This window comes from Citrobacter sp. Cf125, from assembly GCF_030333935.1.
GTDB lineage: Bacteria > Pseudomonadota > Gammaproteobacteria > Enterobacterales > Enterobacteriaceae > Citrobacter > Citrobacter freundii.
On record NZ_JAOWEY010000022.1, the window covers coordinates 460,537 to 1,320,674 of the forward strand.

An 860,138-nucleotide genomic window follows, 5' to 3' on the forward strand; every position below is an offset into this window, starting at 1 on the left:
CTAATGCGGAGTTTGGCACGGGATATATTAGCAACATGTCTTTAGGATTTGAGCAAGGTACTCAAGATCTTAGATTATCGCTGGATCAGGCATTAGAGGTTTTACAAAAAGATCCCAGTAACCCTGGAAATCTGGCGGCATATCAGTCTGCATTATCTGAGTATACTCTTTACAAAAATGCGCAGTCGAATGTTGTGAAATCTTTCCGTGATATTGACCAGGGTATTATTGCTAACTTTAAATAATAAATGATGTGCGGCAAGGTAGGTCCGCTGCTTTTGCCGCTTTCGATTTATTCTACGGACAGGGAGTACTATCGTGGGCATGTTTATTAATCAGATATCACCACAGTCATTACAGGCACCAATTTTTTCAGAATCTCAACCCTCTTTGGTTACGGGGGATTTGATTGATCTAGATACGCGTTTAGCTGAAGAAGTCTCCAGACTGGCAGTAGGTACCCAGGTTGAGAAAGACAGAATTACCGCCGCATTGAATAACCCAGCTGTCACTTCTGACCCAGAGCAACTTGCAATATGGCAAAACAAACTGAGCGCTTATACTATAGACACCAGTTTATATAGCACGCTGGCTCGTAAGGGTGTTTCCGCAATCGAAACATTAATAAAAACATGAAGAAATCATTTAATATAAAGACCGCACTGTTGCTACTTATATTTCTACTTTGTGGATGTAATGAAAAATTAGCTGACCAATTATCTGAAAGGCAAGCTAATGAAATCATTACACTTCTTGAGTCGAATAATATTGATGCTTTCAAGGTTGATAGTGGTAAAGGGAAATATTCCATTCAAATTTCCTCAGAAAGTCTGGCTTCAGCGACGGTATTACTGACTGCTTATAACCTTCCCTCCGCTGAAGATATTGAAATATCGCAACAATTTCCTGCGGATGCTATGGTGTCAACACCCCTCGGTGAAAAAGCGCGACTGATCTCGGCTATTGAACAGAGACTGGGTCAGTCACTGCAAGAACTGGAGCATATCACCAGCGCCAGAGTGCATTTGAGTTATCCTGGTATTAGCCCTGAAAATAATGACTCATCTTCAATGGTGGCATCAGTATTGATAACCTATCAGGGAACAATTGATGAAGCAGCTTATACAGATAAGATACGCCTATTTATAAAGAACGGATTGCAGGATATGCACTATGAAAATATATCGGTGGTTATGTTTCGCCAAACCGCGCCCCTTAAGTTAGTGAGTATCAAAGCTTCACATCCGCTATGGGGCTACACCATAATCATTATATCCTCAGTTCTACTATTATTTTTGATTTTGCTAGGTATGTTATGGCCCCGTATATCTCAGCGTTTTTTTTCTAAGAAAGAGACAGAGTAACCTATCACAATATTTTTATTAGCGACGATTTCTATTCGTCGCTAATTAATGGATACACTATGAGTGAAATAATTATGCTTAGCAATATTGTGCTAATGCCGGCTAACTGGGCGAATACTACCAGAGTAGCTAAATGGTGCAATTTACCACGAACTATTGTGAACAGACTTCTGTTACCACATAACACTATTGATATTGACCTATTGCAACTCTCAGAACAAAATATGTTCTTTATTTCTCGCTGGGAAAAAATCTATAGTGCAGCGATTATGGTCGCATCACGACAACTTGCTCCTATGTTCGTACGGTTTCCCGCCGCCTTAACGCTTTTAACTGCCAAACAGCGCGCTTTCCTGTATATCCCCTGGTTTTCATCTTTACCCATAAACCAAGAATACCGCCAACCTGATCTCGCTATGCTTGAACAGTATGCATATACATTGTTGCTAAAAGCGATGCACAATCGATTACCCACTCCTCTTATCCCTTTACTGGCATTATTTTTCTCTGATGAATGTCAAGAGCCTGATATCAGAGATGACCAAATCTATTCTGAGGAGTATTTTCTTTTTTTACGGGCCATAGAATATGCTTAGACAAATTTCACTACCGAAGCAGTATCCTTTGCCAGATACCCCGCTTATCAAAGCCAAATGGCTGAGTACAGCGACGAGCGCATCCAGGCTTGAACAGATTGCCAGGAAACATGCTCAACATATTCTCCGTGATGCAAGAAATAAGGCTGATGAGTTACGTTCCCTGGCATGGACGGAGGGTTATTGTCAGGGAATACAGAAAGCATCACAGACTGTAGTCGATTACGTCAATAATATTGAATCTACAAAATCACATTTACTCCAACATTCACAAGAGCAACTGGAGAAACAGTTGCATCAATTATTTGCCAGTGAGGCCGGTATAGAAAATATACTCGCACTTTTAGCTCATTACCTATCACGTGATGCTATTGCAGACACCAAAGCTATCGTTTCATTCCCTGCTCATGCCATTCGCTCAGCCAAATCCATCAGTGACAATTTCAAGCAGTCCGGAATTGATGTAGAACTTCGAACATGTCATGCTGAAGAGTTACGGGTAGAATATGGACAGGAAATATGGTGCTGTGATTTTCTGCGCCAACCATCACAGCTCGCTAAATTGGCTATTACCGCGTCTTTTGCTACGCTGAGTATTTCTGAATGCCTTGAAGTATATCGTCAGCAGACAGTAGAATCTGTTTTGGAATAATCGACTTAGAACTTTTATTTTTGACCGTATAAAAGGCCCGAAACATACCGGGCCTTTATATACATTAGTTAGTAATCAGGCTTTCAGATTGCTACTTACTGTAGAAACCAGATCGGCTGACGAGTGTCTTATATCAGCCATCAGAGAAAGAAGGCTACTCATAATTTGTGCAGCTTTTTGGGCCGTTTCTCTACTCATCTCCATGGTTTGATCCATCATTTTGCCACTTGCCTGCAGGGACGTCTGCTCTGCTTCAGAATTTTTCGTTCCCATACCAAACGCGCCTTGTTCTGCCTCAGAAAGACCTCGTCCCAATCCCATAGCCCCTTGGCTAACAGAGGAAGCGTGAGCCTGGTTTTTTAAGAAACCCGTCCCCGCCCCCACTCCCGAAGCAGCCATCTGAGTAGTACCACTAGTAATACCCGATGACAAAGCCAATACCCCCTGCTCACGTAATTCATCTGCCGCAGCATTGGTGAAATCTTGGCTAATTACACCGAGCTTGCCGGACATCTTATATCCAGCAATTGAAGATTCATTTTCTGACTCAATCATGGCAATCAACAGCGTCAGCAGTGAACTGGCTTTTGGCATTGCTACGGTTATCACATTACCTGTGCTGTTATCGCTGCTGCCTAAACCACTATGTAACTGAGTAAGAAGTTGCTGAGCCTCTTTCCACACTGCGGCTTTGTCTTCTTTAGTTCCGTCCACACCTTTGTAGCCATCGCCTACCAATTTCACTAACGTCTGGTAGGCCTGAGTATCTTTAATGTTCTGTCTACTATCCGTACGGGCAACATCTACATTCTCACTTGTATTAAGGTATACATTGCCCGTTGTCACTGAATTAACCGATCCAACCATGATATTTATCTCCTTTTTATTAAATTTATGCACGAGTATGTGCCAGAATTTGTTTACCTACCTGCATGGACATTCCCGCTTCTTCCGTTTCATTTGTAATGATCGCGTTCATGGTTTTCATTGTGTTACTGTAGTTTTCAACGATAATATCCATAAACCTCTTTACAAAATCGTTATCTTTCATAATTTCCAGCAATCTGGCAGAAATATTATCGCGTTGTTGTTCATAAACACCGCTAGTAATTGAATAAGCGCCATTATTAATTCCACTGGCTGCAAGTGAAGTTCTGAAAGTATATTTTGACCCCATTTTTATAGCACTTCCAACGCCTGATTCTCCATGATTTGAAAGGCCTCGTAAAATCGAGTTTGTCATATTGCCTGCGAATTTATTACCCAATAATTTTGCCCCTCCCCCCAACACTACCATAGCGGCAATTGTTGTTAATAACATCGTTATTGATGCAAGAATAGAGGCAACGAGTTCATTCGCCCCCATAGCTTCAAACATTTTAGCAAATCCACTCACAACTGCATTCATCGCTTTCGCCATAAAGGACTCACCCGTTGCAGCTTTTGTGATTTGATCCGATATCATGAGGGTCGTGCTAGCAATAAACAATATAGCCATCACGCCACCGGTAAATAGTGCAGAAATGGCACCGGCAACCATCATCACACTCATAATTACTTTGCCAAGAATACCAAAAATCTTATGCATCCTTTTTTGTTTTTCTGCGATTTTATCTGATTTCTCAGTTTCCTTTGCCAGTTCAGCCTGTTTTGCTGACTGTTGACTTTTTGCCAGCTCCATATTCGTCTTTAAGGTTTCTTCGTTACATTTACCTAAGATAGTCACTAACTGTGCCATCATAAGGTCGACTCGATTAATGCTACCTGTATTATCGTTATTTACATTCCGGGTGCTAACTGTCGCATTCCCCAATGTGTCCTGCGCTACTTTCAGCATCTGAGTTGCCGTAACCACCGCTTGCTGTTTTTCCTGAGCATTCTCAGTGGCATCATTTGCCGCTGTTTGCGCCTTGCTTTTGACATCAATCGCCTGCTGGCATTTATCAGAAGCCACGTCCACTGCCTGCTGTGCACTTGTCATCCTATCTGCAGCCGTTTTAATCGCTAGTGTTTTTTCCGTATTGTTGCTGTAAATCGCGTTCAGAGCGTCGTTATATGCTGTTTCCGATGAAGTAAGAATATTCAGGGCATTGTTCAGCGACTGCTCAGCGTTGTTTAGAGATGTTTCAGCTTGTAGCAAATGGTCGTCAGCCTCGTTTACGGTCTTTACAGCCTCGCTATAAGCTAAATTTGCCTGCGTCAACGTCTGCTGTGCGTTTTCGACATCTTGCGACTTCTGAATAAGTGCTGCTGATGTGGCGCTTCCCATCAACTGTGTCGCTGTGGCACGAAACATTTGCCCGACCACAGTAGAATCCCCCAGTTTCACCGCTAATGTGGCCAGAACCTGTGTCAGAGAATAGGTTGATGATTGCGTCTTACCTCCCGACATCGTGCTATTCGTCTCACTTGCTTGCGACTTAGGTTGCTGGGATGATCGCAGCGTCACACTTTCAGGAGAACGTAAAGTCGGTTTCCATGATTCACTGGTCATGGCTAATTTCTCTGCGCGCGTAACCAATTTTTGCTGGACAATTTTCTGCGCCGCATTTCCGTCACTGCTGCTTGTAGAACTAATGTCCTTTTTCGCGGTAGTAATTCTTTCGACATCACCTTCACTAGTTACCTGCTGGGTAACCAGCGTGACAGGCTTATTTGCTATTCCGTACATGGTAATGATCCTCATCACTGTCGTTAATCTTTGTTAGCGCCTTAAGATATACTTCGGCACGCTTGACCAGCTCAGGATCCTTTTCGTGAGCCACGACCTCTCCAAATGAGTCGCGTGCTTTCGAATAGTTATGTAAGTGCATATAGCACTGCCCTGCTTCAAAAATGGCGCGCAAATTATCATCATCAAGTGCATAGGCAATCGCATAGATATCCAGTGCATGCTTGTAGTCCTGCTTTAACTGATAAACGGCGGCCAGGCCAAATGCGTAATCAGGATTATAGAAATCATACATCATTAAAAATTTAAAAAAGTGCTCCGCTTTTTCAATTTCTCCTTTTTGGTAATACTCGTATGCACAGGCGTAGAAACCGTTCATCAGGCTATCTGGAATACCATACAGCTGTTTGCGGGTAGCTCCAGACTCAAATAAATCTTCAATAAACTGTTCACGATTTTCTTCAGCAATTTTGCTGAGAAGATCCTCCATCAAAACATCATTTCCATTGTCCATAATAAATTTAGATCCATACAAATAATAGATGATTGTTATTCTATAATTATCACTCCATTCATTATTGAAATAAATAAATAAAGATTTAGAAGATATGCACTTAGGTTGACACATAGAGAAATCGAAGCACTTTTTGAAAGAAATCCACCCACCGTGATGCCATCCTACACGTGACACTTGATGATTAACAAAACTACAAGGAGATGTATATGCCTGGTGCAGTTAAAACATACTCACACAATGTTTATAGCCATTATAAAAGTGATTTTCACAGGCAAAGAGAAGTTAAGAACCATAATTTACTGTCCGCATGTTTATCAGCTATCGCTAATGTCCCTAAAAATATTAGCATTAGCAAAACCCTTCAAAAAACAACAGCAGATTTGGCGCGTAGTAATGCTAATCGTGTAGATATCCCAATACACTCGTTCAATAATAGAGGTGTCATGACTCTAAATGAGAATCGTGTAAAATTAGAGATACACACAGCTTTAAATATAGGTAATGCTATAACAACCTTTGAAAATAAATACAAAACTGATTCCCTCAGCGGAAAAAATTTAGAGGCTTATAATGTTCTAAAAGACAAAATACAGGAGTTTAAAAACGATTTTGATGCTCAGTTCAAAAAAGGTGAAGCGATTATTAACAGTATAGAAACCTGTGCAAAAATGGTCGATGCTAAAACAATAGTTCCCATTTTCGATGCAATGTTTAATAAATATACTCAATTGAAGGAGTCACCGGTTAGGCAGACTACAAATCTTGATGTTGATACTATCAGGACCTCATTAGCTAACATATTGAACACCGAATATAGAACATCTGACATTAATATGGCAATTAGTGAGCAAGGTAATGCAGCAGGCCAAATTATCAAAAGATTTCTTTCGTCCTCTCGATCAGTGCATATCAGTGATGTTAGCATCGCCAGGCTTGAACAACCTGCTTTTAATGACTATATGAATAAACAGCTTCAGGAGTTACCAGTAAATGACCGCGAGTTGACATTATCCTTATATAAGGCTTTCACTACAAACCTAAATAAGAATATTTTGTTTGACAAGGATTTTACTTCTACTTTTTTCGGGCAGGCTATTATAGTTACAAATGATTTTGTAAAGTCCTGTCATACTGAGACGGACAGTTTTAAGGGGGAGGGCCGCGATAATTCAGTTGGAAAAGCTCTTAATTCCGCATGTGAAAAATTTGTTGAATATGTGAAAACCACCTTACCTGAAGCGTAGCATTTTCTTCGAAAATAACAATGCTGCTCTCTACCAGCGGTGGTTTAAGGCTAACAAATGAAGGGCCACGATGTGGCCCTTTTATAAATCCAGGCAACCTACTTCAAATATTCCCCACTGCGTAGCGCTTCAATACGTTTGTCCAACGGGGGGTGAGTCATAAACAGCTCACTCAACGATTTGGATTTACCATTGATGCAGAACGCCATCATACTGGTCGCTTCCTGCGGCTCATAGCTGGTTTTCAGGCGCTGCAGCGCGGCGATCATTTTTTCACGACCCACCAGTTTTGCAGAACCGGCATCCGCATGGAATTCACGATGACGTGAGAACCACATGGTAATGATGCTCGCCAGAATACCAAACACCAGTTCCAGCACCGTCGCCACCGCGAAGTAGATCAACGGGTTACCGTTGCTACCCTCACCCTCATCACGGTTTCCGCCCATAAAGCCAGCGGCAATTTGCGCCAGAATACGTGAGATAAAGATAACGAAGGTGTTTACTACCCCTTGAATGAGCGTCATGGTCACCATATCGCCATTGGCAATGTGGCTGATCTCATGCGCGATAACCGCTTCGGCTTCATCCGGGCTCATGTTTTGCAACAGGCCAGTACTTACAGCCACCAGCGAGGCATCCCGGCGGGCACCGGTCGCAAACGCGTTAATATCTGGCGCGTGGTAGATTGCAACCTGTGGCATAGCGATCCCGGCCTGGCGGGCCTGATTCGCAACTGTATTCATCAGCCAGCGTTCTCTTTCATTGCGAGGCTGTTCGATCACTTCCCCGCCAACGGACTTTAACGCCATCCATTTGGACATCAGCAGCGAAATGAAGGAACCACCAAAACCAAACAGCAGTGCCATGATCAACAAGCCTTGAACGCTGCTTGACTGGATCCCTGTCAGGCTCAATACCAGCCCGAAAACGACCATCACAGCCAGGTTCGTCAGCAGGAAGAGCGCGATTCGCATCATAATTTTCTTTTAACCTCAATTTAACAAAACGCACTATGCGATTACCCATATCGTATGGGTCTTATGACTATTTTCAAGCATCCATAGGTGCTAAGTCACCAGAAAGACACAACTTTACATTTTATCGTATCAGGCTGACGTCTTCATGCACTTGTTAAAAAAACAGGCACAATTTCTTGTGCCTGTTCGAGGTTATTGACTGGTTGCGGGCTGTTCCGCTGGCTTCTCTTTCTCAAGATGCGCCAGGTCGAGCGCGATTTTTACCGTTTCATCCAGGTACGGATCCGGCTCCTGGTAATCCTTCGGCAGATCGTCCAGTTTCTTCAATGGCGGTTTGCCTTCACGTTTAAACCGATCGTTGATACGCGCCAGACGCATTGCGTCATCTTCGTTATTCTCTTTTTCACGCTGAGCGTAATTCAGAGAAGCGATGTTGCGCTTATCCTTCATCGCATTGAAACGCGCAATGTCCTTCATGATGTACTGGAATTCAGGATCTTTGGCAATACGTGCATTGTGCTCTTTCAGCAATTCAGGTCCGAACGGCGTCAGATTATCTGACTTAGTGTAGGTCGCAGCATCAATGCTGTCCCACGGCAGTGCGTTATCTTCAAACTTCTCGCCGGTTTCAGTTTCTTCATTACCTGTCGGCATGATGATATCCGGCGTAACGCCCTTACGCTGCGTGCTGCCACCGTTTACGCGGTAGAATTTCTGTATCGTATACTGAACAGAGCCCAGCGCAGGCCATTCCGGTCGTAGCATCTGATCGTAAATACGGTTCAGGGAGCGATACTGCTGGACGGTGCCTTTCCCAAAGGTCGGTTCACCAACGATCAACGCTCGGCCATAATCCTGCATTGCCGCCGCGAAAATCTCTGATGCTGAGGCACTGAAGCGATCGACCAATACCACCAGCGGGCCTTTGTAGTACACAACGCCGTCGGTATCGCTGTCTTCACGCACTTTACCGTTATTATCACGAACCTGAACCACCGGGCCGGAAGGAATGAACAGACCGGAAAGCGAAACCGCTTCAGTCAGTGCACCACCACCGTTGGTACGCAGATCGATGATAATACTGCTGACATTTTGTTTTTCCAGTTTCTGCAGTTGGACTTTGACATCATCAGTCAGACCTACATAGAAGCCAGGAATATCCAGTACGCCAACTTTTTCTTTACCAACGGTTTTCACGGACATTTTCACGGCGCGGTCTTCGAGACGAATACGTTCACGCGTTAGCGTCACGGTGCGCGTCTTGGTACCTTTACCGGCAGGCAGAATTTCAAGGCGTACCTTGCTGCCTTTAGGTCCTTTGATCAGTGCCACGACGTCATCCAGACGCCAGCCAATCACATCGACCATGCCCTTGCCCGTCTGCCCGACGCCAACAATACGATCGCCAACGCTGATCGCCTTGCTCTTGGCTGCCGGACCACCTGCCACCATGGAGTTAATGACGGTGTAGTCATCATCCATTTGCAGAACCGCGCCAATACCTTCTAAAGACAAGCTCATTTCAGTATTGAACTGCTCGGTATTGCGCGGAGAGAGATAGTTAGTATGCGGATCGATTTCACGGGCGAACGCTGTCATCGCCAGTGAGAACACATCTTCGCTGTTGGTCTGCGCCAGACGGCGAATCGCAAATTTGTAGCGGCGCGTCAGCGTTTCGCGAATTTCCGCATCGGTTTTACCGGTCAGCTTCAGGCTGAGTTCGTCAAATTTAACCTTACCGTCCCACAGCGCATTAAGCTCTGCTTCGCTCTTCGGCCACGGCGCTTTGCTTCGGTCGAGGTTAAACATGTCGTTACCGGTAAAATCCATCGGACGTGCCAGTACGCTTAATGCGTACTGATAACGTTCAAATCGGCGTTTTTGCGCCAGATTATAGAGATCGTAAAAGACATCCAGCTTGCCGGTGCGTAGTTCATCGCCGAGGACCGTTTTCTTTTTTGCATACTGTTCGATATCGCTCGCCAACAGCACATTGTGGCTGTAGTCGAGCAAATTCAAATAGCGGTCAAAAATTTTTGCCGAAAACGCCTGATCCAGATCGAACTGGCGATAGTGTGATCGCGTAAAACGCGACGTCACACGTTCGCTTACCGTCGCATGCTGGGTTTCTTCCTTTAAAACGGGGATTTGATCGGCACGCGTGATGTCTTCCACAGCAAGTGCCTGGCCTGCTAATGCAAGCAGACCAGCTAACGCAGTAAGCCTAAAAAAAGTGTTCATGCCAGGCCTGGCCTCCGTTTCAGAACACCAGGTGTTCTGCGCGTACAATCAAAGACATACCCGAATTCAGCTGTACACGGACGCCATCTTTGGTGATTTCTAATACGGTGGCATCCATCGCATTATTTCCTGCTTTCACCTTCAGAGACTGCCCTACCGTCAGTACTGAAATATCAGATACCGGGGTATGCTGTTCTTCGCGAGGAGCACGCGGTGCTTTTGCTGCTGGTTTTTCAGCGCGAGGTTTACGCTCTGCACCTTCTTTACGACGCGGTGCAGGACGCGGCTTACGCTCGCGACGCGGTGCGCCTTCTTTTTCACCGGCAGCAGCTGCCGCTTCGCGTTTTTTCGCCTGTTGCTCTGCGCGTTGCGCCTGAACACGGGCTTTAGCTTCTTCCAGCTGTTTGCGCGCATGTTCAACATGTTGTTCATCCAGCTCACCACAAGGGTTGCCGTCGAGATCAACACGCGTTGCGCCCAATTTAACGCCGTACAGATAGCGCCAGCTTGAAGTATAGAGACGTAAGGCAGAACGGAGCTGAGTCTTGCTGAGGTTCATTTCGCCCTCAACACGCTCTACCAGATCCTGAAAAATGCCAATTTTCAGTGGGCGCGCTTCGCCTTCCGCACTAAAACACTGCGGGAAGCGTTCGGCCAGAAACGCGATGACTTCTTTACTACTATTCAACTTAGGTTGATTTTCCATGAAATTTCCTGATTACAACGGACGTAGCCAACAAGCGCAGGCATGAACAGGCGACATTATAATGACGTCATCAGTAATTGCTACGTTATCCGTTGATTATCCTGCGACGTGCGCAAAGAATTTTTTGTAATCCGTCGTTGCAAGCACGGTTTCAAGCTGTGCCACCAGTGTACGCAGACCTTGTTCATCTTCCTCAGTAAAGCGGCCAAACGCCGTGCTATCGATATCCAGCACGCCGATTATCTGATTTTCGACGGTGATTGGCAGGACGATTTCAGCGTTGCTGGCGGCATCACAAGCAATGTGCCCATCAAAAGCATGTACGTCCTCAATACGCTGAACCTGGTTCTGCGCCACTGCTGTACCGCACACACCACGCCCTACCGGGATCCGCACGCAGGCAATTTTGCCCTGGAAGGGACCAAGCACCAGCGTATCGTCCTCAAGCAGGTAAAAACCGGCCCAGTTCACTTCTGCAAGACGCTCGTACAACAATGCGCTGGTATTCGCCAGCGTTGCCAGAAAACTGGTTTCACCTGCCATCAATGCCTGAAAATCACGGTTCAGATCCGTGTATAGCTCTATTTTGTTCATTATGTAATCACTTAGTTGTCTTACTTAAAACTGCAGCCTACTAAAATAAACATTAAATGCGTTAATGCTCAAGATCATTCCCGTCATGAGTTAAGATAACATTACTTCAACAATTTGATTCGCGATACATGGCCTTAACGACACCACGCATCACGCCAACTAAAAAAATAGTCATCAGGTCCATCGGTGAGGCACTACCTCGTGCACATTATCATCGCTGCCCTGAATGTGACCTGATATTTAGCTTGCCTAAAATGCGTTCGCACCAAAGTGCCTTTTGCCCACGCTGCCAGGCAAAAATTCGCGACGGACGCGACTGGTCATTAACGCGACTGGCGGCAATGGCTTTCACCATGTTGCTGCTGATGCCCTTTGCCTGGGGAGAGCCACTCCTGCACATCTATTTATTAGGCGTGCGCATTGATGCCAATGTTATGCAAGGCATCTGGCAAATGACCCGACAAGGTGACCCCCTCACTGCTTCTTTCGTGCTTTTTTGCGTCGCTGGCGCGCCGCTAATTCTCGTGACCTCAATTGCTTATCTGTGGTTTGGCAATATTCTTGGGATGAACCTGCGCCCGGTGCTGCTGATGCTGGAAAGGCTCAAAGAGTGGGTGATGCTCGATATCTATCTTGTGGGCATTGGCGTCGCGTCAATCAAAGTTCAGGACTATGCTTTTTTGCAACCCGGTGTGGGGCTGTTTGCTTTTATTGCGCTGGTGATCCTCAGTATTTTGACGCTGTCGCACCTCAACGTAGAGCAGCTTTGGGACCGATTTTACCCGCAAAGACCAGCCCGTCGCCCTGATGAAAAGCTCCGCGTCTGCCTCGGTTGTCACTTTACAGGTTATCCGGACGCTCGGGGTCGCTGCCCTCGTTGCCATATCCCGCTGCGCTGGCGCAGGAATCAAAGTATCCAAAAGTGTTGGGCGGCGCTACTGGCCTCTATTGTCCTGCTTTTGCCTGCTAATCTGCTGCCCATCTCGGTAATTTATGTCAATGGTGGTAGGCAGGAAGACACTATTCTGTCAGGCATAATGTCTTTGGCAAACAGCAACGTCGGCGTTGCGGCGATCGTTTTTATCGCTAGTATTCTGGTGCCATTCACCAAAGTGATTGTGATGTTTACGTTGCTCATCAGCATCCATTTTAACTGCGAGCAAGGATTGCGTACCCGCATAAAACTGCTGCGTATGGTGACCTGGATTGGCCGCTGGTCGATGCTGGATCTCTTTGTTATCGCTTTAACCATGTCGCTGATTAATCGCGATCAGATACTTGCTTTTACTATGGGACCGGCTGCGTTTTATTTCGGCGCGGCGGTAATATTGACTATTCTTGCTGTGGAATGGCTGGACAGCCGCTTACTTTGGGATGCACATGAGTCAGGAAACGCCCGCTTCGCAGACTGAAGCGCAGATTAAAACAAAACGCCGTATCTCTCCGTTCTGGCTGCTGCCGTTCATTGCACTGATGATCGCAGGATGGCTTATCTGGGGAAGCTATGAAGATCGCGGCAATACCGTAACCATTGACTTCATGTCCGCGGACGGCATTGTACCAGGACGCACGCCCGTTCGTTATCAGGGCGTTGAAGTGGGCACGGTGCAGGATATCAACCTCAGCAAAGATCTGCGAAAAATTGAAGTCCGGGTCAGCATCAAATCGAGCATGAAAGATGCACTGCGCAAAGATACCCAGTTCTGGCTGGTCACGCCGAAAGCGTCGCTGGCCGGCGTTTCGGGTCTGGATGCATTGGTTGGTGGTAACTATATCGGCATGATGCCCGGAACCGGCGAGGAAGAAGATCATTTCGTTGCCCTCGACACGCAGCCCAAATACCGTCTGGATAATGGCGATTTGATGCTGCATCTGCGGGCGCCTGACCTCGGTTCGCTCAATAGCGGTTCGCTGGTTTATTTCCGTAAGATTCCGGTGGGCCGGGTGTATGACTACACTATCAACCCCAACAATCAGGGCGTAACTATCGACGTGCTGATTGAACGTCGGTTTACCAATCTGGTGAAAAAAGGCAGCCGCTTCTGGAACGTCTCCGGTGTGAATGCGGATGTCAGCCTCAGCGGCGCGAAGATCAAACTGGAAAGTCTTGCCGCGCTGGTCAATGGCGCCATTGCTTTTGATTCGCCTGAAGACTCAAAACCCGCCGCAGCCGACGACACGTTTGGTTTATATCAGGATCTCGCGCACAGCCAGCGCGGGGTGATCGTCAAGCTTGACTTACCCAGCGGGGACGGACTCAAAGCTGGCTCAACATCGCTGATGTATCAAGGATTACAAGTCGGCCAACTCACCAAACTGGATTTAAATCCAGGCGGTAAAGTGACTGGAGAAATGACGGTCGACCCCAGCGTCGTAACGCTGCTGCGCGACAACACGCGGATTGAATTACACAGCCCTAAATTATCGTTAAACGATGCCAATCTCAGCTCACTGCTGACGGGTAAAACGTTTGAACTGGTCCCCGGCGAAGGCGAGCCGCGTAGCCAGTTTGTTGTTATCCCCGCAGAGAAGTCGTTGTTACACGATCCAGGGGTCATGACATTTACGCTCACCGCACCGGAGAGTTACGGTATTGATGCTGGCCAGCCGCTGATTCTCCACGGCGTTCAGGTCGGTCAGGTGATTGAGCGCACTCTTTCCAGCAAAGGCGTTTCATTTACCGTTGCCATCGAACCGCAGCATCGTGACCTGGTGCAAGGTGACAGTAAGTTCGTGGTCAACAGCCGCGTGGACGTCAAAGTCGGACTTGATGGCGTGGAGTTCCTTGGCGCCAGCGCCAGCGAGTGGCTCAGCGGCGGCATTCGTATTTTGCCCGGTACGAAGGGGGAAATGAAAAAAAGCTACCCGCTGTATGCCAACCTGGAAAAAGCGATTGAAAACAGCCTGAGCGATCTGCCAACCACCACGGTCAGCCTGAGCGCCGAAACGCTGCCTGATGTGCAGGCCGGCTCGGTGGTTCTATACCGCAAATTCGAGGTCGGTGAAGTGATCAGCGTTCGTCCTCGCGCCGATGCATTTGATATCGATCTGCATATTAAACCGGAATATCGCAACCTGTTGACCAGCAACAGCGTGTTCTGGGCCGAAGGCGGAGCAAAAGTTCAGCTTAACGGCAGCGGATTAACCGTACAGGCATCTCCCCTTTCACGCGCGCTTAAAGGGGCAATTAGCTTCGATAATTTAAGCGGTGCCAGCGCCAGCCAACGCAAAGGCGACAAGCGCATTCTGTATGCTTCGGAAACCGCCGCGCGTGCGGTAGGCGGCCAGATAACGCTGCATGCGTTCGATGCAGGTAAACTCGCTGCTGGCATGCCGATTCGCTACCTGGGAATCGATATCGGCCAGATTCAGACGCTTGAGCTGATCACCGCCCGTAACGAAGTGCAGGCAAAAGCGGTTCTGTACCCGGAATACGTGCAGACCTTCGCGCGAAGCGGTACCCGTTTCTCCGTGATCACCCCGCAAATTTCGGCAGCTGGCGTGGAGCATCTGGATACAATCCTGCAGCCGTACATCAACGTTGAACCCGGACGCGGTAATCCGCGACGTGATTTTGAGTTGCAGGAAGCCACCATTACCGACTCTCGCTACCTCGATGGTCTGAGTATTGTGGTGGAAGCACCGGAAGCAGGTTCGCTGAATATCGGAACCCCGGTTTTGTTCAGAGGTATTGAAGTGGGGACTGTCACCGGGCTGACGCTGGGCTCGCTTTCCGATCGTGTGATGGTTGCCATGCGCATTAGCCAGCGCTATCAGCATCTGGTGCGCAACAACTCCGTGTTCTGGCTGGCATCCGGCTACAATCTTGACTTCGGCCTGACCGGCGGTGTCGTGAAGACCGGTACCTTCAATCAGTTCATCCGCGGCGGCATCGCCTTCGCGACTCCACCAGGCACACCGCTGGCTCCTAAAGCGCAGGCAGGTAAACACTTCCTGTTGCTCGAAAGCGAACCTAAAGAGTGGCGTGAATGGGGAACTGCCCTGCCACGATAATCTCTCCCCTTGCTCCGGCGTACTCGCGCCGGAGCACTTATGCTACACTGCGCACCTGTTTTTTTGCCGGTGGTACCAAGTGGCTTATTTTCCCGACGCCTTTCTGACTAAAATGCGTGAAGCAATGCCTTCCACGCTCTCATTCGATGATTTTCTCGCTGCCTGTCAGCGCCCGTTGCGCCGCAGCATTCGCGTCAATACGCTGAAAATCTCCGTTGCCGATTTCCTCACACTGACAGCACCTTACAACTGGTCTCTCACTCCGGTTCCCTGGTGTGCTGAAGGTTTCTGGATCGAACGCGATGAAGAAGAGTCAGTGCCGCTCGGTAGCACAGCAGAACATTTAAGCGGCCTGTTTTATATTCAGGAAGCCAGCTCAATGCTGCCAGTCGCTGCGCTGTTTGCCGAAGGCAATACCCCGGAACGCGTAATGGATGTCGCGGCAGCCCCTGGCTCCAAAACCACGCAAATTGCCGCAAAAATGAATAATCGAGGCGCCATTCTGGCGAATGAATTTTCTGCCAGTCGCGTCAAAGTCCTGCATGCTAATATCAGCCGTTGCGGGATAGCCAACGTCGCCCTGACCCATTTTGACGGACGAGTATTTGGCGCTGCGTTGCCGGAATCATTTGATGCCATATTGCTCGACGCCCCGTGTTCCGGGGAAGGCGTAGTGCGTAAAGACCCTGACGCGCTAAAAAACTGGTCGCCAGAAAGTAATCTGGAAATTGCCGCAACTCAGCGCGAACTGCTCGACAGCGCCTTTCACGCTCTGCGCCCCGGCGGCACGTTGGTTTACTCGACCTGTACGCTTAATCGTGACGAAAATGAAAATATCATGCAATGGTTGATTGAAACCTACCCGGACGCCGTCGAGTTTTTACCACTCGGCGATTTATTTCCACATGCCGAACGCGCCCTGACGCCGGAAGGATTCCTGCATGTGTTTCCGCAAATTTACGATTGCGAAGGTTTCTTCGTTGCGCGTTTGCGCAAAACAGCCGCCATCCCTCCACTACCTGCGCCGACATATAAAGTCGGTAACTTTCCGTTTAGCCCGCTGAAAGGACGCGAGTCCGCGCTTATCGCGCAAGCCGCGAGCGCTTGTGGACTGCAGTGGGAAGATAATTTACGCCTGTGGCAGCGCGATAAAGAGATTTGGCTGTTCCCAACAGAAATTGAGTCACTGATCGGCAAAGTCCGCTTTTCCCGACTCGGCGTCAAATTAGCCGAAACGCACAATAAAGGCTACCGCTGGCAGCATGAAGCCGTCATCGCGCTCGCCAACCCAAATCACAGCCATGCGTTTGAACTGACGCTTGCCGAAGCTGAAGAGTGGTACCGCGGCCGGGATGTCTACCCACAAGCCACACCGACGAGTGACGACGTACTGGTTACATTCCAGCATCAGCCTATCGGTCTGGCAAAACGTATTGGATCGCGACTGAAGAATAGCTACCCACGCGATCTTGTCCGGGATGGCAAACTCTTTACGGGATAACGCACGTTTTTACTGGCGCTTTTGCTAACGTTGACTACGCTGAAAAATGGACGACCTAACTGGTCGTACCACAATTAGCAAATTAACGGAGAGCACGATGATGAAAACCAGTGTGCGCATTGGCGCTTTTGAAATCGACGACGCCGAGTTACATGGCGAATCGCCGGGGGACCGAACGTTAACCATTCCGTGTAAATCCGACCCGGATTTATGTATGCAACTGGATGCCTGGGATGCCGATACCAGTGTCCCGGCCCTGTTGAACGGAGAACATTCAGTACTATTTCGCGAACACTACGATCGTAAGTCAGATGCCTGGATCATGCGCCTTGCCTGATTCAAAAAGAACCCGTCGCCAGACGGGTTATTTCTTGGTCAATTTCCCTCATCTATCAACATCTTCTACACTACAGCTATGGCTTTACCATTTGAGGATGGAATGTTCACGCTGGTTCTTTTTGTGTGCTACCTGGATGGCGGTTGTGAAGATATCGTGGTTGATGTCTACAAAACTGAGCAGCAGTGCCTGATATCGATGGACGATCAACGTATTCGTAACGGAGGGTGTTTACCCGCGGATGACTACATCGATAGTTTCTGGCACCCGGCCCAGGAATACAGCGATTTTTGATTATTGCAGTTGTACCAGCGTTAACTCGCCGCCAAATACAGCACCGGTATCAATATAATGCAGATTCTCGCGATCCAGCCGATGGCGCAACGGCGTGTGGCCAAACCAGAAGTGATCCGCACCGCGAATCCCACAACCGTTGTTCATTAGTCTCGAACGATCCCACAGCACACGCTGTAAATCGATCTTTTTTAGCCACTGATAATCATCATCCGGGTAATCGGCATGAGCAATAACGTGTATGCCGTTTTGACAGTGCAGCTCCAGAATCCAGGGTAATTGCCAACACTCTTCAAGAGCGAATTTTGCTGCCGGTTGCTCCGCCTGCGCATACCACGAGCCACCATTCATTAACCACATGAATTTATCCCCCGTCGCCAGCGCGTCCAGCGCCATCTGTTCATGATTCCCCCTGACCGCGACAATCCAGCGTTTACGCAATAATTTCAGGCAACGCAAACTGTCTGGTCCACGGTCAATAACATCCCCCACTGAAACCAGCAGATCCTGCCAAGGATCAAAACGGTACTGGCGCAGTTTAGCCATCAGTATCGAGAAGCAGCCGTGGATATCCCCAACCACCCAGACGTGACGCCACTGTGTACCGTCGATTCGTTGATAGATATTGTCAGGTCGTCCCATGTCGCCTCCAGAGTACAAGGGTACCTGATTATAATTTTAGCAATGATGGTAAAAAAGCCTGGACGATCGTGGGCAGGAGTATGGTATGGTTTATGGAGAATGCAGCATGCGATAAGCCGTGTTTTGCCCTGGATGGCATCGCATTCGCCACATAAAAAGAGACCGAATACGATTCCTGTTTACAAATCAAAACGTAATAACCTATAAACTTCAATAAGTTAACACCAAAAACCCACTAACAAACACCTCCTGATACTTACTATTGCACCCATTCAAGATCAATCAGTTGCTATTGGTTTCGTGGCGTCGTCGGGAAAAATTCGGGATCGCATTGTTCCAGCATCTACCCATTTTTAAGAATTCATCAATTCACAAAACCATCATTCCGATTTACCTTACTAGCTCCTTTTTAAATCATTACCGGTGCGCACCACTTTTTCTTCCTGCCCTATACTTTCAGTCTGACATATGGCTGGAGGTTTCTATGTGTGGACGCTTTTCACAGTCAATGACGCGTGAAGATTATCTTGGCTTGCTCGCTGATGAATCAGAACGCGACATTCCATACGATCCAGAACCCATCGGAAGATTCAACGTAGCACCAGGAACAAAAGTTCTGCTTCTGAGCGAACGTGATGAACAGTTGCATCTTGATCCAGTTATCTGGGGATACGCCCCCGGTTGGTGGGATAAACCGCCGCTCATTAACGCACGGTCTGAAACTGCGGCCACCAGCAGAATGTTTAAACCACTCTGGCAGCACGGTCGCGCAATTTGCTTTGCTGATGGATGGTTTGAGTGGAAAAAGGAAGGCGACAAGAAACAACCCTACTTTATTCACCGGGCAGACGGTCAGCCAATTTTTATGGCGGCGATCGGCAGCACACCATTCGAACGTGGAGATGAAGCAGAAGGATTCCTGATAGTGACAGCTGCGGCCGACAAAGGACTGGTAGATATTCACGACAGGCGGCCTCTGGTACTGTCGCCAGAAGCCGCTCGCGAATGGATGAGGCAGGACATTGGAGGGAAAGAAGCTGCGGACATTGCGGCCGACGGTTCCGTGTCGGCTGATAAATTTATATGGCATGCCGTAACACGTGCCGTCGGGAATGTTAAAAATCAGGGTGCAGATTTAATTAAGCCTGTTACTTAACCTGAAGCAGATCCTCATAGCGGGTCGTGTATCGTGGTGACAGCATCTCTCTCTTCATCGCCCATTGTTGCTGTATCCCCTGTCCGGCGAAATAAAGCGCCCCCTTTCCTTCCTTTGCATTCAGATGATCCAGAACTTCCATCAATTTCTCACTACCCCGGCGCGGCGCATTATCATCGAACAGATTCAACTGGGCGATGCCCTGGCTGAAGAAGTCCCCCAGCATTACCCCGGCTTTCTGATATCGGTGTCCGTCTTTCCATATTGCATCCAGACTCCTCGTCGCTGCTGCAATGATATCCCGGCTGTCCTGTGTCGGGGTAAGCAGCTTCACCGACGCGCTGTTACCGTAGTACGGTTCGTTCAACGCAAAGGGTGACGTTTTGACAAAAGTGGATATGAAGCGACAATACTGATGCTCTCCACGTAACTTTTCTGCGGCGCGCGACGCGTAGCTGCAGATGGCCTGTCGCATAGCGTCATAATCCGTAATACGTTCCCCGAATGATCTGGAACAGACAATTTCCTGCTTTACGGGGGCAAATTCCTCCAGTTCAAGACAGGGTTCGCCGCGCAGTTCGCGCACCGTTCTCTCGAGGACAACATTGAAGTGCTTCCGGATAAAATGAATATCAGTATCAGCCAGCTCCAGAACCGTTTTAATCCCCATTGCCTCCAGCTTTTTGCTGATACGGCGCCCTACTCCCCAGACCTCATCGACCGGAAGTGCAGCCATCAGTTTGCGCTGGCGATCCAGGTTAGATAAGTCCACCACCCCACCCGTTTGTCTCTGCCATTTTTTGGCGGCATGATTTGCCAGTTTCGCCAGCGTCTTTGTCTGGGCAATACCAACGCCAACCGCCAGCCCCGTATTTTGATAAACGGCATCTTTTAATTCCTGTCCAAACTCCTGCAGAACCCGGCAGTTTCTTACGCCAGTCAGGTCACAGAAGGCTTCATCAATTGAATATATTTCGCAGCGGGGAGACATTGCCTCCAGCGTGGACATTACTCTGCTGGACATATCTGCATAAAGCTCGTAATTGCTGCTGAAACAAACCACACCATATCGACGAAATAAGTCCTTCTGCTTGAAATACGGATCCCCCATTTTCACACCAGCTCTTTTGGCTTCAGCGTTACGGGCGATAACGCAGCCATCGTTATTTGACAGAACAACTACCGGCCTGCCTTTCAGATCTGGCCGGAATGCAGTCTCGCAACTGGCATAAAACGAGTTCACATCAACCAGGGCAAACATATCAGCTTGCCGCTTTCACGATAAACGTCACCACCCCAAAGATATCCAGCGTATCTTCGCTGTTTATCGTAATGGGTGCATAAGCGTTGTTTTCAGGAACAAGCATAAGTATTGGATGTAACTGCAGACGTTTAACCGTGAACTCGCCATCGATGGCAGCGATAACAATATCTCCATGTGAAGGCTTTCTGGATCGGTCAACAACAAGCAAATCGCCATTTCCGATGCCCGCTCCAGTCATAGAATCACCAGACGACTTCACGAAGTATGTTGCACATGGGTGCTGAACTAATAGTTCATTGAGATCAATACGTTGTTCAACATAATCCTCCGCTGTGGATGGAAATCCGCATGGAACAAGATCACTAAACAAGGGAAGCGCAACGATCTGGCGCAACTCAACTGGTGAATAAAACTTCATAATAAACTCACTCACACTTATACTGTTTATATATACAGTATATACTGACATTAAACACAGTAAAGAGGAGTTAAAGCATGTTCGTGGAACTCGTTTATGACAAAAGGAATTTTGATGGGCTGTCCGGTGCGAAAGATATCATTCTGGGCGAATTGACCAAGAGGGTTCACCGGATTTTCCCCGACGCTGATGTCCGGGTTAAACCGATGATGACACTGCCGGCGATCAATACTGACGCCAGCAAGCATGAGAAGGAACAGATAAGCCGTACTGTTCAGGAAATGTTTGAAGAGGCTGATATGTGGCTGGTTTCAGACTAAGTGACGGTTTTCCGCAGCCCGTTTTGCATACGATGTGGCTGCGGAACCCATGTCCTGGGTAACTCTCTATCCCAGTACTGTATTCCAGAGTAAAATTATCTGGCTACGATCTGACTGACTATTTTCTTCAGCTCATCCACGTCAGCTTTCAGTTGTTTGATTTCTTCCTGTTGAGATTCGTTCATATCCATCAGTATCAGTATAGCTGCATGATGGATAGCGACGGTTACTCCTGAGTCACCGGCCTGAACTGACAGGACATTTTCAACAACCACGCCATCAGCTAATTCAATATCACCGGCGGTGACTTTTGCCTCAGGGTAGGCCTCATATAACCCCTCTGCCAGTACACCAATACCAAAGCGACCATCTCCTTGTTTAGTCTTCAGCCGCCATGTGCAGGCGCGAATCTGTCGCATTTTCCCTAACGGGTCTTCAATATCTTCAATATCTCTCTTAATTTTTTCAGAAGAACCACCGTTAATCCAGTTGCCATTGGCAGTGGCATTACCATTACCGGAGAATATGTATGATGCCCCTCTCACATAGTTACCAGAGCCGTCTAAAAGAGCCACATCCAGCTGGCCATAACCGTTCTCTTCACCCCATTTGTATCTACCTGAGAACCCAGCCAGAGCCCTTGTAACGCCGTTAACTATATAATTTGATGAGAGCGAACCACCTGAAACATCAGTGCCATTGGCCGGATCTGATACGGATTTATTGACTGCATAAATATTTCCAGAAACAGATATCTGAGATGAAATATCCCCGCCTGTTTTGCCGTTAACAGTTTCAAATCTCGTATCATTACCAGCAGCAACAGTTCCATAATCTGTTCCTACGTCTCTGGTCGCGCTGTTTCCTAAGCTGGATAGCTTATCGGACAGATATTTCCATGACGGCCCAGTAAAGCTTGAACCATCAGGCAGTTTGACCGTTATCATTCCAGAGGCACTATACACCTGTTGCCAGTTCTGCTTGTCGTAATTCAGGCCTCGAAGCGCTTCTGCGCTCTGAGCCACTAGCGCGGCAGTAACCATGTTCAGCGCCACACGAGGAACAGCTGACCAGGCCGCACCAGATTGTGTTGGCCCGGTAAAGTTACTGACCAGCGTCAGTCCTGTATTGCTCTCGATTGTTTTGACCGGGAGCGTATAGGGAACGCCGCCGACAGTGACAACAATAAAATCGCCAGCCGTCAGTTCGGTAGTGAATGAAGTCCATGCCCCTGATACCTGGGCAGAGTTATTCATCAGAGTTAAGGTTCCTGCTGACATAGTTTTTCCTCAGTACATGTTCGGAAGAATAAGAATGGGCATAGCGATATTTCTGTTTCGGGTCATATCCCATGCGCCTGAATTACGGTTCGCAAACACTTTGTTATAGGCCGACCTGACGCTACCGCCTGACATGACAACGCCTTTGGTTCTGATATTTCCCCATCCACCACTCATTCGTACCTGAACGCCGGTATAGACTATCTGGCAAAACCCGCCGCCAATATCCTGAAAGGCATCAGTGATCTGGATTTGTCGGTCATAGACAAAGGGGCGTTTCAGCGTGGAGAACGTCACCTGACCTGCGGCGTTGGTCATTGTGATGCCGTCGCCGCCGACAGGTGCTGTCTGATTGAATATCACCAGGTCTATCGTCGCCGTTCCGGCCACATCGTCCCGCCCTGTGTAGGAAATATCGCGCACGATGATATTGCCGCCATCAAACCCCACCGACACATTCGGGTTATCCCATTTGCCAAAAGGAATACCGCTCACCGGAAGCGGCGCACTGCCGTTAACCGTAATGCGTCCGGAATAAGCGCACGTCATCAGCGCGGCCTGATTTGATATGGCGGTGAAGTCAGTTGAGTTTGAAACCAGTAATCCTTCGTTATAAGTGGCGGCTGGCAGCAGCTCCATGACATAACCTGACCAGTCCGGAGTGAGGGCCTTCCCCCCGATGGTCTCTGCGCCAATGATGACACCGGCGTCCCCGTTTCGGGTGACCCCCGTCATAATGGCTACATCAAATTCAGCAAAGGAATAGATGTAAATGGGGTTAGTTGGCACCACGATAGCCTGTGATCCGGGAACTAGCGGTGTATTGACCGGGTACTGCATTGACTGGGATGACCAGCCCGAGAACGTTGTGCAAAAACTGGGGGCTCGCAGCCCCGCAGTAATAGCCATTACCGGACGGCCATCGTTGTAATTAATAAAAATCCCCTCCGACATTATTACCCCCTGAATGTGCCGATCTGAACACTCCCACCATTTGTCAGATTAACGAGAAGTCCATAACCATCGATTACGACTTTGTTATTTATCCCGTTAAAAGAGAAATTTCCGCTGTCGGCATAGAGTTTCCCATGCAATTCAGCGTTTCCATTTTTATCAATGCGCCAGCCTGTTGAACCAGCAACGAAGTTATTCGACTGGATAAAATTACCAATTTTTGCATTGGTAATGCTGCCATCCTGAATAAACGCATCGCTGATAAATACCTGACCATTGACCACCGCAAACGGTGAATATTGCGTATTGCCACTACCACTCATCAGGACGAACTGATTAGCGTTAAATCCGACGCGGGTGACTACCGGCTTACCCACTTCCGCCAGCACCGCAATCGACATCCCAGCGTTATACATCACACCGTTAATTCGAACTCCGGTTTTAAGGGTGTAAATTGCAGATGCCCCGGTCGCATCAACCACGGCGGTGAGCTTATCTTCCAGCGCAGCAGTCACATCATTGAACTGCGCCTGCACCTGCGTCGACATTTCAGCCATAGCCTTATCGACCTGCGCTATGGTCGTTTTAACCACCAGAATATCCGCGCGTACCTCGCCGTACTGCGCCCACTGGTGTTCCACGGTTGCATGGTTGGCCAGCGCGTTCTGCAATGCGGCTTCGAGGTTGGTATCAATGTCGCTTGTCAGGCGGTCACCGTCGGCAGATGTGAGGAAATCATCTGCGATATCGCCCAGGTAGTCGTCAGCATTCGCATTAGATTCGCCACGAACCCAGTCGGTCCAGTCACTCTGATTACCAATGCGATCGACCAGACGAGCCCGGTACCAGAACTCCTGACCTGCCTTCAAACCCAGTTGGGTATATGTGTGTTGAGGATACGGAACTCCGGCAAGCAGCAGAGGATTATCCCCATTACCGTTTGCTGAATACTGCAGTTCGGTCTGGAGGGTATCACCTGTATCCGCCGGAAAGGACCAGTCAACCTGTATACCCCAGTTGATTGCTGTGGTGCGCAGACCAACCGGTTTGGGAACATCTCCAGTACGTCCAGTGAGATGAGTCAGAACAGAAGATGCCCACAGACTGGAAGCACCACCGGAATTAATGGCACGGACTCGCACAAGGTAATCACCGGAATAAATCCCGGAGACCTCTATATTGCGCAGGCCTGTTTCGGGAATATTGATCCACTCATTATCACCACGTTTCCACTGTGCCTGATACGCGACGATATCTGCCTGAGTTTTCCCGTTTTTATCTACTGGTGCATCCCAACTCGCAACCATAGTGGCGATACGCTGCCCCTGCCGGACCGAGTCGTAGCTACTGATCGTGATATTTGTCGGTTGCCCTACCAAGCCTGTCGGTAACAGACTAATCGGTGGCGTATCAAGTCGGGCGTTGTTATCAACGGCATCGTACTTCGCCCCGTTGTATTCTGCACCGGTGATACTGTAGGTGTTCTCTTCATCGTTAAATGTCAGATTGGTTACGCGGAAATACTGGAGGCGCAACTGGCCTGCATCGATAACAAAAATGGCATTAGGCAATGGCTCGGCGGTAAAGGAGGTTGCCAGTATCAGTTGCTGGCCATTAACTGCCTGGATGGTTCGGCTCTCAACGGTACCACCCTGAGTACGAATCATCAGAGTGTCGCCGGGTACGGCACTTGTGCCCCGATCGGTAGCTACAGATTTCAGCCCTGCATTGTAATCAGTAATACGTCCACCATAAACACGGCCAGATAACCGCTCATCTGCAAACGCAAATACGGTCCCCGGCACATAAGCGAAGCCATCAAGTCCCGTCTGAACAGTGATAATGCGATCCAGCGAGTTGGAGTAGACGGCCCACCCTCCGCGGCGCTGCGCCTCGCTTTCACGTGTACAGCCAATAGCCGTCAATTGCGTCTGCTTAAACTTGAACTGCTTAACCAGCTCGGGAAACATCACTGCCGTTGTACGATCCTGATAGTGGTTATCTGGGTCACTAAAGTTAATCAGCGCTGAGCTATAGCGGTTCTTTTCACTGCCGCTGGAGTACGTTGGCTTACCGACAACAGAGGCTCGAGTGAGTATCTGTAGTTTTGACGTATCCGCTGGCATATCAGAGACAACATTGAACATGTTGTTGCCCCAGAACGTCATGCCGTTAAAACCTGCCGCAATATCCTTAATCACCTGCCAGGCATCAGCCTGAGCCTGGATATAAACGTCAAACATAAAGCGAGGCTCGGTACCGCTGCCACCCTTACCATCCGGCACCTTCTGGTCGCAGCGCTGGGCTATACGATACAACTCCCATTTATCGAGCATCGCTGGCGTAACCCTGCGACCAAGACCGAAGCGAGGTTCAGTAAGAATATCGAACCAAATCCATGCAGGATTATTCGTCCATCCCCATTTGAATGTACCGTCCCATGTACCGCTATAAGTGCGTGCAATCGGATCGTAGTTTTGAGGGATACGGATCACCCGACCTTTAGGTTTACAAGAAATCTTCGGGATATTGCTGAATGACTTTGCGTTGAATGACACATACAGCAGCGCGGTATGCGGATAGCGCAGGCGAGCATCTATCACCTCGGTGATCGCCTGAACCTGCGTTTTGTTCTGGAGCATCTGGCTGGTACTGTCGTCGGTATCGCGCACGACCCGAATCTGCCAGCCTGCGTTCGCTTTCGGCAGGTTAATACGGTGTGTCAATTCATAGAGAGAGCTGAGTTTCTCCGTAACCGTTTTGGTCAATACCGTAGTGTAAGCCCCACCATCAACGGCGAGATCAATGTGGTACGTTACAGTAGTGCCGACAATATCCCCATCGTTTTCCTGCTGCTGAAGGCCAGGAATGCCAATTCGTACTAATACGGCATCGATCTGGGTATTGCTGATAGCTCTAGTCCATGGGGTGACTTTCGTCAGCGATACGCCAACCGTAGTTTCGTTCTCGACTGCGGGAAAACCCGGAATCGGTGTCTGGGTCTGTGTGCCCGGTCGAAATTCCCAGGAAACGTTCTCAAAATTCATTGTTCCGTCGGCGTTACCGAGCGGTGTACCGTCCAGGAAAATTCGGGTCGCATCCAGACCACCAGCAAACTCACCTTCCCCTAGCGCCAGCAGCATGCGACAGCGCGCCATTGATTGCGCCGAATCAGGCTGTTCTACAGGCGTGTGCTGCTTCTGGCTGCCACCCTTTGCACCAGTAATCGTTGCCATATTGCATCCATAAAAAAGCACCCAATTGGGTGCTAATTGAAAGATAAGGAGTCTTCAGATATCTTCGGCGACAATCCCTGCACTGATGATGGCGCCGCCGATTTCTCTTTCTCCGTAAAGGATGGCGACCGGATTGCCCATAGCTAGGGTATTAACTGAACCACCGAAGGCGTAGCTTGGTTTGTTATCCGGATCATTCCGACTCTGAAGCCCTTTCGGTTGTGGTGATAACATCTGGTAGATACCGCCGGCCATCATTGAACTACCCGACATTATCAAACCGGCAGCGAATGTGAGCCCCACACCTGTCCATCCGGTAAGAACGCCGGTTACAACGCCAGCCACAACCATCACGGCTCCAAGGATGGTCTGGAATAGACCTGCTTTCTTTGCACCTTCCATAACCGGTGCAATACGAATGTCACTATTCCCAGAGAGGTTCTGATAGTCCTCAACCCCGATGTTTCTTTTCCCACGAAACACCGCGAACGTCATTCCGTTTTTCTTCGCGTTCATCAGGAAACTTTCCAGACCGTCCAGGTTGATGCATAACGCCTTCACAGCTTCCGCTGACGTCTGCACCGCCAGTTTATGCACGCGCCCAAATCGCACACCCAGCGCACCGTACAATCGAATCGTGGTTAAGCGCGCCATGGCTGAATCTCCTGCGGCAAATATTTATGACGGACGCAGATCATCGTCCTGTCTTTGAAATAACCTCGCGCATACGGCGTGATGCAGGATGGTTGCCCGTACAGATGGTGAAGCAGCTCGCCTTCCTCGGTAATGATCCCCGCGTGGTTCCACTTACTGGATTCAACCTGCATGATGACCATACAGCCTGGCGACGGGTCGCATTCGATAAACCCTTCCTGCTCCCAGTTGTCGAAATACAGGTTGTCCGGGTACTGGCTTTCCCACCATGGGTAATCGACGCGGAAATCGTTAAGCATCACGCCTTGGGTGGCATGCCAATCCATTACCAGTCCCCAGCAGTCATTTGAGCCCAGGATAAACGGACGCCCGATAAGGGGTACCGCCTCCGGCATTATCTCAGCGTATTCGTCACTATCCGGCGCGTAAATACCCCAGACCACGCCGGAGTTATTACACTGCTGGTGATCGAGGTCTGACGGTATAGGCCGTGCGCCGTCGCCCGGGTGGGAATGGATGACACGAATAATAGTCCCGGCATCCTCAGCGTTCGCCCAGTGCTCGCCGTCAATGCGGAAATGCTCAGTAGGGTTTTCGTGGCTGTTCGGTACCGGAATGTATCGCTGACGCCGTCCTGTCTGGATGACGAAGCCGCAGCACTCGCGTGGCGATTCCTCCAGAGCATGCACCCGGATAGCGTTCATTATCGTTTTGTTCATATTGAAGTCCGGTTATCGGGAGAAGAGAACAGTTGCCGGGAATCCCCCAAAATCGAGGGTGGCAGTATTGGGTTCAGCCAGGCCCGCACCAAATCGCTTGCGGCAATCGCTCAGGCAACCACCGCACACGTCCAGCGCAGGGTCAGCGACCACATTACCCTTTGCATCAAAATATGCTGTTCCGTTGTAGGTGCAGCCGTCACCGCTGCGGTACTGGCCGCGCAGCGCCCACTCGCACAGCGATGTAATTTGACGGGTGGGGATAACCAGGCTCTGCAGGTCTGCAGGACTACTCAACGCCCACGTCACCACTTCATCATCTTCAGAGGTTTTAGTGTCCAGCCAGAAGGCCTGCAGGGAGAACATCGTCGGGTCTGCTGTCGGATTCACCCCGCCTGGGAAGTTCACGGCATCGAGGTAAACAGCATAGGTGTCGATGATGCTCACCTTTGCATTCACCATATCTTTAAACTGCAGACAAAGCGCAGTGATATGCCCGTCGAGGTTCGACACGCTAAGTTTCGGCTCAGCGGCCTGGTCGGTTGACAGTGCAAGGTCGGAAATCTGGAAGGGCCAGAAATCGAAGATTTTTCCATCCCAGATGATGGGTTTTGGTCCTAGCTTTGCCTCATCGCCGTTCGCAGCATCAATCTCAGCGGGAGAATGAGGAAATGGTGAATAATGAAAGCGATGAATACCGCCGCTAAATTCTGAGGCGTCAACTTCAACCAGACGTACTCTGCCACCTGGTGCCAGCATCCCTGCTGTATCAATCAATGCTGTCATGTTCCACCTCAGGCATTGACGCCATAGGCGCGCTTAATCGTGAATGTCAGCTCAGCGAATTTGCTGCTAATCTGGTTTTTGCGCACGGAGTCAGCGACAACGCGGTACAGCCCCTTCTCTTCGCCCGGCGGTGTGATGATGAAAGCCTTAACGGTATGCGCCAGGAGAAAGTCCCGAACGGTATTCACTTCAGAATCAGCGCCCACATGCTTCATCGGTACCTGAATAGCCGTCGAGTTAATGCCGTTATCAGCCACCTGTTCATAACCATCACCGAACTGGGCTGACCTTATGGTCTGGCTGTATTCCACTGCTCCAGCACCGAGTTGTGAGTGCCAGTTGTATGTCTCAACGGCCATATTTACTCCATAAAAAAACCCAGCCGGAGCTGGGTTTATAAACATTGTCTATTCACAATGTCGTTTCATATAACTTAGGGTCTCGCTAGGAGTACCTTCATTATCACAATCTGGGTTGCTACATTTATAACGACGATGTAACTCATTAGCGCCACAGCGTTTCCCGAAGCAGTTATCTTTGTCACAAAGGCAATTCACCACGCCGCTAAATGATAGCTGCCAACCACATTTTTCACATTTTTCCATTAAACCTTAAACTCCCTACATTTGAGCATCTGTAAGACCATTCATTGACTGTTAAACATATTAACTTATCAATACCGTTCATAAAAAGGGAGCCTACAGTTAAGATGTTTCAAACCTATGCAACATCTGCACCGTGAATCAGGTGGCGGAGTACCTTGACACCTTCAGCGTTATAGCGGAATGCCTCGACCTGCTTGCTGGAGTGCGCAGACTTATCTAAGAAGAATTTGCCGTGTGCATTCGTCTTCAAGTTGTTAGCATTCGCCACGCGCCCGATTTTCTGAGCAGACACACCAAGCATTTCGCCAACCTCGCCAGCTGTACGGTAATGCTCTTCAATGACTGGTAACGGTATAGCGTCATAGCCGATCAACGGGTTTATTAGCGATGCCGTAAGCGTCTGCTGTGCCATTGGGTCGAGGCGCGGCAGCAGAGACATAATCTCACGGGCACTGGCGATATTCTTTTCCAGGGCCTGAGCTTTCAGTTGGTCAGCTTTTGCCAGTCGATATTCGGTGATACCTGACTGGCTTTTCGGCATTTCCGGAAGCGCTTGCATATCTTCCAGCTTATCAACCAAGGAGCGGCGAACAGCTTTGGACTCGCGTGCGGCCACACGGAGCGCCTGCTTGATGGACATTGTAATGACTTCAATGTCCTGACCATTTTTATGACCTACACTTTTTGTGTAGGTCTCCCCATCAAGCTCATCAACAACTTTCTCAATAAACTTATTATTTCGGACAATCGGTTCACCGCACTGTTTTCGTGCGGCATTTACCATCTCCAGCAAATACTGACTGTCAATGGTTTTCTCGGTGACATTAGATCTTTTTGCTGCTAAATTTAAACCAGTCATATACGCTCCTATACGTAGTTAGACTTCAGTGAACCGTCAGCGCCAACTGACGGTTTTTCTTTTTGTACTATGGCAAACTTTGTATTGCTCCTATCAATCCTTTTGCAACGTCCTCCTTCGGGGCAACCAACCACCCTTTTCTTCTGAAAAAATTCACAAACCCATCAAAAGACATAACAACCTGATCGTCTGTTAGTGGATGCGTACCGATAACACCACCTTTGCTATCAAGGTAAAGCATTACCCGTTGATGAAATTCAGTACGAAGATTTTCAACACTTGTCGCTTCAACCTCTCGATCAAGAATATCCAGCACCCAGCGGCGGAATTCTTTGGCAATGTCAGTACGGGCAAACATAGCAATCAGATGAGCCCCACGAAGTGAGAAAACACGGACCTTTTTGCGGTAGTTCCCTGAGGTCACTGATTCAATGACCTGAGTCATTCCGTCCGTAAATTCATCTGCATTTTGGTTGAAGAGGTTAGTTATTGACTTTGCGCTTTTATATTTCAGCGCAGCCGCTAAGTCGGCAGATGTGAACCAAACATCCTGCTGATTGGCAACCGGCACCAAATCAATACCGTGGAAGTTATAATCTGATTTTGCTACGATATTCATGTCGATATTTCCTGTCTGGGATTTGTTCGATAAGGAGCCCCGGCTATCGCAAGTAGTCGGGGTTTCGTTGTTTTCAAGCCTGAACACTTTTCTCACCACTAAGCCCGTAAATCTTCCGCAACTGATAAATCAACTCTGTATTGAACTGACGACACTCATCTTCCCCATTACGTTCAATCGCTTTTCGCACATCCTCTGGGAAGCGCACCTTGCGCTGATACATATCTTTTGCTTTTTCCATAACCCCTCCAAATGCCCCACCGTGAGGCAATAACTAGAGTGTCACACCGTGCGTCATTGCTGTCAACCCCACCGTGGGGCATAATTTACATATTGTAAATTTTGGTAGGTTAAACACATAACATGAGCAGAGAAGATCCGCAGTTACGAATCAGGCTACCAATTGAACTAAAAGAGAAAATTGAAGAATCTGCCAAAGCCAATAGTCGTTCAATGAATGCAGAAATTGTGCAACGACTTGAGAGAACATACCTTTCTGAGCTTGCAGATGATGAGGTGCTTTCAGCCCAAGATGTAATTAAAATCGTCGCCAGCGCCAAAGATGAGTTATCCGACATCATATTCAAACGTACTTTCGCGGAGATTAATAAGAAGGCCAGGATGGGGCATAAAGGCTTTCACATAGATCTTACGGACCTTGAGCTGGAAGAACTAAGCGAGGATGACTTCTATTACGTCTTGAAGCGTACGTTCGATAGCTTGAATGAGCTTGGGTTCATCGTCCCTGACAAATCTTTTGACAACGCTGGTTTCCTAATTGAGATCCCAGAGTAAATACTACCTATAGACAATCTAACTGTTAAAGAGCACCTACAGACGTGATTAAAGCGTCAGTAAAAAACTCTGTCAAATCAGCGTGTAACAGTTAAGTGTTATGTTTTTATTATATGAATAGCAGTGAATAGATATGGTTATGAAAAACACCCAGAAGTTATTTTTTAACCAAAGATTGATAATGTGACGACTTTCACAAATCACACATCATAAGCCCACCTGAGTGGGCTGCCTCTCGGCTATAGATGTAAAAAAGCCCCGCGCTAGCGAGGCTTGAGTTCGGTTGAATGGTGGTGGTTAGTCGGCTCTACATAAACTCATTCGGATGGTGTGGCACCGCAGCGGCTAACATAAGAGTTTCCGTCAAGATCTATCCATGACTCATCTCTTCCATCGGGGTATATCGCTTTTTCTCCGATCTCATAATTCACGCCTTTAGAAAACGCCCCTTTGGGAGTCATCTTGATATGAACATAGAAAGGATGATAGCCAACATACGCACCAAACCCATTCTTCCCAGCAACCCTGCCACATACGAAACCGCTCACAACATCCCCGGACTGCTGGTTTTTGTCCAAATTGAACCTAACCATTTTAAATTTGGCGCTATCGGGATCCATCAACCCATTTGCAATTTCTTGTTGCCCGAGTTGTAGTGCTTTTTCCTCTGAAGGTTTACACGCAGTAAGTGCAATACAGGCCAAACTTAAGCAAAACATTTTTCTCATTATCATCCCCATGATTATCATGTTTTTTCTCATGATAACCATGGGAGATAGGGATGTAACGATCAGAAACTAGTAGCGACCACCTTTAGCGTACCCTTAGCAGTGGCAATAGCAAGCTCTTCAACTTGTTTAAGGGTCAGGTCTAGCTGATATGGCAGGTTAACAGGGACACTTGCAATGCGAGTGCAATCGTCTGGGCCATAGAATGTCACGAAGGCACTGATCGCCTTTCCGTTTTCGTTGGCATACCAAACAACATCAGAGACCTTTACTTCTGCAATTTTCATTAGTATTTCCCTCTCACGGCATTCCACAGCGGAGTGCCTGGTTTTCTTACTTGAGTATTAATGGTGTCAATCATCGCATCGTTGAGTTGCCTGCCAATAGCTGCAGCATTTGCTGAGCCCCCTGTATTGACCTGTCCGCCTGAACCAATGTTTATGTCACCAAAACTGACGCTGATAATTGGCACACCAGAGTCTGACACTCCAGCCTGATTTCCCCCAACAAGCCCGCCAGAAGCGTAACGGCCTAAATTACCGTTGTTCATTAGGCGATACAGGTTATCTACGCCGATCCGCCTAGTGGCTTCTTTGGTGAAAACGAACTCATCTTTATGCACGATGCCTGCGGGTTCATATTTACCGCCCGCACCTGTGTAACCACCGGAATCAAACAGGCTAACTCCAGAGTTTGCAGCGCTGGCATATGCTCCGCCTGGCGTGTTGCCACCAGCACCACCGCTAATCCACCCCATCGCAGCCTGAACGGCGTAAGCCACAAGCAACTGATTCGTTACCTGCACGATCATCTTCAACATGGACTTGGTGAAGTCTTTGAAGCTTGCTGTGCCGGTAGTAACCAGATCTGTCAACATGTCGGATAGACCACTGAAGGTAGAACCAGCCACATTTCGCATTGCTTCAAACGTGTTTGTTGCTGAGTCGGCATAATCGGCCCAGCCCCGCTTTGCGCCAGCCTGCCAGTCGCTGCGAAGTTCATCTTCTTTCCGATAGGTCTCCTCTTGATCTGCGAGAACCTTTTTCTGAGCGTCTTGGTTAAAGGCGTAGGATTCAGTCAGGCGCTGGCGCGTCGCCTCCCTTTCAGCCTCTCTGGTGGACAAGCCTCTAGCTGCTGCCGCAATTTCCGCCTGCTTGGCAGACTGTTGCTGGGCGAACTTAGTTGCCTGGTCAGCCAATGAGTTCAATTTTTGCTGCTTGGCAATTTGATCACCCAGTCCGGCATTAATATCTGCCTGGGCCAGCAGTTTCTCTTTGTTCGCCAGCAACGATTTTTCATCGAAAGTTAATGCACGCCCTTTCGGATCGTTAGCTGTGGACTCGAGGATGGTGATTTTTGAGATTAACTCCCACTGCTGCTTACGCTGCTGGCTGATTACATCGTTGATGTCACGATGATCCTGCAGCGTTTTGAGCTGCGCTTGCAGAGCTAGAGTCTCAGCATTGTAGGTGTCGGTTGAGCGATCACCTGTTGAAACCTTAACGGCTGGAGCCTTGGGAGTTTTGTCCGGATGAAACTGTCTATTAATGGCATCTACAGCCTGCTGCCGCTGTGCTGAGCTCCAGTCGCGGGGCGAGGCCGCGACATTTTTCCAAAGTTCAGACAGGGCCTTGCTGCGCTTTTCCTGCCATGTAGCTGACTGTTCGAGGATGCTGTTTCGATAAATCAGGGCATTAGTTCGCTTGTTATCAGCCTCGGTTCCTTGCTGAATAGAAACATTAATATCTTCCTGAAGCTGAGCAGCTTGTTGAAGTGGCGCTATTTGTGCCTTTAAAACACTTATCGCTGATAACTGAGCTTTCCTACGTGCGTCATATTCCTGATCGTTACTGCTCGCATCATAGCTATATCCATATCCCTGACGCTGTCTATCTGGAAGCAGGGCTTTCTCACGCTCAGCAAGTTCGGACTGCATCTTGCGGAGCATGTCGTTCGGAGCTTCGGGGCGACCAATATTCAGAAGTTCATCCCACATCCCCTTAAGTGCCTTGCTGACGCTACCAGCAGCTCTCTCAATTAATCCCATGTTGTCGAGGATTTGCTGGCTGCGCTTTTGCTCAGCTAGGCTATAAGCTTTTGCAGCCGCCTCTGCTGCTCCCTCTTTATCACCCCGACGCTCCAGTGCCGAAATGTAGTCGTATTGCGATGAGGTAAGGAAATGGAGCGTAGAATTAAGATCCTCCGCCGCCTTGGTTGGGCTGGCATACAGCTTTTGGAAGTTCTTAATGGTGGCGTCAACAGACTGGCCAGTGGCCTCCTGCATCGCCAGCGCCGCCCTGGTAACTGTTTCAAGCTGCTCCGTTTTAAACGTCCCTGCCCCAACCACCTCCGCGAGCGTCCGAGCGGCAGCCGCAACCTTACCACTGGAGCCTCCAATTTTTTGAGCCATGTCTGACAGTTGGCTCGCCGAACTGGCCGAATAATTACCCGTGAGTATCAGCTGCTTATTAAACTCACTGGCTTCCTGGCTGCCTTTGTACCAAGCTACAGCCATCGCCCCGAGGCCTACAACCAGGCCGCTAATACCTATCGTTACCGGATTAATGAAACCTAACAGAGTGCGTAAATAGTCGCCCACCCCCGTTAGAGCCCCTTTAACCCCACCAAACTGGTCTTTAATCTGCCCGCCCTGTTGTAGCAGGATCAGGAACGGCGACTGCCCACCAGCCAGCTGCGTGGCGATATCAGTGAACTGTGCCGGAAGCGTGCGCATTGCGGCGCTGTACTGGCCCACAGAGATACCAGCCCGCCGCGCAGCTAACTCCTGCTGGGACAGCGCCTCAGGTAGCACGTCAGCCACGCCAGAGAGCCGTTCACGCGTCTGGTTGAGGATGGTGTTGAAGTGCTCGAACTGGGTGCCGTTAATGCGCCCCGCTTCGAAGTGTGCCACCAGCTGCGCATGCTGCTCGTCCAGCGAGTTGAATGCGCGGATCGTCGGGTCGATTGAACCCAGCAGGTTTTTCAGCGCGGCTGATTGCTTCTCTGCCGCCTGAGTGGTCGCGAGTTCTGCCTGGGCACGCGCAGCTGCTTCGCCGGCATCCGTCAGCTTAAGCCGGGTGTCGTCCAGGATTTTGTTGTAGTGCTGAAAATCATCGGTATCCAGAAAGCCTTTGGTCTGGAAGTTACGCAGCGCGGCCTGTTGTTCGTCCAGCCGGTTCAGTGCTTTGTTTACCGGATCGATATTCTCAAGCAGGCCTTTCAGTGCAGCCTGCTGCTCTTTGATACCTTCGCTGCCCTGCTTCGCAGACTCAGCACCCGCGCGAAATACGCTGTTAAGGTCATCAGCTTTGCCGACGGCACCTGCTGCCGCTTCGCCGAGTTTATCCAGTTCATTGCTGGCTGCTTTCAGATCGGATACATCAGCCCGCAAAGTAATCGAGGCGATTTGGTCTGACATTATTTCGTCTCCTTATGCATTACCTTAAGTGCCTCGCTTTCCATGATTTGAAGGTCAGCCATACAGGCCGCCGCATCTTCAACCCCGTGTAACTCAAAGATCCAGGGGAGAACGTTGTAATCAAGACCGGTTGCACCGCTCGCACCGACGCGCCATTGGGTCGCCAGCGTGGAGAAGATGGTGAAGGCTTTCCATACCGACGGCAGGATCCCCACCTCTTCCTCCACGTCTTCAGGCATCAAACCAAAAGCTTGTAGCTCCTCGAGTGTCGGTCCCGGCGTATACATCGCTGCAGCGACCTGCCTCAGTTTTTTTCGCGGATGCCCATAAGTTCTTTGGTATAAGCCAGGCCAATGCTGTCGAACGCACGCGGGTAGTTCTTAAGCAGGATGATCACGTTATCGCGGTTGAATTCATCCGGCAGCGCCCAGCTATCGACGATTTCCATCAAGTAGTTGGTCTGCATCTCGACGGGGGATTTTTTACCTTCAGCTGCTTTCTGCAACTTCTCATCCAGGGCGCGCAGCTCTTCCAGCGTCTTATGGCGGAAGGTGAAGGTCAGTTTGCCGTCTTCGGCGCCAGCGCGTGGGATACTGGCTGTAACGGAAAATGTCGGGTTAGGGATCAGGGAGAATTTGGTCATCTCAGTTCCTTAAAAAAAGAAAAACCCGCCGGAGCGGGTCTTAAATTGGATATATGTAGCTTGTACATTACATTTAAAAAGTCACCTTATGTCTGGTGGCTTTCAGTCTTTGAAATCTGATGGTAACTACTTGTAATTCTATCCATCAAAGCTTTTTCGATTTCAAATGTGAAACTTTCGCCAGTAGTCACACTGATTACGCATCTAAAATCTTTGGGGTTGGCATCTTGCTCTTTCAAACCTAATGCTATTTTTTCAATCCATTCTGAGTTGCCATCAATATCTATCCAAAAAGTGGCCTGCTCACCGTAATCTAGTTTTTGAGGTAATTGCATTGATAAAGGAGAGTGGAATGGTTGATAAAACGTAATATCTTTTTTGAATGTCCAATTTATAGAAGTAACTTTTACTGTATGAAGTGCAAGGTTTGTAATAACAATTGTCACCCCTTTTTTTTGATAAGGTCCTTGCCACGTTATACCGACATTAACTCGGCAACTAATATGCGCTTTAGGCTTTTTTAGCCCCAGATGAAGGGAAACACATACAGCCAAAAAGGTCGCTATACCCGCAACCCATGTCCCTATCATCGACCAAAATGCCCAATTCGCAGCTTCCTGAGCTGCTTGGAGCGTTGCCAATGCCATCACTTTCTCATCCATAAAACCTCTCTTTTTTGGTGAGTATATTCGAAAGCAATTTCAGAGGCATCCAGCGAATTCCAACTGCAATACATTGGCACATGGGATACATATTTTTAGCCCAGCGAACCGGGCTAAATTGGTTAGCTGATAGTGACGGCGCACGCAGCTGAAGTGATGGTTTTCCCTGCAGCATCGGTGACTTCGCAGGTATAGGAACCAGCATCGTCGGATACAACAGAGGGGGTATTGAACGTCGAGGCTGTTTTACCTGGTTGAGCAGTACTGCCCTTCTTCCACACGTATGTGTAAGGTGCTGAACCGCCTTGCATCACAACAGCCAGATCCAGAGCAGCGCCAGTGGCTACCGTTTTGGTAGTCGGCAGGTCGGTCAGGAACGCAAGTGGCAGAACAGATGAATCAGCAATCGGGTAAATCTGCATATCCGATTCGAAGTTCATGCGCGCTTCGTTGCTTTCCACAGCGTTGATTTCGGTACGTGGTACACGCTGGAAGGATACCTTCGCAGAGTAATAACGATCTGCTTTGCCACGTGGGTTGTGGAACCAGACAGCGGTGGTGTCACTGGAGTCGTCCAGGTCAATCAGGCGCTTATAGATTGCCAACTGCGGGTCATGAGCGAAGGTGTAGACCTGAACCACGGCGTTTTTGAACGTCGGGATGGTACGAGCTTTATCATCCTCCAAGAACTGCACGCTGATGGTCTGCTGATCGCCGCCTTCGGTGGATAAAGTCATGACCTGGGGCATGGTGATCCACGAATCAATTTTGCGCAGCGTGCCCGCGCCGGTGCCCGCCGGATACTTTGTGGTGTCGGTGGTATCGAATGCTTCCAGCACGATCTTGGTGCTGGTTACAGACTTCACGCGCAGCACCATGTTATCGAGTTTCAGCCAGCCAGAGCTCACCTGGACGACATCGCCCGCAAGGATCCCTGCGGCGGAGGCAACGGTCAGTTCGCATTCCGTCGCGTTGGATGCTGCTGTGAAGACAATCGGCGCAAGATAGGCCTTGGCCACGTTCACACGTGACCCGTTAGGGATTGCGAATGCCATTGCATTCTCCTGAATTTAGGGAATAAAAAACCCGCCGAGTAGCGGGTCAGTAATCAGCGCGGTACTGCATGCTGACGGGAGTGGTGTAAGTGATGGAGCCACTGCTGCCGTTGGGTGCTGAGGTTGGGCGATCCTGTATAGGCTGGCGCACCTGCGGCGGGCCATTGATGTAAACCGTCAAATCCCCATCCACCAGTGGCAGTCCTTCGGGGAAGGCATCTGCGACAGACGTTGCCAGTCCCCTGGCCAGCGTCACGCCGCTTCCTGCTGGCGCAATGATGTTGATCTGGAGAATGCCCTGGTACGTACGCAGCTGGCCTCCCAGATCCTGCCCCACGGTTTGCGCCGGTAAGATATAAACACGCCCGTATGGCGCATTATCCGGGGGAGTGAACGCGATGTTCGGCCAGGCCACTGGCAGCCCAAGTGATGAGCAGATAACCGCGACGTGGCTCTCCAGTAACTCGGAAATTCGCATTGACTGGTCACCGACCATTGCGCACCTCGCTCATTGCCTCGCGGAACAGTTGCGCAGCTTCCAGCGCAGTAATGCCCACCATGCCACCGGGTGCCTGACCGGAATGACCGTTTTCCAGCGCTGCCGCATATGGCAGGTTATTTGTGAAGTAAATCGAGCTGACCTGTCCCACCCTGAACACCTCGAGCACTGCCAGACCGCGGGAGTTGGAACCCTGTCCGGAAGCATCCGGTGTATCATTGGATTGGGGCGGCTGGCTATCAAACCCCACATACCAATTGTTCTTGAAGCGTCCGCCGACATAGCCCTCAGGCTTCTTGATATCCATCGAGTCATTGATGCGTAACCCGCGCTTAAGTCGCCCTGCCTTGGTCAGGTTGGCTGGGTCATCGCGAAGCGCCGCGTTATGCTCCCGTACCGCAGTGTTATACGCTGTCGCGGTCTGGTTGACCTGCCAGATATCCGGCTGGCCCACAGGGGACATCTCAACCAGTTGAGCGAGGATTTTAATGCCCGTCCGGCGCACTACCTGATCCATCTCCTGCTTCGAACTATCCACAAATAACTGAATGGCAGCCAGGAACGGCTGATTAGCAGAACTGGCCATAGTCACGCCCTCAGTTGGATGTTGTAGGAGATGAGTACATCGGCAGGCTTAACCGGATTAGGCTGCACCACCCGCCATGCTTTGCCGTCGATCTCGATGCGGTCGTCAATACGCACTTCCGTTTCGGCTGTGGCTGCCAGCTTCTTATCGCCAGTAGCAATCAGAGAGCCATCTATTTCACGAGAGGAGTATTCGGTGATAACGCCGGTGACGGTAGCTGTTACTGCAGGTGTTGTGACCTCCTTGCCGAACTGATCTCGAATGGTGCTTCCGCCGCGGGTTAGTTGGTATACCTTCCCGTTCTCGGTCAGCAGCCGGGTTGCGGTCGCGCGCATGCGCAGATAGCTAATTGCCATATCAGCCCCTTTCGATACGGATCTGATTGCCGCCGACCACCAGCCCGCGCAGCGAGGAATAGAACCAAGGGAATGACGGCGCCGCCTTGTTGGTGCCCACTTCATACTGAACAGTCACAGCACCCTCGACACGTTCCATCGTCACCGCACCACCACCGGCAACCGAAGGCATTAAGTCAATCTCCTGCGACTCGATAGCCAGGCGGCACTGCGCGTCAACCAACCGCTGTGGGATAGCATCATCCGGCAGGTCAACACCATCGAAGCGAACGCCAGAGCGAGGCCAAGATAGCGGCTGTGAAGCAACGCTGCGCTGCCCGCGCCATGACTTACCTTCCAGATAATCCATCGCCTGCATCAGCATCTGGCCGCACTCACCATCATCTGCAGGAATGCTATATCCGCGCCCGGCAGCAAATGCCCGCAGGTCTGACACGCTGGCGTAGCTGTTGAAGCCTGGAGAGTTGGGATCGGCAACCAGCATGGTTATTCCTCCAGACGCCAGTCCAGCGCCAGCCAGTTATCCACTTCATCAGGATGAACATCTGCGCGCAGCGGGCCGCCAGGGAATTCTGGGGTGTCACGTACCATGACCACCAGCTCAATACCCTGCTGAGCTGCAAGCTTTTCCGCTTCACGCTGGGCGCGCTGCTCTTTGGTTAATCCGGCCATTGGGCCTCCTGAAAAACAAAGGGGCCGAAGCCCCTTAGGTTAACCCATGATGATGGCGGAATGACGTGGCGCCACAGCAGCCACACCCCATGCCAGACCCACTTCATAACGCACCTGACGGTACTGGCGGTACAGCGCCACCTGGAAGGTGATGCCAGACACCGGGTCGGTCACATTCATGACGTCATCAGCAGTATCGCCACCTTCAGGCATCGCCGGGGTACGGCTGGCCAGCAGGAATGCCCCGCGGTCAAACGCCATGTTCGGTACGAATTCGCTCAACACGGTGACATCAGCCTGATCTGCCAGATCCTGACGGAGGCCTGGCGCGCTAATGGTGATAGTGGAAGACGTAGCCGCAACGACCAGATACTGATTGTCATCACCGGCGAACTTCACCGCAGTACCTGCAGCAATACCGCCGGTGCCGGCAGAAATAGCGATGATGATATCGCCCTCTTTCTTCGCGCCATTGACCTTATAGCCAGCAGCAGCGCTTTTCGCGGTACGCTTGATGCTGAAGGATTCGTGGAGGTTGAAGCCCATGATGCGACCGATAACACCTTCACGCAGCAGCTGGTCGGTTCCCGCTTCGTTCGCTTTGAAGAGGACAGCCTGTTTACCACGGATGGATGCCATCGCTTCGCCACCCAGCACCATACGCAAATCGGTAGTCGGCGCACCGTTATCGGTCAGGATTTGACGCGCCAACGCAGCATCAGTCAGATCGTCTTTAATGCTAAACGGAGTATTCTTCGGCGCGCCAACAGCGCGGGAGGAGTTGAGGTGCAGCGCAGCGAGGTCTGCATCCACTTCGTTCGCCAGCGCGCGGAAAGCCTGCTTGAACTGGTCAGCCAGGATGGTGTTGTAGGTACCAGCCGGGCCCAGAGCCAATTGCTCTTCACCATTCCATTTCACCGGGGCCATTTTGGATTTGGTGATTTTGACATCCACACCACCGATGGTCTGGTCGCCAGAATTAGGGGCTGACGGACCAGGGACAATATCTTCAGTGGTGGCTGCAGGTGCGACTGGCGCACGTACGGTCTGGTCTTTTGCAGCAGCATCCGCTTTCGCGTCACGCGCCACCGCAGGAATAAAACCAGTTTGCTCGCGGGACACTACGTCCAGCGCGGTATAGATGGTCGGGATCAGACCAGTAAGGGTATTGCCTGCCATTTATGGCTCCTTTCGATTTAATCGACGATGCTGACGCCGTCTTTCAGCGCTGCTTGCTTGCCAGCGTTATCCAGGGAATCAAACGCACCGCGTTTCATGGTTTTCTGCCCGGCCTGATGCTGCGACTGGTGAGAGCCACCGCCGCTGTTGCCGGACGATTTGAGGATGTAGTCTTTCTGCGGGTGCAACTCGACCAGGGATTCCAGCGCTTCATCGAAGCTGGCCAGTTCGCCGGGCTTGGTACGGGAGAACACCTTATTGCCCTGTCCGTCGTACGCCACAACCTTGCCGTCTTCGATTTTGAAGTTCTGACCGAAATGGGAGCGCACGAACTCAGCTGGGATCGCCATCTTCTCGGAGATGAATTTCGAACCACCAAAGCGGCCGCCGATCATCTCGTCGTAGAGTTGGGTTTCCAGCGCCTGAGTTTTACTGTTCGCTTCGTCCAGTTGCTGCTGGTAAACCTTGGTAATCTCGGCCTTCACCTGGTCAACAGCGCCAGCGTCGATCAGCTTCTTCTGGTCGATTTTGGTCATCATCTCCAGGGCTTCGAGCGCCTTGGCCGGGTCGGTGATGCCAGAGAATTTCGCGAGATTGGCTTCCGCCGCTTCCTTCGCTTCGCGGTGAGTTTTCGCCTCGCCATTCAGGGAGGTGATTTTGGTCATCGCTGCGACCGCATCGAACGGGATCTCTTTGCCATCATCATGGATGTACACAGGCATACCGTTTTCAACGACCACATTTCCGTTAGCATCAAGTTTCAGTTTCATTGTTTTTGCTCCAGCCTTCCGGCCATACGTAATGGGTCATCCGACCCGGGCACCGCGTCGCATCCGCTCAGCGGCAGGCATAAAAAAAGCTGCCCAGAGGCAGCCTGTTAGATAAATTCGATTGTAATTTCGCCACGTAGCTTGCGGGAGTAAACCTCACTCCGCTTTCGTTTATGGATCCGCAGCGGGTGTGGATAAATGCATGCGACACCTCGCTTAACGTCCGCCCAAACGCAGCTCTTTACCTCATTACCATTTACAAACACCCTTCGTCTGCCACGGCCATCGCCCACGCAGTGAAAATCATCATTACGCATACCCTATCCCTCAAATGCCGACGCATCTACACGGCGCAGTTCGTCCAGGGTCAGGAACTCCCCGGCATCGTTGAACATCTCCGGCACAGTGATTTTTCCGTCATGCAGCATCTGCGCGCGAGTAACACCCAGCACCTGCTCCTGCCGCGCGTAAGGCTGCCTCGCAAGCCATTCGGCATAGCTGGTATACGCTGGCACCTGTCCGTCCATTGAGGCGCGTGTCGCGCTGCTCAGAACGCCTTGGGCTATCTGCAGTTCCTCCCACGATTTGGTAATCAGGATTTCGCTGGAGCGACAGCAGAAGTGGATTTTACCGGGGCCACGCAGGTACGGAACCACATGCCCCAGCGGCTTGCCGTCGAGCGTATAAAGCTTGCGGTCGCGGATGATGCACCACTGGCTGGTGTGGGTGTCCAGAGTCGAAGACCACTGTTTGGCCTTCACGATATCGCTGTTGGCTTGTGCGAACTCGTGGCGCGCCGTTGCTGCCATATGATTCACCGCGGTGCGGGCAACAACAGCAAGGTCACGACGTGAGGCATTGATAACCCCGTCCAGGCGGTTAAGTTGCGGCGTGCCGGCGACGCGCTTCACGATCTGCTCGACGGTTTCACCCTGAAGAAATCCGGTACGCACAGCACTGGTGATTTTATCCAGCCGATCGGCTTCAAGCTTTTGTCCCCACTCTTTCAGCAATCTCCCCTGAAAAGGTTGCGCCACCGCAGAGGCGTAGACCTGCTCTGGGGCAATGCTTTGCAGCGGAACGTGCTTCAGGATCTGCTTCGGGATGATGCTGCTGAACAGGTCCAGTTGATACCCAGCCTCATATTCAACGTAGCGCGTCAGCTCGCGCGTCAGAGCAGCATTCACCGGTTCGTAGGCCTGCTGATTCAGCTCACGCACGCCAGCCAGCAGTGATGCCAGTCGGCGGGCGCTGTAGGTATCAGCACGCTTGCCGTCCAGCAGCACCAACAGTTTCGCGGCCAGCTCTGCATCCATTCTGTTCAGTAACGCGACCATGCGCCGTGCGACGCCGGTGCCGTAGCGCGTCACATAAAGGCCATGCGCTATAGTCTCGTCCTGGAGCAGGTCATTGACGGAGCGGGCCATGCTATACCTCGTCTAACGTTCTGGTATCCAGAGAAGATGACTCAGCCAGCAATTCGTCCAGGACCTTCTCCGGGTCTGCATCGGCATCAATCAGGTTGAGTTTTTGCAGGGATTTAATCGCATCGATGCGGCGAAGGTCACCGCCCTGACGTAGCGACTGAATGGCCAGTGCAGCAGGAGGATTGAACTCTTTCGATTCGACATCCAGTTCGGTGCGGACATCGACGTTACCACCTTCGGATTCACCGATGTACTCAGCCATAATCTGCAGGATATTGTCGATCGCATCTTCCAGGCTGGTTGCCATAGTGTAGAGCGGGGACTGCTCCTGCATTTTCTCTTCTGAGGTCTGGTCAACAGATTTGGTCGAGGTATTGTCGGTACGCAGCAGCTTCGCGCCCGCCTGTCGCATCTGCTCCACCAGGTCGGTTAGCGACTCTTTACCGGCACTGATTGACGTTCCAGTGTGTTCCACATATTCAAGCCCCTGCTTCTGTCGATCAGAGAACTGAGTCGCAGACGATGAGCCAATAACTAACTCCTGACCATCTTCAAGTCCAAATACAGTCAACAGCGGCACCCGCGCGACGTGCAGGATGTTGTCCTGCTCGCTCTGGCTCTGCCAGTGCTTAACGTTCAGCAGCGCCATGTTCAGCAGCGGCGGAGAACCGCACATAAACCCAGTGCGCTTGGTGTAGAGAGTGACCAGCGTGATGTCCTGACGGGAGGTCTGCCATTCTTCATGCAATTCCCAGTTCGCTTGGGCATTCTCGCCGGTCGCCTTGCGGTAAATCTGCACCTGTCCAGGTGTCAGCAAACGAATCTGCTCAACCTTCGTTTGCCCGAAGTCGTCGCCATCTTCAACCACGACCTCTTTGATGCGCAGCGCAGTGAGTTGCACCTTGCCGCCGACCATCGTCGACTTCCAGCCAATTACCTGTCGGGGATTAAGCATCGTGACGTATGGCCGCGCGCCAGTAGCTTTCTCGTCAGCCTTAGTCTTCACCTGTTCGGCATCTATTCGGGGATAATCCACCAGCGCATGCGAAAGACCGTACTGCATCGCCAGGCTGAAGAATGCCTGTGCCCATACATCGAGGCGACTACCTTCAAGATCCACGTTCTTCGCGAACTCGCGCAGCTGATCTGGGACGTTCTCGCCCAGTTGGATGGGCTCAGCAAATACTCGCCCAACATTCTGGTTGATCGTCTCTTCATACGCAGGGAGTAACGTGGCCACAGCCAAGCGCTTTTTGTAGTCCTCTTTGTCTTCTTTCGGCCAGCGAGGAAGATATTCCTCACCCAACTGGCGCATGTACAGCGTGCCGCCCATCAGGGCATCATTAATGTCCCACGCCTGCACCATGTTCCCATAGTCCAGATTGGGTGTTGAAATATCAGGCATGGAGTTACATCCGTAGTTGAGTGACTTTTCCGGTCGGCTTGATTATCGGGAATTGCTTCACGATGAAATAGCCACCAGCGTCATTTGGGTGATCGTTGTCGGCTGATTTATCCGGCTCGCCGCTTGCCGCCCATACCTGCTGCTCAAGGCTGTCGGTGTAGACTGGGCAGCGAGCAACGTTAACTTTGTAGCGCCGTTCACCGTTGCCGTTGCAGAACATGGCGTTCATGGAGTTAATGCGATCCTTTACCGGCGGGTTGGCGGCGTTCACCACCACGCTGAATCCTGCCTGCTTGAGCTGCGCAATATCGGTGGCGCTGGCGTTATTGGACTTGCGTGAATCGCCGGAAGCATCCGGGTAAATGTAAATCTGACGAGAGGAGACATAACGCCCACCCTCATAGCGCCAGAACTCTTCCTGAATGCGTTTAATCATCGCCGGGGTGTCATAAACTTTTATCAATTCTCGTACCGCGCGCGGCTCGCCATCCCGAAGAACGTGGACGATAGCCGCCATCTTGCCAACGTTAAAGTCCATGCCGATATAGAGCGGTTCGCCAGCCTGTTCTTCATCGGTGCAGTTATTCAGATGTCGATCGAACTGGTGATAGATGGTACCGCTGGTCAGGTTGGTGAAGCGCCCCCTCAGATACGCCTTAATCAATTCCGGCGGGTAGGAATTCATCAGCGAAGGGATGTAATCCGCGGGCAGGTTCTTCGCGTTGTCGAACGTGCTGGCCTGAATCAGACCGTACAGGGCCGAGAGCTCTGGCTTTTCACGTACTGCCTTCACGAATTGCTGGTAAACGAATTTGAACCCCTCCGGCGTTGTCGTGACGTCAATACCGTTACGCAGCCCATCAACCTTGTAACGCATACGGGCGATGATTTTTCGCCATGCTTGCTGCGCTTTGGCAGCCGCCATGACATCCAGCTCATCCACCATCGCGTTACCGATTTTGAAACCAACTATCGAGCCGGGCTTCTCCATCGAGCGGCAGATTGTGGTCCCGCGGAACCGTCGCCCCTCGTAGAAGTGAACCTCTTTGTTCCCCTCATTGATTTTGACGCTCAGCCCCCAGTCAAAGGCCACCTCTTCGATAGTCGGGTAGAAGATGTCACGAATCTGCGGGTAGGTCGGAGCGAAATAACCCTGGTTGATTTTCGGGTGTTCCCACATCCCTTTGCAGATGCCGCCACAGCCCACCCACGTTTTACCGGAACCGAACCCGGCGACATAGGCTTTGAACTTGTGCTGCATTGCGAGGAAGCGAGCCTGAGGAATGTTAAGTGTCGGGCTGATCCCCATCTTCCGCCCTCGCGTCGACTACGTTGATATTGATTGCAACTGGCGTTGGTTCGTCATCCTCCGGATCTGCGGCCAGTTCTTTGCGAAGTTTGTCGATTTCCAGCTGCCGGCGCTCGATTTCAATCTTCTGCAGACGCTGAGAAAATTCACTGTCAGCCAGGCCGAGGCGTTTCATCACAGCCTCGTACATTCGCTCACGGCTGATGGCGGTTATCTCAACGCCATTCTTACCAAGCTTCACACCGGAATAGGCAAGTGCAGCATCCGGCGCCAGTTTGCGCGTATCAGCGAAGAACGGCTGACCGATGCCGTCACCATTGCAGCGTGGGCATTCAGGGTTAGGTGCGCTGGTGTGGTCGTATCCGTAACCGCCAACATCGACAGGCTCGCGACGTTTACGCTCAAGCGCTTCGAGACGTTTCTCTTCGTACTCTACGGCATCGCGCCATTGATACTGGTGACCAAAGCCCCAGCAGTAACGACACGCACCGCGGCGATACTGCGAAAGCTGGTTTGCATCGAAGGTGGCGAGCTTCCACATCTGCACGAGGACCTCATCGGCACTGCCAAGCGTGCGCGCAATAGAGGCTTTCTGCTGCTGCGCAATGGCCTGAGCAACGTTAGGATTCGTTATGAGCTGACGACCGTAGTTTGGGTCACTATATCCAGCGCGTGCAGCGGCAGCGGTGGCGTTGTTGTCCTTAAGGTATTCCGCGACAAATAAGCGTTGCTGAGCAGTAAGTCCATCGTCATCCACCAGGTCATTTGCGCTTTCATCTTTCTGCGCATTGCGCATTTTTTTCTGCGCAGGTTTTTGCGCAGTTTGCACAGAAGTTTTTTTGATATATCGACGGGCGGTAGCGTAGTTCAGTCCCTGCGCTTCACACCATTCCTTCGGTGATACGCCGGTAGCGGCATTGTCGGACAGGAACCGTTGCTGAAGCTCGCCCCAGTCCGGTTTTGCCATTGCTTACTCCAATAAAAAACCGCCCTGAGGCGGTTAAACTTTGTTGAATGCTACGCACTGTATCCAGAGGTTTTCTCGCAGCCTCTGTTTTTCAGCCATTAAGGACTCGAATATTTCACCTGAGGATTGTCCACCATCGCAACTGTAGACTTCACCATACGAATACGCCGGTAAGTGCTCCCATGTGGTTGCATCGTAAGCATTCCATGAAAAAAACCACTGCTCTTTCTCTTCCATAACCCCTCCATATGACGAGGAGTTATTGTGCATTATCACAGGCACTCAGTGAATGCCTGCTGTAATGCCTGCCACACTCTCGCAGTGGCTGCGCTCATGCCCTTGAGTTGCTGTCGCTTCATCGCCGCTTATAACCGGTGCGCGTATGGCGTTCGTACTGCTTTACCGGAGCATGTTCCCTTATTTACCCTCACATCGGTATGCTATACCTGCTCGCCATTACGCGACTCGGGGCAGCATCATGACTGCTGCATTGCCTTTCGACTGCGGTCTGTCCGCTTTGCTACTTCAAATAGGTTTTCTCCTTAGGGTCGTTTATTCCCCTGCTTTGCTAAAGGATCACTGCCGCTCTTGCTCAATCTGCCGTATACCAGCCAAGTTATTGTTGCCCTTCTCAATCACGGCCAGCAGCGGCTTAATCCAGAGCACAGCCTGGCAATACGTCAGCGTGCTGGCGGCAGCGGGACTATCAACGGCTGCGTCAGCGTACCCGGAATCGGCGTGCATTGCGCTGGCACGTAAACGGTGCGCGTATTCGAGCAGCCCACCAGCGACATCAGCAGGAACAGGCAAATCACAGGTTTTTTCACGTCGTAAAATCTCCCGGTATTCAATTATGGTTTTCTCTGTTCCGGCATCTATTAGCGAATTAAGGCGGTTGGTATTCTCTGCTATCTGGTTAAACCGGTTGAAGTTGAAGGCCTGAGTAGTTATCACCGCCGTCTGTAGATCGTTGTCGCTACGCAGTACTCGGTTGTCGCTCTCTGACGTGGCCAGCGCGGCATTACTGCGGGTCAGCAGTACACAGAGCACCGCGATTAAGATGATAGCTGCCATCCCAACAACAACGAGGCTTCTGTTCACTGGTCTATCCCCCAGCAAGCCAGCGCGCTTTCCTGGTCTCGCCTTTCTACCTGCCCATAGCAACCGTTTTTCTGGCCTTTGGTCAGACGACAGTCGCGGCCACCGTCTTTTATCCACCAGCGGATCGCTTCACAGGCTCCTTTACGGTCGCCAGCGTTTATTCGCTTATAGAACGTAGACGGGAAACATTTTCCGGGGCCGATGTTATATGGGCAGAAAGATGCGATCCCGGCTTTCTGTGGTTCGGTTAGTGGTACCTTGATATTTCGCTCAACCCACGCCAGCGCCTTGTCGCGTTCTATGGTGTTCACCTGGGCGCATTTCTCAGCAGAAAGTTTCATGCCCTGGACTACTGGCTTGCCATCAACCAGCGTGGCGCCACGGCAAATGGTCCAGAGCCCTCCGCCGTCACGATACGCCGTCAGACTATTACCCTCTTTCTCATCGAGAAACTGATCGAGAATCACGGGCGCGGAAGCCCCGGCAAGAATTAAACCAACGACCGCTGCGCTCAGTTTATTCTTCAGCTTTGGTGGGATAGCCATTGCGCCGATCCTCCCGTTCTTTCCAGCGGAAATACCAGTTCACTGCACAGGTGATAACAGTGCATGCGATACCGACAATGATTGCCCAGTCGCTCAGGCTTAACCCTGCAATTCTGTCGGCCAACATCCAGGACACCTCTTTTGCTGTTTTCGCTGTTTCGGCATATGCCTTCGCTGATACACCGCAGCCGGCAAGCGTGGTTCCTGATCCATATGAAAGTCTGCTGTAAATGGTGCTCATTCTGGTCATAGCCTCACCTCCGATAGTTCGGATGGCATTATCAGGTGTGATGTAATAATGGAGTGGTGATTCCCTTTTTTAGTGCAATCGCACTTCTGGAGTGCATACACCGTAACAAGGTCACCATAAGTAATTGATTTAATTCTCTGAAAAACTGGTTCATTTATTGCTTGATGAACATAACCAAATGGAACCAGAGGGATGAATGATGACAAATACTTTCTTTTACCATTTACAATACTGGGGTTACCTTGCAGTTCTAATATTCCTGTATCAGGCAGTCTTCAATTGAATGACTATTAAGAGCCTGAAAATAAAAATCCCCGGCCATAGCCAGGGATTTGATTTTTGTTTTTTATCGCGGCGGTTGCAGCGGCCCTGCGAGAACCTCTGCCTCACCGTTATGGCAAATGTCATCGCCTCTGGTCAGATGCCAGACACCTGTGATTGTTTTACCCGTTTCCAGATCATCAACAGTGTCATTCGTGTAATACGCTACCTGTACAATGCCTACATGCTGAATCCAGTAATACCCTTCTTTCATACATTCCTCCGCAATACTAAGCAAACAGTATAGAACGGAGCAGATGATGCAGCGTTGCAAGAAACCACAACAAACTCAATGTTTGCTGTCCAAGGTGCACATCCTGGCCTTAGAGCCTCACATCCGATTCTTCGGATGGCGCTGTGTGTATGAAAAGGGTCGCCATATGGCGACCTCTAAAGTTTAAATAGGATTTTCTCAATGAACGGCTTCGTGATAAATAATCTGCCCGCCCATACCTGAAATCAGCTTATCTACTCGAATATAATCCGTATAGAAAAAAGATGGAGCATAATCCCAGTGACAGAGTGCGATTTCACGCTTCAGATATGTGTCATAGTAGATAACATGAGCCTTACATGACCTGGTTTTTCCTCCAGATTGCGTGGGGTATCTCATTTTGAATCGGTAATTGTCACTCACATGCTTATTAGCTGATGAGATCATTATTAACTCTGGAACGTTCCAAAAGGTAAAAGTCAGGTACATCATAACGGTGAGACAAACGCCAAAAAGCCTCTTAACCAGACCTGTTGAGAACTTATTACTTAGGTACACACGCCAAGCAATGAAAACTCCTATCACGAAGGAAGTCCCCACAATAACTGACTTATAAAGCACCCCATCAAAAAGGTATGTGTCGTGAGTTGTTTTGTCTGCCCATGCACACCAGATAACCCAAATGACTACGAAGCAGAATGAAATCAGCTCTACCTTTGTTGGCAACCTCATTATCATTAATCCATTTCTCAACTTCTTTGAAGCGAAATATATCAAATTGACAACTACCTTTGATACCTCGAAGTGAACTTAGACTTGACGCGTCTGGCAGGGATTTAGCCAGCGAGAATTCAATTATGGCTTGAGTGCTTTACCGCTTGTCTACATTCAAATAAAAAAGCCCAAGGCGTCAACCTCAGGCTTGAAAACTCATTTACTGCCAGTGCATACAACAATGGCACAATATCAGATTTACACGAAATATATCCATTTCAGTTCGGTTTTGCAAGACTTACATCCAAATTTGTCGCCTTTTGTTGTGAACGTGATCGCGAAACAGAAAGGAGCGCCTGATTATCAAGGTGCACGAATTCTTGTTTCATCGCCAGCCAGTGCGGGAGGTAGGTTTCAGTCCAAGTTGGCTTTGATACCCCTACCAGTTGCGCCAGCTGCTGGTACTCGTATGTGCTGCGCCCTGCTAGTTCTGCTTTCACATCCTGAGCAGCAAGCCAAATTAACGCCTTCAACCGTTCGATGGTTTTACCAGCTATCTTTCGAGACCCCATCTGCGACTTGAATTCAGCCCACGCCCACTGAGTAATCAACACCTGACTCTCCCAGCTTACGTTCTCGCTGTAGTTCCACAGTAGCCAGGCCTTCTGGGGTTCTTCAAGTGACATCAGCGCCCGGCGCCACGATGCGGTGTAGAATTCTACCGGCTGCACCAGGGGAATATGTGAACCCTTGGCATGCGACTGTTTGCCCGGTATTGGTGGGTTATCCAGCGTAATCATTTTCCCGGTCACTTCATCATACACACGGAGCTTCTTACGTTTAAACGTTCCCGTATCAAACTGGGCGTTCTCAAGCCACGCCATCAACTGCCCTTTCGTCGCACCACTTAAATCGGCGGTGGCCACCATCAGTTGCTGGCGCACGTATTCAAGAAATTGAGTGTTCATACAGCACCGCCTATGGTTTTGATGTAGTTCTTCAGTATTCGGTAGTCCGTCAGTACAGAGCCAGGAAAGTGGTATAAGCGCAATCTTTGCCATCGAACGCGGAGGTGATCGGCAAAATAGGATTCAAATGTCATGCAGCCTCCCTGCTCTTAATTAATCCACGGCGAAGCGCGCTGTAGTGCTTCCTAATGGTTTCGAGTTCTTCGATGGTGTATCGGTGTGGGACGTTATTGTTTTCGAGTGCCTCGACGCGCTCAGGCCCAATTCTCTCGATAAGGCCAAGGCGGTACTGCTGCTGATTGCCCGACAACTGCACGTTACAGTGGTGGCACTGTTTACTGATATTGTCTTCGTGATAGCGGAGATGTGATGCCTTACCGCGTGAGCGGTAGTGACCTGCTTCCCACTGGACGGTTTCGAACGTCCCACAGCTGATGCATGGCAGATCGGCATCACGCTCGCGGATGTAGTCATTGACGACGCGCTGGGTTAAATCCTCCCAGTGCTTCAGCGGCTTAACTGCAGCTTTACGCTGGCGCCAGGCTGCACGTTCTTTCTTTTCAGTGGCGCGCTGCTTGGCAGACTCCTTACGCTGTGCATCTTCCCGCGCTTTTCTGGTCTGCTCTTTCCCGACGGCGCTGGCACACTCATAACCGCATACGGTCTGCGTGTCTCGCACAGGATGGAACCACTGGCGGCATTCGTTGTTGGCGCACTTACGGCGCGGTAGCTTAGCCATACTCAACCCCACGCCCTGTTTTGCCAGACCTTACTCGGGCGAGGAGCCTTCTCACTTTCTGGCAACTGAACGCTGACAGTCCAGGTGATGTTGTCGCGATTCAGGCTACGTTCTACCGTGGCGCCACGGCGGCGGTAATTGGCCACCAGCTCGTCCGCCTGTTCGGTTGTGCATTCGTGATGGTGAAACCAACTTATTTTCATCGCCATCACCCCGCAAAACTCATTAGCTGCGATGCGGCGTTTTCCGCTTCACGCTGATCCTTAAATGCCCTGGACAATACCCAGCGCCACAGAACATCGAGCGCGGCTTTGTACAACTGCTGGAACTCGGTTTCGTCCATGTTGGCGAAGGCAATACTGCGGGGATGTTTACGGAGGGTGCCGTCAGGAAGCTGAATAGCGTCATAGTGGCCAGACTCGACGATCACCCATGCACGGTATGCGTCATAGGATTTGCAGATGCTGATGCTACCTGCGCGCTTATCAGCGATACGGTCGAGATATTGCTCGGCAGCGTCCAGGAGAGCTGCTTCGCTTCCCGCGAACGAGGCAAGGAATTTGGCGTAGCCGGTTACCAGCTTGCGTTCGTTGGAAGAGATCGCCCCGCCGGTGGGTTCCCAGTATTCGAAACCGAGATTGAGTAACGCGAAAAAGCGACGGTGAAACGCCGGGTTGCGTACCTGCCGGAACTCTGCCACCAGCACGGCGCCGAGTTTGATTTTTGATTGCAGAATATCGCTGGTCTCCGGCGTCGCGGGGATCAGGATTCCTGAGGACTGCTTGATGAGTTGTAGTTCGTGCGCCATGGTTTCTCTCCGTGGCGCAGTAGGTTACGGTTGTTCAGACCGTTGATTTCATATTATCAGAAGGTGGAGTTACCCGGTAGCCGAGGCGGCGGATAAATTGCACAAAACCATTGGGAGTAAAGACTTCTTCATCATCGAGCAAAGGCCGCATTGATACCATCCCATTAACACGATAAATCAGATGCCTGCCAGATGAAGGAAAGCTAAACATAACACAACCATCAGAGCGTCTGACAAGGTCGTACCAATGATCATCTGATGCCTGCAATGCTGAATTATTCACTTATTTTTCTCCCTTCAATCGACACAGACGCGGTTAAAAATTGTCGGCAACAGCATCAAAGGGATACACATTTTTGGTATTCTGTTATCTGCGCGCCGGCTAACCCAAGTTCAGTAAAACCAGTCGTCGGCGCTTTCCCATGTTTCCTGCAGGATTTCCTCCACCTTCGTTTTATCGCCCTTATCGCCACCGAAAACAGTCAGGCTATCACCGCCAGCCCTGCGGATAACCAGAGAACAATTTTCATATTGATTCTGAAGTCGTTTAAGCAACTCTTTCTCAAGTGCGGGTATGGCGCCGCGCGGCAGGTCTTTTGATTTGTTGATGGTAAGTTCTATCTTCATAATTCCCTCTACATCAATATACTGTACATTTATACAGTATACCTGTTGAACCTCATATTCAAGTGGTTAATAGCACTTTTCGCCAAAGCCATGCCGTTGTATACGCTAAGTTTTTCCGAGTATTCGGAGTTTACTAAATCAGTTATACAGGGTCAGAAAGGAACGAAAACCCGTCCAGGCCTTGATTTATATGGCTACCTCAGTGCCTGAACAGGGTTTGGTTTAGTCATGCCATATGGAGAATCATTCAGGTGAGTGAATCTCTCCAGCCACATTGCAAATTGTAAGAATGCAGCTTATCGATAAAGTGAGCACACGTTATTAGATATGTGTTTATTAAAACGCTAAAAGTAAACAGTGTTTTCATCCATATACTTCAATGTTGAAACAATACTGTCCGCACGACATCTTTTATTGAGTGGGAAATTTTTGAAAACAAGACCATTTGTAAAATAAATATCACACTTTTTCGTCTCAGTATCTATATAAACCTCTCTGAATGATTTAAAGGCAAGTCGCCTGCATACCTCCCTATCTTCTTTTAGTGACAAGTTTAGTTCTTTACTCCCGCGACTTTTATCCTTCTTAGCTTTATTTTTCAGAACCTTAATTGTAGTTTCAATTTTCTTTAACTTACGATCCAGTTCACGAACTTTACCAGCCAAAACATTTACTTCAGGGGCTATTGTAAGTGCCTGTACGAGACTGTTTATTTGAAGCTGTAAATCAATGCTATTTTTTTCTAATGTTTCCTGCAAACTTACCTGATTTGACTCAATCTGTAACTTATCAAAATTGAAAAGTATCTCTTCAATCAGATTAACATCGACAAGCTCTCTTTTAATCGATGGACTCTTACACCGATGAAGCCTTCTCATAGGGCATACATAATAACCTTTTCCAGACTTACTCACTGCAGTGACAATCATGGTATTCCCACAACATTTACACTTCATCACGGTTCGCAGCAGGTTTATAAGATATGGGTTACCGCTGTGAGAGTTGAAACCGAATGGAGACAATCGCACCTCCTGAACAGCATAAAATTCATCATCAGTAAGGACTTTGGGGTAATAATCAATTATTTCATTAACGCCTTTTGCACGTCCTCTATATGTTGGTCTGCAAATACCAATAAGCGCTTTGTTACCAAGGATTTTTTCGATGACAGAGGGACTCCACTCACCAGGTGTACCAGTCATATTTTCAATCAACCTGTCATTGAGATATTTAGTAATAGCTGTCAGAGATTTATTTTCCTTACGTAATGAAAAAATTTTCTTAATCACCTTCACCTTTGATTCTATCACTTCAAAATGACTGTAGTCAGGACTAACTCTTAACCAGCGAGGACATGCTTTTGTCATTATCCTACCGTTTAACTCGGCCTCATCTCTTTTCTTTTTCCAGGAGAGTTTCACCCTACTTGATTTTATTTCGCTCTCTTCATTAGCTCTCTGAGCAATTAGAATTGCTTTGATGAGTGCATAGGGATCATCGAGCGATGCCTCAGAATATTGGGTGTTATCACTAAGAGTGATGACATCAATACCACATTTTAAGATATATTTTAGTCTTTCTGTAGCCTCTCCGACTTTCTCTCGAGAAAGTCGGTCCAAACTTTCAACGAGTAAAACTGTACCAGGAATAATAAGCCCATTCTCCAGTGCATCAATAAACTCACTAAATGCACCTTCTCTTGCATGTTTTCCCTTATAAGCACTTAACCCCAAATCTTCATATGTAGTTGGGTCAAGAGTATATTGCGGGTTATTTTTAAGCCAATCATCTATTAGTTTCTTCTGTCTCCTTAATGAATCCCCCTTGTCCTGATTTACTGACGAGAAACGCATGTAAGCAATGGCCTTTTTCATATATACCTCATTTTCAATGTACACACTCTATAAGACCATTAACTTTTAATTTCTGATGAAATTTTCCAGAATTTTACGATGTAAAATATCTTATTCTTACCAACCTTAATAAAAGCTGGCTTTTCAGTCAGATGATACGTTTTATAGCGTATTCCAGTTGGGTTACATCACTTCTCTCTCTGATGGTGTTCAGTTTTGATATGCAGGCGCGGCTCCCCGTCTTTCGGCTCAGGCCATTCTCGCTGCTTGTTTACCGCCAGCTTTTCTACCATCGCCAGGGTAATCTGCTCGTCACTGATACCGGCACGACGTTGTGCATCCCATAACAGGAATTGCATGTCAGCCCATTCGCTAAGGTCGCCTGGTTCAGCAGCAACCTCGAGCGCTTCTTTGGAAAGGTGCTTCAGCGAACCAACTGGACCGACATCGCCGAAAGTGGCCTGTGACCATGCTGCATGCTCACGACGTACCTGTTCGCGGGCAATCACCACTGCAATCACCTTCACTGCATCAGCCATTGCGTAGCCGAGATTACCGCCGTCTCTTTGTGCCGCGGCTTTGTTGAGTATTTCGCTTATCTGGTTCAGGCGATCGAGTGTTACAGGACCGTTCGCCGGGTGGTTGTTGGTGGTCATACTGACGTTCTCCCGTAAAACGCCAGTACACGCAGCATAGCCGGACTTGTGCGGCATACTGAAGTAACCATGTTTTTTCGCACGCTCGATTTGATCTGCTTGATATTCAGTTCCCCGCCTGGTTGCAGCGAATAGACCGGGTGATGTGGCTCGCCAGCGCGAATAACTACCGCTCTGCGTACCAGGTGAAGCAGCAGGTTGTGTGCCTTCTTGCTGTCGCATCCCAGCAGGTTCTGAACCTGACGCGGGGTTATGGTCTGGTTAACCCGAAGGAAATCGACGATTGCCCACAGTGACTTGCTTGCCATAGTGATTTCCGCCATTAGACCAGACCGGCGTTTTTGCGTTGTTTGTACTGAGCCATCAGCATCTCTGCTGGTGTTGGGCCAGTAGCTGCTTTCGGCGCTGCAAGTGCGCGACGGATTGGCGGTACCGGCTTACCAGACAGTGCTCGCTTTTCCCAGTCATGCAGGATGTCACCAGCGGCTCGGATAAGTTCCTTCTCACTGAACTGTCCCTCTGTTCCACGACGGCGAAGCTCCAGGCAGACGTGGTAATACAGCGGTTTTTTATCCTTCCATGGGAACTGCTCACTGGTCGGATAGCGAAAAACAAGTTTCCGCCAGCGCCAGTATTCGCTCATGATGTCGTCCACACTGACCCCCAGCGCACCACTCCCCTCACGGCACCACGAAATAAACTGACCCGGAGACGGCCAGAACGGTGACTGGCTGGATCGGGCTTTCTGCATCCCGGCGGAAAGTTGCTCACGGGAGGTGATGCCTGACTCAGCAAAAGCCGCGATCCATTGCTGCTTTGCAACGCGAATATCAGCGTCAGTACGTAGGTTCGTCTGAGTGGATGCCGGGAATACCTGCATGAGGTTTTCAAAAAGCATATCCACCAGCTTTTCAGCGTCAGCGTTAACAACCTTGCGTCCGTCGTAAGAATCTCCAGCCATGCGTGATAGCATTTCGCTGTCGCGATTCTGAATTGCACGATAAAGATCCGGGGTCATAAAAATTTCTCCCATGCTTCAGGACTGTTCCAGTGCGGGCCAGTTTCGGATTTGTTTGCGCTGACATCTGTGCGTGGCTTACGGGTAGTGTCTTCGCTGTGAAGGGTTAACGTGTCCCACTTGGCGCGAAGCTTTGCGGGGGAGAGAATATTTTTGTACCAGAACGAGTCTTTACAGGCCCATCGGAACAGCTCACAAATCTCTTTGTGGGTGCGTCCGTCCAGTTGGCGCATCAGGCGTATATCATTCGCCCAGCCAGCCATATTCGGTTTTTTCAGGGAGGGTTTGGTGATGTCGCGCAGCGCCAGCATCCACTCTGCACAACGGAGATCGTCAGATGTCCCCCACTTGTCACCTTTCAGAGTCTGGACAGCTGCATCAGGAATAATTTTTGAAATTCTCTGACGTACATTAAATACGTTAGTATTTAATATTACTTCTTGTTCATGATTCTCGGGCTTAAGCGCGCCCTTATGCTCGGGGCTATGCTCGGCATTCACTCCCGAAGCCTCGCCGTTGCTGGGTTCGTTATGCGCGGGGTTATGCTCGCTGTTATGCGCGGCGTTATGCGCGGGTAAATCGTCCATTTTTTGAGCGTAATGCGCGAAATTTGTGATGGTAATTACAGTGCCTTTTCTCTTCTCGCCAGCGGTTGAAATCATCCCTTCTTTCACGAAAAGAGACAGCATTCGATCCACTGCATGACGGCTTGTTGGCTCCCCATTTCGGTCGCATAATTTCAGCCCGAGATCTGCCGACGTGGTCACCAGTTGTCCGGTTTGTAATGGCCACTGCCGGCCTTTAAAGTTTGCCGTGTAGGGCTGGCGGGCGGCGCCCAACAGAAGGTTCTCCCATAACGTGCGCAGGAAGACATCTTTAGCCCAGGGCTTCTTCAGTACACTCCGGTACAACGGGATGAATCCGGTCTTCTGGTTCTCCATCCGGTTGCTCCTGACGGCGGTACGCGCCGCAAAATCGGCGTAGGCGACATTCGACATAGCTATGCCTCCCTTACCTGGTATTTTGAAAAACTCTTTGTCATAATGACCTCGCAATGAGTACGCAACGAATTGCACCTGAAAGCCGTTGGTGTTCGCGCACCACGGCTTTCGCCATTTTTGAACCGGTCATATAGCCCCCAGCATCATCTGCACCATTTCCATCAGCGGACCGGTTAACCCAGGGTCAACGCGATACATCTCCACGATCCCCTCGCTCAACTCTTTCAGCTTCTGATGACGTGGCGCATCCATTGCGACAGCAATCTTCGCTTCGCTGGTTTCTTTCTCCAGCCTTGCCAGGCGGGCCATAACGTTGTCTTCTGGTAGCAGACGGTTGCGGTACTTGAGCGGCAGAACAGCAAGAATTGCCGGAGTCAGTTGGCGGACATTCTCGCGGTATCTTTCACTGTTGAAATGGTTGTCTAGGAAGCGGAAAAGCTTCTGACGCTGTCGGCTGAGGTCATCAGGGAAAGTGATCTCGTCTCCCCCTTGCGCCTGGTACTCTTCGACGATCAGAGCAGAAACGACATCCTGACCATCTACACCCGCCCACGCACGAACGGCATCGCGGATCTGGTCATGTTTATCTACCGAGACAGGTTGATTGCGATTTATCATCGCAGCCGGTTGATATCCGCTATTTTGATGAAGTGACAGTGACTTCATGGTTAAGCCCTCGCTTCCTGAGCAGGTAATCCATCCGTAGGGTTGAGGTACAAATCAGGACGTAACTCATGTGGAGTTACGCCTGTAGCATTGAAAATAGGAATGACACGGTTAGCCGGTACGACTCCATTATCACGGTGACGCCAGTGACTGACCGTCATTGAAGATACATCGAGCTTTTCTGCTAAACGGGTTGCGCCCCCTACGATGCTTATTGCTTTATCAAGTGCTTTCATATTTGGCTCCAAGTAATAACAAACCAAATTAAACATTATGTTTATACACAAGTCAACATTATGAATGTTGAGGCGATAAACTTTTAGTTTAGAATCTTGATATATGAGAAAAAACACACACCAAACAGATAACCCGCAGGTTCGGCGGTTAAATGAAATCATCGAGAAAAAGCGCATATCCAAAGCGGATATAGCGAGAATCTGTGGTGTGAGCGCACAATCAGTCAACAACTGGTTTGTCAGAGGAGCGATAGGTAAAAGCTCAGCAATAAAACTTGCCGATGCGCTAGGCGTAAGTCTTGAGTGGGTTCTAGGTCAGGACGTGGATGCTAAGGACGGTTTGAGACACGACGAACGGAGACTGTTGGAACTCTATAATCAACTACCAAACGAAGAAGAACAACAGAACATGTTGCGGATCGTATCTCTACGATTGAAAGAACTCGACGAACTGTACGCCAAGTATATGGGGCGGCGGATTAAGGGTGATGCGGAGTAACACATAGCAGACGTACAGGAAGCATGGGTAAGATTAGTGACCGGATGAAACGTATGGGTGATACGGTTAAACGTCATGAACAGCTATTTAAGATGAAATAAATCATGAGCGATAAAGAATTTAAGGTGCTGAAATTTGATGAGTTTGCTCAGTATCTGAGCACACTAAGCGGCGAGCAGATTTGCCCAATGTGCATGGAAGAGTCATGGACACTTTTCACTCCGAATAAACTTCCGACAGAAGACGATGATAGATATGTCATAAATTCCATCCCTGGCTCACTACTTTCCAGTGAAAAGCCTGACAAATCAAACGTTTTTTTCAGAAGTTCCAACCATGACGTCCTGTTAATGCAATGCAGAAACTGTGGATACATGGCATTCTTCAACTATAGAAAAGTCCTAGAAAACATTGAATCTGGAAATTACGTAAAAAAGGCAGAAGAAGATATGGTGGATGAGAATGACGAATCAGAAAACTGATTTATTCCGCCCCATGGAGTATGATAATACTTACGATCAATTGGTCGCTCGAGAAGTCTACAAACACGGGCGTTCTACTCCGTCATATCAGCCGGGGAATATTGCTAGGGATATACCAATTTTTATTGCTCGTAATGTAAATAATCAATCAACAGAGGCAGAGTCACACATGAACGGAAAATCACTGTCAAGACTTGAATTTTGGCTAGGGATTGGTGCGACTATTGTTGGTATGTTTGCCCTTGCTGTAGGTGCAACATGGACGATTTCTAATAATATCAATGAAAAAATTAATGCCTCCAGGCAAGAGCTAACTGGAAACATCCAGTCTAGTCGCACAGAAATCACAGGCAGAATTGATAGGCTTGAAACTAAGATTGACTCTAATTACAAAGATACCTCATCAAGTCTGTTTAAAATACAAGCAATACTAGAAGCAAAATCAGACAAAGAAAAATAAAACACCCGGCCATCGCGCCGGGTTTCTTTTGCCTACCCTTTTCGCACTTCCTCAGCAGCAAACCTGAACACCTGTCGCCAAAAATCGTTCTGCTCAATATCCCCCAGCGACTCCAGCATTGAAATGATCGCCTCAGTTGTTGGTGCGTCTCCATGTGATATCAGATTCAGCGTCGCTCTACCTACCGCCTGACATACATCGTTGTAACCCACGTAAAACTTTTCCATATCGCACCCCCATCGAGGTTTTTACAACCACAAAATAGACCACAAAACATACTACTCGTGTCAACCAGCGCCACCAACTAAACTTTTTGTTTATACAAAAACACCCATTATGTTGACACGCAAATAAACATTGTGTTTAATTACTCCATCAACACAACCACCGAGGCAGGACGCCCACGAAGTAGCCGTCCGGGGCATACGAAGACCGGAATGAGGTGGCGAGATTAACGCGCAGTAGGTTTGAAACGTTCCGCCAGCCTGGCGACAAGGGCAAAGCACAGAAGTGAGCTTCGCGGTGGTGAATTGCAGAGTTAAAACGCTCAACCGTGAAGATCAGCACCGCGGCGCCACCAGCGAAGTTCACTGAGTTCTGGCAACAAGGTATCGAGGGTGAGATGGAAAAAGCATACGAGGAATATTTTGAAGGTCTCGCCGATGGCGAGGAAACACTCAGTTTTGCGAAATTTAAAGAGGCCCTGTCATGAAAACCAGTAACGCGGTACCAAACAACGGTCGCGCCATCCCAATGCGAAATAGCCGTACCGGCTCAGCCTGGCAGGTTTCCTATGACCATATCAACGGCACCTACTGGCACGAACCGCAGGGTAATCTGCGTCATATTCGCAGCCCGTATGCTTCGCGCACCATTGGACCGAATCTGGTTCCGGCAGGTACGCACTGATGAGCACTCTTTTCGCGTTAGTCCTGACTATTGGCATGACCAACGGTGATTTTCAGGATGTTGTACTGGGTGTTTATGGCGACCAACAGCAATGCGAGCAGGCCGCTGTTGAGCAGCAGGTTTCAGGTAGCTGCTACCCAGTTGAAAGGATCATCAGTAGTGAAGAATTACCTGCTCAGGCAGACATTAAGTTCTGAGGAAATGATGATGCAGACCAAATGCGGTTATTGCGGTAAGCCGGTTAAACCGGAAGAAGTAATCAAAAGCACCCTTCTCTATCGCAACGGCTCACAGCTGACGCGCAAAGAGAAAGAGTATTGTTCCAAGCGCTGCGCTTCTTACGACCAGATGGCGCACGAAGGCTAAATAGCAGTCCCGAAATATGAAATCCAAAATTCGCCATTAGTTTGGCGTGGATTCTTACACCCTGAATAAACCAACAGGAATAATTTATGCAAATCGTAAAAGTCGAATTAAATCTGAAAGCAGTAAATAAAGAAATCGCATTATTCAACTGCGAAAAGAAAGTGTCTGGCGTTATTCACTCAGCCCAAAACGGTGAAACAACCGTCGTTCTCGATGGCGGCTATGTGCTCGGTCAGTTCGATTGCCCTCACTGTGCAGTAACAGCTATTTCACTGCTTGCGGTTCAGGTAAACGATGGCGATAAGGCCGGGTTTGGTAACTATCACAGCTACAAACTCGATTACTCAGAAAGAGTTTTCATCACCGTTCATTAAGAAAACGCCCACCGAAACGGGCGTACCCTGTCCGGTCCAACCGACCAAAGCGTACCGGACTAACAACCTGATATATCGGGGTGCTGTTAAGGCACCTCCATTCTACACGAATCGAGGATAAAGTAATGAGTGGAACTAATCCTGTATTTTTAGTCCGCAGGGCAAAAAAACAATCAGGTAATAAAGATGCGGTGCTCTGGTGCAGCGATGATTTTGAGGCTGCAAATGCAACGCTGGATTATTTGTTGATTAAAACCGGCGCAAAGCTGAAAGATTATCTTAAAGCTGTTGCCACTAATTTCCCTGTCGTTAACGAGTTGCCTCCAGAAGGCGAACTCAGCTTAACATTTTGTGATTTCTACCGCCTCAGCGACGACAACATGACATGGGAACAAATCCCCGGCGTTACGTTGCCCTCTTCTGATGCTGCCGCCGAAGCACGCCAGCATATCGTTAACGGCGTGGATACCAATACCGGCGAAATCCTGGAGGAAAGCGCAAGTGCTGTTGACAGTAAGAGCACAGGCAATACTTCGACGCCTGCTCTCACTGTTATCGCCACCATGCCTTTCCGTCATCGAGTTCTGGCTCAGTTCATTGGTGATGGTGAGTATCTCTATCACGTCGATGCCGCGCAGAAAAAAGAAATCGTTAGCCTCGAAATGGATACTGATGAATCGTACATCCAGAATCTGCTGCTGGCCGCTGAAAACGTTGAAGACTTTAAAAAAGCCATCGAGCACGATATTCATAAAGCAGTCAATGCTGTTAAAAAAGCATTCCCTGTCGATGGAAAAATCCCTGAACTCGCGACCTTAATTCAGTTTTTGAAATTGTGGTTCGCTACAGATCATATCGACCGCGATATCCTTGTTCGCGAATGGGCAGCAGGTAATCGCATCAGTAGCGTGCAGCGTACTGATTCCGGCACCAATGCCGACGGCGGTTACGTCACTGACCGTGGACCTGATGCACACCACACCCTTGACACTCTCGATTTAGAGATTGCCTGTGCCCTTCTGCCTATGGACTTCAACCACTTCGAGATCCCGGGCAGCATTCTTCGTCGCGCTAAAGAAATCGTGACCAAAAAAGAAGAACCGTGGAAATCATGGAGCAGCATTCTGCGCAATCAGCCTGGCGTTCTTGGCGTTAACCGCACGGCTATTTTTAATCTGGTACGTATCGCGCCGGAAAATATTCATCTCACTCCTGTCTCTCACCTGGAATTTGTTAACCAGACCATGACAGCCGCGTTCAATTCCGCAGTCGAGTTATTGCCATTACATGAAGCCGAACCCGCAACACAGGGAATTCCCCAACCTGAAAGTAAGGAGCCTCCGCGCAAATCCTTCTGTACTCACGAAGAGAACCTGCAACGCGTACGTGAAGAAGGAGCACGCCGCCGCGCAGAGGAAGCTGCAGCTCAACCGCAGAAAGTCGAACAAGAGCTGGTTAAAAATGTCGGCAACGGAATATTCGACGTTACGGCTTTGATTCAGAACTCAGCAACTCATGGCACGAAAAAGGCAACGGAGACCACCAGCAATGTGCAGGTTCAAGAAACTGTCAGTGATGAAGAACAGGCTGGTGATGAAGTGCAGTCAGGCGAAAGCAGTCTGGAAACTGGTGAAGAGTCACATACCAGCCAGCAGGCCGATGTAAACCAGAATACGGATTCTGTCGCCCAAAATATCGATTCTGTAAACCAGACTGACCCAGTTGCGGCACAAACCGAACCCGAAGCGCAATCTGACGAACCAGCTGTTGTTTACCCCGCTTACTTCGAGCCAGGTCGCTATGAAGGTCTGCCGAACGAGGTTTATCACGCGGCCAACGGTATCAGCTCAACCCAGGTTAAAGATGCACGTGTCAGCCTGATGTTCTATCACGGCCGTCACGTGACCAAGACTATCCGTCGAGAAAGCAGCGAGGCGCTGATGTTCGGTAGCCTGGCGCACACCCTGGCCCTGGAGCCAGAAAAGCTCCACGAAGAGTTTGCAGTATTCCCTGGCATTCCGGCTGAGGCGTTTACCACCACCGACTCCATGAAGGCGTTCATTCGAGAATTTAACGCGGATAAGCCAAAGGCCGAGCAACTGAAGCTCACCGGTAAGAAAGAAGAACTTCAGGCGGCGATACGCGCGGTCAGCCCGGAGGCCATTTTCGCTGATGAATTTGAGCAGCAATGGCGCGATAGCGTTGATGGGAAAACCATCCTGTCCAGAGAGCAACTGATGCTGGCCACGGCAATTCAGCAAGCCCTACTGAATCATGAATCAGCCGGGAAACTGCTGCGCCATCCTTCCCGTTCAGTGGAAACCAGTTATTTCGGGATGGACGACGAAACCGGTCTGGAAGTCCGTGTGCGCCCTGACCTTGAGGTTGAAATCAACGGCGTTCGTATCGGTGTTGACCTGAAGACGATCAGCATGGGACGCGTTAAGCAAGACGGTTTGCGCGCCAAACTGCACCGGGAAATCATCGACCGCGACTACCACCTCAGCGCTGGCATGTATTGCTCCGTTGCCGACTTTGATCAGTTCTTCTGGATCTTCGTCAACAAAGACGAGGGCTACCACTGGGTGGCGGTAATTGAGGCATCGGAAGATTTGCTCGACCTAGGACTGCTGGAGTATCAGCGCACCATGCGTGCACTCGCAAATGCGTATGACACCGATTGCTGGTCTGCACCGATAACCGAAGACTACACCGACGAACTGAACGACTTCGACCTGCGCCGCCTTGAAGCGCTGCGTCTGGCTTAAGGGAGGATTTGACCATGCAAAATACTAACATCATTACGACCGAGCAAGCACCAAACACCATTTCCGCCAGCAACGCTGTGTTCAACGTGCAGGCTCTCGGCCAGCTTACCTCTTTCGCTGAATTGATGGCGCAGTCTGCCGTCACTGTCCCCAAACACCTGGCGGGGAAACCCGCCGATTGTATGGCTATCGTCATGCAGGCTATGCAGTGGGGAATGAACCCATATGCGGTTGCCCAGAAAACGCACCTGGTCAACGGTGTACTGGGTTACGAAGCGCAGCTGGTTAACGCAGTAATCTCCAGCTCCAGCGCCATTGTTGGTCGCTTCCATTACGAATACGGCGGTGACTGGGAGAAGATCGCCGGGAAAAAAGACGGTCGTGATGAATTAGGTCTGTTTATCCGGGTTGGCGCCGTACTGCGCGGAGAAGAAGAAATCACCTGGGGCGAGCCAATTTACCTGGCAGATATCACCACACGTAACTCGCCACTGTGGAAAACAGCGCCGAAGCAGCAGATCGCTTATCTGGCAGTAAAGTACTGGGCTCGCCTGTACTGCCCAGAAGTCATCCTCGGCGTCTACAGTCCAGATGAAGTTGAGCCACGCACTGAGAAAGAGATTAACCCGGCGCCGCAACGCGTTAGCCTGGCTGAAATTTCTGGTGACACCGTCACAACCACGCAAAGCGCACAAGAATCATCGGTAAATATCGACTCTCTTGCCGATGATTTCCGCGAGCGTATCGATGCCGCACAGGATGTTGATAGCGCCAAAGCACTGCGCGCTGATATCGAAAGCGCGAAGACCACGCTCGGTTCAGCCCTGTTCACTGAGCTGAAGAACAAAGCGGTGAAGCGCTACTACCTGGTTGATTCACGTAACAAGGTTGAGACCGCGATCAACTCCCTGCCGTCTCCGGGCGAACCGGATGCAACGGCGCGTTTCGGGGAAGTTGAGCGAGTTCTTGCAACTGCGAAACGTCATCTGGGCGACGAGCTGCACGATCAGTTCAGCATCACCCTGGCGGATATGAAACCGGAATACGTGGCCTAAGGGAGGCGGGAGGGTCCGCCCTCCCGGTAACAAGATGAGTAAATCTTTAAACGCACGCTGCATCCGCCGCTGGGAAATTGAGTTCAAAGGACGTTGCGATTCGAAAGTAAGTCCTTGGTGGCGCAAACACCACCTTCGCGGTTACATCCGGGAATGCGCCCTGACAACTGCCGACTGCATGGTTGAGCGTATGGCTGAGGACAACGCTCTGGTTGATTTTCAAGATAATGGTCGCGGCTGGTCACCGGAGTTCTCTGCCTGGTACCACGAACGCCGAGAACAGTACCTCAAAGAGGCGCGCGACTATCTAAACGAAGACGCCACCAATGACGAGATCGACGAGGAAATCCAGAACGAGCTGGAGGCCTGGAATGACTGAGCTGAATTATAACCCGGCAGACCCCGATAAAATGCAACTCCCGAAGGGTAAGACCTGTGGCGACTGCGCCCATATCCGTCGCTGTAAGGCAATTTTCGGGCATACCGAAACCGATGCCTATTGCGATTGGTCGCCGTCCCGAGCGGTTTTCCGTCAACCATCGAATCCAGAAGGCGGTGACCATGCGATTAATTAACCGAGGCAACCAGCAATCCCCGTTAGCGCGTCAGGCATGCGACATAGCACTGGCCACTCATGCAGAACGTTACGGCGACTATGGCCGCAGCAAGATGAAGGAGACATACACGGTGAGAGTTGAAGGCGTGAAGGTATGGGTTGAGGTGGTGAACCGTAAGGCGAGCTACGTGGCCACAGCAATGACAGGTATGCGCCGGTTGCGCGCACTTCCGGGTCAGGTGAGTTGATAACGATATTTCATTAACAGTTTTCCGGCAGCTCTATAATAAGTTGCCGGAAGCCGGAGGTAGTATGGCCAAGCTTCTTAATCTGCTGGAATGGGCGAATTCAACTTATTCAACCCCACCGTCTCTTTCAACACTTCGCCGCTGGGCGCGGGAGGGGCGTATTTACCCTGCTCCGGAACTTCACGGCAAAGAATATAAGGTTCAGCCAGATGCCATCTATGTGGATCCGAGCAAAAAGAACCTTCGTCACAAAGCAAAACGCATATCGCTGCCAACTGGCGGCACTCTACTGGAGAGACTGACTCATGGCGAAAAGGCCAGTTCGTTACGACGCTAACCTGCCCCGTAACCTGACCTATCGTAAAAGAGACAGGCTTTATAGCTGGCGAAACCCGATTACCGGTCAAGAGTTATCTCTTGGCCGGATCGACAGAAAGGACGCCATTTCTCAGGCCATCGAAGCCAATAACTACATCGAACAGAATTACCTTCCGTCAGCGCTGCTGGACCGCATAAAGGAAACACCAACATTTACGGTGAAAGCGTGGCTTGAGCGCTACGAAGTAATTCTAGAGCGAAGAGAATTGAAGCCCAACACGATGAAGGTCAGGCGCAACCAGATCGCCACTATCAGTGATGAATTCGGACGTATGCCGCTATCGGCGGTCAGCACGAAGGATGTATCTACTTTTCTTGAGAGTTACATACTCTGCGACAAGAAGAGCATGGCCTCCGGCCTGCGTTCGGTGTTGTTGGATATTTTCAGGGAAGCAATCGTCGAGGGACATATTGAAAGGAATCCGGCAGAGCCGACAAGAGCACCGACGCCCAAAGTGAAGCGTGAGCGTCTTTTGCTTGAACAGTTCGAGATAATAAGGAATGCCGCAACCGCCCATTCCGAATGGGCTGCAAACGCATGTGACCTGGCACTTGTCACCGGGCAAAGAAGAGAGGACGTATCGTTGTTCAGATTCAGCGATATCAGGGATGGAAGGTTGTTTGTCACGCAGGAAAAGACAGGTCACAAATTGGCGTTGCCACTTGATTTGCGACTGGACTCTGCTGATTTGGTATTGCAGGATGTTATCGACCGTTGTCGTAAAAACAACCCGTCAGACTTCATGCTGTATTCAGCGGTGAGACGTGGAGGCAGGAAGCCTGGTCCGTTAACTCCGGACGGAATTACCCAGGCATTTTCTGATATCAGAGATTCTACAGCGTTAAAGTTTGGTCCCAACCCTCCTCCTTTCCATGAGATCAGGAGCTTGGCGAGTAGACTGTATGAAAGGGAGCGTGGAGAGGATTTCGCACAGAGACTGCTGGGGCATAAAAATTTAACAATGACCAAAAAATACCTGGACGCACGCGGTGCAGAATATGTTATGGTTTAGACAGGATATGGAAATTTCGAGTAATTTTCGTGGGATTTCGTGATAGCACCGAAAAAACCCAACGAAAACAAGCATATAAAAAGAGACCGAATACGATTCCTGTATTCGGTCCAGGGAAATGGCTCTTGGGAGAGAGCCGTGCGCTAAAAGTTGGCATTAATGCAGGCTAAGTTACCCTGCCATTTAAGAATAGATGACAGCGCCAGGTTTTCCAGTCCGCGACTAAAGTGGCCGGAAAAAAAGGACGTTTGTTACGCATCCAAACGCAAAAACCGCAAGTTCTCGTGTGAGATCCTTGCGGTTTTTTATTGGAAATCAGAGCGCTACATCTGACAATTAGCAGAGTTTTTCTGCACGCTCCACAAACGGTGCCAGGCTCATTTTTTCGCCCGGTTTCGCCGGATCATCAATCTGGATAATCTCGATCGGCTTTGCCGTGGTTTTACCGCTCTCCATCTGCTGTCTGGCAACATCATTCAACGGGTATTGCACCAGCGTACTGGGATTGATGACATACAGCGCGTTACCCGGGCGGCAGGTCAGCATCACCTCTTCCCGATTAAACGCCCACTTATCTTTGCCAACCTCAAAACGGCTGACGGTAATGACCTGCGGCGCAGCCAGCGCGGCTCCGGAGCTTGCCAGGAGTAATAAAGAGATAATGATTTTTTTCATGCGTTTCGCCAGTCCATCAATCAGAAAGGTTCAAGGGTTGCGAACAGGCTGACAATTGCCAGCACAACGGCTCCTATACCCCATTCCAGCTTGGTCATCCAAATAAAATAGAGAGTCATGCCGCGGTTATCCTGCCGCATGCGTGGTACCAGAACATACCGATTCACCAGCGCAATCGCCACCATTAGCATGACCAGGGCACCTTTTAACAAAAGCAGCCGCCCGTAAGCCATGTGCCAGGGAACAGAAAAACCGACAATAAACAGCGCATTCATAATACCGGTAAGTAAAACACCAATAACAAAAAGATGCCCGTAGCGGGAGAAACGCATCATGGTGCTGATGGCCTGTTCTCGCCAGCGGCCATGCGCCATTCGCATACAGTAAAGTACGGGTAGCAGGCCACCGAACCAGGCGGCGGCGCATATCAGATGCAAGGCATGGTTAACCTGCTGGATTGCCCCAGTAATACCACTATGCAGCGTCGCATGCCCGACGCCAGCCAGCAAAATAAACTGCGCAATCGTCAGCATTAACAGCCGTCGCGGCATGCTACGCGGTACGATAATAACCACCACCAGAGTGACCAGCGCGAGGATAATCTGCCATAACCAGACGCCGCCAAACTGCGTTTGCAACACCGCGCCCCATACATCTGTAGAGATAACATCCCGCCAGCCTGAGCCCATTAACCCGCCCTGGATCGCCAGCATCAGCGTCGCGCTGATAAAGCTCCACGCTGCGGCATGCCGTTGCAGACGCAAAAAACGACGCATCATTAAACGACGAACCGAAACGGGAGCCAGCCATGCGCCGTAAAGCGCACAGCCAAACACCAGCATCAACGTGGTAAAATGGATAAACCGTAATGCAACCCAGGTAAATGCCAGCATCGGTTATTTCACGCTAAAGGTATATTGCCCCTTCGTCTTGTGACCATCCACGGAAACAACGTGCCAGTCGACCGTATATTTTCCTGCTTCAAGTGTTTGATCAAGCGGAACAATCAGCTGCGTTTTGTCCTGCTCACTGCGTGACGCCTTGCCCGTTTTGATCTGTTCTTTGTTTGGACCTGTCAGCGTTGCGCCGCTGAATCCCGGCTCTACGCCTTCAGAAAAATTCAGCGTCAACGCCTGAGGGGATGCCGCAACCTCGGCATTAGCAGCCGGGTTTTGTTTTGTGAGGTGGGCATGCGCCAGGGCGGCGGGCGTTGCCAGCACGCTGGCGAGTACGATGAGAGCGCTGCGAAGCATAGATGCAGATGAAGCCATTTCAACTATTCCTTTTTGTTATGTCTAACCTATAGAGAATAACCTTCTACAATGATCGAGTCGAGAATCATCATTTCGGTCTTGCCATTAATGCACACTCTTAGTAACTTTGCGCGCCGAAAGACAGAGAAAAGGAGAAGCCCATGAACATCAATCTGGCCAAACTTGAGCAAGCGGAAATGGATAAGGTCAATGTTGACCTGGCCGCTGCGGGAGTAGCGTTTAAGGAGCGATACAACATGCCGGTTGTTGCCGAAGTTGTTGAGCGTGAACAGCCCGAACATTTACGCGACTGGTTTCGCGAAAGACTCATCGCGCACCGACTGGCATCCGTTTCCCTTTCACGTTTACCTTACGAGCCTAAAGTTAAATAAAACTTATACTACGTTACGATTCCTTACATGATGGCTGCTACAGTATAAGTATATTCTTAATCTATACTTTCAGGATGATTGTAGACACTATGAAAAGGAAATCATTATGTCACACTGGAAAATCGCAGCAGCGCAGTACGAACCTCTTCACACCTCAGTTACCGAGCATGTCGCACATCACCTGCAATTCATTCAGGCAGCCGCCCAATGCCAATGTGAATTGCTGGTCTTTCCTTCCCTCTCCTTGTTAGGTTGTGTTGATGAACATGACGCGCTTCCTGCCCCACCCGATGAAGCGCTGTTAGAACCTCTCGCCCATGCCGCCGTGACTTATCGTATGACAATCATTGCGGGACTACCGGTGGAACATAACAACCGGTTCGTAAAAGGCATCGCGCTCTTTTCTCCCTGGATGACCTCGCCCTTAACGTTTCATCAAAGTCACGGAGCCTGTATCGCCAGACAGCAAAATGCCATTAGCGTAGTGGATAGCCAACCGGAAGGAATCGATATCGACCCGGCTTACTCCCTGTTCACGAGCAGTCAGTCCATTAGCGAACCCGAATTGCTCTCCTCCACATCTCGTCTACAGAGTTTCTCGCATAAGTTTGCCATAGCTGTATTAATGGCCAACGCGCGTGGCAGCAGCGCGTTATGGGATGAGCGAGGCCGATTGATTGTTCGCGCAGACAGCGGTTCTTTGCTGTTAACCGGTCAACGCACGCCACGGGGTTGGCAAGGTGATATCATTCCATTACGCTAGTCGTTTTGGGTCAGGAGCATGGCATGTTGCGCATAATAGATACAGAAACCTGTGGTCTACAGGGAGGCATTGTTGAAATTGCTTCTGTCGATGTGGTTGACGGAAAAATAGTCAACCCAATGAGCCACCTGGTACGCCCTGACCGCCCCATCAGCCCACAGGCGATGGCTATCCATCGCATTACTGAAGCAATGGTGGCCGATAAGCCGTGGATTGAAGACATCATCCCGCAGTATTACGGCAGCGAGTGGTACGTGGCGCACAATGCCAGTTTTGATCGGCGTGTGCTGCCCGAAATGCCAGGAGAATGGATTTGCACCATGAAGCTTTCCCGCCGTCTGTGGCCGGGGATCAAATACAGCAATATGGCGCTCTATAAATCCCGCAAGCTGAGCGTCCAGACGCCGTCTGGTCTGCACCACCACCGCGCGCTTTATGACTGCTACATCACAGCGGCACTGCTGATCGACATTATGAAGACGTCCGGCTGGACCCCGGAGCAAATGGCCGATGTCACCGGTCGTCCTGCGTTGCTAACCACATTTACCTTCGGAAAATACCGCGGGAAACCGGTATCTGAAGTCGCTGAACGCGATCCGGGCTATTTGCGCTGGCTGTTTAACAACCTTGACAATATGAGCCCGGAATTGCGCCTAACGCTGAAACACTATCTGGATAACGCCTGAGTTTACGCTTGTCCAGGCAGTGTGCCCTGCGCCAGCCCAATCAAAAACGCGTATTCCAGGGCCACACCTTCGTAAGATTTATAACGTCCGGATTTACCGCCGTGCCCGGAATCCATATCCGTGCAGAGTAACAGCAGATGGTCGTCCGTTTTCAGCTCACGCAGTTTTGCCACCCACTTTGCCGGTTCCCAGTATTGCACCTGGGAGTCGTGCAAGCCCGTTGTCACCAGCAGATGCGGATAAGCCTGCGCGGTAACATTGTCATACGGACTGTAGCTTTTCATGTAGGTGTAATACTCTTCCTCCTGCGGATTACCCCACTCTTCAAACTCACCGGTCGTCAGTGGAATTGACTCATCCAGCATTGTGGTCAGCACATCGACAAATGGCACCTGTGCAATGACGCCATGAAACAGTTCGGGGCGCTCATTGATGGCAACACCCATTAACATTCCTCCGGCGCTTCCTCCCATGCCATAACATAGCGAAGGCGCGCCATAGCCCATTTTTAGCAGTGCATCGCAGACGTCGAGATAATCATTGAAGGTATTTTTCTTATGCAGAAACTTACCGTCTTCGTACCACTGTTGCCCTAACTCACCGCCGCCACGGACATGGGCAATGGCATAAACAAAGCCGCGATCCAGTAAGCTTAAACGGCTGCTGCTGAAATCGGCGTCCATGCTGGCGCCATACGAGCCATAGCCGTAAACCAGTAACGGATTTTTTCCTTTCAGGAAGTACTTTTGATGGTAAACCAGCGAAACCGGAACCTCGGTACCATCCCGCGCGGTGATCCATACGTGTTCGCTGCGGTAGTTCGCCGCATCAAATCCGGGAACCTCCGTCTGCTTGAGCACGCGACGCTCTCCGGTGTCCATATCCAGTTCAAACAGCGTATCCGGAGTGGTCATGGAGGAATAGCCATAACGCAGGCGCGAGGTCTCCGGCTCAGGGTTATAGGCAAGCCAGGTCACATATGCCGGATCGTCAAAGGCGATCCCGACCACTTCGCGCGTTTTACGATTAATCTGCCGCAGGCTGGTTAAGCCCCGCTGACGCTCTTCTACCACCAGCCAGTCGGTGAATAACGTAAAGCCCTCCAGCATCACGTTGTCACGCGGAGGGATCAGCGTCTCCCAGGCTTGTTCATCACGAAAACGGGTACGGTACAGGCCGAAATTTTTCCCCTGACGGTTGGAGCGCAGATAAAAATTGTGCTGATAGTGATCGAGACTGTATTCGTGGTCTTTGCGTCGCGCTAAAAAGACCAACGGTTCGGCATCTGCCAGTTCTGCATCAAGCAACAAAACTTCACTGGTGGTCGCACTGGCAATGTGGATAACCACATAATGCAATGATGTGGTTTTATGCAGACTGACATAAAACATGTCATCGGCTTCTTCATACACCAGCTCATCCAGTGACGATGGCGAGCCGACTGTATGTCGCCAGACCTGATACGGCAATAACGTCGTTTCGTGCTTGCGCACGTAATAGAAAGTCTGAGAATCATTCGCCCATACCAAATCCGCTTCGACGTTTTCCAGCACTTCCGGATACCAGTTGCCGCTTTGCAGGTTGCGAAAACGCACGCCATATTGCCGGCGAGAGAGATAATCTTCGGCCAGTGCCATGATGGTGTTATCCGGTGATATCGCCAGTCCTCCCAGCGTATAAAACTCGCTGTGTGCCGCGCGATGGTTCCCATCCAATAGAGTATCCCAATCATCCCACTCTTCACTGAAGGCAGACTGACGCTGATAAATGGCATATTCGCACCCCGGTTCATAAATATGCCGGTAGCGATAACCATTCTTCACATAGGGGGCAGAAGCATCCTGAGGTGGGATGCGGTCGATAATCTCTTTCAGGACGCGATCCTGCAAAGCCTGCTGCGAGGCCATAATCTGACGGCCATACGCATTTTCTTGTTGCAGATAATCCAGCACTTCTGGCTGCGAGCGAGTGTCATCTCGCAACCAGTAATAATTATCAACACGAGTATCGCCATGCTGCGTCATGGCGTGGGGAATACGAGAAGCTTTTGGTAGCATGTCATTGTTCTTTTGCTTAAACATCCTATAAGGGTGGCAAAAGACAGCAATGATGCAAGCGAAACATGCGCCTTAGTGGTAAGTAATTAACCCGGTAACGCCTGTTTTTGTTCCTTGAGATCCTGTTCAATGCCTTCACGAACATCCTGCGGGATCTTCAACGCATCGCCCAGCGCATTGAGATAACTACGTTCCATAAAGTGGTCGATATCAATCGCCGCACAACTGAGGAAGTAAATTTCTAGCGCTTCTTCTTCGTTACGGATCCCATGCGCCAGTCGTTGAGGGTCTAACGGTTGTTCGATGGCGCGTTCAATCAGAATGCGGCCCTGCTCTTCCACGCCCGCTTCACGGAGCTGCTGCTCAATAGCGCTACGTTCTTTGGCATCAATATGGCCATCGCTTTTCGCCGCAAAAACCAGCGCCAGAATCAGGCGTTCGGTTCGCTGATCCAGCGGTGAGCTTTCTGCACCAAACTGCGGTTCATCCTGATGCGCTGCGCGAACTTTATCCTTGTACTTGTTCCATAACACAGTCCCGGCAACCGCGCCGCCGCCTACCAGAAGCGCGCTGGTGCCGTATTTACTCAGTAATTTACGAGAAGATTTGTTGGCAACCAGTAATCCTGCCAGACCGCCTAACGCGCCTGGAACCAGAAGTTTACTCAGCCCTTGCTCGCCCGAAGATGACGCGGAGGAACCTTTTTGCCCAAGAAGAGATTGTAGTTGATTTAGCCAGTTAGCCATTTTGCCCCTCAAGTACAGACGAATAATCATCAAAGCGTACCCGAGGGGATGTCAGGAAGTGTTCAGGTCATCAAAAGATGTGCAAATACCTCCGTTACTGCGGCTGATACTCCGCTGTTCCGGCTTTGCAGTCGACTTTTACCTGATAGTGAATATCCGCACTTTTACCGCGAACCGTCAGGGGAACTGACCATTTCCCGTCTTTGCCCGTAATATCGGGCGTGTTTACCCAGGCGACAGGATCGGCTTGCCCGACGCGCTTTTGATCGTCAGCCCAGCGCGCAATGCGATTTTGTTGATAATCACGTTTCACGCTCGCCGCAATACCGTTAGCGTCCAGTCCCTCACACTTGGGGAACTGGACGTTTTTGCTTTCCATATTTGCCGCAAATACAGATACGCTGGCAGACAGCAGCAGCAGGCTCAATAACGTTCTTTTTTTATACATTCTTTTCTCCTTAATCTCCCCTTCGTCATTCAGATTGCCTCTAGCAACGTGAAGTAACGTCAGGGATTGCACAATGATTCAGGGAAAAGCATGGTACAAAACGTCAGGAGCGCAAGTCGTTTCAGGCAGCCTGAGTATCATCCCCAGCGTGCGCATCGTTTTCGACAGCCTGCGCATCGTTTTCGACAGCCTGCGCATCGTTTTCGACAGCCTGCGGCGAAGGAAGCTTGCCATTTTTCAGAATGGCGCTCAGCACATCTTTTTGCTCAGCCAGCCACAGGGAAAGCGCTTCGCGCTGCTCGTCTTCAAGCGCTACCGGCGATTGCTCCAGCCATGTGTCGAGCAGATCTGCTGTATCCAGCATTTTGTCATACGCATCGGCTTCCTTTTTGCTGGTAAACGACATTTTTTCCTCACCTTCCCGAATGACTACGTATTTAACTTCAACCGCCATTTTGCAGCCTCTTAAATTACCTGTATTTATGTACAGTGTATTCTTTTTAAGCCCTAAAATCAACCTGGTAATAAAGACAGACGCAAACGTTTTCGTATATACTGCGCCCAGATAAAACAGGGGATTAATTTATGACGTTATTAGGCACAGCGCTGCGTCCAGCAGCAACGCGAGTGATGTTATTAGGTTCGGGAGAACTGGGTAAAGAAGTGGCAATTGAATGTCAACGCCTGGGTGTGGAAGTCATTGCCGTGGATCGTTACCCCGACGCGCCAGCCATGCACGTTGCCCATCGCTCATACGTTATCAACATGCTGGATGGCGAAGCATTACGCCAGCTCGTCGAGCGTGAAAAACCGCATTATATCGTGCCGGAAATCGAGGCGATCGCCACGGATATGCTGGTAAAACTGGAGCAGGAAGGTCAACACGTTGTGCCTTGCGCACGAGCGACCCAACTGACCATGAACCGGGAAGGAATCCGTCGGCTCGCCGCCGAAGAATTGTCTCTACCGACCTCTTCTTACCGCTTTGCTGACAGTGAAGTCCGCTTTCGCGAAGCCGTCGCCGAAATCGGCTATCCCTGCATCGTAAAGCCAGTAATGAGTTCTTCCGGTAAGGGGCAGAGCTTTATCCGTTCAGCCGATCAGCTCACCGAGGCCTGGAACTATGCTCAACAGGGAGGCCGGGCAGGTGCCGGGCGCGTTATCGTCGAAGGCGTAGTGAATTTTGATTTTGAAATCACCCTGCTAACCGTCAGCGCCGTTGATGGCGTGCATTTCTGCGCGCCGGTTGGACATCGACAGGAAGATGGCGATTATCGCGAGTCCTGGCAGCCGCAGCAGATGAGTGAACTGGCGCTGGCGCGCGCTCAGGAGATTGCCCGCAAGGTGGTGCTGGCGCTGGGTGGTCACGGACTGTTTGGCGTGGAGCTGTTTGTCTGCGGTGATGAGGTGATTTTCAGCGAAGTCTCCCCTCGCCCTCACGACACGGGTATGGTGACCTTAATTTCGCAGGATCTGTCTGAGTTTGCCCTGCACGTACGTGCATTTCTCGGTCTGCCCGTTGGCGAAATCCGCCAGTATGGGCCTTCTGCTTCCGCTGTTATTCTGCCGCAACTTACCAGTCAGAATATCACGTTTGATAACGTGCAGGCCGCTGTAGGTGCGGGTATGCAAGTTAGGTTCTTCGGCAAACCGGAAATCGACGGGAGCCGTCGTCTGGGCGTTGTGCTGGCCACAGCACAGAGCATTGAAGATGCGGTGATACGCGCGAAAGACGCAGCCGCACAGGTGAAAGTTACTGGATAAAAAAACGGGCCGAATGGCCCGTTACAGATTCCCATGCCCGGTAGTGATTACCGGGCATTTTGCGCAATTATTGCTTCGCGCCTTCAACAGCCTCACGAGCCAGTTTGGTAATGCGATCGTAATCACCCGCTTCCAGCGCATCCGCCGGAACCAGCCAGGAACCACCGATGCACAGCACGCTTTTCAGTGCCAGGTAGTCGCGGTAATTCGCTGGAGAGATCCCACCGGTTGGGCAGAAACGGACCTGTGAGAACGGACCCGCAATCGCCTGCAGCGCTTTAGTACCGCCATTTGCTTCAGCAGGGAAGAATTTGAACTCTTTCAAACCGTAGTCCATACCCAGCATCAGTTCAGATACGGTGCTGATACCAGGGATCAACGGAATAGTGCCTTCAGTTGCGGCTTTCAGCAACGGCTCGGTCAGACCCGGACTGATAGCAAACTGTGCACCGGCTTCGGTAACTTCAGCCAGCTGTTGTGGATTCAGTACAGTACCTGCACCAACGATAGCGTCCGGAACTTCTTTTGCGATCGCGCGAATGGCATCCATCGCACATGCGGTACGTAGGGTCACTTCCAGAACGCGCACGCCGCCTGCAACCAGCGCTTTTGCCATCGGCACTGCGTGTTCCAGTTTATTAACCACGATAACCGGTACAACCGGGCCAGTGGTCAGGATTGCTTCTGCACTTGTCTTCCAGTTTTTCATCAGAGTTTTCTCTCGCCTGATTACAAAATAAGTCTTAAAAAGTGATACAGGTTGCGCCCTGTTCCGCACCGGACAGCTTTTCACGCAACGCGCTGAACATTTCACGGCCTGTGCCCACGCGCGATGCGCTGAGGTCAGGAATATGAGGCTGACGAGAAGCAAGTTCCTCTTCATCAACCAGCAGCGTCAATTCACCTGTCTGTCCATTCACACGAATGATGTCGCCATCGCGTACTTTTGCCAGCAGCCCGCCATCATAGGCTTCTGGGGTTACATGGATTGCTGAAGGCACTTTACCTGAAGCACCTGAAAGTCGTCCATCGGTAACTAACGCAATTTTGAAACAACGGTCCAATAATACACCAAGTGGCGGCATGAGTTTATGTAATTCTGGCATTCCGTTTGCTTTTGGTCCCTGATGGCGCACAACTACTACGCAATCACGATCGAGCAGTCCCGCATCGAAGGCAGGCAATACATCATGCTGACTTTCGAAAACAACCGCGGGCGCTTCAATCACCTGATTTTCTACCGGTACCGCCGACGTTTTCATCACTGCGCGGCCGAGGTTTCCACTCAGCACTTTGGTGCCGCCGTGGTGGGAGAAAGGCTGGTCAAAGGTGGCTATCACGTTGCTGTCCAGCGACTTCGCCGCACCTTCACGCCAGTCCAGCTCACCCTCGTTGAGCCAAGGCTCCATGGTGTAGCGCGATAAACCAAACCCGGCAACGGTGTTCACATCTTCATGCAGCAGACCCGCGTTAAGCAGTTCGCGCATTAACACCGGCACGCCACCCGCCGCCTGGAAGTGGTTAATGTCTGCCGGACCATTCGGGTACAGACGCGCCATCAGCGGCACAATATCGGACAGATCGGAGAAGTCGTCCCAGTTAATCAGAATACCGGCTGCGCGCGCCATCGCGACCAGGTGCATTGTATGGTTAGTGGAGCCCCCGGTCGCCAGCAGCGCGACAATACCGTTGACCACTACTTTTTCATCGATCATTTTACCGATCGGCATCCATTCATTGCCGTTGCCGGTCAGACGCGTTACCTGACGAGCCGCAGCGGCGGTCAACGCTTCGCGCAGCGGCGCATCCGGGTGCACGAATGAGGATCCTGGCAGTTGCATCCCCATAAACTCCACTACCATCTGGTTGGTGTTTGCCGTGCCATAGAACGTACAGGTACCCGGTGCGTGATAAGACGCAGCTTCGGATTCAAGCAGCGCCATACGATCGACTTTACCTTCAGCATACAGCTGACGGATACGCACTTTTTCTTTGTTCGCCAGACCACTCGCCATCGGGCCGGAGGGAATAAAGATCGAAGGCAGATGACCAAATGACAGTGCCGCCATCACCAAACCCGGGACAATTTTGTCGCACACGCCAAGGAATAACGCGCCGTCGAACATATTGTGTGAGAGGCCCACAGCAGCCGACATAGCAATCACTTCGCGACTCAACAGCGAAAGCTCCATCCCATCCTGTCCCTGGGTCACACCGTCGCACATCGCAGGAACACCGCCAGCGACCTGGCCTACCGCATTGGCTTCATGCAGCGCTTTACGAATGATGTCCGGGTAATGCTCGTACGGCTGATGTGCGGAAAGCATGTCGTTATAGGAGGTAATGATCGCGATATTGTTACGCAGCATGCTTTTCAGCGAAGCCTTGTCATCCGGCTGGCAGGCAGCAAAACCATGCGCCAGGTTACCGCACGCCAGTTGTGAACGATGAACGGTAGTCGATTTCGCTTGTTCAATACGGGCAAGGTAGGCGGAACGTGTGTCGCGAGAACGTTCGACGATACGTTGTGTTACGCGTAACAAATTCGGATTCATAGAGGCTCCTAAAATTTATCTGTCAGAGCGTTGGAAAAACAATGTGTTTCAGTTGGGTTAAAAACAGCTGAATCGCTTGTTAGCCGTAGCTCAGGGGCAAAATCGTTTCAGGCAGTGTAATAAAAAAAGCCCCGCGGGTGAATCCACGCGAGGCTTAAAAGTGCAAAAATTATTCTACAATCTGTGTTAGATCATGTTACCGGTAAAATAACACCTATGGGCTAGATGATATTTTACTCGAATTCGTTCCAGGAACGACCATCACGGGTAATCATGGCCACAGAGGCAACCGGTCCCCAAGTCCCGGCCTGATAAGGCTTCGGCGCGTCGTTGTCCATTGCCCAGGCTTCGGTAATAGAGTCGACCCACTTCCATGCTTCTTCAACTTCATCTCGACGCACAAACAGCGCCTGAATGCCGCGCATCGTTTCAAGCAGCAGACGCTCATAAGCGTCGGCCAGATGTGTTTGGTTGAAGGTTTCGGAGTAGCTCAGATCAAGTTTGGTAATTTGCAGGTTATGCTTGTGATCCAGACCCGGTACTTTGTTCAGTACCTGGATATCGACACCTTCATCAGGCTGCAAACGGATGGTCAGCTTGTTCTGTGGCAGGTCCTGCCAGGATTCTCTGAACAGGTTCAGCTCAGGCGTTTTGAAGTAAACCACGACTTCAGAGCACTTGGTCGGTAAACGTTTACCGGTACGCAGGTAGAATGGAACACCCGCCCAGCGCCAGTTATCGATATCCACACGGATTGCCACAAACGTTTCCGTGTTGCTGCTCTTGTTGGCACCTTCTTCTTCCAGGTATCCCGGAACTTTTTTGCCCTGGGCAAAACCGGCGGTGTACTGACCGCGAACCGTTTTTTCTCGCACGTTCGAACGATCGATGCGACGCAGTGATTTCAGTACCTTCACTTTTTCATCACGGATGCTGTCAGCGCTCAGATCGGACGGTGGAGACATCGCGATCATGCATAGGATTTGCAGCAGGTGGTTCTGGATCATGTCGCGCATCTGACCGGCCTGGTCAAAATAGCCCCAGCGCCCTTCAATGCCCACTTCTTCCGCCACGGTAATTTCTACGTGATCGATAGTGCGGTTATCCCAGTTGTTCACAAACAGGGAGTTGGCAAAACGCAGTGCCAACAGGTTCAGTACCGTCTCTTTGCCGAGATAGTGGTCGATGCGGTAAACCTGGCACTCTTCGAAATACTCGCCTACCTGATCATTGATTTCGCGCGATGTTGCCAGTGACGTTCCTAACGGTTTTTCCATCACCACGCGGGCAGGCTTAGCATTCAGCTTTGCTTCACCCAAGCCTTTGCAGATTGCGCCAAAAGTGCTTGGTGGCATCGCGAAATAGTTAATAGTGGTACGTGATTTCTGATCCAGCATTTCACCCAGACGGCTAAATGCGGCGGTATCATTGACGTCCAGATTACAAAACTCCAGACGACCGCTGAGGGTCTCCCATAAACCTTCATCGATTTTTTCTTTCATGAAGGTTTCGAGCGCTTCGCGCACAATCTTGGTATAAGCTGCTTTGTCCCAGTCGGCACGCCCAACCCCAATGATACGGGTTTCCGGGTTAATCTGGCCGGCCTTTTCCAGTTGATACAGGGAAGGCAGCAATTTCCGTCGCGCCAGGTCGCCCTTCGCACCGAAAATGACCAGGTCACATGCCTGGGCTGTTTGCGTTACCGCCATGTCATTCTCCTCAATTAAGTGCCTGGTGCTTTTGCCAGACACTGGTTGTAATTTTATTACAGTGCACTGTACTGCTTTTACGTGAATCCGGAAACCGTAAACGCTTATCCAGCCGTGCTGTTACCGCGAACAGCCGCTTTATTGGCGTATAACCCATCAAAATGGATAAAAAAGTCGTATTTTTCGTACCCATGACGAAGTATGAAAATCCGACTCCGATCATGTAATGAAAAAAAACAACAACTATTCTGTCCATTTTGCCCCGTTGCTGCATTAGCAGGGGTAATATCTATACACTAAATTGTGTATCGGTTTCCCCGTATCGCTGAAATCGTTTTTGCCCATGACCCATGAGTCTACCTACATCATGAATATGCTGGAAAAAATCCAGTTAAAACTGGAACATTTGAGCAAGTCAGAGCGTAAAGTCGCCGACATTATTCTTGCCTCTCCCGAGCGGGCAATCCATTCAAGCATCGCCGCACTTGCTGTAGAAGCGAATGTCAGCGAGCCAACGGTGAACCGTTTTTGTCGCAGCATGGACACCCGCGGCTTTCCTGATTTTAAACTGCATCTGGCGCAAAGTCTGGCAAATGGCACCCCTTATGTTAATCGCAATGTGGATGAGGATGACAGCGTAGAATCTTACACGGGGAAAATCTTCGAGTCAGCGATGGCAAGCCTCGACCACGTTCGCCAGTCGCTGGATAACGCGGCGGTAAACCGGGCGGTAGATTTATTAACCCAGGCGAAGAAAATTGCCTTCTTTGGTTTAGGTTCTTCCGCCGCGGTAGCGCATGACGCGATGAATAAATTTTTCCGCTTTAACGTGCCGGTAATTTATTCCGACGATATTGTTCTGCAACGCATGAGTTGTATGAATTGTAGCGACGACGACGTCATTGTGCTTATTTCTCATACCGGAAGAACCAAAAGTCTGGTTGAACTGGCGCAGTTAGCGCGGGAAAACGATGCCATGGTTATCGCCCTCACCTCTCCCGGTACGCCACTGGCACGGGAAGCCACGCTGGCAATTACCCTCGATGTACCGGAAGATACTGACATTTATATGCCCATGGTCTCTCGACTTGCTCAACTGACCGTGATAGATGTGCTGGCTACAGGATTTACTTTGCGCCGAGGGGCAAAATTTAGAGATAACTTGAAGCGTGTCAAGGAAGCGCTCAAGGAATCGCGTTTTGATAAAGAATTACTCATCAAGAGTGATGACCGCTAAAAGCAATAACAATGTTCTACCCTTTTATCATCCGGGTTGTTCATTTACCGTTAATGTTTGAGAACGGCCGGATCAATGTTCACGCAACACCAAGTTGTTTCAGTCAACGGAGTATTACATGTCCAGAAGGCTTCGCAGAACCAAAATCGTTACCACGTTAGGCCCGGCAACTGACCGCGATAACAACCTTGAGAAGATTATCGCCGCGGGTGCGAACGTCGTACGTATGAACTTTTCCCACGGCTCTCCAGAAGATCACAAACTGCGGGCGGATAAAGTCCGTGAAATTGCCGCAAAACTGGGACGTCATGTAGCTATTTTGGGTGACCTGCAGGGACCTAAAATCCGCGTATCCACCTTTAAAGAAGGTAAAGTATTTCTTAACGTTGGCGACAAGTTCCTGTTAGACGCCAACCTCGGCAAAGGCGAAGGCGACAAAGAAAAAGTCGGTATTGATTATAAAGGGCTGCCTGCTGACGTCGTGCCTGGCGATATCCTGCTGCTCGACGATGGTCGCGTACAGCTTAAGGTGCTGGAAGTTCAGGGCATGAAAGTCTTCACCGAAGTCACCGTCGGTGGCCCGCTATCCAATAACAAAGGCATCAACAAACTGGGCGGCGGTCTCTCTGCTGAAGCCCTGACCGAAAAAGACAAAGCCGACATCATTACCGCAGCACAAATCAGCGTTGACTATCTGGCTGTCTCCTTCCCGCGCTGCGGCGAAGATCTGAATTATGCCCGCCGTCTGGCGCGCGATGCCGGTTGCGATGCGAAAATTGTCGCCAAAGTAGAACGTGCAGAAGCCGTCTGCGACCAGAATGCGATGGATGACATCATCCTGGCTTCTGACGTAGTGATGGTAGCCCGTGGCGACCTGGGTGTTGAAATCGGTGACCCTGAGCTGGTAGGTATTCAGAAAGCGTTGATTCGTCGCGCGCGCCAGCTGAACCGTGCGGTCATCACCGCTACGCAGATGATGGAGTCGATGATTACCAACCCAATGCCGACTCGTGCGGAAGTGATGGATGTGGCTAACGCCGTCCTCGACGGCACCGATGCCGTGATGCTCTCTGCAGAAACAGCAGCAGGTCAGTACCCGGCGGAAACCGTCGCGGCAATGGCGCGCGTCTGTCTCGGCGCTGAAAAGATCCCGAGCATCAACGTCTCTAAACACCGCCTTGACGTGCAGTTTGATAACGTTGAAGAAGCGATTGCGATGTCAGCGATGTACGCTGCTAACCACCTGAAAGGGGTCACCGCTATCATCGCAATGACGGAGTCCGGTCGCACTGCGCTGATGACTTCTCGTATCAGTTCCGGCCTGCCGATTTTCGCGATGTCCCGTCATGAGCGTACGCTGAATCTGACCTCCCTGTACCGCGGTGTCACCCCGGTTCACTTCGACAGCGAAACTGACGGCGTCGTTGCCGCCAATGAAGCGGTGAACCTGCTGCGCGATAAAGGCTACCTGGTTTCTGGTGACCTGGTGATCGTGACCCAGGGCGATGTGATGAGCACCATTGGCTCAACCAACACCACGCGTATTCTGACCGTAGAATAAGTCGCTTAAATGTAAAAAAGCCTCTCGTTTTGAGAGGCTTTTTTTTATTTCTTCGGATAGAGATCTTTGCGCTTATAGGGCTCAATCTCGCCGGGTTTACGCGTCTTAAGCAGTTTCAGAATCCAGGTGTATTGTTCGACATGAGGCGTGACAAAAATCTCCACCTCTTCGTTCATCCGTCTGGCAATGGTGTGGTCATCCGCCGTCAGGATGTCATCCATCGGTGGACGAACATGGATCGTCAGGCGGTGCGTTCTCCCATCGTATACGGGGAACAGCGGTACCACGCGCGCATGGCAGACTTTCATCAGACGTCCAATCGCCGGTAACGTTGCTTTATAGGTAGCAAAAAAATCGACAAACTCGCTGTGTTCAGGCCCATGGTCCTGATCCGGCAGGTAGTATCCCCAATATCCCTGACGGACAGACTGAATAAACGGTTTGATGCCATCATTACGCGCATGCAAACGACCACCAAAGCGACGGCGTACCGTGTTCCAGACGTAATCGAATACCGGGTTCCCCTGATTGTGGAACATCGCAGCCATTTTCTGTCCCTGGGACGCCATCAGCATCGCCGGGATATCTACCCCCCAGCCATGTGGAACGAGAAAAATAACTTTTTCATCGTTGCACCGCATCTCTTCGATGATTTCCAGGCCCTGCCAGTCAACCCGACTCTGAATTTTCTCCGGGCCACGTATTGCTAATTCAGCCATCATGACCATCGCCTGAGGCGCAGTTGCATACATATCATCAACAATGGCTTCACGCTCAGCTTCGCTACGTTCAGGAAAGCAGAGGGATAAATTGATCAATGCTCTGCGACGGGAGCTTTTTCCCAGTCTTCCGGCGAGCCGTCCGAGTTTTGCCAGAATAGGATCACGAAATGCTGCCGGCGTTAACGCAATCCCAGCTATCGCCGCGACACCCAGCCAGGCGCCCCAGTAGCGTGGATGGCGAAATGATTTGTGAAACTCAGGGATATACTCAATATTCTTTTTTTTCGTTTCCATGCTCTTCCAGTGTCTGGTGCCGCGAAAAGTAAATCTGCTGATAGTGTAGCGGCGCACCGTGCGCCGTACAAAATAAAAAAGCCGGCACGCATAGCGTACCGGCTTTATCAGTGTACTAATTAATCAAAACGTAGCTGAGGCATAACCTCTTTCACCTGCGCCAGGTAATCGGTGCGATCCGAGCCGGTCAGACCCTCTGTACGCGGCAGTTTCGCCGTCAAAGGGTTCACGGCCTGCTGGTTAACCCATACTTCATAGTGCAGATGCGGCCCCGTTGAACGCCCGGTGTTACCTGACAGCGCGATACGATCGCCACGTTTCACTTTTTGACCTGGTTTCACCAACAGCTTACGCAGGTGCATATAACGCGTGGTGTAGGTGCGACCATGACGAACCGCAACATAGTATCCGGCAGCGCCGCTACGCTTCGCTACAACCACTTCACCATCGCCCACCGACAGTACCGGCGTCCCCTGCGGCATCGCAAAGTCGACACCTTTGTGCGGCGCTACGCGTCCAGTCACCGGATTCAGGCGACGCGGGTTAAAGTTCGAGGAAATACGGAACTGTTTCGCCGTCGGGAAACGCATGAAGCCTTTCGCCAGCCCGGTACCGTTACGGTCATAGAACTTACCGTCTGCTGCACGGATGGCATAATAGTCTTTGCCTTCAGAACGTAAACGCACGCCCAGCAGTTGGCTTTGCTCGCGCTTGCCGTCCAGCATTTCGCGAGACATCAGCACCGAGAACTCATCACCTTTTTTCAGTTTGCGGAAATCCATCTGCCACTGCATGGCCTTAATCACTGCGCTGATTTCAGAGCTGGTCAGCCCGGCATCTTTGGCGCTGGCGACGAAGCTTCCGCCCACCGTGCCTTTGATACGACTGTTAACCCAATCGCCCTGTTGCATTTCGCTGCTCATTTTGAAACCCGTCGCAGTGCGATCGTAAGTACGGGTTTCACGGCGGGATACTTCCCAGGTCAGACGCTGCAGGTCACCTTCCGCGCTTAAGGTCCAGGAAAGTTGCTGACCAATTTTCAGATTACGCAGCTCTTTATCGGAAGCAGCGAGTTGACTGATATCGCCCATATCGATGCCGTACTGATTCAGAATACTGCTCAGCGTATCGCCAGTGGAGACGACATACTCATGCACACCAGCTTCACCAGACGTTTTGTCATCCAGTTCATCCTGCGGAATGGCTTCGTCTTCCTGTGCAGCCTGATCAATAGGTTCGCTTGCCTCAGGCAACAGTGAACGAATCTCGCTTTTTTCCAGCTCGATAGTTTTAACGATGGGTGCAGAATCGGGATGGTAAACATAAGGCCGCCAGACGGCGACGGCCAATGTCAGTACGGTAAGCGACCCCAGCATAACGCGATGGGGTCGCGGCAGATTATTAAATGCCAGAGCGACAGAGCGGGCTATCTGTTGCACGTATTCACTTCCTCATTAATCTCCTTTCAGGCAGCTCGCATACTGGTTGGCTAATTGGTTCAAAAACGCTGAATAGCTTGTTTTACCCAGTTTGATATTCGTACCGAGCGGATCCAACGTTCCCATTCGAACGGATGTCCCTCTCGCGACGGCTTCAACGACCGCTGGCCTGAACTGTGGCTCAGCAAAAACGCAGGTTGCTTTTTGCTCAACCAACTGTGTTCTTATTTCATGTAAACGCTGCGCACCAGGTTGAATCTCAGGGTTCACGGTAAAGTGACCAAGCGGTGTTAGTCCGTAGTGTTTTTCGTAGTAGCCATAGGCGTCATGAAAAACGAAATAACCTTTTCCCTTGAGCGGTGCGAGCTCGTTACCTACCTGCTTATCGGTTGCGGCTAATTGTGCCTCAAAATCCTTCAGGTTGGCGTCAAGTTTGGCTCGACTTTGCGGCATAAGTTCCACTAATTTTTCATGGATTGCAACCGCTGAGGCCCGCGCTATCTCTGGAGAAAGCCAAAGATGCATGTTGTAATCGCCGTGATGGTGATGCTCGTCACTTTTTTCACTGCCAGCATCATTGTGTCCATGATCGTCATCGTCGTCGTCAGCACCTTTCATGAGTAACGGTTTCACGTCATTGAGCTGCGCAATCGTTACCTGTTTCGCGTTAGGAATATTCTTGACTGACTTTTCCATAAACGCTTCCATCTCAGGTCCAATCCAAACGACTAAGTCCGCGCCCTGTAAGCGTTTTACGTCTGATGGACGCAGTGAATAGTCATGTTCGGAAGCCCCGTCTGGCAGCAAAACCTCAGTGTCTGTTACCCCGTCCGCAATGGCCGAAGCAATAAATCCCAGCGGCTTGAGCGAGGCCACCACAGCAGCATTTGCTGCCTGTGTTGCACTACCCCAAAGAGCAGCGGATAATGCTGCGAAAAGAAGCGTATTTTTATGTAACATAATGCGACCAATCATCGTAATGAATGTAAGAAATGTGATATTATAACATTCTATAACTTCTGCAAGACTAAAATTGATATGACGACTTTGGTTTCACTGGAAAATGTCTCGGTCTCTTATGGTCAACGCCGCGTCCTGTCTGACGTATCGCTTGAACTTCGACCCGGTAAAATTTTAACGCTTCTCGGCCCGAATGGTGCCGGGAAGTCTACGCTGGTGCGCGTTGTATTAGGACTGGTAGCGGCTGATGAGGGAGTTATCAAGCGTAATGGCCAATTGCGGATTGGCTATGTACCGCAAAAACTGTACCTCGATACTACGCTTCCGCTGACGGTAAGTCGGTTTATGCGCTTACGTCCCGGCACCAAAAAAGAGGATATCCTTCCGGCACTGAAGCGCGTTCAGGCCGGACATCTGATGAATGCGCCGATGCAAAAGCTCTCTGGCGGGGAAACGCAACGCGTCCTGTTAGCCCGTGCTTTATTGAATAAACCTCAGCTACTGGTGCTCGATGAGCCGACCCAGGGCGTGGATGTCAATGGGCAGGTCGCACTGTACGACCTTATCGACCAGTTGCGACGTGAACTGGATTGCGCCGTACTGATGGTTTCCCATGACCTGCATTTGGTGATGGCCAAAACCGATGAAGTACTGTGCCTGAACCATCATATTTGCTGTTCCGGTGCACCGGAAGTGGTTTCCATGCACCCGGAATTCATCTCAATGTTCGGGCAACGCGGCGCCGAACAACTCGGAATTTACCGTCATAATCACAACCACCGCCACGATTTACAGGGTCGTATCGTCTTACGCCGGGGAAATGGTCACTCATGATTGAATTGTTATTACCCGGTTGGTTAGCCGGGATCATGCTGGCCTGTGCTGCTGGCCCACTCGGCTCGTTTGTGGTCTGGCGTCGAATGTCTTATTTCGGTGATACGCTGGCCCACGCTTCGCTGCTGGGAGTCGCCTTTGGCCTGCTGCTGGATGTAAACCCTTTCTATGCGGTTATCGCCGTCACTTTGTTGCTGGCTGGCGGTCTGGTATGGCTTGAAAAGCGCCCTCACCTTGCGATCGATACCTTACTGGGCATTATGGCGCATAGTGCATTGTCGCTGGGGCTGGTTGTCGTCAGCCTGATGTCCAACATCCGTGTGGATCTGATGGCATACCTGTTTGGTGATTTGCTCGCCGTGACGCCTGAAGATCTTATCTCCATCGCCATCGGCGTGGTTATTGTTCTGGCGATTCTGTTCTGGCAGTGGCGTAACCTGCTGTCGATGACCATCAGTCCGGATCTGGCATTTGTCGATGGCGTGAAGCTGCAACGCGTGAAGCTGCTGCTGATGCTGGTTACGGCGTTAACGATTGGCGTGGCGATGAAGTTTGTCGGGGCGTTGATTATCACCTCGCTGCTTATTATCCCTGCGGCGACCGCCCGTCGCTTTGCCCGTACGCCGGAACAGATGGCAGGAGTTGCCGTTGGTGTGGGAATGATAGCGGTTACAGGCGGGTTGACCTTCTCGGCCTTCTATGACACCCCGGCAGGTCCCTCCGTGGTGCTGTGTGCCGCGCTGCTGTTTATTTTCAGCATGATGAAAAAGCAAGCGAGCTAAGCATGCGTTGCCCGGTGGCGCTGCGCTTACCGGGCCTACAAAATCGCCCAGGCCTTATAAGCGTAGCGACATCATGCATTAAGGCATCTGTGGCGGTGTAATGCCAAAATGGTTCCAGGCGCGCACGGTTGCCATACGTCCACGCGGCGTACGCTGCAGAAAACCTTGCTGAATCAGATATGGCTCAAGCACGTCCTCAATGGTTTCACGCTCTTCCCCGATCGCCGCTGCCAGGTTATCCAGTCCGACCGGTCCGCCAAAGAATTTGTCGATAACCGCCAGCAGCAACTTACGGTCCATATAATCAAATCCTTCCGCATCCACATTGAGCATATCCAGCGCCTGAGCGGCGATATCTGCTGAAATCGTGCCGTCATGCTTCACTTCGGCGAAATCACGTACCCGGCGTAATAAGCGGTTGGCGATACGCGGCGTACCGCGAGCGCGGCGTGCCACTTCCAGCGCGCCTTCATCGCTCATTTCCAGGCCCATAAAACGCGCACTGCGTCCTACAATGTGCTGCAGATCAGCCACCTGATAGAATTCCAGGCGCTGTACAATACCAAAACGGTCACGCAACGGAGACGTTAACGACCCGGCGCGCGTCGTCGCCCCGATTAGCGTAAACGGTGGCAGATCGATCTTGATCGAACGTGCAGCCGGCCCTTCACCAATCATGATATCCAGCTGATAATCTTCCATCGCCGGATACAGCACCTCTTCCACCACCGGTGAAAGACGATGGATTTCATCGATAAACAGCACATCGTGGGGTTCAAGGTTGGTAAGCATTGCCGCCAGGTCACCCGCTTTTTCCAGTACCGGACCGGACGTGGTGCGCAGATTAACGCCCATCTCATTGGCGACAATATTGGCAAGCGTGGTTTTACCAAGACCTGGAGGACCGAAAATCAGCAGGTGATCGAGAGCGTCACCACGCAGCTTCGCCGCCTGGATAAAAATCTCCATTTGCGAACGGACCTGAGGCTGGCCAATATACTCTTCCAGAAATTTAGGGCGGATCGCACGATCCACCAGGTCTTCAGGGGTCGTGCTGACAGCCGAAATCAGGCGATCTGCTTCAATCATCCTTTACCTCACAATGCCGCGCGAAGCGCTTCACGAATCAGGGTTTCACTGCTGGCATCAGGGCGGGCAATTTTGCTCACCATGCGGCTGGCTTCTTGTGGTTTATAGCCCAACGCCACCAGCGCAGCAACCGCTTCCTGCTCGGCGTCGTCCGTTGTCGGACTGGCCGGAGAGGTCAGAACCAGATCCGCCGCCGGGGTAAAGAGGTCACCATGCAGGCCTTTAAAGCGGTCTTTCATTTCAACAATCAAACGCTCTGCGGTTTTCTTACCAATGCCCGGTAATTTCACTAACGCGCCAAGCTCTTCGCGCTCAACGGCATTAACAAACTGCTGCGCAGACATTCCGGAGAGGATCGCCAGCGCCAGCTTCGGCCCCACGCCATTGGTTTTGATTAACTCTTTAAACAGCGTGCGCTCTTGCTTGTTGTTAAAGCCATACAGCAGTTGAGCGTCTTCACGCACCACAAAATGGGTGAAGATAATCGCTTCCTGCCCGGCTTCCGGCAACTCGTAGAAACAGGTCATCGGCATATGCACTTCATAGCCTACCCCACCCGTTTCCAGAAGGACCAGCGGGGGTTGTTTTTCAATAATGATGCCTCTGAGTCTGCCTATCACGTGACGCTCCTGCGTTAAGGGCTAAAAGGTAATGCGCTATCATAAAAAAAGGCTGGATAGATATCCAGCCTCATTTGTCACTAACGTAATCGACCTCGCGCCAAATTCAGCCTCGACTCGCTCATTTGCATGGCATTCTGACTGACATGGCAGTGGGTAATAGCAATCGCCAGCGCATCCGCGGCATCCGCTTGCGGATTCGCCGGGAGTTTTAGCAGCGTGCGTACCATATGCTGGACCTGGCTTTTTTCCGCACTACCGATCCCCACCACAGTCTGTTTTACCTGGCGGGCCGCGTATTCAAAGACCGGTAGATCCTGATTGGTCGCCGCAACGATTGCCACGCCACGTGCCTGTCCAAGCTTTAGCGCCGAGTCAGCGTTCTTCGCCATAAAGACCTGCTCAATGGCAAAATAGTCCGGCTGGAACTGGGTGATGATTTCCGTCACGCCCGCGTAAATTAACTTCAGGCGTGACGGGAGATCGTCGACTTTGGTGCGGATACAACCGCTGCCGAGGTAGGTCAGCTGTCTTCCGACCTGACGAATAACGCCATAACCGGTGATGCGCGACCCCGGGTCAATGCCGAGAATGATAGACATCACGCACCTCCTGTCAGGTTGCGGTACAGCCACCTCATTCTAAGGTAGCTGCAACCTCATCAGAGATCTCGCCGTTATGGTAAACTTCCTGCACGTCGTCGCAGTCTTCCAGCATATCGATCAGACGCAACAACTTCGGCGCTGTTTCTGCATCCATATCTGCTTTGGTGGATGGAATCATAGACACTTCAGCCGCGTCCGCTTTCAGACCCGCCGCTTCCAGCGCGTCACGCACTTTACCCATCTCTTCCCACGCGGTGTAAACGTCAATTGCGCCGTCGTCGAAGGTCACCACGTCTTCAGCACCTGCTTCCAGCGCCGCTTCCATGATGGCGTCTTCGTCGCCTTGTTCAAAGGAGATCACGCCTTTTTTACTGAACAGGTAAGCCACGGAACCGTCGGTACCAAGGTTGCCGCCCGTTTTCGTGAACGCGTGACGCACTTCCGCAACAGTACGGTTACGGTTGTCAGACAGACATTCAATCATAACGGCTGTACCGCCAGGACCATAACCTTCATAGATGATGGTTTCCATGTTGGAATCTTCATCACCACCCACACCGCGAGCGATTGCACGGTTCAGGGTGTCACGGGTCATGTTGTTAGCCAGCGCTTTATCAACAGCTGCACGCAGACGCGGGTTAGCGTCCGGATCGCCGCCGCCGAGTTTTGCCGCCGTCACCAGTTCACGAATTATTTTGGTGAAAATTTTACCGCGTTTAGCATCCTGCGCTGCTTTACGGTGTCTGGTGTTGGCCCATTTACTATGACCTGCCATAAATAATATCTCCAAAAAGCGCGCCTTTTCAGGCGACGTTAATTACAAACTCTTCAATCGCCTGCCGGTTACTCCACGACTTGGTTAATTGGGCGGCTTCAACCGCATTAACCCAACGATAGGTCAGATGTTCGGTGAACACGATCTCTCGTTCTGAGGGAAGTGCCAGGCAAAACCAGGATTCAGTATTTCGTTCAATTCCCGGTGCATAGCGATGACGTAAATGGCTAAAAATCTCAAACTCCACCGTGCGCTGACAGTCAATTAAGGTCAGTTGCTCAGATGCAACATCAATGGCGACCTCTTCCTTTACTTCGCGCATAGCGGCTTGCGACGCGGTTTCACCCTCTTCAAGGCTGCCGGTGACCGACTGCCAGAAATCAGGATCGTCGCGTCGCTGTAACATCAGCACTCTCCCGGTGTCCTTTGCATAAATCACGACCAACACCGAGACAGGCTGTTTGTATCTCATATCAGTTATTCTCGGCCTTCTTAACAACCTGAATGCTCAGTTCCGCCAGCGCAGCTTCGTTGGCAAAGCTCGGCGCTTCAGTCATCAGACACGCTGCAGCAGTGGTTTTCGGGAAAGCAATAACGTCACGAATGTTGTCAGTACCGGTCAGCAGCATAGTCAGACGGTCCAGACCAAACGCCAGGCCCGCATGCGGTGGTGTACCATATTTTAGCGCATCCAGCAGGAAGCCGAATTTCTCACGCTGCTCTTGCTCGTTAATGCCCAGAATACCGAATACGGTCTGCTGCATGTCGCCGTTGTGAATACGCACGGAACCGCCGCCCACTTCGTAGCCGTTGATAACCATATCGTATGCGTTAGCAACCGCGTCTTCTGGCGCAGCTTTCAGCTCAGCAGCTGTCATATCTTTCGGCGCGGTGAACGGGTGGTGCATTGCGGTCAGTCCGCCTTCACCATCGTCTTCAAACATTGGGAAGTCGATAACCCACAGCGGCGCCCATTTGGCTTCGTCGGTAATGTTCAGGTCTTTACCCAGTTTCAGACGCAGCGCGCCCATCGCGTCGGCAACCACTTTCTTGTTGTCGGCACCGAAGAAAATCATGTCGCCGTCTTGCGCACCGGTACGCGCCAGAATCGCTTCCACGATTTCTGCGTTCAGGAACTTAGCAACCGGGCTGGTGATACCTTCCAGACCTTTCGCACGCTCGGTGACTTTGACGTAAGCCAGACCTTTCGCGCCGTAAATCTTAATAAAGTTGCCGTAATCGTCAATTTGCTTACGGCTCAGTGCGGCACCGCCCGGTACACGCAGAGCAGCTACGCGGCCTTTCGCATCGTTTGCCGGACCAGAGAACACTGCGAACTCAACGTCTTTCACCAGATCGGCAACGTCAACCAGCTCCATCGGGTTACGCAGGTCTGGTTTATCGGAACCGTAACGACGCTCAGCTTCGGCAAAGGTCATGATCGGGAAATCACCCAGATCCACCCCTTTAACTTCCAGCCACAGATTACGCACCAGCGCTTCCATCACTTCACGCACCTGCGGTGCGGTCATGAAGGAAGTCTCAACGTCGATCTGGGTAAATTCAGGCTGACGGTCAGCACGTAAGTCTTCATCACGGAAGCATTTTACGATCTGATAGTAGCGGTCAAAGCCAGACATCATCAGCAGCTGTTTAAACAACTGAGGTGATTGAGGCAGCGCGTAGAATTTACCTTTATGTACGCGAGAAGGTACCAGGTAATCGCGCGCGCCTTCCGGCGTCGCTTTGGTCAGCATCGGTGTTTCGATGTCGAGGAAGCCGTGGTCGTCCATAAAACGACGCACCAGACTGGTAATTTTGGCACGCGTTTTCAGGCGCTGCGCCATTTCAGGGCGACGCAGATCTAAATAGCGATACTTCAGTCGCGCTTCTTCGGTGTTGACGTGGTTAGAGTCCAACGGCAGCGAGTCTGAACGGTTGATGATGGTCAGATCGGAGGCCAGCACTTCAATTTCGCCCGTCGCCATCTCGGCGTTGACGTTTTTCGCGTCACGCGCACGCACGGTGCCCGTAACCTGGATGCAGAACTCATTACGCAGTTCGGAGGCCAGCTTTAACGCGTCCGCACGGTCCGGATCGAAAAATACCTGCACGATACCTTCGCGGTCGCGCATATCGATAAAGATCAGGCTACCAAGATCACGACGACGGTTGACCCAACCACACAGAGTCACCTGCTGCCCCTCGTGGGACAGACGTAGCTGTCCGCAATATTCTGTACGCATGAGATATCCCTTAACTTTGCCGCAGGCGGATTGTCACCTGTCTCGCAGATGACGAAGTCGCAGCTTTAGCTGAATGTCACAACTGAATGAAAAAAGGCGGCTATTATACTGGAAATTCTGCCGCACGATAAGAGCCTATCCCAGTAGGCTATCTTATTTGCCATTTTACCCTTGGGCAGTGCTCACAATCCTCACGTACTTCATGTACGCTGCGGTTGTTCCGCGCTGTCCGCGGACAAACTGGCGGCAACAATTACGCTTACTGGGATAGACTCTACGTCCGGTACTGACTGTACGCCTGTTTCCTGGACGGGCATTGCGTAATCTCACAAAAAATAACAAAAATTGTCGCCCCTTTCACACTGATTCGCGCTTAAGGTGTAACGGAATTCTATTTTTTTACTGGAGTGACCATGCTGGAACTGAACGCAAAAACAACCGCCCTTGTCGTGATTGACTTACAGGAAGGGATCCTGCCTTTCGCTGGCGGACCTCATACGGCACACGCTGTGGTTGCCCGCGCCGCGCAGTTGGCGGAAAAATTCCGTACCCACGGTTCCCCGGTGGTAATGGTGCGCGTCGGGTGGTCTGACGATTACGCCGAAGCGCTAAAACAACCAGTAGATGCTCAGACTCCAGCAAAAGCGTTGCCCGAAAACTGGTGGGATTACCCGGCTGCTCTGGGTAAATGCACCAGCGACCTCGAAGTAACCAAACGCCAGTGGGGCGCATTCTACGGCACCGATCTGGAATTACAGCTGCGTCGCCGGGGTATCGATACCATCGTCCTGTGCGGCATCTCTACGAACATTGGCGTTGAGTCGACGGCGCGAAATGCGTGGGAGCTGGGTTTCAGTCTTATCATTGCAGAGGATGCCTGTAGTGCCGCCAGTGCTGAGCAACACCTGGGCAGCATGACTCACATTTTCCCCCGCATTGCGCGCGTTCGCAGCGTGGAAGAGATTTTGCAAGCGCTATGATCTATATCGGTTTACCCCAGTGGTCGCATCCAAAATGGGTGCGTTTGGGGATCACAAGTCTTGAAGAGTATGCCCGCCACTTTAACTGCGTGGAGGGCAATACCACGCTGTATGCGCTGCCTAAAGCCGATATTGTTGCCCGCTGGCAAGCACAGACCACCGATACGTTTCGATTTTGTTTTAAGTTTCCGGCGACCATTTCGCATAAGGCCGCGCTGCGTAATTGTGATGACCTGGTGCAGGAATTTTTTACGCGCATGTCGCCGCTGGGATCGCGCATTGGACAATACTGGCTGCAATTACCCGCGACTTTTAGCCCACGCGACCTGCCTGCCCTGTGGCAGTTTCTCGATGCGCTCCCCGAATGCTTTACCTACGGTGTGGAAGTTCGCCATCCAGACTTCTTTGCCAAAGGCGAAGCCGAACAGCTATTTAATCGCGGGTTACACGAGCGTGGAGTAAACCGGGTGATTCTGGACAGCCGCCCGGTACATGCCGCAATCCCACATACCGAAGCGATACGTGACGCCCAGCGTAAGAAACCAAAGGTTCCGGTGCATGCGGTGGTGACGGCAAACCATCCGATGGTACGCTTTATCGGTAGCGATGATATGGCACAAAACAGCGCGCTTTTTGCCGTCTGGCTAACCAAGCTGTCGCTATGGCAACACACCACGACACCGTATCTGTTTTTGCATACGCCTGACATCGCGCAGGCCCCGGAGCTTGTTGATACGCTATGGGCGGATTTACGCAATGCTCTGCCAGAGATCGGATCAGCACCGTCTATTCCACAGCAATCTTCTCTTTTCTGAAAATGCCACCTATCATAGTCAATGCCAGCAGCCATTTTAAAAGGGAGTTTGTATGGTAAGCGCGCTTTATGCCGTATTGGGTGCGTTATTGTTAATAAAGTTCTCCTTTGACGTTGTTCGCCTGCGCATGCAATATCGCGTTGCCTATGGCGATGGAGGTTTTAGCGAACTGCAAAGCGCTATCCGCATTCACGGTAACGCGGTGGAATATATTCCCGTCGCGTTAGTGCTGCTGTTATTTATGGAAATGAACGGCGCAGAGACGTGGATGGTGCATCTTTGCGGGCTGATGTTGATTGCCGGACGTCTGATGCATTATTACGGATTCCACCACCGGCTTTTCCGCTGGCGCCGTTCAGGCATGAGCGCAACCTGGTGTTCGCTGTTGCTAATGGTGCTGGCGAATCTTTGGTATATGCCCTGGGAGTTGGTTTTCTCCCTGCATTAGCGCACAATACGCCACTTTATTTTTCCCGGATTTTTACGTTATGTCTCACCGCGACACGCTTTTTTCTGCGCCTATCGCCAGTCTGGGTGACTGGACCTTTGATGAACGGGTAGCTGAAGTCTTCCCGGATATGATCCAGCGTTCCGTTCCTGGCTATTCCAATATTATTTCTATGATTGGCATGCTGGCCGAACGTTTCGTACAACCCAACACGCAGGTCTACGATCTGGGCTGTTCTCTGGGCGCGGCGACGCTCTCGGTGCGTCGCAATATTCATCACGAGAATTGCAAGATTATTGCTGTCGATAACTCCCCGGCGATGGTTGAGCGCTGCCGTCGTCATATTGACGCCTATAAGGCACCGACCCCGGTTGAGGTTGTCGAAGGCGATATTCGCAACATTACTATCGAAAATGCTTCGATGGTGGTGCTGAATTTTACCCTGCAATTCCTTGAGCCACCCGAGCGCCAGGCATTGTTGGATAAGATTTATCAGGGGCTGAATCCCGGTGGCGCGCTGGTGCTGTCTGAAAAATTCAGTTTTGAAGATGCTAACGTTGGCGAGCTGCTGTTCAACATGCACCACGATTTCAAACGGGCCAATGGCTACAGCGAACTGGAAATCAGCCAGAAGCGCAGCATGCTGGAAAACGTGATGCTGACCGACTCGGTCGAAACGCACAAAGCGCGACTGCATCAGGCCGGCTTTGAGCACAGTGAGTTGTGGTTCCAGTGCTTCAACTTTGGCTCTCTGGTGGCGTTGAAGGCAGAGGTTAGCGCATGATCGATTTTGGTAACTTTTATCAGTTGATTGCCAAAAATCATCTGTCCCATTGGCTGGAAACACTTCCGGCGCAAATCGCTGCCTGGCAGCGCGATCAGCACGGTCTTTTTAAACAATGGTCAAACGCCGTCGAGTTTCTGCCCGAGCTAACGCCGCATCGTCTGGACTTACTGCACAGCGTTACCGCAGAAAGCAAAGAGCCGCTAAGCGAAGGTCAGCTTAAACGTATCGACACCCTGATGCGTAACCTGATGCCATGGCGTAAAGGACCTTACTCGCTGTACGGCATCAATATCGATACCGAATGGCGTTCCGACTGGAAGTGGGATCGTGTCCTGCCGCACTTGTCTGATCTCACCGGACGTACCATTCTTGATGTCGGTTGCGGCAGTGGCTATCACATGTGGCGCATGATTGGCGCGGGCGCACATCTGGCGGTCGGTATCGATCCGACCCAACTGTTCCTGTGCCAGTTTGAGGCGGTGCGTAAACTGCTGGGCAATGACCAGCGCGCGCATCTGCTGCCGCTGGGTATTGAACAGCTTCCGGCGCTCAACGCCTTTGATACCGTATTCTCCATGGGCGTGCTTTATCACCGCCGCTCGCCGCTGGAACACCTGTGGCAGTTAAAGGATCAGTTGGTTAAAGACGGCGAACTGGTACTGGAAACGCTGGTCGTCGAAGGCGATGAAAATACCGTGCTGGTGCCGGGCGATCGCTACGCCCAGATGCGTAACGTTTACTTTATCCCGTCTGCACTGGCGCTAAAAAACTGGCTGGAAAAATGCGGGTTTGTTGATGTGCGCATTGCCGACGTATGTGTGACCACTACCGAAGAACAGCGCCGCACCGAATGGATGATTACCGAATCGCTGGCCGACTTCCTTGACCCGAACGACCACAGCAAGACGGTGGAAGGCTACCCTGCCCCACTGCGTGCGGTATTGATTGCGCGTAAACCGTAGTCATTTTTGCCAAATGACTATTACGTATAACACCATTTCTCCAAAATAGTTCGGTTTGCAACAAGGCGGCGACGCAGCAAATCCCTGGGAGCGTAGATAACTACGTGACCGGGGTGAGCGAGGAAAGCCAACACAGTTGCAGACCGAAATATGCAGGAGAAGGAGAAAAAAAGGCCCCTGTTGAAATTGCAGGGGCCTGGTACGAGCAAGCATCATATTGGGCGACATGATGCAACGGTAAAATCAGCTGGCCTGATGGTGTGCAATGATTGCTTTCATTTCAGCAACCGCCGCCCCGTTTACCGCATAGCGAGAATACTCATCCGCCTGCGCATCCGAAGACATCGACAACCCCGAATTGCGATAACGCATTGGTGAAGCCAGCCATACTCCGGCAGAACTGTGGACTTCCTGCACCCCAGCATCAAGGAACAGGGACAAATTCGAGGCGCGAACCCCCGCTCCGGCCATAATGATTGGAGCACCAGGCTGCGTAATAAGTTCCATTATTTTTGTTAAACCTTGCGCCGCATCTGATTTTTGCCCGGAGGTGAGTACTCTGGCGATGCCCAAATCAGCTAATTTTTTAAGCGTATTGAGTGGGTTAGCACACATATCAAAGGCACGATGAAAAGTGACTTGCAGTGAACCGGCGGCGATCATTATTTTCTCCATGCGCGGCATATCGACATCGCCATCCGCATCTAAAATGCCGGTCACCAGCCCTGAGAACCCTAGTTCTCTGACCATCGCTATATCATCCAGCATTGCAGCGAATTCACCTTCGGTGTAACAAAAGTCGCCTCCACGTGGACGAATAATGGGATTGACGGGAATCGAAATGTGCTGGCGAACAGAACGCAAGACACCCAGCGAAGGCGTTAAGCCCCCTTCTTTGGGTGCCGAGCAAAGCTCAATACGATCCGCGCCGTTTTGCTGCGCCGTGCGCGCGCACTCCATGCTGTAACAGCAGATTTCCAGTATAGTCATGCTCACTCCTGACGTTCGCTTGCCACAATGGTTTCAATCGACCACGGGTGGAATTTTATCGTCACGCTACCATCGCTAACCGCCAGCGTCGGATTCGGTAAACGTTCACGTTCTCCTTTTGGCGAGCTGGTTTTCACAAATATACCTGGTTGACTCAGACCGTGATCGGAAAGCAGCGCCAGCGCTCGCGCATTCAGCGTTTGTGCCTCACCCGGCAGAACAATTTCAATATGTTCCCAGCCTTCATGTGGGTAACGTTTTTCGCCCGGCCACGGCAGTTCGACGATGGAAAATTGCCAATGTTGCACACAAACCGGCTCATGCAGTTTAAAAAGACAAATAGGTCTGCCGTTAATGATGTTTTCTGACAACAATTCACCGCACTGTTCAAACCCACGACGCCAGCGTTCTGCAGTGGTATTTTGATGGCAACGCAAGGAAATGTGATCGGCTTCCAGGCCTGTGATATCCAGCCCAAGACGGGTAGAAAGTTCCGTTAATGCTTGCGTGAAATGCGGTAAATCTGCAGAAATATCCTGTAGTTCTGCAACGGTTTGCCAGTTCGCCATATTAAAAGCTCATATCCATGTTCAAAGTCGCTAATTTACTCTGTTGCGCTGCGCCATCCAACCGCTGTTTTCTCCGAACACATCATGGATAAATTTACGCCATTGCATGGTTTACATTTCAGGCTACTGGCGGTACACACAATGCTGACGGCAACGGGCATTTGCAGTATACTCCCGCCCTTAATTCTTAAACTGGTGCGGTGAATTTTAGGCCGCTTCATAAATGTAAGGTATTCCGGTGAATATTCAGGCTCTTCTCTCAGAAAAAGTCAGTCAGGCCATGATTGCTGCAGGCGCGCCTGCAGATTGCGAACCACAGGTTCGTCAGTCAGCAAAAGTACAGTTCGGCGACTATCAAGCTAACGGCATGATGGCTGTCGCTAAAAAACTGGGTATGGCGCCGCGACAACTGGCTGAGCAGGTGCTGACTCATCTGGATCTCAACGGGATTGCCAGCAAAGTTGAAATTGCAGGCCCGGGCTTTATCAACATTTTTCTCGACCCGGCATTTCTGGCGCAGCACGTTCAGCAGGCGCTGGCTTCCGATCGTCTGGGCGTCACCCAACCGGCTAAACAAACCGTTGTGGTTGACTACTCCGCGCCTAACGTAGCGAAAGAGATGCACGTTGGTCACCTGCGTTCCACCATCATCGGTGACGCGGCGGTGCGTACGCTGGAATTCCTTGGTCACAAGGTTATCCGCGCCAACCACGTCGGCGACTGGGGTACTCAGTTCGGTATGCTCATCGCATGGCTGGAAAAACAGCAGCAGGAAAATGCCGGAGAGATGGCGCTGGCTGACCTGGAAGGTTTCTACCGTGACGCGAAAAAACATTACGACGAAGATGAAGCCTTCGCGGAACGCGCCCGTAGTTATGTCGTGAAGCTGCAAGGCGGCGACGAATACTTCCGCGAGATGTGGCGTAAACTGGTCGACATTACCATGTCGCAGAACCAGTTAACCTACGATCGCCTCAACGTTACCCTGACCCGTGACGACGTCATGGGCGAGAGCCTGTACAACCCGATGCTGCCTGGCATCGTGGCCGATCTCAAAGCCAAAGGCCTGGCTGTTGAAAGCGAAGGCGCTACCGTCGTATTCCTTGATGAGTATAAAAACAAGGAAGGCGAACCGATGGGCGTTATCATTCAGAAGAAAGATGGCGGCTATCTCTACACCACAACCGACATCGCCTGTGCCAAGTATCGTTACGAAACCCTGCATGCCGATCGCGTACTGTATTACATCGACTCTCGTCAGCATCAGCACTTAATGCAGGCCTGGACCATCGTACGTAAAGCTGGTTATGTGCCGGATTCGGTGCCGCTGGAACACCACATGTTCGGTATGATGCTGGGCAAAGACGGTAAACCGTTCAAAACCCGCGCTGGCGGCACGGTTAAACTGGCCGATCTGCTGGATGAAGCGCTGGAGCGCGCACGTCGTCTGGTCGCGGAGAAGAACCCGGACATGCCTGCCGATGAGCTGGAAAAGCTGGCAAATGCGGTCGGTATCGGCGCGGTGAAATACGCGGATCTGTCCAAAAACCGTACCACGGACTATATCTTCGACTGGGACAACATGCTGGCGTTCGAAGGCAATACCGCGCCGTACATGCAGTATGCTTACACCCGCGTACTGTCCGTATTCCGTAAAGCGGATATCGACGAAAGCGCGCTGGCAAATGCGCAGGTGATTATCAACGAAGATCGCGAGGCTCAGCTGGCTGCGCGTCTGCTGCAGTTTGAAGAAACGCTGACCGTCGTTGCGCGTGAAGGTACACCGCACGTGATGTGTGCTTACCTGTACGACGTTGCCGGTCTGTTCTCTGGCTTCTACGAGCACTGCCCTATCCTCAGCGCTGAAAACGAAGAGATTCGTAACAGCCGGCTGAAACTGGCACAGCTGACGGCGAAAACCCTGAAGCTGGGTCTGGATACACTGGGTATCGAAACCGTAGAACGTATGTAATTACCTCAAGTAATGTGGAAGCCCGCGCTATGTCGCGGGCTTTTTTATTTTCCCTGACCCGTTCTCATGGCAGCGCAATCAGGCCTACGAGAAGCGGCGACGTTCACTGTAATTTGTAACAGCCCACAAGGAATGACACATTTCCCTAGAGATATGGAACATTTTTTGCCTGTCATCCCGTTTAAGCCTCCGTATCATTAGGCGGCGAATTAATCGGGTACGGGTCAATGACATTCAGAGATTTTGAGGCGGAAGAAAAACTCTTTCAGCGGCGTGTGTTGGTGGCCTTTGGCCTGGTGGTCATCTGTTTTGGCATCCTGATTTACAATCTGTATAACTTACAAATCTGTCAGCACCAGTATTACACCACCCGGTCGAATGCAAACGACATCAAAATGCTACCCGTCGCCCCCACACGTGGCATGATTTACGATCGCAACGGCATCCCGCTGGTGCGCAACGTCACCTGGTACGATATTTCCGTTACGCCTTATAAAATCAGCGATATGAATGCGTTGATCCAGCAGCTCACGCCCATCGTTGACCTCACTCCTGATGATATTGATCAGTTTCGCCATGAGCTAAAAGCCAGCAGCCGCTATCGTCCGGTCGTGCTAAAAAATGCGCTTACCGATGTGGAAATCGCCCGTTTCTCGGTAAACCAGTTTCATTTTAGCGGCGTAAACATTAATAGCTACGAAGACCGCCAGTATCCCTATGGCGCGGCGCTGGCACATGTGCTTGGCTATGTTTCAAAAATCAATGACAACGACCTGAAAGCACTGGATCAAAAGGGTCAGGCAGAGAACTACGCCGCCGATCACAATATCGGTAAGCAAGGTATTGAGCGCTATTACGAAAATGAACTGCATGGAAAGACCGGTTATCAGGAGGTGGAAGTAGATAACCACGGACGCATCGTACGCCTGCTCAAAGATGTGCCGCCCGTTGCCGGAAAAAATATCCATTTGACGCTGGATTTACATTTACAGCAATATATTGAGAGCTTGTTGGCTGGCCAGCGTGCCGCCGTTTTGGTTGAAGATCCACACGACGGTTCTGTACTGGCGATGGTCTCAAACCCCAGCTATGACCCTAATCCGTTTGTCAAAGGCATTAGCTATCAGGACTATAACAAGCTACTCCAGGATAAAGACCTGCCATTAATCAACCGCGTCACACAGGGATTGTACCCCCCCGCTTCAACGGTCAAACCGTATATGGCGATTTCAGCATTACTAAACGGTGTGATCACGCCGCAGACCAGTTTCTTCGGTGCTCCTACCTGGACGCTACCCGGCACCGAGCGACATTACCGTGACTGGAAAAAAACGGGCCACGGTATGCTGGATGTCACCAAAGCGATAGAAGAGTCTGCCGATACGTTCTTCTATCAGGTGGCGTATATGATGGGGATCGACCGGATTAACAGCATGCTCAGCCAGTTTGGTTACGGTAAACCGACCGGCATCGATCTTGATGAGGAGTATAACGGCCTGCTCCCGAGCCGTGAATGGAAGCAAAAAGTGCATAAAAAATCCTGGTATCAGGGGGATACTATCTCAGTTGGTATCGGCCAGGGCTACTGGATTGCCACTCCTATCCAGATGGTCAAAGCCATGGTCGCACTGATTAACAACGGCAAGGTTATCGTCCCTCACCTGCTACTCGATGAAGAAAATGGCAAAACCCTCACGCCGTATCAGGCTCCAGAAGCACCGTCACAAATCGCCTCAGCCTCGTCACCCTACTGGGGACTGGTGCGTCAGGCGATGTTCGGCATGGCGAATGAACCAAATGGTACAGGTTATAAGTTCTTTCACACCGCACCTTACGGCATTGCGGCGAAAAGCGGCACCTCGCAGGTCTTTAGCCTGAAAGAAAATCAGACCTACAATGCGAAGATGATCCCTGTCCGCTTGCGCGACCACGTGTTCTATACCGCATTTGCGCCCTATAAGAACCCGAAGGTCGCGGTGGCGTTAATTCTGGAAAACGGCGGCAGCGATGGTGTCACCGCCGCGCCGGTTATGCGTCAAATCATGGATCATCTCTTTGCCCCGCAGGACAACACGGTACACACAGTGACGACTCAACCATCAGGTCCGATAGCGTTAGCGCCATCGAATACCGATATCAAAAATACTTACGCAAGTATTCGGTAAGACACAGCATCGCCATCGCTTGTCCGTAAGGCATAGAAGTCCGAGGGATGTTGCGGTAGAAATCGAGATTGTGTCCCATCCCGGTGCCAAACGAGGTGTGCAGCAGTTCACCTTCCGGTGAAATATGCTGCACAATGCCACGAATGGCTTTTTCGGCCACCAGCGTATACTCTTGCCCAACATAGCGTTTACGTACAGCTTTGAGGATCCCATAAGCAAATCCGGCAGTTGCCGATGCTTCCAGATACGACTGCGGGTCGTCCAGCAAGGTATGCCACAACCCACTTTCATCCTGGCATTTCGCCAGCGCCGCGATTTGTGCGTTCAGGACCTGTACCAGATAGCGGTGAACGGCATTGTTTTCTGGTAAATCAAGTAATTCGAGGAAGTCCGGGATCACAATAGTTAACCAACTGTTGCCACGCGCCCAGTGGGCATTGGCAAAGTTATGATTTCCTTCATAGCTCCAGCCGTGGAACCACAGCCCCGTGTCTTTATCCATCAGGTTTTGCACGTGCAGCAGGAACTGATACGTTGCCTCTTCGATGTAGTCAGGGCGATTGAGTAACTTGCCAATCTTCGCCAGCGGTAAAACCGTCATCATCAGCGTGTCATCCCACATCTGCTGGTGGTTTTCTTCCGCCAGCGTAATGTGTTGCATACCGCCGAACTCGGTACGCGGCATCTCATGCATTGCCCACTCAGCCCAGCAGTCGAGCCACGGTAGATACGCTGGATTACGCGTCTCTTCATAGCGATACGCCAACGTTAAAAATGGCGCCATGGTGTTAACGTTTTTGGTGGTTGCACCTTCAGCAAAGCGATCGGCAAACCAGCTATCGATGATATCGCGTATCGTTTCATCGCCGGTTTGCAGATAGTACTGATACATCCCGTACAAGCCGACGCCGTGCGTCCACTCCCATCCCGCCCAGCCTTTGGTATCAATTACGCGTCCATCGTCCAGACGCAGCAAGAACTCACCTGTTTCGTCATGAATATTGACCAGGTTATGCGTCACCTTTTTGATCAGCGCTTTTAATTCATCCCTGGCAATAAAATGTTCTGGCTGGCGCAACAACGGGCTATGTTTAACCGGGTAAACAATCATTTACTTAACCTCTGTCAATGTCGGATTCAATGCTGTGACCTGCCCCTGTTGCGGCGCAGCAGCTGTATTTGGGAGGCCCCGCAATCCTCGCTTTGACAATGGGCATCCTTATAAGGGCACAGTAAAAGCAAACAGGAAGTGAAACCTTTCTATTTCTGCCAGAAGGGTTCGTGGAATGGCAACAATACAAAGAGTCCGGCAACGTACGTCACTTATTTTATAAAACTGCGTTTCTATTTAATTGAATGAGAGACTGGAATGTTGAAACAACCAGCAGTTTCAACTGCTGGTCTGAATGACGGAGGGTGTTAACGGTAGTTCACAATCACCTGATTGCTCTGAATGCGTAACGCGGGGATCAGGCGACCACCGCCGGGGACTTCCCAGACAAAATGCATCGGTTCAATGGCCGGAACATTATTGAACCCGTTGGTGGTCCCACTTTGCCCATCCAGCTCGACACAACGGGACTGAGAACATAAACGCACCCGCAGACCTGCGGGCGTGGGGCCATTCAGCTCATAGCGCCAGGCTACCAGCGTCATTAAGCCAGAGACCGGCTGGCCAGGAACCAAAGGCGCAGACGAGGCTGACTGGCCACGGTGATTTAAGGTGATCCCCATACCGCTTGCCTGCCAGGCCCCTTCTCCGGCGGCCTGCGCCACCAGAGGAAAAAACAACAACCACAGTAACTTGCGCATTATTTACCTCCAATGGTCGCCGTCATGCGGATATGGCGGTTATCGGAAAGCTCCATGTTCGATAACACCACCAACTGCGGGATGCTGCGACGTAAAAACCGCGCCAGCAGCGGACGCAACGCGTGATTAACCAGCAAGACAGGCGGCGCGCCCAACATTTCCTGCCGGGACAGCGCTTCCTGTGTTTGGGCCAGCAGGCGGTCTGCAAGCCCAGGCTCCAGGCCTCCCCCCCCCTGCAGCGCTTGCAGCAGCAAACGCTCGAGCGGAGTATCAAGACCGATAACCTGAACCTCTTCATTACCCGGGAACCACTGCTGAGTGATGGCGCGTCCCAACGCAACACGGACGACCGCGGTAAGCTCATGCGGATCGTTTTGCAGCGGCGCATGTTCCGCCAGCGTTTCAAGAATGGTGCGCATATCACGAATCGGTACTTTCTCGTCCAGTAAGTTCTGCAGCACTTTATGCAGCGTGGTGAGCGTCACAACTCCCGGCACCAGATCTTCCGTCAGCTTTGGCATTTCCTGCGACACTCGATCCAGTAACTGCTGCGCTTCCTGACGGCCAAACAGCTCAGCGGCGAACTGGCCAATCAGGTGATTTAGATGCGTAGCAACAACAGTACTGGCTTCAACCACCGTAAAGCCCTGAATCTGCGCCTGTTCCTTCAATGCGCTTTCAATCCAGATAGCGTCCAGTCCGAAAGCCGGATCGACCGTTTTCTCACCCGGCAGCGACCCGGCAGCAGTACCCGGGTTAATGGCTAGCCAGCGTCCCGGATAGGCGTCACCGCTGCCAATTTCTACCCCTTTCATCAAAATTCGATAGCGGGCCGGCTGCAGATCCATATTGTCACGGATGTGTACCACCGGCGGCAGGAAGCCCATATCCTGAGCAAATTTCTTACGAATACTGCGAATTCGCCCCAGTAACTCGCCATCCTGCTGAAAGTCCACCATTGGGATCAGGCGATAACCTACCTCCATTCCCAGCGAATCTTCCAACTGCACGTCGTTCCACGTGGCTTCCACCACGGAGTTGTTTTCCGGCATTTTCACCGGCTGCGGTTCATCTGGCGCTTTTTGCTCACGACCGCGCATCCACCAGGCCAGGCCCAGCAATGCGGCAGTAAACATCAGAAACACCAGGTTCGGCATGCCCGGAACCAGGCCCAAAAGTCCAAGTACCGCCGCACTGAGCAACATGACACTAGGATTGCTGAACAGTTGGGTCACCATCTGTTCGCCTACGTCCTGGTCGGTACTCACGCGGGTCACGATAACGCCCGCCGCGGTAGAGATAACCAGCGCAGGAATTTGTGCCACCAGCCCGTCACCGATGGTCAGCAGGGTATAACTTTCCGCAGCGCTGCCCATGCTCATACCATGCTGCAACACCCCAACTAACAGACCGCCGACTACGTTGATCACCATGATCAAAATACCGGCAATGGCGTCTCCACGGACGAATTTACTCGCACCGTCCATTGAGCCGTAAAAATCCGCTTCCTGGGTCACTTCCGAGCGTCGTTTTTTAGCTTCATCTTCGCCAATCAGACCGGCATTCAAATCCGCATCAATCGCCATCTGCTTGCCGGGCATACCATCCAGCACGAAGCGCGCGCCAACCTCGGCGATACGCCCTGCACCTTTGGTGATTACCATAAAGTTAATGATGACGAGAATCACGAAGACCACGATGCCGATCGCAAAGTTACCGCCCACCAGGAAGTGACCAAAAGCTTCAACCACCTTCCCCGCCGCCGCCGCGCCGGTGTGTCCTTCCATCAAAATGATACGGGTCGACGCAACGTTCAGCGCCAGGCGTAATAATGTGGTAAACAGCAAAATCGTCGGGAATGCGGCAAATTCCAGCGTACGCTGGGTGAACATCGCCACCAGCAGCACCATGATCGACAGCGCAATGTTAAATGTGAACAGCAAATCGAGGACGAAAGCCGGCAGCGGCAGCACCATCATCGACAGGATCAGCAGGATGAGGATCGGTCCGGCAAGGATTTGCCATTGCGTGGATTTCAGGTTGCTGGGCAGACGCAGCATCGCGACCAGATTAGCCATCAGTATTCTTCTCGTTCATGAAATCCAGTGCTTCAGGCACCGGAAGGTTTTCAGGTTGTGGTGGACGTTTGCCGCCAGCCAGACGCCAGCGTTTTAGCTGCCATACCCATGCCAGCACTTCGGCAACGGCGGCATATAATTGACCCGGTATTTGCTGACCAATTTCAGCATGGCGATAGAGCGCACGCGCCAGTGGTGGCGCTTCTAATGTAGGGACACGGTGCTCTGCGCCAATTTCACGAATGCGCAGCGCAACCAGCCCGGCCCCCTTAGCGACAACTTTCGGCGCACTCATTTTGTTCTCGTCATACTTCAACGCCACTGAGTAGTGCGTAGGGTTAGTGACAATAACGTCTGCTTTTGGTACATCCGCCATCATGCGACGCTGAGCGGCCGCGCGCTGCATTTGGCGAATTTTGCCCTTAACGTGCGGGTCACCTTCGCTTTGCTTAAATTCGTCACGGATATCCTGGCGCGACATGCGCAGCTTTTTCAGATGGCTGTAGATCTGGAAAAAAACGTCGAATCCCACCATCGGAATGACGCCAAGCACCACCAACAACGCGCACATGCCGACTAAATCCAGGGCGTTGCCCATCGCCGTAATCGGAGATTCCGCCATCAGCCGCATCATCTCTGGCCACTTGTGCCAGAGATAAAACCCGGCCACGCTGCCCACTAACGTCGACTTCAGTATCGCTTTGAGCAGTTCTGCGCCGGTTTGCGCGGAAAACATGCGCTTAATGCCCGGCAACGGATTCAGCTTAGAGAATTTGGGTTGCAGGGATTTACCGCTGAAAATCAAGCCGCCAAGCATCACCGGGGAGATTAATGCCACCAGAACGACGCCGGTAATCAACGGCAACAGCGCAATCATCGCGTCTTTAATCAGCAGGATGATTTGGCTGAGGATCAGGTTTGGATCGTTGACCATACTGTGGTCAAAACGTAATCCGGCCGACAGCATACCGGCCAGTCTGCGGGCAAGCGACTCCCCGCCAATCCAGATAATACACACGCCCACCAGCAAAATAAGTAGTGAGGTTAGCTCTTTGGATCGGGGGATCTGCCCTTCTTCCCGCGCTTTTTCAAGTCGGTGGGGTGTGGGGGCTTCTGTTTTGTCGTCGTCGCTTTCTTCTGCCACGCATCAGACCCTGGATAGAGATATAGGCGAGAATGATGCCAGAACAGCTATCCAGCAATGGGAAGAGTAAGCGGTAAAAAAGACGGGATTTATGGCTTTAAGCAGAATTGCGCGTAAGCCGGATGAGAGGCCCACGCCTCACATCCGGCAAATACTCATCAGAACCCGAGGCTATCCAGCAGGTCGTCAACCTGATCCTGGCTTGCCACTACGCCAGCTTTCGAGGCGTCAACCTGCGGGCCGTTCAGCAAGCTTTCGTTTTCACGTTTTGGACGAGCGCCCTGTTCCGGTATGTTTTCCAACAGAACCATCAACAGCTGACGTTCAATTTCCTGGATAACATCCATCATGCGCTTGATGACCTGTCCGGTGAGATCCTGGAAATCCTGCGCCATCATGATGTCCAGCAACTGGGCATTGGTAAAGCTGGTATGTCCGGGCACATCACCAAGAAACTGACGGGTATCGGTGACCAGTTCACGAGCGTCTGACAGTTCGATCGGATTTTCGAACCATTCATCCCAGCGTTTGGTCAGGTCTTTGGCCCCTTTTTCCATCGCGTCCTGGTGCGGCTGCGAAGCTTCGACGCTGTTCAGCGCGCGCTCTGCCGCCTGAGCGGTCATCTGTACAACGTAATCGAGACGATCGCGGGCATCGGGAATTGCTTCTGCCGCTTCGGCAATAGCCTGATCCAGCCCCAGTTCACGCAGGCTGTCGCGCAGCATTCGGGTCAAACTGCCGATGCGCGCGATGATGTCCCCTGCAGAGTGTTCGTCAGCAGGTTTAATTTGTGGTTGCATCATCATCACACCCTCACATGCCCAGTTTCTCAAAGATTTTATTCAGTTTTTCTTCCAGCGTCGCCGCCGTGAACGGTTTCACGACATAGCCACTGGCGCCTGCCTGTGCCGCCGCAATGATGTTCTCTTTTTTCGCTTCTGCCGTGACCATCAGCACCGGCAGAGAAGCCATCCCACCATCTGCACGGATGGTTTTCAGCAGTTCCAGTCCATCCATGTTCGGCATGTTCCAGTCAGAAATAACAAAACCGAATCCCCCTGCCTGTAGCTTGTTCAGCGCATCCACGCCATCTTCAGCCTCTTCAACATTGTTGAATCCCAGCTCTTTAAGCAGGTTACGCACGATGCGACGCATGGTGGAAAAGTCATCCACAACCAAAAACTTAAGCTCTTTATCCGCCATAAAAATAAACTCCTGATTCAAATACGTATTGCCTGTCCGGCACTAATTTTCACCAGCATTTGCTGGCTCACCTGGCTAAGATCGACCACTTCGCTTACGCCACCCATATTGATGGCCTCGCGCGGCATGCCGAACACCACACAACTTGCTTCGTTTTGCGCAATGGTCCAGGCACCCGCCTGGTTCATCGCTAGCATTCCGGCTGCGCCATCGTTGCCCATACCGGTCAGGATCACCCCAACGGCATTACGCCCCGCATGTTTCGCCACCGAATGAAACAGCACATCCACTGAGGGCCGGTGCCGGTTAACCGGCGGACCGTCATGAATTTTGATTTGATAGTTCGCGCCGCTGCGCGCCAGCTCCATATGCTTGTCGCCAGGCGCGATATACGCATGCCCAGGGAGAACGCGCTCTCCGTCCTCTGCCTCTTTCACGGTAATCTGACACAGTTTGTTCAGACGTTCGGCGAACGATCGGGTAAATCCTGGCGGCATATGCTGGGTAATAAGAATACCGGGACTTGAAAGCGGCAATGGCTGGAGTACATGGCGAATTGCCTCTGTTCCTCCGGTTGAGGCGCCGATGACCAGCAGTTTTTCTGAACTGAGTAATGGCCCCGATTTCAAGGTCGTCGGTGCCGCCAAGGGTTTGTGGGCGGCCAGTTTTGCCCGCGATGCGGTGCGGATTTTCTCCGCAATCATCTCGCTATACGCCAGCATGCCTTCGCGGATCCCCAACTGAGGCTTGGTGACAAAGTCAATCGCCCCCAGTTCCAGGGCCCGCAGCGTGACCTCAGAGCCTTTACCGGTCAGTGAAGAAACCATAACCACCGGCATCGGACGCAGGCGCATCAACTTCTCAAGGAAATCGAGGCCGTCCATGCGCGGCATTTCCACGTCCAGCGTCAGGACGTCGGGATTGTATTTTTTGATTAAATCCCGGGCGACCAACGGATCCGGCGCCGTCGCCACCATTTCCATATCACTGTGGCTGTTAATAATTTCGGTCATGATTTGACGCATCAATGCAGAATCATCTACCGACAACACCCTGATTTTACTCATGCTTTATCCTTACCTGGCGCATGCGCATACACGGTCTGTCCACGCAGGCTAAACTCGCGCACAAGGTTGCTAAAGTTTTCTGAATGACCTGCAAACAGCAGTCCGTCAGGTTTAAGAAGTGGAACAAAACGGTTCAAAATGTCCTGCTGCGTCGTTTTATCGAAATAGATCATCACGTTACGGCAAAATATGGCATCAAAAGGGCCTGGCACGTTGTACTGCTTATCCAGTAAATTGACGCTGGAAAATTCAACATGACCTGCCAGTTCCTGCCGAACGCGTACCAACCCTTCATGCGGCCCGGTGCCGCGCATGAAATAACGCTGCAACTGCTGTGGTGACAGCGTCTTTAGCTCATCGAGGCGGTAAATGCCGTTTCTGGCCTTTTCCAGCACTTCGGTATCAATGTCGCTGGCAAAAACACGCCAGCGGCCCGGTGCCATACCTAAGGTATCGGCAAGCGTAATCGCAATGCTGTAGGGTTCTTCTCCGGTTGACGCTGCCGCGCTCCAGACGCGGTATTCACCGCTGCGCCGACGAGCATGATCTGACAGCACCGGAAAATGATGCCCTTCGCGAAAAAACGCGGTCAGGTTGGTAGTCAGGGAGTTAATAAAAGCCTGCCACTCAGCACTGTTCTGGTTAGCTTCCAGCATGCTGAGATAGCGACCAAAGTCATCCAGCCCCAGAGTACGCAAACGGCGGACCAGGCGGTTATAAACCATGTCCCGCTTATGGTCGGCCAGTACGATCCCCGCACGCTGGTAGATTAATTGACATATCCGACGAAAATGCGCGTCAGACAGCGCGAGGCGCTGTGTCATCTGTAACAATAATGACGTTTGCCCGGTGGGCAGAGATGATGTCATAGCGCCTTCTCAATCACATTCAGGATACAACGGGCGCAACCTGCGACTGCGCCAACTCTTGTTTTGCTACGGTTTGCTCTTCAAGCTTGAAAAATGCGACACAGGCGGAAAGATTATCGGCCTGCGTGGCGAGTTGTCCGGTGGCGGATGCGGCTTCTTCCACCAGCCCGGCGTTTTGCTGCGTCACTGAGTCCATCTGGCTGACGGCCTGCGCCACCTGCTCAATGCCTCTGCGCTGTTCATCGGATGCCGAAGCAATCTCGCCCATGATGTCGTTAACCCGGGTCACCGAACTGACAATTTCCGTCATCGTGCGCGACGCCATATCCACCAGTTGCGAGCCCTGATGCACCCGGGTGACTGACTCCTCAATGAGCCCCTTAATTTCTTTCGCCGCCTGCGCGCTACGGCTTGCCAGATTACGCACTTCACCAGCGACGACGGCAAAACCACGCCCTTGCTCCCCTGCCCTGGCGGCCTCGACCGCGGCATTCAACGCCAGGATATTGGTCTGGAAGGCAATGCTGTCAATCACGCCGATGATGTCGCCGATTTTCTGCGAGCTGGCAGAAATCTCATGCATGGTGCTGGCAACCCGGGACGTCTGCTCGCCACCTTTATGCGCTGTGTCTGCCGCACTTTTGGCGATCCCTGACGCCTGGCGCGCGTTATCAGCGTTCTGGCCGACAGTGGCGGTAAGTTGTTCCATGCTGGCTGCCGTTTGTGCCAGCGCGGCCGCCTGCTGTTCGGTTCGCGAAGATAAATCGTTATTGCCCATCGCGATTTCTGAAATACCGCTATGCATGGCTGAGCTGCCCTGACGAACGTCATTTACTGTTTCGCGTAATGCCTTTTGCATCTTCTGCAGGCTGGCAAAAATGGCCGAGATCTCATTGCGCCCATAAACCGCTACTGGCCGTGCCAGATTCCCGGCGGCAATACTGTCGAAATGGCTGCCAATAATCGCCAGCGGCTGAACAATCATCTTGCGTGACCAGAACAGCGCACCGCTGGTGAGCAGTGCTGCCAGGACCACCATGGTGGCGAAAATCACCCCCGACATATGGTAATTGCGCTGACTCTGCTCTCCTGCCGTTTGCAACACGCGGTCGATGTTGCTCTGCCACGCATTCACATTCGCATCAAAAGCATCTTGAGCCGCCTGCACCGGCGCGGTCAGAAAATCTGACAACTGATTGTTTTCAAGCCAGGTGGCCTGATGCGCGAGATCGCTTTGCCACTGGTTGAAACTTTTCTCCGTCGCGCTAAACAGCGCCTTGCCTTGTTCCGTCGAATCCGACGTCGCCATAAAGTGTTTAAACATCAATTCAGACTGCGCCAGGCTGTCGCGCGCAAGGGTCATCAGGGTTTTGATGTCCTCTGGCGGATAGCTCAGGGCGGTCAGCGTCCCTGCCTTATTAAGGGCCGTACTGGCCTGTAATAACACAGCGCGGGTTTGGGCCAGCGCAGCGCGTTGCTGATTACTCCGTTCGACCTGATTCAGGTTCTGAAAACCGTCCCGAAATGCCCAGAAGGACAAGCCATTACTGCCAATCTGCAAAACACCGCAGAGGATTAAAATCAAAAACAGCGTGGTCGAAATTCGAATACGATTAAACATCAACGCTCCCATCAGGCGGCACTGGCCGCGGTTTAACTGTCAGTCAAAATGTTTCCCAATTCGTATCTTGTTCAATGCTCTGGCGCGGATAGGATGCGCTCGGCGCTGCAGGTAATCGTGTATCGCGTGGTTTTGTCGAGGCCGGACGTGATGCAAGACGGAAAGTCGATACCGACTGCGTCAGGCGACTGGCCTGTTCTTCAAGAGCGGCCGCTGCGGCAGCCGACTCCTGTACCAAAGAGGCGTTCTGCTGCGTAACGCGATCCATTTCAGAGACCGCGAGCGCAACCTGATCAATCCCCCGGCTTTGCTCGTCGGAGGCCGAGGCAATCTCACCCATGATATCGGTCACCCGCGTCACGGCATTGACGATGTCGTTCATCGTTTCCCCAGCGCTTTCTACCAGTACAGAACCGGTATCAACCCGGGAAACGGAATCTTCAATCAACGCTTTAATCTCTTTCGCCGCCTGCGCACTGCGGCTTGCCAGATTACGCACTTCGCCCGCCACCACGGCAAAGCCGCGGCCTTGCTCACCGGCGCGGGCAGCTTCAACCGCCGCGTTCAGTGCGAGAATGTTGGTCTGAAAGGCAATGCCATCGATGACGCTAATAATGTCGGCAATTTTCTTCGAGCTATCGGCAATTTCGTGCATGGTGTTCACCACGCTATCAACCACTTTGCCGCCATGCTGCGCGGTATCCGAGGCGCTTTTCGCCAGTTGCGAGGCCTGACGCGCGTTGTCCGCGTTTTGCTTCACGGTTGCGGTCAGCTGTTCCATGCTGGCTGCGGTTTCCTCCAGCGCTGACGCCTGCTGTTCCGTACGAGATGAGAGATCCGTGTTTCCGCTGGCAATTTCGCTGGTACCAGAATAAATCGCATCAGAGCCTTCACGCACCAGAGTGACGGTTTCCGTCAGCGAGCGCTGCATATGATCAACCGTACTGGCCAGCTCGCCGATTTCGTTACGACCACTAACGGCGAGAGTTGCGGTCAGGTTACCGCTGGCGATTTCCCGAATATGGGCAATAACACGGGACAGAGGATTAAGCAGGGTATGACGGATGCCGTACCAGACCACCACCAGAATCAGCACCAGCACTACGGCCAGCACGCCAAGCTGCCATTGGGCGAAATGGTAATCCCGCGCGCTTTGATCAAATGCCTGAACGTAAAGCTTTTCGCTAACGCTGGCGTACTTGCCCAGCGCCTCGCCGAGCGCGTTTTGCATTCCCTGCGTAGGCTGCGCAAAGTAGGCGTCCATATTGCCGCTTTCCAGAAACTGAACCAGTTCTGCCAAGGCCGCATGGTACTGCTGATATTTTTCCTCAATGTTGCCGCTGGCTTCTGCCATTTCCGGCAACGGTGTGATGTTTTTAAATTTTGCGTAATGCGTTTCAGCCTGCGCCAGCGATGCTTTCGCATTCTTCAGCAGATCGTTTTTGGCGCTGCTTTGCTGGTTAGACGCATCCATCATCATGCGCGCAGAAGAACGGCTTAAATTGATTCGTGTTTGCAGCATCAGATCCCATGTTGAGGTGAGTTCACTTTGCTGCTGTCGAAGATCGTTAGAAATAACAAAACTTTGCTGATTCTGCTGCAATGAAGAAAACAACAGACCACCGGAAACAAGCTGTAGCAGTGCGAAAACCCCCAGCACCATCATCAGCATTGTGACAACGCGGATACGGTTAAACATAAGGCACCTTCCTGAAAACGAGTTATCAACGTTATCGGCAGTGGCTGAGATAACTTTACGTTTGCAAAAAGGAAATCCTGAAGGGATGTGAAGCCTGGCGAGGGGAAGGTAAAACTGGTGTGCAGCAACTACAAATTATTCACATAAAAACACCATAATTATCATGCAAATAACATTCATACTCATCGGTGAGCACGGCCAGATTGGCTGAAATACACTTTTTTGTGTGATTGAGATCACACATACGCATCGTAAATACCACAACAAAATGGATAAAAAATTAAAAAAAGTTGTATCCGTTTACGCTTTAATCCAATTTATGTGATGAATACTTCGTTACCACTTAATAAGTATAAAAAATGAGTAACCGATCAATAAATGTTAAATCCTTACTGAGGGCTTTTTAGTGGCAAATGCAAACAAACTCACGTTGTTTATCGTGATCTTCATGCTGGCGGGGATCCTGTCGGGTGCGGTGATCCACTCTTATGCCTCCCCCGGCGTTGTGACCGCCTGGGCCGATAATATTACGCTTCTCACCGACATCTTTTTACGTCTGATTAAGATGGTGATTGCGCCTTTAGTATTCAGCACCCTGACCGTTGGTATTATGCGCCTGGGGGAAACGTCCACCATCGGTCGCGTGGGCGGCAAAGCGATGATCTGGTTTATCAGCTCTTCTGTATTGTCTATTCTGGTCGGTCTGTTTGTGGTTTCCCTTGAGCAACCCGGGAGCGGGTTAAACCTTGCGATCCCGCTGGAAGCCACCGACACCGGTCTGGCCGTAGGCGGCATGAGCCTGAAAGGTTTTCTGACACATACCATTCCAACCAGCATAGCCGAGGCAATGGCTAACAATGAGATCCTGCAAATCGTGGTGTTCTCAATGTTTTTCGGTATTGGTGGAGCATCGCTCGGAGAGAAATTTAACGCTCCGCTGGTTGCCGCGCTGGATGTGGTTTCCCACATTATGCTGAAAGTGACCGGCTACGTGATGTACGTCGCGCCGCTGGCAATTTTTGCCGCCATCTCTTCCGTAATCTCTACCCAGGGTCTGGGGATCCTGCTTAACTATGCATCGTTTATCGGCGGCTACTATGTGGCGATTTTGCTGACCTGCCTGGTTCTGTTGGCGGTGGGTTATGTCATGCTGAAAAAAGAGGTCTTTCGCCTGGTGAGCATGCTGAAAGACCCGGTTCTGGTCGCATTCACCACCAGCAGCTCTGAGGCCGCTTATCCGAAAACGCTGGAGCAATTAACTAAATTTGGCTGCTCACCCAACATCGTGTCATTCGTGCTGCCTATCGGTTATTCGTTTAACCTGGTCGGTTCCATGGTCTATTGTTCATTTGCCTCCATGTTTATCGCGCAGGCCTATAATATTCACCTCTCTTTCGCAGAAATCACCGTCCTGATGCTGACGCTGATGCTGGCGTCCAAAGGAATTGCCGGTGTGCCGCGTTCAGCGCTGGTGGTACTGGCTGCAACCATCCCGAGCTTTAATATTCCGGTTGCCGGGATCCTGTTACTGATGGGAATTGACCACTTCCTGGATATGGGACGTTCAGCAATCAACGTATTAGGTAATGGGATTGCAACGGCGATGCTGGCGCAGGATGAAGGTTTACTGGAAGAAAGCGAGTCTTCAGAAAACATCACAGAACAAATTAAGGCTTAGCTTTTTTAAGACAAGAGCAAGCTAAGTAAACAAGAGCAGCAAATCAACAAAGATTACCCCAGCCATAGACTGGGGTATTTCAACAACACCTGGATGATAATTTACATCAATTACCAGCTGTAACGTACGAGCAAACTACCGTTGAGATCGCCATAGTCATTACGTCCTTTTTGACCCGCCACTTGTCCAGTGATACTCCACTGGCTATTCAAATTCGCCTGGATACCCACTTTCACCTCGGCGCGATCTGCCGGAAGATCCTGCTTCACCTCAGCACCATCAAATGCTACGCCAACATCATCACTGGTGTGTAACCAGTTCACCTCTGCAAACGGCTGGATCACCGACGTCGTATTCTTGTGCAGCTTGCCATCTACCCGCAGTCCGAGGCGCGTGGTCCAGCTGTCCCCGTTTTGTCCATCAATACGCGTTCCATTCTGTGCGACAGCGTCCGCTTTAAATTGCTGCCATGTCGCCTGAGCCTGCGGCGTCAGGCTGACGACATTATAGTTGGCAAGTATGATGTCGTACCGATAGCCCGTTTCCAGAGAGACCGCGCTCGCCGCCGAATCATAATCTGCTGACCCGACATCGCCGTTTTCGACGCTGTTATCGTAGAGCCCGTACTGGTACCAACTGTCCACGTACAGGCCGCTGTGATTTTTCGCATCCGCAAACCAGGTGGCATAAGCGCCAAGATTATAACCGGCTACGTTACCACTGGCAGAGAACCGGCTCCCATCTGCACCACGGTTACCCGTACTGTCCGTGTCGGCGTGAATATAACTCACCATCAGCCCCGCCTTCAGGCTCTGCTCGCCATTATCCCAGCTAAGCACATCACCACCGATTTGCAGTTGCGAATAAGTGTTGTCAATATCCACATGACCGTCTGCAGCTGTTGACGACGCTTCACCCGCTTTAAAGCGCAGCCACATACCGCCGTCACCGGTACGTAATTGACTCCCTTCGCGATCATAAAGGGTCTGCATTTGCAGATTACGCGCCATCCACTGGTTGCCCAGATAAGCGCCAATATCAGCCCGATATTGCGGTTCTACCGGTTTAATATCACCACCATCGTCCGGGTATACCGGCGTGACATCACCGCCATCGTCCGGGTATACCGGCGTAACATCATCGCCATCATCCGGGTCTACCGGCGTAACATCATCGCCATCATCCGGGTCTACCGGCGTAACATCATCGCCATCATCCGGGTCTACCGGTGTAACATCGTCGCCATCATCCGGGTCTATCGGCGGGACAGCCTGCGAACGCAAATACCAGTCACCGCCATCTTCATACAATCGGTATTCATACAAACCTGTCTGCACCTGATTACCCTGAGTAAAAACGCCATCAGACTGACCGCCGACATCAATCACTTCAATACCTTTCGTTGTTAACGCCCCTTCTCCCCCGATATTATTGACATAGAGCGTCGTGCTACCGGAAGTATCACCTGTGATAATCACTTTATCCGTCGGTGAATTGTCATCCCCTAACTGCGTGTTCAGATAAAGATTACTGTTATCACCATGATAATTTCCATTAATCGTCAGCGTCTTGAACTGTCCGTTATGTGAAGGAGTATCAAATACAATATCTCCGGCATTATTTAATTGAGTTAAAGAAGAATCACCGGTAATTGTCCATTGCGTCTTTTCAGCCAGTGAGAGATTCAGCGAAGAGTCTACCGTTGGCTCGGTGTTAACAAACGTCTCCCCCACAAACCGCGAACCAGACGCCATATCCAGTGAAATGCTGCCTTCACCCGCGCTAATGATATTGCCCGTAATATCCATTACACCTGAACCAGTCACGGTCCCGCCGGGTAAGAGATTTCCCGCACTGTCGGTAACAACCGGAACAAAAATAGCGACACCATCCTGGGTTTTAATGGTGGTGTTACCGATCAGCGATATTGCCCCGCCCTGCTGAACCACCGCGCCATAACCATTTTCCCCACTCGCTGTCACATCAATGGTCAGGTTTTCACCATTAATTATTCCCGGACGGTTTAAATTATTACTTCCTATCGCCCAAAGCCCGTAAGGGTTATTTTGCCCACTCATGATAATATCGGTATTCGCGATATTAACCGTTGCGCCGTAGAACTGGGATGACACGCCGTAACCATCGATCGCGTAAATAACATTTCGATTGTCGGCATCCCCTTTAAAATCAAGAGTACTCCCGGAGGCCGCAGCGATACCGCTGGTCGCAGAGCCCGACCTGGCTGAACTTCTGCCGTCAACAACGCTGCCTGCACCAATCATCACATCGCCCCCCTGCGCAATGATGCCCACAGACTGGGCGGTATTGACGATAAGTGCATCCGCGTGGAATTCGCCCCCCGTCACCCAGAGAGTCGTCGCCTCTCCGGCTGCGCTTATGATGCTGTTTTGGCCTAAATCCATAAAACCTGTGTTCATTGATATTGCATTTACCTGAGACCCTGTTACATCAATCGTTAGATTATCAGCAATAAATTCAGAACCTTTTGCCGCGGGGTTTATCATTACTCCAGCCCCATCATAGAACCCGGTGATTGAGATGGTCGATCCGCTGCCCAAATCAATGCGTGATCCGGCCTCATTAATAGCGATACCACGCGTGGTACACCCTCCTGTGCGGCAGTCCAGAGTCGTACTGATATTAATATCCATATTATTGGCGATTAACGTAGCATCAGGACCCATAACCGAGATACCTTCAGCAAGATCGGAGGTGCCATTGATAGTTACTCTGCTGTTATTTCCCAAATCAACATGATTATTTTTACCCAACTTTAAACCTGTCACAGAACCATAATCTGTTGCCAGTCCTGTTGCAGTGATAGTGAGTTGATCGGCATCTAATACACCATCAGTACCTATCTCAATACCGGTTACAATATTATTGCCCTCTACAACCACCTGGCTATTTTTACCTAAATCAATTTTAGCATTACCCGTGCTTTGAATCCCCCACGCGGTGTTGTCTTTACTCGTAGCATGGATAAAACCATTATCCATGGTGAAAGTACCACTCCCGCCTAATAAATAAACACCGCGGGCATCACCTATCCCACCAATACTATAATCAGTTTCGGTTATGGCTGTAATAGAACTTCCACTACCAAGATCGACGTTACTGTCTTTTCCTATATTTTTAAATCCATAAACATTATTTTTACCCGAAACGTCGATATTAATACCAGATGCTGTTACCTCTGTACCCGGGTTATTAGCTGAAATCAAAATTCCGGTAGTATTTTTACTTGAATTTTGTGTGCCATCCGTATCGGCGACATGAACTTCGGTATTCGTGCCTAAATCATTTTTGGTGCCATTATCCAGTGAAACCCCGGTAGACAGAGTTTCACCAGATACGTTGATAGTTGCTTTTCCTTCAATCTGTAAGCCATCACCGCCGGTCGTGATGCTCTCAACACCCGTGGTATTTGTTTGTCCACTAGCCGTAACGACTTCATTATCACTCAAAATAATTGATGCACCGTTTTGTGGGCCTAACTCTGCAGCATTAACAGCAGCAGTACTTATTAATGTTGCCAGGCCTGTTATTTTGATGCTATTACGCAGTCCATTATTACCGCGGGAAAACTCACCAGCAACCACAAACATATTACGCGCCGTACTCCAGACTACATTATATATAGCATTCATATTTAGTTCCCTCTACGCCAATAGAAAAATCAGGAGGCACAAATTCATTATATATTCATGAACAATATAAATTATTTCAACCAATTAATAATTTATATATTGCACTTGTAGATTATATTATATGCGCCAGCAAACAATAGATACTATAAGGACTTGCCAGTTTTAATTAAAGAAAAAAATACAAATAAACCAAGCAAATGAAATAACAATAAACATTCAAAACTAAAATAAAACAACCATTATTACTTGGCTTCCCTACACACAAAATTAAAAGCAAAACGCCCTCCATATTGTGGAGGGCGTTTAATAACTGCCAGCTAAATATTACAGAGAATGATAATATTGACTACCTTTATGCCATATGCGATGCGGCAATATCCAGCAGCGCCATTTCTTCGCTGTTCAGCAGCTTCTCAATGTTGACCAGGATCAGCATCCGGTCACCCAGCGCACCCAATCCCGTCAAATATTCCGTCGACAGCGTGACCGCAAACTCCGGTGCCGGACGGATTTGATCCGTTGTCAGCGACAGCACATCCGAAACGCCATCCACCACAATCCCAACCACCCGCTGACCCAGGTTCAGCACAATCACCACGGTGTTTTCGTTGTAATCCACATCACTCTGGCTAAATTTCACGCGCAGGTCGACGATAGGCACAATCACACCACGCAGGTTCGTGACGCCTTTGATAAATGCAGGCGTGTTAGCGATGCGCGTCACCTGATCATAACCACGGATTTCCTGCACTTTCAGGATATCGATACCGTACTCTTCATCCCCCAGCGTAAACACGAGGAATTCCTGACCTGACGGTTCGCCGGCCAGTTTAGTTACATTACTCATACCGGTCATATTCTTCCCTTCTCACTCAATCAGGCGGCTGTGATCGCCACACGTTGTTCGCGGTTTAATCCCTGCAATGCAGAGACATCGACAATCAGCGCGACGCTTCCGTCGCCGAGGATCGTTGCTGCAGAAATACCTGGCACTTTGCGGTAGTTGCTTTCCAGGTTTTTGACCACTACCTGGTGTTGGCCAATTAACTGATCGACCAGCAGCGCATAGCGACGCCCTGCACTTTGTAAAATAACCACAATGCCCTGAGTCGCTTCAGTTTTAGCGCCTTCAACCTCAAAGACCTTCCACAACTCAACCAGCGGTAAATATTCGCCACGCACTTCCAGAACGCGTTCGCCTCCGGCCAACGGATGGAGATCTTCTTCGCGCGGTTGAAGCGATTCCATAACGGCATTTAGTGGCAGAATGAAGACCTCATCCGCCACACGCACGGACATCCCGTCGAGGATCGCCAGCGTCAGCGGCAGCAGAATGCGAATAGTGGTCCCCTGTCCCTGTTTGGACTGGATCTCAACATGGCCGCCCATCTCCTGGATATTTCGCTTCACCACATCCATACCCACGCCGCGTCCAGAGACATCCGTCACCTGTTCGGCGGTCGAAAAGCCTGGAGCGAAGATCAACATACCCACTTCGTCATCGCTCATGTTTTCGTGGATCGGCATGCCCTGGGAGATAGCTTTGGCCAGAATACGTTCGCGGTTCAGGCCAGCGCCATCATCGGTCACTTCAATACAAATATTCCCACCCTGGTGCTCCGCGGAAAGCGTCAGATTGCCGATTGGGCTTTTGCCGGATTCAAGGCGTTTTTCCGGCAGTTCGATACCATGGTCGAGGCTGTTACGCACCAGGTGCGTCAACGGATCGATGATGCGTTCAATCAGGCTCTTATCGAGTTCGGTTGAGCTACCTACCTGCGTCAGCTCGACCTGTTTACCCAGCTTACCGGCCAGATCGCGCACCAAACGAGGGAAACGACTGAACACATACTCCATTGGCATCATACGAATCGACATCACCGACTCTTGCAAATCGCGGGCGTTACGTTGTAACTGACCCATGCTGGTGATGAGATCGCCATGATTGACGGGATCCAGTTCGTTAGATCGCTGGGCCAGCATCGACTGGGTGATCACCAACTCACCGACCAGGTTAATGAGCTGATCGACCTTCTCAACCGCTACGCGGATGCTGGTCGACTCGCTGGCGCGGGCTGGTTTTTCACGCTCCGCGCGCCCATGTGGCGCTTCACTGGCGGCGGCTTTCACCGCTGGCGCAACGGCAACCGGCTGCGGCTTCGCGACAACGGCTACCTCTTCAGTTTCAACAGTCGCGGGCGCTGCGCTGACGGTTTCGAATTCAATTTGGTCAGCTTCAATGACAAAGCAGAGTACTGCAATGATGTCATCTTCTGCGAGGTTGCCATCAAGCGTAGCTGACAGCGTGTCGCTTCCTTTTACCACATCGGTTAAGGTCGCCAGATTCCCCAGTTCCTCTTCCAGCAAATCCACTTCGCTGGCTTTCAGACGCGAGAGAGTAATGCGTTTTTTGCTCTCTTCACTGGCGAGTTCAGGCTTTGCAACCGCCTCTTCCTGCATCGCGGTGCTATCAACAACGCTCAGTTTTGCTGAGTTGACAACTGACGGTGCAGTTTCACCTTTCGCTTCGAGCGCTAACTGCCGTAACGCCTGGCAAATGTACTCAAAACTGTCGGCATCAGGCTCCACTGAGCTTTTATAGGCGTCGAGCTGTTCCTGCATAATATCTTTCGTTTCCAAAAACAGGTTGATAATGTCGGCATTGAGCTGCATCTCGCCACGCCGCGCTTCATCCAGCAGGTTTTCCATCAGATGGGTCGTTTCCTGCAAAATGGTAAAGCCGAAGGTGCCCGCCCCGCCTTTAATCGAGTGCGCTGCACGAAAAATGGCATTCAGCTGTTCGGAGTCCGGGGCTTCAGGAACCAAATCAAGAAGGTGTTGCTCCATATCAGCCAACAGTTCGTCAGCTTCATCAAAAAATGTCTGATAAAAATCGCTAATATCCATGCTCACGCTATCACCTCGGATTGGCTGGTGGCGATGTGGGAACGCTTACCGGCGGGAGTTCCGCTGGCCGTTGTAAGACACTTACCGGCTCATTCTGGCTTTCAGCGTTTTCATGCAAAATGGCCTCTTCTGCCTGCTTATTGAGAACCAGCAGGCTAATACGGCGGTTGATAGCGTCTTCAGGACCGCGATCGCTCAGACGCATCGTGGCGGCCATACCTACCACACGTAATACTTTTCCATCATCCAGACCGCCGCTAACCAGCTCGCGACGCGATGCATTTGCGCGATCGGCAGACAATTCCCAGTTGCTGTACCCTTTCTCACCATTCGCGTAAGGGTAATCATCCGTGTGACCGGAAAGGCTGATCCGGTTAGGGATCCCGTTGAGCACTGGTGCAATCGCGCGCAGGATATCGCGCATGTACGGCTCAACTTCAGCACTACCGGTCTTAAACATTGGGCGATTCTGACTGTCGATAATCTGTATCCGCAGCCCTTCCTGAACTAAATCAATCTTTAAATGCGGACGCAGCGCTCGCAGTTTGGGATCGGATTCAATCAGTTGATCGAGATCGCCACGAAGTTTGCTCAAGCGGCTCTGTTCCATACGTTTTCTCAGGTCATCGATATTCGGCTGCTTGTTCACCTCACCCTGCTGCTGGGTGTAATCATCCCCGCCGCCTGGAATCGGGCTTTGGCTATTCGAAATACGATTTCCCCCGGTCACCGCGGTGGCCAGCGGTGTACGGAAATATTCGGCAATCTGGATCAATTCTTTAGGGCTGGAAATAGAAATGAGCCACATCACCAGAAAGAAAGCCATCATCGCGGTCATAAAATCGGCGTAGGCGATTTTCCACGAGCCATGCGCCCCACCACCGTGATTCTTATGTTTGCGTCGCTTTACAACGATAATGGGATGGGCCTGATTTTTCATGCGTCCTCGGTCGTCTGTTGCGCAGTTGGATTTCTCACCGCACGAACATGTTCTTCCAGTTCGATAAACGAAGGACGTTCGCTGGAGTACAGAGTCTTACGACCAAATTCAACGGCAATCGGCGGCGCGTAGCCATTCAGATTGGAGAGCAGCGTTATCTTCACGCACTGCATCATTTTGGTTGTTTCAGCGCTTTTCTGGCGCAGAACGCTGGCAAGCGGAGAAATAAATCCATAGGCCAGCAAAATACCGAGGAATGTTCCCACCATCGCATGCGCAATCAACGCCCCCAGCTCTGCTGCCGGGCGATCGGCAGAAGCCAGTGCATGCACAACCCCCATAACGGCCGCGACGATCCCGAATGCCGGCAGTGAGTCGCCGACCATCGCCAGACTATTCGCCGGAACTTCGGCCTCACTCTCATGAGTCTCAATTTCTTCGTCCATCAGCGCTTCAATTTCGAACGTATTCATATTGCCGCTGATAATCAGGCGCAGATAATCGACAATAAAATCAAGCATTACGGCATCGGCAAGAATGCGCGGATAGCTGGCGAAGATTTCACTTTCTTTGGGGTTTTCGATGTCGCGCTCAAGCGAGAACATGCCCTGTTGACGTGACTTGGCCATCAGGCGATACAGGAGCGCCAGCAGATCCATATACATCGCTTTGGTGTATTTCGAACGACGGAAAAGCAGCGGGATCGCTTTCATCGTCCCTTTGATGGCTTTCCCATTATTGCCGACGATGAATGCCCCAATACCCGCGCCACCGATAATCACCAGCTCAGCCGGTTGATAGAGTGCCCCAAGGTGTCCGCCGGTCATCATGTAACCGCCGAAAACTGTACCAATAACAACCAGGTAACCTAATAAGATAAGCACGACATCATCCTTTCGCAATTGACTATGACAGGATGCGCAGTCGGGCAATTAACGTAAGGTCAGGACAAAAAAAAGCAGCGGTAATCGCTTACCGCTGCTGGAGTGTTCATCCACACCGTATCAGTTAAACAGCCTGTTCGATCTGTTCATCCAGCAGTTGTGGAATAATATCGGCAGCATTCTGGGAAAGTTTACGTCTTTTTACGGCCCTTGATGGCGGCTGGCATAAACTACAGGCAAAGCTGCCTGCGGGTTGGTGTGCATGGGTGATAAAATTCCCACCGCAACAATTGCATTGGGACAACTCCAGCAATCCGCTGTCGACAAATCGCACCAGCGTCCACGCGCGAGTTAACGCCAGCAATGGCCCTTCTTCAGGCTGCGGACACTGCTCAAGATATAACCGATACGCCTTAATTACGGCATCCACGCCGCTACAGAGACCCGTTTTGAGCAGGAATTGCCATGCATTGCAAAACATCGACGCATGAATATTTTGTTCCCACGTCATAAACCAGTCGGTGGAAAACGGGAGCATCCCTTTTGGCGGAGGACTACCGCGTAATTCTTTGTACAGCTTGATTAATCGACCACGGCTTAATTGCGTTTCGCTTTCCAGCATTTGCAAACGGGCGCCCAATGTGATTAATTCCATTGCCAACTGGATATCACGCGCTTCCTGAACAATGCTTTTTTCGCTCATCATCAAGCCCTTTTCTTACGTGCTGCATCATCGATGTCGCTTAACAGGCGTGTGGAAAGCATAATACCAGTATGGATTTGCTGAAGATCGTCAACGCGGGAGTCTTGCGTCAGGCGAGTAACAGTCTGGTGATCGTCGAAACGGAAATGACATACCAGTTGGTTTGTTTCGGCCAGTTTGACCATTTGAGGAAGTGTTAATGTTGCCAACGTGTCCGCCATTTCCTCGCTGATACCAAGGCGAAACATCGCAGATGCTTTGTCCTGAACGATCAAACGCTGTGCAAGCAATAAATATGACAAATTGATGTCATAAATGTGTTTCAGCAACTCGGATGTATGCATTATTTGCATCCATAATAACCAACATTGTTTTCATGCGGTAAAACCGCACCCCGTGATGTCGCCGGGAAGGCCCGGTAAAAAAAAGCAAAAGGTCAAATACATAGCAACGTAACGACACTTACGCGTCGTCTAAACATTCCCTTTTAAGAAGGCAGCGTCCCTTACAAGCTCACATCAATTCTTACAAATGTCTAAGATTTTTCCTAATTCGACGCAACTCTACCCGCCGTCAGTTACACATACAACGGAGCTATGCTGCGAATTTAAAGAATATGTGATCAAGATCACATAAACCAGCCAAACACTTAACATAAATCCATCAGCGTGGCTTTTACTTTGTTTATTTCTTAACCTCCCATTATCCATTTCGATTCCTGATGTACGAATATTCTTGCAATAAAAGCGAATAGTATTATGTTCACGACCGTTAATATCACGCCATGAAATAGCGAGCTGGATCACATATTTAACTCAAATAACTTTTTTAATTAAATACTTTATAAACAATGACTTAAATATTTAGAGCGATTAATTAATACCGCGATGTGACGACCTTGCAAATGTTAATGTATGTTTATTTTTTATTAACACATTGTTTTCATTAGCCGTGGGTTTTACTTAAGTTACCTGAACATATCTGCAACCAATATGAATCGATTATTCTATTTATAAGAATAATTAATGAATAATCATGATGACATTCACACTATGAAGGAAGGAAACGTTGCAGTATGGAGTAAGCTGAGTAAAGCTGAAAAGCCCTCTCATAATTCTTGAAAAAAAGGAGCGAGTTATGAGCTATTCGCACATTCTTGTTGCTGTTGCCGCCACCCCTGAAAGTCAGCAGTTGTTAGACAAGGCGGTTTCTATCGCTCGCCCTGTCAACGCCCGAATTAGCCTGATTACACTGGTCTCAGACCCCGAACTTTATAACCAGTTTGCTGCCCCCATGCTGGAAGACCTGCGTGAAGTCATGCAGGAAGAAACTCAGGATTTTATCGACAAACTTAGCAAAGAAGCAGAATACCCCATTGAGCATACCTTTATTACCTATGGGGCTCTGAATGAACATATCCTGGATGTATGCCGCAAATACGCCATTGATCTGGTCATTTACGGCAACCATAACCACAGTTTTTTTTCACGCGCTTCCTGTTCCGCGAAAAGCGTGATTCATACCAGCCAGGTGGACGTTCTTCTGGTTCCGCTAGCCGGAGATTAATACACAGCGCCAGGACTTCATGCGAGTTTAGAACAGGATGAAATATTGTCTGGCAGTTGGCATTGACTCCGACGCGGCGTGACTGCTTTAAGATCACTAATGAACGTCGCCTGCCAGTTGTCGATATCGTTTTTAACGATAGTCTCAAGCATTTCAGCGTGGCGCGAGATGCGTTCAGTAAGTGGCATCGTCAGCGCCTGGTTTAATGCGCTTGCCACTTCATCCCGGTCATAAGGATTAACAATAAGCGCAGAGGTTAGCTCATTCGCCGCCCCGGCAAATTGCGATAAAACCAGCACGCCAGGGTTAGCAGGATCCTGTGCGGCCACAAACTCTTTCGCCACCAGGTTCATACCATCGCGCAACGGGGTCACCAATCCTACGTCAGAGTAGCGGAAGATCTTCATCAGCAATTTACGATCAAAATACTGGTTCAGATAGTAAAGCGGCGTCCAGCCCAGTTGCCCATATTTGCCGTTGATTCGCCCTGCTTCTGTTTCCAGTTGGTGGCGAATATCCTGATAGGCCTGCACCTCTTCACGCGAGGTCGGCGCTATCTGCGTATAGCGAATTTTACCGTGGTGCTGCGGATAATGTTCCAGTAAGGCCTCGTAGGCCTGAAAGCGCTCCGGCAAGCCTTTGGAGTAATCCAGACGCTCCACGGAGAAAATATTCTGCACATTTTTAAGCTCCGCTTTTAGCTGCGCCAGTTTTGGCGGCAGCGGTCCGGACGCCTGTCGTGCAATCTCATCAGGTTCGATACCGATGGGATAGACCTGAGTGCGAAACGCTTTTCCCCATGCCAGATGCTGCTTATCTTTATGCGTGGACACCCGAGTCTGGGCTGCGAGACAGTCCAGAAAAGCCTGGCGATCGTTTTCAGTCTGGAAACCAAGCAAATCAAAATCACACATTTGCTCAAGTAGCGCCAGATGTGGAGGGAGCGCATTAAAAATTTCCGGCGTCGGAAAAGGAATATGCAGGAAAAAACCGATGCGGTTATTCACACCGCGCTTACGTAACTCGCAGGCAAACGGCAATAGATGGTAATCATGAATCCAGATGATGTCGTCATCGCCAAGCAGCGGCAGAAGTTTATCTACCAGTAAGGCATTAACCCGTTGGTAGCCTTCCCAGGCAGAGCGCTGAAACTGAACTAAATCCAGTCGATAGTGAAATGCGGGCCATAAAACCGCATTTGAAAACTGGCAGTAATACTCTTCGTAATCTTGCTCACTCAAATTAAACGAGGCCCAGGTGATATTGCCACGCGTGACTTTTTTTAACGGTTTATCCTCATTATCTGTATCACCACTCCAGCCAAACCACAGACCACCAGCAGCTTTTAACGCGCCCAGTACACCGACCGCGAGCCCACCCGCGCTCCCTTTGTCATCTGGTGAGGCGATACGATTAGATACTACGACTAAACGACTCATAGCCACCTCTTCTGTTATTCGTTGCTTTCGATTCTTGCTGCGAAGAGTTAATTTGCTCCAACCAGCGCCAGACATCCCTGACGCCATCCAGACGCCATGTCGCCTGCGTCGGCCCGATCCCCACCTTCACGGAAATACCGCCAGCGCGGTTAACCACAGCAAATCCTGTTTCATCTGTCAGATCATCACCGAAAAACACAGGGATCCGGCCAGCAAAAGGCGCTTCCTGCATAAATGCAGCTATCGCGTCGCCTTTATTGCTGCCCTTAGGCTTTATTTCCACGACACATTTTCCGTGCTGCAGAGCAAGCTGCGGCCATCTGCGCGTGATGCGTTCAGCCAGGGTAATCAGCGCAGCTTCGTGTTCGGGTGCCTGGCGATAGTGCAACGCGAAAGCCATGCCTTTGGTTTCCAGCGTTGTCCCCGGTAACGTCACTAACGCTGCGTGTAATAAAGCCCCAGCTTCACGCTCGATACCTTCAGGCAGGTGTACTATGTGCGTTTGACCATTGATGTCACGGCGTTCTGCCCCATGCACTCCGGCAAGCGGAAAACGAAACGGAGTAGTGAGTGCGTCAAGCTCAACCATTGAGCGCCCTGAAATCAATGCCAGCGCATCCGCATTATGCGTCGCTAACTGTTGTAAACATTGCAGGATTGCCTTAGGGACAACGACCTGGTCGGGAAAGGGTTTAATCTCAGCAAGTGTCCCATCGAGATCAAAAAAGTAAGCACAGTTTACAGATTGTTCAGGGGGTAAGATCAGTGATGCTGTCACCCGGTTATCCTCCTCATCATGGTCAGAACGCCACGCGGATCGCGGCGTATAGATGATGTATGACGGATATAAGTATAGACAGTGTGACCATGCTCGCCATTTGGAAAAACAATCGCCAGCCGGGTAGCGGCTGGCGACGGGCAGAAGCTAGACTAAAAAGTTAAGGTTTAAATCATCAAACGGTACGCTTCGCTTTTTGCTTGTAACGGTCGAAGATCACCGCCGCCAGCAGGATGAGGCCACGTACCACATACTGCGCGAACGGAGAGATATTCAGCAGGTTCATCGCATTCTCAACCGTACCCAGGATCAACACCCCGGCCACCACATATGAGATTTTTCCGATGCCACCTTTAAGCGAAACGCCCCCTAACACGCAGGCTGAAATCACGATCAACTCATAACCGATTGAGGTCATTGGCTGGCCGCTGGTCATACGCGATGCGAGGATAATCCCGGCGATGGCGGATACCAGACCGGAAAGAATAAAGATAATAATCTTGGTACGAACAACCGGAACCCCTGCCAGGCGCGCCGCCTCTTCATTGCCCCCAATGGCCAGCGTATTACGACCAAACGTGGTTTTGTTCAGCAGTAAACCAAAGACAATGAAACAAACGACAGTGATCCAGATAGGCGCAGGCAGACCAAACCAGTTAGCATAACCGAGTGTAAAGAAACGCTCGTCTTCAATTCCGACAGCCTTACCGTCGGAGATAATATAAGCCAGACCACGTACAATCTGCATTGTCGCAAGAGTAGTGATCAGGGCGTTAATTTTTAACCGCGCAATCACGAACCCATTCACCAGGCCACACAGAATACCGAGCAGCAGTCCGGCAGCCACGCCAATCCACAAACTTTCAGTCATGTTAATGACTACGGCAGTGGTAACACCAGCACAAGCAATCACAGATGCGACAGACAGGTCGAAATCACCGGATGCCAGACAAAACAGCATCCCACACGCGACCATGCCCGACATCGATACTGCCAGTCCCAGTCCCTTCATATTGATGAAGGTGGCAAAGTTTGGCACAAACAGGGAACAAACGAGGAACAGCACGGCGAACACCACCAGCATACCGTATTGATCCCAAATGCGGCCCAGATTTAGCGCCGACTTCGCTGCGCCAGAACCCGATGTAGAAACGGAAGACATCATACTCTCCTTATTCAGGCTACAGCCTGGCTGACTTTAGGCATAGCAAGGCTCAACGCCTGGCGCTCATCCGCCTGTTCATGAAGTAACTCACCGGCAATTTCGCCTTCTCTCATCACCACAATACGGTCGGCGACACCGAGCACTTCTGGCAGGTCACTGGAAGCAAACAATACGGCCACACCGCGCGCTGCGAGGGCATAAATCACGTTGTAAATTTCATGCTTGGCGCCTACATCAATGCCGCGTGTAGGCTCATCCAACAAAATCACCTTCATCTCTTCCGATAACCAACGACCGAGGATAGCCTTCTGTTGATTACCGCCGGAGAGATTCATGATCAGTTGCTCTGCACCCGGTGTTTTGATGTTGAGTGAACGAATATGGTGATCGGCATTGGTCTCTTCCCAGCCGTTGTTGATCACGCATCCCCCCAGAACATGCTTACGTCGTGCACTAATGTTGATGTTGTTGCGCACTGAATGGACCGGAATGATCCCTTCGGCTTTGCGATCCTCCGGGCACAGCATCATCCCTGCTTCAATGGCATGGCTTGGTTTACGGATATCGATAGGCTGTTCATCAATAAATACCTGGCCCGCCGTGATACGCGTACCACCGAACAGTCCTTTCATTAATTCGCTACGTCCGGCCCCCACCAGGCCAAACAGCCCGACAATTTCACCGCTTCGCACGGATAAACTGATTGGCGTACGCACGCCCGGGGCTTTTACTTCATGCAACCGCAGACGCTCTGTGCCATACGGTCTGGATTTCCAGCCATAGATATCCCCGAGGTCGCGCCCGACCATCGCCTGCACCAGCGCGTCGTGATCGACCTGCTGCATATCCGTGAACGTTTTGACGTAATGACCATCTTTAAACACAGTGATGGCATCGCTGAGGGCAAAAATCTCCTCCATACGGTGCGAAACGTACAGAATGATGCGTCCTTCGTTGCGCAGCTCACGGATGACACGAAACAGATTCTCAATCTCGCGAGCCGACAGGGAGCTGGTCGGTTCATCAAACGCAATAATTTTGGCGTTTCGCGCCAGCGCTTTTGCAATCTCCACCATCTGCCACTGACCAATGGAGAGGTATTTCAATGGGGTATCGGGATCGATATCCATTCCCAGATGCTTCAGCTGGATTCCTGCTTCATAGTTCAGCAGCGAGCGGTTCACAATCCCGCCTTTGTGCGGTAACTGCCCTAAATAAATATTCTCGGCAACGGTCATTTCCGGGACGAGATGCAGTTCCTGATAAATAATGGCGACGCCGGCGCTGAGCGCGGCAGTGGTATCCGCGAAGGAAACTTCTTGTCCGCGGATCGTCAATGATCCCGTCGTTGGCGCATAGTTACCGCTGAGAATTTTTAAGAGTGTTGATTTCCCGGCGCCATTTTCGCCCATCAGCGCATGCACCTGTCCGGCATAGCAGTCGAAACTGATATCCGTCAGCGCCTTAACGCCGGGGAACGTTTTGCCAATGCCGCGAAATGAGAGATACGGGGTAGACTGTTGCATAACGTCTCCGTGAGTCAGATCTTTATGCCGGAGGGGGCTTTGCCTCATCCGGCCTTCTGAGGACGCAATTCGTAAGCCGGATAAGACGCGTTGACGTCACATCCGGCATTTGTGTTACTTACCGCCTAAGCCTTTCTTCGCCAGCTCTTCTTTGAAGTTATCGCGGGTAATCAGCACCACATCCGTCACTTCAGTGAATGCCGGTGGCTCTGCACCTTTCGTTACCCAGTTGTAGAGCATTTCACTGGACTTGTAGCCGTGAACGTCCGGGCTTGGCAGCAGTGAACCGTAGAACCCGGTCGCTTCGCCTTTAGACAGTTCGCTTACTGCGTCAACGCCGTTGATACCAATACCAATTACGTTTGGTGCCTTGAAGCCCTGCCCTTCGGTCGCACGTACGCCGCCCAGCACAGTGTTGTCGTTCATGCCGACAATCAGCCAGTTTTTGACTTCAGGATGCTGAACCAGCATGGAGTTAGCGGCGTCGAATGCGCCGGGGATGTCATTCGATTTTGTTGGGACCTGGTAGATCTGTTTTTCCGGGAAGCCTGCGGCTTTAAGCGCTTCCATTGAACCAGAAGTACGACGACGTGCGGTATCCAGTTCGTTGGCGGTAATGGCCATTACGGCGGTGGATTTCACATCCCAACCGCGTTTTTGCATCTCCTTGTACAGCTCCTGGCCCTGGCGCTCACCAATTTTGGTTGCCGCCATCATCACCAGCGGTACGGTATCCATCGGCTTACCTTTGGCATTGGCAAACTGGTCATCGACGGCAATGACTTTCATATCGTAGCCACGCGCCTTAGCCATAATAGCTGGCCCCAGTTTTGGGTCTGGCGTACAAATAACAAACCCTTTTGCTCCACTTGCAGCCAGGCTGTCGATGGCGTTAAGGGTTTTCTCACCATCCGGGACGGCAATTTTAATCACCTCAAAACCAAGGTCTTTACCGGCTTTATCGGCAAATTTCCATTCAGTCTGGAACCACGGTTCTTCCGGCTGTTTGACCAGGAAACCGAGCTTCATGGATTCAGCGATAGCGGATTGTGACATAATGGCCGCCAGACCGATGGCAGCCAGCGCTTTAGTGAATTTGTGCATGGTTAACTCCAGCTTTAACGTTCTTTTATGTAGGGTAAAATCAGACGATTTTTTGTAATTCGGACGTAAAACAAGGCATTACCTTTTATTGATAAGATCAATGCCAGTGCTGAGAGTATTTGTAGCGGGAAATTGATTCTCCATAAGAGAGCGGCATCACACCACAGAATTACAGTAATTGCGTACATAAATTCAGCGGGAAATGACATAAAAAAACGCGGTTTTGTCGACGGGAAAAAAGAGGAATAGCAGATTAGTCCATAACATCAGCCAACGAATCCTTGTTCCCGAATACCGGAGTATTCGGGAAAATGATTACCATCGGTAATAAATGTGATCAGCGTGATCGCGAACCGGAATATCATCTCCCAATAGACGCGCCGCAAGCGTCAATGCAAAATCGAAAATATGCCCTAACCCTTTACCGCTAATCAGGTTGCCATCTTCCACAATCGGCGCATCGATATATTCCCCATCCGTTACGTTTTGCCACAGATCCCCCGAACACACGTAGCGACGCCCCTTCAGCAGGCCGTTGCCACCCAGCACGCGCGCAGCCGCGGAACACACCGGGCAAATGAGTTTTCCTGCCTCGTCATGGCGAGCGATAAACTGGATGACAGCCTTACTGGCGGCAAGATTAACGCTGCCCTGCGGCCCGCCCGGTAACACAACGGCATCGTAAAGATCCGTCTGACGCGCAGCCAGCGTGCTGTCCGTCACCATCGGCACGTCATGATAGCTCACCACCGCACGGGACTCGGCGCAGGCCAGTGTTTCAACTTCGATCTGCAGGCGGCGCAGAATATCAATGGTAACAATGGCTTCCGCCTCTTCAAAACCAGGTGCCAGTAGCACGGCAACCTTTTTCATACACACTCCTCGATTTTTCCAAATACACCAAACAATAAATGCCGAATCATTCAGGCGCTTAACTTTATTAATTTCCACAAAACTGATCTGGCGCAAATAATTAGCCGCAGATTTCGTTCACCGACACGTCGCGATGATGAAATTTCTTCATCCCAATGCCGGATAATCATCCGGTGACAGACAATACCTGATTGTGAAATTCCATTTCGTGATATGAAACATCATTTCAATATCAACACTTGACTTTAATACCATAAATATCAATCTGTTATATTCACACCACTTATATACACAAGCAGAAAAATAACTAATATTGCTATGACAATATGTAAAAAATCATAAATACGCAGATTTAAGGATTTTCTTAAGTCGGAACAGGAGTTATGCTGAATCTCGATCGGGAGCGAATATAATTCGTGATCACTAAAGGACCGGCGGAACGGATTTATTCTGCTAACAGTTTTAATTGTACGTAGAGGTGATGTGTAGCGGCAGCCCGTTGCACTGACGTAAGTAACGTACATCCCCCTTTCTGGAAATAAGGATATTGATATGGCTGCAGTTGGAATTGTTCATAAACTCAACACACAAATGAACCTCGAGTTCTACGCATCGAATCTTTACCTGCATCTCAGTGAATGGTGTTACGAACACAGCCTGACTGGCACCGCAACCTTTCTACGCACTCAGGCACAATGTAACGTGACTCAAATGATGCGTATGTTCAATTTTATGAAAAGTGCCGGAGCTAACCCCATCGTCAAGGCAATTGATGTTCCGGGTGATGAACTAACTTCTCTTGAAGAACTGTTTCAGAAAACGCTGGATGAATACCAACAGCGTTACAGCAAGCTATCACGCTTGACCAATGAAGCAGAAGCCTTGAATGATGCAACAACCATTGATTTTCTTCACGATCTGGAAAAAGAGCAGCAGCAGGATGGCGTGCTGTTACAGACGATTCTTGATGAAGTCCGCAGCGCTAAACGTGCGGGACTGTGCATGGCGCAAACCGATAAGCATCTGCTGAACGTCGTGAACTATCAACATCACTAATCTTCAATTTTCATCATGTTAATGCCGGATAACGATGCGACGCACCTTATCCGGCTGGTGCTTAATTTTCTCTACGCTCACGCCTCTCATTCTGCGAGGCGCAAAAAAACCTTTCTAAAACCTGAAACAACGGTTTATTTTAGTGAGATTCATTCTGCGGCGTGAATTTCAACTCGATCAAGGCAACTGCTTTTTGTATTGCGCGCATAGTAACCGGATCGGCGCCCGCAGGATGGCTGGAGAAATCGATGCTTTTCAGTTGGCTGGACATTTTCTCCCGCACTTCTACTGGGGCAATAACATCAAGTACATCCAGAATCTGCTTGATAACCAGCTGACAGGCAACAACGTCCGAGAGCAGTTCCTGATCGGCATTCAGTGTTTGGGACATAGTGAGCTCCTTATAGAAAGGTCGTCATAGTACCTATTCAACGAACGAAACGATAGCCGCGCATGCATTACGAATGCGCTGGAAAATAAAAATAGATCCAGTCAGTTTCTTTTGAGATGGCAAGCACAACATGAGTGAACATTTAGCGGTTGAGAACAAACGCGGTCTATCCCCGGCTGCATTACTTGTTGCCGGGGCTTTCTTTATGGAGTTTATTGACGGCACAGTGATTGCCACCGCACTACCCGACATGGCGAAGAGTTTTGCCGTGCAAGCTGTAGACCTGAACATAGGTATCAGCGCCTATCTGATCACCCTCGCGGTGCTGATTCCCGCCAGCGGCTGGATTGCGGATCGCTTCGGCGCCCGAAAGGTGTTTACCCTGGCGCTGGCGATATTTACTCTCGCCTCGGTTTTATGCGGTTTGTCCGAAAGCCTTGAGAGCTTTGTCGCCATGCGAATCTTACAGGGTGTAGGTGGCGCGCTAATGGTTCCGGTTGGCCGACTTGCGGTATTGCGTACCACGCCTAAACATCAGTTGATCACCGCTATTGCGACCCTGACCTGGCCCGCGTTAGTCGCCCCCATCATTGGCCCCCCCCTTGGCGGATTCATTACCAGCTATGCCAACTGGCGTTGGATCTTCTTCATCAATGTACCGCTCGGGATACTGGCGATTGCGCTGGCGCTACGTTTTATCCCGGATATTCATGACGACGAGCGCCGCCCATTTGATATAACGGGATTTATCGCAACCTCTGTTGCGATGGTAAGCCTGGTGTATGCCATGGAGTTACTGGGAACCCAACAGCCTCAGGGCTGGCTGACCGCCGGACTTTTGGCGCTAGGAACAGTGACATTTCTGTTTGCCCTGCATCATTTTCGTCGCGCCGCATGGCCAATGATTCGCCTTGATGCCATGAACGTCCCTACTTTTCGCGTCACCATGTATGGCGGATCGCTGTTTCGTGCCTCTATCAGCGCCGTGCCGTTTCTGCTGCCGTTAATGTTTCAGGTAGGTTTTGGCATGAACGCTTTTCACGCGGGTTCGCTGGTGCTGGCGGTATTTGTGGGCAATCTGACGATTAAACCGGCCACCACACCGTTGATACGTTGGCTGGGCTTTAAGAAACTGCTGTTGATTAACGGTGCGCTTAACGTTCTGGCGCTGCTGGCCTGTGCTTTAATTACGCCGCAGACCCCCGTGTGGGTTATTTTGCTGGTGTTGTATCTGGGCGGTGTGTTCCGCTCAATTCAGTTTACCGGCGTCAGCACGCTTGCCTTCGCGGACGTCCCCGCGGCACAAATGAGCTACGCTAATACGCTGTTCAGTACAGCGACACAATTAGCGGTAGGATTGGGCATTTCTTTAGCCGCTATTGGGATCCGCATTGGCGATGTGGTCAGTGAAAGGCTGGCATTGGGCAATATTCCAGGGATCAGTTTCCGGCTGGCCTTTGTCGCTATTGCCATTATTTGTCTGGTAGGTATGGTGGATTCGCTGCGGCTCACCCGTGATGCAGGAAGTGCAGTATCGAACAAGAACAGGTAGCCCGGAGGGTGAACGCTGCCGGGCCAACAGGATTTAGCCAATTACCTCGCGTACAAACGCTTCGATTGCTTTGTCCTGGCAGTTTTCAAAGAAGCACTGCTGGAAGCGCGGGCCTGATACAGCGGTTTTCACCAGTTCAGGATCGATAGCGCGCAGCGTGTCCAGATAATTTTCTTTTACCACAGCCGCTTTCACCTGATTCAGAATACCGGCGTTACGTACCTGCGGCTCTTTACGCTCCGGTGGGTAGCCTTCCCCGTTACGCCCGGTGAACGCTTTTTCAAACATATAGCGCACATTCAGCTCAGCACCCCAGCCAAAACCTTTGGCGAATGCCAGAGAAAGCGCGTTGCCGTTGTTGATCTGAGAGAACAAGAACGCATCTGCAGGATCGAGGCAATAACCACACACCACACCCGGATGGATATTCAGTGACATCATTGCCCCCTGGCCCGTGCCGCAACCGGTGACCACGAAATCAACCGCTTTGGAATTAAGCAGGATGCTGGCCATAATTCCTAAATGGATGTAGGTCAGATGATGATCATTTTCATCGCTCATCCCAACGTTATAGACCGGAAAACCTTTCTCATCCGCAACGGCTTTAAGCTCGTTATGGATGATGGCGTTTTTGCTTGCCTGGCTGTTTTCCATCATCAATGCAATTTTCATTCTGTACTCTCCTGAATACGCTGCGGTAGCCCGCTGAAAGTCATAACATTCAGCCACATTACTATTTTGCAATCACACTTTCAAATTTAATGAAATTTAGTTTTAAAAAACAAAGTTGCGCTCACATTCTTGTCTGAACAGTTCAGAATTGCCTCAAACGAATGACCTCGTTGTGATTAATCACAGGTGATCTTCGGGCTATTCAAGCCATTGATGAGGGCCTCTGTATGCCATGATAGTGTATCTTCGAACTTTCAGAGCGATCTCATGAAGACCTTTATCCTAGCGCTTTTGCCGCTCGTGCTGACAGGATGCACAATTACAAAACAGGCACAGGTCAGCGAAGCCAGCGCCATCACTGGTGTGGTTCGCCTGACTTATAATCAGGCCATGTTACAAACAGCACGTACCGATGACTACGTTACCCAAGGGACAGCCACCAAAGAGTGTCAGCGCCTGGGCTATGCCAGCGCTGAAGCGTTTGGTCAGCCGGTGTCAACCTGCAGCGTATATGCAGGCTCTCTGTGCTTAAATACCAAAATTACACTCGCCTGGCAGTGTCATGGTGTCGCGGTATCGCAATCCCCCTCATTCAATTATTAATATTTCCGACCAGCACATTTTTGCTGGTCTTTTACCACTTTATTATTTATATCCCCCGCTTAATATCGTTAATGCGTTTTATTCCCATTCGCATTTTTAATAAATAAATTTATTATTTTACCTTTTGCAAATAATTAAATAACAAATTATAGTGACGCCACGTCAACAATTAATAATGTTTGTGGAGCAGAACCATGCTGAAAACAGAAATGATCGACCAACTGAATGAGCAAATGAATCTTGAATTATATTCATCTCTGCTCTACCAACAGATGAGCGCGTGGTGCAGCTATCACAGCTTCGAAGGTGCCGCCGCGTTTTTGCGCCGTCACGCCCAGGAAGAGATGACGCACATGCAGCGTCTGTTCGATTACCTGACCGATACCGGCAGCTTGCCGCGTATTAATACCGTTTCTTCACCTTTTGCTGAATATGCGTCTCTGGATGAACTGTTCCGTGTCACTTACGAACACGAGCAGTTGATCACCCAGAAAATTAATGAGCTGGCACACGCGGCAATGACCCACCAGGATTATCCAACCTTTAATTTCCTGCAGTGGTATGTTGCCGAGCAACATGAAGAAGAGAAATTATTTAAATCTGTTATTGATAAGCTGTCGCTGGCAGGGAAAAGCGGCGAAGGTCTTTATTTCATCGATAAAGAACTGGCTACGCTTGATACGCAGAATTAATAATTTGGGGTAATGAAGGCAACCCGCCATCATTACCCATTAAAATCAGTGACGGCAGATCTTGCTTTCGTGCGTAGAGAAGCCGTCTTCTTTTGCAATAAACTTTCCCTTCGCCGCTAAAAACGCCACCAGCTCGCCTGCCGTCATATCTGCCGCAGAACAAGTGTGGAAACGCGCCTGCTCGCCGAAACGTGCCGTAATCGCCGCTTCAAGGCTGGCATTTGAATACTGCTCGCCAGATTCAATCATCATGTTGAGCACTTCGTGACCGTGAATAGATTCCATACTACCTCCTCAATAAAGACCGTAGCCTAATGTGAACCGCACAGCGCTGCTTTGCGCTAACGCAGGTTTATCCGCAGATAAATGTCATTTGTTATACATCTTAATGGTCAAAAACATCGTAAACATTAATGTACAACCATTGTAACGGCGATTTGACGAACATAGCGTTTTGCCTTAACCTGCGCCGCAGATATAACCGTTGATTATCTCTGGGACAGAGGAAAGCGTGAAAAACAGAACCCTGGGTAGTATTTTTATCGTGGCGGGAACCACGATTGGTGCCGGTATGTTGGCAATGCCGTTGGCTGCGGCAGGCGTGGGGTTTAGCGTCACGTTGGTATTGTTAGTCAGTCTTTGGGCGTTGATGTGCTACACTGCGCTGTTGCTGCTTGAAGTATATCAACATGTCCCGGCAGACACCGGGCTGGGTACGCTGGCAAAACGGTATCTTGGTCGTTACGGACAATGGGTAACGGGCTTTAGCATGATGTTTTTAATGTATGCCCTGACGGCGGCGTACATCAGTGGTGCAGGTGAACTGCTGGCCTCCAGCATCAGCGACTGGACCGGAACAAATATATCCCCGACAACAGGCGTAATGCTGTTCACCTTTGTTGCCGGTGGCGTGGTTTGTGTTGGGACCTCACTGGTTGATCTGTTCAACCGTCTGCTATTCAGTGCCAAGATAATCTTCCTGGTGGCGATGCTGGCTCTGTTAATGCCGCATATCCATAAAGTGAACCTGCTTACGCTGCCGCTGCAACAGGGGCTGGCGCTCTCCGCAATCCCGGTCATCTTCACCTCGTTCGGTTTTCACGGCAGTGTTCCCAGTATCGTCAGCTATATGAACGGTAACATCCGTAAACTGCGTTGGGTGTTTATTACGGGTAGCGCTATTCCACTGGTCGCCTATATCTTCTGGCAACTGGCGACGCTTGGCAGCATTAACTCGACAACGTTCATGGGGCTTTTAGCCAACCACGCAGGCTTAAACGGCTTATTGCAGGCATTGCGTGAAGTCGTGGCTTCGCCGCACGTCGAACTGGCGGTACATCTGTTTGCCGACCTCGCGCTGGCAACCTCTTTCCTCGGCGTTGCATTGGGATTATTTGACTTCCTGGCCGACCTCTTCCAGCGCCGCAATACCGTAGCGGGAAGAATGCAAACCGGCGTGGTGACCTTCCTGCCGCCGCTGGCATTCGCGCTGTTCTATCCGCGTGGTTTTGTCATGGCATTAGGGTATGCGGGCGTTGCCCTGGCGGTGCTGGCGCTGCTCATTCCCTCGATGCTGGCATGGCAAAGCAGAAAACATAATCCGCAGGCCAACTACCGCGTAGCCGGCGGTGCTCCGGCGCTGGCGCTGGTATTCTTGTGCGGCATTGTGGTGATCGCAGTACAGTTTTCTATTGCAGCAGGATTACTACCAGAAGTGGGTTAAAACAAAGGGGCTTTCGCCCCTTTCTGTTAATGCAAACAGCACTGCTTATATTTCTTGCCGCTGCCACAGGGGCAAGGGTCATTGCGCCCTACTTTGGCATCCACTTTCACCGGTACTTTGACCGGCGTTTCCTGAGGATGCGCCATCCAGTAAGCATGCAGGTCCAGCGCAGCCAGGCGGATGGCATCGACGCTCTCTTCAAACGCTTCAGGTGTCAATTTCTCAACCACCGCAAAGTTCTCTTCCGTACCGTGCAGCGCAATAGCCTCAAGTGCTGGTTTTAACGTGTCCGGTAACGCGGACCAGTCTGACAGTGCAACGCCGCGCATATAACCAAAGCACCACTCTTCAACGATGGTCAGTTCATGCTCGTCAATTTCACGCAAACCAAACAACGGCTCAAACTGCTCAGGATATTCATCCAGACGATCGGCCGTATCCGCCATATGTTGAAACGCCAGGTTCATGAAACGCGTCATTTCTTTTTCGGAGGACCAGCGAGGGACATACTGCGCGCCCCCCCAAATAGCGACCAGCCACTGCTCTGGTTCAATTTCATACGGTGAACTCAGCACCGCCGTCAGCAAACCATCCAGTTCTGACACATCCAGAATAGCCTTGTCTGTATTGTACTTAGTCAGTACATCATCCAGCCATTCCAGTTCGCTCTCGTTTAATGGTCCCGTTTTCATAACGCTTTTCCTTAGTCAAAAAATCTTGCCTGTGATCATCCTACATGGCTGGAGGGATAACAGATACAAATGGGCATATGCGGCATACAGTTGCCGCCTGTTCAGGTTAACAGGAAACGAGGGGAATTCCGGAAGTTAACGCACAAAAGAGAACACTAAGCCGCCGGGCATCATACCGGGAAAATACAATAAAACCACCCGCAGGTGATTTACTGTTGTTCAATACGGTTGAGCGTTGCGGTATAGCCCGTTTTCGCTACCGCGTTAAGTAAAGTATCGGTTGGGAAACCTTCTGGCACTATCGCTTCTGCTTGTCGGGTTTTTAGGGAGGACTTTGCTTTAATCACGCCGTCAGTTTCACGTAGCGCCTGATTGACCGAAATAACGCATAGCGAGCAGGTCATATTTTGTATATCCAGCACCACTTTTTGATTGGCCGCCTGAGCCCACAGCGGTAATAGCAAGCATGCAAATAACGTGAAGATCTTCATTCAAATACCTCATAAAACCAGGCAACAAGCGTTGGGTAAAATAGCACCGGCAAAATCAACGCCAGCGCGCACCAGTAGAGAACGCGCGCTTGCTTCAGAGTTAGCCAGCCGGAGCACCACAGCCGCCTGGAGAAATAGAGCCGCCAGAAAACGCGCAGTAATAAGCCCAATGACACCAGCATCAAGGGAATTCGCAAAAACTCAAACTGGGTGAAAACAGCAAAGCTCGCCGCCGAAATACCAAACAGCAGGTAGAGCAGCGGTCCAACGCAGCATAAGCCCGCGGTGACGGCAGCTATCGCGGCCGTCAACAGGGTGAGTCCCGCCCCTTTAGCGTTGTTCTGTGGCGACATAACTGTAGGAGAACGCTTTAGGATCATAGAAATTGATCGGGTCGCCATCAACTTCAGCATAAGGATAGCCAAAGTTGTTCATGGCTCCCTGCTCCGTTGCCGGATACAGCTCGAAATCACGCCCGTAGTTGAATCCAACCCAGTTCATTTCCCAGTTACCAAACAGGTAAGTGTTTACCGCCTGGACATCGGCGTCCTGATGCGATTTTTTCTCTGCCAGACGCATTTTGGTCACATCAGCAGGATCGCAAGGTAGCCAACCGTAACCGGCCAGATAGAACTCGGCACGACAATGTTGCCCACCGCTCACATCAGCAACGCCTGCGCTGTCTGCTTTGCCAAAAGCACTTTTCGAGTAACGTTCGAGCTTATTGGCTTTGCCCAGACGGATACCAAACAGTTCGCGCGCCGGAATGCCGCTGGCCCGCGCCAGAGCCACAAAAACGGAGCTCATGTCGGTGCATTTTCCTTTGAGCTTACCGCTTTTTAAGATCTCCGCTACATCCCCCGTGCCGCAGCCGATAACGTCGTTATCGCGCTCCATATGGCTACTCACCCACTCGTAAATCAGGCGTGCTTTTTTCAGCGGATCCTGCTCATTACCGGTGATTTTACGTGCGGTTTCCAGAACCAGCCCATCAACTGGGGTATGTGCTGTCGGCAAAAGGTACGGTTTTACATCCAGCGGGTAAATAATCTGCTCCGGCGCTTGCCAGGTTTTCAACGCGTCCTGCTTCAGCGGTTCCCAGTCGGCGGTTTCAATGTCGATATCAACGTTAATCAACAGTTCGCCCTGCGAGTCAGGCCAGGTGGCAAACAGCGTTTTCGCGCCATAAGTATTATTAGTGGTGACATACGCTTGCTTATAGTTTCCGCTAAAGGCAAGCGCCGTCATTTGTTGAAACGCGGTATCTACAGGAAGCGGGATCCACAGTTTTACTACACCGCTCGAGCCCTTAGGAGGGTTAAGTTTATAGGTCTGGGATAACACAAAGCGCCGACGCGCGACTGGTGCAACGGATGGCTCAGCGGCGTGAACCGTCTGACTAATAACCGCAGGACCGACTAAACCGGCGGCCGAAAGGAGAACGCTATTTTTGAGAAATTGTCGACGTTGCATTGCTGTCTGTCCATGTTGTAAGAGTTGAACTACGGCTAAGCAGGTAAAAACCGTATACGATCATCACAGCAGACAGACGCTGACATAAAAAGGTGAGCCGATGGAGGTTATTCATCAATAACAGACCTGTTAACTGTGAATGAAATAAGAAACTGCGCGACAGATAGTAAGCCATAGGCAGGCAAAAAGTACAGCCGTGAGGGCGAGTTCAGAAAATATAGACATTCGTTGCCAGCTTACGGGCTAACCCTCTGGCCCCTTCGCGCATGACCGTATCGTGATTCCAGCGAAAAACGGGTGCCGCCAGCGGGGCCAGGTAATTCATCCAACGAATTGTGGTGCGAACATTCCAGTCATATCTGACGATGGTCTCAGCGCCACTGGCAGAAAAATACCACACACCTCGCCCTTCTACCGCCCCACTGGCTTGTCCCTCAAGCAGCGAGCAAGGCAGAATATTTAACACGTTGATGTCAAAGGTTAAGCGATAGGGAAGCGCTCCTTTCCAGGTATAACGATGCAGCGCCCCAATGCCCTGTACATCACCTTTTTTAATTTCAACAATGCGTTCCAGACTTTCCCACCATTCAGGCCACTGATCGGGATGAGAAAAAACATCCCATACCTCCTGAATAGAAGCCTCAACCCGCCAGACGGTGGAAAACTGATAGTCAGCCATAATACAGCCTCCTTCAGGGTGAGAAGAAATTGGCAGGAAAACGGATATTAATGACAAAAGCATCCAGAAGCACAGTTTCTAATCGCTGCCCATCTGGCGCATAGCTGATCACTTTGGCAGGGAGTCCGTGATAATTATCCAGCCAGACGTCATAGCGGTGAACACCATCAACCACCATTGTTCCAGGCCCAACCACAGATACGTGCGTCGTCGCCCGTCCTGCAAGGTTTTCCTTACCAACAGTGGTCATTGTCCCTTCGCGTTGCAGATGACGAATATTGCCCAACAACACGCCGATATCAGAGCGATCCACCCGATGACCACGCTCATCCTGGATCAATGAATTAGTAGGCGACAGGCGCAAAATAGGCAAAGAACCCACACCAAATGGCCATAACGTCACTTTACCGCCGACAGGATTAAAGATAAGCACCGCTCCTGAATGCGGTTGGGTAAAATCCATCCGCACATACCCAGGCTTTTGAAAGCTATAGCGAATAATTTTGCTTTCATCGGATGGCGACGAAGAGCGCATCATGACCTGATAAGAGGTCAGGTTATTAAATGACTGTTGAGAAAATGCGATGGGATCCATAGCCCTGGCATTCTGCGAAAAAATATTACCTTTTTCCACCGAATATGCTGCACAACTAAAGGTGAGCAATGCTGCGAACATGACTATCGGAGAAGATGAAATGTTCATAGCTGCCCCCTGAACCAGCGCGATTGGCAAACAGGAGTTATCACCTGCCGACTGTTTTTATTATAGTTCTTAACTGCGCGGCACACTCTTCCGGCCCCTCAGACTCAGTATGGGCAGCAGGTTTAAATTATTGGTTTTCTTTTCAGTTGAGATGACAACATAAAGCTATACTTTAATAGCTATACTTTTAATAGGTATTAATCATGAAACTGCCATCGGTATTTTCATGCGCCGTTCTCATATTACTGCTGCTGTCGTCATCTTCTGCCACATCCAGCACGTTACAAAACCAGGCCGTCAGAGAGCAAGAGTTAAGCGCGGCACTTCGAGCCGGTAATGGCGTGATCATCATTGGCGGGACGGATGATTTCGTTTTCACGTTCAGGGCACGAAACCGAATCCACAGACACCTGGCGATACAGGATGGCTTTGGCGATCCCATCCTGATGAATGGTTTCCAGGACCACAACTATAATCCCGCCCGCGATGGTTTTATCAACAACCCTGCCCGAGGGGGCTTTTTGTTTAACGCGCCGATTCGGCGATAGATTGATGTGCAATAGTGAGTTCTATGCTTGTAAAAAACAGGCACAAAAAAACCACCCGTAGGTGGTTTCACGACACTGCTTATTGCTTTGATTATTCTGTTCTTTCCCATGGTACCCGGAGTGGGACTTGAACCCACACAGCGCGAACGCCGAGGGATTTTAAATCCCTTGTGTCTACCGATTCCACCATCCGGGCTCGGGAAGAAATTGGAGGCGCGTTCCGGAGTCGAACCGGACTAGACGGATTTGCAATCCGCTACATAACCGCTTTGCTAACGCGCCGAAATCTTCTGGCTTTTCAGCCGACATCCGCTATTGCCGATGTCTCTAATTTGGAGCGGGAAACGAGACTCGAACTCGCGACCCCGACCTTGGCAAGGTCGTGCTCTACCAACTGAGCTATTCCCGCATCACCAAGTAACTTTGTTAATCACTTGATTTTGTTATCGTCTGGCAATCAGTGCTGCCGTTCGATGCGTTGCATTCTACTTACCTGACGCAATGAGTCAACGATATTTTTCACCACTAACGATCGTTTGCTGAAATTTGCGTCGAAACGATCACTGATCAAGCAAATCTCCACGTGCAGCGCTCAAATACTGGAACATTGACCACAAAGTCAGTATCGCGGCGACGAAGAAAAGTGCGATCCCAGCATACTCAACCCAGATATTTGGACGCCACAGCAGCCAGGCCAGTGCAGCCATTTGCGAAGTGGTTTTCACTTTACCAATCCAGGATACGGCTACGCTGCTGCGTTTACCCAGTTCGGCCATCCATTCACGTAGTGCAGAGATGATAATTTCACGCGCAATCATTGTTGCGGCAGGAAGCGTCACCCACCAGCTGTGGTAATGCTCGGTCACCAGGACCATCGCGATAGCCACCAGCACCTTATCAGCGACCGGATCGAGGAAGGCGCCAAAACGCGTGCTTTGGTTCCAGCGGCGTGCCAGAAAACCGTCAAACCAGTCAGTGACCGCTGCGATACAGAAGATCAGCGCACAAACAAAGGGAGCCCAGGTGAATGGCAGGTAAAAAGCCAATACAAAGAATGGGATCAGGATGACGCGAAACAGCGTGAGCAACGTAGGGATATTAAATTGCATATGACGGATAACTATCTGTTGTCAGTGAAATTACCCCTATGTTGCTACAGAGGGCCTAATGTTTCAACGAGTAGAAGATCTTTTCTGCCAGAGCTTGCGAAATACCCGGCACTTTTGCAATTTCTTCGATACTTGCATTACGAAGACCTTGCAAACCTCCCATATATTTCAACAACATCTGGCGACGCTTTGGCCCGACACCTTCGATGGTCTCAAGCGTGCTGGTACTTTTCACTTTTGCCCGCTTTTTACGATGCCCGCTAATCGCATGATCGTGAGATTCATCGCGGATATGCTGGATAACGTGCAATGCAGGCGAATCCGGCGGCAGACTAAAGCCCTCACCTTCCGGCTCAAAGAACAGTGTTTCCAGACCAGCTTTACGATCTGCCCCTTTTGCCACCCCCAGCAAGAGTGGGTGCTGTTTGTCCCAGGGAACGTCCAGTTCAGCAAAAACGGCTTTCGCCTGCCCTAACTGACCTTTACCGCCATCGATCAATATGACGTCCGGAATCTTACTTTCTTCAATCGCCTTACCATAACGCCGACGTAAGACCTGATTCATCGCTGCATAATCATCACCCGGCGTAATGCCGGTAATATTGTAACGCCGATATTCTGCACGCAGCGGGCCATTGGCATCAAAAACCACGCAGGAGGCTACCGTCTGTTCCCCCATCGTATGGCTAATGTCGAAGCACTCCATACGCTTCACCGCAGGTAACTTCAATACGGAGGCCAGCGCCGTCAGACGTTGCGTAATCGTCGACTGCTGAGAAAGTTTCGTGGTGAGCGCCACTGCCGCGTTGGTCCGCGCCAGCTTCAGATAACGCGCGCGATCCCCTCGCGGTTTCGTCTGCACGTTAATCTTCCGTCCGGCCAGTTCAGACAGAGAGTCTGCCAGCAGGGTTTTATCGCTAAGATTGAAATCGAGCAGGATCTCCCCGGGTAAGGTACGCATCTGGCTCCCCTGCAGATAAAACTGCCCGACAAAGGTTTCGACGACCTCGCCCAGTTCCGTACCACCAGGTACTTTAGGGAAATAGCTGCGGCTGCCCAGCACTTTACCCTGGCGAATAAACAGAACGTGCACACAGGCCATGCCGGCGTCAAACGCCACGCCAATGACGTCCAGATCGTCTCCGGTGTTAGAGACAAACTGTTTTTCGGTCACGCGGCGTACGGCCTGGATTTGGTCACGAATTCGCGCAGCCTCTTCAAATTCGAGATTTTGGCTGGCCTTTTCCATGCGGGTAATCAGCTGTGTTAACACCTGATCGTCTTTTCCGGACAGGAACAGACGAACATACTCGACCTGCTGAGCATACTCTTCCTCGCTCACCAGACCCGCGACACACGGGCCGAGACAGCGGCCAATCTGATATTGCAGACAAGGTCGAGAACGGTTGCGATAAACGCTGTTTTCGCACTGGCGGATAGGGAATATTTTCTGCAACAGCGCCAGCGTTTCACGCACCGCATAACCGTTAGGGAACGGTCCAAAGTACTCGCCTTTGGCATGCTTTGCCCCACGATGCATCGCCAGACGCGGGTGGGTATCGCCGCTAAGGAATATAAAGGGGTAGGATTTATCATCACGCAGCAATACGTTATAACGCGGCTGATATAGCTTGATGTAGTTGTGCTCAAGCAATAACGCTTCGGTTTCAGTATGCGTTACCGTGACATCAATCTGCTGGATTTGCGCGACCAGCGCTTCGGTCTTGCGTGACGCAAGATTACTACGGAAGTAGCTGGAAAGCCTTTTTTTCAGGTCTTTCGCTTTCCCGACATAGATAACCGTTCCGGCGGTATCATACATACGATAGACGCCGGGCTGGCTGGTCACGGTTTTCAGGAACGCTTTGGCATCAAACTGATCTGTCACTGGCTTGCTAATGTCTCCGCATTACACAGGCCATGGCGAATTGCCAGGTGAGTCAGCTCTACATCGCCATGAATGTTTAATTTACTGAACATTCGATAGCGATAGCTGTTCACCGTTTTAGGACTAAGATTCAGTTGCTCTGAGATCTCATTAACCTTCTGACCTTTGGTGATCATCAGCATAATCTGCAACTCGCGTTCAGACAAACTGGCAAACGGGGTTTCCGTTTTCTCAGGCTCAATCTGGCTGAGCGCCATTTGCTGAGCGATATCGGAGGCAATATACCGTTGCCCGGAAAAAACCGAACGAATCGCACTCACTACTTCCTGGGGGGCAGCGCCTTTGCTGAGATACCCTGCGGCCCCTGCCTGCATAACTTTTGCAGGTAATGGGTTTTCGGTGTGTACCGTCAACATGATCACTTTAATGTCTGCCGTGGAACGCGCAATTTTGCGGGTTGCTTCCAGACCGCCAATACCGGGCATATTCATATCCATCAGCACAACGTCAACGGAATTTGAGCGGCACCATTTTACCGCATCTTCACCGCAGCACGCTTCGCCGACAACTTTTATGCCTTTTATATCTTCCAGAATGCGTCGTATCCCTGCGCGCACCAGTTCGTGGTCATCAACAAGAAAAACGTTGATCAAAGGAATATCTCCAGAATAGGGATAACGCTACCGATAGTTAATCGGTCCTATGTTAACGGGTTTTATCTCAACTTTGAAATGTAAAAAACGCCCGACTTTCGATTTTGCTCTCGTTTTTGGAAATTAGATTGTACGACGAGTGGAAACTTTCAGTACTGGTAACCTTTTGCCACGGTTATATCTGTGTAGCTGTTTCATAATGGTGACAAAAAGATCATATTCCTTCGCTGAATGCAAACCAGGCAGTCAAAGTTGTAACAATAATTAACGAGGAAAATACTCGAAATAAACAACATGTGGAGAAAATATATGCACTGCAACATGTTGTTTATTTTAATGTCCACAACATTGGTCCGCGCAAAAAACAACCACAGATATTTTTAGCCTCGCTTATGGTATACTCCGCCGCCTTAAGATTTGACATCGCACTTTTTCATTGAAACATAACGAGGAAAATAAATGAGTACGCCTGACTTTTCCACTGCTGAGAATAACCAGGAACTGGCCAATGAAGTCACCTGCCTGAAAGCCATGTTAACGCTGATGCTGCAGGCAATGGGTCAAGCCGATGCAGGCCGCGTGATTCTTAAAATGGAAAAACAGCTCGCGCTGATTGAAGATCAATCACAGGCTGCGGTATTTTCCAACACGGTTAAGCAAATTAAACAAGCTTACCGCCAGTAATAAGAAACCGGCTGATAGCAATGCTCTCAGCCGGTTTTGCGTCTGACACTCAGAACGATAATTTACTCAGATAAGCCCGGTTGCCGCGGCATAACAGGCTATCTGCGTTTTGTTTGGCGCATTGAATTTCTTTTGCATATTCTTCTGGTGGAAGTTCACGGTATTTTCAGAAATCGACAGAATGATGGCTATCTCTGAAGAGGTTTTCCCCTCAGCCGTCCATTTCAATATTTCCTTTTCCCGCTTGCTAAAACGCATCTCTGGCGCCATAACCATGTCATCTTCCAGTCGCGTCAGTACAGACAGACTTTCCCGTACCAGAAGCTGCATCCTGAGCTCCACTTCATCGCTCGCAAGGCGACTGTTACGGATACTTGCACGCGATACAGATAAAAAACCCAACGCCCGGTTAGGCAACATTAAGCATTGCGTCATCCCTTTGCGTAAACCGTGATTGCGCGCAGCGTCCCACAAAGGTTGCGCATCGCGAAACAGAGTATCGTTCCAGGGTAAATGCCCCTGACTGAAGTTTTCAGGTTTCAGCACCGGATCAATGGCGAAATAATTTTCGGACTGATAATGCGCCACCCATGCTTTGGGATAGGTCGTATGAAGTGACGTTTTAGGTCGGGTAAAAGGTACCGGATGACGAACACAGAGCGCGTAAAAATCAAACTCTAAGTGCTGCGTCTGTTGTTGTAATTCCGTATAGACATCCTCTGCCGTCGCCATTTCCTGAAAGCGTAACAGCATGCTCCGTCGCCAGGTGAAGAAATCAAGATCCTGCATACTAAGTGGTAATGCCCCTGAGATTGATAATCATCCAAACATATGAAACAAGCTAACACATAAATGTATTTTATATATGCAAATTATCGGACAAATGAACAATTACTTGAGTATTACTCAACAGCGGAAGTAAGTAACAGAATCAAATGTTAATAATAAAGCAATAATTATAAATAGTTATGCGAAGAGCACTCGCCAGAAACAATCCCGGCGAGTGCCATATACACTATTTATTGCATCAAAAACTTTTCAAGAAACTGACGGGTACGTGGCTGCTGCGGGTGCGTGAATAAGGACTTTGCTGGTCCCTGCTCGACTATCCGTCCTTGATCCATAAATATCGCTCTATCGGCGACATCGCGAGCAAAGCTCATTTCATGCGTCACAATTACCATGGTGCGTTTTTCCTGCGCCAGTTGGCGGATGGTATTAAGTACCTCGCCAACCAATTCAGGATCAAGCGCGGAGGTCGGTTCATCAAAAAGAATAACCTCAGGTCGCATCGCCAGCGCTCGGGCAATCGCTACGCGCTGCTGCTGTCCACCCGATAAACGCCGTGGATAGCTGGTTTCTTTACCTGCCAGCCCGACTTTCGCCAGCAATTCACGCGCACGAGCTGTCGCTTCAGCTTTTGGTTCACCTTTGACTATCACCGGCCCTTCAATAATGTTTTCCAGCACTGTCCGATGGGGAAACAAATTAAAGTTCTGGAACACAAAACCGACGTGCTGGCGTAACTGACGAATCAGCCCTTTCTGCTGGGTCAACGAACGCGCGGTATCAATGGTAATCTCACCCACTTTAATGGTGCCCGCCTCCGGTTGCTCCAGCAAATTAATGCTACGCAGCAGCGTGGTTTTGCCCGATCCGCTCGGCCCGATAATCGCTACTACTTCACCAGGTTTGACGTCAAGATCGATCCCATGCAGCACCGTTTGCCCATGAAATTTTTTGACCAGGTTTCTGACTTCGATAGCACTCATTTCGGCTCTCTCTCCTGGCGGTTCAGTTGTTCTTCAAAATAGTTTTGCAGCGCAGAAAGCACCGTCGCCATCACCCAGTAAATCAACGAGGCCGCCAGATACATCGTAAAGACTTCCAGCGTACGCGAGGTAATCAGCTGCGCCTGACGGAACAGTTCCGGTACCTGAATAGTGGCGGCCAAAGAGGTATCTTTCACCAGACTGATAAAGCTGTTGCTCAGCGGCGGCAGCGCAACGCGCGCAGCCTGTGGCAGGATTGCCCGGCGCATGGTCTGCCAGCGCGTCATACCAATACTGGCACCCGCCTCCCACTGTCCTTTGTCGATGGAAGAGATTGCCGCACGCAGGGTTTCCGCAGCGTAGGCGGCTGTATTAAGCGACAAGCCAATCATCGCCGCCGGGATGGGATCAAGCTCAATTCCAAACTGCGGCAGACCGTAATAAATCATAAACAGCTGGGCAATCAACGGCGTTCCGCGAAAGATAGAGATATAAAAACGCGCCAGCCAGCGCACAGGCAGCAGCGGCGACAGACGCATCAACGCCAGGATAAACCCCAGCACGAGGCCAAAAAACATCCCGCCGATACTCAGTTGCAGCGTAAAAACCGCGCCTTTAAGCAGATACGGCAGGGAATCAATTACCAGTTGGATACTTTCATGCATTAGCGTTTTTCGACCTGGTTGTTACACGTGAGGATGGTAGGCAAACAGTGCAGGCGCCCCACCGGTATGGATAAAGAGGATTGGCCCTTCATCTTTGAAGCGCTTCTGGCTGATGCCGTCAATCAAACCCGCCATCGCCTTACCGGTATACACCGGATCCAACAAAATGCCTTCGAGGCGCGCCAGCAGTTTTACCGCCTCCATGCCCTCTTCGTTTGGCGTACCGTAGCCCGGCGCATAATAATCATCCCATAACAGGATATCCGCTGAGGCCGTCAGCTCCAGTTCACGGGCAATATCCTGCTGCAACGTGACAACTTTTGGTTTTTGATCGACGACGCTGCGCGAAACGGTCACGCCGATAAGCTCGACGTCTGGCATCAGTTGTTCCAGGCCCACGGCCAGTCCGGCATGCGTTCCCGCACTGCCCGATGCGACCACCACGGAAGAGAGCGAAACGGCCCCTTCACACTGCTGGGCAATTTCCAGCGCGCTTTCCACATAACCCATCGCCCCCAGAGCATTAGAGCCCCCAACCGGGATCACATACGGGCGGAACCCTTGCGCTTCAATGCGCGTCGCCAGTTCCTGCAACTGCGCATTCGGATCGGTCAGCGCGTCACACATTTCGATCTGCGTATTAAACAGATCCAACAGCAGACGGTTGCCATTGGTGAGATAGTTTTCCGCCGTGGTGCCAATCGGATTTTCCAACAGCGCCACGCAGTGCAGGCCAAGCTTAGCCGCTACCGCCGCCGTCTGGCGAACATGGTTAGACTGGATGGCACCCGCGGTTATCAGCGTATCAGCGCCTTCACGCAGTGCGTCTGCGGCCAGGAACTCCAGCTTACGCAGCTTATTGCCGCCCATGGCCATCGGCGTGACGTCATCGCGTTTGATGAAAATATCGCGCCCAAGGTAGTCGGAGAAACGTGGAAGATATTCGAGCGGCGTTGGCGCGCCAATAAATTCCAGACGTGGAAAGCGCGTTAAGTTATGCAGCGGCATACAGCCTCCGGTATTCGTTGTTGTGATGTTCTTTTTATTATGCACGCTCAGGAGCAATGAAATAAAAAAAGGCGCTGTTAAAGGCGCCTTTTTTTCAGCGGATGACGATTATTTCGTCACATCCGCTCCAAACCATTTTTCAGACAGGGCTTTCAGCGTACCGTCTTTCTGCATTTCAGCAATGGCCGCATCAACCGCTTTCAGCAGATCTTCATTGCCTTTGCGCAGCGCCACGCCGGACTCCTGACGGGAGAACGCTTCACCGGTCACAGCCAGCGTATCCTTGGTTTTCTTGACCAGATCCAGCGCAGCCAGACGGTCAACCAGAATGGCGTCGATACGGCCTACACGCAGATCCTGGTATTTGGTCGGGTCGTCATCATAGGTACGAATATCCACGCCCTGCACGTTCTGGCGCAGCCACTCTTCATAGTTGGTGCCCAAACCAACGCCGACTTTTTTACCTTTCAGATCGGCAGCGGTCTTAATAACGCCTTCATTGCCTTTTTTCACCAGCGCCTGAATACCAGAAACCGTATACGGGGTAGAGAAATCGTATTTTTTCTTACGTTCGTCAGAGATGGTCACCTGGTTGATGACCACATCAATGCGCTTGGAATCAAGAGAGGCCAGCATACCGTCCCACTTGGTCGGCTTCAGGTTAGCTTTCACCCCAAGGTGCTTGGCCAGTTCCTCAGCGAATTCCACTTCGAAACCGGTCAGCTTGCCGTCATCGCCCTGAAAACTAAACGGGGGATAGGTCCCTTCCAGGCCCACCAGCAGCGTGCCGCGCTCTTTAACTTTATTTAACAGACCTTCATCTGCATAAGTCTTTACGCTCATTCCGGCGACAAGTGCAACAGCCATTACACCCATCAGAGCCTGACGTCCCAGAAGTGCTAATTTCATAGTTACCCCGAATATTGTCATTAGTGACTATCATTTATGACTACAGTGTAAAGCGTTTGCTGTGTTCCACAAACACAACTCTGTTACACCTTATTCGTTTTTAATATATATCAGAACTGGCTGTCCAGGAGGATTTCTGCATATGCCCCATGTGGGTATGGGCTTTAAACTGCTCATACTTACGTAAGGCGATGCGGTAATTGTTGGTGCTGGTTTCCGGCAGCCACGGGGCAAGGTTTTCGTCGAGGAACCCTTCCTGCAGCAGATCGTGAGAGATTTTTTGTTCGGTCAGGTGATTCCCGAGGCGACGCAGACGGACAACGTATTCACGTACCGTGCCGTGACTCATTTCGGTCTGCTCAAATAAAAACTGTTTAAAACCGATAATATCGAAAAAGTCGCTCTGCTCTTTGCAATGCAAATCACCGCAAAAACGACACAGTGCCACCCACTCTTTTTTCTCCTGCTCCCACTCGGCTTCATCCAACAAAGTGTCCAGCCGGGCGATGGCGATTTTATTCACAATTTGCCCGCGACGAACCAGCGTGATCCTGTCGAGCAACTTAAAGCAATGGGCGCAATGCGTCTGGCTGTGTTTGAAATCTTTGAGGTAGCGGCTTAGAGGCCGTCTTTTTGATTGCTGCACCGTCATGAGAACTCCTGGTAGTCAATTCGTAATGCGGCATTGTTCAGGGGTAATGATGTACCCCTATAGCTTACCCAGCTTGGTGCGTAGACGTTTGATGGCCTGACTGTGCAACTGGCTAACCCGTGACTCCCCGACTTCCAGTACCGCGCCAATCTCTTTCAGATTGAGCTCTTCCTGGTAGTACAGCGTTAACACCAGCTTTTCGCGCTCCGGCAACGCCTCGATCGCGTCCATCACGCGCTGGCGGAGGTTACCCTCAAGTAGCTGTTGTAACGGGTTTTCCTGCTGATGTTCTTCCGTCACCAGCTCAATACTATCGCCATGCTCTTCCCGCCACTCGTCATAAGAGAAGAGTTGGCTGTTATTGGTATCGAGCAACATCTGACGATACTCTTGCACAGGAATAGCCAGACGCGCCGCCACTTCGGTTTCCGTCGCGTTGCGCCCTAATTCCTGCTCCAGTTGTCCCATCGCCTGTGCCACTTCGCGAGCATTGCGCCGAACGCTACGCGGCACCCAATCCCGGCTACGTAGTTCGTCCAGCATTGCTCCACGAATACGCTGCACTGCGTAAGTGGTAAATGCCGTTCCTTGCAAAGCGTCATATCGGTCAACGGCATTCAATAACCCGATGCCGCCCGCTTGTAGCAGGTCATCCAGTTCTACGCTCGCCGGCAAACGCACCTGAAGGCGCAATGCTTCGTGACGCACCAACGGTACATAACGCTGCCACAGCGAGTGTTTATCCATTACACCTTCAGCGGTATACAGTGAATTCACGATAAACAGCCCTGCGTTAAATGAGTTATCGGCATGATTATCCGTTTCTGCAGGGGTTTTAATTGGGTGAATAGTGGGTGAAATGAGGGGTTATTTGGGGGTTACGGGTAAAGCCGAATGTAAAAAACCCCGCCGAAGCGGGGTTTGCGTGATAAGCATAAATTAACGCAGCAGAGACAGAACGTTCTGCGGAACCTGGTTGGCCTGTGCCAGTACAGAAGTACCTGCTTGTTGCAGGATCTGTGCTTTGGACATGTTGGACACTTCGGTCGCGTAGTCAGCATCTTCGATGCGGCTACGGGCAGAAGTCAGGTTGTTAACGGTGTTGCCCAGGTTGGTGATGGTAGAATCGAAACGGTTCTGTACCGCACCGAGGTCACCACGTAAGGTATCGACCTGAGAGATCGCTTTATCTAATACATCTAACTGGTTACGAGTAGCTTCGCTGGCTTTATCCTGCTCAACAAGTTTAGCGTTCGCAGTGCCTGCATTCTGAACAAAAATCTGTTGCGTTGCACCGGCATTGAATACATTGCCTGCTGAATCGACTTTATAATCTACTGCACCGACTTTTAAATCTCCGCCAGTAAGGCTAGCTTTCTGCTGAACCAGATCTGACTCTTTCGCTGCGGCGTTAGTTCCGTGTGTAGTTAGTTTATTAGAAGCAGTGGTTCCTTGTTCATAGAGCGCACCACCGGAGATGGTCATGTTCGCACCAGTGCCATCAGTAGCCGTTGAACCACTAATAGATAAAGTGATGTCCTTACCATCAATGTTAGCTGTAAAGCTACCATTTCCGTTTGCATCAGTATCACTATTTGCTTTCCAGGTCGTTCCTTTCCATGTGAAAGTATTACCTTGAGTAACATCTTTAGCTAATACTGCAACTGCGCCACCGGTAGTTGTGCCACCACTTATTGCTGTATTCGTGGCATCAGTAATCAGTGCACCTGATGAAGCACCAACATATACATCATCAGCTCCAGCTTTAACCCCACCAGTTACGACATTAACCTTATAATCAGTTGTCCCTAATTTATAATCTTTGGTACCTGTAGCGCCAAAATCTTTTACTAACTGGTCGGAAGTTGCTGCTTTATCACCTGTAACACGGAAACCATTAAGCCCTAAAGTACCACTGGTGATTTCTTTCAGATTGATGGAAATGCTTTCATTATCATTTGCACCAACTTGAATTTTCAGGGTGTTATCCTGAGCCAGAACTTTCACGCCGTTAAACTGAGTCTGACCAGATACGCGGTCAATTTCACTCAGACGCTGAGTAATTTCAGCCTGAATAGAATCCAGGTCAGAACCAGAGTTTGAACCATTAGCTGCCTGAACAGACAGTTCACGCACACGCTGCAGGTTGTTGTTGATTTCGTTAAGCGCGCCTTCGGTAGTCTGCGCAATGGAGATACCGTCGTTAGCGTTACGGGAAGCCTGAGTCAGACCTTTAATGTTTGAGGTGAAGCGGTTAGCAATCGCCTGGCCAGCAGCATCGTCTTTCGCGCTATTGATACGCAGACCTGAGGACAGACGCTCGATAGCGGAGCTCAGAGTAGACTGAGATTTGTTCAGGTTATTCTGGGTCAACAGCGACAGGCTGTTTGTATTGATGACTTGTGCCATGATCTTTTCCTTATCAATTACAACTTGATGTTATTGGGCTGTTGCCCACGGTTTCTCACCGTAACCCATGTATCGGCACCTTATTTTCGAACTTTAGAAAATTTTTACTTTCTGCTCTCTTTTTTCTTAGCCGCTGAAATACCCGTAATATGTCCCACTATTCTGCGCATTATTTTTGCAAAACTATCATTAAACTTTGCGCATAGATTGCCGATAACCCGCTTAACTACTGTTTGCAATCACAAGGAATTAGGCATGCCTTCATTTACTTCATTGGGCGTCGGCTCAAACTTACCGCTGGATACGTTGCTGACAAACCTGACTACTGCTGAAAAAAAACGTTTAACTCCAATTACCCAGCAGCAGAGCTCGAATACCGCGAGATTGACGGCATACGGCACGCTGAAAAGTGCATTAGAAAAATTCCAGACGGCGAATACCACGCTTAATAGCGCCGATCTGTTTAAAAGCACCACCGTCACCAGTAGTACTGAGGACCTTAAGGTATCAACCTCTGCCGGTGCAGCACCAGGGACCTATACCGTTAGCGTTACACAACTGGCACAGGCGCAATCATTAAGTACCAAAAGCGGTATCAGCTCGACGAAAGACGCATTAGGGGACACATCTTCCGAGAGTCGCACGATCACAATTGAGCAAAAAGGTCGTAAAGAGCCACTGGAAATTAAGTTAGGCAAAGACCAGACGTCGCTGGAAGGAATTCGAGATGCCATTAACGACGCTGACAGCGGTATTTCCGCCAGTATCGTGAAAGTTAAGGAAAATGATTATCAGTTGGTATTAACGGCCGAAAGCGGTGTCGACAATAAAATGACTATTTCCGTCAGCGGCGACAGTAAGCTCAATGATTTACTGGCCTACGACAGCACCGCCGGCAGCGGGAATATGAAACAGCTGGTGGAAGCCAAAAATGCACTGTTGAAAGTTAACGGCATTGATATTGAACGTCCGAGCAACACCATTACCGATGCCCCGCAGGGTGTGACGCTGAATCTGACTAAAGAAGTGACCGACGCGCGCATCACCGTCACCAAGAGCAATGATAAAGCAACGGAAGCGATCAAAGGGTGGGTTGATGCCTACAACTCGCTGCTGGATACATTCTCAACGCTGACCAAATACACCGAAGTAGATCCAGGGGCCGAAACTCAGGACACCAATAACGGTGCTCTGCTCGGTGACAGTGCAGTACGTACTATCCAGACAGGGATCCGCGCCCAATTTTCCAACGGTGCAGGCGACGGTGCATTTAAAACGTTAGGCGAAATCGGGATTACCACTGACGGAACGTCCGGCAAACTGAAAATTGACGACACCAAGCTGAAAAAAGCACTGGAAGATAATACCGCGGCTACCCGTCAGTTGCTGGTTGGTGATGGCAAAGAAACCGGGATTACCACCAAAATTGCCACCGAAGTAAAAGGTTATCTGGCCGATGACGGCATCATTGACGTAGCCCAGGACAATATTAACGCGACGCTGAAAAAGCTGACTAAACAGTATCTGGCCGTCAGCAATAGCATCGATGATACCGTCGCGCGCTATAAAGCACAGTTTACCCAGCTTGATAGCATGATGAGCAAGCTGAACAGCACCAGTACCTATCTGGGCCAGCAATTTACTGCGATGAGTAATTCCTGATAACACGAGGTAAGCATGTATACCGCGAGCGGTACCAAAGCCTATGCACAGGTCAGCATAGAGAGTGGCGTAATGAGCGCCAGCCCACATCAGCTGATTGAAATGTTGTTTGATGGCGCTAACAGCGCCCTCGTGCGCGCTCGCCTGTTTATGCAACAGGGTGATATCGTCGCCAAAGGCGAGGCCATCAGTAAAGCCATTAACATTATCGACAATGGTCTGAAAGCAGGCCTGGATCAGGAGAATGGCGGTGAAATCGCCGCTAACCTGTCCTCGCTGTATGACTATATGATTCGCCGTTTACTGCAAGCTAACTTGCGTAATGATTGTCAGGCTATTGAAGAAGTCGAAGGGTTGCTCGGCAACATTGCAGAAGCCTGGAAACAGATCTCACCGAAAGCGTCGTCCCAGGAGTCTCGTTAATGACCTCAGCCGTGGAGTTTATCAACCGTTGGCAGCGCATTGCGCTGCTCAGTCACTCACTGCTGGAACTGGCGCAGCGCGGTGAATGGGACCTTTTACTGGAACAGGAAGTTACCTATCTGCAAAGTATTGAAGTGGTCATGGAAGAGCAAACTCCACCAGGCATTACGCGAAGTATTCAGGACTTAGTCGCCGGGTACATTAAACAGACGCTGGATAACGAACAGTTACTCAAAACGTTGTTGCAGCAGCGCCTGGATGAGCTCAGCAATCTCATCGGTCAGTCAACGCGCCAGAAAACGTTGAATAACGCCTATGGCCGTCTTTCCGGCATGCTGTTAGTCCCCGACGCCCCCACTGCCCCACAATAATTTCCCGTCTCGTCTGAATTATCTTCCATACTCCAGAGGTCGGCCAAACGACTTCTGGAGCACGGAAGATGAAAAATCCCACACTATTGCAGTACTTCCACTGGTATTACCCTGATGGCGGCCAACTCTGGCCCGAACTTGCCGAACGCGCAGGCGGACTCAATGATATCGGCATCAATATGGTATGGCTGCCCCCCGCCTATAAAGGCGCGTCCGGCGGCTATTCCGTTGGCTACGATTCCTACGATCTGTTTGATTTGGGCGAATTCGACCAAAAGGGAACCGTCGCCACCAAATACGGCGATAAAAACCAGCTGCTGGCGGCGATAGACGCGCTGAAACACAATGATATTGCCGTCCTGCTGGACGTGGTGGTGAATCACAAAATGGGCGCGGATGAGAAAGAAAAAATCCGCGTCCAGCGGGTTAACGCCGAGGATCGCACGCAAATAGACGATGAGATTATCGAATGCGAAGGCTGGACGCGCTACACCTTCCCTGCCCGCGCAGGCCAGTACTCGCAATTCATTTGGGACTTCAAATGCTTCAGCGGCATTGACCATATCGAAAATCCCACCGAAGACGGCATTTTCAAAATCGTCAATGATTACACCGGCGAAGGCTGGAACGATCAGGTCGATGACGAACTCGGCAACTTTGACTACCTGATGGGAGAAAATATCGATTTTCGTAATCACGCCGTCACCGAGGAAATCAAATACTGGGCGCGCTGGGTGATGGATCAAACCCATTGCGACGGCTTTCGCCTGGATGCCGTCAAGCACATTCCGGCCTGGTTTTATAAAGAGTGGATTGAGCACGTGCAGGAAGTCGCGCCAAAACCGCTGTTTATCGTCGCGGAATACTGGTCCCACGAAGTCGACAAGCTGCAAACCTATATTAATCAGGTGGAGGGGAAAACCATGCTGTTCGACGCCCCTTTGCAGATGAAATTCCACGAAGCGTCCCGTCAGGGCCGCGATTACGACATGAGCCAGATTTTCACCGACACCCTGGTAGAAGCCGATCCGTTTCATGCCGTCACGCTGGTGGCCAATCACGACACCCAACCTTTACAGGCACTCGAAGCCCCTGTCGAGCCGTGGTTTAAGCCGCTGGCCTATGCGCTGATCTTGCTGCGTGAAAATGGCGTACCGTCGGTGTTTTACCCTGACCTCTACGGAGCGCATTACGAAGACACCGGCGGCGATGGCGAAACCTATCCTATCGACATGCCGATCATCGAACAGCTTGATGAACTGATCCTCGCGCGCCAGCGCTTCGCACACGGGGTACAGACGCTCTTTTTCGATCATCCTAACTGTATCGCTTTTAGCCGCAGCGGAACGGACGACGATCCCGGCTGTGTGGTGGTACTGTCAAACGGCGATGACGGGGAAAAGACCATCAATCTCGGCGCCAATTACGGCAATAAAACCTGGCGTGACTATCTGGGAAATCGCGAGGAAAGCGTGGTCACCGATGAAAACGGTGAAGCAACGTTTTACTGTAACGGCGGGAGCGTCAGCGTGTGGGTCATTGAAGAAGTGATATAAAATTCAACCCCGGTGGCCATGGGCTACCGGGGCGTACGGTTTATGGCAGCGGTGTGGCCAGCGGCGTTTTCTTTAACGCGTCAGCGCACTCCTGCGTTGGGCGATCGACCCGTTGCAGCGTCATACCGTCATATTCCAGCGTATTGCCTTCGCGTTCGATCTCATACAGCTCGCGTTTCACCGTCACGTTGGTGAGATCGCCAGAGAGCATCGTCAGTTTCCCCGGCAGCGCGATCACCCGCTGCCACTGGCGACAATCCAGCGTATCGCCCTCTTTCGTTATCACCAGGCTGGCAATCGCTTCCGGGCTTACCAAACTGCGTTGCGGACCTTTTGACTGCCAGTATCCTTCCAGACCAGCTGGCGCTGGCGTTTTCACCACGTCGTTATAATTTTCTACTTCGGCGCATCCGGTAAGCGCCAGAAATACACCAACGATTGCTAATTTTTTCATCATTCATCCTGCATGCGAAGAAAATGGGATTGTGGCATTAAAGGCCTGATGTCGCCAGCCTTTCGGCAGCGTTGAGAAAGATTGATCCAGACGGTATTACCTCTTATTACTCATAGTCAAAAATTATGAACGGTGTAGTATCCACACTTCTTGTTACATACCTTCTGAGTTCAGAGGCGCAACGCATGTCATGGCAACACTTCAAACAGGCCTGGTTAATTAAATTTTGGGCCCCCGCCCCTGCGGTCATCGCAGCGGGTATTCTCTCCACTTATTATTTCGGCATTACGGGAACCTTCTGGGCCGTTACCGGTGAATTCACCCGTTGGGGTGGGCAATTCCTGCAACTGTTTGGCGTGCACGCCGAAGAGTGGGGATACTACAAGCTGATTCATCTCGAAGGCTCGCCCCTGACCCGCATTGACGGCATGATGATCCTCGGTATGTTCGGTGGCTGTTTTGCTGCCGCACTGTGGGCTAACAACGTCAAGTTACGCATGCCGCGCAGTCGGGTGCGCATTATGCAGGCGATAGTCGGCGGGATGATCGCCGGATTCGGCGCCCGGCTCGCGATGGGCTGCAACCTGGCCGCATTCTTCACCGGCATTCCACAGTTCTCGCTACATGCCTGGTTTTTCGCGCTGGCAACGGCAATCGGCTCATGGTTTGGCGCACGCTTTACCCTGCTGCCGATGTTTCGTATTCCGGTCAAAATGCAGAAAGTCTCCGCCGCTTCGCCGTTGACGCAAAAGCCGGATCAGGCCCGTCGCCGTTTCCGCCTTGGCATGCTGGTGTTTATCGGCATGATCGGCTGGGCGCTGCTCACGGCGATGGATAAACCCAAGCTCGGTCTGGCGATGCTGTTTGGCGTTGGGTTCGGTCTGCTGATTGAACGGGCGCAAATCTGCTTCACCTCCGCCTTCCGCGACCTGTGGATTTCTGGTCGCACCCATATGGCAAAAGCGATCATCTTCGGGATGGCGGTCAGCGCCATCGGTATCTTTAGCTACGTGCAACTGGGCGTCGAGCCTAAAATCATGTGGGCGGGTCCAAATGCGGTGATCGGCGGCTTGCTGTTCGGCTTTGGCATCGTTTTAGCGGGCGGATGTGAAACCGGCTGGATGTACCGCGCCGTTGAAGGTCAGGTACATTACTGGTGGGTTGGTCTGGGCAACGTTATTGGCTCAACTATTCTGGCCTACTACTGGGATGATTTTGCTCCCGCGCTTGCCACCAACTGGGACAAAGTGAATCTGCTCAACACCTTCGGTCCACTCGGCGGTCTGCTGGTAACCTATCTGCTGTTGTTTGCCGCGCTGATGCTCATTATCGGCTGGGAAAAACGCTTCTTCCGTCGCGCAGGGCTAACGCCTGCCAAGGAGTCTGTATGAAAAATATCGTGCCTGATTATCGCCTCGATATGGTCGGCGAACCGTGCCCATACCCGGCTGTCGCCACGCTGGAAGCGATGCCGCAATTGAAGAAAGGTGAAATTCTGGAAGTGGTGAGCGATTGCCCGCAGTCAATCAACAATATTCCACTGGATGCGCGTAATCACGGCTATACGGTGCTGGATATTCAGCAGGATGGCCCAACGATCCGCTATTTGATTCAGAAGTAACTGGTTGCCGGATGGTCGCTGCGCTTATCCGGCAAACAATCTCTGCACGTTAAACCTACACCTGCATCGACATCACTTCCTGGTAGGCCGACACCAGTTTGTTACGTACCTGAATACCCATCTGCATCGAGACCGACGCTTTTTGCATATCGGTCATCACATCATTTAACGCAATACCCGGCTCACCGAGGGTAAATTTCTCAGCCTGCGTACGGGACGCGGTTTGCACATCGCTGATTCGGTCTAACGCCGCATGCAGCTGACCGGCAAAACTCACGGTCGGTTGTGGCTGCATATCCTGCATTTTTGCTGACATCGCCGTGGCTTGTAACTGGCTGATGACCCCTTCAATCCCCTGTATTGCCGACATTCTGATCCCCTGGATGATTTTTTACTTAGCTGAGATTACCAGTTAGTCAATAAGATAAAGGCGTTAAATAACGATAAAAAACCACGGTTTTTAACGCATAGAAAAATTCGAAACCGCAAATAATGAGACCGTCAATTTTTCGAGTTTGCTGACCCGGGAGTGAGTCTTGTTCCACTTTGCAAAAAACGCCGTCCACGATAAGCCACGAGGTGCGAGATGAGTGCGACAGCATCGACTGCAACCCAGCTTAAACCTCTCGAGTGGTTAAACCGCCTGCGCGCGAATCCCAGAATTCCTCTGATTGTGGCGGGAGCAGCTGCCGTCGCTATCATCGTGGCGATGGTCCTGTGGGCCAAAACACCTGACTACCGCACACTGTTCAGCAACCTATCCGATCAGGATGGTGGCGCGATTGTCACCCAACTGACGCAGATGAACGTTCCCTATCGTTTTACTGAGGGAAGCGGTGCTATAGAAGTTCCTGCCGATAAAGTTCACGAATTGCGGTTACGTCTGGCACAACAAGGTCTGCCGAAGGGCGGCGCCGTTGGCTTTGAGCTGCTGGATCAGGAAAAGTTTGGTATTAGCCAGTTTAGCGAGCAGGTCAACTACCAGCGTGCGCTGGAAGGTGAATTAGCCCGTACTATTGAAACGCTGGGACCGGTAAAACGCGCCCGCGTGCATCTGGCAATGCCAAAACCGTCGCTGTTTGTGCGTGAGCAAAAAGCGCCTTCAGCCTCCGTGACCGTTAACCTTGAACCTGGCCGCGCACTGGATGAAGGTCAAATCAGTGCGGTCACGCATCTGGTTTCCAGCGCTGTTGCAGGCTTGCCGCCGGGTAACGTTACGCTGGTCGACCAGGCGGGTCATCTGTTAACTCAGTCGAACACCAGCAGCCGCGATCTTAACGATGCGCAGTTGAAATACGCCAGCGATGTCGAAGGGCGCGTTCAACGTCGTATCGAATCGATCCTGTCGCCGATTGTCGGCAACGGTAACGTACATGCGCAGGTCACCGCGCAACTGGATTTTGCTAATAAAGAGCAAACCGAAGAACAGTACCGTCCAAACGGTGATGATTCCCAGGCCGTGCTGCGTTCACGCCAGTTAAACGTCAGCGAGCAGATCGGTAGCGGAGCGCCAGGCGGCGTACCGGGCGCATTGTCTAATCAACCAGCACCGGCTAATACCGCGCCAATCGCCACCCCTCCGGCTAATCAGCAAAATGCGCAAACCGCGCAAACGGCAAATAACAACAATAATTCTGGTCCACGCAGTACGCAGCGTAATGAAACCAGCAACTATGAAGTCGACCGTACCATTCGCCACACCAAAATGAACGTCGGCGATGTGCAGCGTCTCTCGGTTGCAGTGGTGGTCAACTATAAAACGTTGCCGGACGGTAAACCGCTGCCGTTAACCGCCGATCAGATGAAACAGATTGAGGACCTGACCCGCGAAGCGATGGGCTTCTCCGACAAGCGTGGCGATACCCTGAACGTGGTGAATTCACCCTTCACGGCGACCGACGATTCCATTGGCGAGCTGCCCTTCTGGAAACAACAGGTCTTTATTGAACAGTTGATGACCGCTGGCCGTTGGTTGCTGGTGCTGCTTGTTGCCTGGATCCTGTGGCGTAAGGCTGTTCGCCCGCAGTTGGTTCGCCGCAGCGAAGAAGCAAAAGCGGTACAAGAACAAACGCGTATCCGTCAGGAAACCGAAGAAGCGGTAGAAGTTCGCCTCAGCAAAGACGAACAAACCCAGCAGCGTCGTACGAATCAACGTCTGGGTGCAGAAGTGATGAGCCAGCGTATTCGTGAAATGTCAGATAACGATCCGCGCGTCGTGGCGCTGGTCATTCGCCAGTGGATGAGTAACGATCATGAGTAATGCCCTTACCGGTACCGATAAAAGCGTCATCCTGCTGATGACCATTGGCGAAGATCGCGCGGCTGAGGTATTTAAACACCTTTCCACGCGCGAAGTTCAGGCGCTCAGTACAGCGATGGCGAACGTACGCCAGATCTCCAACAAACAGTTGACGGAAGTGCTGGCCGAGTTTGAGCAAGAAGCAGAACAATTTGCCGCGCTGAATATCAACGCCAACGAATATCTGCGCTCCGTGCTGGTGAAAGCGCTGGGCGAGGAACGCGCCTCCAGCCTGCTGGAAGATATTCTGGAAACCCGCGATACCACCAGCGGCATTGAAACGCTCAACTTTATGGAGCCACAAAGCGCCGCCGACCTTATCCGCGACGAGCATCCACAGATTATCGCCACCATTCTGGTGCACCTCAAACGGGGCCAGGCCGCCGATATTCTGGCGCTGTTCGACGAGCGTTTACGTCACGACGTGATGCTGCGTATCGCCACCTTCGGCGGCGTGCAGCCTGCCGCGCTGGCAGAACTGACCGAGGTACTGAACGGTCTGCTCGATGGTCAGAACCTCAAGCGCAGCAAAATGGGCGGCGTGAGAACGGCAGCAGAAATTATCAACCTGATGAAAACTCAGCAGGAAGAAGCGGTTATTACCGCCGTACGCGAATTCGACGGCGAGCTGGCACAGAAAATTATCGACGAGATGTTCCTGTTCGAAAACCTGGTGGACGTCGACGATCGCAGTATCCAGCGCCTGTTGCAGGAAGTGGATTCCGAATCACTGCTGATTGCCCTGAAAGGTGCCGAACAGCCGCTACGCGAGAAGTTCCTGCGCAACATGTCGCAACGTGCTGCCGATATTCTGCGCGACGACCTTGCCAACCGCGGCCCGGTGCGTTTGTCGCAGGTGGAAAACGAACAGAAAGCCATTCTGCTTATTGTGCGTCGTCTGGCGGAAACCGGCGAGATGGTGATAGGCAGCGGCGAGGATACCTATGTCTAACGAACTGCCGTGGAAAGTCTGGACTCCGGACGACCTCGCCCCACCGATGGCGGAGTTCGTACTGGCCGACCACAGCGAAACGCCGCTGTCAGAAGAAGCTGAAGAGCCACAGCTTTCCGCAGAGCAACAGCTTGAACAGCAGCTCGCACAGCTGCAAATGCAGGCCCATGAGCAAGGGTATAACGCGGGGCTGGCGGAAGGTCGACAAAAAGGTCACGAACAAGGCTATCAGGAAGGTCTGAGCCAGGGGCTGGAGCAAGGCCAGAACCAGGCGCGAGCACAGCATGCGCCGATCCATGCCCGCATGCAGCAGCTGGTGAGTGAGTTTCAGAATACGCTGGACGCGCTGGATAGCGTCATTGCCTCGCGACTGATGCAAATGGCGCTGGAAGCTGCGCGTCAGGTGATTGGTCAGACGCCAATCGTGGATAACGCGGCGCTGATTAAGCAAATCCAACAGTTATTGCAACAGGAACCGCTGTTTAGCGGTAAACCGCAGCTGCGCGTACATCCGGACGATCTCCAGCGTGTGGAGGAGATGCTCGGCGCCACTCTCAGCCTGCACGGCTGGCGGCTACGCGGCGATCCCACGCTGCATCACGGCGGTTGTAAAGTCTCAGCTGATGAAGGCGATCTGGATGCCAGCGTCGCCACGCGCTGGCAAGAACTCTGCCGTCTGGCAGCGCCGGGAGTCGTGTAATGACCACTCGCCTGACTCGCTGGCTCAATACGCTGGACAACTTCGAAGAGAAAATGTCACTGCTGCCTGCGGTGCGTCGTTATGGTCGCCTGACCCGCGCAACCGGGCTGGTGCTGGAAGCCACGGGGTTACAGCTGCCGCTCGGTGCCACCTGCGTCATTGAACGTCAGGACGGCAACGAAACCCAGGAGGTCGAAAGCGAAGTCGTGGGCTTTAACGGTCAACGTCTGTTTCTGATGCCGCTCGAAGAAGTCGAAGGCGTTCTGCCCGGCGCGCGCGTATACGCGAAGAACATTGCCGGAGAAGGCCTGCAAAGCGGGAAGCAATTACCGCTTGGCCCTGCTCTGCTGGGTCGTGTGCTGGACGGTAGCGGCAAACCGCTCGACGGCCTGCCCGCCCCGGATACCACCGAAACCGGCGCGCTGATTACACCGCCGTTTAACCCCCTGCAACGCACCGCAATTGAACACGTCCTGGATACTGGCGTACGCCCCATCAACGCGTTGTTAACCGTTGGACGCGGCCAGCGTATGGGGCTTTTCGCCGGTTCCGGCGTCGGTAAAAGCGTCCTGCTCGGCATGATGGCGCGCTATACCCAGGCCGATGTTATCGTCGTGGGTCTGATTGGCGAGCGTGGTCGCGAAGTTAAAGATTTTATTGAAAATATTCTCGGCGCTGACGGTCGCGCACGCTCGGTAGTGATTGCCGCTCCGGCGGACGTCTCGCCGCTGTTACGTATGCAAGGCGCGGCCTACGCCACGCGCATCGCCGAAGATTTTCGCGATCGCGGACAGCATGTATTGCTGATTATGGACTCCCTCACCCGCTACGCGATGGCACAACGTGAGATAGCCCTGGCGATCGGCGAGCCACCGGCAACCAAAGGTTATCCACCCTCAGTATTCGCTAAGTTACCGGCGCTGGTCGAACGGGCCGGAAACGGTATCCACGGAGGCGGTTCAGTCACCGCATTTTATACGGTACTGACCGAGGGTGACGACCAACAGGACCCGATTGCCGATTCCGCGCGCGCGATTCTGGACGGTCACATTGTGCTGTCTCGTCATCTGGCCGAGGCGGGTCACTATCCGGCCATCGATATTGAAGCCTCGATCAGCCGTGCCATGACCGCGCTCATTAGTGAAAAACACTATGCACGGGTGCGTAACTTTAAACAGTTGCTGTCCAGTTTCCAGCGTAACCGCGATCTGGTCAGCGTGGGAGCATATGCCAAAGGCAGCGATCCGATGCTGGATAAAGCCATAGCCTTATGGCCGCAGCTGGAAGCATTCTTACAGCAAGGTATTTTTGAACGGGCTGACTGGGAAGATTCTCTACAAGCTTTGGAACTAATTTTCCCTGGTGTGTGATTAAGCAGGAGAGCATAGGTCATGGCACAACATGGTGCATTAGCAACATTGAAAGACCTGGCTGAAAAAGAAGTAGATGACGCTGCTGTCTTATTGGGAGAGATGCGTCGTGGCTGTCAGCAGGCGGAAGAACAGTTAAAAATGCTGATCGATTATCAGCATGAGTATCGCAACAATCTGAATACCGATATGGGCCAAGGTATTACCAGCAATCGCTGGATCAATTACCAACAATTTATTCAGACGCTGGAAAAAGCGATTGAGCAACATCGCCAACAGCTCAATCAATGGACACAGAAAGTAGACCAGGCATTGAACAGTTGGCGCGACAAAAAACAACGATTACAGGCGTGGCAGACGTTGCAGGACAGACAAACCTCGGCGGCGTTACTGGCCGAAAACCGTCTGGATCAGAAAAAAATGGATGAATTTGCTCAGCGCGCAGCTATGAGGAAACCCGAATGATTACTTTACCCCAACTGATTACCACCGACACCGATGTAGCCGCAGGTCTTCAGTCAGGCAAAGCGGTAGATTCACCCGAGGATTTTTTAGCGCTGCTGGCTGGCGCATTAGGTGCGGGCGACGCACAAGGTAAAGATGCCCCGCTGTCGCTTGCCGATTTAAAAGCGGCTGGCAGCAAGCTGCAAAAAGGGTTGCTGCAAAAAAATGGCGATGCCACACCGTCGGTCAAATTAACCGATCTGCTGGCGCAACAGGAGCTGCAAACCGAGACTTCTCTTGCCGACATGACTGACGCTCAGCAACTGTTGTCCGCTCTCACGCCTTCACTGAAAGCGAATGCCCTGACGACACTGGGCAAAGTCGCGCAGCAGGACGAAAAAAACACTACGCTGAGTGATGACGATCTCGCCAACCTGAGCGCGTTGTTCGCCATGCTGCCAGGACAACCACTGGCTACGCCTGCCGTCGACAGCGCACCAGCCCCTGTTGATGCGGCGCTTTCCGCATTGTCACGAGGCGCGGTACACGGCGCGGCGACTGATAATGCAGACGAATTACTGCCGGGCGATGCCAAAAAAGGCAAAGCGGATGTCACGATTGCTGGCGGTGGTGCTAATCAGGCAAACAATCCAACATTAACCCCGCTGACGGCAGCAGTGAACGCCAGAGCTGAAATCGACAGCACCCCGTCACCGACCAGCATTGGCATGACTGCGGCCCCGCTAAGTGGTCCACAAACACACGCACAACCGTTACCGACGGCCGCGCCGGTGTTAAGCGCTCCGTTAGGTAGCCATGAATGGCAGCAATCGCTGAGCCAGCACGTCACCTTGTTCACGCGCCAGGGCCAGCAAAGCGCAGAGCTGCGTCTGCATCCGCAGGACCTGGGTCAGGTACATATTTCGCTCAAGCTGGACGATAACCTCGCGCAGTTACAAATGGTTTCACCGCACAGTCACGTGCGCGCTGCACTGGAAGCCGCATTACCGATGCTGCGTACACAGTTGGCTGAAAGCGGGATCCAACTGGGGCAAAGCAACATCAGCAGTGAAAGCTTCGCTGGCCATCAGCAGTCTTCCGGACAGCAACAGCAGTCTGGTCGCGCTCAAGGACAAGACATTTTTGCCGCTGAAGATGACGCAATACTGGCAACCCCAGCCTCGCTGCAAGCCGCTGCCCGCGGCGATGGCGCAGTAGACATCTTCGCCTAACGCCAGAGGTAGCATGATTATCCGCGTCTTTTCCACGCTTTGTCGTGGACAGGACACGGGATAATCAGCCCATAAGCTGTACCGAAACAGGAAGCCCGTATCTGATGACTGACTCCGCGATTAACAAAAAAAGTAAACGCGCTATTTGGATCCCTCTGCTGGTATTAATTACCCTCGCCGCCTGCGCAACTGCAGGTTATAGCTACTGGCGCATGCAGCAGCAGCCTTCCGCCAGCGTCAAAGCGGAACCGGCTCCACCGCCAGCCCCGGTGTTCTTTGCGCTGGATACCTTTACCGTCAATCTGGGTGATGCAGACCGTGTGCTGTATATCGGTATCACACTGCGCATGAAAGATGAGGCGACACGTTCACGTCTTAACGAATATCTGCCGGAAGTGCGCAGCCGCTTGCTGCTGCTATTTTCTCGTCAAAATGCGGCCACACTCGCCACCGAGGAAGGTAAGCAACAGCTGATTACCGCCATCAAAGAGACGCTGGCGACTCCGCTTGTTGTTGGACAACCGAAACAGGTTGTCACCGACGTTCTTTATACAGCTTTTATTCTGCGGTAAAGACATGGGCGACAGTATTCTTTCTCAGGCAGAAATCGACGCATTGCTGAACGGCGATAGCGAAACCAAAGACGAACCCATTTCAGGTATCGCAAAAGAAAGCGATATTCGTCCTTATGATCCCAACACTCAGCGTCGCGTGGTACGTGAGCGTTTACAGGCGTTGGAGATCATTAACGAACGCTTCGCGCGCCAGTTCCGTATGGGGTTATTTAACCTGTTGCGCCGTAGCCCGGATATTACCGTGGGTGCGATCCGTATCCAGCCTTACCACGAATTTGCGCGCAACTTGCCGGTTCCGACCAACCTGAACTTAATCCACCTGAAGCCGCTGCGCGGTACGGGTCTGGTGGTGTTCTCACCAAGTCTGGTATTTATCGCCGTAGACAACCTGTTCGGTGGTGACGGTCGTTTCCCGACGAAAGTGGAAGGCCGCGAATTTACGCACACAGAACAGCGCGTTATCAACCGCATGCTGAAGCTGGCGCTGGAAAGCTACAGCGACGCGTGGAAGGCCATCAACCCACTGGAAGTGGAATACGTCCGTTCTGAGATGCAGGTGAAATTTACCAATATCACCACCTCCCCGAACGACATTGTGGTGAACACCCCGTTCCACGTTGAAATTGGCAACCTGACCGGTGAATTTAACATCTGTCTGCCATTCAGCATGATTGAGCCGTTGCGTGAGCTGCTGGTGAATCCGCCGCTGGAAAACTCGCGTAATGAAGATCAGAACTGGCGCAATAATCTGGTGCGTCAGGTTCAGCATTCTGAGCTGGAGCTGGTGGCAAACTTTGCCGACATTCCGCTGCGGCTATCCCAGATTTTAAAACTGAAACCCGGCGATGTACTGCCGATTGAAAAACCCGACCGCATTATTGCTCATGTGGACGGCGTGCCTGTGCTGACCAGCCAGTATGGCACTGTAAACGGTCAGTATGCGTTACGCGTAGAACATCTGATAAACCCGATTTTGAATTCGCTGAATGAGGAACAGCCCAAATGAGTGATATGAATAATCCGTCCGATGAGAACACTGGCGCATTGGACGATCTGTGGGCTGACGCGTTAAACGAGCAAAAAACCACGCCCACCAAAAGTGCGGCCGATGCGGTATTCCAGCAGTTAGGTGGCGGCGACGTCAGCGGTGCTTTGCAGGACATCGACCTGATCATGGACATTCCGGTCAAACTGACCGTCGAACTGGGCCGTACCCGCATGACCATCAAAGAGCTGCTGCGCCTGACGCAGGGGTCGGTTGTCGCACTGGATGGTCTGGCAGGCGAACCGCTGGATATCCTGATCAACGGTTATCTGATTGCCCAGGGCGAAGTCGTCGTGGTCGCGGATAAATACGGTGTGCGTATCACTGACATTATCACCCCGTCTGAACGTATGCGCCGTCTGAGCCGTTAATCATGAATACCCAGGCTACCGTTTCTCAACCCGCCGCCGTTCCCGGCTCACCGCTGGTGCAGGTAAGCGGCGCGCTGCTCGGGATCATCGTCTTGATCCTGGCGGTGGCCTGGGTCATTAAACGTCTGGGGTTTGCCCCCAAAAGTGCCGGTACACGCGGGTTGAAAGTCACGGCCAGCACCTCATTGGGTCCACGTGAGCGCGTGGTGATTGTCGAGGTCGAAGATACCCGTCTGGTACTGGGTGTCACAGCCTCGCAGATTAACGTCCTGCACACCCTGCCCCCGGCACCTGCCGATGCAGAAGAAAAAACGGCCTCCCCTGCGGATTTCCAGGCCATGATGAAGAGTTTGCTTAAGCGTCCTGGGAGATCCTGATGCGCCGTTTGTTATCCCTCACGCTGGCAGGCTTGTGGCTTTTCAGTCCCGTTGCCCTCGCCCAACTCCCGGGTCTGGTTAGTCAGCCATTGCCGGGCGGCGGACAAAGCTGGTCTTTGCCCGTGCAGACACTGGTGTTCATCACCTCGCTGACGTTCCTGCCTGCAATTTTGCTGATGATGACCAGCTTCACCCGCATCATCATTGTTTTCGGTCTCCTGCGAAATGCACTGGGTACCCCCTCTGCACCACCTAACCAGGTGCTACTGGGCCTGGCGCTCTTTTTGACCTTTTTCATCATGTCGCCAGTGATCGATAAAATCTACGTCGACGCATATCAACCGTTCAGCGAAGAGAAGATCTCCATGCAGGAAGCTATGGAGAAAGGTGCCCAGCCGCTGCGTGAGTTTATGTTGCGCCAGACCCGTGAAGCCGATCTGGCCCTCTTCGCGCGCTTAGCAAACAGCGGTCCATTACAGGGACCAGAAGCCGTGCCGATGCGAATTTTGCTACCCGCTTATGTCACCAGTGAGTTGAAAACAGCATTCCAGATAGGTTTTACCATTTTTATTCCGTTTCTGATTATCGACCTGGTGATCGCCAGCGTACTGATGGCGCTCGGGATGATGATGGTACCGCCAGCCACAATCGCGTTGCCGTTTAAGCTGATGCTGTTTGTGTTGGTAGACGGTTGGCAGCTACTTGTCGGCTCGCTGGCACAAAGCTTTTACAGTTAGAGGCGCGAAATGACTCCTGAATCGGTCATGATGATGGGCACAGAGGCGATGAAAGTCGCCCTGGCCCTTGCTGCGCCTTTGCTGTTGGTCGCTCTCGTCACAGGTCTTATCATCAGTATTCTGCAGGCGGCGACCCAGATTAACGAAATGACGCTGTCCTTCATTCCCAAAATTGTCGCGGTGTTTATTGCCATCATTGTTGCTGGCCCGTGGATGCTTAACCTGCTGCTCGACTACGTGCGTACGCTGTTCAGCAATATCCCCTATATCATCGGGTAGACAACGTTATGTTGCAGGTGACCAGCGTTGAGTGGCTCCACTGGCTGAATTTATACTTCTGGCCTTTGCTGCGCATACTGGCGCTCATCTCAACGGCCCCCATCCTCAGTGAACGAGCCATCCCCAAACGGGTAAAGCTGGGGCTGGGGTTGATGATAACCGTCGTTATCGCCCCGTCAATTCCCGCCGTTGACGTCCCCATCTTTTCGATCGGCGCACTATGGCAGGCAATGCAACAAATCCTGATCGGTATCGCTTTAGGCTTCACCATGCAGTTTGCGTTTGCCGCAGTACGTACCGCCGGGGAATTAATTGGCCTGCAAATGGGCCTTTCCTTCGCGACGTTCTTCGATCCCGGTAGCCGTCTGAATATGCCGGTTCTGGCACGACTGATCGACATGCTCGCCATGCTGCTGTTCCTGACCTTTAACGGTCATTTATGGCTGATTTCGCTGCTGGTAGATACTTTTCATACTCTGCCCATCGGTGGCAATCCGGTGAACAGCAATGCGTTTCTCGCGCTGGCACGGGCGGGCAGCCTGATTTTCCTCAACGGGCTAATGCTGGCCCTGCCGGTAATGACGCTGCTACTCACGCTGAACCTCGCACTTGGTTTGTTAAATCGCATGGCGCCACAGCTGTCGGTTTTCGTCATCGGCTTTCCTCTCACTCTGACCGTAGGTATTTCACTGATGGCGGCGCTAATGCCATTAATTGCGCCATTCTGCGAACGATTATTCAGTGAGATTTTTAATTTACTGGCCGATATCGTTAGCGAAATGCCTGGAAAATAATAACCCTTAATTTTTATCCTGTTTTACTAAGGATTGTCCTAATTTTAAAAAGTGACAACATCCACCAGGATATCTCTGTCGCGGCTTATTTGTTTTTGCCTCACTCACATAACGCAACATTCACTTTACTTTAAGATGTTTCCTGGCAAATTATACGCAACTTTACGGGATAGTAAATTCGCCTGAAAAACAGCGAAAGCGTCATCTTGGGTCGTTATTATTCCGTTTAGTTGTGATGAAATAATCAGGTAAGGGGAATTATCGTTACGCATTGAGTGAGGGTATGCCATGTCAACGATTATTATGGATTTATGCAGTTACACCCGACTAGGGTTAACCGGGTATCTGGTAAGTCGGGGAGTGAAAAAAAGGGAAATCAACAACATTTCCAACGTTGATGAACTCAGTCTCGCCTGTGTCTCTCAACAACCCGCTGTGGTGTTTATTAATGAGGACTGCTTTATCCACGATCCTGCTAATAGCCAGCAAATAAAGCAAATCATTAATCAGCATCCCAGCACATTATTTATTGTGTTTATGGCAATTGCCAACGTGCATTTTGATGAATATCTACTCGTCAGAAAAAACTTATTGATTAGTTCTAAATCGATTAAACCTGACTCATTGGATAAACTACTTGGCGATATTCTGAAAAAAGAAGTAGATATTGCTATTGATGTGAATCTGCCGACATTATCATTAAGTCGAACCGAATCCAGCATGTTGCGTATGTGGATGGAGGGTCAGGGAACAATACAGATATCAGATCAAATGAATATCAAAGCCAAGACGGTGTCATCCCATAAGGGGAATATAAAACGAAAGATTAAGACGCATAATAAGCAAGTTATCTATCACGTTGTGAGACTTACGGACAACGTCACCAATGGTATCTTTGTGAATATGCGCTAAGACGTTCTGACTGGTGGCGACTCCACCAGTCAGAATCAAACAGCGGAACTCATCTCACTCCACTTTTTCCACAAAGATACCATCCTGATGACCTGATTCATTAAAGAACCAGATACCGAGCGGGTAGTCTTCCAGCGAAACCAGGTACATGGTGCCTTCACTAAACTCTTCGATTGCCAGTACCACGCCCGGTCGACGAGGACCGCCGTCCGTTTTGACTGTGACCCGATCATTCACCTTCATAGTTTTCCTCCTGTGGCTTTGTGCCAGTGTAGAACAAATTCCTTTTTCTGGCAGCGCTCTGCACGCGCGATTGCGGGTTTTATCGACGGTCTATACTTAAGTTGTGCGTATCTGATGTTTGGGTACGCTCCCCCGGTATCCTTAACGGTTGAGAGGTATGAGGATGAAAACCGCGAAAGAGTACAGCGATACGGCCAAACGTGAAGTCAGCGTCGATGTCGACGCGCTGCTAAAGGCAATCAACGAAATCTGCGAGAGTGAAATTCATCGCAGCCAGGATGACCCGGAGCGCGTTAGCGTCGACGGCCGAGATTACCATACATGGCATGAACTGGCCGACGCGTTCGAGCTTGATATCCATGACTTTAGCGTATCGGAGATCAATCGCTGACTGAGGGCGAAAAAAATCCCGGCCCTTATCGGGTCGGGATCAAGCTTGCTTATGCAAGAAGCACTTGTAAATTCGTTACACCAGAAAATCTGATGTGAACCAAACCTTATCTGCAATTTTTTTGCCTGACAAGTAAATAATTCTCACCAAAATGATAAATATAACTAATGGGTGAGAGATCACCAAGTTACGGTCGAGTCAAATGTTCAGGCATCCTGACAGAGCTGTCTTCGCTCGCCCGGCACCACCAGTTCATCTTCACGGAATGCTTCCCGTTTAACGCCAAAGCCGTCGTACCAGCGACACTCCACCATTCCGCTGGCATACCCGGTAACGATCATACGTGGGCCACCCTCTTTGGAGGTGACTTCCTCACTGACAGAAAAGACCATACCTGCCTCCTGTATCAAGAGAAACCTTTACACCTTAGATGACAAAGAGGCGTTTTGCATAATCAGTCCTGTAACAATTAGTGCGAAACTCCGCGCAGTCTGGCGACAGCTTTCACCAGCAGAACGACAATCCCACCGATGATAAAGCCGAGCACCAGGTTAAGCAGGGTCGGAAGCATTAGCGAAATCAATGTACTTTGCTGTTGAGCAAAATGTTCAATCGCATGATGCAGCGGTGATATTCCGTGTACCACAATACCGCCCCCCACTAAAAACATCGCCAATGTACCGACCACAGAAAGTGTTTTCATCAGCCAGGGGGCAACCACCAGCAACCCTTTCCCCAGAGACTGGGCAAGTTGGCTACGTTTTTCTGCCAGCCAGTACCCGATGTCGTCAAGCTTAACGATAATCCCGACCAGGCCATACACGCCCACGGTCACCACTAACGCGATACCCGATAACACCAACACCTGATTCAGCAAAGGTGCATCCGCTACAATACCCAGCGTAATCGCAACAATCTCGGCAGACAAAATGAAGTCAGTACGTATTGCCCCTTTGATTTTATCTTTCTCAAAGGTGAGTGGATCCTGTGCGGCCAGAGCAGCCAGACGCTGCTGACGCTCTTCCGGGCTTTCTTTGTGCTTACGCGCCTCCAGGGTATGCAGAACCTTTTCTACCCCTTCAAAACAGAGAAACGCCCCACCTACCATTAATAATGGGGTGATCGCCCAGGGAATAAATGCGCTTATCAATAGCGCCAACGGTACAAGGATAACTTTGTTTACAAACGACCCCTTCGCCACGCTCCAGACCACCGGGAGTTCACGGTTCGCCCGCACGCCCGATACCTGCTGCGCATTAAGCGACAGATCATCTCCCAGCACGCCCGCGGTTTTTTTCGCGGCCAATTTTCCCATCACTGATATATCATCCAGCAGCGTGGCGATATCATCGAGTAAGGTTAGTAAGCTACTTCCTGCCAAAATTTTGACCCTCAATATTATTTTTTTGCAGTCATAAGTATGAAGTAAAACACGCCATGCTGAAACTGACCTTTCTGGTCAACAAGTTTTTAACATCGACACGTAATTATAAATCTCGCCAGTAAGATAGTTTTGACGTTTACTATGTTGCACCTTTTTATTTCTACCGTGAGGGATTATGCGTTTCAGGCAATTGTTACCGCTTTTCAGTGCGCTATTCGCGCTGTACATCATTTGGGGTTCCACGTACTTCGTTATTCGCATTGGTGTTGAAAGCTGGCCGCCGTTAATGATGGCAGCCGTACGTTTTCTCTCTGCGGGAATTTTATTAACAAGTTTTTTACTTATTCGCGGGCATAAGCTCCCCCCCTTACGCTTAATCCTAAACGCCGCGTTAATTGGTATCCTGCTGTTGGCTGTGGGTAATGGACTGGTCACCGTCGCAGAACATCAAAATGTCCCTTCCGGTATTGCCGCCGTGGTGGTCGCCACCGTCCCGCTATTTACGCTGTGTTTTAGCCACTTTTTTGGCATCAAAACGCGCAAACTGGAATGGTTGGGGATAGCGATTGGGCTCGCAGGGATCATCATGCTGAACAGCGGAGGCAATTTAAATGGCAATCCGTGGGGCGCTATTTTAATCCTGATCGGTTCGATAAGCTGGGCGTTTGGCTCGGTGTACGGTTCACGCATTACGCTACCCGTTGGCATGATGGCCGGAGCCATTGAAATGTTAGCAGCCGGTATTGTGCTGATGTGCGCATCGTTACTCTCCGGGGAAAAACTGACCACCATGCCAACATTTTCAGGCTTTATGGCGGTGGCTTACCTGGCCCTGTTTGGCTCCATTATTGCCATTAATGCGTATATGTTCTTGATCCGCAATGTCAGCCCGGCGCTAGCCACCAGCTATGCCTACGTCAATCCGGTTGTTGCGGTGCTGTTAGGTACCGGTCTGGGGGGAGAAAGACTAGCCCCTATCGAATGGCTGGCGCTCGGCGTGATCGTGTTTGCTGTGGTGCTGGTAACGTTGGGGAAATACCTGTTCCCTGTTAAAGCGGATGCCGTCGCGAGTTCGTCGGAAAAGACATTACAGTAAATGAATACCGAGAGTGTCGATCTGCGCGGTGTCGCCACCGCCGCAGATCCACTCGATGACACGTTCAGATAACGCTTCATCATCCAGCTTTTCGCGACCACGCAGGGCGCACTCCCAGACAATCAGTACGCGCCAGCCAAGAGCCTGCAATTTTTCACAATCCCGCGCATCGCGTTGGACATTTTTGCCTATTTTTTCCAGCCAGAATTCCGTTCGTGTCGCGGGGACTTTAAACAAATAGCAATTGTGGTGGTGCCAGAAACAACCGTGAGTAAAAATCACACAATGATAATCATCCACCACAAAATCGGGGCGACCGGGTAACGTCGCATCCTGCACGCGAAACGTTACCCCCTGCTCTGTCAGCACGCTGGCAAGGCGTTTTTCAATTGCGGTATCGCGGGTGGCTATCGCCCGCATATTTTTACTGCGTGTTGCTTTATCGTGAACGTCTGCCATGCAGGTTCTCTTTCTCGCGAATAGCAACTGCCTGCCTGATTTTTGGCTCCAGCAGCCTGGCCACCGCCGCAAATGCCGGAACGACCACCGAATTACCAAACTGGCGATAAGCCTGAGTATCTGACACGGGGATCCTGAACTGATAGCCTTGCGGAGATTCAAACCCCATCAGGCGCGCGCACTCTCTGGGCGTAAGTCTGCGTGGGCGGTGTCGCTGATTCTGCGGATCGTCAAAATCTTTTTCACCCAGCGCCATATCCCAGCCACGGTCAATCAGAATCTCCGCCCCATCCTTATAATAACGCGCAGATAATGTGCGCGTTACGCTATCAGGGTTACCGGGATACACCATGCCATAGCCAAATCCATTTCCCCGCGCCTGATGCTTTTTCGCATAGCGGTAGAGGTATTTCCACAGCACCGGCGTCAGCACATATTTCGCATCGACGTTCGGCTCAAGCAGTTCCGCCAGGGTAGTACGCCGCTGCGGATAACGCGTGACAATATCCCGCAGCGTGAAGTCTGATTTCAAATTCAGATCGCGTCGGAAGCCGACAAGCACGATACGTTCGCGATGTTGAGGCAAAAAATGTTGCCCATCGATAATTTTCGGATCATCCGGACCGTTATCTGCCGCATCTGCCACGTCATACCCCAGCTCGTCCAGCGTCTGCATAATGATGCGAAACGTTTTGCCCTGATCGTGACTCTTCAGGTTTTTGACGTTTTCGAGCACAAATATTGCTGGTCGACGAGCGTCGATAATGCGCACCACGTCAAAAAAGAGTGTGCCTTGTGTATCACAGGCAAAACCGTGGGCCCGCCCTAACGCATTTTTCTTTGACACCCCGGCCAGGGAGAAGGGCTGACAAGGAAATCCCGCCAGCAGTACATCGTGTTCTGGAATGTGCTGGCGAATATGTTCTGCCGCCTGCTGGTCGCTCACCCCATCCTGATGGCTCAGCGTGACATCACGAATATCTTCATTAAAGTGATGCTGGAAGGGATCGCAATAGTTGTTCGCTTTGTAGGTACGCACCGCATGCTTGTTCCACTCGCTGGTAAACACGCACTGCCCACCAATTGCCTCAAAGCCGCGACGAATCCCGCCAATGCCGGCAAACAGATCGATAAATCGAAAGGCATAATGCGGATGATGCGCAGGTGGCGTCGGCAGCAAGGAATTCAGATAAGTAAACTCATTGTCGCTGAGGCGATGCCATGTTTCGTTCGCCACCACTCGCTTAAAGATGGCCGGACTCCAGCGGTTCTCGCCAACACCGTTCAGATAAGCAACCAGGGTTTTCACGTCATATATTTCAAGCAACTTAGCCAAAATCACCTGCGCGGCGGCCTTGTTATCATCTGTCATCGGGTTCATGGAGCCTGCTACTGAAAAATTATCCTGCATACATTTAACCGGCCGAAATGGATAACCGACAGATTAACATAAAATAGTGCGGTTGACGTTGCGGCTGTACTGGCGACTAACGTGCTTTAAAGGGTTGAATCGCGTCAAGATCCAGCATTTCATACTCTCCTTTTAACTCCGCACTCAGCTTCGCCATATACGTCAGTAAGAAGTCAGCATTATGCTGCGCTAAATGTCGTCCTTGTTCAGTGTGCATCGTCGACGGCAACGTCAATAACTTCGTCTGGAAGTGATCGAGCGCGTACTGTTTGTCGTCAAGGCCACGCTGGCGGGCAAACGGATCTTCCGCATCAAATAGCGCCACGCCTAACGCACCAGACACAGCAAATACGCGCGCTAGACCGATAGCCCCCAGCGCCTCAAGCCGGTCCGCATCCTGCACGATTTTCGCTTCAAGGGTTTCTGGTGCAATTTTGGCGCTAAAACTGTGCGCCTCAATGGCATGGCACACGGCAGGTATTCTTTGTTGTGGAAAATCCGGAAAATCGCGCATCAAAATGCGACGCGTTTCCAGAGCTGCCAGTACCGACGAACGATGACGCTCAGGATGGTTCTTTGGCAGGCTGACGAGATCATGGAAGTAGCACGCGGTCAGCACCACTAGCCAGTCTACAGTAGCATCTGTACTCAGCTTTTGCGCCGTCATCCACACACGACGAAAGTGAAAGATGTCATGCGCGGCATCTTGTCCGGAATGGTTATCAGCTAACCAAGCTTCAAATTGCGACTGCCAGTCGTGCAGTTTCATGCTATCTCCCTTTGTAGAAAGAAAATCACCTTAGCAACAATTTTCATTGCAAACCACTGCCTGCCCCATTACATAATTAACTTTTATTATCACACCGAAAACAAAATCCACATGAATTTATAAAAACCATAATTTCAATATCAACAACCATATTATATGAATAACAAAAATAAATACTCCACACAAATAAAATTCAAATTTCAAATAAATAGCCAGATATACATAAGATATTGATTAAAAATAATTTATGTGACAAATAACAATTTAACCAACATATATTTATAGTTATAAAAACACACCGATGAAACATTTAGAAATATTTTAAATACATTTGTTACATGTTATATTTTAAGTTAAATGAACTTCATAGATAGTATCCAAATGTAGTTGCTTGGATAGTACTACATATTCATTTTAATTATCATGCAAAGGGAATACATAATGAAAAGAAAAGTATTGGCACTGCTTCTCCCTGCTTTATTAGCTGCAGGCGCAGCAAATGCGGCTGAAATCTATAATAAAAACGGCAATAAACTGGATCTGTACGGAAAAGTCGATGGTCTGCGTTATTTCTCTGATGATGTAGGCAGCGACGGCGACATGACCTATGCGCGTCTGGGCTTTAAGGGCGAAACGCAGATCAACGATATGCTGACTGGCTATGGTCAGTGGGAATATAACATTCAGGCCAACGGTACCGAAGGTGACAAAGGCGATTCATGGACTCGTCTGGCCTTTGCCGGTTTAGGTTTTGGTCAAAACGGTACTTTCGACTACGGTCGTAACTACGGCGTCGTGTACGACGTTGAGGCCTGGACCGATATGCTGCCAGAATTCGGTGGTGATACCTACACTCAGACCGACGTTTACATGCTGGGCCGTACCAACGGCGTTGCTACCTATCGTAATAAAGGCTTCTTTGGTCAGGTTGATGGCCTGAACTTTGCCCTGCAGTATCAGGGTAATAATGAAAATGGTGACAGTCGGTGGAGTGGTCAGGAAGGTTCCGGTAACAGTGAAGGCCGCAAACTGGCGAAAGAAAACGGCGACGGTTTCGGTATGTCTACTTCCTATGACTTCGACTTCGGTTTAAGCCTCGGTGCGGCATACTCCGCATCTGACCGTACCGACTCTCAAGTTGCTCGCGGTTACCAGGACGGTATGAACAAGCGCAATAACTACGCTGGCGGCGAAACAGCTGAAGCCTGGACTGTTGGCGCGAAGTATGACGCTAACAACGTTTACCTGGCAGCCATGTATGCAGAAACCCGCAATATGACCTATTACGGCGGCGGCAACGGCGAGAATAATGGTGGCATTGCTAACCAAACCCAGAACTTTGAAGTTGTGGCTCAGTATCAGTTCGATTTCGGTCTGCGTCCATCCATCGCTTACCTGCAGTCTAAAGGCAAGGATTTAGGTGGTCAGGAAGTGAGCCATGGTAACTGGCGTTACGTCGACAAAGATCTGGTCAAATATGTTGAAGTGGGTATGACTTACTACTTCAACAAAAACATGTCCACCTACGTTGATTATAAAATCAACCTGCTGGACGAAGACGACAGCTTCTATGAAAGCAATGGTATCGCAACTGACGACATCGTTGCCGTTGGTTTAGTCTATCAGTTCTAATTACGACAAAAATACGCAAGCCCGCTTCATACCAAGCGGGCTTTTTCACCGCACAGGGATAAGCTCTGCTAACAGCGCCAGATATCCGACATTCTTTTAGAATTAATGCGGGGAAGATTTTGAAAAAATATTGATAACCAGAACCCCAGCGCAAATCAGGAACATGCCTGCGATCGCCGGGAAATCCAGCTTTTGCCCACTTACCAACCAGCCCAAAAGGCTGATTAATACGATTCCAGCACCAGACCAAATTGCGTACGCAATACCCGTTGGAATCGTCGACAGCGTCTGAGCGAGAAGATAAAAAGCAGTGCAGTAGCACACAATGGTTGCGACAGATGGCCATAGACGTGTAAACCCATCAGAGAACTTCATCAGGGTTGTACCTATTACTTCAGCTACAATGGCCCCGGCAAGGAAAATGTATGAATTCAAAATCTGGCCCCATGTGACAATCTACGATAATTATCATATCACAAAGGGTTAAGTGAGTTTATCCAAAACAAGGCGTGGGCATAACCCCAACAAATATTGCAATCTTGTCACCGTCTTGTGCGCCCGCTCATCGCTCAAAGATAACTTTCAGATTTATTCTTGAGGCTTGTTGCTAATTTCTCTAACGGCCTGGTTTCTGGGGCTATCTTCTTCTAGCATAAAAGCCAAAATAACTTTAGCTACCCTGCCCCTGGTTTAACTTTGAGCCGCAGGAAAAAAACTTGATAGAAACGAGAAAGGACAAACAACTATTCTCAGATCACAAAACTGAACGCCAGGTTGCGGTTTATGACAGAAAAGTGAAAATTTCCCCCACACTGGATCTTCCAGTATTGGGCAAATCAGAACATGATGATGGCGAGCTTTATACTAAGCGAATATACCGACACTATACCAAGTGTGACATGAGTCGTTGAAAGGAATTGAGCTAAGTGTTTGAATAGTGGCGGAGAGAGGGGGATTTGAACCCCCGGTAGAGTTGCCCCTACTCCGGTTTTCGAGACCGGTCCATTCAGCCGCTCTGGCATCTCTCCGTTTTGGCGGTTGCCATGATGCCAGGTAATTTGGCATTTTAACAGACCCCGTTCCGTCAATTTCGTTCAAGTGACGAGTTTGCGAGCAAAACGATGATTAAGTGGCCCTGGAAAGAGCAAGAAACAACCCGGAGTGACGACTGGCCGTGGGACGACGCCCTGGCTATTCCTCTTCTGGTGAATCTCACCGAGCAAGAACAAGCCAGACTTATCGCCCTGGCCGAGCGCTTTTTACAGCAAAAAAGATTGGTAGCGCTTCAGGGGTTTGAACTTGACCCACTGAAAAGTGCGCGCATTGCGCTGCTTTTCTGTTTGCCTGTCCTGGAATTAGGGGTCGAGTGGCTCGACGGGTTTCATGAAGTTCTCATCTACCCTGCCCCGTTTGTCGTTGACGATGAATGGGAAGACGATATTGGGCTGGTGCATAATCAACGGGTTGTACAGTCCGGGCAGAGCTGGCAGCAAGGTCCGATAATCCTTAACTGGCTCGACATTCAGGATTCTTTTGATGCCTCCGGCTTTAATCTGATCATCCATGAAGTGGCACATAAGCTTGATATGCGTAATGGCGACCGCGCCAGCGGTATTCCGGCGATCCCTCTGCGAGATATTGCCGGTTGGGAGCACGACCTGTATGCCGCAATGAATAACATTCAGGATGAAATTGATCTGGTCGGTGAAACCGCGTGCAGTATAGATGCTTACGCAGCAACCGACCCGGCCGAATGCTTTGCCGTTCTTTCGGAGTATTTCTTCAGTGCTCCTGAATTATTTGCGCCACGTTTTCCGGCCTTATGGCAGCGTTTTATTCAGTTTTACCGCCAGAACCCCATGGAGCGGTTACGCGATACCCGCTAAGATGGTCATTATCGCTCACCAAATGTGCATTAACGCTGAATTTGAAGATTAATTAAGCAATTGAAATGACGCGCTAATTTTACTGTTGACACCTCATGGTGAGGTCAGTAATATGCGCCTCGTTCACACGATTCCTCTGTAGTTCAGTCGGTAGAACGGCGGACTGTTAATCCGTATGTCACTGGTTCGAGTCCAGTCAGAGGAGCCAAATTTAAGAAGCCTGCTTAGGAAACTAAGCAGGCTTTTTGCTTTTTCGGTCGCTATAAAATCCCCTCTGATAAGCACCCTGCCTGCTCCGCACCCCGTTACATGCCGCATCACAACGTTGATTAAAGTTATGTAAATGTAAATCGTTTAAACTTTGCAATTATTGTAAGTGCTAGTGATTATCATTTATTGTACGCGAGCCAAAGGAACGAGCCCTCGCTCGGTTCACTGTACGTTCCAATTACTCTGGGATATAAACGATGAATTCTCTGCCTCGCGCCGGACTGCGCCGTATCACTCTTGCCTCTTCCCTGGTCTTCTCAGTTAGCCTACCGGCTTTCGCTCAGGAAACGTTAACGCTCTATACAACCCGTGAACCGGGTCTAATCCAGCCCTTGCTTGATAGCTGGACCAAAACCAGCGGCATCAAAGTCAGTACGGTCTATATCAAGGACGGTATGCTTGAGCGCGTTAAAGCTGAAGGTAAAAATTCACCTGCCGACCTGCTGATGACCGTCGATGCCGGTAATCTCATTGATTTAGTGGAAGCGGGTGTAACTCAGCCAGTAGAGTCAGAAGCACTGAAAACCGCTATTCCGGCTAATCTGCGCGGTGCAGATAATCAGTGGTTTGCGCTATCGATGCGTGCCCGCGTGCTGTATGCCGAGAAGTCACTGCCAATCGATAACTGGCATTACGAACAACTCGCCAGCCCTGAGTACAAAGGTAAAGTCTGTATTCGTTCCGGACAGCACCCGTATAACACGGCGCTGATCGCCGCAATGATTGCTCATCACGGCGAAGCAAAGACCGAAGAATGGCTGCGCGGTGTGAAAGCTAACCTGGCGCGTAAAGCTACTGGTGGCGATCGCGATGTTGCTCGCGATATCCTCGGCGGCATTTGCGATATTGGTCTCGCCAACTCCTATTACGTCGGCCATATGAAAAATGCCAAAGAAGGCAGCGATGCGCGTCAATGGGGCGATGCGATTAAAGTCGTTAAACCTACCTTTGAAAATGGCGGTACACACGTCAACATCAGTGGTGCAGCTGTAGCCCGCTATGCGCCAAATAAAGCCGATGCCGTTAAGCTGATGGAATATCTGGTTTCAGCACCTGCCCAGCAGCAGTATGCGAAAGCGAACTTCGAATACCCGGTACTGAAAGGCGTGACGCTTGACCCGGTTATCAACGCAACTATTGGCGAAATCGACGTCGATAAAACACCATTAACCGAAATCGTTAAATATCGTAAACAAGCTAGTCTGCTGGTAGATAAAGTTGGATTCGATCAATAAACCTCTGCAGTTTCCGACGTTACGCGGCCTGGTTTCCGGGCCGCAGTCATTATTAACGCCGCTACATCTTGGCGCACTGTGCGTAGCGCTTGGCGTTCTGACACCGATCATTGCGCTGATTTGGCAGGCTACCCAAGCCGATTTATCTCACTGGGATAATCTCCTGACGTATGTACTACCTGCCGCACTAAAAAATACCGTGCTGTTATTAGCCGGTGTCGCGGTGATGGTCGGCGTGATTGGCGTAGGCAGCGCATGGGCGGTAACGGCATGGGATTTCCCCGGACGTAAAATACTTAGCTGGGCGTTACTGTTGCCGCTGGCGATGCCGACCTACATTGTGGCCTTTGCGTGGCTTGATCTGCTGCATCCGATTGGCCCCCTGCAAACCTTTATCCGTTTTTTACTGGGTTTTGACAGCCCAAGACAGTTCCGTCTGCCAGATTTACGCTCACTTTCCGGCGCAATCATCCTACTCGGATTGGTGCTTTACCCATACGTGTATCTGACAACCCGTGCCATGTTTATTAGCCAACCGGCCCATTTACTGGAAGCCGCACGCACGCTGGGATGCAGCGCAACCGGAACCTTCTTTCGTGTTGCATTGCCCATGGCCCGTCCGGCACTGGCCGTTGGGATCAGCCTTGCACTGCTGGAAACGCTCAACGATATTGGCGCATCGGAGTTTCTCGGGGTACAGACGTTAACCGTTACCGTGTACACCACATGGATCTCGCGTTCTGATTTATCTGCCGCGGCACAAATTGCCTGCATGATGCTGATGTTTATATTCCTTATTCTGACGCTGGAATTTTATGGTCGCAGAAAACAAGGATTCAGCAGTCGCAGCCTACGGGAAATTCAACCTACGCGCGTGCAGGGCTGGCGTGGCTGGCTGCTTGGTGGCGTTATTTCACTGCCTGTCCTGCTGGGTTTTCTGGCTCCGGTTCTGTTTTTAATGTGGGAAAGCGCCAAACGCATAGGTGATGAGAATCCGCTTTCCTCTTCGTTACTATCAGCATTACAAAATACGCTATCGCTGGCGGCGGGAACCACGCTGGTGGTGGTTTGCGTCAGTATGTTAGTGGCCTGGAGCGCGCGTCATAGCGCCGCCGACAACGCCATGCCAGGATTTCGTCGCGGCGTGATGCGTCTGGCTTCTTTAGGCTATGCGGTTCCCGGCACAATTCTGGCAATTGGTTTTTTGACCCCCGCCATGGCGGTAGACCGCTGGCTGGCCGATTTACTGGATGTTCGTGGTCTGCCGCTGATGTCCGCCGGGATCCTGCTGGTAATTTGTTGTGCCATGCGATTCCAGGCGATTGCCATTGGCGCACTGGATTCTGGTCTGGGCCGTATCCCCCCCTCACTGGAACAGGCGTCTCGTCTGTTGGGTGAGAATGGCGCGGGGACGTTTGCACGGGTCCATTTTCCCCTGCTGCGCCCAGCGTTAGTCAGCAGTGCCCTGCTGGTTTTTGCCGATGCCATGAAAGAACTGCCAACAACGTTGCTTTTGCGCCCGGTCAATTTCGAAACGCTGGCAACATTGTTGTATGCGGAAGCAGCCCGTGGAACCTATGAAGAAGGTGCTATCGCCGCGCTAATGATTGTTTTAGCTGGCACGCTACCGGTTATTTTGTTGGTGCGTCATCAAATGACTCGCCGTGGTTAAGAGAGCAACAATGTCAGAAATTGCATTACGACTCCAGAATGTACACGTTACTTATGGCAACAGCCAGCAATCGGTACTGAGCGGATTTTCAATGTCCGTACATAAAGGTGAAATCGCCTGTCTGCTGGGCGCTTCAGGCTGCGGGAAAACCACGGTGCTACGCGCAGTTGCCGGATTTGAACGCCTGCAAAACGGAGAGATCTATGTGTCACAGCGCCGTGTTGCCGGTCCCGGCATTCATCTGCCACCGGAAAAACGTCATGTTGGCATGGTCTTCCAGGAATATGCGTTATTCCCCCATCTGACCGCGCAGCAAAATGTGGCCTTTGGATTGCGTCGCATGCCGTGTGAGGAACAACAGGCCAGAGTGACTGAGCTGCTGAAAATGGTGGAGTTACACAGCCATGCCAACCGCTATCCGCATGAGCTTTCCGGCGGGCAACAACAGCGTATCGCCCTTGCGCGCGCGTTGGCGCCACATCCGGAAATCCTGTTGCTCGATGAACCCTTCTCCAGCCTTGATAAGCGCACGCGTGAACGTCTTGGCAACGAGGTACGGGATATTTTGCGCGCCGCCGGGCAAACGGCGCTGTTGGTTACCCACAGCGAACACGAAGCTCAACTAATGGCAGACCATATTGGCGTGGTAAAAATGGGGCAGTATCAAATAAAAAAAGCGACCCATCCGACCTGAAGGTCACCAGAGTCGCCCTGAAAATTAATAATGTTTCTGTACCAGGCTGATGTTCACCGGCATACCGGAACGTCTTTCCAGTGCCTGGTTCCCACGGCTCACATCCACGTCATTCCCGCTGATAAAGGTACGCAGAGCGGGAGTGACTGGCAAAGGTACCTTTCTGTCAGACTCGTATTCCGAACGATTTCGCGACAGCGGCTCATGCACTTCCACCCAACGACTACCGTCCGGCTCTTCGCTGTATTTCACCGGTCGGTCAATTAATTGTACACGGGTCCCTACAGGCACCGTATCAAACAGGTACTTGATGTCGTCATTCCGCAAACGGATACACCCCTGGCTTACCCGCAGACCAATACCGAAATTGGCATTTGTCCCGTGAATGGCATAAAGCCTGCCGATATAAATTGCATACAGGCCCATCGGATTTTCTGGCCCGGCAGGAACAAATGCTGGCAAGCTTTCCCCGCGAGCGGCGTATTCGCGTCGGGTATTTGGCGTCGGTGTCCAGCTTGGTGCTTCCTGCTTACGCTCTACCGCCGTCACCCAGTTGCGCGGCGTTTCTCTACCCGCCTGACCAATGCCAATGGGTAAAACCTCAACCGTATTGCTGCCAGCAGGATAATAGTAAAGCCGCATCTCGGCGACGTTGATGACAATCCCCTCGCGTACGGTATCCGGTAATATCAGTTGCTGCGGCACAACCAGCGTTGAACCCGATTTAGGCAGAAAAACATCGACGCCCGGATTGGCTTCAAGCATATTGCTCAACCCCTGCCCGTACTGAGCGGCAAATGCCTCCAGCGGCTTGGTATTACCTGGTGGAATCGTAATAGTCAAAGGGCTACCCACCAGGCGACTGCCCTCTGGCGGCAGTGGATAACTCACCGCCTGCGCGCCCTGACTCGCAAGCAGCATAATGAGTGAACAAAGCAGTTTTACACGACGCATCTTTTTCCTTTCCTTCGTCGCAGCAGATATCCGTTAATTATAGCTTTTATTATCTGTTTTAGTGGGTTACGACATATTTGCGCATAAAAAAACCTCGCCAACAGGCGAGGTTCAGGTTGAGCGGTAACTACGCTTCCTTACCATCCGGAAGCTCGATGTTACTGGCGGCTAACTGCCCCATATTGTTGTACATCGCACAAGCAGCCTCAACAATAGGCATCGCCAACGCGGCCCCACTGCCTTCACCCAAACGCATCCCCATATTCAGATATGGATCCAATTCAAGATGCGCCAGCGCGGTACGGGCGCCCTTCTCAGCGGAGAAATGTGACGGGATTAGGTAGGGTTTAATTTGTGGTGCAATCTGGCAGGCCGCCAGCGCAGCGGAATAAGAAAGAAAACCATCCAGCACGACCGGCAGGCCGCAGGAGGCCGCCCCCAACATTACCCCTGCCATGCCGACAAGATCGAACCCACCAACTTTAGCCAGCACATCGACACCGTCATGGCGATCTGGCTGATTGACGGCAATTGCCCGACGCACAACGTCTACCTTATTCCCCACCCGAGAAAGAGGAAGGTTAGCGCCAATACCCACGACTTCCTCAGCATCACTGCCGGTAAGCACGCTAACAATGGCCGCCGCAGGTGTAGTATTTGCCATACCAAGCTCACCGACACCAAACAGCGTTACGCCGTCTTTGGCCAGTTCATGGGTATAGCGAATGACTTCCAGCAACAACTCCTCGGCCTGCGAATGGCTCATTGCCGGGCCTTCGGCTATATTGCCGCAGCCGCGTGCCACGCGCATATTCACCACGCCGGGAATAGGTTCAGCATCAATCCCCACATCTATCACATGGACCTTCGCCCCCGCCTGAGCGGCGAGGACGCAGACGCCGGTCGTTCCACGCGTCATATTGGCAGCCTGTATAGCCGTGACAACTTTAGGTGAAACGGCAACCCCTTCATCCCACACGCCGTGATCGGCGCACATCACCAGCATCGCTTTGCCATTCACATGCGGCACACCCTTCAGGCCAGGCATCCCGGCCAATTGTACGGCGAGAGATTCGAGTCGCCCCAAGCTTCCCGGCGGCTTAAGCAAGCCGTCGATATGCTGCTGCGCGCGCAGCATCGCGGCACTGTCAGGTAATGGGATCGCGCGGAGTAAAGAGGTTAAAGTCTGCATAAGGGTTCCAGTATGTGGGCTGGCTCAGAGCAGAGCCAGCAAGAAAATCAACTCGCCAAGTTCAATGGCAGCGCCCAGCGTATCGCCGGTTTGCCCACCCAACGTGCGTTTTAATAACTGCCCAAGAATAAAAATCGCCACCATTGTGACAACCAGCGCTGCCACGCCGCGCATGCCGGGAAGCAGCACGGCAGCAAGGATCGCCGCCAATCCCAACGTAACGCAGGTTTGACGCCCGGTGACTTTACCAATAAAAACGTTACCCAGCCCTTCTTCGCGGGCATAGCGATGCCGATACATCAGCAACACCGCCGTTCCTCGCCCGGCGACACATGCCGCCGCCAGCGCAGCCAGCATCGGCGTGCCACGCAAAGCCAGTTCGCTCACCACCAGCACCTTCGCCAGTAAAACGAAAATTAGCGCCAGTCCACCGTGGGTTCCCAGACGACTGTCGCGCATGATTTCCAGCATCCGCTCGCGTCGACGCGCCGAAAAAATGCCGTCACAGGTATCCGCCAGACCATCCAGATGAAATCCCCCGGTCAATAACGCCAGCGTCAGCACCGCAAAAAGGGCGGCCAACGGTATACCGCACCAGGTCTGGAGCGCCATGAAGACCAGCCCCGTCAACCCACCCAACACGACGCCAATCAGGGGGAACATCACAATACCGCGGGAATAGTGCTCGAAATCCAGTCCTTGCGACCAGCGAGCAGGAACGGGCAAGCGACTGATAAAAGAGAGCATTGCCCAGAACAACTTACTCATTTAATTTTGACTCCAATTCCTGATACCACCAGCCAGACCTCATCAGCCGCCGCCGCCAGTCGCTGGTTCACGCGTCCTGCAATATCACGAAAATGCCGCGCCAGACGGTTCTCCGGCACAATCCCCATTCCCACTTCGTTAGTGACCAACACGATCTTTGCCGGGCAGCGCTGACAGGCTGCAATCAGCGAACGGATTTCACCTTCGATAGACTGCTCCATCGCCGCGTAATCCCAGCTGTCCGGATCGCTGTCACCGCCCAGAGCAAACAGCAGGTTGGTCACCATCGTAGTGATGCATTCAAGCAGAATGGCTTCCTGAGGATCGTTCGCTGCCGTGATCAGTTCATCAAGATGTTGCCAACGTTCGGCTGTACGCCAGTGCGCAGGACGTCCATCGCGATGATGCTGAATTCGCGCAGCCATCTCCTCATCAAAAATCTGCGAAGTCGCAATATACAAAACGTTTGGGGAATCAGCGATCAGCGCTTCCGCATGCCGACTCTTACCGCTTCGCGCGCCGCCAGTAACCAGAATCATCATACTGGCTCCCGGTGTTGCTGCATGATGGTATAAATTTTCTCAATATCGATGTGTTGCCGCATCGCATCCGCCAGCAGATCAAACTGCTGCGATTTATATTGCGCGTAATGGAAGGTGGAATCCAGCGGAGCTAACCCTTTACGTTCTCGCAGGCCATTGACCAACGCACGGGTGAAATCATCGCTGTCGAAAAGACCGTGAAGATAGGTGCCGAACGCCAGACCATCCGCAGTGACCGCGCCGTCAACAACGTTGCCGCCGTCTTTGTGCAACGTCATCACCGACTGACATTCATCGGTTAATGCTGTTTCGCCCATATGAATTTCATAACCGCGAACGGATAACCCCGCCGTGCCCGCCAGCCAGTCAGGCAGCGACGAGGACATTTGCCCCTCAACCAGGGTCGTGGTTTTGTGCTGGGCAAAATGGGTTACGGTATTGAGCAAACCCAGCCCCGGCAGCGTACCGAGTCCTGACTCCACTTCATCAATGATGGTATCGCCAAGCATTTGATAACCGCCGCAAATCCCCACCACCGGTACGTTATTACGATGCAATTGCACGACGCCATGCGCCATCCCGCTTTCACGCAGCCACACCAGATCGCCAAGGGTATTTTTGCTGCCGGGCAAAATCACCAGATCGGCCCCCGCCAGCTCTTCAGGCTGGCGAACATAGCGCACACGCACATCCGGCTGCGCAGCAAGCGCATTGAAATCCGTAAAGTTAGAAATGTGCGGTATTTGCACAACAGCGATGTCGATGTCGCGTTTATCAGTGCGCAAATACTTGCCCTTTTGCAGCGCAACGCCATCTTCATCTTCCAGATCAACATCCAGCCATGGCATCACGCCCAGCACCGGAACACCGGTCAGCGCTTCAATTTGCTCGATACCGGAGTGCAGCAGCGTCACATCGCCGCGAAACTTATTGATGATCACCCCTTTTACGCGTGCGCGTTCGTGATCGTGCAACAGCGCCAGCGTGCCGTAAATGGAGGCGAATACCCCACCACGATCGATATCCGCCACTAAAACGACAGGGCACTGCGCCATTTCTGCCATGCCCATATTGACGATATCGCGATCGCGCAGGTTAATCTCTGCCGGGCTCCCCGCACCTTCCAGCACCAGCACATCGAACTCCTGCGCCAGGCTGTTATAAACTGACAGGATCTGTTCCCGCAGACGTGGTTTGTACTCGTGGTAACTCACCGCGTCCATATCCGTCGCTACTTTGCCCATCAGCACTACCTGCGCTTTGCGATCGCTGGTCGGTTTAAGCAGAACCGGGTTCATACGCACATCTGGCGTAATACCTGCGGCTTCAGCCTGAAAAATTTGCGCGCGGCCCATTTCTTTTCCCTCTGGCGTAATACCAGAGTTCAGCGCCATGTTCTGCGATTTGAACGGTGCGGTATGCAGTCCATCCTGATAAAAAATACGACACAGCCCGGCGACCAATACGCTTTTACCCACATCAGATGCCGTTCCCTGCAACATTATTGCCTGCGTCATGACGCCTCCTTCAGTGCGTTCTCTCGCATACAGCTAAAAAATTCAGCCTCTGTTTTACACAGCGGGAAGCCCAACTCGGTATGCAGCTTCACCAGCCAGGGCTGAGTTAATCCCGCTTGTTCAATAAGATCCGTACGGGCGAAAACGTCACCTGGCGTGCCGTGCGTGAGTACTTCGCCCCGGCGTAAAACGTACACCGCATCGCTGACTTCATAGATAAGATCGATATCATGGCTTGAAATTACGACATGGTTTCCTTGCGCTACGATGCGTTTGATAATCTCAATCATCTGCGTGCGGCCTGACGGGTCGAGGCCCGCAGTAGGTTCATCCAGCAGCAGATACTGCGCCTGCAACACCAACGCCCCGGCTATCGCTACGCGTTTTTTTTGCCCATGGCTTAAACACTGAATGGGCTGATGGCGAAAATGCTGGGCGTCGACCAGCGTAAGCGCATCTTCCACGCGTCGGGCGATTTCAGCCTCATCCACCCCGAGATTGCGCAGGCTAAAGGCGATATCGCTGTCGATATCGGTATAAAAGATTTGCTGGTCGGGGTCCTGAAATACCGTTGCCACCTGTTGACGCAGCGCCAGCAGGCCGCGTTTACTGTAATCCAGCGGTTTGCCCTGCCACATCACCGCGCCTTGCTGTGGGCGCAATAAGCCACTCAGGTTCATAAACAGCGTGGATTTCCCGCAACCATTAGCGCCTACCAACCCGGTGACGGCATGCGTAGAAAAATCCAGCGTTAGCCCTTTGAGGATCGGGTCATCCTGATAGCGAAACCAAAGCGCTGAGGTGGCAAGCATACTTTTCCTTACAGGTGAAAATCACCCTGATAAAGTTTGATATCCAGTGTGGTGGTCATTTGCTGGTAGCGGATCAACACGCGGGTGAACAACAATCCCACCAGCATTGCCAGAGAGCGGTAGCCCAACGGCAAGCTACGATAACCAAAACGCAGCGTTTGTGCGCGGTGAATAGCCAGCGCCTCGTCTAACAGAATAAAAATAAACCGCCAGGTCAGCAGGATCTGCTCAGTTAGCAGGCGAGGAACGTGCGCGCGTTTGAGTAGGATAATTAATTGCGGAAACGGCAGATTCAGTACCAGCCAGAAGGTTGCCGCCAGCGCAGCAAGGCTGCGCCAGAATGTTTCATTCGCTGTCACCAGACCTGGTGCGCTGATCCCCAACCAGTAACTTCCCACAGGTATGCTGGCCAACAGCGTCTGTGGATCGCGGCTGATGCTAAACAGGATGGTCACTACGCCAACCGCCAGAAAACCAAACGGTAATGCCATCCAACGGCACCAGCGCCAGAAGGAAATACGCAGCAGCCAGCAGCTCAGCGCGGCAATCAATAACAGCTCAATACCCTGCCCCAACGGGGGCAGAGTAAACGCCAGAATCATCATCACCAGCCAGAGCAGAAATTTCCGCACTGGCGAGACATGAACCCAACGGCTTTGATAGCTAAGCCTGTCAAGCCCGGTCATCACGGCGTTGCCTGCCCTTGGTATAACCCAGAATATAGAAAATCACGGCTGCGCCCAGCGATCCCTGAAGTGTAAACAGCAGACTTTCAATTTCACCGCTTGCCGGTTCATACAGCGGCTGGAACCAGGGTTCATAATGCGGGGCAATAGCCTGAATCTGACTCTCCGCCTCACCGTCTGAACCGCCGTACTCTCCACCGTGGTTGATAAAGAACGGCAGGATCACCAGCGCCACTACCATGCCCAATATAATCAGCGTCTTTTTCATCGTTAATGTCCTTGTGCGGTTATTAACTGGCGTTTGGTTAGCTGATCGTAAATCAGCACGGTGAGTAACCCTTCCGCAATCGCGATTGGGATCTGCGTCAGACAGAAAATCCCCATGAACTTAATGATTGAACCGGTAGCGCCAGCAGAGGGATCCGGGAACGCGACGCCCAGCTGTACCGACGTCACGAAATAGGTGACGAGATCCGCCAGCATCGCGCACAAGAAGACGCAAACATCACGACGCAGCCCTGCACGGCAGGCCATTTTCCACACCATGTAACCCACTACCGGGCCAATTACCGCCATCGACATGCCGTTCGCGCCAAGCGTCGTTAAACCACCGTGTGCCAGCAGCAGTGCCTGGAACAGCAGAACGATCGCCCCGAGGATGGCTACTACGCCAGGTCCAAACAGGATAACTGCCAGGCCTACGCCGGTAGGGTGTGAACAACTTCCGGTAACGGAAGGAATTTTCAGCGCCGACAGCACAAAGATAAAGGCGCCGCACAGTGCCAGTAAGACTTTCTGGTGGTTATCTTCCTGCACGATTTGGCGCAAGCGCACCAGCCCGTACCACAGGCAGGGTAAAAACAGCAGCCACCATGCCAGCGCCCACATCGGCGGCAAGAAGCCTTCCATAATGTGCATGGCGAACGCTTGCTCAGGAATAATCATCAGTAATAGCGCCGCAGCCAACCCGCTGAAAGACAGCTGTTTTAGCTGTTGTTCAAGCTTCATTGTGCATACTCCCACTGTTTGTTGACCAGAATGGTCGAGAAATAAGGCAGCGGCTGATCGTCGCTCACCTCATCGAGATGACGCCAGCACTGTTCACCTGGCAGCGTGGCTTCAGACATCATTAATGCGCAGCCCAACAAACCTTCTTGTTGCAGCAGCGCTTTGATACGCGCAAAACGACCGTACACTTTCATCAACACCAGACTGTCATGCTGCTTTAACGCCTGCTGAATTTCAGCTTCCGGCGCGGTACAGGAGACCACTGCCAGCGATTGTTGCTCCATGGCGAGCGGGGTTTTCGAACGCGCGGCAATCGCAGCGAAAGAAGTCACGCCCGGGACGATTTCTAACCAGTCAGGCGAACCAATGCGCTGCAGTAAAAAGACCCAGGTACTGAACAGCATGGCGTCGCCGAGCGTAATAAAGCCTACTTTTTTTCCAGCTTCGACTTCCTGAACCAGCGCGGTTGCAACCTCATCCCAGACGGCCTCTTTTTCCGCGCTGTCGGCACTCATGGGAAAATGGCAGCAGCGGACCTCGGTCTGCTCGCCGATATACTCCCGTACAATCGACAGCGCCAGGCTATCGCCGCCTTTACGCCCGGCAGGCGCATAGAGAATATCCAGCATGCCCAGCGTACGTGCAGCACGTACGGTGATCAGATCGGAAGCGCCAGGTCCGGTGCTTAATGCGTACAGTTTCCCGCTCATGCAGCTTCCTCCAGCGCCACATTAAGCGCCTGCTGTAAATGTGCCACGAACATGGCGCGAACCGCCGGATTCTCACCCAGTCCACTGAGCCATGGCGTAGCCGTTATCCCGGCCGCATTGAACAATGTTTTCCACGAATCATCTTCGTCAGAGGCCATATCATTGATGGCATGGTCACCAGCAACTAACATCAGCGGCATCAGATGCACCGCCGTCACCCCTTCCTGGGATAAACTTTCAATCAGCACATCCACTTCCGGATAGCTTTCCACCGCCCCAACCCGCGCCGGAAAGCGCTGCGCCGTCATCATATGGTCGAGACAGGCATAGGCGGCAAAGGCATGATGGCTGGCGCCGTGTCCCATAAACACCACTTTTTCATTTTCTCTAAGCGTCGGCATTTGCTGTTGCAGCGCCAGCATCAGCTGGGCGTAATCTTCATGGCTGCTCAGTAGCGGTACACCCAGCGTCAGGCGTGAAAACAGCGGACGCATACTTTGCACTTCGCGGACAATTTTTTCGTATTCGTCGCCATTGATAATGTGCAGCGACTGAATAGCCACATCCTGATACCCCTGCTCCGCCAGTTTTTGCAGCGCCTGCAGCGGTGTGTCGATTTCAATGCCGTCACGCTGCTTGAGCTTGCGGATAATCATCCCGGAGGTAAACGCCCGGAACAGGTCGCGGTCAGGGCAACTGGCTGCGAGATCGCGCTCACAGGCCACAATATTTTTTTCACAGGTGTCGTGATAGCTGGTGCCAAAGCTGACCACCAGAAGCGCCTTTTTCATCTCTAACTCCTTAAGCCGCGGCCAGCCAGCGCGTTAAACGCGCCGCAAAGGCGGCCTGACTTTCCAGTAACTCGTCTCCCGTCACCAACGGTGCCGGACGTGTAATCACGATGCAGGGGATACCGGCATCCAGACAGGGTTGAACTTTTTCCTGATAACCACCTTCAGCGCCTGAAGCCTTAGTGATCACCACATCAGCCTGACACTGGCGATAAAACGCGGCGTTGAACTCGGCGCTAAACGGCCCACACAGTGCGAAGATTTCACCGACGCCAAATCCCAGATCCGCGCATTGCTGAATGACCTCAGGTACAGGCAGAACGCGCGCCAGCAGCGTTTTTTCAGGCAACCCTTCGCGCCAGATGGCCAGATCTTTACTGCCAGTCGTCAACAGCACGCGATCGCCGAAGCGTCGCGCCACCTCACAGGCTTGCGGAATACTTTGTACGGTATACAGCTGCGGGTGAGTTAATCCGCTCAACTGCTCAGGGCGCTGGTAGCGGCTCAGCAGTACGCCCGCCGCTGCGCAGGCATTCATGATGTTGCGACTCACCACCTCGGCGTACGGATGCGAGGCATCGATCACCCAGCGCGTCTGATTTTCCTGCAGCCAGGCAATCATTTGCTCGCGTTCCAGACGCCCGCAACGCACCTGGCCTTTGATGTCTCCCGCCAGCTGTTTCCCTGTTGGGGTCGCAACTGACAGGGTGTAGGCCACGTTTGCCGCATCCAGTTGCTGGCACAGCATGCGCGCGTCGCTGGTGCCGCCCATGACCAGCACATCACCATAATTCACAGCACATAACCTCGTGGTGTGATCATCAGGCCGTCCTGAACATAGGTTGTTTTATTGCCCACGATCACAAGACTGGTCATATCAACCGGCTCAAAATCCATTTCACCCAGCGTGGTCAGCCATTTTTCCTGCTTTTTACGTCCGGCTGACTTCACAATACCGACCGGCGTTTGTGCGCTCTTGCTGGCAGATAACAGCTCAAATGCGCGCGCCAGATGACCTTCACGCCCCCGACTGCGCGGGTTGTAGAAACAGATAACAAAATCGGCTTCACCGGCGGCAACGATGCGTTTTTCGATAACCGGCCACGGCGTTAACAGATCGCTTAAGCTGATGTGGCAGAAATCGTGCATCAACGGTGCCCCCAGCAAAGAGGCGGCGGCAATGCTGGCGGTCATCCCTGGTATTAGCCTGACCTCAACGTCCAGCTTTTGCTTACTGACCAGCTCGAGCACCAGCCCGGCCATACCGTAAATCCCCGCGTCACCGCTGCTGATCAGCGCCACGTTGTGCCCCGCCTGCGCCAGTTCGATCGCCGCCTGACAGCGTTCAATCTCTTTGCACATCCCGGTTTTGATCACCTGCTTGTCGCCAGTGAACGCTTTTACCAGATGGGTGTAGGTTTTATAGCCCACGATGATTTCCGCTGCCTGCAGTGCTTCAACGGCTTCCATGGTCATCATTGCCTGCGAGCCAGGGCCAATTCCAATTACGCTTAACATCAGTGTGAAACTCCCAAAGTGATAGTGACGCCCTGTTCTCGCAGGGTCTCGCCTAACAGTTGTCCGTGGCTCAACAGCCAGGCTGCAGGACCAGAAACGCTTCCTGTACCCACCGTTTTGCGAACAAACGATGAGGCCGGAAAACGGTGCTCATGCTCACGCAGCGCGTCAGCAGTAAAGGTTTCGAAAGGAACGCGGCAGCATGAAGCCAGTTGGATAAGTCCCTGTTCATCTTTTTTCAGCGTGATGCTGCCAATCGCTTTTAGCGCCAGCGGATCGAGCTGTTGGGCTTCGAGTTGGCGGGCAAGCAGCGCAGCCAGCAGCGGGAACGGCGTATCACGCCGACAACCAATTCCGGCCACAACCCGCTGCGGCACCAGCTTCCAGTGCGGAACAGGCAGCTCAGGTAAATTGGTGCGTAAGGTGATGCATACCAACGCATCCAGTTCAGGGAGCTGGTTGAGATCGGTGACCGTAATAAATCCGCGCCGGTCGCAATGGCTGACATCCTGCGTCAGTTCGTCATTCCACCACAACCCAACCCGCTTATTGCTGACCAACATCTGATTGACGATCTTCACCGCCGAACGGAAATCACTCATTCGGGCATTCAGTTGAAATGCCAGCGTATCCAGTGCCGCCATATCGTTCACATCCGTCGCGGTGGTGATAACCGGGTCGGCACCCAACATGCCCGCCAGATAACGTGCCAACGCATTAGCACCGCCCGCATGACCGGAGAGCAGGCTGATGACATGCTGGGCACGTTCATCAATGACCACCACCGCCGGATCGCAAAACTTGTCGTCGACCAGCGGGGCCAGTACGCGCACCGCAATGCCAGTCGCCCCGATAAAAATCAGCGCCGAATAATTCGTAAACGCTTCGCGAGCGGTATTCGCAAAGCCGTTTTCGAAGGGAATAAACCCCTCCTCCAGCAGCTTTTCACTGGTAAAACAGGTAACCGGCAGCATAGCTGCCAGACGTTTCGCCAGCACAACGCCGCCAGGAGTCAGGCAAAAAAGCGCAATTGACTCAGGCTTTACGGTATTCATGGCTAAAGTCCGCCGCATAGAGTTTGGAGTAGTGATACTCCGAGCCCAGGAAATTACCGACCAGAATAAGGGCCGTTTTACGGATGCCAGCATCGCGAACCTTGTCGCCAATATCCGCCAGGGTCCCGCGTACGGTCTGGCTTTCCGGCCAGGTTGCTTTATAGATCACCGCCACGGGCGTGGTCGCCGGATAGCCACCTTCAATCAGACGCTCAGCCACCCGATGAATACGCTGGACGGAAAGATATATCGCCATTGATGTCTGGTGGCTGGCAAAAGACTCCAGCTGTTCACGCTCTGGTACCGGGGTGCGGCCTTCCAGGCGCGTAATGATCAGGCTCTGTGAAACTTCGGGCACGGTATACTCAACGCCCAGCTCCGCCGCCGCGCCGAGGAACGCGCTGACGCCGGGCACCACCTGCCAGTCAATCCCGCGTTTGGTCAGCTCCTCGCCCTGCTCGCGCACGGAACCATACAACGAGACATCGCCGGTTTGCAGACGCACGACGGTCTTACCCGCTTTCACTCCGGCTTCCATCAGATCAAGGATCTGCTCCAGATGCAGTTCGGCACTGTCGTGACATTCAGCACCAGCAGGGCAATACTCCAGCAGTTCGGTGTTAATCAGCGATCCGGCGTAGATAACAACCTGCGCCTGCTGCAGCAACCGGTAACCTTTGAGGGTAATCAGCTCGCGATCGCCAGGACCTGCGCCAACAAACCACACGCTACGGGGATCAAAAATCTCAGACATGGTTTCCTTCCTTCTGACAGGCGATAACAAATACGGGGTTATTCGGTTTAAAATAGTGACCACTGCCAAGCGCGGTAAGCGAGGAAACCTGTAGCTGCAGGCAATCCACTCCCTGTACGCCAAGATGGTCCAGATGTGTTAGTGCGGTGTTGAGGTTTTCCTGGAGGATAAATGTCATCACCAAACGCCCTGCGGGATGCAATTGGCGCATCGACCAGTCAATCAGGTCGGTCAGATGACCACCGCTGCCGCCCATAAAAATGGCATCGGCTTTTTCCGCGATGGTCATGGGAGCAACGCCGGGAAAAATATCGATATTTGCGCAGGCAAAATGCTGGCGGTTTTCATCCAACAACCTGAGCGCCGCCGGGTTACGTTCGATGGCCGTGACACGTAATCCGGGATATTGCAACGCCGCCTCTATCGACACGCTGCCGGTTCCGGCGCCTATATCAATCAGGTGACTGGCGCGGTGTAATTCAAGTTTTGAGAGGGCAAGTGCGCGTACCGCTTCTTTGGTCATCGGCACTTTCTCTCCACGCAGAAACAGCTCATCTTTCATCGAGGATCACCACTGCATTCATGTCATAGTCGGCGTTAACTTCACGCACAGGCAGGAAATGGATCTTTTCGTTTTCCATCGCCAGGTTTTCGCCAATCACCATCCAGCGATGCCCCTTGCCTCGGGCAATGAGCTGCTGCGCGATTTCACGCGGGCCACACAGCGCATCAGTCACCATCGCTACCTTGTTATGTCGCGCCAGCTCATCAAAACAGACGCTGCGGCCATGGCTACTGGTCAGCCACATATCGTTCATATCAATACCGGACTGCGCGCACAGGTACTGCACCGCACTAATGCCGGGAATAATCCGCACATTCTCAATACCAAAATGCGCCACCATGCGCGTCCCGATGCCGTAAAACAGCGGATCGCCAGATGCCAGTACCACAACATGCTTCTCCTGGTGCGCGCTAATCCAGCTCAGGAGTTCCGGGATATTGGCGCCAAGAGCAAACTGTTCACCGGCAAAATCCGGGAATTGCTGCAAATGCCGCTTTCCACCGACCAGAACATCCGCCACCGCGACCGCTTCACGTGCCGCAGGCGTCATCAAATGCAAACCGGCGGGGCCCATCCCTACAACGGTTAACATTGCATCTCCTCAGCAATTTCTGCGACCGGACGATTACTGCCAAGAACCTGATTATCAAAGGAAAACATGATGGCATCGCAGGTCGGTGGATTTTTGGTAAAGCGCAATGTTTGCAGAACACGCATACAAATGCGCTGAGCCAGATGGTCATAAATGTGCTGGAAACCGTATGCGTCGATATGCTCCATCGCCGCTTCGGTGGTATCGCACTCGCTGACCAGCGTCAGCAGCTCCAGCGGTGCGCCAAGTAGCGCGAGGTGAGCCACCAGCGTTTCCATACGGGCATCGGCAATATGGCTATGGGTGTGGAAGATCCCCGCCGCGATTTTGACGAGCTTACCGGGATGTCCCACCAGCACAATTTGCCGGAATCCAAGACGTACGGCTTCTTCAATCATGTAGCCGACAAAGTTGCTCATGGTGACCACAACCTGGGTGTCGATACCCATCTGCTCGCGCACAAAACGCTCGCCGTGGTTTCCCGGCACCAGTACGACACGCTCCAGCCCAGCCGCCCGCTTAATTTCCAGCTCCAGCGACAGCGAACGTTTCCAGCTCTCTTCCGACATCGGCGTGACAATACCCGTGGTGCCGATAATCGAAATACCGCCCAGAATGCCAAGGCGGGAGTTGTAGGTTTTTTGCGCCCGTTCTTCGCCTTCTGGCGCGAAGATTTCAATCTGCGCCCCACGATTTGGGCCAATCGCTTCGCGGACGGCAGATTCAATGGTCTGGCGAGGTGTACGGTTAATCGCCGAACTACCGACCGGTAGGCCAATCCCTTTGCGGGTTACCGTACCAACCCCTTCACCGCCCTGTAAGGCAATCACGCCACTATCGTCTAACGTCACGCGCGCAAAAATCAGCATCCCATGTGTGGCGTCCACATCATCACCACCGTCTTTGCGGATGGCGGCTATCGCCTGCTGCCCTTCGATATGTGGCGACTCAACGTTCAGGCACAACGTCACCCCGGAAGGCGTGACGATGGAAACCTGATGGATGAGGTGTTGGCGCAATACCATCAACGCTGCCACTTTTGCCGCCGCCGTGGCGCACGATCCCGTGGTATATCCTTTACGCAGCGCTTTACCGTTGTGCCACACCGGCGTATCGAAGGCCTCGCTCATCGCGCCCCCTGCATGTGATAAAGCATGGCGTTGACGATAGCGGCAGCGACATTACTCCCCCCTTTACGGCCTAACGCGGCAATGGCGGGCAACTTGCTTTGGGTCAATGCATCTTTCGACTCTTCTGCACCAACGAACCCGACCGGTACGCCAACCACACCGCTGACAGCGACATCATGCTCAAGCAGGCGAAACAGCGCTGTTGGCGCGTTGCCAAAGACAAACAGCTTTTCCCCATCTTCCTTCACCGCAATGTCGACAGCAGCCATGGACCGGGTAATACCCTGCTCTTTTGCCGTGCGCACAACCCGCGGGTCACTGATGTAACAGCGGCATTCACCGCCGAATTTTGCCAGCAGCGTTTTATTGATCCCGGAAAGCGCCATCGTGGTGTCGGTATAAATCACGCTCGAACGGCTAAGCGCCGCACAAAACTGCTCCAGCACATCACTGGAAAACCACAGAATGTCCAGCCAGTCGAAATCTGCCGTCGTGTGAATGACCCGCTTGATAATGGCTTCATGTAACGGACTGGCAAACTGATAGTCCGGACGGGTTTCACGGATGATCTCGCCAATAATGTCGAAACTTTTGGCTTCAATCGCCTGGGGTTGCTGGATATATTGCATTATGTTGTCCTCAGGCTACACCGGCCCACAGCCACCGCAGCGCAATAAACAGCGCCAGTGCCAGCGTCGATGCCACCCACATCAGTCGAATCGTATGGGAAATGTCGTCTACCGAAATGTCGCGTTGTGCATCACCGATCCACGGTTTCTCAACGCGCTCGCCAAAGTAGTCATTAGGACCACCCAGACGAATGCCTAATGCCCCGGCTACGGATGCCTCTGACCACGCGCAGTTTGGGCTGCTGTGGTTGTAGCGATCGCGCCAGCCAATCTGTAAAGCTCGCGAGCCGTCTTTACGGCATAAAAATGCCGCCACGCCCAGCAGCAGCCAGCTCAGTCTTGCAGGAATAAAGTTCGCGACATCGTCCAGACGCGCGCTGACCATACCGATAGCGCGGTATTTTTCATGTTTGTAGCCCACCATGGAGTCAAGGGTGTTTACCGCTTTGTAGGCCATCGCCAGGGGCGCACCGCCGAGAAGGAGAAAGAACAGCGGCGCGATAATGCCGTCGACGGTGTTTTCAGCCACGGTTTCCACCACCGCGCGATTGATCTGTTGCGGTTGCAGTTGCGAGGTATCACGCCCCACTATCCACGACAGTTTTTCCCGACTCGCGGCAAGGTCACCGGCCCGTAGAGGACGTTCGACATCCTGTGCGGCATTCGCCAGGCATCGCCCGGCCAGCACGGTAAAGATCATCCATACCTCTACCACCCAACCCAACCAGGGATGAACAGATTTTGCCAGTACCAGCACCCCCCAGGACGCAGCCCAGGTCAGACCAACCACCACAATCCACATCACCGCGCCACCAATGCGTAGCGCACGGTCGCTATGACAATAACGCCGAATAATTCGCTGCACGGCAGAAATCAGATTGCCAATCCAGCGCACCGGATGCGGCCAGTTCTGCGGATCGCCGATGATAAAATCAAGCAGCCAGGCAACACACCACGCAAGGATCGTCATAGCGCGCTCCTCGCGGCTGTCAGCCAGTGGTTAAGCATCTGCGGACGTTGAGCAAAATGAACGTGTAGATAGCTGGCGAAGGTGTTTCCGACCTGCCAGCCGCCAGACCAGGCTTGCAGCGTTTTACCATCGCGCACTTTGCGACAGTTCATCACCGCTGGCGTTTCAGGGGTAAAATCGGAATAGTGGAATTCATGCCCGCGCAGCACTTCCCCTTCTGCTGCTAACAATGTTTGCTGCGCGGCCTGCGCTTCGCAGTAGCCAAATCGGGTCAGACGTTTTCCCATTTTGCTGTGGCCGGGAATGATATCCGCCATCAGCCAGGTATCGCCGTTACTGTCCTCAAGCGAACTGCCGAGATACATCAGCCCCCCACACTCTGCGTAAATCGCGACGCCACGTTGATGTGCCGCTCGCAATTGCTTCAGCATCGAGACATTGCGAGCCAGCGCCGCAGCGTGTAGCTCAGGATATCCACCGCCTAACCAGATCATCTGACAGTCGGGTAAGCAGGTGTCGTGCAACGGGCTAAAACGAACAATATTAAGCCCCGTGCGTTCCAGCAGCGTAATGTTGTCCGGGTAGTAGAAGTTGAAGGCTTCGTCATCGGCAATTGCAAGCGTTAGCCCTGCTCCAGCATCTGGGGCAGGCAGCGCGGGCCATTCGCCAGCAGGAAGATTGGTTGACTGGCTTAATGTCAGCAGTGCGTCAATATCAAGGGTTTGCTCCAGCGTGGCAGCAAACTCCTGCCACGGTTGCTGATTGATAACCGACTCACGTGCGGTGACTAAACCCAAATGTCGTTCGGGAAGGGCAACACCATCCATACGGGATACGTAACCTAAGACGGGTACATCGCAGTAACGTTCGATTGCGACTTTCAGTAACTGGTAATGCGTTTCGCTGTTAACCCGATTAACAATAACGCCGGCGATGTTCAGGGTGGGATCAAAATGCTGAAAACCCATTACCGTTGCGGCGATTGAGGTGGAAACGGCTTTGCCATCAACCAGTAAGATGACCGGACAGCCTAACTGTTTAGCCATCGCGGCGGTGCTGCAGTAGTTTGGGTCGGTACCATAGCCGTCATACAGCCCCATCACACCTTCAATAACGGCGATATCCGCATGTTGCATCTGCTCATTGAATAGAGCGTTCAGCGTGGGGACGGGAAGCATAAAGCTATCAAGATTGCGGGAAGCAGTACCGCATACCGCTGTATGCCAGCCGGTATCAAGGTAATCAGGACCCACTTTGCAAGGCTGGACGCGCAAACCGCGTTTTTTCAACAAGCTCAACAAGCCCAGCGTCACCGTGGTTTTACCACAGCCGCTTCCGGTACCTGCAAGAACAAATGCGTGAAAATTGGCCGCCATACCCTGATCCTGTTCAGGGTGGTAGGGGTGTAGAGATACCCAGTCTCTCGACTGTATGCATCTGAACCACCCACTTCCCACCGAAGTTGTTGGTAGTCACTGACAGGCAGGTCTTCTGGCTTAGCGTCATCCTCACCCGTCCTTCCCAATCTTGCGATCAGTGGTCCATACGGGGTCGTCAGCATCACAGCAGCGGGGGCTGCGGGGGATTCTCACCCCCTTCCCTACCACATATGTGGCAAACCTGTCAGTTCAAGAGCCTGGTTAATTAAGCTCTCTGTTATGAGGTAAATTCACGACCTCATGACAATAATTCAGTTTAATATCTTTCCAAATTCATTCAGCCAATTTCCTGGCCTTTTCCCACATATTCATACGTTCACTTTTTGAATGAAAGTATCAGCTAAGAATAAAGAAAGTCATTCACACAGACACTGTATCTCATCACAAAAATAAAAACTGGTGCAGTTTATCCCTCTAATACCATTATTTTGTTGCGCTATGACAATTTATTGGCAGCTGTCATTATTTTTCATTTTATAATGACGGGCATAGCACCACATATCAAAAATCGGCAATAGCAAAATATTGCTATTTAAGCGGACTCTCCGCGTGAAATGACATTAATTTGCTGGCGAAATGCCTGCGGCGTAACCTGATACGTTTGACGGAACACTTTGCAAAAATAGCTGGTTTGCGAAAAGCCTAAATTACGCGCAATGCTGGCTATGCTCCAGTCACTGTGGCAAAGCAACTCTTTGGCACTTGCCATTCTCTGTTGGTTTACCCATGCGTTAAAACCGATACCCTGATATTTTTTGAACAATTTGCTGAAATAGTACGGGCTAAGGAAAACATGAGAGGCAACATCTTCCAGACGTAGCTCGTCTGATAAATGCGCATCAATATAGCGCAGGGCTTTTTTCATTTTACTGTCATGCGGATTGGTACTGCGGTTAGCGCGTACAGGTTCTGACTGCTGCGGGTTATCTTTGATAACAACAAAATTGAGTTGTTTCTTAAGGCAATTTTCGACGATGAGCTTGAGTAAATCCGCTGAGGCAATGACTCGAGAATAGTCCATCTCAGGTACATTACGGAACTCGTTGACCAGCTCTGGATCGGCTTGCCAGCGGTCATCGACGTTCAGAATATCAACGAGGCCTACATCGTTACTTAAGCGTACTTGTCCACAAAGCACAAACCCTACCAGGTGTCCCGCGATGACCAGCGGAATTGAGAAATCGGTAAGCCCGGCATGGCAGCGATAAATGCAAGGTTGATCGGACTTAGAGGCTTCCAACCCGCCACAGCGGTCGCTCATACGACAACGCGTACTATGCTGAGGATGCTGGCGCATCAACTGGCAAAAAGGAGTGAAATTAAAAAGCTCAGAAATTTCATCACCGTGAATATTGACAACCACAACAGCCAGACTGGTGGCCTGTGCAAAATCCTGTGCGATTTTATTAATGAGTTCTGAGTTCAGGGCACTCGCAGAAATCATGATAAAACCTCTCAGTTAATTTATTGTTATAAATAAAACATATTATTCACACATTCATTTTCATCTCGCGATCCAGCGCTCTGATGAAAGTCAGCATTGAACATAACAAAAGTCTCCCATTCTTGGGAGACTTTTTAAGCCGTTCAGGAAACCGGATCACGAAAACAGTTTTTACCTTTCAATAATAAACATCTTTCATGAAGCTAGCTCTCGTTTTCCTCCAACTTACACGAATTACACGGTAAATTTTTGCCAATAAAATAACGATAAATTGCTGCGCCCGCACAGGCGCCGATGATGGGAGCCACAATCGGCACGATGAAATAAGGGATATCGCGCCCACCGGTCATCGCAACATCACCCCACCCGGCCATCCAGGCAAACAATTTAGGACCAAAATCACGTGCCGGGTTCATCGCAAAACCGGTAAGTGGACCGGTTGATGCGCCGATAACAGCAACCAGAATACCAATCAACAGTGGTGCCAGAGGGCCTTTGGGAACACCGTTACCGTCGTCCGTTAGCGCCATAATCATCCCCATCAGAATGGAGGTAATCACCACTTCGACCAGTGCGGCCTGCCAGACACTCAGTGCGGCGGCAGGATACGTGCTAAAAATACTGGCAAGTTGCAGGCTTTCCAGACTGCCGCGTACCATTTGGTGGGCTGATTCATACTCAATAAATAAACTGCCGTACAACAAATAGGCCAGCATAGCGCCACCAAAGGCACCCGCTATCTGAGCGACAGAATAAGGCAGTACTTTACGGCCAGGAAAACAGGCAAACAACCAAAGTGCGATGGTAATAGCGGGATTGAGATGGGCCCCAGAAATCCCGGCTGTCAGGTAAACTGCAAGCGAGATCCCCAAGCCCCATATGATACAGATCTCCCACAATCCCAAACTGGCACCCGCGACCTTCAGGGCGCTCAGGCACCCAATACCAAAAAACAAAAATAGCCCGGTACCCAAAAACTCAGCAATACATTGCGCTCTTAGTGAATCGTTCATTGTGACACCTTCTAAGCAGAGTTCGTGTCTTTACCAGCGGACTCCTTGCTGGCAGGAAGGTTACTTCAAGACTTACTATAAAAATCTGTATCGGCAAATTGTTGGCAATCTGCAAGCGACATACCCTTAAAAATCGTGTTGTGATAGCAAATTTTTGCTATCACCTTTATTAAAACAGGCGACAAAACGTGGATTCACCCAATTAAAAGTACATTTTCAAAATAATAAAATATTGCGAACAGCAGAATTCCATTTTCAAACGATCATCACAATTTCATTTTTCTCGCATAGCAAATGATATTTAAACTGTCACTCAGAAAAGTGTAAATATGGAATTAACATAACCAAATAGTCATATCGATGAAAATTAAAATAACAAATAAAAACATAGCATTACAATAACTCACAGCAATTTTATCTCACCGTTACCCCACTATTTTTTCACTCTTACTTTCAACTCAGCCATTCTTTTTCCTCGCTTCTTTTTATAGTCATGAAAATCGGGACAACCCAGGCGAGGTCTTTATGCAACAAGAAGCGTTAGGAATGGTAGAAACCAAAGGCTTAACTGCAGCCATAGAGGCCGCAGATGCAATGGTGAAGTCAGCCAATGTAATGCTGGTCGGCTACGAAAAAATTGGTTCGGGGCTGGTAACAGTTATTGTCCGCGGCGATGTCGGCGCAGTCAAAGCAGCAACAGATGCCGGTGCCGCCGCAGCCCGTAATGTGGGAGAAGTGAAAGCCGTACACGTTATCCCACGCCCGCATACCGATGTAGAAAAAATCTTACCGAAGGGAATTAGCTAATGAGCAGCAATGAACTGGTTGAACAGATCATGGCGCAGGTGATTGCTCGTGTGGCAACGCCAGAACAGCAGGCTATCCCAGAAAATAATCACCCAACACGAGAAACGGCTATGGCAGAGAAAAGCTGCAGTTTAACGGAGTTTGTCGGTACCGCGATTGGCGACACCGTCGGTCTGGTAATCGCCAACGTAGACAGTGCCCTACTGGACGCAATGAAACTTGAAAAACGCTATCGCTCCATTGGCATCCTTGGCGCCCGTACTGGCGCAGGCCCGCACATCATGGCCGCCGATGAAGCGGTGAAAGCCACCAATACTGAAGTCGTCAGTATTGAGTTACCACGTGATACCAAAGGCGGCGCAGGTCATGGCTCGCTGATTATTCTTGGCGGCAACGATGTTTCCGACGTGAAACGCGGCATTGAAGTCGCACTGAAAGAACTGGATCGCACCTTTGGCGACGTTTATGCCAACGAAGCCGGTCACATCGAAATGCAGTACACCGCACGCGCCAGCTACGCGCTGGAAAAAGCCTTTGGCGCACCGATTGGTCGTGCCTGTGGCGTCATCGTCGGCGCACCAGCATCCGTTGGTGTCCTGATGGCTGATACTGCCCTGAAATCCGCCAACGTGGAAGTTGTGGCTTACAGCTCCCCTGCTCATGGCACCAGCTTCAGTAACGAAGCCATTCTGGTTATTTCGGGTGACTCTGGCGCTGTTCGTCAGGCTGTTATCTCCGCCCGTGAAATCGGTAAAACCGTACTCGGGACCCTCGGCTCAGAGCCGAAAAACGATCGTCCGTCCTACATCTGATATCAGTGAGGCTGATTCATGAGATCGAAAAGATTTGAAGCACTGGCGAAGCGCCCTGTGAATCAGGATGGCTTCGTTAAGGAGTGGATCGAAGAAGGCTTCATTGCGATGGAAAGCCCGAACGACCCCAAACCGTCGATTAAAATCGTCAACGGTACAGTCACTGAACTGGACGGTAAATCCGCTAGTGAATTTGACTTAATCGACCATTTTATTGCCCGCTATGGCATTAACCTGGCGCGCGCTGAAGAAGTCATGGCGATGGATTCGGTCAAACTGGCCAATATGCTTTGCGATCCTAACGTGAAGCGCAAAGACATTGTGCCGCTGACCACCGCAATGACGCCGGCAAAAATTGTCGAAGTCGTGTCCCATATGAACGTCGTTGAGATGATGATGGCCATGCAGAAAATGCGTGCTCGTCGTACACCATCTCAACAAGCGCACGTCACTAATGTCAAAGATAACCCCGTGCAAATTGCCGCTGATGCCGCTGAAGGCGCATGGCGTGGATTTGACGAACAGGAAACGACCGTTGCCGTTGCGCGTTATGCGCCATTTAACGCCATTGCGCTGTTAGTCGGCTCACAGGTTGGACGCCCGGGCGTGTTAACTCAGTGTTCTCTGGAAGAAGCAACCGAACTCAAACTCGGGATGCTAGGCCACACCTGCTACGCTGAAACCATCTCCGTCTATGGTACTGAACCCGTCTTTACCGACGGCGATGACACGCCATGGTCTAAAGGCTTCCTCGCCTCATCCTACGCATCCCGTGGTCTGAAAATGCGCTTTACCTCCGGCTCTGGCTCAGAAGTTCAGATGGGTTACGCCGAAGGCAAATCGATGCTTTATCTGGAAGCCCGCTGTATTTACATCACCAAAGCTGCTGGCGTACAGGGTCTGCAAAACGGTTCCGTAAGCTGCATCGGAGTCCCTTCCGCCGTGCCGTCAGGAATTCGTGCAGTGCTGGCTGAAAACCTGATCTGCTCCTCTCTGGATCTGGAATGCGCCTCCAGCAACGACCAAACCTTTACCCATTCGGATATGCGTCGTACTGCGCGTCTGCTGATGCAGTTCCTGCCGGGTACTGACTTCATTTCCTCTGGTTATTCCGCAGTGCCGAACTACGACAACATGTTTGCGGGTTCGAACGAGGATGCTGAAGATTTTGACGACTACAACGTTCTCCAGCGTGACCTGAAAGTAGACGGTGGTCTGCGCCCGGTTCGTGAAGAAGACGTTATCGCCATTCGTAACAAAGCGGCGCGTGCGCTGCAGGCCGTCTTTGCCGGGATGGGATTACCGCCAATCACTGATGAAGAAGTGGAAGCGGCGACCTACGCCCACGGTTCGAAAGATATGCCGGAACGTAACATCGTTGAAGATATCAAGTTTGCACAAGAGATCATCAACAAAAACCGTAACGGTCTGGAAGTGGTGAAAGCCCTTGCTCAGGGCGGATTTACCGATGTCGCTCAGGACATGCTCAACATCCAGAAAGCCAAGTTAACCGGGGATTACCTGCATACCTCCGCCATTATCGTTGGCGACGGACAGGTGCTATCCGCTGTCAATGATGTTAACGACTATGCCGGTCCGGCAACAGGTTATCGCCTGCAAGGCGAACGCTGGGAAGAGATCAAAAACATCCCTGGCGCACTTGATCCCAACGAGCTTGGCTAAGGGGTGAAAAATGGAAATTAATGAAAAACTGCTGCGCCAGATAATTGAAGATGTGTTGTCTGAAATGCAGACCAGCGACAAACCCGTCTCTTTCCGCGCATCTACAGCGGCAAGCGCACCTCAGGCTGCTGCGGCACAGGGCGACAGCTTTCTGACCGAGATTGGTGAAGCCAAACAAGGCCAGCAACAGGACGAAGTGATTATTGCAGTAGGGCCGGCGTTTGGCCTGTCACAAACCGTCAATATTGTTGGGATCCCGCATAAGAATATCTTGCGCGAAGTGATTGCCGGTATTGAAGAAGAAGGCATTAAAGCGCGCGTTATCCGCTGCTTTAAATCCTCCGATGTGGCGTTTGTTGCCGTTGAGGGTAACCGTCTGAGCGGTTCCGGGATCTCTATTGGTATCCAGTCAAAAGGCACGACGGTTATCCACCAGCAGGGGTTACCGCCGCTTTCAAACCTGGAGCTGTTCCCTCAGGCACCGCTTCTGACGCTGGAAACCTATCGTCAGATCGGTAAAAACGCCGCGCGTTATGCCAAGCGTGAATCCCCGCAACCGGTCCCTACGCTGAATGACCAGATGGCTCGTCCTAAGTACCAGGCGAAATCAGCCATTCTGCACATTAAAGAGACCAAATACGTTGTGACAGGCAAAAACCCGCAGGAACTGCGCGTGGCGCTTTGATAAAGGATACCTCCATGAATACCGACGCAATTGAATCGATGGTTCGGGATGTGTTGAGCCGGATGAACAGCCTGCAAGGCGAGTCCGCGACTCCGCCCGCGGCGAGTTCATCAGCACATACCGCGAAAGTCACGGATTACCCTCTCGCGAATAAACATCCTGAGTGGGTAAAAACTGCGACCAACAAAACGCTGGACGACTTCACGCTTGAAAATGTTCTGAGCAACAAAGTGACCGCGCAGGACATGCGCATCACCCCTGAAACACTGCGCCTCCAGGCGGAAATCGCCAAAGATGCCGGACGTGACAGGCTGGCGATGAACTTTGAGCGCGCTGCTGAGCTAACCGCTGTTCCTGACGATCGCATTCTTGAGATCTACAACGCGCTGCGCCCGTACCGCTCAACAAAAGATGAGCTGATGGCTATCGCCGACGATCTCGAAAATCGTTATCAGGCAAAAATCTGTGCAGCTTTCGTTCGTGAAGCGGCAGCGCTGTACGTTGAGCGTAAAAAACTCAAAGGCGACGACTAACTCAGGGACAGGATCATGCGATATATAGCTGGCATTGACATAGGCAACTCATCAACGGAAGTCGCTCTGGCTACTCTGGATGAGTCTGGCGTGCTGAGCATCACCGGCAGCGCGCTGGCAGAAACCACCGGAATTAAGGGCACATTACGTAATGTGTTTGGCATTCAGGAGGCCCTTACGCTGGCGGCAAAAAACGCCGGTATCAATGTCAGCGATATTTCGCTCATCCGTATTAACGAAGCCACCCCGGTCATTGGCGACGTGGCGATGGAAACAATAACCGAAACCATCATCACTGAATCCACCATGATCGGCCATAACCCTAAAACACCGGGCGGCGTCGGGTTAGGCGTGGGCGTCACTATTACGCCGGAAGACCTTCTCAGTCGCCCGGCGGATACGCCCTATATTCTGGTGGTGTCATCGGCATTTGATTTCGCCGATGTTGCTACGATGATTAATGCCTCCGTCCGTGCCGGATACCAGTTGACTGGCGTTATTTTGCAGCAGGACGATGGTGTGTTGGTCAGTAATCGTCTGACTCATCCCCTGCCCATCGTCGATGAAGTCCTTCATATTGACCGTATCCCGTTGGGGATGCTGGCTGCCATTGAGGTCGCCGTACCAGGAAAGGTCATTGAAACGCTTTCTAACCCCTACGGCATTGCAACTGTCTTTGGCCTCAATGCCGATGAGACTAAAAACATTGTTCCGATGGCACGGGCGCTGATCGGCAACCGTTCAGCCGTGGTGGTGAAAACGCCGTCAGGGGATGTGAAAGCGCGAGCGATTCCTGCCGGAAATCTGGAGCTACAGTCTCAGGGTCGTACAGTACGGGTCGACGTTGCAGCGGGCGCCGAAGCGATTATGAAAGCGGTTGGTGAATGCCCAAAACTGGATAACGTTACCGGAGAAGCTGGCACCAATATTGGCGGCATGCTGGAGCATGTGCGCCAGACGATGGCTGAATTAACCAATAAACCCAGTCATGAAATTTTTATTCAGGATCTGCTGGCGGTCGATACCTCGGTTCCTGTCAGCGTGACGGGTGGACTTGCCGGTGAGTTCTCGCTGGAACAAGCTGTCGGCATAGCCTCCATGGTGAAATCAGACCGCCTGCAAATGGCGATGATTGCCCAGGAGATCACGCAAAAGCTCAACATTGACGTCCAGGTTGGCGGGGCCGAAGCCGAAGCTGCCATTCTGGGGGCCTTAACTACTCCGGGCACCACGCGACCACTGGCTATTCTGGACCTCGGCGCGGGTTCAACCGACGCTTCTATCATCAATCCTAAGGGCGAAATTATTGCCACGCACCTGGCGGGTGCAGGCGATATGGTCACGATGATCATTGCCCGTGAACTGGGTCTGGATGACCGTTACCTCGCGGAAGAGATTAAAAAGTATCCGTTGGCGAAAGTTGAGAGCTTGTTCCATCTTCGCCACGAAGACGGCAGCGTTCAGTTCTTCCCTACGCCTCTCCCGCCAACGGTTTTTGCGCGCGTGTGCGTAGTTAAGCCCGATGAACTGGTGCCACTGCCGGGTGAACTGGCGCTGGAGAAAGTACGAGCCATTCGTCGAAGTGCTAAGGAACGCGTTTTCGTTACTAACGCACTCAGAGCGCTACGTCAGGTGAGTCCGACCGGGAACATTCGGGATATTCCCTTTGTGGTACTGGTTGGCGGCTCATCCCTGGATTTTGAAGTTCCGCAGCTGGTCACCGATGCTCTGGCGCATTATCGACTGGTTGCCGGGCGCGGCAATATTCGTGGTACCGAAGGTCCGCGCAATGCGGTTGCGACAGGGCTGATTCTCTCCTGGCATAAGGCATTCGCTCATGGAAAGTAATCTCACCACGCCAGCCATCGTTATCTTCACCAGTGCTGACTGCGCTGACGTCTGGAATGACGTACTGCTGGGTATTGAAGAAGAAGGGATCCCCTTTGTGATTCAGGAGAATGACTCAACTGACGTTATCCACAACGCATGGTTGGCCGCCTGCCAATCACCATTGCTGGTTGGTATTGGCTGTAGCCGTGAAAAACTGGTCGTGCACTACAAAAACTTACCCTCATCAGCACCGCTTTTTACGCTGACGTATCAACAAAATAGCCACGATCGCCGCAGCATTGGTAACAACGCTGCGCGGCTGGTTAAAGGCATTCCGTTCCGGGAATGCCACTCATAACCCACAGGAGAAAAGCAGTATGAATAACGCACTGGGACTGGTTGAAACAAAAGGGCTTGTCGGCGCTATTGAAGCCGCTGATGCCATGGTGAAATCCGCAAACGTGCAGTTGGTTGGTTACGAAAAAATCGGCTCTGGCCTGATCACCGTTATGGTTCGCGGTGATGTCGGCGCGGTGAAAGCAGCCGTAGATGCTGGAAGCGCAGCCGCAAGCGCCGTTGGTGAGGTGAAATCCTGCCACGTTATCCCGCGTCCGCACAGCGACGTTGAAGCCATTTTACCTAAATCCGCATAAGTCGTTGCAACCAAGGAGCACAGCGTGAAGCAATCACTGGGATTACTTGAAGTTAGTGGTCTGGCATTAGCCATCAGTTGCGCGGACGTCATGGCGAAAGCCGCCTCCATCACGCTGGTGGGCCTAGAAAAAACCAACGGCTCAGGCTGGACGGTGATCAAGATAATCGGGGATGTGGCCTCCGTCCAGGCGGCCATTTCCACTGGTGTCAGTTTCGCTGACCAGCGAGATGGACTGGTGGCTCACAAAGTCATTTCCAGACCCGGGGACGGGATCCTGTCGCATAGCGTTGTCCTGGAGCCTGAACCAACGCCCGACCCCATACCAGCCATACCGCATGAAGAGATATTTGTAGACCATGCGGCACCCGAAGCGCCGCAAGATGCAGAGTTGATTAGCTGCAATTTGTGTCTTGATCCTGCCTGCCCTCGCCAAAAAGGTGAGCCGCGCACTCTTTGTCTTCACTCCGGCAAACGAGGTGAAGCGTGATGGATAAACAGCAACTGGAAACCACTGTCGCTAAGGTTCTCGATGAAATGCGCGAGCGCCCGATTCCGCTGGGGATCTCTAATCGGCATATTCATCTGTGCGCTGAAGATTACGGTCGCTTGTTTCCCAATCACCCAATTAGTGAGAAAAAAGAGCTGCTGCAGCCAGGGCAATATGCAGCAGAGCAGACTGTCACGCTGGTGGGGCCAAAAGGTCAGTTAAAAAATGTGCGTTTACTCGGTCCGCTGCGCAATACCAGCCAGGTCGAAATTTCCCGTACTGACGCCCGCACGTTGGGAATTGCTGCTCCGCTGCGGATGTCGGGCAATATTCAGGGCACACCCGGTGTTCGTCTTGTCAGCCCATTTGCTGAACTGGACTTAGCATCCGGGGTGATCGTTGCCCAACGGCATATCCATATGTCGCCGCTCGATGCTCTGATTCTGCGAGTTTCCCATGGTGATAAAGTCTCGGTCGCCATTAATGGCGATGAACGTCGACTGATTTTCGATAACGTCGCCGTACGCGTTTCGCCGGATATGCGCCTCGAAATGCATATCGATACAGACGAAGCCAATGCTGCAGGCGCTGATAATCCCCAGGCATTTGCCACACTGGTGACCTCACGATGAACAACGAACTGCTGCAACGCATTATCGAGGAGGTTGTTTCCCGATTAAAAAAACGCGCGGAAAGCACGCTCACTCTTAGCGTCGCGCAGTTACGGGAAATCGATTCACGGACAGTATGCTGCCAGTACTCGTCGCTCCATCTCCAGCAAGTGGACCTGCCATTTCTGGAGCAAATTGCCGAAGGCTGCCCAGTCAACATGTCGGTGGTAATGATTCACGACGCGCTGGCATGCGGAGTCCGCGTGAAGATTTCACTACAACACCGATTGTTACCCGCAATCCCCGTGAAAAAACTCGCGCGTCTGCCGCTGGAGTTCAGTGACGAACTGGGGCGAATCATCTTTTTGCATCCTGAGAAGCTTCTCAGCTATGCCGACGTCGCCCAATTGAGGGATGGCGTACTGGTGCTACGCCGTCGATGTGTCGTGACGGCTCTGGCTCAGGAAGCTGTCAGTCTGCGAAATGTCCAACTAATTAAGCAGGAGTGAGCTATGCATCTGGCACGGGTTACAGGCGTTGTGGTTTCCACGCAAAAATCTCCATCACTGGTGGGAAAAAAACTGTTGCTGGTACGTCGGGTAAGTGCTGACGGAGAGCTTCCTGCGTCTCCAGTGAGTGGAGATGAAGTCGCTGTTGATTCTGTCGGCGCGGGGACCGGCGAACTGGTATTACTCAGCAGCGGGTCCAGCGCCAGACACGTTTTTTCCGGCCCGAATGAGGCCATTGATCTGGCTATCGTCGGCATTGTCGACACGCTTTCTCGTTAGGAGGAACTATGGCGATTTATACCCGCACAGGTGATGCCGGAACAACAGCCCTATTTACCGGACAGCGCGTGAGCAAAACGCATCCGCGCGTGGAAGCCTACGGTACGCTGGACGAACTGAATGCGGCGCTTAGCCTGTGCGTTTGCGTGGCGAAAAACCCTCAGCACCGGCAGTTACTTGAAAATATCCAGCTGCAGCTTTTTTGGTTCAGCGCCGAACTGGCAAGCGAAAGCGAAGAACCGACGCCAGAGCAGCGCTACATCAGCTCAGAAGAAATTGCGGCACTGGAAGCTGCCATCGATATCGCAATGGGAAGAGTACCGCCCCTGCGCAGCTTTATTTTACCAGGCCGCAGCGAAGCCGCCAGCCGACTGCACTTTGCCCGAACTCTGGCACGCCGCGCAGAGAGACGACTGGTCGAGCTGTCCACCGAGATCTCCGTCAGACACGTGCTGATGCGTTATATCAACCGCCTGTCCGACTGCTTATATGCGCTTGCACGAGCAGAAGATCATGACGCCCATCAAAACGAAATCATTCAGAAAGTGGCTGAGCGCTATCTCGCTGCCGTTCAACCACCAGCCACAAAGGAGCCGACTATGTCTCTGTCTTTTCAGGAGCTCCACCAACTCACTCGTGCTGCGGTGACGAGAGCAGAAGAACTTCAGGTTCCGGTCGTCATTAGTATTGTTGATGCGAATGGGACCCAAACGGTGGCCTGGCGCATGCCTGACGCATTACTGGTGAGTAGCGAACTGGCACCGAAAAAAGCCTGGACTGCCGTGGCGATGAAAGCCGCCACGCATGAGCTGACATCGGCAGTACAACCAGGCGCCGCGCTTTACGGTCTGGAAAGCCATATGCAGGGAAAAGTCGTCACCTTCGGTGGCGGGTACGCATTATGGCGTGAGGGTTTACTCCTCGGGGGTCTTGGCATCAGCGGAGGAAGCGTTGAACAGGATATGGACATTGCAGAAACGGCCATTGCGGCGATTAACGTGAGAACACATCAATGAATACTTCAGAACTTGAAACCCTTATTCGTAACATTTTGAGTGAGCAACTCGCCCCGGCAAAAGCAGAAGTTAAGGGTAACGGTATTTTTCCGTCCGTTGGCGAAGCGATCGATGCCGCTCATCAGGCTTTTCTGCGTTACCAGCAATGTCCATTGAAAACCCGCAGCGCCATCATAAACGCCCTACGCGAAGAACTGACGCCTCATCTTGCTTCACTGGCCGCTGAGAGCGCTGCCGAAACGGGTATGGGCAACAAAGAGGATAAGTTCCTTAAAAATAAAGCCGCGCTGGACAACACTCCAGGTATCGAAGATCTCACCACCACGGCGCTAACCGGCGATGGCGGCATGGTGTTATTCGAGTATTCACCGTTTGGCGTGATTGGTTCTGTCGCCCCCAGTACTAATCCGACAGAGACCATTATTAACAACAGCATCAGCATGCTGGCGGCAGGGAATAGCGTTTACTTCAGTCCGCATCCGGGTGCTAAAAAGGTTTCACTCAAGTTGATTGCCATGATTGAAGATATTGCTTTCCGTTGCTGCGGAATTCGTAATCTTGTCGTCACGGTCACAGAACCCACTTTTGAGGCTACCCAGCAGATGATGGCGCACCCTAAAATCGCAGTTCTGGCGATTACCGGTGGCCCAGGCATTGTTGCTATGGGCATGAAAAGCGGGAAAAAAGTCATCGGCGCAGGTGCAGGAAATCCACCCTGCATTGTTGATGAAACGGCCGACCTGGTTAAGGCGGCGGAAGATATCATCAATGGCGCATCCTTTGATTACAACCTCCCCTGCATTGCTGAGAAGAGCCTGATTGTTGTTGATGCCGTTGCCGAACGACTGGTTCAACAGATGCAGTCTTTTGGTGCGATGCTTCTCAATAGAGAAGAGGTAGACAAACTGCGAGCCATCTGCCTACCAGAAGGCATAGCCAATAAAAAACTGGTGGGTAAAAGCCCGGCAACCTTACTGGAAGCAGCAGGAATACCAGTTCCGGCAAAAGCACCTCGATTACTGATAGGCATCGTCCAGGCGGACGACCCGTGGGTTACCAGCGAGCAACTGATGCCAATGCTCCCCGTCGTAACGGTGAGCGATTTTGATAGTGCATTAACGTTGGCCCTGAAGGTTGAAGAGGGATTGCATCACACGGCCATTATGCATTCGCAAAATGTGTCACGTTTGAACCTTGCCGCGCGCACGCTTCAGACCTCCATCTTTGTGAAAAATGGCCCCTCTTACGCCGGGATCGGCGTTGGTGGTGAAGGCTTTACAACCTTCACTATTGCGACGCCAACCGGTGAAGGAACAACATCTGCGCGCACTTTCGCACGCTCTCGTCGTTGCGTGCTGACAAACGGTTTTTCTATTCGTTAATGGGGCCGTTATGAATAGCTTTTCACTGCAAACTCGATTGTACAGCGGCCAGGGAAGTCTGGATGTGCTCAAGCGCTTCACGAATAAGCATATCTGGATTATTTGCGATGGTTTTCTCGCGCGTTCTCCCCTGATTGAAAAGCTGCGCAACGCTCTGCCAGCGGATAACCGCATCAGCGTTTTCAGCGATATCACCCCCGATCCCACCATCAGCACTGTAGTTCAAGGGATTGCACAAATGCAGTCCCTGCGGCCGGACATCGTGATGGGTTTTGGTGGCGGCTCAGCACTGGACGCCGCAAAAGCCATCGTCTGGTTCAGCCGCCAGTTCGGTATTGAAATTGAAACCTGTGTCGCAATTCCCACTACCAGCGGTACGGGCTCCGAGGTAACCAGCGCCTGCGTGATTAGCGATCCGGATAAAGGCATTAAATATCCATTGTTTAATAATGCGCTTTATCCAGACATGGCCATCCTTGATCCAACGCTGGTCGTCAGCGTACCGCCAGCCATAACCGCGAATACCGGCATGGACGTGTTAACGCATGCACTGGAGGCATACGTATCCACGAAGGCCAGCGACTTCACCGATGCACTAGCTGAAAAAGCGGCTCAAATCGTCTTCCAGTACCTGCCTGTCGCCGTCAGCAAAGGCGAATGTCTGGCAACCAGAGGGAAAATGCACAATGCGTCAACGCTCGCGGGAATGGCATTTAGTCAGGCTGGACTGGGGATCAATCATGCGATTGCCCATCAGTTGGGCGGTCAGTTTCATCTGCCACACGGACTTGCCAATGCGCTGCTGCTGACCCATGTCATTCATTTTAATGCTCGCGATCCGCGGGCTGCGAAGCGCTATGCCCGTTTCGCTAAAGCCTGCCATTTATGCCCGGATAACGCGAACGATACAGCGGCATTGAATGCGCTCATTCATCATATCGAGCTACTCAAAAAACAGTGTGCGTTGCCTTCTTTAGTTGACGCGCTTAAAGACGGAAAGCAAGCCTGGTCGCAACGTATCCCGTCGATGGTTCAGGCCGCGCTGGCTGATGTCACGCTGCAAACCAATCCTCGTGTTGCCGACGCCAGTGCCATGCAGGAACTGCTTGAGGAATTATTATGAAGACAGCCATGACGGCAGAGTCCACGCTCTATGATGCGCAGACAATTCGCGAACGCGTTCGCGCAGCGGGTGTTGTCGGAGCCGGAGGCGCAGGCTTTCCTGCTCACGTAAAATTACAGGCGCAGGTCGATACTTTTCTGGTCAATGCGGCTGAATGTGAGCCAATGCTGAAAGTTGACCAGCAGTTGATGGCCGTCCAGGCTGAGCGACTTATCCACGGCGTTCAATATGCCATGACGGCTACCGGAGCCAGTTCCGGAATTATTGCGCTCAAAGAGAAATACCAAGAGGCTATCAATGCATTAACACCCCTTCTGCCTGCCGGGATCCGCTTACATATTTTGCCCGATGTCTACCCGGCAGGTGACGAGGTTCTGACCATCTGGATGGCAACAGGCCGGAGAGTTCCGCCTGCCGCGCTGCCGGTCAGCGTCGGGGTAGTGGTCAATAACGTCCAGACCGTGCTCAATATCGCGAGAGCAGTTGAGCAGCAGTACCCCGTTACGCGTCGTACCTTGACCGTTAACGGCGCTGTCGCCAGACCAATCACACTCACAGTCCCTGTCGGCATGTCTTTACGTGACGTTCTGGCGCTGGCCGGGGGTGCAACCGTTGACGATCCCGGCTTTATTAACGGTGGTCCGATGATGGGCGGCCTGATTACTTCACTGGATACCCCAGTCAGCAAGACCACCGGGGGCCTGCTGGTTTTGCCTAAGTCTCATGCGTTGATTCAGCGGCGGATGCAGGATGAACGCACTGTGCTTTCTGTTGCAAAAACCGTTTGCGAGCAGTGCCGTTTGTGTACGGATTTGTGCCCAAGGCATTTGATCGGTCATGAATTATCCCCGCATCTGCTGGTTCGTGCGGTTAATTATCAGCAGGCGGCCACGCCGCAATTGCTGCTCACGGCCCTGACCTGCTCAGAATGCAATGTGTGTGAAAGCGTTGCCTGTCCAGTTGGGATTTCGCCGATGCGAATCAACCGCATGCTTAAACGCGAGCTGCGGGCGCTCAACCATCGTTATGAAGGGCCGCTAAATCCTGAGGATGAAATGGCGAAGTACCGGCTGATCCCGGTTAAGCGCCTTATTACCAAACTGGGCCTTAGCGACTGGTATCACGATGCGCCACTGGCTGAGACTGACTACTCCACAGACAAAACGACGCTGTTGTTACGCCAGCATATAGGTGCCAGCGCTATCCCATGTGTAGAACAAGGCGAACGCGTTGTTCGCGGTCAATGCGTTGCCGATGTGCCGTCCGGTGCATTAGGCGCGCCTGTTCACGCCAGTATTGACGGTATTGTCAGCGAAATCACTGAGCAATCCATCACGGTAATAAGAGGTTAATCATGTCTCAGGCTATAGGGATTTTAGAACTCACCAGCATTGCCAAAGGAATGGAAGCTGGCGATGCCATGTTAAAAAGCGCGAATGTGAATTTACTGGTCAGCAAGACCATCTGCCCGGGAAAATTTCTACTCATGCTCGGTGGTGACGTAGGTGCCGTACAACAGGCGATTGCCACTGGAACATCTCTTGCTGGCGATATGCTCGTTGATAGTCTGGTACTCCCCAACATTCATGCCAGCGTACTACCCGCAATCAGCGGACTAAACAGCGTAGATAAGCGTCAGGCAGTTGGTATTGTCGAAACATGGAGCGTTGCTGCCTGCATCTGCGCCGCCGACCGGGCGGTTAAAGCCTCCAACGTCACGCTGGTACGCGTCCATATGGCATTTGGTATTGGCGGCAAGTGTTACATGGTCGTTGCCGGCGATGTATCCGATGTGAATAACGCGGTGACGGTTGCCAGTGAAAGTGCGGGTGAAAAAGGCCTGCTGGTTTACCGCTCGGTCATCCCCCGTCCACACGAAAGCATGTGGCGACAAATGGTGGAAGGATAATGGAAAGACAACCCACCACGGATCGTATGATTCAGGAATATGTTCCTGGCAAACAGGTCACGTTGGCGCACCTTATCGCCAATCCCGGTAAGGATTTGTTCAAGAAACTGGGATTACCTGATTCGGTTTCTGCGATCGGTATTCTGACCATTACCCCTAGCGAAGCCTCAATCATCGCCTGTGATATCGCCACGAAATCAGGGGCGGTAGAGATTGGTTTTCTCGACCGGTTTACCGGCGCGGTGGTACTGACGGGCGATGTTTCAGCCGTTGAGTACGCGCTGAAACAGGTAACCCGAACGCTGGGCGAAATGATGCGTTTTACCGCGTGTCCCATCACCCGGACGTAATCTCATGAAACGTATCATGCTAATTGGCCCCAGCCAGTGCGGTAAAACGTCGCTCACGCAGTGCATGCGCGGAGAGGTGCTTCACTATCAGAAGACCCAGGCCATAGTCTGGTCTCCTACGACAATAGACACACCGGGTGAATATCTTGAGAACCGCTGCCTGTACAGTGCGCTACTGGCCAGCGCCTGTGAAGCGGACATTATTGCGCTGGTACTCAATGCTGACGCGCCGTGGTCACCATTTTCTCCCGGTTTTACCGGACCAATGAACCGACCCGTTATTGGCCTCGTTACCAAAGCCGATTTAGCCAACCCGCAGCGTATTTCTCTTGTGGAGAGTTGGTTAGCTCAGGCTGGTGCGCAAAAAGTATTTGTCACCAGCGCGCTGGAGAATACCGGGGTCGATGAGATGTTCATTTTTCTGAATGCAAAGGAACCTTCATGTCTCACAAAATAATGGCCATTAACGCAGGTAGTTCCTCGCTTAAGTTTCAACTACTGGCGATGCCGCAGGGTGAAATGATCTGCCAGGGGTTGATAGAACGTATCGGTTTGTCTGATACACTGGTCACCCTAAAAACGCCAGCGCAGAAATGGCAGGAGACTTTGCCCGTAGCCGATCACCGTGAAGCCGTAACGTTGCTTCTGGAAAAACTGCTCAACCACCACATTATCAGCAGTCTGGAAGAGATCGACGGCGTGGGCCACCGCGTCGCACACGGCGGGGAATCCTTTAAAGACTCCGCGCTGGTAACTGATGAAACGCTGGCAGAAATCGAGCGCCTCGCGGAACTGGCCCCTCTGCATAACCCGGTAAATGCGTTGGGGATCGCGGTATTCCGCCAGCTATTGCCCAAAACGCCAGCCGTTGCGGTGTTCGACACCGCGTTTCATCAAACGCTTGATGAGCCTTCTTTCATCTATCCCCTGCCCTGGCGTTACTATGTCGAGTTGGGTATTCGTCGTTACGGTTTTCATGGTACCAGCCACAAATACGTTAGCTCACAGCTTGCTGAAAAACTGGGTGTGCCACTCAGCGCCCTGCGCGTTGTTTGTTGTCATCTGGGCAACGGCAGCAGCATCTGCGCCATCAAAGGCGGACAATCGGTGAATACGTCAATGGGCTTTACACCACAGTCTGGCGTGATGATGGGCACGCGAAGTGGCGATATTGATCCATCCATTTTGCCCTGGATAGCCCTGCGAGAAGGCAAAACACCGCAGCAGCTCAATCAATTGCTCAACAATGAGTCCGGATTGCTCGGTGTTTCTGGCATCTCACCTGACTACCGCGACGTTGAACATGCCGCAGATACAGGCAATCACCAGGCTGCGCTGGCGTTGACGCTTTTTGCTGAGCGCATTCGTGCCACCATTGGTAGCTATATTATGCAGATGGGCGGTCTGGATGCCCTGGTGTTTACCGGTGGTATTGGCGAAAACTCCGCACGGGCGCGCGCTGCGATTTGCCGTAACCTGAATTTCCTGGGTCTGGCCGTTGATGAGGAAAAAAATCAGCGTAATGCCACCTTCATTCAAACGGAAAATGCGATGGTCAAAGTAGCAGTGATTAATACCAATGAAGAGCTAATGATTGCGCAAGACGTTATGCGTTTAGCGATATCTGAAACTGTGACATTGGGCATTCCTGCATAATACTGCCGCACCGCAAATTGCGGCAAATCATGGTAATAGCGCGATCGCCATGACACTATGCGCCGAGGATTGCTGATCACATAGGTGAAGACGTGGCTGTTGCGCAATGTCCCGCATCGTGCGGAGAACTTATCCAGGGCTGGATTCTGGGCAGTGAGAAATTGGTCTCCTGCCCGGTTGAATGGTATAGCACCGTTGAGGTCACTTCAGGTTCACCGCTGACAGATGAACGTCCACTTTCGCGAGCAATGGTTGAGAGGTTATTGCTGCACTGGCAATACCCGGCACACATGAGTCAGGATATCCGAATAGATGTCCAGTCAACCATTCCTGTCGCTAAAGGGATGGCCAGCAGCACAGCGGATATCGCCGCCACGGCAATCGCCACGGCACAGTATCTGGGGCATCAGCTAGACGAATCCACTCTGGCGCAGCTTTGCGTTTCGCTGGAACCTACCGACAGCACCGTTTTCCGCCAGCTTACGCTGTTCGATCATAACGACGCCTCCACGCAAATTGCCTGTGAATCCCAGCCACAACTCGATCTGCTGGTTCTCGAAAGTCCGGAAACCTTGCTTACTGCTGATTATCACCGTACTCCACGTCAGTCAGGGCTACTGGCGGGCGCCCCAGCTCTGAAACGCGCATGGGAAAAGGTACAGGAAGCCTGTATCAGTCAAAACCCTTATCGGATGGGCGAAGCCGCCACGCTGAGCGCGATCGCCAGCCAGTTGCTGTTACCTAAACCAGATTTTGATTCACTATTAGCACTGGTAGAAGAATGTGATTTATACGGCGTCAACGTCGCGCACAGCGGCAGCGTCGTCGGTCTGATGCTCGACAGAAGGCGTCATGATGTGGACTACATTAAATGGATGCTGACGCAGAAAAAATTGACAGTGCACTGGCCGGAACAACATTTGTTGCGGATGGTAACTGGCGGGGTCGAACTGCAATAAGGGCCGCCGCTAAGCAGCGACCCAAACGAGCATAAAATCGTTACTCAGCTTTCGCATCGGCGTTTTTCACTTCGCCCATCGCTTTCAGCTTTTTAGAGATGTCGCGGCGCTCTTTAGAGATCTCAGCGTTTTTGATGATGTAATCATCAACACGATCTTCATAATCGCTTTTCATGCTGGCGATAATGCCCTGAATCGCTTCCACGCTCATTCCAGGCTTGATGTAGTCGCTCAGGTTGTCCAACAGCAGAACGCGTTTCTGGTTGTCACGGATCTTTTTCTCAACGTCCTGAATTTCACGTTGCAGTTTGTTTTTACGACGGAACAGACGAACAAATTCCAGCACGTCCTGGAAAGAAGGCTTGGTAGTTTCCATTTTTACACCCCTGATAATGTGAGATTCGGATTCGTTAAAACAACGGCTAAAGTGGGTCAACATTACTTTCATGCCCGCCATACTTCAAGTTGCATCTGCATCGACAATGCATGGTTGAAACCTGAATTATCGAGGGTAAAGCCATTGCAGTTACCAATGGTTTTAGCCTTTTTCAGTATCATACCTCTAATCTTTGCTGAATCGAAGCAGCAGTAGAACCTATCGCCTCATCTGCTCTTTATTTGCGCAGCGCGCGACAGATTAAATGTGAGAGCAACTCCAGCTGTCGCGCCATTTCCATGTTCAACCAAACGTAGCCGTGAATGGGCGTTTCTGCGACATTATCGCCTTTATGCTCAGCAATGAGCTGACGCAACTCCGCCACGGTGTCATTGAGCTTTTCCGTATTGGCAAGCACCGGCTGCGGATTTCCTTCATACAAGGCGTGGGTTATGGTCAGTAGCGCCTGCTGCGTCCTGAGCTGAGTTTCACGCAAAGTTTGTGCATTCAGCATGACAAAGTGGCTGGTGCGGCTGGCCCAAAGCGCATTAATTTGCAGCTCAAGCATGCAGACCAGATTGCGGTTAACCGTTTGAATAGCCTCAAAAATGGATTTTTGAATACGGGTTTCTTTACTGGCGGGAACGATGAGTCCGCGCATTTTGACAACGTCGCTTAAGAGCTGCTGTAAATGCTTCTCAAGCCGCGGTTGCTCAAGCAAATTAGGGGATAGCGCGGCCTGATACACCCGATTGTATCCCGTCACACAATGTGCCAATTGGATACGCCAGTGTATAAATGCCCGCTGCGGCCAGATGCCGGTAAACAACATCGCCAGTAACGAACCCAAAATAACATCGCCACCGCGCCATAACGCGGTATTCATATCTCCGGCAGGCGCCCCCACGACCACGGCAAGCGTAATGCCAATCAGCAGCGCCTGATACGGCCTTTTACCCAATGCCAACCAGCCACAGAGAAACATCGCCACCGCGCACCAGATCAGCATTAGCGGAAGCGAAAAGAGTTCCAGACGCAGGGCAATCAATCCAAGCACCGAGCCCAGGATCGTTCCGCCTATACGCTCAAACGCTCTGGGAACAACGTTACCCCAAAAAGAAATTGGCCCCATAATCACCACCAGCGTGATCAGAGGCCATGTACCTTCGGGAATGTTTAACAGGCGTACCAACAGAAAAGTAAGAAGAAACGCCAGCGCAATGCGAATGCCATGCACCACACGATAATGACGATACAAACGAATTTCAAAAGGACTCAGCGACTTATCTGCACGCACTCATGCACTCCGTCAGGGAATAGCAAAGAAGCGAATTGTACCTGTTTTTACGGTGAAAACATCATCCTGATGACCAGGACATTCATCCTGATTTACACCAAAAACAGTTACTTCAACTGTACCGGCACGTACATTTCAATGTCCCAGTAACCGTCCTCCATGCCGTTGTTCAGATAAACTTCAAAACAGGGTTTAGCGGCTATCGCATACGTCGAATCCTGCATCAGGCGCTCAAAAAACTGATACCACGGCGTCGCGAAGTCATGATTTTCAACGCGCGCAACGGCTATAGCATAGTCGCCACCTGCCAGCTCGGTCTGGATCACCCCTTCACTGTTTTCCGGGATCTCAAAACCTTCAGGCACAGACACCACGGTATCACAACGCAGTTTTTCCGCCGGAACAACGTCAGGATTGTCGTAATAAACGGCTATCCATTCCAGCGGTACGATCTGCTTACCGTCGACCCACATCATTAACTGTTCGAAACCTTGCTTTACCGTTTGTTCCCACGGTCCAACCATATGGAAACCGGCAATTATGCGTTTCTCGACCTGCTTTATCTCGTACTCCATATAACCTCCGTTATTACACTGTATTTATATACAGTGTAATTTTTAGGTATGACGGCCACAAGGAATCAGTGATTATTATGTGAGCAGATTCGCACTCTTGCCAGTCAGGCACATCAGGAAAAACTACGCCTTATGGCGGAAGTAATCGCTCAGACGCGAGAAGACGCCACCTTCGTTGACAGACTCCAGCGTAACCAGAGGCCAGTGCGCCACCAGTTTATCCCGATCGTAGAGTTCAATTTCCCCCACACGTTGATGGGCAGCGATGGGGGCGACCAGTTCTTTCTTATCAAGTACATATTTTGCCTTGATATTCGCGACTTCGGCTTTAGGCAGGGCCATCCAGAAATCCTGCTCTGTGCCAAGGCTAATTTTTTCTTTATCGCCATACCAGATCCGTTCAATACCAACCTGCTTACCGCTACGTAAAACCTGCACGGTATCGAAGTTCTTTTGTCCCCATTGCAGCAATTTTCTCGCCTGGTCTTCACGTCCTTTCGCACTCTCCGCCCCCATCACAACCGCAATCAGGCGGCGCTGCCCATCAACAGCAGAAGCAATCAGGTTGAATCCAGCGCCGGAGGTATGCCCAGTCTTCAGACCGTCGACGTTCATGGTTTTATCCCACAACAAACCGTTACGGTTTTGCTGCGTGATTCCGTTCCAGGTAAGGCTTTTTTCACTGTACATATGGTAGAAATCCGGCTCTCCATGGATGATAGCTCGCGACAGCACGGCCAGATCGTAAGCTGAGCTATGCTGACCTGGCGCATCCAGACCATGTACCGTTTCAAAATGCGTGTCACGCAGGTTCAGCTTTTGCACATAGTTGTTCATCATCGCGACAAACTGTGGCTGCCCTCCGGCGATGTAATCCGCCAGCGCCACACAGGCATCATTACCGGAATCAACAATTAACCCGCGACTCAGGTCGCGCACAGAAACGCGATCCCCTTCTTTCAGGAACATTAAGGATGAACCGACGAATACCGGATTATCTTTCGCCCAGGCGTCGCGCCCAACGGTGACAATATCTGTCGGACTAATACGCTTGCTGTCGATTGCGCGATCGACAACATAACCAGTCATCAGCTTGGTCAGGCTGGCAGGGTTGCGCTGCTGGTGTTCATTTCCGGCTGTCAGGATTTGGCCCGTGGTGTAATCCATTAATACCCACGCTCCGGCATTAATCGCAGGTGGCTGTGGGGAAAAGCTTACGACCTCGGTCGCGTACGCGGGCGAAAAACTCATCGCAAAGAGTGAAGCGGCAATAAACAAACGGCGTTTCAACAGCATGTCCTCAGGAAATGGAAAAATAGCCGTTCTTTTTACGGAAGTTCTGGCGAACAAACATGGATAAATTGCAAGAAAATGTGACATAAGGCACATTTTCTTGCTGTAAGGAAAGGTTTTCAGATATCAACCGCGGCGGGCATTAGCCTTTACGCGGTGCTGTCTCTGCGTGATGGCTGCGATGACGATGATAGCCATCTATCATGCTGCGGAAAATTTGCCCCGGTGTGTCACCCAGCGTGCACAGGTAAATATGTGCACAGATGAACAGTAAGCCGACAATCGCCAACACCATATGCAGCACCAGCATCACAGGCCCTGCCCCTATTACCTGCGGGTAGAGACATAACAACCCGGTAATGATCAACAGCGGAACCAGCGCATACATGATGGCCAGATAAGCCAACTGTTGTAGCGGGTTAAATTTACTCTCTGCCGTTGCTGCAAACGGGTGCGGCTCACCTTTCATGATGCCATACAGATAAAAGCGCGTTTGCAACAAGCAGCGTGATATCAACCCGTTAAACTTCACCCGATAATGACAACCGTTGCCGCTGGTTGCGTTGATTAGCACAAAACAAACCCAGAAGGCCAACAGGGCGAAACCGCACCAGGTATGTACCTGCACCATTAATGCCACCGGTCCGACAGAGAAGTGCCCAAACAGGCCACTCAGCAGAAGCAGGATAAAAAGCAGCGCATTACCCCAGTGCCAGCGGCGAACTGCCAGCGAATAGAGGTAATCCCGATGTTCTTCTCCAGTAGCTGTTTTGGGTGACAACATCCGACGTAACAGCGCGTGTATAACCAGGCCCGCAATCATCAGCACAATAACAACGCCTGCATAAATGAGCCACAGCGGCCAGTAGTCCGGCGCATAGTTAAGCTCTGCTCCCCAGATAGAATTCATGCTTTACCCTCCTGATGGATCTCTTTACGCCGATAAACACTCACCGGGCCGCTACGCATATCCTGCTGGCGATAAACCTCTTTTTGATTTATCCAGTGCTGAATTTCCGGGTCGTCACGACGACCAAATTTCAGCGCATCCGTCGGGCAAACGGAAACGCAGGCGGGCGATTGTCCAGTCTCCAGTCGGGTATCTGCACAGAAGTTACATTTGTCGGCAATTCCCGTTTGCGGATTGAGATAACGGACGTGGAACGGACAAGCGGCAACGCAATAGTCACAGCCAATACAGCGAGACTTATCCACTTGCACAATGCCATTTTCGTCGCGAAATGACGCACCGGTCGGACAAACGCTGACACACGGCGCATCTTCACAATGCTGACAGGAAACGCGAACAAACTGGAAGTGGGATAGCACCTCGGATTCATGTTCGGGTGAACGGATCTGCACCTGTAGACGGCTAAATCCCTCTGGCACGTCATTCAAAACTTTGCAGGCAACCGTACATGCCTGACAGCCGATACAGCGTTTCTCGTCATGCAGCATGACATAAGGGTTTGTTGCTTGATTCATGATGTTCTCCTTTCTCATGCCCGACGAAGCGTAACGCCAGCGGTGTGCACCACTGTACCGGAAACCGGACTGGTGACATGCGGAAGCAAATTACCGCAATGGATACCGTGCGTTGTCGCCGCGGTTTTGGCTCCCGCCTTGGCGCCAAATCCCATATAAACAAACAGCGTATCGGGCCGAATTCCGGCGGTGACCAGCGCTTTGCCTTTTTCCTTGCCGGTCGCGTTTTCCAGCCAGATGTCATCGCCGCTTTTGATGCCTTTTTCACGGGCCGTTTGCGGGTGGATCCACACCGCGTTGTCCCACATCAACTCGCTAAGCAGTGGCACGTATTGCGTCGCACCGTTGGTATGAACCGCCACTTTTCCCTGGATAAAATAGAGCTCACTATCGCCTTTGAGCGCAAAATTGCGCGCGCGCGGAATACCGTAGCCAGGCAGGAGCGTCTCCAGCTCTTCAGAATAAAGCTCTATTTTTCCTGAAGGGGATTTAAAGCGCAGTTGCTCGCCATAGGTACCGTCGCTGTCAACCGCCACCGCGCCCGGATAGCGTTCCACAAACTGACGCACCGCTTCAGGTTCACGCAGCAGTAACGGAACACCCCACTCCCGATACCCTTTCTCACGCAGTTCAGCAGACAGCGCATGATCGCCATTAAGCTGGTATAACTGACGCGTTTGCATATCCTGCCATGGGTAGAATTGCCCAAGGCCTAACTGCACGGCCAGCTCTTTCCAGATTTGCCAGCTTGGACGCGCATCACCAATAGGTTCTACTACCTGCTGGCGCAGGGCATAGGCTGGATTCAGACCCGACATGTCTGAAACTTCTTCATCGCGCTCAAGGTAAGTACATTCAGGCAAAAGGTAGTCGGCATACGCTGCGCTTTCGCTTAGATAAACATCACAACTGACCACAAGGTCGAGCTGTTCAACGGTTTTGACCAGATCCGGTCGGCAGGTAACGGTTTGGAAAGGGTTGTGTCGGGACATAATCCATCCCTTCACCGGATAAGGCGTCTGGTTTAACACAGCATCAATGATGCTTTGCACCACACCACCGCCCGCCGCGATGTACTTAAACTGCGGGGCTACCAGATCGATACGCTGCGCCGTTGGCTTGGGTAATTTGACATCGGGTTTTGCCAGCACCGGAGCGACCTTCTCTCCGGCCAGCTTATTATAAGTTGCCGCCGCTTTTTTCTGGTATAAACCGCCTTCACGCTCAATATTGCCAAGCAGCACATTGAGGGTAAAAATCATGCGCCGCATATCAATTTCTTCTTGCGAGAACGTCGCACGATGGCCCGGGCTGACGATAGCATGAGGCGCGCAGGCGGCCATTTCTCGGGTGACCCGAACAATGACATCAGCAGGCACATCAGCTTGCTTTTGCGCCCATTCCGGCGTGGTCTCTTGTACTGCTTCTGCCAGTTGGTCAAACCCTGTGGTGTAGCGCGCAACGAAGTCCGCGTCATACAATTTTTCATTGATCATGACGTGGCACATGGCCATCAACACCGGCAAGTCGCCGCCCGGTTTGAGCGCATGCCATTCATCCGCCTTGCTGGAGAAGACGGACAGACGAGGGTCGAAGCTGACCATTTTTGCGCCCTTTTCCTGCGCCATCATCAGTTCATGCGTTTCGGCAACCTCAATTCCTTCATAAAGGTTGTGACCAAAAGAGACCATATAACGGGTATTGGCGATATCCATGGCCAAATCGCCGCCCATCATCACTTTGGCGGCAATCGATTTTCCGGCCGGGCATGTCGACGCGTGCGTAAAGGTGTTTGGCGATCCGAAAGCCGTCGCCAGTTGAAATAAATGCCCTGAAAGCGAACCGGATTTAGAAGAAAAGACGACGCCCTGAGGACCATGCTGCGTTTTAATTGCCGTCATTTTTTCGGCAATTTCTTTATACGCTTGTTCCCAGCTAATAACCTGCCATTCTCCGCTCCCGCGAGGTCCTGTGCGTTTCATGGGTTTAACAATGCGATGAGGGTCGTTGACCAGGCTAACGCCGCTGCCGCCACGAGCGCAGACACGCGTGCCTTGTTGAGGAGCATTAGGGTTCCCTTGAATAAAAACCGTTTTGTTATTAATTACCTGCGCCTGTATCGGGCAACGATAAGAACACATTTCACACAAACTTGGCGTCAGGGATGTTTTCCCTTTGATACTCTCAGGAGAATTTCGTGCCAGTGCGCCTGGCGGAAAACTGCCTATCGCACAGGCTGAACAGCCTATACCCACTCCTCGCAAAAAATTACGCCGACTAATGCTCATATAACCTCCTGTTATTAGATATATCCAATGATTATATGGCGTTTAGAATATTTATTTTTTACATCAATCACATTTCATTACAATGCATGACAGCGAATTGACACAAATAAAAACTCTTTGTTTATAAAAGACTTTTAAAATTTCCAGAACACAATAAAAGAAGAAGAAAATAACAATAATGGTTATCAATTAGATTGTTTACAAATCCGCAACTCCAAGATATTTTATTTCCGTAATTTATTTTAACAGTGCGGAATTTATTTATTAATTCTATAAAAGTCCTGTTTATCTCAACTTTATTGCGTACACAATCCAGCTTCGATAATACCATAGCTGATTATCTCACTATTTTTTGGTATTCTTGGACGAGCGCTAAATTGATCCCGGACATAACTGAACAATGAATGACGGCAAGCAGCAACCTGGTTTTCTCTTCCACGATTACGAGACCTTTGGCACCCATCCGGCGCTGGACAGACCCGCGCAATTTGCGGCTATCCGCACAGATAATGATTTCAACATCATCGGTGAACCAGAAGTCTTTTATTGCAAACCCGCGGACGATTATCTGCCGCAGCCTGAGGCGGTGTTGATTACGGGTATCACACCGCAGGAAGCACGTGAAAAGGGAGAGAATGAAGCCGCTTTTGCTGCGCGCATCCACGCCCTGTTCACCGTGCCGAAAACCTGTATCCTGGGCTATAACAACGTGCGCTTCGATGATGAGGTGACGCGCAACATCCTGTATCGCAATTTCTACGATCCCTATGCCTGGAGTTGGCAGAACGATAATTCGCGCTGGGATCTGCTGGATGTGATGCGTGCCTGCTATGCCCTGCGCCCTGAAGGCATTAACTGGCCGGAAAACGACGACGGCTTACCCAGCTTCCGCCTGGAGCATTTGACTAAAGCCAACGGTATTGAGCATGCCAATGCTCACGATGCGATGGCGGACGTATACGCCACGATCGCAATGGCGCAATTAGTGAAGTCACGTCAGCCGCGTCTGTTTGATTATCTCTACAGCCATCGTAATAAGCACAAGCTGGCCGCACTGGTTGATGTCCCGCAAATGAAACCGCTGGTCCATGTCTCTGGTATGTTCGGCGCATGGCGCGGTAACACCAGTTGGGTGGCGCCATTGGCGTGGCATCCGGAGAATCGTAACGCGGTTATTATGGTCGACTTAGCTGGTGATATTTCGCCGCTGCTCGAACTCGACAGCGACGCCCTGCGCGAGCGGCTCTACACGTCTAAAGCGGATCTGGTTGATAACCCGGCCGTACCGGTTAAATTGGTGCACATCAACAAATGCCCGGTACTGGCACAGGCGAAAACCCTGCGTCCGGAAGACGCCGACCGTCTTGGCATTAACCGCCAGCATTGTTTGGATAATCTTAAAGTTCTGCGCGAAAACCCGCAGATACGCGACAAAGTGGTCGCGATCTTTGCCGATGCGGAACCCTTTACTCCATCAGATAACGTGGATGCCCAACTGTACAACGGCTTTTTCAGCGATGCTGACCGTGCGGCGATGAAAATCGTTCTGGAAACCGAACCACGCAATTTACCGGCGCTGGATATCTCCTTTGTCGATAAGCGCATTGAAAAACTGTTGTTTAATTACCGTGCACGTAACTTCCCGGGAACGCTCGACGAAGCTGAACAGCAGCGCTGGCTGGACCATCGTCGCCAGGTATTCACACCGGAGTTTTTGCAAAATTATGCCAATGAATTGCAGCTATTGAGCCAGCAATATGCGGATAACAAAGAAAAGTTGATGCTGCTGAAATCACTCTGGCAGTATGCCGAAGAGATTGTATAAATCCCACGTATAAAAAAACGGAGAACATGTCTCCGTTTTTTTTCAGCTAAATGCAGTTATTACGCGATATCTTCGTCGTACTGCGGGACCGGGCTGCGGAAGCGTTTGGTCACGCAAGCCAGGTAGATCAGACCGATACCCGCCCAGATCAGGCCCAGAACCATTGAGCTTTCTTCCAGGTTCACCCACAGCGCGCCAACGGTCAGCGCACCGCACATTGGCAGGAACAGGTACTGGAAGTGATCTTTCAGCGTCTTGTTACGCTTCTCACGGATCCAGAACTGGGAGATTACCGACAGGTTAACGAAGGTAAATGCCACCAGCGCACCAAAGTTAATCAGCGCCGTCGCCATCACCAGGTCGAAGTTGATTGCCAACAGAGCAATCGCCCCAACCAGAATGATGTTCATGGACGGAGTACGCCATTTCGGGTGTACATAACCGAAGAAGCTTTTCGGGAATACGCCGTCACGACCCATCACGTACATCAGACGCGCAACGCCTGCATGCGCCGCCATACCGGACGCCAGTACGGTAATGGTAGAGAAAATCAGCGCGCCGACCTGGAAGAACTTACCGGCAACATACAGCATGATTTCCGGCTGCGAAGCATCTGGATCCTTAAAGCGCGAAATATCCGGGAAGTACAACTGCAACAGATAGGTGGAGACGATAAAGATCAGGCCACCAATCAGCGCAGTCAGGAAAATCGCACGCGGGATCACGCGCTCAGCGTCTTTGGTTTCTTCTGACAGGTTGCTGATACCGTCAAAACCGGTGAACGAGAAGCACAGGATGGTCGCGCCGGTGATCATCGGGATCACGTGCGCATCACCGGACCAGAATGGGCGACTGCTCGCCAGCGTACCGGCACCTTCCCCTTCGAACACGCCATAAACGACCATGCCGAGGATCACCGCAATCAGCACCACCTGCAACAACACGATCACGGTGTTGAAATTCGCAACGGATTTGAGGCTGCGAAGGTTGAAGGCGGTCATAAAGGCCACCAGCGCCACCACGAACATCCAGGATGGAATCGAGGGCACCAGCGCTTCAAAATAAATTTTCGCTAACAGAATGTTGATCATCGGGGCGAACAGGTAATCCAGCAGTGATGACCAACCCACCATAAAGCCAACTGTCGGGCTAATGGATTTCTGGGCGTAAGTGTAGGCAGAGCCTGCAGACGGATAGCGGCGTACCAGTTTACCGTAGCTCAGTGCGGTAAAAAGGATGGCGATCAGTGCAAAGGCGTAAGCTGTCGGGACGTGACCATCGGTCATTCCTGATACGATACCGAATGTATCGAACAGCGTCATCGGCTGCATATAGGCAAGGCCCATCATGACAACCGGAACCAGCGTAAGCGTTTTACGTAATTCCACGCGAGAGGTGTTTGGAGTAGCGTTATGCGACATGGTTATCCCCCATTACGGCGAAAACCGTCGCGTAAGCAAAAAATTGCCCCATTTTTTGTTAATCCTCAGCGACAACAACTGTCGATTTTTAAGTAAGTATCTATCCGGTACGAAGCCCGGCCTCTTTTATGAATGATTGGTTTGATGCAAAAAAATAACCGACGCGTATTAAAACGTCGGTTAATGTCATTTTTTGCAAGCGGCGTATTTTGCACTAAATTGGGGAGAAATAACAAGAGATTGAAGTGGCCACAAAAGAATATTTTTTCTTAACTGATTGATTTGTCAGCAGCCGTTTTAACATACACCCCTGCAATAGCACTATTTGCTAAAATTTCATCTCGCCACCAGGCACTGGCCAACCCAGCGGTCTGTTCATTCCAGCCTATCCACACGGGTTCAAGGACAATTTGCGCGACCACTTTTTTCTCAATCAGTGCGCCGCTCTCCAGAAATCGCTGCGCCAGATAGCGCGGAATATAGCCACATCCCAGGCCGCTGATTTGTAGTTCCAGCTTGGTTTTGAAGTCAAAAACGGTAATGGCTTCCTGATCGTCAAGCACCTGAGAACCTGAGACATTGGCATGCTGCGCATTGTCGCCCACTACAATGGCGCGAAAACGGCGAATAGTGCGACGATTTAACGGTTCCTGTTCCTGCGCCAGCGGGTGATGCGGCGCAACCACAAACACCTGTTCCAGAACCCCCAGCCGTGCAAAGCCAAATTCGCTCGCTGCAGGGGGTTCATGCATGGCACCGACAATAATATCCGCCCGGCCCTGAATGAGGGCATCCCATGAGCCGCCCAGCACGCCATTGATAAATTTCAGACGCGTCACGCTGTGATGTTGATAGAAAGACTCGATGAGTGGGGCCAGCAATGAAAAGGGAAAGGTATCATCTACGCCAATAACCAGTTCATTCTCCCAGCCTTCGTGTAGTTTAATGGCCTGCTTTTCGAGTTCACGGACGGTATGCAGCACCTCCCGCCCCTTTTCCAGCAGCATCTGTCCGGTGCGGGTGAACTTAGCCCGGTGCCCGCTGCGATCGAGTATCTGAATATTAAGATCGCTTTCCAGCTTATGGACGGTGTAGCTAAGCGCAGACGGCGTCTTAAATAATTTTGCCGACGCCGCCGCGAAACTGCCCTCTTTTTCTAAGGCATCGAGGATGATAAGAACGTCCAGCAGTGGTTTCATACTCGCCCCCTGGCGGTATACAGCGGCACTCTGCTGGCTTGTCACTCCATCGGCATCACCAGCGGATCAGGATACTGGTACTCAAACCCAAGCTCATTACAAATACGGTTGCCATCAATGACTTTACCTTTACCGTTATCCGTACCGTCGCGAAATTCCGGCGGCTCCATCCCCAACTGGCGGGCCATCTGCGGATAGAACACGTTACGCGCCGGATGCATAGGCGCACATATATTATAGATGTGTCCCCCTTTAGGCGCTTGCAGCAGTAACGTGATGGCAGAAACCACATCGTCCAGATGCACCAGATTGACGCCATGATGTCCGTCTGGCGCCGTCTTGCCGGCAAAGAAGCGACCAGGATGTCTTCCCGGACCAACTAACCCGGCCAGACGCAAAATATCCACCGACGTGCCAGGTAAATTGTGCAACCAGTCTTCAAGTTCTTTCAGAACACGACCACTTGCCGTGACCGGATTACGCGGCGTCCCCTCTTTCACTGTTCCTTGAACGTCACCATAGACTGACGTCGAACTGGTAAAAATAATTCGCGGGATCCGATACGCCAGCGCGCTGTCGACCAGTTCCTGCATTGCCTGCAGGTAAAATGCTTCCCCAGGACCGCTACGGCGTGCAGGCAGCGTAATAACCAACGCATCGGCGTCCATCAGTGCGTCGAGATCGTCAGCCTCACAGACCAGTTCAGGTTCCAGGCGCAGCGAGTAACTCTCGATACCGCTCATGCGGGCCGCTTCCACCCCATCCAATGTGGTTTTGCTGCCGGTAACCTGCCAGCCTCTCGCCGCCAGCGACATGGCTAACGGCATGCCTAACCAACCTAATCCGACAATTGCGACCTTTTTCATGCCTTCTCTCCTGACTTTTGGCCTATAACGCAAGGCTACGCCAGCCCACGGTGGCTGACAATTCATAGTATCAATATGAAATGAATTAATGATCAAAAAAAGCCCTTGCTTTCCGTAGCTAAAGTGGTTTAGGTTAAAAGACATCAAATGAATAAACATTCATCGAGAAAATTTATGACACGCGCTCAATTCAAACACCATCATCACCATCATCCTGACTAGTCTTTCAGGCGATGTGTGCTGGGAGACATTTAAATCTTCCAGCGGTGCATGAGCGTATGAGAAAGCCCCCGGAAGATTTCTTCCGGGGGCTTTTTTTTTGTGCGTGACCCAAACTGATTCAGACAGGATAACGAGGAATAAAGAATGTTAGACAACACCCGTTTACGCATAGCTATGCAGAAATCTGGCCGTTTAAGCGATGATTCACGCGAATTGCTGGCCCGTTGTGGCATTAAAATTAATCTTCACACCCAGCGCCTGATTGCAATGGCAGAGAATATGCCTATCGATATTCTGCGCGTACGTGATGACGATATCCCGGGTCTGGTGATGGATGGCGTTGTTGACCTCGGCATCATCGGGGAAAATGTTCTGGAAGAGGAACTGCTCAACCGCCGGGCACAGGGTGAAGATCCTCGCTATTTTACCCTGCGTCGTCTGGACTTCGGCGGCTGCCGTCTCTCGCTGGCAACCCCGGTTGATGAAGCCTGGGATGGCCCGGCAGCGCTGAACGGTAAGCGTATCGCTACCTCTTACCCACACCTGCTCAAACGTTATCTCGATCAAAAAGGGGTGTCGTTTAAATCCTGTCTGTTAAACGGCTCTGTAGAAGTCGCTCCCCGTGCGGGTCTGGCCGACGCGATTTGTGATCTGGTGTCCACCGGCGCAACGCTTGAAGCCAACGGTCTGCGTGAAGTGGAAGTCATTTACCGCTCTAAAGCCTGCCTGATTCAGCGCGACGGCGAAATGGCCGACGCCAAGCAACAACTGATCGACAAATTGCTGACCCGTATTCAGGGCGTTATTCAGGCTCGTGAATCCAAATACATCATGATGCACGCGCCGAGCGAGCGTCTGGACGAAGTTATCGCCCTGCTGCCTGGCGCTGAGCGTCCGACCATTCTGCCGCTGGCCGGCGACCAGCAGCGTGTTGCCATGCACATGGTCAGCAGCGAAACCCTGTTCTGGGAAACAATGGAAAAACTGAAAGCGCTCGGTGCCAGCTCAATTCTGGTGCTGCCAATTGAGAAGATGATGGAGTGATAGCCATGAGCTTCAATACCCTGATTGACTGGAATAGCTGTAGCCCCGAGCAGCAACGCGAACTGCTGATGCGCCCGGCTATTTCCGCCTCGGAAAGCATCAGCCGTACGGTGGCCGAGATCCTTGAGAACGTCAAAAATAACGGCGACCGGGCGCTGCGTGAATACAGCGCGAAGTTTGATAAAACCGAGGTCGGCGCGCTGCGCGTCACCGAGGAGGAAATCCAGCAAGCCAGTAGTCGCCTGAGCGACGAACTGAAACAAGCTATGCAGGCGGCGGTGCGTAATATTGATACTTTCCACACCGCGCAGATCCTGCCACCGGTGGATATTGAAACTCAGCCAGGTGTGCGCTGCCAGCAGGTTACCCGCCCTATCGCTTCCGTGGGCCTGTATATTCCAGGAGGTTCAGCGCCGCTGTTCTCTACCGTATTAATGCTGGCGACCCCGGCGCGTATCGCCGGCTGCAAAAAAGTGGTGCTGTGCTCACCGCCGCCGATTGCCGATGAAATTCTCTACGCCGCGCAACTGTGTGGTGTAAAAGAAGTGTTTAATGTGGGCGGCGCTCAGGCTATTGCCGCGCTGGCGCTGGGCACCGAATCTATTCCTAAGGTCGATAAAATCTTCGGGCCGGGCAATGCGTATGTGACCGAAGCCAAACGTCAGGTCAGCCAGCGTCTTGACGGCGCGGCCATCGACATGCCTGCTGGTCCGTCCGAAGTGCTGGTTATCGCCGACAGCGGCGCGACGCCGGACTTTGTTGCCTCTGACCTGCTTTCTCAGGCAGAACACGGCCCCGACTCGCAGGTAATCCTACTGACGCCAGACGCTACGCTTGCCGAAGGCGTTGCCAAAGCCGTAGAGCGCCAGCTCGCTGAGCTTTCCCGCGCTGAGACCGCCCGCCTGGCGCTCAGTGCCAGTCGGCTGATTATCGCCAAAGATCTGGCGCAGTGCGTGGCCATTTCTAACGCCTACGGTCCGGAACACCTGATTATTCAGACCCGCAACGCACGTGAACTGGTTGATGAGATCACCAGCGCCGGTTCGGTGTTCCTCGGCGACTGGTCGCCGGAATCCGCAGGCGACTATGCTTCTGGCACCAACCACGTTCTTCCGACCTACGGCTATACCGCAACCTGTTCCAGTCTGGGGCTCGCTGATTTCCAGAAACGCATGACCGTACAGGAATTAACCCCACAAGGTTTCTCTGGCCTGGCCTCAACCATTGAAATACTGGCCGCTGCTGAACGACTGACTGCACACCAAAATGCCGTTACCCTGCGCGTTAACGCCCTGAAGGAGCAAGCATGAGCACTGACAACTTTCTCAGCGTCACTGATTTAGCCCGTAAGAATGTTCGCGAATTAACGCCCTATCAGTCTGCCCGTCGTCTCGGCGGTAACGGCGATGTCTGGCTCAACGCGAATGAATATCCCACCGCCGTGGAGTTCCAGCTCAGTCAACAAACGCTGAACCGCTACCCGGAGTGTCAGCCGAAAGCGGTGATTGAGAATTACGCGCAGTATGCTGGCGTCAAACCGGAGCAGGTGCTGGTTAGCCGCGGCGCAGATGAAGGAATCGAGCTGCTGGTGCGCGCGTTTTGCGAACCCGGTAAAGATGCCATTCTCTACTGCCCGCCGACTTACGGCATGTACAGCGTCAGCGCCGAAACGATTGGCGTCGAATGCCGCACCGTTCCGACCCTTGATAACTGGCAGCTGGATTTGCAAGGCATCGCGGACAAGATTGATGGCGTGAAGGTGGTCTACGTTTGCAGCCCTAATAACCCAACCGGCCAGTTGATTAACCCGCAGGATCTGCGTTCACTGCTCGAAATGACGCAGGGTAAAGCTATTGTGGTCGCTGATGAGGCCTATATTGAGTTTTGCCCGCAGGCCACGCTGGCAGGATGGCTGTCTGAGTATCCGCATCTGGTGATATTACGCACGTTGTCAAAAGCGTTTGCTCTCGCCGGTTTACGCTGCGGGTTTACGCTGGCGAATGCAGAGGTTATCAATCTGTTGTTAAAGGTGATTGCCCCCTACCCGCTCTCTACGCCAGTAGCGGATATCGCCGCCCAGGCCCTGACGCCGCAAGGGATTTCCGCCATGCGCCAACGCGTAGAACAGATCCTGGAAGAACGTCAGTACCTGGTGGAAAACCTGAAAACAATTCGCTGTGTAGAGCAGGTTTTCGAGTCTGAAACCAACTATGTTCTGGCGCGCTTCACCGCATCAAGTAGCGTATTTAAATCTTTGTGGGATCAGGGCATTATCTTACGAGATCAGAATAAACAACCTTCGTTAAGCGGCTGCCTGCGAATTACTGTCGGAACCCGTGAAGAGAGCCAGCGCGTCATTGACGCCTTACGTGCGGAGCAAGTATGAGCCAGAAGTATCTTTTTATTGACCGTGATGGAACCCTGATTTCCGAACCGCCAAGTGACTTTCAGGTCGATCGCTTTGACAAACTCGCCTTCGAGCCGGAAGTTGTTCCCGTTTTGCTGAAACTGCAAAAAGCAGGTTTTAAGCTGGTTATGATCACTAACCAGGATGGGCTCGGAACGCAGAGTTTCCCCCAGGCTGATTTTGACGGTCCGCATAACCTGATGATGCAAATTTTCACCTCTCAGGGTGTGACATTTGATGAGGTACTGATTTGCCCGCACCTGCCAGCGGACGAGTGCGATTGCCGTAAGCCAAAAGTGAAGCTGGTTGAACAGTATCTGGTTGAACAGGCCATGGATATGGCGAACAGCTACGTCATTGGCGATCGGGCAACCGATATTCAGCTCGCTGAAAACATGGGCATTAGCGGATTGCGTTACCATCGCGACACCCTGAACTGGGCAATGATCGGCGAGCAGTTGACCAAACGTGACCGCTACGCACACGTTGAGCGTAATACTAAAGAAACGCAGATTGACGTCAAAGTCTGGCTGGACCGCGAAGGCCGTAGCAAAATCAATACCGGCGTTGGCTTCTTTGACCACATGCTGGACCAAATCGCCACCCATGGCGGTTTTCGCATGGAGATAGCCGTCAAGGGCGATCTATATATAGACGATCACCACACCGTTGAAGATACCGGTCTGGCGTTGGGTGAAGCCTTAAAGCTGGCATTAGGCGATAAACGCGGCATCAATCGTTTTGGTTTTGTGCTGCCGATGGACGAGTGCCTGGCGCGTTGCGCACTGGATATTTCCGGCCGCCCGCACCTGGAGTACCGCGCGGAGTTTACCTACCAGCGCGTTGGCGATCTGAGCACAGAGATGATTGAACACTTCTTCCGCTCACTCTCTTACACCATGGGCGTCACCCTGCACCTGAAAACCAAAGGCAAAAATGACCACCACCGTGTGGAGAGCCTGTTTAAAGCCTTTGGCCGTACGCTGCGCCAGGCGATTCGCGTCGAAGGCGACACGCTGCCCTCCTCAAAAGGAGTGCTGTAATGAATGTGGTGATTCTGGACACCGGTTGCGCCAACCTGCATTCGGTAAAATCCGCCGTCGCACGCCACGGATACGACCCGGTTGTCAGCCGTGACCCGGACGTGGTGCTGCGCGCCGATAAACTGTTTCTGCCGGGCGTCGGTACCGCCCAGGCGGCGATGGACCAGTTGCACGAGCGTGAACTGATTGAGCTGATCAAAGCCTGTACGCAACCAGTGCTGGGGATCTGCTTAGGCATGCAACTGCTTGGTCGTCGCAGTGAAGAGAGTAACGGCGTATCCCTGCTGGGCATTATTGAGCAGGATGTCCCGAAGATGACCGATTTCGGTCTGCCGCTGCCGCACATGGGCTGGAATCGCGTCTATCCACAAGCGGGAAATCGTCTGTTCCAGGGCATTGAAGATGGCGCATATTTCTACTTTGTACACAGCTACGCTATGCCGGTAAACCCGTGGACCATCGCCCAGTGCAATTACGGCGAACCGTTTACCGCGGCAGTACAAAAAGACAATTTCTTTGGCGTACAGTTTCACCCGGAACGTTCGGGCGCGGCTGGGGCGCAGTTGCTGAAAAACTTTCTGGAGATGTAATGATTATTCCGGCATTAGATTTAATCGACGGCACGGTGGTGCGTCTTCATCAGGGCGATTACGCAACGCAACGTGATTACGGCAACGATCCGCTCCCCCGTTTGCAGGATTACGCCGCCCAGGGGGCCGAAGTACTGCACCTGGTTGATTTAACCGGCGCGAAAGACCCGGCGCAGCGCCAGATCCCGCTGATTAAAACGCTGGTCGCTGGCGTCAATGTTCCGGTACAGGTTGGCGGCGGCGTGCGTACCGAAGCGGATGTTGAAGCGCTGCTTAACGCTGGTGTTGCGCGTGTAGTGGTGGGGTCGACGGCGGTAAAATCCCCCGAGGAAGTCAAGAGCTGGTTTGCTCGTTTTGGTGCCGACGCGCTGGTGCTGGCACTGGACGTTCGTATTGACGAGCGAGGGAACAAACAGGTAGCGGTTAGCGGCTGGCAGGAAGATTCCGGGGTTTCACTGGAAGAACTGGTTGAGACCTATTTACCCGTCGGCCTGAAGCACGTGCTGTGCACCGATATCTCCCGCGACGGCACGCTGGCAGGCTCAAACGTCGCGCTTTATGAAGAAGTGTGCGCCAAATATCCGCAGGTGGCGTTTCAGTCATCTGGTGGTATTGGTGGAATCGAGGACGTAGCGGCCCTGCGCGGGACCGGTGTTCGTGGTGTTATCGTCGGACGAGCCTTGCTGGAAGGAAAGTTCACCGTTGAGGAGGCCATACAATGCTGGCAAAACGCATAATTCCTTGTCTGGACGTCCGCGATGGGCAGGTAGTAAAAGGCGTTCAGTTCCGCAATCACGAGATTATTGGCGACATTGTCCCACTGGCAAAACGCTATGCCGATGAAGGCGCAGATGAACTGGTGTTCTACGATATCACCGCTTCCAGCGATGGCCGCGTAGTGGATAAAAGCTGGGTATCACGCGTGGCGGAAGTGATCGATATTCCGTTCTGTGTTGCCGGTGGCATTAAATCCATCGACGATGCGGCACGTATCCTCTCTTTCGGGGCGGACAAAATCTCCATCAACTCCCCGGCGCTGGCCGAACCGGAACTTATCACCCGTCTGGCAGATCGCTTTGGCGTGCAGTGCATCGTGGTGGGCATTGATACCTGGTATGACGCCGACAGCGGCAAATATCACGTTAATCAGTATACCGGGGATGAAAGCCGTACCCGCGTCACGCAGTGGGAAACACTGGACTGGGTGCAGGAAGTCCAAAAACGCGGCGCGGGCGAAATCGTCCTGAACATGATGAATCAGGACGGCGTACGTAACGGTTATGACCTGGAACAGTTGAAAAAAGTGCGCGACGTCTGCCATGTACCGCTGATTGCCTCCGGCGGCGCGGGCACTATGGAACATTTCCTGGAAGCTTTCCGGGACGCCGACGTTGACGGCGCGCTTGCCGCCTCCGTCTTCCACAAACAAATTATCAATATTGGCGAATTAAAAGCGTACCTGGCAACACAGGGCGTGGAGATCAGGATATGTTAACGAAGCAACAATGCCGCGAGCTGGACTGGGAAAAAACCGACGGGCTGATGCCAGTCGTCGTGCAGCATGCGGTTTCCGGTGAGGTGCTGATGCTGGGTTATATGAACCCGGAAGCGCTGGATAAAACGCTCGAAAGCGGCAAAGTGACCTTTTTCTCGCGGACCAAGCAGCGCCTGTGGACCAAAGGAGAGACCTCAGGTCACTTCCTGAATGTGGTGAGCATTGCGCCTGACTGCGACAACGACACTCTGCTAGTGCTGGTTAACCCGATTGGCCCGACCTGCCATAAAGGGACTTCAAGCTGCTTTGGCGACGCCAGCCACCAGTGGCTGTTCCTGTATCAGCTTGAGCAACTGCTGGCCGAACGTAAAACCGCTGACCCAGCCAGTTCCTACACTGCGAAACTGTATGCCAGCGGCACCAAACGCATCGCACAGAAAGTGGGTGAAGAAGGCGTAGAAACCGCGCTGGCTGCGACGGTGAACGACCGCTTTGAGCTGACAAATGAAGCCTCTGATCTGATGTATCACCTGCTGGTGCTGCTGCAGGATCAGGACCTCGACCTGACGACAGTGATAGAGAATTTACGTAAGCGTCATCAGTAAGTTGCAGATATGAAAAAACCGGGCACTGCCCGGTTTTTTGTTGTCAGGTTCAGGCTTACTCTGCTTTTGCGTTGTAACCACGCAACGCATTTCGCCCCAGCACCACACCAGCCCCAATCATCCCACCGAGCAGAACCGCCAGCACCAGGGTAATCGCTTTTTTCGGACTGTCACGACGAATCGGCAACGTTGGTTTCATCACATAGCGATAAGCGTGTAACTCGGCCCCCTCAAGCTTAAGATTTTCGATATCCAACAGCTTTTGCTTAGTCTGAAAGTAGTTGTCAGATAATATCAAAGGGCGTGTAGATTCGTGTTCAATCATGGACTTCAGGGCATCACTACCCAACAGAAACATACTGTCCTGCGTCACATCCTGCGTCTGCTGGATTTGCGGCTTAATCACCCCAGCCTGTTCTGCATAACGCAGCGCTTCCTGGATTTGCTTGATTCGCAGATCTTTTTGCTCCTGAGCGACCACTTCCTGAGTTTTCAGAGAATCTTGCAACGTAGTTGTTTGCAATTTGATGTTATCAACCAGGTCAAGTTCCAGCTCTTTGGCAACCTTTTCATCTGTTTGTTGAATGTATTCGGCGAGCTGACGCTGAGCGTCTTCAGGTGAGCCACCCACATAAGAAACCGCCAACGGCAATGGTTGCCCTTTTACAGACTGCTCAATCGATAGTTTTTCAGGCTTTTCCTGATTATCCAGCGTTTCCGCCAATGCAGAAAATGACGTGCTAAAACGGCCAATCACGTTTGCCTGTAACTCAGTAACCTTAGGGGCGCTGACACCATACAACACGTTAAGTGCGTTGTTATACGTGGCAATCTGTCCGACATCCGGTTGAGTGATAATGGCTGTTGAAGTCCATTTCTCCTTAGCAACTGCCAGATAGCCCACAGCAAGCACTATGGCAATAACAATCGCAATAACGATTGTTACTTTCCCGCGCCACAACTGTACCAGTAAATCAATCAGATCAATCTGTTCCGGATCGTGACTGCGCCCGGACATGTTGTTATCACTTACAGACATAGAAACCCTAGATAAGGAAAGACTTAAACTGGGATTAGTTTAGCTATAAATTGAGGCAATGCCATAGGATTAATGATAAAAAAATCAAATTGTTTGAGGGATTTTGATTGGTATTTCAATCACTACTGAAAATCAATACGATTAAACAAAAGTGTAAATACTCAAAGAACACTTTCATGAGCAAAAAAACAGCAATAATCAGATTTCATGCCCGCCAATCGTTGCCCTTTACAATTCATTTTAATGAATTCATGTCATGAATATTTACCGTCTAACCAGTAAAGATGGTAAGCGTAAAAAATATAACAATTAGCTTTTTTACCATCTAACGGTATCATTCCACTTTTTAGTAGCGCCTGCTGGTGCCTGGCTATTATTTAGCCAAAAAGAGGAATAAACATGAAATACCTGGTTACGGGTGCCGCTGGTTTCATCGGCTTCCACGTTAGCAAACGCCTCCTTGAGGCTGGCCATCAAGTAGTCGGTATTGATAATCTGAACGATTACTACGACGTCAGTCTTAAACAAGCTCGTCTGGAATTACTGGCACAGCCCGGTTTCCAGTTTCATAAAATTGATTTAGCCGACCGCGAAGGCATGACTGAACTCTTCGCATCCGGGCATTTTGAACGCGTAATTCATCTCGCCGCCCAGGCTGGCGTACGTTATTCACTCGAAAACCCGCATGCCTATGCAGACTCAAATCTCACAGGCTTTCTGAACATACTGGAAGGGTGTCGCCATAATAAAATTCAGCATTTACTCTATGCCTCATCCAGTTCAGTTTACGGCCTGAATCGCAAAATGCCTTTCTCTACGGATGATTCCGTCGATCATCCCGTGTCGCTGTATGCAGCAACCAAAAAAGCCAACGAGCTGATGGCTCATACTTATTCCCACCTGTACGGATTGCCCACCACCGGGTTGCGTTTTTTCACCGTGTACGGCCCATGGGGTCGACCGGATATGGCGCTGTTCAAGTTCACCAAAGCGATGCTGGAAGGGAAAAGTATTGACGTCTATAACTACGGCAAAATGAAGCGTGACTTTACCTATATCGATGATATCGCAGAAGCGATCATTCGCCTGCAGGATGTCATTCCACACGCAGACACACAATGGACCGTTGAAACAGGCACGCCAGCAGCCAGCATTGCGCCCTATCGCGTCTACAATATCGGCAATAGTTCACCGGTTGAGCTAATGGACTATATCCAGGCTTTGGAAGATGCTCTGGGTATTGAAGCGAAGAAAAACATGCTACCACTACAGCCAGGTGATGTACTGGAAACCAGCGCAGACACTAAAGCACTGTATGAGGTAATTGGTTTTAAACCTGAAACCACGGTAAAAGATGGGGTGAAGAACTTTGTTGACTGGTATCGTAATTTCTACAAAGTTTAATTACTGACCTGATTAAAATAAAAAGGCCTTTTATAAGGCCTTTTTTATGGAGACGAGATTAATCACTACCAAACAAATCGCGGGTATAAACTTTATCGGCAACATCAGCTAATTCTGACGTCATGCGGTTAGAAATAATAATATCCGCTTCATTTTTGAACGCATTAAGATCACGCACTACCCGAGAGTGGAAAAATTCATCTTCCTCCATCACGGGTTCATAAATAATAACGGGCACACCCTTGGCTTTAATGCGCTTCATGATGCCCTGAATAGATGATGCCCGGAAATTATCGGAACCACTTTTCATGATCAAACGGTACACGCCGACCACCTTAGGTTTACGCGCAAGAATAGAATCTGCAATGAAGTCCTTACGCGTACGGTTCGCATCAACAATCGCGCCAATAATGTTATTCGGTACAGACGCGTAGTTAGCCAGCAACTGCTTAGTATCTTTCGGCAGACAGTAGCCGCCATAGCCGAATGACGGATTGTTGTAGTGATTACCGATACGCGGATCCAGGCACACACCTTCAATAATCTGCCGTGAGTTCAAGCCAAGACTTTCTGCATAGCTATCCAGCTCGTTAAAGTAGGCCACACGTAACGCCAGATAGGTGTTAGCGAACAACTTGATGGCTTCGGCTTCAGTAGAGTCGGTAAACAGCGTCGGAATGTCTTTTTTAACCGCACCTTCCTGCAGCAACGCGGCAAAACGCTCGGCTCGTTCGGAACGTTCACCAATAACGATACGGGACGGATGCAAGTTGTCGTATAGCGCACGACCTTCACGCAGGAATTCTGGCGAAAAGAAAATATTGTCGATACCCAACTGTTCTTTAATAGAGTTCGTAAAGCCAACCGGAATCGTTGATTTAATTACCATCACCGCATTTGGGTTGATTTCGACCACATCGCGGATCACTGACTCGACGCTCGAAGTGTTAAAGTAGTTAGTTGTCGGATCGTAATCAGTCGGTGTCGCGATGATAACGTAGTCCGCGTCGCGGTAAGCATCATACTTATCGGTCGTTGCACGGAAATTCAGCTGTTTTGTCGCCAGATATTCTTCGATCTCCTTATCAACGATCGGCGATTTTTTCTGATTCAGCATCTCGACCTTCGTCGGAACGATATCCAGAGCGACCACTTCGTGGTGCTGGGCAATCAGAATACCGTTCGACAAACCTACATAACCTGTTCCTGAGATAGTTATCTTCATTCGCTCTGTAACTTCTTCCGGTTGAACATTTGAGGGTGAACACGCTGCCAACAACGTGGCGCATCGGCTCTGCATTGCGCCAGTATATCGTGATTTGCTACAACACCGGATATCAGACCTGGCTGAATCCCATTTTTTGGCAATAAAAAAGCCCGGAGGAGCGCTCCGGGCCTGGATTCACAGTTAGACTAAATCAGATTAATCCAGCCATTCGGTGTGGAACACACCTTCTTTATCGGTGCGTTTATACGTATGTGCACCGAAGTAGTCGCGCTGGGCCTGGATCAGGTTAGCCGGCAGTACCGCAGAACGGTAGCTGTCGTAGTAGGCTACCGCTGCAGAGAAGGTCGGTACCGGAATACCGTTCTGCACAGCATAAGCCACTACATCACGCAGCGCTTGCTGATATTCGTCAGCGATATTTTTGAAGTACGGGGCCAGCAGAAGGTTCGCGATGCCTTTGTTTTCAGCATAGGCGTCGGTGATTTTCTGCAGGAACTGCGCACGAATGATGCAGCCCGCGCGGAAGATCTTCGCGATTTCGCCGTAGTTCAGATCCCAGTTGTATTCGTCAGATGCGGCACGCAGCTGAGAGAAGCCCTGGGCATAAGAGACGATTTTGCCCAAATACAGCGCGCGACGGACCTTCTCAACAAACTCTGCTTTATCACCAGCCAGTTTAGCCTGTGGCCCAGACAGCACTTTAGATGCCGCAACGCGCTGGTCTTTCAGAGAAGAGATGTAGCGAGCGAATACGGATTCGGTGATCAGCGACAGCGGTTCGCCCAGATCCAGAGAGCTCTGGCTGGTCCATTTACCGGTGCCTTTGTTCGCCGCTTCGTCCAGGATCACATCAACAAGGTATTTACCCTCTTCGTCTTTCTTGGTGAAGATATCTTTGGTGATGTCGATCAGATAGCTGCTCAGCTCGCCTTCATTCCACTCGGTGAAAGTAGTTGCCAGCTCTTCGTTAGACAGGTTCAAACCGCCTTTCAGCAGAGAATAGGCTTCCGCAATCAGCTGCATATCGCCATATTCGATCCCGTTGTGCACCATCTTCACATAGTGACCTGCGCCATCGGCACCGATATAGGTCACGCACGGTTCGCCATCTTCAGCAACCGCAGCAATCTTAGTCAGGATCGGCGCAACCAGTTCGTAGGCCTCTTTCTGCCCGCCAGGCATGATAGATGGGCCTTTCAGGGCGCCCTCTTCACCGCCGGAAACACCGGTACCGATAAAGTTGAAGCCTTCAGCAGACAGTTCACGGTTACGACGAATGGTGTCCTGGAAGAAGGTGTTACCACCATCAATGATGATGTCGCCTTTATCCAGATACGGCTTCAGGGAATCAATAGCAGCATCGGTGCCAGCACCCGCTTTCACCATTAACAGGATACGACGTGGGGTTTCAAGAGACTCGACGAACTCTTTCACCGTGTAATAAGGAACCAGTTTCTTACCCGGGTTCTCGGCAACAACTTCTTCAGTTTTCTCGCGGGAGCGGTTGAAGATGGAGACGGTATAACCACGGCTTTCGATGTTGAGCGCCAGGTTGCGCCCCATCACTGCCATACCGACGACGCCGATCTGTTGCTTGGACATTACATACTCCTGTCAGGTGTGGTTGCCCACCGGGGCTGCCCCCGGGAGGCTTAAGTGACTAACATGTTAACTCAGAGACAAGGCAAGAAGGTAGCAATTGGTGTACTGGTGCTTCCTTTTGGGTAGTAAACGGTCATGTTTATACGCACTCAGTACGCGCCATCTCGATGCAAAACGACCTTCACCGTCTTAAACAAAATGGCAATGTCATTCCAGAGAGTCCAGTTCTTAACATACCATGAGTCAAAATAAACGCGTGTTTCATAGTCAACATCATTTCGGCCACTAACTTGCCACAGCCCCGTCATGCCAGGTTTTGCCATTAAATAATAATCAACGTCATCACAATAACGTTCCAGTTCATCTGAAATGATAGGCCGTGGCCCAACCAGACTCATCTCTCCTTTTAATACGTTGAACAACTGGGGCAACTCATCAAGGCTGGTTTTCCGAATAAAGCGTCCAACAGCAGTAATGCGTGGATCATTCTTTAATTTAAAATCTTTATCCCACTCAGCTCTCGCTTCCGGATCGTTATCCAAAAGTTCCTTTAACACTTCCTGAGAGTTCATCACCATTGAGCGAAACTTGTAGCATGGGAATAATTTTCCGTTTCGCCCAACACGCTGATGCCCATAAATAGCAGGACCGCCATCACGAGTAACTTTGTACCATAAATAAATCATGAGCGGTGATGCAATTAGCAGAATCAATAAGGAGCAAACAATGTCGAAAGAACGTTTAAGAAAACGAGAAGTCCGTTTTGCGAGATTATTTTGTATTCTCAGCAACATAACTTCATGACTAAAAATGAAGGACATATCGGTATTATACAAAGGTAACCCACGGAAAGAAGGAACCACAGTAACTGAGCGACAATGGTGCTTTGATAACTCACGGAGCCAGTATTGTGTTTTATCGAGTTCCGTATATTCATAAGCAAGAATGTAATGAACATCACCGGTGCGATTCAGATTCCAAATTTCTTCCACATCTTTTATTACAGGTAGTGAGCTAATCTCGCAATCAACAGAATCAGTATCAAAAAATGCGACAACGTCAAAACCCATCATCTCTTCACTCTGCAAGGCACTGTATGCCCCAAGTGCATTTTGGCCACTGCCGAAAATGATAGTAGTCTTTTTCCAGATACCTAGCTTATTAAGTACATGTTTTACAAACACACGGAATAAGGGTACTAATATCAGCGCAAAAGACCAGCAAAACACCCAAACATAACGTGAAAACTGCCATTTCGTAAATGCGATTAACGCCAAATCAAATATGGCAAAGATCACAATGGTACGAAAGATCTCTTTCAATTCATACCAAAATGGTTTGCGGTAGGTATAATGACGCAGACGTACCCAAAACCACCCTACACATACTATAGAAAGTATGAAATGGGATATGACGCGTGTATCCAGTTGTTCCTGGGGGACAAATCGCTGTACCTCATCAAAAATCAGGTATACGCATCCCAAAGATAACCACAAAGCCACATTAAAAAAAACCAGATCTGATATCGCTAATGAGATCTTACATAATTGTGGATTATACTTATTGTTAATATTATCCATTAACCCTCACCCTCAAAATGGGTACCAGATAACCAAGCTAGGCGTTTATGAAAAGAAACGCCTTATGCATACTATATTTAAACATTCTTACAAACTTGCTTTTTAATATTAGCGAGTACCGTTTCAACTAATTTATATGCCTCGTCTGACGAGTCAGCCTCAGCGTAGCAACGAAGCTCTGGAGCGTTACCTGAAGGGCGCAAGTGGACAATATTATTATTATTAAGTGTAATTCTTAATCCATCGGTCATATCTGAATATAGTATATAGTGATCATTTAATCCGATGTACTCCAAGAATGCTTTTGGGTCCGATAGTCCGACATTTATCATCGACATGCTTGTGTTGGCACTAACATTCTGTAATCTATTGGAATGGGTGTAGCGAACAGGAAGTTTTTCAACTACTGCATTGATACCTTTATCCCTACTTCTAAAAAGAAGCATAATAGCAGGTAATACCGCATCACGCGTTGGTAACGCTTTAAGTAACTGCTGATTAACATAGATATCACTGCCTAATAAAAAACCACCATTTGCCTCAAATCCTACAATGCGATTATAGTTTTCAGATAATTTGGAAAATGCAGCTATAACATAAGGAGAGCCAATTTTAGTACGCTCCACATGTTTGAAGAAATTACCTGATGAAATTGTACTGTTGCAGCTTACAGGAACAGCGACAGCATCAGCGGCTAACTCAAGTGAACACAAGAGGCCCAACAAATCCCCTCGTAACCAGTTCCCATTTTCATCCGAGATAAGAGGTCGGTCACCATCCCCATCGGTAGAAAATATAGCATCTAACTGAAATTCCGCAGCCCATTTGATTGCCTTATTTCTGTCATCTTCGCTCACAGCTTCCGTATCAATAGGAACAAATTCATCACTTCTGGCTAAGCTGATGACAGTAGCACCCAAAGCGTTAAACAGTGGTTTATAGAGATCACGTCCAGCACTTGAGTGCTCATAAATACCAATACGCTTGTTTTTCAGGAAAGGTGTTGGGAACAATGAAGTATATCGTGAAATATAATTTTCAGCCGCAACTGGAGAGACTGTTAATTCTTCAGACGCTGTCTTGCTAAATGAAGCGTTGGCATGAATAATAGAATTCTCATCATCTTTAGTTATTTCACCATCAGGCCTATAAAATTTGAGGCCATTACGATCAAAAGGAATATGGCTCCCTGTGACCATTATTGCAGGTATACCATCAGAAATAGATTGATAAGCCAATGCTGGTGTCGGAATTACACCATAGAAAACGATATTGATGCCTTTTTCCTGTAGTGCAGCGGCACAAGCCTGAGCCATTGAGTAGCTACTTGGACGGTTATCCATCGCTAGCGCGATAGTATCGAATGAAAACTGTTTTTGCATCACAGTCAAAAATGAAACTGAGAAAGCAGCACAAACCTCAGGCGAAAAATTGGTGACAAGACCGCGAGCACCGCTAGTTCCAAAAGCAATTCCAGAATTATTAATAATATCTCGACTATTATAAAAAATGTTCATCAATTTCTCACTCCGAATATCCAGAACGCTGTTCCAAGCGTATGATATCATCCTCACCAAGATAAGTACCTGACTGGATTTCAATTAATTCCAATGGGATAACTCCAGGATTCTCTAGCGCATGGATGGTATTAACTGGTATAAATGTAGATTCATTTTCCGAAACTATAAAGGTTAGTTCGCCCTTAGTAACGAGAGCGGTTCCTGATATGACTATCCAGTGCTCTACTCGATGCTCATGCTTTTGCGCGACAAATTTCTCACCCGGCTTAACACTTATACGTTTGACCAAGTAATTGTCACCACTATCAATTACAGTATATTTGCCCCAAGGACGGAATGTTTCCAGATGTTTTTTATATTCGCTTTTGTTGTTCTTTTTTAGATAATCAACGACTTTTTTAACATCTTGTACTGAATCTTTATCAGAAACTAATAAAGCATCCGCAGTCTGAATGATAACTAAGTTATTTACTCCTATTGTGCCAATAAATGCACTTTCGGAGTAAATATAGTTGTCTTCACTGCTATGGGCAAATACATCGCCATGCAATACATTTCGTTGCTGATCTTTGTGTGAAATATCCCAAAGTGAAGACCAAGAGCCTACATCCGACCATCCGGCATCCATGGGTACAACTACTGCGAGTTGCGTATGCTCCATTACCGCATAATCAATGGAATTACTCGGGCATAAAGTAAATGACTCTTTATCAATACGTATAAAATCAAGATCTGGATTAATACGGCCAACTGCGCTCTCGCAAGCATGGTATATATTAGGGGATAATTGTTTTAGTTCATTTAAGTAGCTACTTGCACGAAATAAGAACATGCCACTGTTCCAATAATATTTCCCAGATTCAATATAATGACACGCAGTATTATAATCTGGCTTCTCTACAAATTCTGCGACAGCATAAGCTTGTGCATCAATGGCCTCACCTCTGCGAATGTAGCCATAGCCCGTTTCTGCGTGCGTAGGGACGATACCAAAAGTAACTAACTTACCGAGAGTTGCATGGGATTCAGCATGCTTAATAGCTTCAATAAATACCTTTTCATCACGGATAACATGATCCGCAGCCAAGATTAACAGTAATGGATCTTCATCATCAGTATTTTGAAGTGCACAAAAAGCAGCGAGTGCGATCGCTGGAGCCGTATTACGCCCTACAGGCTCAAGAATAATATTATTCGCAAGTTTATCAATAGCGCGAAGCTGTTCAGCAACAAGGAAACGGTGGCTATCGTTACAAATAACAACCGGTTCGCTAACCAAAAGTGGGGACAGTCGCTTAATGGTATTTTGCAGCATTGAGAACTCACCCTCAACAGTCAAAAACTGTTTGGGATGATGTTCGCGTGAGAGCGGCCACAAGCGACTACCCGTGCCACCAGCCATTATTACTGGTACTAATTTTGACATTTAATTAACCACTATTAACGTTTGATAATTTGCTCTGCTTTGAAAAGATTCCACTTTTCATCTACAAAGTTAGTAAATTCTTTATTAAATCTCGAACGTGAAAATCTTTCTGCATTATCTCTGCATGCTTGAGATGTAAAGAGTGGAGAAGCCTTTTCAAACCCGCAAATTGCTTCATGTAATGAAACAACTGTCTGTTCATTAAAGAAAATACCTGTTGGCCTTTCTATACCTATTGGACGAACAGTTTCTAAAGCACCACCTTTGCCAAACGCGATTACAGGAGTACCGCAAGCTTGAGCCTCAACAGGAATTATTCCAAAGTCCTCTTCTGCTGCAAAAACAAATGCTTTAGCATTCTGCATATATTCCTTTAAAACAGAAAAAGGCTGGTAACCAAGCAACTTTATATTATCTTTGGCCTTACTTTTTATTTTCTTCATCTCTGGCCCATCACCAATAACAACTAGTTTTTTATCTGGCATTTGGCTAAAGGCTTCGACAATAAGATCAATACGCTTATAAGGAACCATACGGGATGCTGTAAAATAATATTCTTGTTTTATATCTTTTACTTCGAAATTCTCTACGTCAACAGGTGGGTATATTACAGAAGCTTCGCGACCATAAACTTTTTTAATTCTACGTGCAATGTATTGTGAGTTGGCGATAAAGTGATCAACCCCATGCGCGGTACGATAATCCCAGATTCGTATTTTATGTAAAAACCACTTAGCTAGCCAGCCTTTAACTCCTTTATTCAGACCAGATTCTCGAAGATACTGGTGTTGTAAATCCCATGCATATCGTATTGGCGAGTGAACATAACTTATATGCAACTGATCTGGCCCAGAAATAACGCCCTTTGCAACAGAGTGGGCGCTGCTAATGATGATGTTTGCATCAGATAAATCAAGCTGTTCAATAGCCAACGGCATTAATGGCAAATATTTTTGGTATAATTTTTTTGCTTTTGGCAATTTTTGAATAAATGTAGTTGTTGCATGCTTTCCAAGAAAATTATTCCTTTGTTCATCTGTTAAAAAATCAACGACAGAATATAGTTCAGCTTCAGGGAAAGCATGTAATATTGCAGATGAAACCTGTTCAGAACCTGCATAGCTTAGTAGCCATTCATGAACAAGAGATATTTTTGCCTCATTTAGTTTCATTGCATGCCTCTGTAAGTACCATTTCGATCTCATTAACAACATTTTTCCAACTAAACTTCTTAGCGCGTAAAAGCCCTTCATGGACTAAGTGTTCACGTAGTTCCGTATCATTAACTAATTTTGTAATACCGTCGCTAATAGCGCACACCGACACAGGATCTACAAGTATCGCAGCATCTCCTGCTACCTCAGGTAAAGATGACGTAGTTGAAGTTAATACTGGAACACCACATGCCATCGCTTCCACTACAGGCAATCCAAATCCTTCATACAGGGAAGGAAAAACTAAGCCTAGTGAACCCTTATATAACGATGGCAAGTCACTTTCTGAAACAAAACCTAAAAAATTAACACGTTCACTTATCCCGTACTGCACTATTAATTTTTCTAAATCACTACTCGGATTACCTGAAAAAACGAGTTTGATTGAAGGATCTATGTCCGCTTTGGCAAATGCAGATAAAACACGGCTTTCATTTTTATGAGTTTTCCGGTTTCCTACACATAACAGATATTCATATCCTAAATCCATAGGCTGAACATCAATATTAAATTCTTCAGATACACCATTATAAACGGTAACAATTTTGCCGGGTTCAACTCTCGACCATTCTGCTATTCTTTCTTTAGAAAAATTGGAAACTGTAAATATTTTATAAGCCTGATGGCAGCCTCGTTTTATTATAAACTTATAAAATAGCTTTTTAAAAAAAGACGAATTATCATTCAAATCAAGATGATTTAAATCATGTATTGTAACTATAAATTTTTTTGAACAAAAAAGTGGTGGTATATAACCTGGAAGTAAAATTAAATCAACTTTACCCTGAAAAAAGATATTTACAGCAAGTCCAAGTGGAGCAAAAGGAGAAGCACATTTTTTATATATTTTTGCACATGATATTCCAGTCAATAACTTCGAGATCTCGTCTGTGAAACGACCAATTCCTCCCATGTTAGACCAACTAATATCCATCAATATTTTTTTATTATTCATTAAATTGTACACCTCCTATTAGACAAATTCCAAAAAGGCATTAAAGCTAAAACTGTCCAATAATATATTGAAAAAGTTGATGACGAAGGTGCAGAACTTAATGCTGCACTAATGAAGAAAGTTATTCCAAGCAGAAAATATATTCTAAAACACGCATAACTAGGATGAGTATTATATCTTCTGTCTAAAGAAAATGAAGCATAAAACTGACTTGCCATATAAAAAATATTTATAATCAAGCCAACAATTCCAGTTTCGAGAGCCATCCAGAAGAAATAGTTATCCGTATTTAATCTGTTGTCTTTAACGGAAAGCATGTTTCCTGAACCTTGTGTACCTAAACCTATACCAGATGGATGCTCTGAAAGATAACTTAAGGAATTCATTGCCATATCTATTCGTCCCTGCGTAGACCCACGGGATGTCTGCGATGAGTCTGTAAATCTGCCAACTAACGTGTCTATATACTTATCAAAAATATTTGTAGATACCATTAAGATAGGAATGACGATTAAAAATAATGTAATGCCGCTTAGTAGCATTTTTCGGTTTGAAATTATGTAAAAAGCATAGATGATAACTGCAACAAGGATTGCCCCTCGGGTCAGAGTCATACAGATTGCAGTAAAAATAACCAAACTAGCAATCAGCATCCATGCCCTTTTATATCCTTGCGAAAAGCACTCCATGCATAGCAGAACACCTAATGTCAACATATACCCGAAATTAAGAGCATCACTGAAACCACCAGTTGCTCTAATCATGCCATCATAGCTGTTAATTAGGTTTAACTGATCTCCCGCATAGTGTTCATCATAACCAAGCAGTTTAATAAGTTCACCTTTCATTAATACATCAATGATAGCTATCACTGCTACAGTAAGCATTAAAAAAATAATATAACGAACCACTTTCTCAACGTTTAAAGATTCAGAATAGCAAACTTTCAAAATTGCTAATGCAATGAAAACGGCAGGGAACAAAATATAACTTCGCCCTCCCATAATCGCTTGAACTTTGTCAGATGAGAATATGGTTAATGCTATTACCCATAAAACTAATGACCCCCATGCAAATATGGTAAAAACAAGGAAAAAGTGAATTTTCTTCCTATCAACTAAAAAACGTATCAGCACCAGAACTACAAAAAGTGCATTCAGTACATCCCTAAGAATTGCTCCGGGAGGAAATGGTAATACACTAACCATCCACGAACTAATGTATGGAGAGAATAAGTTGACACTTAATATCGCAGCATAGAGTATATTCATATAACTACTATTTTTAATTTAGAGAGGTTAAATACCAAGACGCGGAGTGCCGCCATTTTTGCTACGAATATATTTAATCAACGCATCATAACCTTTTCGTTTTAATACATATCCCAAAATGGCATGAATATAAAACAATTTTTCATTAGCAAATCCGATTTTTCGGAAATCATTAATCATTTTCAAATATGTAGTTAATGGTAAATCAAGCTGATCTCGAATGTAAGGATAAAAATAATTTGCTAAATCCCTTTTAATACCAGCATAAACACCATTAATTTTTGTAGTGTTTTCTATATGTTTTGCAATGAGGAGAAGCCCTTCAACCATATGTATCCGCCCCTCTGGTTTATAACCACCTGGAGTGAATATACCTTTTTCAGTTCCTGCATTACCAAAATCAGGTGCTTCTGTATCTCTTGACAAAGTAATTACATCGCTAAAATAATATCCCTGACCTTCAGCCATAAGCATCCCAGCCAGATACATTTGATAATATAAGCGGCCATCAAAAATATCACAGGATAATTTATTTGCCTTCTCGGCATTCACTATAAAACCAGAAATAACACCAACTCTGCGGAAGAAAAATTTGATAGCATCAGTGCCTGGTTGGAATAATGTATCCTCAGTTAAATGGCGAACGGTATCGCATAATTCATTTGGGTTTTCTTTAAACCAACCATACGCCCGTGTTGCCAATACAATATCAGGATTTGCCTTCAAGACAGTAACGATCTTAGATAATGCCCCATCAGCTAACAGATCATCATTGCCCATGATCATGCAATATTTGCCAGTTGCTGAACTAATGCAATTCTTTAAATTTTTATCATACCCTAAATTATCTTTATTCAGGTTAATATGAAGATTAGCCTTATTGTATTTTATCTTATATTTTTCAACAATAGAGTTTATTTCATCTCTTTGTGGAGATTTGTCTTCACAAAGAATAACTTCGAAATCGGTATTATTAATAGCGTAGTCCTGATTGTATATGCTATCCAATAAAGGCTCTAAAAATTCCGCACGATTATAGGAAGGTATACAAATACTGATAAAAACATTCATTTTAAAACACCTTTAATACTTTGGCTGGAACTCCACCAATTAAGCATGGTTTATCGACTTTCAAACCTTTGACTACTGCATTAGCTGCAATTACACAACCATCACAAATGTCACTGCCAGCTAAAATTACTGCATTATCTCCAATCCAGCAGCAATTGCCGATCTTTACAGACGCGAAATCATCTAGAGTCTTATCTGCTGGTGGCGAAAACTCATAACTATTATTTTTATAACTACCATGACTGTGATCCCCAATATAAACTTTACTACCTATCAAAACGTCATCACCTAGAGTTAGGGAACTTGCACAAGAAATATGAACATTGTCGCTTAAGCACAAACGTTGGCCAATATTTAAAACAGGGCTAAAGTTTTGTTGCCCATAATTATATACAGCTTCAATCCAGCAGTTATCACCAATACGGCCATCTATCCATCTTCTATTGTTTTTATCAAAGTTGTCAAATGGCTTTATATATAGTTTGAAATTTATACCCACCATTCTAAATTTATGTCCAGTTAGCAGATTAAAAAAACAGGCATTTAATTTTCGTTTGCACTTTGATATAAATGAGAAAAGGCTAATAATTCTTATTCGGAAAGTGTACTTAAACATTATTCGCCCCTATTAATAGCATTTATATTATTTTAATATCTGTAACAATATTTTCAATTAATTAAAGAATAACCCACCAAAATTCGAAAAATTAGCCAACAATTTCATATGGCATAGACCCTCACTTTCTTTATATAGGTAACAAATACAGAACATTAAGAAAGACACATTCCTGATACAGTCCTAGTTTATTTCATTAGATATTAAGGATTCAATTGCTTGTACTTGTACTAGTGATGAACATCTATTAAGAGCTATACTTCTACTACTGTGTTTCTGTTCCATTAGCTCAAATGTTGTTAACTTTAAAAAAGCAGCTATTGCATCTGCAAGTGCAATGGCACTGACACTTTCAGCAAGAAAGCCATTAACTCCATCAATAATAAGATCTTCGGCTACACCTGTTTTGAACGAAATGACAGGAGTTCCCGACATCAAAGATTCATTAATCATCATTGGCCCGGCATCTTCAATGGAGGAACAAATGAATCCATCAGCAACGTTATACAGATATGGATATTTATTCTTATCATGGATAAAATCAATATTTATTAATGAAACACCATCAAAAATTATCTTTTGAGGCTGAGAACCAACTGTTAATATTGATATATTATCCAAAAGTCTTGGATTGTTTTCCTTTATGTATTCTAGTGCATCAGCAACATATTTAACACCTTTCCTTGGGTCGTTCAATGATTGAGCACCTAGAAGAATAATTCGATGACCATCAGGAATATTAATACCTAGATATTTTCTTGCAATATCTGAAAGCCGGGGAGTAAAAATATTTTCATCAATACCGATCAGTGCTTTCTTCATGCCATACTTGGCCTTTATTGAACTAGTCAAACAGCGTTCATCTAACCACTTACTAGCAGATAAATAAAAACAATCCATTTCTGAGTAATATTTTTTCCTGTTTCTTAGAACTTGTTGAGGTAGTTTTATTAATTTAGGATAAAGCATCGCTGGGCAATTTGAACAATCATTTTTATAACCTTCACAACGCCACGGATAATGGCATCCACCAGTAAACATACCTGCGTCCATCAGGTAAAAGGCGATACGGCACTGATAATGTTTTTGAATTTCAAATAAATCCTTATCAGAAAGAAAATCTGCAACATAATATACGAGTATTAAATCTGGCTTTTGTTTATACTTTTTAAATAGCTCATAAGTGCTAAAAGTTGAGCTATAAATTAGATAAGTTTTATCCTCAGTTATGTCTCTATTAACAAACAGACGACGAAACAGTTTGCCTAAGAAACCAAACATTTTTCTTCTAATTTGTGACAATTCAATGACGTCAGTATCATTTGAGGTTTTATCAAAAACACACATGGTAGATTGATGACTAAATCTTTTTAGATTTATATGCGTGCGATAAGCCCCATAGAACGCTCCTTTGCTATCCCCTGTCGACAAATGTAAAATTTTCATTTATTTTCTCACTGGTGTCAAAATTGCCAATTTCTTAAACTTATTTTTTTTATTGCAGGAAGGATAAAAAATCGTGTGCTCAGCATCAGCATAGATATGATTACGAGATTAACTATTGGTGCGCCAAATATATATAGATATTTATAATTACCAAACATAGAGAAATGCTCTATGGTCTCAAAGATAATAGTCGAAAATGATATAATGATTAACGTTACCGGTGCTATTATTTTAAGATAAGAAACCATCTCCTTTGTTAAACAGTAGAAACCCCATATTATGAGGAAAAGGACTGTGTGAGTAAAATAGAAAACGCTTGACCACTGTGGGCCTAAATATTTCGCAATCAATATGGTTAGCGGGATGGTGAGTGCCGAATAGCCAGCATAGGCATAAAAATGGTACTTTAGCTTCCCTGTAGAATATAAAAGAATAAATACGAAATTCATGATCCCTGCAAAAAATGTTGCTGACACAAGCCATTTTGCATATTGATTTACTGTATTCCCCAAAACATCGTTCTTAAGCCATAGCGCAATCAGGTCACTGCCAAATATAAACATGTATGGCACCAACGGTCCAAGAATAACAACATATGCTATGGAACTGTAAGTAAATATTGCTACAAATTGACTTTCTTTTTTTTCTTTTATTAATGCGCTTAACCGTGGCAATAAAATTTGTGATAATGGAATTACTAAAGTCAGCACAACTGCACTTAGCTGACTTCCTATTTGGTATTGGGTGTAATTTGTTAGTGTCGTATACGTCGATAGCGCTATTTTATCAACTTGACTTGCTACAACCCATATCATAGATAGACCAGAAAGTTGTAATGAAAATTTTATTACTTTGCTAAATGCAATATCTTCGCTTTCAGCAGAGTTATTTCCGCTGCAACCTTCACCTAATTGTTTACTATGTTTATGTATAACATAGTAAACACAATAAGCTGTAACGATGACATCTATAATTGATAAAGTTAGCAATACCTTAAAGAAGGCTGATAACGAATTCGAATAAAAGGCAAGGACAACATAACCTCCGCCATAAAAGCACGTCGTATAAACCATTCCCCATATAGCAATCAAGTCCTGCCTTTCCATTCCATTAATAAAACTTTGTAAATACGAGCGTAGATATAGTAGAGCTAAAATTATTCCGATTATTTTTATGCAAAATACTGTTTCATCATTAGATAGAGAAGTTTTCAACCAATCATTCACTATATATATAGATGAATAATTAAATATAAATGCAACAGTACAGGCAATAAAGACAAAACCAAGAAATACTTTTAAAAACAATTTGACAACTTTAGTATAACTAGCGAGTTGATATTTATTTGTTGCGATTAATTTTACAAATGTCCCACTGATACCTGCGTCCAGTAACCCCATAAGTGTTATCAGCATTGTAAAAAATGAAACTATTCCATATCGTTCTGTACCCAACAACCCTATAATTAAAGGTACTAACATTAACGGAAATGCAGCTCGATATAATTGAGAAGCATACAATATAGATATTTTTTTAAGCATACCAACTCACAAAGTATCAACTCGTAGATTTCATTCTAGCTAAAAAAACTTGTTATTTTTGAACATATATAATCAACTTGTTCTAAAGTTAATTCATAAAATAAAGGTAGCCGAAGTAAATTATCTGTAAACGCATCACTATTTTCTAAGTTAATGCTATTATTATCGGCCAAATAATAATCACTTTTATTAAGTGATAAGTAATGGAAAACGGCATGCACTCCATTATCTTTGAGATATTTAATCAAATCCGTTCTGACATTTATATTGTCACATAAGATGTAAAACATATGCGCATTATTTGTCGTGTACTCAGGAATTACAGGCAAATGAATAGCCCCTTTTTCTGCCAGTGGGGCTAGCTTTTCGTAATATCTTTGCCATAGCTCTTTCCTTTTATTTTGAATGAGATCCATATGCTCTAGCTGTGCATATAAATATGCAGCAATAATATCAGAGGGCAGAAAAGAAGAACCAATATCAACCCAGCCATACTTATTTACTTCACCTCTGAAAAATGATGACCTATTAGTCCCTTTTTCTCGGATTATCTCAGCTCGTTTGATATATTTCTCATCATTAATAACTAGCATACCGCCTTCACCAGAAATTATATTTTTGGTCTCATGGAATGAAAATGTTCCAAATGCTCCCATACTTCCCAATGGACGTCCTTTATAATATGAGTCAATAGCTTGAGCTGCATCTTCAACTATTGGGATATTATACTCTTCAGATATTGCCAATATTTCATCCATATCGCATGCAACACCAGCATAGTGAACAACCACAATTGCTTTTGTTTGAGGTGTAATTAACGCTCGGATTGAACATGGATCAACATTAGGATTATTAGTATAGCTATCAGCAAATACTACTGTTGCACCTCTTAATGTAAAAGCATTCACTGTCGATACGAAGGTATATGAAGGTGCGATCACCTCATCGCCTGGTTTAATATCTAGTAAAATTGCCGCCATTTCTAACGCATCGGTACATGAAGTTGTAAGGAGCACTTTTTTGAAGTTATACTTACTCTCGAAGAACTCGTGACATTTTTTGGTAAAAATACCATCCCCCGAAATCTTCCCCCCTTTAGTAGCTTGCGCAATATAAAGTAGCTCATCCCCATGCAAATAGGGTTTATTAAATGGAATCACTATTATTTTCCTTATCTTAACTTTGCAAAATAATCAGCTTTTATATCTTTATCTGATAATATTATTTCATTTTTTGGTACAGGCCACTCGATCCCTAAAGTAGGATCGTTCCATACAATACTTCTTTCTGCTGCTGGCGCATAATAGTTAGTTGTTTTATATAAAAATTCTGCGTTCTCGCTTATAACGACAAAGCCATGTGCAAAACCTTCGGGAATCCATAATTGACGTTTATTCTCAGCAGATAATATAACGCCAACCCACTTACCGTAACTTTCTGAATGAACTCGAATATCTACTGCAACATCAAAAACTTCACCGGCAACACAGCGCACTAGCTTACCCTGTTCGTAAGGTGCAGCCTGGTAGTGTAAACCACGCAATACACCTCTCTTTGATTTTGAATGATTATCTTGCACAAACATAAGACTATGGCCGACACTTGCTTCCAGTTTCATATGATTGTAGCTTTCATAAAAGAAACCCCGTTCATCACTATAAATTTTCGGCTCAATCAGTAACACGTCGGGAATGATCGTTTTAATAACATTCATAACTAGTAGCCCTTAATCATCCTGTACAAATATTGTCCATACGCATTCTTTGATAATGGAATTGCTAATTTTTGAACTTGTTCGGCGCTAATAAATCCCTTACGAAAAGCAATTTCTTCAGGGCAAGAGACCTTCAAACCTTGACGTTCTTCAATAGTGGCAATGAAGTTACTCGCTTCAATCAGACTCTGATGCGTCCCTGTATCAAGCCACGCATAGCCACGTCCCATCATTGCAACAGATAACCTTCCCTGTTCCATATAAATTCGGTTAATGTCGGTAATTTCAAGCTCACCACGTGCAGAAGGTTTTAAGTGCTTTGCCATTTCAACAACATCGTTGTCATAGAAATACAACCCGGTTACTGCATAATTACTTTTAGGCTCGAGTGGTTTTTCTTCAAGGCTAACTGCTGTACCACTTTTATCGAACTCAACTACACCGTAGCGTTCAGGATCGTTGACATGATAGGCAAAAACAGTTGCACCGCTTTCTTTATTTACGGCAGTATCCATTAATTTTGGTAAGTCATGTCCGTAAAAAATGTTGTCACCCAGAACAAGAGCACAATCATCATTACCGATAAACTCTTCACCAATAATAAATGCCTGGGCTAGGCCATCCGGCGTCGGTTGTACTTTATATTGTAAATTAAGTCCCCACTGGCTACCGTCACCCAATAACTGTTCAAATCGAGGGGTATCCTGAGGAGTACTAATAATCAAGATGTCACGAATCCCTGCCAACATTAGCGTAGAAAGCGGATAATAGATCATAGGTTTATCATAGATTGGCAGCAGTTGTTTGCTTACAGCCATAGTGACAGGATAAAGACGAGTACCTGAGCCACCAGCTAAAATAATCCCTTTACGCGTTTTCATTTCATCATCTCTTTATGTGCAAAATGCCCGTCAAGGGGCATTAAAATAAATTCAGATCGCCGTTGTCGTGAACAACTCAGCCAACATACGTTTTACACCAGCATCCCACTGCGGTAATACCAGCTCAAAGTTATTCTGGAATTTATCGGTGTTCAGGCGAGAATTTGTTGGGCGGTGTGCGGGAGTAGGATACGCACTGGTCGGCACCGCATTTAACTGGGTCAATGCCAGTTCAATTCCTGCCTTACGGGCTTCATCGAACACCAGTGCTGCATAGTCATGCCAGGTCGTGGTTCCACCCGCAACCAGATGGTAGAGTCCAGCCACATCGGGTTTGTTCATTGCAACACGGATAGCATGCGCCGTACAGTCAGCAAGAAGTTCAGCTCCAGTTGGCGCACCGAACTGGTCGTTAATTACCGAAAGCTCTGCGCGCTCTTTTGCCAGTTTCAGCATCGTTTTCGCAAAATTATTGCCTTTACCTGCATACACCCAGCTGGTTCTGAAAATCAAATGGTTGGCGCAGTGCGTCTGAAGCGCCATTTCTCCCGCCAGTTTGGTTTCACCGTAGACATTAAGCGGCGCTGTAGCGTCCGTTTCGCGCCATGGTGTTTCGCCGGTGCCAGGAAAAACATAGTCCGTGGAGTAATGCACTACCCACGCTCCGATTTCTGCGGCAGCTCTGGCAATTGCCTCCACACTGGTCGTATTAAGCAACCGGGCAAATTCAACTTCGGACTCAGCCTTATCTACTGCCGTATGGGCAGCCGCGTTGACGATAACGTCAGGCCGGATACGACGAACGGTGTCTGCCACGCCTTGTGGATTACTAAAGTCACCACAATAGTCAGTCGAATGTACATCTAATGCGATCAGGTTCCCCAACGGGGCTAGCGCACGTTGCAATTCCCAACCCACCTGGCCCGTTTTACCAAACAGCAGAATATTCATTACTGACGTTCTCCATAATTCTGTTCGATCCACGTCTTGTAGGCGCCGCTTTTCACATTCTCAACCCACTGCGTATTCGACAGATACCACTCAACAGTCTTACGGATCCCGCTCTCGAAGGTTTCCAGCGGCTTCCAGCCCAGTTCATCGCTGATTTTCGCTGCATCAATCGCATAGCGGCGATCGTGCCCAGGTCTATCCGCTACATATGTAATTTGCTCGCGGTAAGAACCTTCTTTAGGCACAATCTCATCCAACAAATCGCAGATAGTATGGACAACGTCCAGGTTTTTCTTCTCGTTATGACCACCGATATTGTAGGTTTCACCTACAAGTCCCTGAGTCACAACGGTGTATAATGCTCTGGCATGATCTTCAACATACAGCCAATCGCGAATCTGGTCGCCTTTGCCATAAATTGGCAATGCTTTACCTTCCAGCGCATTAAGAATCACCAGCGGAATCAGCTTTTCAGGGAAATGATACGGCCCGTAGTTATTGGAACAGTTGGTGACAATCGTTGGGAAACCATAGGTACGTAACCATGCGCGAACCAGGTGATCGCTGGATGCCTTAGAAGCAGAATACGGGCTACTCGGCGCATATGCTGTCTTTTCGGTGAACAGAGGCAACACACTACCAGCAGCCACTTCATCTGGATGTGGCAGGTCGCCGTATACTTCATCTGTGGATATATGATGGAATCGAAATGCCTGTTTTTTATCTGCCTCCAGCCCGTTCCAGTAGCCACGAGCAGCTTCCAGCAGTACATAGGTACCGACGATATTCGTTTCGATAAAAGCCGCAGGCCCTGTAATAGAGCGATCAACATGACTCTCAGCTGCCAGATGCATCACCGCATCCGGTTGATGAGTGGCAAAAATACGCTCCATTGCCGCTTTATCACAGATATCCGCATGTTCAAAATAATAGCGATTATTTTCGCAGACTTCGGCAAGTGACTCCAGGTTGCCGGCGTAGGTAAGTTTATCGACATTAACAACGGTATCCTGAGTATTTTTTATTATATGACGAACTACTGCGGATCCAATGAAACCCGCCCCACCAGTAACTAGTATTTTCACGTTTTAATTCCGAATATCGTTTATACGAATACTATTTAATATGCTGGCACATAATGCAGGCATCTGGGCATTATGCACGCTACCGCCCCTGGCCTTGCAGCAACCAGAGCACTACTTGAATGATAAATGTGTAACCAGCCCCGCCAGCTATCGCAAAGCTCTGTTAAATTCAAACGCTAATTGTCTTACCAAATGCCAGCAGAAACAAGAAAAAATCTGACAAAGCCATGATTAAACTTGGTAGGTTAACTTGTTGTTATTGGTCATTTTTCATAAAAAAGCGACAGTAACATTCCATTGCTTAAAGCATAGAAGCTGGGATGTTAGCTGCCGCTATTTTTTCTGGCTTACCGTCACAAAGACCTGTAAATATCTACTCGCTCAGTAGCTTCTCGATGCTCCTACGGAACTTCGGACCTTCTTTCAGGTTACGCAGCCCATACTTCACAAACGCCTGCATGTAGCCCATCTTTTTACCGCAGTCGTAGCTGTCACCCGTCATCAGCATGGCATCAACAGACTGTTTTTTAGCCAACTCTGCAATGGCATCAGTCAGTTGAATACGTCCCCAGGCACCTGGAGCAGTTTTTTCCAGCTCTGCCCAAATATCAGCAGAAAGCACATAGCGTCCTACGGCCATCAGATCGGAATCCAGCGTTTGCGGCTGATCCGGTTTTTCGATGAACTCAACGATACGGCTGACTTTACCTTCGTTGTCCAAAGCCTCTTTGGTTTGAATAACAGAGTATTCAGACAGATCGCCTTCCATACGCTTAGCCAGCACCTGACTGCGCCCGGTTTCATTAAAACGAGCAACCATAGCAGCGAGGTTGTAGCGCAGGGGATCTGCACTTGCGGTATCCAGAACAACGTCAGGTAATACCACGACAAACGGGTTATCACCAATGATAGGGCGAGCACAAAGAATGGAGTGACCCAGACCCAGTAACTGAGCCTGACGGACGTTCATGATAGTCACGCCCGGAGGACAGATAGACTGCACCTCGGCTAATAACTGGCGCTTAACACGCTGCTCAAGCAACGATTCGAGTTCGTAAGAGGTGTCGAAGTGGTTCTCAACCGCGTTCTTAGACGCATGAGTTACCAGAACGATTTCTTTGATACCTGCAGCTACAATTTCGTCGACAATGTATTGAATCATCGGCTTGTCTACGATCGGCAGCATCTCTTTAGGGATTGCCTTAGTGGCTGGCAACATGTGCATCCCCAGACCCGCTACCGGAATAACTGCTTTCAAATTAATCATTAAGTCATTCACCTATTCATTAGTTGCTGAATTATAGCTTTTTAGCTTGTTTTAGCCAGTATGAATTACATTGTACAGTTGCCGCGTATGTTACGCCGCTTATCTGTAGAATGCAGTAATCTTAAGCTCAAGTATGTGCGACTTGAGCCAGGAATGGTCGCAAAGTTACCTCCCCTGCCCCGGTAGTCGAAAATTCACCGCTTCTACATTCACTACCTGATGGTTTATACGGTCGATGTCAACTGAACTTTGCCCAGCTTCGTTTACTGCATGTACGTTGGCCAGTGAGAGTAATGTGTCCTGCCTGGCCATAAACTTACCGCGTACATCCTGGCGCAGATCGAAGTGCATCTTAAGTGCGGGACCCGTGGCCGATTGCTGCATCACCCTGATGTTACGTAAAAAAAGGTGCTGCGGTTGGTTGTGCAACTCAAGCGTGGCATGCTTCATCTCCACGTTGGTGATGGCCACGAATGACGTTGCATTACCAGAGGAGATCTGAATTCCGCGTAATTTGTATTCACGTTTGGTGTTATCGAGATGGATATTATTTAGCTTAAAGTTTTGTGGAATGGATAAATATCGACCTTTGATGACGCCATAACCAATGAGCATACCTGCGCTGTTCTCCATATTGATATTATCAATCACGAAGTTATCACATCCATAAATAGCAACCGTCGCATTATCAATGCCCGCTTTCTTACTGAAATCCGGTGTGATATTTCGCGCGGTAATATTACGAATGATAAAATGCTTGCCGTTCTCCACATGAACTAACTGCCGACAGTCGGTACCGGTGATGTTCGCCACCACGAAGTTTTTTACCGCCAGTTCATCGGGATAGCTATTGTCATAGGTACTGCCCGCCAGCCCGATACCGATGCCCCAGTTCACATTGCCATTGGTACAGTTAATACGTTCAATGACATGGTCAGAAATGAGGATGTTGCTGTCGTTGATAGCCACATTCCACTCAATGGCATCTCCCTGGAGATCGCTAAATCGGCAGTTTGTAATCTTTACGCCATCCATTCGGTTATGAAAACCCTGACGTAAAATCCCATAGTTAGCGCGAGTGACAGTAATATCATCAATAATCAGATTACGCATCAACCTTGAAGTTTTACCGCCGATATAAATTTGCGTCACCGGACCGAAACCGCTCATGGCAATCCCTTTTATTACACAGTCCGAACCACGTACATCCAGGGTAACGTTCTTCAGGCTCCCGCCTTGCTCGCCCACAACGTTGCATCCATCCTGTAAAATAAAGCGCCCACGGCCATTGCCACTTATTCGCCCTTGTATGAAGAGCGTTTTGCCTGGCGGAATAACAATAGCAGTATTGAGATCCTTACATTCCAGGCCTTTTGGTACGACGACCATTTGCCCTTCTTTGAACGCCTGCCTGAAAGAGGCCACCCAATCCTGTGGGTTGTAATCCTGAATGTTGACGCTGCCCGATGATTCAAGCGCGCGAACAACGGGAGAATGCAGCATGACAAGCGCAGAGCCCGCCGTCAGAAAAGTACGGCGTGAGAGTTTGTTCTCTGACATACAACCTCGATTTACATCGTTTGCAGCAGACTGGCTAACTGTTTATTGATAGCTAACTGATTAAATTCATTTTCAATTTTTTCGCGCGCACACTGCACAATCGACTGTACCTGCTCACTGTCGAGCAGGCTAAATGCCGCTAAACGCTCTGCCAGTGCCTGCGCGTCGTTTTCCGGTGCCAGCCAGCCTGATTTACCCGACTCGACCAGCTCAGGGATCCCGCTGTGAACGGTGGAAATCACCGGAATACCCACCGCCATCGCCTCCATCAGTGCCACCGGGATCCCTTCCATATCGCCGTCTCTTCCGGTGATCGAAGGCAGCAAAAATACATCCGCCTGTTCAAGCATCTCCTTTACCTGATGACTGGGCTTAAAGCCGGGCATCTCAATAACGCCATCGAGTTGATATTGCTCGATCAGCGTACGTAAACGACGCTCCCAAGGGCCTATACCCAGAATTCGATAACGAAATGAAACGCCCTGCTCTTTTAACTGACGACAAGCTTCGATGGCGAGGTGCAGTCCTTTTTTCTCGGTTAACCGGGCAACAGAGATTATTTCCAGCGGTGCAGTTGGCGATTTCAACTGGCGTGGCGTAAAGCGTGTCATATCGATTCCCATACGCGAGACGGCAATTTTTTGCGGCGGACATCCCATGTTCTTTAACCGTCCGGCCCAGAGATTGCTGATGGGCAACATTAAATCACCGCGTTGAAACAGCTGCTGATACTCAGGGGTATAGCGGGCCAAAACGCCCCGGTGCGAAACATCAATCCCATGAAATACCGTGGCGATTTTTCCGCGGATCATCCCAAGCTCACGCAGCTTGGCGGCCGTTACGCCTGCGGGCCCAAAATGAGCAATAAAGACATCCGCCTCAAACGCTCGCGGATTCCCGCCGCAAATAGCTGCCAAAATCAGATTGCGCGCCTCCTCACCATAGCGTGCAACATTAAGCGCTTTCCAGGTCGCTGCGCGGGTAATACCGTGCAGAGCCGCCGCTGCCCTATATTTCAGTTTCGCCAGTTTACTTTCCGGTTCATTCAGCAACCAGCGAGTTTTTTCACCCAGACGGTAGGTATTAAAGGAGGCATGAGTATTTTCAAGATCGCCCTTCTGCAAAGCGACAATCTCCACGTCGTAGCCCATATCGATAAATGCGGTTATCTGATTGAGTACAAATGTCTCGGAGGAGAGCGGAAATTTAAGCAGAAAAAAACCAATCTTCATTTTTCCCCCTCAATACGCGTTAAAACCGACTGCACCATGCGTACCCCACGTTCGCGTTCGCGCATAACCGCGTCGCCGAGACGTATGCGCAGCTCAGGTAACTGTCCGAGAGTATCGGCAACCTTCCCTTCGAGACCGCCATCGAGAAGATGACGAATATCAACAGCCATCTCCGGTAACCCCAGTTGTTGCATGATCCCAGCCGATTTGTGCTCGTAGTTAATGGCGATGGCAGGCGTCATAAAATTCATCGAGATGATGGCAGAATGCAAGCGAGTCCCCACCGTCAGATCGCAGGCGCCCAGAATCTTCCCCATCTCCAGATCGTTAAGTTCATCCATCACCACGTGATATCGGGCCGGATCGTTAACATACTGGCGCAGGTTTAACGCCACCATGCGGTCATCTTTGTTGTAACTATCAATACCGGTGCAAGTTGACAGCGCTATCACCTGGTAACCTTCGTCGAGGATGCGGTTCACCACCCCGGAAAAGGCTTGCTCATAGGCCTGCTGCGTTGTCCCCAGACGCTTATCAAAAGGAGCCAGCTCACGCAATGTAATGGCAACGGTCTTCTGTTTAGCCGCCATGTCTAACCAGTGCTGTACCGCATAACCTGGCTCAAAATCCTCATGATGGTTGTCAACCAGCCAGGCCGTATCCACGCCAGTTTCGACTTTATCCGTGGTAATTGCGCTGCGCTTCATCAGATCCAGACTGACGGATTCACGTAAAATTAGCGCATTACAGTGACCAAACACGTAGTTCGCCAGTTGATTAAACTGCCCATCCTGGAATGGCCCCACGCTGTGACCAATCATGTACAGCGGTTTTTTCGCCATAAACGAACACAGGGCATGTTCAAACTGCGGCACGCCATACAGATCGACAAAGAACGATCCGCCGACCTGGATGATGGCGTCATAGCGCGACAGCAGACGGACAAAATCGGTAAAGCCCTGGGCGATAGCGATATTGCGCAGATTACCGGAATCGGTAACACGCGAGAGCAGTACCTGATGCTGATAGCGACGACGCAGCACTTTCTTCACGCGCCCCATAACACCCGCTGCGTTGTTATGTTGCTTCATCTGCAAATACAGCGGGTCGCCCATCACCGGGCGGTTTAACAACCACGAAGAGCTCACCGGGTAACGGCTCATCACATCCACTTCGGTCTCGGGACGCAACGCGTTAATGGCATCCAGCAAACCGCGCAGGATCGCGCTATCCCCTCGGTTCCCGCAGGTATGGTTGCCTAAAATTAGTAATTTCATTATGACCTCTTAAAACGTTGTTCTTATCCCGCACGGAGCAAGGTTTTCATTTTTTCACTGCGACAGAGTTGGCGTTTTAATTCCACCACCAGCGGATGGCGCGACAGCACAATCATTAGCGCAAACACCACTGCTCCTGCCGCTATCTGGATCCCCAGCAGCGCGCTTAATGGCACCTGGTTGCGCAGGGTTAAGCCCAACGCATAGCTCACCACAAGGGTTGGTAAGGAGAGATACAACGGCAGCCACAGGCTGAGCATGTACTGACGGTAGCTGGAGCCAAGAACAGGTTTGATCATCACGAAGTAGCTGAGGATCGTATTAATCACCTGAACCAGCAAAAAGCCCAGCGTCACGCCAATCGCCCCCGCCAGATGACCGCCAATGAAAATGGCAGGAATAAACAGAAAGGTTTTGAATACATTGAATTTGAAGCTGATATCGACCCGGGCTTTCGCCATCAAAAGCGATCCTATTGGATTCCCCACCGAGCGCAGCAAACCCACAATGCACAACAATTGCAGGACTGGAATAATGCCGTTCCACTTATCGCCGAATACCAGCGGCACCACGTTATTCGACACCACCATCAGTCCCAGTAGCGCCGGGAAGTTGATAATCCCAACCACTGACAGCAGCTTGTAAAAATTCACCCGTAGTTTTTCGCTGTCGTCCTGGATTTTGGCAAACGCCGGAAACAGCACGCGGGTGATAATCGGGTTCAGTTTGATCGGCGGGACAACCGCCACGTTCCACGCAAGATTGAATCCGCCCGCCACGCCAGCTCCCAACGTGCGGGCTAAAACCAGCGTGGAAAGGTTGGTATTGATGTAATTGATGATGCTGTCTGCCGTCAGCCATGCGCCAAAACGCAGGTTCGACGAAACGGATGCCAGCGAAAAATGCAGCCCGGGTCGGTAAATCCGGCGGCCAAAATAGCCGAACAGCAGCGTACGTAGCGTACTATTCACCAGATACCCAAGAATGGCCGTCAGCGCGAGCGGCCAGAAATGGGCGCTGACCACGGTAAAGGTAAATCCAGCCAGCACCGAACTGGTTTCAATCATGCCAATTTTGTTGAAGGCCAGCTCTTTTTGCATCAGCGCGCGAAACTGCTGCCCGTGCGGTATCACCACAAACGCCAGTGATAAGGTTTTGATGAGCGGTGCCAGTTCTGGGTTATTGAGCACATGGGCAATCGTCTCGCTCAGCAGAAACATCGCCACGCATACCACGATACCCAGCCCAACGTTTAGCCAGTACAGCGTCGTCAGCTCCAGATAACCAATCTCTTTGCGTTGAATAATTGAGTTGGCGATACCGAAATCCGACAGTGTATCGGCCAGCGCTATGATCACCAGCGACACGGTTAACAACCCGAACTGGTGGTTATCAATAATTCGCGCCAGGACGGTCATCTGAATAAGTCCGAGCCCAATAATGATCACCGTGGCAATCGCCGACCACTTTGCGCCATTAAGCGTTTTTTCTCGTAAGCTCATGTTAATACGCCGCTTTGTTAACAAAGCCTTTGAATATCGTCAGAAAAACAATTTTGATATCGAACCACACGCTCCACTCGCGAATGTATTCGAGGTCAAACTCCACACGTTTCTCCATTTTTTCCAGCGTATCGGTTTCACCGCGCCAGCCGTTGATTTGCGCCCAGCCGGTAATACCCGGTTTCACCTTATGGCGTAACATGTATCCCTCAATCAGTTGGCGGTACTGTTCGTTATGCGCCACCGCATGCGGACGTGGTCCGACGATAGACATCCCCCCGGTGAGCACGTTAATAAACTGCGGCAGTTCATCAAGCGACGTCCGACGCAGGAAATTCCCCACAGGAGTAACGCGCGGATCGTTTTGCGTGGCCTGCGTCACCACCGCATCGTTTTCCATCACTTTCATTGAGCGAAACTTCCAGACTTTGATCGGCTTCCCATCCATGCCATAGCGAGTCTGGCGGAAAATCACCGGTCCTTTGGAGGTCAGTTTTACCAGTAGTGCTATGCCACACAGCACCGGGGAAATAAGTAGCAGGATCAGTGAAGCCAGCACGATATCTTCCGCGCGCTTCAACAGACGATTAATTCCCGAGAGTGGCGTATCATACAGCGGCACCACCGGAATGCCGTTCATCTCTTCAATCCGTGAATGCAGAATGTTGAAGGTAAAGACATCAGGAATAAGGATCACTGAACAGGTGGTATCGGCCAGCTCGCGCACTAATTTTTTGACGCTGGCACCATCACTCATCGACATGGCGATATAAACGTTATGAATGCGTGAGGCTTTGGCGTCATCCACCAGTTGTTGCAGATTACCGGCCCAGTCGCGGGAGTTTTTTCCAGGGATAGGGTCGTGATAGATACCTGCTACTTCAAACCCCAGCCACGGTTCATGGCGAAAACTGTCCAGCAGCATTTGTCCAGCTGGCAGGTCCCCTGCCACTGCCACCCGGCGAGTGTTGTAACCGCGATTACGCAGCCATCCCGCGCCGTAGCGAATAAACGAACGACTCAACACCAGGCCAACGCTGGATAGCAGATACCACGCCAGCCAGACGGCGAGACGGTTATCAAAATCATTATTAAAGGCGATCAGACCTGCGCAAAAAATCAGGCTCAGCGTCCAGTTTTGCAGCAACAGCACCAGCTCAGTGGTCATTTTGACACCACGCCAGGAGCGATAAAAATCCGTTATGCCACCGAGCATCTGAAAAACGACCAGAGTGATCAGCGCCACCAGCAGGTGCATGTACAGGAAAGGCAAACCGCTTAATTCGCAGATTACCCACAACCCGCCAAACATGATGGTGATATCTGAAAAGCGTTGCACCATCGAAATTAACGACGCATTGGTTTTGGCGCGCTCGCGCTTCTTTAGATGTGTCATCGTGGTTCCTGTTAGTCACCCTTTGCCCAGAATCGGGCAAAGGAAGCACCAGCATTACTGATTCAGTAACGCCAGAAGAGTGCGCGTTCGCGCTTCCATCAACGGAATATCTCCGCGCGATTCCACGTTCAGGCGCACCACCGGTTCGGTATTGGAAGAGCGTAAATTGAAGCGCCAGTCGACAAACGACATGCTGATACCGTCCGTTCTGTCTACCGTCAGCGCCTCACGGGAAAAATGCTGCTCCACGCGCGCAATCGCTGCCGCCGGCTCTGCCAGCGTGCTGTTTATTTCACCACTCGCCGGGTAGGCCACCATCCGGTCGCGGACCAGTTCACCCAGCGACTGTCCTTTCAGACACAACAGTTCCGCTACCAGCAGCCACGGGATCATCCCGCTGTCGCAGTAGGCAAAATCGCGGAAATAGTGGTGCGCGCTCATCTCACCGCCGTAAATGGCATCTTCATGGCGCATCCGCTCTTTGATAAACGCGTGCCCGGTTTTTGACATCACCGGTTTACCGCCTGCCGCCATCACCACATCCACGGTGTTCCAGGACAGACGCGGGTCGTGGATAATTTTCGCCCCCGGATTCTTCTCCAGAAACGCCTCCGCCAGCAGGCCGACAATGTAGTAGCCCTCAATGAACTGACCTTTTTCATCGAACAGGAAGCAGCGGTCAAAATCACCGTCGAAGGCAATTCCCATATCGGCGCCGTGTTCAATCACCGCATTGCGCGTGTCAGCCCGGCATTCCGGTAGCAGAGGATTGGGAATGCCGTTAGGGAAGTTGCCATCCGGCGTATTGTGGATTTTGATGAACTCGACCGGCACGCCCAGCGCCTTAAAACGGGCTTCAATAGCGTCAACCACCGGACCTGCCGCACCGTTGCCGGAATTGAGCACCAGTTTCATCGGTTTCAGATTGGCGGGATTGATGTAACCCAGCAGGTGGTCAATGTAGGCATCACGGATAGTAATACGCTGGTAGCGGCCACGTTTTGTCTCATCAACCGCCGGGAAGTCGTTGGCTTCCGCCAGGCGCTGTACGTCGCGCAGACCGGTATCACCGCTGATGGGCCGCGCCCCTTCCCGCACCAGCTTCATGCCGTTGTAATCCATCGGATTATGGCTGGCGGTCACTTCAATACCGCCGTCAATACCCAGGTGGAAGGTGGCGAAATAAATCTCTTCGGTACCCGACATGCCAATATCCAGCACATCCACCCCCGCATCCTGAAGTCCTTTCGCCAACGCCAGCTTTAGCGTCTTGCTGGTCAGGCGCACATCACCACCGAGGACAATCGTTTTTGGCTTCAGGAACTCGCCGTAAGCGCGGCCAATACGCCACGCGATATCTTCATTCAGCTCTTCGCCCAGCCTGCCGCGAATATCGTAGGCTTTGAAACAGGTTAATTTCGTCATGATTTACCCTTCTTCAGGCAACAGGAGGCCCTGACTCTTAATGAGCCTTTTTAATGAGTGTTAAATGCATTGCCCGGTGCGCTTCGCTTACCGCGCCTACGTTGTTGTAGGCCGGATAAGCGCGGCGCATCCTGCATCAGGCACGCCCGTATCTGTCCGCAAACCGCACCACATCATCCTCATCGAGGTAAGATCCGGAGCGCACTTCAATCAGATCGAGCGGGATTTTCCCGGGATTCTCCAGACAATGGGTCGCCCCAAGCGGAATATAGACAGACTCGTTTTCAGCGAGCAGTTTGATGTCATCATTGATCGTCACTTTCGCGGTACCGGCCACCACCACCCAGTGTTCAGCCCTGTGATGATGCATCTGCACGGACAATCCTTCACCGGGTTTAACGGTAATTCGCTTCACCTGGTAACGGTCTCCGGCATCAATAGAGTCGTACTTGCCCCACGGACGGTAAACTTCACGGTGAATATGGTGTTCATGTCGTCCGTCAGCTTTAATTTGCTCCACCACTTTTTTGACGTCCTGCACCGCGTTGCGATCGGCTATCAGCACCGCATCTTTGGTCTGCACCACCACCAGATCCTTCACCCCGACGGTCGTCACCAGGCCAGATTCGGCATACACGTAGCTGTTCTCCGTTTTGTGGCTAATGACGTCGCCATGATGCACATTGCCTTCGGCGGTATGGGCGCTGATTTCCCACAGCGATGACCAGGAGCCAACATCGCTCCAGCCAGCGTTCATGGGCATTACCACCGCATCCGCCGTACGTTCCATTACCGCATAGTCCACAGACTCTTCCGGACAGGCGAGAAACGCCTGTTCATCAACGCGGATAAAATCGAGATCGGGGTCGACCGTACTCATGGCATTCACACAAGCCTCAAGAATGTCGGGGCGGTACTTTTCCAGTTCTTCCAGGTAACGTCCGGCGCGGAACAAGAACATGCCGCTGTTCCAGTAGTAATCGCCGTTCGCCACATAAGCCTGCGCGGTTTCCAGATTGGGTTTTTCAACAAACTGCGCCACTTCGAACGCCACGGCGTCGGTATTCGTTAGCGAAACCACGCCACGGCGGATATAGCCATAGCCCGTTTCCGGCTGGTCCGGCACGATACCAAACGTCACCAGCTTACCCGCACTGGCATAGGGCATAGCATTGCGAACCGCCTCGCGAAATGCCTCTTCGTCGGCAATCATGTGATCGGCCGCCAATACCAGCAGCAGCGGATCTTCCTCCGGGCTTTGACGTTTTGCCGCCAGTGCGGCCAGCGCTATCGCCGGTGCCGTGTTACGTCCGGCGGGTTCGAGAATAATGTTCTCAGTCAGCTTGTGCAGTTGCCGTAGCTGTTCCGCGACGATGAAACGGTGTTGTTCATTACAGATAACCACCGGGCTTTCACACTCCACGCCATTCAGACGACAGATCGTTGTCTGCAGCATGGTGAGATCACCTTTCAGGCACAGGAACTGCTTTGGATACAATACGCGGGACAGAGGCCATAAACGGCTACCCGAGCCACCGGCCATCACTACCGGAAAGAGTTTGCTTTGACTCATCATTAACCCCGAATATCAGCAATAAATTGGCTAAGCACGTTATCTTTATCCAGCGTGCGTTCGGCATAGTCACGTGCCACCGTATTGACTTTTGGCATCCTCAACGCTTGTTGGATACCGCAAACCAGCGCATTTACCGATTCCGGCTCCACGCATACAGCGATGCCTGGAACAATGTTACAGAGCTGCCCCAGCTCGGTTTCCGGCTCGGCGGTAATCACAGCGTTACCACCAACGGCGAGGATATTGGTCAGTTTGGAGGGCAGTACGGCATCCGCCGCACCGCGCTTTTGTACCACCAGATGACAGTCCGCCATTTTGAGCAGTGCAGGCAGCGCGTCATAAGATTGCAGCGGAAAGAACATCACATTGTTCAGGCCGCGTTCGCTGGCCATATTCTCCAGTCGCGCTTTACCCCCGCCCTGCCCGACAATCACAAACAGCCAGGGCCGCTCGCTCAACAGGGCCGCTGCGTCGATTACACTCTCCAGTCCTTGCTTTTCACCAATATTGCCAGAGTAGAGAATGATTTTTTTTCCATCAGGCAAGCCCAGCTGCTGGCGCAACGCCAGAGCATCGGCGGCGTCCACATCGCGAAAACGCGCTACTTCTGACCAGTTCGGAAAGAAAATAACCTTCTGTGCATCAACGCCCTTTTCCTGTGCTTTATTCATCATTGAGCGAGAAATGGTCGAAATATGATCCATATTCAACAGCCCACTGCGCTCAAAAGCGCTGGCCAGTTTTGCCACCATACCGCGCTTGCCTTTGCCCGCCATGCCAAGTCCCAACATGGCATCAACTTCGTAATCCTGAATATGCAGCAGCGTGCGCGCCCCGGACAGCTTCGCCAGCAGGCGCATTCCCGGCGTACAAAACAGCGTCGGTACTACCCCAATGATGCGATCCGGCTTCCAGCGGCGCTGCGCCAGCAGCGGGAAGAAACTGCTCAGGGCGAAACTGCCTAAATGCAGTAGACGCTTGAGCGTGGAGGGCTGCTCAGGCACATACAGCGGGCAACGCCAGACGATGGCATCGCCCTCTTCACGACGGTAGCGCCAGGATGAATAGCGACCGTTGACTTTCCACTGCGGATAATAAGGCGGCGCAGTGATCACCCGTACGTCATGCCCCTGTTGCGCCATCCACGCCACCATTTCACCGGTGTATTTACCGATACCGGTCAACTCCGGCGAATAGTTGATGCCATACACAAGGATCTTCATAGCCCGGGTGCTCCGGCCTGACTCTTCTCACAGAAGTAAGCCCGGCTGTTGTCGTGCACGTGGTCACTGACCAGAATCTCTTCAATTGCCAACCAGCGGTACGCGTCATGTTGAACGTCAGGCAGTTGCAGGTCGTTTTCCGACACCCGCAGACGAAATCCCAGCACGATGTAATGCGTTGAGAAATCTTCCCCGGAAAAGTTGTCGTCATAGAAGTGCTGCCAGACACCGTAAAACTGCGCAGCGGACAGCGGTAAACGTAACCCCAGCTCAGCTTCAGTAAGCCGCTCAAAGGCCGCGTGCAACGGTTCATCTTTTTGCACCCGACCGCCGGGCACAAACCAGTACCCCTGCGCAGGACGATTGAGGCGCTTGCCAAGCAGAAATTCACCGTGGGCGTTTTCCACGATCAAATCGATGGAAATCAGCGGAGTTGAACGTACAACGGTGGCAAAATCCTCATGACGTAAAAACATGCTTACCCCCGGTAACGCTGCTGGTTTTCAAGGAACCACTGATATGTACTGGCAAGCCCCGCTTGCAGAGATATCTCGTGATACCAGCCCAACTGATGCAGACGCGTAACGTCGAGCAATTTGCGCGGCGTGCCGTCCGGTTTGCTGGCGTCAAACACCACACGCCCCTTGTAGCCCACGACCTCCGCAATAGTCTGCGCCAGTTCACGGATGGTGCAGTCCACGCCGGTCCCCACGTTGATATGCGACAGCATCGGCTGGGTATATTCCTGCAACACTTCCTGAGCCAGCTCCATCACGTGGATACTGGCCGCCGCCATATCGTCGACATGCAGAAATTCACGCATTGGCGTCCCGCTGCCCCATACCACCACATCCGGCGCATTTTGCCCGCGAGCTTCATGAAAGCGGCGCAGCAGCGCCGGGATCACATGCGAATTACTCGGATGAAAGTTGTCATGCGGCCCATACAGATTGGTCGGCATCACCGAGCGATAATCACGGCCATACTGTCGGTTATACGATTCACACAACTTGATACCGGCAATTTTGGCAATCGCATACGGCTCATTGGTCGGTTCAAGTGTCCCCTGCAACAGTTCACTCTCGGCGATTGGCTGGGTAGCTTGCTTGGGATAAATACAGGATGACCCGAGAAACAACAGTTTATTCACGTTATGCAGATGTGCAGCATGAATAATGTTGCTCTCAATCATCATATTTTCATAAATAAAATCAGCAGGATAAGTATTGTTTGCCACAATCCCTCCTACTTTTGCCGCCGCCAGATAAACCTGGTCAATACGTTCAGCGGCAAAAAACGCCTGCACCGCACTGGCGTCCAGCAGATTAAGCTGGTCGCGGGTACGCAGCACCAGCTCCACATTATTTCGCTGCGACAATTGTCTGACGATGGCGGCCCCCACCATCCCGCGATGGCCCGCCACAAAAATACGTTGTGTCTTCATCCTCAGTACTCCAGCGCGATGGCGACCTCGTAACCGTGCGACTTAAGCAGGGAATGTTTCTTCGCCGCAGCAAGATCGTTAGCAACCATTTCCGAGATCATCTGGCGCAGCGTGATTTCCGGTTTCCAACCCAGTTTTTCATGTGCTTTGGCCGGATCGCCCAGCAGCGTTTCCACCTCAGCCGGACGGAAGTAGCGCGGGTCAACGGCAATCATGACATCGCCTGGCTTCACGCCCGGCGCATCATGTCCGGTCACGGAAACCACGATGCCTTTTTCATTCACGCCCTCACCTTCAAAGCGCAATTTAATCCCCAACTGAGCTGCCGCCATTTCTACAAACTGGCGCACGGAATACTGCACGCCGGTGGCAATCACGAAATCTTCCGGCTTATCCTGCTGCAGCATCATCCATTGCATCCTGACGTAATCTTTGGCATGCCCCCAGTCGCGCAGTGAATCCATGTTGCCCAGGTACAGGCAAGACTCCAGCCCCTGAGCGATGTTGGCGATCGCCCGGGTAATTTTGCGAGTGACAAAGGTTTCGCCGCGGCGCGGAGACTCGTGGTTAAACAGAATGCCGTTACAGGCATACATCCCGTAAGACTCACGGTAGTTGACGGTTATCCAGTAGGCATACAGCTTAGCAACGGCATACGGTGAACGCGGATAGAACGGCGTGCTCTCTTTCTGCGGGATTTCCTGAACCAGACCGTACAGCTCAGAGGTGGACGCCTGATAAAAACGGGTCTTTTTTTCCAGACCAAGGAAGCGGATCGCCTCCAGCAAGCGCAAGGTGCCGATCGCATCAACGTCTGCGGTGTATTCCGGTGAATCAAACGACACCGCAACGTGGCTCATGGCACCCAGGTTATAGACTTCATCCGGTTGGACTTCCTGTAAAATACGGGTCAGATTGGAGGAGTCCGTCAAATCGCCATAGTGCAGATGAAATTTGGGATTGCCTGAATGCGGATCCTGGTAGATGTGGTCCACACGTTCGGTGTTGAATGATGAAGCGCGACGCTTAATACCGTGTACTTCGTACCCTTTTTCCAGCAGGAGTTCTGCCAGGTAAGAACCATCCTGCCCGGTTACGCCAGTAATGAGAGCGACTTTTGACATGTTATAACCTCTTCAGTGATCCCCTCAGGGAGTAACTTTCTCGACGCGTTCGCGCGTGACTACTGCGGGATTTCCCCGACAAATGACATTTGCTGGCAGCGATTTAAATACGCTGCTTCGTGCTCCGACGACGGTGCCATCGCCAATCGTTACGCCAGGCGCGACAAAGACATCTGTCGCCAGCCAGCATTTATCGCCAACCACTATCGGTGTGGCGTTAATATCAAAATGTTGGCTGGAATAATCATGACTCCCGGTGCATAAATAACTTTTTTGCGAAATAACTGCGTGGGCCCCAATCGTAATATCACCTAACGTATATAAAACCGCGTCATCACCCACCCAGGCATAATCTCCCAGAGTTAGTTTCCACGGATAAGTAATTTTTACTGAAGGCCGAATGACTACGTTTTTTCCTATTTTTGCGCCAAACATCCGTAATAAAAATGCACGCCAGCGATACATGACCTGTGGAGACCAGCGAAATAATGTTGATTGCACCGCCCACCATAATTGCACTTTAATAGCGCCGCCGCCGCGAAAACCGCCAGGCACTTTAAATCCGCTTAAGTCTTGCATATTGTGCCCTTACGTTTTTCCATATAAGGCTTTTGTTTTATCGGTTGTGCGCAGACGTAAATATTCTGACAAACCGGTCCAAAAACCTGGCATGTGTAATATCTGGCGCTGTACTTTTTTGGCATCCCGGCACAATTCCAAATTATTCGTCGTTGACACTCCGCCCATAGAAAATTCCGACACCAACCCGCGCAGCTTTTTAAAAGCGTAACCGGACTTGTATAATTTGGCTGCCAACGCGTAATCTGACGATATTTTATATTGCAAATCATAATGCCAGACATTCAGTCCTGAGAGCGGAAAAAATATTGCCTGATGGCTGGCTGGCAGGCTGTGATAAATATACCAACCCGGTTTTGCCCGACGCTTAATTTTGTTGCCATTGCCGAAATCCAGCAACGCATCGCCAATGACCATAGTTTGGTCACTCTGCATTTTTAGCTGGCGGATAAAACAAGCCGCATTCTCATGCAGAATATCCCCGGAGTTGAGGAACAGTGCAAACCGCCCGCGCGCCATGGCGATGCCTTTGTTCATCGCATCATAGATACCGTTATCCGGCTCGCTGACAAACCGTAACCGGTGTTCTCCACTGAGTCCTTCAAGAAACGCCGACGTACCATCCGAGGAGCCGCCATCAACAACAATCCACTCAAAACTGATATCACCCGCTTGCGCCAGATGTGCCAGCGACGCGTGAGTTTTGACGATCCCTTCCAGATTGCGAAAGGCGACGGTAATGATACTGAGCAGCATGTGAGTTACCTCGCGATATTCAGCGCCTTGCGCAAAATAAACGGACACACAATTAAAAATGCGTATTCCGGACTAAATACTGAACCTGTAAAAAACAGTGACAATGGTGTAAAAAGATAAAGCTGCACCCGATAATTCTGATTATCGCCAAACGCATTGATCATCATTTTCATGACTTTCCCCATGTACCATAGGGCTAATATCACCGCGAACCATGAAAAATAAATAATCAGCAGATACAAGCCATTGTCTATTGTTTTACCGACATCTGCACCGTTAAAAATTCCGAATGACGCGACGTATTCATAAAGTGAGCCAAATCTCACTACGCCATCAACGTTCAGTAACGAATAACCGACCATCACTAATGGCCCGACGATACGATAATACGATGACGAACCTTCAGTTCCTAAATCACCAAGCCGCGTTGCGATGTACGGAAAAGCAAATATCACACCAACTAAAAACACGCTCAATGAGATTATCGCCAGAGGTAGTTTCTTTTTTATCGCATCCTTATTTAGGTACTGAAACGCCCATTCCAGGAGGTAAAACAAAATAAACGTCATTACTCCTGAAAACGATCCCGATAATATTATCCCTACCAGAATCATAGCATCGGACTTAGGTGTTTTGATACCAAACTGTTTGATACTGAGCCAAATTGAGATTAATGCCAGAGCGAAGAATGCCGGTTCGAAATAGAGCGCCGTGGTTCGTTTCCCACCAAACTTAATAAAGTTCAGAACATAGCTGTTACTGTAAATAAGATATTTCGAAATAACTTCCATTAAACTGCTGCCGCCGCTGAGAATTATCTGCGCCATTTCAACTGCAGCTAACCCCACCACCAGTCCCACAACCAGCCAGAAAAAGCGCAAGATTTTAATGTAGTTATGCGGTGAAATGGTTTTGAAGCGAATACTCCATACCATGCCAATAATCACCACGGTATAGATAAACAACATGGCGGACGTCACGTACTTGCTGGCATCCAGTGACTGACCGAACAGATAGTTAAATGCCGTTAGTCCGCCCCCTACGCCCAGCGCGATCATTAATTTTTTGATATTGATGCGTTCGATAAACAGCAACAGCAGAACGGGTAAAAAGGTGACGATAGTGATCGGGAAGCTCTCGCCAAGCTGGGCGAGTTTGACGTTTACCAGCAGATAAAGCAGCGGTAGCACCAGATAGCTACAGATTCTGATAGAACGAGACATATTCCTCCAGCATCTGTTGTCCACTGTATGCCAACCGGCTGCGCTGGCTAAATGCGGCAAGCGACGTGTCAAAAACCGCCTGCGCAATGTCTGATTTTTTCAGCTGCACCAGTTGCAACACTTCAGCTTCGCTGAACGTTTTTCCGCCTGATTTAGCCAGCACTTCCTGCGCGGCATCGCTGTGCGTGGCTATTACCGGTACGCCGATGGACAGCGCTTCGCACAGAATCAGCGGGTAGTTATCGACACGGGAGCTGAACACCAATCCATCCATCTGATTAAGCGCACTCATCAACGTGCGCTTATCGCTCTCAAAACCGTGATTGATGACGTTATCTCCCGCAAATGGCGAAAATTTGCCGAAGGTATGCAACTCAATTTTGTCTCCGAGCGCGGTAATCGCTCGCACCAGTTGCTGACTGGTTTTGCCGTCATAGCGCAGGTCATGAGCCACCACGGCAATTTTCGGCCGGCCGCTCTCCTCATGCATCGCGGGTAGTTCGGCAAGAATGGCTTCAGTTGCCACATCAATGCCATTATTGATAATGCGGCAGCGTCCCGCGCCATACAGGCTGTTGAATGCGTCGGCCACATGCTGACTGGGCGAGATAAACTGGCAACCCAGCGCCAGCATCGCACGAAACATCTGCCGCTTAACGGGCAACTGTTGATGGGCTTTATCGATTTTTACCGGCGGATAGTTGCTCAGCGTTGGGCATTGCAGACAGCCCGTTTTCCAGCCTTCGCAGCCATCGGTAAAGGCACAGCGTCCGGTCACACTCCAGTGATCGTGCAGCGTCCAGACGAAGGTGATATCCGGTTTATGCGCTTTCACTTTTTGGCAAAAGGAGACTACCTCTTCCAGGTTCAACCAGTAGCTGTGCAACACATGAAAATGCAGTACCAGCGGGCCGTTAGTGCGGGTAACCGTACGATATAGCTTGTCGAGATTGCCGAACATGTCGCGGTTCGCGAAACGAAACAGCGCAATGTTCGCCGCCGACGTCAGGCGCGGCGTATATTTGATAACCTGCGGGTATTTCGCATGGCTGCCGCTTTTTTTACCGCCTTTGCCATAGCCATAGACAAAACGCGACGACAGCCCTTTTTCCAGCGACCTCAGATGCAAATCTAACGCCACGCCTGCCGCCCCACCTTCTGCGAGTCGCACATTAAATTGTAATATCTTCATTTTATTACCTTCACCCGTGCCTTCTCGCCCACGACCAGCGCATTGTCCGGAACGCTATCCACCACGACGCTCCCGGCACCAATCGTCACGTTATCGCCAATAGCAACGTCGCCAAGCAGAGTCACATTGGCCCCCAGCTCAACGCTGTTACCGATTACCGGGCAGGACAAATCGTTGGTGCCAAGATTGCCGATGGTGACGCCGTGACGTAGGGTAAAATCATCCCCCACAACCACGTGTTTATTGATAACCACCCCATAGCCATGATGGATGGTGAAACGACGACCGATTGATGCAGCGGCCTGAATTTCATAGCCAAACAGGCATTCGGTGATAAGGCGGTACATCACCAGTACCGGTGCGGCCCACAGGTTGTTTAAGATGTTTTTTTTACGCCAGACGGAGCAAAAATGGGCAATCCGATAGGCCACCACCATGCAGCAGGGGCGCAGACTCCAGCCGTTCACGCGTAAATCTTCCAGCATAATTAGCGTCCTCGCAGTCCGTCGGCCAGACGCTTACTGTTGCGAACAGAAAGCAGCGTCAGCAGCGTGCGCCAGTTCATCCGTTTGTTGCGGATCTGATAGAGGGTAAACAGCTGATACTTCTTGCTGGCCCGGTCAAATTTGCCTTTGTGCTTGCGGTAAAACTGAAAGTAGCCGGAGAATTTATTCGGCGATGAGGTAATGCGCATCTCACCGTGATTTACATGCAGGATCTGCGTCGCCTCTTTGACCTTCCACGGTTTGCCATACGCCACCACCATGCGCAGGAAGATGTCGTAATCCTGCGCCGCTTTCAGCGTGGTATCGAACAGACATGCTTTAAACCGCCATGCCCAGGTAAATACCTGGTTACCAATGATGTTGCGCTTATAAAACCTGCGGCGTGAATAAACGGACTTAGGATAGAGCGGCAGACTGGTCGGCTGCGAATACACTTCGCCCTCACAGACATAGTCATTGGCATACAGAAACGCCCGCGTGACCAAATGATGGCGATAGTTGAGAAATACACTCAGTCGGTTCGGCGTCCATTCATCATCATCATCAATCCCCGTAATGTATTGTCCGTTGGCCTGCATAATGGCCTGATTACGCACCGCGCAGGCCCCGGAGTTGGTGGAATTATGCGTATACGACACGCGCGGATCGTTGAGTTCCTCAACAAACTGCTGCAACTGCTCATAGGAGGAAGAGCAATCATCCACAATGATCATCTCCCAGTGAGGATAGTCCTGGCGCAACACCGATTTAATCGCCCGAATGGCCAGCTGCTGGCGGTTCCAGGTTGGCATGTAAATTGAAATTAGCGGGTTTTCTGTGGTCATTTTCGTTTCCAAAAAAAGTTGCCTGATGGCACTACGCTTATCAGGCCTACATTCGATATGCGTTGCTGTTAGTTATTTCGAATCCGACGTGTATTCGTATTCGTAGTAGCCGTAATCCTGATACCCGCTCGCGCGGCGGAAGATCGAGTTGAGGATCACCCCTTTCACCTGAATGCCATTTTGCTCGAAGCGGCCCAGGCTGGTTTCCACCTCTTTCAGCGTGTTGACCGCATAACGCGCTACCATCAGCGTGGTTCCGACGTGGCGCCCTACGATAGCCGCATCGGTCACCGCCAGAATTGGTGGGGTGTCAATCAACACCAGGTCATAGTGCGAACTGGCCCAGGCAATCAGTTCGCCGAAGCGCTCGCTCATCAACAGTTCGGAAGGATTGGGAGGAATTTGACCGCGAGGGATCAGATCAAAATGCGGAATCGATGTCGGTTTAGCGCTGGATGAAATATCCCCTTTGCCAATGAGGATCTCAGACAGGCCGTTAACATTATTGGTCCCCAGCAGTTCGTGGGTATAGCCTTTGCGCATGTCGCAGTCGATCAATAGCACGCGTTTGTTAGTCTGGCTAATAACTGCCGCCAGGTTAGCGCAGACAAATGTTTTCCCAATCGACGGACTGACGCCGGTCAGCATCAATACGTTGTTACGCGCCTGCATCATGGCAAAGTGCAGGCTGGTACGCAGGCTACGGACCGCTTCTATGGCGAGATCCGTTGGATTCCCCACGGCCAGCAGTTGGCTTTGCTTGTAGCGTTTCACACCTTTAATGGTCTGAACGTTATCACGCGCTTTTTGCCATTCAGACAGCGGAATACTGGCATACACGCTGATACCATGCTCTTCCAGCGCCTGGGGGCTTTCAATACCGCGATTAAACAGAGAACGCAGCAGTACGCCCACCACGGAAAGCATTAAACCGAGAATGATACTGCCGAGAATAATCAGCGCCGTTTTCGGCTTCAGCACGCCAGGCTGGGCAATCGCGGGATCGACAATGCGCACATCACCGACCGTACTGGCCTCGGTAATCTTCAGTTCCTGTTGCTTGTTCAGCAACTGCATATAGACCTGCTGACCGGACTCCACATCACGCGTCAGGCGAACAATTTCCTGCTGTGTTTTCGGCATCGCCGTTACACGCCCGTTCAGCTTACTTTTCTCATCTTCCAGCGCCTGGCGTTTTTCCAGCAGCGTGCGATACGCCGGGTGCGCTTTGGTGAACAGCTTGGAAATCTCCGCTTCTTTAAAGGTCAGTTCATTCAGCTGCGCGTCGATATTCACCATCGAATCCAGCACCGCTTTGGCTTCCAGCGGCAAATCCACGGAGTCTTTATCCTGACGGAAGGCGTTCAGCTTGTTTTCAGCAACATCCAGGTGGTTACGCACTTCGGGCAACTGCTTGGCCAGAAACGCCAGACTTTTGGCGGCCTCTTCGGATTTACGTTCCACGTTTTGTTGCAGATAGTTACGGGTAATACTGTCGAGGATCTGGCGGATTTGCTCGCGGTCTTCACCGGTAAAAGTCAGGCTCAATACACCGGTATCTTTGCCTGTTTCCGCCACCATCAGATTATTTTGCAGGGTGTTTATCATGCCCAGCGTGGAGAATTTACTGACAGTAAATTGGCTCTCCGGGCTGGCATGAATCGCCTCAACCAGCATCGTCACGCCATCGTGTTCCAACACCTTGCCAACTTGCCCCCGAACGCTAAACCCCCCGTCACTCACCAGTTGATAACTTTTGTCATTCAGCACATTGAGCGTGAAGGTCTGTTCATTCATTGCCTTTGGCAGCGTGAAGGTAGTCACATTAACCGTTTCGTTCTGACGGCCCATCAGCCGGTCCCAGCCCGCGCCAAAAATAGGGAACGTATCTTTGGTAACGCCGATATCGAGGTTGAGATCGTCTACCGTTTTCCCTAATACCAGTCGTGACTGAATGAGCTGAATTTCCGCTTCCGAGGCCGGGGGTTTGTTCGACAACGCCGAGCCAATATCCTGCACCAGTGAATTTCCAGTATTTTGCTCAATTTGCACCAGCGCGTCCGCACTATAGATGGGGGTGGCGAACAGAGTGTAGACCGCGGCACACAATGCAAAAGCCGCGGTAATGCCAAGTACCCACCAGCGGGCTTCCACCACCGTTGCGACCAGACGACCAATATCGATTTCATCATTGCCCGTTACCGGCGCAGCAGACTGTTTTACTTTTTCTGTCATCGTTTTCCCTGCTCTGCGTTCAGTGCCTGAGCCCATTGGCGGGCAGACCGTTCAAGTAATGTGTACACCGCGTCAAACGCATCACGGCTTTTACGATATGGATCGGGAATTTCGCGCTCGCTGTCCCAGTGACCAAAAAGCATCACTTTGCCGCGCATCTCCGGCACCATTTCACACAGGGCAGAGATATGGCGCTTTTCCATGGCCAGGATCAGGTCATACTCCCGGCACATTCGTCCCGAGATCTGCCGGGCACAATGATTATCCAGTGACAGGTTGTGCGCCTGCGCCACGCTAATGGCGCACGGATCCGCGCCTTTCCCCACCAGCGCCCCAAGACCGGCAGAAGAGACCGTCAACGCCGGGTGAAATTGCCTTAACAAGCGCTCTGCCGTCGGGGAACGGCAAATGTTCCCCACACAGACAACTAAGATTTTGTTAAACATGACGATTACCAGTTGTGAAGGTCGCTGGCCGTGTCCGTCATATAGCGAACACCGCTAATAGTCGGCAGCAACTGATTGATCAAACGGTTCCAGCGAGCAACCGGCGCAGTAGTGACGTACACCACATCGTATGGCTGGAGTCGGAATGATGTTGCCATCACCAGCGACGTCGCATCGGACATATCAAGTTGATAGATATTGGCGATCTTGCCGTTGTTCCCGCCCTCGCCTTTCAATGGTCGAATAACGAAAATACCGCTGGCATTGGAGGTGGTCAGGTCAATACCTTCGGCATTGCCCAGCGCTTCGGTAAGCGTCATGCCACTGAAGTCCATTTTGAGGGTGCTCTGTTTTTTCACTTCCCCCATTACAAAGACTTTCAGATCGTCATTACGCGGGACAAACAGAATGTCGCCAGGATAGAGCAGTCGGTTCTGGCTCAGGTCGCCATTTTGCATCAGTGCTTGCAGTGAAATGCGTTGCTCCTGCCCTTTATGAGTCAGCACAACGTTGCGCCAGTCTGCCGCTTCGGTGAGACCGCCAGCAGCGTTAATGGCATCGAGAACGGTAAGCGGCACGTTGGTGATAGCCTGCTGACCGGATTTGTTCACCTGTCCGGAGACATAGGCCTTCTGCGAGCGGAAAGCGGCGATATTAACGTCCACCTGCGGGTCAGCAATGTACTTCGCTAAGCGCCCGGTAATATCACTACGAATCTCTGCCAACGTTTTCCCTACCACGCTGACTTTGCCGATGTAGGGGTAAAACATCGTGCCATCAGGTTGTACCCAGTTGCCGGTATCGCTTGAGCTACGGTACTGCCCGGCCGGGGTGGTGAGTTCAGGATGGTCCCAGACGGTCACATTCAGGACATCCCCCGGACCGACTCGGTACTGATACCCGGCAATCTCCTGGTCCAGCGACATATTAGGTTGTGCAACATTTGGTCGAGGACGTAATTGTTCTACCAGTCGTGGGGTGAGTGGATAAACATTCACCATGCGATCGATATCAAAATCAGCGTCCTGCTGTTTAATCACATCTTTGCCCATCGTAGACATATTGCTGCCCGGAAGCACGGTACAACCGTTTATCAAGATTACCGATACCAATACTGGTATCAATTTAAGTTTGGATTTCATCATTGATTATTTATCACTTTGGCAGAGTAATTATCACATGCAATCTAAATAGCGACTTCGCCTGTACGTATTTACCTTGCCGTTAATTGAAATGGAATTTAACTGGCATCAGTCCTAAAAAAAATGAATTCATCTGCGGTCTCTTGACAGAATAATTTAGGCTTGTTTCAGGCGACCAGACACGCTACCGCCCCTGGCTTCACTAGCTACCAATGCACTGATTAATTTAAATTTTTATCCTCTCCTTTATTTTCATCACATTTACAGCGGCAACGCATCGGGAATACGTGCCACTGGTTAATGAGGAAATATTTATCTTTTGATTATTACCGCAAGAATTGTTGCAGCTAAGCGAATATCAGGCAAGATAACAAACCACCGACACCAAGCTTTTAAGATTAATATTAAGCGTTGGATTTGTATATTTTTAGGATTTTATTGATGTTGACAATATTGATATAGAAACATCCCACCTGCGATATTTCCTAAATATATTTAGATTAGTAAAATAATTTCCTGTAGTGACATTAAGGCTATTATCCTGCATCTGTTCTGATATAACCGACAGAGAAATCCCCTCTCGCCATTGCATTTTTCGCCAGTTTTACCCATGATCGAATTGTGACAATTGTCATACAACTATGGGTATAGCATTTACTATGGAATGGATTGCCGATCCGTCAATCTGGGCCGGACTGGTCACGTTAATCGTGATCGAACTTGTTCTTGGCATTGATAATCTTGTTTTTATTGCCATCCTCGCGGAGAAACTACCTCCTGCCCAGCGGGATAAGGCGCGTATTACCGGGCTACTGCTGGCGATGGTTATGCGCCTGCTGCTGCTGGCATCAATATCCTGGCTGGTAACACTGACCACGCCGCTGTTCAGCATTCGCGATCTCAGCTTCAGCGCCCGCGATCTGATCATGCTGTTCGGCGGTTTCTTCCTGCTGTTTAAAGCCACTATGGAGCTCAACGAACGGCTGGAAGGAAAAGACAGCGACAATCCCACCCAGCGTAAAGGCGCTAAGTTCTGGGGTGTGGTCGCGCAGATCGTGGTGCTGGACGCCATATTCTCTCTCGATTCCGTCATTACCGCTGTTGGGATGGTCGATCACCTGGCCGTGATGATGGCTGCGGTGATTATTGCCATCAGCCTGATGGTGCTGGCGAGCAAGTCGCTGACGCGCTTTGTCAACAGTCATCCAACTATCGTTATTCTGTGCCTGAGCTTCTTGCTGATGATTGGTTTTAGCCTGGTGGCCGAAGGGTTTGGTTTCCATATCCCGAAAGGTTACCTGTACGCGGCCATCGGCTTCTCGGTGATGATCGAAGCATTGAACCAGTTGGCTATTTTTAACCGTCGTCGCTTCCTCTCAGCCAACCATACTCTGCGCCAGCGCACCGCCGAGGCGGTAATGCGGCTGCTGAGCGGGCAAAAAGAAGATGCCGAACTGGATGCCGAAACCGCGGCAATGCTGGCGGACCATCATGAAGGTCAGATTTTCGCGCCTCAGGAGCGGAGGATGATTGAACGTGTGCTGAACCTTAATCAGCGTACCGTCAGCAGTATCATGACCTCGCGTCACGATATTGAACACATCGACCTCAATGCTCCCGAAGCAGAAATCCGCGCCTTACTGGAAAAAAACCAGCATACGCGTCTGGTGGTCACTGGCGAAGACGGGCAGGAAGAACTGCTTGGCGTGGTGCATGTCATCGATTTGCTGCAACAGTCTCTGCGCGGCGAGCCGCTCGACCTGCGCGTCCTGATTCGCCAGCCGCTGGTGTTCCCGGAAACTCTGCCGCTACTTCCGGCGCTTGAGCAGTTCCGAAACGCCCGGACGCACTTCGCGTTTGTAGCCGATGAATTTGGTTCCGTCGAAGGGATTGTGACGCTGAGTGATGTGATGGAAACCATCGCCGGCAATCTGCCAAACGAGGTAGAGGAAATCGACGCCCGCCATGATATTCAGAAAAACGCCGATGGTTCATGGACCGCTAACGGGCATATGCCGCTGGAAGACCTGGTGCAGTACGTCCCTATCCCATTAGATGAAAAACGTGAGTATCACACCATTGCCGGGCTTTTAATGGAATATTTGCAGCGCATCCCAAAAACCGGGGAGGAAGTCCAGGTTGGCGACTATCGGCTAAAAACCCTGCAGGTGGAAAATCATCGCGTGCAAAAAGTCCAGCTGATACCGCTACACAGTGAAGAAGAGATGGATTACGAGGTGTAAGTCACGAGCCGGATGGGGCATTAGCCACCATCCGGCAATATGAATCAGAGCTTATCCAGCAACTTTTTAACATCTTTGCCGTTGCGGGAATCTTTATTGCGATCGGCCCAGTCATTCAGGCGACGTTTTGCTTCATCCTGCAGATGTTTACGCAAAAGCTGATCAACTTGCAGACTGTAGTTCAGTGACTGCCATTGACCATAGACTCTGAGAGGAACCGGGGTGGCCTTCAGGAAATTAATCAACTTACTTTCGCCATCCCAACCGCCCAGAACGCGAATGTTAAACAGCGTGTCGCAATTCTGCTTCACCAGATCTAACGTTCCTTTGCCGGTCAGTGCCAACATAGCGGACTCCCCTACCATGTTATCCAGCGTTACCTCACCGTTATCCAGCGTCATATCGGTTACAAAACGATCCAGACGGGTCACGTTCTCCATATTTTGCTGGGCTTTAGCATCTCCACCGCTACGCTCGACGGCCTGCTGTATCATCTGCTGGAAGTTCATCCCTTCCATTCGCGTATCGTTCATTTCGACATGGGCCTGCCCTTGCCAGCTGTGACGAAACGCCTGGGCGTCAATATCCGAGCCGGAAAAATCTCCCGCCAACGACAGCTTGCCGGTGAGTGCGATGGGGTAATCAAAGGCCTTCAGAATAGTGCCAATTTCTACACCTTCCAGGCGCGGATGAAAGACCGCTCGCGGTTCTCCCTTTCTGGCATCCAGCGTGCCGGGCAATGAGATCAGCCCGCCATCACTTTTTCCCTGCAACTGTGCAATGTTCAGTAAGCCGAACCGGTTGTCTATTTTTGCCGAGACATTCTCAAACGCCATTTTCCGCCACAGCACTTTGTCAGCCTGCAAAGCGATGTCTGCCGAAAAACCCTTGAGTCCCTGATACGAAACAGCATCAACCTGGGAAGCAATAACGGGGCGCGCCAGCGTTGACTGACTCTGACCTTGCTGAACTTCACCTTTTGCTGTCACCGCTGCGTCATGTTGTACGAGCAGGTTATCCAGATTGAGCTGACCAAATTTTAGGTCAACGGCCCATTCCGGTTTTTCCAACAATGCCACATGCGCTTGCCCGGAGAAAGAAGAGTCATTAGCGGTCAAATTTATCTGGCTAAATGAAAGCTGTTTTTTCTCTTCCAGCCATTGCGCCTGAAGATGTCCCTGACCGTTAATCCCCTGCGGCGGCAGATCGGCCCCCTGCAGTTGCCAGCTTAACTGCTCAATATTCGCAGATAAGTTGTGCGGATAATCGGAGGCATCGACCGTACCGTTAAAGGATAACGCGAGATCGCGCTGATCGCGGTTCACACGCCCGGAGAAATCAAACGTGCCGCGGTGCTGGCTATCTTGTTCCATCTCCAGACGAATATCGCGAACGGTAACCTGTTCATCGTTTTCATGTTGGAACACCAGAACACTGTCGGCAACGCGCAGACGGGCGATATCAAACGACCATCCTTTGTCTTCCGCCAGATCGGGCAACATATTGTCTTTTGGGGCAACGGGTGCATCTTTGCCGCGTACCGCCTCAGTTTGCGGGGTCAATTGAATCACTGCGCCTTTGAGCATCACCTGCTTCACGCTGAGCTGGTGGCTCAACAGCGGCCACAATGCAACGTCGAGACGCATATTATCAGCACGAACCAGGGGTTCGCTGGCGCCTTCAGCCGTTAACATCACTCGCCCTGAGAGGATACTCAGTTGCGGCCATACGTGCCAACGCAGGGGGCCATCCAACTGCAGCTGATACCCGCTACGTACGGCAACCTGCTTGACCATATACGCGCGGAAATCATTCGGATTCACCAACAGTACTAACGCAGAAAAACCGGCCACCAGCACGACCAGAAGAATCATCAGCGTCGTCAGAAATCGTCTCATGCTATCCCCAATAGACTGATAAACACTCAGTCTTTATCGATCCGGCTGGCAACGGCGCCCTGCTGGTCGCGATATTTCGCATCCTGACGACGGTTGTAGGGTCGCGCTGCCGGACCGGAAAGCGGTTCGAAACTTAACGCGCCAATCGGCATCCCCGGACGCAGAGCCAGCGGTAATTTTCCGGAGTTGTAAAACTCCAGTACGATACAGCCAGACCAGCCCGGATCGATACGGTGAGCGGTGACGTGTACCATCAGTCCCAGACGAGCCAGCGAAGAACGGCCATCTAACCAACCGACGAGATCGGAAGGCAGTGTCACGGATTCGAATGTTACCGCCAGTGCAAGTTCCCCCGGATGCAGGAAAAAGGCTTCGCCGTCCTTAAGGACGATTTCATCACTCATCACGCGATCCAGCGCGGCGCTGACTTCATCTTTCGGTCCGCTTAAATCGATATACGCCGCCGTATGACCGCGGAACGTACGGAATTTGTTGCCAAGGCGCACATCTACCGTGGCGCCATTGATTCGCTCGACAGGAGGGCGTGGATTGATCGACAGGCGACCTTCATCCAACCAGGCTTCAATATCTCGGTCACATAAACGCATGGCACTTTCTCCTTTCGTGCTTCAAACCCTTAATGCCAGGTGCGTTAAGGGTGAACCAGGTTATCACTGAACGGTACACAATTCGCTGAACTTATTCAAAGAACTGACTGATTTTAGCCTTCAGAATATCGATGGCGATGCGGTTTTTACCCCCGCGCGGCACAATGATGTCGGCGTATTGTTTTGAAGGCTCAATAAATTGCAGGAACATTGGGCGGACGGTTTTCTGGTATTGCGCCATCACCGAATCCATTGAACGACCACGTTCGTTCACATCCCGCTTGATACGGCGCATCAGGCAAATATCTAACGGCGTATCAACAAAAATAGAGAAGTTCATCTCGTCACGCAAACGCGCATCCGTCAGCAGCAAAATGCCTTCCAGAATGATGACTTTCTTTGGTTCGATATGAATAGTGTCTTGCGTACGCGTGTGCTCAACATAGCTATATACCGGCAGCTCAATGGCAGAGCCGCGTTTCAGCGTTTGCAGATGTTGAAACAGCAGGCTATGGTCCATCGCGTTCGGATGGTCGTAGTTGGTTTTTACACGTTCTTCCATCGACAGATGGCTTTGATCTTTGTAATAGCTGTCTTCGGGAATAACGCCAATATGTTCGTCACCGACTTGTTCACGCAATTCGCGATAAAGAGTACTGGCAATAAGGCTCTTGCCGGAAGCCGATGCGCCGGCAATGCCGATAATGACGCACTGATGGGACTGATCAGTCATAAATTTAGCGACCTGATTAACCTGGATGTAAGGAAGGGCGGCGCCGAAACGCCAAACGCGGCAATTATAGGGATTTCAGCGGCGCGATGCCACCCCAGGCTGCACCAATGCTGTCCCTGTCGCAAATTAAAATGGTCAGATTTAGAACAGCCGCTATATTTATTCACCTGCCTTAGGAATTAATAGCTTGGGAGTGTTAATTTATGAGCAGCTGGCGTATAAATTGTAAATTGTTTGTACTAGCATAATCCCAGATTAAATGTGATGCGTCCGGCATCTCTGCTGGGCGACAACGGCTATTTGGGTAGAGTGGTAATGAGTAAACAATCCCAACATGTTTTAGTTACCTTACCCCATCCTCTACTGCGCCTGGCCAGTTTAGGTCTGGTGGCTTTCATCTTTACGTTGTTTTCGCTGGAACTGTCACGTTACGGCGCACAGCTTGCACCGCTGTGGTTTCCAACCTCTATCATGATGGTGGCTTTTTACCGTCACGCTGGAAAGATGTGGCCTGGGATCGCGCTGGCTTGCTCATTCGGTAGCATCGGCGCCTCTTTACTCTTCTTCCCCGGACAGTCGCTTAATTTCTCCTATACGGTCATTAACATTATTGAGGCTGTTGTTGGCGCAATGTTATTGCGTAAACTGCTGCCCTGGTACAATCCCTTACAAAATCTTAACGACTGGGCGCGTCTGGCATTTGGCAGCGCGGTTGTTCCGCCACTGCTGGGCGGCGTATTGATGTGGATGTTGTTGCCGAAGGAAACTACGTTAAATACCTTTCTCATTTGGGTACTGTCAGAATCCATTGGCGCACTGGCGTTGGTGCCGTTAGGTTTGCTGTTTAAACCACATTACCTGCTGCGCCATCGCGACCCGCGATTATTGCTTGAGACCCTGATTACGCTTCTGGTGACCTTAACGTTCAGTTGGCTATCCATGATGTACATTCCATGGCCATTTACCTGCGTTATTGTCCTGCTGATGTGGAGCGCTGTCCGTCTGCCGCGTATGGAGGCGTTTTTAATATTCCTCAGCACCGTGATGATGGTTTCGCTGATGCTGGCCGCCGACCCTTCACTGCTTTACACCCCGAAACAGAACATGATGACGGACATCCCCTGGTTGCCGTTTTTGATGATCCTGTTGCCCGCCAACATGATGACCATGGTGATGTACGCGTTTCGAGCCGAACGCAAGAACATTTCAGAAAGCGAGTCACGCTTTCGCAACGCCATGGAATATTCCGCGATTGGCATGGCACTGGTTGGCACCGAGGGGCAATGGCTACAGGCCAATAAAGCCTTGTGCCAGTTTCTGGGCTATAGCCAGGAGGAGCTACGTTCGCTGACCTTCCAGCAGTTAACCTGGCCGGAAGATCTGAACAACGACCTTGAACAACTCAACATGCTGGCACGCGGAGATATTAACAGCTATTCCATGGAAAAACGCTATTACACCCGCGCGGGCGACGTCGTCTGGGCGTTGCTGGCCGTTTCGCTGGTGCGTCATAGCGACAACACTCCACTCTACTTTATCGCGCAGGTTGAGGACATTAACGACCTGAAGCATACCGAGTGGATTAACAAACGGTTGATGGAACGCATTACCCTCGCCAATGAAGCCGGGGGTATTGGGATTTGGGAATGGGAACTGCAGCCTGACGTGATCAGTTGGGATAAACGGATGTTCGATCTGTATGAAGTTCCTGCGCATATCAAACCCAGCTGGCAAGTCTGGTATGAGTGCGTTGTACCCGAAGATCGCGAGTACGCCGAAAATGTGATTCGTGATTCGCTGGCCGCGCGGGTTCCGTTTAAGCTTGAGTTTCGTATCGCAGTAAAAGATGGCATACGCCATATCCGCTCGTTGGCCAACCGGGTGCTGAATAAAGACGGTGAAGTTGAACGCTTACTTGGTATCAATATGGATATGACCGAAGTGAAGCAGCTTAACGAAGCGCTGTATCAGGAAAAAGAGCGCCTGCACATTACGCTGGACTCAATCGGCGAAGCGGTAATTTGTATTGATGTCTATATGAACGTGACCTTTATGAATCCGGTCGCTGAGAAAATGAGCGGCTGGCAGCAGGACAGTGCCATCGGCATTCCGCTATTGACGGTACTACATATTACTTTTGGCGAGAACGGTCCGCTGATGGAAAATATCTACAGTGCTGACATGTCGCGTACGGCAATCGAGCAGGAAGTGGTCCTGCATTGTCGTAATGGCAGCAGTTATGACATTCAGTACAGCATCACGCCCCTCAGCACCCTTGACGGCGGCAGCATTGGTTCGGTGTTGGTTATTCAGGACGTCACAGAGTCACGGAAGATGCTCCGCCAGCTTAGCTACAGTGCCTCACATGATGACCTGACGCAGTTGGCAAACCGGGTCAGCTTCGAAAACCATCTAAAACAATTGCTGCATTCAGTACACGACACGCGCCAGTGCCATGTACTGGTTTTTATCGATTTGGATCGTTTTAAAGCGGTGAACGACAGCGCGGGTCATGCCGCCGGCGATGCCCTGCTGCGTGAACTCTCTGCGCTTATGCTCAGCATGTTGCGATCCAGCGATATGCTGGCGCGCCTTGGCGGCGACGAGTTTGGTCTGTTGCTGCCGGATTGTAATATCGAAAGCGCCCGCTTTATCTCAGGACGCATCATCAGTGCTATTAACAATTACCAATTTATGTGGGAAGGCCGTTTGCACCGTATTGGCGCCAGTGCGGGAATTACGCTGATTGATGAGAAAAACCATGTCGCGACTGACGTTATGTCTCAGGCCGATATCGCCTGCTACGCGGCGAAAAACAGCGGCCGTGGGCGAGTCTGTGTCTATGAGCCTCAGCAAAGCCAGGCCCATGCCGCGCGTAGCCAACTGTCATTGGATGAACAAAGACACACTATTACACACAACCCTATGCTGATGATCGCCAGAGGCGTTGCTTCTCCGCGTATACCGGAGACTTTTAGCTTCTGGATTATCTCGCTTCGCTTAGGCACCGCTGAGGGTGAAATCATTGAAGATCAAGCCTTCCATGCCGGGTTGGTCGATCCCACGTTGAGTCAGGCGCTCGATCGTCGGGTATTCGGCGAGTTCTTCCAGAGTGCTGCCCCGGCTGTCGCCAACAAGGGCCTCAGTATTGCCCTGCCCCTTTCCGCCGCCGGCCTGCTCAACACAGAACTGGTAGATGAGCTGCTAGAGCACTTGCAACGCAGCCCGCTACCGCCACGATTGCTGCATCTGACCGTTCCATCAAGTGTCATCAAAACAAGCCCAACGCAGGCGGTATCCGCCCTGCATCGACTGCGGCAGTACGGTTGTCGAATTGTGTTAAGTCAGGTTGGTCGCGACTTAGAGCTTTTTGACAACCTGAAATATCACATTGTCGATTACCTGTTACTCGACAGCGAGCTAAGTGCCAGCGCTCCCGGCAACTTGATCGACGAAATGTGGGTGTCCATTATCCAGGGTCATGCTCAGCGCCTGGACATTAAAACCATCGCCGGTCCGGTGCAACTGCCGCTCATCATGGATACGCTTTCTGGCATCGGTATTGATATGATTTATGGCGATATTATTGCCGACGCCCAACCGCTGGGTCTGCTACTGAATACCAGCAATTTCGCCATCAACTGACGGTTGCCAACCATCCGTATACCAGATATGCAACAGCGCATAGGAGCGCCAGGGTTTCCAGCGCTCTGCATACCGCCGGATCTGGGCTGGTGTCATGCCGGGAAAACGCTGCTTAATCAGATAATCATCCGGCAGAAAAACGTCCTTCGCCTGCCAGCCGCGCAGCGCAAAGTAGTTGGCGGTCCATCGCCCTATCCCGGGAAATGTTTGTAGCTGCTTAACGCCTTGTTCGATATCGGCAGGGGCTGTTGTCGCGAGCGTTCCTTCAAGGGTTGCATGAGCAAGGTGAATCAACGCTTCAGCGCGTTTGAGCGGCATTCCTAACGTTTTCAGGTGCAGCGGATCGGCGTTGGCAAGCTCTTCTGGAGAGGGAAAACACACATACTCGGGCGCATCCTCCAGTGTATTGCCATAAGCGTGCGCTACTTTCGCTGTCAGTTTCGCGGCCATCGCCACGCTGACTAACTGTCCTAAAATCGCCCGTACCCCTTGCTCAAAAGCATCGACACATCCCGGCAGGCGCAATCCCGGACGCGCCGCGCCGAGGTTACCCAGCGCGCCGACAATTTGCTGCGGGCAACATGAAAGATCGAACAAGCGCGTTATTTTTGCCAGGCACTCGGAGGCTACAGGCTGTAACCCTGAGCTCAACGTCACGTGTAGCACATTGGCGTGCAGATCCGGGACAACGCTCACCAGACCACGATGCTCCCCTACGGACAGACTTCGGACATAACTCAGTTCTTCTACGGTTTCGACACCTTCAACCGCACGGGCGGCAAGAAATCCCAGCATCCAGGGCCAGTCATAAGGCGGTTGCCAGCTCAGCGTGAACATTCGGTTTTCCTTTTAAAGCAAACTTACAGCATAAACGGTATTCAATCAGTACGCCTTGCTTTCATATTCCAGTTGTCGGGCCGTCAACTATTCGTTAAAGTCACGCCCCTTCTTCACTGGCATGGGGATTTTTACGGTGTTTATTGGTTTTGACTACGGTACGGCAAACTGTTCAGTGGCCGTTATGCGTGATGGGCAGCCCCACCTGCTCAAAATGGAAAATAACAGCACGCTGCTACCCTCAATGCTGTGTGCACCAACGCGCGAAGCGGTTAGCGAGTGGCTGTATCGCCATCACGACGTTCCAACCACGGACGATGAAACACAGGCGCTGCTTCGCCGTGCGATGCGCTACAATCGCGAAGAGGACATCGACGTTAACGCCAACAGCGTGCAGTTCGGTCTGACATCGCTGGGTCAGTATATTGAAGACCCGGAAGAGGTGTACTTCGTTAAATCGCCAAAATCATTTTTGGGTGCCAGCGGTCTGAAGCCGCAGCAAGTTGCGCTTTTTGAAGATCTGGTCTGTGCAATGATGCTGCACATTCGCAACCAGGCGCAAAGCCAATTGCCGGAAGCTATCACTCAGGCCGTAATTGGTCGCCCCATCAACTTCCAGGGATTAGGTGGCGATGACGCCAACATCCAGGCGCAGGGGATTCTTGAACGTGCGGCCAAACGTGCCGGTTTTCAGGATGTCGTCTTCCAGTACGAGCCGGTAGCAGCGGGGCTGGATTACGAAGCCACACTGCAGGATGAGAAACGCGTGCTGGTGGTAGATATTGGCGGGGGTACGACCGACTGTTCACTGCTGCTGATGGGGCCGCAATGGCATCAGCGCGCCGATCGCGAAAACAGCCTGCTGGGACACAGTGGCTGCCGTGTAGGCGGGAACGATCTGGATATCGCGCTGGCGTTTAAACACCTGATGCCGCTGCTAGGTATGGGCGGTGAGACTGAAAAAGGGATCGCCTTACCGATTCTCCCCTGGTGGAACGCGGTCGCGATCAACGATGTTCCCGCGCAAAGTGATTTCTACAGCAGCGCCAACGGTCGTTTACTGAACGATCTTGTCCGCGACGCGAAAGAAGCCGATAAAGTAGCCTTGCTGCTCAAAGTCTGGCGCGAGCGTCTGAGCTATCGCCTGGTGCGCAGCGCAGAAGAGAGCAAGATCGCGCTTTCCGACCAGACCATTGTAACGGCGGCGATACCGTTTATCAGCGACACGCTGGCAACCGATATTAGTCAACATGGATTGGAGGCCGCGCTCAATCAGCCCCTGGCGCGCATTCTGGAGCAGGTCCAACTGGCGCTGGACAACGCGCAGGAAAAACCGGACGTGATTTATCTGACCGGCGGCAGCGCGCGTTCACCGCTGATTAAAAAAGCCCTCGCCCAGCAGCTTCCTGGGGTCCCTATCGCGGGTGGCGATGACTTCGGTTCTGTCACCGCCGGTCTGGCCCGCTGGGCTGACGTTGTTTTCCGCTAAGCCGCTCGCAAGCTGAAAGGTGTGCGTATTGACATCACCGTTGCTGTGGCTTATTTTCAGGAGTGAGGGTTAGGGAAGGTTTCCCCTCCCCCTGGTGTCTTAGTAAGCCGGTAAGCTAATGACTAAGAGTATCACCAGTATGATGACGTACTTCATCATAACCCTTTCCTTATTTTGGCCCCTTCCTCGGGAGGGGGCTTTCCCGTTCCAGCGTCCCGCTGAAATCTCTGGCTTACCTCCTTTTGCCTTGACCGCACTCTAACGCACAATGACGCATTCGCTATTTTCGCCGCAAATTGTTGCGTAACGCCTCGCAAAGCCGCGTCAGCATTCAGACGAATCCCGACAGTGTTTCATAATTCCTCCATTTTTCTCCCTTGTTCGCTGGCTAAACTAGTATCATTCCGCGAATCGTTTCAGGATGAGAAACTCATAACAATGAAAGGCAGTAATAAATCCCGCTGGGTGATAGCAATCGTGATCGTCGTGGCCGCCATCTGGTTCTGGCAAAGCCGCAGCGCTTCCCAGGAAACCGCACCGGGCGCTACCAAACCAGCGCAGCACACGCCTGGGTCGGCACGCCGTGGAATGCGCTCCGGACCGTTGGCTCCCGTGCAGGCTGCCACCGCCACCGAGGAAGCCGTTCCACGTTACCTGACAGGGCTGGGTACCATTACTGCCGCCAATACCGCCACGGTACGTAGCCGGGTGGACGGTCAGCTCATTGCCTTACACTTTGAGGAAGGACAACAGGTAAAAGCCGGCGACCTGCTGGCAGAGATAGATCCCAGCCAGTTCAAAGTCGCTCTGGCTCAGGCGCAGGGACAACTGGCAAAAGATAAAGCCACGCTGGCGAATGCCCGTCGCGATCTTGCCCGCTATCAACAGTTGGTTAAAACCAATCTGGTCTCCCGCCAGGAGCTGGATGCCCAGCAGGCGCTGGTCAATGAGACGTTAGGCACAATCAAAGCGGATGAAGCCAGTGTCGCCAGCGCTCAGTTGCAGCTCGACTGGAGCCGGATAACCGCACCTGTCGATGGTCGTGTCGGCCTGAAGCAGGTCGATGTCGGTAACCAAATTTCCAGCGGCGATACCACCGGGATCGTCGTCATTACGCAAACTCATCCCATCGACCTGATATTTACTTTGCCTGAAAACGACATTGCTACCGTGTTGCAGGCACAAAAATCGGGGAGCCAGCTGAAGGTCGAAGCCTGGGACCGAACCAATTCGCAAAAACTGAGTGAAGGCGTCCTGCTCAGTCTCGACAATCAGATTGATGCCACTACAGGAACCATCAAAGTTAAAGCCCGTTTTAACAATCAGGATGATGCGTTATTCCCTAACCAGTTCGTCAACGCCCGCATGCTGGTCGACACGCAGCAAAATGCCGTTGTGATCCCAACAGCTGCCCTGCAGATGGGCAACGAAGGGCACTTTGTCTGGGTACTGAACAGCGACAACAAAGTGAGCAAGCATCTGGTTAAACCGGGTATTCAGGACAGCCAAAAAGTGGTGATCGCCGCTGGGTTGTCCGCAGGCGATCGGGTCGTGACTGACGGTATTGACCGTCTGACGGAAGGCGCAAAAGTCGAAGTCGTTGAGGCGCACGACGCCTCTGTTTCTGATGAGAAAACAGCGCCACGTGGATACGGCAAAAAAGGAGCCAACTCCTGATGCAGCTGTTACCTCCGGACAACACAGGCGGACCATCGCGCCTGTTCATTCTGCGCCCCGTCGCCACTACGCTGCTGATGGTCGCGATTTTGCTTGCCGGTATTATCGGTTATCGCTTCCTGCCAATCGCCGCCTTACCTGAAGTGGATTACCCCACGATTCAGGTCGTTACGCTCTACCCCGGCGCCAGCCCGGATGTCATGACCTCGGCGGTAACCGCGCCGCTTGAACGTCAGTTTGGCCAGATGTCTGGCTTAAAACAGATGTCATCACAAAGCTCCGGTGGCGCATCGGTCGTTACGTTACAGTTTCAACTGACGCTCCCGCTGGATGTTGCCGAGCAAGAAGTTCAGGCCGCGATTAACGCCGCCACCAATTTATTACCTAGCGATCTACCTAACCCTCCGGTCTACAGCAAGGTAAACCCGGCAGATCCGCCGATCATGACGCTGGCGGTCACTTCCAGCGCCATGCCGATGACGCAGGTGGAAGATATGGTCGAAACCCGCGTCGCGCAGAAAATCTCTCAGGTATCCGGCGTGGGTCTGGTAACACTTTCCGGTGGGCAACGTCCGGCGGTCCGCGTGAAACTTAACGCTCAGGCCATTGCCGCACTCGGTCTGACCAGCGAAACCATCCGTACGGCCATTACCGGTGCCAACGTCAATTCAGCAAAAGGGAGTCTTGATGGCCCAACGCGCGCCGTTACCCTTTCAGCTAACGACCAGATGCAGTCCGCAGATGAATATCGTCAGCTCATTATTGCCTATAAAAACGGTGCACCGGTTCGCCTGGGCGATGTCGCTACCGTCGAACAAGGAGCAGAAAACAGCTGGCTGGGTGCATGGGCAAATAAGCAACAAGCTATAGTGATGAATGTGCAGCGCCAGCCTGGGGCGAACATCATCGCCACGGCAGACAGTATCCGCCAGATGCTGCCACAGCTCACCGAAAGCCTACCCAAATCGGTTAAAGTCAGCGTACTTTCCGATCGCACCACCAATATTCGTGCCTCTGTTGCAGACACCCAGTTCGAGTTGATGCTGGCGATAGCGCTGGTGGTGATGATTATCTACCTGTTTCTGCGCAATGTTCCGGCGACGATTATTCCTGCAGTTGCCGTACCGTTGTCGTTAATCGGCACCTTCGCGGTGATGGTATTTCTTGATTTCTCCATCAACAACCTGACCTTAATGGCGCTAACCATCGCGACAGGCTTTGTTGTGGATGACGCTATCGTGGTTATCGAGAATATTTCACGCTATATCGAAAAAGGCGAAAAACCGCTGACTGCTGCCCTGAAGGGCGCAGGCGAGATTGGTTTTACCATCATCTCTCTGACGTTTTCATTGATTGCGGTATTGATCCCACTGCTATTCATGGGCGATATCGTCGGGCGCTTGTTCCGTGAATTCGCCGTTACGCTGGCGGTGGCGATTCTGATTTCTGCCGTTGTCTCGCTCACTCTTACGCCGATGATGTGCGCGCGTATGCTGAATCAGGCCTCATTGCGTAAGCAAAATCGCTTCTCCCGCGCCTCAGAGCGAATGTTTGATCGCGTCATCGCCGGGTACGGTCATTGGCTGGCAAAAGTACTTAACCACCCGTGGCTGACGCTGAGCGTAGCGCTCGGCACGCTGGCATTGAGCGTCATGCTATGGGTTTTCATCCCCAAAGGTTTCTTCCCAATCCAGGACAACGGCATTATCCAGGGTACGCTACAGGCACCGCAGTCCAGCTCATTCGCCAGCATGGCCGAGCGCCAGCGTCAGGTTTCAGATGTCATCCTTAAAGATCCGGCGGTAGAGAGCCTGACCGCTTTTGTCGGTGTGGATGGTACTAATCCGGCATTGAACAGTGCGCGTTTGCAAATCAACCTTAAACCACTGGATGAACGTGACGATCGGGTGCAGAAAGTGATTGCGCGCTTACAGGACGCGGTTGACAGGGTTCCCGGAGTTGACCTTTATCTTCAGCCTACTCAGGATCTGACGATTGATACTCAGGTGAGCCGGACGCAATATCAATTCACGCTGCAAGCGACATCCCTTGATGCCCTCAGCACCTGGGTGCCACAGCTGATAGCAAAACTAAATCAGCTACCGCAACTGTCCGACGTCAGCAGCGACTGGCAGGACAAAGGGCTGGTAGCGTATGTGAACGTCAATCGCGACAGTGCAAGCCGTTTGGGCATCAGCATGTCAGATGTCGACAACGCCCTGTACAACGCCTTCGGCCAGCGTTTGATTTCGACTATTTACACCCAGGCAAATCAGTATCGCGTGGTGTTAGAACATAACACCAACAATACGCCGGGGCTTGCGGCACTGGATACAATACGTCTGACCAGTAGCGACGGTGGCATAGTACCGCTCAGCGCGATCGCCAGTATTGAACAGCGTTTTGCCCCGCTGTCGATTAACCACCTCGATCAGTTCCCGGTCACCACCATCTCGTTCAACGTGCCAGACGAACATTCGCTGGGTGATGCGGTACAGGCGATTCTGGACGCCGAAAAAACGCTTAACCTGCCCGCAAATATTACGACCCAGTTCCAGGGTAGCACGCTCGCCTTCCAGGCCGCGCTGGGAAATACCATCTGGTTGATTGTGGCTGCGGTTGTCGCGATGTATATCGTCCTCGGCGTGCTGTATGAGAGCTTTATTCACCCAATTACTATTCTCTCCACGCTGCCGACGGCGGGCGTCGGGGCACTGCTGGCGTTAATGATTGCCGGCAGCGAACTGGACGTCATCGCGATTATTGGCATTATTTTGCTCATCGGTATCGTCAAGAAAAACGCCATCATGATGATCGACTTTGCCCTTGCCGCGGAGCGCGAACAAGGCATGGCGCCGCGCGATGCTATTTTCCAGGCCTGTCTGCTGCGTTTCCGCCCAATTCTGATGACTACGCTGGCGGCACTGCTCGGCGCGTTGCCGCTGATGTTAAGTACCGGTGTGGGCGCAGAGTTACGCCGTCCGTTAGGCATTGGCATGGTCGGTGGACTGCTTGTGAGTCAGGTATTAACCCTGTTTACCACTCCGGTAATTTATCTGCTGTTTGACCGTCTGTCGCTGTATGTGAAAAGCCGTTTCCCGCGTCAGGAAGAGGAAGCGTAAATGAAATTTTTCGCGCTTTTCATTCATCGGCCGGTGGCGACCATTCTCATTTCGGTGGCTATCACCCTATGCGGTATTCTGGGCTTTCGTCTGCTGCCGGTCGCTCCGCTGCCGCAGGTGGATTTTCCGGTGATTATGGTCAGCGCATCATTACCCGGTGCCTCCCCTGAAACGATGGCGTCTTCGGTCGCAACTCCGCTGGAGCGCTCGCTGGGCCGCATCGCGGGCGTAAACGAAATGACTTCGAGTAGTTCGCTTGGCAGTACGCGTATTATTCTCGAATTCAAATTCGACCGTGACATCAATGGCGCGGCGCGGGACGTTCAGGCCGCGATTAACGCCGCGCAAAGCCTGCTGCCCAGCGGGATGCCGAGCCGACCAACGTATCGCAAAGCTAACCCTTCCGATGCGCCAATCATGATCCTGACGCTAACGTCGGACACTTACTCGCAGGGTGAACTGTACGATTTCGCATCAACACAACTGGCGCAGACCATCGCGCAAATCGACGGTGTGGGCGACGTGGACGTTGGAGGCAGTTCTCTGCCTGCCGTGCGGGTAGGACTCAACCCGCAGGCGCTGTTTAACCAGGGCGTGTCACTGGACGACGTGCGTAGCGCGATCGACAATGCCAACGTGCGTAAGCCGCAGGGCGCTATCGAGAATGATACCCATCGCTGGCAGGTACAAACTAACGATGAGCTGAAAACCGCCGCCGAATATCAACCGATTATCATCCACTATAACAACGGCGCAGCGGTGCGACTGGGTGATGTTGCGTCTATAACCGACTCTGTACAGGACGTTCGTAACGCGGGGATGACCAACGCCAAACCGGCCATTCTGCTGATGATCCGCAAGCTGCCGGAAGCCAATATTATTCAGACGGTAGATAGCATTCGCGCCAAATTACCGGAGCTACAAACGCTGGTCCCGGCCGCCATCGATCTGCAAATCGCCCAGGACCGTTCACCGACCATTCGCGCTTCATTAGAGGAAGTTGAACAGACGCTGATTATCTCCGTGGCGCTGGTTATCCTGGTGGTCTTTGTTTTCCTGCGATCCGGGCGTGCGACTCTGATCCCCGCGGTAGCGGTTCCGGTCTCGCTGATCGGTACCTTTGCCGCCATGTATCTGTGCGGATTCAGCCTGAACAACCTGTCGTTGATGGCGTTAACCATTGCCACGGGATTTGTCGTAGATGACGCCATCGTGGTGCTGGAAAATATTGCCCGCCACCTGGAAGCGGGAATGAAGCCACTCCAGGCGGCGTTACAGGGTACGCGCGAAGTGGGATTCACCGTGCTTTCCATGAGCCTGTCGCTGGTGGCGGTATTCCTGCCGCTGCTGTTAATGGGCGGATTGCCTGGACGCCTGCTGCGCGAATTTGCCGTCACGCTGTCGGTTGCCATCGGTATCTCGCTGCTGGTGTCGCTGACATTAACGCCAATGATGTGCGGCTGGATGCTTAAATCCAGCGCCCCGCGTGAACAGTCGCGTAAACGGGGATTTGGTCGCGTGCTGGTAGCGCTGCAGCAAAGCTACGGCACTTCACTTAAATGGGTACTGCGCCACACGCGACTGGTGGGCGTGGTATTACTCGGCACCATTGCGCTGAATATCTGGCTTTATATTTCCATCCCCAAAACCTTCTTCCCGGAGCAGGATACGGGCGTATTGATGGGAGGGATCCAGGCTGACCAGAGCATCTCTTTCCAGGCGATGCGCGGTAAACTACAGGATTTTATGAAGATCATCCGCGACGATCCGGCGGTGAACAATGTCACCGGCTTTACCGGTGGGTCACGGGTTAACAGCGGGATGATGTTTATTACCCTCAAGCCACGCGATGAGCGCCGTGAAACCGCTCAGCAGGTGATCGACCGCCTGCGCGTTGCGCTTTCAAAAGAACCAGGTGCGAATCTGTTTCTGATGGCGGTGCAGGACATCCGCGTTGGCGGACGCCAGGCCAACGCCAGCTATCAATACACATTGCTGTCCGACGATCTGGCGGCGCTGCGTGAGTGGGAACCGAAGATCCGTAAGGCGCTTGCCGCCCTGCCCCAACTGGCGGACGTCAACTCCGATCAGCAGGACAATGGCGCGGAGATGAATCTGATTTACGATCGCGACACCATGTCTCGTCTTGGGATCGACGTGGCAGCCGCCAATAGCCTGCTGAATAACGCCTTTGGTCAGCGACAAATTTCAACCATCTATCAGCCGATGAACCAGTACAAAGTGGTGATGGAGGTCGACCGACGTTACACCCAGGACATCAGCGCACTGGACAAAATGTTCGTCATCAACAATGACGGTAAAGCGATCCCGTTATCGTACTTTGCCAAATGGCAGCCAGCGAATGCCCCACTGTCGGTAAACCATCAGGGATTATCTGCCGCCTCAACCGTGTCGTTTAACCTGCCGACAGGTTCTTCACTGTCAGAAGCGACAGAGGCCATCAACAGAACCATGACCCAGCTCGGCGTCCCCTCCACGGTTCGTGGCAGCTTTGCCGGTACCGCCCAGGTATTTCAGGACACTATGAACTCGCAGGTGATCCTGATTATCGCCGCCATCGCCACCGTCTATATCGTGCTGGGTATGCTGTATGAAAGCTATGTACATCCGCTGACCATTCTCTCCACGCTACCTTCGGCAGGGGTCGGGGCTTTGCTGGCGCTGGAGCTGTTCAATGCCCCATTCAGCCTAATCGCCCTGATAGGGATCATGCTATTAATTGGAATTGTGAAGAAAAACGCCATCATGATGGTCGATTTTGCACTGGAAGCGCAGAGAAACGGTAAGCTGCAGCCGGAAGAAGCTATTTTCCAGGCCTGCCTGTTGCGCTTTCGCCCAATCATGATGACCACGCTGGCGGCGTTATTTGGCGCACTGCCGTTAGTGTTATCCGCAGGGGATGGCTCTGAGCTGCGCCAGCCGTTGGGGATAACCATTGTCGGTGGGCTGGTCGTGAGCCAGCTCCTGACGCTGTACACCACGCCTGTGGTCTATCTCTTTTTCGACCGTCTGCGTCTGCGTTTTTCGCGTAAAAACAGCAAACCGGTAGCAGAGTTATGACAGAACTTCCCGACAGCACCCGCTGGCAACTTTGGATTGTGGCATTTGGTTTTTTTATGCAGTCGCTGGATACCACCATCGTTAATACCGCGCTTCCCTCGATGGCGGCAAGCCTCGGGGAAAGCCCGTTACACATGCATATGGTCATAGTGTCATATGTTTTAACCGTTGCCGTGATGCTGCCCGCCAGCGGATGGCTGGCGGACAAAGTTGGCGTGCGTAATATCTTCTTCACCGCCATCATCCTGTTTACGCTTGGTTCGCTGTTTTGCGCCTGGTCCAGCACGCTCAACGAGCTGGTGATGGCGCGCGTCTTACAAGGCATTGGCGGTGCGATGATGGTGCCAGTCGGCAGGCTGACGGTGATGAAAATCGTCCCGCGTGAGCAATATATGGCGGCGATGACGTTTGTCACTTTACCCGGTCAAATCGGCCCGCTGCTGGGCCCAGCGTTAGGCGGAATTCTGGTTGAATACGCCTCCTGGCACTGGATCTTTTTGATTAACATTCCGGTAGGCATTGTCGGCGCGATAGCGACGTTAATGTTGATGCCCAACTACACCATGCAAACCCGACGCTTCGACCTCTCCGGATTCGCGATGCTGGCGGTCGGTATGGCGGTTCTGACGCTGGCGCTCGATGGCAGCAAAGGAACCGGCCTCTCCAGTATCACGCTGGCGGCGTTGGTTATCTGCGGGGTGCTGGCTATTGCGCTGTATCTGAAACACGCCCATCGAAATCCCCGCGCGCTGTTTAGCCTGAATCTGTTTCGCACATCGACCTTCTCGCTAGGTCTGTTCGGCAGTTTTGCCGGTCGCATCGGCAGCGGTATGCTGCCGTTTATGACGCCGGTGTTTTTACAGATTGGCCTCGGTTTTTCACCGTTTCATGCCGGACTGATGATGATCCCGATGGTGCTGGGCAGTATGGGCATGAAGCGCATTGTGGTGCAGGTCGTTAACCGCTTTGGTTACCGTCGCGTACTGATTACCACCACGCTTGGCCTGTCGCTGGTCAGTCTGTTGCTAATGGCCACGGCACTGCTGGGCTGGTATTACGCCCTGCCCTTCGTGCTGTTTTTACAGGGAATGGTCAACTCAACGCGCTTTTCATCCATGAATACCCTGACGTTAAAAGATCTGCCTGACGATCTCGCCAGCAGCGGCAACAGCTTGCTGTCGATGATCATGCAGCTGTCGATGAGTATCGGGGTGACCATCGCGGGTCTGCTGTTAGGCATGTTTGGCCAGCAACATATCGCCATCGACAGTGGTAGTACGCATAGCGTCTTTATGTATACCTGGCTGTGCATTGCATTCATTATTGCGCTGCCCGCCATTATTTTTGCCCGCGTGCCGAACGACACGCAAACCAATGCGGTGATTTCACGACGCAAAAGGAGCACCTGATGAAGTTCTGGCGGCCCGGTATCACCGGCAAACTGTTTCTGGCGATTTTCGCCACCTGCATTGTGTTGCTGATCAGCATGCACTGGGCTGTACGCATAAGCTTCGAACGCGGTTTTATCGACTATATTAAGCACGGTAACGAACAGCGGCTGCAAATGCTCAGCGACGCGTTAAGCGAGCAGTACGCGCAGCACGGCAACTGGCGATTCTTACGCAATAACGATCGTTTCGTTTTCCAGATCCTGCGCTCTTTTGAACACGACAACGACGATGATAAACCGGGTCCAGGCATGCCGCCACACGGCTGGCGTACACAGTTTTGGGTTGTCGATCAAAATGCCCACGTACTGGTCGGCCCGCGGGCTCCTGTCCCCCGCGACGGTATGCGCCATCCCATCCGCGTCAACGGTAGCGAAGTGGGTGCTGTGATTGCTTCTCCGGTGGAGCGTTTAACGCGTAATACCGATATCAATTTCGACATGCAGCAAAGACGTTCCAGCTGGCTTATCGTCGCGCTCTCCACGATCCTGGCTGCGCTGGCAACGTTTACGCTGGCGCGCAGCCTGCTGGCCCCGGTTAAACGGTTGGTGGAAGGCACGCACAAACTGGCGGCGGGCGATTTCACCACTCGCGTTACGCCAACCAGTACGGATGAGCTAGGCAAGCTGGCGCAGGACTTCAACCAGCTCGCCAGTACGTTGGAAAAAAACCAGCAGATGCGTCGTGACTTTATGGCCGACATTTCTCACGAACTGCGCACGCCGTTGGCGGTGTTGCGCGGTGAACTGGAGGCCATTCAGGATGGTGTCCGCCAGTTCACGCCCGACTCCGTTGCCTCTTTGCAGGCTGAAGTGGGTACGCTCACCAAACTGGTTGACGACCTTCATCAGCTCTCCATGTCAGATGAAGGTGCGCTGGCCTATCAGAAATCATCGCTGGATCTTATCCCGCTGCTTGAGGTGGCAAGCGGCGCATTTCGTGAACGCTTTGCCAGTCGTGGACTAACGCTTCAACTCTCGCTCCCGGACAGCATGACGGTATTTGGCGACAGGGATCGTCTGATGCAGTTGTTCAACAATCTGCTGGAAAACAGTCTGCGTTATACCGACAGCGGCGGCGGGCTGCACATCAGCGCCGAACAACGCGAACGTATGGTGTTATTAACCTTCGCAGATTCCGCTCCCGGCGTAAGTGACGAGCAGTTACAGAAGCTGTTTGAACGATTTTATCGCACCGAAGGCTCGCGTAACCGCGCCAGCGGAGGTTCCGGGCTGGGGCTGGCGATTTGCGTCAATATCGTACAAGCGCATAATGGTCTGATCCGCGCCGCCCATTCGCCTTTTGGTGGGGTTAGCATTACAGTAGAGTTACCGCTGGAACGCGATTTACAGAGAGATGTATGACTGAGTTACCCATTGATGAAAACACGCCGCGTATTCTGATCGTGGAAGACGAACCCAAGCTGGGGCAACTGCTCATCGACTACCTGCGGGCAGCGAGCTACGCTCCTACGCTCATCAGCCACGGCGACCTGGTTCTGCCTTACGTGCGCCAAACACCGCCCGATCTGATCTTGTTGGATCTGATGCTGCCCGGTACCGATGGTCTGACCCTGTGTCGGGAAATCCGCCGCTTCTCAGAAGTCCCCATCATGATGGTAACCGCTAAAATCGAAGAGATTGATCGCCTGCTGGGGCTGGAGATCGGTGCAGATGATTATATTTGTAAACCGTACAGCCCGCGCGAAGTCGTCGCGCGTGTTAAAACGATCCTGCGCCGATGCAAACCGCAGCGCGAACTACAACAAATGGATGCAGAAAGCCCGCTTATCGTCGATGAAGGCCGTTTTCAGGCCTCCTGGCGTGGGAAGATGCTCGATTTAACGCCCGCCGAATTCCGCTTACTTAAAACGTTGTCACATGAGCCGGGAAAAGTATTCTCCCGAGAACAATTACTTAACCATCTCTATGACGATTATCGCGTCGTTACCGACCGCACCATCGACAGCCATATTAAGAACCTGCGACGCAAGCTGGAGTCGCTGGATGCTGAGCAGTCGTTTATCCGCGCGGTCTATGGCGTGGGGTATCGCTGGGAAGCCGACGCCTGCCGAATTGCTTAAACACTCCTGCCCTTCAGGGCCCGCTGCTCCATGGGGCCCTGGTGACTAGCAACTCTCCAAATATCGCTCATACTCTTTCTGACAACACTGTCGTCAATAACTGTTTGATCTAAAACTTTTAATCAAGGAGTTCATATGGCTGGTTGGTTTGAATTAAGTAAAAGTAGCGATGATCAGTACCGCTTTGTTCTTAAAGCTGGGAACGGGGAAATAATCCTTACCAGCGAGCTTTACACTACCAAAGGCGCTGCGGAAAAAGGGATCGCATCTGTCCAGGCTAACAGCCCTCTGGATGAGCGTTATGAGAAAAAAACAGCGGCTAATGGAAAATTACATTTCAACCTGAAAGCTGCAAACCACCAGATTATTGGTAGCAGTCAACTGTATGCGAATGAACAGTCACGCGAGACCGGTATTACTTCGGTTAAGACCAATGGTGTCAGTCAGACGATAAAAGATAAGACCTGATAATTACTCGCTCAGCCGGGTAACGCAACGCTGTCGCCCGGCGTTTTTCTTTACCTGCCTTCCCTGCAGCGCTACAATGCCCGCCCTTAATATGGGGGCACTCCCCTAACCGCCTCATTGAGTGAGGCGAGTCTGACCTGTCATCAGAACGAGAAAATTATGTTTAAACCGGAACTCCTTTCCCCGGCGGGAACGCTGAAAAACATGCGTTACGCTTTCGCCTATGGCGCAGACGCTGTGTATGCGGGCCAACCGCGTTACTCACTGCGCGTACGCAACAACGAATTCAACCACGAAAACCTGCAGCTCGGTATTAATGAAGCCCATGAATTGGGTAAAAAATTCTATGTGGTGGTTAACATTGCCCCACATAATGCCAAGCTGAAGACCTTCATTCGTGATCTGAAACCGGTGGTGGAAATGGGGCCGGATGCACTGATCATGTCAGACCCTGGTCTGATTATGCTGGTGCGCGAAAACTTCCCTGACATGGACATTCACCTTTCGGTACAGGCTAACGCCGTAAACTGGGCGACGGTGAAATTCTGGAAGCAGATGGGGCTGACCCGCGTGATCCTCTCCCGTGAGCTGTCGCTGGAAGAGATTGAAGAGATCCGCACCCAGGTGCCGGATATGGAGCTTGAGATCTTCGTTCACGGCGCGCTGTGCATGGCCTACTCCGGCCGTTGCCTGCTCTCTGGCTACATCAACAAGCGTGACCCAAACCAGGGTACCTGTACCAATGCCTGCCGCTGGGAATACAACGTGCAGGAAGGGAAAGAAGATGTAGTGGGCAATATCGTGCATAAGTACGAGCCTATCCCGGTACAAAACGTCGAACCCACGCTGGGTATTGGCGCACCAACAGACAAAGTCTTTATGATTGAGGAAGCCCAGCGCCCGGGTGAGTACATGACCGCATTCGAAGACGAACACGGCACTTACATCATGAACTCAAAGGATTTACGTGCCATTGCCCACGTTGAACGCCTGACGCAGATGGGCGTGCATTCCCTGAAGATTGAAGGCCGCACCAAGTCGTACTATTACTGTGCACGTACCGCGCAAGTCTATCGTAAAGCCATTGATGATGCCGCAGCCGGTAAACCGTTCGACCCGCAACTGCTGGAAACGCTGGAGGGTCTGGCGCATCGTGGTTATACCGAAGGGTTCCTGCGCCGCCATACACATGACGACTATCAGAACTACGAATACGGCTTCTCTGTTTCCGAGCGTCAGCAGTTTGTCGGAGAATTCACCGGCGAACGTAAAGGTGAACTGGCGGCCGTGCTGGTAAAAAACAAATTCACCGTCGGCGACAGCCTGGAGCTGATGACCCCACAAGGCAATATCAACTTTACTCTCGAGCAGATGGAAAACGCGAAAGGCGAAGCCATGCCAGTTGCGCCGGGCGATGGTTACACCGTGTGGATGCCTGTACCAGAGGATATCGACCTGAATTATGCATTGTTGATGCGTAATTTTGCCAGCGAGTCCACACGTAACCCGCATGCTAAGTAGTTAATTACGGTTATTTTTCAGCGTTCGGAAGATTCTTAGAAATCGATCACATACCGTTTCGTTCATTAAGGGTATTATCCACTCCGCTGAAAAACATAACCCATAAATGCTAGCTGTACCAGGAACCACCTCCTTAGCCTGCGTAATCTCCCTTACGCAGGCTTATTTTTTGCCTGCCATTTAAACTCTCCGAATCTCCCCAATTCAAATCTTTACTTTCAGGCGAAAAAAAACCGGGCATTATGCCCGGCTCATTAGGTGATTAAAGATTAATGTGCTGCTTCTGGCTTGTGCTTTTGCGCACTCTGGAAACCATAGGTCAGCTCATTTTTCTCTTTATCCAGCGCAACGGTCACCTGACCGCCATCTACCAGCGAACCGAACAGCAGTTCGTTAGCCAATGGTTTTTTCAGGTTATCCTGGACAACACGCGTCATTGGACGTGCGCCCATTGCGCGGTCATAGCCTTTCTCTGCCAGCCAGTCACGAGCTTCCTGACTCACTTCAAGAGAGACACCTTTCTGATCCAGTTGAACCTGAAGCTCGACGATAAACTTATCAACAACCTGATGAATCACCTCGGTAGAGAGATGATCGAACCAGATAATGTTGTCGAGACGGTTACGGAATTCCGGCGTAAACACTTTTTTGATTTCGCCCATCGCATCAGTACTGTTGTCCTGATGAATCAACCCAATCGATTTACGCTCAGTTTCACGTACACCAGCGTTGGTGGTCATGACCAGCACCACGTTGCGGAAATCCGCTTTACGCCCGTTATTGTCGGTCAGCGTGCCGTTATCCATCACCTGCAGCAACAGGTTAAAGACATCCGGGTGCGCTTTTTCGATTTCATCCAGCAGCAGTACCGCATGCGGATGCTTAATAACAGCATCAGTCAGCAAACCGCCCTGGTCAAAACCGACATATCCTGGAGGCGCACCAATCAGACGGCTGACCGTGTGGCGTTCCATATACTCGGACATATCAAAACGCAGCAGTTCAATGCCGAGGGCTTTGGAGAGCTGCACCGTGACTTCGGTCTTACCGACGCCAGTTGGTCCGGCAAACAGGAACGAACCGACAGGCTTATGCTCGTGTCCCAGACCGGCACGGCTCATTTTGATCGCTTCAGTCAGCGCCTCAATGGCTTTATCCTGTCCGAATACCAGCATTTTCAGACGGTTGCCCAAGTTTTTCAGCGTGTCGCGATCGCTCTGCGATACGCTCTTCTCCGGGATCCGCGCAATGCGGGCCACCACGGACTCAATATCCGCCACGTTGACGGTTTTCTTGCGCTTGCTGACCGGCATCAGACGCGCACGTGCGCCCGCCTCATCAATCACGTCAATCGCTTTATCCGGCAGATGACGATCGTTAATGTATTTCACCGCCAGTTCGACCGCTGCACGCACCGCTTTGGCGGTATAGCGGACGTCATGGTGCGCTTCGTATTTCGGCTTCAGACCATTGATTATCTGCACGGTCTCTTCTACCGATGGTTCAGTGACATCGATTTTCTGGAAACGGCGCGCTAACGCACGGTCCTTTTCAAAGATATTGCTGAATTCCTGATAGGTTGTGGAGCCTATAACACGGATCTTACCGCTGGAGAGCAGCGGCTTGATCAGGTTAGCCGCATCCACCTGGCCGCCCGATGCCGCACCCGCACCGATAATGGTGTGGATCTCATCGATAAACAGAATGCTGTTAGTATCCTGTTCCAGCTGTTTCAGCAGCGCCTTAAAGCGTTTCTCAAAATCACCGCGATATTTAGTGCCTGCCAGCAGCGAGCCGATATCCAGGGAGTAAAGGGTGCAATCAGCCATGATTTCAGGCACATCACCCTGGACGATACGCCAAGCGAGGCCTTCGGCAATGGCGGTTTTACCGACACCAGACTCTCCCACCAGCAGCGGGTTGTTTTTTCTGCGACGGCACAGTACCTGAATGGCGCGCTCCAGCTCTTTGTCCCGGCCAATGAGCGGATCAATTCCGCCCACTCGGGCAAGCTGGTTAAGGTTAGTCGTGAAGTTCTCCATACGGTCCTCCCCGCCAGCTTGCTCTTCGTTATTTGGCTGATTCCCAGAGTCAGAAGACTGGCTGGGTTCATCTTTACGCGTGCCATGAGAGATAAAATTCACCACATCAAGACGACTTACTTCATGCTTACGCAGCAGATAAGCCGCCTGAGATTCCTGCTCGCTGAAGATAGCAACCAGCACATTTGCGCCGGTAACTTCATTGCGTCCGGAGGACTGAACATGAAAGACCGCACGTTGCAGTACACGCTGAAAACTCAACGTCGGCTGCGTGTCGCGCTCTTCCTCACTGGCAGGCAATACAGGTGTGGTCTGTTCAATGAAGGCTTCGAGTTCCTGACGGAGCGCCACCAGATCCACAGAACACGCTTCCAGCGCTTCGCGGGCCGACGGGTTACTGAGCAACGCCAGTAACAAGTGCTCGACGGTCATAAACTCATGTCGGTGCTCGCGCGCTCTGGCGAAAGCCATGTTTAAACTGAGTTCCAGTTCTTGATTGAGCATAGGCACCTCCCCCAATGTTTATGCCTGCATTCAGGCTTTTTCCAGCGTACACAGCAACGGATGCTCGTTCTCCCTCGCATATTTGTTCACCATCGCTACTTTGGTTTCAGCCACTTCGGCAGTAAACACGCCGCAAATCGCTTTGCCTTGATAGTGAACTGCAAGCATCAGTTGCGTTGCACGTTCTACATCATAAGAAAAGAATTTTTGTAACACGTCAATAACAAACTCCATCGGAGTGTAATCATCATTGACTAATATCACTTTATACATAGATGGCGGTTTTAGCGCGTCGCGCAATTTGTCTTCCGCCAGCAGATCGAAATCCAGCCAGTCGTTCGTCTTACCCATTGTCAGTCGTCATCTTCAGTTACGGTTTCCGGCAGAAAATCTTGCCGCTGACAAGCAGCCTATGCGCACAATCAATCTACCTCAAGTATTAGATAACTATCATCTATTAGTGCCATCCGCGACATCTGTCACATAACCGACAATAGCGTTAACTGCTTCAAATTTTGATGCATTTTTACCCTATTCTGTCTGCCTGGCGCTTGACGCCCCGCCTGATTTCTCTAAATTGTAGTTTCGAGAGTTGGCGAGGTTTTGAACAGCCCCCACTCCGCCACCGGTTCATTCCATCTTACTTATATAAGATTTACGAAGGATGTCGAAGTATGGAAACGGGTACTGTTAAGTGGTTCAACAACGCCAAAGGGTTTGGTTTCATTTGCCCCGAAGGCGGCGGCGAAGATATTTTCGCCCATTATTCCACCATTCAGATGGATGGTTACAGAACGCTAAAAGCCGGACAGTCTGTCCAGTTTGATGTCCACCAGGGGCCAAAAGGCAATCATGCCAGTGTCATCGTGCCTGTCATTGAAGCAGAAGCTGTCGCATAGCTCTTCTGTCTCATTGTGTACATCCTGCAGTCAAAATGCCAGCCTTTGCGGCTGGCATTTTTATCTCTGTGGCATTATTCCCGCGCCAGAGCATCTACTGGATCCAGACGTGCCGCATTCCGCGCCGGTAGCCAGCCAAACAACACCCCGGTTGCAGTCGAACACAGGAACGCCGTCAACAGCGCGACGGGTGAGAATCCAATTTCCCAGCCCGGCAGGAATAGCTGAAGTGTAAAGGCGATCAGCATCGACAGGCTAATGCCCAACGCGCCGCCAACCAGACACACTAACACCGCTTCAATTAAGAACTGTTGCAGCACATCACTGGCACGCGCGCCTACCGCCATACGAATGCCAATCTCACGCGTTCGTTCGGTTACCGAAACCAGCATAATATTCATCACGCCAATCCCACCAACCACCAGCGAAATCACCGCCACCAGCGTCAGGAAGAGTTGTAATGTACGTGTGGTCTTTTCAGCGGTTTTCAAGACACCGTCCATATTCCAGGTGAAGAAATCCTTCTTACCGTGGCGCAACGTCAACAGTCGGGTCAGTTGCTGTTCGGCCTGGGCACTGTCAAAACCATCCTTTACTCGCACGGTGATCGAGTTCAGCCACGACTGCCCCATAATTCGTCCGGACATGGTGCTGTAGGGCAGCCAGACCCGCAGGATCTTGCTACTGCCGAACATCGACTGTTTCTCTTCTGCAACGCCAATTACCGTGGCCGGCATATTTCCCACCAGCACGACTTCGCCGACAACTTTCGCTTTATTGGGGAACAACTGGCGCCGGGTATTACTGTCGAGCACCACCACCTGAGCGCGCCCCGCCAGTTGCTCGGCGTTAAAGGTGGTCCCTTCGCTAAATGTCATGCCATAGACGTTGAAATAGTCGCCGCTAACGCCGTTAGCACTGGCAGCAACGTCGATATTGCCATAGCGTAACCGCAGGTTCTTCGACACTGCAGGTGTTACCGAACTGACCCAGGGCTGCTTCTGTAGCGCCGTCAAATCGTCATACTTCAATGCCTGTTGATATTGCGGATCGTCGTCGCCGAAATCTTTGCCAGGATAGATATCAATGGTGTTAGTACCAATAGCGCGAATATCTGCCAGTACCAGTTGTTTAGCCGCATCGCCTACCACCACGATCGACACCACAGAAGCAATACCGATGATGATCCCAAGCATGGTGAGTAGCGTTCGCATCTTATTCGCAGCCATTGCCAGCCAGGCCATGGTAAGCGCTTCACGGAATCCGCTGACAAACTGGCTCCAGCCGGATGCCGTTTTCACCGTTGGCTCCGCGATATCGCGTCCACCAGAGGGTTTCTGTGGCGGCGGATTGCGCACAATCTCGCCGTCACGAATTTCAATGACCCGCTCGGCCTGTGCGGCAACCTGCGGGTCGTGCGTGACGATAATTACCGTGTGTCCGCGATCGCGCAGCTGATGCAAAATCGCCATCACCTCTTCGCCGGAATGGCTATCCAGTGCACCGGTGGGTTCGTCGGCAAGAATAACCTGTCCCCCGTTCATCAGTGCACGTGCGATACTGACCCGCTGCTGCTGACCACCGGAAAGTTGAGAAGGTTGATAATCAACCCTGTCGCCCAGACCCAGCCGCTGGAGTAATTCCTGCGCACGCGCCAGGCGCTGCTTACGCTCGGTGCCAGCGTAGACCGCAGGCACCTCGACATTTTGCGCCGCGGTTAAATGTGACAGCAAATGATAGCGCTGGAAGATAAAGCCGAAATGCTCACGGCGCAGCTGTGCCAGCGCATCGCTATCCAGCGTGGAGACATCCCGTCCGGCAACCCGATACGTACCGCTGGTAGGTTTGTCCAGACAGCCGAGAATGTTCATCAGCGTCGATTTACCCGAACCCGACGCCCCGACAATCGCCACCATTTCCCCGGCCTGAATGCTCAAGGATACGTCCTTCAACACCTCAACCTGGCCTTCACCTGAGGGATAGCTGCGGCGGATATGGCTCAGTTCAAGCAGTGCTGTCATTTTGCAGCTCCAGCGTTGCCCTCGCCGGTAATGACTTCATCACCCTCTTCCAGCCCTTTCACGATCTCCACATCGGTGTCATTCCGCGCACCGATAACCACTTCACGTTCGCGGGTTTCGCCGTTACGCAGTAGCCTGACGTTATAGCGGTTGTTACCAATAGGATCGCCCAGTGCCGACAGCGGGATCGTCAGAACATTTTTGACATCAGTGAGCTGGATATGGACCTGCGCGGTCATATCCAGACGCAGGATCCCTTTCGGATTGGGAACTTCGAAGCGGGCATAGTAGAAAATCGCATCATTCACTTTCTCTGGCGTCGGAAGAACATCTTTCAGCGTGCCTTCGTAGCGTGTCTGCGGATCGCCCAGTACGGTAAACCAGGCTTTTTGCCCAGGTTGCAGGTGAATTACATCAGCCTCAGAAACCTGCGCTTTTACCAGCATGGTGCTCATATCCGCCAGCGTCAGAATATTAGGTGCCTGCTGAGCGGCAATAACGGTTTGCCCTTGTAGGGTAGTAATTTGCGTTACTTCGCCTGCCATTGGCGCGACAATGCGGGTGTAATCAAGGTTGGTTTTTGCCGTATCGAGAGAAGCCTGATTACGTTTAATTTGCGCGTCAATTGCGCCAATTTGCGCCTGTTTGACCGCCATTTCGGTGGCCGCCGTGTCGAGATCCTGCTGTGAAACGGCCTGGGTTTTTGCCAGCTGTTGCTGACGGGAAAGCGTCACCCGCGCCAGTTTCCACTCAGCTTCTGCCTGTAAACGCTGGGCGCGCAATTCCATTAGCGTCGCTTCAACCTCTTTGATTTGGTTTTGCGCCTGTTCAGGATCGATTACGCCGAGCAACTGATCTTTTTTGACTTTATCGCCAATCGCGACCGACAGCGTTTTTAACTGCCCGCTGACCTGCGCCCCGACGTCAACTTTACGCAGCGCATCCAGTTTACCGGTAGCCAGCACGCTTTGCTGCAGATCGCCCGGACGAACAATTAATGTTTGATACTGAGGTAAAGGCGCATTAAGCGTTCGCCAAAGTGCAATTACCGCCACAATAAGGATGATGGCGAACAGAAAATAGCGTTTTTTGATTTTTCCCTTGAGCTTCATAAATGTCCCAATTCCCCCAATACGTCCACCAGAGTGGAGTGCTAAACATCAACGTTAAATAAATCGCCGTTGAAAAGCGCAAGAATAACAGAGTTATTGATGAATGGTTAAGATCCGCTGTGCTGAAATTAGTACCAGGGTATCAATCGGATTTATATTATGAGTCAACTAACTGAAAGCACTTTTCTTTCCACCAAACCCGTCACCAGCTTTGGTCTTTTTTACAGCCTGAGCAGCGGTCATTTACGTCCCGCACATTGCTGGGATAAGCGGAGCTTTCGTCGTAAGTTTATCTGGCGCTCACTCTTGATACCTCGCCTCACCCAGGAATGGATGACAGAACTGTCCCAATGGCCGGATCTTGAAAACCTGCTATCCCACCAACCCCGATTGCCGGTGCGTTTGCATCGTCCTTACCTTGCCGCAAACTTCACCCGTAAAATGCGTTTAGACGCGGTGCGTTTTCATTATAATGTTATCCGCCATGCATTTTTACCCGCAGAATTTAACGCCTTATTAAGCAATGACGGCTTACAACTGGCGCAAATTGAAGGCAAAGATGGCGATATATTTACCGTAACCATGATGATGTTCCCGGTGCTGGATAAAGAGGGAGAGAGCACTATTCAGGTGCAAAATGGCGACGGCGACGTGCTGACTAAAATGACGTTTACGTTCTGCGAATATAATGGCAAAAGTACATTATTTATTGGCGGTGTACAGGGCAATGCGCAACTTCCTCACGAAGCAATCCAAAAAGCGACCAAGTCCTGTCACGGGATATTCCCAAAACGTATTGTAATGGAAGCCATTTGCCGGTTAGCAGAACGATTGAATATCGATAATGTTATGGCAGTCAGCAATGAACAGCATATCTTTCGCAGCCAACGCTACCACGATAAAAATAAGATAATTCATTCCGACTACAACGCATTTTGGGAATCGGTTGGCGGCGAGTGCGACAGACACGGGTACTATCATATTCCGCGCACGCTGGCGCGAAAAAGCGAGGCGGATATTGCCAGCAAAAAACGCGCAGAATACCGCCGCCGCTATCAGCTACTGGACAGCATCCATTCGCAGCTGTCGTCGATGTTTCACCACTAATCCGCCCTGCCGCGTGCCAGCCACAGCACGCGGGAAAACATTTTTCGCAGCAGCGTTGGCACTGCGTCAACGCCGCGCCGCCCGGCTTCCATCGCTACCTCAATGGCTAAATCCGGTTTTGACGAACGATGTATCGCCTTGGAGATAATTTTGCGCATGTTCATGGGCACGTTCTCCGGGATTTGTGCCACCCGGTGAAAGACATCAGCAAACCCCTGGCGATACATAAAGTGTTCCATATCCAGCGCGGGGAGCATGGTTAAATGATCGCGCTCTTCCTCTCTGTCGTTATTCAACAAACCGCGCACCGTGGCCGCATACTTTTTCCCGGCTTCATCACCATCGACCAGCACATGCCACTCGATACCCATCCGGCGGGCGAATTTAACCAGCGGCTTAAGACCGGACTGGGCGAATTCAATTACCTTAATCCCTTCTGCATCAAAGTGATGTCCGCACTGACGGGCCAGTTCGTTAATAACCCAAGTTTCCGTTTCGCCTTCTACCAGCAACCAGCAGCGGGCAAACAACGATGACGCACGATTAAAACGAATATGAAATGCGATTCGCCGACCATCTTCTGCACTGATCCCACCCGGCCCCAGCCGCCAGGCGGCAACGCGGGATGATTCACGTACCAGACGAACAACATGTTCCACGGGAGTAAGGGACAACAGTTCACCGGAGTTGGTTGTCGCCACTCGCTGCAGAGGCAGTAAATTCAACAAGTGCCAGGCCACCGAAAGCATGATGGGATGTAAACGCGTTTCAGGATCTTCCACCAGCAATAAAGGTCGGGCGTCTTTATCCAGCCTCAGCGTGCCTTTGGCCTGCAACAGGGTCGAAAACAGGCCCAACAGAATAACCCGGTGCGTACGTCCGCCGGGTTTATCAATCATGCGGTTAATAATGTCCAGATAGCGCCAGCTCCGTTGTTCGTTATTGGAGCGACGGCGCATCAGACGGTAGCGGGACTGGCCAGCCCCTTGCTCGGAAAAATAGTGCTCCAACAACTGCACCATGGCCGATAACCCCTGGCGGATCTGTCCGTCGGTCAGGTTTTGCGGTCGGGTAGCCAGCTCACGCGCCAGAAAATCCAGTTGGCGGGCGGTGACTTCGACGTCCGCCGAATCCGGCACGGTACCGTTGCGGATCCGGCGCATAAATCGCGCGTCGCGCAGACGCAGTACCGGCATCAGGCGCACAAGATGCCGCGCCTGATCGTTAATGTCATCGAGAGGTAATGGATGGCCGTCGCCGTCAAGAAAACTGCGCAAGGTCAGAACGCTACCGTCATCCGCACACTCGCCTTCCAGACGATAAAAAATGCGGTGATAGCCATCCTGGCACGGCGTCCAGCTGGCTTCCAGAGGGCGATAGCGACGTACCCGGTGACGCCCCGGCTGGGATTCACGAAACGTCAGGATAATGTGCAGGTGGTGTTCCCGGCCCTGTATGTCGCCCGGCGGGAACCAGAAATCCTCGCGGACAAAATGATACAAGTCTGGCTCCGGCGACAGCAGCAGGGTTAAGGCATCCAGCAGACTGGATTTACCCCACGCGTTCTCCCCAATCAGCACGTTGCTCTGCTCCAGCATCAACGACAGACGGTTAATACCACGAAATCCAACAATCTCAACGCGTTCGAGAATCATATAGCCTCCGGAAATGCTAACTTTTTCCTTCAAGTTATCAGGAGTATAACGGCAAGCGGGGGCTCAGGACACCCGATATCAATCTGGCGTGAATCGCAAAAGCAAAAAAAATAAGAATATTCTTCTTATGTTTTCTCCTGAATATAATTTCAGAACTTAATCATCGTCCTTTCGCTAATTGGACTATGCTTCATTCACCCAAGATTCAAAAAGGAATCGCAACATATTGCCTTAAATCAAATTTTTTCATCAATTTAACTGGCGAAGGGATGATATTTTTTTCTAAAATACCCGCTCTTTCATCATCGTCCCTTTTAGCGATGAATTACCGGGCAAGGAATACGAACCCGGAACTTTTAATTGAGGTGGTTATGTTCAGGAAATTAGCAGCTGAATTCTTCGGTACGTTTTGGCTCGTTTTTGGTGGGTGCGGTAGTGCAGTGCTGGCAGCCGCATTCCCGGAATTGGGAATTGGATTTGCCGGTGTCGCGCTGGCATTCGGCCTGACCGTATTAACCATGGCATTCGCCGTGGGTCATATTTCAGGTGGGCATTTTAACCCGGCGGTAACCTTCGGTTTATGGGCTGGCGGTCGTTTCCCGGCAAAAGATGTTATTGGTTACGTTATTGCTCAGGTTGTAGGCGGTATTGTTGCAGCAGCGGCACTGTATCTTATTGCCAGCGGTAAAGCGGGTTTTGATGCAACGGCCAGTGGTTTTGCATCAAACGGCTTTGGTGAACATTCACCAGGCGGTTATTCCATGCTTTCTGCCGTCGTCATTGAAATTATTCTGACCGCAGGCTTCTTATTAGTGATCCACGGCGCGACCGATAAACATGCTCCGGCAGGTTTTGCACCTATCGCAATTGGTCTGGCGTTAACTTTGATCCACTTGATCAGTATTCCAGTCACCAACACCTCCGTAAACCCGGCACGTAGTACCGCAGTAGCCATTTTCCAGGGCGGCTGGGCATTGCAACAATTGTGGTTCTTCTGGGTTATGCCGATTATCGGTGGGGTACTCGGCGGCCTTATTTACCGCACTCTGCTGGAAAAACGCGATTAATCGCTAACAAAAAAGGCCTGGCGCAAGTCAGGTCTTTTTTATCCTCTCTATATTTCCTTTTATTTGCAACTTTACTCCCCTCTTTGCTTTGAGTAGTGTGTGCTAGCGCATTTCGTCTTACTTCTCAGCAAGGATCTGGTTTTCATGTTTTCAGGGCTGTTAATCATTCTGGTTCCCCTTATTGTGGGCTACCTTATTCCGCTCCGGCATAGGACTGCATTACAACTTATCAATCGCCTGTTGAGCTGGATCGTCTACCTTATTCTCTTTTTTATGGGTATTAGCCTGGCGTTTCTGGATAATCTCGCCAGCAACCTGTTAGCTATTCTTCATTATTCTGCGGTCAGCGTGACGGTCATTATACTGTGTAATATTGCGGCGCTGTTCTGGCTGGAGCGTTCGCTGCCCTGGAGACACAACCACAAGCAAGAAAAACTCCCCTCGCGAATTGCAATGGCGCTTGAGTCGCTCCAGCTTTGCGGCGTCGTCGTCATCGGTTTCCTGCTCGGCCTCACTGGGCTTCCCATTCTGCAGCATGCCACCGAAGCCAGCGAATATACGTTAATCTTTTTACTGTTCCTGGTGGGGATCCAACTGCGCAACAGCGGTATGACCTTAAAGCAAATTGTACTGAACCGTCGGGGGATGATCGTAGCCGTCGTCGTCGTCGCCAGTTCGATGCTGGCGGGGGTTATCAATGCATTGATCCTCGGTCTGCCGCTGAAAACCGCGCTGGCGATGGCATCAGGTTTTGGCTGGTATTCCCTGTCCGGTATTCTGTTGACCGAATCGTTCGGACCCGTAATTGGTAGTGCCGCCTTCTTTAACGACCTGGCCCGTGAACTGATCGCCATTATGTTGATTCCAGGAATGGTGGGCCGCAGCCGCTCTACCGCGCTGGGATTATGCGGCGCGACATCAATGGATTTCACCCTGCCCGTTTTACAACGCAGCGGCGGCCTGGAAATGGTCCCGGCAGCCATCGTCCACGGCTTTATTTTGAGTCTGTTAGTGCCTCTGCTGATGGCGTTTTTCTCCGCCTGACGCTCGGGCAAATACCTCTCTGGCGGTAGTCAGCTACCGCCAAAATTGCGCTAAATCAATCTCCCTGCAAGTAGTAGCAGAAATCCCTTTTATCCCTACGCGCACAGGCATAATCTTAAACATGTATATTAAATATAACTTTAAAAGGTGTGACCATGTTTTGTGTGCAATGTGAACAAACCATCCGTACTCCGGCAGGAAACGGCTGCTCTTACGCGCAGGGTATGTGCGGTAAAACGGCTGAAACCTCCGATTTGCAGGATCTGCTGATTGCTTCCCTACAAGGTCTGTCTGCATGGGCTGTTAAAGCACGTGAATACGGCATCATCGACCATGAGGTTGATAACTTTGCGCCGCGTGCGTTCTTCTCCACGCTGACTAACGTAAACTTCGATTCCCCGCGTATTGTTGGCTATGCCCGTGAAGCTATCGCCATGCGCGACGCCCTGAAAGCACAATGCCTGGCTAAAGACGCTAACGCCACCGTCGATAACCCGATGGCCGATCTGCAACTGGTCAGCGACGATCTGGGCGACCTGCAACGTCAGGCCGCTGAATTCACCCCGAATAAAGACAAAGCGACCATCGGCGATAATATCCTCGGCCTGCGTCTGCTGTGTCTGTACGGCCTGAAAGGTGCGGCAGCTTACATGGAGCACGCCCACGTTCTTGGTCAGTACGACAACGATATCTATGCTCAGTACCACAAAATCATGGCGTGGCTGGGTACCTGGCCTTCCGATATGAACGCTCTGCTGGAGTGTTCAATGGAAATCGGCCAAATGAACTTCAAAGTGATGAGCATTCTGGACGCCGGTGAAACCACTAAATACGGTCACCCGACCCCGACTCAGGTCAACGTAAAAGCAACCGAAGGTAAGTGCATCCTGATCTCCGGTCACGACCTGAAAGATCTCTACAACCTGCTTGAGCAGACTGAAGGCACCGGTGTTAACGTTTATACCCACGGTGAAATGCTGCCAGCACACGGCTATCCGGAACTGCGTAAGTTCAAACACCTAATCGGTAACTACGGCAGCGGCTGGCAGAACCAGCAGGTTGAATTCGCCCGCTTCCCTGGCCCAATCGTGATGACTTCTAACTGCATCATCGACCCAACCGTTGGCGCCTACGACGACCGTATCTGGACCCGTAGCATCGTCGGCTGGCCGGGCGTGAGTCACCTTGAAGGTGACGATTTCGGTCCGGTTATCGCACAGGCGCAGCAGATGGCTGGCTTCCCGTACAGTGAAATTCCGCACCTGATCACCGTAGGTTTCGGTCGTCAGACCCTGCTGGGCGCTGCTGATACCCTGATCGACCTGGTGAGCCGCGAAAAACTGCGTCACATCTTCCTGGTTGGCGGTTGTGACGGCGCACGTGGTGAACGTAACTACTTCACCGACTTCGCCACCAGCGTACCAGACGACTGCCTGATTCTGACCCTTGCTTGCGGTAAATACCGTTTCAACAAACTGGAATTCGGCGATATCGAAGGTCTGCCGCGTCTGGTCGATGCCGGTCAGTGTAACGATGCCTACTCTGCCATTATCCTGGCGGTAACCCTGGCTGAGAAACTGGGCTGTGGCGTGAACGATCTGCCGCTGTCTCTGGTACTCTCCTGGTTCGAACAGAAAGCGATTGTTATTCTGCTGACCCTGCTGTCTCTGGGCGTGAAAAACATCGTAACTGGCCCGACTGCGCCTGGTTTCTTCACACCGGATCTGCTGGCAGTTCTCAACGAGAAATTTGGTCTGCGTTCCGTGACCACCGTTGAAGAAGACATGAAGCAACTGCTGAGCGCGTAAGGAGTAAAGAATGACAATGCCAACTCATCAGTGCCCATGGCGGATGCAGGTTCACCACATCCATCAGGAAACGCCGGATGTATGGACAATTTCGTTGCTGTGCCACGATTATTATCCTTACCGCGCCGGGCAGTATGCACTGGTCAGCGTACGTAATTCAGCGGATACGCTGCGTGCTTACACCATTTCCTCAACGCCGGGCGTTAGCGAGTACATTACGTTGACCATCCGCCGGATTGACGATGGTGCAGGTTCACAGTGGCTAACCCGCGACGTGAAGCGCGGCGACTATATCTGGCTGTCCGATGCCATGGGTGAGTTCACCTGTGAAGATAAAGCGGAAGACAAGTTCCTGATGCTGGCCGCAGGCTGTGGTGTTACGCCAATCATGTCAATGCGTCGCTGGTTGGCAAAGTACCGCCCGCAAGCGGATGTACAGGTAATCTTTAACGTGCGCTCGCCGCAAGATGTCATTTTTGCCGACGAGTGGCGTGAATATCCGGTGACATTAGTTGCTGAAAACAATGCCACCGAAGGTTTTGTTTCCGGCCGACTGACTACCGAACTGCTGAAAAGCGTACCGGATCTGACCTCGCGTACCGTGATGACCTGTGGCCCGGCACCGTATATGGATCTGGTCGAGAAAGAAGTCAAAGCACTGGGTGTGACGCGCTTCTTTAAAGAGCAGTTCTTCACACCTGTTGCCGAAGCCGCCACCAGTGGTCTGAAGTTTACTAAGCTACAGCCGGCGAAAGAGTTCTATGCGCCGGTGGGCAGTACGCTGCTGGAAGCGCTGGAAAGCAACAAGGTTCCGGTTGTCGCCGCATGCCGTGCAGGCGTTTGCGGCTGCTGCAAAACCAAAGTGGTTGACGGTAACTACACGGTCAGCAGCACCATGACGCTGACCGACGCAGAAATCGCTGAAGGTTATGTGCTGGCCTGTTCCTGCCATCCGCAGGGTGATTTAGTGCTGGCGTAATTGGCCGGTATCTGATGTGCAAAAGGCTGCCTGGCTGTACCGGGTGGCCTTTTTTATGCTCTCAGGCGCTGCAAAATTCTGATATTTTCACTCTCCCCGGCAAAATACCTCCTTCCCCCGTAAATTATCGACCACACTTACCCTTCGCAGATTAAGCATAATCCAGGACTACCACGTCGAACTTTCTACAAGGATCCCCATGAAAAAAGTGGCCATTGTCGGCGTCGGTCCCACCGGCATTTATACGTTTCATGCCCTGGTTGAGCGCGGTGAACCGCTGGAAATAGAGCTTTATGAGCAAGCTGAACAGGCGGGCGTTGGCATGCCTTATAACAGCGACAACAACGCAGACTTCATGCTGGCAAATATAGCCAGCATAGAGATCCCACCGATTTATATCAGTTATCTGACGTGGCTACAGAATCAAAGTGATGACTATCTGGCGCAGTTTCGGATTGAACGTAATTCTTTGCATGAACGGCAATTTTTGCCCCGCGTGATCCTCGGTGACTATTATCGCGATCGTTTATTCGCTATCGTCGAGAAAGCGCGAGGCTCAGGCTTGGCGATTAGCATAAACGAATCAAGCGAAGTCACCGACCTGCGCGCAAACCCGAATGGGGTCTCTCTGTGGATCAATCATGCTTCACAGCCTGTCGAGGTGGACTTCGCCGCTATCGCCACCGGTCATCTGTGGCCTGAAACGGATGTACAGACACGGAAGTTTTTCCCCAGCCCGTGGACAGGTCTAATGGACGTCCAGATTAGCGCTTGCCGGGTAGGAATTCTCGGCACCTCGCTCAGCGCGATTGACGCAGCGATGGCCGTGGCCTGCCAACACGGTGCCTTCACCACCGGGGCTGATAACGCACTCCAGTTTATCTGTAAATCCGACAGCCAAAGCCTGAAGCTGACCCTAATGTCGCGCAGCGGTGTGCTGCCTGAAGCGGATTTTTACTGCCCTCTGCCCTATGAATCGTTGAATATCGCAACGCCTGAAGCAATTGAAGACGTCATTGTCCATGGGCAAAAAGGATTACTGGACCGCATTTTCCGGATTATTGTACAACAACTGCAAGATGCAGCTCCGCAATGGAGCCAAGAGATAGCACTTGAGACACTCAACGCCGACACATTCCCCGAGGCCTACTTTGCCGACAGGCTTGAGCACGATCCTTTTGAATGGGCGAAGCGCAACCTGATTGAAGTTGAACGCAACAAACAGGAACAGCGTACCGTCGCATGGCGCTATACCCTGCTGCGGCTACACGAGGTAATCGAAGAGATCGTCCCACATCTTGATCTGCCTGATGAAAAGCGCTTTAAGCAAGGACTGGCGCGCGTGTTTATCGATAATTATGCGGCAATCCCGTCTGAATCAGTCCGCCGACTGCTGGCTCTGCACGACGCCGGGATGATTGAGATCCTCACACTTGGTGCGGATTATGAGCGTACGAATGAGCAGGAAATGACGGTAATTTACCACCACGGTCGACGCAGCGAATTCGATGTGTTTATTGACGCCCGAGGGCAACGGGCATTGCAGAGCAAAGATATCCCTTTCCCAACGCTACGCGATCAACTGCTGGCCTGTGGCGATGAGATCCCGGATATCGGCGAAGATTACACGCTGCAAGCGCCGGAAAACGCCCGCAATCGCATCGCTTTTGGCGGGCTGCCGTGGTTGATGCACGATCGTCCGTTTATTCAGGGACTGGTTGTCAGCGCTGAAATAGGCGCCGCGATGGCAAGGGCATTGACGCAGCGAGCGCTGAGACGTCGGCACAAACTATGGAACAGTGATGACATATAGATTAGCGACAGATTGAACGACGAGGCGGGCAAACCGTCAGCGCACCCCCGCCTCGGTATTGACTCTCAAATGGTAACTATCGCCAGGCAGAATTTCCTGCAACGGAGTAACGCCCCGCCCCCAAAAACGCCACGGCCAGCGCACCGATGAAGAAATACACCAGACTTTCAATCGCCCATGCACCGGTTTTATCCAGTGTCCAGGTTTCGCCCATCCCGACCATCAGCCATGCCACAACCATCGTAAACGCCAGCCCCAACGCCGCCGGACGCGTCAGGATGCCTAGAATAATCAGACACGGCGCTACAACCTCTCCCAGCAGAACGCCGTACGCAATAAAGCCCGGGAAACCTTTCGCTATCAACATGCCGCTGATGCCATCAATACCAGCAAACAGTTTATGCAGCCCATGAAACAGCATCAGCCCACCGACGGCAAGGCGTAACAAAAACTTGCCAAAATCTTCGTGAGTCAGTACTCGGTTAACTGAATTTAATAGTTTTATAACCATTTGAATTTATTCCTTGTTTCACCATGTCCAATAACAAACTACGCTTAATACAGGTTAAATGAAACCTGCCGGAAATAAGGGGGAAATGAGAAGCATAACGATTATCTTCATCTAAACTTGTAACCGGTATCACATTAGAGGAGAAGGAAAACCATGAAACAAACGGTTGCCGCTTTTATTGCTAAAACACTCGAACAGGCTGGCGTAAAACGCATTTGGGGTGTAACGGGTGACTCGCTAAATGGTCTGAGTGATAGTCTGAATCGTATGGGAACAATTGACTGGATGCCAACCCGTCATGAAGAGGTTGCGGCCTTCGCCGCGGGCGCTGAAGCGCAGTTGACGGGCGAACTGGCCGTCTGCGCAGGTTCGTGTGGGCCAGGCAACCTGCACCTGATTAACGGCCTGTTTGATTGCCACCGCAACCACGTTCCGGTACTGGCAATCGCCGCGCATATTCCATCCAGTGAAATAGGCAGCGGTTATTTTCAGGAGACCCACCCGCAAGAGTTGTTCCGTGAATGTAGCCATTATTGCGAGCTGGTCTCCAGCCCTGAGCAGATCCCCCAGGTGCTGGCTATAGCTATGCGTAAAGCGGTGCTCAACCGTGGCGTCTCCGTGGTGGTATTACCCGGCGACGTGGCGCTGAAGCCCGCCCCTGAAAGCGCCACCACGCACTGGTATCATGCGCCGCTCCCGGTAGTCACCCCGGAAGAGGAAGAGCTGAGAAAACTGGCGCAACTGCTGCGCTACTCCAGCAACATCGCCCTGATGTGCGGCAGCGGCTGCGCCGGTGCGCATAAAGAGCTGGTTGAGTTTGCGGCTAAAATCAAAGCCCCGATCGTGCACGCTCTGCGCGGGAAAGAGCATGTTGAGTACGATAACCCCTATGACGTGGGTATGACCGGGCTGATTGGCTTTTCATCCGGCTTCCATACCATGATGAATGCCGACACGCTGATCCTGCTCGGTACCCAGTTCCCCTATCGCCCGTTCTACCCCACCGACGCCAAAATTATTCAGATTGATATCAATCCGGCGAGTATTGGCGCGCACAGTAAAGTTGATATGGCGCTGGTAGGCGATATTAAATCCACGTTACGCGCCCTACTACCTTTGGTGGAAGAGAAAACCGAGCGGCAGTTCCTGGACAAAGCACTGGAGCACTACCGCGAGGCGCGCAAAGGGCTGGATGATTTAGCCAAACCCAGCGATAAAGCCATTCACCCGCAATATCTGGCGCAACAGATCAGCCACTTTGCCGCTGACGATGCCATCTTTACCTGCGACGTTGGCACGCCAACGGTGTGGGCAGCACGCTATCTGAAAATGAACGGCAAACGTCGCCTGCTCGGATCGTTTAACCACGGGTCGATGGCTAATGCCATGCCGCAGGCACTCGGCGCACAAGCGACCGAACCAGGACGTCAGGTTGTGGCAATGTGCGGTGACGGCGGCTTTAGCATGCTGATGGGCGATTTTCTGTCGGTGGTACAAATGAAGTTACCGGTGAAGATTATTGTCTTCAACAACAGCGTGCTGGGATTTGTGGCGATGGAGATGAAAGCTGGTGGTTATCTGACTGACGGCACCGAACTGCACGACACGAATTTCGCGCGGATTGCCGAGGCCTGTGGCATCACGGGCATTCGCGTGGAGAAATCTTCAGAGGTTGATGAGGCGCTGCAAAGGGCGATGTCAATTGACGGTCCGGTGCTGGTCGATGTGGTGGTGGCGAAAGAAGAGCTGGCGATCCCGCCGCAGATCAAGCTCGAACAAGCCAAAGGTTTTAGCCTGTATATGCTGCGCGCAATCATCAGCGGACGCGGTGATGAAGTGATCGAACTGGCGAAAACTAACTGGCTCAGGTAAAACAGAGGGCATTACCTCACTTAAAAAGGAATGCCCGTGATTGATTTACGCAGTGATACTGTCACCCGACCCAGTCGCGCCATGCTCGAAGAGATGATGGCCGCCCCGGTCGGGGACGACGTCTACGGTGATGATCCTACCGTTAATGCCCTCCAGCAATACGCGGCCGAGCTTTCTGGCAAAGAAGCCGCCATTTTCTTACCTACCGGCACTCAGGCGAACCTGGTTGCACTGCTCAGCCATTGTCAGCGCGGCGAAGAGTATATCGCCGGTCAGGGTGCGCATAACTATCTCTACGAAGCGGGTGGCGCAGCGGTGCTCGGCAGCATTCAACCGCAACCCATCGATGCCGCGCCGGATGGATCCCTGCCGCTGGACAAAGTGGCAGCAAAAATCAAAGCAGACGATATCCATTTTGCCCGCACCCGTCTGCTCAGTCTGGAAAACACGCATAACGGCAAAGTGCTGCCGCGCGAGTATCTGAAAGAGGCCTGGGAATTCACCCGGGAGCGCAATCTTGCCCTGCACGTCGACGGCGCGCGTATTTTTAACGCCATCGTCGCCTATGGCTGTGAGCTTAAAGATGTCACGCAATACTGCGACTCATTCACCATTTGTCTTTCCAAAGGTCTGGGAACGCCGGTAGGCTCGCTGCTGGTCGGCAGCCACGAGTACATCAAGCGTGCCATTCGCTGGCGCAAAATGACCGGCGGCGGAATGCGCCAGGCGGGTATTTTGGCGGCGGCCGGACTGTATGCGCTGAAAAATAACGTGGCGCGTTTGCAGGAGGACCATGACAACGCCGCCTGGATGGCGGAGCAACTGCGCGAAGCAGGGGCGGACGTCATGCGCCACGACACCAACATGCTGTTTGTTCGCGTTGGCGAAGAGCACGCGGCCGCGCTGGGTGAATATATGAAAGCGCAGGGTGTGCTGATTAACGCTTCCCCGATTGTGCGCCTGGTGATGCATCTGGACGTATCACGTGAACAACTTGCTGAAGTCGTCGCCCACTGGCGCGCTTTTTTAACCCAATAAGGAGATGGGCGTGCCGCAACGGATTTTGGTTCTTGGCGCCAGTGGCTACATTGGTCAGCATTTGGTACAGGCGCTCAGTCAGCAAGGGCATCAGGTGTTGGCTGCGGCACGTCGCATTGAACGACTGGAAAAGCAGCAACTGGCCAACGTCAGTTGCCATAAGGTCGATTTGAATTGGCCAGATAACCTCACCCCACTGCTGGCGGGTGTTGATACGGTTTATTACCTGGTCCATGGCATGGGTGAAGGCGGTGATTTTATCGCCCACGAACGTCAGGTGGCGATGAATGTCCGCGATGCACTGCGTAATACACCGGTCAAACAGCTTATTTTCCTGAGCTCATTACAGGCTCCCCGGCATGAACAATCCGATCATCTGCGTGCGCGACAGGTAACCGCAGATACTCTGCGTGAATCAGGCGTGCCAATGACGGAATTGCGTGCGGGCATTATCGTGGGGGCAGGTTCCGCTGCCTTTGAAGTGATGCGCGACATGGTCTACAACCTGCCGGTACTCACCCCTCCGCGCTGGGTGCGCTCACGTACCACACCCATCGCGCTGGAGAATTTGATGTACTACCTGGTGGCGTTGTTGGATCATCCCACGCAACATCACCGCGTACTCGAAGCAGCCGGCCCGCAGGTGTTGAGCTATCAGGAACAGTTCGAGCATTTTATGGCGGTCAGCGGTAAACATCGCCTGCTCATCCCCATCCCCTTCCCTACCCGCTGGATTTCGGTCTGGTTTTTAAACGTCATTACGTCAGTGCCGCCAACCACGGCCAAAGCGCTGATCCAGGGCTTAAAACACGACCTGCTGGCCGATGACACCGAACTACGTGCGCTGATCCCGCAAAAGCTGATTGCCTTTGATGACGCGGTGCGCAGTACGTTGAAGGAAGAAGAGAAGCTGGTCAACTCCAGCGACTGGGGTTACGACGCACAGGCGTTTGCCCGCTGGCGTCCAGAATATGGCTATTTCGCCAAACAAGCTGGCTTTAGCGTTGAAACCTCCGCCAGCAAAAAAGCACTGTGGCAGGTAGTGAATCGACTCGGCGGCAAAGAAGGTTATTTCTTTGGCAATATTCTATGGAAGACGCGCGCGGCGTTGGACCTGCTGGTCGGCCATAAGCTGGCAAAAGGTCGTCCCGAACACCCACTATTGCAAGTTGGCGACACCGTTGATAGCTGGAAAGTCATCATCGTTGAGCCGGAGAAACAGCTGACGCTGCTGTTTGGGATGAAAGCACCGGGATTGGGTCGCCTGAGCTTCACACTGGAAGATAAAGGCGATCATCGACGCATTGATGTACGCGCCTGGTGGCATCCACACGGTATGCCTGGCCTCTTCTACTGGCTGTTGATGATCCCCGCCCACCTGTTCATTTTCAGGGGGATGGCGAAGCGTATAGCCAAACTTGCAGAACAAATCACAGACTAATGATAAAAAGAGCCTGTATTCTTTCATGTTTCCCATTGCATACAGGCGTATTTCACGGAAGAATGCGCACGACGTTTTTTAAACACAGTGGATTGATATGAAGGTACTGGTTACCGGAGCCACCAGCGGCTTGGGCCGAAACGCGGTTGAATTTTTATGCAGCAAAGGCGTCAGCGTCAGAGCCACCGGTCGCAACGAAGCGATGGGCAAGCTGCTGGAGAAAATGGGCGCAGAGTTTGTGCATGCGGATTTGACCGAGCTGGTTTCTTCGCAAGCAAAAGTGATGCTTGCCGGCATCGACACGCTGTGGCACTGCTCCAGTTTTACCTCACCGTGGGGAACTCAGGAAGCCTTCGATCTGGCCAACGTTCGCGCAACTCGTCGTCTGGGCGAGTGGGCCGTGGCCTGGGGTGTTCGCAACTTCATTCATATCTCCTCGCCGTCGCTCTATTTTGATTATCACCACCATCGCGATATCAAAGAGGACTTTCGCCCGCACCGCTTCGCCAATGAATTTGCCCGCAGCAAAGCAGCTGGCGAAGACGTGATTGCGTTGCTGGCGCAGGCCAACCCGCAGACGCGTTTTACGGTATTGCGTCCGCAAAGCCTGTTCGGACCACACGATAAGGTCTTTATCCCGCGCCTGGCCCATATGATGTACCACTATGGCAGCATCCTGTTGCCGCACGGCGGAAGTGCGCTGGTAGATATGACCTACTACGAAAATGCAGTGCACGCGATGTGGCTGGCAAGTCAGCAAGCCTGCGATAAGCTGCCGTCAGGTCGCGCGTACAACATTACCAACGGCGAGCATCGCACTCTGCGCAGCATTGTGCAGAAGCTCATCGACGAGCTGAATATTGATTGTCGGATCCGCTCCGTTCCTTACCCGATGCTGGACATGATTGCCCGCAGCATGGAGCGTTTAGGCAATAAATCGGCAAAAGAGCCAAAGCTTACGCATTACGGCGTCTCGAAGCTAAATTTTGATTTTACGCTGGATACTACCCGCGCTCAGGAAGAGTTGGGTTATCAGCCCATTGTGACGCTGGATTCAGGGATTGAACGTACCGCGGCCTGGTTGCGCGACCACGGTAAGCTGCCGCGTTAACCCTGCCCGTATTTTTCCAGTAACGCTTCGGCAATCGCCTGAGTTTCTGCATCCGCCGCGCCGTTCCACAGCGTCGGGCGGAAGTGCATCTGGAAGGCCATAATCACCCGCTGCTGTTCGCGCGGCGTCATATCAGATTTTATCTCATAGCCGTAACGCGACAGCAGATCGAGTAAAGATTCGGTTGCTACCGGCGTATGAGGCGCTCGCCCGGCAAGATAAAACGCTACGCGCTGAGTGTCCGGCCACGCGCCAATTCCCTGTTCGGCCAGCACTTTCCATGGGAAAAGCGGTCCAGGATCGTCCTTACGTTGCGGCGCGATGTCCGCATGGGCTACCACGTTCTGCGGTTTTATGTCGTAGCGGGCGATAATATCTTTCGCCAATGGGATCAGCGCCTGAATCTGCGCGGGCTCAAACGGCGCAAAATATTTTATCCCTGCCGATTTTTGCCAGCCGCAGTTTTCCAGCTCAATGCCAATTGAGGTATCGTTAATACGCGTAGCGCCACGCCAGAAGCTAATCCCCGCATGCCAGGCCAGATCTTTTTCCGGCACCAGTTGCCAGATACGCGGTTTGCCGTGGTAGAGCGGCGGCACAGCCGGGATCAAATAGTGCGAGCTGACGTTTTTATCGGTCAGCGTAGCCAGAGAAGAGTCAAAATCATCGGCCGTGTAATGGATAACCAGCACTTTAATGCGTGGATAAGCAGCCTGTGCCTGACGGCGGGTATCTAACTGATACCCGTCTTTGTCGACAATCCCTTTTTCGCCAGCACATCCCACCAGCAACAGCGTAAATGCCAGCAGACACAACAGACGCTTCATCGGCGAGTTTTCACCGCGGTACCGCTGACGCTCACCATTAGCATACTGCCGTCTTTGCCCACGGTTTCGTAATCAATATCAATACCGACCACCGCATCAGCACCCAGCGCTTTGGCCTGTTCGCCCAACTCCTGGAAAGCAATTTCACGCGCTTTACGCAGCTCTTTTTCATACGCGCCGGAGCGACCGCCGACAATATCGCGAATGCCGGCGAAAAAATCGCGGAAGATATTCGCGCCTAAAATGGCTTCGCCAGTCACAACACCGCAGTATTCCACGATGCTCTGCCCTTCCAGCGTAGGGGTAGTCGAAAACTGCATGGTTAATCTCCTTTTTGCGCTAAGAGCACGATCTCAAAAGCATTATCGAACCGATCCACTATCATTGAAAGGATATATTCTATCAACGTAGAACACTAATAGTAGAAAGCTAATAAGGAAATCATTATGCGCTACTCGAAACTCTCTCTGCTGGTTCCCTGTGCACTCCTTCTCAGCGCCTGTACGACCGTGACGCCGGTCTATAAAGATAACGGCACGCGTAGCGGTTCATGCGTAGAAGGCGGGCCAGACAGCGTGGCTCAACAATTCTATGATTACCGTATTCAGCATCGAAACAATGATCTTACCCCACTTCGTCCATACCTTAGCGACAACCTGGCTAAACTGCTGACCGACGCCAGCCGCGATAATGCACACCGCGACCTGTTTAACAGCGATCCGTTCTCCAGTCGGGCTACGTTACCGGACAGTGCCAGCGTCGCCAGCGCATCGACTATTCCGAATAGTGATGCACGCAACATTCCGCTACGCGTAGAGCTGAAACAGGGTGACCAGAGCTGGCGTGATGAAGTGCTGATGATCCGCGAAGGCCAGTGCTGGGTCGTTGATGATGTCCGCTATCTGGGCGGCAGCGTACACGCGCCAGCCGGGACGTTGCGCCAGTCTGTCGAAAACCGTTAATCGCGCCATTTACTCGCCCAAATCATACCCCCCATTAATTGTCTGGCATTCTGCATAGAATGCCGACAATTATTCTTGCCCACTGGTGGCCCCGCTATTTTGTGCTATGTTTAGAGAAGAATGCGGTTTGCATTTAACTTTTAACGCATAAATATTGCATAACTATTCTGTCAAAGGTAGTATCTGCGGCTTCAATAGCTATCAGACTGCCAGTATCGAGTGTCAATGAGTATTCAATTAAACGGCATTAACTGCTTCTACGGCGCGCATCAGGCGCTGTTCGATATCACGCTGGATTGCCCTCAGGGTGAAACACTGGTGTTACTTGGCCCAAGTGGAGCCGGGAAAAGCTCGCTACTGCGCGTACTCAACCTGCTTGAGATGCCGCGCTCGGGCACGCTCTCTATTGCGGGTAACCGTTTCGACTTCACGAAAACTCCGTCAGATAAAGCCATTCGGGATCTGCGTCAAAACGTCGGCATGGTCTTTCAGCAATATAATCTTTGGCCGCATCTCACGGTGGTGCAGAACCTGATTGAAGCGCCCTGCCGCGTACTGGGTCTGACAAAAGAGCAAGCGATGGCGCGTGCCGAGAAACTGCTGGAACGACTGCGTCTGAAGCCGTACAGCGATCGCTATCCACTGCATCTGTCCGGCGGCCAGCAGCAGCGTGTGGCCATTGCCCGCGCGTTGATGATGGAACCACAGGTGCTGCTGTTTGATGAGCCTACCGCAGCGCTTGACCCAGAAATCACCGCCCAAATCGTCAGCATCATTCGTGAGCTGGCGGAAACCAATATTACTCAGGTGATCGTCACCCACGAAGTGGAAGTTGCTCGTAAAACGGCCAGTCGCGTGGTGTACATGGAAAACGGTCATATCGTCGAGTTTGGGGATGCGAGCTGCTTTGCCAACCCGCAAACCGAAGCGTTTAAAAACTATCTTTCTCACTAAGATTCGGGACAATACAATGAAAAAAGTTCTGATTGCCGCGCTAATCGCAGGTTTTAGTCTTTCCGCTACCGCAGCCCAAACCATTCGTTTCGCCACCGAAGCGTCTTATCCTCCGTTTGAATCGATCGATGCTAACAACAAGATCGTAGGGTTTGACGTTGATCTGGCGAATGCGCTGTGTAAAGAGATTGACGCTACCTGTACCTTCACCAATCAGGCCTTCGACAGCCTGATCCCGAGCCTGAAATTCCGTCGTTTTGACGCGGTGATGGCCGGTATGGACATCACGCCTGAGCGTGAAAAACAGGTTCTGTTCACCACCCCTTACTACGACAACTCTGCGCTGTTTGTTGGCCAACAGGGTAAATACACCAGCATTGATCAGTTGAAAGGCAAAAAAGTCGGCGTTCAAAACGGGACGACGCACCAGAAATTCATCATGGATAAACATCCGGAAGTGACTACCGTGCCGTATGACAGCTATCAGAATGCCAAACTCGATCTGCAAAACGGTCGTATTGACGGCGTCTTTGGTGATACCGCAGTAGTAACAGAGTGGCTGAAAGACAATCCAAAACTGGCCGCGGTTGGCGACAAAGTCACGGATAAAGATTACTTCGGTACTGGTCTGGGCATCGCTGTGCGCCAGGGCAATACCGAGCTGCAGCAGAAATTTAACGCTGCGCTGGAAAAAGTGAAGAAAGATGGGACTTACGAGACCATCTACAACAAATGGTTCCAGAAGTAATATTTGATGAATGAATTTTTTCCTTTAGCAAGCGCCGCCGGGATGACCGTCGGCCTTGCCGTTTGTGCGCTGATCATTGGCCTTGCGCTCGCCATGTTTTTTGCCGTCTGGGAGTCAGTAAAATGGCGCCCGGTGGCATGGACGGGCTCGGCCCTGGTCACCATCCTGCGCGGTCTGCCAGAAATTCTGGTGGTTCTGTTTATCTATTTCGGCTCCTCACAACTGCTGCTGACGCTGGCTGATGGCTTTACGATCAATCTCGGGTTTGTACAAATCCCGGTTCAGATACAGATCGAAAACTTCGACGTCAGCCCGTTCCTGTGCGGTGTCATTGCACTGTCATTGCTGTATGCCGCTTACGCGTCGCAAACGCTGCGTGGCGCGCTGAAGGCCGTGCCACTCGGGCAATGGGAGTCAGGTCAGGCGTTAGGTTTGTCTAAAGCCGCGATCTTCTTTCGTCTGGTGATGCCGCAGATGTGGCGTCATGCCTTACCGGGACTGGGTAACCAGTGGCTGGTATTGCTGAAAGATACCGCGCTGGTCAGCCTTATCAGCGTGAACGATCTGATGCTGCAAACGAAGAGCATCGCTACCCGTACCCAGGAGCCGTTTACCTGGTACATTGTGGCGGCCGCTATTTACCTGGTGATTACGCTGGTGAGTCAGTACATTCTCAAACGCATTGACCTGCGCGCGACACGTTTTGAGCGGAGACCAGGCTGATGCTTGAGTATTTACCTGAATTGTTGAAAGGGCTGCATACCAGCCTGACGCTGACGGTCGCCTCCATCGTGGTTGCTCTGGTACTGGCGCTGATCTTCACCGTCATCCTGACGCTGAAAACGCCGGTACTGGTGTGGCTGGTTCGCGCTTATATCACGCTGTTTACCGGTACACCGCTGCTGGTGCAAATCTTCCTGATCTACTACGGACCAGGACAGTTTCCGGCATTGCAAGAATATCCGGTACTGTGGCATCTGCTCTCTGAACCCTGGTTATGCGCCTTAATTGCGCTGTCGTTAAACAGTGCGGCCTACACTACGCAACTGTTCTACGGCGCTATCCGTGCAATCCCGGAAGGCCAGTGGCAGTCCTGCGGTGCATTGGGGATGAGCAAAAAGGATACGCTGGCAATTCTGTTGCCGTACGCCTTTAAACGCGCCCTCTCCTCATATTCCAACGAAGTGGTGCTGGTATTTAAAAGTACCTCACTGGCTTACACCATCACCCTGATGGAAGTCATGGGTTATAGCCAGCTGCTGTACGGTCGTACTTATGACGTTATGGTATTCGGTGCTGCGGGTGTGATTTACCTGATCGTCAACGGCTTGCTGACACTGATGATGCGCTTAATCGAACGTAAAGCGCTGGCGTTTGAACACCGGAATTAAGCATATGCCTGATGGCGCTACGCTTATCAGGCCTACGGTTCATGCACCTTTTGTAGGCCGGATAAGGTGCTAGCACCACCATCCGGCAAATATGCATAAATTAAAATAATAAAGACGGACAACAACCTAAATTGTCCGTCTTTTTTTATGCCATTAAAAATATTTAATCATTTTTATTGCATATAAATTCATTAAATGGCATTGTTAATCCACGCCGCAGACACGGTAAATAATCATAAGATTGACAGACGGGAGTTCCACCATGAAAAAGTTAGTACTGGCCGCATTACTTGCTACTTTCGCCGCTGGCGCCTCAGCTGCTGATAAAATTAGTTTCGGTGTATCAGCCACGTATCCACCATTTGAATCACTGGACGCTAGTAATAAAATTGTCGGTTTTGACATCGACCTGGCAACGGCGCTGTGCAAACAAATGCAGGCAGAATGTACTTTCACCAATCACGCTTTCGATAGCCTGATCCCCGCGCTGAAATTCAAGAAATATGATGCGGTTATTTCCGGAATGGATATCACACCTGAGCGTAGCAAGCAGGTTGCATTTACTCAGCCTTACTATGCCAACTCCGCGCTGGTGATTGCGAAAAAAGACACCTATAAAACCTTTGCCGACCTGAAAGGTAAGCGCATCGGTATGGAAAACGGCACCACCCATCAGAAATACCTGCAGGATAAACATCCTGAGGTGAAAACCGTGGCCTACGATAGCTATCAGAATGCGATTATCGACCTGAAAAATGGCCGTATTGATGGCGTATTTGGCGATACTGCTGTGGTTAACGAGTGGCTGAAAACCAACCCGCAGTTAGGCGTAGCCACTGACAAAGTAACCGACCCGCAATACTTCGGTACTGGCCTTGGCATCGCGGTTCGCCCGGATAACAAAGCCCTGCTGGAAAAACTGAACAGCGCGCTGGCGGCAATCAAAGCTGACGGCACGTACAAGAAAATCAGCGATCAGTGGTTCCCGCAGTAACGTCTGCCCAATCTGAAAAGCCGCGCTCTGCGGCTTTTTTTATCTCTTCGCCTGCGCTTTCAGTCAGTTCTTACGCCATAAACACTTTCCTGGCATACACTTGTTAAAACGAAAAAAAGTGAGGCAAACGGATGATAGCGTTCCCTGCCAGTTTACTGATCCTCAATGGAAAAAGTGCTGATAATCTCCCCCTGCGTGATGCCATTGCGAAGCTTCGCGATGAAGGCGTGGAAATCCATGTTCGCGTGACCTGGGAAAAAGGCGATGCCCAACGCTACGTTGATGAAGCTCGTCAGCTAGGCGTTGAAACGGTGATTGCCGGCGGCGGCGACGGCACCATCAACGAAGTTTCGACGGCGCTGATCCAGTCGCAGGGCGACAATATTCCGGCGCTGGGTATTTTACCGTTGGGAACGGCAAATGATTTTGCCACCAGCGTGGGGATACCCGACGACCTCGATAAGGCATTAAAGCTGGCTATCGCCGCAAATGCGACAGCGATCGATATGGTGCAGGTCAATGATAAAACCTGTTTTATCAACATGGCGACCGGCGGCTTCGGCACACGTATCACTACCGAAACGCCGGAAAAACTCAAAGCTGCGTTGGGTGGCGTATCATACTTTATCCACGGATTAATGCGCATGGATACGCTCAAACCCGACGTCTGCGATATTCGTGGGGAAGATTTTCACTGGCAAGGTAAGGCGCTGGTGATTGGTATCGGTAATGGTCGTCAGGCTGGAGGCGGGCAACAGCTTTGCCCAACGGCGCTGATCAACGATGGTCTGTTGCAACTGCGCATTTTTACCGGCGAAGAACTGTTGCCAGGGCTGCTTTCGGCGTTAACGCAATCCGAAGACAACCCTAACATCATCGAGGGCGCATCATCGTGGTTTGATATCCGCGCCCCACACGAAATTACCTTTAATCTTGACGGCGAACCGCTCAGCGGACAGGAGTTTCATATTGAAATCCTGCCTGAGGCGTTACGTTGCAGACTGCCGCCGGGTTGTCCACTGTTGCGCTAACACAACGACACCCCGGCTGTAATCAGGCGATGGTAACTTTGCTGTCCAGATAAACATCCTGCACGGCGTTAATCAGCTTAACGCCGTCGGCCATGGTTTTCTTGAATGCTTTGCGTCCAAGAATCAGCCCCATGCCGCCTGCTCGTTTGTTAATCACCGCCGTACGTACCGCATCACTGAGATCGGTTTCGCCGCCAGCCGCGCCGCCGGAGTTAATTAACCCGGCGCGCCCCATATAACAGTTCGCCAGTTGATAACGTACCAGGTCAATTGGATTCTCGCTGGTCAATTTGGTGTAGACGCGATCGTCGGTGTAGCCAAAATTAACCGCTTTATACCCACCGTTATTTTCCGCCATTTTCTGCTTAACGATATCCGCTCCGATAGTGGCAGCCAGATGGTTAGCCTGTCCGGTAAGATCGGCAGAAACATGGTAATCCACGCCATCTTTTTTAAACGCGGAGTTACGCAGATACGCCCACAACACGGTAACCATACCCAGCTCATGGGCGCGCTCAAACGCGGCCGAAATCTCCTCAATCTGGCGACGGGATTCTTCTGAACCGAAATAGATGGTTGCCCCTACCGCAACCGCGCCCATATTGAACGCCTGCTCTACGCTGGCATACAGCGTCTGGTCGAACGTATTCGGATAGCTCAGCGTTTCGTTGTGGTTAATTTTAACGAGGAACGGAATGCGGTGCGCGTAGCGACGGGAGACAGAAGCCAGCACGCCATAGGTCGATGCCACGCAGTTACACCCTGCTTCGATAGCCAGCTCCACAATATTCTTCGGATCAAAGTACAGCGGGTTAGCCGCAAACGATGCGCCAGCGGAGTGCTCTACCCCCTGGTCCACCGGTAGAATCGACAGATACCCTGTCCCGGCCAGTCGACCCGTGTTATACAGCGTCTGCATGTTACGCAGCACGGCAGGCGGCCGATTGTTATCCACCATCACACGGTCGACGTAATCATGTCCAGGCAGGTAAAGTTGATCAGAAGGAATGGTCATACAACGATGCTGTAAAAGGTTGTCGGCGTCTTTGCCAAGCAACTGCGCAATATCAGTCATAGCTATGCTCCCGTAATTTCCGATTTGAAACCGGAATGTGGATTGTCCTGACCCGCTTTGTTGCGGGCAGCATTAAGCCTGGTACCGACTGCGTTTTTTTTCCATCTTTAGCGCACTTTTCAGCAACTTCTGCTGGCTCGATTCAGGAAGAAATAATGTTAAGGCGGTCAAATTTAGACCACAAAGGTATTTTAAAGGTATTATCAGATGGTACTATCAATGCGTACCTTACCTGTCATGAAGGATTTAAAGATGAAAACTACAGTTAAGCTGTCGTTCATGATGTTTGTAGAGTGGTTTATCTGGGGCGCCTGGTTTGTACCGCTGTGGCTGTGGCTGAGTAAAAGCGGCTTTAGCGCCGGGGAGATCGGCTGGTCCTACGCTTGTACCGCGATCGCCGCGATCCTGTCGCCCATTCTGGTCGGTTCAATCACTGACCGCTTTTTCTCCGCGCAAAAAGTGCTGGCGGTGTTGATGTTCGTCGGCGCTATTCTGATGTACTTCGCCGCCCAGCAAACCACCTTCAGCGGATTCTTCCCGCTGTTACTGGCCTATTCGTTGACCTATATGCCGACGATTGCGCTGACTAACAGTATTGCTTTTGCCAACGTACCGGACGTTGAGCGTGATTTCCCGCGCATCCGAGTGATGGGAACCATCGGCTGGATTGCCTCTGGTTTGGCCTGCGGTTTCTTACCGCAAATGCTTGGCTATAGCGACATTTCACCCACCAATATTCCCCTGCTGATCACTGCCGGAAGCTCTGCACTGTTGGGCGTCTTTGCGTTCTTCTTACCGGATACGCCACCAAAAAGTACCGGCAAAATGGATTTCAAAGTCATGCTGGGTCTGGATGCGCTGATCCTGCTGCGCGATAAAAATTTCCTCGTCTTTTTCTTTTGTTCTTTCCTGTTTGCGATGCCACTGGCGTTCTATTACATCTTCGCCAACGGCTACCTGACAGAAGTCGGAATGAAAAACGCCACCGGTTGGATGACGCTGGGCCAGTTCTCTGAAATCTTCTTTATGCTGGCACTACCGTTTTTCACCAAACGATTTGGCATTAAAAAGGTATTATTGCTTGGTCTTATTACTGCGGCGATCCGCTACGGATTTTTCGTTTACGGTGGTGCGGAAGAATATTTCACTTACGCCCTGCTGTTTCTCGGCATTCTGCTGCACGGTGTCAGTTACGACTTCTATTACGTCACGGCCTACATCTATGTCGATAAAAAAGCGCCGGTTCACATGCGCACCGCAGCGCAAGGGCTTATCACCCTCTGCTGTCAGGGATTCGGCAGCCTGCTCGGTTACCGTCTGGGCGGCGTGATGATGGAAAAAATGTTTGCTTACCAGGAACCGGTTAATGGTCTCACCTTTAACTGGGCTGGCATGTGGGGATTTGGCGCGGTCATGATTGCCGTCATTGCCGTGATGTTTATGATTTTCTTTCGCGAATCTGACAAAGAAATCACCGCCATTAAGGTGGACGATCGCGATGTAGCGTTGAAACAAGGGGAAGTAAAATGAAAGCAGAACGTATTCTCGGTGCTCTTTATGGGCAGGCGTTAGGGGATGCGATGGGCATGCCGTCGGAACTGTGGCCAAGAACCCGGGTTAAAGCCCATTTCGGTTGGATCGACAGTTTTTTGCCTGGTCCGGCGGAAAATAATGCTGCCTGCTACTTTAACCAGGCAGAGTTTACTGATGACACGTCTATGGCGCTGTGTCTGGCAGATGCCCTGCTTGAGTGCGACGGAGAGATTGTACCCGACGTTATTGGTCGCAATATTCTGGCCTGGGCAGAGCGTTTTGATGCCTTTAATAAAAACGTGCTCGGCCCGACCTCAAAAATTGCGCTCAAAGCCATTCGCGACGGCAAACCTGTCGCCGAACTGGAGAATAATGGCGTGACCAACGGTGCGGCAATGCGCGTTTCGCCACTGGGATGCCTGCTACCCGCCCGCAATCTTGATGCCTTTATCGATGATGTGGCAATGGCCTCCAGCCCGACGCATAAATCGGATCTGGCTATCGCGGGAGCCGTTGTCGTCGCGTGGGCGGTATCGCGGGCCATCGACGGAGGAACATGGTCGGAGATTGTCGACGCACTACCTGCCATTGCCCTGCACGCGCAGCAAAAACGAATCACCACCTTTAGCGCATCGCTTTGTGCACGCCTTGAACTGGCGCTGAAAATCGTCCGTAACGCCGATGGTGTCGAGTCCGCCAGCGAGCAGTTGTATCAGGTTGTGGGGGCAGGAACCAGCACCATTGAGTCTGTGCCTTGCGCCATCGCGATGGTCGAACTGGCGCAGACCGATCCCAACCGCTGCGCCATTCTGTGCGCGAACCTCGGCGGCGATACCGATACCATCGGAGCGATGGCAACCGCCATTTGTGGCGCGCTGCACGGCGTCGACGCGATTGACCCGGCATTGAAGCAGGAGTTGGATGCGGTTAATGAGCTGGACTTTACCCGCTACGCCAACGGGTTAATACGACTGCGTGAGCAGCGGGAGGCGCTATGAGCACCATGCGCCTGCAACAACTTCTCTCGCAGTTACGAACACAGCGGCCAGTAACGGTGGTGGGTGCAGCGGTGATTGATGTCATTGCCGATGCGTATGCCCTCCCCTGGCGAGGCTGTGATATCGAACTCAAACAGCAAGGCGTGAACGTTGGCGGCTGCGCACTCAATATTGCCGTAGCGCTCAAGCGTTTAGGTATCGACGCCAGTAATGCGTTACCGCTGGGTCAGGGGGTGTGGGCCGACATTATCCGCAATCGGATGGCAAAAGAGGGGCTGCACAGCCTGATCGACAACGCCGAAGGCGATAACGGCTGGTGTCTGGCGCTGGTGGAACCGGATGGCGAACGTACCTTTATGTCCTTTAGCGGCGTTGAGAATCAGTGGAATTCCGCCTGGCTGGCACAGCTGGATATCCCGCGTCATAGCCTGGTGTATCTCTCGGGTTATCAGCTAGCGTCCCCGTGCGGTGAATTGCTGGTGCAGTGGCTGGAAGGTCTGGAAGAGGTGACACCGTTTATCGATTTTGGTCCGCGCATCGGCGACATTCCCGAGCCCTTACTGGTACGAATTATGGCCTGCCGTCCGCTGGTGTCACTTAATCGTCAGGAGGCGGAAATTGCTGCCGAGCGATTTGCATTGAGTCAGGATGTGGAAGGTTTTGGCGCAGAATGGGTGCAGCGTTTCACCGCACCGGTGGTCGTGCGTCACGATAAAGACGGCGCATGGTATTTCAGCGCACAGACATCCGGCTGCGTACCGGCATTTGCAACGGCGGTCGTTGATACTATCGGCGCAGGAGACAGCCACGCCGGCGGCATGCTGGCCGGACTAGCGTCTGGCTGGACGCTGGCCGACTCAGTGCTGTTAGGTAACGCGGTGGCGTCATGGGTAGTTGGGCATCGTGGCGGCGATTGCGCCCCATCACGCGAGGCGCTACTCCTCGCACACAAAAACGTATAGATCGCTACGACAGTAACTGATGCTGTATTCAATAGGCCGTTGCTGCTGGTCAAGCGCTACCTGCTTGATCACCAGTACCGGCACTTTACTATCCATTTGAATGTGCGCCTGGAACTCTGCATCCGGCATTCTGGCGCTAACGCGTGAGCGCGTACGCTGTGGGAAAATATGCTGGCTACGAAAATAGTCATACAGAGAAACACCAATGGCATCCACATCATGAATTAGATGTGCGGGTACCCAAGACTCTTCAATAGATACTGCGTCTTCGTCAACGTAACGAATGCGTTTGAGCAGAAAGACATCACTTCCTGTGACAACTGCCAACTGCTGTGCCACCTCTTCCGGGCAAGGTACAATTCTTTTGTTAACCCACAACGTATCCGGTTTTTTACCGCGCAACACCACCTGCTGAGAAAAACCGCGCGCTTCTTTGAGCGAATACTCGAAGATATTGTTGATTTGCGTTCCGTAACCGCGGGCACGTGTTACTACACCCTCTTCTTCCAGGGCCTGCATCGCCTTGCGTACCGTAATCCGAGAAACGCCGGTCAACTGGCTGAGGTCGCGCTCGCCGGGCAGGATATTGCCGTGCTCCAGGATCCCACTGCGCACAGCATTCTTCACCGTCTGCGCAAATTTCATATACAGCGGCGTGTTATCCGCCGCTGAAATACGTTCATTCAGTTGTGCGATAAGCTGGGTATGCGCTTGTTCCATTTATCTTTTCCCTGGCCGCCGTTTCTGCAGCCAGTATACCCATTACCACCACGCGTGAAAATGATGCACCGGACCAATTCCCTCGCCAACCTCCAGCGTGTCTGCCTGTGCCAGCGCCGCTGAAAGCCACAGTTTGGCTTCCTGTACGGTATCGGCCCAGTTGTTATGGCGCGGACGCAAGGCTGCCAACGCCGCCGATAGCGTACAACCGGTGCCATGGGTATTTTTGGTCATCACCCTCGGCGCGGTAAAACGCTGCTCGCCGTCGCGAGTAAAGAGCCAGTCCGGGCTTTGCGCGTCATCCAGATGACCGCCCTTCATCAACACCGCCTCGCAACCCAGCGCCCGTAGCGCTCTTCCCTGCTCTAACATCTCCTGCTCAGTCTGCGCATGCGATGCCCCGAGCAGTGCAGCTGCTTCGGGTAAATTAGGGGTGATAATCGAAACCTGTGGCAGCAAACGGGTACGCAGCGTTTCTACCGCCGAGGGTGACAGCAACGGATCGCCACTTTTCGCCAACATCACCGTGTCCAGCACCACATTTTGTACCCGATGGCGACGCAAACGTTCGGCGACCGCTTCAACAATATCCGTCTCCGCCAACATACCAATTTTTGTGGTGTCGATACGCACATCACTCAACACAGAGTCCAGCTGCGCAGCGACAAAGTCAGGTTCAATACGATACACCGACTGCACCCCGCGCGTATTTTGCGCCACCAACGCCGTAATAACGGAACAGCCGTATACGCCCAGCGCCGAGAAGGTTTTTAAATCGGCCTGAATACCCGCGCCACCGCTTGGATCGGTTCCGGCGATCGTTAATGCGTTAATCCGTTTCATGCTTACTCCTGGGCGTTCAGGTTATAGAGGGCGTCGAGAAATGCCGGGACAAAGCTGCCCGGTCCGTTTGATTGCTCGGTGGCGATTTGCCCGGCCTGTTTCATCCAGCTACAAGCGGAGGCGACGTTATCAAGTCGGTCACCACGCAAGGCACAACTGGCTGCAACAACCGCTGATAGCGCGCATCCGGTGCCCACCACGCGAGTCATTAACGAGTCGCCGCCGTCCACGCAAACGGTACGCTGATCATCGGTGACGTAATCCACTTCGCCGGTAACCACGACAATGGTCCCAATCTGACGAGCCAGCGCCTGCGCTGCCGGAAGCGCAGCGACAGCTGTATCGGTTGTATCCACGCCACGTCCCCCACCGTTCATGCCGGCCAGAGCAAGTATTTCCGAAGCGTTGCCACGAATAGCAGCAGGCTGTAGCGACAGTAAATCCAGACAAAAGCGGCGGCGAAACTCAAGCGCGCCTACGGCAACGGGATCGAGCGTCCACGGGGTTTTAGCATGATAAGCCCGCTCAACGGCGGCGCGCATCGCCGTGGCCCGCTCCTGAGTTAAGGTGCCGACATTAACCAGCAATGCACTGGCAATAGCGGCGAATTGGCTGGCTTCTTCAGGTTCGATCACCATCGCCGGCGATGCGCCCAGCGCCAGTAATGTATTGGCAGTAAAGCTTTGCACGACCTCATTGGTCATACAGTGTGTGAGCGGGGATAGGGTTCTAAATTGGTGCAAAGTATGAGCCGCGAGCGCGCGGCTGTGCAGGTCAGGCTGCATGGTTCAGCTCCTGCCCGCGCGAAGAAGGGACACGGGCAGTGTCAGACTTCCCTACGCTGGCATTATCCAGATCAGGTGGTACGGGTATTTCTCAGCCTTCACAAGGAAGGGCACCCCGAGTCGTTGAAACACAAACGTAATACGCTGGTTTCAGTAACAGGATACTGCCTGTGCTTAGCGATGTAAATTGGCGTACTACCCGCCCCCACAGTGAAACTACTGGTCAAGGTTGCTGCAATTCTGTACTTTCATTTACACTTTTTACGAAATGACTGGAGTGATCACAAAATAGTGCTTGTCAGACATCCGGTATGCCAGGAATGATACATGACTGATTTTGATGACCCGAAGAGGTAGAGAGGATGGGTATGAAGAATAAAATGTTGCTGGGTGCACTTCTGCTTGCAAGCAGCGTCGTCTGGGCCGCGCCAACCGCAACAGCTGCCCCCACCGGTATCGATAAGTATGAACTGAGCAGCTTTATTGCTGACTTCACCCATTTCAAACCCGGTGACAAGGTTCCACCACTGTATCTCACCGAAGAATACACCATTAAACAGTGGAATCTACGCAATCTGCCCGCGCCGACGGCAGGCACCCACTGGACCTACATGGGCGGCGCGTATGTGCTGGTCAATGATGCCGATGCTAAGATCATTAAAGCTTACGATGGCGAGATTTTTTATCACCGGTAATCGAATAAAAACACGTACTTTCAGCAAGAAAGTACGTGAGATAACCACCAATCAATTAGTCGTAAGATACCGCAAAGGTCACTTTACTTTGTACGTCACCAGGCTGTAGTGATTCTCCTGTTACGCGAACATATTTCGCAGTGATGGGAAAAGTGTAACTACTTTTGATTTCAGTCAGTTTAGCTATTTTGTTCATCAGCGTATCCCCCAATTTCAACGGCGATGTCGCACTGCCGTTAAAAATCTGGAAACCCACTCCCTTTGCGCCATTCATTACGGTATTTTTCAGTATCGTTCCACTACTATCCCAGTCGCCGCGTACCACTTTAAAACTCACTGGATTGGTAGTGACGTTATTGATGCTTTCGCATTTCAGTTCCAGTTCTGTGGAACCAGATTTAGTATTGTTTACGCTTAACATTTCTTTTAACGTCGTATTCGGCATCTTAATTTCGTATGTCGACTGAGAGAAACGACAGGTTGTTGGTTTGTGCTTGACGGTAAATGTAATATTTTGTGCGTAAGTGTTTTTACCACTCAGTTTACCTGTCAACCAACACCATAGCCACGCCCCAAGACTCTTCCGACATGAATTATCAGCTAAAATATTGATTGCCGGACGCCCCAAATTTATCGTATTACCACTAGATATCGTTAAATCAGCACTGCCAGGTGTTATATATGAAACTTCAAGAATAAATGGTTTTGAGTTAAACGCCTCTTGTGTTGTATATGATTTTGAGGCAATTACCCCTCCCCCATTACCCGTCGCAACAGGAAATTCAGTATTATCGAGCATGTTAAATTTTAGAAAAATAGATTTATTCGCCCCGGGCTCCTTCAATTCTATGACATAGTTTTGAAATGGCGTCGTATAATCCATAAAATCTGTATTTTCATTACATGAAAAAGTATCGTTTAGGTTTGTGTTTATTAAAAGACGAACAGGAGAACCCACCTTTACTGTCGTCATGTCCAGCTCTATCGTTTGTTGTGCTGATGTATTCGAACCTAAGGTACATTTAGCCTGCCCCAAGAAAGGAAGCAACCATAAAATTAAAACCCAATATTTTTTCATAAACGAATCCCTTATCGGCAAATATAGACTTTATTCTCATCAATCACCTTATCGAAGGTAATCGTGCAGAATTGTCCCTGCTTTTTATTAACCACGACGCGTACCGATGCGGGAATGTCGTTGGTGCGAATAAATAACCGACTGCCCTGGCCGATTAGACCGACGTTATTACCTGCGCTATCTTCAACCTCATAGCCGAACGATAACGGAGAGCCGTCTGGTCGTTGGGCGAGGAAATACCATAGTTTACGCCGATCGGTTTCAAACTCCGTCATCACGACCGAGCCGCGATAAGGGACATTAGCTTTACGATTACCCAGCAGCGCCACATCGCTTTTACTGTCGGACAAATCCAGCATCAGCATATTTTCACGATACGGCGTCAGGCTGTCATACACAGCGTAACCTTTGCTGTCCGTTGTTAAGTAACGGTGTCCCTGCACCGCCGCCCCCTGTAAACCCGGCGCTTTAACAATGGCGAAAGTATCGGAAAGCCGGGACGTCAGCGCCACGCCGTCAGACCACACCACAACACCGCCCTGAATATTACTGCTGGCCTGTTGATACTTATTCGACTGGCTGTAGTTGCCGCCTATGGTCGCTATCTGCGCGCGCCAGGCCATATTACCGCCCGCAGTTGTTTCATTCCCCTGCCGCTGATGGCTGAGGTTGGCGCCGTAGCTAAACTGATCGCGATTACCCGCCACCCCGCTTAAGCTGGTGTTATTCGACTGATAACCGTCATCATCGAATGTCGTTGAGTTAGAGACAAACAGATCGCGGCGAGGGGTAGATATCCCGTCCCCCCACGAGAATGGGATGGAGATATACAGGTTAAAACGCTTATCCTCGTGATTATCCTCATCGTACGTTTGGCTAACGGCAAAGGTATAGCTGATACGTTGCCAGGAGTTCGAATAACTTATTTGATAATCTTTACCCGTTCCGCTGCGTTGCCAGTAATCACGCCACAAACCGCTTACGGCCAGAAATCCCAAGTCGCCAGGCAATGCCTGATTGATGTTCAGGGAAAAACTGTTCTTACGGCCAAAGTCATTCTGATAATAATCAGCAATGTCATAAACATCATTTTCATCGCGGTTGTAGCTATTTTTGTTATTCGCCCAAACGTGATCGTTAAAGGTACGATAATCCCGCGAAGAGTAGCGAAAGGCCGCCAGCGCAAACTGAGTTCCGGTCTGTGCAACATATTTATTCCATGCTACCTGATAACTCTGTCCGTCAAAAACGCCGTTATCCTGCTCACTGTGCGATCGTGTGGCGTCTACCGAAACCGCACCAATTGGCGTATTCCATCCTGTGCCAAGCACAAATGAATAATAGTTATCCGATAACATTGAGCCGCCATAAACTGTAAGCAGATTGTTCAAGCCATAAAAATAACTACCCTGCATAAAATCAGACTGATTACTCGCACCTGCAATATCGCTACGTCCGGCAGCTAAATCATATTTCGCCACACCCGTCTGCAACATATTCGGTACCGATGAATAAGGTACCAGGTAATGTCTTATCGAACCATCTGCCTCTTTAACACTCACATCCAGATCTGCACCACCGCCGGCAAGCTGCAAATCATCAATAGCAAATGGGCCTGGAGAGACCTCTTTTTGATAAATCACAAAACCGTTTTGTTCGATGGTTACCAGCGCGTTGCTCTGGGCAATACCACGTACTACAGGGGTAAAATTCTGTTTTGAGTTCGGTAACATTTGCATATCACGCCAGATACGCACCCCGCGAAAGCGTACCGCGTCAAAAATATCTGCCCCGGTATACATGTCCCCGGCGCGCAATGTACCGAGAATTGACGGAATACCACGTTCCACATATAACGTATTACTTTTCCACTCACCGCTACCTTCGTTGCCTTTGGTATAGTTGGCATTCGAATGCAACTGCCAGCCAAGCAAATTCAATCCGCTGTTCAGATTAACATAGCTACTTTTATCATTACCGCCGTGTTTATAATCACTGTAATACTGGCTGACATAATAAGCCGTATAAAACGCATTTATTCCACGATCCCAAGTTTCTGGAGGCATATAACCCGGTTCATATTCGTTCACAAATGCCTGAGGTACGCTCAGATTTAATGCAAACTGCCCAATATCATACCCTATGCTGCCGCCCTGGACTGCTGAACGTAGCGAAACACAATCCACGCTTTTATCCGCTTTAATACCGTCGGTACGAATGCCTATCTGCTGTAATTGTGCCCAGGATAAACATGTTTCATCGGGATCGGTTTTAATATTAATATCATACTGACCACGCCACTGATTATTCAGATAAACGTCCATCTCGTACATGCCTGGCATGGGCTTATCACCATCAATTAGATAGCGTGATATTTTTTCACCATTTAAACCACCAATCATAAAGTGGGTGTCAAACGTTTCTTCTTCAGCCCATACAGATGATGAAGTCGCCAGCACCGACAAAATGGCCAGTGTAATCGAATTAATCTTTGACATAGCCAGTCCTTGAGCTATTTTTCAGTTTTGATTTTTTCACTCAAATAATTGCCGTGATCATCAATAAGCGTAACATTGTAATGACTCACAATAGCAGCAGTGCTCAGCATTTTTTCTGACCACGGTGCCAACAGCATAGTTTCTTTATTAAGTTTCGCTTTACCGCTAAGCTCAGGGATAGTTATCCAGTTAGCCGAATTATTCTTGATTGTAATACCGCTACCACTATTCCTGATGTTCAGTTGGGTAAAGCTATTTTTATCAACGCCGGCAATTCCCTGTGGGCGATAAATAAATTTAATACGGTTTTGCATCGCAAATTTAATGATGTTCTTACCTTCGGAATCCGCAGAGTTCGGTGGGATATCCAGCACGTTAAGGAAGAATAAACTTTCGCGATCTTTCGGCAACGTATTTGGCAACAGCTTAATTTTCAGCTGTTGGCCAGAACCACCGCTCACCTTTGCCACCGGCGGTGTCATCACAAACGGTACCTGAATTTTCTCCGGCGGCAGGTCGGTGTCACCATCATCAATCCACGACTGGACGAGTGCACTGCGATTGCCTTCATTCATTAACTGCACGGTAATCTCTTTTTTCTGCGCCGGATAAATGATACGCGTACCGTAAATATAAATCCCACCCCACGCAGGCAATACTGTGCCAGCCAAAAATAATGCTAATATCTTTTTCATTATAATTATCCTTACTACAGAAATAATCGGCGGCCGCAGCCGCCGACAAACAGGATAGTAATCTTAATCAGTAACTACGGTCATCGTAAGCGAAGAGGCAACATCACCACTCTCGACAATACCAGTTCCAACTTTCGCATAACGCGCACTAAAGTCCAGAACATATTTATTGTCGGCTGTTTTGGTTAACTGAATACCAGACTCAGGATTAACCTGTTCATTACCATAATAGACTGCAAAACCAGCACCGTTATTCGAGGCAGTATTTCGTGTAATGTATTTATTCGTGCTGTCGAATTGAGAACTGGAAAAAGTAATTTTCGGTGCTTCAGTCCCCGTACACTCTACTGTCAGTGGTACAGTAGTTTTATTTGTGTAACCATCATAAACACCACCAGCACTCAAAGCATTTAATCTGTCAGCACCAATTTGGTTCATACCAATAGTCGCGGTGGAATCACCAGTAAATTTACAGGTAGTTCCAACCACCTTACCCGTAATAATTAATTCACCCTGATCGGTATCAGCAGCAAAAGCCCCAGCGCTCATAAATACAACAGACAGAACAGCAGCAGAAATAATTGAACGTTTCATAATATCTTCCCTAATGAATTAATTTCGATTTGTTAAGAGCAGTTATCTCTTGAAAAGAAATTCTCACAGCTGAAACGTTGCCGCAATGTAAACACGTTGTTTTATTGATTTAAAACAAGTTACAAATCGCAATATACATGCAACAAATAAATCAGGATTTGTATTATTTTCAGAATTAATAAATCTATGCAATTAACTGCCAGGAAGGATTTATTCTATGCATAAAAAACCACATATCATTCATTAAAATGATATGTGGTTAATAAAGGCGTTCTTTTTAATCGTAGCGATTGAGTACGATCTGTCGCGTGGTATCGCCAGGGACTGTAACCACTTCCGTCACCACCCCGCGCGCAGGTGAAGAAGCAATATCGTTAACAGTTGAAAAATGAAGTGTCTTGCCACACCGCTGTTGCACGTCGTTATTCACAACATCGGTACTACAGGTTGGTTTGGTTACTCGTCCACTGATTGTTAAGGTCGCGGTATCGGAAGCAAACGCAGATGCACTTATTCCATAAGTCAGAATGATAGTTCCCATCAGCGAGCTAATTTTCATTTTTATCGTCACCTCTGTGGTTAACATCAAATAACATGCAGATGGCCTGTCAGCGTAATACGGGCAAAACGCGCTGTTCAATCCAATTGAAATTGTAGATTAATGAGATAGATTTGATCAATTACAATGATGCATTGAGATGATTTATTCGGAAAAAGGTATGAATTATAAACGCAGAATGAACAATATCGTAATATTTTTAAATTTAATATATTCACCGCATCAATAATACATTAATGCGGTGAATATCTGTAACGCTATAAATTACACCGCGCGGAAAGCAATCTCGCCCGGAATAACTTCTCCCTGCCAATACAGCTGTGCCGCCACACGCCCTGCAAGGTCGCGGTAAATGGCGGTAAATTCGCTGTCTGGACGGCTGATAACCGTCGGCGTACCGCGATCGAGGTCTTCACGCAGAGAAATATGCAGCGGCATTTGTCCCAGCAGTTGGGTGTGGTACTGCTCGGCCAGTTTCTGCGCGCCACCGGTGCCAAAGATTGGCTCATGGTGACCACAATTGCTGCAAATATGCATACTCATATTCTCAACAATACCCAATACCGGCACTTCGACTTTTTCGAACATCACAATGCCTTTTTTCGCATCGATCAGCGCGATATCCTGCGGCGTAGTGACAACAACCGCGCCCGTTACCGGAATGTTCTGCGCCAGCGTCAGCTGGATGTCACCAGTGCCCGGCGGCATATCCAGTACCAGATAATCAAGATCCGGCCATAAGGTTTCCTGCAACATCTGCAACAGCGCTTTACTGGCCATCGGGCCGCGCCACACCATCGCGTTATCGTCAGTGACCAGATAACCAATGGAGTTCGTTGCCAGACCATGAGACATGATCGGCGCCATGTGGGTACCATCTGGCGAGGTTGGACGCTGGTTTTCCGCGCCAAGCATTGTCGGGATAGACGGACCATAAATATCGGCGTCCAGAATCCCCACCTTCGCCCCTTCTGCAGCCAGTGCCAGCGCCAGGTTCACGGCGGTAGAGGATTTACCCACGCCACCTTTACCTGAACTGACGGCGATGATGTTTTTCACACCATTAATACCTGGCTGATTTTTCACGCGTTTCAGCGTCGCGATGTTATGCGACAGTTTCCAGTCGATCGCTTTCGCGCCGGTAATACGCAGCAGATCGGCGCTACATTGCTCTTTTAAGTCCTCAAACGCGCTATGCCAGACGAACGGCATGACCAGCTCAACGTGCAACGTGTCATCCATCCAGGCGACGTGGTGCAACGCTTTAAGCGTCGTCAGATTATGCTTCAGGGTTGAATGCTGAAAATTCGCCAGCGTCCCGGCAACCATGGCGCGCAGGGTCTCTGGTGATTTGGCCTGGGATTGTGCGTTCATCCCGACTCCTTTTTGTTGTTCTGAATATACAATAGTCACCAGGTAGTTTACTCCAACCGCAACAATTATTCATTTACGGATAAATGCCCTTATCGCTTGGCGCAGTAATTACCATTTTGGTACTATCAAAGCCCTTTTCACTACAAAAGAAGTAATTGCCCACTATGACTCAAGTCGCGAAGAAAATTCTGGTAACGTGCGCGCTGCCGTACGCCAACGGCTCAATCCACCTCGGCCATATGCTGGAGCACATCCAGGCTGATGTCTGGGTCCGTTACCAGCGAATGCGCGGCCACCAGGTTAACTTCATCTGCGCGGACGACGCACACGGTACGCCAATCATGCTGAAAGCACAGCAGCTTGGGATCACGCCAGAGCAGATGATCGGTGAAATGAGTCAGGAGCATCAGACTGATTTTGCAGGTTTTGACATCAGCTATGACAACTACCACTCGACGCACAGCGAAGAGAACCGTGAGCTGTCTGAGCTGATTTACACGCGCCTGAAGGAAAACGGTTTTATTAAGAACCGTACAATCTCCCAGCTTTACGATCCGGAAAAAGGCATGTTCCTGCCGGATCGTTTTGTTAAAGGCACCTGCCCGAAATGTAAGTCTCCGGATCAGTACGGCGATAACTGTGAAGTCTGCGGCGCAACCTACAGCCCGACCGAACTTATCGAGCCGAAATCCGTTGTGTCTGGCGCGACGCCGGTGATGCGTGACTCCGAACACTTCTTCTTTGATCTGCCGTCATTCAGCGAAATGCTGCAGGCGTGGACGCGCAGCGGCGCGTTACAGGAGCAGGTCGCCAACAAAATGCAGGAATGGTTCGAATCCGGCCTGCAACAGTGGGATATTTCCCGCGATTCCCCGTACTTCGGTTTTGAAATCCCGAATGCGCCTGGCAAATACTTCTACGTCTGGCTGGACGCGCCAATTGGCTATATGGGTTCATTCAAAAACCTGTGCGATAAGCGCGGTGACACCACCAGCTTTGATGAATACTGGAAGAAAGATTCCGACGCCGAGCTGTATCACTTCATCGGTAAGGATATCGTTTACTTCCACAGCCTGTTCTGGCCTGCCATGCTGGAAGGCAGTAACTTCCGTAAGCCGACCAACCTGTTCGTCCACGGTTATGTGACGGTGAACGGCGCGAAGATGTCTAAATCTCGTGGCACCTTCATTAAGGCAAGCACCTGGCTGAAGCACTTCGATGCCGACAGTCTGCGCTATTACTACACGGCGAAACTATCTTCACGTATTGATGACATCGACCTGAACCTGGAGGACTTTGTCCAGCGCGTTAATGCCGATATCGTCAACAAAGTAGTCAACCTGGCATCCCGTAATGCAGGCTTTATTGCTAAGCGTTTTGACGGCATTCTGGCGACTGAGCTGGCCGACCCGGCGCTGTATAAAACCTTCACCGACGCCGCAGCAGTGATCGGCGAAGCATGGGAAAGCCGTGAATTTGGTAAAGCTATTCGTGAAATCATGGCGCTGGCCGACGTGGCAAACCGCTACGTTGACGAACAAGCACCGTGGGTTGTGGCTAAACAGGAAGGCCGCGATGCCGACCTGCAGGCAATTTGCTCCATGGGCATTAACCTGTTCCGTGTGCTGATGACCTACCTGAAGCCGGTTCTGCCAACGCTTGCTGAACGTGTGGAAGCGTTCCTTAACTGCGAACTGAGCTGGGATGCCATTGAGCAGCCACTGCTCGGTCACAAGGTCAACACCTTTAAAGCGCTGTACAATCGCATCGACATGAAACAAGTTGAAGCGCTGGTGGAAGCGTCGAAAGAAGAAGTGAAAGCCGCTGCCGCACCAGTAACCGGTCCGCTGGCGGATGACCCGATTCAGGAAACCATCACCTTTGACGATTTCGCCAAAGTTGACCTGCGCGTAGCGTTGATTGAAAACGCCGAATTCGTGGAAGGTTCCGACAAACTGCTGCGTCTGACGCTGGATCTCGGTGGTGAGAAACGAAACGTCTTCTCTGGTATTCGTTCTGCGTATCCGGATCCACAAACCCTGATTGGCCGCCAGACCATTATGGTTGCTAACCTGGCTCCTCGTAAGATGCGCTTCGGCATTTCTGAAGGGATGGTAATGGCCGCAGGTCCTGGCGGGAAAGATATCTTCCTGTTAAGCCCGGATGAAGGTGCAAAACCAGGCCAACAGGTGAAGTAAGTCAAGTATCTCAAGCGCTGCAACCGCAGCGCTTTTTTTTTGCTACGTGAGTGCTTCCTCTAATCTTAACCCTTAATCCATTTTCGGACTGCTCAGTTGTTAATATTAGATTTATTCTATACTGCACTGGGATCAAGATAGTCCGGGCTTACCAGATTCGTGGAGGTTATTGTTTAACATCCGATATTCATGAAATGGAGTTTTACATGAAAGCGTTACATAAATTTTTCACTCTCGCCGTGGTATCGGTTGTGTTTTTTTCCCTGGCAGGATGCGGTGATAAAGTAGAGACAAAAACATTTAATGCCAACCTCAACGGTTCGGATATCACTGTCTCTTACACCTATAAAGGTGATAAGGTCCTGAAGCAAATCTCTGAAAGTAAAATCAGCTATGCGTCAGTCGGTGCCAGCAATAAAGAAGAAGCAGCAAAAGTATTCGACGCATTAAGCGCCAAATATCAAAACATTACTGGTATAGAAGAAAAACTCACCTATTCAGATACCTACGCGCAAGAAAATGTCACTATCGATATGGAAAAAGTTGATATAAAAGCGTTGCAGGCCATTTCAGGGATGAAACTATCTGAAAACGCCGATAAAAACATCAGCATGAAGCAAATGCAAACGGTAATGGAATCGGCGGGTTTTAAAGAAGTGAAGTAAAGCAACGGCGACCCGATTTTGATCGTGGTCGCCAGCGCTGCTTTACGCTTTCTTTTTATGCTCTCGCGACGTTAAACCACGCAGAAAATAACGCAGGAACTGATCGCCGCATTCGCGATAATTCTTATGGTCCGGCGCGCGCATCATGGCGGTAATTTCCGGCATCGACACACGGAATTTCTGCTCGGTCATAATTGCCAGAATATCATCGGTTTTCAGTGAAAAAGCGATACGCAGTTTTTTCAGCACCGTATTATTGTTAACACGACGCTCAAGTGCCAGTTCCGGTGCAGAATCATCTTTACCACGCAGATGATAAATCAGACCGTTTAAAAAACCGGAGAGAATGATATCCGGGCAGCGAACAAACCCGTCTTCATCTTCTTTTGTCGTCCAGGTATCGAAATTTGCGGAGATGGATTCCATGTCAGCAAGCGCAAGAATACGCACCATGTCGTTATTGTTCGCTTTCAGGGTGTAGCGCAGGCTACGAAGAATATCGTTACTTAGCATAGAGCCTTCAACTGTCGGTGATGCAATGGCGCGCAGTGTATCAGTTTTACAGTCCAATCGCCTCTTTTAGACTTTTAAGATAACGACGACTCACCGGAACAGTCAGCCCGTTACGCAAAATCAGTTCCGCCTGGCCGTTGTCTTCCAGACGGATCTCCTGCAATTGCGCCATATTTACCAGATATTGTCTATGACAACGCAGCAGAGGAGTACGGCTCTCCAGCGTCCTGAGCGTCAGCTCAGTGAAGCCTTCTTTACCATCACTGCTGGTCACATATACGCCACTCATACGGCTGCTGATAAACGCCACGTCATCCATTTGCAACAAATAAATTCGGCTGTGACCGCTGCACGGAATAAACTTCAGCGCCTGCTGATTTTCTGGCAGGAGTGATACATCCTGCTTCGTGCGCTCCTGACGCAAACGGATCAGCGTTTTTTCCAGCCGAGCTTCTTCGATCGGCTTGAGCAGATAATCAAACGCATGTTCTTCAAAGGCTTTCACCGCATACTCATCAAAGGCGGTCAGAAAAACAATGTACGGACGATGCTCGGGATCAAGCATGCCAACCATTTCCAGGCCGCTGATTCGCGGCATCTGAATATCAAGGAACAGAACATCCGGACGCAATTTATGTACCGCGCCAATGGCTTCCACCGCATTCGAACATTCGCCGACAATCTCGATGTCGCTTTGCTCCTGCAACAGGATCCGCAGATTCTCCCGGGCTAACGGTTCGTCATCGACAATTAGCACTTTGATCATGCCAGTTCCTCCAGGGGAAGTCGTAAAGTGATTCGGGTAAAGCGGTCAGGTTCACACGCTACGCTAATGCCAAAATCATCGCCAAACCGCTCGCGCAGTCGTTTATCGACCAGATTCATACCCAGTCCACTGGCTTCTGATGTTGGCTGATACAGCCCGGCATTGTCTTCGATATCCAGCATCAGATATTGCCCTTCTCGACGGGCGGTAATCGATACTTCACCGGTATCCAGCAACTGAGAAGTACCGTGTTTGATGGCATTCTCCACGATGGGTTGCAGAGTAAAGGCGGGTAATTGCTGATGCGAAAGTTCTTCTGGCACCGTCAAGGTCACCTGAAGACGCGATTGGAACCGTGCCTTTTCAATTTGCAGATAAGCATTAACGTGTTCAATTTCATCGGCCAGCGTCACAATTTCCGACGGGCGTTTTAAATTTTTACGAAAGAACGTCGACAGATACTGCACCAGTTGGCTGGCCTGCTCGCTATCACGTCGGATCACAGCTTTGATGGTGTTGAGCGCATTAAACAGAAAATGGGGATTGACCTGGGCGTGCAGGAGTTTTATTTCCGACTGCGTGAGCATCGCTTTTTGCCGCTCATACTGTCCGGCCAGAATCTGCGCCGAAAGCAGTTGGGCGATCCCTTCCCCCAGCGTGCGGTTGATTGAGCTAAAGAGACGGTTTTTGGCTTCATACAGTTTGATGGTCCCCATCACCCGCTGGTTTTCACCCCGCAGAGGGATCACCAGCGTCGAACCTAATTTGCATTGCGGATGCAAAGAGCAGCGATAAGGGACTTCATTGCCGTCGGCATAAACCACTTCTCCGGTTTCAATCGCCCGCTGGGTGTACGAGGAAGAGATAGGTTTGCCCGGCAGATGATGGTCGTCACCAATACCGGTAAATGCCAGCAGTTTCTCACGATCGGTAATCGCCACCGCACCGATATCCAGCTCTTCATACAGCACCTGAGCAACCTTCATGCTGTTAACCTCGTTGAACCCCTGGCGCAAAATACCTTCCGTTGAAGCGGCAACTTTGAGCGCGGTGGCGGAAAAAGCGGAGGTATATTTTTCAAACATCGCCCGTTTATCGAGCAAAATACGCATAAATAAGGCGGCGCCGACGGTATTGGTCACCATCATAGGCGCGGCAATATTGCTGACCAGTCGGTAGGCATCATCAAACGGCCGGGCGATCAATAAGATGATCAACATCTGCACCAGTTCAGCAACAAAGGTAATGGCGCCCGCCGTCAGCGGGCTGAATACTTTATCGGTACGACCACGACGGGTGAGCACGCTGTGCACCAGTCCGCCGAGCAACCCTTCCACAATGGTCGAGATCATGCAGCTAAGCGCCGTCATCCCGCCCATTGAATAACGATGTAAACCACCGGTCAGACCGACTAAGCCGCCAACCACAGGGCCGCCAAGCAGTCCGCCCATTACCGCACCAATAGCGCGAGTATTCGCAATGGAGTCATCAATGTGCAGCCCGAAATAGGTGCCCAAAATGCAGAAAATGGAAAAGGTAACGTAGCAAAGCAGTTTGTGCGGCAGCCGGATAGTCACCTGCATCAGCGGAATAAACAAACGCGTTTTGCTCATGAGCCACGCGATAACGAGAAACACGCACATCTGCTGAAGCAGCAGCAACACCAGATTAAACTCGTACATACCCGCCAACCACACATCTCTTAAAAGCGCGTAACATACATGGGCTGCGCGTAACTTTCTTTGAAGTGTTGCAAAAAAAAAGGAATTTGTGAGAACGATCACTCGAAAGCGCGATCATGACTACAAACCCACCCATTTATTGATCAAAAAACAGGCAAAACTACCTGGTTCGCAAAAGAGCGTCTAAAGTAAAACTGGGACCTCGCAAGCATAAGTGAGACGACGATGGCGCTTTACACAATAGGTGAAGTGGCTTTGCTTTGTGATATCAACCCTGTCACTTTACGCGCGTGGCAGAGGCGTTACGGATTACTGAAACCGCAACGGACAGACGGCGGACATCGCCTGTTTAACGACGCGGATATCGATCGGATCCGTGAGATAAAACGCTGGATCAACAACGGTGTCCAGGTCAGCAAGGTTAAAATGTTGCTCAGCAATGAGAGCATTGATGTGCATAACGGTTGGCGTGAACAACAAGAGACGCTGTTGAACTATTTGCAAAGTAATAATCTGCATAGCCTCAGACTGTGGATCAAAGAGCGTGGTCAGGATTATCCCGCACAAACGCTCAACACCCATTTATTCATTCCGTTACGCCGACGTCTGCAATGTCAGCAACCGATCCTCCAGGCGTTACTGGGGATCCTCGACGGCGTACTGATCAACTACATCGCGATTTGTCTTGCCTCAGCACGCAAGAAACAGGGCAAAGATGCTCTGGTGGTTGGCTGGAACATTCAGGATACGACCCGCTTATGGCTGGAAGGTTGGGTCGCCAGCCAGCAGGGGTGGCGCATTGACGTCCTTGCTCATTCGCTGAACCAACTGCGACCGGAGCTGTTTGAAGGTCGCACCTTGCTTGTCTGGTGCGGCGAGAACCAAACGCCCGCTCAGCAACAACAGCTGAATGAATGGCGCGCGTTGGGTCACGATATTTATCCACTCGGTATTTAATATTCTATTAACAAACGTGTACAATCCTTGGATTCACATAAGGAGTGCATAATGAGCGCAGCTAAAATCGGTGTCATTACCCTCTTCCTGCTGATGGCCATCGGCGGTATCGGCGGTGTCATGCTGGCAGGTTATACCTTTATTTTACGTGCCGGGTAAGATGTCTCGCTAATTTCTCAAAACCGCGGTCAACAATTACCGCTGCCAGCGCGACCAACAGCGCTCCCTGAATCACATAGGCGGTATTGAACCCACTCAGCCCGATAATAATCGGCGTACCCAGTGTGTTCGCTCCAACGGTTGAGGCGATGGTTGCAGTGCCTATATTAATAATCACCGACGTGCGAATCCCGGCCAGAATAACCGGGGCCGCCAGCGGTAACTCTACTTTACGCAGCCGCTGCCCCTGACTCATGCCCATTCCACTGGCGATATCCATCACGCTGGAAGAAATTCCGCCAAGTCCCGCCAGGGTTGCCTGCAAGATCGGTAATACCCCATACAGGATCAGCGCAATAATTGCCGGTTCAGGACCAAATCCCATCACCGGTACAGCGATCGCCAACACCGCAACTGGCGGAAATGTCTGCCCCACGGCGGCAATCGTTTCCACTATCGGCCTGAATTCCGCGCCCCAGGGTCGGGTTACCGCAATTCCCGCCCCAACGCCAATCAATACGGCGATAAGGCTTGAGATCCCCACCAGTGTAAAATGGGCCAGCGCCAACGCTGTAAAACTTTCCTGCTGATACACGGGACGTGGCAGCTCAGGAAATAGCGAACTAAACAGGGTCTGACTGTGAGGCAATCCAACCAACAGGATCAGAAACAACGCAACAAGCCACAGCAGTGGATCAGCAAGACGTTTCACGGGTCGGCATCTCCGAAAGCAAATCGCGAAAATGGAGCGTTCCGCAGGATAACCCCTGCAGCGTCACAACCGGTAAAACGTCGCAACCGCGCGCCACGAACACCGATAACGCATCACGAAGCGTCATCTCATCCACCAGCGGCTCGCCGTCTGAGTGTTCTCCGCGACGGATAAAATCGCCTACCGTACGCAGCGACAACAGTCGTACGCCCAGTTCACTGCGGCCAAAAAAGGTTTGTACGAAATCATTCGCTGGCGCAGTGAGCATCGACAGCGGCGTGCCTTGCTGCACGACCTTTCCTGCATCCATCAGCACCAGATGTTCCGCCAGTCTTAGCGCCTCGTCGATATCATGCGTCACTAACACAATGGTACGCCCCAACAAACGGTGAATACGCGTCATCTCCTGCTGCAGCGCACCGCGGGTGACCGGGTCCAGCGCGCCAAAAGGCTCATCCATCAATAGCACCTGCGGATCCGCCGCCAACGCACGCGCAACCCCGACCCGCTGCTGCTGTCCGCCGGAAAGCTGATGCGGATAACGGTGGCGCAAACTTTCCTCAAGACCCAGCAGCGCCATCAGTTCATCTGTTCGGTCATCAATACGTGAGCGCGACCACTTTTGCAGTTGCGGTACGGTGGCGATGTTCTGCGCGACGGTCCAGTGGGGAAACAAGCCAATAGACTGAATCGCGTACCCCATGCGCCGTCGTAGCTCCAGCACCGGCAGGCTACGAATTTCTTCTCCGGCAAAGCGGATCTGCCCGCTGTCGTGTTCAACCAGCCGATTGATCATCTTTAGCGTGGTGGACTTCCCCGAACCTGACGTGCCGATTAACACCGAAAAGCTGCCCTCCCCTAAATGCAGGTTAAGGTCATCAACGGCTTTTTGCTGACCATAGGTTTTACTGACGTGGCGAAATTCAATCATTATTCGATACCTTTAGCAGCGCGAGACCTAAATCAAACAGCGCATCAATCAACACTGCCAGCACAACGACTGGGATCACGCCCAACAGCACTAAATCGACGGCGCTACTGAGCAATCCCTGAAAGACCAACGCGCCAAATCCCCCTGCTCCAATCAGCGCAGCAATCACCGCCATTCCCACGGTTTGCACCATCACTACCCGTAAACTGCGTAAGAAGACCGGCAATGCCAGCGGGAACTGCACCGAGACAAATCGCTGGAAAGTGTTCATTCCCATCGCTCGAGCGCTTTCCAGTACATCCCGCGGTACCTGATTCAACCCAGCCACAACGCCACGTACCAGCGGTAACAACGCATACAGCACCAACGCAATAAGCGCAGGCGTCATACCGGTTCCCGCGACACCGAACTTGCCCAATAAAGGAAAGTGCTTCACCAACCCGGCAAGCGGCGCAATTAACAGGCCAAACAGCGCGACGGAGGGAATGGTCTGGATGATATTCAGTAGTGCAAATACCGGCCCCTGACGGGCGACAGAGAAAGCACACCAGATGCCCAGTGGCACACCAATAAGCAGCGCGGGCATCACGGTAGCGAACAGAATCGTCAAATGTTGCGCCAGCGCGTCGTTGAAGACATCCTGGCGGTTGGCATATTCTTTAAGCAGGGATAGATCGTTAAACGTGCCGGAGAACAAAAGCACCAGCGGCACAATGAATATTTGAGCATGCAGCGCCCAACGCCACAGTGCCTGAGCGGTGATGCGACGAATAGCGTCACTGGCGGCCAGCAGTATCAGCCCCACGCCCAACCAGAATCCACTGCCCAGACTGGTTCTGGCCAGCGGACTCCCCGTCTTCGCCAGATACGTTGCCGTTGTACCTGCGGTTACCAGCGCGGCGATCACCAACAGTTGGCAAACAATAAGCGCCAATATATTGCCGGACCTTCCCGGTACAACGCTCAGAAGACACAGCAGCAAACAGGCCACCGCCAATCCCCATGCCGTGTCGGAGCTGATATCCCAGAGTTGACGACCTTCGCCGGACACCAGACGATTAGGGGCATAGCTAATGAAAGGCAGCGCTGCCGCCGCGAAAGTAAGAAGCACCAGCAACAACAGCACCCGATTGACTGAAATATTCGACAAAACACCCACCCGCTGCAAACGCCGTTACTTCACCCATCCTTTTTGCTTCAGGTAATCTGCTGCGACTTTTTTCGCATCCAGCCCCTCCACGGCAATACTGGCATTCAGCTGCTGCAACGTTTTTTCATCCAGACTGGCAAAAACCGGCTGTAGCCACTCTCCCATTTGCGGATAGTCTTTCAGCACCGATTCACGTACGACGGGTGCTGGCGCATAAATGGGCTGGACACCTTTTGGGTCGCTTAAAGTTTGCAGACCGAGCGCCGCAACCGGGCCATCGGTGCCATAAGCCATCGCCGCATTGACTCCGGAGGTCTGCTGCGCCGCCGCTTTAATCGTTACCGCGGTATCCCCCCCAGCCAGCGACAACAGCTGATTTTGATTCAGTTTGAAATCATAGGCTTTTTCAAACGCTGGCAGCGCGTCAGCCCGTTCGATGAATTCCGCAGAGGCGGCAAGTTTGAACGTTCCTCCGTCCTTCAGGTAACGGCCTAAATCAGCAAGGGACTCAAGTTTGTTCTTTTGCGCGACATCCTGGCGTACTGCAATAGTCCAGGTGTTGTTGGCGGGTGCAGGGGTTAGCCAGACCAGCTTATTTTGCTCTGCATCCAGCTTTTTCACTTTGTCGAATCCAGCCTGCGCATTTTTCCACGCGGGATCATTTTCATCTTTAAAAAAGAATGCGCCATTACCGGTATATTCCGGATAAATATCCAGCTCACCGGAGGTGATTGCCCCACGCACCACTGGGGTGGTACCAAGCTGTATTTTATTGACGGTTTTCACGCCATGGCTTTCGAGCACCTGCAAAATAATGTTGCCGAGCAGCGCCCCTTCGGTATCTATTTTTGAACCGACCGTGACGGGTGACGCGGCCTGTAAGGGTAGGCTTATCGCAGCTAACAGCGCCAGCGAACCCACCGATACTTTTGAGATTATCATGCTGTACTCCTCATCCTTTTGCGGCCCTTTTCAGAGACTTGAGGAAAAAGCATAGTCGAAAAATCAGGGCTTAACCTGGCAATTGGGGAGTAAGAGAGGGATTCGTTAGCAATAACGTGATGAGAAATAAGAAGCAGACGCGGCGCGTACGTCTAAAGATAAAGGCCGGAAACCCGGCCTTTACTCGCTAATCAATTACAGCAGTTCAAATTCGCCCTGCTTCACTCTGGCGGAATCCACGCCGATGAAAACGTTAAACTTGCCCGGTTCTGCATCGTATTGCATACGCTGATTCCAGAACTTCAGCGCCTCAATGTCAATCGGGAAGCTGACGGTCTGGGTTTCACCCGGCTTAAGATTCACTTTCTCAAAACCTTTCAGCTGTTTTACCGGACGACTCATGGAAGCGGTCACGTCCTGCAAATACATCTGAATCACCGTCGCACCTTCGCGCTTGCCGGTGTTGGTCACCTGCACGCTGGCCGTCACGGTCCCGTCACGCTTCATCGTTGGAGAAGAGAGCTTCACATCAGAAACCGTGAACGTGGTGTAGCTCAGGCCATAACCAAAGGGATACAACGGACCATTCGCTTCATCAAAGTAGCGCGACGTGTACTTGTTCGGCTTATCTGCGTTATACGGACGACCGGTATTGAGATGGCTGTAATAGACCGGAATCTGTCCGACAGAGCGCGGGAAAGACATCGGCAGCTTGCCTGACGGGTTGTAATCACCAAACAGCACATCGGCGATGGCGTTACCGCCTTCCGTCCCGGCAAACCAGGTTTCGAGGATCGCATCGGCCTGTTGATCTTCTTTAACCAACGCCAGCGGACGTCCGTTCATCAGTACCAGAACCAGAGGTTTACCGGTGGCTTTCAGCGCGGCAATCAGGTCACGCTGACTCTGTGGAATAGTGATATCGGTGCGGCTGGAAGCTTCATGCGCCATACCTTGCGCTTCGCCGACTACCGCAACCACCACGTCAGACTGCTTCGCTGCGTTCACGGCTTCATCGATCATCGCCTGCGGCGAGCGCGGGTCAACCTTCACCGCCTCTTCATACAGATTGAGGAAATCGACAATGCCTTTGTCGTTGGTGATATTCGCCCCTTTGGCGTACAGCACTTTGCCCTGATCGCCGACGGCATTTTTAATCCCCGTCAGTACCGTTACCGACTGATCGGCAACACCGGCAGCGGACCAACTGCCCATCACATCACGCTTGCTGTCGGCCAACGGACCGACGACTGCCACGGTGGCGGATTTTTTCAGCGGCAACGTTTCCAGACGGTTTTTCAGCAGCACCAGGCTTTCTCGCGCTACTTCACGCGCCTCTTTACGGTGCAAACGGCTTTCCGCGTTGGTGTCCTGTGGGTCAGATTCTTTGGCCCCCAGATGACTGTACGGGTCGTTAAACAGCCCCATATCATATTTCACGTTCAGCACGTGGCGCGCGGCGTCATCCAGCTCCGCCATTGTCACTTTGCCGGATTTAATCAAGCCCGGAAGATATTTGCTGTAATACTCATCGCTCATACTCATATTGATGCCGGACTTGATCGCCACACGCACCGCATCTTCAGGATCGGAGGCAGTACCGTGCTTAATCAGCTCCTTAATCGCGCCGTGATCGGAAACGGTAATACCCTTAAAGCCCCATTCATCACGCAGCACGTCTTTGAGCAGCCATGCATCTGAGGTTGCAGGCGTACCGTTTAGCGAATTAAGTCCTACCATTACCGCACCGCTACCAGCGTCCAGCCCGGCTTTATACGGCGGCATATAGTCGTTGAACAGACGCTGTGGGCTCATATCGACGGTGTTATATTCCTTGCCACCTTCAACCGCGCCATAAGCAGCGAAGTGCTTGACGCTGGTCATCACCGAATAGCGATCCGCCGGGCTTTTACCCTGCATCGCTTCAACCATGGTTTTACCCATCGTAGCCGTTAAATACGTGTCTTCACCAAAACCTTCTGAAGCACGGCCCCAACGCGGATCGCGAGAGACATCGACCATTGGCGCCCAGGTCATATTCAGACCATCATCGGCGGCTTCATACGCGGAAATACGGCCAACGGTTCTGACCGCATCGAGATTAAAAGAGGACGCCAGGCCGAGACTTATCGGGAACACGGTACGTTGGCCGTGCAATACGTCGTAGGCAAAAAAGAGAGGAATTTTCAGGCGGCTGAGTTCCATCACCTGATCCTGCATTTTGCGGATATCCTGGCGCGTGACGGTGTTAAAAATTGCCCCAACCTGCCCGTCTTTGATCATCTCGCGGATGGCTTCTTTCGGGTTATCAGGCCCGACGCTTATCAAGCGTAGTTGCCCAATTTTCTCATCCACGGTCATCTGTTTAAGTAAATCGGTAACGAATGCATCCCGCGCTTCTGGTGTCAGAGGATGGTTACCAAACAGCGTGTCCGCCTGCGCTGGTTGCAACGCCAGACTCACCGCGACACCTACAGAACATAGCCATTTCATGTTGATTCTCTCTTTATTTTTTCCCGACGAGGCAGCGAAAATATAACAAAAACCGCAGTTTGCCGTAAGACTAAACGGGAGCGATAAAGAAAGCTAAGGTTATTCTCCTAATTTTCAAAACCAGCGCAAATCATTAGAAGACGAACCAGAGACAATATGAATGAGAAAGCGTATTGTCATACAAAGCGCTATGCTTGTTCCTGATATTGAGTCTCACCACAAGGAGTGGAGAATGTCTTCCATTACAACAGATAATAAAGCTTTCCTGAATGAACTGACCCGTCTGGTTGGTCATTCTCACCTGCTCACTGAACCTGCTAAAACGGCCCGCTATCGCAAGGGATTCCGCTCCGGCCAGGGCGAAGCGCTCGCCGTCGTGTTCCCCGGCTCGCTTTTAGAGCTGTGGCGCGTTCTCAATGCTTGCGTCGCCGCAGATAAAATTATCCTGATGCAGGCCGCCAATACCGGCCTGACCGAAGGCTCTACGCCGAGCGGAAATGATTACGACCGCGAAATTGTCATTATCAGCACCCTGCGCCTGGATAAACTGCACGTCATCGGCAAAGGCGAACAAGTGCTGGCTTATCCCGGTACAACGTTGTATTCGCTGGAAAAGGCGCTCAAACCGTTTGGCCGTGAGCCACATTCTGTGATCGGGTCATCCTGTATTGGCGCTTCGGTAATTGGCGGCATTTGCAACAACTCCGGCGGCTCGCTGGTACAGCGCGGCCCGGCATATACCGAGATGTCGCTGTTTGCGCGTATTGACGAACAAGGTAAATTGCAGTTGGTCAACCATCTGGGTATCGAGCTGGGCCAGACCCCGGAACAGATCCTGAGCAAACTTGATGACGAGCGGATTAAAGATGACGATGTCCGCCACGACGGACGACACGCGCACGATCACGACTATGTCACCCGCGTCAGAGATATTGAGGCGGACACGCCCGCCCGCTATAACGCCGATCCGGATCGCTTGTTTGAATCATCCGGTTGTGCAGGTAAGCTCGCGGTTTTCGCCGTGCGTCTGGACACCTTCGAAGCCGAAAAAAATCAGCAGGTCTTTTACATCGGTACCAATCAGCCTGAAGTGCTGACGGAAATCCGCCGTCATATTCTGGCAAAATTTGAGCACCTGCCGGTCGCTGGTGAATATATGCACCGCGATATTTACGACATCGCCGAGCAATATGGCAAAGATACGTTTCTGATGATCGACAAGCTCGGCACCGATAAAATGCCGTTCTTTTTCACCCTGAAAGGTCGCACCGATGCGATGCTGGAAAAAGTGAAAATTTTCCGTCCGCATTTCACCGACCGGGCAATGCAGAAATTTGGTCATTTGTTCCCCAGCCACTTACCGGCACGCATGAAAAGCTGGCGCGATAAGTACGAGCATCACCTGCTGTTAAAAATGGCCGGTGGCGGCGTGGCTGAAGCGCAAAACTGGCTCAGCGAATATTTCAAAACCGCTGAAGGCGACTTCTTTGCCTGTACCCCAGAAGAAGGCAGCAAGGCGTTTTTGCATCGCTTTGCGGCGGCTGGCGCGGCGATTCGTTATCAGGCCGTACATGCCGATGAAGTAGAAGATATTCTGGCGCTGGATATCGCGCTGCGTCGTAACGACACCGAATGGTATGAGCATCTGCCGCCAGAAATCGACAGTCAACTGGTGCATAAGCTCTATTACGGTCACTTTATGTGCTATGTATTCCATCAGGATTACATCGTGAAAAAAGGCGTGGATGCACATGCGCTAAAAGAGCAGATGCTGGAGCTTCTGCACGAGCGCGGAGCACAGTACCCGGCAGAGCATAACGTCGGACATCTGTATAAAGCACCGGAAACATTAACCCGTTTTTACCGCGAGAATGACCCCACCAACAGTATGAATCCGGGTATTGGTAAAACGAGTAAGCAAAAGTTCTGGAAAGAATCGTAGGCCCGATAAGCGTAAGCGCCATCGGGCACGTTGCCGGGGGCGCTTCGCTTGCCCGGCCTACGGTTTAATCGTTTTGCGCGGTTTGCTCACCCGTAGCTGAACCTGCCGCCGCCATCTGCGCCGCTTTTTGCTTTTTGTAGCTCAGCGCTGCCGCCGGAACCGGCATCACCTTGCCGGTTTCAATCCAGGTGCGTAAACGGCTGGCATCGGCAAAGTGGGTATATTTACCGAACGCATCCATCACCACCAGCGCCACCGGTTTGTTATTGATCACGGTGCGCATCACCAGACAGTGGCCTGCCGCATTGGTAAATCCGGTTTTGGTTAACTGAATATTCCAGTTATCGCGGTATACCAGATGGTTGGTGTTACGGAATGGCAGCGTATAAGCCGGGTTGGCAAAGGTCGCCATATCTTCACGCGTAGTGCTTAACTGGCCAATCAGCGGATACTGCTTGCTGGCGATCAGCAGCTTGGTTAAATCACGAGCTGTCGAGACGTTATGAATCGATAAGCCGGTTGGTTCCACAAAGCGTGTCTGAGTCATGCCGAGCGCTTTCGCTTTGGCATTCATGGCTTTAATAAACGCGTTATAACCGCCAGGGTAATGGTGCGCCAGACTGGCTGCCGCACGGTTTTCTGACGACATCAGCGCCAGCAGTAGCATGTCTTTACGGCTAATTTCACTGTTCAGTCGCACACGAGAGTAGATGCCTTTCATTTCCGGTGTCTGACTGATATCAACTTTCAGTTTCTCATCCAACGGCAGTCGTGCATCAAGCACCACCATCGCGGTCATTAATTTGGTAATCGACGCAATCGGACGCACAAGGTCCGGGTGGTTCGAATAGATAACTTTGTTGGTATTCAGATCAACAATCATCGCGCTACCGGACGCTATCTCAGGTTGAGAAGCCGCTGCGGTAGTTGCCGTTTTCGCCACGGCTTGGGGTGCAAAAGGAACGGCCAGCACCAGGGCAAGGCTTAATAATGAAACTCGGAATTTCAGCATGATGAGATTTCTGATAATGGTTCACGCACGTCACAACGCACACCGCCAGAGACTAAGTATTATCTCAAGCTAGCTCAGGCATCATAGCGATCCGGCAGGTTTGCCGCCACAGGAGAATCGTCTCGAAATGCTGCGTTGCTGACTTTTACGTCAACAACGCAGCGCAGACAGGTTTATCCGTCAGAATAATCGGTAGCCGTAACCCCACAGGATTACCGTAATAGCCAGCAGAACTTCCAGTACCAGCACACCGATCGCCAGCGTCGAACTGGAAAAACTTAACCCTTCCTCGCGTGTGATATTCAGGAACGTAGGTATACCGAGATAAAGTAAATAGCCGGTGTAAAACAACGCGATGGTCCCCACCAATGCGCACAGCCAGACCAGCGGATAAAGTGCGACCAGTCCGCTTAAAAACAGCGGCGTCGCGACATATCCTGCAAAAACCATACAATGCGCCAGCGACGGGCGCTGCGGGTAATTACGCGCCATCCACCAGATAACCCGCCCCATAACGGCGACGCCCGCCAGCATCACCCCGTAAAACAGAATTGCCATCGCAAATCCGGTCAACAGAGATAGCTTCAGGATATTGCCATCGCCAAAATTCCAGCCGATTTGTGTAGTACCGATAAACGCGCAAACCACCGGGATTGCCGCCATCAGCAGTACATGGTGGGTATAGTGATGCGAAACGCTTTCGTTTTCGCTGTTGATCACGTGCATTTCACGATCGGGATGGGAAAACAACCCCCAGACATGGTTCATACCGCCCCCTTGTTGTCAGCTCCGGACCTCAACACTTCAAGTATAATTCAGCTTTTGATTATTTTATGTACACAGAAAAAATACCGAAGCGCCGGGTAAAAAGTTTGTTCAGGCGTAGGCATGATAAGCGAAGCGCCATCAGGCATTGGAGAGCTGAGCGACCTTAAGCGCTACTACGCGGCTTTTCCGGCATCAAATAATCATAGGGTGTATGCTATTAGCAGTGGAGGTCATACAATCGTATGGATATAAATCATTATGTTGCGCAATACGGCTATGCTGCGTTAATCATCGGCAGTCTGGCGGAAGGCGAAACCATTACCCTGTTAGGCGGCGTTGCGGCGCATCAGGGCGTCCTGAAATTTCCCCTGGTGGTACTCTCGGTCGCGCTGGGCGGGATGATTGGCGATCAGTTGCTTTATTTACTCGGACGTCGTTTTGGCGGCAAAATTTTGCAGCGTTTCTCGCGCCACCAGGCGAAAATTGATTACGCACAGAAGATAATCCAGCGACGTCCTTACCTGTTTGTAGTCGGTACGCGCTTTATGTACGGCTTTCGCGTTATTGGTCCCTTACTGATTGGCGCCAGTCACCTGCCGCCGAAGATCTTTTTACCGCTAAATATTCTTGGCGCGTTTGTCTGGGCATCGTTATTTACTACTCTGGGCTACATCGGTGGTGAAGTGATAGCGCCGTGGCTGCACAGCCTTGACCAGCATATCAAGCATGGCATCTGGCTGGTGCTGGTTATCGGGATTGTCGCGGGCGTCCGCTGGTGGATGAAACGGCGAAGCACGCGTAAAGCGCAATGAAGATGGCCCGACAGCAGAACACCGTCGGGCCGATTAATCAGGACGCGTGATAACCGCCGCCCAGCGCACTGGTCAACTGAATTGAGGCATCCAGCCATTGGCCCTGCAAAAGCAGACCGTTGCACTGCTCACGTAATGCCGGGATCTTTGCCTTGCTGACCCTGGAGCCCGCAATAATACCCGCATTAAAGCGTGCCTGAGCCAGCCCCACTACGCGCTGAGCGTCATGTTCAATCTGCTGCTGATGCTGATTTTTCTGCGCTAATGTTTCTACCTGCGATGCAGCACGTGCCACGTCATTCACCGCATCCACCACCGCTTTGTTGTAATTCGCCACCGTCAGGTTGCTTTGCGCTTTCGTAATATCGAGATTTGCGTTCAGCCTGCCGCTGTCAAAGATAGGCAGTGTCAGCCCGGCGGTTACGCCCATTTGCTGCGCGGAATGGCGGAACAGGTCACTCAGATGTAACGCATCCTGTTGTAAAAATGCCATCAGATTCACATCGGGATAAAAAGCCGCTTTCGCCGCATCAATGCTGCTCAGCGATGATTCAATGTACCAGTGCGCCGCCTGTAAATCCGGGCGGCGGGCCAGTAGCGAGTAACCCAATTGTGACGGGAGCTGGCTTTCGACCGCGGGCAGTGGGGTCGAATGGAGCTTCAGGGCAGTGGACTGGGCATTGGTCAGCGCGCTCAGCCGTGCTTCAATCACTTTCATTTTACCGCTGACATCATTCAACTGCTGCTCTGTTTTGCTGGAATCAATATCAGTTTCAACGCCTTCCACTGAAGAAGTTAGACCGTTTTGATACAGCTGACGATCGACGGTTATCACATTTTGCTGCTCGCTTTCGATTTGCGTCAGTACGGTTTTCAGCGCCGCCTGCGTCTGCCATTCCCAGTAAAGGCGGGAGACACCGCTCGCCAGCAGCTGCCGGGTTTGCTCGCGCTCAGCCTCACGTGCCTTAACGGCCCCAATACGCGCCGTCACTTCAGCCCGATTTTTACCCCACAGATCCAGATTCCAGCCAGCGGTTAAACCAAAGGTTCCATTGGTGTACCACGGTCCTGTTGTTCCGGCGGCCGGATCGGTAATGGCAAACGGTCCCATCAGCCCCTCAGCTGACATTCTCTGACGCTCAACGTCTGCGGAGAAGTCGATCTCCGGGCCATCCTGTGCTTCCACAGCCTTAGCCTGCGCCTCCGCCAGTTGAATGCGCTGTTCCGCTACCTGCATATCAGGAGAATTTCGCAACGTGCTGTCAATCAACGCATTAAGTTGTGGGTCGTGATATGCCCTCCACCACTGGCTGTCCGGCCAGCCATTTTTTAACGCGGCAGGCAATGTGGTATCGACATTCGCAGCAGGGGTCTGCTGTGACAGAGACTGGCGGTCATCATGCATAGGCGCACAGCCTGCCATCAGAACAAAAAGCGGCAACAATGCCGTGGTGATAAACACAGAATTACGATTCATGGAGATATACAGGTAAGAAAAGATGTGCAGAGATTACGACTTGTCGCTTTTGCTTTTTTAGTTACGCGTGGCAATACATCTTTGGCAATAAAAATATAAAATCAGAAAAATATACACCTCGCGAATAATATAGGTTAAATAGTTTTAATAATTAATAGATGGAGATTTTATGTCACAGAATATCTATGACGATCCTGAGTTCTTTGCCGGATATGCCACGCTGGATCGTTCAGTAAAGGGGCTCGACGGCGCGCCAGAATGGCCGACAATACAAGCGATGCTCCCCTCTCTTCAAGGCAAAAACATTCTTGATTTGGGCTGTGGATATGGCTGGTTTTGCCGCTACGCACGCGATAATCAGGCTGCCAGTGTAGTGGGACTGGATATTTCACAAAAAATGTTAACTCAGGCGCACAGTATGACGCAGGGTAATGGCATCGTTTATCAGCGTGAAGATCTCGAAACGCTTACCTTGTCCCCAAATTCCTTTGATCTGGTTTATAGCTCGCTTGCCCTGCACTATTTGCACGATATAGAACGATTATTCGTAACCATTTACCAGTCATTAACACCGGGAGGTATGTTGGTTTTCTCTGCTGAGCATCCAATTTATACCGCACCGCTTAACCAGGGCTGGATCAAAGATAAAACCGGGCAACTCTCCTGGCCGATTTATCATTATCAGCAGGAAGGTGAGCGCATCAGTAACTGGTTTGCTGAGGGCGTCAAAAAACAGCATCGTAAGCTGGCGACCTGGATTAATGCGCTGATTGGGGCCGGATTCGACATCGTTTGTGTCGATGAATGGGGACCTTCCGCGCAACAGATTGCTGAAAACCCAGCGTTAGATGAAGAAAAAGAGCGGCCGATGGTGTTTCTGCTCAGCGCACGTAAACCTGCATAACAGCGCCTCCAGGCAGAATGATTAATACTTTCCTATACTCAATCTGAACTTACCAAAAAAAGGAAAGTTAATGAAAATTCTGCTGTGGGTTATTCTGATTATTTTTCTGATTGGACTGTTGGTGGTAACAGGCGTGTTTAAGATGATTTTTTGATATTGCTGCCTATCAGCCAGTCCGGATAAGGCATTAGCATTTATTCCGGTCTGGCGCATCAGCTGTGTTCAAAGGGTAATAGCCTGAATCGCACGCGCGATATCCGGCGAACTGTTTAACGCACGAATTTCCTGAAACAGCGCGGTTGCCTCTGAATATTCTTTTCGCAGATACCCTAACCACTGCTTAATCCGCGCTACATGATACAGCCCGGTGTCCCCCTGCTTTTCAAGACGGGTATATTTTTGCAACAGCGTCACGACATCAGGCCACGGCATACGCGGCTCGTTGTATTTCACCACGCGGCTCAGGTTTGGAATATTTAATGCGCCACGTCCGATCATCACCGCATCGCATCCGCTGATGGCCATACAATCCTGGGCGCTCTGCCAGTCCCAGATTTCGCCATTCGCGATAACCGGAATAGTCAGTCGCTGGCGGATCTCGCCAATCGCCTGCCAGTTAATATGTTCTGCCTTATAGCCCTGTTCCTTGGTTCGACCATGCACCGCCAGTTCGCTGGCGCCAGCCTGCTGCACGGCATCGGCAATTTCAAACTGCCGATCGCTGTTATCCCAGCCCAGACGCACTTTCACCGTCACCGGGAGATGAGCCGGGACCGCCTCGCGCATAGCTTTTGCGCCCCGGTAGATAAGCTCAGGATCTTTCAGTAACGTTGCGCCACCGCCGCTGCCGTTCACCAGCTTCGACGGACAACCACAGTTCAGATCGACACCGTACGATCCCAGTTCTACCGCACGCGCGGCATTCTCCGCCAGCCACTGCGGATACTGTCCTAACAGCTGAATGCGAACCAACGTGCCGGATGGCGTCCGGCTGTTGTTATGCAGTTCCGGGCAGAGTCGATGAAATACTTTTGCCGGCAGGAGCTGATCCACCACGCGCACAAACTCGGTGATGCACAGATCGTAATCATTCACTTCAGTCAGCAGCTCGCGCACCAGTGAGTCGAGCACGCCTTCCATCGGCGCCAGTAAAACACGCATATCGTCACCCGCAAAAAAAGAGGCGCTATGGTAGCGCCTCCGTTCGGGAGATTAAAGAGGCTCAGCGTGGCAGCAGGCAGTTATCTTCTTTCCAGCCGTATAACCATTCCATACCGCGATAAAATTCCGCCTGCGATTTGTCTTTCCACAACAGATTACGCACCTGACGCTCGACACCTGCGGCATGGTAGACGCGTCCCATTTCGCGCGTTGACCAGACGATGCGTGCGGTACGCGGAATACGCACCGACTCATACAGCGCAAAGGCATCAGCCGCATCGCCGTCACACTGCTGTAACGCTTTACCTAGCGTGACAGCATCTTCCAGCGCCATACAGGCTCCTTGCGCCATATATTGCGCCACCGGGTGCGCGGCATCTCCCACCAGCGTGATGCGGTCGGTTCCCCATTTCTCTACCGGCTCACGATCGGCGGTTGACCAGCGCCGCCATGACGTCGGTTTATCCAGCATCTGACGGGGACGTGGATGAATACCCGCAAAATAGGAGAGCACTTCCTCTTTGCTACCATCCTTCACCCCCCACTCCTCCTGCTGACGACTGTGGAAGGTCACCACCAGGTTGTACTGTTTGCCGCCGCGCAGTGGATAGTGCACCAGATGACAATGCGGTCCGGCCCACAATACCGGCGCGTTAATGCGCAAATCTTCCGGCATATCATCGCAATCAATCACGGCGCGATAGACCACGTGCCCGGTAACCCGTGGAGCATCGCCAATCAGAGACTGACGAACAACCGATTTTACACCGTCACAGCCCACCAGAATATCCGCCGTCCAGCTGTTGCCGTGCTCGTCAAATACCGTCACGTCATTCTCTGTCTGGCGAATATCAACCACATTAGTTGAAGTGCGATACTCAACGTTAGGATTCACCAGCGCCGCTTCCCAAACGCTGGCGTGAATATCAACTCGATGGATAACCGCATAAGGACCGCCAAAGTGATCGCGGAACGCCTGCCCGGTTTCAATCCGTACTACCTCTTTCGCATTTACCGCATCCATCATCGTGATGTGGTCGGTAAAAACGGCGCGTTGACGGGCAACTTCCCCCACACCAAGGCTGTCCAGAGCAGAGAATGCATTCGGCCCGAGCTGAATACCTGCGCCAATTTCACCAATCTCGTGCGCTTTCTCCAGCAACATCACTTTAATGCCCTGACGGGCCAGCGATAGCGCGGTCGCCGCGCCGCCAATCCCGCCACCCACGATAATTGCGCGTGTCACTTTAGCCATTGTCGTTCTCCTTATCAGGCTGGAATTTTGTCTTGTTGATTCTCGGGCGCGGCGGCGATAAACGCCGGAAGTTGGGTACAGGCATCATATACCGCCTGACAGCGCGGATATCCGCTCAGATCGCAACCCATCCGCAACGCATTTGCCCACTGCGGGATCAGACAGCAATCCGCCAGCGTCGGTGCGTCCCCCACGCAAAACGTCTCCGAGTGGCTCTGGCGCAGCATTTGTTCCACCGCGCTTAACCCTTGCTGGATCCAGTGCGCATACCAGCGTTTTTTATCTTCTTCACTGACTTTTAACTCTTCGCTCAGGTAGCGTAGTACCCGCATGTTATTTACGGGATGGATATCACAGGCGATGGCATAAACAATTTCCAGCACCTTACTGCGCGTCGGGAAGTCAGCAGGCAGCAGCGGCGACTGCGGAAAGTGATGATCCAGCCAGTCGGTTATCGCCAGAGACTGCCCGAGTGATTCTCCGTCATCGGTCACCAGCGTCGGCACCAGCCCCAACGGGTTCATCCGCCGGTAGGCCAGTTCGTTCTGCTGACCAATGCGAATATTGACGCCCACCGTCTGGTAATCGAGCCCCTTCAGCGCCAGCGCAATGCGTACACGATATGACGCGGAGCTATTAAAGAAACTGTACAGCTTCATTATGCACCTCAGACAATCTTCACGGCGATGGGGGTTAAACCGTCTACGTTTCCGGTGATCACATCCCCTTTCACTACCGCCCCTACGCCTTCGGGTGTACCGGTGTAGATCAGATCGCCTGGCTGCAGTTCGAAAAAGCCTGACAGATAGCTGATGGTTTCATTCACAGACCAGATGAGGTGGCGAATATCGCTACGCTGGTGATCGTCGCCGTTGACCTGCAACCAGATTGGCGCATGGTTAACATCCACACTTTCGCTGGCTTTATGCAACGGCGCGATGGGCGCGGAGAGATCAAACGCTTTACCGATTTCCCACGGACGCCCCATCTGACGCATCTCCATCTGCCGGTCACGGCGGGTCATATCCAGACCGGTGGCATAGCCCCAGATATATTCGTGCGCTTTTTCCAGCGGAATATCACTGCCCTTTTTACCAATCGCCACCACCAGCTCTATCTCATAGTGATAGTTATCGGTCTGCGATGGGTACGGCAGTTCAAGGATCTGACCAGCTGCCACCGGGACTACCGCATCAGCAGGTTTACAGAAGAAGAACGGGGGTTCGCGATCCGGATCAAAGCCCATTTCACGCGCATGAGCGGCATAGTTACGGCCCACACAATAAACGCGGCGTACGGGAAATTGTTCATCGCTGCCAACCACCGGAACGGTAACAGGCGCTTGTGGTTCGAATACATATTGCATCATTTTTTCTCTCCCAAATTAATAGCGTGCTTCACGGAACAGCCCCAGTGCTTCCTGAACCGGTCTGTCCGAAAAACTGAATAAGACGGTATCTTCGTGGGTCTGGAACGACACGCCGTGCCAGGTCGGCACCACAAAAATATCTTTTGGCGAAAAGTTGAAGATCTCGTTACCGATGGTGACCTGCCCACTTCCTTCCACCACGTGATAGATAGTGCTGTCAGTGGTACGCGCCATTCGTGAGGAAAAGCCCTGCGGCAACAGTTGCAGGAAGGTTCCCATCGAAGGCATGGGATAACCGCCGGTTACCGGGTTTACGTAACGCATCTTGTAACCGTCCCACTCATCGGCGTCGCCCATACGGGTCAGGTCATGTAGCGCTTCACGGCTGCGATCGTAGCGATAGTTAAAAATCGGCGATGAGTTACCCTTCTGATGGCGCAGCGGCAGCATATTGGCCGCGTAGCGCGGTAAGTAATCCCCTTCCTGACGCGTGACCGGCTGCTGATCTTCCGGGTAGTCTTCCGCAAAGCCGCAGCCCAGCAGGTTCACCAGCGGCAGGTCCAGACCGTCCAGCCAAACCACCGGTTCACTACCCGGGTTGCCGTGATCGTGCCAGCGCCACTGCGGCGTCAGAATAAAATCTCCTTCATGCATCTGGGTGCGCTCGCCATCCACGGCGGTAAATGCTCCTTTCCCTTCGACAATAAAGCGCAGTGCAGACTGGTTGTGGCGGTGACTCGGCGCAACCTCGCCCGGCATAATTAACTGCAATCCTGCGTACAGCGTTGGGGTGATTGAAGACTGTCCGCGCAACATTGGGTTTTCCAGCACCAGCACGCGGCGAATCGCCTCTTTCGCGCCAATCAGATCGCCACTTTCTAACAGCAGAGGGCGGATCTCCTGATAGTTCCAGTACGCAGGCGCGCAATGTGCGTTCGGTGTTGGCGGCACCAGGCGGTGCAGCGACTCCCACAGAGGGGTCAGATTCTGCCCGGAAATATGCTGGTAAAACTGCTGACGGCTGTTCTTAACATCCTGATTCAGTTCAGACATAGGGATTCTCCTTATTCATTCACAACACCTGCGCGAGGCAGAGTATTTGAGGCAGAGGCCGACTGGCGGATAACAACCGTCAGCAGCGTAAGCATCACCGCGCTGATGGCCGCCGGGACGGCAATAATGAAAAACAGGTTATCGAATGAGAAATTCATCGCCATCATCACGCCGCCAGAAAGCGAGCCGACAATCGCGCCGCAGCGCCCCACCGCATTAGACCAGCTGACGCCCGTCGCCCGGCTTTGTGTCGGATATAGCGTGGCGGTTAACGCATTTAGACCAACCTGAGAACCGCTGATACCAATGCCGGTGCCAAAAATAGCCAGAGCCATCAACCACAGACCGTTCTCGCTCAGGCCAATCATGACGATGCACACTGCGCCCAGTGCATAACTCACGGCCAGCACGCGGAAAGGATTGTATTTATCCATCAGCATGCCCAGCGCCAGCGCCCCCAGCGTTCCTCCAATCTGGAAGGCGGCAGTTACCCATGAGGCATGCTGCAGATCAATTCCACGATGGTTTAACAGCGTTGGCATCCAACTGGAGAGCAGATAAATAATCAGCAAGCTCATAAAGAACACTAACCATAGCATCAGGGTAATGGGCAGCTGTCGCCCGACGAACAGCTGGCGAATGCTTCCTTTAGCAATCGCTGTGTCCTCGTTGAGATAAAAATGGGTCGTGTCATAACGTTCCCGGGTGATGGCGCTAACGGTTCTGGCAATCACGTTTTGCGGCAGTTGGCGACGAACCTGCCAGCGCGGGGATTCCGGTAGCGCAAACAGCAGAGCCACAAACAGCATGAGTGGTAGAACGCCTCCCAGCACCAGAATGCCGTGCCAGCCAATAACCGGCACCAGTTGCGCGCTCACAATTCCACCCATCGCCGACCCCAGGGTAAATCCACAAAACATCATGGTCACCAGCGCGCCACGCCGCCGCGCTGGCAGGTACTCTGACGTCATGGTGATGGTATTTGGCATCGCGCCGCCCAAACCTAACCCGGTAAGAAATCGCAAAATAACCAGCGTTTGTAGATCGGGAGAAAAAGCCGAAATCAGGCTCAGGGCGCCGAACAGCGCCACGCAGAGTTCAATCACCCGTTTACGGCCAAAACGGTCAGACAATGGGCCGCAGAGCAATGCGCCAGCGGTTAGCCCCAACAGGCCTGCGCCAAACAACGGCGCCAGATCGCCGGCAGTCAGCTGCCAGTGAGTACGAATGTCGGGAGCGATAAAGCCAATAGCTGCGGTATCAAATCCGTCGAGCATGACGACCAGAAAACAGCAAATGATAACGCGCCACTGGGTCTTACCGACGGGAGCGGAATCGATCAGTGCTTGTAGATCACGTTGATGAGTCATAGTGAATGCCTCAGTGCAGGTAGAGTAGATGTCTGTTTTGTTTTAGGTATGTTGCGACTTTGTATGTTTGGAGATGAAATGTACAATGGCTTTTCATGCAGAGGCATAACCTGGAGGTTATAGCAAATGGCAAACTGGGCGCAGAAACTTAAGTTGCAACACCTGCAAACGCTTATCGCGCTGGGCGAACAGGGAAATCTGACTCACGTCGCACGGATGATGAATATCACCCAGCCAGCGTTGTCAAAATGGTTATCACAGCTCGAAGATGAGATTGGCATCACCCTCTTTGAACGTCACAGCAAAGGCTTGCGTCCTTCCGAAGGCGGCAAGCTGTTACTGCAGCATGCCCAACGCCTGCTCAATGATATGGAACGTTCGCAATATGAAATCGCCCGTTTTAAGCAAGGCGGCCTGGTGGGAAGTCTAAAGATTGGCTGCTCACCCGTAGCGACCGACTGCGTTTCACTGGCAATACTGGGTTTGCTCAAAGAGTTGCCAACCCTGAACCTTAATATCGAAGAGAAAGTGATGACCCCGCTGCTGCACGATCTGCTCGCGGGTTCGGTGGATGTCGTCGTCGGTCGCGTCGGTGGCCGGGCGCTTCAGTTGCCGCTCAATTACCAGGTGCTGTATACCGAGCCGGTCTGTTTCGTCGCCCGTCCCGATCATCCCTTGGCAAAATATCCCTTGCTCACCTGGCACGATCTGGCGAACTGGCGCTGGATTGTCTGGCCAACAGGAACCCCTATCCGGATAAGCATTGATAACGCGCTGGTTGATAACGGCGTCATGTTGCCGGAAAACATCATTGAATCGGCGTCGATCAACGTCAGTACCAACCTGCTGCAAAGTAGCGATATGATCTCTATTCTTTCTTTGCGTCTGGCACAACGGTATGCCGCCCAGGGGCAGTTGGCTATTCTGAATCTGCCGAAGATTGAACAAAAAGGCAGCGTCGGCGTATTCTGGCGCAACAACGAAACACCTACTACCGCCCTGAATCGTTTTTTGTATTATCTGGCACAGGCTTAGCGCGGAGAGTTAGGGCCATCGCCCGATGTTCCAGATATCTATTTCCTCTATGCTTAGAATTCATGATGTGATCGGTAGCACGTTTTTAAGTTTAATTGTATGATGAATCAGTCTCGTCAAGGGTTTCAACTATGAGCAAAGCACTGAACGTTATCTGGCAATATTTGCGCGCATTCGTCCTGATTTATGCCTGCCTCTACGCAGGTATTTTTCTTGCGTCGCTACTTCCTATCACCATTCCGGGCAGCATTATCGGCATGCTGATTCTGTTTGTCTTACTGGCTTTGCAGGTGTTACCGGCAAAATGGGTTAACCCTGGCTGCTACGTGCTGATTCGTTATATGGCCCTGCTGTTTGTCCCGATTGGTGTGGGGATCATGCAGTACTTTGACCTGCTCCGCGCACAATTTGGTCCGGTAGTGGTGTCCTGTACCATCAGTACGCTGGTCGTTTTCCTGGTGGTGAGTTGGAGCTCGCACATTGTGCACGGTGAACGCAAAATCGTTGGGCAAAAAGGGTCAAAAGAATGATGTCGTATATCTGGTGGTCGTTACCTCTTACGCTGGCGGTATTTTTTGGCGCACGTAAGCTGGCTGCACGATTTAAAATGCCGCTATTGAACCCGCTGCTGGTTGCCATGGTGGTGATTATTCCCATTCTGCTGCTGACCGGCATTCCCTACGATCACTATTTCAAAGGCAGCGAAGTACTGAACGATTTACTGCAACCTGCCGTGGTCGCGCTGGCCTATCCGTTATACGAACAGCTGCACCAAATTCGCGCCCGCTGGAAATCAATCATTGCTATCTGTTTTGCCGGGAGCGTTGTGGCAATGGTAACAGGTACAACAATCGCTTTGTTGATGGGCGCATCACCGCAAATTGCCGCGTCTATCATGCCAAAATCGGTCACCACGCCTATCGCTATGGCCGTGGGAGGCAGTATTGGCGGTATTCCGGCTATCAGCGCCGTATGCGTTATTTTTGTCGGTATCCTCGGGGCAGTATTTGGTCATACGTTGCTTAATGCGATGCGTATTCGCACCAAGGCCGCTCGGGGGCTGGCAATGGGCACCGCGTCGCACGCCCTGGGTACCGCACGCTGTGCAGAACTGGACTACCAGGAAGGCGCGTTTAGCTCTCTGGCACTGGTTATTTGCGGCATTATCACCTCGTTGGTTGCCCCATTCCTGTTCCCGATTATTCTGGCGGTGGTGGGTTAACCTTCATTTTTTAGCTATTTATTTGCGATGCGTTGCACATTTTTCATTTAAGTTTCATAAGTTGCATACACAATGGGATTTGGATCACATATAAAGCCATAACGGGCCCGTAAACTACGATTCCATTACATTGTTATGAGGCATCGCCATGCATCCACGTTTTCAAACTGCTTTTGCCCAACTCGCGGATAACTTGCAATCAGCCCTGGCCCCTGTTCTGGCGGATGCGCATTTCCCCGCCATGCTGACTGCTGAGCAGGTCTCTTTGCTGAAACGCGAATCGGGACTGGACGAAGACGCGCTGGCATTCGCTCTGCTGCCGCTGGCTGCGGCCTGCGCGCGTACTCCACTGTCCAATTTCAACGTTGGGGCTATTTCTCGCGGCATCAGCGGCAACTGGTACTTCGGTGGGAACATGGAGTTCCTGGGCGCGACCATGCAGCAAACTGTTCATGCCGAGCAAAGCGCTATCAGCCACGCCTGGCTGCGCGGTGAAAAAGGGCTCGCCGCCATCACCGTCAACTACACGCCGTGCGGCCACTGTCGCCAGTTTATGAACGAACTAAACAGCGGACTGGATTTACGTATTCATCTGCCGGGACGTGCGCCACATGTGCTGCGCGATTACCTGCCAGATGCCTTCGGCCCGAAAGATCTGGAGATTAAAACGCTGCTGATGGACGATCAGGATCACGGCTTCGCACTGCAGGGCGATGCGTTGACCCAGGCAGCAATCACCGCTGCAAACAGATGTCATATGCCGTACAGCAAATCCCCAAGCGGCGTGGCGCTGGAGTGTAAAGATGGTCGTATTTTTAGCGGCAGCTATGCTGAAAATGCTGCTTTTAACCCAACCCTGCCACCACTGCAAGGCGCGTTGAACCTGTTGAATCTGAACGGTTATGATTATCCAGATATCCAACGCGCCGTGCTGGCTGAAAAAGCCGATGCGCCGTTAATTCAGTGGGATGCGACATCTGCCACGCTGAAAGCACTGGGCTGCGACAATATAGAGCGCGTGCTACTCGACTAAGTCGTGTTGCCCGATGGCGTAACGCCATCGGGCAACAGTGACTAAAATCCCCTCAATCAGATTGCTGTTTCTTGCGCTACGTCTTCGGGTAAAGTAGCCTGATTGAAATTCCATCCAAATAACGAGTTTTCTGCATGTTAAAGCGCGTGTTTTACAGCCTGTTAGTCCTGCTAGGCTTGCTGCTTTTGACTGTGCTTGGACTCGATCGGTGGATGAGCTGGAAGACTGCTCCCTACATTTACGACGAACTGCAGGATTTACCCTACCGCCAGGTAGGTGTGGTTCTGGGCACGGCGAAGTATTACCGCACCGGCGTCATCAATCAGTATTACCGCTACCGCATTCAGGGCGCATTGAACGCCTATAACAGCGGGAAGGTAAACTATCTGCTGTTAAGCGGCGACAACGCACAGCAAAGCTACAACGAACCCATGACGATGCGTAAAGATCTGATTGCCGCAGGCGTCGATCCCGCTGACATCGTGCTTGATTACGCCGGGTTCCGAACGCTCGACTCCATCGTGCGTACCCGTAAGGTGTTCGATACCAACGATTTCATCATTATTACCCAGCGATTCCATTGTGAGCGTGCCTTGTTTATTGCGCTCCATATGGGTATCCAGGCCCAGTGCTACGCCGTACCTTCGCCAAAAGATATGCTCACCGTGCGGGTACGTGAATTTGGCGCCCGTTTTGGCGCACTTGCCGATCTCTACATTTTTAAACGTGAACCCCGCTTTTTAGGCCCACTGGTCCCTATCCCTACCATGCATCAGGTACCGGACGATGCACAGGGATATCCGGCAGTCACGCCTGAACAACTGCTCGAATTACAAAAGAAACAAGGAAAATAAGCATGGATGTACAAACCCTTTTCGTCGTGTTGGCCTTTCTGCTCATTCCCGTGTTTTGTTTTCGTGAAGCCTGGAAAGGCTGGCGCTCGGGAGCCGTAGATAAAATTAAAAAGAATGCGCGCGAACCGGTTTTCGCTTATCGCAATCAAGAGCCGCTGCAATTTTGGTCTTACGTACTGGTTTATGCTGGATGCGGGTGCTTATCCTTCGGTATGGTTATTTACTTAGTTTTTTATCGATAACGCATTTGCCTTTATATTAGCGTTTGAGAATAGCTAATATTTTGATAATAGTTACCATTTCAAGATAAGGGATTAATGCTGCCCGTCAGCATTTCCCTCAAACTATCTTCTATTTGTGAATCCTTTCACAGAATACTCTTCCTGCAGTGCTTAGCCTTAAGAATAGCCTTTCACTTTTTATATTTTGTTATTAACGGTTTGCCTTAATTTACTCAAGCATTAAGGAAGAAAATATGCCACAACAAAATTATCTGGATGAGCTCACGCCTGCTTTTACCCCATTATTAGCAATAAAAGAGGCTTCCCGCTGTTTATTATGTCACGATGCCCCCTGTAGTCAGGATTGCCCGGCGCAAACCGACCCGGGGAAATTTATTCGCTCCATTTATTTCCGTAATTTTAAAGGCGCAGCCGAAACTATCCGCGAAAATAATGCGCTCGGTGCGGTGTGTGCTCGAGTTTGCCCAACCGAAAAATTATGCCAGCGCGGGTGTACGCGTTCAGGAATTGATAAACCTATTGATATTGCGCGTCTGCAGCGCTTTATAACCGATTTTGAACAGCAGACCGCGATGAAAATATATCAGCCGGCAACAAAAACGCTGGGCAAGGTCGCCATTATCGGTGCAGGTCCGGCAGGATTACAGGCCAGCGTAACGCTGAGCAATCTTGGTTATGACGTAACCATCTTCGAAAAACAGGCTCAGCCAGGCGGCTGGTTGCGCTATGGCATCCCAGAGTTTCGTTTGCCGCATTCGGTTTTGGATCATGAAATTGCCCGTATCGTTGAAATGGGCGTGACCATCAAGTGCAATTGTGAAGTCGGCAATGCCCTTTCCGTTGAGCAACTCAAAGCAGAATATCGCGCCGTACTGGTTACCCCAGGTATGTCTTACGGCTCAACATTGCCTCTTTTTGAGAAAGCGAATCACGTTGAAATTGCCGTCGATTTTCTGCAACGCGCCCGACAAGCCAGCGGCGATATTACCGTCGCCAAAAGTGCATTGATCATCGGCGGTGGCGATGTGGCGATGGATGTCGCCAGTACGTTGAAACTGCTGGGCTGCCCGTCAGTCACTTGTGTCGCGCGTGAAGAACTGGCTGATTTTCCGGCCAGCGATAAAGAATTCAGCAGCACCCAGGCATTAGGCGTGTCGATTATTGACGGTTTCACGCCCGTGGCGGTAAGCGGAAATCAAGTTACCTTTAAGCACGTACGCCTGCCAGGCGAACTCACGCTAGAAGTCGAGCACATTATTCTTGCCGTCGGTCAACACGCTCAGCTTGATAATTTCGCCACGTTAAAGCCGCAGCGCAATCTTATCAATACGCAAAACTACCAAACCGCCGATCCGGCTCTGTTTGCTGCGGGCGATATTGTTGAAGGCGATAAAACGGTCGTTTACGCCGTGAAAACCGGAAAAGAAGCCGCTCAGGCCATTCATCACTATTTAGAGGGAGCTTGCTCATGTTAACGAAAGATCTTTCTATTACCTTTTGCGGCGTCAAATTTCCCAACCCGTTCTGCCTCTCTTCCTCTCCGGTGGGCAACTGCTATGAAATGTGCGCCAAAGCCTATGATAGCGGTTGGGGCGGCATTGTTTTTAAAACGATCGGGTTCTTTATTGCGAATGAAGTCTCCCCGCGCTTTGACCATCTCAGCAAAGAAGATACCGGCTTTATTGGCTTCAAAAACATGGAGCAAATTGCCGAGCATCCGCTGGAGGAGAATCTGGCTGCTATTCGGCGACTGAAACAAGACTACCCGGATAAGGTCCTGATTGCGTCGATCATGGGGGAAAATGAGCAGCAATGGCAGGAACTGGCCCGCCTGGTTGAAGAAGCGGGTGCAGATATGATCGAGTGTAACTTCTCCTGCCCGCAAATGACCTCGCATGCTATGGGCAGCGATGTAGGACAAAGCCCTGAGTTGGTTGAAAAATACTGTCGGGCGGTTAAACGCGGTTCGCCCCTGCCAATGCTGGCTAAAATGACACCAAATATTGGTGATATGTGTGAGGTGGCGCTGGCGGCAAAACGCGGAGGAGCCGACGGCATCGCGACCATCAATACGGTTAAATCCATCACTAATATCGACCTGAACAGGAAAATCGGGATGCCGGTCGTCAACGGTAAATCCAGTATTTCCGGCTACTCCGGCAAGGCCGTTAAACCTATTGCTTTGAGATTTATCCAACAACTACGCATGCACCCTGAACTGCGGGATTTTCCGATTAGCGGCATTGGAGGAATTGAGACCTGGGAAGATGCCGCCGAGTTTTTACTGTTAGGCGCTGCCACGCTGCAGGTGACCACCGGGATCATGCAGTATGGATATCGGATTGTGGAAGACATGATCAGCGGGCTGTCACATTACCTCGCCGATCAAGGGTTTGACTCACTGGAGGAGATGGTGGGTCTGGCCAATGCCAATATCATCCCCGCCGAGGAGCTTGACCGTAGCTACATTGTCTATCCGAACATCCATCTTGATAAATGCGTCGGCTGTGGTCGTTGCTACATCTCCTGCTATGACGGCGGGCATCAGGCGATGGAATGGAATGAGGAAACCCGTACACCGCACTGCAATACAGAAAAATGTGTGGGATGTTTATTGTGCGGTCACGTTTGCCCGGTAGCCTGTATTGATCTGGGCGAGGTGAAATTTAAACCCGGAGAGAAAGAACATGCGTTAACGTTGTAACGCGGATAAAAAAGCCCGGTGCAGGTTGCGCTGCACCGGGCTTTTTACATTGTACGATTACTTCTTACGCGCGTACTTCAGTGAGTCCAGCGCGACCGCGAAGATGATAATGCCGCCCTTGATAATATACTGCCAGTAAGGGTTTACGCCGATGTAGGTCAGACCGTAGTTGATGACGGTGAAGATAATCACACCGGTCACCACGCCAAACACGGTACCTACCCCGCCGCTGAACGACACGCCACCAACCACGCACGCCGCAATCGCATCCAGCTCATACATAAAGCCGAGGTTGTTGGTCGCCGAGCCGATACGCCCGGCTTCCAGCAAACCACCGAAGGCATAGAACACGCCAGACAACGCATAGATAATCAACAGGTTCAGCGCAACGTTTACCCCAGACACTTTCGCTGCTTCCGGGTTTCCGCCGATGGCGAAAATGTTTTTACCGAAGCGGGTCTTGTTCCACAGCACCCACACAAAGGCCACGGCAATCAGCGCGTAGAAGGTGATGTAGGAGAGTCGGAAACTGCCCAGTGCAATAAAGCCCTGAGCAAAGGTTGAAAATCCGCTGTCAAAGCCAGAGATTGGCGATGCGCCGACGAAGTCGTAGTACAGGGAGTTGATCCCGTAAACGATAATCATCGTACCCAGGGTGGTAATAAACGGCGTCACGTTCAGGTAAGCAATGATAATACCGTTCACCAGACCGATAATGGCACCAATCACGCAGACAATCAGCACCACTACAATGATCGGCATCGTCGCCATTTCCGGGAACACCTTGTTGGCATTCTCCATCGACTGCAACAAAGTCGCTGCCACCACTGCCGCCAGGCCAACCTGACGCCCCGCCGACAGGTCGGTCCCTTGGGTAACAATCAGTCCAGCCACACCCAATGCGATAATAATACGCACCGAGGATTGTGTGAGAATATTACTCAGGTTTAGTAAGCTTAAGAAAGTGGGATCCTGGAAAATAATAATCGCCAGCAAAACCAAAAGAACAACGTAAATTCCGCCTTCTTTCAGGTAAGTAAGAAAACTTTTCTTATTTAACGCACTCATGAGGAGCCCCTAATCTTAAAGGTGCAAAGACGCAAGACGGAGGATTTCGTTTTGCGTTGTTGTTTTAGTGTCAACAATTCCGGCAACGAGACCATTGCTCATCACCAGAATACGATCGGTAATACCCAGCAGCTCCGGCATTTCAGAGGAAATAATAATAATCCCCTTATCCTTTTTCGCGAGTTCGGCAATTAACTGGTAAATTTCAAATTTCGCGCCAACATCGATTCCACGCGTCGGTTCATCCAGCATCAGAATTTCTGGCTGCGTTAATAACCAACGACCAATAACCACCTTTTGCTGATTACCGCCAGAAAGTGAACCGATTTGCGTACGATGGCCCGGTGTTTTCACCCTCATGGAGTCAATTACCCACTGGGTGTCACTCTTCATGCGGGAATTATCCAACAGACCGACTTTGTTTTTGTAATTTTGGATATTAGAAATTAACGAGTTAAAACCAATGTCCAGATACGCATAAATACCGGTTGAGCGGCGCTCTTCCGTGACCAGCGCAAAACCATGGTTGATGGCTTCATTTGCACTGTGGTTATTAATCTTTTTGCCGTGTAGCGTAATTGTACCCGATGATTTCTCACGAATACCAAAAAGCGTTTCAACAATATCCGTGCGTTTTGCACCCACCAGACCGGCAATCCCGAGAATTTCCCCTTTGTGTAAATCAAACGAGATATCACGAATCGACGGCTGCCGCAGCGAGGTCAGGTTACGCACTTGCAGAATGACTTCACCAGGTTTGTTTTCTTTATCCGGAAAACGTTGGTTCAGTGAACGCCCTACCATCATGGCGATGATCTTATCCATATCCAGCCCTTCCAGCGGCTGGGTCGCAATCCACTGGCCGTCGCGTAGAACGGTAATTTCATCACACAGCTGGAAAATTTCTTCCATTTTGTGAGAAATATAAACAATACCGCATCCACGCTCTTTCAGCTTACGGATGATAGTGAACAGATGATTAACTTCTTTCTCGGTTAACGATGAAGTTGGTTCATCCATGATGACGATTTTGGCGTCATAGGAGAACGCCTTCGCAATTTCAATCATCTGCATTTGTGAAACGGATAATGTGCCGACACGCGCACGCGGATCGATATCAATATCCAGTTCATCAAATATCGCTTTGGTATCGCGGTACATTTTTTCCTGATCGACAAACATGCCTTTGGTGGGATAGCGTCCCAGCCACATGTTGTCCATCACAGAGCGTTGTAATACCAGGTTTAATTCCTGGTGTACCATCGAAATACCATTCTCAAGCGCTTCCTTAGCAGAATGAAAATCGATTTCTTTACCCTGAAATAAAATACTGCCGGAATCTTTTTGATAGATGCCGAAAAGACATTTCAATAATGTTGATTTCCCCGCGCCATTCTCTCCCATTAAGGCGTGAATAGAATGCGGGCGGACTTTTAAATTGACATTATCAAGCGCCTTAACGCCGGGGAAGGACTTGTTGATGCCGGTCATTTCCAACAAGTATTCGCCTGACGACTGAGTATGTGTGCTGACCATAATTATACCTTGTTGGCCTTGCAGAGTGCGTTATTAAGGGCGCAATGAAATTGCGCCCACAGACGGAGTATTTACTTATTGGTGAACTCGGCCAGATTATCTTTATCGACACCTACGTACGGAACGCGAACAATCTTGTTCTCAATTTTCCAGTTAGTGCCATCTGCCGCACCTTTGCCATCAGCCAGGTTTTTCGCCAGATCAAAGGTGGCTTTCGCCTGGTTATTAGCATCGTTCAGCACGGTACCGGCCATAGCGCCAGATTTCACCAGCGCCAGTGCTTCAGGCAGGGCATCCACGCCAAATACCGGTACGCTGGTTTTATTGTGTGCCTTCAGCGCTTCAACTGCGCCCATTGCCATCGCATCGTTGTTGGCGATAACGACTTCGATTTTGTTCGCGTTCGGACCGGACATCCACGCATCCATCTTATCTTTCGCCTGAGCGGTATCCCACATTGCAGTATCTAACTGCAGTTGCTCAGTTTTAATGCCTTTGTCGTTCAGCTCTTTAATCACGTAAGTAGTACGTGCTTCAGCATCCGGGTGTCCCGGTTCGCCTTTCAGCAGAACAAACTGAATTTTGCCGTCTTTGTTCAGGTCCCAGTTCGGGTTAGCTGCCCAGTGTTTGGCAATCAAATCACCCTGAATAATACCGGACTCTTTAGAGTCAGTACCGACGTAATACGCTTTGTCATAGCTATCCAGCGCCTTGCGAGAAGGTTCTTTGTTGAAGAACACGATCGGTACGTTCTGTCCGCGTGCTTTTTCAATGACCGTGCCTGCAGCTGCCGGGTCAACCAGGTTAATCGCCAGTGCTTTAACGCCTTTTGCCAGCAGCACGTCGATCTGATCGTTTTGTTTGGACTGGTCGTTCTGCGAGTCGTTCATCAGCAGTTGTACATCTGGCGCCGCTTTGGCATCTTTTTCAATAGCCTTACGTACCACTGACATAAAGTTATCGTCATACTTATAGATAGTCACACCAATACGGGTATCAGCAGCGTGCGCAGCCGCGCCGAATAACATGCTTGCCATTACAGCAGACAGGGTCAACACCTTCTTATTCATGGTATCTCCGGTTTTATTATGCAGGGTAGTACTTGAGATAAATGCTCGGCAGGCAGAACGTTACTGAAGTGTTACTGAACGCCGAAGCTCACTTTTAAAAATATTTCTTCCGTGTCTGGCAACGCTCCCAAAACAGGCTTTAATTATCGCTTAAGGCAGCTATACCTCGATGAAAGTGATTATTCACCGTTACATAGTAGTTACAGCGCAACAAACAGTGTCATCATAGCTATCGCATTGTTAATATACTGTGAATTTACTCACATATTGAAAGCGGTTACATCGCGCTGCGTTATAAGTTAGTGATCGGTGCCGCATTCTGCCGCAGCGCCACTGAATGGCGACGTACCAGCGTCGGCATAAAGCAATGCGTCGCCTGCGGATCCAACGTGCCAGCCGCACCCTGTAGTGCAAGCTCCGTCGCCATTTTTGCCATAGAGGCAATGGGATAGCGCACGGTGGTTAGCTGCGGATCGGTGTAACGCGCGATGGGAATATCATCGAAGCCAATGATTGAAAGGTGTAATGGAATAGCGATACCGTTATCTTTTAGCGCGGTCAGCGCGCCAGCTGCCATATTGTCGTTATAAGCGAAGACTGCCGTCAGTTGTAAATTGCGCCCCAGCAGTTCCACCATCGCAGACTCTCCGCCCTGCATATCGGGCGAACCGGTGCCGACCCAGCTTTCTGCCGCAACAATCCCCTGCTCTTTCAGAGCAGTTAACCACCCTTCTTTGCGCATGGTGTCATCTTCAATGCGATGGCTTGATGCCAGATAACCGATGCGTTGATGACCATTATTCAGCAACATACGGGTCGCCATTTTAGCGCCGCTGATGTTATCCAGGCAGACGCAACGGTGGGCGTAACCCGGTACCAGGCGATTGATCAGCACCATGCCGGGGATTTGATCCATAAACTCGGCCAGTTCCCGATCGCTCAGTGCTTTAGAGTGTACAATCAATGCGTTACAGCGTTGGCGAATCAACACCTCAATGGCATGACGTTCTTTTTCCGCCTCATGGTAGCTGTTGCCAATCAGGACATACTTCTGATGCTGCTGGGCAACCATATCCACGGCTTTTACCAGCGCGCCAAAAAACGCATCTGATACATCCATGACGACAACACCAATCGTATCGCTTACCTGCGTCGCCAGCGCTTGTGCGTTGGCATTAGGTCGATAGCCAAGCTGAGTGACTGCTTTCATTACCGCTTCACGCGTATCGGGACTCACCAGCGCACTGTTGTTCAGTACGCGGGAAACGGTCGCTACAGAAACGCCAGACTGCCGTGCCACATCACGAATGGTTACCATATTCACTGCCCTGTTTTAGATTGCGGCTGCCCGCAGACACCCCAGGCTGGGTATTTTGTCAGCACAATGAAACGGACTGCGTGAGTGATGTCACAGGAATGAAAGCGCTTACATCCATTTTGTTAATGAATGTGATCCAGATCGTTATCTGGATGTTCGCGGTAATGATGTCCCTGCAGCACGCAGGGTTAATTGACGCCACAGCCATTCCACCGGGCCCTGGCGGTAATAACGTAGCCATATCACGGAGAAAAGTAAGTTAATGACCCAGACCGGGATGACGAAATACAGCAGCTCCAGTCGGTCGAATTTCATAAATAAGCCGAATTGATAGAACAGCGTGGTACAGATTAAGGTTTGTAACAGATAGTTGGTTAATGCCATGCGTCCCACACAGGCGACGGCAATGACCCATTTTAAACGGCTAAGCTGCGGCCAGAAACCGTACATCAGCGCGGCGTAACCAATGGTCTGCATCGGCGCTCCCAGCTCTCGCGGGGCTTGTAACAGGAAAGCACACCAGCGGTAGGCCCAGTCCAGATTCCACTGAGCGATGATAGCAGGCAGGTTTATCGCCATCCCAATAATGACCAGCAGCACGCCGGTACGTCGATAGTGCTGCAAACTGTACTGCCCTTTTAGCCAACCGCTGCGCATTAATGCCGCGCCGAGCAGCATCATCCCCGCCAGTTGCCAGCCGTACTGAGCACCCAACGCCAGCAAGCTATTGGACATCATATCCACGCGATTGCTGATTGCTTCCATTCCGCCGTTCACTTTCCAGTATTTTTCATACAGCAACGCTGAAGCATCCGGCGTCCAGGCGCGGCTGGTTTCGCTCCCGGAGATCACACCCAACAGCAGCAGTACGCCAACGCCCACCAGATACAGCAGCACACCAGTGTTAAATAAGCTTTTTACCGACGGCGCATCCCGGATCAGCCGCCAGCAAATCAGGCCGATCAAGCCATATGCCAGCAGGATATCGCCATCCCAGAAGAGTAAACCGTGAATAAAACCCAATAACACCAGCAGCGTAAGCCGTGACTGGATCCAGCGTTTACCGCGTGGGAGCAGCATTTGCAGACCGGCACCGAACAGCAGCGCAAACAGCGTGAGGAATTTTACCTGCGCAAAGAGATCGAGCAGCGCCCAGGTCCAGGCATCGGATAAGGTGATGTCGCCATACCACGCAGGATTGAGATATGCCGCCTTTGGCAAGCCAAAGGCGCTAATATTGAGAAGCAGGATACCAAGAATGGCGACGCCACGAATAAAATCCAGCGTGACATTACGCTCCATGGTTCCTGCCCTAATCAGTTGTGATGACGTACTGCGCGCAGGAATTCCTGACGCGTGTTCTGGCTGGACTTAAACAATCCACCAAGAGAAGTGGTGGTGGTCGCACTGGTCGCATCACGAATGCCGCGCGCTTTCACACAGTAATGCACCGCATCAATCGACACCGCCACATTATTCGTCCCGAGCAGCGTTTGCAGCGCGGTGAGAATTTGCTGGGTCAGGCGTTCCTGTACCTGTGGACGCTGGGCGAAGAACTGCACAATGCGGTTAATCTTCGACAGACCAATGACCGAATCTTTCGGAATATACGCCACCGTCGCTTTGCCATCGATAGTGACAAAGTGGTGTTCGCAGGTGCTGGTCAGCGTAATATCGCGGACCGTGACCATCTCGTCCACCTTCATTTTATTTTCAATGACGGTGATTTTCGGGAAGTTGGCGTAATCGAGGCCGGAGAAAATCTCATCGACATACATTTTCGCAATGCGATGAGGAGTTTCCATCAGACTGTCATCGCTCAAATCGAGATTGAGCAATTGCATAATCTCGGTCATATGGCCAGAGATAAGACGTTTGCGTGTTTCGTTATCCATCTCTTGCACGGGCGGGCGCAGCGGGGTTTCGAGACCACGCGCAACCAGCGCTTCATGAACCAGTGCCGCTTCTTTACTGAGTGATGACATTTCTTCTTCTCCTGCAGGTGGGGCGCCTCTGCCCTGCATGGGGCAAAGTTTTTAGGCTGTATCACAGCCAGAACATTGTGCGTGAGGCGGCGCACATAATCCAGTATTCACCGCGATAATTATTGAAATTGGCACAGCCTTTCAGCTGTAGCAACTTCACTTTCTGTTCAGCCCGGTGACGTCGAGTGTTAATGTAAAGTTATATAGATGATGAAGTATGTTTGCTCAATGCGGAAGTGAAAGTTACTCACAGTGCAATGAATAATCTGTATTATGGTGAGTTCGCAAACACATACAGGTTCAACACAACAAGGAGCCACGCATGGAAATGCTTGAAGAGCACCGCTGTTTTGAAGGCTGGCAGCAACGCTGGCGTCACGACTCCACCACGTTAAATTGCGCCATGACCTTCAGTATTTTTCTTCCACCACCCCGCGATAACGCCCCGCCTCCGGTGCTGTACTGGCTGTCGGGCCTGACCTGCAATGATGAAAACTTCACCACCAAAGCCGGCGCACAGCGCATCGCGGCTGAGCTCGGTATTGTTCTGGTGATGCCAGACACCAGCCCGCGCGGCGAGCAGGTTGCCAACGATGATGGCTACGATTTAGGCCAGGGCGCGGGATTTTACCTCAATGCCACTCAGCAGCCATGGGCAACGCATTTTCGCATGTATGACTATCTGCGTGATGAGCTTCCGGCACTGATTCATTCGCAGTTTAACGCCAGCGATCGCTGCGCCATCAGCGGACACTCCATGGGCGGTCACGGCGCATTGATTATGGCGCTGAAAAATCCCGGGAGATACACCAGCGTTTCAGCCTTTGCGCCGATCGTAAACCCTTGTCGCGTTCCGTGGGGCGAGAAGGCTTTTAGCGCTTATCTGGGTGAAGATAAAAGACAATGGGCTGAGTGGGATAGCTGCGCGTTAATGCTGGCCAGTAAGCCCACAGACGCGATTCCGACGCTAATTGATCAAGGAGACAGCGATCAGTTTCTTGCCGATCAGTTGCAGCCCGCAGTGCTGGCCGAAATAGCCCGTCAGACCGCATGGCCAATGACGCTACGCATCCAGCCAGGTTACGACCACAGCTATTACTTTATTGCGTCATTTATTGAGGATCACCTGCGCTTTCATGCCCAGTATTTGCTGAAGTGATCACCAGTAAAGCGTATTTTCTATTGCCGCGCTGTAGCTCATCTCTTCTGACTGCGGCGCGGACGCTTTACGATTTAGATCGGCCGCCTGTTGGCGTACCTGTAATCGCCCCACGCTCTCACCGCCTTCATGACCTTCGTTAAAATTACGCACTTCAGACTCGAATAAGATTGCATCCAGGTGATGCAACTTATTCAGTGCACGCAACAGGGAGATAAGCGTGTCCAGATTGAGGCCGCCGCCTTTCTCAATGCGTTTAATGGTCGCAATGCCGACCTGTGCGCGGTCAGCAAGTTGCTGCTGCGTTAGCGCCAGAGAAATCCGCGTTTCTCTGATGCGAGCGCATAATGACAAGATGATTTCATCATTATTCATGGTGTTATATTTCATGCCGCCCTCCCCGATTTTTGGGCTGAATTTTCCCAAGGCAGCCGTGATACGTCTCACGGTACTTCGCGCTCATGTCTTTACCCGTTTCATACATGGCGGCAATCACCTCATCGAGCGAAACGCATGGCTCGCTGACACGGCTCATCGCCATCGTTGCGGCGTTAATCGCTTTTACGGACGAAATCGCGTTTCGTTCGACGCAGGGAATTTGTACCTGCCCGCCAACCGGATCGCAGGTCAGTCCGAGATGGTGCTCCATGGTGATTTCTGCGGCATTCAGCACCTGAGCAACTGACGCCCCCATCAGTTCCGCTAATCCGGCTGCGGCCATCGAACTGGCCACGCCGATCTCTCCCTGACACCCAACCTCAGAACCTAAAATAGACGCGTTTTGTTTGAACAGTAGCGCGATGGCGCCAGCGGTGAGGAAAAAGCGGATAACCGATGCGCTATCCAACTTACAGACAAACTTATCGTACCAACTGAGGACCGCAGGGATGATACCGCTCGCACCATTGGTCGGCGCGGTCACCACTCGCCCTCCAGCGGCGTTTTCCTCGCTGACGGCAATCGCAAACGCATTCACCCAGTTGAGGTTGGTGAGAAAGTCGTTAGCAGAGGGTTTCATTGCCAGTAATTTATAGAGCGAGCAGGCCCTGCGCGGCACCTGATACGAGCCTGGCAGTAGGCCTTCAGTATGCAGACCACGATGGACGGCCTGCTGCATTATCGCCCAAACGTACGCGAAATAGTCATGCAACGCCGCCTGGGAATGCACCTGTAATTCATTTTTCATCATTAATGCCGCAACGGATAGTCCATTACGCTGACACAGTTCCTGCAGCTGCGCGGCATTTTGAAACGCAAAAGGAAATGCGTTTTTTTGCGCGGCTCTCTCGGGCGCCGGCTCGCCGGGTTTGCGAACCTGGCCGGCGCCGGTTGAAAACCATGTTTCTTCATACAACGTAAAATAATCATCCCTGGCGCGAAACGTCATCGCATAGGGATGGCCAGAATGCGGTTGTTGATTCGGCTTAATCGCGACCGTCACGGTAACTGAAGGAGAAAGCGTCAGGGTGCCGTCCTGTTCAGCACGTTTAATGAGATCCATCTGCTGGAGTAAATCAACATCATCCGGCTGATTGCCCAACAGCCCCAGATAAAGAGCGATATCAACGTTATGACACTTGCGGCTTAATGAGAGCGCACCGTATAGCTCAACCTCGATTTCTCGCGTTAGCGGTAAGATCTCCTGTAGCTTTAATTGTGAAATGAAGTTAAACGCAGCACGCATTGGCCCTACTGTTCTTGAACTGGAAGGCCCTATGACGACTTTAAAAATATCAATACAACTTTCCATTTTAGACCCATCCCTGTTAGTTAAAATAGAATATACCGCCAATAGCAACAGACCGTGATGTGTATATCAAAAATGATACCTTTCAGACTTTGTTTATTTATTGGTATAAAAAACAATACTATTTTATCTTTTTTTTAACATTCACATCTGTGATAAAGCAGGATTCAATCGTCACCCCCTACTATTAAAATAACCTTAATTTACAGGAGTGACATAATGGCAATTATTTATTTTATTAGTGCAAAAGATCCTGAAAAACTTCAGGCATGGCTGCACAATACATTTCTAAATACCGAGACCAAACAATATCCGTGCGCACTGGAACAATTATCTATAGCCGCATTCAATAAACCGTATTTAAAATTATCAATACCCGATGAAATATTCACCGATGACATATACAAGAAACTAAGGGCTACATCGTTCACTCAGCAATTTGATTTTTTCCTAAAACCGCAAATCATCCCGATTAACGGGATCATCGCCTTTGACATGGACTCGACATTTATCGAGGAAGAAGGTGTGGATGAGATTGCCCGCGCGCTAGGCATCACCGATCGGATAACGGAACTGACGCAGCAAGCGATGGAAGGAAAACTGGATTTCAATAACAGTTTCACCCGGCGCATCGGAATGTTAAAAGGGACACACATCCATGTCATTAATGCCGTATGCGATCGGATGACGGCCTCTCCCGGCATCACCACCATTTTGCCATTCCTCAAGCAGAAAGGATTTAAAACAGCGATCATTTCCGGCGGACTGGATATTTTCACCCACCGCTTACAACAGAAATATCAGCTGGACTATATATTTTCAAATACCGTTGAAGTCAGGAATGGTATGCTGACAGATAATATTTCCGCGCCAATCATGAATGCAGAAAATAAGAAAAAAACATTGGCCATGCTTGCCGACTCTCTGCAGATGCCTCAGCATAATATTATCGCCTGCGGTGATGGCGCCAACGATATTCCCATGCTCACGTATGCTGGCACTGGTATTGCCTGGCGAGCAAAACCCGCGGTCAGAAATTTAATTAACAATCAGATTAATTTTCACGGATTCGAGTCGCTTTTGTTCTTTATCGAAAATGGATTATAACCCACAAGCACTGCCTGAAGGGAAGATCATATGAGCTTGAAATCATTTATATTCAGCCAGGCTGATAAGCCGGTTGTAAAAGAAAAAAAAGAGATTGACCATACTTACAAAAAATTCAGGATAGAGATTATTACCTCGGTTTTTATCTCTTACGCGGTCTTTTATTTAACACGTAAAAACTTCTCAGCCGCCATGCCGGCCATGCTGTCAGATACCACTCTGACCGCAGAAGATTTTGCCATCATGTCTTCACTGTTTTACATCCTGTATGGCTCAATGAAGTTTGTTGGCGGCATGCTGGTTGATAAAATCAATCCGAAAGCCATGACCGGCCCGGTGCTCATTGGCGTGGGGATCGTTAATATTCTGTTTGGTTTTTCCGACAGCGTTGCCGCGTTTTATGTGTTGTACAGCCTCAATGCTATCCTCCAGGGCACCAGTTTTCCACCAATGGCAAAGATCATGGCATCCTGGTTTTCCAAGAATGAACGCGGACGTTGGTGGGCGGTCGTTGAAGCGGCGCATAATATTGGCGGGAGTCTCGCCCCACTGCTGACAAGTTTCGCGATTGTCTGGAGCGGTAGCTGGAAAATGGGTTTTTATGTACCGGGCGCAATCTCCTTGCTGATGGGGCTCGTAGCGCTCTTTACGATTAAAGACCGTCCCGGGACCTTAGGTTTGCCTAACGTTGGCGAATGGCGTAAGGATCCAACAGAGCTTGCCCAAGTGAAAGCCAGTCCGGTAAATCTCTCCTTTTGGCAGATTTTCGTCAAATATATCCTGATTAACCCATTAGTGTGGATTATTATCATTGGCGATATGTCCGTTTATATTGCCCGCACCATCCTCAATGACTGGCCGCAAATTTACTATTCTCAGGTACATGGCTGGAGCCTGATTAAAGCCAACTCTATTATCTCGTGGTTTGAAGCCGGTGGACTTGCCGGAGGGTTACTGGCGGGTTACTTATCTGACTTTATGTTTAAAAGTAACCGCTGGATGACAGGCTTAATATTCGCATTAATGCTGTGCGTATGTATTACCTTAATCCCACTGGTTCAGGATACCTCATATACCATTACGGCCATTCTCTTCACCATTATGGGTTTCGCCCTGTACGGGCCGCATATGCTTTTTGCCGTAGGTTGTCTGGACGTCACTCACAAAGATGCGGCGGGATCGATAACTGGCTTCCGCGGATTGTTTAGCTATGTCGGCGCGGCGTTAGCGGGCGTACCGGTGATATTAGTGAAGAACAACTGGGAGTGGTCTGGAGTCTATCTCTATGCCGTGATCGCAATCCTGTTAACCACCTTGTCACTGGCCTTACTCGCCAAATTCCATCGACTATAAGCCAGCCATAACAGGACAGTGGCGCCATCGCCGCTGTCTTTCGGTTGGGTTCTTTCAGCGTCAAAAAGGTGTCCATCTTCTTCATCCCTCCATCATTCCTTCACTTTTTCTCCTTTTTTCTTCCTTCACTATCTTATTGATTAAAAAAGCATTTCACCCCAAATCACATCAAACACAAATGATTTCTATTATCATTTGTGTTTACAAATATTCATACTTTTGTACAATCCCCCCGCTTCTTTACTGAAAAGAGTCCTTAAAAGACAAATACATACAATTGTCATGGCCTTTCACATGACGCGCAGTTTGATTCATTTAAATGGAATGATACAAATGACTATACCTCACGTTAAGGCTGTAGCTGCCGCAGTATGCGTCGCCAGTCTCCCATCACTCGGCTATGCCGCTGAACAAGATACCGTGGTAGTTACCGCTACCGGCTTTGAGCAGAAAATTCAGGATGCCCCGGCTTCGATATCTGTTATTACCAAGCAGCAGATTGAGGACAAAGCCTATCGCGATGTCACCGATGCGCTAAAAGATGTCCCTGGCGTCGTCGTCACCGGCGGGGGGAGCAGCAGCGATATCAGTATTCGCGGTATGGCTTCGCAATACACGCTCTTCCTGGTCAACGGTAAACGCATCAGCACCCGCGGCACACGTCCTAATAGCGACAACTCAGGTATTGAACAAGGTTGGCTGCCGCCGCTTGAATCCATCGAGCGTATCGAAGTCATCCGTGGCCCGATGTCATCCCTGTACGGCTCCGACGCGATGGGCGGTGTCATTAACGTCATCACCAAGAAAGTGTCGAATACCAAAGCCTGGACCGGTTCTCTGCACGGCGATGCCACTTTCCAGGAAGACAGAGACTCCGGCGATATTTACCAGACCAACGCCTATGCGTCTGGGCCACTGATTGACGGATTACTTGGCGCGAAGGTGACCGGGTTATTCTCCCATCGGGCGGAAGATAAAATCCTCAATGGCTACAATGAACAGCGTATGCGTAACGGGGGCTTAACCCTGAACTTTACGCCAGACGATAAAAACGATATCGATTTCGATTACGCACGTGAATTGCAGGATCGCGACAGTACCCCAGGCAAATCTATGGCTGAGGAAAACTGTCGTAACGGAAGCTGTAAGCCGAACAGCAAAAGCGAAAGCAAGTATGTGCACACGACATATTCACTAACCCACAGCGGTTATTACGACGACTTCAACTCCACCAGCTATGTCCAGCAGGAAGAGAGCGAAAACCCGGGTCGCCAGATGAAGTCCTACAATACGATTTTCAATAACCAGAACCAGGTATTCCTTGGAGCGCATACCCTGACGCTAGGCGGGCAATACCGTTATGAAAAACTGCGCGATAACGGCAACCAGCTGCAAGCGGCTGATGGGCTGAACAAACTGACCCGCTGGAGCTGGGCGTTGTTTGCTGAAGATGAATGGGCCGTTACCGATACCTTTACGCTGACCGGCGGTCTGCGTATGGATAAGGATGAAAACTACGGTGACAACTGGACGCCACGCGGCTATGGCGTATGGCATCTGAGCGATCAATGGACCTTAAAAGGCGGCGTTTCGGCGGGCTATCGCGCCCCGGATCTGCGCCAGTCATCAGCAAACTGGGGACAGGTCACCGGCGGCGGTCGTCTGAACGGAATCATTGTCGGCAACCCGGACCTGAAGCCGGAGAAAAGCCTCAGCGAAGAAATCGGCTTACTGTGGGATAACGGCGATAACCTCAACGCGGGCGTCACCCTGTTCAATACCGACTTCAAGAACAAAATCACTGAAGTGCGCCGTTGTAACAGCAGTTCCGATCCGGCCTGCACCATCGGCAATACCCATTATGACTTCGTCAGCGATCGCGTTAACGTCGATAAAGCCAATATGCGTGGCGTAGAATCCACCTTCGGCTGGAAGATTACGTCAGACGTCAACTGGACCGCGAACTACACCTACACGGAATCTGAGCAGAAAAGCGGTCAGTTCTCCGGCCAGCCGTTGAACAAAATGCCGAAGCATATGTTTAACACGACGCTGGACTGGCAGGCCACGCAGGATCTCGGTTTCTGGAGCCGCCTGAATCTGCGTGGAAAAACGTCTGAATACCTGAGCCGTACTTCCATGGCACAGGGTACGCCGTCCTATACGCAGGTCGATGTGGGTTTACGTTACTATGCCACCAAGGATCTGTTGATGACCGCTGGCGTGTATAACGTGCTGGATAAGCAAATCGATTACGATACCTACGACACCGTTCTCGATGGTCGTCGTTACACGGTTGGCATGACTTACAGCTTCTAAGTCTGACGCAATAAAAAACCCCGGCACTCATCATGCCGGGGTTTTTGTTATGCTTTTTATACTGTTATTTCTTCACGCGACCCGGGAATTTCATTTCGCTGTAGCGAACAAAATGGGTTCCTTTGGTCAGCTTATAGCCAAACCAGATAATCAGGAACAGCGGGATACCAATATAGGTAGCCATCACGCCGCCCCAGTCAATGCTGTCTTTCAGGAACGCTTCGTAGTTCTGGCCGAGAGTGATAATCAGGCACAGCACAAAGGCGAAGATCGGACCCAGCGGGAAGAAGCCAGAACGGTACGGCAGATCCTTCACATCGTGGCCCTGCAGCACATAACCGCGACGGAAGCGATAGTGGCTAATGGCGATCCCCAGCCAGGCGATAAAGCCCGTCATCCCGGAAGTATTCAGCAGCCACAGGTATACGGTCTGGTTGCCAAACATCGAGGTCAGGAAGCACAGCCCCGCCACCACGGTGGTCGCATACAGCGCGTTACGCGGTACGCCGCCACGAGACAGTTTACCGAAAATACGTGGCGCTTTACCGTCACATGCCAGGGTGTAAAGCATACGCGTGGAAGCGTACATCCCGGAGTTACCTGCAGACAGCACCGCCGTCAGGATAACTGCGTTCATTACCGCTGCCGCGGACAGCAGACCCGCATGCTGGAATACCAGCGTGAACGGGCTAACGCTGATGTCTTTCACATCGTTGCGCAGCAGGCTTGGATCGGTGTACGGAATAATCAGGCTGATAATCAAAATCGCGAACACATAGAACAGCAGGATTCGCCAGAATACCTGACGTACCGCACGTGGAATGTTCTTTTCAGGATCTTCAGATTCACCTGCCGCGATACCGATAAGCTCCGTCCCCTGGAAGGAGAAGCCGACGATCATCGCCACGCCAATCATCGCAGCAAAACCACCGGCAAACGGTGCATCACCGGTCGTCCAGTTGCTCCAGCCCACCGGCTGAGCGCCTTTGAAGATACCGAAAATCATCATTACGCCAACTACGATGAAGATAATGACGGTGGTAACTTTGATCAGTGAGAACCAATATTCCGCTTCACCAAATCCGCGAACGGAAATGTAGTTCAGCAGGAAGATCACGCCGAGGAACAGCGCACTCCAGATCCAACCCGGCGTGTCCGGGAACCACCAGCTCATCACCAGCTGTGCGGCCACCAGGTCAACGGCAATCGTTACCGCCCAGTTGTACCAGTAGTTCCAGCCCAGCGCGAAGCCAAAGCCTTCTTCTACGTAGTTCTGACCGTAGGTGGAAAACGAGCCAGAAACCGGCATATAGGCCGCCAGTTCACCGAGGCTGGTCATCAGGAAATACACCATCAGACCGATCAGAATATAAGAGAACAACGCGCCGCCAGGACCCGCTGCAGAAATAGTTGCACCAGATGCAACGAAAAGACCTGTACCGATGGAGCCTCCAATGGCAATCATCGTCAGGTGACGCGCCTTCAGTTCACGACGTAGCGTGGGCGCTTCTGTGGTTTTAGTTTCGGAAACCATGTGAAAATGCTATCCATCCAAAAAATGAGGCGCGATTGTAGCAGACGAAACGGCATTCTTCCGGCACAAATGCGCTGTTATAAGAGACCTTCATGACTGGCCGCGGATTATAAGTAAAGCAGAAAATAGAGGGTGCAAGGCGGTTAAAACGTAACCGCCATTATGCAAAAAGGAGTCGCTACGACAGTGAACGTCCTATTCCCCCTGCTCTACCTGGTCGCTGTAGTGCAAAAAGCGCGTAATGGCATTGGAGATATGTTTTTGTCGATGATGAACACGCCACAGCGTGCGGACCAAACGTGGAAGCGGCACAGGAACTTCGCTCAGCGTTCCCGCCTGTAACTGCTCGGCAATGACCCGCCGTGACAAACAGCTGATCCCAAGGCCATGGCGCACTGCATGCTTAATGGCCTCGGAGTTACCCAACTCCATTGCCATCTGAAATCTCGGCAAATGAGACAACAGCAGGTAATCCACCAGTTCACGCGTACCCGATCCTCGTTCACGCAGGATCCACGGCGAAGCAGCCAGTTGTTCCAGCGTAACGGGTCCCTTTGTAAGCGGTGACGACGGTGCGGCGAACACCACCAGCTCGTCTTCCAGCCACGGTTCAGAGATAATTTCCGTACTGTGACACGGCCCTTCAATCAGCCCGATGTCTACCCGGAAATCCAGCACCGCATTGATCACGTCCTGGCTGTTGCCCACGCTAAGCTCCAGCGGCAAATCGGGGAAATCATGCCGATAGCGGGCGATCATGGCAGGGAGAATATAGTTGCCAATGGTGCTACTGGCATAAACCCGGATAGCGCCATTATCTTCGCGGAAAAGCTGTTCGATTTCGGTCGTTTGCTCAAGTAGCGCCAGCGCCCGTGGGTAGAGCAAGCGCCCGTGTTCGTTGACCACCAGTCGTTTACCAACACGGTCAAACAGTTGCACGCCGAGTTGCCCTTCCAGATCGGTAAGTGCCGCACTCACCGCCGACTGCGACAATGCCAGCATGACAGACGCCTGGGTCGTTGAGCCGCTTTTTAATACCTCAGCAAACACTTCAAGTTGTCGCAGGGTGATATGCATAGTCGTTTTCCACCGGATAACCGTTACTTATACCCTAAATAATTCGAGTTGCAGCCAGCGCACATGCAACCTGAAGTATGACGGGTATACCACTTATATAGATTAATTATAAATATATAATCAATTTTATTTTTAAACCACTTCGCCGTACTCTTTTACCCAGATAAAGGAGAAGGATATGACAGAACTCACCTTGCAGACTCATCGTCGTACAGCGTGGCATTTTATTCCGGGGCTCGCCCTGAGTGCAGTTATCACTGGGGTCGCCTTATGGGGTGGATCCATTCCCGCCGTTGCAGGTGCCGGGTTCAGCGCCCTCACCTTAGCAATCTTACTGGGGATGGTTCTCGGCAACACCGTCTATCCGCACATCTGGAAAAGCTGTGACGGCGGTGTGCTGTTTGCTAAACAACATTTATTACGTCTGGGGATCATCCTCTACGGCTTCCGCCTCACCTTCGCGCAAATTGCTGACGTCGGCGTCAGCGGTATCGTGATTGATGTGTTAACGCTAAGCAGTACCTTTATGATTGCCTGTTTCCTGGGGCAAAAAGTGTTTGGTCTGGACCGCCACACCAGTTGGCTGATTGGCGCGGGGAGCAGCATTTGTGGTGCCGCCGCCGTGTTGGCAACCGAGCCGGTAGTGAAAGCGGAAGCCAGTAAGGTAACCGTCGCTGTCGCCACCGTAGTGATCTTCGGTACCATCGCTATCTTCCTGTATCCGGCAATGTATCCGCTGCTGGCACACTGGTTTAGCCCGGAAACCTACGGCATTTACATTGGTTCCACCATGCATGAAGTGGCACAGGTAGTGGCTGCCGGGCACGCCATTAACCCGGATGCGGAAAATGCCGCAGTTATTGCCAAAATGCTGCGCGTCATGATGCTGGCACCGTTCCTTATCCTGTTGGCCGCTCGCGTTAAACAGCTGTCTCCAGCCTCCGGTGGTGAGAAGAGCAAAATCACCATTCCGTGGTTTGCCATCCTGTTCATTGTGGTCGCGATTTTTAACTCGTTCCACTTTCTGCCGCAGTCGGTAGTGAACATGCTGGTAACACTGGATACCATTTTGCTGGCAATGGCGATGGCCGCACTGGGGCTGACCACTCACGTTAGCGCCCTGAAAAAAGCCGGTGCTAAACCGTTACTGATGGCCCTGCTGCTGTTTGTCTGGCTGATTGTAGGCGGTGGCGCGATTAACCTCGCTATCCACGCGCTGATGGCATAAACGAGCACGACTCACCTCCATTAACCCGCTATACTTCCTCCTTTTGCATTTGAGTATGGCGGGTTTAATTTATGAAATACATCGGAGCGCACGTAAGCGCCGCTGGCGGTCTGGCTAACGCCGCTATTCGAGCCGCAGAAATCGAAGCGACCGCATTCGCCCTGTTCACCAAGAATCAGCGTCAGTGGCGTGCCGCGCCGCTGACCACCGAAATCATTGATGATTTCAAATCTGCCTGCGAGAAGTATCACTATACTTCCGCGCAAATCCTGCCTCACGACAGCTACCTGATTAACCTCGGTCACCCGGTCAGCGATGCGCTGGAAAAATCGCGTGACGCGTTTCTTGACGAAATGCAACGCTGCGAACAGCTTGGCTTATCCCTGCTTAACTTTCACCCGGGCAGCCATTTGATGCAGATTCCGGAAGATGAATGTCTGGCGCGCATTGCGGAATCGATCAACATTGCCCTCGCCCAGACCCAGGGCGTTACGGCGGTCATTGAAAATACCGCCGGACAGGGCAGCAACCTTGGCTTTAAGTTTGAGCACCTGGCCGCCATTATCGACGGCGTAGAAGATAAATCCCGTGTCGGCGTCTGTATTGATACCTGCCACGCCTTCGCGGCCGGTTACGATTTGCGTTCCGTTGAGGAATGCGAAAAGACCTTTGCGGAATTTGAACGAATTGTCGGCTTCAAGTATCTGCGCGGTATGCACCTGAACGACGCCAAGAGCACGTTTGGCAGCCGCGTTGACCGTCACCACAGCTTAGGTGAAGGCAATATTGGCCACGATGCCTTCCGTTGGATCATGCAGGACAATCGTTTTGACGGCATTCCGCTGGTGCTGGAAACCATTAATCCAGATATCTGGGCAGAAGAGATTGCCTGGCTGAAAGCCCAGCAAACAGAAAAAGCGGTGGCCTAATCATGAACGACAGGGAAAAGCAGATCCTTAAGATCTTGCGCCGCAATCCGTTGATTCAGCAGAATGAAATCGCCGATATTTTGCAGATCAGCCGTTCACGCGTCGCTGCGCATATTATGGATTTAATGCGTAAAGGCATGATCAAAGGTAAAGGTTATATCCTTACCGAACAGGATTATTGCGTGGTTGTCGGTGCTATCAACATGGATATCCGGGGTGTTGCAGACATCCATTATCCGCAGGCAGCCTCTAACCCTGGCAGCATTCATTGCTCAGCAGGCGGTGTAGGACGTAACATCGCCCACAACCTGGCGCTGTTGGGCCGCGACGTACATTTAATTTCCGCTGTTGGCAGTGACTTCTATGGCGAAACATTGCTGGAACAAACGCGTCAGGCTGGGGTTAACGTTTCCAGCTGCATTCGTCTGCATGGACACAACACCTCAACCTACCTGTCGATCGCTAATCAACAGGAAGAGACCGTACTGGCCATTAACGATACCCATATCCTGCAACAATTGACGCCGCAGTTGCTTAACGGTTCGCGAGATTTGATTCGCCATTCCGGTGTCGTACTGGCCGATTGCAATCTGACCGCCGAAGCCATTGAGTGGGTCTTTACTATTGCCGATGATATTCCGGTATTCATTGACACCGTTTCAGAGTTCAAAGCGGAAAAAATGAAAACCTGGTTTACGCGTATTCATACGCTAAAACCCACGCAGAAAGAGCTTGCGATTTTATGGGGCCAACCTATTCATACTGATGCGGATCGCGTACTGGCCGTCAATAGCCTGCATCAGCAAGGGGTAAAACGCATTTTTGTCTGCCTGGAAGATGAATCCGTTTTTTGCAGCGAAAAGGACGGCGAACAGTTTTTATTGACGCCGCCTGAGCATACGGTGGTAGACAGTTTTGGTGCCGATGACGCTTTTATGGCGGGATTACTGTACAGCTTTCTGGAAGGCAGTGAGTTTCGTGAAAGCGCGCGCTTTGCCATGGCCTGCGCAGCATTATCGCGGGCCAGCGTCAGTATCAACAACCCAACGCTCTCTGCGGATAACGCTCTGTATTTGCTGCAAACAGCTTGAATGTCTGCCGGATAGCGCTACGCTTATCCGGCCTACAAACTTTATTTTATGCCAGTCCGATAAAGAAACCGGCTATTGTGGCGCTCATCAGGTTTGACAGCGTTGCTGCTGCCAGCGCACGCATTCCAAGTTGCGCGATTTCCGGCGCACGCTGTGGCGCAATCGCCGAAAATGCCCCGACCACGACGCCAATCGAACCGAAGTTCGCGAAACCACACAACGCAAACGAGATAATCGCGATGGTCTTCACGTCCAGCGTTCCGCCCGTTTGCAGATACGGCGAGAAGTTGAGATAAGCGACAAATTCGTTGATCGCCAGCTTCTGTCCAATCAGACTACCTGCCAGCGTCGCATCGCTCCAGTCCACGCCCATAATCCACGCCAGCGGGGCTAACGCATAGCCAAAGATCCCTTCCAGAGTGGCGTGGCCAAAACCAAACCAACCGCCAATTCCGCCGATAATGCCGTTAATCAGCGCGATAATGGCGACAAATGCCATTACCACCGTCGCAACGCCTGCGGCAATCTTCAGCCCGGTCATAGCCCCACTGGCCGCCGCTTCGATGATGCTTTTCGGTGGTGTTTCAGTAAATGACAGGTTTTCAAAGGTGACGCGAGATTCTTCCGTTGCCGGACTCAGCATACGGGCGAACAAAATGCCGCCAGGGATTGCCATCAATGATGCCGCCAGCAAATAGTCAATCGGGACGCCCATTCCGGCGTAACCAATCATCATTGAGCCAGCAATCGAGGCCATCCCGCTACAAATAGCGGTAAACAGTTCATTACGATTAAGGCGGTCAATAAACGGTTTCACGATTGCCGGGATCTCGTTTTGCCCGAGGAAAATCGTGGTTACTGCGACAAATGACTCGATCTTACTGATGTTCAACGCCTTCTGGAAAATACCGCCGAGGATGCGGATCAATAGCCCCATCACGCCAATGTAATAGAGCAGACTGATGAGTGCGGTCACAAAAATGATGGCCGGGAGCACCCGGAAGGCGAAGATAAACCCAGCCCCGTCAAACAGCACATCCATTTTTGGCCCAACCAGGGAGCCGAAGATAAATGCGCTACCCGCGTCACTATATGACATCACCTTGTGGACGCCGAGCGCGGCCTGTTCAACCAGCCATTTTCCCGGCGGGAAATAGAGCATAATACCGCCGATGGCAATTTGCAGTACCAGCGCAGCCCCAACGGTGCGCAGACTAATACGTTTTTTATTTACTGACAGCAGAAACGCGATGGCCAGTAATACCACCATACCCACAACACTTCTCATTATATCCATAATGAAATTCCCTTCATGCCAGGAAACCCGGCGTTATCGCCAGGTTTTGGTAGGTTTGATATTCGCGGGCGACCGCATTCTGCCCGGGAAATTCTGTCAGGCGAGGCGTTGATACTCCTTCGCAATTTCACAGGCCAGCACTGCGTTGTTGAACACCAGTTGAATATTTGATTTCAGGCTGTCGCCACCGGTCAGCTCCGCAACTCGCGCCAGCAGGAACGGCGTACTTTCTTTACCCACGACGCCCTGCTCTTCCGCTTCTTTTACCGCCTGATCTATTGCCGCATTAATTTTTTCTTCTGCCATGGCAAACTGCTCCGGGATTGGATTAGCGACAACCAGGCCTCCATTAAGACCCGTTTGCCATTTCACCGCCATCGCGCGGGCAATCTCTTTAGCGCTGTCCAGACGGATACTGACTTCAAACGGACTGGTACGACAGAAAAATGCCGGTAACGCTTGGGTTCGATATCCAATTAACGGCACGCCAAAGGTTTCTAAATATTCAGTCGTTAAGCCAAGATCCAGAATAGATTTAGCACCAGCACAAATTACCGTGACATTGGTATGTGCCAGTTCCTGCAGATCCGCGGAAATATCAAACGTATGTTCAGCACCACGATGAACGCCACCAATTCCCCCGGTCGCAAATACTTTAATTCCAGCCAGCGCGGCAATAATCATCGTAGAGGCAACGGTGGTGGCACCATTTTTCCCTGCCGCGACCACAAATGGCAAATCACGACGACTTACTTTCGTAACGCTATGTCCTTCTCGTCCAAGCAATTCAATTTCATCTTTACTTAAACCTACTTTCATTATTCCGCCGATAATGGCAATGGTCGCAGGAACAGCGCCGTGCTTACGAATAGTTTCTTCTACTTCAATCGCTGTCTGAGCATTCTGCGGAAATGGCATTCCATGAGAAATAATGGTTGACTCAAGCGCAACAATCGGTTTTTTACTGTTTAATGCTTCCTGGACTTCTGGTGATATTTGTAATAATTCAGAGGAAAGAGTTAATTCAGACATTCTGTGTTCTCCACTATTGAGCTAACATTCGCAACAGACAAATCAGGGTTATTGGTATATTCACAGGCTAATGCCATTGATGAACACCCCTGCGCAAATCGAACCGAATCAATAAAGGGCATGCCGTCTACCCAGCAGGCGGCCAGTCCAGCCATCATCGCATCACCAGCCCCTGTGACATTAATGACGCGAGTTTTAATGGGGAGCGACCAACCACAACTCCCCGCAATATCACTGTAATAAACGCCGTCGCCGCCCATGCTGAGCACCAGCCGGTTTAAGCCGCGATCATGAAACCACGCGGCGACTTTGCTAACGTCATCACGCCCAGAAAGCGCAATACCGCTGAGCGTTTCGGCTTCAAGGCGGTTTGGTTTGAGGGTGTGAATTTTTGCAAGGCGGCCGCGAATTTTTACGCACTTCCAGGCCGACACCGGGTCAACAAACACCGGAACATCTCCGGCGTTTTCCAGTACCCATGCCAGAGCGTCTTCGCTGATATTGCAATCGGCGATAATGACTTTTGCCTGCCTAATAAAATCAAAATGCTGTGATAAAAACTCTTCTGAAATATGCTCTGTGATACTCATATCATTAATAGCCACCAGCATTTCACCGGTATTATCAAGCAGCGATAAATAACTGGATGTATTCTCTCCGGAAACGATAAGACACTTGTCGACATGTACTCCTGATTGATTAGTTTGTGCCAATAATGATTGACCATAAAAATCGTTACCAACCGCTGTTAGCAACCAAGAATTTTTACCCAGCAGCGCGAGATTATGTGCGATATTGCGTCCAACGCCACCGGGAGTGAATTTTATCTTACCTGGATTCGAATCCGCATAATTTAGAGAAGCATGCGAATACCCAGCAACATCCATATTGGCCGAGCCAATCGTCACGATGTATTCCTTTTCACGCATAGCACGTCCCCTGGCAATTAATTTGCCACAAATGAGTTCGTTAAAAATAACCAACGCCACACATCAGGTTATTAGAGCACATGTTCGCTATCAAACATATGTTCATAGTAGGCGTGTTTTTGACAAAGTAAATCCATTCACAAGCTATAACGTCGATAGATATGAACAGAATCACAATTTTTTATAGATACAGTTTGTCAGGGAGAGAGAAAATGAGAGGTAGTACACAAATTGATCAGGTTAAAAAGCATCTTTGGTTATAACCGAAGGTTTTTCAGACGCGCCAGGCGAACTGGCGCGTATCAACTAAGCGAAACCAGATCCTCTGGCATATGGTTGTACAAAATCCGCCAGAAGTGCTCAGCCGTTTTATTCAGGCGGGTATCCATTCTATAAATATAGGCCTGAATAGGCACCATCAACTCCGGCGTGTCCAGACAAACCAGGCGTTTATCCCGTAGTTCGTTCACGATCGTCCACGCTGGCAGCCAGGCAATACCATGCCCATCCAATGCCATATTCTTCAATAGCTCACTCATCGAAGACATAAACAGCGTACGCGCCGAAATACTACCCACCTCCGCCAGGTGACGGTTAACCAATCTTCCCATGTAGGATGTGCTGGTATAGTTCAGTATCGGCACCTGCGGCTGATAGATATCAAACAACGCCTTACCCTGTGAATCCGCAGCACAGACGGGATACAGCTCAGACTCAAACACCTTCAAGCCGCAGAAAGGTGACTGCATTAAGTCTTCATCGCGAAAGGAGATAATGAAATCACTTTTCCCCTCGCGCAGCGTATTCACTGCCTGGACTACGTCAATCGCTTCGACGTGGTATACAAACTCCTCACCCCATGCTGACATTGAATGTACTAATCTGGGCAACATCGTCAGCGACAGAGAATGCGCTGCCGCTATTTTGATATTGGGAACGCCAAGCAGGTTGTGACCACTAAGCTCATCTAAGTTACATTCCAGCTGTTGCAGCAGGCTACGGGTCTGCGAATGGAATAACTTACCCTCCTCCGTCAGCTGCAGTGGACTCGTCGTACGGTCAAACAGCAACACCCCAACGGCGGATTCGAGCGCCTTGATCCGCCGGCTAAATGCCGGTTGGGATAGGTTGCGCTCCTCCGCTGCCTGGGAAAAATGACGACACGCTTCCAGCGTCAAAAAGTCATATAACCATTTTGTCTCGATATTTTTCATGCCTGTCACGCGGATGTTTAAATATGTCAATTAGTCTTAAGCATCATGCCTGAATATGCCCAGAGATGATATTCAACATCAGCATCTGTTGATTCGTTTTTTGCATAACACCTTCGTTTTTGACATTAACCTGTTTCTTTACCCATCGACCACGACAGCTTATCGCCGCGGAATTTCAGGCATCTGCCTGATTACTGGCCTGCTGAGGTGGCAAAAGAAACTGCACCCATGCAGTTTTTGCATTGAACCATACATTATTGCATTTCTCCTCACGACACACTGCTGTTAAACATAGACACCAGACACACACCAGCCCTGATATTAAATATCGGTAATAGAGGTATATATTGTGAAAGGTTTAATTGGCGTACTTGGTGGTATGGGACCTGCTGCAACCGTCGATCTTTTTAATAAATTCGTCACCTTTACCTCAGCGCAACGCGATCAGGAACATATCCCATTAATTATTTCATCCATCCCTGATATTCCAGATCGAACTGATGCGTTAATGCATCATGGTCATTCCCCACTTCCGGCAATGCGTGATTATATGCATAAACTGGAAGATGCTGGTGCGGAGTGTATTGTGATCCCCTGTAATACTGCCCACTTTTGGTTTAATGAATTAAAAGAGTGCTGTCATACAGAGTTACTCAGTATCGTTGAAACCACCATGGATGAAGTCAAAAACTGCGGAAAATCACGTATCGGTTTACTTGCTACCAACGCCACCCTTTACATGGGACTCTACCAAAAAGGCATAGAATCTCTTGGCTTAACCTGTGTCAGCCCTGATTCATCCGGTCAGGAAAAAGTCATGGATAGTATTTATTGCTTAAAAGCCGGCGATCTTAAGCGGGCACAAACGCTGATGAATGAACAGGCTGAAATGCTCTTTTCACGCGGTGCAGAAGTCATTGTACTGGGATGTACTGAAGTCCCCGTCATTCTTGCCAACGCAGTCAAAAACTCACCAGATAAATATATTGACTCAACCGGTTCATTAGTACGCGCCGGTATTAAATGGTACGAAAAGCGGGTTGGCAAACATCATCTTCTGGCGCAATAACAGCCGTCACCAGTTTAATAAAGCATTAAACAAACACTTATTTTAATAACAAATTATTCTCTGGCGGAGGCCATTATGGTTTGGTTAGAAATTATCGTCGTGTTGGGTGCAATATTTTTTGGTATCCGCCTCGGCGGAATAGGTATCGGTTTATGCGGCGGGCTGGGGCTGGCTATTTTAACGTTGGGATTTGATCTACAAATTGGTTCGCCCCCCGTTGACGTTATTCTCATTATTATGACAGTTGTCGTGGCAGCATCGGCGCTACAGGCCGCCGGAGGTATGGATTATCTGGTTCGCGTAGCCGGTAATTTCATGCGGCGTAATCCTAAATATATCAATATTATTGCACCGATTATCACCTGGTCGATGACCATTATGGCCGGAACAGGGTTCATTGTATTTTCTACCCTACCGGTGATTGCCGAAGTCGCCAAAGAGTCCGGTATCCGCCCTTCTCGTACGCTCGCCGGCTCCGTGGTCGCCTCTCAGGTGGCGATATCCGGTTCGCCGATCAGTGCCGCAATGGCGGCGATGCTGACCATTATGGAAGGCAACGGTGTCACCTTTATCCAGGTTATGGCGGTATGTCTGCCAGCTTCGTTTGTTGCCGCGATGGCCGCCGCTTTTATCGCCTCACGTCAGGGATGCGAGCTACAAGATGATGAAGTCTATCTTGAACGCCTGCAAAAAGGGTTGGTGCGTAAATATGAAGGGCAAAACAGCACTGTACCGGGTGCCAAACTCTCAGTCGCCCTGTTCATGTTGGCAACGGTCGTCATCGTTATTCTTGCCGCCTGCCCGCAGCTACGCCCCGGATTTGATGCCGGCAACCCAATGAATACCCGGGATATCATCATTATTTGTATGCTATCTGCCGCTTGCCTGATGGTGGTGTTATGCAAAACATCAACCGATGCTATTGTCCTGACCTCCACATTTCGAGCAGGGATGAGTTCACTGGCCGTCATTCTCGGGATTGTTACATTGGGAACGACCTTCATTGATGCCCACTTAGCGGAGATTAAGGATATCGCAGGCGATATTCTACGGGCTTATCCGATGCTGTTGGCGCTGGTGCTGTTTGGTACCTGCGCGCTTCTCTACTCGCAAGGCGCCACAACGCCGCTGATTATCCCTCTGGCCGTTGCGCTCGGCGTACCTACATGGGCGATTCTGGCCTCCTATGTGGCGGTAACTGGGGTGTTTGTTCTACCAACATACCCGACTTCGCTGGCGGCAATGGAGTTCGACACCACAGGGACAACACGCGTGGGCAAGTATGTCTTAAACCATCCGTTTATGCTGCCAGGACTGGGTGGGATCATTGCTGGCGTTGCCTTTGGTTTTATCATAGCGCCAATGATTGCCTGAACCGTTTTACATATCTATCTTCAGGCAGCAGTTAATCGATAAAAAAAGGGGCAGAGAAATCTCTGCCCCTGATGTCAGCATTAAATCATGCCGCTTTTGCCACAACCTCATCTTCCGGGCTCTTCAGCACCGCGTAGGAGAGACCGGCTACCAGCGTACCGGCAATAATGGCCAGCAGGTAGCCCAGTACCGGCGTAATTGCACCTGGAATTAACAGGACGAAAAGCCCGCCGTGTGGCGCCATCAGCTTCGCACCCACTGCCATCGAAATAGCACCGGTAATCGCACCACCAACGATACAGCAAGGCAGAACGCGCATCGGGTCACGGGCTGCGAATGGAATAGCCCCTTCGGTGATAAAGCACAGGCCCAGTACCAGCGCAGCTTTGCCACCTTCCTGCTGAGCTTTGTCGAACTTACGGCGCGCAACCAGCGTTGCTAAACCCAGAGCCAGCGGGGGAACCATACCTGCCGCCATGATGGCCGCCATCGGCGCATAAGTTTGCGTACTCAGCAGACCCACACCGAAAGCATACGCCGCCTTGTTAACCGGACCACCCATATCGGTACACATCATGCCGCCAAGAATCGCTCCAAGCAGCACCGCATTCGCCGTACCCATGGTTTGCAGCCAGTGGGTCAGACCTTCCAGAATGCCAGCCACCGGTTTGCCGATCAGGTAAATCATGGCCAGACCAACCACCAGGCTTGAGAACAGCGGAATGATCAGGATCGGTTTCAGCGCTTCCATACTCTGCGGGAGTTTCAACTTCGTGCTGATAAGCTTCGCCACATAACCGGCAAGGAAACCGGCAATAATCCCGCCAATAAAGCCGGAACCGGTGCTCACCGCCAGCATACCGCCGATAAGACCCGGCGTCAGACCAGGACGGTCAGCGATGGAAAACGCGATATAACCTGCCAGAACCGGCACCATCAGCGCAAAAGCTGAACCACCGCCAATCTGCATCAGCGCCGCCGCCAGCGTACCCTGCTCTTTAAACGCTTCGATACCAAAAGCGAACGAGAGTGCAATACACAGACCGCCAGCAACCACCATCGGCAGCATGTAAGAGACGCCCGTCAGCAGGTGACGATATGCCCCCGCGCTCTCTTTCTTACTTTCGGTTGCTGAAGTCTGCGCTTTACCGGTTGGCTGGTACGGTGTTGCTTCTTCCAGCGCTTTGTCCAGCTCCTGCTTGGTTTTCTTCAACGCAAGACCCGTAGAGGTGCGGTACATCGGTTTGCCGGCAAACTTCGCCAGATCAACTTCAATGTCAGCTGCCACAATCACCAGATCCGCCTGAGCCACTTCTTCCGGCGTAATGGCATTGCCTGCGCCAACAGAACCTCGAGTTTCAACCTTCACCCACCAGCCACGTTTTTTCGCTTCTGTTTCAATCGCTTCAGCAGCCATAAACGTATGAGCAACACCGGTCGGACACGCCGTCACTGCCACCACGCGTTTTGGACCACTGCTGGCCACAGGTGCTGTTGCAACCGGGGCACTGTAAGGTTTTGCATGGCCCTTCGCTTCGCTGAGGAACAGTTCAGGGTGCGCAACCGCACGACCAATGTCGCCCAGCCAGACTTTTTTGCCGTTCAGCGAACTGTCGGCAGGAAGCGTATCGCCCAGAACAATTGCCAGTTCGGCATCATTCGGATTATCAATAATTTCCAGATGTGCTTTCTGTGCCGCCGCTCCAAGCAGGGTTTTCGCCATGTAAGCGCGAGCCTGGCCGAGATTAGCGTCAATAATCAGCAGCGTTTTCATTATGCCTCTCCTGCTGTCAGTTAAACGGTTTTAAGTCGACACGCGCCATCATTGCGGCCAACTGAGGACGATCGGTAATGCCTACATTGCTTTGGCTTACTGCCAGGGCGGCAACAGCCGTCGCAAGACGCAGGGTATGTTCACTGGACTCACGCATCAGCAGGCCGTAAATCAGACCGCCAACCATTGAATCACCCGCGCCGACGGTGCTGACCACCTCAACTGACGGCGGTTTAGCAATCCACTCACCTGAAGCGTTAACCCACAGCGCACCTTCCGCGCCGAGTGAAATCACCACGTGAGCAATACCCTGCTCGCGCAGCGCATGCGCCGCATCAATCACATCTTTCATTTCCGGCAGTTTGCGGCCTGCCCAGATTTCCAGCTCACGACGGTTTGGTTTCACCAGCCACGGTGCCGCTTTCAGACCCGCCACCAACGCTTCACGACTACTATCAAAGATAATGCAAGGACACTGACTGCGCAGGCGCGTCATCCAGTCGGTGAAGGCTTCCGGGCTCACGCCGGTCGGCAAACTGCCGCTGACGCACACCATGTCGAACTGGCCCAGCCAGCTCAGCGAGTCATTCACAAAGCGTTCCCAGTCACCCGGGGTGACTTCAAAGCCGGAGAAATTAAAGTCAGATACTTCACCGTCTTTTTCGGTCAGTTTGACGTTGATACGGGTACGCCCTTGTACAACCTGAAAACGGTTGGCAATACCCAGCTCGCTGAACAACTGCTGAAAACCATCCTGGTTGTCTTTACCCAAGAAGCCGCCCACAGTGACATCGATACCTAAATCCTTCAAAACCTTAGCGACGTTAATTCCTTTCCCTGCCGCGTGCAGACCGGTAGTTTTAACCAGGTTCACTTCACCGCGTTCAATTTCCGGGCAAAAACCCACCAGGTCGTAAGCCGGGTTAAGGGTGATAGTCGCAACACGTCTGCTCATTACGCGCCCTCCCCCAGACCTGCCGCGATGGCTTCGCCAATCGCCTTCAGCGCCTGTTCAGCATCTTCGCCCTGTGCGGTAAAGCGCAGGTGATGTCCTTTTTTCACACCTAATGCCACAACTTTCATCAGACTGCGTCCATTCGCCGGTTTGCCGGTTCCATCAAGATTTGTCACGGTAATTTCACTGTTAAATTGTTTAATCGTATTCACCAGCATGGTGCCCGGGCGGGCATGTAAACCATGCTCATTGCGCACAATAAATTCGGCGCTCAGTACATCATCAGTTAAGGCGTCATCGCTGGTCAGCAGCGCCAGCACCGTTGCCGCATCGGCTTTCAACAAACGGTCAGCTTTATTATTCAGCAGCAGATCGCCAAGGCGCTTCAGCACGGCAACCGGTTGATCGTCATTCATGGCGACGGTCACCAGCAGGGCTGCCGCTTCACCTTCTACATCGAATGTTGTTGCTGCACGGCTGACCGCAACAGCGCTACGCACGTTGCCTTCAGCACAGTCATTCAGCCAGATCCCCTGACCGAGATTCATCGGCTGCTCATTGATTGCTCTGGCCACAAAGGTGGCGTCAACCGCACCGACTTCTTTCAGTCGTGCCGCGTTGAGTGCCTGCAGCGTCACCAGCGAGTTGGCCACGACATCCAGCGACAGCGTTTCGTTATCAAGCTTCAGCTGTTCGCTTTGCTTTTCGCCCATCAGCAGCGCACGCAGTTCTTCCGCCGTGGTCGCAGATTTCAGCTGTTCAGCGACGGAGTCATCGCTCAGCACGTGTGTCAGCTGACGCAGTAAACCGAGGTGTTCATCAGAGCTTGCGGCGATGCCGATTGCCACATAAGCAACCTGCCCTTCGCCCCAGGTCACGCCCTGCGGAAACTGAAAAACCTGCACACCGGTTTTCAGCACCTGATCGCGCGTGTCCGTCGTACCGTGAGGAATCGCAATACCGTTGCCGAGGAACGTGGACGTCTGTTGTTCGCGCGCCAGCATGCCATCGACGTAGCCTTCCGCGACGTTACCCGCCTGCACTAAGGCAGCGGCAACCTGGCGAATAGCCTCTTCTTTATTCCCGGCCTGTTCGCCCGGGTGAATATCCTGAACAGATAACTGGAACATGGTTCTCCTCTCCCGCTGATTTGAAACGATTCAGCTAACATGAGAAAAAAGGCGTCACCTGACTCCATCAGTTATGGCGAGATGACGCTGAAACGTTTCAAGAAGTCTTGCTCTTTTTTCTTCAGCACACAAGTAAAGTTGACAAATTACTTGCTGAATTTAGAGATAACGCACATTTTCTCTGCGAGGGAGAAAAAACTGCTGACGGAAAAACGGCGTCAGCTTGTCAGATTCAGCAACGTCAGCAAACAGCATTCTTTGACTGAAATGCTATTTTGATTTTTGATGCCGATTTTGATTTGGCTCCCTGTTTATTTTCTGACAAGCGGCGTAAACTCCGCGTCTCTTCACATCATTGATATCAAAACATGCATAACACCCCCGTAGCCGCCACACCCAAGGCGTTTGATTTAACGTCTTCGGCGTTCCTGCTTGTCGCATTTCTGACGGGTATCGCCGGTGCGTTGCAGACGCCAACGCTTAGCCTTTTTCTGACGGATGAAGTCCATGCCCGTCCCGGCATGGTCGGGTTCTTTTTTACCGGCAGCGCCGTGATCGGCATTTTGGTGAGTCAGTTTCTGGCCGGGCGCTCGGATAAAAAAGGCGATCGCAAAAACCTGATTGTGTTTTGCTGCGTGCTGGGGATGCTGGCCTGCGTGCTGTTCGCCTGGAACCGTAACTATTTTATTCTGCTGTTTATCGGGGTATTCCTCAGCAGCTTTGGATCGACTGCCAACCCGCAAATGTTTGCTCTCGCCCGTGAACACGCCGATCGCACAGGTCGGGAAGCCGTCATGTTCAGCTCAATATTACGTGCGCAGGTTTCGCTGGCCTGGGTAATTGGCCCACCGCTGGCCTACGCGCTGGCCATGGGGTTCAGCTTTACGGTGATGTATCTCAGCGCAGCGGTGGCGTTTGTTGTCTGCGGCGTAATGGTCTGGTTATTTTTACCCTCGATGAGTAAAAACGTGCCGCTCGCAACAGGCGCAGTTGAGGCCCCACGCCGCAATCGACGCGACACGCTGCTGCTGTTTGTTATCTGCACATTAATGTGGGGCACTAATAGTCTCTATATCATTAATATGCCGCTGTTTATCATCAACGAACTGCATCTGCCGGAAAAACTGGCTGGCATCATGATGGGTACCGCAGCCGGACTGGAAATCCCGACCATGTTGATTGCTGGCTATTTTGCAAAGCGTCTGGGCAAACGTCTGTTGATGAGAATTGCTGTCGTCGCCGGGTTCTTCTTTTATGCCGGTATGCTGCTGGCTCACTCTCCGGCGATATTACTTGGCTTACAGCTGCTGAACGCGATTTACATCGGCATCCTCGGCGGGATTGGCATGCTCTATTTCCAGGATCTGATGCCAGGACAGGCAGGCTCAGCAACGACCCTGTATACGAATACCATTCGCGTGGGCTGGATTATTGCCGGATCGCTGGCAGGGATTGCCGCTGAAATCTGGAACTATCACGCGGTGTTCTGGTTTGCGCTGGTGATGATCGTCGCCACCGTTGTGTGCCTGGCGCGCATCAAGGACGTTTAAGGCGCGGTCAGCGCTTCAAGCTCGATGAGATATACCATGGCCTGGTGCGTCGTCTGTCCGCACATTTCCGCACTGGGCTGTAAACCGCCGCACACTTTTGGTCGTAGCGGCGAAGCAAAAATTTTGCAACGCAGGGATTCATCCAGCTGAACGCATGGCGTATTAGCAGGTTTGCCATCAGGCATGCCAGGGATGGGACTGGAGATTGAAGGCGCGGTGCAGCATGCACCACAATCCGGACGGCATTCCATACAGTACTCTCTTTATCGTAAACCATCGGATTGTGCGGGAAGCGCACAGTACCACCTTTTTGGCACCAGCAAAAGCATGAATTCCGCTTGCCTGAATGCCCCGGCGCGAGTAGTTTTACGCGATATTTTAGACACTCCTCACTACAGGATTTTTTCGATGCCAAGAGCGAACGAAATTAAAAAAGGTATGGTACTGAACTACAACGGCAAGCTGCTGATTGTAAAAGATATCGATATTCAATCACCGTCTGCACGTGGTGCAGCTACGCTGTACAAAATGCGTTTTTCTGATGTGCGTACCGGTCTGAAAGTTGAAGAACGCTTCAAAGGCGACGATATCGTGGATACCGTCACCCTGAGCCGCCGCGGGGTTGATTTCTCCTACGTCGATGGCAACGAATACATCTTTATGGATAAAGAAGACTATACCCCGTATACCTTCACCAAAGACCAGATTGAAGAAGAGCTGCTGTTCATGCCGGAAGGCGGTATGCCGGATATGCAGGTACTGACCTGGGACGGCCAACTGCTGGCGCTTGAACTGCCGCAGACCGTAGACCTGGAAATCGTTGAAACCTCACCGGGTATTAAAGGTGCTTCAGCGAGTGCGCGCAACAAGCCAGCAACCCTGAGCACCGGTCTGGTGATCCAGGTTCCTGAGTATCTGAGTGCGGGTGAAAAAATCCGTATTCATATCGAAGAACGTCGCTATATGGGCCGCGCAGATTAATTTTCTACCGCTCGCTGACGATAAGGGACAGCTCGTCTTTTAAGCATATATGGTGAACATGTGATTCCGGCTCAGGGTTACGTTCACCTCATGCTCATCATTTCTCTGAAGCGCAGATACCCGTGAACGTGCAAGGGAGGCTCACCGCCGCCTCCCTTGCAACCCAGGCTCCCGGCGGGAAAATCGTCGCTACGCGAGTTATTCGTCTTATGTCGTCTGCCTGCCGGGTCGGTGCCGAGCCTGCATCCCTGCAGGCCGTCCCCTCTGCCCGCATCCCTGCGGGCAGCCCGGTCAGCCGTCAACGCCTCATCGATTTTCAGCCGGACCGTGGTCACCGCTGCACAGCTCTGACTTCCAGTTAAATTTGTTTTGCTGTTCAGATATATTCAAATAAAAATACAGGTGGTTAGGTGTGGGCTGGTCCGGCTGAAAATTGCCGACGTGTTTCCGTAAGGCCGGGAGAGCCAGCATGGATGCTGGCTCAGGGCGCGCTTTGCAAGGACGCTTCCTCGCGCCCGGCCCGATAGCCTGGAGGAATAAGCGGAGGGTATTGCGTAGCAACAATTTTCCCGCCGGGAGCCGGGATTGTAAAGGGCGTGGCGGAGAACGCCCTTTACACGTTCACAGGAATCCGGATTTCAGAGAAACGATGAACATGAGGTGAACGGAACTCTTTCTCCGAGATAGCCTGTTCTTTACCTCCGCCAGCGCAGGCTGTCCCTTTGTCATTTTCAGCGCTGACTGCTGAAATAAAAATCATCCATCAGCAGCGACTCCAGATACTGTTCATCCTCTTGCATAAAACGCACTATCAGATTAACCGCCTGAGGATAAAACCCCTCGTTATCCCGCACCAGACAAGCGTCGCGAAATAACGGTGCCCAGCACAGAATATGATGATGCAAAAAGTAATACTGCGCGGAGAATTTCTCCTCTTTAGCAACCATCCTCGCCATTAATGCCAACTGTACGGCAATATGATCGGAGGGTTCATTCTCCCGCGCCGCCAGCCCTTGCTCAACCAGCAGCACATTCATTTGCAGACGTTCTTCTGCCGCCGTCGTGTGTGGATAGTGCCCCGCATAGGGAGAAACACTAGCCGGCGGGGCCAGCAGAAACAACGAGGCAAAATCTGCGGCCAACTCAAGCTGTCGGGAGTCGCGCCGCAGAACCCGGCCCAGGCTACGCTCAAAACGTTTAACATTGGCAGATAATCCGGGGATCGCCTCGAGTGAGGCAATCCATGCCTGGCTATTGCCATTTTCCAGACTGGCGAGCTGTTTTTCATCCAGCTCACGAAATAACAGTTGCGAAAACCACTGGTACACAGCCGCCCGCTGCTGATGAATTTGATTATGCTGCACTGGTCCCCTCCTCTTTCACAATCTGCGGACCACCGAAAGCCGTCACCTGCGGGGCTTTCTGCTGATAACGCTCGACCTCCACCAGCACGGTATGTGCTGAAGGCCCCTGGGCCAGCTGTGAAGTACCGATATCCGCACTCAGCACGTTCGGGTCGCCATAGGTGCATAACGTCCCGGCTTTCCCCCCTTCCTGCGGGGAATACCAGGCCCCTTCATGAATGCGGATTACGCCAGGAGTAAAATCCGGACTAATCACGACCCCAGCCAGCACCTGGCCACGGTCGTTGAAGACACGAGCAATATCACCGGCTTTTAAGCCACGGGTGGTGGCATCCTGCGCGCTGATATAAAGCGGTTCTCTTCCGGCAACCGCATAGGTGTTGCGAAACGCCTCGCTCGAGCACAACTGCGAGTGCAGACGTTTATCCGGATGGCAGGATTGCAGATGTAGCGGGTATTTATCTTTTTTGCCGCTATGGGTACGCTCAAAGGGTTCCATCCACACCGGATGCCCCGGACAATCCTCATAGGCAAAGCCCGCGATGGTTTTGCTGTAGATTTCAATAAGACCTGACGGCGTTCCCAGCGGATTCAGGTCTGGCTGCTCACGAAACTCGCCGTGACGTACCCACGGCTGACCCGGCGGATATTCAATATATCCGTCACCCTGCCAGAACGTTGTGAAGTCCGGTAAGGTAACACCGAGCGACGCCCCCATCTTCACACCTTCGTCATAAAGCGCCTGTATCCACTGCATTTCATTCCGGTTTTCACGGTACACCGCTTCCTTATCAAATCGCTTACACAGCCCGGCAAAGATGTCAAAATCATGCCGCGCTTCGTATTGCGGTTTAACAATCTGATGCAGCGCCATCAGCCCTTTATTCGAATGCGTGCCGAACTGCTCAATATCGTTACGTTCAAAACGGGTGGTCACAGGCAGAACGATATCGGCAAAACGGCACGACGCGGTCCATTGGTGCTCTAACACCACCACGGTTTCCAGCTTTTTCCACGCGTCGATCATGCGGTTCCTGTCCTGCTGCGCATGGAATGGATTGGCCGCACTGTAGATCGCCATTTTGATGTCAGGATACGTTAACGTCTCACCGTTGAAGGCAATCTTGTTGCCTGGCGCAAGCAGGCAGTCAACGATACGCGAAGTGGGGATATGCTCCGATGCGCCGCGAAAATCCGCTTTGTACTTCGCCTGCGGGGGATTAGTAATACTCCCCAGCCCGGAGAGCACTGGCCCGGTCGATGTTACCGTTCCACCGCCGTTATAGTGCCAGCCAAATCCGACCCCGCCGCCGGGCAAACCAATTTGACCGACCATGCTGGCCAGTACCACCAGCATCCACGGATACTGCTCACCGTGGTGCATGCGTTGTACGCACCAACCACCCATAAACTGTGTCCGGCCTTTCACCAACAGGCGGGCGAAGTCTCGGATCTGCTCTGCTGTCAGCCCGCAGATTTCTGCCGCCCATTCGGCATTTTTCGGCTGTTTATCACTCTCGCCCAGCAGGTACGGTAAAAACTGTTCAAAGCCGACGGTGTAATCGGTAATAAACGCCGTGTCGTACAGTTTTTCTTCGTACAGGGTATGCGCCAGTGCCAGCATTAACGCGACATCGGTTTGTGGCCGCAACGCCAATTGCTCGCAGCCAAGATAGTTTTGAGATTTGCTACGCACTGGATCAACGCTGATAACGCGCATCTTATTCTGCGCTACCGCCTCTTTAATCTGCTGCCAGTAGCCAAATGCATCGTGATCGGGAACCAAAAACTCGATCTGCAAGTTCTTGATCGGATCGCAACCCCACAACACGATGGTATTGCTGTTTTGAATCACCAGCGGGAGTGACGTCTGCTGCTCATAAACTTCCAGTGAACCAATCACATGCGGTAAAATGACCTGGGCCGCTGCCGCAGAATAGTCGCCGACAGTTGTCACATAGCTACCATGCAGACCAAGTCCCCGGTCCATCGCCCCGCCCGCTTTATGGTATTTGCCTACCATTTGCCAGTCAGCAAGCCCGGTAAATACGCCTGATGAACCATAAGTTTTTTGCACCCGCTCCAGCTCTTCGTACAACAAATCCAGCGCCTGATCCCAACTGACCCGTACAAAACGGTTATCTCCGCGCTGGCTGCGATCCGACTCCTCACGTTTAAGCAGCCAGTCCAGACGCACCATCGGGTAGCGCACCCGCGACGGGTTGTAGACCACTTCACGCACCGCGTTCAGCATATCGCAGGGATATTTGTCATGTTTGAACGGACGGGTTTCGGTCCACTCACCGTTGACCACTTTGGCTTCAAAAGCGCCATAGTGCGAACCTGATTGAATCCACTGTTCGGGATTTTCCCCCGCTGCCCACACTTTTGATATCAGCGGATTAGGCGCCAGTGCGCTGGCAGCACCCACCGCCAACATACCGCTGAGAAAACGGCGGCGGGACGGATTAAAGTCATGAAAATCCATACATTATCCTTACTTTTTGTTGGTGTCAGACACATCGCTGGCGTGGGTCTGGAGGTATTTCAACAACGTACGTTCCTCCACCGGATTAAGCCGGTAATAGGTCGACATGGCTTTCAATCCAGCGATCCAGCCATTAGCGGTATATCGGGTCGTAGGAGGAGTGCTATGACAGGCGCTACAGGTGGATTGCAGCATTTGATCTGAGTACTCCCAGATTGGCGCAAGTGTGCTGATAAAGTCCTGATCGGTGGTCCAGGCAGTGACGCTCACCTGCTGCCATTCCTGATGTGAATCAGGATCGACCTGGGTTTGTAGCACTTTTACGTTCGCCATCAGGGGCTCATCGAGCACGGCGGAGAAAACGCGTTTCCCCATATACTGGGTGATCACCCGTCCACGCCCTTTGCTTTCACGCCAGCCCGTAATTTCGAGCTGGACATTACTGCCTTCTTTTTTCAGCACCTTGGCCTCGGTGGCGGGAAATAACAGCGCCTTCCCTGCCGGACTTTCTGCCGTTGCCGCCAATGATTTTTCGCTTAATGAGAACAGTGTGGACGCATCCGTTGGCGTATCTCCCTGACGCTGTAGCTGCTTAAAGCGATCGCGAAAACCGCTGCTCATATCGGGTTTGTGATGGGCTATTCCTTTGTGGCAATCGATACAGTTACTGTCTTTTGCTGCCGCCGCGGTCATTTGCGCCGCCGCATTTGCCGATTGCTTGCCGTGATCCATTGCCTCATAGCTATGGCAGGATTTACACGCCGCTGAATTATTCGCGCTCATGCGCGCCCACTCCCGTTGGGCGAGCTCCGAGCGTTTGGCAGCAAACTTTTCCGGAGTGTCGATAGAAGGAGAAATAAAGGTGTGATAGAGATCGTTTAAGGCTTCAGTTTTACGAATAAGCGTTGGAACAACGCCCGGTGGAATATGACAATCCTGACACTCAGCCCGCACGCCAGACGCGTTGCGAAAATGCACGCTGGTTTTATATTCCTCTCCAGCCGTGCGCATCGAGTGACACGATAAACAAAATTCGGTGGTACTGGTGTAATGAACGCCTTGCCACGTTCCCCAAATAGCCAAGGCCATTACTACCGCCCCGACGAATGCGCACCACAATGCGTTCTTTCTTATCCACGACATGCTTGCCTCCATTTTTTAATAGCGACACGCTAAGGGATAATAAAAATCAAAAATAGAGACAGCGAAAGCAGATTATAGGAACAGCATCCACTCTATGAGGTGGGTCAAATAGTAAAGATCAGAAATTCGTAATATAGTGACCATCTGTAAATAAGGAATTTCTTATGCTAACACTGACGCTCAATAGAGAAAGCCGTACTCCGCTGCAACTGCAGATATTTCAATTTTATTTCCAGGCAATTCAGCAGGGTGATTTGCTTTGTGGAGACAAACTCCCCTCTATTCGCGAGCAGGCTCAGGTATTGCACGTTGCTAAAATAACGGTAGTGATGGCCTATGATAAGCTGATGGCGGCTGGGTTAATCAAGAGCCGACACGGCATTGGCTATGAAGTGATATTCACCACGCCTGTACGTATAACCCCAACTCATGTGCCCGTGACCCAAGGCTCTCCACCGGTAAAACCTAAAGCTGCCGGGGTATCTACCGATGTTTACGCCGAGCCTGGACGAGAGTGCTACTGCCGGATGGGCGTCCCCGACCCCAACGCTTTTCCCTGGTCAAGCTGGCGGAAATGGAATAATGCTCCAAGCATACTTAAAGAACAATTATTTACCCGGTATCATTCACCAAATGGATTATTTTCACTACGTGAGCAACTGGTCAGATACCTTAATTTATCCCGCGGAATTAATACCCGAGCAGAGAACATCATCATTACCAACGGGATTCAGGAAGGATTATCACTGCTCAGCCAAATATTTATTATTCATCATGCTGTCAGTCAGCAAAAAAAGTGCCATATGGTGACCGAATCCCCTTGTTATTCTGGCGCATGGCATCTTTTTAATTATTACGGTGCAGACATTACGTCAATTGCCGTAGATAACCACGGGCTGCAAACAGATAATTTACCCGAATATGAAACCCAGCTTTGTTATGTTACTCCAGCTCATCAGTATCCGATGGGAAGTGTGCTTTCGCTGGAGCGCCGTCAGTCATTATTAACGTGGGCGCAACGCGTCGGCGCTTACATCATTGAAGACGATTACGATGCCGTTTTTACCTATGGGGACAATCCCCTTCCCGCGCTGAAAGCCATGGATTATCACAACCGGGTTATCTATATGGGGACATTTTCTAAAACGCTGGGGCCAGGCGCACGGCTTGGCTATCTTATTTGCCCTGATGAACTGCTTCCGGCGGTACAGAATATGAAAGCGCTCAATAACAACGGCAGTCAGTGGTTGTTGCAGCAATTTTTAGCCGAACTGATGCAAAATCAGGTTTTTTATACGCATATCAGCAAGCTGGCCTGCAGCTATGCGACGCGCCTCACTCTGTTACGCGATGGCCTGTCCACTCTGTTTCCCGAAGGGAAAATCGCTGGCGCAACGGCAGGTCTGCACCTCTCGTTACGCATTGCCAGACATACCGAATTCATCGCCAGGTTGCAACAAAGCTGCCTGTTGGCTGGGATCCGTTTCGACACTCTGCCGGATATAGAAAATGGATCAGAAGCCGCATGGCGCAAAGAAAACAGCGATGCTGTTATGTTTTTTGGATTTGGTGGATTGCAGATACAGCAGATCAATAAAGTGCTGACAGTGCTGGAGCAGGCGCTCGCGCAGCCTTGATGAATAACAGGGATTGCGCCTGTAGCGCAATCCCTGTTATTAGACTTACAGCAGGTCGCGGAACTGCGTTTGTTTCAGCGCCAGCTCAACGCCGCGGACTTCTGCCAGTCCTTTCAGGCGACCAATCGCCGAGTAGCCCGGATTGGTTTTCTTGTGCAGATCGTCAAGCATCTGGTGTCCATGATCCGGACGCATCGGGATAGGACGCAGGTCGCCCGCCTTTTTACGCCGCTGCTCTTCGCTCAAAATGGCAGCCACCACCGATACCATATCCACATCACCCTGCAGGTGCGCACCTTCGTGGAACGTTTTCGGGTTATCTTCACGACAGGTCGAGCGCAGGTGCGTGAAGTGGATACGATCGCCAAAGGTTTCGATCATTTTCACCAGATCGTTATCAGCGCGCACGCCGTAAGAACCGGTACACATGGTGAAACCATTATTAATACTGTCGACGGTTTCTTTCAGCCACTGCATATCTTCGATAGTCGAAACGATACGCGGCAGACCGAGGATCGGGCGCGGCGGATCGTCAGGATGCACGGCCAGACGCACGCCGACTTCTTCTGCCACTGGCACAATCGCCCGCAGGAATACCGCCATATTTTCGCGCAGATCGTCTTTACTGATGCCGTCATATTCAGCAAGGCGCGCACGAAACTGATCCAGCGTATAGCCCTCTTCTGCACCAGGCAGGCCAGCAATGATATTGCGTGTCAGCTTTTCAATTTCTGCATCGCTCATGGCATTGAAGTAGTCCAGCGCCTGGCGTTGTTCTTCGTCGGTATAATCCGCTTCAGCTCCCGGGCGTTGCAGAATGTGCAGCTCGAAAGCTGCAAAGGCAATCTGGTCAAAACGCAGCGCTTTGGAACCATCCGGCAGCTGATATTCGAGGTCGGTACGCGTCCAGTCGAGGATCGGCATGAAGTTATAGCACACGGTATCGATGCCGCAGGTCGCAAGATTACGGATACTCTGCTGATAGTTGGCAATCCACGTTTGATATTGACCTGAACGCGTTTTGATATCTTCGTGGACAGGGATACTTTCCACCACCGACCAGGTCAGCCCTTTTTCAGCCAGAATGGCCTGACGCTGTTGAATTTCTTCTACCGGCCACACTTCACCGTTAGGAATATGGTGCAAGGCGGTTACAACACCCGTTGCGCCAGCCTGACGCACATCATCAAGCGATACCGGATCGTTAGGTCCGTACCAACGCCAGGTTTGTTCCATTGTTTTACCCCACAAGTTGTTATACCAAATTAAATCACCTTAATGACGACTACCATACAGGCATCCGTTAGATGATCAACACATTGCCGATGATTGGTTGATCAAGCTCACATTCCCCGGATAAATGAGGCACACCAATTCAATTTGCTGTCATATAACTTTATACTGCCATTGTTAGTTAATGGTTAATCAGGTGTATTTAATGAAAACTATTGCCTCAGCGCCACTGGCGGAAAATGTCATGATGCCGCAGTACGACCGCCAGCAATTAAAAACGCGGATTGTACATTTTGGTTTCGGTGCTTTTCACCGCGCCCATCAGGCGTTACTCACCGACAGGGTGCTGAATGCGCAGGGTGGAGACTGGGGTATTTGTGAGATCAGTCTGTTCAGCGGCGATCGACTGATGAGCCAACTGCGCGAACAGGATCATTTATTTACCGTGCTGGAGAAAGGGGCCAACGGCAACCAACCGATTGTTATCGGCTCCGTCAACGAATGTCTCAACGCCAGGCTGGATTCACTGGCGGCTATTATTGAAAAATTCTGCGAGCCTCAGGTGGCTATTGTCTCGTTAACCATTACGGAAAAAGGCTACTGCATCGATCCGGCTACAGGCTCGTTAGACCTCAGTAATCCACGTATTGCTCACGATCTGCAAACACCGACTGAACCGCACTCTGTCCCAGGAATTATTGTTGAAGCGCTACACCGCAGACGTGAACGCGGGCTACAGCCGTTTACCGTCCTCTCTTGCGATAATATCCCGGACAATGGTCATGTGGTAAAAAACGCCGTACTGGGAATGGCGGAAAAACGTTCACCAGAACTGGCAACCTGGATTCAGGAGCATGTCAGCTTCCCGGGTACCATGGTGGATCGCATTGTTCCTGCCGCTACCGAAGAGTCACTGGCTGAAATCGCACGCGAGCTGGGCGTTGCCGATCCTTGCGCAATCAGCTGCGAACCGTTTATCCAGTGGGTGATTGAAGATAATTTTGTGTGTGGCCGCCCACAATGGGAAACGGCGGGTGTTCAGATGGTCGAAAACGTCTTGCCGTGGGAACAAATGAAACTGCGGATGCTGAACGGCAGTCATTCGTTTCTGGCTTATCTCGGTTATCTGGCCGGGTTCCAGCACATCAGCGACTGCATGCAGGACAGCGCATTTCGTGAAGCCGCCTACCGTCTGATGCTCAACGAACAGGCGCCTACGCTGCAAATTATCGACGTTGATTTAGACCAGTATGCCCTTAGCCTGTTGGAGCGTTTTGCCAACCCAGCGTTGAAACATAAAACCTGGCAAATTGCGATGGACGGTAGCCAGAAATTACCCCAGCGCATGTTGGAAGGGATCCGCGTACATTTAGCCCGCCAAAGCGAATGGCCGCTGCTGGCGCTCGGTGTCGCAGGCTGGATGCGTTATGTGAGCGGCGTGGATGACTCAGGCGCAGCAATTGATATTCGTGACCCACTAAGTGAGAAAATTGCCGCTCTGGTTAAACAGAGCACAGAGTCAGAACGTGTCAGCGCCCTGCTTTCGCTGCGCGAGATTTTCGCCACCGATCTCGTCCAGAATCCGCAGTTTGTCGCGGCCATTCAGCAGGCCTGGCAACGCATTGCCCAATACGGTGCGCATCAGGCTGTCATTGATACGTTAAAAAGTTAACGATTTCTGCCATTAAACAGGACGAAGCGCGTCTTCGTCCTCTCACCCCTTCTCTTTTTCACCGTTTTTCGCCAGGATTGTTAAATGCCATTACGGTAATTTATGAATCTGGAGTAAATGTGACTAAAACCAATCTCATCACCGGTTTTCTCGGCAGTGGCAAAACCACCTCTATTCTTCATTTATTGGCAAACAAAGATCCTGCTGAGAAGTGGGCCGTGCTGGTTAATGAGTTTGGCGAAGTTGGCATTGATGGCGCGCTACTGGCTAACAGCGGTGCGCTGTTAAAAGAGATCCCCGGCGGCTGTATGTGCTGCGTTAACGGTCTGCCGATGCAGGTTGGTCTCAATACGCTGCTACGTCAGGGAAAACCTGACCGTCTGCTCATTGAACCCACCGGCCTCGGCCACCCTAAACAGATTCTGGATTTACTCACCGCACCGGTTTACGAACCGTGGATCGATCTGCGTGCGACCCTCTGTATTCTTGACCCGCGGCTGTTACTGGATGAAAAAAGCGTCGCCAATGACAATTTCCGCGACCAGCTGGCCGCCGCAGATATCATTGTTGCCAACAAAACCGACCGTGCCACGACGGAAAGCGAAGACGCCCTGCAAAGCTGGTGGCAACACTATGGAGGTAATCGCCAGTTAGTTCATGCCGACCATGGACAAATTGACGGACAGCTACTGGATTTGCCCCGACTAAACCTGGCAGAGCTTCCTGCAAGCGCGGAGCACGCCCATAGTCATGCCGACAAAAAGGGGCTAGCAGCGTTGAGTCTACCCGCACAGCAGCGCTGGCGTCGTAGCCTGAACAGCGGACAGGGCCATCAGGCCTGCGGTTGGATTTTTGACGCCGATACGGTTTTCGATACTATCGGTCTGCTGGAATGGTCGCGTCTTGCTCCTGTTGGACGAGTGAAGGGGGTAATGCGTATTAAAGAAGGACTGGTACGCATTAACCGCCAGGGAGACGACTGGCATATAGAGACGCAAAACGTCGCGCCACCAGATAGTCGTATTGAACTCATCGCCGATACCGAGACCGACTGGAATGCGCTACAGAGCGCATTGTTGAGACTTCGTTTAGGCGCTAGCGCGTAAGGTTGCCTTCGTTTTTTAGCAATGGTAAACGACGATGAAAACCCGATACCCTCTAATCCTCCTGCTTAATATTGTGGGCCTGGCACTGTTTCTGTCCTGGTATATTCCAGCCGGGCATGGGTTCTGGTCTTCACTGGATACGGGCGTTTTCCGCTTCTTTAATCATAAACTGGTGGAAAGTCCGCTGTTCTTATGGGTTGTTGCTATAACCAATAACCGGGCATTTGATGGCTGCTCATTGCTGGCAATGGGCGCATTGATGCTGCACTTTTGGCTCAAAGAGACATCGGAAGGTCGCCGACGCATTGTGGCTATCGGTTTGGTTATGCTGCTTACCGCAGTGATATTAAATCAGCTGGGCCAGGCGCTTATTCCCGTTAAACGTGCCAGCCCAACCCTGATGCTGGATAATATTTATCGCGTCAGCGAACTGCTGCATATTCCGACCAAAGATGCATCGAAAGACAGTTTTCCTGGCGATCACGGCATGATGTTGCTTATTTTTTCCGCATTCATGCTGCGTTATTTCGGAAAAGTCGCAGGAATAATCGGCCTTATTATCGCTGTGGTTTTTGCCTTCCCACGCGTAATGATTGGCGCCCACTGGCTCACCGATATCGTGGTTGGTTCCATGACGGTGGTCTTGATTGGCCTTCCCTGGTGGCTAATGACGCCATTAAGCGACCGATTAGTCACTCTGTTCGTGAATTATCTACCCGGCAAAAACAAACAATTTTTAAACAAATAACGCAGAGTAATTAACATCATCAGGGATACTTCTGATTCCCTGATGATGCCTGGCAATATTTCATCATTCTGATTGTCATTCTCCTGTCATCTTATTCATGTTTAAAATGAGTAAGTTGCGTATTTTTTACCCTGATTGTTCTTAATTTAGACAATGCCGTTTATTCACTTTCTGTATCAATTTTTCTTATAAGAAATCACGTAAAATCACTCGCATTGACCGGAACGATCGGGTAATCTCGAACACGTTTTGCCTCGCGGGATAATTATTCCCTTTTAGAATAAATTTGTGCGTTCTGCCACAGATTTGACCTTAAGGAATTGTCTCATCGTGCGATGGTAATTAGTCTCGTCACGTTTGGCATTTTTTATAACGATATTTATCGTTAAGGACTTCAAGGGAAAACAAACAAAATGGTCAAATCTCAACCGATTTTGAGATATATCTTGCGGGGCATACCCGCGATAGCAGTTGCGGTTCTGCTTTCTGCATGTAGCACAACGAACACCGCCAGGAATATGCATTCTGAGACGCATGCTGTGGGCAATGGAGATAACTCTTCACTGCAAGCCTCTCAGGATGAATTTGAAAATATGGTACGTAATATCGATGTTAAATCACGTATTATGGACCAATATGCTGACTGGAAAGGCGTGCGTTACCGCCTTGGCGGCAGCACCAAAAAAGGCATTGATTGTTCAAGCTTCGTACAGCGTACGTTTCGTGAGCAATTTGGTTTAGAGCTTCCTCGCTCAACCTATGAGCAACAGGAAACGGGTAAATCCGTTTCGCGCACTAATCTGCGTACAGGCGATCTGGTTTTGTTCCGTGCTGGCTCTACTGGCCGACACGTCGGTATTTATATCGGCAACAACCAGTTCGTACATGCCTCGACCAGCAGTGGCGTTATCATTTCCAGCATGAACGAGCCTTACTGGAAAAAACGTTACAACGAAGCTCGCCGGGTTCTAAGCCGCAGTTAATTTCGTTTGGCAGCTATCCCTTGGCTATCCTGATGAGACATATAAAAAAGCACTGCTACGGCGGTGTTTTTTTTGCTTTGCCCTTGTGACTAAGAAAAATCTCACAACATGAGTCATTTCAGGTTATATTCATACAGGATAAGTGGTTACTTCAGGTAAACATAAGGAACTATGTTAAGGCGCTCCTCTTCTTCCGATCGGAAACTCCTGCTCACCTGCGTTATAACGGGGATAGTCGTCGCGTTACTCGTCAGCTCACTGCAGTTTTTTATGTCATGGCATCAACGAAACGCAAAGTACGACACGCTAACGTCTAACATACAAAACTATATTGAAAGTTTCTTCGCTGACCTTGAAACCACCACCAACACACTGCAACCTCTGGTAAAAGACACCTGCTCGCAAGCTTCAGCTCAACTCACTTCCAGCGCCGCGTTTAGCCTGAATGTGCGGGCCTTTTTGCTGGTAAAAGACGGTATCGCTTTCTGCTCTTCAGCAACCGGTTCAATGAATACGCCTCTTCAGCAATTGGTTCCCGTGCTGGACATGACGAAAGATATCGATATGGATCTCCAACCCGGTACGCCAATGATGCCGAATAAACCGGCAATACTCATTTGGTATCGCAATCATTCATTACAGAACAGCGGCGTTTTTGCCACCCTGAATGTTAACCTGGCACCCTATCTTCTCTATAACGCCCGGCAAGATGATTTCAACGGTGTGGCACTCATCGTCGGGAAGACGGCTATCACCACGTTTTCCAAACAATTAATCCCCGTGTCTGAACTCCCTGCTCTCCCATCATATAATGCAGCCTTATCTACATTCCCGTTGGAGGTGCGTTTTTACGCGGATCGGTGGACGTATAAAGATGTTGGATACGCCATCATGCTCGGATGTATGGCCGGGATCATGACCGCTCTCCTTCTCTGGTACTACATCTATGCCGTCCGTTTACGCCCGGGGAAAGATATCCTTAACGCCATCAAACACAATCAGTTTTATGTGGTGTACCAGCCCGTGGTAGAGGTGCAAACGCTGGAGGTGAAAGGTGTTGAGGTACTATTACGCTGGCATCACCCGACCACCGGTGAGATCCCCCCGGATGCCTTTATTCATTACGCAGAATCACAGAAAATGATTGTGCCGCTAACCCAGCACCTCTTTAAGCTGATAGCCCAGGACGCGCCGATGCTGCAAAAAGTGTTACCCGCTGGCGCAAAATTGGGGATCAATATCGCGCCAACGCACTTACACGGCGAGACGTTTAAAGATGATATTCAACGCCTGTACGCCTGCCTTCCCGCGAACTATTTTCAACTGGTGCTGGAAATCACCGAGCGGGATATGCTGCATCAAAACAAGGCAATCGAGCTATTTGAATGGCTGCATTCAGCAGGTTTTGAGATTGCCATTGATGATTTTGGCACCGGTCATAGTGCGCTTATTTATCTGGAACGCTTTACCGTTGACTACCTGAAAATCGATCGCGGCTTTATTAACGCCATTGGGACGGAAACCCTGACCTCTCCGGTTCTGGACGCCGTGTTGACACTCTCTAAACGTCTTAATATGCTGACGGTTGCTGAAGGGGTAGAAACACCTGAGCAAGCCCGTTGGCTGCGCGAACGTGGAGTACATTTTTTCCAGGGATACTGGATTAGCCGACCATTAAAGCTTGCTGATTTCGTGCGTTGGATGGCACAGCCCAATAAGCCGACGTGGTGATCGCAGTATGCGATTCATATATTCTCACTCGCCGCTACATCCCTTATCTTTCAGGCATGATGCCCGTCGGGTTGTGGCAGGAAAAGGAAATCGCTTTTATATGATCCCTCGCGTACTGCTTCTGTTTATCGCCCTCATCGGGTTTAACGCTCAGGCGCAATCCATCAAAGAAAGCTATGCTTTTGCTGTACTGGGTGAACCTAAGTACGCATTTAACTTTAATCACTTCGATTATGTTAATCCCGCAGCCCCTAAAGGTGGTCAAATCACCCTCTCCGCCATTGGCACATTTGACAACTTTAACCGCTATGCAATGCGCGGTAATCCCGGCGCACGTACCGAAACGCTTTACGATACGCTGTTTACGACCTCTGACGATGAACCTGGTAGCTATTACCCACTCATTGCCGACAGCGCACGCTATGCTGACGACTATTCCTGGGTAGAAATTGCCATTAATCCACGAGCGCGTTTTCACGATGGATCACCCATTACCGCCCGCGACGTCGCATTCACTTTCCACAAATTTATGACTGAAGGCGTGCCGCAGTTTCGTCTGGTCTACAAGGGAACAACGGTAAAAGCCATCGCGCCATTAACCGTACGCATTGAATTAGCCAAACCGGGTAAAGAGGACATGCTCAGCCTGTTTTCATTACCCGTGATGCCAGAGAAGTACTGGAAAGATCATAAGCTCAGCGATCCCTTATCCTCGCCACCGCTCGCCAGCGGCCCTTATCGCATTACCAAATGGAAGATGGGCCAGTATATTGTCTATTCGCGCGTCAAAGATTATTGGGCCGCTAATCTCCCCGTCAATCGTGGACGCTGGAACTTCGATACCATCCGCTACGACTATTATCTGGATGATAACGTCGCCTTTGAAGCGTTTAAGGCCGGTGCGTTTGATCTGCGTCTTGAAAATGATGCCAAAAACTGGGCGACGCGTTATACCGGGAAAAATTTTGCGAATCATTACATCAGCAAAGATGAACAAAAAAATGAATCCGCCCAGGATACGCGCTGGCTGGCCTTTAATATTCAGCGTCCGGTGTTCAGTGACCGACGGGTGCGGGAAGCCATCACGCTGGCCTTTGATTTTGAATGGATGAATAAAGCCCTGTTCTATAACGCCTGGAGCCGGGCCAACAGCTATTTTCAGAATACCGAATATGCTGCGACAAAATACCCCGATGCAGATGAACTGGTGGTACTCGCGCCCTTGAAAAAAGATCTCCCTCCTGAGGTCTTCAGCCAAATCTATCAGCCGCCAAAATCAAAAGGCGATGGCTACGATCGTGAGAACTTGCTGAAAGCCGATACCTTGCTGGAACAAGCCGGATGGGTACTCAAGGGGCAGCAGCGCGTAAACAGCGTCAGCGGTAAACCTCTGAGCTTTGAACTATTGCTCCCGGCGGGCAGCAACAGTCAGTGGGTGTTGCCGTTCCAGCACAACCTGCAACGCTTAGGCATTACCATGAACATCCGCCAGGTTGATAACTCACAAATTACCAACCGCTTACGCAGTCGCGACTATGACATGATGCCAAGGTTGTATCGCGCAATGCCGTGGCCGAGTTCAGACCTGCAAATTCTGTGGGCTTCTCAATATATTGACTCCAGCTATAACGCCCCCGGTGTGCAAAGCCCGGTTATCGATAAGCTGATCGGTCAAATCATTGCCGCGCAAGGTGATAAAGCCAAACTGATCCCACTCGGCCGGGTACTGGACAGAGTTTTAACCTGGAATTACTACATGTTGCCGATGTGGTTTATGGCCGAGGATCGTATCGCCTGGTGGGACAAATTTTCGCATCCGGCTATTCGCCCAATTTATACCATTGGCCTCGACAACTGGTGGTATGACGTCAACAAAGCGGCGAAACTGCCCGCAGCCAGACGGCAGGGAGAATAGATGGGCGCTTATCTGATTCGACGTCTGCTGCTGGTGATCCCAACGCTTTGGGCCATCATCACCATCAACTTTTTTATCGTGCAAATTGCCCCCGGCGGTCCGGTTGAACAGGCCGTCGCCGCCATTGAGTTCGGGCAAAGCGGGGCATTACCTGGCGCGGGTAGCGAAGGCGTTCGCGCCAGCCATGCGCAAACCGGCGTTGGTAACATCAGCGACAGTAATTATCGCGGCGGCCGGGGTCTGGACCCGGAAGTCATCGCGGAAATCACTCGGCGCTACGGGTTCGATAAGCCCATTCATGAGCGTTATTTCAAAATGCTTTGGGACTATATTCGTTTCGATTTCGGCGACAGCCTGTTTCGTAGCGCCTCTGTGCTGACGCTTATCAAAGACAGCCTGCCGGTTTCCGTTACGCTGGGCCTATGGAGTACGCTCATCATCTATCTGGTGTCGATACCGCTTGGGATCCGCAAAGCGGTTCACAACGGCAGTCGGTTTGATGTCTGGAGTAGCGCATTTATTATTATTGGCTATGCCATTCCGGCCTTTCTGTTTGCCATTTTGCTGATCGTCTTTTTTGCCGGAGGCAGCTACTACGACCTGTTCCCGCTGCGCGGGCTGGTTTCCGCCAATTTTGACTCCCTGCCCTGGTATCAGAAAGTGACCGACTACCTTTGGCATATTACCCTGCCGGTGCTGGCGACGGTAGTTGGTGGGTTTGCCGCGCTGACTATGCTGACCAAGAACTCATTTCTGGATGAGGTGCGCAAACAGTATGTCGTCACCGCACGCGCTAAAGGAGTCAGCGAGAAAAATATTCTGTGGAAACATGTGTTTCGCAATGCCATGTTGCTGGTGATCGCCGGCTTCCCGGCGACGTTTATCAGCATGTTTTTTACCGGTTCGCTGCTGATTGAAGTGATGTTCTCGCTTAACGGTCTGGGACTACTGGGGTATGAATCCACCGTATCACGCGACTACCCGGTAATGTTTGGCACACTCTATATCTTCACCCTGATCGGTCTGCTGCTGAATATCCTCAGCGACATCAGCTATACGCTGGTCGATCCCCGTATTGATTTTGAGGGACGCTAATGTCGCGATTAAGCCCCGTCAATCAGGCCCGCTGGGCGCGCTTTCGCCACAACCGTCGCGGCTACTGGTCGCTGTGGATTTTTCTGGTGCTGTTCGGTCTTAGTCTGTGTTCAGAGCTGATTGCCAATGATAAGCCGTTACTGGTGCGCTACGACAATAGCTGGTATTTCCCCCTGTTCAAAAACTACAGTGAAAGCGACTTCGGCGGACCGCTGGCGACCCGGGCTGATTATCAGGATCCGTGGCTACAGCAGCGCCTGGAAAACCAGGGCTGGATCCTGTGGGCACCAATACGCTTTGGGGCCACCAGCATTAACTTTGCCACCGATAAGCCCTTCCCTTCCCCGCCTTCTGCACAAAACTGGCTGGGAACAGACGCCAACGGCGGTGATGTACTGGCACGGATCCTCTACGGCACACGTATTTCTGTCTTATTTGGCTTAATGCTCACCCTATGTTCGAGCGTGATGGGCATTATGGCTGGCGCAATACAGGGCTATTATGGCGGCAAGGTGGACCTGTGGGGGCAACGATTCATTGAAGTTTGGTCCGGTATGCCAACGCTGTTTCTCATCATTCTACTGTCGAGCGTTGTCCAGCCTAACTTCTGGTGGCTGCTGGGTATTACCGTGCTGTTTGGCTGGATGAGCCTGGTTGGCGTGGTGCGCGCGGAGTTTTTACGTACCCGAAACTTTGATTATATTCGTGCCGCTCAGGCGCTCGGCGTGAGCGATAGCAGTATTATTCTGCGCCATATGCTACCCAATGCGATGGTTGCCGCTCTGACCTTTTTACCGTTTATTTTGTGCGCCTCGATAACCACTCTAACCTCGCTGGATTTTCTTGGGTTTGGCTTACCGCTTGGCTCGCCATCGCTCGGAGAACTTCTGTTACAGGGTAAAAACAACCTGCAGGCGCCGTGGCTTGGCATCACCGCGTTCATCTCCGTTGCCCTGCTCTTATCGCTTCTGATCTTTATTGGTGAAGCGGTACGCGACGCGTTCGATCCCAACAAGGCGATTTAAGATGACACAACCTCTGTTAGCTATTGACAATTTATCGGTAGGTTTTCGTCAACAAGAGACCGTGCGCATCGTGGTCAACAGTCTGTCACTGCGCGTTGATGCCGGACAAACGCTGGCACTGGTGGGTGAGTCCGGCTCAGGTAAAAGCGTGACCGCGCTATCTATTTTACGGTTATTGCCCTCCCCTCCGGTCATCTACCTTTCCGGCGACATCCGTTTTCATGGTGAATCATTACTTCACGCCGATGAGCAAACGCTTCGCGGCGTGCGGGGGAATAAAATCGCCATGATTTTCCAGGAACCAATGGTGTCACTGAACCCGCTTCACAATCTGGAAAAACAGCTTTATGAAGTGCTGTCGCTGCATAGGGGAATGCGTCGGGAGGCCGCGCGAGCAGAAATCCTGACCTGTCTGGATCGCGTTGGCATCCGTCAGGCGGCCAAACGTCTCGCAGACTACCCGCACCAACTGTCCGGCGGGGAACGCCAGCGCGTGATGATTGCCATGGCATTGCTAACACGACCGGAGCTGCTGATTGCCGATGAACCGACTACCGCGCTGGACGTTTCCGTTCAGGCACAGATCCTGCAACTGCTGAGGGAACTACAGCGCGAGCTGAACATGGGATTACTGTTCATCACCCACAACCTCAGCATTGTGAAAAAGCTGGCCGATACCGTGGCAGTCATGCAAAACGGTCAGTGCGTTGAGCAAAATAAAGCAGCACAGTTGCTCACTGCGCCCACGCATCCCTACACGCAGAAATTGCTAAACAGTGAACCTTCCGGCGACCCGGTACCTTTACCGGCCGGGCAAGCCCCGCTGCTGGAAGTGGAAAAACTGCACGTCGCCTTCCCCATCCGCAAAGGTATCCTGAAGCGTGTGGTGGACCACAACGTCGTGGTTAACAATATCAGTTTCTCTCTGCGGCCCGGTGAAACGCTGGGGTTGGTAGGTGAGTCTGGGTCGGGGAAAAGCACTACCGGACTGGCGCTCCTGAGGTTAATCTCCTCACAGGGAAGTATTGTGTTCGATGGTCAGGCGCTGCATACCTTAAATCGTCGCCAGCTGTTGCCGGTCCGTCACCGTATTCAGGTGGTATTTCAGGATCCCAACTCCTCGCTTAACCCACGCCTGAGCGTGCTACAGATTATCGAGGAGGGGTTACGCGTTCATCAGCCAACCCTGTCAGCCGAACAACGCGATGCGCAGGTGAAAGCGGTGATGACGGAAGTGGGACTGGATAGCGAAACGCGGCATCGTTACCCGGCTGAGTTTTCCGGCGGTCAGCGTCAACGTATTGCCATCGCCAGAGCATTGATTCTCAAACCTTCCTTGATTATCCTGGATGAGCCAACATCATCGCTAGACAGAACCGTACAGGCGCAAATCCTGACGTTGTTAAAGTCCTTACAGGAAAAGCATAGGCTGGCTTATATTTTTATCAGCCATGATTTGCACGTAGTACGTGCGTTATGCCATCAGGTTATTGTGCTACGTCAGGGAGAGGTTGTGGAGCAAGGGCAATGCGAGCACGTATTTAACGCGCCACAGCAAGCCTATACGCGTCAGCTGCTTGCGCTAAGCTGACGCTCAAAACGGATTGTTATTTGAAAACGGCTCTGCGATGGCCACGCCGAAGTTTTTCAGTCTGCAGGTCGCGGCAAATTCATCCTGGCGATTCACAAACAGGCACGGCTCCCCTTCGCATTCCAGTACGGAACAAGGAACCTCAATGTCGCTAAGGGCCTGGCTGAGCTTATGCATGACTGACCATGCGCTGTCACCATCAGGGCTGAGCAATTTGAGCGCCACCAGGCTGTTCTCATTGCTCTGACCGTTTTGCGGAATCGGTTCAACCTTTGAACCTGCGAAACCCACCGACCAACGATAGCTCTGCGGCAGACGATGAACGATTGAGAGTTGTAATGTCATCACTTTCTTTCCCTGGAAGCACAATCACTTCACAATTATTTTACATCAATATTAACACATCATTGACAATACGTCTTCAGACAGTTGGTAAACGTTTACACCCTGTCTTTATGCCGCTTTCCGAACCAGGTAATTAAAATTATTCAATGGTTCCGGCATATTTCCGGGCTATATGTACTCGTTTCTGCGATCTAACTCAACCTTTTTAACTACAATGATGTGACTTTTTACATAAATTGATTTTACATAAAATAAACATAACCAGGGGAACTGATAGATTTGCGGTTGATGTATATCAACTCTGGAGGCCTTAAGGCCCCCAGGATGTGTAATAGATCACCGTTTTTGGGCGCGACTGGCGTAAAGACAGAAGAGAATTGAACAGGTAGCGCAAAATGCGATCGACCATATCATTGGCCAGGCTGAGTTAAAGGTCGCCAGAGACAACAGCGCCCCAACGATGGCACCAATGCCGAAGCGGAATGTCCCTGCCAGCGATGACGCCGTTCCTGCCATATGTGGAAATTCATCCAGAATAACCGCCATAGCGTTAGATGACACCATCGACACACAGCCAACAAACGCCGCAACGCCCACAACCAGGGCCCAGAACCCCAACCCAAACAGTGTGCTAAAGACCATCCAGCCAGCCATCACGAACTGGATCCACAGACCGGTACGGAACATATTCAATGCCCCAACCCGACGCACAAAGCGGCTGTTGATGATAGTCATCACGAACAGGAATACGATGTTCAGTGCGAAGTAATAGCCGAAATGCTGCGGTGAAACGTGGTTGATCTCAATGTAGACAAAGGGTCCGGCGCTCAGAAACGAGAACATCCCGGCAAAACTGAATCCGCTGGCCAGCATATAACTCAGCACACGTTTATGACGAAACAGCGAGGCAAAGTTGCCAATAGTAGTACGCAGGCGAAACGGCTGGCGACGCTCTACCGGCAGAGTCTCTTTGATCAGTGTAAGGATCATCACCGACGCCAGAATAGCTGCCATGGCGAGGATCCAAAAGATATAGTGCCAGCTCAGCCATACCAGCACCCAGCCACCGATAATCGGTGCCATTAATGGCGCAATTGTCGTGACCAGCATGACGAATGACATCATGCGCGAAAACTCTTCTTTCGGATAGATATCACGCATCAGGGCGTTGATAACCACGCTCGCTGCAGCAGCAGCCAGACCGTGGAAGAAACGCATCACGATCAGTTGATCGATGGTTTGCGCCAGTGCGCAGGCCACAGCCGCCGCCGCAAACACCAGCGTCCCGCCCAGGATCACTGGCTTGCGTCCAAGGCTGTCTGCCATTGGCCCATAGAACAGTTGCCCCACTGCGAACCCCAGAATATAGGTACTGAGGGTCATCTGCGCGCTACCTGCTGGCACACCAAACTGTTCAGAGATAACAGGCAGCGCCGGAAGATACATATCAATCGACAACGGCATCAACATGGCTAACAAGCCAAGGATAAAGACAATGGCAATTGACGAGTTCTGCCGGGTGGTCACATTTAGCTCCTGAAATTAACGCGGGGTTAAGTTAACGCTGGCGATTTCTTCTTCAGTCAAAGGACGGTATTCACCTGGCGCCAGATCCTCATCAAGCCTGATGTCACCAATCCGTTCACGGTGCAGTTCCACAACGTGGTTACCCACCGCGGCAAACATACGTTTAACCTGATGATAGCGCCCTTCGCTGATGGTCAAACGCACCTGAGTTGGCGTAATCACTTCCAGCACGGCCGGTTTGGTCAGATCTTTCTCATTGTGCAACTGTACGCCATGGGCAAACTGTTCGGCGGTATCATCTGCCACTGGCGACTCCAGCGTCACCAGATAGGTTTTCTCACAATGGTGACGAGGAGAGGTGATGCGATGCGACCACTGTCCGTCATCGGTCATCAGCACCAGTCCGGTGGTGTCGATATCCAGACGCCCTGCCGCATGCAGTTTGTAGGCAACCGGTTCATCAAGGAAATAGAGCACCGTCGGGTGATCGGGATCATCCGTTGAGCAAACATAACCCTGAGGCTTATTCAGCATAAAATAGCGCGGGCCATTTTGTTGAACCAGGGAATTACCGTCATATTCTACGTCGTGTTCTGGCAGCAGCTTAAAAGCGCTATTTCTGACGATTTCACCGTCGACGGTAACGCGGTTAGCACGGATCTCACGCCCGGCAATAGCGCGGCTGACGCCGAGTTGCTGAGCGATAAATTTATCAAGTCGCATGTGTGTGATTTTGCCTGTAAAAATACGAGAATCGGGTTTACGCCCGAAAAGTGGGACCGTTATCCGCCCAGTATAGCGGCGTTACACCATCCCTCAAGAGAAATGATTCATGGCATACTACTCCTTGTTATTGTTTATTATAGTGAGCCCATGATTTTTACTCTTCGCCCGTACCAAAAAGAAGCCGTGGACGCCACGCTCAACCATTTTCGCCACCACCGCACCCCGGCGGTTATCGTCCTGCCAACCGGCGCGGGCAAAAGTCTGGTGATTGCCGAGCTGGCCCGCGTAGCGCGTGGTCGCGTACTGGTACTGGCGCACGTCAAAGAACTGGTCGCACAAAACCATGCGAAATATTGTGCGCTGGGGCTGGAAGCCGATATTTTTGCCGCAGGCCTGAAGCGTAAAGAGAGCCACGGAAAAGTGGTATTTGGCAGCGTACAGTCGGTAGCGCGTAATCTGGACGCCTTTCAGGGAGAATTCTCCCTGCTTATCGTCGATGAATGCCATCGCATTGGCGATGATGAAGAGAGTCAGTATCAGCAAATCCTCACTCACCTGACCAAAGTAAATCCTCACTTACGCCTGCTCGGACTTACCGCCACACCTTTTCGTTTGGGCAAAGGCTGGATTTATCATTTTCATTATCACGGAATGGTGCGCGGCGATGAAAAAGCACTGTTTCGCGACTGCATTTATGAATTACCGCTGCGCTACATGATTAAACACGGCTACCTGACGCCGCCAGAACGCCTCGACATGCCGGTAGTGCAATATGACTTCAGCCGCCTGCAGGCGCAAAGTAACGGCCTGTTTAGCGAAGCGGACCTGAATCAGGAGCTGAAAAAGCAGCAGCGAATAACGCCGCATATCATCAGCCAGATTGTCGAGTTTGCCCAGACGCGTAAAGGGGTGATGATTTTCGCCGCCACAGTTGAACACGCCAAAGAAATTCTGGGTCTGCTGCCTGCTGACGACGCCGCACTTATCACCGGAGACACGCCTGGCGCCGAACGCGACGTGCTGATTGAAGAGTTCAAAGCCCAACGTTTTCGCTATCTGGTGAATGTGTCGGTCCTGACCACTGGCTTCGATGCCCCGCACGTCGACCTTATCGCCATTCTGCGCCCGACCGAGTCAGTTAGCCTTTACCAACAAATTGTCGGTCGTGGGCTGCGCCTGGCGCCGGGTAAAATCGACTGTCTGATCCTCGATTACGCTGGTAACCCGCACGACCTGTACGCGCCGGAAGTTGGTGCGCCGAAAGGGAAAAGCGACAACGTTCCGGTACAGGTGTTCTGTCCTGCCTGCGGCTTTGCCAACACCTTCTGGGGCAAAACAACGGCCGACGGCACGCTGATTGAGCACTTTGGCCGCCGCTGTCAGGGATGGTTTGAAGATGATGACGGCCATCGCGAACATTGCGATTTTCGTTTTCGTTTTAAAAACTGCCCGCAGTGCAACGCGGAAAATGACATCGCCGCCCGCCGTTGTAGGGAGTGCGACGCAGTACTGGTTGACCCGGATGACATGCTGAAAGCCGCGCTCAGGCTTAAAGATGCGCTGGTTCTGCGCTGCAGCGGGATGGCGCTACAAAATGGGCAGGATGAAAAAGGCGAATGGCTGAAAATTACCTATTACGATGAAGATGGCGCCGACGTCAGCGAACGCTTTCGCCTGCATACTCCCGCGCAGCGAACGGCCTTCGAGCAACTGTTTATTCGCCCGCACACCCGAACGCCCGGCATTCCCTTACGCTGGATAACCGCCGCCGATATCCTCGCCCAGCAGGCGCTGTTACGTCATCCTGATTTCGTGGTCGCGCGCATGAAAGGTCAGTACTGGCAGGTCCGTGAAAAGGTCTTCGATTATGAAGGACGCTTTCGTCGGGCACATGAATTACGCGGTTAATCGTACTTTTGATTGATGTACCAGCCGTTTGAGTATAGAATCTCGCCCGCTTTTGCATACGCAAAGCAGATCACTTACCTGTTGCTGGGTCGCCTGTAGCAGGAATTATTAAAGAGAGATTTAAATGTTTACTATCAACGCTGAAGTACGTAAAGAGCAGGGTAAGGGTGCGAGCCGCCGCCTGCGTGCCGCTAACAAGTTCCCGGCAATCATCTACGGTGGCGCAGAAGCCCCGATTGCTATCGAACTGGATCACGATGCAGTTATGAACATGCAAGCTAAAGCTGAATTCTACAGCGAAGTTCTGACCATCGTTGTTGACGGTAAAGAAGTTAAAGTTAAAGCTCAGGCTGTACAGCGTCACCCGTTCAAGCCGAAGCTGTCTCACATCGACTTCGTTCGCGCGTAATCGCAAACAAGTTGAAGAAAAACCCCGCCAAGGCGGGGTTTTTTTATGGGATTTTGTAATCGATATTGATGGTTCTCGTCGACCGGATAAGGCGTTTACGCTCTCACCCGGCAAACGGTTTTATTTCCCGCCCGACGTGCGACGCTGCAGCTGGTCGCGCAGGTTCGGCGGCGTACCTTTGATGGTCAAAGTATCTGTAGCCGGATCCCAGAAAATACGTTCACCCAGTAGCATGGCGTCGAAGTTGATGGTTAACCCACCGCCGCTTCCGGCAAATTTGGTTAACTGACGCAGCGTACTGCGATCTGCCGGGAAGCTCTCTTCCAGCTCGTAGCCTTTATCAGCGGTAAATTCGCTGAAGCTAACTTCACTGACGCCGGAAAGCTCTTTGGACAGCGACTCCAGCTCGATCTCTTCACCGGCTTGTAGCTGTTCGTTGCAGTAGCTGTACACCTGCTGACGCACGTTCTGGCGTTCAGCTTTATCGAGCTGCGCCTCGGCAGTAAAGTCATCGACCGCCTGCAGCAGGCCACGGTTTTGCGCTTTGGCGTTCAAACCTTCGCTGGCACCGAGGAAATCCATAAAGAAATCGGCGACTTTGCGCCCTACCCGCCCTTTCAGGAACGTCAGATAGCGCGTGGACTCCGGATTGGTTTCCCATTCGGTTAAATCAATACGCGCCACGATATCCGCATGATTGATGTCCAGATAGTGCGTCGGATTGATATCCAGATTTTCATTGACGCGCATGCTGCTTAAATTGTTCAGCACGGCGACTAACAGATACTCTACCGCCAGATAGCGGTAATGGCAGAACAGGACAATGCCGCCGTCGGCAAAAGGATATTTCGCCAGCTCGTCCCGCAAGCGTCCGGTCGCGGCACGACTAAATGCCAGAAAATCCTCTTCGCCCTGACGCTGTAAACGCAGCGTTTGTGCCAGTTCACTCTCTTCGCTAAACAGGCCATAAGCTTTATTCTTGGCGCTATATACCCGATGCAGCTCAGCCATCATATCGACAACCGTCGCTGTCGGTTCCAGTAATGAATCGCGCAAGACCAGCTCAAGGTTCTGCTCGTCACGTTTGATAAGCTGGTGCAGGGCAATCTGGTTGATATCCAGACTCATGATAAACTCTCCTTTTAGACCGGGCGGTATTCAACCACCTGCCGGGCAGTGACGCAATAGAAGATAAAAAAGCAGAAAAAAAACTGTCTGTACGGTAATATGTTGCCCTTTCATGAACAGACTGATTTCGATTTATGCCACAAATTTCCCGCTATAGTGACGAACACGTTGAACAACTGCTGAATGAGATGCTCAACGTACTGGAAAAACATAAGGCGCCGACCGACCTTTCCCTGATGGTACTGGGAAATATGGTGACTAACCTTATCAATACAAGCATCGCACCGGCCCAGCGCCAGGCGATTGCCAACTCTTTTGCCCGCGCATTACAGTCTTCGGTAAACGACGACCAAGCGCATTAAGAGCCTGCTCCGGGGAAACGAACAACAGTTTATGGTAACTCATCGTCAGCGCTACCGTGAGAAAGTCTCCCAGATGGTTAGCTGGGGGCACTGGTTTGCCTTGTTCAACATTCTGTTGGCCGTGGTACTCGGTAGCCGTTACCTGTTTGTCGCCGACTGGCCGACAACGCTTGCAGGTCGTATTTATTCCTATGTAAGCCTGGTCGGACATTTTAGTTTTTTGGTGTTTGCCACCTATCTGCTAATCCTGTTTCCCCTGACGTTTATCGTCATGTCCCAGAGGCTGATGCGATTCTTATCAGCTATTCTGGCGACGGTGGGCATGACGCTGTTGCTAATCGACAGCGAAGTTTTCACCCGCTTCCATTTGCACCTCAACCCGATCGTCTGGGAACTGGTCATCAATCCTGACCAGAATGAAGCGGCGCGTGACTGGCAACTGATGTTTATCAGCGTACCAGTGATTTTGTTAATTGAAATGCTGTTTGCGACCTGGAGCTGGCAAAAGCTGCGTAGCCTGACGCGTCGTCGCCACTTCGCCAAACCGTTAGCCGCATTCTTCTTCATTTGCTTTATCGCCTCGCACGTGGTGTATATCTGGGCGGATGCCAATTTCTATCGCCCGATTACCATGCAGCGCGCGAATCTGCCGCTCTCCTACCCGATGACGGCGCGTAAGTTCCTGGAAAAACATGGTCTGCTGGATGCGCAAGAGTATCAGCGTCGCCTGATCGAGCAGGGGAATCCGGAAGCAGTTTCCGTGCAGTACCCGCTGAGCGAACTGCGCTATCGCGATATGGGCACCGGCCAGAACGTCCTGCTGATCACCGTCGACGGCCTGAACTATTCACGCTTTGAAAAGCAGATGCCTGCGCTGGCTGAATTCGCCGGGCAGAATATCTCCTTTACGCGTCACATGAGCACTGGCAACACCACGGATAACGGGATTTTTGGCCTGTTTTACGGCGTCTCACCAAGCTACATGGATGGGATTTTATCGACCCGAACGCCTGCGGCGTTGATTTCCGCGCTGAACCAGCAGGGCTATCAGTTAGGGCTATTCTCTTCGGATGGCTTTACCAGCCCGCTTTATCGCCAGGCGCTGCTGTCAGATTTCTCCATGCCAAGCGTGCAGACGCAATCTGACGACCAAACCGCAAGCCAGTGGATTAACTGGCTGGGACGCTACGCGCAGGAAGATAACCGCTGGTTCTCGTGGGTCTCCTTTAACGGGACCAACCTTGATGAGAGTAACCAGAAGAATTTTGCCAAACGCTATGCCAGCGCCGCTCAGGATGTGGATGCCAACATTAACCGCATTCTGAACGCCCTGCGCGACTCCGGCAAACTGAACAATACGGTGGTGATTATTACCGCTGGTCGGGGCGTGCCGCTGACTCAGGAAGAGAACAACTTTGCCTGGTCGCGAGGCCATCTGCAGGTTCCTCTGGTAATTCACTGGCCGGGAACGCCTGCACAGCGCATCAATAGTCTGACCGATCATACGGACCTGATGACAACGCTGATGCAGCGCCTGCTGCACGTCAGTACACCTGCTAACGAATACTCGCAGGGGCAGGATCTGTTCAATGCAACCCGCCGCCATTACTGGGTTACTGCCGCTGACGGCAGCACGATGGCCGTTACCACACCCGAGATGACGCTGGTGCTGAACAACAACGGTAATTATCAGACCTATAATTTGCGCGGCGAGAAAATAAAAGATCAGAAACCGCAGCTAAGTCTGCTGTTACAGGTTCTGACGGATGAGAAGCGATTTATTGCTAACTGATTAATTATAAATCAGTTAGCGAGACATGCTCTTGCATTCGTAGCGGAAAGCAGTAGTATTAGCAGCCATAGCGTCGGCACGTAGCGCAGCCTGGTAGCGCACCGTCATGGGGTGTCGGGGGTCGGAGGTTCAAATCCTCTCGTGCCGACCAAAAATCCTCGAAAAACCAGCCTGTTACGGCTGGTTTTTTTATGCCTGTTTTCTGAGCGCTCCGCGTTCCTGGCATCATTAATGATGTACGTGATAACTCCAAATATTGCGTGTGAGGAATTGTAGCCATCACCATCTTCTGACAGCGCTTCCCTTCTCCCGTTCTCCAGATTTATCAGGTGGGGCTGAGGGTGAGTTCGGTATCACTTGATCCTGAATTCCCCAACTATCGCGCATATCAGCAGCGAACCATCACAGGCTGAAAGCGACGCATCCACAACAAGTAGCGCCCCCTGGATTATCCCTTCCCTGAAATGTGAACGCGATGCCCGTATGAAATAAGTCGCTGCGGGCTGGCTGATTAGCTGCTGATCGAGGGAGATCCTTGTTTCAACGTAATCATTGACAGGTGAAGGGAAGCCCATGGCTATAGTCTTCCGTTTGGATTGAACAGCTGAAAGGTACGGTTCTCCCCTTCCTGCGTTGATACATCGCGGAATGTTGTCACATACCACTCGATCCATTCGTTAGGCTGCTTCATCGTCCAGTTCCAGTTAACCTTGCTCAGTTCCTGGACAAACCGCTGTGTGGTGGCATCAATTAACCCCTCTTGAATACCGGATAAAAACACAGTATAAACACTGTATATACATCCAGCAAAAGGCTACAAGCAATGTTCGTGGAACTCGTTTATGACAAAAGGAATTTTGATGGTTTGCCCGGAGCAAAAGATATCATTCTGGGAGAATTGACGAAGAGGGTTCAGCGGATCTTCCCCGATGCTGATGTTCGGGTTAAACCGATGATGACACTACCGGCGATCAACACTGACGCCAGCAAACATGAGAAGGAGCAGATAAGCCGTACTGTTCAGGAAATGTTTGAAGAGGCTGATATGTGGCTAGTTTCAGATTAAACGCCTTGAACCGTCATATTGCTTAAGTACAATCCGCCGTGACTGGCAATCATTCAATACTCGCACTATCGAACGTTCGCCAGTCGGCCGCAATCATGCTCTTGCATACGGTGTGGTTGCGGCAACTCTTGTTACAGTTCACCATCAATTGGCCAGCCAGGTCATCTTTAATGATTTCCGTTATTACGCCAAATATCGGCAAAGGAACACTGCTTAATATGATTCAGTAACCTATGGTTATCATATATTGGAACAAAACGACAATTTCAAAAAAAATAATATCAATGAAAATTATTCATCATTGAACAATCCTTTGCAACAACCAGTTATTTTGTATATCCGTTGCTTATCAGTTTTAATATCACATGATCCTTCCCGCCTCATGTTGATACTGATAGAATGTTTCCATGTGACTGATATCAAAAAATATGTATTCAACATTCTTGTAGTTATTGGATAGGTATAAAACACGGATTGCTTAAAAATGAACTCTTCTATTACCATTGTTACAGCATTTTTCGATATAGGACGAGGAGACTGGACGAGTAATAAAGGTTTCTCTCCTCACTTAGAGAGAACAGCTGATACCTATATTCAGTACTTTGAAAATCTGTCTAAATTGGATAATGACATGGTCATTTTTACATCCAGTGAACTTAAACCCAAAATTGAAGCAATTAGAAATGGGAAAAACACTGTTGTAGTGGCTTTAGATATTAATAAGAAATTTCAAAGCATAAAAAAAAGAATTGCACGAATTCAAAAAGATAATGAGTTCATTAGCAAACTTGAAACTCGCCAGTTGATAAATCCCGAATACTGGTCCCCAGACTATGCACTGGTTTGCAATCTAAAAACATATTTTGTAAACAGAGCTATAGAGTTAAATCTTGTGAATGATGATATGGTTGCATGGGTTGACTTTGGTTACTGTCGTAGTGCAGACGTAACCAGAGGGTTATCTCGATGGGACTATCCTTTTGACCGCAAAAAAGTAAATTTCTTTACAGTTAAAAAAGGTTTGACCGTCAAAACTATCCATCAGGTTTTTGACCACATGATTAACAATCGTTCCTATATTATTGGTGGGGCAATTGTAGCAACACAAAAGAAATGGAAAGAGTTTTACAAACTGGTTTGTCAGTGTCAAATAAAAACACTCAGAAATAATATAGTTGATGACGATCAGGGTGTTTTTATAATGTGCTATCATTACAACCCTAAATTAATAAAACTAAATTACCTGGGTAAGAACCGCTGGTTTAATCTATTTAAACTATTCGGAAGAAAAGATTTAATTACTTTATTAAGAAGATTAAAGGTCTCTCTTATAGGTAAATAATTTTTAATTGAGGTATGAACAATGCCGATTCTAACCAGCCCCGGCATTGTTTTGCTTTTTCCTGCGCAGCCTGTCCCTGAAAAAATGCTTTTTCCGCCTCTGCATCATGAACCTATTGTGTGCCGTCCCATTTAACGTATCCCCCTTCGGGAGCCACTGATACAACATTATCAGGCAGGGACCCCAGCGTCTCAACCCACATGGGGAAATTAGAGCCGGTTAAAAGTTGTGAGCCACTCATTTATGTTACTCAGACCAAGTCTGAGTAAGGCTATCACACATAACTAAATTTAATTTATGGTGCTGGGAGTAGACAGTGTACATATCAATATTTACTTCTCAACGATGATCTGCGTCGTTTAAGACCGACATCACTATATTAAGGGAAGTGCATATATATGATGATATTGACTTTTTTTCACACGGAGCTAAAGTTTAATGTCTAAACGTAAGTCTAAAATTTACGAAAATCCCGGTCTTGACTCAACAATCTTTGTTGAACCGCAGCAAATTGCCAATACAGCCAATGCATTTCGTGAAGTGGTAAATAGCCTTAATAATGGCTATCTAGACGTACACGATGTTAGACGGAATGTCCTTTATACCAACGCAACTTTAGCAATTGAGCTTTATTTTAAAGCATTCTTGGTCAAAAGAATTCCTGCGCCTTACGATTTCACCATCGAAAATGGCCAGGCTACAAAAGCTGAATTCGATGATGAAAACCGCGTGACTAATTGGCATTCACGCCTAGATCTTCTTGAAGAACATAAAACGCACAACTTAAAAAAGCTTTTCAATGCACTTAGCGACACACAAAAAAAATGTGTCACACAAGAGATTTTGCAAACATGTAACACGATCCAGACCGCTACGGATCTATTGCAATTCCTTGACACTATTAGGAACTACTTTGTTGATAAGCGTTATGAATTCCAAGAATTCATCTATGGTGTTCCAAAAGACTCAAATATTATCTATACCTTGATTCCCGTCTTAAATGCCATTGGTAAAGTGCTTGCTAACCCACCAAATGCACCATTTCCAGGCATGACTTTGTTATAAGGAAGGTTATAGTTTCAATGTTATTAAGCTCCTTTTTAGAAACATAAAGGTCTAATCTGATCTAAAGCATCTAAACAACATGGGAGAAACGTCCCCTAACCTATTGATGTATATAGAGCAGATTTTGTCATAAAAGCACTGTTTGTTTACACATGCAAATAGCAATTAGAACCAGCAATGGCGCGGCTCTCAGTGTTTCATAAGCGGTGTCATGGGGTGTCGGGGGTCGGAGGTTCAAATCCTCTCGTGCCGACCAAAAATCCCAAAAAAACCAACCTTAGGGTTGGTTTTTTTATGTCTGAGATTCATCATTCCTGAGTATTACTACGGCTTTCAGTACAGGTTTTACTACTTACCCATGCACAAATTGGGGTAAAATTTATCCTCTCATCAGCGTGATGAATCTGGACGATTGATGCGCTGAAAACAATAATGATACTAATAAAAACTCAGGAGAATAGTATGCCTGAAGCAACGCCTTTTCGGGTGCTGATTGTTGACGACCACCCACTGATGCGGCGAGGAATTAGTCAATTATTGCAACTTGATCCCGCCTTTAACGTAGTCGCGGAAGCGGGTGATGGTGCCAGCGCTATCGACCTGGCAAACCGCCTGGACCTTGATGTGATCCTACTGGATCTCAATATGAAAGGGATGAGCGGGCTGGATACCCTGAATGCGCTGCGTCGGGATGGCGTCACCGCGCAAATTATTATTCTTACCGTATCGGATGCCGCCAACGATGTGTATGCTCTAATTGATGCCGGCGCGGATGGTTATTTGCTTAAAGACAGTGATCCTGAAGTCCTGCTGGAGGCTATTCGCAGTGGTGCCAAAGGTGGTAAAGCCTTTAGTACCCGCGTCAGCGAATATTTGCGCGAGCGCGACCTGTTTGGCGCTCAGGAAGACCCATTCAGCGTTCTCACCGAACGCGAACTGGATGTGTTACATGAACTTGCTCAGGGGCTGTCGAACAAACAGATTGCATCAGTGCTGAATATTTCTGAACAGACGGTGAAGGTGCATATTCGCAATCTGCTGCGCAAACTCAACGTGCGTTCTCGTGTAGCTGCCACCATTCTATTTTTACAAACACGCGGCATGCAGTAATCAGATATTGCCCGATGGCGCTACGCTTATCGGGCCTACAAGTCACGTGCATCAGTAGGCCGGATAAGACGCTTTGCGTCGCCATCCGGCATCTTCCACTCTTACTTCTCCTGCGGCGTTAGCTGCTCCATCGCCTGCTTAATGCTGCGTTCTATCACCGCCCGACGGGTATCATTGGCCGGTAATAATTTCAGCATCATCTCCCACGCCGCAACCGCCTCGCCAAAGCGCTGCTGTTCAAAAGCGTTAAACGCATACATGCTGAGAACCCGCACGTTGGCATGTTCGCCGCGTACCAACTGGCGTAGCAGCTCCCCTCCCCGACGGTTATCATCAGGATCGGAAGAACGGGTCAGCGCTTCCGCATAGCCCAGCGCAGCATCACTGTTTTTCGGATCCAGTCGATAAGCATTGGCATAGGCTTCAGTGGCCGTACTGGCGTTACCAAGTACCATGCCAATTCGCCCAAGCATGATCCAACCTTCAACGTTGGTAGGATCGGCTTGTAAGCGAGTGCGCAGACCCAACGCCAGACGCGTCATATCTTCTTCATTGAGCGGATCAGCTTTTGGATCCAACGCCCGCTCCAGCAGCGCCGGAGCCTGAGCGGTGGCCTGTTGCCAGACCTGAACCTGCTTATAGTTGCCGGTTTCATAATAGCTCACTGCGCCAACCCCCAGCGCCACCACGATGCCGGGCACAAACAACCCGAACCCACCGCGTTTGCCATCCGGGATAACGTCATCAGGAAACTCTTCCTGTTTTACCCGGACACGTCGGCGAGTACGGGCGAAAATAATCCAGCCACCCAGACCAATCGCAACCACCGGCATCACCCACAAAAGTACAGTAAGCGGCGTCAACGGCGGATCGTAAGTGACGAAGTTGCCGTAGCGGGCCACCATGTAGTCGACAATCTCTTTCTGACTTTTTCCTTCCTGCATCAGTTCGTACACTTTCTGACGCAGGTCGGTGGCAATCATCGAGTTAGAATCGGCAATACTGTTGTTCTGACATTTAGGACAGCGCAACTGTTCGGTAAGCTGACGGAACTGCTGCTCCTGCGCTTCATCCTTAAACTGCATCACATCGATGGTCGCAAGCGCGGATCCCGAGATAACCAGCATCAGCAGGCCCAGTAAAAATCTCATTGCGCAGCCTCCTTACTGTACTTATCCCACAACGGTTTGATCTCGCTCTCCCACACCCTGGCATTCAAATCACCGGCATGGCGATAGCGAATAATACCTTTACCGTCGATCAGGAACGTCTCCGGCGCGCCGTACACGCCAAGATCCAGACCAAGCATACCGTCGCCGTCAAACAGGCTTAATGAGTAAGGATTGCCCAGCTCTTTCAGCCAGACAATGGCTTTCTGACGATCGTCTTTATAGTTCAGACCCACTACCCGTACGCCCTGCGCAGACAGCTGATTCAGGTACTGATGTTCGGCGCGACAGGTCGGACACCAGGTCGCCCAGACGTTCAGCAGTACCGGTTTGCCCTGGGTCAGCACATCGGCCTGATAATGCTGACCCGGATTTTCCAGCGACTCCAGGCGGAATGTCGGAACGGGTTTGCCGATCAGCGCCGACTCCAGATTAGTGGGATCGTCCCCCTGAGCGTTACGCGCCAGCTGCCACAGCAGCGCCGCCGCAATGATCAGAAAAATAATAAACGGAATTAACAGTGCGTTGCGCTTCATACAGCCTCCGACGCATTTTTTTGCACCGCGGCGCGAGGACGCGTGCGCTGACGATAGCGTGGATCAAACAGGCAGAACAATCCGCCCAGCGCCATCAGCAATCCTCCGGCCCAAATCCAGCGAATAAACGGTTTGTAGTACAGACGCACAGCCCATGCGCCGTTATCCAGTTCTTCACCCAGCGCAGCGTACAGATCGCGTGTGAATCCGCCGTCAATTGCCGCTTCAGTCATCATCGAACTGGTGCTGTTATAGAAACGTTTTTCCGCATGCAGCGTGGCTTCCGGTTTACCATCACGAGTGACGCCAATAATGGCAACGCCCCCCCGGTAGTTTGGCCCGGTAATATCTCTCACTTCGCGGAAAGTGAACTGATAGTTATGGATACTGACGCTATCGCCCGCCTTCATACGCACATCACGTTCAACGCTGTAATTCTGGCTAAAGGCAATACCGACAATGGTGATCGCCAACCCTACGTGACCCAACACCATGCCCCAGTAACTTGGCGTCAGCTTCGTCCCACGAGAAATACGCAGGAACGCTTCGGACACCGCCAGCACGAATATCCAGCATGCCATCGCCAGACCCACCACCGTCATAGCGGCAATGCGATCCTCAAACAGCCACGGCAGCAGCAGCGACATAACAAGCGTGGTGACAAACGCGATAATCAGTAACGTTTTCAGTTTACGCGGTCGGTCACGGCCCCAGCGCACTAATGGCCCTATTCCCAGCAACAGCGCGAACGGTGCCATCAGCCAGGTAAACATGGTGTTGAAGAACGGCTCGCCAATCGAAATGCTGCCCAGCCCCAGCTGTTTGTGCACCAACGGCAGCAGCGTACCCAATAGCACCACCAGCATGGCGGCAATCAGCAGAACGTTGTTGCCCAACAGCAGAGATTCACGCGACCACAGCGCGTTATTTACCCGTGAGCGGACCTTGTGACCGCGAACCGCAAACAGCAGCAGGGAGCCGCCAATCACTAATACCATAAAGGCCAGAATAAACATCCCGCGCGACGGATCGGAGGCAAAAGCATGCACCGACACCAGCACGCCGGAGCGCACCAGGAAAGTCCCCAACAGGCAAAGCGAGAATGCGCAGATTGACAGCAGCAGCGTCCAGGCTTTAAAGCTGGCACGCTGTTCGGTGACCGACAACGAGTGCATCAGCGCCGTTCCCACCAGCCATGGCATAAACGAGGCATTTTCAACTGGATCCCAGAACCACCAGCCGCCCCAGCCCAGCTCGTAATAGGCCCAGGCGGAACCGAGCACAATACCCAGCGTCAGGAACACCCACGCCGCCAGCGTCCACGGACGCGAAAAACGGGCGAAGGTACTGTCCAGTCGGCCACTCATCAACGCGGCAATCGCAAACGCAAAGGCCACGGAGAAACCGACATACCCCATGTACAGCAACGGCGGATGGAAAATCAGCCCCGGATCCTGCAACAGCGGGTTCAGGTCGCGCCCTTCAATAGGGAAGTTGGGCAACGTACGGGCAAATGGATTGGAGGTAAACAGAATAAACAGCAGAAAGCCAACGCTGACCATCCCCATCACCGCCAGCACGCGGGCGACGATGTCCAGCGGCATACGCTGGCTGAATGCCGCAACGGCGAACGTCCAGCCGCTCATCAGCAGTACCCACAGCAGCAGAGAGCCTTCATGCGCGCCCCAGGTTGCTGCCACCCGATACCAGACCGGAAGCTGGGTATTGGAGTTGCTGGCAACGTAGGTGACGGTAAAGTCATTAACCACGAAGGCGTTGACCAGAATCAGGAATGCACCCATCACACAGATAAACAACACCCAGGCAAAGGGCCGCGCGGAAGCCATCATCCGTACATCGCCGCGCGCTACGCCCCACAGCGGATAGACCGACAGCAGTAACGCCACGCCTAGCGCAAGGCACAACAGCGCATTGCCAATTTCAGGCATCATGACGTTTTATCCTTATACACGCGTTCCGGACGACGATGGTTTTCCTGCATCGCTTTTTCAACTTCCGGCGGGGTGTAATTTTCATCATGTTTGGCCAGAACCTCTTTGGCCTGTACATGATTTCCCTCGTCCAGTTCGCCCTGAACAACAACACCCTGCCCTTCGCGGAACAGATCCGGCAGAATACCTTCATAGGTTACATCCACCACACCTTCGGCGTCATAGATGCTGAAATTCACCTTTAATGACTGCGGATCGCGCTTTACGCTACCGGGCATCACCATACCGCCCACGCGCAGGCGCTGACCGACTTCAGGCATCTGCTGCGTTTCGCGCTTACCGTAGAGTATCTCTCCCGGCGTATAGAACAGGTCAATATTGGAACGCAGCGCATAAAGCACCAGCGTAATGGTCAAAGCCAGACCCGCCAGTACCGCACAGGCTATCCATAACCGATTTTTACGTCGAATATTCACGCCGCCTCCCGTTGCACTTGCGCCGCACGCATACGTGCTTCTCTCGCCCGCTGCTGCGCTACACCGCGTAAAATTGCGCGATGCTGTAACGTGGAATGCACTACCAGCACCACCAGCGGGATAACGCTCATCGCTACGGCAAGCCAGACATACAAGGCGTAGCCGCCCATCGCGAAAAAATCACTCCATGATGCAAATGCAGGGGTCATTGGCGGCCTCTTTTTAAGATCAGTTCGCTCACCCACGGGCGGCGTTTTTCCATCATCAAAATCAGGTTACGCATGCGCATCAGCGCCAGCGTGACAAACAGTAACAGGTAGCCGACGATCGCCAGACGCAGCGGCGTACGCATCGCCGGATCGATGCTTTGCTGCATGCGGGTAGAACCCTGATGCAGCGTATTCCACCACTCAACCGAGTAGTGGATAATCGGTAAGTTGACCACGCCAATCAGCACCAGAATACCGGCGGCACGACCTGCCAGACGGCGGTCATCAAAGGCATGCCACAGCGCAATGGCGCCAACGTAGAGAAACAGCAGCACCAGTTCAGAGGTGAGTCGGGCATCCCAAACCCACCAGGTTCCCCACATCGGTTTGCCCCATGCGGAACCTGTCACCAGCGCAATAAAGGTAAACACTGCACCAATCGGCGCCATCGCAGCCAGCGCCAGATTGGCCATTTTCATCTGCCAGACCAGGCCGATAAACGCGGCAACGGCCATCGAGGCGTAAATGCCCATCGACCAGATTGCCGCCGGAACGTGCAGATAAATAATGCGATAGCTCTGCCCCTGCTGATAGTCTGCAGGCGCAAAACCAAAGCCCCAGACCCATCCCGTTATCAGTACCACCGCGCTGGCAATCGCCAGCCACGGGATAAACCAGCCACAGATCTGATAGAGCCGAGGGGGCATCGCCAATTGATGAAGTGTTTTCCACATAGTTCAGTCACCAGACTCCATAAATTAAAATCCGTTGTGCCGGAGCGCCTTGCCCGGCCTGCACATCTAATTCTCGTTACTGCACGCTTATCCGTAACGCCGCGGCTGTGGCAAACGGGCTTAACGTGGCGCTGCCGACCAGCAACGCACCCAGAATCGCCATGTACCCTTCAACCGGTAAGTGCATAGAAGCCGCATCCATCGCGGCGGTCGCAAAAATCAGTAAGGGTATGGTGAGCGGAAGTACCAGCACGCTTAACAGCACGCCGCCGCGCTTTAAGCCCACCGTCAACCCTACGCCCGGCGCGCCGAGAAAACCCAGCGTCGGCGTTCCGAGTAACAAGGTCAGCGCCATAATTTTCCAGCCGTACATATCCATGCCCAGCAACAGCGCCACCAGCGGCGAGAGGATCAGCAGCGGCAGACCTGTCACGACCCAGTGCGCCATCACTTTCGCCAGCACCACGGCCGGTAGCGGTAACGGCAGCAGCATCAGTTGCTCAAGGCTGCCATCCTGTAAGTCATCACGAAATAGCCGTTCCAGCGCCAGCAATGACGCCAGTAGCGCCGCAACCCAGATGATGCCCGGCGCTATGCGCGCCAGCAGCTGTGGCTCCGGCCCAATACTCAGGGGGAACAGCGTAATAACAATCAGGAAGAACCATAAAGGATTAGCAATTTCCGCACTATGACGAAACGCAACTCGCAGTTCTAAACGAAAGATTCGCCACATCATTGCGTTGCCCTCTCACTGGTCAGCGAAATGCGTCGCACTTTATCGGTCTCGACATTGAGCGGTTGGTGGGTGGTGAGAATAACAATACCGCCCTGCTCCGTATGCTGCGCCATACGCTGAGTCAGTCGCTCAACGCCGTTCACATCAATGGCGGTAAAGGGTTCATCGAGGATCCACAGTCGGGCGCGGGTCAGCCACAAACGGGCCAGCGCCACGCGCCGCTGTTGTCCGGCGGAAAGTTGGTTCACTGGGATATCTTCATATCCGGCAAGTCCCGCCTGCGCCAGCGCAGCCAGACACTGCGCGATGTCGCCGTCATGATGGAAGAAACGCAGGTTCTCCAACGCCGAAAGCCGGGTTTTTATCCCCGGCTGATGTCCGATCCACAGTAGTTGCTGATGGTAGCTGTCCCGCACGTGATGCAGAGGTTGCTCTTGCCAGCAAACCTCCCCTGCGTCGGGACGCGCCAGCCCGGTAAGCAACCGCAGCAGAGTGGTTTTCCCTGCGCCGTTGCTGCCGGTAATTTGTACCCATTCCCCTGCGTTGACGCGAAATGACAACTCGCTGAACAGTATTCTGTCATCCCGCTCGCAAAGTAATTCTCTGGCTTCAAGCATACCTGGTTATCTACATCCTGTTAAAAGCCCGGTTTGACTTCGCGCATATCAGGCAGTTTGTGCGCTATCCCTTTATGGCAGTCAATACAGGTTTGCCCGTCTTTCACGGCCTGGTCGTGCATTTTGGCCGCGACGCCTTTCTGGGCGGTTAAATCCATAAACTCGAAGTTGTGACAGTTTCGACACTCTTGCGAATTGTTATCTTTCATACGCCGCCACTCATTTTGCGCCATCGTTAAACGATGATCTTCAAATTTCTGCGGTGTATCTATTAACCCCAGTGCTTTCGCGTACAGCTCTTTACTGGCCTTGATCTTACGGATCATTTTCGGGCCCCACTCGTGTGGGACGTGGCAATCAGGGCAAGTCGCTCGCACACCACTGCGGTTGTTGTAGTGTACGGTTTCCATGTATTCCTGGTATACCGTATTGCGCATTTCGTGACAGCTAATGCAGAACTCTTCTGTATTGGCCTTTTCCATACCGGTATTAAAGCCGCCCCAGAAAATAATGCCGCCCACAAAGCCGATTAACAACAGCGTGCCGAGCGCCAGACGGCTGGGGCGACGCCACCATTGCCAGACGCGCTTAATCCAGCCTGGTTTACGGTTAGAATTTTCCATAATGACCTCTTATTTCCCGTAACCTTTCGAGGGGGTGAAGGTATTTTCAACAATCGGCGCGGCGTCAGCCTGCGGAACGTGACATTGCAGACAGAAATAACGACGCGGCGCGACTTCAGCCAATACCTTGCCGTCGCTATCCATAAAGTGCGTCGGACTGATGCGCGGCGCACCGGTGGTACGATAGCTTTCCACACCGTGGCATTGCAGGCAGCGGTTGGTGTTAGTCGTCACCTGATATCCTTCAACGCTGTGCGGAACCATCGGCGGCTGATTCACATAGTTCAGCGGCATACGCACTTGCTCTTTCGGCATGCGAATCGCCCCTTCCTGTGTTCCTGAGACTTCCGGTGACTGGCTCAGATCCACTCCGTTTGCAGCCCAAACTGCCCCACTGACTAGCAAGGCCAGCGCGGCCATCCATTGACTCAGCGCTTTAATCAGGTCATGGCTTTTCATGATTTCGCTCCCGAACTCCATCGTGTTGTTATTGTAAAAACATCCTCAGAACAGACATCCACACAGCGACCGCAGGCCATGCAATCGCGACTGGTTACCTGCACCGGACTTTGCTCATCCAGCACCGGCGCACGTAGCACATGCGGTTCCGGGCAAACATGAAAACAATCCATACAGCGGTTACATCTGTTACGTTCTTTTGCCGAAACGGTTAATGCACCTTTGCTTCCCACCACGCTATACAGCGCACCCAGTGGGCAGAGATGCCCGCACCAGCCATGCTCAACGACCAGTAAATCAAATAAAAACAGCGCGAGGATCAGCAACGCTCCGCTACCGAATCCCATTACCAGGCTACGTCCCAGCAAAGAAACCGGGTTTATCCACTCCCACAGCAGCGTACCAGTCAGCGCTGAACCGACCAGAATGACCACCAGCAGGACGTACCGTATATGGCGCGGCAGGGTCGCAGACTGATTCAGGTCAAACCTTCTGCGCAGCCAGCTGGCTAAATCGGTGACCGGGTTCATAGGACAAACCCAACTGCAAAACAGTCGCTTACCGGCCAGCGCATACAGCACCGTAATGATGGCTGCCCCCGTTAACGCCACCGTCGCTGGCAGATGCCCGCTGGCCAGGCTTTGCAGAGTAATCAGCGGATCGGTGAACGGGATAGCGTCCAGCAACAGGCTGCTACTGTAGTTGCCATGCAGAATCCAAACACCAAGCCACGGGCCGCTAAGGAACATCGCCAGTATCAGAAACTGACTCAGACGACGCAGCAGCAGCCAACGATGACTCTTCCACCATCCTTTTTTTGCCTGCGCTTCACGCCCGGCATCACGTTTACGATTTGCCATTGTTCCCCTCCAGCCAACCGAAGCGGTAATGGTGTCCTAACTCCCCTTTCGCCAGCGACAACGGCAGCACTTTTATTGCTGGCTGCTCCAGTACGCAGACTTTTTCGCATTTCCCACAGCCGGTACAGGCATCGCTGTGCACGGTAGGAATAAACCGCGCATGCTTGCCGGTACGCATGTTACGGTCCAGCTCCAGGGTGATCGCCTCATCGATTTTCGGGCACTCGCGATAGCAAACGTCACAGCGTAATCCCTGATAGTTGAGGCAGTTTTCGTGATCCAGCAGTACCGCCAGCCCCATACGCGAATCGTCAATGGATTCAATTTCTCTGTCCAACGCGCCGCTGGGGCAGACTTTGGCGCATGGAATGTCCTCACACATTTCGCAGGGAATATCACGGGCGATAAAATATGGCGTACCAGCCGCCAGCCCGGAGGCCAGCGTCGCCAGCTTCAGCGTGTCATACGGACATGCCTGAACGCACTGACCGCAACGTACGCAAGCGCTGGCAAATGCCTCCTCGCTTAGTGCACCTGGCGGGCGCAACCGCACGCCGGTTGCGCGTGCGGTTTGTTGTTGCAACCCCAGCGCCACGCCAACGACGGCCAGCCCGCCCGCTGCGCGAACCATATCGCGCAGAAAGCGGCGGCGGCCATTTTGGGGTTTTGCTGACCGGGACATAACGCGTTACACCTTCGCCAGTTTCACGGCGCACTTCTTGAAATCCGTCTCTTTTGAGAGCGGATCCGTCGCATCCAGCGTCAGGTTGTTCACCAGCTGTGCGGCGTCGAAGAACGGCATGTACACCAGCCCCTGCGGCGGACGGTTACGACCGCGTGTTTCAACAATCGAAATCACTTCGCCACGACGGGAAATCACTTTGACCTTATCGCCACGACGCAGATCGCGTGCTTTTGCATCCAGTGGGTGGATAAACAGCACGGCTTCCGGGAAAGCGCGGTGCAGTTCAGGCACACGACGCGTCATACTGCCGGTATGCCAGTGTTCCAGAACACGTCCGGTGGATAGCCACAGGTCATATTCTTTATCCGGCGCTTCAGCAGCAGGCTCAAACGGCAGCGCGAAGATAACCGCTTTACCGTCCGGTTTACCGTAGAACTTGTAGCTTTCACCTGCTTTCACGTAAGGGTCGTTGCCTTCGCTGTAGCGCCACTGGGTCTCTTTGCCTTCGACGACTGGCCAGCGTAAACCGCGGGCTTTGTGGTAATCGTCAAATGGCGCAAGGTCATGCCCGTGACCGCGACCAAACCAGGCGTACTCTTCGAACAACCCTTTTTGCAGATAGAAGCCCAGCTCGCGGGATTCATCATTCAGTTGATCTTCAGCCAGTTCAGTCACCGGGAATTTTGTCACTGCTGGCGTGGCAAACAGCACGTCATACAGCGTTTTGCCACGCAGCTCCGGTTTTTGTGCCAACAGCTCTTCGGGCCACACTTCTTCTGTTTTGAAGCGACGAGAGAACTGCACCAGTTGCCACAGATCCGACTTCGATTCGCCCGGTGCTTTAATCTGCTGACGCCAGAACTGTGTACGGCGTTCAGCGTTACCGTAGGCACCTTCTTTCTCTACCCACATCGCAGTCGGCAGGATCAGGTCAGCAGACAAGGCGCTGACCGTCGGGTACGGATCGGAGACAATGATGAAGTTGCGCGGATCGCGCCAGCCCGGCATACGCTCCTCATTGATGTTCGGACCAGCCTGCATGTTGTTGGTACACATCGCCCAGTAGACATTGAGCTTGCCATCTTTCAGCGCGCGGTCTTGCGCCACGGCGTGCAGACCGATTTTTGCCGGAATGGTCCCTGACGGAATATTCCAGTGCTTCTCGCAGATATCGCGGTGTTTTTCGTTTGTCACCACCATGTCCGCAGGCAGACGATGGGAGAATGTACCGACTTCACGCGCGGTGCCGCAGGCGGAAGGCTGGCCGGTCAGAGAGAACGGGCCGCAGCCTGGCTGGGAGATTTTGCCAGTCAGCAAGTGCAGGTTATAGACAAGGTTGTTGGCCCATACACCGCGGGTGTGCTGGTTAAAGCCCATCGTCCAGTAGGAGATGACTTTTTTCTTCGGATCGGCATACAGCTGCGCCAGCTGTTCCAGCTGATCTTTTGGTACGCCGGTCATTTCGGCGGTTTTATCCAGCGTGTACTCAGCAACGAAGGCTTTGTAATCCTCAAAGCTCATCGGTTCAGAGGCATCGGATCCCGGGTTTTTCGCCGCTTTTTCCAGCGGATGGGTCGGACGCAGACCGTAGCCGATGTCCGTCACGCCTTTACGCAGGTTGACGTGCTTGCTAAAGAAATCCTGGTTAATCGCATTGTTTTGAATGATGTAGTTCGCGATGTAGTTGAGGATCACCAGATCGGTTTGCGGCGTGAAGACCATACCGTTATCCGCCAGCTCAAAGCTGCGGTGCTGGAAAGTGGAGAGAACCGCGACGTTGACGTTAGGATCGGACAGACGACGGTTGGTGATGCGCGACCACAGGATCGGGTGCATCTCTGCCATATTCGCGCCCCACAGGACGAAGGCGTCTGCATGTTCGATATCGTCATAGCAGCCCATCGGTTCATCCATACCGAAGGTACGCATAAAGCCGACTACCGCTGAGGCCATGCAGTGACGTGCGTTCGGGTCGATGTTATTGGAACGGAAACCCGCTTTAAACAATTTGGCAGCGGCATAACCTTCCCAAATCGTCCACTGGCCAGAGCCGAACATGCCGATAGATTCCGGGCCTTTCTCTTTCATCGACGTTTTGAATTTCTCTTCCATCACGTCAAAAGCCTGGTCCCAGCTAATCGGGGTGAACTCGCCTTCTTTGTGATATTTGCCGTCTTTCATGCGCAGCATCGGCTGCGTTAAACGGTCTTTCCCGTACATGATTTTCGGCAGGAAGTAACCTTTGATGCAGTTAAGCCCACGGTTAACCGGCGCATCCGGATCGCCCTGGCATGCCACAACACGCCCTTGCTGCGTTCCGACCAATACGCCGCAGCCCGTCCCGCAAAAACGGCACGGGGCTTTGTCCCATTTGATGGCTTCTTGCTGACCGACTACCGCGCGGGCAACGCCCGGCACGCTTAACCCGGCAGCCGCCGCAGCGGCCGCAACGGCGTTAGCTTTCATAAAGCTACGACGACTGAGTTTCATGGTGTTTCCTCACCTTGCTCATCCTGCTGGTGATAAACCAGCGACACCGCCAGCACGCCCGCAACGTTGCGCACTGACTCAATTGTTTTCATTAGCGTTTCACTTTGCTCAGCTTCCACCACCACAATCAACTGACCACTTTCCACATCGCTGAGTGCAACTTCGCAACCGGGAAAGGAACGCAACTGCGTGGCGATATCGTTGATATGCTGGCTTTTGGCCTGAACGACCAGGCTGCAGACCTGCCAGTTATTGTCCATGGTTGTACTCCGCGTTAATGGCTGATACCGGGCAGATAGCGACACAGGCGCCACATCCGTTACAGTCCTGATTGTCGAGCTGCGGCTGATAAATACCGGACAGCGTGGGGCGAAAGGTTATTGCCATGGGCTCACAGCTATCCTGACAGCGGTGACATTCAACGGACTGATGTGCGAGACAGTTTTCCCCAATCGTAAAGTTCAGATCCCATGCCCTGGTGTGGCGCGGAAGAAAAAGTGATTCGGGACAGGCTTCTGCGCAGGCATAGCAAAAGCTGCACTCGCCGTGTTTGAAATTTACGCTCGGGTAACCACCCTGGCCTCGCTGCAGGATGTCGGTTTCGCACGCCTGGATGCAGGCGTCACAACGGAGGCAATGGGCCAGAAAGTGAGAGTCTTCCTTGCTCCACGGCGGACGGATCCCTGAGCTGGCGTTTCGCCAACTGCCTGTCAACATGCCTCGACGGGATAAATCAACCATGACATTGTCCTTCCATAATGACGCCCTCCCTCGGCGGGTTGAACGACATAAAAAACTGCACTATTTATGAGTAGTTATTTTTAGCCGTAAGATATTTCAGGATGTGTTAGAGGTGCATACCCCAATTGGGGTAAATGCTGTTGCCGGATCAAAGGAGTGTTGAGTTGGCGGGAAAAAATGCGCTTTTGCTCACATTTCAATGAGTTATATAGTCATGTATATAGCGATCAAATAGTAAGAGAATAATCTTACATTTAAGATTATTCTTAGAATATATAGCTACATTGAACGTAAACCATTGCTAGATACACTTAAAATATAAGTAAATACAGATTAATTGATGATGCGAATATGTTAACCTGCCCCAGACTCGTTCAAAAGACAGAAGAAAGGAAACACTGTGAACAATAAGATGAAGACAATTGTCCCTGCCGTACTTTTCGCCGCCTTTGCCAGCACCTCTGCATGGGCTGCCAGTAACGAAGCCGGCGCTCAACCGCTGGAAAAAGTCGCCCCTTATCCTAAGGCGGAAAAGGGTATGAAGCGCCAGGTTATCCAGCTTACCCCTGAGAAAGATGAATCTACTCTGAAAGTAGAACTGCTGATCGGACAAACGCTGGAAGTTGACTGCAACCAACACCGCCTGGGTGGCGAACTGGACAGCAAAACGCTGGAAGGTTGGGGATATGACTACTACGTCTTCGACAAAGTCACATCTCCGGTTTCAACCATGATGGCCTGCCCGGACGGTAAGAAAGAGAAGAAATTCATTACTGCGTATCTGGGTGATGACGGCATGCTCCGTTACAACAGCAAGCTGCCGATTGTGGTCTACACCCCGGAAAACGTGGACGTTAAATACCGTATCTGGAAAGCAGAAGATAAAATTCAGGACGCAGTCGCGCGCTAAGTCAGGATGTGCCGGATGGCGGCGTACCGCCTTATCCGGCCTACAGACGCATAAAACAGGCCGGATAAGCGCAGCGCCATCCGGCATTGTATTTACAGTGCGATATCCGCGACGGCTTTCTGTTCAGGCTGCGGTTGTCCCTGAGGTTTCAGCTGTGGTTTCGGTGCTTCATCAGCAACCTGCGGCTTGTCATATTTCAGACCCAGAACCTCACTGGTGTACTGCAACTCTTGTTCCGTAGCCTCAACGTTACCGTTCAGCTTAGTACCATAAGACGGAATGATGGTTTTCAGCTTCGCCTGCCACTCGGGGCTGGCCACTTTATCTTTAAACACTTTTTCCATCAGATGCAGCATGATCGGTGCCGCGGTTGATGCGCCCGGAGAAGCTCCCAGCAGCGCAGCAATCGTGCCTTCTTTATCGCTGACGACTTCAGTACCCAGACGCAACACGCCGCCCTTCTCCGCATCGCTTTTGATGATCTGCACACGCTGGCCCGCCTGCCATAAACGCCAGTCTTCTTTTTTCGCCTGCGGATAGTACTCTTGCAGCGCAGCAAAACGGTCGTCGTCGCTGAGCATCACCTGGCTCACCAGATATTTCACCAGATCGAAGTTATCCAGACCCACGTTGACCATCGGCATAAAGTTCGACGTGGTGGTCGAGCTGAGCAGATCCCACAATGAACCGTTTTTCAGGAACTTGGTGGAGAATGTCGCGAATGGCCCAAACAGCACAACGCGCTTGCCATCAAGGATACGCGTGTCGATGTGCGGTACGGACATCGGCGGCGCGCCAACGGAGGCCTGACCGTACACTTTCGCCAGGTGGCGGTTGACTACGTCCGGATTGTCCGCAACCAGGAACTGCCCGCCCACCGGGAATCCGGCATAGCCTTTCGCTTCCGGAATGTCGGTTTCCTGCAACAGCTTCAGCGCAGCGCCACCGGCACCGATAAAGACAAACTTCGCCTTGATATCATGTTCCGCTTCGTTATTTTTCAGATCGGCAACCGTGACCGTCCAGCTATTGTCGGCATTACGCTTAAAACCGCGCACTTCGGTGCTCAACTGCAGCGCAAAGTTGGGCTTTTTCTGCAATGAGGTAATCAACTGGCGTGTGATTTCGCCGTAGTTCACGTCAGTACCGATCTCGGTACGCGTTGCCGCAACTTTCTGCTGCGGATCGCGACCTTCCATAACCAAAGGCGCCCATTCTTTAATCTGCGCGTGATCTTCAGAGTAGCGCATACCGCGGAACAGGGTGCTTTGCTGGAGTGCCGTGTAACGGGCACGCAGGAAATTCACGTTCTCGTCGCCCCAGACAAAGCTCATATGGGGAACAGTGGTGATAAACGAGCGGGGTTCATGCATCACGCCATTGTTGACCTGATACGCCCAAAACTGGCGGGAAATCTGGAAGGCTTCGTTAATTTCGACTGCCTTTTCAATGCTGATGCTACCGTCGGCCTTTTTAGGCGTGTAGTTCAGCTCCATCAGTGCGGAGTGTCCCGTTCCGGCGTTATTCCAGCCATTTGAGCTTTCCTGCGCTACACCATCCAGTCGCTCAACCATGGTCATTGACCATTGCGGCTCCAGCTCCTGTAAATAGGTTCCCAGCGTGGCGCTCATGATGCCGCCGCCAATCAACAGTACATCCGTTTCCTGCTCTTCCGCCGCTTTCGCTTTTGCCGCCATCGAGACAACATTCAGCCCTACAGCCATGGTGAAGAGCATGGCAGTCACTTTTTTCATAATGTTAATGCCTTACTTTTAGTATCGCTTTTTTGCTTTTAATGCAGGTGAAAATCGAGCGGCATCAACGGTAACACTTAAGTAAAAATAATTAAATATTGTTTATAGATTATATTTAATTTTTAAAAATGTTATTAATACGTTGATAGTTTATATGGTTATTGACAATCATTTCTGGAAACCAGTCCGTCAGACGGGTACTATGCTGCGCTTTGCTATTCACCGCACGGATGCCTGTCGGTCTGCTGTATCAGGCCATTTTTGACCTGAGTGTAACTATGTCTGCAACTCAACATTCCTCTGTCGCAGTCGCGGAAAACGCGACCCGTGCGGTGCTCCGCCAACCCCGTCTGCTGGTTCGCGAAACACTGGCCGGTGTGGTAACCGCCCTGGCGCTGATCCCGGAAGTGATCTCGTTTTCCGTTATCGCAGGCGTTGATCCTAAAGTCAGTCTGATCGCCTCCGTCGTACTGTGCCTGGCGATGTCCTTTTTAGGTGGTCGTCCGGCAATGGTTACCGCCGCTGCAGGATCGGTTGCGCTGGTGATTGGTCCGATGGTGCATCAACACGGCGTGCAATACATCCTGCCTGCAGTGGTGCTGGCCGGGTTGATTCAGATCCTGTTTGGTGTATTGGGAATGGCACGTCTGATGCGATTCATCCCTACTGCCGTGATGACCGGATTTGTCAACGCACTAGGTATTTTGATTTTCTTTGCCCAGGTCCCTCATTTCTGGGGGAAAAGCCCGCTCATCTGGGGGCTGTTTGTCCTGACGCTGCTGATTGTGCTGTGGGTTCCGCGGTTTATTAAAGCTATCCCCGCACCGCTTATCGCCATCGTGCTGCTGACCGTGTTCACTGTCACCAGCGGGCAACTGTTACCGACCGTCGGTGACGAAGGTTCGATGAGCGGCGGCCTGCCGGGTTTCACCCAGTTGTTGGTTCCGCTCAACCTGCAAACGCTGGCGATTATCTGGCCCTGCGCGCTGAGTATCGCTTTTGTTGGTTTGATGGAGTCGCTGTTAACCGCCCGTCTGGTGGATGACCTGACGGTGACGCCGTCGAATAAGAATCGCGAGAGTGCCGGGCTGGGGATAGCCAATATTCTGGCCGGATTTTATGGCGGCATCGCCGGGTGCGCGATGATTGGTCAAACCATCGTTAACGTCGAGATGGGCAAAGGACGCAGCCGCGTCTCGACGGTTGCCGCCGGACTGGTATTACTACTGTTAGTCACTGGGTTAAGCGAAGTGATGGCAGAAATACCCATGTCGGTGCTGGCGGGAATTATGGTGATTGTGGCGGTAAAAACCTTCAGTTGGCACAGCATCCAGCCCGCCACGCTGAGGAAACTCCCCATCACTGAAACGCTGGTTATGCTGATGACCGTCGCTGCCACGGTGTCCACCGGCAACCTGGCGATTGGCGTGGTTGCCGGGGTGATGGCAATGCTCATTCTGCCACGTATCGTCAGAAGCAAACGCGCGGCTACATCAGAAACAGCGTTGCCAGACCGAGAAAAATAAAGAATCCCCCGGTATCGGTGATAGCCGTAATCATCACGCTCGAGCCGACCGCCGGGTCGCGCCCGAGCTTCACCATCGTCATCGGAATGATGACCCCCATTAATGCTGCCATCAACAAATTAAGCATCATCGCCAGGGTCATTACTCCGCCGAGCGCCATGTCATCGTACAGCCACCAGGTAATACCGCCCATAATTCCGCCCCATACGAGGCCATTAATCACTGCAACGCCCATTTCGCGCAGGATCAAAAACGTCAGGTTCCCCGGCTGAATATTTTGTAGCGCCAGCGCGCGGACGATCATGGTGATGGTTTGATTCCCGGTATTGCCGCCAATTCCCGCCACAATTGGCATCAGCGAGGCCAGCGCCACCAGTTGCGAAATCGTATGTTCAAAACCGTCGATCACCCGCGAGGCGATAAAGGCGGTACAGAGGTTAACGGCCAGCCACGCCCAACGGGTTTTTACCGCTTTGGTAACGGGCGCAAACACATCCTCTCCGGCGCTTAAGCCCCCCATTCGACGCAAATCGGTATCAGTTTCTTCATAAACCACATCGACGATCTCATCGATAGTTAAGCGGCCCATCAGCTTGCCTGAAGGGTCAACGACTGCAGCACTGACCAGGTCGTCACGTTCGAAGGTACGTGCAGCGTTTTCAGCGATATCGTCCGGAGAAAAGGTGAGCGGGTCATCTTCCATCACCTCGCTGACTTTGCGTTGCACATCATTGAGCAGAATGCAGGTTAGCGTCAGTTCTCCAACCAGCACTTTATTGCGATCGGTCACGAAGAGTTTATCGGTGTTCTCCGGCATTTTGCCCAACCGTCGCAGGTAGCGTTGCACCACTTCCAGCGTCACGTCCGGACGCACGGTGATGACTTCGAACTCCATAATCGCGCCGACGCGATTCTTCTCGTAATGCATTACCTGGCGGACACGCGCCCGCTCTTCGGCTGGTAACGTCGCCAGCAACCGTCCAGTGAGGTTACGCGGGAGATGCTGCACCAGATAAATCTGTTCATCGATATCGAGATATTGCAGCGCATCCAGTATTTCGCGGTCACTCATCTCATCGATCAGGTCGTCCCAGACGTTTTCAGACGCCTCAAGCAGGACGTTACCACGCTTTTCACTTTCGACCAGTCGCCACAGGGCGTGACGCTCTTCTGAAGGTAATGCTTCGAGGGTATCGGCTAAATCGGGAGGCGGCAGGTGGGCGACCAGCGCCCCTACCTCAGCAATATCGTCGGCTAACGTACCGACGTCATATTGCTCAGCCAGGGTAAGCTTGCCCAACAGTGTTGAAATAATGGCTTTATCAGTGGTCAGCAGCCAGATAAGGCGCGCACGCTCTTCATCACGCAGCCTGGCGCTGTTTTTGTTTATTACGGACATTAATCATAAATCCATGATATGAAATATCATTAATCATGATGCTGATTTATGTAAATAACAATAAACAGTGCCGCCGGGTGGCTAAAAAACCGGCGGCACGTGGGATCAGGCTGTGCGAGCCACCGCGTCACGTGAGGCGGCTTCACGTTCATCGCCCAGCAGTTCACTCAACTGTCCATTACGCATTTCCAGCAGACGATCGGCGTGAATAAAATAGTGATCGTCGTGGCTAATGGCGAAAATGGTTTTGCCCATTTCCTGCATCAAAGGCAATAGCACCTGATAGAACTCGCGGCGGAAATGGGGATCCTGATCGGCAGCCCATTCATCCAGCAGAATGATGTCGCGCTCCTCCGCCAGAGCCAGCAGCAGCGCCACGCGTTTCTTCTGCCCTTTCGACAGTTTCAGATTGAGGATACGGCCATCGCTCAGCTCCAGCTTGTGCCCCATCTTCAGATGTTCCAGCCACTTCGCGACCAGCTGCGGATTAGCCTCTTTACCTTCCGGCCCCAGCAGTTTGTCGAACAGCCAGACGTCGGTAAACACGGCGGAGAATAGCTTGCGGTAGTCTTCCGGTTTTTCAACGGCAACGGCCTTACCATCAAGCAATATTTCGCCTGACTGCGGCTGGTATAGACCAGTCAGTAACATCGCCAGCGTAGATTTCCCGCTACCGTTACCGCCAATCAGAAAGATCAGTTCACCGCGATGAATCGTCAGATTCACGGGTCCAACGGAGAAGGCGTTATCCTGATAGTGGAAAACCACGTTACGTAACTCCAGCGTCTGCCAGTTCGGAAACGCATTTGGACGTGGGAATTCGGCCTTAAAGGGCGCAAGGGCAAACCTGTTCAGCTTGTTGAACGCTACCTGCGCGGTGAGCAGCGTCGGTAGCGCGCCAACGGCAGAGAGCAGCGGCGTGCGCAGAAATAGCAGCGTCAGCGAATAGGTCGCCGCCACGGCGGTATCCGCCCAGCCCAGGCTGTTGGCCATCCAGAACACCAAACCAATGGCGCCCAGCATCATAATGTTCGACCAGTTGACTGCGCTCAGGTGGAAAGTATCGGCGCGAATAATATGGTGACGGTACTCTTTGGCATCCGGGACGTACATCTGATTAAAGATATGCTCGGCACGCTCACGGTTGAGCGTCAGCTCTTTGCGCCCTTCCAGCACCGTTTGATAATCGTTGTACAACTTATCTTCAGTTTCGCGCAAGGTGGCCATGTGTTTATACACCCGCGCCACCAGCACAAATCCGCCCCAGATGGTGATTGCCATCCAGATTGCTGTCACCAGCAGCATTTTAGTCGACAGCATCGCCAGATACGCCGCCGATCCGACTGTCAGGATAATCCCCTGTACCAGCTCAGGCAGACGAACAAAGGCGATGGTGATGTTGCGGATATCACTGGTTAAACCCGCCAGCAACGAGGCGCTGCCAAGCTGTTCGATGCGCTCGACGTGGGTGTCCAGAATCCGTTTGATAAATTCGCTACGCAGTCGGTAGACAAAGTGGTGTCCCAGCGTGGTGAGCGCCAGTTGTGAACCGAGGGTGACGGCCATCAATAATAGCAGCAGGCCAAGAAACTCCGGTAGCACCATCAGCGTGGTGTCGACCGTTTCAATCAGACGCTGGTTGATAAACGCAATCAGCCCAATCCCCAACGCGGCGCTGGCGAGGCTGAGCGCCATCACGCTGATAAATGGCCAGCGATACTGCCGCCAGACAAGAAGTAAAAGTTCCATGCACACAACCCGGACAAGTAATAACAGCCCGCAGTTTAAACATCTCTTCGCTGACAGCAATAATAATTCTTATTTTTATTCTTTTTTACCTGCCTGACGAAACGTCAGATTGTAACGACAGTCTCCGGTCAACGGATGATACCCCGTTTTAAGCGGCTGGATCCCATGATAAAACAGCCGCGAATTACCGCCCCACACCACGACATCGCCATGTTCCAGCAGCAAACGCTTTAAAGGGTCATTACGGCGCAATCCGCCAAATTGAAAGATGGCCGGTAGCCCCAGCGATACAGAGACAATCGGCGCCCGCAGGTCGGGCTCGTCTTTATCCTGATGTAAGGACAGTTTTGCCCCTGGCGTGTAGCGGTTAATCAGGCAGGCATCGGGTTGAAAATCAGCATAGCCCGCCGCCGTCGCCGCCTGTTGACACAGGTCAGCAAATGCATCCGGCAGCGGCGGCCAGTGCACGCCGGTGAGTGGATCACACGGAGAATAAAGATAGCCATGCTGATCCGTCGTCCAGCCCAGATGGCCGCAGTTGGTCATTGCCACCGACATCGTATAGCCGCCGGGCGTTACCATCTGACGAAATGGCGACTGTCTGGCGACAGCCGCTATCGCCTGCAGTAAAGTAGGTGCAGAGTCAAAAGCGAAACGTCGCAGAATAACCGCACCTGAAGCCAGCGGCTCCTGCCAGGGTTTAGCATCCGCAAAAAGATCGAGCATTATGTTTCCTCGCCAGTAGTTTCCCGTTGCAGTAACTGCGCCTTGCGCGCAATACCCCATCGGTAGCCCGAAAGTGCGCCATCACCACGGATCACCCGGTGACACGGTATAACAATCGCCAGTTTGTTGGCCCCACAGGCACTGGCCACCGCGCGTACCGCCTTCGGTTTGCCGATGGCGCTGGCCAGCTGTTGGTAGCTCATTGTTTCGCCGCACGGAATTGCGCGCAGCGCCTGCCACACCTGCTGCTGAAATGCGGTGCCCCGGATATCCAGGGGTAGCGATAGCGACGCGTCACGCGAGTTGATCGCGGCGATCACTTCGCGCACGCGCTGCTGAAAATCGGCATCTGCAGGAACATCCTGCGCGGCGGGAAACAGCTCATGCAGATCCGCAACTAACGTGGCGTCATCATCACCAAGTAAGATCGCACAGATACCCCGCTCGCTTTCTGCCACCAGACAACGACCCAGAGCGCAATCTGCGAGGGTATAGCGTACAGAAACGTTGTCGCCACCTTTACGAAATTGCTTTGCGGTCATGCCTAATGTCTGATCCGCTTTGCGGTAATAGCTGCTGCTGTCGGGGAATCCGGCGTTGAGAATCGCCTGCGTAACCGGAACACCTTTCGCCAGAGCATCGCGCAGACGGCGGGCACGCCAGGACTGCTGCCACGCTTTCGGGGTCATGCCTGTCGTAGCTTTGAACAAGCGATGTAAGTGATACGGGCTCATTGCCACCTGTTGTGCCAACTCGTCCAGCGTAAGAGGTGACTCTTGCTCCAACAACTGGCAGGCGCGGGCAATTTTGTCCAGTCGATGCTGTTGCGCGCTGTCTTTATCCGGCTGGCAGCGCTTACAGGGGCGAAACCCGGCAGCCTGCGCCTGCTGAGCATCAGAGAAAAAGCGGACATTTTTGCGCAGCGCATGTTTTGCCCGACAGGACGGACGGCAGAAAATACCGGTGGTCTGGACGGCAAAAACAAAATGACCGTCGGCGTCGGCGTCACGAGCCAAAACGGACTGCCAACGGTCATCGTCAGTGATGCGTAAACGATTTTTCATTTCGGACTCCTTTGTTAAGCATAGCGCTTAGCGTCAGTGTGTCCCCATAGCCGGATACAAAAACCCGCAATCTTGCTTTTTAATTTTTTTCGCTGACCAGAAAGCTTTTGAACTGCGGCGACATCCAGGTGTTAAACCCCTCGCCCTCTTTCATAATCATATAGACCGCCAGCCCTTCACGACGCACAACTTCTTTGGCCTTTTCCGGGCCGAGCACCATCAATCCAGTATCCCAGCCGTCAGCTTCCAGCGCCGTTGGTGCAATGACCGTTACGGACACCAGGTTGTGTTCAATCGGACGACCGGTTTGCGGATCGATAACATGGGAAAGACGCTTGCCATCCAGCTCATAATAGTTACGGTAGCTGCCGGAGGTGCTAATGCCATGCCCGTTAATGTCTACAATCGCCTGCACCGCGTTTTCACGATCGGTCGGTTTCTGAATTGCGACACGCCACGGATGCCCTTCAGCATTCATACCGCGGCTGTTTAGCGCACCACCAACGGAAACCAGATAACGGGCGATCCCTTCCTGCTCCATTAATCGTGCCAGATGATCGGCGGCGTACCCTTCGCCAACGGTAGAGAGATCCACATACAGATCCGGCAAGTCTTTTTGCAGGTAATTCCGATGCGCTTCATTCACGACCTTTAGATGTGAAAGTCCGGTTTTCGCTTTTGCAGCGTCAATTTGCTCTTGGGTGGGAATATGCAACGGTTGCTGATCCGGGCCAAAGCCCCACAGATTGACTAACGGCCCCACGGTGATATCCATAGCCCCATCGGTTTTTGCGCCAATGCGTAGCGCCGAGGTCACGATATCCGCCATGGCGTCGCTAACCGGCCATGGTGACAAACTATTCGATAAGTTAAAGCGCATCAATGCAGAGTCATTTTTATAGGTGGAGAGCAGTTGATCATCGGCATCAAGCTGAGTCTGGATCTTCACCTGTAGTTCTGCGGCGCGTTTTGCATCGACGCCCACGACACTGACCCGCCAGAAAGTGCCCATGGTTTTACCTTCCAGAACGGTGGCTGCCGTTGTGGTCTGAGCAGGTTTCGGGGCTTCATCGCACCCGACAAAAAAAATCGTCACCGCCAGCAGCGCTGCGCGATAAAATTTCATTTCCATACGTAATTATCCTCATGCGAACGCGCGCAAGAGTACACCAAAAATCGTTGTTTGTACGGCGGAAAAACAGCATTAAAAAAGGCCCCGCAGGGCCTTTGATAACAATAAATGTAGATTAGAACTGGTAAACCAGACCCAGCGCTACGATATCATCGGTACCGATACCTGCGTCACGGGTGAACTGATTGTCATCCAGCAGGTTGATTTTGTAATCAACATAGGTGGACATGTTTTTGTTGAAGTAGTAAGTCGCGCCAACATCAACATATTTCACGATGTCTTCGTCGCCATAGCCACGGCCCAGGTCTTTACCTTTAGACTGCAGGTAAGCCACGGACGGACGCAGACCGAAGTCGAACTGGTACTGAGCAACCGCTTCGAAGTTCTGCGCTTTGTTAGCCCAACCCAGGGAGCCTGCACGCGTTGCGTTGTAGGTCTGAGTGTACTGAGTTGCAAAGTAGAAGTTGTTCGCGTCGTATTTAATACCACCGGTATAGGTTTCAGCACGATCGCCGGTACCGAAGTTCAAACGGTTCTGTTCGTCGGTACGTTTGGAACTGGTGACTGCAGTACCCAGGGAGAAGCCTTCGCCGATATCATAAGTGATAGATCCGCCAACGCCGTCGCCATTCTGACGCAGTGCTTCACGACCGTTGTTGGTCACGCCAGTGAAAGTTCTGCCGGTATCGTCTTCGCCACTCACGCTACCGTTTTTACCCTGGTACTGAATGGCAAAGTTCAGGCCATCAACCAAACCGAAGAAGTCGGTGTTACGGTAGGTCGCGAAGCCGTTACCACGCTGCTGCATGAAGTTGTCAGAACCGTAGGTGTCGCCGCCGAATTCCGGCAGAACGTCGGTCCAGGACGTTACATCGTAAACTACGCCGTAGTTACGACCGTAGTCGAATGAACCCACGTCTGCGAATTTCAGACCCGCAAACGCCACACGGGTCCAGGCGTTGTTTTCATTTTCTGCGGAGTTACCCTGAATCTGGTATTCCCACTGGCCGTAACCGGTCAGTTGGTCATTAACCTGAGTTTCGCCTTTGAAGCCGATACGCATATAGGTTTGGTCACCGTCAGCGCTTTTGTCATCGGAGAAATAGTGCAGACCGTCGACTTTGCCGTACAGGTCTAATTTGTTGCCGTCTTTGTTATAAATTTCAGCCGCATTCGCTGCGCCTGCTACCAGCAGTGCTGGTACCAGGAGGGACAGTACTTTAACTTTCATGTTATTAACCCTCTGTTATATGCCTTTATTGCTTTTTTATGCCACTGCATACTGATTAAGGTCATTAACCAGTCGGCAACTTCATTCTCCGCAAAAACACAGAATAATCCAACACGAATATGATACTAAAACTTTTAAGGTGTTTCATTTATCCGCATAGATGTTTCAAAATATTAATACAAGGGAACTTTTTTAAAATCAAAAAATAGGCAAAATAAGCACAAATAATCAAGAATTATATTAATAGTATTTAAAATCAACAAGTTACATGAAAAAATCTTATAGCACTGAATGACAAAAAAAAATCTTCACTCGCAACTAAAATAGACCCGCTATCATCATTAACTTTATTTATTACCGTCATTCATTTATGAATGTCTGTTTACCCCTATTTCAACCGAATGCTCAGCGTTCGGTTTTTTTTTACCCTTCTTTACACAAAACTTACCTTTCTGTGCTACCGATGCAAAACTATAACGACTATTAACTATCTCATAGCACTGCGCTCAGATATAAGCCTGACAAATAATTGATTGTTATTTAATGCTAAATGTATACTTTCCGTACGAATATTTGTACCCGCCGTTATCCACTGTACACCTTTGCACCGTCACGGGCGCAACCAAATGAGGCGTAAAAAATGCAACCTCTGCCGCGCGGTGTAAGTGTGGTAATTCATACATTACCCTTTATACTGCCCCTTCATCTTTCGCGTCGTTTAACAGGTCATAAACACGAATGAGTCAGTCTGACACAACGGTTTCCACCCGATTCTCCCTGTTGCCAGGAAGTATTACCCGTTTCTTCTTATTACTGATCGTTGTGCTGTTGGTGATGATGGGTGTTATGGTCCAGAGCGCCGTCAACACCTGGTTAAAAGATAAGAGCTATCAGATCGTCGATATTACCCATGCCATTCATAAAAGGGTCGATACCTGGCGATACGTGACCTGGCAAATCTATGACAACATTGCCGCCTCAACCAGTTCGCCGGGTGCAGAAGGGCTGCAGGAAACGCGTCTGAAACAAGACGTCTATTATCTTGAGAAGCCGCGCAGAAAGACCGAGGCGCTGATTTTCGGCTCGCATGACAGTTCTACATTGGAAATGACCCAGCGCATTTCAACATATCTGGATACGTTGTGGGGCGCAGAGAATGTCCCATGGTCAATGTATTACCTGAATGGTCAGGACAACAGTCTGATCCTAATCTCGACGTTACCGCTGAAAGATCTTACCTCCGGTTTTAAAGAATCGACGATTGGGAATATTGTCGATTCCCGGCGCGCTGAGATGCTGCAACAGGCTAATGCGCTAGATGAACGTGAAAGCTTCTCTTCACTGCGCCGTCTGGCCTGGCAGAACGGGCATTACTTCACGCTACGCACGACCTTTAATCAGCCAGGACATCTGGCAACGGTTGTCGCCTTTGACCTGCCGATTAATGACTTGATCCCGCCCGGTATGCCGCTGGACAGTTTCTATCTGGAACCTGATGCCACCTCAACGACCGAGCACCTGAATGAAAAAGAGTCGCCTGACAGCGTCAGCATTAATTTCAACAACAGTAAAATTGAGATCTCTTCGGCGCTAAACTCAACGGATATGCGGCTGGTATGGCAGGTTCCGTTTGGCTCATTGCTGCTCGACACATTGCAAAGCATTCTGCTACCGCTTTTGCTGAACATTGCGTTGCTGGCCCTGGCGCTATTTGGCTATACCACTTTTCGCCACCTCCCAGTCCGTTCCACCCAAGTGGCGCCAAACCTTGCGGCAAATAATGAACTGCGCGTTCTTCGCGCAATCAATGAAGAGATTGTTTCCCTTCTGCCACTGGGATTACTGGTACACGATCAGGAAGCAAATCGTACGGTGATCAGCAACAAAATTGCCGATCACCTGCTGCCGCATTTAAATCTGCAAAACATTACCAACATGGCAGAGCAGCATCAGGGAATCATTCAAGCCACCATCAATAATGAACTGTATGAAATCAGACTGTTTCGCAGCCAGATCTCCCCGAGAACGCAGATCTTTATCATTCGTGACCAGGACCGCGAAGTGCTGGTCAATAAGAAGCTGAAACAAGCGCAGCGGCTGTATGAGAAAAATCAGCAGGCCCGCGCGGCCTTTATGCAGAATATTGGCAGCGCGCTGAAAGACCCCGCGAAAACGTTGGCTGCCAATGCCGCCGCGCTCAATACACCGGACAGCCAGAAACTGGCAAATCAGGCCGACGTTCTGGTGCGAATGGTGGACGAAATCCAGCTAGCCAACCTGCTGGAGAACGATGCCTGGAAAGGTGAATCCACACTGTTTTCCGTGCAGGCATTAATTGACGACGTAGTTCCGGAGGTTCTGCCAGCCATTAAGCGTAAGGGGCTGCAGCTACTGATTAAAAATCACCTTAGCGCCCATGATGAACGCCGTGGCGATCGCGATGCCTTGCGCCGTATTTTGCTGCTGTTGATCCAATATGCGGTAACCACCACGCAGATTGGTAAAATAACGCTGGAAGTCGACCAGGATGAGTCAGAGGCTGAACGCCTGACCTTCCGCATTCTGGATACCGGGCAAGGCGTCACATTGAATGAAGTTGATAATCTCCATTTCCCGTTCATCAATGACACGCAGGGCGATCGGTATGGCAAAGCCAACCCTCTGATGTTCTGGTTGTGCGATCAGTTAGCCCGTAAGCTTGGCGGACACCTGAATATCAAAGCGCGGGAAGAACTTGGAACACGTTATATCGTCCATGTTAAAATGCCGCTGCACGATCAACATGCTGATAGTGAAGAGCGCCTGTTGGATGACGTCTGCGTAATGGTTGATGTCACCTCAAATGACGTACGTAGCATTGTATTACGTCAGCTGGAAAACTGGGGGGCAACCTGCATCACGCCCGATGAACGGTTGAATAGTCAAGAATATGATCTCTTTTTAACGGATAATCCGTCTAATCTTACTGCTTCAGGCCTACTTTTAAGCGATGATGAGTCTGGCGTGCGGAAAATTGGCCCTGGCCAACTGCGCGTTAACTTTAATATGAGCAATGCTATGCAGGAAGCTGTCCTTGAGCTGATTGAAGAGCAACTGGCGCAAGAAGGGTTCCAGGAACTCCCCCTCGGCGGGGATGAAAACGCCGAACTTCATGCCAGTGGTTACTACGCTCTCTTTGTAGACACAGTACCGGATGATGTTAAGAGGTTGTATACTGAGGCGGCTATCAGCGATTTCGCTGCGTTAGCCCAAACGGCCCATCGCCTGAAAGGCGTGTTTGCCATGCTTAATCTGGTACCCGGCAAGCAGTTATGTGAAGCGCTGGAACATCTTATTCAAGAGAAAGATGCTCCAGGTATAGAAAAATACATCAGCGACATTGACGTTTACGTCAAGAGCTTGCTGTAGCAAGGTAGCCCAATACATGAACACTATGAACGTAATTATTGCCGATGACCACCCGATTGTACTGTTCGGTATTCGTAAATCACTTGAGCAAATCGAGTGGGTAAATGTTGTCGGCGAATTTGAAGACTCCACTGCACTGATCAACAATTTGCCTAAGTTGGATGCGCATGTGTTGATTACCGACCTCTCCATGCCGGGAGATAAATACGGTGATGGGATCACGTTAATTAAATATATCAAGCGTCATTTCCCGAGCCTGTCGATTATCGTTCTGACCATGAACAACAATCCGGCTATTCTGAGCGCGGTACTGGATCTCGATATTGAAGGGATTGTACTGAAGCAAGGTGCGCCAACCGATCTGCCGAAAGCGCTTGCCGCACTACAGAAAGGTAAGAAATTCACCCCGGAAAGCGTGTCTCGTCTGCTGGAAAAAATCAGCGCCAGCGGCTATGGCGACAAACGTCTGTCACCGAAAGAGAGTGAAGTTCTGCGTCTGTTTGCCGAAGGTTTCCTGGTTACTGAAATCGCGAAAAAACTCAACCGCAGTATTAAAACCATCAGCAGCCAGAAAAAGTCGGCAATGATGAAACTCGGTGTGGAAAACGATATCGCCCTGTTGAATTACCTCTCTTCCGTAACGCTGAGTCCCTCAGACAAAGAGTAATTCTTTTAACACCAAAGTGCCTGATGGCACGCCGTTTATCAGGCCTACGAATGACACTGCTTGGTGCGTGTTCCGTAGGCCGGATAAGGCAAGCGCCGCCATCCGGCATCTGTTATTCCCGCGCCTTCCTCACCCTTTCCGCATAGACCGTCAGCGTTTGCTTCAATACATCCAACGTCACTGGCTTAGACAGACAGCTATCCATACCCGATTCCAGGCAACGCTGCTTCTCTTCGGCCAGCGCGTTGGCCGTCACGCCGACAACCGGCAGCGTTAACCCTAACTGGCGGATACGCTGGGTCAGGCGATAACCATCCATGTTTGGCATGTTGACGTCACTCAGCACAATGTCGATATGATTTTTGCTGAGCACATTGAGCGCATCCACACCGTCATTCGCGGTTTTACACTGATATCCCAACGATCCCAATTGATCGGCCAGTAAGCGCCGGTTTATAGGATGATCGTCAACAACCAGGATCATCATGTCATCGTTCGTCGCACCGGCTTTATCCGGGGTTGGCAGCGCCGTGGAGAGATCTTCACTCCCCAACTCTACACTGTAGATATGTGCCAGCAGCGCAGGCAGTTCGTGCGGTGACGCCACGCTGTGTACCCATTCTCCAGGCTCTCTTTCCAGCGGAATGCCAATATGTCGGCGGCAGAAAATCACCGCTGCTCGCCCCTGCCAGGCCTGTTCCAGCACATCGTCGGCCACCAACAGGTCATCCGCATCGGGCTGTTGTCCCTCATATCGCAGCACCTTCATCCCATTACGCGTCAGGCTGGATTCGAGAAAGTGGTACAGTGACGCATTACGTACTGCCAGCCAGCAACGCGTGCCAGCCAATCCTTCAACACCCTTTTTCAGCGGATACTGTGCGCCATAAAGCGGAATACGCAGCGTAAACTGGCTCCCCATTCCCGGCTCGGAATCGACGGAAATATCCCCATCCATCATGCTGATCAGTTTTTCACAGATCGCCAAACCAAGTCCCGTTCCCTGGAAATTACGCTGTACGCCAGTCCCCACCTGGAAGAAAGGATCGAACAACCGAACCACCTCTTTGGCAGGGATCCCTACACCCGTATCACGCACTCGAATGCTCAGGTAGTCGCCGCTGCACTGCACGTGCAACACAATACAACCGGTATCGGTAAACTTGATTGCGTTACTCAGTAGATTAGAAATCACCTGTTGTAAACGCATCGGATCGCCATTCAGCGCCACAGGCACATCCGGATCGATAAAGCAGTACAACCCCAACTGCTTGCGGACCACCAGCGGCAAATAGTTAGCCGTAATATGGTTCATGACTTCACGCGGTGAAAACTCTCGCGGTTCAATCTTCAGCTGTTCAGATTCAATCTTTGAGAAGTCGAGAATATCGCTGATAATTTTCAGCAGCAGGCTGGAAGAGTTATTCATCGCCGTTACCAGACGATCCACCCCACTCGGTAACTCTTTGGTTTGCAACAAATCAAGGTTACCGATAATACCATACAGCGGGGTACGTAGCTCATGGCTCACCGTCGCAAGGAACATCGATTTTGACTGGCTAGCCTGTTCCGCCGCCTGTGCCATCTCCTGCAACGACTCTTCCATTTTAACGCGCGCACTGACATCAACAAGGACACAAATTGCCACGTTTTCATTACGATAGCGCGAGTGCACAAAGCTGATTTGCAGATTGGTATTGTTGCTGGTCAGCACATCAACAAAATTGACCTGTTGGCCGCAAATAATTTGCGTTAACCGCTGACGGTCTTCATGCGTCAGCATGTTCAGATAGGTGTGCGCCAGTTCGTTACTCAGAATATTAATGCCATCCATCGTGCGCAGAATACAAATACCCACCGGCGCAGAAGCCACGATTTTACGGTTAAACTGCTCATGTTCTTCCAGCCGCTGAGCATCACTTTCCGCTGGAATAAAAATGCGCCGTTCATACATGCGCGTGAGCATAAACAATGCCGCCCCGACCAGCACGTTCAGCAATATAGCGTTCAGGATCATCATGCGGATCCGCTCCAGCACCAGGTCGACAGGAACGGAGTACACGATGCTCAGGGAGGACGGAGGCAGATTTTTCTTCAGTACCAGCTCGCGGAAACCTGGCGTGTAACCAAACCAGGAGCGCTCCTGCATCCAGTGGGGCTCAGCCTTAATATTCCCTTCAGGGCCGGTGAGAGAAATTAGCGCATGCCCATTTTCGTCGAGGATGGTCACGCCCATCGGTAAACTACCCGGTGTGAAGAAATTCTCCATGCGAATAGGCTGCTCTACGCCCAACAGCGCCTGGAGACGATTGGCGAGGTAAACCGGCGTCAGTGCATAGAAATACCCTACTCCCGGACGCGGCCCCTGGCTAATCCAGAACAAGTTGTTGCCGTTTTCTTCTTGCGTAGCATTGCGATACTTAATAATGCGCTCATGCAGAGCCTTCAGGGCCTCGTCTCGTTCGACGGGCATATCACGCAAACCGAAATTGGCCATACAGAGGTTGTCGCTGCCGATCAGGAACACTCGATTTAAATCATAAGCGGCGGAAAAGTTGTCGCGCCAGTAGCGCATAAACCATGCCAGTGATTCCAGAGAACCTCGCCAGGCGTTACCCATTACGGAACAGTCGGAGTCGGCAAACAGCGGCTCAAAATTAGGCACGACGGTTTTATCATCTCGCGCCCGCAGCGACATCACGCCGTTTTCCGCCGTTAAGCGATTTTCGGCAATATATTTCAGCTCTTTAATCACATCAGAGGTACGCTGAATGTAACGTTGGGCCTGATCGGAGCTGAGATTAAGCTCCTGATGGATTTCAGACTCTCGCTGGTGCAGCGCATTCACAATGTAAAACACGGAGGCAAACGCAATCAGACACCAGATAACGAGCGCCAGCGCTCTGAACAGGTAGCGTGAGACTTTTAGGGTTGAATGAACGGAAGCAAGGTATTTCAAAGGGGCGAAGCTCCGCCTCAGGGCATTAATAGAGTGTGGTTAAGGTAGCGGTAAATGTCCGGCGTCGCAATGCCCTCTCTTTACGGGAATATGATACACCGCTCTGAAACCATTGTCTTAACCCGTGATAATCGTCGTTTGCCTGAAAAACACTGCACGGATGTCAGAATGCGCGACCTGAGATGGCTGGCTCGTCGGTTATACCCACGACGATTACGCAACCAAATGATCATGATGGCCATTCTGATGGTCATCATTCCGACGATATCTATAGGCTATATCGTAGAAACTGAAGGCCGTTCAGCAGTCTTATCTGAAAAAGAGAAAAAACTTTCATCGGTGATAACCCTGCTAAACGATGCGTTGGGCGACAGCTTCAGTCACTACCCGGACCTGCCGCGTGAAGCGCGTATTCGCGCGCTTAATCATGAGTTGGGCCCCGTCACCGAACGGATTACGCAGGCGTTTCCCGGCATTGGCGCAGGGTATTACCACAAAGCGCTGGATGCCATTATCACCTATGCCCCCTCTGCGCTCTACCAAAGCAACGTAGGTATTACCATCACCGAGGATCACCCCGGACGTGAAGTGATGAGTAGCAACTCGCCAGTGGTCTATTCAGGGCGACAAGTACGCGGCGATATACTCAACTCCATGATCCCAATAGAGCGCCAGGGTGAAGTTATTGGCTATATCTGGGCCAATGAACTGACGGAAGATATCCGCCAGCAGGCCTGGAAAATGGACGTCAGAATTATTGCTGTCCTGGTTGCCGGGCTCATCTGTAGCCTGCTGCTCATCGTGCATTTTTCACGCCGTCTCAGTGCGAATATCGACATTATCACCGATGGACTCTCAACGCTGGCACAAAAAACGCCTGCCCGATTGCCTGAACTCCCCGGCGAGTTGGGACAAATCAGCCGTAGCGTCAATGCGCTGGCGCAAACGCTACGAGAAACCAAAACCCTTAACGATCTGATTATTGAAAATGCTGCCGATGGCGTGATCGCCATCGACAGACAGGGTGACGTCACCACCATGAACCCGGCGGCAGAGCAGATAACAGGCTACACGCTGCATGAGCTGGTTGGACAGTCTTACGCGACGCTCTTTGCCAACACGCAGTTTTATAGCCCGGTATTGGACACCCTTGAGCACGGTACTGAACATGTGGCCCAGGAGATTAGCTTTCCAGGACGTGAACGCACCATTGAAATCAGCGTCACCACGAGCAGGATCCATAACGCCCACGGCGAGTTGATTGGCGCATTGGTTATTTTCTCCGATTTAACCGCTCGTAAAGAGGCCCAGCGTCGCCTGGCGCAAACTGAAAGGCTTGCCACCTTAGGTGAGCTGATGGCCGGCGTCGCACATGAAGTGAGAAACCCGCTGACCGCAATCCGTGGCTACGTCCAGATCATCCGCCAGCAAACCTCTCTGCCGGAACATCAGGAATATTTATCTGTTGTGCTTAATGAAATTGATTCCATCAATAAAGTTATTCAACAACTGTTAGATTTCTCGCGACCGCGACAAAGCCAGTGGCAACAGATCCAGCTCAATGCGCTAATTGAAGAAACGCTAATCCTGGTGCAAACCGCTGGCCTTCAGGCACGGATCGCCTTTATAACGGAATTAGATCCCAGCCTGCCGCCGATCGTCGCCGATCGCGAGCTTCTCAAACAGGTAGTCCTCAATATTTTAATCAATGCGGTACAGGCGATCGCTGCACGAGGAGAAATTCGCATTCGCACCTGGCAATACTCTGCCTCGCAACAGGCCGTGATGATTGAAGATAATGGCAACGGTATCGAACTCACCATCCAGAAGAAAATATTCGATCCCTTTTTTACGACAAAAGCATCCGGCACCGGTCTTGGACTGGCGCTGAGCCAGCGCATCATTAACGCGCATCAGGGGGATATTCACGTCACCAGCCAGCCAGGCTGCGGGGCGATATTCACCCTCATTTTACCTCTTAACCCGCAGGGAAATCCGTCAGAATGAAAACGACCTACCGTATTCTCATCGTGGATGATGAAGACAATGTTCGCCGTATGCTTGCCACTGCATTTTCCCTGCAGGGACATGAAACGCATTGCGCCAGCGACGGGAAAGCCGCGCTGAGCCTGTTTAGCGAAATGCAGCCCGACGTGGTGCTGATGGACATTCGCATGCCGGAGATGGATGGCATCGACGCGCTGAAAGTCATGCGTACACAGCAACCACGCATCCCCGTCATTTTGATGACCGCCTATGCCGAAGTAGAAACCGCAGTAGAAGCTCTGCGTAGCGGCGCATTCGACTACGTGATTAAGCCCTTTGATCTTGACGAGCTAAGTATGGTGATTCAACGCGCGTTGCAATTGCAGGAGATGAAACAGGAAATCCGCAATCTGCATAAAGCGTTGAGCACCAGCTGGCAATGGGGACATATTCTGACCAACAGCCCACGAATGATGGATATCTGTAAAGACACGGCGAAAATTGCCCTCTCACAGGCAAATGTCCTGATCAGCGGTGAAAGTGGCACAGGAAAAGAGCTGATCGCCCGCGCCATTCATTACAACAGCAAACGTGCCAATGGCCCGTTTATAAAAGTTAACTGCGCGGCTCTGCCGGAGTCGCTACTGGAAAGCGAGCTATTTGGTCACGAAAAAGGTGCGTTTACCGGGGCACAGACGTTGCGCCAGGGGTTGTTCGAACGCGCTCATCAGGGAACATTATTGCTTGATGAAATTGGTGAGATGCCGCTGGTGCTGCAGGCCAAACTGCTGCGTATTTTGCAGGAGAGAGAGTTTGAACGCATCGGCGGGCACCAGACCATTCGCGTTGATATTCGCATCGTCGCCGCCACTAACCGCTGCCTGCAAACGATGGTGAAGGAAGGAACGTTTCGCGAAGATCTGTTTTACCGGCTCAACGTTATCCATCTGACTTTGCCTCCCTTACGCGAGCGTCGGGAAGACATTGCTTTATTAGCGAACCATTTTTTACAAAAATTCAGCTCTGAAAATCAGCGAGATATTATCGAGATCGACCCGACGGCGATGTCGATTCTCACCGCCTGGCCCTGGCCGGGTAATATTCGCGAACTGTCAAACGTCATCGAACGTGCAGTCGTGATGAATACCGGCGCGGTGATCTTTGCCGACGATCTCCCCGACCCGTTCCGCAACCCGGTTAACGCAATGACAGAGACAAAACCAACTTACTCCGGGGAACGCAATCTGAAAGAAGAGATTAAGCGTGAGGAAAAACGCATTATCCTCGAAGTCCTCGATAATCAGGACGGCAATCGTACCCGCACGGCGTTGATGCTGGGGATTAGCCGTCGCGCTCTGATGTATAAATTACAAGAGTACGGCATCGACCCATCGGGTTCCTGATACGCTAATTTGCTATGCAGAATTTTGCACACTGCGCAAAACTCTGCATAGTCCCCTCATCTTCCCATCAGCAAAAGAAGAAAAATTATCATTTAATTTCAATGCATTAAATAATCTCATTTCACCTTTATCATTCTGGCACCCTGCTTGCAATTCCCTGAACGTACCCAAAATGGAGTATGCAAAAAGGGAAACATAATGAAAACAAAACTGATTACCTTACAAGACGCTGCGGGCTTCTTTCGTGACGGCATGACCATCATGGTCGGTGGTTTCATGGGCGTTGGCACACCGCCTCGTCTGGTTGAAGCCTTGTTGGAATCCGGCGTAAGAGATCTGACGCTAATCGCTAACGATACCGCCTTTGTCGATACCGGTATCGGCCCCCTGATCGTCAATGGGCGGGTAAGCAAAGTGATCGCTTCGCACATAGGCACCAACCCGGAAACGGGTCGCCGCATGATCGCAGGCGAAATGGACGTACAACTGGTTCCACAAGGTACCCTGATCGAGCAAATTCGATGCGGCGGCGCGGGTCTTGGCGGTTTTCTAACACCCACCGGCGTCGGCACCATCGTGGAAGATGGAAAACAGACCATGACGCTCGAGGGTAAAACCTGGCTGCTTGAACGCCCATTGCGCGCCGATTTAGCGCTAATTCGCGCCCATCGCGCTGACATGCTTGGCAACCTCACTTATCAGCTCAGCGCCCGGAACTTTAATCCTCTAATTGCTCTCGCCGCTGACATCACGCTGGTTGAACCGGATGAAATGGTGGAAACAGGTGAGCTGCAGCCTGACCAGATTGTTACCCCCGGCGCCGTTATCGACCATATCGTCATTCCACAGGAGAGCTAATCATGGATGCTAAACAACGTATTGCGCGCCGTGTGGCGCAAGAGCTTCGCGATGGCGATATCGTTAACTTAGGTATCGGCCTGCCGACGATGGTAGCCAACTATTTGCCCGCGGATATTCACATTACGCTGCAATCTGAGAACGGTTTTCTGGGACTGGGCCCTGTCACCACCGCGCATCCTGACCTGGTGAACGCGGGCGGCCAACCGTGCGGTATTTTGCCGGGCGCGGCGATGTTTGATAGCGCCATGTCGTTCGCGTTGATTCGCGGCGGTCACGTTGATGCCTGTGTGCTTGGCGGGTTGCAGGTCGATGAGCAGGCCAACCTAGCCAACTGGGTTGTTCCCGGAAAAATGGTGCCCGGCATGGGTGGCGCAATGGATCTGGTGACCGGTGCACGTAAAGTCATTATCGCCATGGAACATTGCGCGAAAGACGGCTCTGCGAAAATCCTGCGTCAATGCACCATGCCGCTTACTGCACAACATGCTGTGCACATGCTGGTCACTGAGCTCGCCGTATTTCGCTTTATTGACGGCAAAATGTGGCTGACTGAAATCGTCGAAGGTTGCGACATCGCCACGCTGCGTGAAAAAACCGACGCCCATTTTGATATTGCCGACGATCTTCGCATCCAGCGAGGTGACGCATGATTGGCCGCATCGCTCGCTTTATGACGCGGGTGGTCAGCCGCTGGCTGCCCGATCCGCTCATTTTCGCCATGTTATTAACGTTGCTGACTTTTGGCATCGCACTGTGGTTAACACCACAGACGCCTATTAGCATGGTGAAATTCTGGGGTGACGGTTTCTGGAACCTGCTGGCGTTTGGTATGCAGATGGCGCTGATCATCGTAACCGGCCATGCGTTAGCCAGTTCCGGGCCGGTGAAAAGCCTGCTGCGTACGGCGGCATCCGCCGCCAAAACCCCCGCTCAGGGGGTAATGTTGGTCACTTTTTTTGGTTCGGTGGCCTGCGTTATTAACTGGGGATTTGGTCTGGTGGTCGGGGCGATGTTCGCCCGCGAAGTCGCCCGTCGGGTACCGGGTTCCGATTATCCGTTATTGATTGCCTGCGCTTATATCGGGTTTTTGACCTGGGGTGGCGGTTTCTCTGGCTCAATGCCTTTGCTGGCGGCAACGCCTGGTAACCCGGTCGAGCACATAGCGGGCCTGATTCCTGTCGCGGATACTCTCTTCACCGGCTTCAATATCTTCATCACCGTGGCGCTGATTGTTGTGATGCCGTTCATTACACGCATGATGACGCCAAAACCTTCGGATGTGGTGAGCATCGATCCGAAACTGTTACTGGAAGAAGCAGATTTTCAGAAGAAACTGCCGCCAGATGCGCCACCATCGGAAAAACTGGAAGAGAGCCGCATTCTGGCGCTGATCATCGGTGCCTTAGGGATTGCCTATCTGGGCATCTACTTTGCCGAGAAAGGTTTCAACATCACCATCAATACCGTCAACCTGATGTTTATGATTGCCGGTCTGCTGCTGCACAAAACGCCGATGGCCTATATGCGTGCGGTCAGCGCCGCCGCACGTAGCACCGCCGGAATTCTGGTGCAATTCCCCTTCTACGCGGGCATTCAGTTGATGATGGAGCACTCCGGTCTCGGTGGGCTCATTACTGAGTTTTTCATCAACGTTGCTAACAAAGATACCTTCCCGCTGATGACCTTCTTCAGTTCAGCACTGATTAACTTTGCCGTGCCATCCGGCGGTGGCCATTGGGTTATCCAGGGACCGTTCGTCATGCCTGCCGCTCAAGCTCTGGGTGCCGATCTTGGCAAATCTGTCATGGCCATCGCCTACGGAGAGCAATGGATGAATATGGCACAGCCGTTCTGGGCACTCCCTGCTCTGGCCATCGCCGGATTGGGGGTACGCGACATCATGGGGTACTGCATCACCGCCCTGCTCTTCTCCGGCATCATTTTTGTTATTGGATTGACCTTGTTCTGACGGCAACCTCTTATTTAAAGGAACTGAAAAATGAAAAACTGTGTCATCGTCAGCGCGGCTCGTACCGCAATCGGTAGTTTTAACGGCGCACTGGCAACTACGGGGGCCGTCGAGCTTGGAGCAACCGTCATTAGAGCCGCTCTTGAACGCGCTCACCTTGACCCACAGCGCGTGGACGAGGTGATTATGGGCAACGTGTTGCAGTCAGGGCTCGGCCAAAACCCGGCGCGCCAGGCATTATTAAAAAGCGGCTTATCCGACACCGTTTGCGGCTTTACCGTCAACAAAGTGTGCGGCTCCGGCCTGAAAAGCGTGGCGCTTGCCGCCCTGGCAATCAAAGCGGGACAAGCCCAGACGATCGTCTCGGGGGGGATGGAAAACATGAGCCTGGCCCCCTACCTGTTAGACGCGAAAGCCCGTTGGGGGTATCGCCTTGGTGACGGGCAATTGTCTGACGTCATTCTGCGCGATGGACTGATCTGCGCCGAGCATGGTTACCATATGGGGATCACTGCAGAAAATGTCGCCAAAGAGTATGGCATTAGCCGCGAAATGCAGGATGAACTGGCTCTGCAGTCACAGCGTAAAGCCGTTGCCGCAATCGAATCTGGCGCATTTCAGGCTGAAATCGTGCCCGTGAGCGTATCGTCACGGAAGAAAACCATCATTTTTGATCGTGATGAATTCCCCAAAGCTGACTCGACGGCAGAAGGTCTCGCCGCGTTGCGGCCAGCCTTCGATAAAACAGGAACCGTCACCGCAGGTAACGCCTCGGGGATCAACGACGGCGCGGCGGCATTAGTGGTAATGGAAGAGTCTGCGGCACTGGCGGCTGGGCTAAAACCGCTGGCGCGGATCAAAGCCTGGGCCAGCGGCGGCGTGGCACCGGCAATGATGGGGATGGGGCCAGTTCCAGCCACGCAAAAAGCGCTACAGCTGAGTGGACTGCAGCTGTCCGACATCGATCTTATTGAAGCCAACGAGGCCTTTGCCGCGCAGTTCCTTGCCGTCGGCAAAACGCTGGGGTTCGATCCGCAAAAGGTTAACGTCAACGGCGGGGCAATTGCGCTGGGACACCCTATTGGTGCCAGCGGTGCGCGAATTCTGGTTACGCTGCTACATGCGCTACAGGCACGGGATCAAACGCTTGGACTTGCCACGCTGTGCATTGGCGGCGGTCAGGGAATCGCGATGATCGTGGAGCGCATGAACTAAAAAAAAGGGCCGGAGTTCTCCGGCCCTTCTTATTACGTTTTAATTACTCTTCAGCGTCATCCGCTGCATCGTCATCGCTTTCCGCTTCAGGCGCGATATCCTCGTCACCTTCAGCTGCACTTCCGTCGATGGAGTCGAGCTCTTCATCATCAACCGGTTCAGCAACGCGTTGCAGACCCACAACGTTTTCGTCTTCCGCAGTACGGATAAGGATAACACCCTGGGTATTACGCCCTACCACGCTGATTTCCGACACGCGAGTACGTACCAGCGTACCTGCATCGGTGATCATCATGATCTGGTCGGTATCTTCAACCTGTACTGCGCCAACAACGGAGCCATTACGCTCGGTGACTTTGATGGAGATAACACCCTGCGTACCACGAGACTTGGTTGGGTATTCGCTTTCCGCTGTACGCTTACCGTAACCGTTCTGCGTGACGGTCAGGATTGCCCCTTCACCGCGTGGAACGATCAGGGAAACAACGGAGTCTTCACCTGCCAGTTTGATCCCGCGAACACCGGTCGCCGTACGACCCATCGCGCGAACTGCGTTCTCTTTAAAACGCACCACTTTACCGGCAGCAGAGAACAGCATAACTTCGTCATTACCGGACGTCAGATCAACGCCAATCAGTTCGTCGCCTTCGTTCAGGTTGACGGCGATAATACCGGCAGAACGCGGACGGCTGAATTCAGTCAATGCCGTTTTCTTCACGGTACCGCTGGCGGTTGCCATGAAGACGTTGACGCCCTCTTCGTACTCGCGTACCGGCAGAATTGCGGTGATACGTTCGTTCGCTTCCAGCGGCAGCAGGTTAACGATTGGACGTCCACGCGCACCACGGCTCGCTTCCGGCAGTTGATAAACCTTCATCCAGTACAGACGACCACGGCTGGAGAAGCAGAGGATCGTGTCATGGGTGTTGGCCACCAGCAGGCGGTCGATAAAGTCTTCTTCTTTAATGCGTGCTGCAGATTTGCCTTTACCGCCACGACGCTGCGCTTCGTAATCGGTTAACGGCTGATATTTCACGTAGCCCTGATGAGACAAGGTCACGACAACATCTTCCTGGTTAATCAGATCTTCGATGTTGATGTCAGCGCTGTTCGCGGTAATTTCGGTCCGACGCGCGTCGCCGAACTGTTCACGAATCAGCTCCATCTCTTCACGGATAACTTCCATCAGACGATCTGCGCTGCCCAGAATGTGCAGCAGTTCAGCGATCTGTTCCAGCAGCTCTTTGTATTCGTCGAGCAGTTTTTCGTGCTCAAGGCCGGTCAGTTTCTGCAAACGCAAATCCAGAATAGCCTGAGCCTGCTGTTCAGTCAGGTAGTACTGACCGTCACGCACGCCAAATTCCGGCTCCAGCCATTCAGGACGCGCGGCGTCATCACCGGCACGTTCCAGCATGGCGGAAACGTTGCCCAGTTCCCACGAACGCGCAACCAGCGCGGCTTTCGCTTCTGCCGGGGTCGGTGCACGGCGGATCAGTTCGATGATCGGATCGATGTTCGCCAGCGCAATCGCCAGCGCTTCAAGGATGTGCGCACGGTCGCGGGCTTTACGCAGTTCAAAGATAGTACGACGAGTTACGACTTCACGGCGGTGACGTACGAACGCGGCAATAATATCTTTCAGGTTCATGATCTTCGGCTGGCCATGGTGCAATGCAACCATGTTGATACCGAAGGAAACCTGCAATTGGGTCTGGGAGTAAAGGTTGTTCAGAACCACTTCCCCGACCGCATCGCGTTTCACTTCAATCACGATGCGCATACCGTCTTTGTCAGACTCGTCACGCAGCGCGCTGATGCCTTCTACGCGTTTGTCTTTTACCAGTTCGGCGATTTTCTCAATCAGGCGCGCTTTGTTTACCTGATACGGAATTTCGTGGACGATGATGGTTTCACGACCCGTTTTGGCATCCGCTTCGACTTCCGCGCGTGCGCGAATGTACACTTTGCCACGGCCGGTACGGTAGGCTTCTTCGATACCACGACGACCGTTGATGATCGCTGCAGTCGGGAAGTCCGGACCCGGAATATGTTCCATCAGCCCTTCAATGCTGATGTCTTCATCGTCAATATATGCCAGACAGCCGTTGATCACTTCAGTCAGGTTGTGCGGCGGAATGTTGGTCGCCATACCTACCGCGATACCGGACGAACCGTTCACCAGCAGGTTAGGAATTTTGGTCGGCATGACGTCAGGAATTTGTTCGGTGCCGTCGTAGTTATCGACGAAATCAACCGTTTCTTTTTCCAGGTCAGCCATCAGCTCATGGGCGATTTTCGACATACGGATTTCCGTATAACGCATCGCCGCTGCGGAGTCGCCATCGACAGAACCAAAGTTACCCTGACCATCTACAAGCATGTAACGCAAGGAGAATGGCTGCGCCATACGAACAATGGTGTCGTAAACGGCGGTATCACCATGAGGGTGGTATTTACCGATTACGTCACCAACGACACGGGCAGATTTTTTATAGGCTTTATTCCAGTCGTTGCCCAATACGTTCATGGCGTAAAGTACGCGACGGTGAACCGGCTTCAGGCCATCTCGGACGTCTGGCAGCGCACGGCCAACAATGACCGACATCGCATAATCCAGATAGGAGCTCTTCAGCTCTTCCTCAATGTTGACCGGTGTAATTTCTCTCGCAAGGTCGCTCATCTAACCGCTATCCCTCTACTGTATCCCGGATTCAAAGGTCGCAAATTATAACACATACGTGAAGATTCAGGTAAATGGATTCCCCCTGACAGAGGCTTTATTCATCCCGTCAGGCTGATATACTCATTTGCATCGCAAATTTAGGAGTAGAAGCCCCAATGAATGCCGAAAAACCCCCGGTTACTCACAACGTTGACCATGAAGAAATTGCCAAGTTTGAAGCAGTCGCGTCACGCTGGTGGGATCTTGAGGGTGAATTTAAGCCACTGCACCGTATTAACCCGCTGCGTCTGGGCTACATTACTGAGCGCTCAGGTGGCCTGTTTGGTAAAAAGGTTCTCGACGTCGGCTGCGGCGGCGGCATTCTGGCGGAAAGCATGGCGCGCGAAGGCGCAACCGTCACCGGGCTGGACATGGGCTTTGAACCGTTACAGGTCGCAAAACTGCATGCGCTGGAGAGCGGCATCCAGGTGGAGTACGTACAAGAAACTGTCGAAGAACATGCGGATAAGCATGCGCATCAGTATGACGTTGTGACCTGCATGGAAATGCTGGAGCACGTACCAGATCCGCAGTCGGTGGTCAGGGCCTGCGCCAGACTGGTTAAACCGGGCGGCGAAGTCTTTTTTTCCACGCTTAACCGCAACGGCAAATCCTGGCTGATGGCGGTGGTCGGAGCAGAATATATTCTGCGGATGGTGCCGAAAGGCACGCATGATGTGAAAAAATTTATTAAGCCGGCAGAGTTATTACAGTGGGTAGATCAGACCGTGCTGAAAGAGCGTCATATGACCGGCCTGCACTACAACCCCATCACTAACACCTTCAAACTCGGTCCGGGCGTTGATGTGAACTATATGGTGCATACCACCGCCAAAAGCGAATAAACCAGCGCTCATGGCCTTATGACGCTGGATTGTAGGCCGGATAAAGCGCGCCAGCGCCGCCATCCGGCACGACTCCGGGCTTTAACGCCTGATGGCGCTTCGCTTATCAGGCCTACGTTATTACGCATCGCCTACCAATCCTGAGTAGTACCGGTACAGCAATTTTTGCGCCAGATCATAAGAACTTTCCTTACCTTAGATGAAGAAATCAGCACTCGATCAAAATTTCTATTTTTTTTCTCAATTATTGACATCCCCGCCAGGCCTTATAAGACGCGCACTTAGCGATTCTCACCCTTTTGCAACCTCAATTTAACCTCAAAATCAACTCTTGTGCTGAAAAGAATCCCTACTAGAATACTCACCATATAGCGTCTATTTTATCAAACAACCCCTACATATAGTATTTATCCACAGACTTAGTCACAACATGACTCTGTGGATAATATGGGGGATATTTTTTCTTTCACGGACAGGTAAAAAACCACATGAATCAGAGTCTGCTGGTGACAAAGCGTGATGGTAGTACAGAGCGCATCAATCTCGACAAAATCCACCGAGTTCTGGATTGGGCGGCAGAAGGACTGAATAACGTATCGATCTCTCAGGTCGAGCTGCGCTCCCACATTCAGTTTTATGACGGTATCAAGACCTCCGATATCCATGAAACAATCATCAAAGCTGCCGCCGACCTGATCTCCCGCGAAGCGCCGGATTATCAGTATCTGGCCGCCCGTCTGGCGATTTTCCATCTGCGCAAAAAAGCCTACGGCGAGTTTGAACCGCCAAAACTGTTTGACCATGTCGTGAAAATGGTTGAAATGGGCAAATACGACAATCATCTGCTGGAAGACTACACGGAAGAAGAGTTCAAGCAGATGGACTCGTTCATCGTACACGATCGTGATATGACCTTCTCCTACGCTGCGGTGAAGCAGTTAGAAGGCAAATATCTGGTGCAAAACCGTGTTACCGGTGAAATCTATGAAAGCGCACAGTTCCTCTACATTCTGGTAGCAGCCTGCCTGTTTTCTAACTATCCGCGTGAAACACGTCTGCAATATGTAAAACGTTTCTACGACGCCGTTTCTACGTTCAAAATCTCGCTGCCGACGCCGATTATGTCCGGCGTGCGTACCCCAACGCGTCAGTTCAGCTCCTGCGTACTGATCGAGTGCGGCGACAGCCTTGACTCCATCAACGCAACCTCCAGCGCGATTGTGAAATACGTTTCTCAGCGTGCCGGTATCGGTATTAACGCCGGTCGCATCCGTGCGCTGGGTAGCCCGATTCGCGGCGGTGAAGCGTTCCACACTGGCTGTATTCCGTTCTACAAGCATTTCCAGACTGCGGTGAAATCCTGCTCTCAGGGTGGCGTACGCGGCGGTGCAGCCACGCTGTTCTACCCAATGTGGCACCTGGAAGTTGAAAGCCTGCTGGTCCTGAAAAACAACCGTGGCGTCGAAGGCAACCGCGTTCGTCACATGGACTACGGCGTACAGATCAACAAACTGATGTACACCCGTTTGCTGAAAGGCGGCGACATCACCCTGTTTAGCCCGTCCGACGTCCCGGGTCTGTATGACGCGTTCTTCGCCGATCAGGATGAGTTCGAACGTCTGTACACCCAATATGAAAACGACGACAGCATCCGCAAACAGCGCGTGAAAGCGGTTGAGCTGTTCTCACTGATGATGCAGGAACGTGCCTCTACTGGTCGTATCTATATTCAGAACGTTGACCACTGCAACACCCATAGCCCGTTTGATCCGGTTGTCGCGCCGGTACGCCAGTCCAACCTGTGCCTGGAAATCGCCCTGCCGACCAAACCGCTGACCGACGTTAACGATGAAAACGGCGAAATTGCGCTGTGTACGCTGTCCGCATTTAACCTGGGCGCTATCGAAAGTCTGGACGAACTGGAAGAGCTGGCCGTACTGGCGGTACGTGCGTTGGATGCGCTGCTCGATTACCAGGATTATCCGATTCCGGCCGCCAAACGCGGTGCGATGGGGCGTCGTACGCTGGGTATTGGCGTTATCAACTATGCCTACTGGCTAGCGAAAAACGGTAAACGTTACTCTGACGGCAGCGCCAATAACCTGACTCACAAAACCTTTGAAGCGATTCAGTATTACCTGCTGAAAGCGTCTAACGAGCTGGCGAAAGAGCAAGGCGCATGCCCGTGGTTTAACGAAACCACCTATGCGAAAGGCATTCTGCCGATCGATACCTATAAAAAAGACCTGGATGCTATCGTCAGCGAATCCCTGCATTACAACTGGGAAAGCCTGCGCGAATCAATTAAAACTCACGGTCTGCGTAACTCCACGCTCTCCGCTCTGATGCCGTCCGAGACCTCTTCGCAGATCTCCAATGCCACCAACGGTATTGAACCACCACGCGGTTACGTGAGCATCAAAGCATCGAAAGATGGAATTCTGCGTCAGGTCGTGCCGGACTACGAACACCTGCACGACGCATACGAACTGCTGTGGGAAATGCCGAACAACGACGGCTACTTGCAGCTGGTAGGTATCATGCAGAAATTTATCGATCAGTCGATTTCTGCCAACACCAACTACGATCCGTCGCGCTTCCCGTCCGGAAAAGTACCGATGCAGCAGTTGCTGAAAGACCTGCTCACCGCCTACAAATTTGGTGTCAAAACGCTGTATTATCAGAACACCCGTGACGGTGCGGAAGACTCTCAGGACGATCTGGTACCGTCCATTCAGGACGATGGCTGCGAAAGCGGCGCATGTAAGATTTAATCTTTTGCCGGGTGGCGTAGCGCTTACCCGGCCTACAAATTAATTCGCGGTATTGTAGGCCGGATAAGCAAAGCGCATCCGGCAGTACATTCCAGACAGGATTCACATCAATGGCATACACCACTTTTTCACAGACGAAAAATGATCAGCTTCTGGAACCGATGTTCTTCGGCCAGCCGGTGAACGTCGCCCGCTACGATCAGCAAAAATATGACATCTTTGAAAAACTGATCGAAAAGCAGCTCTCTTTCTTCTGGCGTCCGGAAGAGGTCGATGTTTCTCGCGATCGTATCGATTTCCAGGCATTGCCGGAACATGAAAAACATATCTTCATCAGCAACCTGAAGTATCAAACGCTGCTGGACTCCATTCAGGGACGTAGTCCAAACGTCGCGCTGCTGCCGTTAATCTCGATCCCTGAACTGGAAACCTGGGTGGAAACGTGGGCGTTTTCTGAAACTATCCATTCCCGCTCCTACACCCATATTATTCGCAATATCGTTAACGATCCGGCGGTGGTGTTTGACGATATCGTCACTAATGAGCAAATCCAGAAACGCGCAGAAGGTATTTCCAGCTACTACGACGAATTGATCGAGATGACCAGCTACTGGCATTTGCTCGGTGAAGGTACGCATACCGTTAATGGCAAAACGGTTGTCGTAAACCTGCGTGAGCTGAAGAAGAAGCTGTATCTGTGCCTGATGAGCGTCAACGCGCTGGAAGCGATCCGCTTTTATGTCAGCTTCGCCTGCTCCTTCGCATTCGCCGAACGTGAACTGATGGAAGGCAACGCGAAAATTATTCGTCTGATCGCCCGCGACGAAGCCCTGCATCTGACCGGTACTCAGCATATGCTGAACCTTCTGCGCAGCGGTGTAGACGATCCGGAGATGGCGGAAATTGCCGAAGAGTGCAAACAAGAATGCTACGACCTGTTCGTACAGGCCGCGCTGCAGGAAAAAGAGTGGGCGGACTATCTGTTCCGTGATGGCTCAATGATTGGCCTGAACAAAGACATTCTGTGCCAGTACGTTGAGTACATCACCAACATCCGTATGCAGGCTGTCGGACTCGATCTGCCTTTCCAGACCCGCTCTAACCCGATCCCGTGGATCAACACCTGGCTGGTGTCTGATAACGTCCAGGTCGCACCGCAGGAAGTGGAAGTCAGCTCTTACCTGGTCGGCCAGATCGATTCGGAAGTTGATACCGACGACCTGAGTAACTTCCAGCTCTGATGGGCCGCGTGACTTTGCGCATCTCTGGCACACAACTGCTGTGCCAGGATGAACATCCTTCCCTACTTGCCGCACTCGAGTCGCACGATGTTGAAGTCGAATATCAGTGTCGTGAAGGCTACTGCGGCTCCTGTCGTACCCGCCTGGTGGCGGGACAGGTTGACTGGATTGCCGAACCTCTGGCCTTCATTCAACCGGGTGAAATATTGCCCTGCTGTTGCCGGGCAAAAGGCGATATTGAAATAGAGCTGTAACGCAAGGCGGGATAAAATTGTTACTGGCAAAAGAGCCGCCGATGAACGGCAGCCCTTTATTTCTCCTGCAGGCATGTAGGAAAACGTTAACAGCAGACGGCCTTATCTAGCAGTTAATCACGTTTCGTCCAATAAGGCCTGTGACCGGAGGTGCATCACAGGCCTTATGCCATTACTCTTTATTCAGGAATTTCACTGCTTTGTCGGGGAAGTCGGTGAACAGCCCGTCAACACCCGCTTTGTTATAAAGAATGTCATACAGCTGGTTTACGTCAGTGGTGTAATCCGGCAGTTGATCGGCGCGAACGGTATAAGGATGCACCACCATCTTATTCTGATGTGCGTCCTGCACCATGCCAGTTAACGAGATATTGCCCTTCTTCGACTTCTCATCAATCAGCATGTGGTAGTCCGGCCCAATGCCGTCCGCATACTGCGCAACCTGCTTCATGGCACCCGGTTTAAACATCCAGTCGTAGTTGTAATTAACCCAACTGCCGTCTGGCTTTTTCTCCTGAGTTTCATTCCAGTCTGTATATGCAATCAACTGTACCAGATTGAGATCCATCCCCATCTTCGGTTCCAGGTCATTCTTAATGCGCTTTAACTCTGCGACATCAAAACACTGCAGATAGACCTTGTCGTTCTTGTCGGTGTACCCGTACTTTTTCAGTACTTCCAGCGTCTTAGCCGCAATGTCCTTCCCTTCCTGATGATGGAACCACGGCGCTTTCATTTCCGGGTAAATGCCGATGTTTTTACCGGTTGAATGATTTAATCCCTGAACGAACTCAATTTCTTCTTCGAAAGTGTGCACACGGAAATCAGATTTACCCATCGGGAAACGCCCCGGGTAGGTCTGGACCTTTTTGCCATTTTCGATATCAAAGCCTTCAGTAAACTTCAGCGACTTAATCTCATCCAGCGTAAAGTCGATAGCGTAGTAACGCCCATCTTTACGCGCACGATCCGGGAAACGCTCGGCAACATCGGTGACGCGGTCAAGATAGTGGTCATGCAGGACGACCAGATGGTCGTCCTTAGTCATCACCAAATCCTGTTCCAGGTAATCCGCTCCCTGAGCATAGGCCATCGCTTTCGCAGGTAACGTATGCTCCGGTAGATAACCGCTGGCGCCACGGTGCGCAATCACGACTTTATCTGCAGCAACCGCCGCGCTGCTCACAACCATACCTGCCAGCATCAGCGCCACGCTGAGACTTTTCAATGTGGTTTTCATCTATTAGCCCCCGTTACGCTTGAGCTGGATCTCTTCGTGATGGCGTTTTTCGCCAATCATGACGACTACCAGCAGAATAACCGCCAGCACACTACCGCCAATCATCACCATAAAGCCGCCGTCCCAACCGAAGAAGTCAACGGTGTAGCCGACAATGGCGCTCGCAGCCACAGAACCGCCGAGATAACCGAACAGACCAGTAAAGCCAGCCGCCGTACCTGCCGCTTTTTTCGGTGCCAGTTCCAGCGCATGCAGACCAATCAACATGACCGGGCCGTAGATCAGGAAGCCGATGATAATCATACAAGCCATATCTACGTTCGGGTTGCCTGCCGGGTTCATCCAGTAAACGATGGTCGCAATCGTCACCAGCGTCATAAAGAACACGCCGGTCGCGCCACGGTTTCCACGGAAGACTTTATCCGACATCCAGCCACACAGCAGCGTGCCCGGAATACCCGCATATTCATACAGGAAGTAGGCCCAGGATGATTTATCCAGTGCAAAATGCTTCACTTCTTTCAGGTAAGTCGGCGACCAGTCCAGGATGCCGTAGCGCAGCAGATAAACAAACACGTTGGCGATAGCGATGTACCACAACAGTTTGTTCGGCAGTACGTACTGCATGAAGATCTGCTTCGCAGTCAGCTCTTCTTCCGCTTTCTCGTTGTAATCGTCCGGATAATCGTTCTTGTACTCTTCGATTGGCGGCAGACCACAGGACTGCGGCGTATCACGCATCAAAGCAAAAGCAAACAGCGCGACAACGATCGCACCGAAAGCAGGCATGTACAGCGCCGCTTTCCAGTCATTGAACCAGGCCATACCCAGCAGGAACAACAGAGGAGGCAGACCGCCACCCACGTTATGCGCACAGTTCCAAACGGAAACGATGCCGCCACGCTCTTTCTGCGACCACCAGTGCACCATGGTACGACCACACGGCGGCCATCCCATCCCCTGGAACCATCCGCAGAGGAACAGCAGCACAAACATAATCGCAATGCTCGATGTCGCCCACGGTACAAAGCCCATAAACAACATCACTGCCGCAGCCAGTATCAGACCCGCTGGCAGGAAAACGCGCGGATTCGAGCGATCCGAAACGGACCCCATGATGAATTTCGAAAATCCGTAAGCAATGGAGATACCGGACAACGCAAAACCCAGATCGCCACGCGAGAACCCCTGCTCAACCAGATACGGCATCGCAAGGGCAAAGTTCTTACGTACCAGATAGTACGCGGCATAACCAAAGAAAATCCCCAGAAAAATCTGCCAACGTAATCGACGATATGTCGGGTCGATCTCCGCTGCAGGCAAACGCGCCGTGTGTGACGCTGGTTTAAAAATGCTCAACATAGTGTAGCCTCCGTGGCCGTCTTTCATTCGAAGTAAACACTGCAGTTCGTCATTACTACCCTACCGCTCCCAGTGTGGCCGCGATGTTAAGGAAAGATACATAACAAAAATGTGAAACGCAGCACATATTGTTACAGATTTATGACAAATGTTCATAAAGGCGCACGAAATCACGTTTCATTTTCGAATAATGAGCGATTATGCGCGAAATCAAACAATCCATGTTTTTTATGTGGCTAAATGATAAAAAACGAACTGTGAGGAAAAACAATGAAAACTCGCGACTCGCAAACAAGTGACGTGATTATCATTGGTGGAGGAGCAACAGGTGCAGGGATCGCACGCGATTGTGCGCTGCGCGGGTTGCGCGTCATCTTAGTGGAACGCCACGATATCGCCACAGGTGCGACCGGGCGCAACCACGGCCTGCTGCACAGCGGTGCACGCTACGCCGTCACCGATGCTGAATCTGCCCGTGAGTGCATCAGCGAAAACCAAATTCTGAAACGTATCGCCCGCCATTGCGTTGAGCCAACGGACGGTCTGTTTATTACCCTGCCGGAGGATGAGCTCTCCTTTCAGGCGACCTTTATTCGCGCCTGTGAAGAAGCAGGGATTCGCGCAGAAGCGATTGACCCTCAGCAGGCACGTATTATCGAACCTTCCGTGAATCCACAGCTGATTGGTGCGGTAAAAGTGCCGGACGGCACGGTTGATCCTTTCCGCTTAACCGCCGCCAACATGCTGGATGCGCGTGAGCATGGCGCGGTTATCTTAACGGCGCATGAAGTGACAGGACTGATTCGCGAAGGCGCGACGGTTTGCGGCGTTAACGTGCGCAATCATCTGACGGGCGAAATGCAGTCCCTGCATGCACCGGTTGTCGTTAACGCCGCCGGGATCTGGGGTCAACGCATTGCGGAATATGCCGATCTGAGCATCCGTATGTTCCCGGCCAAAGGTTCGTTGCTGATTATGGATCATCGCATTAACCAGCATGTCATCAACCGCTGCCGTAAACCGTCTGACGCCGATATTCTGGTGCCAGGCGATACCATCTCATTGATCGGTACCACCTCGCAGCACATTGATTACGATGATATCGACAGCAACCGCGTCACCGCAGAAGAAGTCGACATTCTGCTGCGTGAAGGCGAGAAACTGGCGCCGATTATGGCGAAAACGCGCATTTTACGCGCCTACTCCGGCGTGCGTCCGCTGGTGGCCAGCGATGACGATCCCACCGGTCGTAACGTCAGCCGTGGGATTGTGCTGTTCGATCACGCCCAGCGTGACGGACTGGAAGGGTTTATCACCATTACCGGCGGCAAACTGATGACCTACCGTCTGATGGCGGAGTGGGCTACCGATGCCGTTTGCCGTAAGCTGGGCAATACCCAGCCTTGCACAACCGCAGACACCGCGTTGCCTGGCTCACAGGAATCTACCGAGCATACGCTTAAACGCGTTATTTCGTTACCTGCGCCGCTACGCGGTTCGGCGGTCTACCGTCACGGCGATCGTACCCCAGCGTGGCTGAGCGAAGGCCGTCAACATCGCAGCCTGGTCTGTGAATGCGAAGCGGTCACCGCAGGCGAAGTGCAATACGCCGTCGAGAATTTAACCGTCAACAGTCTACTCGATTTGCGTCGCCGTACCCGCGTCGGAATGGGGACCTGCCAGGGCGAATTGTGTGCCTGTCGCGCCGCAGGTTTGCTGCAACGTTTTAATGTCACTACCGCAGCACAATCCATTACTCAGCTTTCCGACTTCCTCAACGAACGCTGGAAAGGTGTGCAGCCTATCGCCTGGGGAGATGCACTGCGCGAAAGCGAATTCACTCGCTGGGTTTATCAAGGGTTGTGTGGTCTGGAAAAGGAGCACCAGGATGAAATTTGATACCGTCATTATAGGCGGCGGCCTCGCTGGACTGCTATGCGGCCTGCAACTGCAAAAAAGCGGACTGCGCTGCACGATTGTTACCCGCGGCCAAAGCGCCCTGCATTTTTCCTCCGGCTCACTGGATTTGCTCAGCAGCTTACCCGATGGTCAACCGGTGACGGATATAGAAGCGGGTTTGAATGCGCTGCACACTCAGGCACCCGCACATCCGTATAGCACCATCGGAACGCAGAACGTTCTGGAACTGGCCCAGCAGGCGCAAAATTTACTGGAAGAATGCGGAACGCATTTGCAAGGCAACGTGCATCAGGCACATCAACGTGTTACCCCGCTGGGCACCCTGCGCTCAACCTGGTTAAGTTCCCCGGAAGTGCCGGTCTGGCCGCTGTCCGCGCAGCGTATATGCGTTGTAGGGATTAGCGGGTTACTGGATTTTCAGGCGCATCTTGCCGCGGCGTCATTACGCCAACGTAATCTCAGCGTCGAGACGGCAGAAATCGAACTGCCGGAACTGGATGTCCTGCGTGATAACCCAACCGAGTTTCGCGCCGTTAATATTGCGCGCCTGCTGGATAACGAAGATAAATGGTCGCTGCTCTATGACGCATTGCTGCCAATGGCAAAAACCTGCGACATGATAATCATGCCGGCCTGCTTTGGTCTGGCAGATGAGCGACTCTGGCAGTGGCTTAACGAGCGCCTCCCCTGCTCGCTGACACTGTTACCGACCCTACCTCCTTCGGTACTGGGCATGCGTTTACACAACAAATTGCAGCGCCAGTTTGTGCGCCAGGGCGGTGTGTGGATGCCGGGTGATGAAGTGAAGAAAATCACCTGTCAGGACGGCGTGGTCAGCGAAATCTGGACCCGAAATCATGCCGATATCCCCTTGCGGCCACGTTTCGCCGTGCTCGCCAGCGGCAGTTTTTTCAGCAGCGGGCTGGTCGCCACGCGTGAGGCAATCCACGAACCAATCCTGGGACTGGATGTACAGCAAACAGCTACCCGCGCCGAGTGGTATCAGCGTGACGTTTTCGACCCACAACCGTGGCAACTGTTTGGCGTCACAACCGATGCCACATTGCGCCCATCACTGGCGGGAAAAACGATAGAGAACATGTACGCCATCGGTTCCGTCCTCGGCGGATTCGACCCTATCGCCCAGGGTTGCGGAGGCGGCGTGTGCGCAGTCAGCGCCTTACATGCCGCACATCATATTGCGAAACGTGCAGGAGGACAGCAATGAGCGACACACGTTTTGAAAGTTGTATCAAATGTACGGTGTGCACCACCGCCTGCCCGGTAAGCCGCGTCAACCCGAGCTACCCGGGCCCTAAGCAGGCCGGCCCGGACGGTGAACGTCTGCGCCTGAAAGATGGCGCGCTATATGACGATGCGCTGAAATACTGCATCAACTGTAAACGCTGCGAAGTGGCCTGTCCGTCAGACGTGAAAATCGGCGATATCATCCAGCGCGCGCGCGCCAAATACGACACGACGCGCCCATCGCTGCGTAACTTCGTCTTAAGCCATACCGATTTAATGGGGAGCGTTTCCACCCCCTTCGCCCCAATAGTGAATACCGCCACCTCACTAAAACCGGTACGTCAGTTGCTGGATTACGCGCTAAAAATCGATCATCGCCGTACGCTGCCGAAGTACTCCTTTGGCACCTTCCGCCGCTGGTATCGCAGCATTGCCGCACAGCAGGCGCAGTATCAGGATCAGGTCGCCTTTTTCCACGGCTGTTTTGTGAATTACAACCATCCCCAGCTTGGCAAAGACCTGATCAAGGTGTTGAATGCGATGGGAACCGGCGTGCAACTGCTGAGTAAAGAGAAATGCTGTGGCGTACCGCTGATTGCTAACGGATTTACAGATAAAGCGCGTAAACAGGCGGTCAGCAACGTGGCCTCACTCCGGGAAGCGATTGATGGCAAAGGCATTCCGGTGATCGCCACCTCATCAACCTGTACCTTTGCGCTACGTGATGAATATCCGGAAGTGCTGGATGTCGACAACTCAGGCCTGCGAGAACACATTGAACTGGCAACCCGCTGGCTGTGGCGCAAGCTGGATGAAGGTAAAACGCTGCCGCTGAAAACGCTGCCACTGAAGGTGGTCTATCACACGCCATGTCATATGGAGAAAATGGGCTGGACGCTTTACACGCTGGAACTACTGCGACAAATTCCGGGGCTGGAGCTGACAGTGCTGGATTCTCAGTGTTGTGGGATTGCCGGGACTTACGGCTTTAAAAAGGAAAACTATCCGACTTCACAGTCTATTGGCGCACCGTTATTCCGCCAAATTGAAGAAAGCGGCGCTGATATCGTCGTCACCGACTGCGAAACCTGTAAATGGCAGATTGAGATGTCTACCAGTAAGCGTTGCGAACATCCTATCACCCTGCTTGCCAAAGCGTTGGGGTAACTCAGTTGCCCGGTGGTGTTTGCTACCGGGCATTTTTGCGCTTCCAGTTCCGCTTATTTGAATACGTTGCAGTCGGGCTTATTTATCTCTGATTCACCCACGCAAAAAATCAATTTCTCATATGCAGCGCTTGTTAAAAGTAGATACCGTCACGCCATCTTCTCTATTAGTTGCAAGCACCATTAGTTACAAGCACCGCTAATGACAGCCAGCTACAAACGCTATTTAATTACCTGCTACGGTACGGTGACGTTTCTCACGTCAGCGAATTTATCCATGAAGTTGCCGAACGTTCCCCCCATCATAAGTTGAGGTTGATGACAATCGCAGAGAGGCTAAAACAAGAAGGTCACCACAATGGGCTACAACAAGGGCTACAACAAGGGATACAGCAAGGATTAGCGCAAGGAGTACAGAAAGGTACGCAAGAAGAAGCCTTACGTATCGCGCGCATGATGCTGGAAAATGGAATTGATCGTGATTTGGTTAGGTTAATTACTGGGCTATTACCTGACGATGTCACAGAATGAGTCAGATTGGGAAGGTTTGTAACCTTCCCTGTTAATAATTAAATCGTGAGCGACTCAACCACTTCGATCCAGCCGTGCTCGCTGGCAAGATCCTGATTGTTAAGCCAACGGCGCAGCATATTTAGCGCCATCATTGCGCACACTTCCTGACGAATCGACAAGCTGTAGCGATTAGCGTTCAGCCGAACGCGCAAACCATATGTCCCATTGGGGGTGGCCAGCGCAAAGTTAATATGTTCGTTTTCGAAAGCTGATATCGCCAAAGCCAGCCCGGCATAATGTTTGCTACGTCGCTCGGTTACCCAATGCGCCGTTTGCGCCAGCGTTTCTTCCTGGGGCGGAACAACTTCGCTCGCCAACAACGGAGCATTAGCGCGAGAAAGCTGCAACGCGACCAGACCACCGGTAAATTGTTCGCTCAGCGTCAGGCTGTATTGTCGTTCCTGTAACGTGCGGGCGATTTGCGCAGGCAAACCTTCCGTACCTTCAAAAATCATGTTTTGCCCGGCAACCTTTTTCACCTCAGGCCACAGCGCCAGCATCGCTTCCCGTTGTGAATCCGGCCCGGTCAGCTTCAGCTCAATAATCGGCATTGAGGAGCGATATCCCATTGTTACACCCGGTGGCAAAGTCAGCGGATCCAGGCTTTGTGCCAGCTCGCTTTCAGAACGGCCAAAGGTGGTTAATCGCAGGCATAACGGGGGCTGAGCCAAAGAGAAACGCTCACGCAAACGCGGCAGGATCTCATGCTCAACCATGACTTTAAATTCTGACGGTACACCCGGTGTAAAGAACATCAGGCAGCGGTTAAGCTTCAGGGCGAACCCGCACGCGGTACCCACCGGATTATTGATAAACTCAGCGCTGGCCGGAAGTTCAGCCTGTTTGCGGTTGCTCGGCGCCATCACGCGGCCACGATCGCGGAAATATCGCTCCATCTCGGTCAGCCATGCTTCATGCAGCACCAGCCCTTCGCCTTTTGCCGTTGCCGCTGCCAGCGCGCTCAAATCATCGCTGGTTGGCCCCAAACCGCCATTAACGATCAGTATATCGGCGTGTTCGCTACGCTCACGCAAAACGGCGACTAAATCGTTAAGATTGTCACCTACCGTGTTGCGGCGTGTTAGCGGTAAACCCTGATTAAAGAAAAAATCGGCCAGCCAGGCGGCATTGGTGTCGACGATTTGTCCGTGCAACACTTCATCCCCGGTGGATAGCATCTCCACGTTTAACATCGTGTTCTCCTGCTTTTATGATGAAAACACTATAACGCATGGAGGGGGGAAGGCGCGACTGAACGCCGCGCCAGAAATGTTAGAAGCTGGCGTTAACCCCAACGTACGGACCATCAGCAATTGCGTTATCACGGTTACCGTCTTTACCTGCCAGGTTCAGGTAACGATAACCGGCTTCGATGCTCAGCGGACGCATAATGGTCAAACGCGCACCGGCATTTGCTTCTTCATAGCTGTCGATACCGCTGGAAAGCGAATCAGGAGAGTAATAGTACTCACCAAACAGACGAATGCTGTCGCCGATCGGCCACTGTAAACCACCACCGACAGCCGCAGCATAACCTTCATCGCCATCGTTTGGATTGGTATAAACACCTTTACCACCAACGGTCGCCAACAGTGGACCCAGCGGGATATTCAAACCCAGGCCCAGCCCAGCAACATCGCCGTCGTCATCATTATGCATCCAGTTGCCGCTGACGGCCAGACCAGTGGTCTCAGTACCCATACCGAATCCAAGGTTGGTGTAGTCTTCGCCAGCCTGACCATTGATGCTAATCGCGTTTGCCGAAGCGGAAACAAACAGCATTCCGGCAAAACCCAACAGTAAACTTTTTTTCATTTTCTATCCTTTCCTGCAAGAATCAAAACATAGCCCCAAAACCGGTGAATTGTACTGTCAGATGACGAGGAATCAATGAGCTAAAAAAGCGATGCAAGACCATATTGTAACTAAATACTACTTAATGAGATTAGATAAGGTTAAATTTTTGTATGTAATCTATCGTTCGCATCCCTGAACGCCATTTTCAACAACAATCAATTTTTCCTCGCCCGTACGGACTTAATCGTCGATGAAGCGTTTTTTCTCCAGCCAGCAAAAGGTAAGATAGGTGGATGATGGAATTCTTAATACCCCCCTGGAAGGACTTGACCTATGCGCCAAAGAACAATTGTTTGCCCATTAATTCAAAACGATGGCTGCTATTTACTCTGCAAAATGGCTGACGACCGCGGCGTGTTTCCCGGTCAGTGGGCGCTGTCTGGCGGTGGCGTTGAGCCGGGTGAGCGCATCGAAGAAGCTTTGCGTCGGGAAGTGAGAGAGGAGCTGGGCGAGCAGCTGGTGTTATCAGAAATTACGCCATGGACATTCAGTGACGATATTCGTACTAAAACGTACGCGGATGGCAGCCAGGAAGAGATTTATATGATTTATCTCATCTTCGATTGTGTGGCAGCTAATCGTGAAGTGAACATTAACGAAGAGTTCCAGGCGTTCGCCTGGGTTAAAGCGGAAGATCTCGGCACCTACGACTTAAATATCGCCACACGTAAAACGTTAACCTTGAAAGGGTTACTGTAAGTCCCCCGAGTTTAAACGTAATATAAACAATGATCACATTAGCGGTATTGCTCTCAGCATTCAGCAACAGAGAACAATACCGCCATAATGACTAAAAACTCTTTATATTCAAACAAATAAACCACTCCCCACTGTCTTTGTTATTATCTCCCAAACCTTAACCCCTTAAGGATAAATTAACCTTCGGCCATTAACCTTTGTAGCCTGATGAAATAATTAACGACGCCCCTGTTTAGTCCTAAAAATAAAACTTAGGTAGCGTTAAATGGCTTGAAGGAATAATGATGTCTGACTTTTTGCCTTTCTCTCGCCCGGCAATGGGTGCTGAAGAGCTTGCCGCTGTAAAAGCGGTGCTGGACTCTGGATGGATAACCACTGGCCCGAAGAACCAACAGTTGGAAGAAGCCTTCTGCCAGCTCACAGGAAATCAACACGCCGTCGCCGTCTGCTCTGCCACGGCGGGTATGCACATCACACTGATGGCGTTGGGCATAGGTGCAGGCGATGAGGTCATTACGCCGTCAATGACGTGGGTTTCCACCCTCAACATGATTGTCTTGCTGGGTGCGACGCCAGTCATGGTCGACGTCGACCGCGATACACTTATGGTCACACCTGAGCAAATTGAAGCCGCCATTACCCCACGAACCAAAGCCATTGTTCCAGTACATTACGCAGGCGCCCCCGTCGATCTTGACGCGATTTATGCCATTGGCGAGCGGTATGGTATTCCGGTAATAGAAGATGCTGCCCATGCCGTAGGGACATTGTATAAGGGCCGTCATGTCGGGGCGCGCGGTACGGCAATCTTCTCGTTTCACGCCATCAAAAATATCACCTGCGCAGAAGGTGGACTGATTGTTACCGACGACAGCCAGCTTGCCCAGCGGCTTCGCAGCCTGAAGTTTCACGGTCTGGGCGTTGATGCTTTTGATCGACAAACCTATGGCCGGGCACCGCAGGCCGAAGTGCTTGCGCCAGGATACAAATACAACCTGACGGATATCAATGCCGCTATTGCGTTGGTACAGCTGAATAAGCTGGAGCAACTGAATTCACGCCGGACGCAAATTGCCCAGCAATATCAGCAGGCGCTGGCTGATACGCCATTTCAACCGCTGGACCTGCCCCGGTGGCCGCACGTTCATGCCTGGCACTTATTCATCATTCGTGTTGACGAAACGCGCTGCGGGCTGAGCAGAGATGCCCTGATGGAAGCGCTGAAGACTAAAGATATCGGCACCGGTCTGCATTTTCGTGCAGCCCATACGCAAAAATATTATCGCGAACGCTTCACTACCCTTTCGCTCCCAAATACTGAATGGAACAGCGCGCGCATCTGCTCGCTGCCGTTATTCCCAGACATGACCGAAGCGGATACCCAGCGGGTCATTACGGCACTTCGCGAGATTGCAGGACAATAATCATGTTTGAAGCAGCACCAATCAAAAAAGTCTCGGTGGTCATTCCCGTTTTTAATGAACAGGAAAGCCTGCCAGAGTTAATCAGACGCACCAGCGCCGCCTGCGAGAAATTGGGTAAAGACTATGAAATTCTGCTGATCGACGACGGTAGCAGTGACAATTCCGCTCAGTTGATGATGAACGCCTCCCAGGCACCAAACAGCCATATTGTTTCTATTTTGCTGAATCGCAATTACGGACAACACTCGGCGATTATGGCCGGTTTCAGCCATGTCACTGGCGACTTGATCATCACACTGGATGCCGATTTGCAGAACCCGCCGGAGGAGATCCCTCGGTTGGTCGCCACAGCAGATGAGGGGTTTGATGTGGTGGGCACGGTGCGCCAGAACCGGCAGGACAGCGTATTTCGTAAGACCGCCTCACGCATGATCAACCATCTGATCCAACGAACCACCGGAAAAGCGATGGGCGACTACGGCTGCATGCTACGCGCCTATCGCCGTCACATCGTCGATGCCATGCTGCATTGCCAGGAGCGCAGCACCTTTATCCCTATTCTGGCCAACATTTTTGCCCGTCGCGCTACGGAGATCCCGGTACATCATGCAGAGCGCGAATTTGGTGATTCCAAATACAGCTTCATGCGTCTGATCAACCTGATGTATGACCTGGTGACTTGCCTTACCACAACACCGCTTCGCATGCTGAGTCTGTTGGGCAGCGTGATCGCCGCCACGGGCTTTACCTTATCAGTCTTGCTTGTTGTTCTGCGCCTGACGCTCGGCCCACAGTGGGCCGCGGAAGGGGTATTCATGCTGTTTGCCGTCCTGTTTACCTTTATCGGCGCACAGTTTATTGGCATGGGTTTACTCGGCGAATATATCGGTCGCATCTATAACGATGTCCGCGCCCGCCCCCGCTATTTTGTTCAACACGTTATCCGCCCACAAACCACGCAGTCAACCGAGGAAAACCGCGCATGAAAGCCGTCGTATTTGCCTATCACGATATGGGATGTCAGGGTGTCCAGGCCTTGTTGGATGCAGGTTATGAAATCGCTGCAATTTTTACGCACACCGACAATCCGGGTGAAAAAGCGTTCTTTGGATCTGTTTCTCGCCTCGCGGCCAGCGCCGGTATTCCGGTTTACGCCCCGGACGAGGTTAATCATCCCCTGTGGATTGAGCGCATTAGCCAACTGGCACCTGATGTTATCTTCTCGTTCTACTATCGCCATTTACTGAGTGATGAGATCCTCAGCCTTGCCCCTAAGGGTGCATTTAATCTGCACGGCTCGCTGCTGCCGAAATACCGTGGCCGCGCGCCGCTGAACTGGGTACTGGTCAATGGTGAAACCGAAACCGGCGTCACGCTTCACCGGATGGTCAAACGCGCGGATGCCGGTGCCATTGTTGCCCAGCAGCGGGTTGCTATTTCGCCCGATGATGTGGCGTTAACGCTGCACCATAAATTGTGCCAGGCAGCGCGTCAGTTACTGGAAGAGGCGCTGCCCGCGATTAAAACGGGAGATTATGCAGAACACCCCCAACAGGAAGCAGAGGCGACCTGTTTTGGTCGCCGTACGCCGGAAGATAGCGTCCTCGACTGGAACAAACCAGCCGCAGAGTTGCATAACCAGGTACGCGCCGTCAGCGATCCATGGCCGGGCGCATTTAGCTATGTTGGTACGCAAAAATTCACCGTCTGGTCGTCACGTGTTTGCAAAAATGACCGCGCAGCCCAGCCAGGAACCGTCATCTCCGTTTCTCCTTTGCTGATCGCCTGCGCTGATGGCGCACTGGAGATTATTACCGGGCAAGCTGGCGATGGTATTGCCATGCAGGGGTCACAGCTGGCGCAGGTTCTGGGCCTGGTACCAGGTTCTCGCCTGAACAGCCAGTCAGTTACTACCGCTAAACGCCGTACTCGCGTGCTGATCCTTGGCGTCAATGGCTTCATTGGTAACCATCTGACCGAGCGCCTGTTGCAAGAGGACAATTACGAAGTGTATGGACTCGACATTGGCAGCGACGCCATTAGTCGTTTTCTGCAGCATCCACGATTCCATTTCGTCGAAGGCGATATCAGCATTCACTCCGAATGGATTGAATATCATGTGAAAAAATGCGACGTCGTGCTGCCGCTGGTAGCGATCGCCACGCCAATCGAATATACCCGCAACCCGCTGCGCGTGTTTGAGCTCGATTTTGAAGAGAACCTGAAAATCATTCGCTACTGCGTGAAATACCGTAAGCGCATCATTTTCCCGTCAACCTCCGAAGTCTACGGCATGTGTACCGACAAAGTTTTTGATGAAGACAGCTCGAACCTGATCGTCGGTCCGGTCAATAAACCACGCTGGATCTACTCCGTTTCCAAGCAGTTGCTGGACCGCGTAATCTGGGCATACGGCGAAAAAGAGGGATTGCGCTTCACCCTGTTCCGTCCGTTTAACTGGATGGGACCGCGTCTGGACAGCCTTAACGCCGCGCGTATCGGCAGCTCACGCGCCATTACCCAACTGATCCTCAATCTGGTGGAAGGTTCACCGATTAAGCTGATTGAAGGCGGTAAGCAAAAACGCTGCTTTACTGATATTCGCGATGGTATCGAAGCCCTGTACCGCATCATTGAAAACGAAGGCGGACGCTGCGATGGCGAAATTATCAACATCGGTAACCCGGAGAATGAGGCCAGTATTCAGGAACTGGCAGAAATGCTGCTTACCTGCTTTGAAAAACACCCATTACGCAACCACTTCCCGCCGTTTGCCGGTTTCCGTGACGTCGAAAGTAGTAGCTACTATGGTAAAGGTTATCAGGACGTTGAGCATCGTAAGCCCAACATTCGTAATGCAAAACGCTGCCTGAACTGGGAGCCCACCATTGAGATGCAGGAAACGGTAGAAGAGACGCTGGACTTCTTCTTACGCAGTGTGGATATCACGGAACACACATCATGACCAAAGTAGGCTTGCGCATTGATGTCGATACTTTCCGGGGGACGCGCGAAGGTGTGCCCCGCCTGTTGGAGACATTGAACCGGCATAACGTTCGGGCAAGTTTTTTCTTTAGCGTTGGACCTGACAACATGGGGCGCCATCTCTGGCGTCTTGTGAAGCCACAATTTCTGTGGAAGATGCTGCGTTCAAACGCAGCATCGCTCTACGGATGGGATATATTGCTCGCGGGAACCGCGTGGCCGGGAAAAGAGATTGGCCAGGCCAATGCGGCGATCATTGCGCAAACCGCCCTGATTCATGAAACCGGTTTGCATGCCTGGGATCACCATGCCTGGCAAGCGCGAAGCGGAAACTGGAATGATAAACAGCTGATTGATGATATTTCACGAGGCATTACCGCCCTTGAAGCCATCATCGGACAACCGGTTACCTGTTCTGCGGTTGCCGGATGGCGTGCCGACAACCGCGTCGTCGAGGCAAAAGAAACGTTCCATTTACGCTATAACAGCGACTGTCGGGGAACGTCGCTATTTCGCCCTGTACTGGCGTCCGGGAAAACAGGTACGCCGCAAATTCCCGTCACGTTACCAACATGGGATGAAGTGGTTGGTCAGGAGGTCCAGGCGGTGGACTTCAACGCTTATATTCTCTCCCACATCCAGATGAGCAGAGGAACACCGGTGTACACCATTCATGCGGAAGTTGAAGGCATCGCCTTTCATCAGAATTTTGACGAGCTGCTTACTCGCGCCGCGGACATGGGGATGACATTTTGCCCGCTTGGCGAGCTGTTACCAGACGATATCAGCACGCTGCCAACAGGGCAGATCGTGCGTGGAAAAATACCCGGCAGAGAGGGATGGCTCGGCTGCCAACAACCGGTGAGTGCGACACAATGAAACCTGCTGCCCGCTACACTTTGGCCTGTATCGCGTTTATTGCGCTGTATTTTATTTTCCCCATCAACAGCCGCATGCTCTGGCAGCCTGATGAAACGCGCTATGCCGAAATCAGTCGGGAAATGCTGACGTCCGGCGACTGGATCGTTCCGCACTTTTTAGGGCTCCGTTACTTCGAAAAACCCATTGCCGGATACTGGTTAAACAGCATCGGGCAATGGTTATTTGGCGCTAATAATTTTGGCGTCAGAGCGGGGGCTATTTTTGCCACCTTACTGACGGCGCTACTGGTAGCCTGGCTTGCCATGCGGTTATGGCAGGATAAGCGTACCGCCGTACTCTCTTCTGCTATCTTTTTAACGTTTTTCTCGGTTTACAGCATCGGCACCTACGCGGTACTTGATCCCATAATTGCGCTTTGGCTGATGGCGGGCATGTGCTGTTTTTGGGAAGGCATGCAGGCCACCACCAGAACGCGCAAAATCATCGCTTTTTTGCTGTTAGGGTTAACCTGCGGCATGGGCGTGATGACCAAGGGCTTCCTGGCGCTTGCCGTTCCTGTGCTCAGCGTACTGCCGTGGGTTTTCGCGCAAAAGCGCTGGAAAGATCTCATACTCTACGGTCTGCTGGCGGTTATCGGCTGCGTCGTGATTGTGCTGCCGTGGGGAATAGCGATTGCCCGGCGTGAGCCGGATTTCTGGCATTACTTCTTCTGGGTTGAACATATTCAACGCTTCGCACAGGATGATGCCCAACACAAGGCTCCCATCTGGTACTACATTCCGGTATTCGTGGCTGGCGCATTACCGTGGCTCGGGCTGCTTCCTGGCGCGCTGCGTACGGGCTGGCGTGAGCGGGATGTTCCGCGCAGCGCGCTGTACCTGTTAAGCTGGATTGTCATGCCAATCCTGTTTTTCAGCATCGCCAAAGGAAAACTGCCGACCTATATTCTTTCTTGCTTCGCCCCGCTGGCGATATTAACGGCGCGTTTCGGCCTGCAGGCCGCGGAAAAAGGCTCCGCCGCACTGCGCGTGAATGGCTGGATCAACGTGCTGTTCGGCGTGACCGGCATTGTCGCCACATTTATTGTTTCCACATTGGGTCCGTTAAAGACGCCGGTCTGGTCGCATATCGAAACGTATAAGGTGTTTTGCGCGTGGGGTATTTTTATCACCTGGGCACTGTTCGGCTGGTATACGCTAAATAACCGCGAGAAGAACTGGAAATTCGCCGCGCTGTGTCCGCTGGGACTCGCGCTGTTGTTTGGTTTCTCAGTCCCTGACCGGGTGATGGAGTCTAAACAGCCGCAGTTTTTTGTCGAGATGACTAAAGAGTCGCTGGAGTCGAGCCGTTACATTCTCACCGACAACGTTGGCGTTGCCGCAGGGCTGGCCTGGAGCCTGAAGCGTGACGACATCATGATGTACGGCCAAACGGGAGAGTTAAAATATGGCCTCAACTACCCGGATGCTCAGGGGCGCTTTGTCAGTCGGGAAGACTTTGCCGACTGGTTAGCGCAACATCGTCAGCAAGGAAATATTACGCTCGTGCTCACGATTGATAAGGATGAAGATATTAATCATCTCGCTCTCCCTCCCGCTGATTACATTGATAATCAGGGGCGACTGGTCCTGATTCAGTATCGGCCAAAATGATCTGGATAGCCTTAGTTCTCGCCAGCCTGCTCAGCGTCTGCGGCCAGCTATGCCAGAAGCAGGCGACCCGACCGGTGTCCGTTCGTGCGCGAAAACGCCACGTCACGCAATGGATTGGGCTTGCTCTGACAAGCCTCGGTCTGGCCATGCTGCTATGGCTGGCGGTACTGCAGAACATTCCTGTCGGCATCGCCTACCCCATGCTGAGTCTTAACTTTGTATGGGTGACGCTGGCCGCGTGGAAAATCTGGCGCGAACCCGTCACTACACGCCACTGGCTGGGGGTTGGGCTGATCATTACCGGCATCTTTATTCTTGGGAGCGCAGTGTAATGGGCATCTTTTGGGGATTATGTAGCGTTATTATCACCTCCGCAGCCCAGTTGAGCCTCGGCTTCGCAATGGATAATCTGCCGCCAATGATGCAGCCGCTGGCGTTCATCTCCGCCGTATTATCTCTCAGTATTGGAGCGTTTGCTTTATCTGCCGGGCTGGCAGGCTATTTGCTGTCGGTTATTTGCTGGCATAAAGCCCTGCACCAGCTCGCGCTGAGCAAAGCTTATGCCCTGCTCAGCCTGAGCTATGTGCTGGTTTGGGTTGCATCAATGATTCTGCCCGGCTGGCAGGGAACATTTTCAGTAAAGGCGCTGGTTGGGGTACTGTGCATCATGGCGGGTTTAATGACGATTTTTCTGCCTGCAGACAAGCACCGGCGCTGAGCTCATTTATCTGCCGACAGTCGTAACAGGCGCTCCCATTCGTCACATATGTACTGTCTGGCATCGATTATTTTAATCACGCGGGATACATCGCGATTAACACAATACTGCGCATCTTTCAGCGGTGAAAGAAGATCGCCAGGTTTAACCCGCTCGAAAGATTGCGCCTCAGCGAGCATCTTAAGCGAACCACCACTATCGCAAAGTACGATATAGAGCCTCTCTGCTTTCTTGTGACAGCAAGACTTCTTCACATGCCATTCCATAGCGCACCTTTTGTTAAAAAATTTCACAATAGGTTACACTTCAGCAGATAAACAAAAGGACAATAGCTGAGGAATGACAAAAATGAGAAATGTAATTAATGCTTTCTTAATGTTAATGATGAAGCACTTACCCAATCCGACAACGCACGACGCGAGATTTTAATCCCTCCGGCTTTAAGCTCGGGTGGCAATGTCAACCAACATACCGGTTGCTGAAAGCGTGCCAGCTTATCTTTTACCCACTCTGCCAGATTAGTTTCTCCAGCATTAGCGTCATACTCAACGACCGCCACCGGGCGATGGCCAAATTCTTTGTCTTCTATCGGCACAATAAAGGCCTGCAGAACATGTGGATGTGCGGCAATCACGCGTTCCACCTCTTCCGGCTGTATGCCTTCCCCGCCGCTAAAGAACAGATTGTCCATACGACCGACAATGGTTAACTTGCCGTCCTTCAACACGCCGCGATCGCGGGTTGCAAACCAGCCTTCCGCGTTCACTAAAGGCATAAGCTGTCCGTTACGCCAGTAACCTTGCGCCATGCTGGCGGCTCGTAGCCAAACTTCGTCATTAACGATCCTGACTTCCCGCCCCGGTAAAGCAGAGCCCACATCCGCCAGGCCATCTGCCTCTTTCGCACAAACCGTAGAAGCAAACTCCGTCAATCCGTAACCGCACCAGCAACGAATCCCCTGTTCACGCGCCTGTTCCGTCAACTCAACAGGAATTGCCGCACCGCCCAGCAGCACCGCTTTTAGCGTGACTGGCGTGTTATTAACAAGTAAGCGCCACAGTTGCGTGGGCACCAGTGAAGCGTGAGTGCATCCAGCCAGCATTTGATCCAGCGGCTGTTTATCGCGCACGGTCATTCGCGCCCCGGCGAACAACCATCGCCACAAAATGCCCTGCCCGGAAACATGAAACAGCGGCAGTGAGAGCAGCCAGTCATCCTCAGCACCAAACGGCATTAATGACAGTACGCCCTGCGCGCTTGCCAGATGCGCCTGACAGGTATGCACCGCCGCCTTTGGTAATCCGGTAGAACCTGAGGTTAACGTCATCGTGCTCAAACGCTCGGGCAACCATGCAGCGGCGTGATCGCCTGGCAACGACTGCATCTGTAACGGACTGAGTTCCGGGAGTGCGATAGCAGCCTCCAGATCCAGCGCAAAACGTAGCGTTAAGTCCGGGACCAGCGCATCAAGCAGCGACTGAGGCAACTGTGGGTTCACAGGTAAAACCCGCGCCCCACACTGCAGCAGCGCGAGCCAGGCCAGCAAAGCGCGCGGATGATTCCAGGCGCGAAGCAGGACGCCATCGCCTTCTTCCACGCCCTGAGCGGCAAAACCGCAGGCCAGATGGTCGATGCGCGCGCAGAGCTCGCTCCAGCTTAATACCTCGTCGTTGAGGCGTAAGGCTGGCGCCTTCGCACGAACCTGTCGCCAGTGACGCCACGGCCAGTCACTGGGTTGTATCAGGCCCGATAAGCTCACGCTATCGGGCATTTCCTGCTGGGTCATAGCAGACGTTCCAGCGCATCAACGTCGATACACGGCAACGCGCTACCCGGCCAGGTGCGTACCTGCTGGCACTGCATCAGGCTCAGGGTATCCAGACCCGGGATGGTTTGCGGCGTCAACCAGGCGGCAATTCGCGCCAGCTGGGTTAAGCCCAGACTCGACTCGATTGACGAACTGATAACGGCAGTAAGACCAAGCGCATGCGCCGCTGCCACCTGTTCACGGACTTTATCGAGACTGCCGGTCAGCGTAGGTTTGATAACCACAGCCTTGACGCCCTCTTCGGCTTCGAAGGTGAAATCCGCTTCACGCAGACTTTCATCCCAGGCGATGGCAATGCCGGTTTCACGCGCGAAGGCACGAGAATCATCACGGGTTTTGCACGGTTCTTCGAGGAAGGCAATGCGTCCGCGATACTCCGGATTAACGTATTTCGCGAACTGCTGAGCTTTCAACGGCGTCCAGGCCCGGTTGGCGTCAAGTCGCAAATGCAGCTCCGGGATCGCCTCAAGTAACAGATTGGCTACCATTCCGTCGCGAACTGCTTCATACAGACCGACCTTAATCTTCGCCACTTTTTCGCCCGGCATGTCCGCCAGTTGCAGTACCAGATCGTCAGGATCGCCCGTACACAGCGGTGCAGCACGATAGTCTGCGTCCTGTGGCAATACGCCAGCCAGTTCGGCCAGCGCACAGCTTACGCCAAAGGCGACTGAAGGCAGTTGCGGTAAGGAGGCATCCCCTTGCAGCCAGCCTTTCACCCAGGCCAGCAACTCGGTTTGCGCTTCTTCCCAGCTTTCCTGACTGAAGCCCGGCAGCGGGGAGATTTCTCCCCACCCTTCACGCTCACCGTCACGAAGACATACGTATAACCCGTCACGCGTTTTTAACCGCCTGTCGCGCAGAATCACCCCCGCGTCCATGGGGATCTGCCAGCGGTATACCTGCGCGCTACGCATTACGGATTCCGTTTGAATTTGCTGAAATCAGGCTGACGTTTCTGGTTAAAGGCGTTACGGCCTTCCTGACCTTCTTCCGTCATGTAGAACAGCATAGTGGCGTTACCTGCCAGCTCCTGCAGACCTGCCTGACCATCACAGTCGGCGTTCAGTGCAGCTTTCAGGCAGCGCAGCGCCATTGGGCTGTTTTGCAGCATTTCGCGACACCAGCGTACTGTCTCTTTTTCCAGATCCGCCAGCGGAACCACGGTGTTGACCAGCCCCATATCCAGCGCCTGTTTCGCATCGTACTGACGGCACAGGAACCAGATTTCACGCGCTTTTTTCTGACCGACGATGCGCGCCATATAGGAAGCGCCCCAACCGCCGTCGAAGGAACCGACTTTTGGACCGGTCTGACCGAAGATGGCGTTTTCAGCCGCAATGGTCAGGTCACACATCATGTGCAGCACATGACCGCCGCCAATGGAGAAACCTGCAACCATCGCTACTACCGGTTTCGGACAGGTACGAATCTGACGCTGGAAGTCCAGTACGTTCAGGTGATGCACACCGGAGTCATCCTGGTATCCGCCGTAGTCGCCACGTACCTTCTGATCGCCGCCTGCACAGAACGCTTTATCGCCCGCACCGGTCAGAATAATCACGCCGATGTTGTCATCATAGCGAGCATCCGCCAGCGCCTGGATCATCTCTTTCACGGTGACCGGACGGAAGGCATTGCGTACCTGCGGACGATTAATGGTGATTTTTGCGATACCGTCGGTGGATTTCTCGTAAAGAATGTCGGTATAGCCTTCAGAGCAATCGTGCCATTCTACCGGTGCGTAAAGCATTGTTTCATCAGGATAGATCATAAAATGTCCTATAGTCAGCGACGCAGAATCTGAGCCAGACAGTCCACTACACCCGCGGGGTTGTCCCGATGCGCGTTGTGTCCGGCATTACGAATCACATGGTTTGGTACTGATATTTCCGCCGCCAGAGCGCGGAATTTATCGTCACGTTCACCACATAAATAATAAAACGGAAATGTGCGCGTCGTGAGTTGCGCACGTAAATCAGGTTGTACGGCAAGCGAGGTGGCCTCCAGCATTGCCGCCAGCGTTTGCCCATTATTCTGGCTACGCAGAGCGACCAGCGCCTCTCTTTGCGCCGTGTTCAGCGAGGAAAAAACGGGCTGTTGATACCAGTCATTAAACACCTCACGTAGCGGCTCTGCGCGAAAACGCGCAGCCCAGCGGCCATCCGAGAGACGACGCTGAACGCGCGCCTCTTCGCCTTGCAAGCCTGGATGTCCACCTTCAACCACCAGACCACAAAGCCCAGGCATCTCCTGACAGGCCGCCATCATCGCGACTCTGCCACCAAGAGAGTATCCCACCAACCAGTAGTTGTGTATGTTGTAACTAAGTAGAGTATTACGCAGCAAAACGTTTACGTCATCGAATCCGCTCACGCTGATGTCAGCAGAGCCACCGTGTCCCGGCAGATCGATGTATAGCCGCGAATAATCCTGAAACGCTTCGCCGACCGTCTGCCATTCCCGACAATCGCCAGAGAAACCGTGCAGGAAAACCAGCCAGGGAAATCCCGTCTGGCCCTCTTTCGCCTGCGCATACAAGATCATAGATGACTTACCCGCGCCAGCAGTTGCTGCAAGGTTTGCGCCCCGTCAGTTTCATTCACCACCAGCTCAATCACCGTGGCCGCAGGAGTACGCCAGGCGTTAGTCAACGCGCTCTCCAGCTGCTCCCAGTTTTCCGGGCGCTGGTATTTAAGGTTAAACATGGCGGCAGCATGCTCGAAATGTACGTTCTGCGGCATCAGATAGAACCGTTCGCGTTCGCTGGCTGGCGTCGGCAGCAGAGAAAAAATCTGTCCGCCGTTATTGTTGACCACTATCAGGACAAACGGTGCAGAAACCTGGCGCAATAACGCCAACGCATTCAGGTCATACAATGCAGATAAATCGCCAACAATCGCCAGCGTCGATTTCGCGCTGGCACGCTGTACACCTGCTGCCGTTGACAGCAGGCCGTCAATACCACTCGCGCCACGGTTGCTATAGACCGGGTAACCAGCCGGAAGCTGCGACAGCGCATCAATCAGGCGTACCACCAGACTGTTACCCACGAACAGCTGCCCCTGCTCCGGCAAGTATTCGCGAATACGGTGGGCTAATTGCGCTTCACCAAACGCCTCACGACGGGCTTCTACCGCCTGCCAGGCCAGTTGTGCCAGACGAGGGATTTCCACGTACCAGGGCTGACGTTTCTCCGCCGGATGCAGCTCCAGCCAGTCGCCAACTTTCGCCACCAGCCTGCGGCCACGATGGTGAGCCGGATCGAGGCGGCCTTCGATATTATCGACAATCCAGTATTCCTGCGGATCGCAGCTGGCCTGCCATTGCAGGAGTCGTTTTCCGGTCAGGCTGCTGCCAAGCTGCACCACAATCTGCGCCTGCTGTAACTCAGCTACCGCTTTCGCATTTCCCAGCCACAGGTCGGCGCACGGCAGCGGTTGTCCGGTTTGCGACAGAACATCACCAATCAGCGGCCAGCCTAACGTCTGCGCCCACTGCGCAACCTTCTTACCTTCTTCAGCGCTCATGCGGCCCGCAATGACTACGCCGCGTTTTTGTCGCCAGAAAAACCAGTCGCGCTGTTTGTCGCTTTCCAGCCGACGCGCTTCTCGCAGCCAGGGTTTATCGTCCTGCCACCAGTCGCCGAGGCGCTGTTGCCAGGCAATCCCCGTTTCGTCCATATCGCCATACAGCGGTTCCGCAAACGGGCAATTGATATGAACCGCCCCGCTATGCAGGGTTGCTAACGCATTATCAATAGTGGACACCAGCCAGCTTGCCGGAATGTCCTGAGTCGGACGCGGTAAAGAGAGCGTTTGCGATGGATGCGAGGCAAACATTCCGGCCTGACGAATCGCCTGGTTCGCACCACAGTCGATAAGCTCTGGCGGTCGGTCTGCCGTAAGTAAAATTAGTTTTTCACCGGTCAGGCCCGCTTCAATCAACGCGGGATATAAATTCGCCACCGCGGTACCGGACGTCACAATCACGGCGACAGGCTGACGGCTAACTTTTGCCAGACCTAAGGCCAGATGCCCAAGACCACGCTCGTCAAAATGGGTGTGATGGATGAATGCGGGGTTTTCCGCTGCCGCCAGCGTCAACGGTGTAGAACGAGAGCCAGGGGCAATGCAGACATGCCTGACGCCGTGGCGAGTGAGTGCTTCCAGAATGACCGCCGCCCAGCGTCGGTTAAATGCGCTTACTGACATGAGATTGTCCGGTATCAATATTGCGACACAGTATAAAGAATCGAATAAATGGATTTTTGATATGAGTCGGTAATGTGTGACTCATTAGGCTTCCATCTGTAATAAAGTACGTAAACCCGCCGCTTTGTTGTCTATTTCTTGCCATTCCTGCTCAGGATCTGAACCACGTACGATCCCTGCCCCGGCATAAAGGCGCACCACGTTTGCGCTAATTTTCGCCGAACGTAGTGACACGCAAAACTCACTTTGGCGCCGTGAAAGATAACCCGCAGAACCGGCATACCACTCACGTTCAAAGGGTTCATTTTGTTGGATGAATTCACGCGCCAGCTCTCGCGGAATACCGGCGACAGCCGCCGTGGGCTGGAGTTGCATCAGGCAAAGCGTATCGTCGGCCTGATTCAGTTCCGTCCAGATGCAACGGCGCAGGTGCTGCACTTTACGCAGCCTGAGCACCTGTGGCGGCAGCACGTCGAGAGTTTGCGTACAGCCTTGCAGGCGCTGGCAAATATCTTCAACCACCAGCATATTCTCACGCTGGTTTTTATCATCTTTCATTAGCCATTCACCCAACTGCCAGGCCCGATGATCCTCTGGATGATTGGCCACGGTTCCGGCCAGCGCCTCGGTGCGCAGCGCCGTGTCTCGCCGCCGATACAGACGCTCAGGGGAAGAGCCAAGAAAAGCGGAGTCGGCAGAGAATGCCATAAAGAAATGGTAGCAGTTCAGGTTTAAGCGACGGCTGGATGCCATCACGGCCGCGGCATTAACCGGCTGAGAAAACTGTAAGTCGGTCGCCCGCGCCAGCACGACCTTATCGAGGTCTTCTCCTGCGATCGTTTGGGTGGCGAGTTTTATCAGATTTGTCCAGCCCGCTTTATCTGGCCAGTTCTGTTCTCCCGTCAAACTGAGACGCAATGCGGGTAGCGGCTTAACGTTGGCAAGCGAGGTGATAAACGCCACCGCCTGCGCGGCGTCGTCTCGCAGCGATACGTCGCTATAGAGATGTAAGCGTAAGCTCGCCACCCCGGCACAACGTCGCCACTCCAGCCGCGGCAGCAGCAAATTGCCGCGCTGAGGCTCAAAGGCATTCAGGCCCCAGATACGCAGGTCGGGATGATTATCATGCTGGCGTAAAAACTGCTGAGCTGATTCCAGCGAGGAAAATGCGGCGACGGCTCCCAGTACGGCAGCCTCTTCGTCGCCGTTACGCTGCTGCCAGTAAAACTGGGGCCAGACGGGTTGGCTAGCCAGCCATCCTAAAGCGTCAAACGCATCATTCAGTGGGAAAGGTATGTCGTAAATACGAATTCCAGGTGCGGCTGGTAACTCTTGCGACAAATGACGCATCAGACTTTCCAGCGCAGTAGTGATTGAATGCACGCGGACCTCTCCCTGTTAAAAACCTCACATTATACGGGGTACTGAGCAGAAAAAGCAGTACCCCCAGTTAGGGAGTACGTACAAATGCGATGACAGAACGGAATTTATCGCCGTGCTAACAATAATCCCATCACTAAACCGACTGTGGCGCCAACGCCAATCCCGCGCCAGGGTTTTTCGTGCACATAGTCATCCGCCCGACAAACAGCTTTTTTCGCACGGTAATAGTAGCTATCAGAAGCATGGCTGACGCGATTTCTCACCTCTTCTAACGCCCGCTCTGCCCGCGCTTTTAACTCAAGGTATTTTTGATCTGCTGGGTCGCCAGAAGAACGCAGCACCTCTTCCAGCGTTTCACTCAATAATTCCAGATCATCATCGATACGTGATTCATAAGAATGAAAAGACATTATATTCTCCCTTTCAATTGACGTACCCGCTAACTATAGACAACCTGGACTGTTTGTGCCTGTTTACGCCTGATGTGCTTCCCGCGCCATTCCGACGTGTGGAATACCGTCTTCGTCATAGATATCCGTTACCGGAACAAAGCCAAAGCGCGCATAGAACGATTGCAGATGCGCCTGCGCGCCCAGATATAACGCCTTGTGTGGCCAGTGTTGCGCGCAGGATGCCAGCGTCTGGGCCATCAGCTGTTGCCCCAGTTTTTCACCACGCAGCGCTTCGCTTACAATCACCCGACCAATCACCACCGGCTCCAGCTCGTCATCGCTTTTCAGAATCCTCGCATACGCCACCAGCTCATCGTTATGCCAGCCCAGAATATGGCGATTCTCTCCAACCAGGTCATCGCCATCCACATCCAGGTACGGACACTGTTGCTCAACTACAAACACCGCGCATCGCAACTGAAGTAGTGCGTACAGTTGTTGGGTACTCAGCTTTGCATGGTGGAGATCTTGCCAGTGAATCATTGTCTGCCCCTATGTTGTGATAACCTGAACACCCTGCCTTATTGATGGCGAAAAGTGTAACGCGAAGATGGAATTACTATTTTTAGGCACGTCAGCGGGAGTCCCCACTCGCTCACGCAATGTAACGGCAATTTTACTGAATCTGCAACACCCGACTCAGGCGGGGCTGTGGCTTTTTGATTGCGGTGAAGGGACGCAGCATCAGATGCTCACCACTCCTTTCAATCCAGGAAAACTCGATCGTATTTTTATCAGCCATCTGCACGGCGATCACCTGTTTGGTTTACCGGGACTACTGTGCAGTCGCTCAATGGCCGGCAATGTCCAGCCTCTGACGCTTTACGGGCCAAAAGGGTTGCGAGAGTTTACCGAAACCGCATTACGTCTGAGCGGCTCCTGGACCGATTATCCGATGGAAATTGTGGAAATCACCGCAGGTGAGATTGTCGATGACGGCCTGCGTAAAGTCACGGCGTACCCGCTGGCGCATCCGCTGGAGTGCTACGGTTTTCGCATTCAAGAGCATGACAAACCCGGTGCGCTTGACGCTAACGCCCTGAAGGCGGCAGGTGTTAAAGCGGGCCCGTGGTTTCAGGATTTGAAAGCCGGGAAAACTATCGTGCTGGAGGATGGACGTAGGATCCACGGCGCCGACTTCCTCGCCCCGGCCACCAGGGGAAAATCAGTCGCTATTTTCGGTGACACAGAACCCTGCGCGTCCGCCATTGAACTGGCTCGAGGTGTAGATGTCATGGTACACGAAACCACGCTGGATGCCTCAATGGAGGAGAAAGCGAACAGTCGCGGGCACAGCTCAACCCGACAAGCAGCACAGCTGGCGCTGGATGCCGGAGTGGGACGCCTGATCATGACCCACGTTAGCTCACGCTATGATGAAAAAGGCTGTCAGCGTTTGCTTGAAGAGTGCAAAGCGATTTTTCCAGACACGGAACTGGCTCACGATTTCGCCATTTTCAGCGTTTAACGCTTTATTTTTCCGCCTCAGTGCCGATAACAGTGGAAAGGCTGGCTTTCACACTGAGGACAGGATGAACAATTTCCAGAAAGATATTGATGACAGGACAAACCTAACCCTGTCTAACCGTTTTGAACTGCTACTATTTCGCCTCGGCAAATCTGTTGAGGAGCAGAAATCAGAGCTATTTGGCATCAACGTATTCAAACTGCGTGAAATCGTGCCGATGCCGACCTTTACGCGTCCGGCTGGTATGAAGGCCCCGCTGCTGGGTATGGTTAATATTCGCGATCAGGTGATCCCGGTGATTGACCTGCCCGCCGTCGCGGGCTGTAAACCAGAGACCGGACTCAACATCCTGTTGATCACAGAATATGCCCGCAGCGTCCAGGCGTTTGCGGTGGAGTCAGTGGAAAACATTATGCGCCTGGACTGGCAACAGGTGCATACCGCCGAGAAAGCCGTCAATGGTCGCTATATCACCAGTATCGCTTGCCTGGACGACAACAAAGAGACCAACAACCTGGCGCTGGTGCTCGACGTTGAGCAGATCTTGTACGACATCGTACCGGCGAACCACGACCTGCGCGCAACCGATCTGAAAACCAATAAATTCAACATCACGCCGGGTGCGGTGGCGATTGTGGCAGATGATTCAAAAGTGGCCCGCGCAATGCTGGAAAAAGGGCTTAACGCCATGGAAATCCCGCATCTGATGCATGTAACGGGCCAGGATGCGTGGGAAAAAATACAGCAGCTTTCCGCAGAAGCACTGGCGGAGGGCAAGCCTATTAGCGAGAAGATCGCCCTGGTACTCACCGATCTCGAAATGCCGGAGATGGACGGTTTTACGCTTACCCGCAAAATAAAAACCGACGAACGCCTGAAGAAAATCCCGGTCGTTATCCACTCTTCGCTTTCCGGTAGTGCGAACGAAGATCACGTTCGCCGAGTAAAAGCGGATGGCTACGTGGCCAAATTCGAAGTCAATGAGCTTTCTTCAGTGATCCAGGAAGTGATGGATCGCACAGCAAAAGGCATCAGCGGTCCGCTGGTGAGCCGTCAGCTATTGAACTGACCGTATTTCACGCATAAAAAAACCCGCCGAGGCGGGTTTTTTCGTTACTGCATGTAGCCTTACATCAGCGGAGTCGCTAACTGCACAATGCTGATCAGCGGTTGCGGGTAAATACCCAGCACCAGTACCAGCAGGGCAGAAATCAGCACCACGATACCGCCCGCGCTGTACTGCCAGTTGGATGGCGCATCGCGGTTCAGCTGTTGCGGTGCGCTCAGGTACAGGCTCACGGCAACACGCAGGTAGTAGTACAAACCAATCGCCGAACCGACCACCACAGCGGCAACCAGCCACCACAGGTTAGCCTGCACACCGACTGCCAGTACGTAGAACTTACCGATAAAGCCCAGCGTCATCGGGATACCGGCCAGAGACAGCATCATTACCGTCATCACTGCCGCGAGGATCGGACGATGCCAGAACAGACCACGGTAGGAGAACAGGGAGTCCGCATCCGGGCCACGGTACGGGCTGGACATCAGGCTGACCACACCGAACGCGCCGAGGCTGCTGAACAGGTAACCGGCCAGGTAAACGCCAACCGCTTCCATCGACATCTCACCGCTCTGCAGAGCAATCAGCGCCACCAGCAGGTAGCCGAGATGAGAGATAGAAGAGTAACCGAGCAGACGTTTAATATTGGTCTGGCTCAGCGCCATCAGGTTACCGAAGATGATGGAAGCAAAGGCAATCACGCCCAGTACGATACGTACCGCTTCGCTATCCCCTACCGGTGCGTACAGGAACAGACGCATCACCACGCCGAAGATAGCGATTTTGCTCGCCGTCGCCAGGAAGGTGGAAACCGGAGCCGGAGCGCCCTGGTAAACGTCTGGCGTCCACAGGTGGAACGGAACCAGCGAAAGTTTAAAGCCGAGGCCAACAATCATCAGACCGAAGCCCGCCAGCAGCAGCGGTTCGTGCAGCATGCCGTCGCCGAGGCTCTTACCGAGCGCAACAAACGACAGATTGCCAGACTGCGCGTACACCAGCGCCATACCGAACAGCAGGAAGGAAGACGCTGCGGCAGACAGAATGGTGTATTTGATACTGGCTTCCAGCGAACGTTTCTGACGGAACGCATAGCCAACCAGACCAAACAGCGGCAGAGAGATCAGCTCAATACCAAGGAACAGCGCCGCCAGATGGTTAGCGTTAGCCAGCAGAATACCGCCGAGTGCGGCAATCAGCACCAACAGGTAGAACTCTTCCCGGTTGTCGTCGTAGCCTTCCAGCCACGGGTAAGCAAAGGTACAGGTGGCAAGACTGGCCAGCAGCACCAGTCCGGTGTAGAGCATGGCGAAACCGTCAACCCGCATCAGCGGGGTGACGTCCATGGCGCCCGCCTGGCCAACAAACCAGAGCGAAACCAGCGCGGCGTTAAGCCCAATGACCGATAACGTGGCATTGAGGAAGTGATTGCGTCGCCACGCAATGGAGAGCATCACAACCACCACCGTCAAGCCGACGATCAGCAGCGGTAGCAGCGCAATCAGGTGTTGTGGAGTTATTGTCATGGCGATTTACGGCCTTGTAGTAGTAACGGAATTAACAAACCACTGCTGGATGTTGCTCATCGCAGAATGCGAGGTATCCAGAATCGGCTGCGGATAGAAGCCAAGCAGTACCAGAAGCACGACCAGCAACAGGATGATAAACAGCTCACGCAGCGACATCCCTGGCAGTTCAACACTGGCAATCTGGCTCTTCGCTTTACCGAAGTAAGCGCGATGCAACATCGCCAGCGAGTAAACAGAGGCAAACACCAGACCAAAGGTCGAGATCACGGTAATGACCGGAACCACCTGGTAGCTGCCGAACAGAATCATAAATTCGCCAACGAAGTTACCTGTACCAGGCATACCCAGCGTACACACGGCGAAGAACATTGACAGCGCAGGCAACCATTTCATTTTGCCCCACAGGCCGCCCATCATACGCATATCACGCGTGTGCAGACGTTCGTACAGCTGACCACACAGAATGAACAGACCGGCTGCGGACAGACCGTGCGCGATCATCTGAATAACCGCACCCTGGTAAGCCAACTGGCTGCCGGTGTAGATAGCAATCAGTACGAAGCCCATGTGCGATACGGAGGTGTAAGCGATCAGGCGTTTGATATCGTACTGATTAAAGGCCATCCACGCGCCGTAGAAGATACCGATAACGCCCAGCCACATTGCGATAGGTGCAAACTCCGCCGACGCGTTCGGGAACAGCGGCAGGGAGAAGCGCAGCAGACCGTAGGCTGCGGTTTTCAGCAAAATCCCCGCCAGGTCAACGGAACCTGCGGTCGGCGCCTGGGAGTGTGCATCCGGCAACCAGCCGTGCAGCGGAACCACCGGCATTTTCACCGCGAAGGCGATGAAGAAGCCCAGCATCAGCAGATATTCCACACCGTGGGACATCGGGGTATTCAGCAGCTCTTCATAGTTGAAGGTCCACACACCGGTCGCTTTATAGTGCACAAACACCAGCGCCAGGATGGCAATCAACATCACCAGACCACTCGCCTGGGTATAAATGAAGAACTTGGTCGCCGCCGTGATACGCGTTTTACCGTCAGAGGCTTTATGCCCCCACAACGCGATCAGGAAGTACATCGGCACCAGCATCATTTCCCAGAAGAAGAAGAACAGGAACATGTCGATGGCAAGGAACACGCCGATCACGCCGCCTAAGATCCACATCAGGTTCAGATGGAAGAAGCCCTGGTATTTTTCGATTTCATTCCAGGAGCAAAGTACCGCCAGAACACCGAGCAGACCGGTCAGCACTACCATCAGCAGCGACAGACCGTCGATAGCCAGATGAATAGATATGCCAAAACGTGGGATCCACGGCAGGACAAACTCAGACTGCCACTGCGGAATGCCAGCGGATTGCGTCAGTGAATAGCCGCCCTGCAACCACAGTTGCAGGCCAAGCGCCAGCGTCAATCCCATGGTAATCAGCGCGATCCAGCGCGGCACCTTCACGCCAAAGCGTTCGGTCTGCCAGCACAGGAAGCCACCGATAAAGGGAATTAATATTAGCCAGGGTAGTAACATGGCGATCTTTATTCCTTGTTAAAGTCCCATCAGGACCTGATTTTCAACGAATTCTCAAACAGAAAATTCACTTCGGATTGCGGCTTTTTTTGCCCGGTGGCGCGAACGCTTACCGGGCCTACAGATTCCCGTAGGTCGGATAAGCACCAGCGCCATCCGACATCAACCCCACAATCCTCAAACTCAACGCAGTACCATCAACAGTGCCAGCACAACGACGGCGCCGATGCTCATTGATGCCACATACCAGCGCAGATAACCGTTCTCGCTCAACAGCAGGCCTTTACCTGCAAAGCGGGAAAGGATCGCCGGAATGTTCATCATTGAGTTGAGCGGATCGCGTTTCAGCAACCAGGCAACACCCAGGAACGGCTTGACGAACACTTTGTCGTACAGCCAGTCGAAGCCCCAGGCGTTATACCACCAGGTACCCAGCAGGCGGCCCGGCGCACTGTTGGCAATCGATGTCACAAGCTGGCGTTTACCCAGCCACAGCCATGCTGCGATCAGGATGCCCGCAATCGCTACGATACCGGAGGTAATTTCCAGCGTCATAACGCGACCATGCTCAAGCTCGGTCGTCGCAGGCAGTACACCCTGCAGCGGTGGCACAATCAGCGCGCCAACGAAGGTGGACAGGATCATCAGCACAATCAGCGGCAGATGATGGGTAATCCCCTTCCCTGCATGAGCGTGAATTTGTTCTTTACCGTGGAACACGATGAAAATCATACGGAAGGTGTACAGAGAGGTCATGAACGCACCGACCAGACCTGCAACCATCAGATTAATATGACCATTCGCCATTGCACCGGCCAGAATCTCATCCTTACTGAAGAAGCCAGCGGTAATCAGCGGCAGAGCCGACAGCGCCGCGCCACCGATCAGGAAGCAGAGATACACCAGCGGAATTGACTTACGCAGGCCGCCCATCTTGAAGATGTTCTGTTCGTGGTGGCAAGCCAGGATAACCGAGCCGGATGCCAGGAACAGCAGCGCTTTAAAGAAGGCGTGCGTCATCAGGTGGAAAATCGCCGCATCCCACGCCTGTACGCCGAGAGCCAGGAACATATAACCAATCTGGCTCATGGTGGAGTACGCAAGAACGCGTTTGATGTCGGTCTGTACCAGCGCAGCAAAACCCGCCAGCACCAGAGTGATGGCACCGATAATCCCCACCAGGTGCAGGATTTCTGGGGTCATCAGGAACAGGCCGTGCGTACGTGCAATCAGGTAGACACCGGCGGTAACCATCGTCGCAGCGTGGATAAGCGCAGAGACAGGCGTCGGGCCGGCCATCGCATCAGCAAGCCATGTTTGCAACGGCAACTGCGCAGATTTACCGACCGCACCGCCCAGCAGCATCAGGGTTGCCCACATCAGCATGTTGTTACCATCTGCAAAGTGCGCAGGCGCCAGTTCCACCATTTCGCGGAAGTTCAGCGTGCCCAGCTCGTTGTAGAGGATGAACAGCGCGAACGCCAGGAATACGTCACCAACACGGGTTACCACAAAGGCTTTCATTGCCGCAGCGCCATTCTTCGGATCGGTATAGTAGAAACCAATCAGCAGATAGGAGCACAGGCCCACGCCTTCCCAGCCGAGGTACATCAGCAGCAGGTTATCCGCCAGCACCAGAACCACCATGCTGGCGATAAACAGGTTGGTGTAGGCGAAGAAACGAGAATAGCCCTCTTCTCCGCGCATATACCAGGAGGCGAACATGTGGATCAGGAAACCAACGCCGGTCACCACGGAGAGCATAGTCAGCGACAGGCCATCCAGCACCAGGTTAAAACCGATGTTGAAGTCGCCGACTGACATCCAGGTCCACAGCGGCTGGCTGTAAGCCTGCTGGCCATTGGCAAAGAAATCAACGCCAACAAACGCAGTCACCAGCGCGGCCAGACCAATCGACCCGACACCCACGGTAGCGGACAGATTTTCTGACCAACGACCACGGGAAAACGCCAGTAATACAAAGCCAATAAATGGCAGAATAATGGTTAAGGCAAGCATGTTCATCCACGCATCTCACTTACTGAATCGATGTTCAGGTTCTGGCGACGGCGATGAAGTTGCAGCAACAGCGCAAGTCCAATGCTCGCTTCCGCAGCCGCAAGGCTGATGGCGAGAATGTACATCACCTGACCATCGGTCTGGCCCCAGTAGCTTCCGGCGACCACAAAGGCCAGCGCGGAGGCGTTAATCATGATTTCCAGCCCGATCAGCATAAACAGCAGATTGCGACGGATAACCAGACCGGTCAAACCCAGGACGAATAAAATCGCAGCGAGGATCAGTCCATGTTGTAAGGGGATCATGCGTGCTCCTCCGTTTTTCTTTTCGCGCGGTCATCAGTGCGATTGCTCAGCACTTCACCTGAACGCTCTTCGCGCCCCACGTGGAAGGCCACAACCAGGCCCGCCAGCAGCAGCATCGAAGCCAGTTCGACCGCCAGTACATACGGTCCGAACAGGGAAATACCGACTGCTTTCGCGCTAATTGGCGTCCCGTCGATGCCCTGATCGTTTACGCCCAGAATGGCGTAAACAATGACCACCAGCATGATGGCCGACAGAATCGCCGGACCAATCCACACCTGAGGTTTCAGCCACTGGCGTTCCTGTTCAATTTCAGAACCACCGAGGTTGAGCATCATTACCACGAATACGAACAGCACCATGATAGCGCCCGCGTAGACGATAATTTCCAGCGCACCGGCGAAGTAAGCGCCTAACGAGAAGAACACCCCGGAAATCGCCAGCAGCGAAATAATCAGATACAGCAGCGCGTGTACCGGATTGGTGTGGGTGATCACCCGCAAGGTTGCGAGAATGGCTATCAGGCCACAGATATAAAAAGCGAACTCCATTGCCCCTCTCCTTACGGTAACAGGCTCTTGACGTCGATAGGCTTGGCTTCGTTCTCTGCTTCGCCCTTATCTTTGCCGTCGATTGCCATACCTGCCATCCGGTAGAAGTTATATTCCGGGTATTTGCCCGGACCGGAGATCAGCAGATCCTCTTTCTCGTAAACCAGGTCCTGGCGCTTGTACTCACCCAGCTCGAAATCTGGAGTCAGCTGAATAGCCGTTGTCGGACAGGCTTCTTCGCACAGGCCGCAGAAAATGCAGCGTGAGAAGTTAATGCGGAAAAACTCCGGATACCAGCGGCCATCTTTGGTCTCTGCTTTTTGCAAAGAGATACAGCCTACCGGACACGCTACCGCACACAGGTTACAGGCAACGCAGCGCTCTTCACCGTCTGGATCACGAGTCAGAACGATACGACCACGAAAACGGGGCGGTAGATAGACCGGCTCTTCCGGGTACATCTGCGTTTCGCGTTTCGCGAACGCATGCAGGCCGATCATCCAGATACTGCGTACCTGGGTGCCGAAACCTACGAACAATTCTTTTAAGGTCATGGTCTTTGTGTCCCTTATTGCGCCTGCCAGAGAATGACAGCCGCAGTTACCAGCAAGTTGACGAGCGTCAGCGGCAGACAGACTTTCCAGCCGAAGGACATTACCTGGTCATAACGAGGACGCGGTAACGACGCACGAATCAAAATGAACATCATCATGAAGAACGCGGTTTTCAGCGCGAACCAGACGAATGGCGGTAAGAACGGGCCATGCCAGCCACCGAAGAACAGGGTAACCATCAGTGCAGAAATGGTGACGATACCGATGTATTCACCCACGAAGAACAGACCGAATTTCATACCGGAATATTCAATGTGGTAACCGTCGGCCAGTTCCTGCTCGGCTTCTGGCTGGTCAAACGGGTGACGGTGACACACCGCCACGCCCGCGATGGCAAAGGTGACAAAACCAAAGAACTGCGGAATAACGTTCCAGATATCAGCCTGGTTGTTGACGATGTCGGTCATGTTAAATGAACCGGCCTGCGCCACCACGCCCATCAGGGAAAGTCCGAGGAACACTTCGTAGCTTAGGGTCTGCGCAGACGCACGCATCGCACCGAGCAGGGAGTATTTGTTGTTACTGGACCAGCCGGCGAACAGCACTGCGTATACCGCGAGGCCCGCCATCATCAGGAAGAACAGGATCCCGATGTTCAGGTCAGCAACCACCCAGTTCGGACTCACCGGCACGATGGCGAAAGCCAGCAGCAGCGAGGTGAAGGCGATCATCGGTGCCAGGGTAAAGATGACGCGATCCGAGAATTTCGGGATCCAGTCTTCTTTAAAGAACATCTTGATCATGTCCGCAACCAGCTGGAGCGAACCGCCCCAGCCAACACGGTTCGGTCCGTAACGGTTCTGGAACAGACCCAGCAGACGACGTTCGCCAAAGCTCATGAATGCCCCGCAGGTGACCACCACCAGCAGGATCACCACCGCTTTGAGAATGCTCAGCAGGATCTCAATCAGATCGGGTGTAATCCAACTCATTGTTGTGCCTCCTGCAGATCCTCAAGACGCGCACCTGCCAGAACCGGCGCGATGCCAGGCATGCCCATCGGTAAACCAACCTGCCCTGCCGTTAATCCTTCAGCGATTTCAACCGGCAGCGTAACCGTGTTGCCATCGTAGCTGAAAGAAACGCGCGTACCGGCATTAACACCCAACTTCGCGGCATCAGCCGGGTTGAGTTTGATGTACGGCTGCGGCATACGGGTCTGGAAGACCGGCGCACGCTGGGACATTTCGTCACTGCCAAACAGGTGATAGTAAGGCGCGATACGCCACTGACCATCCTGAGCCTGGAAGCTCGCCGGAACGGTAGTGAAGTAATCCATACCATCCGCAGAAGCTTCGATCAGGCGCACGCCCGGATCGCCATGACGCAGTTTACCGCCCACTTCATCCTGGAACTTGTTCCACGCCTGTGGGGAGTTCCAGCCCGGAGCCCAGGCAAACGGAATTTGTGAACGCGGTGCAGACGGCTGGTTGTTCCCTTCCATAGAGAAAGCGAACATAGTGTCTTTGTCCTGCGGTTGACGCGGTTCGTGTACGCTGATGTTGGCGCGCATTGCGGTACGCCCACTGTAGCGGTGCGGTTCACGCGCCAGCTTCTGTCCACGGATACGGAAGCTTGCGTCCGGCGCGGCATCTTTAATGCCCGCCAGCTGCGGCAACTTCTCAACAACCGCGTCGATAACGTGGTCGAGCTGCGTCCAGTCCACTTCACGGCTCTGCACGGTGCTGTGCAGCGAGTGCAGCCAGCGCCAGCTTTCCAGCATTACGGTGTTGCTGTCGTAGTAGGATGGGTCATAAACCTGGAAGAAACGCTGGGCGCGGCCTTCGTTGTTAATCACCGTACCATCGCTTTCGGCGAAGCTTGCAGCGGAAAGCACCAGATGGGCGTTTTCCATAATTGCCGTACGCTGATGGTCAACGACCAGTACCAGCGGCGCTTTCGCCAGCGCGGCATCAACGCGAGCGGCTGAAGCATGGCGATGCAGGTCATTTTCCAGCACCACAACAGCGTCAGCGCGGCCTGTTTCCAGCTCGGTCAGCGCATCGTCAAGGGAACCACCGCCAATCATGCCGAGGCCCATGCTGTTAACCGAGCGAGCAATCATGGTGATGCCAACGTCTGCGCCACGGCCTTTCAGCGCCTTCGCCACGTTGGCAGCCGCCTGAATCACTTCGGCGCTACCGGCGTTGGTGCCGGAAATAATCAGTGGTTTCTTCGCCCCGGCTAGTGCCTGAACGATAACGTCAATTTTGTTCTGCAGGTCACGGTCAATACCGTCAACCGCCGGCGCGTTGTTATCCAGCGCGTGGGCGATAGCGAAACCTAAACGCGCCTGATCTTCAACCGGTGCGCGATAGGTCCAAGCGGCGATATCGTCCAGACGGGTGTTATCGACGTTGGTAACGAACAGCGGATGCTTAGCACGCTGGCCGATATTAAGGATTGCTGCGATCTGCCAGTCAGCCACTTTCTGTGCCGCCGCCATTTCACGCGCTTTACCTTTCACCGCCTGACGCACCGCCAGCGCAACGCGTGCGCCGGTCTGGGTGACATCTTCGCCCAGCACCAGAACCGCATCATAAGATTCGATTTCGCGCAGTGCCGGAGTATGAATCCCGCCGTCACGCAGTACGCTCAACGCCAGTTGCAGACGATCCAGTTCGCCCTGAGCGATACCGGTATAGAAGTTATCCGCACCGACCAGTTCACGCAGCGCGAAGTTACTTTCAACGCTGGCGCGCGGGGAGCCGATACCAATCACTTTCTTCGACTGACGCAGAATATCTGCCGCGCCCTGCATCGCCTGCTCGGCGTTCAGCGTGATCAGGTCATCGCCACGACGCTGTACCGGCTGACGCGGACGGTCTTTCAGGTTCACGTAACCATAGCCGAAACGACCACGGTCGCAGAGGAAGTAGTGGTTAACGGTACCGTTATAACGGTTTTCGATACGACGCAGTTCACCGTAGCGCTCGCCCGGGCTGGTGTTACAGCCGATGGAACACTGCTGGCAGATGCTCGGCGCAAACTGCATGTCCCATTTACGGTTATAACGCTCGGAGTGCGTTTTATCGGTGAAGACGCCGGTTGGACAAATTTCGACCAGGTTGCCAGAGAATTCGCTTTCGAGCGTACCGTCTTCCGGACGACCGAAGTAGACGTTGTCATGTGCGCCATACACGCCCAGATCCGCACCATCGGCGTAATCTTTGTAGTAACGTACACAGCGATAGCAGGCGATGCAGCGGTTCATTTCGTGAGAGATGAACGGCCCCAGGTCCTGGTTACGGTGAGTACGCTTCGTGAAGCGGTAGCGACGGAAGCTGTGACCGGTCATGACGGTCATATCCTGCAGGTGGCAGTTGCCGCCCTCTTCACAGACCGGACAGTCGTGCGGGTGGTTAGTCATCAACCACTCCACGACGCTTTCGCGGAACTGCTTCGCTTCTTCGTCATCAATAGAAATAAAGGTGCCTTCGGTGGCCGGTGTCATACAAGACATCACCAGGCGACCACGCGTGTCTTCCGCGTTCTGATATTGCTTCACCGCACACTGGCGGCAAGCACCGACGCTTCCCAGCGCCGGGTGCCAGCAAAAGTACGGAATATCAAGGCCAAGAGACAGACAAGCTTCCAGCAGGTTGTCCGCTCCGTTGACCTCATATTCTTTGCCGTCTACATGAATCGTAGCCATAGTCAGCATGCTTCCAGTTGGCTCGGTCGTAACCGAGCGTTAATCGAATTTCTTATCGCGACACAGGGCTAACCCTGTGATCACCAGCGCTCTTTCAGCAGGTTCGGCTGAATACCACCAATAGCGTGGGTATTGCTGAAGGTCTGCTTGATGCCAGCTTCGAATTCTTCGCGGAAATATTTAATGGCGCTCTGCAGCGGTTCCACTGCACCCGGTGCGTGTGCACAGAAGGTTTTACCCGGGCCGAGGAAACGACACAGTTGCTCAAGTGTCTCGATATCCCCAGGCTGGCCTTCGCCACGCTCAAGCGCGCGCAGAATTTTCACACTCCACGGCAGACCATCACGGCACGGCGTACACCAGCCACAGGACTCGCGGGCAAAGAACTCTTCGAGGTTACGCACCAGAGGAACCATGCCAATCTCGTGATCGACAGCCATTGCCAGCGCGGTGCCCAGACGGCTACCTGCTTTACCAATGCTTTCGAATTCCATCGGCAGATCGAGGTGTGCTTCGGTCAGGAAGTCAGTCCCCGCGCCGCCAGGTTGCCAGGCTTTGAACTTCAGGCCATCGCGCATGCCGCCCGCGTAATCTTCGAGGATCTCACGCGCGGTAGTACCGAAAGGCAGTTCCCACAGGCCTGGGTTCTTCACACGACCGGAGAAGCCCATCAGCTTGGTGCCCGCGTCTTTGCTCTTCGAAATGTTCTGGTACCACTCCACGCCGTTCGCGAGGATAGCCGGTACGTTACACAGGGTTTCGACGTTGTTTACGCAGGTCGGCTTACCCCATGCGCCAGAGCTTGCCGGGAACGGCGGCTTGGAGCGTGGGTTAGCACGGCGACCTTCGAGGGAGTTGATCAGCGCGGTTTCTTCACCGCAGATGTAACGCCCTGCCCCAGTGTGGACAAACAGTTCGAAGTCGAAACCGGTGCCCATAATGTTTTTGCCAAGCAGACCGGCTTCGGTCGCTTCGGCGATCGCGCGACGCAGATGCACGGCTGCTTCGATATATTCACCGCGCAGGAAGATATAACCACGGTACGCTTTCAGCGCAAACGCGGAAATCAGCATGCCTTCCACCAGCAGGTGCGGCAGCTGTTCCATCAGCAGACGGTCTTTATAGGTGCCCGGCTCCATTTCATCGGCGTTACACAGCAGGTAACGGATGTTCATGGATTCGTCTTTCGGCATCAGGCTCCACTTCAGACCGGTGGAAAAGCCCGCGCCGCCGCGCCCTTTCAGGCCAGCGTCTTTTACCTGATTAACGATTTCATCCGGTGACAGCCCGGTCAGGGCCTTACGCGCACCTTCGTAGCCGTTCTTGCTACGGTATTCGTCCAGCCAGACCGGCTGTTTGTCATCACGCAGACGCCAGGTCAGCGGATGGGTTTCGGGAGTACGGATAATGTCTTTCATTTATACCGCTCCAGCAGTTCGGGAATGCCTTCCGGGGTCAGATGAGCGTGAGTATCCTCATCGATCATCATGTTTGGCCCTTTGTCGCAGTTCCCCAGGCAACAGGTCGGCAGCAGCGTAAAGCGACCATCAAAAGTCGTCTGCCCCGGCTTGATGTTGAGTTTTTTCTCAAGCGCGGCCTGGATCCCCTGGTAGCCGTTGATATGGCACACCACGCTGTCGCAATAGCGGATCACGTGGCGACCTACCGGCTGGCGGAAGATCTGGCTATAAAACGTAGCAACACCTTCTACGTCGCTTGCCGGAATACCCAGCACATCAGCGATCGCATAGATCGCCCCATCCGGCACCCAGCCACGCTGTTTCTGAACGATTTTCAGCGCTTCAATGGACGCCGCACGCGGGTCTTCGTAGTGGTGCTTCTCGTGCTCAATCGCTTCACGCTCAGCCGCACTCAGCTCAAAAGCCTCGGTTTGTGGTTGTTGATTCTCGTGCATAATTAGCGGTCCACATCTGACATAACAAAATCGATACTACCCAGATGGACGATTAGGTCGGACACCAGGCTGCCACGTACCGCTACCGGGATCTGCTGCAGGTGCGCATAGCTCGGGGTACGGATACGGGTACGGTAACTCATGGTGCTGCCATCGCTGGTCAGGTAGTAACTGTTGATACCCTTGGTCGCTTCTACCATCTGGAAGGACTCGTTTGCCGGCATAACCGGACCCCACGAAACCTGCAGGAAGTGGGTGATAAGGGTTTCGATATGTTGCAGCGTGCGCTCTTTCGGTGGCGGCGTCGTCAGCGGGTGATCCGCTTTGAACGGGCCTTCCGGCATGTTATTGAGGCACTGCTCAAGGATGCGCAGACTCTGGCGCAGCTCTTCAACTTTCAGCATCACGCGGGTATAGCAGTCGGACACACCGCCGCCAACCGGGACCTCAAAGTCAAAGTTTTCATAGCCAGAGTACGGACGCGCTTTACGCACGTCGAAATCAATACCGGTCGCACGCAGCGCAGCACCGGTACAACCCCAGTCCAGCGCTTCTTTCTTACCGTAAGCGGCAACACCCTGCGAACGGCCTTTCAGGATAGTGTTACGCAGCGCGGCTTTCTCGTAAGAATCCAGACGTTTTGGCATCCAGTCGAGGAAATCACGCAGCAGTTTGTCCCAACCGCGCGGCAGATCGTGTGCCACACCGCCGATACGGAACCAGGCCGGGTGCATACGGAAACCGGTGATCGCTTCCACGACGTCGTAGATTTTCTGACGGTCAGTAAAGGCGAAGAATACCGGGGTCATCGCGCCGACGTCCTGAATGAACGTGGAGATGTACAGCAGATGACTGTTGATACGGAACAATTCAGACAGCATGACGCGAATCACGTTGACGCGATCCGGCGTGGTGATGCCTGCCAGTTTCTCAACCGCCAGTACGTAAGGCATTTCGTTAACGCAGCCGCCGAGGTACTCGATACGGTCGGTGTACGGAATGTAGCTGTGCCAGGACTGACGTTCGCCCATCTTTTCAGCGCCACGGTGGTGGTAGCCGATGTCAGGTACGCAGTCGACGATTTCTTCGCCATCAAGCTGCAGCACAATACGGAATGCACCGTGGGAAGACGGGTGGTTAGGACCGAGGTTGAGGAACATGAAGTCCTCATTTTCGGTGCTACGCTTCATGCCCCAATCTTCAGGTTTGAAGGTCAGCGCTTCCATTTCCAGATCCTGTTTGGCTTTAGTCAGCTCAAACGGGTCGAATTCGGTTGCACGCGCCGGGTAGTCTTTACGCAGCGGATGGCCTTCCCAGGTATGCGGCATCAGCAGACGCGTCAGGTGCGGGTGACCTTCGATATCGATGCCAAACATTTCCCAGGTTTCACGCTCATACCAGTTGGCGTTCGGGAACAGTTTGGTGAAAGTCGGTACGCGCAGATCGTTTTCAGACAAAGCCACCTTGAGCATGATATCGCGATTGCGTTCAATGGAGATCAGGTGATAGAAAACGGAAAAATCCGCGGCGGGTAACCCTTCGCGGTGCGTACGCAGACGTTCGTCCATGCCGTGTAAGTCAAACAGCATGACGTAAGGTTTCGGCAGTCTCTTTAAGAAATCGCCAACTTCCAGTAGTTGTTCACGCTTGACCCAAACAACGGGTACCCCGGTGCGAGTCGCCTGAACGGTAAAGGCATCCGGCCCAAAACGGTTGCGCAGTTCGCCAATGACCGGGTCATCAAGGTGATCCCGTGTTTGCCATGCGGCGTCTTGCGCGGTTAAGTCGGTCATATTGTTCACCATTGCAAATGGTCCGTGGTGGTCGGCAGTGCTTCGCGCTATTTATGTAGTGATAAGCGAAGGAAGTGCTGCTGCCGACAGGCGCAAATTAAATCTCGTCTGGTGTACGAAGATTCGTTACAGCAATACGTTCGCCGCGTTTACGCTCGCGTTCTGACTGCATATTGGCGCGATAAACGCCCTGATCGCCAACCACCCAGGAGAGCGGACGGCGTTCTTTGCCAATGGAATCTTGCAGCAGCATCAGAGCCTGCATATACGCTTCTGGGCGCGGCGGACATCCCGGGATGTACACATCGACCGGAATAAATTTATCAACGCCCTGCACCACAGAATAGATGTCGTACATCCCGCCGGAGTTGGCGCATGCGCCCATGGAAATAACCCATTTCGGTTCCAGCATCTGATCGTAGAGGCGCTGAATAACTGGCGCCATTTTGGTAAAGCAGGTTCCGGCTACGACCATCAGATCAGCCTGACGCGGCGATGCACGCAGTACTTCCGCACCAAAACGGGCCACATCGTGCACGGCGGTAAACGAGGTCACCATCTCAACGTAGCAGCAGGAAAGGCCAAAGTTATATGGCCAAATTGAGTTTTTACGGCCCCAGTTAACCATGTCATGCAGTTTGCCCATGAACACGTTTTTGTTAACTTCTTGTTCCAGGGGGTCGGTTACGATCTCCTGTTTTTGCAGGGGGTAACGGTCGTTCTCACCGTTAGGATCTATGCGGGTGAGCGTATAATCCATCTTAATGCCTCGCGGTTAGCGTTGACGATTAGCGATACTGTTCGTTTCCGGGTTCATACGCTCGCGGCGTGAACGCGCGGGCGTCCAGTCCAGCGCGCCAATACGCACCAGATAAACCAGACCTGCCAGTAACACAAAAATAAAAATTGCAGCTTCCACAAAGCCAATCCAACCGCTTTCACGGATAGAAGTTGACCATGCGAACAGATACAGCGCTTCAACGTCGAAGATAACGAAGAACATGGCTACCAGATAAAACTTGGCAGACAGGCGCAGGCGGGCGGTGCCGACCGAGTCGATACCTGATTCAAACGGCACGTTTTTAGATCTCGCGCGTGCGCGACCCCCTAAAAACCAGCCGCCGACGAGCATCAGGCAGCACAGGCCAATGGCAACGATAAGAAAGATAGCGAATGCCCAGTGATGAGCGATGATTTCAGTGGATGTTGACATACTCATTGCTTACTCATCAAAAGTAGCGCCAAATTCTCTGCTCTTTTCGGCAGATGAACGCCACATCGATTCATGGGGAGGAATAAAAAAAACCTTACAATCACTGTGAAAAATCATTTTATACAGCTAATTGATGGGGTTTTTTACTCCTTTCTATAACCTTTTGTCAACTTTAACAAAAGTTTCCTCACATTATTTTACACTACTCCAACTTCATTAACATAAAGTGCTCTTTAGACCCATTTCGATTGCATCATCGGTCATTTTTAATGTTGTTGAATCGTGTCCGTAGTGAAGTAAAAAAGATAATACACGTCTATTTTGACAGGAATTCACCCAGATGCCTCCCCCTAAATGGGAGTATTTTCTTGATCTGTGACACGCTTTTGTTAATTCACCATAAAAAACAGCAACAATTTCTCTAGTTTTTTAACATGGAAACATTTAGCAACGCGGCTGATTATTTTTCACCCTATTGTCAGTCTGTTTTTTTACCTGCTGATTTTGTTAAGTTTTAGTATATGAATGAACAGAAAGCAGTAATATTTGCATAAAAAAAGAGCCGCTGGATGTTTTTTCATCATCAGTGGCTCTTTTTTACACTTACATTTTTAAACGTTTTTTTGTGACGCTTTACTCAAAGTCGCCTTCAACAATCAGCGAGTCATCTCCCCCTTCAGGGGTAAACTGATTGTATTGCCAAGGATTTTGATATGTCTGCATCGACTTAAAGATAGCCTGAGCTAATTCATTTTGCGTGGCCGGATCGCTGCACAACAGATACTCGGTATCAGGCAGAGGTGGCAATCCGTCCGCCGCACCCAGTACGCGTAAATCCGGGCTCATCATTTCCACAGGACGCGCAGTAACGCCAAGCCCTGCTTTTACCGCCGCGCGGACCGCAGGCAATGTTGAAGCGACATAAGCCAGACGCCACGGGATCTGTGCGGCATTCAACGTCGCCAGCACGATATCGCGAAACGGGCTGGGATCGTCCAGCAGAACTAACGGCACCGGTTCGCCTTTTTGCAGGATATATTCGGCTGCGCAATACCAGTGCGTCGGTGAAGTCCGCAAATTCAGGCATTCAAAATCGTCAGGGCGATTCGTGGTGACCACTAAATCCACTTCTTGCGACTTAAGCATCTCCACCATGTAAGCATTGCGTTTCACTCTTACATCAAGCGCAAGTTTCGGATAAACCGAACTAATGCGGTTAAGCAGAAATGGGAGTATGGTATCGGCGGATTCATCAGAAGCACCGATAGTTAACACCCCCTGAAGATTGTTAAACATCAATGATGAGCATGCCTCATCATTAAATCGCAGTATTTTCCTGGCGTAACCCAACAGCTGGATACCATGTTCAGTCAGCAGTTTGTTGCGTCCATGACGCGCGAACAACTCTTTCCCCACAAGTTGCTCAAGGCGCTGCATTTGCTGACTTACCGCAGACTGAGTTCGACATACCGCAGCTGCCGCAGCCGCGAAGGTATTTAGGTCGGCAACAGCAACAAAGGTTCTCAGCAGATCGAGGTCGAGGTTAATTATCGGACGATTTGCATTTATCATAGTTTTTCACTTACTCGCGGGTCATACCGGGTTAATGCTGTGCATTCAGAATCAAACAACTCCATTTGTAATGTGCCTCCCTTCAGTTTCGCTTAGTGTAACCAAGTGAAAATAAGGATGTATTTGGTTTAACAAACGAAACAATTCTCTTTCTGAGCTATTTTAAAACCCGTGATATTCATCGGAATATAGCAACGAGAAAGAGCCGTATTTTTAGCTGCCGGATGATTCTGACTAATGGAAAACATGTAAATTTTGTAAATTTAAAAAATAGTTAACGAACAATAATTTACACATTAAAAACTAACTTTTCAGTATGTTATGAACAACCAACAAACATTTGAATTATCGTAAAACTCGTACTACACACCATTTCATAGGAGTTATCTTAACCTAAAACCACTATATTTATAAGTGTTATTGCGAATAATTCCGGGCGAATTGGTGTTATGTCAGTGCAACGGTTTTCGTATTATTAGTCCACTCAATTTGATGTCGTTTAAATAATAAATAATAATTAATTAAGAATCTCTCAATTCATTAATTATGCTTAACAATGGATTCACACCGCGTCACGTAGGGATCAGACCGATAACAGAATTCGTGGATGAAACCTCAGTATTTTCGAATCGCGCCGTATCGCACAGATATCGGCTGCATTTTGTTTTATAGGGGTAACTTTTTTCGACCAGACAAATCACCATGCCAAAGCCAACAAAGCAAAACATAAACCATAAAAAACACAACAATCCAGATTATTACACTGTAACAATTGCATAATTTAGTTATTAAAAGTTAATTATCGCCCTCCTGCTTTCCAAAATCTTCTACTAAAGACCCTTCAAAACTCACCGTCGTGGGAGTACATTGTGCTGGGCTGACTTCCACGGCAGGGAGTGGCATTCACAGCTAAAAAGGTCAACGTTCATGTCCCCCATTGAAAAATCCAGCAAATTAGAAAACGTCTGTTATGACATTCGCGGCCCGGTTCTGAAGGAAGCAAAGCGCCTGGAAGAAGAAGGCAACAAAGTTCTGAAACTGAACATCGGCAACCCTGCGCCTTTCGGGTTTGAAGCACCAGATGAAATTTTAGTGGATGTGATCCGCAATTTGCCAACAGCGCAAGGATATTGCGATTCCAAAGGCCTTTATTCAGCCCGCAAAGCAATCATGCAGCATTACCAGGCCCGCGGGATGCGCGATGTAACCGTAGAAGATATCTATATCGGTAACGGCGTATCCGAATTGATTGTGCAGGCCATGCAGGCATTGCTGAACAGTGGGGACGAAATGCTGGTTCCTGCACCTGATTATCCACTGTGGACGGCGGCGGTTTCGCTCTCTGGTGGTAATGCCGTGCACTACCTGTGTGATGAATCGTCAGACTGGTTCCCGGACCTGGATGATATCCGCGCCAAAATTACGCCGCGTACGCGTGGGATCGTCATCATCAACCCCAACAACCCAACCGGCGCTGTTTATTCTAAAGAGCTGCTGATGGAGATTGTTGAGATTGCTCGTCAGAACAACCTCATCATCTTTGCAGATGAGATTTACGACAAAATTCTCTACGATGACGCCGAGCACCACTCGATTGCGGCAATGGCCCCGGATCTGCTGACTATTACCTTTAACGGCCTGTCAAAAACCTATCGTGTTGCCGGTTTCCGTCAGGGCTGGATGGTACTGAACGGACCGAAGAAACATGCCAAAGGGTATATCGAAGGCCTTGAGATGCTGGCTTCTATGCGCCTGTGTGCGAATGTCCCGGCACAACATGCCATTCAGACCGCGCTGGGTGGATATCAGAGCATCAGCGAATTCATCATGCCTGGCGGACGTCTGTATGAGCAACGTAACCGCGCCTGGGAACTGCTCAATGATATTCCTGGCGTCTCTTGCGTAAAACCGCGCGGTGCACTGTATATGTTCCCGAAAATTGACGCCAAGCGCTTCAATATTCATGACGACCAGAAAATGGTGCTCGACTTCCTGTTGCAGGAAAAAGTACTGCTGGTCCAGGGGACAGCATTCAACTGGCCGTGGCCGGATCATTTCCGCATCGTTACGCTGCCGCGAATTGATGATATCGAAATGTCGTTGAGTAAATTTGAGCGTTTCCTGTCAGGGTATCGCCAGCTGTAACCACGCAAAGTGCTACCGGGTTTGCATCCGGTAGCACTCTCTGCGCAAAATACCGTTACTGAAGTCACTGAGTAAGGGTCGTTATGAAGCAGAGCCACTTTTTTGCCCACCTCTCCCGTCTGAAACTCATTAACCGCTGGCCGCTGATGCGCAACGTGCGCACCGAAAACGTGTCCGAACACAGTCTGCAGGTTGCCATGGTTGCTCATGCGCTGGCCGCGATCAAAAACCGTAAATTTGGTGGTCAGGTAAATGCTGAGCGTATTGCCCTGCTGGCTATGTACCACGATGCGTCAGAGGTGTTAACCGGCGATCTCCCTACCCCAGTGAAATATTTCAACTCGCAGATTGCTCAGGAATATAAAGCGATAGAGAAAATTGCCCAGCAAAAACTGGTCGATATGGTTCCCGATGAGTTGCGCGATATTTTTGCACCGCTCATTGATGAACATGCCTTAAGTGAAGAAGAAAGATCGATTGTTAAACAGGCCGATGCCCTGTGCGCGTATCTGAAGTGCCTGGAAGAACTCTCCGCCGGTAACAACGAATTTCTGCTGGCGAAAACACGTCTGGAAAAAACGCTGGAGTCACGACGCAGCGAAGAGATGGACTACTTTATGGACGTGTTTGTCCCAAGCTTTCACCTTTCATTAGATGAAATCAGCCAGGATTCACCGCTTTAAACGATTTTGCCGGATGGCGGCTAACGCCTTATCCGGCCTACAGGTAACGTGATATCCGTAGGCCTGATAAGCGCAGCGCCATCAGGCGTTTACTGCGGCGGTCAAAACGGGAACAGCATCGGGATCATCACCACGCACACTGCCATGACAATCACCGTAAACGGTACGCCAATCTTCACGAAGTCGCTAAAGGTGTAGTTACCCGGCCCGAGCACCAGTGTGTTTACCGGGGAAGACACTGGCGTCATAAAGGCTGCGGAAGCCGCCATCGCAATCACCATCGCAAACGGATACGGCGAAACGCCCATCGACTTTGCCGCCGCCAGCGCAATCGGCGCCATCAGTACCGCCGTTGCGGTGTTAGAGATAAATAACCCAATGGTCGCGCACAGCACGAACAGGCAGCCCAGCATCATATACGGGCCGTACCCACCACCAACGTCCATTAGCCCTTTCACCACCAGATCGACGCCGCCCGTTTTCTGTAATGCCAGCGCAAAAGGCATCATCCCGACAATCAAAATAATGCTTGGCCAGTGAATGGCTTTGTAGGCGCTTTCGGCATCGATGCAGCGGAATTTTCCCATCAGCAAACAAGCGATAATCGCGGCAACCGTATTAGGGATTTCATCGGTGAGCATTAACGCGACCATCAGTACCAGACAGAAAATCGCATGCGGCGCCTGGCTGTGCGCCGGAGAAGCTTCACTGACTTCCACAGGCATATTTAGCACCACAAAATCGCGCCCTTTTTGTCCAAGCAGCGTGATCAGCTTCCAGTTGCCCACCACTAAAATGATATCGCCCATCAACAGCGGCTCATCAACCACCGCCCCGGCCAGCGCCGTACCATCGCGCTTCAGCCCAACGACATTCAGCCCGTAACGCGTACGAAAAGCGATTTCCCGTACCGTTTTGCCGATCAATTCCGACTCAGGGATCAGAGAGATTTCGGCCATGCCCACATCAAGCGCCTGCTCGGAGAAGTATTCTCCACGCAGCACCATCGGTTCCAACAGTTGCTCAGCGCAAAATTCACGCAGGTCGACATCGGCCGCAGACATATCAATCAACAATACGTCACGAGCACGAAACTCAGAAACCCCGTTTACGTCAACGATCACGCGACGAAAGCGACGCCAGCGCTCCACGCCAATCACGTTTGCCCCGTAGCGCTCACGCAGTTTCAGGTCGTCCAGACGCTGGCCTATCATAGGAGAACCCGGGCGAATCGCCAGGCGACGCGCGCGCCCGGTCAGGCGATATTCTTTAATCAGATCGCGAAAAGTCCGGCGCTTCCAGCCGTCGCCCGGCTGCCCGGAGTCTTCACCCTTCAGCATAAAACGCATCACCAGCATATAAATTATGCCAAGTACCAACACCACCAATCCCAGTGGGGTTACGCTAAAAAAGCTAAAACCATTAAGTCCTTCACGTAACAGTTCACTGTTGACGACCAGGTTTGGCGGCGTTGCCACCAGCGTCATCATGCCGCTTATCAAGCCGGCAAAACTTAGCGGCATCATCAGGCGTGAAGGAGAAATTTCCATGCGCATGGAAACACTTAAGACAACCGGAATAAAGATGGCGACCACACCGGTCGAACTCATGAATGCACCGAGTCCAGCTACGGTTATCATCAGCAACACCAGCATTTTAACTTCACTGCTACCGGCGACCTTCACCAGCCAGGTGCCCATTACTGTCGCCACACCGGTACGCACGAGACCGTCACCGATAATGAATAAAGCCGCTATCAAAATAACGTTAGGATCGCTGAACCCGGAAAAAGCCTCTGTGATGCTCAATGTTCCACTCAGAACAAAGGCAATAATGACCAGCAAAGCGATCGCGTCCATACGCACTCTGCCAGTTGCAAACAAGACGACGGCAATCGCCAGCAATGAGAGAACCCATATCAATTCACCGTTCACAACATATCCTTGTTAAATGAGAGGGATGGACTGATTCTGCCATAAAAAAGCCCCAACAATCTGGGGCTAAATCATGATCAGGTATTTCTTATAACGACCACATTTCCGTTGGGTTGTTTGGTCACAGAAATATGTTCCAGACTGGTCAGCGAAAAATCAACCTCGTTCAGACGCGGCGTATCCGCTGGCGCGTTGACCGCGATGACATGACACCCAGCAGCTAGTCCTGAAAGCACCCCGGCGGGGGCATCTTCCACCACGGCACATTCCTGCGGTGCCAGGCCCAGAAGCTGAGCGCCTAACAGATACGCGTCTGGCTCTGGTTTCCCTCTTTTTACCCGCTCGGCAGTGACAAACACTTCAGGAGCAGGAAGCCCAGCAACACGATGGCGCGCCCGTGCGACCGGCATAGAGCCGGAGGTCACAATCGCCCATGGAATACCCGCTTTATTGAGATGGTTGAGTAAATCAACAGCCCCAGGCAGCGCAGTGATCCCGGCGGTTTCCGTCGCTTCGATCTGCTCCAGGCGGGTAAACTCCGCGGCGATCTCTGCCTCAGATTTGCCCACCATAAAGTGTCGCAGGGAGGTAATGGCCTGCTTGCCATGAATAAAGCCGAGCACCTCGGCGTGATCGAGGCCAAAACGATCGGCCCAGTTGCACCACGCACGTTCTACTGCGGGTAAGGAATCGACCAGCGTTCCATCCAGATCAAACAGAAAACCTTTGCACTGCACGCTCGCCCCCTCAGGCATTAATGATTTGGTTAATTTCATTCGCGCTCAGGTGATACTGGCGCGGGCAAGAGTGCCAGACGTTCAACATACGCTGATATTTTTCCCACATCGGGGTCTGGGCGTTGAAGCCATGCGTACCCGCATCAAAGTGGGTATAGCGACCTTCCACATTCACCATAAAGCGAACGTATCCGAGGAAACGGGCTTCCGTTGCGGCGTCAAAACCGAGGAAAGTCACGCGGCGCTCATCAATAGCCTGTGCATCCTTAAGATTAGTCCAGGACACATGTAATGCGTGATACATCTCCATAATATCGATAATCGTACGACAGGTTTCTTCCGTCAGTTCACCAAACTCACGATCCAGCTCACGCATCTGCAAGCCGTAACCGCGTTCAATAATCGTCTGCAAACGACGATAACGCTCGGCGTTAGTTGGGTCGAGCATAGTCATCATTTTGTACTGATTCGACAAAATCAGACGTTGAGCGTTGGTCATTTCCATTTGGGACTCCTGTATCACTACTACTGCGATGAAAAAAAAGAAGGCATCTTGTGCCTTCTTTTATATGCGTAATCAGGGGTCAATTACAAATCATCAAGGAAAGTTTTATCCAGTTGTTTGAAGGCGCGCTTAAGCGTGTCAGCCAGCGCCTGGTAATCCGGCTTTCCTTCTACCGGAGAGAGCGCCTGCCCGGCTTCTTGCAATTTACCCCGAACTTCGTAGAACCAGTTGAGTATTGAAGGCGGCAGCGGCGTCACGGAACGTTTACCCAGCCACCACATGCCCTGCATCGGCAGGCTGAGCGCAAACAGCGCGGTCGCCACGGCCGGTCCCAACTGTCCCCCTAGCGCAATTTGCCAGCATAAGGTGAAGACGGCGATAGGCGGCATAAAACGGATTGCGTAACGTGTCATACGGATCACACGGTTCTCTACAAACACGGGCGCGAGGCGCTTTTCCATTGGCCACGTCTTCGCGTAGTGCTGCCCCCGGCGAAACAAGCTAAAAAAATTGACGGAACGATTATCCGGTGTCGACATGGCGGTTACCTCAACTTCACATATAAAAATTAAAAAATTTGTGCAAAACAACAACTACAAGGGACATCGTTCAAAACATTTTGTCTTTGATACCCACATTCAGGTATCCTGTGCCGGCCTGTAAGGCCTTTAGTCCAAAATCATTGAGTCGTCAAATTGACACATAGTATGCCATTGGCTGAAAAATACGCAAAATGACATAGACTCAAAGGTATTTATTCCATCGTGCCCAAAAAGACCATGGCGCATGATGTTAATCATAAACGTCGGTGTCATCATGCGCTACGCTCTATGACTCCCTGACGTTTTTTTAGCCACGTATCATAAATAGGTACTTCCATGTCGAGTAAGTTAGTACTGGTTCTGAACTGCGGTAGCTCCTCACTGAAATTTGCCATCATCGATGCAGTAAACGGTGAAGAATACCTTTCTGGTTTAGCCGAATGTTTCCATCTCCCAGAAGCACGTATCAAATGGAAAATGGATGGCGGTAAACAAGAAGCGGCTTTAGGTGCAGGCGCCGCTCACAGTGAAGCGCTGAATTTTATCGTTAATACTATTCTGGCACAAAAACCAGAACTGTCTGCTCAGCTGACTGCGATTGGTCACCGTGTTGTTCACGGCGGCGAAAAATACACCGGCTCTGTAGTTATCGACGATTCCGTTATTCAGGGTATCAAAGATGCAGCCTCTTTTGCACCGCTGCACAACCCTGCACACCTGATCGGTATCGCTGAAGCGCTGAAATCCTTCCCGAATCTGAAAGACAAAAACGTGGCCGTATTCGACACCGCGTTCCATCAGACTATGCCGGAAGAATCTTACCTCTACGCCCTGCCGTACAGCCTGTACAAAGAGCATGGCGTTCGTCGTTACGGCGCGCACGGTACCAGCCACTTCTTCGTTACTCAGGAAGCGGCTAAAGTGCTGAACAAACCGGTTGATGAGCTGAACATCATCACTTGCCACCTGGGCAACGGCGGTTCTGTATCTGCTATCCGTAACGGTAAATGTGTTGATACCTCCATGGGTCTGACCCCACTGGAAGGTCTGGTGATGGGTACGCGTTCCGGTGACATCGACCCGGCGATCATCTTCCACCTGCACGACACCCTGGGCATGAGCGTTGACCAGATCAACAAAATGCTGACCAAAGAGTCCGGCCTGCTGGGTCTGACCGAAGTCACCAGCGACTGCCGCTATGTTGAAGATAACTACGCGACTAAAGAAGACGCTAAACGTGCAATGGACGTTTACTGCCACCGTCTGGCGAAATACATCGGTTCTTACACTGCGCTGATGGATGGTCGTCTGGATGCCGTTGTCTTCACCGGTGGTATCGGTGAAAACGCCGCGATGGTTCGTGAACTGTCTCTGGGCAAACTGGGCGTTCTGGGCTTTGAAGTAGACCACGAACGTAACCTGGCCGCACGTTTCGGCAAATCTGGTTTCATCAACAAAGAAGGTACCCGTCCTGCGTTGGTTATCCCAACCAACGAAGAACTGGTTATCGCGCAAGACGCGAGCCGTCTGACCGCCTGATTTCACACCGCCAGCCTAGCTGGCGGTGCTGTTTTGTAACCCGCCTGAAACGGGCGGTAACGAAAGAGGATAAACCGTGTCCCGTATTATTATGCTGATCCCTACCGGAACCAGCGTCGGTCTGACCAGCGTCAGCCTTGGCGTGATCCGCGCAATGGAACGCAAAGGCGTTCGTCTGAGCGTCTTCAAGCCGATCGCTCAACCGCGTGCCGGTGGCGATGCGCCAGACCAGACTACCAGCATCGTCCGTGCTAACTCTTCTCTGCCAGCCGCTGAGCCGCTGAAGATGAGCCACGTTGAATCTCTGCTGTCCAGCAATCAGAAAGATGTGCTGATGGAAGAGATCATCGCGAACTACCACGCGAACACTAAAGACGCTGAAGTTGTCCTGGTTGAAGGCCTGGTCCCAACCCGTAAACATCAGTTCGCGCAGTCTCTGAACTACGAAATCGCGAAAACGCTGAATGCAGAAATCGTCTTCGTTATGTCTCAGGGCACCGATACCCCGGAACAACTGAACGAGCGTATTGAACTGACTCGCAGCAGCTTCGGTGGCGCGAAAAACACCAACATCACCGGCGTAATCGTTAACAAACTGAACGCACCGGTTGATGAGCAGGGCCGTACTCGCCCGGATCTGTCCGAGATTTTCGACGACTCTTCCAAAGCGAAAGTGATCAAAGTTGATCCGGCTAAACTGCAAGAATCCAGCCCGCTGCCGGTTCTGGGCGCGGTGCCATGGAGCTTCGATCTGATCGCTACTCGTGCAATCGATATGGCGCGTCACCTGAACGCCACTATCGTAAACGAAGGCGATATCAATACCCGTCGCGTGAAGTCTGTGACTTTCTGCGCACGCAGCATTCCGCACATGCTGGAACACTTCCGCGCAGGTTCCCTGCTGGTGACTTCCGCTGACCGTCCGGACGTGCTGGTTGCTGCATGCCTGGCAGCGATGAACGGCGTAGAAATTGGCGCCTTGCTGCTGACCGGTGGCTACGAAATGGACGCGCGCATTACCAAACTGTGCGAACGTGCATTCGAAACCGGCCTGCCGGTATTCATGGTAAACACCAACACCTGGCAGACCTCTCTGAGCCTGCAGAGCTTCAACCTGGAAGTTCCGGTTGACGATCACGAGCGTATCGAAAAAGTTCAGGAATACGTTGCTAACTTCATCAACGCTGACTGGATTGAATCTCTGACCGCAACGTCTGAGCGCAGCCGTCGTCTGTCTCCACCAGCGTTCCGTTATCAGTTGACCGAGCTGGCACGTAAAGCGGGCAAACGCGTTGTTCTGCCGGAAGGCGACGAACCGCGTACCGTTAAAGCGGCAGCCATCTGTGCTGAACGTGGTATCGCAACCTGCGTACTGCTGGGTAACCCGGATGAGATCACCCGCGTTGCGGCCTCTCAGGGCGTTGAACTTGGCGCTGGCGTAGAAATCGTTGATCCAGATGTGGTTCGCGAAAGCTACGTTGCTCGTCTGGTCGAACTGCGTAAGAACAAAGGCATGACCGAAACCGTTGCCCGCGAACAGCTGGAAGACAACGTGGTTCTCGGTACCCTGATGCTGGAACAGGACGACGTTGACGGTCTGGTTTCCGGTGCCGTTCACACTACTGCGAACACCATTCGTCCACCGCTGCAGCTGATCAAAACTGCACCGGGTAGTTCCCTGGTGTCTTCTGTGTTCTTCATGCTGCTGCCGGATCAGGTTTACGTTTACGGCGACTGCGCGATCAACCCGGATCCAACCGCAGAACAGCTGGCAGAAATCGCTATTCAGTCCGCTGAATCCGCGATTGCCTTCGGTATCGAACCGCGCGTTGCGATGCTCTCCTACTCCACCGGTACCTCTGGTGCAGGTAGCGACGTAGAGAAAGTTCGTGAAGCGACTCGTCTGGCGCAGGAAAAACGTCCTGACCTGATGATCGACGGACCGCTGCAGTACGACGCCGCCGTTATGGCTGACGTTGCGAAATCCAAAGCGCCGAACTCTCCGGTTGCAGGTCGCGCTACCGTGTTCATCTTCCCGGATCTGAACACCGGTAACACCACCTACAAAGCGGTACAGCGTTCTGCCGACCTGATCTCCATCGGGCCGATGCTGCAGGGTATGCGCAAGCCGGTGAACGACCTGTCTCGTGGCGCGCTGGTAGACGATATCGTCTATACCATCGCACTGACCGCGATCCAGTCTTCCCAGCAGCAGCAGTAATCTGCCGAGTGTGCCGGATCTCTTATCCGGCAACATATCTACTTATCAAACCGGAAATAGCTGATATTTCCGGTTTTTTTATGTCTGTTTCCCCTTTGGCATAATCTGAAATATTTGCCTGAATGCGCTGCATCAATGAATAACTATTCTTCTGTTCGCATACTTACCCTCTTTTGCATTGCAACAGGGATAGTCTTTCATGTCAGCAGTAACAGAATCACAGCCAGCCAAAAAATGGGCGATGCCCGACACGCTGGTGATTATTTTTTTCGTCGCCATTTTAACCAGTCTGGCGACATGGGTTGTTCCCGTCGGGATGTTCGACAGCCAGGAAGTGCAATATCAGGTTGATGGACAAACCAAAACCCGTAAAGTCGTTGATCCCCACTCTTTCCGCATTCTGACCAATGAAGCCGGTGAAGAGCAGTATCACCCGGTTAAGTTCTTTACCACCGGAGATGAGCGCCCAGGCCTGATGAATTTTCCGTTCGAAGGCTTAACCTCCGGCTCGAAATTCGGCACTGCGGTCGGCATCATTATGTTTATGCTGGTCATTGGCGGCGCATTTGGCATCGTTATGCGTACCGGCACCATTGATAACGGCATCCTGGCGCTCATCCGCCATACGCGGGGCAACGAGGTCCTCTTTATCCCAGTGCTGTTTATTCTCTTCTCCTTAGGCGGCGCGGTGTTTGGCATGGGGGAAGAGGCGGTTGCCTTTGCCATTATCATCGCGCCGCTGATGGTCCGGCTAGGTTACGACAGTATCACCACCGTTCTGGTTACCTATATCGCGACTCAGATTGGTTTCGCCAGCTCATGGATGAACCCATTTTGCGTGGTGGTCGCGCAAGGTATTGCGGGGGTGCCAGTGCTCTCTGGTTCCGGTCTGCGCATCGTGGTCTGGGTGGTTGCTACGCTAATAGGACTAACCTTCACGCTGGCCTATGCGGCACGCATCAAAAAGAATCCGCTTTTGTCCCGGGTACATGAATCCGACCGCTTCTTTCGCGAGCAGCAGGACGAGGTCGTGGAACGACGCTTCACGCTCGGTGACTGGCTGGTACTGATGGTGCTGACGGGCGTGATCGTGTGGGTCATTTGGGGCGTTATCGTCCACGCATGGTTTATTCCTGAGATCGCCAGTCAGTTCTTCACGATGGGCCTGGTGATTGGCATTATCGGCGTCGTGTTTCGGCTCAACGGCATGACGGTCAACATCATGGCCTCCTCATTCACTGAGGGAGCACGAATGATGATTGCCCCTGCCCTGCTGGTTGGTTTTGCCAAGGGCATTTTACTGCTGGTCGGTAATGGAGAGGCGGGTGAAGCCAGCGTGTTAAACACTCTGCTGCACAGTATTGCCAACGGCATTAGCGGGCTGGATAACGCCATAGCGGCGTGGTTTATGCTGTTGTTCCAGGCGGTGTTTAATTTCTTCGTCACCTCCGGCTCCGGTCAGGCAGCATTGACCATGCCGCTGTTAGCGCCGCTGGGCGATCTGGTTGGCGTCAACCGTCAGGTTACCGTGCTGGCCTTCCAGTTTGGCGACGGATTCAGCCATATTATCTATCCGACATCGGCATCTCTGATGGCTACGTTAGGTGTTTGTCGGGTGGATTTTCGTAACTGGCTGAAGGTAGGTGCTACGCTGTTGGGGCTGCTGTTTATTATGTCCAGCGTGGTGGTGATTGGTGCGCAGATAATGGGTTACCATTAAAAAGCGCGCGTCCGGCCTACTCGATTTCTCGACGCAGTAGGCCGGATGAACAGAGGTTACTCAGCTTCTTCCTGCTTTTCGGCTTTCGCACCTTCATTCTTGGCGTTGCGGGTCATCCACAGCGACAGGGCTTTCAGCGAATCCGGAGTGAACTCGTCGCAACGCGCGGTAATTTCTTCCGGCGTCAGCCAGCAAACTTCGCTAATTTCTTCTTCCTGTAGCGCGAACGGTCCGTGGGAAACACAGCTAAACAGCCCGCCCCATACGCGACAGTTCTGGTCTTCAAAGTAAAACTGACCATGCTCGGCAAACGGCACGCCCGCAATCCCCAGTTCCTCTTCTGCTTCACGGCGCGCTGATTCCAGCATCTGCTCGTCAGCCTGAACAACACCGCCTGCGGTGGCATCCAGCATACCGGGCAAAAAATCTTTTGTCTCAGTGCGACGTTGAACCAGAATTTTGCCCATACCATCATGCACAACGATATACGTTGCACGATGGCGTAAGCGTTGCGCCCGCATTTGTTCCCGGCTGGACTGTGCAATGACTTCGTTGTCTTCATTCACAATATCCACCCATTCAGTACTTGCCAAACGACGCTGTTCCACCATCAGGAAACCTTCTTTTTTCTGGCGCTCTTACGGCGCGTTTATGTTTGTGGGGTAAATTACGGATTAATCTCGACCTGTGCAATAACACTTTGATCATTGAGTGCCATTACGCTGAGAACATTATCATCCAGGATCCCGTAACTTGCCGCAAAGCCCCCTTTAGGGATGCTTACCGAGCCGGGATTGAAATAATAGATATCCTCGCGCAGCTCAGCAACCGGCAGATGAGTATGCCCATAAACCAGAACATCGCCCGCATTGAGCGCCGGAATATGTTGCGGGCCAAAAAGATGTCCGTGCGTCAAAAAGAGTCGCAGGTTTTCTGTCAGAATTTGCTGCCACGGCGCAGTCATCGGAAAATGCAAGAGCATCTGATCCACTTCGCTGTCGCAATTACCACGCACCGCAATAATTCGCGATGCCTGTTCATTCAGCCGTTCTGCAACCTGCGCAGGTGCATAGCCTTCTGGAAGCGCATTACGCGGCCCGTGGTTTAAAACATCACCCAATATCACCAGCCATTGCGCACCGCTTGCAGCAAACCGTTCGAGTACGCGTTCCGTGGCTGGCAACGAACCATGAATGTCCGATGCGAACATCAGTTTCATCACTCACTCCTCGCTGAAAAGTACCTTGTAATGATACTGGATTACGGCCCGTTTTTCAGCAGGAACGCTACGCTGAAAGCGCGATAAAACGCTGTACTGAAGCGCGCTGCCACTGGAAGGTGGCGTATTCCGCAAGCGCTTCCGGAACCTCATCGCCATTCAGGACCAGGCGATTAAGCATTAGCGCTAAATCACAGTCAGCGATACACCATTCACCAAATAAATTCTGCTTACCGTGGCTCAGTAAACTGCCGGCAGTAGCGAACAATTTTTCCGCACTGGCTTTTCCCGCTTCGCTTAACGGTCCTTTCTTCACGCCAGCAAAAACGACATCCGTTGAGCGTTCTTCACGGATAGGCATTAAATCGCTGCGGATCCACGCCTGAACCTGGCGCGCCCGCGCGCGTTTTTGCACATCGTGCGGATAGATACGCTCCCACTGTGGCGGCGCGAAGCTCTCTTCGAGGAATTCCGTAATCGCTGATGATTCGCTCAGTTCAAAACCATCGATCTCAAGAACCGGCACGCGGCGCGTCAAGGCGTAACCTTGCCATGAAGGTTGCAAATGTTCACCACTGTTGAGATCAACAGTTTTCAGCGTAAAAGGCAGCCCTTTCTCTTGCAGAGCGACATAAACAGACAGCACGTAAGGGGAGAAAAAATTGGCATCTGACCACAGCGTAATTGCAGGTTTGCTCATAATGTCCTCTGAAGTGTATTAGCTTGCCTTCAAAATATAGAGTCTTTCTCTCGCTGTCACTTGATGAAAACTCAAGCACGCCAACAGGCTCTATACTTGTTATGACCCGGTTCATGACAAAACGGATGCTGAAAATGATCGATCTCTATTACACGCCATCGCCAAACGGTCACAAAATCACGTTGTTTCTTGAAGAGGCGCAGCTGCAATACCGTCTGATTCATGTCGATATCAGCAAAGGTAGCCAGTTTCACCCCGATTTTCTGCAGATCTCGCCGAACAATAAAATCCCGGCCATTATCGATCATGCCCCGGTGGACGGCGGAAGGCCCATCAGCTTGTTTGAGTCCGGAGAAATTTTACTCTATCTGGCGGAAAAGAGCGGTAAGCTGCTCAGCGGTGAATTACGCGAACGCCACACCACGCTGCAGTGGCTGTTCTGGCAGGTCAGCGGTCTGGGTCCTATGCTGGGGCAGAATCATCATTTCAGTCATTACGCTCCGCAAACGATCCCTTACGCCATTGAAAGATACCAGGTTGAAACCCAGCGCCTGTACAACGTGATGAATAAACGTCTGGAATCGTCACCCTGGCTGGGAGGCGATCACTACAGCATTGCCGACATTGCAAGCTGGCCGTGGATCCACGCCCATCAACGTCAGCGCATCGACCTCGACAACTACCCGGCGGTCAATAACTGGCATGAACGCATTCGTACACGTCCCGCGACTGAACGCGCCATGCAGCACGCACAAAGCGAGAAGCGATGACGCAATTCGGTTCTCGTGTATCATGCAAAGGTTCATACATGGAGGAAACCTGCAATGTCACAACCTGACGCTATTATTCGTATAAAAAACCTTCGTCTGCGCACTTTTATCGGCATCAAAGAAGAGGAGATCCTTAACCGCCAGGATATCGTCATCAACATTGCCATTCACTATCCGGCAGACAAAGCCCGTACCAGCGAAGATATCAACGACGCGCTGAATTATCGCACAATCACCAAAAGCATCATTGCCCACGTGGAGGGTAACCGCTTCTCATTATTAGAAAAATTAACTCAAGATGTGCTCGATATCGCACGCGAACATCACTGGGTCACTTATGCTGAAGTGGAGATAGATAAACTTCACGCATTGCGTTACGCCGACTCAGTTTCTATGACGCTGAGCTGGCAGCGCTAAAACGTAACCCGGGAGGCGACATGCAGATTCTGATTACCGGCGGTACTGGCCTGATTGGACGTCATCTGATCCCCTGCCTGCTGGAACTGGGGCATCAGATAATTGTAGTGACACGTACCCCTGATAAGGCTCGTCAGATTCTCGACTCTCGGGTCACGTTATGGAAAGGACTGGAAGAGCGGCAGCATCTCAATGACATTGATGCCGTGATTAACCTTGCCGGAGAACCTATTGCAGATAAGCGCTGGAGCGCACAACAAAAGGAACGCCTGTGCCAGAGCCGTTGGGGCATTACGCAGAAACTGGTCGATTTAATCAATGCCAGCGAGACGCCGCCCTCAGTGTTAATCTCCGGTTCCGCTATCGGTTACTACGGCGATTTGGGCGAAGTTGTGGTTACGGAAGAAGAGCCACCGCATAATGAATTTACCCATAAGCTATGTGCCCGCTGGGAGCAAATTGCCAGCACTGCGCAAAGCGAAAAAACTCGCGTGTGTATGCTGCGTACCGGCGTGGTACTAGCCTCTGCTGGCGGTATTCTGGCGAAAATGGTCCCGCCGTTTCGTCTTGGCTTAGGCGGCCCAATCGGTAACGGACGACAGTATATGGCCTGGATCCATGTTGATGATATGGTCAACGGAATTATCTGGCTGCTGAATAATGATCTACGCGGTCCCTTCAATATGGTTTCGCCATACCCGGTGCACAATGAGCAGTTTGCCCACGCGCTGGGACACGCTCTAAACCGCCCTGCCATTCTGCGCATTCCCGCCACCGCTATGCGGCTGCTGATGGGGGAATCTTCAGTACTGGTCCTCGGCGGGCAGCGAGCATTACCCAAACGCCTGGAAGCGTCCGGTTTTGCATTTCGCTGGTACGATTTAGAAGAAGCGCTGGCAGATGTGATCCGATAATCCCGTAGCTCTATTCACGGTCGCTGTTGTGGTGGTAAGGTTATAGGCCAGATTTCCGCAATGGCGACGTTATGGCGATAATTTCGACTCCCCGACTTACCCTCTCCTTATTTAAATTTTCTGACTGGTCATTTTTCCAGAGATTACGTGAATGCCCGGAAGTCATGCGCTATATGGGTGATATTGCCCCAGCGAAAGACACGCGGCTGTTATTCGCCAGACGTCTGGCTGCACAGCATACTTTTGTCATCCGCGAGCATAACAAATCAACGCCTCTCGGTGATATTGGTTTGCAAATCAGCCATTTATACCCACACGAGGCCGACCTCGGCTACGCCATTTTGCCTGAAGCTCAGGGGAAAGGGATTGCCAGCGAAGCCGTGACGGCAGTGTGCCAGTACGCTTTCGAGCGCACGGACGTCACGGCGATAAACGCTTACGCACTCGCGGAGAATAAGGGTTCTGTTCGTATTCTGGAAAAAACGGGGTTTGTGCGTACCCAGGTACTGGAAAAGGCGTATGAGATTGATGGCATCGCCTACGACGACTGGGTGTTTCGGCTGGAGCGCGACGCGCTAAAATTGTAAGCCCGGAAAACGTAACGCCTCCGGGCAGGTGATTTACTTCAACGAACCTTTGAGGAACTGCTGCAAACGTGGACTTTGCGGATTACCGAATACCTGCTCCGGGTCGCCCTCTTCCTCAATTTTCCCCTGATGCAGGAAAATCACGTGCGTGGAAACATGACGGGCAAACCCCATTTCGTGAGTCACCACCACCATGGTTTTCCCCTCTTCGGCCAGCTGTTGCATAATGCGCAGCACTTCACCCACCAGCTCAGGATCTAGTGCCGACGTGGGCTCATCAAACAGCAACACTTCCGGCTCCATCGCCAGCGCACGGGCAATGGAAACACGCTGCTGCTGACCACCGGACAGATGCACCGGATATTTGCCCTGCGCGCGCTCATCAATGCCCACTTTAGCCAGATACTTCACCGCACGGTCGCGGGCTTCCTGTTTGCTCAGCCCCAACACCTGGATCGGCGCTTCCATGACGTTTTCCAGCACCGTCATGTGGCTCCACAGATTAAAGTGCTGAAAGACCATTGTCAGACGCGTGCGCAGCAGGCGCAGCTGATTTTTGTCCGCAACCTTGAGCTGACCGTCTTTGTCGCGCACCAGACCAATGTTCTGACCACTGACTACAATCGACCCGGCGCTTGGTTTCTCAAGAAAGTTAATGCAGCGCAGGAAGGTACTTTTACCGGAACCTGACGAGCCAATAATACTGATAACATCACCCGCGTTGGCCTGCAGCGACACCCCTTTCAGCACTTCATGTTCGCCGTAGTGCTTATGTAAATCGATAACGTTTAATTTATTTTCAGACATCGTGTTACTCGAATCATTTAGAGGATACATGCTGCAACCAGCGTTTTTCCGCTTTACGGAACAGGCTAATCAGGACATACGAAATAATCAAATACAGTACAGCGGCAATACCGAAGGCGGTAAACGGCTGATACGTTGCCGAGTTGATATCGCGGGCGATTTTCAACAGGTCAGGTACCGTTGCGGTAAACGCCAGCGCCGTGGAGTGCAGCATTAAAATGACTTCATTGCTGTAAGCCGGCAACGCAATACGCAGCGCGGAAGGTAAAATAATGCATCGATACAGTTTGAATGACGAGAAACCGTATGCGCGAGCAGCCTCAATCTCACCGTGAGGCACGGAACGGATAGCCCCGGCGAAAATCTCAGTGGTATAGGCGCAGGTATTCAGCGTCAGCGCCAGCACGGTGCAATTCAGCCCGCTGCGGAAAAACGCGTTGAGGAAGTCCGTGCCTTTGACTATCTCCAGCGTATACATCCCGGAATAAAACACCAGTAGCTGAACGTACAGCGGCGTGCCACGAAAAATATAGGTGAACAGCCAGATAGGGAACTGAATAAATTTATTACTGGAAACGCGGCCAATAGCCAAAAAGAGCGCAAGTATTCCGCCCATCACTACTGAAGAAATCAAAAGCCACAGGGTGATAGCGACGCCAGTGTAGCGATATCCGTCGGTCCACAGCAGGGACTTCCAGTATTCCTGAATAATCTCGATCACAGGTCAGCCCTCTTCACACCCACGGAATAGCGGCGCTCAAGGTACAGCAGCACACCATTAGAAACAGTGGTAAACACCAGATAGATGACCCCGCACACGACGGCAAAATAGAACGGCTCCCAGGTACTCTTCCCGGCAAGCTGGGTCGCTTTCACCACGTCTTCCAGGCCGAGCAGCGACACCAGTGCCGTGGCCTTAAGAATAACCTGCCAGTTATTACCGATTCCCGGTAAGGCATAACGCATCATCGCCGGGAACATAATGCGACGAAATATTTGTGAGCTGGTAAAGCCAAACGCCGTCGCGGCTTCAATATGGCCTTTTGGTACAGCCATAAACGCACCGCGAAAAGTTTCGGTAAAGTAGGCGCCGTAGATAAATCCAAGGGTGATAATGCCCGCAACCATCGGATCGATATCAATCTGGCCGATACCGATGGCATCGGTAATGGTATTCAGCGCGATTTGTAATCCGTAGAAGATGAGCAGCATTAAGACCAGATCGGGCACACCGCGGATTAGCGTTGTGTACCCTTCGAAAATAAGCCCCATTGCCCGGCTTTGCGACAGCTTTGCTGCTGCGCCGACAAGACCTATCAGAACCGCCAGTACCACCGAGCTGAGTGCCAGCTCCAGCGTAACAATTGCGCCCTGTAAAATAACACCTGAAAAGCCATACAACATGCTGCCTGTCCTGTCGTGTGTGGTGGAGTAGTAAGCCTCTTTTGATTTCAGACTAACCGTTAAATGCCGGATGGCGGCTTTGCCTTATCCGGCCTACAAAATCACCGTAGGCCTGATAAGCGCAGCGCCATCAGGCATAAATTCAACGCGTCAAAAATCTACGGGCTTTATCAGCACCTGCGGTAATTAACCGCCGTAAACATCAAAATCGAAGTACTTTTTCGCCAGCTTCTCGTAAGTCCCGTCAGCTCGCATTTCGGCAAAGGCTTTGTTCAGCGCTTCGCGCAGCTCGTTATCGTCTTTGCGCAGCCCCATACCGGTACCCACGCCGAACAACTTCTCGTCTTTCACAGACGGACCGCCAAATTTGTAATCTTTACCGACTGGCTGTTTCAGGAAGCCTTCGCTGGCCGCGACTTCATCCTGGAACGCGGCGTCAATACGCCCGGCAGTCAGGTCAGAATAGATATTGTCCTGCCCCTGATAAGAGACAATCTCAATACCTTTTGGCGCCCAGTGTTCGTTGCCGAACGTTTCCTGGGTGGTGCCCTGCAGCACACCAACACGTTTACCTTTCAGCGACTCAATGGTCGGCTGAATAGCTGAATCTTTAGCGACAACCAGACGCGAGTCGGCTGCATAAAGCTTGTCAGTAAAAGCGATTTCCTGCTGACGTTTTTCAGTAATGGAAAGCGAGGACATGATGGCATCGATTTTCTTCGCTTTTAGCGAAGGGATCAGCGCATCCAGCGGGTTTTCCACGAAAGTACATTGCGTATTAATACGTTTGCACAGCTCTTTAGCCAGATCGATATCAAAACCGACTAATTCACCCTGTGCATTTTTCGATTCGAACGGCGCATAAGTAGGATCAGTACCGATACGAATTTTTTGCGGAATGGCTGCAAATGCTGCGGTAGCACTGGAGAAAGCCAGAACCAGAGAAAGAGACAACACCAGTTTTTTCATAACTATCCTCAACAGACTGTCTTTTATAGGGGATCTTTACAGGACCAGGTGCAGTTATCGTGCCATTAATCAGGCCGACAAGGCAAAGTATTCTACCCTGCCGGCGGTATTTATTTGCATGAAAAGCGCTTAAGTATGCACTCATGCTTATTAAGTCAGCGATAAAAGCACCAAAACAGTGCACTGAATGTATTATGCACCGTAATGGTTACCCGCAATGGTGCAGTCAATTCCCCACGCCGCTGTATTAATCGCCGTAGACATTAAAATTAAAATATTTGCTCGCCATTTTGTCGTAGGTGCCGTCTTTACGCAGTTCACCCAGCGCTTTGTCGAAAGCGGCTTTCAGCTCTGCATCATCTTTGCGCAAGCCAATCCCGGTTCCGTCGCCAAAGTATTTTTTATCTTTCACCGAAGGACCTGCAAAGTCGTAGTCCTTACCGGCAGGTTGCTTCAGGAAGCCTTCGCTGGCCGCGACTTCATCCTGCAGTGCTGCGTCGAGACGACCCGCCGTCAGGTCAGAATAGATAAGATCCTGGTTCGCATAGGCCACCACATCCACGCCTTTGCTACGCCAGTTGTCATTGGCATAGGCTTCCTGAGTAGAGCCTTGCAGCACGCCAACGTGTTTACCCTTGAGGGAGTCCAGAGTCGGTTTAATTGGGGAACCTTTCGCGGCGATCAGCCGTGAGTCTGCTGCGTAAAGTTTGTCTGAGAATGCAATCTCTTGCTGACGCTTCTCGGTGATAGAAAGCGAGGAGATAATGGCATCAATTTTTTTCGCTTTCAGCGACGGGATCAGCGCATCAAAGTCGCTGGCAACCCAAGTACATTTGATCTGCATGCGCTTACACATCTCATTTCCCAGATCGATATCAAAGCCGACGAAGTCGCCTTTGGCATCTTTAGAGGAAAAAGGTGCGTACGTTGTATCTGTACCAATACGAACCGTCTGCGGAAGTGCTGCGTAGCTGGCCGCGGTGGCGGAGAGTCCTACCAGCAAAGACAAAGCAAGAACCGTCTTCTTCATACATAACCCTCAAGTGGCGTAATTTTATTATGTTTTACGTTGTGTTGTGTGTTTGCAGACTTTTTCATGCAGGTCTTATGCCATTTTCGCGTCGATGAGGATATTCGACGTTAAATATGTTAATAAAACGTTGCAATAATGTCCTGATTTTGAAGATAGCAGGTCTGACGGTTGAACCGCAGCGTTTCGTTGAGTTTTAACGAATTAAATGTTGAGGATATGATCGCGGTTACAAAATTGCCCTGAAACAGGGCAACGGATGTTTCTTTGCACGCTGATGGAACGGCTTACGCCCCTTGCCAGCGGGTGAACAGGTCCTGCGGAAGGGTAATATCAAACTGGTCAAGCACGCGATTAACCGTTTGATTAATCACATCATCGAGCGTTTGTGGACGATGATAGAACGCCGGGACTGGTGGCATAATCACTGCGCCAATTTCTGCCGCCTGGGTCATGAGGCGCAGATGCCCCAGATGCAGCGGCGTTTCGCGTACACACAGCACCAGCGGACGACGTTCTTTCAACACCACATCTGCCGCACGGGTAAGCAACCCATCGGTGTAACTGTGGACAATGCCGGAAAGGGTTTTGATTGAACACGGCAGGATAACCATGCCGGCGGTCTGAAAAGAGCCGGAGGAGATACTGGCGGCGATATCGCGCGTATCATGATTCACATTTGCCAGCGCCTGCACGTCGCGCACAGAGAGGTCCGTTTCCAGTGCCAGCGTCTGCCGGGCAGCGGCACTCATCACCAGATGGGTTTCCACATCGGTAACGTCACGCAAAACCTGCAGCAGGCGCACGCCGTAAATTGCCCCGCTTGCGCCAGAAATACCAATGATGAGTCGTTTCATGTGTAATAGCCCTTACTTGCTCAGGGCCGACTTTGCAGGAAATTACGATGAGTTGCAAGCAAGGGTGCAGGTTGCGCCCTTGCTTGCGAGCAAACATTAACCTTCGTTGTGCATTTCAAGGTTTTCCGCTTCGTTCTGACGCAATACCGCTTTAGCATCATCATTACGCAGGGAGTCGAGGAAATCGAGATATTGCTGGTCGACGTCTTTGGTGACGTACACACCGTTAAACACTGAACATTCAAACTGCTGAATATCCGGATTCTCAGCACGGACAGCTTCAATCAGATCGTTCAGGTCCTGGAAGATCAGACCATCTGCGCCGATTATCTGGCGAATCTCGTCCACTTCACGACCATGCGCAATCAGCTCCGTCGCCGTAGGCATATCGATGCCATAAACGTTCGGGAAGCGAATTTCCGGGGCGGCAGAGGCCAGATACACCTTCTTCGCTCCGGCTTCACGCGCCATCTCGATAATCTGTTCTGAAGTGGTGCCGCGCACGATGGAGTCATCCACCAGCAGCACGTTTTTATCACGGAATTCCGCACGGTTAGCGTTCAGCTTACGGCGCACTGATTTACGGCGCAGCTGCTGGCCCGGCATGATAAAGGTGCGTCCCACATAGCGGTTTTTCACAAACCCCTGACGGTACGGCTTACCGAGAATGCGGGCAATTTCCAGCGCGATATCGCAGGAGGTTTCCGGGATTGGGATGACTACGTCGATGTCCAGATCTTCCCACTCACGGGCAATTTTTTCGCCAAGCTTAGTCCCCATATTCACACGGGCGCTGTAGACGGAAATCTTGTCGATAAAGGAGTCAGGACGAGCGAAGTAAACGTATTCAAACAGACACGGATTGCTCACCGGGTTATCAGCACACTGACGGGTAAACAGCTGGCCTTTTTCGGTGATATACACCGCTTCGCCAGGGGCTACGTCGCGCAGGAATTCAAAGCCCAACGTGTCCAGCGCTACGCTCTCAGACGCCACCATGTACTCGGTACGGCCATCGCCAATATCGCGTTTGCCCATTACCAGCGGACGGATACCGTTAGGGTCGCGGAAGGCAACCATACCGTGACCGATAATCATCGCCACGCAAGCATAGGCGCCGCGAATCTGGCGGTTGGTTGCCGCAATGGCAGCAAAAATATTGTCGGCCTCCAGCGGGTAATGGCGGAAGTTATCCAGCTCGCTGGCGAAAATATTCAGCAGAATTTCAGAATCTGAAGTGGTATTGATGTGGCGGCGCTTTTCTTCAAACAGCTTTTTACGCAACTCATGCGCGTTGGTCAGGTTGCCATTATGGGCAAGAGTGATGCCATACGGTGAGTTGACGTAAAAAGGTTGAGCTTCGGAGGCGCTGGAGCTGCCAGCCGTTGGGTAACGCACATGACCGATGCCCATATTGCCCTGCAAACGCTGCATATGGCGCGCTTCAAAAATATCGCTCACCATTCCGTTTGCTTTACGCAAGCGGAAGCAGTTGTTAGCATCAATGGTGATGATGCCCGCAGCATCCTGACCACGATGCTGGAGCACCGTTAACGCGTCATAAATCGACTGGTTTACCGGCATAACACCGGCGATACCGACAATACCGCACATACGTCTTTTCCTCGTTCAGCAACGACCCAAAGTTTATACTTTGGGCAAGAAACTTGACGAGCTTTGCAGATAGTCAAAGAACCATCTGATGATGAAACTGAACTGCGGAATCAGCTGCGACTTACCCCAGTCTTCACTTTTCGACAGACCGGTAAAGGTATCGAGAAAGAACAGTATGGCGGCAACGATCAACGCTCCACGCAAAGCACCGAAGCAGATCCCCAACACCCTGTCGGTACCCGACAGTCCTGTTTTCTCTACCAGTTGGCCTATCACAAAGTTAACGATAGCGCCGACGATAAGTGTCGCGATGAACAGTATCGCGATAGCAATCCCATTTCGAACCAGTTCGTCTTCAAAGCCCGTAAACCAGACAGACAGGTAAGTGTAGTAATGGCTGGCGACAAAGAAAGCACAACCCCAAGTCACCAACGATAATGCTTCACGAACAAAGCCACGGATCAGGCTAACCAGACAGGAAAAACCAATCACCGCGATAATGGCGTAATCAATCCAGACCATATGTGTCCCACGATTTTACGCCCTGTCGTCCTGTTCGGGGCGCATTCTAACAGAAAAAGAAAACGTTTGCGTAGGGATTTCCTTTCCACGCGTAAATAAAAATGGCGCTGAAAAAATCTTCAACGCCATACCGTTTTATGCCTCTTCGGGCACTGCCGGATAGCGGTGAAAACACCGTATCCGGCCTGAATCAGAGCTGCGCCGTAAACAGCGCAATCCCTTAATTAGGGGTGTACCCCATCACGACGCCACTCAGACCAGAGATCTTCTGCAGCTCGCCCAGCGAGTTCTTTAGCTTATCTTTGGAGGCGTCCGGCCCGACGAGAATGCGGGTTATTTTACCCTGCACCGGCGTTGACGGGGAAGTATATACCCGGAAGCCCGCGCCACGAAGTTTACCCACGATCTCATTGACCTTATCCGCATTTTTCAGTGCACCGAGCTGTACAACGTACGCTTTGCCGGTTGGGGCTGGCGCTTCTTCAGCGGCCGGTTTCGGCGCAGGAGTCGGTGTCGGCGTCGGAGCGACGGCAACAGGCTGCGGTTTCGGTTTAGGTTTCGGTGGTTCCACAGGCGCAGGGACAGGATCTAATTCCGCGCTGTTTGTCGTCGTCAAACGTGATGGATCCAACGATGGCGCGGCAGCATCACCCGCACGCACCTCTTCTGCCGCCCCTTCCGGCGGCTGAGTCGGCAGCGCCTGCGTTGCTGCAGGCATCATGTCTGGTTCATCGCGATCACCGGGTTTAGGCACCAGTGGGATCGCTGCAAATTCATCCTGATAATGCTTTTTCTGCCCGTCAAGCAGCCCGGGAAGCACAATTACCCCGAGCGCGACTAGCACAATTGTGCCGACTAATCGATTCTGAAACTTACTCGCCACCGCTTCTCCCCACGTCTATTACTTCCATGACATGTGCGACAGTGTGAAAGGATCCACACACCAACACGGTATCTTCTGGCTTCGCCTCAGCAAGTGCTGCAGACCATGCCTGCGCCACGCTGTCATAAGCGTTGCCTTTGCCCAGGTGCTCCAGCAGTTGTTCTGCCGTTGCGCCACGCGGCCCTTCCAGGGGCGCACAGTACCAGACGTCAACCACGCTTTTTAACCAGGCTAACGTACCGGCAATATCTTTATCATGTAGCATACCGATAACCGCAAGTACACGCCCGCTTTTCACTAACTTTTTCAGACGTCCGGTCAGATACTCTGCCGCATGCGGGTTATGGGCAACATCGAAAATCACTCGCGGCGACTCGCTCACAATCTGGAAGCGCCCCGGTAAAATCGCGCGTTCGATGCCGTCACGAATCGCCTGCTCGCTAACGTTCAGCCCGCTTGCGCGCAGCGCGGCCAGCGCGGTAGCAGCATTAGGTTGTGGCACCTGCGGCAACGGCAAATGCGCCAACGTTCCATGAGCATCCGTAAACGACCAGTCGTTCTCAGTAACCGCATAGCGCCAGTCTACGCCGCAGCGTTGCAAAATCGCCCCGCACTCTTGCGCGACATCCGCGATGGTGTAAGGCATTTCAGGCTCGCCGACGATAGCCGGTTTCTCTGCACGGAAAATGCCCGCCTTCTCACGACCAATACTTTCGCGATCCGGGCCCAGCCAGTCAGTATGGTCAAGCGCAATACTGGTGACTACAGCGACATCGGCATCGACGATATTGGTGGCGTCAAGGCGGCCGCCTAATCCCACTTCGAGAATAACGACATCCAGTTGGGCCTGTTTAAACAGCCAGAGTGCCGATAACGTACCGTATTCAAAGTAAGTCAGGGAAATATCACCACGAGCGTCTTCAATCTCAGCAAACGAGGCGGTATGGGCTGATTCCGGCAGTTCCCCCCCCTGCACGCGTACGCGTTCCGTGTAGCGCACCAGATGAGGCGAACTATATACCCCAACTTTATATCCTGCCGCAGTCAGCACAGATTCCAGCGTACGACAGGTCGTGCCTTTTCCGTTGGTTCCTGCCACCGTAAACACAAATGGCGCGGGTTTCAATACACCCAGTTTGCGCGCTACCTGGCTTACGCGCTCAAGGCCAAGATCGATGGTTTTACTGTGCAGGTTTTCCAGATAAGAAAGCCACGACGCCAGGGGCGACGCGGCTTGAGGAATACGTTTATTGTCCATGATGCCTGTAATTTTATTACGTAGATTAAAGCAAAAGGCAGCGCCAGTTGGCCCTGCCCTTTTTTACTCGTCGTCTTTCAAGCTGCAGGTGTGTTGGCTGCTCTCGCTCACCCGAATCACTTGCCCGTGCAAGCTCATCGGGGTTCACTCTCTTGCCGTCTTCCTGCAACTCGAAATCCATAGAGTAAGTTATCAGGCTTCTGATTCCTGATCGGGTACCGGAGATACCACCTCGCCTTCACGCGGCTCATCCGGATTCGGCGCAGGAAGATTCATCAGCTTCGCCAGGATGCTTGCCAGTTTCAGGCGCATTTCCGGACGGCGGACGATCATATCGATAGCGCCTTTTTCAATCAGGAACTCGCTGCGCTGGAATCCCGGCGGCAGTTTCTCACGTACGGTTTGCTCGATAACACGCGGACCCGCGAAGCCGATCAGTGCTTTCGGTTCTGCAATGTTGAGATCGCCCAGCATCGCGAAGCTTGCGGAAACACCACCCATTGTTGGGTCGGTCAGTACAGAAATATACGGTAAACCGCGTTCCTGCATTTTCGCCAGCGCAGCAGAGGTTTTTGCCATCTGCATCAGAGACATCAGCGCTTCCTGCATACGCGCCCCGCCAGAAGCGGAGAAGCAGATCAGCGGACAGTTGTCTTCCAGTGCCTGCTCAACGGCACGGACAAAACGCGCACCGACCACAGAGCCCATGGAGCCGCCCATAAACGCGAACTCGAATGCCGCAGCGACGACCGGCATACCATGCAGCGTGCCTTTCATCACCACCAGCGCATCTTTCTCGCCGGTTTCTTTCTGCGCAGAAGCCAGTCTGTCTTTGTATTTTTTGGAGTCACGAAACTTCAGCACGTCTTTCGGCTCAAGCTCGCTACCCAGTTCCACAAGAGAACCTTCATCTAACAGGCTATGCAGGCGATTGCGCGCCGACATGCGCATATGATGGTCACACTTCGGACAGACCTCAAGATTACGTTCCAGCTCAGCACGGTATAAAACCTGACCGCAGCTATCACACTTGGTCCACACCCCTTCAGGAATGCTTGCCTTGCGGGTGGGAGTAATGTTGCTTTTAATTCGTTCAATCCAGCTCATTGGTGACCTTTCTGCCTGAACCCTAGTCAGCTTTGTTATAAGGGGCGCATAATGCCATTTTTGCCCCTAACAGACCATGAATGTTGCACATTAAAACATAACAGCCCGAAACTTTGGATAAAAAAGTGGTCGAACCGCTGAGTTACTTTCTATTTTGCAGCCCGTGACGCAGCACGCTTATGGCGAATTACTTCAATCACCCCCGGCAATACGGAAAGGACGATAATCGCCACAATCAGTAATTTCAGGTTTTCCTGGACAATCGGCAGATCGCCGAACAGGTAGCCTGCGTAGGTGAACAACAATACCCACAGCAATGCACCTACGACGTTATACATCGCAAAGTGACGGTAGGACATATGTCCCATACCGGCAACAAACGGCGCAAATGTGCGCACGATAGGCACGAAACGCGCCAGGATAATCGTCTTACCGCCATGACGCTCGTAGAACGCATGGGTTTTATCCAGGTAGCTGCGGCGGAAAATTTTGGAGTTCGGGTTACTGAAAAGTTTTTCCCCGAACAATCGGCCAATCGTGTAGTTCACTGCATCGCCCACAATCGCCGCCACAATCATCAGTGCCACCATCAGATGAACATTGAGATCATTGGTCGGCAGCGCAGAAAGCGCACCAGCAACAAACAGCAGCGAGTCTCCTGGCAGGAATGGTGTCACCACCAGCCCGGTTTCACAGAACAGGATCAGAAACAGAATGGCGTATACCCAGATACCGTATTCCGCAACCAGCTCCGCCAGGTGCACATCAATGTGCAGGATAAAATCGATAAGAAAGTAAATCAGGTCCATAGTTTTGCCTTTATACGACTCAAATTAGTCCGCCAGAAATAGCGGGCCCATAGGCGGTTTTGGCAGGTCGAACCGGTCCGGGTAATCTACTGCAACCAGATACAGTCCTTCCGCTTTCGCCGTTGCCGCTGCCAGCGTTCTGTCCTTTGCCGCTAACAGTTCTGCTATCCAGCTCTCCGGCTGGTTGTTGGCGCCAACTTCCATCAGGCTGCCGACAATATTCCTGACCATATGATGTACAAAGGCATTCGCTTTAATATCCACCACCACATATGCACCGAAACGTTCAACGTTAATGTGCATCACGTTACGCCACGGTGTGCGCGACTGGCACTGTACCGCACGGAACGAGGTAAAATCATTTTCGCCAATCAGACACTGGGCTGCACGATGCATACGCTCAGCGTCCAGCGGTTCATAATAATGGGTTACCCCTTTACCCAAAACCGCAGGGCGCAACCGATGATTGTAGATGATGTAGCGATAACGGCGAGCCGTAGCGCTAAATCTGGCATGAAAATCATCAGGTACAGCTTTCACCCAGCGCACGGCGATGTCACCAGGTAAATTCGCATTTACCCCCAGTGTCCAGGCCGCATCTTTACGCTGAGCAGTGGTTTCAAAATGCACGACCTGCCCAGTGCCATGAACGCCCGCATCCGTGCGACCTGCACAAAAAACATTAATGCGTTCGTTCGCCACCTGAGAAAGCGCTTTTTCCAGTTTTTCCTGAACGCTACGCACTTCGTTCTGGCGCTGCCAGCCATAATATTTGCTGCCGTCATACTCAATGCCCAGCGCAATTTTATGGGTTGACGGCTGTTGCTGGTCAGACATTAGTACAGGTACTCCTGCACCAGTTTTTCCGCAATTTTCACCGCCATTAACGCGCCGCCAAAGCGTACGTTGTCTGCCACAGACCAGAACTGAACTTGCTCCGGCATACCGTAATCGTTATGCACGCAGCCAATAGAAAGGTGCGGCGTGCCCGATGCATCGCCAACCTGGGTCGGGAAGTCGGTTTCTTCCGACAACACCACGTCTTCGCCGCGTGAAAACGCATCACGTGCTTCTTCCGCCGCCAACGGGCGCAGAGCCTCAAAATTCACCATCTGCGCGTGACCATAAAATACCGGGGACTGCACGATGCTGGCTGAAATAAGCAGACCGTCATCCTGCATAATTTTGCGCACTTCATCAACAATACGACGCTCTTCACGCACGCTGCCTTCGCGATCGGGCAGCAGCGGCAGCATATTGAACGCCAGCTGACGACCAAAGAAATCATCTTCGTCAATCGGGATGCCGTTAAGCAATTTCGCGCTTTGTCCGGCCAGTGCGTCTACGGCTTTTTTGCCGTGAGCGGAAGCCGAAATAATATTGGTCACCGTAATCCGTGACAGCCCGCCGTCATCAATCAATGGTTTCAGCGCAGACAGCAACTGGCTTGTCAGGCTGTTTGGTACCGCAATCACATTGCGGTTACGGTAATCCGCCAGCACGAACGGGTTAACGTCCGGAACCACCAGCGGAACGTCTGGCTCAAGCGCGAACAGACCGCTACTGTCAATCACCAGGCAACCCGCATTTGTTGCTTCTTCTACCCATGCGGCGGTGGCTTCAGTGCCCGCAACAAAAAATGCCAACTGTGCCTGCGTCCAGTCAAAGTCTGCAACGTCCTGCACTATGACCGATTTACCGTTAAAACGCAGATGCTCACCGGCGCTTTCATTACGCGCCAGCGCATAAATTTCACCGACCGGGAACTGGCGTTCAGCCAGCGTATCGAGCAGGGCTTCGCCTACGGCGCCCGTTGCGCCCAGAATGGCAATATTCCAGCCTTCAGACATGGTGATTTACTCCAAGAAATACGTAAGCGTCCCTGTCGCATTATTCGACAGGGAGCATTAAGAAGACATTAATGTGCCGGATGATGAACAGCGTTAAAACCCAGCTTACACAATAAGGCAGCAGCCGTTGCGTCGTCACACATCACATATAAAGACGACCATTCACGACGCTCAAGGTAATTTTTACGCAGTTTATCAAACTCACCCGGAATTCCAGCGACTTTACGCAGCGGCGCATCATCGCGGCGCACATCATACACTAAATGCGCCAGCCTTTTCAGCGTTGGCTGATCTAACGGGCCATGCAGGGTGATACGACCAAATTCCGGCGCAGGTAACAGGGTACTGAGCGCAACGTGCTGCTCGTGACCAATAAACTTACTATAGGCCTCAAAGACCTGCGTGGTGCCACGCGCTTTTCCTTCGAGGGTATACCCGGCAATGTGCGCCGTGCCGATATCGGCTTTCTCCAGCAACGCCACATTGAGATCCGGCTCTCCTTCCCAGACATCCAGCACAACGCTCAGCGACTGACCGGCATTCAACCGGTTCAGCAATGCTGTATTGTCGATGACCGGCCCACGGCAGGCGTTGATCAGAATAGTGCCCGGCTTCAGTCGGCTAATCAGCGCATCATCCGCCATGTGCAGCGTTTTGTAGGGTCCGTCTTTAAACAGTGGCGTATGGAAAGTCAGCACATCGGCTTGCTCTACCAGTTCATCCAGCGAGCGGAAATCGCCCTCGTCACCGCGATCGGCTCGCGGTGGATCGCACAGCAGCGTGCGGATCCCCAGCGCGTCCAGACGCGCCTGCAAACGCCCACCCACGTTGCCCACACCCACAATGCCTACGGTGCGATCGCGTAACGCAAACCCATCACGCTCCGCCAGCATCAGCAACGCTGAAAAAACATATTCTACGACCGCTATCGCGTTACAACCGGGCGCGGCGGAAAAACCGATCCCAGCCTGCGCAAGCCAGGCGTCATCCACATGGTCTGTGCCAGCGGTTGCCGTACCGACAAATTTAACCGGTTTGCCTCCAAGCAGTGATTCATTTACTTTCGTCACCGAGCGCACCATTAAAGCATCCGCATCATCCAGTTCAGCAACGGGAATCGGACGACCGGGAACCGCTTTGACCTCCCCCAAACGACTGAACAGTTCGCGGGCATAGGGCATATTTTCATCAACGAGGATTTTCACGTCTTTCGCACCTGTTTGAGAACGAGAGTTAACCGGGCAAGTGTGCCATAATCTCGCCGCCAGGCATACTGCGAGACCTGGTCAGCACAGATTTAAGGAACAGAGATGATGCAGCCCATTTCAGGTACGCCCGCACGCCCTCCCGGCGAAGGCCAAAATGCCCCTTCCGCTGCGGGTGAACAACCGTTATCCACGCAACAACGTACTGTGTTGGAACGACTAATTACCCGTTTGATTTCACTCACCCAGCAGCAAAGTGCTGAGGTGTGGGCCGGAATGAAGCACGATCTGGGCGTCAAAAGTGATACTCCGCTGCAGTCACGTCACTTTCCAGCCGCTGAGCAAAACCTTAACCAACGGCTGGGAGTTGCTCAGCAAAATCATGTTAATCGTCAGGTGCTTTCGCAGCTCACTGAATTACTGAGCCAGGGAAATAATCGCCAGGCGGTGAGTGATTTTATCCGTCAGCAGTATGGGCAAACGGCGCTCAGCCAGCTCACGCCTGAGCAGTTGAAAAACGTGCTCACGCTACTGCAACAAGGGCAGCTGTCGATACCACAGCCGCAGCAGCGCCCGGCAACCGATCGCCCGTTGCTCCCCGCAGAGCACAATACGCTGAACCAGTTAGTTACCAAACTGGCGGCGGCCACGGGAGAATCCGGGAAGATGATCTGGCAGTCGATGCTGGAGTTGTCTGGCGTAAAAAGCGGTGAGCTGATCCCTGCCAAACAGTTTACGCACCTGGTCACCTGGCTGCAGGCGCGCCAGACGCTCAGCCTGCAAAGCGCCCCGACGCTACAAACGCTCCAGGCTGCGCTGAAGCTGCCATTAGAGCCGAATGAGCTGACAGCAATAAAAGAGTACGCGCAGCAGACGTATCAGATCCAACCACAATCGATTCTGACCACGGTGCAGGTGCAGGACTTGCTCAATCAAATTTTCCTGCGTCGCGTGGAACGAGAACGCGAGCTCAGCGATCCGCGTCATCTGCAGCCCATTTACAGCCCGTTCGCGCCGATGATTGAAACGGTTAAATCTCTGTCGGCACGACCGGGACTGTTGTTTGTTGCATTGATGATTGCGTTAGCCATTTTCTGGCTGGTCGCTTAACCTTTACGCAGCGTAAGCAACGTTACAATAATCCCCACCACGGCGGATATCGCCCCGGCAAGGAACACTGAGGGATAACCGTACGCGGTGGCCAGCACCCCGGCGACCGGCCCGCTTATGCCGTAGGAGATATCCTGAAATGCGGCGTAACCGCCAAGTGCCGTACCGCGAACCTGCGCGGGTACTCGCTTCACCACCTCGACGCCCAAGGCCGGGAAGATAAGCGAACACCCGGCCCCGGTTAATGCCGCTCCAAGCAGTGCAACCCAGGCTGTTGGGGCCTGCCACAGCAGAATCAGTCCTGCGGTTTCCACCAGCAAAGAGACAACGGCAACCTTCACGCCGCCAAACCGGTCCGGCATCCAGCCAAACAGAATGCGCATCAGCACAAACGCCCCGCCAAACGCGGTCAGGGTGAACCCCGCCATCGTCCAGCCGTTGCTGACAAAATAGAGTGAAATAAATGTACCGATCACCGCAAAGCCAACGCCCTGCAGCGCCAGGCCCAGGCCCGGTTTCCAGATAAGCCCTACCACGCTCCATAACGAAGGGCGTTCTCCTGCATGTGCAGGCACTTTACGCACGGTGCCGTTGAATACCCATGCCAGCAGCGGTAATACCATCGTGGTTCCCGCCAGCGCCGCGAAGCCAAAGTGGCTGTGGATCAGAAGTCCCAACGGTGCACCGGCGGCCAGCGCGCCGTAAATCGCCATTCCGTTCCATGACATCACCTTACCGGAGCGTGTTGGGCCGACCAGCCCCAGCCCCCAGGTCAGCGTTCCGGTGAGCAGTTGGCTTTCGCCAAAACCGAGGATCAAACGACCGACGATTAGCAACGCAAATTTTACGGGAACAGAAACGGGCAATAGCGCGGCTAACAGCCACGCCGCACCCGCCAGCCCACAGGCAAACATCCCCTGCAGCGCCGAGCGTTTGGCACCATATTGATCGGCTAACCGCCCGGCGTAGCCGCGTGTTAATACCGTCGCCAGAAACTGTACGCCGACGGCGATGCCGACCATGGTATTGCCATAGCCCAGTTCCTGGTGCACAAACAGAGGAATGACGGGCAAAGGTAAACCGACCGTCATATAGGTCAGGAAAACCGCAAAAGCGATGCGAAACAGCGAAAAGTTCGCCGAAGGTGTTTTTTCTTGTTGGGTTACAGTTGTCATGCGTTACTCCAAAATGCAGAGTAAGGCGAGGAATGCCCACGCCCCCTCTACCTGACTATCAGGATTAAGGTGCGTTGGATAACGTTAAACGCTTACGCATTATCAAGAGGATAATGTTGAAGCTGGAGTCTGCCTGTAAACCAGAGCGGTTGTCAACGATATAAAAAAGGGAGCCATCAGGCTCCCCTCTTGCATAATCTTTCAGTCTTACGCTTACAGCTTACGCATAACCAGCGTGGCGTTGGTGCCGCCAAAACCGAAGCTGTTGGACATTACGGTGGTCAGCGCCTGCTCGGTCGGTTTGGTCACGATGTTCAGACCTGCCGCCTGCTCGTCCAGCTCTTCAATGTTGATGCTTGGCGCGATAAAACCGTGTTCCAGCATCAGCAGAGAGTAGATAGCTTCCTGAACGCCAGCCGCGCCCAGTGAGTGACCGGTCATCGCTTTGGTTGCGGAGATTGCCGGGCTGTTGTCGCCAAACACTTCACGAATCGCACCCAGCTCTTTCACGTCGCCTACCGGAGTAGAGGTACCGTGGGAGTTCAGATAGTCGATCGGCGTGTCTACGCCGTGCATCGCCATCTGCATGCAACGTACTGCGCCTTCGCCAGACGGAGCAACCATGTCTGCGCCATCGGACGTTGCGCCGTAACCGACGATTTCCGCATAGATGTGCGCGCCACGTGCCAGAGCGTGTTCCAGCTCTTCGACCACGACCATACCGCCGCCGCCAGCAATAACGAAACCGTCACGGTGTGTGTCATAGGTACGGGAAGCTTTGGATGGATCGTCGTTATATTTGGTAGACAGCGCGCCCATGGCGTCGAATTCACACGCCATTTCCCAGCACAGCTCTTCGCCGCCGCCAGCGAAAACGATGTCTTGTTTGCCCAGCTGAATTTGTTCTACTGCGTTGCCGATACAGTGCGCAGATGTCGCACAGGCAGAGCTGATAGAGTAGTTTACGCCGTGGATTTTGAACGGCGTTGCGAGGCAGGCAGAAACGCCGGACGCCATCGCTTTGGTGACCACATACGGGCCAACCGCTTTCAGGCCACGCGGGCTACGCATTGCGTCAGCACCGAACACCTGAAAACGCGGGGAGCCGCCGCCGGAACCTGCAATCAGGCCAACGCGCGGGTTGTTCTGGTAATCTTCTGCTGCAAGGCCGGCATCAGCCACTGCCTGTTCCATAGAAAGGAATGCATAGATGGATGCGTCGCTCATGAAGCGCACTACTTTGCGGTCAATGAGGCCAGTGGTATCCAGTTTTACGTTGCCCCATACGTGGCTACGCATGCCGGAGTCCTTCAGCTCCTGAGAGAAAGTGATCCCTGAACGTCCTTCACGCAGAGATGCCAGGACTTCCTGCTGGTTATTACCGATGCTGGAAACGATGCCCAAGCCAGTAATCACTGCACGTTTCATTCAATACCTCTGTAAGTCGCACTATTTTAAAGTTTCGAGTGGCACAATAGCGTACACTTGTACGCCGAACAAGTCCGATCAGCCATTTAATGTGGAAATTTGCGCAGCCAGGCACTCATCGCTAAGATCGGGGCACAGCCTGCCAGACGAGTAACTTACGTGAAACAATACGCTATACAACCTGCCAACCTTGAATTCAACGCTGAGGGTACACCTGTTTCCCGAGATTTTGACGATGTCTATTTTTCTAATGATAACGGGCTGGAAGAGACACGTTACGTCTTTCTCGGCGGGAATCATCTCGCCCAGCGATTCCCTGCACATTCACGTCCCCTCTTCGTAGTAGCAGAAAGTGGGTTTGGCACCGGACTTAACTTCCTGACACTCTGGCAGGCGTTTGCCGAATTCCGCGATACCCACCCTGACGCTACCCTGGAAAGATTACATTTCATCAGTTTTGAAAAATTTCCGCTGACGCGTGAAGATCTGACCTTAGCCCATCAGCACTGGCCAGAACTTGCCCCGTGGGCCACGGCGCTGCAAGAGCAATGGCCGCTGCCGCTGGCGGGATGCCATCGCCTGCTCCTTGATGAAGGACGCGTCACGCTGGATCTGTGGTTTGGCGATATTAACGAACTGACCAGCAAGCTGGATGACTCCCTGAATCAAAAAGTGGATGCCTGGTTTCTGGACGGTTTCGCGCCGGCAAAAAATCCGGATATGTGGACGCCAACGCTGTTTAACGCAATGGCCCGTCTGGCTCGCCCCGGCGGCACGCTGGCGACCTTCACCTCAGCAGGCTTTGTGCGTCGGGGATTGCAGGAAGCCGGGTTTACGATGCAAAAATGCAAAGGCTTTGGTCGCAAACGAGAAATGCTTTGTGGCGTAATGGATAAGACGCTGGCGCTCCCCTCCTCGGCACCCTGGTTTGCACGTACCGGAACAGATAAACGCGAAGCCGCCATTATTGGCGGGGGGATTGCCAGCGCATTGCTGTCGTTGGCGTTACTGCGCCGCGGCTGGCAGGTCACGCTCTATTGCGCCGACGATAACCCAGCCGGGGGTGCATCCGGCAATCGCCAGGGCGCTCTTTATCCGCTACTGAGCAAACATGACACGGCCATTAATCTCTTTTTCCCCACCGCGTTTACCTTCGCCCGCCGGCTGTATGACGCCCTCCCCGTTGAGTTCGCGCATGACTGGTGCGGCGTGACGCAACTGGCGTGGGATGAGAAAAGCCAGCAAAAAATCGACCAAATGTTGTCCCTTGAATTGCCCGATGCGCTCGCCGTCGGAGTTGACGCAGAGCAGGTTTTACAAACGACCGGCGTAAAAACCGGATGCGGCGGGATTCAGTACCCCGCCGGAGGATGGCTGTGTCCGGCACAGTTAACCGCCGCCGTATTCGACTATGCCGCAACGCTGGGATTACGCACCCGGTATCAACATACGCTGGACTCACTGTCTCGACTGACAGAAAACTGGAAATTGGCGTTTGCCAATGGAGCAACCGCCACTCACGCTGCGGTAGTGCTGGCTAACGGGCATCGCATTAACAGCGTTGAACAGACGCAGTCGCTACCGGTGTACTCCGTAGGCGGTCAGGTGAGTCACATTCCTACTACGCCTTCGCTTTCAGCGCTGCGTCAGGTGCTGTGCTATGACGGCTACCTCACGCCGCACAACCCGCAAAATCAGCAGCACTGCATTGGCGCCAGTTATCATCGCGGAAGTGAAGAAACGGTGTATCGTGCTGACGATCAGCAGCAAAACCGTCAGCGCTTAATAGATTGTTTCCCGAATGCCGCGTGGGCAAAAGAAGTAGACGTTAGTGGCAATGCCGCCCGTTGTGGAGTGCGCTGCGCCACGCGCGATCACATGCCGATGGTCGGCAACGTCGCGGATTATGACGCCACGCTCAGCCAGTATGCCACTCTTGCCGAAGACAGAGAGCACGCCGTAAACGCCCCGGTTTATTCCGATTTATTTATGTTGGGTGCGCTGGGCTCGCGCGGGCTGTGTACTGCCCCGCTGTGTGCAGAAATTCTGGCATCGCAAATGAGCGATGAACCTATCCCTATGGATGCCAGCACGCTGGCTGCGCTGAATCCGAATCGTCTGTGGGTAAGGAAGTTATTGAAGGGTAAAGCGGTGAAATAAGATACCATCTCATCATTGCCTGATGGCGCTACGCTTATCAGGCCAACAATCCCCGTCCACGTAGGCCGGATAAGACGCCTTCGCGTCGCCATCCGGCACAATCCACTGCAATTATTATTGCGTTGCCTTTTGAAATAAAGTGTCCCACATCTCTTTCACTAACGCCTGGTCACGCGGCGAGAGTTCGCCTGCGCTGATGGCTTTTTCCAGGCTGCTGGTCACATTGGCGTACAATGCCTCAGCGGAATGGTCCTCGCCAGCATCCAACTCAGCCACAGCCAGCGTCAGGTGTCCACGCAAATAGCCACTGGCAAACAACTCATCATCGCTGGCGTGCTCTACCATATCGTCGATTAATGCCAGAATGCGTGATTCAAACTCCGCGATCATCTTCTTTCCTCATTGTAAACGTGGCAGCAGCTTCAGTTGAGCGCTTCGGGCCACGGGAATTGTTCCGCCGTAAGTTCAGGCGTGTGATAATAATTCTGTAACGCGTTAATAAAACGCGCCGGACGTTCAGGGATCCCCTTTTCCAGGTACTCCATTACCTGAGCATGAACACGGCGCTGGAATACCACGCGGTCTGGTTCAAAGTCCCCTTCGAGGTTGTCGCAACTGACGTTAAACGGGTACCCCGCCGCCATGCAAAACAACCAGTCAAACGCCTGCGGCTTCACTTCCACATCTTCAAACTGGCATTGTGTCTTCGCGTCGCGTCCGTCCGGGCAGTACCAGTAACCAAAATCGACCAGCTCACGACGGGCTTTACCGGCGATGCACCAGTGTGAAATTTCGTGTAACGCACTGGCGTAATAACCATGCGCAAAAACGATACGGTGATACGGTAATTCCGCATCCGCAGGAAGATAGATCGGTTCGTCGTCGCCTTTAATCAGACGGGTATTAAATTCATCGGCAAAGCAGCCGTTAAAAATCTCAATTAACTGTTCGTAGTGATGCGTATTATTCATTAGTTCATCCCCAGCCAGTGGAGAATCTCCTGTCCATGATTATCATAAAGTAGCTTGGCGCTCATCACGGCGGAGACAATAACGATCATTGGCCGAATGAGTTTTTGTCCTTTGCTGAGCACCAGTCGAGAGCCCATCCGTGCGCCAATAAACTGGCCAATGAGCATCACAAAACCTGTCGCCCAAATCACTTTGCCGCCGAGGGCAAACAACAACAACCCACCGATATTCGATGTGGCATTTAATACTTTGGCGTGGGCCGTCGATTTCGCCAGGTTGTATCCGCACAGCATGACAAAGGCCAGCGCGTAGAACGACCCTGCCGCCGGACCAAAAAAGCCATCGTAAAAACCGACGCAGCCTCCCGCCACCAGCGCGAAAGGTAAACCGTGCAATCGACGCTGTCGGTCCTCTTCCCCCACTTTCGGCATCAACAGAAAGTAAAGGCCAATACAGATAACCAGAACCGGCAGGATCTGGCGCAGAACATCTGACTGCACGTGCTGAACCAATAGCGCCCCGCTCATTGATCCGACAAACGTCATGAAGATATTGAGCTTCTGATCCGCCAGATTAACCACGCCACGACGAATAAAATAGAGGGAGGAAGAGATAGATCCCCCACAGGCCTGCAACTTATTGGTCGCCAGCGCTTGCGCAGGTGGCATCCCGGCCGCCATCAATGCCGGGATGGTGAGTAGACCACCGCCTCCGGCCAGAGAATCAATAAAACCTGCCAGCATCGCCACAAAAAACAGCACACCTAGCAGCAGTGGCGACACCATAAACAGAGAGGCAAAATGATCCATTAGAGTACATGCTCGTCCAGTAGCGCCTGGCAGGAAGGCGGCAACGGCGGCGGTGTCTTCTTCTCAGGCTTGGTGGTTCCAGGTTTTGGAGGTTCGAACCAGCTTTGCAGCTCTGCGCCACAGCCGTCACCCGGTGGCGGTAACGGTTGATCTTCACACTCAAGGCTGTCGGCAGGGCAACGTAACCGCACGTGCATATGCGCACGATGCTGGAACCATGGCCGCACTTTACGCAACCAGTCCCTGTCGGTCCCTGCATCCAGACAAAGTTGTTGCTTAATCGCCGGATTCACGAAAATACGCGTTACTTCATTATCTTTTGCAGCCAGCCTTACCAGGCTAAAAATCTCCGGTTTCCACAGTGATGGCACAACACGTTTGCCGTCCTGTGAGACCAGATCTAACGCCTGCGGCCGCAGCAGTTGCGACTGGGTCCAGCGCGTTTTCGGCAGTTGCAGGAAAATATCCACATCCAGTCCCGTCTGGTGGCTGGCGTGACCGCCATTGAATCGCCCACCGGCCGGCATACCCATATCGCCGATTAACACCGTGCCCAGCCCCTGACTATTAGCCTGATTACTCAGACGCTGGATAAACCTCACCAGATCCGGATGGCCAAAGTAACGACGCTGATCGGTGCGCATCACCTGATAATGTTCTGACTGTACAGGCAGCGTATCTGCGCCAACAATACAGCCATTGGAAAACGCGCCGATAGACTGCGCGCTGCCCGCAACCGGATGGGTAATTTTCTGCCAGGGCGTCGCCGCCAGACAGGCGGTACTGGCAAACAGAGCCAGCGCCGCAAGTGCCGTTTTTTTCATCTCTTACCAGCGTGGAATATCGGTCTTCACGTCCGCATTTTGCGCCCGCTGACGCAGCAGGTGATCCATCAATACGATCGCCAGCATCGCCTCGGCGATCGGTACGGCGCGGATCCCAACGCACGGATCGTGACGACCTTTAGTGATCATTTCGACTTCTTCACCAAAGCGGTTAATGGTGCGCCCTGGAACGGTAATACTGGACGTCGGTTTCAGCGCCATATGAGCAATGATTTGTTGCCCGCTGCTGATCCCACCCAGAATGCCGCCCGCATGGTTACTCTGGAAACCTTCTTTGGTGATTTCATCTCGGTTCTGGCTGCCACGCAGCGCAACAACGTCAAATCCGTCGCCAATCTCAACGCCCTTAACGGCGTTAATGCTCATCAGCGCATGGGCGATGTCGGCATCCAGGCGGTCGAATACAGGTTCGCCAAGACCCGCAGGCACACCGCTTGCAACAACGGTCACCTTCGCCCCGATGGAATCGCCCTCTTTCTTCAGCCCGCGCATCAGTTCGTCCAGCGCTTCGAGTTTATCCGGGTCCGGACAAAAGAACGGGTTAAGTTCCACCTGGGACCAGTCTTTTATCTCCAGCGGAATATCACCCATCTGCGTCAGGCAACCGCGAATCTCAACGCCGAACTTTTCCGCCAGATATTTTTTGGCAATCGCTCCGGCCGCCACGCGCATCGCTGTTTCACGTGCGGATGAACGTCCGCCACCACGGTAGTCGCGCAGGCCATATTTCTGCTCATAGGTATAGTCGGCGTGTCCTGGACGAAAAACGTCCTTAATCGCGCCGTAATCCTGTGAACGCTGATCGGTATTTTCGATCAGCAGGCCAATGCTGGTGCCAGTGGTAACGCCCTCGAACACCCCGGAGAGGATTTTCACCTGATCCGGCTCACGACGCTGCGTAGTGTAGCGCGATGTGCCTGGACGCCGTCTGTCGAGATCGTGCTGCAGGTCAGCTTCTGTCAGAGAAATGCCCGGCGGAACACCATCGACAATACAACCGAGCGCCAGCCCGTGTGATTCGCCGAAAGTGGTTACGCGAAAGAGTTGCCCAATTGTGTTTCCTGCCATCACGGCTCCGTTATGAGTGTTGTGTATGTGCGCGTGTAATTAGTCTTTATAAATGCTGAAGTGCTCACGAGCAGCAACTAACTGCTCTTTGGTCAGCATGAATACGCCGTCACCGCCGTTGTCGAACTCCAGCCAGGTGAACGGTACATCCGGATATTGCTCTATCAGATGTACCATGCTGTTTCCGACTTCACAAATCAGAATACCGTTATCTGACAGGTAGTCTGGGGCGTTCCCCAGGATGCGGCGGGTAAGTTTCAGCCCATCACTGCCGGACGCCAGACCCAGCTCAGGTTCGTGACGATATTCGTTTGGCAGATCGGACATATCTTCCGCATCGACATACGGCGGGTTGGTCACAATCAGGTCATACTGGACTTTCAGCAGATCGCGGAACAGATCGGAACGGATCGGCGTGACGTGATGGATCAGGCCGTGTTCTTCAATATTGTGTTCGGTCACCGCCAGCGCGTCAGTGGAGATATCCACCGCATCAACTTCGGCTTCCGGGAAGGCATACGCGCAGGCAATGGCAATACAACCGCTGCCGGTACACATATCGAGGATATGCTGCGGCTGCTCATTAATAAGGCCCGCAAAGCGGTTATTGATAAGCTCGCCAATCGGTGAACGCGGAACCAGCACGCGTTCATCAACATAAAACTCATGCCCGCAGAACCAGGCTTTGTTGGTCAGATAAGCAACCGGAATGCGCTCGTTGACGCGGCGAATCACGCGTTCAACAATACGATGACGCTCGCTGGAGGTCAGACGCGCTGTACGCATGTCTTCCGGAATATCCAACGGCAAATAAAGTGACGGCAGCACCAGTTGTACGGCCTCGTCCCATGGGTTATCCGTGCCATGGCCATACCAGATGTTCGCCGCGCTAAAACGGCTGACCGCCCAACGCAACATGTCCTGAATGGTATGCAGTTCACTCACTGCTTCATCGACGAAAATTTTATCCACGTATTCCTCCAGGGCATGCTCGTATTAATTTCGGCGGCTAGTTTGCCACGAAGACGGCGATAAATCAGCATTCACACAGGGCCTGAGCGCGAAAATTGCGTTTTAAGCGATCGGATGCCCGCCGAGTCGGGTTAAACTAATGGAAAATAAAAGTTGAGACTCTCGAATGAAAAAGAAAACATCGCTCAGCGAGGAGGATCAGACGCTGTTTCGCCAGCTGATGACCGGCACGCGTAAAATTAAACAGGACACCATTGTTCACCGACCTCCACGTAAAAAAATTGCCGAGGTTCCGGTTAAAAGACTGCTACAGGAGCAGGCTGATGCCAGCCACTATTTCTCGGATGAGTTTCAGCCGCTGCTGAATACGGACGGCCCGGTAAGATACTTGCGTGCCGACGTCAGCCATTTCGAACTGAAGAAAATGCGCCGTGGCGATTACTCTCCGGAGCTGTTTCTCGATCTGCATGGGCTGACCCAGCAGCAGGCCAAACAAGAGTTAGGCGCGCTGATTGCCGCCTGTCGTCGTGAGCATGTATTTTGCGCCTGCGTGATGCATGGCCACGGAAAACATATTTTGAAACAGCAAACGCCGCTTTGGCTGGCCCAGCATCCGCATGTGATGGCTTTTCATCAGGCACCGAAAGAGTACGGTGGCGACGCCGCGCTGCTGGTGCTAATTGAAGTAGAAGAGTGGCTACCGCCCGAACTTCCGTGATGCAGAAAAACAGAAAGAGCCGCGTTTGCGGCTCTTTGCATTTTCGGATGACGGCTGCGCCTTATCCGATACCAACCTTTTTAAATCGCTTTTGCCATTTTCAGGTTACACGGGCTCATCTGCCAGTTAAAAGTCCCCTTTCCGCTCTCATCAAGCGTTACGCTGGCAATCGCTGATGTGGTAAACATCGGCGGTGTTTCACCTGGGCAAAGCTCAGACACCAGATACCCCACTAAAGGCAAGTGAGAGATAACCAGTGCCGTGGCGATACCTTCATTGGCCAGAGCCTGTAAATAGGCACTGACCAGACCGACATCGCCGCAAGGAGTCAACTCCGGCAAAACATCCACACCGGTTGGCAGGTTCATACACTCCCCCACCACATCCAGCGTTTGTTCGGCTCGCAGGAACGGGCTCACCAGAACACGTTCGATATCCACTTTTTGACCTTTCAGCCAGTTCGCCATCAGGCGAGATTCGTCACAACCACAGGAGGTTAAGGGACGAACCGAATCACTGGCGGCATCGAGGGCCGCGTCGCCGTGACGCATGATAAAAACTTGCATATTGCACCGCTTTTGTTAACCAGAATCACCAATACCTTTATTCACAGCCCCTATTGGCTGTGCTAACGATATGGTGGCCGGCATTGTGCCTTATCCATTCACCGAATGAAACGCTGTTTTTTACCTCAACGGCGTAAGTATAGTCAATCTCTGTTTACATTTTGAGCGCGAGCCATACATTCAGTGCGGATTCATCCTACCTTTGACCTCATGAATTCAGGTCAGTTTCCCCAATATTCCAGAATTTTTCACTGTGTGCCGCCATCTGCAATAACTGTTCACACGGCGCAAACCGCGAGCCGTATTGCGTGGTCAGCCGTTGCAGAGTCGCAACCACATCTCCCGCGCCGAGTGAATCCATATACCGGAACGGGCCGCCGAGGAATGGCGGAAAACCAATACCAAATACAGCGCCGATGTCGCCATCACGTGCGCTACGGACTATCTTCTCGTCGAAACAACGAGCAGCTTCATTGAGCATTAACATGACGCACCGCTCTGCTACCTGCGCAGCGGTAAGTCGGCCCTGACCCTGAACGCCAATAAGCGTATAAATTGCAGGGTCGACCTGTTTTTTGCTTTTACGCCCTTTCACACCATAAAGATAGAAACCCCGACCATTTTTTCTACCTTTGCGATCGTCATTCAAAATTGAAGCAACAACATTTGCAGGCGCGCTAAAACGTTCTCCATATGCAGCCTCAAGCACTGGTATAATTTTAGTGCCCGTATCAATTCCGACCTCATCCAAAAGTTGGATTGGCCCAACTGGAAAACCAAACTTAACCAGCGCGGCGTCTATGGTTTCGACCCGCTCGCCCTCGGTCAACATACGAATCGCTTCGTTAATATAAGGCGCTAAAATGCGGTTAACGTAAAAGCCGGCCTTATCTCTGACCACTATCGGCGTTTTGCCCTGTTTTTTCGCTAACTTAACGGTAGTTGCAATCGTCTGCTCGGAGGTCGTGGCATGTGGGATCACTTCGACCAACGGCATTTTTTCCACCGGACTAAAAAAGTGTAAACCAATCACTTGTTCAGGCCTGGTAGCATTCGCAGCAATATCGCCAATGGGCAAAGATGAGGTATTAGAAGCAAAAACGGTATGAGGTGCGCAATTTTGCTCAACTTCTGCCACCATCCGTTGTTTTAGCGACAGATCTTCAAACACGGCTTCAATAATCAAATCGCGATGCGCAAAGCCACGGTAGTCGATCGATCCCGAAATCAGCGCCAGTTGTTTATCGCGTTCGCTGGCTTTGATATGACGGCGGCGAACCTTCGTTTCAAGCTGATCCCAGCTATACTTCAGCGCATGATTGATTCCCTTAGCATTTATATCTTTGATGCGCACAGGCAAGCCGCCTTTACAGGCCGTCACGTAGGCAATACCGCCGCCCATCAGACCGCCGCCCAAAACACCTACACTGTTTAGCGGGCCAGGTTTCGCATCACTTCCCGGATCCTTTTTCACGTCGGTGTTGGCAAAAAAGATGTGCCGTAGCGCCTGAGACTGGGATGTCATCGCCAGCTCACCAAACGCGCGGGCCTCTGCGTCGTAACCACTACTGCTGCCTTGTGCTAGCCCGGTTTCGATGACCTCAAGGATACGTTCTGTTGCAGGGTAGTTACCTTGCGTTTTTTGCGCCGTCTTTTTACTGGCCATGCGGAACAACAGCGCCCGCCCCAGCGGCCCCGCCAACACTCGCTCTCTTACGGGCAGTGTTCGTTGCGCAGAACTGTCCTTTTTAGCCAGTTCAACGGCCGCTTCCAGCAAAATGGAATGCGGTACAACTTCATCCACTAAACCAACTTTCAGCGCCTGTTTTGCGCGTAATTGTTTTCCGGTGAGGATCATATCCAGTGCGGCACTGACGCCAATCAGGCGCGGCAGCCGCTGCGTACCACCGGAGCCGGGCAACAAGCCAAGTTGTACTTCAGGTAAACCCAGTACGGTTTTAGCATCATCGGTACAAATACGGTTGTGGCACGCCAGCGCCATCTCCAGGCCACCGCCGAGGCATGCACCATGAATCGCGGCGATAACCGGGATCGGTAAAGCATTAATTTCAGCCATCATCTGCTGCCCCTGACGGGCCAGCGTTTCGGCTTCCTGCGCGCTGCGACAGCTACCAATCATGTTGATATCCGCCCCGGCAATGAAGTTATCGGGTTTAGCCGAAATAAACACCACACCACGCAATGCTTTGTTATCGCGGATTTGTTTCAGAATGGCCCGCACCTGAGAAGCAAACTCTGCTTTCAGGGTGTTCATTTTCTCTCCGGGCACATCAATGGTGACAACAGCAACGTTATCCAGACGTACGTTTAGTGTAAAAGCCGATGTCATTTCCATTATTCCGCCTCCAGAACCATTGCCGCACCCAGACCACCAGCTGCACAGGCTGTCACTAAACCAAAACCGCCGCCACGACGACGCAGCTCATGGAGGGTTTGAGTGATCATGCGCGCACCGGTGGCAGCAAAGGGGTGTCCATAGGCAATCGATCCGCCCAGCACGTTAAATTTACTGTCATCAACCTCGCCAGTGGCATGCCCCCTGCCCAGCACGTCGCGGGCAAAACGTTCGCTACCCAACAGCTGAAGATTCGCCAGCGTTTGCGCGGCAAAGGCTTCATGCATATCGATCAGGGTTAAATCTGCCATCGTCAGACCGGCTCTCTCCAGGGCAAGCGGTGTTGACCACGCCGGTCCCAGCAGCATGTCCTGCCAGACATCGATGGCGGTAAAAGCAAAACTACGCAAGTACCCCAGCGGCACCAGCCCCAACTCTTTCGCACGCGACTCTGTCATCATGATCACGGCGGCTGCGCCGTCCGTTAGCGGGGTACTGTTTGCCGCGGTGACGGTGCCGTGCTTGCGGTCAAACGCCGGACGTAGTTTGGCGTAATCGGCCAGCGTAGAGTTACCGCGAATGTTGTTATCTTCTGAAAAAGGATCTTTAAACGGTGGCGCGTAGGTAGTCATTACCTCATCTGTCAGCTTTCCTTCAGCCCATGCCTGAGCGGCACGCTGATGAGAGCGGTGCGCCAGAGCATCCTGCTGCTCTCGGGTAATACCATAGGTTTTGGCCATTTGCTCAGCCGTATCCCCCATACGCAAACCGGTAGAATACTCGGCGACGGCTGGCGGCACAGGCATCAGGTCACGTAAGCGCAATCGGGAAAAGAGTTTAAGACGTTGACCGGTTGTCCGGGCCTTATTGACATCCACCAGCACCCGCGCCAGCTTTTTACTAACGCCAATAGGCAAGACTGACGAGGAGTCCGCACCACCCGCAATTCCAGCACGAATAGACCCCGCCATCAGGCTTTCCGCGACATTCGCCACCGCCTGGAAACTGGTCGCGCAGGCCCTGCTCACGCTGTATGCATCGGTATGTACATTCATGCCGGTTCCCAGCACAATTTCACGAGCAATATTTGGTGCTTCAGGCATTTGCACCACCTGGCCAAAAACCAGTTGCTCGATCACATCGGCAGGAATTTCGCTGCGCGCCAGCAGCTCACCGACGACCATCTTTCCTAAATCAACGGCGGGAATGCCATGAAACGCGGTAGCCTGACGAGCAAATGGCGTACGCAATCCACTTACAATGGCAATACGGTCGCCCTGGCGGGTAACCAGCGGTAAAGCCTGACTCATAACACTCCCCTGTAAAAAAATAAAATAAGTGGTCTGACCTGATCATAGTCTTAACCAATTTTTTACATTTAGCCAAGCGGGGAGAAAAGAAAGTGGGAGCTAAGACACAGTGAATAATCACTGACAGTTACGAAAAAGCCCTTGCTATCAGATAGCAAGGGCTTTTGCAGAGGGGGATTAACGCAGGCCCAGCTGGAAAATCAGCGTTTCAGCTTCACAGGCAAAAACAAAGTCGATATCCAGACGCACACCTTCTGACTCTTCAGTAAAGGTCGAAGTGATTTGGCAAGGCTCAGATTCCACGCCACGTGCCTTTTCAGTCAGAGCGGCCAGTGTTTCTTCTGCCTCTGCGCGATTCGCGAACACACGGCTGTAGGACGCGGTGCAATCGGAGTTGTCCATGATGGTGCCAACATCCATACAGCAGCAAACCGGGGTTTCATCAGCACTGCATTTACTCATTGTAGATTTCCTCTGTATTCGCACCTGAGGTGCCAGATAAACGATGGGGATATTTTACGCTCCCATTATTCGCCTCTCCAGTCGTTAATTGTACGAAATGCGATAAGTGACCGAAATCACACTTAAAAATGATCTAAAACAAAAATCGCCCAAACAGGTGAGTGCGCACCTCCGCAATTTTGCCAGCTGGATCGCGTTTCTCTGATCAAATTTGAAAATATTTATAAACATACTTGCAACATTCCAGCTGGTCCGACCTATACTCACGCCACTGGTCTGATTTCTAAGTCGTACCTCAGACCCTACACTTCGCGCTCCTGTTACGGTATGTAACATTGTTTGTATAAAAATAAATCTATGAGGTTATGGTCATGAGCCAGAAAACCCTGTTTACAAAGTCTGCTCTCGCAGTCGCAGTGGCAATTATCTCCACACAGGCCTGGTCTGCAGGCTTTCAGTTAAACGAATTTTCTTCCTCTGGCCTTGGCCGGGCATATTCGGGTGAAGGCGCAATTGCGGATGATGCAGGAAACGCCAGTCGTAACCCGGCACTGATTATGATGTTCGATCGCCCTACTTTCTCAGCAGGTGCGGTGTATATCGATCCAGACGTTAATATTTCCGGTAAATCGCCATACACCGGACGCAGCACTGATGCGGACAACATCGCGCCTACGGCGTGGGTTCCCAATGCTCACTTCGTGATGCCTATCAACGAACAGTTTGGTTGGGGTGCTTCCGTTACCTCAAACTATGGTCTGGCTACCGAATTTAACGACAGCTACATCGTTGGTGAATACGGCGGTAAGACCGACCTTAAAACGGTCAACCTTAACCTGAGCGGCGCCTACCGTCTGAATGATAGCTGGAGCTTCGGTCTCGGTTTTAACGCCGTTTATGCTGATGCAAAAATTGAACGTTATTCTGGTGAGCAAACGGCTGCATTACCGAAGGTCAGCAACAAAATTGCCAGCCTGAAAGGGGACGAATGGGGCTACGGCTGGAACGCCGGGATTTTGTACGAACTGGATAAAAATAACCGTTATGGTTTAACGTACCGTTCCGAAGTTAAAATTGATTTTGATGGCGATTATAAGAGTGGCATCCGTACCCAGGCGAACGCCATACCTGGCGCTGGCACTACATTCCCATGGGGAACGACCAATGCCACCGTCCCGGGTTCTCTGACACTTAACCTGCCTGAAATGTGGGAATTGTCAGGTTATAACCGTATTGCACCACAGTGGGCTATCCACTACAGCATGGCCTATACCAGCTGGAGTCAGTTCCAGGAGCTGAAAGCCACAGGTTCCAATGGACAGACACTGTTCTATAAAGAAGAAGGCTTCAAAGATTCTTACCGCATTGCATTGGGTACAACTTACTATATGGATAAAAGCTGGACGTTCCGTACCGGTATTGCTTATGACGATAGCCCGGTTCCAGCAAGCAAGCGTTCCATCTCCATTCCGGACCAGGATCGTCTGTGGCTGAGTGCGGGTACGACTTACGCATTCAATGATGACGCATCCATTGACGTCGGCGTTTCTTATATGCACGGCCAGAAAGTGACCGTTAAAGAAGGCCCGTATACTTTCGACTCTGAAGGTAAAGCCTGGCTGTTTGGTACAAACTTCAACTACGCATTCTGATTTTCTTCAGACGTAAAAAAGGTGAGCTTTTTAGCTCACCTTTTTATTTGCCCAATTCCTTACTCAGAATCGATCTCTTTTAAATCGTCCTGAATGTCTTTCGCGTTCGGGTTTTCTTCTGGTTTGAGTTTCCCACCGTTCGCAATAAAGTCATGACGCTGGAAGTAAGCTTCACGCACCATAATGTAAGGATCGGAAGACTGACGCAGCAGACCGTCAGAGTCGAGCAATTGCGCGCGAGTTTCAATCCCTTCAACCGTCCATTTGCCTATCGACAACGGCCAGGTCAGCCAGGACAGTACCGGATACAGGGTATCGACCATATCGCCGCCGTCATCACGCAGTGTGAAACTACCGTAGAACGGAAGCTGCATATACGGCCCGTAACCCACGTCATAGTGGCCTAACGTACTGCCAAAGCGGTGTGGTTCAACGCGCTGCAACTTCGGATTAGCCATACCTGCCACATCGATAAAGCCGCCCATACCTAACAGGGTATTCAGGAAGAAACGGGTAAAGTGCACCATCCCCTGATAAGGATCGCCTTGCAGGAAATAGTTGACCATGACGGCCGGTTCTTCAAGGTTCCCCGTAAAGTTGCTTAAACCATTACGCGCCGGCTGCGGAACATAATCACGCCAGGCCACTGCTACCGGTCGAACAACATAGGGATCCAACACGTTAAAGTTGAAGTTGTACATGGTACGGTTGAACCCTTCAAATGGGTCCGAACGCCCCTGCTGTTCAGTACCGGAGCTCGCACACCCCACCAAAAGTGTGGTTCCCAGCGCAAGCGCCGACAGGCGAAGCTTCATAAGTATCTCCCTGTGTTTTATGGCTATCGCTGATTGCCATCCATGACGGAACGATGACGTATCCGCCTGTTTAGATGTGAGCGATTGTAACAGCACGTCAAATGATGTCTATATACCCTGTCTTACTGATTTGATCATAGCCTGGTAATACGCACTCCGCGGCGGTTCTATTCTAACTAACCCGATAAAAACAAACGTTACCATTTTTGCTATCTCAGACTTTCTCCCGCTGATTTTCAGACAAAAGCCGCTACGCTTTAGCAATACGTGCTTATTCAGGATTCGGCCATGAATGACATCAAGAAAGATAAGATTGATCGACACAGCGACGAACTCGAAGTGGAAAGCGATGAAAAACTAACAGGGAAAAAGATAGAGCTTGATGAGGACAGACTCCCCTCCCGCGCCATGGCGATCCATGAACATATTCGCCAGGATGGGGAGAAAGAGATGGAGCGTGACGCAATGGCCCTGCTGTGGTCAGCCATCGCAGCCGGACTGTCGATGGGCGCCTCGCTACTGGCTAAAGGGATTTTTCACGTACAGCTGGAAAGTGTGCCAGGGGGATTTTTACTCGAGAACCTCGGTTATACCTTCGGCTTTATTATTGTCATTATGGCCCGCCAACAACTCTTTACCGAAAATACCGTCACCGCCGTACTGCCGGTGATGCAAAACCCTACCCTCGGCAATTTTGGCCTGTTGATGCGCCTGTGGAGCGTGGTACTACTGGGTAATATTATTGGCACCGGGGTTGCAGCATGGGCGTTTGAACATATGCCGATTTTTGATGAAGAGACCCGCGATGCTTTCGTCAAAATTGGCATGGATGTGATGAAAAACTCTCCTGTGGAGATGTTTTCCAACGCCATCATTTCTGGCTGGTTAATTGCCACGATGGTGTGGATGTTCCCCGCCGCCGGAGCGGCAAAAATTGTGGTCATTATTCTGATGACCTGGCTGATTGCGTTAGGCGATACCACGCATATCGTCGTTGGCTCGGTGGAAATTCTCTATCTGGTCTTTAATGGCACGCTGCACTGGAGTGATTTTTTCTGGCCCTTTGCGCTACCAACGCTCGCCGGGAATATCTGTGGCGGAACGTTTATTTTCGCGCTGATGAGCCATGCGCAGATCCGCAATGATATGAGCAACAAACGCAAGGAAGAAGCCCGGTTACAAGCAAAGCGTGATGAGCAAACGCAGAAAAACCAGAAAAAACAGGCCTGAATGGTGACTGTTTGAGCAGTCGGGCGGCCTGAGACTTACCGTTGTGAGTAAAAAACGCTATACTCGTGCCGCTTCGTCCCCTTAGTTAAATGGATATAACGAGCCCCTCCTAAGGGCTAGTTGCAGGTTCGATTCCTGCAGGGGACACCATATATACTTCTCATGTTCATCCATTAATTAGCCAGGCGATAAAACGGCACATTCCTCACTGTTGCAGTAAGATTGTCGGACACCATTGTCTGCTTGGTAGCTATCCGCATCCCTGCTTTTCTCAGCCTCAACACATCAGCGGCAATACGCTGGCTGCCAAACCAGAAAAGCCCATCCAGCGCAGTGACATCAAGGCCCGATTCAAGTGCCAGCTTCAGACGTTCGCGTGGTGCTTTTACTGTTTTAGCAATCTGCTGATATGGCGCTTCGCTTGAACCTGCAGGACTAATGCGCCGGATTCGATGCGACAGGCGGTACTGAAATTCATCCGGTATCCCACCGAGACTCGCTTTCAGGCTGTAAACACAGCCAAAGCGTTTGCCGTTAAAGATGACGTTTTTCTGACTAAGCTGCAGCTCTTCACGCACGCTGGCAATCAGTTGCGGGGTACGGAGTAATAACAGGCGGAAAGGCAACTCAAAACTGGTCACGTAGTCCACATTCAATAAAGCAATACGCAGACGCTCTTGCGGTCCCGCCTTCAATTCGCGACATTCAGTAATAACATCAGCCCACTGGCCGGTAAGGCGGGAACTCTCAGTCGCCTCAGTAAAGCTGTATTTTTCAGTCTCATAATCAATACGTTCAGTCACACGGAATTCCCTTCTGGCCACATCTCGGTATCGGTTGTTCACTTTACCAGCGACAAGATTGCTATGTCAGGAATCTTTGCTTAACCCGCCCAATATTTGCTTCATACCATCACACTAAGATGACGACAACTGACCGATCCGGCGCGTTTACCGGATCGGTACAGCGGCGTCATGTCAGACAACAAAACGATTGACCAACCCCTTCATGGTGACCGACAGATTGTCCAGCCGCTGGCTGTCGCTCGCGGCCTGAGAAACCAGCGCCGCATTTTGCTGCGTAACCTGCTCCATCGGTCGCAGAGCCTGGTTTATCTGGGTTACCCCTTGCGACTGTTCCGTCGCCACGCGCGCGATATCCGCAATATATTGCTTCATACTGGTGGTATTGTCCGCTGCCGCTTCCAGCGCGGTAGCTGATGCCGTGACCCACTCAACGCCCTCACTAATTTTAACCATGTTCTGCGCAACCAGCTCGCGGATCTGGTTAGCTTCTTTGGCGCAACGCTGCGAAAGATTCCGCACTTCACTGGCCACAACCGCAAACCCCCTGCCCATCTCTCCTGCCCGCGCAGCTTCCACTGCCGCATTCAGCGCCAGTAAGTTAGTCTGAAACGAGATATCATCAATTGAGGTCACAATATTCGATATTTTCTCACTGGAAGCGCGAATATCCCCCATACTCTGGTTCGCCGCACTGGCAACGTTACTGGCCTGTCGGACCTCTTTTTCCAGCCTGATTGTCAGATGCTCCGCTTCGCGGGCATTATCCGCTGTTTGCGTAATCGCAGTTGATAGCTGCTCCATACTGGCCACGGCTTGTACTATTGATGCAGCCTGTTCATCTGTACGTTGAGCCAAATCCTGATTTCCCACCGTAATACTGCTGCTGGCATCGGACAAAACCACGGCGCCTTGTTTAATCTCCTGTACGATATGCTGAATACTTTCCAGCATCGTGTTATAGGCACGATTAAGTGAGGAAAGCTCATCTTTACCCGGCGTCGCCAGACGTTGAGTCAGATCGCCATTCATCCCCGCAATCTTGCGCAGCGTGTCGCTGAATTGGCGATGCATATTGATTGCGATGGCTCCAGCGAAGGTCAATGATGCCAGTAGCGCTAACAAGCTGACGACCATATATATTTGCCAGTTTTTTCGTGCATCCTGCGCGAGTTTTTCTGCATTCGCCAACAGAAGATTCGCCGTCACATTTTCTATCTGCCGCATCACTTCAATACGCTGAGTTTGTACTTTGAACCAGGTAGTAGGATCGACACCAAATCCACCGTTCTCGACATGATTAAACGCGGTTTCACGAAATGAGAGGGCTTTTGACGCTTCTGCAGATTGTAAGCGATTTTTCAACATGGCCGCCTGTTCAGGCGAGCTCAGCCGCAACGATTGTGCCAGCCAGACGTTCTGTTTACTGACGACATCACTGAGCTGATGTAACTGTCCGTCGGCGAAATGACCGGAGGAAAAGATATTTGATAACAGTGCCCGTTCAATACCCGCTTGTTCTTTCAAATTCAGCAGATTGTAGTAGGCGGCGAATGCGTTTGCCATTTCGCCAGAATCCGTCAACTGCCCCAACTTACCGACAAAACTCAGCACATCAGCAATGACGTTGGTGTAAAACTTAACCACATCTGCGGCTGGAAGCCCCAACTGCGTGACATTTTCCCGGATGGTGGCGAGCGAAAGAATGTTTTTCTTAAACGCAGCGACAGAGGTAGCAACATCCCCTTCCGGTAATGCAGTATCGGACAACGAGCGCACGAATACCTCGATCTCGCGATCGGTCAAAGCCCGCTGTGCGTTTAACTCATCTTTGAACGTAGTCCCTGCAGCCCCCAGAAATCCGACACTCATTCCCCGTTCTTTTTGCAGTTCATGCACCACATTTCCAGCACTGCGTGCGAGCGCTGTCAGTTGGGCAATATTCTCCATCTGCCGTTCTGTCTCAATACGCGTCAATATTCCTGAACCTGCAAACCAACACAACGCCAGTAATAGTGGTTGTAGCGCGATTATTAACTTCATTTTCATCGGCATTCGATAAACCCACCACATGCCACTTCCCTCCATTAACCATATTTTCACCATGGTTATCGGCATCAAACAGCCTCTCTTTAAAATCCCCCATGAGACAAGTGATTGTTTTTAGGCCTAATATTCACCAACATACCTCTATTGGGCTATATTACTCAGAATTAATGTTTGCCCAACCACAGTAATTCAAACTTATATTTCATCTTTCTGAATAATATAGATTATTATTTTATTCTTGTTGCGCGTTTATCCGTTCGATACAGGCACAGATATCCGGTTTATCTCGTGTTCCCTTAACCAATGATCAAAAGAGCAGTAATTTAATTGATGCAATACACAATACACTTTGCAAAGTGCTATTATCATTCTGCATTAAGATTATTATATTAAATATTCAACTAGAGAAAAACACATTCAAATCAAATAATTATTAGCATAATGAATTACTACTGGTAAATCCGAACAACATTTATATTGAATTAAAAAATAAGTTATCTAACATAATTATTGCTTATCACTAATCTATAAGAGAATAAACTTATGAAAAAAATCAGTATTATTGCATTGTTAGGTTCAACATTAGCATTTTCAGCATATGCCGCTGAACAAATCTCACCAGAGCAAGCCAGCAAATATACAAAAATAGGAGAACTTAGCGTAACTGAAGACGGCTTTACAATGACAGATGACGGGCTCAGCAAAAAGGTGGATGAAAAGGGTGGCAAATACTATGTAATTACCTCAATTGAAGGGCAATCGGAACACAAAACGATCAATGCTGATATTTATAAATAAACCATAATAGAAATAAATCATTACCAATCTGCACCGCCATGATTACTTGACCCTCCCTAAACAGGAGAGTCAAGTAATTGCATGTAATTATTGTTTTTCGTTGAATATATTTAAGGAGATAATATGCCCAGAATTTATATCTCTGGAAAACTGACGTATATCGCCTTCTCCGCGATGACACTCTTGCTATCAGGTTGTGCCTCCATTCCTTCATCAATTAAAGGTAATGGCCAACCAGACCTGCAGAAAGATTTTCTAAAACTGAAGCAAACTCCCAATCTCTATGTAGGACAGCAAGCGCGACTGGGTGGACTGGTTATCAATGTCGTTAACCAACCGCATGAAACGTTGCTCGAAATAGCGGTACTACCGCTTAATTATAATGCGAAACCAGAAATCGGGACACCATATCAAGGACGATTATTAGCCCGGAGTTCAACTTTTCTCGACCCTGTTAATTTCCGCAATCACTACGTTACCGTTTTGGGTAACCTGACCGGGAGCCGTTCTGGTCGGGTCGGTAATTCCAGTTACCCATTTGTTACAATGAATATTCTTGGGTATCAGGTATGGCAGGAAGAAACACGTATTATGCCAGCACCGGGTTTTGATTACGGTATTGGACCCGTTTGGCCTGCCGACTGGAATGGTATGATGTATCCTGGCTGGGGATGGTACGATCCGCCGCTGCAAGTGGAAAAGACGCTATCTCCTTAAGTTTCGGTACCTCCCCCTTCATAACCTCGTCTCCATTCAATGCCTGGATGGCCCACGTTTCCGGGCATTATCAGTAATCATCCGTTAATTATCTTGTTAAAGATGAATAAAAAAAGCTGGCGAATCCATCGCCAGCAAAAGTCTGTAAAGGAGTCTCGAGTTTGTCACCAATACAAGTGACATAGTAATCCTAATACTCTGGCAGATACACAACAAGTTACTCTTATATAAATTAATCCTGGATAAGATAAAACATAATATCTCATAGTAATACCTAAGGAGTATTTGTAATACCAGGATTATTCTTATACTAAAAACAAAAAACCATATATTTTGCAGGATTAAGAATTTTACTTAGGATTATTATATAGGTACATCTCTGGATAAATTATAAAAATAGATTATGTTTATATTATTATCTAAGCATAACACGGGATAATTACCCCTACATATCAAACTCGATCACCAATGTTAAAACTCTGTTTTCTACAAACATTATAACTAGACATCTGCACCAAAGGAGCATTTTTATGATTTTCATTATCACAAAGGATTTTTTCCTTTTCCAGGGTGTTTTTAACCTACAGGAAAAGGAAAAAACCATCAAAATCAATCAACTTTCAGACATTAACTTTAATGATCTTGATCACAATGTAAAAATCATTATTGACACTTATCATAATAATATTATTGATGAAATTACGGTCAAGCTACTCAATGACATCAATGTTGAAAGGATCATCATCCTGGCCCCCTTTCACATTAGCAAATTAAAAAGCCAGTCGCCTTTACTGTTCGTAAGCAGAAAAGAGCAGATATTAAATTTACTCTCCCTCATCATAGATGAAAAAATTTCATATCAAAAACCTAACGTGGCACTCTCGCACAACCAACTTAAACTTGTCAACTCCATAATTAACCAACATAACATACATGAAATTACGCAGTCCCTGAACATTTCAGAGCAAACAATGCGCATTCAAAAATTTAATATCATGCTCAAGCTAAAACTTAGAAGAATAAGCGATCTTGTTACCTTGAAGATATCACCTTATTTTTAGCATACAAGTGATTGACATTCAAAACATCCATTAGAAAAGAAGGTTTTATGCTCGCATCTTTAATTGCCATTATGGTTGGTGGTGGTGTCGGTAGTGCTTTACGTTGGGGAATTTCCCAGCGATTGAATGCACTATTCCCTTTATTACCCCCCGGAACGCTCGTTGCAAATATAATTGCCGGATTCATTATTGGATTTGCTACAGTTTTTTTTACCCGACTAACATCATTTTCTCCGGCAGTGAAGCTGATGGTCACCACAGGGCTATGTGGTGGTTTATCGACATTTTCTACTTTTTCAGAGGAGGTATTTTCGCATTTGCAAAACGAAGATTACATTTGGGCCGGTACTGAAATCGCGGTTCACGTGCTGTTCTCCTTACTCGCCGTGTATACCGGCTTCTTAATTGCGTCATTTATTACCTATTGGTACCGATGAACCGTAAACCTTCGTAACGTATATGTGAGGGATATAATGCAGATAAAAAGAAAATTTGCGGTAATTGGCCTGGTTAATATTCTATTCGTTGTGGGGTGTGATGATAGTAAGAATGCCCCACCACATACCGTGATACCGGATGTCGGTATTATTACGCTTAAAGAAGAATCCGTGAATATCACCAGTAAATTACCCGGGCGAATTGTACCTTATGAAGTTGCTGAGATACGCCCGCAGGTTGGGGGGATTATTCTCAGCCGTCAGTTTAAAGAAGGCAGCACGGTTAATGCCGGAGAACCGCTGTACCAGATTGACCCTGCCCCTTTACTGGTAGAACTGGATCGGGCGAAGGGAAGTCTGGCCAAGGCTCAATCAGCAGCAGATAACAGCCGCTTAACGTTGAATCGTTTTACGTCATTGCTTAAATCACATTATGTCAGCCAACAAGACTACGACGAGGCCCAGACTAACGCGAAGGAAGCGCAGGCAAACCTGCAAGTGGCGAAAGCGGCGGTTGAAAGTGCCAGAATCAACCTGAACTATGCCAGCGTCACCTCGCCGCTGAGTGGATTAAGCGGCAAGTCAACTGTCACCATCGGCGCACTTGTCACCGCCAATCAGGGGCAAGCACTGGTCACAGTTCAACGTCTTGATCCTATATACGTGGATGTTACCCAGTCCGCCAATGATTTTCTCCGGCTAAAAACAGACATGGAGCAAGGCATAATAGAGCAAAGCCAGGGCCAGGCAACGGCCATATTAGAGTTTGATAACGGTAAGCAATATGCTCACACAGGGAAATTGCAGTTTTCCGACCTCACAGTGGATGAAACAACGGGGTCTGTTACGCTCAGAGCAATTTTTCCTAATCCAGATAACACGCTATTACCTGGCATGTACGTCACTGCCGTGCTCAGTGAGGGTATCCAGCGCAATGTATTGTTGGTTCCACAAGAAGCGGTAACTCGCAATGCCAGCGGCAAAGCAACAACGCTTATTCTTGATCCGGAAAACATTGTCCAGTCGCGCGAAATTATTGCCACTAAAGCAATAGGAGATAAGTGGCTGGTGACTTCCGGTTTGCACCCTGGCGATAGGGTCATTATTTCTGGGCTCCAACAGATTCGGCCTGGCATTAAAGCTCATGCTCTCCCCTCCCCTTTAGATTCAAATCCCCCTTTACCTCAGTAAGGCCGGGTAACAGGAGTTTTTTCTATGGCTAATTTTTTTATTGAGCGCCCGGTCTTCGCCTGGGTTCTTGCTATTATCATGATGCTAAGCGGCGTCATTGCTATTACTCAGTTGCCCATTGCTCAATACCCCAACATTGCCCCACCGGCGGTAACTATCAGCGCATCATACCCAGGAGCCGATGCACAGACTGTACAAAACTCGGTGACGCAGATTATTGAACAGAATATGAATGGTCTGGATGGATTAATGTATATGTCCTCAACCAGCGACGCCTCTGGCAATGCCGCCCTGACCCTCACGTTCGAGTCGGGGACCAACCCGGATATCGCTCAGGTACAGGTGCAGAATAAATTACAGTTGGCGATGCCGTCATTACCGCAGCAAGTACAACAGCAAGGTATTAGTGTTGATAAAGCCAGCAGCAATATTTTACTGGTTGCCGCATTTATTTCAGAGGATGGGGCGCTTAACCAGTACGATATTGCCGACTATGTTGCGTCCAATATCAAAGATCCGCTTAGCAGAATCGCAGGGGTGGGCAGCATTCAACTATTTGGTTCACAGCATGCCATGCGAATTTGGCTTGATCCGGTCAAACTCAACCAATATCAGCTTGTCCCTCAGGATGTTATTCAGAAAGTCAAAATACAGAATAATCAAATATCGGGAGGACAGTTAGGTGGTGCACCTCAGGCAAATAACCAGCAGTTGAATGCTTCAATTATCGTCCAGACCCGATTACAAAACACACAGGAGTTTGGAAATATTCTACTGAAAGTTCAACAAGATGGCTCACACGTTACATTGAACGACGTTGCTCACATTGAACTGGGTGCTGAAAGTTATGGCACTGTAGCAAAATACAACGGGAACCCTGCAGCAGGGATTGCGATTAAGTTGGCCACAGGTGCCAATGCCCTGGATACCGCAAAGTTAGTCAAAGAAGAAATAGCCCGACTTTCGCCCTGGTTCCCGCCAGGTCTCAAAACCGTCTATCCCTATGACACCACGCCCTTCATTAAGATATCCATACAAGAAGTCGTTAAAACGCTGGTTGAGGCCATTGTTTTAGTTTTCATTGTTATGTATTTATTCTTACAAAATTTTCGGGCAACACTTATTCCAACAATAGCAGTCCCGGTTGTCATATTAGGCACATTTGCCGTTCTCTCCGTTGCTGGCTTTACCATCAATACTCTGACAATGTTTGGCCTTGTCCTGGCCATTGGTCTGCTCGTTGATGATGCTATTGTGGTGGTGGAAAATGTTGAGCGCGTGATTGCAGAGGAACACCTTTCCCCCAAAGAGGCTACGCATAAATCGATGTCACAAATACAGGGGGCGCTGGTAGGAATTGTACTGGTCCTGTCGGCTGTATTTGTACCGATGGCGTTACTCGGCGGTTCAACCGGAGAGATATACCGGCAATTCTCGGTAACGATTGTCGCCGCCATGGCGCTTTCTTTATTAACCGCATTATCGTTAACGCCCGCATTATGTGCCACGCTGCTCAAACCAGCGCATCATGATACCTCCCATTCTGCACCTCGTTTTTTCACACTGTTTAACCAGCACTTTGAGCGTTTTACCCAGCATTACAGCGACAGTACGCGCAAGATTCTGCGAGTCACTTCTCGATATATGATTCTGTATTTGCTGATCATTATTGCCATGGTGCTACTGTTTCTACGCATTCCGACCTCATTTTTACCTGAGGAGGATCAGGGCGTTTTGCTGACCATGGCCCAGTTGCCACCGGGTGCTACGCTGGTGAAAACTAATAAAGTACTTGAAGACGTCAGCCACTATTACCTGACGCAAGAAAAAAGTAATGTGGAATCAGTTTTTACTGTCAGCGGTTTTGGATTTAGCGGGCAAGGTCAGAACAACGGGTTGGCCTTTGTAAGCCTGAAACCCTGGTCTGAACGCACGGCAAGTGCCGATGGTATTAATGCGATCATTCAACGTGCCACCAGAGGTCTGGCTACAATAAATCAGGCTATTGTTTATCCCTTCAATTTACCCGCCGTCCCGGAACTTGGCACGGCCTCAGGTTTTGATCTGGAACTTATAGATAAAGCCAATCTGGGTCACCAAAAGCTCACTCAGGCAAGAAATCAGCTCCTCGGAATGGCAAAACAGCATCCCGAACAGGTGGTCGGCGTTCGCCCCAATGGACTGGAAGATACGCCCATGTTTCGGGTGCATGTCAATGCGGCAAAAGCAGAATCTATGGGCGTATCTCTCAACGATATAAATCAGACGATCTCAACCGCGTTTGGTAGCAGCTACGTTAATGACTTCCTGGATAATGGACGCGTCAAAAAGGTCTTCGTACAGGCAGCCATTCCTTATCGCATGCTTCCGGAAAGTATTGATAGCTGGTATGTCCGTAACGCTTCTGGGGACATGGTACCGTTTAGCGCATTTGCCTATACAGATTGGACTTATGGTTCACCGCGTCTTGAACGCTATAACGGCTCTCCTTCAATGGAGATTCTTGGCGAAGCCGCACCGGGAAAAAGCACCGGAGATGCAATGGCATTTATGGTCTCACTCATCGAAAAACTGCCTGCTGGCATCGGATATGACTGGACAGGAATGTCGTATCAGGAGCGTTTATCCACAGACCAGGCCCCTATGCTGTACCTTATTTCAATCATCGTTGTTTTTCTGTGTCTGGCAGCACTCTATGAAAGCTGGTCAATTCCCTTTGCCGTAATGCTGGTTGTTCCACTTGGCGTAGTTGGCGCCTTATCAGCGACCTGGTTGCGTGGGTTATCCAACGATGTCTACTTTCAGGTTGGTCTACTGACAACAATTGGATTATCGGCTAAAAACGCGATTTTGATTGTAGAATTTGCCGTTGAAATTATGCAAAAACAGGGTAAAAGCGATATTGAAGCGACATTAGACGCAGCCAGAATGCGCTTAAGACCGATTCTGATGACCTCTTTGGCATTCATTCTTGGTGTGCTTCCATTAGTCATTAGCAACGGCGCGGGTTCAGGTGCACAAAACGCAGTAGGCACAGGCGTGATGGGCGGAATGATTGCCGCAACGGTCCTGGCGATATTCTTTGTTCCCGTATTTTTTATTGTTGTACATCGTTTTTTTACAAAAATAGTGATAAGAAAATAAACAATGTTAGTTAGGATTTATTTATTAAATAATACGTACTGGAGGTTTTGCAACATATCGTAAGAGTGTTTACGATAATATCGGTATCAGTGCAGACTGATCCCCTGAGAAAACATTTGGTATGCTTTCGATTTTAACTGCCCGCAAGGGCAGTTTTTTTAATGTAATGACTCCGCTATCGGGGCCAGATAATAGTAACAACTAACTACTTAGTTTCAGGTTTTACGAAACTGATTAGCAATATATGCGCAACTAATACCACTCAGCATAAGCTCAATTCCCGTCACCATTGACACCATATAAATTGATGCCTGCGGAGTGGCAGTAATAAAACACCATGCAATAAAGAGATCCAATATACCTATAACACCCTGTAACCATACCTTTTTCTCTTTTCTGTGCTTAAAAAAGTTAGTCAGTCGGATAATTCCACCTAAACAAAATAGACATGCCAAAAAAGTTGCGATAGCAAAAACACCCAATTCAGGTGCAGTAATAAAAAAATACCCCATCAAAAAATATGCAATACTGACGACTACCCCAGAAACAACTGGCCAAAAATTATGCACCCTGTTTTTAAACATACCCACTGCTAACGCTACACCACTGCACATCAAAATCCCACCGACAATGATACTGAGCACGCCTCCAGACACATAAGGGAAAAGGATAAAAAGCACCCCACCCAAGAACATCAGGCATGCCAAGAACTTAAGAAACCGCCGCTGTTTGACCAGCACATCATCGTCAAGCTTAGATAGAATATCTCGTGTTACATTTAACATTTGCTTCTCCTGTTAGTCAGAGTACTACTGACAACATTAATTTATTCTAAATATCATCAATAAATACTACGTCATTAATAATATAGTCCGATGATTTCTTCTTAAACGCCTTACAACTATCTAATAACAAAAGAGAATATTGGACATATTAAAAACCCCATTCAATTCAAAATATGACATCCACGCTGTTCCAGGATATATATTTAATGTCGCAATCAGACTTTTCACCCATAGATATTAATTGATACACGAGGTACGTTAGATGAATAAAACATTAAGCATGATCGTTGGCTCCCTACTCATGATCCCTGCTCTGGGTCAGGCGGCAGAAAATCACAAACCCGTCAGTCAATGGACGTGTGAAGATTTTCTTGCCACAGATACCACATTCCAACCCACAGTGGTTGGCTTTGCCGAAGCGTTGAATAAAAAGGACAAACCAGAAGACGCGGTACTGGATGTTAAAGGGATTGAAACAGTGACCCCTGCACTGGTGCAGGCATGTATGCAGGATAAAAAAGCCAATTTTAAGAAAAAAGCTGACAGTGAGTGGGACAAAATCAAAAAAGATCTGTAATTAAACCAACACCAGTAATTTTTTTATTGATATCACTGAAGCGAGAACTGTACCCCAACAGTTCCCGCTTCAGTAAATTAATTGTACTAAAGACACTATGAGGTTATATATGAAACGCGTACTTATCACACTTACTCCCCTGTTATCCTTATTTATGCTAAACGTCCCTGTTACGCATGCGGCAGACAACAGTCCTGATAAAATGACCTGTCAGGAGTTTATCAATCTGAATCCTAAGGCCATGCTTCCAGTTGCATGGTGGATGCTCAATGAAGAAACGGTTTATAAGGGTGGTGATTCTGTTTCTCTGAATGAAACAGACCTTACCAGCATCCCGCAAGTCATTGAATATTGTAAACGCAACCCACAATCAAAATTATATTCATTCAAAGACAAGTAATTATCCATTAATAAATTAAGTAGTAATTTATCTTTCGTATGGAAAATAGCCAAGTTACATCTTTTTATAAACCTTAAGCAAGGGGCACAGGGTATATGGGAATATTACCTGTACAATTTCAAATACTGGATCCAGCGAATACAGCATTTATGCTGTTATGCACCAGTCTGGTCATGTTAATGACACCGGGACTCGCTTTTTTTTACGGGGGGTTAGTCCAGCGTAAAGGCATACTCACCATTATGTTTCAGAGTTTTGTCTCTATGAGCTGGGTAGCCATATTATGGTTTGCTGTGGGTTATTCCCTGGCCTTCGGTCCCAGCCTCAATGGCATTATTGGCAATCCGCTTCATTATGCGTTTTTACAAAATATCAATGCGAACACGCTATTCACCGGCAATGAGGCAGGGATCCCAATCCTGGTACATTTCGTCTACCAGATGATGTTCGCCATTATCACTCCGGCCCTTATTACTGGCGCTTTTGTCGGACGGGTAAAATTCAAGGCGTACCTGATTTTTATTACCCTTTGGACATTATTCGTTTACTGCCCGTTTGTGCATATGGTCTGGAGCCCGCAGGGCGTGATGGCTAAATGGGGAGTAGTTGATTTTGCCGGTGGTATTGTTGTCCACGCGACAGCAGGATTCGCTGCGCTTGCTTCCGCTTTATACGTCGGGCGTCGAGTCATTCAACCCGATGGTAGCCACAACATTCCTTATATTGCTCTGGGGGCGGGATTACTGTGGTTTGGCTGGTATGGGTTTAACGCAGGCTCTGAATTACAGGTTAACACAATTACTGTTTCTGCATTTGTCACCACCGACATTGCAGCTGCTTTTGCCGGTGCGACATGGCTACTCATTGAGAAAATGCATACCGGTAAACCAAAGTTTGTTGGCTTTCTGACAGGAGCTGTCGCAGGCCTTGCCACCATAACCCCTGCTGCGGGGTATGTTTCAATTCAATCTGCCGCATTAATTGGCATTATTGCCGGTTTTGTCTGCTACTACTGCGCACTGTTCGTTAAAAAGTATGTTGATGATGCACTGGACGTTTTTGGCGTACATGGTATGGGAGGAATTACAGGCTCAATCCTGCTTGGTGTTTTCGCATCTCAGGCATGGAATAGCAAAGGACCTTCAGGTTTGCTGGAAGGTGGTGGCATTTTGCAAGTTGCAAAGCAACTCGCCGCTGTGCTTATTACCAGCATATGGTCTTTTATCTTTACTCTTCTAATTCTGTGGATAATTAACAAATTCACCCCAGTGCGAATTTCGACCAATGACGCCCGCCAATCTCCTGATTATTCAGCGTTTGGCGAAGATGCCTATACCCTTTCAGGTAAGGAGTAATTTATGAAACTTAGCCCCAGAGAAATAGAGAAAATCATGATTTACTCACTTGCCAGCGTGGCGCAAAGTCGGAAAGAAAAAGGAATTAAGTTAAATTATCCGGAAGCCGTTTCTATTATTGCGTCAACTGCCATGGAAAGTGCCAGAGAAGGAAATGATCTGGAAACCGTCATGAATAAATCAAGAGATGTTTTGACCAAAGACGACGTTATGGAAGGCGTCGCTGACCTTATCCCACAAATACAGGTTGAGGCTATTTTTACCGATGGCAGCAGACTGGTAACCGTGCACGATCCTATTCGTTAAGAGCGGGAGAAATAGACTATGTCGCAGAACAAAGAAGCAGAAAATGTACCCTATGGTGGCTACGTTCTGGGAGCCTCCCCTATTTCATTTAATACCGAGAAACCTGTAACCAAAGTACGTGTCAAGAATACAGGGGATCGACCGGTCCAGGTAGGATCACATTTTCATTTCTTTGAAGTTAATAAAGAACTGGAGTTTGATCGCGAAAGCGCACTGGGTAAACGCTTAAATATTACCGCCACAACAGCCATACGCTTTGAACCCGGTGATGAGATAGAAATAGAACTTATCCCCTATAGCGGTGATAACGATATTTTTGGTTTTAATAACCTTGTCGACATGACCGGTGAACAGCTCGCTGAAGTGATCAACGATCCCACGAAGTTAAAATCACTCATTGATAACGCCCGGCAAGCCGGTTTCAAAATGCCTACTAATCCTAGCTGAGGACCTATTATGCCAACAATATCCAGAAAGGAATATGCCAGCCTGTTTGGTCCAACGATCGGTGATAAAATTCGTTTAGGTGAAACTGATTTATATATTGAAATCGAACAAGATCTACGTGGTTATGGTGACGAATCGGTTTATGGCGGCGGAAAATCATTACGCGATGGTATGGGTGCTAATAATCAGTGTTCCCGCGACCAGGGCGTTCTCGATCTAGTTATTACCAATGTCACGATAGTTGATGCCAAACTAGGGGTTATTAAAGCAGATGTTGGTATTAAGGATGGATTGATATCGGGCATTGGTAAAAGCGGCAACCCAGCAATTATGTCTGGCGTCACGCCAGGGATGACGGTCGGGCTTAGTACCGACGCTATTTCTGGTGAGCACTTGATTCTGACTGCGGCAGGTATCGACTCTCATATTCATCTGATCTCCCCTCAGCAAGCATATGCCGCATTGTCTAACGGTATCACCACCTTCTTCGGTGGAGGAATTGGGCCAACTGATGGTACAAATGGTACCACTGTGACCGCTGGACCAAAGAATATGCGTGCCATGCTACGTGCATGGGAAGGTATTCCAGTCAACATTGGCCTACTGGGCAAAGGCAATGCCTACAGTAAAGCTCCCCTGCAGGAGCAAATTATTGCCGGTGCCGTTGGGGTGAAAGTGCATGAGGACTGGGGTGCCACACCAAACTCGCTCCGCCACGCACTTCGCACCGCCGATGATATGGATATTCAGGTCTCCGTACATACTGACAGCCTCAATGAAGCCGGATATGTTGAAAATACGATTGCGGCCTTTGAAGGACGGACAATTCACACCTTTCATACAGAAGGCGCTGGCGGTGGTCATGCTCCGGATATTATTAAGGTCGCCAGCCAACCAAACGTTCTGCCAAGTTCGACCAATCCAACGTTACCTTTTGGTATTAACAGCCAGGCAGAACTGTTCGATATGATTATGGTGTGCCACAACCTGAATCCTAACGTTGCTGCCGATGTTTCATTTGCAGAAAGCCGCGTTCGTCCTGAAACGATTGCAGCAGAAAACATTCTGCATGATATGGGTGTTATATCCATGTTCTCCAGCGATTCTCAGGCAATGGGTCGCGTAGGAGAAAACTGGCTGCGTCTGGTGCAAACTGCGCATGCGATGAAAGTCGCTCGCGGGAAATTACCGGAAGACAATCCGAATAACGACAATTTCCGTGTTCTTCGATACGTTGCCAAAATTACGATCAACCCTGCCATTACACAAGGTGTTAGCCATATTCTTGGTTCTGTTGAAGTGGGTAAGATGGCTGACCTTGTACTCTGGGAACCTCAATTTTTTGGGGCCAAGCCGAAACTTATTATTAAAGGGGGGATGATTAACTGGTCCTTAATGGGTGATCCTAACGCTTCTCTGCCAACTCCTCAGCCCGTCTTCTATCGCCCTATGTTTGGTGCTATGGGAAAAACGTTGCAGGATACCTGCATTACCTTCGTATCACAGGCTGCCCTTGAGGATGGTGTTAAAGAAAAAGCCGGGCTTGAGAGACAGGTGGTTGCAGTTAATAACTGTCGTAGCATTAGCAAACATGACCTTATCAGAAACAATGCAACCCCACACATTGATGTGAACCCAGAAACATTTGCCGTAAAGGTTGATGGTGTGCATGCAACCTGCCAGCCCATTCAAACTGCTGTTATGAATCAAAAATATTTCTTTGGTTAAAAGGAAAGCTGTTATGTATTTAATCGAAAAAACCCTCGGAAATATAAATTCCCGTGGCGAGCTTGATCTCTCCGCTGAAGGAATTAAACACGATGTACTGGTTCTTGAACAATGGGAAGCACAGAAAAGCCGTTGCCGGAAAAAAAGTCAATTCGGCTACGATATCGGTTTATCGCTTGACCGTCACATCCGCCTAAATGATGGTGATATTCTTTTATATGATAAAGCCAACCGATATTTACTTACGGTAAAAATACAGCTAAGGCGCGTAATGGTTGTCGATCTTGGATTATTTGGCGTAGAAAAAATCACTGACCTTCTCACCCGAGCGTTTGAACTAGGTCACGCTTTAGGAAATCAGCACTGGAAAGCCGTCATAAAAGGATACTGTGTTTTTATTCCTATTGTTGTAGCCGACAAAATGTTGGCTTCAGTCATGAAATCTCATGGTTACATTGAAGGGCAATACTATTTTACGGAAGGTGAAAAAGTCATCCCGCTCTTAACACCGTCTGAATCCCGACTTCTTTTTGGTGGCACAGAAGAAGCGCATACGCATGTACACATTGACCACTAACGTAATAAGGTTGGCAATCATGTCAGAGAGCTCACATAGGTTACTTAATATCGCTCGGATACTACAATTTGGCGATTCAGTTCTTCCTGTCGGGGCATTTACTTTTTCCTGTGGAGTTGAATCAGCCATATCTTGCGGCATTGTCTACAATCGGCAAACCCTGAAGCAGTATGTCTGTACCGCCCTATTGCAGGCCGCAAAGTGCGATGCTGTCGCGCAAATACAAACCATGCGCGCCTGCCGCAGTAACAGGTTAAATGAGCTTATCTCAATTGATAATGATTTGATCAGTAGAAAATTATCTCCAGAACCCAGACTGATGACCCAAAGAATGGGAAAAAAATTAACTGAACTTTCAGCCGCTATTTACCCTGATCCGGTATTTAACTGGTGGCTGGAGCAAATTCGCCAGGGAACGGTTGTTGGCACCTACCCTGTTTCCCATGGGCTACTCATGAGCCATTTAGATCTTGATGAAGATGCGATGCTGGCCATGCATTTTTATGGCGTAGCAATGACCATTCTCAGTGCCGCGCAAAGACTGATGCGGATCACACATCTGGATAGCCAAAAAATTCTGGCCGAAGTCACGTCACTTTTTCCTGATTACGCTGAAATGGCGCTCAACACCCGACCGGAAGAAATGTCTTCTTTTTCACCGATGATCGACATTCTGGCAGCTGTTCATGTCGATGCCCATGTACGTTTGTTTATGAATTAACTGAGGTTAGAAATGAAAAAAATTACTCGAATTGGCATTGGTGGTCCCGTGGGTTCAGGAAAAACGGCCATTATTGAAGTTATTACTCCCGTTCTTATTCGTCGCGGATATAAACCTCTGATTGTGACTAATGATGTGGTCACTACGGAGGATGCAAAGCAGGTCAAAAGAACACTGAAAGGAATATTAGAAGAAGAAAAAATCATTGGCGTTGAAACAGGGGCATGTCCACACACAGCAGTGCGCGAAGATCCCAGTATGAATATTGCGGCCGTGGAAGAAATGGAAGATAAATTCCCGGATAGCGATTTAATCATGATTGAAAGCGGTGGAGATAACCTTACTCTCACTTTCAGTCCTGCATTAGCTGACTTTTATATCTATGTTATTGACGTCGCTGAAGGTGAAAAGATTCCACGTAAAAATGGTCCAGGCCTAGTACAGGCCGATATATTAATCATCAATAAAATTGATTTAGCGCCCTATGTAGGTGCCAGTCTGGAGGTAATGGAAGCGGATACCCGTTATGTCAGAAATAATCGTCCTTATATTTTAACTAACTGTAAAACAGGTGAAGGCATTGAACAACTGGTGGATATGATTGAGCGCGATTTTTTATTTGGTCACACTATTGAAGGAAAACAAGATGACTCATCCACAGAATATAAATGACGAGGTAGAGAAGACCCGGAAACGTTGGGACAAGCAAATCCCAAAAGAGTATCGTCAGGAGCCGGAGCAAATGCCCAGTGGGGCAATCGGTAAAGAGGGTTTTTTGTACCTGGGTTTCACGCGTTCCGGGAGAAAAAGCATTCTTCATCGTATGGAAAAGCGCACACCATTATTTGCGCAAAAGGCATTGTATCATGACGAGGCACTGCCTGATCTTCCCTGCGTGACCGTGATATCGACTTCAGGCTGTGTTCTGCAGGGAGATCGCATGGTGTTATCCATTAATGTGGGTGAAAATGCTTTCGCCAGCGTCAACACACAATCAGCAACCAAAGTACATTCGATGGATAAAAACTATGGCGCGCAGATTCAATTTATCCAACTTAGCGAGAATTCCTATCTGGAATACCTACCCGATCCTTTAATCCTGCATCGCAATGCAAGATTTGTTAACGATACCGTTATTGATTATAAAAGAAACGCAACACTTATTTATTCAGAAGTTATTATACCGGGACGTCGTTATCATCATGAAAACGAGCTTAATGGTTTTGATTATTATTCCTCAACTGTATCTGCAAAAGATGAGTCGGGGAATATCCTTTTCAAGGAACAGATTGTGCTAAGCCCCAAGGAGCATCCCATGACAGAAATTGGGGTTATTGGAAGTTTTCAAATTATCGGCACTATTTTTATATTAACCCCAGTAGAAAATATTGCATCCATTCTGTCGACCTTCAAAGCTCATTACGGCAAAGATTGTTGCTATGGGATGTCAACACTCCCTGCGGAATCGGGTCTTATATTCAAGATATTAGCTAATGACAGTAGCATTATAAAAAAACATATTCGTACCGTGTGGGCCACGACCAGAAAAGTCGTTCTGAATGCAGAATTACCGGCCCCCTTTATCTGGAAAAAATAATCATCGCCCCTACTTTACCCTGGTAAATAATGATGACAACACATCCAATCCCAGTATTATGGAAGAATAATATTGATAAGCACTACATTCTCAAAATCATTGATATATCACTACGTGGTTGTGCCCAGGTAATGTTTCAAAACAACCCCTTCACAGGGGTATTGTTTTTTATTGCTATATTTATCGCTGCTTATAGCAATAATAATCCTTTGGCTGCATGGGGATGTGTAATTGGAACTGTCCTTGCTTCAATAACAGGAGCCATAACTCATGATGTAAAAGGTTGGCGGGACGGCCTCTATAGCTATAATGGCTGTCTGGTAGGCATTGCTATTCCGGTATTTATCACTGCAACGCCGTTAATGTGGTTCTGCCTGATCGTTGGTAGTGTCGTGTCAGTTATTGCTACGGTGTGTATTGCCGATATATTAAAAACGTGGAAAGTAGCTGCATTAACAGCGCCGTTTGTGCTAACAACTTGGGTAATTCTACTGGCCAGCTACGCCTTTCATGAAATCTATGGTTCGGGTTTGCCCTTACCAGAGCTGCCCCAACATTATATCCCGACAACTCCAAGCAGTTACTCGTTTAGCTTTTTTATTGACGGCACCCTGCATGGGATATCACAGGTATTTTTGTTTCCTGGGATCCTTGCAAGTTTATTCTTCATTGCAGGTCTGGCCGTAGAATCTGTTGTATGCGCCTGCTATGCCGTCGCCGGCTCTCTAATCGCGACACTGCTTGCTTATTATCTGGGTGCTAATGCTCATGACATTTCTTCAGGGTTGTATGCCTTTAGTGCCGTTCTGACATCAGTTGCCTTGGGCACCGTATTTAATCAACCTGGTTGGCGAGTATTTATTTATACTATCTCAGGGATCATTTTTACAGTTTTTATTCAGGCCGCCATGAATGTGCTTTTAATGCCTTTTGGTATACCAACATTAACCATGCCATTTGTTATTTCATCATGGTTATTCCTGGTACCAAATAAAGAATTTATGCCCGAGCATCGTCATTCCTAAATCAATGAGAGAATCATCTTGACTGAAGAATTTCTTTTCCGACTTATATTAGCCAGTCTGCTCGGTGGCGTAATTGGTCTGGAGCGTCAAATTCGCGCTAAAGAAGCAGGTGTACGCACACATATCTTGATTGGTATTGGTAGTGCTATGTTCATGATAGTTTCTAAATACGGTTTCTATGATGTTATTGAACATACTCATATAGGATTAGATCCTAGCAGAATCGCAGCTCAGGTTGTCACTGGCGTGGGATTTCTCGGAGCAGGAAATATTCTGGTACAAAAACAAACCATCAAAGGATTAACAACAGCCGCGGATGTGTGGGTCACCGCGGCAATAGGCCTGGTTATCGGCAGTGGAATGTATGAAGTTGGCATCATAGGTACGATTATGGCGCTCATCGTGCTGGAGTTGTTCCGTCAGCTTACCTACCGCTTTTTAAATCGCCATCTGCATCTACGTATGCGAATTGCAGCCGGGACTACGCAGGTTGTTCTGGCCTGGATTACTGAACAGGGATATCGCATCCAATTGCGTTCACTGGCTAATGATACGTCCGATTGTCATGTTCTCACGGCAAACGTTGAGTATACGGACGCAACCTCAGTGAATCAGATACTTTCTTCACTTAAAGAAAACCCTGCAATTAAAGAGGTTTCTGTGGCATAACACTATTCACATGTTAATTATATTATGTGCGATAGTTACTTTATTTATCATTGGTCGTTTTTACATTTAAAATAGGATTTAACTATTATATTAGGAGATATATGCTTTGAAAGCTGTGTTATACAATACGTGCTTTCCCCTGCACTTTAACAACTTAATCCTGGTCTTTAAAAATGACCTACGATGTTTTTTTCACAATAGATAACTTGAAATCTTATGCCGTACTAAATCACTCATTTTTCTGAGTTTAAGCAGTAACATTATATTATACTTATGGCAATGATAGGTCTTCAATGTGATATGCATTTGCTCAGCAATTGAAGAACATGATCTTTGCTGCAGAATATAGGTAAGAATCTGGTGCTGTCGTCGAGAAAGCGATAATTCCGGAGTAATAGCATAATTTTCATTGCAATTTAGCAAAGAAATGAAGCTACTCAGCGAAACGTTTCGATTCACAAAGAAAACGGGGGTATCACCGAAGCAACGTTTGATTCTAAACGGTGAGAGTATATAAATTTTTGAGGGCTTAATTTTCTCCAATTGATACGCTAAACGAGTATGGAAAATATTGTTATTCAATGTATCAATGATCACTTTCGCATTGTGATTTTCTACAGCACATAGCTCATGTACGTGCTGAACATGAACGATCACATCATTCTTAAAAAGATGATAAATAGCCTGTAACAACATAATATCTTTAGTAAATATCAGAAACACTATCCTCTCCTGTAATGCACATCTTAGTTAACAAATCTTATAATCACCAATAGCAACTATCTATACACCATCGTTTCAAAATCAGTCTATTAATGACAATATTGGGGAAAATATGAATACTGCAGGCTGGCTACTAAAGGGAGGAGAAGCGAAAACATCCGTCTTCCACCTCGGTAGGTATTGTAGCGAATGGAAAGCATCAACATACTCCTATGGTGAACCGAGTTTTCATATCGTCCTGAGTGGGGAGTGCTGGCTGGATTTGTTTAACCAAAAGCCACGTATTAAGCTGGAAAAGGGAGATATCTTCTTCTTTTTTAATAACTTCCCTTTTTTTCTGGCCTCATCTCCTGATATAAACCTTGATGATTTACCCCGCAAACAGATGAGTAAAATTGAAGACTCATCTTCAGAATCCACCGATCTACTTTGTGGTTTCATTCAACCCAGAACCATCGCCAGCCAATTGCTATTTGCCTTACTTCCGGACATTTTTGTGATCAAACAAAAAGACGACGTCAGCAATAAAATACACTCTCTCTTTGAGTTACTACTGACTGAAGTAAACGCATCTGCCGATGAAAACAATTGCATTATTGCACACCTGACCGATGCTATATTGCATTATGTCATTAGCGAATCTTCTTTCTTATATGATATTGACGTAAATCTCTTGAATGCCGCAAATGATGAAGCCTTAGCCAAATTAATCATTGCGATAATAGACAACCCACAATATTCATGGTCACTGGATGATATGGCTCGCTTCACCTATATGTCGCGCTCGACATTTATTCGCCGTATATTGAAAGCGACAAGCTACACACCGAATCTGGTATTAAGTAAATTAAGGATTTATGTCTCATTAAACCTGCTTAGAAGAGGTATAAAAAATGAGGATATTTACAGCAGAGTCGGATATGAATCATTATCTGGATTCTATCAGGCATTTAAGCGCGTTATGGGTACCGCGCCTGGAGACCATCTCTCATCTTGCAAATAAACTACCCATGGGGTAAATCCCTGGTCTATCTGGAGAACGCTTCCACATTCTGGCATCCCGCCGAACGTTAAGGTTATAATCCTTACAACAATTTTTTGGATTAGAAGCGACAATGACAAAACTTACCCTACAAGAACAGATGCTTAAAGCGGGTCTGGTCAGCAGCAAAAAAATGGCGAAAGTGCAGAGAACAGCGAAAAAATCGCGCGTTCAGGCTCGTGAAGCCAGAGAAGCGGTTGAAGAGAATAAAAAAGCGCAGATCGAGCGTGATAAGCAACTCAGCGAACAACAGAAGCAGGCCACGTTGTCTAAAGAGTATAAAGCGCAGATCAAGCAACTAATTGAAATGAATAAAATCACCATTACCCGTGGCGATATTGGTTACAACTTTACTGACAATAATCTGATCAAAAAAATCTATGTTGATAAGGTGACTCAGTCTCAGTTGATCAAGGGCCGTCTGGCTATTGCCCGTCTGACGGCTGAAAGTGGTAGCGAGAACGAATACGCCATCATTCCGGCAGTCGTCGCCGACAAGATTGCCCAGCGCGATGCAAGCTATATCGTGCTTAATTGCGAACTGAGCCAGGAAGCTAAGGATGAAGACGATCCGTATGCTGATTTTGTCATTCCTGATGATCTGATGTGGTAAGCAAACCCCCTCAATAATCACCCGGAATTTCGTCACATATTTCGGTGAACGCTCACGCCGCCACCGAAATACTGTCAACGTCTCTTCATCACCACATTCCGCCTGCTAAAACTTATAGTGTTCTTTGCTCAGTCCGTATTTTCTCATGCGTAAATAGAGTTTTTTACGCGGGATTTGTAGATACTCCGCGACTTCATTAATACGCCCCTGATGGATATTTAGCGCTTCAGTAATGATCTGCCGCTCGTACTCGTCGACCCGACGATCGAGCGGTGTCGGTTGAGGCAAATGCAGTTGCGGATTCGCGGTTTCAGCCAGTGGCAATAGCCCAACGGCAAAAAGCTCGGCGGCATTGGCCAGTTCCCGAACATTGCTTAACCACACGCGACGCCGCATACCTTTTAGTAATTCCCCGTCAATCTCAGGCACAGGATGGTTCAGACGCAGACAGGCTTTCTGCAGATAATGGCGAAACAGCGGTTCAACATCATCCGGGCGCTGAGACAACGGCTGGCAACCAATTTGCGTCATCGCAAAACAGTAATAGAGTTCGGCCACAATCTGGTTGGTTGCCGCCAGTTCCACCAACGAAGTGGCGCCAATGCCAATTAGGCGAAACGGACGTCGCTCCTGGCTTTGCAAATGCACCAGATGGTGCTGCTGTTCACGCGTCAGGCACTCAATATGGCTCAGAACCAGCGTTCCCCCTTGCGCCTGGGCAATAAGGGCATTGAGTTGTTCCGAGTTCCCGGGCGTCAGTTCACCGCGAATAAACGCTCCTTCAGCGCTGCGCCCAAGTTGATGTAAATAACGGGCCCCGGTCATACGCCCGGTTCCCGGCTCGCCATAAAACCAGACGGCAATATCCGTTTCCGCCAGTTGCCGTAAACGCTGGCGATACTGATTAACCCACTCACTGTAGCCGACCAGTTCAACTTGTAGCTTTTGCTGGCAATAGTGACGACGTGCAATCACAGATTTTCTCTGACGCAACGCATCCTCTACCAACACCAGCAGTTTGCCAGGATCAACCGGTTTTTGCAGAAAGTCCCACGCCCCTTTCTTCACCGCGTCCACCGCCATCGGAACATCGCCATGCCCGGTGATCAACAGGATCGGAAGCTGATTGTCATCCTGATGAAACAACGTCATCAGGTCGATTCCATTACAGCCAGGCATACATACATCGCTCAGGACAATCCCTGGCCAGTCGGCCTGCAACCAATTTCGGGCATCAAAAGGGTTACTGCATGCGAATACATGATATCCCTCCTGTTCAAGCAACAGGGTGTAAGCGTCGAGAACATCGGCATCATCATCAATAAGCAGAACAGAATATTCATCACTCAACATCGTTTACATCCGTCAGATTAAATTGCAGAACGACGCAGGCATTGCGCCCCGGGGTTGACGCCAGGCGCAGTTCGCCGTTCATTTGCATCATTAACGATACACAAATCGATAAGCCAATACCGAGGCCAACATCCTTACTGGTGGTAAACGGTTTTAACAGTGATGGTAATAATGCCCCAGGCCAGCCGGGGCCGTTATCGCTGATAAATACGCACAACCGGCTGCCTTCGGCCTGCCAGTGAACATCTATTTTCGCCGCTACCGGACAGGCATCCAGCGCATTTGCCAGGACGTTTACCAGCACCTGCTGAATACGCACTTCATCACCAGCCACCCACACGCTCCGATCTGGGATCGTCAGCGTACCCTGCTGTGGCTTATGCCGCATGGACAACAGTTCCCAGGCAGCATTGAACGTTTGTCGGAGATCGACCGGATGCAGAGGCGTACCTGGCTCGGCCCGGCGCGCAAACTGACGCAGCGAACGGATAATGGCATCAATGCGAGTAATCAGTCCCTCCGCTTTGGTTAATGTGCTTCTGGCCTGAGCGGATTGCCCCTGTTCAATTGCCCTCCCCGCCGTAAACAGGTACATCGACAGCGCATTCAGCGGTTGATTAATCTCGTGCGCCAGCGTGGTCATAGTCTGGCCGACCACCGCCAGTTTTGCGGTTTGGATCAGCTCATCCTGCGTTGCGCGAAGATCGGATTCAATCTCTTTGCGCTCGGTCACTTCCTGCTCCAGCTGATTTTTTTGCGCGCTCAACTGGCCCAGAGTATGGCGCAGCAAGCCTGCGATACGCCCCAGTTCATCACGTCCATATACCGGGATAGTGGCATCCGTTCTGCCAAGACCAATTTGCACCACGGCCTGGTTGAGCGCAGTAAAACGTTTCACCAGACGCGAACGAATGAAAAAGTGATTAAGCCCCCAGGCGAGAAGTAGCGCCAGCAGCGTCGCCAGCAGGATAAGTCCACCGCTGACACGAACAATTTGTTCCAGCCGTTGGTTAAACGTCTGCATTTGCTGATGGCTGCTCCCCAGTTGCGCTTCAAGCAGTGTTCGAAAGCGCCCAAGTGTGGCCTCTCTGGCATGGCTGGCATCAACGAGCGCTTTTTGCGCTGCGACATAATCTCGCATGGTATCGGGCATTTTATTTTTCATCATCCCGATTTCCAGCAGCTCATCGATAGTTTGTCGCAGTGTGATAGTGCTGGGCCAGTCATCAAGGGTACGGATATTTTCATCCGCCGTTTTCTTCAGATTTTCCAGGTAGCGAATGTGATTCTCCACCAGCATTCCGTCGTCGCTGCCCGATTTCAGTTCATTAAGCCTGTCGCGTAAATCATCAACGATCTGGTTTTCAATTCTTGCCAGGGTGTAAACCTGCTGCTGCTCGTTTTGCACCTCTCGGGCACGTTTGAGATACAGCGCCGCATCACCATTTTTGGCCTCGATTTGATCCAGCAACGTCCCCTGCTGCCAGGTAAAATCCTGCACCAGTGAATTCAGCTCAGTAGTAAAATCATCATGTAGCCAATCAATGCGCGCGGAAAGTTCGCTCACTTTTTCGCGTACAAGGAACATGTTGTAGAGCACCCGGTCCAGTTCTGCCATCAGCGCCCGGCTGTCTTGCAAAATCACCGCCAGCTGCTGCTGTTCTGCTGGTTGTAACCCCCTGCTCAGCACTTCGATTTTATCCAGATGCGAGATTATCTGATTGCGCAGTTGCAGCCTTACCGTCGTATTGGGAGCCAGCAGGAATTCATTAAGCTGGTCCACAACAAGGTTGAGATTCCCTTCAATCAAAAAAGCGGAATGCACGCGCGGGAAGTAATCATCAAGCGAATAGCGTATCTGCGAGCTCTGCTCATGCCAGGAGTACAAACTGACGCAGCTTACGCTCAACGTCAGTAATGCGCCCGTCAGAAAGGCTCCTCGCAGACTGCTGCTGATGCTGAGCTGACGCAGACGGTGCAGTATCGATCCACCTTTCATTTTAATTCTTCCAGTTTTGATATCGCCTGACGCTGATTTTTAAGAAACCAGAGCTGCCACTCCATCATCTGCTGTTCGGCAACGCTTTTATTATCAAACTGCGCAAGCCAGGCTTCATCTTCACTACTTTTGGCATCTATCGGAACGCTGGTCAGTAAGGCTCTGATTTCGGGTAGCGGGCGTTTCAGGCGAGCTTCCGCACTGTATAGCGCCCGCCATGCATCCTTTAGTTGCGCAAGACGAAAACTGATTGCGGTATCAAACATCCGCTGCACCAACTGTTGCCGCTTAAGGATCAGCCGATAATTAAGCGCAGGCTGGTTCATTAAAATAGCCTGCTGAGTAGCGCGGGGATTATCAGATGCGAGCTGCGTTACCGGGTATTTCCCCGTATTAGCATCCGCAAGGATCCGCTGTCCCTCCGGGCTTAACAAATAGCGGATAAAACGACGCGCTTCATTGGGGTGCTGGCTGTTATTGAGAACAGCAACATAGGTTGGCGATACTGCCGAGCGTGGAAAATAAGTAAACGCCAGGTGAGGATCGTTAAGCAACAAGTTGGCATAATTATCAATGACCGGCCCCGCAACGCCAAGGCCGCTCTTAATTTTGTCGGCTACGCCAAAACTGCGTGATGAAATCGTCACCAGATTTCCAGCACTCGCCAGTAATGTCGCCCAGCCCTCTTCCCACCCTTTTTGCTGTAGCAACGACTCAACCATCAGATGGTTGGTATCGGAACGCGAAGGGCTACTCATTAACAAAGCGTTCTGATATTTAGGATGCGTTAAATCCCCCCAGTCAGCAGGAGGCGACAAATGACGCGCCGCCAGCGCAGAACGGTTAATCAACAGGCCAAAACCAGATATCGCAACAGCCACGGAGGTAGAACGAATCGAGTCCGGCACCAGCCGCTGGCTTTCCGGCAGCACATTATCGAAGGGCGCCAGCTTCTGATGCTCCTGAAGATGCTGCAACAGCATGGGCGACGAGGTCAAAATCAAATCGACGTTCTCCGCATTGGCAGTATCAAGCAGTTGTTCCAGTGAACTGCTGGTCCGGTTTAATGTGCGAATCATCACCGACCCCGGTTCCGTCTGCCAACGCTGAATAATCCAGGCCGTTGCCCCCGGTGAAAAGGTTGTTGCCATTACCAGCTCTTTACCCTGCGCCAGACAACTCACCGACAGCGACATAAAACAGAGCGAGATCGCCCAACAACGCCCCCGGCCCAAAAGTCTGTTTGTGATCCCGTTCATAAATACCAACATGTGCAAAAAATAATATTGAGACAAAACTTACCCGTTTATCACTGCCAGAGGGAAGAATAAGGTTAATCGTAGAATAACCAAACGGAAAGTGACGGCATCGGTAAAGAATACCCGAAAACGCAGTCTGAATTTGTTAATATCCGCACACACCGATGATAAAAACGTCCGTAAAAGAATAGAATTGAAAATCCATTATTTAAAAAGAGTCAAAATCAGCCACGCAATCCACAAATTGTGTCAATAGTGACTCATTTCATCAACTTGAGTTTCTCTGCCGTCTATTTCACTCTTCACTGCGAAAAACCCTGATATTCACATCAATATAAATTTAGGTGATGATATGTTATCAATATTTAAAGCAGGGCCAGCGGCAAATAAAGTCCCGGCGGAGAAAGTCCAGGAAACTTATGGCCGATACCGCATTCAGGCATTACTCAGCGTATTTCTTGGCTATCTTGCGTACTATATTGTGCGCAATAACTTCACGCTCTCAACACCGTACCTGAAGGAACATCTGGATCTCAGTGCCACACAAATTGGTCTACTCAGCAGCTGCATGCTTATTGCTTATGGGATCAGTAAAGGCATTATGAGCAGCCTGGCAGACAAGGCCAGTCCTAAGGTCTTTATGGCATGCGGCCTGATTCTGTGCGCCATTGTAAACGTCGGTTTAGGATTCAGTACCGGATTCTGGATTTTTGCCGCTCTGGTCGTTTTCAACGGTTTGTTCCAGGGTATGGGCGTTGGCCCTTCATTTATTACCATTGCCAACTGGTTTCCGCGTAAAGAACGTGGACGTGTTGGCGCATTCTGGAATATCTCTCACAATGTTGGCGGTGGTATTGTTGCCCCGATCGTGGGTGCCGCCTTTGCCATTTTGGGGAGCGAACACTGGCAAAGTGCCAGCTATATTGTTCCGGCCGGTGTGGCCGTCCTGTTCGCTTTTATTGTGCTAATGCTGGGGAAAGGTTCACCGCGCCAGGAAGGCTTACCGGCTCTGGAACAAATGATGCCGGAAGAAAAAGTCGTATTAAATTCCCGACACGCTGTCCAGGCGCCAGAAAATATGAGCGCCTTCCAGATATTCTGCACCTATGTACTGCGTAATAAGAATGCCTGGTATGTTTCACTGGTAGATGTCTTCGTCTATATGGTGCGTTTTGGCATGATTAGCTGGTTGCCTATTTATCTGTTAACCGAAAAACATTTTTCGAAAGAGCAAATGAGCATCGCTTTTCTGTTTTTTGAATGGGCGGCAATCCCTTCCACATTACTGGCGGGTTGGCTTACCGATAAACTGTTTAAAGGCCGTCGCATGCCGCTGGCCATGATTTGTATGGCGCTGATTTTCGTCTGTTTGATCGGCTACTGGAAAAGTGAATCCCTGCTGATGGTCACTATTTTTGCCGCCATTGTGGGTTGCCTGATCTATGTTCCACAGTTCCTCGCTTCTGTTCAGACGATGGAAATCGTCCCCAGCTTCGCTGTGGGGTCAGCGGTAGGTTTACGCGGATTTATGAGCTACATTTTTGGCGCGTCGCTGGGAACCAGCCTGTTTGGCGTAATGGTCGACAAAATGGGATGGCATGGCGGATTCTATCTGTTGATGGGTGGGATTGTCTGCTGCATCCTGTTTTGCTACCTCTCTCATCGTGGCGCGCTGGAGCTTGAACAACAGCGAAAAAATGCTCAGCACGAGGAAGCCTCACTCCAGTTGGCGGATGCCCGGTAATTCATTTCGCTCTCACAAAAAAGTGCCAGCGATGCTGGCACTTCAATAACTCAGATAAATAAAAAAACTCAACGTGATAATTTATTGCTAAACGTAACATTCCAAATTATTGCTTACCGTAACCCACCATAAAGCGAATAATCAAACCGCAAGCAGGAGCAAGAAACAGGAATAACCCGGTTACCATTTCGTTACCATTGGTCAATCGCATAGTAAAAAAGTAAATTAATGCCGTAAGGATGGCCATGCCGAGAAAAGCGCTGATTGACGCCGCTGCGCCCATAACCTGCCAGATATAGCAACTGACGCACAAAATGCTCAGAGCGAGAAAGATCCAGAAATAGAGCATAGCGATACCTCCTGTTTGCCGTAAACTTAACGTAAGTCCTTACACTCCCTTAACTTTATATTCTAAGACAATTCCTATCCTCGTGCAATTTCAGCAACATCTTCGTTACAAAAATCCTTCACCTGCATACTATTACTCTCTCGGGCAGACATTTATTTAATCTGCATAAAAACAACGGATTATATATAGGTTAATTTTTGTTCTTAATCGCCTTAAAAACATTTACGAATCTTGAGTAATTATTTCTGGCTGACATTAATTTTCGGGTGTACATTGTGCGTCCGATCATTCATGCCCCCTCGTGGTTTTGTCCTGACTCAGTTTTACACTCTTTACAGGAACCAATGTCGTTCATGGCGGCCTAACGATCAGTACAGAGAGTAAAGCGAAAGACAAAGAATCTTCGCGATACATCTATTTCGTATCAACAACAGGTGCTTATGTTCCCCCAATGTAAATTTTCACGCGCGTTTTTGCATCCGCGCTACTGGCTCACGTGGTTTGGTGTTGGAGTGCTCTGGTTACTGGTACAGCTTCCCTATCCCGTATTGTGTTTTCTTGGTACCCGTACAGGAACGCTGGCTCGTCCATTTTTAAAACGCCGTGAATCTATTGCACGTAAAAATCTCGAACTCTGTTTCCCAAATTTGTCGCAGGAAGAAAGAGACAAACTGGTCGATGAGAATTTCCGTTCACTCGGCATGGGGCTACTTGAAACAGGTATGGCCTGGTTCTGGCCGGACCGTCGAGTGCGTAAATGGTTTGATGTAGAAGGACTGGACAACCTGAAGCGCGCCCAGTTGCAAAATCGTGGCGTGATGGTTGTCGGCGTACACTTTATGTCGCTTGAGTTGGGTGGCCGCGTAATGGGGCTTTGTCAGCCAATGATGGCGACCTATCGCCCGCACAACAATAAGTTGATGGAGTGGATCCAAACCCGTGGTCGTATGCGCTCCAACAAGGCGATGATCGGCAGAAATAATCTGCGTGGTATTGTCGGTGCTCTGAAAAAAGGAGAAGCCGTATGGTTTGCCCCCGATCAGGACTACGGTCGTAAAGGAAGCTCGTTTGCCCCCTTCTTTGCCGTCAAAGATGTGGCAACCACCAACGGTACCTACGTGCTGTCGCGTTTGTCTGGTGCAGCGATGCTGACCGTAACCATGGTGAGAAAAGCAGATAACTCTGGTTATCGCCTGTTCATCACGCCTGAAATGGAAGGTTACCCGTCTGATGAGTGCCAGGCAGCGGCCTATATGAATAAAATTATCGAAAAAGAGATCATGCGCGCCCCCGAGCAGTATCTCTGGATCCACCGTCGCTTCAAAACGCGCCCGATGGGTGAAGCCTCGTTGTATATCTGAAAAGAAAGGCCGCAAGGCCTTTCTTTTTTTCTACGGCTGAATTACTTCACGCCCCATTTATTGTGGAGTTCAGTCATTCGTTCGCTATAGCTTCGGGCAATGCAGGCTGGCTCATCATCCTTCTCCTTCCAGCACTCGTTGCGTCCTTTGATCCAACCGCGCTGCTCTGCTTTTAACATCGGATCATTCTTCGATTTAGCCAGTGCCTGTTTAAAAATTTCGTTCAATTTCAGATCCATTGCAGAGAGCGATGGGCTCTGGCAAATAATATCTTCCGCACTTCCCTTTTGAACAGCAGAGCAGGAGTAAGACGGACCTGCGTTGGTCGATTTTTTCGCTGGAGAATAATCAATATTATCCTCCGGCAGGCAAACCCCGTGCTTACGATTAGGTCCAGTCCAGGATACGTCCGGATTTCCGTCATCTTTGCGGGAGATAGAAACGGTATTTTTACCACTTGTCGCCTCCCAATAGTTTTCATTGAAAGCCTTCACCGTCGCCTTCCCGCCATCAATCCAGACATTGCCTTTACCATCACTATTCACACCACCAATACTTGCGCAGTTGAAATTGAACGCCAGCGGCGAGGCCGCCATCGACGTCAACGGCGTAAGAGCGAGTGCTAACATCATTAACCTGGTCATTTTTAACCTTTTCATTATTAAATTCCGCGAAAAATTAACCGCATTAACATCATGGCGATATGAGAACTATCCGAGTAAGCATTCCGTCGCTCAATAGCAATTTATTACCGAAAGAAATTAAACTGTCGCCGAATCACGACACTTGTAAGTTATTAAAATTAAATAAAAAAATGCCTCTTGTCTCACCTCATTTTTAGGCGTACATTAGCGCCGTCTGGAGCATTAAAGCTCAGAATTCTGAGGTGATGCAGCCAAGTAAACGAGGGGAATTCTCCATTTCGTTTATGCGTGCATCAGCTCTCTGTCAGGTAAGCATATGTTCATTTAGACATACCCAAGGTATGCGGAGAGATGAAAAGTGAAATATTTCTTTATGGGCATTTCTTTTATGGTCATCGTTTGGGCCGGTACTTTCGCCCTGATGATCTAAATTAAAAGACGCAGCAAAAAACAGGAGCCATCAGGCTCCTGTTTGCATTTTGGGGGAACATTCGGTCAGTCGGTACTTTCAGAAGTCGATTTTGCACTGGTCGGTAACAGGCCATCTGCACGGAACATTGCTTTGATACCGCGAATAGCCTGACGGGTACGGTCACGGTTTTCAATTAACGCAAAACGCACATGCGTATCACCATAATCACCAAACCCAATCCCCGGTGAAACGCATACCTTCGCTTCATTCAGCAGTTTCTTGGCAAACTCAAGTGACCCCATCCCGGCGTATTGCTCTGGAATTTTCGCCCAAACGTACATCGAGGCTTTTGGCACCTCGACCATCCAGCCAGCTTCATGCAGCCCTTTGACCAGCACATCACGACGACGTTTATACTGCTCTGCAATATCTCGCACGCACTGCTGATCGCCTTCCAGCGCGGCGATGGCCGCAACCTGTAACGGTGTAAAGGTTCCGTAATCGTGATAGCTCTTAATTCGCGCCAGCGCGTTCACCAGCGTTTTATTGCCCACCATAAAACCGATACGCCAGCCCGCCATGTTGTAGCTTTTCGACAGAGTGAAAAATTCAACTGCGACATCGCGAGCGCCCGGTACCTGCATTATCGATGGCGCTTTCCAGCCGTCATAAACAATATCAGCGTAGGCCAGGTCGTGAACCACCAGCACGTCATAGCGTTTAGCCAGAGCCACAACTTTTTCGAAGAACTCCAGCTCAACGCATTGTGCCGTCGGGTTCGACGGGAAACCTAAGATCATCATCTTCGGTTTCGGATAGCTTTCGCGAATCGCGCGCTCCAGCTCATTAAAGAAATCGACGCCTTCGACCAGCGGCACAGATCGTACCTGCGCGCCGGCAATCACCGCGCCATAAATATGGATGGGATAACTTGGGTTGGGTACGAGGACCGTATCACCGTGATCGAGCGTTGCCAGCATCAGGTGCGCAAGTCCCTCTTTGGAACCGATGGTCACAATGGCTTCGGATTCAGGATCGATCTCAACGTCATAGCGCTCCTGGTACCAGCGGGAAATCGCCCGACGCAGACGCGGAATACCGCGAGAGGTGGAATAACCGTGCGTATCCGGGCGCTGCGCCACGGTACACAGTTTTTCAACAATGTGAGGAGGCGTGGCCCCATCCGGGTTCCCCATGCTGAAGTCGATAATATCTTCGCCGCGCCGACGCGCAGCCATCTTCAGTTCAGCCGTGATGTTAAAAACGTACGGGGGAAGGCGATCAATACGCGTAAAGCGACGTTCAGGGCGGGAGTCAGCCATAATATCCTCAGATTAACGTTAGCGCCCGGACCGTCCGAGCGACGCTGCCACGATGGTGGCACGTTTAGAAAATAGCCTGAATAATTTCCTTCTGTCGAGAGGCAAAACAAAATATTTTTTCCTGACAAAAAAGAGGAACAACATAGTAAAATGAGGAAATATTCATTTTCACAACCCGCTTAAAATTACCATCATTTAACATTTTGTTGTTAAATACATTACCTTGAATGCAGCGCTGACAGGACAGGTATTGTAAATACAACAATCATGCAACAATCCCCTTTTAATATTATGGTTTTTCCTCATTAGGCACAGGCTGCGTGGGTGCTGGTCATCCTGGTCCAGGTTACCTATCATAGAGGTTTAACCCTTGCGCAAGAGTCACCCGTGCACGAAATATTCAATATGCTGCTGGCGGTATTTGACCGGGCAGCACTGATGCTGTTCTGTCTGTTTTTCCTGATTCGTATCCGCCTGTTCCGCGAACTGTTGCACAAATCAGCCCACTCCCCAAAAGAGCTGCTCGCCGTTACCGCGATTTTCTCAATGTTTGCCCTGTTCAGTACCTGGTCCGGCGTACCGGTTGAAGGCTCACTGGTTAACGTGCGTATTATCGCGGTCATGTCAGGGGGGATTCTGTTTGGTCCGTGGGTCGGTATCATTACGGGCCTCATCGCGGGTACCCACCGCTATCTGATCGACATCGGCGGCGTCACCGCCCTGCCCTGTTTTATCACCAGTATTCTGGCAGGCTGTATTGCCGGGTGGATCAACCGTAAGATCCCTAAAGCGCAGCACTGGCGAGCTGGCATTTTAGGCGGAATGCTGTGCGAATCCTTGACGATGATCCTCGTCGTCGTCTGGGCCCCCTCTACCGCACTGGGACTGGATATTGTCTCAAAAATCGGTATCCCAATGATCCTGGGCAGCGTCTGCATTGGCTTTATCGTCATGCTAGTGCAAAGCGTGGAGGGCGAGAAAGAGGCCAGCGCCGCGAAGCAGGCCAAGCTGGCGCTGGATATTGCCAACAAAACCTTGCCGCTTTTTCGGCAGGTTAACAGCGAGTCGCTCCGCCAGGTATGCGAAATTATTCGCCATGACATCCATGCGGACGCCGTCGCAATTACCAATACCCAGCACGTTCTGGCCTACGTTGGCGTGGGGGAACTTAACTACCGTGATAACGATGATTTCGTCAGTCCTACCACGCAGCAGGCGATCAATTACGGAAAAATCATCATTAAAAACAATGATGAAGCGCATCGCACACCGGAAATACACTCCATGCTGGTGATCCCGCTGTGGGAGAAAGGTGTTGTCACCGGTACGCTAAAAATCTACTACTGTCACGCCCACCAGATAACCTCCTCGCTGCAGGAAATGGCTATTGGCCTGTCGCAAATTATCTCGACTCAGCTTGAAGTTTCCCGGGCGGAACAGCTACGCGAAATGGCAAATAAGGCAGAGCTACGCGCACTACAAAGTAAAATAAATCCTCATTTCCTGTTTAACGCCCTGAACGCAATTTCGTCGTCGGTGCGACTTAACCCGGACACCGCACGCCAGCTCATTTTTAATTTGTCGCGTTATCTTCGCTACAATATCGAATTAAAAGACGATGAGCAGATCGACATCAAAAAAGAGCTGTATCAAATCAAGGATTACATCGCCATCGAACAAGCGCGTTTTGGCGACAAACTAACGGTTATTTATGATATCGATGAAGAGGTAAGCTGTTATATTCCCAGCCTGCTGATTCAGCCGCTGGTAGAAAACGCTATCGTCCATGGGATTCAGCCCTGCAAAGGGAAAGGTGTGGTCACCATCAGCGTGGCGGAGTGTGGTAACCGGGTACGGATAGCCGTGCGGGATACGGGCCACGGTATCGATCCAAAAGTGATTGAACGGGTCGAATCCAATGAAATGCCGGGCAATAAAATTGGTCTATTGAATGTGCACCATCGCGTTAAGCTGCTCTACGGTGAGGGATTACATATCCGCCGTCTGGAGCCAGGCACTGAGATTGCCTTTTATGTACCGAATCAGCATTCGCCCGCAGCCGCACCGGCCACATTGTTGCTTTAACCAGGAGTGAAGTCGTGAAAGTCATCATTGTTGAAGATGAATTCCTGGCCCAACAGGAACTGAGCTGGCTGATAAAAGAGCACAGCCAGATGGAGATTGTCGGCACGTTTGACGATGGTCTGGACGTGCTGAAATATCTCCAGCACAACCGCGTTGACGCCATTTTTCTGGATATTAATATTCCCTCGCTGGACGGCGTATTGCTGGCACAAAATATCAGCCAGTTCGCGCATAAACCCTTTATTGTGTTTATTACCGCGTGGAAAGAGCACGCCGTTGAAGCCTTCGAACTGGAAGCTTTTGACTACATTCTGAAGCCGTACCAGGAATCACGCATTGTCAGCATGCTGCAAAAGCTGGAAGCCGCCTGGCAACAGCAGCAAACGGGAACTTCGCTCGCCAGTCCGGTGGCCCGCGAAAACGATACGATCAACCTGATCAAAGATGAGCGGATCATCGTGACCCCGATCAACGACATCTACTACGCAGAAGCCCATGAAAAGATGACGTTTGTCTACACCCGGCGCGAATCGTACGTGATGCCGATGAACATCACCGAATTTTGCAGCAAACTGCCGGCTTCGCATTTCTTCCGCTGCCACCGCTCGTTCTGCGTGAATCTGAATAAAATCCGCGAGATCGAACCCTGGTTTAACAATACCTATATTTTGCGCTTAAAAGATCTGGAATTTGAAATCCCGGTTAGTCGGAGTAAAGTGAAAGAGTTCAGACAGTTAATGCACTTATAGCGCAGAGAAAGAGCGATGAAAGAGCCAGGCCTTCCCGCAGACCAACAGTTTTTCGCCGATCTGTTCAGTGGCCTGGTGTTAAACCCACAGCGTCTGGGGCACGTGTGGTTCGCAACCCAGCCCACCACGTTACCGACCGGCAGTTTATGTATTGATCTTCCGCGCCTTGATATCGTGCTACGTGGGGAATACAGCAACCAACTGCAAAAACAGCAGCATAACCTGGCAGAAGGCGACATGCTGTTTATCCCGGCGAAAGCGGCCAATCTGCCCGGCGGCGACAAACCCGTGATGCTGCTGAGCCTGGTTTTTTCTCCGGCATGGCTGGGACTCTCTTTTTACGATAATCGAACCGCATCGCTGCTTCGTCCGGTACGCCGTATTGAGTTACCCCATCCACAGCGCGGCGAAGGCGAGGCGATGCTCACCGCATTGACGCATTTAAGCCGCTCTCCTCTGGCCCAGGATATCATTCAGCCGTTGGTGCTTAGTCTGCTGCATCTGTGTCGTAGCGTGGTGAATACCCGCCCAGACACAGAGCGCCCACGCGCTGAATTTCTCTATCATAGTATGTGTAATTGGATACAAGATAACTATGCCCAGCCGCTGACTCGCGAAAGCGTGGCGCAGTTTTTTAATATCACACCCAATCACCTGTCAAAAGTGTTTGCCCAGCACGGCACTATGGGGTTCGTCGAGTATCTGCGGTGGGTAAGAATGGCGAAGGCGCGCATTATCTTGCAGAAATACCATCTGTCGATTAGCGAAGTCGCACAGCGGTGTGGATACCATGACAGTGATTATTTCTGCCGCCTGTTCCGGCGTCAGTTTGGCCTGACGCCGGGAGAGTACGGCGCGCGTTTTCAGTCAGCGCGTTGATTATGTCAACACCTGCCAAGGCCGCCGCATCTTTGCTTTATGGTGAGTCGTTACAGCCGATGTCTGTGTGTTTAGCCCAATTGACCATTCCCTGGAAATCAACAATCACCACGGATTCATCGCCAACCACCCAGGCATCATGGCCTGGAGGAATGCGCGACAGCTCACCGGGCTTACAATCAAATTCGCTGCCATCATCCATTTTTACCCGCAGCACACCGGAAACGTGGTACTGAAAATGAGGGGCTTCGCAACTCTTCGTTCCAGCGATAGGTTGAACTGACGTAGACCACCGCCAGCCTGGCTCCAGGACAGCACGGCCGACGATTGCACCTCCCACATCGAGAAGCTCCAGTCGCCCGTGAGGGAACTCACGAACTTCGTCTGGAAGACCAAATGACTTCACTTCTGCTTTGTCCATTGCGCACCTCCTTAGGTTGATTACGCGCATGGCCGCTCTTAAATTATATCAGCAGCGGTCATTTATTGTACGATTCGTAATCTCAGCCAGGATCGTTGTAAAATAACGGCCTTTAGCTAAACCCTGCAGGCTTACTCAATAAAGTGAATATACGATGAAGAACAGACGTGCACTCTCCCTGATGTGTTTTCAGATGCTGGAATCAGGTGCGGATCGTCGGACCGTGAAAAGAGCCCTGACCTCCCGCCGTGTTAAAGGTCGCCAGGCGGTAGTTCTGCTCTGCAAGCAAGAGATGACGCTGTTGAGGGCCGGGAAACTACCGTTCTCTGATTGATAATTTCCCTTTCTGACCCGCTTATCCACTCTTGCTGTCAAACTTAAAACGTCAGTTCTGCCTCCAGCAGCGCAAGAATGCTCTCAGCATTTTCAGCGGCAAACAACGACTGGCGGAACTGCTTGTTCACCAGCTTGCGCGCCAGCTGCGAGAAGACCTTCACGTGGTTTATGCCTTCATCGGCACCCAGCGTCAGCATGATCACCAGTTCTACATCACCCATCTCAGACTGCCAGTCAACGGGCTGCAGAAGCCGGGCAATGCTGATGCTGGAATGGCGGATCCACTGGGATTTCGTGTGCGGAATAGCCACACCGAAGCCGACGGCGGTGGTGACGATCTCTTCGCGCTGCCAGACATCCTCTTCCAGTTCAAACGGATGTTCAGTCCGTCCATTAACGCCAAGATTGCCGCACAGGAACTTGATCACCTGCTCTTTGTTACTCAGAGATTCGCCGACAAAGATGTTCTCCAGCGCCAGCAGCCGACGCACATCTTTCTGCGGTGCAAACTGGTTTAGCAGATCTTCTATCTCCTGAGCGATACGGCATTCGCAGGCCTGCATGGCGAGCTCACGACATGCCCGACCGTCCAGTTGACGAAGCTGGCTTTTTACCGCCGGAATACGTGGGCTGCTCATGCTCAGCTCGTCCAGCCCGAGGCCCAGAAGCAGCGGTAAATAACGTCCTTCACCGCCCAGTTCGCCGCAAATACCCACCCATTTACCGCGTTCGTGCGCCACGCGAACAATCTGCTGTAACATGCGCAGGAACGACGGCGTAATCGGGTTGTACAGCGGCGAAACGCGCGGGTTATTGCGATCAACGGCGTACAAATACTGGGTCATGTCATTTGAGCCAATACTGAAGAAATCCACCTCATCACAGAAATGGTCGATGATGTAACACACCGAAGGGACTTCAACCATAATTCCCAGTGAGATTGTCGGAGCATGACGTAAGCCGTCCGCTTTCAGCGCCACCAACGCTTTTTGCAGTTCGCTTTTTACCCATAAAATCTGGTCGAGGCTGTGCACCATCGGGATCATCAGTTGCGCATTGCCGAAGGTCGCCGCCCGTAAAATCGCGCGCAATTGAGTGCGAAAAAGCCCGGCAAACTCCGGATAAATCCGCACCGCGCGATAACCCAGGAACGGATTCTCTTCCTGCGGAATATTGAGATAGCGGATGTTCTTATCGCCGCCGATATCCATGGTGCGAAAGATAACCGGCTTGTCGCCCGCGGCCAGTAAGACCTGCTGGTAGGCTTCAAACTGTTCCTGCTCATCAGGTGCGCTGTCGCGGTCCATAAACAGCATTTCAGTACGAAACAGCCCAATCCCTTCCGCACCATTGGCAAACGCTCCCGGCGCTTCCAGCGCGGTACCGATATTCGCTGCAACGTCAATACGCTGATGATCTTTGGTCAACGCAGGCTGGGCGGCATCAAGCGCCTGCCGCCGCTGGCATTCATCGGCCAGCTTCTGCGCAATCGCGTAATAGCCGCGAACGGCATCGTCTGGATTGATGGCTAATACCCCACATCGGGCATCCAGTACCGCATGCTGCCCGGAATACCGGTTAAAGGCCGCCAGCGGCAAGCCGCTAAGTACCGGAATAGCTGACGCACGGGCAAGGATCAGGGTATGCGAAGTGCGCCCCGTTTTCTCCAGGATCATGCCAGACAGATGCTGCAAATCGAGGCTTAAAAACTGGCTGGGCGTCAAATCCTCAGCAACCAGAATCGTCGGTTTATTCAGCACCAGCGCATTACGCGGTCGTCTTTCAGGCCAGGTGATGTGCAGCAACTGTTCGCTGATATCACGGATATCACTGACGCGTTCGCGCAGGTAATCACTACCGGAAGCCGACAGCTTGTCGCACACCAGCTCCATATTGGCAACGATTGCCGCCCCTAGCCCCAGATGTTGCTCCAGCATCAAGCGGCGAATATTCCCGGCAAACTCATCATCCTGAATCAGAGACAGATGCGCGCTAAGGATGGTTTTACTCTCGCCGTCGCGCTCGCGCAGCTGCTGATTGAGCTGTTCGGCAAGCGTCGCCAGACTATGCTCCAGCCGGGTATTGTCTTCCGCACTCGCCGCAATCGCACGATAACTTTCCAGGTTATCACTCTGCCAAAGCGTGAGCGTACCTGCTCCCACGCCCCCTGCCAGCACGCTGCCGTACAGCAGGTCCGGGTTGAGGCGAATCAGCGAACGCGGCAACGGGTGCGCCGCCAGTTCCGCCGGGGTCGGCTGAACGCTATCGCTGTCAATAAACCGGTGCTGCAGGTACTCCTCCAGCGCTCGCCGGGCCTGTTCTTCATCGCGACCAGTAATGGACAGGCTGCAACTGTCGTTAAAAAGCGTTCCGGTGCCTATCAGCGCCAGCGAGCTTTTCGCATCCGCCCGCGCATTCTGGCGATGATTAATAAATACCACCTCACTTTGCCACTGGCTGCACTGTTCTTTCAGCTCCCACGCCGGACGCGCATGCAGACCATTGGGTAACGGGCAAAGAAATTGAATCGTTAGCATAACAACTCCTGATTAGCGCGAAATCAGCACCTGAAATCCGTCAGATGAGCCACGGTTTCGCACGTAAGATGTGAAATAAGATCCGACAACAGCTGCTGCGTCTGGATGATGTCCCGGCAGTCGGCAATCGACGCCGCGCAATGTCCATACCGTGTGGCGGGTCCCATGACAACCGTTGGGATCCCTGTGCCGCTTACGTGCACCGCCCCGCCGTCGGTGCCGCCGTTACTGAACATATCGAGCTGCAGGGAAATACCCGCGTCAGCGGCCACGCTTTCAACCCACGCCGTCAGCTTTGGCGGTGCAATCAGCGATTTATCGCTCAGCACCAGCATCGGACCTTTGCCGAGCTGCCGATGGTTGGCCACACTGTAATCAAAGTTTTTGGCCCAGCAGGCGGTATCCAGCACAAATGCCACATCCGGTGCGCCAACGCGTGCAGCCGTTTGTCCTCCGCGCAGTCCCACTTCTTCACTGGAACTGGCCACCAGCCAGACCTCGCAAGGAAGGATGGCGTTATGCCATTCACGCAGTAGCGCCACCAGCAAATAACATCCAAGACGGTCATCAAAGGCTTTGCCCATGATTCGCTGGTGCGGCAAGACCTGAAAGGTTGTGTCGAATGTGACGCGATCGCCGGGGCGTACGCCGGCCTGGAGTACCTCATCATAAGATCGCGCGCCAATATCTACCCGCAGCGTATTGACCTCATTACCGCATAGCTCTCCGTCGAGCAGACCGGGAATTTTGCTCTCTTCACGGGTGGTGATCCGCACCGGCTGCAGTTGTCTGGCCGCCATACGCACATTTCCCACCGGCAATACATCGATCGCCCCTTCGCTGGAAATACTACGCACGATAAATCCCACTTCATCCATATGCGCGCAGATCATCACCTTCGGACCGGTTGATTCATTGAGACGGATCAGCACCGATCCCAGACCATCAAAGCGCACCTCTTTATTAAGACGATCCGCCTCCTCAAGCAGGATCTGCCGCACTTCCTGTTCTGACGAGGCGATCGCGTCCGCCTCGCTCAGCGCCTTTAGTAACGATAAATCCATTACGCCTCTCCCGTATGTAGCAATGTTTTCGCCATGGTATAGAGCACCTCGCCGCCGTCAGGCGTAACCAGCACAACATCTTCAATACGCACCCCCCCCTGCCCCGGCAGATAAATACCCGGCTCAACGGTGAGCAGCATGCCAGCGACCAGAGGTGTTGTGTCATCGGAGGAAAAACGTGGGTTTTCATGCACTTCAATGCCGATAGCATGTCCGGTGTTGTGACCAAATGCATCGCCATAGCCCGACTGGGTAATGACTCGCCTGGCTGCGGCGTCTACCTCATTGCATCGCGCACCTGGTCGAATTGCCGCCATCGCGGCACGCTGCGCCGCAAGGACAATCTGGTACACGGCAAACAGCGCGCTTTCTTCCGCTGGCTGGTTCGCATCGGGGATGCGAAAGGTTCGCGTCATATCCGAACAATAACCCTGATACAGCGCGCCAAAATCCAGCGTGATGAACTCACCCGCCTCAACACGTTTGTCGCTGGCTTTGCCGTGTGGCAGCGCACCGCGCCAGCCGCTGGCGACAATGGTGTCAAAAGAAGCTTTATCTGCGCCGAGCGTGCGCATAAACCACTCCAGTTCAGCGGCAATTTCGCGCTCACTGAGACCGGGTTGAATAAAGCGTCGTATATGTTCCGCGCTGAGGTCAGCTATCCGGCAGGCTTCGCGTATGCAGGCTATTTCCTGCGCCGTTTTCACCTGCCGGAGCACATCCGGTACGGCGCTCACCAGTCGGGCACGCAGTTTTTCCGACCACGCGTTCGCCGTTTCCCAGCTTACTTGCTCACCTTCGAATCCCACCGTCTGCAGCTTTTCGTGTGCAATAATGTGATTCACCTGCGAATACAGCGTCTGCGTTCCATCGAGCCGATGGATCTGATAGCCCTGAGTACGCGTGGCAACATCGGTGTAGTAACGGGCATCAACCAGGATATGCGCACTTTCATGGCTGATAAACACAAACCCTGAACTGCTGGAGATCCCCATATGCGGCTGTTTGTTCTGCCGTGATGACAACAGCATCGCGTCGAGTTGTTGCGCCGTTAACCAGTCGCGCAGTGAAGCAAGTAAGCTCATAGTTACAATCCTTTTAATCAGAGGCTTTCAATCAGCAACTTGCCTTTGCGATACATCAGATGGCGAAGGAACACCACCATCAGCGCCGTAATCACCGCACCTAACAGGATCCCCGCCATATAGACGCCGAGGTTAGTCACCAGCGGCCACGCCCAGATAGCGGATTCCGGGAACCACTGCACGGCCCCCAGCCAGACGGCAGCCGTCGACCCGACAATGGCGCCAACCATATAAGAAGGAATTGCGGTGATGGGGCTTTCCAGTGCAAACGGGATCGCCCCTTCGCTGATTCCCATAAATGCGAGGAACATTGCCGTTTTCCCCTGCGGGTAAAGCTGTGCGCTGAACAGGCGTTTGCCGGTTAAGCGACGGTCAATAAGCGTGGCCAGTCCGAGGCCAATCGGCGGAATGACAATCGCAATAGAGCGCGCGGTGACCGGCAGAACGTGATCGGTAGTAAAGCTGAAGGCGACAAAACCTGCGGCTTTATTAATCGGGCCGCCGAGGTCAATCGCCGTTGCCGCGGAAATCCCCATCGCGTACATCAGCGTGCCTTTCTCGCCAGCCGCCGTCAGCAAAGTACGGATCCCGCCGTTAATCCAGCCGCCAAACGGCGTTATCACGTAATACATCGCCAGCATGACGAAAATGGCGGAGAGAATGGGCAGTAAAAAGGTGGTTTTGAATGCCAGCAGGAAATCAGGCAGCTGGATTTTTTGGTTCATCCACTTCACCAGATACCCGGCGACAATCGAGATAATCAGCGCACCAATAAAGGTTGACGGAACCGGAGCACTGGTTACCCATTGCAGCGTTGATGGGTCAAAATTCAGTATCTGTGTCGGCTGAGTAGACATCAGCCCACCGATGAACCCCGCCGGAAACGCCAGCTTGCCGCCGATGGAGTTGGCGACAAACGCGGCAAACATCGGAATAGCAAAACCAAACAGCACGCCGCCAAAAGATTGCGACAGCCAGGCAAACTTCAGTAATGAGAGATTAAAACCGGTAAATTTTCCGCTGTTCAGCGCATCCATGATGCCAGTGTCAGCAGGAATATCGAGCCAGCTATAGGCGATCAGTTGCGAGAAGGCGAGAATCACCCCGCCCATAATTAACGTCGGCACCATGCGTGAAATACCCGACATCACATGTTGCGGAAGTTCGCCCCAGAAGCTATTGCGGGAGGCCGGTGGATTTTTTATTGCCGCTGCCGCACCAGATGCGCCAGGCACAACGGTTGCACTGCGTTTTTTAATGGCCATATGTAATTCCCTGTCGATGATTATTGTTGTTCAGCGGCAACCATCTCTTCGATCTCTTTAATGATGCCGGCAGCATTTTTTATCGCGTCCTGTAGCGTAATTTCGTAGACATCACGCGACTCAAAACGCTCGTTATCTTCTGGAGTTACGGCAACTGAATGGATGATTAACGTCGCCTCAGCAATATCCTGCGCCGTCAGGCGATTTTGTATTCCGTCAGCACCCTGGGTTTCGATTTTCACTTCATAACCGGCTTCAACCGCGGCTTCTTCCAGCGCCTGAGCTGCCATAAAGGTGTGGGCCAGCCCCATTGGGCACGCGCAGACGGCAATTAATTTTTTACTCATAATCATTTCCTCGTAATAGTTAACGAGTGAAATTATGGTCCGAGGAAAGTAACAACCGTTATCAGACAAATAATGCTTTTACTGGACAAATAATCCAGCAATCAGGAAGTGTGACGAAGGTCGGAAAGGTGGGCGGCAGGCATAAAAAAAACCGCGTGATTTACGCGGTTTTGCAGATTTCTGATTGAAGAATTAAAGAATATGGCCCAGCGTCTGACGCAAATGCGCACCTGCGCCAAGTAGTCCAGGATTATCGTGCACAATCAGGTACACCGGAATATCCTGCACGTAGGCTTTAAAACGGCCTTTATCTTCAAAACCACCGCGGAAGCCTGAAGCCTTAAAGAAGTCGAGGAAGCGCGGTACGATACCACCGGCGATGTACACACCGCCAAACGTCCCAAGGGTTAACGCCAGATCGCCACCAAAACGCCCCATAATGACGCAGAACAGCGACAGCGCCCGACGACAGTCAATGCAGGAATCTTCCAGCGCCCGTGCGGTGATATCCTTCGGCTGCAGATTTTCCGGCAACCGCCCGTCTGATTTGACGATGGCGCGATACAGATTCACCAGCCCCGGACCGGACAGCACGCGTTCTGCGGAAACATGGCCAATTTCGGCGCGCAGGACTTCAAGGATAATTCCTTCTTCTTCGCTGTTAGGCGCAAAATCTACATGACCGCCTTCACCGGGCAGGCTTACCCAGCGTTTGTCCACATGCACCAGATGCGCCACACCGAGCCCGGTTCCTGCTCCATAGACGGCTATCGGTTTACCTTCAATAGGTTCCGCGCCACCAAACTGGATCAAATGCTCTTTTTTCAGCATCGGGATCGCCATCGACACGGCGGTGAAATCATTGATGATTTCCAGATGGCTAAAGCCCAGATTTTTTTTCATCTCAGCAATAGAGAATGCCCAGGTATGGTTGGTCATTGCCACCCAGTCGCCAGTAATCGGACAGGCAATGGCAATGCAGCCATCTTCAACGCTGACGCTATGCTCATCCAGGTACACGCGCACCACGGCCTCCAGACTGGGGTAATCCAGCCCGGAATAGGTTTTTGCCTGCGAAATCTCGCCGCTGGCAATATCGCACAGAGCAAGACGCGCGTTGGTGCCGCCAACATCCCCTACTAAAGCATATTTTGTCATTCTTCCACTGCTCCGCTAAAGTCAGATTAAATCTTTGCCACACTGTAAGTTCATGGGGACATAACAACAACGGTCTGAAGGCTGATGCCCGTGGAAAATCGATCCAGATCACACAATTACTTTATCGTTTCAGCATCATTTGCAGCGATGCCGTCAGGCATGCTGTGCAAACTATGTCTATGACTCTGTTTTAAGGAATAGAAAATGCTCCATCCGCGAGCCAGAACGATGCTCTTGCTATCAACCCCTGCGCTAATCATTGGCATAGCGTCCAGCCTGGTGTTGATCGTTGTGATGAAAGTGGCTTCCGTTTTACAGCAGTTTTTGTGGGAACGTCTGCCTGTTAGCATCGGTATAGCCCAGGACTCTCCGGTCTGGATTATCGGTATGCTGACGCTCACGGGGATCATGGTCGGGTTAGTTATCCGTTACAGCCATGGTCACGCAGGTCCGGATCCGGCCTGTGAACCGTTAATTGGTATGCCGGTGCCAACGTCAGCACTACCGGGCCTGCTGGCAGCGCTAATCCTTGGCCTCGCGGGTGGCGTCAGTCTGGGTCCGGAACACCCCATCATGACCGTAAATATCGCTCTGGCAGTGGCACTTGGTAGCCGCATGTTTCCCCGCATTGCGAAACTGGACTGGACCATTCTCGCCTCTGCCGGCACCATCGGCGCGCTATTTGGCACCCCCGTTGCCGCTGCGCTGGTATTTTCGCAAACGCTGAATAGCTCAAACGATGTGCCCTTGTGGGATCGCCTGTTTGCGCCGTTAATGGCAGCGGCCGCGGGTTCACTAACCACCAGCCTGTTTTTTCACCCCCATTTTTCACTGCCCATCGCGCACTACACGCAGATGCACTTGATCGATATCCTCAGCGGCGCGGTTGTTGCCGCCATCGCTATTGCTGCCGGAATGGTAGCCGTCTGGTGTCTGCCACGTTTGCACCATTTAATGCATCGATTAAAACACCCGGTACTGATCCTCGGGGCAGGCGGTTTTATCCTTGGAATTTTGGGTGTTATCGGCGGGCCGCTTACCTTGTTTAAGGGACTGGACGAAATGCAGCAGATGGCGTTTAGCCAAACGCTGGGGACATCGGATTATTTCATGCTCGCCGTAATCAAGCTGGCGGCGTTAGTAGTTGCGGCAGCGAGTGGTTTTCGCGGAGGGCGAATCTTCCCGGCGGTATTCGTTGGTGTCGCCTTGGGTCTGATGCTGCACGCCCATGTTGAAGCGGTGCCGGCTGCCATCACGGTTTCTTGCTCTATCCTCGGGCTGGTGCTGGTCGTCACCCGCGACGCCTGGCTGAGCCTGTTTATGGCAGCAGTGGTGGTACCAGATACCACCCTGCTGCCGCTGCTGTGCATCGTCATGCTGCCCGCCTGGCTGCTGCTGGCAGGCAAGCCGTTGATGGTCGCTGAGCGCCCTGATAAATAGCTATCCGCCGTTGCGAGATTCCAGCGCACGGGTCACCGTGCGCAATAATTCAGGAAGATCGGCTTTCGGTAGCACTACCTCAATTAACGATAATCGTTGCGGATGGGACAGCCTGGCCAAAACTTCCTCCAGCTGTACCGCCTGCGTCACCCGCCAGCATTCCGCCTGACATTCACGACTAAACGCCTGTGGCACCAACGTCCAACTCCAGGCGGCGATATCGTTATAGCGCTGATTTGCCCCGTGTATGGCCCGCTCCACGGTATAGCCGTCATTGTTGAGGAGTAAAATAACGGGTGATTGCCCGTCTCTGAGCATGGAGCCCAGCTCCTGAATGGTGAGCTGCGCCGCGCCATCGCCAATAATCAGGATCACCCGACGGTCCGGACAGGCCGTTTGCGCGCCGAATGCCGCCGGTAGCGCGTAGCCAATAGATCCCCACAACGGTTGAACCAGTACTTCCGCCCCGCAAGGTAATGAGAGCGCAGCCGCGCCAAAGGCGGCGGTTCCCTGATCGACGAGGATAATGTCATTAGGCGCCAGATACTGCTGCACCGTATGCCAGAAGTTTTCCTGCGTCAGAGGCCCCTTCTCAACCTGAATGCGCGCAACTGGCGGACGTTCTGGCGGCAGTGAAAACGACATTTCCAGACACAGCTCCCGCAATGTGGTGACCGCCTGCTCCATCGGGATGTTAAACCAGCTGGTTCCAATCCGTGAGGCATGTGGCTGAACATCAATGGTGCGCTCCTGCGGTAGCTGTTGCGTAAACCCGGCGGTCAGGGTGTCGACAAATTGTGTGCCGACACAAAATATCGTGTCGGCATCTTCGATAGCCAGACGAACATAATCGCTACTGGCTCCGGCACTGTATGTGCCAACAAACGCCGGATGACGTTCATCGAACAGCCCTTTGCCCATCAACAACGTGGCGTGGGCCATCGGCGTTTCCGCCATCCAGCGCTGTAAAACCGGCTGCAGACCAAAACGTAGCGCGAGAAAGTCCGCGAGCAGCGCGACGCGCGGGCTGTCCAACAATCGTTCACGGGCATGGTAGCGAAACGCTTCTGCCACACTGCTCTCCGGCTCGCTCAGAGGAACAATCAGGATGTCATTCGGTGGTGTGGCGGGCTGTTTTGCCACATCAGCAGGTAACATCAGATAGCCCGGTCTGCGTTCGATGAGCATTGCTCGCAACACGCGGTCAATTTCATAACAGGCGTTTTGTTCATCCAGTACCGCGCTCGCCGTCGTCACCGCCTGCTGCATACGGTAAAAATGTTGAAAGTCACCATCACCCAGCGTGTGATGCATCAACTCCCCACGACGCTGTGCACCGCGACAGGGCGCGCCAACAATATGCAAAACAGGAACATATTCCGCATAACTTCCTGCAATACCGTTAATCGCACTTAACTCGCCCACACCAAACGTGGTGAGCAGCGCCCCTACCCCGGAGACCCGTGCATAGCCATCTGCCGCATAAGCCGCATTCAACTCGTTCGCACACCCGACCCAACATACGTTGGGATGTTCAATCACGTGGTCAAGAAACTGCAAATTATAATCGCCTGGCACACCAAAGAGATGGCCGACGCCACAGCCTGCCAGCCTGTCCAGCAGATAATCAGCAACGGAATACGGGGTTTGCATGACAGCTATCCTTCTGACGGTAACCTCATGTTGAGTATCGAAGAACTGTGATGACTGTCCAGGAAAGTAGCTGTGAAGGGGTGGAAAGCAGGATTTACAGTTTTGGCGGTAAAAATTCATTGAAGAATAGACGGTGTAACCGTATACACTGAAAGACACACGCATTGTGGAAGGGGGTGACATGGTTTATCACGCAGATGAAAATCGTTATCAGACAATGGAGTACCGCCGCTGCGGTCAGAGCGGCCTTAAACTGCCGATTGTCTCGCTGGGTTTGTGGCACAATTTTGGCGATACCACACAGGTCGAAAACAGTCGGGCATTGTTACAGCGCGCATTCGATCTGGGGATCAACCATTTTGATCTGGCAAATAACTATGGTCCACCGCCGGGTTCGGCAGAACGGAATTTTGGTCGGATCCTGCAGGAAGATTTTTTACCGTGGCGAGATGAACTTATTATCTCCACTAAAGCGGGCTACACCATGTGGGAAGGTCCCTACGGTGACTGGGGTTCACGCAAATATCTGATTGCCAGTCTCGATCAAAGCCTGAAGCGCCTGGGACTGGAGTATGTCGATATTTTCTACCACCATCGCCCCGACCCTGAAACACCGCTCAAAGAAACCATGCGCGCACTGGATCACATCGTCCGTCAGGGCAAAGCCCTGTACGTCGGGTTATCTAACTATCCGGCAGATCTTGCCAGGCAGGCGATTGAAATACTCGACGATTTAGGTACGCCATGCCTTATTCACCAGCCCAAATATTCCATGTTTGAACGTTGGGTCGAAGGCGGTCTGCTGTCGTTGCTACAGGAAAAAGGTGTCGGCAGTATCGCCTTCTCACCGCTGGCTGGCGGACAGTTAACCGACCGCTACCTGAACGGCATTCCTGCGGATTCTCGTGCGGCAAGCGGCAGCCGTTTCCTGAACCCGGATCACATTACGCCAGAGAAACTGGAGAAGGTGCGGGCGCTGAATGCGCTGGCAGAACAACGCGGGCAAAAGCTTTCCCAGATGGCGCTGGCATGGGTGTTACGGGATGACAAAGTCACGTCAGTGCTGATTGGCGCGAGTAAAACGGCGCAGATTGAAGACGCTGTCGGCATGCTGGCAAACCGTCACTTTACGTCTGAAGAGTGCGCGGAGATTGATGCTATCCTGAGTTGATTGAAATAAAGACACATTTATTAACAAAAAGTGCTCTCACTTGCGATTTAAGAGTTAAGGCGATGAAACGGGGCTTTACTGCCCCGTAATATTGTATTAACAGGCCGGCTACGGCTCGATCGTGAAGGAGAGAAAACATGTTCAGGTCACTGATTCTGGCGGCAGTCTTATTGGCTTTTACACCGCTGGCCGCGAACGCTGGCGAAATCACCCTGCTGCCATCAATAAAATTGCAAATTGGCGATCGCGATAACTACGGTAACTACTGGGATGGCGGCCGCTGGCGCGACCGGGATTACTGGCACCATAACTATGAGTGGCGCAAAAATCGCTGGTGGCGTCATGACAATGGCTATCATCGCGGTTGGGATAAACGCAAAGCTTATGAGCGCGGCTACCGTGAAGGCTGGAATGACCGTGACGACCACCGCGGTCGCGGAAAGGGCCGAGGTCACGGACACCACCATTAATGTAACAAAAGGGCCCGCGGGCCCTTTTGTTTTTACAAACCGAGCGCGGTTCCTACCAACAGCCAGATATTGAGCGTCACCACCAGCACAACAATCACCCAGCCTACCTGTTTTACCCATCGGGTATTCACCAAATCGCCCATCAGCTGACTGTTGCTGGTGAAAATCAACAGCGGCACCAGCGCCAGTGCAATACCAAAACTGAGCAACACCTGGCTCATCACCAGAATACGCGTTGGATCTAATCCCATCAGAATCACAATAAAGGATGGCATCATGGTGACCGTACGGCGAACCCAAAGCGGAATGTGAAAACGGATAAACCCTTGCATCACCACCTGCCCCGCCAGCGTACCGACCACGGTAGAGGAAAGTCCCGCAGCCACCAGGCTTAAACCGAACACTGTCGCCGCAGCGTGACTCAACAGCGGTTCAAGGGTCAGATACGCTTGATCGAGATCGGCAATACCGGTATGCCCGCTAAAATGAAATGCAGCGGCAGCCGTCGCCATCATCGCCAGATTGACAAATCCGGCAATCGTCATGGCGATAGCCACATCCCATTTCGTGGCCGCATAGCGCTGTTGACGTGTTCCGCCGTGCAGATGCTGGGTTAAGGAAGAGTGCAGATAAATGACATGCGGCATGATAGTCGCGCCGAGCACGCCAGCGGCGAGGAACACCGCTTCGGAATTAGGTAGGCTCGGGATAACCATCCCCTTGCTAAGTTGCGCGAAGTTCGGCTGGGAAAAGATCAATTCCACAATGTAAGCCGCAGCCACAAACAGCAGCAAGCCGCCAATCACTTTTTCCAGCGGTTTTTGCCCGCGGCGCTGCAACATCAGAATCAAAAAAGTCGCGATACCGGTGAGCACGGCCCCCTGCAATAACGACACGCCGAGGATCAACTTAAAGCCAATCGCGGCACCAATGAATTCAGCAAGGTCTGTCGCCATGGCGATAATTTCGGCCTGCACCCAGTAGAACCACACCACCGGACGAGGATAGTGATCGCGAATTTGTTCCGCCAGATTTTTACCCGTGGCAATGCCAAGCTTTGCCGATAGCACCTGGATCAGCATCGCCATCAGATTTGCCCAGACCACCACCCACAACAGTTTATAGCCAAAGCTGGCCCCTGCCTGGATGTTGGTGGCGAAGTTGCCCGGATCGATATAGCCGATCGCTGCGATGAACGCAGGTCCCATTAATGCGAGCTTCAACTTGCGCGCTGCCCGTCCACTGCTACTCTCAACGCGATCGTTAGTCATTTTAGTGCCTCAGAAACATAGCCTTTGCTATGTTTCAAGCTACGCCTATTGAGAATGATTATCAAATTCATTTTGATGGGTGAAGTTGATTTCTCTGATAGTGTTTGTCTATGGATCGATAAGGATTCTGGGAAAAACGGTAAAATGTTTAATTATTGTTATAGATTAGCACAATGACATAACTTTTCACTTCGATACAAAGCATAACGGAAGTGTATCACCGATCACTAATTTTGAATCTCGTCACAGGTCCTTATTATAGTGTGTGTTTGATCTCGTTTTCTTTATGGTTGTTACATAGAATGTGCACGAAAACTAAACCTGCCTCATATTTGGAGCAAATATGGACCGCGTCCTTCATTTTGTATTGGCATTGGCCGTTGTTGCGATCCTTGCGCTGCTGGTAAGCAGTGACCGTAAAAAGATTCGCATTCGTTATGTTATTCAACTGCTTGTTATTGAAGTGTTACTGGCGTGGTTCTTCCTGAACTCCAACGTCGGCCTGGGCTTCGTAAAAGGCTTCTCCGAAATGTTCGAAAAACTGCTCGGTTTTGCCAACGAGGGGACGAACTTCGTCTTCGGCAGCATGAATGATCAAGGCCTGGCATTTTTCTTCCTGAAAGTGCTGTGCCCTATCGTCTTTATCTCCGCCCTGATCGGTATCCTTCAGCATATCCGTGTGCTGCCGGTTATTATCCGCGCAATTGGTTACCTGCTTTCCAAAGTGAACGGTATGGGCAAGCTGGAATCCTTCAACGCCGTCAGCTCTCTGATCCTGGGTCAGTCCGAGAACTTTATCGCCTATAAAGATATTCTCGGCAAAATGTCTCGCAACCGTATGTACACCATGGCTGCAACGGCGATGTCTACCGTTTCCATGTCTATCGTCGGCGCGTACATGACCATGCTGGAGCCGAAGTACGTTGTTGCGGCGCTGGTACTGAACATGTTCAGCACCTTTATCGTGCTGTCGCTGATCAACCCTTACCGCGTTGATGCCAGCGAAGAAAATATCCAGATGTCTAACCTGCATGAAGGTCAGAGCTTCTTCGAAATGCTGGGTGAATACATCCTGGCAGGTTTCAAAGTGGCAATTATCGTTGCGGCGATGCTGATTGGTTTCATCGCGCTGATTGCTGCCCTGAACGCACTGTTTGCCACCGTGACCGGCTGGTTTGGCTACAGCATCTCCTTCCAGGGCATCCTGGGTTACATCTTCTATCCGGTTGCATGGGTAATGGGTGTTCCGTCCAGCGAAGCGCTGCAGGTGGGCAGTATCATGGCGACAAAACTTGTTTCCAACGAATTCGTTGCGATGATGGACCTGCAGAAAATCGCCTCTACGCTCTCTCCGCGCGCTGAAGGCATCATCTCTGTGTTCCTGGTCTCCTTCGCTAACTTCTCTTCTATCGGTATTATCGCCGGTGCGATTAAAGGTCTGAACGAAGAGCAAGGTAACGTAGTTTCCCGCTTTGGTCTGAAGCTGGTGTACGGCTCTACGCTGGTGAGCGTACTGTCTGCATCTATCGCAGCACTGGTGCTGTAAGCGTAAGACAACGTCGTAGTAATAAGGCCGGGGAATTTCCCCGGCTTTTTTATGCCTGCTATTCAGCAGAGCAGAGAGATACCGGTAAGAATCGACAGGATGCAGAAACAAAAAACCCCCGCTTTTCAGCGAGGGTTTAAATTTTGGTGGAGCTAAGCGGGATCGAACCGCTGACCTCTTGCATGCCATGCAAGCGCTCTCCCAGCTGAGCTATAGCCCCACGATGCTTTTACGTATATACCAAATTCGTTGGGATAAAATTTGGTGGAGCTAAGCGGGATCGAACCGCTGACCTCTTGCATGCCATGCAAGCGCTCTCCCAGCTGAGCTATAGCCCCATTACGTAAAGCTTGTCGAGTTGACGGGCGGCATCATATGAATTCCCTTCGCGTGTGTCAACGGCAAAATTAACTCATAGAATTCAATCGCTGAAAAAGCAGTCAAATGAAGAACATTGCGCAACAACTCGCATTCAGTAGTTAAACGCGTCACGGTTTCTACTAAAATGGTGCTATAAAATGAGCCACTAATTAACCCCACGACTATTCAGGGAATCGTTATGTTCAAGGAACGGATGACGCCAGAAGAACTTGCTAATCTGACCGGATACAGCCGACAGACCATCAATAAATGGGTGCGCAAGGAGGGTTGGGCTACATCACCAAAACCAGGCGTACAGGGCGGTAAAGCGCGTCTGGTTCACGTCACCGAACAAGTTCGTGAATACATTCGCAGCGCTGAGCGTTCAGCCGAAGGTTTATCAGATAATTTATCGTTATCAGGCGATACCTCTATCGAAGCTCTACTGATTAGGCTCGCCAAAGAGATGACTCCGTCAGAACAGAAAATGTTTACGTCACTGATCCTGCGTGAAGGCATTACGGGTTTATTACAACGCTTAGGGATCCGCGACAACAAATAATATGAAAAAATTACGCAGCAAAATGACGACCGAAGAACTGGCGGACTGTCTCGGAGTTGCCAAACAAACCGTCAATCGTTGGATCAGAGAACAAAACTGGACCACCGAAAAGTTTCCCGGCGTTAAAGGGGGTCGTGCAAGGCTGATTCATATCGACTCCAGCGTCCGCACGTTTCTGCTCAATATTCCGGCTTTTCGCAAAGTACCTGAAATTTATCAGGCAGAGGAACCGTTGGCAGAATACAACCACGTGGTGCGTAGCCACGCCTGTCGCCAGATAATTAGCGCACTGGACAACATGTCCCCAACTGAACAAGAAAAGCTGGCAATGTATATTTCTCGCGAAGGTATTCGCACTTTCCTTACCCGTCTGGGTATTGATGAGTCTGAATAACAGGCAAAAAAAACGGCAGGATGCGCTCCTGCCGTTGTTTCATCGCTCAACCGAGCTTACTGCTGGCTTTCACGCTCAGCAATAAACGCCAGCGCTTTATTAATACGCTCAATGCTGCGGGATTTACCAATCGCATGCACTGTGACGTCTAACGCCGGAGACTGACCCGCACCGGTTACGGCTACGCGCAGCGGCATCCCAACTTTACCCATCCCCACTTCCAGCTCATCAGCGGTCGCCTGAATCGCGTGGTGCACGTTTTCTGCCGTCCACTCGCTGATAGCAGCCAGTTTATCGCGAACCACTTCCAGCGGCTGACGTGCTACCGGACGCAGGTGTTTCTTCGCGGCGTCCGCGTCGAACTCAGCAAAATCTTCGTAGAAGTAACGGCAGCTCTGCGCCATCTCTTTCAGCGTTTTGCAGCGCTCACCCAGCAGTTTAACCAGCTCAGACAGCTGCGGGCCGACGCGAGTGTCGATATTTTCCTGCTCAATGTGCCATTGCAGATGCGTTGCCACATATTCCGGTGCCAGCGTATTAATGTAGTGATGGTTAAGCCACTGCAGTTTTTCGGTGTTGAACGCACTGGCAGACTTGCTCACCGCACCAAGGGAGAACAGTTTGATCATCTCTTCACGGGTGAAGATTTCCTGATCGCCGCTGGACCAGCCCAGACGCACCAGATAGTTCAGCAGCGCTTCCGGAAGGTAACCGTCGTCGCGATACTGCATAACGCTGACCGCACCGTGACGTTTAGAAAGTTTTTTACCATCGTCGCCGTTGATCATCGACACGTGTGCATAAACCGGTACCGGCGCATTCAGCGCTTTCAGGATGTTTATTTGACGCGGAGTGTTGTTGATATGGTCTTCACCACGAATAACGTGAGTGATTTCCATATCCCAGTCGTCGACCACCACACAGAAGTTGTAGGTCGGGGAACCGTCGGTACGGCGGATGATCAGATCGTCCAGCTCCTGGTTGCTGAATTCGATCGGCCCACGGATCTGGTCATCAAAAATAACGGATCCATCCTGCGGGTTGGCAAAACGCACCACGCATGGTTCATCATCAGCATGATGTTCATGACCGTGGCGGCAGCGACCGTCGTAACGAGGCTTCTCACCGTTTGCCATCTGCTCTTCACGCAGCGCGTCCAGACGTTCTTTGGAGCAGTAGCATTTATACGCGGTACCGGCTTCCAGCATCTCATCAATCACGGCGTTGTAGCGATCAAAACGTTTGGTCTGGAAGTACGGGCCTTCATCCCATTCCAGATTCAGCCAGTTCATGCCATCCATAATGGCTTCAATAGCTTCCGGAGTGGAGCGTTCGAGATCGGTGTCTTCAATACGCAGCACAAACTCACCGTCATGGTTACGTGCAAAAAGCCAGGAATATAGAGCAGTACGCGCACCACCGACGTGCAGGTAACCTGTCGGGCTTGGCGCGAAGCGAGTTTTGATTTTCATGAAATGGCCTTACGTTTATAAAGATGCCGACAACCGGCAAATCCTGGGAAGATTATCAGGCTCGTATTCTATCACTGTGGTCTGATTCCTCAATGTTGTTCAGGTTGGAACATCACGCTTTGCCATTTTCGTATACAAATCATGCTGCATGGATTGATTTGCGATCGTTTTGTTTAAATTTACGACGAACGAACAAATTCTTTAGAAAATGCGTTGACTCATTTTCAACTCTCCCTATAATGCGACTCCACACAGCGGGGGTGATTAGCTCAGCTGGGAGAGCACCTCCCTTACAAGGAGGGGGTCGGCGGTTCGAACCCGTCATCACCCACCAACTACTTTATGTAGTCTCCGCCGTGTAGAGTAAGAAATTGAGAAGTGGGTGATTAGCTCAGCTGGGAGAGCACCTCCCTTACAAGGAGGGGGTCGGCGGTTCGATCCCGTCATCACCCACCACTTTCTCGCCAGCTGGATTTCTTACGATAAAATTGAAGTACCGAAGTGGGTGATTAGCTCAGCTGGGAGAGCACCTCCCTTACAAGGAGGGGGTCGGCGGTTCGATCCCGTCATCACCCACCACTTTCTCGCCAGCTGGATTTCTTACGATAAAATTGAAGTACCGAAGTGGGTGATTAGCTCAGCTGGGAGAGCACCTCCCTTACAAGGAGGGGGTCGGCGGTTCGATCCCGTCATCACCCACCACTTTCTCGCCAGCTGGATTTCTTACGATAAAATTGAAGTACCGAAGTGGGTGATTAGCTCAGCTGGGAGAGCACCTCCCTTACAAGGAGGGGGTCGGCGGTTCGATCCCGTCATCACCCACCACTTCGGGTCGTTAGCTCAGTTGGTAGAGCAGTTGACTTTTAATCAATTGGTCGCAGGTTCGAATCCTGCACGACCCACCAATGTAAAAAGGCGCCCTAAAGGCGCCTTTTTGCTATCTGCGATTTGTAAGATTCGAACCTGCGGCAGGTTCGGTGTTGAGCGCAGCGAAACAACGGAGCCGGTTACGGCGACGGCCCGAAGGGCGAGCGAAGCGAGTCATCCTGCACGACCCACCAATGTAAAAAGGGCGCTGGCGGCGCCTTTTTGCTATCTGCGATTTATACAACTGCCTGATGCGCTACGCTTATCAGGCCTACCGACAATACTCTCTTCGTAGGCCGGATAAGACGTTAGTCGCCATCCGGCACAGACATCATACCGTCAAAGCCGCCACCAGTTTCTCCAGCGCGGGTGTAGCCTGCTGTTGTTCATAGACAATATACAAATCCGCCGGAATACGTTCCTCTAATGGCCGGAATATTACGCCAGGCCAGTTCATTTGTGCATAACCATCAGCCATTAACGTAATCCCGATTCCCATACTGATCATTGCCAGTACTGTCTGGGGCTCAACAACCTCACGAATAATCATTGGCGAGAAGCCTGCCTGCTGACATACGCGTTGCAAAAATCCCCAATCGGAATGTACGGATGGAAGCGTGACAAAATATTCGTTGCGCAGCGCCGCCAGCGGAACAGCATCCCTGGAGGCCAGAATGTGATCTTCCGGTACTGCAACCATGAATGAAGATTCATGCAGACGTAAGCTGGTAAAACCAACCGTTGGTTCAATAGCCATACGCCAGATCCCTGCATCAAGCTCCCGACGCTCTAATAACGCCATTTGCATACCTGGCGATTTTTCGCGAAACAGTACTTCAACATTGGGATTTGCTTTCAAAAAATGGTGCATTGCAGGACGCATTCTTCCCCACAGCGCCGTACCAACCACACCCAGTTCAATACGCCCCGCTTCGCCGCGACCAATCTGCTCCACTCTCGCCATAGCCTGATTTGCATTGGCTAACAAACGACGCGACTCCTCCATCAGAATTTTCCCGGCATGAGTTAACGCAACGCTGCGAGAATGGCGAATAAATAACAAGGTACCAAGTTGCTGTTCAAGTTCTTTGATATGAATACTCAGGGGAGGTTGTGACATATTTAACCGGGCAGCAGCCCGGCCAAAATGCAATTCTTCTGCAACAGCGAGAAAATAACGCAATAACTTCAGATCGATTCGGTGAGCTCGTTCCATCACTGTTGCACTCCAGGTATAAGGGATAACGTCTGGAATCTACCACATTGCTTAGTAAAAAATAGATTTAACGACAAGATACCCAATATACATAAACACAATAGATAAAACCCCAGGTAAAACATTTGGTGCAGGAATGGGTATTCGGCATAAAGTAAATAATGCCCCAATGCCAAACCCAATGCCTGAGGATAGAATGATTTCTTTCACGTGGAATCCTTGTTTGTGAAATGAACTGGCGAGCATCCCCTCGCCAGTTAAATAATTTTAATGAGCCAATGATTTAGTCGACAATTTTTCTGGATGGTGTTGATATTTAAAGAACAACGCAAAAACAATTGCCAATGCCAAAGCATAAGCGGCAAATACCAGCCAGATAGTTTGCCAATCCTTGACGCCATCGACAGAAAAATAGTCCACCGCCATCCCGCTCAGGATTGACCCCACCCACGCACCAACGCCGTTTACCATTGTCATAAACAGCCCCTGAGCGCTGGCGCGAATGCTTGAGTCAACCTCCTGCTCGACAAAAACCGAGCCGGAGATGTTGAAGAAATCAAACGCGCAGCCGTAAACGATCATCGACATCAGCAGCAGTACAAAGCCAAACGGAGACGGATCGCCAAAGGCAAAAAAGCCAAAGCGCAGCGTCCACGCCAGCATACTCATCAGCATCACTGTTTTAATGCCAAAGCGTTTAAGGAAGAATGGAATAGTGAGGATAAAACCCACTTCCGCCATCTGCGAAACTGACAGCAAAATGGAGGGATATTTCACCACAAAGCTGTTGGCAAACTCAGGGTTACGGGCAAAATCATGCAGGAACGGATTGCCAAAGACGTTGGTGATTTGCAACACCGCCCCCAGCATCATGGCAAACAAAAAGAAAATTGCCATGCGCGGATTTTTAAACAAAACAAACGCATCCAGCCCCAGTTTACTGGCCAGCGTGGCGGACTCTTTTTTCTCTGCAACCGGAATTTTCGGCAACGTCAGCGCATACAGAGCCAGCAGCAGCGAAGCTCCAGAGGCGATATACAATTGCGCGTTGCTGAGTTCCAGGCCCATCAGACTCACCGTCCACATGGCCACAATAAAACCTATCGTGCCAAAAACACGTACAGGCGGAAATGCCGTCACCGGATCCTGGCCGGCTTTTGCCAGGCAGGAGTAGGAAACACTATTCGATAACGCAATCGTCGGCATATAGGCCATAGCATTAACTAACATCACCCAGAACATGGTATCAGAATCAGTAACCGTGGTGGCATAGAGTAACGCGCCAGCACACACCAGGTGGCACAGCATATAAGCACGTTCGGCACGCAGCCACTTATCGGCGATGATCCCCATAATGCCTGGCATAATAATCGCTGCCAGCCCTTTCGAGCTGTAGACCATACCCACATTCGCGCCGGTAAAATCCAGGGTGTTAATCATGTAAGAACCCAGGGTAACCAGCCAGCTACCCCAGATAAAATATTGCAAAAACGACATGATTTTTAAGCGGGACGTAATACCCATTTTTTATTCCTTGCCGTGAGGTAAGGCTCCCAAAAGGAACCTTTGCTATTGTGTGTTTAGGCCAATTTGCGTAAAAAACCGCAAATCAGATTAATAAAGTTCTGACGGGACAACTCAGCCGCAGCCAGTGTCTGAGCATGGGACAGTTTTACATCTCCTAACCCTTCCGCCAGATTGGTGATCGCAGAGACGGCAACAACTTTGAGACCACAATGACGTGCGGTAATAACTTCCGGCACCACTGACATTCCGACCACATCGCCGCCAATAATCTGCATCATGCGTATTTCTGCCGCAGTTTCGAAGTTCGGCCCCGGATAAGAAACAAATACGCCTTCGGTGAGAGGGAATCCCTCCTCTGCCGCAACGGCCTGAAGAATGGCTCGGTAATCTGCATCGTAAGCATTTGCCAGCGAGAAAAAGCGATCGCCAAAACGCTCATCATTCGCTCCAACCATCGGCGTACCCGGCATAGTGTTAATGTGATCACACAACGTCACCAGACTTCCTGGGCCAACTTCAGGACGCAGTGATCCTGCCGCATTTGTACAGAACAATACTTCACAACCCAGCAATTTCAGCGTGCGAATGGCGTCGGTCATAACCTTCATACCCCGACCTTCATAAAAATGTCCACGCCCTTTCATACAAGCAACAGGAACACCCGCCAGATGACCGAGCACCAGTTCTCCAGCATGGCCGTGAACGGTGCTCACAGGAAAACCGGGAAGTTTTTCATAGGAGATGGCGACCGCATTCTCAATTTGCTCCGCCAGCGCACCTAGTCCAGAACCCAAAATAAACGCAACTCGCGGGGTAAACTCCGGTGCATATGCACGAATAATATCAACACAATACTCAGGATTATGAGAAAAAAGAGCGTGAGACATAAATATCCTTGTTCTATCGGATTAAATTTGACTCCTTTTTATAACGACCTTCGACCTGTGCTGACCAATACACTTTTCAGGTGCTATCAATAGTCATTTGATATCGATGGATTTAGATCGCTTCTGTATTAATAAAGATACAAAACAGTATTGGTAGTTATCTACTCTTTATCATAACAATATGCTGTTTGTATTTTTATAAATCACTTATTTTTAATTAATCTATTAATAACTATTGGCATAGGGAAATATGCTATGAAAAAATTCTTTACTCTGACGCTGTCATCTTTACTCATTATTCCCGCACTATCCCATGCGGAATATAAAAGTGGATTTGCCGATATCGGCCTGCATTATCTCGACTGGACATCAGAGACTACAGAAAAAACCAGTAAAAAATCACATAAAGATGACTTTGGTTATCTGGAGCTTGAAGGCGGAGCGAACTTTAGCTGGGGAGAAATGTACGGCTTCTTCGATTGGGAGAATTTCTACAATGGTCGTCACGCTAAACCCGGCAGCGAACAGCGTTACACTTTCAAAAATACCAACCGTATATATCTTGGTGATACGGGGTTAAATCTCTATCTGCATGCTTACGGAACTTATGGTTCGCCGAATCGTGCTAACTTCCATGATGATATGTTTCTCTATGGGTTAGGTTATAATTTCACAGGCAATGGTTATTGGTTTAAGCCCTTCTTTGCCAAACGTTATACCGATCAGACATATTATACTGGGGATAATGGTTATGTAATGGGCTGGGTGGCCGGATATAGCTTCTCGCTTGGCAGCGAGAAATTCAGCGTAACGAACTGGAATGAATACGAATTTGACCGCAATGAAACCTACGCGGCAGGTAATGGCGGTAAGGACGGAATCAACGGCGCAGTCGCTTTCTGGTGGAACGCGACGCCACATCTTACCGCAGGTATTCAGTATCGTTACGCAGATAATAAACTGGGAGAATCATTCCTGCAGGACGGTATTATTTATTCTCTTAAATACTTGTTCTAACACATTAGCCCAGTCGGGCAGATATTTATATCTGATACAACGGATCGCGGGCACGACCAGCGGTTAATTCACTGGCCTGCATACGCACCACGTCCCACAGCGCCTGAGCCGCGGTTGATAAAGAGCGGTTTTTACGTCGAGCCAGCATCAGTTGCCGTTCAACTACCGGCGTCAGGCGCTTAACCTGCAAGTGACTGCCCTGCGGTAAGGGGAGCGCCAGCGCGGGCAGCACACTGATGCCAATCCCCGCCTCCACCATCGGGAACAGCGTGGCGGGATGACCAATCTCCTGAACGATGTTGGCATCAATGGAAAAATGGGCCAACGCCGCATCGATCAGCGGTCGACTACCGGAAGCGTAATCCTGTAACACCAAACGTTCGTGATACAAATCCTGCCAGTTCACCCACTCACGTTGGGCTAACGGATGATCCTCGCGACACAGCAGCAGGAACGGTTCGGACAGTACGGCTTCACACTGCAGGTCGGTCACAGCACCAGGATCTATCACAATGCCAAAATCCACCTCTCCCTGGCGAATACTTTCCAGCACCCACTGCTGGGGCCTGTCGTGCAGCACAAAATCGATCGCAGGATAAAGCTCATTACTCTGGGCAATACACTGTGGAATAAGGTGAGCAGAGATTGTCTGGCTGGCGGCAACACGCACCGTTCCGGTTAACTGTGTCCCCACCTGGCCTGCTTCACGCAGCGTGCTGTGCAGTTCATCCAGAATACGTTCCAGCCGCGTCGCCAACTGGTGCCCCGCTTCCGTCAGCACCACTTCCCGCGTTGTTCTATCTAACAACCGCACCCCCGTCTGAGCTTCAAGCTCTTTAACGCTGTGGCTGACCGCAGACTGGCTTAAGCCAATAATATCCCCCGCCCGGCTAAAGCTTTTGGCCTGAGCGACGGTAACAAAGATACGGAGCTGACGCAGAGAGTAATTCATCTATTCGATTCATATATGGATGCAATAAATCAATTTTATTTCTCAAATGGAAAAACGCAAAATGTTGCTACTGAATTTCAGGAGCTTTTATGAAACTTTTTCGTATCCTTGATCCGTTCACGATTACGTTGATTACGGTCGTATTACTGGCGTCCTTTTTCCCAGCCGAAGGTGGCTTTGTGCCTTTCTTTGAAGGCTTAACCACCGCCGCCATTGCCCTGCTGTTTTTTATGCACGGGGCCAAGCTCTCTCGTGAGGCAATTATTGCCGGCGGTAGTCACTGGCGTTTGCATCTGTGGGTGATGTGCAGCACGTTTGTTGTTTTCCCGGTGCTGGGCGTTCTGTTCGCCTGGTGGGCGCCGGTTAATGTTGACCCGATGCTGTACACCGGTTTCCTGTACCTGTGTATTTTGCCGGCCACGGTGCAGTCGGCAATCGCCTTTACGTCGCTGGCGGGGGGGAACGTTGCCGCCGCCGTGTGTTCCGCTTCGGCCTCCAGCCTGCTGGGTATTTTTCTCTCGCCGTTGCTTGTTGGCCTGGTCATGAATATGCATGGCGCAGAAGGCAGCCTGGAGCAGGTGGGGAAAATCATGCTGCAGCTGCTGCTGCCGTTCGTACTGGGACATCTTTCGCGTCCGTGGATTGGTAACTGGGTGTCCCGACATAAAAAATGGATTGCAAAAACGGATCAATCATCCATTTTACTGGTGGTTTACTCCGCCTTCAGTGAAGCCGTGGTTAACGGGATCTGGCACAAAGTGGGGATTGGCTCACTGCTGTTTATCGTGGTGGTCAGCATCGTATTGCTGGCAATCGTGATTGGCATCAACGTCTTTGTTGCGCGTAAATGCGGCTTCAACAAGGCCGATGAGATCACCATTGTCTTTTGCGGATCGAAAAAGAGCCTGGCGAATGGGATCCCAATGGCAAATATTCTGTTCCCGACGTCAGTGATAGGAATGATGGTGCTGCCGCTGATGATCTTCCATCAAATTCAGTTGATGGTTTGTGCGGTGCTGGCACGTCGCTACAAGCAACAGACGGACGCATTACAGGCGCAGCAGAAAAGCCGCGCCGCAAAGGCTTAAAGTGGGCGTTTCAGGGGCTGCACCAGTTGCGTCAGCCCTTCAGTTTTAATCAGCAGCGTGATTTGCATCAGTTCGCCGAGCTTGCCCGGCGGGAATTCATCCTTACGGGCAAACCACAGCAGATACTCTTCCGGTACATCAATCAGCCGACGCCCTTTATATTTGCCAAAGGGCATCACGGTATTGGCGATTTCAACCAGCTGCTCTTTTTCCATCTCAGGCACCCAGTAAGCGGATCATTTCAGCTTCGTCGATCACTTCAATGCCCAACTCCTGCGCTTTTGCCAGTTTAGAGCCCGCCGCTTCCCCCGCAATCACTAGATCGGTTTTCTTCGACACGCTACCGGCCACTTTTGCCCCCAGCTCGGTCAGTCGTGCTTTGGCATCATCGCGTGACATCAGGCTCAGGCTCCCGGTCAGCACCACCGTCTTACCCGCAAAGGGGCTGTCGATTTCTTCAGCGTTGATAACCACCGGCGCTGGCCAGTGAATCCCCTGCTCCAAAAGCTGGACGATCACCTCGCGGTTACTCTCTTCGGCAAAGAAATTAAACACGTGGGTCGCCACCACGATGCCGACATCCGGCACTTTTTGCAGCTCTTCAACAGAGGCGGCTTCCAGCGCGTCGAGCGTGCCGAAATATGCAGCCAGACCTGCAGCCGTCGCTTCGCCGACTTCACGAATACCCAGCGCATAGAGGAAACGGGCAAACGTGGTCTCTTTCGCTTTTTCCAGCGCATTCACTACGTTTTGCGCCGACTTCGGCCCCATGCGATCAAGACCGGTCAGCTTACCTGCGGTCAGCGTGAAGAGATCCGCTGGCGTGTGGACATACTCTTTCTCGACCAGTTGATCGATAATTTTGTCGCCCATGCCGTCGACGTCCAGCGCACGGCGGGAAACGAAGTGTTTCAATGATTCCTTCCGCTGTGCCCCGCAGATTAAACCTCCGGTACAGCGAGCAACCGCTTCGCCTTCCACACGCTCAACGTCAGAGTTGCATACCGGACAGTGGGTGGGAAACTCGATTTCGCGGGTATCGTCCGGACGCTCGGAAATCACGACGTTCACTACCTGCGGGATGACATCGCCCGCACGGCGAATGACGACTTTATCGCCAATACGCAAACCAAGACGCTCAATTTCATCCGCATTGTGCAAGGTGGCGTTACTGACCAACACCCCGGCAACCTGAACTGGCTCAAGGCGGGCGACAGGCGTAATCGCCCCTGTACGTCCAACCTGAAACTCAACATCGCGGACAAAGGTCATCTGCTCCTGTGCCGGGAACTTAAAGGCCACCGCCCAGCGCGGCGCGCGAGCAACAAAGCCCAGTTGCTCCTGCAACGCCATGGAGTTGACTTTAATCACCACGCCGTCGATATCGAAGCCCAGCGTCGGTCGGTCTTCTTCAACCTTATGATAGTAAGCAAGTACTTCCTCCGGAGAGTCGCAAAGCGCCACTCTGTCGCTCACCGGCAATCCCCACTCTTTAAATTGCAGCAGACGGCCCAGATGGGTATCGGGCAACACACCACCTTCCAGCACACCAACGCCATAGCAGAAGAAAGTAAGCGGTCGCTTCGCTGTGATACGCGGATCGAGCTGGCGTAATGACCCAGCCGCCGCATTTCGCGGGTTAGCAAACACTTTGTTGCCAGTACGGCGGGCCTCTTCGTTGATTTTTTCAAACCCGGCCTGCGGGAGGAACACCTCGCCGCGCACTTCCAGACGCGTCGGAATGTTATCGCCGCGCAGTTTTAACGGGATCGCACGAATGGTGCGCACGTTCGAGGTAATGTCTTCCCCGGTGGTGCCATCGCCGCGCGTTGCGGCGCTAACCAGCACGCCGTTTTCATAGAGAATACTCACCGCCAGCCCGTCAAGCTTCAGCTCACAGCACCAGGTTAGTTTGTCCGTACTCTTCAGTCGGTCCTGTACGCGCTTGTTAAAGGCGAGAAAACTCTCTTCATCAAACACGTTATCCAGCGACAGCATCGGCACTTCATGGCGAATCTGACTGAACGCCGTTAACGGGGCGGCGCCAACGCGTTGAGTTGGCGAGTCAGGGGTAATAAGGTCCGGATGCTGCGCTTCCAGCTCGCGGAGTTCGCGCAGCAGACGATCGTATTCCGCATCGGGAATTTCCGGCGCGTCCATCACATGGTAGAGATACTCATGATGGCGAAGCGTGGTTCGCAGTTCTGTCAGTTGTTGTTCGATTGATTCCATATCGCACCATCAATGATAAAAAACCCCCGACAGGCGGGGGTTTAGCAAGGAGATGTCACGCCAAAGGAGAATCAGGCGCGAGATTCTTTAACTTCGCGGATGCGGTCCTGATACTCGCGCAGTTTCTGCGGCGTCATCATGCGACGTTGATCGTCAAGCACCACACCACCCACTTCATCGGCAATGTGCTGTGCGGACTGCAGCATCAGCTTAAAGTTTTGCAGCTCGTCCCCATAGGACGGAACCTGCATAAAAATAGTTACGCCAGGGGTGCTGAAATCACCCGTCATTTCGGGATCAAACGTTCCTGGGTTAACCATATTGGCAAGGCTGAACAGCGACGGACCGCTGCCATCCGGGCTCAAATGACGATGGAAAATATTCATATCGCCAAATTTAAAACCGGCTTGCTGAATGCTATTGAGCAGCACTTCACCGTTGAGCTCGCTACCGTGATGCGCCGCAACGTTCATAATAATGACCGCTTCTTTACGCTGCGGTTTTTCAGCAGCAGGCGCTTCTTCAACTACCGGCTCAGGCTGCGGTTGATGTTCAACGGCAGGCTCTGCGGGCTGGAAAGTCTGCGGCGCAGGTTGCGGTGCTTGCTGCACGGGCTGCTGAACCTGCGGAGCAACGGGCTGATGCTGCATCGGCTGCTGTACAGGTTGTTGCTGAACAGGCTGATGTTGCACCGGCTGCTGCGGTTGTACAGGCTGCGGCTGAGCATGCGGCGGCGGTACCGGCGCTTGTGCAGGCTGCTGCGCGGGTTGACGCGGCTGAGCCGACGCATAAGGCGGCTGGTACTGGTGTTGCGGCGACTGAGGAGGAACACCATGTTCCTGCGCGTTACCGGGAGCATGATTCACACGATGAACGCGAACTTCGCCCACGCCTTCGTCTTCCTCGACATTGTCGTCGAACGAATCCTCGTCTTCACGTTTAGACTTCATGCGTTTCAGTGGGCGATCGCGGAATATAGAAGACCGCTCTTTACGGCTAGTCCAAAAACCATGTACCAGTAAAGCGATTATGGCGATCGCGCCAACAATGATTAATATCAGACGCAAATCCTGCATCATTATATTCTCTGTTGTTCTAACACCTTGCCACCACGGCAAACATTTACTCACTAAGAGTATTTGTCGATTACGCCAAGTGCAAGTGCACTCTTGGCTTTCACGGCATAAAGATGAACAAAATTGTGCTTTTTGCTGTTTTTTCGAACATTTCTGAACAGCTTAACGCTCAACAACCCGGTAAGATACGCAAAGTTTACCAGAGCTTTTATAACAAGGAGTATGTCCTGACCATGGTTTCATCATCTGCAGTCGTACCTCGCAGCGGCCTTTATTACTTTTCACAGGGATGGAAGCTCATCACCCAACCGGGCATTCATCGCTTTGTCATCCTGCCTTTGCTGGTGAATATCCTGCTGATGGGCGGCGCATTCTGGTGGCTATTCACACAACTCGATAGCTGGATCCCCGCGCTGATGAGTCACGTCCCTGACTGGCTTCAGTGGCTCAGCTACTTGCTGTGGCCGATTGTCACTATCTCCGTACTACTGGTGTTCGGCTACCTCTTTTCCACCATAGCCAACTGGATTGCCGCGCCGTTTAACGGTCTGCTGGCTGAACAACTGGAAGCGCGCTTAACGGGCGCAACACCGCCTGACACCGGTGTTCTCGGCATCATGAAAGATGTTCCCCGTATTATGAAACGTGAATGGCAAAAGCTGGCGTGGTATCTCCCGCGCGCCATCGTATTGCTGATCCTCTATTTCATTCCGGGTATTGGGCAGACCGTCGCCCCGGTGCTGTGGTTCCTGTTCAGCGCATGGATGCTGGCCATTCAGTACTGCGATTATCCGTTTGATAACCATAAGGTGCCTTTTAAGGAGATGCGCGTCGCGCTGCGTACACGCAAGGTCACCAATATGCAATTTGGCGCATTAACCAGTTTGTTCACCATGATTCCGGTGCTCAATCTGTTCATCATGCCGGTCGCGGTTTGTGGTGCCACGGCGATGTGGGTAGACTGCTATCGTGCTAAGCACGCGTTATGGAAGTAATGCAAAAATGTGTAAAAGCGGGCTGGCTTATGCCCGCTCTTATTCCATACTGCAAGGCATTATTTCCCATCAGCATATAGATATGCGATTTCCTTACTTCCCCATACTTTCTCAACAGGTATGCTGAAGCGGTATCCCAATTTCATACAGTTAAGGACAGGCCATGAGTAAGATTTTTGAAGACAACTCGCTGACTATCGGTCATACGCCGCTGGTTCGACTGAACCGTATCGGTAACGGACGCATTCTGGCGAAGGTGGAATCTCGTAACCCGAGCTTTAGCGTCAAATGCCGTATCGGTGCCAATATGATTTGGGATGCCGAAAAACGTGGTGTACTTAAACCGGGTGTTGAGCTGGTAGAACCGACCAGCGGCAACACGGGGATTGCGCTAGCCTACGTTGCCGCAGCCCGCGGTTACAAACTGACTCTGACCATGCCGGAAACGATGAGCATTGAGCGCCGCAAGCTGTTGAAAGCTCTGGGTGCGAATCTGGTGCTGACCGAAGGCGCAAAAGGGATGAAGGGTGCAATCCAGAAAGCGGAAGAAATTGTCGCCAGCGATCCGGAGAAGTTCCTGCTGCTGCAGCAGTTCAGCAACCCGGCGAACCCGGAAATTCACGAAAAAACCACCGGCCCGGAAATCTGGGAAGATACCGATGGCCAGGTTGATGTCTTTATTTCCGGCGTCGGTACCGGCGGTACATTGACTGGTGTGACCCGTTACATCAAAGGCACTAAAGGCAAAACCGATCTGATCACCGTCGCGGTTGAACCTACCGACTCCCCGGTTATCGCCCAGGCGCTGGCGGGTGAAGAACTTAAACCGGGCCCACATAAAATTCAGGGGATTGGCGCGGGTTTCATTCCAGGCAACCTTGATCTGAAACTTATCGATAAAGTCGTCGCCATCACCAATGATGAAGCAATCTCTACTGCGCGTCGCCTGATGGAAGAAGAAGGTATTCTGGCGGGCATTTCTTCCGGCGCTGCTGTTGCTGCCGCGCTTAAGCTGCAGGAAGATGAAACCTTTACCAATAAGAATATAGTGGTTATTCTACCGTCATCGGGTGAGCGTTATCTGAGCACTGCACTGTTTGCCGATCTCTTCACAGAGAAAGAACTGCAACAGTAATGCCAGCATGTTAAAAACGCGTAAAAAAGCACCCATTTGGGTGCTTTTTTGTGGCCTGCTTCAAAGTTTCAACTCGCCTGGCATTGATTCAACCCACCAGAACTGGTATTTAACCAAGCTAATTATTTTGATGCGCGAAATTAATCGTTACAGGAAAAGCGCTAGCTGAATCGATTTTATGATTTGGTTCAACTCTTCCTTTCGCGGCATAATGTTTAATGACGAACGAAACGTCAGCGGCAAGAAGTTGCCAGCAACGGATTGCACCGAACTCCTTTTGTGTCGCGTCCAGTTTACGCCGATGCTAACAATACAGGCTAAAGTTGAACCGCCAGGCTAGACTTTAGTTCCACAACACTAAACCTATAAGTTGGGGAAATATAATGTTCCAGCAAGAAGTTACCATTACCGCTCCGAACGGTCTGCATACTCGCCCTGCTGCTCAGTTTGTTAAAGAAGCAAAAGGCTTTACTTCTGATATTACTGTGACTTCCAACGGCAAAAGCGCTAGCGCCAAAAGCCTGTTTAAACTGCAGACTCTGGGCCTGACTCAGGGTACCGTTGTTACCCTGTCCGCAGAAGGTGAAGACGAGCAGAAAGCAGTTGAGCATCTGGTTAAACTGATGGCTGAACTCGAGTAAGTTCAACGAGTTCTTTTAAATATCAGTCACAAGTAAGGTAGGGTTATGATTTCAGGCATTTTAGCATCCCCGGGTATCGCTTTCGGTAAAGCATTGCTACTGAAAGAAGACGAAATCGTCATTGACCGGAAAAAAATTTCTGCCGACAAGGTTGATCAGGAAGTTGAACGTTTTCTGAGCGGTCGTGCCAAGGCATCTGCGCAACTGGAAGCGATCAAAACCAAAGCTGGTGAAACGTTCGGTGAAGAAAAAGAAGCCATCTTTGAAGGGCATATCATGCTGCTCGAAGATGAGGAGCTGGAGCAGGAAATCATAGCCCTGATTAAAGATAAGCACATGACGGCTGATGCAGCCGCGCATGAAGTTATCGAAGGTCAGGCCACAGCCCTGGAAGAGCTGGATGATGAATACCTGAAAGAACGTGCGGCTGACGTACGTGACATCGGTAAACGCCTGCTGCGTAACATCCTGGGTCTGGCAATTATCGACCTGAGCGCTATTCAGGAAGAAGTTATCCTGGTAGCCGCAGACCTGACCCCGTCAGAAACCGCACAGCTGAACCTGAACAAGGTGCTGGGTTTCATTACTGACGCGGGCGGACGTACCTCCCATACCTCTATCATGGCGCGTTCTCTGGAACTGCCTGCCATCGTCGGTACGGGTAGCGTCACCTCTCAGGTTAAAAACGACGACTATCTGATTCTGGATGCCGTAAACAATCAGGTTTACGTCAATCCGACCAACGACGTTATCGAGCAACTGCGTGCCGTTCAGGAGCAGGTTGCAACCGAGAAAGCGGAACTCGCTAAGCTGAAAGATCTGCCGGCTATCACGCTGGACGGACATCAGGTTGAAGTTTGCGCCAATATCGGTACCGTTCGTGACGTTGAAGGCGCTGAACGTAACGGCGCTGAAGGTGTGGGTCTGTACCGCACCGAATTCCTGTTCATGGACCGTGAATCGCTGCCAACTGAAGAAGAACAGTTTGCTGCGTATAAAGCCGTTGCTGAAGCCTGTGGCTCTCAGGCGGTCATCGTTCGCACCATGGACATCGGCGGCGATAAAGAACTGCCGTACATGAATTTCCCGAAAGAAGAGAACCCGTTCCTGGGCTGGCGTGCCGTGCGTATCGCCATGGATCGTAAAGAGATCCTGCGTGACCAGGTTCGCGCGATTCTGCGCGCCTCTGCTTTCGGTAAACTGCGCATTATGTTCCCAATGATCATCTCTGTTGAAGAAGTGCGTGCACTGCGCAAAGAGATTGAAATCTACAAACAGGAACTGCGCGACGAAGGTAAAGCATTTGACGAGAGCATTGAGATTGGCGTGATGGTGGAAACACCGGCTGCGGCAACAATTGCGCGTCATTTAGCCAAAGAAGTTGATTTCTTTAGTATCGGCACCAATGATTTAACGCAGTACACCCTGGCAGTTGACCGTGGTAATGATATGATTTCACACCTTTACCAACCGATGTCGCCATCTGTGCTGACGCTGATCAAGCAAGTTATTGATGCTTCTCATGCTGAAGGCAAATGGACTGGCATGTGTGGTGAGCTTGCAGGCGACGAACGTGCTACACTTCTGTTGCTGGGGATGGGTCTGGACGAATTCTCTATGAGCGCCATTTCTATCCCGCGCATTAAGAAGATTATCCGTAACACGAACTTCGAAGATGCGAAGGTGTTAGCAGAGCAGGCTCTTGCTCAACCGACAACGGACGAGTTAATGACGCTGGTTAACAAGTTCATTGAAGAAAAAACAATCTGCTAATCCACGAGATGCGGCCCAATTTACTGCTTAGGAGAAGATCATGGGTTTGTTCGATAAACTGAAATCTCTGGTTTCTGATGATAAGAAAGACACCGGAACTATTGAGATTGTTGCTCCGCTCTCTGGCGAGATCGTCAACATCGAAGACGTGCCGGATGTAGTTTTTGCTGAAAAAATCGTTGGTGATGGCATCGCTATCAAACCAACCGGTAACAAAATGGTTGCTCCTGTTGACGGCACCATCGGCAAAATCTTTGAAACCAACCACGCTTTCTCTATCGAATCCGACAGCGGCATTGAGCTGTTTGTTCACTTCGGTATTGATACCGTTGAACTGAAAGGCGAAGGCTTCAAACGCATCGCTGAAGAAGGTCAGCGCGTGAAAGTGGGCGACCCGGTTATTGAATTCGATCTGCCGCTGCTGGAAGAAAAAGCCAAGTCTACCCTGACTCCGGTTGTTATCTCCAACATGGACGAAATCAAAGAACTGATCAAACTGTCCGGTAGCGTGACCGTGGGTGAAACCCCGGTTATCCGCATCAAGAAGTAATTCTTGCGTAGGCCGGATAAGGCGTTTACGCCGCCATCCGGCAATCAGGCAGTACCTTGCCGGATGGCGCTACGCTTATCCGGCCTACAAAGAATCTCGTATCGTAGGCCGGATAAGCGTAGCGCCATCCGCAATTAAATGTGTGCAGTCACCGGGCGATAACACGCCTCGCGCATCAGGATCTTCATCCCTTCCGGCCCGCTTTCCAGCATCCGCCGCTCCGAGTCTGCCACTAGCAATTCACAGTCGTAGCCACCCGCAATACCAAACATGGCCCGCGCCACGCAGATATCTTCCAGTGCCGCTGTCCCGCAGGTATCAAAGTGTCCAACCATACGCCCATTCTGGCGAACTACCAGCCGGTAACTCTTCATCGCGCCTCCCCTGCCGGTGGCAGAATTAATTCATCACAACCGCACTGGTGCGTCCACGTCATCACGTCCAGCACCCGCTGTGCAGCATCGTGCGTCGCGGTCGTCAGCGCTTTCCCCATCACAAGGCCGCTCACCAGCTCGGCACAGAACAGATCGCCAGTCCCCTTCAGATCCGTTTTCACTCGCGGATGAGCTAACACCTCAACCATTTCAGCCGTCACCACCGCAACATGAATAATCTCTTCCGTATCCCCCGGCGCACTGGTGATCACCACCCATTTCAGGGTGTCGGTGAGCAGTGATTGTGCCGCCGTAATGGCTTCATCAAGCGTACGACACGGCTTTCCGCTCAGCATTTGCAGCTCGAACACATTTGGAGTCAGCCCCTGAGCCAGCGGTAGCAGGTGCTGACGATAAGCCTCCGGAATTTCGGCTTTAACATACATACCGCTATCCGTATCGCCAATCACGGGGTCGACCAAAATGCACAGGTCCGGATGCGTGGTCAGAACAGTTTTCAGCCACTGTGCCAGCAAGGCGATTTGTTCCGCGCTGCCCATGTACCCTGTCGTCACCGCCTTTAGCTCGCGCAAGGCATCACGCTCGTTTAAGGCGCGGAGATAACCGCTAAACCAGTCTGCTGGAATAACGCCGCCGTAGAAGGTTTCATAATGCGGGGTATTACTGAACAGCACCGTAGGTACTGCTGTCACGCGTAACCCCTGCGCTTTAATGGCCGGGACGGCGATGCTGTTACCTACGCTGCCATAAACCACCTGTGACTGAACGGCGACGATATCGGTCTGTAACGCCCGATGCGTGTCGTCGAAGAGCACTGACTGGATATCACTCTCCTGCTCCATAAATTTCTCCTCTCGCTGGACAGCGGGTCTACGCCTCACTATTATCGTCATATGCTAAAATTCATTTTGTCATAGGTCAATAATGATCGACGGAAAAACCGCTAACGAAATTTTTGACAGTATCCGTCAACATGTCACTACAGGCACGCTGGCAGTGGGAGAAACGTTACCGCCAGTGCGGGAACTGGCAACGGAATTAAACGTGAACCGCAATACTGTCGCGGCGGCTTACAAACGCCTGGTCTCCTCCGGGTTGGCACAGAGCCTGGGACGCAACGGTACGGTGATTAAGGGGATTACTGCCCCCGTAGCACTGGAAGGTGGTAATCCGGATACCCCGCTTATCGATCTTTCCGGCGGTAATCCAGCGCCCTCGCGACTTCCTGAGCTGAGTAATTATTTTGCGAAGATAAATAAGAGTCCGCGCTTGTACGGCGATGCCGCTGTGTCACCTGGACTTAAGGTGTGGGCATCACAATGGATGCAAAATGCAATCCCCGGCAAAGGGGAAATTGATATTACCAGCGGTGCCATTGATGCTATCGAACGGCTACTGTGCGCCCATTTGCTGCCTGGTGATAGCGTTGTCGTAGAAGATCCATGCTTTTTAAGCAGCATCAACATGCTGCGCTATGCCGGATTCTCAGCAAACCCGGCCAGCGTTGACCGCGAAGGCATGCTGCCGGACCAGCTGGAACTCGCGCTACAGAAAGGCGCGCGGGCAGTAATTCTGACACCGCGCGCGCATAACCCGACAGGATGCAGCCTGAGCGCCTCACGCGCGGCGCAATTGCAGGAAATTCTGGCCCGCTATCCGCAGACGCTGGTGATTGTCGACGACCACTTTGCGCTGCTATCTGCTTGCCACTGGTATCCGGTGATTGCGAAGGAAACCACGCACTGGGCGGTTGTCCGCTCGATGTCAAAAACGTTAGGACCAGATTTACGCCTGGCCATTGTGGCCAGCGATCCGCTCACTTCAGGGAAGCTACGTTTAAGGCTTAACTCCGGCAGTCAGTGGGTCAGCCATCTGCTGCAGGATTTGGCCTGCGCCTGCCTGAATGACGAGACTTACCAACACACGCTGGCGCAAACTCAGCAATTTTACGCCGCCCAGCAGCAAAAGTTGACGGCAGCTCTGCGGCGACATGGCATTGAGTTGCCCGTTGGTGACGGTCTGAATATGTGGCTACCGCTGGAAGATAACAGCCAGGCGATCGCTTTTGCGCTGGCAAAGTCCGGCTGGCTGGTACGCGAAGGCGAAGTGTTTGGCGTCAATACGCCAGCCCACGGCCTGCGCATTACGCTGTCAACATTATCAGACAGCGACATTGATAAGCTGGCGACTGATATCCATCAGGCGCTAAAGCGCTAACAGGAGAGAAAAAGTGCGAGTTCATTTTGTTATTCATGAGTCTTTTGAATCTGCTGGCGCGTATCTGCCGTGGGCTGAATCACGCGGCTATACCATCACCTGGTCGCACGTTTACGCCGGGGAAGCGGTCCCTGCGAACGCGGATGGCTTCGATATGTTGGTGGTGTTTGGCGGTCCGCAGTCACCACGAACCACGCTGGCAGAGTGTCCGTACTTTGATTCTCATGCCGAGCAGCATCTGATCAATCAGGCGATTGCGGCACGTAAAATTGTGGTGGGGATCTGCCTGGGTTCACAGTTAATCGGCGAAGCGCTGGGTGCGAAGGTGTGCCAGAGTCCGGAAAAAGAGATTGGTCACTACCCGATCACCCTGACCGAAGCAGGCCAACAGCATCCGTTGTTCAGCCATTTTGGTTCACCGCTTACCGTCGGTCACTGGCACAACGACATGCCTGGATTAACCGACCAGGCGACAATTCTCGCCACAAGCGAGGGCTGCCCGCGACAAATCGTACAATACGGTAATTTCGTCTATGGTTTTCAGTGCCATATGGAATTTACGGCTGATGCTATAGAAGGGCTTATTCAACACTCCGAACAAGAACTGGCGGAAGCTAAAGGCAAGCGCTTCATCCGCTCCGTTGAAGAGATGCGCGCATGGGATTATCAGCAGATGAATGAGAAGCTGTGGCAATTCCTTGATAAGCTTGTGGAAAAACGTAACGATTGATTGTGGCAGGCCGGATAAGACGCTTTGCGTCGTCATCCGGCGATCGTGTCGTACGTTTGCCTGATGCCACTATGCTTATCAGGCCTACAAACTAAATCCCTGATCCCTGGTTAAAGTGCTCTTCGCCAAACACGCCGGTTGAAAGGTAGCGATCGCCGCGATCGCAGATGATCGCCACCACCACCGCTCCCGGATTTTGTTCGGCCACGCGAATCGCTCCGGCTACTGCGCCGCCGGAACTGACGCCGCAGAACACACCCTCTTTCACCGCCAGCGCGCGCATGGTGTTTTCCGCATCGTTCTGATGAATATCCAATACCTCATCCACCAGCGAGGCGTTAAAAATGCCCGGCATATATTCCGCAGGCCAGCGGCGAATTCCCGGAATACTACTGCCCTCTTCCGGCTGCAGGCCAACGATGGTAACCGCTTTTTCTTGCTCACGCAGAAAACGCGACACACCGGTAATGGTGCCTGTTGTTCCCATACTGGAGACAAAGTGGGTAATACGACCTGACGTCTGCTGCCAGATTTCCGGTCCGGTGGTGGTGTAATGCGCGTACGGGTTATCCGGATTATTAAATTGGTCGAGAAGTTTACCTTCTCCGCGCTGCGCCATTTCAAGAGCTAAGTCACGCGCGCCTTCCATCCCCTGCTCTTTGGTCACCAGAACCAGTTCAGCCCCGTAAGCACGCATCGCCGCTCGGCGCTCCTGGCTCATGTTGTCTGGCATCAGCAGCTTCATGCGGTAGCCCTTCAGCGCGGCGATCATTGCCAGAGCAATTCCGGTATTACCGCTGGTAGCCTCGATCAGCACATCACCAGGCTTAATTTCTCCACGTTTTTCCGCTTCGACAATCATCGACAGCGCAGCCCGGTCTTTCACCGAACCCGCGGGATTATTCCCTTCCAGCTTGACCCAAATTTCACTGCCGTTATCCGGCGCCAGACGTTGTAGTTTCACCAGAGGCGTATTGCCAATTGTTTGTTCTAATGTGTTCACGTTTTGAGCTCGTAAAAAAGCCCGGGGGCGCAGCGCTTACCGGGCGATAAACATACTTTTTAACCTATCAGGCACTTTGCGCCAGAGCAAGTTCCTCTTCACGCGTTTCAATACGCTGGTCACCGTTATACAGACGCGCATTTTGCAGCCCGACAAACAGCCGCTCGCCGCGGCTCGGGGAATCATCGCCTTGCATGATGACCGTCAGCGGTTCGTTATACCACCCCAGCGGTTGCACAACTAATTGGGTGTAGTGTCCTTTCGGGCTGGCTTCCAGTACCTGTACCGGCAACGGCGAATCCAGGCTGGTACGACGGCTCACGTCCACTTCCCACGGACGCAGGAACAGATCAACCGGTCCCTGATAACCAGGCGTATAACCCAGTGGCCAGCGGTGTGCGCCCACGTGGAATTGGCCGCCGCGAATCGTCCCCTGCAGGCGGTTAACCTCCCCCATAAACTCCAGCACAAAACGGGTAGCCGGTTCGCGCCAGACTTGATCCGGTGCATCAGCCTGCTCGATATGACCCTGACTCATCACCACCACGCGATCGGCAACTTCCGTCGCTTCTTCCTGGTCGTGGGTAACAAACACGCTGGTGAACTTCAGCTCTTCATGCAGCTGACGCAGCCAACGACGCAGCTCTTTACGCACCTGCGCATCGAGCGCGCCAAACGGCTCATCGAGCAGCAGGATCTGCGGCTCTACCGCCAGCGCACGCGCCAACGCCACACGCTGCTTTTGCCCACCAGAAAGCTGCGCCGGGAAGCGGTCCGCCAGATGAGCCAATTGAACCATCTCCAGCAGTTTGGTGACTTTTGCTTTGATGGCCGCCGCATTTGGACGCTCACGCCGTGGCAGGACCGTCAGACCAAACGCGATATTGTCGAAAACGGTCATATGACGAAACAGCGCATAGTGCTGGAATACGAATCCCACTTTACGGTCGCGAGCATGCAAACGACTGACGTCGGTGCCGTGAAAACGGATATGCCCGCTGGACTGATGCTCCAACCCGGCAATAATGCGCAGCAGCGTGGTTTTGCCCGAGCCGGATGGCCCCAGCAGCGCGACCATCTGACCTGAAGGAATATCCAGCGAGATATCGTTCAGCACCTGGGTGCGACCAAAAGACTTCTTAATATTGGCAATCTCAATGCTCATGATTTTCCTCCTGCTGCGCGCGTTTCTCCTGGTTCTCCAGACGCCATTGCAACATGCTCTTCAAAAACAGGGTAATAATCGCCATCAGCGTTAATAGCGCCGCGGCGGTAAAAGAGCCGACCGTGTTGTAGTCCTGCTCCAGTAATTCAATTTGTAGCGGTAGCGATAGGGTTTCGCCGCGAATCGAGCCGGATACCACCGACACCGCGCCAAACTCGCCAATCGCACGGGCGTTGGTCAACACCACGCCGTACAGCAGCGCCCAACGAATATTCGGCAGCGTAACGCGGCGGAACATCTGCCAGCCGGACGCGCCCAGCAACACAGCCGCTTCATCTTCATTACTGCCCTGGCTTAACATCACCGGCACCAACTCGCGCACCACAAACGGACAGGTCACGAATACCGTCACCAGCACCATCCCCGGCCAGGCAAACATAATTTGCAGATTATGCTCATCCAGCCATCCACCCAGCGGACCGTTAGAGCCGTAAAACAGCAGATACACCAGGCCGGCAACCACCGGCGAGACGGCAAACGGAATATCCAGTAACGTCAGCAGAAGTTGGCGTCCTGGGAAGTTAAAACGGGTCACCAGCCAGGCCAGCAACACACCAAACACCAGGTTCACCGGCACCGCAATCAGCGCAATCAGCACCGTCAGCCAGATGGCATGCAGCATGTCCGGGTCTGCCAGGTTCTGTAATACCGGCATTAATCCCTTGCTGAACGCCTGCACGAAGATGTAAATCATCGGCACCAGCAAAATAAACGCGGAGACCAGCATGCCCGTGCCGATCAGAAACCATTTCCCCCAGTTGATGCGGGGTGCGCCATAGCGTTTCAATTGGGTAATGTCTGCCATCAGTGACCTACCACACGTCGACCAAAGCGACTTTGCAGGGTGTTAATTGAAAACAGCAGCAACAACGAAGCCCCGAGGATCACAGAAGCAATCGCGCTGGCGGCCGGGTAGTCAAACTCCTGCAAGCGAACAAAAATCATCAGCGAGGTTACTTCCGTTTTCCATGCTATGTTCCCAGCGATAAAGATAACCGCGCCAAACTCACCGAGGCTTCGGGTAAACGAAAGCGCAACGCCCGCCACCAGCGCGGGGGACAGCTCCGGCAGCACCACTTTACGGAAACTCTGCCAGCGCGTAGCACCGAGTGTTTCCGCCGCTTCTTCATATTCGGGACCTAATTCTTCCAGCACCGGCTGGACGGTACGCACCACAAATGGAATGCTGGTAAACGCCATCGCCACCGCGATACCAAGCCAGGTGTAGGTCACCTTGATATCCAGCTTCGCCAGCCACTCGCCGTAGAAGCCATTAACCGAAAACAGCGACGCCAGCGTCAGACCCGCCACCGCTGTAGGCAGCGCAAACGGCAGATCCATCAGTGCATCCAACAGCGTACGGCCCGGAAAGCGATAGCGGGTTAAGATCCACGCCATCAGCAAACCGAACACGCCGTTAAAAATCGACGCCACAAACGCCGACAGCAGCGTCACTTTATAAGCCGCCACCACCTGCGGATTGGTAATCACATCCCAGTATTGCGCCCAGCTCATTTGCGCCAGTTGCATCACCAGCGCGCTCAGCGGCAGCAGCAATATCAGGCAGACAAACAGTAAGCTTGTACCCAGGCTCAAAGTGAAGCCGGGCAGCACGCGTCGGGAAGAAACAGCAAACATTTACTTACGCCCCGCCGCCAGCAGTTTGTCCAGCTCTCCACCGCTGACAAAGTGTGTTTTCATCACTTCAGGCCACGAACCAAACTTATCTTCCACACGGAACAATTCGGTCTGCGGGAATTTATCTTGCTGTTTGTCCATCACCTGCGGGTTATTCACGCGGTAGTAGAAATCGGTAATAATGGTTTGCGCCTGCGGGCTGTACAGCCAGGTCAGGTACGCTTTAGCTGCTTTTTCAGTACCGTTGGCTTGCACATTTTTATCTACCCAGGCCACCGGGAATTCGGCGAGGATATTGGTTTTCGGGATAACCACTTCAAAACCCTGCGCTTCATACTGTTTACGAATGTTGTTCACTTCTGATTCGAAGCTGATCAGCACATCGCCCAGACCGCGCTCTGCAAAGGTGGTGGTAGCACCGCGACCGCCGGTATCAAACACTTCGACGTTTTTCAGAAACTGGGTCATAAACTGTTCGGTTTTGGTTTTATCACCACCGTCAGCTTTATCCGCAGCACCCCACGCCGCCAGATAGGTATAGCGCGCGTTACCGGAGGTTTTTGGGTTCGGGAAAATCAGTTTCACATCAGAACGCACAAGGTCATTCCAGTCATGAATGTTTTTCGGGTTCCCCTTACGCACCAGGAAACCCATGGTGGAATAGAACGGCGAGCTGTTATTCGGCAGGCGGCTTTGCCAGTCGGCGGGGATCAGTTTGCCTTTGTCATGCAGGATCTGCACGTCGGTGACCTGGTTATAGGTCACCACATCGGCTTTCAGCCCCTGCAGAATCGCCAGAGCCTGTTTTGATGACCCGGCATGAGATTGTTTAATCGTCAGTTTGTCACCGCCGTTATCCTTCGCCCATTGCTGTTCAAACGGTGGATTAAGGGCGGCAAAAAGCTCACGGGAAACATCGTATGAACTGTTCAGCAGTTCCGTTGCCTGCGCCTGCCCCACCAGCAACAGCATGGCTGCCAGCGTCAGTGTTCTTTTTTTCAGTAAGTTAACGGCCATTGCGCACCCTTATAAATTTAATGACTTTCTTATGGTCATCATATTTATAACCAGTGCTAAAGGAGTAACGGTTTTATATACCGTTTGATGATTTGAAAGTTGAAAAGAGAATAAGAGAATCCCTCCCCACACCGAGTGAGGAGGAGACCGGCATCAATCAGACGCCGACGCTAACGCTTTCAGGCAGGGTGCTACCGCCATCAATCACGTTTTGCGTGCCAGTTAAGTAACTGGACTCATCCGAGGCCAGGAACGCCGCCAGTTCACCGACCTCAAGCGGACAGGCCAGACGACGCATCGGGATCGCTTTCGCCATTTCGACTAAAACGGATTCAGGATCTTCCGGGTTAGATTGACGCGCAATGCTTTCCGCCATCGGCGTACGAACGTAGCCTGGGCAAATGGCATTAACGCGAATGCCTGACTGCGCATATTCTACCGCCAGGGATTTGGTCAAACCGATGATTGCGGCTTTCGACAGTGCGTAGGCCGTTTCGCCCGGGTCGGCAACCATATCGCCGGTCACTGATGACATCATCACGATGCGCCCGTCTTTGCGCGCAATCATCTCCGGCAGAACGGCTTTCGTCACATTCCAGACGCCTTTAATGTTGATATCAATGTGGAAATCGCGATCTTCATCGCTCATATCAAGGAAGTTGCCGAGGCGGCATACGCCGGCATTGTTCACCAGAATATCGATTTTGCCTTCAATCTGCTTCGCGCGCATCACCGCTTCCTTGACCGACGCAAAATCTCTGACGTCAGCGTGAACGGCTGTGCAACGGTGCCCTCGCCCAGCCAACTCATCCGCCAGTTTTTCAATCTCATCGGAGATATCCAGCAGAATTAAGTTCGCACCATGGCGGGCAAACGTTCTGGCGATACCCTCGCCAATACCCTGAGATGCGCCCGTAATCAATGCTGTTTTGCCCGTGAGTTTTCCCATTTCAATATTCTCCTTTTGAATATGAAGCCTTCGCTTCATTCACGCAGAAGATACAGCAATAACAAATTAGTGCTGAGGAATAGCTCACTAAATCAGGTTAATCTCAGGTAAAAAAAATCCCCGACGATGCGGGGATGTCTATTTCGTGGCCGATAACAGGATCAGCTCGCCATTACAGCGCCATTAAACGGTCCAGTGACGGTGCAAAGTAATAGCCGCCGGTTACCGGTTTGGTGAAGCGCAGCATTGCATCACGCTTACCGTCGGTGTCACCAAACATGCTCAGCAACTGTTGTTCAATGTTGTGCAGACGGGCGCAGTAGGCGCAGAAATAGAGACCATGCGTGCCGCTGGCAGTGCCGTATGGCAGGCTCTGGCGCACAATTTTCAGCCCTTTACCGTCTTCTTTGAGGTCAACACGGCTCAGGTGAGAGGTGACCGGACGGTCATCACCGTCGATCTCTTCGTTGGCTTCCTTGGTGCGACCAATCATCATTTCCTGGTCATGGATGCTCATGCGATTAAGCTGCTTCAGGTTATGTTCCCAACGCTGCACAAACACATAGCTGCCACCGGCATCCACACCATCTTTGATAACGGCGACTTCACGGCGCGTTTCTTCGCCTGCCGGGTTTTCCGTACCGTCAACAAAGCCGCTGAGATCGCGCTCTTCGACCCAACGGAAACCGTGGATTTCTTCTTTGACTTCAATACAGTCGCCAAATGCTTCCATTGCCGCCTGCGCAACGGAGAAATTCACGTCATGACGCAAAGAGAGAATATGGATCAACACGTCATATTGGGTTGCAGGTGCCAGACCTTTACCGTAAGGGATAAAGTCTTTTAACTCTTCAGCACCGACGCCGCCGCTCAATGCACGCCAGGTGTTGTTGCCAAAAGCGACAACCGCGCCCAGATGCGCATCCGGGAACTTAGCTTCAAAGGTCGCCAGCTTATCGGCGAAGGTTTTGCTGGCCGCACGCAGGGCCTCAACGTCGCCTTTAACATTGGCTTCAATCCAAATCGCCGCACGGCAATGTTCTGGCAAAATGCCACTCTGAACCTGAGACATTGTTCCTCCTGAAAAAAAGATGCCACGACATCGTGGCATTGATTGGCGCTATTCTACCTGTTTTTTTAACAAGCCGATTTGTTCAGACGCAAATTAACGCCGCCAGATAATTTTGCTTACTTTCCACGCTTTCAGCGTGTCGTCAGACGGCATTATATCCTCAGGCCCGCTCCATTCACCGGAAAAAACATAGCTAATATGTTGACTTCCTTCAGCTTTACACTCAACGCCCGCGCTGTCATCGCCGGTTGCCTTTTGGCAATTACCGAAAGCTTTAGTGTAAAGGTCGCTAAACGGTGTACCGATTTCGACACCCGCGACTGACGAAATATCGTGGTCTAACACATCAATACGACTAATGGTTCCCTGGCTGCCATTGATGACTATCGCCAGCTTGTCGTCTTTCATCGCTTCATAGAAGCGCACCACATTTCCGTTATCAGTCTTCATCCCGCTACGCAGGCGGTAATCACCGTCCAGCGCATCAGCAATGGCTTTTTCATCCAGCGGTGTCGCGCCCGTTAACGCTCCGACGCCCTGCTCTGTGACCTGCGTTGAAGAACCAAACCAGTTCCACGGATTAGCGGCAGACCAGTTCACCGAGGACAACGTTGAACATCCGGCCAGTAGCAGCGGCATCGCGCATAAAGTCAAACGCAGTGATTTCATTTCACTTCCTTCCTTATTTATCAACGTTGCTTGGAGTCCGGTTTCCCCAAAAAGTGCCGTTATTCTTTCTCAAGGGAAAAACAGGCGCGCAGACGTTGATTGGTTAACAGCCAGATCAGTGCGACGATATCCGCCACCAGCAGCGCCAGCCCGACACCGTTGAGCGGATCGCCTGCCAGCCACATCACCGGCTGCCAGCACAGCAGCACCAGTTGAGCGAGAATCAATAATCCGCGCAGCCAGCGCCAGATTCCCGGAAACGCAAAGCGTCGCCCGCTGAGTAAAAACGCCAACACGGCGGGAACGCCGGGGAGCAAACCCAGCCAGAATGCGTCATGATCGGGATAAAACAGATTCAGCAACGTGTTGCCCTGCTCACGGGAAGAACCGGCAATCACAAACAAAACCCAGGTGCGTGCCTGTAACAACAGCACGCACCAGAAGAGAAAAGGCAGGCGCAGACGCCCATGACCGTCATAGTCGGCCGGATGAAACTCAGTACTCTTCATCTTCAATCAAACGTTTGCCCAGATTGAGTACATCCGCATGTTCATAGCCCAGACGTTCATACATGCCCTGTACGACGTCGTTATCGTCACGCACCATGATTTGAATCTTCGGGCAACCGCGGGCAATGAGCTTTTTCTCCAACCGGTTGAGTAGCGCATTGGCGATACCGCGACCGCGAAACTCAGGATGCACGCCCAGGTAATAGGCGGAACCGCGATGCCCGTCGTATCCGCCCATCACCGTACCGACCACCTCACCGTTCACTTCAGCGACGAGGAACAAGCTGACGTCATGATTGACTTTACGTTCGATGTCCATTTCAGGGTCGTTCCATGGACGCAGCAAATCACAACGCTCCCAGAGGGTGATCACCTCTTCGAAATCTTCCTGGCGAAAAACGCGTATTTCCATGGTATTGGTTACCTTTTCAGGACGTTAAAAAGCGATTATGGCGCGAACGGCTGATTTAGCCAATATCTGACGCGAAGCGGCGGAAAAAATGGCATAATACGGAATTGTCACGTATTGAAATGAAAAGTAAAACAATTCTTATCTCGATCCGTCGCAACGGACTACGCGATACGATATAACGTTTAGAACCTTTTTTTTACAACTCAGGCCGTATGAGCACTTTTAAACCACTAAAAACACTCACATCGCGCCGCCAGGTGCTGAAAGCCGGGCTGGCCGCCCTGACGCTGTCAGGCATGTCGCAAGCCATCGCTAAAGAAGAAGCGCTAAAGACCAGTAATGGACACAGCAAACCGAAAGCGAAAAAATCAGGCGCTAAGCGTGTTGTTGTTCTTGATCCGGGGCACGGCGGGATTGATACCGGCGCAATTGGTCGCAACGGATCGAAAGAAAAGCACGTGGTGCTGGCGATTGCCAAAAACGTGCGCTCAATCCTACGCAACCAGGGGATTGATGCACGCCTGACCCGCTCCGGCGATACGTTTATTCCGCTCTACGATCGCGTCGAGATCGCCCACAAACATGGCGCCGATCTTTTTATGTCGATCCACGCCGACGGTTTTACCAATCCGAGCGCTGCGGGTGCTTCTGTCTTTGCCTTATCCAATCGCGGTGCCAGTAGCGCCATGGCGAAATATTTGTCCGATCGTGAAAACCGGGCCGATGAAGTCGCCGGGAAGAAGGCCACCGACAAAGATCATTTGTTGCAGCAGGTGCTGTTCGATCTGGTGCAAACTGACACCATAAAAAACAGCCTGACGTTAGGCTCGCATATTCTTAAGAAGATCAAGCCGGTACACCGTCTGCACAGTCGCAGCACGGAACAAGCCGCCTTTGTGGTGCTAAAATCACCTTCGATTCCGTCGGTCCTGGTCGAAACCTCGTTCATCACCAACCCGGAAGAAGAACGATTACTGGGGACGGCTGCGTTTCGTCAGAAAATCGCCACCGCTATCGCCAATGGCATCATCAGCTATTTCCACTGGTTTGATAACCAGAAAGCACACTCGAAGAAACGTTAACCATGAAGCCCGATGTACAACGCGTAAAACAGTTCCTGCTCAACCTGCAGGATGAGATTTGTCAGCAGTTATCCACCATAGACGGCACCGAATTTGTTGAGGATAACTGGCAACGCGAAGCGGGCGGCGGCGGGCGCAGTCGAGTGTTGCGTAACGGCGGTATTTTCGAGCAAGCAGGCGTCAACTTCTCTCATGTCCATGGCGATGCAATGCCGGCCTCGGCTACTGCACATCGCCCGGAGCTTGCCGGGCGTAGCTTTGAAGCGATGGGCGTCTCGTTGGTGGTGCATCCGCAGAATCCTTACATTCCGACCAGCCATGCCAACATACGTTTTTTTATCGCGGAGAAACCGGGCGCCGACCCGGTGTGGTGGTTTGGCGGCGGCTTTGACTTAACACCCTACTACGGCTTTGATGAGGATGCAGTTCACTGGCACCGCACGGCGCGGGATCTATGCCAGCCGTTCGGCGAAGATGTTTATCCCCGTTACAAAAAGTGGTGCGATGACTACTTCTTCCTCAAGCACCGCAACGAGCAGCGCGGCATTGGCGGGCTGTTCTTCGATGATTTGAATACGCCAGATTTCGAGCACTGCTTCGCCTTTATGCAGGCTGTTGGAAAGGGTTATACCGAGGCATATTTGCCCATCGTTGAGCGCCGCAAAGCAATGAGCTGGGGCGAGCGTGAACGCAATTTTCAGCTTTATCGTCGCGGACGCTATGTGGAATTTAACCTGGTATGGGATCGCGGCACATTATTCGGTTTGCAAACCGGCGGGCGCACGGAATCGATTCTGATGTCGATGCCGCCGCTGGTACGCTGGGAGTATGACTGGCAGCCAGAAGCGAACAGCCCGGAAGCCGCCCTTAGCGAGTTTATTCAGGTCCGCGACTGGGTGTAATGGCCTGATAGCGACACAATTCGTAGGCCGGATAAGACGCAAGGCGTCGCCATCCGGCAGCGCAGCAAGCACAATTGCCTGATGGCGGCTAACGCCTTATCAGGCCTACTCAAGCTATACCATCACGCCCACTGGCGCATACGCTGATGCAGCGTCAACGACGGTTTCTCCGCAAACAGTTGCTGGTAGTCGGTAGCAAACTGCCCTAAATGCCAGAATCCCCACTGCATGGCGGCGTCTTTCACCGTCGCACTCTGCGACCACGGGCTTATCAACTCACGGCGCACGGCGTTCAGGCGAATACGTTTCAACCAGGCATTGGGGCCAATACCGAGGATCGCGTGAAAGGCGTTTTGCAACGTCCGGCGGCTAACGTGCAGTTGATTGCATAAGTCGAGCACAGTCAGCGGCTCTGACATATTTTCCAGCACATATTCGCGCGCACGCGACAGCAAGCGACGATAGCTCTGATGGCTGATGCTCTCCGCAGTCATAATCGGCTGCGCTTCTTCCAGCATAGTCCCCATCGCCAGCAGCAGGTTATCGCCCAACACTTTGCGTACCGCAGGTTGGCGAAGGTTTTCCGGGTTTTCGCTAAACGTCGCCAGCGCCTGCTGCACAAAGCCCCATAGCGCGGCTTTGTGTTGTTCTTTCACTTCCAGCGCCGACTGGTTGCGCAGCATATGCAACACCCTTTCCGGGTTATGCAGGAAGTTGGCCTGACGAGCAATGGCCTCTTCAGAAATGACGACACCCAGAATGGTGTAGTCATCCGGCGTACTTAGTTCAAACTCCGTCCCGCCTGGGCGGGTGGCAATTTCAGCGTTACCCAAACACTGAGTACCAATAAATCCCTGCTCGCCGCGCGTGGCCGGAATGCCAAACCAAAATGAGTTTGGCCAGACAAGGCATGACTGACGCAGCGCCAGTCCGGTGTATTCACGGAACACCTGAATATCATCGAGCAGGATTTCCGTGAACTCGCCATGAAATTTTCCCGGATGCAGCTGGTCGTAGATCTGCTGCCAGGCTGTAATCGTCAGCGCGTGCTCATACACATCCGTTGTTCGCCGTTGATGAACGTTGTCCACTTCCACTTTCGGCGTCAATTTAACGTCTTCGGGTAATACTTCATGATAAAGATGGTGCAAGTTTGCAGTACGGTTCTTTTTCATGATCTTTTAAGCCGGAAGCTTCAACGAAGCCCCCGGCCCTCCGACAGGTTAATTTTTTAAGCGATAGCGACTACTGCGTTTACGCAACGCTCCGTCAGAAAAGAGCTGTTCCAGCGCATTTCTGGCTTCATCAAGTGACCAGCCAAAGTGGGCAGCCACTTCCCCTGCCGTCATTCCTTGACGGACCGATGTTAACAGCGCCAGCAATTCATCAGAGGATTCAGATGACACAGGTGCTTCCTGTGTCTTCTTTGGGGCCACATCTGACTTCACTTCAGGCTTCTGCTCTGGTTTCTTCGGTTCTGGTTTCTTCGGCTGGCGTTTAAAACCGCCGATCAGCCACTGGGTGTCATCGTCCGGCCGGCCTATTTCCTTACGGCTGATAACACGGCCTGTACGCGCTGCAGCTGCACTGCCAGCATCCAGCGCTGCTCGGCATGCCGCCAGATCGCCTTCCACCACCAGCGTCAGCCGACCAGGATCGAGCACTTCGTGGCTAAGCAGGCGCACATTCGCGGCTTTCAGCATGGCATCGGCCGCGTCCACGGCAGCCACCATGCCATCCACTTCCAGTAATCCCAGTGCATTGATCATCACTACCTCTCTTACGCGCGCTGGATTGGATTACGGGCAATATCCAGAACGGCATCGGCAAAGGCGTTACATGCGGCTTTACAAGCGGCCTGGCTACCGGTCAAAAACGCTGCTGAATAGTTGGTTTCTGACGGCGGTGGTACATAGGTTACCAGTTGTACATCGGCAGATTTCAGCGCGGCATCAATACCAAATGTCGCTTCCAGCGGCGGTGCTACCAGATACGCCATCGGATCGCCCAGTCGGCATCCCGCGGTCGCGGAAAGATACGAACCGGTACGCGAAACCACATGCGCCAGGAAGGCGGTATCTTCTGCGTCATTCGCCCACTGGAATGCCGCACCGCTTTCAATATTGGCCACCATCGCGTCCAGACCCGCGCGAACTTCGGCCGGGTTTGGTCCACCGAGCATAATCAGCACTTCGCCCGAGGTTGGAGAGGGACTGTGCGCCGCACCGGCATACAGCGAGCGGCCATAAACCACTTCCACCATCGCCTGTTTTGTCGCTTCATCTGCGGCAATATACGCCACGTCATCAGAGTCTGCTGTGATGAGTCCGAGGCTACGTATATGTGGCGGTAATTTAAGTTCGCGGGCAAAACCGTCATTTACCGAGGCAATCACACGCATCGCGGTGACTGAAGGTCTAATCAAATCTAATGCTGGCATGATGCCTCCTTAACGGGTCATATTGATGCCGGATGCTTTTTGCTCCAGCATGCGCTTGGCCAAATCCACAATCACCGCCGCCGCTTCAACCGGTGGCGTACCGCCCTGGTGAATGTTCGAGATGCAGGTACGGTCAGCCTCAACGGTGGTTGCCACACGCGGCGAATAGACGGCGTAGCAAGAAAGACTTTCCGACTGGCCGAGGCCCGGACGCTCACCAACCAGCAAGATCACCGCTTTTGCACCCAGCAGTTCGCCGATCTGATCTTCAATTTTCACGCGCCCATAGCGAACAAAGAACGGCGTCCCGACCTTCAATCCGGCCTGTTTTAAGCCCGACAACAACGGCGGCAGGATCTCTTCGTAGTTGGCGGTGATGGCGTCAGTAGACAGACCATCAGAAATAATCACCTGCACATCCGGATTCATTACACACTGTGATTTCAGTGCTTCAATGGCTTCCGCACTCAGACGACGTCCCATGTCCGGGCGCGTCAGATACAGGTTTTTGTCGCTGATTTCCGAGCGCACTTCCAGCAAGCCTTGCGCTTTCACCCACTCTTCCGGGACTTCTTTCAACACTGTGTCTTTTGAACGCGAGTGGTCGGCCAGGAAGCGCAGCAGTGCCTGAGTGCGCGGACGCGGACCGGCACGACCGGTACATACACGCGCGGCGGTGCTGCGGCGCAGTTCGGTCAGCACTTCTGCACGGTGCGGGTTCTCAACGCCAATCCACGCTTTCGCTTCAGCTGAACCTAAGTCCATCGCACAGCTTTCACCGGTCGGCGCGGCGCACTGCGTAGTGCTGCATTTCACTTCCGCTGATGGCGCTTGAACCTGCGGCTCTCCCATTGACGCCATTACGCTGCGTACAATTTCTTCAATCTGTTTTTGATCCATCGTGTGTCATCCCCGCGTCATCAGAAGAACAGTGACGGATCGCCCGCCCGTTTGGTCAGGCGACCGTTTGCCATAATGCCCATGGTTTCCAGCCAGCGTTCAAACTCCGGCGACGGGCGCAGGTTCAGCAACTGGCGCACGGTCGCGGTGTCGTGGAAGGCGGTGGTCTGGTAGTTGAGCATGATGTCGTCACCGAGCGGCATGCCCATGATGTAGTTGCAGCCAGCGGTGGCGAGCAGAATCATCAGGTTTTCATTGAGGTTCTGGTCAGCATCAGCATGGTTGGTGTAACAGCAGTCGCAGCCCATTGAGATGCCGCTCAGCTTGCCCATGAAGTGATCTTCTAAGCCCGCGCGAATAATCTGACGGTCGTTGTATAGATATTCCGGCCCGATAAAGCCCACCACGGTGTTCACCAGGAACGGATCGTAGTGACGCGCCAGCCCGTAGTTACGCGCTTCCATCGTCACCTGATCGGCACCAAAGTTAGCGCCAGCGGAGAGCGCAGACCCTTGCCCGGTTTCAAAGTACAGGCAGTTTTCCCCGGCGATACGGTTGAATTCAGCACCCACTGCACGCGCTTCATCCAGCATGGCCAGCTCAACGCCAAACTCTTTTAAGCCTTTTTCGCTACCGCAGATACTCTGGAAAATCAGCCCGCCCGGCGCACCGCGACGAATCGCTTCAATCTGGGTGGTGACGTGCGCCAGTACGCAGCCCTGGGTCGGAATATTGAACTTGTCGATAACGCCATACACGGTATCGAGCACACGGCTTAAGTTTTCCACGTCATCCGTGACCGGGTTGACACCGATCACCGCATCGCCCGCACCGAAAGACAGTCCTTCATAGATTTGCGCCGCAATACTCTGTACATCGTCACGGGTATCGTTCGGCTGCAAACGGCAGCTAAAGGTGCCCGGTAAACCGATGGTGGTGTTCGCCTTTTTGATCACCGGCATTTTCTTACCGCCGTAGATCAGGTCCGCGTTAGAGCAGATTTTTGCTACCGCAGCGACCACTTCCGACGTTAACCCTTTACGCGTAAACGCAATATCATCAACAGAGGTTTCATCGCTCAGCACGTACTCGCGCAGCTCGCTGATACTCCAGTTTTTGATGCGGTTATAGGCCGTTTCGTTGACGTCATCCTGAATCAGACGCGTCACGCAGTCCTCTTCATAGGAAATCACCGGGTTATTACGGATATCCGCTACCGTCATTTCCGACAGCACCTGCTTGGCCGCCACGCGTTCCTGCGAACTGGTTGCAGCGACACCTGCCAGCACATCCCCCGAACGCAGTTCGTTGGCTTTTGCCAGCACCTCTTTAACATCCTTAAACTGATAAACATTGCCGAACAATGTGGTCTTTAGTTTCATAAGTCGTTCCCTCAGGAAGGAAATGCGAGTGATTTCACCGTCACCGGCACAACCGATCCGCCAAAAAGAGGCGTACCAATGTCGATATAGTCCCCCGCCCGGACAACCACCTCATCGATGACCGCCAGCGGGTGTTGCTGTAACTGTGGGCGTAACAGCATGCCCAAGGCTTTACCAAAATCCTGCTCGGCTACCACCAGCAGGGGATGCGGATTCGGATAGCGCGCGACAAAGGCCAGCAACGCATCAATCACCGTTAACAGCGCGGCGTAGCGCACCGGCAGAGAAGCGGGCAGCGCCAACACGTAGGCGTCCGTTTGCGGGTCCAGATCGAGCTGCATTAGTGCCTGTTGCCAGGCGGCCACCAGATCAGCCTCATCAACCGGAATCGCCACCGGCAGATTGCGCAGCGGAAGCGCCACACCTTCCAGCCAGATAGTGCTGCCCGAAAGCGACAGCGTATGCGCACCGGCGCCAATCACTGTGGCGCGCACGGTTTGCGCCGGGAACTGCACGTTCATCTCACGCAGGCGCGGATGTTCATGCAGCGCCGTCGCTAACAGCGGCCCAATGTCGGAAAAACAGAACGGATCGGCAGGTTGGTTGCGGTAGCACTCGCCCACCCCGCCGGACAACGTAATCACTTCCGGCTTCACGCCCGCCGGTAACAGAGCGGTTTGCATCAGCGCCTGTGCCAGCGGTGAAAGCGTGCCGTCAATCACCTCCACAATCAGCGCCGCCATCCGTCGGGCCACCTGAACAAGCTGCGCCGCATTGAGGGTTCGGGCATCAGTGCCTGGACCAAATACGTCATCCACAATCATTTGTCCCGGCTGATGCGCATGCACCACGCGCCCCTGACCGTCCGTTTCCAGTAGCCGTCCGCCGACGTTCAGACAGGCCGATCCGCTGACTTTTCCGGCATCGAACAGAACGTAGTTCGACGTACCGCCGCCGATGTCGATATTCAGTACGCGGCACAACTTCTGCTCGGACAGGGTTTGTGCCCCCGCACCGTGACCGGCAATCACTGATTCCAGATGCGGACCGGCACTGGCAACCACGAAATCCCCCAGCGACTGGGAGAGCGCCATCACCGCCGGGCGCGCGTTGCGCGTTTTGGCACTTTCCCCGGTAATGATGATCGCGCCGGAATCAACCGTTTCCGGCGCAATGCCCGCCGCCTGATACTGGGCGAGGATCAGTGCTTTCAGTTCGGCCTCTTTCAACCCGCCCTGCTTATCAACGGGGGTAAAGAACACCGGGCTTTGCCAGCTAATTTCGCGTTTGATGAATTCGTAGCGCGGCACCTGCGACACTGCCGCACGGTTGACCAGCTCAAGGCGTGAGAAGATCACCTGAGTGGTGGTGGTGCCGATATCGATACCGACGCTGAGTAGCTGGCGAGTATTCACGATTGCGCCTCCGGATTGGTTTCTGCTGGTGCCGGAACATCTTCGTCTTTCGGTACTAACAGCATAGCCACGCCAATCGCCGTCACGCCGCCGATCAGCTTGCCGACAATCATCGGGAAGATCATGGCGTTCATGTTGGCAGCGGCGAAACCTAAGTGGTCACCCAGAGCGAAGGCCGCGGAAACCGCAAAAGCGCAGTTGATCACTTTGCCGCGGGTATCCATGTTTTTCATCATGCCGAACATTGGGATGTTGTTGGCAAGCGTTGCCACCATACCCGCAGCCGCAATGTTATTGACTTTTAACAGGTTGCCGACGCTCATCAGCGGTTTTTCAAACCAGCGGGTCAGCAGCAGCACCATCGGGTAGGCACCCAGCAGCACACAGGAGATAGAACCGATAACTTCGATGGCGCGCATCACTTCACCCGGCTTGTCGCCTGGCGCCAAGAAAATAGGATCAAGACCTGGGATCAGCTCCCAGCCGAGCAGGAACTTGATGACTGCCGCAGCCAGACCGAGGGTGATCAGCGCTACCAGGAACTTGGCGAAGATCTGGAAACCGTTGATCATTTTTTCCGGGATGAATTTCAGTCCCAGCGCCACCAGCACGGCTACGATCAGCACCGGGATCATGTTCATCAGGATCAACGCAAAGGTGAACTCCACCGGCTGACCGTTGATTTCCACACCGGAGTACATCGCGACCAGACCACCCGCAATACAGCCAATCGGAATGGTGACAATACCGGCCAGCACGCCCAGCGCCAGATAACGACGGTCAGACGGTTCAATAATTCCCAGCGCAACCGGAATGGAGAACACCAGCGTCGGCCCCATCATCGCGCCGAGAATCAGGCCAGAGTACAACCACGCCGCCACATCGCCGCCCGCCAGTTCTTTCGCCAGGAAGAAGCCGCCCATATCGCACGCCAGCAGCGTTCCGGCAAACATCGACGGGTTCGCGCCCAGCATTTCATACAGCGGAATAATTACCGGCCCGAGCACATGCGCCAGTACTGGCGCCAGCGCGGTCATACCGACCATCGCCAGACCCAGCGCGCCCATTGCCATAAAGCCTTCTTCAAACTGACCGCCCGATCCCTCAATACTCTTACCGAACTTACCGAGGAAGCGCGCCGAACCGCCGAACTGCGACAGGATCCTGTCCACGGCGGCAATCAGCATAAAGAACATCATGATGTACATGATGATTTCGTTAATTCCCATAGCCCCTACTCCCTGTCATTTGTGATTTGTAGGCCGGATAAGACGTTTACGTCGCCTCCGGCATTAACGCCGTGTTATTGCCGGATGGCGGTGCGAGCACCTTATCCGGCCTACAGGCATTACCCGGCAGCCGCGTACAGGTCGATAATCTGTTCCTGCGTGGCGGTGCGTGGGTTACTGCGAATACAAATATCCTCCAGCGCGGCGTGTGCCCATGCGCTGTAATGTTCGGGTTTTGCTCCAACGTCTGAGAGCCGTTTGGTCTGGCCCACTTCGCTAATCAACTCGCTGACCGCGTTGATAGCATCACGATCGTCCGATTTCTTGTTGGTTAACGCGCGTCCGATATGGCTGAAGCGCTCACGACACACCATGCGGTTGAACCCCATTACCGTAGGAAGCAGCATGGCGTTAGCCTGTCCGTGTGGGATATGCAACGTCGCTCCCGGCTGGTGCGCCATCGCATGGCACAGGCCCAGCCCTGCGCTGGAAAACGCCATCCCGGCCATACAGGAAGCCAGCAGCATGCTTTCGCGCGCCGCCAGATCCTGACCGTAGCCGACGGCCTTCGGCAGCGATTTACCTATCATCGCAATCGCGCCAATCGCCAGACTGTCGGTAAACGGCGTCGCGTTCAGCGCGCTATACGCTTCAACGGCGTGCGTCAGTGCATCAATCCCGGTCATCGCCGTTACATGTGCAGGCACGCCTTCCGTCAATGCAGCGTCCAGGATCGCCACATCCGGCATCAGGGTTGCGTGGGCCAGCACTTTTTTGAGTCCAGTCGCGGCGTCGATTATTACCGTGACGTTGGTGGTTTCTGAGCCCGTTCCGGCGGTAGTCGGTACGGCAATCAGCGGCAGACGTGGGCGTAACGCGCTGCGCTCGTCCATGTCTGCCAGCGTCTGAGTGGGGTTGGTCACCAGCAACGCCACTGCCTTGGCGGCATCGAGTACGGAGCCACCGCCGAAGGCCACAACGCCATCGCACTTCGATTCACGCAATTGCGCGACCGCCGCGCAGACGTCCGTAATGCACGGTTCGCCCACCGGACATGGCCACAGCGTCATCGCCACGCCTTTCATCGCCAGACTGCGTTCCAGCGCGGCGGTCATCCCCGCCTGATGCAGGAAGCTGTCCACCATGACGAACATATGCGTCAATCCGCGCGTTTGTGCTTCCTGTCCGCAGGTACTGAGCGCTCCCAGCCCACAAAGGGTGACCGGTGGAACGCTAAACGTTTTTACGCGTTGCAGATTCAGGGTATCGAATGCCTGAAAGAGCGCGGTCTGCAATTCAGCTTGCATAGATTCCTTCCGCTTTTTCTTTTCCGCTGTTGGCAATCGCCAGCGGGGTCATAAACAGGCTGTGCTGGGGTAAATGCACCTGCAGTTCCGGGAAACGCTTACGGAACAGCTCATCAACGCCCGGCTGCATGCAGGAACCACCGGCCAGCCATAAATCGGTAACGCCCTGACCCGCAATATGATGGGCGACGATTTCCGCCATTTTTTCGTAAACAGGCTTCACCACCGGCCAGATTTCTTTGCCATTGCTACGCTTGTACTGCTCGGCTTCTTCTAACTGGATACGACGGTTCCCGGCCAGCGTCAGAGAGATATGATGCCCACCGGTTGCTTCATCAGCGGAGTAGGTCACCTTGCCTTGTTTAACGATCGCAATCCCGGTAGTGCCACCACCAATATCCACCACGCCGGCGTTATCGAGCTGCAACAGATCCGCCACCGCTGTCGGTTCGTCGAGCACATGGCTCACTTCAAGCCCGGCAGACTCCAGCACGTTAATAGAGATGCGAGGGTCAGTTCCCGGTGGAAATGAGGTTGCCGCATGGGTAAAGCGGCAACCCAGCTGTTGTTCGAGCGTATCGAGATGGCGACGAACGATGGTCACCGCACCAAAGAAATCCCAGACGATGCCATCGCGCACGACATCGGCCCAGTCCAGGCAAACCGCGACCGGCTGTCCGTCACTGTCCACAACCATCGACACCACATCACACGTTCCCAAATCAATGCCCAACCACAGCGGTGAATCGCTCTTTGTGGGCGTCTGGTTACATAGCGTTGCCGCTTTTAGCAGTCTGGGTGTCAACCAACGTTGTTCGTCGTGCGCCATCTCATTTACTCCTTATACAATTCTGAAGGCGTCTACCAACACACAGCGACGCAGACGCACAAACGTACGCGCACTGGTCACCCCTTCCCCGGTTGGTGTGGTAATGGTCATCGTGGTCCAGCCTTCACCGCCCAGTCCAAGACCGGCAATGCACGGTCCGTTCTTAACGAAGATGCTGGTATCAATGGCGTTTGCCATACGGTTCATGTTGTCGATATTGCGCGAGTGCATCGCCGCCGTATGGTGGCAACCACCTTCAAGCTTGACCGCCAGTTCAATGGCTTCATCGACGTTAGCGACCCGCACGACTGGTAGAACCGGCATCATCAGTTCGGTGACGGCAAACGGATGCGTCGCGGAGGTTTCGACGAATAACAGACGGGTTTGCTCCGGTACGTTCAGACCAATCGCCGCAGCGATTTTGCCTGCGTCACGACCAACCCAGTCACGACTGACCGTGCCTTTACCGCGCTCATCAATATTTTTCAGCAGCACCGGCTGCAGCTGTTCGGCCTGGGCCGTGGTGAGTTTCACCGCATGCTGGCTTTCCATCAGACGCATCAGTTCATCAGCGACGCTATCGACCACGATCAGCACTTTTTCGTCAGCGCAGATGATGTTGTTGTCAAACGATGCGCCTTTGACTACCGACTGCGCCGCGCGTGCCAGGTCAGCCGTTTCATCAACCACCACCGGCGGATTACCTGCGCCAGCGGCAATCAAACGTTTGTTGGTGTGCTTACGCGCGGCATCTACTACGGCTTCACCACCGGTCACCACCAGCAGGCCGATACCTGGGTACTTGAACAGACGTTGGGCAGTCTCGATATCAGGGTTGGCAACTGTCACCAACAGGTTTGCCGGACCACCTGCGGCAACTACCGCCTGGTTAAGCAGAGTGATAGCGCGCTGAGAGACTTTTTTCGCCGCCGGATGCGGTGCGAAAACCACGCTGTTACCAGCGGCAATCAGGCTGATGGCGTTGTTAATGACGGTCGCGGCCGGGTTGGTAGATGGGGTTACCGAGGCCACCACGCCCCACGGCGCGTTTTCAATCAGCGTCAGACCGTTATCGCCGGTCAGAACCTGTGGAGACAAGCATTCCACACCCGGCGTGCCGCGCGCCTGCGCCACGTTTTTGGCAAATTTATCTTCGACGCGTCCCATGCCGGTTTCAGTGACGGCAAGTTCCGCTAATTCTCTGGCGTGCTTTTCGCCCGCCTCACGTAGCGCCGTGATAGCCAGTTGGCGCATGGCGACGCTTTTCAGCCCCTGCTGGGCCAGTTTTGCTGCCGCCACTGCGTCATCCAGGGAGGCAAAAACGCCCATTTCTTGAACGGCACTGACGGGTTGGCTGCTGTCTTTCATTTTCAGCAGTACCGCTTTCACGACCTGTTCAATATCCTGTTGATTCATGATTTTCTGCCTTATTTATGGAAGATCACCTGACCACCTGCCACCACTTCATCGACAATGCCAATCACGCACAGATCGACAGGCGATGATTCATTCCGGTGCGCCTGACGGGCGGAGCTTCCGCTGACCAGCAGCACCCACTCTCCGGTTCCCGCCCCGATGCTGTCGATAGCAACAGCACATTGCCCGTCGGGATTTCCCTGGGCGTCAATCATTTCCACCATCAGCAACTTGTCGTGCGCGAGCCCCTGATGGCGTACGGTACAAACAATTTGTCCTGTAACGATTGCCAGTTTCATACGCGCCTCCGTGGCATATTTCAGGTAAAACCTCCCCCTACCCTCCGCAGAAGGTAATGTGAAAAGGAGAGAAGGTGACGCCAGCAATGAAGTCTGTGGCGTCACATGGACGACTTACATGTCGTTGCTGTCGCCTTTAAAGCTGATCGGGAACACTTCTTCCAGATCGCCGTGCGGACGCGGGATCACGTGCACTGAAACCAGCTCGCCAATACGCTGTGCTGCCGCTGCACCTGCGTCCGTTGCAGCTTTACATGCCGCTACGTCGCCACGGACCATGGCAGTGACCAGACCGCCACCGATCTGCTTCACGCCAACCAGTTTCACGCGTGCCGCTTTAACCATTGCGTCAGAAGCCTCAATCAGTGCAACCAGGCCCCGGGTTTCAATCATTCCTAATGCTTCCATTGTGTTTTCCTCTCATTAAGGGGTCCTGAACGGGACCTTATACAACCAGTGTGTGCGAGGCGTTTTCACGACTCATGTCAGTCTGGCGCGGCACTGCTGCCACCAACGCCAGTTCGATAATTTCCTGTACGCTACAGCCACGAGAGAGATCATGAAGCGGTGCGGCAAGCCCCTGAATCAATGGCCCTACTGCGCGATACCCTCCCAGGCGCTGAGCGATTTTGTAGCCAATATTGCCCGCCTCCAGCGATGGGAAGACCATCACATTGGCATTGCCCTTTAACGGACTTGCGGGCGCTTTTTGCGCAGCGACATCCGGAACAAAGGCAGCATCAAATTGCAGTTCACCGTCCACGGTAAGCTGCGGGGCACGCTCACGAACGATCTCGGTCGCCTGCTGCACGTTAGCGACGTTAGGATGGCGAGCACTGCCATTACTTGAAAACGACAGCATGGCCACGCGCGGCTCTTCACCTGTGATCGCCTTCCAGGTTTCAGCGCTGGCGATGGCGATATCCGCCAGCTGTGCAGCAGTGGGCTGCGGCACAACGCTACAGTCTGCAAATCCTAATGACGGCCCGAGATACTGCGGCAGCATCAGGAAAATTGACGACAGCGTTTTGCAACCAGGCTGTAATCCGATAATGCGCAACCCTGCACGCAGCACGTTTGCCGTTGATGACAGGTTGCCCGCAATACACACATCGGCTTTACCGGCACTGACCATCGCGGCGGCAAACATCAGCGGATCGTTGAGCTTCTCCCGCGCATCCGGCGGCGTTTTTTCACCCGCCGTTGCCCGCCAGCGCAGGGCAAACTCTTCACGCATCTGTACATTGCTTTGTGGATCAATAACCTGAATACCGTCCATGGCTACGCGATGGCTGAGCGCAAACTGGCGTAGCGCAAACGGGCTGGCGACGAGAATGGGGCGTGCCAGACCGTGCTGATGCAGGTAATTCGCCGCCTTCAGCACCCGGACATCCAGCGCATCCGGGAACACTACTCGTGCAGGTGAGCGTTGGGCGAGTTGACGAGCACGTTCAATGATCATTGCTTCTCCCCCAGTCTCTGTTGAATTTGACTAACCGTCAGCGGATGCTTTGCAACACTCAGAATCATCATCACGTAGACCGTACTGGAAAGGCGGTTGAGCGCCTGCATAATGTCCGGTCGTATAACCTCAAAACTGCGAGTGATGAATACCTGGGCCGCCACCGTCTCCGTTTCACGGACTTTGGTACGCAGCAGATTAAGCAGCGCGCAATCACGTCCATGGCTGGCTTCAGGCACCAGATGGTCGTGGTCCAGATAGCGCAGCGGTTGATGCGAAAGACGGTGTAAATCTTCGTCACTTAAACCCACGACAGCTTGTGCTGCCAGCGGCTCATCCATGGCGTCTGCGCGCATAATATTGCCCAGGCGCGAGCGGATATCCGCCAGCCACGGCTGCCACGGTTCTGCCATCTCAATCTGCAACCACACGGCCAGGGCGATGGTGCTGTCCAGCGCGGCGCGAAATCCCAGCCGAGGGTCACTTTTGGCGACCATCTTGTCCGCCGTCAGATGCGTCAGGGTGTCCGGTTTCTTCGCCACCGGTTGATGGCACAGTTCGCAGCTGGCCTGTGGATGCGTATCACTGCTGGTTAACCCATGCACCGGCTGCGGCTGCTGTTCTTCGTCATCAATAAACAGGCTGCCCTGCTCGTCAATAAACTTAATGCGCAGATGTCGGCTTTCCAGTAATTCCCGGGCAGACGGCGTCAGGCGAGCGTCAGCGGGGAGATGAATTTCAGCCCCTTCGCTGAGCGTATGATTCGCTCTGAGCCATGCTTCGGTAATGAAATCCTTCATACATCCGCCTTAGCAGGACTGCCAGTTCGCAGGCCAGGCCACATACAGAAACTTCACCGTCGATGGCGTACCAAATTCAATGCTGGAGCCTTTCGGGATAAACATCACGTCCCCGGCTTTTGCAATCATGGTTTCGCCTTCGTGGCGAACATGCAGCTCTCCTTCCAGAATCATGTCGATTTCGTCGTAGTTCAGCGTCCATGGGAAAAAGGCGTTATCCCACTGCATAAACCCGGCGGCCATGCTGCTACCGTCCTGGTCGGTCACCAGATCGGTTAAGCCCACGCAGTGCGGCTGCGCGCCGTCAAAACGACCAAACTTCACGCTGCTGCCGTCGATGACTTTCACACCGCCTTTGCCGGTCACCGAGTTAAAGCTCGGCTGCATTCCGCCCTGCTCCAGCGACTGCTTTTCCTTCATGACTTTGTCCATCAACTGCGCGACCAGGCTTTCGGTAAACTGCCCTTCCGGTAACTGCGCAATGATGGTTTCGCGAATGCGCTGGCTTTCCGTTTTGCCATCAGTCACCGCAGCCGGAGCAGCAGCGACGGCTCCTGGCGCGGATTCATCGCATTCACTGATGGTAACGCCCAGCAGCTCCGCAACTTCGCGCGCCTCCGGGGTGATGATGCTGGCGCGCAGAACAACCGACATTTCCTGTTCGCCGCGTGCGTGGGCCGCACGAATATCGTTAGCTGTGATGAGTTTTTTCACCTGCCCTTTCCTCCTTTTGGCTGAGCTCAGTCAGATAATCCACCAGGTGCTGCACACTGCGCGGGTCATGGCTATTGAGCTCAAAAATCGGCTCCTGAAACCCCATCCCGCGAAGTAGTTGTCGCGTTGCGGCGACGTCGGCATCCGGCATGTCCGTTTTACTGATAACGGCGATTTGTCGTTTACTGGCACCGATATCCAACAGCCCGGCAGGTAAGCGACTTTCTTTATCATTTGCCGCGTGTATATAAATCAACGTATCAACATCCTGCAGCGTGGTAATTAAGGCGTGATACCAGCGCGGATGGCTAAAATATTCCCCTGGCGTATCGATATCGCCATTTTCATTAAACTCCACGGCCTGTGTTTTTCTGGCGAGGGAATAATTCCCCTGTAGCGCATTAAAGAGCGTTGTTTTCCCCGCCCCCACCGTACCGACAAACGCAATACGTTTCATCGCCGCCTCTGATTAACTTTTTGTCAGGTTGCACAAAGTGAAATTTAATAATCGACCCAGACCGCTTACCGTCTGTAATAACGCTTCTTCTACTGCGCCTACCGAGCCGTAGATCACCAGTGCGCCGCTGAATCTATCGAGAAAACCGATATGTACATCCGCCGCCTTCATGGCTAAGTCACCGGCAATCATCGCGGTTTCGCCTGGCGTCAGCGTCATGATGCCGATAGCGCCCGCTTCGGGAACGCCGATCTTTTTCGCTAATTCCTCGCCGGGGTGCGCAATGAGATGCGCCAGCGTGACCTGTTTCCCCGGCACAAACTCCTGAATAATGCGTTCTTTTTCCATTGCTCACCGCCTCCGCTAAAACTGCCCTTATCGTGGCAATTTTTTGTCAGAGTAAATAACAAAATTCGGCAACCAGGTTTAAAAGGTGAAGTAGATCACTAAGAAAGGGAAAATAAAAAGGCGCGAGAGAAACCCGCGCCGGAAATTAATTAAAGTGAAATTACAGCGGCTGCGTTTGGGCTTCTACAACCGCCAGCGCCACCATATTAACGATACGACGAACAGAGGCGATCGGCGTTAATACATGAACAGGTTTCGCAACCCCCATCAGCACCGGGCCAACCGTTACGCCTTCAGAACTGGAAACGCGTAGTAAGTTGTAACTAATACGGGCCGCTTCCATATTCGGCATCACCAGAATATTAGCTGAGCCTTTCAGCGGACTGTCCGGCATGCGGTCATTACGGATACTTTCCACCAGCGCGGCATCGCCGTGCATTTCGCCGTCAATCATCAACTCTGGCGCGCGCGCCTTAATCAGCTCCAGCGCTTCGCGCATTTTGCTGGCCGACGGGCAGTCAGAGGAACCAAAGTTGGAGTGCGACAGCAACGCCACCTTCGGTTCAATACCAAAGCGACGCACAGTCTCTGCCGCCATCACGGCGATTTCCGCCAGTTGCTCAGGCGTAGGATCGTCGTTGACGTAAGTATCGGCGATAAAAGTGTTACCGCTTGGCAGCAGCAAGGCGTTCATCGCCCCGGCAGTATGCACGCCGTCACGATGACCAAACACCTCTTTCACCACGCTGAAGTGCTCATGGTAGTCACCAATCGTACCGCAGATCATCGCATCCGCTTCGCCACGCTGCACCATGATTGCACCGATCACCGTGGTATTAGCAATCACCGCCCTCTGCGCCTGCTCCTGGGTGATCCCACGGCGCTTCATGATCTGATAATACTCACTCCAGTACTCTTTAAAGCGCGGATCGGATTCGTTGTTGACGATCTCAAAATCGACGCCCGCTTTGATCTGCAGCCCCAGTTTCTGGATACGCATTTCAATAACGCTCGGACGACCGATCAGGATTGGTTTTGCCAGCCCTAAAGTAATCAGCTCCTGGGTAGCATGCAGTACGCGCGCTTCTTCCCCTTCCGTCAGCACCACACGCTTCGGCGCTTTGCGTGCCAGGGAGAAAATTGGCTTCATGAACAGGTTGGTTTTGTAGACGAATTCAGTCAGCTTATCGATGTAAGCGTCAAAGTCGGCAATAGGACGCGTTGCCACACCAGAGTCCATCGCTGCTTTCGCCACAGCAGGGGCGATTTTGACGATCAGACGCGGGTCGAACGGTTTCGGAATGATGTATTCCGGGCCGAAGCTCAGGTCCTGATCGCCATAAGCAGAGGCCACCACTTCACTCTGCTCGGCATGCGCCAGCTCAGCAATGGCGTGCACCGCCGCGAGTTTCATCTCTTCGTTGATGGCCGTTGCACCGACATCCAGCGCGCCGCGGAAGATGAACGGGAAGCACAGGACGTTGTTAACCTGGTTCGGGTAGTCTGAACGACCAGTACAAATGATGGCGTCGGAACGCACCTCTTTTGCCAACGGCGGCAGGATTTCCGGTTCTGGGTTAGCGAGTGCCAGAATCATTGGCGCACGCGCCATCTTCTTAACCATTTCCTGCGTCAGCACTTTCGGACCGGAGCAACCGAGGAAAATGTCTGCGCCATCAATCACGTCGTCCAGCGTACGCTTACCGTCATCCACCACCGCGTAGGCCGCTTTGGTTTCGGCCATATTCGGTTCACGATCTTTATAAATCACGCCTTTGGAGTCGCAGACCACAATGTTGTGTTTCTGCATGCCCAGCGCCACTAGCAGGTTCATACAGGCAATCGCCGCCGCCCCTGCGCCAGACACCACCATGCGCACATCAGAGATATTTTTCTCAACCACCCGCAGACCGTTCAGAATTGCGGCAGTACTGATGATTGCCGTACCGTGCTGGTCATCGTGGAAGACCGGAATATTCATGCGTTCGCGCAGTTTTTGCTCAATGTAGAAGCACTCCGGCGCTTTGATATCTTCGAGGTTGATACCGCCAAACGTGGGTTCCAGGGCCGCAACCACATTGATAAATTTATCCGGATCGAGTTCATCGACTTCAATGTCGAACACGTCGATCCCGGCGAATTTCTTGAACAGAACGCCTTTACCTTCCATCACCGGTTTGCCGGCCAGTGCGCCAATATTGCCCAGGCCCAGCACCGCCGTACCGTTGGAAATAACCGCAACCAGGTTGCCGCGCGCGGTGTATTTGTAGGCTGCCAGCGGGTCCTTTTCAATTTCAAGACACGGTGCAGCCACGCCCGGCGAGTAGGCCAGCGCCAGGTCGCGCTGCGTTGCCAGAGGCTTGGTCGGAGAAACCTGGATTTTACCGGGTACCGGAAATTCGTGGAAATCGAGGGCGCTTTGTTTTAACTGGTCATCCATCTTGTTGTTCCTTTCACGTATCTATCAAAAAAGTGGCGCGGGTAACCATTCTACTGAGCCGCACATTATCACCTCAGTCAACGGCACAAACTTTGAAGGTCCCCAAACTCTCACCATTCAAAGAAAGAATTTGTTATCAATTTATAACAGCCATGTTACCTGCTTAATCCAGCAATACCATGCTTGTCTGCTATGCTTTTTGCTGACAACGCCCGCAATTTTCCCAAAAGTGTGAATCACAACACGCATCTAACACTTTACTTTTCAAGGAGTATTTCCTATGACCCGTAAAGAGCTTGCCAATGCCATTCGTGCGCTGAGTATGGATGCCGTCCAAAAAGCTAACTCCGGCCACCCAGGAGCACCAATGGGGATGGCCGATATCGCCGAAGTGCTGTGGAACGATTTTCTACGCCATAACCCGACCGATCCCACCTGGTACGATCGTGACCGGTTTATTCTGTCCAACGGCCACGCCTCAATGCTGCTTTACAGCCTATTGCATCTTTCCGGTTACGACCTGCCGATCGAAGAATTAAAGAACTTCCGTCAGCTCCATTCGAAGACGCCAGGTCATCCGGAAATTGGCTACACGCCGGGCGTGGAAACCACCACCGGACCGCTGGGCCAGGGTTTAGCCAACGCCGTCGGCATGGCCATTGCCGAACGCACGCTGGCAGCACAGTTTAACCAACCGGACCATGAGATTGTTAACCACTTTACCTGGGTCTTTATGGGCGACGGCTGTCTGATGGAGGGTATTTCACACGAGGCTTGTTCGCTGGCGGGCACGCTGGGGCTTGGCAAACTCATCGGCTTCTACGATCACAACGGCATCTCAATTGATGGCGAAACCGAAGGCTGGTTTACCGACGATACTGCAAAACGCTTTGAGGCTTACCACTGGCATGTAGTGCACGACATTGACGGTCATGACCCTGAGGCGGTGAAAAAAGCCATTCAGGAAGCGCAGGCTGTTACCGATAAACCGTCGCTGATTATCTGCCGCACGGTGATTGGTTTTGGCTCACCGAATAAAGCCGGGAAAGAGGAAGCACACGGCGCTGCGCTGGGCGAAGAAGAGGTGGCGCTGACCCGGCAGAAACTGGGGTGGCATCATCCTGCTTTTGAAATCCCCAAAGAGATTTACCGGGCATGGGACGCACGCGAGAAAGGCGAAAAAGCGCAACAGGGCTGGAAGGAAAAATTCGCAGCTTACGAACAAGCCTACCCGGAACTGGCGGCAGAGTTTACTCGCCGGATGAGCGGCGGACTGCCTAAGGAGTGGGAAGCAACAACCCAGAAATATATTACCGACCTGCAAGCCAACCCAGCCAAAATAGCCACCCGTAAAGCTTCGCAAAATACCCTGAACGCCTATGGGCCGATACTGCCAGAACTGCTCGGCGGCTCGGCGGATCTGGCACCCAGCAACCTGACCATCTGGAAAGGCTCCTCCTCTCTTAAAGAGGATCATGCAGGAAACTACATCCACTACGGCGTGCGGGAATTTGGCATGACCGCAATTGCCAATGGTATCGCGCACCACGGGGGCTTCGTACCTTACACTGCCACGTTCCTGATGTTTGTTGAATATGCCCGTAATGCCGCGCGCATGGCGGCGCTGATGAAAGCCCGACAAATCATGGTTTATACCCACGACTCGATTGGCCTGGGGGAAGATGGTCCCACGCACCAGGCCGTCGAACAACTCGCCAGCCTACGCCTGACACCTAATTTCAGTACCTGGCGACCGTGCGATCAGGTTGAGGCGGCAGTAGGCTGGAAGCTGGCGGTCGAACGCCATGACGGGCCAACGGCGCTGATCCTCTCGCGGCAGAATCTGGCGCAGGTTGAGCGCACACCTGAGCAGGTGCAGCAAATTGCCCGCGGCGGCTATGTGCTGAAGGACGGCGGCGGTAAGCCGGATGTTATCCTGATTGCTACCGGTTCAGAAATAGAAATCACACTGCTGGCAGCGGAAAAACTGACCGGCGAAGGCCGTAACGTACGGGTAGTTTCTCTGCCTTCAACCGATATCTTCGACGCCCAGGATGAGGCGTACCGGGAGTCGGTCCTGCCGGCAAACGTCAGCGCGCGCGTGGCGGTAGAAGCCGGTATTGCCGACTACTGGTACAAATATGTTGGGCTGAAAGGGGCGATTGTTGGGATGACGGGCTATGGGGAGTCGGCACCGGCAGACAAGCTGTTCCCGTTCTTCGGCTTTACGGTAGATAACATCGTCGACAAAGCACACAAGGTGCTTAACGTGTGATCCACAGTGTGGGCCAGGCATCTGGCCCATGCCAGTTATCACAACTTGGCTCCTGGGCATAGCGCACCAAGCGAAAACGCTGACCATCGTAGCGCCAGCGGGTCTGGATACCGCAATCTGCCAACCCTCGTCCTTTAGCGAGGGTAACCAGCTCCCGCGACTTTTCGTCAAACGTAGCGTTGGTCAGCTCCATATCGCGACTTTCCGCATCCGTTTTAAAAGGCAGGCTTAACCGTACCGCGCGTGAAGTCAGCGGGGTTGTACGTGAAACCACCCACGCCAGATCGATAGTGTTATACGCTCCGGCCTCACAGCCAATCATCAGCAGCGCTTTATCATCCGTTAGGGCCGTGACGCGCATCTCGCGACGCAGCGGATCGATAGAGCAACGAATACCGTTGATTCGCCAGTTACCATAGTCCAGCAGTTCACTGCGCTCTTGCTGTGTAAGAGGCGTTGGTGTTGGGTTAATGACCGCTACGCCTTTCAGCGCGGGGGCAGGAGGTACACTGAGCGGAGGCTCGTCACCTTTTTCGATCCATGCGGTTTCGCTGCCAACCCGTTTTTGCTGGGCATCGATAAACAACAATGCGGCTTTTAGCCCAACCAGCGAAAGATTTTGCGCACCTTTTTGCAGGGTAATCGCCTTCGCATCCTGTACGGTTCGTAAAAATGCGCTAATGGTGGCGGGATCATCGGTCATCAGTTGCCATGGGGTAACACGCCAGTGCTCGCCGCTCAGCGAGAGCGGCACACCATCCAACAACAGACGCGGCGCAATATCGCTCTCTTTGACGTTGGACGATTCCAGCCCGCCCAGCTCAATACGCAACACGGCGTCAGTATGCGCCCCGGCGCTGCGGCTCAAGGTCATGACCAGGCCGTGGTGCTCTCCGGTATTGCGCGCCACGCAAAAATTTTGGTTATTACACGTCACCTGCCAGTCAGAAAACGCCTGTTGCGCGGGCGCAGCCCAGAGCAATCGGGCTGGTAGCAACCCAAGCAGGAAAAGGAGAATAACGCGATAGCGCATGGACGGTACAACCCCGAAGTCAAAACACACAGCCTAAGCGGTATCTTCCTTGCGCGACTGATGTGGCTCAATAAGAATTGTCGGATTGGCCGTAAATTTGTAAAGAAATATAAATCCCACGCATTAGTCCATGAGATGCGACGACTGCAAATAGTTCAACAATAGCACCGTTTTACCGTCACGGATCTCACCCGTTTTGATCATTTCCAGCGCCTGTGTGAACGGCAGTTCCAGAACTTCAATATCTTCATCTTCCACACCGCCACCAGCGTTTGCTCGCTGGCTGTCACTGTATTGTGCAATGAAGAAGTGGATTATTTCCGTCACGCCGCCCGGCGACATGTATAACTCAAACAGTTTGCGCACTTCGCCCACTTCAAAGCCGGTCTCTTCAATGGCCTCTTTGCGAATGCACGCTTCCGGTTCGTCGTTATCCAACAGCCCGGCGCAGGTTTCAATCAGTTGACCATCTTCATTACCGTTGACCCAGGTGGCGACGCGGAACTGGCGAATTAAGACCACCGTTTTCTTCTCCGGGTTATACAGCAGGATTGTGGCACCGTTACCGCGATCGTAAACCTCGCGTTTATGACGAATCACCTCCCCAGTGCTACGGGTCAGGTCATAGGTGATATTGCGCAGGGTGAAGTAGTTATCGGAGAGGACTTTATCTTTGATGAGGGTAATTTTTTGCGACATACCGGCTCCACAGCAAGAAGTGAGAAATAATACTACGCCGTGAAACCGGGTTTGTCTTGGAACAATGTAGGCCTGATAAGCAAAGCGCCATCAGGCATTCATGCGGCACATTGCCGGATAACAACGCTAGCGCGTCTTATCCGGCCTGGACGCCGATTAGTGAGATTTGACTGATTTTACGCCCAGCCAGTCGACGATCCCCTGGGCGGCGTGCCGCCCCTCCGCCATGGCCGTCACCACCAGATCCGCACCGCGTACCGCGTCGCCACCGGCAAAGATTTTCGGGTTACTGGTTTGGTAACGGTATGCGCTTTCAACATCGGCGGCAATGCGCCCCCAGTTATCGACCTTAACGCCATGCGACTCCAGCCACGGCATGCCGTGTGGGTGAAAACCAAACGCCATGATCACCGCATCTGCAGGCATCACAAACTCACTCCCGGCGATGGGAACAGGGCGACGACGCCCCTGCGCATCAGGTTCGCCAAGTTGGGTACGTAAGAAACGCACGCCGCTGACTCGCCCATCGGCATGCAACACCAGCTCAACCGGCTGGACGTTAAACTCGAAGTTTGCCCCCTCTTCCCGGGCGTTCTTCACCTCTTTTTTCGAACCCGGCATGTTGGCTTCATCACGACGATAGGCGCAGGTCACCTGGCTTGCGCCGTGGCGCAGCGCGGTACGTACACAGTCCATGGCCGTATCGCCTCCGCCCAGAACCACCACGTTCAGTCCGGCGGTATCGATAAACGGTTCTTCAGGCAACTCATCCAGCCCCATCACCTGCTTGGTGTTGGCAATCAGGAACGGCAGCGCATCATATACGCCTGGCGCGTCTTCATTTGGCAGGTCCGCCTTCATGGAACGATAGGTTCCCACCCCCACGAACACGGCATCGTAATCCTCCAGCAACTTTTCAAGTGCGACGTCCTTACCCACTTCACAGTTAAGTTCGAAATGAATCCCCATAGCGCTGAAGATTTCACGGCGACGCGTCAGCAGCGATTTGTCCAGTTTGAAGGCCGGAATACCGAACGTCAGCAAACCGCCAATTTCAGGATGGCGATCGTAAACGGTGGCACTGATACCGCTACGCGCCAGCACATCCGCGCAGGCCAGACCCGCCGGACCCGCGCCGATAATGGCAACACGCTTGTCCACTTTCTGCACATGGCTTAAGTCCGGTCGCCATCCTTTACTCAGCGCCCGATCGGAGATGTAACGCTCAATATTACCGATAGTGACTGCGCCATGCTCACTACGCACCGTGCATGCCCCTTCGCAGAGTCGATCCTGCGGGCATACACGCCCGGTCACCTCCGGCAAGCAGTTGGTTTGATGTGAAAGCTCAACCGCGGCATCGATGTTTCCGGCTTTGACCAGCTCAATCCACTGCGGAATGTGGTTATGCAACGGACAGGTCCATTCACAAATACTGTGGTCGCCGCATTTCAGGCAGCGAGAGGCTTCCCGCTCCGCCTGCGCCGTACGAAACGGCAGATAGATCTCTTCAAAGCTGGTTTTCCGGGCATCAATCGCCAGTTTATCCGGTTCACCACGCGCAGGCGTTGCCTGCATTTGCTCACGTTTGGTGATGACATGTGGAACAAAATCGGTAGTGCTGGCGTGCCATGGCTGGCTTTCCAGACTTGCGGTACGCAGCCTGCGCGCTTTTGACAGACCGGTAAGCGAGTTTTCCGTCACCAACTGTAACGCCTGCGCCGGGCAGTTCTCTACGCAGGCGGGCCCCTGTTCACGCCCCTGGCACAGATCGCATTTGTGCGCGGTGGCTTTCACCTTCCCTTTGGCGACGGGAGTGAGTACGATCTGCATCGTGCCGAAAGGACAGGCAACGACGCACGATTTACAGCCAATGCACTTTTGCGGGTTCACCTGAACGCTGTCGTTATCATGGCTAATTGCCCCATTTGGGCAACTTCTGGCGCAGGGTGCATCTTCGCAGTGGTGACAGGTCACCGCGCTGCGCTGCTGCTGATGTTTAATGACGGTAATTCGGGGCTGAAAATGCCGTTGGCTCAGGACATGCTGTTCGCCATTGTGAGCCATGACGCAGGCGACCTCACAGGCATGGCATCCCAGGCACTGCTGGCTATTGACCATAATAAAACGATTCATGGCTTCCTTCTTTTTTGGTTGCAAAAACCTTATTCTTTATAAGAGTGTTATTAACCGACACGGAAGGAAGCGGCAATGTTCATTTGCCCAGGAAGCACAACTATTTATGCAGAACCTGTGGCAGATCAATTTATTTCATCGCATATGAAATTGTGTTTCAGTTACCATCCAGTTTCATGGCGTTTTATTAACCTTTATCAAATACACCGCATCGTTCACGCTGTTTTCAGGCGCGACGTGTATTGTGTGAGGATGCACAAGTGACGGTAAAGCGTCCGGTCTCGGCCAGTCTGGCTAAAGCTTTTTTCTACATAGTGCTGCTGTCAATTCTCTCAACAGGTATTGCGCTGCTCACGCTGACCAGCAGCTTGCGAGATGCCGAAGCCATCAACGTTGCTGGCTCATTGCGCATGCAAAGCTACCGTCTGGGTTACGATCTGCAAAGCCAGAGCCCGCAGCTTAACGCCCACCGCCAGCTTTTCCAGCAGGCGCTAAACGCACCGGCATTACAGAATCTGAATGCGTGGTATGTGCCACAAGCGGTAAAAAGCCGCTATGGACGTCTGCATGCTAACTGGCTGGAAATGAATGCCCGCCTGATCGACGGCGATTTAAAATGGTACCAGGCCAATATCAACAACTACGTCGATCAAATCGATCTCTTCGTGCTGGCGTTGCAACATTATGCCGAGCGTAAAGTCATGCTGGTATTTGGCATCTCGCTGGCAGGCGGGATCGGCATATTCACCCTCGTCTTCTTTACCCTGCGGCGCATTCGCCAGCAGGTGGTGCGTCCGCTGAATAAACTGGTGATGGCCAGTCAGCAAATTGAACACGGTCAGTTTAATATCCCACCGCTGGATACCGGTTTGCCCAATGAACTGGGGTTGCTGGGCAAAACGTTTAGCCAGATGTCGAGTGAATTACACAAGCTGTATCGCTCGCTGGAAGCGTCTGTTGCCGAGAAAACTCACGATCTCCATGAAGCCAATCGCCGTCTGGAGGTGTTGTATCAGTGCTCCCAGGCGTTAAATACCAGCCAGATTGACGTGCACTGCTTCCGCCATATTTTACAGATCGTCCGCGAACATGACGCCGCGTATTTCCTTGAGCTCACCGTCGGTGATAACTGGCGGATTAGCGAAGGGACTAAAAGCCTGGAGCTGCCGATGCAGATCCTGCCGGTCACTATGCAGGAAACCGTCTACGGCGAACTGCACTGGCAAAGTCCAAACGTCAATGCTTCTATTCCACTGCTTAACAGCGTTTCCTCAATGCTGGGACGCGGGTTGTACTTCAACCAGGCACAAAAACATTTTCAGCAACTGTTGTTAATGGAGGAGCGAGCGACGATTGCACGCGAACTGCACGACTCACTGGCACAGGTGCTCTCTTATTTACGCATTCAGTTGACGCTGCTGAAGCGGTCAATTCCGGAAGATAACGCCCCAGCGCAAAGCATCATGGCGGATTTCTCCCAGGCGCTGAACGATGCCTACCGCCAGCTACGCGAACTGCTCACCACCTTCCGTCTGACCTTACAACAGGCAGACTTACCCTCCGCCCTGCATGAAATGCTGGAAACTCTGCAAAATCAAACCTCAGCTAAACTCACACTCGACTGTCGGTTACCCACGCTGGCGTTGGATGCGCAAATGCAAGTGCACCTGTTGCAGATCATCCGCGAAGCGGTGCTGAACGCCATTAAGCATGCCAGTGCGAGCGAAATTGCCGTCAGTTGCGTAACGGCTCCGGACGGCAACCACACGGTTTATATCCGCGATAACGGCATCGGCATTGGCGAGCCGCATGAGCCTACAGGGCACTATGGACTAAATATTATGCGTGAGCGGGCGGAAAGACTAAGCGGCACGTTGACCTTCTCTCAACCTTCCGGAGGAGGAACGTTGGTAAGCATCAGTTTCCGCTCGGCTGAATCAGACAGTGATCTAACGTAAAGAACCGCAAAGCGCCGTCGGGTCTGGATCCTGGCCTGACGGCGTTGGCACGAAAGGTATGCTGTAAACGGGCATGATAATTTACATTATCTTCTTTTTTTCTCCACGTTTGACCCGTACCTTGCCGCTAAAGTGAAGCAAGCCATACCCATAACGATACGCAGAAACACGAGGTCCTCTTTTAATGGCGAATTTTTTCATCGATCGCCCCATTTTTGCCTGGGTGTTAGCTATCCTGTTGTGCCTGACAGGAGCCCTGGCTATTTTTTCACTGCCCGTTGAGCAATATCCCGATCTGGCGCCGCCAAACGTACGGGTCACCGCCAACTATCCTGGCGCCTCGGCTCAGACTCTGGAAAACACCGTCACCCAGGTGATCGAGCAGAACATGACTGGTCTCGATAACCTGATGTACATGTCGTCGCAGAGCAGCGGGACAGGCCAGGCATCAGTTACACTGAGCTTTGTCGCCGGAACCGATCCTGATGAGGCCGTCCAGCAGGTGCAAAACCAGCTGCAATCGGCAATGCGTAAACTGCCGCAGGCGGTACAGGATCAGGGGGTCACGGTGCGTAAGACCGGGGACACCAATATTCTGACAATCGCCTTTGTCTCCACCGATGGCTCAATGGATAAGCAGGACATCGCTGACTATGTCGCCAGTAACATTCAGGATCCGCTCAGCCGTATTAACGGCGTGGGGGATATTGACGCTTACGGCTCACAGTACTCCATGCGTATCTGGCTTGACCCAGCCAAACTGAACAGTTTCCAGATGACCGCTAAAGATGTGACCGACGCTATCGAGTCACAGAATGCGCAGATTGCGGTCGGACAACTTGGCGGTACGCCTTCGGTGGACAAGCAGGCGCTGAACGCGACGATCAACGCCCAGTCGCTACTGCAGACTCCGGATGAATTCCGCGCCATTACTCTACGTGTCAACCAGGATGGCTCAGAAGTTAAACTGGGCGATGTGGCGACGGTCGAAATGGGTGCTGAAAAGTATGATTACCTCAGCCGCTTTAATGGAAATCCTGCCTCCGGTCTGGGCGTGAAGCTGGCTTCAGGCGCCAATGAAATGGCGACGGCGGAACTGGTCATTAACCGTCTGAACGAGCTGTCGCAATATTTTCCGCATGGGCTGGAATATAAGGTGGCATATGAAACTACCTCCTTTGTCAAAGCCTCAATCATCGACGTGGTAAAAACCCTGCTGGAAGCGATCGCGCTGGTATTCCTCGTGATGTACCTGTTCCTGCAAAACTTCCGCGCCACGCTGATTCCCACCATCGCCGTTCCCGTCGTCCTGATGGGTACCTTCTCCGTGCTTTACGCCTTTGGCTATAGCGTTAACACCTTGACGATGTTTGCGATGGTGCTGGCGATCGGCCTGCTGGTCGATGATGCCATTGTGGTAGTGGAAAACGTCGAGCGTATTATGAGTGAGGAAGGGCTCACACCGCGGGAAGCGACACGGAAATCGATGGGGCAAATCCAGGGCGCGCTGGTTGGTATTGCCATGGTGCTGTCGGCGGTGTTTATCCCGATGGCCTTCTTCGGCGGCACTACCGGAGCTATTTACCGCCAGTTCTCGATTACTATCGTCTCCGCAATGGTGCTGTCTGTTCTGGTGGCGATGATCCTCACTCCTGCTCTGTGCGCCACCCTGCTCAAACCGCTGCATAAGGGCGAGCATCACGGACAAACCGGTTTCTTCGGCTGGTTTAACCGAATGTTTAATCGCAACGCCGAGCGCTACGAAAAAGGCGTTGCCAGGATCCTGCACCGCAGCCTGCGCTGGATACTGATCTACGGCCTGCTGCTCGGCGGAATGGTTTTCCTGTTCCTGCGCCTGCCAACCTCCTTCCTGCCGCTGGAAGACCGCGGCATGTTTACCACCTCGGTACAGCTGCCCAGCGGCTCCACACAGCAGCAAACATTGAAAGTGGTTGAGGAAGTAGAGAAGTATTACTTCACCCATGAGAAAGACAACATTATGTCGGTCTTTTCCACGGTCGGTTCAGGCCCTGGCGGGAACGGTCAAAACGTGGCGCGTATGTTTGTCCGTTTAAAAGACTGGGATGAGCGCGACACCACTACCGGAACCTCTTTCGCCATCATTGAACGTGCGACCAAGGCCTTTAATAAGATTAAAGAAGCCCGCGTCTTCGCCAGTAGCCCTCCGGCTATCAGTGGCCTCGGAAGCTCTGCCGGTTTCGATATGGAGCTGCAGGATCACGCTGGTGCGGGGCATGACGCGTTAATGGCCGCGCGCGACAAGCTGATTGAGCTGGCCGGGAAGGATTCTTCCCTGACCCGCGTTCGTCATAACGGTCTGGACGACAGCCCGCAGTTGCAAATTGATATCGATCAGCGCAAAGCCCAGGCACTGGGCGTTTCCATCGATGACATCAACGATACATTGCAAACGGCCTGGGGTTCCAGCTACGTCAATGACTTTATGGACCGCGGTCGCGTGAAGAAGGTTTACGTGCAGGCGGCAGCAAAATATCGCATGCTCCCTGACGACATCAATTTGTGGTACGTCCGTAATAACAACGGTGGCATGGTGCCTTTCTCGGCCTTTGCCACGTCGCGCTGGGAAACCGGTTCACCGCGTCTGGAACGCTACAACGGCTACTCCGCGGTCGAGATTGTCGGAGAAGCCGCGCCCGGCGTCAGTACCGGTACAGCGATGGACATAATGGAATCGCTGGTGCGCCAGTTGCCGACCGGATTCGGCCTCGAATGGACTGCGATGTCTTATCAGGAACGGCTGTCGGGTTCTCAGGCCCCCGCCCTGTACGCCATTTCTCTGCTGGTGGTATTCCTGTGTCTGGCGGCCCTGTATGAAAGCTGGTCAGTTCCCTTCTCCGTCATGCTGGTTGTGCCGCTGGGGGTCATTGGCGCTCTGCTGGCGACCTGGATGCGCGGTCTGGAAAACGACGTGTACTTCCAGGTCGGGTTACTTACCGTTATCGGGCTATCGGCGAAGAACGCAATCTTGATTGTTGAATTCGCCAATGAGATGAACGAGAAAGGACACGATCTGCTCGATGCCACGCTCCACGCCTGTCGCCAGCGCTTGCGTCCGATTCTGATGACCTCGCTGGCGTTTATCTTTGGGGTGCTGCCGATGACCATCAGCAGTGGCGCAGGTTCTGGCGGTCAACATGCGGTGGGGACAGGCGTAATGGGTGGAATGATTTCAGCCACTATCCTGGCGATTTACTTCGTGCCCCTGTTCTTTGTGCTGGTACGCAGACGCTTCCCGTTGAAACCGCGCCCGGAATAATCGGGCACAAAAAAGGCGACTTACGTTGAGTCGCCTTTTTTTATCCTTTACAGGATATGAATTTCTTCCAGAAAATTATTTACGAAGCATCACTTCGATAAAGTCTTTCCAGTTCCCCAGTTCACGTTCAATCATAACAACCTCTCTTATTATTATGAGCATTCTACAAAATCATCATCATCAAAAGAAGAACATTTAACCGATGGTTGTGATTACATCCTCCCGTGTTTGGGGTTTATGTGATCACTATGCGCCATACCCATAAATTTTATGTGACTTACTGCAATATTTTGAAATATTCATACATCATCTACTACTTTTGCAATTCTGATGGAAAAACAGGCTGATGCAAACAGGCAGATTCTGATTTTTAGTTATACGGTATTTTTGGAGCTTTCAGGAATCATTATTCACTGTTGTTCAACAATGTTATATTTTTCTATAACGATTGAATGACAATATGTATTATTCATTGCCACATAATAAAAGAATAAATATTCAAATTACGTCAATAAGGATTCAAATGATCACCCTCTACGGCATTAAGAATTGCGACACGATTAAAAAAGCCAGACGCTGGTTGGAAGCACAAGGTATTGACTATCGCTTTCATGATTATCGCGTCGACGGTCTTGACAATACGCTATTACAGTCCTTTATCAGCGAATTAGGTTGGGAAGCGCTGATCAATACACGTGGAACCACCTGGCGTAAACTCGATGAATCCACGCGCAGTCAAATCACCGATGCGGCTTCCGCCGCCGCATTGATGATTGAAATGCCAGCAATTATCAAACGCCCATTGCTCTGCGCGCCGGGTAAGCCTATGCTGCTTGGTTTCAGTGAATCCAGTTATACTCTGTTTTTTAATGAGGTGTAGTCTATGTCGTGCCCGGTTATTGAGCTGACACAGCAGCTTATTCGCCGTCCTTCCCTGAGCCCGGATGATGCCGGGTGCCAGGCGTTAATGATTGAACGCCTGCGCGCGGTAGGTTTTACCGTTGAGCGTATGGATTTTGGTGACACACAGAATTTTTGGGCATGGCGCGGTAAAGGTGAGACCCTGGCATTTGCCGGTCACACCGACGTAGTGCCCGCCGGCGATGTCGATCGTTGGATCAATCCACCGTTCGAACCGACCATTCGCGATGGCATGCTGTTCGGGCGTGGCGCTGCCGATATGAAAGGCTCACTGGCAGCGATGGTCGTGGCCGCAGAGCGTTTTGTCGCCCAGCATCCAAACCATCAGGGTCGTCTGGCATTTCTGATAACGTCCGACGAAGAAGCCAGCGCCAAAAACGGCACCGTAAAGGTGGTTGAAGCACTGATGGCGCGTAATGAGCGACTGGATTATTGTCTGGTTGGCGAGCCGTCCAGCACGGAAATCGTTGGCGACGTAGTCAAGAATGGACGTCGTGGTTCACTGACCTGCAACCTGACCATTCATGGCGTGCAGGGGCACGTAGCCTATCCGCATCTGGCCGATAACCCGGTACACCGCGCGGCGCCAATGCTCAACGAACTGGTGGCGATTGAGTGGGATCAGGGGAACGAATTCTTCCCGGCGACCAGCATGCAGATTGCCAATATTCAGGCAGGTACCGGCAGCAACAACGTTATCCCCGGAGAACTGTTTATCCAGTTCAACTTCCGTTTCAGCACTGAGCTGACCGATGAGATGATTAAAGCACGGGTTCACGCGCTGCTGGAGAAACATCAGTTGCGCTATACCGTCGACTGGTGGCTTTCCGGTCAGCCGTTCCTGACTAAACGCGGTAAACTGGTGGATGCAGTAGTGAACGCCATTGAGCACTATAATGAAATTAAACCGCAGTTACTGACTACAGGCGGGACGTCCGACGGGCGCTTTATTGCCCGCATGGGGGCACAGGTAGTCGAACTTGGGCCGGTCAACGCCACTATTCATAAAATAAATGAATGTGTTAATGCCGCCGACCTGCAGCTGCTTGCCCGTATGTATCAACGTATCATGGAGCAACTCGTCGCCTGATGAGTACTCCTGCAAGAGGAAAAATACATGGACTGGCTAGCAAAATATTGGTGGATTCTGGTGTTAGTGTTTCTGGTAGGCGTGCTGCTTAACGTTATCAAAGATCTCAAGCGCGTCGATCCAAAGAAATATCTGGCCAACAAACCGGAGCTTCCCCCGCATCGTGACTTTAACGATAAATGGGATGACGACGACGATTGGCCGAACAAGGATCAACCGAAGAAATAATTTCCAAGCCAATAAGTCACGTAGGCCCGGTAAGCGTTAGCGCCACCGGGCGTTAAGTGCCGGATGGCAACGCTTCGCGTTTTATCCGGCCTACGGTTATCAATCAGATCATCTCAATCACATCATCATCGTGAGGCTTACCGCCGCTCAGCGCTTCATCAAAATAGTGCTTCGGTACGGTAAAACGCAGATGATCGAGCGCAAACTGCATGCTGCGTTCATCAATGGCGTGCCCCAGGTTTTCGACGATATCCAGCGTCACATCCCCACCCGCAGCAATTAATGCCTCCTGCGCGGCAACGGCATGGGAGAGCTCTATCACCCGGTCTTCACCACCGTGAATCAAATGCACCGTCGTTGCGGTAGTTGCAACCTCCGGTAAGGTGGCATAGCGACCATTGAAGGCAATGACCCGCGACGCCAGCCCCGGCTCGGCTTTGATGCTCTCAAGCGACATAATCGAACCCTGAGAAAAACCAATCAGCGCGGTTGCCTGCGGTGAAACGCCGCTTTGTTTCTGCCAGTAGCGCACGGTTTCGATAAACACCGGCATAATCGCGTCGATACGCGCCTGGCGGTTCTCTTCCGTTACGCCCTGTACCGAAAACCACTGACGTCCGGAAGTCGTACCGTAAGGCTCTGCCCCGCCAATGCTGACGATTAACGCATCCGGAAACAGCGGCGCAAACCAGGAGCCAATTTCACCCATGGCAACCGGGTTATCGCCGACGCCATGAAACAGCAGCAGTAGCTGTTGAGCGGGTTTATCGGGACTTTGAACAACAAAATGGTCATGTTTCATGGCGATCTCCTTAACTGATGAGAATCATTCTACGCCGCTTAACCGCAATGACCATGCCAGGAAATTGAAGATGTTAGTGAAAAAATTGCCATTGCATAATGCGATTATGTAGCCGCTGTTCACGTTCAGCATCCAGCTGATTTAACGCTTGTGCCGCTTCGGCGCGCTGAACGACCAGCAGCGCTTTACGACCTGAGATCTTCAGCTGTTGGCATAATTCGGCGTCGCTGCGTTTAGCCTGTATACGTCCGCGCAATGCCGGAAGAGGTAATTCACTGTGCTCAAGCAGACGATTCAGACAGCCTAGCGACGTCAATAATGGCCGATGCGCGAAGGCAAACCCAGCCAGCTCAGCCCAGTCATCCTCATTAAGCGTAGTCTCTTTCAGCGGGACCAGCGGAATGCTCTCATCGTTCCATCGCGCAAGGATTTCCGCGTCACGCCGCAAATGCTGGTGCTCCCGCTCGGCAAGGCGCTTTCCCGCTTCGCTGACGGGCAGCAACGCCATGGCGGTATAACAGCCGCTGCTGGCTTCCCGGTGATTCCCCATTCGCACCAGCACAAAACCGCAGCGCTGCCAGAAACGCCATAGTTCAGCCGTATACCCAAAACTGACCGACAGATAGTCACACGATGTGGAATAGTGGTGGGCCAGCACAATCAGCTGTTGCCCAATACCTTCTCTTTGGCGCGCAGGATGAACCGCAATTCGACTGACTCGTCTCCCGACGAGCGTCGCCGCCAACGGGTCACCACCGTGCGCCGCCAGCGACTGCGCAACCAAATTCCCCCTCGGTCGACGATATCCGGCCCAGACGGCCTGGCTTAATTCTGCGGATAGTCCCCCTTCATCGACCAGCCAGACAGCACCCGCAACTGAGTCAGCGGTTGATGCCTGAAGAAAATGCTGACCAGGCGCGTCCATCATTCGCCGCAGGTCTAATGGCGAGGTGCGATAATGCGCTCCGGAGAGCAACTGGTATACCGCTAACGGCAGCTCCGGGCCAGCATCCCAGGACTGTTGCTCAAATGCCGAGAAGTGAAGCTCCCCCAATGGGGCATGCGTGAACGTTTCATCATCAAAAACCAGCGCATCGCTGACAATTTGCTCCAGCGGACATCCCTGCGCCCAGCGCACAGGTTGTTGCAACTCATAGCGTCGAAGATGGGGGAAGCGGGCGCAGAATTTCAGCAAGAAGCCTCTACCCGTTCCCTCGTAGCCTTGTACTGTAGTGGTTAACAGCGTACGAGGAAAACGCGCCACCAGTTGGTGAAGCAGCGGCGCGGGGATCGCGGCGGCTTCATCCACAATCAGCCAGTCTGCGGTTTCAGAACTGCTTAATAGTGCATCCGGCGCCATAAAGCGGTAACGCTCTGCGGCAAATTGTGCCAGCACATCCGTTGCAGCTTTGGCAGGTGCGGTCACAATCGCAGTGCCGTTAATCCGCGCTATGAGTTGCCCTGCCAGAGCGGATTTGCCCCGACCCCGTGCGGCCGTCACCGCAACCACACCGGGAGGCATAGCCAGCAAATGATTTAATATCATCGCCTGTTCTGGTTGGGGTTCGCCAGTTGCCGCAAGCCAGGCTGCGCGAGCAGGAAAGTGCGGACAGGAAACCGGCTGATGCTGCTGCCAGTGCAGAGCCTGTCTATCGAGGGAAATCACCCGTTTGACGTGCTCAACAAAGTGCGGTGTGGGAATGGGCTCAGCACAATCGCTCCAGCGTAGTGAATCCACGTCCGGATGCGTGTGCCAGGAATGCCAGGGTGGGGTCAGCAAAACCAGCCAACTGCCGGCAAGCAGTGTACCGCTTAAGGCGGCAAACGCAGCAGCGTCAAATCCCTGCCCGGCGTCGAAAACTGCATGACGAAACTCGCGCCCCAGTAACGTTTGCAGCGCCTGTGGCGTACAGTTCGGTTCAGCAGGGGCATTCGCCCCTACCCACAACCAGTCGCCGGGTAATATGTCGCGTAGCGCTAACGCCTGCCCCTGACACCAGTTCTCCTCGCCGCTGATAATCAGCAAACGACGGATCCCCTCACGAGCCATCTGTTCGGTTAACGCCCTCAGCGCCGTGTTATCGGACATCCCTGCCTCTGTATCTTAAATACCTTTACCAAAAGTATTACATTGTCCCGGATCGCCGCTATCAAAACCGCGTTTGAACCAGGTAAAACGCTGTTCAGAGGTTCCGTGAGTAAAGCTGTCCGGTACGACGCGTCCTTGCCCCTGCTGTTGCAGACGATCGTCACCAATGGCCTGTGCGGCGTTTAGTGCCTCTTCCAGGTCACCAGACTCCAGCACGCCCTGCTGCTGCATGCTGTGGCCCCAGACACCGGCAAAGCAGTCCGCCTGCAGTTCCATACGAACGGAAAGACGGTTCACTTCTGCCTGTGAAGCATTTTGTTGCATCTGGCGAACTTTCGGTTCAATACCCAGCAGTTTCTGCACGTGGTGACCCACTTCATGGGCGATAACATAGCCCTGCGCAAAATCACCATCCGCGCCCAGCTTGTTTTTCATGTCATCATAGAATGAAAGGTCGATATATACCGTACCATCTGCCGGACAATAAAACGGCCCCATCACGGACTGGCCCGCGCCGCAGCCGGTGCGCGTCGCCCCCCGGTACATCACCAGCTTCGGCTGTTGGTAGGTGCGGCCCATTTTTTCAAACTGCTGTCCCCAGGTATCTTCTGTTGTAGCCAGAATCACCGAGGTAAATTTTGCCGCTTCATCATCGTTTGGGCTGATGGAGCGTGATGATTGTTGTTGGGAGACCGGCTGGCCGGTCATTAATCCAGTGAGATCCACGCCATAATAACCCGCCACCAGCACCACAATCAGCAGGATGATACCGCCTTTACCACTGGGCAGACGAAAACCAGGCCCACCCATAGAGGGGCCGCCGCCAGAGCTGTTTCGTCTGTCTTCCACGTTGTCACTTTCACGACGCCCTTGCCAGCGCATAATCACCTCAACTTTTTATTCATTATGATGATGATCGTAGGCGGTTCGGAACAGGATTACCATAAGAAATAGTAATCAAATCAGGTGGGGTTAATGAGCCGGAGAGCGATCGCCGGCTCAGGGGAAGATTAGTCTAACTTCACACCCAGGCGATGCGCGACGGCTTCATAGGCTTCGATCAGGCCGCCCAGACTCTGGCGGAAGCGATCTTTGTCCATTTTATCCAGCGTTTCTTTGTCCCACAGGCGGCTACCGTCCGGTGAGAATTCATCACCCAGGACGACTTCACCTTTATACAAACCAAACTCAAGTTTGAAGTCGACCAGAATCAGACCAGCATCATCAAACATCTTTTTCAGCACGTCGTTAGCTTTGTAGGTCAGCTCTTTCATACGTGCCAGATTCTCTTTGCTCACCCAACCAAAAGTTTCGCAATAGGAATCGTTAATCATTGGATCGTGCATAGCATCGTTTTTCAGGAACAGATCAAACAGCGGCGGATTCAGTTCAATACCTTCCTCAACGCCTAAACGCTTAACCAGAGAGCCTGCCGCGCGGTTACGTACCACACATTCAACCGGTACCATATCCAGCTTTTTCACCAGACATTCGGTATCAGAAAGCAGTCGCTCCATCTGGGTAGGAATACCCGCTTCTTGCAGTTTAGTCATAATGAAATGGTTGAATTTGTTGTTCACCATACCTTTACGGTCAAACTGTTCAATGCGCGCGCCATCCCCTGCTGACGTATCATTGCGGAATTCGAGCACCAACAGGTCCGGGTTTTCCGTGCTGTATACGGTCTTCGCTTTACCACGATACAACTCAGCTTGCTTTTGCATCTTTATTACTCCTGGGTGTGAATTAACGATAAATATTGCGTTTTTCTGCCGACGCACACGTTTGCGTATCATATCAGAAAAAAAGGGCTGGAGTTATCCAGCCCTTTATTTTTACTTACTGAACGCTGCCTGGAAGACAGCGACCAGCGCGTCGTTCTGGCTTTGCGTCAGGGTATGCCCCTTCGGATCGATAAACTGCAAGCTACTGCGGTTGTCTAAATCACCGACCTGCAGTTTATAGTCGCCGGATACCAGACCTGGGTCACTTGCGCCCAGCTCCTGCCAGCTGCTATCAGACAGAGGTTTGTAGGTCACCGCGATGCTACCCTGAGAACGGGTGCTGTCGGTTACCTTCATCCCCACTTTCTCAAGCGCTGCTGGCAGACGCTGCCACACCACGTTGAACGGCCCGCGTACCACCAGCATTGGTAAACCGGTGTCATCGGCTGCGCTCTGAACATCCATGGTGGCTGCAGAGCGGTTCTGCGCGGCATTCGCGGCGTCGGTGGCGTTCTTATCCAGACCAGCAGAGATAACGTTCATCATCTCAGCGCTGTAACGCTGCATTGATGCCGCATCGGCTACGGGTTTACCCGCCTGCTCGAGGTTAATCAGTTTCACCGTTACCGCTTGCTGATAGCCCTGCGGTTTAACCGAGATTTGATAACGTCCACGGTACTGCTCGTCTTCATCCAGACGGTTCCAGTCAACCCAGTCGGTGGTCAGCGTCTGGCTGGCATCATCACGTTTGGTGATCGTGTAGTTTTTAGACTGAATGACGCTCACGACCTGCGGCCACAGCGTGTTGCCACGACCATTTTCCACCAGCAACGTTGAGGTATCGCCTGCGATTTGCGTGCGAGCGCCAGTGACTAACGCTAACGGCTGAGCCGGTGGACGAATATCCAGCGCTTTACCCACGGCACCACTGCCGTTGGTTACCGGGATATTATAGTCGCCCGACATAACCGGCAAAATCATCCCAGCTGGAGCATGAAGCTCAGCAAGCGGTGCGGCCTCCAGATAGGATTCATCACCGCTCACCTGGCGCTTATAGCGCGAGTCAGAGCTACAGGCCGCGAGCAACATAACAAGCGAAACACCCGCAACCTTGGCCAGGCGCGACTTTTGTACTGAGTAAGCCATCAAATCTCCCTAAACTTTACAGCAAACCGGCATGCTTAAGTGCCGCTTTGACGATTTCACGAGCATTGTCCGTGATTGGCGTCATCGGCAGACGTAGCGTATCGGTCGCCACAAGTCCCAATTCCTTACACGCCCATTTCACGGGAATAGGATTGGGTTCGACAAATAGTTTGTTGTGTAACGGCATCAGACGCTGGTTAATCACCCGCGCCTCGGCAAATTGCCCGGCTGCCGCCAGTTTGCACATTTCAGCCATATCACGTGCCGCAACGTTAGACGTTACGGAAATCACGCCATGACCACCGAGCTGCATAAAATCCAGTCCGGTCGCGTCATCACCGCTGAGCAGAATAAAGTCGTCCGAAACCAGCTCTTTGATCTGGTGAACGCGACTTAAGTTCCCCGTGGCCTCTTTAATAGCGATAATATTTTTAACTTTCGCCAGACGACCAACGGTTTCCGGCAGCATATCGCAGCCAGTACGGGACGGCACATTATACAGAATTTGCGGCAGGTCAGTATGCTCAGCGATGGCTTTGAAATGCTGGAACAAACCTTCCTGGGTTGGGCGGTTGTAGTAAGGCGTCACCGTCAGGCAGCCAACAACACCGCTGTCGTTGAAACGCTGCGTCAGACTAATGGCTTCCGCGGTCGCATTGGCGCCGGTTCCGGCAATAACCGGAATACGCCCGTCAGCCAGCTCCAGCGTCATCATCACCACATCGCCATGTTCATCATGACTCAGGGTGGCGGACTCACCGGTGGTGCCAACAGAAACGATCGCCGAGGTGCCGCTGGCGACATGATAATCAATCAGTTTTTTCAGGCTCGACCGGCAGACTTTACCTTTCTCATCCATCGGCGTAACAAGCGCGACAATACTTCCCGTGAACATGGGCCATCCTCTGTGCAAACAAGTGTCTCAATGGTACGTTTGGTACGACAATAAAAGCAAGCGACCAGAGCCGTTCTGATTGTTGTATGCATGTTTTTTTTATGCTTTCCTTATGATTACCTCACCGCTCAAAGGAAGAACAGGTTTGACATCGTCATCGCAACACTATCTGGTCATTACTGCGCTGGGTGCCGACCGCCCAGGAATTGTGAACACCATCACACGTCATGTCAGCAGTTGCGGCTGTAATATCGAAGACAGCCGACTGGCCATGCTGGGTGATGAGTTCACGTTTATCATGTTGCTGTCGGGCACCTGGAATGCCATCACCCTGATTGAATCAACCCTGCCATTAAAAGGCGCAGAGCTGGATTTACTCATTGTGATGAAGCGCACGACCGCGCGCCCTCGTCCGGCGATGCCTGCTACGGTATGGGTGCAGGTCGATGTCCCTGATTCTCCCCATTTGATTGAACGCTTCACCGCACTGTTTGACAGCCACCAAATGAATATTGCGGAACTGGTTTCACGCACGCAACCGGCTGAGAATGGAAAGGCGGCGCAGTTGTTTATTCAAATTACCGCACATAGTCCTGCGTCACATGATTCGGCAAATATTGAAGATGCGTTTAAAGCACTCTGTACAGAACTCAATGCGCAAGGCAGTATTAACGTCGTCAATTACTCACAGCATGATGAACAGGATGGAGTTAAGTAATGAACCCACTGAAAGCCGGTGATATCGCACCGAAATTTAGCTTGCCGGATCAAGACGGAGAACAAGTAAATTTAACCGACTTCCAGGGACAGCGTGTTCTGGTTTATTTTTACCCGAAAGCCATGACACCCGGCTGTACCGTACAGGCCTGCGGCTTGCGCGATAACATGGATGAGTTAAAAAAAGCTGGTGTTGAGGTGCTGGGGATCAGCACCGACAAACCAGAGAAGCTTTCCCGATTCGCGGAGAAAGAAGTCCTGAATTTCACGCTCCTGTCCGATGAAGATCACCAGGTTTGCGAGCAGTTCGGCGTCTGGGGTGAGAAGTCATTTATGGGCAAAACCTACGATGGCATCCACCGCATCAGCTTCCTGATTGATGCCGAAGGCAAAATTGAGCACGTGTTCGATGACTTCAAAACCAGCAATCACCACGACGTGGTACTGAACTGGCTGAAAGAGAACGCCTGATTTACGTTTTGCTGGAAAAAGCCTGATGGCGCTTCGCTTATCAGGCCTACGCAGCTTATTAATATTGCGAAACTTGTAGGCCGGATGAGGCGTAGCCGCCACCCGGCATAAACGTGAATCTGTACTTTTTCAGGCTGACATCCGCATAAACGTTTATTCAAACGTCCCTTTTACGCAGGCTTTCTTCTCTCTGACCACGGCTTTTCCCTTCGCCCAAAGATGATTAACCTCCAACGCATCGTTAAGCACCAGAATGTCCGCATCGCATCCCACCGCCAGGCGCCCCTTATGTTCGAGCCCCAAAAATTCTGCGACCGTACGCGTCAGCGGACAGAGCGCCTGTTCCAGCGGTATGGCATGAACTTTCACCAACTGGCGCACCGTTTCAGCCAGTGATTCAAACCCCGCGACACCGATACCGATGAGATTACCTAACTCATCAAATTCCGGCTGGCTGCCGTTGCCATCCGAGCTAAGCGTAATGCGCGACAGTGGCACGTTCTGCCGCAGCGCCGTGGCGATAGCCGTGGCGGGGTCGACGGGCTCATCAATGCTGCTGGTAATGTCGATATAACCGCCTTTACGGGCATACTCCAGCGCCGCCTGGAACAACGGTTCCGCACGGTTAACGTGTGTCGGCAACAGTTTAGTAATCGGCACATCGCAGCAGTTGAGGATCTGGTACAACGGTTCCAGCATGCGCGGGCTATCGCCCATATGGAATACACTGATCCCCGGTTTGCGTCCTAACAATCCACCGACGCGCGACTGCGCTGCCATGTTTGCCAGCACCGAGGTATCTGGGGCTGAGGAACGATGGTCCGAAATCGCACATTTCACGCCAATGATTTTATCGATCAGCGCCACGTCACGATCGATGCTGCCGGTTATCGTCGGGGAAGGCAGAGAATACGCCCCAGTAAGCATCCATGCGCTGATGCCTTCAAACTCCAGCGCGCGGGTTTTTGCCAGCAGCGATTCCGGATGACGGGTAATGCCATCGGTACCCAGCAAACCCACCACCGAAGTTACACCAGCTTCAACCAGGCGTGACAAGCGTACTTCCGGCGTGCGGGTATGCGGTCCTGCTTCCCCGCCTCCGCCAATCAGATGGACGTGTTGATCGATAAATCCTGGGCACACAATCGCGCCGTCAAGATTGATACACTCGCAACCGGGAAAGTCTTCAGGAGAAATTGACGGGGCGATGGCAACAATTTTACTGCCGGAGACCAGTATATCCTGTCGCCCTAAATCTTCCGGTGCGTACACGTGTCCCTGCTGGAACAACGTCAAATCAAGAATTGAACAGTTCATAACCTTCCTTGTCAGGCAATTACCTGCATAACCCAAATAGAGATCAGCGCATTAATGACGCATACCGCAATAATCAGCGGGTAGTAACGGGGATGGACCCCCGCAGTTCCCAGGCAGCGTCCCACATTTTGCACCGGATTGCCCATCAGGTAGATTGCCGGTAGCAATACAGTCGCATCATGTCCCGAAAGCGTACCAGCAACAACCAGACTGGCACAAACGCCGACGCCGCCTCCCATACTCATCACCGCCGCCAGCAGCACGGTGGCAGATTCCCCCGGTAGCCCCCACAACGCCATCACCGGTTCGCACACCCGCCCGACAATCTCGAGCAATCCCGTCACCTTCAGCGCCTGAATAATCACAAAAGCCATCACCACGTTAGGTAACAGGCTGGTTGTAGCAATTGTAAACCCGCGCCGCGCGCCATCGATAAACATATCCATGACGTTTTTACGTACCTGCGTTGTCATCTCAGACCTCCTGCTGCAGACGGCGATTTTCCAACTGCGCAATCCACAAACGCAGCAGGTTCGCACCCACAAATTTGAAGACAAGGATCACCGCCAGCGGCGTAATCACCGGAACGGTAACCACCGTAAACAGCGCAGCACCAGAGGAAAAATAGTTGGTAATACACGCGCTGCCGCTGGTTTGCCAGCAGGCAAAAATGGCACGCTCCTGTTCAGTAATAATACCCTCTTCCGCCATCTCTTTGGTCATCCCGGCCGCGGCATCGGTATTTTGCAAATTCGCAATTAGCGCCAGCGAACAAACTCCCGGAATACCGAGTAACGGGCGCAGGACCGGCGTCATCAGCTGTTGTGCCGCACGTAAACCACCTAGCCCTTCGGTGACGGAAATAATCCCGAGTGAAAGAATGACGGAAGGTGCCAGCTCAAGCGCGAATAAGAAGCCGTCTTTGGCTCCCATCCCTCCAGAGCCGCGAAAAGAGACCGCCGTATCGCCTGCGGCATTAATCTGCCCAAACGCGCCGTTGAGGACGGTGAAGTCAAAGACCCGCCACCATTCGGTACTTTTCGCAAACATGCCGGAAAAAAGGATAATCGTAATAAAAAAAGCGAGATAACCGCCCCATCCCACCTTTTGCTGCGTGTGTGTGTTGTGACCCATTTTGTTCTCCTGTTGGTCTTATTCCTTGCGTGACAGAAAGACATCACGCAGGTCAAGTTAAAGACAAATGCGGAGAAAAACGACAGCAGAAGAGATTATTCAGAAAGTGTGGATAGAGGTCAGACAAGTTCGGATCCGGCGACATGATATCGCCGGATCTTGCAGATTAGGGTTCGTCAACGACCTGACCATCCGGCCAGGCGTGCATTACCGCTTTGATTAACGTCGCCAGAGGGATCGCAAAGAATACGCCCCAGAATCCCCACAGACCGCCGAAAATCACCACGGAGAGAATAATCACCAATGGATGCAGATTGACCGCCTCGGAGAACAGCACGGGAACCAACAGATTGCCGTCCAGCGCCTGGATTATCAGGTACACGGCAAAACAGCTCCAGAACTCGGTGCCAAGCCCGAACTGAAACAGCGCCACGCCGACCACCGGAATCGTCACCACAAAAGCGCCGATATACGGGATCAGCACAGAGAACCCTACCAGCACCGCCAGCAGCAGCGAATAGTTGAGACCAAACAGCAGGAAGCCGAGCCAGGTCGCCACGCCGACCACCACCATTTCCAGCACCTTTCCGCGAATATAGTTGGTGATTTGCTGGTTCATCTCTTTCCACACCTGCCCCGCAAGCCCACGATTACGCGGCAGCACCCGGCGCACGGCGTTCAGCATCTGTCCTTTATCTTTGATCAGGAAGAACACCATCAACGGGACGAGAACCAGATAGACCGCCAGGGTCAGTAATCCAACCAGTGAGGCTAACGAATATTTCACCACCGAATCGCCCATGGTGAGCATTCGCGAGCGCATATTTTCCGCCATCGCATCAATGATGCCCGCATCCATCAGCGCCGGATAACGTCTTGGCAAGGTGGCGGCAAAATCAGACAATTTATTGAGCATACCGGGCATGTCGCGGATCAGGTAAATACCCTGCTGCCACGCAACGGGCATCACCACAAAGGCCATCAGCAGCAAAATACCGACAAACACCACCAGCACAATCGATGTCGCCCAACGCCGTGAACACCCAATATGTTCCAGCCGCACAGTCGGCCATTCAAGCAGGTACGCCAGCACTATGGCGACCAGTAGCGGCGCCAGAAGACCGCTAAAAAAGAACAGGATGCCAAAACCGGCAACCAGAATAATCAGCAGGGCGATGGCTTCGGGGTCGCTAAAGCGGCGACGATACCATTGCATCAACATTTCGAGCATAAAACCCTTCCATGAACCCAATAGCGGGATTGCGATCCCGAATTGTATCGAAATGTCACAAAAAAGACTTCGCTTTTTATGGCTGATTACGCAAAGTGAAAAGACATTTTTCCTGGGTGTTCATCGTCAGGTTTCGCAGTTACACTCCGTAAGCTTGCGGAGTGTGAACGATACTTCACAGCATTGGTCAAATGGCTATCTCAAAAAAGAATACAGGACAGAGGTTATGTTCAGGCAGTTGAAAAAAAACCTGGTTGCTACCCTCATTGCCGCACTGACTATCGGTCAGGTTGCGCCCGCATTTGCTGATACTGCGGACACCCTTCCTGATATGGGAACGTCGGCAGGCAGTACGCTTTCCATAGGACAGGAAATGCAGATGGGCGATTATTACGTACGCCAACTGCGCGGCAGTGCGCCATTAATTAATGATCCATTGCTCACCCAATACATTAATGCGCTGGGGATGCGTCTGGTCTCGCACGCCGACTCGGTAAAAACACCCTTCACATTCTTTTTGATCAACAACGATGAAATCAACGCCTTTGCTTTCTTTGGCGGCAACGTTGTCTTGCACTCCGCATTGTTCCGCTATTCCGACAACGAAAGCCAGTTAGCATCGGTCATGGCGCACGAAATCTCCCACGTCACTCAGCGCCACCTGGCTCGTGCAATGGAAGATCAGAAACGCAGTGCGCCGCTAACATGGGTAGGTGCGCTAGGTTCAATTTTATTAGCGATGGCTAGCCCGCAGGCGGGTATGGCGGCGCTGACCGGTACGCTGGCGGGAACACGTCAGGGGATGATTAGCTTTACTCAACAAAACGAACAGGAAGCAGATCGCATCGGTATTCAGGTGCTGCAACGCTCGGGATTCGATCCCCAGGCCATGCCGACGTTCCTCGAAAAACTGCTCGATCAGGCCCGTTACTCTTCGCGTCCGCCGGAAATTTTGCTGACTCACCCCCTGCCTGAAAGCCGCCTGTCGGATGCCCGTAACCGCGCCAACCAGATGCGTCCGGTGGTCGTCCAGTCGTCAGAAGATTTTTATCTGGCTAAGGCACGAACCTTGGGCATGTACAACTCTGGTCGTAACCAGTTGACCGATGACCTGCTGAGTAACTGGTCGAAAGGCAACGTACGTGAGCAACGTGCGGCACAATATGGCCGGGCATTGCAGGCGATGGAAGCCAGCAAATATGACGAGGCGCGTAAAGCGCTGCAACCGCTGCTGGCTGCAGACGCGAACAATGCCTGGTATCTCGACCTGGCAACGGATATCGATCTCGGCCAGAAGAAAACCAGTGATGCCATTAACCGCCTGAAAAACGCCCGCGACCTGCGCACTAACCCAGTACTGCAACTCAACCTGGCGAATGCGTATTTACAGGGTGGGCAAGCCAAAGAGGCGGCAACCATCCTGAATCGCTATACGTTTAACCATAAGGACGACCCTAACGGCTGGGATCTGTTAGCGCAAACAGAAGCCAACCTGAACAACCGCGATCAGGAGCTGGCGGCGCGGGCGGAGGGGTATGCCCTCGCCGGACGTCTGGATCAGGCGATTTCGATGCTCAGCAGCGCAAGCTCTCAGGTGAAACTGGGTAGCCAGCAACAGGCCAGATACGATGCCCGTATCGACCAGCTACGCCAGCTGCAAGAACGCTTTAAACCCTACACGAAGATGTAATTATCGAACCCTTGCCGGATGGCGACGCTGTAGCGTCTTATCCGGCCTACGTCAGACGCGATATGTAGGCCGGATAAGGTCTTTTGGCCGCCATCCGGCAGTATTGTTATGCAAGGAGAAGTCATGTCAGACGCGATTAAAATCTACCATAACCCACGCTGCTCCAAGAGCCGTGAAACGCTGGAATTACTGAAGTCCAATGGCGTGGACCCGGAAGTGGTGCTGTATCTGGAAACCCCGGCTGACGCCGCGACCCTGCGTGAACTTCTGCAGATGCTGGGTATGTCCAGCGCGCGTGAGCTGATGCGCCAGAAAGAGGATCTCTATAAATCGCTTAACCTGGCGGACAAAAATCTGAGTGAAGATGCGCTGATTCAGGCAATGGTGGAAAACCCGAAACTGATGGAGCGCCCAATCGTAGTTGCCAAAGGTCAGGCTCGAATTGGACGCCCGCCGGAGCAGGTACTGGAAATCGTCGGTTAACCGAAACCTGCCGCAGTCATTTGGCTGCGGCGCTTACAGCTTCAGAATTTCTTTTACGAACGGAATGGTCAGCTTACGCTGGGCGGTGATCGATGCGTGATCAAGCTGATCCAACGTCATAAACAGCGTACGCATTTCCCGATCCAGACGCTTAAGCAGAAAGCGGCCCACATCTTCCGGCAGTTCAAATCCGCGAAGTCTGGCGCGTAATTGCAACGCCTGCAGCTTATCTTCATCGGAAAGTGGTTGCAGCTTGTAGATTTGCCCCCAGTCCAGACGCGAAGCGAGATCTGGCAATCCCAGATTCAACTGTCTTGGTGGACGATCGCCGGTGATCAGCAGGCGTGTTTTCCCCGACTCCAGGATACGGTTGTAGAGATCAAAGATCGCCATTTCCCACAGTGAATCACCAGCCACACATTCGATGTTATCGATGCATACCAGCGATAAATGCTCCATCCCGTCGAGCACCTCGGGGACGAACCAGGTGCGTTTGTCGAGCGGCACGTAGCCTACCGCATCGCCGCGCGCGGACAGTTCCGCACAGGCTGCATGCAGCAAATGACTACGGCCAGCGCCTTCACGCGACCAGAGATAAATATACCCGCTATGTTCCTGACGCAGCACGTTTTGCAGTGCAGCCAGTAAAGAGGAGTTATCCCCCGGCCAGAAACTTGCGAAAGTTTCGTCGTCAGGAAGATAAAGTGGCAAAGAGAGCTGTGCCGGTGTGTTCAGAGATACCTCAACCCAGGATTTCATAAAATCGCGTTGAGTTTAACACAGAAATGCGTCGCGATAGAACCGGGCAGCATCGCCGCCCGGTCAAAGGTTTACTGTTGCTCAGTGTCGGCATCTTTGGCGTCGAGCACCACTTCTTCTGGACGCAGCAGGCTGATAACTTTGAAAATCAGACTCAGACAGACACCCACAATGGTCGCCAGCGCCATGCCTTTCAGCTCGGCAGCACCGATGTGAACTTTCGCGCCGCTGACGCCGATGATCAAAATGACCGAGGTCAGGATCAGGTTCTGTGCTTTGTTGTAGTCAACTTTTGACTCGATCAGCACGCGAATACCGGAAGCGCCAATCACGCCGTACAACAGCAGAGAGACACCGCCCATGACCGGCAGTGGAATAATTTGGATCGCCGCAGCCAGTTTACCCACGCAGGAGAGCAGAATGGCGAAAATCGCCGCACCGCCAATAACCCAGGTACTGTAAACGCGGGTAATCGCCATGACGCCGATGTTTTCGCCGTACGTGGTGTTCGGCGTAGAACCGAAGAAGCCGGAGATCACCGTCGACAGGCCGTTAGCAAACATAGAACGATGCAGGCCAGGATCGCGAATCAAATCTTTTTTCACGATATTCGCCGTTACCACCAGGTGGCCGACGTGTTCAGCAATAACAACCAGCGCCGCAGGCAGAATGGTCAGAATAGCGACCCATTCAAAGCGCGGCGTATAGAACGTCGGCAGAGCAAACCAGTGAGCCTGCGCTATCGGCGTGGTGTCCACGACGCCCATCACGAAGGAGAGCGCGTACCCGGCCAGCACCCCAATCAAAATCGGGATAATCGCCATAAAGCCACGGAACAGCACGGAACCAAATACCGTCACAGCCAGCGTCACCATTGAGATGATGATGGTTGTTGAGTCTGGCGCTTGTCCTTCCGCAGGCAGCAATCCCGCCATACCCGCAGCGACACCCGCCAGCTCCAGACCGATAACGGCAACGATTGCGCCCATCGCCGCAGGCGGGAACATTACATCCAGCCAGCCAGTACCGGCTTTCTTAACGATGAACGAAACCAGGCAGAACAGGATGCCACACATAATGAAACCGCCCAGCGCCACTTCATACCCTAGCGGCAGCAGCAGCAGAACCGGGGAAATGAACGCAAAACTTGAACCGAGATAAGCCGGAATTTTACCTTTACAAATAAAGAGATACAGTAAAGTACCAATACCGTTAAACAGCAGAACGGTAGCTGGGTTGATATGAAACAGGACTGGCACCAGTACCGTTGCGCCAAACATGGCGAACAGGTGCTGTAAACTAAGCGGGATTGTCTGTAAAAGCGGCGGTCTTTCACTCACCCCGATAGCACGGCGCGTCATAGTGTTTTCCTCTGAGTGTTGTTTGTTATTAGCGATTGGGTTGTTTTATTCAAAAAAAAGCCGACTCTTAAAGTCGGCTTCTTTTCACTTATTCGTTTACTTGGTACCAAAAATCTTATCGCCGGCATCGCCGAGCCCCGGAATAATGTATCCGTGCTCGTTCAGTCCCTGATCGATGGAGGCAGTGTACAGCTCAACATCCGGGTGCGCTTTTTCCAGCGCCGCGATACCTTCCGGCGCTGCAACCAGCACCAGGACTTTAATGCTGCTGCAGCCTGCTTTTTTCAGCAGGTCGATGGTAGCGATAACGGAACCGCCGGTTGCCAGCATCGGGTCAACGATCAGCGCCATACGCTCATCAATGTTAGAAACCAGCTTCTGGAAGTACGGAACCGGCTCCAGCGTCTCTTCATTACGGTACATACCGACCACGCTGATACGCGCGCTCGGAACGTTTTCCAGTACGCCTTCCATCATGCCCAGGCCCGCACGCAGGATTGGCACAACGGTGATTTTTTTACCTTTGATTTGGTCAACTTCAACCGGACCGTTCCAGCCTTCAATGGTCACCTTTTCGGTTTCCAGACCGGCGGTTGCTTCATAAGTCAGCAGGCTGCCAACTTCCGAGGCGAGTTCACGAAAGCGTTTAGTGCTGATGTCGTTTTCACGCATCAGTCCCAGCTTGTGTTTGACGAGTGGGTGTTTGACTTCCACGATCTTCATACTCTTCTCCTTTCCTCAGACGAGTGGCAACCACAAAAAAAATCGCCGGATTATACCGCTTTTCGTCTCTGGCGCAACACTGCATACGCTTGATATGGATCAACCAAAATCGTTTGCGTCTGGATGATGAGTATAAAACACCCCCCACAATAAGTGTGGGGGTTGTTATCAATGCTATGAATTTTATAGATTTTCAGCATTACTCTGGATGACGTTTTGATACCATGAAAAAGATTTCTTCGGCGAGCGTGCTAATGTCCCACTCCCGTCATTATTTTTATCAACATAGATAAAGCCGTAGCGTTTTTTCATCTCCCCCGTCCCGGCCGAGACTAAATCAATACAGCCCCACGGGGTATAGCCCATCAGATCCACACCATCTTCCACCACCGCTTTTTTCATTTCGCGGATATGTGCGGCCATATAGTCAATACGATAGGAATCATCCACCGAGCCGTCGGCCTGCTGTACGTCAATCGCCCCAAAGCCGTTTTCTACAATAAATAACGGCAACTGATAATGATCCCAGAACCAGTTCAGCGAATAGCGCAGACCGACGGGATCAATCTGCCAGCCCCAGTCCGACTTCTGCACGTACGGGTTAGAAACCAGGCTTTTCGACTCGTCGTAATCTAGTTGTGGGTTGTCCGCCGTTGCCTGGGTCGCGAAAGACATATAATAGCTAAAGCCGATGTAATCAACGCAGCCCTCGGTCAGCGCCTGACGGTCTTCCTCGGTGATATCCAGTTCAAAGCCACGACGGGCAAAGTAATTGAGAAGATGCTGCGGGTATTTGCCGCGCACATGGACGTCAGTAAACCAGTAACGCCGGTGCATAGCGTTCATCGCCATCATCATGTCGTTCGGCGCACAGGTCAGCGGATAAATTGGGCACATCGCAATCATGCAGCCAATTTGCAGCGCCGGGTTAATTTCACGCGCGAGCTTCACCGCCAGCGCGCTTGCCACCAGCTCGTAGTGCGCCGCCTGGTACATGACCGGCTCGCGGTCTTCACCAGGCAGATATTTCAGGCCAGAGTTAGTAAAGGGCGCGAAGTCTTCGTGATAATTTGCCTGATTGTTAATCTCATTAAACGTCATCCAGTACTTCACTTTGTGCTGGTAACGAGTGAAAACCACCCGGGCAAAACGGACAAAAAAGTCGATAAGCTTACGGTTGCGCCAGCCGCCGTACTCCGTCACCAGATGGTAGGGCATCTCGAAGTGCGACAACGTAATCACCGGTTCAATGCCATATCTCAGACATTCGTCGAACAGATCATCATAGAACTGCAGGCCAGCTTCATTGGGTTGCGCTTCGTCACCTAAAGGGAAAATCCGCGTCCAGGCAATAGAAGTGCGAAAACATTTAAACCCCATTTCGGCAAACAGCTTGATGTCGTCTTTATAGCGATGATAAAAATCGATGGCATCGTGGTTAGGGTAGTTTTTACCGGCAATCACACCGTCAGTGATTTCACGCGCCACACCATGCGCCCCCGCCGTCATGACATCGGCAACGCTAATTCCTTTACCGCCCTCCTGCCAGCCACCTTCCAGTTGATGAGCGGCGACAGCGCCACCCCACATGAAATCTGCTTTAAATCCTGACATCCCCTTCCCCTATCGTGATGACTCTGCGCAAAACGCTCCAAATGAGGCCCGCAACAGAAAACAGAAACCGGTTTCAGTACGATACTGTGCATTCGGCTGGCAGGTTTCAAGCACAAGGCTGTACCCGGTTTCATTTTCGTGGCGCAGTTCAAACAAATAGATAAATGATTGTAAAATGCTGAAAAAACCAGCAGATAAAACTTGATGCAGAGCAGGCTCGCAAACGTTTGCTTTCCCTGTTAGAATTGCGCCGAATTTAACTTTTACTGCAAGTAAACATGTGGGGAAGCAGGCAGTGACCGATAAAACCTCTCTTAGCTACAAAGATGCCGGTGTTGATATTGATGCAGGTAATGCTCTGGTTGATCGAATCAAAGGCGTAGTAAAGAAAACGCGTCGTCCGGAAGTTATGGGTGGTCTGGGTGGCTTCGGTGCGCTGTGCGCATTGCCGCAAAAATATCGTGAACCGGTACTGGTTTCCGGCACTGATGGCGTTGGTACAAAACTGCGTCTGGCGATGGATCTGAAACGCCACGACACTATCGGCATTGACCTCGTCGCAATGTGCGTCAACGACCTCGTGGTTCAGGGCGCTGAGCCGCTGTTCTTCCTCGACTACTATGCAACCGGCAAACTGGATGTGGACACCGCAGCCAGCGTCATTAACGGGATTGCCGAAGGCTGCCTGCAGTCTGGCTGTGCGCTGGTCGGTGGGGAAACAGCTGAAATGCCGGGGATGTACCACGGCGAAGATTACGACGTGGCAGGTTTCTGCGTTGGCGTCGTCGAAAAATCAGAGATTATCGACGGTTCTAAAGTGGCTGACGGCGACGTACTGATTGCGCTCGGCTCCAGCGGTCCGCACTCCAACGGTTACTCTCTGGTACGTAAAATCGTTGAAGTCAGCGGTTGTGACCCGGAAACCACCGAGCTTGAAGGCAAGTCGCTGGCCGATCACCTGCTGGCTCCGACCCGCATTTACGTAAAATCCATTCTGGAACTGATCGAGAAGGTTGATGTGCACGCCATTGCCCACCTGACCGGCGGCGGCTTCTGGGAAAATATTCCACGCGTTCTGCCAGACAACACGCAGGCCGTGATCGACGAGTCTTCCTGGCAGTGGCCAGCCGTCTTCAACTGGCTGCAAACGGCGGGTAACGTCAGCCAGCATGAGATGTATCGCACCTTTAACTGCGGCGTAGGTATGGTTATCGCCCTGCCAGCTCCGGAAGTGGACAAAGCCCTGGCTTTGCTCAATGAGAAAGGTGAAAACGCATGGAAAATCGGTATCATCAAAGCTTCTGATTCCGAACAGCGTGTGGTCATTGAATGAAAAACATTGTGGTGCTCATTTCCGGTAACGGAAGCAATTTGCAGGCGATAATAGACGCCTGCGAACAGAAAAAAATCAATGGCACCATACGTGCAGTATTCAGTAACAAGGCCGATGCGTTCGGCCTTGAACGCGCACGCGAAGCGAATATTCCAGCGTACTCGCTGGAAGCCGCCCAGTTTGCCAGTCGCGAAGCCTTCGACCGCCAACTGATGCAAGAAATTGACGCCTGGGCGCCGGATGTCGTGGTGCTGGCCGGTTATATGCGCATTCTCAGCCCGGCGTTTGTCGCGCACTATTCTGAACGATTGCTGAATATCCACCCGTCTTTATTACCAAAGTATCCCGGCCTGCATACGCACCGCCAGGTACTGGAAAACGGCGATGAAGAGCATGGTACCTCAGTCCACTTCGTCACTGATGAACTGGACGGCGGACCGGTTATTCTCCAGGCCAAAGTTCCGGTATTTGAAGGCGACAGCGAAGATGATGTCACGGCACGGGTTCAGGCTCAGGAACATACCATTTACCCACTGGTGGTGAGCTGGTTTATTGATGGTCGCCTGAAGATGCGTGATAACGCTGCATGGCTGGATGGCGTTCGTCTGCCGCCGCAAGGCTACGCCGCCGACGAATAATAAAATTCAACCTGTAAGCCGAATGTCACCATCCGGCTTACAGGCATAACTACCTTTTTCGGTTAATACCACCGGTATTCATCTACGCTCCCCCTTTCTCTTTGCTATCAGACGGTTTATTGTCATATTTTTCTGGCACAGTTGGACATCTGAGAGCAATGCTCGCCATAATAAATCGGTAGTGTCCCGTGAATGAAACGGAGTAAAAGTGGTAATGGGTCAGGAAAAGCTATACATCGAGAAAGAACTCAGTTGGTTAGCGTTCAACGAACGTGTACTCCAGGAAGCTGCTGATAAGTCAAACCCGTTGATCGAACGGATGCGTTTCTTAGGCATCTATTCCAATAACCTCGACGAGTTTTATAAGGTTCGTTTTGCCGAACTGAAGCGCCGAATCATTATTAGCGAAGAACAGGGTTCAAACTCTCACTCCCGCCATCTGTTAGGCAAAATCCAGGCCCGCGTATTAAAAGCCGATCAGGAATTTGACGGTCTGTACAACGAGTTGCTGCTGGAGATGGCGCGTAATCAGATTTTCTTAATCAATGAACGCCAGCTATCGGCCAATCAGCAGAGCTGGTTGCGTCATTACTTCAAGCAATATCTTCGCCAGCACATCACGCCGATCCTGATTAACCGCGAGACGGATTTAGTCCAGTTTTTGAAAGATGACTACACCTATCTGGCGGTAGAGATTATCCGCGGCGATACAATCCGCTACGCGCTGCTGGAAATCCCTTCTGACAAGGTTCCCCGTTTTGTGAATCTGCCGCCGGAAACTCCGCGTCGTCGCAAGCCGATGATCCTGTTGGACAACATTTTACGTTATTGCCTTGACGATATTTTCAAAGGGTTCTTTGATTACGACGCACTTAACGCCTATTCGATGAAAATGACCCGTGACGCCGAATACGATTTGGTGCACGAGATGGAATCGAGCCTGATGGAGCTGATGTCCTCCAGCCTGAAACAGCGTCTGACCGCAGAGCCTGTGCGTTTCGTCTATCAGCGCGACATGCCCAATGCGTTGGTCGAGGTGCTACGTGAAAAACTGACGATTTCTCGCTACGACTCGATTGTTCCCGGCGGCCGTTACCATAACTTCAAAGACTTTATTAACTTCCCCAACGTTGGCAAAGCCAACTTGGTGAATAAGCCGCTGCCGCGTCTGCGCCACATCTGGTTCGACAATGAGAAATTCCGTAACGGATTTGATGCAATCCGCGAGCGCGATGTGCTGCTGTATTACCCGTACCACACCTTTGAGCACGTTCTTGAACTGTTGCGCCAGGCGTCTTTCGACCCGAGCGTACTGGCAATAAAGATCAACATCTACCGTGTGGCAAAAGACTCGCGCATCATCGACGCGATGATCCATGCCGCGCATAACAGTAAAAAAGTCACCGTGGTAGTGGAATTACAGGCGCGCTTTGATGAAGAAGCCAACATTCATTGGGCCAAGCGTCTGACCGAAGCGGGCGTTCACGTCATCTTCTCCGCGCCGGGTCTGAAAATTCACGCCAAACTGTTCCTTATCTCGCGTAAAGAAGGTGATGAAGTCGTGCGCTATGCGCATATCGGGACGGGCAACTTCAACGAAAAAACGGCGCGGCTGTACACCGACTACTCGTTGCTTACCGCTGATTCACGCATCACCAACGAGGTTCGTCGGGTGTTCAACTTCATCGAAAACCCGTATCGTCCGGTGACGTTCGATTATCTGCTGGTTTCTCCGCAGAACTCACGCCGTCTGCTGTACGCGATGATCGACAAAGAGATCGCCAATGCGCAGCAAGGCCAGCCTTCCGGTATCACGCTAAAACTGAACAACCTGGTCGATAAAGGCCTGGTTGATCGTCTCTATGCGGCCTCAAGCTCAGGCGTACCGGTTAATTTGTTGATTCGCGGTATGTGCTCTCTGATCCCGAACCTGGAAGGCATCAGCGATAATATTCGCGTGATAAGCATTGTCGACCGCTACCTTGAACACGACCGGGTTTATATTTTCGAAAACAGTGGCGATAAGCAGGTATACCTCTCCTCTGCAGACTGGATGACCCGCAATATCGACTATCGTATCGAAGTCGCCACTCCGCTGCTGGACCCGCGCCTTAAGCAGCGCGTGCTGGATATTATCGATATCCTGTTCAGCGACACGGTGAAGGCTCGCTTCATCGATAAAGAACTCAGTAATCGCTACGTACCACGCGGAAACCGCCGTAAAGTTCAGTCACAATTGGCGATTTACGACTACATCAAATCACTCGAGCAACCTGACTAACGCTATGCCAATACACGACAAGACTCCACGACCGCAGGAATTTGCTGCGGTCGACCTTGGTTCAAACAGTTTCCATATGGTCATTGCCCGCGTGGTTGATGGCGCAATGCAGATTATCGGGCGGCTGAAACAGCGCGTTCATCTGGCGGATGGTCTCGGCGAAGATAACAAGCTGAGCGAAGAGGCAATGGAACGCGGATTAAGCTGCCTGTCGCTGTTCGCCGAACGCCTGCAGGGCTTTCCCCCGTCAAGCGTATGCATCGTGGGAACCCATACTTTGCGTCAGGCGCTGAATGCGACCGATTTTCTCAAGCGAGCGGAAAAAGTCATCCCCTACCCGATTGAGATTATCTCCGGTAACGAAGAAGCCCGACTGATTTTTATGGGCGTGGAGCACACTCAGCCGGAAAAAGGCCGCAAGCTGGTTATCGATATCGGCGGTGGCTCAACAGAACTTGTGATCGGCGAAGATTTCGAACCCAAGCTGGTCGAAAGCCGCCGTATGGGCTGCGTCAGTTTTGCCCAGATGTATTTCCCGGGCGGTGTTATCAGCCGGGAAAACTTCCAGCGTGCCCGCATGGCGGCAGCGCAAAAGCTTGAAACCTTAACGTGGCAGTTTCGCATTCAGGGCTGGAACGTCGCAATGGGCGCGTCAGGCACGATTAAAGCGGCACACGAAGTGCTGCTGGAGATGGGTGAAAAAGACGGTTTTATCACCCCCGAACGCCTGGACAAACTGACATCTGAAGTGCTGAAGCATGCGTCATTTGATGCGCTCAGCTTGCCGGGATTGTCAGAAGAACGAAAAGCAGTGTTTGTACCCGGACTCGCGATTCTGTGCGGCGTTTTTGACGCGTTGGCTATCCGCGAACTTCGCCTTTCTGATGGCGCACTACGCGAAGGCGTACTGTACGAGATGGAAGGACGTTTTCGCCACCAGGACGTTCGCAGCCGTACCGCCAGCAGTCTGGCGAACCAGTACAACATTGACAGTGAACAGGCCCGGCGCGTACTGGAAACAACGATGCAAATGTACGACCAGTGGCATACGCAACAGCCCAAACTGGCCAATCCTCAACTGGAAGCATTACTGCGCTGGGCAGCGATGCTGCATGAGGTTGGGCTGAACATCAACCACAGCGGCTTACATCGCCACTCTGCTTATATCTTACAAAACAGCGATTTACCGGGGTTTAATCAGGAACAACAACTGATGATGGCAACATTAGTTCGTTATCATCGCAAAGCGGTGAAACTGGATGATTTGCCCCGCTTTACACTGTTCAAGAAAAAACAGTTTCTGCCGTTAATTCAACTGTTACGCCTCGGCGTGCTGCTGAATAATCAGCGTCAGGCGACCACAACGCCGCCAACCCTGACTCTGATAACCGACGACAACCACTGGACCTTACGTTTCCCGCATGACTGGTTTAGCCAAAATGCGCTGGTGCTGCTCGATCTGGAAAAAGAGCAGCAATACTGGGAGGGCGTAACCGGCTGGCGTCTCAAAATTGAAGAAGAAACCTCACCCGATATCGCCGCATAAACTCAGAACAGGTGCCAGCGCGTCTGGCGCCTGTTCTTCCAGCGTTTCATGCAATGGCTGTGGTTTACCAATCAAGTACCCCTGCATGTAGTCAATCCCCAGCGAAATTACCGCACTGCGTATTTCTTCACTTTCGACGTACTCCGCAACCACCAGCATTCTTTTCATCCGAGCCAGATGGCAAATAGAGGCCACGATTTGGTAGTCGAGGCTATTCGAAACGATACTGCGAATAAAGCTGCCATCAATTTTCAGGATATCGGCACTCACATTCTTCAGCCGCGCATAGCTGGCGTAACCCGTACCAAAATCATCAATCGCAATCTGACAGCCCAGTGATTGCAGCTGCAGTAACGTTGCCTGTGCCTGTTCCGCATTGGTTAAGGCGTTGCTTTCCGTGACTTCAAAAATCAACTGCCACGCTTCAACCTTATACTTAACCAGTAGCTGCTTGATGTCATGCGGAAGTCGGGCGCGACATATCGACGTGGGTGACAAGTTAATGGCAAACCGACGGGCGGGCATTTTTTCCCGATTCTGTGCCATAAACTTCAGCGTATTTTCAATCACCCACATATCGATGCTGGACGACAAGCCAAACTCATGTGCGATCGGCAAGAAGCAATCAGGCGGGATAGTTTCACCGTCATCTCCCTCAAGGCGCAGCAGGATTTCATGATAAACGTCGCCGCGTACGCCAAAAATCGGCTGCGCCATCAGGAAAAAGCGATTGTGCTCCAGCGCCAGCTGTAGACGATTCATCATCGCAACCTTATCTTTCAGGTCACGTTGCAAGTGCATGACGCCTCGGCGCTGCAAGTTCTCTGGTGAATTGGTCGCCAGAGAAAGCTCGGCAATGGTGCTTAACTCTCCCAGTAACAGATAGATATGGTTAACAGGAGAACGGACACAGCAAAAACTGATCCCCACCTGCGGCTGTAAAAGCATGCCATCCCAAATAAAACGGAACTGCTTGATATGCCTGTCCAGGGCTTCAATGCGCTCCTGATACGACTCAGTGTTAAAACGCAAAACTAAGTCATTACCCGATAACTGATAGACATGCTCATCCTGTGCCAACAGTGGCGTTATCCACTGTGAGAGTTTTTGCTTGTACTGGATACGCAGCATAATGCCGTAATTTTTTACCAGTAGCTCCATGCCCGGAACACGCAAAAAGCAGAGCACTGACCATGGCGTTTTTTTCAAATCCCGGTTCAATGCGCGCAAATTTGGCAGATGCACCATCGGATCAAAGAATGCCAGACGATGGTTGCGCCGGGTAACAAAGCGTTGACGCGTTGCCAGTACGGCAATGAAGTTCACGATGAAGGAGAAAACAAGATAACTCGATGAGGTAATGGCAAGCTGGGTATCGTAGCCAGAATACCAGGGCATATAGCGCTGGTAATAATGAATTGCGGTAATAAGTACGACAGACCATATCAGCGAAATAAATCTGTAACCGTAACGCATTGCTCCCCAGAGCATGACAGGTAGCAACAACGACAGAGTATAATTTGTGCTGAATATTGAGCTTTGTTCATTTAACGGCATACACAGCAATGCCATAAGTACAGCCAATATAATCAGCCAGACCGCAAACTCAATTTTGGTAACTTTGGTATCAAACTGCTGCTTTAATTGAGAAAAATAGCCTCTGACATGCAAAGGGTTGCGGATCGTGCGAATAATAAAGTAGCACAAAGGAACCCCAATCAGATTCCCGACCAGCATAGCCTGATAGTTGATCAACGTGCCAGTATTAAAGGGCATAACCCCCACCATGCCGGATTTACTCTCATAAACGCCCACAAATGCGGCAAACTGGAAGAGGATCAGAAACAGCGTCGCCGGGCAGAAGACCTGCCAAAACATGCGCTGAAACATCAGGTGGGAGTTACCGTGAGATACGTTGTTCCGCCGGGGTGCAAATACTTTATACCCTCCCCAACTCAGCACTATCGTTACAATAAAGTGCGAAATTATTGAGAGCGTTTCAAATAACCCAACCTGCGGATATTTGTAGCAGATAATGGAAATGATAATTCCCGGCAATGCCGCCCAGCCAAAAAATAGCATCAGGCTAATCATCAACGCCAAAGGCATGTAGAAAAGAATTACGGTCCCAGTACTAATATGGGCATAGGTATTGGCAGTGCTCAATATAGGCAACAGCAAAGATGGTATGATGAGAGGTAACGCCCACCATCTATCTCTCATACAAATATAATTTTTATTGAGTTTCATAGATGCTCAGTAGAATCCCGCACATCCTGCAGGGGGTATTCAGACAGGCATCCCACCTGACTCTAAAACGATGAAGTTAAATACATTACTATGTCTCATCGATTTTAGTTATCAGTAAAGGGTGACGTTTGATATATATCAAAAAAAAAGCCCCTCATTAATCAATTATTACTATTTTCATCGTTTCTTATCGTTAATTCATTATTAATGCAAATAATAATATTAATTTTCATAACATATGAGGATAAAACAACTGAAGCAATTTTACATAACGAAAAATTGACCATTGCCTCACAGTATGCCTTAATGTGAGTATCGCCCTCGGTTGGGTACACTACAAGGAACCTTTTGTGAGCCAGGTTACCAGCCTACGCAAACGACACCGATTTAATAGTCGCATGATCCGGATCGTACTGCTTATCAGCTTTCTCTTCTTCTTCGGACGCTTCGTCTACTCCGCTATAGGTGCGTGGCACCACCACCAGAACAAAAAAGACTCTCAGCAGATCACCCAGCCGCAACAGGCATCTCCTGCTCAAACCGACGTGCGCTGATCGCTCGCGCCTGTAATATCTCAGCATTAAGATTCCTTACCGGATGGCTAATCGCCTGACATTTAACCATCCGGTAAAGGATTTGAGTGATGAAACAATACGCTGCCTTACCCACCACACGCACGGAGTTATCGGATAACAGACCGTGTTTTTCGCACAAATTCACAATCTTTTAATCCCACTTCACTGCACCATTCGCGCTCATTTTTACGTTCCGATTTACTGGGTATAAAAAGACACACTGTGTTCAAATAGACGTCAATTAATATCACCAGAAAATATCACAGGTGAAAGCATTAATATTATGCATGAAATTAAATGCTTATTTGAATCATTACCATTTTAAATTCTACAGGGTAATACCATGAGTGGTTTTTCATTATTTCCGAAAATAAGCAGCGGTCTTGAATGGATCGCTGGACACAGCGATGCGGTTATTCAATTCGGCTGGAATATCGTTGCCGCCGTAATTTTACTGTTTGTCGGTAAATTTGTCTCTCGCCTGATCTCCAGTGGTCTGGAAAAATTACTGTTAAAACGTAAAGTTGACCGAACCATTATCCAGTTCTTCACCGCGCTGGTACGTTACATTACCCTAGCCTTTGCCGTTGTTGCCGCATTGGGTCGCGTCGGTATCGAAACATCCTCCATTATTGCCGTCATTGGTGCCGCCGGGTTGGCCATCGGACTCGCGCTACAAGGATCGCTTTCCAACTTTGCCGCTGGCGTACTATTGGTCTCCCTGCGTCCATTCCGCGCCGGAGAAGTGGTACAAATTGGGGCAGTCACCGGAACGGTGGAAAAGGTACATATTTTCTCCACCACCCTGCTCACCGCCGACAGCAAAGAAGTGGTCATTCCAAACGGTAAGATCATCGCTGACAATATCATTAACTATTCCCGCCACCCTTTCCGCCGTATCGATCTGGTGATTGGCGTCGGCTATCAGAGCCGGATAGCTGACGTTAAGCGCGTGATTAACCATATTATCGATCAGGATACCCGCATCGATAAGCAACGTGGGGTAACCGTTCGTCTGGGCGAACTGGGCGCTTCAGCATTGAATTTTTACGTCCGCGTATGGGTGCCCAACATCGAATACTGGAATACCTATTACGATTTGCTGGAAAACATTAAAGAAGCCCTGGACGCCAACCATATCTCCCTGCCGTATCCGCAGATGGATATTCGCGTTGAGAACGTAGCCCCCCAATCTCAACCCCAGCTACAGTTGGTTGATTAATTCACAGCGCTTCGGTATGAGCGCAATAAAAAACCCTCTATAAAAAGAGGGTTTTTTTACATATTACCGATTCAGAAACCGCTAACAGAAAGGGCTATTATTCCCACTCAATGGTAGCCGGTGGCTTACCGCTGATATCATAAACGACGCGGGAAATGCCGTTCACTTCGTTAATGATGCGGTTAGAGACGCGGCCTAAGAAATCATACGGCAGGTGCGCCCAGTGCGCGGTCATAAAGTCGATGGTTTCTACTGCACGCAGGGAAACAACCCAGTCGTACTTACGGCCATCGCCCATGACGCCAACGGAACGTACCGGCAGGAACACGGTGAACGCCTGGCTTACCTTGTTGTACAGGTCAGCTTTGTGCAGTTCTTCAATGAAGATAGCATCCGCGCGACGCAGCAGGTCGCAGTACTCTTTCTTCACTTCGCCAAGCACACGTACCCCCAGCCCCGGTCCCGGGAACGGGTGACGGTACAGCATGTCGTACGGCAGACCCAGTTCCAGACCGATTTTACGCACTTCGTCTTTGAACAGCTCACGCAGCGGCTCAACCAGACCCATCTTCATCTCTTTCGGCAAACCGCCCACGTTGTGGTGAGATTTGATAACGTGCGCTTTACCGGTGGCAGATGCCGCGGATTCGATCACGTCCGGATAGATAGTTCCCTGTGCCAGCCACTTAACGTCTTCCAGCTTCAGCGCTTCTTCGTCGAACACTTCAACGAATACGCGGCCGATGATCTTACGTTTCGCTTCCGGGTCGTTCTCGCCTTTCAGCGCGTCGAGGAAACGCTGTTCGCCTTCAACGTGAACGATGTTCAGGCCGAAATGGTCACCAAACATATCCATTACCTGCTGGGCTTCGTTCAGGCGCAGCAGACCGTTGTCGACGAACACGCAGGTCAGGTTTTTACCGATCGCACGGTGCAGCAGCATCGCAGTCACAGAGGAGTCAACGCCACCGGACAGACCGAGGATAACTTTGTCATTGCCAACCTGCTCACGAATGCGGGCAACGGCGTCATCGATAATTTTTGCCGGCGTCCACAGCGCTTCACACTGGCAGATATCGCGCACAAAACGCTCCAGCATGCGCATGCCCTGACGGGTGTGGGTAACTTCCGGGTGGAACTGCACGCCATAGAAGCGTTTTTCTTCGTGCGCCATGATAGCAAACGGGCAGCTGTCGGTGCTGGCAACAGTCACGAAACCTTCCGGAATGGCAGTCACTTTGTCGCCGTGGCTCATCCACACATCCAGCAACGGTTTACCGTCTGCGGTCAGGGAGTCTTCAATACCGCGGACAAGCGCGCTGTCGGTCTGAACTTCAACCTGCGCATAGCCGAATTCACGTTCGTTAGAACCTTCAACATGACCACCGAGCTGCATTGCCATGGTCTGCATGCCGTAGCACACGCCGAACACCGGCACGCCCGCATTGAAAACGTATTCCGGCGCACGCGGGCTGTTTTCTTCAGTGGTACTTTCCGGGCCACCGGAAAGAATAATACCGCTTGGGTTGAATTCGCGAATTTGTGCTTCCGTAACATCCCATGCCCACAGTTCACAGTAGACGCCCAGTTCACGTACGCGACGTGCAACCAACTGAGTGTACTGCGAGCCGAAATCGAGGATGAGAATGCGATGTTTATGAATATTGTCTGTCATTGACGCTAATTCCGAGGCAAGTGAAACAAATTCGCCCGGCATATAGCCGGGCGCGGAAACTTATCAGGAGCCCATGCGGTAGTTAGGGGACTCTTTGGTGATGGTCACATCGTGAACGTGACTTTCCTGAATACCCGCACCGCTGATGCGTACAAACTCTGCTTTCGTTCGCAGCGCGTCGATAGTACCACAGCCGGTCAGCCCCATACAGGAGCGCAGGCCGCCCATCTGCTGGTGAATGATCTCTTTCAGGCGGCCTTTATAGGCTACGCGGCCTTCGATACCTTCCGGGACCAGTTTGTCAGCGGCGTTATCGCTCTGGAAGTAACGGTCAGAAGACCCTTTGGACATCGCGCCCAGAGAACCCATACCGCGGTAAGATTTGTAAGAACGGCCCTGGTACAGTTCGATTTCGCCCGGGGATTCTTCAGTACCCGCCAGCATGGAACCAACCATCACTGCGGCAGCACCAGCAGCAATCGCTTTAGCGATGTCGCCGGAGAAACGAATACCGCCATCGGCGATAACCGGAATACCGGTGCCTTCCAGCGCTTCAACGGCATCAGAAACGGCGGTGATCTGCGGAACACCGACGCCGGTCACGATACGGGTAGTACAGATGGAGCCAGGGCCAATACCCACTTTAACAGCGCTGCAGCCAGCTTCAGCCAACGCGCGAGCACCTGCGCCAGTCGCAACGTTACCGCCGATAATCTGCAGATCAGGATATTTAGCGCGAGTTTCACGAATACGCTGCAGTACGCCTTCAGAGTGGCCGTGAGAGGAGTCAATCAGCAGTACATCAACGCCCGCGGCAACCAGCGCGTCAACACGCTCTTCGTTACCTGCGCCCGCGCCAACCGCAGCGCCCACGCGCAGACGACCATGCTCGTCTTTACAGGCGTTAGGTTTACGTTCAGCTTTCTGGAAATCTTTTACGGTGATCATACCGAGCAGATGGAAGCTGTCATCAACAACCAGCGCTTTCTCAACGCGTTTTTCGTGCATTTTGGCGAAAACGACATCGCGCGCTTCGCCTTCACGAACGGTCACCAGACGCTCTTTTGGCGTCATATATACGCTAACCGGCTGGTTCAGGTCAGTCACAAAACGCACGTCACGGCCGGTGATGATACCGACCAGTTCGTTATCTTCAGTCACCACCGGGTAGCCTGCAAAGCCGTTACGCTCGGTCAGTTCTTTCACTTCGCGCAGAGTAGTGGTTGGCAGTACGGTCTGTGGGTCAGTTACCACGCCAGATTCGTGTTTTTTCACGCGGCGAACTTCTTCAGCCTGGCGCTCGATGGACATGTTTTTGTGGATAAAACCGATGCCGCCTTCCTGGGCCAGGGCAATTGCCAGGCGCGCTTCCGTCACGGTGTCCATTGCTGCGGAGAGCATAGGAATGTTCAGGCGAATGGTTTTCGTCAACTGGGTGCTGAGGTCAGCAGTATTCGGCAGAACGGTAGAATGAGCGGGAACGAGGAGGACGTCGTCAAACGTCAGGGCTTCTTTTGCGATACGTAGCATGGGCAATATCTCACCTGGGAGGTTATTAAATATTGCCGCGGCATTATACAGAGCGTAACCGATTGCATCCACACTTTTTTGCAAAAAAACCTTGCGCTCCTCTGTGAGCATGTTACTTTCGACTGAATAACCTGCTGATTTAGAATTTGATCCCGCTCACATGTTATCCTCTCAGACCACCTCAATTTTTACCGTAAGCCGCCTGAATCAGACGGTTCGTTTGCTGCTTGAGCAGGAAATGGGGCAAGTGTGGATCAGCGGTGAAATCTCCAATTTCACTCAGCCGTCCTCCGGTCACTGGTATTTCACGCTCAAAGATGACACCGCTCAGGTTCGCTGCGCGATGTTTCGCAACAGCAACCGCCGGGTAACGTTCCGCCCGCAGCACGGGCAACAGGTGCTGGTGCGCGCCAACATTACATTGTATGAGCCGCGTGGGGACTACCAGATAATTGTTGAGAGCATGCAGCCTGCGGGTGAAGGTCTGTTGCAACAGAAGTATGAGCAACTGAAGGCCAAACTGCAGGCTGAAGGGCTGTTCGATCAGCAGTTCAAAAAAACGCTGCCCTCACCGGCCCACTGCGTCGGGGTGATCACCTCTAAAACCGGTGCCGCGCTGCACGATATTCTCCACGTGCTGAAGCGTCGTGACCCTTCCCTGCCCGTAATTATCTATCCAACCGCTGTCCAGGGCGACGATGCGCCGGGGCAGATCGTTCGCGCAATTGAGCTGGCAAACGCCCGTGGCGAGTGTGACGTATTAATCGTCGGGCGCGGCGGCGGCTCGCTGGAAGATTTGTGGAGCTTTAACGACGAGCGCGTAGCACGGGCGATATTTGCGAGCAGAATTCCGGTGGTGAGTGCCGTCGGCCATGAAACCGATGTGACCATTGCCGATTTTGTCGGCGACCTGCGCGCGGCAACGCCGTCGGCGGCCGCAGAAATTGTCAGCCGCAATCAGCTCGAGCTGCTGCGTCAAATTCAGCATGGTCAACAACGTCTGGAAATGGCGATGGATTACTATCTCGCCAACCGAACTCGCCGATTTACCCAGCTTAATCACCGCTTGCAACAGCAGCATCCGCAACTGCGTCTGGCCCGCCAGCAGACCGTGCTGGAACGACTGCGTCAGAGAATGAACTTCGCACTTGAGAATAAAATTAAACAGGCCAATCAGCGTCAGCAGCGCATGCTGCAGCGGCTGAACCAGCAGAACCCACAGCCGCGCATTCATCGCGCGCAGTCACGGGTGCAGCAACTGGAATATCGACTGGCGGAAAATATTCGCGCGCGGCTAAGCGAGCAGCGCGAGCGTTTCGGCAACGCGGTCACCCATCTGGAAGCCGTCAGCCCACTGGCAACGTTAGCGCGCGGCTATAGCGTTTCCACCCTGCCTAATGGCAAGGTGGTGAAGAAAGCAAAACAGGTAAAAGCGGGCGATCTACTGACCACCCGACTGGAGGACGGCTGGATTACCAGCGAAGTTCACAACATTACCCCAACTAAAAAGCCACGCCGGTCGCAATAACGTTCTTACTTGCCTCGTTCTATGTGAGCATTTACGGCACAATACAGGCCCCATAGCCTATCCCGCCCGAATTCGACCCCGTCGGGGTTGTTGGGCAATTTGTAATGCCCCCTTCATTTAACGAAACCTCGCAATAGTTATACGTCGAAGGTGTACGGCTCACATAACGCATTACAGACACAGGCCATCCGTTAGCTGTCGCTATCTGTTCGTCTCTCATTTTCTCCAGTAAACTTTTTTCCGGGAAATAGGCCACCCCACCACAGTTATTGCTCATATCATAGCCAGTACCAGTATCTCGAGAATAGACACCGGCCCATGATTCATAATTATCCGTCCTCTGGTCCGTTGCTCCAGGGGATTCCCTATACAGCAGCGGCCGGTGTAGCGTTATGCTATCAACACTTAGAGTGTCCGGCATATGACCCCACATAGCGGCGCTGTTGCTGTCCGGGCTGGTTATTACGGTAAATATCACGTCAAGCGTTGAGGTGGTTGCTAGCAACACATCATTGGTCGCGGTAACCGTTAGCGCCGTTTTTAACCCCAGGCTCGCATCCTGGCGCACCGTAAAGGTTGCCGTACCGTCAGCCCCAGTTACACCGCTAAACACGACGCTGGTTGTCGTCATTGATGTCGTTGACAACGAAGGAGACAGCGCCTGCAATGTTAAATCGTCTGCGCCATTCACTGTGTATGCAGTACCGTTCCGACTTTCCGCATCAGATCGACTCAGGGTAAACGGCTCATTTGGCATTGGATTACCAGCGCGGTCTTTCACCGTCACCGTCAGCGGAATAGCTTCGCCTTTCTTCACTACAGCTGCTGCTTTCGCCACATCCATCACCGTCGAGGTCAGCGTGATTAAGCCAGGGATATTACGCGCGTCAACCAGACAAGCCTGCATCTCTTTCGTTGAGGAATTCGTCTGCTTGGATACCTGACCAGTATTCAGGTTCAGAGTGTGATAGGCATTTCCTGACTTTAAATCAGCCGGCCACCAGAGCTGATCGGATTTCACCGGCCAGCCATACTGCGCTTCCAGCGTACCATGAGGATAACGCTGATACAGCGCCTGTTGGTCGCTCATCATCGGCGTAAACGCAATACCGCATACGGATTTATCCGTCGAAAGCACCTGCCCAGGCGTCGGCGCGGCCCATTTTTCGTTATTGTACAGGAGATAACCTACCCCCGACGGTGCTTCTGCCTGCAAGTGGGGACGCTGATAAACAACGTTATCCGGTCCCGGCACCGTCTCCGGCATATGCCCCCAGTAATCTGCTGACGCCACATCAGGGCTGGTAATGACGGTAAAGGTGGTGTCTTTGCTGGCCTTCACCAGGCTGTCACTTGCCAGGCTGGCGGTAATAGTCGTTTTCAGCCCGGTGGTATTGTCCTGATTTAATGTTAACTGCAACATACCATCCTCACCGGTCGCTTCATACAAGCTACTGTTGCCAGTGAAGTTGGTCAGTACCGTCCCCAATGGCGAAGTGGGGGTGAGCGTCATGGTTGCCGCACTGGTGGATACCGATGTATTGCTGCGGGAGGATGAAAAGCCGCGCATCACCCTCACAACCGTATTCGCCTGCGGCCTGCCGGCTGCGTCCGTCACGGTTACGGTTACCGGTATCGCCTCGCCTTTTTTCGCCACAAAAGCCTGTTTTTCTTCATTCCACGCGCTGGAGTCAAGGGAGATGAACGACTCATGCGCCGTGGTCAGACACAATTGTGCAACATTACTTACGGTCGATGCTGAGTTCGTGTTGATAACACCCGTCTTCAGACTCATATATTGATACGCCAGCGAGGTTTGACTTTTTATCGCCATATCACCCGCCCACCATGATTTCGACGTTATCATCGGGAGGCCTAAATCTGTCGCTAACGCGCCATTCGGATGACCTTGAGACAATGAGGTCAAATCAGCGGCTCGCGGCATCCGGTTCATTGCGCAGGCGCCACGTCCTTTCTCGATGTTTTTCACCGTATACCACTTTTCATTATTCTCTATAACGGCAGTCGTATCAGTGGCTGAATCCAGCTCATCCATAAGTCTGGGACGCATAAATTCAGTGCCGTTGCTGGCGGTGAAGGTTTCCGGCATATGGCCCCACATATTGGCTTTATTGCTGTCCGGGCTGGTGATTGTCGTAAACACCGCAGGCAGCGACGCAGTAACCGTTGTGCTGTTATATAGACCGGCGGTCAGCACGTTTTTGACGCCTGGCCCACTACTCTCAGCCAAATCGACAGCCAGCGTACCGTCTGCGCCCGTCACGCCGTAGTATGTTCCGTTGAAACTCCAGCTCTGCGACGCCTGCCCGCTCTGCGTCAGTTGCATCGTTGGCGTACTCCAGGTGGTATAAGTAGTGGTACGGGCTGTTCCTTTGTCACGTTTAAGGGTAAATGGGATATTCCCCACCGGGTTGCCAGCGGCATCGGTGGTGGTGATCAGCAGTGGAATGGTATCGCCCGTTTTTACCTTCACCGCCTGCGAAGTGGCATCCTGCGTCAGCGTTGACGTGAGCGTAATCAATACCGCCTGCGCCGTCTGCGTATCCGAACAAATCTGGTACTGTCTCCCGTTAGCGTCCGTCGCGGATAATGTCTGATGGCTGCCATCGTCCAGGTCAACTGCCGAATAACGTGAGAACGTTTCAGTCGAGAACGAGCTACTGTAGGTGCCGCTCCAGTAAGAACGGTCAATAGGCCAGCCCTGCACTGTTTTGATACTTCTGTCAGGATATTTACTGTACAGAGAATCCAGCGAACTGACCGTGGGATAGTAGCCTTTGGCGCAACTGTCCGGATTGCTCTTACCGCTATCAGGCCCATAGAACCCGGCCCACACCTCGTTATCTTCCGTATAGCTCGTCACATTGTTGGTGCTGCTTAACTCCCCGTACAGCTGCGGCCGGTGGTAGTTCGTACCGTCTGCCGCCGTCAGCGTGTCCGTCATATGCCCCCACAGCGTCGCCTTGTCCGAGTCGGGGCTGGTGACCACCGTAAAGATGGTGTCGAGGCTGGCACTCACGCTGGCATTGCCGTACAGCGCCGCCGTTATCGCCACTTTAGTGCCATGCGTATCCGGGCGGGTCACATTGATGATTTTGCTGCCGTCCACGCCCGTCAGGCCGCCGATTTTCGTCGCCGTGTCGTTAACAGATTCGCCGTCAATGACCACCGGCGACACAATACCATCACCGCTGCCAGCGGCATGTTTAACATTCTGTCGGGTAAAACCATCACCACGGCTCATGACAAAAGGCGCTTGCGGCACAGGGTTTCCATTGGCGTCTTTCACCGTGACCTTCAGTTGTAGCGTCTCGCCTTTCTTCACTCTTACCGCATGTACGCTATTAACGTTGTTGTCATACCACTGCGACGCATCCACCGGTTCAATGGTGATGGACGCCGCCGCCGGGTTATCGCTGGTCAGGCAACTGACGTAATCCGAAACATCGCCCCCCGCCGTCACCTCTCCACCCGACAACGATATCTGTTGCCAGCTGGACTGGCTGGCGTACGTGACGGACCAGTAGTCCAGCCCCACAGGCCATCCGGCAACCGTATGTATCTCGCCGTCATTGTTGGCATTGTACAAAGTGGTAAGCTGGTCGATACGTGGCAGACGATTAAGCGCACATCCCCCGGCTGCGGTATTTCCCAGCGCATCAGCATGTGTGAGGCGAGCCCAGGTTTCATTCGCTTCATCCTGGGTTCGGGTTGCCCCTGACTCTGCCGCCAGTTTCGGGCGTTCAAACGTGAGATTATCCACTGTTATGACGTCCGCCATATGCCCCCACATATGGGCTTTTGGCGTATCCGGGCTTGTCGGAACGGTAAACTTCACGCTACGCGAGATAGGCGAGTTCAGCAGTGAATCAATCGGTACTACGCTTAGCGGTGTGATTAACCCCACGCCGCCTGGCTGCGCAAGAATAATTTGCGCGTCACCGTTCGCATCCGTCATCCCCTCATACGTCATTGAAGATGTACCCGCGCCATAGGCAACGCTGTCAAATAGCAATTCCCCCTGACTTGGGTCAGTAAAGCCGGTGGTCATCCCGCTGCGATTTTTGCCGAGCCCCATGGTGACTGAAAACTTCACATTCGCTATCGTTGCTCCGTTCAACGCATTTTGTGAATGGACGTTCATTTTGATTTGATCGCCTGTTTTGGCGACGGGCAACCGTAACGAAGTATCATCATTGAAATAAACCTCCAGTTGGGACACCATCTCATTCGCCGAACAGGTCAAATAGTGGGCTGAGCCACCGACCCCCTTGCTACCATCGTCCAGATTAAAGTACGCCATCTGCGTGGCATCATCGGCCATATAAGCATCAGACGCCGTCGGCCAGCCGTGTTCTGTCAGGATTTTATTATCAGGATGTGCGCTGTAGAGCGTTTCAAGAGAACCCGTGTCGGGGACCTGACCTGCGCCGCACTGATTCGTGGCAGAGATCAGAGAATCGAAGGTGGCCCATTCTTCGCTATTTTCACTTTGCTGACCGGTTTTATGACTTGTTTCGGACGCCAATAGCGGACGCTTGTAGAGATTACCCTTCTCCACAATACCCCGTTGCATATGGCCATACATATTCGCCCCGTCAACGTCCGGGCTGGTTATCACCGTAAAAATCACATTAAAGGGGAACGTGATGCTTGCGCCTTCATCATCCGCCATCACAATGCGAATCGGCGTTTCTACCCCTACCCCACTGTCATGACTTAACGACAAATGTACCTGACCGTTCGCGTCCGTTACCCCGGTATAGTGTTCCGGGGACGATGCACGCATATCATCACTACGGACAACGACCCGCAGATTATCCCACTCATCTTTATGCTCCCCTTTACGGTTAGAGGCGGGGTCGACAAACAGTTCAAGATAGCGATAAGGCAACGGTTTATTGGTATTCCGGTCAACCACGCTGGCTATCACATCAATCGTCTCACCGACTTCCGCCTTGTATGGCGCATCGGGAGAAAGCGTGATTTGTGGATACGCTAAAGGTAGCGCTTTATCCACGCAGCTCACCAGTAAAGCCGTACTGTTGCTTTCTCGTATCACCGCCCCACTCCCCATACTGGTGGCGTAGTGATAAATATCGAGCTGATCTTTCGTGGACGACCAGTAGGTATCAATTGGCCAACCGGGATAGGCCGCCGCAGTGCTGTGGGCGGCCCGCAGCGCCACCAGCTGTTCGGCATCCGGCAAAATGGCACAGTGGTTATCCGCGCTATCCCAGGTAAACTGCGCCCAGCTTTCATTGCTGGCAGCAAAAGTAGCACTAGTGCCACTGGTTTCCGCCGCCAGTTTTGGACGCGTGAAGGTATAGGTGACGCCATCGACGTTTGCCGTAGCGCTTTCTTCCATATGCCCCCACATCGCCGCTTTGTCGCTGTCCGGGCTGGTCAGGGTGGTGAAAATGACATCGACGCTGTCTTTTAGCGCCATATTGTTTGCCGGCATCACCGTCAGGGTAGTTTTTACGCCGGGGCCGTTTGCCTGGGTGACGGTCACTATCGCTTTGCCGTCAGCGCCCGTAACACCGTGGTATTCCGTCGCCGTGGTGGTCAGTTCCGTATCACCAACGTGTACCGGTGCATTATTATTGACGATGTTCTGGCGGTTAAGCGCATCGCTGCGGGTAATAATAAATGCGGTATTGCCCACCACGTTACCGGCGCAATCGCGGGTGGTAACGGTCAGCGTGATACTTTCCCCTGCTTTGACCTTGGCTGCTTTTAACGTGTCGTCCATCGGCACGGCGCTGAGTGACAGTGGCTCGCCCACGGCGGTAGCTACGTCAATCGCCACTTTTTGTTCGGTTAAAGCAACCGTATTGCTGTTCGGTGTTCCCGTCGACGTAATGAGGTAAAGCGCGGGTAGCGCACTGCTATCTTCCAGTTGTGGCCAGACCACGTAATGCCCGCCGGCCATATTCTGCGCACAGAACGTTTTATTGGCGACCGGCTGCGGGTTAAGCGGTTCATCCGGTGTGGCGGCATCTGCCCAGACTAAACTGATAGCGGGCGTCTGTTCGCTTTCCCAGCGCAGCGGCGGTATGGCGAACAGATCGCCCTCGGTATCGAGCGGATTAGCCAGCTGCAGTGCGCTGGCTGAATCGTCAACGCTGAAGTCGCGGGGCATCGCGCTGAAGGCCACAGCGTGCGCTTCACCGGGAGAGAGCACAACGCTGCCCTGATAAACCGGAACGAACGCGCTGTCCGCCGTCGGCGGGGTGCCGTTTATCGCATCCGTAGCTGTGCGCAACTCCTGCCATGCCCCACTTTTTAGTGCAGAAAGTACCGGCACTGCACCCATTAACAGAGCTAACGCCAGTAAAGAGCGATAAACTTTATTCACCTGCCAGATCCCCCATCCTTGAGCAGTCACTACCCATTTATTCTGTGTTCGCGTTTCAACACACTTTGCTTAACCCCGAGCTAAACAAAGGGCGCGGAAAAACCGCTCCCTAAGGAAGCGGTCTTGCACGGTTTTATTTACGTTGGTAGTCGATAGACAAGCCATATCCCTGGACGCCATCGTTGCCGAGGGTAACGCCATCGGCATAATCGAAGGCAGCCTTCGCTTCGGCGTTGGTAAGCGGAATAACCAGATCGCTATTGTTGTAGGTAGCGTTGACAATCCCACCCACAGTACCCAACTGCAGACTGTTACCGGTGAATTTCCAGCGGTAGTTGTAATCACTGGTAACTTCTTCACCTGCATCGTAAGAGCGACTGGCGTTTTTATCTTTCCACAGCAGCACTTTATAGGTGGTGTTGGTTTTAAGTTTGGTGCTCGTGCCCAACAGATTGGTTGTTGTACCCGCCTCGTAGATGACGACGTGGACATTTGCATCGACCACCGGACCTTCCGGAATGTCATCATCGTCAGAACCACCGCCAGCGTTGGTCGACAGATCGTTTAGCAGCAATTCTGTGGCAACATTCGGATCGCCGGTAGTTGTGGTAGGCGTAATTTTAATACCGATGTAGCGATCGGCATCCGCAGCCTGAATTTCATAGGTGTCGCTGCCTTTTGTACCTATCTCTTGTGCATCGCCGCCATTCTGATCGCTATAGCTCATCCACTGCACAGTCGCTTTGGTCGCCGTGTTATCCGCATCCAGGTCACCTTCCGTATCGCCGATAGCCCAGTTGACCTTCACTTTGTCGCCCGCGTGAAACTGCCGGTCACCTTCAGTTGCCACGGTTCGACTACCACGGTCAATCGTCACCGTGACATGTACTTTATCCGTTTCCGCCGTTTTATCTGCAGCCCGTGTAATCCACGGGATAGTCCCTTGAATAGTACCGGTACTTTCTGTCGCGCTTTGCCACTGACCGGCTTTCAGATTCCCATTAGCCGCGACTGCAGGCACAGCACAATACCCTGCCACAGCCAACGCCAGTGCGACCTTCGTCAGCCGCCGTTTTAATACTAATTGCATCAAGACTCTCCTTTTTCTTCAACATTCAGCGACTGGCTGGTCAGCCACTACGCTGACACTATTTCTGGCTATACACCACGCGTATGCCATAGCCCTGAATACCATCCTGCTCATGAGCAGCGAATTTTTGCGCAGCCTCTCTATTTGTTGCTGGCAACACCAGATCTTCATTGCGGGTATTGGCTTGTGCTCCGGTATTTCCCGTCACGCTTTGCCCGGTAAATTCCCATTGATAGTCATAAAGCGCCATTTCATCTTCTGCCAGTTGTTCTGACATCTGGAAAACGCCGTCTTTATTGGCATCACGCCACAGTACAAATCGATAGGTATTATTAACGACAGGATGCCTATCTTGTTTGCCGCTCAAATTAACGGGAGAAGATGTTTTCATTTGATAAATGAGCGCATTCAACGCATCAAACGCATCACCGGTAAACGTCACGTCAACATAGTTACTGTCGCCGTAGGCGTCTTCCTTCGCTTTCCAGCGAAACGTACCAGGAAGCGTACTGGAGAGCGTGACGGTTCCCGCCTTTTTGTCACGGCTCGCAATGAAGACGCAGGGCAATTCGGCGGTACAAGCTGTGGAGGAAAGCGACACCTTTTTGTCATTGCTGTCATAGAGTTCAGGTGCCATAGCCTCATCCACCAGCACTTTACCGTTACGATCGGTCGTATCCCCAAATGAATCGGTCAGCACCAGATCCATCACAACACCATCGACGCCATCCGCCAAAGCGCTGGCCTCATGGCTATGATCGGTACGATCGGCGTCGGCGACGTTATCGACAATCAATTCGATTTTACGATCCTGCTGGACGGTAATTTCCACAGCACCCGAGTTTTGCTTATTCCCCTTTTCATCTTCCAGGGTCATGCGCACTTTCCAGGTATTTAACTCTGTACGCTGTGCTTCTGTATCCGCATTGACCCACGCAGGGAGGACCAGATTCCAGCGGTTATTATTCCCTTCAGTGAGGGCATCAGCTTTTACTACTGGCATCACTAATGTGCGATTGGCATTATTTTTTGCCTGCCAGGAGGCGGAGATGATTTTGTAGTGATGAGAGACAAGCGCATTGATCGTCCACTTACATTTCTCCAGTCCCACCGCAGACTCAGGCGTGTCTTCAATTACGCATTCAGGATGGACATTGGTCGCATCGGCTTTGAGCCATAACGCAACATCAAGGGGATCTTTTTCACGGTATTCAAGAACGATAAAATTATTACGCTCGACAAAATCGGTACGACTGCCCATTAAAGATCGCTGAATTTTTACGTTTTCCGGATCAAGCTGAGCCGCCAGGGGCGTACCTAACTGATAAGTGACGGTTGCGTTGATGCTAAGGTCGGCATTATCTCCAGTGCCGGCTTTGTAATCTGCACCCAACGTGACCATCGGCACAGGCATGTAATTGAGACCAACGGTTACCGCATGGGGATTTTTTTGTAAATTGTCGGTACCAAATAATGCCACTTCATCGCCATAGTACTGCTCGTAGACTAATTTCCCACCGATCTGTGGATAAAATGACAGCCAGCTTTCAGCCCGAATATCCCATCCCCGGGCGGGGCGCTCTTCATAAAACTCGAAATCCTCAGACTCTTTCCAGTCAGAAAGTGGATGGTAATAGTTGCCAGAGAGCTTCAGATAATCTGTCCATGCCTCAGTGCCCAAACCTAAGCGACGGTGCCCACGGCTAAAATCGTAGTCATAAAAAGCGTTGCCGCCGAGTAACCAATCCCCCACATTTTGACGCAAGCCAAAACCGATATTTCCAATGGTCCGATCCTCTTTACGCTGCGCGGAGATTTGGCTAAAAATCAATGTATATTGGTTGTCGTATAAGGGAACAAAATAGTCGAGAGAGCTACCATCAAGATCGCCCCCTTCGCCAACAGATAAACTGGTCCGTACTTTTCCGTACGGTGACATTAACCCTTCTATATACGATTGCGTGGAGGAGGTAATTTGATTTTGCAAATAGCTTTGCGCCTGTGATTTCAACGCGTCAGGCGTCAGGTTTTCAAAGCCTTGTGTCGCAGAATTAATAAAATAGTCGGCACCTTTCTCTTTAATGGATTGATCTTCGTTATTATGCTGTTCTTTTTTTACCGATTCACTGCCGAGATCGGGCAACGTAGACTCACTTATGTTATTGGTTGCTGCAGGCGCAACAATATTGTCCCCGGCAATAACTGCGCCAGAAACGAATAGAACAAGCAAGATAACAAAGCGCGCCCTTCGGGCCATAACATGTTCCTGTATTAACAAAGTTGCTGTACAGCAGGAACATTATATTTATGATTCACGCTAATGAATGCCTTTATAACCTAAATATAATCCTAAAAAATCAGCCAGATTATCAAAGCAAGATAAAATATTTGTAATAATAATGATTAAAGCTGATTAGCATTCGTAATAAATATTAATCAGCAAAAATTATTCATAATATAATTTATATTATGACATTATATTCCACGCGTTTCTTCGAAATAAGGCCATGGCCGTTCTGACAGAAATAATCCACCGCTCCGCAGGCTTTTAATACTTGCAGTGGCAGATGGCATTCCGGACAACGCGCTTCCAGTTGAATATCTTTGTGACAATGCTCGCAGTGCGCCACACCATTTTGCGGCTCCAGCTCTGCATGACAATCCGGGCAGGTAATCGACATATCGTGTCCTTATACAGAAAATGTATTGCTGCTTTTATTTTAACACCATGCGCTTAATGTGGCCCACGTAACTGCTGCTGCAATGTTAACAGGCACTCCACTTCTTCCAGCCTGCGCAGTGTCGTTTGGCTCACCTCCTGCGGACAACGTTCAAACAAACTTTGCGCTCCCAGAATTTGCTCAGCGAGACAATGGGCGTAAATCGTACCAGTAATGCTCCAGCGTTGTACCACCTCGCCGTCAATCACTTCCAGTACATCTTCTGTACCGCGTCGGTCATGGCTGATAATACGTCCGTCACGCAGATAAAGCCGCAGACCTTTTTGCCCACCAGCTGGCCCCGCATATTTGTTGAGCCAGATATCCAGTGGAATGCCGCTAATCTGCCCCTGAAGATGCGCCTCGCCTTCTGCCGTGGTCAGGTCACTCTGGGGGATATCACGTCCCAGACGGTCTTTAGCACTCACTAACCGCAGCACCATCTCATTATTCCCTCCCAGATACCGTACCGTTTCCCGCAGCATTGCTAACACGTGCGTACCGATATCCAGAATCACGCCATCCGGGTGGCGAAGCTCACGCGTGTCCGGTTCACCGGTGGCAAAGTTAAGCGCTATCGGCTCCCCTGCAGCGTTAAATCCACTTGGCTCCTGCAAAAAACCTTCGATTTTCACAATCTCGGCAAAAGTGCTGACCAACCCTCGTTTCACCGTTTCGATGCGCGCCATCCAGTGGTCGAGTGCCAGTACACGATCGGCGGCTCCTGGTTGAGCCAGCAGCATTTTCAGTTTTTCAATTTGGGAGAGCGTGGCGACAATAGGTTTTTCAACCACGATACGTGCGATGGGAGAGGCCAGGGCCTGTTCAAGCACCTCAAGGTGATGCAAGGATGCGGTCGTGATGAACAGGGTATCAAGAGGCTGAGTAAGCAGCTCTTCGAGCGACGTACAACGCGTCACGCCTGCTGGCTGTTTTGTGGGTTGAACATCAAACCCCACACAGCGTAATGAATCACCGAAGAGGCTACGTAATGCGGGCAAGTATGCCGTTTCAACGACTGCGCCCAGCCCAACAAACCCTAACAGCATGTTCTCACCTCAAAAGTTGAATTACCGGGGCATAACGTCTGCCCCGGCATCATCGAGGTGCTATCAGGCGCTAGTTGCCGGTTTAGTCTGTGTATTCTCCAGCATGCGACGAATCGGAACAATGAGAACGATCAGTACCGCGGCGCAGATAAGCAGCGCAATCGAGCAGCGCGCGAAGAGATCTGGCAGCATATCAAGCTGGTCGGCCTTCACATGACCACCAATCAGACCCGCGGCCAGGTTACCCAGCGCACTGGCGCAGAACCACAGACCCATCATCTGTCCACGCATTCTTTCCGGTGCCAACAGCGTCATGGTCGCCAGACCAATTGGGCTCAGACACAGCTCGCCGAGCGTAAGCATCAGGATACTGCCTACCAGCCAGAATGGAGAAACACCCGCGCCGCCATTTGCCAGCACGTCTTGCGCCGCCAGCATCATCACGCCAAAGCCCGCCGCTGCGCAGAGAATGCCGATGACAAACTTGGTGATACTGCTTGGGCGAATATTCATGCTCGCCAGTTTTGGCCACGCCCAGCTGAATACCGGGGCCAGCAGAATGATGAACAAAGCGTTAATCGACTGGAACCATACTGCCGGGATTTCAAAATCGCCGATCATACGGTTAGTGTAGTCGTTGGCGAACAGGTTGAACGAGGTAGGTTTCTGCTCAAAGGCAGACCAGAAGAACGCAGCGGAAACCAGCAGGATAAAGCAAACCAGCAGCCTGGCGCGTTCTTTACGGTTCAGCCCCGCAAAGACGAACAGATAGATAAAGTAAAGCGCAACTGACGCGGCAATCACGTACACCAGCATGCTGGCAACCGCGACCGGGTTAATCACAATCACTCCCTGCGCAATCAGGGTAACAACAATTGCTACACCAACTGCCAGCGCCAGCAGCCACGCGCCCACACCATTACGTTTCACAACCGGGCTGTTCCAGGTCGAGTCCAGGCCCACTTCGCTATCGTAGCGTTTCATCGCCGGAACGGCAAAGATACGGAAGATGAGCAATGCCACCAACATTCCGATACCACCGATACCAAAACCCCAGTGCCAGCCGTGAGTTTTAATCAGCCAGCCGGAGATCAATGGCGCGATGAAGGAACCCAGGTTGATACCCATGTAGAACAGCGAGAAACCGCCGTCACGGCGCGCATCGCCTTTTTTATACAGCGTACCCACCATCACCGAGATACAGGTTTTGAACAGGCCAGAACCGAGCACAATGAACATCAGGCCAATAAAAAACAGGTTGTCACCCATGATGGCCGAGAGTGCAATCGACAGGTGACCAAGTGCTATCAGGATGGAGCCATACCACACCGCTTTTTGCTGACCAAGCCAGTTATCCGCCAGCCAGCCACCTGGCAGCGCAGCAAGATACATGGTACCGGCAAAGATACCGACAATCGCCGAGGCATTTTCACGCGCCAGTCCCATGCCACCGTCATAAACGGTAGCCGCCATAAACAGGATCAGTAACGGACGAATGCCATAAAACGAAAAACGCTCCCACATCTCAGTAAAGAACAATGAGCCGAGCGGATAAGGATGACCGAAGAAAGTTCGGCTTTCTTTTTGATTAACAGAGGATTGCATAATTCTCCCGAAAGTTATGTCGTCGTGCGTGTAAACACCGCGATGTACGCCGACCAGTTACGTAGCTGGTCGATTTTTTACATGCGGCGAAGATTTATTTAACCATTTGATAACCTGGCAGTAGTTTTGTCTAGTACCAACCGGGGGACTTTAAGATGAAAACTCGACAATTGTCTACTTTCTTAGATTTAAACTTGGTAAAAAACGAATAGTGATTGACATTGCGCGGGCTGAGGTTGACGTTGGAATAACGAAAAAAAACCCGCGACAAGCGCGGGTTTTCATCTGCATCAGCAACGATTACTTGCTTTTTTTAATGTGTTTAATCAAACGCTTACGTTTACGCATCTGAGTCGGAGTCAGCGTATTGCGTTTGTTGGCAAACGGGTTTTCCCCTTCTTTGAACTGAATACGGATCGGCGTGCCCATTACGTCCAGAGATTTGCGGAAATAGTTCATCAGATAACGCTTGTAGGAATCCGGCAGGTCTTTGACCTGGTTGCCGTGAATCACCACGATTGGCGGGTTATAACCGCCCGCGTGGGCGTATTTCAGCTTCACACGACGACCACGCACCAGTGGCGGCTGATGATCTTCTACTGCCATGGTCATGATGCGCGTCAGCATCGCGGTGCTCACGCGACGGGTGGAGCTGTCATACGCTTCACGGACCGATTCAAACAGATTACCCACACCGCTGCCGTGCAGCGCAGAGATAAAGTGTACGCGTGCAAAATCAATAAAGCCCAGACGGAAGTCCAGCGTCTCTTTGACCTGCTCTTTTACTTCCTGCGTCAGACCATCCCACTTGTTCACAACGATAACAAGTGAGCGCCCACTGTTGAGGATAAAGCCCAGCAGCGACAGGTCCTGATCGGAAATCCCTTCGCGCGCGTCAATCACCAGCATCACCACGTTGGCATCTTCAATCGCCTGCAGCGTTTTGATAACTGAGAATTTTTCTACCGCTTCGGTAATTTTGCCGCGCTTACGCACGCCCGCGGTATCGATAAGCACATATTCGCGCTCATCGCGCTGCATCGGAATATAAATACTGTCACGCGTGGTCCCCGGCATGTCGTAAACCACCACACGATCTTCGCCAAGAATACGGTTAGTAAGTGTGGACTTACCTACGTTCGGGCGACCCACGATCGCCAGTTTGATCGGCAAATCCTGCGGATTGAAATCATCTTCAGGCTCTTCTTCGCCATTTTCTTTGGCTTCCAGCTGCGCCCAGTATTCCGCGTCTTCGTCGACTTCTTCCTGCGGAGCAACGTCATCCATCCACGGCAGCAGAACATGCTCCAGCAGGCTGAGAACGCCACGACCATGGGACGCCGCGATCGGATAAATTTCACCCAGACCCAGAGAGTAGAAATCAACAACCGCCTGGTCAGGATCGAGTCCGTCAGTTTTGTTGGCTACCAGGAACGTCGGTTTCTGGCGCGAGCGCAGATGTTTCGCAATAGCTGCATCCGCTGGCATCAGGCCAGCACGCGCGTCCACCATGAACAGCACAACGTCCGCTTCTTCGATAGCCAACAGCGACTGTTCCGCCATACGGGTTTCAACACCGTCTTCGGTGCCATCAATACCGCCGGTATCAATACAGATAAACTCGCGGCCTTCAATTTCCGCACGACCGTACTTACGGTCACGAGTCAGACCCGGGAAATCCGCAACCAGCGCATCTCGGGTGCGAGTTAGACGGTTAAATAACGTGGATTTGCCAACGTTAGGGCGCCCGACAAGCGCGACCACAGGTACCATGTTTAAAGCCTCATTTAAAAAATCATCAGACAACGGGCACATTTTTGCTCCGTTGTTAAAAACAGTAAAACGGCCCCTGCACCAGGAGCCGTTTTTCAAAGCGAGCGGCCGCGACGATTAACGCGTAATAGAGTACAGCGTACCGTCTTTCGCCTGGATCAGCAGTTTACCATCAGCAGAGACCGGCTCGGTCAGGAAACCTGAGCTGTCAACTTTCTGCTGGGCAACAAAACGGCCATCGTCAACGTTAATCCAGTGCAGGTAGCCTTCGCTATCACCGACGACCAGATTGCCGTTATACAATACCGGGGACGTCAGCAGACGGTGCAGCAGATCGCTTTGCGTCCACAGCGTCACGCCGCCATCGGTGGTCAGTGCCAGCACGCGATCGTTCTGGTCAACCAGGTAGATACGGTTACCGTCGACGATGAAATCATTCACCGAGCCCAGTTCGCGTTTCCACATGATCTGACCACTGCGCAGATCCAACGCCGTCAGGTTACCATTATAAGCCAGCGCGTAAACAACGCCATTGACGATAACCGGCGTGGTATCAACGTCGCTCAGACGATCGATTTCCGTTGGGCCTGTCGCCTGAGAGATACGCTGCTGCCAAATCATCTGGCCCTGCTGCATCAGCACAGCGCTTACGCGACCGTTATCACCGCCAACAATAGCTGCGCCAAAGGCGGTTGCCGGAGCGGATTCGCCACGTAGAGACAGAGAAGGCATGTCGAGGTTAACGGTCCATTTGATGGCGCCGTCGGCTTCGTTTAAGGCCTGCAACTGACCGTTGCTGGTGTGGATCAATACCACGCCATCGCTCACAACAGGACGAGACAGCGCTTCACCAGCGACTTTCGTCTGCCATGCGGTAGTACCGTCACTGGTGTTCAGCGCATAAACCTGTGCTTTTTCACTGCCGATATAAACATGACCGCCGGCCACGGTTACACCGCCAGAAAGCTGTGCAGATGCACGGGAGAACCAGCCATCTTTCTCACCCAGATTCACAGACCAGACTTCTTTGCCGTCGCCTGCGTTCAACGCTTTAACTACACCAGCGCGAGAGGCAGCATAGACAACGTTATCCGCCAGCGCAGGATGAAGATTGGAATAGAAATCACCAATACCGTTTCCTACAGAGGTGCTCCATTCCGTAGACGGAGTAAACTGGTTTTCAACCACCGGTAATGGGGACATCTTAACGACATCTTCTTCGCCACTAAACAGTGAACAGCCGCTCAATAGGGTAACGGAAAGCAGCCCTGGCAGAAGTAATTTACGCAATTGCATCGGGTCCCTCTCAGATGGACAAATTATTGATTTTCATCTGCATCATTTCGCTCAGAGCAGGAGAGGCATCGCTTTTCACACCCGCTTCCCATGCGCTACGCGCACCTTGTTTGTCGCCTTTACTCAACAACGCTTCACCACGCAGATCGGCAACAATGGCCGCCCACCCTTCACCTTTAATGGTTTCGAGTGTTTTCAGCGCGGTATCAGCCTGTTTAAGCTGAACCTGAACACGAGCCAGACGCAGGTTTATCACTGCTTTGAGATTTTCATCGCTGGTCGCAGCCAAGCCTTGTTGCAGTTGGCTTGCGGCTTTCTCAAGTTCATTTTGGTCAACAAACTGCTGCGCCAGTTCCAGTGAAGCCAGCGCGCCATAGGTATTTTTATTCTCTGCAGCAAATTTCTCAGCGGCAGGAATGCTGTCCGGTTTACCCGCGCTAACCGCAGTTACCGTATTTTGATACGCCAGAGAAGCAGAGCGTGCGGACTCCGTCTGATGGCTGGTCCAGTAACGCCAACCAACCAGCGCGCCAACCCCTAAAATGATCCCAACAGCCAGCGCCTTGCCGTTTTCAGCAAAGAAGCGTTTTACCGCATCAACCTGGTCGTGTTCGTTCTCGTAAATTTCCACGCTGTCCTTCTCCTTAGCCCAGTAAAGTGCGCAAATGCGCGGCAACGCTATCCTGCGCTACTGCCGTTTGCTCACCAGAGCGCAAATCCTTCACTACAACAGTACCGTCAGCCACTTCGGACTCGCCCAGTACCAGTGCAACGCGGGCGCCCCACTTATCGGCACGGGCAAACTGTTTCTTAAAGTTGCCGCCACCGTGGTTTGTCATCAGTTTCACACCAGGAACTTCATCGCGCAGACGTTCTGCAAGCGTCATTGCTGCCGACTGCGTGTCCGCCCCTGAAGCGACCAGGTATATATCGACAACAGGATCTGCGTTAAATTCCGGATTAACTGCCTGAACTAACAAAACAAGTCGTTCCAGACCCATAGCAAAGCCCACGGCAGGCGTTGCACGACCGCCAAGTTGCTCTACCAGACCGTCGTAACGACCACCGGCACACACGGTACCCTGAGAGCCCAGGCTGCTGGTGACCCACTCAAATACGGTGCGGTTGTAGTAATCAAGACCACGAACCAGACGCTGATTGACGGTGTAGGCAATGCCTGCGGACTCCAGCAGTTTGCACAAACCCGCGAAGTGCTCGCGCGAGTCGTCATCCAGATAGTCGCCCAGTACAGGCGCGTCGTTGAGCAGCGCCTGTACTTCCGGGTTTTTGGAGTCGAGAACGCGCAGCGGGTTGGTGTACATACGGCGCTTGCAGTCTTCGTCCAGTTTCTCTTTGTGCAGTTCCAGGTAGGCAACCAGCGCATCACGGTAGTTAGCGCGGGCTTCAAGCGAACCGATCGAGTTCAGCTCCAGGCTGACATGCTGAGAAATACCCAGCGCGCGCCACCAGCGAGCGGTCAGCATAATCAGTTCTGCATCGATGTCCGGGCCTTGCAGGCCAAACACTTCGACACCCAGCTGATGGAATTGACGATAGCGTCCTTTCTGCGGACGTTCGTGGCGGAACATCGGCCCGATATACCACAGACGCTGTTCCTGATTGTACAGGAGACCATGTTCGATGCCGGCGCGTACGCAGCCCGCAGTCCCTTCAGGACGCAATGTCAGGCTGTCGCCATTACGGTCCTCAAAGGTATACATCTCTTTTTCAACCACGTCGGTGACTTCACCGATCGCGCGTTTGAATAACGGGGTCTGCTCTACAATCGGCAAGCGGATTTCACTGTAACCGTAGCTGCCGAGCACGTTTTTAAGAGTGCCTTCAATGCGCTGCCAGATGGCGGTTTCGCCAGGCAGATAATCGTTCATGCCGCGAATGGCTTGAATGTTTTTTGCCACGTTTATTCTCTTTATGAATATAAAAATGAACCCTCAGCGCTAACCCGAACAATGCGGGCGCCATGCGGGTTCAATCATACACGGGAAGCATGCCGCTTCCCATCACGTTGTTATTTTTCAAGCTGCTGCACGTCGATACGACGCGCTTCGTCCAGAATACTTGCTTTGGCACGAATGCGGGCTTCAAGCTGCGTAATCATGTCGTCGTTATCGAGTCTGTCCTTACGCACGCCGTCTTCATACAGGCCGCTTTTCTTGTTACCACCCGTCACGCCCAGCGTAGAAACCAGCGCTTCACCAGGGCCGTTTACTACGCAGCCGATGATCGAAACGTCCATTGGCGTAATGATATCCTCCAGGCGTTGCTCCAGCGCGTTAACCGTACCGATAACGTCAAACTCCTGACGCGAACAAGTTGGGCAAGCGATGAAGTTGATCCCGCGCGCGCGAATGCGCAACGATTTCAGGATATCGAAACCAACTTTGATCTCTTCCACCGGATCGGCCGCCAGAGAAACACGCAGCGTATCGCCGATCCCTTCAGATAACAGCAGGCCAAGGCCGATCGCGGACTTCACCGAACCACTACGCAGGCCACCAGCTTCGGTGATCCCCAGATGCAACGGTTGATCGATCTGTTTCGCCAGCAGGCGATAGGATTCTACGGCGAGGAAAACGTCAGACGCTTTAACACTAACTTTGAATTGATCGAAGTTCAGACGATCGAGGTGATCCACGTGGCGCATCGCGGATTCCAGCAGCGCCTGAGGCGTCGGTTCACCGTATTTTTCCTGCAGATCTTTTTCCAGCGATCCGGCGTTGACACCGATACGGATAGGAATATTTTTATCACGAGCGCAATCCACCACCATGCGAATACGCTCTTCACTGCCGATATTACCTGGGTTAATACGCAGGCAATCAACGCCGTATTCCGCCACCTTCAGTGCGATACGATAGTCGAAGTGTATATCGGCAACCAGCGGGACGTTAACCTGCTGTTTGATAAGCCTGAACGCTTCTGCGGCATCCATTGTCGGTACAGAGACACGAACAATGTCTGCGCCTACGCGTTCCAGCGCTTTAATCTGATTAACCGTCGCTTCCACGTCCGTGGTACGCGTATTAGTCATAGACTGTACGGCGATGGGCGCACCATCGCCGATCGGCACGTTCCCAACGTAAATGCGTGTCGATTTTCTACGTTGAATTGGAGCCTGGTTATGCATTAAAAAATCTCCCGCATTGCCGTCTGTTACTGAGCCGGTGATTGTTCGGCATTAACGGTCAGACGCGCAACCTGGTTAGTTCTGATAAAACGACTCAGATCGACAGGTTTACCCTGGAACTGAATCTGCACTGCCGCCGGAGCACCAATCTTCAGTTTGTACGGTGCCTGACCGGTCAAATTCAGATTGCCATCTTTACGCTGCATCCCGCTGAACAGTTTTTTACCGGTCGCATCGGTGACTTCCAGCCAGCAATCTGCGGTAAAGTTCATCACCAGCGCGTTAGGATCGGCTGCAGGTGTAGTCACACCTGCCTGATCGGTCGGCAGCGGTGCCGCGGTAGCTGGCGCTGTGGTTGCAGTATCGACGTTAGCCTGAGAAGGGGCAACGACGGCGTTTTGTTGCGCATCAGCGGCGGGTGCCTGAGCCGCTGCGGTATCTTGTTGCGCTGGCGCTGAATCCGTTACCGCGCCATTTTCAACAGCCGACGTGGTATCCGGGCTTGCTGCAGCGCTGGTATCTAACGGTACATTCTGCGCACCCTCTTTACCGGCATTCAACTCAGCGGAGGATTGATCGGCCATGGTGGTGATCTCTTCCTGCTGCGCTTTATGGTTCTGCCACCACCAAGCGCCAGTCAGTCCGACAACGACAAACAGTACCAGCCAGGTAAAGGTCATTAACCAGCCGTCGCGTTTCTTACGACGCTTACCGAGCGAGAAGCTCTGCATCGGTGCGACTTTGGCAGGACGAATCGGAGCCTGTTTTTCCAGCCCTGGCAACAGTTCTTCTTCAGGAATATGCACCAGACGCGCATAAGAACGGATATACCCGCGCAGGAATGTTGAAGCGAGATCGGCTGGCGCCTTATCTTCTTCAATATCGCGTACCGTGGAGACCTTCAGGCAAAGTCGCTCCGCGACTGCCTGCTGGCTGAATCCGAGTTGTTCACGGGCATTGCGCAGACGAATGCCGGTGGATAGTGTTTCATTTTTGTCGTGCGTGGCTTCAGTATTCATTCGCTACAGCTGCGTAATATTTGGGTTCTGATGCCGGCGAGCCACAATGCTCACCCACACCGCGAAACATCTGGTCAGTTAACCTTCGTCAGACAGTATAAAACGGTCAGACTATCAATGACAAAACGGCGTAAACCTGAGGGCTAAACACTTGTTACGCCGTTACATACTGCCTTAAAGTCGACAAAAACGCACCGTTATTATTGACCTGACGACGACAACAAAAAACCTCATATGGCTTACGTTGCACTACGGTACAAGAATTATACCGTAGTGCGCCAACATCAAACGGTCTTAATGTCGATAGCGTCGCCCTGCATACGCTTACGCAAAGTACGCTTGGTACGGTCGATAACGTCGCCCGCCAACTGACCACAGGCTGCATCGATGTCATCGCCACGTGTTTTACGCACAATGGTGGTGAAACCATAGCTCATCAACACTTTGGAGAAACGATCGATACGGCTGTTAGAACTACGGCCATACGGCGCGCCCGGGAACGGGTTCCACGGGATCAGGTTGATCTTACACGGCGTATCTTTCAGCAGCTCTGCCAGCTGATGCGCGTGTTCAGTGCCATCATTGATGTGATCTAACATCACATACTCAATGGTCACACGGCCCTGGTTAGCGTTGGATTTCTCCAGATAACGACGAACCGCGCCAAGGAATGTTTCGATATTGTACTTTTTGTTGATCGGTACAATTTCGTCACGAATTTCATCGTTCGGCGCATGCAGAGAAATCGCCAGCGCGACGTCAATCATATCACCCAGCTTATCCAGCGCAGGGACAACGCCCGAGGTGGAGAGCGTGACGCGACGCTTGGACAACCCAAAACCGAAGTCATCCAGCATGATTTCCATCGCCGGCACTACGTTGGTCAGGTTGAGCAGCGGCTCACCCATCCCCATCATCACCACGTTGGTGATAGGACGCACGCCCGTTGCTTTGACCGCGCCGACGATTTTCGCCGCGCGCCAGACCTGGCCAATGATCTCCGATACCCGCAGGTTACGGTTAAAGCCCTGTTGCGCCGTAGAGCAGAATTTACACTCTAATGCGCAACCGACCTGTGAAGAAACACACAGGGTCGCACGATCGTCTTCCGGGATATACACCGTTTCAACGCGCTGATCGCCAACAGCGATAGCCCATTTGATCGTACCGTCAGAAGAACGCTGCTCTTCCACCACTTCCGGGGCGCGAATTTCAGCTACTTCTTTCAGCTTGTTACGCAGCACCTTATTGATGTCAGTCATGTCATCAAAGTTGTCGCTGCAATAGTGGTACATCCACTTCATGACCTGATCGGCACGAAACGGTTTTTCGCCCATCTCTTTGAAGAATTCGCGCATTTGCTGACGGTTCAGATCCAGCAGGTTAATTTTTCCATTTTTATTTGGAACCGCAGGAATGACGACTTCAGAGGTGTTAACTAATTCAGACATAATTTTTTCCGGCCTCGTTGTTACACGTTGTGGCCCGTGGAGGGTTAAAAAGAAACGCCCCGGCAAGCGATCTGCTCTTCCGGGGCGTTGCATTGTACAAAGTCTGGCGCAGGGATGCCACGTTTGCACGAAGCATTAGCGAAAATAATATGTAAAGGAAGATCGTAGGCCTGATAAGACGCATCAGCGTCACCATCAGGCAAAGCAGAGCCGGATGCGCTAAACGCTTATCCGGCCTACACCACTGCGACGTGCAAGACGCAGGAGATTAGCGAGTGCGCGGGCAAACCTCACCTTCACCAAAGAAATAGGCGATTTCGCGCGCCGCTGACTCAACGGAGTCGGAACCGTGAGTACCGTTCTCGGTGAAGCTGTCAGCATAGTCTGCACGCAGAGTACCGGCCAGCGCATTCGCTGGGTTGGTTGCGCCCAGCAGATCGCGATGACGCTGTACGGCATTTTCGCTTTCCAGAACAGAAACAACGATCGGACCAGAGGTCATGAATTCAACCAGACCGTCAAAGAACGGTTTGCCATCGTGCTCAGCATAGAAACCACGCGCCTGCTCAACGGTCAGGTGCAGCATTTTAGTCCCGACGATTTTGAACCCTGCTGCTTCAAAGCGCGCAAAGATGCTCCCAATAACGTTTTTTGCCACCGCGTTTGGTTTGATGATGGAAAAAGTACGTTCAATAGCCATGATAACCTCTGTAATGTGTTCTGTTGTTGTCTATATAGATGTACGACCTGGCGCGGATTATAAAGAGCATCCCGGCAATTGACTATTGATGAAGGTAACATTTCTTTAAAATAAGATGAATTTTAGCAACAAACAGTCACTAACTGGTCTACTGCATCGAAAATCTCACCGTCGCTACCTGGCCTGCGTCATCCATCACCAGCAGTTGATAATCCCCTTTAGTCGCCAGCCGTAACGTAAGACGACGTCCGCGTTCATCCAGCCTTTCACCGTTAAGAAACCACCAGCGTTCACCGCTCCCACCGCTGGTTTGCACCGGCAATGAGGCTTGAGCAGAACCGGGTAAACGCTTCACAATCGCGCCATCACGAATGCCTGTCAACTGCAACGGCTGCGAAGCGTCTTGTCCCAGCGGCGGACATGTGGCAGAAACTGGCGGTAATCTCGCCCCACGGCGTTCTGATTCCGGTAGCCATGGCTCCAGCGGCAAAGGCCAAACGATTAACGTTTGCTCATGCGCCTGCGGGCAATCCGCCGCCACACGTTTGCCTTCATCATCCAGCCAGACAGGAAAACGAATGCCATTAACCCCTTCCTGCTCGGGCAATAATAACGTTGGCGGCTGAATGCCATCCAGTAACCAGGTTGCCAGACGGCGACGGCAGTTGCTGTCACCGGGGGCAAGAGATTGCCCGCCCGGCCAGCACACCACACCACGACTCACGGATTCAGGGCGTGGATCTTCCGGCTGATTTGTCCCGCGAGAGAGCAAAAGATTGTTGACCTGATTGAGCAACGGCACGGCACTGGCGAAACCAAACTGCCCCACCACTGGCGTACCATCGGGCCTGCCGGTCCAGATACCGATCACATAACGCGCATTAACGCCAATCGCCCAGGCATCGCGATAGCCATAGCTGGTACCCGTTTTCCACGCCAGAGGGACCACTCTGCTCAGCGCGTTATCCGGCAGCGGTTGCGCTTCGTCAGCCATAATGCGGCGAATAATCCACGCCGCGCCCGCCGACATCAACGGACGTTCCAGTAGTGGGTCACCCGGCTGCAGACGCAGTTTTCCCGCTTTTCCCTGGCGGGCAAAGGCGCTGTACGCTGCGGCCATATCTTCCAACCTTGCCCCCGCACCGCCCAAAATCAGCGACAGATTCGGCGTAGCCCCTGCGGGCAGATACAGCGGTAAGCCGACGTTACGTAACGATGCGGCAAAACGCTTCGGGCCATAGGCTTCGAGTACCTGCACGGCGGGTAAATTCAGCGAGCGCACCAGCGCTTCGCTCATGCTCACCGGGCCATGAAAACCGCTGTCAAAATTCCCCGGTCGATAGTCCCCGGTTCGCCGCGGGACATCCTGCAATAACGAAGCGGGATGGATGAGTCCGTCATCCAGCGCCAGGCCATAAACAAACGGCTTCAGCACCGAGCCAGGCGAACGGATCGCATTCACCATATCCACATGACCAAAACGAGAGTCGTCATTCATATCTACCGACCCCACCCAGCCACGCACGCTCATATCGGTGTGATCGACCACGATCATCGCCAGCGAACTGCGCGCAGGTAAGCGCCCCTTCCAATTTTGCGCCAGCTCTTCCAGTTGACGCTGCAATCCGGCATCAAGGGTAGTCACGATTTTATCGCTTCGGCTTTTTCCCAACATCATGCGCGAGAATAACGGTGCTAACTGCGGCATTTGCCGGGGCGCCAGCCAGACCGGTTCTTCACGCGACTCCTGCACCTGTCTGGCAGGCCAAATGCCCTGGGTCGCCATACGTTCGAGCACTTTATTACGCGCCGCTTCAGCACGGTCCGGCCAGCGATCCGGACGCAGACGGCTCGGTGCCTGTGGCAAAACAGCCAGCAGCGCGGCATCGGAGTAACTCAATTGCACGGGTGATTTACCAAGATAAGCCCAGCTTGCCGCCCCCACGCCCTGCAGCGTACCGCCAAACGGCGCGCGGTTGAGATACAGTGTCAGGATGTCGCGTTTGGAGAGATGCCATTCCAGCTGCAATGCGCGCCAGAGCTGGCGAAACTTGCCGCCAAAGGTTCGCGGATGGGGATCGAGTAATCGTGCGACCTGCATGGTGAGCGTACTGCCGCCAGAAACCACACGCCCAGAGGAGAGGTCTTGCCATGCCGCGCGCAGTACTGAAAACGGATTGACGCCGGGATGCTTCCAGAACCAGCGGTCTTCGTAGTTAATTAACGCCTCAAGGTAGCGGGGCGACACCTCATCAATCGTTACCGGATACCGCCAGATACCATCCGCATCGGCAAAGCGCCACAGCGGCGTACCATCATGCGCCACCACGACCCGCGCCGGATCGACTTCGTGCAGCGGCAGCGGCCAGATTTTATCTGCCGCCCAAACCGCCGCCACAAACAATAGTGCAACGGCTGCCAGCCAGAGCCAGCAGCCGCGTTTACCCAACCCGCGTATCATTTACGGTCTGACAATCAAAAGTCCCTCTGTCGCACCGGTCGCGCGCCACTGTGGAATATACATTGATTCCACCTGCGGGACAGGAACCCGGTAGGTCCCCGGCGTTACCGCCCGCGCCAGATACACCAGCGTAACCGGTTGTCCTTCGTTGACCGCCACCGCGGCGACAAAGCGATCGTCACGGAACTCAACGTGCTGGATATCTGCCTGCTGCATCTGATTGAGCAGATTCGCCACTTCGCTGCCGCTATCCTGCAGGCTGGCACTGCCGTTGGCCAGATTCTGGTTTTCCAGTTCCAGCCCTGCTGGCAGTAAATCGACCACCAGCGCATCCGGCACGTTCTGGCTGGCTTTTACCTCCAGCCAGACCAGCACCAGTTCGCCGCTACGCAGCGAATCCAGCGATTTGCTATTTCCGTCAATTCCCAGGATTTGCCGCTCAATACGCAAAACGTTGCTGGCAGGCGTCGGTGCGGTTTGTGGATAACCACTCACATCCAGACGCAACCACAGCGGTAGATTACCGGTATTGGTGACGCTCAGCGTAGACAGCGCATCGGCATCCAGATTGCGGGTTAGCGATTTATCCCCTGCTAATGGTTGTTCCGAGAGTGACGTTTGCGCCTGCCACGTACCAGGCAAATCCTGTAACGTACGCGCGGCAAGGAACAACGCATTATTTTCCTGCGTCGAGAGCCAGCGCTGTCCAAAGGCCTGTTCTGACAACGTGTTCAGCAGCGTATTCTGCACGTCAGGTTTGATCTTGTTCTCTTCGAGCAAGGCCAGCATCAACGCGTTATCCCGTAACGCACTGCCGTAATCCGCCATCCACTGTTGCGTATCGCGGCGCGGTGTATTCAGGGCCAGCGTCAACGCCTGTTCACTGCGATTGGCATCGCCCATATTTTTCAGCGCGATCCCCAGTTGTAACAGCGGTAAACCAGAGGCTGCTTGCGCACGACGCTCCCAGATCTCACGCAATGCGCCGAGCGGAGCTTTTTGCTGATGTGCCAGAACCAACGCGGCGTAGGCTTGTACGGCAAACCGGCTTGCTGAAGAGTCGTCGGTATAGCGAATCGACATCATGCCCGGATCCTGCAAATAGCGCAGTAGCCGCTCGTTGCCCCGGTTAATCACCTCTACCGGGACACTGTAGCCCTGTTCATTTGCCCGGACGAGGAAATCCATGACATACGCGGTCAGCCAGTACTCTTCCGACCCGTTTTTATCCCACAGCGCAAAACCGCCGTTATCACGCTGCATCTGCACTAAACGGGAAATCCCAATATCAACTGCCGCGCGACGTTTTTCATCGCTGTCGCCCACAATACCTAACGCCTTCAATTGCGCAGCGTTGGTGTATAAGGATGGGAACAACCCGCTCGCCGTTTGCTCCAGACAACCGTAAGGGTACGCTTTCAGTTCGCGGATATAGCGCGCCAGGTTTAGCGGCGGCTTACCGCTGAACAGCAGTTGCCCCTGCATCGTCACAGGGGAGAAATTGATCAGTTCTTCGCCCGGAAGCTGCCAGGTCGCGCCCGGCTGAAGTGCGACACCGTTATTAACGGTTTGCGCCGGGAACGCCGGACGCACGCCAATCTTCCACTGTTTATGCTGAACAGGCAGCGTTTCACCCGGTAAAGTCAGACCGCTAATTTCTGCCTGAATTTCGCCATCGCCAAAACCCTCCCGCGCGCGCACCGGAATAAACAGCGTAGTCCTTACGCCTGGCGCCAGATTTACCGGCGCGGGATCTTGCCCCATCAGCTCCAGTAAACCATTGGCCGCGAGCTTAATATTCAGCGTTTGCGGTTTGTCAGTCAGGTTAGTCACGTCCAGCGTCAGGCGCGAGGTATCGCCTCCCGCCAGAAAACGCGGCATATTCAGTTCAGCAATCACCGGCGCCGCAACAATCACTTTGCTTTCGCTGCTGCCAAAGTCATCCGTCGTCCAGGCCTGCGCCATTACCCGCAGCTCGCCGTTGAAATCACCAATAGGTAACGTCACCGTACCTTCGCCCTGCTCGTTAAGCGTGACCGGCAGCGCCTGTTGCGCCACGATATTGACGTGATTAACCGGTGGCTTACCGCCGCGTTTTAATTCATCGCCATCACCACCAAAGCGCAGCGCCGCCAGGCGTCCTTGCCCTTCGATCACCTGGCCGTAAATATCATAAATATCTGCGCCATAGCGTTTTTGCCCGAAAAACGCCTGCCACGGATCCGGCGTGGCGTAATCGGTAATGTTTAGCACCCCGCTATCAACGGCAGAGACCAGCACGTTAACCTGTTTTGGTACGTCGCCATTTTTGACGCTGGCTTTAATCTTGACGGTCAACGGCTGGTTTGGACGTATTTTCGCCGGGTTTTCCAGCGCCAGCGCCAGACGACGGTTTTCGTCACCTAACGGCAAATGCAGTAAACCGACCGCCCGTTTTGGCGTTGCCGAACGGGACTTGTCGCCAGGACGAACCACCAGCGCACTAAGATACAAATCGTGGCGATTCCAGGTTTTATCGATTGGGATGGAGATATCAAGACCATCCGCCGGTACGTCTATTTCTTGCCACCACAGCGGGCCTTCGCTGGATTCCACCATCGCATAACCTTTGCCAGCAGCGGGAGCGGCAACGTGCAGCTTCATGGTATCACCGGGACGATAGCTGGGTTTGTCCAGTTTCAGCGTCACGCGATCGGGACGCACAGCCCCACTGCCGTCGCTGTTATCCTGCCAGCTATAACCGGCCCAGAAGCGTACGCTGCTCACCGCATCATTCGGAGCTTTCACTTCCAGACGATAGGCGCCCCACTCAACCGGGAAGCTGACTTTACCGGTTTCATCGGCCTTAAGATCCAGGGTCTGCTCACCTTCAACCAGATCCTTTTGATCGAACTGTGATTGCCAGCCCTCGCCTTCAGACCAGTTCCAGTAATAATCTCGTCGCTCGCGGATCAAACGCACCTGCAAACCGGACACCGCTTTTTTCTCGCCTTGCGCATCGGCATACACAATGTCGAAAGCGGCGTTGCTGTTTTCATCAACGATAGGCTGATTCACGGTGGTATCGGTGCGGTAGTCATAGACGGCTTTCGCTGCAAACTGCGGACGAATGCCCGGCAGCGTATCCGCGGGCCAGATGGCTTGCTCAACCCGACGCGTCACCGGGCGCCCCCCCGACTCCAGCAGACTGGCTTGCAAAACCACCTGTAACGGGGAATGCGTCTCCTGCCACTGGCTGTTGGTGGTCACTTCGCCGCGTCCGTGGTCATCCAGCGTGAGCTGAACTTCATCGAGGCTGCGGGAAAGGTTTTCTTCGGCGATATTCCCAAACTGGAAGCCCGGCAATGCCTGAACGGCATCTCGTAATGGACGCAGATAAAGCTGCCCTTGCAGAGCATTACCGCTAGCGGGCGCGCCGTACAGGTAGTAGCCCACCACCGAGAACTTCACTTCATCAGTTGGTGCCACCGGGATCTTATTGGCGGAGAGATTGAGCGCCATCCGCTCAGGCATAAAATCTTCGACGTGGAAATCCCACATCCGCGACTGGTTATCACCGGTATTAGCCCGAATATGCCACATACCCGTTGGCGCGTTGGTGTCCAGCGGCCAGCTAAAGCGGTACAGACCGTTCTCCGGCTGGCTAACCACCGAGCGTAACACTTGTCCGTCGGGCTTCACGACCTCCAGCTTCACCGGTTGGTCGGGCAACGTTTTGCCATCGCTGTCACGCAGTAATCCGTTGAGGATCACCGTTTCGCCGGGACGATAGAGATCGCGTGGGCCGAACATAAAGAACTGCTTGCTGTATCCCGGCGCACCGGCAATATCAAATTCAGCCAGATCCAACGCCGGGAGCTTCAGATCCAGCAGCGTGGTTTGCCCGTCTTTGCGGGCCAGCAATAAAGCCGCGTCTTTATCAGTCTCCAGTTTGACATGACCCTGAGCGTCGCTGGTAGCCTGCGCCAACGTCTGTCCTTTTTCATTGAGTAACGTGACCTCAATCCCCTGCTGCGCGGCGCCGTTTTCCAGGCTCTGCGTAAAGACATCCAGTTGATTATGGTAACGGTGTGCAGACACACCAATATCGCTGAGCGTGAACAGCGTAGCGGCATTACTGTAGTTGTATTGTCCAGCCTGATTCATCACCGCGATGTAAACACCTGCTTGCTGCAACGGCTTGATATCGCTCAGTGGCAACAGCAGCTTCTCACGGGTGTTGCGCGCAGGATTGAGGTCAAAGCGTCCGGTATACACCAGTTCCGCCATTTTCAGCAGATTGTCAGATTCCCAGTTAGTCAACGAATTGCGGTATTCCCACTGGCTGACAAACGCACCGAGCGACTCAGGCTTCACGCGAAAGAAGTTCACATCTACGCTATTAACGTTAAGGGCCATCACCGGCAGCCCTTCAATCACTTTTCCCGGCAGCAGCGAACCGCGACTGGCAAACCCTACGCTTGGCTGGACGTCGCGAGTGGTAATGTTTTTTTCATAATCAATAGCGAACGTCGCTTTATTCAGCGCCAGCAAATCACGCTCAATGGTAACGACCAGTTCCCGGTTAGGTTCCAGATGGCGTAAGCGTAGCTCTTTCAGATTTGGCGCCAGCTCCCAGGCACCATCCACTTTGCCGTTTTTTTTATCAACAACGTGCACGACGCGGGAAAAATCTTGTTCCGGATCGAGGGGAATGGAGAAGGTCAACACGAGCGTTGCCGCACCGTCGAGCTGGACCTCTGAGGCATCCAGCAGCGTCAGCGACTTGCCCTGGCTTTGCTGCATCAGTTTTTGTAATTGAGCCTTATCTTTTGCTGGCGCTGTCTGTGGCGCAGGCGCATCAGGCTTCGCAGCCGTCGGTGATTTTTCGTTATTATTATCGCACCCGACCAGTGCCAGCATCAGCATGCAGGCCGCTACGCGTAAATGTTTCATTTTTCATCCCTGGCCGTAGTGGCCCGTTAGCTACGTAGAACAACTATTATGCGTCAGATTTCCGGCGGTGGAAGTCAGTAACTGAACAACGTTGTCTTAATTTTAGTGATTAATGTGGATTCACCTGACAAATCAGCCTGTTTTACTTGTCGCTTTACGGTAAACATCCGACAATTTGCCAAAACCTGGTAAAAATGGAGATGCCTATGACCACCGCCTTCTTTGTCGCTGCCGACTGGCTTGCCGAACACATTGACGACCCGGAAATACAAATTCTTGATGCCCGGATGGCACCTCCAGGACAGGAAGATCGCGATGTTGGCGAGGAGTATCGTGCGGGCCATATTCCTGGCGCAGTCTTTTTTGATATTGAAGCGCTTTCAGATCATACCTCACCGCTACCGCATATGATGCCACGCCCGGAAGCTTTTGCCGTTGCGATGCGCGAGCTGGGCGTTGATCAAGATAAGCATCTGGTTATCTACGATGACGGTAATCTGTTTTCCGCGCCACGCGCATGGTGGATGCTGCGGACATTTGGCGTCGAAAATGTCTCCATTCTGGCGGGCGGTCTGGCAGGCTGGAAGCGCGATGATCTAATGCTCAAGGAAGGCGATGAGGATTTGCCTGAAGGTGAATTTAACGTGGCCTTTACGCCTGGCGCTGTTGTGCGTGTTACCGATGTACTGCTGGCCAGTCATGAAAAAACCGCACAGATTGTCGATGCGCGACCGGCTGCGCGTTTTAACGCAGAAGTTGACGAACCTCGTCCTGGCCTGAAGCGTGGTCATGTGCCCGGTGCGCTTAATGTACCGTGGACAGAATTGGTTCGTGACGGCGAGCTGAAAACTACCGACGAACTGGATGCTATTTTCTTCAGCCACGGCGTGAGCTTTGACCGCCCGATTATCGCCAGCTGTGGCTCCGGCGTAACGGCTGCCGTGGTGGTGCTGGCACTTGCCACGCTGGGCGTTTCTAACGTCGCATTGTATGACGGCGCATGGAGCGAGTGGGGTGCTCGCAACGATTTACCGGTAGAACCATCTGAGGCTAAATAAAATCTGATTTATTCATCTTTTTCGTCCACAAAAAAACCGCTCAAATGAGCGGTTTTTTTGTGCTGGTCCGGTTCGCGGCCTTTCCAGCAGGCTATGTCACCATAGCAATGCAAGCGTACATCAGGGGGCAAATAGTCCCTTTTAAGGGAGTGAATGTCAAGTTAATTAGCTGCGAAACTATTCACTATTTGAGGTATTATCTTTTCCGGCCCTTTTCGCCGCCTCGCAAGCGGGCACTGGTTTCAGGAAAGGATGTCCCATGGCCGTATAAGCAAGCGTACATCAGTGCTTGCTATCACGGCATTATCGCCAGTGGTGCTGTCGTGATGCGGTCTTCGCATGGACCGCGCAATGAAGATACGATACTTCTGTATCGTGCTTGTTGTATCTGGTGCATTGTGTCTTCACGGTGATCAGAGTTACTCAGGTAATTCTGCACGCATGACGCTCAGCGCCCAGAGCAAGTAAGCCTGGTAGCCGCCTTTCGGGGCGGCTTTCCTTCACTCAGATAATCCGATTCTGTTTAAAGTCGCGCAGGAAACCGCCCCAGCGACGTTCATAGAACGGTGCGATGTGCTCAGTGATAAAGTGGCTCACGCCCTTCTCACCTTTCCTCACCTGGCAAATATCAATCGGTTCATCACCCGGTAACGTATCCGTTGCAACACTCCCCGTGGCATGAATAATCTCTTCAATATCGCCATCCGCTTCAATGCCAATCAGCAGGTTGGGTTGGGCATCCGGACTTTCTTTGATCGAGCAGAGAAACGCACGTTTTACCGGCTTAATGGTTTTAAACAGCGTAGTCAGCGAGTCAATCATCTGCGCCGGAGGTTCAGCGACTTCAGAGAGGAGCAGCGATTCACCGCCTTCCAGTACTTCCTGGGTGCTGAGCGGATTCCCTTCTTCCCCCATCAGCAGGCTGATTTCACGCGGCATAAATTCTTTGCCGGTCGGCAGTTTTGCGTTGAGAAACAGCGTTTCGCCGAGCGTCATTTCAAACAATGTACGCACCGGCATGACGACAAATGCCTGCTCATCTTCAACCGCCTGCTGCAGAGCTTCCAGGGAGGTGAAGAACGGGATCACGGTCGTGCCGTCTTCTTTTTCCCAGTGCTGAAGATCGAGGGCGCTGTCTTCAACCACCGCCTCGCCTTCTGCGGCTGTACCCGGCACCCAGACGGTAGACTCCAGTAAAGTACGGAAAAATGCCGGACGATGCGCAGGCTCTGTCGCCGCTTGCTCCAGCAGGGTTTCTAATTCGTTTTTCGTTTCGGACATAGAGATCACAAATTATGTATATGGGTTGTAGGCCTGATAAGACGCACGGCGTCGCCATCAGGCAAAATACCGGGTGGCACTTCGCTTACCCGGCCTACAAAAACACCGTTCAGGCAATCAGCAGATTTGCAATCGTGCGCACACCCAGACCAGTTGCGCCCGCAGACCACTGCTCAACTGGCGCTTTGCGATAGGTTGCAGAGCAGTCGATGTGCAACCAGCCTTGCTGATAGTTTTCCACGAAATGGGACAGGAAACCCGCCGCGGTGCTAGCACCCGCCGGATAGGCCGCACTGCCGGTATTATTCAGCTCGGCAAAGTTAGACGGCAGTTGGCTACGGTGGAACTCTGCCAACGGCAGACGCCAGAACGGCTCGTTTTCTTGCGCCGCACTTGCCAGTAGACGGGCAGCCAGTTGATCGTCAAAGCTAAACAGCGCATGGTAATCGTTGCCCAGCGCAGTTTTCGCCGCGCCGGTCAGCGTCGCAGCATCAATGATCAATTCTGGTTTTTGCGCGCTGGCGTCAATCAGTCCATCGGCCAGTACCAGACGCCCTTCGGCATCGGTATTCATCACTTCAACTTTTTTACCGTTGCGATAGTGAATAATATCGCCGAGCTTAAAGGCGTTGCCGCTGATCAGGTTATCCGCGCAGCACAGATACAGCTTCACGCGCTTGTTCAGACCACGGGTGATGGCGAACGCCAGCGCGCCGGTCACCGTTGCCGCACCGCCCATATCAGACTTCATCGAGTCCATAAATGCGCTTTGCTTGATGCTGTAACCGCCGGAGTCAAAAGTAATTCCCTTACCCACCAGGCAGGCATAAACCGGGGCTTCTTTATCGCCAGTTGGATTGTAATCCAGCGCCAGCAGCACCGGAGGACGTTCGGAGCCACGACCTACGGTATGCAATCCCATGTAGTTCTGCTCGCGCAGATCTTCGCCTTTAGTGATGCGGTAAGAGACGTTATCGCAGGCAACAGAGCACAGCAGGTCTACTGCGCGTTGCGCCAGCTGTTCCGGGCCCAGCTCTTCTGCCGGGGCGTTAATGGTATCGCGCACCCAGTCAATAATTTTCAGGCGGTTATCCAGCTCTTTGCGCTGCGCCTCATCCAGAGCGGCCCACTCAACTTTGCGGGTGCCTTTTGGCCCCTTGTAGCCCTGCCAGAACGCCCAGCTACGTTCGGTATCCCAGCCTTCACCGTCCAGTTGGACATGTTTAATACCCAGGCCGTCAATTTTACGGGCGGCGCGCTGGATAAGGCCGAGGCCATCTTTTCCGTTCAGGTGCAGGGTAATGCCATCATTATTAATGCTGTATGTCGCCTTTTCACCCCAGCGGGCATCAGCGGGTTGCGTGGAAAGCGTAATTTTCATGGCTTCTGTCATTTTATTTATCCTTATTTTCGCGCATACAGGAAAACGGGCCACCCGTGGGCAGCCCGTTGACTTATTCGGCTTCGTCCAGCCAGACCAGCAAAATGGCCTCAAGGATTTTTTCGTTCGATGCCTGTGGATCATCATCGAACTCTTCCAGGTCACAGATCCACTGGTGCAGATCGGTGAAACGAACGGTCTTGGGGTCGAGATCGGGGAACGCGTCGTACAGCGCCTCGCCGATTTCACGGCTATCGGTCCACTTCAGTCCCATACTACCCTCTGTTAATGCTCACGTGCATGATTGATTGTGTAACGTGGGATTTCGACCACTAAATCGTCCTCGGTGACACGTGCCTGACAGCTTAAACGGCTCTCCGGCTCCAGTCCCCAGGCTTTATCCAGCATGTCGTCTTCTTCTTCTGTGCTTTCCGGCAAAGAATCAAAACCTTCACGTACGATGCAGTGGCAGGTTGTGCAGGCACAGGATTTTTCACAGGCGTGTTCAATCTCGATACCGTTACGCAGGGCAACGTCAAGAATGGTTTCGCCGGTCTCAGCTTCCAGAACTGCGCCATCGGGACAGAGATCCTGATGAGGCAAAATAACAATCTTTGGCATATTAAACCTCGTCCACGGAATGGCCTTTCAGCGCGCTACGGACGGATTTGTCCATGCGGCGAGCGGCGAATTCCTGGGTTTGTTTGTCTACGTTTTTAATGGCTTGTTCTATCGCGTCAACATCGTCACCCTGTGCAACCTCGCTCAAATGCGCGGCAGCGGTGTCGATAGCCTGACGTTCTGCGGCGCTTAACAGCGCGGCATCAGCGTTCAACGCACCGGATAAACTTTCCAGTACGCGTGCCGCTTCGACTTTCTGTTCTGCCAGCATACGGGCTTTAACGTCCTGCTCGGCAAAACTCATCGAATCCTGAATCATGGAGGCGATTTCACTGTCGGTCAGACCGTAGGACGGTTTAACCTGAATTGAGGACTCAACGCCGGTGGATTTTTCCATAGCGGTGACGCTCAGCAGGCCATCGGCGTCCACCTGGAAGGTCACGCGGATGTGTGCGCCGCCAGCTGGCAATGCCGGGATGCCGCGCAGCGCAAAACGCGCCAGTGAACGGCAGTCCTGCACCAGCTCACGCTCGCCTTGCATTACGTGAATGGACATCGCGGTTTGGCCATCTTTAAAGGTGGTAAAGTCCTGCGCGCGCGCCACCGGAATCGTGGTGTTACGTGGGATCACTTTCTCCACCAGACCGCCCATGGTTTCCAGTCCCAGGGACAGCGGGATAACGTCCAGCAGCAGCATTTCGCTGTCCGGTTTATTTCCGACCAGAATATCTGCCTGGATTGCCGCACCAATAGCGACCACTTTGTCCGGGTCAATAGAAGTCAGCGGCGTACGGCCAAAAAATTCACCGACGCGTTCACGCACCAATGGCACGCGAGTTGAACCACCGACCATCACCACTTCCAGCACATCCTGCGGCTCCACGCCCGCATCTTTCAGCGCGCGACGGCAGGCCAGCAGCGTACGCTTGACCAGTGCGGAAATGAGTTCATTAAAGGTTTCACGGGTGATTTCACCCTGCCATCCCGCCACGTTAACCGTTACAGAATCAGCGTCGCTAAGCGCGATTTTCGCTGCAATAGCAGCATCCAGCAGTTCGCGCTGTACGCGGTTATCGCTACGGTCGGCCACGCCAGCCTGCTCGCGAATATAATCGGCCAGCAGATGGTCAAAATCGTCGCCGCCGAGCGCGGAATCACCGCCGGTCGCCAGCACTTCAAACACGCCGCGGCTCAGACGCAGAATAGAAATATCAAAAGTACCGCCGCCAAGATCGTAGACCGCAATCACGCCTTCCTGACCGGAGTCCAGACCATAGGCAATCGCTGCTGCGGTCGGTTCGTTCAACAGACGCAATACGTGCAGGCCCGCCAGACGCGCGGCGTCTTTGGTCCCCTGACGCTGTGCATCGTCAAAGTAAGCCGGAACGGTGATTACCACGCCATCCAGTTCGCCGGACAGTGATTCGGTTGCCCGCGCGGCCAGCGCTTTCAGAATATCCGCGGAGACGCGCACCGGATTAAGCAATCCGGCAGCGGTTTCAATCATCGGCAAGCCGTTTTCGCTTGCCTGGAACGTATATGGCAGATGCGGGTAACGCGCCTGGATATCCGCCAGAGAGCGGCCCATCATGCGTTTTACCGAACTGACGGTGTTTGCCGTATCCAGCGCAGCATTGGCGCGGGCATCGTAACCGACAGAATAACCCTGCTGCTGATAGTGAACCACTGACGGCAACAGGTGGCGACCTTCATGGTCTGCCAACGTTTCGGCCTGGCCGCTGCGTACGGTCGCAACCAGGGAGTTGGTGGTGCCTAAATCGATACCTACCGCCAGACGACGCTGGTGCGGCGCGGCGCTCAGACCAGGCTCACTAATTTGTAATAAGGCCATTTTCGCTTCCGGAAATTAAAAATCGAGCAGTTTTTCTTCGAGTTGTTCTGCACTGCTTCGCAGTTTATCGAGAAAACGCAGCTTACGCACGGTATCTGCCGCTGCGTCCCACGTCTCGCTATCCAGCTGTTCCACCATCAGTTGATGACGAACGTTATACATTTCGCTGACGCGCTGCATAAACGCATCTAAACGTTGACTGTCTTTTGCCTGTTCAATTTCGTCCAGCTCTTCCCGCAGCTCCAGTTGTTCCATCAGGAACGCGGTATCGCGCACCGTGTGCTGCTCGCTGCGGATATCAAAGCCGTGTAAAGACAATAAGTATTCGGCGCGCATCAAAGGATGACGCAGCGTTTGCCAGGCCTGGTTGATCGTGGCGGACTGCGAAACCGCAGCAAGTTGTTCCGCCTGGGAACCGCTGGCAAATTTATCAGGATGATACTGACGTTGTAGATCCTGAAAACGTAGGCTCAGCGCCTGAGTATCGAGCTGATAACGGGCCGGCAAGCCAAAGAGGGTGAAGTAGTCCATAACATTCTCAGGGCATCGATTCTCTGTTGTTCACGGGAGCAAAACCAGAGAGTCAGGTAAAACAAACCCCACGCGCAGGCGACCACGGTGGGGTTATCGGTAAGCGCGTTACACGTGGAAGCTTTCGCCGCATCCACATTCGTCTTTCACGTTCGGGTTAGTAAACTTAAACCCTTCGTTCAGACCTTCTTTGACGAAGTCTAACTGCGTACCGTCGAGGAATTGCAGGCTCTTACCGTCGACCACAACTTTAACGCCTTTGTCTTCAAACACGGTATCTTCAGCCGCCGGCTCGTCAACAAATTCCAGTACATAGGCCATACCTGAGCAGCCGGAGGTTCTCACGCCCAGACGCAGACCAAACCCTTTACCGCGGTTTGCCAGGAAGGTATTTACACGCGCTGCTGCACTGTCGCTTAAGGTAATCGACATAATAAAACCTCAACTCTTAATTATTTTGCTTCACGTTTGCTTTTGTAATCCGCAATCGCGGCTTTAATCGCGTCTTCAGCCAGAATAGAGCAGTGAATTTTCACCGGTGGCAGTTCAAGCTCGTCGGCGATATCGGTGTTTTTAATCGCCTGTGCTTCGTCCAGAGATTTCCCTTTTACCCATTCGGTAACCAGAGAGCTGGAAGCAATAGCGGAACCGCAGCCGTAAGTCTTGAAACGCGCATCTTCAATGATACCTTCATTGTTGACTTTAATCTGCAACTTCATCACGTCGCCACAGGCTGGTGCACCCACCATGCCGCTGCCCACGTTCTCGTCGCTGTTGTCAAAAGAACCCACGTTACGTGGATTCTCATAATGATCGATTACTTTTTCGCTGTAAGCCATGCTGAATTCTCCTTATCGGTACCGATTAGTGATGTGACCATTCAATGCTGTTCAGATCCACGCCCTGTTTGTACATTTCCCACAGCGGAGAAAGGTCACGCAGGCGGCCGATGGAGTTGCGAACCAGATTAATGGCGTAGTCAATCTCTTCTTCGGTAGTGAAACGACCTAAAGAGAAACGAATTGAGCTATGTGCCAGCTCGTCGGTCATCCCCAGCGCGCGCAGCACGTAGGATGGCTCCAGGCTTGCAGAAGTACATGCAGAACCGGAGGATACAGCCAGATCTTTCAGCGCCATAATCAGCGATTCGCCTTCAACATAGTTGAAGCTAACGTTGAGAATGTTCGGTGCGCCCTGCTCGAGATCGCCGTTAAGATACACTTCTTCCATATCTTTCACGCCGTCCCACAGACGGTTACGCAGACTGCGCAGGCGCGCCATCTCGGTTTCCATCTCTTCTTTAGCGATACGGTAAGCTTCACCCATGCCGACGATCTGGTGCACAGGCAGCGTACCGGAACGCATACCGCGCTCGTGACCGCCGCCGTGCATCTGCGCTTCAATACGAATACGCGGTTTACGACGCACGTACAGCGCACCGATACCTTTCGGACCATAGATTTTGTGGCCGGAGAAGGACATCAGATCAACTTTCAGTTGGCTCAGATCGATAGGCAGTTTGCCCACGCTCTGGGTCGCATCAACGTGATAGATGATGCCGCGCGCACGGCACATTTCGCCGATAGTCGCGATATCCTGCACCACGCCGATTTCGTTATTCACGTGCATGATGGACACGAGGATGGTGTCGTCACGCATTGCCGCTTCAAGTTCTTTCAGGTCAATAATGCCGTTACGCTGCGGGGCGAGGTAGGTGACTTCAAATCCTTCGCGCTCCAGCTGACGACAGGTGTCCAGCACGGCTTTGTGTTCGGTTTTGCTGGTGATGATGTGCTTGCCTTTTTTCTGATAAAAGTTGGCTGCACCTTTAATCGCCAGGTTATCGGATTCAGTCGCACCGGAAGTAAAGACGATTTCACGCGGGTCAGCGCCCACGAGGTCAGCAATCTGGTTACGGGCGATATCTACCGCCTCTTCAGCCTGCCAGCCGAAACGGTGTGAACGAGACGCTGGGTTACCAAAGTTTCCGTCCAGGGTCAGACACTGCATCATTTTCTCGGCAACACGCGGGTCCACCGGCGTGGTTGCGGAGTAGTCGAGATAGATCGGTAATTTCATTGCTCTATAAACTCCGTACATCGCTTCAATGCAAGGAATCAGGCAACCGGCTGGATGTACGACCGAGTTAACGGGGTGTGTAGCACCCCGGCCTGATTCTAAAATACTTTTATTATGCGCGTAACTTAACGTCGATCGCGTCTTGTGCACGATTAGTGCGTGGAGCGTCATGCGTGTGCTGGCGACCAGACACATCCAGGACCTCCTGATTATTCACCAGTTCGCCCAACGTAATGTTGTTGAGGAAACCGGTCAGACGATCGCTCAGATCGCGCCACAGCGCGTGGGTCAGGCATTTATCGCCGCCCTGACAACCGCCCTTGCCCTGGCAACGGGTCGCATCTACAGACTCGTCCACAGCGCTGATTACTTCACCTACTGCGATGCTGCCGGCATCTTTACCCAGCAGATACCCGCCGCCTGGTCCACGTACGCTGGAAACCAGACCGTTTTTACGCAAACGGGAAAACAGCTGCTCCAGATATGACAGGGAAATTCCCTGACGTTCAGAAATATCAGCCAACGGTACCGGGCCCGTTTCGGAGTTGAGCGCAACGTCCAACATTGCGGTCACGGCATAACGCCCTTTTGATGTCAGTCTCATGTCTTACTTAGCCTCAAACTCGCCCCTGCCCGGGGTTTTTTATTGTAAAATGGGGGTATTGCATAGCAGGGGCAAGTCTGACATTCCCGACTAAATCAGTCAACTATTTACTTGACTAATTTAGTCAGGTATTTAACCTTCAGTGCCATTTTTACTTGCCGGAGGCGTTACGTTTACTTGCCTTTATTCTGTTGCTCAATTGAAGCTAAAATTCCGCGCAAAATGTTCAGCTCCTGGCTCTCAGGACGCGCACGCGTAAACAGACGGCGCAGCTTGTTCATCACCTGCCCCGGATGCCCTTCACGGATAAATCCGGTCGACAGCAGCGTTTGTTCCAGATGACCGTAAAAACGCTCTAAATCATCGACCAGCGGATACTCAGCTTCTTCGTATTCTGCGGTCTTCTCACTTTCCTGCGTTGCCAGCCAGGCCATGCGCACTTCATAAGAGATGACCTGCACCGCCATCGCCAGGTTCAGCGAACTGTATTCCGGGTTCGCGGCAATAGCGACGTGGTAATGGCACTTCTGCAGTTCTTCATTCGTCAGGCCAACACGTTCACGACCAAACACCAGCGCTACGGGCGAATTCGTCGCTTCAGAGACGCTTTTTAAACCGCATTCACGCGGATCCAGCATCGGCCACGGTAGCGTACGGGAGCGCGCACTGGTGCCTACTACCAGGCTGCAACCTGCCAGCGCTTCATCGAGAGTATCGACAATCTGCGCGCTGCCGATTACATCACTGGCACCTGCCGCCAGAGCGATGGCCTGAGAGTCCGGTTTAACCAGTGGATTTACCAGCCACAGATTGGTTAAACCCATGGTTTTCATTGCGCGGGCTACAGAGCCCATGTTGCCAGTGTGAGAGGTTTCCACCAGCACGATTCGAATATTTTGCAGCATTGTATTTCTTCGGCTAAAGATTATTCGGGCATATTATCATAAAACGAAGACATATTCCGAACTCGCTGCTATACTCTGCGCCGTTTTCCCGTTCTTTAACATCCAGTGAGAGAGACCGATGCATCCGATGCTGACCATCGCCGTGCGCGCAGCGCGCAAGGCGGGTAATGTAATTGCCAAACACTACGAAACTCCAGACTCTGTAGAAACCAGCCAGAAAGGCAGCAATGATTTCGTGACTAACGTCGATAAAGCCGCCGAAGCGATTATTATCGAAACTATTCGCAAATCTTACCCACAGCACACCATCATCACCGAAGAAAGCGGTGAGCACGCAGGTGAAGATCAGGATGTTCAATGGGTTATCGATCCACTGGATGGCACTACCAACTTCGTAAAACGTCTGCCGCACTTCGCGGTATCTATCGCAGTACGCATTAAAGGCCGTACTGAAGTCGCCGTTGTTTACGATCCAATGCGTAACGAACTGTTCACCGCCACTCGCGGCCAGGGCGCACAGCTGAACGGCTATCGTCTGCGTGGCAGCACCGCCCGCGATCTGGACGGCACCATCATCGCCACCGGTTTCCCGTTCAAAGCGAAGCAGCACGCCGCTTCTTACATGAAAATTCTTGGCAAAATGTTTACCGAGTGCGCTGACTTCCGCCGCACAGGTTCTGCTGCGCTGGATCTGGCTTACGTTGCCGCTGCGCGCGTTGACGGTTACTTCGAAATCGGTCTGAAACCATGGGATTTCGCAGCAGGTGAGCTGATTGCACGTGAAGCTGGCGCACTGGTTTGCGACTTCACCGGTGGTCATAACTACCTGGCAACCGGCAACATCGTTGCAGGTAACCCGCGCGTTGTTAAAGCCATGCTGGCTAACATGCGTGACGAACTGAGCGATGCGCTGAAGCGTTAATCTGCTGTGGTGCCGGATGCGACGCTTTCGCGTCTTATCCGGCCTACAAGTCATACCATTCCGCTCACTAATCTAAAATGGTCTTATCCCTCGCCCTACCGGCACCGCGCTCATCCACATCACTACCGCAGCAACAATAAGCACTGCACCTCCGGCTAACGCCAGCGTCGTCCAGCCAATCTGTCGCCACAGTACCGGCGCTTTATGCCCGCTAATTTTCACCGCCAATGAGCGAAAGCTATGTACCAGCAAAGCCAGTGACGTAATCGTCAAAGAGGTTCCTGCCGCCATCGCCAACGCCGACGCCATACCCCAGCTAAAGACGCCAACCACTTTACTGAACAGCAGCACCATAATTGCGCCAGAGCAGGGACGCATGCCCATAGAGAGAATAATCATCAACCGGGCGCGCCAGTCATCGCCGCTTTGCAGTTGTTCCGGGTTGGGCAAATGCTGATGCCCGCAGCCGCAGCCCTCGTGATGCACATGGTGCGGCGTAAAGGCGGTGAATTTCGGGCGCATCAGCAGCTGGCGCAATTTCTTTAGTGCACGGACACACAATAAAACGCCCAACACGCCAACCAGCGCATAACTTCCTTTCTCCAGCCAGAAACTGCTCATATGCAGCTGTCGGGCAGGCAGTTGCAGCACCGTGAGGACTACAACCACCAGTCCTATTGCCACCAGCCCCTGCAATAGGGAAGACGCCAGCGTCAGCCCAATGCTCGACTTGAGCTTCGACGGATGCGTCGCAAGCCAGGTCGTGATGACGATTTTGCCGTGCCCCGGCCCCAATGCGTGCAATACCCCATATATAAAGCTAAACAACAGCAGAGATCCGCCCGCACGTGTGGGGTTCGCGGCAACCGCTTTCAGCAACCCGCTCATCTGCTGGTTAACGTCGCGCTGCCAGACGACACTGTGCATCATTACCTGAGGCCAGGCTTGCCACAACCACAGCCCCCCGCCTGTCGCCAGCAACAAAAAGACCGCCAGCGGCCATAGCGTGAGCCAACGGCGTCTGGCTGCGCGTTGTTGATAAACTACTGACATTGCAGCGTCACCGTCTGTGCAAACTGTTTACCCAACTCCATATCCTCCGGCGGTGCGTCTTCTTTATCCAGCGACTGCGCAAAACTCAACATGTGTTCATTCGGCGTCGGCGTATGCATTGAAATATGGCATTGCTGGCTTATGGTCTGCGAAAGCCGGGCGTCGCTGTCTTTGTCATAGCTCATATCGACGTAGTAGGTCGGATCGAAGGTTGAAATAGTATATTTTTGACCGCTCAGTGGTTGAGCTTCGGCCAGCGGCAGAACGAACGTCAGCACCGCCTGGTGTTCTTCACGCGCCATGCCATATTCCGTCGGTCTGTTTTTAAACTTTACCTTTTTCCCATCGTGCCACACTTCGGTGAAATAGTGCTGCCCGAGAACGTTGGCCATCACTTCCGCCGCCAGTTTTTTCCAAATTTCATCACCAGGTTTAGCATCCCCCGCGTCGTAAAGCAGATCCGCCGACGTGATTTCATCCATCGTCCAGCGCATTTTTAGCGCGACGAACCGATCATTTTCGCTCACAACTTCGGTTTTCAGATGAATAAAGCTGTGGGGATGCGCACCTGCGCCAAAAGACAGGACAGCGAGAAACAACGTCATAATGATACGTTTAACGCCTTGCATGAGTTCTCCACGATAAAAATCAACACCGCCACAAATAATGATGCCGTATTTGGCGCAAGTGTGCCGAGGATACCATTGAACGAAAAAAAGTTGAGCACCCTTTTCCGGTATCGATTCAGTTCTCAATTTCGCTAATTTCTTCTTCGGGAAATTCCACCCAAACACCTTTTCGGCGTCAAATCTTAAGTTAAATGATAACAAAATGTTAATTAAAAGTTTCATTTTAATGTTTTATTAACACTTAATTTGAATGCCTGAATCTAAAATCATGTAAATTTAACCAATTATTAACCACTTTATTTCCATAAAATAACAATAATGGGCATATATCACATTCTACAAACTTATGATTCATTCCCTCTTCCATTCGTTGTTAACTTCACGCCGTGACATGTCCTGCCCCCTACGAAAGGTACAACTATGAAATTCAAACTCGCATTACTCAGTGCAACCCTGGTTTCTGCATGCATGTTGTCCGGCACGTCCTTTGCGGCGGAAAAATATGAAATTGCTGTGGTTGCAAAGGTCACCGGTATTCCCTGGTTTAACCGCATGGAAACCGGCGTTAACGAAGCAGCAAAAAAACTGGATGTGAACGCTTACCAGACCGGTCCATCTACGCCGGATCCGGCACAGCAGGTCAAAGTGATTGAGGATCTGATCGCCAAAAACGTCAACGCAATCATCGTGGTACCGAACGATGCCAAGGTTCTTGAGCCAGTACTGAAAAAAGCGCGCGATAAAGGCATTGTGGTCCTGACGCACGAATCCCCGGACGAGCAAATCGGTCAGTGGGATATCGAAACCATCGATAGTGAAAAATACGCACAAGCCAACGTCGATGAGTTAGCGAAAAATATGGGCGGCAAAGGCGGGTATGCAATCTATGTTGGTTCGCTGACGGTCCCACTGCATAACGCGTGGGCGGATTATGCAATTAAGTACCAGAAAGAAAAATATCCGGAAATGTTCGAGGTCACTTCACGCCTGCCGGTCGCGGAAAGCATTGATAAATCCTACGCCACAACGCTGGATCTGATGAAAACCTATCCGCAGATGAAGGGCATTATCGGCTTCGGCTCACTGGGTCCAATTGGTGCGGGTCAGGCTGTGCAGAAAAAACGCGCCAAAGATAAGATCGCCGTTGTCGGGATCGCCATGCCAGCGCAGGCTGCGCCTTACCTGATGCGTGGAGATATCAAAAAAGCGCTGCTGTGGGATCCAAAAGATGCGGGCTATGCGCTGGTAACGGTTGCCGATCAGCTGTTGCAGGGCAAAGAAGTCAATGCAGATCTGAGTATCGACGGTTTAGGGAAAGCCGATATCGACACGGAGAAGAAAGTGATCCGCTTTAACAAGATCCTCGAAGTCACCAAAGACAACGCACAATCACTTGGTTTCTAAGGCTTTAGCCAACACCAGGGAACCTTAACGCCGACCGTCTGGTCGGCGCTATCAACCAAACTAACACTCAGCGTCCGTCAGGGCGCTCGCAGGGGTATTGTCCATGGCAGACACCACCGCATTTATCACTCTTGAGAATATCAGCAAACAATTCCCGGGCGTGCTGGCGCTGGATAACGTGAATCTGACGCTGAGAAAAGGCGAAGTTCACTGTCTGGCGGGTCAAAACGGCTGTGGTAAAAGTACCATTATTAAAGTGATCTCCGGGGTTTATCACCCGGAAAAAGGCGCGCAGATTTTACTCGACGGAAAATTGTTCCATCACCTGACGCCGCAGCTCTCTTCCCATTATGGCATTCAGGTTATTTATCAGGACCTGTCGCTGTTCCCCAACTTTAGCGTCGCAGAAAATATCGCGGTCAACCGCTATCTGCCGGGCGGTGATATCTGGGTGCGTCGTGGTGCTATGAAACAGCAGGCGCTGGCAGCCATGAAACGTATCGGGGTGAATATCGATCCCGATAAAAAAGTAGAAAAACTCTCGATTGCCGACCGACAGCTGGTCGCTATTTGCCGGGCAATTGCCGCAGATGCGCGTCTGGTTATTATGGACGAGCCCACCGCCTCGCTAACCCGCCAGGAGGTCAATGGACTGCTGAAGGTGGTTAACGAACTTAAAGCGGCCGGCATTTGCGTGGTGTTTGTCAGCCATCGTCTGGATGAAGTAATGGAAGTGGCAGACCGTATCAGCGTCATGCGCGACGGCAAACTGGTGGGCACATATCCTGCCAGCGAACTCGACAGCCACGAGCTGGCTTTCCTGATGACCGGACAACGCTTCCACTACAGCCCGCTGCCGGAGAAATCATTCGACGATCGAGAACCCCTGCTGGAGCTGCGCAATCTCAGCCGCAGAGGCAAATACCAGAACATTAATCTGTCGCTGCATGGCGGCGAGATTGTCTCGATTGTCGGCCTGTTGGGCGCCGGGCGTACCGAGCTTTGTTTGAGCCTGTTTGGCATGACGCACCCGGAAAGCGGCGAGATGCGTATTAACGGTCAGCCGGTCACGCTTCATAATAACCACGACGCCATTAAGCACGGGATCGGCTACGTCTCAGAAGATCGCCTGACGCAGGGGCTGATCATGGAGCAGTCGATTTACGACAACACCATCGTCACGGTGTTTGATCAACTGCACACCGGTAGCGGCTTGCTCGATCATCGTAAAGCGCAAAAGCTGGTCGCCGATTTAATCCGCGAACTGAATATCAAAGTGTCCGATCCGCACCTGCCGGTCAAAACCCTTTCCGGCGGCAATGCCCAGCGTATCGCCATTGCCAAATGGGTGGCGACCAATCCCCGCATCCTGATCCTCGACTCGCCTACCGTCGGCGTGGATATCGCCAACAAAGAGGGCATTTACCAGATAGCCCGCGATTTGGCGGAACAAGGTATGGCGGTGCTGATGATTTGCGATGAAATTCCGGAAGCATATTACAACAGCCACCGCGTGCTGGTGATGCGTCGCGGCAGACTGGTGGCGGAATTTAATCCTCATCACTGCCGTGAAGAGGAGATTGCTGAAGTGGTCGAGGTAATCAATGAATAAGATGCATCTGTCCCGTTTAATCGGACAACATGAATTCTGGCTGGGCCTGCTGGTCGTAGCGCTCGCGGTTGGGCTAAGTGTCAGCACCGATGAGTTCCTCTCGCTCGGCAATCTGACAGATGTGGCCACCAGCTACGCGATTCTCGGCATTCTTGCCTGCGGGTTGTTTGTGGTGCTGATTTCCGGTGGGATCGATATCTCCTTTCCGGCGATGACCGCGATTGCCCAGTATGCGATGGCCAGTTGGGTGATCGGCCACGGCGGTAACTTCGCTCTGGCGTTAACCATTGCGATTGCGGTGGGCCTGCTGCTTGGGCTCATTAATGGCTTCCTGGTCTACTGGCTGCGCGTTCCGGCAATCATCATTACCATCGCCACGCTGAACGTCTACTACGGCCTTCTGGTTTACGCCACCAAAGGCACCTGGCTGTACGGTTTCCCTGACTGGTTTATGAACGGCATTAACTGGTTCTCCTTCACCGCGGCAGATGGCTACGACTACGGCCTCACCCTGCCCCTGCTGTGCCTGGCGGCGGTGATCGTCTTTACCGCAGTGCTGATGAACTATACCCGTCTTGGCCGTCAGGTTTACGCCATGGGCGGCAACCGCGACGCGGCCTCACGCCTGGGGCTGAATCTGCTGAAGCTGCATTTCTACGTCTATGGCTATATGGGCATTCTGGCAGGTGTTGCCGCCGTGGTTCAGGCGCAAATCACCCAGTCAGTTGCACCCAATTCGCTGCTCGGCTTTGAGCTGACGGTGCTGGCGGCGGTCGTACTCGGCGGAACCAGCATGAGCGGCGGGCGCGGTACGTTGACCGGAACCCTGCTCGGCGTTGTCTTGCTCGCCTTCTTACAAAATGGTCTGACGCTACTCAGCGTCTCCTCTTACTGGCACACCGTATTCAGCGGCGCCATTATCCTGGTCAGCATCAGTGCCACGGCCTGGAACGAAAAACGCAAACTGGCAAGGGAGCTTTGAGATGAAAACAATCGCCAGATTTTTACCCGGTGATGCCATCATTCGTCTGCAATGCGTCATTATTGTGGTCGTCGCCCTGGTTTTCTCAGCCCTGCTCGGCAGCCGTTTTTTTAGCGTCGCTAACTTCCAGTCGATAGGCTCACAGTTACCGATCCTCGGTATGCTGGCCCTCGGGATGGGTATGACCATGCTGACCGGCGGCATTAACCTGTCAATTATTGCCGGGGCGAACGCCTGCTCGCTGGTAATGGCAGCGATTATCGTTACCCATCCGGATAACCCGCTGTTTCTGGTGCTGGCGCTGCTGGCAGGCGCAGCCGTGGCGGTGGCTATCGGTACGCTCAACGGCGCGCTGATTGCCTGGGTCGGCGTCTCACCGATTCTCGCCACCCTCGGCACGATGACACTTATCTCCGGGCTGAATATTCTGCTCTCCAACGGGACGGTGATTTCGGGTTTCCCGACCGCCATTCAGTACCTTGGCAACGCCACGATTGCGGGTATTCCGGTGGCGCTGTTGCTCTTTTTCCTGGTGGCAATCCTGCTATGGGTACTGCTGGAGCACACCACGCTGGGGCGCAGTCTTTATCTCGTCGGCTCCAATGAACAGGCTACCCGCTACAGTGGTGTGAATACCGTACGGGTACAAATTTCCGTGTACGTGATTTCAGCCCTGCTCGGCTGGGTCGCCGCCATTCTGATGATGGCGAAATTCAACTCGGCAAAAGCCGGATACGGTGAGTCCTACCTGCTGGTCACCATCCTTGCCTCCGTACTCGGCGGCATCAATCCGGATGGCGGCTTCGGACGCATTATCGGCCTGGTCCTGGCGCTGATTGTGCTGCAAATGCTGGAAAGCGGCCTTAACTTGCTGGGGGTCAGCAGCTATCTGACGATGGCGCTGTGGGGCGCGGTGCTGATCCTCTTTATCGCATTACAGAATCGTAAAGCCTGATTTCAGGAGAAAAAATTATGGCAAGTTACTTTATTGGTGTGGATGTCGGAACCGGAAGCGCCCGTGCTGGCGTGTTTGATCTCAACGGCAGAATGGTCGGCCAGGCCAGTCGGGCCATCGAGATTTACCGCCCGCAGGCCGATTTTGTTGAGCAGTCTTCCGATAACATCTGGCAGGCAGTGTGTAACGCGGTTCGCGATGCGATTAACCAGTCGGATATCAACCCTATCCAGGTGAAAGGTCTGGGCTTTGACGCGACCTGTTCACTGGTGGTGTTGGATAAAGAAGGTAAACCGCTGACCATTAGTCCGTCCGGGCGCAGCGAACAGAATATCATTGTGTGGATGGATCACCGCGCCATTACTCAGGCTGAGCGCATTAACGCCCTGCATCATCGGGTGCTGGACTACGTTGGCGGTATTATCTCCCCGGAAATGCAAACGCCCAAACTGCTGTGGTTGAAGCAACATATGCCCAACACCTGGGCCAATGCGGGATACTACTTTGACCTGCCCGATTTCCTGACCTGGCGCGCAACGGGCGATGACACGCGCTCACTGTGCTCGACGGTGTGTAAATGGACCTATATGGGCCATGAAGACAAATGGGATGCCAGCTATTTCCGCCAGATTGGGCTGGAAGACTTGCTGGAACATGATGCTGCCAAAATTGGTCGCTACGTGAAAACCATGGGCGAACCGCTCGGTCATGGTCTTTCTGCGCGCGCCGCCAGCGAAATGGGGCTGATTCCGGGGACCGCTGTCAGCGTCTCGATCATCGATGCCCACGCCGGTACGCTCGGCACGCTCGGCGCGAGCGGTGTCTCTGGCGAGGTGGCGGATTTTGACCGCCGCGTCGCGCTGATTGGCGGCACCTCTACCGGACACATGGCGATTTCCAAAGAGCCGCGTTTTATCGGCGGCGTTTGGGGTCCTTACTACTCAGCAGTGCTGCCAGAATACTGGCTTAACGAAGGTGGACAGTCGGCAACCGGAGCGTTAATCGACCACGTTATTCAGTCGCATCCTTGTTACGAAACCTTGTTGACCCAGGCGAAATCTCAAGGGCAGACCATTTATGAAGTGTTGAATGCGCTGCTGCGTAAAATGGCCGGTGAGCCGGAAGATATCGCATTTTTAACCCGCGATATGCACATCCTGCCCTATTTCCACGGCAACCGTTCACCGCGCGCCAACCCAACGCTCACAGGCGCTATCACTGGACTGAAGCTGTCGCGCACGCCGGAAGATATGGCGTTACAGTACCTCGCGACCATTCAGGCCATTGCGCTGGGAACCCGTCATATCATTGAAACGATGAATCAAAGCGGCTACACCATCGATACCATTATGGCCAGCGGCGGCGGGACGAAAAACCCGATCTTCGTTCAGGAGCATGCCAACGCCACCGGCTGTGCGATGCTGCTGCCTGAAGAGAGCGAAGCCATGCTGCTGGGTGGCGCCATGATGGGAACTATCGCCGCGGGCGTGTTCGATACCTTCCCGGAAGCAATGTCAGCGATGAGCCGGATTGGTAAAACGGTTACCCCGCAGACTAATCGCATTAAGCAGTACTACGATCGCAAATATCGGGTATTCCACGAGATGTATCAGGATCATATGAAATACCGCCAGTTGATGCAGGAGGACGCATGAGTAACTCCTGGTCTCAGGCCAGCGGCGTATTCCAGCTCTATAGCGATGCCCTGGCGGGTCTGGGGCAGCATCTGACTGAACCTGTCTGGCAGTTGCTGATGGCGGAGCTGCGCGGTTGTCAGGGCAAAATCGTCGTCACCGGCGTCGGTACCTCTGGCATTGCAGCGCGTAAAGTCGCGCATATGCTTGCCTGCGTGGAACGTCCAGCGATTTACCTCAACGCGACGGATGCAGCGCATGGCGATCTCGGTTTTTTACGCGCCGACGACCTGGTGATTATGCTGTCACGCGGGGGTAATTCGGACGAGCTCACCCGGCTGCTGCCCGGACTGGCTGCAAGGAATGTGCCCATACTGAGCGTGACTGAAAACGCGGATTCGGCCATCGCGAAAGCATCGAAGCTAGTGATTTCCACTGGCGTTCAGCGAGAGGCCGACCCGCTGAACATGTTGGCTACCACCTCTATTTTACTGGTGCTGGCTATCTTTGACGCCGCCTGTGCCTGTCTGATGAGCGAGAGCGGTTACTCAAAGGAAACGCTGCTGGCGGTACATCCGGGCGGCGATGTGGGATTAACGTTGAGTCGAGAGAAGTAACGCCAGACAGCTGTTACGGAGGTAATGAATCTGTTGCCTCCGTCGTATTGCTATGTTCACTTTAGGTTTTTCACTTCTCTGCGATAGCATTTTCATACCTCCCTCCGCCAGCATTCCCCCCTCTGGCATTTTTTATATCTCAACAAAAAGATAAAACAGTGAAAAAGCGGATTAACGCGCTGCGTTCCACTCCCGCTATCTGTTCCGCACGTTAAAAATTCTGTGACGCTCTCCAGCATTCCTGGTGGAAAGCATTCCATTCCTCAAATCTATGAGCAAACTTTAGCTATTCTTATCAAACATACTTACGGGAGACCCTACAGATGATGTCAACGCTTGCTCCGCCATCTGTACTTTCCGCTCCCCAGCGCCGTTGCCAGGTTCTGCTGACGCTTTTCCTGCCGGGGCAAATCGCGACTACACAAACCTTCAGCAGCCTCAATGGTGTCGATGATGCCACGGTTCAGGAAGATATTATTGGCGCAGGGCTCGAAATCCAGCGCTATCACCGGCTCACGATAGCCACCGCGCAGAATGGTGGCTATGCGATCGAAGGAACCCCGCTAAATCAGCGTCTGTGTCTGTTGCAGTGGCTGCGCCGTGGCCTGCGGATTTGCCCTACTTTTATCGCTCAGCATTTCACGCCCACTTTAAAAATTGCTCTTAAACAACAAGGTATCGCACGTACGCTGTATGACGACACCAATCTGCATGCGCTCATCAATCTGTGCTCCCGGCGCTTACAGAAGCCGTTTGAGTGTCGTGACATCCAGTTCCTGCGCTTGTATTTACAATATTGTCTGCTACAGCACCACGCGGGGATCACCCCGGAGTTTAATCCACTCCAGCAACGGTGGGCACAATCCTGCGCTGAGTATCCGCTCGCCGAGGAAATTGGCCGCCACTGGCAGCGCCACGTCATGCAAAGTGCGCCGCTGGGCGAATCGCTGTTTATGGCGTTGTTATTCTCAATGATCCGCATCCCCGACCCGATCCGCGATAATCACCAGCAGGATCGCCGCCTGCGCCTTGCTATTGCGCGGCTGGTGCTGCGTTTTCGCGAGTATGGCAACGTGCGCTTCAGCGACGAGCAAGGGCTGAATGACCAGTTGTATATCCACCTGGCCCAGGCACTGAACCGCAGCGTGTTTGCCATCGGCATTGATAACACGCTACCGGAGGAGTTCAGCCGACTTTATCCCCGGCTGGTTCGAACTACCCGCGAGGCGATTCACGGCTTTGAAGCGGAATACGATGTCCAGTTTTCAGAAGAAGAGATCGGCCTGGTCGCCGTTATTTTCGGCGCCTGGCTGATGCAGGAGAAGGATTTGCACGAAAAACAGATTATCCTGCTGACCGGTAGTAACGAACAACTTGAAGCGCATATAGAACAACAGCTGCGCGAACTGACGCTGCTGCCGCTCAACGTAAAACACATGCCGATGCAGGACTTTCAAAAAGAGGGAGCGCCGCGTGGCGTAACGCTGATTATTACACCGTACACCACGCCGCTACCGCTGTTTTCTCCCCCGCTGATTCATGCGGATCTGGCGCTTACGTCTCACCAGCAGCAGCAAATCCGCAAAATCCTTGAATCATAACGTCGCAGGCTGCGCCACCACTTTCGGGCGCAGAACGATAGCTGGTAGCGCCACCAGCGCCATCACCCAAAATACGCCGCTGCCCAGGTTCTGGTACAGATAGCCGGCGAAAACGGTCATGATGGCGATACTGCCGCCCATCGCCACCGCAGAATATACCGCCTGCAGACGAATCACTTCACTGCCCTGTCGCGCAGCAATGTAACGCATCGCCGCCAGGTGGCAGACGGTAAACGTTCCGCAATGCAGGATTTGCACCACAATCAGCCATGGCAGCTCTGTGCTCCAGCCCATCAGCCCCCAACGCGCCACGCCGCAAACGGCGGAAAGCAGCAGAAGATCGCGAGCGCTAAAGCGGCGGAACAGCTTGTGGCTGAGCGCAAAAATAATCACTTCCGCCACCACGCCTAATGACCATAAATAGCCCACCGCCGAAGCGGAATACCCGGCAGACTGCCAGTAAATGGCGCTGAAACCGTAATAAGCTGCATGTGCGCCCTGCAGCAGACTCACGCAGGCCAGAAAACGCCAGCTTTGGGTTATTAGCGCGCGCCAGGCGGGCCATCCTGCGCTCTCCTGCTGACGGTTTTCACCCGCTGGTTGCACGCTCGGGCGAATCATCATGCCCAGCAGCATTGAGGCGGCGCCAAGCGATAACAGGACCAGGATCACCCGATACTCGAACAGGCTCACCAGTTTGCCGGTCAACGCAGAGCCGATCACAAAGGCCACGGATCCCCACAGTCGCACCCGACCGTAATCCATGGTTATCTGTTTTTGCCAGGTGTTGGCCAGTGCGTCGGTCAGCGGCACCAGCGGCGAGAAAAACAGGTTAAAGCCGACCATCACCACCATCAGCCACGCCACGTTAGTCCCCGCCCAGAAGGCCAGCGCAAACACCAACGTCAACAAGGCCAGAATACGTAACGCTGAGATCAGCCGAGAGGGATCGCTCACACGCGGTGCAATCAGCAAGCTACCGAGAAAACGGGCAATCAGCCCCGCGCCCAGCAGTAAGCCGATGGTTTCCGGCGTCAGCCCTAACCCTTCGAGCCAGACGCTCCAGAAAGGCAGAAAGATACCGTAGCTAAAGAAGTAGGTGAAATAACCGAGCGCCAGCCAGCGCGTGGAATGCAAAGCCATGAATCCCTCCCGTTTGGAGGCGATAGTCTGGCGACAAACGCAGGCTGGCGCAAGAGAGCATTAACAGGCAGATAACATGATTTTTGCCCTATTCGACGCTAATTTGCATCGCAAAATGGCAGCGTTCTCCCTGCGCTAAAACCTGCAATCCCGGCTGCCCCTGCATGTTGTGGGCATTCACCGGATGCGTTTGCGGCTCCAGGCACAGGAACTCCTCACCCGACATTCTGAACAGCATCAACCACGGAGTTTGCGCTAAAATCGTGACTTTCATCACGTCTCGCTGAATAACGGCCCGCCCGCTCCAGCCAGAATATCCGACATTCAGCCAGCTATCCTCACCGTATTGCGCATGCTTAAAATCCGCCACTGCAGGGATATCGCGTTGCCATTCCAGCGGCAGATGCTGTTCCCCCTCCGGCCAGTAACCGCCGGCGGTGAACTGCGCCGTGCTGCGCTTATCAAAGGCGAAAAATGGATGGAACCCACAGCCGTAAATCATTGGCTGCTCACCGCAATGGGTGAGCGTCAACGAGGCGTGCAGGCTTGAGGTTTCCAGTTGATAGCAAAGCTGCGCCATATAGTCGTAGCCGCAGGGGTGCCAACTGCGCAACTGCAGCAAACAGCCGCTTTGGGTAGCGGTAATAATCTGCCAGCGTTGCAGCCAGCCGTCACCGTGCAGGAAGAAAGTATCGTCTGCGCCATGTTGAGGTAAAACCACCTCTTCACCGCGCAGCATAAAACGATTTCCCGCCACCCGATTCGCGACCGGCAGCATCGGGAACAGGCCGCAATCACCAGGCCGCTGACCATGACCTTCGCGTAAAATGGCCTGTTGATGTTGTAACGAAACCAGGCTTAATAGAGAACCGCCCTGCGGATCGACGCACATCCGCAGATGTGCGTTTTGTAGCGTCAGCAGACCATCCATTAGCGGGCGCTTCGCGGTTGGGTTGATGCACCAACTTTTGTATGCTGCGCCGCCAGCTGTTCTTCCAGCGCCTCCAGCGTCACGCCTTTGGTTTCCGGTACATTACGCAGAACATAGATGAAGCCCATCGCGCAAATCACACCGTACAGCAGGAAGCTTCCCGACGCGCCCAGACTCGCATTGAGCAGCGGGAAGGTATAGGTCAGCAGGAAACAAGCAATCCACAGCGCCAGCGTCCCCAGCGACATTGCCAGCCCGCGCACGCGGTTGGGAAAAATTTCTGATAGCAGCACCCAGGTCACCGGCGCCAGCGTCAGAGCATAAATCGCGATTGCCGCCAGCACCAGAACCAGAACCGGCCAGCCCATAATGCCCAACCCGTACGCCCCGGCAATCAGTACGTAGATAACCGTCAATCCTGACGCGCCGAACAGCATCAGTTTACGACGGCCAATTTTGTCCACTAACGGCAGAGCGGAAAGGGTAAAGACCAGATTGATGATCCCTGTCGCCACGATCGATTTTAACGTACCGTTGATGTCGAATCCGGCAGAGGCGAAGATCTCCTGCGCATAGTTGAAAATAACGTTGATCCCACACCACTGCTGGAACACTGCCAGCACCATGCCAATAATCACGATCGGTTTGATCTGCGGTTGTAACAGCGTTGACCACGCGACCTTGTGATTATCTTTTTGCAGCGTATGTTCAATCTCTTTCAGCGTTTGCCCGGCATATTCCGCCGAACCAATGCGCTGCAGCATGGCACGCGCACGATCGGCTTTGCCCGCTTTCACCAGCCAGCGCGGCGATTCAGGTACAAAGAACATCAGCACCAGGAAAATTACCGCAGGCACTAATTCAGCACCAAACATCCAGCGCCAGCCTGTCTGACCGTTCCAGCTTTCAACAATTGCCTGCTGCGTAGCGCCTGTGGCAACAGGTTCGGCAATCATCAGGTTGATAAGCTGCGCCGCCAGCACGCCAATGACGATGGTGAGCTGGTTAACGGCAACAAAGCGACCTCGCTTTTCAGCGGGGCTGACCTCGGCGATATACAGCGGACTTAGCGCAGACGCCAGACCAATCCCCACGCCGCCCACAATGCGATAGACAATAAACATGTCGAAATTGCTGGCGACGGCAGTTCCCCAGGCAGAAGCGCTAAACAGGATAGCTGAGAGAATCAGCGGCATTTTTCGGCCAAATTTATCGGCGCACCAGCCGGAAATCAGTGCGCCAAAGATACAACCAACCAGCGCGGAACTCATCGCCCAGCCGGATTGCGCCGGATCGGTAATCGAGAAATATGCTTCATAGAAGGGTTTTGCCCCGCCGATCACCACCCAGTCATAGCCAAACAGTAAACCTCCGCAGGCCGCAACCAGGCAGATAGTCCAGACATAACCAATCTTTAAATGTGTCTGCGCGTTATTCATTATGATTCCTCTTTCAGGGAAACGCAGGGTACAGTAGGTTTCGGGTGAGGTTATCCCCCACCCGTTTAGGGTATTACTGGAAAAGCCTTACGTTAATGGCGTGACGCAGCAGTAATGCCTTGTCATGTGCCGGATTGAGTTGCAGGAGTTCATCAAGTTCACGCTGACAGGCGGCGCTATTTCCTAGCCCCAGATGCCCGAGCGCATTGATAAACAGGCAGTGTTGCTGGTGTTTTGCTTCTGCTGAGGTATCCAGCACCACCAGGTCGGGTAGCGATACGGCAAAGAAATCAACATCCGGCACGTTGTCGTGATGCGACTCAACCCATTGCAGGAAGCTATTGAACAGAGCGTCCGCCTCTGCATCATCGCCAAGTTTTCTCTGCGCCATACCCTGCCAGAAGAGATAGTCCACTGGCTGGTCGTTGTAGTAACGTCCGGCATCCAGTGAGCTTCCGCCGCGCGTCGCACGGGAGAAGTAGCGCTGAGATTCTTCGAAATGGCCTTGCAGCTGCGCGCAATACCCCAGCAAATACCAGATGTCGTTATCCGTTTGCCCTGGCAAACGGCCTTCCCCGAGGTTTTGCGGATAGTGCAGCGCCTGTTGCAGTTGCGTAATAGCAGTTTGCGGGTCGCCGGACTGCACGGCAGCCAGCGCGCGATGTAATTGATTAAGCAGATATTGCCCGGTGGCTTTACCTTCACCGCCTTCCCACGGATGGAACACCCGCTCACGTAATACTGCGGCGGCATCGTCATAGCGCCCCAACCCATTCCACAAGCTGAGCAGTTCCACCGTCAGATCATCACGCTGGAAAACAATCTCTTTGCTGGCTTCCAGCCGCTGCAGACGCTGTTCAGCCGGTTGTGCCATCAGCTTGTTGAGATAGTCGAGTTCAAACAGGAAGCGGGCATTTTGCGGCTCCAGCGCCACGGCTTGCGACAGATACTGTTTCGCCTGCTGTGCATCGTGCAGTTTGTTCCAGGCGTAAATCCCCAGTAAACGATGCGCCGGAGCGAAATCCGCTTCCTGCGCAAGCGTGAACTGCCAGCAGGAAACCGCCTCGGCATAATGCCGTTTGCTGTACCAGAAACAGCCGAGTAAATAGCGGGCAAAAGCGCTTTGCTCAAGAGTTTGCAGCATCTGCACTTCATCCAGCGTATTGGGGAAACGCACGCGGTTTTGCAGACACTCACGAGCACGTTCAATGAAGGATTGTGGATTATCGCTCAGCGAGGCGCGCCACAGCATCGGCAGCGTTTCCTGGCTGTCAAGAAGTTCCAGCACGCCACGGGCAGCATCCTTTTGCCCCAAAGAAGTCAGCCAGCCTGCCAGTTCACACGCGTTGGTCCCGCGACGCCCGGTAATCGAGATCAGCGCAAGCGCTGTCGCTTCGTCCTGGCAGATTGCCCAGCGTGCATAATGCAGGGTATAGCTCAGCGGATAATCCACCAGCTGTTGGCGAATGTAGTCCAGCGCTTGCGCATTGCGATCAAGCTTTGCCAGCGCCAGCGCTTTCAGCCCCATCGCCAGGTTATTACTACCGTTAAAGCGCAGGCTCTGCTCCACCTTTTCCAATGCGCCAGCGTAGTCCTGACGCTTCATCGCCAAACGCGCTAACGACCAGAAAGCCGCATCCCGGCAGTTGCCGCTCCAACTGGCCTTATAATAATTATCCCACGCGCTGTCATCATCGCCCTGACGTTCCTGTGCGGCGGCCAGCAGCATACTCGCCTCGCCATCACGCGGATTTTTATTGAGCTTATGCGCCCGCTCCAGCGCCTTGCCGGCACATTGTGCCGCCAGCGCCCAGTCCGCGCGGTTTAGCGCCAGCGTCCCCAGGGCCACATTATTGCGGTAGTCCAGCGGATCAACGTCCAGCGCGCGGCGATAATAATCTTCGGCATAGCGGCTGGCATGGTTGTACTGCTCCAGATGCTGACCAATAAAATAGAGTTCATCGGTATTAGAAAGCGCTTCTGGCAGCGCTGGCGCGACGGCCGCCGATGGCAGTGGTAACTCTTGCTCGATGTGCTCTTCGTACTGCAAAAGCGTAATGCCATCGGCGCCAGTGACAGTCATCGTTACCCGCGCATGGTTATCGTCAGACACATCAGCCAGCCAGCTTTGTCCGGGCTCCAGGGTCAGCGTATGCTCATAGAACGGTTGTCCATCGGCAGAAAGCGTAATCTGCACGTCGTGCAGTGGCGCAATCGCATAAACGCCCACAGAAAGCTGGTTACTCTCACGTACCAGACGAAGCGCCAACTGCGTACTGGCGTTTTGCACCATGCCCAGTTCGCTGTAGGGCAGGAAGTTTTGTACGAAGACTTTCTCTTCGTACGGCGCAAGCCAGGTGAAATCCGGCTGGTTGTCGGTAAAGACCCCGGTCATCAGTTCAATATAAGGACCGTTGTCATCGGTAAGGTTACGATCCCAGGCAACGCCAAAGTCGCCATAGCCCCAGGTCCACTGTTTTTTCCCTGGCGAAACGTGGTGGTCAGCCACATGTAGCAGCCCGCCTCGCTCACCGTGATGCCATGCGCCAACAAAATCATAATCTGATTTTTCAGCCATGTAGGAGGTCGGTACCGGCACGTTTTTGTAGCGCGAGATATCCACGCCAGCCGAGTAGTCCACTTTATAGTATGTACCGGTGGCGATAGGAAACGCAGAAACATCACGCTTACCGTGGTCAAATACTGCGGTCACATCCGGCGGAAACACGCTCTGGTGATCGTCGCCGCCCTTCACCGCTGGATTCGCCCACCATAAAAAATGGCGCGGCGTAGCGTTACCGTTAAACACCTTCCCGGTTATCTCGATCAGGGCGCGATCCGGATACAGCGTAAATCCGGTCATCACCTGTAAACCGCGCATAGGTTCTACCTCACCCATCCATACGGTATATTCGCCGTGTTCACCCTGTTGCTGCGTAAAATCGACTGGCATAAAAGTGGTTGGGCGATGATGCTGCGGCCAGTTAAATTCAATGCCACCAGAGATCCACGGCCCAAGCAAACCAACCAGAGCGGGCTTCACCACTTCGTTGTAGTAGACAAAATCGCGCTGCTGAACTTTGTCATACGCTCGATGAATACGCCCGCCTAACTCCGGCAACAGCATGACGCGAATGAAGTCATTCTCCATCCACACCGCCTGATAGTCGCGCATTTCACGTTTGCCGGTCAGCGTATCAATCACGCCATACGGATACACCGCGCCAGAAGATCCCTGGTAAACCCGCTTTTCCAGAAACATTGGGTTGGCATCTTCTTCACCCGCCGTCCACGTTGGGAGGGTGATCGTTTCTTGCCAGACTTTAACTGAACCGTACATGCCGCTCTCCACTCAATAAGCAAAAGTAAAAATTCAACTTGATGCTATTCTGCGGCAGTTAAGTGGCGCTAAAATGCGCAATGCTCACGCAATATAGTTAAGGGAGTTAAGTGAATGCAGCGTTCGGGGTTCAACAACGCCAGGGTTCGTCAGGCGAATAAGCAGATCTTTTTGTCGCACCTGTGGCGGGAAAAGCAGCTCAGCAAGTCACAGCTGGCGCAGCTCACCGGCCTGTCGATCCCGGCGGTCAGCAATATCCTCGAAGAGCTGATGGATGAGGGGAGAATCAGTCATTCGCGAAAAACCTTAAGCCAGCGCGGTTTGAGCAGCGGCAGCTATCATTTGCCAGAAAAAGGCGCATGGACGCTATGTATCAACGTCACCCCTACCAGTATCACCAGCCAACTGGCGGACGCACGGTTGGTTGCCATCGGCGACTGGCGTCATGAGGTCATTAAGCCGGAAACCCCCAAAGCGCTGCTGTCAGCCCTGGCTGCACACTGGCGGGAATACCGTCGACAATTTCCCGAGGTCACGATTAATCTGGCGCTCGGCGTTCACGGCCAGGTTGATCCGATCACCGGCGCATCAAAAACCATGCCCCAGGCCCCGTGGAAAACACCGGTAGAAATAAAATATCTGCTGGAAGAGATGCTCGGCGTACAGGTCCGCCTGGACAATGACTGCGTGATGCTGGCGCTGGCCGAAAAATGGCAAAACCCAGCGGCTAACGGTGATTTTTGCGTGATTAACGTTGATTACGGCATCGGCTCATCGTTTGTGATTAACGACAATATCTGGCGCGGTAGTCTGTATGGCAGCGGCCAGATTGGACACACCATCGTTCATCCCGATGGAATTGCCTGTGACTGCGGTCGCTATGGCTGTCTGGAAACGGTGGCGTCATTGAGCGCGTTGAAAAAACAGGCCCGCGTGTGGATGAAATCGCAGCCGACGTCCCTTTACGATCCGGAAACGCTCACCACCGACCAGCTTATTACTGCCTGGCAGAACGGTGATGTTCGTATTCAGGCCTGGGCCGAGCATGCCGCCAACGCCATTGGGCTTAGTTTATATAACTTTCTGAATATACTGAATATTAATCAGATATGGTTGTACGGTCGTAGCTGTGCTTTTGGCGATAGCTGGCTCAATACCTTGGTGCAGCAAACTGGGTTTAACCCGTTTGATCACGGTGATAACCCGCGCGCCAGAGCGACTCAGATAAGCTTCGGCCAGCTCAATCGTGCCCAGCAACTCATGGGAATTGGCTATCTGTATGTCGAGTCACAGCTCAGCGAGTTGTAACCATTACACCGTCAGACTCACGGCCAAACGTTCATGTACCGTGGCGATAAAATCGGTCAGTGCCGGTTTGAGAGATCCTTTTTTCCACGCCATCAGCAACGCGATGGTTGGGACATCACCAATAATTGGCCGAAAAACCACCTGTCCGGTATTAAAATTATTCATATAACCGGGTATCAAAGTCACCCCCAACCCCATGCCGACCAGGTTCATGGTCACCAGAATGTTGGTTGCCACTTGCACAATGTTAGGCTGGCTTTTTTGCTGCTGAAACCAGTTTTTGACAATCATCGCTAACGCGCCGGAATAGGCCGGATCGGTGCTGACAAAATTCACGCCGTGTAGTTGTTCTGCGGAGATTGCCTGCTCATCAGCTAACGGATGATTCACCGGTAACACAACTACCAACGGCTCATGAATCAGCTCCAGATAATCGAGATCCGGGCTGTACACCGGGTGGCGCATTAAGCCAACGTCCAGCTCTCCGCTGAGGATCTTCTCTTCCTGCTCGGTGGTGATCAGACTCACCAGTTCAATGTGCGTATCCGGTTGTTTTAAACGAAACAAAGGCAGCACCTTCGGCAACAGATTGACCTCTGCGGAAGGGACAAAGCCAATGGAGAAATGATTATCTTCCTGCACCGTTCGACGGGCACGAACTTTGGCGTTTTCCGCCTGTTCGAGGATCGCCAGCGCATCCTGTAAAAAGCACTCACCGGCCGCCGTCAGCGCAACTTTTCGTTTATCCCGCACCAGCAACGGAACGCCCACGCAGGTTTCAAGATCGCGGATCTGGCTGCTTAACGACGGCTGAGAGGTATGCAACTTTTCTGCCGCTCGGGTGAAATTCAGCGCCTGCGCCACTGCTACGAAATAGCGTAAGTGCCTCAGTTCCATGCCCTGCTCCTTGTTATCGAAAAAATGTCTCAACTGGTAGAAATTTACTATTTCACAGATTGATAACTAACCAGCAACATCCTTAGGGTACAAAAAAAGAAGGTCAATACATCTTAGCTTTCAGGATTCAAAAATATGACCACACCCTCAAATTTAGACATCTACCAACTGATCGACACGCAAAACGGTCGCGTAACCCCACGAATTTATACCGACCCTGAAATTTACCAACTGGAGCTGGAACGCATCTTCGGACGCTGCTGGCTATTTCTCGCCCACGAAAGCCAAATCCCCAAACCCGGTGATTTTTTTAACACCTACATGGGCGAGGATGCGGTGGTGGTGGTTCGCCAGAAAGACGGCAGCATCAAAGCGTTTCTCAACCAGTGTCGCCACCGTGCGATGCGCGTCAGCTACGCCGACTGCGGCAATACCCGCGCCTTCACCTGCCCGTATCACGGCTGGTCTTACGGTATTAACGGCGAGCTGATCGACGTCCCGCTGGAGCCGCGCGCTTATCCGCAAGGTTTATGCAAATCGCACTGGGGGCTGAACGAAGTGCCTGGCGTAGAGAGCTACAAGGGACTGATTTTTGGTAACTGGGATACCTCCGCGCCTGCGCTTGGCGATTATCTCGGCGACATCGCCTGGTATCTCGACGGCGTACTCGATCGTCGTGAAGGCGGCACCGAAATCGTCGGTGGCGTACAAAAGTGGACCATCGATTGTAACTGGAAATTCCCCGCCGAACAGTTTGCCAGCGACCAGTATCACGCGCTGTTCAGCCATGCCTCTGCGGTGCAGGTGCTGGGAGCGAAAGACGACGGTAGCGATAAGCGCCTCGGCGATGGTCAGACCGCCCGCCCGGTGTGGGAAACCGCCAAAGACGCGCTACAGTTCGGTCAGGACGGGCACGGCAGCGGATTTTTCTTTACTGAGAATCCTGATGCCAACGTCTGGGTCGATGGTGAGGTCTCCAGCTACTACCGCGACACCTACGCGGAAGCCGAACAACGCTTGGGCAAGGTTCGCGCCCTGCGTCTGGCCGGTCACAACAACATTTTCCCCACGCTTTCCTGGCTCAACGGTACCGCCACGCTGCGCGTCTGGCACCCGCGTGGGCCGGACCAGGTTGAGGTGTGGGCGTTCTGTATTACCGATAAAGCCGCCTCTGATGAAGTGAAAGCCGCGTTTGAAAACAGCGCCACGCGGGCTTTTGGCCCCGCCGGGTTCCTGGAGCAGGACGACTCGGAAAACTGGTGTGAAATTCAAAAACTGCTGAAAGGTCATCGCGCACGCAACACGAAATTGTGTCTGGAAATGGGGCTTGGCCAGGAGAAACGCCGTGAAGACGGCATTCCGGGGATCACCAACTACATCTTTTCGGAAACCGCCGCGCGTGGCATGTACCAACGCTGGGCCGATTTGCTCAGCAGCGAAAGCTGGCAGGAAGTGCACAAGAAAACCGCCGCCTACCAGCAGGAGGTGATGAAATGAGCGCTTTAGTTTCTCTTGAACTGCATCATCGCATCAGCCAGTTTCTGTATGAAGAAGCGCGTATGCTCGACGACTGGCAGTTTCGCGACTGGCTGGCGCAGCTGGATGACGACATTCGCTACACCATGCGTACCACGGTGAACGCCCAGACGCGCGACCGTCGCAAAGGCGTGCAGCCGCCGACCACCTGGATTTTCAACGACAACAAAGACCAGCTCGAACGTCGTATCGCGCGGCTGGAAACCGGCATGGCCTGGGCGGAAGAACCGCCGTCGCGTACCCGTCATCTGATTAGCAACTTACAAATCAGCGAAACCGACGTGCCCGACGTGTTCGCCGTGCGCCTCAACTATCTGCTGTATCGCGCGCAAAAAGAGCGGGACGAGACGTTTTACGTCGGCACGCGCGTGGACAAAGTCCGTCATTTGCCCGGCGATGAGTGGCGCTTACTGGCGCGTGAGATCGTGCTGGATCAAGCGGTGATCACCTCCCATAACCTGAGTGTACTGTTCTGATGAGCCGTGTATTTGCCTGCCCTGTAGGGGATTTGCCGGAGGGTGAAGCGCTCCGGCTGGAAACCTCGCCCGTCATCGCGCTGTTCAATGTTGGCGGCGAGTTCTATGCCATTAACGATCGCTGTAGCCACGGTAACGCCTCGATGTCGGAAGGCTATCTGGAAGAAGACGCTACGGTGGAATGCCCACTGCATGCCGCCAGCTTCTGCCTGAAAACCGGCAAGGCGTTGTGTTTACCCGCCACCGATCCGCTAACCACCTACGCAGTATATGTGGACGGTAGCGATGTGTTTGTTGATATTCCGGAGGACGCCAGATGAGCGATTTACGCGATAACGTGGTCTTTATCACTGGCGGCGGCTCCGGTCTTGGCCTGGCGCTGGTCGAGCGTTTCATCGAAGAAGGTGCGCGGGTCGCCACGCTGGAACTGTCGCCAGCTAAAGTTGCCAGTCTGCGTCAGCGCTTTGGCGAACATGTGCTGGCTGTGGAAGGCAACGTCACCTGCTACGCCGACTATCAGCGCGCGGTGGATCAAATCCTGATGAATTACGGTACGTTGGACTGTTTTATCGGTAATGCGGGCATATGGGATCACAACGCCTCGCTGGTCAATACGCCTGCAGACGCACTGGAGAGCGGCTTTCATGAGCTGTTTAACGTCAACGTGCTGGGTTATCTGCTGGGGGCGAAAGCCTGCGCCCCGGCACTTATCGCCAGCGAAGGCAGCATCATCTTTACCCTGTCCAATGCGTCGTGGTATCCCGGCGGCGGCGGGCCGTTGTATACCGCCTCTAAACATGCAGCTACCGGGCTGATTCGCCAGTTGGCCTACGAGCTGGCGCCAAAGGTACGTGTTAACGGTGTCGGTCCGTGCGGTATGGCGACAGATCTACGCGGCCCGCAGGCGTTGGGACAAAACGATACATCGATTATGCAGTCGCTGACACCGGAAAAAATCGCCGCTATTTTGCCGCTACAGTTCTTCCCTGAACCTGCGGATTTTACCGGCCCGTATGTGATGCTGGCGTCAAAACGCAACAACCGCACATTAAGTGGCGTAATGATCAATGCCGACGCCGGTCTGGGTATTCGCGGTATTCGTCACGTTGCCGCCGGACTGGATCTCTGAGGAGGCGTTATGAACCAAAAAACTATCGCTATCGTCGGCGGCGGCCAGGCTGCTGCTATGGCTGCTGCCGCACTGCGCCAGCAGGGATTTGACGGCGAATTACAACTGTTTTCCGATGAGCAGCATCAGCCCTATGAACGTCCACCGCTCTCCAAAGCGATGCTGCTGGACGACAATCCGCAACTTCAGCCGATACTCCCCGCTGACTGGTGGCGGGAACACAACGTACAGCTGCATCTGGGTGTTACTGTACAGACGCTCGGCCGCCAAACGCATCAGTTGGTGCTGGCTGATGGGCAGAGTTATCCATGGGATCGGTTACTGATTGCGACGGGCGCTGCGGCACGCCCCCTTCCGCTGTTGGATAAGCTGGGCGATCGATGCTTTACTCTGCGTCATGCCGCTGATGCCGAGCGCCTGCGCGACACTTTGTTGCCGGGTAAGTCGATTGTCATTGTCGGTGCGGGCACCATTGGTCTGGAACTGGCGGCCAGCGCGACTCAACGAGGCTGTCAGGTGACAGTGGTGGAGCTGGCACCAACGGTCATGGGCCGTAACGCGCCTGCTCCGGTGCGCGACTACCTGCTTGCCCGCCACCAGCAGGCGAGCGTGCGGGTGTTACTCAACAGCGCCATTGAACACGCCGAAGCGAGAGAGTGTCTCTCGCTGACGCTGCAAAACGGCGAGACGCTGCTGGCCGATGCGATGGTTTACGGCATCGGTATCGTGGCCAATGATGCGCTGGCCCGCGAAGCGGGGCTGGAGACGGCGAACGGCATTATCGTTGATAGCGCCTGCACCACCTCCGATCCGGACATTTTCGCCGCCGGTGACGTAGCGATAACGCGCAAGCCCGACGGTTCGTTAGTACGCATGGAAAGCTGGGAAAACGCCAATTTTCAGGCACAGATTGCCGCCGCCGCAATCCTAAATCTGCCGTTGCCGGAGAAGACACCTGGCTGGTTCTGGACCGACCAATTTAATGACAATCTACAATTTGTTGGCGAAATGCAGGGAGAAAGCTGGTTCATACGCGGCAATTCAGATGTGCATAAAGCAATATGGTTTAACCTGCAGGATGGCGTGATTGTTGGCGCAGTAACGTTGAATCAGGGCCGAGAAATACGTTTATTGAGAAAATGGATTCAGGCAAAGAAAAAGCCACCAATGGCGGCTTTAGTCGATGAAACAATCTTGCTTAAGTCAATATAACTGCCGGATGGCACTTCTTTTATCCGGCCTACATGTGAGTTACCCGTAGGCCGGATAAGGTGTTTACACCGCCATCCAGCAATCAGTATGGCTTACGCGTAAACCGGGAAGCGTGCGCAGATATCCAGAACTTTACCTTTGACGCGCTCGATTACAGCTTCGTCATTGATGTTGTCCAGCACGTCACACATCCAGCCAGCCAGCTCTTTCGCTTCCGCTTCTTTGAAGCCACGGCGAGTGATTGCCGGAGAACCGATACGGATACCGGAAGTCACAAACGGGCTCTTCGGATCGTTCGGTACGCTGTTTTTGTTAACGGTGATGTTAGCACGGCCCAGCGCGGCATCAGCTTCTTTACCGGTCAGGTTTTTATCAACCAGATCCAGCAGGAACAGGTGGTTTTCAGTACCGCCAGAAACCACTTTGTAGCCACGGTTCAGGAACACTTCCACCATCGCTTTGGCGTTTTTAGCAACCTGCTGCTGGTAAACCTTGAACTCAGGCTCCATCGCTTCTTTCAGCGCCACGGCTTTCGCTGCGATCACGTGCATCAGCGGGCCGCCCTGCGCGCTTGGGAACACAGCAGAGTTCAGTTTTTTGTACAGCTCTTCGTCACCGCCTTTCGCCAGGATCAGGCCACCGCGTGGACCCGCCAGGGTTTTGTGGGTGGTGGTGGTCACAACGTGTGCATGTGGAACCGGGTTCGGATAAACACCAGCGGCAATCAGACCCGCAACGTGCGCCATATCGACGAACAGGTATGCACCGATGCTGTCAGCGATTTCACGCATTTTTGCCCAGTCAACAACGCCGGAGTAAGCAGAGAAGCCACCGATGATCATCTTCGGTTTGTGCTCTTTGGCCTGCTTCGCCATGTCTTCGTAGTCAATTTTGCCGGACTCATCAATACCGTAAGGGATGATGTTGTACAGTTTGCCGGAGAAGTTAACCGGGGAGCCGTGAGTCAGGTGGCCGCCTTGTGCCAGGTTCATACCCAGAACGGTATCGCCCGGTTGCAGCAGAGCGGTGTAAACAGCGAAGTTAGCCTGAGAACCAGAGTGCGGCTGTACGTTAGCGTAGTCAGCGCCAAACAGCTCTTTTGCACGATCGATAGCCAGTTGCTCAACGATATCAACGTACTCGCAACCGCCGTAGTAGCGCTTGCCCGGATAACCTTCAGCATATTTGTTGGTCAGCTGAGAACCCTGTGCCTGCATAACACGCGGGCTGGTGTAGTTTTCGGAGGCGATCAGTTCGATGTGCTCTTCCTGACGTACTTTTTCCTGCTCCATAGCCTGCCACAGTTCGGCATCATAATCGGCAATGTTCATTTCACGCTTTAACATCCGCATCTCCTGACTCAGCTAACAATAGAATTTCGGCCTAAAAAGGCAGTCCCGTTGGACGACGGCCAACAGTATAACCGAATCATTCTTCGATAACAGGTCTTGACAAAGGATTTTACGCAAACGATTACCTTCACGGCACGCAAGGCTTTGGAGAACAAAGGTCTGCTGAATTTCAACGGATTTCTTTTCAGGTTTGTGATGCAGATTTTTCACGATGTAACCTTTACAACGCAAAGTTACAAAGAACCATTTACAATGCAGGGGTATTTTTTATAAGATGTATTTGACATACATCATTAAAGTCTCAGATAAAGGAAGACCGTATGCTTGACGCACAAACCATCGCTACAGTGAAAGCCACCATTCCCCTGCTGGTTGAAACAGGTCCGAAGCTGACCGCCCATTTCTACGATCGCATGTTTACGCATAACCCAGAGCTGAAAGAAATTTTCAACATGAGTAACCAGCGTAATGGCGATCAGCGCGAGGCGCTGTTTAACGCGATTGCCGCGTATGCCAGCAATATCGAAAACCTGGCGGCGCTGTTGCCAGCGGTTGAGAAAATCGCGCAAAAGCATACCAGTTTCCAGATTAAACCAGAGCAGTACAACATCGTGGGTGGTCATTTGCTGGCAACGCTGGACGAGATGTTCAGCCCAGGCCAGGAAGTTCTGGATGCGTGGGGTAAAGCGTATGGCGTACTGGCGAACGTTTTCATCAACCGTGAAGCGCAAATCTACAGCGAAAATGCCAATAAAAATGGCGGCTGGGAAGGTACCCGTCCTTTCCGCATCGTGGCAAAAACCCCACGCAGTGCACTGATCACCAGCTTTGAGTTTGAACCTGTCGATGGTGGCGCAGTAGCTGAATATCATCCGGGACAATACCTGGGCGTCTGGTTAAAGCCGGAAGGTTTCCCGCATCAGGAAATTCGTCAGTACTCACTGACCCGTAAACCTGATGGCAAAGGCTATCGTATTGCCGTTAAGCGTGAAGACGGTGGTCAGGTTTCCACCTGGCTGCACAACCATGCGAATGTTGGCGACGTTGTTCACCTGGCCGCACCTGCGGGCGATTTCTTTATGGACGTCGCGACCGACACCCCGGTATCTCTGATCTCCGCGGGCGTGGGACAAACCCCAATGCTGGCGATGCTGGACACGTTGGCGAAAGCGAAGCATACGGCGCAGGTTAACTGGTTCCACGCGGCAGAAAATGGCGATGTACATGCCTTCGCTGATGAAGTAAATGAACTCGGCAAAACGCTGCCACGCTTTAGTGCACACACCTGGTATCGTGAGCCAACCGAAGCCGATCGCGCGAAAGGTGCGTTTGATAGCGTAGGTCTGATGGATTTGAACAAACTGGAAAGCGCAATCAGCGATCCGGCGATGCAGTTTTATCTGTGCGGTCCGGTTGGTTTCATGCAGTTCGCCGCGAAGCAGCTGGTCGGCCTGGGCGTGAAAAACGAGAACATTCATTACGAATGCTTCGGTCCGCATAAAGTCTTGTAATGTATTATGCGAGTAGGCCGGATAAGGCGCTTACGCCGCCATCCGGCAATCACTCGGCCTGATGCGCTACGCTTATCAGGCCGACAAATTAACGGCGCGGCTTAGATTGCCGCGTCGTCTTCTTCACCGGTACGAATACGAATAACGCGAGCCACGTCGAAGACAAAAATCTTACCATCGCCGATCTTGCCGGTCTGGGCAGTACGGATAATGGTGTCGACGCAGGTATCGACGATGTCGTCGGTAACCACAATTTCAATTTTTACCTTCGGCAGAAAATCCACCATATATTCCGCGCCACGGTACAGCTCGGTATGGCCTTTCTGACGGCCAAAGCCTTTCACTTCCGTTACCGTCATCCCGGTGATACCGACTTCTGCCAGCGCTTCGCGGACGTCGTCCAGCTTGAAGGGTTTAATAATCGCATCAATCTTTTTCATGCTATTCCTTGAAAAGGTCGCCTGTCTTTTGATCGAATAAAGCTAACATAATCCGCAGATTTATTCTTTGAAATCGTTTGCATCCAGCTCGTGTCGAGAAAGCAACTTATAGAATTCGGTGCGATTGCGCCCCGCCATTCTTGCCGCGTGAGTCACATTGCCCTTGGTGATTTGCAGCAGCTTACGCAGATAGTTGAGCTCAAACTGGTTACGCGCCTCAACAAATGTCGGCAGCGCGGTGTTTTCCCCTTCCAGCGCCTGCTCCACCAGCGCGTCGCTGATCACTGGCGAAGAGGTCAACGCCACGCACTGCTCAATTACGTTGACCAGCTGACGCACATTGCCCGGCCAGCTGGCGGTCATTAACCGCTTCATGGCATCGGTTGAAAAGGCGCGTACGAACGGTTTGTGCCGTTCAGCAGACTGGCGCAGCAGATGGTTCGCCAGCAGCGGAATATCTTCCGTACGCTCGGCCAGCGCAGGGATCTTCAGGCTCACCACGTTGAGGCGATAGTACAAATCCTCGCGAAATTCGCCCCGAGCCATCGCTTTGGGTAAATCGCGGTGGGTCGCAGAAACGATCCGCACATCAATGTCGATATCGCGGTTACTGCCCAACGGTCTGACTTTTCGTTCCTGCAATACGCGCAGCAGTTTCACCTGTAACGGCGCAGGCATATCGCCAATCTCATCGAGAAAAAGCGTGCCGCCTTCAGCGGCCTGAAACAGCCCTTCACGATTACTCACCGCGCCGGTAAAAGCGCCGCGCGCATGACCAAACAGTTCAGACTCCAGCAGTTGTTCCGGCAACGCGCCACAGTTAATGGCAATAAAGGGCTTGTGACTGCGCGGGCTGGCGTTGTGAATAGCCTGGGCGAAAACTTCTTTCCCGGTTCCGCTTTGGCCGTTGATCAAGACACTAACATCCGATTGCGCCACCATTCGCGCCTGTTCCAGCAGACGTAGCATCAGCGGGCTGCGGGTGACAATGGACTCACGCCAACTGTCATCAGTAGCAGGCGCAGACTGTTCCAGCGCCCCGTCAATCGCGTGATATAACGCGTCCTTGTCGACTGGCTTAGTGAGAAAACTGAACACCCCTTGCTGGGTCGCCGCAACGGCGTCCGGGATGGAGCCGTGAGCGGTCAGGATAATCACCGGCATGCCCGGCTGCACTTTCTGGATTTCAGTAAACAGCTGCATGCCGTCCATTTCATCCATGCGCAGATCGCTGATAACCAGATCCACTTTTTCACGGTTCAGTACCCGTAACCCTTCCTGCCCACTTTCCGCGGTCACGACGCTGTAGCCTTCGCTGGTCAGCCGCATTCCAAGTAATTTCAACAGGCCCGGATCGTCATCCACCAGCAGCAGATGTGCGGGCTTACGGCTTATCATGGCGTAACCTCATCGGCAGACGGCGCTGCGCCTTCTTCGTTATCAGGCGTAGTGAGTTTATCGTTCCCGTGCGGCGCATCAGGATTGTAGTTACCGGCGGGTTTGCGCGTTGAAAGCTGGCGCTCAATATCGGTCAGATTCTCCAGCTTGCGGGTCGTGAGATCGAGCTGGGACTGCAAATGTTGTTGCTGTTGACGCAGCGTATCGAGATCGCTATCTGACGACTGCTGGAGCTTACTGTAGCGCAGGCGCTCTTCGGCAAGCTGTAACTGCAACATTTGATTACGGAACCAGGCCTGATAAAGCGGTCGAACCTGACTTGGAATTTGTGGGCTTAACGCGTCGAGACGCGTAACTGCCTCTCGCCGTTCAGGCGGGGTAATGCGGGCGTTATCAAGCAGGATCCCGCGTTTGAAAGCGCCCTGCCAGGTATCCGTGAGCTGAGCACTGGCTTCACTGCGCGCCTGTACCGGCATCATGCGATCGGCACAGTCCATCGCCCGCAGCCAGTACAACGGGTTGGTATCTGTGGACTGGCCAGACAGCGACCAGATATCCGTACAGTCGGTTGCAAGGTAGTCCGCCAGTTGATTAGGCGGAATTTTCTCCTGCGAAGGATCGCCGATAATATGATTCACCGCGTTCGGGACGCAACCAACCAGTGCCAGGCACGGCAGGCTTGCGAGGATGACGCGATGAAGAAAATGTCGTTTAAGCATTCGGGCAACAACGTATGGCATACTCACCAGACTTAGGTTTATTTTAGTGATTTTTCGCAGCAGCTAGCGGCAGTTCTATGCGAAAACAAACGTTTTGCGCGTGGTCATCAACCAGATACAGTTTGCCCCGCATACGGCGAATGCAATCTCTGGCAATGCTTAGCCCCAACCCGCTTCCTTTTACCGCCCCTTTTCGCTGATGGCTACCCTGGAAAAAAGGCTCGAAGATCATGGTCTGTTCTGCTTCAGGGATCGGTGTGCCGGTATTCATTACATCGATGTATACCGTTGATCCATGCAAACTGCTGCGGATCCAAATGTTACCGGATTCAGCGCCGTAGTGCACCGCATTGGAATAAAGATTGTCCAGCACGCTCATCAACAGCATCGGTTCTGCCAGGCAGGCGTTCACCGCAAGCGCAACATCAGTATGTATCATTTTGGCGCGAGCGGGCAGGCTATGCGCAGAAACAACGCTTTCCACCAGCGGCGCGATTTCCACACTTTCAAGCTCAGCCTCATCATCCGCCAACTTGCGGTTGTAATCGAGAAGTTGCTCAATCAGTTTTTGCAAGTTGCGGCTGCTGTCATCGAGGATGCCGACCACCTCTTTTTGCTCCGGTGTTAACGGGCCCACTACCTGATCGGCCAGCAATTCGGTACCTTCACGCATACTCGCCAGCGGTGTTTTCAGCTCATGAGAAAGATGGCGTAAAAACTGATGCCGTTGCGACTCAAGCCAGGAGAGGCGTTCACTTAACCAGATAATACGCTGCCCCACGGATCGCAGCTCGCGGGGCCCAGTTAATAATACGCTATCGCCCAACGAGCGCCCTTCTCCCAGACGGTTGATCATCCGTTCGATGCCCTTCACCGGACCGATAATCATACGGGTAAACAACAGCACCATCGCCAGGCTAAGGAGAAACAGCACCAGTGCCTGCCAGCCAAAAAACTGCCCGCGTTCGGCTATTTCCTGCTGTAACTGCTGGCCACGAGAAAAGACGACGGTACGCGTCGCTTGCACCATCTCGGTATTGGCATTGGCGAACGCTTCCAGCCGTGCAGCCGACACACTGTCAGGGCCGCTGTTTTTACACTGCAACTGCGCGAGATCGTTAAGATCCTGACGCAACGCCTGGTAGAGCTTGGTATCTGGCAACACCCCCGCATGCGCATCCAGCATATCGCTGTAGCGTTTACGCTGACTTTGGTAGACCTTGGCCAACGTTGAGTCATCAAGCACACAGTATTGCCGATAGCTGCGCTCCATCTCCAGCGCAGCATTGGTCATCGCTTCACTGCGTCTGGCGTCAATCAGCGTGGTGCGGTTCGTCAGCGCAGCCTGCGCGCTCAGGGCATTCAGACTTTGCCACGCCTGCCAGGCCAAAACTAACAACGGCAACAGGATCAGCAAAAATGCCAACATCACCAATTGACGTAAAGATCGGGGGAAAACTGACCAGCGCTTCAAGGCGTTACTCTCAATGGACAGGAATAGGTTGATGCTAACTGAGGGGAACGCCAGATACAACAAAGCCGGGATTAACCCGGCTTTGTTGCGGAATAAGGCGGTGCCTAACTCGACGTTTCGCCCGGAGGTTGATATGAGCTTCGCTAATATCAGATGTTGGACGGCAGGCACCTTGTTGTGCGTCATTCGAAGTTTATGTAGCACGTCCCGAAGGGGCTGACATAAGAAGGTGAATGAGCCACTGGTTAATATTATGCAGCATCTGTGCCAATATTCAAAACACTTTATTAACACAATGATAAATATAGAAAATATGATTATTTATATGAGAAATGATATTGTCCATTTTTCACCCACACCGTCGCCAATCAGCAACACCTGTAACACTTAAAAACAAATTCGTTTTAAATCAAATAATTAAATGTCTCTTTTTGGCGACAATGTAACCTTACCTATGTCGGCATTTCCCGACACTTTACTTTTAGGTGCAAGCGCTGAGTTTATTGCCGGATAGCGGCGTGAACGCCTTATCCGGCCTACAACCGCATTTCCCCGTAAGCCTGATAAGCGTAGCGTCATCAGGCGGCAGACAAAAAAAGCCCCTCACGAAGAGGGGCTTGATGATCATAGGCTAATTATCCAAGCTGTTTACGCGCGTTGCGGAAGATACGCATCCACGGGCTGTCCTCGCCCCAATTTTCCGGGTGCCAGGAGTTGCTCACGGTACGGAACACACGTTCCGGGTGCGGCATCATAATGGTGACGCGACCATTTTCAGTGGTCACAGCAGTAATACCATTCGGCGAACCGTTCGGGTTAGCCGGGTAAGCCTCGGTCACCTTACCGAAGTTATCGACGTAGCGCAGTGCCACCAGACCTTTGCTCTCAAGCTGAGCCAGATGCGCACCGTCACGCACTTCCACACGGCCTTCACCGTGAGAAACGGCAATCGGCATCATCGACCCCACCATATCGGCAAGCAGTAAAGACGGGCTTTGCGTCACTTCGACCAGGCTGAAGCGGGCTTCAAAGCGGTCGGAGTTGTTACGCACAAAGCGCGGCCACAGGTCGCTTCCGGGGATTAGCTCACGCAGGTTAGACATCATCTGGCAACCGTTACACACTCCGAGCGCCAGGGTTTGCGGGCGATGGAAGAAGGTTTCGAACTCATCACGCACGCGGTTGTTGAACAAAATTGACTTCGCCCATCCTTCCCCTGCGCCGAGTACATCGCCGTAAGAGAAGCCGCCGCAGGCTACCAGCGCCTGGAAGTTACCCAGGCCGATGCGTCCACCCAGCAGATCGCTCATGTGTACATCGATGGCGTCAAAGCCCGCACGGTGGAAAGCTGCTGCCATCTCAACGTGGGAGTTCACGCCCTGCTCGCGCAGCACGGCCACTTTCGGACGCGCCCCGGTGGCGATATACGGCGCGGCAACATCGTCGTTAATATCGAACGTCAGTTTGACGTTGAGACCCGGATCGGCATCGTTGGTTTTAGCGTCGTGTTCCTGATCGGCGCATTCCGGGTTATCGCGCAGACGCTGCATCTGCCAGGTGGTTTCCGCCCACCACATACGCATCGTGGTGCGACTTTCGCTGAACACCGCATGACCATCTGCTTCGACCACGAAGCGGTCGCCCTGCACGGCTTTCCCCAGATAGTGCACGCAATCGGCCAGGCCATGTTGAGCCAGCAACGCCTCAACCGCTTCACGATCACCTGCGCGAACCTGAATCACCGCGCCCAGCTCTTCGTTAAACAGCGCCGCCAGACGATCTTCACCCAGAGAGTGGATATCAGCTTCAATACCGCAGTGACCAGTGAAGGCCATTTCCGCCAGCGTCACCAGCAAGCCACCGTCGGAGCGATCGTGGTAGGCCAGCAGCTTACGTTGTGCGACCAGCGCCTGAATGGCGTCGTAGAAGCCTTTCAGTTGCGCTACGTTACGCACATCGGCAGGCTTATCCCCCAGTTGACGGTAAACCTGCGCCAGCGCCGTCGCACCAAGCGCGTTGTGACCCAGACCAAGGTCAATCAGCAACAGGGCGTTATCTTCAGTAGAAAGCTGCGGGGTAATGGTGTGGCGCACATCTTCCACACGGGCAAAGGCGGTGATCACCAGCGATAGCGGCGAGGTCATTTCACGCTGTTCGTTGCCTTCCTGCCAGCGGGTTTTCATCGACATAGAGTCTTTGCCCACCGGAATGGTCAGGCCAAGCGCCGGACATAATTCTTCCCCAACGGCTTTTACCGCTTCGTACAGTCCGGCGTCTTCGCCAGGGTGACCTGCAGCCGCCATCCAGTTGGCCGACAGTTTAATGCGTTTGATATCGCCAATCTGCGTTGCCGCAATGTTGGTCAGCGCCTCACCTACAGCCAGACGCGCAGAGGCTGAGAAGTCGAGCAATGCGACTGGCGCGCGCTCGCCGAGAGACATCGCTTCGCCGTAGTAGCTATCGAGGCTTGCGGTAGTGACCGCGCAGTTGGCGACCGGGATCTGCCATGGACCAACCATCTGGTCACGCGCCACCATACCGGTAACGGTACGGTCACCGATAGTCACGAGGAACGTTTTCTCCGCGACAGTTGGCAGATGCAGCACGCGGTTAACCGCATCTGCAATCGAGATTTCACTACGATTCAGGGCATCGCCTTTGGCTTTCAGCGTCTGCACATCGCGGGTCATTTTCGGTGTTTTACCCAGCAGCACATCGAGTGGCATGTCGATCGGCTGGTTGTCGAAGTGGCTGTCGCTCAAGGTCAGATGCTGTTCTTCGGTTGCTTCACCGATGACCGCGTACGGCGCGCGCTCGCGCTTACACAGTTCGTCAAACAGCGGCAATTGATCGGCAGCAACCGCCAGCACGTAGCGCTCCTGGGACTCGTTACACCAGATTTCCAGCGGGCTCATACCCGGCTCATCGCTGAGGATATCGCGCAGCTGGAACTTACCACCGCGACCGCCATCGCTTACCAGCTCCGGCATGGCGTTAGACAGACCACCCGCGCCAACGTCATGGATAAACAGAATTGGGTTCGCATCACCCATCTGCCAGCAACGGTCGATAACTTCCTGGCAACGACGTTCCATTTCCGGGTTATCACGCTGTACAGAAGCGAAATCAAGATCGGCATCAGACTGACCGGAAGCCATAGAGGAGGCTGCCCCGCCGCCAAGGCCAATGTTCATCGCCGGGCCGCCGAGGACGATCAGCTTGGCGCCAACGACGATCTCGCCCTTCTGCACGTGATCGGCACGGATGTTACCGATCCCGCCTGCCAGCATGATCGGTTTATGGTAACCGCGCAGCTCTTCGCCGTTATGGCTGTTGACCTTTTCTTCATAGGTACGGAAGTAGCCGGTCAGCGCCGGGCGACCAAATTCGTTGTTAAACGCCGCGCCGCCCAGCGGGCCTTCAGTCATGATGTCGAGCGCGGTGACAATACGATCCGGCTTACCAAAGTCCTCTTCCCAAGGCTGTTCAAAGCCAGGAATACGCAGGTTGGAGACGGAGAAGCCTACCAGCCCGGCTTTCGGTTTTGCACCACGACCGGTTGCACCTTCATCGCGGATTTCTCCGCCGGAGCCGGTTGCCGCACCTGGCCACGGAGAGATAGCCGTCGGGTGGTTATGAGTTTCTACCTTCATCAGGATGTGGGCTGGTTCCTGATGGAAATCGTAGCGGCCGGTTTTGTGATCGGCAAAATAGCGGCCCACTTCAGAACCTTCCATTACCGCGGCGTTGTCTTTATAGGCAGACAACACGTGGTCCGGCGTGGTTTCGAAGGTATTCTTGATCATCTTGAACAGCGACTTAGGCTGTTGTTTACCGTCGATAACCCAGTCGGCGTTAAAAATCTTGTGGCGGCAGTGCTCGGAGTTGGCCTGCGCAAACATGTACAGTTCAATGTCGTTCGGGTTGCGCCCCAGTTTGGTGAACGCATCCTGCAGATAGTCAATTTCGTCTTCCGCCAGCGCCAGACCCAGACGCAGGTTAGCGTCGATCAGCGCCTGACGCCCCTCACCCAGTAGATCAACGCTGGAGACCGGCGCCGGTTGGTGATGGACAAACAGTTTTTCGGCATCGTTCAGCGCAGAGAAAACCGTTTCCATCATGCGGTCGTGCAGTTCGTCGGCCACCATCTGCCATTGCTCAGCGGTCAGTGTAGAGGCTTCTACATACCAGGCAATGCCACGTTCCAGGCGGCTAATCTGGTGCAGACCGCAGTTGTGGGCAATATCAGTCGCTTTAGAAGACCACGGGGAGATGGTGCCAGGGCGAGGCGTAACCAGCAGCAGTTTTCCTTCCGGCGCGTGGCTTTGCAGAGCAGGACCATATTTCAGCAGGCGTGCAAGCTGCGCGTGCTCATCTTCATTTAACGGCGCATTCAGATCGGCAAAATGGACGTACTCGGCGTAAATATTGTGGACCTGGAGGTTGGCAGCCTGAAAACGTGCCAGCAGTTTGTTAATACGGAATGCAGACAGTGCAGGTGAACCACGCAGAATTTCCATCATAAGTCTCTCGTCTTCTAAGCTTTCGGTGTGCCCAAGTGGGGAAACGGGCGTCATTATAAAGAATCTACCGCGCCGACGAAACCGTTTGCGTCGAAATAAAATCACTACCGTCACTTATCATCAAATGCGGTCAGATTTCTGAATAAGTTGCCAACTGACGCAAGTTTAAGCAAAATGCCGTTCATTAATGACGACTTCACTTCTTAATCAGCACCACAGCAGGCAGAGAAAACGTACGGTTCAGAGAATTAACTAATTGAAAAAATTAAAGATTAATTATCTGTTCATCGGCATATTGACGCTGTTGTTGGCAGCGGCCCTTTGGCCATCTATTCCCTGGTTCGGTAAAGCCGAAAATCGTATCGCCGCCATTCAGTCGCGGGGAGAGCTGCGCGTCAGTACCATCGACTCGCCGTTAACTTACGCGACCCTCAACGGCAAAAAATTCGGCCTGGATTATGAACTGGCCCAGGAATTTGCCGACTACTTAGGCGTGAAGTTAAAAGTTACCGTACGCCAGAACATCAGCCAGCTTTTTGACGACCTGGATAACGGCAATGCCGACCTGTTAGCCGCAGGCCTGGTCTATAACAGCGAGCGGGTGAAAAATTACCAGCCAGGCCCGACCTATTATTCGGTTTCACAACAGCTGGTGTACCGGGTTGGGCAATATCGCCCGCGCACGCTTGCCACCGTGAACGAAAGCCAACTGACTATCGCCCCGGGGCACGTGGTGGTTAACGACCTCCAGCAGCTAAAAGAGAAAAAATTTCCCGATCTGAGCTGGAAAGTTGATGACAAAAAGGGCACCACCGAATTGCTCGATGATGTAATCGCCGGAAAGCTGGATTACACCATTGCAGATTCTGTCGCCATCAGCTTATACCAACGCGTGCATCCTGAGCTGGCCGTGGCGCTGGACGTCTCTGACGAACAGCCGGTGACCTGGTTTAGTCGTCTGGACGATGACAACACGCTGTCTGCCGCCTTGTTGGATTTCTTTAACACCATGAATGAAGACGGTTCTCTGGCACGGCTGGAAGAGAAATATCTCGGGCATGGCGATGATTTTGACTATGTCGATACCCGCACCTTTTTGCGCGCCGTAGACAGCGTGTTGCCGGACCTTAAGCCGCTGTTTGAGAAGTATGCGCAGGAGATAGACTGGCGACTGCTCGCCGCAATATCCTATCAGGAGTCGCACTGGGACGCGCAGGCCACATCCCCGACCGGCGTACGCGGACTGATGATGCTGACCAAAAATACTGCTCAGAGTCTCGGGCTGACCGACCGTACCGATGCCGAACAGAGTATCAGCGGCGGCGCGCGATACTTGCAGGATATGATGAGTAAAGTACCGGATACCGTCCCCGAAGGAGAACGCATCTGGTTTGCCCTTGCAGCCTATAACATGGGTTATGCGCACATGCTTGATGCGCGGGCGCTAACGGTGAAAACCAAAGGCAATCCGAACAGTTGGTCCGACGTAAAACAGCGGCTACCGCTGCTCAGCCAAAAGCCGTATTACAACAAGCTGACCTATGGCTATGCGCGTGGCCACGAAGCTTACGCCTATGTGGAAAATATCCGTAAGTACCAGATTAGCCTGGTGGGGTATCTGCAGGAGAAAGAAAAACAGGCGCAGGAAACGCAGCAACTGGCTCAGGATTACCCAGCGGTGTCGCCGGCTGAGCTGTTGGGTAAAGATAAATTTCCGCTTTCAGCCTTTCTGACTCAGACGTCGTCAAACTACCTGTCGCACTCCCCTTCCCTGCTATTTTCGGCACAAAAGAAAGAGGACCAGTAGTCTGATTGGTATTTACTGATTAGCGGATTTTTTCAGGGCCTTGATTTCCTGCCGACGCATGCGAAAGAAATCACTGAGCAACGTGGCACATTCATCCCGCAGTATCCCCTCTGTCACTTCAACCCGATGATTCATCCCTGGGTGATGCAGCACATCCATTAATGACCCGGCAGCGCCCGTTTTCGCATCGCGTGCACCAAAAACCACTCGGCCGATACGGCTGTGAACCATCGCGCCTGCGCACATCACGCACGGCTCCAGAGTGACGTACAGCGTGGCATCTAACAAACGGTAGTTTTGCAGCACCAGGCCGCCCTGGCGCAGCGCCATAATCTCAGCGTGGGCAGTCGGATCATGATGACCTATCGGGCGGTTCCAGCCTTCGCCAATCACTCGATTGTTATGTACCAATACCGCACCCACCGGGACCTCACGCTCATCCCAGGCGCGCTTAGCCAGCGTTAAAGCATGACGCATCCAGTATTCGTGGCTAAATTCAACATCTGACAAAGGGGTTACTCCACCAATAAAAGCGGGCGCATTATACACAGACGCTATCGTTTACTCTATTCGAGTTGTTGCAGCTCTCCGCGCGGCGTGACGCGCCAGCGATGCTGGCAAAAAGAGAGTAACGGATTATCCTGCTTACTGTCGCTGTAGCCGCTGTAGAGAGACAACGGTGCGCCAATCTGCCGCTCCAGTTGAGTGACTTTCTCATGACCCAGGCAGCGCAGAGTCAGCACCCAGCCGCCGTATCCCCGCGCCATTTTGCTGGCGATCAGATTGACTCGCGGTAGCCACGGAGTATCAAAGTAAACCTGCTCGACCAACGACTGTGGAGAGCCGGTAATAAGCCAAATGTCAGCGTCAGAGCTTAACAGGTAGGTTGTCAGCCGCTGCTGCACGAGCGGAAATGCTGTCACGTTACTGCGAAACCAACGCACAAAGTCGGCCTGATGCGCTTTCAGACGCGCCTCGCTGCGACCAAAAGTGCATCCCCATAACAGCAGGCTCATTGGCCAGCGGGCGGCGCGCCCTTGTATCAGCAATGCCAGCGCAATCACCGGTAGCAGAGGCAGCACCAGCAACGCGTTCAGCGGCTGGCGACGCAGCAGATAACGAATAAAACTACCGAACATATCCTGCTGGTGTAACGTGCCATCCAAATCAAAAAAGACAACGCGGCGCTGGTGATTGGTCAAACCTTATTCCTCTGGATCAGTGAATCCCAATAGCCAGGTAAACAGGAACCCGGCGATAACTGCTACCAGATAGCCTAACAGATAGAACATCACTTTTCCGGCAACAATCGTCAGTGCCAGCGGTAATCCGGAGATGCCAAATGTGATGACCGTCGCCACCTTCCAGTAGCTAATCAGCGCTCCACCTACCGCGCCACCAAGACATGCACCGATAAACGGCTTACCCAACGGCAGCGTTACGCCAAAAATCAGCGGCTCGCCTATACCCAGCAGTCCGACAGGCAGTGCACCTTTGATTACTTTTTTTAACCGCGCATTTCGGGTTTTCATCAGAACCGCGATTGCAGCACCTATTTGCCCAACGCCCGCCATCGCCAGGATCGGAAAGAGCGCGTTATAACCGTGTGCCTGAACCAGCTCAACGTGGATGGGCACCAATCCCTGATGAAGTCCAGTGAGCACCAACGGCAGGAAGGTTCCTGCCAGCACGGCACCGACCAGAAAACCGCCGCGATCGATAGCCCAGGATGCGCCGTGAGCAATAGACTCAGAAATCCAGCCGCCAAGCGGTTGCAGCGCCACAATCGCGATTACGCCGGTAATGATAGTAGTCAGCAGCGGATTAAGGATAAGCTCCAGTGATTCTGGCAACAGCTCGCGGAATTTGCGTTCGATCCAACACATCAACGCCACCACCAGCAGTACCGCGATCACCCCGCCGCGTCCCGGCTGCAACGCTTCGCCAAACAGCGTGATTTGTGCCAGTTGCGGACTGGAGAGAATACCGGCCATCACCCCGCCCATCGCCAGGGAGCCACCGAAAACTTTGGCGGTATTCACCCCGACCAGAATATTCATAATGGCAAACACGGCGCTGCCAAATATGCCCATCAACCCCAGCATATTCGGATAGTGGGTCGCAAAATCCCCCACGATGTCCGGGCGCTTAAGGATGTTAATAATGCCGGTAATCAAACCAGAGGCGATAAACGCCGGAATAAGAGGGATAAAGACGTTCGCCAGCTTGCGCAGCGCATCGCTCATCGGCGCTTTGTACTTTGCTTTGGCCTCTGACTTTGTGCGCTCGATATCATTGGCACCTGCTCGCTCGCCGCCATCGGCAATCAGGGAACGCATGGCATCCACCACTTTGGCCGCTTTACCGGGGCCGACAATAATCTGGTGCTGCGCGCCCTGCTTCACGTAGCCGCTGACACCGGGCAGTTGCCTGAGACGAGGGATATCGAGCTGTCCATCATCCTGAACTTCAACCCTGACGCGGGTCATACAGTTTTCCAGGCGCAGAATATTTTTCTCTCCGCCAACGCCCAGTAGAATATCGCTGGCCAGCACCACCGTCTTATCCATATACACCTCTTAGTGTTCTAACGCCGCGCGTAAAAAACCCTGGTGAGCGGCAAGCTTTTCGCGGGCGGCAGCGGCGTCAAGGCCGGTGAGCGCCATTAAAATAGCTGGCTTAACGTCAAAATCAGTCTGCTTTAGCAGCGCTTGCGCCTGTTCACGCGCAATGCCCGTGGCTTCAACCACCATACGGCACGCCCGATCGACCAGTTTGACGTTGGTTGCCTGCATGTCCACCATCAGGTTCTGATAAACCTTACCGAACTTCACCATCGCTCCGGTGGAGATCATATTGAGCACCAGCTTTTGCGCGGTGCCGGATTTCAGTCGTGTTGACCCGGTCAGCGCCTCTGGCCCCACTACCGGAGAAATGGCGATATCCGCTTCATGCGCGATAGGGGAATCCGGATTGCAAGAAATAGCCACCGTCGTACAGCCAACCGAACGCGCATATTTCATCCCACCAATTACATACGGCGTGCGACCAGATGCTGCCAGCCCCACCACCAGATCCTGCGCGGTAAGATTGAGCGCACGTAGATCGTCTTCACCTAACTGTGGGTTATCTTCCGCACCCTCAACCGCCTTCAGCAGCGCGCCCGGTCCCCCGGCAATCAATCCAACCACCAGACCGTGTGGAACGCCGAAGGTCGGTGGGCATTCAGACGCATCCAGTACCCCGAGACGCCCGCTGGTCCCCGCTCCCATGTAAATAATGCGACCACCTGCTTTTAGTGCGTTAGCTGCCGCATCAACCGCACACGCAACTTGAGGCAGAGTTGCTTTTACTGCTTCGGCTACCAGCGTATCCTGTTGATTAAAACGATGAACCAACTCCAGCGTGGAGAGCGCATCCAGGTCCATGGTCTGTGGATTGCGGGTTTCTGAAACTAATGCACCGAGATTCATTTTTTGTTCCTTAGGAATTTTTAATTCATAATAATCTGCCATAATGGAATATTATATTCATCCAGGCGAATGAAATTTTGTTTTGTAATCGCCATCACGTTTTCGCCAGGAGACAGCATGAACTGTTTAATTCGCATTCGTCAGCGTTACCCGGACCTCGCGCAAAGCGATAAAAAATTGGCGGATTATCTCCTTTCCCAGCCGGATACTGCGCGTCATCTCAGTTCGCAGCAGTTGGCCGCGGAGGCGGGCGTCAGCCAGTCCAGCGTGGTGAAGTTCGCGCAAAAGATGGGTTTTAAAGGATTTCCTGCACTCAAACTGGCGATCAGCGAAGCGCTGGCCAGCAATCCCAACCCCCATTCCATTCCGGTACATAATCAGATTCGCGGTGACGATCCTATGCGTCTGGTGGGGGAAAAGTTGATTCAGGAGAACGTGGCGGCGATGCATGCGACGCTGGACGTCAACAGCGAAGAGAAACTGATGGAGAGCGTCACAATGCTGCGTTCAGCCCGACGCATTATCGTGACCGGGATTGGCGCATCGGGTCTGGTGGCACAGAATTTTGCCTGGAAGTTGCTGAAGATTGGTTTTAACGCGGTGGTGGAACGCGATATGCACGCCCTGCTGGCGACGGTGCAAGCCCTTTCGCCCAACGATCTGCTGCTGGCCATTTCGTATACCGGAGAGCGCCGCGAGCTCAACCTGGCTGCAGATGAAACGTTGCGCACCGGCGCGAAAATCCTCGCCATCACTGGATTTACACCGAACGCCCTGCAGCAACGGGCAAGTCATTGTCTGTACACGATTGCCGAGGAGCAGGCCACCCGCAGCGCAGCGATTTCCTCCACTCATGCGCAAATGATGCTCACTGATTTACTGTTTATGGCGCTGGTGCAGCAGGATCTGGAGCATGCTCCGGAACGTATTCGCCACAGCGAAGCTCTGGTAAAAAAACTGGTCTGAGCAAAGAATGCGCGTATAATGCCCGCCCGATTTGTGATGTTTTGAGAGTTTCCTGATGGCCCTGTTAATCACTAAAAAGTGTATCAATTGCGATATGTGCGAGCCCGAATGCCCGAATGAGGCGATTTCGATGGGTGATAGCATTTACGAGATTAACAGCGACAAGTGTACAGAATGCGTAGGCCATTACGACACGCCAACCTGCCAGAAGGTGTGCCCGATCCCCAATACTATTTTGAAAGATCCGGCACATGTCGAAACAGAAGAGCAGTTGTGGGATAAGTTTGTGCTGATGCACCACGCCGATAAACTTTAACCGCGTCGCCATCCGGCGATGAAGCCTGATGGCGCTAATGCTTATCAGGCCTACCCAGCCCTGCAATAATCGTATAACCCGTAGGCCGGATAAGACGCCACGCGTCGCCATCCGGCAACGTGCAGAATCTAACTCTCGATAATCACCGTAGCGCAGGCGTAGTGACGCTCATCGGCCAGCGTCACATGCATATGCGCGACGCCGAGTTTTTCCGCCAGTTTTAACGCCTCTCCCCATAATCGCAGACGCGGCTTACCGAGTTCGTCGTTAAAGACTTCAAACTGATTAAACGCCAGCCCATTGCGAATACCCGTGCCAAAGGCTTTTGCTGCCGCCTCTTTGACTGCAAAACGCTTCGCCAGAAAACGCACCGGCTGCTGATGCTTTTCCCAGATTGCCCATTCGTTGTCGCTGAGCACACGTCTTGCCAGGCGGTCGCCGGAACGGGAGATTACCGCTTCGATGCGGGCAATCTCCACGATATCCGTACCTAATCCCAAAATCGCCATTAGCCACGCGCTTCCAGCATCAGGCGCTTCATTTCGACTACGGCATCTTTCAGACCGCTCATCACCGCGCGCCCGATAATGGCATGGCCAATGTTCAACTCATGCATTTCCGGGATCCGTGCGATAGCTTTAACGTTGTGATACGTCAGACCGTGACCCGCATTCACCTTCAGGCCAAGGCTTGCAGCATAGGTCGCCGCTTTGGCGATACGCGCCAGTTCGCTGGCCTGCTCTGCGTCAGTTTTCGCATCGGCGTAACAGCCGGTGTGAATTTCAATAAACGGCGCGCCAACTTCCGCAGCGGCCTTAATCTGTTCTTCGTCGGCATCGATAAACAGCGAAACCAGAATGCCTGCGTCCGCCAGGCGTTTGCAGGCATCGCGCATCTTGTCACGCTGACCGGCGACGTCCAGACCACCTTCAGTGGTAACTTCCTGACGTTTTTCCGGCACCAGGCAGCAAAAATGCGGCTTAGTCTCAACGGCAATCGCCAGCATCTCTTCGGTGACTGCCATTTCCAGATTCATGCGCGTATCCAGCGTCTGGCGCAAAATACGCACGTCACGGTCGGTGATATGGCGACGGTCTTCACGCAGGTGTACGGTAATACCGTCCGCGCCCGCCTGTTCAACGATAAACGCTGCCTGAACCGGGTCCGGATATGCGGTACCGCGTGCATTACGTAACGTGGCAATGTGGTCAATATTGACGCCTAACAGTAATTCAGCCATGACAATCCTCGTTAATCATTATTTGTTTTTACTGCGCGTTTTGGCATAAATTGCCGGAACAGTTCCCGGCTTTTTAACGGCTTACCACCAAGATACGGCTTTAACGCCATGCGGGTAAAGCGTTTCGCGGCGCGTAACGTATCGACATCAGGAAATTCACGCGACTCAAGTGCTTTGAGATGGCGTCCGGTAAAGGTATTGTTATCAATAACGACGCTGGCAATAAACCCTTTTTCTTCCCGGTAACGATAGGTCATAGTGTCGTCTACCGGCTCGCCGCTGCCCGCACAGTGGGTAAAATCGACTCCGTACCCCAGATGTCCAAGTAAGGCCAGCTCAAAGCGACGCAATGCAGGTTCTGGCGAACCCGTCGCGCCAGCCAGCGCCTGAATACAGTTCAGGTAATCGAAAAAGAGTTCAGAAAAGCGGGTTTCGTACTCGAGTACGCGCGAGACAAGCTCGTTGATATACAAGCCGCTGTACAGCGTGATGCCGCTAAGAGGGAGTGCCAGAGAAACGGCTTCAGCACTACGTAGGGTTTTGACCTCTCCACGCCCACCAAAGCGAAGCAACAACGGGGTAAAAGGCTGGAGCGCGCCTTTGAGATTAGAACGTTTGGAACGTGCGCCTTTAGCCACCAGGCGCACGCGACCCGACTCTTCCGTGAAGACGTCCAGCACGAGACTGGTTTCGCTCCAGGGGCGACTATGCAAGACAAAGGCTCGTTGCCATCCTTCCATATACTCGCCGTGTTTCAGAAGATGGGTTTAGACGTCGTCGCCGTAACCGAGGCTACGCAGCGCGCGTTCGTCATCGGCCCAGCCGGATTTCACCTTCACCCACAGTTCGAGGTGAACCGGCGCTTCGAACATCTCCTGCATGTCTTTACGCGCTTCGATGCCGATGGTTTTGATCTTGGCCCCTTTGTTGCCAATAACCATCTTCTTCTGCCCTTCACGTTCAACGAGGATCAGACCGTTAATATCGTAACCACCGCGCTCGTTGGAGATAAAACGCTCAATTTCCACGGTAACGGAGTACGGCAATTCAGCACCCAGAAAACGCATCAGCTTTTCACGGATGATTTCTGAGGCCATAAAGCGCTGAGAACGATCTGTGATGTAATCTTCCGGGAAGTGATGAATAGCTTCCGGCAAATGCTTACGCACGATGCCCGCAACGGTATCGACATTCAAGCCGGTTTCGGCAGAAATCGGCACGATATCAAGGAAGTTCATCTGGCTTGCCAGGAACTGCAGGTGCGGCAGCAGATCGGCTTTTTCCTGAACGTTGTCTACTTTGTTCACAGCCAGAATAACCGGGGCTTTGCCATCACGCAGCTTGTTGAGCACCATTTCGTCGTCCGGCGTCCAGCGGGTGCCTTCCACAACGAAAATAACCAGTTCAACATCACCGATCGAGCTGCTCGCCGCTTTGTTCATCAGGCGGTTGATCGCTCGTTTTTCTTCCATATGCAGGCCCGGGGTATCAACATAAATCGCCTGATACGCGCCTTCAGTATGGATGCCAACAATACGGTGACGTGTTGTCTGAGCCTTACGTGAAGTAATAGAAATCTTCTGCCCAAGCAGATTATTCAACAGGGTGGATTTGCCGACGTTCGGGCGACCGACGATGGCAATAAATCCGCAGTAAGTTTTCTCTTCGCTCATTCCAGCTCCAGTTTTTTTAACGCCTGTTCGGCGGCAGCCTGCTCAGCCTTACGACGGCTCGAACCTGTGCCAACCACCGGTTCACTCAGGCCGCTGACCTGGCAGTGGATAGTAAATTCTTGATCGTGTGCTTCACCACGGACCTGTACCACCAAATAAGACGGCAGAGGCAGGTGGCGACCCTGCAAATATTCCTGCAGGCGCGTTTTCGGATCTTTTTGTTTGTCGCCTGGGCTAATTTCATCCAGACGAGTTTGATACCAGTTCAGGATTAATTGCTCAACGGTTTGAATATCGCTGTCGAGGAAGACGCCGCCGATCAAGGCTTCAACGGTATCGGCCAGGATCGATTCACGACGGAAGCCGCCGCTTTTCAGCTCACCAGGCCCCAAACGTAAACATTCACCGAGGTCAAACTCACGGGCTAATTCAGCCAGCGTATTGCCGCGAACCAGCGTTGCGCGCATGCGGCTCATGTCACCTTCGTCCACTCGAGGGAAACGGTGATACAGCGCATTAGCGATAACAAAGCTCAAAATAGAGTCGCCCAGAAATTCTAAACGCTCGTTATGTTTGCTGCTGGCGCTCCGGTGAGTTAATGCCTGCTGCAACAGCTCCTGATGATTAAAAGTGTAGCCCAGCTTCCGTTGAAGCCGATTAATTACGATGGGGTTCATGCGATACCAATAAATGAATGCGTCAACAATTCAGCACACGAAACAGACCTGATATACGCACTTTGCGGAGCCATCTGGCTTCGCCTGCATGCTTTTATATACAAACCAACGCTGTTTCGTGTGCCGTGGCAACCTGTCGGTGCCAACCTAAAACTTCGGGGGAATATTCTATACACAACGACAAGGGATGTCGTTAGTCTGCGGGAATTTATCCGAGAAATAATTCACGCTGCCGCCGTAATGACGACAACGTGAACGATTATCGGCGATTAGTGAATGCCACCAATACGGCTTAAACGCACACCGGTCGGCCATTCACCTTCTTGCTTATCGAAACTCATCCAGATAGCGGTCGCTTTACCCACCAGATTCGCTTCCGGCACAAATCCCCAGTAACGGCTGTCCGCGCTGTTGTCACGGTTATCACCCATCATGAAGTAGTGCCCTGGCGGGACGATCCAGGTTGCCAGTTGCTGACCAGGCTGGCGGTAATACATTCCCACCTGATCCTGCGCGATTGGCACGGTCAGAATGCGATGCGTAACCTCACCCAGCGTTTCTTTACGCTCAGAGAGACGAATACCGTTCTCTTTCGTTTCGTTCAGCGGAACGTCAAAGAAGCCACTGGTCGCTTCCCCACCGTTACGGCGCGCAAAGGTCTGTACGAAATCACTTGGCTGAACATCCGAATACGTTACCGGCAGCGCGTTTTCACACGCCTGACCGGAACGGCATCCTGGCTGAATAGTCACCTCTTTCGCCACTGGATCGTACGTTACTTTGTCTCCCGGTAAACCGACAGCACGTTTAATGTAGTCCAGGCGCGGATCTTCCGGGTATTTAAACACCACGATATCACCGCGTTTCGGATGACCGGTTTCGATCAGCGTTTTCTGGTAAATCGGATCTTTAATCCCGTAGGCGAATTTCTCCACCAGGATAAAGTCACCGATAAGCAGCGTCGGCATCATCGAACCTGACGGGATCTGGAACGGCTCATAAATAAATGAACGTACCACCAGCACAATCGCCAGTACCGGGAAAACGGATGCCCCGGTTTCCAGCCAGCCCGGCTTAGGGGATACTTTTTTCAGCGTTGCTTTATCCAGTGAATCACCTGCAGCAGCTTGCGCTGCTGCCTGACGCTCCCGGCGTTTTGGTGCGAAGATGAATTTATCTACGCACCATAAAATGCCCGTCACCAGTGTGGCAATCACCAGAATCAGGGCAAACATGTTCGCCATGCCAACTCCTTAAGATTATTTGCTGTCTTTACCGACATGCAGAATGGCGAGGAACGCTTCCTGCGGCAGTTCGACGTTACCGATCTGCTTCATGCGCTTTTTACCCTCTTTCTGTTTTTGCAGCAGCTTTTTCTTACGGCTGATATCACCGCCGTAGCATTTCGCCAGAACGTTTTTACGCAGCTGCTTCACGGTTGAACGCGCGATGATGTGCGTACCAATGGCCGCCTGGATCGCGATATCAAACTGCTGGCGAGGGATTAGATCTTTCATCTTCTCAACCAGTTCACGGCCACGGCTCTGGGAGTTGTCGCGGTGAGTAATCAGCGCCAGCGCATCGACACGTTCGTTGTTGATAAGGACATCAACGCGCACCATGTCAGACGCCTGGAAGCGTTTGAAGTTATAGTCCAGCGACGCATAGCCGCGAGAGGTCGACTTCAGACGGTCGAAGAAATCGAGTACTACTTCCGCCATCGGAATCTCATACGTCAGCGCCACCTGGTTACCGTGGTAAACCATGTTGGTCTGGACGCCACGCTTCTCGATACACAGGGTGATGACGTTGCCAAGGTAAGCCTGCGGCAGCAGCATGTGACACTCAGCGATCGGCTCACGCAGTTCGTAGATGTTGTTCAGCGGCGGCAGCTTGGACGGGCTATCGACGTAGATAGTCTCTTTCGCCGTGGTTTCGACTTCGTAGACTACGGTCGGCGCGGTAGTGATCAGATCCAGATCGTATTCACGCTCCAGACGTTCCTGAATGATCTCCATGTGCAGCAGACCAAGGAAGCCACAACGGAAGCCGAAGCCCAGCGCGGTAGAGCTTTCCGGTTCGTAGAACAGGGAGGCGTCGTTCAGGCTCAGCTTGCCAAGCGCGTCACGGAAGTTTTCATAGTCGTCAGAGCTGACCGGGAACAGACCGGCGTAAACCTGTGGCTTCACTTTTTTAAAGCCTGGCAGCGGTTTGTCTGCCGGGTTACGCGCCTGCGTCAGGGTATCGCCAACCGGCGCGCCGAGGATGTCTTTAATCGCACAAACCAACCAACCTACCTCGCCGCATTTCAGCTCGGTACGGTCAACCTGTTTTGGCGTGAAGATCCCCAGGCGGTCGGCGTTATAGACCTGACCGGTGCTCATTACTTTAATTTTGTCGCCTTTACGCATGGTGCCGTTTTTAATACGCACCAGCGACACCACGCCAAGGTAGTTGTCGAACCAGGAGTCGATGATCAGCGCCTGTAATGGGCCTTCCGGATCACCTTCCGGCGGCGGAATGTCGCGTACCAGACGTTCAAGAACGTCAGTGACGCCAACGCCAGTTTTCGCCGAGCAGCGAACGGCATCTGTCGCATCAATACCGACGATATCTTCGATCTCTTCCGCTACGCGTTCAGGATCGGCGGCCGGTAGGTCGATTTTGTTCAGAACCGGCACCACTTCCAGATCCATTTCCATGGCGGTATAGCAGTTAGCCAGGGTCTGCGCTTCTACGCCCTGCCCGGCATCAACCACCAGCAGTGCACCTTCACAGGCGGCAAGCGAGCGGGAAACTTCATACGAGAAGTCAACGTGGCCCGGGGTGTCGATAAAGTTAAGCTGATAGGTTTCACCATCAGATGCTTTGAAATCGAGCGTCACGCTCTGCGCTTTGATAGTAATACCGCGCTCACGCTCAAGATCCATCGAGTCGAGAACCTGCGCTTCCATTTCACGGTCAGACAGGCCACCGCAGATCTGGATAATACGGTCAGACAGCGTCGATTTACCGTGGTCGATGTGAGCTATGATTGAAAAGTTACGTATGTTCTTCATATAGTGTAATTATTGTGCCTTACGCCCGCCTGAGCAGGCTCTGAGAAGTCGCTGTTCTGAGCTTAACGTCTGTTTAAGTGAAACGCCGCATTCTACACTACAACGCTGAGGCGAGGAAATGTTCATAGAGCAAGGATAGCGGGAACTGGAAACAACTTTGCAAAGTCGATGAAACTTTTGTCGGATGGCGGCATAAACGCCTTATCCGGCCTACGCCTGCATCTGAGGACGCTGTAGGCCTGATAAGCGCAGTGCCATCAGGCAAAGATATCACTGCTGGGTTTCGACGCGAATAAGATCGGGTGGGAGAGCAACGTTCAGAATGACCGGCTGCCAGGCTTCGCGTTCAGCAAGCTTACGAGAGTATCCACGAGCAATCAGGAATCCGCCCACGCCCCCCAGCACTGCTCCGCTTAATGCCGCAAGATCGGAACCAAACAGTACCTGGAATAGCGCCGCGAAAAGAAACAGTCCCGCCAACGGAGACATGTAGACCAGCATCGCCGAACCGAGCAGGCTACCTTCGGCAATGCCCAGTTCAACTTTTTGACCAGGGGTCAAGGGTTCGTCGCAGGGCACCACGATGGTGTGTGTGGTCTGTGGTCCCAGTTTGTTCAGCACGCGGCTCCCGCATCCGGCCCGGGAAGCACAGCTGCTACATGATGCTTTAACATCACAGCTGACCGTCGCCAGACCATTTTGCCAGGAGACGACCGTCGCCCACTCTTTAATCATTGTGCAGCCCTGAACTTAATATTATCCGCGATACGCTTCGCCGTTTGCGGCGGAAGCTCACCGACAATAGTGATTTCGGCGTTATCTCGCACGCTGGTGCTAACCGTGCGGCGTCCAGTGCGCAGCAGTTGATCGGCGCTGTTTTGCATCGCGCGGTTTACGTTCACGGAGAAACTGAACAGACCATCGGAATAAAGCCGTGATTCGATCGGCATGTTATCCATCGTCGGCAGCGGACGTCGACTGCTGGACACCTCGCTGAAGCCTTGCGGCAACCACGACGGACTCCAGTTGAAGTTGGTTTTCTCACCCGCAGGAACTGACAACAACGGCGGCAGATTGGCTTTCGCCAGCGTCTGCATGCTGTCGCTGACACCGTTGTTAACAGTAAACGCGATGACGCGGAACTGTTCCAGCGTTTCGCCATCACGGTCAAGAAGATCAACACGCATTGGCAGCTTGGTCTCAGTGTCCATCCAAACGATATAGCTGTAACGGGTGCCGTCACGCGCCACAACGCGGATCACTTCACAGAGCCTGTCGGCAATACGGGTGCGGCCTACTGAGATAAAATCATAGTAGGGAGCAAGACGTTTGAAGTCGGTGTAAATCAGGGAGGGCAGTGAGTCAACGATATAGTCGCCGTTCAGCGTGAACGGTTCGAGACCTGGCTCAAAATAACTGATTTCGTTGCCACGTTGTACCACTTCCCGGCGCGGACCATCCATTTGCAACAGTTGCGCGAGCGGACGGTTATCCAGGCGGGCATGGCGATAACGTAGGGATTCAACACCCTGCTTATTGATGCTGACAAATGACAGCTCATAGGTGAGCGACTGGCTGGCCAGATTCATCTGCTGCAACAACGCCCCGGACGCAGGATTGGCCGAGGCGTTGACAGAGAAGAACAGGCTACCAGCCACAAGTGACATGGCAAACCAAAGTTGCTTCATTACTGCGATTGCGTTCCTAAAGTTTGAATTCCTGGCACCTGCACAGCGGCTTGCTGTGTCTGGGCCTGCTCAAACTGAAGCTGTTCAGAGTGCAGTCGACGTTGCAGTTCGTAATCCTGCAACATGGCATTAATACGACGACGCTGCTCCTGTACCTGCTGTTGCTGACCGCCGCTGGCCGTCGCGTCAGAAGGTACACCCAGGCTTACCGGACTGGCTTTACCCATCATCGGTAATGTATTAAATACCGGCGTTTCGGGCTGCTGGGACGTTTCAGATTGCCCATTATAGTGCTGGACGCCAACAATAACTGCAAGTGATACACACGCGGCCACACCCATTTGAGTAAGCTGCGCGGCCCACGGACGCATTTTCTTCCAGAACGGCATTTTCTGCCACTGGTGCGGTGCTGGCTGGGCCTCAGGAATCAATGGCGCCGTCTGACGTACCGGCTCATCCTGGATGGCGGCCATTACGCGGGCGGAAATATCGAAATGGAGAACGTCGGCAGTATCACCTCGCATGGAATCGCGAATCAGGTGATAACTCTCCCAGGTTTTTTGCATTTCCGGGTCGTGAGCCAGCTCTTTGAGCAACTCAGTATCCAGCGTTTCGCCATCCATTAAAGCGGAAAGTTTTTCTTTCTGCATGCCTAATACCTTTTCCAGTATCCCGCTATCGTCAACGCCTGATAAGCGGTTGAACTTTATTATCAATAGCTTCCCTCGCTCGGAAGATACGTGAACGCACCGTACCCACCGGACAATCCATGATAGCGGCTATCTCTTCATAGCTCAGGCCATCCAGCTCCCGCAAGGTTATTGCCATGCGTAAATCTTCCGGGAGGGACTCAATAGTTCGGAAAACTATCTGTCTCAGTTCTTCTGACAACATTAAGTTCTCAGGGTTCGAAATTTCTTTCAGCGCACCGCCACTTTCGTAATTTTCTGCTTCAATCGCATCTATATCACTGGAAGGTGGACGACGCCCCTGAGCGACCAGGTAATTCTTCGCTGTATTGACCGCAATACGATACAGCCAGGTATAAAAAGCACTATCCCCCCGGAACGAGTCCAGCGCACGATAGGCTTTGATAAATGCTTCTTGTACTACATCGGGTACATCACCCGATGGTACATAGCGAGAAACCAGACTCGCCACCTTATGCTGATAGCGCACTACCAGTAGGTTAAAGGCTTTCTGATCTCCCTTCTGGACCCGTTCTACCAGGACCTGGTCCGTTAACTGCTCGCTCATCCGAGGTAAAGTCTCCCCAAACCAAATTTCCACGCGCCTTCGAAACGCCACTCCATCAGCTTCACTATGAGCAAGCAAATGCTTAGAGTGCTCAAGTTTCGTAAAGTTCCGTTACGCATTGTTTTTTGTTTGTCATGTTGTAGACAGGTCTTATCTCTCATTATAAGTCTACATAACCCGATCAACGCACTATCTGTACAGAAATGCCCATTTCACCGCTTGCAGAGTAACCCAACGGGCACTTTATTTCATCACATAATCTGATGCTAACGGCCTGCTTCACAAAATATTTTTGCCTATTTCACCCTCATCATGTTTTTCTTTCATGTTTAGTCATTGCAACACGTTTAAAAATAAAACGTGCAGTATCGCGCAATGTGGTGCTATGGTGACCAAACACTGTTTAGTAAATTAAACAAAAATCATGAATACGACTCCTGAATTATCCTGTGACGTGCTGATCATTGGCAGCGGGGCTGCCGGACTCTCACTGGCGCTGCGCCTGGCTGAAAAGCATCAGGTTATTGTCCTGAGCAAAGGGCCGGTCAGCGAAGGCTCGACATTTTATGCCCAGGGCGGTATTGCCGCGGTTTTCGATGAAACCGACAGTATCGACTCCCACGTTGAAGATACGCTGATTGCCGGGGCCGGGCTGTGCGATCGCCATGCGGTGGAATTTGTCGCCAGCAATGCGCGTACCTGCGTTCAATGGCTTATCGATCAGGGCGTCTTATTTGATACGCAGGTTCAGCCTAACGGTGAAGAGAGCTATCACCTGACCCGTGAAGGCGGTCACAGCCATCGACGCATCCTGCACGCTGCGGATGCTACCGGCAAAGAAGTCGAAACCACCCTCGTCAGCCAGGCACAAAATCATCCCAACATCCGGGTTCTCGAGCGCAGTAATGCTGTCGACCTGATTGTCTCCGATAAAATCGGTCTGCCGGGAACGCGTCGGGTTGTCGGTGCCTGGATCTGGAATCGTAATAAAGAAGCCGTAGAAACCTGCCATGCGAAGTCGGTAGTGCTGGCAACCGGCGGCGCGTCAAAGGTGTATCAATACACCACCAATCCGGATATTTCCTCGGGTGACGGAATTGCAATGGCCTGGCGTGCGGGATGCCGCGTCGCCAACCTGGAGTTTAACCAGTTTCACCCAACAGCGCTGTATCATCCGCAGGCGCGCAATTTTCTGCTGACCGAAGCGCTGCGCGGCGAAGGCGCGCACCTGAAACGCCCGGACGGTTCACGCTTTATGCCCGATTTTGACGAGCGTGGCGAACTGGCTCCCCGCGATATTGTCGCCCGCGCCATTGATCATGAAATGAAGCGCCTGGGTGCAGATTGCATGTTCCTCGATATCAGTCATAAACCGGAAGAATTTGTTCGTCAGCATTTCCCGATGATTTATGAAAAGTTGCTGGGACTGGGCATTGATCTAACCAAAGAACCTGTTCCCATCGTGCCTGCCGCGCACTATACCTGCGGCGGCGTGATGGTTGATGACTTTGGCCGTACCGATGTCGATGGGCTGTATGCGATCGGCGAAGTGAGTTACACCGGCCTGCATGGCGCCAACCGGATGGCATCGAACTCATTGCTGGAGTGTCTGGTTTACGGTTGGTCCGCGGCTGAAGATATCGACAGGCGTATGCCTTATGCACGCGGCGTCAGCACGCTCCCGGGATGGGATGAAAGCCGGGTAGAAAATCCAGATGAATTGGTTGTTATCCAGCATAACTGGCATGAGCTGCGGCTGTTCATGTGGGATTACGTCGGTATTGTGCGCACCACTAAACGTCTGGAACGCGCCCTGCGTCGTATCACCATGCTGCAACAGGAAATCGACGAGTATTACGCCCATTTCCGTGTGTCGAACAACCTACTGGAGCTGCGCAATCTGGTGCAGGTTGCCGAGCTGATTGTCCGCTGCGCGATGATGCGCAAAGAGAGTCGGGGCCTGCACTACACGCTGGATTACCCAGAACAGCTTCCAGAGGCGGGCCCGTCAATTCTCTCGCCGCTCAGTCATCACATAAACAGATAGAACGCCTGGGTCAGCGCCGTATAACCTTCAGAGTAACGTTGGTCTGGCCCACGGATCACCAGCCTGTCGCTAAAGCACTCCCCGGCCTGCGGGGAGAATGCCAGCAATACCCGATGCGGTAGACGGGCCTCGGTTTCTGCTACATCCGTGCGCAATCGCAGATGCCAGCCTATGCTAAGCGCCTGCTGAGTAAATGCGTTACCAATCTGCTCCGGTAGCACCACACAAAAAAAACCGTCTTCCGTAATGCTGTCCGCCGCCAACGTAAGCAACGCCTGGTGATCGAGCGAGGTGGTATAGCGGGCCTGCTCGCGCTGCGGTGTAGCGCATTCCACGCCCTGTTCATAATAGGGAGGATTGCTGATTATCAAATCAAAACGCACGGTCTGACGCGGTATCCACTGTTGCGCATCTTCTGTATGAACACTCACGCGATGCATCCACGGAGATTGCGCGATGTTCTCCTGCGCCTGCTGCGCGGCGTCGACATCAAGCTCCACGGCGTCAATGATGACGTTTTCATCAGTGCGCTGGGCCAGCATCAGCGCCAACAGGCCGCTCCCGGTACCAATATCCAGGATCCGCTTTACGCCCGCAACGGGGGCCCAGGCCCCCAATAAAATGCCGTCCGTTCCGACTTTCATTGCACAGCGATCGTGTGCCACAAAAAACTGCTTAAAAGTAAATCCATTACGTTTCAGTACGGATGTAGACTGGGGCATGAAGAACAACCTTCCTGGAAAAAAAACGATAACATAGGATAAAAACAATACCTGAGAAGGTATATCCATACAAACAGATGAAGATTGCAGCCGTAACGTCTATAATCAGCGCCCCACTCAGAGGTAGAACATGACTGTAACGACTTTTTCCGAACTTGAACTCGATGAAAGCCTTCTGGATGCCCTCCAGGAAAAAGGTTTCACTCGCCCGACCGCCATTCAGGCTGCCGCCATTCCGCCTGCGCTCGATGGCCGTGATGTACTCGGTTCTGCGCCGACAGGCACCGGTAAAACGGCGGCATATTTGCTGCCAGCGTTGCAGCACCTGCTCGACTTCCCACGCAAGAAATCTGGTCCGCCGCGCATTTTAATCCTGACGCCAACGCGCGAACTGGCGATGCAGGTTGCTGAACACGCCCGTGAGCTGGCGAAAAATACGCATCTGGATATCGCGACCATTACCGGCGGCGTGGCTTACATGAACCACATGGAAGTCTTTAGCGAAAACCAGGACATCGTGGTTGCCACCACGGGTCGTCTGCTGCAATACATTAAAGAAGAAAACTTCGACTGCCATGCGGTTGAGACGCTAATTCTCGATGAAGCAGATCGTATGCTGGACATGGGTTTTGCCCAGGACATCGAACATATCGCCGGTGAAACCCGCTGGCGTAAGCAAACCATGCTGTTCTCCGCCACGCTGGAAGGCGATGCGATTAAAGATTTTGCCGAGCGTCTGTTGGAAGATCCGGTCGAAGTCTCAGCGGATCCGTCCACCCGCGAACGCAAGAAGATCCATCAGTTTTACTACCGTGCTGATGACATCGAGCACAAAACTGCCCTGCTGATCCATCTGTTAAAACAGCCGGAAGCGACCCGCTCGATTGTCTTCGTACGTAAACGCGAGCGTGTGCACGAGCTGGCAGGCTGGCTGCGCCAGGCGGGCATTAACAACTGCTATCTCGAAGGCGAGATGGTGCAGAACAAACGCAATGAAGCGATCAAACGCCTGACCGATGGCCGCGTGAACGTGCTGGTAGCCACCGACGTTGCCGCTCGCGGGATCGATATTCCTGACGTCAGCCATGTGTTTAACTTCGACATGCCGCGCAGTGGCGATGCCTATCTGCACCGCATTGGCCGTACCGGTCGCGCAGGTCGTAAAGGTACTGCGATCTCTTTGGTTGAAGCGCACGACCATCTGCTTCTCGGCAAAGCGAGCCGCTATATTGACGAGCCGCTGAAAGCACGCGTCATCGACGAACTGCGTCCAACCACGCGCGCGCCAAGTGAGAAATCCAACGGTAAACCATCCAAGAAAGTGCTGGCGAAGCGCGCCGAGAAAAAAGCGAAAGAGAAAGAGAAGCCGCGGGTGAAAAAACGTCACCGCGATGCAAAAAATATCGGCAAACGTCGTAAGCCGAGCGGAGCTGCTACCCAGCAGTCCGACAAAGAGTAAACCGAATGCCGGGCCGTTTAGCCCGGCATTTTTTCACGTGATGCAAAACTCTCTTCAATACACTCAAGAAACACACGCATCGCCGGACTAACGACTTTTCCGGCATGATAACCACACAATGCCGTAATTAACTCAGGTTGTTCACTGTACGGTAATTCAATCAACTCCCCTGAACGTAGCTCCCTCTCAACGGCAAAACGCGGCAAAAAGCTGACCCCAAGATTTGCCGATACGCACTGCTTAATGCTTTCAATGCTCCATAACTCAATGGTATTTTCCAGCGTAATCTGTCGTTTACGCAGTAGCCCCTCGAAGCGCTGTCTGAAAATACATTGCGGCTCATTAATGATAAAACTGCAGGGAATGTGCTGGTTATACTGAGTAAAATCAACGTGCTGGAGCAGCGGCGAAGCAACTAATGCCAGTGACTGATCGCCAAGCGGCATCAACTCAAGGGCATCGTCATTACCCACCCGATAAAACACCCCCAGATCGACCTCATCACTGAGCAACGCATCGCGAATGACATAACAATTGAGTGACTGTAAAGACAACTGCACATGGGGCGCACGTTGTTTAAATCGCTGTAAAACCTGCGGCATTTTATACGCCAGCAGCGTTTCGCCCGTCGCGACACGTAGCTCGCCGCTCGGCTGCGCATCCTGATGTGCTGACTGTCGAATCGATGCCATCACGCGAGTCAGGTCATGGATATGCGGCATCAGCCGTTTTCCCTCACTGGTGAGACACATCCGGCGTCCAATTTTTTCAAACAACTGCACCGAAAGTTCTTGCTCAAGCTGTTGAATATGAAAGGTAACTGTTGATTGCGTACAACACAGTTTTTGTGATGCCCGCAGGAATGAGCCCTCTTCCACCACTGTTTTTAACGTAATAAACCGACGTAAATCCATTCGCACTAACCCATCGAAAATATCGAATTCAGAATGCAAAAACATTCATTTTTTTAAATGTTTTGTCTCGGGTACTGTCTACCAAAACAGAGGAGATAACAAGTGACCCCCACCCTTTTAAGTGCATTCTGGACCTATACATTGATTACCGCGCTAACCCCCGGACCAAACAACATCCTTGCGCTCAGTGCCGCGACATCACACGGTTTTCGTCAGAGTACGCGCGTACTGGCCGGAATGAGTTTGGGCTTTTTAATCGTCATGCTGATGTGCGCCGGGATTTCATTTTCACTGGCGGTTCTGGATCCTGCCATTATCCATTGGCTCAGTTGGGCTGGGGCAGCTTATATCCTGTGGCTGGCGCTGAAGATCGCCACCAGCCCGGCTACAAACGATGGTTTGCTGTCAGAGCCGATTAGCTTCTGGGCGAGTTTTGGCTTGCAGTTTGTTAACGTCAAAATCATTTTGTACGGCATTACCGCGTTATCCACGTTTGTATTACCGTACACTCAGGACGCACACTGGCTGATTGGGGTGAGTATTCTGTTGGCGCTGATCGGCACCTTCGGAAATGCCTGCTGGGCGCTGGCGGGCCATCTTTTTCAGCGCGTTTTTCGCCGTTACGGCCGGCAGTTGAATATCATTCTGGCGCTGCTGTTGGTGTATTGCGCGGTAAGGATCTTTTACTAACGGATGCAAAAAAGCGGAAGACACACTGGCATCTTCCGCTTTTTGATTCTTTGCTAAACGGGGCTATTCCCCGTGAGCCTTACAGGCTCTCAGTAAAGGTACGAGCAATAACGTCGCGCTGCTGTTCTGGGGTCAGAGAGTTGAAACGCACTGCATAACCAGAAACACGGATGGTCAACTGCGGATATTTTTCCGGATGCTTAACTGCATCTTCCAGCGTTTCGCGACGCAGAACGTTCACGTTCAGGTGCTGACCACCTTCCACGCGGACTTCCGGCTGTACGTCTACCGGTACTTCACGGTATTCGATTTCGCCCAGTTTGCTGACAGCAACGACTTCATCAGCATTGAAACCTGCTTTCGCAACGATGCAGCGTGCTTCGCCTTTTTCGCTGTCCAGCAGCCAGAAAGAGTTCAGCAGGTCGTCGTTTGCAGCTTTAGTAATCTGGATACCTGTAATCATTTGATGCCTCCCCGGCAAAATTATTTGATCTCGGTTGGCCGTCATCCGGCCAATTGGTAAAACCATTGTTGCTTGAGTGTATATATACCCCTCACACACCCTCGAATCTTTGATTTAAATCAATAAAAACCACACATGAAAAGTGGTGATAGGTGGATTTTATTGTTTTACATCAACTTACGCAGTATACACAGCTAAACTTTTTACATAAATTTTCAACTATCTTTAAGGGGTAGACCATTGAGAAACGTACAGAATTTTGCGACGTCGAAAGAAGCAGTTAAGCTAGGGGGATTGAAAATTCGCAGGAGAGCGAGATGGCCACCGAATTAACCTGGCACGATGTGCTGGCTGAAGAAAAACAGCAGCCTTATTTTGTTAACACACTGCATACTGTTGCCGGCGAGCGTCAGTCAGGAATGACAATTTATCCGCCGCAAAAAGATGTGTTTAACGCGTTTCGTTTTACCGAGCTTGGTGACGTGAAAGTTGTCATCCTGGGTCAGGATCCTTACCACGGCCCAGGCCAGGCACACGGTCTCGCGTTCTCTGTTCGTCCGGGGATTGCCACTCCACCTTCGTTGCTGAACATGTACAAAGAGCTGGAAGCAACAATTCCCGGCTTCACCCGCCCCACACACGGATATCTGGAAAGCTGGGCACTCCAGGGGGTACTATTACTCAACACCGTACTCACCGTTCGCGCCGGTCAGGCACATTCTCACGCCAGCCTTGGGTGGGAAACATTTACCGATAAAGTCATCAGCCTGATTAACCAACATCGGGAAGGCGTGGTTTTCCTGCTCTGGGGTTCTCACGCACAGAAGAAAGGCGCGATTATTGATGCGCAGCGTCACCATGTGTTGAAAGCGCCACACCCATCACCGCTCTCTGCGCATCGCGGTTTCTTTGGTTGCAATCACTTTGTACTGGCGAATGAATGGCTGGAACAACGAGGTGAAAAACCGATTGACTGGATGCCGGTATTACCCGCAGAAAGCGAGTAAAAAAATGCCAGCGATTCGCTGGCATTTTTATTATCAGGCTTTGTTCTGACGCCACCACTCCGCGAGCAACACGCCGGTCGCGACAGAAACATTGAGCGTTTCTACCTTGCCGGTACCGTCAATCGCCACGCACAGGTCGTCGGCTGAACATGCTGCTTCTGGCAGAGCTTCACGCTCACGCCCTAATACCAGCACCATTTTTTCCGGCAGCGTGGTAGTAAACAGCGGTTTACCTTTCACGCTTGAGGTCATCACTACCGTGTAACCCGCGTTACGGAAATCGTCCAACACATCGACAATGCTGTCACCGGTAATCGGCTGAACATGCTCTGCTCCACCTTCAGCAGTACGGATAGCCGCCCCCGATTCCAGCAGCGCCGCATCCTGAACCACCACGCCTTTCACACCGAAGTGCGCGCAGCTACGCATCATACCGCCCAGGTTATGCGGGTTAGCGATATCTTCCAGTGCCAGCACGCAATCCTGCGCCCCTGCCTGACCGACCCACTGCTTAACGGTAGTACCGTTACGTTTTTTGATCAGGAAACAGACGCCACCGTGGTGTTCAGTGCCAGAGGCTTTCGCCAGCTCGGCTTCGTCAACCACGTGATAGGCTTTGCGGTTTGCCGCCATCCAGCGTAATGCTTCTTTAAAACGCGGGGTTACGCTCTGAACAAACCAGGCGCGGACGATAGCGTCCGGACGACTCTGGAACAGAGCCTGACAGGCATTCTCACCGTAAACGCGGGTTTCTTCCGCGCGCTGACGGCGTAATACTTCAGGATCGATAAAGCTCTTACCGCTAATACCGCCGTGATCGGCTTTATCCGCTGCGTCATCATTCGGTGCGCGGGAAACGGTACGCCACGGTGAATCTTCACGTCTGCGGTCGCGTTCTACATCGCGGTCACGCCCGCGTTCACGACCACGTTCGCTGTTCGGACCCTTTCGTTCATCACGGGCAGGGCGACGACCGCCTTCGGCTCGGGAAGTACCGGGGCGACCGCCGCCTTTGCCAGTACGTGGATTTTGGGTGCGTTTATCCGAGTCATCGTCACTGCGGACGTACATCACTTTGACCTTGCCGTTTTTGTTCTTCAGTTCGTCGCTCATGTTTTTCTCCACCTGCTCTGCGCGAAGCGCGCAGATTACCCGATGTGCACGTCGTTAGCCATTATTTCATTTAAAAGCTAAGGACTATTGTACTCATTGAATAAAACGCATTGTTGTTTAGAACAGACTCTCCGATAATATGTAACATAATAGAAACATACTGGCGTTTATGCCGTGAAGTCCACTCCACTCATCCAGAGGTTAGTTATGAATACCGTTTGTACCAGCTGCCAGGCTATCAACCGCATCCCTGACGATCGTGTCCAGGAAGCGGCTAAATGCGGACGCTGTGGTCACGACCTGTTTGATGGGGAGGTGATCAATGCGACCGGTGAGACACTGGATAAACTGTTAAAAGACGATCTCCCGGTGGTCGTTGACTTTTGGGCCCCCTGGTGTGGTCCATGTCGTAACTTCGCCCCGATTTTTGAAGATGTCGCGGAAGAGCGTAGCGGCAAAGTGCGTTTTGTTAAAGTGAATACGGAAGCCGAGCGTGAACTCAGCGCCCGTTTCGGTATCCGCAGCATTCCGACCATCATGATCTTCAGAAAAGGTGAAATCGTCGACATGCTTAACGGCGCTGTACCAAAAGCCCCGTTTGATAGCTGGCTTAACGAATCATTATAATCTCTACGGGGTGCATCTTGTGCCCCGTTTTCACCTCTGCGACAATAGCGTTTTTCAACGTGTTTCCCCATGACCGATAACGCTGTTCTTCAGTTACGCGCTGAGCGCCTCGCGCGCGCCACGCGTCCTTTCCTTGCCCGAGGTAATCGCGTTCGCCGCTGTCAACGCTGCCTGCTGCCGCAGAAGCTCTGCTTGTGCGCAACTCTGGCGCCCTCTGAGGCAAAAAGTCGCTTTTGTCTGGTGATGTTTGATACCGAGCCGATGAAGCCCAGCAACACGGGGCGTTTAATTGCCGATATTCTGCCCGATACCACGGCTTTTCAGTGGTCACGTACCGAGCCGCCGCAGGCGCTGCTGGAACTGGTAAAAAATCCGGATTACCAACCGATGGTTGTATTCCCGGCCTCCTATGCGGGTGAAGAGCGTGAAGTGATTTTCACGCCACCAGCCGGTAAGCCCCCATTGTTTATCATGCTCGACGGCACCTGGCCTGAGGCGCGTAAAATGTTCCGCAAAAGCCCGTACCTCGATAACCTGCCGGTGATCTCTGTTGATTTATCACGCCTTTCTGCTTACCACCTGCGTGGCGTTCACGCCGAAGGGCAATATTGCACAGCCGAGGTGGCCATCGCCTTGTTGGATCTGGCGGGAGATACGCAAGCCGCAGAAGGGTTAAGCGATCATTTTACTCGCTTTAAAACCCGCTACCTGGCAGGAAAAACTCAACATCAGGGAAACGTCACAGCAGATTCATCAGAAAACGTTTAAAATCATTCGGTCACTGGTGTCATTAAGGAAGCCGATATGAGTCAGCGTGGTCTGGAAGCACTATTGCGACCGAAATCCATTGCGGTGATTGGGGCGTCAATGAAGCCTAATCGCGCGGGTTACCTGATGATGCGTAACCTGCTTGCTGGCGGTTTCAATGGACCTGTTTTACCGGTGACGCCCGCATGGAAAGCGGTGTTGGGCGTACTGGCGTGGCCCAATATCAACAGCCTGCCTTTTAGCCCCGATCTCGCCGTGTTGTGCACCAATGCCAGCCGTAACCTGGCATTACTCGAAGCACTTGGCGAGAAAGGTTGTAAAACCTGCATTATTCTCTCAGCACCCTCGGCGCAGCACGCGGAGCTGCTGGCCTGCGCATCACGCTACAACATACGTCTTCTGGGTCCCAACAGCCTGGGACTTCTCGCACCCTGGCAAGGACTTAACGCCAGCTTTTCCCCCGTCCCGATTAAGCGCGGCAAGCTGGCTTTCATCTCTCAATCCGCCGCCGTGTCCAATACCATACTCGACTGGGCACAGCAGAGAGAAATGGGCTTTTCTTACTTTATCGCGCTGGGTGATAGCCTGGATATCGACGTTGATGAGCTACTGGATTACCTGGCACGCGACAGTAAAACCAGCGCGATATTGCTGTATCTCGAACATTTAAGTGATGCCCGGCGCTTTGTTTCCGCCGCCCGTAGCGCCTCGCGCAATAAACCTATTCTGGTGATTAAGAGCGGTCGCAGCCCTGCAGCGCAGCGTTTACTGCATACCAGCGCCGGGATGGACCCTGCGTGGGATGCAGCTATTCAGCGCGCCGGTTTACTGCGCGTACAAGACACTCACGAGCTGTTCTCAGCAGTCGAAACCTTGAGCCACATGCGTCCACTACGTGGCGACAGGCTAATGATCATCAGCAATGGGGCCGCGCCTGCCGCACTGGCATTAGATGAACTGTGGTCAAAAAATGGCAAGTTGGCGACGTTGAATGAAGACACCTGCCAGAAATTACGCGATGCCTTGCCTGAACATGTTGATATCGCCAACCCACTGGATCTGCGTGATGACGCCAGCAGCGAACACTACGTTAAGACGCTGGATATTTTGCTCGCCAGCCAGGATTTCGACGCGTTGATGGTGATTCATTCACCCAGCGCAGCCGCTCCCGGAACCGAAAGCGCACAGGCATTGATTGAAGCGGTAAAGCATCATCCCCGAGGAAAATTCGTCTCGTTGCTGACCAACTGGTGCGGAGAGTTTTCCTCACAGGAAGCACGCAGACTGTTTAGCGAAGCCGGATTACCAACCTACCGCACGCCTGAAGGCACTATCACTGCATTTATGCATATGGTGGAGTACCGGCGTAACCAGAAGCAACTGCGTGAAACGCCTGCGCTACCTGACAATCTGACCACCAACACCGCCGAAGCGCATAATCTGTTACAACAGGCGATTGCAGAAGGCGCAACGTCGCTGGATACTCATGAAGTTCAGCCTATTTTACAGGCCTATGGCTTACATACACTGCCGACATGGATCGCCAGCGACAGCGCAGAGGCCGTACACATCGCGGAGCAAATCGGCTACCCGGTGGCGCTCAAGCTGCGTTCTCCTGATATCCCGCATAAGTCGGAAGTTCAGGGGGTAATGCTCTACCTGCGTACAGCAACAGAAGTGCAGCAGGCTGCCAATGCAATTTTCGATCGGGTAAAAATGGCCTGGCCGCAGGCACGCATTCACGGTTTATTAGTACAAAGTATGGCGAATCGCGCTGGTGCTCAAGAACTTCGCGTCGTCGTTGAACACGACCCGGTATTTGGTCCGTTGATTATGCTGGGTGAAGGTGGTGTTGAGTGGCGACCGGAAGAGCAAGCCGTGGTGGCCTTGCCGCCATTGAACATGAATCTGGCGCGTTATCTGGTGATCCAGGGGATCAAAAATAAAAAGATCCGCGCTCGCAGCGCACTACGTCCGCTGGATATCGCCGGGTTGAGCCAACTTCTGGTGCAGGTCTCCAACTTGATCGTCGACTGCCCGGAAATTCAGCGTCTGGATATTCATCCTCTGCTGGCCTCCGCCGAAGAATTTACCGCGCTGGACGTTACGCTGGATATTGCCCCTTTCGTGGGAGATAACGAAAGCAGGCTGGCTGTACGTCCCTACCCCCATCAGCTTGAAGAGTGGGTGGAGTTGAAGAACGGCGAGCGCTGTCTGTTCCGCCCCATTTTACCGGAGGATGAACCTCATCTACAGCAGTTCATTTCTCAAGTGACAAAAGAAGATCTTTATTATCGCTATTTCAGTGAGATCAATGAATTTACCCACGAAGATTTAGCCAATATGACGCAGATCGACTACGATCGGGAAATGGCTTTTGTTGCGGTGCGTTGTAAAGATAATCACGAAGAGATCCTCGGCGTAACGCGAGCAATCTCGGATCCTGATAACGTAGATGCTGAGTTTGCCGTACTGGTTCGTTCCGATCTCAAAGGGCTTGGACTGGGTCGCCGATTGATGGAAAAATTAATTGCATATACCCGAGATCACGGACTTATACGTTTGAATGGTATTACGATGCCAAACAATCGTGGGATGGTCGCCCTGGCCCGAAAACTCGGGTTTGTTGTTGACGTCCAGCTCGAAGAGGGAATTGTTGGGCTAACGCTTAATCTGGCCCAATGTGAGGAATCGTGAGTAAGGTACTGGAAATGTTGACCACATTAATGGGTACTGGTGGTATCATTGCCCGCTTATGTCGTCTGCATAGCACAGAGGACCCTTCAATGAACAGAGAAGAAATGCACTGTGATGTTGTCAAAATTTAAGCGTAATAAACATCAACAACACCTTGCCCAACTACCCAAGATTTCTCAGTCAGTTGATGATGTAGATTTCTTTTATGCTCCCGCTAATTTCAGGGAGACTCTGCTGGAAAAAATAGCCAGCGCGACGCGACGGATCTGCATTATTGCGCTGTACCTGGAACAGGATGACGGTGGTAAAGGCATACTTGACGCTCTCTATGCGGCAAAACGGCAGCGTCCTGAACTGGATGTCCGGGTACTTGTCGACTGGCACAGAGCTCAGCGCGGTCGTATTGGGGCTGCGGCATCCAATACTAATGCTGACTGGTATTGCCGAATGGCGCAAGAAAACCTTGGTATCGATATTCCTGTTTATGGCGTTCCGATTAACACCCGTGAAGCGCTTGGCGTCCTGCATTTCAAAGGCTTTATTATCGATGACAGCGTCCTGTACAGCGGGGCCAGTCTGAACGATGTTTACCTGCATCAGCATGATAAATATCGCTATGACCGTTATCAGTTGATTCGCAATGCGCAAATGGCCGATATCATGTTCGATTGGGTTACGCAGAACCTGATAAAGGGTCGCGGCGTTAACCGCCTTGATGATATCAACCGACCTAAAAGCCCGGAAATTAAAAACGATATCCGCCTGTACCGCCAAGAACTGCGTGATGCGTCATTCCATTTTCAGGGTGATGCTGATAACGAACAGCTTTCGGTTACGCCTCTGGTGGGCCTTGGGAAATCCAGTCTGTTAAATAAGACCATTTTCCATCTTATGCCCTGCGCGGAGCACAAACTCACAATCTGTACCCCTTATTTCAACCTGCCCGCCATACTGGTGCGCAATATCATTCAACTGCTGCGTGAAGGGAAAAAGGTTGAAATCATTGTCGGTGATAAAACCGCCAACGACTTTTTCATTCCAGAAGATGAGCCATTCAAGATCATCGGCGCGCTGCCTTATCTGTATGAAATAAATCTGCGCCGTTTCCTGAGCAGATTGCAGTATTACGTGAATACCGACCAGCTGGTCGTACGCCTATGGAAAGATGATGACAACACCTATCATCTGAAAGGTATGTGGGTTGATGATAAATGGATGCTGCTCACCGGCAACAACCTTAACCCTCGCGCCTGGCGTCTGGATCTGGAAAATGCCATCCTTATCCACGATCCTAAGCAAGAGCTGACTCCCCAGCGCGATAAAGAGCTGGAGCTTATCCGTACGCATACTACCGTCGTTAAGCACTATCGCGACCTGCAAAGTATTGCTGACTATCCAGTCAAAGTGCGTAAGCTCATTCGTCGACTACGCCGTATTCGTATCGACAGATTAATTAGCCGTATTCTGTAATCAAGACCCCGTCCAGTGACGGGGTTTTTCATATGGAGGCAACGGTGCGCCTGTTCATTCTTACCAGCATCCTGGCCATTTCTGGCTGCAGCCACATGGCTAACGACCAGTGGAGTGGGCAAGACAAAGCTCAACACTTCATCGCCTCCGCCATGCTTGCCGCAGCCGGCAATGAATATGCCCAACATCAGGGCAACAGCCGCGATCGCAGTGCGGCTATCGGCCTGATGTTCTCAGTCAGCCTGGGCGCGTCAAAAGAACTGTGGGACAGCCGTCCCGCAGGGAGCGGCTGGAGCTGGAAGGACTTCGCCTGGGATGTTGCAGGCGCGTCTACCGGCTATGCGGTCTGGCAACTGGCACATTACTAGAGGCGCAGACCTTTCCCCTTCCCATGCAGCATCAGCGATACTAAAAACGCGACAACTGCCAGCGCGGTGACGTACCAGAAGAATGTCGTTTCCATACCGACAGACTTCAGGGATAACGCCACATATTCAGCTGAGCCACCAAACAGGGCATTAGCCACCGCATAAGATAAGCCAACTCCCAGAGCGCGCACCTGCGCCGGGAACATCTCAGCCTTCAAAATACCGCTGATTGACGTATAGAAACTCACGATTAACAGGGCACTCATCACCAAAGCAAACGCCATATACGGGGATGTTACGCTTTGCAATGCTGTCAGAATGGGAACAGTGAAAATCGCAGCCAACGCGCCAAAACACAGCATTGAAGTACGCCGGCCAATCTTATCTGACAAAGCGCCGAACAGCGGTTGAACCAGCATGAACACACACAGTGCCGCCGTCATAATCCCGCTGGCTACGTTGGCATGCATACCAGCTGTATTGACCAGGTATTTCTGCATGTAGGTTGTGAACGTGTAAAAACACAACGAACCCGCGGCGGTAAAGCCAAGCACCATGACAAAGGCTTTGCGATTACGCCACAGACCTTTCAGGGAACCCGCTTCTTTCAGCGCGCGAACGTCCTGTTTCGAGGTTTCATCCAGTTGGCGACGCAGCCATAGCGCAACAATAGCCAGCACGGCGCCCAACGCAAATGGAATACGCCACCCCCACGCTCTGAGCGCAGAGTCTTCTAACGTGTGCTGTAATATGACCACAACCAACAATGCCAGTAACTGCCCGCCGATTAACGTCACGTACTGGAATGAAGCATAAAAACCTTTCTTACCTTCAACGGCAACTTCACTCATATAGGTCGCGCTGGTTCCGTATTCACCACCTACAGATAACCCCTGGAATAGTCTGGCCAGCAGTAATAACGCAGGGGCCCAGGTACCGATAGTTTCATATCCCGGTAGACAAGCGATCACCAACGATCCCATACACATCATACAAACGGACAGCAACATGGACTTTTTACGCCCGTGCTTATCCGCAATACGGCCAAACAACCAGCCTCCAATTGGTCTCATCAAGAAGCCTGCGGCAAACACGCCGGCGGTTTGTAAGAGTTGTGTGGTGGTATTTCCTGATGGGAAAAAGATATGAGCAAAATAAAGAGAACAGAAAGAGTAGATATAGAAATCAAACCATTCGACCAGATTCCCTGATGATGCTCCGACAATCGCCCATATACGACGGCGGGTATCGCCGTCTGCCAGCGCCCCGTTCTCAGTTACACTACTATCAGCCATTAGAATTGTACCCCTGCCAACGATCGCATGAATTTATCAATGATGGTTGTGTGTTTTTTGGTGAATTAAATGTTATATAATTGTTATATATTATTATGCAGGAAAGATCACGATTTTAATTAGCAGAGAAAGGATTCAGATATGTTCGAGGGAGAGATCCGTGTAGTAGATCGAGACAGTGTGCTTTTGTTAGTCGATTAAGGCGGTTACGTCGAATCCAGCAATCTGCCGCCGGAATTGCGTGATGCGCTGCGCTTATCAGGCCTGCACAATACGTTCAGCCCGGCGGTTTTTACCCCGCACACACGCAAAAAAGCCCATC

817 protein-coding genes, 15 tRNA genes, 1 other RNA gene, 7 pseudogenes, 2 riboswitches and 1 other annotated feature (1 of these 843 running past the window's edge) are annotated in these 860,138 nt (G+C 51.7%); of the genes and pseudogenes, 335 read left to right on the plus strand and 505 right to left on the minus strand.

Annotated features, from left to right (window positions below):
• The 5 genes from sctF to OGV89_RS06380 all read left to right on the plus strand — a co-directional run.
• On the plus strand, positions 1-245 hold the 3' portion of the coding sequence (gene sctF / locus OGV89_RS06360; protein WP_003844113.1) for a type III secretion system needle filament subunit SctF. Its footprint begins 43 nt before the window's first position; 245 of the gene's 288 nt are visible here — the last part of the coding sequence; its start codon lies off the left edge, out of view; the stop codon is at positions 243-245.
• Positions 246-324: 79 nt separating this feature from the next.
• Positions 325-636, plus strand: a complete 312-nt coding sequence (gene sctI / locus OGV89_RS06365; RefSeq protein WP_226988878.1) for a type III secretion system inner rod subunit SctI — start codon at positions 325-327, stop codon at positions 634-636.
• Positions 633-1,364: a type III secretion system inner membrane ring lipoprotein SctJ gene (gene sctJ, locus OGV89_RS06370; RefSeq protein ID WP_286558322.1), complete on the plus strand. Its 732-nt coding sequence runs from the start codon at positions 633-635 to the stop codon at positions 1,362-1,364. The genes sctI and sctJ overlap by 4 nt, the downstream gene beginning before the upstream one ends.
• 59 nt (positions 1,365-1,423) lie before the next feature.
• Positions 1,424-1,960 carry a hypothetical protein gene (locus OGV89_RS06375; RefSeq protein ID WP_003844117.1) on the plus strand — a complete coding sequence of 179 codons (537 nt, stop codon included), beginning with the start codon at positions 1,424-1,426 and terminating at the stop codon, positions 1,958-1,960.
• The gene (locus tag OGV89_RS06380) at positions 1,953-2,612 is read left to right on the plus strand and encodes a type III secretion protein HrpE (RefSeq protein WP_046671156.1); all 660 of its coding nucleotides are present in this window, start codon (positions 1,953-1,955) and stop codon (positions 2,610-2,612) included. Before OGV89_RS06375 ends, OGV89_RS06380 begins: the two co-directional genes overlap by 8 nt.
• 75 nt (positions 2,613-2,687) lie before the next feature.
• Here OGV89_RS06380 and OGV89_RS06385 read toward each other — a convergent pair whose 3' ends face one another.
• The 3 genes from OGV89_RS06385 to OGV89_RS06395 are packed head-to-tail and all read right to left on the minus strand — an operon-like array spanning position 2,688 to position 5,797.
• The gene (locus OGV89_RS06385) at positions 2,688-3,512 is read right to left on the minus strand and encodes an IpaC/SipC family type III secretion system effector (RefSeq protein ID WP_230127288.1); all 825 of its coding nucleotides are present in this window, start codon (positions 3,510-3,512) and stop codon (positions 2,688-2,690) included.
• Positions 3,505-5,283: a type III secretion system translocon subunit SseC family protein gene (sctE, locus tag OGV89_RS06390; protein WP_044700287.1), complete on the minus strand. Its 1,779-nt coding sequence runs from the start codon at positions 5,281-5,283 to the stop codon at positions 3,505-3,507. Before sctE ends, OGV89_RS06385 begins: the two co-directional genes overlap by 8 nt.
• Positions 5,264-5,797 (minus strand): SycD/LcrH family type III secretion system chaperone, encoded by a 534-nt coding sequence (locus tag OGV89_RS06395; protein WP_052739221.1) that lies wholly within the window; start codon positions 5,795-5,797, stop codon positions 5,264-5,266. Before OGV89_RS06395 ends, sctE begins: the two co-directional genes overlap by 20 nt.
• 209 nt (positions 5,798-6,006) lie before the next feature.
• Here OGV89_RS06395 and OGV89_RS06400 point away from each other — a divergent pair, with 209 nt between their 5' ends.
• Positions 6,007-7,044 carry a hypothetical protein gene (locus OGV89_RS06400; protein WP_003844127.1) on the plus strand — a complete coding sequence of 346 codons (1,038 nt, stop codon included), beginning with the start codon at positions 6,007-6,009 and terminating at the stop codon, positions 7,042-7,044.
• A 98-nt stretch (positions 7,045-7,142) separates the two neighbouring features.
• Here OGV89_RS06400 and htpX read toward each other — a convergent pair whose 3' ends face one another.
• The 4 genes from htpX to msrC form a co-directional block, all read right to left on the minus strand.
• A complete protein-coding gene (htpX, locus tag OGV89_RS06405; RefSeq protein ID WP_003034964.1) occupies positions 7,143-8,024 on the minus strand; it encodes a protease HtpX in 882 nt (293 codons plus the stop codon).
• 192 nt (positions 8,025-8,216) lie between these two features.
• Positions 8,217-10,265, minus strand: coding sequence for a carboxy terminal-processing peptidase (gene prc, locus OGV89_RS06410; protein ID WP_286558324.1), 2,049 nt, complete (start codon positions 10,263-10,265; stop codon positions 8,217-8,219).
• 19 nt (positions 10,266-10,284) lie between these two features.
• Positions 10,285-10,971 carry an RNA chaperone ProQ gene (gene proQ / locus OGV89_RS06415; RefSeq protein WP_003034957.1) on the minus strand — a complete coding sequence of 229 codons (687 nt, stop codon included), beginning with the start codon at positions 10,969-10,971 and terminating at the stop codon, positions 10,285-10,287.
• A 96-nt stretch (positions 10,972-11,067) separates the two neighbouring features.
• Entirely contained in the window at positions 11,068-11,565 is a 498-nt protein-coding gene (msrC, locus tag OGV89_RS06420; RefSeq protein ID WP_003034953.1) for a free L-methionine (R)-S-oxide reductase MsrC, read from the minus strand.
• 128 nt (positions 11,566-11,693) lie between these two features.
• Here msrC and yebS point away from each other — a divergent pair, with 128 nt between their 5' ends.
• From yebS to OGV89_RS06445, 5 genes are all read left to right on the plus strand, one after another.
• A complete protein-coding gene (gene yebS / locus OGV89_RS06425; RefSeq protein WP_016150395.1) occupies positions 11,694-12,977 on the plus strand; it encodes a membrane integrity lipid transport subunit YebS in 1,284 nt (427 codons plus the stop codon).
• Entirely contained in the window at positions 12,946-15,579 is a 2,634-nt protein-coding gene (locus tag OGV89_RS06430) for a PqiB family protein (RefSeq protein WP_003034947.1), read from the plus strand. The genes yebS and OGV89_RS06430 overlap by 32 nt, the downstream gene beginning before the upstream one ends.
• A gap of 79 nt (positions 15,580-15,658) precedes the next feature.
• Positions 15,659-17,080 carry a 16S rRNA (cytosine(1407)-C(5))-methyltransferase RsmF gene (gene rsmF, locus OGV89_RS06435; protein ID WP_071593155.1) on the plus strand — a complete coding sequence of 474 codons (1,422 nt, stop codon included), beginning with the start codon at positions 15,659-15,661 and terminating at the stop codon, positions 17,078-17,080.
• Between the two features lie 100 nt (positions 17,081-17,180).
• A complete protein-coding gene (locus tag OGV89_RS06440) occupies positions 17,181-17,417 on the plus strand; it encodes a YebV family protein (RefSeq protein ID WP_029139506.1) in 237 nt (78 codons plus the stop codon).
• 102 nt (positions 17,418-17,519) lie between these two features.
• On the plus strand, positions 17,520-17,711 hold the full coding sequence (locus tag OGV89_RS06445; RefSeq protein WP_003034941.1) for a YdfD/YebW family protein: 192 nt from the start codon (positions 17,520-17,522) through the stop codon (positions 17,709-17,711).
• Here the strand turns inward: OGV89_RS06445 and pphA are convergent, their stop codons facing one another.
• Positions 17,712-18,353: a protein-serine/threonine phosphatase gene (gene pphA, locus OGV89_RS06450; RefSeq protein WP_003034937.1), complete on the minus strand. Its 642-nt coding sequence runs from the start codon at positions 18,351-18,353 to the stop codon at positions 17,712-17,714.
• Between the two features lie 484 nt (positions 18,354-18,837).
• Here pphA and OGV89_RS06455 point away from each other — a divergent pair, with 484 nt between their 5' ends.
• Positions 18,838-19,509 (plus strand): SOS response-associated peptidase, encoded by a 672-nt coding sequence (locus OGV89_RS06455; protein ID WP_286558604.1) that lies wholly within the window; start codon positions 18,838-18,840, stop codon positions 19,507-19,509.
• Here OGV89_RS06455 and OGV89_RS06460 read toward each other — a convergent pair.
• Both OGV89_RS06460 and OGV89_RS06465 read right to left on the minus strand, forming a co-directional pair.
• A complete protein-coding gene (locus OGV89_RS06460; protein ID WP_275146758.1) occupies positions 19,502-20,770 on the minus strand; it encodes a Y-family DNA polymerase in 1,269 nt (422 codons plus the stop codon). The genes OGV89_RS06455 and OGV89_RS06460 overlap by 8 nt on opposite strands.
• A 1-nt stretch (position 20,771) precedes the next feature.
• On the minus strand, positions 20,772-21,191 hold the full coding sequence (locus OGV89_RS06465) for a translesion error-prone DNA polymerase V autoproteolytic subunit (protein ID WP_121567026.1): 420 nt from the start codon (positions 21,189-21,191) through the stop codon (positions 20,772-20,774).
• A 77-nt stretch (positions 21,192-21,268) separates the two neighbouring features.
• On the opposite strand from OGV89_RS06465, the gene OGV89_RS06470 reads away from it, so the two are divergent.
• The gene (locus tag OGV89_RS06470; protein ID WP_286558332.1) at positions 21,269-21,511 is read left to right on the plus strand and encodes a DinI family protein; all 243 of its coding nucleotides are present in this window, start codon (positions 21,269-21,271) and stop codon (positions 21,509-21,511) included.
• 95 nt (positions 21,512-21,606) lie between these two features.
• Here OGV89_RS06470 and OGV89_RS06475 read toward each other — a convergent pair whose 3' ends face one another.
• From OGV89_RS06475 to OGV89_RS06520, 10 genes are all read right to left on the minus strand, one after another.
• On the minus strand, positions 21,607-22,791 hold the full coding sequence (locus OGV89_RS06475) for a tail fiber domain-containing protein (protein ID WP_286558334.1): 1,185 nt from the start codon (positions 22,789-22,791) through the stop codon (positions 21,607-21,609).
• 9 nt (positions 22,792-22,800) lie between these two features.
• A complete protein-coding gene (locus tag OGV89_RS06480; protein ID WP_279270698.1) occupies positions 22,801-23,745 on the minus strand; it encodes a DUF6453 family protein in 945 nt (314 codons plus the stop codon).
• 2 nt (positions 23,746-23,747) lie between these two features.
• On the minus strand, positions 23,748-26,981 hold the full coding sequence (locus tag OGV89_RS06485; RefSeq protein WP_286558340.1) for a TipJ family phage tail tip protein: 3,234 nt from the start codon (positions 26,979-26,981) through the stop codon (positions 23,748-23,750).
• 54 nt (positions 26,982-27,035) lie between these two features.
• The gene (locus OGV89_RS06490) at positions 27,036-27,635 is read right to left on the minus strand and encodes a tail assembly protein (RefSeq protein ID WP_286558342.1); all 600 of its coding nucleotides are present in this window, start codon (positions 27,633-27,635) and stop codon (positions 27,036-27,038) included.
• A complete protein-coding gene (locus OGV89_RS06495) occupies positions 27,623-28,354 on the minus strand; it encodes a C40 family peptidase (RefSeq protein ID WP_286558344.1) in 732 nt (243 codons plus the stop codon). Before OGV89_RS06495 ends, OGV89_RS06490 begins: the two co-directional genes overlap by 13 nt.
• Before the next feature lie 12 nt (positions 28,355-28,366).
• Positions 28,367-29,140, minus strand: a complete 774-nt coding sequence (locus tag OGV89_RS06500; protein WP_286558345.1) for a phage minor tail protein L — start codon at positions 29,138-29,140, stop codon at positions 28,367-28,369.
• An 8-nt stretch (positions 29,141-29,148) separates the two neighbouring features.
• Positions 29,149-29,499: a phage tail protein gene (locus OGV89_RS06505; RefSeq protein WP_123924717.1), complete on the minus strand. Its 351-nt coding sequence runs from the start codon at positions 29,497-29,499 to the stop codon at positions 29,149-29,151.
• A 361-nt stretch (positions 29,500-29,860) separates the two neighbouring features.
• Entirely contained in the window at positions 29,861-30,604 is a 744-nt protein-coding gene (locus OGV89_RS06510) for a hypothetical protein (protein ID WP_123924718.1), read from the minus strand.
• Positions 30,605-30,671: 67 nt separating this feature from the next.
• The gene (locus tag OGV89_RS06515; RefSeq protein ID WP_123924719.1) at positions 30,672-31,223 is read right to left on the minus strand and encodes a BRO-N domain-containing protein; all 552 of its coding nucleotides are present in this window, start codon (positions 31,221-31,223) and stop codon (positions 30,672-30,674) included.
• A 73-nt stretch (positions 31,224-31,296) separates the two neighbouring features.
• Positions 31,297-31,464: an Arc family DNA binding domain-containing protein gene (locus tag OGV89_RS06520; RefSeq protein ID WP_123924720.1), complete on the minus strand. Its 168-nt coding sequence runs from the start codon at positions 31,462-31,464 to the stop codon at positions 31,297-31,299.
• Between the two features lie 122 nt (positions 31,465-31,586).
• Here OGV89_RS06520 and OGV89_RS06525 point away from each other — a divergent pair, with 122 nt between their 5' ends.
• Positions 31,587-32,018, plus strand: a complete 432-nt coding sequence (locus tag OGV89_RS06525) for an Arc family DNA-binding protein (RefSeq protein WP_123924721.1) — start codon at positions 31,587-31,589, stop codon at positions 32,016-32,018.
• Positions 32,019-32,335: 317 nt separating this feature from the next.
• On the opposite strand, the gene OGV89_RS06530 is transcribed toward OGV89_RS06525, so the two are convergent.
• The 37 genes from OGV89_RS06530 to OGV89_RS06710 form a co-directional block, all read right to left on the minus strand.
• Positions 32,336-32,746 (minus strand): hypothetical protein, encoded by a 411-nt coding sequence (locus OGV89_RS06530; RefSeq protein WP_216642492.1) that lies wholly within the window; start codon positions 32,744-32,746, stop codon positions 32,336-32,338.
• 62 nt (positions 32,747-32,808) lie between these two features.
• Entirely contained in the window at positions 32,809-33,033 is a 225-nt protein-coding gene (locus OGV89_RS06535) for a hypothetical protein (protein WP_123924722.1), read from the minus strand.
• On the minus strand, positions 33,033-36,164 hold the full coding sequence (locus OGV89_RS06540) for a phage tail tape measure protein (RefSeq protein ID WP_286558358.1): 3,132 nt from the start codon (positions 36,162-36,164) through the stop codon (positions 33,033-33,035). The genes OGV89_RS06535 and OGV89_RS06540 overlap by 1 nt, the downstream gene beginning before the upstream one ends.
• Positions 36,164-36,403, minus strand: a complete 240-nt coding sequence (locus tag OGV89_RS06545) for a DUF1799 domain-containing protein (RefSeq protein ID WP_286558360.1) — start codon at positions 36,401-36,403, stop codon at positions 36,164-36,166. Before OGV89_RS06545 ends, OGV89_RS06540 begins: the two co-directional genes overlap by 1 nt.
• Before the next feature lie 65 nt (positions 36,404-36,468).
• The gene (locus OGV89_RS06550) at positions 36,469-36,807 is read right to left on the minus strand and encodes a phage tail assembly chaperone (protein WP_286558362.1); all 339 of its coding nucleotides are present in this window, start codon (positions 36,805-36,807) and stop codon (positions 36,469-36,471) included.
• A gap of 86 nt (positions 36,808-36,893) precedes the next feature.
• On the minus strand, positions 36,894-37,469 hold the full coding sequence (locus OGV89_RS06555; protein ID WP_102190954.1) for a hypothetical protein: 576 nt from the start codon (positions 37,467-37,469) through the stop codon (positions 36,894-36,896).
• A gap of 122 nt (positions 37,470-37,591) precedes the next feature.
• Positions 37,592-38,524 carry a phage tail tube protein gene (locus OGV89_RS06560; RefSeq protein ID WP_286558365.1) on the minus strand — a complete coding sequence of 311 codons (933 nt, stop codon included), beginning with the start codon at positions 38,522-38,524 and terminating at the stop codon, positions 37,592-37,594.
• 46 nt (positions 38,525-38,570) lie between these two features.
• Positions 38,571-39,020, minus strand: coding sequence for a DUF4128 domain-containing protein (locus OGV89_RS06565; protein ID WP_286558367.1), 450 nt, complete (start codon positions 39,018-39,020; stop codon positions 38,571-38,573).
• Positions 39,010-39,609, minus strand: coding sequence for a hypothetical protein (locus OGV89_RS06570; RefSeq protein WP_102190957.1), 600 nt, complete (start codon positions 39,607-39,609; stop codon positions 39,010-39,012). The genes OGV89_RS06565 and OGV89_RS06570 overlap by 11 nt, the downstream gene beginning before the upstream one ends.
• A gap of 2 nt (positions 39,610-39,611) precedes the next feature.
• Positions 39,612-39,965 (minus strand): hypothetical protein, encoded by a 354-nt coding sequence (locus tag OGV89_RS06575; protein ID WP_286558369.1) that lies wholly within the window; start codon positions 39,963-39,965, stop codon positions 39,612-39,614.
• Between the two features lies 1 nt (position 39,966).
• Complete coding sequence (locus tag OGV89_RS06580) at positions 39,967-40,449, minus strand: DnaT-like ssDNA-binding protein (RefSeq protein WP_353655505.1); 483 nt, start codon at positions 40,447-40,449, stop codon at positions 39,967-39,969.
• A gap of 2 nt (positions 40,450-40,451) precedes the next feature.
• Positions 40,452-40,637, minus strand: a complete 186-nt coding sequence (locus tag OGV89_RS06585) for a hypothetical protein (protein ID WP_048997985.1) — start codon at positions 40,635-40,637, stop codon at positions 40,452-40,454.
• A 39-nt stretch (positions 40,638-40,676) separates the two neighbouring features.
• On the minus strand, positions 40,677-41,816 hold the full coding sequence (locus OGV89_RS06590) for a major capsid protein (RefSeq protein WP_286558373.1): 1,140 nt from the start codon (positions 41,814-41,816) through the stop codon (positions 40,677-40,679).
• Between the two features lie 17 nt (positions 41,817-41,833).
• Positions 41,834-42,586, minus strand: a complete 753-nt coding sequence (locus OGV89_RS06595) for a DUF6651 domain-containing protein (RefSeq protein WP_286558375.1) — start codon at positions 42,584-42,586, stop codon at positions 41,834-41,836.
• 320 nt (positions 42,587-42,906) lie between these two features.
• Positions 42,907-44,013 carry a phage minor head protein gene (locus OGV89_RS06600; protein ID WP_286558377.1) on the minus strand — a complete coding sequence of 369 codons (1,107 nt, stop codon included), beginning with the start codon at positions 44,011-44,013 and terminating at the stop codon, positions 42,907-42,909.
• A gap of 1 nt (position 44,014) precedes the next feature.
• Positions 44,015-45,418, minus strand: a complete 1,404-nt coding sequence (locus OGV89_RS06605; RefSeq protein WP_286558379.1) for a DUF4055 domain-containing protein — start codon at positions 45,416-45,418, stop codon at positions 44,015-44,017.
• A 4-nt stretch (positions 45,419-45,422) separates the two neighbouring features.
• Positions 45,423-46,727: a terminase large subunit domain-containing protein gene (locus tag OGV89_RS06610; protein ID WP_286558381.1), complete on the minus strand. Its 1,305-nt coding sequence runs from the start codon at positions 46,725-46,727 to the stop codon at positions 45,423-45,425.
• Positions 46,705-47,694, minus strand: a complete 990-nt coding sequence (locus tag OGV89_RS06615) for a terminase small subunit (RefSeq protein ID WP_286558383.1) — start codon at positions 47,692-47,694, stop codon at positions 46,705-46,707. The genes OGV89_RS06610 and OGV89_RS06615 overlap by 23 nt, the downstream gene beginning before the upstream one ends.
• A 33-nt stretch (positions 47,695-47,727) precedes the next feature.
• Positions 47,728-47,931 carry a hypothetical protein gene (locus tag OGV89_RS06620; RefSeq protein ID WP_048244212.1) on the minus strand — a complete coding sequence of 68 codons (204 nt, stop codon included), beginning with the start codon at positions 47,929-47,931 and terminating at the stop codon, positions 47,728-47,730.
• A gap of 339 nt (positions 47,932-48,270) precedes the next feature.
• Positions 48,271-48,768 (minus strand): hypothetical protein, encoded by a 498-nt coding sequence (locus OGV89_RS06625; protein WP_286558605.1) that lies wholly within the window; start codon positions 48,766-48,768, stop codon positions 48,271-48,273.
• 23 nt (positions 48,769-48,791) lie between these two features.
• Positions 48,792-49,340 (minus strand): lysozyme, encoded by a 549-nt coding sequence (locus OGV89_RS06630; RefSeq protein ID WP_286558385.1) that lies wholly within the window; start codon positions 49,338-49,340, stop codon positions 48,792-48,794.
• A complete protein-coding gene (locus OGV89_RS06635; protein WP_102190971.1) occupies positions 49,312-49,590 on the minus strand; it encodes a phage holin in 279 nt (92 codons plus the stop codon). The genes OGV89_RS06630 and OGV89_RS06635 overlap by 29 nt, the downstream gene beginning before the upstream one ends.
• Before the next feature lie 346 nt (positions 49,591-49,936).
• The gene (locus OGV89_RS06640; protein WP_100272347.1) at positions 49,937-50,125 is read right to left on the minus strand and encodes a hypothetical protein; all 189 of its coding nucleotides are present in this window, start codon (positions 50,123-50,125) and stop codon (positions 49,937-49,939) included.
• Positions 50,126-51,117: 992 nt separating this feature from the next.
• Complete coding sequence (locus OGV89_RS06645; RefSeq protein WP_286558387.1) at positions 51,118-51,807, minus strand: bacteriophage antitermination protein Q; 690 nt, start codon at positions 51,805-51,807, stop codon at positions 51,118-51,120.
• Positions 51,804-51,941, minus strand: a complete 138-nt coding sequence (locus tag OGV89_RS06650; protein ID WP_016156248.1) for a YlcG family protein — start codon at positions 51,939-51,941, stop codon at positions 51,804-51,806. The genes OGV89_RS06645 and OGV89_RS06650 overlap by 4 nt, the downstream gene beginning before the upstream one ends.
• Positions 51,938-52,546 carry a recombination protein NinG gene (locus tag OGV89_RS06655; RefSeq protein ID WP_286558388.1) on the minus strand — a complete coding sequence of 203 codons (609 nt, stop codon included), beginning with the start codon at positions 52,544-52,546 and terminating at the stop codon, positions 51,938-51,940. Before OGV89_RS06655 ends, OGV89_RS06650 begins: the two co-directional genes overlap by 4 nt.
• A gap of 2 nt (positions 52,547-52,548) precedes the next feature.
• Complete coding sequence (locus tag OGV89_RS06660) at positions 52,549-52,755, minus strand: hypothetical protein (protein WP_286558390.1); 207 nt, start codon at positions 52,753-52,755, stop codon at positions 52,549-52,551.
• Complete coding sequence (locus tag OGV89_RS06665; protein ID WP_137397341.1) at positions 52,755-53,354, minus strand: DUF1367 family protein; 600 nt, start codon at positions 53,352-53,354, stop codon at positions 52,755-52,757. The genes OGV89_RS06660 and OGV89_RS06665 overlap by 1 nt, the downstream gene beginning before the upstream one ends.
• A gap of 34 nt (positions 53,355-53,388) precedes the next feature.
• Entirely contained in the window at positions 53,389-53,637 is a 249-nt protein-coding gene (locus OGV89_RS06670) for a hypothetical protein (protein ID WP_072041507.1), read from the minus strand.
• Positions 53,638-53,747: 110 nt separating this feature from the next.
• Positions 53,748-53,981, minus strand: a complete 234-nt coding sequence (locus OGV89_RS06675) for a DinI family protein (protein ID WP_032944444.1) — start codon at positions 53,979-53,981, stop codon at positions 53,748-53,750.
• Positions 53,982-54,325: 344 nt separating this feature from the next.
• On the minus strand, positions 54,326-55,855 hold the full coding sequence (locus tag OGV89_RS06680) for a recombinase family protein (RefSeq protein WP_286558392.1): 1,530 nt from the start codon (positions 55,853-55,855) through the stop codon (positions 54,326-54,328).
• A 167-nt stretch (positions 55,856-56,022) separates the two neighbouring features.
• A complete protein-coding gene (locus tag OGV89_RS06685; RefSeq protein WP_286558394.1) occupies positions 56,023-56,490 on the minus strand; it encodes a DUF550 domain-containing protein in 468 nt (155 codons plus the stop codon).
• On the minus strand, positions 56,487-56,798 hold the full coding sequence (locus OGV89_RS06690) for a hypothetical protein (protein ID WP_286558396.1): 312 nt from the start codon (positions 56,796-56,798) through the stop codon (positions 56,487-56,489). Before OGV89_RS06690 ends, OGV89_RS06685 begins: the two co-directional genes overlap by 4 nt.
• A gap of 14 nt (positions 56,799-56,812) precedes the next feature.
• Positions 56,813-57,508 carry a replication protein P gene (locus OGV89_RS06695; protein ID WP_286558400.1) on the minus strand — a complete coding sequence of 232 codons (696 nt, stop codon included), beginning with the start codon at positions 57,506-57,508 and terminating at the stop codon, positions 56,813-56,815.
• A complete protein-coding gene (locus tag OGV89_RS06700) occupies positions 57,505-58,449 on the minus strand; it encodes a phage replication protein O (RefSeq protein ID WP_502874037.1) in 945 nt (314 codons plus the stop codon). Before OGV89_RS06700 ends, OGV89_RS06695 begins: the two co-directional genes overlap by 4 nt.
• 186 nt (positions 58,450-58,635) lie before the next feature.
• Positions 58,636-59,175 carry a toxin YdaT domain-containing protein gene (locus OGV89_RS06705; RefSeq protein WP_286558404.1) on the minus strand — a complete coding sequence of 180 codons (540 nt, stop codon included), beginning with the start codon at positions 59,173-59,175 and terminating at the stop codon, positions 58,636-58,638.
• 2 nt (positions 59,176-59,177) lie between these two features.
• Complete coding sequence (locus OGV89_RS06710; RefSeq protein WP_124021115.1) at positions 59,178-59,411, minus strand: transcriptional regulator; 234 nt, start codon at positions 59,409-59,411, stop codon at positions 59,178-59,180.
• Positions 59,412-59,514: 103 nt separating this feature from the next.
• Here OGV89_RS06710 and OGV89_RS06715 point away from each other — a divergent pair, with 103 nt between their 5' ends.
• The 3 genes from OGV89_RS06715 (at position 59,515) to OGV89_RS06725 (ending at position 60,852) form a co-directional block, all read left to right on the plus strand.
• A complete protein-coding gene (locus OGV89_RS06715; protein ID WP_001230956.1) occupies positions 59,515-59,910 on the plus strand; it encodes a helix-turn-helix domain-containing protein in 396 nt (131 codons plus the stop codon).
• A gap of 104 nt (positions 59,911-60,014) precedes the next feature.
• Positions 60,015-60,392, plus strand: a complete 378-nt coding sequence (locus OGV89_RS06720) for a hypothetical protein (RefSeq protein WP_286558407.1) — start codon at positions 60,015-60,017, stop codon at positions 60,390-60,392.
• A complete protein-coding gene (locus OGV89_RS06725) occupies positions 60,373-60,852 on the plus strand; it encodes a hypothetical protein (RefSeq protein WP_286558410.1) in 480 nt (159 codons plus the stop codon). Before OGV89_RS06720 ends, OGV89_RS06725 begins: the two co-directional genes overlap by 20 nt.
• A 32-nt stretch (positions 60,853-60,884) precedes the next feature.
• Here the strand turns inward: OGV89_RS06725 and OGV89_RS06730 are convergent, their stop codons facing one another.
• Complete coding sequence (locus OGV89_RS06730) at positions 60,885-61,079, minus strand: hypothetical protein (RefSeq protein WP_032238386.1); 195 nt, start codon at positions 61,077-61,079, stop codon at positions 60,885-60,887.
• A 326-nt stretch (positions 61,080-61,405) separates the two neighbouring features.
• On the opposite strand from OGV89_RS06730, the gene OGV89_RS06735 reads away from it, so the two are divergent.
• From OGV89_RS06735 to OGV89_RS06790, 12 genes and pseudogenes are all read left to right on the plus strand, one after another.
• Entirely contained in the window at positions 61,406-61,564 is a 159-nt protein-coding gene (locus OGV89_RS06735; RefSeq protein ID WP_286558413.1) for a hypothetical protein, read from the plus strand.
• On the plus strand, positions 61,561-61,761 hold the full coding sequence (locus OGV89_RS06740; RefSeq protein ID WP_286558415.1) for a hypothetical protein: 201 nt from the start codon (positions 61,561-61,563) through the stop codon (positions 61,759-61,761). The genes OGV89_RS06735 and OGV89_RS06740 overlap by 4 nt, the downstream gene beginning before the upstream one ends.
• Complete coding sequence (locus OGV89_RS06745; RefSeq protein ID WP_286558417.1) at positions 61,761-61,958, plus strand: DUF1482 family protein; 198 nt, start codon at positions 61,761-61,763, stop codon at positions 61,956-61,958. The genes OGV89_RS06740 and OGV89_RS06745 overlap by 1 nt, the downstream gene beginning before the upstream one ends.
• Positions 61,959-61,965: 7 nt before the next feature.
• Positions 61,966-62,127 (plus strand): YdaE family protein, encoded by a 162-nt coding sequence (locus OGV89_RS06750; RefSeq protein WP_286558606.1) that lies wholly within the window; start codon positions 61,966-61,968, stop codon positions 62,125-62,127.
• A 21-nt stretch (positions 62,128-62,148) separates the two neighbouring features.
• Positions 62,149-62,501: pseudogene (locus tag OGV89_RS06755) on the plus strand (DNA breaking-rejoining protein).
• A gap of 125 nt (positions 62,502-62,626) precedes the next feature.
• A complete protein-coding gene (locus tag OGV89_RS06760; protein ID WP_286558421.1) occupies positions 62,627-65,269 on the plus strand; it encodes a RecE family exodeoxyribonuclease in 2,643 nt (880 codons plus the stop codon).
• Positions 65,270-65,283: 14 nt separating this feature from the next.
• The gene (locus OGV89_RS06765; protein WP_286558423.1) at positions 65,284-66,324 is read left to right on the plus strand and encodes a RecT family recombinase; all 1,041 of its coding nucleotides are present in this window, start codon (positions 65,284-65,286) and stop codon (positions 66,322-66,324) included.
• A gap of 34 nt (positions 66,325-66,358) precedes the next feature.
• Positions 66,359-66,703: a hypothetical protein gene (locus OGV89_RS06770; RefSeq protein ID WP_286558425.1), complete on the plus strand. Its 345-nt coding sequence runs from the start codon at positions 66,359-66,361 to the stop codon at positions 66,701-66,703.
• Entirely contained in the window at positions 66,696-66,899 is a 204-nt protein-coding gene (locus OGV89_RS06775; protein WP_003841645.1) for a hypothetical protein, read from the plus strand. Before OGV89_RS06770 ends, OGV89_RS06775 begins: the two co-directional genes overlap by 8 nt.
• Positions 66,886-67,128 (plus strand): DUF4060 family protein, encoded by a 243-nt coding sequence (locus OGV89_RS06780; protein WP_003841647.1) that lies wholly within the window; start codon positions 66,886-66,888, stop codon positions 67,126-67,128. The genes OGV89_RS06775 and OGV89_RS06780 overlap by 14 nt, the downstream gene beginning before the upstream one ends.
• A gap of 64 nt (positions 67,129-67,192) precedes the next feature.
• The gene (locus OGV89_RS06785; protein WP_016156226.1) at positions 67,193-67,465 is read left to right on the plus strand and encodes an excisionase; all 273 of its coding nucleotides are present in this window, start codon (positions 67,193-67,195) and stop codon (positions 67,463-67,465) included.
• Complete coding sequence (locus OGV89_RS06790) at positions 67,434-68,519, plus strand: tyrosine-type recombinase/integrase (protein ID WP_221922739.1); 1,086 nt, start codon at positions 67,434-67,436, stop codon at positions 68,517-68,519. Before OGV89_RS06785 ends, OGV89_RS06790 begins: the two co-directional genes overlap by 32 nt.
• Positions 68,520-68,855: 336 nt before the next feature.
• Here the strand turns inward: OGV89_RS06790 and OGV89_RS06795 are convergent, their stop codons facing one another.
• Genes OGV89_RS06795 through yobA form a run of 3 tightly spaced genes read right to left on the minus strand, consistent with a single transcriptional unit; the run spans position 68,856 to position 70,465 of the window.
• Positions 68,856-69,194 carry a YebY family protein gene (locus OGV89_RS06795; protein WP_003034934.1) on the minus strand — a complete coding sequence of 113 codons (339 nt, stop codon included), beginning with the start codon at positions 69,192-69,194 and terminating at the stop codon, positions 68,856-68,858.
• A gap of 20 nt (positions 69,195-69,214) precedes the next feature.
• Positions 69,215-70,087: a copper homeostasis membrane protein CopD gene (gene copD / locus OGV89_RS06800; RefSeq protein ID WP_003844135.1), complete on the minus strand. Its 873-nt coding sequence runs from the start codon at positions 70,085-70,087 to the stop codon at positions 69,215-69,217.
• A 3-nt stretch (positions 70,088-70,090) separates the two neighbouring features.
• A complete protein-coding gene (gene yobA / locus OGV89_RS06805; RefSeq protein WP_003844136.1) occupies positions 70,091-70,465 on the minus strand; it encodes a CopC domain-containing protein YobA in 375 nt (124 codons plus the stop codon).
• Between the two features lie 143 nt (positions 70,466-70,608).
• On the opposite strand from yobA, the gene OGV89_RS06810 reads away from it, so the two are divergent.
• From OGV89_RS06810 to exoX, 3 genes are all read left to right on the plus strand, one after another.
• Positions 70,609-70,839 (plus strand): DNA polymerase III subunit theta, encoded by a 231-nt coding sequence (locus OGV89_RS06810; protein WP_003034925.1) that lies wholly within the window; start codon positions 70,609-70,611, stop codon positions 70,837-70,839.
• Between the two features lie 106 nt (positions 70,840-70,945).
• Entirely contained in the window at positions 70,946-71,602 is a 657-nt protein-coding gene (locus OGV89_RS06815; RefSeq protein ID WP_003841657.1) for a carbon-nitrogen hydrolase family protein, read from the plus strand.
• 23 nt (positions 71,603-71,625) lie between these two features.
• Positions 71,626-72,288: an exodeoxyribonuclease X gene (gene exoX, locus OGV89_RS06820; protein ID WP_003844144.1), complete on the plus strand. Its 663-nt coding sequence runs from the start codon at positions 71,626-71,628 to the stop codon at positions 72,286-72,288.
• A gap of 2 nt (positions 72,289-72,290) precedes the next feature.
• On the opposite strand, the gene ptrB is transcribed toward exoX, so the two are convergent.
• The 4 genes from ptrB to yebG form a co-directional block, all read right to left on the minus strand.
• A complete protein-coding gene (ptrB, locus tag OGV89_RS06825; RefSeq protein WP_003844145.1) occupies positions 72,291-74,345 on the minus strand; it encodes an oligopeptidase B in 2,055 nt (684 codons plus the stop codon).
• Positions 74,346-74,431: 86 nt separating this feature from the next.
• Entirely contained in the window at positions 74,432-75,091 is a 660-nt protein-coding gene (locus OGV89_RS06830; RefSeq protein WP_003844146.1) for a tellurite resistance TerB family protein, read from the minus strand.
• A 94-nt stretch (positions 75,092-75,185) separates the two neighbouring features.
• Complete coding sequence (yebF, locus tag OGV89_RS06835; protein WP_003034909.1) at positions 75,186-75,539, minus strand: protein YebF; 354 nt, start codon at positions 75,537-75,539, stop codon at positions 75,186-75,188.
• Positions 75,540-75,660: 121 nt separating this feature from the next.
• Positions 75,661-75,993 carry a DNA damage-inducible protein YebG gene (gene yebG / locus OGV89_RS06840; RefSeq protein WP_286558431.1) on the minus strand — a complete coding sequence of 111 codons (333 nt, stop codon included), beginning with the start codon at positions 75,991-75,993 and terminating at the stop codon, positions 75,661-75,663.
• Positions 75,994-76,124: 131 nt separating this feature from the next.
• Between yebG and purT the strand changes: the two genes are divergently transcribed.
• Entirely contained in the window at positions 76,125-77,303 is a 1,179-nt protein-coding gene (purT, locus tag OGV89_RS06845) for a formate-dependent phosphoribosylglycinamide formyltransferase (RefSeq protein ID WP_003844149.1), read from the plus strand.
• Positions 77,304-77,370: 67 nt separating this feature from the next.
• Here purT and kdgA read toward each other — a convergent pair whose 3' ends face one another.
• The 3 genes from kdgA to zwf form a co-directional block, all read right to left on the minus strand.
• Complete coding sequence (kdgA, locus tag OGV89_RS06850; protein WP_003034901.1) at positions 77,371-78,012, minus strand: bifunctional 4-hydroxy-2-oxoglutarate aldolase/2-dehydro-3-deoxy-phosphogluconate aldolase; 642 nt, start codon at positions 78,010-78,012, stop codon at positions 77,371-77,373.
• A 34-nt stretch (positions 78,013-78,046) separates the two neighbouring features.
• The gene (gene edd, locus OGV89_RS06855) at positions 78,047-79,858 is read right to left on the minus strand and encodes a phosphogluconate dehydratase (RefSeq protein WP_003841668.1); all 1,812 of its coding nucleotides are present in this window, start codon (positions 79,856-79,858) and stop codon (positions 78,047-78,049) included.
• A 233-nt stretch (positions 79,859-80,091) separates the two neighbouring features.
• Entirely contained in the window at positions 80,092-81,567 is a 1,476-nt protein-coding gene (gene zwf / locus OGV89_RS06860) for a glucose-6-phosphate dehydrogenase (protein WP_286558434.1), read from the minus strand.
• Positions 81,568-81,934: 367 nt separating this feature from the next.
• Between zwf and OGV89_RS06865 the strand changes: the two genes are divergently transcribed.
• Both OGV89_RS06865 and pyk read left to right on the plus strand, forming a co-directional pair.
• Positions 81,935-82,804, plus strand: a complete 870-nt coding sequence (locus tag OGV89_RS06865) for a MurR/RpiR family transcriptional regulator (RefSeq protein WP_003034893.1) — start codon at positions 81,935-81,937, stop codon at positions 82,802-82,804.
• Between the two features lie 118 nt (positions 82,805-82,922).
• Positions 82,923-84,365 (plus strand): pyruvate kinase, encoded by a 1,443-nt coding sequence (gene pyk / locus OGV89_RS06870; protein WP_003034890.1) that lies wholly within the window; start codon positions 82,923-82,925, stop codon positions 84,363-84,365.
• Positions 84,366-84,409: 44 nt separating this feature from the next.
• On the opposite strand, the gene lpxM is transcribed toward pyk, so the two are convergent.
• The 3 genes from lpxM to znuA form a co-directional block, all read right to left on the minus strand.
• Complete coding sequence (gene lpxM, locus OGV89_RS06875; RefSeq protein WP_003844150.1) at positions 84,410-85,381, minus strand: lauroyl-Kdo(2)-lipid IV(A) myristoyltransferase; 972 nt, start codon at positions 85,379-85,381, stop codon at positions 84,410-84,412.
• Positions 85,382-85,500: 119 nt separating this feature from the next.
• A complete protein-coding gene (gene mepM, locus OGV89_RS06880; protein ID WP_003034883.1) occupies positions 85,501-86,820 on the minus strand; it encodes a murein DD-endopeptidase MepM in 1,320 nt (439 codons plus the stop codon).
• Positions 86,821-86,835: 15 nt separating this feature from the next.
• Positions 86,836-87,780: a zinc ABC transporter substrate-binding protein ZnuA gene (gene znuA / locus OGV89_RS06885; protein ID WP_003844151.1), complete on the minus strand. Its 945-nt coding sequence runs from the start codon at positions 87,778-87,780 to the stop codon at positions 86,836-86,838.
• A 78-nt stretch (positions 87,781-87,858) separates the two neighbouring features.
• Here znuA and znuC point away from each other — a divergent pair, with 78 nt between their 5' ends.
• Both znuC and znuB read left to right on the plus strand, forming a co-directional pair.
• Positions 87,859-88,614 carry a zinc ABC transporter ATP-binding protein ZnuC gene (znuC, locus tag OGV89_RS06890; RefSeq protein WP_003034877.1) on the plus strand — a complete coding sequence of 252 codons (756 nt, stop codon included), beginning with the start codon at positions 87,859-87,861 and terminating at the stop codon, positions 88,612-88,614.
• Positions 88,611-89,396 (plus strand): zinc ABC transporter permease subunit ZnuB, encoded by a 786-nt coding sequence (znuB, locus tag OGV89_RS06895; protein WP_003034874.1) that lies wholly within the window; start codon positions 88,611-88,613, stop codon positions 89,394-89,396. Before znuC ends, znuB begins: the two co-directional genes overlap by 4 nt.
• A gap of 78 nt (positions 89,397-89,474) precedes the next feature.
• Here znuB and ruvB read toward each other — a convergent pair whose 3' ends face one another.
• The 6 genes from ruvB to aspS all read right to left on the minus strand — a co-directional run bounded on the left by ruvB (position 89,475) and on the right by aspS (position 94,731).
• A complete protein-coding gene (ruvB, locus tag OGV89_RS06900; protein WP_003841680.1) occupies positions 89,475-90,485 on the minus strand; it encodes a Holliday junction branch migration DNA helicase RuvB in 1,011 nt (336 codons plus the stop codon).
• Between the two features lie 8 nt (positions 90,486-90,493).
• A complete protein-coding gene (gene ruvA, locus OGV89_RS06905; RefSeq protein ID WP_003034869.1) occupies positions 90,494-91,105 on the minus strand; it encodes a Holliday junction branch migration protein RuvA in 612 nt (203 codons plus the stop codon).
• 80 nt (positions 91,106-91,185) lie between these two features.
• Positions 91,186-91,707, minus strand: a complete 522-nt coding sequence (gene ruvC / locus OGV89_RS06910; protein ID WP_003034867.1) for a crossover junction endodeoxyribonuclease RuvC — start codon at positions 91,705-91,707, stop codon at positions 91,186-91,188.
• 34 nt (positions 91,708-91,741) lie between these two features.
• Positions 91,742-92,485, minus strand: coding sequence for a YebC/PmpR family DNA-binding transcriptional regulator (locus OGV89_RS06915; RefSeq protein WP_003034865.1), 744 nt, complete (start codon positions 92,483-92,485; stop codon positions 91,742-91,744).
• Positions 92,486-92,513: 28 nt separating this feature from the next.
• Positions 92,514-92,957, minus strand: a complete 444-nt coding sequence (gene nudB / locus OGV89_RS06920) for a dihydroneopterin triphosphate diphosphatase (RefSeq protein ID WP_003844155.1) — start codon at positions 92,955-92,957, stop codon at positions 92,514-92,516.
• Between the two features lies 1 nt (position 92,958).
• Positions 92,959-94,731 carry an aspartate--tRNA ligase gene (gene aspS / locus OGV89_RS06925; protein WP_003844157.1) on the minus strand — a complete coding sequence of 591 codons (1,773 nt, stop codon included), beginning with the start codon at positions 94,729-94,731 and terminating at the stop codon, positions 92,959-92,961.
• 413 nt (positions 94,732-95,144) lie between these two features.
• On the opposite strand from aspS, the gene OGV89_RS06930 reads away from it, so the two are divergent.
• Genes OGV89_RS06930 through cmoB form a run of 5 tightly spaced genes read left to right on the plus strand, consistent with a single transcriptional unit; the run spans position 95,145 to position 98,723 of the window.
• A complete protein-coding gene (locus tag OGV89_RS06930; protein ID WP_003841685.1) occupies positions 95,145-95,711 on the plus strand; it encodes a hydrolase in 567 nt (188 codons plus the stop codon).
• Positions 95,708-96,526: a DUF72 domain-containing protein gene (locus OGV89_RS06935; protein ID WP_003844158.1), complete on the plus strand. Its 819-nt coding sequence runs from the start codon at positions 95,708-95,710 to the stop codon at positions 96,524-96,526. Before OGV89_RS06930 ends, OGV89_RS06935 begins: the two co-directional genes overlap by 4 nt.
• 52 nt (positions 96,527-96,578) lie before the next feature.
• Positions 96,579-96,974, plus strand: coding sequence for an MAPEG family protein (locus tag OGV89_RS06940; protein ID WP_003034689.1), 396 nt, complete (start codon positions 96,579-96,581; stop codon positions 96,972-96,974).
• A 40-nt stretch (positions 96,975-97,014) separates the two neighbouring features.
• Positions 97,015-97,758 (plus strand): carboxy-S-adenosyl-L-methionine synthase CmoA, encoded by a 744-nt coding sequence (gene cmoA / locus OGV89_RS06945; RefSeq protein ID WP_003034686.1) that lies wholly within the window; start codon positions 97,015-97,017, stop codon positions 97,756-97,758.
• Entirely contained in the window at positions 97,755-98,723 is a 969-nt protein-coding gene (gene cmoB, locus OGV89_RS06950) for a tRNA 5-methoxyuridine(34)/uridine 5-oxyacetic acid(34) synthase CmoB (RefSeq protein ID WP_003844163.1), read from the plus strand. The genes cmoA and cmoB overlap by 4 nt, the downstream gene beginning before the upstream one ends.
• Positions 98,724-98,966: 243 nt before the next feature.
• Here cmoB and cutC read toward each other — a convergent pair whose 3' ends face one another.
• The gene (gene cutC, locus OGV89_RS06955) at positions 98,967-99,713 is read right to left on the minus strand and encodes a copper homeostasis protein CutC (RefSeq protein WP_003844164.1); all 747 of its coding nucleotides are present in this window, start codon (positions 99,711-99,713) and stop codon (positions 98,967-98,969) included.
• A 2-nt stretch (positions 99,714-99,715) separates the two neighbouring features.
• A complete protein-coding gene (locus OGV89_RS06960) occupies positions 99,716-100,282 on the minus strand; it encodes a VOC family protein (RefSeq protein ID WP_003034677.1) in 567 nt (188 codons plus the stop codon).
• A gap of 238 nt (positions 100,283-100,520) precedes the next feature.
• Here OGV89_RS06960 and argS point away from each other — a divergent pair, with 238 nt between their 5' ends.
• Positions 100,521-102,254, plus strand: coding sequence for an arginine--tRNA ligase (gene argS / locus OGV89_RS06965; RefSeq protein WP_003844166.1), 1,734 nt, complete (start codon positions 100,521-100,523; stop codon positions 102,252-102,254).
• Between the two features lie 227 nt (positions 102,255-102,481).
• Positions 102,482-104,419, plus strand: a complete 1,938-nt coding sequence (gene mrdA2 / locus OGV89_RS06970) for a peptidoglycan DD-transpeptidase MrdA2 (RefSeq protein WP_048240847.1) — start codon at positions 102,482-102,484, stop codon at positions 104,417-104,419.
• On the opposite strand, the gene bglB is transcribed toward mrdA2, so the two are convergent.
• The 10 genes from bglB to tar all read right to left on the minus strand — a co-directional run bounded on the left by bglB (position 104,391) and on the right by tar (position 115,912).
• Positions 104,391-105,530: a beta-galactosidase BglB gene (gene bglB, locus OGV89_RS06975; protein ID WP_032936850.1), complete on the minus strand. Its 1,140-nt coding sequence runs from the start codon at positions 105,528-105,530 to the stop codon at positions 104,391-104,393. The genes mrdA2 and bglB overlap by 29 nt on opposite strands.
• 308 nt (positions 105,531-105,838) lie before the next feature.
• Positions 105,839-106,231 (minus strand): flagellar protein FlhE, encoded by a 393-nt coding sequence (gene flhE / locus OGV89_RS06980; protein WP_003034667.1) that lies wholly within the window; start codon positions 106,229-106,231, stop codon positions 105,839-105,841.
• A complete protein-coding gene (flhA, locus tag OGV89_RS06985; RefSeq protein WP_003034666.1) occupies positions 106,231-108,309 on the minus strand; it encodes a flagellar biosynthesis protein FlhA in 2,079 nt (692 codons plus the stop codon). Before flhA ends, flhE begins: the two co-directional genes overlap by 1 nt.
• On the minus strand, positions 108,302-109,453 hold the full coding sequence (gene flhB / locus OGV89_RS06990; protein WP_003034664.1) for a flagellar biosynthesis protein FlhB: 1,152 nt from the start codon (positions 109,451-109,453) through the stop codon (positions 108,302-108,304). Before flhB ends, flhA begins: the two co-directional genes overlap by 8 nt.
• 158 nt (positions 109,454-109,611) lie before the next feature.
• Positions 109,612-110,256, minus strand: coding sequence for a protein phosphatase CheZ (gene cheZ, locus OGV89_RS06995; RefSeq protein ID WP_003034659.1), 645 nt, complete (start codon positions 110,254-110,256; stop codon positions 109,612-109,614).
• Between the two features lie 10 nt (positions 110,257-110,266).
• Positions 110,267-110,656 carry a chemotaxis response regulator CheY gene (gene cheY / locus OGV89_RS07000; protein WP_003034656.1) on the minus strand — a complete coding sequence of 130 codons (390 nt, stop codon included), beginning with the start codon at positions 110,654-110,656 and terminating at the stop codon, positions 110,267-110,269.
• Between the two features lie 17 nt (positions 110,657-110,673).
• Positions 110,674-111,723 (minus strand): protein-glutamate methylesterase/protein-glutamine glutaminase, encoded by a 1,050-nt coding sequence (locus OGV89_RS07005; protein ID WP_003839158.1) that lies wholly within the window; start codon positions 111,721-111,723, stop codon positions 110,674-110,676.
• Positions 111,720-112,592, minus strand: a complete 873-nt coding sequence (gene cheR / locus OGV89_RS07010) for a protein-glutamate O-methyltransferase CheR (RefSeq protein WP_286558437.1) — start codon at positions 112,590-112,592, stop codon at positions 111,720-111,722. The genes OGV89_RS07005 and cheR overlap by 4 nt, the downstream gene beginning before the upstream one ends.
• 19 nt (positions 112,593-112,611) lie before the next feature.
• A complete protein-coding gene (gene tap / locus OGV89_RS07015) occupies positions 112,612-114,213 on the minus strand; it encodes a methyl-accepting chemotaxis protein IV (RefSeq protein WP_286558439.1) in 1,602 nt (533 codons plus the stop codon).
• A gap of 43 nt (positions 114,214-114,256) precedes the next feature.
• Complete coding sequence (gene tar, locus OGV89_RS07020; RefSeq protein ID WP_032936849.1) at positions 114,257-115,912, minus strand: methyl-accepting chemotaxis protein II; 1,656 nt, start codon at positions 115,910-115,912, stop codon at positions 114,257-114,259.
• Between the two features lie 406 nt (positions 115,913-116,318).
• Here tar and OGV89_RS07025 point away from each other — a divergent pair, with 406 nt between their 5' ends.
• Positions 116,319-117,590: a dicarboxylate/amino acid:cation symporter gene (locus OGV89_RS07025; RefSeq protein ID WP_003839151.1), complete on the plus strand. Its 1,272-nt coding sequence runs from the start codon at positions 116,319-116,321 to the stop codon at positions 117,588-117,590.
• 110 nt (positions 117,591-117,700) lie between these two features.
• On the opposite strand, the gene OGV89_RS07030 is transcribed toward OGV89_RS07025, so the two are convergent.
• The 7 genes from OGV89_RS07030 to flhD form a co-directional block, all read right to left on the minus strand.
• The gene (locus OGV89_RS07030) at positions 117,701-121,261 is read right to left on the minus strand and encodes an autotransporter outer membrane beta-barrel domain-containing protein (protein ID WP_286558442.1); all 3,561 of its coding nucleotides are present in this window, start codon (positions 121,259-121,261) and stop codon (positions 117,701-117,703) included.
• A 352-nt stretch (positions 121,262-121,613) separates the two neighbouring features.
• Entirely contained in the window at positions 121,614-122,117 is a 504-nt protein-coding gene (cheW, locus tag OGV89_RS07035) for a chemotaxis protein CheW (RefSeq protein ID WP_003839146.1), read from the minus strand.
• Between the two features lie 20 nt (positions 122,118-122,137).
• Positions 122,138-124,174, minus strand: a complete 2,037-nt coding sequence (cheA, locus tag OGV89_RS07040) for a chemotaxis protein CheA (protein WP_003034635.1) — start codon at positions 124,172-124,174, stop codon at positions 122,138-122,140.
• Positions 124,175-124,178: 4 nt separating this feature from the next.
• Positions 124,179-125,108: a flagellar motor protein MotB gene (gene motB / locus OGV89_RS07045; RefSeq protein WP_003034631.1), complete on the minus strand. Its 930-nt coding sequence runs from the start codon at positions 125,106-125,108 to the stop codon at positions 124,179-124,181.
• Positions 125,105-125,992, minus strand: coding sequence for a flagellar motor stator protein MotA (motA, locus tag OGV89_RS07050; protein ID WP_003034628.1), 888 nt, complete (start codon positions 125,990-125,992; stop codon positions 125,105-125,107). The genes motB and motA overlap by 4 nt, the downstream gene beginning before the upstream one ends.
• A 124-nt stretch (positions 125,993-126,116) precedes the next feature.
• Positions 126,117-126,701, minus strand: a complete 585-nt coding sequence (flhC, locus tag OGV89_RS07055; RefSeq protein ID WP_008785071.1) for a flagellar transcriptional regulator FlhC — start codon at positions 126,699-126,701, stop codon at positions 126,117-126,119.
• A complete protein-coding gene (gene flhD / locus OGV89_RS07060) occupies positions 126,698-127,039 on the minus strand; it encodes a flagellar transcriptional regulator FlhD (protein ID WP_003034622.1) in 342 nt (113 codons plus the stop codon). Before flhD ends, flhC begins: the two co-directional genes overlap by 4 nt.
• A 793-nt stretch (positions 127,040-127,832) precedes the next feature.
• Here flhD and uspC point away from each other — a divergent pair.
• Positions 127,833-128,261, plus strand: a complete 429-nt coding sequence (gene uspC, locus OGV89_RS07065; protein WP_003034619.1) for a universal stress protein UspC — start codon at positions 127,833-127,835, stop codon at positions 128,259-128,261.
• A gap of 17 nt (positions 128,262-128,278) precedes the next feature.
• Here the strand turns inward: uspC and otsA are convergent, their stop codons facing one another.
• The 6 genes from otsA to OGV89_RS07095 form a co-directional block, all read right to left on the minus strand.
• Positions 128,279-129,700: an alpha,alpha-trehalose-phosphate synthase gene (gene otsA / locus OGV89_RS07070; protein WP_115454691.1), complete on the minus strand. Its 1,422-nt coding sequence runs from the start codon at positions 129,698-129,700 to the stop codon at positions 128,279-128,281.
• Positions 129,675-130,478 (minus strand): trehalose-phosphatase, encoded by an 804-nt coding sequence (otsB, locus tag OGV89_RS07075; protein ID WP_016150535.1) that lies wholly within the window; start codon positions 130,476-130,478, stop codon positions 129,675-129,677. The genes otsA and otsB overlap by 26 nt, the downstream gene beginning before the upstream one ends.
• Before the next feature lie 175 nt (positions 130,479-130,653).
• Positions 130,654-131,640, minus strand: a complete 987-nt coding sequence (gene araH, locus OGV89_RS07080; RefSeq protein WP_003034609.1) for an L-arabinose ABC transporter permease AraH — start codon at positions 131,638-131,640, stop codon at positions 130,654-130,656.
• Between the two features lie 14 nt (positions 131,641-131,654).
• A complete protein-coding gene (gene araG, locus OGV89_RS07085; RefSeq protein WP_032936845.1) occupies positions 131,655-133,169 on the minus strand; it encodes an arabinose ABC transporter ATP-binding protein AraG in 1,515 nt (504 codons plus the stop codon).
• Positions 133,170-133,283: 114 nt separating this feature from the next.
• On the minus strand, positions 133,284-134,273 hold the full coding sequence (locus OGV89_RS07090; RefSeq protein WP_003833897.1) for an arabinose ABC transporter substrate-binding protein: 990 nt from the start codon (positions 134,271-134,273) through the stop codon (positions 133,284-133,286).
• A 315-nt stretch (positions 134,274-134,588) separates the two neighbouring features.
• Positions 134,589-135,146: a DJ-1/PfpI family protein gene (locus tag OGV89_RS07095; RefSeq protein WP_003034599.1), complete on the minus strand. Its 558-nt coding sequence runs from the start codon at positions 135,144-135,146 to the stop codon at positions 134,589-134,591.
• Positions 135,147-135,698: 552 nt separating this feature from the next.
• On the opposite strand from OGV89_RS07095, the gene OGV89_RS07100 reads away from it, so the two are divergent.
• On the plus strand, positions 135,699-136,202 hold the full coding sequence (locus OGV89_RS07100; RefSeq protein WP_003839130.1) for a non-heme ferritin-like protein: 504 nt from the start codon (positions 135,699-135,701) through the stop codon (positions 136,200-136,202).
• A gap of 139 nt (positions 136,203-136,341) precedes the next feature.
• On the opposite strand, the gene OGV89_RS07105 is transcribed toward OGV89_RS07100, so the two are convergent.
• Positions 136,342-136,593: a DUF2766 family protein gene (locus OGV89_RS07105; RefSeq protein ID WP_003034595.1), complete on the minus strand. Its 252-nt coding sequence runs from the start codon at positions 136,591-136,593 to the stop codon at positions 136,342-136,344.
• Positions 136,594-136,723: 130 nt separating this feature from the next.
• Here OGV89_RS07105 and OGV89_RS07110 point away from each other — a divergent pair, with 130 nt between their 5' ends.
• Entirely contained in the window at positions 136,724-138,145 is a 1,422-nt protein-coding gene (locus OGV89_RS07110) for an MFS transporter (protein ID WP_032936844.1), read from the plus strand.
• 33 nt (positions 138,146-138,178) lie between these two features.
• Here the strand turns inward: OGV89_RS07110 and OGV89_RS07115 are convergent, their stop codons facing one another.
• Positions 138,179-138,817, minus strand: coding sequence for an RpiB/LacA/LacB family sugar-phosphate isomerase (locus tag OGV89_RS07115; RefSeq protein WP_003034591.1), 639 nt, complete (start codon positions 138,815-138,817; stop codon positions 138,179-138,181).
• 267 nt (positions 138,818-139,084) lie between these two features.
• Between OGV89_RS07115 and yecR the strand changes: the two genes are divergently transcribed.
• Positions 139,085-139,420, plus strand: coding sequence for a YecR family lipoprotein (yecR, locus tag OGV89_RS07120; protein ID WP_003034590.1), 336 nt, complete (start codon positions 139,085-139,087; stop codon positions 139,418-139,420).
• Between the two features lie 194 nt (positions 139,421-139,614).
• Positions 139,615-140,112 carry a non-heme ferritin gene (gene ftnA / locus OGV89_RS07125; RefSeq protein WP_003034588.1) on the plus strand — a complete coding sequence of 166 codons (498 nt, stop codon included), beginning with the start codon at positions 139,615-139,617 and terminating at the stop codon, positions 140,110-140,112.
• 45 nt (positions 140,113-140,157) lie between these two features.
• On the opposite strand, the gene OGV89_RS07130 is transcribed toward ftnA, so the two are convergent.
• On the minus strand, positions 140,158-140,397 hold the full coding sequence (locus OGV89_RS07130) for a YecH family metal-binding protein (protein ID WP_003034586.1): 240 nt from the start codon (positions 140,395-140,397) through the stop codon (positions 140,158-140,160).
• A 226-nt stretch (positions 140,398-140,623) separates the two neighbouring features.
• Between OGV89_RS07130 and tyrP the strand changes: the two genes are divergently transcribed.
• Positions 140,624-141,835 carry a tyrosine transporter TyrP gene (gene tyrP / locus OGV89_RS07135; RefSeq protein ID WP_003844186.1) on the plus strand — a complete coding sequence of 404 codons (1,212 nt, stop codon included), beginning with the start codon at positions 140,624-140,626 and terminating at the stop codon, positions 141,833-141,835.
• Positions 141,836-141,861: 26 nt separating this feature from the next.
• Here the strand turns inward: tyrP and OGV89_RS07140 are convergent, their stop codons facing one another.
• From OGV89_RS07140 to OGV89_RS07165, 6 genes are all read right to left on the minus strand, one after another.
• On the minus strand, positions 141,862-142,527 hold the full coding sequence (locus tag OGV89_RS07140; RefSeq protein ID WP_003034581.1) for a YecA/YgfB family protein: 666 nt from the start codon (positions 142,525-142,527) through the stop codon (positions 141,862-141,864).
• Between the two features lie 209 nt (positions 142,528-142,736).
• Entirely contained in the window at positions 142,737-143,018 is a 282-nt protein-coding gene (locus OGV89_RS07145) for a heavy-metal-associated domain-containing protein (RefSeq protein ID WP_003844188.1), read from the minus strand.
• The gene (locus OGV89_RS07150; RefSeq protein WP_003844189.1) at positions 143,015-143,371 is read right to left on the minus strand and encodes a mercuric transporter MerT family protein; all 357 of its coding nucleotides are present in this window, start codon (positions 143,369-143,371) and stop codon (positions 143,015-143,017) included. Before OGV89_RS07150 ends, OGV89_RS07145 begins: the two co-directional genes overlap by 4 nt.
• The gene (locus tag OGV89_RS07155; protein ID WP_003844191.1) at positions 143,349-144,491 is read right to left on the minus strand and encodes a transglutaminase-like domain-containing protein; all 1,143 of its coding nucleotides are present in this window, start codon (positions 144,489-144,491) and stop codon (positions 143,349-143,351) included. Before OGV89_RS07155 ends, OGV89_RS07150 begins: the two co-directional genes overlap by 23 nt.
• Positions 144,492-144,699: 208 nt before the next feature.
• Positions 144,700-145,170 (minus strand): SRPBCC family protein, encoded by a 471-nt coding sequence (locus OGV89_RS07160; protein ID WP_003844192.1) that lies wholly within the window; start codon positions 145,168-145,170, stop codon positions 144,700-144,702.
• A gap of 13 nt (positions 145,171-145,183) precedes the next feature.
• The gene (locus tag OGV89_RS07165) at positions 145,184-145,873 is read right to left on the minus strand and encodes a LolA family protein (RefSeq protein ID WP_048998017.1); all 690 of its coding nucleotides are present in this window, start codon (positions 145,871-145,873) and stop codon (positions 145,184-145,186) included.
• A 203-nt stretch (positions 145,874-146,076) separates the two neighbouring features.
• On the opposite strand from OGV89_RS07165, the gene OGV89_RS07170 reads away from it, so the two are divergent.
• Positions 146,077-146,421, plus strand: coding sequence for a hypothetical protein (locus OGV89_RS07170; RefSeq protein WP_071593156.1), 345 nt, complete (start codon positions 146,077-146,079; stop codon positions 146,419-146,421).
• 109 nt (positions 146,422-146,530) lie between these two features.
• Here the strand turns inward: OGV89_RS07170 and OGV89_RS07175 are convergent.
• The 6 genes from OGV89_RS07175 to uvrY all read right to left on the minus strand — a co-directional run bounded on the left by OGV89_RS07175 (position 146,531) and on the right by uvrY (position 150,071).
• Positions 146,531-146,617: transfer RNA gene (locus OGV89_RS07175), tRNA-Leu, on the minus strand.
• A 12-nt stretch (positions 146,618-146,629) separates the two neighbouring features.
• Positions 146,630-146,703: transfer RNA gene (locus tag OGV89_RS07180), tRNA-Cys, on the minus strand.
• Positions 146,704-146,754: 51 nt separating this feature from the next.
• A tRNA-Gly gene (locus tag OGV89_RS07185) sits at positions 146,755-146,830 on the minus strand.
• Between the two features lie 151 nt (positions 146,831-146,981).
• On the minus strand, positions 146,982-147,530 hold the full coding sequence (gene pgsA / locus OGV89_RS07190; RefSeq protein WP_003030490.1) for a CDP-diacylglycerol--glycerol-3-phosphate 3-phosphatidyltransferase: 549 nt from the start codon (positions 147,528-147,530) through the stop codon (positions 146,982-146,984).
• A gap of 55 nt (positions 147,531-147,585) precedes the next feature.
• On the minus strand, positions 147,586-149,418 hold the full coding sequence (gene uvrC, locus OGV89_RS07195) for an excinuclease ABC subunit UvrC (RefSeq protein WP_003030488.1): 1,833 nt from the start codon (positions 149,416-149,418) through the stop codon (positions 147,586-147,588).
• A complete protein-coding gene (uvrY, locus tag OGV89_RS07200; RefSeq protein WP_003030486.1) occupies positions 149,415-150,071 on the minus strand; it encodes a UvrY/SirA/GacA family response regulator transcription factor in 657 nt (218 codons plus the stop codon). Before uvrY ends, uvrC begins: the two co-directional genes overlap by 4 nt.
• Before the next feature lie 296 nt (positions 150,072-150,367).
• Between uvrY and OGV89_RS22995 the strand changes: the two genes are divergently transcribed.
• Positions 150,368-150,511 carry a hypothetical protein gene (locus tag OGV89_RS22995; RefSeq protein ID WP_418219448.1) on the plus strand — a complete coding sequence of 48 codons (144 nt, stop codon included), beginning with the start codon at positions 150,368-150,370 and terminating at the stop codon, positions 150,509-150,511.
• Between the two features lie 19 nt (positions 150,512-150,530).
• Positions 150,531-150,755 (plus strand): DUF2594 family protein, encoded by a 225-nt coding sequence (locus OGV89_RS07205; protein ID WP_003030482.1) that lies wholly within the window; start codon positions 150,531-150,533, stop codon positions 150,753-150,755.
• 66 nt (positions 150,756-150,821) lie between these two features.
• Here OGV89_RS07205 and sdiA read toward each other — a convergent pair whose 3' ends face one another.
• From sdiA to OGV89_RS07245, 8 genes are all read right to left on the minus strand, one after another.
• On the minus strand, positions 150,822-151,544 hold the full coding sequence (sdiA, locus tag OGV89_RS07210) for a quorum-sensing transcriptional regulator SdiA (RefSeq protein ID WP_003030480.1): 723 nt from the start codon (positions 151,542-151,544) through the stop codon (positions 150,822-150,824).
• Between the two features lie 230 nt (positions 151,545-151,774).
• On the minus strand, positions 151,775-152,527 hold the full coding sequence (gene tcyN / locus OGV89_RS07215) for an L-cystine ABC transporter ATP-binding protein TcyN (protein WP_003030477.1): 753 nt from the start codon (positions 152,525-152,527) through the stop codon (positions 151,775-151,777).
• Positions 152,524-153,192 carry a cystine ABC transporter permease gene (tcyL, locus tag OGV89_RS07220; protein WP_003030474.1) on the minus strand — a complete coding sequence of 223 codons (669 nt, stop codon included), beginning with the start codon at positions 153,190-153,192 and terminating at the stop codon, positions 152,524-152,526. Before tcyL ends, tcyN begins: the two co-directional genes overlap by 4 nt.
• Before the next feature lie 21 nt (positions 153,193-153,213).
• Positions 153,214-154,200: a D-cysteine desulfhydrase gene (dcyD, locus tag OGV89_RS07225; RefSeq protein WP_003844195.1), complete on the minus strand. Its 987-nt coding sequence runs from the start codon at positions 154,198-154,200 to the stop codon at positions 153,214-153,216.
• Positions 154,201-154,308: 108 nt separating this feature from the next.
• Complete coding sequence (tcyJ, locus tag OGV89_RS07230; protein ID WP_003030469.1) at positions 154,309-155,109, minus strand: cystine ABC transporter substrate-binding protein; 801 nt, start codon at positions 155,107-155,109, stop codon at positions 154,309-154,311.
• Between the two features lie 100 nt (positions 155,110-155,209).
• Positions 155,210-155,761 (minus strand): flagella biosynthesis regulatory protein FliZ, encoded by a 552-nt coding sequence (gene fliZ, locus OGV89_RS07235; RefSeq protein ID WP_003844196.1) that lies wholly within the window; start codon positions 155,759-155,761, stop codon positions 155,210-155,212.
• A 57-nt stretch (positions 155,762-155,818) separates the two neighbouring features.
• Positions 155,819-156,538, minus strand: a complete 720-nt coding sequence (locus OGV89_RS07240; RefSeq protein ID WP_003030465.1) for an RNA polymerase sigma factor FliA — start codon at positions 156,536-156,538, stop codon at positions 155,819-155,821.
• Between the two features lie 162 nt (positions 156,539-156,700).
• Positions 156,701-158,170, minus strand: coding sequence for a flagellin N-terminal helical domain-containing protein (locus OGV89_RS07245; protein ID WP_003844197.1), 1,470 nt, complete (start codon positions 158,168-158,170; stop codon positions 156,701-156,703).
• 255 nt (positions 158,171-158,425) lie between these two features.
• On the opposite strand from OGV89_RS07245, the gene fliD reads away from it, so the two are divergent.
• From fliD to amyA, 4 genes are all read left to right on the plus strand, one after another.
• Complete coding sequence (gene fliD / locus OGV89_RS07250; protein ID WP_003839098.1) at positions 158,426-159,832, plus strand: flagellar filament capping protein FliD; 1,407 nt, start codon at positions 158,426-158,428, stop codon at positions 159,830-159,832.
• A gap of 15 nt (positions 159,833-159,847) precedes the next feature.
• Positions 159,848-160,255 (plus strand): flagellar export chaperone FliS, encoded by a 408-nt coding sequence (fliS, locus tag OGV89_RS07255; protein WP_003844198.1) that lies wholly within the window; start codon positions 159,848-159,850, stop codon positions 160,253-160,255.
• Positions 160,255-160,626, plus strand: coding sequence for a flagella biosynthesis regulatory protein FliT (gene fliT / locus OGV89_RS07260; protein ID WP_003030458.1), 372 nt, complete (start codon positions 160,255-160,257; stop codon positions 160,624-160,626). The genes fliS and fliT overlap by 1 nt, the downstream gene beginning before the upstream one ends.
• A 68-nt stretch (positions 160,627-160,694) precedes the next feature.
• Positions 160,695-162,182 carry an alpha-amylase gene (amyA, locus tag OGV89_RS07265; RefSeq protein WP_003834042.1) on the plus strand — a complete coding sequence of 496 codons (1,488 nt, stop codon included), beginning with the start codon at positions 160,695-160,697 and terminating at the stop codon, positions 162,180-162,182.
• A 40-nt stretch (positions 162,183-162,222) separates the two neighbouring features.
• Here amyA and yedD read toward each other — a convergent pair whose 3' ends face one another.
• Positions 162,223-162,636, minus strand: coding sequence for a lipoprotein YedD (gene yedD / locus OGV89_RS07270; RefSeq protein ID WP_003030454.1), 414 nt, complete (start codon positions 162,634-162,636; stop codon positions 162,223-162,225).
• A 185-nt stretch (positions 162,637-162,821) separates the two neighbouring features.
• On the opposite strand from yedD, the gene yedE reads away from it, so the two are divergent.
• Together yedE and yedF are read left to right on the plus strand one after the other, a co-directional pair.
• A complete protein-coding gene (gene yedE / locus OGV89_RS07275; protein WP_003844199.1) occupies positions 162,822-164,027 on the plus strand; it encodes a selenium metabolism membrane protein YedE/FdhT in 1,206 nt (401 codons plus the stop codon).
• Complete coding sequence (yedF, locus tag OGV89_RS07280; protein ID WP_000790504.1) at positions 164,024-164,257, plus strand: sulfurtransferase-like selenium metabolism protein YedF; 234 nt, start codon at positions 164,024-164,026, stop codon at positions 164,255-164,257. The genes yedE and yedF overlap by 4 nt, the downstream gene beginning before the upstream one ends.
• Before the next feature lie 55 nt (positions 164,258-164,312).
• Here yedF and fliE read toward each other — a convergent pair whose 3' ends face one another.
• Complete coding sequence (gene fliE, locus OGV89_RS07285) at positions 164,313-164,627, minus strand: flagellar hook-basal body complex protein FliE (protein WP_003030448.1); 315 nt, start codon at positions 164,625-164,627, stop codon at positions 164,313-164,315.
• A gap of 216 nt (positions 164,628-164,843) precedes the next feature.
• Between fliE and fliF the strand changes: the two genes are divergently transcribed.
• The 14 genes and pseudogenes from fliF to rcsA all read left to right on the plus strand — a co-directional run bounded on the left by fliF (position 164,844) and on the right by rcsA (position 176,344).
• Positions 164,844-166,517 carry a flagellar basal-body MS-ring/collar protein FliF gene (fliF, locus tag OGV89_RS07290; RefSeq protein WP_102190416.1) on the plus strand — a complete coding sequence of 558 codons (1,674 nt, stop codon included), beginning with the start codon at positions 164,844-164,846 and terminating at the stop codon, positions 166,515-166,517.
• Complete coding sequence (fliG, locus tag OGV89_RS07295) at positions 166,510-167,508, plus strand: flagellar motor switch protein FliG (protein WP_003030443.1); 999 nt, start codon at positions 166,510-166,512, stop codon at positions 167,506-167,508. Before fliF ends, fliG begins: the two co-directional genes overlap by 8 nt.
• Positions 167,501-168,208 (plus strand): flagellar assembly protein FliH, encoded by a 708-nt coding sequence (gene fliH, locus OGV89_RS07300; RefSeq protein WP_003030441.1) that lies wholly within the window; start codon positions 167,501-167,503, stop codon positions 168,206-168,208. The genes fliG and fliH overlap by 8 nt, the downstream gene beginning before the upstream one ends.
• The gene (gene fliI, locus OGV89_RS07305; protein ID WP_003030440.1) at positions 168,208-169,578 is read left to right on the plus strand and encodes a flagellar protein export ATPase FliI; all 1,371 of its coding nucleotides are present in this window, start codon (positions 168,208-168,210) and stop codon (positions 169,576-169,578) included. Before fliH ends, fliI begins: the two co-directional genes overlap by 1 nt.
• Positions 169,579-169,599: 21 nt before the next feature.
• Positions 169,600-170,043 (plus strand): flagellar export protein FliJ, encoded by a 444-nt coding sequence (fliJ, locus tag OGV89_RS07310; RefSeq protein WP_003839084.1) that lies wholly within the window; start codon positions 169,600-169,602, stop codon positions 170,041-170,043.
• Positions 170,040-171,254, plus strand: coding sequence for a flagellar hook length control protein FliK (fliK, locus tag OGV89_RS07315; RefSeq protein ID WP_032936829.1), 1,215 nt, complete (start codon positions 170,040-170,042; stop codon positions 171,252-171,254). The genes fliJ and fliK overlap by 4 nt, the downstream gene beginning before the upstream one ends.
• 104 nt (positions 171,255-171,358) lie before the next feature.
• The gene (fliL, locus tag OGV89_RS07320) at positions 171,359-171,826 is read left to right on the plus strand and encodes a flagellar basal body-associated protein FliL (protein WP_003030435.1); all 468 of its coding nucleotides are present in this window, start codon (positions 171,359-171,361) and stop codon (positions 171,824-171,826) included.
• Positions 171,827-171,830: 4 nt separating this feature from the next.
• The gene (gene fliM, locus OGV89_RS07325) at positions 171,831-172,835 is read left to right on the plus strand and encodes a flagellar motor switch protein FliM (protein ID WP_003030434.1); all 1,005 of its coding nucleotides are present in this window, start codon (positions 171,831-171,833) and stop codon (positions 172,833-172,835) included.
• Positions 172,832-173,245, plus strand: a complete 414-nt coding sequence (fliN, locus tag OGV89_RS07330) for a flagellar motor switch protein FliN (protein WP_003030433.1) — start codon at positions 172,832-172,834, stop codon at positions 173,243-173,245. The genes fliM and fliN overlap by 4 nt, the downstream gene beginning before the upstream one ends.
• A complete protein-coding gene (gene fliO / locus OGV89_RS07335) occupies positions 173,245-173,622 on the plus strand; it encodes a flagellar biosynthetic protein FliO (protein ID WP_094543095.1) in 378 nt (125 codons plus the stop codon). The genes fliN and fliO overlap by 1 nt, the downstream gene beginning before the upstream one ends.
• Positions 173,622-174,359 carry a flagellar type III secretion system pore protein FliP gene (gene fliP, locus OGV89_RS07340; RefSeq protein WP_003030427.1) on the plus strand — a complete coding sequence of 246 codons (738 nt, stop codon included), beginning with the start codon at positions 173,622-173,624 and terminating at the stop codon, positions 174,357-174,359. Before fliO ends, fliP begins: the two co-directional genes overlap by 1 nt.
• 9 nt (positions 174,360-174,368) lie before the next feature.
• On the plus strand, positions 174,369-174,638 hold the full coding sequence (fliQ, locus tag OGV89_RS07345) for a flagellar biosynthesis protein FliQ (RefSeq protein WP_003030425.1): 270 nt from the start codon (positions 174,369-174,371) through the stop codon (positions 174,636-174,638).
• Positions 174,639-174,646: 8 nt separating this feature from the next.
• Positions 174,647-175,442 (plus strand): annotated as a pseudogene (gene fliR, locus OGV89_RS07350) (flagellar biosynthetic protein FliR).
• A gap of 278 nt (positions 175,443-175,720) precedes the next feature.
• On the plus strand, positions 175,721-176,344 hold the full coding sequence (rcsA, locus tag OGV89_RS07355; RefSeq protein ID WP_003030421.1) for a transcriptional regulator RcsA: 624 nt from the start codon (positions 175,721-175,723) through the stop codon (positions 176,342-176,344).
• A gap of 54 nt (positions 176,345-176,398) precedes the next feature.
• On the opposite strand, the gene dsrB is transcribed toward rcsA, so the two are convergent.
• Positions 176,399-176,587, minus strand: coding sequence for a protein DsrB (dsrB, locus tag OGV89_RS07360; RefSeq protein ID WP_003030419.1), 189 nt, complete (start codon positions 176,585-176,587; stop codon positions 176,399-176,401).
• 163 nt (positions 176,588-176,750) lie between these two features.
• Here dsrB and yodD point away from each other — a divergent pair, with 163 nt between their 5' ends.
• The gene (yodD, locus tag OGV89_RS07365; protein ID WP_003030417.1) at positions 176,751-176,978 is read left to right on the plus strand and encodes a YodD family peroxide/acid resistance protein; all 228 of its coding nucleotides are present in this window, start codon (positions 176,751-176,753) and stop codon (positions 176,976-176,978) included.
• Between the two features lie 206 nt (positions 176,979-177,184).
• Here the strand turns inward: yodD and OGV89_RS07370 are convergent, their stop codons facing one another.
• Positions 177,185-177,370: a YodC family protein gene (locus tag OGV89_RS07370; RefSeq protein ID WP_003030415.1), complete on the minus strand. Its 186-nt coding sequence runs from the start codon at positions 177,368-177,370 to the stop codon at positions 177,185-177,187.
• A 77-nt stretch (positions 177,371-177,447) separates the two neighbouring features.
• A complete protein-coding gene (locus OGV89_RS07375) occupies positions 177,448-178,362 on the minus strand; it encodes a DUF808 domain-containing protein (protein WP_169316136.1) in 915 nt (304 codons plus the stop codon).
• 175 nt (positions 178,363-178,537) lie between these two features.
• On the opposite strand from OGV89_RS07375, the gene yedA reads away from it, so the two are divergent.
• On the plus strand, positions 178,538-179,458 hold the full coding sequence (gene yedA / locus OGV89_RS07380) for a drug/metabolite exporter YedA (RefSeq protein WP_121540189.1): 921 nt from the start codon (positions 178,538-178,540) through the stop codon (positions 179,456-179,458).
• Here yedA and OGV89_RS07385 read toward each other — a convergent pair.
• From OGV89_RS07385 to OGV89_RS07395, 3 genes are all read right to left on the minus strand, one after another.
• Positions 179,450-179,917 (minus strand): very short patch repair endonuclease, encoded by a 468-nt coding sequence (locus OGV89_RS07385; RefSeq protein WP_003030411.1) that lies wholly within the window; start codon positions 179,915-179,917, stop codon positions 179,450-179,452. The two genes, yedA and OGV89_RS07385, sit on opposite strands and share 9 nt — an antisense overlap.
• Entirely contained in the window at positions 179,898-181,328 is a 1,431-nt protein-coding gene (locus OGV89_RS07390; protein WP_048217368.1) for a DNA cytosine methyltransferase, read from the minus strand. The genes OGV89_RS07385 and OGV89_RS07390 overlap by 20 nt, the downstream gene beginning before the upstream one ends.
• 76 nt (positions 181,329-181,404) lie before the next feature.
• The gene (locus OGV89_RS07395) at positions 181,405-182,097 is read right to left on the minus strand and encodes a phosphohydrolase (RefSeq protein WP_048217367.1); all 693 of its coding nucleotides are present in this window, start codon (positions 182,095-182,097) and stop codon (positions 181,405-181,407) included.
• Positions 182,098-182,538: 441 nt separating this feature from the next.
• Between OGV89_RS07395 and ompC the strand changes: the two genes are divergently transcribed.
• The gene (gene ompC / locus OGV89_RS07400; RefSeq protein ID WP_286558451.1) at positions 182,539-183,729 is read left to right on the plus strand and encodes a porin OmpC; all 1,191 of its coding nucleotides are present in this window, start codon (positions 182,539-182,541) and stop codon (positions 183,727-183,729) included.
• A 102-nt stretch (positions 183,730-183,831) separates the two neighbouring features.
• Here ompC and OGV89_RS07405 read toward each other — a convergent pair whose 3' ends face one another.
• Entirely contained in the window at positions 183,832-184,164 is a 333-nt protein-coding gene (locus OGV89_RS07405; RefSeq protein WP_003839058.1) for an EmrE family multidrug efflux SMR transporter, read from the minus strand.
• Between the two features lie 296 nt (positions 184,165-184,460).
• Between OGV89_RS07405 and OGV89_RS07410 the strand changes: the two are divergent.
• Positions 184,461-184,640: pseudogene (locus OGV89_RS07410) on the plus strand (hypothetical protein); the annotation flags it as partial.
• A gap of 27 nt (positions 184,641-184,667) precedes the next feature.
• On the opposite strand, the gene OGV89_RS07415 reads toward OGV89_RS07410, so the two are convergent.
• A tRNA-Ser gene (locus OGV89_RS07415) sits at positions 184,668-184,757 on the minus strand.
• A gap of 93 nt (positions 184,758-184,850) precedes the next feature.
• Here OGV89_RS07415 and mtfA point away from each other — a divergent pair.
• The 5 genes from mtfA to OGV89_RS07440 all read left to right on the plus strand — a co-directional run bounded on the left by mtfA (position 184,851) and on the right by OGV89_RS07440 (position 189,486).
• Complete coding sequence (gene mtfA / locus OGV89_RS07420; RefSeq protein WP_003030306.1) at positions 184,851-185,615, plus strand: DgsA anti-repressor MtfA; 765 nt, start codon at positions 184,851-184,853, stop codon at positions 185,613-185,615.
• Between the two features lie 132 nt (positions 185,616-185,747).
• Positions 185,748-185,823 (plus strand) — tRNA-Asn (locus tag OGV89_RS07425).
• Positions 185,824-186,082: 259 nt separating this feature from the next.
• A complete protein-coding gene (locus OGV89_RS07430; protein ID WP_003030303.1) occupies positions 186,083-187,120 on the plus strand; it encodes an extracellular solute-binding protein in 1,038 nt (345 codons plus the stop codon).
• Entirely contained in the window at positions 187,104-188,792 is a 1,689-nt protein-coding gene (locus OGV89_RS07435) for an ABC transporter permease (protein WP_003844223.1), read from the plus strand. The genes OGV89_RS07430 and OGV89_RS07435 overlap by 17 nt, the downstream gene beginning before the upstream one ends.
• A 10-nt stretch (positions 188,793-188,802) precedes the next feature.
• The gene (locus OGV89_RS07440) at positions 188,803-189,486 is read left to right on the plus strand and encodes an ABC transporter ATP-binding protein (RefSeq protein WP_286558453.1); all 684 of its coding nucleotides are present in this window, start codon (positions 188,803-188,805) and stop codon (positions 189,484-189,486) included.
• 24 nt (positions 189,487-189,510) lie between these two features.
• Here the strand turns inward: OGV89_RS07440 and ldtA are convergent, their stop codons facing one another.
• The 23 genes from ldtA to pduF all read right to left on the minus strand — a co-directional run bounded on the left by ldtA (position 189,511) and on the right by pduF (position 209,575).
• Complete coding sequence (ldtA, locus tag OGV89_RS07445; protein WP_032936776.1) at positions 189,511-190,440, minus strand: L,D-transpeptidase; 930 nt, start codon at positions 190,438-190,440, stop codon at positions 189,511-189,513.
• Positions 190,441-190,567: 127 nt separating this feature from the next.
• Entirely contained in the window at positions 190,568-191,632 is a 1,065-nt protein-coding gene (gene cobT / locus OGV89_RS07450; RefSeq protein ID WP_032936774.1) for a nicotinate-nucleotide--dimethylbenzimidazole phosphoribosyltransferase, read from the minus strand.
• Between the two features lie 24 nt (positions 191,633-191,656).
• The gene (gene cobS, locus OGV89_RS07455; RefSeq protein ID WP_003844226.1) at positions 191,657-192,400 is read right to left on the minus strand and encodes an adenosylcobinamide-GDP ribazoletransferase; all 744 of its coding nucleotides are present in this window, start codon (positions 192,398-192,400) and stop codon (positions 191,657-191,659) included.
• Positions 192,397-192,942: a bifunctional adenosylcobinamide kinase/adenosylcobinamide-phosphate guanylyltransferase gene (gene cobU / locus OGV89_RS07460; protein ID WP_003030294.1), complete on the minus strand. Its 546-nt coding sequence runs from the start codon at positions 192,940-192,942 to the stop codon at positions 192,397-192,399. Before cobU ends, cobS begins: the two co-directional genes overlap by 4 nt.
• The gene (locus tag OGV89_RS07465; RefSeq protein WP_003844229.1) at positions 192,939-194,459 is read right to left on the minus strand and encodes a cobyric acid synthase; all 1,521 of its coding nucleotides are present in this window, start codon (positions 194,457-194,459) and stop codon (positions 192,939-192,941) included. Before OGV89_RS07465 ends, cobU begins: the two co-directional genes overlap by 4 nt.
• A complete protein-coding gene (locus tag OGV89_RS07470; protein ID WP_003839037.1) occupies positions 194,456-195,271 on the minus strand; it encodes an energy-coupling factor ABC transporter ATP-binding protein in 816 nt (271 codons plus the stop codon). The genes OGV89_RS07465 and OGV89_RS07470 overlap by 4 nt, the downstream gene beginning before the upstream one ends.
• 8 nt (positions 195,272-195,279) lie before the next feature.
• The gene (locus tag OGV89_RS07475) at positions 195,280-195,957 is read right to left on the minus strand and encodes an energy-coupling factor ABC transporter transmembrane protein (protein WP_003030290.1); all 678 of its coding nucleotides are present in this window, start codon (positions 195,955-195,957) and stop codon (positions 195,280-195,282) included.
• Positions 195,944-196,225 (minus strand): energy-coupling factor ABC transporter substrate-binding protein, encoded by a 282-nt coding sequence (locus OGV89_RS07480; protein WP_003030289.1) that lies wholly within the window; start codon positions 196,223-196,225, stop codon positions 195,944-195,946. Before OGV89_RS07480 ends, OGV89_RS07475 begins: the two co-directional genes overlap by 14 nt.
• Positions 196,226-196,227: 2 nt before the next feature.
• Positions 196,228-196,965 carry a cobalt ECF transporter S component CbiM gene (gene cbiM / locus OGV89_RS07485; protein ID WP_286558454.1) on the minus strand — a complete coding sequence of 246 codons (738 nt, stop codon included), beginning with the start codon at positions 196,963-196,965 and terminating at the stop codon, positions 196,228-196,230.
• Positions 196,962-197,675: a cobalt-factor II C(20)-methyltransferase gene (locus tag OGV89_RS07490; protein ID WP_003839034.1), complete on the minus strand. Its 714-nt coding sequence runs from the start codon at positions 197,673-197,675 to the stop codon at positions 196,962-196,964. The genes cbiM and OGV89_RS07490 overlap by 4 nt, the downstream gene beginning before the upstream one ends.
• On the minus strand, positions 197,672-198,466 hold the full coding sequence (gene cbiK, locus OGV89_RS07495) for a sirohydrochlorin cobaltochelatase (protein ID WP_003839033.1): 795 nt from the start codon (positions 198,464-198,466) through the stop codon (positions 197,672-197,674). Before cbiK ends, OGV89_RS07490 begins: the two co-directional genes overlap by 4 nt.
• Positions 198,467-198,476: 10 nt before the next feature.
• Positions 198,477-199,262: a cobalt-precorrin-6A reductase gene (locus tag OGV89_RS07500; RefSeq protein WP_003839032.1), complete on the minus strand. Its 786-nt coding sequence runs from the start codon at positions 199,260-199,262 to the stop codon at positions 198,477-198,479.
• Entirely contained in the window at positions 199,259-199,984 is a 726-nt protein-coding gene (locus tag OGV89_RS07505; RefSeq protein WP_003030278.1) for a precorrin-3B C(17)-methyltransferase, read from the minus strand. Before OGV89_RS07505 ends, OGV89_RS07500 begins: the two co-directional genes overlap by 4 nt.
• A complete protein-coding gene (gene cbiG, locus OGV89_RS07510) occupies positions 199,984-201,039 on the minus strand; it encodes a cobalt-precorrin 5A hydrolase (protein WP_286558456.1) in 1,056 nt (351 codons plus the stop codon). Before cbiG ends, OGV89_RS07505 begins: the two co-directional genes overlap by 1 nt.
• On the minus strand, positions 201,020-201,793 hold the full coding sequence (locus OGV89_RS07515; RefSeq protein ID WP_003030275.1) for a cobalt-precorrin-4 methyltransferase: 774 nt from the start codon (positions 201,791-201,793) through the stop codon (positions 201,020-201,022). Before OGV89_RS07515 ends, cbiG begins: the two co-directional genes overlap by 20 nt.
• Positions 201,786-202,355, minus strand: a complete 570-nt coding sequence (locus OGV89_RS07520; RefSeq protein WP_003030273.1) for a decarboxylating cobalt-precorrin-6B (C(15))-methyltransferase — start codon at positions 202,353-202,355, stop codon at positions 201,786-201,788. Before OGV89_RS07520 ends, OGV89_RS07515 begins: the two co-directional genes overlap by 8 nt.
• Entirely contained in the window at positions 202,345-202,950 is a 606-nt protein-coding gene (locus OGV89_RS07525) for a cobalt-precorrin-7 (C(5))-methyltransferase (protein WP_032949563.1), read from the minus strand. The genes OGV89_RS07520 and OGV89_RS07525 overlap by 11 nt, the downstream gene beginning before the upstream one ends.
• A complete protein-coding gene (gene cbiD / locus OGV89_RS07530; RefSeq protein WP_003030269.1) occupies positions 202,944-204,080 on the minus strand; it encodes a cobalt-precorrin-5B (C(1))-methyltransferase CbiD in 1,137 nt (378 codons plus the stop codon). Before cbiD ends, OGV89_RS07525 begins: the two co-directional genes overlap by 7 nt.
• Positions 204,077-204,709: a cobalt-precorrin-8 methylmutase gene (locus OGV89_RS07535; protein WP_057101327.1), complete on the minus strand. Its 633-nt coding sequence runs from the start codon at positions 204,707-204,709 to the stop codon at positions 204,077-204,079. Before OGV89_RS07535 ends, cbiD begins: the two co-directional genes overlap by 4 nt.
• Positions 204,710-204,719: 10 nt before the next feature.
• On the minus strand, positions 204,720-205,679 hold the full coding sequence (gene cbiB, locus OGV89_RS07540) for an adenosylcobinamide-phosphate synthase CbiB (protein ID WP_003839024.1): 960 nt from the start codon (positions 205,677-205,679) through the stop codon (positions 204,720-204,722).
• A complete protein-coding gene (locus tag OGV89_RS07545) occupies positions 205,676-207,055 on the minus strand; it encodes a cobyrinic acid a,c-diamide synthase CobB (RefSeq protein ID WP_286558459.1) in 1,380 nt (459 codons plus the stop codon). The genes cbiB and OGV89_RS07545 overlap by 4 nt, the downstream gene beginning before the upstream one ends.
• Positions 207,056-207,143: 88 nt before the next feature.
• Positions 207,144-207,318: riboswitch (cobalamin riboswitch) on the minus strand.
• A 332-nt stretch (positions 207,319-207,650) separates the two neighbouring features.
• On the minus strand, positions 207,651-208,562 hold the full coding sequence (gene pocR / locus OGV89_RS07550) for a transcriptional regulator PocR (RefSeq protein WP_003030260.1): 912 nt from the start codon (positions 208,560-208,562) through the stop codon (positions 207,651-207,653).
• Positions 208,563-208,765: 203 nt separating this feature from the next.
• On the minus strand, positions 208,766-209,575 hold the full coding sequence (pduF, locus tag OGV89_RS07555; RefSeq protein WP_003030258.1) for a propanediol diffusion facilitator PduF: 810 nt from the start codon (positions 209,573-209,575) through the stop codon (positions 208,766-208,768).
• Between the two features lie 525 nt (positions 209,576-210,100).
• Between pduF and pduA the strand changes: the two genes are divergently transcribed.
• The 21 genes from pduA (at position 210,101) to OGV89_RS07660 (ending at position 226,861) form a co-directional block, all read left to right on the plus strand.
• A complete protein-coding gene (pduA, locus tag OGV89_RS07560; protein WP_003030255.1) occupies positions 210,101-210,382 on the plus strand; it encodes a propanediol utilization microcompartment protein PduA in 282 nt (93 codons plus the stop codon).
• Positions 210,382-211,194: a propanediol utilization microcompartment protein PduB gene (pduB, locus tag OGV89_RS07565; protein ID WP_003030252.1), complete on the plus strand. Its 813-nt coding sequence runs from the start codon at positions 210,382-210,384 to the stop codon at positions 211,192-211,194. The genes pduA and pduB overlap by 1 nt, the downstream gene beginning before the upstream one ends.
• A gap of 18 nt (positions 211,195-211,212) precedes the next feature.
• Entirely contained in the window at positions 211,213-212,877 is a 1,665-nt protein-coding gene (pduC, locus tag OGV89_RS07570) for a propanediol dehydratase large subunit PduC (protein WP_003030249.1), read from the plus strand.
• A 10-nt stretch (positions 212,878-212,887) separates the two neighbouring features.
• Entirely contained in the window at positions 212,888-213,562 is a 675-nt protein-coding gene (gene pduD, locus OGV89_RS07575; RefSeq protein WP_003844241.1) for a propanediol dehydratase medium subunit PduD, read from the plus strand.
• Between the two features lie 14 nt (positions 213,563-213,576).
• Positions 213,577-214,095 carry a propanediol dehydratase small subunit PduE gene (pduE, locus tag OGV89_RS07580; RefSeq protein ID WP_003030243.1) on the plus strand — a complete coding sequence of 173 codons (519 nt, stop codon included), beginning with the start codon at positions 213,577-213,579 and terminating at the stop codon, positions 214,093-214,095.
• Positions 214,096-214,110: 15 nt separating this feature from the next.
• The gene (locus tag OGV89_RS07585; RefSeq protein ID WP_003839013.1) at positions 214,111-215,943 is read left to right on the plus strand and encodes a diol dehydratase reactivase subunit alpha; all 1,833 of its coding nucleotides are present in this window, start codon (positions 214,111-214,113) and stop codon (positions 215,941-215,943) included.
• Positions 215,933-216,283, plus strand: a complete 351-nt coding sequence (locus tag OGV89_RS07590) for a glycerol dehydratase reactivase beta/small subunit family protein (RefSeq protein WP_003844243.1) — start codon at positions 215,933-215,935, stop codon at positions 216,281-216,283. Before OGV89_RS07585 ends, OGV89_RS07590 begins: the two co-directional genes overlap by 11 nt.
• 19 nt (positions 216,284-216,302) lie before the next feature.
• Positions 216,303-216,578 carry a propanediol utilization microcompartment protein PduJ gene (gene pduJ, locus OGV89_RS07595; RefSeq protein ID WP_001057752.1) on the plus strand — a complete coding sequence of 92 codons (276 nt, stop codon included), beginning with the start codon at positions 216,303-216,305 and terminating at the stop codon, positions 216,576-216,578.
• A gap of 24 nt (positions 216,579-216,602) precedes the next feature.
• The gene (locus OGV89_RS07600; protein ID WP_003839007.1) at positions 216,603-217,067 is read left to right on the plus strand and encodes a BMC domain-containing protein; all 465 of its coding nucleotides are present in this window, start codon (positions 216,603-216,605) and stop codon (positions 217,065-217,067) included.
• Positions 217,067-217,699 (plus strand): phosphate propanoyltransferase, encoded by a 633-nt coding sequence (locus OGV89_RS07605; RefSeq protein WP_003839005.1) that lies wholly within the window; start codon positions 217,067-217,069, stop codon positions 217,697-217,699. Before OGV89_RS07600 ends, OGV89_RS07605 begins: the two co-directional genes overlap by 1 nt.
• Positions 217,696-218,187, plus strand: coding sequence for a microcompartment protein PduM (pduM, locus tag OGV89_RS07610; RefSeq protein WP_003839004.1), 492 nt, complete (start codon positions 217,696-217,698; stop codon positions 218,185-218,187). The genes OGV89_RS07605 and pduM overlap by 4 nt, the downstream gene beginning before the upstream one ends.
• 3 nt (positions 218,188-218,190) lie before the next feature.
• Positions 218,191-218,466, plus strand: coding sequence for a EutN/CcmL family microcompartment protein (locus OGV89_RS07615; RefSeq protein WP_003030211.1), 276 nt, complete (start codon positions 218,191-218,193; stop codon positions 218,464-218,466).
• An 8-nt stretch (positions 218,467-218,474) separates the two neighbouring features.
• Positions 218,475-219,482 (plus strand): two-domain cob(I)yrinic acid a,c-diamide adenosyltransferase PduO, encoded by a 1,008-nt coding sequence (gene pduO / locus OGV89_RS07620; RefSeq protein ID WP_230141508.1) that lies wholly within the window; start codon positions 218,475-218,477, stop codon positions 219,480-219,482.
• Positions 219,479-220,864: a CoA-acylating propionaldehyde dehydrogenase PduP gene (gene pduP / locus OGV89_RS07625; RefSeq protein WP_286558462.1), complete on the plus strand. Its 1,386-nt coding sequence runs from the start codon at positions 219,479-219,481 to the stop codon at positions 220,862-220,864. Before pduO ends, pduP begins: the two co-directional genes overlap by 4 nt.
• A 10-nt stretch (positions 220,865-220,874) precedes the next feature.
• Positions 220,875-221,987 carry a 1-propanol dehydrogenase PduQ gene (locus tag OGV89_RS07630; RefSeq protein WP_119174363.1) on the plus strand — a complete coding sequence of 371 codons (1,113 nt, stop codon included), beginning with the start codon at positions 220,875-220,877 and terminating at the stop codon, positions 221,985-221,987.
• Positions 221,984-223,339 carry a cobalamin reductase PduS gene (pduS, locus tag OGV89_RS07635; RefSeq protein ID WP_119174364.1) on the plus strand — a complete coding sequence of 452 codons (1,356 nt, stop codon included), beginning with the start codon at positions 221,984-221,986 and terminating at the stop codon, positions 223,337-223,339. Before OGV89_RS07630 ends, pduS begins: the two co-directional genes overlap by 4 nt.
• A gap of 2 nt (positions 223,340-223,341) precedes the next feature.
• Positions 223,342-223,896: a propanediol utilization microcompartment protein PduT gene (gene pduT, locus OGV89_RS07640; protein WP_003030201.1), complete on the plus strand. Its 555-nt coding sequence runs from the start codon at positions 223,342-223,344 to the stop codon at positions 223,894-223,896.
• A complete protein-coding gene (gene pduU / locus OGV89_RS07645) occupies positions 223,896-224,246 on the plus strand; it encodes a propanediol utilization microcompartment protein PduU (RefSeq protein WP_003030198.1) in 351 nt (116 codons plus the stop codon). Before pduT ends, pduU begins: the two co-directional genes overlap by 1 nt.
• Positions 224,247-224,250: 4 nt before the next feature.
• Entirely contained in the window at positions 224,251-224,703 is a 453-nt protein-coding gene (gene pduV / locus OGV89_RS07650) for a propanediol utilization protein PduV (protein WP_003838992.1), read from the plus strand.
• Entirely contained in the window at positions 224,688-225,902 is a 1,215-nt protein-coding gene (locus OGV89_RS07655) for an acetate/propionate family kinase (RefSeq protein WP_200002822.1), read from the plus strand. The genes pduV and OGV89_RS07655 overlap by 16 nt, the downstream gene beginning before the upstream one ends.
• A 92-nt stretch (positions 225,903-225,994) precedes the next feature.
• On the plus strand, positions 225,995-226,861 hold the full coding sequence (locus tag OGV89_RS07660) for a GHMP family kinase ATP-binding protein (protein ID WP_003844259.1): 867 nt from the start codon (positions 225,995-225,997) through the stop codon (positions 226,859-226,861).
• A 40-nt stretch (positions 226,862-226,901) separates the two neighbouring features.
• Here OGV89_RS07660 and OGV89_RS07665 read toward each other — a convergent pair whose 3' ends face one another.
• The 7 genes from OGV89_RS07665 to phsA form a co-directional block, all read right to left on the minus strand.
• Positions 226,902-227,237 (minus strand): DUF496 family protein, encoded by a 336-nt coding sequence (locus OGV89_RS07665; RefSeq protein ID WP_003030187.1) that lies wholly within the window; start codon positions 227,235-227,237, stop codon positions 226,902-226,904.
• Positions 227,238-227,475: 238 nt separating this feature from the next.
• On the minus strand, positions 227,476-228,534 hold the full coding sequence (locus OGV89_RS07670) for an FUSC family protein (RefSeq protein WP_003844262.1): 1,059 nt from the start codon (positions 228,532-228,534) through the stop codon (positions 227,476-227,478).
• Positions 228,535-228,641: 107 nt separating this feature from the next.
• Positions 228,642-229,109: a DNA gyrase inhibitor SbmC gene (sbmC, locus tag OGV89_RS07675; protein ID WP_003838984.1), complete on the minus strand. Its 468-nt coding sequence runs from the start codon at positions 229,107-229,109 to the stop codon at positions 228,642-228,644.
• A 123-nt stretch (positions 229,110-229,232) separates the two neighbouring features.
• The gene (dacD, locus tag OGV89_RS07680; RefSeq protein ID WP_032936755.1) at positions 229,233-230,405 is read right to left on the minus strand and encodes a serine-type D-Ala-D-Ala carboxypeptidase DacD; all 1,173 of its coding nucleotides are present in this window, start codon (positions 230,403-230,405) and stop codon (positions 229,233-229,235) included.
• A gap of 139 nt (positions 230,406-230,544) precedes the next feature.
• The gene (phsC, locus tag OGV89_RS07685) at positions 230,545-231,312 is read right to left on the minus strand and encodes a thiosulfate reductase cytochrome B subunit (protein ID WP_060854668.1); all 768 of its coding nucleotides are present in this window, start codon (positions 231,310-231,312) and stop codon (positions 230,545-230,547) included.
• Positions 231,309-231,887 (minus strand): thiosulfate reductase electron transport protein PhsB, encoded by a 579-nt coding sequence (gene phsB / locus OGV89_RS07690; protein ID WP_049014406.1) that lies wholly within the window; start codon positions 231,885-231,887, stop codon positions 231,309-231,311. Before phsB ends, phsC begins: the two co-directional genes overlap by 4 nt.
• Before the next feature lie 14 nt (positions 231,888-231,901).
• The gene (phsA, locus tag OGV89_RS07695) at positions 231,902-234,175 is read right to left on the minus strand and encodes a thiosulfate reductase PhsA (RefSeq protein WP_003838975.1); all 2,274 of its coding nucleotides are present in this window, start codon (positions 234,173-234,175) and stop codon (positions 231,902-231,904) included.
• A gap of 400 nt (positions 234,176-234,575) precedes the next feature.
• Between phsA and sbcB the strand changes: the two genes are divergently transcribed.
• Complete coding sequence (sbcB, locus tag OGV89_RS07700; RefSeq protein ID WP_200002823.1) at positions 234,576-236,000, plus strand: exodeoxyribonuclease I; 1,425 nt, start codon at positions 234,576-234,578, stop codon at positions 235,998-236,000.
• A gap of 59 nt (positions 236,001-236,059) precedes the next feature.
• Here the strand turns inward: sbcB and plaP are convergent, their stop codons facing one another.
• The 4 genes and pseudogenes from plaP to OGV89_RS07715 form a co-directional block, all read right to left on the minus strand.
• Positions 236,060-237,421 (minus strand): putrescine/proton symporter PlaP, encoded by a 1,362-nt coding sequence (gene plaP, locus OGV89_RS07705; RefSeq protein ID WP_060854671.1) that lies wholly within the window; start codon positions 237,419-237,421, stop codon positions 236,060-236,062.
• Positions 237,411-237,473, minus strand: a complete 63-nt coding sequence (gene yoeI, locus OGV89_RS22915; RefSeq protein ID WP_099045591.1) for a membrane protein YoeI — start codon at positions 237,471-237,473, stop codon at positions 237,411-237,413. The genes plaP and yoeI overlap by 11 nt, the downstream gene beginning before the upstream one ends.
• Positions 237,474-237,635: 162 nt before the next feature.
• Positions 237,636-238,620 (minus strand): annotated as a pseudogene (locus tag OGV89_RS07710) (LysR family transcriptional regulator).
• 41 nt (positions 238,621-238,661) lie between these two features.
• On the minus strand, positions 238,662-239,486 hold the full coding sequence (locus OGV89_RS07715; protein WP_003030163.1) for an SDR family oxidoreductase: 825 nt from the start codon (positions 239,484-239,486) through the stop codon (positions 238,662-238,664).
• A gap of 174 nt (positions 239,487-239,660) precedes the next feature.
• Here OGV89_RS07715 and hisL point away from each other — a divergent pair, with 174 nt between their 5' ends.
• The 9 genes from hisL (at position 239,661) to hisIE (ending at position 246,892) form a co-directional block, all read left to right on the plus strand.
• Entirely contained in the window at positions 239,661-239,708 is a 48-nt protein-coding gene (gene hisL, locus OGV89_RS07720) for a his operon leader peptide (RefSeq protein WP_100250077.1), read from the plus strand.
• Positions 239,684-239,806 (plus strand) — a sequence feature (His leader region). (Overlaps the previous gene by 25 nt.)
• Positions 239,807-239,852: 46 nt before the next feature.
• Positions 239,853-240,752, plus strand: a complete 900-nt coding sequence (gene hisG / locus OGV89_RS07725) for an ATP phosphoribosyltransferase (RefSeq protein WP_003030161.1) — start codon at positions 239,853-239,855, stop codon at positions 240,750-240,752.
• A 5-nt stretch (positions 240,753-240,757) separates the two neighbouring features.
• Complete coding sequence (gene hisD / locus OGV89_RS07730; RefSeq protein WP_200002824.1) at positions 240,758-242,062, plus strand: histidinol dehydrogenase; 1,305 nt, start codon at positions 240,758-240,760, stop codon at positions 242,060-242,062.
• The gene (hisC, locus tag OGV89_RS07735; RefSeq protein WP_106107194.1) at positions 242,059-243,138 is read left to right on the plus strand and encodes a histidinol-phosphate transaminase; all 1,080 of its coding nucleotides are present in this window, start codon (positions 242,059-242,061) and stop codon (positions 243,136-243,138) included. Before hisD ends, hisC begins: the two co-directional genes overlap by 4 nt.
• A complete protein-coding gene (gene hisB / locus OGV89_RS07740) occupies positions 243,135-244,202 on the plus strand; it encodes a bifunctional histidinol-phosphatase/imidazoleglycerol-phosphate dehydratase HisB (protein WP_000080054.1) in 1,068 nt (355 codons plus the stop codon). The genes hisC and hisB overlap by 4 nt, the downstream gene beginning before the upstream one ends.
• Positions 244,202-244,792, plus strand: a complete 591-nt coding sequence (hisH, locus tag OGV89_RS07745; protein WP_001103544.1) for an imidazole glycerol phosphate synthase subunit HisH — start codon at positions 244,202-244,204, stop codon at positions 244,790-244,792. Before hisB ends, hisH begins: the two co-directional genes overlap by 1 nt.
• Positions 244,792-245,529: a 1-(5-phosphoribosyl)-5-[(5-phosphoribosylamino)methylideneamino]imidazole-4-carboxamide isomerase gene (gene hisA / locus OGV89_RS07750; protein WP_049002717.1), complete on the plus strand. Its 738-nt coding sequence runs from the start codon at positions 244,792-244,794 to the stop codon at positions 245,527-245,529. Before hisH ends, hisA begins: the two co-directional genes overlap by 1 nt.
• On the plus strand, positions 245,511-246,287 hold the full coding sequence (gene hisF, locus OGV89_RS07755) for an imidazole glycerol phosphate synthase subunit HisF (RefSeq protein ID WP_049002716.1): 777 nt from the start codon (positions 245,511-245,513) through the stop codon (positions 246,285-246,287). The genes hisA and hisF overlap by 19 nt, the downstream gene beginning before the upstream one ends.
• The gene (hisIE, locus tag OGV89_RS07760) at positions 246,281-246,892 is read left to right on the plus strand and encodes a bifunctional phosphoribosyl-AMP cyclohydrolase/phosphoribosyl-ATP diphosphatase HisIE (protein WP_003838954.1); all 612 of its coding nucleotides are present in this window, start codon (positions 246,281-246,283) and stop codon (positions 246,890-246,892) included. Before hisF ends, hisIE begins: the two co-directional genes overlap by 7 nt.
• 55 nt (positions 246,893-246,947) lie before the next feature.
• On the opposite strand, the gene wzzB is transcribed toward hisIE, so the two are convergent.
• Positions 246,948-247,931, minus strand: a complete 984-nt coding sequence (gene wzzB, locus OGV89_RS07765; protein ID WP_196005719.1) for an LPS O-antigen chain length determinant protein WzzB — start codon at positions 247,929-247,931, stop codon at positions 246,948-246,950.
• A 399-nt stretch (positions 247,932-248,330) separates the two neighbouring features.
• Here wzzB and OGV89_RS07770 point away from each other — a divergent pair, with 399 nt between their 5' ends.
• Positions 248,331-249,335, plus strand: coding sequence for an NAD-dependent epimerase (locus OGV89_RS07770; protein ID WP_200002825.1), 1,005 nt, complete (start codon positions 248,331-248,333; stop codon positions 249,333-249,335).
• A gap of 58 nt (positions 249,336-249,393) precedes the next feature.
• Here OGV89_RS07770 and ugd read toward each other — a convergent pair whose 3' ends face one another.
• From ugd to OGV89_RS07960, 38 genes are all read right to left on the minus strand, one after another.
• On the minus strand, positions 249,394-250,560 hold the full coding sequence (gene ugd, locus OGV89_RS07775; protein ID WP_044701934.1) for a UDP-glucose 6-dehydrogenase: 1,167 nt from the start codon (positions 250,558-250,560) through the stop codon (positions 249,394-249,396).
• A 198-nt stretch (positions 250,561-250,758) separates the two neighbouring features.
• Positions 250,759-252,165 carry an NADP-dependent phosphogluconate dehydrogenase gene (gene gnd / locus OGV89_RS07780; protein WP_003844291.1) on the minus strand — a complete coding sequence of 469 codons (1,407 nt, stop codon included), beginning with the start codon at positions 252,163-252,165 and terminating at the stop codon, positions 250,759-250,761.
• A 149-nt stretch (positions 252,166-252,314) separates the two neighbouring features.
• The gene (locus OGV89_RS07785; protein WP_200002826.1) at positions 252,315-253,745 is read right to left on the minus strand and encodes an undecaprenyl-phosphate galactose phosphotransferase; all 1,431 of its coding nucleotides are present in this window, start codon (positions 253,743-253,745) and stop codon (positions 252,315-252,317) included.
• A gap of 77 nt (positions 253,746-253,822) precedes the next feature.
• Positions 253,823-255,262 (minus strand): phosphomannomutase, encoded by a 1,440-nt coding sequence (locus tag OGV89_RS07790; RefSeq protein WP_200002827.1) that lies wholly within the window; start codon positions 255,260-255,262, stop codon positions 253,823-253,825.
• A gap of 7 nt (positions 255,263-255,269) precedes the next feature.
• Positions 255,270-256,691, minus strand: a complete 1,422-nt coding sequence (locus OGV89_RS07795) for a mannose-1-phosphate guanylyltransferase/mannose-6-phosphate isomerase (RefSeq protein WP_200002828.1) — start codon at positions 256,689-256,691, stop codon at positions 255,270-255,272.
• Between the two features lie 14 nt (positions 256,692-256,705).
• Complete coding sequence (locus OGV89_RS07800; RefSeq protein ID WP_200002829.1) at positions 256,706-257,863, minus strand: glycosyltransferase family 4 protein; 1,158 nt, start codon at positions 257,861-257,863, stop codon at positions 256,706-256,708.
• A complete protein-coding gene (locus OGV89_RS07805) occupies positions 257,850-258,860 on the minus strand; it encodes a glycosyltransferase family 4 protein (RefSeq protein WP_200002830.1) in 1,011 nt (336 codons plus the stop codon). The genes OGV89_RS07800 and OGV89_RS07805 overlap by 14 nt, the downstream gene beginning before the upstream one ends.
• Entirely contained in the window at positions 258,860-260,131 is a 1,272-nt protein-coding gene (locus OGV89_RS07810; protein ID WP_286558471.1) for an O-antigen ligase family protein, read from the minus strand. The genes OGV89_RS07805 and OGV89_RS07810 overlap by 1 nt, the downstream gene beginning before the upstream one ends.
• A 27-nt stretch (positions 260,132-260,158) precedes the next feature.
• Positions 260,159-261,202 (minus strand): glycosyltransferase family 2 protein, encoded by a 1,044-nt coding sequence (locus tag OGV89_RS07815; protein WP_200002831.1) that lies wholly within the window; start codon positions 261,200-261,202, stop codon positions 260,159-260,161.
• A gap of 1 nt (position 261,203) precedes the next feature.
• Complete coding sequence (locus OGV89_RS07820; RefSeq protein WP_200002832.1) at positions 261,204-261,818, minus strand: DapH/DapD/GlmU-related protein; 615 nt, start codon at positions 261,816-261,818, stop codon at positions 261,204-261,206.
• 183 nt (positions 261,819-262,001) lie between these two features.
• Positions 262,002-263,264, minus strand: coding sequence for a glycosyltransferase (locus OGV89_RS07825; protein ID WP_200002833.1), 1,263 nt, complete (start codon positions 263,262-263,264; stop codon positions 262,002-262,004).
• 17 nt (positions 263,265-263,281) lie between these two features.
• Positions 263,282-264,805 carry a lipopolysaccharide biosynthesis protein gene (locus OGV89_RS07830; RefSeq protein ID WP_200002834.1) on the minus strand — a complete coding sequence of 508 codons (1,524 nt, stop codon included), beginning with the start codon at positions 264,803-264,805 and terminating at the stop codon, positions 263,282-263,284.
• A gap of 35 nt (positions 264,806-264,840) precedes the next feature.
• Complete coding sequence (gene rffA / locus OGV89_RS07835) at positions 264,841-265,965, minus strand: dTDP-4-amino-4,6-dideoxygalactose transaminase (protein ID WP_200002835.1); 1,125 nt, start codon at positions 265,963-265,965, stop codon at positions 264,841-264,843.
• 11 nt (positions 265,966-265,976) lie between these two features.
• On the minus strand, positions 265,977-266,519 hold the full coding sequence (gene rfbC, locus OGV89_RS07840; protein ID WP_200002836.1) for a dTDP-4-dehydrorhamnose 3,5-epimerase: 543 nt from the start codon (positions 266,517-266,519) through the stop codon (positions 265,977-265,979).
• 2 nt (positions 266,520-266,521) lie between these two features.
• Positions 266,522-267,400 carry a glucose-1-phosphate thymidylyltransferase RfbA gene (gene rfbA / locus OGV89_RS07845; RefSeq protein WP_200002837.1) on the minus strand — a complete coding sequence of 293 codons (879 nt, stop codon included), beginning with the start codon at positions 267,398-267,400 and terminating at the stop codon, positions 266,522-266,524.
• A 51-nt stretch (positions 267,401-267,451) separates the two neighbouring features.
• Complete coding sequence (rfbD, locus tag OGV89_RS07850; protein ID WP_054528553.1) at positions 267,452-268,351, minus strand: dTDP-4-dehydrorhamnose reductase; 900 nt, start codon at positions 268,349-268,351, stop codon at positions 267,452-267,454.
• Positions 268,351-269,436 carry a dTDP-glucose 4,6-dehydratase gene (rfbB, locus tag OGV89_RS07855; protein WP_032936723.1) on the minus strand — a complete coding sequence of 362 codons (1,086 nt, stop codon included), beginning with the start codon at positions 269,434-269,436 and terminating at the stop codon, positions 268,351-268,353. The genes rfbD and rfbB overlap by 1 nt, the downstream gene beginning before the upstream one ends.
• A 373-nt stretch (positions 269,437-269,809) precedes the next feature.
• On the minus strand, positions 269,810-270,703 hold the full coding sequence (gene galF / locus OGV89_RS07860; RefSeq protein WP_032936722.1) for a GalU regulator GalF: 894 nt from the start codon (positions 270,701-270,703) through the stop codon (positions 269,810-269,812).
• 165 nt (positions 270,704-270,868) lie between these two features.
• Positions 270,869-272,263 (minus strand): colanic acid biosynthesis protein WcaM, encoded by a 1,395-nt coding sequence (gene wcaM / locus OGV89_RS07865; RefSeq protein ID WP_199998965.1) that lies wholly within the window; start codon positions 272,261-272,263, stop codon positions 270,869-270,871.
• Between the two features lie 11 nt (positions 272,264-272,274).
• A complete protein-coding gene (gene wcaL, locus OGV89_RS07870; protein WP_003841815.1) occupies positions 272,275-273,495 on the minus strand; it encodes a colanic acid biosynthesis glycosyltransferase WcaL in 1,221 nt (406 codons plus the stop codon).
• Complete coding sequence (gene wcaK, locus OGV89_RS07875; RefSeq protein ID WP_199998964.1) at positions 273,492-274,772, minus strand: colanic acid biosynthesis pyruvyl transferase WcaK; 1,281 nt, start codon at positions 274,770-274,772, stop codon at positions 273,492-273,494. Before wcaK ends, wcaL begins: the two co-directional genes overlap by 4 nt.
• Before the next feature lie 23 nt (positions 274,773-274,795).
• Positions 274,796-276,274, minus strand: coding sequence for a colanic acid undecaprenyl disphosphate flippase WzxC (wzxC, locus tag OGV89_RS07880; RefSeq protein WP_199998963.1), 1,479 nt, complete (start codon positions 276,272-276,274; stop codon positions 274,796-274,798).
• A gap of 1 nt (position 276,275) precedes the next feature.
• Complete coding sequence (wcaJ, locus tag OGV89_RS07885) at positions 276,276-277,670, minus strand: undecaprenyl-phosphate glucose phosphotransferase (protein ID WP_003841810.1); 1,395 nt, start codon at positions 277,668-277,670, stop codon at positions 276,276-276,278.
• Positions 277,671-277,724: 54 nt separating this feature from the next.
• The gene (gene cpsG / locus OGV89_RS07890) at positions 277,725-279,095 is read right to left on the minus strand and encodes a colanic acid biosynthesis phosphomannomutase CpsG (RefSeq protein WP_181502330.1); all 1,371 of its coding nucleotides are present in this window, start codon (positions 279,093-279,095) and stop codon (positions 277,725-277,727) included.
• 136 nt (positions 279,096-279,231) lie between these two features.
• The gene (gene cpsB / locus OGV89_RS07895; RefSeq protein WP_003844320.1) at positions 279,232-280,668 is read right to left on the minus strand and encodes a mannose-1-phosphate guanyltransferase; all 1,437 of its coding nucleotides are present in this window, start codon (positions 280,666-280,668) and stop codon (positions 279,232-279,234) included.
• 2 nt (positions 280,669-280,670) lie between these two features.
• Positions 280,671-281,894 (minus strand): colanic acid biosynthesis fucosyltransferase WcaI, encoded by a 1,224-nt coding sequence (wcaI, locus tag OGV89_RS07900; RefSeq protein ID WP_200002839.1) that lies wholly within the window; start codon positions 281,892-281,894, stop codon positions 280,671-280,673.
• The gene (locus OGV89_RS07905) at positions 281,891-282,370 is read right to left on the minus strand and encodes a GDP-mannose mannosyl hydrolase (protein WP_054528560.1); all 480 of its coding nucleotides are present in this window, start codon (positions 282,368-282,370) and stop codon (positions 281,891-281,893) included. The genes wcaI and OGV89_RS07905 overlap by 4 nt, the downstream gene beginning before the upstream one ends.
• Positions 282,371-282,372: 2 nt before the next feature.
• Positions 282,373-283,338 carry a GDP-L-fucose synthase gene (fcl, locus tag OGV89_RS07910; protein WP_106107174.1) on the minus strand — a complete coding sequence of 322 codons (966 nt, stop codon included), beginning with the start codon at positions 283,336-283,338 and terminating at the stop codon, positions 282,373-282,375.
• A 2-nt stretch (positions 283,339-283,340) separates the two neighbouring features.
• Positions 283,341-284,462 (minus strand): GDP-mannose 4,6-dehydratase, encoded by a 1,122-nt coding sequence (gene gmd / locus OGV89_RS07915; protein WP_088903297.1) that lies wholly within the window; start codon positions 284,460-284,462, stop codon positions 283,341-283,343.
• Between the two features lie 24 nt (positions 284,463-284,486).
• Positions 284,487-285,041: a colanic acid biosynthesis acetyltransferase WcaF gene (gene wcaF / locus OGV89_RS07920; protein WP_200002840.1), complete on the minus strand. Its 555-nt coding sequence runs from the start codon at positions 285,039-285,041 to the stop codon at positions 284,487-284,489.
• Positions 285,042-285,050: 9 nt separating this feature from the next.
• Complete coding sequence (gene wcaE, locus OGV89_RS07925) at positions 285,051-285,797, minus strand: colanic acid biosynthesis glycosyltransferase WcaE (RefSeq protein WP_200002841.1); 747 nt, start codon at positions 285,795-285,797, stop codon at positions 285,051-285,053.
• A gap of 5 nt (positions 285,798-285,802) precedes the next feature.
• Complete coding sequence (gene wcaD, locus OGV89_RS07930) at positions 285,803-287,020, minus strand: colanic acid polymerase WcaD (protein WP_199998959.1); 1,218 nt, start codon at positions 287,018-287,020, stop codon at positions 285,803-285,805.
• On the minus strand, positions 286,995-288,212 hold the full coding sequence (wcaC, locus tag OGV89_RS07935; RefSeq protein ID WP_199998958.1) for a colanic acid biosynthesis glycosyltransferase WcaC: 1,218 nt from the start codon (positions 288,210-288,212) through the stop codon (positions 286,995-286,997). Before wcaC ends, wcaD begins: the two co-directional genes overlap by 26 nt.
• On the minus strand, positions 288,209-288,697 hold the full coding sequence (gene wcaB, locus OGV89_RS07940) for a colanic acid biosynthesis acetyltransferase WcaB (RefSeq protein WP_003844327.1): 489 nt from the start codon (positions 288,695-288,697) through the stop codon (positions 288,209-288,211). The genes wcaC and wcaB overlap by 4 nt, the downstream gene beginning before the upstream one ends.
• Positions 288,698-288,699: 2 nt before the next feature.
• Positions 288,700-289,542 carry a colanic acid biosynthesis glycosyltransferase WcaA gene (gene wcaA, locus OGV89_RS07945; RefSeq protein ID WP_003036760.1) on the minus strand — a complete coding sequence of 281 codons (843 nt, stop codon included), beginning with the start codon at positions 289,540-289,542 and terminating at the stop codon, positions 288,700-288,702.
• A 72-nt stretch (positions 289,543-289,614) separates the two neighbouring features.
• Entirely contained in the window at positions 289,615-291,777 is a 2,163-nt protein-coding gene (wzc, locus tag OGV89_RS07950; protein WP_106902190.1) for a tyrosine-protein kinase Wzc, read from the minus strand.
• Positions 291,774-292,223: a low molecular weight protein-tyrosine-phosphatase Wzb gene (wzb, locus tag OGV89_RS07955; protein WP_003036763.1), complete on the minus strand. Its 450-nt coding sequence runs from the start codon at positions 292,221-292,223 to the stop codon at positions 291,774-291,776. Before wzb ends, wzc begins: the two co-directional genes overlap by 4 nt.
• Positions 292,224-292,228: 5 nt before the next feature.
• On the minus strand, positions 292,229-293,368 hold the full coding sequence (locus tag OGV89_RS07960) for a polysaccharide export protein (RefSeq protein ID WP_003036765.1): 1,140 nt from the start codon (positions 293,366-293,368) through the stop codon (positions 292,229-292,231).
• Between the two features lie 656 nt (positions 293,369-294,024).
• Between OGV89_RS07960 and OGV89_RS07965 the strand changes: the two genes are divergently transcribed.
• Positions 294,025-295,608 (plus strand): TerC family protein, encoded by a 1,584-nt coding sequence (locus tag OGV89_RS07965; RefSeq protein ID WP_003841782.1) that lies wholly within the window; start codon positions 294,025-294,027, stop codon positions 295,606-295,608.
• Positions 295,609-295,652: 44 nt separating this feature from the next.
• Here OGV89_RS07965 and asmA read toward each other — a convergent pair whose 3' ends face one another.
• The 3 genes from asmA to udk all read right to left on the minus strand — a co-directional run bounded on the left by asmA (position 295,653) and on the right by udk (position 298,847).
• Positions 295,653-297,506: an outer membrane assembly protein AsmA gene (asmA, locus tag OGV89_RS07970; RefSeq protein ID WP_106107170.1), complete on the minus strand. Its 1,854-nt coding sequence runs from the start codon at positions 297,504-297,506 to the stop codon at positions 295,653-295,655.
• A gap of 26 nt (positions 297,507-297,532) precedes the next feature.
• The gene (dcd, locus tag OGV89_RS07975) at positions 297,533-298,114 is read right to left on the minus strand and encodes a dCTP deaminase (protein WP_003036774.1); all 582 of its coding nucleotides are present in this window, start codon (positions 298,112-298,114) and stop codon (positions 297,533-297,535) included.
• 91 nt (positions 298,115-298,205) lie between these two features.
• Complete coding sequence (udk, locus tag OGV89_RS07980) at positions 298,206-298,847, minus strand: uridine kinase (protein ID WP_003036776.1); 642 nt, start codon at positions 298,845-298,847, stop codon at positions 298,206-298,208.
• Positions 298,848-299,162: 315 nt separating this feature from the next.
• On the opposite strand from udk, the gene OGV89_RS07985 reads away from it, so the two are divergent.
• Positions 299,163-302,492, plus strand: a complete 3,330-nt coding sequence (locus OGV89_RS07985) for a diguanylate cyclase (protein ID WP_286558482.1) — start codon at positions 299,163-299,165, stop codon at positions 302,490-302,492.
• Here OGV89_RS07985 and alkA read toward each other — a convergent pair.
• On the minus strand, positions 302,460-303,329 hold the full coding sequence (alkA, locus tag OGV89_RS07990; protein ID WP_003841772.1) for a DNA-3-methyladenine glycosylase 2: 870 nt from the start codon (positions 303,327-303,329) through the stop codon (positions 302,460-302,462). The two genes, OGV89_RS07985 and alkA, sit on opposite strands and share 33 nt — an antisense overlap.
• A gap of 136 nt (positions 303,330-303,465) precedes the next feature.
• Here alkA and yegD point away from each other — a divergent pair, with 136 nt between their 5' ends.
• On the plus strand, positions 303,466-304,818 hold the full coding sequence (gene yegD, locus OGV89_RS07995) for a molecular chaperone (protein WP_286558484.1): 1,353 nt from the start codon (positions 303,466-303,468) through the stop codon (positions 304,816-304,818).
• Between the two features lie 99 nt (positions 304,819-304,917).
• Here the strand turns inward: yegD and OGV89_RS08000 are convergent, their stop codons facing one another.
• Positions 304,918-304,977, minus strand: a complete 60-nt coding sequence (locus OGV89_RS08000; RefSeq protein WP_106672390.1) for a type I toxin-antitoxin system Ibs family toxin — start codon at positions 304,975-304,977, stop codon at positions 304,918-304,920.
• A 279-nt stretch (positions 304,978-305,256) separates the two neighbouring features.
• Here OGV89_RS08000 and OGV89_RS08005 point away from each other — a divergent pair, with 279 nt between their 5' ends.
• The 8 genes from OGV89_RS08005 (at position 305,257) to trhP (ending at position 318,218) form a co-directional block, all read left to right on the plus strand.
• Positions 305,257-306,495 carry an MdtA/MuxA family multidrug efflux RND transporter periplasmic adaptor subunit gene (locus OGV89_RS08005; RefSeq protein WP_048232347.1) on the plus strand — a complete coding sequence of 413 codons (1,239 nt, stop codon included), beginning with the start codon at positions 305,257-305,259 and terminating at the stop codon, positions 306,493-306,495.
• A complete protein-coding gene (locus tag OGV89_RS08010; protein WP_286558487.1) occupies positions 306,495-309,617 on the plus strand; it encodes an MdtB/MuxB family multidrug efflux RND transporter permease subunit in 3,123 nt (1,040 codons plus the stop codon). Before OGV89_RS08005 ends, OGV89_RS08010 begins: the two co-directional genes overlap by 1 nt.
• Positions 309,618-312,698 (plus strand): multidrug efflux RND transporter permease subunit MdtC, encoded by a 3,081-nt coding sequence (gene mdtC, locus OGV89_RS08015; protein ID WP_044701897.1) that lies wholly within the window; start codon positions 309,618-309,620, stop codon positions 312,696-312,698.
• Positions 312,695-314,107: an MFS transporter gene (locus OGV89_RS08020; RefSeq protein ID WP_286558490.1), complete on the plus strand. Its 1,413-nt coding sequence runs from the start codon at positions 312,695-312,697 to the stop codon at positions 314,105-314,107. Before mdtC ends, OGV89_RS08020 begins: the two co-directional genes overlap by 4 nt.
• The gene (baeS, locus tag OGV89_RS08025; RefSeq protein WP_003841761.1) at positions 314,107-315,510 is read left to right on the plus strand and encodes an envelope stress sensor histidine kinase BaeS; all 1,404 of its coding nucleotides are present in this window, start codon (positions 314,107-314,109) and stop codon (positions 315,508-315,510) included. Before OGV89_RS08020 ends, baeS begins: the two co-directional genes overlap by 1 nt.
• Positions 315,507-316,229: an envelope stress response regulator BaeR gene (gene baeR / locus OGV89_RS08030; protein WP_003036797.1), complete on the plus strand. Its 723-nt coding sequence runs from the start codon at positions 315,507-315,509 to the stop codon at positions 316,227-316,229. The genes baeS and baeR overlap by 4 nt, the downstream gene beginning before the upstream one ends.
• 135 nt (positions 316,230-316,364) lie before the next feature.
• A complete protein-coding gene (locus tag OGV89_RS08035; protein ID WP_003841759.1) occupies positions 316,365-316,697 on the plus strand; it encodes a YegP family protein in 333 nt (110 codons plus the stop codon).
• Positions 316,698-316,856: 159 nt separating this feature from the next.
• Positions 316,857-318,218 carry a prephenate-dependent tRNA uridine(34) hydroxylase TrhP gene (gene trhP, locus OGV89_RS08040; RefSeq protein WP_003844346.1) on the plus strand — a complete coding sequence of 454 codons (1,362 nt, stop codon included), beginning with the start codon at positions 316,857-316,859 and terminating at the stop codon, positions 318,216-318,218.
• Between the two features lie 269 nt (positions 318,219-318,487).
• On the opposite strand, the gene clpA is transcribed toward trhP, so the two are convergent.
• Together clpA and clpS are read right to left on the minus strand one after the other, a co-directional pair.
• A complete protein-coding gene (gene clpA / locus OGV89_RS08045; RefSeq protein ID WP_003036804.1) occupies positions 318,488-320,764 on the minus strand; it encodes an ATP-dependent Clp protease ATP-binding subunit ClpA in 2,277 nt (758 codons plus the stop codon).
• Between the two features lie 30 nt (positions 320,765-320,794).
• Positions 320,795-321,115, minus strand: coding sequence for an ATP-dependent Clp protease adapter ClpS (gene clpS, locus OGV89_RS08050; protein ID WP_003036810.1), 321 nt, complete (start codon positions 321,113-321,115; stop codon positions 320,795-320,797).
• A gap of 323 nt (positions 321,116-321,438) precedes the next feature.
• Between clpS and cspD the strand changes: the two genes are divergently transcribed.
• Complete coding sequence (gene cspD, locus OGV89_RS08055) at positions 321,439-321,663, plus strand: cold shock-like protein CspD (protein ID WP_003036813.1); 225 nt, start codon at positions 321,439-321,441, stop codon at positions 321,661-321,663.
• Positions 321,664-321,737: 74 nt separating this feature from the next.
• On the opposite strand, the gene macB is transcribed toward cspD, so the two are convergent.
• Both macB and macA read right to left on the minus strand, forming a co-directional pair.
• Positions 321,738-323,684 (minus strand): macrolide ABC transporter ATP-binding protein/permease MacB, encoded by a 1,947-nt coding sequence (gene macB / locus OGV89_RS08060; RefSeq protein ID WP_003840216.1) that lies wholly within the window; start codon positions 323,682-323,684, stop codon positions 321,738-321,740.
• Positions 323,681-324,796: a macrolide transporter subunit MacA gene (gene macA, locus OGV89_RS08065; protein WP_016150621.1), complete on the minus strand. Its 1,116-nt coding sequence runs from the start codon at positions 324,794-324,796 to the stop codon at positions 323,681-323,683. Before macA ends, macB begins: the two co-directional genes overlap by 4 nt.
• A 159-nt stretch (positions 324,797-324,955) precedes the next feature.
• On the opposite strand from macA, the gene OGV89_RS08070 reads away from it, so the two are divergent.
• Positions 324,956-325,903 carry a VirK/YbjX family protein gene (locus OGV89_RS08070; RefSeq protein WP_286558492.1) on the plus strand — a complete coding sequence of 316 codons (948 nt, stop codon included), beginning with the start codon at positions 324,956-324,958 and terminating at the stop codon, positions 325,901-325,903.
• On the opposite strand, the gene OGV89_RS08075 is transcribed toward OGV89_RS08070, so the two are convergent.
• Positions 325,900-327,558, minus strand: a complete 1,659-nt coding sequence (locus tag OGV89_RS08075; RefSeq protein ID WP_003840210.1) for an ATP-dependent endonuclease — start codon at positions 327,556-327,558, stop codon at positions 325,900-325,902. The two genes, OGV89_RS08070 and OGV89_RS08075, sit on opposite strands and share 4 nt — an antisense overlap.
• 371 nt (positions 327,559-327,929) lie before the next feature.
• Between OGV89_RS08075 and aqpZ the strand changes: the two genes are divergently transcribed.
• The 5 genes from aqpZ (at position 327,930) to OGV89_RS08100 (ending at position 334,269) form a co-directional block, all read left to right on the plus strand.
• Entirely contained in the window at positions 327,930-328,625 is a 696-nt protein-coding gene (gene aqpZ, locus OGV89_RS08080) for an aquaporin Z (RefSeq protein WP_003840208.1), read from the plus strand.
• Positions 328,626-328,769: 144 nt separating this feature from the next.
• On the plus strand, positions 328,770-329,669 hold the full coding sequence (locus OGV89_RS08085) for a LysO family transporter (RefSeq protein WP_016150624.1): 900 nt from the start codon (positions 328,770-328,772) through the stop codon (positions 329,667-329,669).
• Between the two features lie 155 nt (positions 329,670-329,824).
• The gene (gene hcp, locus OGV89_RS08090; protein WP_044701892.1) at positions 329,825-331,477 is read left to right on the plus strand and encodes a hydroxylamine reductase; all 1,653 of its coding nucleotides are present in this window, start codon (positions 329,825-329,827) and stop codon (positions 331,475-331,477) included.
• A gap of 10 nt (positions 331,478-331,487) precedes the next feature.
• A complete protein-coding gene (hcr, locus tag OGV89_RS08095) occupies positions 331,488-332,456 on the plus strand; it encodes an NADH oxidoreductase (protein ID WP_003027256.1) in 969 nt (322 codons plus the stop codon).
• Between the two features lie 199 nt (positions 332,457-332,655).
• On the plus strand, positions 332,656-334,269 hold the full coding sequence (locus tag OGV89_RS08100; protein WP_200002845.1) for an FAD-NAD(P)-binding protein: 1,614 nt from the start codon (positions 332,656-332,658) through the stop codon (positions 334,267-334,269).
• A 76-nt stretch (positions 334,270-334,345) separates the two neighbouring features.
• Here the strand turns inward: OGV89_RS08100 and OGV89_RS08105 are convergent, their stop codons facing one another.
• On the minus strand, positions 334,346-334,780 hold the full coding sequence (locus tag OGV89_RS08105) for a DoxX family protein (protein ID WP_003840198.1): 435 nt from the start codon (positions 334,778-334,780) through the stop codon (positions 334,346-334,348).
• A 153-nt stretch (positions 334,781-334,933) separates the two neighbouring features.
• Here OGV89_RS08105 and poxB point away from each other — a divergent pair, with 153 nt between their 5' ends.
• The 4 genes from poxB to OGV89_RS08125 all read left to right on the plus strand — a co-directional run bounded on the left by poxB (position 334,934) and on the right by OGV89_RS08125 (position 340,242).
• Entirely contained in the window at positions 334,934-336,652 is a 1,719-nt protein-coding gene (gene poxB, locus OGV89_RS08110) for a ubiquinone-dependent pyruvate dehydrogenase (protein ID WP_003027264.1), read from the plus strand.
• Positions 336,653-336,688: 36 nt separating this feature from the next.
• The gene (ltaE, locus tag OGV89_RS08115) at positions 336,689-337,690 is read left to right on the plus strand and encodes a low-specificity L-threonine aldolase (protein WP_016150626.1); all 1,002 of its coding nucleotides are present in this window, start codon (positions 336,689-336,691) and stop codon (positions 337,688-337,690) included.
• Positions 337,691-337,700: 10 nt separating this feature from the next.
• Positions 337,701-339,131 (plus strand): SDR family oxidoreductase, encoded by a 1,431-nt coding sequence (locus OGV89_RS08120; RefSeq protein WP_200002847.1) that lies wholly within the window; start codon positions 337,701-337,703, stop codon positions 339,129-339,131.
• A gap of 97 nt (positions 339,132-339,228) precedes the next feature.
• Positions 339,229-340,242, plus strand: a complete 1,014-nt coding sequence (locus OGV89_RS08125; RefSeq protein WP_286558495.1) for a 3-beta-hydroxysteroid dehydrogenase — start codon at positions 339,229-339,231, stop codon at positions 340,240-340,242.
• On the opposite strand, the gene OGV89_RS08130 is transcribed toward OGV89_RS08125, so the two are convergent.
• Both OGV89_RS08130 and OGV89_RS08135 read right to left on the minus strand, forming a co-directional pair.
• Entirely contained in the window at positions 340,239-341,069 is an 831-nt protein-coding gene (locus OGV89_RS08130) for an N-acetylmuramoyl-L-alanine amidase (protein ID WP_286558497.1), read from the minus strand. The two genes, OGV89_RS08125 and OGV89_RS08130, sit on opposite strands and share 4 nt — an antisense overlap.
• On the minus strand, positions 341,066-341,389 hold the full coding sequence (locus OGV89_RS08135) for a heavy metal-binding domain-containing protein (RefSeq protein ID WP_001160725.1): 324 nt from the start codon (positions 341,387-341,389) through the stop codon (positions 341,066-341,068). Before OGV89_RS08135 ends, OGV89_RS08130 begins: the two co-directional genes overlap by 4 nt.
• A gap of 126 nt (positions 341,390-341,515) precedes the next feature.
• On the opposite strand from OGV89_RS08135, the gene OGV89_RS08140 reads away from it, so the two are divergent.
• The 7 genes from OGV89_RS08140 (at position 341,516) to yegS (ending at position 347,149) form a co-directional block, all read left to right on the plus strand.
• Complete coding sequence (locus OGV89_RS08140; RefSeq protein ID WP_016150628.1) at positions 341,516-342,031, plus strand: lipoprotein; 516 nt, start codon at positions 341,516-341,518, stop codon at positions 342,029-342,031.
• A 225-nt stretch (positions 342,032-342,256) separates the two neighbouring features.
• Complete coding sequence (artP, locus tag OGV89_RS08145) at positions 342,257-342,985, plus strand: arginine ABC transporter ATP-binding protein ArtP (RefSeq protein WP_003027295.1); 729 nt, start codon at positions 342,257-342,259, stop codon at positions 342,983-342,985.
• Positions 342,986-343,001: 16 nt separating this feature from the next.
• Positions 343,002-343,733, plus strand: a complete 732-nt coding sequence (gene artI, locus OGV89_RS08150; RefSeq protein WP_003027298.1) for an arginine ABC transporter substrate-binding protein ArtI — start codon at positions 343,002-343,004, stop codon at positions 343,731-343,733.
• Positions 343,734-343,739: 6 nt separating this feature from the next.
• The gene (artQ, locus tag OGV89_RS08155) at positions 343,740-344,456 is read left to right on the plus strand and encodes an arginine ABC transporter permease ArtQ (protein ID WP_286558499.1); all 717 of its coding nucleotides are present in this window, start codon (positions 343,740-343,742) and stop codon (positions 344,454-344,456) included.
• Positions 344,456-345,124, plus strand: a complete 669-nt coding sequence (gene artM, locus OGV89_RS08160; RefSeq protein WP_003840185.1) for an arginine ABC transporter permease ArtM — start codon at positions 344,456-344,458, stop codon at positions 345,122-345,124. The genes artQ and artM overlap by 1 nt, the downstream gene beginning before the upstream one ends.
• A gap of 262 nt (positions 345,125-345,386) precedes the next feature.
• Entirely contained in the window at positions 345,387-346,118 is a 732-nt protein-coding gene (artJ, locus tag OGV89_RS08165) for an arginine ABC transporter substrate-binding protein ArtJ (RefSeq protein WP_003834417.1), read from the plus strand.
• A gap of 131 nt (positions 346,119-346,249) precedes the next feature.
• The gene (gene yegS / locus OGV89_RS08170) at positions 346,250-347,149 is read left to right on the plus strand and encodes a lipid kinase YegS (RefSeq protein WP_003027310.1); all 900 of its coding nucleotides are present in this window, start codon (positions 346,250-346,252) and stop codon (positions 347,147-347,149) included.
• A 22-nt stretch (positions 347,150-347,171) separates the two neighbouring features.
• Here yegS and fbaB read toward each other — a convergent pair whose 3' ends face one another.
• Complete coding sequence (gene fbaB / locus OGV89_RS08175; RefSeq protein WP_003027312.1) at positions 347,172-348,224, minus strand: class I fructose-bisphosphate aldolase; 1,053 nt, start codon at positions 348,222-348,224, stop codon at positions 347,172-347,174.
• A 252-nt stretch (positions 348,225-348,476) separates the two neighbouring features.
• Here fbaB and OGV89_RS08180 point away from each other — a divergent pair, with 252 nt between their 5' ends.
• From OGV89_RS08180 to OGV89_RS08190, 3 genes are read left to right on the plus strand one after another with little or no spacing between them, the layout of a single operon-like run.
• A complete protein-coding gene (locus OGV89_RS08180; RefSeq protein WP_003027315.1) occupies positions 348,477-349,754 on the plus strand; it encodes a nucleoside permease in 1,278 nt (425 codons plus the stop codon).
• Complete coding sequence (locus OGV89_RS08185) at positions 349,751-350,755, plus strand: ADP-ribosylglycohydrolase family protein (protein WP_200002849.1); 1,005 nt, start codon at positions 349,751-349,753, stop codon at positions 350,753-350,755. The genes OGV89_RS08180 and OGV89_RS08185 overlap by 4 nt, the downstream gene beginning before the upstream one ends.
• The gene (locus OGV89_RS08190; protein ID WP_137348134.1) at positions 350,752-351,717 is read left to right on the plus strand and encodes a PfkB family carbohydrate kinase; all 966 of its coding nucleotides are present in this window, start codon (positions 350,752-350,754) and stop codon (positions 351,715-351,717) included. Before OGV89_RS08185 ends, OGV89_RS08190 begins: the two co-directional genes overlap by 4 nt.
• Here the strand turns inward: OGV89_RS08190 and OGV89_RS08195 are convergent.
• From OGV89_RS08195 to thiM, 3 genes are read right to left on the minus strand one after another with little or no spacing between them, the layout of a single operon-like run.
• The gene (locus tag OGV89_RS08195) at positions 351,691-352,437 is read right to left on the minus strand and encodes a GntR family transcriptional regulator (RefSeq protein ID WP_003027325.1); all 747 of its coding nucleotides are present in this window, start codon (positions 352,435-352,437) and stop codon (positions 351,691-351,693) included. The two genes, OGV89_RS08190 and OGV89_RS08195, sit on opposite strands and share 27 nt — an antisense overlap.
• A gap of 42 nt (positions 352,438-352,479) precedes the next feature.
• Positions 352,480-353,280, minus strand: coding sequence for a bifunctional hydroxymethylpyrimidine kinase/phosphomethylpyrimidine kinase (thiD, locus tag OGV89_RS08200; protein ID WP_060854714.1), 801 nt, complete (start codon positions 353,278-353,280; stop codon positions 352,480-352,482).
• A gap of 2 nt (positions 353,281-353,282) precedes the next feature.
• A complete protein-coding gene (gene thiM, locus OGV89_RS08205) occupies positions 353,283-354,065 on the minus strand; it encodes a hydroxyethylthiazole kinase (RefSeq protein WP_032949629.1) in 783 nt (260 codons plus the stop codon).
• A 31-nt stretch (positions 354,066-354,096) separates the two neighbouring features.
• Positions 354,097-354,193, minus strand: a riboswitch (TPP riboswitch).
• Positions 354,194-354,427: 234 nt separating this feature from the next.
• Between thiM and OGV89_RS08210 the strand changes: the two genes are divergently transcribed.
• Positions 354,428-354,760 carry an RcnB family protein gene (locus tag OGV89_RS08210; protein ID WP_016150637.1) on the plus strand — a complete coding sequence of 111 codons (333 nt, stop codon included), beginning with the start codon at positions 354,428-354,430 and terminating at the stop codon, positions 354,758-354,760.
• Positions 354,761-354,815: 55 nt separating this feature from the next.
• Here the strand turns inward: OGV89_RS08210 and OGV89_RS08215 are convergent, their stop codons facing one another.
• The 6 genes from OGV89_RS08215 to apbC form a co-directional block, all read right to left on the minus strand.
• Complete coding sequence (locus OGV89_RS08215) at positions 354,816-355,838, minus strand: fimbrial protein (RefSeq protein WP_200002850.1); 1,023 nt, start codon at positions 355,836-355,838, stop codon at positions 354,816-354,818.
• Positions 355,839-355,849: 11 nt separating this feature from the next.
• Positions 355,850-358,336: a fimbrial biogenesis outer membrane usher protein gene (locus OGV89_RS08220; protein ID WP_200002851.1), complete on the minus strand. Its 2,487-nt coding sequence runs from the start codon at positions 358,334-358,336 to the stop codon at positions 355,850-355,852.
• Positions 358,337-358,350: 14 nt separating this feature from the next.
• A complete protein-coding gene (locus OGV89_RS08225) occupies positions 358,351-359,031 on the minus strand; it encodes a fimbrial assembly chaperone (protein WP_016150640.1) in 681 nt (226 codons plus the stop codon).
• Positions 359,032-359,094: 63 nt separating this feature from the next.
• Positions 359,095-359,625 (minus strand): fimbrial protein YehD, encoded by a 531-nt coding sequence (gene yehD, locus OGV89_RS08230; RefSeq protein ID WP_003844375.1) that lies wholly within the window; start codon positions 359,623-359,625, stop codon positions 359,095-359,097.
• A 277-nt stretch (positions 359,626-359,902) separates the two neighbouring features.
• The gene (locus OGV89_RS08235; RefSeq protein ID WP_003844376.1) at positions 359,903-360,184 is read right to left on the minus strand and encodes a DUF2574 family protein; all 282 of its coding nucleotides are present in this window, start codon (positions 360,182-360,184) and stop codon (positions 359,903-359,905) included.
• Positions 360,185-360,448: 264 nt separating this feature from the next.
• Complete coding sequence (gene apbC / locus OGV89_RS08240) at positions 360,449-361,558, minus strand: iron-sulfur cluster carrier protein ApbC (RefSeq protein ID WP_003027343.1); 1,110 nt, start codon at positions 361,556-361,558, stop codon at positions 360,449-360,451.
• A 164-nt stretch (positions 361,559-361,722) separates the two neighbouring features.
• Here apbC and metG point away from each other — a divergent pair, with 164 nt between their 5' ends.
• Both metG and OGV89_RS08250 read left to right on the plus strand, forming a co-directional pair.
• On the plus strand, positions 361,723-363,756 hold the full coding sequence (metG, locus tag OGV89_RS08245; RefSeq protein WP_003844377.1) for a methionine--tRNA ligase: 2,034 nt from the start codon (positions 361,723-361,725) through the stop codon (positions 363,754-363,756).
• 206 nt (positions 363,757-363,962) lie between these two features.
• The gene (locus tag OGV89_RS08250; RefSeq protein WP_003840158.1) at positions 363,963-364,421 is read left to right on the plus strand and encodes a YehR family lipoprotein; all 459 of its coding nucleotides are present in this window, start codon (positions 363,963-363,965) and stop codon (positions 364,419-364,421) included.
• A 42-nt stretch (positions 364,422-364,463) separates the two neighbouring features.
• On the opposite strand, the gene OGV89_RS08255 is transcribed toward OGV89_RS08250, so the two are convergent.
• From OGV89_RS08255 to OGV89_RS08265, 3 genes are read right to left on the minus strand one after another with little or no spacing between them, the layout of a single operon-like run.
• Positions 364,464-364,934: a YehS family protein gene (locus OGV89_RS08255; RefSeq protein WP_003027346.1), complete on the minus strand. Its 471-nt coding sequence runs from the start codon at positions 364,932-364,934 to the stop codon at positions 364,464-364,466.
• A gap of 46 nt (positions 364,935-364,980) precedes the next feature.
• Positions 364,981-365,700: a two-component system response regulator BtsR gene (btsR, locus tag OGV89_RS08260; RefSeq protein WP_003840155.1), complete on the minus strand. Its 720-nt coding sequence runs from the start codon at positions 365,698-365,700 to the stop codon at positions 364,981-364,983.
• Positions 365,697-367,382, minus strand: coding sequence for a sensor histidine kinase (locus OGV89_RS08265; protein WP_003027348.1), 1,686 nt, complete (start codon positions 367,380-367,382; stop codon positions 365,697-365,699). The genes btsR and OGV89_RS08265 overlap by 4 nt, the downstream gene beginning before the upstream one ends.
• Before the next feature lie 225 nt (positions 367,383-367,607).
• Here OGV89_RS08265 and mlrA point away from each other — a divergent pair, with 225 nt between their 5' ends.
• Positions 367,608-368,339 (plus strand): HTH-type transcriptional regulator MlrA, encoded by a 732-nt coding sequence (mlrA, locus tag OGV89_RS08270; RefSeq protein ID WP_003844381.1) that lies wholly within the window; start codon positions 367,608-367,610, stop codon positions 368,337-368,339.
• A 51-nt stretch (positions 368,340-368,390) separates the two neighbouring features.
• Entirely contained in the window at positions 368,391-368,498 is a 108-nt protein-coding gene (locus tag OGV89_RS08275) for a protein YohO (protein WP_003027354.1), read from the plus strand.
• On the opposite strand, the gene OGV89_RS08280 is transcribed toward OGV89_RS08275, so the two are convergent.
• The 5 genes from OGV89_RS08280 to bglX form a co-directional block, all read right to left on the minus strand.
• Complete coding sequence (locus OGV89_RS08280; RefSeq protein ID WP_003844383.1) at positions 368,479-369,210, minus strand: ABC transporter permease; 732 nt, start codon at positions 369,208-369,210, stop codon at positions 368,479-368,481. The genes OGV89_RS08275 and OGV89_RS08280 overlap by 20 nt on opposite strands.
• Positions 369,194-370,141: an ABC transporter ATP-binding protein gene (locus OGV89_RS08285; protein WP_102190527.1), complete on the minus strand. Its 948-nt coding sequence runs from the start codon at positions 370,139-370,141 to the stop codon at positions 369,194-369,196. The genes OGV89_RS08280 and OGV89_RS08285 overlap by 17 nt, the downstream gene beginning before the upstream one ends.
• Positions 370,134-371,300, minus strand: a complete 1,167-nt coding sequence (locus tag OGV89_RS08290) for an ABC transporter permease (RefSeq protein WP_032939153.1) — start codon at positions 371,298-371,300, stop codon at positions 370,134-370,136. Before OGV89_RS08290 ends, OGV89_RS08285 begins: the two co-directional genes overlap by 8 nt.
• 15 nt (positions 371,301-371,315) lie before the next feature.
• Positions 371,316-372,233, minus strand: coding sequence for a glycine betaine ABC transporter substrate-binding protein OsmF (osmF, locus tag OGV89_RS08295; RefSeq protein WP_003840148.1), 918 nt, complete (start codon positions 372,231-372,233; stop codon positions 371,316-371,318).
• Positions 372,234-372,428: 195 nt separating this feature from the next.
• Entirely contained in the window at positions 372,429-374,726 is a 2,298-nt protein-coding gene (bglX, locus tag OGV89_RS08300; RefSeq protein WP_003844389.1) for a beta-glucosidase BglX, read from the minus strand.
• A gap of 232 nt (positions 374,727-374,958) precedes the next feature.
• Between bglX and dld the strand changes: the two genes are divergently transcribed.
• Positions 374,959-376,668, plus strand: a complete 1,710-nt coding sequence (gene dld, locus OGV89_RS08305) for a D-lactate dehydrogenase (RefSeq protein WP_003027361.1) — start codon at positions 374,959-374,961, stop codon at positions 376,666-376,668.
• Between the two features lie 64 nt (positions 376,669-376,732).
• Here the strand turns inward: dld and pbpG are convergent, their stop codons facing one another.
• On the minus strand, positions 376,733-377,680 hold the full coding sequence (gene pbpG / locus OGV89_RS08310) for a D-alanyl-D-alanine endopeptidase (protein ID WP_003027363.1): 948 nt from the start codon (positions 377,678-377,680) through the stop codon (positions 376,733-376,735).
• Between the two features lie 180 nt (positions 377,681-377,860).
• Positions 377,861-378,448, minus strand: a complete 588-nt coding sequence (locus OGV89_RS08315) for a Yip1 family protein (protein ID WP_003840142.1) — start codon at positions 378,446-378,448, stop codon at positions 377,861-377,863.
• 242 nt (positions 378,449-378,690) lie between these two features.
• Between OGV89_RS08315 and OGV89_RS08320 the strand changes: the two genes are divergently transcribed.
• Complete coding sequence (locus OGV89_RS08320) at positions 378,691-379,260, plus strand: DedA family protein (protein WP_003027365.1); 570 nt, start codon at positions 378,691-378,693, stop codon at positions 379,258-379,260.
• 37 nt (positions 379,261-379,297) lie between these two features.
• Here the strand turns inward: OGV89_RS08320 and mdtQ are convergent, their stop codons facing one another.
• Positions 379,298-380,737 carry a multidrug resistance outer membrane protein MdtQ gene (gene mdtQ, locus OGV89_RS08325; protein ID WP_003840138.1) on the minus strand — a complete coding sequence of 480 codons (1,440 nt, stop codon included), beginning with the start codon at positions 380,735-380,737 and terminating at the stop codon, positions 379,298-379,300.
• 169 nt (positions 380,738-380,906) lie between these two features.
• Here mdtQ and OGV89_RS08330 point away from each other — a divergent pair, with 169 nt between their 5' ends.
• Positions 380,907-381,641, plus strand: coding sequence for a class I SAM-dependent methyltransferase (locus OGV89_RS08330; protein ID WP_286558504.1), 735 nt, complete (start codon positions 380,907-380,909; stop codon positions 381,639-381,641).
• A gap of 70 nt (positions 381,642-381,711) precedes the next feature.
• Positions 381,712-381,795 carry a small membrane protein YohP gene (gene yohP / locus OGV89_RS23000; protein ID WP_015572324.1) on the plus strand — a complete coding sequence of 28 codons (84 nt, stop codon included), beginning with the start codon at positions 381,712-381,714 and terminating at the stop codon, positions 381,793-381,795.
• Between the two features lie 68 nt (positions 381,796-381,863).
• On the opposite strand, the gene dusC is transcribed toward yohP, so the two are convergent.
• From dusC to mhbT, 6 genes are all read right to left on the minus strand, one after another.
• A complete protein-coding gene (gene dusC / locus OGV89_RS08335) occupies positions 381,864-382,802 on the minus strand; it encodes a tRNA dihydrouridine(16) synthase DusC (RefSeq protein WP_048232377.1) in 939 nt (312 codons plus the stop codon).
• 61 nt (positions 382,803-382,863) lie between these two features.
• Positions 382,864-384,057, minus strand: coding sequence for a 3-hydroxybenzoate 6-monooxygenase (locus OGV89_RS08340; RefSeq protein WP_003845202.1), 1,194 nt, complete (start codon positions 384,055-384,057; stop codon positions 382,864-382,866).
• A gap of 14 nt (positions 384,058-384,071) precedes the next feature.
• Entirely contained in the window at positions 384,072-384,716 is a 645-nt protein-coding gene (gene maiA / locus OGV89_RS08345; RefSeq protein ID WP_003845200.1) for a maleylacetoacetate isomerase, read from the minus strand.
• A gap of 8 nt (positions 384,717-384,724) precedes the next feature.
• Positions 384,725-385,426, minus strand: coding sequence for a fumarylacetoacetate hydrolase family protein (locus OGV89_RS08350; protein WP_048232381.1), 702 nt, complete (start codon positions 385,424-385,426; stop codon positions 384,725-384,727).
• A 15-nt stretch (positions 385,427-385,441) separates the two neighbouring features.
• Complete coding sequence (gene gtdA, locus OGV89_RS08355; protein WP_003027376.1) at positions 385,442-386,479, minus strand: gentisate 1,2-dioxygenase; 1,038 nt, start codon at positions 386,477-386,479, stop codon at positions 385,442-385,444.
• An 11-nt stretch (positions 386,480-386,490) separates the two neighbouring features.
• Complete coding sequence (gene mhbT, locus OGV89_RS08360; RefSeq protein WP_193862918.1) at positions 386,491-387,849, minus strand: 3-hydroxybenzoate transporter MhbT; 1,359 nt, start codon at positions 387,847-387,849, stop codon at positions 386,491-386,493.
• A 126-nt stretch (positions 387,850-387,975) separates the two neighbouring features.
• Here mhbT and OGV89_RS08365 point away from each other — a divergent pair, with 126 nt between their 5' ends.
• The 8 genes from OGV89_RS08365 to preA all read left to right on the plus strand — a co-directional run bounded on the left by OGV89_RS08365 (position 387,976) and on the right by preA (position 394,939).
• Positions 387,976-388,884: a LysR substrate-binding domain-containing protein gene (locus tag OGV89_RS08365; RefSeq protein ID WP_003840122.1), complete on the plus strand. Its 909-nt coding sequence runs from the start codon at positions 387,976-387,978 to the stop codon at positions 388,882-388,884.
• 131 nt (positions 388,885-389,015) lie between these two features.
• Positions 389,016-389,414: a CidA/LrgA family protein gene (locus OGV89_RS08370; RefSeq protein WP_003027379.1), complete on the plus strand. Its 399-nt coding sequence runs from the start codon at positions 389,016-389,018 to the stop codon at positions 389,412-389,414.
• Positions 389,411-390,106 carry a CidB/LrgB family autolysis modulator gene (locus tag OGV89_RS08375; RefSeq protein ID WP_003027380.1) on the plus strand — a complete coding sequence of 232 codons (696 nt, stop codon included), beginning with the start codon at positions 389,411-389,413 and terminating at the stop codon, positions 390,104-390,106. Before OGV89_RS08370 ends, OGV89_RS08375 begins: the two co-directional genes overlap by 4 nt.
• Positions 390,107-390,254: 148 nt before the next feature.
• Positions 390,255-391,139, plus strand: a complete 885-nt coding sequence (gene cdd / locus OGV89_RS08380) for a cytidine deaminase (RefSeq protein ID WP_003027381.1) — start codon at positions 390,255-390,257, stop codon at positions 391,137-391,139.
• Positions 391,140-391,273: 134 nt separating this feature from the next.
• Positions 391,274-391,993 carry an outer membrane permeability protein SanA gene (sanA, locus tag OGV89_RS08385; RefSeq protein WP_003027383.1) on the plus strand — a complete coding sequence of 240 codons (720 nt, stop codon included), beginning with the start codon at positions 391,274-391,276 and terminating at the stop codon, positions 391,991-391,993.
• Between the two features lie 2 nt (positions 391,994-391,995).
• Positions 391,996-392,235, plus strand: a complete 240-nt coding sequence (locus OGV89_RS08390; protein WP_003027385.1) for a DUF2542 family protein — start codon at positions 391,996-391,998, stop codon at positions 392,233-392,235.
• 233 nt (positions 392,236-392,468) lie between these two features.
• Positions 392,469-393,710 carry an NAD(P)-dependent oxidoreductase gene (locus tag OGV89_RS08395; RefSeq protein WP_286558508.1) on the plus strand — a complete coding sequence of 414 codons (1,242 nt, stop codon included), beginning with the start codon at positions 392,469-392,471 and terminating at the stop codon, positions 393,708-393,710.
• Positions 393,704-394,939: an NAD-dependent dihydropyrimidine dehydrogenase subunit PreA gene (preA, locus tag OGV89_RS08400; protein ID WP_057063021.1), complete on the plus strand. Its 1,236-nt coding sequence runs from the start codon at positions 393,704-393,706 to the stop codon at positions 394,937-394,939. Before OGV89_RS08395 ends, preA begins: the two co-directional genes overlap by 7 nt.
• Before the next feature lie 57 nt (positions 394,940-394,996).
• Here the strand turns inward: preA and mglC are convergent, their stop codons facing one another.
• The 6 genes from mglC to folE form a co-directional block, all read right to left on the minus strand.
• Positions 394,997-396,007: a galactose/methyl galactoside ABC transporter permease MglC gene (gene mglC, locus OGV89_RS08405; protein ID WP_003027393.1), complete on the minus strand. Its 1,011-nt coding sequence runs from the start codon at positions 396,005-396,007 to the stop codon at positions 394,997-394,999.
• Between the two features lie 15 nt (positions 396,008-396,022).
• Positions 396,023-397,543 (minus strand): galactose/methyl galactoside ABC transporter ATP-binding protein MglA, encoded by a 1,521-nt coding sequence (gene mglA, locus OGV89_RS08410; RefSeq protein WP_003027396.1) that lies wholly within the window; start codon positions 397,541-397,543, stop codon positions 396,023-396,025.
• A gap of 71 nt (positions 397,544-397,614) precedes the next feature.
• Positions 397,615-398,613, minus strand: coding sequence for a galactose/glucose ABC transporter substrate-binding protein MglB (gene mglB / locus OGV89_RS08415; RefSeq protein ID WP_003027399.1), 999 nt, complete (start codon positions 398,611-398,613; stop codon positions 397,615-397,617).
• Between the two features lie 292 nt (positions 398,614-398,905).
• Positions 398,906-399,931, minus strand: coding sequence for an HTH-type transcriptional regulator GalS (gene galS, locus OGV89_RS08420; protein WP_003027402.1), 1,026 nt, complete (start codon positions 399,929-399,931; stop codon positions 398,906-398,908).
• 144 nt (positions 399,932-400,075) lie between these two features.
• A complete protein-coding gene (yeiB, locus tag OGV89_RS08425) occupies positions 400,076-401,233 on the minus strand; it encodes a DUF418 domain-containing protein YeiB (RefSeq protein WP_003840115.1) in 1,158 nt (385 codons plus the stop codon).
• 14 nt (positions 401,234-401,247) lie between these two features.
• Positions 401,248-401,916, minus strand: a complete 669-nt coding sequence (folE, locus tag OGV89_RS08430; RefSeq protein WP_003027410.1) for a GTP cyclohydrolase I FolE — start codon at positions 401,914-401,916, stop codon at positions 401,248-401,250.
• A 322-nt stretch (positions 401,917-402,238) separates the two neighbouring features.
• Here folE and fghA point away from each other — a divergent pair, with 322 nt between their 5' ends.
• On the plus strand, positions 402,239-403,075 hold the full coding sequence (gene fghA / locus OGV89_RS08435) for an S-formylglutathione hydrolase (protein WP_213354773.1): 837 nt from the start codon (positions 402,239-402,241) through the stop codon (positions 403,073-403,075).
• Here the strand turns inward: fghA and OGV89_RS08440 are convergent, their stop codons facing one another.
• Together OGV89_RS08440 and OGV89_RS08445 are read right to left on the minus strand one after the other, a co-directional pair.
• Positions 403,076-403,465, minus strand: a complete 390-nt coding sequence (locus OGV89_RS08440; protein WP_087878893.1) for a helix-turn-helix domain-containing protein — start codon at positions 403,463-403,465, stop codon at positions 403,076-403,078.
• Positions 403,455-404,825: an L-serine ammonia-lyase gene (locus OGV89_RS08445; protein WP_071687535.1), complete on the minus strand. Its 1,371-nt coding sequence runs from the start codon at positions 404,823-404,825 to the stop codon at positions 403,455-403,457. The genes OGV89_RS08440 and OGV89_RS08445 overlap by 11 nt, the downstream gene beginning before the upstream one ends.
• A gap of 216 nt (positions 404,826-405,041) precedes the next feature.
• Here OGV89_RS08445 and serB point away from each other — a divergent pair, with 216 nt between their 5' ends.
• The 3 genes from serB (at position 405,042) to OGV89_RS08460 (ending at position 409,601) form a co-directional block, all read left to right on the plus strand.
• On the plus strand, positions 405,042-405,929 hold the full coding sequence (gene serB / locus OGV89_RS08450) for a phosphoserine phosphatase SerB (protein WP_048217326.1): 888 nt from the start codon (positions 405,042-405,044) through the stop codon (positions 405,927-405,929).
• Between the two features lie 30 nt (positions 405,930-405,959).
• Positions 405,960-407,282 carry an MFS transporter gene (locus tag OGV89_RS08455; protein WP_003845176.1) on the plus strand — a complete coding sequence of 441 codons (1,323 nt, stop codon included), beginning with the start codon at positions 405,960-405,962 and terminating at the stop codon, positions 407,280-407,282.
• A gap of 333 nt (positions 407,283-407,615) precedes the next feature.
• Positions 407,616-409,601: a ligand-gated channel protein gene (locus tag OGV89_RS08460; RefSeq protein ID WP_003840102.1), complete on the plus strand. Its 1,986-nt coding sequence runs from the start codon at positions 407,616-407,618 to the stop codon at positions 409,599-409,601.
• A 64-nt stretch (positions 409,602-409,665) separates the two neighbouring features.
• Here OGV89_RS08460 and lysP read toward each other — a convergent pair whose 3' ends face one another.
• Positions 409,666-411,135, minus strand: coding sequence for a lysine-specific permease (gene lysP, locus OGV89_RS08465; protein ID WP_003027419.1), 1,470 nt, complete (start codon positions 411,133-411,135; stop codon positions 409,666-409,668).
• Positions 411,136-411,330: 195 nt separating this feature from the next.
• Positions 411,331-412,212 (minus strand): DNA-binding transcriptional regulator YeiE, encoded by an 882-nt coding sequence (yieE, locus tag OGV89_RS08470; RefSeq protein WP_003840099.1) that lies wholly within the window; start codon positions 412,210-412,212, stop codon positions 411,331-411,333.
• A gap of 178 nt (positions 412,213-412,390) precedes the next feature.
• Between yieE and OGV89_RS08475 the strand changes: the two genes are divergently transcribed.
• From OGV89_RS08475 to OGV89_RS08485, 3 genes are all read left to right on the plus strand, one after another.
• Positions 412,391-413,440, plus strand: coding sequence for a YeiH family protein (locus OGV89_RS08475; protein ID WP_003027424.1), 1,050 nt, complete (start codon positions 412,391-412,393; stop codon positions 413,438-413,440).
• 71 nt (positions 413,441-413,511) lie between these two features.
• Entirely contained in the window at positions 413,512-414,369 is an 858-nt protein-coding gene (nfo, locus tag OGV89_RS08480; protein ID WP_003027428.1) for a deoxyribonuclease IV, read from the plus strand.
• 2 nt (positions 414,370-414,371) lie between these two features.
• Complete coding sequence (locus OGV89_RS08485; RefSeq protein WP_003027430.1) at positions 414,372-415,460, plus strand: sugar kinase; 1,089 nt, start codon at positions 414,372-414,374, stop codon at positions 415,458-415,460.
• A gap of 46 nt (positions 415,461-415,506) precedes the next feature.
• On the opposite strand, the gene OGV89_RS08490 is transcribed toward OGV89_RS08485, so the two are convergent.
• From OGV89_RS08490 to hypT, 4 genes are all read right to left on the minus strand, one after another.
• A complete protein-coding gene (locus OGV89_RS08490) occupies positions 415,507-416,757 on the minus strand; it encodes a NupC/NupG family nucleoside CNT transporter (RefSeq protein WP_003027431.1) in 1,251 nt (416 codons plus the stop codon).
• Positions 416,758-416,853: 96 nt separating this feature from the next.
• Complete coding sequence (locus OGV89_RS08495) at positions 416,854-417,789, minus strand: pseudouridine-5'-phosphate glycosidase (protein ID WP_003840093.1); 936 nt, start codon at positions 417,787-417,789, stop codon at positions 416,854-416,856.
• A complete protein-coding gene (locus tag OGV89_RS08500; RefSeq protein ID WP_060854731.1) occupies positions 417,777-418,718 on the minus strand; it encodes a pseudouridine kinase in 942 nt (313 codons plus the stop codon). Before OGV89_RS08500 ends, OGV89_RS08495 begins: the two co-directional genes overlap by 13 nt.
• A gap of 302 nt (positions 418,719-419,020) precedes the next feature.
• A complete protein-coding gene (hypT, locus tag OGV89_RS08505; protein ID WP_003840090.1) occupies positions 419,021-419,932 on the minus strand; it encodes a hypochlorite stress DNA-binding transcriptional regulator HypT in 912 nt (303 codons plus the stop codon).
• Positions 419,933-420,281: 349 nt separating this feature from the next.
• Here hypT and cuyB point away from each other — a divergent pair, with 349 nt between their 5' ends.
• Positions 420,282-421,001 (plus strand): cysteate racemase, encoded by a 720-nt coding sequence (gene cuyB / locus OGV89_RS08510; RefSeq protein ID WP_200002860.1) that lies wholly within the window; start codon positions 420,282-420,284, stop codon positions 420,999-421,001.
• 75 nt (positions 421,002-421,076) lie between these two features.
• Complete coding sequence (locus OGV89_RS08515; protein WP_003845167.1) at positions 421,077-422,375, plus strand: anaerobic C4-dicarboxylate transporter; 1,299 nt, start codon at positions 421,077-421,079, stop codon at positions 422,373-422,375.
• 85 nt (positions 422,376-422,460) lie between these two features.
• On the opposite strand, the gene fruA is transcribed toward OGV89_RS08515, so the two are convergent.
• From fruA to fruB, 3 genes are read right to left on the minus strand one after another with little or no spacing between them, the layout of a single operon-like run.
• On the minus strand, positions 422,461-424,149 hold the full coding sequence (fruA, locus tag OGV89_RS08520; RefSeq protein ID WP_286558511.1) for a PTS fructose transporter subunit IIBC: 1,689 nt from the start codon (positions 424,147-424,149) through the stop codon (positions 422,461-422,463).
• Between the two features lie 16 nt (positions 424,150-424,165).
• A complete protein-coding gene (gene fruK / locus OGV89_RS08525; protein ID WP_200002862.1) occupies positions 424,166-425,104 on the minus strand; it encodes a 1-phosphofructokinase in 939 nt (312 codons plus the stop codon).
• Positions 425,104-426,234, minus strand: a complete 1,131-nt coding sequence (fruB, locus tag OGV89_RS08530) for a fused PTS fructose transporter subunit IIA/HPr protein (protein ID WP_044711441.1) — start codon at positions 426,232-426,234, stop codon at positions 425,104-425,106. The genes fruK and fruB overlap by 1 nt, the downstream gene beginning before the upstream one ends.
• A gap of 368 nt (positions 426,235-426,602) precedes the next feature.
• Between fruB and setB the strand changes: the two genes are divergently transcribed.
• Positions 426,603-427,784, plus strand: coding sequence for a sugar efflux transporter SetB (setB, locus tag OGV89_RS08535; RefSeq protein ID WP_016150664.1), 1,182 nt, complete (start codon positions 426,603-426,605; stop codon positions 427,782-427,784).
• Here the strand turns inward: setB and OGV89_RS08540 are convergent.
• Positions 427,781-428,035 (minus strand): YkgJ family cysteine cluster protein, encoded by a 255-nt coding sequence (locus tag OGV89_RS08540; protein WP_003027451.1) that lies wholly within the window; start codon positions 428,033-428,035, stop codon positions 427,781-427,783. The genes setB and OGV89_RS08540 overlap by 4 nt on opposite strands.
• Positions 428,036-428,192: 157 nt before the next feature.
• Here OGV89_RS08540 and yeiP point away from each other — a divergent pair, with 157 nt between their 5' ends.
• The gene (yeiP, locus tag OGV89_RS08545) at positions 428,193-428,765 is read left to right on the plus strand and encodes an elongation factor P-like protein YeiP (RefSeq protein ID WP_003027452.1); all 573 of its coding nucleotides are present in this window, start codon (positions 428,193-428,195) and stop codon (positions 428,763-428,765) included.
• A 731-nt stretch (positions 428,766-429,496) separates the two neighbouring features.
• On the opposite strand, the gene torD is transcribed toward yeiP, so the two are convergent.
• The 3 genes from torD to torC are packed head-to-tail and all read right to left on the minus strand — an operon-like array spanning position 429,497 to position 433,760.
• Positions 429,497-430,129, minus strand: a complete 633-nt coding sequence (gene torD / locus OGV89_RS08550; protein ID WP_003840076.1) for a molecular chaperone TorD — start codon at positions 430,127-430,129, stop codon at positions 429,497-429,499.
• Entirely contained in the window at positions 430,119-432,617 is a 2,499-nt protein-coding gene (gene torA / locus OGV89_RS08555; RefSeq protein ID WP_286558513.1) for a trimethylamine-N-oxide reductase TorA, read from the minus strand. Before torA ends, torD begins: the two co-directional genes overlap by 11 nt.
• A gap of 9 nt (positions 432,618-432,626) precedes the next feature.
• Positions 432,627-433,760, minus strand: coding sequence for a pentaheme c-type cytochrome TorC (torC, locus tag OGV89_RS08560; protein ID WP_046670084.1), 1,134 nt, complete (start codon positions 433,758-433,760; stop codon positions 432,627-432,629).
• A gap of 164 nt (positions 433,761-433,924) precedes the next feature.
• On the opposite strand from torC, the gene pdxR reads away from it, so the two are divergent.
• Positions 433,925-435,397 carry a MocR-like pyridoxine biosynthesis transcription factor PdxR gene (gene pdxR / locus OGV89_RS08565; protein ID WP_046670085.1) on the plus strand — a complete coding sequence of 491 codons (1,473 nt, stop codon included), beginning with the start codon at positions 433,925-433,927 and terminating at the stop codon, positions 435,395-435,397.
• Between the two features lie 45 nt (positions 435,398-435,442).
• Here pdxR and uxuA read toward each other — a convergent pair whose 3' ends face one another.
• Positions 435,443-436,633: a mannonate dehydratase gene (uxuA, locus tag OGV89_RS08570; RefSeq protein WP_003845159.1), complete on the minus strand. Its 1,191-nt coding sequence runs from the start codon at positions 436,631-436,633 to the stop codon at positions 435,443-435,445.
• A gap of 202 nt (positions 436,634-436,835) precedes the next feature.
• Here uxuA and OGV89_RS08575 point away from each other — a divergent pair, with 202 nt between their 5' ends.
• From OGV89_RS08575 to yejF, 9 genes are all read left to right on the plus strand, one after another.
• Entirely contained in the window at positions 436,836-438,302 is a 1,467-nt protein-coding gene (locus tag OGV89_RS08575; RefSeq protein ID WP_003840066.1) for a mannitol dehydrogenase family protein, read from the plus strand.
• 119 nt (positions 438,303-438,421) lie between these two features.
• Positions 438,422-439,408 (plus strand): CobW family GTP-binding protein, encoded by a 987-nt coding sequence (locus tag OGV89_RS08580; protein WP_016150669.1) that lies wholly within the window; start codon positions 438,422-438,424, stop codon positions 439,406-439,408.
• A gap of 34 nt (positions 439,409-439,442) precedes the next feature.
• A complete protein-coding gene (locus OGV89_RS08585; protein WP_003840063.1) occupies positions 439,443-440,156 on the plus strand; it encodes a phosphatase PAP2 family protein in 714 nt (237 codons plus the stop codon).
• A gap of 413 nt (positions 440,157-440,569) precedes the next feature.
• Positions 440,570-441,139: a bifunctional murein DD-endopeptidase/murein LD-carboxypeptidase gene (mepS, locus tag OGV89_RS08590; RefSeq protein ID WP_003027474.1), complete on the plus strand. Its 570-nt coding sequence runs from the start codon at positions 440,570-440,572 to the stop codon at positions 441,137-441,139.
• Between the two features lie 171 nt (positions 441,140-441,310).
• Positions 441,311-442,870, plus strand: a complete 1,560-nt coding sequence (locus tag OGV89_RS08595; protein ID WP_003840059.1) for a cyclic di-GMP phosphodiesterase — start codon at positions 441,311-441,313, stop codon at positions 442,868-442,870.
• Between the two features lie 100 nt (positions 442,871-442,970).
• Positions 442,971-444,785, plus strand: a complete 1,815-nt coding sequence (locus tag OGV89_RS08600; RefSeq protein ID WP_046670086.1) for an extracellular solute-binding protein — start codon at positions 442,971-442,973, stop codon at positions 444,783-444,785.
• Positions 444,786-445,880: a microcin C ABC transporter permease YejB gene (locus OGV89_RS08605; RefSeq protein ID WP_003834575.1), complete on the plus strand. Its 1,095-nt coding sequence runs from the start codon at positions 444,786-444,788 to the stop codon at positions 445,878-445,880.
• Positions 445,880-446,905 (plus strand): ABC transporter permease, encoded by a 1,026-nt coding sequence (locus tag OGV89_RS08610; RefSeq protein ID WP_003840055.1) that lies wholly within the window; start codon positions 445,880-445,882, stop codon positions 446,903-446,905. The genes OGV89_RS08605 and OGV89_RS08610 overlap by 1 nt, the downstream gene beginning before the upstream one ends.
• A 1-nt stretch (position 446,906) precedes the next feature.
• Positions 446,907-448,496: a microcin C ABC transporter ATP-binding protein YejF gene (gene yejF, locus OGV89_RS08615; protein WP_046670087.1), complete on the plus strand. Its 1,590-nt coding sequence runs from the start codon at positions 446,907-446,909 to the stop codon at positions 448,494-448,496.
• Between the two features lie 3 nt (positions 448,497-448,499).
• On the opposite strand, the gene OGV89_RS08620 is transcribed toward yejF, so the two are convergent.
• The 3 genes from OGV89_RS08620 to rsuA form a co-directional block, all read right to left on the minus strand.
• Positions 448,500-448,844: a YejG family protein gene (locus tag OGV89_RS08620; RefSeq protein ID WP_085951589.1), complete on the minus strand. Its 345-nt coding sequence runs from the start codon at positions 448,842-448,844 to the stop codon at positions 448,500-448,502.
• A 333-nt stretch (positions 448,845-449,177) separates the two neighbouring features.
• Positions 449,178-450,368 carry a Bcr/CflA family multidrug efflux MFS transporter gene (locus OGV89_RS08625; protein WP_003027494.1) on the minus strand — a complete coding sequence of 397 codons (1,191 nt, stop codon included), beginning with the start codon at positions 450,366-450,368 and terminating at the stop codon, positions 449,178-449,180.
• A 15-nt stretch (positions 450,369-450,383) separates the two neighbouring features.
• Positions 450,384-451,091 carry a 16S rRNA pseudouridine(516) synthase RsuA gene (rsuA, locus tag OGV89_RS08630; RefSeq protein ID WP_003027496.1) on the minus strand — a complete coding sequence of 236 codons (708 nt, stop codon included), beginning with the start codon at positions 451,089-451,091 and terminating at the stop codon, positions 450,384-450,386.
• Between the two features lie 150 nt (positions 451,092-451,241).
• Between rsuA and radD the strand changes: the two genes are divergently transcribed.
• Together radD and rplY are read left to right on the plus strand one after the other, a co-directional pair.
• Positions 451,242-453,002, plus strand: a complete 1,761-nt coding sequence (gene radD, locus OGV89_RS08635; RefSeq protein WP_003845152.1) for a DNA repair helicase RadD — start codon at positions 451,242-451,244, stop codon at positions 453,000-453,002.
• A 124-nt stretch (positions 453,003-453,126) separates the two neighbouring features.
• Positions 453,127-453,411: a 50S ribosomal protein L25 gene (gene rplY, locus OGV89_RS08640; protein WP_003027502.1), complete on the plus strand. Its 285-nt coding sequence runs from the start codon at positions 453,127-453,129 to the stop codon at positions 453,409-453,411.
• Between the two features lie 120 nt (positions 453,412-453,531).
• Here rplY and yejK read toward each other — a convergent pair whose 3' ends face one another.
• On the minus strand, positions 453,532-454,539 hold the full coding sequence (yejK, locus tag OGV89_RS08645; RefSeq protein ID WP_003027504.1) for a nucleoid-associated protein YejK: 1,008 nt from the start codon (positions 454,537-454,539) through the stop codon (positions 453,532-453,534).
• Positions 454,540-454,673: 134 nt separating this feature from the next.
• Here yejK and OGV89_RS08650 point away from each other — a divergent pair, with 134 nt between their 5' ends.
• From OGV89_RS08650 to OGV89_RS08660, 3 genes are all read left to right on the plus strand, one after another.
• On the plus strand, positions 454,674-454,901 hold the full coding sequence (locus OGV89_RS08650; RefSeq protein ID WP_003027506.1) for a YejL family protein: 228 nt from the start codon (positions 454,674-454,676) through the stop codon (positions 454,899-454,901).
• Positions 454,902-454,932: 31 nt separating this feature from the next.
• Positions 454,933-456,693 carry an LPS biosynthesis-modulating metalloenzyme YejM gene (gene yejM / locus OGV89_RS08655; protein WP_003845151.1) on the plus strand — a complete coding sequence of 587 codons (1,761 nt, stop codon included), beginning with the start codon at positions 454,933-454,935 and terminating at the stop codon, positions 456,691-456,693.
• 74 nt (positions 456,694-456,767) lie between these two features.
• Positions 456,768-456,844 (plus strand) — tRNA-Pro (locus tag OGV89_RS08660).
• A 58-nt stretch (positions 456,845-456,902) separates the two neighbouring features.
• Here OGV89_RS08660 and OGV89_RS08665 read toward each other — a convergent pair.
• Both OGV89_RS08665 and OGV89_RS23005 read right to left on the minus strand, forming a co-directional pair.
• Positions 456,903-457,268, minus strand: a pseudogene (locus OGV89_RS08665) (HumD family translesion DNA polymerase); the annotation flags it as partial.
• 2 nt (positions 457,269-457,270) lie between these two features.
• A pseudogene (locus tag OGV89_RS23005) lies at positions 457,271-457,435 on the minus strand (DNA polymerase V); the annotation flags it as partial.
• A gap of 81 nt (positions 457,436-457,516) precedes the next feature.
• Here OGV89_RS23005 and OGV89_RS08670 point away from each other — a divergent pair.
• The 4 genes from OGV89_RS08670 to narP all read left to right on the plus strand — a co-directional run bounded on the left by OGV89_RS08670 (position 457,517) and on the right by narP (position 461,276).
• The gene (locus OGV89_RS08670) at positions 457,517-457,759 is read left to right on the plus strand and encodes a DinI family protein (protein ID WP_003845150.1); all 243 of its coding nucleotides are present in this window, start codon (positions 457,517-457,519) and stop codon (positions 457,757-457,759) included.
• Between the two features lie 484 nt (positions 457,760-458,243).
• Positions 458,244-459,101: a protein YibB gene (yibB, locus tag OGV89_RS08675; protein WP_060854735.1), complete on the plus strand. Its 858-nt coding sequence runs from the start codon at positions 458,244-458,246 to the stop codon at positions 459,099-459,101.
• Positions 459,102-459,539: 438 nt separating this feature from the next.
• On the plus strand, positions 459,540-460,166 hold the full coding sequence (locus OGV89_RS08680; RefSeq protein WP_003845147.1) for a hypothetical protein: 627 nt from the start codon (positions 459,540-459,542) through the stop codon (positions 460,164-460,166).
• 462 nt (positions 460,167-460,628) lie between these two features.
• Positions 460,629-461,276 (plus strand): nitrate/nitrite response regulator protein NarP, encoded by a 648-nt coding sequence (gene narP, locus OGV89_RS08685; RefSeq protein ID WP_003027518.1) that lies wholly within the window; start codon positions 460,629-460,631, stop codon positions 461,274-461,276.
• Positions 461,277-461,377: 101 nt separating this feature from the next.
• Here the strand turns inward: narP and OGV89_RS08690 are convergent, their stop codons facing one another.
• The 15 genes from OGV89_RS08690 to napF all read right to left on the minus strand — a co-directional run bounded on the left by OGV89_RS08690 (position 461,378) and on the right by napF (position 473,563).
• Positions 461,378-462,427, minus strand: coding sequence for a cytochrome c-type biogenesis protein CcmH (locus OGV89_RS08690; RefSeq protein ID WP_003845145.1), 1,050 nt, complete (start codon positions 462,425-462,427; stop codon positions 461,378-461,380).
• Complete coding sequence (gene dsbE, locus OGV89_RS08695; protein ID WP_003834613.1) at positions 462,424-462,981, minus strand: thiol:disulfide interchange protein DsbE; 558 nt, start codon at positions 462,979-462,981, stop codon at positions 462,424-462,426. The genes OGV89_RS08690 and dsbE overlap by 4 nt, the downstream gene beginning before the upstream one ends.
• A complete protein-coding gene (locus OGV89_RS08700; protein ID WP_044711490.1) occupies positions 462,978-464,933 on the minus strand; it encodes a heme lyase CcmF/NrfE family subunit in 1,956 nt (651 codons plus the stop codon). Before OGV89_RS08700 ends, dsbE begins: the two co-directional genes overlap by 4 nt.
• Positions 464,930-465,409, minus strand: a complete 480-nt coding sequence (gene ccmE, locus OGV89_RS08705) for a cytochrome c maturation protein CcmE (RefSeq protein WP_286558519.1) — start codon at positions 465,407-465,409, stop codon at positions 464,930-464,932. Before ccmE ends, OGV89_RS08700 begins: the two co-directional genes overlap by 4 nt.
• The gene (gene ccmD, locus OGV89_RS08710; protein WP_003027536.1) at positions 465,406-465,618 is read right to left on the minus strand and encodes a heme exporter protein CcmD; all 213 of its coding nucleotides are present in this window, start codon (positions 465,616-465,618) and stop codon (positions 465,406-465,408) included. The genes ccmE and ccmD overlap by 4 nt, the downstream gene beginning before the upstream one ends.
• Entirely contained in the window at positions 465,615-466,352 is a 738-nt protein-coding gene (locus OGV89_RS08715) for a heme ABC transporter permease (RefSeq protein WP_003027538.1), read from the minus strand. The genes ccmD and OGV89_RS08715 overlap by 4 nt, the downstream gene beginning before the upstream one ends.
• Before the next feature lie 76 nt (positions 466,353-466,428).
• Positions 466,429-467,088: a heme exporter protein CcmB gene (gene ccmB / locus OGV89_RS08720; RefSeq protein ID WP_003027542.1), complete on the minus strand. Its 660-nt coding sequence runs from the start codon at positions 467,086-467,088 to the stop codon at positions 466,429-466,431.
• Positions 467,085-467,705 (minus strand): cytochrome c biogenesis heme-transporting ATPase CcmA, encoded by a 621-nt coding sequence (gene ccmA / locus OGV89_RS08725; RefSeq protein ID WP_096889800.1) that lies wholly within the window; start codon positions 467,703-467,705, stop codon positions 467,085-467,087. The genes ccmB and ccmA overlap by 4 nt, the downstream gene beginning before the upstream one ends.
• Positions 467,706-467,725: 20 nt before the next feature.
• Positions 467,726-468,328 (minus strand): cytochrome c-type protein NapC, encoded by a 603-nt coding sequence (gene napC, locus OGV89_RS08730; RefSeq protein ID WP_003027548.1) that lies wholly within the window; start codon positions 468,326-468,328, stop codon positions 467,726-467,728.
• A gap of 9 nt (positions 468,329-468,337) precedes the next feature.
• Positions 468,338-468,787: a nitrate reductase cytochrome c-type subunit gene (napB, locus tag OGV89_RS08735; protein WP_003839442.1), complete on the minus strand. Its 450-nt coding sequence runs from the start codon at positions 468,785-468,787 to the stop codon at positions 468,338-468,340.
• Positions 468,784-469,647, minus strand: a complete 864-nt coding sequence (gene napH / locus OGV89_RS08740; RefSeq protein WP_003027552.1) for a quinol dehydrogenase ferredoxin subunit NapH — start codon at positions 469,645-469,647, stop codon at positions 468,784-468,786. Before napH ends, napB begins: the two co-directional genes overlap by 4 nt.
• On the minus strand, positions 469,634-470,329 hold the full coding sequence (gene napG / locus OGV89_RS08745) for a ferredoxin-type protein NapG (protein ID WP_003027555.1): 696 nt from the start codon (positions 470,327-470,329) through the stop codon (positions 469,634-469,636). The genes napH and napG overlap by 14 nt, the downstream gene beginning before the upstream one ends.
• 6 nt (positions 470,330-470,335) lie before the next feature.
• Positions 470,336-472,822: a nitrate reductase catalytic subunit NapA gene (gene napA / locus OGV89_RS08750; RefSeq protein ID WP_003027558.1), complete on the minus strand. Its 2,487-nt coding sequence runs from the start codon at positions 472,820-472,822 to the stop codon at positions 470,336-470,338.
• Complete coding sequence (gene napD / locus OGV89_RS08755; RefSeq protein WP_003027560.1) at positions 472,819-473,082, minus strand: chaperone NapD; 264 nt, start codon at positions 473,080-473,082, stop codon at positions 472,819-472,821. The genes napA and napD overlap by 4 nt, the downstream gene beginning before the upstream one ends.
• Positions 473,072-473,563 carry a ferredoxin-type protein NapF gene (napF, locus tag OGV89_RS08760; RefSeq protein WP_044701160.1) on the minus strand — a complete coding sequence of 164 codons (492 nt, stop codon included), beginning with the start codon at positions 473,561-473,563 and terminating at the stop codon, positions 473,072-473,074. Before napF ends, napD begins: the two co-directional genes overlap by 11 nt.
• A 412-nt stretch (positions 473,564-473,975) precedes the next feature.
• On the opposite strand from napF, the gene eco reads away from it, so the two are divergent.
• On the plus strand, positions 473,976-474,473 hold the full coding sequence (gene eco / locus OGV89_RS08765) for a serine protease inhibitor ecotin (RefSeq protein ID WP_003027568.1): 498 nt from the start codon (positions 473,976-473,978) through the stop codon (positions 474,471-474,473).
• 92 nt (positions 474,474-474,565) lie between these two features.
• On the opposite strand, the gene mqo is transcribed toward eco, so the two are convergent.
• Entirely contained in the window at positions 474,566-476,227 is a 1,662-nt protein-coding gene (mqo, locus tag OGV89_RS08770; protein WP_286558521.1) for a malate dehydrogenase (quinone), read from the minus strand.
• 278 nt (positions 476,228-476,505) lie between these two features.
• On the opposite strand from mqo, the gene OGV89_RS08775 reads away from it, so the two are divergent.
• On the plus strand, positions 476,506-477,753 hold the full coding sequence (locus tag OGV89_RS08775; protein ID WP_003845139.1) for a SulP family inorganic anion transporter: 1,248 nt from the start codon (positions 476,506-476,508) through the stop codon (positions 477,751-477,753).
• On the opposite strand, the gene mgtE is transcribed toward OGV89_RS08775, so the two are convergent.
• From mgtE to OGV89_RS08805, 6 genes are all read right to left on the minus strand, one after another.
• The gene (gene mgtE, locus OGV89_RS08780) at positions 477,716-479,152 is read right to left on the minus strand and encodes a magnesium transporter (RefSeq protein ID WP_003027576.1); all 1,437 of its coding nucleotides are present in this window, start codon (positions 479,150-479,152) and stop codon (positions 477,716-477,718) included. The genes OGV89_RS08775 and mgtE overlap by 38 nt on opposite strands.
• A gap of 105 nt (positions 479,153-479,257) precedes the next feature.
• Positions 479,258-480,901, minus strand: a complete 1,644-nt coding sequence (locus OGV89_RS08785) for a multidrug ABC transporter permease/ATP-binding protein (RefSeq protein ID WP_003027580.1) — start codon at positions 480,899-480,901, stop codon at positions 479,258-479,260.
• 75 nt (positions 480,902-480,976) lie between these two features.
• Positions 480,977-481,627 carry a DNA oxidative demethylase AlkB gene (gene alkB, locus OGV89_RS08790; RefSeq protein WP_003845138.1) on the minus strand — a complete coding sequence of 217 codons (651 nt, stop codon included), beginning with the start codon at positions 481,625-481,627 and terminating at the stop codon, positions 480,977-480,979.
• Complete coding sequence (gene ada / locus OGV89_RS08795; protein WP_003845137.1) at positions 481,627-482,691, minus strand: bifunctional DNA-binding transcriptional regulator/O6-methylguanine-DNA methyltransferase Ada; 1,065 nt, start codon at positions 482,689-482,691, stop codon at positions 481,627-481,629. Before ada ends, alkB begins: the two co-directional genes overlap by 1 nt.
• Before the next feature lie 79 nt (positions 482,692-482,770).
• Positions 482,771-483,823, minus strand: coding sequence for an FAD:protein FMN transferase ApbE (gene apbE / locus OGV89_RS08800; RefSeq protein WP_003845135.1), 1,053 nt, complete (start codon positions 483,821-483,823; stop codon positions 482,771-482,773).
• 115 nt (positions 483,824-483,938) lie between these two features.
• Entirely contained in the window at positions 483,939-485,054 is a 1,116-nt protein-coding gene (locus tag OGV89_RS08805) for a porin OmpC (RefSeq protein ID WP_003027588.1), read from the minus strand.
• 738 nt (positions 485,055-485,792) lie between these two features.
• Between OGV89_RS08805 and rcsD the strand changes: the two genes are divergently transcribed.
• Entirely contained in the window at positions 485,793-488,462 is a 2,670-nt protein-coding gene (gene rcsD / locus OGV89_RS08810; RefSeq protein WP_286558523.1) for a phosphotransferase RcsD, read from the plus strand.
• A gap of 16 nt (positions 488,463-488,478) precedes the next feature.
• Positions 488,479-489,129, plus strand: a complete 651-nt coding sequence (gene rcsB / locus OGV89_RS08815; RefSeq protein WP_003027592.1) for a response regulator transcription factor RcsB — start codon at positions 488,479-488,481, stop codon at positions 489,127-489,129.
• Positions 489,130-489,241: 112 nt separating this feature from the next.
• Here the strand turns inward: rcsB and rcsC are convergent, their stop codons facing one another.
• Positions 489,242-492,088, minus strand: coding sequence for a two-component system sensor histidine kinase RcsC (rcsC, locus tag OGV89_RS08820; protein ID WP_003845133.1), 2,847 nt, complete (start codon positions 492,086-492,088; stop codon positions 489,242-489,244).
• 168 nt (positions 492,089-492,256) lie between these two features.
• Between rcsC and atoS the strand changes: the two genes are divergently transcribed.
• From atoS to OGV89_RS08850, 6 genes are all read left to right on the plus strand, one after another.
• The gene (gene atoS, locus OGV89_RS08825; RefSeq protein ID WP_048998091.1) at positions 492,257-494,095 is read left to right on the plus strand and encodes a two-component system sensor histidine kinase AtoS; all 1,839 of its coding nucleotides are present in this window, start codon (positions 492,257-492,259) and stop codon (positions 494,093-494,095) included.
• Entirely contained in the window at positions 494,092-495,477 is a 1,386-nt protein-coding gene (atoC, locus tag OGV89_RS08830; RefSeq protein WP_003845131.1) for an acetoacetate metabolism transcriptional regulator AtoC, read from the plus strand. The genes atoS and atoC overlap by 4 nt, the downstream gene beginning before the upstream one ends.
• A gap of 198 nt (positions 495,478-495,675) precedes the next feature.
• Positions 495,676-496,335: an acetate CoA-transferase subunit alpha gene (atoD, locus tag OGV89_RS08835; protein ID WP_003845129.1), complete on the plus strand. Its 660-nt coding sequence runs from the start codon at positions 495,676-495,678 to the stop codon at positions 496,333-496,335.
• 2 nt (positions 496,336-496,337) lie between these two features.
• Positions 496,338-496,988 carry a 3-oxoacid CoA-transferase subunit B gene (locus OGV89_RS08840; protein ID WP_003845127.1) on the plus strand — a complete coding sequence of 217 codons (651 nt, stop codon included), beginning with the start codon at positions 496,338-496,340 and terminating at the stop codon, positions 496,986-496,988.
• A complete protein-coding gene (locus OGV89_RS08845) occupies positions 496,985-498,307 on the plus strand; it encodes a TIGR00366 family protein (protein ID WP_003845126.1) in 1,323 nt (440 codons plus the stop codon). The genes OGV89_RS08840 and OGV89_RS08845 overlap by 4 nt, the downstream gene beginning before the upstream one ends.
• A 30-nt stretch (positions 498,308-498,337) precedes the next feature.
• Positions 498,338-499,522, plus strand: coding sequence for an acetyl-CoA C-acetyltransferase (locus OGV89_RS08850; protein ID WP_003845123.1), 1,185 nt, complete (start codon positions 498,338-498,340; stop codon positions 499,520-499,522).
• A gap of 43 nt (positions 499,523-499,565) precedes the next feature.
• Here OGV89_RS08850 and gyrA read toward each other — a convergent pair whose 3' ends face one another.
• Complete coding sequence (gene gyrA, locus OGV89_RS08855) at positions 499,566-502,202, minus strand: DNA topoisomerase (ATP-hydrolyzing) subunit A (RefSeq protein WP_003027598.1); 2,637 nt, start codon at positions 502,200-502,202, stop codon at positions 499,566-499,568.
• 158 nt (positions 502,203-502,360) lie between these two features.
• Between gyrA and ubiG the strand changes: the two genes are divergently transcribed.
• The 5 genes and pseudogenes from ubiG to OGV89_RS08880 all read left to right on the plus strand — a co-directional run.
• Positions 502,361-503,089, plus strand: a complete 729-nt coding sequence (gene ubiG / locus OGV89_RS08860; protein WP_003839414.1) for a bifunctional 2-polyprenyl-6-hydroxyphenol methylase/3-demethylubiquinol 3-O-methyltransferase UbiG — start codon at positions 502,361-502,363, stop codon at positions 503,087-503,089.
• A 488-nt stretch (positions 503,090-503,577) separates the two neighbouring features.
• Complete coding sequence (nrdA, locus tag OGV89_RS08865; RefSeq protein WP_003027604.1) at positions 503,578-505,863, plus strand: class 1a ribonucleoside-diphosphate reductase subunit alpha; 2,286 nt, start codon at positions 503,578-503,580, stop codon at positions 505,861-505,863.
• Between the two features lie 110 nt (positions 505,864-505,973).
• On the plus strand, positions 505,974-507,104 hold the full coding sequence (gene nrdB / locus OGV89_RS08870; protein ID WP_003027605.1) for a class Ia ribonucleoside-diphosphate reductase subunit beta: 1,131 nt from the start codon (positions 505,974-505,976) through the stop codon (positions 507,102-507,104).
• Complete coding sequence (gene yfaE, locus OGV89_RS08875) at positions 507,104-507,358, plus strand: ferredoxin-like diferric-tyrosyl radical cofactor maintenance protein YfaE (protein ID WP_003027609.1); 255 nt, start codon at positions 507,104-507,106, stop codon at positions 507,356-507,358. Before nrdB ends, yfaE begins: the two co-directional genes overlap by 1 nt.
• A 20-nt stretch (positions 507,359-507,378) precedes the next feature.
• Positions 507,379-507,468, plus strand: a pseudogene (locus tag OGV89_RS08880) (hypothetical protein); the annotation flags it as partial.
• A 62-nt stretch (positions 507,469-507,530) separates the two neighbouring features.
• On the opposite strand, the gene glpQ reads toward OGV89_RS08880, so the two are convergent.
• Together glpQ and glpT are read right to left on the minus strand one after the other, a co-directional pair.
• Entirely contained in the window at positions 507,531-508,598 is a 1,068-nt protein-coding gene (gene glpQ, locus OGV89_RS08885) for a glycerophosphodiester phosphodiesterase (RefSeq protein WP_196005755.1), read from the minus strand.
• A 3-nt stretch (positions 508,599-508,601) separates the two neighbouring features.
• Positions 508,602-509,960: a glycerol-3-phosphate transporter gene (gene glpT / locus OGV89_RS08890; protein ID WP_003845119.1), complete on the minus strand. Its 1,359-nt coding sequence runs from the start codon at positions 509,958-509,960 to the stop codon at positions 508,602-508,604.
• Positions 509,961-510,230: 270 nt separating this feature from the next.
• On the opposite strand from glpT, the gene glpA reads away from it, so the two are divergent.
• From glpA to OGV89_RS23010, 4 genes are all read left to right on the plus strand, one after another.
• Complete coding sequence (glpA, locus tag OGV89_RS08895; protein WP_046670096.1) at positions 510,231-511,859, plus strand: anaerobic glycerol-3-phosphate dehydrogenase subunit A; 1,629 nt, start codon at positions 510,231-510,233, stop codon at positions 511,857-511,859.
• Positions 511,849-513,108 (plus strand): glycerol-3-phosphate dehydrogenase subunit GlpB, encoded by a 1,260-nt coding sequence (gene glpB, locus OGV89_RS08900; RefSeq protein ID WP_003839405.1) that lies wholly within the window; start codon positions 511,849-511,851, stop codon positions 513,106-513,108. Before glpA ends, glpB begins: the two co-directional genes overlap by 11 nt.
• On the plus strand, positions 513,105-514,295 hold the full coding sequence (glpC, locus tag OGV89_RS08905) for an anaerobic glycerol-3-phosphate dehydrogenase subunit GlpC (RefSeq protein ID WP_003027620.1): 1,191 nt from the start codon (positions 513,105-513,107) through the stop codon (positions 514,293-514,295). The genes glpB and glpC overlap by 4 nt, the downstream gene beginning before the upstream one ends.
• Before the next feature lie 317 nt (positions 514,296-514,612).
• Entirely contained in the window at positions 514,613-514,825 is a 213-nt protein-coding gene (locus tag OGV89_RS23010) for an Rpn/YhgA-type helix-turn-helix domain-containing protein (protein ID WP_003845112.1), read from the plus strand.
• Between the two features lie 38 nt (positions 514,826-514,863).
• Here the strand turns inward: OGV89_RS23010 and OGV89_RS08915 are convergent, their stop codons facing one another.
• Together OGV89_RS08915 and OGV89_RS08920 are read right to left on the minus strand one after the other, a co-directional pair.
• Positions 514,864-516,060 carry a nicotinamide mononucleotide deamidase-related protein YfaY gene (locus tag OGV89_RS08915; protein ID WP_044714030.1) on the minus strand — a complete coding sequence of 399 codons (1,197 nt, stop codon included), beginning with the start codon at positions 516,058-516,060 and terminating at the stop codon, positions 514,864-514,866.
• A gap of 79 nt (positions 516,061-516,139) precedes the next feature.
• A complete protein-coding gene (locus OGV89_RS08920; protein ID WP_003027640.1) occupies positions 516,140-516,682 on the minus strand; it encodes a YfaZ family protein in 543 nt (180 codons plus the stop codon).
• 315 nt (positions 516,683-516,997) lie between these two features.
• On the opposite strand from OGV89_RS08920, the gene nudI reads away from it, so the two are divergent.
• The 8 genes from nudI to arnF all read left to right on the plus strand — a co-directional run bounded on the left by nudI (position 516,998) and on the right by arnF (position 525,084).
• Positions 516,998-517,423 (plus strand): nucleoside triphosphatase NudI, encoded by a 426-nt coding sequence (gene nudI, locus OGV89_RS08925; RefSeq protein ID WP_003027643.1) that lies wholly within the window; start codon positions 516,998-517,000, stop codon positions 517,421-517,423.
• A 284-nt stretch (positions 517,424-517,707) separates the two neighbouring features.
• Entirely contained in the window at positions 517,708-518,847 is a 1,140-nt protein-coding gene (gene arnB / locus OGV89_RS08930; RefSeq protein WP_003845109.1) for a UDP-4-amino-4-deoxy-L-arabinose aminotransferase, read from the plus strand.
• A gap of 2 nt (positions 518,848-518,849) precedes the next feature.
• A complete protein-coding gene (arnC, locus tag OGV89_RS08935; RefSeq protein WP_003027648.1) occupies positions 518,850-519,833 on the plus strand; it encodes an undecaprenyl-phosphate 4-deoxy-4-formamido-L-arabinose transferase in 984 nt (327 codons plus the stop codon).
• On the plus strand, positions 519,830-521,812 hold the full coding sequence (arnA, locus tag OGV89_RS08940) for a bifunctional UDP-4-amino-4-deoxy-L-arabinose formyltransferase/UDP-glucuronic acid oxidase ArnA (RefSeq protein ID WP_003845108.1): 1,983 nt from the start codon (positions 519,830-519,832) through the stop codon (positions 521,810-521,812). The genes arnC and arnA overlap by 4 nt, the downstream gene beginning before the upstream one ends.
• Positions 521,809-522,711 (plus strand): 4-deoxy-4-formamido-L-arabinose-phosphoundecaprenol deformylase, encoded by a 903-nt coding sequence (arnD, locus tag OGV89_RS08945; RefSeq protein WP_003027653.1) that lies wholly within the window; start codon positions 521,809-521,811, stop codon positions 522,709-522,711. The genes arnA and arnD overlap by 4 nt, the downstream gene beginning before the upstream one ends.
• Positions 522,708-524,366, plus strand: a complete 1,659-nt coding sequence (gene arnT, locus OGV89_RS08950; protein WP_257679467.1) for a lipid IV(A) 4-amino-4-deoxy-L-arabinosyltransferase — start codon at positions 522,708-522,710, stop codon at positions 524,364-524,366. Before arnD ends, arnT begins: the two co-directional genes overlap by 4 nt.
• Positions 524,363-524,698: a 4-amino-4-deoxy-L-arabinose-phosphoundecaprenol flippase subunit ArnE gene (arnE, locus tag OGV89_RS08955; protein WP_003839381.1), complete on the plus strand. Its 336-nt coding sequence runs from the start codon at positions 524,363-524,365 to the stop codon at positions 524,696-524,698. The genes arnT and arnE overlap by 4 nt, the downstream gene beginning before the upstream one ends.
• Positions 524,698-525,084 carry a 4-amino-4-deoxy-L-arabinose-phosphoundecaprenol flippase subunit ArnF gene (gene arnF, locus OGV89_RS08960; RefSeq protein WP_057101400.1) on the plus strand — a complete coding sequence of 129 codons (387 nt, stop codon included), beginning with the start codon at positions 524,698-524,700 and terminating at the stop codon, positions 525,082-525,084. Before arnE ends, arnF begins: the two co-directional genes overlap by 1 nt.
• 2 nt (positions 525,085-525,086) lie before the next feature.
• Here arnF and pmrD read toward each other — a convergent pair whose 3' ends face one another.
• The 9 genes from pmrD to OGV89_RS09005 all read right to left on the minus strand — a co-directional run bounded on the left by pmrD (position 525,087) and on the right by OGV89_RS09005 (position 533,444).
• On the minus strand, positions 525,087-525,350 hold the full coding sequence (gene pmrD, locus OGV89_RS08965) for a signal transduction protein PmrD (RefSeq protein ID WP_003839377.1): 264 nt from the start codon (positions 525,348-525,350) through the stop codon (positions 525,087-525,089).
• A 95-nt stretch (positions 525,351-525,445) separates the two neighbouring features.
• Positions 525,446-526,870: an o-succinylbenzoate--CoA ligase gene (gene menE / locus OGV89_RS08970; protein WP_115454618.1), complete on the minus strand. Its 1,425-nt coding sequence runs from the start codon at positions 526,868-526,870 to the stop codon at positions 525,446-525,448.
• Positions 526,867-527,829: an o-succinylbenzoate synthase gene (menC, locus tag OGV89_RS08975; protein WP_003027669.1), complete on the minus strand. Its 963-nt coding sequence runs from the start codon at positions 527,827-527,829 to the stop codon at positions 526,867-526,869. The genes menE and menC overlap by 4 nt, the downstream gene beginning before the upstream one ends.
• Positions 527,829-528,686 carry a 1,4-dihydroxy-2-naphthoyl-CoA synthase gene (gene menB / locus OGV89_RS08980; RefSeq protein WP_003027671.1) on the minus strand — a complete coding sequence of 286 codons (858 nt, stop codon included), beginning with the start codon at positions 528,684-528,686 and terminating at the stop codon, positions 527,829-527,831. The genes menC and menB overlap by 1 nt, the downstream gene beginning before the upstream one ends.
• A 14-nt stretch (positions 528,687-528,700) precedes the next feature.
• Positions 528,701-529,459, minus strand: coding sequence for a 2-succinyl-6-hydroxy-2,4-cyclohexadiene-1-carboxylate synthase (gene menH, locus OGV89_RS08985; RefSeq protein ID WP_286558528.1), 759 nt, complete (start codon positions 529,457-529,459; stop codon positions 528,701-528,703).
• Positions 529,456-531,126, minus strand: coding sequence for a 2-succinyl-5-enolpyruvyl-6-hydroxy-3-cyclohexene-1-carboxylic-acid synthase (gene menD / locus OGV89_RS08990; RefSeq protein ID WP_230121831.1), 1,671 nt, complete (start codon positions 531,124-531,126; stop codon positions 529,456-529,458). Before menD ends, menH begins: the two co-directional genes overlap by 4 nt.
• An 84-nt stretch (positions 531,127-531,210) precedes the next feature.
• The gene (gene menF, locus OGV89_RS08995) at positions 531,211-532,509 is read right to left on the minus strand and encodes an isochorismate synthase MenF (protein WP_181826100.1); all 1,299 of its coding nucleotides are present in this window, start codon (positions 532,507-532,509) and stop codon (positions 531,211-531,213) included.
• Positions 532,510-532,613: 104 nt separating this feature from the next.
• Complete coding sequence (gene elaB, locus OGV89_RS09000; protein WP_003027683.1) at positions 532,614-532,919, minus strand: stress response protein ElaB; 306 nt, start codon at positions 532,917-532,919, stop codon at positions 532,614-532,616.
• A gap of 63 nt (positions 532,920-532,982) precedes the next feature.
• Complete coding sequence (locus OGV89_RS09005) at positions 532,983-533,444, minus strand: GNAT family N-acetyltransferase (protein ID WP_003845092.1); 462 nt, start codon at positions 533,442-533,444, stop codon at positions 532,983-532,985.
• Between the two features lie 67 nt (positions 533,445-533,511).
• Between OGV89_RS09005 and rbn the strand changes: the two genes are divergently transcribed.
• Positions 533,512-534,429, plus strand: a complete 918-nt coding sequence (gene rbn / locus OGV89_RS09010; RefSeq protein WP_286558531.1) for a ribonuclease BN — start codon at positions 533,512-533,514, stop codon at positions 534,427-534,429.
• 64 nt (positions 534,430-534,493) lie between these two features.
• On the plus strand, positions 534,494-535,498 hold the full coding sequence (locus OGV89_RS09015; RefSeq protein WP_003839364.1) for a chemotaxis protein: 1,005 nt from the start codon (positions 534,494-534,496) through the stop codon (positions 535,496-535,498).
• Between the two features lie 59 nt (positions 535,499-535,557).
• Here the strand turns inward: OGV89_RS09015 and nuoN are convergent, their stop codons facing one another.
• The 14 genes from nuoN to lrhA all read right to left on the minus strand — a co-directional run bounded on the left by nuoN (position 535,558) and on the right by lrhA (position 552,188).
• Positions 535,558-537,015: an NADH-quinone oxidoreductase subunit NuoN gene (gene nuoN / locus OGV89_RS09020; protein ID WP_003027689.1), complete on the minus strand. Its 1,458-nt coding sequence runs from the start codon at positions 537,013-537,015 to the stop codon at positions 535,558-535,560.
• Between the two features lie 6 nt (positions 537,016-537,021).
• Positions 537,022-538,551, minus strand: coding sequence for an NADH-quinone oxidoreductase subunit M (nuoM, locus tag OGV89_RS09025; protein WP_003027692.1), 1,530 nt, complete (start codon positions 538,549-538,551; stop codon positions 537,022-537,024).
• A gap of 183 nt (positions 538,552-538,734) precedes the next feature.
• Entirely contained in the window at positions 538,735-540,576 is a 1,842-nt protein-coding gene (nuoL, locus tag OGV89_RS09030) for an NADH-quinone oxidoreductase subunit L (protein ID WP_003027695.1), read from the minus strand.
• Positions 540,573-540,875 carry an NADH-quinone oxidoreductase subunit NuoK gene (gene nuoK, locus OGV89_RS09035; RefSeq protein ID WP_000612644.1) on the minus strand — a complete coding sequence of 101 codons (303 nt, stop codon included), beginning with the start codon at positions 540,873-540,875 and terminating at the stop codon, positions 540,573-540,575. The genes nuoL and nuoK overlap by 4 nt, the downstream gene beginning before the upstream one ends.
• The gene (nuoJ, locus tag OGV89_RS09040) at positions 540,872-541,426 is read right to left on the minus strand and encodes an NADH-quinone oxidoreductase subunit J (protein WP_003028059.1); all 555 of its coding nucleotides are present in this window, start codon (positions 541,424-541,426) and stop codon (positions 540,872-540,874) included. The genes nuoK and nuoJ overlap by 4 nt, the downstream gene beginning before the upstream one ends.
• An 11-nt stretch (positions 541,427-541,437) precedes the next feature.
• Positions 541,438-541,980, minus strand: coding sequence for an NADH-quinone oxidoreductase subunit NuoI (gene nuoI, locus OGV89_RS09045; RefSeq protein ID WP_003028062.1), 543 nt, complete (start codon positions 541,978-541,980; stop codon positions 541,438-541,440).
• 14 nt (positions 541,981-541,994) lie between these two features.
• On the minus strand, positions 541,995-542,972 hold the full coding sequence (nuoH, locus tag OGV89_RS09050; RefSeq protein ID WP_003028063.1) for an NADH-quinone oxidoreductase subunit NuoH: 978 nt from the start codon (positions 542,970-542,972) through the stop codon (positions 541,995-541,997).
• Positions 542,969-545,695, minus strand: coding sequence for an NADH-quinone oxidoreductase subunit NuoG (gene nuoG / locus OGV89_RS09055; protein WP_003839358.1), 2,727 nt, complete (start codon positions 545,693-545,695; stop codon positions 542,969-542,971). Before nuoG ends, nuoH begins: the two co-directional genes overlap by 4 nt.
• Before the next feature lie 80 nt (positions 545,696-545,775).
• Positions 545,776-547,113 (minus strand): NADH-quinone oxidoreductase subunit NuoF, encoded by a 1,338-nt coding sequence (gene nuoF, locus OGV89_RS09060; protein WP_003839356.1) that lies wholly within the window; start codon positions 547,111-547,113, stop codon positions 545,776-545,778.
• The gene (gene nuoE, locus OGV89_RS09065; RefSeq protein WP_003028069.1) at positions 547,110-547,610 is read right to left on the minus strand and encodes an NADH-quinone oxidoreductase subunit NuoE; all 501 of its coding nucleotides are present in this window, start codon (positions 547,608-547,610) and stop codon (positions 547,110-547,112) included. The genes nuoF and nuoE overlap by 4 nt, the downstream gene beginning before the upstream one ends.
• 2 nt (positions 547,611-547,612) lie before the next feature.
• Positions 547,613-549,415 carry an NADH-quinone oxidoreductase subunit C/D gene (nuoC, locus tag OGV89_RS09070; protein ID WP_003028072.1) on the minus strand — a complete coding sequence of 601 codons (1,803 nt, stop codon included), beginning with the start codon at positions 549,413-549,415 and terminating at the stop codon, positions 547,613-547,615.
• Positions 549,416-549,500: 85 nt separating this feature from the next.
• Positions 549,501-550,163 (minus strand): NADH-quinone oxidoreductase subunit NuoB, encoded by a 663-nt coding sequence (gene nuoB, locus OGV89_RS09075; protein ID WP_003028075.1) that lies wholly within the window; start codon positions 550,161-550,163, stop codon positions 549,501-549,503.
• A gap of 15 nt (positions 550,164-550,178) precedes the next feature.
• Entirely contained in the window at positions 550,179-550,622 is a 444-nt protein-coding gene (nuoA, locus tag OGV89_RS09080) for an NADH-quinone oxidoreductase subunit NuoA (protein ID WP_003028077.1), read from the minus strand.
• Positions 550,623-551,249: 627 nt separating this feature from the next.
• Positions 551,250-552,188 carry a transcriptional regulator LrhA gene (gene lrhA, locus OGV89_RS09085; RefSeq protein ID WP_003028079.1) on the minus strand — a complete coding sequence of 313 codons (939 nt, stop codon included), beginning with the start codon at positions 552,186-552,188 and terminating at the stop codon, positions 551,250-551,252.
• Between the two features lie 927 nt (positions 552,189-553,115).
• Between lrhA and alaA the strand changes: the two genes are divergently transcribed.
• The gene (gene alaA, locus OGV89_RS09090) at positions 553,116-554,333 is read left to right on the plus strand and encodes an alanine transaminase AlaA (protein WP_003028082.1); all 1,218 of its coding nucleotides are present in this window, start codon (positions 553,116-553,118) and stop codon (positions 554,331-554,333) included.
• An 83-nt stretch (positions 554,334-554,416) separates the two neighbouring features.
• Complete coding sequence (yfbR, locus tag OGV89_RS09095) at positions 554,417-555,016, plus strand: 5'-deoxynucleotidase (protein WP_003028083.1); 600 nt, start codon at positions 554,417-554,419, stop codon at positions 555,014-555,016.
• 101 nt (positions 555,017-555,117) lie between these two features.
• Here the strand turns inward: yfbR and OGV89_RS09100 are convergent, their stop codons facing one another.
• The 4 genes from OGV89_RS09100 to yfbV all read right to left on the minus strand — a co-directional run bounded on the left by OGV89_RS09100 (position 555,118) and on the right by yfbV (position 558,731).
• The gene (locus tag OGV89_RS09100) at positions 555,118-556,950 is read right to left on the minus strand and encodes an SLC13 family permease (protein ID WP_286558532.1); all 1,833 of its coding nucleotides are present in this window, start codon (positions 556,948-556,950) and stop codon (positions 555,118-555,120) included.
• Positions 556,951-557,027: 77 nt separating this feature from the next.
• A complete protein-coding gene (locus OGV89_RS09105; RefSeq protein ID WP_085951580.1) occupies positions 557,028-557,705 on the minus strand; it encodes a sugar phosphatase in 678 nt (225 codons plus the stop codon).
• Positions 557,698-558,192, minus strand: a complete 495-nt coding sequence (locus tag OGV89_RS09110) for a YfbU family protein (protein ID WP_003028086.1) — start codon at positions 558,190-558,192, stop codon at positions 557,698-557,700. Before OGV89_RS09110 ends, OGV89_RS09105 begins: the two co-directional genes overlap by 8 nt.
• Before the next feature lie 83 nt (positions 558,193-558,275).
• Positions 558,276-558,731 carry a terminus macrodomain insulation protein YfbV gene (gene yfbV / locus OGV89_RS09115; RefSeq protein ID WP_003028087.1) on the minus strand — a complete coding sequence of 152 codons (456 nt, stop codon included), beginning with the start codon at positions 558,729-558,731 and terminating at the stop codon, positions 558,276-558,278.
• Between the two features lie 339 nt (positions 558,732-559,070).
• On the opposite strand from yfbV, the gene ackA reads away from it, so the two are divergent.
• From ackA to yfcC, 3 genes are all read left to right on the plus strand, one after another.
• Positions 559,071-560,273 carry an acetate kinase gene (gene ackA, locus OGV89_RS09120; protein WP_003839347.1) on the plus strand — a complete coding sequence of 401 codons (1,203 nt, stop codon included), beginning with the start codon at positions 559,071-559,073 and terminating at the stop codon, positions 560,271-560,273.
• Between the two features lie 76 nt (positions 560,274-560,349).
• A complete protein-coding gene (gene pta / locus OGV89_RS09125) occupies positions 560,350-562,494 on the plus strand; it encodes a phosphate acetyltransferase (RefSeq protein ID WP_003028094.1) in 2,145 nt (714 codons plus the stop codon).
• 199 nt (positions 562,495-562,693) lie between these two features.
• Positions 562,694-564,214, plus strand: coding sequence for a putative basic amino acid antiporter YfcC (gene yfcC / locus OGV89_RS09130; RefSeq protein ID WP_016150704.1), 1,521 nt, complete (start codon positions 562,694-562,696; stop codon positions 564,212-564,214).
• Between the two features lie 56 nt (positions 564,215-564,270).
• Here yfcC and yfcD read toward each other — a convergent pair whose 3' ends face one another.
• From yfcD to yfcF, 3 genes are all read right to left on the minus strand, one after another.
• Positions 564,271-564,825: an NUDIX hydrolase YfcD gene (gene yfcD, locus OGV89_RS09135; RefSeq protein ID WP_071697025.1), complete on the minus strand. Its 555-nt coding sequence runs from the start codon at positions 564,823-564,825 to the stop codon at positions 564,271-564,273.
• Between the two features lie 56 nt (positions 564,826-564,881).
• Positions 564,882-565,433 carry a phosphodiesterase gene (yfcE, locus tag OGV89_RS09140; protein ID WP_286558534.1) on the minus strand — a complete coding sequence of 184 codons (552 nt, stop codon included), beginning with the start codon at positions 565,431-565,433 and terminating at the stop codon, positions 564,882-564,884.
• Between the two features lie 67 nt (positions 565,434-565,500).
• On the minus strand, positions 565,501-566,133 hold the full coding sequence (yfcF, locus tag OGV89_RS09145) for a glutathione transferase (RefSeq protein ID WP_286558536.1): 633 nt from the start codon (positions 566,131-566,133) through the stop codon (positions 565,501-565,503).
• Positions 566,134-566,267: 134 nt separating this feature from the next.
• Between yfcF and yfcG the strand changes: the two genes are divergently transcribed.
• The 4 genes from yfcG (at position 566,268) to OGV89_RS09165 (ending at position 568,821) form a co-directional block, all read left to right on the plus strand.
• Positions 566,268-566,903: a GSH-dependent disulfide bond oxidoreductase gene (gene yfcG / locus OGV89_RS09150; protein ID WP_003845076.1), complete on the plus strand. Its 636-nt coding sequence runs from the start codon at positions 566,268-566,270 to the stop codon at positions 566,901-566,903.
• 54 nt (positions 566,904-566,957) lie between these two features.
• Positions 566,958-567,320: a dihydroneopterin triphosphate 2'-epimerase gene (gene folX, locus OGV89_RS09155; RefSeq protein WP_003028107.1), complete on the plus strand. Its 363-nt coding sequence runs from the start codon at positions 566,958-566,960 to the stop codon at positions 567,318-567,320.
• A 20-nt stretch (positions 567,321-567,340) separates the two neighbouring features.
• On the plus strand, positions 567,341-568,234 hold the full coding sequence (locus OGV89_RS09160; protein WP_003845074.1) for a TIGR01777 family oxidoreductase: 894 nt from the start codon (positions 567,341-567,343) through the stop codon (positions 568,232-568,234).
• Between the two features lie 71 nt (positions 568,235-568,305).
• A complete protein-coding gene (locus OGV89_RS09165) occupies positions 568,306-568,821 on the plus strand; it encodes a GNAT family N-acetyltransferase (RefSeq protein WP_016150708.1) in 516 nt (171 codons plus the stop codon).
• 33 nt (positions 568,822-568,854) lie between these two features.
• On the opposite strand, the gene hisP is transcribed toward OGV89_RS09165, so the two are convergent.
• The 15 genes from hisP to pdxB all read right to left on the minus strand — a co-directional run bounded on the left by hisP (position 568,855) and on the right by pdxB (position 583,136).
• Positions 568,855-569,628 (minus strand): histidine ABC transporter ATP-binding protein HisP, encoded by a 774-nt coding sequence (hisP, locus tag OGV89_RS09170; RefSeq protein ID WP_003028114.1) that lies wholly within the window; start codon positions 569,626-569,628, stop codon positions 568,855-568,857.
• Positions 569,629-569,641: 13 nt separating this feature from the next.
• Positions 569,642-570,349, minus strand: a complete 708-nt coding sequence (gene hisM / locus OGV89_RS09175) for a histidine ABC transporter permease HisM (protein WP_003028116.1) — start codon at positions 570,347-570,349, stop codon at positions 569,642-569,644.
• A complete protein-coding gene (locus OGV89_RS09180; RefSeq protein WP_003028118.1) occupies positions 570,346-571,032 on the minus strand; it encodes a histidine ABC transporter permease HisQ in 687 nt (228 codons plus the stop codon). The genes hisM and OGV89_RS09180 overlap by 4 nt, the downstream gene beginning before the upstream one ends.
• Before the next feature lie 186 nt (positions 571,033-571,218).
• Positions 571,219-572,001: a histidine ABC transporter substrate-binding protein HisJ gene (hisJ, locus tag OGV89_RS09185; protein WP_003028120.1), complete on the minus strand. Its 783-nt coding sequence runs from the start codon at positions 571,999-572,001 to the stop codon at positions 571,219-571,221.
• A gap of 247 nt (positions 572,002-572,248) precedes the next feature.
• Entirely contained in the window at positions 572,249-573,031 is a 783-nt protein-coding gene (gene argT, locus OGV89_RS09190) for a lysine/arginine/ornithine ABC transporter substrate-binding protein ArgT (protein WP_003839327.1), read from the minus strand.
• A 287-nt stretch (positions 573,032-573,318) separates the two neighbouring features.
• Positions 573,319-573,888, minus strand: a complete 570-nt coding sequence (locus OGV89_RS09195; RefSeq protein WP_003028125.1) for a UbiX family flavin prenyltransferase — start codon at positions 573,886-573,888, stop codon at positions 573,319-573,321.
• A 96-nt stretch (positions 573,889-573,984) separates the two neighbouring features.
• A complete protein-coding gene (gene purF / locus OGV89_RS09200) occupies positions 573,985-575,502 on the minus strand; it encodes an amidophosphoribosyltransferase (RefSeq protein ID WP_003028127.1) in 1,518 nt (505 codons plus the stop codon).
• Positions 575,503-575,535: 33 nt separating this feature from the next.
• Positions 575,536-576,024 carry a colicin V production protein gene (gene cvpA / locus OGV89_RS09205; RefSeq protein WP_003028129.1) on the minus strand — a complete coding sequence of 163 codons (489 nt, stop codon included), beginning with the start codon at positions 576,022-576,024 and terminating at the stop codon, positions 575,536-575,538.
• Positions 576,025-576,244: 220 nt separating this feature from the next.
• Positions 576,245-576,907 carry a cell division protein DedD gene (dedD, locus tag OGV89_RS09210; protein ID WP_003845071.1) on the minus strand — a complete coding sequence of 221 codons (663 nt, stop codon included), beginning with the start codon at positions 576,905-576,907 and terminating at the stop codon, positions 576,245-576,247.
• The gene (gene folC, locus OGV89_RS09215; RefSeq protein ID WP_003839318.1) at positions 576,897-578,165 is read right to left on the minus strand and encodes a bifunctional tetrahydrofolate synthase/dihydrofolate synthase; all 1,269 of its coding nucleotides are present in this window, start codon (positions 578,163-578,165) and stop codon (positions 576,897-576,899) included. Before folC ends, dedD begins: the two co-directional genes overlap by 11 nt.
• 192 nt (positions 578,166-578,357) lie before the next feature.
• Positions 578,358-579,272: an acetyl-CoA carboxylase, carboxyltransferase subunit beta gene (accD, locus tag OGV89_RS09220; RefSeq protein ID WP_003839317.1), complete on the minus strand. Its 915-nt coding sequence runs from the start codon at positions 579,270-579,272 to the stop codon at positions 578,358-578,360.
• Between the two features lie 149 nt (positions 579,273-579,421).
• A complete protein-coding gene (locus OGV89_RS09225; RefSeq protein ID WP_003028140.1) occupies positions 579,422-580,081 on the minus strand; it encodes a DedA family protein in 660 nt (219 codons plus the stop codon).
• A gap of 24 nt (positions 580,082-580,105) precedes the next feature.
• Entirely contained in the window at positions 580,106-580,918 is an 813-nt protein-coding gene (gene truA / locus OGV89_RS09230) for a tRNA pseudouridine(38-40) synthase TruA (protein ID WP_003028142.1), read from the minus strand.
• On the minus strand, positions 580,918-581,931 hold the full coding sequence (locus OGV89_RS09235; RefSeq protein ID WP_003028144.1) for an aspartate-semialdehyde dehydrogenase: 1,014 nt from the start codon (positions 581,929-581,931) through the stop codon (positions 580,918-580,920). Before OGV89_RS09235 ends, truA begins: the two co-directional genes overlap by 1 nt.
• A gap of 68 nt (positions 581,932-581,999) precedes the next feature.
• On the minus strand, positions 582,000-583,136 hold the full coding sequence (pdxB, locus tag OGV89_RS09240; protein ID WP_003028146.1) for a 4-phosphoerythronate dehydrogenase PdxB: 1,137 nt from the start codon (positions 583,134-583,136) through the stop codon (positions 582,000-582,002).
• 108 nt (positions 583,137-583,244) lie between these two features.
• Here pdxB and flk point away from each other — a divergent pair, with 108 nt between their 5' ends.
• A complete protein-coding gene (flk, locus tag OGV89_RS09245; protein WP_003845068.1) occupies positions 583,245-584,246 on the plus strand; it encodes a flagella biosynthesis regulator Flk in 1,002 nt (333 codons plus the stop codon).
• Here flk and OGV89_RS09250 read toward each other — a convergent pair.
• The gene (locus tag OGV89_RS09250) at positions 584,243-585,421 is read right to left on the minus strand and encodes an MFS transporter (RefSeq protein ID WP_003845065.1); all 1,179 of its coding nucleotides are present in this window, start codon (positions 585,419-585,421) and stop codon (positions 584,243-584,245) included. The two genes, flk and OGV89_RS09250, sit on opposite strands and share 4 nt — an antisense overlap.
• A gap of 213 nt (positions 585,422-585,634) precedes the next feature.
• On the minus strand, positions 585,635-586,849 hold the full coding sequence (fabB, locus tag OGV89_RS09255; RefSeq protein ID WP_286558537.1) for a beta-ketoacyl-ACP synthase I: 1,215 nt from the start codon (positions 586,847-586,849) through the stop codon (positions 585,635-585,637).
• 159 nt (positions 586,850-587,008) lie between these two features.
• On the opposite strand from fabB, the gene mnmC reads away from it, so the two are divergent.
• On the plus strand, positions 587,009-589,009 hold the full coding sequence (gene mnmC / locus OGV89_RS09260; RefSeq protein ID WP_286558539.1) for a bifunctional tRNA (5-methylaminomethyl-2-thiouridine)(34)-methyltransferase MnmC2/FAD-dependent 5-carboxymethylaminomethyl-2-thiouridine(34) oxidoreductase MnmC1: 2,001 nt from the start codon (positions 587,009-587,011) through the stop codon (positions 589,007-589,009).
• Positions 589,010-589,123: 114 nt separating this feature from the next.
• Here the strand turns inward: mnmC and OGV89_RS09265 are convergent, their stop codons facing one another.
• From OGV89_RS09265 to prmB, 6 genes are read right to left on the minus strand one after another with little or no spacing between them, the layout of a single operon-like run.
• Positions 589,124-589,399, minus strand: a complete 276-nt coding sequence (locus OGV89_RS09265) for a YfcL family protein (protein WP_003028163.1) — start codon at positions 589,397-589,399, stop codon at positions 589,124-589,126.
• A 32-nt stretch (positions 589,400-589,431) separates the two neighbouring features.
• Complete coding sequence (locus tag OGV89_RS09270) at positions 589,432-589,980, minus strand: elongation factor P hydroxylase (RefSeq protein ID WP_003834819.1); 549 nt, start codon at positions 589,978-589,980, stop codon at positions 589,432-589,434.
• Positions 589,980-590,789: a sulfite exporter TauE/SafE family protein gene (locus OGV89_RS09275; protein ID WP_003028167.1), complete on the minus strand. Its 810-nt coding sequence runs from the start codon at positions 590,787-590,789 to the stop codon at positions 589,980-589,982. Before OGV89_RS09275 ends, OGV89_RS09270 begins: the two co-directional genes overlap by 1 nt.
• Positions 590,789-591,613: a penicillin-insensitive murein endopeptidase gene (gene mepA, locus OGV89_RS09280; RefSeq protein ID WP_003028168.1), complete on the minus strand. Its 825-nt coding sequence runs from the start codon at positions 591,611-591,613 to the stop codon at positions 590,789-590,791. Before mepA ends, OGV89_RS09275 begins: the two co-directional genes overlap by 1 nt.
• Positions 591,614-591,616: 3 nt before the next feature.
• Complete coding sequence (aroC, locus tag OGV89_RS09285; protein WP_003028170.1) at positions 591,617-592,702, minus strand: chorismate synthase; 1,086 nt, start codon at positions 592,700-592,702, stop codon at positions 591,617-591,619.
• Positions 592,703-592,741: 39 nt separating this feature from the next.
• The gene (gene prmB, locus OGV89_RS09290; protein WP_003028173.1) at positions 592,742-593,674 is read right to left on the minus strand and encodes a 50S ribosomal protein L3 N(5)-glutamine methyltransferase; all 933 of its coding nucleotides are present in this window, start codon (positions 593,672-593,674) and stop codon (positions 592,742-592,744) included.
• A 166-nt stretch (positions 593,675-593,840) separates the two neighbouring features.
• On the opposite strand from prmB, the gene smrB reads away from it, so the two are divergent.
• Positions 593,841-594,392: an endonuclease SmrB gene (gene smrB / locus OGV89_RS09295; protein ID WP_003839296.1), complete on the plus strand. Its 552-nt coding sequence runs from the start codon at positions 593,841-593,843 to the stop codon at positions 594,390-594,392.
• An 80-nt stretch (positions 594,393-594,472) separates the two neighbouring features.
• Here smrB and sixA read toward each other — a convergent pair whose 3' ends face one another.
• The 4 genes from sixA to OGV89_RS09315 form a co-directional block, all read right to left on the minus strand.
• Complete coding sequence (gene sixA, locus OGV89_RS09300; RefSeq protein WP_003028179.1) at positions 594,473-594,958, minus strand: phosphohistidine phosphatase SixA; 486 nt, start codon at positions 594,956-594,958, stop codon at positions 594,473-594,475.
• A gap of 208 nt (positions 594,959-595,166) precedes the next feature.
• Entirely contained in the window at positions 595,167-597,314 is a 2,148-nt protein-coding gene (gene fadJ, locus OGV89_RS09305; RefSeq protein WP_003845062.1) for a fatty acid oxidation complex subunit alpha FadJ, read from the minus strand.
• Positions 597,314-598,624 (minus strand): acetyl-CoA C-acyltransferase FadI, encoded by a 1,311-nt coding sequence (gene fadI, locus OGV89_RS09310; protein WP_003845061.1) that lies wholly within the window; start codon positions 598,622-598,624, stop codon positions 597,314-597,316. The genes fadJ and fadI overlap by 1 nt, the downstream gene beginning before the upstream one ends.
• Positions 598,625-598,801: 177 nt before the next feature.
• Positions 598,802-599,086 carry a YfcZ/YiiS family protein gene (locus OGV89_RS09315; RefSeq protein WP_003834838.1) on the minus strand — a complete coding sequence of 95 codons (285 nt, stop codon included), beginning with the start codon at positions 599,084-599,086 and terminating at the stop codon, positions 598,802-598,804.
• Positions 599,087-599,457: 371 nt separating this feature from the next.
• On the opposite strand from OGV89_RS09315, the gene fadL reads away from it, so the two are divergent.
• Positions 599,458-600,738 carry a long-chain fatty acid transporter FadL gene (fadL, locus tag OGV89_RS09320; RefSeq protein WP_003845058.1) on the plus strand — a complete coding sequence of 427 codons (1,281 nt, stop codon included), beginning with the start codon at positions 599,458-599,460 and terminating at the stop codon, positions 600,736-600,738.
• Positions 600,739-600,797: 59 nt separating this feature from the next.
• Here the strand turns inward: fadL and mlaA are convergent, their stop codons facing one another.
• Positions 600,798-601,553 carry a phospholipid-binding lipoprotein MlaA gene (gene mlaA / locus OGV89_RS09325; RefSeq protein WP_003028190.1) on the minus strand — a complete coding sequence of 252 codons (756 nt, stop codon included), beginning with the start codon at positions 601,551-601,553 and terminating at the stop codon, positions 600,798-600,800.
• 288 nt (positions 601,554-601,841) lie between these two features.
• Here mlaA and OGV89_RS09330 point away from each other — a divergent pair, with 288 nt between their 5' ends.
• Entirely contained in the window at positions 601,842-602,783 is a 942-nt protein-coding gene (locus tag OGV89_RS09330; RefSeq protein WP_003845057.1) for a formate/nitrite transporter family protein, read from the plus strand.
• Between the two features lie 75 nt (positions 602,784-602,858).
• Positions 602,859-602,933: transfer RNA gene (locus tag OGV89_RS09335), tRNA-Arg, on the plus strand.
• 23 nt (positions 602,934-602,956) lie between these two features.
• On the opposite strand, the gene OGV89_RS09340 is transcribed toward OGV89_RS09335, so the two are convergent.
• Both OGV89_RS09340 and OGV89_RS09345 read right to left on the minus strand, forming a co-directional pair.
• Positions 602,957-603,586, minus strand: coding sequence for an ECs1377 family protein (locus tag OGV89_RS09340; protein WP_003839291.1), 630 nt, complete (start codon positions 603,584-603,586; stop codon positions 602,957-602,959).
• Positions 603,587-603,760: 174 nt separating this feature from the next.
• On the minus strand, positions 603,761-605,659 hold the full coding sequence (locus OGV89_RS09345; protein ID WP_200003025.1) for a methyl-accepting chemotaxis protein: 1,899 nt from the start codon (positions 605,657-605,659) through the stop codon (positions 603,761-603,763).
• A 519-nt stretch (positions 605,660-606,178) separates the two neighbouring features.
• On the opposite strand from OGV89_RS09345, the gene OGV89_RS09350 reads away from it, so the two are divergent.
• From OGV89_RS09350 to OGV89_RS09375, 6 genes are all read left to right on the plus strand, one after another.
• On the plus strand, positions 606,179-606,433 hold the full coding sequence (locus tag OGV89_RS09350) for a YdgH/BhsA/McbA family protein (protein WP_003845055.1): 255 nt from the start codon (positions 606,179-606,181) through the stop codon (positions 606,431-606,433).
• 123 nt (positions 606,434-606,556) lie between these two features.
• A complete protein-coding gene (locus OGV89_RS09355; protein ID WP_003845054.1) occupies positions 606,557-607,150 on the plus strand; it encodes a Slp family lipoprotein in 594 nt (197 codons plus the stop codon).
• A gap of 530 nt (positions 607,151-607,680) precedes the next feature.
• Positions 607,681-608,211 carry a helix-turn-helix transcriptional regulator gene (locus OGV89_RS09360; protein ID WP_003845053.1) on the plus strand — a complete coding sequence of 177 codons (531 nt, stop codon included), beginning with the start codon at positions 607,681-607,683 and terminating at the stop codon, positions 608,209-608,211.
• A 47-nt stretch (positions 608,212-608,258) separates the two neighbouring features.
• Complete coding sequence (crcB, locus tag OGV89_RS09365) at positions 608,259-608,648, plus strand: fluoride efflux transporter CrcB (RefSeq protein WP_003845052.1); 390 nt, start codon at positions 608,259-608,261, stop codon at positions 608,646-608,648.
• 36 nt (positions 608,649-608,684) lie between these two features.
• A complete protein-coding gene (locus OGV89_RS09370) occupies positions 608,685-609,839 on the plus strand; it encodes an efflux RND transporter periplasmic adaptor subunit (RefSeq protein ID WP_080975634.1) in 1,155 nt (384 codons plus the stop codon).
• Between the two features lie 24 nt (positions 609,840-609,863).
• Positions 609,864-612,983 carry an efflux RND transporter permease subunit gene (locus OGV89_RS09375; RefSeq protein WP_003845050.1) on the plus strand — a complete coding sequence of 1,040 codons (3,120 nt, stop codon included), beginning with the start codon at positions 609,864-609,866 and terminating at the stop codon, positions 612,981-612,983.
• A gap of 215 nt (positions 612,984-613,198) precedes the next feature.
• Here the strand turns inward: OGV89_RS09375 and OGV89_RS09380 are convergent, their stop codons facing one another.
• Positions 613,199-613,768: an HdeD family acid-resistance protein gene (locus OGV89_RS09380; RefSeq protein WP_003845049.1), complete on the minus strand. Its 570-nt coding sequence runs from the start codon at positions 613,766-613,768 to the stop codon at positions 613,199-613,201.
• A 262-nt stretch (positions 613,769-614,030) separates the two neighbouring features.
• Between OGV89_RS09380 and hdeA the strand changes: the two genes are divergently transcribed.
• The 12 genes from hdeA to OGV89_RS09440 all read left to right on the plus strand — a co-directional run bounded on the left by hdeA (position 614,031) and on the right by OGV89_RS09440 (position 623,170).
• Positions 614,031-614,345 carry an acid-activated periplasmic chaperone HdeA gene (hdeA, locus tag OGV89_RS09385; protein WP_003845048.1) on the plus strand — a complete coding sequence of 105 codons (315 nt, stop codon included), beginning with the start codon at positions 614,031-614,033 and terminating at the stop codon, positions 614,343-614,345.
• Between the two features lie 109 nt (positions 614,346-614,454).
• Positions 614,455-614,745 carry an acid-activated periplasmic chaperone HdeB gene (gene hdeB, locus OGV89_RS09390; protein ID WP_003845047.1) on the plus strand — a complete coding sequence of 97 codons (291 nt, stop codon included), beginning with the start codon at positions 614,455-614,457 and terminating at the stop codon, positions 614,743-614,745.
• Between the two features lie 95 nt (positions 614,746-614,840).
• Positions 614,841-616,100 (plus strand): ammonium transporter, encoded by a 1,260-nt coding sequence (locus tag OGV89_RS09395; protein WP_003845046.1) that lies wholly within the window; start codon positions 614,841-614,843, stop codon positions 616,098-616,100.
• Positions 616,101-616,103: 3 nt separating this feature from the next.
• Positions 616,104-616,406 carry an urease subunit gamma gene (locus OGV89_RS09400; RefSeq protein WP_003845045.1) on the plus strand — a complete coding sequence of 101 codons (303 nt, stop codon included), beginning with the start codon at positions 616,104-616,106 and terminating at the stop codon, positions 616,404-616,406.
• Between the two features lie 18 nt (positions 616,407-616,424).
• The gene (locus OGV89_RS09405) at positions 616,425-616,853 is read left to right on the plus strand and encodes an urease subunit beta (RefSeq protein WP_048998084.1); all 429 of its coding nucleotides are present in this window, start codon (positions 616,425-616,427) and stop codon (positions 616,851-616,853) included.
• Positions 616,854-616,862: 9 nt separating this feature from the next.
• A complete protein-coding gene (locus tag OGV89_RS09410) occupies positions 616,863-618,581 on the plus strand; it encodes an urease subunit alpha (RefSeq protein ID WP_286558541.1) in 1,719 nt (572 codons plus the stop codon).
• A gap of 13 nt (positions 618,582-618,594) precedes the next feature.
• The gene (locus OGV89_RS09415) at positions 618,595-619,158 is read left to right on the plus strand and encodes an urease accessory protein UreE (RefSeq protein WP_003845040.1); all 564 of its coding nucleotides are present in this window, start codon (positions 618,595-618,597) and stop codon (positions 619,156-619,158) included.
• A gap of 19 nt (positions 619,159-619,177) precedes the next feature.
• Entirely contained in the window at positions 619,178-619,879 is a 702-nt protein-coding gene (locus tag OGV89_RS09420; protein ID WP_032939218.1) for an urease accessory protein UreF, read from the plus strand.
• Positions 619,880-619,891: 12 nt separating this feature from the next.
• A complete protein-coding gene (gene ureG, locus OGV89_RS09425; protein ID WP_003845037.1) occupies positions 619,892-620,551 on the plus strand; it encodes an urease accessory protein UreG in 660 nt (219 codons plus the stop codon).
• Entirely contained in the window at positions 620,526-621,476 is a 951-nt protein-coding gene (locus tag OGV89_RS09430) for an urease accessory protein UreD (protein ID WP_286558542.1), read from the plus strand. The genes ureG and OGV89_RS09430 overlap by 26 nt, the downstream gene beginning before the upstream one ends.
• 32 nt (positions 621,477-621,508) lie before the next feature.
• Positions 621,509-622,501, plus strand: a complete 993-nt coding sequence (gene yut, locus OGV89_RS09435; protein ID WP_003845033.1) for an urea transporter — start codon at positions 621,509-621,511, stop codon at positions 622,499-622,501.
• An 18-nt stretch (positions 622,502-622,519) separates the two neighbouring features.
• On the plus strand, positions 622,520-623,170 hold the full coding sequence (locus OGV89_RS09440; protein WP_003845032.1) for an MgtC/SapB family protein: 651 nt from the start codon (positions 622,520-622,522) through the stop codon (positions 623,168-623,170).
• A gap of 192 nt (positions 623,171-623,362) precedes the next feature.
• Here the strand turns inward: OGV89_RS09440 and OGV89_RS22920 are convergent, their stop codons facing one another.
• Complete coding sequence (locus OGV89_RS22920) at positions 623,363-623,893, minus strand: helix-turn-helix domain-containing protein (RefSeq protein ID WP_003845030.1); 531 nt, start codon at positions 623,891-623,893, stop codon at positions 623,363-623,365.
• A 112-nt stretch (positions 623,894-624,005) separates the two neighbouring features.
• Between OGV89_RS22920 and OGV89_RS09445 the strand changes: the two genes are divergently transcribed.
• Both OGV89_RS09445 and OGV89_RS09450 read left to right on the plus strand, forming a co-directional pair.
• Entirely contained in the window at positions 624,006-624,896 is an 891-nt protein-coding gene (locus OGV89_RS09445) for an AraC family transcriptional regulator (RefSeq protein ID WP_003845028.1), read from the plus strand.
• 112 nt (positions 624,897-625,008) lie between these two features.
• A complete protein-coding gene (locus OGV89_RS09450; RefSeq protein WP_003845026.1) occupies positions 625,009-625,548 on the plus strand; it encodes a DUF2058 domain-containing protein in 540 nt (179 codons plus the stop codon).
• Positions 625,549-625,653: 105 nt separating this feature from the next.
• Here OGV89_RS09450 and pgtA read toward each other — a convergent pair whose 3' ends face one another.
• Genes pgtA through pgtC form a run of 3 tightly spaced genes read right to left on the minus strand, consistent with a single transcriptional unit; the run spans position 625,654 to position 630,096 of the window.
• Complete coding sequence (pgtA, locus tag OGV89_RS09455; protein ID WP_003845024.1) at positions 625,654-626,901, minus strand: two-component system response regulator PgtA; 1,248 nt, start codon at positions 626,899-626,901, stop codon at positions 625,654-625,656.
• Entirely contained in the window at positions 626,891-628,885 is a 1,995-nt protein-coding gene (gene pgtB / locus OGV89_RS09460) for a two-component system sensor histidine kinase PgtB (RefSeq protein WP_164919158.1), read from the minus strand. Before pgtB ends, pgtA begins: the two co-directional genes overlap by 11 nt.
• Before the next feature lie 11 nt (positions 628,886-628,896).
• A complete protein-coding gene (gene pgtC, locus OGV89_RS09465) occupies positions 628,897-630,096 on the minus strand; it encodes a phosphoglycerate transport regulator PgtC (RefSeq protein WP_106107015.1) in 1,200 nt (399 codons plus the stop codon).
• A 415-nt stretch (positions 630,097-630,511) separates the two neighbouring features.
• Here pgtC and pgtP point away from each other — a divergent pair, with 415 nt between their 5' ends.
• Entirely contained in the window at positions 630,512-631,903 is a 1,392-nt protein-coding gene (gene pgtP / locus OGV89_RS09470) for a phosphoglycerate transporter PgtP (protein ID WP_049016330.1), read from the plus strand.
• Between the two features lie 106 nt (positions 631,904-632,009).
• Here the strand turns inward: pgtP and OGV89_RS09475 are convergent, their stop codons facing one another.
• Positions 632,010-632,252, minus strand: a complete 243-nt coding sequence (locus OGV89_RS09475; RefSeq protein ID WP_003028231.1) for a YfdY family protein — start codon at positions 632,250-632,252, stop codon at positions 632,010-632,012.
• A gap of 440 nt (positions 632,253-632,692) precedes the next feature.
• Between OGV89_RS09475 and lpxP the strand changes: the two genes are divergently transcribed.
• Positions 632,693-633,613, plus strand: coding sequence for a kdo(2)-lipid IV(A) palmitoleoyltransferase (gene lpxP, locus OGV89_RS09480; protein ID WP_003839269.1), 921 nt, complete (start codon positions 632,693-632,695; stop codon positions 633,611-633,613).
• A gap of 41 nt (positions 633,614-633,654) precedes the next feature.
• On the opposite strand, the gene OGV89_RS09485 is transcribed toward lpxP, so the two are convergent.
• On the minus strand, positions 633,655-634,272 hold the full coding sequence (locus OGV89_RS09485; protein ID WP_003028235.1) for a lysozyme inhibitor LprI family protein: 618 nt from the start codon (positions 634,270-634,272) through the stop codon (positions 633,655-633,657).
• 343 nt (positions 634,273-634,615) lie between these two features.
• Here OGV89_RS09485 and ypdK point away from each other — a divergent pair, with 343 nt between their 5' ends.
• The gene (ypdK, locus tag OGV89_RS09490; RefSeq protein ID WP_010723117.1) at positions 634,616-634,687 is read left to right on the plus strand and encodes a membrane protein YpdK; all 72 of its coding nucleotides are present in this window, start codon (positions 634,616-634,618) and stop codon (positions 634,685-634,687) included.
• A 65-nt stretch (positions 634,688-634,752) separates the two neighbouring features.
• Here ypdK and alaC read toward each other — a convergent pair whose 3' ends face one another.
• Complete coding sequence (gene alaC, locus OGV89_RS09495; protein ID WP_003028236.1) at positions 634,753-635,991, minus strand: alanine transaminase; 1,239 nt, start codon at positions 635,989-635,991, stop codon at positions 634,753-634,755.
• 387 nt (positions 635,992-636,378) lie between these two features.
• Between alaC and OGV89_RS09500 the strand changes: the two genes are divergently transcribed.
• The 3 genes from OGV89_RS09500 to OGV89_RS09510 are packed head-to-tail and all read left to right on the plus strand — an operon-like array spanning position 636,379 to position 639,704.
• On the plus strand, positions 636,379-638,076 hold the full coding sequence (locus OGV89_RS09500) for a sensor histidine kinase (RefSeq protein ID WP_003028239.1): 1,698 nt from the start codon (positions 636,379-636,381) through the stop codon (positions 638,074-638,076).
• Between the two features lie 14 nt (positions 638,077-638,090).
• Complete coding sequence (gene ypdB / locus OGV89_RS09505) at positions 638,091-638,825, plus strand: two-component system response regulator YpdB (protein ID WP_003028240.1); 735 nt, start codon at positions 638,091-638,093, stop codon at positions 638,823-638,825.
• Between the two features lie 15 nt (positions 638,826-638,840).
• Positions 638,841-639,704: an AraC family transcriptional regulator gene (locus tag OGV89_RS09510; protein WP_148373858.1), complete on the plus strand. Its 864-nt coding sequence runs from the start codon at positions 638,841-638,843 to the stop codon at positions 639,702-639,704.
• A 37-nt stretch (positions 639,705-639,741) separates the two neighbouring features.
• Here the strand turns inward: OGV89_RS09510 and OGV89_RS09515 are convergent, their stop codons facing one another.
• A complete protein-coding gene (locus OGV89_RS09515; protein WP_003028244.1) occupies positions 639,742-640,125 on the minus strand; it encodes a cupin domain-containing protein in 384 nt (127 codons plus the stop codon).
• 154 nt (positions 640,126-640,279) lie between these two features.
• Between OGV89_RS09515 and OGV89_RS09520 the strand changes: the two genes are divergently transcribed.
• Positions 640,280-640,459: a hypothetical protein gene (locus OGV89_RS09520; protein WP_071524306.1), complete on the plus strand. Its 180-nt coding sequence runs from the start codon at positions 640,280-640,282 to the stop codon at positions 640,457-640,459.
• Between the two features lie 43 nt (positions 640,460-640,502).
• Here OGV89_RS09520 and ptsP read toward each other — a convergent pair whose 3' ends face one another.
• The 6 genes from ptsP to glk all read right to left on the minus strand — a co-directional run bounded on the left by ptsP (position 640,503) and on the right by glk (position 647,917).
• A complete protein-coding gene (ptsP, locus tag OGV89_RS09525) occupies positions 640,503-642,998 on the minus strand; it encodes a phosphoenolpyruvate--protein phosphotransferase (RefSeq protein WP_286558544.1) in 2,496 nt (831 codons plus the stop codon).
• A 23-nt stretch (positions 642,999-643,021) separates the two neighbouring features.
• The gene (ypdE, locus tag OGV89_RS09530) at positions 643,022-644,062 is read right to left on the minus strand and encodes an aminopeptidase (protein WP_286558545.1); all 1,041 of its coding nucleotides are present in this window, start codon (positions 644,060-644,062) and stop codon (positions 643,022-643,024) included.
• Entirely contained in the window at positions 644,062-645,147 is a 1,086-nt protein-coding gene (gene ypdF, locus OGV89_RS09535) for an aminopeptidase (protein WP_003845011.1), read from the minus strand. Before ypdF ends, ypdE begins: the two co-directional genes overlap by 1 nt.
• Before the next feature lie 17 nt (positions 645,148-645,164).
• Complete coding sequence (locus OGV89_RS09540) at positions 645,165-646,412, minus strand: PTS fructose transporter subunit IIC (protein WP_003028252.1); 1,248 nt, start codon at positions 646,410-646,412, stop codon at positions 645,165-645,167.
• Between the two features lie 20 nt (positions 646,413-646,432).
• Entirely contained in the window at positions 646,433-646,759 is a 327-nt protein-coding gene (locus OGV89_RS09545; RefSeq protein ID WP_003028254.1) for a PTS fructose transporter subunit IIB, read from the minus strand.
• Between the two features lie 192 nt (positions 646,760-646,951).
• The gene (glk, locus tag OGV89_RS09550; protein ID WP_046670120.1) at positions 646,952-647,917 is read right to left on the minus strand and encodes a glucokinase; all 966 of its coding nucleotides are present in this window, start codon (positions 647,915-647,917) and stop codon (positions 646,952-646,954) included.
• 204 nt (positions 647,918-648,121) lie between these two features.
• On the opposite strand from glk, the gene OGV89_RS09555 reads away from it, so the two are divergent.
• Entirely contained in the window at positions 648,122-649,357 is a 1,236-nt protein-coding gene (locus tag OGV89_RS09555) for an ion channel protein (RefSeq protein ID WP_204529132.1), read from the plus strand.
• On the opposite strand, the gene OGV89_RS09560 is transcribed toward OGV89_RS09555, so the two are convergent.
• On the minus strand, positions 649,358-651,010 hold the full coding sequence (locus OGV89_RS09560) for an alpha-keto acid decarboxylase family protein (RefSeq protein ID WP_003028261.1): 1,653 nt from the start codon (positions 651,008-651,010) through the stop codon (positions 649,358-649,360).
• 181 nt (positions 651,011-651,191) lie between these two features.
• Between OGV89_RS09560 and mgrA the strand changes: the two genes are divergently transcribed.
• On the plus strand, positions 651,192-652,181 hold the full coding sequence (gene mgrA, locus OGV89_RS09565) for an L-glyceraldehyde 3-phosphate reductase (protein ID WP_054528628.1): 990 nt from the start codon (positions 651,192-651,194) through the stop codon (positions 652,179-652,181).
• A 137-nt stretch (positions 652,182-652,318) separates the two neighbouring features.
• A complete protein-coding gene (ypeC, locus tag OGV89_RS09570) occupies positions 652,319-652,651 on the plus strand; it encodes a DUF2502 domain-containing protein YpeC (protein ID WP_003839243.1) in 333 nt (110 codons plus the stop codon).
• A gap of 32 nt (positions 652,652-652,683) precedes the next feature.
• On the opposite strand, the gene OGV89_RS09575 is transcribed toward ypeC, so the two are convergent.
• Both OGV89_RS09575 and OGV89_RS23015 read right to left on the minus strand, forming a co-directional pair.
• Complete coding sequence (locus tag OGV89_RS09575) at positions 652,684-653,922, minus strand: Nramp family divalent metal transporter (RefSeq protein ID WP_003028272.1); 1,239 nt, start codon at positions 653,920-653,922, stop codon at positions 652,684-652,686.
• Complete coding sequence (locus OGV89_RS23015; protein WP_418219455.1) at positions 653,919-653,993, minus strand: hypothetical protein; 75 nt, start codon at positions 653,991-653,993, stop codon at positions 653,919-653,921. The genes OGV89_RS09575 and OGV89_RS23015 overlap by 4 nt, the downstream gene beginning before the upstream one ends.
• Positions 653,994-654,265: 272 nt before the next feature.
• Between OGV89_RS23015 and nupC the strand changes: the two genes are divergently transcribed.
• Positions 654,266-655,468: a nucleoside permease NupC gene (nupC, locus tag OGV89_RS09580; RefSeq protein WP_003028275.1), complete on the plus strand. Its 1,203-nt coding sequence runs from the start codon at positions 654,266-654,268 to the stop codon at positions 655,466-655,468.
• Between the two features lie 144 nt (positions 655,469-655,612).
• Here nupC and OGV89_RS09585 read toward each other — a convergent pair.
• Together OGV89_RS09585 and OGV89_RS09590 are read right to left on the minus strand one after the other, a co-directional pair.
• Positions 655,613-655,688 (minus strand) — tRNA-Ala (locus OGV89_RS09585).
• Between the two features lie 42 nt (positions 655,689-655,730).
• A tRNA-Ala gene (locus tag OGV89_RS09590) sits at positions 655,731-655,806 on the minus strand.
• A gap of 221 nt (positions 655,807-656,027) precedes the next feature.
• On the opposite strand from OGV89_RS09590, the gene OGV89_RS09595 reads away from it, so the two are divergent.
• Together OGV89_RS09595 and OGV89_RS09600 are read left to right on the plus strand one after the other, a co-directional pair.
• Positions 656,028-656,390 carry a YfeC-like transcriptional regulator gene (locus tag OGV89_RS09595; protein ID WP_003028277.1) on the plus strand — a complete coding sequence of 121 codons (363 nt, stop codon included), beginning with the start codon at positions 656,028-656,030 and terminating at the stop codon, positions 656,388-656,390.
• Between the two features lies 1 nt (position 656,391).
• Positions 656,392-656,784: a MerR family transcriptional regulator gene (locus OGV89_RS09600; RefSeq protein ID WP_003028279.1), complete on the plus strand. Its 393-nt coding sequence runs from the start codon at positions 656,392-656,394 to the stop codon at positions 656,782-656,784.
• Between the two features lie 56 nt (positions 656,785-656,840).
• Here the strand turns inward: OGV89_RS09600 and gltX are convergent, their stop codons facing one another.
• Positions 656,841-658,256: a glutamate--tRNA ligase gene (gene gltX, locus OGV89_RS09605; RefSeq protein ID WP_286558548.1), complete on the minus strand. Its 1,416-nt coding sequence runs from the start codon at positions 658,254-658,256 to the stop codon at positions 656,841-656,843.
• 258 nt (positions 658,257-658,514) lie between these two features.
• Between gltX and OGV89_RS09610 the strand changes: the two genes are divergently transcribed.
• The 7 genes from OGV89_RS09610 (at position 658,515) to OGV89_RS09640 (ending at position 659,317) form a co-directional block, all read left to right on the plus strand.
• Positions 658,515-658,590, plus strand: a tRNA-Val gene (locus tag OGV89_RS09610).
• A 46-nt stretch (positions 658,591-658,636) separates the two neighbouring features.
• Positions 658,637-658,712, plus strand: a tRNA-Val gene (locus tag OGV89_RS09615).
• 47 nt (positions 658,713-658,759) lie between these two features.
• A tRNA-Val gene (locus tag OGV89_RS09620) sits at positions 658,760-658,835 on the plus strand.
• A 47-nt stretch (positions 658,836-658,882) separates the two neighbouring features.
• A tRNA-Val gene (locus tag OGV89_RS09625) sits at positions 658,883-658,958 on the plus strand.
• A gap of 47 nt (positions 658,959-659,005) precedes the next feature.
• A tRNA-Val gene (locus tag OGV89_RS09630) sits at positions 659,006-659,081 on the plus strand.
• Positions 659,082-659,085: 4 nt separating this feature from the next.
• A tRNA-Lys gene (locus tag OGV89_RS09635) sits at positions 659,086-659,161 on the plus strand.
• 29 nt (positions 659,162-659,190) lie between these two features.
• A non-coding RNA gene (locus tag OGV89_RS09640) (RtT sRNA) lies at positions 659,191-659,317 on the plus strand.
• Between the two features lie 137 nt (positions 659,318-659,454).
• On the opposite strand, the gene OGV89_RS09645 is transcribed toward OGV89_RS09640, so the two are convergent.
• Genes OGV89_RS09645 through xapA form a run of 4 tightly spaced genes read right to left on the minus strand, consistent with a single transcriptional unit; the run spans position 659,455 to position 662,753 of the window.
• Positions 659,455-660,339, minus strand: a complete 885-nt coding sequence (locus tag OGV89_RS09645) for a LysR family transcriptional regulator (protein WP_003847307.1) — start codon at positions 660,337-660,339, stop codon at positions 659,455-659,457.
• Between the two features lie 51 nt (positions 660,340-660,390).
• Positions 660,391-660,549, minus strand: a complete 159-nt coding sequence (locus OGV89_RS09650) for a XapX domain-containing protein (protein ID WP_003847305.1) — start codon at positions 660,547-660,549, stop codon at positions 660,391-660,393.
• A 57-nt stretch (positions 660,550-660,606) separates the two neighbouring features.
• A complete protein-coding gene (locus tag OGV89_RS09655; RefSeq protein WP_003847301.1) occupies positions 660,607-661,863 on the minus strand; it encodes a nucleoside permease in 1,257 nt (418 codons plus the stop codon).
• Positions 661,864-661,919: 56 nt separating this feature from the next.
• Positions 661,920-662,753: a xanthosine phosphorylase gene (gene xapA, locus OGV89_RS09660; RefSeq protein ID WP_003847299.1), complete on the minus strand. Its 834-nt coding sequence runs from the start codon at positions 662,751-662,753 to the stop codon at positions 661,920-661,922.
• Positions 662,754-663,008: 255 nt separating this feature from the next.
• Here xapA and OGV89_RS09665 point away from each other — a divergent pair, with 255 nt between their 5' ends.
• Entirely contained in the window at positions 663,009-663,770 is a 762-nt protein-coding gene (locus OGV89_RS09665) for a nucleoside-specific channel-forming Tsx family protein (protein WP_003847297.1), read from the plus strand.
• Between the two features lie 25 nt (positions 663,771-663,795).
• Here the strand turns inward: OGV89_RS09665 and OGV89_RS09670 are convergent, their stop codons facing one another.
• Positions 663,796-664,722: a LysR family transcriptional regulator gene (locus OGV89_RS09670; protein WP_046670126.1), complete on the minus strand. Its 927-nt coding sequence runs from the start codon at positions 664,720-664,722 to the stop codon at positions 663,796-663,798.
• Between the two features lie 89 nt (positions 664,723-664,811).
• Between OGV89_RS09670 and OGV89_RS09675 the strand changes: the two genes are divergently transcribed.
• Positions 664,812-665,810 carry a bile acid:sodium symporter family protein gene (locus OGV89_RS09675; RefSeq protein WP_003038103.1) on the plus strand — a complete coding sequence of 333 codons (999 nt, stop codon included), beginning with the start codon at positions 664,812-664,814 and terminating at the stop codon, positions 665,808-665,810.
• Here the strand turns inward: OGV89_RS09675 and OGV89_RS09680 are convergent.
• The 3 genes from OGV89_RS09680 to zipA all read right to left on the minus strand — a co-directional run bounded on the left by OGV89_RS09680 (position 665,807) and on the right by zipA (position 669,121).
• Entirely contained in the window at positions 665,807-666,025 is a 219-nt protein-coding gene (locus tag OGV89_RS09680) for a DUF3820 family protein (protein WP_003038102.1), read from the minus strand. The two genes, OGV89_RS09675 and OGV89_RS09680, sit on opposite strands and share 4 nt — an antisense overlap.
• Before the next feature lies 1 nt (position 666,026).
• The gene (ligA, locus tag OGV89_RS09685; protein ID WP_003838570.1) at positions 666,027-668,042 is read right to left on the minus strand and encodes an NAD-dependent DNA ligase LigA; all 2,016 of its coding nucleotides are present in this window, start codon (positions 668,040-668,042) and stop codon (positions 666,027-666,029) included.
• Positions 668,043-668,113: 71 nt separating this feature from the next.
• Positions 668,114-669,121 (minus strand): cell division protein ZipA, encoded by a 1,008-nt coding sequence (zipA, locus tag OGV89_RS09690; RefSeq protein ID WP_003038097.1) that lies wholly within the window; start codon positions 669,119-669,121, stop codon positions 668,114-668,116.
• A 230-nt stretch (positions 669,122-669,351) separates the two neighbouring features.
• Here zipA and cysZ point away from each other — a divergent pair, with 230 nt between their 5' ends.
• The 5 genes from cysZ to crr all read left to right on the plus strand — a co-directional run bounded on the left by cysZ (position 669,352) and on the right by crr (position 674,212).
• Positions 669,352-670,113, plus strand: a complete 762-nt coding sequence (gene cysZ / locus OGV89_RS09695; protein WP_286558550.1) for a sulfate transporter CysZ — start codon at positions 669,352-669,354, stop codon at positions 670,111-670,113.
• A 163-nt stretch (positions 670,114-670,276) separates the two neighbouring features.
• Complete coding sequence (cysK, locus tag OGV89_RS09700) at positions 670,277-671,248, plus strand: cysteine synthase A (RefSeq protein ID WP_003038091.1); 972 nt, start codon at positions 670,277-670,279, stop codon at positions 671,246-671,248.
• A gap of 383 nt (positions 671,249-671,631) precedes the next feature.
• Positions 671,632-671,889 (plus strand): phosphocarrier protein Hpr, encoded by a 258-nt coding sequence (gene ptsH, locus OGV89_RS09705; protein ID WP_003038086.1) that lies wholly within the window; start codon positions 671,632-671,634, stop codon positions 671,887-671,889.
• A 45-nt stretch (positions 671,890-671,934) separates the two neighbouring features.
• On the plus strand, positions 671,935-673,662 hold the full coding sequence (gene ptsI / locus OGV89_RS09710; protein ID WP_003038080.1) for a phosphoenolpyruvate-protein phosphotransferase PtsI: 1,728 nt from the start codon (positions 671,935-671,937) through the stop codon (positions 673,660-673,662).
• Positions 673,663-673,702: 40 nt separating this feature from the next.
• Positions 673,703-674,212 (plus strand): PTS glucose transporter subunit IIA, encoded by a 510-nt coding sequence (gene crr, locus OGV89_RS09715; RefSeq protein ID WP_000522253.1) that lies wholly within the window; start codon positions 673,703-673,705, stop codon positions 674,210-674,212.
• A 134-nt stretch (positions 674,213-674,346) separates the two neighbouring features.
• Here the strand turns inward: crr and OGV89_RS09720 are convergent, their stop codons facing one another.
• Positions 674,347-674,586: a hypothetical protein gene (locus OGV89_RS09720; protein ID WP_003038077.1), complete on the minus strand. Its 240-nt coding sequence runs from the start codon at positions 674,584-674,586 to the stop codon at positions 674,347-674,349.
• On the minus strand, positions 674,583-675,449 hold the full coding sequence (gene pdxK, locus OGV89_RS09725; protein WP_048998882.1) for a pyridoxine/pyridoxal/pyridoxamine kinase: 867 nt from the start codon (positions 675,447-675,449) through the stop codon (positions 674,583-674,585). Before pdxK ends, OGV89_RS09720 begins: the two co-directional genes overlap by 4 nt.
• Before the next feature lie 82 nt (positions 675,450-675,531).
• Here pdxK and ptsJ point away from each other — a divergent pair, with 82 nt between their 5' ends.
• Positions 675,532-676,824 carry a MocR-like B6 salvage transcription factor PtsJ gene (gene ptsJ, locus OGV89_RS09730; protein ID WP_003038074.1) on the plus strand — a complete coding sequence of 431 codons (1,293 nt, stop codon included), beginning with the start codon at positions 675,532-675,534 and terminating at the stop codon, positions 676,822-676,824.
• A gap of 13 nt (positions 676,825-676,837) precedes the next feature.
• Entirely contained in the window at positions 676,838-677,554 is a 717-nt protein-coding gene (locus tag OGV89_RS09735; protein WP_003038070.1) for a type 1 glutamine amidotransferase, read from the plus strand.
• Positions 677,555-677,645: 91 nt separating this feature from the next.
• On the opposite strand, the gene cysM is transcribed toward OGV89_RS09735, so the two are convergent.
• The 10 genes from cysM to OGV89_RS09785 form a co-directional block, all read right to left on the minus strand.
• The gene (gene cysM, locus OGV89_RS09740) at positions 677,646-678,557 is read right to left on the minus strand and encodes a cysteine synthase CysM (protein WP_003838552.1); all 912 of its coding nucleotides are present in this window, start codon (positions 678,555-678,557) and stop codon (positions 677,646-677,648) included.
• Between the two features lie 67 nt (positions 678,558-678,624).
• Entirely contained in the window at positions 678,625-679,722 is a 1,098-nt protein-coding gene (gene cysA, locus OGV89_RS09745; protein WP_003038066.1) for a sulfate/thiosulfate ABC transporter ATP-binding protein CysA, read from the minus strand.
• The gene (cysW, locus tag OGV89_RS09750; RefSeq protein WP_003038064.1) at positions 679,712-680,587 is read right to left on the minus strand and encodes a sulfate/thiosulfate ABC transporter permease CysW; all 876 of its coding nucleotides are present in this window, start codon (positions 680,585-680,587) and stop codon (positions 679,712-679,714) included. The genes cysA and cysW overlap by 11 nt, the downstream gene beginning before the upstream one ends.
• Positions 680,587-681,420 carry a sulfate/thiosulfate ABC transporter permease CysT gene (cysT, locus tag OGV89_RS09755; RefSeq protein ID WP_003038061.1) on the minus strand — a complete coding sequence of 278 codons (834 nt, stop codon included), beginning with the start codon at positions 681,418-681,420 and terminating at the stop codon, positions 680,587-680,589. The genes cysW and cysT overlap by 1 nt, the downstream gene beginning before the upstream one ends.
• Complete coding sequence (gene cysP, locus OGV89_RS09760) at positions 681,421-682,437, minus strand: thiosulfate/sulfate ABC transporter substrate-binding protein CysP (protein WP_003038059.1); 1,017 nt, start codon at positions 682,435-682,437, stop codon at positions 681,421-681,423.
• 157 nt (positions 682,438-682,594) lie between these two features.
• Positions 682,595-683,386, minus strand: a complete 792-nt coding sequence (gene ucpA / locus OGV89_RS09765; protein WP_003038057.1) for an SDR family oxidoreductase UcpA — start codon at positions 683,384-683,386, stop codon at positions 682,595-682,597.
• A gap of 172 nt (positions 683,387-683,558) precedes the next feature.
• Complete coding sequence (gene yfeX, locus OGV89_RS09770) at positions 683,559-684,458, minus strand: porphyrinogen peroxidase (RefSeq protein ID WP_003838547.1); 900 nt, start codon at positions 684,456-684,458, stop codon at positions 683,559-683,561.
• A 93-nt stretch (positions 684,459-684,551) separates the two neighbouring features.
• Complete coding sequence (locus tag OGV89_RS09775; protein WP_046670129.1) at positions 684,552-685,127, minus strand: RpoE-regulated lipoprotein; 576 nt, start codon at positions 685,125-685,127, stop codon at positions 684,552-684,554.
• Between the two features lie 59 nt (positions 685,128-685,186).
• Positions 685,187-685,636 carry a DUF2919 domain-containing protein gene (locus tag OGV89_RS09780; protein ID WP_003847269.1) on the minus strand — a complete coding sequence of 150 codons (450 nt, stop codon included), beginning with the start codon at positions 685,634-685,636 and terminating at the stop codon, positions 685,187-685,189.
• Positions 685,623-686,048: a GNAT family acetyltransferase gene (locus tag OGV89_RS09785; RefSeq protein WP_003038048.1), complete on the minus strand. Its 426-nt coding sequence runs from the start codon at positions 686,046-686,048 to the stop codon at positions 685,623-685,625. The genes OGV89_RS09780 and OGV89_RS09785 overlap by 14 nt, the downstream gene beginning before the upstream one ends.
• Positions 686,049-686,260: 212 nt before the next feature.
• On the opposite strand from OGV89_RS09785, the gene amiA reads away from it, so the two are divergent.
• On the plus strand, positions 686,261-687,130 hold the full coding sequence (gene amiA / locus OGV89_RS09790) for an N-acetylmuramoyl-L-alanine amidase AmiA (protein WP_003038046.1): 870 nt from the start codon (positions 686,261-686,263) through the stop codon (positions 687,128-687,130).
• Between the two features lie 2 nt (positions 687,131-687,132).
• Positions 687,133-688,032, plus strand: coding sequence for an oxygen-dependent coproporphyrinogen oxidase (gene hemF, locus OGV89_RS09795; RefSeq protein ID WP_162648092.1), 900 nt, complete (start codon positions 687,133-687,135; stop codon positions 688,030-688,032).
• A 122-nt stretch (positions 688,033-688,154) separates the two neighbouring features.
• Here hemF and eutR read toward each other — a convergent pair whose 3' ends face one another.
• The 18 genes from eutR to maeB form a co-directional block, all read right to left on the minus strand.
• Entirely contained in the window at positions 688,155-689,207 is a 1,053-nt protein-coding gene (eutR, locus tag OGV89_RS09800) for an HTH-type transcriptional regulator EutR (RefSeq protein WP_003038041.1), read from the minus strand.
• 48 nt (positions 689,208-689,255) lie between these two features.
• The gene (gene eutK / locus OGV89_RS09805; RefSeq protein ID WP_046670132.1) at positions 689,256-689,801 is read right to left on the minus strand and encodes an ethanolamine utilization microcompartment protein EutK; all 546 of its coding nucleotides are present in this window, start codon (positions 689,799-689,801) and stop codon (positions 689,256-689,258) included.
• 11 nt (positions 689,802-689,812) lie between these two features.
• Positions 689,813-690,472, minus strand: coding sequence for an ethanolamine utilization microcompartment protein EutL (gene eutL / locus OGV89_RS09810; protein WP_003838537.1), 660 nt, complete (start codon positions 690,470-690,472; stop codon positions 689,813-689,815).
• A gap of 9 nt (positions 690,473-690,481) precedes the next feature.
• A complete protein-coding gene (gene eutC / locus OGV89_RS09815) occupies positions 690,482-691,372 on the minus strand; it encodes an ethanolamine ammonia-lyase subunit EutC (protein WP_003038033.1) in 891 nt (296 codons plus the stop codon).
• Between the two features lie 20 nt (positions 691,373-691,392).
• Entirely contained in the window at positions 691,393-692,754 is a 1,362-nt protein-coding gene (eutB, locus tag OGV89_RS09820) for an ethanolamine ammonia-lyase subunit alpha (protein WP_003038029.1), read from the minus strand.
• Between the two features lie 11 nt (positions 692,755-692,765).
• A complete protein-coding gene (eutA, locus tag OGV89_RS09825; RefSeq protein WP_003038026.1) occupies positions 692,766-694,169 on the minus strand; it encodes an ethanolamine ammonia-lyase reactivating factor EutA in 1,404 nt (467 codons plus the stop codon).
• Entirely contained in the window at positions 694,166-695,398 is a 1,233-nt protein-coding gene (eutH, locus tag OGV89_RS09830) for an ethanolamine utilization protein EutH (RefSeq protein ID WP_286558555.1), read from the minus strand. The genes eutA and eutH overlap by 4 nt, the downstream gene beginning before the upstream one ends.
• Before the next feature lie 119 nt (positions 695,399-695,517).
• Complete coding sequence (gene eutG / locus OGV89_RS09835; protein WP_003038020.1) at positions 695,518-696,705, minus strand: ethanolamine utilization ethanol dehydrogenase EutG; 1,188 nt, start codon at positions 696,703-696,705, stop codon at positions 695,518-695,520.
• Entirely contained in the window at positions 696,695-697,534 is an 840-nt protein-coding gene (gene eutJ, locus OGV89_RS09840) for an ethanolamine utilization protein EutJ (RefSeq protein WP_003838530.1), read from the minus strand. Before eutJ ends, eutG begins: the two co-directional genes overlap by 11 nt.
• Positions 697,535-697,546: 12 nt before the next feature.
• On the minus strand, positions 697,547-698,950 hold the full coding sequence (locus tag OGV89_RS09845; RefSeq protein ID WP_003038014.1) for an aldehyde dehydrogenase family protein: 1,404 nt from the start codon (positions 698,948-698,950) through the stop codon (positions 697,547-697,549).
• A gap of 11 nt (positions 698,951-698,961) precedes the next feature.
• The gene (eutN, locus tag OGV89_RS09850) at positions 698,962-699,249 is read right to left on the minus strand and encodes an ethanolamine utilization microcompartment protein EutN (RefSeq protein WP_003038011.1); all 288 of its coding nucleotides are present in this window, start codon (positions 699,247-699,249) and stop codon (positions 698,962-698,964) included.
• Positions 699,250-699,363: 114 nt separating this feature from the next.
• Positions 699,364-699,657, minus strand: a complete 294-nt coding sequence (gene eutM, locus OGV89_RS09855; protein WP_003835054.1) for an ethanolamine utilization microcompartment protein EutM — start codon at positions 699,655-699,657, stop codon at positions 699,364-699,366.
• 37 nt (positions 699,658-699,694) lie between these two features.
• Positions 699,695-700,711 carry a phosphate acetyltransferase gene (pta, locus tag OGV89_RS09860; RefSeq protein WP_003847257.1) on the minus strand — a complete coding sequence of 339 codons (1,017 nt, stop codon included), beginning with the start codon at positions 700,709-700,711 and terminating at the stop codon, positions 699,695-699,697.
• Positions 700,708-701,511 (minus strand): ethanolamine utilization cob(I)yrinic acid a,c-diamide adenosyltransferase EutT, encoded by an 804-nt coding sequence (eutT, locus tag OGV89_RS09865; RefSeq protein WP_003838524.1) that lies wholly within the window; start codon positions 701,509-701,511, stop codon positions 700,708-700,710. Before eutT ends, pta (OGV89_RS09860) begins: the two co-directional genes overlap by 4 nt.
• Positions 701,512-701,520: 9 nt before the next feature.
• Positions 701,521-702,225, minus strand: a complete 705-nt coding sequence (gene eutQ, locus OGV89_RS09870) for an ethanolamine utilization acetate kinase EutQ (RefSeq protein WP_003847253.1) — start codon at positions 702,223-702,225, stop codon at positions 701,521-701,523.
• Positions 702,203-702,682 (minus strand): ethanolamine utilization acetate kinase EutP, encoded by a 480-nt coding sequence (eutP, locus tag OGV89_RS09875; protein WP_003037998.1) that lies wholly within the window; start codon positions 702,680-702,682, stop codon positions 702,203-702,205. The genes eutQ and eutP overlap by 23 nt, the downstream gene beginning before the upstream one ends.
• 12 nt (positions 702,683-702,694) lie before the next feature.
• Positions 702,695-703,030 carry an ethanolamine utilization microcompartment protein EutS gene (eutS, locus tag OGV89_RS09880; protein WP_003037995.1) on the minus strand — a complete coding sequence of 112 codons (336 nt, stop codon included), beginning with the start codon at positions 703,028-703,030 and terminating at the stop codon, positions 702,695-702,697.
• A gap of 160 nt (positions 703,031-703,190) precedes the next feature.
• Positions 703,191-705,470, minus strand: coding sequence for an NADP-dependent oxaloacetate-decarboxylating malate dehydrogenase (gene maeB, locus OGV89_RS09885; RefSeq protein ID WP_003838520.1), 2,280 nt, complete (start codon positions 705,468-705,470; stop codon positions 703,191-703,193).
• A 280-nt stretch (positions 705,471-705,750) separates the two neighbouring features.
• Between maeB and tkt the strand changes: the two genes are divergently transcribed.
• Positions 705,751-707,745, plus strand: coding sequence for a transketolase (gene tkt / locus OGV89_RS09890; RefSeq protein WP_003847245.1), 1,995 nt, complete (start codon positions 705,751-705,753; stop codon positions 707,743-707,745).
• On the opposite strand, the gene OGV89_RS09895 is transcribed toward tkt, so the two are convergent.
• The 3 genes from OGV89_RS09895 to aegA form a co-directional block, all read right to left on the minus strand.
• Positions 707,735-708,778, minus strand: coding sequence for a DUF1176 domain-containing protein (locus OGV89_RS09895; RefSeq protein WP_003847244.1), 1,044 nt, complete (start codon positions 708,776-708,778; stop codon positions 707,735-707,737). The genes tkt and OGV89_RS09895 overlap by 11 nt on opposite strands.
• Positions 708,779-708,901: 123 nt before the next feature.
• Positions 708,902-709,477, minus strand: a complete 576-nt coding sequence (gene nudK / locus OGV89_RS09900; protein WP_003847243.1) for a GDP-mannose pyrophosphatase NudK — start codon at positions 709,475-709,477, stop codon at positions 708,902-708,904.
• Between the two features lie 156 nt (positions 709,478-709,633).
• Positions 709,634-711,613: a formate-dependent uric acid utilization protein AegA gene (gene aegA / locus OGV89_RS09905; RefSeq protein ID WP_003847242.1), complete on the minus strand. Its 1,980-nt coding sequence runs from the start codon at positions 711,611-711,613 to the stop codon at positions 709,634-709,636.
• Between the two features lie 260 nt (positions 711,614-711,873).
• On the opposite strand from aegA, the gene narQ reads away from it, so the two are divergent.
• The gene (narQ, locus tag OGV89_RS09910; protein ID WP_003838510.1) at positions 711,874-713,571 is read left to right on the plus strand and encodes a nitrate/nitrite two-component system sensor histidine kinase NarQ; all 1,698 of its coding nucleotides are present in this window, start codon (positions 711,874-711,876) and stop codon (positions 713,569-713,571) included.
• A 184-nt stretch (positions 713,572-713,755) separates the two neighbouring features.
• Positions 713,756-716,869 (plus strand): multidrug efflux RND transporter permease AcrD, encoded by a 3,114-nt coding sequence (acrD, locus tag OGV89_RS09915; RefSeq protein WP_003847241.1) that lies wholly within the window; start codon positions 713,756-713,758, stop codon positions 716,867-716,869.
• A 75-nt stretch (positions 716,870-716,944) separates the two neighbouring features.
• On the opposite strand, the gene ypfM is transcribed toward acrD, so the two are convergent.
• On the minus strand, positions 716,945-717,004 hold the full coding sequence (ypfM, locus tag OGV89_RS09920) for a protein YpfM (protein ID WP_001386977.1): 60 nt from the start codon (positions 717,002-717,004) through the stop codon (positions 716,945-716,947).
• A gap of 388 nt (positions 717,005-717,392) precedes the next feature.
• On the opposite strand from ypfM, the gene OGV89_RS09925 reads away from it, so the two are divergent.
• Genes OGV89_RS09925 through OGV89_RS09935 form a run of 3 tightly spaced genes read left to right on the plus strand, consistent with a single transcriptional unit; the run spans position 717,393 to position 719,108 of the window.
• Positions 717,393-717,749 carry an ArsC family reductase gene (locus OGV89_RS09925; RefSeq protein ID WP_003037978.1) on the plus strand — a complete coding sequence of 119 codons (357 nt, stop codon included), beginning with the start codon at positions 717,393-717,395 and terminating at the stop codon, positions 717,747-717,749.
• 3 nt (positions 717,750-717,752) lie between these two features.
• Complete coding sequence (gene dapE / locus OGV89_RS09930) at positions 717,753-718,880, plus strand: succinyl-diaminopimelate desuccinylase (protein WP_003847238.1); 1,128 nt, start codon at positions 717,753-717,755, stop codon at positions 718,878-718,880.
• A gap of 27 nt (positions 718,881-718,907) precedes the next feature.
• Positions 718,908-719,108, plus strand: coding sequence for a membrane protein (locus tag OGV89_RS09935; RefSeq protein WP_003037974.1), 201 nt, complete (start codon positions 718,908-718,910; stop codon positions 719,106-719,108).
• Positions 719,109-719,211: 103 nt separating this feature from the next.
• Here the strand turns inward: OGV89_RS09935 and ypfH are convergent, their stop codons facing one another.
• From ypfH to dapA, 6 genes are all read right to left on the minus strand, one after another.
• A complete protein-coding gene (gene ypfH, locus OGV89_RS09940) occupies positions 719,212-719,910 on the minus strand; it encodes an esterase (RefSeq protein WP_003037972.1) in 699 nt (232 codons plus the stop codon).
• A 73-nt stretch (positions 719,911-719,983) separates the two neighbouring features.
• Positions 719,984-721,999, minus strand: coding sequence for a tRNA(Met) cytidine acetyltransferase TmcA (locus tag OGV89_RS09945; protein ID WP_286558559.1), 2,016 nt, complete (start codon positions 721,997-721,999; stop codon positions 719,984-719,986).
• A 15-nt stretch (positions 722,000-722,014) separates the two neighbouring features.
• A complete protein-coding gene (gene ypfJ / locus OGV89_RS09950) occupies positions 722,015-722,881 on the minus strand; it encodes a KPN_02809 family neutral zinc metallopeptidase (RefSeq protein ID WP_003037967.1) in 867 nt (288 codons plus the stop codon).
• A gap of 128 nt (positions 722,882-723,009) precedes the next feature.
• Positions 723,010-723,723: a phosphoribosylaminoimidazolesuccinocarboxamide synthase gene (gene purC / locus OGV89_RS09955; RefSeq protein WP_003037964.1), complete on the minus strand. Its 714-nt coding sequence runs from the start codon at positions 723,721-723,723 to the stop codon at positions 723,010-723,012.
• A 111-nt stretch (positions 723,724-723,834) separates the two neighbouring features.
• Positions 723,835-724,869 (minus strand): outer membrane protein assembly factor BamC, encoded by a 1,035-nt coding sequence (bamC, locus tag OGV89_RS09960; protein ID WP_003037961.1) that lies wholly within the window; start codon positions 724,867-724,869, stop codon positions 723,835-723,837.
• A 16-nt stretch (positions 724,870-724,885) separates the two neighbouring features.
• Positions 724,886-725,764: a 4-hydroxy-tetrahydrodipicolinate synthase gene (dapA, locus tag OGV89_RS09965; protein ID WP_003037957.1), complete on the minus strand. Its 879-nt coding sequence runs from the start codon at positions 725,762-725,764 to the stop codon at positions 724,886-724,888.
• Between the two features lie 145 nt (positions 725,765-725,909).
• On the opposite strand from dapA, the gene OGV89_RS09970 reads away from it, so the two are divergent.
• Together OGV89_RS09970 and bcp are read left to right on the plus strand one after the other, a co-directional pair.
• Positions 725,910-726,482: a glycine cleavage system transcriptional repressor gene (locus OGV89_RS09970; protein WP_003037954.1), complete on the plus strand. Its 573-nt coding sequence runs from the start codon at positions 725,910-725,912 to the stop codon at positions 726,480-726,482.
• The gene (gene bcp, locus OGV89_RS09975) at positions 726,482-726,952 is read left to right on the plus strand and encodes a thioredoxin-dependent thiol peroxidase (protein ID WP_003037951.1); all 471 of its coding nucleotides are present in this window, start codon (positions 726,482-726,484) and stop codon (positions 726,950-726,952) included. Before OGV89_RS09970 ends, bcp begins: the two co-directional genes overlap by 1 nt.
• Before the next feature lie 153 nt (positions 726,953-727,105).
• Here bcp and iadA read toward each other — a convergent pair whose 3' ends face one another.
• From iadA to OGV89_RS09995, 4 genes are all read right to left on the minus strand, one after another.
• Positions 727,106-728,269 (minus strand): beta-aspartyl-peptidase, encoded by a 1,164-nt coding sequence (gene iadA / locus OGV89_RS09980; RefSeq protein ID WP_061548990.1) that lies wholly within the window; start codon positions 728,267-728,269, stop codon positions 727,106-727,108.
• 11 nt (positions 728,270-728,280) lie between these two features.
• Positions 728,281-728,742: a YjiG family protein gene (locus OGV89_RS09985; RefSeq protein ID WP_003847230.1), complete on the minus strand. Its 462-nt coding sequence runs from the start codon at positions 728,740-728,742 to the stop codon at positions 728,281-728,283.
• A 1-nt stretch (position 728,743) separates the two neighbouring features.
• On the minus strand, positions 728,744-729,403 hold the full coding sequence (locus tag OGV89_RS09990; protein WP_003847228.1) for a nucleoside recognition domain-containing protein: 660 nt from the start codon (positions 729,401-729,403) through the stop codon (positions 728,744-728,746).
• A gap of 166 nt (positions 729,404-729,569) precedes the next feature.
• Positions 729,570-730,634 carry an AI-2E family transporter gene (locus tag OGV89_RS09995; protein ID WP_003037941.1) on the minus strand — a complete coding sequence of 355 codons (1,065 nt, stop codon included), beginning with the start codon at positions 730,632-730,634 and terminating at the stop codon, positions 729,570-729,572.
• Positions 730,635-730,860: 226 nt separating this feature from the next.
• Here OGV89_RS09995 and bepA point away from each other — a divergent pair, with 226 nt between their 5' ends.
• On the plus strand, positions 730,861-732,324 hold the full coding sequence (gene bepA, locus OGV89_RS10000) for a beta-barrel assembly-enhancing protease (RefSeq protein ID WP_003037939.1): 1,464 nt from the start codon (positions 730,861-730,863) through the stop codon (positions 732,322-732,324).
• A 123-nt stretch (positions 732,325-732,447) separates the two neighbouring features.
• Positions 732,448-732,807 (plus strand): arsenate reductase (glutaredoxin), encoded by a 360-nt coding sequence (gene arsC, locus OGV89_RS10005; protein WP_003037937.1) that lies wholly within the window; start codon positions 732,448-732,450, stop codon positions 732,805-732,807.
• Positions 732,808-732,840: 33 nt separating this feature from the next.
• On the opposite strand, the gene OGV89_RS10010 is transcribed toward arsC, so the two are convergent.
• The 4 genes from OGV89_RS10010 to OGV89_RS10025 all read right to left on the minus strand — a co-directional run bounded on the left by OGV89_RS10010 (position 732,841) and on the right by OGV89_RS10025 (position 737,264).
• Positions 732,841-733,542, minus strand: coding sequence for a DnaA inactivator Hda (locus OGV89_RS10010; protein ID WP_211924219.1), 702 nt, complete (start codon positions 733,540-733,542; stop codon positions 732,841-732,843).
• Between the two features lie 95 nt (positions 733,543-733,637).
• Entirely contained in the window at positions 733,638-734,927 is a 1,290-nt protein-coding gene (gene uraA / locus OGV89_RS10015; RefSeq protein ID WP_003037932.1) for a uracil permease, read from the minus strand.
• Positions 734,928-735,023: 96 nt separating this feature from the next.
• Entirely contained in the window at positions 735,024-735,650 is a 627-nt protein-coding gene (gene upp / locus OGV89_RS10020; protein WP_003037929.1) for a uracil phosphoribosyltransferase, read from the minus strand.
• A 183-nt stretch (positions 735,651-735,833) separates the two neighbouring features.
• The gene (locus OGV89_RS10025) at positions 735,834-737,264 is read right to left on the minus strand and encodes a 6-phospho-beta-glucosidase (RefSeq protein WP_286558561.1); all 1,431 of its coding nucleotides are present in this window, start codon (positions 737,262-737,264) and stop codon (positions 735,834-735,836) included.
• Positions 737,265-737,559: 295 nt separating this feature from the next.
• On the opposite strand from OGV89_RS10025, the gene purM reads away from it, so the two are divergent.
• From purM to ppx, 4 genes are all read left to right on the plus strand, one after another.
• On the plus strand, positions 737,560-738,597 hold the full coding sequence (gene purM / locus OGV89_RS10030) for a phosphoribosylformylglycinamidine cyclo-ligase (protein ID WP_003838485.1): 1,038 nt from the start codon (positions 737,560-737,562) through the stop codon (positions 738,595-738,597).
• On the plus strand, positions 738,594-739,235 hold the full coding sequence (gene purN, locus OGV89_RS10035) for a phosphoribosylglycinamide formyltransferase (protein ID WP_086529459.1): 642 nt from the start codon (positions 738,594-738,596) through the stop codon (positions 739,233-739,235). The genes purM and purN overlap by 4 nt, the downstream gene beginning before the upstream one ends.
• A gap of 214 nt (positions 739,236-739,449) precedes the next feature.
• Entirely contained in the window at positions 739,450-741,516 is a 2,067-nt protein-coding gene (gene ppk1, locus OGV89_RS10040; protein ID WP_003847209.1) for a polyphosphate kinase 1, read from the plus strand.
• Between the two features lie 4 nt (positions 741,517-741,520).
• Positions 741,521-743,062 (plus strand): exopolyphosphatase, encoded by a 1,542-nt coding sequence (gene ppx / locus OGV89_RS10045; protein WP_003037914.1) that lies wholly within the window; start codon positions 741,521-741,523, stop codon positions 743,060-743,062.
• Here ppx and OGV89_RS10050 read toward each other — a convergent pair.
• Entirely contained in the window at positions 743,042-745,312 is a 2,271-nt protein-coding gene (locus OGV89_RS10050; RefSeq protein WP_106902382.1) for a sensor domain-containing phosphodiesterase, read from the minus strand. The genes ppx and OGV89_RS10050 overlap by 21 nt on opposite strands.
• A gap of 350 nt (positions 745,313-745,662) precedes the next feature.
• On the opposite strand from OGV89_RS10050, the gene OGV89_RS10055 reads away from it, so the two are divergent.
• Together OGV89_RS10055 and mscS are read left to right on the plus strand one after the other, a co-directional pair.
• Complete coding sequence (locus tag OGV89_RS10055) at positions 745,663-745,866, plus strand: YfgG family protein (RefSeq protein WP_071524479.1); 204 nt, start codon at positions 745,663-745,665, stop codon at positions 745,864-745,866.
• Positions 745,867-746,230: 364 nt separating this feature from the next.
• Complete coding sequence (gene mscS / locus OGV89_RS10060; RefSeq protein ID WP_003838477.1) at positions 746,231-747,109, plus strand: small-conductance mechanosensitive channel MscS; 879 nt, start codon at positions 746,231-746,233, stop codon at positions 747,107-747,109.
• A 97-nt stretch (positions 747,110-747,206) separates the two neighbouring features.
• Here the strand turns inward: mscS and guaA are convergent, their stop codons facing one another.
• On the minus strand, positions 747,207-748,784 hold the full coding sequence (guaA, locus tag OGV89_RS10065; RefSeq protein ID WP_003037760.1) for a glutamine-hydrolyzing GMP synthase: 1,578 nt from the start codon (positions 748,782-748,784) through the stop codon (positions 747,207-747,209).
• A gap of 63 nt (positions 748,785-748,847) precedes the next feature.
• A complete protein-coding gene (guaB, locus tag OGV89_RS10070) occupies positions 748,848-750,314 on the minus strand; it encodes an IMP dehydrogenase (RefSeq protein WP_003037756.1) in 1,467 nt (488 codons plus the stop codon).
• Positions 750,315-750,474: 160 nt separating this feature from the next.
• On the opposite strand from guaB, the gene xseA reads away from it, so the two are divergent.
• Positions 750,475-751,842: an exodeoxyribonuclease VII large subunit gene (gene xseA, locus OGV89_RS10075; RefSeq protein ID WP_286558564.1), complete on the plus strand. Its 1,368-nt coding sequence runs from the start codon at positions 750,475-750,477 to the stop codon at positions 751,840-751,842.
• Between the two features lie 31 nt (positions 751,843-751,873).
• On the opposite strand, the gene OGV89_RS10080 is transcribed toward xseA, so the two are convergent.
• The 16 genes from OGV89_RS10080 to OGV89_RS10155 form a co-directional block, all read right to left on the minus strand.
• Complete coding sequence (locus OGV89_RS10080) at positions 751,874-758,224, minus strand: adhesion domain-containing protein (RefSeq protein ID WP_286558608.1); 6,351 nt, start codon at positions 758,222-758,224, stop codon at positions 751,874-751,876.
• 133 nt (positions 758,225-758,357) lie between these two features.
• Entirely contained in the window at positions 758,358-759,314 is a 957-nt protein-coding gene (locus OGV89_RS10085; protein ID WP_286558567.1) for a SinI family autotransporter-associated protein, read from the minus strand.
• 58 nt (positions 759,315-759,372) lie between these two features.
• On the minus strand, positions 759,373-761,571 hold the full coding sequence (sinH, locus tag OGV89_RS10090; RefSeq protein ID WP_286558570.1) for an intimin-like inverse autotransporter SinH: 2,199 nt from the start codon (positions 761,569-761,571) through the stop codon (positions 759,373-759,375).
• Positions 761,572-761,776: 205 nt separating this feature from the next.
• Positions 761,777-761,995 (minus strand): zinc ribbon domain-containing protein, encoded by a 219-nt coding sequence (locus OGV89_RS10095; protein ID WP_003838464.1) that lies wholly within the window; start codon positions 761,993-761,995, stop codon positions 761,777-761,779.
• Positions 761,996-762,048: 53 nt separating this feature from the next.
• The gene (locus tag OGV89_RS10100) at positions 762,049-763,083 is read right to left on the minus strand and encodes a Gfo/Idh/MocA family oxidoreductase (RefSeq protein WP_016150754.1); all 1,035 of its coding nucleotides are present in this window, start codon (positions 763,081-763,083) and stop codon (positions 762,049-762,051) included.
• Positions 763,084-763,146: 63 nt separating this feature from the next.
• Complete coding sequence (locus tag OGV89_RS10105) at positions 763,147-764,688, minus strand: peptide MFS transporter (protein WP_003037736.1); 1,542 nt, start codon at positions 764,686-764,688, stop codon at positions 763,147-763,149.
• 300 nt (positions 764,689-764,988) lie between these two features.
• Complete coding sequence (gene der, locus OGV89_RS10110; RefSeq protein ID WP_003037733.1) at positions 764,989-766,461, minus strand: ribosome biogenesis GTPase Der; 1,473 nt, start codon at positions 766,459-766,461, stop codon at positions 764,989-764,991.
• A 117-nt stretch (positions 766,462-766,578) separates the two neighbouring features.
• Positions 766,579-767,757 carry an outer membrane protein assembly factor BamB gene (gene bamB / locus OGV89_RS10115; protein ID WP_003838454.1) on the minus strand — a complete coding sequence of 393 codons (1,179 nt, stop codon included), beginning with the start codon at positions 767,755-767,757 and terminating at the stop codon, positions 766,579-766,581.
• A gap of 10 nt (positions 767,758-767,767) precedes the next feature.
• Positions 767,768-768,388: a YfgM family protein gene (locus OGV89_RS10120; RefSeq protein WP_003037727.1), complete on the minus strand. Its 621-nt coding sequence runs from the start codon at positions 768,386-768,388 to the stop codon at positions 767,768-767,770.
• 13 nt (positions 768,389-768,401) lie between these two features.
• Positions 768,402-769,676 (minus strand): histidine--tRNA ligase, encoded by a 1,275-nt coding sequence (hisS, locus tag OGV89_RS10125; protein ID WP_267454545.1) that lies wholly within the window; start codon positions 769,674-769,676, stop codon positions 768,402-768,404.
• 110 nt (positions 769,677-769,786) lie between these two features.
• The gene (gene ispG / locus OGV89_RS10130) at positions 769,787-770,905 is read right to left on the minus strand and encodes a flavodoxin-dependent (E)-4-hydroxy-3-methylbut-2-enyl-diphosphate synthase (protein WP_003838451.1); all 1,119 of its coding nucleotides are present in this window, start codon (positions 770,903-770,905) and stop codon (positions 769,787-769,789) included.
• Between the two features lie 26 nt (positions 770,906-770,931).
• Positions 770,932-771,924 (minus strand): cytoskeleton protein RodZ, encoded by a 993-nt coding sequence (rodZ, locus tag OGV89_RS10135; protein WP_003847106.1) that lies wholly within the window; start codon positions 771,922-771,924, stop codon positions 770,932-770,934.
• A gap of 284 nt (positions 771,925-772,208) precedes the next feature.
• Complete coding sequence (rlmN, locus tag OGV89_RS10140) at positions 772,209-773,375, minus strand: dual-specificity RNA methyltransferase RlmN (protein ID WP_003037713.1); 1,167 nt, start codon at positions 773,373-773,375, stop codon at positions 772,209-772,211.
• A 268-nt stretch (positions 773,376-773,643) separates the two neighbouring features.
• Entirely contained in the window at positions 773,644-774,075 is a 432-nt protein-coding gene (gene ndk / locus OGV89_RS10145) for a nucleoside-diphosphate kinase (RefSeq protein WP_003037710.1), read from the minus strand.
• Between the two features lie 148 nt (positions 774,076-774,223).
• Positions 774,224-776,536 carry a peptidoglycan glycosyltransferase PbpC gene (pbpC, locus tag OGV89_RS10150; RefSeq protein ID WP_286558576.1) on the minus strand — a complete coding sequence of 771 codons (2,313 nt, stop codon included), beginning with the start codon at positions 776,534-776,536 and terminating at the stop codon, positions 774,224-774,226.
• On the minus strand, positions 776,537-781,471 hold the full coding sequence (locus OGV89_RS10155) for an alpha-2-macroglobulin family protein (RefSeq protein WP_003847104.1): 4,935 nt from the start codon (positions 781,469-781,471) through the stop codon (positions 776,537-776,539). It abuts the gene before it with no gap.
• 206 nt (positions 781,472-781,677) lie between these two features.
• Between OGV89_RS10155 and sseA the strand changes: the two genes are divergently transcribed.
• Together sseA and timP are read left to right on the plus strand one after the other, a co-directional pair.
• On the plus strand, positions 781,678-782,529 hold the full coding sequence (sseA, locus tag OGV89_RS10160) for a 3-mercaptopyruvate sulfurtransferase (protein ID WP_003037701.1): 852 nt from the start codon (positions 781,678-781,680) through the stop codon (positions 782,527-782,529).
• Between the two features lie 351 nt (positions 782,530-782,880).
• A complete protein-coding gene (gene timP, locus OGV89_RS10165) occupies positions 782,881-782,997 on the plus strand; it encodes a small toxic inner membrane protein TimP (RefSeq protein WP_242670821.1) in 117 nt (38 codons plus the stop codon).
• Positions 782,998-783,033: 36 nt separating this feature from the next.
• Here timP and sseB read toward each other — a convergent pair whose 3' ends face one another.
• The 11 genes from sseB to trmJ form a co-directional block, all read right to left on the minus strand.
• Complete coding sequence (gene sseB / locus OGV89_RS10170; protein WP_003838442.1) at positions 783,034-783,810, minus strand: enhanced serine sensitivity protein SseB; 777 nt, start codon at positions 783,808-783,810, stop codon at positions 783,034-783,036.
• 109 nt (positions 783,811-783,919) lie between these two features.
• Positions 783,920-785,203 (minus strand): aminopeptidase PepB, encoded by a 1,284-nt coding sequence (pepB, locus tag OGV89_RS10175; protein ID WP_200003119.1) that lies wholly within the window; start codon positions 785,201-785,203, stop codon positions 783,920-783,922.
• A 61-nt stretch (positions 785,204-785,264) separates the two neighbouring features.
• Positions 785,265-785,465, minus strand: a complete 201-nt coding sequence (gene iscX, locus OGV89_RS10180) for a Fe-S cluster assembly protein IscX (RefSeq protein WP_003037694.1) — start codon at positions 785,463-785,465, stop codon at positions 785,265-785,267.
• A gap of 11 nt (positions 785,466-785,476) precedes the next feature.
• The gene (gene fdx / locus OGV89_RS10185) at positions 785,477-785,812 is read right to left on the minus strand and encodes an ISC system 2Fe-2S type ferredoxin (RefSeq protein WP_003037690.1); all 336 of its coding nucleotides are present in this window, start codon (positions 785,810-785,812) and stop codon (positions 785,477-785,479) included.
• Between the two features lies 1 nt (position 785,813).
• Entirely contained in the window at positions 785,814-787,664 is a 1,851-nt protein-coding gene (gene hscA, locus OGV89_RS10190; RefSeq protein WP_003838439.1) for a Fe-S protein assembly chaperone HscA, read from the minus strand.
• Positions 787,665-787,679: 15 nt separating this feature from the next.
• The gene (gene hscB, locus OGV89_RS10195; RefSeq protein ID WP_003838436.1) at positions 787,680-788,195 is read right to left on the minus strand and encodes a co-chaperone HscB; all 516 of its coding nucleotides are present in this window, start codon (positions 788,193-788,195) and stop codon (positions 787,680-787,682) included.
• 108 nt (positions 788,196-788,303) lie between these two features.
• Entirely contained in the window at positions 788,304-788,627 is a 324-nt protein-coding gene (gene iscA, locus OGV89_RS10200) for an iron-sulfur cluster assembly protein IscA (protein WP_003037681.1), read from the minus strand.
• Between the two features lie 20 nt (positions 788,628-788,647).
• Complete coding sequence (iscU, locus tag OGV89_RS10205) at positions 788,648-789,034, minus strand: Fe-S cluster assembly scaffold IscU (protein ID WP_002913991.1); 387 nt, start codon at positions 789,032-789,034, stop codon at positions 788,648-788,650.
• Positions 789,035-789,059: 25 nt separating this feature from the next.
• The gene (iscS, locus tag OGV89_RS10210) at positions 789,060-790,274 is read right to left on the minus strand and encodes a cysteine desulfurase (protein ID WP_003838433.1); all 1,215 of its coding nucleotides are present in this window, start codon (positions 790,272-790,274) and stop codon (positions 789,060-789,062) included.
• Between the two features lie 112 nt (positions 790,275-790,386).
• Positions 790,387-790,878, minus strand: coding sequence for a Fe-S cluster assembly transcriptional regulator IscR (gene iscR / locus OGV89_RS10215; protein ID WP_003037674.1), 492 nt, complete (start codon positions 790,876-790,878; stop codon positions 790,387-790,389).
• Between the two features lie 173 nt (positions 790,879-791,051).
• Complete coding sequence (gene trmJ, locus OGV89_RS10220) at positions 791,052-791,783, minus strand: tRNA (cytosine(32)/uridine(32)-2'-O)-methyltransferase TrmJ (RefSeq protein ID WP_003838431.1); 732 nt, start codon at positions 791,781-791,783, stop codon at positions 791,052-791,054.
• Between the two features lie 118 nt (positions 791,784-791,901).
• Here trmJ and suhB point away from each other — a divergent pair, with 118 nt between their 5' ends.
• A complete protein-coding gene (gene suhB / locus OGV89_RS10225; protein ID WP_003037670.1) occupies positions 791,902-792,705 on the plus strand; it encodes an inositol-1-monophosphatase in 804 nt (267 codons plus the stop codon).
• A gap of 72 nt (positions 792,706-792,777) precedes the next feature.
• On the opposite strand, the gene OGV89_RS10230 is transcribed toward suhB, so the two are convergent.
• Both OGV89_RS10230 and OGV89_RS10235 read right to left on the minus strand, forming a co-directional pair.
• Complete coding sequence (locus tag OGV89_RS10230; RefSeq protein ID WP_286558580.1) at positions 792,778-793,758, minus strand: nickel/cobalt transporter; 981 nt, start codon at positions 793,756-793,758, stop codon at positions 792,778-792,780.
• Positions 793,749-794,387: a DUF1007 family protein gene (locus tag OGV89_RS10235; RefSeq protein WP_003838429.1), complete on the minus strand. Its 639-nt coding sequence runs from the start codon at positions 794,385-794,387 to the stop codon at positions 793,749-793,751. Before OGV89_RS10235 ends, OGV89_RS10230 begins: the two co-directional genes overlap by 10 nt.
• A gap of 420 nt (positions 794,388-794,807) precedes the next feature.
• On the opposite strand from OGV89_RS10235, the gene OGV89_RS10240 reads away from it, so the two are divergent.
• The 7 genes from OGV89_RS10240 to csiE all read left to right on the plus strand — a co-directional run bounded on the left by OGV89_RS10240 (position 794,808) and on the right by csiE (position 803,192).
• The gene (locus OGV89_RS10240; protein ID WP_003037665.1) at positions 794,808-795,791 is read left to right on the plus strand and encodes an autoinducer 2 ABC transporter substrate-binding protein; all 984 of its coding nucleotides are present in this window, start codon (positions 794,808-794,810) and stop codon (positions 795,789-795,791) included.
• A 103-nt stretch (positions 795,792-795,894) separates the two neighbouring features.
• Positions 795,895-797,403, plus strand: a complete 1,509-nt coding sequence (locus OGV89_RS10245) for a sugar ABC transporter ATP-binding protein (protein WP_048217267.1) — start codon at positions 795,895-795,897, stop codon at positions 797,401-797,403.
• A complete protein-coding gene (locus OGV89_RS10250; protein ID WP_003037661.1) occupies positions 797,396-798,385 on the plus strand; it encodes an ABC transporter permease in 990 nt (329 codons plus the stop codon). Before OGV89_RS10245 ends, OGV89_RS10250 begins: the two co-directional genes overlap by 8 nt.
• Before the next feature lies 1 nt (position 798,386).
• A complete protein-coding gene (locus tag OGV89_RS10255) occupies positions 798,387-799,340 on the plus strand; it encodes an ABC transporter permease (RefSeq protein ID WP_003037658.1) in 954 nt (317 codons plus the stop codon).
• 17 nt (positions 799,341-799,357) lie between these two features.
• Positions 799,358-800,995, plus strand: a complete 1,638-nt coding sequence (locus tag OGV89_RS10260; protein ID WP_003847100.1) for an FGGY-family carbohydrate kinase — start codon at positions 799,358-799,360, stop codon at positions 800,993-800,995.
• Complete coding sequence (locus OGV89_RS10265) at positions 800,992-801,591, plus strand: KpsF/GutQ family sugar-phosphate isomerase (RefSeq protein WP_003847099.1); 600 nt, start codon at positions 800,992-800,994, stop codon at positions 801,589-801,591. Before OGV89_RS10260 ends, OGV89_RS10265 begins: the two co-directional genes overlap by 4 nt.
• Positions 801,592-801,914: 323 nt before the next feature.
• Positions 801,915-803,192 (plus strand): stationary phase inducible protein CsiE, encoded by a 1,278-nt coding sequence (gene csiE, locus OGV89_RS10270; RefSeq protein ID WP_003037652.1) that lies wholly within the window; start codon positions 801,915-801,917, stop codon positions 803,190-803,192.
• On the opposite strand, the gene OGV89_RS10275 is transcribed toward csiE, so the two are convergent.
• The 4 genes from OGV89_RS10275 to OGV89_RS10290 all read right to left on the minus strand — a co-directional run bounded on the left by OGV89_RS10275 (position 803,187) and on the right by OGV89_RS10290 (position 810,045).
• Entirely contained in the window at positions 803,187-804,335 is a 1,149-nt protein-coding gene (locus tag OGV89_RS10275) for a 3-phenylpropionate MFS transporter (RefSeq protein WP_048998866.1), read from the minus strand. The genes csiE and OGV89_RS10275 overlap by 6 nt on opposite strands.
• 88 nt (positions 804,336-804,423) lie before the next feature.
• On the minus strand, positions 804,424-805,266 hold the full coding sequence (locus tag OGV89_RS10280; RefSeq protein WP_003847097.1) for an aldose 1-epimerase: 843 nt from the start codon (positions 805,264-805,266) through the stop codon (positions 804,424-804,426).
• Positions 805,266-806,705 (minus strand): sugar porter family MFS transporter, encoded by a 1,440-nt coding sequence (locus OGV89_RS10285; RefSeq protein WP_286558584.1) that lies wholly within the window; start codon positions 806,703-806,705, stop codon positions 805,266-805,268. Before OGV89_RS10285 ends, OGV89_RS10280 begins: the two co-directional genes overlap by 1 nt.
• Positions 806,706-806,778: 73 nt before the next feature.
• Complete coding sequence (locus OGV89_RS10290; protein ID WP_286558586.1) at positions 806,779-810,045, minus strand: DUF5107 domain-containing protein; 3,267 nt, start codon at positions 810,043-810,045, stop codon at positions 806,779-806,781.
• Positions 810,046-810,159: 114 nt separating this feature from the next.
• On the opposite strand from OGV89_RS10290, the gene OGV89_RS10295 reads away from it, so the two are divergent.
• Positions 810,160-811,353, plus strand: a complete 1,194-nt coding sequence (locus OGV89_RS10295) for an ROK family transcriptional regulator (RefSeq protein ID WP_044701981.1) — start codon at positions 810,160-810,162, stop codon at positions 811,351-811,353.
• 3 nt (positions 811,354-811,356) lie between these two features.
• Here the strand turns inward: OGV89_RS10295 and hcaR are convergent, their stop codons facing one another.
• On the minus strand, positions 811,357-812,250 hold the full coding sequence (gene hcaR / locus OGV89_RS10300; RefSeq protein WP_003037638.1) for a DNA-binding transcriptional regulator HcaR: 894 nt from the start codon (positions 812,248-812,250) through the stop codon (positions 811,357-811,359).
• A 135-nt stretch (positions 812,251-812,385) separates the two neighbouring features.
• Here hcaR and hcaE point away from each other — a divergent pair, with 135 nt between their 5' ends.
• From hcaE to hcaD, 5 genes are read left to right on the plus strand one after another with little or no spacing between them, the layout of a single operon-like run.
• On the plus strand, positions 812,386-813,747 hold the full coding sequence (gene hcaE / locus OGV89_RS10305; protein ID WP_003037637.1) for a 3-phenylpropionate/cinnamic acid dioxygenase subunit alpha: 1,362 nt from the start codon (positions 812,386-812,388) through the stop codon (positions 813,745-813,747).
• The gene (gene hcaF, locus OGV89_RS10310; protein WP_087879371.1) at positions 813,744-814,262 is read left to right on the plus strand and encodes a 3-phenylpropionate/cinnamic acid dioxygenase subunit beta; all 519 of its coding nucleotides are present in this window, start codon (positions 813,744-813,746) and stop codon (positions 814,260-814,262) included. Before hcaE ends, hcaF begins: the two co-directional genes overlap by 4 nt.
• Complete coding sequence (gene hcaC / locus OGV89_RS10315) at positions 814,262-814,582, plus strand: 3-phenylpropionate/cinnamic acid dioxygenase ferredoxin subunit (protein ID WP_286558590.1); 321 nt, start codon at positions 814,262-814,264, stop codon at positions 814,580-814,582. Before hcaF ends, hcaC begins: the two co-directional genes overlap by 1 nt.
• Positions 814,579-815,391: a 3-phenylpropionate-dihydrodiol/cinnamic acid-dihydrodiol dehydrogenase gene (gene hcaB / locus OGV89_RS10320; RefSeq protein ID WP_016150771.1), complete on the plus strand. Its 813-nt coding sequence runs from the start codon at positions 814,579-814,581 to the stop codon at positions 815,389-815,391. The genes hcaC and hcaB overlap by 4 nt, the downstream gene beginning before the upstream one ends.
• Positions 815,392-815,400: 9 nt before the next feature.
• Positions 815,401-816,603: a phenylpropionate dioxygenase ferredoxin reductase subunit gene (gene hcaD / locus OGV89_RS10325; protein WP_286558592.1), complete on the plus strand. Its 1,203-nt coding sequence runs from the start codon at positions 815,401-815,403 to the stop codon at positions 816,601-816,603.
• A 92-nt stretch (positions 816,604-816,695) separates the two neighbouring features.
• On the opposite strand, the gene glyA is transcribed toward hcaD, so the two are convergent.
• A complete protein-coding gene (gene glyA / locus OGV89_RS10330; RefSeq protein WP_003037627.1) occupies positions 816,696-817,949 on the minus strand; it encodes a serine hydroxymethyltransferase in 1,254 nt (417 codons plus the stop codon).
• Positions 817,950-818,275: 326 nt separating this feature from the next.
• Between glyA and hmpA the strand changes: the two genes are divergently transcribed.
• A complete protein-coding gene (gene hmpA / locus OGV89_RS10335) occupies positions 818,276-819,466 on the plus strand; it encodes an NO-inducible flavohemoprotein (protein WP_003037624.1) in 1,191 nt (396 codons plus the stop codon).
• Positions 819,467-819,567: 101 nt separating this feature from the next.
• On the opposite strand, the gene glnB is transcribed toward hmpA, so the two are convergent.
• The 5 genes from glnB to purL form a co-directional block, all read right to left on the minus strand.
• Entirely contained in the window at positions 819,568-819,906 is a 339-nt protein-coding gene (glnB, locus tag OGV89_RS10340) for a nitrogen regulatory protein P-II (protein ID WP_002914032.1), read from the minus strand.
• A 60-nt stretch (positions 819,907-819,966) separates the two neighbouring features.
• Positions 819,967-821,301, minus strand: coding sequence for a two-component system response regulator GlrR (gene glrR / locus OGV89_RS10345; protein ID WP_304502307.1), 1,335 nt, complete (start codon positions 821,299-821,301; stop codon positions 819,967-819,969).
• On the minus strand, positions 821,301-822,044 hold the full coding sequence (gene qseG, locus OGV89_RS10350; RefSeq protein WP_139935687.1) for a two-component system QseEF-associated lipoprotein QseG: 744 nt from the start codon (positions 822,042-822,044) through the stop codon (positions 821,301-821,303). The genes glrR and qseG overlap by 1 nt, the downstream gene beginning before the upstream one ends.
• 22 nt (positions 822,045-822,066) lie before the next feature.
• Entirely contained in the window at positions 822,067-823,497 is a 1,431-nt protein-coding gene (gene qseE, locus OGV89_RS10355) for a two component system sensor histidine kinase QseE/GlrK (RefSeq protein WP_003847077.1), read from the minus strand.
• A gap of 635 nt (positions 823,498-824,132) precedes the next feature.
• Positions 824,133-828,020 (minus strand): phosphoribosylformylglycinamidine synthase, encoded by a 3,888-nt coding sequence (purL, locus tag OGV89_RS10360; protein WP_046670158.1) that lies wholly within the window; start codon positions 828,018-828,020, stop codon positions 824,133-824,135.
• Between the two features lie 256 nt (positions 828,021-828,276).
• Between purL and mltF the strand changes: the two genes are divergently transcribed.
• Positions 828,277-829,827: a membrane-bound lytic murein transglycosylase MltF gene (mltF, locus tag OGV89_RS10365; RefSeq protein WP_003838390.1), complete on the plus strand. Its 1,551-nt coding sequence runs from the start codon at positions 828,277-828,279 to the stop codon at positions 829,825-829,827.
• A 12-nt stretch (positions 829,828-829,839) separates the two neighbouring features.
• Here the strand turns inward: mltF and tadA are convergent, their stop codons facing one another.
• From tadA to murQ, 4 genes are read right to left on the minus strand one after another with little or no spacing between them, the layout of a single operon-like run.
• Complete coding sequence (gene tadA / locus OGV89_RS10370) at positions 829,840-830,376, minus strand: tRNA adenosine(34) deaminase TadA (RefSeq protein ID WP_071593187.1); 537 nt, start codon at positions 830,374-830,376, stop codon at positions 829,840-829,842.
• A gap of 17 nt (positions 830,377-830,393) precedes the next feature.
• Positions 830,394-831,029, minus strand: a complete 636-nt coding sequence (gene yfhb / locus OGV89_RS10375) for a phosphatidylglycerophosphatase C (protein ID WP_003037603.1) — start codon at positions 831,027-831,029, stop codon at positions 830,394-830,396.
• A 3-nt stretch (positions 831,030-831,032) separates the two neighbouring features.
• On the minus strand, positions 831,033-832,397 hold the full coding sequence (locus OGV89_RS10380) for a PTS transporter subunit EIIC (RefSeq protein ID WP_044701968.1): 1,365 nt from the start codon (positions 832,395-832,397) through the stop codon (positions 831,033-831,035).
• Between the two features lie 9 nt (positions 832,398-832,406).
• Positions 832,407-833,300 (minus strand): N-acetylmuramic acid 6-phosphate etherase, encoded by an 894-nt coding sequence (gene murQ, locus OGV89_RS10385; protein ID WP_200003105.1) that lies wholly within the window; start codon positions 833,298-833,300, stop codon positions 832,407-832,409.
• Between the two features lie 117 nt (positions 833,301-833,417).
• Between murQ and OGV89_RS10390 the strand changes: the two genes are divergently transcribed.
• Both OGV89_RS10390 and OGV89_RS10395 read left to right on the plus strand, forming a co-directional pair.
• Positions 833,418-834,266, plus strand: a complete 849-nt coding sequence (locus OGV89_RS10390; RefSeq protein ID WP_003037593.1) for a MurR/RpiR family transcriptional regulator — start codon at positions 833,418-833,420, stop codon at positions 834,264-834,266.
• Positions 834,267-834,321: 55 nt separating this feature from the next.
• Positions 834,322-834,582, plus strand: coding sequence for a YfhL family 4Fe-4S dicluster ferredoxin (locus OGV89_RS10395; RefSeq protein WP_003037590.1), 261 nt, complete (start codon positions 834,322-834,324; stop codon positions 834,580-834,582).
• 128 nt (positions 834,583-834,710) lie between these two features.
• On the opposite strand, the gene acpS is transcribed toward OGV89_RS10395, so the two are convergent.
• The 12 genes from acpS to rseD form a co-directional block, all read right to left on the minus strand.
• Positions 834,711-835,091: a holo-ACP synthase gene (acpS, locus tag OGV89_RS10400; RefSeq protein ID WP_060855368.1), complete on the minus strand. Its 381-nt coding sequence runs from the start codon at positions 835,089-835,091 to the stop codon at positions 834,711-834,713.
• Positions 835,091-835,822, minus strand: coding sequence for a pyridoxine 5'-phosphate synthase (pdxJ, locus tag OGV89_RS10405; RefSeq protein WP_016150781.1), 732 nt, complete (start codon positions 835,820-835,822; stop codon positions 835,091-835,093). The genes acpS and pdxJ overlap by 1 nt, the downstream gene beginning before the upstream one ends.
• An 11-nt stretch (positions 835,823-835,833) precedes the next feature.
• Entirely contained in the window at positions 835,834-836,562 is a 729-nt protein-coding gene (gene recO / locus OGV89_RS10410) for a DNA repair protein RecO (RefSeq protein WP_003037583.1), read from the minus strand.
• A gap of 27 nt (positions 836,563-836,589) precedes the next feature.
• Positions 836,590-837,495 carry a GTPase Era gene (gene era, locus OGV89_RS10415; protein ID WP_003037581.1) on the minus strand — a complete coding sequence of 302 codons (906 nt, stop codon included), beginning with the start codon at positions 837,493-837,495 and terminating at the stop codon, positions 836,590-836,592.
• The gene (rnc, locus tag OGV89_RS10420) at positions 837,492-838,172 is read right to left on the minus strand and encodes a ribonuclease III (RefSeq protein WP_003037579.1); all 681 of its coding nucleotides are present in this window, start codon (positions 838,170-838,172) and stop codon (positions 837,492-837,494) included. The genes era and rnc overlap by 4 nt, the downstream gene beginning before the upstream one ends.
• Before the next feature lie 269 nt (positions 838,173-838,441).
• On the minus strand, positions 838,442-839,416 hold the full coding sequence (gene lepB, locus OGV89_RS10425; RefSeq protein WP_003847065.1) for a signal peptidase I: 975 nt from the start codon (positions 839,414-839,416) through the stop codon (positions 838,442-838,444).
• A 15-nt stretch (positions 839,417-839,431) separates the two neighbouring features.
• Positions 839,432-841,231: a translation elongation factor 4 gene (lepA, locus tag OGV89_RS10430; RefSeq protein ID WP_003037577.1), complete on the minus strand. Its 1,800-nt coding sequence runs from the start codon at positions 841,229-841,231 to the stop codon at positions 839,432-839,434.
• Between the two features lie 270 nt (positions 841,232-841,501).
• On the minus strand, positions 841,502-841,966 hold the full coding sequence (gene rseC, locus OGV89_RS10435) for a SoxR-reducing system protein RseC (protein WP_003037576.1): 465 nt from the start codon (positions 841,964-841,966) through the stop codon (positions 841,502-841,504).
• A complete protein-coding gene (rseB, locus tag OGV89_RS10440; protein ID WP_003847063.1) occupies positions 841,963-842,919 on the minus strand; it encodes a sigma-E factor regulatory protein RseB in 957 nt (318 codons plus the stop codon). The genes rseC and rseB overlap by 4 nt, the downstream gene beginning before the upstream one ends.
• Positions 842,919-843,569 carry an anti-sigma-E factor RseA gene (gene rseA, locus OGV89_RS10445; protein WP_003037574.1) on the minus strand — a complete coding sequence of 217 codons (651 nt, stop codon included), beginning with the start codon at positions 843,567-843,569 and terminating at the stop codon, positions 842,919-842,921. The genes rseB and rseA overlap by 1 nt, the downstream gene beginning before the upstream one ends.
• Before the next feature lie 31 nt (positions 843,570-843,600).
• A complete protein-coding gene (rpoE, locus tag OGV89_RS10450; RefSeq protein ID WP_003037573.1) occupies positions 843,601-844,176 on the minus strand; it encodes an RNA polymerase sigma factor RpoE in 576 nt (191 codons plus the stop codon).
• Positions 844,173-844,337, minus strand: a complete 165-nt coding sequence (rseD, locus tag OGV89_RS10455; protein ID WP_049259737.1) for a rpoE leader peptide RseD — start codon at positions 844,335-844,337, stop codon at positions 844,173-844,175. Before rseD ends, rpoE begins: the two co-directional genes overlap by 4 nt.
• Positions 844,338-844,600: 263 nt before the next feature.
• Between rseD and nadB the strand changes: the two genes are divergently transcribed.
• Positions 844,601-846,223, plus strand: coding sequence for an L-aspartate oxidase (nadB, locus tag OGV89_RS10460; protein ID WP_003037572.1), 1,623 nt, complete (start codon positions 844,601-844,603; stop codon positions 846,221-846,223).
• Here nadB and trmN read toward each other — a convergent pair.
• On the minus strand, positions 846,208-846,945 hold the full coding sequence (gene trmN, locus OGV89_RS10465; protein ID WP_003847060.1) for a tRNA(1)(Val) (adenine(37)-N(6))-methyltransferase TrmN: 738 nt from the start codon (positions 846,943-846,945) through the stop codon (positions 846,208-846,210). The two genes, nadB and trmN, sit on opposite strands and share 16 nt — an antisense overlap.
• A gap of 130 nt (positions 846,946-847,075) precedes the next feature.
• On the opposite strand from trmN, the gene srmB reads away from it, so the two are divergent.
• Entirely contained in the window at positions 847,076-848,404 is a 1,329-nt protein-coding gene (gene srmB / locus OGV89_RS10470) for an ATP-dependent RNA helicase SrmB (RefSeq protein WP_003037569.1), read from the plus strand.
• Between the two features lie 17 nt (positions 848,405-848,421).
• Here the strand turns inward: srmB and OGV89_RS10475 are convergent, their stop codons facing one another.
• Positions 848,422-849,318: a LysR family transcriptional regulator gene (locus OGV89_RS10475; protein WP_003847059.1), complete on the minus strand. Its 897-nt coding sequence runs from the start codon at positions 849,316-849,318 to the stop codon at positions 848,422-848,424.
• 102 nt (positions 849,319-849,420) lie between these two features.
• On the opposite strand from OGV89_RS10475, the gene eamB reads away from it, so the two are divergent.
• A complete protein-coding gene (gene eamB / locus OGV89_RS10480; protein ID WP_003847056.1) occupies positions 849,421-850,008 on the plus strand; it encodes a cysteine/O-acetylserine transporter in 588 nt (195 codons plus the stop codon).
• Between the two features lie 79 nt (positions 850,009-850,087).
• Here the strand turns inward: eamB and grcA are convergent, their stop codons facing one another.
• The gene (gene grcA / locus OGV89_RS10485) at positions 850,088-850,471 is read right to left on the minus strand and encodes an autonomous glycyl radical cofactor GrcA (RefSeq protein ID WP_003037563.1); all 384 of its coding nucleotides are present in this window, start codon (positions 850,469-850,471) and stop codon (positions 850,088-850,090) included.
• A 317-nt stretch (positions 850,472-850,788) separates the two neighbouring features.
• On the opposite strand from grcA, the gene ung reads away from it, so the two are divergent.
• Entirely contained in the window at positions 850,789-851,478 is a 690-nt protein-coding gene (ung, locus tag OGV89_RS10490; protein ID WP_003847054.1) for a uracil-DNA glycosylase, read from the plus strand.
• Between the two features lie 33 nt (positions 851,479-851,511).
• Here the strand turns inward: ung and OGV89_RS10495 are convergent, their stop codons facing one another.
• Positions 851,512-852,591: a tRNA/rRNA methyltransferase gene (locus OGV89_RS10495; RefSeq protein WP_003037560.1), complete on the minus strand. Its 1,080-nt coding sequence runs from the start codon at positions 852,589-852,591 to the stop codon at positions 851,512-851,514.
• A 207-nt stretch (positions 852,592-852,798) separates the two neighbouring features.
• Here OGV89_RS10495 and trxC point away from each other — a divergent pair, with 207 nt between their 5' ends.
• From trxC to OGV89_RS10525, 5 genes are all read left to right on the plus strand, one after another.
• Positions 852,799-853,218: a thioredoxin TrxC gene (gene trxC / locus OGV89_RS10500; protein WP_003037559.1), complete on the plus strand. Its 420-nt coding sequence runs from the start codon at positions 852,799-852,801 to the stop codon at positions 853,216-853,218.
• A gap of 69 nt (positions 853,219-853,287) precedes the next feature.
• Positions 853,288-853,986, plus strand: coding sequence for a tRNA-uridine aminocarboxypropyltransferase (gene tapT, locus OGV89_RS10505; protein WP_003847051.1), 699 nt, complete (start codon positions 853,288-853,290; stop codon positions 853,984-853,986).
• A 36-nt stretch (positions 853,987-854,022) separates the two neighbouring features.
• Positions 854,023-856,683 carry a bifunctional acetate--CoA ligase family protein/GNAT family N-acetyltransferase gene (locus OGV89_RS10510; protein ID WP_003847049.1) on the plus strand — a complete coding sequence of 887 codons (2,661 nt, stop codon included), beginning with the start codon at positions 854,023-854,025 and terminating at the stop codon, positions 856,681-856,683.
• A gap of 114 nt (positions 856,684-856,797) precedes the next feature.
• Positions 856,798-858,153, plus strand: a complete 1,356-nt coding sequence (gene pssA, locus OGV89_RS10520) for a CDP-diacylglycerol--serine O-phosphatidyltransferase (RefSeq protein WP_032939274.1) — start codon at positions 856,798-856,800, stop codon at positions 858,151-858,153.
• A gap of 32 nt (positions 858,154-858,185) precedes the next feature.
• Positions 858,186-858,521 (plus strand): YfiM family lipoprotein, encoded by a 336-nt coding sequence (locus OGV89_RS10525; RefSeq protein WP_153687927.1) that lies wholly within the window; start codon positions 858,186-858,188, stop codon positions 858,519-858,521.
• Here OGV89_RS10525 and OGV89_RS10530 read toward each other — a convergent pair.
• Positions 858,518-859,816, minus strand: coding sequence for an MFS transporter (locus OGV89_RS10530; protein ID WP_016150786.1), 1,299 nt, complete (start codon positions 859,814-859,816; stop codon positions 858,518-858,520). The two genes, OGV89_RS10525 and OGV89_RS10530, sit on opposite strands and share 4 nt — an antisense overlap.
• Between the last annotated feature and the right edge of the window lie 322 nt (positions 859,817-860,138).

Bases quoted from the DNA above. Each gene is read 5' to 3' on its own strand.
- OGV89_RS07430 (WP_003030303.1), top strand. From the start codon at position 186,083: ATGAATTCTCTGCCTCGCGCCGGACTGCGCCGTATCACTCTTGCCTCT.
- OGV89_RS07590 (WP_003844243.1), top strand. From the start codon at position 215,933: ATGGAAAGTAATCTCACCACGCCAGCCATCGTTATCTTCACCAGTGCT.
- fliZ (WP_003844196.1), bottom strand. From the start codon at position 155,761: ATGACGGTGCAGCAATCAAAAAGACGGCCTCTAAGCCGCTACCTCAAA.
- yejF (WP_046670087.1), top strand. From the start codon at position 446,907: ATGACACAACCTCTGTTAGCTATTGACAATTTATCGGTAGGTTTTCGT.
- pduT (WP_003030201.1), top strand. From the start codon at position 223,342: ATGTCTCAGGCTATAGGGATTTTAGAACTCACCAGCATTGCCAAAGGA.
- pduD (WP_003844241.1), top strand. From the start codon at position 212,888: ATGGAAATTAATGAAAAACTGCTGCGCCAGATAATTGAAGATGTGTTG.
- OGV89_RS06930 (WP_003841685.1), top strand. From the start codon at position 95,145: ATGCTGGAACTGAACGCAAAAACAACCGCCCTTGTCGTGATTGACTTA.
- fliN (WP_003030433.1), top strand. From the start codon at position 172,832: ATGAGTGATATGAATAATCCGTCCGATGAGAACACTGGCGCATTGGAC.
- OGV89_RS09105 (WP_085951580.1), bottom strand. From the start codon at position 557,705: ATGCCTGAGGGGGCGAGCGTGCAGTGCAAAGGTTTTCTGTTTGATCTG.
- eutN (WP_003038011.1), bottom strand. From the start codon at position 699,249: ATGAAACTGGCAATCGTTACAGGACAAATTGTTTGTACCGTACGCCAT.
- fliE (WP_003030448.1), bottom strand. From the start codon at position 164,627: ATGTCGGCAATACAGGGGATTGAAGGGGTCATCAGCCAGTTACAAGCC.
- OGV89_RS07115 (WP_003034591.1), bottom strand. From the start codon at position 138,817: ATGAAAATTGCATTGATGATGGAAAACAGCCAGGCAAGCAAAAACGCC.
- nuoN (WP_003027689.1), bottom strand. From the start codon at position 537,015: ATGACAATAACTCCACAACACCTGATTGCGCTGCTACCGCTGCTGATC.
- fdx (WP_003037690.1), bottom strand. From the start codon at position 785,812: ATGCCAAAGATTGTTATTTTGCCTCATCAGGATCTCTGTCCCGATGGC.
- mrdA2 (WP_048240847.1), top strand. From the start codon at position 102,482: ATGACATTCAGAGATTTTGAGGCGGAAGAAAAACTCTTTCAGCGGCGT.
- ypeC (WP_003839243.1), top strand. From the start codon at position 652,319: ATGTTCAGGTCACTGATTCTGGCGGCAGTCTTATTGGCTTTTACACCG.
- OGV89_RS07440 (WP_286558453.1), top strand. From the start codon at position 188,803: ATGTCAGAAATTGCATTACGACTCCAGAATGTACACGTTACTTATGGC.
- OGV89_RS09400 (WP_003845045.1), top strand. From the start codon at position 616,104: ATGAAACTTAGCCCCAGAGAAATAGAGAAAATCATGATTTACTCACTT.
- OGV89_RS09845 (WP_003038014.1), bottom strand. From the start codon at position 698,950: ATGAATCAACAGGATATTGAACAGGTCGTGAAAGCGGTACTGCTGAAA.
- eutC (WP_003038033.1), bottom strand. From the start codon at position 691,372: ATGGATCAAAAACAGATTGAAGAAATTGTACGCAGCGTAATGGCGTCA.
- pduC (WP_003030249.1), top strand. From the start codon at position 211,213: ATGAGATCGAAAAGATTTGAAGCACTGGCGAAGCGCCCTGTGAATCAG.
- cheR (WP_286558437.1), bottom strand. From the start codon at position 112,592: ATGACATCATCTCTGCCCACCGGGCAAACGTCATTATTGTTACAGATG.
- OGV89_RS06605 (WP_286558379.1), bottom strand. From the start codon at position 45,418: ATGCCTGATATTTCAACACCCAATCTGGACTATGGGAACATGGTGCAG.
- OGV89_RS10050 (WP_106902382.1), bottom strand. From the start codon at position 745,312: ATGAAACTCAATAAAAATTATATTTGTATGAGAGATAGATGGTGGGCG.
- OGV89_RS08785 (WP_003027580.1), bottom strand. From the start codon at position 480,901: ATGGAACTTTTACTTCTTGTCTGGCGGCAGTATCGCTGGCCATTTATC.
- OGV89_RS08085 (WP_016150624.1), top strand. From the start codon at position 328,770: ATGTTTTCAGGGCTGTTAATCATTCTGGTTCCCCTTATTGTGGGCTAC.
- OGV89_RS08285 (WP_102190527.1), bottom strand. From the start codon at position 370,141: ATGATTGAATTTCGCCACGTCAGTAAAACCTATGGTCAGCAAAAAGCC.
- xapA (WP_003847299.1), bottom strand. From the start codon at position 662,753: ATGTCTCACGCTCTTTTTTCTCATAATCCTGAGTATTGTGTTGATATT.
- rnc (WP_003037579.1), bottom strand. From the start codon at position 838,172: ATGAACCCCATCGTAATTAATCGGCTTCAACGGAAGCTGGGCTACACT.
- guaB (WP_003037756.1), bottom strand. From the start codon at position 750,314: ATGCTACGTATCGCAAAAGAAGCCCTGACGTTTGACGACGTCCTCCTC.
- hisH (WP_001103544.1), top strand. From the start codon at position 244,202: ATGAATGTGGTGATTCTGGACACCGGTTGCGCCAACCTGCATTCGGTA.
- rodZ (WP_003847106.1), bottom strand. From the start codon at position 771,924: ATGAATACTGAAGCCACGCACGACAAAAATGAAACACTATCCACCGGC.
- fliT (WP_003030458.1), top strand. From the start codon at position 160,255: ATGACCTCAGCCGTGGAGTTTATCAACCGTTGGCAGCGCATTGCGCTG.
- rbn (WP_286558531.1), top strand. From the start codon at position 533,512: ATGGAATTACTATTTTTAGGCACGTCAGCGGGAGTCCCCACTCGCTCA.
- baeS (WP_003841761.1), top strand. From the start codon at position 314,107: ATGAAGTTCTGGCGGCCCGGTATCACCGGCAAACTGTTTCTGGCGATT.
- mscS (WP_003838477.1), top strand. From the start codon at position 746,231: ATGAGTGGTTTTTCATTATTTCCGAAAATAAGCAGCGGTCTTGAATGG.
- OGV89_RS09415 (WP_003845040.1), top strand. From the start codon at position 618,595: ATGTATTTAATCGAAAAAACCCTCGGAAATATAAATTCCCGTGGCGAG.
- OGV89_RS09350 (WP_003845055.1), top strand. From the start codon at position 606,179: ATGAAAAAAATCAGTATTATTGCATTGTTAGGTTCAACATTAGCATTT.
- hcr (WP_003027256.1), top strand. From the start codon at position 331,488: ATGACAATGCCAACTCATCAGTGCCCATGGCGGATGCAGGTTCACCAC.
- OGV89_RS07385 (WP_003030411.1), bottom strand. From the start codon at position 179,917: ATGGCAGACGTTCACGATAAAGCAACACGCAGTAAAAATATGCGGGCG.
- glyA (WP_003037627.1), bottom strand. From the start codon at position 817,949: ATGTTAAAGCGTGAAATGAACATTGCCGATTATGATGCCGAACTGTGG.
- cbiG (WP_286558456.1), bottom strand. From the start codon at position 201,039: ATGAATACCGTAAAGCCTGAGTCAATTGCGCTTTTTTGCCTGACTCCT.
- mlaA (WP_003028190.1), bottom strand. From the start codon at position 601,553: ATGAAGCTTCGCCTGTCGGCGCTTGCGCTGGGAACCACACTTTTGGTG.
- OGV89_RS07395 (WP_048217367.1), bottom strand. From the start codon at position 182,097: ATGAAACTGCACGACTGGCAGTCGCAATTTGAAGCTTGGTTAGCTGAT.
- wcaL (WP_003841815.1), bottom strand. From the start codon at position 273,495: ATGAAGATTGGTTTTTTTCTGCTTAAATTTCCGCTCTCCTCCGAGACA.
- pgtA (WP_003845024.1), bottom strand. From the start codon at position 626,901: ATGTTGAGTGATGAATATTCTGTTCTGCTTATTGATGATGATGCCGAT.
- iscX (WP_003037694.1), bottom strand. From the start codon at position 785,465: ATGGGACTGAAGTGGACCGATAGCCGTGAAATCGGCGAGGCGCTGTAC.
- ftnA (WP_003034588.1), top strand. From the start codon at position 139,615: ATGCTGAAAACAGAAATGATCGACCAACTGAATGAGCAAATGAATCTT.
- hypT (WP_003840090.1), bottom strand. From the start codon at position 419,932: ATGAAAAATATCGAGACAAAATGGTTATATGACTTTTTGACGCTGGAA.
- aqpZ (WP_003840208.1), top strand. From the start codon at position 327,930: ATGTTCAGGAAATTAGCAGCTGAATTCTTCGGTACGTTTTGGCTCGTT.
- OGV89_RS07795 (WP_200002828.1), bottom strand. From the start codon at position 256,691: ATGTCAAAATTAGTACCAGTAATAATGGCTGGTGGCACGGGTAGTCGC.
- OGV89_RS09485 (WP_003028235.1), bottom strand. From the start codon at position 634,272: ATGAAAAGGTTAAAAATGACCAGGTTAATGATGTTAGCACTCGCTCTT.
- lpxP (WP_003839269.1), top strand. From the start codon at position 632,693: ATGTTCCCCCAATGTAAATTTTCACGCGCGTTTTTGCATCCGCGCTAC.
- OGV89_RS08600 (WP_046670086.1), top strand. From the start codon at position 442,971: ATGATCCCTCGCGTACTGCTTCTGTTTATCGCCCTCATCGGGTTTAAC.
- glk (WP_046670120.1), bottom strand. From the start codon at position 647,917: ATGACAAAATATGCTTTAGTAGGGGATGTTGGCGGCACCAACGCGCGT.
- OGV89_RS10240 (WP_003037665.1), top strand. From the start codon at position 794,808: ATGAAATTCAAACTCGCATTACTCAGTGCAACCCTGGTTTCTGCATGC.
- OGV89_RS09450 (WP_003845026.1), top strand. From the start codon at position 625,009: ATGACAAAACTTACCCTACAAGAACAGATGCTTAAAGCGGGTCTGGTC.
- tcyN (WP_003030477.1), bottom strand. From the start codon at position 152,527: ATGAGTGCTATCGAAGTCAGAAACCTGGTCAAAAAATTTCATGGGCAA.
- OGV89_RS06705 (WP_286558404.1), bottom strand. From the start codon at position 59,175: ATGAAGTCACTGTCACTTCATCAAAATAGCGGATATCAACCGGCTGCG.
- purN (WP_086529459.1), top strand. From the start codon at position 738,594: ATGAAAAACATTGTGGTGCTCATTTCCGGTAACGGAAGCAATTTGCAG.
- eutT (WP_003838524.1), bottom strand. From the start codon at position 701,511: ATGAAGGATTTCATTACCGAAGCATGGCTCAGAGCGAATCATACGCTC.
- nupC (WP_003028275.1), top strand. From the start codon at position 654,266: ATGGACCGCGTCCTTCATTTTGTATTGGCATTGGCCGTTGTTGCGATC.
- OGV89_RS09315 (WP_003834838.1), bottom strand. From the start codon at position 599,086: ATGAGTAAATGCAGTGCTGATGAAACCCCGGTTTGCTGCTGTATGGAT.
- pgtC (WP_106107015.1), bottom strand. From the start codon at position 630,096: ATGTCGCTGTCGGTGAGTTGTCTGGCGCAGGGTAAAGAGCTGGTAATG.
- OGV89_RS07390 (WP_048217368.1), bottom strand. From the start codon at position 181,328: ATGCAGGATAATTTTTCAGTAGCAGGCTCCATGAACCCGATGACAGAT.
- OGV89_RS08190 (WP_137348134.1), top strand. From the start codon at position 350,752: ATGAGCACCATGCGCCTGCAACAACTTCTCTCGCAGTTACGAACACAG.
- OGV89_RS09330 (WP_003845057.1), top strand. From the start codon at position 601,842: ATGAATGACATCAAGAAAGATAAGATTGATCGACACAGCGACGAACTC.
- OGV89_RS09655 (WP_003847301.1), bottom strand. From the start codon at position 661,863: ATGGGTATTACGTCCCGCTTAAAAATCATGTCGTTTTTGCAATATTTT.
- OGV89_RS07205 (WP_003030482.1), top strand. From the start codon at position 150,531: ATGAGTACGCCTGACTTTTCCACTGCTGAGAATAACCAGGAACTGGCC.
- mgtE (WP_003027576.1), bottom strand. From the start codon at position 479,152: ATGTCCGTAATAAACAAAAACAGCGCCAGGCTGCGTGATGAAGAGCGT.
- yfcG (WP_003845076.1), top strand. From the start codon at position 566,268: ATGATCGATCTCTATTACACGCCATCGCCAAACGGTCACAAAATCACG.
- OGV89_RS08075 (WP_003840210.1), bottom strand. From the start codon at position 327,558: ATGATTCTCGAACGCGTTGAGATTGTTGGATTTCGTGGTATTAACCGT.
- OGV89_RS08515 (WP_003845167.1), top strand. From the start codon at position 421,077: ATGGTTTGGTTAGAAATTATCGTCGTGTTGGGTGCAATATTTTTTGGT.
- aspS (WP_003844157.1), bottom strand. From the start codon at position 94,731: ATGCGTACAGAATATTGCGGACAGCTACGTCTGTCCCACGAGGGGCAG.
- plaP (WP_060854671.1), bottom strand. From the start codon at position 237,421: ATGTCGCATAACGCTACTCCAAACACCTCTCGCGTGGAATTACGTAAA.
- cheY (WP_003034656.1), bottom strand. From the start codon at position 110,656: ATGGCGGATAAAGAGCTTAAGTTTTTGGTTGTGGATGACTTTTCCACC.
- ppx (WP_003037914.1), top strand. From the start codon at position 741,521: ATGCCAATACACGACAAGACTCCACGACCGCAGGAATTTGCTGCGGTC.
- pduF (WP_003030258.1), bottom strand. From the start codon at position 209,575: ATGAACGATTCACTAAGAGCGCAATGTATTGCTGAGTTTTTGGGTACC.
- OGV89_RS10380 (WP_044701968.1), bottom strand. From the start codon at position 832,397: ATGGATAAGACGGTGGTGCTGGCCAGCGATATTCTACTGGGCGTTGGC.
- otsA (WP_115454691.1), bottom strand. From the start codon at position 129,700: ATGAGTCGTTTAGTCGTAGTATCTAATCGTATCGCCTCACCAGATGAC.
- OGV89_RS07960 (WP_003036765.1), bottom strand. From the start codon at position 293,368: ATGATGAAATCCAAACTTAAATTGATACCAGTATTGGTATCGGTAATC.
- tar (WP_032936849.1), bottom strand. From the start codon at position 115,912: ATGTTTAACCGTATCCGCGTTGTCACAATGCTGATGATGGTGCTGGGG.
- OGV89_RS08135 (WP_001160725.1), bottom strand. From the start codon at position 341,389: ATGCAGTTTTCGACTACCCCTACGCTGGAAGGGCAGAGCATCGTGGAA.
- cysW (WP_003038064.1), bottom strand. From the start codon at position 680,587: ATGGCAGACATTACCCAATTGAAACGCTATGGCGCACCCCGCATCAAC.
- nuoC (WP_003028072.1), bottom strand. From the start codon at position 549,415: ATGGTGAACAATATGACCGACTTAACCGCGCAAGACGCCGCATGGCAA.
- OGV89_RS06515 (WP_123924719.1), bottom strand. From the start codon at position 31,223: ATGAATATCGTAGCAAAATCAGATTATAACTTCCACGGTATTGATTTG.
- nadB (WP_003037572.1), top strand. From the start codon at position 844,601: ATGAATACGACTCCTGAATTATCCTGTGACGTGCTGATCATTGGCAGC.
- OGV89_RS08455 (WP_003845176.1), top strand. From the start codon at position 405,960: ATGAGCTTGAAATCATTTATATTCAGCCAGGCTGATAAGCCGGTTGTA.
- OGV89_RS07965 (WP_003841782.1), top strand. From the start codon at position 294,025: ATGGAATGGATTGCCGATCCGTCAATCTGGGCCGGACTGGTCACGTTA.
- OGV89_RS09165 (WP_016150708.1), top strand. From the start codon at position 568,306: ATGGCGATAATTTCGACTCCCCGACTTACCCTCTCCTTATTTAAATTT.
- OGV89_RS08210 (WP_016150637.1), top strand. From the start codon at position 354,428: ATGGGTATGAAGAATAAAATGTTGCTGGGTGCACTTCTGCTTGCAAGC.
- uxuA (WP_003845159.1), bottom strand. From the start codon at position 436,633: ATGGAACAAACCTGGCGTTGGTACGGACCTAACGATCCGGTATCGCTT.
- cvpA (WP_003028129.1), bottom strand. From the start codon at position 576,024: ATGGTCTGGATTGATTACGCCATTATCGCGGTGATTGGTTTTTCCTGT.
- OGV89_RS06535 (WP_123924722.1), bottom strand. From the start codon at position 33,033: ATGAAAATTGCAGAAGTAAAGGTCTCTGATGTTGTTTGGTATGCCAAC.
- fabB (WP_286558537.1), bottom strand. From the start codon at position 586,849: ATGAAACGTGCAGTGATTACTGGCTTGGGCATCGTTTCCAGCATCGGT.
- OGV89_RS07105 (WP_003034595.1), bottom strand. From the start codon at position 136,593: ATGTCCCAAACACTGAATGCCGATCAGGAACTGCTCTCGGACGTTGTT.
- OGV89_RS10265 (WP_003847099.1), top strand. From the start codon at position 800,992: ATGAGTAACTCCTGGTCTCAGGCCAGCGGCGTATTCCAGCTCTATAGC.
- OGV89_RS09680 (WP_003038102.1), bottom strand. From the start codon at position 666,025: ATGGAAAAAGAGCAGCTGGTTGAAATCGCCAATACCGTGATGCCCTTT.
- OGV89_RS08020 (WP_286558490.1), top strand. From the start codon at position 312,695: ATGACAGAACTTCCCGACAGCACCCGCTGGCAACTTTGGATTGTGGCA.
- zipA (WP_003038097.1), bottom strand. From the start codon at position 669,121: ATGATGCAGGATTTGCGTCTGATATTAATCATTGTTGGCGCGATCGCC.
- ugd (WP_044701934.1), bottom strand. From the start codon at position 250,560: ATGAAGATAACTATCTCAGGAACAGGTTATGTAGGTTTGTCGAACGGT.
- OGV89_RS08130 (WP_286558497.1), bottom strand. From the start codon at position 341,069: ATGAAGCGTCTGTTGTGTCTGCTGGCATTTACGCTGTTGCTGGTGGGA.
- hcaC (WP_286558590.1), top strand. From the start codon at position 814,262: ATGAGCCGTGTATTTGCCTGCCCTGTAGGGGATTTGCCGGAGGGTGAA.
- OGV89_RS08010 (WP_286558487.1), top strand. From the start codon at position 306,495: ATGCAGCTGTTACCTCCGGACAACACAGGCGGACCATCGCGCCTGTTC.
- OGV89_RS07800 (WP_200002829.1), bottom strand. From the start codon at position 257,863: ATGAAACTAAATGAGGCAAAAATATCTCTTGTTCATGAATGGCTACTA.
- OGV89_RS08610 (WP_003840055.1), top strand. From the start codon at position 445,880: ATGTCGCGATTAAGCCCCGTCAATCAGGCCCGCTGGGCGCGCTTTCGC.
- wcaA (WP_003036760.1), bottom strand. From the start codon at position 289,542: ATGACCACAGAAAACCCGCTAATTTCAATTTACATGCCAACCTGGAAC.
- OGV89_RS06830 (WP_003844146.1), bottom strand. From the start codon at position 75,091: ATGGCTAACTGGCTAAATCAACTACAATCTCTTCTTGGGCAAAAAGGT.
- OGV89_RS06810 (WP_003034925.1), top strand. From the start codon at position 70,609: ATGAACATCAATCTGGCCAAACTTGAGCAAGCGGAAATGGATAAGGTC.
- macA (WP_016150621.1), bottom strand. From the start codon at position 324,796: ATGAAGCTCAAGGGAAAAATCAAAAAACGCTATTTTCTGTTCGCCATC.
- OGV89_RS06745 (WP_286558417.1), top strand. From the start codon at position 61,761: ATGAGCACTCTTTTCGCGTTAGTCCTGACTATTGGCATGACCAACGGT.
- aegA (WP_003847242.1), bottom strand. From the start codon at position 711,613: ATGAATCGTTTTATTATGGTCAATAGCCAGCAGTGCCTGGGATGCCAT.
- OGV89_RS06375 (WP_003844117.1), top strand. From the start codon at position 1,424: ATGAGTGAAATAATTATGCTTAGCAATATTGTGCTAATGCCGGCTAAC.
- cutC (WP_003844164.1), bottom strand. From the start codon at position 99,713: ATGACTATACTGGAAATCTGCTGTTACAGCATGGAGTGCGCGCGCACG.
- ccmB (WP_003027542.1), bottom strand. From the start codon at position 467,088: ATGATGTGGCGAATCTTTCGTTTAGAACTGCGAGTTGCGTTTCGTCAT.
- cobT (WP_032936774.1), bottom strand. From the start codon at position 191,632: ATGCAGACTTTAACCTCTTTACTCCGCGCGATCCCATTACCTGACAGT.
- ruvC (WP_003034867.1), bottom strand. From the start codon at position 91,707: ATGTCTATCATTCTCGGCATTGACCCGGGGTCGCGCATCACCGGTTAT.
- OGV89_RS06455 (WP_286558604.1), top strand. From the start codon at position 18,838: ATGTGTGGACGCTTTTCACAGTCAATGACGCGTGAAGATTATCTTGGC.
- edd (WP_003841668.1), bottom strand. From the start codon at position 79,858: ATGAATCCGAATTTGTTACGCGTAACACAACGTATCGTCGAACGTTCT.
- trxC (WP_003037559.1), top strand. From the start codon at position 852,799: ATGAATACCGTTTGTACCAGCTGCCAGGCTATCAACCGCATCCCTGAC.
- OGV89_RS10100 (WP_016150754.1), bottom strand. From the start codon at position 763,083: ATGCTGTTAGGGTTTGTTGGGCTGGGCGCAGTCGTTGAAACGGCATAC.
- lysP (WP_003027419.1), bottom strand. From the start codon at position 411,135: ATGGTTTCCGAAACTAAAACCACAGAAGCGCCCACGCTACGTCGTGAA.
- OGV89_RS10295 (WP_044701981.1), top strand. From the start codon at position 810,160: ATGCAGCGTTCGGGGTTCAACAACGCCAGGGTTCGTCAGGCGAATAAG.
- napC (WP_003027548.1), bottom strand. From the start codon at position 468,328: ATGGAAAATTCTAACCGTAAACCAGGCTGGATTAAGCGCGTCTGGCAA.
- OGV89_RS06510 (WP_123924718.1), bottom strand. From the start codon at position 30,604: ATGACTGGTTTAAATTTAGCAGCAAAAAGATCTAATGTCACCGAGAAA.
- OGV89_RS08375 (WP_003027380.1), top strand. From the start codon at position 389,411: ATGATGTCGTATATCTGGTGGTCGTTACCTCTTACGCTGGCGGTATTT.
- OGV89_RS06620 (WP_048244212.1), bottom strand. From the start codon at position 47,931: ATGGAAGAGAAAGAGCAGTGGTTTTTTTCATGGAATGCTTACGATGCA.
- sseA (WP_003037701.1), top strand. From the start codon at position 781,678: ATGACCACCGCCTTCTTTGTCGCTGCCGACTGGCTTGCCGAACACATT.
- ackA (WP_003839347.1), top strand. From the start codon at position 559,071: ATGTCGAGTAAGTTAGTACTGGTTCTGAACTGCGGTAGCTCCTCACTG.
- OGV89_RS07830 (WP_200002834.1), bottom strand. From the start codon at position 264,805: ATGCTTAAAAAAATATCTATATTGTATGCTTCTCAATTATATCGAGCT.
- cmoA (WP_003034686.1), top strand. From the start codon at position 97,015: ATGTCTCACCGCGACACGCTTTTTTCTGCGCCTATCGCCAGTCTGGGT.
- ccmA (WP_096889800.1), bottom strand. From the start codon at position 467,705: ATGCTTGAAGCCAGAGAATTACTTTGCGAGCGGGATGACAGAATACTG.
- OGV89_RS07615 (WP_003030211.1), top strand. From the start codon at position 218,191: ATGCATCTGGCACGGGTTACAGGCGTTGTGGTTTCCACGCAAAAATCT.
- ccmD (WP_003027536.1), bottom strand. From the start codon at position 465,618: ATGACCCCTGCATTTGCATCATGGAGTGATTTTTTCGCGATGGGCGGC.
- fliD (WP_003839098.1), top strand. From the start codon at position 158,426: ATGCCTTCATTTACTTCATTGGGCGTCGGCTCAAACTTACCGCTGGAT.
- OGV89_RS08180 (WP_003027315.1), top strand. From the start codon at position 348,477: ATGAAAACTACAGTTAAGCTGTCGTTCATGATGTTTGTAGAGTGGTTT.
- OGV89_RS08195 (WP_003027325.1), bottom strand. From the start codon at position 352,437: ATGGAACAAGCGCATACCCAGCTTATCGCACAACTGAATGAACGTATT.
- OGV89_RS07505 (WP_003030278.1), bottom strand. From the start codon at position 199,984: ATGTTAAGCGTAATTGGAATTGGCCCTGGCTCGCAGGCAATGATGACC.
- OGV89_RS10230 (WP_286558580.1), bottom strand. From the start codon at position 793,758: ATGTCAGTAGTTTATCAACAACGCGCAGCCAGACGCCGTTGGCTCACG.
- mtfA (WP_003030306.1), top strand. From the start codon at position 184,851: ATGATTAAGTGGCCCTGGAAAGAGCAAGAAACAACCCGGAGTGACGAC.
- OGV89_RS07520 (WP_003030273.1), bottom strand. From the start codon at position 202,355: ATGAAAGATGAGCTGTTTCTGCGTGGAGAGAAAGTGCCGATGACCAAA.
- OGV89_RS06720 (WP_286558407.1), top strand. From the start codon at position 60,015: ATGAGCGATAAAGAATTTAAGGTGCTGAAATTTGATGAGTTTGCTCAG.
- hisG (WP_003030161.1), top strand. From the start codon at position 239,853: ATGTTAGACAACACCCGTTTACGCATAGCTATGCAGAAATCTGGCCGT.
- sdiA (WP_003030480.1), bottom strand. From the start codon at position 151,544: ATGCAGGATCTTGATTTCTTCACCTGGCGACGGAGCATGCTGTTACGC.
- OGV89_RS09785 (WP_003038048.1), bottom strand. From the start codon at position 686,048: ATGGAAATACGCGTTTTTCGCCAGGAAGATTTCGAAGAGGTGATCACC.
- OGV89_RS06460 (WP_275146758.1), bottom strand. From the start codon at position 20,770: ATGTTTGCCCTGGTTGATGTGAACTCGTTTTATGCCAGTTGCGAGACT.
- pyk (WP_003034890.1), top strand. From the start codon at position 82,923: ATGTCCAGAAGGCTTCGCAGAACCAAAATCGTTACCACGTTAGGCCCG.
- hisP (WP_003028114.1), bottom strand. From the start codon at position 569,628: ATGTCTGAAAATAAATTAAACGTTATCGATTTACATAAGCACTACGGC.
- OGV89_RS06960 (WP_003034677.1), bottom strand. From the start codon at position 100,282: ATGGCGAACTGGCAAACCGTTGCAGAACTACAGGATATTTCTGCAGAT.
- pduM (WP_003839004.1), top strand. From the start codon at position 217,696: ATGAACAACGAACTGCTGCAACGCATTATCGAGGAGGTTGTTTCCCGA.
- fadI (WP_003845061.1), bottom strand. From the start codon at position 598,624: ATGAGTCAGGCTTTACCGCTGGTTACCCGCCAGGGCGACCGTATTGCC.
- cobS (WP_003844226.1), bottom strand. From the start codon at position 192,400: ATGAGTAAGTTGTTCTGGGCAATGCTCTCTTTTATCAGTCGCTTGCCC.
- OGV89_RS09720 (WP_003038077.1), bottom strand. From the start codon at position 674,586: ATGAAGAGTTACCGGCTGGTAGTTCGCCAGAATGGGCGTATGGTTGGA.
- OGV89_RS09775 (WP_046670129.1), bottom strand. From the start codon at position 685,127: ATGAAATCACTGCGTTTGACTTTATGCGCGATGCCGCTGCTACTGGCC.
- arnF (WP_057101400.1), top strand. From the start codon at position 524,698: ATGGGCATCTTTTGGGGATTATGTAGCGTTATTATCACCTCCGCAGCC.
- OGV89_RS06655 (WP_286558388.1), bottom strand. From the start codon at position 52,546: ATGGCTAAGCTACCGCGCCGTAAGTGCGCCAACAACGAATGCCGCCAG.
- OGV89_RS10275 (WP_048998866.1), bottom strand. From the start codon at position 804,335: ATGGCTTTGCATTCCACGCGCTGGCTGGCGCTCGGTTATTTCACCTAC.
- pbpC (WP_286558576.1), bottom strand. From the start codon at position 776,536: ATGATACGCGGGTTGGGTAAACGCGGCTGCTGGCTCTGGCTGGCAGCC.
- ligA (WP_003838570.1), bottom strand. From the start codon at position 668,042: ATGGAATCAATCGAACAACAACTGACAGAACTGCGAACCACGCTTCGC.
- yfbR (WP_003028083.1), top strand. From the start codon at position 554,417: ATGAAGCAGAGCCACTTTTTTGCCCACCTCTCCCGTCTGAAACTCATT.
- murQ (WP_200003105.1), bottom strand. From the start codon at position 833,300: ATGAATCTCGGTGCATTAGTTTCAGAAACCCGCAATCCACAGACCATG.
- glpB (WP_003839405.1), top strand. From the start codon at position 511,849: ATGAAATTTGATACCGTCATTATAGGCGGCGGCCTCGCTGGACTGCTA.
- cysP (WP_003038059.1), bottom strand. From the start codon at position 682,437: ATGGCCGTTAACTTACTGAAAAAAAGAACACTGACGCTGGCAGCCATG.
- OGV89_RS08440 (WP_087878893.1), bottom strand. From the start codon at position 403,465: ATGAAATATAACACCATGAATAATGATGAAATCATCTTGTCATTATGC.
- sanA (WP_003027383.1), top strand. From the start codon at position 391,274: ATGTTAAAGCGCGTGTTTTACAGCCTGTTAGTCCTGCTAGGCTTGCTG.
- OGV89_RS09665 (WP_003847297.1), top strand. From the start codon at position 663,009: ATGAAAAAATTCTTTACTCTGACGCTGTCATCTTTACTCATTATTCCC.
- smrB (WP_003839296.1), top strand. From the start codon at position 593,841: ATGAAAAAGAAAACATCGCTCAGCGAGGAGGATCAGACGCTGTTTCGC.
- macB (WP_003840216.1), bottom strand. From the start codon at position 323,684: ATGACAGCACTGCTTGAACTGAGCCATATCCGCCGCAGCTATCCCTCA.
- hcaR (WP_003037638.1), bottom strand. From the start codon at position 812,250: ATGGAACTGAGGCACTTACGCTATTTCGTAGCAGTGGCGCAGGCGCTG.
- OGV89_RS09560 (WP_003028261.1), bottom strand. From the start codon at position 651,010: ATGCAAACCCCGTATTCCGTTGCTGATTATCTGCTGGACAGGCTGGCA.
- gnd (WP_003844291.1), bottom strand. From the start codon at position 252,165: ATGTCCAAGCAACAGATCGGCGTCGTCGGTATGGCAGTGATGGGGCGC.
- napA (WP_003027558.1), bottom strand. From the start codon at position 472,822: ATGAAACTCAGTCGTCGTAGCTTTATGAAAGCTAACGCCGTTGCGGCC.
- OGV89_RS09430 (WP_286558542.1), top strand. From the start codon at position 620,526: ATGACTCATCCACAGAATATAAATGACGAGGTAGAGAAGACCCGGAAA.
- OGV89_RS07465 (WP_003844229.1), bottom strand. From the start codon at position 194,459: ATGACGCAGGCAATAATGTTGCAGGGAACGGCATCTGATGTGGGTAAA.
- apbE (WP_003845135.1), bottom strand. From the start codon at position 483,823: ATGGAAATGAAATTTTATCGCGCAGCGCTGCTGGCGGTGACGATTTTT.
- OGV89_RS07790 (WP_200002827.1), bottom strand. From the start codon at position 255,262: ATGAACATTTTTTATAATAGTCGAGATATTATTAATAATTCTGGAATT.
- OGV89_RS07100 (WP_003839130.1), top strand. From the start codon at position 135,699: ATGGCTGCAGTTGGAATTGTTCATAAACTCAACACACAAATGAACCTC.
- mdtQ (WP_003840138.1), bottom strand. From the start codon at position 380,737: ATGAATCGTAATTCTGTGTTTATCACCACGGCATTGTTGCCGCTTTTT.
- ypdF (WP_003845011.1), bottom strand. From the start codon at position 645,147: ATGAGCTTACTTGCTTCACTGCGCGACTGGTTAACGGCGCAACAACTC.
- cspD (WP_003036813.1), top strand. From the start codon at position 321,439: ATGGAAACGGGTACTGTTAAGTGGTTCAACAACGCCAAAGGGTTTGGT.
- mglA (WP_003027396.1), bottom strand. From the start codon at position 397,543: ATGGTCAGCACACATACTCAGTCGTCAGGCGAATACTTGTTGGAAATG.
- rseA (WP_003037574.1), bottom strand. From the start codon at position 843,569: ATGCAGAAAGAAAAACTTTCCGCTTTAATGGATGGCGAAACGCTGGAT.
- tcyJ (WP_003030469.1), bottom strand. From the start codon at position 155,109: ATGAAATTAGCACTTCTGGGACGTCAGGCTCTGATGGGTGTAATGGCT.
- elaB (WP_003027683.1), bottom strand. From the start codon at position 532,919: ATGTCTTTTCATTCTTATGAATCACGTATCGATGATGATCTGGAATTA.
- OGV89_RS08805 (WP_003027588.1), bottom strand. From the start codon at position 485,054: ATGAAAGTTAAAGTACTGTCCCTCCTGGTACCAGCACTGCTGGTAGCA.
- mepS (WP_003027474.1), top strand. From the start codon at position 440,570: ATGGTCAAATCTCAACCGATTTTGAGATATATCTTGCGGGGCATACCC.
- wcaJ (WP_003841810.1), bottom strand. From the start codon at position 277,670: ATGACACATCTAAAGAAGCGCGAGCGCGCCAAAACCAATGCGTCGTTA.
- OGV89_RS09520 (WP_071524306.1), top strand. From the start codon at position 640,280: ATGAAGAACAGACGTGCACTCTCCCTGATGTGTTTTCAGATGCTGGAA.
- yfcE (WP_286558534.1), bottom strand. From the start codon at position 565,433: ATGAAACTGATGTTCGCATCGGACATTCATGGTTCGTTGCCAGCCACG.
- yut (WP_003845033.1), top strand. From the start codon at position 621,509: ATGACAACACATCCAATCCCAGTATTATGGAAGAATAATATTGATAAG.
- OGV89_RS06585 (WP_048997985.1), bottom strand. From the start codon at position 40,637: ATGGCCGGATTAACCAAAGAGCAGCGCGCCCAGCGTGAAGCGGAAAAG.
- nrdA (WP_003027604.1), top strand. From the start codon at position 503,578: ATGAATCAGAGTCTGCTGGTGACAAAGCGTGATGGTAGTACAGAGCGC.
- cbiB (WP_003839024.1), bottom strand. From the start codon at position 205,679: ATGACGATCCTTGCGTGGTGTGTTGCCTGGCTGCTTGATTTTATCATC.
- uraA (WP_003037932.1), bottom strand. From the start codon at position 734,927: ATGACGCGCCGTGCTATCGGGGTGAGTGAAAGACCGCCGCTTTTACAG.
- alkA (WP_003841772.1), bottom strand. From the start codon at position 303,329: ATGTTCACGCTGAGCTGGCAACCGCCTTATGACTGGCCCTGGATGCTG.
- phsC (WP_060854668.1), bottom strand. From the start codon at position 231,312: ATGAATTCTATCTGGGGAGCAGAGCTTAACTATGCGCCGGACTACTGG.
- OGV89_RS07475 (WP_003030290.1), bottom strand. From the start codon at position 195,957: ATGACCGGGCTTGACAGGCTTAGCTATCAAAGCCGTTGGGTTCATGTC.
- OGV89_RS06715 (WP_001230956.1), top strand. From the start codon at position 59,515: ATGAGAAAAAACACACACCAAACAGATAACCCGCAGGTTCGGCGGTTA.
- eutM (WP_003835054.1), bottom strand. From the start codon at position 699,657: ATGGAAGCATTAGGAATGATTGAAACCCGGGGCCTGGTTGCACTGATT.
- OGV89_RS07605 (WP_003839005.1), top strand. From the start codon at position 217,067: ATGGATAAACAGCAACTGGAAACCACTGTCGCTAAGGTTCTCGATGAA.
- OGV89_RS07490 (WP_003839034.1), bottom strand. From the start codon at position 197,675: ATGAGCGGGAAACTGTACGCATTAAGCACCGGACCTGGCGCTTCCGAT.
- tapT (WP_003847051.1), top strand. From the start codon at position 853,288: ATGACCGATAACGCTGTTCTTCAGTTACGCGCTGAGCGCCTCGCGCGC.
- OGV89_RS06635 (WP_102190971.1), bottom strand. From the start codon at position 49,590: ATGACCAGAATGAGCACCATTTACAGCAGACTTTCATATGGATCAGGA.
- napH (WP_003027552.1), bottom strand. From the start codon at position 469,647: ATGGCAAATCGTAAACGTGATGCCGGGCGTGAAGCGCAGGCAAAAAAA.
- hisD (WP_200002824.1), top strand. From the start codon at position 240,758: ATGAGCTTCAATACCCTGATTGACTGGAATAGCTGTAGCCCCGAGCAG.
- hcp (WP_044701892.1), top strand. From the start codon at position 329,825: ATGTTTTGTGTGCAATGTGAACAAACCATCCGTACTCCGGCAGGAAAC.
- artM (WP_003840185.1), top strand. From the start codon at position 344,456: ATGCTTGAGTATTTACCTGAATTGTTGAAAGGGCTGCATACCAGCCTG.
- OGV89_RS09110 (WP_003028086.1), bottom strand. From the start codon at position 558,192: ATGGAAATGACCAACGCTCAACGTCTGATTTTGTCGAATCAGTACAAA.
- OGV89_RS06470 (WP_286558332.1), top strand. From the start codon at position 21,269: ATGTTCGTGGAACTCGTTTATGACAAAAGGAATTTTGATGGGCTGTCC.
- wcaB (WP_003844327.1), bottom strand. From the start codon at position 288,697: ATGCTGGAAGATTTACGCGTGAACGGCTGGAGTCTGCGCCCCTGCTGC.
- OGV89_RS08235 (WP_003844376.1), bottom strand. From the start codon at position 360,184: ATGAAAATTAGCTCGCTGATGGGAACTATCATTCTGACTTATGGAATA.
- OGV89_RS07370 (WP_003030415.1), bottom strand. From the start codon at position 177,370: ATGGTCTTTTCTGTCAGTGAGGAAGTCACCTCCAAAGAGGGTGGCCCA.
- OGV89_RS06440 (WP_029139506.1), top strand. From the start codon at position 17,181: ATGAAAACCAGTGTGCGCATTGGCGCTTTTGAAATCGACGACGCCGAG.
- phsA (WP_003838975.1), bottom strand. From the start codon at position 234,175: ATGAGCATTAGTCGGCGTAATTTTTTGCGAGGAGTGGGTATAGGCTGT.
- OGV89_RS08140 (WP_016150628.1), top strand. From the start codon at position 341,516: ATGCGCTACTCGAAACTCTCTCTGCTGGTTCCCTGTGCACTCCTTCTC.
- wzxC (WP_199998963.1), bottom strand. From the start codon at position 276,274: ATGAGCTTACGAGAAAAAACGCTTAATGGCGCAAAGTGGTCGGCGATT.
- rseC (WP_003037576.1), bottom strand. From the start codon at position 841,966: ATGATTAAAGAGTGGGCGACGGTCGTCTCCTGGCAAAATGGTCTGGCG.
- ndk (WP_003037710.1), bottom strand. From the start codon at position 774,075: ATGGCTATTGAACGTACTTTTTCCATCATCAAACCAAACGCGGTGGCA.
- glnB (WP_002914032.1), bottom strand. From the start codon at position 819,906: ATGAAAAAGATTGATGCGATTATTAAACCCTTCAAGCTGGACGACGTC.
- OGV89_RS06550 (WP_286558362.1), bottom strand. From the start codon at position 36,807: ATGACCAAATTCTCCCTGATCCCTAACCCGACATTTTCCGTTACAGCC.
- pduV (WP_003838992.1), top strand. From the start codon at position 224,251: ATGAAACGTATCATGCTAATTGGCCCCAGCCAGTGCGGTAAAACGTCG.
- fghA (WP_213354773.1), top strand. From the start codon at position 402,239: ATGGAAATGCTTGAAGAGCACCGCTGTTTTGAAGGCTGGCAGCAACGC.
- OGV89_RS06815 (WP_003841657.1), top strand. From the start codon at position 70,946: ATGTCACACTGGAAAATCGCAGCAGCGCAGTACGAACCTCTTCACACC.
- OGV89_RS06665 (WP_137397341.1), bottom strand. From the start codon at position 53,354: ATGGCGCACGAACTACAACTCATCAAGCAGTCCTCAGGAATCCTGATC.
- OGV89_RS06530 (WP_216642492.1), bottom strand. From the start codon at position 32,746: ATGAGAAAAATGTTTTGCTTAAGTTTGGCCTGTATTGCACTTACTGCG.
- OGV89_RS06615 (WP_286558383.1), bottom strand. From the start codon at position 47,694: ATGGCAAAACCGGACTGGGGCGAGCTTCAGCAACGGTTCCTGTCCGAC.
- ung (WP_003847054.1), top strand. From the start codon at position 850,789: ATGGCCACCGAATTAACCTGGCACGATGTGCTGGCTGAAGAAAAACAG.
- OGV89_RS07145 (WP_003844188.1), bottom strand. From the start codon at position 143,018: ATGAAGATCTTCACGTTATTTGCATGCTTGCTATTACCGCTGTGGGCT.
- OGV89_RS08250 (WP_003840158.1), top strand. From the start codon at position 363,963: ATGAAAGCGTTACATAAATTTTTCACTCTCGCCGTGGTATCGGTTGTG.
- OGV89_RS09670 (WP_046670126.1), bottom strand. From the start codon at position 664,722: ATGAATTACTCTCTGCGTCAGCTCCGTATCTTTGTTACCGTCGCTCAG.
- sctJ (WP_286558322.1), top strand. From the start codon at position 633: ATGAAGAAATCATTTAATATAAAGACCGCACTGTTGCTACTTATATTT.
- yeiB (WP_003840115.1), bottom strand. From the start codon at position 401,233: ATGGAGCGTAATGTCACGCTGGATTTTATTCGTGGCGTCGCCATTCTT.
- torC (WP_046670084.1), bottom strand. From the start codon at position 433,760: ATGTCGTGGATAAGAAAGAACGCATTGTGGTGCGCATTCGTCGGGGCG.
- OGV89_RS10245 (WP_048217267.1), top strand. From the start codon at position 795,895: ATGGCAGACACCACCGCATTTATCACTCTTGAGAATATCAGCAAACAA.
- mqo (WP_286558521.1), bottom strand. From the start codon at position 476,227: ATGAAAAAAGTGACTGCCATGCTCTTCACCATGGCTGTAGGGCTGAAT.
- OGV89_RS07165 (WP_048998017.1), bottom strand. From the start codon at position 145,873: ATGAACATTTCATCTTCTCCGATAGTCATGTTCGCAGCATTGCTCACC.
- acrD (WP_003847241.1), top strand. From the start codon at position 713,756: ATGGCGAATTTTTTCATCGATCGCCCCATTTTTGCCTGGGTGTTAGCT.
- OGV89_RS10025 (WP_286558561.1), bottom strand. From the start codon at position 737,264: ATGTCAGGATTTAAAGCAGATTTCATGTGGGGTGGCGCTGTCGCCGCT.
- wzzB (WP_196005719.1), bottom strand. From the start codon at position 247,931: ATGTCTGTAAGTGATAACAACATGTCCGGGCGCAGTCACGATCCGGAA.
- yfaE (WP_003027609.1), top strand. From the start codon at position 507,104: ATGGGCCGCGTGACTTTGCGCATCTCTGGCACACAACTGCTGTGCCAG.
- sbcB (WP_200002823.1), top strand. From the start codon at position 234,576: ATGAATGACGGCAAGCAGCAACCTGGTTTTCTCTTCCACGATTACGAG.
- iscR (WP_003037674.1), bottom strand. From the start codon at position 790,878: ATGAGACTGACATCAAAAGGGCGTTATGCCGTGACCGCAATGTTGGAC.
- OGV89_RS08495 (WP_003840093.1), bottom strand. From the start codon at position 417,789: ATGTCTGAATTAACTCTTTCCTCTGAATTATTACAAATATCACCAGAA.
- menE (WP_115454618.1), bottom strand. From the start codon at position 526,870: ATGACCCAGCAGGAAATGCCCGATAGCGTGAGCTTATCGGGCCTGATA.
- nuoK (WP_000612644.1), bottom strand. From the start codon at position 540,875: ATGATCCCCTTACAACATGGACTGATCCTCGCTGCGATTTTATTCGTC.
- lrhA (WP_003028079.1), bottom strand. From the start codon at position 552,188: ATGATAAATGCAAATCGTCCGATAATTAACCTCGACCTCGATCTGCTG.
- fliK (WP_032936829.1), top strand. From the start codon at position 170,040: ATGATTACTTTACCCCAACTGATTACCACCGACACCGATGTAGCCGCA.
- OGV89_RS08350 (WP_048232381.1), bottom strand. From the start codon at position 385,426: ATGATGCAATATGTATTCGAACCACAAGCGCCTGTTACCGTTCCGGTG.
- yohP (WP_015572324.1), top strand. From the start codon at position 381,712: ATGAAAATTCTGCTGTGGGTTATTCTGATTATTTTTCTGATTGGACTG.
- OGV89_RS06555 (WP_102190954.1), bottom strand. From the start codon at position 37,469: ATGGATGAGAAAGTGATGGCATTGGCAACGCTCCAAGCAGCTCAGGAA.
- yedA (WP_121540189.1), top strand. From the start codon at position 178,538: ATGCGTTTCAGGCAATTGTTACCGCTTTTCAGTGCGCTATTCGCGCTG.
- pduE (WP_003030243.1), top strand. From the start codon at position 213,577: ATGAATACCGACGCAATTGAATCGATGGTTCGGGATGTGTTGAGCCGG.
- OGV89_RS08445 (WP_071687535.1), bottom strand. From the start codon at position 404,825: ATGGAAAGTTGTATTGATATTTTTAAAGTCGTCATAGGGCCTTCCAGT.
- OGV89_RS09270 (WP_003834819.1), bottom strand. From the start codon at position 589,980: ATGAATAATACGCATCACTACGAACAGTTAATTGAGATTTTTAACGGC.
- OGV89_RS06475 (WP_286558334.1), bottom strand. From the start codon at position 22,791: ATGTCAGCAGGAACCTTAACTCTGATGAATAACTCTGCCCAGGTATCA.
- fliF (WP_102190416.1), top strand. From the start codon at position 164,844: ATGAGTGCGACAGCATCGACTGCAACCCAGCTTAAACCTCTCGAGTGG.
- OGV89_RS09235 (WP_003028144.1), bottom strand. From the start codon at position 581,931: ATGTCTGAAGGCTGGAATATTGCCATTCTGGGCGCAACGGGCGCCGTA.
- folX (WP_003028107.1), top strand. From the start codon at position 566,958: ATGTCACAACCTGACGCTATTATTCGTATAAAAAACCTTCGTCTGCGC.
- hisA (WP_049002717.1), top strand. From the start codon at position 244,792: ATGATTATTCCGGCATTAGATTTAATCGACGGCACGGTGGTGCGTCTT.
- pgtP (WP_049016330.1), top strand. From the start codon at position 630,512: ATGTTATCAATATTTAAAGCAGGGCCAGCGGCAAATAAAGTCCCGGCG.
- gyrA (WP_003027598.1), bottom strand. From the start codon at position 502,202: ATGAGCGACCTTGCGAGAGAAATTACACCGGTCAACATTGAGGAAGAG.
- purL (WP_046670158.1), bottom strand. From the start codon at position 828,020: ATGATGGAAATTCTGCGTGGTTCACCTGCACTGTCTGCATTCCGTATT.
- fliJ (WP_003839084.1), top strand. From the start codon at position 169,600: ATGGCACAACATGGTGCATTAGCAACATTGAAAGACCTGGCTGAAAAA.
- wcaM (WP_199998965.1), bottom strand. From the start codon at position 272,263: ATGTCAGAGAACAAACTCTCACGCCGTACTTTTCTGACGGCGGGCTCT.
- lpxM (WP_003844150.1), bottom strand. From the start codon at position 85,381: ATGGAAACGAAAAAAAAGAATATTGAGTATATCCCTGAGTTTCACAAA.
- mdtC (WP_044701897.1), top strand. From the start codon at position 309,618: ATGAAATTTTTCGCGCTTTTCATTCATCGGCCGGTGGCGACCATTCTC.
- OGV89_RS07170 (WP_071593156.1), top strand. From the start codon at position 146,077: ATGAAACTGCCATCGGTATTTTCATGCGCCGTTCTCATATTACTGCTG.
- artP (WP_003027295.1), top strand. From the start codon at position 342,257: ATGAGTATTCAATTAAACGGCATTAACTGCTTCTACGGCGCGCATCAG.
- thiD (WP_060854714.1), bottom strand. From the start codon at position 353,280: ATGAAACGGATTAACGCATTAACGATCGCCGGAACCGATCCAAGCGGT.
- zwf (WP_286558434.1), bottom strand. From the start codon at position 81,567: ATGGCGGTAACGCAAACAGCCCAGGCATGTGACCTGGTCATTTTCGGT.
- cpsB (WP_003844320.1), bottom strand. From the start codon at position 280,668: ATGAGTCAAAGCAAACTCTTTCCGGTAGTGATGGCCGGTGGCTCGGGT.
- asmA (WP_106107170.1), bottom strand. From the start codon at position 297,506: ATGAGACGATTTCTGACGACGCTGATGATTCTTCTGGTCGTGCTGGTG.
- pdxJ (WP_016150781.1), bottom strand. From the start codon at position 835,822: ATGGCTGAATTACTGTTAGGCGTCAATATTGACCACATTGCCACGTTA.
- ptsJ (WP_003038074.1), top strand. From the start codon at position 675,532: ATGATCGACGGAAAAACCGCTAACGAAATTTTTGACAGTATCCGTCAA.
- hisJ (WP_003028120.1), bottom strand. From the start codon at position 572,001: ATGAAAAAACTGGTGTTGTCTCTTTCTCTGGTTCTGGCTTTCTCCAGT.
- pdxK (WP_048998882.1), bottom strand. From the start codon at position 675,449: ATGGAGCAGGAGAGTGATATCCAGTCAGTGCTCTTCGACGACACGCAT.
- OGV89_RS06625 (WP_286558605.1), bottom strand. From the start codon at position 48,768: ATGGCAGCTATCATCTTAATCGCGGTGCTCTGTGTACTGCTGACCCGC.
- OGV89_RS07030 (WP_286558442.1), bottom strand. From the start codon at position 121,261: ATGAATGCTATATATAATGTAGTCTGGAGTACGGCGCGTAATATGTTT.
- OGV89_RS07820 (WP_200002832.1), bottom strand. From the start codon at position 261,818: ATGTTTAAGTACACTTTCCGAATAAGAATTATTAGCCTTTTCTCATTT.
- serB (WP_048217326.1), top strand. From the start codon at position 405,042: ATGGCAATTATTTATTTTATTAGTGCAAAAGATCCTGAAAAACTTCAG.
- yejK (WP_003027504.1), bottom strand. From the start codon at position 454,539: ATGAGTCTGGATATCAACCAGATTGCCCTGCACCAGCTTATCAAACGT.
- OGV89_RS06485 (WP_286558340.1), bottom strand. From the start codon at position 26,981: ATGGCAACGATTACTGGTGCAAAGGGTGGCAGCCAGAAGCAGCACACG.
- OGV89_RS06600 (WP_286558377.1), bottom strand. From the start codon at position 44,013: ATGGCCCGCTCCGTCAATGACCTGCTCCAGGACGAGACTATAGCGCAT.
- OGV89_RS08225 (WP_016150640.1), bottom strand. From the start codon at position 359,031: ATGAAAAAGATATTAGCATTATTTTTGGCTGGCACAGTATTGCCTGCG.
- OGV89_RS06775 (WP_003841645.1), top strand. From the start codon at position 66,696: ATGACTGAGCTGAATTATAACCCGGCAGACCCCGATAAAATGCAACTC.
- fliM (WP_003030434.1), top strand. From the start codon at position 171,831: ATGGGCGACAGTATTCTTTCTCAGGCAGAAATCGACGCATTGCTGAAC.
- OGV89_RS08475 (WP_003027424.1), top strand. From the start codon at position 412,391: ATGACAGAACTCACCTTGCAGACTCATCGTCGTACAGCGTGGCATTTT.
- OGV89_RS06400 (WP_003844127.1), top strand. From the start codon at position 6,007: ATGCCTGGTGCAGTTAAAACATACTCACACAATGTTTATAGCCATTAT.
- der (WP_003037733.1), bottom strand. From the start codon at position 766,461: ATGGTACCTGTGGTCGCGCTTGTCGGGCGCCCTAACGTTGGCAAATCC.
- preA (WP_057063021.1), top strand. From the start codon at position 393,704: ATGTTAACGAAAGATCTTTCTATTACCTTTTGCGGCGTCAAATTTCCC.
- OGV89_RS06760 (WP_286558421.1), top strand. From the start codon at position 62,627: ATGAGTGGAACTAATCCTGTATTTTTAGTCCGCAGGGCAAAAAAACAA.
- hdeB (WP_003845047.1), top strand. From the start codon at position 614,455: ATGAAACGCGTACTTATCACACTTACTCCCCTGTTATCCTTATTTATG.
- rsuA (WP_003027496.1), bottom strand. From the start codon at position 451,091: ATGCGACTTGATAAATTTATCGCTCAGCAACTCGGCGTCAGCCGCGCT.
- dacD (WP_032936755.1), bottom strand. From the start codon at position 230,405: ATGCTGTTGAAACGCCGTTTGTTTATTGCCGCTTCACTCTTTGCGATG.
- OGV89_RS09540 (WP_003028252.1), bottom strand. From the start codon at position 646,412: ATGGCCATTAAAAAACGCAGTGCAACCGTTGTGCCTGGCGCATCTGGT.
- eutJ (WP_003838530.1), bottom strand. From the start codon at position 697,534: ATGGCGCACGACGAACAACGTTGGTTGACACCCAGACTGCTAAAAGCG.
- znuC (WP_003034877.1), top strand. From the start codon at position 87,859: ATGACGACTTTGGTTTCACTGGAAAATGTCTCGGTCTCTTATGGTCAA.
- grcA (WP_003037563.1), bottom strand. From the start codon at position 850,471: ATGATTACAGGTATCCAGATTACTAAAGCTGCAAACGACGACCTGCTG.
- nuoL (WP_003027695.1), bottom strand. From the start codon at position 540,576: ATGAACATGCTTGCCTTAACCATTATTCTGCCATTTATTGGCTTTGTA.
- OGV89_RS09370 (WP_080975634.1), top strand. From the start codon at position 608,685: ATGCAGATAAAAAGAAAATTTGCGGTAATTGGCCTGGTTAATATTCTA.
- OGV89_RS06685 (WP_286558394.1), bottom strand. From the start codon at position 56,490: ATGACCACCAACAACCACCCGGCGAACGGTCCTGTAACACTCGATCGC.
- OGV89_RS10255 (WP_003037658.1), top strand. From the start codon at position 798,387: ATGAAAACAATCGCCAGATTTTTACCCGGTGATGCCATCATTCGTCTG.
- trmJ (WP_003838431.1), bottom strand. From the start codon at position 791,783: ATGCTGCAAAATATTCGAATCGTGCTGGTGGAAACCTCTCACACTGGC.
- OGV89_RS06940 (WP_003034689.1), top strand. From the start codon at position 96,579: ATGGTAAGCGCGCTTTATGCCGTATTGGGTGCGTTATTGTTAATAAAG.
- timP (WP_242670821.1), top strand. From the start codon at position 782,881: ATGAAGATACGATACTTCTGTATCGTGCTTGTTGTATCTGGTGCATTG.
- fruA (WP_286558511.1), bottom strand. From the start codon at position 424,149: ATGAAAACGCTGCTGATTATTGACGCTAATCTCGGCCAGGCTCGCGCT.
- purC (WP_003037964.1), bottom strand. From the start codon at position 723,723: ATGCAAAAGCAAGCTGAGTTGTATCGTGGTAAAGCGAAGACCGTATAC.
- OGV89_RS06380 (WP_046671156.1), top strand. From the start codon at position 1,953: ATGCTTAGACAAATTTCACTACCGAAGCAGTATCCTTTGCCAGATACC.
- glpC (WP_003027620.1), top strand. From the start codon at position 513,105: ATGAGCGACACACGTTTTGAAAGTTGTATCAAATGTACGGTGTGCACC.
- menD (WP_230121831.1), bottom strand. From the start codon at position 531,126: ATGTCAGTAAGCGCATTTAACCGACGCTGGGCGGCGGTCATTCTGGAA.
- fruK (WP_200002862.1), bottom strand. From the start codon at position 425,104: ATGAGCAGACGTGTTGCGACTATCACCCTTAACCCGGCTTACGACCTG.
- eutL (WP_003838537.1), bottom strand. From the start codon at position 690,472: ATGCCAGCATTAGATTTGATTAGACCTTCAGTCACCGCGATGCGTGTG.
- znuA (WP_003844151.1), bottom strand. From the start codon at position 87,780: ATGTTACATAAAAATACGCTTCTTTTCGCAGCATTATCCGCTGCTCTT.
- OGV89_RS09445 (WP_003845028.1), top strand. From the start codon at position 624,006: ATGAATACTGCAGGCTGGCTACTAAAGGGAGGAGAAGCGAAAACATCC.
- pmrD (WP_003839377.1), bottom strand. From the start codon at position 525,350: ATGGAATGGCATGTGAAGAAGTCTTGCTGTCACAAGAAAGCAGAGAGG.
- ada (WP_003845137.1), bottom strand. From the start codon at position 482,691: ATGAAAAATCGTTTACGCATCACTGACGATGACCGTTGGCAGTCCGTT.
- bglX (WP_003844389.1), bottom strand. From the start codon at position 374,726: ATGAAATGGCTATGTTCTGTAGGTGTCGCGGTGAGTCTGGCGTTGCAA.
- glpA (WP_046670096.1), top strand. From the start codon at position 510,231: ATGAAAACTCGCGACTCGCAAACAAGTGACGTGATTATCATTGGTGGA.
- eutG (WP_003038020.1), bottom strand. From the start codon at position 696,705: ATGCAAGCTGAATTGCAGACCGCGCTCTTTCAGGCATTCGATACCCTG.
- ispG (WP_003838451.1), bottom strand. From the start codon at position 770,905: ATGCATAACCAGGCTCCAATTCAACGTAGAAAATCGACACGCATTTAC.
- tap (WP_286558439.1), bottom strand. From the start codon at position 114,213: ATGTTTAATCGTATTCGAATTTCGACCACGCTGTTTTTGATTTTAATC.
- hisIE (WP_003838954.1), top strand. From the start codon at position 246,281: ATGTTAACGAAGCAACAATGCCGCGAGCTGGACTGGGAAAAAACCGAC.
- OGV89_RS09645 (WP_003847307.1), bottom strand. From the start codon at position 660,339: ATGGAACGAGCTCACCGAATCGATCTGAAGTTATTGCGTTATTTTCTC.
- OGV89_RS07535 (WP_057101327.1), bottom strand. From the start codon at position 204,709: ATGCAATATATCCAGCAACCCCAGGCGATTGAAGCCAAAAGTTTCGAC.
- apbC (WP_003027343.1), bottom strand. From the start codon at position 361,558: ATGAACGCACAATCCCAGGCCAAATCACCAGAGACCCTGCGCGCCATG.
- btsR (WP_003840155.1), bottom strand. From the start codon at position 365,700: ATGATCAAAGTGCTAATTGTCGATGACGAACCGTTAGCCCGGGAGAAT.
- trhP (WP_003844346.1), top strand. From the start codon at position 316,857: ATGTTTAAACCGGAACTCCTTTCCCCGGCGGGAACGCTGAAAAACATG.
- OGV89_RS06445 (WP_003034941.1), top strand. From the start codon at position 17,520: ATGTTCACGCTGGTTCTTTTTGTGTGCTACCTGGATGGCGGTTGTGAA.
- OGV89_RS07470 (WP_003839037.1), bottom strand. From the start codon at position 195,271: ATGCTTGCCACCTCAGCGCTTTGGTTTCGCTATCAGGATGACCCGATC.
- OGV89_RS08840 (WP_003845127.1), top strand. From the start codon at position 496,338: ATGGATGCTAAACAACGTATTGCGCGCCGTGTGGCGCAAGAGCTTCGC.
- upp (WP_003037929.1), bottom strand. From the start codon at position 735,650: ATGAAGATCGTGGAAGTCAAACACCCACTCGTCAAACACAAGCTGGGA.
- cbiD (WP_003030269.1), bottom strand. From the start codon at position 204,080: ATGAGCGAGGCCTTCGATACGCCGGTGTGGCACAACGGTAAAGCGCTG.
- rfbA (WP_200002837.1), bottom strand. From the start codon at position 267,400: ATGAAAACGCGTAAAGGGATTATTTTAGCTGGTGGCTCAGGTACTCGT.
- hisB (WP_000080054.1), top strand. From the start codon at position 243,135: ATGAGCCAGAAGTATCTTTTTATTGACCGTGATGGAACCCTGATTTCC.
- OGV89_RS07005 (WP_003839158.1), bottom strand. From the start codon at position 111,723: ATGAGTAAAATCAGGGTGTTGTCGGTAGATGATTCTGCATTGATGCGT.
- accD (WP_003839317.1), bottom strand. From the start codon at position 579,272: ATGAGCTGGATTGAACGAATTAAAAGCAACATTACTCCCACCCGCAAG.
- trmN (WP_003847060.1), bottom strand. From the start codon at position 846,945: ATGCCCCAGTCTACATCCGTACTGAAACGTAATGGATTTACTTTTAAG.
- menC (WP_003027669.1), bottom strand. From the start codon at position 527,829: ATGCGTAGCGCGCAGGTATACCGCTGGCAGATCCCCATGGACGCGGGG.
- arsC (WP_003037937.1), top strand. From the start codon at position 732,448: ATGTCAGACGCGATTAAAATCTACCATAACCCACGCTGCTCCAAGAGC.
- narP (WP_003027518.1), top strand. From the start codon at position 460,629: ATGCCTGAAGCAACGCCTTTTCGGGTGCTGATTGTTGACGACCACCCA.
- dusC (WP_048232377.1), bottom strand. From the start codon at position 382,802: ATGCGTGTTTTACTGGCGCCGATGGAAGGCGTGCTCGACTCACTGGTG.
- nuoH (WP_003028063.1), bottom strand. From the start codon at position 542,972: ATGAGTTGGATTACACCCGATCTGATTGAGATCCTGCTGAGCATTCTC.
- arnD (WP_003027653.1), top strand. From the start codon at position 521,809: ATGACCAAAGTAGGCTTGCGCATTGATGTCGATACTTTCCGGGGGACG.
- OGV89_RS08330 (WP_286558504.1), top strand. From the start codon at position 380,907: ATGTCACAGAATATCTATGACGATCCTGAGTTCTTTGCCGGATATGCC.
- artI (WP_003027298.1), top strand. From the start codon at position 343,002: ATGAAAAAAGTTCTGATTGCCGCGCTAATCGCAGGTTTTAGTCTTTCC.
- OGV89_RS06790 (WP_221922739.1), top strand. From the start codon at position 67,434: ATGGCGAAAAGGCCAGTTCGTTACGACGCTAACCTGCCCCGTAACCTG.
- tcyL (WP_003030474.1), bottom strand. From the start codon at position 153,192: ATGCATGAAAGTATCCAACTGGTAATTGATTCCCTGCCGTATCTGCTT.
- pduO (WP_230141508.1), top strand. From the start codon at position 218,475: ATGGCGATTTATACCCGCACAGGTGATGCCGGAACAACAGCCCTATTT.
- OGV89_RS07630 (WP_119174363.1), top strand. From the start codon at position 220,875: ATGAATAGCTTTTCACTGCAAACTCGATTGTACAGCGGCCAGGGAAGT.
- OGV89_RS06915 (WP_003034865.1), bottom strand. From the start codon at position 92,485: ATGGCAGGTCATAGTAAATGGGCCAACACCAGACACCGTAAAGCAGCG.
- bamC (WP_003037961.1), bottom strand. From the start codon at position 724,869: ATGGCTTACTCAGTACAAAAGTCGCGCCTGGCCAAGGTTGCGGGTGTT.
- glpQ (WP_196005755.1), bottom strand. From the start codon at position 508,598: ATGAAAACCACATTGAAAAGTCTCAGCGTGGCGCTGATGCTGGCAGGT.
- OGV89_RS08690 (WP_003845145.1), bottom strand. From the start codon at position 462,427: ATGAGATTTTTACTGGGCCTGCTGATGCTGGTTATCTCGGGATCCGCG.
- OGV89_RS08220 (WP_200002851.1), bottom strand. From the start codon at position 358,336: ATGTCAAAGATTAATTCGATTACACTGGCCATTTTGTCGGTGCTGGCG.
- hdeA (WP_003845048.1), top strand. From the start codon at position 614,031: ATGAATAAAACATTAAGCATGATCGTTGGCTCCCTACTCATGATCCCT.
- ruvB (WP_003841680.1), bottom strand. From the start codon at position 90,485: ATGATTGAAGCAGATCGCCTGATTTCGGCTGTCAGCACGACCCCTGAA.
- sctE (WP_044700287.1), bottom strand. From the start codon at position 5,283: ATGTACGGAATAGCAAATAAGCCTGTCACGCTGGTTACCCAGCAGGTA.
- OGV89_RS09375 (WP_003845050.1), top strand. From the start codon at position 609,864: ATGGCTAATTTTTTTATTGAGCGCCCGGTCTTCGCCTGGGTTCTTGCT.
- OGV89_RS08340 (WP_003845202.1), bottom strand. From the start codon at position 384,057: ATGGCTAAAGTGACACGCGCAATTATCGTGGGTGGCGGGATTGGCGGC.
- sinH (WP_286558570.1), bottom strand. From the start codon at position 761,571: ATGGCCCGAAGGGCGCGCTTTGTTATCTTGCTTGTTCTATTCGTTTCT.
- OGV89_RS10285 (WP_286558584.1), bottom strand. From the start codon at position 806,705: ATGAATAACGCGCAGACACATTTAAAGATTGGTTATGTCTGGACTATC.
- fliS (WP_003844198.1), top strand. From the start codon at position 159,848: ATGTATACCGCGAGCGGTACCAAAGCCTATGCACAGGTCAGCATAGAG.
- OGV89_RS08265 (WP_003027348.1), bottom strand. From the start codon at position 367,382: ATGTACGAGTTTAATCTGGTGTTGCTGCTGCTTCAGCAGATGTGCGTG.
- OGV89_RS06710 (WP_124021115.1), bottom strand. From the start codon at position 59,411: ATGAAAGCACTTGATAAAGCAATAAGCATCGTAGGGGGCGCAACCCGT.
- rseD (WP_049259737.1), bottom strand. From the start codon at position 844,337: ATGAGAGATAAGACCTGTCTACAACATGACAAACAAAAAACAATGCGT.
- OGV89_RS08500 (WP_060854731.1), bottom strand. From the start codon at position 418,718: ATGCGTGAAAAGGAATACATCGTGACGATTGGCTCGGCCAATATGGAT.
- menH (WP_286558528.1), bottom strand. From the start codon at position 529,459: ATGATCTTGTATGCGCAGGCGAAAGAGGGCCAGACGGGATTTCCCTGG.
- OGV89_RS09015 (WP_003839364.1), top strand. From the start codon at position 534,494: ATGAACAATTTCCAGAAAGATATTGATGACAGGACAAACCTAACCCTG.
- galS (WP_003027402.1), bottom strand. From the start codon at position 399,931: ATGGTAACCATTCGTGATGTGGCACGGCAGTCTGGCGTTTCTGTAGCG.
- OGV89_RS08595 (WP_003840059.1), top strand. From the start codon at position 441,311: ATGTTAAGGCGCTCCTCTTCTTCCGATCGGAAACTCCTGCTCACCTGC.
- nuoE (WP_003028069.1), bottom strand. From the start codon at position 547,610: ATGCACGAGAATCAACAACCACAAACCGAGGCTTTTGAGCTGAGTGCG.
- atoD (WP_003845129.1), top strand. From the start codon at position 495,676: ATGAAAACAAAACTGATTACCTTACAAGACGCTGCGGGCTTCTTTCGT.
- fliP (WP_003030427.1), top strand. From the start codon at position 173,622: ATGCGCCGTTTGTTATCCCTCACGCTGGCAGGCTTGTGGCTTTTCAGT.
- purT (WP_003844149.1), top strand. From the start codon at position 76,125: ATGACGTTATTAGGCACAGCGCTGCGTCCAGCAGCAACGCGAGTGATG.
- OGV89_RS06740 (WP_286558415.1), top strand. From the start codon at position 61,561: ATGAAAACCAGTAACGCGGTACCAAACAACGGTCGCGCCATCCCAATG.
- OGV89_RS06750 (WP_286558606.1), top strand. From the start codon at position 61,966: ATGATGCAGACCAAATGCGGTTATTGCGGTAAGCCGGTTAAACCGGAA.
- cheZ (WP_003034659.1), bottom strand. From the start codon at position 110,256: ATGATGCAACCACAAATTAAACCTGCTGACGAACACTCTGCAGGGGAC.
- cysA (WP_003038066.1), bottom strand. From the start codon at position 679,722: ATGAGCATTGAGATTGCCAATATTAAGAAGTCTTTTGGTCGCACCCAG.
- pdxR (WP_046670085.1), top strand. From the start codon at position 433,925: ATGCTAACACTGACGCTCAATAGAGAAAGCCGTACTCCGCTGCAACTG.
- wzb (WP_003036763.1), bottom strand. From the start codon at position 292,223: ATGTTTAACAAAATCTTAGTTGTCTGTGTGGGGAACATTTGCCGTTCC.
- OGV89_RS06640 (WP_100272347.1), bottom strand. From the start codon at position 50,125: ATGAAAGAAGGGTATTACTGGATTCAGCATGTAGGCATTGTACAGGTA.
- hcaB (WP_016150771.1), top strand. From the start codon at position 814,579: ATGAGCGATTTACGCGATAACGTGGTCTTTATCACTGGCGGCGGCTCC.
- era (WP_003037581.1), bottom strand. From the start codon at position 837,495: ATGAGCGAAGAGAAAACTTACTGCGGATTTATTGCCATCGTCGGTCGC.
- yibB (WP_060854735.1), top strand. From the start codon at position 458,244: ATGAACTCTTCTATTACCATTGTTACAGCATTTTTCGATATAGGACGA.
- wcaC (WP_199998958.1), bottom strand. From the start codon at position 288,212: ATGAAGATATTACAATTTAATGTGCGACTCGCAGAAGGTGGGGCGGCA.
- ppk1 (WP_003847209.1), top strand. From the start codon at position 739,450: ATGGGTCAGGAAAAGCTATACATCGAGAAAGAACTCAGTTGGTTAGCG.
- rfbD (WP_054528553.1), bottom strand. From the start codon at position 268,351: ATGAATATTCTGCTGTTTGGTAAAACGGGCCAGGTGGGTTGGGAATTG.
- gltX (WP_286558548.1), bottom strand. From the start codon at position 658,256: ATGAAAATCAAAACTCGCTTCGCGCCAAGCCCGACAGGTTACCTGCAC.
- OGV89_RS08035 (WP_003841759.1), top strand. From the start codon at position 316,365: ATGGCTGGTTGGTTTGAATTAAGTAAAAGTAGCGATGATCAGTACCGC.
- clpS (WP_003036810.1), bottom strand. From the start codon at position 321,115: ATGGGTAAGACGAACGACTGGCTGGATTTCGATCTGCTGGCGGAAGAC.
- OGV89_RS06660 (WP_286558390.1), bottom strand. From the start codon at position 52,755: ATGGCGATGAAAATAAGTTGGTTTCACCATCACGAATGCACAACCGAA.
- alaC (WP_003028236.1), bottom strand. From the start codon at position 635,991: ATGGCTGACTCCCGCCCTGAACGTCGCTTTACGCGTATTGATCGCCTT.
- pgsA (WP_003030490.1), bottom strand. From the start codon at position 147,530: ATGCAATTTAATATCCCTACGTTGCTCACGCTGTTTCGCGTCATCCTG.
- cbiM (WP_286558454.1), bottom strand. From the start codon at position 196,965: ATGAAGCTTGAACAACAGCTAAAACAGCTGTCTTTCAGCGGGTTGGCT.
- flk (WP_003845068.1), top strand. From the start codon at position 583,245: ATGCAGCCCATTTCAGGTACGCCCGCACGCCCTCCCGGCGAAGGCCAA.
- OGV89_RS07715 (WP_003030163.1), bottom strand. From the start codon at position 239,486: ATGAAAAAGGTCGCAATTGTCGGATTAGGTTGGTTAGGCATGCCGTTA.
- cobU (WP_003030294.1), bottom strand. From the start codon at position 192,942: ATGATGATTCTGGTTACTGGCGGCGCGCGAAGCGGTAAGAGTCGGCAT.
- OGV89_RS09345 (WP_200003025.1), bottom strand. From the start codon at position 605,659: ATGTGGTGGGTTTATCGAATGCCGATGAAAATGAAGTTAATAATCGCG.
- OGV89_RS09515 (WP_003028244.1), bottom strand. From the start codon at position 640,125: ATGGACAAAGCAGAAGTGAAGTCATTTGGTCTTCCAGACGAAGTTCGT.
- OGV89_RS07155 (WP_003844191.1), bottom strand. From the start codon at position 144,491: ATGCAACGTCGACAATTTCTCAAAAATAGCGTTCTCCTTTCGGCCGCC.
- nudB (WP_003844155.1), bottom strand. From the start codon at position 92,957: ATGAGATACAAACAGCCTGTCTCGGTGTTGGTCGTGATTTATGCAAAG.
- rcsD (WP_286558523.1), top strand. From the start codon at position 485,793: ATGAGTCAGTCTGACACAACGGTTTCCACCCGATTCTCCCTGTTGCCA.
- OGV89_RS09995 (WP_003037941.1), bottom strand. From the start codon at position 730,634: ATGCTCGAAATGTTGATGCAATGGTATCGTCGCCGCTTTAGCGACCCC.
- ptsP (WP_286558544.1), bottom strand. From the start codon at position 642,998: ATGCTAACGATTCAATTTCTTTGCCCGTTACCCAATGGTCTGCATGCG.
- mhbT (WP_193862918.1), bottom strand. From the start codon at position 387,849: ATGACTCATCAACGTGATCTACAAGCACTGATCGATTCCGCTCCCGTC.
- gmd (WP_088903297.1), bottom strand. From the start codon at position 284,462: ATGTCAAAAGTCGCTCTCATTACTGGCGTAACCGGGCAGGATGGTTCT.
- fcl (WP_106107174.1), bottom strand. From the start codon at position 283,338: ATGAAGACACAACGTATTTTTGTGGCGGGCCATCGCGGGATGGTGGGG.
- napG (WP_003027555.1), bottom strand. From the start codon at position 470,329: ATGTCCCGGTCAGCAAAACCCCAAAATGGCCGCCGCCGCTTTCTGCGC.
- OGV89_RS09555 (WP_204529132.1), top strand. From the start codon at position 648,122: ATGCTCCATCCGCGAGCCAGAACGATGCTCTTGCTATCAACCCCTGCG.
- OGV89_RS06540 (WP_286558358.1), bottom strand. From the start codon at position 36,164: ATGTCAGACCAAATCGCCTCGATTACTTTGCGGGCTGATGTATCCGAT.
- OGV89_RS06575 (WP_286558369.1), bottom strand. From the start codon at position 39,965: ATGGCAATTAGCTATCTGCGCATGCGCGCGACCGCAACCCGGCTGCTG.
- OGV89_RS09265 (WP_003028163.1), bottom strand. From the start codon at position 589,399: ATGATCGCGGAGTTTGAATCACGCATTCTGGCATTAATCGACGATATG.
- mlrA (WP_003844381.1), top strand. From the start codon at position 367,608: ATGGCGCTTTACACAATAGGTGAAGTGGCTTTGCTTTGTGATATCAAC.
- nuoB (WP_003028075.1), bottom strand. From the start codon at position 550,163: ATGGATTATACGCTCACCCGCATAGATCCTAACGGTGAGAACGACCGT.
- bepA (WP_003037939.1), top strand. From the start codon at position 730,861: ATGTTCAGGCAGTTGAAAAAAAACCTGGTTGCTACCCTCATTGCCGCA.
- OGV89_RS07545 (WP_286558459.1), bottom strand. From the start codon at position 207,055: ATGGCGGCCAATTTTCACGCATTTGTTCTTGCAGGTACCGGAAGCGGC.
- napB (WP_003839442.1), bottom strand. From the start codon at position 468,787: ATGAAAAGCCATGACCTGATTAAAGCGCTGAGTCAATGGATGGCCGCG.
- xseA (WP_286558564.1), top strand. From the start codon at position 750,475: ATGTTATCCTCTCAGACCACCTCAATTTTTACCGTAAGCCGCCTGAAT.
- OGV89_RS09355 (WP_003845054.1), top strand. From the start codon at position 606,557: ATGCCCAGAATTTATATCTCTGGAAAACTGACGTATATCGCCTTCTCC.
- OGV89_RS06645 (WP_286558387.1), bottom strand. From the start codon at position 51,807: ATGAACACTCAATTTCTTGAATACGTGCGCCAGCAACTGATGGTGGCC.
- udk (WP_003036776.1), bottom strand. From the start codon at position 298,847: ATGACTGATCAGTCCCATCAGTGCGTCATTATCGGCATTGCCGGCGCA.
- cbiK (WP_003839033.1), bottom strand. From the start codon at position 198,466: ATGAAAAAGGCGCTTCTGGTGGTCAGCTTTGGCACCAGCTATCACGAC.
- OGV89_RS08460 (WP_003840102.1), top strand. From the start codon at position 407,616: ATGACTATACCTCACGTTAAGGCTGTAGCTGCCGCAGTATGCGTCGCC.
- yebS (WP_016150395.1), top strand. From the start codon at position 11,694: ATGGCCTTAACGACACCACGCATCACGCCAACTAAAAAAATAGTCATC.
- OGV89_RS07815 (WP_200002831.1), bottom strand. From the start codon at position 261,202: ATGAATGTTTTTATCAGTATTTGTATACCTTCCTATAATCGTGCGGAA.
- baeR (WP_003036797.1), top strand. From the start codon at position 315,507: ATGACTGAGTTACCCATTGATGAAAACACGCCGCGTATTCTGATCGTG.
- yodD (WP_003030417.1), top strand. From the start codon at position 176,751: ATGAAAACCGCGAAAGAGTACAGCGATACGGCCAAACGTGAAGTCAGC.
- wcaI (WP_200002839.1), bottom strand. From the start codon at position 281,894: ATGAAGATCCTTGTGTATGGCATCAACTATTCGCCGGAGTTGACCGGT.
- flhE (WP_003034667.1), bottom strand. From the start codon at position 106,231: ATGCGCAAGTTACTGTGGTTGTTGTTTTTTCCTCTGGTGGCGCAGGCC.
- amyA (WP_003834042.1), top strand. From the start codon at position 160,695: ATGAAAAATCCCACACTATTGCAGTACTTCCACTGGTATTACCCTGAT.
- menB (WP_003027671.1), bottom strand. From the start codon at position 528,686: ATGATCTATCCTGATGAAACAATGCTTTACGCACCGGTAGAATGGCAC.
- OGV89_RS07655 (WP_200002822.1), top strand. From the start codon at position 224,688: ATGTCTCACAAAATAATGGCCATTAACGCAGGTAGTTCCTCGCTTAAG.
- proQ (WP_003034957.1), bottom strand. From the start codon at position 10,971: ATGGAAAATCAACCTAAGTTGAATAGTAGTAAAGAAGTCATCGCGTTT.
- OGV89_RS06630 (WP_286558385.1), bottom strand. From the start codon at position 49,340: ATGGCTATCCCACCAAAGCTGAAGAATAAACTGAGCGCAGCGGTCGTT.
- OGV89_RS08005 (WP_048232347.1), top strand. From the start codon at position 305,257: ATGAAAGGCAGTAATAAATCCCGCTGGGTGATAGCAATCGTGATCGTC.
- pssA (WP_032939274.1), top strand. From the start codon at position 856,798: ATGTTGTCAAAATTTAAGCGTAATAAACATCAACAACACCTTGCCCAA.
- OGV89_RS08320 (WP_003027365.1), top strand. From the start codon at position 378,691: ATGGATATAAATCATTATGTTGCGCAATACGGCTATGCTGCGTTAATC.
- mglC (WP_003027393.1), bottom strand. From the start codon at position 396,007: ATGAGTGCGTTAAATAAGAAAAGTTTTCTTACTTACCTGAAAGAAGGC.
- bglB (WP_032936850.1), bottom strand. From the start codon at position 105,530: ATGATTGTTTACCCGGTTAAACATAGCCCGTTGTTGCGCCAGCCAGAA.
- OGV89_RS07585 (WP_003839013.1), top strand. From the start codon at position 214,111: ATGCGATATATAGCTGGCATTGACATAGGCAACTCATCAACGGAAGTC.
- yehD (WP_003844375.1), bottom strand. From the start codon at position 359,625: ATGAAACGTTCAATTATTTCTGCTGCTGTTCTGTCTGTTGTATTTATG.
- OGV89_RS09160 (WP_003845074.1), top strand. From the start codon at position 567,341: ATGCAGATTCTGATTACCGGCGGTACTGGCCTGATTGGACGTCATCTG.
- pduS (WP_119174364.1), top strand. From the start codon at position 221,984: ATGAAGACAGCCATGACGGCAGAGTCCACGCTCTATGATGCGCAGACA.
- nuoJ (WP_003028059.1), bottom strand. From the start codon at position 541,426: ATGGAGTTCGCTTTTTATATCTGTGGCCTGATAGCCATTCTCGCAACC.
- yejM (WP_003845151.1), top strand. From the start codon at position 454,933: ATGGTAACTCATCGTCAGCGCTACCGTGAGAAAGTCTCCCAGATGGTT.
- iscA (WP_003037681.1), bottom strand. From the start codon at position 788,627: ATGTCGATTACCTTAAGCGACAGTGCAGCAGCGCGTGTAAATACCTTC.
- hcaF (WP_087879371.1), top strand. From the start codon at position 813,744: ATGAGCGCTTTAGTTTCTCTTGAACTGCATCATCGCATCAGCCAGTTT.
- OGV89_RS09985 (WP_003847230.1), bottom strand. From the start codon at position 728,742: ATGACAACGCAGGTACGTAAAAACGTCATGGATATGTTTATCGATGGC.
- araG (WP_032936845.1), bottom strand. From the start codon at position 133,169: ATGCAACAGTCTACCCCGTATCTCTCATTTCGCGGCATTGGCAAAACG.
- mgrA (WP_054528628.1), top strand. From the start codon at position 651,192: ATGGTTTATCACGCAGATGAAAATCGTTATCAGACAATGGAGTACCGC.
- OGV89_RS08670 (WP_003845150.1), top strand. From the start codon at position 457,517: ATGTTCGTGGAACTCGTTTATGACAAAAGGAATTTTGATGGTTTGCCC.
- OGV89_RS10395 (WP_003037590.1), top strand. From the start codon at position 834,322: ATGGCCCTGTTAATCACTAAAAAGTGTATCAATTGCGATATGTGCGAG.
- acpS (WP_060855368.1), bottom strand. From the start codon at position 835,091: ATGGCGATTTTGGGATTAGGTACGGATATCGTGGAGATTGCCCGCATC.
- ypfH (WP_003037972.1), bottom strand. From the start codon at position 719,910: ATGAAACATGACCATTTTGTTGTTCAAAGTCCCGATAAACCCGCTCAA.
- uspC (WP_003034619.1), top strand. From the start codon at position 127,833: ATGAGCTATTCGCACATTCTTGTTGCTGTTGCCGCCACCCCTGAAAGT.
- OGV89_RS06500 (WP_286558345.1), bottom strand. From the start codon at position 29,140: ATGACAGCATTGATTGATACAGCAGGGATGCTGGCACCAGGTGGCAGA.
- OGV89_RS06695 (WP_286558400.1), bottom strand. From the start codon at position 57,508: ATGACCCCGGATCTTTATCGTGCAATTCAGAATCGCGACAGCGAAATG.
- OGV89_RS09925 (WP_003037978.1), top strand. From the start codon at position 717,393: ATGATCACCCTCTACGGCATTAAGAATTGCGACACGATTAAAAAAGCC.
- wzc (WP_106902190.1), bottom strand. From the start codon at position 291,777: ATGACAGAAAAAGTAAAACAGTCTGCTGCGCCGGTAACGGGCAATGAT.
- OGV89_RS10290 (WP_286558586.1), bottom strand. From the start codon at position 810,045: ATGTACGGTTCAGTTAAAGTCTGGCAAGAAACGATCACCCTCCCAACG.
- yedD (WP_003030454.1), bottom strand. From the start codon at position 162,636: ATGAAAAAATTAGCAATCGTTGGTGTATTTCTGGCGCTTACCGGATGC.
- artJ (WP_003834417.1), top strand. From the start codon at position 345,387: ATGAAAAAGTTAGTACTGGCCGCATTACTTGCTACTTTCGCCGCTGGC.
- OGV89_RS07110 (WP_032936844.1), top strand. From the start codon at position 136,724: ATGAGTGAACATTTAGCGGTTGAGAACAAACGCGGTCTATCCCCGGCT.
- OGV89_RS10280 (WP_003847097.1), bottom strand. From the start codon at position 805,266: ATGGATGGTCTGCTGACGCTACAAAACGCACATCTGCGGATGTGCGTC.
- poxB (WP_003027264.1), top strand. From the start codon at position 334,934: ATGAAACAAACGGTTGCCGCTTTTATTGCTAAAACACTCGAACAGGCT.
- yfcD (WP_071697025.1), bottom strand. From the start codon at position 564,825: ATGGTGGAACAGCGTCGTTTGGCAAGTACTGAATGGGTGGATATTGTG.
- flhD (WP_003034622.1), bottom strand. From the start codon at position 127,039: ATGCATACATCCGAGTTGCTGAAACACATTTATGACATCAATTTGTCA.
- yfeX (WP_003838547.1), bottom strand. From the start codon at position 684,458: ATGTCTCAGGTTCAGAGTGGCATTTTGCCAGAACATTGCCGTGCGGCG.
- aroC (WP_003028170.1), bottom strand. From the start codon at position 592,702: ATGGCAGGAAACACAATTGGGCAACTCTTTCGCGTAACCACTTTCGGC.
- arnC (WP_003027648.1), top strand. From the start codon at position 518,850: ATGTTTGAAGCAGCACCAATCAAAAAAGTCTCGGTGGTCATTCCCGTT.
- dapA (WP_003037957.1), bottom strand. From the start codon at position 725,764: ATGTTCACGGGAAGTATTGTCGCGCTTGTTACGCCGATGGATGAGAAA.
- OGV89_RS08845 (WP_003845126.1), top strand. From the start codon at position 496,985: ATGATTGGCCGCATCGCTCGCTTTATGACGCGGGTGGTCAGCCGCTGG.
- OGV89_RS09475 (WP_003028231.1), bottom strand. From the start codon at position 632,252: ATGCTCTATTTCTGGATCTTTCTCGCTCTGAGCATTTTGTGCGTCAGT.
- fadL (WP_003845058.1), top strand. From the start codon at position 599,458: ATGAGCCAGAAAACCCTGTTTACAAAGTCTGCTCTCGCAGTCGCAGTG.
- ptsI (WP_003038080.1), top strand. From the start codon at position 671,935: ATGATTTCAGGCATTTTAGCATCCCCGGGTATCGCTTTCGGTAAAGCA.
- wcaE (WP_200002841.1), bottom strand. From the start codon at position 285,797: ATGCTGCTCAGTATCATTACCGTCGCCTTTCGCAATCTGGAAGGGATC.
- rfbC (WP_200002836.1), bottom strand. From the start codon at position 266,519: ATGAATGTTATTAAAACGATCATTCCCGACGTGTTACTGATTGAGCCG.
- OGV89_RS08070 (WP_286558492.1), top strand. From the start codon at position 324,956: ATGAGTCAACTAACTGAAAGCACTTTTCTTTCCACCAAACCCGTCACC.
- OGV89_RS06505 (WP_123924717.1), bottom strand. From the start codon at position 29,499: ATGGCCGTTGAGACATACAACTGGCACTCACAACTCGGTGCTGGAGCA.
- OGV89_RS06565 (WP_286558367.1), bottom strand. From the start codon at position 39,020: ATGGTCGGTGACCAGTCAATGCGAATTTCCGAGTTACTGGAGAGCCAC.
- OGV89_RS09545 (WP_003028254.1), bottom strand. From the start codon at position 646,759: ATGAGTAAAAAATTAATTGCCGTCTGCGCGTGCCCAATGGGGCTGGCC.
- OGV89_RS06780 (WP_003841647.1), top strand. From the start codon at position 66,886: ATGCGATTAATTAACCGAGGCAACCAGCAATCCCCGTTAGCGCGTCAG.
- phsB (WP_049014406.1), bottom strand. From the start codon at position 231,887: ATGAATCAAGCAACAAACCCTTATGTCATGCTGCATGACGAGAAACGC.
- hcaE (WP_003037637.1), top strand. From the start codon at position 812,386: ATGACCACACCCTCAAATTTAGACATCTACCAACTGATCGACACGCAA.
- thiM (WP_032949629.1), bottom strand. From the start codon at position 354,065: ATGCAGCCTGACCTGCACAGCCGCGCGCTCGCGGCTCATACTTTGCAC.
- OGV89_RS08490 (WP_003027431.1), bottom strand. From the start codon at position 416,757: ATGGATATAATGAGAAGTGTTGTGGGTATGGTGGTATTACTGGCCATC.
- dsbE (WP_003834613.1), bottom strand. From the start codon at position 462,981: ATGAAGCGCAACGCACTGTTAATTCCGTTTATTATTTTTCTGATCATT.
- osmF (WP_003840148.1), bottom strand. From the start codon at position 372,233: ATGATAATCTCAAAAGTATCGGTGGGTTCGCTGGCGCTGTTAGCTGCG.
- cmoB (WP_003844163.1), top strand. From the start codon at position 97,755: ATGATCGATTTTGGTAACTTTTATCAGTTGATTGCCAAAAATCATCTG.
- OGV89_RS09410 (WP_286558541.1), top strand. From the start codon at position 616,863: ATGCCAACAATATCCAGAAAGGAATATGCCAGCCTGTTTGGTCCAACG.
- srmB (WP_003037569.1), top strand. From the start codon at position 847,076: ATGACTGTAACGACTTTTTCCGAACTTGAACTCGATGAAAGCCTTCTG.
- OGV89_RS07525 (WP_032949563.1), bottom strand. From the start codon at position 202,950: ATGTTAACCGTTGTAGGGATGGGCCCCGCCGGTTTGCATTTGATGACG.
- yebF (WP_003034909.1), bottom strand. From the start codon at position 75,539: ATGTATAAAAAAAGAACGTTATTGAGCCTGCTGCTGCTGTCTGCCAGC.
- eutK (WP_046670132.1), bottom strand. From the start codon at position 689,801: ATGATCAATGCACTGGGATTACTGGAAGTGGATGGCATGGTGGCTGCC.
- htpX (WP_003034964.1), bottom strand. From the start codon at position 8,024: ATGATGCGAATCGCGCTCTTCCTGCTGACGAACCTGGCTGTGATGGTC.
- OGV89_RS10085 (WP_286558567.1), bottom strand. From the start codon at position 759,314: ATGCAATTAGTATTAAAACGGCGGCTGACGAAGGTCGCACTGGCGTTG.
- OGV89_RS06590 (WP_286558373.1), bottom strand. From the start codon at position 41,816: ATGGCAGGCAATACCCTTACTGGTCTGATCCCGACCATCTATACCGCG.
- lepA (WP_003037577.1), bottom strand. From the start codon at position 841,231: ATGAAGAACATACGTAACTTTTCAATCATAGCTCACATCGACCACGGT.
- eutR (WP_003038041.1), bottom strand. From the start codon at position 689,207: ATGAAAAAGAACCGTACTGCAAACTTGCACCATCTTTATCATGAAGTA.
- ompC (WP_286558451.1), top strand. From the start codon at position 182,539: ATGAAAAGAAAAGTATTGGCACTGCTTCTCCCTGCTTTATTAGCTGCA.
- hscB (WP_003838436.1), bottom strand. From the start codon at position 788,195: ATGGACTACTTCACCCTCTTTGGCTTGCCGGCCCGTTATCAGCTCGAT.
- dsrB (WP_003030419.1), bottom strand. From the start codon at position 176,587: ATGAAGGTGAATGATCGGGTCACAGTCAAAACGGACGGCGGTCCTCGT.
- OGV89_RS08575 (WP_003840066.1), top strand. From the start codon at position 436,836: ATGAAAACTATTGCCTCAGCGCCACTGGCGGAAAATGTCATGATGCCG.
- OGV89_RS10155 (WP_003847104.1), bottom strand. From the start codon at position 781,471: ATGAAACATTTACGCGTAGCGGCCTGCATGCTGATGCTGGCACTGGTC.
- OGV89_RS09510 (WP_148373858.1), top strand. From the start codon at position 638,841: ATGAAAGAGCCAGGCCTTCCCGCAGACCAACAGTTTTTCGCCGATCTG.
- OGV89_RS09360 (WP_003845053.1), top strand. From the start codon at position 607,681: ATGATTTTCATTATCACAAAGGATTTTTTCCTTTTCCAGGGTGTTTTT.
- cysT (WP_003038061.1), bottom strand. From the start codon at position 681,420: ATGTTTGCTGTTTCTTCCCGACGCGTGCTGCCCGGCTTCACTTTGAGC.
- bcp (WP_003037951.1), top strand. From the start codon at position 726,482: ATGAACCCACTGAAAGCCGGTGATATCGCACCGAAATTTAGCTTGCCG.
- OGV89_RS23010 (WP_003845112.1), top strand. From the start codon at position 514,613: ATGACAATCGCAGAGAGGCTAAAACAAGAAGGTCACCACAATGGGCTA.
- OGV89_RS10095 (WP_003838464.1), bottom strand. From the start codon at position 761,995: ATGTCGATTACCTGCCCGGATTGTCATGCAGAGCTGGAGCCGCAAAAT.
- nudK (WP_003847243.1), bottom strand. From the start codon at position 709,477: ATGTCGCAAAAAATTACCCTCATCAAAGATAAAGTCCTCTCCGATAAC.
- OGV89_RS08215 (WP_200002850.1), bottom strand. From the start codon at position 355,838: ATGAAAAAATATTGGGTTTTAATTTTATGGTTGCTTCCTTTCTTGGGG.
- nudI (WP_003027643.1), top strand. From the start codon at position 516,998: ATGCGCCAAAGAACAATTGTTTGCCCATTAATTCAAAACGATGGCTGC.
- fadJ (WP_003845062.1), bottom strand. From the start codon at position 597,314: ATGGAAATGACATCGGCTTTTACACTAAACGTACGTCTGGATAACGTT.
- rpoE (WP_003037573.1), bottom strand. From the start codon at position 844,176: ATGAGCGAGCAGTTAACGGACCAGGTCCTGGTAGAACGGGTCCAGAAG.
- OGV89_RS06785 (WP_016156226.1), top strand. From the start codon at position 67,193: ATGGCCAAGCTTCTTAATCTGCTGGAATGGGCGAATTCAACTTATTCA.
- iscU (WP_002913991.1), bottom strand. From the start codon at position 789,034: ATGGCTTACAGCGAAAAAGTAATCGATCATTATGAGAATCCACGTAAC.
- argT (WP_003839327.1), bottom strand. From the start codon at position 573,031: ATGAAGAAGACGGTTCTTGCTTTGTCTTTGCTGGTAGGACTCTCCGCC.
- OGV89_RS09395 (WP_003845046.1), top strand. From the start codon at position 614,841: ATGGGAATATTACCTGTACAATTTCAAATACTGGATCCAGCGAATACA.
- iadA (WP_061548990.1), bottom strand. From the start codon at position 728,269: ATGAACTGTTCAATTCTTGATTTGACGTTGTTCCAGCAGGGACACGTG.
- OGV89_RS08315 (WP_003840142.1), bottom strand. From the start codon at position 378,448: ATGAACCATGTCTGGGGGTTGTTTTCCCATCCCGATCGTGAAATGCAC.
- pduP (WP_286558462.1), top strand. From the start codon at position 219,479: ATGAATACTTCAGAACTTGAAACCCTTATTCGTAACATTTTGAGTGAG.
- fliL (WP_003030435.1), top strand. From the start codon at position 171,359: ATGACTGACTCCGCGATTAACAAAAAAAGTAAACGCGCTATTTGGATC.
- arnT (WP_257679467.1), top strand. From the start codon at position 522,708: ATGAAACCTGCTGCCCGCTACACTTTGGCCTGTATCGCGTTTATTGCG.
- cysK (WP_003038091.1), top strand. From the start codon at position 670,277: ATGAGTAAGATTTTTGAAGACAACTCGCTGACTATCGGTCATACGCCG.
- crcB (WP_003845052.1), top strand. From the start codon at position 608,259: ATGCTCGCATCTTTAATTGCCATTATGGTTGGTGGTGGTGTCGGTAGT.
- alkB (WP_003845138.1), bottom strand. From the start codon at position 481,627: ATGCTCGATCTTTTTGCGGATGCTAAACCCTGGCAGGAGCCGCTGGCT.
- galF (WP_032936722.1), bottom strand. From the start codon at position 270,703: ATGATTAATTTGAAAGCAGTTATTCCGGTAGCGGGTCTGGGGATGCAC.
- pbpG (WP_003027363.1), bottom strand. From the start codon at position 377,680: ATGCTGAAATTCCGAGTTTCATTATTAAGCCTTGCCCTGGTGCTGGCC.
- OGV89_RS06570 (WP_102190957.1), bottom strand. From the start codon at position 39,609: ATGGCCAGTTCTGCTAATCAGCCGTTCCTGGCTGCCATTCAGTTATTT.
- OGV89_RS07090 (WP_003833897.1), bottom strand. From the start codon at position 134,273: ATGCACAAATTCACTAAAGCGCTGGCTGCCATCGGTCTGGCGGCCATT.
- OGV89_RS10250 (WP_003037661.1), top strand. From the start codon at position 797,396: ATGAATAAGATGCATCTGTCCCGTTTAATCGGACAACATGAATTCTGG.
- OGV89_RS06395 (WP_052739221.1), bottom strand. From the start codon at position 5,797: ATGGACAATGGAAATGATGTTTTGATGGAGGATCTTCTCAGCAAAATT.
- yfcC (WP_016150704.1), top strand. From the start codon at position 562,694: ATGTCAGCAGTAACAGAATCACAGCCAGCCAAAAAATGGGCGATGCCC.
- pduU (WP_003030198.1), top strand. From the start codon at position 223,896: ATGGAAAGACAACCCACCACGGATCGTATGATTCAGGAATATGTTCCT.
- OGV89_RS09575 (WP_003028272.1), bottom strand. From the start codon at position 653,922: ATGACTAACGATCGCGTTGAGAGTAGCAGTGGACGGGCAGCGCGCAAG.
- truA (WP_003028142.1), bottom strand. From the start codon at position 580,918: ATGTCTGACCAGCAACAGCCGTCAACCCATAAAATTGCGCTGGGCATT.
- OGV89_RS08850 (WP_003845123.1), top strand. From the start codon at position 498,338: ATGAAAAACTGTGTCATCGTCAGCGCGGCTCGTACCGCAATCGGTAGT.
- sseB (WP_003838442.1), bottom strand. From the start codon at position 783,810: ATGTCCGAAACGAAAAACGAATTAGAAACCCTGCTGGAGCAAGCGGCG.
- OGV89_RS09780 (WP_003847269.1), bottom strand. From the start codon at position 685,636: ATGAAGAGTACTGAGTTTCATCCGGCCGACTATGACGGTCATGGGCGT.
- OGV89_RS08715 (WP_003027538.1), bottom strand. From the start codon at position 466,352: ATGTGGAAAACACTTCATCAATTGGCGATGCCCCCTCGGCTCTATCAG.
- OGV89_RS09250 (WP_003845065.1), bottom strand. From the start codon at position 585,421: ATGACAACTGTAACCCAACAAGAAAAAACACCTTCGGCGAACTTTTCG.
- wcaF (WP_200002840.1), bottom strand. From the start codon at position 285,041: ATGCAAGACTTAAGCGGATTTAAAGTGCCTGGCGGTTTTCGCGGCGGC.
- torA (WP_286558513.1), bottom strand. From the start codon at position 432,617: ATGGATTTTCATGACTTTAATCCGTCCCGCCGCCGTTTTCTCAGCGGT.
- OGV89_RS09600 (WP_003028279.1), top strand. From the start codon at position 656,392: ATGAAAAAATTACGCAGCAAAATGACGACCGAAGAACTGGCGGACTGT.
- csiE (WP_003037652.1), top strand. From the start codon at position 801,915: ATGATGTCAACGCTTGCTCCGCCATCTGTACTTTCCGCTCCCCAGCGC.
- OGV89_RS06700 (WP_502874037.1), bottom strand. From the start codon at position 58,449: ATGGAGAACCAGAAGACCGGATTCATCCCGTTGTACCGGAGTGTACTG.
- ypdE (WP_286558545.1), bottom strand. From the start codon at position 644,062: ATGGATTTATCGTTACTAAAGGCGCTGAGCGAGGCGGACGCGATCGCC.
- OGV89_RS06680 (WP_286558392.1), bottom strand. From the start codon at position 55,855: ATGAAAAAGGCCATTGCTTACATGCGTTTCTCGTCAGTAAATCAGGAC.
- OGV89_RS09990 (WP_003847228.1), bottom strand. From the start codon at position 729,403: ATGGGTCACAACACACACACGCAGCAAAAGGTGGGATGGGGCGGTTAT.
- yedE (WP_003844199.1), top strand. From the start codon at position 162,822: ATGTCATGGCAACACTTCAAACAGGCCTGGTTAATTAAATTTTGGGCC.
- OGV89_RS07150 (WP_003844189.1), bottom strand. From the start codon at position 143,371: ATGTCGCCACAGAACAACGCTAAAGGGGCGGGACTCACCCTGTTGACG.
- setB (WP_016150664.1), top strand. From the start codon at position 426,603: ATGCATAACACCCCCGTAGCCGCCACACCCAAGGCGTTTGATTTAACG.
- folE (WP_003027410.1), bottom strand. From the start codon at position 401,916: ATGTCATCACTCAGTAAAGAAGCGGCACTGGTTCATGAAGCGCTGGTT.
- alaA (WP_003028082.1), top strand. From the start codon at position 553,116: ATGTCCCCCATTGAAAAATCCAGCAAATTAGAAAACGTCTGTTATGAC.
- yecR (WP_003034590.1), top strand. From the start codon at position 139,085: ATGAAGACCTTTATCCTAGCGCTTTTGCCGCTCGTGCTGACAGGATGC.
- yieE (WP_003840099.1), bottom strand. From the start codon at position 412,212: ATGCATATCACCCTGCGACAACTTGAAGTGTTTGCTGAGGTATTAAAA.
- OGV89_RS09675 (WP_003038103.1), top strand. From the start codon at position 664,812: ATGAAACTTTTTCGTATCCTTGATCCGTTCACGATTACGTTGATTACG.
- nuoG (WP_003839358.1), bottom strand. From the start codon at position 545,695: ATGGCTACGATTCATGTAGACGGCAAAGAATATGAGGTCAACGGAGCG.
- mepA (WP_003028168.1), bottom strand. From the start codon at position 591,613: ATGAAAAAAACGGCACTTGCGGCGCTGGCTCTGTTTGCCAGTACCGCC.
- fruB (WP_044711441.1), bottom strand. From the start codon at position 426,234: ATGTTCCAGTTATCTGTTCAGGATATTCACCCGGGCGAACAGGCCGGG.
- prc (WP_286558324.1), bottom strand. From the start codon at position 10,265: ATGAACACTTTTTTTAGGCTTACTGCGTTAGCTGGTCTGCTTGCATTA.
- OGV89_RS06465 (WP_121567026.1), bottom strand. From the start codon at position 21,191: ATGAAGTTTTATTCACCAGTTGAGTTGCGCCAGATCGTTGCGCTTCCC.
- fliQ (WP_003030425.1), top strand. From the start codon at position 174,369: ATGACTCCTGAATCGGTCATGATGATGGGCACAGAGGCGATGAAAGTC.
- OGV89_RS09380 (WP_003845049.1), bottom strand. From the start codon at position 613,768: ATGTTAAATGTAACACGAGATATTCTATCTAAGCTTGACGATGATGTG.
- hisF (WP_049002716.1), top strand. From the start codon at position 245,511: ATGCTGGCAAAACGCATAATTCCTTGTCTGGACGTCCGCGATGGGCAG.
- OGV89_RS08125 (WP_286558495.1), top strand. From the start codon at position 339,229: ATGAAGGTACTGGTTACCGGAGCCACCAGCGGCTTGGGCCGAAACGCG.
- OGV89_RS08365 (WP_003840122.1), top strand. From the start codon at position 387,976: ATGGCAAACTGGGCGCAGAAACTTAAGTTGCAACACCTGCAAACGCTT.
- yobA (WP_003844136.1), bottom strand. From the start codon at position 70,465: ATGGCTTCATCTGCATCTATGCTTCGCAGCGCTCTCATCGTACTCGCC.
- ucpA (WP_003038057.1), bottom strand. From the start codon at position 683,386: ATGGGAAAACTCACGGGCAAAACAGCATTGATTACGGGCGCATCTCAG.
- wcaD (WP_199998959.1), bottom strand. From the start codon at position 287,020: ATGTCTCGTTCTATCAGAATCTGTAGCTATCTGGTGCTACCGCTGCTT.
- OGV89_RS08920 (WP_003027640.1), bottom strand. From the start codon at position 516,682: ATGAAAAAAAGTTTACTGTTGGGTTTTGCCGGAATGCTGTTTGTTTCC.
- rplY (WP_003027502.1), top strand. From the start codon at position 453,127: ATGTTTACTATCAACGCTGAAGTACGTAAAGAGCAGGGTAAGGGTGCG.
- OGV89_RS06430 (WP_003034947.1), top strand. From the start codon at position 12,946: ATGAGTCAGGAAACGCCCGCTTCGCAGACTGAAGCGCAGATTAAAACA.
- OGV89_RS07140 (WP_003034581.1), bottom strand. From the start codon at position 142,527: ATGAAAACGGGACCATTAAACGAGAGCGAACTGGAATGGCTGGATGAT.
- eutP (WP_003037998.1), bottom strand. From the start codon at position 702,682: ATGAAACGTATTGCGTTTGTCGGTACGGTGGGGGCGGGGAAAACAACG.
- pocR (WP_003030260.1), bottom strand. From the start codon at position 208,562: ATGATTTCTGCGAGTGCCCTGAACTCAGAACTCATTAATAAAATCGCA.
- OGV89_RS07130 (WP_003034586.1), bottom strand. From the start codon at position 140,397: ATGGAATCTATTCACGGTCACGAAGTGCTCAACATGATGATTGAATCT.
- OGV89_RS08395 (WP_286558508.1), top strand. From the start codon at position 392,469: ATGCCACAACAAAATTATCTGGATGAGCTCACGCCTGCTTTTACCCCA.
- exoX (WP_003844144.1), top strand. From the start codon at position 71,626: ATGTTGCGCATAATAGATACAGAAACCTGTGGTCTACAGGGAGGCATT.
- OGV89_RS07480 (WP_003030289.1), bottom strand. From the start codon at position 196,225: ATGAAAAAGACGCTGATTATATTGGGCATGGTAGTGGCGCTGGTGATC.
- OGV89_RS06765 (WP_286558423.1), top strand. From the start codon at position 65,284: ATGCAAAATACTAACATCATTACGACCGAGCAAGCACCAAACACCATT.
- nfo (WP_003027428.1), top strand. From the start codon at position 413,512: ATGAAATACATCGGAGCGCACGTAAGCGCCGCTGGCGGTCTGGCTAAC.
- hemF (WP_162648092.1), top strand. From the start codon at position 687,133: ATGAAGCCCGATGTACAACGCGTAAAACAGTTCCTGCTCAACCTGCAG.
- OGV89_RS08680 (WP_003845147.1), top strand. From the start codon at position 459,540: ATGTCTAAACGTAAGTCTAAAATTTACGAAAATCCCGGTCTTGACTCA.
- fliG (WP_003030443.1), top strand. From the start codon at position 166,510: ATGAGTAATGCCCTTACCGGTACCGATAAAAGCGTCATCCTGCTGATG.
- gtdA (WP_003027376.1), bottom strand. From the start codon at position 386,479: ATGTCTGAACTGAATCAGGATGTTAAGAACAGCCGTCAGCAGTTTTAC.
- crr (WP_000522253.1), top strand. From the start codon at position 673,703: ATGGGTTTGTTCGATAAACTGAAATCTCTGGTTTCTGATGATAAGAAA.
- OGV89_RS08485 (WP_003027430.1), top strand. From the start codon at position 414,372: ATGAACGACAGGGAAAAGCAGATCCTTAAGATCTTGCGCCGCAATCCG.
- pduB (WP_003030252.1), top strand. From the start codon at position 210,382: ATGAGCAGCAATGAACTGGTTGAACAGATCATGGCGCAGGTGATTGCT.
- OGV89_RS06935 (WP_003844158.1), top strand. From the start codon at position 95,708: ATGATCTATATCGGTTTACCCCAGTGGTCGCATCCAAAATGGGTGCGT.
- OGV89_RS10510 (WP_003847049.1), top strand. From the start codon at position 854,023: ATGAGTCAGCGTGGTCTGGAAGCACTATTGCGACCGAAATCCATTGCG.
- amiA (WP_003038046.1), top strand. From the start codon at position 686,261: ATGAGCACTTTTAAACCACTAAAAACACTCACATCGCGCCGCCAGGTG.
- pepB (WP_200003119.1), bottom strand. From the start codon at position 785,203: ATGACAGAAGCCATGAAAATTACGCTTTCCACGCAACCCGCTGATGCC.
- yegS (WP_003027310.1), top strand. From the start codon at position 346,250: ATGATAGCGTTCCCTGCCAGTTTACTGATCCTCAATGGAAAAAGTGCT.
- OGV89_RS09275 (WP_003028167.1), bottom strand. From the start codon at position 590,789: ATGGATCATTTTGCCTCTCTGTTTATGGTGTCGCCACTGCTGCTAGGT.
- maeB (WP_003838520.1), bottom strand. From the start codon at position 705,470: ATGGATGACCAGTTAAAACAAAGCGCCCTCGATTTCCACGAATTTCCG.
- suhB (WP_003037670.1), top strand. From the start codon at position 791,902: ATGCATCCGATGCTGACCATCGCCGTGCGCGCAGCGCGCAAGGCGGGT.
- OGV89_RS10525 (WP_153687927.1), top strand. From the start codon at position 858,186: ATGGAGGCAACGGTGCGCCTGTTCATTCTTACCAGCATCCTGGCCATT.
- nuoI (WP_003028062.1), bottom strand. From the start codon at position 541,980: ATGACCTTAAAAGAATTGTTCGTAGGTTTCGGCACCCAGGTACGCAGT.
- atoC (WP_003845131.1), top strand. From the start codon at position 494,092: ATGAAAACGACCTACCGTATTCTCATCGTGGATGATGAAGACAATGTT.
- arnA (WP_003845108.1), top strand. From the start codon at position 519,830: ATGAAAGCCGTCGTATTTGCCTATCACGATATGGGATGTCAGGGTGTC.
- OGV89_RS08700 (WP_044711490.1), bottom strand. From the start codon at position 464,933: ATGATGCCTGAAATTGGCAATGCGCTGTTGTGCCTTGCGCTAGGCGTG.
- OGV89_RS07770 (WP_200002825.1), top strand. From the start codon at position 248,331: ATGAAATACCTGGTTACGGGTGCCGCTGGTTTCATCGGCTTCCACGTT.
- folC (WP_003839318.1), bottom strand. From the start codon at position 578,165: ATGGACAATAAACGTATTCCTCAAGCCGCGTCGCCCCTGGCGTCGTGG.
- OGV89_RS08540 (WP_003027451.1), bottom strand. From the start codon at position 428,035: ATGGAATGCCGTCCGGATTGTGGTGCATGCTGCACCGCGCCTTCAATC.
- OGV89_RS06610 (WP_286558381.1), bottom strand. From the start codon at position 46,727: ATGGGGATCAGCCCGACACTTAACATTCCTCAGGCTCGCTTCCTCGCA.
- glpT (WP_003845119.1), bottom strand. From the start codon at position 509,960: ATGTTGAGCATTTTTAAACCAGCGTCACACACGGCGCGTTTGCCTGCA.
- yedF (WP_000790504.1), top strand. From the start codon at position 164,024: ATGAAAAATATCGTGCCTGATTATCGCCTCGATATGGTCGGCGAACCG.
- nuoF (WP_003839356.1), bottom strand. From the start codon at position 547,113: ATGAAAGACATTATCCGTACTCCCGAAACCCATCCGCTGACCTGGCGT.
- OGV89_RS09935 (WP_003037974.1), top strand. From the start codon at position 718,908: ATGGACTGGCTAGCAAAATATTGGTGGATTCTGGTGTTAGTGTTTCTG.
- OGV89_RS09595 (WP_003028277.1), top strand. From the start codon at position 656,028: ATGTTCAAGGAACGGATGACGCCAGAAGAACTTGCTAATCTGACCGGA.
- OGV89_RS06690 (WP_286558396.1), bottom strand. From the start codon at position 56,798: ATGGCAAGCAAGTCACTGTGGGCAATCGTCGATTTCCTTCGGGTTAAC.
- eco (WP_003027568.1), top strand. From the start codon at position 473,976: ATGAAGACAATTGTCCCTGCCGTACTTTTCGCCGCCTTTGCCAGCACC.
- OGV89_RS07160 (WP_003844192.1), bottom strand. From the start codon at position 145,170: ATGGCTGACTATCAGTTTTCCACCGTCTGGCGGGTTGAGGCTTCTATT.
- nuoA (WP_003028077.1), bottom strand. From the start codon at position 550,622: ATGAGTATGTCAACATCCACTGAAATCATCGCTCATCACTGGGCATTC.
- arnE (WP_003839381.1), top strand. From the start codon at position 524,363: ATGATCTGGATAGCCTTAGTTCTCGCCAGCCTGCTCAGCGTCTGCGGC.
- OGV89_RS07905 (WP_054528560.1), bottom strand. From the start codon at position 282,370: ATGTTTTTACGTCATGAGGATTTTGCCACCGTTGTACGTTCAACTCCG.
- ptrB (WP_003844145.1), bottom strand. From the start codon at position 74,345: ATGCTACCAAAAGCTTCTCGTATTCCCCACGCCATGACGCAGCATGGC.
- OGV89_RS08105 (WP_003840198.1), bottom strand. From the start codon at position 334,780: ATGGTTATAAAACTATTAAATTCAGTTAACCGAGTACTGACTCACGAA.
- OGV89_RS10235 (WP_003838429.1), bottom strand. From the start codon at position 794,387: ATGCAAGGCGTTAAACGTATCATTATGACGTTGTTTCTCGCTGTCCTG.
- OGV89_RS08915 (WP_044714030.1), bottom strand. From the start codon at position 516,060: ATGTTAAACGTGGAGATGCTATCCACCGGGGATGAAGTGTTGCACGGA.
- OGV89_RS08100 (WP_200002845.1), top strand. From the start codon at position 332,656: ATGAAAAAAGTGGCCATTGTCGGCGTCGGTCCCACCGGCATTTATACG.
- OGV89_RS06495 (WP_286558344.1), bottom strand. From the start codon at position 28,354: ATGAACAAAACGATAATGAACGCTATCCGGGTGCATGCTCTGGAGGAA.
- OGV89_RS07825 (WP_200002833.1), bottom strand. From the start codon at position 263,264: ATGAAAATTTTACATTTGTCGACAGGGGATAGCAAAGGAGCGTTCTAT.
- OGV89_RS06490 (WP_286558342.1), bottom strand. From the start codon at position 27,635: ATGGCGCGCTTAACCACGATTCGATTGTACGGTGCGCTGGGTGTGCGA.
- ldtA (WP_032936776.1), bottom strand. From the start codon at position 190,440: ATGCGTCGTGTAAAACTGCTTTGTTCACTCATTATGCTGCTTGCGAGT.
- iscS (WP_003838433.1), bottom strand. From the start codon at position 790,274: ATGAAATTACCGATCTATCTCGACTACTCCGCAACCACGCCGGTGGAC.
- eutB (WP_003038029.1), bottom strand. From the start codon at position 692,754: ATGAAACTAAAGACCACATTGTTCGGCAATGTTTATCAGTTTAAGGAT.
- ptsH (WP_003038086.1), top strand. From the start codon at position 671,632: ATGTTCCAGCAAGAAGTTACCATTACCGCTCCGAACGGTCTGCATACT.
- clpA (WP_003036804.1), bottom strand. From the start codon at position 320,764: ATGCTCAATCAAGAACTGGAACTCAGTTTAAACATGGCTTTCGCCAGA.
- OGV89_RS08390 (WP_003027385.1), top strand. From the start codon at position 391,996: ATGGATGTACAAACCCTTTTCGTCGTGTTGGCCTTTCTGCTCATTCCC.
- OGV89_RS06560 (WP_286558365.1), bottom strand. From the start codon at position 38,524: ATGGCATTCGCAATCCCTAACGGGTCACGTGTGAACGTGGCCAAGGCC.
- OGV89_RS06545 (WP_286558360.1), bottom strand. From the start codon at position 36,403: ATGCCTGAAGACGTGGAGGAAGAGGTGGGGATCCTGCCGTCGGTATGG.
- yfbV (WP_003028087.1), bottom strand. From the start codon at position 558,731: ATGTCGACACCGGATAATCGTTCCGTCAATTTTTTTAGCTTGTTTCGC.
- OGV89_RS08255 (WP_003027346.1), bottom strand. From the start codon at position 364,934: ATGCTAAGTAACGATATTCTTCGTAGCCTGCGCTACACCCTGAAAGCG.
- OGV89_RS06725 (WP_286558410.1), top strand. From the start codon at position 60,373: ATGACGAATCAGAAAACTGATTTATTCCGCCCCATGGAGTATGATAAT.
- OGV89_RS07985 (WP_286558482.1), top strand. From the start codon at position 299,163: ATGAGTAAACAATCCCAACATGTTTTAGTTACCTTACCCCATCCTCTA.
- hmpA (WP_003037624.1), top strand. From the start codon at position 818,276: ATGCTTGACGCACAAACCATCGCTACAGTGAAAGCCACCATTCCCCTG.
- pta (WP_003847257.1), bottom strand. From the start codon at position 700,711: ATGATCATTGAACGTGCTCGTCAACTCGCCCAACGCTCACCTGCACGA.
- dcyD (WP_003844195.1), bottom strand. From the start codon at position 154,200: ATGCCGCTGCATAACTTAACGCGCTTTCCACGTCTGGAATTTATTGGC.
- lepB (WP_003847065.1), bottom strand. From the start codon at position 839,416: ATGGCGAACATGTTTGCCCTGATTCTGGTGATTGCCACACTGGTGACG.
- cdd (WP_003027381.1), top strand. From the start codon at position 390,255: ATGCATCCACGTTTTCAAACTGCTTTTGCCCAACTCGCGGATAACTTG.
- eutS (WP_003037995.1), bottom strand. From the start codon at position 703,030: ATGGAAAAAGAACGCATTATTCAGGAGTTTGTGCCGGGGAAACAGGTC.
- OGV89_RS09895 (WP_003847244.1), bottom strand. From the start codon at position 708,778: ATGCGCTATCGCGTTATTCTCCTTTTCCTGCTTGGGTTGCTACCAGCC.
- sctI (WP_226988878.1), top strand. From the start codon at position 325: ATGTTTATTAATCAGATATCACCACAGTCATTACAGGCACCAATTTTT.
- OGV89_RS07785 (WP_200002826.1), bottom strand. From the start codon at position 253,745: ATGGATAATATTAACAATAAGTATAATCCACAATTATGTAAGATCTCA.
- OGV89_RS06770 (WP_286558425.1), top strand. From the start codon at position 66,359: ATGAGTAAATCTTTAAACGCACGCTGCATCCGCCGCTGGGAAATTGAG.
- OGV89_RS08605 (WP_003834575.1), top strand. From the start codon at position 444,786: ATGGGCGCTTATCTGATTCGACGTCTGCTGCTGGTGATCCCAACGCTT.
- pduA (WP_003030255.1), top strand. From the start codon at position 210,101: ATGCAACAAGAAGCGTTAGGAATGGTAGAAACCAAAGGCTTAACTGCA.
- purF (WP_003028127.1), bottom strand. From the start codon at position 575,502: ATGTGCGGTATTGTCGGTATCGCCGGTGTTATGCCGGTAAACCAGTCG.
- OGV89_RS09180 (WP_003028118.1), bottom strand. From the start codon at position 571,032: ATGTTGTATGGCTTTTCAGGTGTTATTTTACAGGGCGCAATTGTTACG.
- rcsB (WP_003027592.1), top strand. From the start codon at position 488,479: ATGAACACTATGAACGTAATTATTGCCGATGACCACCCGATTGTACTG.
- OGV89_RS06480 (WP_279270698.1), bottom strand. From the start codon at position 23,745: ATGTCGGAGGGGATTTTTATTAATTACAACGATGGCCGTCCGGTAATG.
- OGV89_RS07810 (WP_286558471.1), bottom strand. From the start codon at position 260,131: ATGAATATACTCTATGCTGCGATATTAAGTGTCAACTTATTCTCTCCA.
- radD (WP_003845152.1), top strand. From the start codon at position 451,242: ATGATTTTTACTCTTCGCCCGTACCAAAAAGAAGCCGTGGACGCCACG.
- OGV89_RS10530 (WP_016150786.1), bottom strand. From the start codon at position 859,816: ATGGCTGATAGTAGTGTAACTGAGAACGGGGCGCTGGCAGACGGCGAT.
- hisC (WP_106107194.1), top strand. From the start codon at position 242,059: ATGAGCACTGACAACTTTCTCAGCGTCACTGATTTAGCCCGTAAGAAT.
- pphA (WP_003034937.1), bottom strand. From the start codon at position 18,353: ATGGGACGACCTGACAATATCTATCAACGAATCGACGGTACACAGTGG.
- OGV89_RS06650 (WP_016156248.1), bottom strand. From the start codon at position 51,941: ATGACATTTGAATCCTATTTTGCCGATCACCTCCGCGTTCGATGGCAA.
- cheW (WP_003839146.1), bottom strand. From the start codon at position 122,117: ATGACCGGTATGAGTAATGTAACTAAACTGGCCGGCGAACCGTCAGGT.
- fbaB (WP_003027312.1), bottom strand. From the start codon at position 348,224: ATGACTGATATTGCGCAGTTGCTTGGCAAAGACGCCGACAACCTTTTA.
- cysZ (WP_286558550.1), top strand. From the start codon at position 669,352: ATGGTTTCATCATCTGCAGTCGTACCTCGCAGCGGCCTTTATTACTTT.
- sixA (WP_003028179.1), bottom strand. From the start codon at position 594,958: ATGCAAGTTTTTATCATGCGTCACGGCGACGCGGCCCTCGATGCCGCC.
- OGV89_RS10105 (WP_003037736.1), bottom strand. From the start codon at position 764,688: ATGCAATCCTCTGTTAATCAAAAAGAAAGCCGAACTTTCTTCGGTCAT.
- OGV89_RS09405 (WP_048998084.1), top strand. From the start codon at position 616,425: ATGTCGCAGAACAAAGAAGCAGAAAATGTACCCTATGGTGGCTACGTT.
- flhA (WP_003034666.1), bottom strand. From the start codon at position 108,309: ATGGCTAATCTGGTCGCGATGCTGCGTCTGCCCAGCAACCTGAAATCC.
- dld (WP_003027361.1), top strand. From the start codon at position 374,959: ATGTCTTCCATTACAACAGATAATAAAGCTTTCCTGAATGAACTGACC.
- OGV89_RS09420 (WP_032939218.1), top strand. From the start codon at position 619,178: ATGTCAGAGAGCTCACATAGGTTACTTAATATCGCTCGGATACTACAA.
- rcsA (WP_003030421.1), top strand. From the start codon at position 175,721: ATGTCAACGATTATTATGGATTTATGCAGTTACACCCGACTAGGGTTA.
- nrdB (WP_003027605.1), top strand. From the start codon at position 505,974: ATGGCATACACCACTTTTTCACAGACGAAAAATGATCAGCTTCTGGAA.
- fliH (WP_003030441.1), top strand. From the start codon at position 167,501: ATGTCTAACGAACTGCCGTGGAAAGTCTGGACTCCGGACGACCTCGCC.
- OGV89_RS07665 (WP_003030187.1), bottom strand. From the start codon at position 227,237: ATGGAAACTACCAAGCCTTCTTTCCAGGACGTGCTGGAATTTGTTCGT.
- eutH (WP_286558555.1), bottom strand. From the start codon at position 695,398: ATGGGAATTAACGAAATCATCATGTACATCATGATGTTCTTTATGCTG.
- ypfJ (WP_003037967.1), bottom strand. From the start codon at position 722,881: ATGCGCTGGCAAGGGCGTCGTGAAAGTGACAACGTGGAAGACAGACGA.
- OGV89_RS09225 (WP_003028140.1), bottom strand. From the start codon at position 580,081: ATGGACCTGATTTACTTTCTTATCGATTTTATCCTGCACATTGATGTG.
- OGV89_RS10390 (WP_003037593.1), top strand. From the start codon at position 833,418: ATGAACTGTTTAATTCGCATTCGTCAGCGTTACCCGGACCTCGCGCAA.
- kdgA (WP_003034901.1), bottom strand. From the start codon at position 78,012: ATGAAAAACTGGAAGACAAGTGCAGAAGCAATCCTGACCACTGGCCCG.
- OGV89_RS10495 (WP_003037560.1), bottom strand. From the start codon at position 852,591: ATGAGCGACGAACTGAAGAACAAAAACGGCAAGGTCAAAGTGATGTAC.
- napF (WP_044701160.1), bottom strand. From the start codon at position 473,563: ATGGTTGATTTATCCCGTCGAGGCATGTTGACAGGCAGTTGGCGAAAC.
- maiA (WP_003845200.1), bottom strand. From the start codon at position 384,716: ATGAAGCTGTACAGTTTCTTTAATAGCTCCGCGTCATATCGTGTACGC.
- nuoM (WP_003027692.1), bottom strand. From the start codon at position 538,551: ATGTTACTACCCTGGCTAATATTAATTCCCTTTATCGGTGGCTTCCTG.
- wcaK (WP_199998964.1), bottom strand. From the start codon at position 274,772: ATGAAATTACTAATTTTAGGCAACCATACCTGCGGGAACCGAGGGGAT.
- OGV89_RS08185 (WP_200002849.1), top strand. From the start codon at position 349,751: ATGAAAGCAGAACGTATTCTCGGTGCTCTTTATGGGCAGGCGTTAGGG.
- atoS (WP_048998091.1), top strand. From the start codon at position 492,257: ATGCGCGACCTGAGATGGCTGGCTCGTCGGTTATACCCACGACGATTA.
- ubiG (WP_003839414.1), top strand. From the start codon at position 502,361: ATGAATGCCGAAAAACCCCCGGTTACTCACAACGTTGACCATGAAGAA.
- guaA (WP_003037760.1), bottom strand. From the start codon at position 748,784: ATGACAGACAATATTCATAAACATCGCATTCTCATCCTCGATTTCGGC.
- OGV89_RS10260 (WP_003847100.1), top strand. From the start codon at position 799,358: ATGGCAAGTTACTTTATTGGTGTGGATGTCGGAACCGGAAGCGCCCGT.
- copD (WP_003844135.1), bottom strand. From the start codon at position 70,087: ATGCTGGCATTTACCTGGGTTGCATTACGGTTTATCCATTTTACCACG.
- OGV89_RS08275 (WP_003027354.1), top strand. From the start codon at position 368,391: ATGAGCGCAGCTAAAATCGGTGTCATTACCCTCTTCCTGCTGATGGCC.
- OGV89_RS09945 (WP_286558559.1), bottom strand. From the start codon at position 721,999: ATGTCCGATAACACGGCGCTGAGGGCGTTAACCGAACAGATGGCTCGT.
- znuB (WP_003034874.1), top strand. From the start codon at position 88,611: ATGATTGAATTGTTATTACCCGGTTGGTTAGCCGGGATCATGCTGGCC.
- OGV89_RS06525 (WP_123924721.1), top strand. From the start codon at position 31,587: ATGAGCAGAGAAGATCCGCAGTTACGAATCAGGCTACCAATTGAACTA.
- OGV89_RS06730 (WP_032238386.1), bottom strand. From the start codon at position 61,079: ATGGAAAAGTTTTACGTGGGTTACAACGATGTATGTCAGGCGGTAGGT.
- recO (WP_003037583.1), bottom strand. From the start codon at position 836,562: ATGGAAGGATGGCAACGAGCCTTTGTCTTGCATAGTCGCCCCTGGAGC.
- pduJ (WP_001057752.1), top strand. From the start codon at position 216,303: ATGAATAACGCACTGGGACTGGTTGAAACAAAAGGGCTTGTCGGCGCT.
- msrC (WP_003034953.1), bottom strand. From the start codon at position 11,565: ATGAACAAAATAGAGCTATACACGGATCTGAACCGTGATTTTCAGGCA.
- OGV89_RS09005 (WP_003845092.1), bottom strand. From the start codon at position 533,444: ATGATTCACTGGCAAGATCTCCACCATGCAAAGCTGAGTACCCAACAA.
- cpsG (WP_181502330.1), bottom strand. From the start codon at position 279,095: ATGACGAAATTAACCTGTTTCAAAGCCTACGATATTCGCGGCAGGCTG.
- metG (WP_003844377.1), top strand. From the start codon at position 361,723: ATGACTCAAGTCGCGAAGAAAATTCTGGTAACGTGCGCGCTGCCGTAC.
- OGV89_RS07245 (WP_003844197.1), bottom strand. From the start codon at position 158,170: ATGGCACAAGTCATCAATACAAACAGCCTGTCGCTGTTGACCCAGAAT.
- fliI (WP_003030440.1), top strand. From the start codon at position 168,208: ATGACCACTCGCCTGACTCGCTGGCTCAATACGCTGGACAACTTCGAA.
- OGV89_RS06795 (WP_003034934.1), bottom strand. From the start codon at position 69,194: ATGAAAAAAATCATTATCTCTTTATTACTCCTGGCAAGCTCCGGAGCC.
- dcd (WP_003036774.1), bottom strand. From the start codon at position 298,114: ATGCGTTTATGTGACCGAGATATTGAAGCCTGGTTGGATGAAGGTCGC.
- OGV89_RS08775 (WP_003845139.1), top strand. From the start codon at position 476,506: ATGTCTGCAACTCAACATTCCTCTGTCGCAGTCGCGGAAAACGCGACC.
- OGV89_RS06865 (WP_003034893.1), top strand. From the start codon at position 81,935: ATGAATATGCTGGAAAAAATCCAGTTAAAACTGGAACATTTGAGCAAG.
- dapE (WP_003847238.1), top strand. From the start codon at position 717,753: ATGTCGTGCCCGGTTATTGAGCTGACACAGCAGCTTATTCGCCGTCCT.
- rlmN (WP_003037713.1), bottom strand. From the start codon at position 773,375: ATGTCTGAATTAGTTAACACCTCTGAAGTCGTCATTCCTGCGGTTCCA.
- OGV89_RS07515 (WP_003030275.1), bottom strand. From the start codon at position 201,793: ATGTCTGAGATTTTTGATCCCCGTAGCGTGTGGTTTGTTGGCGCAGGT.
- yeiP (WP_003027452.1), top strand. From the start codon at position 428,193: ATGCCAAGAGCGAACGAAATTAAAAAAGGTATGGTACTGAACTACAAC.
- ureG (WP_003845037.1), top strand. From the start codon at position 619,892: ATGAAAAAAATTACTCGAATTGGCATTGGTGGTCCCGTGGGTTCAGGA.
- OGV89_RS06580 (WP_353655505.1), bottom strand. From the start codon at position 40,449: ATGCTGGTTGCCGATCCCAACTCTCCAGGCTTCAACAGCTACGCCAGC.
- motB (WP_003034631.1), bottom strand. From the start codon at position 125,108: ATGAAAAATCAGGCCCATCCCATTATCGTTGTAAAGCGACGCAAACAT.
- OGV89_RS06520 (WP_123924720.1), bottom strand. From the start codon at position 31,464: ATGGAAAAAGCAAAAGATATGTATCAGCGCAAGGTGCGCTTCCCAGAG.
- OGV89_RS08370 (WP_003027379.1), top strand. From the start codon at position 389,016: ATGAGCAAAGCACTGAACGTTATCTGGCAATATTTGCGCGCATTCGTC.
- OGV89_RS09195 (WP_003028125.1), bottom strand. From the start codon at position 573,888: ATGAAACGACTCATCATTGGTATTTCTGGCGCAAGCGGGGCAATTTAC.
- rseB (WP_003847063.1), bottom strand. From the start codon at position 842,919: ATGAAGCAACTTTGGTTTGCCATGTCACTTGTGGCTGGTAGCCTGTTC.
- bamB (WP_003838454.1), bottom strand. From the start codon at position 767,757: ATGCAATTGCGTAAATTACTTCTGCCAGGGCTGCTTTCCGTTACCCTA.
- OGV89_RS06595 (WP_286558375.1), bottom strand. From the start codon at position 42,586: ATGAAACTGAAACTTGATGCTAACGGAAATGTGGTCGTTGAAAACGGT.
- yebG (WP_286558431.1), bottom strand. From the start codon at position 75,993: ATGGCGGTTGAAGTTAAATACGTAGTCATTCGGGAAGGTGAGGAAAAA.
- OGV89_RS07805 (WP_200002830.1), bottom strand. From the start codon at position 258,860: ATGAATAATAAAAAAATATTGATGGATATTAGTTGGTCTAACATGGGA.
- hscA (WP_003838439.1), bottom strand. From the start codon at position 787,664: ATGGCCTTATTACAAATTAGTGAGCCTGGTCTGAGCGCCGCGCCGCAC.
- OGV89_RS08650 (WP_003027506.1), top strand. From the start codon at position 454,674: ATGCCACAAATTTCCCGCTATAGTGACGAACACGTTGAACAACTGCTG.
- arnB (WP_003845109.1), top strand. From the start codon at position 517,708: ATGTCTGACTTTTTGCCTTTCTCTCGCCCGGCAATGGGTGCTGAAGAG.
- tkt (WP_003847245.1), top strand. From the start codon at position 705,751: ATGACCCGTAAAGAGCTTGCCAATGCCATTCGTGCGCTGAGTATGGAT.
- mglB (WP_003027399.1), bottom strand. From the start codon at position 398,613: ATGAATAAGAAGGTGTTGACCCTGTCTGCTGTAATGGCAAGCATGTTA.
- OGV89_RS07095 (WP_003034599.1), bottom strand. From the start codon at position 135,146: ATGAAAAAGGTTGCCGTGCTACTGGCACCTGGTTTTGAAGAGGCGGAA.
- hcaD (WP_286558592.1), top strand. From the start codon at position 815,401: ATGAACCAAAAAACTATCGCTATCGTCGGCGGCGGCCAGGCTGCTGCT.
- artQ (WP_286558499.1), top strand. From the start codon at position 343,740: ATGAATGAATTTTTTCCTTTAGCAAGCGCCGCCGGGATGACCGTCGGC.
- yfcF (WP_286558536.1), bottom strand. From the start codon at position 566,133: ATGAGCAAACCTGCAATTACGCTGTGGTCAGATGCCAATTTTTTCTCC.
- OGV89_RS08585 (WP_003840063.1), top strand. From the start codon at position 439,443: ATGAAAACCCGATACCCTCTAATCCTCCTGCTTAATATTGTGGGCCTG.
- OGV89_RS10475 (WP_003847059.1), bottom strand. From the start codon at position 849,318: ATGGATTTACGTCGGTTTATTACGTTAAAAACAGTGGTGGAAGAGGGC.
- napD (WP_003027560.1), bottom strand. From the start codon at position 473,082: ATGGACAATAACTGGCAGGTCTGCAGCCTGGTCGTTCAGGCCAAAAGC.
- qseG (WP_139935687.1), bottom strand. From the start codon at position 822,044: ATGCCATACGTTGTTGCCCGAATGCTTAAACGACATTTTCTTCATCGC.
- araH (WP_003034609.1), bottom strand. From the start codon at position 131,640: ATGTCTTCCGTTTCTACATCGGGTTCTGGCGCAGCGAAGTCGGCGCTA.
- OGV89_RS06675 (WP_032944444.1), bottom strand. From the start codon at position 53,981: ATGAAGATAGAACTTACCATCAACAAATCAAAAGACCTGCCGCGCGGC.
- sbmC (WP_003838984.1), bottom strand. From the start codon at position 229,109: ATGGAGTACGAGATAAAGCAGGTCGAGAAACGCATAATTGCCGGTTTC.